The sequence below is a fragment of the Mycolicibacter virginiensis genome (genome assembly GCF_022374935.2).
Lineage (GTDB): Bacteria > Actinomycetota > Actinomycetes > Mycobacteriales > Mycobacteriaceae > Mycobacterium > Mycobacterium virginiense.
In genome coordinates, this window is record NZ_CP092430.2 from 799289 (window position 1) to 1709545 (window position 910257).

A 910257-nucleotide genomic window follows, 5' to 3' on the forward strand; every position below is an offset into this window, starting at 1 on the left:
ACTGGGAGATGACGACCATCGGCGATCCGCTGCTGGACCTGGCCTGGGCGCTGCTGGGATATGACGGCGAAAACCCGCGTACTCAAGGGTATTACGCCGATCTCGCGGGGATGCCGACCCGATCGGAGTTGCTGGAGCGCTACGAGCAGGTCAGCGGCCTGTCCACCGAGAACATCGACTACTACCTGGTGCTGGCCAACTGGAAGTTGGGAATCGTGCTGGAGAAGACCTACGCCGCCTCGATCACCGGTAACCGGGTCGATCCGAAGATCGCCGCCGCGATGGGTCCGATGATCCCCCAGTTGATCAGCGCCGCAGCCGAACTCGCCCGTTCCCTACCGGCCAAGCGGGGCTGACATGGGGTATGCGGATTCGCTGTTCGACCTGACCGACCAGGTCGTGCTGGTCACCGGCGGCAGCCGCGGCCTGGGGCGCGAGATGGCGCTGGCGGCCGCCCACTGCGGCGCCGACGTGGTGATCGCCAGCCGCAAACTCGAGGCATGCCAGGCCACCGCCGCCGACATCGAGGCCGAGACGGGGCGCTCTGCTTTGCCCTATGCGGTGCACGTAGGGCGCTGGGATCAGCTCGACGGCTTGGTCGATGCGGCTTACGAGCGGTTCGGCCGGGTCGACGTACTGGTCAACAACGCCGGCATGTCTCCGGTGTATGGCAAGCAGACCGACGTCACCGAGAAGATGTTCGACGCCGTGGTGAACCTGAACCTCAAAGGCCCATTTCGGTTGTCGGCGTTGATCGGTGAACGGATGATGGCTGCCGGCCGCGGATCGATCATCAATGTCAGCACCCACGGCTCGCTGCGCCCGCACCCGTCGTTCATTCCCTACGCCGCGTCCAAGGCCGGCCTCAACGTCATGACCGAAGCGCTGGCCCAGGCGTTCGGCCCCACGGTGCGGGTCAACACCTTGATGCCTGGGCCGTTCTTGACCGACATCTCCAAGGCGTGGAACTTCGGCGAAGCCGACAACCCGTTTGGCGCCGCCGCATTGCAGCGCGCCGGGAATCCGCCGGAGATCGTCGGGGCAGCACTGTTTTTGATGTCGGACGCCTCCAGCTTCACCACCGGTTCGATCGTGCGGGCCGACGGCGGCAGTGTCTGACCTACCGTAGAAGGAGCGGAAAATGGCGTGGGACTTCTCTACTGAACCCGAGTTCGAGGCGAAGCTCGACTGGATCCGGGCGTTCGTGCGTGACGAGGTGGAGCCGCTGGAGGTGCTGTTTCCCGGCTGCGAATACCTGCCGCTGACCGACGAACGCCGCCGGATTGTTGACCCGCTCAAGGACCGGGTGCGCGAACAAGGCCTGTGGGCCCCGCATCTGGGGCCGGAGTTGGGCGGCCAGGGATTCGGGGCGGTCAAGCTGACCCTGATCAACGAGATCCTGGGCCGGTCGAGCTGGGCGCCGATCGTGTTCGGCACCCAGGCGCCCGACACCGGCAACGCCGAGATCCTGGCCCGGTTCGGCACGCCAGAGCAAAAGGACAGCTATCTGGCCGGGTTGCTGTCGGGGGAGATCTTCTCCTGCTTCTCCATGACCGAGCCGCAGGGCGGCGCCGACCCGCGGGTGTTCACCACCCGGGCCGTCCGCGACGGCTCCGGAAAAGACGCGCCGTGGGTGATCACCGGCCGAAAGTACTTCTCCTCCAACGCCTCGGTGGCCTCGTTCTTCATCGTGGTGGCCATCACCGACCCGGACGTGCCGGTGCACCGCGGAGCCTCGACGTTCTTGATCCCGGCCGGAACCCCGGGCCTGGTCATCGAAGCCACCCATCACCTGGTGGGATCGCATCCGCATGAAGCCGGCCATTCGCTGGTGCGCTACGACGGCGTGCGGGTCCCGGCCGATGCGATCCTGGGCGAGCCCGGCCAAGGCTTCCTGATCCTGCAGAGCCGGCTGGCCGGCGGGCGCCTGCATCACGCGATGCGCTCGATCGGGGTGGCCCAGCGGGCCATCGACATGATGGCCCGTCGCGCCAAAAGCCGCTTCACCCAGGGCAGTTCGTTGGCCGACAAGCAGCTGGTGCAGGCGTTCATCGCCGACTCCTACGCCGAGCTGGTTCCGTTCCGGCTGACCGTGCTACACGCGGCGTGGCTGATCGACTCCGGCGACGAGAAGGCGGCACGCGCCGAAATCGGGGTCTGCAAGATCCTGGCGTCACAGGTGCTCAAATCGATCGGGCTGCGCGCGATCCAAGTGCACGGCGCGATGGGCCTGACCGAACAGTTGCCGCTGACCAATGTGCTGTTGGGCGGGGTGGCGCTGGGGCTGGCCGATGGCCCCACCGAAGCGCACAAGGTAAACCTGGCCCGGCTGCTGCTCAAGGACTACGACGCCGAGGACCCGGAGTGGCCCAGCGAATTCCTGGACAACCGCATCGAGGCCGCGCGCGCGAAGTACGGCGACCGCCTTGACCGGATTCCAGCGGTGCCATGACCACACGTGTCGACGCCGCGGTGCACCGCGCGCTCGACGACCGTCAGCGCGAGGCCACCGCCGAGGTGGAGCGGATTCTGGCCGCGGCGGTGACGGTGCTGCAGCGCAGTGCGCCCGATCCGCCCCGGGTGTGCGACATCGTCGCCGAGGCGGGCTCGTCGAACAAGGCGTTCTACCGCTACTTCGCCGGTAAGGACGACGTGATCCTGGCCGTGATGGAGCGCGGTGTAGCGCTCGTGGTGTCCTACCTGGAGCATCAACTGGCCAAGGAGCCAACGCCGCAAGCTAAGGTCGCGTGCTGGATCCGGGGCGCCCTGGCGCAGCTTTCCGACCCGCACCTGCTGAGCCTGAGCCGCGCCGCCAGCACCCAGCTGGCGGTCAGTGCCGACCGGCCGCGCTCGGATGAGGACATCCTGGCGCCGTTGCGTGACCTGCTCACCGCACCGATCAGCGCGCTCGACGGCCAGGACCCCCGGCGGGATGCCGATCTGGTCTTTGGCGCTACCTTGTCGACCATGCGTGGCTACCTCAATGCCGGCCGGCGACCGAAGCGGGCCGATGTGGATCACCTGGTGTCGTTTTGCCTTCGCGGACTGGGGGTGGCCTGATGCGCGCGATCGTCTGCGAGCAGTACGGGCCGCCGGAAGATCTGGTGCTGCGGGAGTTGCCCGACCCTACGCCCGGACCCGGCACGCTGGTGGTCCGGGTACGGGCTGCGGCGGTCAACTTCCCCGACGTGCTGCTGATCGACGGCAAGTACCAGCTCAAGATCCCGGCACCGTTCACGCCCGGCAGCGAGCTGGCCGGTGACGTGATCGCCGCCGGCGACGGGGTGCCCTTCGCGCCCGGCGACCGGGTGGTCGGCACGTCGTTTGTGGGAGGTTTCGCCGAGCAGGCGCTGGTGCCCGCCGCGGCGGTGAGTGCCATCCCCGACGGCATCGACTACGCGGCAGCGGCCGGATTCGGAGTCACCTACCGCACGGCGTATCACGCGCTGCGCTCGGTTGCCCAAGTCGCAGAAGGCGATTGGGTGGTGGTGCTGGGCGCTGCCGGCGGTGTCGGGCTGGCCGCCGTCGACCTTGCGGTAGCGATGGGTGCGAAAGTGCTTGCCGCGGCCTCCAGCCCGGAGAAACTGGAAGTGTGCCGCCAGCGCGGTGCGGCCGCGACGGTCGACTACGACCGCGAAGACCTCAAGTCGCGGATCCGCGAGATCACCGGCGACGGCGCACAGGCCGTGCTCGACCCGGTCGGCGGTTCCTACGCCGAGCCGGCGCTGCGCAGCCTGGCCCGCGGCGGGCGCTTCATCACCTTGGGCTATGCCGCCGGATCGATCCCGGCCATCCCGCTGAACCTGGTGATGCTCAAGGGCATCACGGTGCAGGGCATGGAGATCCGGACTTTCGCCACCGATTTCCCGACGGAGAATGAGCGCGATCTGGCCGAACTGCAGCAGCTGTTCGCAGGGGGCAAGGTCAGCCCCTACATCGGTGCCCGCTTCCCGCTCGCGCAGACCGCGACCGCTTTGCGCTACGTCGCCGACCGCAAAGCGGTCGGCAAGGTCATCATCGACGTCTGACCCAGATCAGGGTGTTGTGCGTCGTCACACCGTCGTTGGTGGTCGTCACCGACAGCGTCAGCCGATCGCCGTCCACGCGTGCCTGCCGCAGCTGCGGACTCGCCAGCAGCTCCGGCAGCATCGAGACGCTGACTTCGTGATGCACAGTGGCGGTGTCCTCGTCGACCCGGAATCGGCCACCATAGGCGATGTAGGCGGGTAGCGCGGCGTCCGCACTGCCGGTCAGCTGCGCGGACATATAGCCGTCAGCGGTGTAGAGGATCAGACCGCGCGGCGCCGTGCCCAGGGGGTGTGACACCGCGCCGGTGCCGGCGTCGAGGGACTCGAACGACGACAGCTCCCAGCCGCCCAGCAGCGCCTCTCGCAGAGTGCTCATCAGGGCATGATGACGGTTCGGGTCACCGGCTCGGCGGCGGCCTGGCGGCTGCGCAGCCCGCGCTGCAGGGCGGACAGCAACGCGTCGCGGGTCTCGCGGGGATCGATGAGCTCGTCGAAGCCGAGCTGCTGGGCGGAGTGATACGACGCCTGCAGCTCGGTGTCGCGCAGCTTGGCGGCTAGATCTTGCCCGGCGTGCGTGGCCGAGCTGAGTGCGGCCGCGCTCATCGCGCCCATCGTCGCCCCGGGATAGGCGAACGTCGCCACCTGGGAGTCGAATCCCAGCAGCGACATCACCATGGAACCGAAGCCGTAGGCCTTGCGCAGCGTCAGATGCAGTTTCACGGTGGTGGCCGCGGTTTGGGCGGCGAACATCCGCGCGCCGGCTCGCAACACCCCGGCGCGCTCGGAGCGGCTACCGGGCAGCATGCCGGGGTTGTCGGCCAAGAACACGATCGGCAGGTGGAACGAATCGGCCACCATGATGAAGTGCGCCGCCTTGTCCGCGGCGTCGGTGTCGATCGAGCCGGCCAGCACCTGCGGCTGGTTGGCCACCACCGCGACCGGATGGCCGCCGAGATGGGCCAGCGCGCAGATGATCGCCCGACCGAATCGCGGCTGCACCTCGAACCAGTCGGGCCGGTCGAAGACGACGTCGAGCACCGACCGCATGTCGTAGACCCGGCGGTTGTCACGCGAGACGATGTCGAGCAGCTCGGGAGTGGGCCGCGATTGCGCGGCCGCGTCCGGCGACAGCGCCGTGGGGTAGGACCATGCGCTGGACGGGAAGTAGGACAGATACCGGCGGATGTCGTCGAGCACCGTCTCGTCGTCGGCGCCGAAGTTGTGCACCACGCCGCTGTTCAGTGCGACCTCGGGACCGCCCAGGTCCTCCTTGGTGATGTCTTCGCCGGTGGACTCTTTGACCACCGGCGGGCCGGCGGTGAAGATCGCACCGTGCGGGCTCATGATCCGGAAGTCGCAGACCGGACCGACCAGGGCGCCGTGTCCGGCCGAAGGGCCCATTACCGCGGCGACGGTCGGCACCTTGCCCGAGCATTGCGCCTGGGCCAGCAGGTCGGTCGGGGTGCGCCCATAGTGCTCACCGGTGGGCCGGAATCCGGCGCCCTCCAACAGCATTACCAGCGGGATCTTGTCGCGCAGCGCCAGTTCGGCGATCCGGTAGCGTTTGGCGTTGCCGCCGGGACCGATGCTGCCCGCCAGCGTGGTGAAATCCTCGGCGCCCACCATCACCGGCGAGCCGTTGATCAGCCCCGAGCCGACCACGATGCCGTCGGCGGCGATCTGCCCGCCGACCATGGTGCCCAGCTCGCGGAAGCTACCCGGGTCCAGCAGGTGCCCGATTCTGGCGCGGGCGTCGAGCTTGCCTTTGCCGTGGTGTTTGGCCACCCGCTCGGGACCGCCCATGGCCCAGGTGTGCTGGCGCCGCCGGTCGAGGTCCTCCAGGGTCTCCTGCCAGCCGTTCGTCATCTGCGGCGCCTCATTTCGTTGACCATACTGAAATTCTTACTGTAGCGTCTCCCGGCGTGGGCGGAATTGGCCGCCCGGACGGGCATTGACTATGAGTTCCCTTGCGCCGGAGTGCGACCGATGACTTCCCCACGGCAGATACCGCGCCATCCGCACGACGTGACCAGCCAGTGGCTGTCGGCCGTGTTGAGCGCCCGAGGCGGACCGGTCGAGGTGGCTTCGGTCGACGTCACCCCGGTCGGCACCGGCCAGACCGGAGCCACCTATCGGGTGGCGGCCCGCTACACCGACAACCCGGGCGACCTGCCGGCCAGCTTCGTGATCAAGCTGCCGGCCGGCGACGACGCCGTGCGTGATCGCGTGGTCCTGGGCTATCGCAGTGAGTGCGCTTTCTACAGTGAGGTGGCCGACGGCGTCAAGATTCCGATACCGCAGTGCTTCCACTGTGAAATCACCGATGACGCAACCGAGTACGCCCTGCTGCTCTCCGATCGAGCGCCGGCGGTACAGGGCGATCAGCTCGCCGGTTGTGGTGAACGCCAGGCTCGGCTGGCGGTGACCGCCCTGGCCGGGTTGCATGCACCCACCTGGTGCGACCAGCGCTGGCTGACCTTCCCGGGGCTGGCCATGACCCAGCTGGACGAGGCCGGCGCCAAGGGCATGGGTGACATCGCCCGGATGTGCGCCGAGACATGCGTGCAGCGGCTCGGCGCCCAGCTCGGCGACGCCGATTGCGCGACATTGACCGCGGCGCTGGACCTGATCACCCCGTGGGTGTCGGCGCCGCTGGGCCGGTTCGCGTTGATCCATGGCGACTATCGGCTGGACAACATGCTGTTCAGTCCCGACGGGGAGCAGGTCTGGGTGGTCGATTGGCAGACGCTGGGTGTGGGGCTGCCGACGCGCGATCTGGCGTTCTTCACCGGTACCAGCTTGGCGCCCGAGCTGCGCAAAGAGATCGAAGCCGACCTGGTCACCGACTATCACAGCGCGCTACTGAGCCACGGCGTCAGCGACTACGACCGGGAAACCTGTTGGCAGGACTACCGGTTCGGCGCGCTGCAGGTGCCGCTGATCTGCGCGCTCGGGCTGGTGTTCGCGACCGATACCGATCGTGGCGACGACATGTTCGTCACGATGCTGCAGCGCGGATGTCAGGCGATCCGCGATCTGGGCACTCTGGAGCTGGTGGGCGAGCTGGCCGGCTGAGCCCGATGGTCCACGCCCAAGAAGGAGAGGTCGGGGTCTGATGGATTCTCACGTACAGGGGCGGGCCTCGTCGGGCCCGCCCGACGGTGATTGGCTGGGAACGCCGTACCTGACGTTTCGGCGGGAGGGCCCGATCGCGGTCTGCACCCTGGATCGCCCCGAGGCCCGCAACGCGATGACGCCGGCCATGTACTTCGGCCTGCGCTACGCGGTGGGCCGAGTCAATCAGGATCCGGAGCTGGCCGGGCTGTTGATCACCGGGACCGCAGACGTATTCGCCCCCGGCGGAGACATGGGCGGCGGGGGAGCGGACGACTGGCTCACATTCGGGGCCGCGCTGGGTATGGACATCACCCCGTTCGACACCCTGCGTAGCTCGGTCAAACCGGTGGTCTCCGCGGTCAACGGACTGTGCCAGGGCGGCGGGCTGCAGATCGCGCTCTGCAGTGATGTGGCCGTGGTCAGCGACCGGGCCACCTTCCGGGTGCCCGAGCTGTTCCGCGGCATCGCCGACACCTATTACAGCCAGATGCTGGCGCGGGTGATCGGGCCGGTCCGAACCCGCGATCTGATGTTCACCGGCCGCACCTTCGGCGCGCAGGAAGCTCTCGACTGGGGCATGGTGGCACGTGTGGTTCCGCACGAGGAACTGGCGGACACCGCCCGTGACGTGCTGGCACAGTGCTGCCGCACCGCGCCGGCCGCGCGCGCCGTGGTCAAGTCCAGCCTGGACTCCTACCTCGGCCTGTTCGACCGGATCGGGATGAACACCAGCCTGGGTGCGCCGGAGGCCGTCGAAGGGTTCCGCGCTTTCAAAGAGCGCAGGTCACCGGCGTGGGTGCACCCCGATCTACGGGTCGACGGCCGGCTATAGATGATTCATTTGCTCCAAACGAGAATGAGTGTGCATAAAAACTAGAATCGAGTATCGCAGAATCCACGAATCGGATAGGATTCACGCGCACTGTCTCGGGAGGAGCCTGTCGATATGGGGATGAAGGACCTGATCCGCTGGTCCCCGGAATCGGCGATGGTTCGCCTGGCGGGGCCGATGGAGGCGGTCGGCGGGCTCTTCACCATGTCGGTGGACGCCGTCAGGTTCTTGTTCAAGCGCCCGTTCCAGGCCCGGGAATTCATCGAACAGTCCTGGTTCGTCGCGCGCGTCTCGCTCGCGCCCACGTTGCTGGTGGCCATCCCCTTCACCGTCTTGGTCAGCTTCATCCTCAACATCTTGTTGCGCGAGCTCGGTGCGGCCGACCTGTCCGGTGCCGGTGCGGCGTTCGGCGCGGTCACCCAGGTCGGGCCGATGGTGACGGTGTTGATCGTGGCGGGGGCCGGGGCCACCGCGATGTGTGCCGACCTGGGGTCGCGCACCATTCGCGAAGAGATCGACGCCATGGAGGTCTTGGGCATCAACCCGGTGCAGCGGCTGGTGACACCGCGGATGCTCGCCGCCGGCTTGGTGGCGTTGCTGCTCAACAGCCTCGTGGTGATCATCGGCATTCTCGGCGGCTACGTGTTCTCGGTGTTCGTACAAGACGTCAACCCGGGCGCGTTCGCGGCCGGCATCACCCTGCTGACCGGGGTGCCCGAGCTGGTCATCTCCTGCGTCAAGGCAGCGCTGTTCGGGCTGATCGCCGGAATGGTCGCCTGCTACCGCGGCCTGACGATCTCCGGCGGCGGCGCCAAGGCCGTCGGCAACGCGGTGAACGAAACGGTGGTGTACGCCTTCATGTCGCTGTTCGTGGTCAACGTGGTGGTCACCGCGATCGGCATCAAGATGACGGCGCGCTGAGCCGTGGCACTTCGTGCTCTGTCCGCCGTCTACCCCGGTGTCACCCGGCAGCTCCGGCGACCGATCGCCGCGATGGGGCGCATCGGCGACCACACCCTGTTCTACGGCAAGGCGATCGCCACCACACCGTTCGCGTTCGCGCACTACCGCCGCGAGGTCATCCGGCTGATCGCCGAGATCAGCATGGGCACCGGCACGCTGGCGATGATCGGCGGCACCGTGGTGATCGTCGGCTTCCTGACCCTGGCGGCAGGCGGCACGCTGGCGGTGCAGGGCTACAGCTCGCTGGGCAACATCGGCATCGAGGCCCTGACCGGCTTCCTGGCGGCATTCATCAACGTGCGCATCTCGGCCCCGGTGGTCGCCGGGATCGGCCTGGCCGCCACCTTCGGCGCCGGTGTCACCGCGCAGTTGGGCGCCATGCGGATCAACGAGGAGATCGACGCGCTGGAATCGATGGCCATCCGCCCGATCGCCTACCTGGTCAGCACCCGCATCGTCGCCGGGCTGGTGGCGATCGTTCCGCTGTATGCCATCGCGGTGATCCTGTCGTTCGTGGCCAGTCGCTTCACCACGGTGTTCTTGTTCGGGCAGTCGGCCGGCCTCTACGACCACTATTTCCGCACGTTCCTCAACCCCATCGACCTGTTGTGGTCGTTCCTGCAGGCCTTCTTGATGGCGATCACCATCTTGTTGATCCATACCTATTTCGGCTACTTCGCCGCCGGCGGTCCGGCCGGGGTCGGCGTCGCGGTGGGCAACGCGGTGCGCACCTCGCTGATCGTCGTCGTCTCGGTGACGCTGTTGGTCTCGCTGTCGGTCTACGGGGCCAGCGGCAACTTCAATCTGGCCGGGTAGCTGTCGGCATTTCCGCACGTCGCAGTAGTGGTATTGGCATTCTCCTTTTTTGCAAGTACCGTATCCATCGATGAGCGACCCAGTGCAGACCTCCTCAGGGATCCCGCTGAAACCGGTGTACGGGCCGGGCGACCGGCGCGGAGAGCCGCCGGCGCCGGGGACGTATCCCTTCACCCGCGGAAATTTCGAGTCCGGCTACCGCGGACGGTTGTGGACCTTCCGGCAGTACTCCGGCTTCGGCACCGCCGAGGAATCCAATCGGCGCTACCAATACCTGCTGAGTCAGGGCGGCACTGGACTGTCGGTGGCGCTGGACCTGCCGACGCAGTGCGGCTACGACTCTGACGACCCCGAGGTCGGCGAAGAGGTGGGCCGGGTCGGCGTGGCGGTGGACACCCTGGCCGACGCCGAGATCCTGTTCGACTCCATCCCGCTGGACAAGATCAGCACCAGCTTCACCATCAACGGCACCGCCGCCATCCTGCTGGCGTTCTACGTGGCGGCCGCCGAGCGTTCCGGGGTGCCGCGGGCCAAGCTCACCGGCACCATCCAGAACGACATCCTCAAGGAGTACGCCTCCCGCGGCACCTGGATCTGGCCGCCCGAACCGTCGCTGCGGCTGATCGCCGACACCATCGAGTTCTGCGCCGCCGAAGTGCCGCGGTTCAACGCGATCTCGGTGGCCGGAGCGCACTTTCGCGACGCGGGCGCCAACGCGGTGCAGGAGATGGCCTTCACCCTCGCTGACGGTGTCACCTACTGCGACACCGTGGTGGAGCGCGGCCGGATGAGCATCGAGCAGTTCGCCCCGCAGGTTTCGTTCTTCTTCTACACCCACGGCGACTTCTTCGAAGAGGTCGCCAAGTACCGGGCCGGCCGGCGGCGGTGGGCCACGATCGTGCGGGAACGCTACGGCGCCTCCAGCGACAAGGCGTCGATGTTCCGGTTCGGCTGCGTGGCCGGCGGTGCGTCACTGTTCGCCCCGCAGGCCCAGAACAACCTGGTTCGGGTGGCCTACGAGTCGATGGCCGCCGTGCTCGGCGGAGTCCAATCGATGTTCACCGCCGCCTGGGATGAGCCGTTCGCGCTGCCGAGCGAGGAGTCCGCGACGCTGGCGCTGCGCACCCAACAGATCCTGGCCTATGAGACCGGCGTGACCCGGGTGGCCGATCCGCTCGGCGGCTCCTACTTCGTCGAGGCGCTCACTGACGCCACCGAAGAACGCATCATCGAGATCATGGCCGACCTGGAGAACCACGGCGGCATGGTCCGGGCCATCGAAGACGGCTACCTGCAGGGCCTGATCGCGGACGAGGCGTTCAAGATCCACCACGAGATCGAGTCGGGCAGTAGGCCGGTCGTGGGCGTCAACAAGTTCACCAGCGACGAGCCGGCACCGGAGATCGCCACCTACGAACTGGACGCCGAAGGCCGTGACGTCCAGCTCAAGCGGCTGGCGCGGGTCAAGGCCGACCGCAACGCCGACGACGTCGCCGCCACCCTCGCGGCGCTGTCGCGCGCCGCCGAGGGCGACGTCAACCTCATGCATCCCCTGATCGACTGCGCCAACGCCTACTGCACGGTGGGTGAGATGGTTTCGGCGCTGAAGAACGTCTGGGGCGAGTTCCAGCAACCGGTGGTGTATTGATGACTTCTCCGCACTCTCCCTCCGCAGCCGTCCCGGCCCGGGTCTTGGTCGCCAAACCCGGTCTCGACGGCCATGATCGCGGGGCCAAGATCGTCGCCCGGACCCTGCGCGATGCCGGCTTCGAGGTCATCTACACCGGCATTCGGCAACGCGTCGAGGACATCGTCGCCACCGCCCTGCAGGAGGACGTGGCGGTGGTGGGGCTGAGCATCCTGTCCGGCGCGCACGTCGCCTTGACCGGTCGCATCGTCGAAGCGCTGCGCGCCGCGGACGGCGGGGACATCGCTGTCGTGGTCGGCGGCACCATCCCGCAGGGCGACGTACCCAAACTGTTGGAAGCCGGTGCCGCGGCGGTGTTTCCCACCGGAACGTCTCTGGATGATCTGGTGACCGGGGTGCGCGACGTGGTTTCGAAGGCGGAGGCGCGCTAGCTATGCGACTTGGGGTGATGATCGGCGCCGAACGCGGCGATATGGCGCGCAAGGTCGCCAAGCTGATCTCCGACATCGAGTGGGCCGATTCGGCGGGGCTGTCCACCGCGTGGATGCCGCAGGTGCCCGACGATTTCGATCTGCTGACCATGGTGGCGCTGATGGCATCGCACAGCACCCGCATCGAACTCGGCACCGCCGTGGTGCCTCTGCAGGCTCAGCACCCCATCGCCCTTGCCCGCCAAGCGCTTTCGGTGCATGCCATGTCCGGCGGCCGGCTGGCTCTGGGTGTTGGGCCGTCGCACCACTGGATCATCCGGGACATGCTCGGCCTGCCCTATGACAAGCCGGCCGCCTACACCAGGGACTACCTGCAGGTGCTGAATGCGGCCATCGCCGGCCCGGGACCGGTGGACGTCGAGAACGACCACTTCACCGTGCACAGCCCGACCGCGCTCGGTGCCGACACCAAGATGCCGGTGCTGGTGGCCGCGCTGGGCCCGGTGATGTTGCAGATCGCCGGCGAGCACGCCGACGGCACGTCGCTGTGGATGGCCGACGAGAAGGCGATCGCCGAGCACATCGCCCCCAAGATCAACAAGGCCGCGGCCGATGCGGGCAAACCGCAACCACGCATTGTCGCCGGCATCCCGGTCACCCTGTGTGCCAACTCCGAGATCGAGGCCGCCAAGGATCGTGCCAACCGCATCCTGGCCGAAGCCGAGACCTCGCCCAACTATCAGCGGCTGCTGGACCGCGGTTCGGCCCGCAATGTCGGCGACCTGTGCGCGGCCGGCGATGAGGAATCGATCCTCAAGCGGTTCAAGCAGTTCGCCGACGCCGGGGTGACCGATCTGTCGGTGCGGCTGCTGCCGATCGGCGACACCCGTGATGAGCTGATCGCCTCCAAGTACCGCACCCGCGAGGTGATCGCCGAACTCGCCAAGGCGGTCTAGGTGAGCGGACCGCTCGCGGGGATCCGCATCCTCGAAGTGGGGGTGATGCTGGCCGGCCCGTACGCCACCATGCTGCTGGCCGACCTCGGCGCCGAGGTCATCAAGATCGAACCGCCGGGCGGGGAGATCTCCCGCCAGGTCGGCCCGAGCTACTTCGCCAGCCTCAACCGCAACAAGACCAGCGTCCAGCTGGATCTGGCATCCGAGGCCGGACAGGCGCGGCTGGGGGAGCTCGTTGCCGAATCCCATGCGCTGCTGGTGAATATGAAACCGTCGGTGATCAAGCGACTAGGACTGACCTACGAGGCGCTGTCGCACTTCAATCCGAAGATCGTCTGCGTTGCGCTGACCGGGTTCGGCCTGGATGGCGGTGACGAGCCGGCCTTCGACTACGTGATCCAGGCCGCCACCGGGATCGCGGCGATGACCGGCGACCCGGATGCGCCGCCGACCCTGCCGGGCTACTCCTCGGCCGACAACTCCACCGGGCTCACGGCGGCACTGGGACTGCTGGCGCAGATCGTCAGCGGCCGCGGCGGGCAGGTGGAGGTGTCGCTGCTGGATGTGATGCTGTCGCAACTGAACTACCGCGCGTCGGCCTATCTCAACGACGGCGTCGAACCCCAGCGTCACCCGCACGGAGCGCACTCGTATTACGTACCCGCACAACTTTTCCCGACCGCTCAGGGGTATCTGGCGTTGTTCGTCACCCATGACGGGTTCTGGAAGTCGTTCGCCACGGAAGCTGGTTTAGGGGCCGGCATCGACGGTTTCACCACGATGGCCGAACGTGCGGCCCGCCGTGACGAGGTGCTGGCGGTGGTTACCGCCGCGCTTGCCGGCGACACCGCGGCGGGCTGGGAGGCGCGGTTGCGCCCGCTGGGCATCCCGGCGGCGGCGGTGCGCACGCTGCCCGAGGCGTTGAAGGAACATCCCGAAATGGTCGTCACCGCAGGCGATTTCCGGCTGATTGGCAGCCCGATCCGGGTCGCCGGGTACGAACCGTCCTACCGGCCGCCGCCGGCTTTGGGCGATTAGCGCTCCGGCGCCGGCTCAGATCGTGACGATCGATGCCGACGCCGTGCCCGGTGCGCCGTAGACCTGCGCGAATCCCACCTTCGGGCCCCCGGGCACCTGCCGGTCACCGGCCTGGCCGCGCAGCTGTAGCACCAACTCGTGCAGCTGTCGCAGTCCCGAGGCGCCGATCGGTTCGCCGTTGGCGATCAGCCCGCCGTCGGTGTTGACCGGCAGTGACCCGCTGATCTCGGTCGCGCCGTCGGCGAGCAGCTTCTCCTGGTCGCCGTCGGCGCAGAAGCCGCACTCGGCCATGTGGATGATCTCGGCGCCGGCGTCGGTGTCCTGCAACTGGACCACGTCGACGTCTTCTGGTGTCACGCCGGCCTTTTCGAAGGCAGCCCGGGCGGCGTAGACCGTCGGTGACACGTCCTCGGTGATCGGAGCCGACGTCGCGTGTACCTCGTAGGCGCCGTAGGTGCGGGTGCGGATCTCGGTGGCCTGCAGGTAGACCGGCTTACCGCTGAAACGGTGTGCGATGTCGGCGCGACACATGACCACTGCGGCCGCACCCTCATCCGGTGCGCAGAACATGAACTGAGTGAGCGGGTAATTCAGCACCGTCGAGTCGAGGATGGCGTCCTCGGACATCGGCTTGCGCCGAAATGCGTTGGGGTTCAATGCGCCGTTGCGGAAGTTCTTGGCGGCGACCTTGGCGAGCGTGCGCTGGGAGATGCCGTGGTCGTGCAGGTAGCGGTTGGCTTTCATGCCGAAGAACTTGGTGGTGACGAACTGACCGTTCTCGGCGTACCAGGCCGGCAGGGCCAGCTTGGCCGGGTCGTCGGTGAACGCGCCGCGGGGGTGCTTGTCCATGCCGATCGCGATGCCGATGTCGTATTTGCCGGACCGGATGTTGTCGGCGCAGACCTGGGTGGCGGTGGCCGCGGTGGCGCAAGCGTTGAACACGTTGGTGAACGGGATGCCGGTCAGGCCGACCAGCCGTGTGACCGCATCGGGATTGGAGATCTCGTAGCTGCCGCCCACACCGAACTGGATGTCCTTCCACTGCGCCCCGGCATCGGCCAGGGCCAGGTGGATCGCCTCGGCGCCCATCTGCATCGCTGACTTGTCGAAGCGGCCGAAGGGGTGCAGGCCGACCCCGATGATCGCCACATCGTTGTTCGCTACCGTCATTGTCCAGGTCTCCTTAGACGGGCTGGAATGCCCAGGTGAGAATCTCGGTTCCGTCGTCGTCGACATAGAACGGCACCATGGTCAGTTCGACGTTCATGCCGAATTTCAGCTTGGCGGGGTCGGATTCGGTCAGGCGAGCCTCGACCTGGACCACGTCGCCGAGTCGGACCAGCCCCACTCCGTAGGGAGCGAAGCCCTCAGCGGTCTCGCCGCCGGCATAGGGCAGCTTCGGGACGAAGCCCTGAGTGGTCCAGGCCTCCAAGGTGCCTTGGCGGGGCAGCAACAGGTCCTGCATCTGCGGGCCGCTGCATCGCGGGCAGTGATCCTGGCGGGGCCACACGGTGGCTTGGCAATCCGCGCAGTGGCTGCCGATCAGGGCCAGGTTCTCGTCGGGCCAATTCGTGACGTCGGGAGCGAGGGCCTTACGCATCGGCGGCGGTCTTCCAGGCGGACACGCACAAAGTGGAAATCACATTCTCGATTAGAGCATACGTGCGTACTGCTAGGGAAGTCTGAACGGGCCCTCCGGGGCGTGCGGCGGCGGTACCGGTTGCGCGAGGGTGCGCGGAATGTCAGTTTCTTGCGGCGTGTCGCGTGCAAACACGCACGCTCGCGTTAGAGAAGCAGGGGCTACTTGGCGAGGCCGTGGGCGCAGAAGTCCCAGACCTCATCGGCGGTGATCGGGTGGGCCGCCGGATCGTCCGATTCGGCACTGGACTGTGCCACGAACATGACGGTCTGCATGATCATGGCCGCCATCCGCCGGGCGTTGACGCCCTTGCGCAGCTCACCGGCCGCGTCGGCGGCTTCCATCAGTTCGGTGAGCAGCGTCAACAGCGGGGTGAAGGCCACCCGCACTTCGGTGGGATGGGAGACCAGCAGGCGCGGCGCGAAATCGGTGAACAGCGGCCGCTTGGCCGAGGGGTCCGGTCGGGACAGCTCGAAGAGCAGCTCGACCGCCACCTTCAGCTGCTCCAGCGGCTTGCTCTGGCCCTCGGTGGCGGCACGGATCTGGTCGGAGGTGCGCACCAGGGCGTCTTCGAAGAGTGCCAACAGCAGCTCGTGCTTGCCGTTGAACTGCAGGTAGAAGCTGCGCAGCGACTGCCGGGAGCGTTCGACGACCTCTTGGACGGTGAAGTCGGTGCTGCCCTTTTCGATGATGATGGCTTGGGCTGCGTCCAGGAAGCGCTGAACGCGCTGGGCGGCCCGCAACCGGGCGGTCTTGATCGACCGCTCGACCGCCCGCTGCTTCCAGACGGGCTCTTCTTCCGGGTTACTCACCAGCGGCTCCGATGGTTGCCTTTTTGGGAGAACACGAATGCACCCTACCGGAGAACAGGCCCGGATTGACGTGGGCTGTCGTGGCGCTGCCATCCCGGTGGGGAAGATGGTAACTTTCCTAGCATGAGAAGGGCATTCTCATCAGTTGTCGGCGCAACCTGAAGGACGCTCATGTACATCGACTACGAGGTCGCCGATCGGATCGCGACGATCACGCTGAACCGGCCCGACGCCGCCAACGCCCAGAACACCGAGTTGCTCGACGAACTCGACGCGGCCTGGACGCGTGCCGCCGACGACGATGACGTCGCCGTCATCGTGTTGCGCGCCAACGGCAAACACTTCTCCGCCGGTCACGACCTCAAGGGCGGCGGCCCGGTGCCGGACAAGATCACCCTGGAGTTCATCTACAAGCACGAGTGCAAGCGCTACCTGGAGTACACGCTGCGCTGGCGCAATGTGCCCAAGCCGTCGATCGCCGCGGTGCAGGGCCGCTGCATCTCCGGTGGGCTGATGCTGTGCTGGCCCTGCGATCTGATCATCGCCGCCGACGACGCGCAGTTCTCCGACCCGGTGGTGCTGATGGGCATCGGCGGCGTCGAATACCACGGGCACACCTGGGAACTGGGGCCACGCAAAGCCAAGGAGATGCTGTTCACCGGTCGGGCCATGACCGCGCAGGAAGCCGAGCAGACCGGCATGGTCAACCGGGTGGTGCCGCGTGAGCAGCTGGACGCCGAGACCCGCCAGCTCGCCGAGCACATCGCCACCATGCCCTCGTTCGCACTGCGCCAGGCCAAACGTGCGGTCAACCAGACCCTCGACGTGCAGGGTTTCCATTCGGCGATCCAGTCCGCGTTCGACATCCACGAAACCGGGCACGGCAACGCGCTGTCGGTGTGCGGATGGCCGATTCTGGTGAACCTGGACGAGATGAAGTCTCAGGTCAAATAGTCACTCCGCCGGATCCGGCCTCACGGTTTGGTTCGCGGGGAATCTAACGATTGAGGCGAGCGGCGCCGCATGGCACCGTGGTACCCACATGTACCGACGGTGTGGAAGGTGTTGGAGTGGCCGAGAAGACGACCGAACCGGTGCGGCTGCCGCCGGTAGCGCCGATCCCGAAGCCGCTGGCGGCACTGCTGTTTCTGACCGCTCGCAAGACCGCGATGCGGGCATTGGGGAAACGCTACGGTGGCGCGTTCTCGCTGCGCCTGCCGATCGTCGGACATGCGGTGGTGCTCAGCGATCCGGTATTGGTCAAAAGCTTGTTCACCACCCATAGCGACCTAGTGGGTCGACCCGGCAATCTAGGGGCGGTCTTAGGGCCGGGTTCGACCTTCAGTCTGAACGGTGCCCCGCACCTTCGGCGCCGCAAACTGTTGGTGCCGCCGTTTCACGGCAAACGGATGAGTGGCTACGAATCCATCGTCGAAGAGGAGGTGCTGCGCGAGATCACAACGTGGCCGCAAGGCCGCGAATTCGCCACCCAACCATCGATGATGCGCATCACGCTCAATGTGATCCTGCGTGCCGTATTCGGTGCTCAAGGAGCCGAGTTCGACGAATTGCGCCAGGTGCTGCCGACTTTGGTGGCGTTGGGGTCGCGGTTGGCGGTGCTGCCACCGCGGGCCCGACGCGACTTTGGCCGGCTGAGCCCGGGCGGGCGCTACCGCGACTATCGGCGACGCTACGACGCGTTGATCGCGAAATTGATCGACACCGCGCGTAACTCGCCCGACTTCGCGGACCGAACCGACGTATTGGCCTTGCTGCTGACGGCCCGTTACGACGACGGGCAGCCGATCAGTGACGTGCATATCGCCGACGAGCTGCTGACCTTGCTGGCTGCCGGTCACGAGACGACGGCGACCACGCTGGCCTGGGCGGTGGAACGGCTCCGCCGTCACCCGGACGTGTTGAATCGTGTGGTCGCCGAAGTCGATTCCGGCGGATCGGCCCTGCTACAGGCGGTGGTCTGGGAAGTGCAGCGGACCCGATCTGTCGTCGAGGGGACCGGGCGCATCACTCGTACGCGGATCAAATTGGGCCCGTGGGTCATTCCGGAGAACCACGCGGTGGTGGTGGCCTTCCGGTTGGTGCACTTCGCCGAGGACAACTTCGCCGATCCCGAGGTCTTCGACCCGGATCGGTTCGTCGGTAATCCGCCCGACACGGCACTGTGGATCCCCTATGGCGGTGGGGTGAATCGTTGCGTGGGCGCCGCGTTCGCGAACATGGAGATGCTGGTCACGCTACGTACCCTGTTGCGTCACTACGATCTCGTTCCGACCACGGCCAAGGGGGAGCGTCACCATTCCCGAGGTGTCACTACCGCCGCGGGGCGCGGCGGTCTGGCGGTGGTGCACCGGCGCGAAACCGGCGCGCCGGTGGTCGCTGACCTCAGCGCAGCTGGGAACGCAGCTGGCGTTTGAGTACCTTGCCGTAGCTGTTCTTGGGTAGCGCGTCGACGAACTCGTAGCGCTTGGGCCGTTTGAATCGCGCGATACGTTCCAGCAGGTGACTGTCCAACTCGGCGGCCGAGGCGTCGCCCACGATGAAGGCGACCACGATCTCGCCCCACTCGGGGTCGGGGGCGCCCACCACGCCGGCCTCGCTGACGCCGGGATGGCTCAACAGTGCCTCTTCGACTTCGCGCGGGTAGATGTTGCTGCCACCGCTGATTACCACATCCTTGGAGCGGTCGCGCAGGGTGAGGCATCCGCGGGCATCGAATGAGCCTTTGTCGCCGGTGAACAGCCAGCCGTCCCGGATGGCCTCGGCGGTGGCGTCCGGGTTGTTCCAGTAGCCCGTCATGACGACATCGCCGCGGCAGACGATCTCGCCGACCTCGCCGACGGGTGCGGGGGTGCCGTCGTCGCGCAGTACCGCGACCTCGACGCCGGTGCGCGGCCAGCCGACCGAGCCCAGGATCGTGTCGTCGCCCAGGTGGTCGGTGCGGCTGAGACCGGTGATCGTCATGGGGGCTTCGCCCTGGCCGTAGAGCTGGGCGAACACCGGCCCGAACGCCGTCATCGCCCGCTTCAGGTCCCCGAGATACATCGGCCCGCCGCCGTAGATGATGGTGCGTAGGGCGGCCGGGCGCCCCCGGCCGGTGGCTACCAGCCTGCCCACCATCGTCGGCGCCAAAAAGGCGGTGGCGCCACGATGATGCCCACACAGGTCGAGGAATTCGGTCGCGTCGAACGAGCCCGATGCCGGTATCACCTGGCGGGCTCCGCGCAGTACGTAGGGCGCGATGTAGAGCCCCGATCCGTGCGACATCGGCGCGCCGTGAATCAGGCTGCAGTCGGCGTCCGGGTCATCCAGGTCGGCCAGATGCGCCAGCGTCATCGCCATCAGATTGCGGTGGGTGAGCATGGCGCCCTTGGAGCGCCCGGTGGTGCCGCTGGTGTAGAACAGCCACGCCAGCCGGGACGGATCCGGGTTGACCTCGTCAATGGGAGGGCAGGCCAGCCGGTCCAGGTATGTTGCGCCGCCGATGGTCTCGACGGGCGCTGCAACGAGGCCGACCAGCCCTGGCGCCAGCTTCGGCGACGCGAAGACCAGCGCTGCATCGGCGTCGCCGATGATCTGGGCCATCTCCCGCGGGTGCAGCTTGTAGTTGAGCGGAACCACAACGCAACCGGCCGCCCAGGTCGCGAACATCAACTCGATGAGCTCCGGCCGATTCTCGCTGGCGATCGCGATCCGGGCGCCGGCACCCGCCACCCGGCCCAGCGATGTCGCCAGCCGTCGTGCGCGATCGGCCAGCTCGCTCCAGGTGTGCAGCCGGTCCTCGCCGTGGTACACCGCGCCCCGCTCGCCGAACCGGGTTGCGGCCTGGGCCAGCACCGTGAACAGGTTCACCGCTGCACCCAGTCGGAGTCGAGGCCGAAGTCCGACAGATATTTGGTCGAGCTCCACCCGCCGTCGACCACGATGGTCTGACCGTTGATGAAGGAGCCGGCCTCCGAGCACAGGAACGCCACGGTGCCCGCGATGTCGTCCACCCGGCCCAATCGGGGAGACGGCGTCATCTCGGTGTTGAGCCTGCGAAACCGGTTGTCGGACAGGCGTTGTTCGACCATCGGGGTCACGGTGACTCCGGGGGCTACCGCGTTACAGCGGATGCCCTGGGCGCCGTACTGGCAGGCGATGTGGGTGGTCAGCGCGGTCAGCCCGCCTTTGGCGGCCGAGTACGCCCCGCCGCGCAGCCCGCCCACCACGGCGAAGGTGGAGGTGATGTTGATGATCGCCGATCCGGGCTGCAGGTGCGGCAGCACGTCGCGTGCCAGCCGGAACGGCGCCCGCAGCATCAGATTCAGGAACTGGTCCAGGGTCTCGTCGTCGGTCTCGTGCAGCGGTTTGGGGCTGCCGATACCGGCATTGTTGATCAGATAGTCCACCCGGCCCCACCGGGACAGGGCGGCGTCGAGTATCTGCTGTGGCGCCTGCGTGGTGGTCAGGTCCACCGCAACGGTGGCGATTCGGTCGGGATCGATTCCGGATTCCTGTAGCTCGGCCGTCAAACCGGCCAGGCGTTCGGTGTCGCGGCCGGTTGCCAGCACCGCCATCCCCGCCTCGGCAAGCTTTGCCGCACAACCGAACCCGATTCCGCTGCTGGCCCCGGTCACGATCGCCACCTGCATGATCTACTCACCTACCTCTGCGTGGGACAGCTCTGCCCGGATCTGCTGCTTGACCACTTTGCCGGCATCGTTTTTGGGCAACGCATCCCAGATCAACACCTGCTCAGGGGTTTTGAACAGTGCGACGCCGTGTTCGGCCAGCATGGCGCGCAGCTCGGCGACACCCGGAGGGGTCTGGCCGGCCGGCACGATCACCGCGCAGGCACGTTCGCCGGTACGGGCATCGGGTATCCCGACCACCGCGACCTCAGCGATCTGCGGATGACCGATCAGGATGTCCTCCACCTCGCGCGCGGAGATGTTCTCGCCGTTGCGGATGATCACGTCCTTGAGCCGCCCGGTGACGAGCAGGTAGTCCTCATCGACCCACCGGCCCAGATCGCCGGTCGCGAAGTAGCCCTGTTCATCGAAGCAGCCGAGCTCGTCGTCGCGGTGCTGGTAGCCCAGCAGCATCTGCGGGCCGCGGACGTAGATCTGTCCTTCGCCAGGTGGAGCGCCGGGGTGAGGGACCAGCTTGATGTCGGCGATCCCGGGTCGACCGTCGGTCTCCGCGGCGTGGGCACGGTCGCGGGGGCCCAACGATCCCACCGTGCTGACCGGAACCTCGCTGGACCCGTACACCCGGGTGACGACGGCGGTGTGAAAGTAGCCGGCCGCGTCACGGATCAACGATGCCGGGACCGAGGCACCGCCGCAGACGAAGAGCTTGAGATCGGGCAGGCGGGTGCCGGCGTCGCGTGCGGCGGTGAGCAACTGGGCCAGAAACGGCGTCGCTCCCGCCACGTGGGTGCAGTGCTTGGCGAGCATGAGCGCTACCGCGGCATCGGGATTCCAGGTGTCCATCAGCACGGCGGTAGTGCCCAGCAGTAAGGGGACTTCGAACGTGTAGATCGATCCGCCGATGTGGGCGATGGGGGACGGAACCAGGAAACGATCACCGGGCTCGATCATCCAATGCCGGCCCAGCTGGCAGATCAAGGCGTTAATCGAATTATGACTGTGCAGAACACCTTTGGGATGCCCGGTGGTGCCAGAGGTGTACAGCAGCATGCGGGCCGCATCGGCATCCACGGTCGGCAGCGCGACGGGTTGCCCAATGCCGTGCAGCAGGGTGCGGTAGTCGGTGTGCCCCGTCGAGGCCCCACGCACCACCACCACCTCGGGCGGATCGGCAAGGTCCGCGGTCACCCGGGTCAGCATCGCCGCGTAGTCGTGACCGCGGAACCGCTCGGGCACGAACAGCATTCGGGTGCTCGAGTCGGCCAGGATGAAGGCCAGTTCCGCATCGCGCAGCGACGGCAGGATCGGGTTGATCACCATCCCGGCCAGCGTTGCGGCCAGATACACCGCGGCGGCCTCATGCCAGTTCGGCAGCATGAATGACACCACACTGCCGGGGGTCATCCGCTCCAGCATCGCGCCGGCCAGTGCCGTCGCCTGCGCGTGCAGCTCCCGGCAGGTCAACCGGGTGTCGCCGTCGATCACCAGCACCCGGTCCGGGGTCTGCTCGGCAGCCTCTCGCAGGGTGTCGGCCAAGGTGGTCGAGACCCACAGGCCCGCAGCGCAAGCGTCGGCGGCCTGCCCGGCGGTGCGGCGGGAGGTCACGGGCCGCTCGGTCCGGGCACCCGGTGCAGCGTCATCGAGTAGCGATAGTCGTCGCCGGCATGGGTGTTCACCGTCACCTGGGCGATCTCGCCCTCGGAGGTGGTGTAGCTGCGCTGCATCTGTAGCCCGGCGGTGCCAGGTTCGACGGCCAGGGCAGTGCTGAGTTCGGGGGTGATGATCACCGCCCGGATGTGCTGGCGGACCTCGACGACGCTGACCCCGAACACGTCCTCGATCAGTGGGAAGATCGGGCCGGAGTGGCGCTGCAGCAACCGGCCGACTCCGGCGAACGCCCGGTTGATGTAGTACTCGGTCCGACAGATCGGCGCGGCCTGCCCCTGAGCGCGCCGGTTGCCGCGCACAGCCAGCCATTCGGTGCCCACCGGCAGCCCGGTGCGTGCGGCGACATCCGCGTCGAGGGTGACCATGGCGTTGGAGTCGATCTCGAACCGTGCGCCGGCCGCGAAGGCCACCAGGTCATCGATCGAGACCACGTCTTGGGCGTAGCAGTTGGTCGCGGCGCGGGGGATCACCACGGTCCCCGCGCGGGGACGGGAGACGACGAGGTTGTCATCGCGCAGTCGTCGCAGCGCCTCGCGGACCGTGTAGCGGCTGACGTTGAACCGTTCGCACAGTTCATGTTCGGTGGGCAGCTGCGAACCGATCGGATAGATCCCGTCGGCGATCTCCTTGCGCAGCGTCCGCGCGACCTTCAGATAGCGGTGGTCGGTCACGAGCCGACCGGGTGTAGTGCCAGCACGCTGCCGTCGCCGTCGGCCGAGACGAACAGGGTGCCGTCGCGACCGCGTGCGATACCGGCGAACGGGCCTTGGGGGCCGGAGAACGGCGGCATTCCGTTGAGCGGTTTAGGTGTCACGCCCGGTGGCGGCCCGATCGGTAGCCCCTCGGCGATCACCTGCTGTGTCCCGGTGTCGAGGTCGACGGCGAGCACTTGGCGGGTTCCTGCGTCGACGACGTAGAGCGTCCGGTCTGCCAGCGCAATCCCTTGCGGCCGAACAAGTCCGTCGACTACCGGCGCTGCCCCCGAGCCGCTGACGCGCAGCACCCGGCCCGCGCCGGATTCGGCCACCAGGTAGGACCCGTCATGGTCGATCTCGATCCCGACCGGACCGGCCAGGTCGCGGGCCAACACTTCCACCGCGCCGGCGCGCACGCCCAATACCCGGCCGGTGCCGAACTCGGTGACCGCGATACCGGCGGGTCCCACCGCCACCCCGTAGAGCTGGTCGAAGCCGTCGGCGAGCACCTCGCTGGACGAATGCGCCGGCACATAGCGGGCGACCTGCCCGCCGGAGGTGGTGACGACGAATTCGCCGGGGCCGACGGCGGCCACGCCCCGCACGAATCCGGGGTAGCCGGGGCTGAACAGCATGCCGAGGGTTTCCAGCCGCCCGCCTGCACTGACGGCGTAGAAGTAGGTGCCGTCGGCGACAAACAGGGCGCCGGCCTCATCGATGGTGAGATCCAGCGGCCAGTTCAGCCCGCCCGGCAGCACCGTGGATGTCTGCCCGGCGCCAGCGATCTCGGTGATCTCGCCGGTGAAGTTGGAAACAATCAGTCGCCCGTCGACGAAGGTGCAGTTGTCCAGTCCGGGATGCAGCTGCGCCAGCACGGTGGATGTACCGGTGCGCGGATCGATGCGCAGTACCTGTCCGCTGGCGGCTTGGGTGGACACGATGAAGCCGTCGGCGTCGAACTTCACCGAGTCCGGTACGCCCAGATCGCCCGCGACCCGTTGCGGGGCGGCGTCGGTGGCGAATGGATCGATGCGCCAGATTTCGTTGGCGGTCATCACCGGGAAGTACAGCAGGCCGTCCGGCCCCACCTCCATGGCGTTGGGCGACGGCAGGTCCTCGGCCAGGATGCGCTGCGCGCCGGTGGCCCGGTCGAGTTCCATCAGGCGCCCGCCTTCGCGGCATTCGCCGACGAACAGTCGGTCTTGGTGCACGGTGATGCCGTTGGCGCAGGGCAGGTCGTCGCGCAGGACACGGCTGCGGCCGGAGGCGTCGAGCGCGCTGACCCGGGCGTCCATCACCTCGGTGGCGTACAACGTGCCGCTCGCATCGAAGGCGACATCGTCGGGGGCGACGACGTCGCCGCCGCGCGCGCTCACGACCGCCAACTCGCCGGTGGTCACGTCTAATGCGCTGATCTGACTGCCGGTCACCTGCGCGATATAGACCCGCCCGTCCGGTCCGGTTCGCAGCCCGTTGGCGCCGAACAGCCGACTCGGTTCGGTAACCCGTTCCAGCCGCCAGCCCGGCGCCGCGGCGGGGGTGCCGGCCAGCTCGCGTGGGCGTGGCAGGGAGGCAGTCATGACTCCGGACGTTATCAAGCCCAGTTAGTCCAGACAATAGTCCGCAGGAGGGCGGCAATCCGACCTTGACGCATGAATAACCCCTGCGGAATAGTGTTCTGCATTACGCAGAACGGAGTATTTTGTCCGAACAAATGATGGCGGGCGACAACGGGGCGGCTGGGGAGGCTCCGGCGCACGGGCCGCTGAGCGGGGTTCGAGTGGTCGATCTGACGACCATGGTGATGGGCCCGTACTGCACGCAGATCATGGCCGACATGGGTGCCGACGTCATCAAGGTCGAGCCCCCGGAGGGGGACGCCACCCGCTACATCTCGGCCGGTCCCGCACCCGATATGAGCGGGGTGTTCGTCAACGTCAACCGGGGCAAACGCAGCGTCGTGCTGGATCTGCGCACCGTGGCCGGACGGACCGCGATCACCGCACTGATCGGCCGGGCCGACGTGTTCATCCACTCGATGCGGGCCAAGGCGATGGCCAAACTGGGCCTGGGCTATGCCGAGGTGGCCGCGCTCAACCCGGGGATCGTCTACACCAACTGCTATGGGTACGGGCGCCGCGGCCCGGCCGCCGACCGCCCCGCCTACGACGACACCATTCAGGCCGAATGCGGGCTGCCCGCGGTGCAAGAGCAGCTCACCGGCCGGGCCGACTACGTCGGCACCATCATGGCCGACAAGATCGCCGGATTGACCGCCCTCTACGCCACGATGATGGCGCTGTTCCACCGGGAACGAACCGGTCAGGGCCAGGAAGTCGAAGTCGCCATGTTCGAGACCATGGCCTCATTCATGCTCGTCGAACACGCCAACGGCGCGATGTTCGACCCGCCGCTGGGCCCGGCGATCTACCCGCGCACCGTGGCACCCAACCGGCGGCCCTACGAGACCAGCGACGGCCAGATCGCCGCGCTGATCTACAACGACAAACACTGGAACGCCTTCATCGGTGCGGTGCAGCCGCCGTGGGCTTGCGACCAGTACGCCACCCTGGCGCAGCGGGCCCGGCAGATCGACACCATCTATGGGCTGGTGGCGCAGACCATGAAAGAGCGCACCACCGCCCAGTGGCTGGCGCTGTTCGAGGAGCTGGAAATCCCAGCGGCCCCGCTGAATTCGCCCGGCGCACTGTTCGACGATCCGCACCTCAACGCCGTGGGTCTGTTCGAGACCGTGGACACCCCCAACGGCCCGGTCCGCTTCCCCGGGGTGCCCACCTGGCTGTCGCGGACCCCCGGCCGGGTCGCCGGCGCGGCCCCGGAACTCGGCGCGCACACCGCGGCGGTCTTCGCCGAACTCGGACTCGAGCAGGAAACGGCATGATGCTCGACTTCGACATGGGGACGCGCGCCGGCGAACTACGGGTCCAGCTGCGCGAACTGATCGAACGCGAGCTGCCCGAACGCTTCCCGGGTGCGTTCACCGACGACCCCGCAGACCTTGCTGCAGCGCAACGGTTCTGCCGGGTGCTCGCGGAGCAGGATCTGCTGTGTCTGTCCTGGCCGGAGGAATTCGGCGGGGCGGGCGCCTCGGTGTGGGAGCAGACCGTGGTGCGCGAGGAGATGTGGGCACACCATGAGCCGCGCGGGGCGCAGTACATGGGGGTGAACTGGGTCGGGCCGATCATCATGCGGCACGGCACCACCGAGCAGCAGCGCCGCCACCTGCCGCCGATCGCCGCCGGCGAGGTGATCTGGTGCCAGGGCTTCTCCGAACCCGAAGCCGGGTCCGATCTGGCCTCGTTGCGCACCTACGCCCGCCGCGATGGTGATGGCTGGCTGATCAACGGCCAGAAGATCTGGACCTCCTACGCGACTATGGCGCAGTGGTGCTTCCTGTTGGTGCGCACCACCCGGGTCGGTGAAGGGTCGGTCACCAAGAAGCAGCAGGGCCTGACGGTGTTCCTGGTCCCGATGGACAACCCCGCCATCACCGTCCGGCCGCTGGGCACCATGATGGGCCCGCATCACCTCAACGAGGTGTTCTTCGACGACCTGCGCGTCACCGATGCCGACGTACTCGGCGACCTCGACTCCGGTTGGTCGATCGTGGCCGACGTGATGGCCTTCGAGCGAGTCGGAATCGCTCGCTACGCGCGCTGCGAACGGCTGCTCGCCGCGGCACCGCATGCCCTCGGGCCGCGCTGGGAGACCCTGCCCGGCGAGGTGATCGCGCGATGGGTGCGCATGCTCACGCACTGCCGGCGGGCCCGGCTGATGGCCTACCGGGTGGTGTCACTACAGGCCAGTGGCCGCATAGCTCCCGGTGACGCCGCCGCCTACCGGATCGCGGTCACCCGGCTGGACCAGGAGAGCGCCGAGGTCCTGATGGAGATCGCCGCCGAAGTCCCCGACAGCCCGCAGGCACAGTGGTATCGCCAGGAGGTCGAAGACCACTGGCGCTACTCGCAAGCGGCCACGGTGTCCTCGGGCAGCATCGAGATGCAGCGCATCCTGCTGTCGCGCGCCCTGCTGGCGGAGGCGCGATGAATCTCGAACTCGGGGCGGACGCACAAGAATTCGGGCACGCGGCGCGCCGCGCCTTCGAAGCGGCCGGCGGCGACGATCTGGTGCTGCGCGCTGACGCCGACCCCAGCCTGCGCGAGCAATTGGTCGGCCCGATCCTGCGCGGGTTGGGAGCCGACGAGCTGAAGCCCCGCGCCGACGGCGAAGAACTCGAAGCCGCCGCCGCGCTGTGTCGCAGCGCCGGCTACTGGGCGCTGCCGTACCCGGTGGCCGAATGCCTTTCCGCACCGGCCGATCTCGATGTTGACGGGCTGATCGTGGTCGCCGACCATGCCCCCGCCGGCGTGGTGGCCGGACTGTCGAAGCGCTGGGCCACCGTCACGCTGGCCGGGATACGCAGCACCGTGGTGGGGCAGTCGGAGGCTCGACCGGCCCTGGTGGCGGAGCTGACCCTGGCGCGGCTTGACGACGCCGGCGCCGGGGATGTCGCACTGGCGCTGACGCTGCCCTGCTGGACGCTGCTGGGAATGCTGGACCGGGCAATGGATCTGACGATCTCCCACGTGCGGCTGCGCGAACAGTTCGGCCAGGCGCTGTCGGCGTTTCAAGGCGTGCAGTTCCAGCTCACCGACGCCGAGGTGGAGCGCGCCGGGGTGGACATGCTGGCCAAATACGCGCTGTGGAGTATCGCGACCGGGCAACCCGAAGCCACCGATGACGCGCTGGCGCTGCGATCGGCGGCGCTGGAAGCCGCCGAAGTGGTGTTCCGCATCTGCCACCAACTGCACGGCGCCGTCGGGTTCTGCGATGAGACCGCACTGTCGTGGCTGTCGCGCTACAGCCAGCCGCTGCGCCGCCTGCCGTGGGGGCTGTCGGCCACCCGCGACCGGCTGGCGCGCCGCGCTCAACAGACCGGACTGACGGGACTCTACGCATGAAATACGAGCTGCCCCAGGAAATCACAGTGACCGGCGACGGCCCGGTCCGCACCGTCACGATCAACCGGCCCGACGAGCTGAACAGTGTCAACGCCAACCTGCACTGGGGCCTGGCCAACGTGTGGCGCCAACTGGCCGCCGACAAGGCGGTCCGGGTCGTGGTGCTGACCGGCGCCGGGCGGGCGTTCTCCGCCGGCGGCGATCTGAACTGGATCACCACCTTCCTCGACGACGAAGCCGCCCGAGACGAGAGCATCCGCGAAGGGGCGCAGATCGTCGAAGAGATGCTGCGCTTCCCGCTGCCGATCATCGCGGCCGTCAACGGCCCCGCCGTCGGATTGGGCTGCAGCGTGGCGGTGCTCTGCGACATCGTGTTGATTTCGCAGAGCGCCTACCTTGCTGATCCGCACGTGGCGGTCGGGTTGGTCGCAGGCGACGGGGGAGCCGCCCTCTGGCCGCTGCTCACCCCGATCCTGCGATCTCGCGAATACCTCTACACCGGCGATCGCATCGATGCCGCCACCGCTGTCGAGCTCGGACTGGCCAGCCGCACAGTGGCACCCGAAGAACTGCTGCCGCAAGCACATCAGCTGGCCACCCGGCTGGCGGCGCAGCCACCCGAGGCGCTGCAGGGCACCAAGCGGGTGGTCAACATGTATCTGTCGCAGGTGCTGGCCGGGCCGCTGCAAGCCGGGTTCGCCGCCGAGGTGACGACCATGAAGTCCGACGAACACCGGCAGCGCTTGCTCGCCTTCGCAGAGCGGGCGAGGAAAACATGACCGCCGACAACGACTTTCGCCTTCACGTGCGCCAGTGGTGCCGCGACCACATTCCCGCGGACTGGCGCCGCGCCCAGACCGGCGTGAGCGAGCGCGAGTTCGTCGACTTCCAGCGCAGCTGGTTCGCCACCCTGCACAGCGCCGGGTTCGCGGTGCCGCACTGGCCACGCGAGTGGGGCGGCGGCATGTCGGTGGCCGATCAGGCGGTGCTGTATCAGGAGTTGGCAGCCCACGACGCGCCCCGGCTGGTGCTGGCGTTCGTCGGCATCCATCACGCCGCGGCCACCCTGCTGGCGGCGGGCACCGAGGAGCAGCGCCGCCGGCATCTGCCGGCGATCTGCGACGGCGAGATCTGGGTGCAGGGCTTCTCCGAACCGGAGGCCGGCTCCGATCTCGCGTCGCTGCGCACCACTGCCCGGCGGGTGGGGGAGCGCTACGTCGTCAACGGCCAGAAGCTGTGGGCCAGCGGCGCGAGCCACGCCCAGTGGTGTCTGCTGCTGGCCCGTACCGACCCGGACGCTCCCAAACGCAAAGGCATCTCGTATTTCCTGCTCGACATGGCCAGCCCCGGCGTGCAGGTGCGGCCGATTCGCAATGCCGTCGGTGACCAGCATTTCTGCGAGATCTTCCTCGATGACGTGGTGATCCCGGCGGCCAACCTGATCGGGGCGGAGAACGCCGGCTGGCAGGTGGCGCAGGCGACCCTGGGCGCCGAACGCGGGATGACCATGCTCGAGCTCGCCGAACGATTGGGCTGCGCCGGTTTTCGGTGGCTGGTGCAGTCCGCGCCGAGCGATGACCCGGTGGTGGCCGACCGGCTCGCGCAGCTGGAGACCGAGATCACCGGCCTGCGCGGCATGTGCCGTCAACTGGTGCACGACGTCGAAGCCGGCTCCGCCGGGCCCGCCGACGCCTCGATCGTGAAGCTTTTCTACAGCGAGCTACTGCAGCGGCTCACCGATTTCGGTGCCGAGATCGGTGGGCCGGCGGCCCACACCGCGCTGAGCAAGCCGCTGTCCAGCGGCTGGGAGTCGGGATCGTGGGTGCTGGACTTCATCGGCTCGTGGGAGTGGACCATTCCCGGCGGCTCCAGCGAGATCCAGCGCACGATCATCGGCGAACGCGGTCTCGGCCTGCCGAGAGAGCCGAGCATGCCGTGACCACAACCGATTTCGCCGAGCTGCACGACGACCTGCGTGCGGTCGCCGCCGATGTGCTTGCCCGAGACGCTGGCTGGGAGACGCTGGTCGCGGCGGGCTGGGTCGGGCTGGAAGTACCCGAGAAGCTGGGCGGGTCGGGAGCGAGCTTCGCCGAGGTCGCGGTGATCTGCCAGGAGCTGGGCCGGGCTGCGGCGAGCACCTCCTACCTCGGTGGCGCGGTGCTGGCCGTCGGCGTGCTGAACACCGTGGCCGACAGCGCCGTTCGTGACCCGCTGCTGGCCGGGATCGCCGACGGCACCATCCGCGCCGCCGCGGTGCTGGGCGAGTTCACCGTGTCCGCCGACGGCCGACTGACCGGACATGCCGACTTCGTGCCGGACGCCGCCGAGGCAGACCGGCTGCTGGTGCCGGCCATCGACGCCACCGGCGCCGACGTCGTGGTGGTGGCCGGGGGCCTGTCCGTCACCGCGCAACCGCTGCTCGACGAGACCCGCAGCGTCGCCACCGTGACCGCCGACGGCATCGAGGCCGACGGGGTGCTGCGCTCCAACGGAACAGCGGCGCTGCACAATCGGGCCGCGGTCGCAGTGGCCTGCGACAGCCTCGGCCTGGCCGAGGCGATGTTGGCGGCCACCGTGGACTATGCGAAGACCCGCACCCAGTTTGGCCGGCCCATCGGCTCGTTCCAGGCGGTCAAACACGCCTGTGCGGACATGTTGGTGAAAGTCACGGTGGCCCGCACCCTGGTGCGTCAAGCCACAGCAGCGGTGGTGGACAACGCACCCGACGTCGACGCGGCCGTCGCCATGGCCAAGTCCTACAGCTGTGCGGCCGCCGTCGACGTGGTCGGCAAAGCGCTGCAACTGCACGGCGGCATCGGCTACACGGGGGAGAGCGGTATCCACGTCTACCTGAAGCGCGCCACGTTCAACCGGTCGCTGTTCGGATCCCCGGCAGCGCACCGTCGTCGTCTCGCTCAACGGTATTGACAAGTCAAGCAAGGAGTTTCGACTGTGGGTGTGCCCGTCTATCGCCGGATCCTAGAACTATTCGAGGCCGAAGGTGTCAACACGCTGTTCGGCATCCCCGACCCCAACTTCGTGCACATGTTCGTCGAGGCCGAACAACGGGGTTGGTCGGTGGTGGCACCGCACCACGAGGAGAGTGCCGGCTTCATGGCCGAGGCCGCCTCGCGGATGACCGGCCGGCCGGGCCTGTGCATCGGCACCCTGGGACCGGGGGTGGCCAACATCGCCGGGGCGATGATGTGCGCGCGAGTGGAGAACTCCCCGGTGGTGTTCCTAGGCGGGCAGCGCGCCCGCATCACCGAGCGCCGGGTGCGGCGCGGGCGCATCCAATTCGTCCGTCAGGAAGAGCTTTTCACGCCGTCGGTGAAGTACAGCGCGTCGATCGAATACGCCGATCAGACCGACGAGATCGTGCACGAGGCTATCCGCCGCGCCATGTCGGGCACTCCCGGTCCGGCCTACATCGAATATCCGTCGCACGTCATTCTCGAAGAGCTCGACGTCGCCGATCCGCCCGAGCCGCACCGCTACCGGCTGGTGAATCAGCGAGCCGGCGCGCCCGAGGTTGAGCAAGCCGCCGAGATCATCCGCAAGGCGTCCAGCCCCATCCTGCTGGTGGGCCACGGGGTACACACCTCGCGCAGTGCGGCTGCGGTCGCCGAGCTGGCCGAGTTGATGGCCTGCCCGGTGATCCAGACCTCCGGTGGCACCGCGTTCATCCCGGGACTGGAAGAACGGACCTTCCCGTACGGCTTCTCCACCGCGGCCGTCGAGGCCGTCGCCGGCTCGGACGTCTGCGTGGCGCTGGGCACCGAGCTGGGCGAGCCGGTGCACTACGGCACCACGCGGCACTGGGCCGACAAGAACGCCGAGCGCAAGTGGATCTACGTCGAACAGGACCCGCTGGCGATCGGGGTGAACCGGCCGGTGGACGTAGCCCTGGTGGGTGACCTGCGCGGTATCGTTCCGCAGTTGGTCGAGGAGCTCAAGGGCAATCCCCGCGTCCCTTCCGGCGACCTGGACCGGTGGATCAAACAGGACGCCGACCAGCTGGCCGAACTGGCCGAAACCGCACCGGCTGGTCGTTCCCCGGTGCACCCGGCGCGCTTCGTGGTCGAGGCCACTCGGGCATTTCCCGCCGACGGCATCATGGTCCGCGATGGCGGCGCGACGGTGATCTTCCAATGGACCTATTCGCAGGCCAAGCCGCACGACGTCATGTGGAACCAGAACTTCGGGCATTTGGGCACCGGGTTGCCCTACGCCGTGGGCGCCTCGGTCGCCGAGGGCGGCAAGCGGCCGGTGATGCTGCTGACCAGCGACTCGGCGTTCCTGTTTCACATCGCCGAGCTGGAGACCGCGGCCCGGCTGGGACTGCCGTTGGTCTGCGTCGTGGGCGTGGACCACCAATGGGGCCTGGAAGTCGGCGTCTACAAGCGCACCTTCGAGCAACCCTCGCCGCAGCCCGGTGTGCACTGGGGCAAGGATGTCCGGTTCGACAAGATCGCCGAGGGCATGGGCGCACGCGGGGAGTTCGTCGACGACGAAACGCAGATCGGGCCGGCCATCGAGCGTGCCTTCGCCGCCGGCGGTACCGCGGTCATCCACGTCTGCATCGACCCCAAGGCCAACTCCGAGGAGATGCCCAACTACGCCGAGTTCCGTACTTGGTACGCCGAAGGAACCCAGTAAACGAGAATGCTATTCTCGTTTCCGGCTAACAACGTGCACGCGCTGATGGGCTGGAGGAAACCATGTCCGGCGGAATGAGCTTCGAACTGACCGAGGATCAGCAGCTGATCCGGCAGTCGGTCGCTGAACTCGCGGCGAAGTTCGACGACCACTACTGGATGGCCAAGGACCAGGCGCACGAATTCCCGCAGGAGTTCTACGACGCTGTCGCCGGCGGCGGCTGGCTGGGCATGACCATCCCCGAGGAATACGGCGGCCACGGTCTGGGCATCACCGAGGCCACCATCCTGGCCGAGGAAGTGGCGCGATCGGGAGGCGGGATGAACGCCGCCAGCTCGATCCACATGTCGATCTTCGGCATGCAGCCGGTCGTGGTCTTCGGCTCGGACGAGATGAAGGCCGAAACCCTGCCCCGCATCGCCCACGGCGACCTGCACGTGTGCTTCGGCGTCACCGAACCGACCGCGGGCCTCGACACCTCCCGCATCACCACCTTCGCCAAGCGCGACGGTAGTGATTATGTGGTGAACGGCCGCAAGGTCTGGATCTCCAAAGCCCTGGAGTCCGAGAAGATCCTGCTGCTGACTCGCACCACCCCGCGTGACGAGGCGGCCAAGCCGACCGACGGTCTGACGTTGTTCCTCACCGACATCGACCGTGACCACATCGACATCCGGCCGATCACCAAAATGGGCCGCAACGCGGTGTCGTCCAACGAGGTGTTCATCGACGACCTGCGCATCCCGGCCGAACACCGGATCGGTGAAGAGGGCAAGGGCTTTTCCTACATCCTGCACGGGCTCAACCCGGAGCGCATGCTGATCGCCGCCGAGGCGCTGGGCATCGGCCGGGTCGCGCTCGATCGTGCGGTCAAGTACGCCAACGAGCGGGTGGTGTTCGACCGGCCGATCGGCATGAACCAGGGCATCCAGTTCCCACTCGCGGACTCGCTGGCCCGCCTGGACGCGGCCGAACTGATCCTGCGCAAGGCCACCTGGCTCTACGACAACGGCAAGTCCTGCGGCCGCGAAGCCAATATGGCCAAATACCTCTGCGCCGATGCCGGTTTCGCGGCCGCCGACCGGGCGCTGCAGACCCACGGCGGGATGGGCTACTCGGAGGAATACAACATTTCCCGGTTCTTCCGGGAGTCCCGCCTGATGAAGATCGCCCCGGTCAGCCAGGAGATGATCCTGAACTTCCTCGGCTCCCACGTGCTCGGCCTGCCGAGGAGCTACTGATGGCCGGCTACTTCGACCTGACCGGGCGCGCCGCGGTGGTGACCGGGGCGGCCGGAGGCATCGGCTCGGCGGTCGCGGCCGCGCTCGCCGAAGCTGGGGCGGCGGTTCTGGTCACCGACGTCGACGGGGATGCGGCAGCCTCGGTGGCCGAACGGATTTCGGCCTCTGGTGGCCGGGCCGCATCGGCGGCGCTCGATGTCACAGACCGGGACTCGGCCGAGGCGGCCGCCGCCAAGGCCGCGGAACTGGCCGACGGAAAGATCCACATCCTGATCAACAATGCCGGAGTGACTCGCCCGGCGATGTTCGAGAAGTTGACCGCCGAGTCGATGCGGCTGCTGCTCGATGTGCACACCATCGGCGCCTTCAACTGCACCCACGCGGTGCTGCCCTACATCCCCACCGACGGCACCGGCCGCATCGTCAACGTGACCTCGGCGGCGGGCCTGACCGGCACCCTCGGGCAGGTCAACTACTCGGCGGCCAAGGCGGCGCTGATCGGCTTCACCAAGTCGCTGGCCCGGGAACTGGCGACCAAACAGATCTGCGTCAACGCGCTGGCACCGCTGGCGGCGACCCCGATGACCGAGACCATCCGCACCAATGAGAAGTTTGCGGCCAACATGATGAACCGCATCCCGATGAAGCGCTGGGCCGAGCCCAGCGAGGTCGCCGGCGCGTTCGTCTTCATGGCCTCCGATGCCGCCTCCTACGTCACCGGCCAGGTCTTGCCGGTCGACGGCGGCATGGTGATGTGATGCCGCAGGCCTCAACCGCGCCGCTGGCCGGCATCACGGTGGTGGCGCTGGAACAGGCGGTGTCGGCGCCCATGTGCACCCGCGCCCTGGCCGACTTCGGCGCCCGGGTCATCAAGGTGGAAAACCCCCAGGGCGGCGATTTCGCCCGCTACTACGACAACGTGGTGCACGGCCAGGCCGCACACTTCGTCTGGGTCAACCGAGGCAAAGAGTCGCTGACCCTGGACTTGAAAAGCGAAGCGGGACGCGAGGTCCTGCACCGGCTGTTGGACCGCGCCGACGTGCTGGTGTCCAACCTCGCACCGGGTGCCACCGCGCGTCTGGGCCTTTCCACTGAACAGATGGCGCAACGGCACCCGAGCGTGATCGCCGTCGAGATCGACGGCTACGGTACCGGCGGACCGCTGTCGCACAAGCGGGCCTACGACCTACTGGTGCAGGCCGAATCGGGGGTGTGCTCGGTGACCGGCAACCCGGGCGCCCCGGCCAAACCGGGCCCGCCGGTCGCCGATGTCACCACCGGCCTCTACGCGGCGCTGTCGATCATGGCGCTGCTGGTCGGCTGCAAAGGAGCAGGTGCCCAACCGGATTCACCGGCACCATCGGTCAGCGTCAGCCTATTCGACACGATGGCCGAGATGATGGGCTACCACCTGACCTACGCGCGGCACTCCGGCATCGACCAGCAGCCGCTGGGCATGAGCTCACCCGCGGTGGCGCCCTACGGCGCCTATCCGACCGCGGACGGGCACACCGTGGTGCTGGGCACCACCAACGACCGCGAATGGCAGCGGCTGGCCCGGGAACTGCTGGGCCGCAACGATCTCGCCGATGATCCACGCTTTGCCGGCAACGCCGACCGGGTCGCGAACCGGGCGATCCTGGACGAGGCGATCGCCGCGTGGTGCGCCCGCCACGACCTGGCCCACATCCAGGACGCCGCCGACGCCGCCGGGATCGGCAACGCCCGGTACAACACGCCCAGCGACGTGCTGGCGCATCCCCAACTGGCTGACCGCGATCGCTGGCACACCATCGATACCCCGGCCGGCGCAATCCCGTCGCTGTTGCCGCCGCCGGTGATCTCCGGCTACCAGCCGCCGATGGGGGCAGTGCCGGGCCTGGGTGAGCACACCGAAACGGTGCTGGACGAACTGGGTCTGACCGGCGAGGAGATCGTCGCCCTGCGCGCCGACGGTGTCATACGGCAGGCTGGGCGCTGATGGCTTCCGACGAAGTACTGCTGCGCGCCGACCGTGATGGCGTGCGGACGCTGACCCTGAACCGGCCCGCCCGTAAGAACGCGATCAACCCGGAGTTGTGGCGCGTGCTGCGCGACGCACTGCGCGACGCCGCCGACGACCCCGACCTGCGTGCCCTGGTGATCACCGGCGCCGGCGGGGCGTTCTGCTCGGGCGCTGACATCGGCACACCAGATGAGGTGCACCCGGTGGAGAAACTGCGCCGGTTGTCCGACGTCGCACTGGCCCTGCACGAGTTGACCATCCCCACCATCGCGAAGGTGACCGGCGTCGCCGTGGGGGCCGGCTGGAACCTGGCGCTGGGCTGCGACCTGGTGGTCGCGACACCGGAATCGACGTTCTGCCAGATCTTCTCGAAGCGCGGGCTCTCGATCGACCTGGCCGGATCCTGGTTGCTGCCCAAACTCGTCGGGCTGCAACAGGCCAAGCGGCTCGCACTACTTGCCGAGACCATCGACGCCGGCGAGGCGCAGGCGCTGAACCTGGTGACCTGGGTGGTGGGCGCCGGCGAGATCGACGAATTCGTGGACGAGCTCGCCGACCGGCTGGCCGCCGGCCCGCCGCGAGCGTTGGCGCAGACCAAGGCGCTGCTCAACCAGGGCGCCGATGCCACCCTGCCCGAGGCCCTGGCCAATGAGGCGCGGGCGCAGATCGTGAACTTCGCGGGCACCGATGCCGCGGAAGCCTATGCGGCGTTCGCCGAGAAGCGTCCGCCGCGCTTCACCGGCGGGTGGCCGCCGAAGTCAACGAGATCGGAGTAGTCAGATGCGACCCACGGTGATCGTCGGAGCGGTGCGCACCCCTGTCGGAAAGCGCAACGGTGGGCTGGCCGGCACGCATGCCGCAGACCTGTCCGCGATCGTGCTCAACGAACTGATGGAGCGCACCGGAACCGACCCCGGCATCGTCGACGACGTGGTGTGGGGCTGCGTGTCGCAGGTGGGCGATCAGTCCTCCAACATCGGCCGGTACGCGGTGCTGGCCGCCGGCTGGCCAGAACACGTCCCGGCAACCACCGTCAACCGGGCCTGCGGCTCCAGCCAGCAGGCGCTGGACTTTGCGGTGCAGGCCGTGATGTCGGGCCAGCAGGACATCGTGGTCGCCGGCGGCGTGGAGGTGATGAGTCGGGTTCCGCTCGGCGCGGCCCGGGCCACCGGCGAACCCTTCGGCCCGAAAGCACTGGCCCGCTATGACGGTTTCGTGTTCAACCAGGGCGTCGGCGCCGAGATGATCTGCGAGAAATGGGGTTTCGACCGAGCCCAGGTCGATGAGTATTCGGCGCGCTCGCACGAGTTGGCCGCCGCCGCCCAGGACATCGGTGCGTTCCGCGATCAGATCGTCCCGGTCGCGACCGACGGCGGCGTGGTGGACGCCGACGAAGGCATCCGCCGCGGCACCACCGCCGAGAAGCTGGCCGGGCTCAAGCCGGCCTTCCGTGCGGACGGATTGATCCACGCCGGCAACTCGTCGCAGATCTCCGACGGCGCCGCAGCGCTTTTGGTGATGAGCGAGGACGAGGCCACCCGGCGCGGGCTGACCCCGCTGGTGCGCTACACCGCCGGCGCGGTAACCGGCGCCGACCCGGTGCTGATGCTCACCGGGCCCATCCCGGCGACTGCGAAGGTGCTCAAGCGGGCCGGACTGGGCATCGACGAGATCGGCGTCTTCGAAGTCAACGAGGCCTTCGCCCCCGTGCCGATGGCGTGGCTGGCCGAGACCGGCGCCGACGCCAAGCGGCTCAACCCACTCGGCGGGGCGATCGCATTGGGTCACCCGCTCGGTGCATCGGGGGCGGTGCTGATGATCCGGATGATTCACCACATGCGCGACAACGGGATTCGCTACGGCCTGCAGACCATGTGCGAAGGCGGCGGCACCGCCAACGCCACGATCGTCGAGCTGTGTGGTTAGGGGACTGTTCATGCGGCGCGACCTGTTCACGCAAGACCACGAGTCATTCCGGGCCTTGGCCCGAGACTTCGTCGAGAAGCACGTGGTGCCCGAATACGCCAACTGGGAGAAGGCCGGCCGGATGCCCCGCGAGGTGTTCGAGCACCTGGGATCGCTGGGGATGCTGGGGATGGCCATTCCCGAGGAGTACGGCGGCGCGGGCGTCGAGGACTATCGCTACAACGTTGTGCTGCAAGAAGAGGCGGCGCGCGCCCTGGTCACGCTGTCCACGGTGCGCACCCAGCTCGAGGTGATCCTGCCGTATTTCCTGCACTACACGAACGACGAGCAGCGGGCGCGCTGGTTCCCCGGGATGGCGGCCGGCAAGCTGCTCACCGCGATCGCGATGACCGAGCCCGGCACCGGATCGGATCTGGCCGGGATGCGCACCACGGCCGTGCGAGACGGCGACGACTACATCCTCAACGGCGCCAAGACGTTCATCACCGGCGGCATCCAGGCCGACCTGGTGATCGTGGTGGCCCGCACCTCGACCGACCCCGACAACCGTCGCAGCGGGCTGACCCTGTTGGTGGTCGAGGAGGGCATGGCCGGCTTCGAGCGCGGCCGCGAGCTGGACAAGATGGGCTGCAAGGTCCAAGACACCGCCGAGTTGTCCTTCACCGATGTGCGGGTGCCGGTGGCCAACCGGCTGGGGGCCGACGGCGAGGCCTTCAGCTACCTGGGCCACAACCTCGCCCAGGAGCGGCTCACGGTGGCGGTCGGGTCGGTCGCGCAGGCCCGCTCAGCCCTGGCCGCGACCATCGACTACGTCCAGAACCGCAACGTGTTCGGTTCGCCGGTCGCGTCGTTCCAGAACACCAAGTTCGAGTTGGCGGCGGTCTCCACCGAGATCGAGGCGGCCCAGTGCATGCTCGACCGGGCGGTCGCCGACCACGTCGAGGGAGTGTTGTCGGGCGCCGACGCCGCCCGCACCAAACTGTTCTGCACCGAGATGCAGGCCCGGGTCATCGACCGCTGCCTGCAGCTGTTCGGCGGCTACGGCTACATGATGGAATACCCGATCGCCCGGCTGTACACCGATGCGCGGGTGGCCCGGATCTATGCCGGGACCAGCGAGGTGATGAAGATGATCGTCGCCAAGTCGCTGGGTTTGTAGGCCGGGACCCCACGTTTGTGAGCGCGTAACCAAAATTTGTTTGATGAGACCCTTGTCACAGCAGGCCTAACCAACCTACTGTGTGTTCACTTGGTTGGTTAAGCGAAGGAGACCGGTGACGTCACCCCGGCCGTACGCCACACTCCTCGCCAAAGGCGAGGACCGCAGGCAGCGGATTCTGTTGGCGGCTGAGCACCTGCTGGCGCGTAATGGCTGGCGCAACACCTCGCTGGCGCAGATCGCCCGCAACGCCGGCGTCAGCGCCGCCGGCCTGTTGCACCATTTCGCCTCCAAGGAGCAGCTGCTGCACGCGGTGCTCGATGCCCGCGACGCCGACGACGACATTCACGCCGACCGCAGCGGCGACCTCATCGAGGAGATCCAGCGGGTTGCCGAGCGGTTCACCCGGGCGCCCGAGCTGGTCGGCACGTTCACCGTGCTGCTCGCCGAGAACGTCCTGCCCGAGGCGCCGCTGCACGACCGGATGCTGCACCGGTACCGCAGCGCGCTGGAGATCGTGGCCGACCTGATCCGGCGCGGCATGGACGACGGCCGCTACCGCACAGACCTCAACGCGACCGCCAAGGCCGCGGAGATTATCGCCTTTATCAATGGAATGGAGATGTCATGGCTGCTGGATCCCTCAATACCTCTGACCGAAGTGTTCGCGGGGTACGCGGAAACGTTGGCCCGCGACTTCGCTCCGCAGGAAAAGGACGCCCGGCGGTGAGCGGGGCCGGGGAGCAGGACATGCGCTACCGGTTCGACATCGTGGGCCGCAGCGTCGTCGACGTCGTGATGGCCGCCGGCGGCTGGCTCTATGACCGCGCGACGGCCGGCTGGGACGTCACGGTCTTGATCGATGACGCCTCCAAGGAGCAAGACACCCGGCCCCTGGAGATCCTCGGCGCCAAGGTGCTGGACCTGGCATCGGTGCTCACCCAGTGGGAGCACTGGCCGCACCCGCAGACCATCGCGGTGTGCGCCGAGATGTTCGACGGCCACGCTCAGGTACGCCAGGGCGTGATCGACGCCCTGGAGCACAGCAGCACCGAGGTGACGTTGTGGGGCGACGTGCCGGCCGAATTGGACAGCGACGTCGACGCCCGCCACCATCGGCTCAGCGCGGCCGCTCGCGCCTTCAAGGCGCAGGCGCTGCGTGCAGCCGGCATCGACCCGGCGAGTTCGCACGCCTGGGACGCCCACATCGAGACGTTCCGCTGCGGGCCGGCGGCATGTACCTCGGTCGCGGCGGACCTGAGCCCAGCCAGCTGAGGGGCGCGGGCAGCGCGCGACCGAAATGACGCCTGACCCACTGGCCCGCTCCCTGGTGCTGGTGACCGACTATCGGGTGCCGGATCCGGCCAAGGTCTGGCCGCTGATGCAGCGACACCGCGACAGCCTTGCCCACCTGGGCGCCCATCACGTGCTGGTCTACACCTCGACCGTGGATCCGGGCCGGGTGCTGGCGGTGATGGCGATCCACGCCGCGCAGCCGGTGGTCGACCTGCTGCGCGATGAGGCCTTCATGGCCTGGTTCGACGCCGTCGGCGTCAGCGACATCCCGGCGGTATTCGCCGGATCATTGGTGGAGCGCATCGATCTCACCGACCCGCAGCTTGAACCGCCGGGTGTCGTCGTCGCAGCAGTGGCCGAAGTCGGCGACACCCAGGCGTTGATCTCCCACGTTCATGCCACCGAGAAACACTTCACCGCGGCCGGTATCCGAAAGATCCTGATATTCCAGGCCTTCGACAACCCGCGCGAGATCTTCATGCTGCAGGAAGCGGACGACGAGCTCGGCGCCGGGCAGTGGATCAACGAACCCGAATTCGCCTCCGAGTGGATCACCCGAGCCGGCGTCGGGATCTACCCGCCGGTGTTCGTCGGGCGCCTGGCGCATCTGATGCGCGTCGGCGACGAATCCGAAGCGGCCGACGAGCCGGCCAGCTAGTCGCTGGCCGGCAGCGGCTTGGCTTCCTTGATGCTCAGCGGCACGGTACCGATGCTCAAGGTTCCGGCGCCGGCCTTGGTCACCAGCACCTCGGCGCCGGCGTCGTCGACGTAGCGCTTGCCCATCACCGCGCCGCCCGAGAAGTCCGGGTCCAGTGTTGCCCCACCGGAAGTCGTGTCGTCCAGCGGCACCATCGGGGCGCCGCCGGCGCGCAGATCATCGAGGCTGTCGGCGGTCTTGACGACGATGACCTGGGTGTCGCAGACCTGACTCTTCAGGCGGGTGCCGGACTTGATCATTGCGCCCCTTCGGCATTGGCGGTTTGCAGTGCGTCGATTTCAGAGACGAGTTCCCGGCGTAACACCTTGCCGGTCGGGGTGGTCGGCAACTCCGACCGAAAGACGATCCGGTCCGGGGTGCGGGATCCGCGCAGCTGCTGTCGAACATACTCGCGCAAGGCCTCGGAATCCGGCGACGCACCCGGTACCGGTACCACGCACGCGACGATGATCTGTCCCCACTCCGGGTCGGGCGCGCCGACCACCGCGACTTCGCGCACCTCGGGATGTTCGACCAGCACGTCCTCGATCTCGGCGGGGGCGATGTTCTCCCCGCCCCGGATGATGGTGTCGTCGGAGCGCCCAACGATGAACAGATAGCCGTCCTCGTCGAGCACAGCAAGGTCGCGGGTGGGGAACCAGCCCTCGGCGTCGAGCACCGATCCGATGCCGGTGTATTTGCCCGAAACCTGTTCGCCGCGCACGTACAGCTCGCCGGGTTGTCCGGCTTCGAGCACCCGGCCTTCGTCGTCGCGGATGACGGCTTCGATCCCGGGCACCGCGCGCCCGACCGACCCCAACCGCTTGCGGACGGCTTCCTGGGTGGACGCGTAGGCGGTTCGGTGGTCTTCGGGGGTCAGCACCGCGACCGTCGAACTGGTCTCGGTCAGACCATAGGCATTGACGAAGCCGACTTCGGGCAGCAGGTCCAGTGCCCGGCGCACCAGCGGCAGTGCCACTTTGGAGCCGCCGTAGGCGAGGTTGCGCAGAGTGGCCAGCGGGGTCGGGCGGGATTCCAGCTCGGAGACGATGCGCTCCAACATGGTTGGGACCACGGTCGCGGTGGTCACCGCCTCGGTGTTGACCAGCCGGATCCATTCCGAGGCGCTGAACCGGCGCAGATAGACCGCTTTGCGACCGGCGTAGAGATTGCTCAGCGCCGCGCCGACGCCGGCGATGTGATACGGCGGAACGCAAATCAGTGCGGCATCCGACGGATCCGCGGAGCCGAACTCGACCGTCTGTGTCACGTAGCTGGTCAGGTTATTGTGCGTCAGCTCAACGGCTTTGGGCGCCGAAGTGGTCCCCGAGGTGAACAGCACCACCGCCACGTCGTCGGGGTCGGGCCACTGTACCGTGGGCGTGGCGGTCTGAGCGCGGGCGCAGAAGGTGTCGGAATCGATTACCGCGACGCCGATATCGCCGGCCTCGCCGATCATGTCGCGGTATTCCTTATCGACCACGACGAGCGGCTGCGGCAGTCGCTCGATCAGCTCGCGCAGCGCTTGGCCGCTGAGCCGGTAGTTCAGCGGTGCGAACGGCCGCCCGGAGCGCGCCGCGGAGAACAGCAGCAGCGGCAGCATGTCGCCACCCATCCCGACGTAGGCCACGCTGCCGGCGCCGGTCTCCTCGATCACTCCCGCGCCGGCGTCGGCGAGGGCGTTGAGCTCCGCGGTGGTGTAGCGGGTGGTCTCGGAGACGACCGCAACCCGATCCGGGTCGGCGGATACCGCCATCTCCAGCAGCAGCGAAATGCTCACCGTTGCGCCCTCCGAACAGCCATGAGAACGACATTATCATTTTTCGGTAGTTTCGATATCGTACGGGCCGTGGCAACACCGCCGCTGGGTACGCTCACGTGCAACATGATCGAAACGGTCGACCTGGAAGCCGCTGTGCCCGACGCCGCGCCCGGCGCCGGGATCGCCATCGCGACAGGTGCTCGCTTCGACACCGCGCACGCCGAACACTGGCTGCAACACGCCACCTTCACCCTCACCGAGTCCGCGACGACGGACCGCCGGGTGATCACCGTCGCCTCGGTGCCCGAGGCGCTGGCCGAGGTCGCCGAGCGCTGCGCGCGCTGGCCGCAAGCCGCGGCGATCTGCGACGACGTGCTTCGCGCGGTGGACCCGGGGGCGCCGGCCTGGTCCGGGGTGGTCACCGAATCGCTGGCCTACTCGGTACTGCAAGCCGGCCCGGAGTTCGCCGACTGGCTGGCGGCACGCGGCCCGACCACCGTGCCGAAGATCGCCGACCCGCTGCTGCTCGACCGAGACGGCGACACCCTGCGACTGCGCTTCAACCGGCCGCAGCGCCACAACGCCTTCGACAACGCGACGCGGGCCGTTCTGCTCGACGGACTGGCCGTGGCCGCGGCCGACCCCGCGATCGACGAAGTGGTGCTCAGCGGAGTCGGACCGTCGTTCTGCAGCGGCGGCGACCTCGCCGAGTTCGGCGGGTTCACCGATGTGCCCAGCGCCCACGTGGCCCGCACCCGGCACAGCCCGGCGCTGGCGCTGGACGCGCTGACCGCTCGGCTGGGCGCGCGTTGTCGCGCCGAGATCCACGGCCAGGTGCTGGGCAGCGGCCTGGAGATGGCCGCCTTCTGCGGCTGGGTGCGAGCACACCCGGCCACGGTGCTGGGTCTGCCCGAGCTGAGCCTCGGGCTGATCCCGGGCGCGGGCGGCACGGTCAGCGTCACCCGCCGCATCGGCCGATGGCGCACCGCTTATCTCATCCTGTCCGGCCGCACCGTCGACGCGGCGACCGCGCTGCGATGGGGCCTGGTCGACGAGATCGTGTCGTGACTGCCGAGCAAGCCTGGGGTGCGTCCGGGCTGGCCTGGCTGACCGGTCAGCCCGACGGCCGCCCGGATTTCTCCCGGGCCGCGGTGCTGCAGCGCGCCACACACGTACTGCGCCGCTTCAGCGCTGCGACCGGTGTGGGGGCCGATGCCGCGGAGCTATTGGCCGGGCGAGCCGGGCTGCTGGGCTGGACGCGTTCCGGGCGAGTCTCGGCCGGGGGAGCCTCGCGGTTGCTGGCCGCAGCAGACGGGAGGTGGGCGCTCACGCTCTCGCGCGCCGACGACCTCGACGCGGTGCCCGCCCTGATCGAATCCGAGTGCTCCGATCCATGGGCGGGGATCACCGGCTGGTCTTCGGCGCGGCCGGTGGCCGAGGTCGTGGCGCGGGCGCGGCTGCTGGATCTGCCCGCCGCCGCGCTGGGCGAGACCGCCCCCGGAGCGCCGGTGGTGCGCCGAGTCGGCCCGCCGGGCCCGGCCCGCGGTCTGGCCGGTGCGCTTGTCGTCGACCTGACTTCGCTGTGGGCCGGGCCGTTGTGCGGGCGTCTGCTCGCCCAGGCTGGGGCGACGGTGATCAAGGTGGAAAGTCCGTCGCGCCCGGACGGCACCCGCGTCGGAACCAGCGCCTTCTTCGACTGGATGAACAGCGGAAAGCTTTCCTGCGCCCTGGATTTCGACCGTGATGCCCGGGATCTGGCCCAGTTGTTGGCGGCCGCCGATGTGGTGTTGGAGGGCTCGCGACCGGCCGCCCTGGCCCGCCGCGGCCTGGGCCCGCTCGACGTGGCCGGCCGGCCCGGACGGGTATGGCTGCAGATCACCGCGCATGGTGCCGAGCGCGGCTACGTCGGGTTCGGCGACGACGCCGCGGTCGCCGGCGGCCTGGTGGGTTGCGACGCCGATGGCGGCCCGGTGTTCTGCGGAGACGCCATCGCCGACCCGTTGACCGGGATCGAAGCTGCTGCGGCGGTAGCTGATTCGTTGGCGCGCGGCGGCGGCGAGGTGATCACGGTGGCGCTGGCCGCCGTCGCCGCCAACTACGCCGCCTCGCCGAAACACGCTCCGGCTGGTGAGGTTTCGGCCCTACCGCCGCCCTGTCCCCGCATCGAGGGCGCCGGGCCGGCGCTGGGTGCCGACAACGCCCGCATCCGCGATCTCATGGCGGCGCGGTGCTGATCCAGCGAGCGGTACTGCTCGACGGGTCGCGGGTCGACATCCGGCTCGGCGACACCATCGAGGAAATCGCACCGGCATTGACGGCACGCCGCGGCGAAGACGTCCTCGACGTAGGCGATGCGACCGTGATTCCCGGACTGCACGACCATCACGTGCACCTGCGGTCGGCGGCCGCGGCGCTCGATTCGGTGTGCCTGGGTCCGCCGCAGGTGCGCACCCTCGACGAACTGGCCGTCGCACTGCGGGCCGCTACCCCCGGCTCCGATGGCTGGGTGCGTGGCTACGGCTACCACGAATCCGTCGCCGGCGAACTCACCGCCGCACTGCTGGACCGCTTCGCACCGCAGTTACCGGTGCGGGTGGCGCACCGCAGCGGCGCGCTGTGGGTGCTCAACTCGGCCGGCCTGGCCCGCACCGGGATGGCCGACCGGCCTGACGGGCGACTGCTGCGCGCCCACGGCGATCCCGCGCCCCGGCTCCCACGCCGCGAACCCTCGCTGGCCCGGTTGAGCCGGCAGCTGGCGGCCCGCGGCGTCACCGGAATCACCGACGCCACCCCAGGCCATGGCGACGCCGACATCGCCGCGTTCGCCGGCGCGCGCGGCGGCGGCGAACTGCTGCAGCGGCTGCACTGCATGGCGCCGGCCGGGGCCGCCGCTGCCTCCGGGATCACCCTCGGGCCGGCCAAGATCATCCTCGACGACGCAACCCTGGATCTGGATGCGCTGTTAAACACGGTGTCCGACAACCACGCTCGCGACCACGGCGTGGCACTGCACTGCGTCACCGACGCCCAGCTTACCGTCGCCATCGCCGCATGGCAGGCCGCCGGAGCGCACCCCGACGACCGCATCGAACACGCGGCGGTCGTACCCGAGGACCGGCTGGTCGACCTCGCCGCACTCGGGATCACCGTCGTCACCCAGCCCAACTTCGTCGCCGAGCGCGGCGACGACTACCTCGCCACCATCGAACCCGAGTGCCAGCACGAACTGTGGCGGGTTGCCTCATTGCAGCGCAACGCGATTCCGGTGGCGCTGTCCACCGACACGCCCTTCGGCGACGGTGACCCGTGGGCGGCCATGCGCGCCGCTGTCCACCGGACCACGCCCAGCGGCGCCGTGCTGGGGCCGGGGGAGCGGATCTCGGCTGGTGCCGCCTTGCAGGGGTTCACCGGCCATGGCGATCGGCCCGCCACACCGCGCCGCATCGCCGTCGGTGAGCCTGGTGACCTATGCGTGCTCAGCGGTGATCCGCTTGCCCTCGACGCCGACCTGGTGGCGTTCACGATCGTCGCCGGTGCCGTGGTCCACGGCGGTCGGTAGCCTGGCTAGATAGTTTGCGAGTTTCGAGAGAGGCATCGATGACGCGCACGGACAGTGACAGCTGGGACTTGGCCACCAGTGTGGGGGCGACCGCGACCATGGTGGCCGCGCAGCGCGCCCTGGCCACCTCGGGACCGGACAAGCTGATCAACGACCCCTGGGCGGCGCCGCTGGTGCGCGCGGTGGGCATCGACTTCTTCACCCGGATGGTCGACGGCGACATCCCGGTCGTCGAAGGCGGCGAGTTCGACCCGATCCGGATGGGCCACGGCATGGGCGTGCGGACCCGATTCTTCGACGAGCACTTCCTGTCGGCGACCCGCAGCGGCATCCGGCAGGCGGTCATCCTCGCCTCCGGGTTGGATTCCCGCGCCTACCGGTTGGACTGGCCGGCGGGCACGGTGGTCTACGAGGTAGACCTGCCGGAGGTGATCGAGTTCAAGACCACCACGTTGCGTGATCTGGGTGCCGAGCCGACCGCCGAGCGGCGCACCGTGGCCATCGATCTGCGCGACGACTGGCCGACCGCCCTGCGGGCCGCCGGATTCGATCCGCAGGCACCGACGGTGTGGAGCGCCGAGGGGCTGCTGATCTACCTGCAGCCCGACGCCCAGGACGCCCTGTTCGACACCATCAAGTCGTTGAGCGCACCGGGCAGCCGGGTGGCCTGTGAGTTCATCAGCGACACGTCGGTCTTCGCCAGCCCGGCCTGGCGCGAACACCGCGAGAAGATGTCGGCGCTGGGGTTCGAAGTGGAGATCGGCGACCTGATCTACCACGGCGAGCGCAACCACATCATCGAGTACCTGACCGGCGCGGGCTGGACGGTGACGGGCCGCCAAGTCCGCGACCTCTACGCCGAGTGCAGCCTGGAATACGGCGATGACGAACTGGCGATCGCGTTCGACGACATGACCTACTTGAGCGCCGTTTTGCCTGGGCCCGCGGTATGAAAAGGGTCACAGCGGGTGGGCGGAAGACGTTGACCGTCGGATGTGGTGTGTGGTGCCCCCAGCAGGGCTCGAACCTGCGACCTGCGGATTAAAAGTCCGTAGCTCTACCAACTGAGCTATAGGGGCCGTGCTGGAACAGAATACTGCCTGCCCGATCGTGCTCGATGAGGGCCGGGTTTGAGGATTCGGGCTCCTGTGCCCTAAGCTAGCCAAGCTCCCAACGTGAAGCGTTGTGAGTGCCTCGGAGAGATTCGGTTCTGGCCCCCATCGTCTAGTGGCCTAGGACGCCGCCCTTTCACGGCGGTAGCACGGGTTCGAATCCCGTTGGGGGTACTCGCAAGCGGCGGAAATGCCGGGAGTGAAGCAGTACAAGCAAGGCCCTGTGGCGCAGTTGGTTAGCGCGCCGCCCTGTCACGGCGGAGGTCGCGGGTTCAAGTCCCGTCAGGGTCGCTTTTATTACGGCGAGGCACCTGGTGCCTTCCGGCCAGGTAGCTCAGTTGGTACGAGCGTCCGCCTGAAAAGCGGAAGGTCGCCGGTTCGATCCCGGCCCTGGCCACAGAGTGAACCACCTGGTGACGGGTGGTTTTCTGGTTTCTGGGGGCGTTTGCTGCGGCGTTCCCGATGACCCACAGTGACCCATTCCGAATTTAATCCCCGGTCCGGCGACCCCGATGACCCACGACGCTGGTGACTTCGCGTCCTTCTCCTTCGGCTGCTCCGTCGTGATGGCCGAGAGCACCGTCGCGGCCTCGGCCAGGGAGTCGTTGTGGTGGAAGCGGCTGTGGCGGTGGTTGAACGGTCACCGCTACTGACCGTCCGCAGATAGGAGCCCCGTCTCCGGGAATGGGAGGCCAAGATTGTGCGTGCGTGGGTTACCTTCACACGACCGATAGGGGAAACAGATGGCCGACATCGAAGTGCACCGCCCCGAGATCCTCGACTTGCTCCGGGACGCCGACTGCCACTACGGCAACACTCTGCGCGACGAAGAGGCCGGACTGTCCGTCCCGGAGGCCGCCGCCAAACGTGACGGGGTGAAGCCCAGCCGGATCATCGAGTTGCGTCGCGCGGTGCACCAGGTAGCCGGCGGCGAACATTCCCGCGTCACGAAGTGGGCCGAGCACGAAGACGCGGTGTTGCGGGCACTGCTGCACTTCGACGCCACGATGACACCGGAGCTGCGCCGGTACTTGTACGCGAGACTGGCAGCGGTGCAGTCGGAGTTCGGTTTGCCGACGACCACTGAGAAGCTCGCTTGCCGGACCCGCGGCGCGCAGGCGCGGCGCACGCGGGTAGCTGCGCCGAGCGTTGAACAGCTCACGGCTCCCGAGGCGAGCCCGGAACCGGACCCCGCAACGGACCACTCCGGGGCGATCGACACCGATCCGGCATCGGAGGTCTCGACAGCGGTCGACGAGGCGGGCGAACTGGGGTACGCCAACGCCGAGGACAACCAGCTCGTCGACGCCCTGGCCATGGAACGGGCTCTCGAGGAGGCCAAGCGTCGGTGGCCGACTGCGACGGTCGAGCGGATGCCGCACAACAACCCCGGCTACGACATCGAGGTGCGCCACCCGGCCGGCGACATCCACTTTGTCGAGGTGGAGGGAAGCCGCTCGCCGGACCCCTGCTTCTTCATCACGGCCGGTGAGGTGACGTACTCGCGGGCGCACCCGGATCGGTACTCGCTCTGGATCTTCCACGCGATGGACCTTGAAACGGGAACCGCGACGTTGACGGCACATGACGGGCCGGTCACTGAGACGCACTTCGACCTGCGGCCGGTGCAGTACCGGGGGCGGTTCACGGGGGCTGGCTGAACCGGTCGCCTCGACGACCACAACCCGCTGCGCAGTAGTCCGGAGAGGACAGCACTGCCCGGCCGCTTCGGCCACGGCTGGGACATCATGTAGGCCATCGCGGATCGGGAAGCGCGGACCAACTTCGATCTCGGTCCGTGCTACCGCGACGGACTGCACCCGCCCACCAAGGCCGGTCGTCAGCAGTGCCGCACCAGCGGTCCGGCAAGCCGCGCGGACACTGGCACCAGTCGGCCGACCTCGGGCGCGTCACCGCCGACAGTTGCGCGAGACGAGACCGCCGCCGCGGAGGTTCGCCAACGTCGTGCGGTCTCAGCCCAGCGGTACCGACCCGACAAGGTCCAACTCCTGCTGGTGGCGCAGGCACCGCCTGCCGCCGACGACTGCTACTTCGACTTCCCCCATGTGGCGACACTTCCGGTCGGTGGCCCGGGCCATCCTGCCGCACACCGAACCCACCCGGACAACAAGGCGTCCCTCCTGGCCCAGCTGCGGGATCGTGGTGTGTTCCTGATCGATCCACCCAGTTATAACGCGAGTTCGTCGTCCTCGTCGAGGTCCTCGCCTGGCGGTGTCTTCCCCGCCCACAGCGCCGCGTCCTGCCGGCGTAGGAACTCTGCGTAGTCGGCCTCCGCCCGCTCCGACTCGTACCGCCTGTTCTCCTTCTCACGGCGGCGTTCCTCCCGCTCCCGAACGCGCTCATCGAACGCGGGACGGTCGCTGACCCACAGCTGCGCCATCGTCCGGCAGTCGGGGCACACCTCGTCTTCGGCGGTGTCGAACGGCACCGGGAACACCAGCCGAACCCGCCGGCCACACGCGGCCTCCTCGGAGCGGTAGGACTCCAGGAAGATCGGCTCGTGCGGCTTCGGCTTGTCCAGCCACTCGGGTCGATGCGTCCATCGCGGCTGCACGCCGGGCGGGTCGAACAGCAGCGCGTGCACGGGGCCGATGTCGTCGGGCACCTCGGGGTACCTGCCCAATCTGTCCTCGCCGATGGCGTACCTGCGCGCCGCTGCCCATGACCCGGGAACCTTCACCTCTCCAGGGTGACACCTGATGCCGACAACTTCGCGGAGGTCAGCCGCCGCCGCTCGAACCGGCTATGCCAGAGCGACGTTAGCGGCGTACTCGGAATGCCCGCCGACGATGTTGGACACGTCGTGGTCGATCAGGTTCGCGTGGGATGCACCGAACCCGCGGCGGCCGACCGCGACGCTCCCGCCCTGAGCCACCGTGTACAGGATCTGGAGCACCTTGTCCCTGGTCGAGTGGTAGTTGTTTACCTCACCCGAGACTCCCTCGCTGAGGGTCCGCCAATCTTGATTGCGCCCGACCGCGGCGCCCAGGGTGTGCATGGCCGTGATCCTGGGTCCGCCGGACTTACCGGCGAGGGTCTGCGCGGCGACGATCATGGCGCGTGCGCCCAGGCTGTGGCCGACCAGTATGAACCCGTCACTCTTCGTACGAGCGATGATGCCTGCTAGCGCGACACCGGTTCGGTCCGCCCGCACCTTCGCCACGTGCCATGGGTTCTTCGCCAGGTCCAGCGCGATGAGCGCCGGAGCGACCGGCCCCAACTTCTTCGCAGCGGCTTTGCCCGCCTTCGCTGCGGCTACGGCGGCCGCTCCGATTCCCTGCTTCACCCCGAGATTCTTCGCCACCAGAATCCCTAGTGCGGCAAGCTCCTTGCTTCCCCAGCGGAGCTTGTAGATCGGTGCGTCCGGGTACCGCTTCTCGGCCAGTTCCACCATGGCCCGCCAATCGGTCGACTTCTCCGTGGTGAACCCTCGGGCCAAAATGACGGGTGTCCCGGTGCCGGGGCGGAAGAGTTCGATCGCGAACGACTTGTCCTCGCCGACATATGCATTGGTGAAACGCATACCGACCGCCGAGCCCAGCGCTCCGCCGACGGCGGCCACCACGTACGTTCCGCCGACCATTCCGAGACCACCTGCGGCGACCGCGCCGCCTCCGAGAAGCGCGAGCCCCGCACTCCCGGCGGCGGCACCGTTGAGGCCCAGGAACATCGACCCGATGGCACCGCCGATCGCCGGCGCCGCCACGATTCCAGCGGGGATCGCGAACCCGGCGCCCAGGACACCCGCCGCCGCCATGGTGGTGCCCTTCGCGAGATTGGGCTTGTCGTACTGGAACAGCTGCTCGTAGTCCTCGAGAGCCTCGATCGTCTCGGTCGCCCTCTCGAAGCTGGGAATCTCGTGCTTGTGCTCGGCGCAGAACCGCGGCGTGCGTACGGCACCGAACCGCCGGACCGCCATGTTGGTACACGTCGGCGCGACGCAGCGGGCCGTCGGCGAACCGCAGGATGAGCAGAGATAGGCGGTCGTCAGCCCTGTGGCCTCGACCTTGCGGTGGTCCGTCAACTCGAAGCACGCCGAGCACCAACCCTTGCGCACCTCGGTACCCAATCGATCGATCAGCCCCGCGATCTGCTCGATCACCTTCTCGTGCCCATCGGCACGCTTGCGCAACTCGTCGCTTCCATCGGCCCCGTCGGAGCGTCGATACGCGTACTCGAGTTTCGCGTACGACCAGGCATTGTGCACCAGAGCAACGTTCTCGATCATCACTGCATCGCCGGTTCGGGTGGGCTCGACATCTTCCAGACCACCTGACACGCGAAGAAGCCGACCCTCCAGTGATCGCACCTCTGACTGGATCAACGCACCCGACGGCTCCGAGTAACGAACAAACCTCACCGGCTTCCACCCTTCCAGAACGACAGAGCAGCACCACTACCGCCAGCGCCGGTATCGACGCGTCGACCGCGGAGTTGTGACTGCCATGGGTCAGCGTATTTCAGCGTTCTGACAGGTTTAGCGACTGCGTATCAGCGTGCGGACTAGAAGCGCCGCGGACTTGATCGTTCTTCGGGCGCCGCTCTGGACGAACAAGTCGCGCTCCGAGGTTTTGCTGCCGCTCACGGCCCCGTGGCGGTGGCATGGTTGCTGGGGTTGTTGGCTGCCCTCGTGAGTCAGTCCGCCGAGCGCGTATGGACGCGAGGTACGGAAATCGTCGCGGTTGCCTCCTCGCTCCGAGAGGTGGAGAGTCCATCCCGCTGCGATTGCCTCTGAAGGGAACCATGCCACGATGGCGAAGGGCGTGACACTCAAAACTGAAGTGCTGCAACACTGTTTGAAACTCTTACTGCATGAACTTCAAGTCCGCCTTGATCGCCGCATTGGTCGCCGGTGCTGCCGCGCTGTCCGCGTGCGGTGCGCCGGAGAAGCCCGTGCGCGTCACCCCGGCCGCAGCGGCCGTCACCACGGCGCCGGTGCGGGTGCCGACGCCGGAGTGGGTGAACGTGGACGGCAAGGGCAACTACGAGCCGTTCGGTTACACAGCTGCCGCCGGTATGCGCATCCTGCACAATGGCACGGACGGCCGCGAGAAGATGTGCTCACCGGTCGCGACGTGGTTGAACGGCACTGGAAAGCGGAACGCGACCGCATCTTCAACCTTCCGCTTGGGCAAGGACCACCGCCGTACTGCGTGTGGCTACCGCCCGGCCGGAGAGCTGTGGGAGCGGATCTACGGCGGCTGTTGAATGGCGCCACCCAGTCGCCAGCCGTTCCGCCGCGAGTGGTTCGCCTCCGAACGCGCTGCGCAGCGTCGGATCGCACGGTCACTCACCCGTGACGCGAACAGCGGCGGGGAGGTTGCCGAGGACGTGATCGACGACCGTCAGACCCACCGGCACGCGAGTTACGGCGGCGGGTGGTGGGACTGAAACCGACTGCGCACTCAGTACGCCCCGCTCACCCAGACGTAGGCGCCTCCCCCTGCCGACGTGCAGGTGAGGACCCCGTCAGAGGCTTCGAGCCGCGCCTTGGCGCCCGGGTTCGTACAGGGCTGCCCGATCGCGTCCCATCCGATGGTGGGGAGAGGCGGGGCGTTCTCGTCCACCCAAATCAGGTTCTCTCCGCTGCATCCGAACCTCCCGTCAGGTGACGGTGCACCTGGACTGGTGCACGGCATGCCGGCGGAGATGGACGGGGACGCCGCCGTCGTCGTCACCAGGGTCGGGGTCGAAGTGACCGCGGGCGTCGCCGGCTTACCCTCCCCGACGTAACCGCTTCCGTCCCAATGCAAGTCCGTGTCGGTCCATGTCCCCGCGGCACACGAGGGTGTGCAGTCGTTCTGGTGTTCGCGAAGCACGTATCGTCCGTCGACGCCGGGACCGATCAGCTCGGTGTCGAGCATGTCCTCACCGATGGTCCTGAACCCCTGTGCGGTCGGGACCAAGACCAGAACCATTGCAGGGTTGTGAGCTCCGCCGCCGTGGTAGCGAATGAAGAGATTGCCGGTCAGATCGGTCGCTGGCTCGGGAAACTCGAACCCGTAGCCGAACTTGACGGGAATCGGCATGAGAACCGAGCCGGCAGCGGTCACAGCGGAGACGCAGCCGCCGTCGCCGGCCGCGGCGCCGTACGACGGTGTCTGAGGGATGACGAAAACCCGCATCCGGCCCAGATAGGGATGCTCGAGGTCGTGGCGAGCGGTGGCGGTGGTGCCTGGGCAGCCTGCGTTTGGTGATGGGCTGTCGGGCAGCGGCGCGGCCTGCGCCGATGACGGCGGCGTGTTCACCGGAGGGGTTACGGCGGCCGTTGTCGAAGTCTCCGCCGGCGCCGCGGCTTCGTCGCTCCCGCCTCGCATCGCGTACACCCCGACCGCCGTCGCAGCGACCGCCAACGTCGCCGCCACCGCCGCGGCGATGGGGACCGTCCTGGACTTCGGCTGCGGTGGCGGCGCGGCCTTCGCCGCGGCCTTCCGCACCTGCGTCGGCGCGTTCGACGGCTGCGTGGCCGCGGCAATGGTCGGCGCGAACGCCGCGACGTCGCCGCCGGCGGCCTCCTGCAACGCCGACACGAACTCCGCGCACGACTGGTACCGGTCGCCCGGCTCCTTCGCCAGCACCCGCTCGAAGACTCCGTCCATCGACTCCGGCAGATGCGGGTTGACCGCGGCGATGGACGGCACCGGCTTCGTCAGGTGTGCGGACATCGTCGACGCGATCGAGGTCCCCGTGAAGGGCGGCCGTCCGGCGAGGAGATGGAACGCGGTGCAGCCCAGGGAGTAGATGTCCGAGCGGTTGTCGACCTCCTCGCCCTCGATCGCCTCCGGCGACATGTACTGCATCGTGCCGATGGTCATACCCGTCGAGGTGAGGCTCGTGGACTCACCGGCCGCCTTCGCGATGCCGAAGTCCGCCAGCTTCACCGACTCGACCTCGTCGCCGTCCATCGCGAGCAGGATGTTCGCCGGCTTCACATCGCGGTGGGTGATCCTCTGCTTGCGCCAGGCGTAGTCCAGTGCGGCGCCCGCGCCGCCGACCAGCTGGACCGCGAGGCCGGGGTCGAGGGCATCCTCCTTGATCAGCTCGGAGGCGTCGGTACCGTCGACGTACTCCATCGTGATCCACAGCCGGCCCTCGAACTCACCGCGGTCGTGCAGCGTCACGATGTTCGGGTGGCTCAGCTGCGCCAGCAGATCGGCCTCGCGCTGGAACCGGACCTTGAAGTCGTTGCTGCGGGAGACCCCGGCATCGAGCAGCTTCAGCGCGTCCTGCCTGGGCAGGCGCGGGTGCTGGACCAGGAACACCTGGCCCATGCCGCCGGCGCCGAGCTGACGGATGACGCGGTACTCCACGATCTCGGTGACGTCCACGAGGAGAGTGTGGCAGGCCCGGCGCCGGGCTACCCGCGTCCTCGCGCACCGCACCCGAGTACGGCTTCAGTCGATTCGGTCCAGCGTCCTGTACACCGCGTCATCGTTCCGTCGGCCGACGAGGCGCACGTGTACGACGTCGTCGAGAACCCGGTAGCAGATGCGGAACTCGCCGAAGTCGATACGTCGGTAGCCCGGGTGATTGGACAGGTGCCTGGCGTCGGCGGGGTAACAGTCCCGGCCGAGGTCGTGGATGCGGCGCCCCAGCTGACGAAACCGCTTGGCATCCAAGCCGTCGAGGAACTTCGTCACAGCCGGGTCCAACCGGAGGTCGCTCATTCGATTCCCCGCTCGGCGAACCAGCGTCGAGTCTCCTCGATGGTCATGTAGTCGTCCCGGTCAGATCGGTCGATGAGGTCGTCGAACACGACTCCTACCGGCGCGACCGCGAGCGCTGTGAACGACCCCTCGTCTATCTCGTCAGCGAGTGCGTATGCCTCGTGGACGACGGCGCCCAGCAGGTCTCGCACCTGTTCGTCTCCGGCCGCTCGGCGCTGGTAGTGCAGCGCCGCGTTCGCGAGCCGGCCGAAGAACTCGAACTTCGTCATGTGGTCGATGGCGTCGTGCTTCTTGAACACCTGCCACAACTCGGCGAACAGCCAGCTCAACTCCGCGGCGTGAGGCGTAACGACGTACTTGTACTCGGAGTCGGCATCCGGCTGGTGGAGGGCCACGACAACACTCGCACCACCCCAGAGTTTCGCCCTGTGCCAGGCGCCCTGGGCAACGGCTTCATCCAGTCGCTTGATCCCGCTGTAGAGCTCATCGACATCGGCCACAGCAACTCAGGCTAGTCCCGCTCCCTGCACGATACCTGCTGTTCGAGGGGCTGAGAGGTGGTGCGGGTGCGAGCCGGGCACGGCGGTGCGGAAGCGGCGGACTCAGGGCGCGGCGCCGCTGGTCCGCGTCTCCACTGGCAGCGGAAGGAGAGCCTTGGGACGCGGTTCAGTCCGCGAAGGGAAAGTCTGGTTCCGGGACTGAACCGCTCGGATCCGCGTAGATCGACTGCAGGCACATGTCGATGACCGGAAGCAGCAGGGTTCGCCACGTCTGCGTCTTCTGCGTGATGAATTCGATTCGGTCATGCCACCCAGAGGGGTCCGGCCCACCGAAGAGCGCGATGCTGTAGAACATCAGGCCGCGGCTGCCGCCGCTTGTCATCGTGCTGTGGGTGTACGGGTCGCTGGCCTCCTGAAACGCGAGGCGGTTGTCGAAGAAGAACATCCCGATCTCGTAGCGGAGCCGCAGGCTGGTCGGGGGTGCCACGATCAACCCCGCGGTGTGTTCAACCGCCGGCTGGAAGTTGCAGTGCAGCCACAGAATCGGCTTCCCGGGGCGTAGTGCCGGGTGGCGAGGACGGTCGTCGGCCGGGCCAGGCTCAGGGACAACGGCAAGCGGCAACGAGCGTGTGTACTTCGCCTCCGGATCCACCTTGCCCCTGGAGTCTGGTAGGTCCGCGGTCCACCCGTGGGCATCGAGTGTTTTGAGGCTCTCGGCGGCGGCAGCCCAGGCGTTGTCCCGCTCGACCTGCTCCGGGGTTCGGTCGGCCTTCATGCGCTGCTCGTGGGCGACAACGGGGGCGGGTCTGCTTGCGATGGCCTGTGGAGCGGCCAGGACCGGAGTTTCCCGCAGCAGCGTCGTCCTCAGCGTGTCGTTGGTCGCCAAGTCCCACAGGCCGATGCGGAGGTCGAAGCGGGCTTGAAGCAGCGCGCGGGCGGCCTCCAGCGGTGCGGGGTCGACCCAGCTGCCGTCTTGAAGGACACCGGTCACGTGGAAGTCAGCTTCCACCGGCACAACTGGAATCTGACTCAGATCCCAGTTGTAGGGCGGCAGGGGCGTGTCCAACGTGTGCTGATACCGGCCTTCGGCTACCCACTGGATGTAGCCGTCGAGGAAGACCGTTGCGGCGTGGGTGTGCGGCGCGACGATGACGAGATTGTCGTGCGATAGCCACGTCTTCTCGAAATTTGCGTAGTCGCTCGCGGACATGGCGTTGAACCAGTACCAGCCCCAGGTGTCCACCACCACTGCGGCGTCCTGGTCGTCTTCCCACATCTGCGACATCTCCACTAGCCGCCATCTACCGGCGTGCTTCTTCGGAGTTCGAACCCCGCCCGGGAGCACGCTCGACATTCTGCGGCGCAGCACAGCTCCGTTGGGGTTCGGAGACATCAGGGTTCGTGGGCCACCGATGTTGGCGACGGCATCGGCGCCTCGGGCTTCGAGAAGGGGAAGCACCACCGACGACGCCGTGTCCCACCACAACTCGGAGGTCGAGAGCGTCTTGAGCGGGATAGACGAGTGTGTGTCGTCGGCGAACGGCTGACGGGAATCGAGTTCGTCGCCGCCGTCGGTGGTGTAGCGGCCACCGATCAGGATGATCGTCGCGACGTGCGCCGTGAGCTTGACCGTCATGCGTCCTTCACGGCCAGAAGTTGGTCAGCGAGCGCAGGAGTCTCCGCGGCGGCGATCGCCAGAGACTCTGCGTCTGTCCCGGTCAGGCCGTGCAACTCGATGAATCTCCGGGCGCACGTCACCAACTCCGATTCCGCCTCGCGGCCTGCGGTGTCGAAGACGCCGCCCTGTTCACCGATCGAACTCACGACCTCGGACTCGCCGGAGTTCGTGTGTTGCCGCACGTGTGTCGGCTCCGGTGTGGGGTCGGTGACGATCATCATCGGCGGCGGCAACAGGTCCGGTTGATCGGTCACCTTGCGCGCCATGTCGATCAGTCGGCCGTCGGCCGGGAAGTAGACGCGGCCGTGGTCGTCCACGTTGGCTGGATCGGTGCGCACGACACGACCGACGATCTGCCGGAACGACAGCAGCGTGAGCCGATTCGTCAGGTACACCACGACGCGGAGACGTCGGATGTCGATGCCCTCCGACACCATGTTGACGGCCACCAACCACGGATCGTGGGAGATGCCGAACCGATGGATGGCGTGGGCCGGCGCCGGGTCGTTCTCGTCCTGTATGGTCGAGCAGGCCATCACCGGGCGTCGGCCGATGATGTTGTCCTCAAGGTGCTGGGTCACGCGCGCCGCATGCGTGCAGTCGACGCACACCACCAGCCCGGCGGCGTCTGAATCACCTTGGCTGCGCAGCGAAATCAGATACTCGTTCGCGTCGCGCAGCATCTTGTCCGCGATCGAACCGTCGGCGATCCACTCCAGCGCTCCGCGGAGCCGCATACGTTCACCGGCCTCGGTGAGGGCGCTGTCATCGAAACTCACCGTCTCCAGTTCACCCTGCGGGGTGCGGAACGTCGTCCTGCCGCGGGCCTCCACGAACTGCACCGGCCGACACGCACCGTCGCGGATGGCCTCGTCGTACGAATACCGGAAGTGCGGCTTGGCGTTCCCCTCGTGCGTGGGGACGAACACGATCGGGTCGCGGCCCGTTCGGAAAGGTGTGCCCGACAACGACAGGATCGCAGCGGCGCCCTGCGCGAAGGCGAACTGAGCAGCTGCGCCCCACGACGCGTCAGCGCCGGCGTGATGGACCTCGTCGAAGATCACCAGCGTGCGATGACCCGGGTCGGTCACATGGGCCAGGAACATGTCCGGAGCGGCACACAACGACTGGTAGGTGGTGATCGCTCCGAGCCAGCGGTCACCGATCGGGTCCACCGCGCGCCAACGCCCCAGCCCGTGAAGCGGCAGCGTGGGTGTGTGTGGCACAGACGGACTCGCCGCAGACCGCCACCCGTCGGCGATGCCGACCGTCGGAACAACGATCAGAAGCCGGGAGATGTCACCGGCCGCCACCATCTGGTAGGCGACCTCCAGACCGAACCGCGTCTTACCCGCGCCGGGACACGCCTCGACCAGGACCGGTTCCGCTCGTAGGGCCTGCAGAACGGCCGGCAGCGCCTCACGCTGCCATCGCCGTAACACCCCTGAACCCGGACGCAGCTTCGCTGGATCGAAGCGCTGAGCGATGACATCCTGCGGCTTGGAGCCCTTGCGGAGGTTGCACGACCCGCACAGCGCCTGGAGATTGTCGAACGAGGTGCGGCCACCCAAGCTCCACGGGTGTATGTGATCGCCGTGCATCAGATCCGCCGGGATGGCGCGCCTGCACAGCTTGCACACCTGTCCTTGTAGCTCCCAGGCGCGCCGCACCTCGGCCCGGGTGAACGTCCTGCGCGGATCGAGGGACACCCCGACTCCGGCCGGCTGCTCTGAATCGGAGGGCTCGGTCATCCGGCAGACGCTACGACATCACGACGACACTCGATCGCGACATCCTCAACACGGAGCGAGACCCAACGAGTAGCCGCCGGCAGGGGCCCGCGGACGCACACAGGTTTTCCAAACTGAAGGGACCACGACATGCAGCGGCGACCCGGCCCACCCTAGACGCTTGATCGGGTCGCGGCGACGGTGGGAGTGACGACGCCCGAAACGCCCAAAATGTGTCACAGAGATGTCACAAGACCTGTACCCGATCCCGGAGGCTGACGGACAAAACGCCTGGTCAACGGCACCCACTGATATTGCCCGGCCTGGGCAAACGTGCCCGCCTGCGAACTGAAAAGCGGAAGGTCGCCGGTTCGATCCCGGCCCTGGCCACTTCAGGGGCTATTTTCCCTTGGCGCTCAAGATCACCCGACGTTTATTCGTCTTCCATGCCCGCCGCCCGATCCAGACTTCGGCCACCCGGGTGTGCCCAGTGGTGGCACCTTCGCGGGGTATCGGATCTCCTGCGCATGTGGAACGGGCGAGGTAGAACCCGTAGCCGGCCTTGGCGATCTAGACAGCAGGTCGGCCCCGCCAGGGTTCCGCAGCACGTACCAGACCATCGCTAGTCGTGACGTTGTGGGACGCGGCCAGTCTCCCGACGCAGGCTCTCCAACTATAGTTGTGTTACTCTAACTTTAGTTGGAGAAGGGGTGCGGGTGATGCAGCTGAACAAGCCGTTCGCCACGGTGACACCGACCCTGGATGGCGACGTGCTCGCCGTCCTGGCGAGTGCAGACGTCACGTTCACGATCAACCAGGTCCAGCGTGTCCTCACCACCGCGTCAGGGGAAGGTATCCGCAAGGTCCTCAACCGCCTCACCACACAGGGCGTGGTCCTGCACGACCAAATAGGTAGAACCCACACTTACCGACTCAACGCCGAGCACCTCGCGACCGAGCCCATCAAGGCGTTGTCCCGGCTGAATTCCACGTTCCTCAGTCGCCTCGAACAGCACCTTGCCGGGTGGGGGACGACGCTGCGGTACGCCGCGGTGTTCGGATCGGCCGCGACCGGGCGCATGAAGCTCGACAGTGACATCGACCTGATCCTGGTGCGCGGGACTGGCTCCACCGATGACGGGGACGAAGTGTGGGAGCAGCGGTTGACCGAACTCGCCCGACTGGTCACCGCATGGACCGGCAATGACGGCCGCATCGTCGAGTACGTCGAGGATGAGTTCCACGCTGCGGCCACCGCCGGTGAGCCCCTGCTAGATGACGTGTCGAAGCAGGGCCTGACCGTCGCTGGGACACGGGCCTGGTTCAACGCGCAGCTGCGCCACGCGAAGGGGTCCTGATGGCGGGGCGGCGGAACTGCGACTCCGTGGTCACCGCGGGGCGTCTGTCCAAGGCGAACGAGTTCTTCGACGCCGCGGAGCATCTCGGGAAGGAGATGCCCAACGCGGCCGGGGACCTCTACGTGGACGCGGGTATCGCCGCCTCGGACGTGATCTGCTGCGTGCGCCTCGGCGAGCACTCCAACACCGGTAACCACAGCGAGGCCGTTGCCTTGCTCAAGCAGGCAGACAGCGGATCCGAGCGGCATCTCAACACCCTGCTCAACTTGAAGAACAAGGCTGCCTACATGCATCAGGACCTGACCGTCGCGGAGCTGAAGAAGATGAACCGTGCAGCGGAGTACCTGGTCGAGGCTGCCAAGCAAGCAGTGGCCGCTCGGGGATAGTTCGGGGTGGGGCTCCGGCTTTGTGGAGCGAACCCGGCTGGCCACAATCGATTCACAGGCGGAGGGCGCTGTGTGATCAGCGAGCCGGCCAGCCGGCCATCACATTCGCGTCAACCCACGCCGAGTCGAACCGGCCTCGCCGGATCAGGCCCCTAGACTGGCCCGCTGTGCACCCTGCCTCGACTCGACGAGCGACGGCGATCCTCATCTCCGCCGTGATCGCCTCCGCCGGGCTGCCGTCCGCCGCAGCGGTAAGTGACAAGATCCAGCTCGGCGGCGGTGCCGCGATCGTGCTCCACGACGACACGCTGTGCACGCTGACCGCGATGGGGCACGACAGCGCCGGCCGGCTGATCGGTTTCACCGCCGCGAACTGCGGTGGGCCGGGCTCGTCCGTGGTCGTCGAGGGGGCCGAAGACCACGGCGGCGTGGGCACGGTGGTGGCCGCCGACCAGGGACTGGGCTACGCGGTGATCGAGTTCGATCCGGTCAAGGTGAAGCCGATCGGCGATTACGAAGGCTTTGGGATCTTCGGCCTGGGCCCGAAAGAGCCCAATCCCGCCGCCCCAGAACCTGCAGGCGCAGAACCTGCCGCCCCGGAACCCGGCGCGGAACCCGCGGCCCCAGAGCCTGCCGCCCCAGAACCTGCCACCGAAGAACCCGCCACCCAAGAACCCGTCGCTGCGGAACCTCCGGCCCCGAAACAGGCCTGCAAGCTGGGCCGCGGCACCGGCCTCAACTGCTACGACATCGGGCCTGCCGGCGTAGACACCGCCGGTGAAGAGTGGTGGAAGCCCGGTGATGACGGGTCGCCGATCACCATCGACAACTTGCTGATCGCCATGGTCCGCGATGGAAGCTTCCCGACCGCGCCGCCGGACCAGTCGGGCCCCGGGATCGTGATGTTCAAGGCGATCCTCGAGGACCTCAACGCCAAGGGCGGCCCGGGCGCCGGGTTCGGCCTCGGCTAAGCCTTAGGGCCGCAACGTCTCCGGGCAGATCTCGGCCTGCGCCGCCTGAATCTGAACGTCGGCGGCTTCGGGGCTGTAATAGAAGGTGTTGGTCAGCTGGCGCACCAGGTCACCCGGCGAGATGCCGGCACGGTAAGTCCCGGTATGGCCATACATCCGCAACTCGGCGCAGATGTAGTGCCCTGAGGTCACTTTGACGTGGTCGGCGACCGGGATCGCCACCGGGGCGGCGTTGACCCGGGCCAGGTAGCTCGCGTCATCGGCGTGGGCGGCCGGCGCGGCGGTCAGTGCCGCGGCGGCCAGCAGGGGTGCGGCAATCCGGACGGTCACATGCATGACCTCCATCGTGCCACCGCGAACCGGCGAGGGGGCGACTCTCGGGCGGCCCAAATCCCCACGCATCACCGCCCGCCTGGTTAGGGTGCCTGCCATGGCAGTCAAGGATTCCCGCGAGGTGGTTATCGAAGCGAGCGCGGAGGAGATCTTCGAAGTCCTCGCCGACGTCGAGTCTGTTCCGTCCTGGTCACCGCAGTACCAGAGTGCTGAGGTGCTCGACACGTACGACGACGGTCGTCCGCGTCGGGTGCGGATGAAGATCAAGGCGGCCGGCCTCACCGACGAGCAGGTCGTCGAATACAGCTGGACTGACAACAGCGTCGGCTGGACCCTGGTGTCGGCCGGTCAGCTCAAGGCGCAGGACGCCAAGTACACGTTGACCCCGCAGGGTGACAAAACCAAGGTGCGGTTCGACATGGACGTCGACCCGTCGATCCCGATCCCGGGGTTCCTGCTCAAGAGCACGCTCAAGGGCGGCATGAAGACCGCCACCGACGGCCTGCGCGACCAGGTGCTCAAGATCAAGAAGAGTCGCTGACACCACCTGCGATGAAATCCCGCAGCCAGGAGGGCTCGGCGTTAGGCTCGATCTAGTGGCTGTTCGAGCATCGCGGGAAATTGTGATTGACGCGCCGCCGGAGAAAATCCTCGACGCGCTCGCTGATGTGTCCGAGTTGGCTTCGTGGTCGCCGGTGCACAAGCGGATCGAAGTCCTCGACAAGTACGAGGACGGCCGTCCCCATCACGTGCTGGCCACCATCAAGATTCTGGGTTTGGTGGACAAGGAGATCCTGGAATACCACTGGGGTCCGGACTGGATGGTCTGGGATGCCAAGGCAACAGCCCAGCAGCGCGCCCAGCACGTCGAGTACACCCTGACTCGTGAAGGCCCCGACAGCACGAGGGTGCGCTTCGATATCACGGTCGAGCCGTCCGGGCCGATCCCGGAGTTCATCGTGCGGCGCGCCAGCAAGCTGGTGCTGAGCATCGCCACCGAACGGCTGCGTCAGCAAATCATGGGAGACGACGCCACTACCGAGCAGTAGCGGGCCCGTCGCGCAGCGTCTCCAGCCGCCGGATCGCCTCGTCGATGGTGTCCTCACGTTTGACGAAGGTGAACCGCACCAAGTGATTCCAGACATCGGGGGCCGTGGCTTCCGAACCGGACACACAGAACGCCGACAGCGGGATAGCGGCCACCCCGGCCCGATGTGGCAGCTCGGCGCAGAACGCCGTGCTGTCGTCGTAGCCCAGGGGGCGGGGATCGGCGCACAGGAAATAGGTGCCGAAGCTGTCGTGCACTTCGAATCCGATGCCCCGCAAGCCGGCGGTCAACCGGTCGCGGCGGGCCTGCATGGTCGCGCGCAACGCCGCCACCCAGGCGTCCTCGGTGTTGAGCGCCAGCGCCACCGCCGGCTGAAACGGCGCACCGCCGACATAGCTCAGGTACTGCTTGGCGGCCCGCACTCCGGCCAAAAGCTCCGCCGGTCCGCACGCCCACCCGATCTTCCAGCCGGTGCAGTTGAACATCTTCGCCGCGCTGGAGATGGTGATGGTGCGCTCCGCCATCCCCTCGAAGGCGGCCAACGGGCGGTGGGTCCGTTCGGCGAAGACCAGGTGCTCATAGACCTCGTCGGAGATCACCAGCAGATCGGCCTGCACCGCGATGCGCGCGATCTCGGCCAATTCGGACTCGGTGAACACGGTGCCGGTCGGATTGTGCGGTGAGTTGACGATCAGCGCCCGGGTCGCGGGGGTGATGGCGCGCCGCAATGCGTCGGCATCCAAGGCGAATCCGCGCCCGTCGGGCACCAGCGACACACTGACCCGTCGTGCCCCGGCCATGGCGACCACCGGTGAATAGGAGTCGTAGAACGGTTCGAGCAGCACCACATCGGAACCGGGCTCCACCAGCCCGAGCACCGCGGCGGCGATGGCCTCGGTAGCCCCTACTGTCACCAGGACTTCGGTGTCGGGGTCGTAGTCGATCCCGTACTTGCGGGCGCGCTGCCCGGCGATGGCTTCACGCAGGGCGGGGATGCCGGGCCCGGGCGGGTATTGGTTGACGCCGTCGGTGATCGCGGACCGCGCGGCCTCGAGCATCGCGGGCGGTCCGTCCTCGTCGGGGAAGCCCTGGCCGAGGTTGACCGCGCCGATCCGTGCGGCCAGCGCCGACATCTCAGCGAAGATCGTGGTGGCATAGGGCTCCAGTCGTGAGACCATCCGCGCCGTCATGAGACCCGAGCCTAAAGCGCAGGCGAGGAGCCCGAAGGAGCGGCCGGAAGCAGGCCTCCAGATGGACCAACCATCCGGTTGATAGGCCACCCTGTTAGGCTGGGAATTCGGGGACTACGCTCCGACCAAGACGCAGTCGATCCGCATCGAATACCAAATACTGAAGAGGAATCGCCCATGTCCGAAGAAGCCTTCATCTACGAGGCCATTCGCACCCCGCGCGGCAAGCAGCGCGGCGGCGCGCTGAACGAGGTCAAGCCGATCAGCCTGGTCGTCGGCCTCATCGAGGAACTGCGCACCCGCCACCCCGACCTGGACGAGAGCCTGATCAGCGACGTCGTTCTGGGCTGCGTCTCGCCCGTGGGTGACCAGGGCGGCGACATCGCCCGCACCGCGGTGCTGGCGGCCGGTCTGCCCGACACCGTCGGCGGCGTGCAGCTCAACCGGTTCTGCGCCTCCGGGCTCGAGGCCGTCAACGTCGCCGCGCAGAAGGTGCGCTCCGGCTGGGACGACCTGGTGCTGGCCGGCGGTGTGGAGTCGATGAGCCGGGTGCCGATGGGCTCCGACGGCGGCGCGATGTTCTCCGACGTGCCCTTCACCTACGACAACTACATCGCCCCGCAGGGCATCGGTGCCGACCTGATCGCCACCATCGAGGGCTTCTCGCGCGAGGACGTGGACAACTACGCGTTGCAGAGCCAGCAGCGTGCGGCCGCGGCCTGGTCGGGCGGCTACTTCGCCAAGTCCGTCATCCCGGTGCGTGACCAGAACGGTCTGCTCATCCTGGACCACGACGAGCACATGCGCCCCGACACCACCCTGGAAGGCCTGGGCAAGCTGCGCACTGCCTTCGACGGCATCGGCGCGATGGGCGGCTTCGACGATGTGGCGCTGCAGAAGTACCACTGGGTCGAGGGCATCAACCACGTCCACACCGGCGGCAACAGCTCCGGCATCGTCGACGGTGCCGCCCTGCTGATGATCGGTAGCGAGAAGGCCGGCGCTTCGCAGGGCCTGACCCCGCGCGCCCGCATCGTGGCCACCGCCACCACCGGTGCCGACGCGACCATCATGCTCACCGGCCCCACCCCGGCCACCGTCAAGGCACTGGACCGGGCCGGGCTGACCGTCGATGACATCGACCTGTTCGAGCTCAACGAGGCGTTCGCCTCGGTGGTGCTGAAGTTCCAGAAGGACCTCAACATCCCCAACGAGAAGCTCAACGTCAACGGTGGCGCCATCGCGATGGGTCACCCGCTGGGCGCCACCGGCGCCATGATCACCGGAACCATGGTCGACGAGCTTGAGCGTCGCGGTGCCAAGCGTGCCCTGATCACGCTGTGCATCGGCGGCGGCATGGGCGTGGCCACCATCATCGAGCGCGTCTGAGAGGGTTTGTAAAAAATGGCAGAGAACACCATCAAGTGGGACAAGGACGCCGACGGCATCGTCACGCTGACCCTGGATGACCCGACCGGGTCGGCCAACGTCATGAATGACCATTACCGCGAGTCCATGCACAACGCGGTGCAGCGCCTGATCGAGGAGAAGGATTCGGTCACCGGTGTAGTCGTCACCAGCGCGAAGAAGACCTTCTTCGCCGGCGGTGACCTCAAGGCGATGATCCACGTCGGTCCGGCCGACGCCCAGGCCGTCTTCGACCAGTGCGAGGGTATCAAGGCCGACCTGCGCGCCCTGGAGACCCTCGGCAAGCCGGTCGTGGCCGCCATCAACGGCGCCGCCCTCGGCGGTGGCCTGGAGATCGCGCTTGCGTGTCACCACCGGATCGCGGCCGACGCCAAGGGCAGCCAGCTCGGCCTGCCCGAGGTCACCCTGGGCCTGCTGCCCGGCGGCGGCGGTGTCGCCCGCACGGTGCGCATGCTGGGCATCCAGAACGCCTTCATGAACGTGCTGGCCCAAGGCACCCGCTTCAAGCCGGCCAAGGCCAAGGAGATCGGCCTGGTCGACGAGGTGCTGCCCACCGTTGAGGAGCTGGTGCCCGCCGCCAAGGCGTGGATTAAGGCCAACCCCGACGCCGGAGTGCAGCCGTGGGATGCCAAGGGCTACAAGATGCCTGGCGGCACCCCGGCCACCCCGGCCCTGGCGGCCATCCTGCCGTCGTTCCCGGCCCTGCTGCGCAAGCAGGTCAAGGGAGCCAACATGCCCGCGCCGCGCGCCATCCTGGCGGCCGCGATCGAGGGCGCGCAGGTGGACTTCGACACCGCCAGCCGCATCGAGACCCGCTACTTCATCTCGCTGGTCACCGGCAACGTCGCCAAGAACATGATCCAGGCGTTCTTCTTCGACCTGCAGCACATCAACGGCGGCGGCAGCCGGCCCGAGGGCATCGCGCAGACCCCGATCCGCAAGATCGGTGTGCTCGGTGCCGGGATGATGGGCGCCGGCATCGCCTACGTGTCGGCCAAGGCGGGCTACGACGTGGTGCTCAAGGACGTCTCCCTCGAGGCGGCCCAGCGCGGCAAGGGCTACTCGGAGAAGCTGGAAGCCAAGGCTCTCGAGCGAGGTCGCACCACCGCTGAGAAGTCGCAGGCGCTGCTGGACAAGATCACCCCGACCGCCGACCCGCAGGACCTGGCCGGCGTCGACTTCGTGATCGAGGCCGTGTTCGAGAGCCAGGACCTCAAGCACAAGGTCTTCCAGGAGATCGAGGACATCGTCGAGCCCAACGCACTGCTGGGATCGAACACCTCCACGCTGCCGATCACCGGTCTGGCCACCGGCGTGAAGCGCCAGGAGGACTTCATCGGAATCCACTTCTTCTCGCCGGTTGACAAGATGCCGCTGGTGGAGATCATCAAGGGCGAGAAGACCTCCGACGAGGCGCTGGCCCGGGTGTTCGACTACGTGCTGGCCATCAAGAAGACCCCGATCGTGGTCAACGACAGCCGCGGCTTCTACACCTCGCGGGTGATCGGCACCTTCGTCAACGAGGCACTGATGATGCTCGGCGAGGGCGTGGAGCCGGCCAGCATCGAGCAGGCCGGTCTGCAGGCCGGCTACCCGGCGGCTCCGCTGCAGCTCTGCGACGAGCTCAACCTGGAGCTGATGCAGAAGATCGCCATCGCCACCCGCGAGGGTGTCGAGGCGGCCGGTGGCACGCTGGCCAAGCAGCGGAACGAAGAGGTCGTCGACAAGATGATCGAAATCGGTCGTCCGTCGCGCCTGAAGGGTGCCGGCTTCTACGAGTATGTCGACGGCAAGCGCACCGGTCTGTGGTCGGGCCTGCGGGAGACGTTCAACTCGGGCAGCTCCACTCCGCCGCTGCAGGACATGATCGACCGGATGCTCTTCGCCGAGGTGCTGGAAACCCAGAAGTGCTTTGACGAGGGCGTGCTGACCTCGACCGCCGACGCCAACATCGGCGCGATCATGGGCATCGGGTTCCCGGCGTGGACCGGTGGCACCGCGCAGTTCATCACCGGCTACCCCGGCGGCAAGGCCGCCTTCGTGGCCCGAGCCAAGGAACTGGCCGCCACCTACGGCGACCGGTTCAACCCGCCGGCATCGCTGCTGTAATCAGGTGACAACGTGGAATCCCCCGGAACCCCGCGGTTTCGGGGGATTCTGCGTTTTCTCGACCGCCAGGTGAGCGTCGGGGCGCTGATCGAGGCGGCGCTGTGGCTTGGCCTGGTCTATGTGATCGCCGGCGTGGTGTGGCTGTTCTTGCACCCCGACGGCGTCGAACGGCTCCAAGCGCAGGCCGAGCGGCAATACGGCATACCACCGTCGAGCGTCTACGAGGTGGCGACGGTGACCTCGGTGGCCCTGTGGCCGGTGATGCTGCTGCTGCCGGCCGACGTCTGCGTGCGCTGAGCCGAACGCTGGGGGCTTAGATCGCCCCCAGGTCTGCTGAAATCCAGTGCTGGGGACGCAGATAGATGACCACCTGCTCGCCCAGTTCGGCCAGCGCGTATTCGAGGAACTTCTCGGCCCGTTCCGGTGGCAGGTAGCGGTGGGCCAGTTCGGCGTGCAGCTCGTCGCTGCCGGGCTCGATGCGGCTGACGATGCCGTCGACGGCGACGTAGCGCAGCGTCGGCTCGGTGCGTTCCACCATCAGCGAGAAGCTTCCAGCGGCCTCGATGAGCTTCGTCTTGCGCGACCCGGCGCCGGTCAACACCCAGGGTTCGCCGCCGGGAGCGTACTGGTACCAGATCGGCACCGTCAGGGGGCCGCGCCCGGCACCGGCGTTCACCGACAGCGCGGCGATGTGCGGCTCGGCCAGAAATTGCTCGCGTTCGTCCTTGGACAGGCCCATGTTGCGAGGCTAGCCGCGATCGGCGTGGGTTGCCTCAGATCGCCGGACCGAGCAGGTCATCGGCGTCGCGGATGATGTAGCCGTAGCCCTGCTCGGCCAGGAACCGCTGCCGGTGCGCTGCGTATTCGGCGTCCAAGCTGTCGCGGGCAACCACCGAATAGAACACGGCGCCGCCGCCGTCGGCCTTGGGGCGCAACAGCCGGCCCAGCCGCTGGGCCTCCTCCTGGCGCGAGCCGAAGGTGCCCGAGACCTGCACGGCCACCGATGCTTCCGGCAGGTCGATGGAGAAGTTGGCCACCTTGGACACCACCAGGGTGGAGATCTCACCCCGGCGGAAGGCATCGAACAGCTTCTCGCGCTCGGCGGTACGCGTCGAGCCCTGGATCACCGGGGCGTCCAACTGCTCGCCCAGTTCTTCGAGCTGGTCCAGATAGGCGCCGATCACCAGGGTCTGCTCGCCGGGATGCTGCTTGAGGATCGAGCGCACCACCGCGATCTTGGAGTGCACCGTCGAGCACAGTTTGTAGCGTTCCTCGGGTTCGGCGATGGCGTAGGTCATCCGCTCGCTCTCGGTCATGGTGACCCGCACCTCGATGCATTCGGCCGGGGCGATCCAGCCTTGCGCCTCGATGTCCTTCCACGGCGCGTCGTAGCGTTTCGGGCCGATCAGCGAGAACACGTCACCTTCGCGGCCGTCCTCCCGGATCAGCGTCGCGGTCAATCCGAGGCGGCGGCGGGACTGCAGATCGGCGGTCATCCGGAACACCGGCGCGGGCAGCAGATGCACCTCGTCGTAGATGATCAGCCCCCAGTCGCGGCTGTCGAACAACTCCAGGTGACGATACTCACCCTTGGTGCGCCGGGTGATCACCTGATAGGTGGCGATGGTGACCGGCCGGATCTCCTTGCGCTCCCCGGAATACTCGCCGATTTCCTCCTCGGTCAGCGACGTGCGCGCCACCAGTTCGCGCTTCCACTGTCGGCCCGCCACGGTGTTGGTGACCAGGATCAGCGTGGTGGCCTTCGCCTTGGCCATCGCCGCGGCACCGACCAATGTCTTGCCGGCACCGCAGGGCAACACCACCACCCCCGAACCACCCGACCAGAACGAGTCCGCGGCCATCTCCTGATAGTCGCGCAGCTGCCAGCCGTCCTGGGCCAGGTCGATCGGATGGGCCTCGCCGTCGACGTAGCCCGCAAGATCTTCCGCGGGCCAACCGATCTTGAGCAGCATCTGCTTGACCCGGCCGCGCTCACTGGGGTGAACCACGACGGTGTCGTCGTCGAGGCGGGCACCGAGCATCGGCGCGATCTTCTTGTTGCGCAGCACCTCCTCGAGCACCGCGCGATCCAGGCTGACCAGGGTCAGGCCGTGCACCGGGCTCTTCACCAGCTGCAGGCGCCCGTAACGCGCCATGGTGTCGACGATGTCGACCAGCAGCGGCTGCGGCACCGCGTAACGCGAATGGCTGACCAAGGCGTCGACCACCTGCTCGGCGTCGTGGCCCGCGGCGCGGGCGTTCCACAACGCCAGCGGCGTGATGCGGTAGGTGTGGATGTGCTCCGGGGCGCGCTCGAGCTCGGCGAACGGCGCGATGGCGGCGCGCGCCGAACCGGCCTGTTCGTGATCGACCTCGAGCAGCACGGTCTTATCGGATTGGACGATCAACGGCCCGTCGACTCCGCTCACGGCGCTGCTCCTCCTCATCGCTGGCGCTCTGCATCGTCGGCAGCGCGCATGGGCCCATTATCCGGAGTCGACCGACACGGTGCTTACGGCGCCGAATCTTCGCCTGCCGACGACACCGACGTGATGCGGTGGATCGCGAAATCCTTCATCTGCCCCGACGTCGAATCGAACGCCACCAGCCGCCCACCCAGCACCTGGGTGGGCGCCACTTCACGCTGGGTGGCCACCCCGGCGGCGTCGACGTAACCGATCATCACCGTGGCCCGCTCCAGCGCCGCGCGCTTGAGCATGATCATCGCGGTCACCGGGTCCAGCCGGATGTTGTCGAACGGCGCCGACGTCACCGTGCGCAGCACCCGGACCAGCGCAGTCAGGCTGTCGTCACCAGGACCGGCGTGCTGCCGGTGCCCGCGACGCTCCGCCGGGGTGTGCACCCGCATCCCGCGCGGCCGGATATCGACGATCGTTCCGGTGGCATCCTCGGCGGCCGGGGCGAAACCGGCATCGCGCAGCGCCGCCAGCACATCGGCAAGCGGAGCCTGCGCCACCGCCACCGTCGGGGCCAGCAGCCGCAGGCACAGCGCCTCGGCGGCCGGAACGGCGACCGCCTGGGCCAGCAGCGCGGGGTCCTCGCAGCGCACGAAGGAGGCAGCCAACCCGATCCGCAGCTGGCCGTGCCGGCGCGCGACGTCGTCGATCAAATAGCTGAGCCCTTGCGGCACCGGGGTCTTGGAGTGCTTCTCGAAGAACGCCCGCAGCCCGGCACCGGTACGGCCCACGTCCAAGGCGGACCGGATGGTCTGTTCGGAGACCCGGTAGACCATTGCGGCACCGGCCGATTCCACGGTGGCGACGACGGCCAACTCCTCGGCGAGTTCACGTTTCAGCGGCCCCGGCACCACCACGGTCAGGTCGGCCTGCACCAAGAAGTGGTCGATCGGCTCGGGCAACGCCTTGGCCATCGCGGCAACCGCGGCGGCATCATCGGCGTCGGAGGCAGCGCCGTCGGCGCCGGCCGCCAGCAGGATCCGGCCGGGGGAGCTGAGCGCGCCGCGGCCCAGCACACCCAGGGCGTGCGCCTCGTCGAGCAGCTCGCCCACCGGACCGGGCTGGAGCCGGTTGGCCCAGCGCGGCCGACGCCAGATCAGCGCCTGCGACGCGGTCACCGTGTCGACCCCGGCGCCCACGGGCAGCTCGGCGAGCATGCCCAGCAGCAGCCGGCGATCCAGCGGGGCGGCGGTGGAGAACAACGGGGTCGACAGCGCCGCCCGGGGTTTGCCGTCGGCGCCGCGGCTACCGATCAGACCCGGCCGGGCCGCCAGATCCAGCCAGGTGGCGGCCAGCAGATGCCAGCGCTCCGCGGTGGACTGCTCGGCGAACCGGTCGGCGAGCACCGTCGGCGCCCAGTACGGGCCGTCGGCGTCGGGCCAGTCTCGTTGATCAACGCTCACCGGGTCGGGGAAATCGGCTGCGATCAGCCGCGCGGTCGCCGCGACCTCCAGCAGCAGACCCAGCCGGATCTCGTCGACCCCGGTGGCCTTGGCCAGTCGCTTGACCTCGCGCACACCCAGCCCGCCGCTACGCAGCTCGGGCACCGGTGTTTCGCCCAGATTGGCCAGGATCACGTCGAGTTCGCGCAACACGTCGATCACCGCGCCGGCCGCGGCCGCATCGACATCGGCCGCCGTGGTCTGCGACACCACCGGGTCGGGCTCATGCAAGGTGATCGGGCCGGGCTGCTCGCCCCGCAGCACCTGACCGACGAGGCGCGGCAGGATCACCGTCTCGTCGTCGACGCGACGCAGCAGTCCGGCCGCCAGCAGCCGGGGCACCGGACGCTCCACGGGTGCGTCGGGCGCGGCGTCGCGGGTGCGCCCGATCGGGGAGCCGGTCAGCAGCTTGTCCAGCAGGTCACGCTGCGAAGCGTCCAGATCGGCGATGGCATCGTGGAGTGCGGCGATGTCGGCATCACCGTCTACCGGTTCTTCTCGCGTCACCTGACCCGGATGCCAGGGCAAACCAGCGCCGGCCTCGGCGACGACGCGCACCACCCCGTTCGGTTCGGACGCACCCCAACACAACGCCCGCTCGATCAGGCCGGTCAGCGCTTCGGTCACCGCGTCGGCGGGGGCGCGCTCGCCGAGCAGGGCCAGCAGATCGGCGACCGGCACGCCGGTGCCGTCGGCATGCAGTTCCAGCAGCGCATCAAGGACGGCGAGCCGCAGGAAGTCCAGCTCGTCGGTGGCGGCGCGGACCGACTGGCGGGCCTGGGCTCGCGCGGCCAACGCAGCGATACTGCCTGGCGGGGGTTGGGCGAGGTCGGGCCGTAGCTTCAGAAGCCGGATCAGATCCTCGTCGGGCAGGTCGGCCAGCCACGACCCCAGTGGGACACCCCGGGCGCGTTCGGTCATCGACGACCAGCGTAAGGCCCAACCGGTGAACGTCGTCGATCGCGACCTGTCAGAATGGTGCCGTGGCTGGAAACCAGGACAACAAGAACCGGTACGTCGACAACGGTTGGCCGAAGACCGACGGCGAACCCGCCGTCAGCGAGCTGCGCACCGATCGGACTGGCGCACTGTCGCCGTTCGGGGACCTCGTGTTCCCGCTGCCGTCCGACGAGCTGCCCTACCTGCATCCGGTCACCGTCGTCAACCGGTAGCGGTGACGCCATGACCGGGCCGCTTTCACACCTCGATGACCGGGGCGCGGCCCACATGGTCGACGTCAGCGCCAAGGCGACCACCAAGCGTGTTGCGGTCGCCGGCGGCGTGCTGCGCACCACCGCTGAAGTGATCCAGCTGATCTCGGCCGGCGGACTGCCCAAGGGCGACGCGTTGGCCACCGCCCGGGTGGCCGGCATCATGGCCGCCAAACGCACCAGCGATCTGGTCCCGCTCTGCCACCAACTGGCCCTGACCGGAGTCGACGTGGACTTCACCATCGGCGAATCCCAGATCGACATCACCGCCTCCGTACGCACCACCGACCGCACCGGGGTCGAGATGGAAGCGCTGACCGCGGTCAGCGTGGCGGCTCTGACCCTCTACGACATGATCAAGGCCGTCGACCGCGCCGCCGTCATCGACAGCATTCGGGTGCTGAGCAAGGACGGCGGCCGTACCGGGGCCTGGGAGCGTTCGTGAGCGCCCGGACCGCCCGAGTCATCATCGCGTCCACCCGCGCGTCGGCCGGGGAGTACACCGACCGCACCGGGCCGATCATCGCTGACTGGCTGACCCAGCGTGGCTTCGCCGAGGTGCAGCCGGAGGTCGTGCCGGACGGCGAGCCGGTCGGCGCCGCCTTACGCGCCGCGGTGGCCGACGGGGTGGACGTGATCATCACGTCCGGGGGAACCGGTATTTCGCCGACCGACGACACCCCGGCGCAGACGCTGACGGTGCTCGACTACCAGATCCCCGGCCTCGCCGATGCCATCCGCCGGTCCGGGCTGCCGAAGGTGCCGACCTCGGTGCTGTCTCGTGGTGTGTGCGGGGTGGCCGGCCGCAGCCTGGTGGTCAACCTGCCCGGGTCCTCAGGTGGGGTCCGCGACGGGCTTGGCGTGCTCGCCGACGTCCTGGATCACGCCTTGGACCAGCTCGCCGGCGGAGACCACCGGTGACCGCCTCCGGCGCGCTGATCCTGCGGGCCGCGATCACCGAGCAGCCCATCGTGCTGTCCGAGCACGAGGAACTGGTGGGCCACCGGGCCGCGGGAGCGATCGTGGGATTCGTCGGCATGATCCGCGACCACGACCACGGCCGCCAGGTGACCCGACTGGAGTACTCCGCGCACCCGTCGGCAGAGCAGGTGATGGCCGAAGTGCTGGCCGAGGTTGCCGAGCAGGCCGTCGGGGTCCGCGCGCTGGCCGCCAGCCACCGGATCGGGGCGCTGCACATCGGTGACGCCGCCCTGGTGGCCGCCGTGGCGGCCGATCACCGCCGAGAGGCGTTCGAGGCCTGCGCGCTGCTTGTCGACACCATCAAGGCGCGGCTGCCGGTATGGAAGCACCAGTTCTTCGCCGACGACACCGAGGAGTGGGTCGGCTCGGCCTGATGGTCGCGTGAACACAAAAACGGGGGCCGGTTATCCGGCCCCCGCTTTTGTAGGAGTTTGTTACTACATAACCCGGCTGGGCTGCAGCGCGAACGCGTCCAGCGCGTCGTTGCCGCTGATGTTCTCCGACCGAACGGCCTGCCACAGCTGCTGGTGGAAGCCGACCGAGACCGCTTCCTGACGGTTGCCGTCCTGAGCCGGAGCCGGAGCCACCTCGTCGCCGGGCGCCGGGGCCTCGGGTGCCGGAGCCTCCGGGTTCCACCAAGGAGCGGGAGCCTCGGGGGCCGGCGGCGGGACATCCTCGGCGATCGGGGCCGGAGCCTCGGGGGCCGGAGCCTCCGGAGCGGGAGCCTCAGGAGCCGGCGGCAGGTCTTCGGCGATCGGGGCCGGGGCCTCGGGGGCCGGAGCTTCGGGGGCCGGGGCCTCGGGGGCCGGAGCCTCCGGGAACCAGCCGGCGGGAGCCGCCGGTGCGGCGCCTTCGGCGGGAGCCGGAGCCTCGGGGGCCGGAGCCCACCACGGTGCGGGCTCGGGAGCGGGCGGGGGAGCGATCGGGTTGTCCATGGCGACGGTCTCGCCGTTGACATCCGGGTTGTCGATCGGGGCGTCGGCCGGCGGCGTTGCCGGAACCTCGCGCTGCGATGCGCCGGACAGCCCGCGGCCGCAAACCGGCCAGGCGCCACGGCCTTGAGTTGCCAGCACGTGCTCGGCGATAGCGATCTGCTGCTCGCGGCTGGCCAGGTGTGCCGACGGGGCGTACTTGCCACCACCGTGCGCGCTCCAGGTGCTCGGCGAGAACTGCAGCCCGCCCTGGTAGCCGTTGCCGGTGTTGATACCCCAGTTGTTGCCGGATTCGCACCGGGCTACGTGGTCCCATTCGTCATCGGTAGCCGCGGCTGCGGTCCCGGCGAGGGCCAGGCTACCGCCACCGATCACAGCTCCGGTGAAAGCGATTTTCGCGATGTTGACGTTCGATTGGGTGGGCTTGCGATGCCGTCCACTCATACGGTGGTGAATTCCTCTCTGTCTACGCCTGCGAGGTCAGCGTCGGGTTCGGACAGGGGGGACTGCCCGGCCTTGATGCACTCGGTGCGTCGTCGGCTTCACCCCGAGAGGCCGGTTAAGGCCTCAGGGCCGCTCACGGCGGACCCGGTGGGTCCCCCGCCTCCATCCATCAGGTATTTGTGGTTTTCTTCGCCCGTTGGATGGAGCTCGGCGCTACGGGTGAAGAAAGGTGGATCGATCGGAAGATTTTCGATACACCCGGAGATGTACCGTAACCGCTCTTACCCGCTGAGTCACCCAGGACGCTCCCGGGTGTTTTCCTCGTCGGTTCTTCTCAAACCACCAGGAACGGCCCGCGTTTGTGCAGGTCAAAGCCAACTCCATCAAGCTGTTGTCGGCTCGTAATCAATTCGTTATGTGACGTAGATCATGCTTAGCCACCGGGTCTGATTCGGCGGTCCAGCTTCGGCTCTCCTTCGTCGAGCCGGCTAACCACCGGCAAACGGCGGCAGTACGTCGACTGTTTCGCCGGGCTGCAAAGCGGCCTCGTGGTCGCGCACGGCGACCCCGTCGCGTAGATAAGAGCACCGACTCAGCACTGCCGCCAGCCGTTCATTACGGGCGGCGAGGGTCTGTGCCAAGGCGGCCACTCCGCCCCCGGCGGGCACGCTGACGGTCTCCGATTCGGCTCCGGCCGCGGCACGGGCCGCGGCGAAATAGCGGACCGTCACCGCGACGCCGGTGTCGGTGACGTCGGTCTGATGGGTCATCGATCAACCGCCGATCGCGCTCATCGGGCGATCCGGCTGGATGAAATCCGGATCGTTGATGCCATGGCCGGCCTTCTTGGTCCACATCGCGGCCCGCCACGCCTGCTCGATGGCGGCGTCATCGGAACCGTCTCGCAGTAGGGCGCGCAGGTCGTACTCCTCGGCGGCGAATAGGCAGTTGCGAATCTGGCCGTCGGCGGTCAGTCGCGTACGGTCGCAGTCTCCACAGAACGGCCGCGATACCGAAGCGATGATTCCGAACGTGCCCGCCGGTGTCTCGGGGCCCTCGTCGACCAGCCAGACTTCGGCCGGCGCCGAGCCGCGCGGTTTCGGATCGGGCCGCAGGGTGAACCGGGCCTGCACCGCCTCCAGCAGTTCCTCAACGCTGAGCCCGGCGTCACGGTTCCAGTTGTGGTCGGCGTCCAGCGGCATCATTTCGATCACCCGCAGGTGGTAGCCGTGCAGTAGGCAGTAGCGCAGCAGGTTGATGATGTCGTCGCCGGTGATCTTGGGATCGAGCACGGCATTGACCTTGATCGGCCGCATGCCGGCCTGCGCGGCCGCGTCCAGGCCGGCGAGGACGTCGGGCAGGCGGTCGCGCCGGGTGAGCTCGGCGAAGTGGACGCGGTCGACGGTGTCCAGCGACACGTTGATGCGGTCCAGCCCGGCCGCTACCAGGGCGCCGGCTCGGCGTGCCAGGCCCAGGCCGTTGGTGGTCAACGCGATCTCGGGCCGCGGGCGCAGTGCCGCGGCGCCAGCCACCACACCTTCGAGATGGCGGGCCAGCAGCGGCTCGCCACCGGTGAACCGAATGTCGGTGATGCCAAGTCGGTCGACTCCGATGCGCATCAGCCGAATCAGCTCGTCGGCGCTCAGCAGGTGCCGGCTGGGAATCCAGTCCAGTCCCTCGGCCGGCATGCAATAGGTGCAGCGTAGGTTGCAGCGGTCGGTCAGAGAGATCCGCAGATCGGTGTGTACCCGCCCGAAGGTGTCCACGAGCGGCCCGGTGGTCGGCATCTGCGCGGCGACGGCACGCTCCACGGCTTGGTGGAAGGCGGCCTTCCGCGCCGCCTCCTGTTGGTCCGCGTCGGCGGCATCCGCATGCGGTGGCGGAGTGCGCAGACCCGCTTGCCTCAACGTCATATCCGTATCCGATTCGGTCGGCCGGGGAGCGACCGCATCGACTTCGGTGTCCGGTCCTGGTCTCCTCCAGCGGCTGCACCAGCCTACCGAGGAAACCTGGGTGTTTTGCGGGTCTCTGTCCTAGTAAGATCGGCTGCTGACGCGTCCTGCGCAGGCGGGACGCTTCCTTTATGTCCCCACGTACGTGATCAAGCAAGACAAGCAGGTGAGACCAGTGCCGACCGGCAAGGTGAAGTGGTACGACGCCGCGAAGGGCTTCGGCTTCCTGTCCCAGGAAGAAGGTGAGGACGTCTACGTCCGCTCCTCGGCCCTGCCGGACGGCGTAGAAGGTCTCAAGGCAGGCCAGCGGGTCGAGTTCGGCGTCGCCGCCGGCCGTCGCGGGCCGCAGGCGCTGACGGTGAAGCTGATCGACCCCCCGCCGAGCCTGTCGCGGACCCGACGCGAGGCGGCGCCGGCTGTCGAACACCGGCACACCCCCGACGAGCTGCACGGCATGGTCGAGGACATGATCACCCTGCTGGAAGGCACCGTGCAGCCGGAGCTGCGCAAGGGCAAGTACCCCGACCGCAAGACCGCTCGGCAGATCTCCGAGGTGGTCAAGGCCGTGGCGCGCGAGCTCGACGCCTGAGCCCAGGCCCGTACTGGCGGTGCCGATCGTCGCTGACTGACTACTGAAAACGCAGCAGCGACATCGCGCTGTCGAATCAACTGGTCTGACCACCAGACCTCTGTCCAATTTGGTGCTAGTCTGCGCGGTATGACCCTCAAGCCGATCACCCGGCAGTCGATCCCCGACGAGATCTTCGGCCAGCTCGCCGGCCAGGTGCTCTCCGGTGACCGGACTCCCGGCGACACCCTGCCGAGTGAGCGAACCCTGTCCGAGGCGCTCGGCGTATCGCGTGCCGCGGTCCGGGAGGCGCTGGGCCGTCTCGACCGGGCGCGCCTCATCCAGGTCCGCCAGGGCGGGTCCACGGTGGTGCGCGACTTCCGCGCCGAAGCCGGGTTCGATGTGTTGCCGTTGTTGCTCGTGCACGGCGGCGACGTCGACCGTGCCACCCTGGCCAGCCTGGTCGAGGCCCGCGCCATCATCGGTCCGCAGGTGGCCGCCCTGGCGGCAGCCCGCGCCACCGACGACGCTCGCACCCGGCTGCGTGCCATGGTGGACGAGCTGGAAGCCGAATCAGAACCCGTGCAACGGATGTGGCGTGCTCTGGGGTTCTGGGAAGTCATCGTCGACAGTGCCGAGTCCATCGCTTTTCGGCTGCTGTTCAACACGCTGAATCAGGCGTACGTGCCCGCACTCGACGCGCTGGTCAACGTGATGGCAGCCGAGGTCAACGACATCGAGCACTACCGCGCGCTTGCCGATGCCATCGCCGCCGGGGACGCCGACGCTGCGCGGCTGGCCGCTGCGGCGATGCTGGAGCTGGGCAGCGCCGCATTCGGCGCGCTCGCCAACCAGTTGGAGGGTCGGCCATGACCCGCAAGCAGTTGACGCTGGGTGAGGCCTTCGCCGAGTTCGTCCGGCACCCCAGCCCGTGGATGCTCCTCACGTGGGCGGGCGCACTGTGGGTAGTGCGCCTGACAGTGGGCGGCTGGTCGGTGGGCGATGCGGTCATTGCCGTTGCGCTGGTGGCTTTTTCGCCCGTCGGGGAGTGGTTGATCCACATCGGAATCCTGCATTGGCGTCCGCGCACTCTGGCGGGGATCACGATCGACTCGCGGCTGGCCCGTGACCATCGGCTGCATCATCGCGACCCGCGTGACATCCCGCTGATCTTCATTCCGTGGCCCAGCTTGATGGTGATCATCGCCCTGACGCCCCTGGTTGTGCTCGCTTTCAGCAACACCGGGAAAGGGCTGACGTTCGTTCTCACCGTCGCGACGTTCCTGGTGTTCTACGAATGGATTCACTACCTCGTCCACACCGACTACAAGCCCCGCCATGCGATCTACCGCGCAGTGTGGCGCAACCACCGGTACCACCACTTCAAGAACGAGAACTACTGGTTCACCGTGACCAGCTCCGGCACCGCCGATCGGCTGTTGGGCACCTATCCGGATCCGCGCGCGGTGGAATCGTCGCCGACGGTGCGAGACCTGCACGCAGCGTCGATAACCGGATGACCAGCCGCGCCGCCGGTGGCTGCGGCCCGCTACCGGCGTTTGGTTTGACACCAACTGGTTAATCCTGCGAAAAGCAGCGGTTCTCCGGCGGTTGCTGGTTCAGGAGGTGTCCGACATGGCGCAACAGATGCAAGTCAGCGAGGAGCAAGCGCGAGCCGTTGCCGAAGAATCTCGTGAAAGTGGCTGGGACAAACCATCTTTCGCCAAAGGTCTGTTCCTCGGGAAGTTTCCGTTGCCGCTCATCCACCCGTTTCCGCGGCCGTCCGATCAGGATGGCGCGCGCACCGAGGAGTTTCTGGGCAGGCTGCGGGAACTTCTCGACACCATGGACGGCGCGGTTATCGAGCGTGACGCACAGATCCCCGACGAATACGTCAAAGGACTGGCCGGGCTGGGCTGCTTCGGGCTGAAGATCCCCGCCGAGTACGGCGGTCTGGGCATGTCGCAGGTCGCCTACAACCGGGCCCTGATGATGGTGTCGAGCGTGCACCCCAGCCTCGGTGCGCTGCTGAGCGCTCATCAGTCGATCGGAGTACCCGAACCACTCAAACTGGCCGGTACCGATCAACAGAAGAAGATGTTCCTGCCGCGTTGCGCGGCCGGGGCGATCTCGGCATTCCTATTGACCGAACCGGATGTGGGCTCCGATCCTGCTCGGCTGGCCTCGACTGCGAGACCGATCGAGGACGGTGCGGCCTACGAGCTGGACGGGGTCAAACTGTGGACCACCAACGGCGTGGTGGCCGAGCTGCTGGTGGTGATGGCGCGGGTGCCCGACGGCAACGGTCACCGAGGAGGAATCAGTGCCTTCGTGGTGGAAGCCGATACTCCCGGGATCACCGTCGAGCGCCGAAACAAGTTCATGGGGCTGCGCGGCATCGAGAACGGCGTGACCCGGCTGCACAAGGTTCGGGTGCCCGCCCAGAACCTGGTGGGACGCGAGGGCGACGGTCTGAAGATCGCGCTGACCACGCTCAACGCCGGCCGCCTGGCCATTCCAGCGATGGCCACCGGATCGGCGAAATGGGCTCTGAAGATCGCTCGGCAGTGGTCCCGCGAGCGGGTCCAATGGGGTCGGCCGGTCGGCGAGCACGAGGCCGTGGCCAAGAAGATCGCGTTCATCGCCGCGACCAGCTACGCGCTGGAAGCGGTCCTGGAGCTGTCCGGTCAGATGGCCGACGAGGGCCGCAACGACATCCGGATCGAGGCGGCGTTGGCCAAACTGTGGTCCAGCGAGATGGCCTGCATCATCGCCGATGAGCTGCTGCAGATTCGTGGCGGCCGCGGTTATGAGACCGCCGAGTCGCTGGCGGCGCGCGGCGAGCGTGCGGTACCGGTAGAGCAACTGATTCGCGATCTACGGATCAACCGGATCTTCGAAGGGTCCAGTGAGATCATGCGGCTGCTGATAGCCCGCGAAGCCGTCGACGCCCACCTGAGCGCCGCCGGCGAGCTCGCCAACCCCAAGGCCAGGTTGGGGCAGAAAGCCAGATCCGCCGCCGGGGCCAGCCGCTTCTACGCAAAGTGGTTGCCGCAACTGGTATTCGGGGAAGGCCAACGTCCCATGGCATACCGCGAGTTCGGCGAGCTGGCCACGCACCTGCGTTTTGTCGAACGCCATTCACGCAAGCTGGCGCGCAACACCTTCTACGGCATGGCCCGGTGGCAGGCCGGCATGGAGAAACGGCAGGGGTTCTTAGGGCGGGTCGTCGACATCGGGGCGGAGCTGTTCGCGATGGCCGCGGTGTGCGTGCGCGCTGAGGCCCAGCGGGTGGCCGACCGGGCCGAGGGTCAGCAGGCCTATCAGCTGGCCGACGGATTCTGCGCGCAGTCCCGGCTGCGGGTCGAGGCGTTGTTTGCCGCGTTGTGGACGAACACTGACCGCGCCGACGCCCGGTTGGCCGACGCAGTACTGCAGGACCGTTACCTCTGGCTGGAGGATGGCATCCTTGATCCGTCCGAGGTCACGGGACCGTGGATTGCCCACTGGGAACCGGGTGCTTCCACCGAGTCGAACTTGGCACGCCGGTTCCTTCCCACCCCGTAGATCCGCTCCTTCGTCGAGCCGCGGGAGCTAAGCTGCGGCACCACGACCTGATCCGTCCGGAACGGAGGGAGCATATGTCCACGCCCTACCTGCCAGAGCCTCATCCACCAGGCCCCATTCCGGCCGGCCCACCGAATCTCGGCCCCGCCCCGCAACCGACCGCGCCTCCCGTCGTGCCGAAACGCGCCCAGACCCACCAGTTTGCGTTCGACGGCGGCGCGGGCACCTACCTGGGCACTGCGGTCTTGGCCTTCTTGATCACGGTGCTCACTCTGGGGATCTGTTACCCGTTCGGCCTCGTGCTGCGGGAACGGTGGCGTGCGAAGCACTCCTACATCGAGGGCCGGCAGCTCGCTTTCACCGGAAGTGCCTGGGGACTGTTCGGCATGTGGTGGAAGTGGCTGATCTTGATCATCATCACGGTGGGGATCTACGGGTTCTGGGTCGGACCACGCCTGGCTCGGTGGAAGTGGGAGAACACCTCCTGGGCGCAGCACACCCCGGTGTGAACCCGCACGCGGCCCTCGAATCGTGGCACCCTGGTAGGCATGGCCAGCTACCTCGCCGGCGGCGATTTCAAGCGCGATACCAACTACATCTCCACCCGGATCACCGCCGACGGTCGTGATGGGTATCCCGTCGAACCGGGCCGGTACCGACTGGTGGTCGCACGGGCCTGCCCGTGGGCCAATCGCACAATCATCGTGCGGCGGCTGCTTGGCCTGGAAAAGGTTATCTCCATTGGGTTTTGTGGCCCGACTCACGATCAGCGCAGCTGGACGTTCGATCTGGACCCCGGTGGCGTCGACCCGGTGCTGCAGATTCCTCGGCTGCAAGACGCGTACTTCAAACGCATTCCTGACTACCCCAAGGGGATCACGGTTCCGGCGATGGTCGACGTGCCCACCGGTGCGGTGGTGACCAACGACTTCGCCCAGATGACCTTGGACTTCTCCACCGAGTGGACGGCCTATCACCGCGACGGGGCGCCGCAGCTGTATCCCGCACCGCTGCGCGACGAGATCGACGAGGTGGCAAGGCGGATCTACACCGAGATCAACAACGGGGTCTACCGGTGCGGTTTCGCCGGCACCCAGGAGGCCTACGACGCCGCCTACGACCGGCTCTTCACCGCGCTGGACTGGGTCAGCGTCCGTCTGGCCGATCAGCGATACCTGGTGGGGGACACCATCACCGAGGCCGACGTGCGATTGTTCACCACGCTGGCCCGGTTCGACCCGGTCTATCACGGACATTTCAAATGCAACCGGCAGAAGCTGTCCGAGATGCCGGTGTTGTGGGCCTATGCCCGGGATCTATTCCAGACGCCCGGGTTCGGCGACACCATTGACTTCGTGCAGATCAAACAGCACTACTACATCGTGCACGCCGACATCAATCCGTCGCAGATCGTCCCCGACGGGCCGGACCTGGCGAATTGGCTGTCACCGCATGGACGAGAAGCGCTGGGCGGCAGGCCGTTCGGGGAAGGAACGCCGCCGGGTCCGGTGCCGGAAGGCGAGCAGGTGCCGGCCGGCCACGGCGCGTCGAACGTGTAATGAGGGCGAGATTCAGCGCGATTTTCGTACTCATTACACGTTCGGCGAATCAGTGACGGTCGCTCCGGCCCCAGCGCGTGCCCACCGCCCACTCGGCGTGTGACGCCGTGAATAGCTCGCCGGTTCTGGCGTCGACGATCAGGGTGGGCAGCTGCACCACCAGCCCGCGCAGCAGACCGCGCTGCGGATCCACGGTGGGGACGGTGACCGCCAGGGTGCTGCCCGCCGGATATGTCTCTTTGGTGGTGTCGTCCGGGTTGTCGTAGAGCCGCCATAGCTGCCACGGAGCTCGCCCGATGGTCTCGTCCACCGACAGCTGCACCGGATGACGCGAATCGACCGCCAACGTGCCTTGCGCTTCGGTGAGCAGGCACTCATCGAGGTTGAGCACGTTGCAGTACATGTACGGTCCGGTGCGGGTGAGATGCCCGTTGGAGTACGCGCTGATCTGCGGCGGCAGCGGCTCCTCGGCCCGGGTGAACCACCAGGTGCCGAAGCCGGCGAGCGCCGCGGTCACCACCGTCAGCACCGCCACCAGCACGGCCGTCGAGCGTTTCACTCCTACATCACCCCTGTCTTGCCGGATCGAGGCGGGCACCGTCCTGCTCGATCAGCACCGGCCGGTTGCCCCCCAGGCCGGGAATCAACGAGTCGCCGTGGAACGACAAGATGGTCTGGGCCAGACCGGGGATCAGCAGAGCGGTGATCGCGGTGAAACCCACCCACAAGTCGGTATATACCAACACGCCCAGTGCACCGCCCAACACCCAGGCCAGTTGCAGGGTGGACTCGGTGCGGCCGAATGCCGAGGCCCGTGACTCTTCGGGCAGGTCGTCCTGCAGTGCTGCGTCCAGCGACGCCTTCGAGATCGCACTGGCTCCCGACGTCACCAATGCGGCGATCGCCGCCATCACCAGGGTCCCGGCCACCGCTGCCGCCAGCGCGACAGCGGTCACCGCCATGGTGCAGCGCACCACCAGCACGGCGGGGCGTCCCAGTTGCAGTCGGGCGCTGGTGAAGTTCCCGGCGAAATTGCCCAGACCCGCGGCCGCCCCGATCAGCCCGAGAATGCCCAGTTGCACCCAACCGCCGGCGTTGTGCTGTTTGGCCACGAACGCCGGGTACAAGAACAAGAACCCGACCATCGCCTTGATGGTGCAGTTGCCCCACAGCGCGGCGATGATGTTGCGGCCCAGCGGTTGCCGCAGTGGCTGGCTCAGCGCCCCGCCGGCCCGCCGGACCTGTTCGGGCCAGCTTCGCGGCCGTTCGTCGAAGCGGTAGCTCAAGGTGGTCGGGATCTCACCGGCGGTCACTTCCACCCATCGCGGGATCCGCATCGACAGGACCGCCCCGGCCACCGAGACCGCCACGAGCACCAACAATGCCCCCGGTAGCTGTAGCAGCCGGGTGAAGATGTACTCGGCTGCCGCGGCGACGCCGCCCCCGACGATCGTGCCGCCGAGCAGACCGAACATCGTCAGCCGGGAATTGACCCGCACCAGATCGATCGACGGCGGCATGACCCGTGGCGTCACCGCGCTGCGCAACACCGTGAACGACTTCGACAGCGCCATCATCGCCAACGCGCACGGGTAGAGCACCCAGGAGCCGAAGGTGCCCGCCACACCGTCGTAGTTGGCGATCAGCACCAGGGCCAGCAGGGTTCGCAGCGAGAACGACATGGCCAACGCCGCGCGCCGGCCATGCTGGACGCGATCCAGGGCGGGGCCGATCAGCGGCGCGACCACCGCGAAGGGCGCGATTGTCACCAGCAGATACAGCGCCACCCGGCCCTTGCTCTCGCCGGCGGCCGCCGCGAAGAACAAGGTGTTGGCCAGCGCGACGGCCATCGCCGCGTCCACCGCGAAGTTCGCGACCACCGGCCAGGTCAGGGCGGTCAGTCCGGATTTGTCGGCGCCGTCGGCGGTGGCGGCCCGTTGCACCAGCCCATACATCCGCGAGCCCATTTCGCGACTACGCGCCGCGGCGGCGCGGGTGACCGTGACGCGATCGCTGGCGCCCGCCTCACCCGGAGCCTCGGGACGACGAGGTGTGCCGGTGTGTTCGCGCAGCGGTGGCAGGTACCGGTTGTCGCTGGGCATGGGCTTGCGCTGCCGCTGGTCACCGGTGTTGTTGCTGGGGTAGTTGGCCATGCCAGGATGCTGTCCGGCCGAGCCGTTGCGCGTACCTCGGCCGGAGACCGGTGACGGACGGCTGCGCCGGCCCGGTTCGGGGATATCGCGACGCCGTGCAGACACATCCGCGATTCTTCCCTATGTCCGCCGCACGACCGCGTAGGCCGTGATCGTGCCTGCATGTGGCTGATGGAGCCGCGCTGCGGCAGTATAGGGACGTCATTGAACGGAAGGGACCCGCGTGACCGGACCCAGCGCAGAATCAGCCACTGCGACCATCGCCGTGCCCACGGTGCTGGCCGAGGCCGTCGAGCAGGCCCGCTCGGCCGTCGCCGAGTTCAGCGGCGCCGACACTGTCGGCGAGCACCTGGGGGTCGACTACGAAGACCCGACCGCCGCCACCCACCGGTTCGGTGCGGTGCTGCCCGGTTATCAGGGCTGGCAGTGGGCGGTCGTCGTCGCGGCGATCCCGGGCGCCACGGAGCCCACGGTCAGTGAGGTCGTGCTGGTGCCCGGCCCCACGGCCTTGCTCGCGCCGGAGTGGGTGCCGTGGGACCAGCGGGTGCGTCCCGGCGACCTGGGGCCGGGGGATCTGCTGGCGCCGCCCGCCGACGACCCGCGGCTGGTGCCCGGTTACACCTCGAGCGGCGATCCGCAGCTCGACGAGGTGGCCGGCGAGATCGGTCTGGGCCGACGGTGGCTGATGAGTCCGGTGGGCCGCGCCGAGGCGGCGCAGCGCTGGCACGACGGCGAGTACGGCCCGGATTCGGCGATGGCACGGTCCACCAAACGGGTCTGCCGCGACTGTGGCTTCTATTTGCCGCTCGCCGGTGAGCTGGGCACGGTGTTCGGCGTTTGCGGTAACGAAATGTCCGCCGACGGCCACGTGGTCGACAACCGGTACGGCTGCGGCGCACACAGTGACACTCCGGCGCCCGCGGGCACCGGTTCCCCGGCCTACGAGCCCTACGACGATGGTGTGCTGGAGATCGTCGACGTCGCAACGGTTCCGGCCGCCGAGGTCACCGAGCCGGCTGAAGCCGAGACTGAGACGGGTGCCGAGGTGACCGAAGACGTGGCCGAGCCGGTTCGGCCGGTGGCCGAAGGCGAAGCCGAGACTGAAGCGGTTGAGGCCGTCGTCGAAGCCGAGTCCGAGGTTCCCGCCGTAACAGCAGCGGCGCCGGAACCGGCCGAAACCGGAACCGACGCCGAGGCTGATGCAGCAGAGACTGTCATCGAAGCGTCCGCCGACATCCCCGACGCCCCAGGGGAAGCCGAGGAGCCGGGCGAGCCGGAGACGTCCTAACCGAAGTTGAACAGGTACTCGCCCGGGAGCACGAAGAGCATGTTGAAGGCGGTGTTGACCACCGCTCCCGGTAGGCCGACGACGTAGTTGACGATGTCCAGCGGGATGGTGGCCGCCTGACTGAAGGCCATGCCGAAGTCGAGGTTGATCAGGCTGGTGAACAAGTTCTCGAAGTCGTTGAACAACGTGAACGGCAGGCTGATAAAGCGGTTGAACAGTCCCACGGCCGCTGCCACTTCGGCGTTGAACAGACCGACGATGTCGAACGCGTCGGCAGCGCCGGGAACGTCCAACGCATTGGCCGCGCCCGGCAGGACTTCGGACAGGTCGAAAGTGTCCGGCACATTGAGTTCGTCGGCAATGCTGGACATATCGAAAGGCGCGAGCCCGGCGAGGGTGTCGAAGCTGTCGACGACCGCGTTGGCGGCCAGCGTCACTTCAGCCGAGACCGCGGCCACAGCGCGCGTGCTGATTTCGGGTGCCGCGGCCACCGGGGTCAGGCCGGTGGCCACCAGGGCCGTCGCTGCGATGGCGATGCTCGGCAGTCGCACTGCGGATTTCACGGTTTCCATGGATTCCTCCCAGTATCCCGCCCATTTCAGGGGACGTTACTCCGCCGCCACAGGGGCGTCAGGTGTTCTCTGCGGCGGCCTTGATCTTGCTCAGTGAAGCGTTCATACCCTCGACCAGCTCACGTTCGAAGGTGGGCGTCCCACCCATAAACTTGCCCACCAAAAACGCGGAGACCGCGGTGGTGTTGCCGTTCTCGACGTGCCGACTCTCGACGACCCGAGTCCCGGTGGCGGTCGGCTCGAGTTCGTAGGTCCACACACTGTGGTTCTCGGTGACGCGGAAGGCCAGTTTGCGCTCCGGGATGTACTCGGTGATGACGGAGCTGGTGGGCCAGTACATCCGTCCGCGTCGGTTGAAGTTGATCGTGCGGGTTCCCTGGCGCACCGCACCGAGCGGCTTCATCCACCGGCACTGCGGGCTCCACTCGGGCATCCGGCGGAAGTCGGAGATCAGTGCCCAGACCTTGGCCACCGGTGCATCGATGTCGACCTGTGCCGTCAACAGTGGGGCTGCCATGGCGTTCCTCCTCGAATCGTCGGTTCGTAACTCTATTCGTGTTCCAGCCCGGTTTGGGCTCCGCGTGCGCCGCGTCGTGCCGCGCCGCGTTGCACCAGAAAAATTGTGGTGCCCACCATCCCGACGCCGAGCCCCGCCAGGCTCACCGGCCGCCACCCCTCCAGTGCGGGCACCGTGAACGCGGCGATGGTCGCGCCGCAGAAACCGGCGACGCCGGTGCCTATCACCGGCCAGATCCGCAGCAACGCGATCGGCAGCGGTGGCGGCTGAGGGGTGGGCTCCGGGGAGTGCTGAGGGGTCATCGCCGTCGACGTTAGCGCCTCGCCGGTAAAGTTCCCGCAGTGGCCAGGGTCGTCGATGTTGTCGATATCGATGACCCCAGCGATTCCCGGCTGGATGACTTCCGCGATCTGAACAGCATCGATCGTCGCCCGGACTTGCCCACCGGCAAGGGGTTGGTGATCGCCGAAGGGGTGCTGGTGGTGCAGCGGATGCTGGCATCGCGGTTTACCCCGCGGGCGCTGCTGGGCACCGAACGGCGGCTGACGGAGTTGACCCCCGACCTGACCGCACCCGACGCCCCGGACGTTCCGTATTACCGGGTGTCCGCCGAGGTGATGGCCGAGGTGGTGGGCTTCCACCTCAACCGCGGTGTGCTGGCCGCCGCCTCGCGGGTGCCCGAGCCGTCGGTGGCTGGTCTGGTCGCCGGGGCTCGGACGATCGCGGTGCTCGAAGGCGTCAACGACCACGAGAATCTGGGCTCGATCTTTCGCAACGGTGCCGGGTTGGGTGTGGACGCGGTGGTGTTCGGCAGTGGCTGTGCCGATCCGCTCTACCGGCGCTCGGTGCGGGTCTCGATGGGGCACGCCCTGTTGGTGCCGTTCGCCCGTTCGGCGGACTGGCCCGGTGATCTGACGATGCTGCGCGAGCAGGGTTTCCGGCTACTGGCGATGACTCCGGACCCGCGAGCCGAGCTCTTGTCGAACGCGATGACGAAGGTGCGCGACGAACCGGTGGCCGTGCTGGTCGGCGCGGAGGGGCCGGGCCTGTCGGAGCGGGCGATGCGCGCCAGCGACATGCGGGTCCGCATCCCGATGTCGCGGGGAACCGACTCGCTCAACGTCGCCACCGCTGCCGCGCTGGCCTTCTACGAGCGCATTAGGCTGCCGGAATGACGTCCACTCCCAGCACGCCGTGGGGGACGGGGCTGACTGTGGCGGGGTTCGTCGCGGCGGTGACCGGCACCGCGATCACCGTGTTGAGCCTGGGCCTGTTGCGCGTCCATCCGGCACTGGCGGTGGCGCTCAATCTGATTGCGGTGGGCGGGCTGGCGCCCACGGTGTGGGGCTGGCGACGCACTCCGGTGCTGCGCTGGTTGGCGTTGGGCGCCGGAATCGGTGTGGCGGGTGCGTGGCTGGTGCTACTGGCGCTGGCTGCTCAGCGCTGACCGGTCGAGCGCACCCCGAGCAGGACGTCTTCCCAGCCCGGGACTTCGGGCTTGCTGCGGCGGGCGCGGCTCCCCGCGCGCTGCTGCACCGGCTCCTCTTCGACCACGGCGGGGGCGGCCGGAGCCTCGAAGTCCAGTTCGGCCACCGCGGCGACCGGCCGCAGGGGACGCCCGAATCCGGGGTCGATCAATTCCATGGCCGCGTCGTCGACAGCGGTCACCGTCCCGCCGTGCGCGCCCGGAGTGAACCGGAAGTGCGCGACATTGTCCGAGCGGCCGGCCTTCCAGGCCAGCTGCACCGTCCAGCGTCCGTCGTCGTTGCGCCACGCGTCCCAGCTGCTGCTGTCGGAGCTCAAGCCCCGCGTCACCAGCGCGGAGGTGACGACTTCCAGCAGGGTCGGTACCGCTGGGCCGTCGGACAGCACCGGGTGGGCAGCGGTTGCGAGTTCCGCGGCCCGGGACCGCTCCAGCAGCACCGGGTGGGCGAAGCGCTCCACGCGGGCGACGTCCACACCGGCGGCGGCAGCCACCTGTTCGACCGAGGCTCCGGCGCGGATGCGTGCCTGGATGTCTTTGGGGCGCAGCATGCTGCCCGCGTCGGCCGGATTCTGTCCGACGCGATGACCCTCGCCGCGCACAGCGCCGCGCAACCGGTCGTCGATACGCACCCGGAACATCTCGGTGTGGTCTTCGCCGTCCCCGGCGCTTTCGCAGATGATGTGCTTGCCGTCGACGTCGAGGCCGATGGCCCTCAGTTCCCGCATGACTTCTCCTTGCGAACGCCCGGTTACGTGCGGACTCTAGTCCAGTGAACGGCCCCGCCCGTCGTGACACGCGGGCGTTATAACGATCCGATTACGGCGGTTCAGCGAACCTCGACGAAGGAGAGGTGAAGCTGGGACCGCCGCTTGGACCCGGCGGTTCAGCGAACCTCGACGAAGGAGAGGTGAAGCTGGGGCCGCCGGGCTCAGGGCACTGTGCTGGGCGGGCCGCCGGGCTCAGGGCACTGTGCTGGGCGAAGCTCAGAGGCGCTCGACGACCCAGTCCACGCACTGCGTCAGCGCGCTGACGTCGTCGGGGTCCACCGCCGGGAACATCGCCACCCGCAGCTGGTTGCGGCCCAGCTTGCGGTAGGGCTCGGTGTCGACGATGCCGTTGGCCCGAAGCACCTTGGCCACGGCGGCCGCATCCACCTCGTCGACGAAATCGATGGTGCCCACGACCTGCGAGCGCAACGCCGGGTCGGCGACGAACGGCGTGGTGAACGACCGCTCCTCGGCCCACGAGTACAGCCGCTGGGACGAGTCCGCGGTGCGCTTGACCGCCCAGTCCAGCCCACCGTTGCCCAGCATCCAGTCCAGCTGCTCGGCCAACAGCGCCAGGGTGGCGATCGCCGGGGTGTTGTAGGTCTGGTTCTTGGTGCTGTTGTCCACCGCGATCGGCAGGGACAGGAACTCCGGCACCCACCGGCCGGACGCGGCGATGGCCTCGATGCGGGCCAGCGCGGCCGGGCTCATGATGGACAGCCACAGCCCGCCGTCGGAGGCGAAGTTCTTCTGCGGGGCGAAGTAGTAGGCATCGACCTCGGTGATGTCGACCGGCAGGCCGCCGGCACCCGACGTCGCGTCGATTACCACCAGGGCGCCATCGGCACCCTCGGGCCGGCGCACCGGCACTGCCACTCCCGTCGAGGTCTCGTTGTGCGCCCAGGCGATCACGTCGACCGACGGGTCGGACTGCGGCTCGGGGGCGCTGCCCGCGTCGGCCTTGATGACGATCGGGTCGCCGACGAAGGGGTTCTTGGCCACCGCCGAGGCGAACTTCGCGCTGAACTCGCCGTAGGTCAGGTGCAGTGACCGCTTGTCGACCAGCCCGAACGCCGCGGCATCCCAGAAGGCCGTGGACCCGCCGTTGCCCAGGACCACTTCGTAGCCCTCGGGCACCGAGAACAGTTCGCGCAACCCGGAGCGGACGCGGCCGACCAAGTCCTTGACCGGCGCCTGACGGTGGGAGGTGCCGAACAGCGGCGCTGCCGTGGTGACCAGCGCGTTCAACTGCTCAGGGCGGACCTTCGACGGCCCGCAGCCGAACCGTCCGTCAGCGGGCTTGATGTTGTCCGGGATCGTGAGCTGCTCAGCCATGGTCTCTAGCGTAGACAGCGGTCGGCGCGACCTCGCAGGGCAGGTTTATTGTGACGTGGATCACCCAAGGTGCTCGACACCTGTCACGCCCACAGTGTTGATCCGGAGTCTGGACGGGTACCCAGTACCTGCGGTACCGTTGTACATAAGCCTACTAAATGTAAACGACTGCTGGAGGTGTCTCCAATGGCTCAGAAAGCCGCTCGAACCCGAATCGTGCGCCGGTGGCGAGCCAACATGGAAGTGACCGACGACGCGAACTACGTCGAGATCCTCAACACCTTGTCGGAAGGGTCGGTGCGCCGGAACTTCAATCCGTACACCGACATCGACTGGGACACTCCGGAGTTCAAGGTCACCGAGAACGACCCGCGCTGGATCCTGCCGGGCACCGACCCGATCGGTCGGCACTGGTGGTACCAGGCCCAGCCTGAGGACGTCCAGATCAAGATCGGTATGTGGCGCCAGGCCAACGTCGCCAAGGTCGGGCTGCACTTCGAGTCGATCCTGATCCGCGGCCTGATGGAATACGCGTTCTGGACGCCCAACGGCTCACCCGAGTACCGCTACTGCCTGCACGAGGCGGTGGAAGAGTGCAACCACACCATGATGTTCCAGGAGATGGTGAACCACATCGGCGCTGACGTGCCCGGGATGCCGCGGTTGCTCAAGTGGGTACAGCCGTTCATTCCGCTGGTCGCCGGACCGCTGCCGATCCCGTTCTGGTTCGGCATCCTGGCCGGCGAAGAGCCCATCGACCACATCCAGAAGGCCATCCTGCGCGAAGGCAAGACCCTGCACCCGATCATGGAACGGGTGATGGCCATTCACGTGGCCGAGGAGGCGCGGCACATCTCGTTCGCGCACGAATATCTGCACAAGCGCATTCCGAACCTGCCTCGTCGTAAGCGGTTCTGGCTGTCGCTGTACGTGCCGATCGTGATGCGGATCCTGTGTTCCGCGATCGTGGTGCCGCCCAAGGCGTTCTGGACCGAGTTCGACATTCCGCGCGAGGTCCGCAAGGACATCTTCTTCCGGTCGGCCGAGGCTCGACAGATGTTGCAGGACATGTTCGGCGACGTCCGGATGCTCTGCCACGACACCGGTCTGATGAACCCGATCGCCAAGTTGGTCTGGCGGATCTGCCGCATTCACGGCGCACCGTCCCGGTTCCGCAGCCAGCCGCAGCGTGCGCATCTGACGCCCGTTGCCGCCTCGGTCGCATAGCGCCGCCCTCAGGTCATGCCGCACGTAATTACCCAGGCGTGTTGTAACGACGCGTCGTGTGTGTTCGCCTGCCCGGTCAACTGCATTCACCCCACGCCGGACGAGCCCGAGTTCGCCACGTCGGAGATGCTCTATATCGACCCCGATGCGTGTGTGGACTGCGGAGCCTGCGTGCGGGCCTGCCCGGTCGACGCGATCGTCCCGCACACCAAGGTGATGGGCGAACAGTTGCCGTTCGTGGAGATCAACAAGTCGTTCTACCCGGAACGCCCTGCCGGGGTGAAGCTTCCACCGACCTCCAAGCTGGCGCCCATCCTGCCGGCCGCCGAGCTACACCAGCGCGGCAAATATCCGCTGACCGTAGCTATCGTCGGCTCCGGCCCGGCGGCCATGTACGCGGCCGACGAACTGCTGACCCAGCAGGGCGTGCTGGTGAATATGTTCGAGAAGCTGCCCACCCCTTACGGGTTGGTTCGGGCCGGCGTCGCCCCGGATCACCAGCGCACCAAGCTGGCCACCCGGTTGTTCGACGAGATCTCCGCGCGCCGTGGTTTCCAGTTCTTCCTCAACGTCGAGGTGGGCAAGCACCTGAGTCATGCGGACCTGCTGCAGCACCACCACGCCGTGCTGTACGCCTCGGGTGCGCTGCACGACCGGCGCCTTGAGATCGATGGAATGGGGCTGCCCGGAACGGGCACCGCGACCGAAATCGTCGGCTGGTACAACGGGCATCCCGAGTTCGCCGACCTGCCAGTCGATCTGAGCTGCGAGCGGGTGGTGATCGTGGGCAACGGCAACGTCGCCCTCGATGTGGCACGCGTGCTCACCGCCGACCCGGACCGACTGGCGCGCACCGACATCGCCGACTACGCGCTGGCGGCGCTGCGGGGCTCGGCTGTTTCCGAGGTGGTGATCGTCGCGCGACGCGGCCCAGCGTCTTCTGCGTTCACCCTGCCCGAGCTGGTCGGGCTGACGCAGACCGCTGAGGTGGTCCTCGACGCCGAGGACCATGCCCGGGTGCGTGATGACCTGGCGACGGTGCAAGACACCTTGACCCGGCAGAAGCTGGAGATCTTGAGCAAGCTGGGTGACGCGTCGGCACCGATCACCCGTCCCCGGATTCGATTCGCCTACGAGTTGACCCCGGCCCGAGTTGTCGGTGATGACCGTTGCAGCGCAGTGGAGTTCACTGTCACCGGAACCGATCAGATGCGACGTATTGACGCCGGCCTGGTGCTGACTTCGATCGGTTACCACGGAACGCCCATCGCCGACCTGCCGTTCGACGACGCCGCCGGCGTCGTCCCCAACGAGGGCGGTCGGGTGATCGACCCGGCGACCGGTGAGCGAGTTCCGGGTGCGTACGTGTCGGGCTGGATCAAGCGCGGTACCAACGGGTTTATCGGCTCCAACAAGTCTGACTCGCTGAAGACCATTCAGACGCTGGCCGCCGACTACAACGCAGATCTGCTGACGGAGCCGATCGCCGGCCCGCGGGCAGTCGCCCGGATGGTGCACGCCCAGCAGCCCGATGTCATCGACGCCGCCGGTTGGAAGGCCATCGACAGAGCCGAAGTCGCCCGCGGCGAAGCGCAAGACCGCCCGCGGGTGAAGTTCACCCGGGTGCCGGACATGCTCGACGAGGTCAAAGACCACTCGGAACTGCCGCTGCTGCAGAACCTGCTCCGCGCGCTGCGGCGCAGCTGAACCATCTAACCCTCGGCCACCGCCGAGCGTGTACTCAGCGCGAAGAATCCGCCGCGCAGAATCTCGCGCTGGTTACACGTTCGGCGTAAGGGCGGGCGGGTTCACGCTGTGGTGACGTGCTCCCAGCCCGCAACGGATTCCGCGCTGCGCGGACCTGGCCCGACGTAGATCGCCGACGGGCGCACCAGCTTGCCCAATCGCTTCTGCTCCATGATGTGGGCGCACCAGCCCGCGGTGCGGCCACAGGTGAACATCGCCGGCATCATGGCCGGCGGCACCTCGGCGAAGTCGAGGATCACCGCCGCCCAGAACTCCACGTTGGTCTCGATGGCGCGATCGGGGCGACGCTCCCGAAGCTCGGCCAGCGCCGCCTGCTCCAGTGCGGCAGCCACCTCAAAACGCGGGGCCGACAGCCGCTTGGCGGTGGCCCGCAGCACTCGGGCGCGCGGGTCTTCGGCACGGTACACCCGGTGTCCGAAGCCCATCAGCTTCTCGCGCCGGTCCAGGATGCCCTTGACCACCGCGCGCGCGTCACCGGTGCGCTCCGCCTCGGCGATCATCGGGATCACCCGCGCCGGGGCGCCGCCGTGTAGCGGGCCACTCATCGCGCCGATCGCGCCGGACAGCGCCGCGCCGACGTCGGCCCCGGTGGAGGCGATCACCCGGGCGGTGAACGTCGAGGCGTTCATGCCGTGTTCGGCCGCCGACACCCAGTAGGCGTCGATCGCCTCGGTGTGCCGCGGGTCGGGCTCGCCGCGCCAGCGGGTCATGAACCGCTCAGTGATGGTGGAGCACCCGTCGATCGCCTGCTGCGACACCGCGGGCTCCTGACCCCGAGCCGACTGTGCGACATAGGACAGCACCATCACCGAGGCGCGGGCCAGCTGGTCGCGGGCGGTGGTGTCGTCGGTGTCCAACAACGGCTCAAAGCCCCACTGCGGCGCCAGCATCGCCACGCCGGCCTGGGCGTCGACCCGGACGTCGCCGGTGCGTATCGGCAGCTCCAGCGGCTCGGCGGGTGCCAGCGGACGGCTGAAGTCGCCGTCGACCAGCAGGGCCCACACATCGCCGAAGCCGACCTTGCCGGCCAAGTCCTCGATGTCCACGCCGCGGTAGCGCAGCGCGCCGCCGTCCTTGTCCGGTTCGGCGATTTCAGTAGTGAAGGCAACCGTGCCTTCCAAGCCGGCGACAAAGTTCTCCGGGACCGCAGCAGTCATACCGTGGATTCTTCCACCCCGGCGCCCAGTCGTTGCTACCGGCCGGTAACGACGGCTGGTCTGCGGCTGGGCGTAGCGTTGTGCGGTGCACAGGACCGGCCCCGACAACGAGCACTTGGCGGCGATGAGAGTGGAATACCAGGAGAAGGACAACAGCGGCGACCTCGACGCGGACTGGCTCGAGGACGGCTGGGAGGTTTTGCTGCGCAACTGGATCGGCGACGCCGAGCGCGCCGGGATCTCCGAACCCAACGCCATGGTGCTGGCGACGGTCGAAGCCGGCCGCCCGGTCAGCCGCTCGGTGCTGTGCAAGAACCTCGACGAGAACGGTGTGACGTTTTTCACCGACACCGACTCCGCCAAGGCTGCCGAGCTGGCCGCGACACCGTACGCATCGGCCACATTTCCCTGGTATCAGCTGGGCCGCCAGGTCCACATTCGCGGACCGGTCACCCAGCTCGACGAGTCGGTCAGCGCCGAGTACTGGTCACACCGACCGCGGGCGTCCCAGTTGGGTTTCTGCGCCTCGCAGCAGTCGCAGCCCATCGAGTCACGGGCCGCACTGCTGGCGCAGTTGGACGCTGTTACAGCCCAATTCTCCGGCGCCGAGTCGATCCCCGCGCCGCAGAACTGGCGTGGCTACCGGATCGCCCCGGAGGTGGTGGAGTTCTGGCAGGGCCGGGAAGGCCGGTTGCACAACCGGATTCGGGTGACCGGCGGGCGGGTGGAGCGACTCCAACCGTGAGTCCGGTGTCGCCGCGGTGAGGATTTTCGCCGACACCACCCCGTTGCGCAGCCCCGACTTCCGACGGTTGTGGGTGGCCGGTATCCCGACCGTCATCGGGGCGAACCTGACCATCTTCGCGGTCCCGGTGCAGATCTATGCGCTGACCCGCAGCTCGGCCTACGTCGGGCTGTCGGGTCTGTTCGCGCTGGTCCCGCTGGTCGTCTTCGGTCTGCTCGGCGGCGCCTGGGCCGACGCCATGGACCGCCGCAAGCTACTGATCATCGCCTCCTGCGGGCTGGCGGCCGCCTCGCTGCTGCTGTGGATCCAGGCCGCGGCCGGACTCGAGAACGTGTGGGTGGTACTCGTCCTGCTGGGTGTGCAGCAGGGGTTCTATGCCGTCAATGCCCCGACCCGGTCCGCGGCGATTCCGCGGCTGGTGGCCGGCAGTGATCTGCCGGCCGCCAACTCACTGAACATGACCGTCATGCAGTTCGGCGCGATCGTCGGGCCCCTGCTGGCCGGGCTGCTGCTCGGCTGGGTGGATCTGTCCACCCTGTATCTGATCGACGCCGCGACGTGCATCTTCCCGATCTGGGCGACGTTCCGGCTGGCTCCGATGCCGCCGGCTGAATCGGTCGGCCCGTCCAGCTTCGGGATCGCGGCCGTGCTGGACGGGTTCCGCTACCTGGCCGGCAACACCGTGGTGCTGATGTCGTTCGTGGTGGACCTGATCGCGATGATCCTCGGCATGCCGAGGGCGCTGTTCCCGCAGATCGCGAGCGCGGACTTCGGCGGGCCGGTCGAGGGCGGCACCACCATGGCGCTGCTGGCCGCGGCGATGTCGGCCGGCGCGGTGCTCGGCGGGGTGTTCTCGGGGTGGTTGCCGCGGATCACTCGTCAGGGCCTGGCCGTCGTGGCTGCGATCGTGGTCTGGGGCGGGGCGATGATCGGTTTCGGGCTCGCGGTCGGGCACGGCGGCGGGCACGCCGGTCGGGCGCTGTGGGTGGCGCTGGCGTTCCTGGCGGTCGGCGGTGCCGCGGACATGGTCTCGGCGGCGTTCCGGTCGACGATGCTGCAGCAGGCCGCGTCCGACGAGATCCGCGGCCGGCTGCAGGGAGTGTTCACCGTGATCGTCGCCGGCGGGCCCCGGCTCGCCGATGCGGTGCACGGTGCCGCCGGGGCGGTGGTGGGGACGGCCGCGGCGTCCGCCGGCGGCGGGGCCCTGGTGGTGGTGGGCGTGGTGCTTGCGGCCCTGGCAGCGCCCGCTTTCCTGCGCTATCGGCGGCCGGGCGATGTACACCGGGAGCCGCCACCGTCACGCCGATAGGGGATACCTCGGCCCCGGGCGGGCGCGCTGGCCTGGAACCGACTACCTTTTCCTATACACGCCCAATCTGGTCAGCCGAATAGCGCAAAGGGGTTCCTTGTGGCCGCAACCGATGACACCGCCACTCTCCGGTATCCGGGCGGCGAGCTAGAACTGCCGATCGTTAAGGCGACCGAGGGGTCCGACGCTCTCGCCATCGGTTCGCTGCTCGCCAAGACCGGCTACACCACGTTCGACAATGGCTACGCCAACACCTCGCCGGTCAAGAGCGCCATCACCTACATCGACGGTGACGCCGGCATCCTGCGCTACCGCGGCTACCCGATCGAGCAGCTGGCCGAGAAGTCGACCTTCATCGAGGTCAGCTACCTGCTGATCTACGGCGAGCTGCCCACCTCTGACCAGCTGGCCGCGTTCACCGGCCGGATTCAGCGGCACACCATGCTGCACGAGGACCTGAAGCGGTTCTTCGACGGCTTCCCGCGCAACGCCCACCCGATGCCGGTGCTCTCCAGCGTGGTCAACGCGTTGAGCGCCTACTACCAGGACTCGCTGGACCCGTCGGACAACGACCAGGTGGAACTGTCGACCATCCGGCTGCTGGGCAAGCTGCCCACCATCGCCGCCTACGCCTACAAGAAGTCGGCCGGCCAGCCGTTCCTGTACCCGGACAACTCGCTGAGCCTGGTGGAGAACTTCCTGCGGATGACGTTCGGCCTGCCGGCCGAGCCCTACGAGGCCGACCCCGAGGTGGTCCGCGCCCTGGACATGCTGTTCATCCTGCACGCCGACCACGAGCAGAACTGCTCGACGTCGACGGTGCGGTTGGTGGGCTCCTCGCGGGCCAACCTGTTCACCTCGATCTCCGGCGGCATCAACGCGCTGTGGGGCCCGCTGCACGGCGGCGCCAACCAGGCGGTGCTGGAGATGCTCGAGCAGATCCGCGACCAGCAGAACGGCAACGTCACCGACTTCGTACGCAAGGTCAAGAACCGCGAAGACGGCGTCAAGCTGATGGGCTTCGGCCACCGGGTCTACAAGAACTACGACCCGCGGGCGCGCATCGTCAAGGAACAGGCCGACAAGATCCTCGGCAAGCTCGGCGGTGACGACGAACTGCTCAACATCGCCAAGGACCTCGAAGAGGCCGCGCTGACCGATGACTACTTCGTCGAGCGCAAGCTCTACCCGAACGTCGACTTCTACACCGGCCTGATCTACCGGGCGATCGGCTTCCCGGCTCAGATGTTCACGGTGCTGTTCGCGCTGGGCCGGCTGCCCGGCTGGATCGCGCACTGGCGCGAGATGCACGACGAGGGCGACAGCAAGATCGGCCGGCCCCGTCAGATCTACACCGGCTACACCGAGCGTGACTACGTCGGCATCGGCGGACGGTAACCACCATGACTAATCCGGCCAAGCCGCAGATCACCGTTCCGACCGGCCCGGCACCCGCCGACCTGGTCATCGAGGACATCGTCGTCGGGGAAGGTCCCGCGGCCGTCCCCGGTGGGGTCGTCAACGTGCACTACCTCGGCGTCGACTACGACAGCGGCGCGGAATTCGACAGCTCCTGGAACCGCGGCGAATCCCTGGAGTTTCCGCTGGACGGGCTCATCGCCGGTTGGCAGGACGGCATCCCGGGCATGAAGGTGGGCGGCCGGCGTCAGCTGGTGATCCCGCCGGAGCTGGCCTATGGGCCCGCCGGAACCGGGCACCCACTGGCCGGCAAGACCCTGGTCTTTGTGATCGACCTGCTCGGCACCCGCTGAGTGCGTGCCCGGCTGATCGGGGCGGCGCTGCTGACGGCGCTGCTCGCTGCGGTCGGTTATGGCCTAGCCGAACGCGCACACCAACCCGTCGCCGCCCCGCAGCCCGCCGCCGCGCCGGCAGCGTCGGTGCCGGTGTCGGTGATCCGTCACGGCACTGAATTCACGCTGGCCGGAGACGTCGCCGATCCGGCAGCCAAACGGGAGCTGCTGGATGCGGTGATCACCTCGAGCGACGACATCACCGTTGTCGACCATCTCGTGGTGGCTCCCGGTGCGGTGACCATCGACTTCTCCGGCGCGGGCCCGGTGTTCGAGGCCGCCGCGGGCATCGACGATTTCACTTTTGCGATCACTGGCGACACCGTGACGCTGGGCGGGACCACCGCGAAGACGGACGAGGCGGCCGCCGTGCAGGCCGCGGCCGAAGACGCCTGGGTGCGGGCCCGCATCGTCAACGAGCTAGCCAGCTCCCAGGGCGGGGAAAAGTCCACCAAAAACGACTAACTGCCTCCATTAACAAATCGAAGCTCCTACACTCGCGGTGTCCTGGACTCGCGGGTGTTTTTCGGTTGTCAAGGAGGATCCATGCCAGGCTCAGAAAACCCCACTGTGACTGGCTGGCGAAAGGTCTCGCGGTTCTACCGCCGGCCTCCCGGTGTCGGCTGGGTCTTGGCCCTGGCGGCAATTCCGTTGTTGCTGGCCCTGATTGGCTACGGAATTACGGATCGCTCCAAACTCGACATCAACGGGCCGAACATCAGTACGCCGGACGTCGCCGCGCCGACACTGTCGCTGTCGGTGCCGAGTGTGAGCCCGCCGGGGCGGTCCTTCGCCCCGCTGGCGATTCTGCGCAACGGCAATGTCATCACCCTCAATGGGGATCTTCCTGACATCGGCATGCGAACCGGACTGCTCGACATGCTCAAGGGAGTGTTCGGCGGTGGTGTGCAGCTGGTCGACAATCTCAACATCAAGGCCGGCGTCACCGCACCCGACCTGTCCAGTCTGGGATCGGTGTTCAAGGCCGCAGTGTCCATGCCGGACTTCAAATTCAAGATCGTCGACGACACCGTCACTCTGCTCGGAACCGCGGCGTCCGACGCGGTCAAGTTTGCCGTCGAGGCGGCATCTAAGGCGGCGTGGCCGAACCTGAAGCTGGTCAACGACATTCGCGTCTCCAAAGGTGAGACGCAGGCGGCCCCGAGTGCAACCGAGGTGCCGGCCCCGGCTCCGACACCGAAGCCCACTCCGGCTCCGGCTCCGGCGCCGTCGGGCAGTGCCCCGGCCCATACTCCGGCACCGAGCCCGGCCGGCGACTGCAGCAATCTGCAGGCCGACATCACCGCGCTGATGAGCACGCCGGTCAGGTTCGTCACCAATGGCTACACCCTGTCGACGGGCACCAAGGAGCAACTGGCCCGGGTGGCGGAGAAAGTGAAGGGTTGTCACAACGCCCGCGTCGCGGTCAACGGCTACACCGACAACACCGGCAACGACCGAATCAATGTGCCGCTCAGCGCAGCCCGCGCCAAGTCCGTCGCCGACTTCCTGGTGTCCCACGGCGTCCCCGCCAACGGCGTCACATCCAAGGGATTCGGCTCGGCCGACCCGATCGCCAGCAACGCGACACCCGACGGTCGTGCTCAAAACCGTCGCGTCGCGATCACCGTGAGCTAAGGAGAAACTGCAATGGATTTCGTCATTCACTGGCTCTGGTATCTGCTGGCATTCGCGGTCGGGTCGGCGGTCGCCTGGTTGCTCACCGTCGTCTCGCTCCGCCGCACCAGCAAGGAAGACGCCGTTGCGGCGCTTCCCGGCTCGCGTGAGATAGGAGCCCACTGATGCACGGCGTCAATTGCTGGCTGATGGGACTGTCATTTCTGTTGGGTCTGCTGTTGACATTCGCCTTCACCATCCGGCGGGTCAAACGCGAGGTGCCGGTATCGGTGGCACCCGGTGCCGCCGGTCCCGCGGCGAGCGCGCCCACCGCCCCCATCCCGGCCGCCGGGGCGAGCACCGGTTCGGGCGCGACGGCGAAACTCGCCGGCGGCACACTTCCCTCAGAGGCCGAGACCAGCGCGATGGCGATCGGCGAAACGCCCTACGGCGCGGGCTCGGCACGCGCCGGTGCCGGCGGCGACGGCCCGACGGGCTGGACGATCAAGGGCAACGAGGACTCGATGCTGTACCACACCACGGACAGCCCCTGGTATGACCAGACGATCGCCGAGGTGTGGTTCGCCGAGGAGAGTGCCGCCGCCGCAGCAGGATTCACCCGGTGGGACAAGGGCCGATCTAACAGCGGGACCGCCAAGCTGGTCGAAGTCGAGGAGGTGCCGCCGGGCCCGTTCGGTCCGGGTTCGGCCAAGGCCGGCCCTGGCGGCAGCGGCCCGGTGGGCTGGACGGTCAAGGGCAACGAGGACTCGATGCTCTACCATGCTCCGGCAAGCCCGGCCTACGACGCGACGATCGCCGAGGTGTGGTTCAAAGACGAGCAGACCGCCGCGGCGGCCGGCTTCCAGCGCTGGGACACCTGGCGCAAGGACAAGAAGAAGAAAAAGTAGTGACGATCCGGGCGTAGTGCGCTCAGCTCGGCGGCGGAAGCCGCAGCAGCAGACGTACTCCGCCCAGCGGACTGTCTTCCAAAGACGCCGTGCCGCCGTGCAGTTCGGCTTGTTGCGCGACCAGGGCCAGCCCGAGGCCCGACCCCGAATGCGATGCCGTCGACCCGCGGGAGAACCGCTCGAAGACGATGCGGCGCTCTTCCTCGGGAAGCCCCCCGCCGTTGTCGTCGATGGCGATCTCCACGCCCTCGCGTGAGGTGACCGCCGACAATTGCACTTGGGTCGCGCCGCCGTGCTTGACCGCGTTGGCGATCGCGTTGTCCACGGCCAGCCGCAGTCCGGCGGGCAGCCCGACGATGATGCAGGTCGGCGACGGCACCAACGAGACGTTCAGGTCCGGGAAGACCCGCATCGCGTCGTGGGCCGCCCGGTCGAGCAGATCGGTGATGTCGACCGGCACGTGATCGTCGGAGGTGGACAGTTCGCCCTGCGCCAGCCGCTCCAGAGCCGACAGCGTCGCCTCGATCCGAGTCTGGGTCCGCACGACGTCGTGCAGCACCTCTTTGCGCTGGTCGTCGGGCAGGTCCAGGGTGGTCAGCACCTCGAGGTTGGTGCGCATCGCGGTCAGCGGGGTGCGCAGCTCGTGGGAGGAGACCGCGGCGAAGTCACGCGCGGAGGCCAGGGCCTCCTTGGTCCGATCCTGCTCGGTCCAGATCCGCTGCAGCATGCCGCGCATCGCCTCGGCGATTTCCACCGCCTCGGTGGCGCCGCGCACTTCGATGTCGGGCCGTTCATCACCGGCGTCGATCGATCGCGCCTGCTGCGCCAGCCGTCGCAGGGGCCGCACCGCAAATGCCGTCAGCAGCCAGCCCAGCAGCGCGGCCGCTCCGATCGCGACGGTACAGAGCAGGATCACCCGGCGGTGCAGGTTGTTGGTGTCGGCGAGGGTGGCGTCGTAGGTGGCGCCGACGGCCAGCGACCGTGGCCCCGGTCCGGGGATGTCGACGGTGCGCACCCGGTAGCGCACGCCGTCGATCTCGGTGTCGGCGTAGCCCGGTTCCAGCTCCGGCAGTACCACGGAAGAGTTCGACGTCACTTGGTTGGCCCGTCGCAGTGTGATGACGGCATCGGTGGCGCCGGCCGACCGGGGCAGTTCACCCAGGCCGATCAGCGGGACGGTCAGTCCGGCCGCCTCGTCGAGCCGGCGGTCCAGCCAGTACTTGCGGTCGTTGGTGATACCGACCCACACGATGGCGCCGATGATGACCGTCACGATCGCGGTGCCGATCGCCGTCACCAGCATCACCCGGGTCCGCAGTGACGGTGTTCTGGCGAAGATGCGCCGCAGCAGCTTCATGACGTTCACGCCTGCACTCACTGCGTTCGCAGGACGAAGCCGACGCCGCGCACGGTGTGCAGCAGTCGCGGAGCGCCGCCGGCCTCGAGCTTGCGGCGCAGGTAGCCGATGAACACGTCGACGACGTTGGTGTCGGCGGCGAAGTCGTAGCCCCAGACGAGCTCGAGCAGCTGCGCGCGCGACAACACCGCAGTCTTGTGTTCGGCGAGCACGGCCAACAGGTCGAACTCCCGCTTGGTCAGGTCCACGTCGACGCCCTTGACCCGGGCGCGGCGGCCCGGGATGTCGACCTCCAGCGGGCCCACGGTGATGGTCTCCGAGGAGGAACTGGCCGCCGACCCGCGCCGCCGCAGCATTGCCCGAACCCGGGCCACCAGCTCGGCAAGCACGAAAGGCTTGACCAGGTAGTCGTCGGCGCCGGCCTCGAGGCCGGCCACCCGGTCGTCGACCGAACTGCGCGCGGACAGCACACAGACCGGCACGTCGTCACCCATGGCCCGTAGTGCCGTCACCACACTCACCCCGTCGAGCACCGGCATGTTGATGTCGAGCACGATCGCGTCGGGGCGGGCTTCCTTGGCGCTGCGCAACGCCTCGGCGCCGTCCGCCGCCGTCGCCACCTCGAAGCCGGACAGTCGCAGTCCGCGTTCCAGTGAGGCGAGCACGTCGGAGTCGTCATCGACGACCAAGACCCGGGGGGAGGCAGCGGGGTTGTCCATGGTCGCCATTTTGCCTGAACATGGCTAGCAAGCGCGGGATGCGCCGCGGGTCGCTCCGGTCAATCTAGGGTCGACTGCGTGAAACCGGCGTCCGCGCTGCGCAGCCTGCTGCCTTATCTGCGCCCCTACCGGGTGCGTTGGGTCGCCATGGTCACCGTGGCCGTGCTCAGTCTGGTCGCCACCGTAGTTATCCCGCTGATGACCAAGGCCGTTATCGACGGACCGGTGCAGCACCGGGACCAGCCCGGACTGTGGGTGCTGGGTACAGCGGCGACCGCGCTGGGGGTCATCGAGGCGCTGCTGTTGTTCATGCGGCGCTGGTTGGTCGCGCCCACCACCATGGGCGTGGAGGCCGACATCCGCAAGGATCTGTACGCGCGGCTGCAGATCCTGCCGATGACCTTTCACGGCCGCTGGCAGTCCGGTCAGCTGCTGTCGCGGATCATGAACGACCTGTCCGCCGTGCGGCGCTTCCTGTCGTTCGTGGTGGTGTTCCTGGTGCTCAACACGGTGCAGATTCTGGCGGTCACGACGATTCTGCTGGTCCTCTACTGGCCGCTGGGCGTGGTGGTATGCGCGTCGCTGATACCGGTCATGCTGGCGGTGCAGCACTTCCGGCGCCAGTACACCCGGCTCACGCGGCAGGCGCAGGACCAGGCCGGCCAGGTGGCCACCGTCGTCGAGGAGTCCGCGCTGGGCCTGCGCACCGTCAAGGCGTTCGGTCGTGAGGACTACGTGTTCGCGCGGTTCGACGCCCAAGCCGCAAAGCTGCGCGACCTGGGCGTGGAGAAGGTGGTGGTGTCGTCAAGGTTCTGGACCCTGTTGGAGGTTATCCCGAACTTCACGCTCATCGGGGTGCTCGCGGTCGGCGCGTACGCCGCCGGGCACCACCTGGTCACGATGGGCACTCTGGTCGCGTTCGTCACGTTGATGCTGTCGCTGATCTGGCCGCTGTCATCGCTGGGCTTCCTGCTGTCGGCCACCCAGGAGGCGATGACCGCCGCCGACCGGATCACCGAGATCTTCGATGCGCCGCTCGAGATCACCGACGGGGACGACCCGGTGCCTCCAGCGGGCCGACTGGAGTTACGCGATGTCGGATTCCGGTTTGCCACCGAGGCGGGCACTGCTGGCCCATGGGTGCTGCGCGGACTCAATCTCACCGTCGAACCCGGTGAGACGGTCGCTCTGGTGGGCGCCACCGGCTCCGGGAAGTCGGTGCTGGCGATGCTGCTGTCCCGGCTCTACGACGCACAGGAGGGACAGATCCTCATCGGCGGCCGGGACATCCGGACGCTGACGTTGGCGGCGCTGCGCTCGGCGGTGGTGACCGCCTTCGACGACCCCACCCTGTTCTCGATGTCGGTGGCGGACAACCTGCGGCTGGGCCGGCCCGAAGCGAGCGATGCGGAACTGGCCCGCGCCATATCGACAGTTTCGGCTGATTTCGTTTATGACCTGCCGTCCGGGCTGGACACCCGGATCGGGGAGCAGGGCATGAGCCTGTCGGGCGGGCAGCGTCAACGGCTGTCGCTGGCCCGGGCCCTGGTGGCGGCGCCGACGATCCTGGTGCTCGACGACACGCTCTCGGCCCTGGATGTGCACACCGAGGCCGCGGTGACCGATGCACTGCGCCGGGTACTGGGTTCTGGCGGCGCCGCGGGCCGCACGCCGATCACCGGGCTGGTGGTGGCCAACCGGGCATCCACGGTGGCGCTGGCCGATCGGGTGGCGCTGGTCGAGGACGGGACCATTACCGCGGTCGGTACCCACGCCCAGCTGCTGGCCGAGGTACCGCGGTACCGCTATCTGCTGGCGGCAGACGACGAGCTCGACGACGGTGCCGAACACCTCGTCGACTGGGCGCGACGGTGACGGCTGAGCCGGACCGGGCCGCGGCGCGGGCCCTGCTCTGGTCGTTGTTGCGCCCGTATCGGTTCGCGGCGCTGCTGATGGTCGTGGCCATTGTGGTGGAAAACGCTGCCCGGCTTGCGGTTCCGGTGCTCGCGCAGCGCGGAATCGACCGGGGAATCCCGCCGATTGCCGCCGACGGCTCGATCCGGCAGCTCAGCCTGATCGTGACTGTGCTCGCGGTGGTGGTGTTCACGCAGGCAATCAGCCGGATGATTTTCCTGCAGTGGTCGGGCACGATCGGGCAGCGGATGCTGCTGGAGCTGCGGCGGCGAGTCTTCTGCCAGTTTCAGCGCCTGGATGTGGGATTTCACGAGCGCTACACCTCGGGCCGGGTGGTCAGCAGGTTGACCAACGACGTCGACGCCATCCAGGAGATGCTGCTCACGGGGTTCGACGGGCTGGTCGGCGCCGCGCTCACCATGGTGGGCACAGCCGTGCTGCTGGTCGTGTTGGACTGGCGGCTGGGCCTGATGTGCCTGGCCGCTTTTCCGGTGCTGGTGGTGTTGCTGCGATGGTTCCGGGCGGAATCGTCGAAGAACTACACCGCGGTGCGCGAGCACGCCGCACGGGTGATCGTGCAGTTTGTCGAAACCATGACCGGGATCAAGGCGGTACAGGCCTATCGCCGTGAGGCTCGCAATCAGGAGATCTTTACCGGAGTCGCCGAGCGCTACCGTGCGGTGAACGAGAAGGCGTTCAGGCTCGTCGCGATCTTCGCGCCCGGGGTCAAGCTGGTCGGTAACCTCACCACCGGTGTGGTGCTGCTCTACGGAGGCTGGCGAGTACTGCACGGGCACATGACGATCGGAACTTTCACCGCGTTCCTGCTCTATCTACGGATGTTCTTTGAACCGATGCAGGGCATCTCCGAGTTCCTCAACATCTTCTCCTCGGCGACCGCGGCGCTGCAGAAACTGGCCGGCGTGCTGGCCGAAACGCCCGCCGTCACCGACCCGCCCGAGCCGCAGTGCGTTCCCGGTGAGGTGCGCGGTGAGATCGATTTGTGTGACGTGCATTTCGGCTACCGGGACGACCAGTCGGTGCTGGCCGGCCTGTCGCTGAGCATCCCGGCGGGGCAGACCGTTGCGCTGGTCGGCAGCACCGGAGCCGGTAAGTCCACCATCGCCAAACTGATCGCCCGGTTCTACGACCCGGTCTCGGGAGCGGTGACGCTCGATGGCGTCGACCTGCGCGCGGTCAGCCAGGCGGCGCTGCGGCGCCACGTCGTGATGGTCACCCAGGAGAATTTTCTGTTCACCGGCACCGTCGCCGACAACATCCGGTTCGGCCGCCCCGGCGCGACCGACGCTGAGGTGGCCGCCGCGGCGACGAGCGTGGGCGCCGATGCGTTCATCACCGCCCTGCCCGAGGGCTACGACACCGACGTCGCCAAGCGGGGCGGGCGACTCTCGGCGGGCCAGCGGCAACTGGTCGCGTTCGCGCGCGCCTTCCTCGCCGACCCGGCAGTACTGATCCTCGACGAGGCGACGTCCGCACTGGACATCCCCGGCGAGCGGATGGTGCAGAAGGCGCTGCGCAGCGTGCTGGCGGGTCGGACCGCGCTGGTGATCGCCCACCGACTCTCCACGGTCGAGATCGCCGACCGGGTTCTGGTCATCGAGGGCGGGCGCATCGTCGAGGACGGGCCGCCGGCCGAGCTGATCCGCGCCGAGGGTCACTACGCCGCGCTGCACGACGCGTGGCTGCGCTCGTTGGCCTGAACCGCGAGTGCGAGCGCTCGACAGCGGGGGTTAAATCCAGGCGAATTTAAATCAAACGACATGCGGACACCGGCGTTTCGACTGCAAAGATTCCGCAAACGCCGTCGGTTTCGGGCTCACCACGTGCTTAGGCTTTCCGCCGTGATCGTCACATCGAACGTTAAGGCCGTCAAGAAGGCCGAAGCTGCCAGGGCAGCTGCGTGATCGGTTCACCGACCGCGCAGGGATTGGCGTTGGCGTCGGCCACCAGCTTCGGGATCAGCGACTTCGTGGGCGGTGTCGCGTCGCGTCGAGTCGCCGCGCTTCGCGTGGTCTTGGTGTCCACCCCGGTCTCCATGGTGATGCTCGGCATGCTCGCCCTGATCGGCGGCGGGCACATCACGACGAGCACGGTCGTCTTGGGCATGCTCGGTGGACTCAGCCAGGCCCTGGGCATCTGGTGGTTCTACGCGGCCATGGCCACCGGCCCGATCTCGGTGGTATCACCCCTGGCCGCGGTGGTGGATGCCAGCGTGCCGGTATGTGTCGGGCGGATGCTGGGGGAGCGGCCCGGGATGCTCGCCAGCGCAGGTATCGCGGTGGCATTGGGTGCGGTGGTGTTGATCAGCTGGCACGCCGGCGACGACGGCGTCCATCGGCCGGGGCTCAGCCACCGCGTGCTCTGGTTGACGGTCGCCTCGGGGGTGGCCCTGGGGCTGAACTTCGTCTTCCTGGACCGCACTCCAGCGGATTCCGGCCTGTGGCCCCTGTTGTTCGCACGTGCCGCGGCCACCGTCCTGGTGATCGCCGTCGCGGCGATGAGCCGCAATCTCAGCGTGCCGACGGGCATACCGCTGCGGCTGGCGTTCCTGATCGCACTGCTCGACACCGCCGCCAATGTCACCATGCTGTTCGCGTTGAAACTCGCGCTGCTGTCACTGGCCAGCGTGCTGATCTCGCTGTACCCGGCCGCCACGGTGATCTTGGCGGTGGTCCTGCTGGGGGAGCGAGTGCGTTTCCGGCAGGTGATGGGGATGGTGCTGGCCGGAGTGGCCGTAGCGATGATCACCGGCTAGGGAGATTCGGCAACCCGATCCGACGGTAGCGCTCCAACCGGGCCGCCATCCGCTGCTCGGCGGGCACCCCGCGCAGGGCTGACAGTTCGGCGGCGATGGCCCGTGACATGCGCTTGGCGAAGTCGATCGGCTCCTCGGCGGCATCGGGGTGCTCGCCCACGACCACATCGACGATCCCGTGCGCCTGCAGATCCGCCGACCGGATGCCCTGCGCGGCGGAGAGTTCCGGGGCGTGCTCGGTATCGCGGAACACGATGGCACTGGCGCCCTCCGGGGGCAACGGCGCCAACCAGCCGTGCAACGCCGCCAGCACCCGATCCGCGGGCACCATCGCCAGCGCCGGTCCGCCGCTACCCTGGCCCAGCAGCACCGACACCGTCGGTACCTCGAGGGTGACCAACTCGGCCAGGCAGGCCGCGATCTGGGCGGCCAATCCGCCCTGCTCGGCCTCCACCGACAGCGCCGGGCCCGGGGTGTCGATCACCAACACCAGCGGCAGTCGCAGGCCCGCGGCCAGCGCCATGCCGCGGCGGGCATCGCGCAGCGCCACCGGATCGGTCAGCCGATCTGCGCCCCGCAGCTGCCCCAACACCACGGTGGGTTGGCCACCGAAGCGCGCCAACGCCAGCAAAATCGTGGCACCGCGTTCGGTGCTGCCGGTGCCCGAGAGGAATACCCGTTCGGTGGCGCCGTGCCGCAGCAGAAACCCGACGCCCGGCCGATCCGGACGCCGCGACGCACAGACGGAGTCCCACGCCGCGATGTCGGGAATCGGCGCCGGGGCCGGTTTCGCGGGGGCCGGTCCTGGATCGTCGAGCATCACCTTCAACGCCCGCGAGCAGGTGCGCCGCAGCCACTTGAGCGGGATGACGCCGTCGATGACGCCGTAGGCCTGCAGGTTCTCGGCGGTTTGGACGCCCGGCGGGAACGCGGCACCGTAGAGCTGCTCGTAGACCCGCGGCCCCAGGAAGCCCACCAGTGCCCCGGGCTCGGCCAACGTGACATGCCCCAGGGAGCCCCACGACGCGAACACCCCGCCGGTGGTGGGGTGGCGCAGGTAGACCAGGTAGGGCAGGTGAGCGCGCTTGTGCAGCTCGACCGCGGCGGCGATCTTCACCATCTGCAGAAATGCGACGGTGCCCTCCTGCATCCTGGTGCCGCCCGAACTCGGCGACGCCAGCAATGGCAGGCGTTCGGCGGTGGCCCGCTGGACTGCTGCGGTGATCCGCTCGGCGGCCGCGACCCCGATGGAGCCGGCCAGGAAGTCGAAGTCGCTGGCAATCACCGCGACCCGGCGGCCGTTGATGCGGCCCTCGCCGGTCAGGACGGCCTCGTCGCGGCCGCTGGCAGCCCGGGCCGCCGCCAGCTCGGCGGCGTAAGCCGCACTGGTCGGCACGGCCACCGGCGCGGCGTCCCAACTGAGGAACGAGCCGCGATCCAACACCGCATCGCGCAGTTCATCCGCCCCGGTCCGGCTCACAGCTCGAGCGTAATTAGGCTGGTTCGTCATGATCGGTGTTACCCGCGATGAAGCCGTCACGACTATCGAGTTGCAGCGCCCGGAGCGTCGCAACGCCTTGAACTCCCAGCTCGTCACCGAGCTGCGGGAGGCGGTCTTGGACGCCGCCACCCACGACGTCCGGGCCATCGTGCTGACCGGGCAGGGCACGGTGTTCTGCGCCGGAGCGGACCTGTCGGGGGACGCGTTCGCCGCCGACTACCCCGACAAGCTGGTCGCGCTGCACCAGAGCATCGCCGACGTCCCGGTGCCGGTGATCGGCGCCATCAACGGCGCGGCGATCGGCGCCGGCCTGCAGTTGGCCATGGTCTGTGACCTGCGAGTGGCGGCCCCCGAATCGTTCTTCCAGTTCCCGGTCGCCAAGTACGGCCTGGCGCTGGACAACTGGAGCATTCGGCGGCTGACCTCGCTGGTCGGCTACGGGCGGGCCCGGGCGATGATGCTGACCGCGGAGAAGCTGCCCGCCGACGCGGCACTGCTGACCGGGATGGCCAACCGGATCGGCACCCTTGCCGACGCGCAGGCCTGGGCGCACGAGATCGCCGGGCTGGCGCCGCTGGCGCTGCAGCACGCCAAGCGGGTGCTCAACGACGACGGCGCCTACGAAGAGCAGCAGCCAGTGCACAAGGAGCTGTTCGACAAGGCCTGGGGAAGCCAGGACGTCATCGAGGCTCAGGTGGCGCGGGTGGAGAAGCGGCCGCCGAAGTTCCAGGGCGCCTAACGGGGGACCGGCGCGGTGACCGCAAACGCGGCGGAGCCCGCGGGTCGCCACCATAGACTCGTCGTCATGCTGCGTGGGGCACTTCGACTGGCGGGAGCCACAGCGTCGCTGGCCGCTGGTGGCTGGACGCTTCGTGCGCTGCGCGGTACGCCCGCCGCGTTGGGCGCGGCACCCACCGCGATCAATGCGGTGGCCACCCGCTCCAGCAACTACCGCGACGGCATCTTCCACAACATCGAACGCGCCGCAATGGTCAACATGGACCGTGAGCAGCAGCGGCTGATGGTGCGGGAGCTGTTCGCCGATCGCATCGGGCGACGGCCCTCGGCGCCGATCCCGCTGGAGGTGCCCGACTTCAGTGTCGACGTCGAGCCGCTGGCGATCACCTGGCTGGGACACGCGACGGCACTGGTGGACATCGACGGTTACCGCGTACTGACCGACCCGGTCTGGAGCGAACGCTGCTCACCGTCGGATGCGGTCGGGCCGCGACGGCTGCACCCCCCGCCGGTGGGGCTCGGGGCGCTGCCCGCGGTCGACGCGATCGTCGTCAGCCACGACCACTACGACCACCTCGACATCGACACCGTCACCGCGCTCGCCCGCAGCCAGCGCGCGCCGTTCATCGTCCCGTTGGGTGTCGGGGCGCACCTGCGTGCGTGGGGCATTCCCTCGGACCGGGTGATCGAACTCGATTGGGACGAGAACACCACGCTGGGCGAGCTGACCGTGACCTGCACCCCGGCGCGGCATTTCTCGGGGAGATTCCTGACCCGCAACCAGACCCTGTGGGGGTCGTGGGTGATCGCCGGTCCCGACCACCGGGTCTACTTCGGCGGCGACAGCGGCTACACCGGCAGCTTCGGCACGATCGGCGCCGAGCATGGCCCGTTCGACGTCACGCTGTTGCCGATCGGGGCCTACAACACCGCCTGGCCCGACGTCCACATGAACCCGGAGGAAGCGGTCCAGGCGCACCTTGACTTGAATGCCTCGCCGTCGGGCCTGCTGGTGCCGATTCACTGGGGCACCTTCCGGTTGGCGCCGCACCGCTGGGCCGAGCCGGTCGAACGGCTGCTGGTCGCCGCCGACGCCGCGGGGATAGCGACGGCAGTGCCCAGGCCCGGCGGTTCAGTGCGGCCCGGCGCCGCCGCGCCTATGGCGTGGTGGAGGCTCTAGCGCCATGACCAGGTGGGCGGCTACGGCCGGGGCCACTGTGCTGGCCGTTGCTTTGAGCGCGTGCACCCCGGCGGCGACTCCGGCCGCGCAGCACGACACCCCGCCCAACGAGGTGTCCGGCGTGGACATCCCCGCGGGTCGCGTCGATGCCGCAGTTGCCCAACTCGACGGCCTGGCGCAGGACCTGATGACCAGCACCGGAATACCCGGTCTGGCGGTCGCGGTCGTCCACGGTGGGAAGGCCGTGTACGCCAAAGGCTTTGGTGTGCGCGACACCCGCAACGGTGACGGACCGGACAATGAGGTCAACGCCGACACGGTGTTCCAGCTGGCCTCGATGTCCAAACCCGTCGGTGCCACCGTCGTGGCACAGCAGATCAGTGCGGGGACCATCGCCTGGGATACCCCGGTGGTGACGCAGCTGCCCTGGTTCGCGCTGTCGGACCCCTACGTCACCGACCACATCACCATCGCCGACCTCTACGCCCATCGGTCCGGGCTGCCCGATCACGCCGGCGACCGGCTCGAAGACCTCGGCTACGACCGCCGGGAAGTGCTGCAGCGGCTCCGATATCTGCCGCTGGCCCCGTTTCGCAACAACTACGACTACACCAACTTCGGACTGACCGCCGCCGCCGAGGCGGTGGCCGGTGCCGCCGGCGTGCCCTGGGAGCAGCTGTCGGCCGACGTGCTGTACCGACCGCTGGGGATGGCCTCGACCAGCTCCCGCTACGCGGACTTTCTCGCCCGACCCAATCGCGCGCTCACCCACGTCAAGATCGACGACAGTTATCAGCCGCGATACCAACGCAATCCGGACGCCCAGTCACCGGCCGGCGGAGTCAGTTCCTCGGTGAACGACATGGCCCGCTGGCTGGCGATGGTGCTGGACAGCGGCAGCCACGACGGCACCCAGATCATCGCGCCCGAAGCGTTGCTCCCCGCGATCACGCCGCAGGTGATCAGCGCCCCCGCCGGAGTCGGCACCGCCCGGCCAGGGTTCTACGGCGAGGGATTCAACGTGTCGATCACCTCGTCGGGGCGCACCCAGTACGGCCATTCGGGCGCTTTTCTGCTGGGCGCCGCGACCGCGTTCTCGGTACTGCCGTCGCAGGACGTCGGAATCGTCGTGCTGACCAACGCCACCCCGATCGGGGTCCCCGAGACCTTGATCGCCCAATTCCTCGACCTGGTCCAGTACGGCGAGATCCGCGAGAACTGGCCGACGCTGTACCGACAGGCGCTGGCGCCGATGTCGCAACCCGAGGGCGCGCTGGTGGGTGTCCAGCCACCGGCCCATCCGGCTCCCGCCCGGCCACTGTCGCAATACGTCGGGGAGTACGCCAACAGCTATTGGGGACCGGCCACCGTCACCGAGGACCACGGTGCGCTCGATGTGACGCTCGGGCCGCAACATCAACGATTCCGGTTGAGCCACTACGACGGTGACACCTTCACCTTCACCCTGCAGGGCGAGAACGCTCCGCACGGAACGATATCGAAGGCCACCTTCACCAAGGACGCGGTGGAGCTGGAGTACTTCGATCACGACAAGCTGGGAAGGTTCACCCGTTGACGACAGCGCGAACCGCAGGTCTCACCGACGCGCAAGTCGCCCAGCGGCGCGCGCAGGGCCAGACCAACGACATCCCTGCCCGCGCCGCGCGCAGCGTTCTCGAGATCATCCGAGCCAACGTCTTCACCCGGATCAACGCGATCCTGGGTGTGTTGTTGGCCATCGTGCTCACCACCGGCTCACTGATCAACGGGCTGTTCGGGTTGCTCATCGTCTTCAACAGCGTCATCGGAATGGTGCAGGAGATCCGGGCCAAACAGACGCTGGACAAGCTGGCCATTGTCGGCCAGGCGAAACCATTGGTGCGCAGGCAGTCCGGGACGCAGCAGCTCCCGCCGGGACAGGTGGTGCTCGACGACGTCATCGAGCTGGGCCCCGGCGACCAGATCGTGGTCGACGGCGAGGTCCTGGAGTCATCCGACCTGGAGGTCGACGAGTCCCTGCTCACCGGTGAAGCCGACCCGATCGGCAAAGACCTGGGCGACCACGTGATGTCGGGCAGTTTCGTGGTCTCCGGCAGTGGCGCCTACCGGGCCACCCGGGTGGGTCGCGAGGCGTACGCCGCCAAACTGGCCGAGGAGGCCAGCAAGTTCACCCTGGTGAAATCCGAACTGCGCACTGGTATCAACCAGATCCTGAAATTCATCACCTACCTGTTGATCCCGGCCGGGCTGCTGATCATCTACACGCAGTTGTTCACCACCGACGTGGGCTGGCGGGCATCGGTGCTGGCGATGGTGGGCGCCCTGGTGCCGATGGTGCCCGAGGGCCTGGTGCTGATGACGTCGCTGGCGTTCGCGGTCGGGGTCGTGCGGCTGGGGCAACGGCAGTGCCTGGTGCAGGAACTGCCCGCGATCGAAGGCCTGGCCCGCGTCGACGTGGTCTGCGCCGACAAGACCGGCACCCTCACCGAGAACGGGATGCGGGTGTCGGAGGTCGCCGAACTCGATGGCGGGCAAGGCCTTCCGGTACATCAAGCGCTGGCTGCGCTGGCTGCCGAAGACGCCCGCCCCAACGCCAGCATCCAGGCTATCGCCGAGGCGTTCCCGACATCGCCGGACTGGACGTCGAGCGCCTGCGCGCCGTTCAAGTCGGCCACCAAATGGAGCGGTGTCTCCTTTTCCGAGCACGGCAACTGGGTGATCGGGGCGCCCGATGTCCTGCTCGAACCGTCCTCGGCGGCCGCCGAGCAGGCCGAACGGATCGGCGCGCGCGGCCTGCGTGTCTTGTTGCTGGGGGTCTGCGACCAACCCGTCGACCATCCTGAAGCGCCGGGACAGGTGACTCCGGCGGCGCTGGTGGTGCTCGAGCAGAAGGTGCGCCCGGACGCCCGCGCGACGTTGGATTATTTTGCCGCGCAGGACGTGTCGGTGAAGGTCATCTCCGGCGACAACGCGGTCTCGGTGGGCGCGGTAGCCGCCGATCTGGGGTTGTCCGGAGAGGCGATGGACGCCCGCAAACTGCCCACCGAACCGGATCGACTGGCCGGTGCGCTGGAGGAACACACCGTGTTCGGCCGGGTGCGCCCCGACCAGAAGCGGGCCATGGTGCACGCCTTGCAGGCGCGCCATCACACGGTGGCGATGACCGGCGACGGCGTCAACGATGTGCTGGCGCTCAAGGACGCCGATATCGGTGTCGCGATGGGGGCGGGCAGCTCAGCGGCTCGATCCGTGGCCCAGATCGTGTTGCTGGACAACAAGTTCGCCACCCTGCCCTACGTGGTGGGGGAGGGGCGCCGGGTGATCGGCAACATCGAGCGGGTGGCGAACCTGTTCTTGACCAAGACGGTGTATTCCGTGCTGCTCGCGTTGCTGGTCGGGCTGGTCGGGCTCGCGTCGGCACTGTTCGGCACCAAGCCGTTGCTGTATCCGTTCCAGCCGATCCATGTCACGGTCGCGGCGTGGTTCACCATCGGCATCCCCGCGTTCGTCCTGTCGCTCGCGCCGAACAATGAGCGGGCGCACCCCGGCTTCGTACGGCGGGTGATGAGCGGGGCGCTGCCGGCCGGCGTGGTGGTGGGCATCGCCACGTTCGCGTCCTACCTGGTGGCATACCGCGGCAGCGAGGCCACCGAGGTCCAGCAGATCCAGGCCTCCACCAGTGCGTTGATCACGTTGCTGACCACAGCCGGATGGGTGCTGGCGGTGGTGGCGCGGCCCTATCAGTGGTGGCGGCTGCTGTTGGTTATCAGCTGCGGGTTGGCCTACGTCGCGATCTTCGCCATGCCGCTGACCCGGGAGAAGTTCCTGCTCGACCCCTCCAACCTGGCACTGACGTTGCTGGCGCTCGGCATCGGCGCGCTCGGCGCGGCCGCCATCGAGGCGATGTGGTGGGCCCGGGGCGGCATGCTCGGTGAGCGGCCGAAGTTGTGGCGGGAGTCGGCAGCGACCACAATGACCCAGCGATAAACCGCGACACAAGGGGAAAGCACGACATGGCCAAGCTGTCCGGATCCATCGACGTCCCGCTGCCTCCCGAAGAGGCCTGGGCGCACGCCTCGGATCTGTCCCGCTACAAAGAGTGGCTGACCATTCACCGGGTATGGCGCAGTGTGCTGCCCGAGACCCTGGAAAAGGGCACGACGTTGGAGTCGATCGTCGAGGTCAAGGGCATGCTCAACAAGGTCAGGTGGACGATCGTGAACTACAAGCCGCCCACCGGCATGACCCTCAACGGTGACGGCAAGGGCGGGGTCAAGATCAAGCTGCTCGCCAAGGTTGCGCCGGAAGGCGACGGCTCCAAGGTCAGTTTCGACGTGCACCTGGGTGGTCCGGCCCTGTTCGGTCCGATCGGCATGCTGGTGGCCGCCGCGCTCAAGGGCGACATCAACGAGTCGCTGCGCAAGTTCGTCACGGTTTTCGCGCCGAACTAATCGGTTGCACGCCGCGCCGTCCCGCCGCTAGGGTGGCGGACGTCCCTGCACAGGAGGTCATGGAATGACAGGCATCGTCGGTCTCACGCCGCCGTCCGCGCGCTGATCACCGCCGAGTTGCCGTAGTCCGGTCCCGGTTGTCAGCGCTCCCGCTGACCTTCCCGGAGACCACATGTCCTTCCCTTCTTCTGACGCTCAGGCTGTCGTCACGCTGAGCGATGTCGGCTTCACCTGGCCCGACGGCAGTGCCGCACTGGCCGGCGTCACCGGCTCGTTCGGTATCGGCCGCACCGGCCTGGTGGGAGCCAACGGCGCCGGCAAATCCACCCTGCTTCGGCTCATCGCCGGACAACTGCGGCCGACAACCGGGCACATCACCACGGCCGGGCAGGTGGCCTACCTGCCGCAGCTGCTCACCCTCGATACCAACGCCTCGATCGCCGAGTTGCTCGGCGTCGCCGATCGACTCGCCGCCCTGCGGGCCATCGAAGGCGGCGACGCCGCCGAGGCCCATTTCGAGGTGGTCGGCGACGACTGGGACATCGAAGCCCGCGCCGATGCGGCACTGCGCGACATCGGGTTTGGGGCCGGCGACCTCGATCGCCGAGTCGCCGAACTTTCCGGCGGGGAGGTCATGCTGGTGGCGTTGACCGGGCTGCGGCTGGCGGCCGCCCCGATCACCCTGCTCGATGAGCCGACCAACAACCTGGACCGCGCCGCGCGCACCGGGCTGGCGCGGCTGGTCGAGACGTGGCCGGGCGCGCTCATCGTGGCCAGCCATGACACCGCGCTGCTGGAGCAGATGGACTGCACCGCCGAGCTTTACGACGGGCGACTCACCACATTCGGTGGCCCCTACAGCGCCTGGCGGGCCCACCTGGAGGCCGAACAGGCCGCCGCCCGGACGGCTGCCCGAACCGCCGAACAGGTGGTCAAGGTGGAGAAGCGCCAACGCGTGGAAGCCGAGACCAAACTCGCCCGACGCAACCGGGCGGCCCAGATCGCCCAACAGAACAAGCGCGCCGCGAAGATCGTGATGAACCAGAACGCTGCCAATGCCCAGGTCTCGGCGGGCAAGTTGCGCGGGCATCTTGACGGTCGGGTCCGTGACGCCCAAGCCGATCTGGACGCCGCATCCGCCCGGGTTCGTCGCGAGGAACACATTCGCGTCGATCTGCCCGATCCGGAGGTGCCCAACAGTCGCCGGCTGGCCGAGCTGCCGGGAGCCGATGGACCGATCATCGTGCAAGGACCAGAACGCATCGCCCTGGACGGGCCGAACGGGGTGGGCAAGACGACGCTGCTGCAAGCACTGCTGACGGGCGATGCCGGGCGACTGCTGACCGACCGGGTCGGCTACCTCCCGCAACGCCTGGATCACCTGGACGACACCATGTCCGCGTTCGACGCGGTGTCGGCGGTCTCGGGCAGGCAGCCGCAGGCGGTACGGGCCCAACTGGCCCGGTTTCTGCTGACCGCCGACTGTGTGGCCCGGCCGGTCGGCACCCTGTCCGGTGGTGAGCGCTTCCGCGTTGCGCTGGCCCAACTACTGCTCGCCGATCCGCCGCCGCAGCTGTTGCTGCTCGATGAGCCGACCAACAACCTCGATCTGGACAGCGTCGGTCAGCTTGTGGACGCCCTGGGAGGCTATCGCGGAGCGTTCATCGTGGTGAGTCACGACGACGAGTTCTTGGCACGGCTCGGCCTGACGCGAACGTTGACGATGCCGCGCAGCCGCGTGCTGGTTGATGCGAGCTAGTGTCACAACATGACTCGCTCGCGTCCCGGTTGGCTGATTGCGCTGTGCGCGGCCCTGCTGTCGGCCAGTGCATGGCTGCCGTGGCTGACCACGTCGGCCAACGGCGGCGGGCATGCCAGTGCGATCGGCGGCAGCGCCGGTGCCATCGCGCTGCCGCCTCGCTTTGGTGTCGGTCAGCTGATCGTGCTGCTCGCCTCCGTTCTGCTGGTGGCCGGCGCGATGGTGGCCCGGGAACTCTTCACCCGGTTGGCCGCGGTCGTCGCAGTGCTCGACTCTGCGCTGATCGCCGCACTGGGCATCTGGTACTACCGGCTGAACGTCGCGGCGCCGATCACCGCCGGCTATGGCCTCTACATCGGCGCCGTCGCCGTGGTGGGTGCGCTGGGCTTTTCGGTGTGGGCGCTGGTCACCGCAGTGCGGCGATGACCTCGGCGAAGGACTCGGCGCGTTCGTGAGCCGGACACGTGCCGGGCCTGCCGGGGACTGTCGTAGTGCTGTGTCATGGTGACGTCATGACGCAGTCGAGGTCGGTAACGACGGCCGAGGTCCTTGAGCGGGCCCAAAGGTTTCCTCGACTGCGCTATATGGGCTCGAAATACCAACTGCTGCCGCACCTGGAGCGGTTGTTTGCCAATCTTGGCGGTGAAACGGCCGTCGATGCGTTCTCGGGCTCTGGGGTGGTCTCGTACCTGTTGAAGGCACAAGGATTCTCGGTCACGAGCAACGATTTTCTGGCGTTCCCCGGCATGATCACCCGCGCGACTGTTGCCAACTCGTCTGTGCGACTCAGCACTGCGGACATTGACCTGATCTGCGGACCGGCTGCCGATGACCGTGACTTCATCCAGACCAAGTTCGACGGGCTCTACTACACGCCGCACGATCGTGCGTTCCTCGATTCGGCGTGGTCGCACATCGATCAGCTGACCGGATTCAAGCGAGACATCGCGATCTCCGCGCTGGTGCTCTCCGCTGCTCGACGCCAACCTCGCGGGGTGTTCACCTTCACCGACTCCACTAAGTACGCGGACGGCCGACGCGATCTCCGCATGACACTGCGCGAGCATTTTCGGCGCGCTGCCGCGGAGTACAACGCCGTCGTGTTCAGTAACGGAAGCAAGAGCCGCACGGTCACCGGCGATATCTTCGACCTGGACGTCGAGACCCCGGACCTGGTGTATCTGGACCCGCCCTACGCGCCGCCGCGTGACGACGCCGACTACATGAAGCGATATCACTTCCTCGAAGGATTGAGCGTCTACTGGCGCGACGTCACGATCATGGAAGAGACAAAGACCAAGAAGATAGCCAAGAGATTCACCCCGTTTGCCTACAAGCGCACGATCGAAGACGCGCTGCTGCGGACCTTTGAGCGTTTCGAGGATGCGGGCGCGATCGTGCTGTCCTACTCTTCGAACGCGCTTCCCGATGCCAGCAGGATCGTCGACCTGCTCGGCAAGGTGAAGACTGACGTCCGCAAAATCGCCGTCGACCACAAATACAGCTTCGGAACGCACTCGGCGGCCACGCGCCGCGATGTGTCCGAGTACCTGTTTGTCGGAACCAATGCATGAGCGACGCCGTTCCGTTCCCTGATTACCTCGGTGCACTCGGGCGTTTGAGTGCGCACATCGATCCGCTCGCCGCTACGCCCGAGACCGACGCTATCCGTCGCGCGGTCGTGTCGCTGGCTGCCCTGCCTACGATCGATCGCGCGTCACTCACGGCCTGGGTGACCGCCCACCCCCATGACGTACCCGTGCTGGCACTCTTTACTGGTCTTGGCCAGGAGAAGCTCAAGAATGCGCTCAAACATGAGTTTGATACCTCCGGCTGGGTGCGGCTGGCCCGCACCCGAGCCTTGGAGCTGATCGACTGGCTCGACGACGCGTACTTTCTGGTGCCGCAGACGATCGCGCAACTACACGCGCAGTACGGAGCCGCGGATGTCCTCATCGCGCGTGCAGGCACCCGGGCCGCGGCTGCCGCTGCCGGGCAGCAGGGGCGTCACGTAGAAGACGAGATCGAAGCCGTCGTCAAGGGACTCGGCCTGCCTTATGAGACGCGCACGCGTTTCGTAGGGCGCAGCGGGCGTACCGCTCCGTGTGACCTGGTCATCCCTAACGGCAGTGCCGCGGAGATCGTGGTCGCAGCGAAGGGCTACGACTCGACGGGGAGCAAGCTCACCGACGCGGTGCGAGAGATCGAGGAAATGGCAGAGGTTCGCTCGCCACGGCAGTTTGTGATCGCAGTGATTGACGGGATCGGCTGGAAGAATCGCGTCTCGGACCTGCGGAAGATCCACCAGCTCTGGGACGATCGGGCGATCGACGGCATGTACACGTTGAGCACCCTCGACAAGTTCCGCAGCGATATCGAGGATGCTGCCCGGCTGCGAAAGTTCTTGTAAACAAATCACTCTCGTGCACAGGAAATAGGCGCTGGTCACCGCAGCGCGGCGATGACCTCCGCGAAGGCCGCGGCGTGTTGCTGCTGGACGGTGAAGTAACTGATCCCGTAGCGGCGGCGGCGTTCGCGCAGCGTGTCGGCCATCTCGTTAACCGATCCGGACAGCACCGCGGGTGAGGCCAGCAGTTCCTCGTCCGACAGTGTCGGCGCGAACCGGCGGGTCAGCGACAAGTTGGGCGTCCCGGAACCGTCGGTCGGCACCGCCGTGATCGCCAGGTTCAGTTCGAGGGCATCGAACCGGTTGCCGGCGGCCGCGCGGACGAAGTCGATCCGCTCGGCCAGCGAATCGTCGGCGCCCTCCACCCGCGACCCGGTCAACCCGATGATGTCGGCGTGGCGCGCTGCCGCCGTCAGCAGCCGGTCCCCACTGCCGGCGATCAAGATGGGCACGCGCGGCTGGTGCGTCGCCACGTATTTCGTCACGTGCTCGAGGTACTCGACGCGGCGACCGGCACTGGGAAAGGGCAACTCGGCGGCCTCAAACTCCGCGCGCACGTAGCCCGCACCCAAACCCACCTCCAGCCGCCCGCCCGAGAGCACGTCGGTGTCGGCGATGTCGCGGGCCAACAGCGCCGGCTTGTAGAAGCCGGCGTTGAGCACGTAGGTGCCCACCCGGATCGTCGAGGTGGCCGCGGCAGCGGCGACCAGGACCGGGAAGGGTGCCGGGGCGCCAAGATGGTCGGGCACGTGCAGGACGTCGAAGCCGGAACCCTCCAGCCGCCGCGCGGTCTCGGCGAGCTCGGTCGCCGACCGGATCGGGTTCAGGCCCACGCCGAAGCGAAACTGCTTTTCCACCAACTACCTCCTCAACCGGCTTTGCCGAGTGCAGGCCCCGCGGTCAGCGTGCCGGCCGCGACGGCGCGGGCGCGGGGCTGGGTGCCGGAGACCGGGTCTCGCCGCTCGCCGACTCTTCTGGTTGCGCTGCAGGGAAGACCCACTTGCCCGACAAGATGTCCTTTTCCGGTTGATAGAGCCGGACCATGTAGTTCCATCCCGGTGTGGTGGGCAGGCAATTGGCTGTGTTGTCGTCCGAACAACCCCCGAACTGCACGGTCACCGATCCGTCCGCCGCCTTGTCCGCGGTGATGTTGTTGACCGAGTACGCCTGCTGGGAGTTCTCCGTGAAGTAGCCGTTCTTGTTGTAGACGGTGACCGACCAGAACGCTTTCACCGGAACGTCTTTGACGGTCAGGCGGTACACCGTGTTGCCGTCGTTGCGGGCCGGGGTGACATTGAGGTACAGCGCCTCCTTCTCGGAGTTACCGCCCCACGCCGCGGCCGCCCCGATCAGGTGCCGCACCGGGTCCGTGTCGGCCTCGGTGCCGAACATGCCCCGGGTGTCGGGGATGGTCTGGGCCAGCTCCAACAATGCGTCGGTGACCTTCTTCTGGCTGACCGGATCCCACCGGGGCACGTCGAAGCTGCCGGTGTCGTCTTGTTGCGCGGTGATCGCGTCCTGCAGGCGGTGTGCTGCGGCCAGATCGGCGGGATCGTTGGGATCGGCCAGGATACGAATGGCGACGGCCACGTAGCGGGTACCGACATGTTGTTGATCCAGGGTGTGTTCACCGCCGCCGTAGAACATGTCCGTGACGTACTCGTCCTGGTTGATCACCTGCGCCGACATGTACCGCTGACCGGGATCGGGCAGGGTCAGGATGACCGGACTGGCCTGCAGGTCGAACACCGCAGCCGAATACAAGGTGTCCCGGTTGGAGCGCACCACCAGCTGCCTGTCGACCGGGGTGACGTCGCGCATGTGGAAGAAACGGCCGAAACCGTTCTCGTTGACGATGTTGGTGAATTCCTGGTCGGTGACGGCCCGCACGAAGTTGTCCGGCGACACCAACACCATGCCGTTGGGAGTGCTGCGCGGGGCCAGGTGCGCCACCGGATCGGTGCCGGTCTTTGTCACCGTCAGCCCGCATCCGCTCAGGACCAGTGCCGTCGTCACGGCGCCGAACGCAGAAAGCCATCGCATGGACATGCAGCGCAACCTACCGGTCGATACCCGTTGATGTCGGCATCCGGTTTGGCGACACGATTCGCCGCAAACTGTGCGACGACTATTGCACCTCTTCCGGTCCGCACGTATGGTCCCAATAAAAATCAGCCGTGATTAAAAAGAGAAAATGGTTAACGAGATCGGGGGAGTAGTGGCCGTGGACATGACCGGCAACACCGAAGCGCACCGCCCTTCGCGGGTTTCGGCCCGGCTCCGCTCCTCGGGTCGCGCACGGCGGCTGGCGACCGCCGCAGTGGCGGTCGGCGGCGCGCTGTCAATGGTGATGGGCACCCCGTTGGGCACCGCCGGTGGCTCCGCACCTGCGGTGATGCTGACCGCGGGATACCAGCAGGCCCTCGATGCCCTGCTCGATGCCATGAAGCAGGCACAGGCCTACGACCTGTCACTTCCCTATGCCTCGCCCGGCGACGCGGACACGCTGATGACGATGCTGCGCAACACCAACTACCAGCTGATCACCACCGGATTGTCGCGGGTCACCGAGCTGTTCAACGGAGTGTTCTTCCAATCGCCCGAAGTGGTCGCGGGGAACGTCGCCGATTCGCGCCAATATTTCGACTACTTCACCCCCGACATCAACTACCACGTCACCGCGGGGCTGGCTCCCGGTGCGACCTACGTGCTCACCGGAACCCTCGGCGGGGCAACCGAGCACATGTCGATCAGCACCATGGCCGTCACCGGCGCCACGGCCCACACCATCGAGGACCTGGAACTCAACCACGGCCTGGTGGTCGACGACAAGGGCAACTTCACCATCTACATCGGGCCGGAAGCGCCAGCGGGTGCGGTCAACTTCTTGGACTCCACTGACGCCACCGTCGGCGGCGCCGCGTCCCTGCTGATTCGCGATATGACGGGCGACTGGGCCAAGGGTCCGGCCAGCATCAGCCTGCAGTGCGTGGCCGACTGCCCGCCGTTCTTCTCCATCCCGGCCGGCGGATTCTTCCCCACCGAAGGTGGTGGAACCGACGTGCCGACCGAGCCGGCCAAGATCGGCTCCGTCGACGACGTGTTGAACATGCTGTTCAACGCCTTCGCCCAGATCGTCGTGCCGTTCAACCAGCGCAGCATCGAAGGTGGGGCATCGGTGGGTATGGAGGTGCCCCCCAACACGATGATGACGCTGGCACCGGAGACCAGCTACGGAGTCGGTCTGGAGTCCGCGGTCGTCACCGGCGGCAACTGGGATCTGGATTCCGGTGAGGCGCTGATCCTGAAGGTGCCGAACGTGGAGGCGGCCTACAGCGGCATCGAGCTGATGAACGTCTACGGCGGTGCGCTGCCCTACGTCATGGCCCAGACCACCCTCAACCACACCACCACCTTCCATTCCGACGACGGCTACACCTACTACGTCATCAGCGCGACGAATCCGGGCGTAGCCAACTGGCTCGACACCGGCGGACTCGCCACGGGTGAGATCTTCGCGCGCTTCGAGAACGTCGACGATCGTGACGCCGCGATCGGCCTGGGGGTGACGGCGCAGGTGGTGCCGGTCGGCGACATCGCCCAGTACCTGCCCAGCGACACCCCGACCGTCAGCCCGGAGGAGTTCGCCGCCGACATGCTCCGGCGGGTGATGTCGTATGACTACGGCATGGACGTGTCCCGGATCCACGCCCAGCCCGCCTGGGTGCTGCAGCACCTGGAGCTCAACGCGCTGTCGGCGCTGATGGGCCGCGATAACTTTGAGCTGGTGTTCGGCAGCCAGCCCTCCACTCCGATCGAGCTGCGGTTCACCGACGCGCTGACCCCGGACTGGGATGCCGTCATGCGCAGCATCATGGACCACCCGATGGAGAGCCTGACCTCCGTGTGGAACGCCCTGCCGGTGCTGACCAGCGACATCACTCTGCCGATCACGTTGGCGCTGGCCCAGACCGCCATGTCGGTGCTGATGCCGCAGATGTTCATCACGGCCATCGACGACGCGCTGTTCAACCCGAACACCAGTATCTTGGCCGGGCTGCTCAACGCTCGCGACGACTTCGCGACGGTGATCCTGAGCGGCAACGACGACTGGCCGACCGAACTCAGTGCCCAGGCGGCCCAGCAGTGGGCCAACATGTCCGACCTGATCGCCAATACTCCGAGCTTCAGCCTGGCGGATCTGTTCGGCTGATCCCACGGTGGTGCGAGTCTGTCGACTTGCTGTGGCTCTGAAACGTATTAGCTGGAGCTTCTTGACGACCTAGCGATGCCTGAGGACTGTCAGAGCCATGGCTCTTCGGCGTCTGAGGATGGGGATGACGGGCGCGGCCAGCGCGTTTGTGGCGCTGGGACTGGGACAGCTGGCGTCTGCGCCCGACGCCCATGCCGACGACTTCGACATGCTCATCGACCAGGTCCTCAATGTGATGACAAGTTTTCTGGAGCAGGACTCGGTCAGCACGGTGTTGGGTCCGCAAGCGGATACCGAGCTCGTCAGCTGGCTGGGCAGCCTTGATCCGGTCGGCACCGCCAGCGCCGAAGCACAGGCGATGAGCCAGAACCTGTTGGTGAACCCCAGTTTTGAGACGGCCGATCCGTCTGGGTCGGGCTACAGCGGGGTGACCATCCCGGGCTGGACCGAGACCGGCACCCCGACCGTGATCGCCTACGGGACCCCGGTCGGTTATCCGTCGCCGGTGTCGACTCCGTTGCCGACGGTGTCGGGATTGTTCGGTTTTCCGCAGACCGCGCCACCGGGCGCCGGTGACAACTTCGCCGGCGGCGGACCGGTGGGCACGTCCACCGTCAGCCAAACGGTCGACCTCACCGGTGCGGCCGGAACGCCGTATGCGCTCAGTGCGGATCTCGGTGGCCAAACGTGGAACCCGTCGTATGCCTCCGTGCAGGTCAGCTTCCTCGACGCCAACGGCAACGTGGTGGGCACTGGCTCGCTCAACCCCGTCACGGTATGGGATCGCTGGGGTTTCACCGGGTTTGAGCAACGTGAGATCACCGGGACTGTCCCCGACGGCGCCGTCTCCGCCAAGGTGACCACGACTTTCACCGACGAAAACCAGTACCTCGGCGACTACAACGGTGCCTACGCCGACAACGAGTCGTTCACCGTCGGCGATCCCAGCCTTACCGCCGCGCCGCTGGTGGCACCGGAGTCCGACGTCGGACAACTGGACCACGTGTTCGTCATCTACATGGAGAACAAGGGTGCCGCCGACATCGTCGGCAGTCCCAACGCGCCCTACATGAACAGCCTGATCAACACCTACGGCTATGACGACAACTACTACGCGCTGGGCCACCCCAGCGATCCCAACTACTTCCGGATTCTGGGCGGATCGGACTTCGGCATCGACTACAACTCCGCCTTGAACTCCATTGACGCACCGAACCTCATGCAGGAAATGGATCAGGCGGGCATCTCGTGGGCCGGCTATGCGCAGAGCATGCCGACCGCCGGTGACCTCGTGTCATCCGGTGACTACTCCGCCGACGAACTGCCGTTCGCCCAATTCGGTTACGTCTACGGCAACGCCCCGGATTACCTGCAGGACCACCTGCTTCCGCTGACACAGTTGTCCACCGACCTCGCTGATCCGAGCACGTTCCCCGGATTCACCTGGATCGCGGCCAACGAGGACAACAACGGGGAAGGCCCGGTCGACTCGCTTAGTGGCGTTCTCCAGTTCATCGCCACCCAGCTTGGAGACCATCAGTACAACGTCGCGGCCGCCGACCAGTTCGTCCAGCAGGAGGTCTCCACCATCGAGAGCTCGAAGACGTGGACCGACCCGAACGAGAAGGACGCGATCATCATCGTCACGGACGAGGACAACAACAACCTCTCACTGGGCTTCGGTAACCAAGGCAATAACGTTCCGATGATCGTCATTCCGAGCGCGGGTGCGGTGACGTACGGGGGGATGCAATCCGGCAACTTCACCACCGATGCCTATTACAACGAGTACAGCCTGATGGCCACCATTGAAGACGCCTTGGGTCTGGCCCCGCTCACGGCCAACGACATGTACGCCCAGGCCATGAACGCCTTCTGGAAGTAATGGTTGCGCCCCCGGCGCCTACACAACACACGCACTTGGTGCCCCCGGCAGTGTGTGATTCCAGGACATCGGAATAGCGTGTCTCGAGACATCGGAATAGGTGCTGGGCACACCGTCGAGCGGTGTCGAAAGCCCGTCTGGTCATCACCGCCGTCGTCATCGAGGGACGCAGCCAATCCGAGGTCGCCCTCGCATACGGAGTCTCCCAGAGCTGGATTTCCCGTCTCGTTCGCCGTTACGCCCTCGAAGGCGAGTCCGCGTTCGAACCCCGCTCACGCCGACCACACACCAGCCCAGCACGGCTACCCGAGAACACCATCGAACTGATCTGCACCCTGCGAGCGGAACTGGCAGGCAAAGGCCTCGACCACGGACCGGCGACCATCGCCTGGCACCTGCGACACCACCACGGCATCACCGTGGCCCACAGCACCGTGCACCGTCACCTACACGCCGCCGGACTCATCGACCCCCAACCCCACAAACGGCCCAAATCCTCCTACACCCGATTCGCCGCCGAACAGCCCAATGAACGCTGGCAGGCCGACTTCACCCACTGGTGGCTCGCCGACGGCACACACATCGAAATCCTCGACTTCATCGACGACCACGCCCGCTACGCCCTCTCGGTCACCGCCCACCACCGCGTCACCGGCTCCATCGTCCTCACCGAATTCCGCAAAACCGTTGAACACCATGGAATCCCATACTCAACACTGACCGACAACGGCATGGTCTTCACCACCCGCCTGGCCGGCGGCAAGGGCGGGCGCAACGCATTTGAAACCGAACTGCACCGCCTGGGCGTCCAACAGATCAACTCGACCCCCAACCACCCCACCACCTGCGGAAAAGTGGAACGCTTCCACCAAACCCTGAAGAAATGGCTCAAAGCCCAACCGCGGGCCACCACCGTCACCGAGTTGCAAGCCCAACTCGACGCCTTCGTCGAGGAATACAACCACCGGCGACCCCACCGCAGCCTGGCCCACCACGCCACCCCAACCGCGGCCTACACCGCCCGTCCCAAAGCCGACCCAGCTAACCGCACCGACACCCACAACCGCGTCCGACACGACCGCGTCGACACCACCGGAGCCCTCTCCCTACGCCTCAACGGCCGGCTACACCACATCGGCGTCGGCCGAACCCACGCCGGCACCCGAGTCCTCATGCTCATCCAGGACCTCGACATCAGAGTCATCAACGCCGCCACCGGCGAACTCATCCGCCAGCTGACCCTCGACCCCACCAGGGACTACCAACCACGCGGAGTCCCACCCGGACCTAAACGGAAAAAGCCCCGAACCTAATGGGCGGTTTCTAGGGGTCGTCGCAACACTGCTGGTTAGTTGGCCAGTAGTAGATCACGCAGGCGCTCGGCTGGGGTATCCCAGCCGAGCGTTTTGCGTGGGCGGCTGTTGAGCTCTTGGGCGACGTGTTCGAGGTCTTCGGGTCCGTAGATGCTCAGGTCGGTTCCTTTGGGGAAGTACTGCCGCAGCAGTCCGTTGGTGTTCTCGTTGCTGCCACGCTGCCAGGGGCTGGCCGGATCGCAGAAATAGACGGCCATGTCGGTGGCCATGCTGAACTGCTTGTGCCCGGCCATCTCGGCGCCTTGGTCCCAGGTCAGTGACCCCCGCAGATGTGCCGGCAGGGTGCTCATAGTTGCGATCAGTGCATCGCGCACGGTCTCGGCGTCATGCCCGCCCGGTAGGTGCAGCAGCATCGTGTAGCGCGTCGTTCGCTCGACGAGGGTGCCGATCGCGGTCTGGTTCTTCTCCCCGGTGATCAGATCGCCTTCCCAATGCCCGGGGATCGCACGGTCTTCGACTTCGGCGGGGCGGTCGCTGATCATCACCATCGGGTCGGTGAACCGCTGATAGCGTTCGCCGTCTTTGCGGTGCGGTTTACGTCTCGTTCGTCCGGTCCGAAGTGCTTGCTGCACTTCTCGTTTCAAGCCACCTCGGGCCTGGAAGTAGAGGGCCTGGTAGATCGTTTCGTGGCTCACCCACATGCTCTCGTCGTCGGGATGATCCCGGCGCAGGCGGCGCGAGATCTGCTCCGGTGAGAGCTTGCGCGATAAGCCTTCCTCGACCGCCTCCCGCAGGACCGTGTTCACCACCAGTTTGGACCCCTTGGGCCGCGCCCGGGCCGCCACTGCCACACGATCGGCCTGATACGGCAGGTATCGGCCATCAATGCTGTGTCTGCGGACCTCCCGCGAGACGGTGGAGACGTTCTTGCCGATCCGGTCGGCGATCGCCCGCAGCGAATCCCTCCCGAGCAGGCCCTCGGCGATCGCTACCCGATCCTCGATCGACAGATACCGGCCGTCAATCGCCGGCGGCCCGGTGTCATCGCAGGTCACACTGGTCACAGGCTGTTTGTAGACGGTGCCGTGGTTGTAGTCCACGACCCGGCCATCGGGATAGATCCGCGTGTTGTTGACGTGGCGAATCCCCTGGCGCCAGTCCCGCGCGGTCCGTACGTTCACACCGACCTCACGAGCTGCCTGCGCGGTTGACCAGCCGGCCGCGAGCAGCTCCATGCAACGACGTTTGGCCTCGTCCTTGCCCTTCGGCGGGATCTTCTCGGTGGTGACCAGACCCTCGACGACCAATATTCGACGCGCCACCGAATGCGATACCCGACAGGCTTTTGCCGCCTGATTGATCGAGCCCGTCTTGTCGAATACGGCCACGATGATGTCCCGATCGGCAACCCCACGCTGATCACCACGCTTGCCAGGACCCCGGGCCTGCCCGGCCGGCCGGCCGATGGCCCGCAGAATCGCATAGCACCGGTCACGGGACAGGCCGACCGCGACCGCAGCCTCCTTAACCGGAACCCCAGCATCGACCAACTTCGCTAGCTGGTCACCGAACCGCGCACAGTCCTCCAAAAACGACATGGTCGCCGCAACCTCTCAATCGAGAGTGTTGCGACGACCATGTGAACCCGCCATGCAGGTTCAGAGCTATTCCGATGTCGTGCGACATCACAATGGTGCCCCCGGCAGGATTCGAACCTGCGACACCGGCTTTAGGAGAGCCGTGCTCTATCCCCTGAGCTACGGGGGCGGGGGACGTCTTTGAATACCTGACTAAAATCCCGCCGATCGGCGTGACACCAGCGGATTCTAGCGGTGTCCGGGGCGTCCCGGTGCCATTCCGGACGGGCCAATACAAAGTGGCGGCCGGTCACGGTGTGGCGGGTGTGAGTTTAGCTGGCATGACAAATGCCACGCGACGTCTGGGCGGCCGTGGTCGACGTGCGATGACCATCGTCGTGGTAACAGCGTTAGGCGGCTCGCTCTTCGGGTTGTCGTCGTCGGTGCAGATAGGCTGCGATGGCGTTGCGGCCGATGGCGAATCCGAGCATGACGGTCAGTTGTCGCACGGCGCTGTAGGCGATCATGCGTCCGCCGTAGAGGGTACGGTCGAGGGTGTTGTTCAGCGATTCGCTATCTTCACGCCAGCCGTAGCAGCGGTCGTAGACACTCTCGCCGTCATCGGTCTTGACGTGCTGGCGCAGGTGTTCGGCGCGGTTGTGGCCGCGGGCGCAGTCCTCGGCGGTGGTGTCGATGCGTTCGCGGTGCACGGTGCCGCACGACGGGGTCGCGAATTCCAGATACCAGCGGTGGCTACCGTCGGCGTTGCGGCGGGAGAAGATCTTGCTGGTCGGGCAGGTCTGGAGGTGTTTGTGTCCGGTGTCGAGGACCTGCCGCTCGCAGATGCGGCCATCGGCGGTCCACAGCTCGTGGGACTCGCCGCATTTGCAGTCAATGCGGTCGAGTGCGGTGGGCTTTCGGGTGCCATCGTGCACCGGTGAGAGCACGGTGAGACCGCGTTTCATGCAGTGGTCGATGTGCTTACCGCGGAATGCCCCGTCGTAGCAGACGCCGTCGCAGCGGCTGTCTGGGTCGGCGATGACGCGGTCGATCATGTCCACGGCGATGCGGGCTTCACCGCCGTAGCCCTTGCCCGCCGGCACGGCGTCGACGTCGAGGACCACACGGTTGTTGCGGACGTTGTCCGGTCGGGTGCCGAGTAGCACGAATTTGGTGCCCCAACGAAATTCGCTGTCATATTCGCCGTTTTGGACCTCGATACCGGCGTGCACGGTGCGTCCGCCCTGTTCGGCCCACCGCTCGGCGGTGATCTTGCGGACCGGCGCGGCCACCACGGTGCCATCGCCGACGACGTATTGTCCGCGGGCGGGATCGGTGTGCGACACCGTAGCGGCGGGGTCCAGGCAGCCGAGCTCGATGGCCAACCGGCGGGCCAAAGGCCGGAACGCGTCGAGCAGCTCGTTGGCGTGCTCGTCGAGCAGGTGTTGGGCGTAGTTGTGGTGCCAGCGCTGCGGGGGGCACCGCCGTGCTTTCGGTGCGTGATGGGCAGCGGCGTGATGGCGGATCGAACGCCAGTAGGCGGGGTGAGCCATCGCGCGGGCGGCTTTGCTGTGTGAGCCCAACACCCCGGCCAGCGCCTTGTGCAGCACATACACCCAGGACGGATAGTGCGGGAGCCGACCCGGAGTGCCAGGCTCATGCACGGGCAGCGTTTCAGCAAGTCGATAGATGAGTTCGCTGGACGCGACGGCTTCGATGGTGTCGATCTCGAGCAGGGTGAGATCCATCGGTGTGGCGATCCGGTGCAGCTGACGCTGCTGAATCCGCCCGGCGCCATAGGCGTCGGCCTGGTCGGGCGTCGCGGGTTTCCTGCTCACGGCGGATCACCCCCCGTCGTGCCAGTCGTAGCCGATCAGCGCCGCGGTGGCGTCCAGCGACGACGCGCCGACGCGGTGGGCGGCATCTTCGATCCGGCCGGTTCGGTCGAACTCACGTCGGGCGGCATAAGCGGTCAGCGATGCGGGACGGATGCCCGAGTCCTCGGAGAGCCCGGCGCGGGACAGGATGTCGCGCACCGTGACGCAGACGCGGGCTTGTTTATGGGCGTCGCTGCCGCCGGCGGCGGTGCACAACACCGGCGACGCGGCCGATGTAGGTAGTGGGCCGGTGAGGTAGTCGGCGCGTTCAGCGAGCACCCGCACCGACCAGGTGTCCAGCGGCAACACGCGCGGGCGGTGTTTGCGCGATCCGTGCGCCCCTACGGTCGCGGTCTGTGGGTCGATGTCGGCGGCGCTGATGTGCCCCAGCTCGGAGGTGTGCGCGCCGGCGAGCAGCAACGCGGCGGTGGCGGCGTGGCGGGTCGGGGTGGCGTGTTCGGCGAATAGCCGCACCAGGGCGGCCTCGTCATTGGAGAGTGGCCGCTGTGGGGACGATTGCCGGGCGGGAACGTCGATGTCGGTAGTGGGGTCATCGAGGGTCAACCGCAGACGACGGGCGCTGCGGTAGAACGCCCGAAGTGCTGCGCGCCGGTTATGCATCGTTGCAACCGCCGCGTCTGACACGCAGCCATGCCGGGCCCGTCCTTTGGCGGCAACGAATTTCGCGACCAGCGCCGCATCGACGGCGGCCAGCGTGGTGGTGTCGTGGGCGGCGGCGAAGCGGGCGAACCGGCGCAGCAGCAACCCGAACTTGTCCAGGGTCTGCGCGGCCAGCACGCCGTCGTCGATCCAGGCGCCGATCACCGTCTGCACGGCCGTGTCTAGGCTGCCGTCAGCCATGGCGGGCCCCCAGCGCAACGGCAGGGTCAGCTGCTCGCCGGCGCTCACCATGGCGCGGCACCTTCGATGACTGGTTGTGCACGTCGCCTCCGTCCATATCGGTGCATGTATGCACCATTTGAGCAGAGGGGTCTGACAAGTCGTGCCGGTGCGACGGCATCGGCGGTTATCGTGGGCGCATGCCGCGCAGCAACGCCGACCGGCCACCGGTGGCCTACGTGGCCTCGGGGGCGTGGCCGGATGCCGAATTGGTCGCCGATGCCCCGGCGTCGGCGTTCGCCGCGCAGGGCCTCGCGCGTGCGCTGCGCGCGGCGATGGCCGAGGCCGCGACGGGTCAGCGCGCGCTGGCCACCACCAGCGGGGTCGCCCATACCACGATTGGGCGCATCCTGGCCGGCACGGTGCTGTGCGATATCGGTTCGCTGGCCCGGCTGGAAGACGCCCTGGGCCGGACGATCTGGCCCGAGCATGGCCGCACTCCGAACCGCCGCAGCGTGACCCGGCGTGCTACCGCCTAACCCACCGATGCCGTCCGTCACATGAGGCAGGTTACATTCCTGTGATTTGATTGCGCCCGTAGCGCAACGGCGTGTTGCGCTTGACTCGTGTTCCATGTTCCAGAACACTGGGGCTCGCGCGCGCACGCGCGCGCGTCAGCGTAGCCGGGAAGTGGGTGCCAAGCCATGGTGAAGACTCCGAGGTCGTTGATCGACCTGATTGATGTTGCAGTGAAGCGGCACGGTGGCGCGTCGGGACGCCGGCTGGCGGAGCTGGCGCAGAGCGCCGGTCACGATATCTCGCACGCGACCCTCAACCGGCTACGGCAGGGTACCTACGCGACCCGGCCCTCGGATGCGTCGATCCGGGCGATCGCTTATCTGGCCGATGTCTCGGAGAACACCGCATTCGCGGCGGCGGGAGTGAGCGCCCCCTCGGATGTTGCGTATCAGCCGCCGCGGGAAGCCCAGCGGATGAGCACCCGGCAGCGCAAGGCGCTCGATGAGTTGATCCGCGCCTTCACCGCCGGCGAGGCCCCGGCCGCCGCCGGGGCGGATTTCGGCCGGTTGCTGGCCGCGCGGGAAAACCTGCAGGCCGCGCTGGCCGACACCGGCCAGCCAGCGGCGGCCGAGCGGCTCGCCGAGGCGGCGCGCGACGCGGTGGCACGCATCGACGAGGTCATCGATGCGCTGTTCGCCGCGTCGACCGACCAGGACGCACCCGATGGCGCACCATGGTCACAGTTGACCGTAGGACAGGGGGACGGCGGACCAGCGCACGCAGTCAGGTAGAGCCACTCGCGCACGGCGGTCGGCAGAAGGGGCGGTGTTGTGATTCCGGAGTTGGACCCAACGCACGGGTTGTTGCCCCCCGGCCGATATCGTGCAACCCGGATCGAGGTGCGTCAGCGCTTCGTCGACGGGCGTGGCGCTCATCGACAGAGGCTGTGGCAGGATTGGGAGTCTGCGACGAACCTGCTGCGCCGACACGTGCACGTCAACGCCGCGTGGCTTTACGGGCAATTCCTTTCCGACGATCCCGAACCACAGGTGGTGTCCTGTGCGTACTGGGCCGAGGACCTTGAGCTGGCCAAGGCGCACCTGAACCCCACCAGCGTCCACACGCTGGCAGCCTTTGCCCAACGGGGTAAGGTCCGCCGCATTGTCGGAGTGCAGGTGGACACTCAACTCCTCGCCTGGCACTGCCAGCCCGACCCGAACACCGAGGACCGCTATCTGACCCCGTACCTTGAACGCCGCGGGCAGGTGGATGATTACCTGCAGCGAATACGATGCGGCACACGCGGTTCGATCCCGGCGCGGGACGACGCCTTGCCGCGCCGCGGCTATGTGGAGGTGATCGTCGATGACTACCAGTGACAGCGACGAACAGCTGGACCGGATGCAGGCCGCGATCCTGGCCGCGATGGCCGGCGACGACTCACCGACTTGGACCACGCCTGACGACCTGTCCCGGATCAGCATCGAGGCCCTGATCGACGACGACGACGGCCTGGGCCGCACCCGCGCTTCGCGGGGCAACATCCGCATCACCGGCGAAGGGGTGACCGGTGCGTCGGCACGGGTGTCGGAGGTGGCGCGGGTCATGACCGGATTTCAGCGGCTGGCCACCGCGGTCGGCGCCGCCCAGCAAGGGGACAAATCATTGGGGCGCCAACCCAACGCCGACGTGCGCCACCGCACCGATCTGCTGCTGAAGGCCTCACCCGGCCCGGGTTCGATCGTGCTGACGATCATGCCGGCAACCTCGCCGATCACCGAAACCGGACACGGGGACGGCAAGGTCGGCATGTTCGCCGAACTCGAAACCACCGACCAGCTGCTCGACACCGCGATCGGGGCGGCCATCGACGTATTCACCGCCGGCAATGACATTGGCCCTAGCCCGGCGAACTCGGTGTTCGTGCGAGAACTCGGCGAGATGGGGCCCCGTACCGCCTCCGCGGTGCGCGATTTGTCCAAGACGCTGGACCGCGCCGGATTCGACATCGAAATCGACTGGCAACAACCCGAACGCACCACCCGCAGGGTCACCGTATCCGCCGCCGCGGCCGCCTACATCGCGACCACCGTCGAAAACGCCAACCTCGATGAGCAGTACGTCGAGGTCATCGGCGAATACCTCACCGTCAGCGCCGTATCATCCTGGCTGATCCAACAAGACGACGGCGACACCGTCACCGTCAAACTCGGCCGGATCGGCGGACACGAAACCCGCGGACTCGCCGTCGGCGACAGGGTACGCATCGACGCGATTATGAAGATCGAAACCACGCCAGGCGGCGCGGTCAAAACCACGTACACCGCCCAAGCCGTCCACCGCCTCGGGGACGAGCAGTCCTAGCGCCCTCGTTGAGATGTACTGCGCGGCCTACTGATCAGGGCGTCCGTCGTGGCGGTGGCCGCCGCGCGTTGTCGGCGTGGTACGCCGGTCTCCACCGGGCCAAACCGGCCGCGCTTCTCGCGACACGCTGTTTCATTAAGCGCGATAATATCGCATCATCGCGATATTATCGCGCCGTGAGAAACATTCAGCATCTCGTACATCGGATATCGCCGCTGGTCGAACCGCTCCATGACGCCTTCGGCCATGCACGGCATCGGCTTGAGGTGCTGGGCATCACCACCGGTGACGACAAGCGATGGTTACGGACCGCGCACTACCGCAGCGAGGTCTTCGACTACTTGAGCGCGCACGCGGTCGACAGCTGGTCCATCGATTGGAAGCGGCATAGTCAAAACGGCGCTATCCACCTCATTCACTCAGGCAGTGACTTAGCGATACGGCTCCTACGTGAGGCACCCACTCCCGGCGGTGTGCCGTGCGCCGGATCCAACACCCGCCGCCGTGCCTACTATCGCAACCGGCCGTGCGCGCAGCTGGCGTTGTGGGGGGCGTCCAAAAACCTCTCCCACAACCTGCTGACATTATGGGATGAATGCGACGCCGAGGTCTCACTGCGAGTCGTGCGCCCCATAGGGCCAGGTAGCTCGCACCGCGGTGTGCCGATCGATTTGTCGGCCGACCTCCCGCGAACGCAAACTGACTTCGAGGCAATGCGTTTCGAGGTCCTAGACGAAGACCTTGACGAGACCACGGTCAGCTACGACGAGGAGGACGGCAGTGGCGGGAGCGCCTAGCCCCGGTGCCCGGCTAAACGACCTTCGCGAACTGCTCCAGCTGACACAAACCGAACTGGCTCAGAAGGCCGGTGTACCTCAATCGACGATCTCCGCGGTCGAAAGGGGCGATCGAGAGCTGTCGCCAGCATTGGTTGCTACAGTCTGCGCGGCCGTGCGAATGCCGCTGTCGTTCTTCGATTCGGTGTCATCGCCCGTGGACCCGGCAGCAGTGCATTTTCGTAAGACCGCCGGTGCGGGCGCCAAAGCTACCAGGGCTGCGCTGCGCTGCTTCGAGGAGCTACAACGCATTGCCAGTCGACTTATGGAGGCATCGGAAAGAACGCCGTTAGCTCTTGAACCGGTCACCGCTGATATCACCGCCGCGGATATCGAAGGTATCGCAACGGCTACCCGGGATGAACTCGGGATTCCGCGGAACCAACCCATTACGCATGTCATGCGTGCCGTTGAGCGTGCAGGGGCGGCCGTTGCCCCGCTGGTTCGACTCGGGGCGGAACATCCAGCGTTTGATGGCCATTCCGGGATGTCCAGAGCAACACCGAAATCAGCACTGGTGATGTACACGCCGACGAGTGCCGGCGACCGGCAGCGGTTCACAGTCGCGCATGAGCTGGGCCATTTGAAGCTGCATCACCACCGGGACGTGGGTGACGAGCGGTTACGCGAGAAAGAAGCGCACCGCTTTGCCGGCGCGTTCTTATACCCGAGCGAAGTAGCCGCAGCCGATATCTCAGAGTCACTGAGCCTTAACGGATACGCGCGCATCAAGGCCCGCTGGGGGATCGCGATACAGGCATTGATCCAGCGAGGCCGGGATCTGCGTCTTATCTCTCCCGATCGGCATAGGTCGCTGATGATTCAGGTGTCATCAAGGGGATGGCGCAAACATGAGCCGGTCGAGGTCGGGGTTGAAGAACCAATTCTGCTGTGGCACATGCTATCGTCGACCTACGGGGATGCGCCGTACATGGCAGCGTCGCATACCTTCGGCATCGACCCCGAGCGACTAGAACTCTGGATACCAAACCGTGCGGCTTCCCACACCCTGGGCGGCGACGTTCTGCCACTGATTCGAAGACAGCGAGCGTGACTCGACCAAGGCGCGCCCGACCGGCAACGGTGAATCCGCAGGCCCCTGGTACGGGGTAGGCGGCGTAGGCGATCATCGGCCCGGGCGCGGTGCTCGGTCGCGTGCGTGTGGTGTACTGCTGCCCACGGGACACCAGTCAGCAGGGCGCGAGCACCAGCACAATTGCCAGGACCACCAAGCGCGGATGGGTGTGGCCCCACATCAGGGGGCAACGGTCGAGGCCGATCATTGCCTCGACGAGCCTGAAGCGCCATGAATCATCCCAGGGCCACACGGGTGGTCGGGGTTCCCGCCTTCGTCGTGGTCGTGGTCACGAGGCTGTTTTGCTAGCCGGTTCCGGCGAATAGGCCGGTAAGGTGCGCCTTTGAGCCCAGAGCATAGTTCGGGCGCTGAGGGAAGTCGCAGCCGAACAGCGCGGCCTGGGGCGAAGGCGTGAGCTGCCCTCGGCAATGTGACGATGCCCAAGGCCTTCGCGCGGCACGGCTCGTGCGACGGCGGGCCGCGAGTTCATCGCCGGCGGTGCTGCAGATCAGCGGACCAGAGCTGGCAGACCGGTAGGTCCGCCGCTGTCTGGCGGTCTTACCTAATGGTCGCCCATCGGGCGGCGCTCACCGGTGCAGCTGGTCGGTTCCACGAGCAGCAGTGTCGAGCGTTCACCAGCGCGGCGAGCACGGCGGCGGCGGATGATGAAGACTGTCGCGGCGGCGATGAGGACGGCGAGGGTCCCGGCGATGATGAGGGCGGCGGGCGAGTGCAAAGAGTGGGCAACGGTCCGCCAGTTCGCGCCGATGGCGTAGCCGGCTCCGGCCAGTGCCGTGGTCCAGGGCAGGCATCCCAGCAGGGTGTAGATGCCGAAGCGGGCCGGTCGCATACCGGCGAGCCCGGCCGGAAGCGAAATGAAGCTGCGGATGACCGGCAGCAGGCGCCCGTAGAACACCGAGGCGGCACCGTGGCGGGCAAACCATCGCTGCGCTCGGTCGAGGTGGGCCTTGTTTAGCCACCGGTGGTGGCCCCAGCGGCGCAGGGCGGCCCGGCCGCCGTAGCGGCCCGCCGCCCAGCCCAGATAGCTGCCGGCCAGGTTGCCGGCGGTGCCGGCCGCGATCACCAGCGGGAGGTCCATGTGTATGCCGGCCACCGCGCCGCCGGCCAGCGCTCCACCGAGCAGCATGGTGGCCTCGGAGGAAATCGGGATGCCGGCCGACTCGGCCACCATCAGCGCAAAGACCGCGACCAGCCCGAAACTGATAACGAATTGCTGCATGAATCCCCTTTCAGGGCAGCCCCCATGGTCGCAGGAGCTCGGCTGTGGCCGGGTCGCGGCAAGCAGCGTCCGACACCCGCGGATCCATAATACATGTTGATATTGCAATGTTTAGATGTTAACGTCAGCGGCGAAGGATTGAGCGGTATGCCAACTGGGGCAGAAGCGGAACGAAAGGTTACTGATCGCAATGTATGGATTGTTGGCGAAAGCGGGGGCCACGGTGGTCACCGGGCTGGTCGGGGTCAGCGCCTACGAGGTGTTGAAGAAGGCGCTCGGGAAGGCGCCCGTTCGCCGGGCCGCCGTCGCAACGACGGAGTTGGGTTTGCGCGGGACGCGGCGCGCCGAGGTCGTCGCGGAGTCGGCCCGGCTGAAGGCCTCCGATGTGATGGCCGAGGCCCGCGAGCGTATCGGCGAAGAGGTCCAGCCTCCTGCCGCCGCTGACGTGCACGACCACGACCACGACCACTGATGGCGTCGGTGACTGCTGCCAACCATGCCGCGCTGACGATCGTGTCGGATGCGGCTGTCGATGATCCTGCTTTCGAGGTGGCTTCCGATGCGGCCGGGCGGATGCGGGTCACGGTTGCGTGGGTCTGTTCGAATTCGCGTCGTGCCGTGGCGGTGGAAGAGTCGGTGGGCCGCCAGCCCGGGGTGCGGGCAGTGCACGCCTACCCACACACCGGATCGGTGGTGGTGTGGTACTCGCCACGGCGCGCCGATCGGCCGTCGCTGCTAGCGGCGATCGCCGCGGCTGAGCATGTGGCCGACGAGATGATCCCCGCGCGCACGCCGCGATCAGCTGACGTCCGCAACACCGATGTGCTGCGCATGGTCATCGGCGGGGCGGCCCTGTTCCTACTGGGTGTGCGCCGTTACGGCTTCCGGCGGCCGCCGATGCTGGGCCCAACCGGGCAGTTGGTCGCCACCGGGGCAACCGTCTTCATGGGCTATCCGTTCCTGCGCGGCGCGCTGCGGTCGCTGCGCTCGGGTCGCGCGGGCACCGACACGTTGGTCACTGCGGCGATCATCGCCAGCCTTGTCCTGCGCGAGAACGTGGTCGCGCTCACCGTGCTGTGGCTGCTCAATATCGGTGAGTATCTGCAAGATCTGACCGTGCGGCGCACCCGGCGGGCGATCTCCGAGCTGCTGCGCGGCACCGCCGACACCGCGTGGATCCGTACCGCCGACGGCACCGAGGTCCAGGTGCCGATCGACACGGTGGAGATCGGTGACGAGGTGATCGTGCACGATCACGTGGCGATCCCGGTCGATGGCGAGGTCATCGACGGGGAGGCGGTTGTCGATCAGGCCGCGATCACCGGGGAAAACCTGCCGGTCAGCATCATCGCGGGGGCAGCGGTGCACGCCGGGTCGGTGGTGGTGCGCGGACGGTTGGTGGTACGCGCCCGCGCGGTGGGTAAGGAAACGGTGATCGGCCGCATCGTTACCCGCGTCGAGGAGGCCCAGCTCGATCGGGCGCCGATCCAGACCGTCGGGGAGAACTTCTCGCGGCGCTTCGTGCCCGCGTCGTTCCTGCTGTCGGCACTCACCTTGGTGCTCACCGGCGATGTCCGCCGGGCGATGACGATGCTGCTGATCGCCTGCCCGTGCGCGGTGGGGCTGTCCACGCCGACGGCGATCAGTGCGGCGATCGGCAACGGGGCGCGCCGCGGCATCCTGATCAAGGGCGGCTCGCATCTGGAGCGGGCGGGCCAGGTGGACGCGATGGTGTTCGACAAAACCGGCACGCTCACGGTGGGACGCCCGGTGGTGACGAATATTGTTGCACTGCATAAGGGCTGGCAGCCCGAGGAGGTCTTGGCCTATGCCGCCAGCTCGGAGATCCACTCGCGTCACCCACTGGCCGAGGCGGTGATCCGCTCGACCGAGGAACGCCATATCAGTATTCCGCCGCACGAGCAATGCGAGGTGCTGGTAGGGCTGGGGATGCGCACCTGGGCCGATGGGCAGATCCTGCTGCTGGGCAGCCCGTCGCTGCTGCGCGCCGAGAAGGTCCGGGTGTCGAAGAAAGCCACAGAGTGGGTCGACAAGCTGCGCAAGCAGGCCGAAACCCCGCTGCTGCTTGCGGTGGACGGCACGCTGGTGGGGTTGATCAGCCTGCGCGACGAGGTCCGTCCCGAGGCCGCTGAGGTCTTGACGAAGCTGCGAGCCAACGGAATACGCCGGATCGTCATGCTCACCGGCGACCATTCCGATACCGCCGCCGCGGTTGCGGGCGAACTCGGCATCGACGAGTGGCGCGCCGAAGTACTCCCCGACGACAAACTCGAGGCGGTACGCGCGCTGCAGGCAGAGGGGTACGTCGTGGGGATGGTCGGCGACGGGGTCAATGACGCCCCGGCGCTGGCGAGCGCCGATATCGGGATCGCGATGGGGTTGGCCGGAACCGATGTGGCCGTCGAGACCGCCGATGTCGCATTGGCTAACGACAACCTGCAACGCCTGCTCGACGTGCCCGACCTGGGCGCACGTGCCGTCCAGGTCATCCGGCAGAACTACGGCATGTCGATCGCGGTCAACGCCGCCGGGCTGCTGATCGGGGCCGTCGGCGCGCTGTCGCCGGTGCTCGCGGCGATCCTGCACAACGCGTCCTCGGTGGCTGTGGCCACTAACAGCTCCCGGCTGATCCGCTACCGCCTCGCCGGTAACGGATCGCGTGATGGCGGGGTCCAGTCCACCGAGACGGAGGGCGGTCGCCAGCGGCGGGGCGGCGCGATGGTCTCGGTCTCGTCGGCGGATCTAGAACCGCCTCGCTGACGGTCGCCTAACGTCGGCGTGTGTGTGGTGAGCGTCGCGCACCGATGAACGGGGTGCCTACCGCCAGTTCCTGGCGGTAGGCACCCTGGCCTGGGGGTGTCGACCGCCTACAATCGAGGTCACCCGGGGTCCTACCGGGTGATGAGTGGGGTTTTGGCGGCGGCGCGCTGCTGCCGAGCGGGTAGGTGTGGCGGTCGTGGGTCCCGCCGCCGTGGCCTGATCATAAGAGCAATCAAATGCAGATAGTGGGGTTGTGGTGGCTGACTTCGATCCGGCGGGCGGTCCCGCCGAGTTGGTCGACGACACATGCTGTGCGGAATCGGGGCACGCTGCGCCGGCACCGGTTGTACGCGACGCAGGATGGCTGCGGGACGCCCGATGGGCGCGGGGGCTGGCGTGGATCAGCCTGGTGTTTCTGGCCGTGGAGGCCGTCGTGGGCTTGTGGCAGGGGTTGGCGGCTGGGTCGGTCGCCCTGACCGGCTGGGCATTGGGCAGTGTGGCCGAGGCATTGGCCGGCGTGGTGGTGATCTGGCGGTTCACCGGTTCGCGGACCCTGTCGGCGACGGCCGAGCGCCGCGCGCAAATCGGTGTGGCGGTGTCGTTTTGGCTGACCGCCCCCTACATCGCCGCCGAATCGGTCCATCACCTCTTCGGTGAACGCCACCCCGAGGTCAGCGTGATCGGCATCGTGTTGACCGCGTTCGCGGTGCTGGTGATGCCGGTCTTGGGGCGTGGCCAACGCATCCTGGGTGCCCGGTTGGCCTCGGCGGCCACCGCCGGGGAGGGCGCGCAGAACTATCTGTGCGCAGTGCAGGCCGCCGCGGTGCTGACTGGCCTGGCGGTTACCGCCAACTGGTCCGGCGGCTGGTGGCTCGATCCGGTGATCGGGCTGGGCGTTGCCGCCGCCGCGGTCTGGCAAGGTTTTCGGTCCTGGCGGGGTGAGGACTGCGGCTGCTGACCCACGGGCTGGTTGCGTCGTCGCGGCCGAGATGCTGGTGGATCAACCGGCGTGAAGCGGGCCGGCGCAGCCAGGACCACCTGCCGCTCGATCCTGTTGCCGCGAGACTCGATCCTGTTGCCCCGAGAGGGGTTTGTCGGCGGCCCCGAGCAGATAATCGCCACGGATGCGGGTGATCGACCCGAGGACCACGAGGCCGCACCGGGTGAGTTCGTCGAGGAACTGTTCGACGGTGAACCGGTCGTCGCAGGCCAAGGCATGAGCGGTGACTTCTTCGAAGTAGAACCGCCCACCCGGTCTCAGCACCCGGGCGACCTCGGCCAGCGCGTTGCGCCAGTCCGGGATGTGGTGGACGACCCCGAAGTCGAACACCGCATGATAGCTCGCGTCGTCGGCATCCAGCGCCGCACGCAGGTCGGTCGCGCTGCCCTGGGCGAGCCGAACCCGGTCGCCGTAGCGGGCCAGCCGCCGGCTCGCTCGTCGGATCATCGCCGGGTCCAGATCCACCGCGTCGACACGGGTGGCGCCGAACCGCTCCAGCATCAGCTGCGTGCCGTATCCGGAACCGCATCCGATCTCCAGGGCCCGCGATCCCGGGATGAGCCGACCGCCGCATCGCGCCAGCAGCGGCGCTTCATAACAGCTTTGCAGCCAGCGCCGCGGCAAGCTGTTCACCAGCGCGGTTTCCGCCCGATCCATCAACATCTGCTGGCCCTGCGCACACCCAGTCGCGGCGTCAGGACAGCCCGACTCGGGGAACGAAACGCCCGACCGCGGCGGTGTAGGCGTGGTACTGCTGATCGTGCACGGTGCGAAGGTAGGGCTCTTCAACACCGCGGACCTGCAGCTCGATCGCGGCGACCAGCAGCGCGAAACCGGCGAGCGCAAGCGGATTGGGCGCCACGAGCACGGACCCGGCGGCGAAAACCAGCATCGCGGAAAAGATCGTGTTGCGGACCACCGCGAACACACCGTGGCGCACCAACGTCGTTGCCTCGTTGGGGTCGACCCCGATCCGCCAGGACTCGCCCATGTCGTGCTGCGCGTAGACGGTTGCGCCGATGCCGGCCACAGCGACCACAACGCCGGTCGTCTGTATCCACGTCGCGAGCAACACCTCGAGCGGGAAAAGCATGCCGGCCAGTTGAAGCAGCGGCGCGGCGACACCGATGACGACCGCCGCGACGAACCCGACGCCGGCGATCCACTCCAGCGATCCGAACCGGCCGCTGACACCGCGAAAGCCCGTCGATCCGGTCATGCGCCACTGCCGCCAGCTGCGCCACCCGAACCCGAGCACACCGAACACGAGATAGAGCACCACTGCGATGAGAGCCATCAGGAAACTCCTCCGACCCAGCACATATCTACACATAGTAATGTATGCATGTTATGGTGGCTAGTCGAAGCCTCACATCCGTCCTTCGGCGCTTCGAGCGGTCGTCGGAGGGCACCACGCGCCAGCGGCGACACCGGCGGGCAGCCGCGACTCAGACAATTAGACAAGTGGTCACGTGGTCGTAAGCTTGCGTTGTTAGCGTTGCGCCCGCCGCGGACCACCGGACAGGGAGCGATGATGCCGCATACGCCGACGCCCGCGCCGTGGGCCCCGCGGGTACTGGTGCTCGGGTACAGCGGGCTGCTGGCCGGGGTCGCCGGGTTTGTCAACGCGGTGGCCCTGCTGGTGTTGGCGTTCCCGGTGGGCAACCTCACCGCGGTAACCACTGAGTTGGGCATGAACACGGGCAACCCGAACCCCTGGTTGTATGAAGGCCATGTGCTCGCGGCGATCCTGTTCGGGTTCCTGGGCGGCACCGCGGCAGCGGGCGCGGTTCTGGCGCCCACCCACACCGACACCGGCCCGCGCCATGCCGCGGTGCTGGTAGCTGAAGCCGCGCTGTTGTTGCTTGCCGCGATCGGGGTCGAGGAAACCGTGGTCCAGGCGACACTTTCCACGTTCGGCGTGGAGCGAACCGTGGTCCAGGCTGGACTTGCCGCCGCGGCGCTGGGACTGCAAAACGGCGTGACCTCAAGCTTGGGCGGGATGGCGATCCGCACCACGCACTTCACCGGCACCATCACCGACCTCGGGCTGATGCTGGGCCGCAGCCGCCGGCACGGAATCGAGAAGTGGAAAACAGCCGTCCTTACCGCGACCTTGCTGCTGTTCCTGGCCGGCGGCGCAGCCGGGGTACTGACCGGTATTTGGTTCGGCGGCTACGCGCTGATCATCCCCGCAGCGGTCTGCGCGGCCGTCGCGGCGGCAAGCCTGCTGCATGACCGCAGACGTCGCACATCCCGTGCTTGTGCGACCGCCGAGCCGGCGCGGACCGATGCCCGCTGACCGCGTCCCCGCTCAGTTGCCCTTCCCGCGTTCAGGCGTTGGGATCCTGCGGGAGACATAGCCGCGGTGCCAGGCGCATGACGAATCGTATGCACACATGCATATGTACGCATTTTTAGATAGACTCCCGGCAGTCGATCGGGAACCGGCCGGAGAGGAGCCGAGAAGTGGAAGACCAGCGCGGATCACGGGAAGCGAGGGAGTCGGCGCTGCTGTGCCCGCGGTGTGCATCGCAGATGCTGCCGGTACAGCGGTTCGGGGTGACGATCGATCAGTGCACCGGCTGCGGCGGCATCTTCCTCGACCTGGGGGAGATTGAGCAGCTCACCGAGGCCGAGCGCCGGTTCTACGCCGCCCAACAGCAGCCGCAGCAACCGCCGCCAGGCGGGTATGTGCCGCAGCCCTACCCGGCGCCGCCGATGTATGCCGAACGCCCCCGACAGGGCGGCTTTCTTGGCGGCTTGTTCAGCGGCGGAGGCTACTACGGGGGGCGCCATGGCGGGCACCACTGACGGCGGCGCCGACGCTACCGCGTCGGCGCCGCGACCTGCCCACGACTCCGGTGCTGGCCGCACCGACGACACCGGGCACGATCACGGCCACGGGGCGTCGGCGGACGCGGACCGCAGGTGGCTGGGGATCGCGCTGGGCTTGATCGTCGCGTTCATGGCCGTCGAGGTGGTCATCGGCCTGGTGGCGAACTCGCTGGCATTGATCTCCGATGCCGGGCACATGCTCACCGACGCGGCGTCGATCGTGTTGGCGCTGATCGCGATCCGGCTGGCGCGGCGTCCGGCGCGGGGCCGCTATACCTACGGGTTCAAGCGGGTGGAGATCTTGTCCGCGCAGGCCAACGGGATCACTCTGCTGCTGCTGACGGTGTGGTTCGTCTACGAAGGGGTGCGCCGGCTGATCACCCCGCCGGAGGTTGCCGGCCCGCTGGTGCTGTTCACCGCCCTGGCCGGGATCGTCGTGAACATTGCCGCCACCTGGTCGATCAGCCGGGCGAACCGCACCAGTTTGAACGTCGAGGGTGCTTTTCAGCACATCCTCAACGACCTGTACGCGTTCATCGGCACCGCGATCGCCGGGGCGGTGGTGTGGGCCACCGGCTTCGCCCGCGCCGACGCTATTGCGGCCCTGGTGGTGGCGGCGTTGATGGCCAAAGCGGGGTGGGGCCTGGTCCGCGAGGCCGGGCGGATCTTTCTAGAGGCCGCCCCCGCAGACCTGGACCCGGCCGAGATCAACGACAGGATCGCCGCGATACCCCAGGTGGTCGAGGTGCATGATCTGCACGTGTGGCAGATCAGCTCCGGTCAGCCGGCGATGTCGGCGCATGTGCTCGTCACCGGCGAAGCCGACTGCCACGCGGTCCGCTCCCGCATGGAAACGGTGCTGCACAACGAGTTTCACGTCGAGCACACCACCGTGCAGATCGACCACGCCACCCCTGATGGCCACACCCGCGTCCGAGGGCTGCGCCCAACCGCGCGGGCCAGTGCCCGCCCATAATCCGGGGTAGCGCGACGTCGTGGCCGCGCGTGCGGCCCCGGCCGGCATACATGTCACCTCGCGGCGCCGCATACCGGCGTTCTGGCTGTCCACCACCATGACTGCTGCGGTTGCGGTGGGCAGATCTTGGTCGGTGACCGTGGGGAACCGCGGATTATGTCGGTTGTCGCGCTGGCCGGCCTGTCGCGGCAATAGTCGTCCCACCGTCACCGTGAGGCGGTCGGGTGTCTTGGGTTGGCCCGGTAAGTGATTTGATGCGTCCGGCGCGCACGCCGTTGGCGATGACGACGACCTCGGTGAGCTCGTGCACAAGCACGACCGCGGCCAGCCCGAGCGTTCCGAACAGCGCCAGCGGCATCAGCACGGCGATGATACCCAGGGATAGTCCGACATTTTGCAGCATGATCTGCCGGGAGCCGTGGGCGTGGTGGAGTGCTTGGGGCAGGTGGCGCAGGTCTTGGCCCATCGGGGCGACGTCGGCGGTTTCGATGGCGACGTCGGTTCCCATGGCGCCCATCGCGATGCCCAGGTCGGCGGCGGCCAGGGCCGGTGCGTCGTTGACGCCGTCGCCGACCATCGCGGTGGGCCGGCGGGCACGCAGCTGCGCGACCCGGTGGGCCTTGTCCTCCGGGCGCAGTTCGGCATAGACGTGCTCGATCCCGGCCTGGGTGGCCAGGGCGGCCGCGGTGGCGTGGTTGTCGCCGGTGAGCATCGTCACCTGATAACCGCCGGCGCGTAACGCGGCGATGACCTCGGCGGCTTCTGGGCGTAGTTCGTCGCGTACGGCGATGGCGCCGAGCAGCACATTGTCGCGTTCGACGAGAACCGCGGTGGCCCCGGCTTGTTGCATGCGCGCCACCTGATCGGCGAGGTCGACGGGGTCGAGCCAGCCGGGCCGACCCAGACGGACGGCATGCCCGTCGAGGCGGCCGGTCAGCCCGGCCCCGGGGATGGCTTGCACGTCACTGGCGGCGGCGGTCGGCGCTGGGGTGGCGGCGAGGATGGCCGCGGCCAGGGGGTGTTCACTGCGGGCCTCCAGCGCGGCCGCCACCGCCAGGACCTCCTCGCGGGTGGCGCCGTTGCTGGTGGCGACGTCGATGACGGTGGGCCGGTTGGCCGTCAACGTTCCGGTCTTGTCTAGGGCGATCGCGCCGATGGTGCCCAGCGCCTCCAGCGCGGCGCCGCCCTTGATCAGTACACCGAGTTTGGAGGCGGCGCCGATGGCCGCCACCACGGACACCGGCACTGCGATGGCCAGCGCGCACGGGGACGCTGCGACCAAAACCACCAGAGCGCGTTCGATCCAGACCAGCGGGCTACCGAAGACGCTGCCAACCCCGGCGATCAGCGCCCCGGCGATCATGATGGTTGGCACCAGCGGTCGTGCGATGCGATCGGCCAGCCGCTGGCTGGTGTCCGTTGTCATTTGATCTGAGGCACTCGTGGCCGTTTGACCTGCGGTGCCTCAGGTCAAATGACAATCCCGATGGACTGAGTTTGCCATGCTATCGGTGGTGAAACGTGCTCGTTTTGGTGGCGGTTTGGAAGTCGACACGTCCAACAGTTCAGCTATCCGGTTCACGTCCCGACAGACGCACTCCGCTGGCATGAGTTCGTGGAAGCGGCTCACCTTCGATGCTGCGGCAGCGAAGTGCGCCGAGGCCTCTTCCAGAAAGGCGATTTCTTTGGCCTGTTGGGCGACGGTCGCTCGTAGCCGCACCAATTCTGCGCGCTCCTGCACCGAAAGCGGTTGTCCTGCAGTGGGGTCCGTCCACTGGGTGTCGGTGCTGCGGACCTTGGCCATCCGCCACCGCTCGTCACGCACCCACGTGTACAGCAGATCCTTGTGCAGGTCTAACTCACGGGCGACCTCGGCAACCCGTCGGTGCCCATCGATCACCATGTGCGCGGCCTTAGCCCGATACTCGGGGGTAAACGAGCGCCGCCGTGGTGGCATTTCCGCATCCTCCGTAACGCCCTCAAGCTGTGATGTCAACTACCTGAGCGGCCGTTGCCGGGGTAACTGTCGACCGAAGCGGCGTAGCCGCAGCGAGTTGGTCACCACGCTGACCGAGGAGAACCCCATCGCGGCACCCGCGATGATCGGGTTCAGCAGGCCGAGCGCGGCAAGGGGGATGGCGGCGGTGTTGTAGCCGAAGGCCCAGCCAAGGTTCTGGTGGATCGTGCGCAGCGTGCGCCGCGAGAGCTGGAGCGCGAGCACCGCACCGTCGAGCCGGTCGGCCATCAGGGTGATGTCGGAGGCTTCGATGGCCACGTCGGTGCCGGTGCCGATCGCAATGCCCAGGTCGGCCTGTACCAGGGCGGGGGCGTCGTTGACGCCGTCGCCGATCATGGCGACTACCCGGCCCTCGTCCTGGAGTCGCCGGACCTCGGTCACCTTGTCCTGCGGTAATACCTCGGCCAGAACCTGGTCGATGCCGACCTGTTGGGCGATCGCGGCCGCGGTGCGGGCGTTGTCGCCGGTGATCATGGCGACCTGCAGCCCCATGGCGTGCAGTCGACGGATCGCGTCGGCGGCGTCGTCCTTGATCGTGTCGGCGACGGCGAGCACACCCACAACTTCCCCGTCTTGGCCGACGAATACCGCGGTGCGGCCCTGCTCTTCGAGCTCCGCAGCTGCCGCGGCAAGGTGCTCAGGCAGCAGCAGATCGTGCTCGTCGACGAGCGTGCGCCGCCCGATCAGCACGGGTCGGCCGTCGATTTCGGCGCGCACCCCGAGCCCGGCGAGGCTGGCGAACGCGGTGGCGGCCGGAACCTCCAGTCCCCGTTCGCGCGCGCCGGCGGCGATCGCCGCGCCGATGGGGTGTTCGGAGCCGGATTCGACCGCTGCGGCGATCCGCAGCACCTGATCACGCTGGTGTCGCTGGCCGGCGACAACATCGGTGAGCCGCATCTGGGCGCGGGTGAGGGTGCCGGTCTTGTCGAACACCACGGTGTCGATCTTCTTGGAGGCTTCCAGCACCTCGCCGCCCTTGACCAGGATCCCCAGGTCCGCGCCGCGGCCGGTGCCGACCATGATCGCGGTGGGGGTGGCCAGGCCCAGCGCGCAGGGGCAGGCGATGATCAGCACCGCCACCGCGGCGGTCATGCCGGCGACCGGGTTGGCGGCGATCAGCGTCCACCCGGCAAACGTCGCGACGGCAACACCGATGACGGCCGGCACGAACACCGCCGAGACCCGGTCGGCCAGCCGCTGGACCGGGGCCTTACCGCCCTGGGCCTGCTCAACGAGGCGGACGATCTGCGCCAGCGCGGTGTCGGCGCCGACGGCGGTGGCCCGTACGGTCAGCAGCCCGTCGGTGTTGACCGTCGCCCCGGCAACACGGTCACCCACCGATTTCTCGACCGGGACGGACTCGCCGGTCAGCATCGACTCATCGACGGCGGCGCGCCCGTCGGTGACCTCGCCGTCGACCGGGATCTTCTCGCCGGGCCGCACCCGCAGCAGGTCTCCGACTTGCACCTGATCCACAGGGACGAGAATTTCTTGTCCGTCGACGAGCAGCCGGGCTTCCTTAGCGCCCATCTCCAGCAGCTTGCTGATCGCCTCCCGCGTCTTGCCGTGGGCCCTGGCCTCGAAATAGCGGCCCAGCACGACGAACGCGATGATCAGCGCCGCGGTGTCGAAGAACAGCGGGCCACCGGCGAGCAGCTCGTAGGTGGAGTAGCCAAACGCGGTCAGTGTGCCCAGCGCGATCAGCGTGTCCATGTTCGCGGTCCACGCCCGCGCCCGCTGCACCGCCCCCTTAAGGAACGGCCACCCCGCAATGAATTGCACCGGCACCGTCGCGGCGAACGCCAGCCAGCCCGCCCACGGGTAAGCGCCGAACAGCATCGGTGCCGACATCGACACCAGCCCCAACGGCCAGGCCAGCCACACCCGCCGCCACCAGGCCCGAATCCCGCGTCTGGCCTCCTCGCGCGGCGACGGCGGGGTCGCGGCGGCCGGCTCGAGGTGATAGCCGATACGATCGAGCGCCTGCCGCAGCCGCTCGATCTCCGGCGGCCGGTCGAGCTCGTCACCGCGCGGCCCCAGCAGCGTTCGCGCGATCCCCCCGACGACCTTGCCCACAATGCCGCCGCTGCCGACATCGGCCGAGTGCGGGACACGCGCGGGCACTGACGCCGCGGGAATGTGCTCGGCATCGGCGATCGCCGACACGATGGCCGCGGTGTCGCACCGGCTGGGCGAATACCAGACCACCACCGATCCCGTGCGCGGATAGGCCTGCACGGCGCGCACACCGCTCACCGTGGCGACCGTGTCCTCGATCGCAGCGGCACGGGCCTCATCGAACTCAACCCCGGTGGCGCGCACATGCATGCGGCCCGCCGCGGCGGATACCACGACCGGCGTGGCACCGGCATCCGGAGTAGCTTCAGCGGTCAGCATCATCAGGCTCACTGGTTGTCATCCGGGTCGCGTCGGCCGCCGCTGGCGGTGGGACTTCCTCCCCGAGGCTTTCGACCGCCTCGGCCAGCACGTCGGCCACCGTCAAGCGAGCCCGCTCGGCGGTCTCCCTGGTCTTGCGCTCGGTCGTTCGCGCAACGCGCAGACCCCAGGCGGTAGCCTTGACCGTTGCCTTGCGCCACGGAGCCTTCGCCAATGCCGTGTGCAGCGCCGCATAGGCCGCAAACGCCACCGCGTGGCTCACCGGCGGCGCCGCCTTTCCCAATACTCCCTGCCGCACCATCGCGAACACTCCCTTCCTCATCGTTGCCCCGTCAAGCGGTGACGAACCCATCCTTGACCTTCCAGTGCACTGGAAGGTCAAGGATGGGTGACATGCAGATCGGCGAGCTTGCGAAACTCAGTAACACCAGCGCGAAAACCATTCGCTTCTACGAAGACTCGGGGTTGCTGCCGCCTCCGGCGCGCACGGCGTCGGGGTATCGCGACTATGGGCCCGAGTTCGTGGACCGGCTGCGGTTCATCCATCGAGGCCAAGCGGCGGGGCTGACCTTGCAGAAGGTGCGCCAGATCCTGGCGATCCACGACCGGGGCGAGGTGCCGTGCGGGCACGTGCGACAAGTCCTTAGTACCCGTCTCGACCAAGTCCGCGCGCAGATCGCCGAACTTGTCGCCCTCGAAGGCCACTTGCAGACCCTTCTCGACTACGCGGCGCACGCCGCGCCCACCGAACACGACCAGTCCACGGTGTGCTGGATTTTGGAAAGCGACCTGGATGCCGAGGTCCCCGTCGACCTCAGCCGTCCCCGCGACGAGACAGCGGGCGCCGGTGGCGGATAGAAGGCCTGACCAAGACGGCAGCGACGTGCCCGGGCGGTCATGGACCGATGTGTGGTTGCCGGCAGTCCTGCTGAGTGTGGCAGGGGTGGGCTGGTGGTGGTCGGTGGTCAGCGCCCGCGGCATGGGCGGCGACACAATGACCATGGACGGCGACTCAGGAATGTCCATGGGGGGCCAGTCACCGATGTCGTTCTCCGCGTTCCTCATCGCGTGGGTGGCCATGATGGCGGCGATGATGCTTCCCGCGGTCGTGCCCGTGGTTCGCTCCTACGCCCGCGCCGCCGCGGCTCCGGCGCTCATCTTCGTCGCCGGATATTTGGCGCTGTGGAGCGCCACCGGCATCCCTGCCTTTGTCGCGTGGAGCCACTTCACTGGACCGGTGGCGCACGGATCTGGGTGGGCCGGCCGCCTGGCCGGCGCGGTGGCCGTCGCCGCCGGGCTGTATCAGCTCACACCGCTGAAGGCGACCTGCCTGCGGCACTGCCGCTGGCCGATGCCGTTGTCTCTGCCGCCCGGCCAGCGCCCCGACTACGGTCTGGCACGGGCGCTTGTTGCCGGCGGCCGCTACGGCATGTTTTGCCTAGGCAGTTGCTGGATGCTGTTCGTACTCCTGATCGCCCTCGGCACCATGCAATTGGCGTGGATGCTGTCGCTTTCGGTGGTGATCTGGCTGGAGAGAACGGCCCCCTTCGGCGACCGGGTCAGGCGCTGGACAGCGGCGACGCTCGTAGTTGTTGGCGTTGCGCTGCTGGTGCATCCCGCATTTGTCAGCCACCTCGTCTAATGAAACTCGTCATCACCACGACGCAGCAACCGTGGCTCAAGGCCCTGGCCACGGGCCCAGTAATGGGTTGGCTGGCCAGGTTTGTCGCGTCGTCACCTGGTCGATCAGTCGTTTCCGGCGGCGGGCAGAAGTTCGGCGATCAGGGCGTGGACGCGGTTGGCGATGTCGTCGCGGATGGAGCGGACGACCTCGAGGGGTTGGCCGGCGGGGTCTGGCAGTTTCCAGTCGCGGTAGGTGATGCCCGGGTAGTAGGGGCAGGTGTCGCCGCAGCCCATGGTGATCACGACGTCGCTGGTCTGCACGGTGTCGGCGGTGAGCACCGTGGGCGTGTTGGCGGTGATGTCGATGCCCCGTTCGGCCATTGCGGCCACGGCGGCCGGGTTGATCTGGTCGGTGGGTTCGGTGCCCGCGGAGCGGACTTCGATGCGGTCGTCGGCCAGGTGGGTGAGCAGTGCGGCCGCCATTTGGGAGCGTCCGGCGTTATGCACGCAGACGAACAGGACGCTGGGTTTATCAACCATCAGCGGGCACCGCTTGGCTCGGGTTGTGGTCGAAACAAGCGGGTGCGCAGCGCCAAGGACACGTAGACCAATCCGACCAGCACGGGTACTTCGATGAGTGGGCCGACGACCCCGGCCAAGGCTTGCCCGGAGGTAGCGCCGTAGGTGGCGATCGCCACGGCGATCGCGAGTTCGAAGTTGTTGCCGGCGGCGGTGAACGCCAACGTGGTGGTGCGCGGGTAGCCGACCTTCAGGACGGCGCCGAGCAGGTAGCCGCTGGCCCACATGATGGCGAAGTAGGCCAGCAGTGGCACCGCGATGCGGGCGACATCGAAAGGCCGGGAGGTGATTTGGTGGCCCTGCAGGGCGAACAGGATGACGATGGTGAACAACAGCCCATACAGTGCCCACGGGCCGATACGGGGTAAAAACTGTGACTCGTACCAGGGCCGGCCCTTGGCCCGTTCACCGAGGCGGCGTGACAGGTACCCGGCCAGCAGCGGGATGCCCAGGAAGATCAGCACGGATTTGGCGATCTGCCACGGCGAGACCTCGATCCCGGTCTGGGGCAGGTGAAGCCAGCCGGGCAGCACCGAGAGGTAGAACCAGCCCAGCGCGGCGAACATGAGGACTTGGAAGATCGAGTTCAACGCGACCAGCACCGCGGCGGCTTCGCGGTCCCCGCAGGCCAGGTCGTTCCAGATGATGACCATGGCGATGCAGCGGGCCAGCCCGACGATGATCAACCCGGTTCGGTATTCGGGCAGATCGGGCAGCAGCAGCCAGGCCAGGGTGAACATCACCGCCGGACCGATCAGCCAGTTCAACACCAGCGAGGACACCAGCAGTTTGCGGTCGGAGGTGACCTCGCCGAGCTGGTCGTAGCGGAGCTTGGCCAGCACCGGATACATCATCACCAACAACCCAAGGGCGATGGGCAACGAAACCCCGTCAACCTCGATAGCGCTGAGTTCCGCTCCCAGGCCTGGCACCAGCCGCCCCAACAACAGGCCGGCGGCCATCGCTACCCCGATCCACAGCGGCAAGAACCGGTCCAGTGTGGAGAGCTTGGCGGCCACTGCGGGTGCAGCAGTCGATACGGCGGTGTCACTCATAGGTTTCTCTCCCGATGCGCGAACGGTCAGCCGCTTCGCTGGCAACTATCAACGTGAAGTGGGTTGGGGTGTGAGGGCGCGGTCGCGTTGTCTGCGGCTGCCTCAGTCAGACGATGCGGCGGGTTTGGTGGCGCGGATGATCGCGCCGTGCATTCCTTCGGCCACCTGGTGGGTGAACGTCACTGAGGCATCGACGAATCCGGCCGCGGCCAGTCCGTCCAGATACTCCTGGCGGGACAGTGCCCCGGCGATGCAGCCGACGTAGGAGCCGCGTTCGGCGCGCTCGGCCGCGCTGAGGTGGTCTTCGGCGACGACGTCGGAGATCCCGATCCGCCCTCCTGGGACCAGGACGCGGAACATCTCGGCGAGCACGGCGGGTTTGTCGGCGGACAGGTTGATCACGCAGTTGGAGATCACCACGTCGACGGCGGCGTCGGGCAGCGGGATGTCCTCGATGGTGCCCTTGCGGAACTCGACGTTGGCGGCGCCGGCCTTGGCTTTGTTCTCCTCTGCGAGGGCCAGCATTTCATCGGTCATGTCGACTCCGTAGGCAAACCCGTTCGGACCCACCCGGCGGGCCGACAACAACACGTCGATGCCGCCGCCAGACCCGAGGTCGAGCACGCGTTCACCGGGGTGTAGGTCGGCGACCGCGGTCGGGTTGCCGCAGCCCAGGCTGGCTGCGAGTGCGTCGGCGGGAATAGCGGAGTGCTCGTCGGCGTCGTAGAGGCCGGCGCCGAAGATGGTGCCGATTTCGGCCGAATCGCTGGACCCGCAGCAGCTCGCCGCGGTCAGCACCTCGCTGTTGGTGGCGCCGCCGCCGATCGCGGTGGCGGCCGCACCGTAGCTGGCCCGGACCTGATCGCGCAGTTCGTTGTGGTCGGTGGTCATCCGACCCCACTCCTTTCATCGACAGCTATCTATGGGTGCAGTGTGCACGAAGCATCGATACCTGTCAATGCGTGTGTCATACTAGGGCCATGCCCGCCACGGTCACGTCCCCAACCGATCGCGATGACTCGGGCAGTCTTGCGGCGTGCTGCAGCCCGATCATTGACGGCGTGCTGGACGCGGTGGCCGCCGAGCGACTGGCTGGCGTGCTTAAGGCGCTGGCCGAGCCGACCCGGCTGCGGCTGGTGTCGCTGATTGCGGGCCATGAGGGCGCCCAGGCGTGTGTGTGCGACCTGACCACCCCGGTGGGGCTATCCCAGCCGACCGTATCGCACCACCTCAAAATCCTGGTCGAGGCCGGCCTGCTGGAACGCACTCAGCGCGGCAAATGGGCCTACTACCGGTTAGTGCCCGCCACCCTGGATGTGCTCGGCGGGGTGTTCGCCCGCGCCAGCCACCGGTGACACGCATCCACTTCGCGGCTGAATGTGCGCGGTTAGTCGACGGTTAGTCGGGGCTAAACAGGGCTAAACACGCTTTGTCTTGGCGACTTGCATGCTGGCGCTAACTTCAGTCGCCCTGCGGCCGTCGGGTGTCTTGTGTTGCCCCGAGAGGGGTTTGAGGCGCCCGGCGCGCATACCGTTGGCGATGACGACCACTTCGGCAAGTTCGTGGACCAACACGACGGTAGCCAGGCCGAGGGTTCCGAACACCGCCAGCGGCATCAGCACTGTGATGATTGTCAGCGATAGCCCGACGTTTTGCAGCATGATCTGCCGGGAGCGTCGGGCGTGGTCTAGTGCTTGGGGCAGGTGACGCAGGTCTTGGCCCATCAGGGCGACGTCGGCGGTTTCGATCGCGACGTCGGTTCCCATGGCACCCATTGCGATTCCGAGGTCGGCGGCGGCTAGGGCAGGTGCATCGTTGACGCCGTCGCCGACCATCGCGGTGGGCCGCTGGGCGCGCAGTTGTGCAATCAGGGCAGCCTTGTCTTCGGGGCGCAGTTCGGCATAAATGTGCTGGATTCCAGCTTGGGTGGCCAGCGCCGCAGCGGTGGCAGGGTTGTCGCCGGTGAGCATCGCGACCTGGTAGCCGCGGTCGCGCAGTCCGGTGATGACCCCGGTGGCTTCTGGACGTAATTCGTCGCGGACGGCGATGGCACCGAGCAGCTGTCCACCGCGTTCGACGAGAACCGCTGTGGCCCCGGCTTGTTGCATGTGCGTCACGTGATCGGCAAGGTTGGCGGGGTCGATCCAGCCAGGCCGTCCCAGTCGGATGGCTTGCCCCTCGAGGTGGCCGGTCAGCCCAGCCCCAGGAACGGCATGCACGTCACTCGCGGCGGCCACCGGCGCTTGGGCAGCGGCGAGCACGGCCGCGGCCAGGGGGTGTTCACTGCGGGCCTCGAGCGCGGCCGCCACCGCCAGCACCTCCTCGCGGGTGGCGGCACTGGTGGTGGCGACGTCGATGACGACCGGCCGGTTGGCGGTCAACGTTCCGGTTTTGTCCAGGGCGACGGTGCCGATGGCGCCCAGGGCCTCCAGCGCGGCGCCGCCCTTGATGAGTACGCCGAGTTTGGAAGCGGCGCCGATGCTCGCTACGACGGTGACGGGTACCGCGATGGCGAGCGCGCATGGGGAGGCTGCGACCAGCACCACCAGTGCGCGTTCGATCCAGACCACCGGGCTACCGAAGACGCTGCCGGCCCCGGCGATCAGCGCCCCGGTCATGATGATGCCGGGCACCAGCGGCCGCGCGATGCGGTCGGCCAGGCGTTGGCTGGCGCCTTTGCGGGCTTGTTCGGCTTCCACGATGTGCACGATTCGCGCCAGCGAGTTGTCCTCAACGGTGGCGGTGACCTGAACCTGCAGCACTCCGGACCCGTTGATCGACCCGGCGAACACCTCATCACCGATTCCGGCCTCTACCGGCACCGATTCGCCGGTGATCGCCGAGATGTCTAGGGCGGTGTGCCCGGCACGAATAATGCCGTCGGTGGCCAGGCGTTCCCCGGCTTTGACAATCATCTGATCGCCGACGCGCAGTTCGGTTGTGGCGATCTCGGTTTCGACACCGTCGCGCAGTACGGTGGCCTGGTCCGGCACCAGCGCCAGCAGGGCGCGCAGGCCGCGACGGGTGCGGGCCACCGCGTATTCCTCCAGGCCCTCGCTAACCGAGAACAAAAACGCCAGCATGGCGGCCTCACCGACCTGACCGAGTCCGACCGCGCCGAGCGCGGCGGTGGTCATCAACGTGCCGACACCGAGGCGGCCCTCGGCCAGTCGCTTAGCGGTTGAAGGCACAAACGTCGAAGCACCCACCGCGAGCGCCACGACTTTCAATCCCAGTGCCACCGGCCCGAATGGAGTCAGCCACGCCGTCACCAGTGAGGCGCCCAGCATCACCCCGGAGAACGCGGCTCGCCGCAGCTTGGCGACGCCCCACAGCCGCTGCGACCCGGGCTGGCCGGTGTCGTGGTCACAGCAGCCGCCGCTTCCTTCCCCTGACCGTTGGGAAACCATGTCAGCGTGCCCACCTGATCGCGTCCGCGAGCTCCAGTCGAGAATTCGCTGCACCAGACCGGGGTTGCGCCCATCGACCGAGTGCGGTGCCCGCGGGGGCACCGACTTCGCAGGGATGTGCTCGGCGTCGGCGATCGCCGACAAGATGGCCGCGGTGTCGCAGCGCTCGGGCGAATACCAGACCACCACGGACGCCGTGCGGGGGTAGGCGTGGACGGTATCCACACCGGCCACCTTGGCGACCGTGTCCTCGATCGCGACAGCTCGCATCGCGTCGAAGTGAAACCAGGGCGCATGCACACGTATCCGTCCGGCGCCCGCGGACACTACGCTCAGTGCGGGCCCGGTATCGGTGGACGCTCCAGTAGTCTGCACGATCAACCTTCCTCGTGGATACGGGCGAACCGATTTTCGCCACAATCGGCCGTGGACTTACCCCGCCGCCGAGAAACCGGCGACGGCTCGTCACTCAGCAGCAGTCGTCATCGTCGGTCTTGGCGCCAACCGGCGCAGCGGCATCCTCGCCGATGCGTTCGCGGGCCTCGGCGACCACGTCGGCGACTTTCAGCCGGGCCGACTCTGCTGCCACTTCTGCGCGTCGGGTTCCGCGCAGACCCCACTCGGTTGCGGTGACCGCGGCTCGGTGCACCGGAGCGGTTCCCACGGCCTTGCGCAGTATTTCGTAGGCGCTCACCCCGACCAGCCCGGTGAATACCGTCCCGGCCGCTCTAGCCATGAGTCCATGTGAAGCCACTGCTAACCCCTTCTGTTCGTTCATCTCACTGCGATTGAGCTACTGCGATCGTCGAGTTACCCGAGCAATCTCGGTCATCGACCAACGGGTAGCTCGGCTGCTGCCGACATGACGTGCTCGTCGGCACAGGGTTGGTCGGTATCCACCGCGAGAACAACCTGGACCAATTCGCCCAAGGCCCGGGCGAGGTGGCTGTCGGCCAGCGCATAGCGAACCTGCCGACCCTCATAGGTGGCGATGACCAGCCCACAGCCCCGCAAACACGACAGGTGATTGGACACATTCGACCGCGTCAACTCCAGGTGTGCAGCCAGCTGGCCCGGATAGCACACCCCGTCTAGTAGGGCCACCAGAATCCGGCACCGTGTCGGGTCCGCCAGCGCCCGGCCCAGCCGGGCCAGCGCCGATTCCCGCCTCTCACACGTCAGCATGTACCAAACAGTACAGTAGATGCTGATATAACAGCAAGGGCTGAATTGTGTGGTACCGGTTCGCAAGCCCGCCGTCAGCCATGACATCACTCAGCTGGCCCGTCCCTGGAACGCTTATCGGCTGGTCGTGGGGTCCGCGCGATTTGCGTTGTGTGCGCGGCGTACGGCGCTGAGCTGTTGATCGTGGATCCACTGCTCGATGGGTCGGGTGTGGTCACGGCGCTGGGGAAACCGGCGTCCGATGCTGACGTAGACCGCGTCGACTACGCGAGTTCGCGCGGGTGTTGCTGCCACGCTGTTCCAGATCCGGACGCGAGCATCGGCCAGGATGGCGGCCAAGGCGATCAGGTCGGGGTAGGCGGCGATATGCGTGTCAACGTCGTCGGGCGGCAACTCCGAGGGGCTTGTGCTGCGTGCCCACCAGCGGCGGATCCGCGCGGCATCCTTGACTGCGAACCGTGCGGTGCCGTTGTGACGGCGATGCAATCGGGCATGGTGCTGCGCGGCGGCCAGGACGAGGGGTGTGCAGTGCAGGTCGCGTTGATCTTCGAGGGTGTAGGTGCCCGGGCCGATCCATCGGCGGTGGCGGCGGCAGACGGTGGCGTAGTCGGGTAACCAGCAGTAGACAGGCTCGTAGACACCGCGGCGTGCCATGCAGAGCCGGCAGGCGGGCCGCGCGTGGCGGCGTTGGCGGGGTGGGGTCGCGGTCGCGGTTGGCCAGCCCGATGAGCCGGGCTTGAAGGGAGGCCACAGGCTGGCTGCTGACGGTTGCCAACCAGTCCGGCCGGGGACGGCAGATCGCAGGGCCGTCGGCCAGGTAGCGCCGCAGCTGCCGGGGTTCCAGGTGGTTAGCGTGCGCGAGGCGATCAAGATAGGACTGCACGGTTTCTGCGCGAAACGGTGTGACGGTTCGCGGTAACGGCGCCGTAGGCCCGATAGGCCACACCGGCCGGATCGACGCCTCAGCTCGCATGGCGTTGCGCCGATGTTTGGGCCGCGTAGTCGATGAGCACGGTGTCCATCAGATCTCGGGTGCCGCTCTCGGTTTCGTCGAGCATGCTGCGGATCGCCGCCGAGCGGATCAGGTGCGCCAGGCTTCCGATCATGCCGCCGGTGCGTTGATGCAGGTACTTGGCCTCGGCGACCAGCGTTCCGGCGTTGTGGCAGTGCAACCGCAGCGTGCCTTCCATCGCGGCCACCAACGACTTCCATTCCCCGGCATACGGGAACGGGCTGGTGTTGATCACCCCGCAACGCCCGGCCAACTGGCGCCCGCGGGTGCCAGTGAACACCCCGGAGAGCTCCACGTCGATGCCCGCGTAAACGAAGGTGGCAGGTAGGTGTTCGGTGAAGTACTTCAGGTGATCGGACAGTTCCTCGCCGGCGCGGGTATCGAGGTTGAGGTTGTGGATCTCGTCGACGATCACGATGTCGGTGCGGGCGTCGATGAGGACCTGGCAGACGGCGTCGGCGATGTCGGTGACATTCATCCGCGGTTGCATCGGCGGAAGGCCCAGAAATCGGGCGAACTCCATCGCGAGTTTGCGCGGCGAGCCTTTCGGCGGCGCGGTCACGTAGACGACCGGGATCCGGGACTTGTCGGCGAATCGTGTCCGGATCCGCAGTTCGTGAAACCGGCCGAGCTGTTTGACCGCGGTGGTCTTCCCGGTCGCGGCCGCCCCGGAAATGATCAGCCCGCGCCGGGCGCCGATCTCGCGTTGGTTGAGCAGGGTCAACAGCCGGCCTTCGTTGGTGATGCGCTGGATCGCCGACGTGGTGACCACAACCAGTTCACTGTGGTGCGCTACACGGGCTTCGTTGTAGCTGGTCCGCTCGGTCTCCGACAGGGCGCTCCACTGCGCATCGGGCAGCAGGGTGAACTCGGGCGGGTCTGCATCAACGAAACGGCGCCAACCCTCCAGCGTGGTGGTGGGTTGGCGCCGGTCCTCGAGTTGGCTCACCGGCGCAAACGTGTTCACAGCCGCCACGATTCAGCCTCCTTGCGTGCATCGAACACCGGAAGTGGAATGACCTGCGCGATCTCGATGTCCTCGCCGTCCTCCCCGCTGCCTGGTGGCTGGACCAAATAGTACAGTCAACGCTGATATAATGGCAGGAGTTGAATCACCCTCCGATGCTCACGAGCCCGGATTCTGGCCGCCTACGGCGGCGTCTTCGTTGCCGGTTCGCCGGCCTGGGGCCGTGCTCCTCGATGGGTTGCGGCCCGGCCACTGGGATGTGATTGGCGCCCTGTCTGCCTGGTCGGCGTTGCCGTGATCGTGTATGCGATGCGGCCACTAACTTTCGGCCGCAACCGCCCGTCGTAGCGCGGCAAATATCAACTCGCGGGTGGGCAGGTCCAACCGACAGAAATCCCCTGTCGGCGGCTGATCGGGACACATCACATCGGTCCCGTCGATCAGCACCGACGGTGACGGAAACGGGCCGACGCGCTCAACGATCGCCGTATCGATCCCGAGTACGGCCAGACAGTCGACCAGCAATTCATGGGCCGCTGCCGCATTTGGGCAGTCTGAGCTGCTCAGAATCTCAACACGCATTCCACGGCCCTCCAACATCCTCGGCAGCGGCACCTCACGTGAGTCACTTTCCGCGACCCGCTGACAGTTGTAGCCCGGGCTCGACACGCCGGGTAGCTCGGCCGTCGCGGGTACGTCGTGGCAGGCGCAGTCCGCGGCGGCGAGCTCGAGGCGGCTCGCCTTCGATCCCGCGGCCGCAAAGTGCGCCGAGACCTCTTCCAAAAAAGGCGATTTCCCTTTCCTGCCGGGCAACGGTCGCCTGCGGCCGCACCAATTCCGCGCGCTCCTGCACCGAACGCTGCTGTCCACGACCGGAATCAGTCCGTTGAGCGTCGACAGCCCCGCCGACACCGCCTGAACCGGACTCCGGGCCGAATGGTCGCAAACTGCCCAGAACACAACGGACCACGCGTTCCCAAATCGACGCGATCACGTTTCCACGGCTTCGCGCCTACCACTGTCTACCAGGAGCTCGAACTTTTTAGACACGTCCCCGGGGGCGGGGCCTAGCCATGTAGGCGCTGGAACCCATAGGGACAGCTCATGGTAGTCGGCGAGCTGGCGTTTGTAGGTATTGGGCTCGCGACTTTCGTGCCTCCGGAGGTCACTCGGTGGCCGTGGTTTTGCTCCGCTGGTAGTGCCGGCGCGCTTTCATGCGGTTGCCGCAGATGGCCATCGAGCACCACCGGGCAGTGTTGGGCTTGCTGCGATCGATCAGGAACAGCTGGCATTCGGAGTTGGCGCAGGGGCGCAGCCGGCCGGGACTGGAGATCCGTAGGCCGTCCCACGCGAGTATTACGCGCGCGACGGCTTCGGAGTTCTCGCGCGCGGACAAGGTCCAGGCGATGCCGTCGTCAGACATGACAGGGAATAGCGCAACGCCGTGGAGGAATGGCTGCAAGGTCTGCGGTGCCAGCTCGCCACGCACCACCGCCTGCAACGCGTCCCGGACCTCACGGAGTTCCTGAAGCTGCCCCCCGGTGAGCGCGATGCCGTGCGCGGTCAGCCAGGCCTGCGCGCTGGCCTGATCGTCGAACTCATCGTGTGGCACGCCATCGATGACCGGAGTGCTGTTGAGCAGGTCCAGGAGCAGGGCCTCATCGACGGGCCCAGCCGCAACAATTTCCACATAACCTCCAAAAAGCTATTGACAGGTTACACCATGAGTGCTTGACTCCTAACTATCAAAATCTATTTAAGGGGTTAGCAATGGTTTCTTCTACCGAGCACCGGTACGCCACGGTCGGCGGGCGACGCTTGTTCTACCGAGAGGCGGGAAGCGCCGGCGCGCCCGCGATCGTTCTGCTGCACGGCTTTCCGACAAGTTCGTACATGTTCCGGGATCTGATCGGCCGCCTGGCGGACGACTACCACGTGATCGCCCCGGACTACCTGGGCTTCGGCTATTCGGACATGCCGTTGATCACCGAATTCGACTACACCTTCGACAACCTCGCGGAACTCACCCAGGGGCTGTTGGATCACCTCGGGCTGGTGCGCTACGCGATCTACGTCCAGGACTACGGAGCGCCGATCGGCTGGCGGCTGGCGCTGAGCCGGCCAGAATCCATCAGCGCGATCATCACGCAGAACGGCAACGGCTACGACGAGGGCTTCGTCGAGGACTTCTGGAGGACCGTCTGGGCCTACCAGCATGAGCAGACCGCGGCGACCGAGGCGGCCATCCGCACAGCGCTGGATGTCGAGTCGATCAAATGGCAGTACCTGACCGGCGCACCGGATGAGTCCTTGGTCAGCCCGGACACCTGGACCTTGGATGCGGCGCTACTGGCCCGCCCGGGCAATGACGAGATCCAGCTCAAACTGTTCCGCGACTACGCCACCAACCCGCCGATGTATCCGGCATTGCACGACTACCTGCGCACCAGCGGAGTTCCAGTGCTGGCCGTTTGGGGACGAGACGACCCGATCTTCGGCCTGGAGGGGGCTCGGGCGTTCGCCAGGGACGCGCGCAACCCCGAAATTCATCTACTCGACGGCGGCCACTTCTTACTGGAGACCGCCGCCGACGAAGTCGCCGAGTTGATCAAAGGCTTCCTGCGCCGGAGGGGCAGCGACACCCCTAGTCGAAACAACTAACAATCCAACAACATTCACCAGGAGATGGCACAAATGACTACCACCAAGACGCCGGCTCTCCCCACTGCGCCCGCGGCGGTGCGAGAAGCCGCAGGCGGCCCGACCATGCGGGCCATCATTCTCGACGGGTTCGGCGACCTCGACGTCTTGACCTACACCGACATCCCCAAGCCGCTGCCGAAACAGGGTGAGGTCGTGATCAGGGTCAAGGGATTCGGCATCAATCACGCCGAAATGCACATGCGTCGCGGCGAGTGGGCCGAGGCCGCCGAAGTCAGTGGTATCGAATGCGTCGGCATCGTCGAGGCCTGCCCGGGAGGTGAATTCCCGGTTGGCGCCAAAGTCGCGGCGTTGATGGGCGGACTCGGCCGCACCATCAACGGCAGCTATGCCCAGTTCACTCGGGTGCGCGCGGAGAACGTCGCGCTGATAGAGGCGGAACTGCCGTGGGATCAGTTGGCCGCGCTGCCGGAAACCTACGCCACCGCATGGACCTGTCTGTTTCGCAACCTCGACCTGACGGCCGGGCAGACCGTCGTGATCCGCGGGGCGACATCGTCTTTCGGTCAGGCGGCGGTGAAGCTGGCCGTGGAGGCCGGTGCACGGGTGATCGCCACCACCCGCAACCGGAACCGGTTTGGCCTGCTGGCTTCCCTCGGGGTCGACCGCGCCGAGCTCGAGATCCCCGATCTGAGTGCACACATCGCCGAGGCCAAGCACATCGACGCCGTCCTCGACCTCGTGGGCAACAGCACCATCCTTGACTCCCTGAACATGCTGCGCCGGGGCGGCACGGCGTGTTTGGCCGGCTGGCTCGGAGGACTGGATCCGATCGCTGACTTCAACCCATTGCTGCAGATGGCCAGCGGAGTCAACCTGAGCTTCTTCGGAAGCTTCGTGTTTGGCACTCCCGGTTTTGCGCTAGCGGATGTCCCGCTGCAAGACATCGCCGACAAGGTGCGCGATGGACGCCTGCAAGCCGCGCCCTCCCGTGTCTTCTCCTTCGACCAGATCCGCGAAGCACACCGCGTCATGGAAGCCGGCGAAGCCGGAGGCAAAATGGTGGTATTGGTCGACTGACATCCAGGCAAGTAGAAGGATGCACCCATGAAGATCGCGGTTGCCGGCGGTACCGGCAAGACCGGACGCAAGGTGGTCGAGCATCTCCACAGCCAGGGCCACCACCCGGTGATCCTCGCCCGCGCGCACGGGGTCGACCTCCTGGAAAACACCGGAATCGACGCCGCGCTCGACGGTGTCGAAGCCATCATCGATGTCGTCGACTTCGCGACCATGAACGCCAAGAAGGCACAGGCCTCCTTCGGCGCAGCCACCGCCAATCTGCTGGCCGCCGCGCAGCGCCATGGAGTTCGCCACCACGTCGCACTCTCGATCATCGGTATCGACCGGGCGACCAGCGGCTACTACCAAGGCAAGCTGCGGCAAGAGGAGCTGGTGAAAGCCGGTGCCGTCCCATGGACGATTCTGCGGGCCGCCCAATTTCACGAATTCGCCGACCAAGTCCTGGCACAGGTACCCGGCCCGATCGCCCTGGTGCCGAAAATGAAATCGCAACCCATCGCGGTCAGCGAAGTCGCCGCTCACCTGTGCGGCCTGGCGACCGGCGAACCGCAGCAGATGGCACCCGAACTCGCCGGCCCCCGCGTGGAATCGGTCGTCGACATGGTTCGCCAGTTGGTCCGGCACCGTGGGCAGCACCGGCCGGTCATCGGACTGCGTATTCCCGGTGCGGCTGGGAAGGGCATGGCCAACGGCGCGCTGCTGCCGACCCAGCCGGGACCCCGCGGCCACCAAACCTATGCCGAGTGGCTGGCCGCGCTCACACCGGACAACAGGTAAGGAAAGCGGATGTCACAAACGCGCCCGCCGCGCCGTCTACCGAGCATGAACCTCATCGTGCATCGCATATGCCTGCTCCTGCTGACGATCGTGGGCCTCAGTCTCGGGGTGTGGGCATACTTCGCTCCGCTGAACTGGTACAGCACATTCCCCGGCATGGGCATGCGCTGGTTGCCGGTGCTCGGCCCGTACAACGAGCATTTCGTGAAAGACGTCGGCTCCTTGTTCTCCGGGCTCGCGGTGCTCAGCGCCCTGGCGCTGTACTACCTGCGCAACCGGCCCGTCGTCGTGATCACGGGGGTCAGCTGGTCGGTCTTCAATGTGCTGCACCTGATCTACCACGTCGGCATGCTGCACATGTACGGCCCGCGTGATGCGGTACTCAACGTCGTCAGCCTCAGCCTGCTGCTGGCGTTGTCGCTGATCCTGCTCATTCCCGCACGCAGCCCCGCCACCGAGGACCACGCATGACATATGACTACGACGTTGTGGTGATCGGTTCGGGATTCGGCGGCAGCGTAGCGGCGCTGCGGCTGACCGAGAAGGGTTATCGCGTCGGGGTATTGGACATGGGGCGCCGCTGGGCGCCCACCGATTTCCCGCCCAACAACTGGCACGTGCGCAAGGCGATGTGGGCACCGAAACTGGGCTGCTTCGGCCCGCAACGGCTGACCGTGCTGGGCAAGACGTTCATCGCCAGTGCCGTCGGGGTCGGCGGCGGATCGTTGATCTACGGCAACACCCTCTACGAGCCGTTGGAACGGTTCTTTCATGACCCGCAGTGGGCGCACATCACCGACTGGAAATCCGAGCTGGCGCCGTACTACGAACAGGCTCGCCGGATGCTCGGGGTGACGCCCACCCCGCACACCACTCCGGCCGATGAGGTGTTGCTGGCGGTGGCGCGCGATCTGGGGGTCGAGGACACCTACCACCCCACCAACGTCGGAGTCTTCTTCGGCGACGAGCCCGGCAAGACCGTTCCGGATCCGTTCTTCGGCGGGGCAGGCCCTGACCGCGCCGGCTGTATCGGCTGCGCGCAGTGCTTCACCGGTTGCCCGCACAACGCGAAGAACACCACCGAGACCAACTACCTGTATCTGGCCGAACATGCCGGCGCCCAGATCCATCCGATGACGATGGTCACCGACGTGCGCCCCGACGGCGATGGCGGCTATGTGGTCAGCACGGTGCGCACCGGCCGGTGGGTGCGCAAGCTCAAGCGGGACTTCACCGCCGGCCAGGTGGTGTTCGCGGCTGCCTCGCTGGGCACCCAGCGGCTGCTGCACCAGCTGCGCGACACCGGATCATTGCCGCATCTCTCGCCGCGGCTGGGTGAGCTGACCCGCACCAATTCCGAAGAGGTGCCGGTGGTGTTCACACCCGATCGTGACGACTTCGCCCAAGGCGTGGCGATCACCTCGTCGATCCACCCGGAGGCCAACACCCATGTCGAGGTCTGCCGCTACGGCAAGGGCTCCAACCTGCTGTCGATGATGGGCACCCATCTGATCGACGGCGGACCGTGGCGATTTGCCCGGCTGATGCTGACCATCGCACGCCACCCAGCGATGATGCTGCACAGCATGTTCCCCCGCAACGCCTCGTCGCACTCGATCATCGTGCTGGTGATGCAGTCCCTGGACAACTCGCTGACCACCTACCGCAAGCGTGGCCTGTTCGGCACCCGCATGACCGCGAAACAAGGTGTGGGCGAACCCAATCCGGACTGGATCCCGACCGCTCACGACGTGGCGCGCCGGATGGCCGAAAAGGTCGGCGGAATGGCGGGTGGCACCTACCTCGATGCGCTCAATATCCCGTTGACGGCGCACTTCATCGGCGGCTGTCCGATCGGCGAATCCGCGGATACCGGGGTCATCGACCCCTATCAGCGCGCCTTCGGGCATCCCGGCGTCCACGTAGTCGATGGGTCGGCGATCACCGCTAACTTGGGCGTGAACCCGTCGTTCACCATCACCGCGCAAGCCGAACGGGCGATGGCGTTGTGGCCCAACAACGGTGAGCCGGATCCCCGCCCGCCGCTGGGACAGCCGTATCGGCGCATCGCGGCGGTGGCGCCGCACCACCCGACCGTTCCAGACGGTTCCCCCGGTGCGCTGCGGCTGCCGCTGTCACCGGCCTGAGGGCCAAGGCCCAGCCGAATGCCGGCCCTGCTGTGGTATCGCCGTGATCTGCGGGTAGACGATCTGCCGGCCCTGTCAGCGGCGGTTGCCGACGGCCCCGAGGTGCTGTGTTGTTTTGTTCTGGACCCGCGGCTGGAGGCCTCGTCGGGGCAGCGCCGGCTGCAGTTCCTCGGTGACTGTCTGCGCCATCTCCGCGACGACCTCGGCGGCCGGCTGCTGATCACTCGCGGGCTCCCACAGCAGCGGATCCCGCAGCTGGCGGCGGCGATCTCGGCGACGGCCGTGCATGTATCGGAAGATTTCGCACCGTTCGGGCGCCGCCGTGACGAGCAGGTCCAAGCCGCCCTCGGCGAGATCCCTTTGGTGGCCACCGGTTCTCCCTACCTAGTCTCACCGGGCCGCGTTGTGAAAGACGACGGCAGCCCCTATCGGGTCTTCACACCATTCTTTCGGCGGTGGCGCGAACACGGCTGGCGCCGTCCCGCACTGTCGCGGCCCGAACCGCCGCACTGGATCGACTCCACAGAACTGTCCAGCAAGACCGCGCAACCGGTGGAGATCCCCGACCTCGGGCACGCCGATCTGCCGGCCGGGGAGGTGGCCGCGCGTGACCATTGGAAAGCGTTTGTGGCCAACGGGTTAGACCGCTACCACCAGGACCGCGACTTACTCGGCCGCGACGGGGCAAGCCGGATGTCGGCCTACCTGAAATTCGGCAACATCCACCCGCGCTCCATGGCCGCCGATCTCGACCCGCACAGTCCGGGAGCGACAGCGTATCTGCGGCAGTTGGCTTTCCGGGACTTCTACGCCGCGGTACTGCGCCACTGGCCACGCAGTGCCTGGCAAAACTGGAACAACGAGTTCGACTCGATCCAGACCGATTCCGATGCGCAGGCCCAACGGCTCTTCGAGCGCTGGAAGGCCGGGACAACCGGCTTTCCCCTTGTCGACGCGGGCATGCGCGAACTGCTCGCCACCGGATTCATGCACAACCGCGCGCGCATGATCGTGGCCTCGTTCTTGGTCAAAGACCTGCACCTGCCCTGGCAATGGGGTGCCCGTTGGTTCTTGGATCAGTTGATCGACGGCGATCTGGCCAACAACCAACACGGCTGGCAGTGGTGCGCGGGGACCGGCACCGATGCATCGCCGTACTTCCGGGTATTCAACCCGACGCTGCAGGGCCGAAAATTCGATCCCGACGGGGCCTACGTGCGTCGCTGGGTTCCGGAGTTGGCCGATGTCACCGATGCCCATCTGGTCCGGCAAGCGCGCCCACCGGATTACCCCGAGCCGATCGTCGACCACGGCCGCGAGCGAGCCGAGGCGCTGCGCCGGTATCAGCGGATCAGCACGTAGCGCTACCGGCACGCCCCAACAGATGCCGAAGCAGCGGCTCGAGTTCGGGGGCACGGAACCGGTGCCCGGCCTCGCCTAGGCGCGCCGGCAGCACGCGCTGGCTCGCGCAGGCAAGCTCACGCGCGCCCTGGGCGCCGAGCAGCAGGCGCGGCCCCAGGCCCGGCACGGGAAGAATGGTGGGCCGGCGCAACACGCGTCCCAGGGCCTTGGTGTAGTCGCTGTTTCGTACCGGCTGCGGAGCAACGGCGTTCACCGGTCCGGAAAGTCCGGTGTCCCACAGGGCCCGGTGATAGACGTCGATCAAGTCGTCGATCCCGATCCAGGACAGCCACTGCCGGCCGCTGCCCAACCGGCCGCCCAGACCCGCGGCGAACAGCGGCCGCATCAGCCGCAGCGTCCCGCCGCGCGGCGACTGCACAATGCCGGTGCGAACACGAACAACGCGCGCCCCGGACTGCTCGGCCGGCGCCAGGGCGTCCTCCCAGTCGGCGACGACCTCGGCCAGATAGCCGTCGCCTCGTTGGCTGTCTTCGGTGAGAACATCGTCGCCACGGTCGTAGCCGTAATAGCCGACTGCCGAGGCGCAGATCAACGCGGTAGGCCCAGTCTCGGCGACCAGCTCGGCGAGCTTGCGCGTCGGGCCGATTCGGCTGTCGCGGATCACCCGGCGATGTTCGGCGGTGAAGCGTCCCGCGATCGACGCGCCGGCCAGATGAACCACCGCATCGACGCCGGCCAACAGATCACGAGCCGGATCGTCGGGATTCCACTGCCGGTCGTCGGGATTGCCCGCGGTGCGCCGCACCAGCCGGATCACCCGATGGCCCCCGGTGCTCAAAAACGCCGTCAGCGCCGAACCCACCAGCCCGGACGCGCCGCTGACCGCCACGGTAAGGGGCTGTAGGCCATGGGCTTTGGCGCGCTGGTGTGCTGCGAGGTCATCGGCGAGCTGGCGATGCCGATAGACGAACATCGGCCGTAGCAGCGCTCCGGGAACCGTGGTGTCCACCCGGTCGGTCATCAGCGTCCGGCCGTCGCCGAGCTCGTCGAACTCGTGGATGTGCTGCCACTTCATCACCAACCTCGCCGGTAGCGATGCCAGGCCGCGGCTGCCGAGTTCGTCGGCAAACTGCCGGGGCGGGTCATAGCCGCTCGCCTGGTGTTCGGCCACCCAGCGCAGCCCGCCGGGCAGGGCAAGCTCGGCGGTTCCGTCGCGCAGGGACTCGGCTTCGCGTCGCAAGCGCATCGCCTGCCACGGCGGACTCAAGCGGGTGAAGGCTCCTGGTCTGGCGTGCCAGGCGAACACCTCGTCACGCGGTGCCTCGATCTCGCTGGAATAGACCAGACCCATGTCCCGACGCTACCTGGATCGAGCAGTCCGCCGCTGCTGCTAGCCGTACTGCTTACGCAGCTGCGGCTTGACCACCTTGCCGCTGGCGTTTCGCGGTAGGGCCTCCACCAGCACCAGCTCCTTCGGGTGCTTGTAGCGGGCCAGGCGTTCGTTGAGGAACGGTTCGAGGTCCTCCAACGTCAGCGGTACCTCACCGGCTGCTACGGCGACGATGGCCACCGGGACCTCGCCCCACTTGTCGTGGGCACGCCCGATCACGGCGGCCTCCTGGATGAGTGGGTGCTCGAACAGGACGTTCTCCACCTCGGCGCAGTAGATGTTCTCGCCGCCGGAGATGATCATGTCCTTCTTGCGGTCGACGACGTAGACGAAACCCTCGTCGTCGACGCGGACCAGATCACCGGAGTGGAACCAGTCGCCGGCGAACGCCTCAGCGGTCGCTTCGGGTTTGTTCCAGTAGCCCTGCATCATGGTCGGCCCGCGGTAGACGATCTCGCCGATCTCACCGGGCGCCACGTCGTTCATGTTCTCGTCGACGACCCGTGCCGAGATGGTCGGGATCACCTTGCCCACCGAGCCGAGTTTGCGGATCGCGTCGGTGCCCTGGAGCACGCAGGTGATCGGTGACATCTCGGTCTGGCCGAACACCGCGACGTTGAGCGCGTCCGGGAATGTCTCCGCCATGGCCCGCAGCACGGTGTCGGACGCCGGCGCCGCCCCCCAGCTGATCACCTCGAGGGCCAGGTCTCGTTGCCGCACAGTCGGATCGGCACAGATGACCTGCCACTGCGCCGGCACCAGGAACACCGAGGTGGCGCGCTCGCTCTCCCAGGCGTCGAGGGTGTCGGTGGCGTTGAACGCACCGAGCGGGTGAATCACCGTCTTGGTGCCCAGCATCAGGTTGGGTGCAATGCTGCCCAGGCCGGCGATGTGGAACATCGGTGCGGCGCAGAAGTACACGCTGTCTGGGCTGATCTGCAGGGCCTGGATGCAGGTCAGCGACTGGGCCAACAGGTTCGAGTGGGACAGGATGGCGCCCTTGGGACTTCCGGTTGTTCCCGAGGTGTACATGATCAGCGCCGGGGTGTCTTCGGGGACATCGGCGCCGGGGTGCGGGTCGCCGGGCTCGGCGATCAGCGATTCGTAGTCATCGCCGAGAACCACGGCCACATCGAGGCCGGGGGTGTTCTTGCGGACGGCCTCGATCAGCGGTGCGAGCAGTTGATCGGTGATGACCGCCTTGGCGCCACTGTCGGAGACGATGTAGCTGATCTCAGGGTCGGTGAGCCGGAAGTTGACCGGTACGGCGATGGCGCCCAGGGCGTTGATCGCCAAGGTCGCCTCGATGTATTCGGTGTGGTTGAGCATCACGATCAGCACGCGATCACCGAAGGAGATGCCGCGCCGGAACAGTGCCCCGGCCAGGCGCTCGGAGCGATCGTGTAGCTGTTGCCAGGTGGTGTCGTTACCCCGACAGCGGAAGGCAACGGCGTCGGGACGCATCTCGGCGTGGTTCGCCACCTGATTCATCCAGTGGTTGCGGCGAGACCGCAGCGGCTGAGCAATCATTCGCCGAACACCGCCTTCCGCTTCTGCAGCATCGCGGCGGCGCCTTCGAAGAAGTCGGGGGAGCCCAGCAGCTCCACCTGGCCGGCCTTCTCGCGAGCCAGCGCAGCGTCCAGCGATGCGAGGTTGGTGGCGTTGAGCGCGCGTTTGGTCAATTCGATGGCGCGACGCGGTCCGTGGGCCAGCTTCTCGGCGGCCTCGTTGACCCGGGCGTCCAACTCCGCCTCGCCGAGCACCGCGTTGATCAGGCCGGCGTCGCGGGCGGCAGTCGCCGACAGGCGCTCACCAAGCAGTGCCATCTCGTTGGCAACGGCCCGCCCGGCGGCGGCCGCGACCAGGGCGGTGGTGCCGCCGTCGGGCATCAGGCCGATGTTGGTGAATGACAGCAGGAAGTAGGCGCTCTCGGCGGCGTAGATCAGATCCGCGGCCAGCGCCAGACCTACCCCGACACCGGCGGCCGGCCCGTTGATCCGCGCGATCACCGGCACCGGAGTCTCGGCGACCGAGGTGACCAACCGGGACGCGCAGTCCATCACTTCCTCGGGACTGACGCCGCCGGCCGTGGCCGACAGGTCGGCGCCGGTGCAGAAAGCTTTGCCTTCGCCGGTGATGACGATGGCCCGCACACCGGGGTCGTCGGCGGCGCCGGCGATGACGTCACCGAGGCCCGCCATGGTGGCGTAGTCGATCGCGTTGAGCCGGGCGGGGTTGGTGATCGTCACCCGCAGCACCCGACCGTCGCGGGTCGCGGTGAGTTTGGCGGTGTTCTCGGACACGGTCAGACCTGCCCTTCGATGAACCGGGATTGCAACACGTCACTTCCTCCGTGGATGAAAACGTAAATTGTGGTTAACGTATGGGCGGCGGGTCCAACAGTCAACACGGGGGGTGAGAATGGCTGCGTCCATGGCTGCGGGATCGCCGACTGCGGTGCAGCGCCGCCCCAAGGACCGCAAGGCGCAGATCGTCCGCGCCGCAGCCCGCGCGTTCAGCGAACACGGCTACCACGCGGTCGGCGTCGACGAGATCGCCGCCGAGGTCGGTATCTCCGGCCCTGCGCTGTATCGGCACTTCGCCAACAAATACGCGCTACTGGTCGCGACTGCCCAGTACACGGCGGGGGTCCTGGTGACCGCAGCCCGATCCGCCGACGATCTGAGCCGGCCGGCGGCGGAGCGGTTGCGCGCGATCACCGCCGCGCTGATCGAGACCACGATCGGGACCCGACGCGAGGGCGCGTTCTACCGGTGGGAACGGCGCTACCTGCAGCCCCCGGACCGCAAGGACATTCGCGCCGGCTACGACGCGCTGAACGCCACGATCGCCGAACCACTGGCGGTGCTGCGCCCGGAACTCCCCGAGGCCGACACCGCGATCCTGGCCGCTGCGGCCCTGAGCGTCATCGGCAGCATCTCCGCGCACCGAACACGTTTGCCTGCCGCTGCGCTTGCGGACCTGCTCGGCGAGCTTTGCTGGGCGGTGCTCACCCTCGAGCTGCCGCCGGCGCCGTCGGGCCCCGCGCCGCGCCGGCCGGACCGGGGCCTGCCCAGCACGTCCAAGCGGGAACGGTTGCTCGCCGAGGCCATCCGCATGTTCGGCCAGCGCGGCTTCTACGAAGTCAGCATCGAAGAGATCGCCACCGCCGCCGGACTGAACGGCTCCAGCGCCTACCGCTACTACCCGAGTAAGGCCGCCTTGCTGGCCGTCGCCTTCCATCGGGCCAACGGCCGGGTGCTGATGGCCATCACCGATTCCCTGGCCGAATCGACCAGTCCGCAGCAGGCGGCTCTGCGCATCGCCGAGCGCTATACCGCACTGGCATTCGCCGCGCCCGAGCTGATCAACATCTATTTCGCCGAGTTCGCCAACCTGCCCGAGCCCGATCAGGTCGAACTGCGCGGTCTGCAGCGGCAGAACGTCGACGAATGGGCGCATCTGGTGAGGCAGGTCGGCGCAGGTGACACCGAAGCGGTGTTCCGTGTCCATGCCGCGCTTGCTCTAGTCGTCGATATAGGACGCATGGTTAACTTCGATGATCGAGACGAACAGCGGTCCCGGATCCATGCCTTGATGGCGGCGGTGCTTTTCGGCAGCGGCATCCGGTGATCCCGCGCGACTGCGCTGGCTACGATCGAACGATGACTGCCACACCATCGGGACAGCGAAGTGCCGCTACCGCTGCGCGAGGGCTGGCCGGGCTGCTGCTGGGTGCCGGGGCAGGGCATTTCGTGTTCCCCCAACCGTTCGACGCGATCGTTCCGCCGGAGCTGCCGGGCAGCGCCCGGATGTACACGTACGCCTCAGGAGTCGCCGAGCTGGTCATCGGTGCCCTGCTGTTGTCGCCGCGCACCCGCCGCAAAGCCGGGCTGGCCGCGGCCGCGCTGTTGGTTGCGGTGTACCCGGCGAATATCCATTCGGTCCGGTTGTTCTGGGGCAAGCCCTGGTTGAGAGCGGGGGCGATCGCCCGCCTGCCGCTGCAGATTCCGATGATCATCGCGGCACTGCGGGTGTGGCGCGCCGGTTAGTCCGATCTGCGCCGGTGGATTCAGGAGGCATGGGTGGCCTACATCAAGGCGACCGAGCGCGAGGGGCAGATCGTCGCGGCCGCGATGCGCGTGCTCAGTGAAGTCGGCGTAGCCGGCACCACGTTGCGCGGGGTGGCCGCTGAAGCCGGGATCCCGTTGGGCACGTTGCACTATGTCTTTCCCTCCAAGGACCAGCTGCTGCGGGCGGTGATCGCCGCGGTCATGGACGACGTCGTGGACGCGGTGCGCACCGATCTGCAGCTCGACCGGGGAGTGGCCCACGCGCTTCGCCAAGGCGTGACGAACTTCTGGAGCACGCTGGTCGAAAGCGACACCGGGCTGCAGATCATGCAGTACGAGCTGGCCATGTACTCGGTGCGCAGTGAAGGCTCGGGTGGTCTGGCCCAGCTGCAATATGAGCGCTACACCGCGCTCGTCACCGACTTCTGTGACCAGGCCGCGCAAACGGCGGGGGAGCGCTGCGCCGTTGATTTCGACAGCCTCGGGCGGCTCGCCCTCGCCCTGGTGGACGGCCTGATCGTGCAGTACGTGACCAACCCGGACCCCGAGCGGGCGAGGCGCGATCTGGACCACGCCGTCGACATGGTCGTGCAGTTCGCTGATCCGCAGCCCATTGGCACACGCCCGCACCACGCCGGCTGATTCCTTCGACCGCTGTCTGACTGGCAGCCCGAATCCTTGACTCGGTCGGTTGACCGACTTAGATTGTGAGGCGTGACGACAGGCGGCGCGGCGGTGTCCACGACGGTGGTCGTGGTGGGTGCGGGGATGTCCGGCTTAACGGCTGCCCGCGATCTGCACCGTGCCGGTGTCGACGTGCTCGTTGTCGAGGCCGCGGACCGGCTTGGCGGACGGGCCATGACCGAGACAAGCGCCTTGGGCTCGCGAGTGGACCTCGGCGGTCAGTGGATCGGCCATGACCACCACCGAATCAAGGCGCTGGCTTCCGAGTTGGGCGCCACGGAGTTCGCGATGCACACCCGGCCATTGCCCGTCATGGTCGACGGATCGCGCCGGCTGCGCGCCGCGGGTCCGTCGATGCTGGCGGCCGGGCTCGTTCTCGTCGCCGTCGAAGTGTGGTCCCGTATCGCTAAGACGCAACGGTGGAACGCCACGACGGTCGAGGCCTGGCTGCGCGGAGTGCCGGGACGTGCTCGTCGGCTGCTCGAAGTGCTGGCATACATCTCATGGACCGCTGACCTTGACCGCTTCTCCGTTCATGCGATGGCGCAGTGCATTCGCCACCAGGGCGGACTGCGGACCATGTTGGCGACGGCCGGCGGCGCGCAGGAGTCCTTGATCGCCGAGGGGATCGGCACGCTGATCGAGGGCCTTGCCGCCGAACTCGGTTCGCGAGTGCTCCCCGGCCACCGGGTCACGGCGATCGTGCGTAATGGCGAGGGTGTCACCATCCGCACAACCGCGGGTGAGATCCGTGCCGCGAAAGTCATTGTGACGGTTCCGCCGCCGCTTGCCGGACGGATCACCTACGACCCGCCACTCCCGCCTAACCCTGCCGCATTGGCGTCCGAAACCTATATGGGTTCGGTGTACAAGGGTGTGGCGGTCTATCCGCGCCCGTTCTGGAGAGACCGGGCAGGCGGTGAGTTCCTGGTCTTGGACAGGCCAGGCAGGGCGGTGTTCGACACCGGCGCGCCTGGTGGTCCGGGACACCTGTGCGTCCTTGTGGGGGGACCAGAGGCGCGCGAGCTCGATCGACTTGATGCCGTCGAGCGGCGCAATGCCGTGCTCGGTGCGCTGGCCCGCTACGTCGGACCCGACGTGCTCGAACCGGCCAGCTGGCATGAAAAGTCCTGGCACCTCGATGAATACGTCGGCGGCGGTTACCTCGCTCTGGCCCTGCCCGGGACCAGCGCCGGAATCCCGCCGATCGGATGCACCCCGACCGGCGACATTCATTGGGCGGGTTCCGAGACGGCGCGCGACCACGCGGGTTACCTCGAGGGCGCCATCGAATCGGGCACCCGGGTGGCGCGTGAAGTGATCGAGTCGCTATCGGGTTCCCAGTGACGTTCTGCCAGTTCAGATCTGGCGTTGTCCGTAGCGGCGGCGGAATTTCTCGACCTGACCGGCGGAGTCGACGATCCGGCTGTTGCCGGTCCAAAACGGGTGCGACGCCGCGCTGATCTCCACGATCACCAGCGGGTAGCGGCGGGTGCCTGTCGGGGTGGTCCACTCGATGGTGCGGTCGCTGGTCGCCGTGGAGCGGGTCAGGAACGCCTGGCCGGTGGTGGCGTCCTGGAAGACGACGGGGTGGTAGTCGGGGTGGATGCCGGGTCTCATCGTTGGTCTCCGTCGCGGGTGCGGTACAGGGAAAGGTCGGCGGTGGCCGTTGAGGATTCGTCGCACGGATCCTGGTGGTGGTCGCCGAACGGGTCGGGGAAGTCGGCCCACTGATTCGGTCTGCGTAGCTCGTCGTCGGTGAGCAGCGCCTCCGACAGCGCCTCGCGGATCTGCTCGGGGCGGGCGCCGCAGACCAGGATCACCAGCGAGGTGTGCCGGTCGCCGTAGCGGTGGTCCCAGATCAGATCGGCGAACGCATGGCGTTCGGGCGACACGCGGGCGGCCTCCTCGGCCGTCATCGCGGCCAGCCACTTGCCGACCGCGGAGGTATGCAACCCACCGCCCGCCGACTCCAGCCAGATCGCCCGCTCGCCCCGGTTGGCCAGCCACAGCCGCCCGCGCGCCCGGATTACGCCGTCGAGCAGGGCATCGAGGGCGGTGTGTAGGCGCTGGGGGTGAAACGGCCGGCGGGCGTGAAATTCGATCAGCTCAACCGGGCCCTCGGCCCGTAGCGGCGGTTGACCGGCCAGCAACGGGGCGTGCGGATCATCGCCGCGACCGCGGCGGGCGCCGTCGTCGAGATGGGTCAGTGCCTGTTCGAGGCGGTCGGTGCCGGCGGTGATGCGTGCCAGCGGAGCCAACCGGCGCAGTACCGCCAGCGCGGTCGGGTCCGGGTGGTAAACCACCAGGGCATCGGCGGATTCGGCCTGGCCGACCACCACCTGCGCCACGGTGCGGCCGTCGTCGAGTTCGTCGTCGCCGAGTGCTTGCGGCAGCCACGCCGCGGCATCGAGACAGGTGACAACCGCGGCGACGCTCACGTCACGACCGGCCGGGCCGTCGATGTAGCCCGGTCCGACGTGGACCCGCACGTGGCGGATCGCCCAGCAGATGGGCTGCGGCTCCAGCCAATCGGGCAACTGCACGACGATGCGCTCAACGCCGGCGCGCCGGTGCAGTCGCCGCAACAGCACCAGCAGGTCATTACGCAGCGTGCACGACACACAGCCGTGCGCCAATTCCAGGGCTAACGTCGTGGCGGCCGCTGTCGTGCTGGTGGTTTCGCGAACCACCACATGACCGTCCAGGCCATAGGCGACGGTCACGGTGCCCGTCTTGTCCTGCAGGGCTTTGGTCGCTGCGTCGGTGCCGTACTGCCCGGCCACCAGGATCGCCGGAGTCCGCATCACCCTCCTATTGAAAATCATTGTCATTAAGGCCGTCTCTACGGTAGCGTTCGGCGCATCGCTTGTCGACAATCATTTTCAATAAGGTTGAGGAGGTTCCGTTGTCTGCACGCTGCCAAGTCACTGGCCGGGTGCCCGGATTCGGGAATGCGGTGTCGCACTCGCACCGCCGCACCCGGCGCCGCTGGTCGCCGAATATCCAGGTCAGGACTTACTATCTGCCGTCGCAGGACCGCCGGATCCGGCTACGGGTCAGCGCGAAGGGCATCAAGGTCATCGACCGGGACGGCATCGAGGCCGTGGTGGCCCGGCTGCGACGCGAGGGGCAGCGGATCTGATGGCGCGCACCGACATTCGTCCCATCGTCAAGCTGCGCTCTACCGCGGGTACCGGCTACACCTACGTCACCCGCAAGAACCGGCGCAACGACCCCGACCGCCTCGTGTTGCGCAAGTACGACCCCGTCGTCCGTCGCCATGTCGACTTCCGGGAGGAGCGCTGAGTCATGGCCAAGAAATCCAAGGTCGTGAAGAACGAGCAGCGCCGAGCGCTGGTGGCCCGCTACGCCGAGCGGCGCACTGAGCTCAAAGAAGTCATTCGTTCGACGTCGAGCAGCCCGGAACAGCGATTGGCCGCCCAGCGCGCACTGGCTCGCCAACCGCGCGATGCCAGCCCGGTGCGGCTGCGCAACCGCGACAACGCCGACGGGCGTCCCCGCGGCTACCTGCGCAAGTTTGGACTCTCGCGAGTGCGCGTGCGCCAGCTGGCGCACCAGGGCCACCTTCCCGGCGTCCGGAAGGCGAGCTGGTAGATGGCGATCAAACCCAAAGAGTCGCGGCGTGTTCCGCGGAGCACGGCCAGGTCCGCCAAGCCGAATCTGCTGGCCAAGCTGGGCGTGACGGCGGTCGACTACAAAGACACCGCCACGCTGCGCATCTTCCTCTCTCCGCGCGGCAAGATCCGCTCGCGTAGCGTCACCGGACTCACCGTTCGTCAGCAACGCCAGGTCGCGTGCGCTATCAAGAACGCGCGGGAAATGGCGCTGCTGCCGTATCCGGGTGTCGTTGCCGAGTGATCGGTTGAGGGCTCCGCGGCTCAGCCGATGTGGAATACCACCTCTAGGGCTAGGAATCCGAAGACGAGCAGCCCGAGGATTCCGGCGAGCACCGGAAGGATAAGTACTGGGTCTTTCATGGGTCGAGACGCTATACAGCCGCCGGTTGTAAAAAAGGGAAAAGTGTTGCCGATCACGCCATCTCGGGACTTTGGTCTGTGATCGTCGTCACTGCGATCGGCGGCAGTCGGTCAGGTGTAGGCGACGTGGACCCGGTGGATATGGCCCTCGAATGGGAATGGTGCGCGTGCCCGGTAGTCCAGGGATACCGGTGAGCCCAGGCAGGTGCCGATGTCGAGGCAGTCGTTGGCGGTGAACAACAGCGGTGCGCTGACGGGCACCTGCCCTTCGGCAACGGTGTCGCCGTTGACCGCCACGGTGATGTGCAGCGGTCCCGCCGGGCGCGGTTCTGCGTACTGCGTGGTCACGGTGATCGTGGCGCGGCCGGGCGGCACTTTGCCCGCCGTGCGGATCTTGGTGCGCGACAGGATGAACAGGTTGTACTCGTAACAGAGATAGCCGTCGTCGAAGTAGCACGTCAGGCCGCCGGCGCCGGCCCCGAGGGCATAGAGCACACCGTTGGCGTCGGCCGGGATCTCGGCGTCGATGGTGACCACGTTGTTCTTGTTGCCGAGCGCGGGCGCGCAGAATTCGGGCATCCGCACGGTGTCGCCGGTGAAGTCCCACTCGGTGTAGGGCGGGGCGATGCGCAGCTCCGGGTGATAGACCGGCACCCACAAGCCACCGCCGACGGGTAGCACCGCGTTGCGGGCCGCCTCGACCATGAACATCTCGCGCAACTGGGCAAGCTTCTCGGGGAGCTGCTCGGCCAAGTCGTGCGCTTGTGACCAGTCCTCGTCGAGGTTGTAGAGCTCCCAAGCATCGTCATCGGGGGTCCAGGTGGCGATACCCGGCGGTTGGCCGGGCACCCACGGCAGCCGGGGGCCGCGAGCCGACGCCATCCACCCGTCGTGGTAGACGGCCCGGCTGCCCATGATCTCGAAGTACTGGGTCTTCTTGCCGCCGGGCGCATTCCGGTCGGTCAGGGTGCGGGCGAAGCTCGCTCCGGCCAGCGGCATCTGCGGTTGCCCGTGCACTGTCATCGGTGCCTCGATACCCACGACTTCGTAGATGGTCGGCACGACGTCGTTGCAGTGCAGGAACACCGGCCGCGGCGCCGGGTCGGCGGTGACCTTCGCCGGCCAGCGCACCACCATCGGGTTGCGGGTGCCGCCCAGATGTGACGCCAGCAGTTTCATGCCCTTGTACGGAGTGGAGCCGGCCCAGGCCCACGCCGCGTGGTACTGGTTGTCGACCAGCGGAGAACCCAACACGTCCAGGCCGCCGAGTTCATCGAGGGCGTCGATGTGCTGGCGGACCGTGGTGGGAATCCCGTTCTGGGCCAACAATTCCGAGATGGTGCCGTTCTGGCCCTCGCCGGAGGAGCCGTTGTCGCCCCAGATGTAGAAGAACAGGGTGTTGTCGGCGTAGCCCAGCGCGTCGAGCTCGTCGGCGATGCGTCCGACCTGGACATCGACGTGTTCGGCGTAGCCGGCGGCGACCTCCATCAGGCGTCGCTGGAACGGCTTCTCATCCTCGGGGATGTCGTCCCAGGCGGTCAGGGTCTCGTCGCGTTCGGTGAGCGAACAGTCCTGCGGAATCCAGCCTTTGGCCTTGGCGCGTTCGAACACCCGCTGCCGGTAGGCGTCCCAGCCGTCGTCGAACCTGCCGGCGTACTTATCCGCCCACTCCTTCATGATGTGGTGCGGGCCGTGCAGGCACCCGCTGGCCCAGTACATGAAGAATGGCTTGCCGGCGTTGAAGGCCTTGTGCCGGCGCAGCCAGGAGATGGCGTCGTCGGCCAGGTCCTCGGACAGGTGATAGCCCTCTTCGGGTGTCCTCGGTGGGGCCACCACGGTGGTGTTGCGAACCAGGTTCGGCTCGTACTGCGATGCCTCGCCGGCCAAGAATCCATAGAAGTATTCGAAACCCAAACCGGTGGGCCAGTTTTCGAAGGGGCCGGCTGCGGTGGTCTCCTCCGCGGGAGTGTTGTGCCACTTCCCGAAAGCCGAAGTGGCGTAACCGTACTGCTTGAGCACTTCGGCCACCGTGGCGCTCGACGCAGGGATCTTGCCGACGTAGCCGTCCCAGTCGTTGGCCAATTCTGCGATCTGGCCGTTGCCGATCTCGTGGTGATTGCGTCCGGTGAGTAATGACGCCCGGGTCGGTGAGCACATGGCCGTGGTGTGAAACCGGTTGTAGGACACGCCTTGGCTGCAGATCCGGTCGAGGGTCGTGGTGTTCACCTCACCACCGAACGTGGACGGCAGCCCGGGGCCGGCATCGTCGATAAGCACGATCACCACATTGGGTGCATCGGAATGCAGCCGTTGCGGGGTCGACCGCGGACTGTAGGTCGACTCCTGCAGGGTCCGGCCTGCGACACTGCCCGAGCCGACCGGCGGGAAAGGCAACACCGCGCCGTTGGGCAACACCGGAGCCACTACCTGATCGCCCAACGCCAGTCTCCTTACCTCGGCTGCACCGTCTAAGGCCTCGAAGACATCCTCGTATGCGGCCGACCGTTCAGCTACTCGAACCGCCTCGCGGCGGGTCGGGCGCCAGGCTGCCGTCCGGGGCGATGTGGGCGAAGATCTGCTGAAGCAGGGTCAAGATGTGCGGGTCATCCACGGTGTAGATGTGGTGGCGCCCGTCACGCCGTGCATTGATCAACCCGGCCAGCCGCAGCTTGGTCAGGTGCTGGCTCATGGTGGCGACATTGACGCCGGCGCGGCGCGCCAGCGTTGTCACGTCGTAGGCATCCTGGGCGGCCAGCCACATCACGTGCAGGCGTGCCGGACTGCTGAGCAGCGCGAATGTGCTCGCGGCAGAGGCCAGTTGGGGTGGGGTCGGTTCGTCGGGCCGGTTGACTGAACTGATTTCTTCGGGCGGCCGTTCTTCATCTTTAGCCATGTCGGCATTCATTTTGTCTCAACCCCCATGGCGGGATTCGCCGAACAACACATTCGCATAGTTGCGCAATTGCCAAAGTGTCGCCAGAATTGGGCAATCCCGCGGCACCTAGGCCGCCCGGCGGGTGTGACTTAAACCCGCTGTCAGAACCACAGGATGGGTTGCTGCCGAATTGATTCCGACCTCGTTGCTGCTGCGCCCGGCCACCCTGGGACTCCGTGCAGCCTCAGCCGTAGTCGGCGCCGCCGTCCGCAGTGCATCGGCCACCACCGAGGCGGTCGGGGCCATCACCTCGGCCGGACTGCAGGTCGCGGCGCTGCCAGTTCGTGAAGCGAGTCGGGTGCTCTCCGGCGAATCCACCACGGCGACGCTGACCTGCAGATGCTGGCGCGGGGAGAACCGCGCCTGGATCGAGGTCCGCGGCTTGAGCGAATCCCCCGAACTCGGGCAGCGGGTGCTCGACACGCTTGTCGCCGAACCCGGTGTGGTGTCGGCGCGGCTGAACCGCCCGTTGTCGCGGGTCGTGGTGGAACTCGCGGTCGACGGCGAGCAGGTATCACTCAACGACCTGTGCCGCCTGATCGCCGGGGTCGAACGCGGCCACCGCCGCTCCGACGACACGCCGGCTCCGACCGGCGCAACACCGGCTACCGTCCTGCCCGGCGACGGGTTGCTGCTGATGGCCCGGGGCGTGATGGTCGGCGTGAATGCCGCCGGGCTGGCCATCGCAGTCGCCGGGCGCGCGCTGCGGCTGCCCCAGGCGCCGATCACCGTCGACGCCGTCGCGGCGCTGGCCAACTACCAGCCGTGGCTGCGTCAGCAACTCGCCGAACGAATCGGCCGTGGCCCGGCCGACACGGTGCTGTCGCTGATCTCCACCGGAGCGCGGATCGCCACCCTGTCGCCGGCCACGCTGGCCGTGGACTTGGCGTTGCAAGGCGTCAAAGCCGCTGAATCTCAGGCCGCGGCGCAGGCCTGGGTCCGCCACGAGCCGCACCTGGCCCGGCACGCCGACCAGGCGCAGCTACACGTGCCCTCGCGGCCGGTGCCCCTCCCGGAGGGAGCGGTCGACCGGCACGGACGGCGAGCGGGCTACGTCCAGTTGTTCGGTGCCGGCCTGGTGGGAGTGCTCACCCGCAACGTCACCACGGCGGCCACCGCAGCCGTGGTCGCCGGCCCGAAAGCCATGCGCACCACGACCGAATCGTTCGCGGCCACCCTGAGCCGGGCGTTGGTCGAACAGCACTCGGCGTTGCCGTTGCGCCCCGAGGGCGTGCGCCGACTCGATCGCGTCGACTCCGTCCTCATCGATCCGCGGCTGCTCTGCACCGCCAACGCGCGTCACCCACTGGCTGCGGCGCTGCTGGCCGAGGCGCGCGCCTCCGGCGCGGAACTGGTCACCCTCGACGTGGAGGCCCTCGGGGAACTGCGTCCCGCCTTCGACGAGCTCGCGCCGGTCGCTATCGGGGCCGACGACGGACAATTCGACCAGGCGCTGGCCGCGGCGCTGACGGCACGACAGCGAGACGGCCGCACCGTTGCGGTGCTGACGTCGACCGGCGCACAGGCGCTCGCGTGCGCCGACGTGGCCCTGGGGATCCTGCCCGATGACGCGGCGACGGCGCCGCCGTGGGAAGCGGATCTGCTGCTGGCCGACATGGCCGGCGCCTGGCGGGTGCTGCACGCGATACCGGCGGCGCGCGCGGCCGCGCAGCGCGGCATCTCGCTGTCCACCGGCGCATCGACGATCGGTGCACTGCTGATGGTTCCTGGCGTGCGGGGTGGGCGGGGCCCTGGTCCGGTCACCGCCGGGGCAGCCTCCGGACTGTTGTCCGGGTACCTGCTGGCTCGCCAGGTCGCTCGCACCCCGGCGCCGCGACCCGCACCGGCTTTTCAGTGGCATGCGATGTCGCTCGACGAGGTGCGCACGATCCTGCCGGTTCCCGACGCCGCCTGCGCCGCCGGCGAGCTCGACGCCGCGCCGCCGCACATGGCGTGGCAGTTCATCAAGGCGGTGCGCGCCGAACTGTCGGATCCGCTGATGCCGGTGCTGGCGCTCAGTTCGGTGGCCACCGCAATGCTGGGCTCGCCGGTGGACGCGTTGATGGTCAGCACCGTGTTGATCGGCAACTGCATGCTCGCAGCAGCACAGCAACTGCAGGCCGAGAACCGGCTGAACCGGCTGCTGGCCCAACAAACTCCGCCCGCCCGCACCGTCGAGCCGGGCACCGACCGCTACACCGAGATCGTTGCGGACCGCCTGATCCCCGGCACGGTGATCGAGGTGCGCAGCAACGAGGTCGTGCCCGCCGACGCGCGGCTGATCGAGGCCACCGACCTCGAGGTCGACGAATCCTCGCTCACCGGCGAATCACTGTCGGTGGACAAGCAGACCGCGGCTGTGCTGCCCGGCGCCGAACTCGCCGAACGGCGCTGCATGCTCTACGCCGGCACGACCGTAATCGCCGGCACCGCACGCGCCGTAGTGACCGCCGTCGGTGCCGACACCCAGGCCCGGCGTGCCTCCGAGCTGGCCGCCGGGGATCTGCCGGTGGTCGGCCTGCAGCATCAGCTGAGCCAGCTGATGAGCCGCGCGTTCCCGGCCAGCGCCGGTGGCGGTCTGATGGTGGGTCTGCTGGGAATGCTGCGCGGCGGGGGACTGCGCCTGGCCCTGGGCAACGCGATCGCGGTCGCCGTGGCGGCAGTGCCCGAGGGCATGCCGCTGATGGCGACGCTGGCCCAACATGCCTCGGCTCAACGCCTGACCGATTCCGGTGCGCTGGTCCGCATTCCCCGCTCGGTGGAAGCCCTGGGCCGGGTCGAGGTGGTCTGCTTCGACAAGACCGGCACGCTGAGTGAGAACCGGCTGCGGGTCACCCGGGTGTATCCGGTCGCGGGTTACAGCGACGACGACGTGCTGCGGTCCGCGGCCAACGCGGCGCCGGCACCCGAGGGGGACCCGCACGCGCATGCCACCGATCAGGCGGTCACCGAGGCGGCGGCCGGGATATCCGATGGCGGGGCACCGCTGTGGACCATCACGGACGCGCACCTGCCGTTCCGCTCCGGCCGGGCGTTTTCGGCGTCGGTGTTGGGCAAGGAGCTGATGATCAAGGGAGCCCCGGAAGTGGTGCTGGCCGCCTGCACCGGCCTCGGGCCGGACAGCGACGCGCCGGTCGCCGAACTGGCGGCCGGTGGTCTGCGGGTGATCGCGGTGGCGCAGCGCCGGCTCACGGCCGCACAGGTGAAGTCGCTCGCCGACGACCCGGACGCCCTCGCCGGGTTGTGCCGGGCTGGGTTGACCCTCACCGGTTTCCTCGGCATCTCCGACACCCCGCGCGCCGAAGCGCCGCAACTGCTCGCCGACCTCGCGGACCGGGGCGTCGGGATCCGGCTGATCACCGGTGATCACCCCGTCACCGCCACCGCGATCGCCGCGGAACTGGGGGTACCGGTCGCTGCCGATCAGGTCATCACCGGAGCGGAGTGGAATGCGCTGTCGCGCAAGGATCAGGAACGCGCGGTCGGCGAGCGGGTGATCTTCGCCCGGATGTCCCCGGAGAACAAGGTGCAGGTGGTGCAGACCCTCGAGCGCAGCGGACGGGTCTGCGCCATGGTCGGTGACGGCGCCAACGACGCGGCGGCGATTCGGGCCGCCAGCGTGGGCCTCGGTGTGGTTGCGCGCGGCAGCGACTCGGCGCACCTCACCGCCGACATCGTGTTGACCGACGGGCGCATCGGTGCCCTGGTGGATGCCATCGACGAGGGCCAGCGACTGTGGCGCGGCGTGCAGTTGGCGGTGACCGGCTTGCTCGGCGGCAACGTCGGCGAGGTGATCTTCGGCGTCATCGGCACCGCGCTGTCGGGGACATCGCCGCTGAACAATCGCCAACTGCTGCTGATGAACATGCTGACCGACGCGCTGCCGGCCACCGCGGTCGCGGTCAGCACCCCCGCCGGCTCCTCGCATCGGGTCGTGCACGGCATCGACGAACGCAGCCTGATGCGCGCCGTCGCGGTCCGCGGGGCGATCACCGGGGCCGCGGCCAGCGCCGCCTGGGGGATGGCTCGCCTTTCTGTTTTACCGGGCGCTCCCCAACGCGCCGCCACCGTCGCATTGATCACCCTGGTCACCACGGAGCTTGCCCAGACCCTCGTCGACTCCCACGCACCGTTGGTCTTGCTCACCGCCGCCGGTTCGTTCGCGGCGTTCGCGGCGATGATCAGCCTGCCCGGAATCAGCCAGCTGCTGGGTTGTGTCCCGGTCGGACCGCTGGGTTGGTCGCAGGCTCTGGGAGCCACCGGCGCCGCCGTCCTGGCGATCGCCGCAGCGCCGCACGTGCTGCCGGCCCGGCTGCGCGAGGCCTCGGAGACCAGCACCGAGAGCACGTCGGGCCCGCTGGCCACGGTGCAGGTGCTGCGGCCGGCAAGCGCCGAGGTCGCCGAGGTGATGGCCGTGGGTGGGTCTACCGTGAGGGTCAGCCGTACCAACTGACCAGCGGAGGCGTGGCATGCACCCATTCCGGCAAGCCGTCGAGGCCCGTGACACCGCGGCAATCGAGGCGCTGCTGTCCGACGATGTCGTGTTCACCAGCCCGGTGGCGTTCAAGCCCTACCCGGGTAAGCCGGTCACCGCGGCCATCCTGCGCGCGGTGATGCGCGTCTTTGAGGACTTCCACTACGTGCGGGAGATCGGCGACGCCGGAGGGCGCGACCATGCCCTGATCTTCGAAGCGTTGGTGGACGGCAAACGGATCACCGGATGCGACTTCCTGCATTTCGACGACGACGGCAAGATCGACGACTTCGTCGTGATGGTCCGGCCGCTGTCGGCGGCTACCGCGCTGGCCGCAGCCATGGCGGAGCAGTTCGAGCAGATCACCCGGGAGGCCGCCGCGTCGCAGGGACACGACAGCTCCGGTGCGTGAGCAGGCACCAGTAGTCGCAGCCGTCGCCGTGGGCGGAGCGATCGGCGCCGGTGCGCGCTACGGGGTCGCGCTGGCAATGCCCACCCCGGCCGGCGGATTTCCTTGGGCCACATGGGTAACCAACGTGAGTGGATGTGCGCTGATGGGGGTGCTGATGGTGGCGATCACCGAACTGTGGGTTGGACATCGCCTGCTGCGGCCGCTGCTGGGCACCGGCGTGCTCGGTGGATACACCACGTTCTCCACCTTCGCCGGCGACGTCGACACCCTTGTCGCTGCCGGCCATCCGGTCCGGGCCTTGGTCTACCTGATCACCACGCCGGTGGCAGTGTTGATCGCGACCTGGACCGCTGCCAGCCTGACCCGTCGTCTGATCATCAGGAGGACAGCATGAGCGAGCTCACCGGACGCGCCTTGCGTCTGACGGTGTTTCTCGGAGAGAGCGACACCTGGCATCACAAGCCCGTGTACAGCGAGATCGTGCACCGGGCCCGTCGAGTCGGTCTGGCCGGTGCCTCGGTGTTTCGCGGCATCGAGGGCTACGGCGCGTCCTCGGCCATTCACACCACCCGGCTGCTGTCGATGTCGGAGGACCTACCGGTCTCGGTCATCATCGTCGACGCCGCCGAGCGGATCCGTGCTTTCCTGCCCGAGCTGGACGAACTGGTCACCGAGGGGCTGATCCTGCTGGACGAGGTCGAGGTCATCCGCCACGTGGGGCGCACCCCCGCCGGCCAGTGAGCTGGCTGCTGGTCATCGCCGGCGCCGCGCTGGGGGCGCCGCTGCGGTACCTGACCGACCGATACGTTCAAGCCCGCCACGATTCCACTTTCCCGTGGGGAACGTTCACCGCCAACGTGCTGGGCAGTCTGGTCCTGGGCGTGCTCATGGGCGCCGCGAGCACCGGCGACCAACGGCTGCACCTGTTGGTCGGCACCGGTCTGTGCGGCGCGCTGACCACCTACTCGACCTTCTCCTACGAGACCCTGCAGTTGGCCGGCGTGGGTGCGCGACTGTACGCACTGGCCAATCTGGTGCTCACCTTGACCTGCGGACTGGGCGCCTACTACGTCGGCAATGTCGCGGCACAAGCGATTTGAGCGTGACGGTGACGGTTAGGCGACGCTGCCGAACCGCTTCCAGCATGAAGTGCCACAATCGTGCCGACAGTGTCCGGTGGTGCCCGCCCCATCCTTTCCAGGAGTAGCCATGTCGTTCTCGATAGAGCTCAGCGATGACGTGATCGAGGTGCGGGACTGGGTCCACCAGTTCGCCGCCGAGGTCGTCCGCCCGGCCGCCGCCGAATGGGATGAGCGGGAAGAGACGCCGTGGCCGGTTATCCAGGAGGCGGCCAAGATCGGCCTGTACTCACCGGAGCTGTTCGCCACTCAGGCCGCCGAACCCAGCGGGATCGGCATGCTTACGGTGTTCGAGGAGCTGTTCTGGGGTGACGCCGGCATCGCACTGTCGATTCTGGGCACCGGCCTGGCGGCAGCGGCCCTGGCAGGCAACGGAACTCCCGAGCAGTTGGGCCAATGGCTGCCCGAGATGTTCGGCACCGCCGATGACCCCAAGCTCGGGGCCTTCTGTTCCTCGGAACCGGATGCCGGATCAGACGTCGGCGCGATCCGGACCCGTGCCCGCTTCGACGAAGCCACCCGCGAATGGGTGCTCAACGGCACCAAGACCTGGGCCACCAACGGCGGCATCGCCAACGTGCACATCGTGGTCGCCTCGGTCTATCCCGAGCTCGGCTCGCGCGGCCAGACCAGCTTCGTCATCCCGCCCGGCACTCCGGGCCTGGCGCAGGGGCAGAAGTTCAAGAAGCACGGCATCCGGGCCTCGCACACCGCCGAGATCGTCCTGGACAACGTCCGCCTGCCCGAGGACATGATCCTCGGCGGTCGGGAGAAGTTCGAAGAGCGCGTCGCCCGCGTCAAGTCCGGCGCCTCGGCCGGCGGGCAGGCGGCGATGAAGACCTTCGAGCGCACCCGACCGACCGTCGGCGCGATGGCGGTCGGGGTGGCCCGCGCGGCCTACGAGTACGCCCTCGAATACGCCTGCCAGCGTGAGCAGTTCGGGCGCAAGATCGGCGAGTTCCAGGCCGTGGCGTTCAAGCTGGCCGACATGAAGAGTCGCATCGACGCCGCCCGGCTCATGGTGTGGCGGGCCGGGTGGATGGGGCGCAACAACAAGGCCTTCGACAACGCCGAGGGCTCGATGGCCAAGCTGTTCGCCAGTGAGACCGCCGTCTACGTCACCGACGAGGCGATCCAGATCCTCGGCGGCAACGGCTACACCCGCGACTACCCGGTCGAGCGGATGCACCGCGACGCCAAGATCTTCACCATCTTCGAAGGCACCAGCGAGATCCAGCGGTTGGTCATCGCGCGAGCGCTGACCGGCCTGCCGCTGCGCTGACGGCCCGGCTCCGACGTCAGGGCGTGTGACCGGAGAAAACGAAGCGGGTGCAGTCGGTCGGGAACGCGAACCAGGCCAGCGCCCGCCGCGGGATGATCATCCGCAGCCCGCCGCCGTCCGGCCCCGCCCAGGCATCGGCAGCGGGAGCGTACTGCGGATGGTATTTCTCAAACGCGCTCGCCAACCGGGCACCGAGGTCGCCGGGGTCTGCCGAGGTCGCGGTGGAGACTCCCTCGACGATCACCACCTGCGTACCGCTTTCCAGCGTCAGGGTGCAGGCCGGGTTGTCCTGCAGGTTGCGCGCGTGGCGGGTGGTTGGTGCGCCGTCGTAATAGAACCGGCCGTCGAGCCACACACCCCAACGCGGCACGGAGTGTGGGGTGCCGTCCGGGCGCACCGTGGTCAGCCAATAGTGCTGTGACACAGTCAAGTGCTGTTCGACTTCTGGCCAGCTCAACAAACCCTCTGTCGAACTCGGCAACCCGTAGCCCTCCGGCAGGACGGGACGTGTCGCGGCGGGGCCGGGATTCAGTTCCATGCCCCGCAGGCTAGCTGTGACGTCCGACAGGGCCGCCCCAGCTGCGCAGTGCGAGCTAGCCGGCCGTCTTCCCGTTGTCGGTCATGTAGACCGCGCCGTGCACCGCGGCAGCGGCATCGCTGGCCAAAAAGGCGATCACTTCGGCCACGTCACTCGGGGCGCTCATCCCGCGCGGCGAGGCAACCCGCATGATCAGGTTGACGTCGGCGCCCTCAGGGAGCTGGAAGTTGGTCACCTGCGGGGTCAGCATCCCGCCCGGGCAGACCGCGTTGACCCGCAGCTTCTCTGCGGTGAACTCCACGGCCAACGCGCGAGTGAGCCCGACGAGTCCGTGCTTCGCCGCGCAGTAGCCCGCCGAGTACGCCTGCCCTTCCACGCCGGCGATCGAGGCGACGTTGACGATGTTGCCGGCGGTCTCCAACAGGTGTGGCAGCGCCGCGCGGCACAAGAAGAACGGTCCGTTGAGGTTGACCGCCAGATCGTGGGCCCACTCGTCGTCGGTAACAGCCAGCGTGTGGCGCATCTGATGGGCGCCGGCGACGTTGACCAGCACATCGAGTCGACCGAACTGCGCGACGCATTGCTCGACGGCCGCCGCACAGGCCGCCGCGGTGCTGATGTCGGTGGGGGCGTACTGCCCGCCGGGTACGTCGGCGAATACCGTGGCCAGCCGCTCGGCGTCGCGCGCCAACCCGAACACCGTCGCGCCGCGTCGGGCCAACAGTTGGGCGGTCGCCGCGCCCAGGCCCGACGACGCGCCGGTCACCAGCGCCACTTTGCCTGACAGATCGGTCATTTCGACTCTCCGCATCACCCAGTCGACCGGCACCGCGGCGCAGCCGTCTACCGTCCAGTTATGGCTTCAGTATCAGTGATCACCGGAGGCGCGGGCGGCATGGGTCTGGCGACGGCCAAGATCCTGGGCCGGGACCACACGGTGGTGCTGTGCGATGTCCGGCAGGAGCGGCTGGACTCGGCGCAGGCCGCCCTTGCGGAGCTCGGCATTGCCGCGACCGCCGTCAACTGCGATGTCACCGACCGTGGCGCGGTGGCTCGCTTGTTCGACACCGCTGCCGGTCTCGGGACGCTGAAGTCGGTGATCCACACCGCAGGGGTGAGCCCGAGCATGGGCGATGCCGAATTCGTCATGCGGACCAACGCGTTCGGCACGCTTGTCGTCAACGAGGCGTTCTATGACTTGGCAGGGGACGCCCACGGCGACGGCGCGGTGATCGTCAACGTGGCGTCGATGGCCGCGCAGCTGCTGCCGGACAAGGCATACCCCACCAAGCAGTTTCCGCTGGCGTACCGCGACGGCGACGCCTTCGTGGCCGCGATGACGGCGTACTGCAACAACGCACCCGAACAGATGCGCTCGGGATTCTCCTACACGGTCAGCAAGGCCTTCGTGAAGTGGTACTGCGCTTCGCAGGCCGAGCGCTTCGGCGGCCGCGGGCTGCGCATCGTCTCGGTGTCGCCGGGCAACATCGACACCGAGATGGGGCGGCGCGAAGAGAAGGCCGGGGTGGGCATGATGATGCCCGATGCGCTGATCCCGCGGTGGGGTACGGCCGAGGAGATGGCCGAGCTGTTCGCCTTCTGTGCCGGAGACAGGTGCGCCTATCTCACCGGCGCCGACATCCTTGCCGACGGGGGAGTGGTTGCCTCGATGCGGGAACGCGCCCGGGTGGCCGCTGAACTTGGGTAGCGTGCCGTTGAGGGCAAGGGGGCGCCGATGCACTACACCCGCACTGATCCCATCGCGGCCCGTCCCAGCGAGGTCTGGGCCGTCCTGACCGACGTTGAGCGTTGGCCGGACTGGACGGCATCGATGCGTGAGATCGTCCGCCTCGACACCGGTCCGCTGCGAGTCGGCAGCACCGCCCGCGTCCGGCAACCCACCGGTCGGCCGATGGTCTGGACCGTCACTGAGCTGGTCCACGAGCGGTCTTTCACCTGGACGGCGTCGACGGCCGGCATCCGATTCACCGGCTTTCATGAGCTGACGCCGACCGGGTCGGGGGTGCGGGCCGCGCTGACCTTTACGGTGACCGGTCCGATGGCCTGGCTGGCCGGCCTCCTCGCCGGTGGCCGGATTCGTCGTTACGTCGACATGGAGGCTGACGGGCTCAAGCGGCGCTCGGAAGGCCACGCGGCGCCCTAAGCGGCTCGCCGTCATTTACCCAGGGTCGGCAGCCGCAGCAGACGACGGAAAGCGGGTTTTCACCGCGGGATGTACCGAAACAGCTAAGTTAACGGTTGACACGCGTCGGCGCGACTGCCTAACGTGGGACGAAACCTACGGGACCGTAGGTTTGGCTGGGGGGCCAATCGACAGCCCACCTGTCGATCAGGGAGGGGACCAAAAAACTATGGTGAATGTCCAGACGGCACTGCTTCACGAGCTCGAACCGATTGTCGAGCAGAACCTCAACCGTCATCTCAAGGCCGCCAAGCCGTGGCTGCCGCACGACTACGTGCCGTGGAGCAAGGGACGCGACTTCGCATTCCTCGGGGGCGAGGACTGGGTTCCTGAAGACTCGCCACTGGACCCGGTCGCCAAGGCTGCGCTGCTGGTCAACTTGCTGACCGAGGACAATTTGCCGTCCTACCACCGCGAGATCGCCACCACCTTCGGCCGGGATGGCGCCTGGGGCACCTGGGTGGGCCAGTGGACCGCCGAGGAGGGCCGCCACAGCATCGCGCTGCGTGACTACCTCATCGTCACCCGCGGCATCGACCCGGTGAACCTCGAGAACATGCGGATGCAGCACACCGTCGCCGGCTATGACTCTGGCGGTAAGTCAGCGCTGGGTGTGCTGGCGTACGTGTCCTTCCAGGAACTCGCCACCCGGGTATCGCACCGCAACACCGGCAAGGCCTCTGGCTGCCCCCTCGCAGATCAGTTGCTGGCCCGGGTTGCACTCGACGAGAACCTGCACATGGTGTTCTACCGCAACCTGATGCAGGCGGCCCTGGACATCGCCCCGGACGAGGCGATGTGCGCCATTCGTGACGAGGTGCTCGGTTTCTCGATGCCCGGGATGAACATGCCTGGCTTCCAGGAGAACGCCATCATGATCGCCAAGGCCGGCATCTACGACCTGCGCATCCACCACGATGACGTCATCCAGCCGGTGCTGCGCTTCTGGAAGATCCACGAGCGCAACGACTTCGGTGCTGTGGGCGAGGAGGCTCGTGAGCAGGTCGTCGGCTTCATGAAGATGGTCGACGAGCGGGCTAACTACTACGAAGAGAAGGCCAAGGCGCGCGAGAGCGTCTCCGCCTGATCGATGCCGGAGCTAGCCCGCTAGGTCGATGGCCTAGCTCCGCTTGATCGAGGTGTAGTAGGTCGTGTCGGCCATCGACACCGAGTCGGCGCCCCGTGCCGGCGTCGGACGCCCGTACTGCGTCAGCAGCTCGGTCATGGTCTGGCCGGTCGAGGTCCAGCCCAGGGGCTTCAGGTACTCGGCGACGTCGTTGCGATCGCCCTCGTAACCGAGTTCGGAGAACTCCAGGTCGAAACCGTGGGCCCGCCATTTCTCGGTGGCGCTGCGCATCATTTCCCGGGCCTGTTCATGCTGGGCGGCTGAGATGTTGGGAATGGCCTCGGTGGCCAGCCGGCTGCCCTCGGCGCTCAGTGCGGTGATGTTGTCCAGTAGCCGGTCTTGTGCTTCCGGCGGGAGGTAGCCGAGCAGCCCCTCGGCGATCCAGGCGGTGGGCCGGGTGCGGTCGAAGCCTGCCTCGATCAACGCGGCCGGCCAGTCATCACGCAGATCGACTGCGACGCCACGGCGATCGGCAGTCGGCTCGGCGCCCAATTCGGCCAGCGCTGCGGTCTTGAAGGCCAGCACGGCAGGTTGGTCGATCTCGAAGACCGTCATGCCCGACGGCCAGGTCAGGCGGTAGGCCCGCGCGTCCAGACCCGATGCCAGGATCACCGCCTGGTGAATCCCGGCCTGGGTGGCATCGGCGAAGAATGCGTCGAAAAAGCGGGTGCGAGCCGCCATCGCGTCGGGCATCTGCCCGAGCTTCCAGCCGGATTCGTGGTCGTCGAGATCGGTGCCCGCCAGGTCGCCGGCGGCCCATTTGGTCAGGAAATCAACGCCGACGGCCCGAACCAGCGGCTCGGCGAAGCGGTCGTCGATCAGGGGATTATCGGCCTTGGTGGCGATTGCCCGGGCGGCGGCGACCATCGTCGCGGTGGCTCCCACGCTGGTGGCGAGGTCCCAGGTGTCGTTGTCGGTGCGTGCCATGAGCGCTCCTTGGAATGATGGGCAAGGCAATTTGCTTAGCCTAGCAATTAATTAGGTCATATAACAAACGTTAGGAACCGGATGGTTGTTCCCGGTCCGCGGCCCAACTCGCGGGCAGCATCGGAATCGTCGGGCCGCTGCCGAAGGCGTCCTCGTCCAACGTCGTCAGGCCGGTTGCGCGTTCCCCGGCGCCGTTGAAGTGGGTTCCGGCCAGGCCCAAGGCGCCCGCGTTGCGGTCGGACGCCGTCGTCGACGGTGGGGGCGGCGGCGCATCGGGTGCGACCGGGTCGGAGCCCAGGGCCATGGTGCTGCCGGGCTCCTTGGCCGCGGTGCGGCGGCGACGACGAGCCGGGCTCGATGCCGCCCGCCGGGTCCGAGCGCCCGCGGCAGGAGCCGTCTCCCGGTCATTGAGGGTGGGCCCGAATCCGTTGTCGGGACCGTTTCCCGCCCGAGTCGCCGCGCGGACCGCCGGAGCGATGGCTACGGGTGTGGGGACGAAGGCAGGAGTGGTGGGAGTCGGGGTGGTGGCAGTGACCGAGGTGGCGGGCGTCGGTGAGCCCGGGGCGAATCCTGCCGCCGGCACATCATCGGGTGGTGGCGCCACGAACATCGCCGGCACCTTCGCCGCGACCACCATGACGGGTCGTGCCACCCCCGCGACCACCGGCGCCATGGGCGAAACGCTCGCGACCTGGGGCGCCGCGACGTTGAGAGCCGCGATAATGCGGTTCACGATCTCCACGATGATCGCGATGATCGGGCCGTCCAGGATGTCGGCGATCTCGAGGAAGATCGCCAGGGTTTCGTACAGGGCCGCGACGGCATCGGCCGGGTTGCCGCCGGCGCCGCCGTCATCATCGCCCCCGCCGCCGTCCTCGAACGCCAGGATCGGCGGCGGCGACGGTGTGTGAGGCACCGATGCCAATGCCGTTCCCGAAATCGCTTGATAGGTAGCCATTGTGGGGCGGCCTGGATCCACATCCGGATGTAGTCGGCTTCGGTGAGGGCGATCGGGATGGTGTTGATGCCGAAGAAGTTCGTCGCCACCAGGATCGCGTGCCTGGTGTGATTGGCCGCCAGCTCGGCCAGGGTCGGCATGGTGGCCAATGCGCTGGCGTAGGCCGCGGCGGCAATCTCATGCTGGGTGGCGGCGCGCGCGCTGTCAGCGCTGGCCTGGGTGAGCCAGGCTGAATACGGTTGATGGGCAAGCGCATAGCGTTCTGCGCTTGGGCCTAGCCAGATCCCGGCCGCCACGGCGCCCAACGTGGTGTTCAATTCCGCTGCTGCCGAGGCGTATTCAGAGCTCAATGCCGTCCACGCCGATGCGGCGGCCAGCAGTATCCCCGGGCCCGGTCCGCTGCTCAACAGCGCGGAATGGACCTCCGGCGGCGAGGCCAGCCATGTTGGCGCAATCGCATGCAATTCGCCCATCAACTCCTTCGACGACGAACTCCTTCGACGACGAACGCGCAATCGCCACGCTAAGGGCGGCTGTCGACGAGGGCGGGAAGTGCGGGCGGCGTAGGAGTTAACGTCGCAAGAACGCTCGGCAGGACGGGTGGGCCTGTCGCCTAGCGGAGGGTCAGATAGATCAGCGCCACATTGAGCGACCCGATCACCAGGGTGACGGCCCAGCCGAGTGCCGAGGTCAGTGGCCGGTTGGCGTCGGCACCCATCAGCGCCCGGTCGCCGGTCACCCGGATCAGCGGTACCAGCGCGAACGGGATGCCGAAAGACAACACCACCTGCGAGATCACCAGCGCCCGAGTGGGCTCGATTCCGAGAGCCAGGATCGCCAGTGCCGGGCCCAGCGTGATCAGCCGGCGCCAGAGCAGCGGAACCGACACTCGCAACAGGCCCTGCATGATCATCGCGCCGGCGTAGGCGCCCACCGAGGTCGATGCCAATCCCGAGGCCAGCAGTCCGATCGCGAAGAACAGGGCGACGGTCGGGCCCAGGGTGTTGCCGACCGCGGCGTGCGCGCCCTCGATGGACCCGGCGTCGTCCAGGCCGCGCAGATTGGTGGCGGCCACCACCAGCATGGCTAGGTTCAGCGTCCCGGCCGCCAGCATCGCCAGGCCGACGTCCCAGCGGGTCACCCGCAGCAGTCGCCGTCGCGCCGGTCCGGGTTCGGGCTGGCCGTGCCGGTCGCGCGCCAGGCCCGAGTGCAGGTACACCGCGTGGGGCATCACCGTCGCGCCGAGGATCGCGGTGGCCAGCAGCACGCTCTCCGTGCCGTCGAAACGCGGCATCAGGCCCGCTGCGACATCCGCGGGAGCCGGTGGCGAGACCGCCAGGCTGGTCAGGAACCCGATGGCGATGATGATCAGCAGCCCGCTGGTCACCTGCTCGAAAACCCGCGGCCCGCGCCGGTCACCGACCGCCAGCAGCGCCATCGACACCACGCCGGTGATGAGGCCGCCAAGCATCAGAGGTAATTCGAAGATCAGGTTCAACGCGATCGCACCGCCCACCACTTCGGCGAGATCTGTTGCCATGGCCACCAATTCGGCTTGCAGCCAATAGGCGATCCGGGCCGGTTTACGGCTATGGGCGCCGATCACCTCCGGCAACGAGCGTCCGGTCACCAATCCGAGCTTGGCGGACAGGTACTGCACCAGTGCGGCCATGATGTTGGCCGCGACGATGACCCAGACCAGCAGGAAGCCGAATTTCGCTCCCGCGCTGACGTTGGCGGCCACGTTGCCCGGGTCGACGTAGGCGATGGCAGCGACGAAAGCCGGGCCGAGCAATGCCCAGCCCGGCTTCAGTCGAACCGCGGTGTCTGCGGCCACCGCCACCCTTTCCATCCGGATCAGCGAACAGAAAAATCAGGGTAGCCGCAAAATCGCCGCCGGTCCGCGGTCCCGGCGGCGCTGGGGTCAGCCGGCGCTGTAGAGGCCGCGGCCGGTGACCAGCGGCAGGTCCAGCGTGGTCCGGATACCCGGCTCGGCCGCAACCACGGCGGGAATAGCGTTGACCACCCGCATCGCGGTCGCCACCAGGCCGGCGTGATTGTGGTCGCCGTTGGGGCTGGACAGGCACAGGTCCAGTGCATACGACGGCTCCCCGGTCACTTCGACGCGGTAAGACCCGCCGGGCTGGGCCGGCTGCGGCCAGTCTGGGCACAGATCCTCGCGCAGCCGGGTGACGTGCTCGAGGACCACGGCTGCCTTGCCGTCCACCATCCCGCGCACCTCGAACCGCAACGCCGCGGCAGTGCCTTTCGCGATGTCACCCGAAGAGATGGAGAAATCCTCCGGTGCGGGCACCCGAATGTGGGACTGTTCGACCGAGTCGAGTTCCAGGCCCAGGCCGGCGGCGAGCTGGCGCACCACCGAACCCCACGCCAGGCTGAGCACACCCGGCTGCAACAGCATCGGGGTTTCGTCCATCGGCTTGCCAAAGCCCATCACGTCGAACATGACGGCGGCGCTGTCGTAGGTGGCGTAGTCGACGATCTCCATGCAGCGGATCTGCTGGACGCTCTGGCAGGTGCCGGCCAACGCCAGTGGCAGCAGATCGTTGGCGAAGCCCGGGTCGATGCCGTTGACGAACAAGCTCGAACCGCCTTGCCGCGCAGCCTCTTCGATCGGGGTCAGCATCTCCGCCGGAATCACCAGCCACGGGTATTGCAGGAACACCGCGCTACTGCCGACCACGTTGATACCTGCGGCCAGGATGCGCTTGAAGTCCTCCAGTGCCTCGACGAGCCGATTGTCGGCCAGCGCGGTGTAGACCACGCAGTCGGGCTTAGCGTCGAGCACCTGCTGCAGATCGGTGGTCGCGAACACCCCGGTCGGCGTGTTCACCCCGGCCAGTTCCGCAGCGTCTTTGCCGGCCTTGGCGTCCGAGGACACCCACACCCCGGTCAGTTCGTAGTCAGGGTTGGTGATCAGCGCTTTGAGCGCGTGGACACCGACGTTGCCGGTGCCGATCTGAGCAACACGCAGTGTCATCGTTCGCCACTCCTCCTCATCGCTTCGCTCTGCATCGTCGTCGCGTTAGTCATAGGTCAGCAGTTCCTCACAGGTCCGGGACGGGCAGGTCAAGGTTCGGGAAGGTGATGCCGCCGTCGACTTCGAGCACCTTGCCGGTCAGGTAGGCCCCCGCCGGTGACGCCAGATACAGGGCGGCGGCCGCGATCTCCTCGGGGTCACCGAGGCGACGCAGCGGCGTGGCCTTCTCCATCGGAGTGCGCAGCTCCTCGTTGGAAGCCACGACGTTCAGCGCCGAGGTCATGATCGATCCCGGGGCGATGCCGTTGACGCGGATCTTCGGGCACAGGTCCAGCGCGGCCAGCCGGGTGTAATGGGCCAGCGCGGCCTTGGCCGTGCCGTAGGCGGCGAACCCGCGTCCGGGCACCCGCCCCATGGTGGAGGTGATGTTGATGAACGAGCCGCCGCCGGAGTGCTCCAGCATCAGCGGCACCGCTGCGATGGTCAAGGCGTGCGCCGTGGCGACGTTGAACGTGAACGCGTCCTTGAGATCTTTGGTCGACGTGGTGAGCAGCGTGTTGGGCATCGTTCCGCCGACGTTGTTGACGACGATGTCGAGCCTGCCGAACGCCTCGACCGCTTCGGTGGCCAGCTTTGCCGTCTCCTCGGGATGAGCGAGATCGGCGACGACGATGTGGGCACGACGACCCGCCGCGCGGACCTGTTCAGCGACGGCCTCTAGTTCAGATTGGGTACGAGACGCGATCACCACGTCGGCGCCCGCCTCGGCGAACGCGACGGCGATGGCGGCGCCCAGGCCCCGGCCAGCGCCGGTAACAACAGCTGTTTGATTATCGATTCGGAATTTGTCGAGTATCACGGCGTCACGCTAACAAGGAATCGGCGTGAGCTGAACCCCTTTATTGAAACACGTTCTAATTCGATGTTTGATGACTGTCCGCGGGTTTTGACGGCGGCATTCTATGGTTGATGCCGTGACTTCGAACCTCGACCTTCCCGGCGCCTCGACGTGGTCGCCGCGCGAGGTCGAGCTGTTGGAAATCACCTTGGCGCTGCTGCAGGAGAACGGCTACGACCGGCTGACGGTCGACGCGGTCGCGGCCACCGCGCGTGCGAGCAAGGCCACGGTCTACCGGCGTTGGCCGTCGAAGGCGGAATTGGTGTTGGCCGCGTTCACCGAGGGCATCCGCCAGGTCGCGGTCCCGCCCGAGACCGGCACGCTGCGCGGTGATCTGTTGCGGCTGGGGGAGCTGGTCTGCCAACAAGTCGCGCAGCACGCCGGCACACTGCGTGCGGTGCTGGTGGAAGTGTCGCGAAACCCAGCGCTGAACGAGGTGATGCAGAGTCATTTCGTCGATCAGCGCAAGGCGTTGGTCCTGTACATCCTGGGGCAGGCCGTCGACCGCGGAGAGATCGAAGCCGACGCCATCGACGACGACCTGTGGGACGTGTTGCCCGGATATCTGATTTTCCGGTCCCTGGTCTCGGGTCGGATGCCCACGGCGCAGACTGTGGCGAACCTTGTCGATCAGGTGGTCTTGCCGGGGCTTACGCGCCCCGCCCACTGACTTCGCCTTTCACGAAATCGCGCCGCCGCGCACTATTGAACCGTACGGTTCCGTACCGTACGGTTTATTTCATTCGAGCAGCCCACCGATACCGGGAGGCTTCCGGTGAAGAGACCGTCGCTTTTCCCACTGGTCCGGCGCGGGTGGATGGTTCTGGTGGCGGTCGCGGTAGTCGCCGTCGCGGCGTTCTGCGTGTATCGACTACACGGCATCTTCGGCTCGGGTGACACCACATCGACCAGCAGTGACGCTGCCGAGGACATCGTCCCGTTCAACCCCAAGGACGTCGTCTACGAGGTCTTTGGCGCCCCGGGGGCTACAGCCACCATCAACTATCTCGATGTCAACGCCGCTCCGCAGCAGGTCGTCGACGCCCCGCTGCCCTGGAGATATCAGGCGACGACGACCGAACCGGCCGTCATCGCCGATCTGCGGGCCCAGGGCGACGGCGACACGCTGGGCTGCCGCATCGTGATCGACGGCGAGCTCAAGGACGAAAGGACCTCCGACGCCGTGAGCGCCTACATCTTCTGCTTGGACAAGTCCGGATGAGCGAGCCGGGCCGGCGGCCCTTCTGGCCACGCACCATCCGCGGCCTGGCGCTGCCCATCGTGCTGTTCTGGGTGGCCCTGGCCGCCGTGACGAACAGTCTCGTGCCCCAACTGGAGGTGGTGGCCGAAGCCCACAACGTGGGGATGAGCTCGCACGACGCGCCGTCGTACCAGGCGGCGAAGCGCATCGGAAAAGTGTTCCAGCAGTACGACACCGACAGCGCGGCGATGATCGTCATCGAAGGCGATCAGCCGCTGGGTGCCGAAGCGCACCGGTTCTACGACACCCTGGTCGCCAAGCTGCAGGACGACACTCACCACGTCCAACACATTCAGGACTTCTGGGGGGATCCGCTGACCGCCGCCGGCTCGCAGAGCAACGACGGCAAAGCCGCACTGGCGCAAGTGTTTTTGGCCGGAAGTCAGGGCGAGACGTTGGCCAACGAGTCGGTGGCCGCCGTCCGCGACATCGTCGAGCGCACACCGGCGCCGCCCGGCGTCCACGCGTACGTGACGGGCGCGGCCCCGCTGGTCGCCGACCAGTTCTCGGTCGGCAGCGAAGGCACCAACAAGGTCACCGCGATCACCTTCCTGGTGATCGCGCTCATGCTGTTCGCGGTCTACCGCTCGATCGGCACCACTGTGCTCGCACTGCTCACCGTCGCCATCGAAATGGCCGCCGCGCGTGGCTTCGTCGCGTTTCTCGGCTACCACGAGATCATCGGACTATCAACGTACTCAACGAATCTGCTGACCCTACTCGCGATCGCCGCGGGTACCGACTACGCGATCTTCATCATCAGCCGCTACCAGGAGGCGCGCGCGGCCGGTGAGGACCCGGAGACGGCGTTCTACACGATGTACCGCGGCACCGCCCACGTCGTGATCGGCTCGGGCCTGACCATTTCCGGCGCCGTGTACTGCCTGACCTTCACCCGGCTGCCCTACTTCCACACCCTGGGGCTGCCCGCCGCCATCGGCATATTCGTCGCGCTGATCGCCGCGTTGACCCTGACGTCGGCGGTGCTGACGCTGGGCAGCCGGTTCGGATTCTTCGAGCCCACCCGTGCGATGCGGACCCGCGGCTGGCGCCGGATCGGCGCCGCGATCGTCCGGTGGCCCGGACCGATCCTGGTGGTGGCCTGCGGCGTGGCCCTGATCGGTCTGCTTGCCCTGCCGGGCTACAAGACCAGCTACGACGCCCGGATCTACATGCCGGATCGTGCCCCGGCCAACATCGGCTATGCGGCAGCAGAACGCCATTTCTCGCAAGCCCGGCTGAACCCCGAACTGCTGATGATCGAAGCCGACCACGACCTGCGCAACCCGGCATCCTTCCTGGTTTTGGAACGCGTCGCCAAAGCGGTGTTCCACACGCCGGGTATCGCCAAAGTGCAGTCGATGACCCGCCCGTTGGGCACCCCGCTCAAGCACACGTCGATACCGTTCTCGGTCGGACAGGGAAATGTCGCCCAGACCCAGAATCTGAAGTACCAGATGGACCGGGCGGCCGATCTGCTCAAACAGGCGGCCGAAGCCGAGAAGTCGATCCACACGCTGGAACAGCAATATGCGCTCCAGCAGCAGCTCGCCGACGCCACCCATTCGGAAACCCAGAGCTTTCACGACACCGTCGACCTCACCAACGAACTGCGTGACCAGATCGCGAACTTCGATGACTTCTTCCGGCCCATCCGCAGCTACTTCTACTGGGAACCGCACTGTTTCGACATCCCGGCATGCGCGGCGCTGCGCAACGTGTTCGACCTGCAGGACGGCATCGACAAGCTCAGCGAGAAGCTCGGACAGCTCACTACCACCTTGGACAAACTGGACGCCCTGCAACCGCAGCTGGTGGAGCTGATTCCGTCCCAGATCGAAAGCCAGCGAGTCAACCGCGACCTGGCGCTGAACAATTACGCCACCAACTCCGGGATCAGCGACCAGTCCGCCGCCGCCAACGACAACCCGGCCGCCATGGGTCAGGCCTTCGACGAAGCCAAGAACGACGACTCCTTCTACCTGCCACCGGAAGCGTTCGACAACGCCGAATTCAAACGCGGGATGAAACTGTTCATGTCGCCGGACGGCAAAGCGGCGCAGATGATCATCACCCACGAGGGTGACCCGGCGACCCCGGAGGGCATCGCGCACATCGACTCGATTCGCGACGCCGCCAAGGAAGCGGTCAAAGGGACCCCGCTGCAGGGTTCGCACATCTATCTCGCCGGCACTGCCTCGACCTACAAGGACATCGCCGACGCTGCCAAATACGACCTGCTGATCGCCGGGATCGCTGCGCTGAGCCTGATTCTGCTGATCATGATGATCATCACCCGCAGCCTGGTCGCCGCGATCATCATCGTGGGCACCGTTGCGCTTTCGCTGGGCGCCTCGTTCGGACTGTCGGTGTTGGTGTGGCAGTACCTGTTCGGCATCCATCTGTACTGGATCGTGTTGGCCCTGGCCGTCATTCTGTTGCTGGCGGTGGGCTCGGACTACAACCTGCTGTTGATCTCGCGGTTCTCCGAGGAGATCGGCGCGGGCATCAATACCGGGATCATCCGGGCAATGGGTGGAACCGGTTCGGTGGTGACCGCTGCCGGGCTGGTGTTTTCCGCGACCATGGCGTCGTTCATCTTCAGTGACCTGCGGATCCTCGGCCAGATCGGCACCACCATCGCGCTCGGCCTGCTGTTCGACACGCTGATCGTCCGGTCGTTCATGACGCCGTCCATCGCGGCGCTGCTCGGGCGCTGGTTCTGGTGGCCGCAACGGGTGCGTCAACGGCCCGCGGTGACCGCGAGCTCCTAAGCTCAGGCCTTCTTGGCCGCCGTTTTCTTGGCGGGCGCTTTCTTAGCGGCTGCCTTTTTGGACGGGGCCTTCGCGGCGGGTTCCTTCACACCGGCTGATCGTTTCTTCACGCTGGCCTCGAGTTTGGCCAGGAGGTCGGAAACGTCTTCGGTCGCATCCAGTTCGGCGGGGCGCTCCTCGGGGGTGAACGCCTCGTCGCCTTCGAGTTTGGCCGCGATCAACTCGTGCAACTGCTCCTGATACGTGTCGTGGTAGCGATCCGGGTCGAAATCGTCGGCCATCGACTCGACCACCTGCCCGGCCATCTTCAGCTCGGCCGGCTTGATCTCCACCTTAGTGTCCAGCGCGGGGAAGTCGGGGTCGCGAATCTCGTCTGGCCACAGCAGGGTGTGCACCACCATCACCTCGCGCTTGGAGAAATCCTTGACCCGCAGCGCCGCCAGCCGGGTTTTGTTGCGCAGCGTGAAGTGCACGATCGCCACCCGGTCGGTTTCGGCTAGTGTCTTGGCCAGCAGCACATAGGATTTGATCGATTTTGTGGCGGGCTCCAGAAAGTAGGAGCGGTCATACAGCATCGGGTCCAGGTCAGCGGTCGGGACGAACTCCAGTACGGCGATCTCATGATCGCGCTCCTCGGGCAGGTTCGCGATGTCGTCGTCGGTGATCACCACCATCCGTCCGTCATCGGACTCATACGCCCGCGCGATGTCGCCGTAGTCGACGACTTCGCCGCACTCCTCGCACACCCGCCGGTAGCGGATTCGCCCGTGGTCCTTGGCATGCACCTGACGGAACTTGATGTCATGGTCTTCGGTGGCGCTGTATACCTTCACCGGCACGTTGACCAGACCGAATGCGATCGAACCCTTCCAGATGGAACGCATGAGGCCAGTATGCCCACGCGAGAGTGCCGATAACCTGCTTTGGCGCGACGTAGGTTGGTTGCATGGTCGCTGAGTCCGTCCAGACCCGGGTCAAGCTGACCAACGCCGACAAGGTGCTTTACCCCGCTACGGGCACCACCAAGGCCGAGGTCTACGACTACTACACCCGCATCGCCGAAGTGATGCTGCCGCACATCGCGGGACGCCCGGCGACGCGCAAACGCTGGCCCAACGGTGTCGAGCAGGCGTCATTCTTCGAGAAGCAGTTGGCCGCCTCGGCACCGGGCTGGTTGGCCCGCGCCGACATTGCGCATCGGTCCGGGATCACCACCTATCCGATCATCGAGGACCTCGACGGCCTGGCCTGGATCGCCCAGCAGGCTGCACTGGAAGTTCACGTACCGCAGTGGCGTTTCGAGGCCGAGTGGACCCACGGTGGGAAGGTAGTCAAGCCTGGACTGGCGACGCGCCTGGTCTTCGACCTCGACCCCGGCGAGGGCGTGACGATGAGCCAACTCGCAGAAGTGGCGCGAGCCATCCGGGACCTGATGTCCGAGCTGGGGCTGGACACCTTTCCGGTCACCAGCGGCAGCAAGGGAGTGCACCTGTACGCCGCCCTCGAGCGCCCGGTGAGCAGCGCTGGCGCGGCCACGGTAGCCAAACGCATTGCACAACAACTCGAAACCGCGATGCCCGAACTGGTGACGGCGGCCATGGCCAAGAAGCTGCGGGCCGGCAAGGTGTTTCTCGACTGGAGTCAGAACAACGCGGCCAAGACCACCATCGCGCCGTACTCGCTGCGCGGCCGAGACCATCCGACGGTCGCCGCCCCACGCACTTGGGCCGAGCTGGACGACCCGGGCCTGCGCCAGCTGCGCTTTGACGAAGTGCTGGACCGCGTTGAGCGCGACGGCGACCTGTTGGCCGGTCTGGACGGCCCCCTGGAAGGCCAAGATCGTCTGGCCGTGTATCGGGCCAAACGTGACGCGGGCCGGACCCCCGAACCGGTACCGGCCGCGGCCCCGGAGCCAGGTGCGGGCAATAGCTTCGTCATCCAGGAGCATCACGCCCGCCGGCTGCACTACGACTTCCGGCTGGAGCGCGACGGGGTGTTGGTGAGCTGGGCGGTGCCCAAGAACCTCCCGGAATCCACGTCGGTCAACCATCTCGCGGTGCGCACCGAGGACCACCCGCTGGAATACGGCAGCTTCGAAGGCATCATCCCCAAGGGCGAGTACGGCGCGGGCACCGTGCGCATCTGGGATTCGGGCACCTATGTGACCGAGAAGTTCGAGGACGGTGCCGAAAAAGGGGAGGTGATCGTCGTGCTCGCCGGCAGCCGGATCTCCGGGCGATACGCACTGATCCGCACTGGCGGTGATCAGTGGCTGGCGCACCGGATGAAAGACCAGCAGGCATTCACCTTCAACGAGCTGGCCCCAATGCTGGCCACGCACGGCTCGGTGGCGCGGCTGGACCCAAGCCAATGGGCTTTCGAAGGCAAGTGGGACGGCTACCGGCTGCTAGTGGAAGCCGAACACGGTCGGCTGCGGCTGCGCGCCCGCAGCGGACGCGACGTGACCGGCGAATACCCGCAGCTGCCGTTTCCGGCCGCCGACTTAGCCGAGCACCACCTGGTGCTCGACGGCGAACTCGTCGCGCTCGACGACGACGGTGTCCCCAGCTTCGCTGCCATGCAGAACAGCGCCCGTTCGACGCGCCTGGCGTTCTGGGCTTTCGATCTGCTCTACCTCGACGGGCGCCCGCTGTTGCGGGTGGCCTATCGGGACCGTCGCCGTCTCCTGGAAACCCTGGCGCGCGGAACCGATCTGGTGGTCAAAGATCTGTTGACACCCGACGGTGCGAAGGCGCTCGAGCAGTCCCGCAAGCTGGGCTGGGAAGGGGTGATCGCCAAGAAGTGGGATTCGCCCTATCAGGCGGGGCGCCGTTCGACGGCGTGGGTCAAGGAGAAGTACTGGCGGACCCAGGAGGTCGTAATCGGCGGTTGGCGGGCTGGCGAGGGAGCGCGCGGCGGGGGGATCGGGTCGCTGCTGATGGGCATTCCCGAGGGTGACGACGGCCTGCGGTTCGTCGGCCGGGTCGGTACGGGTTTCACCGAGCGCCAGCTGGCCGCCCTGAAGAAGATATTGGTGCCGCTCCGCGCCGGCGAATCACCTTTTGGGGCACCGCTTCCCGCACCGGACGCCAAGGGCGTCACGTTTGTGGAACCGACCGTGGTCGGCGAAGTGCGCTTCAGTGAACGCACGGCCGATGGCCGGCTGCGCCAGCCCAGCTGGCGCGGACTGCGGCCCGACAAGACCCCGGATGAGGTGGTGGGTGAGGATTGACCGGTGCGGTGGGTGACCTATCGAAGTCAAGACGGTGAGCGCACGGGGGTCCTGGACGGGGACGTGATCCATGCGCTGCCGCCAGGTGTGACGTTGCTGGAGCTGATCAGGCTCGGGTCGGATGGTCTGCGCGACGCCGGTGAACGGGCGTTGGCCGCGCCGTCGGCGAGGGTGCGGGCTGATCAGGTGACGCTGATGGCGCCGATCCCGCGTCCGCCATCGATCCGCGACAGCCTGTGCTTCCTGGACCACATGCGCAACTGCCTGGCCGCGACCGGCCGCAGCCGCGACCTCGACGACACGTGGTACCGAATCCCGGCGTTCTATTTCGCCTGCCCGACAACGGTTCTGGGGCCCTACGACGATGCGCCCATGGCGCCCGGCAGTGTCTGCCAAGACTTCGAATTGGAGGTCGCCGCGATCATCGGCACGCCCGGCGCGAACCTGTCGGTGGAGCAGGCCGAGCAGGCCATCATCGGTTACACGATATTCAACGACTGGTCGGCGCGGGACCTGCAGGCTCAGGAGGGCGTGCTGGCGATCGGGCAGGCCAAGGGCAAGGACAGCGGGGTCACCTTGGGTCCCTACCTGGTCACCCCCGACGAGCTGGAGCCCTACCGTCGCAACGACAGACTCAGCCTGCACGCCACTGCGATCGTCAACGACGTGATCGTGGGCATCGGGTCGACCGAGGCCATGGACTGGAGCTTCGGCGAGATCATCAGCTACGCGTCGCGCGGAGTGCCGCTGGAACCGGGTGACGTCTTCGGGTCTGGCACTGTGCCGACCTGCACCCTGCTCGAGCATCTCGATCCCGCGCTGCCGCAACCGTTTCCGGGCTGGCTGAGCGACGGTGACGTGGTGACCCTGCAGGTGCAGGGCCTCGGCGAGGTACGCCAGACGGTGCGCGCCAGCGCTGCGCCGATACCGCTGGCGGAGCGCCCGCGCCCCTAGGACGCCTAGGACGCCTAGCTCGCTCTGACGGTCACCTGGATGGTGGAGGCCCCGTCTGAGGTGATGATCAGCTGCGACGCGTTGGGGCCAGAGGTGACATGTCCGCCGGTCACGTCGACGGTGTAGCCGTTGGGGTATTGGTTGGGGGGAACCGAGATGGTGGTCTGGGAGCCGGCGCCGAAGGTGCCGGATCCGTCGGCCTGGTCGGTGGAGTAGCTGAAGGAGAAGACACCGCCCGAGAACGACCACGAGGTCGGGATGCCCGAGATCACCTGCGGGTAGGGCTGGGACAGGGCGTCGAGTTTGTCCCAGTTGACGTTGTCGCCGACCGGTGGCTTGCTGGGGTCGTACACCAGCGCCTGGTCCTCCGGTGAGATGCTGGTGATGTCCTTGCCGGAGTAGGCCCATTCGGCCCAACCGAACAGCGCCCGGTTGGTGGCCTGCAGGCTCGCTTCGATGGCTCCAATGTTGTTGGTAGCGCCGAATTCGCTGAACCAACCCGGGATATTGTGGGCCTGGGTGTAGTCCATCGCGTAGTCGAGGACGACGTCGGCGTTCCAGTCGCAACCGAAGCTGGTCCCGGGGAACAGCGAAGCCGTGAGGCAGTAGTGGTGGAACGAGAAGGCCGAGTTCGGGTCGTCCACCGTGCCCAAATTCGTCGGCACCGGCAGGCTGCCGAAGAGGGCGGGCGGTTCGAAGAACACCGTCTTGTTCGGGTCGACGGATCGGATGGCCGCGTCGATCTGGTTGTAGAACGGGGTCAGTTGCTGGGCTTCGAAGTACGAGTTGCCCAAGATGCTGCCCAGCCAGTGCGTGCCGGCCCACGGCTCGTTCATGATGTCGTAGCCGGCGACATTGGGATCGCCCTTGAAGTAGTTCGCGACGGCCTGCCACGACAACGCGTAGTGGTTCTGCAGCCCGATCCCATCGGAGGCTTTCGTGTTGGCCCAGAACGTATCCCAGGCGTGGTTCTGCGCCGGGCTCACGGGGTAGGTGAACGGGAAACCCAAGCCGATGTGAGGTAGTCCGCCGTTGAAGGTGGCCCAGTCCGGAGCGCCCTCGCCGCCGAACTCCTCGTTGTAGAGGTCCTGATGCATGTCGAGAACCGCCACGATGTTGTGCCGCGCCAGCATGTCCACGGTTTCCTTGACCGACGCCAGGTAGTCGTAGTCGATGACACCGGGTTGGGGCTCCACCCCGGCCCAGATGATGCCCAGGCGCACCGAATTGAAGCCGTTGGCGGCCAGGAATGCGGCATCGTCGTCACTGAACCCGTCGCCAGAGGGCGCATATGGGGCGACCTTGTAGACCTGGTTGAGGCCGTGCCAGATGACGACCTGGCCGTCGGCGTTGGTGAGCCAGCCGTTGGACGCCTCCACCACAGGGGCAACGGTGCCGGTGATACCGCCGGGCAGGGCACCGAATTGGCCTACGGCGCCGTGGGTTCCATCGAGCAGGCCGGCCACACCGCCGACGCCGCCTAGCGCGGGCAGTCCAGCCAGGGTGGCGCCGTCACCGGCGTCGCCGCCGTGGCCGCCGTTGCCGAACAGCCAGCCGGCGGCTCCACCGTCACCTCCGACGGCACCAGCCCCGCCGTCGCCGCCCGCGCCGCCGTTGCCGAGGATTCCGACGGCGGCGCCGCCGTGGCCGCCGGCGACACCGTCGGTGGTGCTGTTCCAGCCGGCGCCACCGTTGCCGAAGAGCCAGCCGCCGTTCTCGCCGTCGGGGTGGTCTTCGGTGCCGTCGGCACCGTTGCCGATGACCGTGGAGCCGAACAGCTGGTTGATGGCGCCGTTGACCTGGATGCCTAGGTCGCTGTCGATCCACTTCTCGGCGAGGCTGTACAGCCCGGCATAGGGGTCGAAGGCGAAGGCGAAGGCTGCGCCCGGTTCGGCCAGCGCGGCAAAGGCGGCGTCCCAGTGGTCGGAGGACAAGAAGGTGTCCCACGCGGTCGCGTCGAACAGGGCGTCACCGTCCAGGGTGCCTTCGGTGGTGACGAACGGGGTGACCAACACGTCCATCATGTCGTCGAAATCAGCCTGAGCGGTCGGGACGACGGGGGCGAGGGCCAAAAACGCGGCGATTCCGACAATCTTGCTGCCCACAACCTTGCTGCGGTGACGAGACATCCCGGCAAACCCTTCTCATGGACAACAACCGATGCTGAAGTCTGTCTGAGAAGGTAAACGAGTTACTTACCCTGCGCAAGGTAACGGCGGGGAGGCGTGGGCACCGGTGGGTGGCCCAGTCCGAAGTGATCCGCCGTTACGCCCTGGGGCGCCGCCTAAGTAGCCCTCACGGTCACTTTGATGGTGGCGGCGTCGGAGTCGGACGCGATGGTCAGCACCGGCGCGTTGGGGCCGGAGGTGACGTGTCCACCGGTCACATTCACCGTGTAGCCGTTGGGGTATTGGCTGGTCGGAACGGAGATCGTGGTCTGCGATCCTGCTGCGAAGGCCCCGGTGCCGTCGGCTTGGTCGGTGGAGTAAGTGAAGGAGAAGACTCCGCCCGAGTAGGACCACGATGTCGGGATGCCCGAGATCACCTGCGGGTAGGGCTGGGACAGGGCGTCGAGTTTGTCCCAGTTGACGTTGTCGCCGACTGGCGCCTTGGTCAGGTCGTAGACCAGAGCCTGATCGTTTGGTGAGGTACTGGTGATGTCGCCTCCGGTGTAGGCCCATTCGGTCCAACCGATCAGATGCTGATTGGCGGCGTTCATTCCGGCGGTGATGGCCGGGATGTTGTTGGTGGCGCCGAACTCGCTGAGCAATGCCGGAATGTTGTGCTCCTGCGCGTAGTCCATCGCGAACCCGAACGAGAGGTCGGCATTCCAGTCGCAACCGAAGCTCAGGGTCGGGAACAATGCGTTCACCATGCAGTAATGGTGGAACGAGAAGACGGTGTTGTCGTCGTCGACCGTTCCCAGGTGGTTCGGCACTGGCAGGCTGGCCTCGAGGGTGGTGGGTCCGAAGAACACCGTCTTGTTCGGGTCGACGGAGCGGATGGCTTCGGTGATCTGGTTGTAGAACGGGGTCAGTTGCTGGGAGTCGAAGTAGGGGTTGCCCAACAGGCTGCCCAGGGTATGAGTGCCTGACCACGGCTCGTTCATGATCTCGTAGCCGGCCACGTTGGGGTCGCCTTTGAAGTAGTTGGCGACGGCCTGCCACATCAGACCGTAATGATTCTGCAGCCCGATCCCATCGGGTGCTTTGTCGTTGGCCCAGAACGCGTCCCAGGCGTAGTTCTGGGCCGGGCTGACGAAGTAGCTGCCCGGGAAGCCTGCCTCGATGTTGGGCAGCCCGCCGGTCAGGACGGCCCAGTCTGGCGCACCGTCGCCGCCCAGGCTGCCACTGTAGAGGTCTTGGTGCATGTCGAGGATGGCGACGATGTTGTGGTTGGCCAGCATCTGGACGGTCTGTTGGAGCGACGCGAGGTAGTTGTAATCGATGACGCCCGGTTCTGGTTCCACCCCGGCCCAGATCACGCCCAGGCGTACCGCGTTGAAGCCATTGGCGGCGAGGAAGGCGGCGTCGTCGTCGCTGAACCCGCCGGCGGACGGTTCGTAGGGGGCGATCTTGTAGACCTGGTTGAGCCCATGCCACATGACGACCTGGCCGTCGGCGTTGGTGAGCCAGCCGTTGGACACCTCCACCACGGGGGCGACGGTTCCGGTGATGCCGCCGGGCAGTGCGCCGTAGTGGCCGACGTCGCCGTGGGTGCCGTAGAGCAGGCCGGCCACTCCGCCGACGCCGCCCAGCGCGGGCAGTCCAGCCTGGGTGGCGCCGTCACCGGCGTCGCCGCCGTGGCCGCCGTTGCCGAACAGCCAGCCGGCGGCTCCACCGTCACCTCCGACGGCACCGGCTCCGCCGTCGCCGCCCGCGCCGCCGTTGCCGAAGAGCCCGACCGCCGAGCCGCCGTGGCCGCCGGCGACACCGTCGGTGGTGCTGTTCCAGCCGGCGCCACCGTCGCCGAAGAGCCAGCCGCCGTTCTCGCCGTCGGGGTGGTCTTCGGTGCCGTCGGCACCGTTGCCGATGACCGTGGAGCCGAACAGCTGGTTGATGGCGCCGTTGACCTGAATGCCTAGGTCGCTGTCGATCCATTTCTCGGCGAGGTCGTGCAGGCCGGTGTAGAAGTCCAAGGCCAACGCGGGGCTGGGCTCGGCCAGCGCGGCTAAGGCGGCGTCCCAGTGGCCGGAGGACAAGAAGGTGTCCCACGCGGTCGCGTCGAACAGGGCGTCACCGTCCAGGGTGCCTTCGGTCGTGACGAACGGCGTGAACAACACGTCCATCATGTCGTCGAGGTCGGCGTGAGCGGTCGGGGCGACGGGGGCGAGGGCCAAAAACGCGGCGATTCCGACAACCTTGCTGCCCACAACCTTGCTGCGGTGACGAGACATCTCGACAAACCCTTCCCTGACGCGCCTGTTTCTGAGGCCTGTCTGAGAAGCTAAATGAGTTACTTAACAACGCGCAAGGGTGTGGCGGAAAAGGGGTGCGATTCGATGCCCCGCTGACGCGGCCGTACCGCTGCTGGTCTTGCGGTTATAGCTGGTGGGCGCGTTGCGACGCCGTAATGGCTGAAATCGCGCGATAGTTCGCGACGACAACTATTTCGGAAGTCCGATCAACATTGGGTCGCGGCACGGATCCATTGGCGACGAGCTTCGCTCTGCCCGGCCTCGGCTGCTGCGGCGCGAAGCAGGCGGATAACCCGCTGGTGGTCGCCGTGGCCGACTTGTGGTTCAACCGGTAGATACTTCTGTGTCTTCATGTGTGAATACCCCCTGCAGGTCACGCAACGAGAACTGCAGTACCCGACCGCTGTGGGTGGGCGGTCAGTGCACGTATTGGTCAACGCCGGCGGCGACGAAAACTATCCCGATTCAGCCGAATAAAACGGTGCGGGTGCACACATGCGAGCGAAGACGTGACGGGCGTCACCCCGCCTTGGCGATGACGTGCTCGGCGAATCGCTCCAGGTTGCGGATCTTGGTGTCCAGCGGCTCGGTGTCGGGACCGACGATGTAAGGCACCCGGAAGCCGACGATGACGTCGGTAACGCCCTTGTCCTCCAGGCGCTTGATGCCGTCGAGGGTGAATCCGTCGACCGAGATCACGTGGATCTCGAACGGGTCATCGGCGCGGCCCTCTTCCTCGCGGAGCTGCTTGAGTCGGGTGATGAGTCCGTCGAGCTCGGCCGGGTCGCCGCCGCCGTGCATCCAGCCGTCATGGCGTGCCGCGCGGCGCAGTGCGGCTTCGGCGTGGCCACCGATCAGGATCGGGATCGGCTGCGTGGGGGCCGGGGTCATTTTGGTCTTGGGGATGTCGTAGAACTCGCCGTGGAACTCGAAGTAGTCGCCGGTGGTGAGGCCCTGGATGATCTCGATGCACTCGTCCATCCGCTTGCCGCGCCGGGCGAACGGCACGCCCATCAGTTCGTAATCCTCCGGCCAGGGGCTGGTGCCCACGCCCAGTGCCAGCCGGTTGTTGATCATCGCGGCCAGCGAGCCGGCCTGCTTGGCGACCAAGGCCGGCGGGCGGATCGGCAGCTTGACCACGAACGGGGTGAACCGCAGCGTGCTGGTGACCGCGCCCAATGCTGCGATCAAGACGAAGGTCTCGATGAAGGCCTTGCCGTCGAGGAATTCCCGGTTGCCGTCGGGGGTGTAGGGATATTTTGAGTCCGATTCGAACGGGTAGGCGACGCTGTCGGGGATCGTCATGCTGTGGTACCCGGCGGCCTCGGCAGCTTTGGCGAGCGGAACGTAGTAGCTCGGGTCGGTCATCGCTTCGGCGTAGGTGAACCGCACGTCGTCTCCTCGGTCTTTCGGTGGTGGGGCGCTGTTCTCTGCATAGCAGACTGGCCCGCCGCGACCGGAGTGGGGGGAGTGCGTTCACATACGCGGCGGCATCGCGACCTCGACGTCCTCCAAGGGATACGGCGGATATCCAGCGGCGCCGATCACGGTCAGTGTTCCCCACGGTGTCCGCTCGGCGACGCGCCCTTGCGCGGTGTGGTCGCCAATCCGGATGCTGACCTTCGAGCCGGTGACGCTCGCACCAGGTAGGTCGTTGAAAAACATCCCCTGCCAATGGTATTGGCCATCAATGGGATCGAAGTGGCCGGTCAGGCGGACTTGCGTCGGGTAATCCTCGCCGTTGAGGGTGAGAACCGCTGGGCCATCGTAGGTTTCTGCGTTCTCCAAATCAACGCCACCGCGCCCGGTGAGGTAGAACCGGGAGATCCCCCGGGTCGGCAGCACCGGGTGCACCCGCAGCCGTGGCGAGCGAGACTCGATGCGGCTGGCCCCGCTACGTCGTAGAGCATCGACGAGCCGGGCCACATACCGGGCCTGCCGATGGGTATGGGGGCCGGGGATGTGGAATCGGTTTGGGACTCCATGCCTGGCGACAGCGTCGTCCGTTGAGGCGGCGGTTCCGATCAGCGTTCGGGCAGTCAGCTCTTCACCGTCGGCGGTGGTCACTGTCCAGGTGTCGGTACCGCTGTCGAATCGGGTGGTCACGCCCGTCGCATCGACGGCGCGGACGCCGTCTATCAACCCGTGCAGGGGTGCCGGGTCGCCCAGCACCACCACGTCGAGGACGTCGTTGCGGCTCACAGGAATCCGGCCCGCCGCCACATCCGCCGGGCCAGCCCGCCCATCAGTCCGACTTCGGTGAAGAACGCGGCCAGCGGCGCGAACGACGAGCGGGACGCCGCGTGGAAGTGCGGGTTGGCCCGCGCTACCCGGCTAGCTTCGCGACCGTCCAGCCCGACTCGGTTGTAGACGACCGGCAGGGTGAACAGGTGGCGGTAGAACGGTCCGCCGACGCCCTGCAGGTTGGCCAACAGCATCCGGCGGTAGCGGGGCATCGCCGGGACGCTGCGCCGCAGACCGTCGCGGGCGTACTGAATGTGGCGGGCTTCCTCGGTGACATGGATGCGCATCACCCGCCGCACGATCGGCTGCAGGTCCGGGTCGTCGAGGATCTGGCGCTGCAGCGCGTCAAAGATCTCCTCGCCGACCAGTGCCGCTCCCCACAAGATGCTCCCGCGGAACAGGAACGGAAGCGCGTTGATGACGATGCGTTGATACAGCCGCGGGCGTACCGGCACGCCGCCGATCCGGTCGATGGTCTTGCCGAACATCAGCATGTGGCGGGTCTCGTCGCCCAGTTCGGTCAGCGAGTAGTGGGTGGTGCGTGCGGTGGGGTTCTTGTGCATCATGTCGCGCAGCAGTGCCTGGTTGAGGATGTTCTCGAACCAGATGCCGGCCGACAAGACATTGACCAGCTCCTGGCGTGACATCTCGATCTGCTGTTCGCGGGTCATGGACTCCCACAGGCCGGTGCCGTAGAGGGTGCACATCCGTGGCGGCAGGAAGAACTTGTCCTCCTCCAGTGGTGCGTTCCAGTCGATGTCGACGACCGGTGCGTAGGACTTTTTCACCGAGCCCTTCAGCAGGCGCTCGGCAAATTCCTCCCGGGTCGGTTCGCTCGGCCGCACCACAGTGGTCATGACGCAATCCCTTCTCGTTCGGACTTCAAAAGCTAGGAGCCGCACCAAGACATGTCAATACCGACGGTACCGGATACCGCCGGTTCTTTGTGTGATGCCCGTCACGCGGCTTGGCCTGGCCGTATCTGTGGGGTGCGGGCCCGCGCCGAGGCTGCCGGGAGCTGGCTTTAGTTGGGTCTGGGGGCCCGGGCTTCCGGCCCGACGCAATCGAGAAAGTCAGGTTCTCGTCGATTGCCCCGTGGCAAGATCTGCCCATGGGACCCTTCCTGCTCCGCGCCGCGCTGACCGGACTCGCCTTGTGGATCGTCACGCAGATTGTTCCGGGGATCGAGATCGTCGGCGGCGACACCACGCTGCAACGGGCGGGCATCATCTTCGTCATCGCCTTGATCTTCGGGCTGGTGAACGCCTTCATCAAACCGGTGGTGCAGCTGCTGTCGATTCCGCTGTACATCGTCACCCTGGGGCTGTTCCACATTGTGGTCAATGCGCTGATGCTCTGGATCACCGCGTGGATCACCGACAAGACGGCCAAACACTGGGGCCTCTACATCGCCGATTTCTGGTGGGACGCGATTTGGGCGGCGATCGTCTTGTCGGTGGTGGGCTGGGTGTTGTCGCTCGTCGCCGGACGCATCGCCCGATAAACGGGCAGACTCGGGGACATGCCGGAGCTGCCCGAGGTCGAAGCACTCGCCGATCATCTGCGTCGGCACGCGACTGGTTGCACCATCGGCCGGATCGACGTGGCGGCGCTGTCGGTGCTCAAGACGTTCGACCCGCCGCCGACGGCCTTGCACCGTCAGCAGGTGACCGGCGCGCACCGCTGGGGCAAGTATCTGGGATTGCAGGCCGGTGAGCTGTTCTTGATCGCACACCTGTCCAGGGCGGGTTGGCTGCGCTGGTCGGATCAGCTGGCGGCGGCGCCGCTGCGCCCGGGTAAGGGACCGATTGCGCTGCGGGTGCACCTGGGCGTCCCGGGGCAGGCCCCCGGCTTCGATCTGACCGAAGCCGGCACGAGCAAGAGGCTGGCGGTCTGGTTGGTCGACGACCCGGCAAAAGTGCCAGGCATCGCCACCCTGGGGCCGGATGCGCTGGCGATCGACGCCGAGGAGCTGGCTGGATTGCTGGCCGGCAATACCGGTCGCATCAAAACCGTCCTGACCGATCAGAAGGTGATCGCCGGAATCGGCAACGCCTACAGCGACGAGATCCTGCACACCGCTCGGCTGTCGCCGTTCGCCACCGCCGGCAAACTGTCGACGGCTCAACTGGCCGCCCTGCACGAGGCCATGCACACCGTGCTGACCGACGCCGTCACCCGCTCGGTCGGTCAGCAGGCCGCCACCTTGAAGGGCGAGAAGCGCTCCGGCCTGCGGGTTCACGCCCGAACCGGGCTGCCGTGCCCGGTGTGCGCCGACACGGTTCGGGAAATATCTTTCGCCGATAAGTCATTTCAGTACTGCCCCACGTGTCAGACCGGCGGCAAGGTGCTGGCCGACCGACGGATGTCGCGCCTGCTCAAGTAATTCTTCGACGTGCCTTCGACAGCCTGCGGCCGCCGATAAGCTGCCCTCGTGACCCGTCAGAAGATCCTCATTACTGGTGCCAGTTCAGGGCTGGGCGCCGGCATGGCCCGCGTTTTCGCTGCGCAGGGACGTGACCTGGCCCTGTGCGCCCGCCGGACCGACCGACTTGATGAACTGAAAGCCGAACTGACAGACAAGTTTCCGGGAATCAATGTTGCGGTGGCCGCGCTCGACGTAAATGACCACGACGCAATACCCAAGGTGTTCAATCACTTCGCTGCCGAGCTGGGTGGATTAGACCGGGTCATCGTCAACGCCGGGATCGGCAAGGGCGCCCCGCTCGGCTCCGGCAAGCTGTGGGCCAACAAGGCCACCGTTGAAACGAACTTGGTGGCTGCGCTGGTGCAGATCGAGACCGCGCTAGAGATATTCAAGTCTTCCGGCAGCGGCCACCTGGTGCTGATCTCATCGGTGTTGGGCAACAAGGGTGTTCCGGGCGTCAAGGCCGCCTACGCCGCCAGCAAGGCTGGGGTGTCGTCGCTGGGGGAGTCGCTGCGTGCGGAGTACTCGCGCGGCCCGATCAAGGTCACCGTGCTGGAACCGGGCTACATCGAGTCGGAGATGACCGCGAAATCCGCGTCCACCCTGTTGATGGTGGACAACGAATCCGGCGTCAAGGCCATGGTGCGTGCCATCGAAAGCGAAACCGGCCGGGCCGTCGTTCCGTCCTGGCCGTGGGCCCCGCTGGTATGGCTGCTGCGCCGGTTGCCGCCGCAGTACACCAAACGGTTCGCCTGACCGGTTCCCGCTCGGGTCAGCGGGTCATCCACTCCAGGGCTTTGGCTCGCCGGCGGTAGATCAGCAGCACCGCCTTGGCGATCAAGAACGCCACGGCCACCCCCATCAGCAGCGTGGATACGGCGTAGGCGCCGTACTCGGCCCCGCGGTGGTAGCGATCGTTGACCAACAGGGTCAGGGTCTGCGAGTGTCCCGGCAAGTTCGATGACACCATGATGACCGCGCCGAACTCGCCGAGTGTGCGCGCCGTGGTCAGCACCACGCCGTAGGTCAGTCCCCACCGGATCGACGGCAGCGTGACCCGCCACAGCGTCTGCCACGCATTGGAACCCAGTGTCGCTGCGGCCTGCTCCTGCTCGACTCCGATCTCCACCAGCACCGGCTGGACCTCGCGCACCACGAACGGCAGGGTGACGAAGATGCTGGCCAGCACCATGCCGGGCAGCCCGAAGATGATCTTGAATCCCAAGTTGTTCTCGACGAACCCCAGTGCCCCCGAAGACCCCCACAGTGCGATCAGGGCGACCCCGACGATGATCGGCGAGACGGCGAATGGCAGGTCCAGGATTGCTTGAAGGATTGATCGACCCCGGAATCTGTTGCGCACCAGAAGAATCGACGTCGAAACCCCGAACAAGGCGTTCAGCGGAACCACGATGATCACCAGTAGCAGCGACAGTTTCAGCGCCGAGATCGCCGCTGGGGTGCTGATCCAGGCCCAAAATTGAGTCAACCCATGCTCGAACGTTCGGTACAGAATCACCGACACCGGCGCGATCAGCATGACACCGATATAGGTCAAGACGGTGAAGCGCAGCAGGTGACGCTTCTCCAGCCGCGCCGTCACTCGGCCTCCTCCTCGCGCTTTGCCGCCCGCCCACCCACGGTCCGCAGCAACACCAGTACCGCGAATGAGATCGCCAACAACACGATGGAAATCGCCGCCGCACTGGTGTGGTCGTCGTTCTCAATCAGCGAGCGAATCCACTGCGACGACACCTCGGTCCTGCCCGGCACGGCACCACCGATTGTCACGACGGAGCCGAATTCGGCCACGCACCGCGAAAACGCAAGTCCGGCACCGGTCAACAACGCCGGCTGCAACGACGGCAGCACCACTGTCTTGAAGGTGACCAGGCGCGTCGCGCCGAGGGCCGCAGCCGCCTCCTCGACATCGCGGTCGATCTCCATCAGCACCGGTTGGACGGCACGGACCACCAGCGGCAGCGTGACGAAGGCCAGTGCCATCGCGACGCCGGGCGGGGTGTGCTGCAGATGGATGCCGATCGGACTGGAGTTGCCGTAGAGGGCGAGCATCACCAAACTGGTGACGATTGTCGGCAGCGCAAACGGCAGATCGATCAGCGCGTCGATCACTCCCTTTCCGACGAAGTCGTCGCGCACCAAAACCCAGGCGGTCGCCAAGCCGAACACCACGTCGAGCACGGTGACCAGGACCGAAATCGTCAATGTCACGCGGAACGATTCGAGTGCCGCATGCGAGGTGACGGCCAGCCGGAAGCCGTTCCAGCCCCTGCCGCCGGCCTGCCACGCGATGGCGACCAACGGCAGCAGCACGATCAGCGACAGCCACAGCGTGGTCACTCCGATGCGCAGCGGCGTGATGACGGACCGGCTCGGGGCGGCGGGCAGGGCAGCGGTGGCGTCCACCACCTCCGTGCCGGGGTCGACCCGCTGCGCCGGGTCGAGGGGAGTCGCGACTGTCATCGGCCGGATCCGAAAGAAGAGTGCATGCTGGCCTTCCAATGCCCGAGATGTTCGGCACCGGTCACCGAAAGTGACTACCGAGAATTAGCGAGTGGCGGGGGAGTCAGCGACAACAGTGCACAAAGCCCGCGAAGCCACCCCCGAGGGCGCCGCGGCGGCCGAACGCCCCAGTGGCGCACTGCCCAACACGGGATGGCATCTGCATGGCGCGTAGCTTAAGGAAACCTGGACGCCGAAATCTTCGTCGTGCCGCGATAGGTTTTCCGGCCGGAATGCAGTCTGTCGCACTTCAGCAGGCCGAGATCGCCGCCCGGCGGCAAAAAGTCAGCGTGAGGGAAACTCCGAAGGCTGTGGCTACTTCCAGTCCCAGACCGACATGTCGCCTGCCGGGTAGTTCATGCAGATGTCGGTGGTGCGGGCGGCCACGCCTTTGTTGTTGAAGAACAGCTTGGCCCAGTTGGGCCAGCGCCACGACATGGGCTCGAAAAAGGCGTTGGTGGCGGTGTCCTCGGAATATTGGCGGCGGCCCGCGTAGTCCATGGCGAAGAACCAGTGGATGCGGTCCCGGGCGCCTTGCTGGTCAGCGGCGGGCTTGTTGTTGTAGTCGATCATGTAGCGCTCGTAGTAGACCGGCGTGACGTCGCGGGCTGCGGCCATGATCTGTTCGGCGGAACAGGGTGTGTGCAGGATCCGGCTGGGGATCGGGTAGTTGTCGGTAGCGTCGGCGGCAACGACACCGGCGGTGGTGACCGCGCCGAGCAGGGCTGCGGCGGCGATGCCGAGGTGGACTGCATACTTCACGCCAGGGCCTCCTCGGGCTGTCGTTGGACGGGATCGGGCCATTTGGCGGGAACCGGACGCTGGCGCACCAGCTGCGGCCACCAGAACCACTTGCCCAGCAACGCCGCGATCGACGGCGTCATGAACGACCGCACGATCAAGGTGTCGAACAACAGGCCCAGACCGATGGTCGTACCGATCTGCCCGAGGATCACCAGGGGGCTGAAGATGAAGGCCGCCATCGTTGCCGAGAACACCAGACCGGCGGCGGTGACGACAGAACCGGTGCCGCCCATCGATCGGATGATGCCGGTGTTGAGGCCCGCGTGCATCTCCTCCTTGAAGCGGGACACCAACAGCAGGTTGTAGTCCGCTCCCACCGCCAGCAGCAAGATGATGGCCAACGGCACCACCACCCAAAAGAGGTGAATCCCGAAGATGTACTGCCACACCAGGACTGACAAACCCACCGACGCCCCCAAGGAGAGTACGACGGTGCCGACGATGACGAAGGCGGCGACAAGGCTGCGCGTCACGATCACCATGATCAGCAGAATGAGAGCGACTGCAGCCAACGCCGAGATCAGCAGGTCGTACTTCATTCCCTCTTGGATGTCTTTATTGGTCGCGCCGATACCCGCGACGTAGATCTTGGCGTCTGACATCGGTGTTGCCTTGAGGGCATCGAACACCGACTCCTTGATGGCGTTGATGTGCGGAATCGCCCCGGGATTGGCGGGATTGCCCTGATGGGTCACGATCATCCGCGCCGCCTTGCCGTCGGGCGACAAGAACAGCTTGAGGCCGCGCTTGAAGTCAGGGTTGTCGAAGGCCTCCGGCGGTAAGTAGAAGGTGTCATCGTTCTTGGCATCGTCGAACGCCTTGCCCATCGCAGTGGCGTTGTTCAAAGCTTCTTCGCTCTGGGTGTTGATGCCGCCGGTGGTCGCAAAATTCGACAGTGTCAGGTCGCGGTTGCGCTCCTGAATCGCGATCTGCGGCGGCAACAGTGCCACCAGCTGTGGTTGTAGCGCGTCGAGGTTGTCGAGGCTGGCGGTGATGTTGCCGAACTTCTCGGACAGCTCCGAGATCCCATCCAGCGAGTCGAACACCGACCGCAGCGCCCAACACATTGGAATGTCGAAGCAGTGCGGCTCCCAGTAGAAGTAGTTGCGCAGGGGGCGGAACTGGTCATCGAAATCGGCGAGTTTGTCGCGCAGCGCGTTCATCGTCGTGACGGTGTCGTGGAACGCCTCAGTCTGTTCGTGGGTGACCGCAGCGCTCTGCTGCTGCAGGGCCAGCTGTTGCCTGAGCACGGCGATCGTGTTGTCGATCTCGCCGGCCTGCTTCAGCAGATCATTGGCTCTGTCCTTCTGGTAGTCGAGGTTCATGATCTGGCTCGCGCTCGATGCGCTGATCTGGAATGGAATGGAGCTGTGCGTGATCGGCGTTCCGAGCGGTCGCGTGATGGACTGCACCAGTGCGATTCCCGGCGTGTGGAGCACTGCCTTGGCCGCACGTTCGAGTATCAGCATGTCTGCCGGGTTGCGCATGTCGTGATCGGTCTCGATCATCACCAGCTCGGGATTGATTCGCGCTTCGGTGAAGTGGCGTTCGGCGGCTTCCATTCCGACGACACCGGGTGCGCTGGCGGGGATGTAGGGCCGGTTGTCGTAGCTGGTCTGGTAGCCGGGCAACGCGAACACGCCGATGAGCGCAATCATGCCGGTGACCACCAGGATCGGCCCGGGCCAGCGCACGATGGCGGTGCCGATCTTCCGCCAGCCCCGCGTCCGTTGCGCGACCTTGGGCTCCATCAGCCCGAACCGGGTGGCGATCAACAACACGGCGGGCCCCAGCGTCAGGGCGGCCGCCAGGGTCACGAGAACACCGATGGCAGCCGGTATCCCGAGTGTCTGGAAATAGGGGAGCCGGGTGAAGCCCATGCACGCGACCGCGCCGGCGATGGTCAATCCCGATCCGACCATGACGTGGACGGTGCCGCGCCACATGTCGTGGTAGGCCGCGATCCGGTCCATCCCCTTGCCACGCGCCTCTTGGTAGCGGCCGACGACGAAGATCGCGTAGTCGGTGCCGGCGGCAATAGCCAGGAGCGTCAAGAGATTCGTCGCGTAGGTGGACAGGCCGATGACGCCGGCGTGGGCGAGGACCGCGACGACGCCGCGGGCCGCCGCGAGCTCGACGGCAACCGTCAGCAAGACGATCCCCATCGTCACCACGGAGCGGTAGACGAACAGCAACATGAGGCCGATGACCAGGAAGGTGATGGCGGTGACCTCGTTGGTGCCGGCGCTGCCGACCTCGAAGTTATCGGTCACCAGTGGCGACGCGCCGGTGACATAGGCCTTGATTCCCGGCGGGGGCGGCGTGGCGTCGACGATCTTGCGGACTGCGTCGACGGATTCGTTCGACATCGCTTCGCCCTGGTTGCCGCGGAGATAGATCTGGGTAAGGGCCGCTTTGCCGTCCTTGCTCTGTGAGCCGCCGGCGGTCAGCGGGTCGCCCCAGAAGTCCTGGACGTGCTCGACGTGCTCGGTGTCGGCCTGCAGCTTCTTCACCAGGCCGTCGTAGTACTCGTGCGCTTCGGGCCCCAGTGGCTGATCACCCTCAAGCACGATCATTGCCGCACTGTCGGAATCGAATTCGCCGAAGACCTGCCCGATGTGTCGCATCGCGAGAATGCCCGGCGCGTCGGGCGCGTTCTGCCCGACTGAGCGCTCCCAGCCGACAACCTCGAGTTGGGGTGCGATGGTGTTCGAAACGGCGGCGATGGCGATCCAGATCAACAGGATCGGTACGGACAGTCTCCGGATGAGCCGGGCAGGCGCCGAGTCGTTGTGGGCGTCGCGGGCGGTGTCGGCGTGCTGGCCGCTCATGCGGTCTTGTCCAGGCACGCGATGTATCCGTTCACGTGGTTCGTAGACCTTTCATCCGTGACGACGCCGTTGACGGTGATCCGGCAGCCGATGGTGTTGCCGTCGCCCTGTGCGCGAAGGTCGGCGTACATCGTCGGGTCGTCGGTGGTCAGCGCCTGTGACCACGGCAGCGGGACGTTTTCGACGCGTTGCGGCTGGGCGTTGATGTCCAGAAAGTTGATGGTGGCCACGGAGCCGGGCGAACCGAACACCTCGAACAGCACCTGTTTAGGGTTGTAGCCGGTGTTCTCCAAGGCCTCCGAGCCGGGCCTCGAGATCTCGTTGTTCGAGCCGAAGATGCCGCGCAGTCGGTCGACACTGAACCCGACCAGAGCGACCACCACGACCGCCACGATCGCCACCCACTGCCGGCGGACCAGTTTGGTTACCGAAAACTTGTTCACAACAAAGCCTTTCGATGCCGCGCTGACGATCTCGCCGAATGCGGTGCGGTGAAATTGTCACGTACGATGAAACGGTACGGTACCGTGCCGATGGATCGCAACTTGCTTGACATCTGCGCGAATGGCTGCTCTCGCGGAACCCCCGCGGTGCACGGGGTAAGGGGACGACGATTTCCAAGGACTGTGGCGACGACTCGGTGTGCCCGTGGAGCGAGCGGGAGGCCGAGCTGCTGGCGACCACGCTGGAGTTGCTGCAGGAGCATGGCTACGACCGACTCAGCGTCGAAGCCGTGGCGATCAGGGCCAAGGCCAGTAAGGCCACGATGTACCGGCGTTGGCCGACGAAGGCGGACCTGGTGCTCGCAGCGTTCATCGAAGGCACCCGCGCGTCGGCCAGCCCGCCGAATACCGGCTCACTGCGTGGCGACCTGCTGGAGATCGGCCGTTGGACCCGTGGCCAAGCGCTGGAACACATGCGCACAATGCGCGCGGTGCTGAACGAGATGTCACACAGCCCCGCCTTGCAAGAGGTGATGCAGCAGAAATTCGTCCAGCATCGCAACCTTGTGATGGACACCGTGCTGCCCGATGCCGTCGCGCGCGGCGAGATCGAGGCCTCGGCGATCAACCAGGAGATCTACGATCTACTGCCGGGCTACCTGGTGTTCCGGGCACTGGTTTCCGATCGGCCGCCGACGGAGGAAACGGTTCGTGTTGTGGTCGACGAGGTGCTGCTGCCCAGCCTGCGGGCCAAGACCGGCGGGCAACGGCCGACTTAGCCACCGCCGGGCAGTCGCAAATTACGACGAAGCCCGGCCCCGTTCCGCTCGGTAGCGGCGCACCAGCGCGTCGGTGGAACTGTCGGTCTGGGGCTGTGGGGATGCGTCGTCGGTGAGCACCGGCAGCAGTGCCTTGGCCTGCGTCTTGCCCAACTCCACGCCCCACTGGTCGAAGGAGTCGATGCCCCACACCACACCCTCGGTGAAGACCTGGTGTTCGTAGAGGGCGATCAGCTGGCCCAGCACCGACGGGGTGAGCTGGGTCGCCAGAATCGAGGTTGTCGGGCGATTGCCGGGCATGACCTTATGCGGCACGACGTCCGCGGGGGTGCCTTCGGCGGCGATCTCCTCGGCGTTCTTGCCGAACGCCAGCACCTGGGTCTGGGCGAAGAAGTTGCTCATCAGAAGGTCGTGCATGCTGCCGGTACCGTCCGCGGTGGCCAGGTCGTCGACGGGTTGGGAGAAGCCGATGAAGTCGGCCGGTATCAGCCGCGTGCCCTGATGCAGCAGTTGGTAGAACGCGTGCTGGCCGTTGGTTCCTGGCTCGCCCCAATAGATTTCACCGGTATCGGTACTGACCGGCGTGCCGTCGGCTCGGGTCGACTTGCCGTTGGATTCCATGGTGAGCTGCTGCAGGTAAGCCGCGAAGCGGTCCAGATCGCCTGCGTAGGGCAGCACCGCGCGGGATTGGGCGCCGAAGAAGTTGGAGTACCACACCCCGATCAGGCCCAGCAGCGCCGGCGCATTGGATTCCAAAGGCGCGGTACGGAAGTGCTCGTCGACGATATGGAAACCGGACAAGAACTCCGCGAAGCGCTCCCGGCCGATGACGGCCATCACCGACAGTCCGATCGCCGAGTCCACCGAGTACCGGCCGCCGACCCAGTCCCAGAACCCGAACATGTTCGCGGTGTCGATGCCGAACTCCTCGACCAACGCAGCGTTGGTGGAGACCGCCACGAAATGCTTGGACACCGCGGCGTCGCCCAGCGCGGCGGTAAGCCAGCGGCGCGCCGCAGTGGCGTTGGTCAGTGTTTCCAGGGTCGAGAACGTCTTGGAGGCGACGACGAAAAGTGTGGTGGCCGGATCCAAGCCGGCCAGTTTCGCGGTCAGGTCTGCCGGGTCGACATTGGAGACAAACCGTGCCGAGATGCCGGCGTCGGCGTAGTGGCGCAACGCCCGGTCCACCATCACCGGACCCAGATCCGAGCCGCCGATACCGATATTGACCACGGTCTCGATGCGTTTGCCGGTGGCGCCGGTCCACTCGCCGCTGCGCAACCGGTCGGTGAAATCGCCCATCGCGTCGAGCACCGTGTGGACGTCGGCCACGACATCCTGGCCGTCGACGTGCAGATCGGCGTTACGCGGCAGCCGCAACGCGGTGTGCAGCACCGCTCGGTCCTCGGAGGTGTTGATGTGCACCCCGGCGAACATCGCATCGCGCCGGTCCTCCAGACCGGCCGTCCGGGCCAGATCGACCAGCAGGCGCACGGTCTCGGAGGTGATGCGGTGCTTGCTGTAGTCGATGTAGAGATCACCGACGGTGGCGGTGAACCGTGTCCCGCGTTCGGGATCATCGGCGAACAACTCACGCAGGTGGGTGTCGGCGATCTGTTGGTGATGTTTGCGCAACGCGTTCCAGGCCGGGGTGGTGGAGATGTCCGGGATCTGGGAAACGGGGCTCATACCCCGACATTAGCGGCGGGTCGCCGGCGCCGGTGCGGCGCCGGACGTACAGCGGCGATCGCAAGCGCGGCGGAGCCGGGCGCAGCGGGTCGTCGCCGTCAGGCCCGCGGCGATCGCAAGCGCGGCGGAGCCGGGCGCAGCGGGTCGTCGCCATCAGGCCCGCGGCGATCGCAAGCGCGGCGGAGCCGGGCGCAGCGGGTCGTCGCCATCAGGCCCGCGGCGATCGCAAGCGCTAAGGCCTAGTGGCCAAGCCGGCCGCGGCCGAGCCGCAACAACAACATCGCCAGGTCCTTGCCGTCCTGGCCGAGCTCGCTGTAGCGCTCGAGGACCTTCATCTCGCGGCTGTGCACCAGGCGGGTGCCGCCGGACGCCATCCGGGCCTTACCGATCTCCTGCGAGACCTCGGTGCGGCGCTTCACCGCGGCCAGGATCTCGGCGTCGAGCCGGTCGATCTCGTGGCGCAGCTCGTCAATGTCGGGCAGCTCTTGGGGTTGGGCAGACATGATCAAAACTCCAGGTTCTCGCTGTTGGTGGTTTCTGGTCCCATCGGCGATCCGGCCTCACACAACAGACGAGCCCCGGGTCGGCGAAGCGGACCGCGGGGCTTGGCGTTGCAGCTAAACCACGGGCACCGCTGACCGGTACCCGTAAAAAAATCGACGCTGCATGTCGAGCACGAACCGAGTCTGCCACTAAGGGTCGTGCCAGCGCAAAGAGTGTCGCCGGGCGGCGGTACGTTGGGTTGCGATATGACAGTGCACGCGACTCCGCAGACCGATCACCTCCTCGATGGGCTCAATCCGCAGCAGCGGCGGGCCGTGCTGCACGAGGGCTCCCCGCTATTGATCGTGGCTGGAGCCGGCTCGGGCAAGACCGCGGTGCTCACCCGGCGCATCGCCTATCTGCTGGCCGCCCGCGACGTCTCGGTGGGCCAGATCCTGGCGATCACCTTCACCAACAAGGCCGCCGCTGAGATGCGTGAGCGGGTGTCGAGTCTCGTCGGACCCCGGGCCCGGGTGATGTGGGTATCGACGTTTCACTCCACCTGCGTGCGGATCCTGCGTAATCAGGCCTCGGTCGTCCCCGGCCTGAACTCGAACTTCTCGATCTATGACGCCGACGATTCGCGGCGGCTGCTACTGATGATCGGCCGCGACATGGGCCTCGACGTCAAGCGGCACTCGCCGCGGTTGCTGGCCAATGCGATCTCCAACCTGAAGAACGAACTGATCGACCCGGACCGGGCGCTGGCCGACCTCACCGAGAGCTCCGATGACCTGAGCCGGGTGGTGGCTTCGGTTTACACCGAGTATCAGCGCCGGCTGCGCTCGGCCAACGCGCTCGACTTCGACGACCTGATCGGTGAGACGGTCGCGATTCTGCAGGCGTTCCCGGAGATCGCTCAGCACTACCGGCACCGATTCCGGCACATCCTGGTCGACGAATATCAGGACACCAACCATGCCCAGTACATGTTGGTGCGCGAGCTCGCCGGCCACGGCGGGCAGTCCGACGACATCCCCCCGGCGGAACTGTGCGTGGTCGGTGACGCCGATCAGTCGATCTATGCCTTCCGCGGCGCCACCATCCGCAACATCGAGGATTTCGAGCGCGACTACCCCAACGCGACCACCATCCTGCTGGAGCAGAACTACCGCTCCACGCAGAACATCCTCTCGGCAGCCAACGCGGTGATCGCCTACAACTCCGGGCGCCGGGAGAAGCGACTGTGGACCGACGCCGGTGACGGCGAGCTGATCGTGGGCTACGTTGCCGACAACGAACACGACGAGGCGCGGTTCGTCGCGCAGGAGATCGATGAGCTGACCGACTCGGGCGCGGTCAACTACAGCGACGTCGCGGTGTTCTACCGCACCAACAACGCGTCGCGGTCGCTGGAAGAGGTGTTCATCCGCAGCGGTATCCCGTACAAAGTCGTTGGCGGCGTGCGCTTCTACGAACGCAAAGAGATCCGCGACATCATCGCCTACCTGCGAGTGCTCGACAATCCCGGCGACGCCGTTAGCCTGCGGCGCATCCTTAACACCCCACGCCGCGGTATTGGCGACCGTGCGGAGGCGTGTGTATCGGTGCACGCGGAGAACACCGGTACCGGATTCGCCGCCGCGCTGGCTGCCGCCGCCGAGGGCGGCGTCCCGATGCTCAACAGCCGTTCGCAGAACGCGATCGCCGCCTTCGTGGCGATGCTCGAGGAGTTGCGGGCGCACCTGAACACCTGCGACGACGACCTCGGCTCTCTGGTGGAGCTGGTGCTGGACCGCACCGGCTACCGCACCGAGCTGGAGGCCTCGACCGATCCGCAGGATCTGGCCCGCCTGGACAACATCAACGAACTCGTCAGCGTCGCACACGAATTCAGCATCGACCGGGCCAACGCGCTCGCCGACCAGGACAGCACCCTCGAGGAGGATGTGCCTGATGTCGGGGTGCTGGCGGCGTTTTTGGAGCGGGTGTCGCTGATCGCCGACACCGACGAGATCCCCGAGCACGGGTCAGGCATGGTCACCCTGATGACGTTGCACACCGCCAAAGGGCTGGAGTTTCCGGTGGTGTTCGTCGTCGGCTGGGAGGACGGCATGTTCCCGCACATGCGCTCACTGGGGGATGCCCGCGAGCTGTCCGAGGAACGCCGGCTGGCCTACGTCGGCCTGACCCGGGCGCGGCAACGGCTGTATCTGAGCCGGGCCAAGGTGCGTTCGTCGTGGGGCCAGCCCATGTTGAACCCGGAGTCGCGATTCCTGCGGGAGATCCCGCAGCAGCTCATCGACTGGCGCCGTACCGACGTCACCGCCTCACCGAGCGCTCCGGTCAGTGGCGCCGGCCGGTTCGGGACCCCGAGACCGGCGCCGAGCCGATCGGGCAACCGGCCGTTGCTGGTGCTGGCGCCGGGGGATCGGGTCACGCATGACAAGTACGGCCTGGGCCGGGTGGAGGAAGTCTCCGGGGTGGGGGAGTCGGCGATGTCGCTGATCGACTTCGGCAGCTCCGGGCGGGTCAAGCTGATGCACAACCATGCGCCGGTGACCAAGCTTTAGCTCGCCGCAGTCGGCTCGCCGTCGGCTTAGGAGCCGGGCCTGAATCGGCAGTCCAGCTTCGCCTCTCCTCCGTCGAGGCTCGCTAACTGCCGGGCTTGAATCGGCGGTCCAGCTTCGCCTCTCCTCCGTCGAGGCTCGCTAACTGCCGGGCTTGAATCGGCGGTCCAGCTTCGCCTCTCCTCCGTCGAGGCTCGCTAACTGCCGGGCTTGAATCGGCAGTCCAGCTTCGCCTCTCCTCCGTCGAGGCTCGCTAACTGCCGGGCTTGAATCGGCGGTCCAGCTTCGCCTCTCCTCCGTCGAGGCTCGCTAACTGCCGGGCTTGAATCGGCGGTCCAGCTTCGCCTCTCCTCCGTCGAGGCTCGCTAACTGCCGAAGAGCCAGCGTCTGGTGGCCGGGTGCAGTGCTGTCGCAACGGTGGCGACCTGGATGACCGGGATGACGTGCACGATCCCCGGCACGCGGGCCCCCGCCAGGAACAGGCTGGCGTACGTCAGCAGGGCGACCACCGCTCCGACCGCGATCAGATAGCGGCCGACTGGGCGCCGCAGCAGCAGCATGATCACGCCGGACACCGTCGTCCCGGCGAACACCAGACTCAAGAAGCCGACCGCGACGCAGAACAGCCGGTCGGTGTGCCACCAGCTGGCGATCAGATCGGTGGAGACCACCGAGGTGGCCCAGCAGCCGATCAGGGCGAGCACGCAGGCACTGATCGCGACGCCGGCTGACGGGAATCGCACCGGCAACACCGCCGGGCTCGGCTGGATGGCCGGCGGTATTCGCCCTGAGCTGGTGACGATTGGGATGGCGCCGGTGGGTGCCCGGCGAATGATGCGGCTAGGAGAACTCGCCGGATCGGTCCCGGCGGGTCTGGCGCCGGTCGGTGGCTGGTGGCGGTCGCTCACCATATCCAGATTAGGCGAAATTGATTCCGCGCTTGGCGAGCCAGGAAGCCGGGTCGATCCGGTTGGTGCCGTTCTGCAGCACCTCGAAGTGCAGGTGCGGGCCGGTCGAGTAGCCGCGGTTGCCCATCTCGGCGATCTGGTCGCCCGCCATCACCCGCTCGCCGACGCTGACCAGCGACCGGTTGATGTGGCCGTAGAGGGTCACGGTGCCGTCGGAGTGGCGCAGCTTGACCAGCATGCCGTAGCCGGCGCTGGGGCCCGATTCGATCACCACGCCGTCGGAGGCCGCCAGGATCGGGGTGCCGATGGCGTTGGCGATGTCGATGCCGGCGTGTAGCACGCCCCAGCGGTAGCCGAAGTTCGAGGTGAACGCGCCCTGAGTGGGTGCGACGAACAGCGGGCGTTGCAGCCGGGCTTCACGCTCGGCGCGCTCCTGAGCGAACGCCACGCCCTTGGCCAGCTCCTCGTTGTGCACGACGACGTTGGCCGCAGCTTTGACCGTGATCATCTGCAAGCCGTGGCTGGACGTGGTGGTGGTGCCGTCGTTCAACGTGGTCTTGCTGGCCGCCAGTACGGCGGGCCGGGCGACGGTCTCGCCGGACTGGTGGGTGGCGGCGTGCGCGGCGGCAGCGGCCGCACCGGCGGCCATCGCCGCGATCATCACGCGACTCTTGACAGCGCTGGCGGGCTGGCTGCGGTGCTTTCCGCGGCGCGGAGCCAGCTGGGCCGCCTCGTGCGGGCGGTAGTAGCTGTCCGAGTAGCCGCCGCGGGGGAACGCCAGCCGCAGGACCGGCATGTTGTCGGTGTCGGTCATGTCGTCCAGCTCAGGGGCCAGCAGCACGTCCGACGCCTCGTCGAACACGTCTTCGCTGAAAGCGTCTTCGGGCCAGCCGAACTCGTTGAACGGAATGATGTCGGTGACCTCGGTGGGGCTGGGTACCGACGGGCGGATCACAGCTGCCGTAGCGCCGTTTCGACGTCGAGGGAGAGTCCCACCGGAAACCGGACGCATCGGTGCACCGTGCTGCATCAGCCTGGAAGTTCCTCTGGTCGTGATCAGAACGTTATAAAGACCTGGACCTGGTGACGGTAACCACTCCCGCTGGGGCGTGGCAAGCTATCGGCCAAATCCCGCCGTTAATGTGAAGCGAATCACGTTTTTCTGGCGGTGAGATGTGCCACAGCAGTGGTACGCGAGGAGGGAACCCCGCCGCACTCTCGATACAGTGCCTCGGGAGCTAAATCTCTCACAATCCGACAGTGCCGGCCTTCCGGCTACCCGTAATAAGACAGTGAGCCCATGGATCTTTTCGAGTATCAGGCGAAGGAGCTGTTCGCCAAGCACAACGTGCCCACCACTCCCGGTCGAGTAACCACCTCGGCTGAGGACGCCAAGGCCATCGCCACCGAGATCGGTCGGCCGGTCATGGTCAAGGCCCAGGTCAAGGCCGGTGGCCGCGGTAAGGCCGGTGGCGTCAAGTACGCCGCCACCCCGGACGACGCCCTGACCCACGCGCAGAACATTCTCGGTCTGGACATCAAGGGCCACATCGTCAAGAAGCTGCTGGTGGCCGAGGCGAGCGACATCGCCGAGGAGTACTACATCTCCTTCCTGCTCGACCGCTCCAACCGCACCTACCTGGCCATGTGCTCGGTCGAGGGCGGAATGGAGATCGAAGAGGTCGCCGCGACCAAGCCGGAACGGCTGGCCAAGGTGCCGGTGGACGCCGTCAAGGGCGTCGACCTGGCGTTCGCTCGCTCGATCGCCGAGCAGGGCCACCTGCCCGCCGAGGTGCTCGACGCCGCCGCCGTGACCATCCAGAAGCTGTGGGAGGTCTTCGTCGCCGAAGATGCCACCCTGGTCGAGGTCAACCCGCTGGTTCGCACCCCCGACGACCAGATCCTGGCGCTGGACGGCAAGGTCACCCTGGACGGCAACGCTGAGTTCCGGCAGCCCGGCCACGCCGAGTTCGCCGACTTGGACGCGACCGACCCGCTGGAGATCAAGGCCAAAGAGCACGATCTGAACTACGTCAAGCTCGACGGTGAGGTCGGCATCATCGGTAACGGCGCCGGCCTGGTCATGTCGACGCTGGACGTCACCGCCTACGCCGGTGAGAAGCACGGCGGCGTGAAGCCGGCCAACTTCCTCGACATCGGGGGCGGCGCCTCCGCCGAGGTGATGGCCGCCGGCCTGGACGTCATCCTGGGTGACAAGCAGGTCAAGAGCGTGTTCGTCAACGTGTTCGGCGGGATCACCGCCTGCGACGCGGTGGCCAACGGCATCGTGTCGGCGCTGGGCATCCTCGGTGACGCCGCGACCAAGCCGCTGGTGGTTCGCCTGGACGGCAACAACGTCGAGGAGGGCCGGGCGATCCTGGCCGAGGCCAACCACCCGCTGGTGACCGTCGTCGCCACCATGGACGAGGCCGCCGACAAGGCCGCCGAGCTGGCTTTCGCAGCCGGAAAGGACGCATAAGTCATGTCGATCTTCGTCAACAAGGACAGCAAGGTCATCGTCCAGGGCATCACCGGTGCCGAGGCGACCAAGCACACCGCGCGGATGTTGGCCGCCGGCACCCAGATCGTCGGCGGTGTCAACGCCCGTAAGGCCGGCACCACCGTCTCGCACAAGGACAAGGACGGTAACGCCGTCGAGCTGCCGGTGTACGGCAGTGTCGCCGAGGCCATGAAGGAGACCGGCGCCGACGTGTCGATCGCCTTCGTGCCGCCGGCCTTCTCCAAGGACGCCATGATCGAGGCCATCGACGCCGAGATCCCGCTGCTGGTGGTCATCACCGAGGGCATCCCGGTGCAGGACAGCGCCTACGCCTGGGCCTACAACGTGGACAAGGGTGAGAAGACCCGGATCATCGGGCCGAACTGCCCCGGCATCATCACCCCGGGTGAGTGCCTGGTCGGCATCACGCCGGCCAACATCTCGGGCACCGGCCCGATCGGTCTGGTGTCGAAGTCGGGCACGCTGACCTACCAGATGATGTACGAGCTGCGGGACTTCGGTTTCTCCACGGCCATCGGCATCGGCGGCGACCCGGTGATCGGCACAACCCACATCGACGCCATCGAGGCGTTCGAGAAGGACCCGAACACCAAGGTCATCGTGATGATCGGCGAGATCGGCGGCGACGCCGAGGAGCGGGCCGCGGCCTACATCAAGGCCAACGTCACCAAGCCGGTCGTCGGCTACGTGGCCGGGTTCACCGCGCCGGAGGGCAAGACCATGGGCCATGCCGGCGCCATCGTGTCGGGCTCGTCGGGCACTGCGGCCGCCAAGCAGGAGGCCCTGGAGGCCGCCGGTGTGAAGGTGGGCAAGACCCCGTCGGCCACCGCGGCCCTGGCTCGACAGATCCTCGAGAGCCTCTAGCAGTTTCTGCCGAGCAGACGTGAAAGCCCCCATTTCAGCCTGAAATTGGGGGCTTTCGCGTCTGCTCGCCTTCGGAAGGTGAACCATGAGCATTGATCCCCGCACTCCCGTCGTCGTCGGCGTCGGGCAGGCCGCCGAGCGCATCGACGACGCCGACTATCGAGCGATGTCGCCGGTGGAGCTGGCCGCAGCCGCGGCGCAGGCAGCGTTGGCCGACTGCGGGGCGAGCTCAGAGCAGGTCGCATCGGCCATCGACGCGGTAGTGGCCACCCGCCAGTTCGAGATCTCGATTCCGAAAGCCCCTGCGCCGCTGGGCAAATCCAACAACTTCCCGCGGTCCGTCGCGCGTCTGATCGGCGCGGAGCCGGCCCGTGCGGTGCTGGACAAGGTGGGCGGTCAGGGGCCGCAGAAGCTGCTCACCGAGTTCGCCGGCGAGATCGTGGCCGGCACCGCCGACGTGGTGCTGCTGTGCGGGTCCGACGCGACCTCAACGCTGCGCCACTTCGCCAAGGCCGACAACAAGCCGGACTTCACCGAGACCATCGACGGCCAGCTCGAAGACCGCGGCTTCGGCCTGGAGGAGTTCGTCGAGCACTACACCGTCATCCACGGGCTGACCGGTGCCCCGGTGCAGTACGGCCTGCTGGAGAACGCCCGGCGTGCCCGGCTGGGCATGGGCACCGCCGACTACTTGCAGGCGATGGCGGAGCTGTTCGCGCCGATGACCAAGATCGCCGCCAAGAACCCGTTCTCGGCCTCGCCGGTGGAGCGCTCGGTCGACGAGCTGGCCACCATCAGCGCCGGCAACCGGATGATCTGCGACCCCTATCCGCGACTGCTGGTGGCGCGCGACCAGGTCAACCAGGGCGCCGCGGTACTGGTGATGTCGGTCGAGGCCGCCCGCCGCCTGGGCGTGCCCGAAGACCGCTGGGTGTACCTGCACGGCCACGCCGACCAGCGCGCCCAGCGCCTGCTGGAACGGCCCGACCTGAGCGCCTACCCGGCCGCCATCACGGCCACCACCGAGGCGCTCGAGATGGCCGGGATCGGCTTCGACGACATCGCGGCCATGGACCTCTACAGCTGCTTCCCGGTCCCGGTGTTTGCCATCTGTGATGCGTTCGGCCTGTCCGCCGATGACCCTCGCGGCCTGACCCTGACCGGCGGGCTGCCGTTCTTCGGCGGCGCCGGCAACAACTACTCGATGCACGCGATCGCCGAGGCCGTCGCCTCAGCGCGAAGTGTCCCAGGGCAATTCACGTTCGTCGGGGCCAACGGCGGCATGATGAGCAAGTACGCGGCCGGGGTGTACTCGACCACCCCGGTGCCGTGGAAGGCCGATCGCAGCGCCGAGCTGCAGGCGCAGGCCGACAACGCAACCGCTGTGCCGGTCACCGAGAGTGCCCAAGGCCCGGCCACCATCGAGACCTACAGCGTCCGTTACGACTGGGACACCCGGACCGGAATCGTCATCGGCCGATTGGATGCCGACGGCACCCGGTTCCTGGCGACCACCGAAGACGAAGACCTGGTGGCCTTGTTGTCCGACGGCGACCCGCTGGGCGCCCCGGTGACGGTGCACGCATTCGACTACGGCAACCGCTGCTCGCCGCGCTGATTCCCCACCACCGTCCCGCCGCGAGGGTGCACAGAATGCCAGCACAACGGGCGTGTCGCCGGACAAACACGCACCTTCGCGCGGAGTGGGGCTCCCGCGCTAGGTGCTGAACGTTAGGCGCTGAGGCCCAGCTTGGCGGCCAGGCGCTCCACGTAAGCCGCCACCTCGGACTCGGACTTGTCGGGCAGACCGAACAGCGTCTCGGTGACACCGATCTCGGCCCAGTGCGCCAGCTTCTCGGGCACCGGCTTGAAGTCCAGCGCCACGATCTGCGGTGCGCCGTCGCGGCCGGCGGCCGCCCAGGTGTCCTGCAGCAACTTGACCGGCGCGTCGATGTCGAAGTCGCGCGGCGTGGTGATCCAGCCGTCGGCACTGCGAGCGATCCACTTGAAGTTCTTCTCGGTCCCGGCCGCACCGACCAGCACCGGAACGTGCGACTGCACCGGCTTGGGCCACGCCCAACTCGGGCCGAAGTTCACGAACTCGCCCTCGTAGGACGCCTCCTCCTCCGTCCACAGCGCCCGCATCGCCTCCAGGTACTCCCGAAGCATGGTGCGCCGACGGCCGGCCGGCACGCCGTGATCGGCCAGTTCATCAGTGTTCCAACCGAATCCGACACCCAGGCTCACCCGCCCACCGGACAGGTGATCCAGGGTGGCAATCGACTTCGCCAGCGTGATCGGATCATGCTCGACGGGCAGTGCCACCGCGGTCGACAGCCGCACTCGCGAGGTCACCGCACATGCGGCCCCCAGGCTTACCCACGGGTCCAGGGTGCGCATATAACGGTCATCGGGCAGGGACTCGTCGCCGGTGGTCGGGTGAGCGGCCTGTCGCTTCACCGGAATATGCGTGTGTTCCGGCACATAGAAGGTGGTGAAGCCGTGATCATCGGCGAGTTTGGCGGCCGCCGCCGGGTTGATTCCACGGTCACTGGTGAATAGCACGAGCCCGTAATCCATAGCCCCGATTAGAACGTGTTCCTGTTCGGCGGGCAACGGGGGGTCCTTGTCGCGCAGTGTTGACCCACCGACTCGGCCCGCAAGTGCGCTAGCGTGGATGGTCGAAGCGCGCCGCACCGCCCACCAGCGCCCTGCCCACAAGCACAGGAGAGGTCATGACCTACTCGCCCGGGAATCCCGGCTTCCAACCTTCTCAACCATCAGGCTCGTACGGACAACCGACCCCGTCGTTCGCGAAATCGGGTGGCGAAGTCGAGAGCAAAGTGCCGCAATACCTCCGAATCGCAGTAGTTGCGTTGGGCCTGGGTGTCTATTTGGCGAACTTCGGCCCGATCGTGACGATCACCGACGTCGACTACCCTCTGATCCTCAGCGACGCCGGCCACACCGTTCCGCTGGCGGTGCTGGCCGCACTACTGGCCGGTGCAGCCCTGCTGCCCAAGGCGAGGAGCTACACCGCGGTGGTCGCCGTGGTCTCGGCACTGGGTGCGCTGCTGGCCATTTCGACCGTCGCCGATGCCAGCGGCAGCTACACCATCGGCTGGGGCCTGTGGCTGATCCTGATCTTCAGCGTCCTGCAGGCCGCCGCCGCGGTCGGATCGCTGCTACTGGAGGCCGGCGTGGTCACCGCGCCGGCGCCGCGTCCCAAGTACGACCCGTACGCCCAGTACGGCCTGCCGCCGGGCGGCAACTACTACGGTCAGCCCGGCCAGCAGGGTTATGGCCACCAGGGACACCAGGGACACCAGGGCCAGCAGGCTCCGCAGCAGCCAGGCTACCCGTCGTCGTACGGCAGCTACCCGTCCGCACCGTCCAGTGGCGGCTTCGGCGCGCAGCAGGCACCCTCGTCCCCGTCGACGGGCGGCTTCAACTCCGGCGGACAGCAGGCGGCACCCCAGGGGCCGCCGACCCCGCCGACCGGCTTCCCCTCCTACAACTCGCCGTCGTCCGGTGGGTCGGGGAGTGCGTCGACCGGTGGACACAGCGCAGCCGGTTCGGATCAGAGCTCGACGGGTGGCCAGCAGTCGCAGGGCGGCTCCACCTCGTCGGGGCCGGCGCAGCCCTAACCCGCGCCCGCGCGCCGAGTTGAACGTGCTCGCAGCGTGACATCGGTGACCGGCGGCAAACCAGGTTCGAATCCGACCCGCGACCTGCTACGGGTCGCATTCGGCCCGTCCGTCGTAGCTTTGACGGTCATCGCAGCGGTGACGCTGCTGCAGTTGCTGATCGCCAACAGTGACATGACCGGCGCCTCGGGTGCCATCGCCAGCATGTGGCTGGGCGTGCACCAGGTGCCGATCTCGATCGGCGGCCGTGACCTAGGTGCGCTGCCGCTGCTGCCGGTGCTGCTGATGGTGGCCGGGACAGCCCGGACCACGGCGCAGGCCACCGCCCGTGGGGCCTCCTGGTTCGTCATCCGCTGGATCGTGGCCTCCGCGGTCGGTGGACCACTGTTGATCGCAGCGGTCTCCTTGGCGGTCATCCACGACGCGGCGTCGGTCATCACCGAACTGCAGACCCCGCATGCCCTGAGCGCCTTCGCGCACGTCTTCTTTATGCATGCGATCGGCGCGGCGCTGGGAGTGGGGACGCGGGTGGGCCGGCGGGCGCTGGCCGAGACCCGGCTGCCGGATTGGCTGGCGGACTCGGTGCGAGCCGCGATCACCGGCATGCTGGCGCTGTTCGGCCTGGCCGGGGCGGTGACGGTGCTCTCCCTGCTCTGGCACTGGGGGACCATGCACGAGCTCTACGCGATCACCGATTCAGTTTTCGGCCAGCTCAGCCTGACCCTGCTGGCGCTGCTGTATGTGCCCAATGTCCTCGTCGGCGCTACGGCGATGGCGGTCGGCTCGAGTGCGCACATCGGCCCCGCGCTGTTCAGCGCCTTCACCGTTCTCGGCGGCGACATCCCCGCGCTGCCGATCCTGGCTGCGGCGCCCACCCCGCCGTTAGGCCCCGCGTGGGTGGCGCTGCTGATCATCGGCGCGGCGTCCGGAGTGGCCGTCGGGCAGCAGTGCGCCCGCCGGCCGCTTCCGCTGCTTCCGGCACTGGCCAAGGTGGTCGCGGCGGCCTTCATCGCGGCGGTGTCGATGGCCATACTGGGCTTGGCCGGTGGGGGACGGCTGGGCAACTTCGGCGACGTCGGGGTCGATCAGCTGACGTTCGGGCCCGCGGTGTTCGGCTGGTTCGCCGCGATCGGAGCGCTGACGGTGGTGATGATCGGCGGGGTGCGGGCTGATGCGGTGGTCGGCGAACAACGTGTGCTGCCACCGGCCCCGGAGCGGCCCGTGGAGCGCGAAGGCGTCCCCGAACCGGGTCCGGCGCCCATCGCCGACGTCGATTCCGAGGACCTCGTAGTAGTCGGGGAGCCCTTCGAGGCCGACGAGGTGTTCGACGCCGACTTCGAACCGGGCTTCCAACCAGACGAGGTCAACGATGGCGGCGAGTTGAATTGGACGCCAGAACCCGAGCCGCCGCGACCGTTCCGGGCGCACGCGCCGACGCAGCCGCCGGGCCCGCTGGAAGACCCTGAAGACCTGATGTTCACCGACGACGACGGATACGACCGCTAAATCGAGGACTTCAGTCCCTTATATATGTCGACTCTGGCTGATCGGATGGTAGTGCCGACCGTCCGAACTCCAGGGGGACGACATGACCGACGTCGTGGGCACCGAGCCCGCCGGCAAGAACGGCCCGTCTGGCACGTCCAGGCGGCGGAACCTGCACATGCTGGCCGGAGTCCGGGCCGAGATGCTGACCGGCCTGATATTGCCGCCGGGCCATGAGCGGGTGCTCGACGTGGTGGTCTTGATCTGGGTGGACGGCGTCGAGGCCGGGATGCAGATGATCGAGCCGTCGCCGCAGTCGCGCACCCCCGGATTGACCGATGACCTGGCGGAGTCCCTCTACGACGAGCTGGAGGGTGCGGGGTTCTGCAGTGAATACGACGAGTTCCCCGAGTTGGACGACCCCGACTTTCAGGACCTGGCGTATGGGCGGGTCAGCAAGCTCGGCAAGATGACACAGCCGATCGGCCATCCCGAGGTCACCTGGGACATGGTCGAGATCTGGACCGACGGAGTGGCGGCCGCGCTTCGGGTCGCCCGGGACCGAGCGCAGCCTCGCTGAACCGCGGGGGTTTGGCGGCCAGCTTCGCTAGGTTCACAATCACCACTGTCGATGGCGGTGACCCGCGGCGACCGGCTTCGCCGCGCTTGCGATCACCGCGCCGCCGATGGCGGTGACCCGCGGCGACCGGCTTCGCCGCGCTTGCGATCACCGCGTTAGGCTCAGTCACCGTGCAACCGATCCATGTGGCTCCCAGCGTCCCCGCCCGAATGGTGGTGCTGGCTTCGGGCACCGGGTCGCTACTCGAGTCCCTGCTGGCCGCCGCGGTAGACGACTACCCCGCGCGGGTGGTCGCTGTCGGTACTGACCGGGACTGTCGCGCGGTGGAGATCGCCACGGCGGCGGGGTTGCCGGTGTTCACCGTCCGAACGGGTGACTATCCGAACCGAGCAGCATGGGATCTCGCGCTGACCGAGGCCACCGCGGCTCACAGCCCGGATCTGGTGGTTTCGGCGGGCTTCATGAAAATCCTGGGCTCGCACTTCCTGTCCCGTTTCCTGGGGCGCACCGTCAACACCCATCCGGCGCTGCTGCCTTCCTTCCCGGGAGCGCACGCGGTGCCCGAGGCGTTGGCCTACGGGGTCAAGGTCACCGGATGCACCGTGCACCTGGTGGACGCCGGGACCGACACCGGCCCGGTGCTGGCCCAAGAGCCGGTTGCCGTGCTCGACGGCGACGACGAAGACTCTTTGCATGAACGCATCAAGAAAGTGGAGCGCAAGCTCCTGGTTGACGTACTGGCCGCATTGGCGACCGGCGGCGTGACTTGGAACGGACGAAAGGCAACCCTAGGATGACCGACGGCAAGCGACCGATTCGTCGGGCGTTGATCAGCGTCTACGACAAGACCGGACTGGTTGACCTGGCCGCCGGCCTGCACGCCGCCGGCGTGGATATCGTCTCCACCGGATCCACCGCCAAGTCGATTGCGGCCAAGGGCATTCCGGTAACGCCGGTGGAGCAGGTGACTGGCTTCCCCGAGGTGCTCGACGGCCGAGTCAAGACTCTGCACCCCCGGGTGCACGCCGGGCTGCTGGCCGACCTGCGCAAGCCCGAGCACGCCGCGGCGCTCGATGAGCTGGACATCGCAGCGTTCGAGCTGGTGGTGGTCAACCTGTACCCGTTCAGCGAGACCGTGGAGTCCGGCGCTGGCGAGGACGAGTGTGTCGAGCAGATCGACATCGGCGGGCCCTCGATGATCCGGGCGGCCGCCAAGAACCACCCCAGTGTCGCCGTGGTGGTCGACCCGCTCGGCTACGACGGTGTGCTGGCTGCGGTCAACGCCGGCGGCTTCACCCTCGAAGAGCGGAAGCGCTTGGCGTCCCTGGCATTTCGGCACACCGCCGAATACGACGTCGCGGTCGCCAGCTGGATGTCGTCGACGCTGGCTCCCGAAGAGCCGCGCCAAGCACTGCCGGAATGGTACGCACGCACCTACCGCCGCGCCGCGCAGCTTCGCTACGGCGAGAACCCCCACCAGCAGGCCGCTCTCTACTGTGACGCCGGTGCGTGGCCGGGCTTGGCTCAGGCCGAGCAGCTGCACGGAAAAGAGATGTCCTACAACAACTTCACCGACGCGGACGCAGCGTGGCGGGCGGCGTTCGATCACGAAGAGACCTGCGTGGCCATCATCAAGCACGCCAACCCGTGCGGCATCGCGGTCTCGGCGACCTCGGTGGCCGATGCCCACCGCAAGGCGCACGAGTGCGACCCCCTGAGCGCGTTCGGCGGCGTCATCGCGGCCAACACCGAGGTCAGCGTCGAGATGGCCGAGTACGTCAGCACGATCTTCACCGAGGTGATCATCGCCCCGGCCTACGAGGCCGGGGCCGTGGAGATCTTGTCGCGCAAGAAGAACATCCGGGTGCTGTTGGCGTCCGAGCCGCTGCGCGGCGGCACTGAATGGCGCCAAATCAGCGGTGGGCTGTTGATGCAGAGCCGCGACGGTCTCGACGCACCGGGCGACAACCCGGCGAACTGGACACTGGCCACCGGGGAACCGGCGGATGCGGCCACCCTGGCCGACCTGGTCTTCGCCTGGCGGGCCTGCCGCGCGGTCAAATCCAACGCGATTGTGGTCGCGGGCGACGGCGCCACCATCGGCGTGGGCATGGGCCAGGTAAACCGGGTCGACGCCGCCCGGCTGGCGGTGGAGCGCGGGGGCGAGCGGGTGGCCGGTGCGGTCGCTGCCTCGGATGCGTTCTTCCCGTTCCCCGACGGTCTGCAGACGCTGACCGCGGCCGGGGTGAAGGCGATTGTGCACCCGGGCGGCTCGGTGCGCGACGACGAGGTGACGGCGGCGGCGGCCGAGGCCGGGATCACGCTGTATCTGACCGGGGCACGGCACTTCGCGCACTGAGCTAAGGCCCGTCGTCGTCGGCACCGGAACCGTTGTCGCCCAGCAGTTTTTCGGGGTGATGGTAATGGTTGACCCGAGGTTGACCGTGGTCTAGGTGTGGCGGCGGCAGGGTTTGGGTGGTGCCGTCGTGGCGTTTGCGGGTTTTCCAGCCGCCTGAGGTCATGAGTTCATGGTGGGGACCGCAGCGCAGGGTCAGGTCGGTGACGTCGGTGCGCTTGGTTTTCGCGTAGTCGTCGTCATGGTGGACCTCGCAGTAATAGCCGGCGACCGGGCAGTTGGGGTGGCTGCACCCGCGTTCCTTGGCGTAGAGCACGATTCGCTGCCCCGGCGAGGCGAGCCGTTTGGTGTGGAACAGCGCCAGTTCTTTGGCGCCGTCGTAGATCCGCAGGTAGTGGTGGGCGTGGCTGGCCATGGCGATGACGTCGCGCATGGGTAGCCAGGTGCCGCCGCCGGTGTGGGCTTTGCCGGTGCTGGCTTCCAGGTCGGTCAGGGTGGTCGAGACGATGATGCTGGCCGGTAATCCGTTGTGCTGCCCTAGATCTCCGGAGGCGAGCAGGGCGCGGCCCATGGCGGTGAGGGCGTCGTGGTTGCGTTGTGCGGCACTGCGCGAATCGGCGTCGATTCCCGCCTGTGAGGGCGTGCCCTTCACACAGGGGGTGGGGTCATCCGGGTTGCACATGCCGGGGGCGGCCCAGCGGGCCAGCACCGCATCCCACGTGGCGCGGGCTTGGGGATCGAGGAATCCTTTGATGGGGGTCATACCGTCACGGTTCTGGGGTCCCAGCACCACACCACGGTGTTTGGCGCGCTGGTCGTCGCTGTAGTTGCCGTCGGGGTGCAGGTAGTCGGCGAGGCGTTGGGCCAGTTTGGCCAGTTCGTCGGGGCGACACTGCCCGGCCAACCCGGCCAGCTGGTGCTCGGCCTGGGTCAGGGTGCCCGCATCAGTGTCGTCGGGCAGGTAGTGGAAGAACGAGCGAATCACGCCGATGTGGGCGGCCCCGACCCGCCCCTCCCGCTGCGCTGCCGCCACTTCCGGCAATACCGGTTCCAACGGTTCACCGGTCAGCGTGCGGCGCGGCCCCAGCTCCGCGGCATCACTGATGCGACGGGCGGCTTCGCCGCGGGCGATGTGCAGCTCGTCCGCCAGAACCCAGCGCGCTTTCCCGCCCAACTCCACCGGATCGGCGGCGGCTACGTGGTTGACCATCGGATGCTCCACTGCCGGCAACCGGCGCCGTAGCACTTCGCAGCGCCTCAACAGCGCCACGCATTCCCGCGGGGTCAACGCATCGAAATCTAGTTCCAGCGCTCGATCGAGATCCGCGGCCAGCGCGTCGAACACCTCGACAATCGCTTCCCGGGAATTCGAACGCATGTGCTAATACTAGTGCGCCCTTGCGGGCATTGGCGCCGGTAGAACGCGAATCTGTGGAGTAAGTCCGAACTGGGGATAACGGCCCGGAGGGGCCTAACCCTTGACAGAAAGATTGTATGCGCTCACTATCTATCTCAACTTCGAAGTGGGGAGACCTGGTGGCCTACGACCTGATCATCCGCAACGGACTGTGGTTCGACGGCCTGGGCAACGCCCCCCAGGTCCGCACCCTGGGCATCCGCGACGGCGTCGTCGCCGACATCGTTGCGGGGGAGCTGGATGAGACCGGCTGCCCGGACGTGATCGAGGCGGCCGGCAAATGGGTGGTCCCGGGCTTCATCGATGTGCACACCCACTACGACGCCGAGGTGCTGCTGGATCCGGGTCTGCGGGAATCGGTGCGCCACGGCGTCACCACGGTGCTGCTGGGCAACTGCTCGCTGTCGACGGTGTACGCCGAGTCCGAGGATGCCGCCGACCTGTTCAGCCGGGTCGAGGCGGTCCCGCGGAAATTCGTGCTGGACGCGCTGCAGTCCAAGAAGACCTGGTCCACGCCCGCCGAGTATGTGCATGCTCTCGAGGAGTTGCCACTCGGTCCCAACATCAGCTCCATGCTCGGCCACTCGGACCTGCGGACCGCGGTGCTCGGCTTGGACCGCGCGACCACCGACGGCGTCGTCCCGACCGATGCCGAGCTGGAGAAGATGGCTGCCCTGCTCGACCAAGGCCTCGAGGCTGGACTGTTGGGCATGTCAGGGATGGACGCCCCGATCGACAAGCTCGACGGCGACCGGTTCCGGTCCCGGGCACTGCCGTCGACGTTCGCCACCTGGCGTGAGCGCCGGCGGTTGATCAAGGTGCTGCGCAAGCGGGGCCGGATGTTGCAGAGTGCTCCCGACGTCCGAAACCCGTTGACGGCGTTGAACTTCTTCCTGACTAGCAGTGGAATGTTCGGTCGGCGACGCGGGGTTCGAATGAGCCTGCTGGTCTCCGCGGACGCCAAGTCGGCGCCGGGCGCGGTCCGGGTCTTCGGTCCCGGTGCTCGGCTGCTCAACGCCCTGCTGGGCTCCAGCGTGCGATTCCAGCACCTGCCCGTGCCGTTCGAGTTGTATTCCGACGGAATCGATCTGCCGGTGTTCGAGGAATTCGGCGCGGGAACCGCCGCGCTGCATCTGCGCGACCAGTTGGAGCGCAACGCGCTACTGGCCGACACCGAGTACCGGCGCCGGTTCCGCAAGGCCTTCGACCGCAAAAAGCTGGGTCCGTCCTTGTGGCACCGCGACTTCCACGACGCGGTGATCGTCGAATGCCCTGATGCCGGCCTGGTCGGCAAGAGCTTCGGGCAGATCGCCGAGGAACGCGGGCTGCACCCCTTGGATGCGTTCCTCGATGTGCTGGTGGACAACGGCGAACGCAACGTCCGCTGGACCACGATCGTCGCCAATCATCGGCCCAAGCAGCTCGACAAGTTGGCTAACGAACCGGTTATCCATATGGGGTTCTCCGACGCCGGAGCGCACCTACGCAACATGGCCTTCTACAACTTCTCGCTGCGCCTGCTCAAGCGCGTCCGCGACGCCGAGGCGGCCGGGCGGCCGTTCATGAGCGTCCAGCGGGCGGTATACCGGCTGACCTCCGAAGTCGCCGACTGGTTCGGGTTCGACGCCGGCACGCTGCGCCCAGGCGACCGCGCGGACTTCGTGGTGATCGACCCGGCCGGTCTGACCGATGCCGTCGACGGCTACCACGAGGAGAAGGTGCCGTTCTACGGCGACCTGAGTCGGATGGTCAACCGCAATGACGACGCGGTGGTGGCTACCGGCGTTGGCGGCACCGTGGTGTTCCGCAACGGGCAGTTCTGCGACGGCTACGGCACCACCGTGAAGTCCGGCCGTTTCCTGCGCGCCGGATCCCGTGAGCTGCAATCGGTCTAGCGCATGGCCAGAACCCAGCAGGAGCGCCGCGAGACCACCGTCGCGCGCCTGCTCGACGCCAGCATCTCCACCATCTCCGAGATCGGCTACGCGCGGGCGTCGGCCAAGGTGATCGCCGCTCGCGCCGGGGTGTCCGATGGAGCGTTGTTCCGCCACTTCGGCACCATGGGTGCCTTCATGGCGGCCACTGCCCAGGAGGTGCTGCGCCGTCAGCTGGACTTGATCGGCAAGCAGGTGGCGGAGATCCCGGCCGACGGCTCGGCGTTGGAAGCGGTGTTGACCGTACTGCGTGATCTGACGGCGAACTCCAACAACGCGGTGGTCTACGAGTTGCTGATCGCCGCACGCACCGACGAGAAGCTGCGGTCCACGCTGTCGGAGGTTCTGGACGAATACCGCGCGAAGATCTACGACACCGCCCGTGGGTTTCCCGGCGCCGACGCATTTCCCGAGGACCTGTTCCCCAACGTGGTGACGCTGCTCACCAACACCTTCGATGGCGCCGCGATCGTACGGACTGTGCTGCCGCAGCCCGAGATCGAGGCTAACCGCATTCCGTTGCTGCTGAAGCTTTTTGAGGACTGGAGTGAACGCCGGACGTCTTAGGCACTCTCGCCGCTGACGGACGCCGAGCCGGCATCTCTCGGTGCGGCCGCCGTCACGTGGTCCACGAAGTCGGCGATCTCGGCAACGGCTCGGCGGGCGTCGGGATTGAAGTCGAAGGTGAGCTGGAACATGTGCAACGCACGGTCCCAGACCTGAACCCAGTTCGGCACGCCGGCGGCGGTCAGCTTGTCGGCCAGCACGAACGTGTCGTTGCGCAGCATCTCGTTGTTGCCGACCTGCAACAGGAACGGTCCGAGCCCGCGCAGCTCCGCCTCCGGCGGCATGACCGGCAGCTCGCGGGTGCCGTTCACGGTGGCGAACACCCGGTAGATGAACATGAACGCCATGAACGGGAAGAACGGGTCGCGGTGGGTGCGGGCGGCCTCGCGTTTGATCTCCATGTCCGACGACGTCAGCGCTGACATCAACACCTGACCGGCGGGCGCCGGCAGCCCGGCATCTCGTGCAGCGATGGCGGTGTTCACCGCCATCAGGCCGCCTGCCGAATCTCCCGCCACCACAATGTGTTCTGCGGTGAATCCAGCGTCCAGGACCCGGCGGTAGGCGCACAGACCGTCGGCGACTGCCTCGTCGATTCCGGCCAGCGGGGCCAATCGGTAGCCGACGTTGAACACCTTCGCGCCGGTGACCGCGGAGAGCTTGCTGGCAAAGCGGCGATGCGAATTGAGGCCCAGTGTGACCAGTGCCGAACCGTGGAAGTAGACGATCACCCGGTTTGAGTCGCGCGCACTCGGTGCCACGACCCATTCCGCCGGACAGTCGGTCAATCGCTCCGGTGTCACCTCGGTGCCCGGCAGCGCCCGGATGTAGCGCATCGGCTGGTCGATGAGGTCAAGGCGTGCCCGCTGCAGGCCGGCGGGCCAGAACCGGTTGACGACCATGCCGACCAGGGTCAGCACGGCGATCGAGGTGCGCAAAAAGATCGCCGCGGCCGCAGCCAGTAGTCGGGCCTGCCAGGATGCCGGACCGAAGTAGGTCTGAGCCGGTCGTTCGCGCCATTCCGGAAAGTTCACAGTACCCAGGGTATCGGGTATTGGGCGCCTGGATAAACGCAGGACATCGTGACGGACTTTCATGCCCGTCGTAGCGTGGAGTGGTGACCGCGCCGAATGCCCCGCACGACCTGCCCAAGACTCTCGGTGAGCTGCGTGCTGCCGGCCACCGTGAGAGGGGGGTCAAACAGGAGATCGCCGAGAACCTGTTGGCCCGACTCGGCAACGGTGACGACGCCGCAGCCATCTGGCCAGGCATTTTCGGCTTCGAGGACACCGTGCTGCCGCAACTTGAGCGCGCGTTGATCGCCGGTCACGACATCGTGCTGCTCGGCGAGCGCGGCCAGGGCAAGACCCGGCTGCTGCGCGCATTGAGCGGATTGCTCGACGAGTGGACCCCGGTGATCGCCGGCGCCGAGCTTGGCGAGCACCCGTATTCGCCGATCACGCCCGAGTCGATTCGTCGGGCGGCCGAGCTCGGTGACGAGCTGCCGGTGGCGTGGCGCCACCGCAGCGAGCGCTACACGGAGAAGCTGGCCACCCCAGACACCAGCGTCGCCGACCTGGTCGGCGACATCGACCCGATCAAGGTGGCCGAAGGCCGCAGTCTGGGTGACCCCGAAACCATCGCCTATGGCCTGATCCCGCGGGCGCACCGCGGCGTGGTCGCCGTGAACGAACTGCCCGACCTCGCCGAGCGCATCCAGGTCGCGATGCTCAACGTGATGGAGGAACGCGACATCCAGGTGCGCGGCTACACGCTACGGCTGCCGCTGGACGTGCTGGTGGTCGCCAGCGCCAACCCGGAGGACTACACCAACCGCGGCCGCATCATCACCCCGCTCAAGGACCGCTTCGGCGCCGAGATCCGCACCCACTACCCGCTGGAACTCGACGCCGAGGTCGGCGTGATCGCCCAAGAGGCGCATCTGAGTGCGCAGGTACCCGACTACCTACTGGCGGTGTTGGCCCGATTCGCCCGCTACCTGCGGGAGTCTCGCTCGGTGGACCAGCGCTCCGGCGTCTCGGCGCGCTTCGCGATTGCCGCCGCGGAGACGGTGGCGGCCTCGGCGCGCCACCGCGGCGCGGTGCTGGGCGAAACCGACCCGGTGGCCCGAGTGGTGGACCTGAGCACGATCGTCGACGTGCTGCGCGGCAAGCTGGAATTCGAATCCGGCGAGGAGGGGCGCGAGCAGGCCGTGCTGGAGCACCTGTTGCGGCGGGCTACCGCCGATACCGCATCGCGGGCACTGGGCGGGATCGACGTGGGACCGCTGGTGGCGGCGGTCGAGGACGCGACGGTGACGACGGGAGAGCGGATCTCGGCCAAAGCGGTGCTGGCGGCGCTGCCGGATCTGCCGGTGATCGACGCCGTCGCGCAGCGCCTGGGCGCGGAATCCGACGGCGAACGTGCCGCGGCACTTGAGTTGGCCCTGGAAGCACTGTATTTGGCCAAGCGCATCGACAAGACCTCCGACGAGGGCGAAACCGTCTATGGCTAGAAGTCACGCTTCGCGGTATTCGGCCTACTCCGGTGGGCCGGATCCGTTGGCGCCGCCGGTCGATCTGGCCGAGGCGCTGGAGGAGATTGGCCGTGACGTCATGGAGGGGACCTCTCCGCACCGGGCCCTGCAAGAGCTGTTGCGGCGCGGCACCAAGAGCATGACCGGCGCCGATCAGCTGGCGGCCGAGGCGCAACGCAGGCGTCGGGAACTGTTGCGCCGCAACAACTTGGATGGCACGCTAGCCGAGGTCAAAAAGCTACTCGACGAAGCGGTGCTCGCTGAACGCAAAGAGCTGGCCCGCGCACTCGACGACGACGCCCGCTTCGCCGAGATGCAGATCGAGGGGCTGTCGCCGTCGCCGGCCAAAGCGGTGCAGGAGCTCGCCGACTACAACTGGCGCAGCGGCGAGGCCCGCGAGTCTTACGAGAAGATCAAGGACCTGCTCGGCCGCGAGATGCTCGACCAGCGTTTCGCCGGCATGAAGCAGGCGCTGGAAGGGGCCACCGACGCCGACCGGCAACGGGTCAGCGACATGCTCGACGATCTCAATGACCTGTTGGACAAGCATTCTCGTGGCGAAGACACCGCGCAGGACTTCGAGCAGTTCATGGACTCCCATGGCGAGTTCTTCCCGGAGAACCCGCGCAATGTCGAGGAGCTGCTGGATTCGCTGGCGCAGCGGGCGGCCGCCGCGCAGCGCTTCCGTAACAGCCTGAGCGCCGAGCAGCGTGCCGAGCTGGATGCCTTGGCCGAGCAGGCATTCGGCTCCCCGGCCTTGCAGCAGGCGCTCGGACGCCTGGACGCGCATCTGCAGGCGGCTCGGCCGGGCGAGGACTGGACCGGCTCGTCGGAGTTCTCCGGCAACAACCCGCTCGGCATGGGGGAGGGCGCCCAGGCCCTGTCCGATATCGCCGAGCTCGAGCAGCTTGCTGAGCAGCTGTCGCAGGCGTATCCGGGCGCGAGCATGGACGACGTCGACCTTGACGCGCTGGCCCGTCAACTCGGCGACCAGGCCGCCGTCGACGCACGCACGCTGGCCGAGCTGGAACGTGCGCTGCTCAACCAAGGGTTTCTGGACCGCAGCTCTGACGGGCAGTGGCGGCTGTCGCCGAAGGCGATGCGCCGGCTCGGCGAAACGGCGTTACGTGATGTGGCGCGGCAACTTTCGGGACGTCGCGGCGAACGCGACCACCGTCGGGCCGGGGCGGCCGGCGAGCTGACCGGGGCGACCCGGCCCTGGCAGTTCGGCGACACGGAGCCGTGGAACGTCACCCGGACCCTCACCAACGCGGTACTGCGCGAAGTAGCCGAACCGGGCACGGCCGCCACTCGCGGCCGGCTGTCGATCAGCGTGGAGGACGTCGAGGTCTCCGAGACCGAGACGCGCACTCAGTCCGCCGTTGCGCTGCTGGTGGATACGTCGTTCTCGATGGTGATGGACAACCGTTGGCTGCCGATGAAGCGCACCGCGCTGGCGTTGAACCACCTGGTCAGCACGCGGTTCCGTTCAGATGCGTTGCAGATCATCGCCTTCGGGCGCTATGCGCGCACGGTGACCGCCGCGGAGCTGACCGGGCTGGAAGGTGTCTACGAGCAGGGCACCAATCTGCACCATGCGCTGGCGCTGGCCAGTCGGCACCTGCGCCGTCACCCCAACGCCCAGCCGGTGGTCCTGGTGGTCACCGACGGGGAGCCGACGGCGCACTTGGAGGACTATGACGGCGCAGGGGCGGGTTCCGCGGTGTTTTTTGACTACCCGCCACACCCGCGGACCATCGCCCACACCGTGCGGGGCTTCGATGACGTCGCCCGACTCGGTGCGCAGGTGACGATCTTCCGGCTCGGTGACGATCCCGGGCTGGCCCGCTTCATCGACCAGGTGGCGCGGCGGGTCCAGGGCCGGGTGGTGGTTCCGGAACTCGACGGTCTGGGCGCTGCGGTGGTCGGGGATTACCTGAGGTCGCGCCGCCGCTAAGTGGCACGCGGCCCAGGGAGTTACCGGGACAGCAGGCGGCGCTTTTGTGCGGCGAACTCCTCGCCGGTCAGATAGCCGGCGTCGTGCAGTTCGCCGAGTTCGCGGATCCCAGCCGCCAGCTCCACCACCGAGGTCAGCGGGGAATGCGCCGCTGCCACCGCTGTTTGCTCCGCCGAATCCGAGGACGGCTTGCCGGACCCTGCGGACGCGACGGCAGCAGTCGCCTTGCCGCCCTCCGAGCGGCGCTGGTTCATGGCGCCGGCCAACGCGCTGCCGCCCATACCGGCCAGGGCCATCTGGCCGAATGCCGTGCCCAGCCCGGCCGGTGACGTGGCGGCGGCGGCGCCGAGCGGCGTCGAGAAGCTGGCGTGGCGGATCTCGGGGGCGACCTCGGCCCAACTGATGGGCGTTGACAGCGCCCCGAGCGGGAACGCCTCGCCCATGGACACCACGACCGCTTCGTGGGGAATTCGGAGGTTCTCCATCGACGGCAGTTCCTCGTGCACTCCCAACTGGTCCAGAGCGTTCAAGATGCGTTTCTGGCCGGCCCGGAGGATGTCCTGGGTGTCGAAGATCTCTTGGGAGTCCTGCTCGGCGAAATGCATTGCCGCGCCCGCCAGGAAGACACCGAGGATCGACATCGGCAGGGCGATCCCAAGGGCGGTCTCGTCGGCGATGACGGCCATCCAGTCGAAGAATCCAGACGGGAGGTCGCTCGGCAACGCTACGCCGGGCAACCCTTGGGCGGCCTCCGCCGAGCCGGGCCCGGTCAGCGTGGAGGCCAGTCGAGACGACACCGTCTGCGCGAGGTTGGCAGCGGGATTGCCCTGAGCGGCGGTCTGGCTGATTGGTCCCGCAGGGTTACTGGTCTGCGGCGGCGGCGCGAAGGGCTCCAGCTCTCTGGCGGTCGTCGACAGGGCCGAATAGCTGTACATCGCGGTCGCGTCCTGCGCCCACATCTCGCCGTATTCGGCTTCGGTGGCCGCGATTGCGGCGGCATTCTGGCCCAGCACGTTGGTGGCCAACAGGGTCAGCAATCGTGCACGGTTGGCCGCGATGATCGGCGGGGGAACCGTCAAGGCGAACGCAGCCTCGTAGGCGGCCACAGCCGCTTTCGCTTGCAGGGCAGTCTTTTCAGCCTGAGTTGCGGTGGTGTTCAGCCACGTCGTGAACGGGGTAGCCGCAGCCGCCATCGCCGCCGAGGACGGACCCGACCAAGCCGAGCTGGTCAACTCGGCGACCACCGATTCGTAACCTGCTGCCGCCGTGTGCAGTTCGGCCGCCAGTCCGCTCCAGGCAGTCGCCGCGGCGAGCATCGGCCCCGAGCCGGCGCCGAGGTACATGAGACCGGAGTTGACTTCCGGCGGCAACGCAGCGAAATTCATTCGCGGTGGATGCCGGTAGCGGCGGAGCCGGGCGCTGCGGGACGCCGCGCTCGGGTTGCGGCGTTCGCAAGCGCGGCGGAGCCGGGCGCTGCGGGACGCCGCGCTCGGGTTGCGGCGTTCGCAAGCGCGGCGGAGCCGGGCGCTGCGGGACGCCGCGCTCGGGTACAGCGGTCCATTGCAGTTGCATCCCTCCGGTCACGGTTCGGTGGTGTGGTCCGTTCGATCTAACTCGCCCGGCGCTTCACCAGGGGGCTCGACACTCCGGGCGGCAAACACCTCGACCAAGGGGTCAAAGCCGACGATGCGCTGGGCGTACCACCATTCTCCGAGCCCGAAGCGGTGCCTCGCCATGGTGTTTGACACCCATTCGCATGTCAGGGCGACCCGTATGGACATTGCGTGCCGGGCAGACCAGGGTGGTGGTATGAGCCGTTGGACTGGGCTCGTCGACCGATTTCGGCGGCGGGCGAGCGCGCCCGCGCGGGGGTTTATTCGGCGTGTCGTTCTGATCAACGGTTTGGTCTTCACCTTCGGCACCTTGGTGCTGGCCATGTCGCCCGCCACCGTTTCGGGGCCTGTCCGATTGGCCGAGATCCCGGTGCTGGTCATTGGGCTGGCAGTCGTGGTGGGGGCCAACGCCCTGCTGTTGCGGTCAAGCCTGGCCCCGCTGGACCGGCTCGCTGCGTCCATGCGACGGGTTGATCTACTCCGGCACACCGACCGGGTGGACGATACCGGCGACAGTGATCTGCACCACCTGATGGCGTCGTTCAACGCCATGCTGGACCGGCTGGAGACCGAACGCGCCTCCTCGAGTGCCTTGGTGCTTGTCGCGCAGGAGAACGAGCGGCAGCGGATCGCCAGGGAGTTGCACGATGAGATCGGCCAAACCCTCACCGTTGCCCTGCTCACCCTCAAACGAGCCGTCGACGCCGCGCCGGATGGAATACGCGGTGACCTCGCGGACGCGCAGGAGATCGTGCGGGCAAGTCTCGACGAAGTGCGCGGCATTGCGCGTCGGCTGCGCCCGGATGCGTTGGAAGACCTCGGCTTACAGAGTGCACTGCAGGCGCTGTGCAACCAGTTCACCCAGGCGAGCGGCATCGATGTGGTCAAAGACATTGGTCCGCAAGCGGAACGATTGAATCCCAACGTGGAGTTGGTGTGCTATCGCATAGTGCAGGAGAGCTTGACCAATATCGCCCGGCACTCCGGCGCGCAGAAGGTGTGGCTGGATTTGCACGTCGATGCAGCGGGGGAGCTGACCCTGCGGATCTCCGATGACGGTACGGGCGGGATGAGCGCCGAAGGCGCGGGTATCACCGGAATGCGCGAGCGCGCCCTGCTGGTGCACGGCACCCTGACCATCACCTCGTCGGCCGAGCAAGGCACCGAAATCCGGCTGGTGGTGCCGGGCCGACCGGGGGTGGGACGGTCATGATGCCGACCCAGCCGGCACGCATCCTGCTGGCCGACGATCACGCCCTGATGCGCAGTGGGCTGCGGATGATTCTGGACGCCGAGCCCGACCTGTCCGTCGTCGCCGAGGCCGCCGACGGCGCAGAGGCGCTCGCGGCGTTACAGGACACTCCCGTCGACCTGGCCATTCTGGACATCGCGATGCCGCGGATGACGGGACTGCAGGCCGCCCGCGAGATCAACCGCAACCATCCCCACGTGCGGGTGCTGATGCTGTCGATGCACGACAACGAGCAGTATTTCTTCGAAGCCCTCAAGGCCGGCGCGTCGGGCTACGTCTTGAAGTCGGTAGCCGACCGCGACCTGCTCGAGGCGTGCCGGGCCACGATTCGCGGTGAGCCGTTTCTCTACGCCGGTGCGGTGACCGCCCTGATCCGCGACTACCTGCACCGGGCGCGGCACGGCAATACGTTGCCCGAGACCATCCTCACGCCCCGGGAAGAGGAAGTCCTCAAGCTGATCGCCGAGGGCTTCTCGGCGCGGGAGATCGCTAAGACGCTCGGCATCAGCGCCAAGACGGTCGACCGCCACCGGACCAACACCCTGCAGAAACTGGGCTTGCGTGACCGCCTCGCGCTCACCCGGTATGCAATCAGGACCGGGTTGATCGAGCCGTAGGCGGGCGCGTCCGTAGCGGCGTTCGCAAGGGCGGCGCAGCCGGGGGACGGGACGCCGCCACCAACTATGGGTGTTTCACCCCCCGCCGAATGGGGGTTGTATTCCATGGCGCGCGGCCGCCGCACCACACAAACTGGAATCAGTGGTGGTGGGAGATGGGTGCGGCCGTGTTCTGAGCGCGTCCGCGGTCTCCTCACGATTGGCCACGACTGAACGCATCGACTTAAACGAAACGGCCCGTGGAGCGTGATGCTGGCGATACTGCTTGCCCATGTTGTTGGCACCGCTGCCGCACCAGCGTTGGTGCGCAGGTGGGGCAGGGCGGCGTTCTATCCGCTGGGATCGATCCCGCTGGTATCGCTGGGTTGGGTGGTGGCGAACTGGCCGGCCGGCCCGGCCGCCGACCATCGCGTCACGGTGCCCTGGGTGCCCGGACTGTCGATGGACATCGCGCTGCGGTTCGATTCATTGAGCGCGATCATGTGCGTGCTGGCGCTGGGGATCGGCGCCCTGGTCTTGTTCTACTGCGCCGCATACTTCCGGCCGGTCGGGGCGCATGGGACCGATCCGCGGCTGCCCAGCTTCGCCGCGAAGATGGTCGGTTTCGCCGGAGCGATGTTCGGGCTGATGGTCGCCGACAACGCACTGGTGCTCTACGTCTTCTGGGAAATGACGACGGTGTTGTCGTTCCTGCTGATCGGTCACTACGCCGAACGTGCGGTCAATCGCCGCGCCGCCATCCAGGCGTTGCTGGTGACCACCGCCGGCGGGCTGGCCATGCTGGTCGGCATCATCATGCTCGGCAACGCCGCGGGCACATACCTGTTGTCGGAGCTGGTGGCCCATCCCCCGTCGGGCACCGTCGTCACCGTTGGGGTGCTGCTGATCCTGGTCGGCGCGCTCAGCAAGTCGGCGATCGTGCCGCTGCACTTCTGGCTGCCGGGCGCCATGGCGGCACCGACACCAGTCAGCGCTTACCTGCACGCCGCGGCCATGGTCAAGGCCGGGATCTATCTGGTGGCGAGGCTCGCCCCGGGGTTCGCCGATTCGCCCGGATGGCGGCCCACGCTGCTGATTCTGGGCTTGGCCACCGCGCTGTTGGCCGGATGGCGGGCTGTGCGCGAGTACGACCTCAAGCTGCTGCTGGCATACAGCACCGTCAGCCAGCTGGGCCTGATGATCGTGCTGGTCGGAGCCGGCACCGGTGACCTCATGCTGGCCGGGCTGACCGCCATGTGCGCGCACGCGGCGGCCAAGGCCACCCTGTTCATGGTGGTCGGGATCATCGACCATGCCACCGGCACCCGCGATCTGCGTGAACTGGCCGGACTCGGACGCCGTTGTCCGGCGCTGTTCGTGATCGCCGCCGCGGCCGCCGCCAGCATGGCCGGAGTACCGCCGTTCGTGGGCTTCATCGCCAAGGAGACCATCTTCGGCGCCGAGGCACAGTCCACGGTCCTGGGCTCTGCCGGTCCGTACGTGCTGGCCGCGGGCGTGCTCGCCTCGATGTTCACCGTGATCTACAGCGTGCGGTTCGTGTGGGGCGGCTTCGCCAGCAAGGGCCGGACCGTGCCGAGTGCTCCCGTGGCCGAACTGCACCGACCGGAAGTGTCCTTCCTGGCACCTCCGGCCGTGCTGGCCGGCGCCAGCCTGGTCTTGGGGTTGTGTGCGCTCACCCTCGACACCGTGTTGCGCAGCTACGCCGACACCATGCCCGGCGGAACCGGCTATCACCTGGCGCTGTGGCACGGCGTGGGTCTGCCGGTGTTGCTGTCGGCACTGGTCCTGGTGGTCGGCACCGGTGTGTTCGCCGCCCGTGGCCCGCTGCGTCTGTCCCGGTTGCGCCGGCTGCCGATGGGCAAGGCGGATCGCATCTATGACGAAGTCCTTCGGCTGCTCGATGTGGCAGCGGTGCGGCTGACCGGTATCACCCAGCGGGGCTCCCTGCCGGTTAACCAGGGGATGATCTTCGCGACGCTGGTGGTGCTCCCGCTGACGGCGCTGGCATTGGGCGCGCGAAACCAGGTCGAACTGCACCTGTGGGACACCCCGCTGCAGTTGACCGTCGCGGTGCTGGTGGTCGCCGGCGGGATCGGCGCGACCATGGCTCGCAACCGGCTGTCCGCGGTGTTGATGGTCGGGGTGACTGGTTACGGGTGCGCGGCGGCATTCGCTTTCCACGGTGCGCCCGACCTGGCCCTGACCCAGCTGCTGGTCGAGACCGTGACCCTGGTGATCTTCGTGCTTGTGTTGCGCACGCTTCCGGCGGAGGCCGAGCGACCCACCATGGCGCTGAACCGGCTGCCGCGCATAGTGCTGGCCGCCGCGGCAGGCGTCAGCGTCGCGGTGCTGGCGGCCTTCGCGATGGCGGCGCGCACCCGCGACGGCGTGGCCGAAGCGTTGCCCGAAGCGGCGTACGTCCGCGGCCACGGAGCCAACACCGTCAACGTGCTGCTGGTCGATATCCGAGCCTGGGACACCCTCGGTGAGATCTCGGTGCTGCTGGTCGCCGCGACCGGTGTGGCCTCGATGGTGTTCCGCAACCGCCGATTCGGCCGGGCACCACGGATTGCCGATGCCGGCACGCCGCGCAAGACCGCGGGCATCACCACGCCCTACAGCCCGGCGATCGGGTCCACCACCTGGCTGCGGGGCAGCGCTTACCACGATCCCAACGAGCGGTCGCTGGTGCTGGAGGTCGCGACGCGGGTCATCTTCCCGCTGATCATGGTGGTCTCGATCTACTTCCTGTTCGCCGGGCACAACTATCCCGGCGGTGGCTTCGCGGGCGGGCTAGCCGCCGGACTGGGGCTGGCATTGCGCTACCTGGCCGGCGGTCGATACGAGCTCGGCGAGACACTGCCCCTGGACTCCAGCAAGATCCTGGGTGTGGGGCTGGCCTTGGTCGGTGGGACCGCGCTGGCGTCATTGTTCCTGGGGGCGCCGGTGCTGTCCTCGGCGGTGCTGAGCTTCACGTTGCCGGTGGTGGGGCACGTCGATGTGGTGACGTCATTGTTCTTCGATCTGGGCGTGTATCTGGTTGTGGTCGGCATGGTGCTCGATGTGCTGCGCAGCCTGGGCGTGCGATTGGACCAGGAGCTTGAATCGCATCCCCCGACCCGACCGTTGGCAGGAGTGTCATGACCGCCCATCTGATTCCGTTGCTGATGGCCGCCGGGCTCACGTCGTGCGGGGTCTACATGTTGCTGGAACGCAGCCTGACCCGAATGTTATTGGGCCTGATGATGATCGGGAATGCCATCAACCTGCTGATCATCGATGTCGGCGGACCTGACGGGAATCCGCCGATCCTCTGGGCCAGCTCCGGTAAGGAAACCGACGCCGACCCGCTGGCTCAGGCCATGGTGCTGACCTCCATCGTCATCACCATGGGCGTGGGCGCGTTCGTGCTAGCCCTGACCTACCGCTCTTACAACCTGACGACCACGGACGACATCGGCGACGACCAGGAAGCCACCCGCGTCTCGCAGCTGTCCGACGAAGAGGTCATCGCCGCCGAACCGGAACAGGGCGTGCCAGTGGCCGCCGGTGACCTCGACGCCGTTCCCGAAAGCGAGGTGTCACGGTGAGTCTCGCCGCTGTCTTGATGCCGCTGCCGGTGTTGCTGCCCACGCTGGGCGCGGCACTGACGCTGATCGTCGGCCGTCGTCCCCGGCTCCAGCGCCCGATCACCATCGGTGTGCTGTGTGCGGTGGCCGCGGTCAGCGCGGCGCTGCTGTATCTGACCGACCGCAACGGCACCCTGGTGCTGCATGTCGGAGGCTGGGGTCCGACCGAGCAGAAGGTGGGGCCGCTGGGCATCAGCCTGGTCGTCGACCGATTGTCGGCACTGATGCTGGTGGTGTCGGCGGTCGTGTTGCTGGCGGTCATGGTCTATGCCATCGGGCAGGGCGTGCGCGACGGCGACGACCGCCAGCCGGTGTCGATCTTCCTGCCCACCTATCTGACCCTGGCTACCGGCGTCTCCCTGGCGTTTCTTGCCGGTGACCTGTTCAACCTGTTTGTCGGGTTCGAGATGCTGCTCTCGGCGAGCTTCGTCTTGCTGACCATCGGCGCCAGTGCCGAACGCATCCGCGCCGGCATCGGCTACGTGATGGTCTCGATGGCCTCGTCGTTGGTCTTTCTGTTGGGCATCGCCCTGGTCTACGCCTCGACCGGAACCTTGAACCTCGCCGAACTGGCGACGCGGACCGGCGCGCTGCCCAGCGGCACCCGAAGCGCGGTGTTCGCGGTGCTGCTGGTGGCGTTCGGCATCAAGGCCGCGGTGTTCCCACTGTCGGCGTGGTTGCCGGACGCGTATCCCACCGCGCCCGCCCCGATCACCGCGGTCTTCGCCGGGATTCTGACCAAAGTCGGTGTGTACGCGATCATCCGGGCGCACTCCCTGCTGTTCCCCGACGGCGGCCTCGACTCGGTGTTGCTGGTCGCGGCGCTGTTGACCATGCTGATCGGGATCTTCGGTGCCATCGCGCAAAGCGATATCAAGCGGATCTTGTCCTTCACGTTGGTCAGCCACATCGGTTTCATGATGTTCGGGGTCGCGTTGTCGAGCCAGCTGGGTATGTCGGGCGCGATCTTCTACGTAATGCACCACATCATCGTGATGACCACCCTGTTCCTGGCGGCCGGACTGATCGAACGCCAGGGCGGCGCCTCGTCGCTGCACCGGCTGGGCGGTCTGATCGCCAATCCGTTGTTGGCTTTTGTGTTCCTGATTCCCGCGTTCAATCTCGGTGGTATTCCGCCTTTTTCGGGCTTCATCGGCAAGACCGCCGTGCTGCAGGCCGGGGTAGGTGACGGATCGGTGCTGGCCTGGTGCCTGGTGGGCGGCGCGGTCGTGACCAGTCTGCTGACGTTGTACGTGCTGGCGCGGGTGTGGACCATGGCGTTTTGGCGCCGCCGCGTCGACGCCCCCGAGGGAGAGCTCGTGCTCGCCGCTCCGCCGGTGCTGCTTGACGACGTCGGCGACGTTGCCTACAACGACCGTGATGACGTCGGAAAGATGCCGACGTGGATGGTGGTCCCGACCCTCGCGCTGATCGTGCTGGGTCTGTCGCTGAGCGTCCTGGCAGGTCCGATTTTCGCCTACACCGAGCGGGCGGCCGCCGAGGTTCTGGACCGGGGCGAATACATCTCGACCGTGTTGTCGGTGGGTACACCATGAGGGCTCTCGCGCTGAGGATCTTCGCGGTGTCGGCGCTGGCGACCGTGTGGGTGCTGTTGTGGGGCCGCTTCACGATCCCCAACATCGTCACGGGGATCGTGGTCGCGATCGTGATCATGGTCTTGCTGCCGATGCCCCCCGTACCGGTGCAGGGCCGGGTGCATCTGGTGCCACTGGTGAGGCTGTTGGGGCTGTTCACCTGGTACCTCATCGAGTCCAGCATCCAGTTGATGTGGCTGGCGATCCGACCCGGACCGCCGCCGCGCACCGGGGTGCTACGGGTGCCGCTGACCATCAAATCCGACCTGGTTTTGGTGCTGGCCGCCAACATCACCACGTTGATTCCCGGATCGATGGTGCTGGAGATCGATCAGGTACGCCGGATTCTGTATTGCCACGTGATCGATGTCGGGTCTGCGCCAGCGGTCGAACGTTTCTTTCAGCAGGTCGCGCAGGTTGAGCGATTGTTGATCGCCGCCTTCGAGCGTGACGACGAGTGGCTGCCGGCGGGGGTGGACGCATGAACGTGATCTGGGGAACGGCGGGTGTGCTGTTGGGCTTCGCCGCCGTCATCACGATGTATCGGCTGCTGGCCGGCCCCAGTACCTTGGACCGGCTGGTGGCGCTGGACACGCTGGCGGCAATGACCATGTGCGGTATCGGTATCTGGGCTGCGGTCAGTCGCGACACCACCGTGACCTACAGCCTCGCGGCACTGGCGCTGGTCGGCTTCATCGGGTCGGTGAGCGTGGCACGCTTCCGGGTGCCTGACGACGCACCTGACCTGGGGAGGCAATCGTGATCCTGCTCGACGTGCTCGCCGGCGTGCTGGTGCTCGCCGGTTCGGTGCTCGCGCTGACGGCGGCCATCGGGGTGGTGCGGTTCCCCGACACCTTGGCCCGGATGCACTCGGCGACCAAACCGCAGGTGTTGGGCCTGTTGCTGGTGCTGTTCGGTGCGTTGATCCGACTACGCGGCAGCCACGATGCGGGCATGGTGACGGTGAGCATCCTGTTCACCCTGATCACCGCGCCGGTGGTCGCACACCGGGTGGGTCGGCTGGCCTACCAGGAGCAGGACATGACCGAGGTGCTGAGCGTTGACCAGCTCGGCGAGCTGACCGAGGACGATCAGCTGCCGCTGTGAGCGGGGCGCAGCACCGCGACCAGGAAATCGGAGTCCGCGGTGAAGGGCCGCAGGTCCCAGGTGGCCAGCAGGAGATCGGTCGCGAAACCGGCGGCCGACGCGTCGCGCAGGAACTGATCGAAGTCGTAGTCCCGGTTGGCGCCGAAGCCGATCACGGTCCGGCCGTCGTCGGCGCAGTGGACGCGCAACCGGCGCAGGATCTCCGCGCGCGTGCTCGGGGCGACAAATGCCATGACGTTGCCCGCGGACACGATGAGATCGAACGGTTCGGAGATGCCGCGGGCGGGCAGGTCGAGCTCGGCGAGGTCGCCCACGAGATAGCGCGGTCCGGGATAGTCCTTTTCGGCGGCCTCGATGAGCTCCGGGTCGACGTCGACACCGACCACGTCGTGGCCGCACTTGGCCAGGACGCCGGCGACTCGGCCGGGGCCGCAGCCGGCGTCGAGGATGCGGGCGCCACGGGAAGCCATCGCGTCGATCAAGCGTGCTTCGCCCGCCAGATCGTTACCGGCGCGGGCCATCTCGCGGAAGCGTTCGATATACCACTGCGAATGCCCGGGATCGGCGGCGACTTTCTGCATCCAGAGGCTCTGCTCGACCATGAGTGCATTCTCCCAGGGGCGTCACGGGGTGGGCAGGCGGACTTCCAACGAATCCAGTACTGCCTGCTTGGCGGCGATGTAGTGGGGGTTGTCGGCGTCGGTGGTCTGCAGGGTGACCGTGATGACCCAGATCCGGGCCTTGGTGTTCTGCACGGCGATGAGCAGGCCGGTCGCGGGTCGGCCCTGCAGGTTGTAGGTGATCGTTCTGCTCGGAAAGCCCGACACCGTGCCTGGGATGTCGGTGTCGAGCTCGCCGATGACGGCGCTCACCGCGGCGCGTTCCTTGGCCAAGGCCTGCGCCGGCAGTGCGACCTGGCCGGTGAGGTCCTCCATCGTCACCACCGCATTCGGGGTGAAACCGTGCCGGCGCAGTTCCTGGCTGTAGAGCACGCCGCGCACCGGCGGTGAGTCATTGCTGGGCAGGAACTCCCAGCCGGGAGGCCGCGGGAGGGTGATCGTCGGTTCGTCGACGTCGCGGGGATCCAACGTGATCGATCCCTCGCCGGGTGGGCGACCAGAATTTTCCACTGCCAACTCCTTATCGCCCGGGCCGCCAGAGCTTGCGGAGGTAGGCGCCGCCGAAGCCGAGGTAGGAGAAGACCGCCCCGGCGGCGACCGCACCGATCAGGTCGGACGTTTGGGGATTCTTCATCGAGCTGTAAAACGCGATCGCGAACAATGTGGCCGACACCATCGGTCCGATCAGCCAATAAAGCCACTTCGACATCGCGTCCTTGCGGGGGTCCACCGGGATGGCGATGAGAAGCATCACCAGCAGGGCGACCCCGATGATGCCGTTTGCGTTAGTGATGATCAATCTCCCTTACCGGTGTGCCGAAGTCAGCCGAACAAGCCATGCCAGACATTCGAAATTCCTTCGCCCACTTCCTTGCCGAACTCGCTGCCGACGAAGCCGCCGACTACCGCTCCGGTGCCGGCACCGAGGACCGCTCCGATGGCGGTTCCCGGCCCAGGACCGAAGAAGGTGCCGACGACCGCCCCGATTTCTGCACCTGTCTGGGCTCCCAGCCCGGCGCCCACCAAGCCTCCGGTGACATCACCAACGGTCTTGGGGACCACATCGACCGCGGCGGTGGTCCAGGGGACGCCGTTGTTCAAATCGTTGTTGAACTCCATGGCCCCGTTCGCCACGGTGACGACGTTCCCGAAGAAGCCCAGGCGTTTGCCGAACTTCTCGACGCCCTCCATGGCTTGGGAAACCGGGACACCGCCGGGAATGGCGGGGCTCGGCGACCCGCCCGGAGCGAATGCCGGCAGGTCTGGCCGGACCCAGGGAGCATTTGCCTGCCCACCGGCCGCGGCGAGGCCATCCCCGACGTTCCCCCACTTGCCGTTGATCTCCGTCGGCTTGGTCGGGGTAGGTGGCGGGCCCTGCGGCCGGGTCATCACCGGCGTGCCCGGTGGCACCCACGGCGGTGGGGTTGCCCCGGCGCCGCCGTCCCCGGCTTTACCGTCCGGCGTTCCGGGGGCTTGGCCATTGGCGCCGCCATTGCCGCCGGCGCCGCCGTCGGCTCCCGCTGGGGTACCGCCTGCGGGCGGTGTCTGCCCGGCGCCGCCGTCGGCGTGGCCGTTGGGCGTGCCGTTGGTTGGGCTGGCGGTCCCCGGAGCGCCGTTGCCGGCTGCGGGCTCGCTGTCGGCGTCGAACTTGCGGACCACGACGTCTGGGTCGTAGCCGTCCTTGACGCGCAGGTTGGTCAGAGCCTGTTTCAGTGTCTTGGAGTAATCGTTGCGGATAAACGTCTCGTTGTGCAGGGCCGTCTCGGTGTCGGCCTTGGCTGCCCGACGAACCTCCTCGATATCGGCGTTGCGATCCAGGCCCTGGCTCTCCAGGTCGAGGTAGTGGCCGATCAGATAGTCGGCGGTCCCCAGGTTCTCATTCAGTGACTTGATGTTGCCGCGGGAGGTTCCGCGGGCTTGAGCCAGTGCGGCGGCGATGGTCTCGAGGTCGGCGGCGATCTGTCCGAGTTGCTCGTTGGTGGCGTGCAGGCTGTCTTTGACACGCTGGACTTCGGCGCCGTTGTTGATGGGTTGCTCGCCGTTTTCGCGGTTGTACTGCGTGAAGTGTTCTTCGGCGGTGCGGAAGGACTCTTCGGCGGCGGTGGCCGAACCGGCGGCGGAGTGGAAGGCCTGGGCCAAGAAGTTGATCTGGGTGGGGCTGCCGGCCTGCAGACTGTCGTCGATCGCCCACGGATCACCACCAGCCTGCGCGACGAGTTCGTCGACGTTCAGGTGCTGCAGGGTGGGACGACTCACTGTTGGGGGCCGGCGACGTCCCGCAACAGTTTGGCGTTGTGGTTGTCCATCTCGGTGAAGCCGGCGGCGGCGGTGCGCACGTTCTCGGCTATGCCGGTGAGGTTCTGGTGGTGGCCCTGCAGGGCGTCGCGATGACTGTCCTTGGCGCTGCCCAACGCGGCGTGGAAACCGTGCGCGTCATCGAAATCGCCGAACATTTTGGCGGTCACGCCGGCCACGTCGAGGCGCTGAGCACCGTCGTTGGCGTGCCCGCCGGCGTCGTCGGACACGTTTGCTCCGGTGCGCAACACATGGGGGTTGACGTGCATCGCCTGCCACCTTCCGTCCGCTTGTGTCGAGGTCAAAGCCTACCGGCGGGGGCTGAACCGTCAATTCACCCGCAGCAGATCGGCCAGCAGCAAGGGAAAACCCTGTTTCGCCACCGGGGGGCGAATCCTAGATTCGGCCTAACGGGATTGCGGGCGGAAGGCCGGGAGAAAAGGAGCGCCAGCCGTGAGCCTGAAAGGTGTTGTCGTTGCGGCAGCCCTGGTCGGCACCGCCGTCGAGGTGTTCAACCCGAGCGGGCCGGGACCACTGTCGGGTTCCTACACCATGACCATCACCGACGGCGCCGGAATCGTCCGGGCCGGGTCGGCCTACCCCTGGTTCTTGTCCCCGTGCGGCCCAGGCTGTCTGAACGTCCGCGACACCGCCATCGGCTGGGACAAGGATGCCCACCTCGAGGGCAATAGGTGGGTATGGACCATCGATGACGGGAAGCTGACCCATTCCTTCGATCAGAAGACCCTGGCCGGGAAACTGGCCGGCTCGTCAACCACCATCTGGTGGGTGTTGACCAAGAACGCCTGACAGCGGCCCGGTCACACCAGCGGGCGACCGGCGCGGATACGGCGGTCGAGGTCCCACAGGATCAGGTTGAAGGGGAAGCCGCGCAAGAACTGCGGTAGCAGGTTGTTGATTCCCCGAAGAACGCCCATCAACCGGTCGAACCGGCGTTGCTTGTCGGCGTCCCACGGCAGCTGCATCTCGTCGCGGAAGCGCTGCGGCAGGAAACCGGTTGTGATCAGCAGCGCGAGCCGCTCGTTCGCCCGCTGCAATGGGCCGGGCAGGGTCAGGCCCCGCAGCCGGCTCGCCGCGATCGGCTTCAGGTACTCGCGAACGGCGTCGTCGATGTGGACCTTGTCCAGCTGCTCCTGCCAGTACCGGTCAAAGGCGGCCCGGTCGGCGGGCCACATGTCCTCAGGCACCTGCAACATGGTGGCCATCGCCTTGCCCTCGTTGCGGTAATGCCGGTCGGCATGCTCGTCGTCCATCTCACCGAGGAAGATGCGGTGGATGTCGACGTTGCCCTTGTAGAGGCAGGCTCCCACCCACAGCTGCAGGTCACGGTCGAATGCGTTGTACTTCACCGGGCTGTCGGCGGTCGAGCGAACCTGGCGGTGCGCACTGTTGACCGCTTCGCGGAAGGCGGCCTTCTGCGCGTCGCTGCCTTGGGTGGAAACCACCAGATAGGTGAACGTGGTGCGAGCTCGCTTGATCGGATGCAGGTCCACCCGGCCGCTTTCGACCTTGCTCTCCATCACGCCGTAGCCCACCCCGGGCCGCGCCAGTTGCATGATCACGTTGGCGGGGCCGGCCAACAATGCCACGCCCATCATCATGTTGTCGTCACAGGTGACCTGTGGCAACCACGAACGTCGGCGTGGGGCGGGGTGCGCACCCAGCGAGTCGTTCACCGAACGCTCCACCAAGGGAACCGGCTCGCTGATTGTCATTACTGCACCTCGCTAATTGTGAGAACGTCGGTTTCCTGATATTGCCTAGCTGAGAGCCCGGTGTCAAGATGGTGGACGTGGTTTCCGCCGTTCCCGAGCGCCCCTACCGAGGTGTGCAAGCAGCCGACCGGCTGGCCGAGCGCCGGGAACGCCTGCTAGCTGCCGGTCTCGACGTGCTGGGAGCCCGCGAGTTGGTCGAGTTGACCGTGCGAGGGATCTGCCACCGAGCCGGTGTGGCGTCGCGGTATTTCTATGAGAGTTTCGCCGACAAGGACGAGTTCGTGGCCGCGGTGTTCGACCGGGTGGTCGGTGACTTGGCGACCAGCACCCAGGCCGCCGTTGCCGCGGTGCCTTATGCCGAGCAGACCCGGGCCGGCATGGCCCATCTGGTGTCTGCCATTGCCGGGGACGCCCGCGTCGGCCGAATGCTGTTCAGCACGCAGCTGACCAATGCACTGCTAGTGCGCAAACGCGCTGAATCCAGTGCACTGTTCGCGATGTTGTCCGGCCGCCACGTGCAGAACGTCTTGCGGGTGCCGGGCAACGACCACATCAAGGCGGTCGCGCATTTCGTGGTCGGCGGGGTGGCCCAGACAATCAGTGCCTGGCTGGCCGGGGATATCAACCTGGCGCCGGACCAACTGGTGAACCAGCTGACCGCGCTGCTGGGCCAACTCGACGATCCGGCCCTGTTCCGGGGCTAGTTTTATGGCGGCGGCCCGCTGCGCCCGGCTTCGCCGCGCTTGCGACCACCGCTAGGCCGATGGCGGTGGCCCGCTGCGCCCGGCTTCGCCGCGCTTGCGACCACCGCTAGGCCGATGGCGGTGGCCCGCTGCGCCCGGCTTCGCCGCGCTTGCGACCACCGCTAGGCCAGCGCTTGCGCTATCGCATCGAAGGCGCGCAGGGTGTCCGACAGCATCCGGGAGTCGGCTGCGTAGGACTGGGTGGAAACCTTGGCGGCGACCACCTCCGCGGCCCGATCGACGTAGATCAGCTGGCCGCACATGCCTTGGCACAACACCACGGTGTTGCCCGGATAGGGGAACCACACCTGATTGCGGTACATCCCGCCGGGCATTCCGGTGTCGTCCGGGCTGGCGGCGAACGCCTGACGTGAGTCCGGACCGCCGTCGAGCGTGTCGGCGATCCACGCCGCCGGCACCACCTGCCGGCCGGTCAACGAGACACCGTCGCGGGAGAACAGCGACCCGAATCGGATCAGGTCGGTAAGGCAGGTGCTGATGCCGCCGTCGAAGAATCCAGTGCCGACCGGGTCCACGCCGATGGTGGCGTCACATTGCGCACCGATGCGGCTCCACAGCAGTTCCGACATCAGATCGGGCATCCGCTGGCCGCCCGCGACCTCGCAGATCCAGCCCAGCACGTCGGTTTCGCATGACCGGTATTCGAACGCGCCGCCGTGTTCCGACTTCTGCCGCAACGTCAGCAGGAAGTCGCGCAGGGTGGCCGGACCGTCCTCGCTGCCTCTGGGGGCCCAACCGACGGCCTCGTCGAGGGCGTGTATCTCCGCGGTCGGGTGCAGGTAATTGTCCGAGAAGGCGATACCCGATCTCATATCCAGCAGGTGGCGCACCGTCGCCCCGGCGTAGCCGCAGTCGGCCAGGGCAGGCACGTATGAGGTGACCGGTGCATCAAGGGCGATCGCCCCAGTACCGTGCAGCGCGCCGACGACCGCGGCCACCATCGACTTGCTCACCGAGAACAGCAGGTGCCGGGTGTGTGCGCTCATTGCGCCCCGGTACTCCTCGGCCACCAGCGCGCCGCGGTGGGCGACGGCCCACCCGTCGGTCGCGGTGGCGTCCATGACGGCACCGACGGTCGTGACGGCCCCCTCGCTGGTGGTCACCGGGACCTCGGCCAGCTCGGCGCCCGTCGCGGGCCATGCCGCGACGGGCCCGGTCCCACGCGCAATCACCGCAGTCGCCACGAAGTCTTCGACGTGCTGAAACGACCACTGCGAATACGGGTCGGACAGCCAGTTTTCTAGGGAGATCCCGGCCGGGCGGTGACCGGGCGCGACGGCGCTCACGCGCGTGCGACGAGCCGGGAGACGATCGGCGTGGCCGGGGCCAGCGGGGTGGAGGCGAACTGCGCCTTGAGGCCGTTGACCCATCGTCGGCAGCGCTCGGTGAGCTGATAGTCCGGGGTCTGCAGGTGCCCGCGGGTGACGAGCACACCGAGTTGAGCGCCCTGGCAGCGCAAATCACCCGGTGCCGCCACCCGCATGTAGAAGGCCTCGGACTCGTCGAGCAGGGTGGCCCAGTCATTGCCCTGCCGGGCGAAGGAGGCGCGCCCCTCGTCGTCGAGGCGCCACACTCCGGTGCGCGGCGTCGCGGTGAACAGTTCGACGTCCGAGGCGGTCTCCGAGAGGATCAGTTGACCCCAGACCTCGTTGTCGCCGTAGCCGCGTTCCCAGCGTGCGTTGATCTCGTCGATGTCGAGTTCGTAGTCGACATCCATGTACTCGAGCAGGTGGAACAGGAACAGCGGGATGTCGGCGTAGGCCTCGGTGGTCAGATTGGTCATCGGGCTCGCCCCGGACAGCCGCGGGTTGACCTCGCCGAGGTAGAGCTCGTCGGCATCGAGATCGTGCAACAGGTCCACTTCGAAGTAGCCGCGGTAGCCTTCGCGCTTCAGGACATCGCCCAGCTTGCGCACCATCTGGCGCGCGATGTGCTTCTGGGCGGGCGGCAGGGCCTCGCGCCAGACATCGTTGCCGCACCAGCTGCCCTTGTTCGGCGTCAGCTCCGGGTAGCCGACCAGACTCGTCATCGCGGGGCCGATCACCGTGCCGTGGCGGGTCACCGCACCTTCGAGACATATCTCGACGTTGCGAATGCGCTTCATGACTTTGATCTCCTGGTCGACCAGGTTGCCGGCGCAGTGGTCCCAGTCGCCCCGGCCGCACACGAAAAACGTCGCGCTGCCGGCGTTGCCGTACGCGGCCTCGACCACCAGGTCATCGCCGAGGTCGGCGCTCTGCGCCAGCGCCACCAACTCGTCGTAGGAGCCCACCCGGCCGATCGCGTGCGGCACGCTCGGCACACCCGCTTCGTCGGCCAGGCGCGTCATGACGATCTTGGAACCGAGGCGATGGCGAAGTTCAGCAGGGGGGTGCATGACGTTGAGCCCGGCCTGGCGCGTCAGGGCCTGGGTCTCCTCGTCGAGCATCACAAAACAGGCCCGGCCGCCGGGGCCGCGTCGGGCGATGAAGTCGAGCGTTTCGGAATCACGCAGCAGGTGGTTGCAGACGTCTCCCATGGAGTCGAAGTCGATGCGGTCACGGCGCCGGGGTACGAACACTCGCGAATGGGCGCCCTCGAAAGAGTCGAAGTAGGTCAGGTAGAAGAAGTTTCGAACCCAGCGGTCGATGCCCAGCAGGTTGAACGGGGTCGGCGAGATGAAATACAGCGGTGCGGTGTTGGTGTGGAAGAACGCGCGCACGTCGGAGATGCCGTTCAGACAGCGGCGCGGCGCTTCCATGCCCAAAAGTGTGCGCCTGCTCTAGCGCACGTGTCGAGGTCGATGCGGCCCGGCGTCAGCTGCGACGTTTGCGGCTCTTGCGCCGAATGCCGACCCCGCCCCACAGCGAGAAGCCGCGCACCTTCACCGTCGGTGCACCGGGGGTGCCGGTGCCTTCGACATGCTGGTCAAAGCCGCCCATCACGCCATAACCGTGGATGTCGACGTTGACCTCGGGCGGCAGCAGAATGGTCTGCCCGCCCATGATGGAGTAGGCGTTGATCTCGACGTCCGGCGAGGTGAAGTCGGCGTAACGCAGGTCGATCACGCCGCCGCCCCACAGCGAGAAGGTGGTCAGCCGCTTGGGCACGTTCCACCGACCGCGCCGCTCGAAGGAGCTCATGATCGCCAGCAGCAACGTCGACGGCGCGGGTTTGCAATCACCACCGCGATGCGGGCACACCGAGGAGCCCGGCAGGTCGGCACGCAGGCCGTCGAGCTCGTCGTAGGTCTGCGCCGCGTAGGCCTTGGCGAGCCGCGCCTCGTACTCGCTCATCGGCAACTGACCCTGCGCGACGGCGTCGCCGAGCACCTGCGCCAACTGGATCCGGTCGGTGTCAGCGGCGCGCGACTGGGCGCCAGTGGTGTCGACGCCGCGCCGGGTTGAGTTCCTCATCGGATACGTAGCCTACGACTAACCGCGTTTGCCGCAAGCTGGGTTCCCCAAAGTGGGGTTACTGAGCCCAGCTGGGTGGGCGCTTCTGCAAAAACGCCAGCATCCCTTCCCGCGCCTCATCGGAGACGAACATCCGCGCCGAGGCGACGCTGAGCGGCTCGGCGTCCCGGTCGAACCCGGCCAGTACCGCCGCGGTGGTCAGGGCCTTGGAGGCGGCCAGCCCCTGCGGGGACCCCAGCCGCAGGTTGGCGACCAGGTCCGCGACCGCCGCTCCGACATCGTCAGTCGCCAAGGTGATCAGCCCGATCGCCGCGGCTTCGACCGCGCCGAACTTCTCGCCGGTCAGGTAGTAGCGGGCCGCGGCCCGCGGCGCCAGCTTGGGCAGCAGCGTCAGCGAGATGATCGACGGCGCCACGCCGATGCGGGCCTCAGTCAGCGCGAAGGTGCTGGCCGGCCCGGCGACCGCGAGGTCGCAGGCGCCGACGAGCCCCATGCCGCCGGCCCGTACGTGCCCGTCCACCGCCGCGATCACCGGCCGTGGGCACTCGACGATCGCCCGCAGCAGTGCCGCCATTTCGCGGGCCCGGTCCGCGGCCAGGTCTCCGGGACTGGCATCTGGGTCGCCGGTGGCCTCACTCAGGTCCGCGCCGGCGCAGAACGTGCTGCCGGTGTGGCCCAGCACCACCACCCGCACGTTCGGGTCGGCCGCCGCGTCGCGCAGCCCGGCATGCAGCTGGGCGACCAGCTTCGACGACAGCGCGTTGCGGTTGTGCGGGGAGTCCAGGGTGAGCCGGGCCGAACCGTCGCCGGTGTCTTCCGGCCCGGCGTAGGAGACGAGCGTGTCCATCAGGACGACCTCAGTAGCTTCGAGGCAGGCCCAGCGAGGTCTGCGCGACGAAGTTGAGGATCATCTCCCGGCTCACCGGCGCGATCCGCGCCAGCCGGGACGAGGTGACCGCCGCGGCGATGCCGTACTCCTTGGTCAGGCCGTTGCCGCCGAGCGACTGCACCGCCTGGTCGACCGCCCGAGTGGATGCCTCCCCGGCGGCGTACTTGGCCATGTTGGCCGCCTCGGCCGCGCCGAAGTCGTCGCCGGCGTCATAGAGCGTCGCGGCCTTCTGCATCATCAGCTTGGCCAGCTGGATCTCGATGTGGTTCTGGGCCAGCGGATGCGACAGGCCCTGGTGCGCGCCGATGGGGGTCTTCCACACCTGGCGGGTGGTGACGTAGTCGACCGCCTTGCCAATCGCGAAGCGGCCCATGCCGACCGCGCTGGCCGCGCCCATGATGCGCTCGGGGTTCAGGCCCGCGAACAGCTGCGCGATGGCGGCGTCCTCGGAGCCCACCAGCGCGTCGGCCGGCAGCCGCACGTCGTCGAGGAACACCTGGAACTGGCGCTCGGGGCTGACCAGTTCCATCTCGATCGGCGTCCAGCTCAAACCGGGGGTGTCGGTGGGCACCACGAACAGTGCGGGCCGCAGGTTGCCGGTCTTGGCGTCCTCGCTGCGGCCGACCACCAGCACGGCCTGCGCCTGGTCGACGCCGGAGATGAAGGTCTTCTGGCCCTTGAGGATCCAGTCCGACCCGTCGCGGCGCGCGGTGGTGGTGATCTTGTGCGAGTTCGATCCGGCGTCGGGCTCGGTGATGGCGAACGCCATGGTCAGCGAGCCGTCGGCGATACCGGGGATCCACCGCTTCTTCTGCTCGTCGGTGCCGAACTTGGAGATGATGGTGCCGTTGATGGCCGGCGAGACGACCATCATCAGCAGAGCGCAGCCGTTGGCCGACATCTCCTCCATGACCAGCGACAGCTCGTACATGCCGGCGCCGCCGCCGCCGTACTCCTCGGGCAGGTTGACACCGATGAAGCCGAGTTTGCCTGCCTCGTTCCACAGTTCGTCGGTGTGCTCGCCGGCGCGGGCCTTCTCCAGGTAGTAGTCCTGGCCGTAGTTGCGGGCCATCGCCGCGACCGACTCGCGCAGTGCACGCCGTTCGTCGCTTTCGATGAAGCTGGTGTCGCTCATGGGAGTTCTCCTTCTGCTGATGTTTCGAGACTTTCGACACGGGCCAGCACGGCGCCGACCTCTACTTGGTCGCCCGGCTTGACGTCGAGTTGGGTGAGCACGCCGTCGGACGGCGCGCTGATGGTGTGCTCCATCTTCATGGCTTCCAGCCAGATCAGTGGCTGGCCCGCGCTCACCTGATCGCCGACGGCTGCACCCAGCCGAATCACGTTGCCGGGCATGGGCGCCAGCAGCGATCCCTGCGCGACCGCCGACTCTGGATCGGGGAATCGGGGCAACGCGACCAGGTGGACACCCCCGGCGGGGGAGTCGACGTAAACGTCGGAACCGTACCGGGCGACGGTGAACGTGCGGGCGACGCCGACCGGATCGGCCAGCACCACTTCATCCGGAGTCGACGAAATCAGGGTGACTTCGGCGCCGTTGACGATCAACCCCGTTCGGGTGAAACGGTATTCGATCCGATGTTCGGTGCCGGCGTCGTCGAGGTAGCCCTTGGACTGAAAACCCGAGGCCAGGTTGCGCCAACCGCCGGGAATGGAGCCGAACACCTGCGCGGTGGCCCGATTGTGTGCGGCGTCGGCCAGGGCGGCCGCGATCGCACTGGTCTGCACTGTGGCGGCGTCGGCCAGTGGCGCCGACAGTTCCGTTAGACCGTGGGTGTCGAAGAACGCCGTGTCGGTCGCCCCGTCCAGGAAGGCCGGATGGCGCAGCACGTTGACCAGCAGGTCACGGTTGGTGCGAAGGCCGTGCAGCCGGGTTCGCGCCAGCGCGCCGGCGAGCACGGTTGCGGCCTGCCGACGGGTTGGCGCGTAGCTGATCACCTTGGCCAGCATCGGGTCGTAGTGAATGGACACCGTCGACCCGCCGACGATGCCGGAGTCCAGCCGGACGCCGGTGCGCCGGGACAGCGTCTCGAACTGTGCCGCCACTCCCGGAACGTCGAGGGCGTGCACGAGCCCGGCCTGCGGCTGCCACCCGTGGGCGGGGTCCTCGGCGTAGAGGCGAACCTCGATCGAATGCCCCTGCGCGGCCGGCGGTTCGGCGTCCAGACGGGCCCCGTCGGCCACCGCGATCTGCAGTTCGACCAGGTCGACACCGGTGGTCTCCTCGGTGACCGGATGCTCGACCTGCAGTCGGGTGTTCATCTCCAGGAAGTAGAACTCGCCGCGGGAGTCGGCCAGGAACTCCACGGTGCCCGCGCCGGTGTAGCCGATCGCGCTGGCGGCCAACCGGGCAGCCTCGAACAATTTGGCGCGCATCCCGGGGGTGCGTTCCACCAACGGCGAGGGCGCCTCCTCGATGACTTTCTGGTGGCGGCGCTGAATCGAGCATTCCCGTTCACCGACCGCCCACACCGTGCCGTGCTGATCGGCCATCACCTGCACCTCGATGTGGTGCCCGGTCGGCAGATAGCGCTCGCAGAACACCGTCGGGTCACCGAACGCCGAAGCGGCCTCACGTTGGGCTGCTTCCACTTCGCTTGCCAGGGCAGACAATTCGCTGACCACCCGCATGCCGCGGCCGCCGCCGCCCGCGGAGGCCTTCACCAGCACCGGCAGTTGAGCGGCGGTTACGGTTGCCGGGTCGAGTTCTTCGAGAACCGGCACCCCCGCGGCGGCCATCATCTTCTTCGACTCGATCTTGGAACCCATCGAGGTCACCGCGGCTACCGGCGGTCCGACCCAGGTCAGACCGGCGGCCTGCACGGCGGCGGCGAAGTCGGCGTTCTCGGAAAGGAATCCGTAGCCGGGGTGGATGGCGTCGGCGCCGGCGGCCTGAGCCGCGGCGATGATCGCCTCGGCGGACAGGTAGCTGGAGGTCTGCGGCAGGCGCACCTTCGCGTCGGCTTCGGCCACGTGCGGCATGCCCGCATCGGGGTCGGTGTAGACCGCGACGGTGCCCAGGCCCAGGCGACGGCAGGTGGCGAAGACCCGTCGGGCGATCTCGCCGCGATTGGCCACCAGAACGGTGCTGATCATCGGAGTCCTCACATCCGGAAGACGCCGAAGTTCGACGTCCCCTCGATCGGGCCACTGGCGATGGCGGACAAACACATTCCCAATACAGTGCGGGTATCGCGCGGGTCGATCACGCCGTCGTCGTAGAGCATCCCCGACAGCACGAGCGGCAGTGACTCGGCTTCGATCTGGCCCTCGACCATGGCACGCATGGCGGCGTCGGCCTGCTCGTCGACCTGTTGCCCGCGGGCCTCGGTGGCCGCCCGGTTCACGATGGACAGCACGCCCGCGAGCTGCGCCCCGCCCATCACCGAGGACTTGGCCGATGGCCACGCGAACAGAAAACGGGGATCGTAGGCGCGCCCACACATGCCGTAGTGCCCGGCGCCGTAGGAGGCGCCCAGCAGCAGCGAGATGTGCGGCACCGTCGAATTGGATACGGCGTTGATCATCATCGAGCCGTGCTTGATCATGCCACCCTCTTCGTAGTCCTTGCCCACCATGTAGCCGGTGGTGTTGTGCAGGAACAACAATGGGGTATTGGAGCGGTTGGCCAACTGGATGAACTGGGTGGCCTTCTGGGATTCTTCGCTGAACAGCACGCCCCGCGCATTGGCCAGGATGCCGATCGGATATCCGTGTAGCCGTGCCCAACCGGTCACCAACGAAGACCCGTAGAGCGGCTTGAACTCATCGAAGTCCGAACCGTCGACGATCCGGGCGATCACTTCGCGGGGGTCGAACGGGATGCGCAGGTCGGCAGGCACGATGCCGATCAGCTCTTCGGAGTCGAACAGCGGCTCGGTCACCGGCTTGGGCTTCGGGCCCTGCTTGGCCCAGTTCAGCCGGGCCACGATCCGTCGACCGATCCGCACCGCGTCAAGCTCGTCGTTGGCGAGGTAATCACCCAGCCCCGAAGTGCGCGAGTGCATCTCGGCGCCGCCGAGTGATTCGTCGTCGGACTCTTCGCCGGTGGCCATCTTCACCAGCGGTGGTCCGGCCAGGAATACCTTGGACCGTTCCTTGATCATCACCACGTGATCGGACATGCCGGGCACATAGGCTCCACCGGCGGTGGAGTTGCCGAACACCAGCGCGATAGTGGGGATGCCGGCGGCCGACAGGCGCGTCAGGTCGCGGAACATCTGACCGCCCGGGATGAAGACTTCCTTCTGGGTGGGCAGGTCCGCTCCGCCGGATTCCACCAGGGAGATCACCGGAAGCCGGTTCTCCAGGGCGATCTTGTTGGCCCGCAGGATCTTGCGCAGCGTCCAGGGGTTGGACGTGCCGCCCTTAACCGTCGGGTCGTTGGCTACGATCATGCACTCCACGCCTTCGACCGCGCCGATCCCGGTGACCAGGCTGGCCCCGACCTGGAAGGCGCTGCCCCAGGCGGCCAAGGGGCACAGTTCCAGGAACGGTGAGTCGGCGTCGATCAGCGCCTCGATGCGTTCCCGGGCGGTGAGCTTGCCGCGGGAATGGTGGCGCTCGACGTACTTGGGTCCGCCGCCGGCGAGTGCTTTGGCGTGCTCGGCGTCGATCTCGGCGAGTTTGTCGGTCAGCGCCTGTGCCGCCTCGTTATAGGCGGGGGAGTTGGGGTCGAGGGTGGACTTCAGGGTGGTCATAGCCACCCCCGACGATGCAGAGCGGAGCTTGCGGAGTGATGAGGAGGAGGGGGAGTAATCATGATTGGTATCCCAGCGTCTTGGCGGCCAATGAGGTCAGGATCTCGGTGGTTCCACCGCCGATACCGATGATGCGCATGTCCCGATACTGACGCTCCACCTCGGACTCGGCCATATAACCCATGCCCCCGAACAGCTGCACCGCCTGGTTGGCCACCCACTCTCCGGCCTCCACCGCGGTGTTCTTGGCGAAACACACCTCCGGGATGAGGAAGGCTTCACCGGCCAGCTGCCGCTCGACGACGTGGCGGGTGTAGACCCGCGCCACATCGATGCGGCGGGCCATCTCGGCCAGCGTGTTCTGCACCGCCTGCCGCGAGATCAGTGGCCGGCCGAACGTCTCGCGGTCCCGACACCACGCCAGAGTCAGGTCCAGGCAGCGCTGCGCGCTGGCATAGGCCTGCGCGGCCAGCCCGACCCGCTCGGAGACGAACGCCGCGGCGATCTGGGCGAAGCCGGTGTTCTCGACACCGACCAGATTGGCGATCGGAACCCGGGCGTCGACATAGGACAGCTCGGCGGTGTCCGAGGATCGCCAGCCCATCTTCTCCAGCTTGCGACTCACCTCAAACCCCGGCGTGCCCTTCTCGACCACCAGCAGCGACACCCCGGCCGCTCCCGGCCCACCAGTGCGCACCGCGGTGACGACGTAGTCGGCGCGCACGGCGGAGGTGATGAAGGTCTTGGAGCCGTTGACCACGTAGTGGTCGCCGTCCAGGCGTGCCGTGGTGCGCAGGTGCCCGACATCCGAGCCGCCGCCGGGCTCGGTGATGGCCAGCGAACCGATCTTCTCGCCGGCCAGCGTGGGGCGGACGAACTCCTCGATCAGCCGCGCATCGCCCGAGGCGATCATGTGTGGCACCGCGATACCGCAGGTGAACAGGGAGGCGAACACCCCGCCCGGTGCCCCGGCCTGGTGCATCTCCTCGCAGACGATCACCGCGTCGGCGCCGTCGCCGCCACTGCCGCCGACCTCCTCGGGGAAACCCGCACCCAACAAGCCGACCTCGGCAGCCTTGCGGTGCAGGTCGCGCGGCAGTTCGCCGGAGCGTTCCCACTCGTCGACGTGCGGCAGAATCTCGCGCTCGACGAATCCACGCACGGTCTTACGCAGAGCCTGGCGCTCGGCGGTATTCCAGATACTCACAGTTCCCCTTCTGACAGCAGCTGCTCGGGTATCTCGAGGTGACGGCTGCGCAGCCATTCGCCCAGCCCCTTGGCCTGCGGATCGAACCGAGCCTGGTAGGCCACGCCCTGCCCGAGAATGCCCTCGACGACGAAGTTCAGCGCGCGCAACTTCGGCAACAGGTGCCGGGTGACCGGCAACTCGGCGGTCTCCGGCAGCAGGTCGCGCAGCTTTTCCACGGTCAACGTGTGCGCCAGCCAGCGCCACTGCGCGTCGGTGCGTACCCAGAGCCCGACGTTGGCCGAACCGCCCTTGTCGCCGCTGCGGGCGCCGGCGATCAGCCCCAAGGGCGCGCGCCGGGTCGGGCCCGCCGGCAACGGATCGGGAAGATCGGGCTCGGCGGCGGCCGCCAGCTCGAGCGTCTCGGTGGCGGCGGAGATGTCCACCCGGGTGCCGTCGGCGTGCACGGCGACGTGCGGCACCTGCGTGGCATCGACATAGCCGGGGGTGAAGACCCCGTAGACCTGGCCGTCACCGGGCGGGGCGGTGACGCAGAACCCGGGATAGCTGGCCAGCGCGAGCTCGATGCCGGCCGCGGAGAACTTGCGGCCCACGTTGGCCGGGTCCGGGTCGCGCACCACACAGTGCAGCAGCGCGCTGGCGGTTTCCTCGGTGTCGGCGTCGGGGTGGTCGGTGCGCGACAACGTCCACTCCAGTTCGGCCGGCCGGACGGTCATGGCCGCCTCGAGCTGGGTGCGCAGCAGCGCGGCCTTGGCCTCGATGTCCAGGCCGGTCAGCACGAAAGTGGTGGAGTTGCGGAAGCCGCCGATGCTGTTCAGCGACACCTTGTAGGTAGGTGGGGGCGCCTCGCCGGTCACGCCGGAGATCCGCACCCGGTCCGGGCCGTCGGCCGACAGTTCGATGCTGTCCATCCGGGCGGTGACGTCGGGGTTGGCGTAGCGGGCGCCGGTGACCTCGTAGAGCAGTTGCGCGGTCACGGTGTCGACACTGACCAGTCCGCCGGTGCCGGCGTGCTTGGTGATCACCGATGAGCCGTCGTCGTGGATCTCGGCGAGCGGGAATCCGGGGTGCAGCATCTGCTCGGTGGGGATCTCGGTAAAGAAGGAGTAATTGCCGCCGCTGGCCTGGATGCCGCACTCGATGACGTGGCCGGCGACCACGGCACCGGCGAGTCGGTCGTAGTCCGTGCGGCTCCAGCCGAAGTGCGCGGCGGCGGGTCCCACGATCACCGACGCGTCGGTGACGCGGCCGGTGATCACCACGTCGGCGCCACCGGTCAGACACTCGGCGATGCCCCAGGCTCCCAGGTACGCGTTCGCTGTCAGCGGACTGCCCAAACCGAGCTCGGCGGCGCGGGGGAGCAGGTCATCACCCTCGACGTGGGCGACGCGGGCCGGAACGCCCAGGCGCTGCGCCAGCTCGCGCACCGCGTCGGCCAGGCCGGCCGGATTGAGGCCGCCGGCGTTGGCCACGATGCGAACGCCCTGGTCGAGGGCCAGTCCGAGGCACTGCTCGAGCTGGGTCAAGAAGGTCTTGGCGTAACCGCGCTCCGGGTTCTTCATCCGGTCGCGGCCCAGGATCAGCATGGTCAGCTCGGCCAGGTAGTCGCCGGTGAGATAGTCCAGCTCGCCACCGGTGAGCATCTCGTGCATGGCGGCGTGGCGATCGCCGTAGAACCCCGAGCAGTTACCGATTCGAACGGCTGCTGTCATCCCCAAATCCCATCCCTCAACCAACCGGTAGGTTAGCCGGTACCGCCGGTGCCGCGTCAAGGCGCATCGTCACCGATCGGAGCTATTTTGGAGCCGACGCTGGTCACCGGCTATCCTTTCGGATAGTCCCGCCGCTGGTATCGAAGCGGCACTATGCCAACAACAGGAGAGGCTCGACCATGGCCGTGCCGAAACGCAGGATGTCGCGTGCGAACACTCGTAGTCGCCGCGCGCAGTGGAAGGCTGAGGCAACCGGCCTGGTCAACGTGACGGTCGCTGGCCGCGCGCACAAGGTGCCGCGTCGCCTCCTCAAAGCCGCGCGCTTGGGCCTCATTGACCTCGATCGCCGTTAAATAGGCACCGACACGACCGGCTCCTGACCCTCCAGATCGCCTTTCGGATGATTGGATAGCACCCATGGCTACCCGGGTACTGGTTGTTGATGACGATCGCGCTGTGCGCGAGTCGTTGCGCAGGTCTCTGTCGTTCAATGGTTACTCGGTCTCGCTGGCCACTGACGGCGTCGAGGCGCTCGAGGCGATCACCAGCGACCGTCCGGACGCGATGATCCTGGACGTCATGATGCCGCGGCTCGACGGACTGGAAGTCTGTCGCCAGCTGCGTAGCACCGGTGACGACCTGCCGATCTTGGTCCTGACGGCCCGAGACTCGGTGTCCGAGCGGGTCGCCGGCCTCGATGCCGGTGCCGACGACTACCTGCCGAAGCCGTTTGCGCTGGAGGAACTGTTGGCGCGGATGCGGGCGCTGCTGCGCCGCACCACCGCCGAGGACCTGTCTGAATCGGTCGCGATGTCGTTCGAGGACCTGACGCTGGACCCGGTGACCCGCGAGGTCACCCGCGGCGACCGGCAGATCAGCCTGACTCGCACCGAGTTCGCCCTGTTGGAGATGTTGATCGCCAACCCGCGTCGGGTGCTGACCCGCAGCCGGATCCTCGAGGAGGTGTGGGGCTTCGACTTCCCCACCTCGGGCAACGCGCTGGAGGTCTACATCGGGTACCTGCGACGCAAGACTGAGGCCGAAGGTGAGCCGCGGCTGATCTACACCGTGCGCGGGGTGGGTTACGTGCTGCGCGAGACTCCTCCCTGATGCAATCCTTCCGCCGTCGACAGGGTGAAGAGGCGAAGAAGACCTCCCTGTCGCTGCGCTGGCGGGTGATGCTGCTGGCGATGTCGATGGTGGCATTGGTGGTGGTGTTGATGGCGGTGGCCGTCTACGCCGTGATCTCGGCTGCGCTCTACAACGACATCGACAATCAGTTGCAGAGTCGCGCGGAGATGCTGATCGCCAGTGGTTCACTGGCTGCCGATCCCCGCAAGGCGATCGAGGGCACCGCCTACTCCGACGTCAACGCCATGCTGGTCAACCCGGGCCGGTCGATCTACACGGCCAATCAGCCCGGTCAGCGGCTGCCGGTCGGACAACAGGAGAAGGCCGTCATCCGCGGCGAGCTGTTCCTGTCGCGCCGCACCGCATCGGGCCAGCGGGTGCTGGCCGTGCACCTGCCCAATGGCAGCACGCTGCTGATCTCCAAAAGCTTGGCACCCACCCGGGCGGTGACGATGAAGCTGCGGTGGGTGCTGCTGGTCGTCGGCGGGGTGGGTGTCGTGGTGGCCGCGGTGGCCGGCGGCATGGTCACCAGAACCGGGCTCAGACCGGTGGGCCGCCTGACCGAAGCGGCCGAACGCGTGGCGCGCACCGATGACTTGAGACCGATCCCGGTCTACGGCAGCGACGAATTGGCTCGCCTCACCGAGGCGTTCAACGCCATGTTGCGGGCCCTGGCCGAGTCGCGGGAGCGGCAGGCGCGACTCGTCGCCGACGCCGGACATGAGCTCAAGACCCCGTTGACATCGCTGCGCACCAACGTCGAGCTGCTGATGGCGTCCGCGGCTCCGGGCGCCCCGCAGTTGCCGGAGGAGGAGATGGCCGAGCTGCGTGCCGACGCAATCGGTCAGATCGAGGAATTGTCCACTCTGGTAGGCGATTTGGTAGACCTCACCCGCGACGACCAACGTGAGGTCGCCTACGAGCAGGTCGACATCACCGAGGTCGTCGACCGCAGCATGGAGCGGGTCCGGCGGCGCCGCAACGACATCGAATTCGATATCCAGGTCGTTCCCTGGCACGTCTACGGCGACGCCGCGGGTCTGTCCCGTGCGGTGCTCAACCTGCTCGACAACGCGGCCAAGTGGAGCCCGTCGGGTGGGGTCGTGGGCTTGCGGATGCGGCAGCTCGACCCGACGCACATGGAGATGGTCGTGTCGGACGAGGGGCCGGGAATCCCGGAGAACCAACGGGAATTGGTCTTCGAGCGCTTCTACCGGTCGGACTCCGCGCGTGCCATGCCCGGGTCCGGGCTGGGCCTGGCGATCGTCAAACAGGTGGTGCTCAAACACGGCGGGGCGATCACCATCGGGGAGACCATCCCCGGCGGGCACCCGCCCGGAACATCGTTCCGGATGGTGCTGCCCGGCGGTCCGACATCGGCGGAAATGCCTGTCGGAGCAGTCACAGGCGGTTCTCAGTCCACGTAGGCATGGTGGTGAGGCAACGTCGCCGCAGTCGTGTCCCTAGGAGTAGGCAACAAACATGACGAATTACCCCGGGTACCTCCCGCCGCCTCAACAACCGGAACGGTCCAACCCGGCCGGTGCAGCGGCGGGGGACCAACGCGGACAGTCCGGTTATCCGGGCCGGCCCGCCCAGGGTTCGTACCCGCCGCCCTACGACTGGCGTTACGCCCCGCACCAGGGGCAGCAGCAGTCCGCCTATCGCTCCGCCTACGACGCCTCCTACGGCCGTCCCGGCGTGCCGAGCGGTCCGGGTGGTCCGAGTGGTCCGGGTGGTCCGGGTGGGGCACAGCCGAAACGTTCCCGGACGGGTTTGGTGCTGGGGGCGGTGGCGATCGCGGCGATGTCCGGCGTGATGGGCGGTGTGGTCGGTTCGGCACTGCACTCCGATCACAAGCCGGCCGCCACCGGAAGCCACCTGCCGAGCATTCAGGCACCGGGTGTGCCGGCCGCGGTGAATCTGCCGGACGGCTCGGTGGAGAAGGTCGCGGCGAAGGTGGTCCCCAGCGTCGTCATGCTGGAGACGGACCTGGGCCGTCAGTCCGAGGAGGGCTCGGGCATCATCCTGTCGGCCGACGGGCTGATCTTGACCAACAACCACGTGGTGGCCGCCGCTGCCGCCAAACCCGACCCGAGCACCAAGCTTGACCCGGGCGGCAAGCCTGACGGAGCTCCCAAGGGCGCGCCGAGGACCACGGTGACCTTCGCCGATGGCCGCACCGCGCCGTTCACCGTGGTGGGCACGGACCCGGCCAGCGACATCGCCGTGGTGCGCGTGCAGGGCGTCTCGGACCTGACCCCGATCACGATCGGCTCCTCAGCGGACCTGCGGGTGGGTCAGAACGTGGTTGCGGTCGGGTCGCCGCTTGGCCTGGAAGGCACCGTGACGACCGGGATCGTCAGTGCCCTCAACCGGCCCGTCTCCACCAGCGGCGAAGCCGGCAACCAGAACACGGTGCTCGACGCGATCCAGACCGATGCCGCCATCAACCCCGGCAACTCGGGCGGTGCGCTGGTCAACATGAACGGCGACCTGGTCGGGATCAACTCCGCGATCGCCACCATGGGCGGCGATTCCGCCGAAGCGCAGAGCGGTTCGATCGGCCTCGGCTTCGCGATCCCGGTGGATCAGGCCAAGCGGATCGCCGACGAACTCATCAACTCCCCGGACCACACCGCGTCGCACGCCTCGCTGGGGGTGCGCGTCACCAGCGAGCGCAGCCTGCACGGCGCCAAGGTGGTCGAGGTGGTGCCCGGGGAGGCGGCCGCCAAGGCCGGTCTGCCCGAGGGCGCGACCGTGACGGCTTTCGACAAGCGCCCCATCGGCAGCGCTGACGCGCTAGTGGCCGCGGTGCGCTCCAAAGCGCCCGGCGACCAAGTGACGCTGACCTACCTGGACGCGGGCGGGGCATCCAAGACCGCGCAGGTCACGCTCGGTAAAGCGCAGCAGTGACGGGTTGGTGACTCCGACGGAGTACATGCGGCGGTCCCAACTTCGCCTCTCCTTCGTCGAGCCTCGCTGAACCGCCGGGAACCCGCGATATACGGTTGCACCCATGGAGCAGTCCCGAGAACTCGCCGGCCGCGCCCTCGTCGTCGTTGTTGACGACCGCACCGCCCACGGCGATGAGGACCACAGTGGCCCGTTGGTCACCGAATTGTTGGCCGAAGGCGGATTCATGGTCGACGGTGTCGTCGCCGTCGCCGCCGACGAGGTGGAGATCCGCAACGCGCTGAACACGGCGGTGATCGGCGGGGTCGACCTGGTTGTATCGGTGGGCGGGACTGGGGTCACCCCGCGCGACGTCACCCCCGAAGCCACCCGCGAGCTGCTGGACCGCGAGATCCTCGGCATCGCCGAGGCGCTGCGGGCCTCGGGGCTGTCGGCCGGCATCGCCGACGCGGGGCTGTCGCGTGGCCTGGCCGGCGTCTCGGGCAGCACCCTGGTGGTCAACCTGGCCGGGTCCCGGGCGGCGGTCCGCGACGGGATGGCGACACTGAACCCGCTGGCCGCGGCGATCATCGGCCAACTGTCCAGTCTGGAGATCTAGGCGACCATGCCCGGACTCGAAGAGCACCAGTCGTCGTCGGACGAACGCGATCCCGACGACGCTCGCGAGGCCGAAGAACGCGAGCGCTGGTTGCGGGACAACATCCCGCCGCATCACGGTTGAGGTTCGACTTCGCGAAATCCCCCGTACGGACTCCACAGCGGCTATTACGGTTCGCCGTAGGCGGCGTGGCGCCGCTTCGCAGTGCATCCGTACGGAAGGGGATTTGCGGTGCTCAAGGGGTTCAAGAATTTCCTGATGCGCGATGACGTCATCACGGTGGCCATCGGTCTGGTGGTGGCGCTGGCGTTTTCCAACCTGGTCAAGGCCTTCACCGACAGCGTGATCAACCCGCTGGTCTCGGCCGCGCAGCCCGACACGTCCGGGCTGGGGCTGGGTTACCAATTGGGAGCCGAAGGCAACGAGGCGACGTTCATCGACCTCGGCGCATTCATCTCCGCGATCATCTACTTCATCGTGTTCATGGCCACGATCTACTTCCTGATCGTGTTGCCCTACAAGCACATCCAGAAGCGCCGCGGGAACACCGTGTTCGGCGACCCGGCACCGACCAAGACCTGCCCGGAGTGCAAGTCCGAAATCGCCGCCGACGCCAACAAGTGCAAGTTCTGCGCCAGCGTGCAGCCCGCCACCGCCGCATAGCGGTTTCAGCGCAGGGTCAGGGTGACGGCCTGACCGAGCGTGGCGCCGGCCACCGCCACCGCAGCGGTGGCCGGCAACGCCACCAGGACCACCCGGTCGTCGTGATTGTGCTTGTCGGACACCAGCACCACGATCCCGCCGCTGGCCAGCACCCGGGCGGCACCCGGCGGGCCGGCGACGTCCTCGGTGGCTGCCGTCACGACGTCGACCACGTCGCCGGGGCGCACCAGATCGATCAGTGCGGCATCGGCCGGATGCACGCCCACGATGCGGGCGTCGGGTCCGGCGGCGGCCTCGGTGAGCCGGCGGCCCAGCACACGGACATCGGTGAGTATCTCGCCGCGGCGGGCCGGAGCCGCCAGCGTGGACTGCAGCACCGCGGCCATATCAGTGGTAGCGCCGTCGGGAACTGTTTGAGCCGAACGGCTTTCGAGGGAAACATCGTCGAGAGTCAGCGTTGAGCCGGGCGCGATGTCGCGACTTGCCACCACGACGTCGAGCCGGTCGCCTTGCGGGTTGGAGCGCAGCGCCGTGACGCCGGCCAACACGACGAGGGCTCCCGCGGTCACGCGCCGCGCCCGTACGGTGCGAGTCCAGTCCGGGCGCAGTGCCAGTGAGATCCGGCTGATCAGTGTGGGGTTGAGCGAGTCGCCCATGGCGTCACGCTAAGCGGCCGGCGCGCCGCGGTTCGTCGGCCCGGGGCCGGGCTGTGGATAACGAACTACGCCGAGGTGGTCGCCGGTGCCGACGACGTGGTGCTGGACTTGGCGCTGTCGCTGGACTTAGTGCCGCTGTCGGCCGATTTGGTGCCGCTGTCGCCCGAGCTGCTGCCCGAGTCACCCGACGTCGAAGAGCTGGCAGAGCTGCTGCCATTGCTGGAACCGTTGGACGTTGACTTCCCAGACTTGCCCGCTTCGCGGCTGTCGTTGCGGTAAAAACCACTGCCCTTGAAGACCACGCCGACCTTGCCGAAGATCTTGCGCAGTCGGCCGTTGCAGTCCTCGCAAGTGGTCAGCGCATCGTCGGTGAAGGCCTGGACCACGTCGAAGCGGTTGCTGCACTCGGTGCAGGCGTAGCTGTAGGTGGGCACGTGAACCTCCGTGGATCGAACAATCGGCTTAGCACTCTACCGTGCTAAGTGCTAGAACCACTATGTGGCCTTCCTCATTCCAGGGCCACTCAGCCCAGTGCCACCAGACCGAGCCCGGGCGTCACAGCATGCGTCATCGGCACGTCGTGGGCCTCCGCGGGCAGCTCGTCGAGAAGCTCGGCATCGCGAACCACCGCTACCAGCGGAATCTGCGGCCTGCGCCACTGCAGCGAGCGGTCGTAGAAACCGGCGCCGCGCCCCAGCCGCGCGCCCCTGCGGTCGACGGCCACGGCCGGCACCACGATCAGGTCCGCCTCGGCCAGCGCGTCGGCGGTCAGCCACGGTTGCGGTGGTTCGAGCAGGCCGAACCGGGCGGTGGTGAGGCTTTCGGGCCGGTACTCGCCCCACAGCAGCGCCATCGGGGTGCCGTCGTGCTCGGTGCGCACCACCGGCAACAGGACGCGCGCGCCGCGACGGGCCAGGCCAGTGAGCATCGCGGTCGAGCCCGGCTCGCTGCCCACCGGCACATAAGCGCAGACCGTGGTGGCGTCGCCCGCGGCTCGCGCCAGGTGCTCGGCCAGCGCTGCGGCCTCGGCATCGTGCACATCGGGGGGTACCGCGCGTCGGTCGGCGAGCAGCCGCGCCCGCAACGCGGACTTGGCGGCCACCACCGCGTCGTCGGTCACGGCAACCAGACTGTCAGCAACGGCTCGCCCACCGCCAGCCGAAGAGGTGAAGCGGATTGCGGTTATCGTGTGAGCAATGCCCACGCCGAAGGTCCCGATTCCGCGCACCGCCATTGTGCCCGCGGCAGGTTTGGGCACCCGTTTTCTGCCCGCGACCAAGACCGTGCCCAAAGAGCTGCTGCCGGTCGTTGACACCCCGGGCATCGAGCTCGTCGCCGCCGAGGCGGCCGAAGCCGGTGCCGAGCGGTTGGTGATCATCACCTCCGAGGGCAAGGACGGCGTGGTCGCGCACTTCGTCGAAGACTTGGTGCTCGAAGGCACGCTCGAGGCTCGCGGCAAGAAGGCGATGCTGGCCAAGGTGCGCCGCGCCCCGCAGTTGATCAAGGTCGAGTCGGTGGTGCAGGCCGAGCCGCTGGGCTTGGGGCACGCCATCAGCTGCGTCGAGCCCACCTTGTCCGACGACGAAGATGCCGTCGCGGTCCTGCTGCCCGACGACCTGGTGCTGCCCACCGGAGTGCTGGAGACCATGTCAAAGGTGCGTGCTCGCCGGGGCGGCACCGTGCTGTGCGCGATCGAGGTCAGCCCGGAGGAGGTCAGCGCCTACGGCGTCTTCGACGTCGAGCCGCTGCCCGATGGTGACAACCCGGACGTGATGCGGGTCAAGGGGATGGTCGAGAAGCCCAAGACCCAAGACGCACCGTCGACGTATGCCGCGGCGGGCCGCTACGTGCTGGACCGGGCCGTGTTCGACGCGTTGCGGCGAATCGACCGCGGAGCAGGCGGCGAGGTGCAGCTCACCGACGCGATCGCGCTGATGATCGCCGAAGGCCATCCCGTACACGTCGTTGTGCACCGGGGGTCGCGACACGACCTGGGAAATCCGGGCGGCTACCTCAAAGCTGCGGTTGACTTTGCCTTGGACCGCGATGACTACGGTCCGGATCTGCGCCGGTGGTTGGTGGCGCGGCTGGGCTTGGCGGAGAACTGAGCTGACGTCTGCCCGAATTGGACCTCGGCTGCAACGGAGAAAGGCACACCGTGCGTTCGGTTGAGGAGCAGCAGGCCCGGGTTTCGGCTGCCGCCGTGGCGCCCCGCCCGGTCCGGGTGGCGATCGCCGAGGCGCAGGGCTTGATGTGCGCTGAAGAAGTGGTCGCCGAGCGGCCGATGCCGGCATTCGATCAGGCTGCCATCGACGGTTACGCGGTGCGCAGTGTCGACGTCCTGGGCGCCGACGCGATCGGCGACAGCTCCGATGGCGCCGGGCGCGATGATGCCTCCAACACCGTGGTCACTTTGCCGGTACTGGGCGTCATCGAAGCGGGCGCGCGCACTCCCACCCGGCTGCAACCCAAGCTGGCCACCCGGATCCAGACCGGGGCGCCCATGCCCACCCTGGCCGACGCGGTGCTTCCGCTGCGCTGGACCGACGGTGGGACCTCCCGTGTGCGGGTGCTGCGGGGCGTGCGCCCGGGCGACTATGTGCGCCGGGTCGGCGACGACGTGCAGCCCGGCGATGTCGCGGTGCGCGCCGGCACGGTGGTCGGGGCGGCCCAGGTGGGGCTGCTGGCCGCCGTCGGCCGCGATCGCGTGCTGGTCCACCCGCGCCCCCGCCTGTCGGTCATGGCGGTGGGCGGCGAACTGGTCGACGTCAATCGCACACCCGGCAATGGGCAGGTCTACGACGTGGACTCCTACGCGCTGGCCGCGGCCGGTCGCGACGCGGGCGCGGAGGTCAACCGGGTCGGCATCGTCAGCAATGACCCCAAGAAGCTGCGCGAGACGGTCGAGGGACAACTCAATCGTGCCGAGGTGGTGGTGATCGCCGGCGGCGTCGGGGGTGCCGCGGCCGATGAGGTGCGCGCGGTGCTGGCCGATCTCGGCGACATGGAGGTCGCCCGGATCGCGATGCACCCCGGTTCGGTGCAGGGATTCGGCCAGCTTGGCCCCGAAGGGGTGCCGACGTTCCTGTTGCCCACCAACCCGGTGAGCGCGCTGGTGGTGTTCGAGGTGATGATCCGCCCGCTGATCCGGCTGTCGCTGGGCAAGCGTGAGCCGATGCGCCGGATGGTGCAGGCCCGCACCCTCGGGCCGATCGCTTCGATGCCCGGCCGCAAGGGGTTCTTGCGCGGCCAGCTGATGCGTGACGAGGACACCGGCGAGTATCTGGTGCAGGTGCTCGGGGCCTCTGGCGGCACCGCGTCACATCTGTTGGCCACGTTGGCCGAGGCCAACTGTCTGGTGGTGGTTCCCGAGGAGGTCGAGCAGATCGCGGCCGGCGAGTTGGTGGACGTCGCGTTCCTGGCTCAGCGGGGCTGAGCCCGAGTCCATGTTGGTCAATCTGTGGCCGTTCAAAGCCGTCGAGCATCCCGGCTGGCCGAGTGTGCTTGGGCCCCTGCGGGTGCCGGCGGGCGTGATCCGGCTGCGGCCGGTGCGGATGCGTGATGGCGTGGCGTGGAGCCGGATTCGGCTGGCCGACCGCGCCTACCTAGAGCAGTGGGAACCCAGCGTGGAGGTGGACTGGGTGACCCGGCACGGTAGCGCCTCCTGGCCGCCGCTGTGTTCGAGTCTGCGCACCGAGGCCCGCTATGGGCGGATGCTGCCGTACGTGATCGAGCTCGACGGCCGATTCTGCGGCCAGCTGACGGTGGGCAACATCGCCCACGGAGCGCTGCGCTCGGCCTGGATCGGGTATTGGGTGTCCAGCGCGGTGGCCGGCGGGGGAGTGGCCACTGGGGCGGTGGCACTCGGGCTCGACCATTGCTTCGGGCCGGTACGGCTGCACCGGGTGGAGGCCACCGTCCGGCCGGAGAACGCGGCCAGCCGGGCGGTGTTGGCCAAGGTCGGTTTCCGTCAGGAGGGGCTGCTGCAGCGCTACCTCGATGTCGACGGAGCGTGGCGCGACCACCTGCTGGTGGCGATGACGATGGAGGAGGTCGCCGGGTCGGTGACCTCGGCGCTGATTCAGTCCGGCCGGGCTGCGCGGGTCTGACGATATTCGGCCGAGCTGTTACCCGTGTGGTAGTTGTGACTGACGAGGTCAGCGAGTAAATTACAACTGTGTAATTGGTTCGGCGCGTCGTCCGAGGTCGTGTGGCTCTCACACCTAGCCTTGGCTCGGAAAGGAGCAGGCCAACCATGCCCAGCATCCCGCAATCATTGCTCTGGATCTCACTGGTCGTTCTCTGGCTGTTCGTACTGGTGCCGATGCTGGTCAGCAAGCGTGACGCGGTCCGTCGTACCAGCGACGTGGCCTTGGCGACCCGGGTATTGACCAGTGGGTCCAGCGCCCGGCTGCTCAAGCGCGGCGGCCCGGCCACCGGACACCGCAGCGACCCCGACTGGCAGCACAGCGTCGACGACATCGACGAGGTCGACGACATCGATGACGTCGACGAGGTCGAGGGTGAACCCGCCGAGGGTGGCTCGCGGGTGTTCGTCGCCGCGGCCGCGGTGTTCGTCGCCGCGTCGGAGCCGCAGGTCGGTGAGCAGGCCGAACTCGACTACTTGGACGTCGACGTTGTCGCCGACGACTCCGACGAACTGCCGCTGTCGGACGCGGGTCTGGCGGCCGAGGTTGAGGCGCAGGCGCGCGCCGACGCCGAAGCTCAGGCCGCCGCTGAGGCGGAGGCTCGCGCTGCGGAGGAGGCCGCCATGGCGGCCGAGGCCCTGGCGGCCAAGGCGGAAGCCGAAGCCGACGAGGAAGCCGACGAGGAGCCCGCTGCCGAGGGCGAGACCGAAGCCGATGGCTACGAGTACGAATACGTCGAGGACAGCTCCGGGCTGGAGCCTGCGGCGGAGTCCACCCGGGCGGGCGCAGCCGGTCTGTCGGCCCGCGGTCGTCGGCCCCGTATCGACACGGCTGCGGCGGTCAGTGCGCGCAAGTACGAGTTCCGCAAGCGGGTGTTGATGTCGCTCGCGGTCGTCCTGGTGCTCTCGGCGCTCACCGCCTTCACCGTGGCGCCCACCGCGTGGTGGATCTGTGGCGGCGCCGCGGGCGCGACGGTGCTCTATCTGGCCTACCTGCGCCGTCAGACCCGTATCGAGCAGCAGGTGCGGGCTCGCCGGGCGCGCCGCGCCGAGCGGCCGCGTATGCAACGCGAGAGCGTCCACACCGACGCGTTCGAGGTGGTGCCGTCACGGTTGCGCCGCCCGGGGGTTGCGGTGCTGGAGATCGACGACGAGGACCCCGTGTTCGAGCACCTGGAGTACACATCCAGTGCCGACCGGTACGGATGGCGCGGCGACCTGGCGCGCGCGTCCGGTCAATAGGTCTCGGTTTCAGGGCACGGGCTAGGGGCTGGTAATCTCCTAGCGGTCAGGGGCTATAGCGCAGTTGGTAGCGCGTCTCGTTCGCATCGAGAAGGTCAGGGGTTCGATTCCCCTTAGCTCCACAGAGTTTGTGAAGATCAGGTCGTCGCGCCCGGTCAGTTCAGCCGATCGGCCTTGCGCACATGTTGATCCGCCAACATCGCCGCGATTTCGAACAGTCGTAGCCGGCTCTGGGGGCGAAGCCCATTCTGCGTGTCGATAATGCCGCCTTGGGCAAGGTGCGAGTCGTACGGCATGTACTCGGCATGGATCTCGGCCTCGGTGAACAGATCGGTGAGGTAGCGTCGCGCGTTCGGACTGGCGTGGTTACGGCTGTTGTTGAGGATGACCATCGAACGCGCCAACAGATCGTCGTAGTCCATTGCGCGCAGCAGATCGATGGAACGGGCGACCGGCAGGGCGGTATCGCCGGTAAGTCCGGACACAAAGATCAGCGCGTCGCAGGTATTGAATACCGCCTTCATCACCGGATGCTCCAGATTGTCCGACGTGTCGATCAGGACGACCTGGTGAGTGCGGCGAAGGCGGGCCACCGCTTCGTTCAGCATCGACGGAAAGAGCGGACGCGGCTGGTCCGACGTTCGATTGCCCGACAGCACATCCAAACCGATGTTGTTGTGGCCCAGGTGTTCTCGGATATCGGTGTAACCCCGAACGTCGATCTTGGTGATGATCTCGGTGTAGCCGTCAGGTGAGCGTGTGTCGATCCGGTCGGCCAACGTCCCGAAGCCTGGTGTGGCGTCGATCGCCACGACGTTGTCGGATCGACATTCCCGGAATATGCCGCCGATACAGGTGGTCATCGTGGTCTTCCCGACGCCGCCTTTACCGGATACCACGCCGATCACCAAGTTTTTGTGCATCCGCTGACCGATCTGGTCGCGGAGTGCACGGAAATGCTGTTCAAGCGGTGATTCCCCGGCGTTGATGCCGTGGAACGAGGCGGCATAAACCAGCCGGCGCCAGCCGGAGGCCGGTACGGCTTTCCGCGGCCCGGGCAGATCCGGCATATGCAGGATTTCGGAGATCGGGTAATAGCGACGGGGACGGCGGCCCGCCTCGTTTCCGATCCGGTGCGCACCTGCTCGATTCGGACGCCGATGCGAACCCCGTTCCGTGCCGGCAGCGCCCCAATCGGGCAACTGCGGTGACGGTCGGTGCAGGTCGGTCACGCAGCATTAGTAGCACGGGTGGTCAAGCGCTTATCACCAATCTTGGTCAGCACAACAGAACTGTTTGCCGGCCGTTACAGTTCTGCAGCTAATCCGGTACGGCGGCAGTCGCAGTGGCTATCCCAGGTTCGGGTTTCTTCTGTCGGGTGCGGCGGCAACGACGGTCAGTGGCCGTCCGTACGCCCAAGCGCAACAGCGTCTTCAATGAGCCGGCTTAACTCTTCGGCGACTTGGTCTAGTGGTTCGATGCTTCGATGAGCCCGACACATGGCGACGGTGCCCTCCACGGCTGCAACGATGAGGATCGCGAGGCGTTCGGCGTCTGCTGACTTCACGCCGTGCTCGCGCAGCGAGTCACCCAGGATGCGGGTCCAATTGAGAAAGGCCGCACTGGCAGCTTCGCGAGGGCGACCGTGCTTGTCGGGGAGGTCTTCTACCGACACCGACAAGACCGGACATCCTGCGTGGAAGTCACTGTCGAGGACCACTTTTCGCCACATGGCCAGGAAGGCTTTCAGGCCGGCCAGGGGGCCTGCCTTCAATTCTTGGGTGAGCATCCGGGCGGTGATGTCGTCGGCCCACCGCACCGCTTCGGACGCCAAGTCGTACTTGCCGCCCGGAAAGTAGTGATAGGTCGAGCCCAGGGGGGCGTCGGCGTGCTTGGCCAGCTCGCGCACGCTGGTGGCGTTGAGTCCACGCCTGCGGATCATGTCGGCTGCGCCGATCACCATCCGCTGGCGGGACGCCGCTGAGTCCTCCGGCATCGCCGACCTCCCTTGCTATAACGACCGTCATAGTCTAACGTCCTCGATCTATAACGAGTGTTATAAGGAGTGGGTATGCGCAGTTTGATGTTCGTTGGTCCCCGTCAGCTTCGATTTGATGAAGTCGATGAACCCAAGATCGTTGATGCGGCGGACGCATTGGTGCGCCCTATCGCCGCTACAACATGCGACCTTGACCATGTCGTCATTGCCGGTCGCACTCCCTTCTCCGGCCTTGGGCCATTTCCGCTGGGACACGAGTGCGTTGGCACCGTTGTCGAAGTGGGCCCCGAATGTAGAAGCGTCGCCGTGGGAGACGTTGTCGGGGTCGCCTGGCACATCGCTTGCGGGACTTGCGCTCAATGCCGACTCGGCCACACGGCACGTTGCACGCTTCATGGTGAGGCTCAATACGGGCTCCCCGTAAACGGATTCTGGGGCGGCACATTCTCCGAACTGATCCGCGTTCCCTACGCCGATTTCAACCTCGCCCCACTGCCCGCCGGCGTTGACCCGGTGCACCTTGCGTCCATCGGCGACAACCTCGCGCTTGGCTGGGAGACCATCATGCCGACCGTCGCGGGGATCGAAGATCCGGAGATCGCCATCTTCGGCGGTACGCGATCGATTGGCCTTTACTGCGTCGATGTCGCTGTGCACTGCGCGCGAGCGCGCACTGTCTACTACGACGACGATCCTGGCCGGATGGCAGTTGCAGCGCAGCTGGGGGCCGAAGTCCACGACATCAGCGGCAAGCGCGAGAAAGACTTTCACCTTGCGGTGGATGCCTCTGCCGACCCCGAGCGCTTGCGCAAAGCGCTGCTGTCAGTGATGCCCGAGGGCTACGTCAACAGCGTTGGCATCTACTTCGAAGATGTCGCACTGCCGTTGCTCAATCTCTACCTGCGAGGCGTCCACTTCCACAACGGCAAAGGGCACGCGCGACCGAACATGACGCCTACCCTGGACGCGATCGCCGCGGGGACGTTGCATCCCGAACTCGTCACCAGCGGGACCTACGCCTGGGCTGAGATGCCCGACATACTCACATCCCCCAAGGCCGGCAGCAAGCCAATCTTCGTGCTGGACGACTGATCTCCATGGCCCGGGGATGCTTACTCAATCGCGCCCGGAGTCGGCGGGGGCGCGGAATTCTCGGGCGGAGGGGGCAGTGGTGCCGGGTCCGGCATGTGCCCCGGCTCGTCGGGGAGAACGTTGTCGGCGCGGACCTGGTAGGTCTCCTGGCTTGAGATGTGGGTGCTGACCCAGCCGCCGGGGTAGTAGGTGCAGTTGCTGTAGTACCTGCTGTTAGAGCAGCGACTGGTCGCGTTTTCATAGTGGGCCGGAATCCCGATGATCCGGTCGCGTGTCCAATAGCCGTCCGGCCGGATCGGCGAATCGCAGATCAGGCGCGTCTCTCTGCCCAGAAAGCCCCAGGGGCGGGAATCGCAGTTGGCGGGGATGTCGGCGCGGGCCACCGGGGGACTGTAGGCGTCCATGAAGGCAACTGCGCCGAAGGCGACGATGCCGATGATTGTTCTGAATATCGGATGGGTGGACATGGGGAAGTAATCCTTCGAACTCGGCTTACAACAACACACGCTCGGACAGATCAGGCAAACGGTAGTTCACCTGTTGTTCACCGTAGCGTTACTTTACGTTCACCGCGATTCGAAGGTGGAGGGCAGGCATTACCGCTGGTAGAGACCCGGTGCGCGGTCGTCAATCTCCGCTGGGACCCTGCTCGCGCGCGGCGCGGCCGGCTATTGCGGAAGTGCGCAGATCGAAGAGCGAGCCGACCGGCTCGTCGCTTCGGCATGCTCGATTTTGTCGGACTGCTCCGTCGGCACTAAGGGTGTGTCACCACGTACGTCGGGTTGGTCAGCTCGGCACTGATTTCCGCGAGATCGAAAGGGCGATCCAGCCGCGCGCGCAGCACCTTGGGGTCGATGAGCAGGTCGATCTCGGCGGTCTGTCGGGCGATCAGCCGCCCGATCAGCGGGTAGATGCGGCGCATGATCGCCCGTTCCCCCGACGTGCAGCGGGACGCGCAGTATCCGACATGGCCGATCTCGTCGGTCAGAATCTCGCTGTAGAGCAAGTTGATTCGTTCGGCTACTTCAGGTTCGTCGGCGAACAGTGCAGTGCCGGAGCGACGTAGCTCGTCGAACATGATGCAGCCCGCCATCTCGGCGGCGCCGACGAACAGGAAGCCGAGTCGCTCGGGGGTGAACACGCCGGTCTTGACGAACTGCCGCATGACGAATGGTGGTGGGACAACCTGAAATGGCAGGCCGAATACGTCGAGCGCGTATGCCAGCAGTCTGGTGTGGTAGTGCTCTTCCAGCTCGAGGTAGACGTTCTCGGGCGGCCGATTGTCGTCGCTGTTGCGTCCGTAGGTCTCGCCCAGCCCGACGCCGAATCGTTCGGCTTGGTTGAGCTTCGCCGTCGCCAACAGAAACAGCATGGTGCGGTCCAGGCCGGGCTCGGGTCGCCGGCGCCGTAGATTGCGAAGAAAAGTCGGTCGGTCAACGGTTTTCGCTGACCGCACGGGAGTGGCTTCAACGCTACCGAAGAACTCTTCGCGATTGGCAAGCCGTCGATTCAACAAGTCGGCTTCCCCGTCGCGCTGACACAAGTAGTCGCGATAGCCGTCAATCCCGGTGCCGTTCATCGGACCTCCATTCCCTTGACGATCGTTGACACGTACCGATCCAGCAGTGCCGGATCGTGGACCCCGGTGGATAGCAACGCGAAAAGCCCAGTAAGGAAGAACGTCCCGAGTTCGGCGGCGTCGCTTTCCTGGGGAACCTGGTTGGCGGCCCGTGCCCGCTCGATGAGCTCCACCAGGAACTCCGCGAGGGGGTGCTGTGTCAACTCATCCTCGACGGGACGGGTCGAGGAGAAATGCAGGCCGAGCATGTCTTGGAAGACCTCGGCCCCCAACCGCTGCTTGGCGCGCAGAACATGATGGACGAGCTGGGAAAGTACCGACGCCAGGTCGCCGTTGGCCTCGGCTAGTTCGCCGATGATCCGAGTCTCCTCGTTGCGCTCGACCTCGATAAGGACGTGCTCCTTGGTTGGAAAATGAAAGTAGAACGTGCCCCGGGCTACGCCCGCTGCGTTGGCGATGGCGCTGACGTCTGCACCGGCGAGTCCGTACTGGCGGATCTCCGATACTGCGGCCTCAAACAGCCGCGACCTCGTCTCGAGTCGACGGGCTTCGCGGGCACCGCTGGCTTGCGATCGGGTCTTCTTGATTGCCCGGGCGGTCGTCATGGTCGAACGCTAGCAACATTCATTGACGACCGTCAATGACAATCGTCAGCAAATATTCGGAGAATCGACAGCCGACTGAGAACGCGGGAGCGGTGTGCTTTCCTTCGGGGATGGGCATGACGACATCCAGAGCGGGAGGCCACCGTGTCTAGCGCTCGTGACGCCTGGCGGCTGCTGGAGCCCTTGCACGCGGTTGTCTACTTCTCGCCGGAACCCTTGGCTGCACTCGACGCGGCCGGCTATCGCGGATTCTGGATGGGCTACTTCGCGGGCCGCGCCGCGCCACTGGGTGCGGTCGGCGCCGAAGTCGTGCATGCGGCGTTCTACAACTTCTCCTTCGAACGCGTTGCCAAGGCATTGCCCGCCGCATGGGGTTTCGCGCCGCCCGAAGCCGCGCTGCAAGCGCGGGTAGAAGGTGCGGTCGCCGCATTGCGGCGCCAACTCGCGGCCTTGGCGGACGGGCCGGAGGTGGCTCGTGCGGCCGAACTCGCCGCACGCGCGGCGGACGCGGTGCCACTCGCCGGCCGGGTGCTTGGCGCTGCGAATCATGCACTGCCGTGGCCCGATCCGCCGTTGGCGCGGCTGTGGCACGCGGCCACCGTGCTGCGAGAGCATCGCGGTGACGGCCATATCGCAGCACTTCTGGCCGCCGGCATCGAGGGCCGCGAATCCCACGTGTTCCACGCCCTGGCCTCGGGCGCACCGCGCCAGACCTACACCGTCGCCCGCGACTTCACCGATGACGAGTGGAACCGGCTGACGAACGCACTGCGCGACAAGGGGCTTGCCGCCGCCGAGGGGCTCACCCCGGACGGCGTCCGGCTCAAGGCGCAGATCGAAGAACAAACCGACCGGCTCGCCGCCCCGGCATATGAGGCGCTGACCGAGACCGAACGACACGACCTCATCCGCGCGCTGCGGCCGCTGACCCACGCCGTCGTGGCGGCCGGCGAGATCCCGCTTGATTCGCCGATGGGCCTTGATCTTCGCCCACTCTCGAGCGGTCGTGAGCGGTAGGATTTCTCACGTGGCTCAGTCTGGTCGGCCGGTCATGTCCTCCTACGAGCGCAAGCAATGGGGCGCGCTGCTGGAGGCGGCCACCGGCACCGAATCCCCCGGATGGTTCGAGGGCCTAAGCCAGGGCATCGCCGATCGCGCCAAAGACGTGGTCTCCCAAGTCCGCTCCGGGGTGGAGCAGGTCCCGGGCGCCACCGCGGCAATCGGCAAGGTGGACCAGCTCACCACCAAGGCATTGGAAGCCCTGCACACGGTGCTGGTCGAGCGCGGGCTCAATTCGGTCAAGCCGGCCAACGTCTTTGCGATGTTCGCCGATGAGGGCCTCACGGTGCGGTCCTACGGCGAGGTCAAGAGCCTCGACCTGAAACACTGCGACCGCTCGGTCCCGCGCCGCAAGGAGCGCTATGTCGCCCTGGCCATTGCCGAAGGTGCGGCGTCCTCGCTGGCGGTGACGGGTTCGGCGGTGACCAGCGCCGTCACAGGCGGCACGACCATGACCGTCGCCGCCTCGGCCGTAGTGGCGGACGTGACCGCGGTGCTGGTGGGGATGGGGCGGATCGTGGCATTGGTTGCGGCCCATTACGGTTACGACGTCCGCGAGCCCGACGAGCAGGCATTCGCCTCAGGGGTGATCGCCTATTCCACCGCCGGCAATTCCGCCGAGAAAGCCGCAGCGCTGGCGTCGCTGTCACGCTTGACTCAGCAGATGATGCGTCAGGAGTCGTGGCACCAACTGCAGCCCCAGCAGGCGGACAACGTGATCAGCCAGGTCTCCATGGCACTGGGGTTCCGGCTGGCCAAACGCAAGCTGGCGCAAGCGGTTCCGATCCTGGGTGCGGTGGTCAACGGCGGGCTCAACGCCCGCATCGCGCAGCAGACATTCGAACGCGCCCAGCAGGCCTACCGGCTGCGGTTTCTCACCGAGAAGTACGACCTCGACGCCGGACTGTGGGCGCCGACGGTGGCCTCCGGCGGCGACGTCGACATCCCGCTGGTCGACGAGATCCTTGACCGGTCAGCTCGTCGACTCCAGCCCGGCGATGAAGATCTCCAGCAGCCGTAGGACGGTCGACTCGAAGTCGGTGACGATCGGTTGGGGCGAATCGGGGTTCGTCCAGGCCCACGCGGTGCCGGTGAAGGCGTGCACTGCCGCGGTCAGGGCGCTGAGCTGGTTGTCGGAGAGCGGTAATGAGGGGTGCAGCGCCGCACCGAGGCGTCGTTGTGCGTCGTTGGCCTGGGACGCCAGGACACGCATCTCGTCGGGGCTGAGCTTGGCGATCAGCGCGGGCGAGGCGGCGATGAGGTCGCACAGCACGGGGTGAGCGGCGAGCGTGTGAGCCAGGGCTGTCGCCGGGGCGGTGTGCGGCAGTTCGCCGTTCAGTGCGTCGATCCAGGCCAGGTGCTCGTCATGCATTACCCGCAGCAGCAGCGCCTCCCGTGATCCGGCGTAGCGCAGGATGCCCGACTTCGCCAGTCCGGCCGCCGCGGCGACGTCGCCGAGCGTCAGTGCGGTGGCCCGGGAGTGGGTCAGCAGCTCGCGGGTGGCGGCGGTGAGCTGCGCCAACCGGTCTTGGCGCTGCGCCTCGTTGCGGGCGCGGGCGAACGGCAGGCGAGGGGATGCTGACACCGTCACATAATAGAACAACGTTCTGTTATCGTGTCGGCCATGGTTCACCGCTACGAATGCGTCATCTCGAGCCGGACAACGGCCGCGCCGCAGACCCTGTTCGATCTCGTCGCTGATGGCGCCCGCTGGTCGAAGTGGGCCGCGCCGTTGATCCCGTATTCGACCTGGGAGTCGTTGAGCCCGTCCGGCGATAGCGGCGTGGGCGCAATCCGGGCCGTCGGACGGCGCAAGCGGCCGACCCGCGAGATGGTGACCATCTACGAGCCGCCCGGCCGGCACGGCTACACCATGCTCGTCGATGGTCCGATCCGTGATTATCAGGCGCAGGTGACGTTCGTCGAGGACGCCGGCGGCACCCAGGTGACGTGGCGTGGTCGGTACGAGACGCGTTGGCGCGCCGTGGGTATGGCCTACTGGCTGGTCTTGCGAGTGGTGCTCGGAACGCTGACGCGCAAGCTGGTGGCCGCCGCCGAACGTAAGGCTGTCTAGGCCGACGAATCAGTGCAGGGTGTCAGGGCACAGTTCATGCTGCGCGATGTCGATCACCGGGCGCAGGTTGACGGTCAGATCGTCGACCATGGACGGTCCACCGAATGACGGGCGACGCACGTAATCGTTGACGACCTGGTCGACAGTGGAGCCGGCCCGCAGTTGGTTGCAGAACCGGTGGCCGGCCGACAGTCGAGCGTTGGGCGGACCGGACTTGAAGACGCCGTTGGCGTCGAGTGCCGCGAGATAGCTGGCGTCGTCGGCGTAGGCCGGTGCGCTGCCGAGCAAGGCGATGGCGGCGCTCCCGACGAACACGGCCGCACCCAGAATCCGATTCATACCGGCGATGCTAAGCGATAAGGGGGCGAAAGCACGTTGACTCTGCGTCCATGGCGGAGAAGTGCGAGAGCACCCCGCCATGGACGCAGAGTCAACAGGGGCTAAATGAGGCCCAGTGCCGTCATCGCGTCGGCGACCTGGATGAAGCCGGCGATGTTGGCACCCAGCACGTAGTTGCCGGGGGCGCCGTACTCGTCGGCGGTCACCAGGCAGCGGTGGTGGATGCTCTGCATGATCGCGGCCAGGCGCTGCTCGGTGTACTCGAAGCTCCACGAGTCCCGCGATGCGTTCTGCTGCATCTCCAGCGCGCTGGTGGCCACACCACCGGCGTTGGCCGCCTTGCCCGGGGCAACGGTCACACCGGCTTCGCCGAACAGCTTGACGGCCTCCGGGGTGCACGGCATGTTGGCACCCTCGGCGACGATCTTGCAGCCGTTGCGGGCCAGCGTGGCGGCGTGGTTGCCGTCGAGCTCGTTCTGGGTGGCCGAAGGCACCGCGATCTGGCAGGCCACGTCCCAGATGGAGCCGTCGCTGACGAACTGCGTCGCCCCACCGCGGGCCTTGGCGTAGGCCTCGATCCGCTCGCGCTTGACCTCTTTGATCTCCTTGAGCAGCTCCAAGTCGATGCCCTTCTCATCGACGATGTAGCCGCTGGAGTCCGAAGCGGCCACCACAGTGCCGCCGAGCTGGTGGATCTTCTCGATGGCGTAGATGGCCACGTTGCCCGAACCGGACACCACGGCCCGCTTGCCCTCGAAGGAGTCCTTGGAGGTCTTGAGGATCTCGTCGGCGAAGAACACCGCGCCGTAACCGGTCGCCTCGGTGCGGACCTGCGACCCGCCCCAGCTCAGGCCCTTGCCGGTCAGCACGCCCGACTCGTAGCGGTTGGTGATGCGCTTGTACTGGCCGAACAGGTAGCCGATCTCACGGCCGCCGACGCCGATGTCACCGGCCGGGACGTCGGTGTACTCGCCCAGGTGGCGGTAGAGCTCAGTCATGAAGGACTGGCAGAACCGCATGATCTCGTTGTCGGAGCGGCCCTTGGGGTCGAAGTCCGACCCGCCCTTGCCGCCGCCGATGGGCAGGCCGGTCAGGGAGTTCTTGAAGATCTGCTCGAAGCCGAGGAACTTGATGATTCCCAGGTAGACCGAGGGGTGGAACCGCAGGCCACCCTTGTAGGGGCCCAGGGCCGAGTTGAACTCCACCCGGAAACCCCGGTTGATCTGCACGTCACCGTTGTCGTCCAGCCACGGCACCCGGAAGATGATCTGGCGCTCGGGCTCGCACATCCGCCGGATGACGGCGCGGTCCACGTACTCGGGGTGCTTGGTCACCACCGGGCCGAGGCTGCTGAGCACCTCGAAAACGGCCTGATGGAATTCGGCCTCACCGGGGTTGCGCCGCAGCACCTCGTCGTAGATGTCGTGCAGCTTCGGATTCAGTTCGGTCATATTGGATGATCTCTTCCTCGCGTGTCGCAGTCAGCGGCCACAGGCTAGCGGCCGGAATCGCTAACGCCGAATCCTGGCCGTTACGTCATTGTTAAATCATTAACATTCGCGGGGTACCGGTTAACCTAGGTTGGCGGACTAGGGGCGGAGCACTTCAATGGTGATGTCGCGGTGGGACCCGATTACCGCAGCACCCGATGGAGCCTTACCCGCCGCTGACCTCGCGGAGATGGAGATCTTCGCCGGGTGTTCCGCGGCTGATCTGGCGCCGCTGGCCGCCGGATTGCGCCCCTTGCAGGCTCCCGCCGGTGCCGAACTGATGCGGCAAGGCGAGCAAGCGCTGTCATTCCTCCTGATCTCATCGGGATCAGCCCAGGTCAAGCATATCGGCGACGACGGCGCCGTGGTAGTCAACGAGGTGACGGCCGGGATGGTGGTCGGTGAGATCGCCCTGCTGCGCAAGGGCCTGCGCACGGCAACCGTCACCACCTCGACGCCACTGACGGGCTGGATCGGTGACGAGCAGGCCTTCAACCAGATGGTGCACGTCCCCGAGGTCATGGGTCGGCTGGTGCGCATCGCCCGCCAGCGCCTGGCCGCCTACCTCACCGCCGTGCCGATCCGGGCCCGCGACGGCACCGAACTGCTGCTGCGGCCGGTGCTGCCCGGCGACAGCGCCCGAACCGTGACGGGCCATGTCGAATTCTCCGGTGAGACGCTCTACCGGCGGTTTCAGACCACCCGGACCCCGAACCCGGCGCTGATGCATTACCTGTTCGAGGTCGACTACGTCGATCACTTCGTGTGGGTGATCACTGAGCTCGACGGCTCGTTCGTCGCCGATGGGCGATTCGTCCGTGACCCCGAAAACCCGACCTCCGCCGAGATCGCGTTCATCGTGGGTGACAGCTACCAGGGCCGCGGCATCGGTACCTATCTGATGGGCGCGGTGGCCGTGATCGCCAGGCTCGAGGGCATCGAGAAGTTCACCGCGCGGGTGCTCTCGGAGAACGCGCCCATGCGCGCCATCCTCGATCATCTGGGCGCCTACTGGGAGCGTGACGACCCGGGTGTTGTCACCACAGTGCTCGACGTGCCCGGCGAAGACCAGCTGCCGTTCGACCGTGCGATCGCCGATCAGATCAAAGAGGTTGGCCGCCAAGCGATCCAAGCCGTGGGGTAACCGCTGCCAACGGCCCAGGTCGCGTTGGGTAAATTGGCTGCGATGTTGACCCTTCGCGCGGTACTGGCCATCGGCTGCGTCTGCCTGCTTGCCGCTTGCAACTCCAGCCCTGCCGAGGTGTCCGCCGACATCGGCAAGGTGGTCGACCTCAAGTCGTCCTTCGGCCCCGAATTCGAGGCTAAGGCCATCCCACGCACCGGGATCGACCCCAAGCTCCTGGCCGGCACCGCACTTCCCCCGGGCCTGACCTTCGATCCGGCCGACTGCTCGAAGTTCGCCATCAGTCAGCAGCTGCCGCAGGGCGTGCAGGGAAACATGGCCGCTGTCGCCGCCGAAGGCCAGGGCAACCGATTCATCACCATCGCCCTGGAGACCTCCGAGCCGGTTTCGGTCAGCGAACCGGGCCGCACCTGCCGGCGGATCGGCTTCTCCGGGGGCGCGATGCGTGGCCTGATCGAAACGGTCGAGGCGCCGCACATCGACGGGGTGAAGACGCTGGGCGTGCACCGGGTGATCGAGGCCGTCGCCGCCGGCAAGTCGCGCATCGGTGAGCTCTACAACTACTCGGCCTACTTCGGCCCCTACCAGGTGCTCGTCACCGCCAACCCCCTGGTGCAGCCGGGCAAGCCCATCGCCCCGGTCGACACCGCCCGGGCCCGCGAGCTGTTGGTGGCCGCGGTCGACGCGATCCGCAACTAGCGCGTTCGGCTAGCGCACGCCGCGCGGACGGAACTGAATGCTGATCCGCGGGCCGGTGGGCGTCGCCGTCTTGGGAATCGAGTGCTCCCATGTCCGCTGACACGAGCCGCCCATCACCACCAGGTCGCCGTGGTGTTGTGCCAACCGCAGGGCCGCGCCGCCTCCGCGCGGGCGGAGGGCCAGCGTGCGGGTGGCGCCGACGCTGACAATCGCGACCATGGTGTCTTGGCGGGCGCCGCGGCCGATGGTGTCGCCGTGCCAGGCCACGCTGTCGCCTCCGTGGCGGTACAGGCACAACCCGACCGTGGTGAACGGCTCGCCGAGTTCCCCGGCGTAGATGTCGTTGAGCCGGCGGCGCAGCTTGGCGATGACCGGGTGCGGCACCTCGCCGGTGGCCAGGTCGTGGAAGCTCACCAGCCTGGGAACGTCGAGCACCCGGTCATACATCCGGCGGCGTTCGGCCCGCCAGGGAATGACCGACTGCAGTTCGCTGACCAGTTCGCTGCTTTCCTCGGAGAGCCAGCCGGGACGAACGTCGAGCCAGGCGCCCCCATCGAGCTGTCGGCGTTCGCTGAGGTCGAACAGCGACTCCTGTACCGGTATCGCCACGCCCGCAGCCTATCGCACATCCGTTCGATTCGTCGAGATTGCGTCTACGGCTGTTGGCGGCCGGTTTTCACGACCCAGTACGCAATCTCAACGGGTGGCCGCGGCGGACGAATGCCTCCGACAGCCGATGCAGGATGAACCTCCGGCTATGTTCGGCCACCACCTGCAGGTCTATCCACCCCTGGCTGTCGAGCAGCTCAGCACGCCCGATGCCGTGGACGTACTGCGCCCGATCCGTGCTGTGGTGTTTACCCTCGTAATCCAGGCCGATCTTCGGCTCGTCGTATCCCATGTCGATGAAGGCGTTGTTGAAGCCGTCGCTCACGCGGATCTGGGTCTTGGGCCGCGGAAGCCCGGCATCGATGAGCAGAAGCCGCAGCCAAGTCTCTCTGGGCGACTCGCCGCCGGGGTCCATCAGGTCGAGTGCAAGCACCGCTCGACGCAATCCGCGCGCCTTGCGATGACGCTCGATCAGCACCAGGACGTCTCGAGCCTGAACTCCGGTGGCACGGCTCAACGAATCGAGGTGCTGCACGGCCAGGTCACGGGGTAGATGCCGGCCGAGGTCCAGAGCGGTACGCGCCGGGCCGGTCACCAGCATCCCGTCGATGTCGACTAGCTCGTCGGCGTCGATGCGCTCGTTGCGCACGATGATTCCCGTCGGTGGCCGTCCGTTGCGCCAGATCATCTCGATCGGCGTAGTCGTGTCGATCCACCGGGCGCCGTGCAGTGCCGCCGCGGCACGGCCCGCGATCACGCCCTTGCGCCCCGACCACAGCCAGGCGCCAACGGTATTGGCGCGCAATGTCGGTGGCACGTCCTTTGGCAGGTAGACGTCGGGAAAGAGCGCGGAGTAGTTCCACCGCAGGGTGCCACGAGTGAGGCCGTCGGCCAGCGCCTCGGTTCCCTTGAACACCTCGAACATGGGTCGATGGTGATGACCGCCACCGACATCCGGGGGCCCGCGCGTTGAGATTGCGCACACGGCTGTGGATAAGCCTCAGTGGCAGCCCTGGGCGCAATCTCGAGGACCGGGCACTGGCCAATGGCGCTAAGACCAACTGGGCAGCCAGATCTCCATGTTCCAGGTCGCCGGGGAGATCGGCACCCCGGTCAGAATCGGATACAGCCAGGCGAAGTTGGTCAGCACCAGCGCCACGTAGCCCGACACCGCAAGCAGCCCGAGCGCCCAGCGCTCCTCGGTACGGTTTCTGCCGTCGTTGATGATGTCGACACAGATCAGGGCCAGCAGCATCGCCAAAAACGGCGCCATCGGCACCGCGTAGAAGAAGTACATCTGCCGGCCGATGTCGGCGAACCACGGCAGCCAGCCCGCGCAGTAGCCCACCAGCGCCGCGGCGTAGCGCCAGTCGTGGCGGACCAGGCTGCGCCACAACGCGTAGCCCAGCACCGGCACGGCCAGCCACCACATCGCCGGCGTGCCCACCAGCATCACCGCCTTGACGCAGGACTGCGCTCCGCAGCCGGGAACGTCGTGCTGGTCGATCGCATAGAGCACCGGGCGCAGCGACATCGGCCACGTCCACGGCTTGGACTCCCACGGATGGTGGTTTCCGGCGGCATTCGTCAGCCCGGCATGGAAGTGATACGCCTGATAGGTGTAGTGCCACAGTGAGCGCAGCGCATCGGGTACCGGGAATCGACTCTCGAATCCGATCGACTGGCCGGCCTCGTGGCGGTCCACGCCGGTCTCGGAGGCGAACCATGGCGCATACGACGCCAGATACACCCCGAACGGGATGAGCGCCATCGCGTACGCGGTGGGGATGACGTCGCGGCGCAGCGTCCCCAACCACGGCCGGCGCACCCGGTACTGCCGGCGGGCGGCCACGTCGAACGCCAGCGACATCGCGCCGAAGAACACCACGAAGTACAGGCCGGACCACTTGGTGGCGCAGGCCAAACCGAGCAGCACCCCCGCGCCGAAGCGCCACCAACGCACCCCCAGCCGGGGGCCCCAGGGGGTCGCGCCGCAGCGCCCGTCGGTCAAGACGGTGTGCATCCGCATTCGCACTTGGTCGCGATCGACGATCAGTGCCCCGAACGCGGCCACCACGAAGAACGTCAGGAAGCCGTCCAACAGCGCCGTGCGCGCGGCGACGAAGCTGACCCCGTCGCCCACCAGCAGCAGCCCGGCGATCCCGCCGGCCAGCGTCGAACGGGTCATCCGCCGCACGATCCGCACCAGCAGCGCGATCGCCAACACCCCGAGCAGCGCGCTGGTGAACCGCCAGCCCAGCCCGTTGTAGCCGAACAGCGCCTCACCGAAAGCGATCAGCTGCTTGCCCACCGGCGGGTGCACCACCAGGCCGTAGCCGGGATTGTCCTCGACACCGTGGTTGTGCAGCATCTGCCAGGCCTGCGGCGCATAGTGCTTCTCGTCGAAGATCGGGGTGCCGGCGTCGGTCGGGGTGTACAGGTTCGAAAATCGGGTCACCGCGGCCAACAGCGTCACCCCCGCGGTGACCGCCCAGCCCCGGACCCGGTCGGTCGGCCCGAAATCGGCGACCGGTACCAGCAGCCCCGGGCTGATCACCGGAGCGGTGCGCTCCGGCACGGCCGCGGGCCTGGTAGCGGTCGGAGCGCTCATTCCGACGATCGTAGGCTGTGCGCCATGTCCGATGGTCGATTGCTGCTGGGTGCCACCCCGTTGGGCCAGCCCGGTGACGCGTCGTCGCGGCTGGTCGAAGCGCTGAGCACCGCTGATGTCGTGGCCGCCGAAGACACCCGACGGGTGCGGGCGCTGGCCAAGTCTCTCGATGTGCAGATCGCCGGCCGGGTGGTCAGTCTGTTCGACGCCAACGAGGCGACGCGGGTGCCGACCCTGCTTGCCGAGATCGAGGCCGGGGCCACCGTGCTGGTGGTCAGCGACGCCGGGATGCCGCTGATCAGCGACCCGGGCTACCGCCTGGTGTCCGCGTGCGCCGAGGCCGGGCTGGCGGTGACCTGCCTGCCCGGGCCGTCGGCGGTGACGACCGCCTTGGCGCTGTCCGGGCTGGCCTCGGAGCGGTTCTGCTTTGAGGGTTTCGCGCCCCGCAAGCAGGCGGCGCGACGGGCGTGGCTGGCCTCGCTGGCCGACGAACGGCGTACGTGCGTGTTCTTCGAGTCGCCGCGGCGGCTGGCCGACTGCCTGCGTGACGCGGTCGAGGAACTCGGCGGGGACCGTCGCGCGGTGGTCTGCCGCGAGCTGACCAAGACCCACGAAGAGGTGCTGCGCGCGACGCTGGCCGAGCTGGCCGATTGGGCTGTCGACGGCGTGCTGGGGGAGATCACCGTGGTGTTGGCGGGGGCGACCCCGCGCGCCGACCTGGCGACGTTGGTGGCCGAGGTGAACAAACTGGCCGGTGAGGGGATGCGGGTCAAGGACGCCTGCGCGCAGGTGATCGCCGACGTGCCCGCCGCGGTGTCGCGACGCGAGCTGTATGACGCGGTGCTGCGGTCTCGCCAGTAGCCGATAGCCGCCTACGACGCGGTGCTGCGTTCTCGGGAATGACCGTCGGCGACGATCGGGGCGGCCTTGTGCAGGCACTCCTGCCACTCGGCGTCAACGTCGGAGTCCGCGGTGATCCCCCCGCCGACCCCCAGCACAGCGCCGCCGGCGGCGTCGAACTCCACGGTGCGGATCGCGACGTTGAGTTCACAGCCGGCCACCGGTGACGCCAACCCCACCGTGCCGCAGTAGGCGCCGCGCCGCGACAGCTCCCACTGCGAAAGCAATTGGCGGGCACGGTGTTTGGGGGTGCCAGTCACCGATGCGGGCGGGAACGTGGCATCCAGCAAGTCCGCCATGGCCAGCTGTTCGGGCACCCGGGCCGAGACCGTAGAAACCAGGTGCCACACACCCGGAGCGGGACGCACCGCCAACAGTTCGGGCACGGTGACCGTGCCGGTGATCGCCACGCGGCCGAGGTCATTGCGGACCAGGTCCACGATCATGATGTTCTCCGCGACGTCCTTGGTCGAAGCGCGCAGCGCCGACGGGCGGGCATACAGCGGCAGGGTGCCTTTGATCGGACTGGAGTCCACGACCTGACCGCGGCGGCGCAGGAACAGCTCCGGTGACAGCGAGGCCACCGCGCCCCAACCGCCCGCCACGTAGGCCGCACGCGCCGGGCCGGTGCGCGCCACCGCGTCGGCGAAGAAGTCCAGCGGGGCGCCGGTGACGGTTCCGGTAAAGCGGGTGCACACGCAGGCCTGATAGACCTCACCGGACCGGATTGCCTCCAGACAGGCCAGCACTCCGGCACGGTGCGCTTGGCGGTCCGGGGTCTCCCAGTAGATGCGGCAACCCCGGTCCGGGGCGGGAGTCGTCAGCGCCTCGGCCAGCCAGCTCGGCATGGCCGCTCCGGACAGGCTTTCGAACCACCACTGCCCGTCGGTGATGTCCTGACGCAGCACGCAGTCGGTCCAGCCGCCGGCAGCCTCCGGGATGCGGGGCCCCAGTCCGTCGGCACCGGCATCGGGGTAGGACAGATAGCCGATCCAGCCCCCACCCACCACGCCGGCCGCTGCCCCGGCGGGGTCATGCGGCGGTCCGCCGGGACCACAGAACACCTCGCCGGGTCCGACCGGCTCGACGGCCACACTGGGCGCGATCACCGCGCGTGATCCGAACCACTCCCCGGTCAGTGCGGCCGGCGACGGCAGCCCATGCCGCTCGGTGGCATCGCCGACCCGACGCAGCACCTGTGGGGCTGCGCCCAAGTCGCCGAGCCGCTCGATCCGCACGGCACTAGCTTGTCAGACGTCTGCGCCTCGGGTGATCTCGCGGGCGGCCGCCACCGCCGCCAGCTTGTCCGGGTTGCGCATCGCGTAGAAGTTCGTGATTAGCCCGTCGACGATCTCGACGGTGAACACGCCCTCCAGGCGATCGGCGCTGTAGAGCAGCACCGCGGGCGCGGAGTTGCAGACGCCCATGTCCACCCGGACGTCGGGCATCTGTGCCCCCTGCCGCAGCAGCCCGATGACCGTACGGGCGACCTTGTCGGCGCCCACGACCGGCCGTCTGGCCGCGCTGGCCTTGCCGCCGCTGTCGGCGGTCCACACCACGTCGGGCGCCAGCATCGACAGCACGGTGGTGAGGTCCCCGCCCGCCGCCGCGGTCATGAACTCCGCGGTGACCCGCGCGCTCTCCTCCGGGTCTATTGGGGCGTAGCGGGGTCGCCGGGCCTGAACGTGGTTGCGGGCCCGGTGCGCGACCTGACGGGCCGCGGCCGCGGATTTGCCGACCGCGGCCGCGATCTCGTCGTAGTCGAACCCGAACACTTCACGCAGCACGAACACCGCGCGCTCCTCGGGGCGCAGCGTCTCCAGCACCACCAGCATGGCCATCGAGACCGATTCGGCCAGTACGACGTCCGCCGAGGGATCGTGCTCGGTGAGCAGCAGCGGCTCGGGCAGCCACGGCCCGACGTACTCCTCGCGGCGTCGAGCGCCGGCCCGCAGGGCGTTGAGTGCCTGACGGGTGACCAGGCTGGCCAGGTAAGCCTTGACGTCGCGAACCTCGGCCAGATCGACTTCGGCCCAGCGCAGGTAGCTGTCCTGCAAGACGTCGTCGGATTCGGTTGCCGAGCCCAGGATCTCGTAGGCGATGGTGAACAGCAGCGGCCGGAGCTCGGTGAACCGTTGGGCTTGTTCGTTTTTCACACCGCCGCCTCCTGCTCGCTCCGGGCCGCACGGGTGCCGGCCTTCATCCAACGGTAGGAGCCCGGCTTAGCCGCCTCGTCCCGAATCCACTTGACCGTGTATTTGCAGATCGACTCCTTGACCACGGCGCCAAGCCGGCCGCCGACGAACGCCTTGATCGGGGTGTCATCGCGGCGGGACAACTGCACGGTCGCCGCGTCGCGCCCCACGCTGATGCACTGGGCGGCGAACGCCTGGTCCAGCGCGACCGGTGAGGTGCCGGCGATGCGGGCCAACACGGTGTTGGCGGCTTGGGCGCCCAGCGGCAGGGCGGCCTGGCAGCTCATCCGCAGCGGCCGGCCCGAGGGGGCGACGGCATCCCCGGCCGCCACGATCCACGGGTTGTCGACACTGGTCAGGGTTTCGTCGGTGAGCAGCCGGCCCAACGCGTCGGTGGCCAGTCCGCTGGCCGCGGCCAGGTCCGGCACGCCGAAGCCCGCCGTCCAGACCGTCACTGCGCTGGGTAGCACGGTGCCGTCCCGCAACACCAGAGCGTCGGCGCGCACCTCGGCGACGACCGCGGCCTCGCGAACATCGACACCCAGCTTGCGCAGCGCCTTGGCCACCGAGCGCCGGCCCGCCGCGTGCAGTGACGGTCCCAGCATCTCGCCGCAGACCAGGGTCACCGGCCGACCCTGCCCGGCCAGTTCGGAGGCGGCCTCGATTCCGGTCAGTCCACCGCCCACCACCGTCACCGGGGCGTCGGGCGTCAACTCGTCGAGCCGGGTCAGCAGCCGGGTGGCATGCTCCAATTCGCTGATGGAGTAGGCGAATTCGGCGGCTCCGGGAACCGCCGGGGTGATCGCCCCGGTGCTGCCCACCGCGTAGATGAGGAAGTCGTAGCGCAGGATGGTGCCCGACGCCAGCTGGATGCGCCGATCGGCGGCGTCGATCCGGGTGGCGGAGTCGACCAGCAGCCGGACTCCGTCACCGAGCAGTTCGGGGTAGTCGATGGTGGCCGTGCCGGTGCCGGCAACGTACTGGTGCAGCCGGATCCGCTCGACGAATGCCGGGCGCGGGTTGACCAGGGTGATGTCGACGTCCGGGTGCTGGCGCAGCCGGTTGGCGGCCAGGGTGCCGGCGTAGCCGCCGCCGATGATGACGACCTGGATGCGGGTCATGAGGTGCTCCTGTCTCTTAGGGGTTATGCCCTCAAGACACCGCACGCCGACGAGATGTGACAGCTTGTGGCCCAGATCACTGGCCCGTTGTCACGCTCAGGGTTGGTAGCGCGGGAACACCCCGGACGGCGCCGGTAGCGTCAGGCCCGGTGTCAAGCGCTCGGGCACGGCGGTGAACATCCGCTGCTCGCTGGTCTGGCCCAGCAGGTCCAGCAGCTTGCCCGCCGATTCGGGCATTACCGGCTGCACCAGCAGCGCGGCGATTCGCACCGCTTCGAGCGTGGTGTACAGAACCGTGCCGAAGCGGGCCTGGTCGGCCGCCGACTCGCTCTTGGCCAGCTTCCACGGCTCGTTGGCCGAGAAATACCGGTTGGCCGCACCCAGCATCTGCCAGATCGCCTCTAGACCCAGGTGCATGGACTGCGTGCCGAACGCCGACCGCATTCTCTCCAGCAGCGAGTCGGCCAGTGCCAGCAGTTCCTCGCCGTCAGCGGCCTGAGCGGTCGGCGCGGGCACCACCCCGTCGAGGTTCTTGGCCACCATCGACAGCGAGCGCTGCGCCAGGTTGCCCAGCTCGTTTGCCAGGTCGGCGTTGACGCGGCCGATCATCGCCTCGTCGGAGATGCTGCCGTCCTGGCCGAATGGGATCTCGCGCAGCAGGAAATAGCGCACCTGGTCGACGCCGTACTTGTCGACGAACTCGACCGGGTCGATGACGTTGCCCACCGACTTGCTCATTTTCTCGCCGCTGTTGAGCAGGAAGCCGTGCGCGAACACCCTGCGCGGCAACTCGATTCCGGCTGACATCAAAAAGGCCGGCCAGTACACAGTGTGGAACCGGATGATGTCCTTGCCGATCATGTGCAGATCGGCGGGCCAGTACCGGCGGAACGATTCCGAGTCGGTGTCGGGGTAGCCGACGCCGGTCAGGTAGTTGGTCAGCGCGTCCACCCAGACGTACATGACGTGGTCGGGGTGTCCGGGCACCGGCACGCCCCAGTTGAACGAGGTGCGCGAGATCGACAGATCCCGCAGCCCGCCGGAGACGAAGCTGACCACCTCGTTGCGGCGCACGTCGGGGGCGATGAAGTCCGGGTTCGCCTCGTAGTGCGCCAGCAGCCGGTCGGCATAGGCCGAGAGCCGGAAGAAGAAGGTCTGCTCCTCGGTCCAGGTCACCGGCGCACCCGTCTCGGCGGCGACCCGCGAACCGTCCTCGGCCAGCCGCGTCTCGCCTTCGGTGAAGAAGCGCTCGTCGCGCACCGAGTACCAGCCGGAGTAGGCGTCCAGGTAGATGTCGCCGGCGTCGACCATGCGCTGCCAGATCGCTTTGGACGCCTCCAGGTGATCGGCGTCGGTGGTGCGGATGAACCGGTCGAAGGAGATGTTGAGCTTCTCCTGGAGCCGCTGGAACACATCGGAGTTGCGCCGCGCCAGATCCGCGGTCGGGATCCCCTCGGCGGCGGCGGTCTCGGCCATCTTCAGCCCGTGCTCGTCGGTGCCGGTCAGGTATCGCACGTCGAACCCGTCGAGCCGGTGGAACCGGGCGATCGCGTCGGTGGCGATGTACTCGTAGGCGTGGCCGATGTGCGGGTCACCGTTGGGGTAGGTGATCGCGGTGGTGACGTAGAAAGGCTTCGTTCTTCTCATCACTCGCCACCTTATTGTGTGCGGGTGAGCTCGAAACGATCAGCCAAAACTCCGCCGCCCGCACCGCAGGAGCTGAGTCCGCTGGTCGACGCCCACACCCACCTCGACGCCTGCGGCGGCGCCGACGCTGCGTCGGTACGCGCCATCATGGACCGCGCGGCCGCGGTCGGGGTGCAGGCGGCGGTGACCGTCGCCGACGACCTGGCGTCGGCTCGCTGGGTGATCCAGGCCGCCGACGCCGACGATCGGGTCTACGCAGCGGTCGCGCTGCATCCCACTCGCGCCAATACGCTCACCGACGCGGCGCGCTCCGAGATCGAGGCGCTGGCCGCCCACCCTCGGGTGGTGGCGGTCGGGGAGACCGGCATGGACCTGTACTGGCCCGGGCGTCTGGAGGGCTGTGCGGACCCGCAGATCCAGCGCGAGGCGTTCGCCTGGCACATCGACCTGGCTAAACGCACCGGCAAACCGCTGATGATCCACAACCGCGACGCCGACGCCGCCGTGCTCGATGTGCTGCGCGCCGAAGGCGCCCCGGAGACGGTGATCTTCCACTGTTTCTCGTCGGGTCCGGAGATGGCTCACACCTGTATCGACGCCGGCTGGATATTGAGCCTGTCCGGCACCGTCAGCTTCAAAAATGCCCGCGACCTGCGGGAAGCGGCAGCATTGATTCCGGATGCGCAGCTTCTGGTGGAGACCGACGCGCCGTTTTTGACTCCGCATCCGTACCGCGGTTCACCGAACGAGCCCTACTGTCTGCCATACACTGTCAGGGCGCTGGCCGAGCTGTTGGGAAGATCGGCAGCCGAGCTGGCGCAGGTCACGAACCGCAACGCCCGGCGGGTGTATGGGCTGGGCTGAGGGTCGAGCAGATCACATTTGGTTGCCGACCGCGTGTCGGTTCGTTACCGTTCCGTTATCGAACCTGGGGCACCGCAAGGGCCCCATTGCTGTGCCTTCAACGTCGTGAGGTTTTTGCCTTGAATGCTTGGACCAGGCTGCATCAGGCGCCATCGCCGATGCTGCGGTTTCTGGTCGGCGCTTTGCTGCTGGTGCTGACCTTTGCCGGCGGCTTCGCGGTCGCCAGTGCCAAGACCGTGACGCTGGACGTTGACGGAACCCCGATCACCGTCACCACTATGCGGTCGCGGGTCATCGACGTCGTCTCCGAGAACGGCTTCAACCTCGGCGAGCGCGACGACGTGACCCCCGCCCGCAACGCGCAGGTGCGCGACTCCGACACGATCATGGTCCGCCGCGGCCGGCCGCTGCAGGTGTCGCTGGATGGGCGCGAGCCCCAGCAGGTGTGGACGACGGCGCTCTCGGTTGACGAGGCGCTGGCCCAGCTCTCGATGACCGACACTGCCCCCGCTGCGGCGTCGCGCGGCAGCCGCGTCCCGCTGGCCGGAATGGCGCTGCCGGTCGTCAGCGCGAAGACAGTCACGATCGACGACGGTGGTGTGGTGCGCACCGTGCACCTGGCCGCGCCCAATGTCGCCGAACTGCTGGCCGCCGACGGTGCCCCGCTGGAGCAGGCCGACAAGGTCATCCCGGCGGCATCGTCGCCGGTCACCGAGGGTATGCAGATCCAGGTGACGCGGATCCGGGTCAAGCAGGTCACCGAGCGGGTGCCGCTGCCCCCGCCGGCCCGTCGTATTGAAGACCCGACCATGAACATCAGTCGGCAGGTGGTCGACGACCCGGGCACCCCGGGCACCCAGGACGTGACCTACTCGGTGGCCACCGTCAACGGCGCCGAGACCGGCCGCCTGCCGGTCGCCAACGCGGTGGTGGATCCGGCCCGCGACTCGGTACTGCGAGTCGGCGCCAAGCCTGGCACCGAGGTCCCGCCCTCGGTGTACGGAGCGGCCTGGGACCGCATCGCCAACTGTGAGTCGCACGGAAACTGGGCGATCAACACCGGCAACGGCTTCTACGGCGGCGTGCAGTTCGACTACGGCACGTGGGTGGCCAACGGCGGCCTGAAGTACGCGCCGCGCGCGGACATGGCTACCCGCGAAGAGCAGATCGCGATCGCGGAGGTCACCCAGGCCCGCCAAGGCTGGGGCGCCTGGCCGGTGTGCAGCGGGAGGCGCTGACCATCGGGCTACTCGGGGCCGGTGACATCAGGGCCCTGGCAAACGAACTCGACCTGCGGCCCCGGAAATCGCTGGGGCAGAACTTCGTTCACGACGCAAACACGGTGCGCCGGATTGTGGACGGCGCCGGTATCACCGCCGACGACCATGTCCTCGAAGTCGGGCCCGGGCTGGGCTCGTTGACCCTGGCGTTGCTCGAGCACGGCCCGACGGTGATCGCCGTCGAGAAGGATCCGGTGCTGGCCGCCCGATTGCCGCAGACCATCGCCGAACACGCGCCCGCTGACGCGGCCCGGCTCGAGGTGCTCGGCGCCGATGTCTTGACCCTGCGCCGCGACGAGGTGGCGACCGCGCCGACGGCGGTGGTGGCGAATCTGCCTTACAACGTGGCGGTTCCGGCGTTGCTGCACCTGCTGTCGGAGTTCGGCTCCATCCGCACCGTGACGGTCATGGTGCAGTTGGAGGTGGCCGAGCGACTGGCCGCCGAGCCGGGGGGCAAGGACTACGGGGTGCCCAGCGCCAAGGCGCGGTTCTTCGGTGCGGTGCGTCGTTGCGGCACGGTACCGCCCAGCGTGTTCTGGCCGGTGCCGCGGGTGAATTCCGGGCTGGTGCGCATCGACCGGTACGACGCCGCTCCGTGGCCGGTCGATGATGCATTTCGTCGACAGGTCTTCACTTTGATCGACGTCGCGTTTGCGCAGCGTCGCAAGACTATCCGCAACGCGTTCGCCGACTGGGCGGGATCGGGAGCGCGGTCTGCCGAGTTGTTGGAGGCCGCGGGCATCGATCCGATGAGCCGCGGCGAGACACTGGCGATCGACGATTTCGTGCGCCTGCTTCAGATCTCGACAGGCTTGGGCGGCCCGGCGTGCGACAGCAGCGCGCGGGACAACTCCGCGACGAAGTCGGCGCAGGACTCGTAGCGGCGCGCCGGAAACTTCGCCAGCGCACGTTGCACCACCACGTCGGCGGCTCGCGCCGCCGGACCGAGCGTGTCGGACAGCGGCGGCGGTAGCAGCCGCAGGTGCGCATCGGCCAGATCGGCGGCGCACTGAGCGGGGAAAGGTGGCGCTCCGGTAAGCAGCTCGACAGCCGTGCAGGCCAAGGCGTATTCGTCGGTGGCTGCCGACGGGGCCTTGCCCTGCAGGATCTCCGGCGCGGTGTAGGGCAATGAGACTTCGGGGCGTTCGGAATGTCGGGCCCGGTGCCACACGTCTTCGACGACGGCGTGGGCCGCTCCGAAATCGGTCAGCACCGCACCGCCCCGGCCGAAGTCGGCGTGGATCAGGATGTTGGCGGGCTTGACGTCACAGTGCACGATGCCGCGACGGTGTGCGTAGTCGAGCGCGGCTGCGATCTGGGCCAGCGCGGCCAGGCGGTCATCGAGGGTGCGGAGACCGGTCGCCTTACCGCCGTCGACGTACTGCATCGCCAACCAGAACGGCCCGTGTCGGTACACCGCGACAATGTGGCGGTGCTTGAGGGCGTTCGCGAACGCGAACTCGCGGTCCAGCCGGCCCTGCTCCGCGGGGGAGCGGTGCGACTCGTCGAGGACCTTCAGCGCCACTGGCACGTCGGGGCTGCTGCGGTGGTGGGCCAGATACACCCCGGCGTGCCCGCCGTGGCCGACCTCCCGCTCGATCAGGTAGCCGCCGTAGTCGCCGGCTGCGTTCATGACCTCAGATTAGGGCGCGCACAGCTACCTCGCAGAAAACTGAGAGTAGCATGATCGAATAGCTAAAAAGCGATGACATTTCGCTGGCGCGAGGTGAATAATCGACCCGATTGCATCAGCATCCAGGAGGCCGCCATGACAACTCTGTCCCATCGCAAACTGAGTTCCATCGGTGCCGTGCCTCTGACGCTGACCGCCATTGCCGCCCTCGGTGTCGCGCCGGTGGTGGCGCCCACCCTGGCCGCGACTGCCAAAACAGTGGTCGCGCAAACGACTTTGCTGGACACCGAATCGTGGATCATGGGCGGCAGCGGGCTGCCGATCCCGCCGCCGCAGTACCTGACCGCCCTCACCGATCGGTTCATCTCGCCGGAGACCCCGAAGTTCGAGGGCCAGCCCACTTTTCAGGTGGACGCCACCAACCCGTTGTTCACCCCGGAGGGTCTCTACCCGCTGACCGGCGTGAAGACGCTGCCGCTCGACACCTCGCTGGCCCAGGGCTCCACCATCCTGTACCAGAAGATCATGGAAGAGGTCGGCAAAGGCAATGACCTTGTCGTACTAGGCTATTCGCAGAGTGGTGTCATCAACGGGCTGGTCATGGACCAGCTGCTGGCCCTGCCCGAGGACGAGCGTCCGACCTCCGATCAGCTGTCGTTCGTGACGCTGGGCAGCCCGGCCAACCCCAACGGTGGCCTGCTGTCCCGCTTCGACGTTCCCGGGGTTCCGCTGAGCCTGCCCGCCCTCGGCGTCACGTTCAGCGGAGGTGCACCGTCTGAGACGCCTTGGGAGACAGCCAATTACATCCAGGAGTACGACGGCTTCGCGGACTTCCCGAAGTACCCGCTGAACTTCCTGGCTGACATCAACGCCTTCCTGGGCATCATGTTCATTCACGGCACCTACCCCTCGCTGACCGACGCCCAGCTGGCGACGGCGATCGAGTTGGACACCTCCGGCGACTACACCGGCAACAACCAGTACTTCATGATTCCCACCGAGGACCTGCCGCTGCTGCAGCTGTTGCGCGGCAACGCATTCGGCAACGCGTTCGCCGACCTGTTGCAGCCGGCCCTGCGGGTGCTGATCAACCTCGGCTACGGCAACATCGAGCACGGTTGGGACCAGGGCCCGGCGGACATCTCCACGCCGTTCGGACTGTTCCCCGACGTGAACCCGATGGACGTGCTCACCGCACTGGTCAACGGTGCCGAACAGGGTTGGAATGACTTCATCGCCGACCTGCAGAACATGGGGTCCGGCAGCGCGACCGACCTGTTCGGCCTGGACGGTGGCGGCCCCGCGGACTTCTCTCTGCCGAGCCTGATGGATGTGGTCAACACCCTCAGCGGTGCCGCGGCGACCTTGTACGCGACGTTGCTGCCGACCGCCGACATCATCAATTCGCTGATCACCACGCTGCCGGCCTACAGCGCGAGCCTGTTCTTCAACGAGCTGATGTCCGGTGATCTGCTGGGGGCGATCGGGATGCCGCTGGCGGCCACCACCGGGTTGGTCACCATGGCCGGCGGGTTCGAGGTGGAGGTTCTGATGAACGCCTTCAGCTCGATCAGCGCCGACTTCGCCGACCTGTTCTCCTGATCGATCGGGATTCTCGGCCCGGAGCCCGGGTGCTGGGCCCCCGGGGACCGATAGTCTCATCGGCGTGACCGCATCCGACGGCAATGCCGCCACCGAATGGTCCCCGACCGGTTCGGTGACGGTGCGGGTACCGGGCAAGCTCAACCTCTACCTGGCCGTCGGTGACTGTCGCGATGACGGTTACCACGAGCTGACCACCGTCTTCCATGCGGTTTCGTTGGTCGACGAGGTGACCGTCCGCGACGCCGACGTGCTGTCGTTGCGGGTCAGCGGCGAGGGTGCCGATGTGCTGCCCACCGATGAGCGCAACCTGGCGTGGCAGGCCGCCGAGCTGATGGCCGAGTATGTAGGCCGGGCTCCGGACGTGGCCATCAGCATCGACAAGTCCATTCCGGTGGCCGGTGGCATGGCTGGCGGCAGTGCCGACGCCGCGGCGGTGCTGGTCGGCATGAACGTGCTGTGGGAACTGGGCGTACCGCGCCGCGACCTGCACTCACTGGCCGCCAGGTTGGGCAGCGACGTGCCGTTCGCGCTGCACGGCGGCACGGCGTTGGGCACCGGGCGCGGTGAGGAACTGGCGACGGTGCTCACCCGCGAGACGTTCCACTGGGTGCTGGCGTTCGCCGACCGGGGGCTGTCGACGCCGGCGGTCTTCAAAGAACTGGACCGGCTGCGCGACACCGGGCGCAAGCTGCCCGAGTCGGGCGATCCCGAGCCGGTGCTGGCCGCGTTGGCCGCCGGCGACCCACAGCGGCTGGCCGGATTGCTCGGCAATGACCTGCAGGCGGCGGCGATCAGCCTCAACCCTGACCTGCGCCGCACCTTGCGCGCCGGCGTGGAGGCGGGTGCCCTGGCCGGTGTGGTGTCCGGATCCGGTCCGACGTGCGCGTTCCTGTGCAGTTCGGCGCAGTCGGCGGCGGACGTCGCCGTCGAGCTGTCGGCGCTCGGGGCGGGACGGGCGGTGCGCGTGGCCAGCGGTCCGGTCTACGGCGCCCGAGTGGTGCCGTCGTCGGTCAGTGGGGCCTGACCGCCACCCCGCTCCGCTAGCAGATTTGCCCGCGGATTAAGAGGAGTTTAAGATGGCCCGCGGTGATTATTTGCGGCCAGGACAACCTTGCCACCCAGACGCTCGCCGCTCTGGTGGGCCGCGCATTACGGTATCGAGATCTAACCGCCACCGAATTGTGTGCGTGTGCCTCTCGCGGAGTGGTCAACAGCAGGTGGAACATGAAATCTGAGCCCGTATGGAAAGTACTGGTGCCGGCTAGGAGGCCGTCGTGAGCAGGTTTACCGACAACATGTTCCGTAGTGCCCGGGAGTCGTCCAAGGGCATGGTTACCGGTGAGCCGCACACGCCCGTCCGGCACACCTGGGCCGAGGTCCATGAACGCGCCCGGCGTATCGCTGGCGGGCTGGCTGCGGCCGGCGTCGGCCCGGGCGACGCCGTCGGCGTGCTCGCCGGTGCCCCTGTCGAAATCGCCCCCACCGCCCAGGGTGTATGGATGCGCGCGGCGAGCCTGACCATGCTGCACCAGCCCACCCCCCGTACCGACCTCGCGGTGTGGGCCGAGGACACCATGACCGTCGTCGACATGATCGACGCCAAAGCCGTCATCATCTCCGACCCCTTCATGCCGGCTGCCCCCGTGCTGGAAGAGAAGGGCCTGAAGGTCGTCACGGTCGCTGACCTGCTGGCCGCCGAACCGATCGACCCGGAAGAAGCCGGTGAGGACGATCTGGCGCTGATGCAGTTGACCTCCGGCTCGACCGGGTCGCCGAAGGCCGTGCAGATCACCCACCGCAACATCTATTCCAACGCCGAGGCGATGTTCATCAGCGCTGAGTACGACGTCGAGAAGGACGTCATGATCAGCTGGCTGCCGTGCTTCCACGACATGGGCATGATCGGCTTCCTGACCGTGCCGATGTACTTCGGCGCCGAACTGGTCAAGATCACCCCGATGGACTTCCTGCGGGACACCCTGCTGTGGGCCAAGCTGATCGACAAGTACAAGGGCACCATGACCGCGGCCCCGAACTTTGCCTACGCGCTGTTCGCCAAGCGGCTGCGCAAGCAGGCCACGCCGGGCCAGTTCGACCTGTCCACCCTGCGGTTCGCGCTCTCGGGTGCCGAGCCGGTGGAGCCGGCCGACGTCGAGGACCTGATCGACGCCGGTAAGCCGTTCGGGCTGAACCCGGCCGCTATCCTGCCGGCCTACGGCATGGCCGAAACCGTCTTGGCGGTGTCGTTCTCCAAGTGCGGTGCGGGCCTGGTGGTCGACGAGGTCGACGCCGACCTGCTGGCTGCGCTGCGCCAGGCGGTGCCCGCCACCAAGGGCAACACCCGCCGACTGGCCTCGCTGGGGCCGCTGCTGGAAGGCATCGAGATCCGGATCGTCGACGAGCACGGCAGTTCGTTGCCGCCGCGCGGGGTCGGAGTGATCCAGCTGCGCGGTGAGCCGGTGACCCCGGGCTACCTGACCATGGCAGGCTTCCTGCCGGCGCAGGACGAGCACGGTTGGTATGACACCGGCGACCTGGGCTATCAGATGGAGGACGGCCACGTCGTGGTGTGTGGCCGCGTCAAGGACGTCATCATCATGGCGGGCCGCAACATCTACCCGACCGACATCGAGCGGGCCGCGGGACGCGTCGAGGGCGTCCGCCCGGGCTGCGCGGTCGCGGTGCGCCTGGACGCCGGGCACTCACGTGAGACGTTCGCGGTCGCGGTGGAATCCAATGCCTGGCAGGACCCGGTCGAGGTACGCCGTATCGAGCACCAGGTCGCCCATGAGGTGGTCACCGAGGTCGACATGCGGCCCCGCAACGTCGTGGTGCTCGGGCCGGGCAGTATCCCCAAGACGCCGTCGGGCAAGCTGCGCCGGGCCAACTCCGTCGCGCTGGTCACTTAACCCACGCCGAGCAGTCGCGAAAGCCCCCAAATCCGTTCCGGATTGGGGGCTTTCGCGACTGCTCGTGCTACTAGCCCCAGGCGTGGACGACGTTCTGGGCCGGTTCCAGCCCCAGTTCGATCAGCAGCTCGGTGGCGTCGGCGGACTGCTCGCAGATCGTCGGTAGCTCGTCGCGCTCCCGGGCAGTGAACGCCTGCAGCACGAACGCCGCCGGATCTTGGCGGCCGGGTGGCCGGCCGATCCCGAGACGGACCCGTTGAAAATCCTTGCTGCCCAACACGGTCGCGATCGAGCGCAGGCCGTTGTGGCCGCCCTCGCCGCCGCCCTGCTTGAGCCGGATCCGGCCGAAATCCAGGTCGAGATCGTCGTGAATCACCACGACCCCGCCGGTGGGCACTGAATAGAACTTGGCCAGTGGGCCCACCTGGCGGCCCGACTCATTCATGTAGCAGCGTGGCCGGGCCAGCACCACCGAGCGCCCGCTCAGGCGCCCGGTGGCCACGTCGGCACCCGACTTCTTGTGCAGCTTGAACGGCGATCCGATCCGCTCGGCGAGCAGGTCGACGACCATGAAGCCGACATTGTGCCGGGTGCGGGCGTAGGTCGGGCCCGGGTTGCCCAGGCCGACCACCAGCATCGGTGGTGACTCGGCCACGCGGTGCTCGGCTTACTCGGACTCGGCGGCCGCGCCCTCGGCGGCCTCCGCGCCGGCTTCCTCGCCCGCAGCCTCGGCCTCGGCCGGCTCCTCGGCGCTCGGGGCCTCGATCACGTTGACCAGCAGCAGTTCGGGGTCGGAGACCAGGCTCACGCCGTTGGGCAGCTCTAGGGCGCCGGCGGTGAACTGGGTGCCGGCCTCGGCGCCCTCGATGGAGACGGTCAGCTGCTCGGGAATCGACAGCGCCTCGGCCTCGATCTCCACGGCGGTGGCGTCCTGGGTGACCAGGGTGCCGGCCGCGGCGTCGCCCTCGATGACGACGTTGACCTCGACAGTCACCTTCTCACCGCGACGCACGACCAGCAGGTCGGCGTGCTGGATGGTGCGACGGATCGGGTGGATCTCGAGTGCCTTGGTCAGCGCCAGCTGCTCCTTGCCCTCGATGTCGAGGGTGAGTACGGCGTTGGTACCGGAGTGGCGCAGCACGGCCGCGAAGTCGTGGGCCGGAAGCTCCAGGTGCTGCGGCTCGGTGCCGTGGCCGTAAAGGACCGCGGGGACCCGGCCTGCGCGGCGGGCCCGGCGCGAGGCGCCCTTGCCGGTCTCGGTCCGCACCGAAACGGTCAGCTGGTTGGTGGTCGGGCTCTTAGCCATGGGGAACTCCTTGGTTGCTACGGCGTGCATGAGGCACGGCCAGATCGCGACAACCATCTAGGAGGTCCTCGTCGATAACGGCGGCCAAATGGTGGCCGCCCTCGCCGTGACGCCTGGTCAGGCTAGCGCATCGGCAGCTCAGAGCGGAAATTGAACCCCGGTGAGCTGCGCAGACAGCTCCCACAGCTCGGCGGCCGTGGAGCCGCGCTTGGCCAACAGACTGCGGCCCACCGGCCCGCTGCGACCGACAATGCCGAAGCGCGGACCGATGAAGGTATTACCGGACAGATCCTGCGACGCCGCGTAGAGAGTCTGGCGCGCCCCGAAATCGGGGCTGGTGGCGAACAGGCCGTTGCCGAAGGTGCGCATCACCAGGTCGCCGATCCGATTGCCGGTCTGGCCCTGCAGGTTGGTGCTCGAATAGCCGGGATGGGCGGCCAGCGCGCGCAGCGGTGAACCCGCGGCCACGAGCCGGCGTTGCAGTTCGCTGGTGAACAGCAGATTGGCCAGCTTGGCCTGGCCGTAGGCCAACCACGCCGAATACCGCCGGGACTCCCAGTTCAGGTCCTTGAGGCTGAGGTAGCCCATCCGGTGCAGCGCTGAGGACACCGTCACCACCCGGTCGGTGAGCTTGGGCAACAGCAGGTTGGTCAGCGCGAAATGACCCAGGTGGTTGGTGCCGATCTGGCTCTCAAAACCGTCGACGGTCTTGCTGTAGGGCACCGCCATGATGCCGGCGTTGTTGATCAGCACATCGACGGCCGCGGTCTCCTCGGCGAACTGCCGCACCGAGGACAGGTCCGCCAGATCCAAGGCGCGAACCGTCACGTCACCCGGCATCCCCGCCGCGGCGGCCTGGCCCTTGGCGGTGTTGCGGACGGCCAGGGTCACGGCGGCGCCGACCCGGGCCAATTCGCGTGCGGTCACCGCCCCCAAACCGCTGTTGGCTCCGGTGACGATGACGGATCGCCCGGCGAACGACGGCAGATCGGTGGCGGACCAGGAGGCCATGGCTGACACTCTAACGAGGCGCGCCCCCGTGTGCCGGGATGTCGATCGGACTCAGGAGCGACGTGAAGCAGTGGACCACCCTCGGATTGATTGTCATGATGCTGGCCGCAGTGAGCGGCTGCGGTAACCGGGAGTCGGCCGAACCCGCCAGCCCGGTGCCGGCCCAGTCGGCCGATCAGGTCCGTGAGATCGCGAAACAGGCCTACGTCTACGGCTTTCCGATGGTGGACTCCTACCGCATTCAGCACGCCTACTTCGTCGACAAGTCGGGTCCGCAGTACAAGGGCGACTGGAACCAGACGCACAGCACTGCAAGGGTTTACACCCCCGATGACACCACCGTGCAGACGCCGAACTCCGACACGCCCTACACGATGCTGGGCACCGATCTGCGGGCCGAGCCGTTGATACTGACAGTGCCGCCGATCGAGGAAGGCCGCTACTACTCGCTGCAGTTCATTGACGCCTACACCTCTAACTTCGCCTACGTCGGCAGCCGCACCACCGGCAATGGCGGCGGCCAGTACCTGCTGGCCGGCCCCGGCTGGAAGGGCGACAAGCCCGAGGGCGTCGACGAGGTGATTCGCTCCGACACCGACTTCGCACTGGTCATCTATCGCACCCAGTTGTTCGACCCGGCCGACATCGACAACGTCAAGAAGATCCAGGCCGGCTACACCGTGGAACCGCTGTCGGCCTACCTCAAGCAGTCCGCGGTGAGCGCCCCGCCGGTGGACTTCATTGCGCCACTGACGCCCGACGAGCAGAAGACCTCACCGAGGTTCTTCGAGATCTTGAGCTTCCTGCTGAAGTACGCGCCTGTCGTGCCCGGGGAGCAGGATCTGCGGGCCCGATTCGCCAGCATCGGCATCGGCCCCGACGGCACCTTCAACGCCGATGAACTCAGCGCCGAAACCCGCGACGCCGTCCAGGCCGGGATGGCGCAGGCCTGGGCGGAACTCAACGCGTTCAAGAAGGACAAGCTGGACACCGGCCAGGTGACGTCGGCGCAACTGTTCGGCACCCGGGAGTTCCTCGCCGGTAACTACCTGTACCGGATGGCCGGTGCGGTGCTCGGGATCTACGGCAACACCGCGCAGGAGGCCATCTATCCGGTGGTGGCCGTGGACTCCGACGGAGCGCCGCTGAGCGGGGCAGGAGGCTACACCCTGCGGTTCGCGCCCGAAGCGCTGCCACCGGTGAACTCGTTCTGGTCGCTGACCATGTACAAGATGCCCGAAAGTCTGTTGGTGGCCAACCCGATCAACCGGTATCTGATCAACTCGCCGATGCTGCCGGGTCTGACCCGCGATCCCGACGGCGGAATCACCGTCTACGTGCAGAACCAATCTCCCGGCGCGGCCAAGGAATCCAACTGGCTGCCCGCACCCGAGGGGCCGTTCCAGATGATCCTGCGGCTGTACTGGCCCAAGGAAGAAGCGCTCAACGGCGCCTGGGCACCGCCGAAGGCGGTGAAGAACTAGGCGGACCCGCTTAGTTGCAGTTGTTGGCGTGCACCCAGCGGCCGTTGTAGCCCACGCAGGTGTTGATCGGCGGAGGCGGTGGCGGCGGTGGCGGAGGCACGTCTTCGGGCAGCGGTGCGTAGTAGGCCGGCGGTGGCATCGGGTCGGCGCATCCGCTGACGTACACCCGACGGCCCACGCCGACGCAGCCCGCACTGGCGGTGCCGGCCGGGGTGAACACGACCACGGCGCCCGGCAGGCTGGTCAGGGTCAGTGCCGCGACGACCCAGATCCGGCGTGCCATCACTGGTCCAGCAGCGGGCGCTCGGGCTGGGGCAATCCGCAGCGGGCGCGGAAGTCGGCCAGCGGCTGGCGCAGCCCCAGCAGGTCGGAGTGGGCCTGCGGGTTGTCGGCGAAGAAGCTGCGAACCGCCTCGGGCACCTCGTCATCGGGCCGGTTGTGCAACCCGGTGTAGAAGTCGTTGACGTCGGGATGCGCGTAGAGGTAACCCGACGTCGAGGCGGCGACGCCGGTGGCCACGTTGGCCATGTCGGCGGCGGTGCAGCCGGGCTGCGGGTCGGCCAACGCCACGGCCGGCGTCAGCAGGCCGGTCGTGACGGCGATTACGCCGAAACCGGTCAGGCTCAGCGATGACAGGCGAACGAGCGACATGGCGGAACTCCCTTCAACGGGTGCGTCACTTTAACAAGACCTGACTCCGGTCGGGGCTACTTCGCGGCGACGGTGAAGCCCTTCATGATCGCCTCGACGTCGGTGGCGTTCTTGGGCGCCTCGTCGGCCGGGGCGGTGACCGCCAACTGCACCAGGTAACGCTGTTCGGCCGGCGCCGAACCGGTGGCGATCACCATCCGGAACCAGCTGTGCAGGCGTTGACCATCCATGTCGTAGGTGCCCTGCACCATCGATGACGGGAAACCTTGGTAGTCCTCGTTGGAGGCGTCCAGCAGCCGGAAATTCGGCGAGAGCTGGGCGTCGACCACACCGTGCCGGATGGCCTCTTTCGAGTCGAAGTTCCCGTTGAGTTTGACCACACTCAAAATCGCCCGGGGGAACTTCTCGCCCTTGCCCAGGACCAGCGTGGTGGCCGGCAGCATCGGGTTTTCTTTCTTCGTCCAGCCCGGCGGCGTGGGGATCGACACGGTCAGGTCGGTCGGTGCGTTGGGGGCCACCGCCTCCGCGGCCACGCCCTGGTCCTCTAGGTAGCGTCCCACGGTGACCGGAGCCTCCGGTTCCGACGAGGTGGTGGTCGTGCTGCCGTTGCCCCAAATCGACTGATAGTCAGGGGTTTTGGCACCGCACCCGGATGTGGTGCTGGCCAGGACCGCGCACGCCAATGCCGCGACCGTCAAGCGCAGCGGGGTCACAGGATCTCGCGGACCGCGTCAATCGGACGAGCCAACCGGGTGCCGTTACCGGTGACGACGAACGGCCGCTGGATCAGGATCGGGTTGGCGGCCATCGCGTCAAGCAGTTCGTCATCGGATGCATCGGCCAGGTTCAGCTCGGCGTACACCGCCTCGCCGGTACGCACCGCGTCGCGCACACCGATCCCGGCGGCGCTGATCATCTCCGCCAGCTCCGCACGTGACGGCGGGGTCTTCAGATACTCCACGACCGTCGGCTCGATACCGTTCTCGCGCAGCAGCTCCACCGTCTTGCGTGAGGTCGAACAGCGCGGGTTGTGATAGACCACCGCGTCGGTCATGTCAGGCGTCCCCATCGAATAGCCCGGTGACTGAGCCGTTTTCGAACACAGCCCGGATGGTGCTGGCCAGCAGCGGAGCGATCGACAGCACGGTCAGCGCCGGGAACTGCTTGTCCTCGGTGATCGGCAGCGTGTTGGTGACGATCACCTCGCTGGCGCCGCAGGCCGCCAACCGCTCGGATGCCGGGTTGGACAGCACGCCGTGGGTGGCGGCGATCACCACATCCACTGCCCCCGCTTCGCGCAGCAGGCCGACCGCCCCGGCGATGGTGCCGCCGGTGTCGATCATGTCGTCGGTGATCACACAGGTCTTGCCGGCGACCTCGCCGACCACCCGGTTGGCTTTGACCTGGTTGGGCACCCGCGGATCACGGGTCTTGTGAATGAAGGCCAGCGGCACGCCGCCCAGCGAGTCGGCCCATTTCTCGGCGACCCGCACCCGGCCGGAGTCGGGGGAGACCACCACGACGTCCTTGCCGTTGTTGAGGTAGTTGTCCCGGATGTAGCCACACAGCAGCGGCTGGGCCCGCATGTGGTCGACCGGGCCGTCGAAGAAGCCCTGGATCTGGTCGGTGTGCAGGTCCACCGTGACGATCCGGTCGGCGCCGGCCGTCTTGAGCAGGTCGGCGACCAGCCGGGCCGAGATCGGTTCGCGGCCGCGGTGCTTCTTGTCCTGGCGGGCATACGGGTAGAACGGCAGGATGGCGGTGATCCGCTTGGCGCTGCCCCGCTTGAGCGCGTCGATCATGATCAGCTGTTCCATCAGGTGCTGGTTCAGTGGCGCCGGGTGAGACTGCAGCACGAAGGCGTCGCAGCCACGCACCGATTCGTCGAAGCGCACGAAGATCTCGCCGTTGGCAAAGTCTCGGGCGGTCTGCGCGGTAACCGGGACGTCCAGTTCCTTGGCGACCTGATCAGCCAGCTCCGGGTGCGCACGACCAGCGAAGAGCATCAGGTTTTTGCGATTGTCTGTCCAGTCGTGGCTCACGTGCTGCCCCCGCCGTAGGAGATTGTGGATTTCGGTCGAGTTAACTCGGGCCTTATGGTACGTAGCCCGGCGTGCGATTTCGCCTCGGGCTGCCTCAACGCGATCAAGCTCACGATGTCAGATCGGGTGGAGTCTGGTCGGCTTCTTCGGCGTTATTCGCCGACTCGGCCGCCGAAGCGGCCTGGCTGCCGGGCCGCTTGCGCTGCACCCAGTTCTCGATGTTGCGTTGCGGGCCGGCCGAGACCGCCAGTGCGCCCGGCGGCACATCATGGCGCACCACGGTCCCGGCGCCGGTGTAGGCGCCGTCGCCGATGGTGACCGGTGCGACGAACATGGTGTCCGAGCCGGTGCGCACGTGCGAGCCGACCGTGGTCCGCCGTTTGGTCTGGCCGTCGTAGTTGACGAACACGCTGGAGGCGCCGATGTTGCTGTGGTCGCCGATGTCGGCGTCGCCGACGTAGGTCAGGTGCGGAACCTTGGTCCCGGTGCCGATGGTGGAGTTCTTGGTCTCGACGAACGCGCCCAGCTTGCCGTCGGCGCCCAGCGCGGTTCCGGGACGCAGATAGGTGAACGGCCCGACCGTCGCCCCAGCGCCGATCGACGAAGATTCGGCGTGGCTGCGGATGACCGACGCCCCGTCGCCCACCGTGACGTCGCTCAAGGTGGTGTCGGGCCCGATCGTGCAGTGCGTGCCGATGACGGTGCGGCCGAGCAGCTGAGTTCCGGGTGCGACGGTGGTGTCGCGCCCGATGGTCACGTCCACGTCGATCCAGGTGGTGGTGGGGTCGACGATGGTGACTCCAGCCCGCTGGTGAGTGGCCACCAGGCGGCGGTTGAGTTCGGCGGCCAGGTCGGACAGTTGCACGCGATCGTTGACGCCGGCCACCAGGGCGGCGTCGTCCACGTGGCGTGCATGCACCACCTGGCCGTCGCCGCGGACGATGCCGATCACGTCGGTGAGGTACAGCTCGTGCTGGGCGTTGTCCGAGCCCAGCCGGCCCAGGGCGGAACGCAGCTCGGCGATGTCGAAGGCGTACACCCCGGCGTTGACCTCGCGGATCTCCCGCTGCGATTCGGTGGCGTCGGCCTGTTCGACGATCGCGGTGACCTCACCGTCTTGGGTGTGCAGGATGCGGCCGTAGCCGGTGGGGTCGGCCAGGGTGGTGGTCAGCACGGTGACCGCGGCCGGGGCGGTGCGGTGGGTGTCGATCAGTGCCTGCAGTGTCGCGGTGTCCAGCAGCGGAATGTCGCCGGAGGTGACGACGACGGTGCCGGTGAAGTCGTCCGGCAGGGCCGAGAGGCCGCACAGCACCGCATGCCCGGTGCCCAGCTGCTGGTCCTGCAGCGCGACGTCGATGCGGCAGTCCAGGGTTTCCGCCAGCTCGGTGACCGCTCCAGTGATGCGCTCGTGGGCGTGGCCCAACACCACCACCAGCTGGCGGGGCCCGACCCCGGCGGCCGCCTGCAGGCAGTGCGCTAACATGCTGCGCCCGCCGAGCTGATGCAGCACTTTAGGGGTGTCGGAGACCATCCGGGTGCCGGCTCCGGCCGCCAAGACGATGACGGCGTCCTGGCCGGCCGCGGGGCCGTCTCCTGACCGCGGGGGAGCGTGTTTGTGCGTCGACACGCCGCCTAGCCTGTCATTCTGTGCACGCTCGCGCCAAAGGGGTGGACAAATCTGAGCTCCGTCGCCAGGACTCGAACCTGAACTATCTGAACCAAAATCAGAGGTGCTGCCGATTACACCACGACGGATCGGTGTTCCGCAGTGACTTTAGTCCGACGACGGCGAGGGCCGCCCGCGGCCCGAGTAAGAAGTCGGACAATCCGGTCTAGTCCAACGGACTACCCTGGTCGCGTGGCTGGTCTGGATAAGGACGGCCGGGCGCCGCGAGCCCGGATGACAGGTAGCGAACGCCGTCACCAACTCATCGATGTCGCCCGCTCGCTGTTCGCCGAACGCGGGTATGAGGGCACGTCCATCGAGGAGATCGCGCAGCGGGCCAATGTGTCCAAGCCGGTGGTCTATGAGCACTTCGGGGGCAAAGAGGGGCTCTACGCCGTGGTCGTCGACCGCGAGATGTCGGCATTGCTGGACGGCATCACCACGTCATTGACCAAGGCGACCAACAATCAGTCCCGGTTGCGGGTGGAGCGCGTCGCGCTGGCATTGCTGACCTATGTCGACGAGCACACCGACGGATTCCGCATCCTGATCCGCGACTCGCCGGCGTCGATCAGCTCCGGCACCTACTCGACCTTGCTCAACGACGCGATCGGCCAGGTGTCGTCGATTCTGGCCGGCGACTTCGCCAAGCGCGGTCTGGACCCGGAGACGGCGCCGCTGTATGCCCAGGCGTTGGTCGGTTCGGTGTCGATGACGGCGCAGTGGTGGCTAGACGTACGCGAACCCAAGAAGGAAGTGGTGGCCGCGCACCTGGTCAACCTGTGTTGGAACGGACTGACTCACCTGGAGTCCGACCCGACCCTGCACGACGAATAAGGCCTGTACCGCAACGCAAATCGTCGGCCGGCGCCCCACCGCCTAGAATTGCCCACATCATGACCGCACCGGGGTACCAGACTGTCCAAAACCCGATTGCGGGGCTCGTAGACCTGGCGTTGACCGCGCCGGCTTTCGCCGAACTCATCGAGCGTGCGGGCGATCCGCCCGCCGAACTGGCGCTGGTGGGTCCGGTCGGTGCCCGGCCCTTCACCGCCGCCGCGCTGGCCCGCACCGGCGCGCTGTTGGTGGTCACCGCCACCGGCCACGAGGCAGACGACCTGACCGCGGAGCTGCGCGGCGTCTACGGCGACACGGTGGCCCTGTTCCCCTCCTGGGAGACGTTGCCGCACGAGCGGCTCTCGCCCGGGGTGGACACCGTCGGCGCCCGCCTGCTGCTGCTGCGCCGGCTGGCCCAGCCCGACGACGCCCGCCTGGGGCCGCCCCTGCGAGTGGTGGTGACCACGGCCCGGTCGCTGCTGCAGCCGATGACCGGCCAGCTGGACGCGATCGAACCGGTCATGCTGGCCGTCGGTGACGAGATCCCGTTCGAGGCGGTGATCGCCCGGCTGGTCGAGCTGGCCTACACCCGGGTGGACCTGGTCGGCAAGCGCGGCGAGTTCGCGGTCCGCGGCGGCATCCTCGATCTGTTCCCGCCGACCGCCGAACATCCGGTGCGCATCGAGTTCTGGGGCGACGAGGTCACCGAGATCCGGCCGTTCTCGGTGGCCGACCAGCGCTCCATCCCCGAAGTCGAGGTCGGCACCGTGGTCGCGGTGGCCTGTCGGGAGCTGCTGCTCACCGACGATGTGCGAGCGCGCGCGGCCGAGCTGGCCCGCGATCAGCCGCACACCGAGAACGCCGTCTTGGGCACCGTCGGCGAGATGCTGTCCAAGCTGGCCGAGGGCATCCCGGTCGACGGCATGGAGGCGCTGGGCCCGGTGCTGCGGCCCGGCCCGCAGGCGCTGCTGACCGACCAGCTGCGCCCGGGCACGCCGGTGTTGGTCTGCGATCCGGAGAAGATCCGCGCTCGTGCCGCCGACCTGATCAAGACCGGACGCGAATTCCTGGAGGCGTCCTGGTCGGTCGCCGCGATCGGCGGCGACGCCCCGATCGACATCGAAGCGCTCGGCGGGTCGGGATTTCGTGAGTTCGCGCAGGTGCGCCAGGCGGCGCTCGACACCGGGCATCCGTGGTGGACGCTGAGCCAGCTGCCCGACCCGGACGCTACCGAACTCGACGTGCGTCCGTCGCCGTCGGCGCGCGGCCGGCAGCGCGACATCGACGAGGTCTTCGCCATGCTGCGGGCGCACATCGCGACCGGCGGACGGGCGGCGGTAGTCGCCCCCGGCGTCGGCACGGCCCGCCGGATCGTCGAGCAGTTGGCCGAATCCGAGACTGCGGCAACGCTGTTGGATGCGGGCGCCACCCCGCAGCCCGGGGTGGTCGGGGTACTCAAGGGCCCGCTGCACGAGGGCCTGGTCATCCCCGGCGCCAACCTGGTGGTGGTGACCGAGGCCGACCTGACCGGCAACCGGGTCAGCGGGCCGGAAGGCAAGCGGTTGGCGGCCAAGCGCCGCAACGCCGTCGACCCGCTGGCACTGACCGCCGGCGACCTGGTGGTGCACGACCAGCACGGTATCGGCAAGTTCGTGGAGATGACCGAGCGCACCGTCGGCGGGGCGCGACGCGAATACCTGGTGCTGGAGTACGCATCTGGCAAGCGCGGCGCCAACGGTACCGACAAGCTGTACGTGCCGATGGACTCGCTGGATCAGCTGTCCCGCTACGTGGGCGGGCAGGCACCGGCGCTAAGCCGCCTGGGCGGCAGCGACTGGAGCCAGACCAAGACCAAGGCCCGTAAAGCGGTCCGTGAGATCGCCGACGAACTCGTCGCGCTCTACGCCAAACGTCAGGCCGCGCCCGGCCACGCGTTCGCCCCGGACACCCCGTGGCAGGCCGAGATGGAAGACGCGTTCGGGTTCACCGAGACCATGGACCAGCTCACCGCGATCAGCGAGGTCAAGGCCGACATGGAAAAGCCGGTTCCGATGGACCGGGTGATCTGCGGCGACGTCGGCTACGGCAAGACCGAGATCGCGGTGCGCGCGGCATTCAAAGCGGTTCAGGACGGTAAACAGGTCGCGGTGCTGGTGCCCACCACACTGCTGGCCGACCAGCACCTGCAGACCTTCAGCACCCGGATGGCCGGCTTCCCGGTCACCGTCAAGGGACTGTCACGGTTCACCGACGCACAAGAGTCCAAGGCGACGGTCAACGGCCTGGCCGACGGCTCCGTCGACGTGGTGATCGGCACCCACCGGCTGCTGCAGACCGGGGTGCGCTGGAAGGACCTCGGCCTGGTGATCGTCGACGAAGAACAGCGGTTCGGCGTCGAGCACAAGGAACACATCAAGGCCCTGCGCACCCACGTTGACGTGCTCACCATGAGCGCCACCCCGATTCCGCGCACCCTCGAGATGAGCCTGGCCGGCATCCGGGAGATGTCGACGATCCTCACCCCGCCCGAAGACCGCTATCCCGTGCTGACCTACGTCGGCGGCCACGATGACAAGCAGGTCGCGGCCGCACTGCGCCGCGAGCTGCTGCGTGACGGCCAAGTGTTCTACGTGCACAACCGGGTCAGCTCCATCGACGCGGCCGCCGCCCGGGTGCGCGGCCTGGTGCCCGAGGCCCGGGTGGTCGTCGCGCACGGCCAGATGCCCGAAGAAATGCTGGAAACCACGGTCCAGGGCTTCTGGAACCGGGAATACGACATCCTCGTGTGCACCACCATCATCGAGACCGGCCTGGACATCTCCAACGCCAACACCTTGATCGTCGAACGCGCTGACACCTTCGGGCTCTCCCAGCTGCACCAGCTGCGGGGCCGGGTGGGACGCAGCCGGGAACGCGGCTACGCCTACTTCCTCTACCCGAAGGAGAGCCCGCTGACCGAGACCGCCCACGACCGGCTGGCCACCATCGCCCAGAACAACGAGTTGGGCGCCGGTATGGCGGTGGCGATGAAAGACCTGGAGATTCGCGGCGCCGGCAACGTGCTGGGAGTGGAGCAGTCCGGGCACGTCGCGGGGGTGGGCTTCGACCTGTATGTGCGGCTGGTCGGCGAGGCCGTAGAAGCATATAGAGCGGCCTTCAACGGCGAGACCATCACCACCGAAGAGGTCAAGGACGTCCGGATCGACCTGCCGGTCGACGCCCACCTGCCGCCGGAGTACATCAACTCCGACCGGTTGCGGCTGGAGGCCTACCGCCGGTTGGCCGCTGCCCCCGATGATCGGGCGGTCAGCGCCGTCGTTGAAGAACTATCCGACCGCTACGGACCGCTTCCCGAGCCGGCCGGCCGGCTGGTGGCGGTGGCCCGGCTGCGGCTGCTGTGCCGCGCCGCCGGGATCACCGAGGTGTCCGCGGCGTCGGCGACGACGCTGCGGCTGGCCCCGATGACGCTGCCGGACTCCGCCCAGTTGCGGCTCAAGCGGATGCATCCGTCGGCCAGTTACCGCGCCACCACTGCCACGGTGCAGGTGCCGATCCCGCGTGCCGGCGGTGCCGGCGCGCCCGTCGGTGCGCCCCGTATCCGCGACGTCGAACTCGTCCAAATGGTGGCCGATCTGATCTCGGCACTGGACGGCAAGCCGCAGGGCCTTATCGACGTCACCGGCGCGGTGCCCGCAGTACGGTAACCACGATGACCGTCGTCCTGGTCGACCCCCGCCGGCCCTCGCTTGTCCCGGTCGAAGCCCTCGCGCTGCTCGCCGGTGAGATCGTCTACACCGAGGAACTACCGATCGTGGTGCCGTGGTCGTTGCCGGCGGCACGATCGGTGCTCTCCGGCGTTGAAGCCCCGGTGCTGCTGTCTTCGGACCGCAACCATCCCGACGTGGTCGCTCGCCTGGAGGCCGGGGAGGCGCTGATCGCGGTGCCGGACGCGCCACCGGGGGAGCGGCTGATCGACGCGGTCGCGATCATGGACCGGCTGCGCACTACCGGCCCGTGGGAGAGCGAGCAGACCCACGACTCGCTGCGCCGGTTTCTGCTTGAGGAGACCTACGAACTGTTCGACGCGGTCCGCAGCGGCGATGCCGACGAACTGTGCGCGGAGCTCGGCGACGTGCTCCTGCAGGTGCTGTTCCACGCCCGCATCGCGGAGGATGCGCTGGAGAACGCGTTCGGTATCGACGACGTCGCGGATTCACTGCTGCGCAAGCTGAGCAATCGGGCGCCCGCGGTGCTCGCCGGCGAGGAGATCTCACTGGCCGAGCAGGTGGCGCAGTGGGAAGAGCGCAAAGCTCTAGAGAAAGCAGCGATCAAGCTCAGGGAATCGATTCTCGACGATGTGCCGACCGCGCAGCCGGCCTTGGCATTGGCTCAAAAGGTGCTGCAACGGCTCGCCCGCGCCGGCGTGCCGGCAGATCTGATCCCCGAGACGGTCACCACCGTCACGGTGGCCGCCGACATCGATGCCGAAAACGACTTGCGGGCAGCGGTTTTGGAACTCATGGACACCGTCCGGGCGGTGGAAAGGGCGGTCATCGGCGAGCCCACCGAAGAGCAGTGGCGCGCCCACTGGCCGCAGCCCTAGCCTCCCGCTCGGGCCGGCCGGTCTCCTCAGCCGTCACTTTGGTCGCGGCTACCGAGGGTATGGAGATGTGCCCGCCTGTGAGCGACAACCCGGTATTTCCGCAGGTGGCTGTGCGTTCCGGTATTCACGAACGTCACTGTCATCTCAAAATCCCCCAATGTCACGCTTTTGCCGCGGGCTCAGGGGTGCCCGCGTCGTAGCGACAATGGCGATGACGGTGTGCGTGGGAGCCCTGATTGTCGCTGTTAGGTGGGGCGCCCCGCCCCTCAGCGACAATCCGCGGGCGGATGGGATACGCGGGGAACCTGGTGCAGATGGGGCGCGAGCTAAGGCGCCTTTCCGACGCCCACCTGGGCCTTTGTATGTCCTGTCGCTCACAGGCGGGCACATCTCCATACCCTCGGGAGCCGAGACAGGTGAGGCGGGTGGGGCTCCAACCGTCAAGGCTCGACCGACTGTGTTAGCGCTGCGAGTCAGAGACCTCGCCCCAACTGCCCGGCAGCATCGGGACCCGCGGCTCGGTGTCGAGACCCTCGCCGCTGAGCACAGCGATCCCGGAAGCCTGACGGCTGGTCCCGGCCGCGGTGCCGGCGAAGCCCAGCGGGCCGGCACCGGAATCCGAGGCGCTGGCCGCGCCCGCCGGTCCATCCCACTCCGGCGTCACACCGATATTCATATCCATGTATTCGTCGCCGAACCCGCGCTGCTTGGCGCGCTGCCGCTGCCGGCGCTTGGCGGCCAGTGCCTGCGCCGTGGCTTCGCCGGGGGCGCCCTGGCTCTCCGACGCCTCTTCGTCGGCACTGCGGGAACGCCGCGCACCGCTGGAGCTTCGCGCCGACGAGGAGACACCGCTCACCAGGTACAGGCAAGAGGTCGGCCCGAATCCGACGCCCGGTCCGCCCCCAGCCCCGCCGCCGGCCGGCATGCCGGCACCCGCAGTGGCCGGAGCAGTGGGGCCGGCGGAGGAGATCGGATCCGCGCAGGCGCACGCCTCGGCTCCCGCGGGCACCGGGGCAGCCGCGGCGACCGGAGCGCCGACACTGCCGCCCACCGGCATCGGCGGGGTCGGCTCGACCGGCTGGTCGAGCCCGACCGCACCGATCGCGCCCAGCGCGCCGAGCCCGGCGGCCGCGGCGAGGGCGGGCGCCGCGGCCATCACGATCGGGATCGCCATCATTACTGCCATCTGGCCCAGCGGCCACAACAGCATCAGGGTGTGAAAGGTGAACCAGCCCAGGGCCCCGGCCAGAATCGGGGACATCCCCGGGATCCCCAGCAGCATCTGGGTGACCGAGCTGGCAAACGGAAACGCCTCGATCGGATATCCGTCGACACCCAACTGCGCCCACAACCACTTGGCGATCGGGTCCGCAAAACCCATGTTGAACTGCGTGATCAGGTCCTTGAGCTGCTGTTCCCAACTGGGGGCGGCAGCGGCCTCGGCAGCCCCCGGGGCCACGATCGGCGGCGCGGGCGTCGGAGCCGGAACCGAGGCCAGCGCCGCTCCCGCGACGCTCTGGTAGACGGTCATCATCTCCGCGGCCTGCACCCACATGCGGGCGTAATCGGCTTCGTTCAGCGCGATCGGGACGGTGTTGATGCCGAAGAAGTTCGTCGCCACCAGCGTGGCGTGCACCGCGTGATTGGTGGCCAGCTCTGCCAGGGTGGGCATACCGGCCAGCGCGGCGGTGTAGGCCGCGGCCGCGGTCTGGTGCAGGCCGGCAGCGGCGGTGCTCTTGGCGGCGCTCTCGGCCAGCCAGCTCAGATAGGGGGCGTGCGCGGCCGCGTACTGCTGGGCGCTGGGGCCCTGCCAGGCGCCCTGCACTCCGGCCAGTACCGCGTCGAGTTCGGCGGCCACCTCGGCGTATTCCGCGCTCATCGCCGAGTACGCCGACGCCGACTCCAGCAGCGGACCGGGTCCGGGACCGGCGCTCAGCAGCGCCGAATGCACCTCCGGCGGCGACGCCAGCCAGACCGGTGCGGTCATCGAACACCTCTTCCTCACGCTTGGTGATCTTCAAGTCGTCAATCAGTAGTCGCGTGGTGGGGCGATTCGGTTCCTTGGGAATGCCCCTTTGTTTCCAAGCGCCGAATGAGCGACTATGGCGGCATGCGGTGCGAGGTAGTGCGCGAGACCCTGTCGTCGCTGCTCGACGGCGAGCAGCAGGAGCTGCCGGCGCAGCAGGTCGATGCGCACTTGGCGTCATGCCGCAGCTGCCGGCGCTGGCTGGTCGGCGCTGCCGCCCAGGCCCGCCGGCTCACTGACCTCAACACCGACACCGAGATCGACGCAGGTCCCGACCTGGCCGCCCAGATTCTGGCGGCCGCAGGGGTGACATCGGTCACCGCCGAGAATCCCGACGACAGCCTCTGGTCGCGGTGGGGATTTCGACGCCCGGCGCTGGTTGCCGTCGGGGTGCTCCAGGTGGGGATGGCGGCCATCCAGATCGCCGGCGTGGACTTCGGCATGGTGTCGGCGCACGGACACGGGCACCCTGCTGCCACCGGCGCACATTTGCTGCATGAGTCCACGGCGTGGTTGTTGGCGCTCGGCGGGGCGATGATCGCCGCCGGGGTCTGGCCGTCCGTGGCGGCCGGCGTTGCCGCGATCGCCGGGGTATATGCCCTGGCATTGGGCGGCTATGTAGCTGTCGACGCCTACCACGGTCAGGTGACGGCGGCTCGTATCGCCAGCCACCTGCCGGTGCTGATCGGCTTGGCGTTCGCTTTGCTGGTGGCGCGGCAACGCATCGGTGACGCAGGCCCGCGCCCGGCCCGGTGGGACACCGAGGGCGCCACTGGCGGGGCCGCCCCGGCGGCGGCCGCCGGTCGCGGTCGCCGGCGTCATCTGCGGTCGGTCAACCACGCTGACAGCTCTACGACCATGCGTCGTAATAGCGCCGCGACCCCCGGTCTAAGGTTGACGTTCATGGCGGGAGCTGACCGGGTCCAAGGCGACTCTGACGATGCTGTCACCGCCCTCGCCGTTGCCGCCGCGGCCGGCGATGCCCGTGCCCTGGAGGCCTTCATCAAGGCCACTCAGCACGACGTCTGGCGATTCGTGGCCTACCTGTTCGACGGTGTCAGTGCTGACGACCTGACCCAGGAGACCTTCCTACGGGCGATCGGCGCGATCCCGCGGTTCGCCGGCCGTTCCAGTGCCCGGACCTGGCTGCTGGCCATCGCGCGGCGGGTGGTGGCCGACCACATTCGCTACCTCAAGGCGCGTCCGCGCACCGCACCGGGCGTCGACCCCGAACTGCTGCTGGACCGCGACCGGCCCGCCCGCGGTTTCGAGGACGTGGTCGAGGTGACCCAGTTGATCGCCGGTCTGTCGCCCGATCAGCGCGAAGCGCTGCTGCTGACCCAGCTGTTCGGGCTGTCCTACTCCGACGCCGCGGCGGTCTGCGACTGCCCGGTCGGCACCATCCGGTCTCGGGTCGCGCGCGCACGTGACGCGCTGCTGGCTGATCCGGAACGCGGTGAGCTGACCGGTTAGTCGGCGGTTTAGCGAGGCTCGACGCAGGAGAGCCGACGCTGGAACCGCCGTATAGACTCGGCTGAATTCGCGCTGGCAGAGCCGGTTTTTGCGGCACACGCGGGCGGAACGGGCGGTCGGTGGTGCCTCGCTCATGGCCTAGTCATGGAACGATGGACGCAAAACCATAGCTTCGAGGTTGGGGAGAGCGGTGTCGGCGCTACGTTGGCTGCGGACGGCCGCCGTCGTCGGCGCGACGGCCGTACTGCTGGCATCCAGTTGCAGCTGGCAGCTCGGTAATCCCATCCCGCAGGGCGTGCCACCGCCCCCCGGAGACCCGGTCCCGCCGGTCAGTACCGACGTCGCCTCGGGCCGGCCCGCCGACCAGCTCTATCAATGGGCCGCGGAGCGTGCCCCGATGCTCGGCATCCCCATCACCGCACTGGAGGCCTACGCCTACGCCGCGCGGGTCGCGGAGGTGGAGAACCCCAACTGTCATCTGGGCTGGACCACACTGGCTGGCATCGGCCAGATCGAGAGTCATCACGGCCACTACAACAACGCCACGGTGGCACGTAACGGAGACGTGCGGCCCAAGATCCGCGGGGTCCGGCTCGACGGCTCCGGAGGCAATCTGCACATCGTCGAGGACCTGCAACCGGACCTGGCCGACGACGACGGCGTGGTCCGCGCGATGGGCCCCATGCAGTTCATCCCGGAGACCTGGCGGCTCTACGGGGTCGACGCCAACAACGACGGCGTAGTCAGCCCCGACAACATCGACGACGCCGCCCTGTCGGCAGCCGGCTATCTGTGCTGGCGCGGCAAGGACCTGGCCACTCCCAAGGGCTGGATGACGGCGTTGATGGCCTACAACGAGTCGGAGATCTACGCCCGCGCAGTCCGGGATTGGGCCGCCGCGTACGCGGCCGGTCGCCCGCTGTAGTGGTGTCCGGTACGGAGTAAGGCGACGTACAGCTAGGCTCCCAACAGGCCTCCGATAGAACACGACGGCCAGCCCCACCCACGCTCAAGGAGAAGTCAGTGCCCATCATCCAGCAGGTCGGCGCCCGCGAGATTCTCGATTCCCGCGGCAACCCTACGGTCGAGGTCGAGGTCGCGCTGGAAGATGGCACGTTCGCCCGGGCCGCAGTGCCCTCCGGCGCATCCACCGGCGAGCACGAGGCCGTGGAACTCCGCGACGGTGGCACCCGCTACGGCGGCAAGGGCGTGCAGAAGGCGGTCACCGCGGTACTGGACCAGATCGCGCCGGCAGTCATCGGAATCAGCGCTGACGACCAGCGGCTGGTGGATCAGGCGCTGGTGGACCTCGACGGCACCCCGGACAAGTCTCGGTTGGGCGCAAACGCCATGCTCGGCGTCTCGCTGGCCGTGGCCAAGGCGGCCGCGGACTCCGCAGCGCTGCCGCTCTACCGCTACCTGGGCGGCCCCAACGCCCACATCCTGCCGGTGCCGATGATGAACATCCTCAACGGCGGCGCCCACGCCGACACCGGCGTCGACGTTCAGGAGTTCATGGTCGCCCCGATCGGCGCCCCCAACTTCGCCGAGGCGCTGCGCTGGGGCACCGAGGTCTACCACTCGTTGAAGGCAGTGCTGAAGAAGCAGGGGCTGTCCACCGGGCTCGGTGACGAGGGCGGCTTCGCGCCCGACGTCGCCGGCACCACCGCGGCGCTCGACCTGATCAGCACCGCGATCGAGGCCACCGGGCTCAAGCTGGGCACCGATGTCGCGCTGGCCCTCGACGTCGCGGCCACCGAGTTCTACACCGAGGGCAGCGGTTACGCGTTCGAGAAGCAGAACCGCACCGCGGCCCAGCTGGCCGAGTTCTACGCCAAGCTGCTCGACAGCTACCCGCTGGTGTCCATCGAAGACCCGCTGTCCGAGGACGACTGGGACGGCTGGGTGTCGTTGACCTCCGCGATCGGGGACCGGGTGCAGCTCGTCGGCGACGACTTGTTCGTCACCAACCCCGAGCGGCTCGAGGAAGGCATCGAGCGGGGTGCGGCGAACGCACTGCTGGTCAAGGTCAACCAGATCGGCACGCTGACCGAGACCCTGGACGCGGTGACCCTCGCCCACCACAGCGGCTACCGCACCATGATGAGCCACCGCAGCGGCGAGACCGAGGACACCACCATCGCCGATTTGGCGGTGGCGGTCAGCAGCGGCCAGATCAAGACCGGTGCCCCGGCCCGCAGCGAGCGGGTGGCCAAGTACAACCAGTTGCTGCGGATCGAGGAGGAGCTCGGCGACGCCGCCCGTTACGCCGGCGAGCTGGCCTTCCCCCGCTACGCGCCGGAGAGCAAGTAGCCGCCAGGGGCCGCTGCCATGTCCGATCCGAAACGGCCTGACGCCAAGCGGCGTGCCGCGACGTCGCGGCCGGGACGGGGCGGGGAGAACGGACGTGCGCACCCGCGCCGGACTCCGCCGGTACGGCGGGGGGCCGGCGCGGCGCGGACCCCACCGCCGTCACCGGCCGGTGCGGTCAAACGAGCCATCGCAGCGGCGGCCGAGCAGAGCTCGGAGCTGCGGGTCGGCTTCACCGCCCGGCGGGCGGTGATCCTGGCCGCGGTGATGTGCGTCCTCACGCTGACCGTCGCCGGGCCGGTCCGTACGTTCTTCGCCCAACACGCGGAGATGAAACAGCAGTCCCAATTGGAGACCACCCTGCACCGCCAGATCACCGATCTACAGCAACAGAAGGCCAACTTGGACGACCCCGCGCACATCCGGGCGCAGGCCCGTCAGCGGCTCGGTTTTGTCATGCCCGGCGAGATCCCGTATCAGGTCCAGCTGCCCGCGCCGGCCGAGGTGCCGGGCGAGCCGGGTGCCGAACCCCTGGCCGCGCCCAGCGGGGATCCCTGGTACACCGCGCTGTGGCACACCATCGCCGACGCGCCGCACCCTCCTCCGCCGCCGCCGGTACCGCCGTGGGTTCCGGTTCCGCCCGCACCGGTGGTGCCCGTTGGTTGATACCGCCGACCTGGACGCGGTGGGCCGGCAGCTGGGCCGAGAGCCGCGCGGTGTCCTGGAGATCTCCTATCGGTGCCCCAATGGCGAACCCGCCGTGGTCAAGACGGCCCCGAAGCTGCCGGACGGAACACCGTTTCCCACCCTGTACTACCTGACGCACCCGGCGCTGACCGCCGCGGCCAGCCGGTTGGAGTCGTCGGGCTTGATGGCCGACATGACCGAGCGACTGCGGCACGATCCCCAACTCGCCGCCGGCTACCGGGCCGCTCACGAGTCCTATCTCGCCGAGCGGGATGCGATCGAAACGCTGGGAACCACATTCACCGGCGGGGGCATGCCGGATCGGGTGAAATGCCTGCACGTGCTGATGGCGCATTCCCTGGCCAAGGGCCGCGGCGTCAACCCGTTCGGTGACGAGGCGCTGGCCATCCTGGCCGCCGAGCCGGCGATGGCGGGGATTCTCCGGCCCCAGGACTGGCTGTGACTCGCCTCGCGGGAATCGACTGCGGCACCAACTCGATTCGGCTGTTGATCGCTGAGCCGGTCGACGGCCGACTGCGCGACATCCACCGGGAGATGCGCGTCGTCCGGTTGGGGGAGGGCGTCGACGCGATCGGGAAATTTGCCCCCGAGGCGCTCGAGCGTACCCGTGCGGCGTTGGCCGACTACGCCGAGTTGCTGGTGGCACACGGTGTTTCACGCGTGCGGATGGTGGCGACCTCGGCCACCCGCGACGCGGCCAACCGTGACGTGTTCTTCGACATGACCGCGCAGGTACTGGGAAGCGCCGTTGCGGGGGCGGTCGCCGAGGTGATCACGGGCCAGGAGGAAGCCGAGCTGTCCTTCCGCGGCGCGGTAGGCGAATTGGACAGTGCCGACGGGCCATTCGTGGTCGTCGACCTCGGGGGTGGTTCCACCGAGGTGGTGCTGGGTGATCCGGACAACGGGGTGTCGGCGAGTTACTCGGCCAACATCGGCTGTGTCCGGCTGACCGAACGCTGCCTGCACTCCGACCCGCCTACCGCCGAAGAAGTCGCCGCTGCGCGCGCGGTGGCCAGCGAGCTGCTCGGAGCGGCGGTACAGGCGGTGCCGGTGCAGCACGCCCGAACCTGGGTGGGTGTGGCGGGCACCATGACCACGCTGTCAGCCCTGGCTCACGGAATGACCGAATACGATTCGGCCGCAATACATCTGTCGCGGGTCGGCTTCGATGATCTGAGGGCGGTCTGCGATCGCCTGATCGGCATGAGCCACGCCGAACGGGCCGCGCTGGGGCCGATGCACCCCGGCCGTGTCGACGTCATCGGCGGTGGCGCGATCGTGGTTGAGGAGCTGGCCCGCATCCTGGCTGAGAGCGCCGGAATCGCGGAGTTGGTGGTCAGCGAACACGACATCCTGGACGGCATTGTGCTGTCGATCGCCTAACGATCCGCCTGCGGGCCGTAAAGGCGTAAAGGTCGCCTCCTCGAGCGTTAAGAAAGCGTCAACGATCTCCGTCGTGCCTGGTCGCCGGGTCTAGCTTCAGGTCAGACCCGGTCGGGTTCTCGAGAACGGAGAGCACGTGGCTGCCGTGGCCTACCTACTGTTGACGGCGCTGATCTTCGCCCTGCTCGGCGCGACGCTGAAGTTGGTTGAGCGACTGTGAACCTCGCCAATGCCGTTGGTCTGACGCTGGCTGTCACGGTGGTGGCGCTACTGGTGGCTGCACTGCTGTTCCCGGAACGGTTCTAGTTGAGTACGACAGCCGCGGGGGTGTGGTTCCTGGCGTCGTTGGCGGTGGCGCTGGTAGCGGTGCACCTACCGTTGGGCGACTACATGTATCGGGTCTATAGCCGTGAAACGCACTCCCGCAGCGAGCGATTCATCTACCGGTCGATCGGGGTCAACCCGGAGTCCGAGCAGACCTGGGCCGGTTACGCGCGCAGTGTGCTGGCGTTCTCCGCCGTGTGTGTGGTGTTCCTGTTCGTTCTGCAGCTCATCCAGGGCAGACTTCCGCTGCACCTGAATGATCCGGCGACATCGATGACTCCGGGTTTGGCGTGGAACACCGCGGTCAGCTTTGTCACCAACACCAACTGGCAGGCCTATGCCGGCGAGTCGACGCAGGGGCATCTGGTGCAGATGGCCGGTCTGGCGGTGCAGAACTTCGTCTCCGCCGCGGTCGGCATGGCGGTCGCCGTCGCGTTTGTTCGCGGGTTCGTTGGCCGGCGCGCCGCTGCGCTGGGCTCATTCTGGGTTGACCTGGTTCGCGGCACGCTGCGGATTCTGTTGCCGATCGCCATCGTCGGCGCGACGGTGTTGATCGCCGGCGGGGTCGTCCAGAACTTTCACCTCAATGATCAGACAATCGGGACTCTGGCCGGTGCACCGCAGACCATTCCGGGCGGCCCGGTGGCCAGCCAAGAGGTGATCAAGCTACTCGGCACCAATGGGGGCGGCTTCTACAACGCCAACTCCGCGCATCCGTTTGAGAATCCGACCGCGTGGACCAACTGGGTCGAGATCTTCCTGCTGGTGGTCATAGCGTTCTCGCTGCCCCGCACATTCGGTCGAATGGTGGGCAACGCCAAGCAAGGCCACGCGATCGCCGGGGTCATGGCCGTGATCGCCCTCCTCAGCGTCAGCCTGCTCGGCTGGTCGCAGCTGGCGCATCACGGCACCGTCCCGACGGCCGTGGGGGCCGCGACGGAAGGGATCGAGCAGCGGCTCGGCGTGGCAGACTCGGCGGTCTTCGCCGCGGCGACCACGCTGACCTCCACTGGCGCTGTGGATTCCACCCACGACTCCTATACCAGTCTGGGTGGCCTGCTGACGATGGTCGACATGCAGCTTGGGGAGGTCGCCCCCGGCGGTGTCGGATCGGGCCTGTACGGCATCTTGGTTCTCGCGGTGATCACCGTGTTCGTCGCCGGGTTGATGGTCGGAAGGACCCCGGAATACCTGGGCAAGAAGATCAGTCCACGCGAGATCAAGCTGGCGGCAAGTTATTTCCTGGTGACCCCAGTGGTGGTGCTGTGCGGAACGGCCATCTCGATGGCGTTGCCGGGCCCGCGCTCGGCTATGACCAATGCTGGACCGCACGGACTCTCCGAAGTGCTCTACGCGTTCACCTCCGCGGCCAACAACAACGGTTCCGCGTTCGCGGGCTTGGCAGCCGACGGGACGTGGTACGAGACCGCGCTGGGGGTGGCGATGCTCATCGGCAGGTATCTGCCGATGATCTTGGTGCTTGCACTTGCCGGGGCGTTCGCTGCACAGGGGCAGACACCGCAATCCGTTGGCACACTGCCCACCCATAAACCCCAATTCGTCGGCATGGTCGTCGGGGTGACACTCATTCTGGTCGCCCTGACCTTCCTGCCGGCACTGGCCTTGGGGCCACTCGCTGAAGGGCTGCATTGAAATGCGCTCGGCCACAACTGTCTCGCAACCGTCGGCGCTCACCGGTCAGCGGCGGGTGTCCGGCGGGCTGCTCGACCCCGCCCTGCTGCTGGCGTCACTACCCGCGGCGTTGCGCAAGCTCGACCCCCGCAGCCTGTGGCGTAACCCGGTGATGCTGATCGTCGAGGTCGGCGCGGTGTGGTCCACGATGCTGGCCATCGGTGAGCCGACGTGGTTCGGCGGGCTGATCGTGTGCTGGTTGTGGCTGACCGTGGTCATTGCCAATCTGGCCGAGGCGGTCGCCGAAGGCCGCGGGAAGGCGCAGGCCGACGCGTTGCGAAAGTCCAAGTCCGACACCGTCGCACGCCGGATACGCGGCTGGACGCCCAACACGCCCGGCATCGAAGAACCGGTTGCGGCTCCGCTGCTGCAACGCGGCGACTTCGTCGTCGTCGAAGCGGGACAGATCATCCCCGGCGACGGCGACGTGGTGGAGGGCATCGCGTCGGTGGACGAATCGGCGATCACCGGGGAATCGGCGCCGGTCCGGCGGCGACCGTTCCGCGGTCACCGGTGGGACCCTGGTGTTGTCGGACCGGATCGTCGTCCGAATCACTCAGAAGCCAGGGCAGAGCTTTGTCGATCGGATGATCGCCCTGGTTGAGGGCGCCAACCGGCAGAAGACTCCGAACGAGATCGCGCTGAACATCTTGCTGGCCGCGCTGACCCTGATCTTCGTGGTGGCGGTCGCAACGCTGCAGCCGTTGGCGATATATTCCAAGGCCAGCAACCCGGGCGTCGCAGACACGTCGGCGCTCGACGGCAACGGTGTCACCGGCATCGTCTTGGTGGCACTGCTGGTCTGTCTGATCCCCACCACGATCGGTGCGCTGTTGTCGGCCATCGGCATTGCCGGCATGGACCGGCTGGTGCAGCGCAATGTGCTCGCCATGTCCGGCCGGGCAGTCGAGGCCGCCGGTGACGTCAACACGCTGCTGCTGGACAAGACCGGCACGATCACGCTGGGCAACCGGCAGGCATCGGAATTCCTCCCGATCTCCGGGGTGACCGCCGCCGAACTGGCCGATGCCGCTCAACTGTCCAGCCTTGCCGACGAAACCCCCGAAGGCCGCTCCATCGTGGTCTACGCCAAGGAGGCCTATGGGCTGCGAACCCGGACGCCGGGCGAGCTCACGGCAGCGTCTTGGATCGAGTTCTCCGCGGTGACCCGGATGTCCGGGGTCGACATCAGCGGGCGCCAATTGCGCAAGGGCGCCGCCAATTCCGTCAGTGACTGGGTGCGCGGACACGGCGGTGACATCCCGGCAGAGCTCGGCCGGATCGTCGACGGCATCAGCGCCGCCGGCGGAACGCCGTTGGTGGTTGGTGAAGTGCTCGTCGGCGGACCCGCCGCGGTGCTCGGTGTGATCCACCTGCGGGACGTGGTGAAGCAGGGTATGCGTGAGCGGTTCGACGCGATGCGCCGGATGGGTATCCGGACCGTGATGATCACCGGCGACAATCCGTTGACCGCCAAGGCGATTGCCGACGAGGCCGGGGTCGACGACTTCCTCGCCGAAGCCACCCCCGAAGACAAGCTGATGCTGATCAAACGTGAGCAGCAGGGTGGACGACTGGTAGCGATGACCGGCGACGGAACCAACGACGCACCGGCGCTGGCGCAGGCCGACGTCGGGGTGGCGATGAACACCGGCACCAGCGCCGCCAAGGAAGCCGGCAACATGGTGGACCTGGACTCCGACCCCACCAAGCTCATCGAGATCGTGGAAATCGGCAAACAGCTGCTGATCACCCGAGGCGCCCTGACCACCTTCTCGATCGCCAACGACGTCGCCAAGTATTTCGCGATCATCCCAGCGCTTTTCGTAACGATCTTCCCCGGTCTGGGTCTGCTCAACGTGATGAGGTTGCACAGCCCGCAGTCGGCGATCCTGTCGGCGGTGGTCTTCAATGCGCTGGTGATCGCGGCGCTGATTCCGCTCGCGTTGCGCGGGGTTCGCTACGTTCCGGGCAGCGCGTCGAAGTTGCTCAGCCGAAACCTCGCTGTCTACGGCCTGGGCGGGATCGTGGCCCCCTTCATCGGGATCAAGCTCATCGACCTGCTGGTTCAATTGCTGCCGGGGATGGCGTGACATGAGATCTGCGGGCTTGATTCGGGGTCACTGGGCCGCGCTGCGTGCCCTGCTCGTTTTCACCGTTGTGCTCGGCGTCGGCTACCCGGTTTTGGTCTGGCTGGTGGCGCAGATCCCGGGCCTGCACGGACGTGCAGAGGGTTCATTGATCACCGACGCCGCTGGTCGACCGGTCGCAAGCGCACTGATCGGGCAATCGTTCACCGACGCTGCGGGCCGGCCACTCCCGCAGTATTTTCAGGGCAGGCCGTCGGGGGCGGGAATCGGCTACGACGCCTTGGCCAGCGGAGCGAGCAATCTGGGCCCGGAGAGCATCGTCGACATGCCCGATCGGCCGAGCCTGCTCACCCAGGTCTGCGCCCGCAGTGTGGAAGTTGCCCAGACCGAGGGCCTGGCAGTCGGGGCAGGAGGGCGGCCGTTCTGCACTGCCGGTGGGCGGGGCGCGGTGCTGGCCGTGTTCGGCCCGCGCGGCCCCAACGGCACCGTCGCCCGCCCGACCCGTGTGGTCAGCGTCAACGAGCCGTGTGCCCCCGGGAGTGCGCAGTTTGTGTCCGGCTATCGCGGCGTTCGGGTGGAATGTGCCCGGCCAGGCGAGGATTACTCGGCCGGCCAGATCGTCCCGATCCGGGGCGCCGCGGCCGAGCACCCGCGGGTTCCCGCCGACGCCGTCACCGCCAGCGGCAGCGGCCTGGACCCCGATATCTCACCGGCCTACGCCGAGCTCCAAGTCGACCGGGTCGCGAAGGCCCGGGGGATTCCCGCCGAACAGGTCCGCGCCGTGCTCCGTGCGCACCGGAGCGGGCGACTGCTCGGGTTCCTCGGTGAGACCCGCGTCAACGTGGTCGCGGTGAACTTGGAACTCGACCACGAGCATCCTGTTCCCGGCTGCTGTTTCGATGGATGATTCTCCGGTGAGTGCTTATAGCTCGCGCGGACGACGCGGGGAGTTGCGCATCTATCTGGGTGCGGCCCCCGGCGTCGGCAAGACATACGCGATGCTCGGCGAGGCCCACCGGCGCTTGGGCCGCGGCACCGACCTGGTGGCCGCTGTGATCGAGACGCACGGTCGGGTAAAGACAGCGGAACTGCTGCAGGGCATCGAGGTGGTCCCGCCGCGCCTGATCGACTATCGGGGAAGGCGTTTCCCCGAGCTCGACGTGCCAGCGGTGCTGGCACGTCGACCGCAGGTGGTGCTCGTCGACGAGTTGGCCCATACCAACACGCCGGGCAGCGTGAACCACAAGAGGTGGCAGGACGTCGAGGAATTGCTCGCTGCGGGGATCACGGTGATCTCTACGGTCAACGTGCAACATCTGGAGAGCCTCAACGACGTCGTCGCGCAGATCACGGGGGTCGAACAGCAGGAGACGGTGCCGGATTCGTTCGTCCGTCAGGCGTCGCAGATCGAGCTCGTCGACATCGCTCCGGAGGCGCTTCGCCGAAGGCTCGCCCACGGCAACGTCTATGCGCCGGAGAAGGTCGACGCAGCGTTGTCCAACTACTTTCGAAGTGGAAATCTCACCGCGCTACGGGAATTGGCGCTGTTATGGGTGGCCGACCAAGTGGACGCCACGCTGGCGAAGTACCGCGCAGACAAGAGGATCACCGCCACTTGGGAAGCCCGCGAGCGGGTGGTGGTGGCCGTCACCGGCGGCCCGGAGTCGGAGACGCTGGTACGGCGCGCCTCGCGGATCGCATCGAAGTCCAGCGCCGAATTGCTGGCGCTTCATGTGCTGGCCGGCGACGGTCACTCGGCTGTACCCACTGCGCGGATGGGAAAGATTCGTGAGCTGGCGGTCAGTCTCGGTGCGTCCCTGCACATCGTCGTCGGCGACGACGTGCCGACCGCGCTGCTGGATTTCGCCCGGGAAGTCAACGCGACCCAGCTTGTGCTCGGCACGTCGCGGCGGTCCCGCTGGGCGCAGTTGTTCGACGAGGGCATCGGCCCGGCGGTGGTGCGGCGGTCCGGCAAGATCGATGTACACATCGTGACTCATGAAGAGTCCAAGCAAGTTTCCCGATTCGCACCGATTTCACCGCGGCAGCGGCGTGTGCTGCCGTGGCTGGCGGCGGTGCTCGTGCCGTCCGCGGTCTGCGCGATCACCGCGACATGGCTGGATCCGGTGCTGCGCCTCGGTGGCGAGAGTGCACTGTTCTTCGTCAGCGTGCTGGCGGTGGCCCTGCTCGGCGGCGTGGCCCCAGCAATACTTTCAGCGCTGATATCCGGTCTGCTGCTCAATTACTTCCTGATCGACCCCCGGCACAGTTTCACCATCGCTGAGACCGATTCGGCGGTTACTGAGATCGTGCTGCTGTTGGTGGCGGTTGCGGTGTCGGTGCTCGTGGATCGCGCCGCCGAACGCGCCCGGGAAGCCGGGCGTGCATCCCAGGAGGCCGAGTTACTGGCTCTGTTCGCCGGCTCCGTACTGCGGGGCGCCGACCTCGAGACGCTGCTGGAACGCGTCCGGGAGACGTATTCCCTGCGGGCGGTGAGCATCCTGCGGAGATCCACGATCGACGGCCAGCAGGCCGGCCAAACGGTGATCGCGGCAGCGGGCAACGACCCGTGTACGAGTGTCGACGCTGCGGACACCGCCATCGACGTCGGCGACGACGAGTTCTGGATGCTGATTGCCGGCCGACAGTTGGCGGCGCGTGATCGACGCGTGCTGTCCGCAGTGGCCAAACAGGCGGCCGGATTGGTCAGGCAACGTGAGCTGACCGACGAGGCAAGTCGATCCGAAGCTGTCATGCGAGCCGATGAGCTGCGCCGCTCGCTGCTGTCAGCGGTCAGCCACGATCTGCGTACACCGCTCGCCGCGGCGAAGGCTGCGGCGTCGAGTCTGCGCGCCGACGACGTCGGGTTCTCGCCGCAGGACACCAGCGAATTGCTGGCCACGGTGGAGGAGTCGATCGACCAACTCACCGCTCTGGTCGGCAACCTCCTCGATTCATCCCGGTTGGCCGCCGGAGTGGTACACCCCGAGCTGGGCCGGGTGTACCTGGACGAAGCCGTGCAACGGGCTCTGGTCAGCATTGGCAGGGGTAACACCGGCTTCTTCCGCTCCGGCATCGACCGCGTCAAAGTCGACGTCGGCGACGAGGTGGCGCTGGCCGACGCCGGACTGCTGGAACGGGTGCTGGCAAATCTCCTGGACAACGCTTTGCGCTATGCCCCCGATGGCCCGATCCGGGTCAGTGCGTGTCAGGTCGGTGATCGGGTTCTGATCAACGTCGCCGATCAGGGGCGTGGCCTACCGCCGGGCGGGGAGCGCCTGTTCGAGCCGTTTCAGCGGATCGGCGATCAGAACAACACCACCGGGATCGGGCTGGGCTTATCGGTAGCACGCGGGTTCGTCGAGTCGATGGGCGGAACGGTCTCCGCCACGGAGACGCCGGGAGGCGGCCTCACCATGGTGGTGGATCTGGCCGCGCCCCCAGCGACGTGACTATGACGCGTTATGCGTGCTTCCAGACAACCTTGTCGATTCCGGCGGCGTCGCGGTAGACGACGCTGTCGGGCGCGGTGCCGTTCTTGACATCGAAGTAGAGCCGCCCGCTGGTCTGGCTGCCTGCGGCGATCGGCCCGTTGGGCAGGCCGTCGACCTCATTGCCCTTCATCACCGCGAACGTTGAGCTGTTGACGGCGCGTGCGTTGAAGTCAGCGATGTTCGGAGTGGGCGAACCGCTTACCGCCCGGGCCGTCACATCCGAGTACCAAATGCCGTCGTTGTGCCCGCTGGGTTGCAGGTCGTTGACGGTGTAGGCGATGGCCCCACCCGGGCTCTGAATCTCTTGGGTTTGACCGAATCCGACCACCGTCGGGTCCGCAGAAGCCGGTGCCACCGCAAGCATTCCGGCCGTCGTGAGGCCGGCCGCTGCTACTGCCGCCTTCTTGGCGATCTGGGAGAACATCACGGTAAAACTCCTTCCGCTAGGTTCTCCCAGGCATATCCGCGCCGGCGGATTTCAAAACCTCAAAAAATCACACTTCGAATCGATAGCCCATCCCTGCCTCGGTGAGCAGGTGTTTGGGGTTCGACGGATCGTTCTCGAGTTTGCGACGCAACTGCGCCAGATAGACCCGAAGATATTGAGTTTCCTTTGCGTATGCCGGGCCCCAAACCTGGGTGAGTAACTCGTCACGGCCGACCAGCTTTCCCCGGTTTCGCACCAGCATCTCCAGCATGCCCCATTCGGTGGGAGTCAGATGAACCTCGCCGCCGTTCTTGGTGACTTTCTTGGCTGCCAGATCCACTGTGAACGAAGCGGTCTCCACGATTGGCTGGTCGGTTTCGGCGGTCGCGGCGTTGCGTCGTGCGGCGGCGCGCAACCGAGCCAGGAATTCGTCCATTCCGAATGGTTTGGTCACGTAGTCGTCGGCACCGGCGTCGAGCGCCTCCACCTTGTCGGCCGAGTCGGTGCGAGCGGACAGCACGATCACCGGCACGGTCAGCCAGCCCCGCAGTCCGGCGAGCACCTCGATGCCGGAGATGTCGGGCAGCCCCAGATCGAGGATCACCACGTCGGGGCGTTGCTCGGCGGCGGCACGCAGGGCACCGGCGCCGGTCGCCGCGGTGACGACTTCGTAGCCGCGCACTGACAGGTTGATCTTCAGTGCGCGCAGAATCTGCGGCTCGTCGTCGACTACCAGGACTCGTGTGCTCATCAGCTCTCTCCCGCCGGTGCGGCCAGGTCTACCACCATGGTCAACCCGCCGCCTGGTGTTTCTGTCGCCGAAATGGTGCCGCCCATCGCCTCAGTGAAACCCCGTGCCACCGACAGCCCGAGACCGACGCCGCTGGTGTTGTCGCGGTCGCCGAGGCGCTGGAACGGATCGAACACGTGCGCTTCGCCGCCGCGGGGCAGCCCGCGCCCTTCGTCGGCGACATTGATCAGGATCCGGTCGCCGACTTGGCCGGCTGTCACCCGCACCACGCTGTCGGAGGCGTAGCGCAGTGCGTTGTCGATCACGTTGGCGAGCACACGTTCCAACAAGCCGACGTCGGCCATCGCGACAGTCGGGCCCACTTCGACCTTCACCTGGTCGAGCCCGCGTCCGAAGATGTTGCTGCGCTTACCGATTCCGATCAGCGCGCGCTGCACGACCTCTTCCAGGTACACCTTGGTCAACTCCGGCCGGATCACACCCGCGGCCAGGCGTGAGGAGTCGAGCAGATTGCCCACCAGGCCGGTGAGCTGATCGACTGATTCCTCCACCGTGGCCAGCAGTTCGGCGGTGTCGTCGGGGGAGAAGTCCACGTCGTCGGCGCGCAGACTCGACACCGCCGCCTTGGCCGCCGCCAGTGGGGTGCGTAGGTCGTGGCTGACCGCCGACAACAGGGAACGGCGCAGCTCGTCGGTCCGCATCACCGCGTCAGCCCGACCGGCCTCGGCGGCCAATTCCTCCTGACGGACCAGTCCGGCCGCCTGCCGAGCCACCACCGACAGCACCCGGCGGTCACGGGAGGCCAACTGCCGGCCCACCATCAGCATCCAGAACTCGTCGTCGCCGACGTCGATCGCGGTGTCCGCGAGATCTACCGAGGTGCACGGATTTTCGCCGACGGAGGCGACGACTTCCGGAGTTGCACTGCTGGTTGGGACGCGGACCAGGCTTACCGCTCGTTGCGCGTAGGTCTCGCGTACCCGCTCCAGCAGGGTGTCCAGGTCCGCGCCGCGCAGCACTGACCCGGCGAACAGCGTCATCAACTCCGCTTCGCGGGACGCGCGGCCGGCTTCCCGGGTTCGTTTGGCTGCGCCGTCGACCAGGGCCGCCACGGCGATGGCCACCAGGAGCAGCACGACTTCGGTCACCGCGACGTCGTGCTCGGCAATGGTGAAATCACGCCGGGGCGCGAGCACGAAGTAGTTCAGCAAGGCTCCGGACAGCAACGCCGACAACACGGCCGGGGCAATGCCGCCGAGCAGGGCCACCACCAGCACGCCGACGAAGAACAGCGCGCTCTGGCCGGCGTCGAAGTAGCGTTCCAGCCAGCCCACCATGATCGCGCACATCAGGCACGGCACGATGACGGCGGCCAACCAGGAGGCTGCGCGCCGCTCCCGCGGCGAGATCGACACTCCGCGGAAACTCGGCTTGGCGTCCTCGTAGGTGACGATGTGGACGTCGATGTCGCCGGACTGCTGCACCACCGCCGCACCGACACCCTCGTCGAGGATGCGGGCCCAGCGGGAGCGGCGCGAAGTGCCGATCACCAGCTGGGTGGCGTTGACGTCGCGGGCGAAGTCCAGTAGCGCGGCCGGCACGTCGTCGCCGATCACGGTGTGCAGCGAGGCGCCCAGGCTGATCGCCAATTGGCGGATCTTGCCCACCCGGGGTGCCGGCGCACCCGAGAGGCCGTCGTCGCCCAGGACATGCAGCACCAACAGGTCACCGCCGGCCTTCGACGCGATTCGTGAGGCCCGCCGGACCAGGGCCTCAGACTCCGGGCCACCGGTCACCGCCGCGACGATGCGTTCCCGTGCCTCCCAGGTCTCGGTGATCTTCTTGTCGGCGCGGTAGCGGGTGAGCGTCGCGTCCACCTGCCCGGCCAGCCACAGCAGAGCCAATTCCCGTAGGGCGGTTAGCGTCTCGCCGCGGAAGTAGTTGGCCAACGCCGCGTCGACCTTCTCCGGAGGATAGACGTTGCCATGGGATAGCCTGCGGCGCAAGGCCTCCGGGGCGACATCGATGAGCTCGATCTGTGCGGCTTGGCGCACGACCGCGTCAGGGACGGTGTCGTGCTGGGTGGTTCCGGTGATCTTGGCGACGACGTCGCTCAGGCTCTCCAACTGCTGCACGTTGACGGTGGAGACCACGGTGATTCCGGCGGCGAGCAGTTCTTCGATGTCTTGCCAGCGTTTGGGATTGCGGCTGCCTGCGGGATTGGTGTGCGCGAGATCGTCGATCAGGACCACTTCCGGGTGGCGGGTCAGCACCGCGTCGACATCGAGTTCCCCGCCGGGCTCGCCGATGATCTCGATGCCCTGCAGCAGCTCCGCGGTCTTGCTGCGACCGTGGGTCTCGACCGCGGCAGCGACGACATCGGTGCCACGGTCGGTGCGGCGGTGTGCTTCACCGAGCATCGCGTAGGTCTTACCGACCCCGGGCGAAGCTCCGAGGTAGATGCGGAGTTCTCCCCGTGGTTCTGCAGGCTGCCCGGCTTGTCTCACGAGACTCACCAGACCATCATCGCGGCAACCGACGGCATCAGCCAGCGACGACAGGCCGCACCATCACAGTCGGTTTGAACCCATACCTGGGGTTGCTCAGGCCGGCCCCGCTGCGGCCGGCCGATGCCACTCCAGGCACGCCGGCCCCCACGGTGTTGACCGTGCTGCCGGCTTCCTCGGCCTCGGTCCAGCCGTGGCTGACCAGGGTGGCAGTGCTCTCGGGGATCGAAGTGGCCGTTGTCGGGACCGCCGCCGGCCAACTCTGAGGCACCGAGAGTCCGCCCACCGGGGCGGCCATGCCGCTGCCGGCGAGCACCGGGGCGCGGCCCAGGGGCGTCGCTGGCGGCGTGGCTACCGAGTCCACCAGTAACGGTGAAGTCACCGCCTCTGCCGCACCGCCGTGGGCGATGGCGATGGCGCTGGCGATTCCGGCGAACGCGTGCCACGCGCCGGCGTTGGTCAGTGCCGAACTGTAGGTCTGAAGCCCGTTCCAGATGCCGATGTTCTGGGTCGAGTTGATGAAGTTGGACAGGAAGTCGGTCAGCCCGCCCTGGGCCGGCCCGGCGGCCAACGGCGCGGCCAGGGTCTGCATGGCGGTCGGCAACCCCGACACCAGCTGCGACAACCCGTTCTGTGCGCTGCCGGCCGAGGCCTGGGCGACAGCTGCACCCTGACCGGCGATCCCGACCGGGTTGGTGCTGGGAGCGGGTGAGCTCAGCGGCTGCAGCGTCCCGGCAAGCGCTGAGGAGGCCGCGTAGCCGTACATGGCCAAGGCGTCCTGGGCCCACATCTCGGCGTACTGCGCCTCCACCGCCGCGATTGCTGCGGTGTTGAACCCCAGGAAATTCGTCGCGACCAGCGCCGCGAACTGTGCCCGGTTGGCGGCGACCACCGCCGGGGGCACCGTCATCGCAAACGCCGCTTCGTAGGCGGCGGCCGATGCCGACGCCTGGGCGGCGGCGTGCTCGGCGGCGGCGGCCGTGGTGTTCAACCACGCCACGTAGGGCCGGACTGCGGCGGCCATCGCCGCTGCGGCCGGGCCCCGCCACTCTTCGTCGGTCAGCGTCGAGATCACTGACTCATAGGAGGCCGCTGTCGTGGCCAGCTCGGCGCCCAGCGCGTTCCATGTCGTGGCGGCAGCCGTCATCGGTGCGGCCCCGGCGCCCGAGTACATCCGAGTGGAGTTGATCTCCGGGGGCAATGCTGCGTAGTCCATGTCGTGGAAGTCCGTTTTCTCTAGTCGGTTTCGGCCAGGCTCGGTTGCCGCTAGACGATCGGCTTGCGCGGCATCACGACCGGCTTGACGCCGTAGCGAGGCCGGCCGAACCCGGGGCCACCACGATCGGAAGAGGCGACTGCCGGTGCCCCGGCGGGCATCGTGGCGGCGCCGTGCGGCTCGGTCGGAGTCGGGCCTGCCGCGACCAGCGGGCGCGGCTCGGCGGCCGGTGCGGCCTCGGCGGCCCACCCCGGCGGCGTTGACAGCTTGTTGAGGCCGTTGCCCTGGCCGGCGGCCCCGGCGACCGGTGCGGCGGTGGCGGCACCGGGCGTGCTCTGGGAGACCAGGTTGCCCTGGCTGACGCCCTCGACGTGGTGAATGACGCCGGACGGGTTGGTGATGAAGCCGGTGCCCAGGCCGGTGAATGCCGAGGCGGCGGAGCCGATGTTCGTGCCGTTCATCGTGGCCAGGATCGCGGAGTTGCTGGCGACTCCGCCCAGCCCGAATGTCGGGTCGGCGACCCCCGAGCCGGTGCTGCCCAGAGCGGAGCTGGCGGTGCCCAATCCGGCCGCTGCCGAGTTGGCGGTCTCGGTCTCCCCGTAGGAATCAGCGCTGACGCGCAGGGTGTGAATGAACATCTCCTGCATTGCCGCGGCCTGCGCGCTGATCTGCTGGTACAGGGTGCCGTAGGCGGAGAACTGGGCGGCCTGCAGTGCGGAGACCTCGTCGGCGGCGGCTGGGGCCAGCCCGGTGATCGGGCCGGCCGCGGCCGCGTTCTGGGCGTTCAGCGCCCCGGCGATCGTCGCTAGATTGCCGGACGCCGCGGCCAGCGCCTCGGGCTGGGTGGTCAGGAACGACATGACATCTCCTCGGCGGATACGAGCCGGACCCCAGCTGGGCTCGGTCACCGTCCACTGTTTCGTCGGACTCCCGACGGCCAGAGGTCGTTAACGAGTTCTTTACGGTCTCGCTCGGATTATTGACGGTTTGCTTTCAGGTCCAGCTGGAGCCCACCGCGGCGTCGGTGTGGGCCATGTTGTTGCCCGCCGACTGCACCTTCTGACCATGGGCGTTGGCCTGCTCGTAGATGACCTGGAAGTTTCGCCCGAGCGCGGTGATGAATTCCTGGCAGGCCACCGAGCCGGCGCCGCCCCAGAAGTCCCCGGCGGCGAGCACGTCGTGCACGATCGCCTGGTGCTCGGCCTCAAGGGCTGCGGCCTGGGCGCGAATCAACGCGCCGTGTGCGTCGACGTCGCCGAACTGGTAGTTGATAGACATCTGAATCATCGCTCCTTGTGTTAGCTACTCAAGATCTGCTGCGAGGCAGCTTCCTGCTGTTCGTACTGGTTAGCGTCCCGGATCAGTCCGTCGCGCACACCATGCAGCATGTTGACGATGTTGCTGAACGCGGTCTGCATCTGGCCCATGGTGTCGTAGGACGTGCGTTCGGCCAGCCCGCCCCAGCCGGCGCCGGAGATGCTGGTCGCCTGGAAATTTTCAAGCCCACATCCGCCGGGCTTCGTCCTCCACGGTCTGGGCGTGCGCATCGAATCGGGCCGCCGTCGAACGCATGGCGTCCGGGTCGGTCATGAAACGTGTGGTCATTGCGGTAACTCCTTGACTTGTTGGTTGTGGTCTTGCGGCGTCAGCCGGCTAGGACCGGATGTGCGACGACACTGGGTTTGAACCCGTACTGAGGCAGATTCCCGCTGGGGCCACCGCGGCCGGCCCCCGCCCCGATCGGCAAGCCGGCCGGTACGGCCGAGGTCCCGTTTGCTGCGGGCATGGTCATGCCGGCGCTTGGGAGTGCCGAGACGGTGCTGGTGGGGGCTCCGGCAGCCCAGTTCTGCGGCACCGACAACATGCCGACCGAACCGGCTTGACCGAGGGCCGCCGATACCGGCGCGCCGCCGAATGCACTCAGCCCGGCCAATCCGGCTGGGCCCAGCGAAGCCACCGGGGCCACCGCGCCGACTGCCGAAGTCAGTCCGCCGGCAGCCGCGGAGCCGGCCGTCCCCAGCGATGATCCCGCGCTGCTGCCGAGACTGCTCAGGAAGCCGACCGCGGTCGACAGTGTGCTGGCGACGTTCCAGGCGCCGGTGTTCACCATCCCGTTGATGCTGTCGGTGATCTGGCTGTTGTCGAACAGGCTGCCCAGGATCCCGGACAAACTCGACGAGGCGGACGAACCCGCGCTGCCCTGGGCCGGTGAGGCCAGACCCTGCAGCACGCTGGGCAGCACCGAGACCAGTTGGCTGGCCTGGCTGTTGCCCGCTGCCGAGCTGCCCGCGGCCTGGGAGACCGCGGCAGCCTGGCCGGCCAACCCGGCCGGGTTGGTGGCCTGGGCCGGTTCGGCGAACGGCGTCACCTGCGACGCGGCGGCCGAACCGGTCGCGTAGCCGTACATGGCTGCGGCGTCCTGGGCCCACATCTCGGCGTAGTGCGCCTCGGTGGCCGTGATCGCCGGGGTGTTCTGTCCCAGGATGTTGGTCGCGATCAGGGCCATCAGCAGGCTGCGGTTGGCCGCGATCACCGGCGGGGGGACCGTCATGGCGAACGCGGTCTCGAATGCGGCCGCGGCCGCGGTGGCCTGGGTGGCGGACTGCTCGGCCTGCGCGGCGGTGGTGTTCATCCACGCCACGAAGGGAGCCGCCGCGGCGGCCATCGACGCCGACGCCGGACCGGCCCACAGCTCACCGGCCATCCGGGCGATCACCGCCTGGTAGGCCGCGGCAGTCGACCCCAACTCCACAGCCAGAGTCCGCCAAGCCGCTGCGGCGGCGATCAGCGGTGCCGCGCCCGGCCCGGTGTACATCCACGCGGAGTTGACTTCCGGTGGCAACGCACCGAACTCCATCATGTTCTTGAGTTCCTTTGTCTTGCTTGGTTTTGCTTGACTCAGCGCGCTGCGATCGCGTTGGCGGCCTCGGTCGCCTCGTATGCTGCCGCGCTGGTCGTCAGAGTGGTGACGAACATCTGGTGAATCGCATTCGCCTGGGCACTGACCGCTTGGTACAGGCCGGCGTGCGCGACGAACTGTGCGGCGGTCAACGCCGACACCGGGTCCGCCGCTGCGGGGATCACGCCGGTGGTCGCTGGGGCGGCTGCCGCGTTCTGGGCGGCCATCGCCGAGCCGATACCGGTCAATTCGCCGGCCGCGGCCGTCAGCTCTACCGGCTGCGCGCTCACGAACGACATCAACATCACCATCTCCTAACCGATCGAGCCGGCACGGTGCCGGCCACGAGATCCACCGTGCCGCAACGGTGCTCGGTTAGCTGTTGCCCTTACGCGCTCTTAACGCAGCGGAATCGAACCTTGATGAGTCCTTGATGTCTAGAAACGGAAAAACCCGACGCAGCCCCCTCTGCTGCGTCGGGTTTCCCGGTCTTGGGCTGACGTTACGCCCAGCTGGAGCCGACCGAGGCGTCGGTGTTGGCCATGTTGTTGCCGGCCGACTGCACCTTCTGACCGTGGCTGTTGGCCTGCTCGTAGATCACCGCGAAGTTGCGACCCAACTGCGCCACAAACTCCTGGCACGCCACCGAACCCGCACCACCCCAGAAATCACCGGCAGCCAGCACATCGTGCACGATCGCCTGGTGCTCAGCCTCCAACGACGCCGCCTGAGCACGAATCAACGCACCGTGCGCATCCACATCACCGAACTGGTAGTTGATCGACATGTTCGTGGTTCTCCTTCTAGCTCGACAGGATCTGCTGCGAAGCAGCTTCCTGCTGCTCGTAGTGGTTAGCGTCGCGAATCAGACCATCACGCACACCGTGCAGCATGTTCACGATGTTGCGAAACGCGGTCTGCATCTGACCCATGGTGTCCATCGAGGTCCGCTCCGCCAGACCACCCCAGCCAGCACCAGAGATGTTGGTCGACGACGCCCACATCCGGCGAGCCTCGTCCTCCACCGTCTGCGCGTGCACATCAAAACGGCCCGCCATCGAACGCATCGCGTCCGGATCAGTCATAAAACGTGTTGCCACTGTTGTGTCTCCTTTTCTGCGGGTTCCGCTGTGTGGTGAGGGGGTTTATCCGGCAACTACCGGGCGGGCCATGACGGTCGGCTTGAAACCGTAGCGCGGGGTGCTCAGACCGAAGCCGCCGCGTTCTGCGCCCATCGGCATCCCGCCGGGCATGGCCGCCATCGACTCGATCTCTTCGGGGGCGGCTGCCCAGCTGCTGCCCTGCAAGGCATTGGCCGTATCGACGGCACTGGCGGCGGGCGCCGCTGCGGCCCACGTCGGTGGCGTGGACAGCTCGCCGACCAAGGTGGCCTGACCCACGCCGGCCGACACAGACGGTGCGCTCGCGGTGAATGCGGACGCGCCGCCCAGCGCGCCCAGGCTGCTCAACGGGCCACCCGGGGCCAGCAGGGCGCCGATGCCGGCACCGGCGGTACCACCGCCGAGGGCGTTGAAACCGCCACCGGAGAAGAACGTGGTCATGGTCGGAATCAAACTTGCGGGGATGAATGCCGCGGAGGTTCCCGTAAGGCTCATCGTGCCGTTGAGCGGGTAAGTCATCAGCGACACCACACCGTTGATCGAGGCGTTTCGGCCGATGGCTTCGAGCAGTCCGGCGAGCGTGGGCGGGGGCAGACCGGCGTCAGCGGTACCAGGCGAGGTCAGCGTCTGAAGCGTGTTGGGCAGCGACGAAATCGCCTGCGCGGCCTGCGCGCTGTTGTTGGCGGCGGTGTTGCCGGTGGCCTGCCCGACCGCGGCGGCCTGGTTGGCCGTCCCGTCCGGGTTGGTGGTCTGGTTGGGCTCGCTGAACGGTGTCACCTTGGTCGCCGTCGCCGAGGACGCGGCGTAGCTGTACATGACATCGGTGGCCTGCGCCCACATCTCGAAATACTGTGCGTCGCTTGCCATGATGGCGGCCGAGTTCTGGCCGACGACGTTGGTTGCCACCAGTTGCTTCTGCTGGGCGCGATTGGCGGCGATCACCGCCGGGGGAGGGGTTGCCGCGTGCGCCGCCTCGAACGCGGCCGCTGCGGCGGTGGCCTGGGTGGCCGCCTCCTCGGCCTTGGCCGCGGTGTCGGCCATCCACGCCAGATACGGCTTGGTGGCCGCCGACATCGAGGCCGATGCCGGGCCCATCCACTCCTCGTCGACGAGTTGGGTGATCGTCGTTTCGTACGACGTCAACGCCGAGGAGATTTCGGCGGCCAGTCCGCGCCAGGCGGAGGCGACCGTCATCATCGGCGTGGAGCCGGGACCGGCGTACAGACGCCCGGAGTTGATCTCCGGCGACAGCAGTGCGTAGTCGATCATGGTTGCTCCTAGACCACCATCGGCTTGGGCATGAATTTGGGCCGGAACCCGTAACGCGGCGTGCCGTAGTTCATGCCGCGCTGCCCGACGCCGGTCGGCACCGGAGGAGGCATGGAGGCCATGTTGTTGTGGGTCTCGGTGGGGACCGCCCAACCGCCGGGGCCGCTGGTCAGCGCCGCAGCGCCCGGGGTGGCTGCCGCCCAGCTCGCCGGCGCCGAGAACGATGTCCCCACCAGGGAGGCCTTCCCCATCCCGGCGGTGACGGCCGGGGTGACCGCGCTGACCCCGAACGCGCTGCTGACGCCGCTGGACAGGCCGCCGCCGAGCGCACCAAGGGCACCGAGTGCACCACCGGGGCTCAACGCCGCCCCCAGGCCACCTCCGAGCGCGCTGCCGGTGGCGGAGGTAAACCCGCCGCCGGTCAAGTTACCGATAAGGCTTGGCAGCAGCGCGGACGGGATGTAGGCCGCTCCGGTGCCCGCGGTGTTGAACAGGTTGTAAACCGGGGTGCCGAACATGTACGCCCAGCCGTTCACCGGGTCGTTGTAGAGGAACTCGATGATCTGCTCGAGCCAGTCGGTCGATGCCGCCGGGGAGGCCATGCTCTGCAGGGCGTTCGGCAGCGACGAAATCATCTGCGCCGTCTGCGCGGTGCTGTTGGCGGTGCTGGAGCCGCCGGCCTGACTGACCGCAGCACCCTGGTTGGCCAACCCGGCCGGGTTGGTGTTCTGGGCCGGCTCGTTGAACGGGGTGACTTGGGTCGCGGCGGCCGAGCCGCTGGCGTAGCCGTACATGGCCGCGGCGTCTTGGGCCCACATCTGCGCGTAGTGGGCGTCGAGAGCTGCGATCGCCGGGGTGTTGATGCCGAGGATGTTGGTGGCGACCAGCGCCGCCTGCTGCACCCGGTTGGTGGTGACCGCCGCCGGGGGCACCGTGGCCGCCCGAGCGGTCTCAAATGCGGCGGCGGCGGAGGTGGCCTGGACTGCGGCCTGCTCGGCCAGCGCGGCGGTGTTGTTCATCCAGGCGATGTAGGGCGCCGCGGCCGCGGCCATCGATGATGAAGCCGGGCCGAGCCATTCCTCGCCGGACAGCTCGGTGATCACCGTCTCGTAGGAGTGGGCGGCCGCGGTCAGTTCGGCGGCCAGTGCGCGCCAGGCCGCCGCGGCGGTCATCATCGGGGTCGAGCCCGGTCCGCTGTAGATCCGCCCGGAGTTGATCTCGGGGGGCAATGCTCCGTAATCCCACATGATCTCCGCCTAACCCGCCGCCGCCGCGTTCGCGGCCTCGGTGGCCGCGTACGACGCGGAACTGGTCTTGAGCGTGGCCACGAACATGTCGTGAATGGCCGAGGCCTGCGCGGCGACCGTCTGGTAGAGGCCGGCGTGCGCGGCGAACTGCGCGGCGGTCAGTGCCGAGACCTCGTCGGCGGCCGCGGGCATGACGCCGGTGGTCGGGGCGGATGCCGCGGCGCTTTGCGCGTTGAGCGCCGCGCCGATCGCCTGCAGGGTGCTGGCCGCTGACGCCAGTGCCTCCGGCTGGGTGGTCACGAAAGACATGGGTTTCTCCTTACGGCGCCCGGTGACTAACCGGCTCCTGGCACCACCGTGGCGTATGACTGGCCGATTGTGAAAGCTGGTTAACCGCTTCTTAACCGCGGTGTCGGAACTCTTTACATGCACCTCAGTGGAGGTGCATTCGCGGTGTGCGGGGCGTCACGATTTCATGGGTCGGCGGCCGAACGACGGCTTGGATGCAAAAGCCGTGCGTGGCGGGATTGGGCGTTCGCCGAAGGGCTTTCGCGTCGCAGTGGCGTGGTCCAGCTCACAGTGACGTCCTGGGCGTGGGCGCGGCCATTTCGGCCCCGCCTGGCTGGCTGTCAATTGGCTTGATGGACAACATTTTTAGTCCGCCTCGCTTCACCGCGCCGGCCGCTCGTTTCGGGGCGGTGAGGGGGCGGTAACGCGGATTTAACATCCAGATCCGGGGGAGTAAACGGTGCGTAACACGCTATTAACGAATGCTCAGCACACTACGAGCTATGAATCGGTTTCTGCTGCTAGCGGGCCTCACCGCCCTGGTCGGTCTGGCGGCCCCGGCGCACGCAGAGCCGGTCGGCAGCGACGCCGCCTTCCTCACCCAGCTGACCGGGGCCGGTCTGAGCCACAAGGGCTCCGACCAGGTCGCCATCTCGGCCGGCCACTCGGTGTGCCAGCTGATGGACGCCGGGCTCACCCCGATGGACACCGTGGTCGCAGTACAGACCACCAACCCCGGCTTCACGCTGCAGCGTGCCGCGGAGTTCGCGCGGATCGCCGCGCAGAACTACTGCCCCGAGCACGCCTGATTTCTTCACCTTTTCGGAGTGCCGGTAGGGCGCTGGCGAGGCCGTCGCGTTAGATTCGCCGCGAGCCCCCATAGCCCAATTGGCAGAGGCAGCGGACTTAAAATCCGCACAGTGTCGGTTCGAGTCCGACTGGGGGCACGGCGTTTGTGCTGGTAGATGGCTTTTCTCGAAGCTAGATGAGCTAGTTGCCCACAGGAAATCCGGCGAGAGTCCGGCCAGTGGGCTACAAGGCCGCGCCGTAGCTAATTCGAGTACTGAGGTACGGGTACGCCCCGAGTTCGGCCCGAATATGCCCCTGGACGCCGGGGTGAGGCCGGGGTGCAGGCGGGCGGTTAGACCGCGCCGCCGCAGCCGCCAGGCGGCGCGAGCGTTCCGCTGGGGAACGCGTCGTCAATGACGCAGTTCATCTCGAAACGCGGGGTGGCGAAGGTGCCACCGGTCATCGCCACGTTGTGCCAATAGCTGCCGTCCGGGAACTTCTCACCGTTGCACCAGGCGACGGCGAGGATGCCGCCTTTGCCGCCGGGGCAGTCGCCCGTCGTGAGGTTGGGCTTCTGAGACGGGTCCGCGTGTGCGGTTCCGACAAAGAGAAACACCGTCGTTGCGGCGACCGCCGCTGCTGCGAAGAGTCTGGCGATCTTCACCCTGACCTCCATTGCTCCGAGTTGATTCGCCCCGCGCCCCGGCGGGTCTAGCGCGATCTAAGCAAATCGGTCGTCCCGGCAGGAGCAAAACCTCCAACCCCGGTCTGTGGGTACAACCGGGGCGGGGGCGGGCGCAGGCGCTAACCCGCCCCGGTTGCGTCTAGGAGGCCGCTGATTCGCGGCCTCATCTGGCCGTAGCCGGGTGAACCCGGCGACCGTGGGCTACCCGGTGCGCATGGCCACCGCGCGGCTACCGCGCCACGGGGTCGCCGGGATAGCCGCGTGCCTCGTTGGGTGGCCGGCGTTTCTGCCGGGGAGTGAGGGATAGCCCGTGCAGTTCCACCGGTGGACACTTCGGCATGTACTGGCCGCCGCGCGACGGCGGTAGCCCGTTCGCATGTGGCGCTACCAGACCCTCGCCCCACGACATCTCCGTGTCGCCGGTTTCGGCTTGGCCGGTGAGCGGGTCGCGTGAGCTGGCGTAGAACTGCTTTTTCCTGGGCGGCGGTTCCCGCCAAGGCTCGGGGGCATGAACACCGGCCACGGTTACGTCGCAATCGTCGTCGGCGCGGTGTAACTGGCATTGGCCGTGATCTGACAGACCACGGCGGCTCCGCGATGACGAGTGCCAACACCGAATCCACGGGCGAAGAATGAATCTTGCAGCGGATAGCCGACCCAATGGCCAGGGATGTGTCGAAGTCCTTGGTACGCCGGGTTGATGTGTTCGCGGAAGCCTACCGGGTTGGCTTCGCTACCCGGCCCGCCGGTCGCCACCAGGGCCACATAGCCCTTCGGCACGTAGTTGCTCTGGATCAGCAAAGCGGACCCGTATGAACCCCACACCTGGAGACCGTTGAACTCGGCGTTGGGGATTGGGCCGTGGACCGTCTCGTTGGAGATCCACGCAGGCATCAGAGCGCTGGGGATGAAGTCGTGCTTCGGCAAAGGCGCGCCTGTGCGGTACTCGACTCCGGCCCGCCACGAGGTCACCGCGGCATCCTCAACGTCCAACGGGTTCATCATCAGCAAAAGCGTTGCGCTATTTGAGGTACCAGGCACGCCGTAGCCGTGCTCCTGCACGTGGCGAATCAGATTCTCGGCATCGGCCGCGTCCAAGACTGTTGAACCGCTGGTGAGGTAGTGGGAGTGGGTGCCATCGAACGTCTGGCCCAGATACGGCGGGGGCGCCATGCCGTCAGCGTTCCACAGGCCGTAGCAGGTGTGGCCCCACTCATTGGGCGCGGTCGCCGGGTCGAATAGACGGTTAAGCACAGTCCCGTTTGTGAGCTTGTTGTCTGCCTCAAACACCCTGGTGACCTGCGCCTGAACTTGCTCCGCCGTAGCCTCTCGAAGGAATTTCCATGTTGCGCGCAAGCTGATGTCGTAGTCCTTGAATGAGTATCCAAGTTTCAGAACATCGCTCGGCGGGCGGATCGCGCGGGGCACGCCAAACTCGGTGGCTTCTTCAAACGAATCACTGCTGATGCTCTGCGGGATCGCATCAGCTACGTTGATCGTGCGGTAGCACAACAGGTTGGCGATGCTCGACCGTTCGGCGTTCCACAGCTCAAGAACCTGCTGCACTTCGGCCCAGATGTCATTGAGGTCAACACCGTCGGCCGTCTGATTAACGAGAACATCGCCCGCTGTTGAAATGCCCTTAGCCATCGCGGCCTCCTGAAGCTGTCGGTGGTCGGGCCGAACGCTACGCCAGTACCACGTTGCGCGAGAGCCGATTACCGGGCCACTGAGCGACGGTCGGCGGACGGTGGCCGACGCCGTCATAACTTCGGCGAGCCGGGGCGGGTCGCGGCTAGGCTCGACGGTAACGCTGAATAGCGTTGCGGCGGCGTGATATACCGCCGCACTACCGACGCTGATTGCAACGGAGGATCACATGGCGCGAGCGCCCATCAAACACCAACCACCGCCCGGGGTCGTGTTATCGACCGTCCCGACGATCCGGGGCCGAGCTGGGGCGTACACCTGGCTCAATGATGTCTTGGGGGTACCGGTGCGGCTGAACTATGTGCGCTCCGCAACCGCCAGGGGCGAGATACCGGCGACCAAAATTGGTGGCGCTTTAGTCTTCTCAACCCAAGCCCTATTCGACTGGATCATGTCACTCACCACGGAGGCAACCGCATGAGCACAATTGACCGCGCCCGCCGCGACTACCTGACGGCGAAGTTTCCCGGCCTCACCGCCCTGCGGCCCATGAGCCCCAACGCCAACACACAAGTACGGGCGACTGACCGGGCCGAACAGATCATCGAAAGGGTATGGGGCGACCGGGGCAGCGATGGCGGCGTGCTGTTCGATCCGGCGCGGGCACCCGCCTTGGCCGAGTGCGCTGATGCCGCAGCAGCCGATTACCACCGACGAGCCGCCAGCGGTGAGCTGCACTGGGATACCGGCGACGGCCTACGCGGCGACTACAACCCCGACGCCCCCGCTGAGCAAGGCGTAGTGCGTATTTGGCGCGTCGACAGCAACCACGTGGACATCGTGCGCGAGCGGTGGCGTGACGCGCCTGGCCGGCGGTGGGGAACCGTTGGCTACACGGCGGGCATGTTAGGGCACGACGTCGAGATGCTGGACTACCACGACTGCGCGGAGCACGGGTGCGATGGCGATTGCGACTTGCGGTGCAATCTGCACATCGCCAAGGCGTGCGGTGGGCCGACGCGGTTACTGCCGGTGGACCGGGGGGCGTTGGTGTTGCTGTTCCGGTGTTGCCGGAACTGTGAGGACTCGGCCGGCACGACGGCAAGCACCAACTTGCAGATCGCCCTCATGGAGGTCCATGACCGCCTGGCGATTAAGCCGACGACCCCAGCACCACCCGCGCGTACTGAACCCCGGCGGATGCGGATGAGGTGGCGGGCCGCGATCCGGCGATGGCTGCGGCGGCGACTGTAGGGGTCGGTCCCGTGGCCTGTGCGCAACCGGACTGACGACCGGATGAGCCGGGGTGGTGCGGGTCGTCTCCTGTACACCGAACAGGCACCCTAAGGCAAGGGGAAAAACGGTAGCGAGTCGCGGCGTTCTTCTCCATGGGGGGGCTGGACCCGGCGACAGGTGCGAGTCCGTGCGTGGCAGCCAGGGACGCGGAATGGCGTTCTCGTCTCGCCGGTGAGCCATTGCCGTTTGGCCCGGTTCGGCCCACGTTTGCTCGCTCTGGCGAAAACCCTCTCTGCGGCCACTCGGACTGGTGGCCCGGTTCGGCCCAGTCCGGACTGTACCGACCAATAGGAATTCTGTTGCAGCAGTACATATTAGGCCAGAGTGGACCGAAACTAGATTGCCTTGCAAACTGTTTCGAGATGGCGTAGGTGTTATGGGACGCCCGTGGAATGGGTCCGTGGGCATGAGGAAAGGAAGATCAAGATGACAACAATGATCAGGAACGGACGTGCACCAACCGTTGAGGATCGGTTAGGCCCCGGCGAGCGATTCGAGTGGGCCTACAGGGACGAACCTCCCCGGAGCCTCAGCGCGAACAGGGTGAATGGCATCTGGCTTGTTACCAAGATGGGTGCCTACGCTGACACCGCGGCGCTCACAGACAAGCTGATTGAGATGGTGCAGCACCACGATCGGAATGGCCTGACGCAAGTCAGATTGAGCCTGTGGGCACCGTGGTGACGTCCTAAACCGGTTTCGCCGCTGTCGAGTTCGCCGGTCTAAAGGTCAGCGGCGCGGCGACGGTTCAAGTAGTATCGGAGTTCGGACCGGCTCTATGCGGGCCGGTGAGCGTTAAGTCTTGGCGGGCGGGCTCTTTCAACTTCAATTGAAAGAGCGAAACGTTCAAATGAAACACGATGACCCGGTGCTCACCGAGCAGCAGCTATTCGAGTACCTGCGCTACGAGCGCGGATTAGTCAGCGTCAGCCGTAATAGCGTGAAGTACGCCGTACTGCGGCGAGAAATCACACCTACGCAAATCGGTTGCAAGAACTGGTTTTCCAAGCGCGACGGTGACGCGTGGATTGAGTCGTGCAAGAGTCCTGAACCGAGCATATTCACGGGCGTCCACGCGGGCCGCGCAGCGAAATCCCATGCAGCCGAGTAAATCGAAATCCCCGGCACACTTTGGCGGGCGCACCGGGGACACCGAACAAACGAACCTGAAGGATCAAGACAGGCGTACCCGATGATACCTGAGCCCGCCACCCGCCAAGACCCCGCCAGCGATGGCGAATACACAGCGTATGACGTGCTTACTGCACTCGGATTCACTGCCCGCGAACGGGTTCCGATATGCACCCGTCTCCCAGGCGAGCCGTTCAGGTCACGACTATCTGCGGTAGGCGACTTGGCCGGCTGGCGTCCAGCGCAGGACCGCGACGTGTGGTTTGGTGTGAACCCTGTTGGGCGGCATGTGCGACAGGGACGCAAGGGCGGTGAAGGTGACATCACCCGCGTGCGGGCGCTGTTCGCCGACTTTGATGTCAAACCGGGCAAAAGCCTCGACACACTCGACCAATGCGGCACCGCGGCACGGACTCTCGCCGACTACCTGGGCGCATCTCCGGTGGCCCTGATCGAAAGCGGCCACGGGCTACAGCCGATCTGGCGTGTCGGATCACCACGCGGCGACAGCAACGTCATCGACCGCGACCGAAGCCGCGATGAGCTCCGCGAGATCTGGTGGCGCTTCGGTGCGGTCGCCCAGGAGGCCGCGCGCAGTGCGATGTGGTCGCCGGATGGCGCGCAGAATGCCCGAACCATCGACGGCGTGTTCAACCTGGACCGGGTTCTGCGGTGCCCCGGCTCGGTGAACTGGAAGAACCCCGACGAACCGGTGCCGGTACGTACCCGGCTGTACGCAGGCGGGCCGGTGGCCCTGCGCGGCTTGGTGGACCGGCTAGATCGCGACGGGGTGCGGCCACTGGCGGCGGTACGCCCGACTGATGCGACGGTGGAGACGAGCTGGGGCGAGGCAACCGAATGGGTAACGCGACAACCCGGCGCGGAACTTCCGGTAGCCGACCTACAGCAACTCTCGCCGAACCGAGCGCTGGGCATGTACCTGGACACGGCACAGCTGGTGCGGGTGATCGCGGACGGCGATGGCGGAGCACATAGGACCATGGTCGCCAAGGTGCTTCATGCGGTCTACTGCGCCCAAGAAGGCCGGGCGGGCCTGGTTTTGGCGCTCAACAATATCGGCAGCGCCTACCTGGAAGTGATGGAAGCCCGCGCGTGTGGGGAAATGGCCGGCGATGCCCGACCGCTGGCGACAGCGGTGCGCGAGATTGAGTCGGCGGTCGTCGGAGCGGTGGCGAAAGCGCGAGGCCGAACGGCACCCCGTGTAAGGGGACGACATCCCCGCCGACCTGCCAGACCGCGCCGTCCGATCCGAGGACGGTGCGTGTGAGCGCCGAATGGGACCCGAGACAAGATGACGAGTTTGCCGCCTTTCTACGCGCCGAGCGACTAGCCCAAGCCGCGCACGCCGAGGCAAGGCGACTGGAAGCTGCTCAAGCATGGTCTGCGCCGCCCTACCCGGCGTCGGCGTATGAGCAGCTTGCCCATGAACCGCCCGACGTTGACTGGATTTTCGGCGATCTGTGGTCCGGGATCGCCCAGGTCAACGCACAGAAGAAGTCCGGTAAGACCACGCTGTTGATGAATGCCGCGGCATCGCTGGTGACCGGCGAACCGTTCCTTGGGCGGTTTGAGGTGGCGGTCGAATCTGATTGCCGCGTGGGCTACTTGAACATGGAGCTGACGAAGGGCCAGTTCAACCGGTGGCTGGCGGATATGGCTCTGCCCGACGATGGGCTGAAGCGGTTAGTGCCGTACCACGGTCGGGAGGATGGTCGGCTGGACCTGACGAACGATGCTGCCGCCGAGTGGGTCGTGCGCTGGCTGCGGGACACCGGGATCAGCGTTCTGATCATGGACCCCTTGGGATCTTTCTACGACCAGCCCAGCGGCGGTGACCCGAACGCGGCCTACTTGCGGTGGTGGGCGCGGCTAGAGCACGTGGTGTTACAGGCCGGTCTGCGGGGCGTCTTGATCGCGCACCACACCGGCTACTCGGAGGACGGCGGCAACCGCGCACGCGGGGCGAGCGCGATGATGGACAAGCCCGACGTGAACTTGACCTATCGGTACAACGTGGGCGACGGCAGCCACACCGACGCGCCTGTTGACTCCAAGCGATACCTCAGTGCTTTTGGTCGCGACGTGGACGTACACGAGTTTGAGGTTGGCTACCACCCGACGACACGACGGTTGTGTGTTACCGGCGGCGGAGGGCGGATCGACGCCGAGGCAGAACGCCAAGCCGAGCGGATGCGCGATGAGGTGCTGCGCGCGGACGCGGCTGACGAAAAGCCGAACAAGGGTGCGCTGTACGCCGCTTTGGGGTGGGAGTTGGGCGGTCGCGGCAAGGCGAGGTACGACCGATTCTACAAGTACGCGATCGACCAGAAACAGTATGTGAAAACGGTGGCGGGTAAGGGGCGCGAAGTCCTCCATGTGCCCGGCGACGGCAGGCCTGAATGGCGGTTCAGCGTGAACCTGAGCCGGAAAACAGGCGAGGGCGAGGCGTCATGAGGAAACTTCAAATGCGCTGGTCACTGACATGTTTCCGAAATTTCCGCCCAAGGAGGGGTCGGGGGCGGGGCTTACTAGATCCCGAGAGGCCATGTAACACAGTATGTTTCCGAATTTTCCGAGTTTCGGGAAACTTCGGAAAGACGTTGTTTCCGCCCTTTAGGGGGGAAACATCTTTCAAGGGGGCTACAGGTCGACATGAAATTTCCGTCGCCACGCGGAGAACCCCATGAACATCTACACGCCCGTCGAAACGCCGTATTGGCTGCAGCCCAACCGGATTAACCGGCGCGGGCACTTGACCCGGCCGCGCCGGAACCCGAACGCGCCGCCCCGGCCTGTGGACTACACCCGACCCGGTACCCGATGAGAAGAGAGAGCGAACGATGAAAGAAACCAATAGCAGCCGTAACCCATCCATGGCGCCCAAGGACAGCCGCGAAGCGACCACGGACTTCAAAACCGGCGCGATGCGGTGTACTGCTAGAAGCTCGCGCACCGGCGAGCCATGCAAACGCCCACCCATGCTCGGCGGGAACGTCTGCTACCACCATGGCGGCGCAGCGCCCCAAGTTAAAGCCAAGGCGCAGAGGCGCTTAGAGCAATCCTGCGACTCCCTCGTGCAGAAGCTCTTGGGGATGGCGCTCGACGGCGACGTGCCGGATCATGTCGCCCTTGCGGCGATCCGCGACGCCTTGGACCGCGCAATGGGCAAGGCGACCGCAACCGTTGAGGTTTCGGCGAAGCCCGCTTGGGAAGAGGTCATGAACGACATCGTGGGGGTCGCGCATATCACGCAAGCGGAGTCCCAAGCCCGTCAAGGCCTGCTGCCCGACGAGCCTCGCGCCCTGCCCGCGCCCGATGATGACCTCGCGGTGATCGACGCGGAAGTGGTCGATACCGCCACGGATCGTGGCCCTCGTGGGCGAACGCCCGCCGACCGGCCCGACGACCCCACCGGCCCCGACGCAACGGCTACGGGCCATGTACGCCCGCCGGGGCGGGAGCTGGCGACGTTGGAGGACGCGACCGCCGACGCCGCCGCCGCGAACAGGGCAGCAGCTCGCTTGGGGCGGGTCCGGCGAATGCGCTAAGCAGCGCAGAACCGCAGGCCAGAGGCTATTTGTCGGTTCGCTGGCGTAGCGTAAACGCCGTAATGACCGTTTCGGCGGTTTAGGCGAAACAAGGAGGACCGATGAGACCACTACTCGTCGCCCTAACCATCGCGGGCGCTGCCTTGGTAGCACCGGGCGTAGCCAACGCGGACCCGGTGCCGTTCCCGTACTGCGCGTATGACCCGACCGGTAACGCGGGCTCATGGAGCGACCCATGCCAGCCGGTCGGGTTGCAACCCGATGGCCGGTACAACCCGCCGGCCATGCAGTGGGCACCGGCCACCGACCCCGATACCGGCCTGACCCAAAACCCCTACGTCGCGGGCGGTGGGCAGTGGTGACCGGGGCGAAGCCGCTGCGCGTGGTCGGCTACGTGCGGGTGTCTACCGCCAAGCAGAGCGACACGGGCCACGGCCTCGGCGCGCAACACCAAGCGCTGGAACATTTCTGCGCCACGCATGGCTACGAGCTGCTGACCGTGACGAGCGATGTGGTCAGCGGTTCGGCATCAGATCGCATGTACGGCAGGGAAGTTGCGATAGCGGCTATCGAGTCGGGCGTGGCCGACGCGCTGCTGGTGCGGGCGCTAGACCGCGCGACCCGCGACCAGGAGGACGCCGCGAAGCTGTTCAAGCGCGCCGAGCGGAACGCCTGGCGGCTGATGGACTGCGATAAGGCCGACAGCGGCGACCCCAGCCAGCGCCTACTCGCGGACATCCGCATAGCGGTAGCCGCTGAGGAACGTCGCAAGATCAGCGAGCGAACCCGCGAAGGTCTCGCCAAGGCACGCAAGTTCGGCACGAAGTCGGGTAGGCCGCTGGGCCGGCCAGTTGAGGTAGCCCCCGCCCTGGCCGAGCAGATCACGCACATGCACACCCGCGACGGTTTGAGCGCCAACATGATTGCCCGACAGCTCACCGAGCGCGGGATACCCACGCCACGCGGCGGGGTGCGGTGGTACCCGACGACGGTCAGCGACATCCTCAAGCGCGCCAACAGAGACGGGGCAGCAGCATGATTGTCTACCCGGTCGGCACACGAGTTCGCCTGCTAACTCCGCACGAGCCGTACACCGGTCAGGTGGGCACGGTTATGAAGCACTTCGATGACGGTGAGGGCGGGCTGGTGCATGTCCTGCGGTACAACCCCGACGAGCCACCCCAGCCGCAAAACCTGAGCTTTCATCTCGCCGACGAGTTGGAGCCCGAGTGACAGCCCCGCGTCGTAGCTCGCGGGCGGTGGTTCGGCGGACGGCACTCGGCGTCCCGTACGCCGCGCCTACGCCGGTGCCGAACCCGGCTCGGCCCGCCGGGGTCGAACCCGCCCCGCAACCACGCAGCGGCCAGGACGGCCCGCCGGAACCGACACGGGTGCGAGCGCCCGACCGGCGCGCGAAGCTCACCGAGGACGACGTGCGGGAGATTCGCGCGGACTACGCGGCGGAGCGCTGGTGCATCAAAGACTTGGCGGACATCTACGGCGTGACCCAGCCGACCATGAGCGCGGTAGTCCACCGGCGCACCTGGCGGCACGTCACCGACCAATCAACCGAAGGGAATTGACCAATGGCCTACATACGGGTCCGAGAGACCAAGCAGAAGCGCAAGGGTAAGCCGGTGCGCGCATACGACGTAGTGGACCGGGTGCAGGTGATCGACCAGTTCGGGTTGCCTATCCCGGCGAACCCGAACTGGCCCAACGGCCCGAAGCAGATGCGCTCCTGGCAGGAGACTTACCCGACGCGTGAGGAGGCGGAAGCACGGCGTGATGAACTTAACGCCGCCAAACACACCACCGGCACGGCGGCGCTGGCTGAACAACGTAAGGCTGGTGACCTACCGCTGGGCCACTACGCACGGGCCTGGCTCGATACCCTCGCTCCAAGAGTTTCGCGGGGCAAGTTGAAGCAGGCGACCGCCGACGAGTATGCGCGTTTGCTTCGATGCTATGTGTTGCCGGAGTTGGGGAGTACCGCCGTAGCACGGATCAACCCGGCGCGCTGTGAGGCGTTCCTCGCGGCCCTGGTCCGGCGGAGCAGCACCCAAGGAAACGGTGAGCCGCTGAGCCCTGGCACGGTGAAGCACGCGTGGGACATGCTGCGGCGTGTACTCAAGTACGCTGAGAAGCACGGTGCAGTTCCCAAGAATCCCACCGCCGCAATCGATTTCGGCGGCAACGGTGCGGTTGGCGATCGTGAGGGTTTCGAGCACCACCCGTTGACCCTCACGCAGGTCGGCGTGCTCGCGGCGGCGATCAGTGGGCACTCACCCGCCGACTACATCGGCCCTGCGCTGCCTTCATACCCGGTCTACGGGCTGATGGTGGAGTTCATGGCGCTCACGGGTTTACGTGCGGCCGAGCTGAGCGGGCTGGAGGTCGGTGACATCGTGTTCGCGCCGAGTGGCGACCCGACGCAGGTCAACGGTAACGTGCGCGTTCGGCGGGCTAAGTTCCGGCGCGGTGGCCAGTGGGTTATCGGCACCCTGAAAACCAAGAACAGCCGACGCACGGTGCGGTTGGAGCCGGGTCTCGCGGGGAAGATAGCGGCCTACCTCGCGGAGCACCCCCGCGCCAACGAGCCGACCGCGCCGCTGTGGCCGAGCCGGAAGAACGGCGGCGGGTACCGGGCGACCGGACAGCGGTACGCGGTGCCGCTGGATTGGTCACAGCCGTTGGCGATGGGGACGTTTTACGACACGATCATGAAGCCCGCGCTGGAAGCAGTCGGTTTGCCCGCGAGTCGGCCTGCTAGGGCTGCGACCGCCACAGCCCCGGCCCGCCCAGCGGTACGCGGGGTACGAGTCCATGACCTCCGGCACACGGCGGCGGTCCTGTGGCTGACGGGAGCAGGCGGGTTGGTCACCCCGGTCCACTACATGCGGGTGGCTCAGTTGCTCGGGCACGCAACCCACACGGTCACCCTCGACACGTACGGCGACTGGATCGAGGACGACAAGACGACCCCGGCCCCGTTGCCCGCGTTGCCTACGACGGGACTGGCCCCGGTGGTGAATCTTGCTGCGAAGCAAGCGAATTAGAACGGCGGTTCGGAAATATCGAGTTCGTTTAGGGCTTCTTGGAGTGCGGCCTCTCTAGCCTTTTGCTTTTCACCCTGCGAGACCAGGGTATACAGATTTTCCAGGTTGACAGGTTGACCCCAACCGCTGTCTTCAATCGTGTCTACGAGGCTGCCATGGGCGTCGTAAAGCTCGAAGTAGTAGGGCTTTTGGCCGTCGCGATCCCGGGAGAAAATTCGCATCGACGTTTTCGTGAGATTCAGTTCGTACACATCGGGTTCAGGCTGTTCCCATAAGTCGTGATCAGCCTCTATCGCGGCACGCGTGCGTGCGGCGAGCCCATCGATCAGGTTCTGAAGGCGCTGATGGTAGTAGTCGTCCTCGATGCTCACTTCGGCTCCTTCACGGTCTGCTGCGCGGATAGAGCACCCAGATTCGATGTCACTTCAGCCATCGTCTTCCGCATCCGGCTTGTCTCCTTGGCCCAATCGGTTTGGGCATCGAATCCAGGGAACTTGTGCTTTAGGTTCGTTGCGGCAATCACTGATGCTTGAATATCTTTCATCGCAGCCGCCTCCGCTTCGACGGCGTCGTCAAGATATTCGCGGCAAGTGCTGGCGTGCCATCGCCAGTCTTGGAGCAGGTGCGCCAAGAGGGTCAGCGATTGATCTAGGATTGCCCGGTCCACCGCCTCCTCGACCGTGCGAAGCTGCGGGAGCAGTACGGCGACAGACGTAGTCTTGAACTGGCCGCGTGCACTTTCAGCCGCGGTCTTGGCGGCCTCCGCCGCCGTCTCGGCGTTCTCTGCCGCAGTCTTGGCTTGACCGATCTGGTAGAAGGCGAAGCCGAAGCCGGTAACGCCGATGGGAACCGTCAGGTAGAAATTCGCCCACTCGAAGACATGCTTCGTGGCTTCCTGCCAGGACACACGCCTCCCCTGCTGTAGTGCGTAACGACTGGCCAGTTTACAAAGCAACGCCGACCGATGGTCCGCAATGCGGCAGTGCGCCGTGCGGCAACCTAGCTAACACCGAAAATCCGGCGAGAGTCCGGCGGCCACGGGCGTATCGGGGCCGTACCCGAGCCGTACTCGTGTCGTACTCTAGCCGTGTGCTGAATGGGTCAAAGCAGCAGGTGCAGTTGCTATTTGAGTTAGCTGACAGGCCATCTACCAGGGGTTACCCGACCCGCTCAATAAGCCGGTCGTCCGTTCTTAAAATCCGCACAGTGTCGGTTCGAGTCCGACTGGGGGCACGGTGTTTGTGCTGGTCAGCGGGTTGATGGCCCGGGCTCACCCGGGGGGAGCCCTTGGTGCCACCAGAGCTAGACGCGCGCAGGTTGCGCGATTGCCGAGGAGTGGTCGTCGACCATGGTGAGCTCGTCGAACGGATCGTGCCCACGCAGCACCGCATCGACCTTTGCCTTGTCCACGGTGTGTGTCCACGAGCCGACCAGCAGGGTTGCTACGGCGTTGCCGGAGAAATTGGTCACCGCCCGGGCCTCGGACATGAACCGGTCGATCCCGACGATCAGGCCGACCCCGTCGAGCAGATCGGAGCGGTGGGCCTGCAGGCCGCCGGCCAACGTGGCCAACCCGGCGCCCGTCACACCGGCGGCGCCCTTGGAGGCGACGATCATGAACACCAGCAGGCCGATCTGCTGCCCGACGGACATCGGGGCGCTCAGCGCCTCGGCGATGAACAGCGCCGCCATGGTCAGGTAGATCGCGGTGCCGTCGAGGTTGAACGAATACCCGGTCGGCACAACGACACCGACGGTGCTTCGGTCGACGCCCAGGTGCTCCATCTTGGCGATGAGACGCGGCAGCGCCGATTCCGACGAGGAGGTCGAGAAGATCAGCAGGTACTCGCGGGCCAGGTACCGCACCAGCTTGAAGATGGACACCCCCGACACCGCGCGCAGCAGAACGCCGAGCACGCCGAACACGAAGAGCGCGCAGGTCACATAGAAGCCCAGCATCAGCGTCAGCAGTTGGGTGACGGCGGTCCAGCCGGTTTGTCCGACGACGTTGGCGATCGCACCGAAGGCGCCGATCGGTGCCAACCACAGGATCATGATGAGCACTTTGAAGACGAGCTTCTGCAGGTGCTCGATGCCACGCAGGATCGGTTCACCGGAGCTGCCCATGCCCTGCAGCGCGAATCCGACCAGTAGTGCCACGAACAGTGCCTGAAGCACGCTTCCGGCGGTCAGCGATGAGAAGAGCGTCTCGGGGATGATGCCCTGCACGAAGTCCATGAGTCCGCCTGACTTGCGTGCCTTCTCCGCGAGTTCGGCGCCTTTACCTGTCGAGTTCTCGGCCAGGTGCATGCCGCTGCCGGGGTGAATCAGGTTGCCGACCACCAGACCGATGGCCAATGCGACCGTGGACATGCCCAGGAAGTAAACGAAGGCCAGGCCGCCGACCTTCCCTACGGTGGTGGCCTTGCGTACCGAGCCGATCCCCAACACGATCGTGCAGAAGATGATGGGGCCGATCATCATCTTGATGAGGTTGACGAACATGGTGCCGAGCACCCCGACGCTCTTGCCGACCTCGGGTGCCACGAGCCCGACCGCTATGCCGACGACGACGGCCGCGATGACTGCGATGTAGAGCCAGTGCGTTCGGTCGCGACGCTGTGGGGGCGACGGCTCGGATCGCGAGTCTGCAGACACGGTCATCGGTGCCACCTCCAGTTGACGTCGATTGCGCTGCAACGAGCATCTTGAATCCCCGGCGTTTCCGGACGCTCAGGGGATTGAGAACTCAGCAGTTTGCTGGGTTCGGACCTGACTGTAGTAAAGGGCTTCTTACTCGGCCGGTGGTGTGTCGGCGCAGTAGCTGTTGATGCGGCGGTGATTGAACCAGTCCGCCCATTCTGGGGTGGCTACTTCGACTTGGTCGATGGTGCGCCACGGGCCGCGGGTTTTGATCAGTTCGGTCTTGTAGAGGCCGTTGATGGTTGCGGCGACGGCGTCGTAGCTGTCCCCAGCACGTTCCACTGAGGGGGACATACCGGCGATGGCAAGGGCGGTAACGGCCCGGCGTACGTCCAAGGCCCCGTCGCGGTCGTCGGCAGCGACATCTACGAACTTGATCGCGACGGCGATGGTGTGGCGTGCGAATCCTAGGTCTGTGGGTCTTCTGCCGGCCCCGCTTCACCGCCTGACCGGCACCTTTGTCCGGCTCATACCCGCCAGTCCGAGAATTTGCAAGAGTCTTTGGCAGGACGTGCGGAATTTCCTGGTGGGAGTCCTTAATTTCTTATTCAACATTTATCGCGGGGCGCATCGCCCGTTGTCTAGAGAGGCAATAAGGCCTGGTCAGAAGCTGTAGCAGCGGTTGCTGAACAGCTCTGAACTGCGGTTTTGCCCGGTGTGACGTGGGACGGTTGGGATTAGTCTGCGACGTCGATCACAATAATTCGGTCATTTTCCTGTTACCTCGAATTCACCGCTAGGATCGACCGGACGCCCCGCCCCGGCCATCCCGGTCTCGATCCGGCCGCACTGCGGCAGCCGCGGGGGCGCGAGGGCAGTGACGATACGAACGACGATACGAACGAAGCGATGCGAACAGTGGTTGATAGGAGCGATGTGGACGACGTGCCGGCTTATAGATTGGCCAACGCTGCCTCCCGCGTCGCGAACACCGTGACACTGGACCGCGGCCCGATCGGCGGCATCGCGGTCACCGCGGACGGCCAGCGCCTGCTGGCCACCAACTACGGCGACGACACCGTCTCCATCATCGACACCGTCAGCTGCAAGATCGTCAACACCGTCTTCCAGGCCGACGAGCCGTTCTCGATCGCCGCCGGCCCCGCCGGCACCGGCTGGGCCTACGTCACCGCCGGTTCGACCGCGCTGGATGCCGTGCTCGCAATCGACGTCGACACCGCGCAGGTCGCCGGGTGCTACCCGGTGGCGATGGACATCGGCGACCTGGTCGCCGACCCGACCAGCAGCCGCGTCTACCTCACCCGTACCGGCTCGTCCGGCGTCGACGTGCTCGCGCTCGACGCGGCCATGCGTCCCGCCGCATCCGCCGCGGTGTCCGGGCACCCCGGGGCGGCAGCGGCCGGCCTGCGGATCAGCGCGGACGGCCGACGGCTGTACGCGGCGGTCCGCCAGCCCACCGGTGACATCGTCACCGTGCTGGACCGCGACCTGAACATCCTCGACACCATCCGGATCGGCGCGAGCATCATCGACGTCGCGGTCAGCCCCGACGGTGCCCGCCTGTACGTGGCGACGTCGGGCCCCGACGGTCGCAGCCGCGTACACCTCGTCGACGCCCGCACCCACGCGGTCAGCGCCACCCGCGTCCTGGAGGCCCAGCTGATCCAGCTGATCGCCGGGCGCGACGGCCAGCGGGTCTACCTGGTGACCGACGGAGCCGTCCTAGTGCTGTGTGCGCGCACCAACGAGCCTCTCGGCACGCTGCCGGGCATCACCGAGCCGTCCTGCGCCGCGGAGAGCCCGGACGGCAGCCGGCTCTACATCGCCGGGTTCGACGGCAAGGTGACCATCGCGTCGCTGGCCGACCTGCCGGCCCCGTCGGCGTTGCTGCACGAGCAGCTGGAGCTCGACGACGCCGTCACCCGCATGCTGCAACTCGAACCCGCGGTGTAACCCACGCCACGTTCGGAATGGTGGCGTGATCGAATAGGCCGATGCACAGCACCATGCAGCACTGGCCGCTGACGGTCGGCGCCATCTTGAACCACGTCACCGCCGTCCACGGTGATCGCACCGTCACCACCGTGGCCGACGACGGATATCGGGTCACCACCTATCGCGAACTCGGTCGGCAAGTGGCCCAGCTGGCCAATGCCCTGCGGCGTCTGGGTATCACCGGCGACGAGCGGGTGGCCACCTTCATGTGGAACAACACCGAACACCTGGCCGCCTACCTGGCGGTGCCGTCGATGGGCGCGGTGCTGCACACGCTGAACATCCGGCTGTTCGCCGAGCAGATCGTCTTCGTCGCCAACGAGGCCGAGGACCGGGTGATCCTGGTCGATGGGTCGCTGGTGCAGCTACTGGCGCCGGTGCTGGCGGAACTGGAAACCGTGCACACCGTGATCCTCGTCGGGGACGGTGACGTCGCGGCGTTGGAAGCCTCCGGCAAGACCGTGCTGCGCTACGCCGAACTGCTGGCGGCCGAGGCGCAAGAGTTCGACTGGCCGGTCATCGACGAGAACTCGGCGGCCGCCATGTGCTACACCAGCGGCACCACCGGCAACCCCAAGGGCGTGGTGTACAGCCACCGGTCCAGCTACCTGCACGCCATGGCGGGATGCACAACCAACGGCACCGGGATCGGCGCGATCGACTGCGTGCTGCCGATCGTGCCGATGTTCCACGCCAACGCCTGGGGCCTGCCGTATTCGGCGCTGATGGCCGGCGCGGATCTGGCGATGCCAGACCGGCATCTGGACGCCAAGTCGCTGGTCGCCCTCATCGAATCGCAGCGGGCCACCGTGGCCGGTGCGGTGCCGACCATCTGGAACGACGTCATGCACTACCTGGAACGTGAACCCGGCCATGACATCTCGTCGTTGCGGCTGGCGGCCTGTGGTGGCTCGGCGGTTCCGGTTTCGCTGATGCAGGCGTTCGAGCAGCGGCACAACGTTCAGGTGCGGCAGCTGTGGGGCATGACGGAGACCTCGCCGATGGCCACCATGGCTTGGCCGCCGCCGGGCACCCCGCCCGAGCAGCACTGGGCGCTGCGCGGCACCCAGGGCCGGCCGGTGTGCGGGGTCGAGACCCGCATCGTCGACGACGAGGACGCGGTGCTGCCCAACGACGGCGAGGCGGTCGGCGAGCTGGAGGTGCGCGGCGCATGGATCACCGGCGCCTACTACCGCGGCCAGGACGAGTCCAAGTTCTCCTCGGGCTGGCTGCGCACCGGTGACGTCGGCCGCATCGACGCGCAGGGCTTCATCACGCTGACCGACCGGGCCAAAGACGTTATCAAGTCCGGCGGGGAGTGGATCTCCTCGGTGGAACTGGAGAACGAGCTGATCGCCCACCCCGACGTCGTCGAGGCCGCGGTGGTCGGGGTGCCCGACGAGCGCTGGCAGGAACGGCCGCTGGCCGTGGTGGTGACCCGCACCGGTGCCTCCGTCAGCGGCGCCGAACTGCGAACCTTCCTGTCCGACAAGGTCGCTCGATGGTGGCTGCCGGAGCGCTGGACGTTCGTCGAGGCGATCCCGCGCACCAGCGTCGGCAAGTACGACAAGAAGACCATCCGTGCCCGGTACGCCGAGGAGCAATACCAAGTGAGCGAGGTGCATAACTGATGAGCCTGCGTGTCATCCAATGGGCAACCGGAGGGGTGGGAGTCGCCGCGATCAAGGGCGTGCTCGAGCATCCCGACCTGGAGTTGGTCGGCTGCTGGGTCCACTCGAAGTCCAAGAGCGGCAAGGATATCGGGGAGATCATCGGCACCGAACCGGTGGGTGTGACGGCCACTGACAGCGTCGACGAGATCCTGGCATTGGATGCCGACGCGGTGATCTATGCGCCGCTGCTGCCCAACCCCGACGAGGTTGCGGCGCTGCTGCGTTCGGGCAAGAACGTGGTCACCCCGGTCGGCTGGTTCTACCCGACCGAGAAGGAGGCCGGCCCGCTGGAGGGCGCGGCGCGCGAGGGTGACGTGACTCTGCACGGTGCCGGAATCGGCCCGGGAGCGGCGACCGAGTTGTTCCCGCTGCTGCTGTCGGTGATGTCCACCGGTGTGACATTCATTCGCGGCGAAGAGTATTCGGACCTGCGCACCTATGACGCACCGGATGTGGTGCGCCACGTGATGGGCTTCGGCGGGACCCCGGATAAGGCGTTGAGCGGTCCGATGCAGAAACTGCTCGACGGCGGGTTCCGTCAATCGGTGCGGTTGTGCGTGGACCAGCTGGGATTCGCTGCCGACGAGGAAATTCGTTCCTCGCAGGAGGTGGCGGTGGCCACCGCGCCGATCGCTTCGCCGATCGGGTCGATCGAACCCGGCCAGGTGGCGGGACGGCGGTTCCACTGGGAAGCCACCGTCGGCGACGAGGTGGTGGTCCGGGTCACCGTCAACTGGCTGATGGGCGAGGAAAACCTCGACCCGCCATGGACTTTCGGGCCGGCCGGCGAGCGCTACGAGATGGAGGTGCGGGGCAATCCCGACACCTTCGTCACCGTCAAGGGCTGGCAGCCCGAAACCGTCGAAGAGGGGTTGATCAGCAACCCCGGCGTGGTGGCAACCGCGGCGCACTGCGTCAACGCCATCCCGGCGACCTGCGCGGCCCCGCCGGGCATCGCCGGGTTCTTCGACCTGCCGCTCACCACGGGCCGGGCCGCTCCGCACTTGGCGCGCTGAGCGCTACCCTCGGCTGATGGCCCTGGTTGTCGAACAGTCTCGGACGGTCCGTGTGACCGTCGCTGACGCGTTCGCCGGAACGTTGCCATTGCCGCTGCCCGAGCTCTTCCGCCGCTGGTACGGGCCGATTCCGCCGATCAAAGAAGTCCGGGACCAGGCCGATGAGTGGGGCAGCGTCGGGCAGACCCGCACCGTCCTGCTGACCGGTGGCGGCAGCATGCGCGAGGAGCTGACCGAAATCGATCCGCCCCGGGCGTTCGGATACCGGCTCACCGACATCACCGGGCCCATGGCGCCATTGGTGGCCTACGTCGAGGGCCGTTGGCAGTTCGCCCCCGCTGGTTCGGGCACCACGGTCACCTGGAGTTGGGTCATCCACCCGCGGTCGCGGCTGGGCGCGCCGTTGCTGCCGGTGCTGGGCTGGCTGTGGAAGGGCTACGCGCGCCAGGCGTTGGCGCGACTGTCCACCCTGCTGGAGGGCTGAGTCCGCCGATGTGCCGACTTTTCGGGCTGCACGCCGGCACCGACGCCGTCACCGCCACGTTCTGGCTGCTCGACGCCCCGGACAACCTCGCCGAGCAGAGCAGACGCAACCCGGACGGCACCGGGATCGGCGTCTTCGACGCCAACGGCGTGCCGCACCTGTACAAGGAGCCGACAGCGGCCTGGCAGGATGCTGAATTCTCCACCGAGGCAAACGAACTGACTGGAACGACGTTCGTCGCGCATGTGCGCTACGCCACCACCGGTGCACGGGACGTCGCCAACACCCATCCCTTCCTGCAGGACGGCCGGATCTTCGCGCACAACGGCGTGCTGCGTGGCCTCGACACCATCGAGGAACGACTTCGCGAGATCGGCACCGCGGATCTGGTTGGGGGACAGACCGATTCCGAGCGGATCTTTGCGCTGATCACCGGTTGCGTCCGGGCGCGTGACGGAGACGTCGGTGCCGGCCTGCGCGACGCGGTCGGTTGGCTGGCCGCCAATGTGCCGATCTATGCGCTCAACATCCTGCTCGCCACGGCCACCGACATGTGGGCGCTGCGCTATCCGGAGACTCACGAGCTGTACCTGCTGGACCGTCGCGATGGATCCGCGCCGGTCGGGCTGGATCTGCAGACCTCGCGGATCCGGGCGCACTCCGCGCAGCTGCGAGGCCGCCCGGCGGTGGTGTTCGCCAGCGAGCCGATGGACGCCGACCCGCGCTGGCGGTTGATCGCCCCCGGGGAATTGGTGCACGTCGACGCCGCGCTGAGGATCACCACCGAGCTGGCCTTCCCCGGTGCTCCTGCTCGGCAACTGTGCCGAGAAGACTTGACCGCCGCAGCCCAGGAGGCTCAACACCCCTGGAAAGGAACGAAATGACAGTCAAACGCGCCCTGGTGCTCGGTGGCGGTGGGGTAGCGGGCATCGCCTGGGAGACCGGCGTCTTGTGCGGCATCGCCGACGAATCACCCGACACCGCAACCGAACTTCTCGAATCCGCGGTGCTGGTGGGCACGTCGGCGGGCTCAGCGGTGGCCGCCCAGATCGGCAGCGGGCTGAGCCTGGAGCAGTTGTTCGCCCGTCAGGTTTCGAAGACCTGCTCTGAGATCGATCCCGGTGTGGGTGCCGATGAGCTGACCGAGCTGTTCGTGGCGGCGATCACTGAGCCCAACACCACCACCGCGCAGAAACTGCAAGGCATCGGCGCGGTTGCCCTGGCGGCGCAGACGGTTGCCGCGCCGGTGCGGCGGGGCATCATCGCCGACCGTCTGCCGTCACACGAGTGGCCGGAACGCGCGCTGCGGATCACCGCGATCGACATCGACACCGGGGAGCTGACGGTCTTCGACCGCGACTCGGGGGTGGAACTCATCGACGCGGTGGCGGCCAGTTGTGCGGTGCCGGGTGCCTGGCCTCCGGTGGTGCTCGGCACCCGGCGCTACATGGACGGCGGGGTGCGCAGCACGGTCAACCTCGATGTGGCCGCCGATTGCGACGAGGCGGTGCTGCTGGTGCCCACCGGTGGCGGCGTCGACGGGGAGATCGCGGCGTTCGCCGGTCGCGTATGCGCGGTGCTGGCCGACGATGACGCGATACGCGCCTTCGGCGGCAATCCGCTCGACCCGGCCTGCCGGTTGCCGTCGGCGCACGCCGGCCGCGAACAGGGCCGACGGCAGGCCGGCGCCATCGCCGAGTTCTTGGCTAACGGCTAGCGACGATCGCAAGCGCGACGGAGTCGGGCGCTGCGGGTCGTCGCCATGGGCTAGCGCCTACAGCGATTTCGCGGCGTCGAGAGCGCGGGCGGCAAGCTCGCGACCCACGTCGATCAGCTCCGCGGCGCGGTGGAAGTCCAGGCTGCGGCAGGCCACGCGAGGCACCTCGATCAGCAGATCGGGCGGGTGCGACGCGAGCTGATGGCGGGCCAGTGCTGCCTGGGCGATATCGATGGTTCGGTTCATTACCTCGAAGCTGCCGAGCTTGGGCACCACCTCGGGAGTGGCGTCCTCGTCCTCGCCCGGCCCATGCGGCGGTCCCAGCTTCGCATCTCCTGCGTCGAGACTCGCTGAACCGCCCGGTTCGGACTCGCCACTGCTGAACCGGTCCAGGATCGCCCGTGCCGTCGGCCGGTCCAGCAGAGACCGTGCTCCGCTGGTGTCCAGCAGCGCAGAGGTACTGCGCCACATGCGATTCAACCGGCCAGCCGGCACGTCCCGCTCGGAATCTTGGGCAGCAGGGCCGGCGGCAGTCGGGTCGCCGCCGTTGAGGCTGACGGCCAAGGTCAGGTCGGCGTTGACGGCGCTCAGCGGGGCCATCGGCAGCGGGTCGAGGATGCCGCCGTCAGCGAGCAGGCGTCCATCGACCACGTGCGGTGCGATCACGCCGGGGATGGCGATCGAGGCTCGGATGGCGGTATCGACCGGGCCGCGCTGCAGCCACACCGATCGGCCCGCGATCAGATCGGTCGCCACAGCGGTATAGGGAATCGGCAGCTCTTCGATGTCGATGTCGCCCAAGATGTCGCGGACGACATCGAGAATCTTCTCCGCTCGCAGCACCCCTGCCGCGGTGAACGACGGATCCAGCAGCCGCAGGACCGCGCCCTGGGTCAGCGACTTGGCCCATTCGGCGAAATCATCGAGTCGATCGGCAGCCTGCAGCCCGCCCACCAGCGCACCCATCGACGATCCGGAGATCCCCACGATGTCGTAGCCGCGGTCGCGCAGCTCGGCGATCACCCCGATGTGGGCATAGCCGCGCGCACCGCCGCTGCCCAGCACCAGCGCCACCCGGGGCGCCCGGTGCGCGCGGGATTCCGCAGCAGAGGTCATATCCACCATTTTGCGGGCTGTACCCCGCCGGTTCTTTCCGTCATTGCGATTACAACCGTAATACCGACAGGAAACAGCAGGTCGCAGTGGGTATTTCTGTGCTGGGTGGGCCGGAACCTCCGCCCCGCAACTGACGCGCCGGTGCGTGCGGCGCGGCGCCCGGATAGCATGGCCGCTGTGATGGAGCACGTCGGATTCCAGGGTTGTTGTTGCCGCAGCTGAATGCTGCCGCCGATCCCTTTCTCGAATCCAGCCCATCCTCTTTGGAGTTCTCACCATGGTTATCGCCGATCCCATCGCGCTGCGGCGCCCGGCCGCCCGGCCGCGCGCGTTGCGCCTTCCCGACCTCTTGCAGACCACCGACCTGGCCGCCGACGCGGTATTGCAGGGCCGCTACAACCACCTGCTGCCCGCCTCCGGCCTGCCCGACGACCAGCGTTGGTTCGCCCGAATCCACGGTGACGAGCGGCTCGACATCTGGCTGATCAGCTGGGTCCCGGGGCACGCCACCGAACTGCACGATCACGGTGACTCGCTGGGCGCGCTGACCGTGCTGTCCGGCTCATTGGACGAGCTCCATTGGAATGGTCGCGAGCTGGCGCAACGACGCCTGGACGCCGGGGACCAGGCCGCGTTCACCCAGGGCTGGGTGCACGACGTCGTCTGGGCGCCACCGACCGCCCCGCTCGAACCGGCCGCCCCGACGCTGAGCGTGCACGCATACTCGCCACCACTGGTGGAAATGTCCTACTACGACGTCGCGCAGGACCATACTTTGCGTAGGCAGCGCACCGAACTCACCCAGCACCCGGAGGCGTCATGACCGCAACGCACGTCACCAGCCGCATCGATCTGCTCCTCGAATCGGCTCGAGCCAAGCTGCACCGGCTGACCGCAGATGAGGTGCCCGAGGCGCTGCGCAACGGCGCACACCTGGTCGACATCCGGCCGGCGGCCCAGCGCGCGGAGGAAGGCCAAGTGCCCGACGCGCTGGTGATCGAACGCAACGTGCTGGAGTGGCGCTGCGACCCGACCAGCGACGCCCGGCTGCCACAGGCGGTCGACGACGACGTGCAGTGGATCATCTTGTGCTCGCAGGGCTACACCTCGAGCCTGGCCGCGGCGGCGTTGCAGGACTTGGGGCTGCACCGCGCCACCGACGTCATCGGCGGCTATCAGGCCCTGGCTGCGGTCGGGGAGCTGGTGGAGCCGGCCCCGCTGGCCGCGCTAAGCGTTGGAGTGCAGCAGGGGGCGGAGCCGTTCAGTCTTCTCCGGGGTCCACGACGCTGGATGTAGGATCGCCGCCCACGCATCGGCGGCGTCGGCGACGTAGCTGTGGCCATGACCGTCGGGCACGTCGATCGCCACCGCCATGTCGGCAGAGACCTGCAGGAACGTCACGATCGGGGTCCAGTGCACCTGCGGCAGCACGTCGTAGCCGCGTGGCTCTCGCAGCCAGTCGGGCTTGTGGTACAGCAGATCCGGATGCCACCAGGCGATCGGGTCGGAGGCGTGCTGTAGGTAAACCACTCGCGGCGTATCCGGTGCGCCCCAAGGGGTGTCGGGACGGGCCAGGTCTTGCGGGCGAGCGACGAACCGCACGGCGCGGCCGTCGTGGTAGATCGGCAGCCATTGCGGGGACCCAGGATCGCGGTTGATGGTCAGGTCGGTCCAGATGGTGTTCTGAAAGGTCGGACCGGAAAACAGCGCACCGTCGGTACGCGCCAGCACATTGTTGAGGCTCATGAAGGAGGCCTCGCCGCCGAAGGAACCGAGGCTTTCGCCGAACACCACCAGTTTGGGGCGCTGGGCCTCCGGCAGGGCCCGGATCTGTTTGTCGACGGCTTCGAACAGGGCCTGGCCGGCCTGGCGCGCGTTCTCCTTGTCGACCAGGAAGGACAGCCAACTGGGCAGGAACGAATACTGCATGCTCACGATCGCGGTGTCGCCGTTGAACATGTATTCCAGGGCCGAGGCCTCCGCCTCGTTGATCCAGCCGGTGCCCGTCGTGGTGGCCACCGCCACCACCGCGCGGCTCAGCCCGCCGGTGCGGGCCAGCTCGGCTGCGGCCAGCTCAGCGGTCTCCTTGATTCCGTGGGCCGAATTCAGGCCGGCGTAGGCACGAATCGGTTCGGTGGCCGGTGCGCCGTTGAACGCGCTGAGCTGGGCGACGGTGGGCCCGTTCGCGACGAAGATGCGGCCCTGATGGCCCAGCGACTCCCAGGACGCCAGCGACTCCGGTCCGCCCGAGCGCAGCCGGGTCGACGGGGCGGCCCGGTCGGGGCTGGTCTCCTCGTTGACCGAGGCGAAGGTGCTGTTCATGACGTGCATAGCGGTCTTGAGCACCAGACCGTTGAGCACCGCCACAACCAGAGCCACCAGTAACGACACTGCGACCACGGCCGAAACCCGCGGCGGGGCAACGCGTTCGAGCTGGCGCACCAGAAAGCGGATCAGCATCCGGATCAGTTGGCCGATCTCGACCAGGATGAACAGCGTGACCACCGCGATCGCGCCGGCTTGCGGGTAGTTGTACCAAGTCAGGTGCGGCACACCCATCAGGTCGCGCATCTGGTCCTGCCAGCCGTGGATCGTCCACACCACCCAGAGATGGATGACCGCCGCGACGGGAATCAGCACCCGCCACGCCCACCGCGGGGCCGGCGGGCTGGTGTCCTTCGAGCGCATGTAGCGGACCAGCCAGACGCTGAACACCCCCAGGGCATAGCCGATGGCCCCCGAGCCGCCGCTGACCAAACCCTGGAACAGCGGCCCACGGGGCAGCAGCGACGGCGTCAGCGACAGCCACAGAAACACCAGGCCCATCGCGGTGCCGGTGAACGTGTAGTGGCGGACCCACCAGGGTGCGCGCGCGATCGCCTCCGGGGGTGTTTCCGCGGTTGCGGTGTCGGTGGCTGTCGCGCTCATCGGGAGCTACTCAGCGGTGGGTGAAATTCGGTGCGCGCTTCTCGGTGAACGCCGCCATGCCCTCGGTCTGGTCGTCGGTCGCGAACGCCGAGTGGAACAGACGGCGCTCATAGAGCAGCCCTTCGGCCAGGGTGGACTCGAAGGCCCGGTTGACGGCTTCCTTGGCCATCCGGGCCGCCGACAGGCTCATCCCGGCGATGGTGGCGGCGACCTGGCCGGCCTCGGCCAGTAGGTCGTCGGCCGGCACCACGCGGGACACCAAGCCGGATCGCTCGGCCTCGGCGGCGTCGATGGTGCGGCCGGTCAGGATCAGGTCCATCGCCTTGGCCTTGCCGATGGCCCGGGTCAGGCGCTGCGAGCCGCCCATGCCGGGCAGCACACCCAGCTTGATCTCCGGCTGGCCGAACTTGGCCGTGTCGGCGGCGATCAGCAGGTCGCACATCATCGCCAGTTCGCAGCCGCCGCCCAGGGCGTGCCCGGCCACCGCGGCGATGGTCGGGGTGCGTACCGCGGCCAGCTTGGACCAGGCGGCGAAGAAGTCGGCGGCGAACACCTCGGCGAAGCTCAGATCGGCCATCTCTTTGATGTCCGCTCCGGCGGCGAACGCCTTGGCGCTACCGGTGATGATGATGGCTCCGATGCCGGGGTCTGCGTCGAATTCAGCTGCGGCGGTGGTGACTTCGTTCATCACCTGGCTGTTGAGGGCGTTGAGTGCCTGCGGCCGGTTCAAGGTGATGGTGCCGACGCGTCCATCGCGGTCGACAAGAATGGTTTCGTAAGTCATGGGTTCTCCTTAGAAGGTCAGGTCGGGTTCGGCGGGAACGAAGTAGCTCTCGATATCGGCGGCGCTCACCTCGGCCAGCGTCGCCGGGGACCACTGCGGATTCCGGTCCTTGTCGACCAGCTGGGCGCGGATGCCCTCCACCAGATCATGCGAGCGCAGCGACGCGCACGACACCCGGTATTCCTGGATCAGAACGTCTTCCAGGGTGGTGAGCCGGCCCGCCCGGCGCACCGCCTCCAACGTCACCGCGCACGCGACCGGGGAGCGGGTGCCGATCAGTTCGGCAGCGGCGTTGGCGTCGGGGCTGGCGTGGCCGGCCAGCGCATCCACGATCTGCGCGACGGTGTCGTGCGCGTAGCACTCATCGATCCAGTCGCGGTGTGCGGCAAGCTGACTCGCTGGCGCGTCGGTTGCGTGTGCGGCCAGGGCGCTGTCCACTCCATCGGCGATGATCGCCGCGGTGAAGGCCTCCAGTGCCGCGTGCGGCACGTAGTGGTCGGCGAAACCCAGGGCGATGGCGTCCGGGCCGGAGAACGGTGCGCCGGTCAGGGCTACGTGCAGACCGAGCCGGCCGGGGGAGCGCGAGAGCAGATAGGTGCCGCCGACATCGGGGATGAAACCGATACCGACCTCGGGCATGGCCATCTTGGTGGTGTCGGTGACCACCCGGGTGTTGGCGTGCGCCCCGACTCCGACACCGCCGCCCATCACGATGCCGTCCATCAACGACACGTACGGCTTTCCGAATCCGCCGATCCGCGCATTGAGCAGGTACTCGTCGTACCAGAATCGTCGCGCATCCGCGCCGTCGGATTTGGCGCTGTGATAGATCGCGACCACGTCGCCGCCGGCGCACAGTCCGCGCTCACCGGCCCCGGTGAGTACCACCGCCGTGACCGCCGGATCCTCGGCCCAGATGGACAGTGCCGCGGTCATGGCGGTCACCATCGGAAGGTTCAGCGAGTTGATCGCCTTCGGACGGTTGAGTGTCAGCAGGCCGACCCCGTTGTCAACGTGGGCCAGGACCTCGTCAGATTCACCTGTCACGCCTTCGCAATGTAGATCCCTACGCGCGGTCACTGATCCGCGGGTAAGGTTTGGCAGCAGAGCGGCCTGAACGCCGTCGGGAACTCCGGCGGGTCGGGAAACGTTGATTTGAGTATTCGTAACCCTTCGCTTCACAGCCCCAAGAGAGGATCGGGACGGTGCGGGAGACCAGCAACCCGGTATTTCGTTCGTTGCCCAAACAGGGCGGCGGCTACGCGCAGTTCGGAACCGGTATGGCCGGTGCGACTCAGCAGGTGGGCCAGACCTACCAGGTCGACCCGTCATTGGCGCAGTACCAGCAGCGGGAGGTCACTCGCCCGCTGACCATCGATGACGTCGTCACCAAGACCGGCATCACGCTGGGTGTGCTGAGCGTGGCGGCGATCATCTCCTTCTTCATGGTGTCGGCCAATCAGGCGCTGGCCGGGCCGCTGACCTTCGTCGGCGCGTTCGGCGGCCTTGCCGTGGTGATGGTGGCCATGTTCGCCCGCAAGCAGGACAACAAGGCGGTGGTGCTCAGCTACGCGGTGCTCGAGGGCCTGTTCCTCGGCGCCATCTCCTGGGTGCTGACCGCCTTCACGGTGGGGACCGGCAACGCCGGCTCGATGATCGGACAGGCCGTGATGGGCACCCTCGGGGTGTTCGGCGGCATGCTGGTGGTCTACAAGACCGGCGCCATTCGGGTCACGCCGAAGTTCACCCGGATGCTCGTCGCCGGCATGTTCGGTGTGCTGGCCCTGATGATCGGCAACCTGGTGCTGTCGCTGTTCGGCGTCGGCGGCGGTGAGGGCCTGGGCCTGCGCAGCGGCGGGACGCTGTCCATCATCTTCTCGCTGGTGTGCATCGGGATCGCCGCGTTCAGCTTCCTGATCGACTTCGACGCCGCCGACCAGCTGATCCGCGCCGGCGCGCCGGAGAAGGCGGCCTGGGGCATCGCACTGGGCCTGACCGTGACCCTGGTCTGGCTGTACCTGGAGATCCTGCGGCTGCTCAGCTACTTCCAGAGCGAGTGACCCGCTAGCTTTTCCCGTTGACTCTGCGCTGACCAGGCAACCTACTCGCACTTTTGCCTGGTACGCGCAGAGTCATTTTTTGTGTCGGTGGCCCCGGGCAGCATGCCGACATGGGACAGCCATTCATCGGTAGTGAGGCATTGGCGGCCGGGGCGGTCACCTGGCACGAGCTGGAGAAGTACTACCGCTCGATCGCGCCCAACGTGTATCTGGACAAGCGCGTCACACTCGCGCTGCGACACCGCACTGAGGGAGCCTGGCTGTGGTCGCATCGTCAGGGGGTCGTCTCCGGCTTGGCGGCATCCGCCTTGCACGGGGCGAACTGGGTGGACGACGACGCCACCGTCGAACTGATCTGGCGTAACGCGCGAGCCCCGCACGGGATCAAGACGCGTGCTGATTTGATCCTCGATGGCGAATCTCAGCACCTCGCCGGCGTCGTCGCCACCACTCCCGAACGCACCGCTTTTGACCTGGGCCGCCGCGGCCCGTTGCGTCAGGCGGTCGCCAGGCTCGACGCGCTGGCCAACGCCACGCATTTCAAGATCGACGATGTGGCGCGGCTGGCGTCGCGGCATCGTCATACCCGCGGCCTGCGCCAACTGGAAGCCGCGCTGTACCTCGTCGATGCCGGTGCGCAGTCACCGAAGGAGACCTGGCTGCGGCTGTTGCTCAGCGACGCCGGGTTCCCTAGACCCCAGACCCAGATCCCGGTGCTGGGCCCCGACGGTTATCCGAAGTACTTCCTCGACATGGGGTGGGAAGACGTCACGCTCGCGGTCGAATACGACGGCGATCAGCACCGCACCAGCCGCTCACAATTTGTGAAGGACGTCGAGCGTCTGGAGTACATCCGACAGGCGGGCTGGACGCACGTCACGGTGCTCGCCGAACACCGGGGCTACGACGTGGTCCGCCGCGTCAGGGAAGCCTGGGATGCCCTAAAACGACGTTGACTCTGCGCTGACCAGGCGAGTTACTCGCACATTTGCCTGGTAGGCGCAGAGTCAACGGGAATACGGGAACTAGGAGAGCCGCTCGACCACCATGGCCATGCCCTGGCCGCCGCCCACGCACATGGTCTCCACGCCGAACTGCTTGTCGTGGGTCGCCAGGTTGTTCAGCAGGGTGGCGGTGATGCGGGCGCCGGTCATACCGAACGGGTGGCCCAGGGCGATCGCCCCGCCGGACACGTTCAGCTTGTCCTCGTCGATGCCCAGCTCGCGAGCCGAGCCCAGCACCTGTACCGCAAAGGCCTCGTTGATCTCGAACAGGTCGATGTCCGAGACCGACATCTTGGCGTTCGCCAGCGCCTTCTTGACGGCTTCGATCGGGCCCAGACCCATGATCTCCGGCGACAGGCCCGACACCCCGGTGGACACGATCCGGGCCAGCGGCTTGAGACCCAGCTCCTTGGCCTTGGTGTCGCTGGTGATGATGACCGCGGCGGCGCCGTCGTTCAGCGGGCAGGCGTTGCCGGCGGTGATCGTGCCGTTGGGCCGGAACACCGGCTTGAGCTGGCTGATCTTCTCGTAGGTGGTGCCGGCGCGCGGGCCGTCGTCGGTGCTCACCACGGTGCCGTCGGGCAGCGTGACCGGGGAGATCTCACGGGCGAAGAAGCCGCTGTTGATGGCCTCCTCGGCGCGGTTCTGGCTGCGCACGCCCCAGTGGTCCTGGTCCTCGCGGCTGATCCCGGTGTGCAGTACCACGTTCTCGGCGGTCTGGCCCATCGCGATGTAGACGTCCGGCAGCAGTCCGTCGGCGCGGGGGTCGTGCCACTCGGTGGCACCGGCCGCGGCGGCCTCCGAGCGGGCCATCCCGTCGTTGAACAGCGGGTTCTTGCTGTTCGGGGCGCCGTCGGCAGCACCGATGGCGAACTGCGAGACGGTCTCCACACCGGCGGAGATGAACGCGTCACCCTCGCCGGCCTTGATCGCGTGGAACGCCATCCGGGTGGTCTGCAGCGACGACGAGCAGTACCGGTTCACCGTGGTGCCGGGCAGGAAGTCGTAGCCGAGCAGCACCGAGACCACGCGGCCGATGTTGTAGCCAGAGGCGCCGCCCGGCTGGCCACAGCCCATCATCAGGTCGTCGATCTCGCGCGGGTCCAGCGCAGGCACCTTGTCCAGGGCGGCCCGCACCATCTGGGCGGCCAGGTCGTCGGGCCGCATGGTGACCAGGGATCCCTTACCGGCCCGGCCGATCGGCGAACGCGCAGTTGAGACGATTACAGCTTCAGGCACTTCTGGCTCCTTGAGATCGGGTAATAGAGCCGAATCTAGCCCGACGAGGCCACCACGCGGGAATCGGGCCGGTCCAGCACAGCGCAGAGCGCCGGGATCATTTGGCCCGCCGCCAGGGCGTAGCCCGCCGCCGACGGGTGGTACTGGTCGGCGGCGAACAGCAGTTGCGGGCTGTCATGAAATTCTCGTGCCCGGAAGTCGGCGAAGGGCACGGCGATACCGCCGGCTGCTTTCACCGCCAGGGTCTGCGCCCGGGCCAGCTGGCACGCCCGGGCGTGTGCGACCCAGCGCAGCGGTCGCGGTATCGCGCTGATCGCCCCGAACTTGGGGCAGGTGCCCACGATCACCACCGCGCCGCTGGCGCGCAGTCGCTTTACCGCGGCGCGCAGGCGCTGCACCGAGCCGGCGATGCTGTGCAGTGCGGTCACGTCATTGGCGCCGATCATGATCACGGCAACGTCCGGTGGCGGACCCGCGACAAACATCGCGTCCACCTGGCCGGCCAGGCCTTTAGAGGTGGCGCCCACAATTGCCTTAGTGCTCAACCGAATCCGCATACCGGTGCGCTCCGCCAGTGCTTTGGCGATCAACGCGCCGGGAACCTCTGCCCCCGAATGGCAGCCATACCCGGTCGCGGTGGAGTCGCCGAAAATCATCAGGTGCAGGTCGACATTCGCCCCGCGGCGAAAAGGCTGAACTTGCGCGTCGTCGGGACCGTATAAACCGTCAGCACGCGGTGGAAGATCCCAAGCCTTGGGGATCGTCTGACGGGCCCGGTCGGCCTGGCCCGCCAGAAGATTGCGCACACCCAGATAGAGGGTGCCGCCAAAAGCGACCACGCCCGCAGTGGCCAGCGTGACCGTCGACTGTCGCGTTGCCCCGATCGCCATGTCGGTGATTTTAGGGAAAGGACGCCCGTGTCACCTGAGCGCAGCAAACAAATATGGTCACGAAGCGGACCCGATGCAGTATCGGAACGAATCATAAGATTTCTTCTCAATTTTTCGCGTGTGACGATAAGTGGTACCGCGTTGGCTGTGCCGGCCCGGGCCGGCTGGAGGGAGTGTCCATCATGACCGCACCCGACACAATTCCCAGCTCCTTACGTGTTCGCACCCGCCTGTATCCCAGTCCGCGACCCTACCGTTACGGCCGTCACGACGGGCTGCCCGTCGAGGTTTCCGAGGAGTCGACCAGCGTCGAGGGCCGGATGGCATGGCTGGCGGCCCGGGCCACGATTCGGCCGGTTCTCTCGGTCGGCAGCTACCTTCCGCGGATGCCATGGCCGTTCGGATTGCTCGACTTCGCCGCTAAGGCGATGTTGCCGGCGCCGGGCACCATCCGCGCCACCATCCGGCTGCCGCGTTGCAAGGCGCAGATGGTGCGCGCTGCCGGTGTCCTACCTGCCGACGGCACTCGTCGCGTCGTGCTCTACATGCACGGCGGGGCCTTTCTGGCCTGTGGGGCCAACACCCACGGCCGGCTCGTCACCAAGCTGTCGAAGTACGCCGACAGTCCGGTCTTGGTGGTCGAGTACCGGATGATCCCCAAGTACTCCATCGCCGACGCGGTCGACGACTGTTACGACGCCTACCGCTGGTTGCGCCGTCAGGGCTACGAGCCGGACCAGATCGTGCTGGCCGGTGACTCGGCCGGCGGTTACCTGTCGCTGGCGCTGGCCGAGCGACTGTTGGACGAAGGCGACGAGGAAGTGCCGGCCGCGATCGTCGCGATGTCGCCGCTGCTGGAGATCGCCAAGGAAGCCAAGAAGGCACACCCCAACATCCACACCGGTGCGATGTTCCCGCCCAAGGCATTTGACGCGTTGGTGGAACTGGTGGAAGCCGCGGCCCGCCGCGACCGCACCCACGGCAGTGAAGTTCTCGAACCACTGCAGCACGTCCGGCCGGGACTTCCACGCACCCTGATCCACGTCTCCGGCTCCGAGGTGTTGCTGCACGACGCCCGTCTCGGCGCCAACGTCCTCGCGGCCGCCGGTGTACCGGTGGAGCTGCGGGTGTGGCCCGGCCAGATTCACGTCTTCCAGCTCGCCGCCCCGTTCGTGCCCGAGGCGACCCGCTCATTGCGTCAGATCGGCGAATACATCCGGGAAGCCACCGGTTGATCCGCCCGGTTGATAAGGCCCGTCTCGCTGAACCGCTGGATCGTAGGGCGGTTCCAGCTTCGGCTCTCCTCCGTCGAGCCTCGCTGAACCGCCGGGTCGTGGGGCGGTTCCAGCTTCGGCTCTCCTCCGTCGAGCCTCGCTGAACCGCCGGGCAAATAACCTGAGACGATGGCAGGCATGCGGATAGCGAGCCACATCAGTGAACTCATCGGCAACACTCCACTCGTCGAGTTGACTTCGATCGTTCCCCCCGGCGCCGGCCGGGTGGTGGCCAAAGTCGAGTACCTCAACCCGGGTGCCAGCTCCAAGGACCGCATCGCGGTGAAGATGATCGACGCGGCCGAGGCCAGCGGTGCACTTAAGCCCGGCGGCACCATCGTCGAACCCACCTCCGGCAACACCGGCGTCGGCCTGGCTCTGGTGGCCCAGCGCCGCGGCTACAAGTGCGTGTTCGTCTGCCCGGACAAGGTCAGCGAGGACAAGCAGAACGTGTTGCGGGCCTACGGCGCCGAAGTGGTGGTGTGCCCCACGGCAGTACCCCCGGACGACCCGGCCAGCTACTACAGCGTCTCCAACCGGCTTGTCGAGGAGATCGACGGCGCCTGGAAGCCGGATCAGTACTCCAACCCCGCAGGCCCTGAGAGTCATTACGAGACCACGGGTCCGGAGATCTGGGCCGACACCGACGGCCAGATCACCCATTTCGTCGCCGGGATCGGAACCGGCGGCACCATCACCGGCACCGGCCGCTACCTCAAAGAGGTGTCGGAAGGCCGGGTGCAGATCATCGGTGCGGACCCCGAAGGCTCGGTGTACTCCGGTGGCACCGGCCGACCGTATCTGGTGGAAGGAGTCGGCGAGGACTTCTGGCCGGCCGCCTACGACCCGAGCATTCCCGACGGCATCATCGCGGTCTCCGACGCCGATTCGTTCGACATGACCCGGCGCCTGGCCCGGGAGGAGGCGCTGCTGGTCGGCGGCTCCTGCGGGATGGCCGTGGTGGCGGCCGTCGAGACCGCCGTCAAGGCCGGCCCCGACGCACTGGTCGTCGTCCTGCTGCCCGACGGCGGGCGCGGCTACATGTCGAAGCTGTTCAACGACTCCTGGATGTCGTCCTACGGGTTCCTGCGCTCGCGGCTGGACGGTTCGACCGTGCAACCCACGGTCGCCGACGTGCTGCGGGCCAAGTCGGGCGTGCTACCGGACCTGGTGCACACCCACCCGGCCGAGACTCTGCGCGACGCCATCGGGATCCTGCGGGAGTACGGGGTGTCGCAGATGCCCGTCGTCGGGGCCGAACCGCCGGTGATGGCCGGAGAGGTGGCCGGCAGCGTGTCCGAACGCGACCTGCTCTCCGCGGTGTTCGAGGGCCGCGCGAAGCTTGCCGACGCGGTGTCGCAGCACATGGGACCGCCGCTGCCACTCATCGGATCCGGCGAGGTCGTCGGCGTCGCCGCCACCACGTTGGCCGAGGTCGACGCGGTGATGGTGGTCGAGGACGGCAAACCGGTGGGCGTCATCACTCGCCACGACCTCCTGGGCTTTTTGTCCGACGGGCCACGCCGCCGATAAGGCGTTCACGTTCACTGTCCTGCGGTAGCGTTTGGACCGTTCACCGACACGACCCGAAAGGGTGGAGATGACCGATTTTCCGCCGCCCCCGCAGGGCAACTACCCACCCCCGTCCGGTGACTTCCCGTCGCAGGGCAACTACCCGCCGCCACCTCCCGGCAATTACCCGCCGCCTCCGGGTAACTACCCCCCGCCGCCCCCTGGCAACTACCCGCCCCCGCCGCCCGGGAACTACCCCCCGCCGCCGCCGGGCAATTACCCGCCCCCGCCTCCGGGCTACGGCGCGTACCAGGGCGCAGCCGGAAACCCGGTGGGCCAGCTGCCGCAAGAGGCCTACACCTCGTGGCTGACTCGCGTCGGCGCCTACTTCATCGACTTCCTCCCGATCCTGGTGCTCTACGGCATTCCGTCGATGATCGCCGGAACCACCGCCGACAAGGAGTGCATCACCAGCTCCGACGGATTCGCCTGCACGGTCACGCCGTCGAGCACCGGCGCGGCACTGATGTTCGTCGGCTGGTTGGCCGCACTCGCCTACGGGATCTGGAACTACGGCTATCGGCAGGGCACCACCGGATCGAGCATCGGTAAGTCGGTGCTGAAGTTCAAGGTGGTCTCCGAACAGACCGGTCAGCCCATCGGGTTCGGGATGTCGATCGTGCGCCAGTTGGCACACATCATCGACGGCGCGATCTTGTGCATCGGCTACCTGTTCCCGCTGTGGGACGCCAAACGCCAGACGATCGCTGACAAGATCATGACCACCGTCTGCTTGCCGATCCGTTGAGTCAGAAACAACCCCACAGCAATACGGGCCTGTCCACCACGGCGATCCATGCCGGGTTCCGTCCGGATCCGGCAACCGGGGCCGTCAACGTACCGATCTACGCCAGCAGCACCTTCGCCCAAGACGGCGTCGGCGGCCTGCGTGGCGGATTCGAGTACGCGCGCACCGGCAATCCGACCCGGGCCGCACTGGAGACCGCGCTGGCCGCGGTGGAGCGCGGCCGATTCGGTCGGGCATTCGGTTCGGGGATGGCTGCCACGGACTGCGCGTTGCGGTCGATCCTGCGCCCCGGCGATCACCTGATCATTCCCGACGACGCCTACGGGGGCACCTTCCGGCTGATCGACAAGGTCTTCACCCAGTGGGGTGTGGCGCACACCCCGGTGGCGCTGTCCGACCTGGACGCGGTCCGCGAGGCGCTCACCGACAAAACCAGGCTGATCTGGGTCGAGACTCCTACCAACCCGCTGCTGTCGATCGCTGATATTGAAGCCATCGCAGCGATAGGCCACGGCGCGGGCGCAAAGGTACTGGTGGACAACACCTTCGCCTCGCCCGCGCTGCAGCAGCCGCTGACGCTGGGCGCCGACGTGGTGTTGCATTCGACCACCAAATACATCGGCGGCCACTCCGACGTGGTGGGTGGTGCGCTGGTCACCGACGATGAAGAACTCGACGCGGCTTTCGCGTTCCTGCAGAACGGGGCGGGCGCCGTACCGGGTCCCTTCGATGCCTACCTGACCCTGCGCGGCCTGAAGACCTTGGTGCTGCGGATGCAGCGGCACAGCGAGAACGCCGCCGCCGTCGCCGAATTCCTCAACGGGCATCCCGCGGTGAGTCGAGTGCTCTACCCGGGCCTGGCGGAGCACCCCGGCCACGATGTCGCCGCGGCACAGATGCGCGGGTTCGGCGGCATGGTGTCGGTCCGGATGCATGGTGGCCGGGCTGCCGCCGAGAAGCTGTGCGCCGGAACCGAGATCTTCATCCTGGCCGAGTCGCTGGGCGGGGTGGAGTCGCTGATCGAACTACCCGGCGCGATGACGCATGCGTCGACGGCGGGTTCGCAGCTCGAGGTTCCCGACGACCTGGTGCGCCTGTCGGTGGGCATCGAGGACATCGACGACCTGATCGACGACCTGAAGCAGGCGCTGGACTAAAGCGACGAGCCCCGAATCGGGGCTCAGGGGCTCAGGAGTGGTAGGGCTCCGCGCTGACCAGGGTCACCTTGACGGTCTTGCCGCTGGGCACCGTGTAGCTGCGCTCCTCGTCGACCTTGGCGCCCAGCAGGGCGTGGCCAAGCGGCGAGTTCGGTGAATACACCTCGAGCTTGTCGTCGTTGACGCCCTCCTGGCGGGTGGCGATCAGGAACGTCTCGGTGTCGGACTTGTCGCCGTCGTAGAAGACCTTGACGACCGAGCCCGGCAATGCCACGCCGGACTGCGTCGGAGCCTCACCGACCTTGGCGTTGTTGAGCAACTCCTGCAGCTGCCGGATGCGGGCCTCCTGCTGGCCCTGCTCCTCACGTGCGGCGTGATAGCCGCCGTTCTCGCGCAGGTCGCCCTCTTCGCGGCGGTCGTTGATCTCCGCGGCGATCACCGGACGGTTCGCGATCAGCTGGTCGAGCTCCGCCTTGAGCCGGTCGTGTGACTCCTGCGTCAACCAGGTCACCTGGGTGTCCGTCATCTCACTGTGCTCCTTGTGTCGTCGGATCCGGCGCCATTGGGCAGCGGGGCGACATCGTTCTCGTGCATCGTTCTAATGCAGCAATACACGGTCCCAGCTGGAACCGTGTATCCGTACAGGGTACCACCGCGGCATCATGGCGATCGTAAGTAATCGGGGACGTCGCTGCCGCAACCGTAGACGTCGCCCATGACAGGTTGCTGGGAGGATTTCACGGTCGTGGTCACCTGCACGGTGGCCGACTCCGACGGCGGAATCAGCACTTCACGGCGGCCAGTCTCGCTGCCGTCGCTGGATCGGACCCGCACGATGCAGGCCGCCGGAGTCGACGGGTCTGATCGAGTCACGCTGAACTTAACCGAGACCGTCTGGTCGTCGAGCACCTCATAGCCGTACAACTCGCCCTTGACCTCGGCGGTTGCGAAGCGCTGGTAGCCCACTACCGCGATGGCGGCGACAGTGGCGATCGCCAGCGCACCCAGGGCGATCGCCAGCAACCGACGGGGCAGGGCACTGCCCTGGGTATCCCCGTATCGGGCCGGCTTGGAGTCGGTCATCGTGAGGTGTGTCCCATGGTCAACGGTGGATTCGGGAGCGATTACCGCGCCCGCCGCAGGTGGTGTAACGATGGGGGCCGGAAACCATCTGGAACTATAGGCGTCCGGTCCGGGGTTCCGGCAGGAGGAACCTGGAGGGAACGGGGAATGTGCGCATGAGTGGACTGCGGCTGATGGCGGTGCATGCCCACCCCGACGACGAGTCCAGCAAGGGCGCGGCCACGGTGGCCCGCTACACCGCCGCTGGGCACCGGGTGATGGTCGTGACCCTGACCGGTGGCGAGCGCGGCGACATTCTCAACCCCGCGATGGACCTGCCCGATGTGCACGGCAACATCGCCGCGGTCCGGCGCGACGAGATGGCGAAGGCCGCCGAGATCCTCGGGGTGGAGCACCACTGGCTGGGCTTCGTCGACTCCGGCCTGCCCAAGGGCGACCCGCTGCCGCCGCTGCCCGAGGACTGCTTTGCGCTGGTGCCGCTGGAGGTGTCCACCGAAGCACTGGTGCGGGCCGTGCGCCAGTTCCGTCCACATGTGATGACCACCTACGACGAGAACGGCGGCTACCCGCACCCCGATCACATCCGTTGCCATCAGGTATCGGTAGCCGCGTTCGAGGCCGCCGGCGACCACCGCCGCTACCCGCAGGCCGGTGAGCCCTGGAATGTCTCCAAGCTCTACTACAACCACGGGTTCTTGCGGCAACGAATGCAGCTGTTGCAAGACGAGTTCGCCCGCAACGGTGAGGTCGGCCCGTTCGCGAAATGGCTCGAGCACTGGCAGCCCGACCACGACGTGTTCGCCGACCGGGTGACCACCCGCGTCGAATGCGCGGACTACTTCAGCCAGCGTGACGACGCACTGCGTGCGCACGCCACACAGATCGATCCCAACGGCGACTTCTTCGCCGCGCCGATCGAGTGGCAGCAGCGGCTCTGGCCGACCGAGGAGTTCGAGCTGGCTCGGTCCCGGGTGCCGGTTACTCTGCCGGAGACTGACCTGTTCGCCGGGATCGAGGACAACGGATGAACCATGCTGTGCTGACCGTGTTGTGGATGGCGGCGGACGACATCTTGGCCGATGGCGTGCCGCGCGACACCGGGCCGGACTTCGGTAAGGCCAGCCCGTTCGGGCTGTTGGTCATCGTGCTGCTGATGCTCGGCACATTCGCACTGGTGTGGTCGATGAACCGGCAGCTCAAGAAGTTGCCGGAATCGTTCGACCGCGACCACCCGGCCGCCGACCAAGCCGCCGACGAGGGGACCGTCGGGTCCGCTTCGCCCGAGGATCTCCCGGGCGACGACGAGCCGGGATCGCCGCCGCGGCAGTCGTAGCGCTAACAGCTCCCCAACACCGGGTATCGCGTATGCGACTGCCGGATTAACCTTTGCCCCTTCAGGTTTCGTCACTATCGCGGCTGTCGCCGACCCTAGCGCCGCGTGAGATGATTGCCCTGCCCGCGGATTGGGAGGAAGGTTCGGGGTTGGCCATGCTCGCAGATCGCTCACCAGGGTTGGCGGTATCGCCGGTCATCTTGATGGTGTTACTGGTCGGCCTGCTCAAGGTTCCGGCCGTGCACGCCGACGCGGTCGACACCACGTTCCTAGGCGCACTCAACTCCAAGGGCATCGACTTCGCCAACGGCCAGTCTGCGGTCATCGCCGGGCATGAGGTCTGCGACGAGCTCGACAGTGGCCGGCAGAAGAACGACGTGGTGTCCGAGGTGATGCAGAGTAGCCAGCTCGACGGCTATCACGCCGGCTTCTTCGTGGGGGTCAGCGTCAGCGCGTTCTGCCCGCGGCATCACGGCTAGTTCTGCTCAGCCCGCCGAGGGCGGCTTGGGCATCACCGGGCCTCGCAGCTCCAAACCCACTTCCAGGTCCTCGTACTTCTGCTGTTTGCGCTTGCGCCAGCCACTGCCCGCGGAATTCGATGGCGGCACCATCGGCGGCATGATCGGCGGGACGCCGGCGAACGTCGTGGACTGGCTTGCCGGCAGCGGTGTCGCCGAGGACGCCAACTGCACCGGTGCCTGTGTCGCGGCCAGAAACCCCGCCGCGGCGGGTGGCACGGTCAGTGGGCCCAGCTTCACCCCGACACCGATTGCCGCCGCGGGCATTTCGGTGAGGCCGGCGGCGCCCAGCGCGCCCAGCCCCCCGAGCGGCATCGCCGGGATCAAGGCGGACTCGCCCTCGGCCAGGCCCTGCGCCATGGCGGTGTTGACGTTCTGCAACGCCTGCGCTGAGGTGTTCTGGGCGAGGTAGCTGAGCAGGTTGATCGGGAAGCCGGACGACACGAACTGGTTGGCATAGGTGTTCGCCAGGCCCGTCCAACTTGCGTTGGGGTCGAATGCGGGCAGTGGCGACTCCAATGACGCCAAAGTCGAAGCAGCAGAAGTAGTCCCACTACTGGCTGTCGCGGGCTTCGGGGAGCTGAACGCGGGAAGTGTGGTGGCTTGCGCCGAAGCCGCCTGATAGCGGGTCATCGCGGCAGCGTTGTTCGTCCACATGCCCAGATACTGGCCCTCATTCTCCGCGATAGCCGCGGAGTTGGTCCCGAATCGATTGGACGCCAGCAGTTGCACCCGGCGAGTGCGGTTGGCCTTGATTGCTGTGGTCGGGGCCACCGCCGTGCGGACCGTTTCGAAAGCGGCGGCGGCTTGCTGCATCGAGGCGGCGGTGCGCCGGCACTGCTGTGCCGTGGCACGCAGCCACACCAGGTAGGGCTCGACGGATTGCACCATTGCAGCCGCGGAACGGCCGCGCCATGAGTCCACCAACGACGACAGGGCGGCGACATAGTCGTCGGCGTATTCGTCCAGATAGGTGCCGAGCTGCCGCCACACCCCCGACGCCTCGATGAGGGATCTCGCGCCGGGTCCGTTGTGGACCAGCGCGGAGGTGACCTCGGGGGGAGCGGTTACCGACTGCATACCCGTGGTGGCGGCTCGTTTAGGCGATCGCGCTGATGGCGGCCGAGAGGCGTGACTTCAACGCATCGGGGATGGGGACGTAGCCGTGATCCGCCAGGTCGTTCTGGCCGTCGCCGATCGCGCTCTGCAGGAAGGCGCGCACCGCGCTTCCGACCTCTGGATCGGGATACTTCGAGCAGACGATCTCGTAGGTGGCCAGCACGATCGGGTAGGCGCCGGGCTGGTTCGGCCGATAGAAGGAGATGGTGTCCAGCGCCAAGTCGTTGCCTTCGCGGATGAACCAGGCCGACAGGATGGTCTTGCCGACGGATTCCGCACTGATCGACACCGGATTCGGGCCGGCTGAGGTGATGACGTTGGCCATGCCCAGGTGGTGGCCCTGGGCGAAGGACCACTCGGTGTAGGTGATCGACCCCTCGAGGTCGGCCGCAGTCGCGGCGACTCCTTCGTTGCCATGGGCGCTCTGGCCGGCAGCGCCGTTGAACGTCCGTCCGGCCCCCTTGCCCCAGGTGCCCGCGGATGCGGTGTCCAGGTAGCGCTGGAAGTTGTCCGTGGTCCCGGACGCGTCGCTGCGCGACACCACCCGAATCGGCAGGGCAGGCAGGTCGGTGCCGGTGTTCAGGGCGGCGATCGCGGGATCGTTCCAGGTGGTGATGGTGCCGTTGAAGATGTTGGCGGCGGTGGGGCCGTCCAGGTTCAGCGATGTCACGCCGCCCAGGCGGAATGCGATGGCAATGGGCCCGAACACCAACGGCAGGTTCCATACCGGCGCACCGCAGCGCTGCTGGGCGCGGTCGTATTCACCCTTGCTCAGCGGCGAATCAGATCCTCCGAAATCCGTTTGGGCGGCCATGAACTCGTCGATACCCGCACCGGATCCGTTCGCATGGTAGGTCAGGCTCTGGCCGGGGCAGGCTTGGCTGAACGACGCGACGAACCGCGTCATCGCGTTGGACTGAGCGGTGGATCCGCTGGCCGTCAGGTTCGCGCGCCCGCCACAGTCCACGCCGGACGACGGGGCTGGTGCCGCGTGGCTCGGTGCGGTCGCGTCATGGCCCCCGCCGCACCCGGACAGCAGCGCAGCGCCCACGGCCAGCAAGCTCGGTACGGCACGTCGATTGATGTCAATCACATCCCTCGGGTCGTCTCATCGGCGAATGCTAGCAATGGTGTCGCCCCTCAACATTGGTGCTCTACAGGAGAATTCAAGAGTTCAGCAACCGTTTTCGAACTTGTCATGAGTTGTACGGACATCGTCCGCGTGTGGGGCTCAGCGCCAACTGGCGTCGAACAGGATTAGCGTGGATGGATGGCCAACCGTCTCGCAGCGTCCGCCAGCCCCTACCTGCGTCAACACGCCGACAACCCGGTGCACTGGCGGGAATGGACGCCCGAGGCGCTGGCCGAGGCCGCCCGACGCGACGTGCCGATCCTGCTGTCAGTCGGCTACGCGGCCTGCCACTGGTGTCACGTGATGGCGCACGGCTCCTTCGAGGACACCGAAGTCGCCGCGGCCATGAACGCGGGTTTCGTGTGCATCAAGGTCGATCGGGAGGAGCGCCCGGATATCGACGCGATCTACATGACCGCCACCCAGGCGCTGACCGGGCGCGGTGGCTGGCCGATGACGTGTTTCCTGACCCCCGACGGCCGGCCGTTCTATTGCGGCACGTACTACCCCAAAGATGCGTTCCTGAACCTGCTTTCGGCCATTACCGCCACTTGGAACGAGCGCCGTGACGAAGTCGAGGAGGCCTCGGACAACATCGCCACCGAGTTGCGCGCGATGGCCGCCGGACTGCCGGGGGAGGGGCCGCCGGTCGACGCGATGCTCTGCGACGCGGCGGTGGCCGCGGTGCTGCGTGACGAGGACATCACCCACGGTGGATTCGGTGGTGCGCCGAAGTTCCCACCGTCGGCGCTGCTGGAAACCTTGCTGCGTCACTACGAACGGACCGCGACCCGCCCGGCGCTTCAGGCCGTGGAGCGCACGGGTGCGGCGATGGCCCGCGGCGGTATCTACGACCAGCTCGCCGGCGGCTTCGCCCGCTACAGCGTCGACAATGCCTGGGTGGTACCGCATTTCGAGAAGATGCTCTACGACAACGCGTTGCTGCTGCGGGCCTACGCACACTGGGCCCGGCGCACCGGCGATCCGCTGGCCACGCGGGTGGCCGCTCAGACTGCCCGTTTCCTGCTGGAGGATCTATCCGACAGCGGGATGTTCATCTCGTCGCTGGACGCCGACACCGACGGCCAGGAGGGCTTGACCTATGTGTGGACACCCGAGCAGCTGACCGAGGTTCTCGGCGCCGACGACGGGGGCTGGGCAGCAGAGGTTTTCGGAGTGACTTCAGGTGGCACCTTCGAAGCCGGCAGTTCGGTACTGCAGCTACTGACCGATCCCGATGATCCCGAGCGGCTCGATCGGGTGCGCCAGCGACTACTGGCCGCTCGGCGGTCCCGACCCCAGCCCGGGCGCGACGACAAGGTGGTGACCGCCTGGAACGGCATGGCGATCACCGCGTTGGCCGAAGCGGCCGTGGCACTGGGTGATCCGAGCCTGGCTGCCGCGGCGCAGGAGTGCGCCGGCAAGCTGCTCGACCTGCATCTGGTGGACGGTCGGCTGCGGCGGGCCAGCCTGGGCGGCCGGGTGGGGGACAGCGCCGCGATCCTGGAGGACTACGGCGCGCTGGCCACCGGACTGCTCAGCCTGCACCAGCTCAGCGGTGAGCAGAGTCTGCTCGATGCCGCCGCCGGCCTGCTGGACACCGCGCTGGCCCACTTCGCCGATCCGGACTCGCCCGGGCGCTGGTTCGACAGTGCCGACGACGCCGAAACCCTGATGCTGCGCCCCAGCGACCCGATGGACGGCGCCACCCCGTCGGGGGCGGCATTGATCACCGAGGCGCTGCTGACCGCGGCTCACTTGGTGTCCACCGACCGCAGCGAGCGCTACCGCCAGGCCGCCGTCGACGCGCTGGCTGCGCACGCCGCGTTGCTGGAGCGGGCGCCGCGCGCGGTCGGGCACTGGCTCGGTATCGCCGAGGCCTCCGTGCGGGGTCCGCTGCAGATCGCGGTGGCCTGCGACAGCCCGGACTCGGCACTGTTGGAGCAGGCGCGCAGGCTGGCCCCCGGCGGGACGATCGTGGTCGGCGGAGCGGCTGACTCATCGGAACTGCTGGCCGGGCGAGGCCGGGTCAACGGTGCCGACGCCGCCTACGTCTGCCGGGGCCCGGTATGCGACCTGCCGGTGCGCAGTGCGGCGGAGTTGGCGGCCGCCCTTGGGGTGCCCGCGAATCCGGCATCCGTGTAACGTGCGGCACATGACGAGCGCACCCGAGCGGGCACAGGCCATCACCGAGACCGTCCACCGCTACATCGAGCTGGTCGGCGGCGGCGACGCCGATGCGCTGGTCGAGCTCTATGCCTCCGACGCCACCCTGGAGGACCCGGTCGGCGGCGAGGTGCACATCGGCCACCAGGCCATCCGCAACTTCTACTCGGCCATCACCGGGCTGGACCGCAAGTCCGAGCTGGTGACGCTGCGGGTCGCCGGCAACGAGGCGGCGTTCCACTTCGCGCTGACCATCACCAACGGTGACCACCGGATGCGCATCGAGCCGATCGACGTGATGGTGTTCGACGGCGACGGCAAGATCGCCGGGATGAAGGCCTACTGGTCGGCGGAGAACATCACCCAGTTGTAGGCCCGCGCGGCGACTACAGCACCGCGAACCAGATCGCGATGTACTGGCAGATCGCGGCCACAGCGGTGCAAGCGTGGAAGAACTCGTGGTAGCCGAACGTCTCGGGCCACGGATCCGGCCACTTCAGCGCGTACATGATCGCGCCGATGCTGTAGAGCGTTCCACCGACGGCCAGCAGCACCATCGCCGCGACACCGGCGTTGTGCATGATCGTCGCGATGAAAAAGGCTGACACCCAGCCCAGCAGCAGGTAAAGCGGCACTCCGACCCATTTCGGGGCGGTCGGCCAGCACAACTTGAGCACCACGCCGGCCAAAGCGCCACCCCACACGATCGCCATCACCAGCCGTTCCTGGGCGCCGTGGTCCATCGCCAGCAGGGCGAACGGGGTGTAGGTGCCGGCGATGAAGATGAAGATCATCGCGTGGTCGAGCCGCTTCATGCGGATTCGGGCGGCGACAGACTTCCAGGTGATCCGGTGATAGGTCGCGCTGACCGCGAACATGCCCACCACCGAGATGGAGTAGGCCAATGTCGCCAGGCCGGCTTCGAGCCCGGCCAGCGACCAGGCAACCGCGGTCAGGGTGATCCCGGCGATGACGGCAACGATGGCCGACACCAAGTGGATCCACCCGCGTGCCCGCGGTTTGGTGTGCGGCGCGGTGAGGTCCGCCGGCAGCTCGTTCGGATTCGGCTCGGCGATGGTGTCGGTGTGGGTGCTCATGGGCCTTCCTGAACTCCACGCGGATCCCGGACTGATTCCCGTCATTGCTTTCAGATCACAGTAGTCTGGGTTTTTGTGGCAATCATCCCGGCGCGCTTGAAAGAGCCGCTGTACCGGATCTACGAACTGCGTCTCCGGCAGGGCCTGGCGGCGTCGCGGTCGAACCTGCCCCGCCACATCGCCGTTCTCTGCGACGGTAACCGCCGGTGGGCGCGCGATGCCGGCTACGACGATGTCAGCTACGGCTACCGGATGGGTGCGGCCAAGATCGCCGAGATGCTGCGCTGGTGCGCCGATGCGGGCATCGAGATGGCCACCGTCTACCTGCTGTCCACCGAGAACCTGCAGCGTGACCCCGCCGAACTGGCTGCGCTCATCGAGATCATCACCGATGTGGTGGAGGAGATCTGCGCGCCCGCAAACCGGTGGAGCGTGCGCACGGTGGGGGATCTGGCGCTGCTGGGTGAAGAACCAGCTCGTCGCCTGCGTGAGGCTGTCGAGAGCACGGCGACCAACGATGGCGTGGCCTCGCGCCTGCACGTCAACGTCGCAGTCGGCTACGGCGGCCGGCAGGAGATCGTCGACGCCGTGCGTGGCCTGCTCGGCAAGCAGCTAGCCAACGGCGCCACGGCCGAGGAGCTCGTCGACGCGGTGACCGTCGAAGGCATCTCGGAGAACCTCTACACCTCGGGCCAGCCGGACCCGGACCTGGTGATTCGCACCTCCGGGGAGCAGCGGCTGTCCGGTTTCCTGCTGTGGCAGAGCGCCTACTCGGAGATGTGGTTCACCGAGGCGCACTGGCCGGCGTTTCGCCGGGTCGACTTCCTGCGCGCGCTGCGCGACTACAGCGTGCGGCACCGGAGATTCGGGCGGTAGCGAGCCGTGGTGGTGTTGTCGGCGCTGGTCTTCACCCTGAGTTGGTGGCTCGGGATGTATCTGTTGGCGCGAGACCCGCGCAAACCGGTGCTGGTGCTGGCCGCGGTCGGGTTGTGCGGCTTTGCCGCCGTGGTGGCCGCCGACGCGGTCCGGGCGGTGTGGCATCCGGTGCTGCTCGGGCGGGTGGAGATCTACCTGGCGGTGGTTCCCGGGGTGGCCTGGTTCGCGGTGCTGCTGGAGCTGGCCCGGCCATGTGATCGCTGGACCGGCCGGGCGCGCGACGCGACGTTCATCGGCGCGGTTGCGGCTGCGGCACTGGTCGGAGCGACCTGGGCCGGCAGCGTCGAAGGTCCGCCGGGGGCCGGACATTGGCTGCTGTTCGTAGTGATCTCGGTCTCGACGCTGGCGGCGATGGTCAAGGCGCTGATCCGGCCTGCGCAGCCTGGTTCGGTGCTTGGGGTGGCCGCCGTCGCGACGCTGTTCTTTGCCCTCGCCAACGCGATCCTGATCATCCCGCTGGGCATGGTGCCCAGCGGCATCGCGCTGGCCAGCACCGGCGTCGACGTGCTTCTGCTGGGCCTGGCGGTGGCGCTCTGGGATGCCTTCGACGAAGGCCAGGCGCTGCGGCTGGACATGCTGCGGTCGTTTCTTGCCTGCGTCGCGATGGCGGCGTTGCTGGGTGGGCAGGCGTTGATCGGCTTGTGGTTGACCCGGCCCGAACCCGTGGCGCAGACCGCGCTGACGGTGCTGCTGTTCACCACGATCGCGGTCGGGATCGAGGTCCAGGTGTTCGTCGACCGGCTGGCCGGGCTCTGGGACCGGCTGGCGTTCTGGCGCTCCCCGGCGTTGCGCGCCGACCGTGCCGTGTTGCGCGGCACCGAGGCGGCGCTGGCGCTGCGCTCGACCGGCCCGCTCGACGACCTCGACGAGGAGACCTTCGTCCGGCTGACCCGCCGGGCGTTGGGGCACTACGGGGACCTGTCGAAGCTCGTCGCCAGCCCGCTGACCGCGCTACCGGTCATCGACGAGCGATTGGCTGCCCGCGGCGCGCCCGATGCGCCGCTGGAACGAGCCAACGAACTCAAGGCGCTGCTCGCCGACCGGATCGCCGCGCTCAAGCCCCGTGACTGCGGCGAATTCGGCACCACCGAACAGTGGCGGCATTACAACGCCCTGTATTTCCCCTACGTGGTGGGCGTGCGCGCCTACGCGCAGAACGCCACCGCGGCCGGCCTGGACCCCACGGCGCGCCAGGCCTGGCAGTGGCTGGTCACCGAGGTGCCGCAGCGTTCGCTGCACAACTGGCAGAACGCCGGGGCCCGCGTGATCGCCGCCGACCTGCGGGGCCGGATGACGGTGTCGCCGGCTCTCTGACCTGCGCTTGGCAGTGCTTGGCAGTGCCACGGGTCGATGTGGCAGCGGTTGCGCCGCAGGGTCGAGGGTGTCCGCACCACACTCGAAGGGAGTTTCCTCATGACCGCCATCACCACCCCGGTCCTGTCCGACTCGACCGACTCGCTGTTGCGCTTCGCACTCCGCGCCGACGCCGCCATCATCGGTGCCGTCGGTCTCCTCGGAGTGATCGCCGCCCGGCCGATGGCGGCGCTGGAGGGCCTGACCCCGGCCCACGAATACGCGCTGGCCGCGTTCTGCGTTCTCTACGGCGCCGTGGTCTATTTCCTGTCCGCGCTGCCGGACCTGCGTCGCGCGGGTATCGCTGTGATCGCCGCCAATGTGGTGTGCACTGTTGCGGCTATCGCGGTGGTGGAGGCCGGCGTGCTGCCGCTGACCGGAATCGGTGTGGTGGCGACGTTGGTCAGCGCGGCCTACACGGCGTTCATCGGGTGGGTGCAGTACCGCGGGCTGCGCCGCCTGGGCTGAGTTGCCGCCCACTCAACGTGTCGCTGCGGCCGTCACCGTCTACAGTTCACTCCCATGAAGTGGCGGCTGGCGGCGACGACGCTGATCCCCGGAATCCTGATCTACGCCGCGGCGCCGGCGCAGGCCGACGAGAAGACCTACCTCAGTTACCTTGAGTCGCACGGCTTCAAGTATCAGAACAGCCCTGGCCTGACCACCCCGTCGGGGGCGGTGCAATTCGGCAAGATCATCTGCGAGAACCTGCGGAAGGGGCGCCCGGCCAAGGACCGGTTCGGCACGAAGGTCGCCGACGGTGTCACCAAGGTCATGATCGACGGGGCGCAACGTGAGATGTGCCCGGACACCTTGGCGGCCGCCGCCAACCCGACACCGACGCCGGCGGTGCCGCCGCCGGGTGCCGGCGAACCGCCGTCGCCGGGGCCTGAGGTTCCGCCGCTGGCCGACCAGGCGCCGCCGCCCGGCTTCCCGCCGCCCCCGGGCTTCCCGCCCCCGCCGGGTTTCCCACCGCCGCCGGACTTCCCGCCGCCGCCGGGTTTCCCGCCGCCGCCGGAGCCTGCACCCGCACCCGCCGGGGAGCTGCCGCCACCGCCGCCGGAGCCGGCGCCCCCGCCGGGACAGCCGCAGCCGGGCACCGCGACGCAGCCCTAACGCCGCGCAGACGGCGGCGACCCGCAGCGCCCGGCTCCGCCGCGCTTGCGATCGCCGCTAGAGCTTGCGCAGCCGAAGCCTGTTGATGGAGTGATCGGCGTCCTTGCGCAGCACCAGGGTCGCTCGCGGCCGGGTGGGCAGGATGTTCTCGATCAGGTTGGGCCGGTTGATCGAGCGCCAGATGTCGCGCGCCGCGGCCACCGCCTGCTGGTCATTCAGGGCCGCGTAGTGGTGGAAGTGCGAGTCAGGGTTGGCGAACGAGGTGGAGCGCATCGCCAGGAAGCGCGAGACATACCAGTGCTCGATGTCTTCCACCCGGGCATCGACGTACAGCGAGAAGTCGAACAGGTCGGAGATCATCAGCGTCGGCCCGGTCTGCAGCACGTTGAGACCTTCGAGGATCAAGATGTCGGGGTGGCGGACCACCTGCTTGGCACTGGGCACGATGTCGTAACTCATGTGTGAGTAGACCGGCGCGCACACGTAGTCCGCACCGGACTTCACCGAGGTGACAAACCGCATCAGCGCGCGACGGTTGTAGCTTTCCGGGAACCCCTTGCGGTGCATCAGGTTCCGGCGCTGCAACTCGTGATTGGGGTAGAGGAACCCGTCGGTGGTGACCAGGTCCACCCGCGGGTGGTGGTCCCAGCGGGCCAGCAGCGCCTGCAGCACGCGGGCCGTCGTCGACTTACCGACCGCCACGCTGCCGGCTACTCCGATGACGAAGGGCACCGGCCGATCGGGATTCTGGTCGTTCTCGGCACCCAGGAACTCCGCGGTGGCGGCGAAGAGCTGTTGGCGGGCGGCGACCTGCAGGTGCAACAGACGCGCGAGCGGCAGATAGACCTCTTCGACCTCCAACAGGTCGACCTGCTCGCCCAGGCCGCGCAGCGCGACGACTTCTTCTTCGGTAAGCGGCATCGGCGTAGACATACGCAGTGTCCGCCATTGACGTCGGTCGAACTCCACGTAGGGAGTCGGCTCGCTAAGCCGCCGCATGACCATACAGTCTTGCAGTAGCCGCGACGGTTAGCCTGATCGGGTATGGAGCCCGCCGAATTGATCCGTGAATACCTGTTGCTCGGTCTGCGCTTTGACCGCATCGAGCAGGGTTATGTCGACGCCTTCACCGGCGATCCCGAGCTGCAGCGGCTTGTCGCCAACGAGCTGATGCCCAATCCGTCCGACCTGGCCCGCCAGGCCGAGAAGCTGGTTGCGGCACTGCCCGGCGGTCTCGATCCGGCACGTGCTGAGTACTTGCGGGTGCACCTGCGGGCGCTGGCGTGCGCCGGGCGCAAGTTCGCCGGGGAGCAGGTCGGCTTCATCGAGGAGGTGCGCGACTACTTCGACCTGCCGGTCATCGTCAAAGGCGACACCGACCGCTACCGCCAAGCCCACGCCCGGCTGGACGAAGCACTGGGCGGCACCGGACCGCTGGCGGAGCGGATGGCGGCGCACCGGCGGGCCGAGGAGATTCCGCCGGAGCGGTTGGAAGCGGCCATCCACGCGTTCTCCTCGGCACTGCGTGACCGGGTGCGGGTGGACTTCCCGCTGCCGGAGTCCGAAACCATCACCTACGAGGTGGTCACCGACAAGCCGTGGTCAGGATTCAACTACTACCGCGGCGACTACCGCTCCACGGTGGCGGTCAACGCCGACCTCAAACAGCTGATGTCGAACCTGCCGCGGTTGGTGGCCCACGAGTCCTACCCGGGTCATCACACCGAGCACTGCCGCAAGGAGGCCGGGCTGGTCGAAAAGCTCGGTCAGGCCGAGCAGACCATCTTCCTGGTCAACACGCCGCAGTGCCTGATGGCCGAGGGCTTGGCCGACTTGGCGCTGTATGCCGCGGTCGGGCCGGGCTGGGGTGCCTGGGCCGCGGAGATCTACGCCGATCTGGGTCTGCAGTTCGACGGTGTGCGGGCCGAAGCAATCTCTGAGGCGGCCGCGGCGCTGGCCGACGTCCGGCAGGATGCGGCGCTGATGCTGCACGACGAACATCGCGACGCCGACGAGGTGGCCGACTACCTGCGCCGCTGGCTGCTGGTCACCGATGACCGGGCTCGCCAGAGCATGCGGTTCCTGTCCTCACCGCTGTGGCGGGCCTACACCTCCACCTACGTGGAGGGCTACCGGCTGCTGCGCGGCTGGCTGGACGCGGCGCCGCCCGGGGTGAGCCTCACCGAGCGGTTCCGGCGGCTGCTCGACGAACCGTTGACGCCGTCGACCCTGCGGGCCGACTGACGCCCCCCGGACCGGACCAGACCGGGCCGGTCGGGTGAGTGTGTGGATTTACACACCGGACCTCGTGATTTGCGGATAAATCCGCACCGTCGACGCCAGGGGAGCGTTCGCTGGCCTGCGGCAATCGAGCGAAGGTCCGCGTGCCAAACTGGAGTGCGTGACTGCCGCACCGAACACCCGCCCCGCATCCACCATGTCGACCCCGCTGGCCGACCTCGACCCCGACATCGCCGAGCTGCTCGGCAAGGAGCTGGGGCGTCAGCGCGACACGCTGGAGATGATCGCCTCGGAGAACTTCGTGCCGCGGGCGGTGCTGCAGGCACAGGGCAGCGTGCTGACCAACAAGTACGCCGAGGGCCTGCCGGGCCGGCGCTACTACGGCGGGTGCGAGCACGTCGACGTGGTGGAGAACATCGCCCGCGACCGTGCCAAGGAACTGTTCGGCGCCGACTTCGCCAACGTCCAGCCGCACTCGGGTGCGCAGGCCAACGCCGCGGTGCTGCAGGCGCTGATGGAGCCCGGCGACCGCCTGCTGGGCCTGGACCTGGCCAACGGGGGACACCTGACCCACGGGATGCGGCTGAACTTCTCCGGCAAGCTGTACGAGAACGCCTTCTACGGGGTGGACGCGGTCACCCACCGCGTTGACATGGACGTGGTGCGCGCCCAGGCGCTGGAGTTCAAGCCGAAGGTGATCATCGCCGGCTGGTCGGCCTACCCGCGCGTCCTCGACTTCGCGGCGTTCCGGTCCATCGCCGACGAGGTCGGCGCGACGCTGTGGGTGGACATGGCGCACTTCGCCGGGTTGGTGGCCGCGGGGCTGCACCCGTCGCCGGTGCCGCACGCCCAGGTGGTGTCCACCACGGTGCACAAGACCCTCGGCGGCCCGCGGTCCGGTCTGATCGTCGGCAAGAAGGAGTTCGCCAAGCAGATCAACTCGGCGGTCTTCCCGGGCCAGCAGGGCGGCCCGCTGATGCACGTCATCGCCGCCAAGGCCGTCGCGCTGAAGATCGCCGGCACCCCGGAGTTCGCCGAGCGCCAGCAGCGGGTGCTCTCCGGCGCGAAGATCATCGCCGAGCGGCTGCTGGCCGCCGACGTGGCCAAGGCGGGTGTCTCGGTGGTCAGTGGCGGTACCGACGTGCACCTGGTGCTCGTCGACCTGCGCGACTCGCCGCTGGATGGCCAGATGGCCGAGGACCTGCTGCACGAGGTCGGCATCACCGTCAACCGCAACGCCGTCCCGAACGACCCGCGGCCGCCGATGGTCACCTCCGGGCTTCGGGTGGGCACCCCGGCGCTGGTCGCTCGTGGTTTCGGCGACGCCGAGTTCACCGAGGTCGCCGATGTCATCGCTACCGCGCTGGCGGCAGGTTCGGCCGCTGACGTGCCGGCGCTGCGGGCCCGGGTCGCCAAGCTGGCGCAGGACTTCCCGCTGTACGACGGCCTGGAGGACTGGAAGCTCGCCTGACAGCACGGGGTCGCCCGCGTTTGGCGGGAACACGCCGTACCCCGAGTTGACAGGATAGTGTGAATTCGGGTTACAGTTACTTTCATGGCTGAACGTCCCGTTGCTAATGCACTGATCCGCGAGCTGGAGCCGGTGGTCGACGCGAACTTGGTCCGACACATCGACACGGTCGACCCGTGGTACGCGCACGACTTCGTGCCGTTCGAGCAGGGCCAGAACTTCGCGTTTCTCGGCGGCAAAGACTGGGACCCGTCGCAGGTCACGCTGCCCAAGCTGATCACCGACGCCTGCGAGATCCTGCTCGTCGAGAAGGACAGCCTGGCCGGCTACCACCGTGAGTTGGTCGAGCACTTCATCCTCGAGGACAAGTGGGGGCGCTGGATCGGCCGGTGGACCGCCGAAGAGCACCTGCACGCCATCGCACTGCGCGAGTACCTCATCGTGACCCGGGAGATCGACCCCGACGAGAACGAGCGGGTGCGCATGGAGCACGTGCAGAAGGGCTACCGCGCCGACCGTTACAGCCAGGTCGAGACGCTGGTGTTCATGGCCTTCTACGAGCGTGCCTGCGCCGAGTTCTGCCGCAACCTGGCCGACAAGACCGATGAGCCGGTGCTCAAGGGGCTGATCGGGCGGATCGCCGGCGACGAGGAGCGTCACGAGGAGTTCTTCGCGAACCTGGTCGCGCACTGCCTGGACTTCGTGCACGACGAGACGGTGGCCGCGATCGCGGCCCGGGCCGCCGAGCTCAAGGTCGTCGGCGCCGACATCGACGCCTACGCCGACCGGCAGGCCGAACTTGCCGAGGCCGGCATCTTCGGGCCCGACCAATTGCGTCGGGTGATCTCCGACCGAATCAGCGCTTGGGGCTTGGCCGCCAACCCCGACCTCAAGCCGTTCGTCATCGGCTGAAAACTCCGGCGCGCCTGCGCAGCGCGCACGCGCCGACGGGGGTACCGTCGCAATCGATGGCTAGCCACACGCTTCGCTGTCTCATCGGCACCACCGGTCGTGATTACGACAGGACCGGCCCCGGTTCTGTGCCGTGCCCCCCGTCGAAATGTTCGCGCGGGGTCGCGCGTGCCCTCACCGCTGGAGCGCTTAGTGCCTGAAATCCGGACGTACGTGCTCGACACCTCCGTACTGCTATCGGACCCGTGGGCTTGCACCCGGTTCGCCGAACACGAGGTTGTCGTCCCACTGGTGGTCATCAGCGAGTTGGAGGCCAAACGCCACCATCACGAGCTCGGCTGGTTCGCCCGCCAGGCGCTGCGCATCTTCGACGACATGCGGCTAGAGCATGGACGGCTTGACCAGCCCATTCCCGTTGGGACACAGGGCGGTACGTTGCACGTCGAGCTCAATCACAGCGACCCGGCGGTGCTGCCGACCGGGTTCCGCACGGACAGCAATGACTCCCGGATCTTGACCTGTGCGGCCAACCTGGCGGCAGAGGGACGCCGAGTCACATTGGTGAGCAAGGACATTCCGCTGCGGGTCAAGGCCTCCGCTCTCGGTCTGGCCGCCGACGAATACCACGCCCAGGATGTCATCGTCTCCGGCTGGACCGGGATGGACGAGGTCGAGGCGTCTGTCGAGGACGTCGACGCGCTGTTCGACGAGGGCGAAATCGACCTGGCCGTTGCTCGGGACCTGCCGTGCCACACCGGAATCCGGCTTCTGGCCGGCAGCTCACATGCCTTGGGCCGGGTCAACGCGGCCAAGCGGGTGCAGCTGGTGCGCGGCGACCGGGAGGCGTTCGGACTGCGTGGACGTTCCGCCGAGCAGCGGGTGGCGCTGGATCTGCTGCTCGACGAATCGGTGGGCATCGTCTCACTCGGCGGCAAGGCCGGCACCGGCAAGTCCGCGCTGGCGCTGTGTGCCGGCCTGGAAGCAGTCTTGGAGCGGCGCACCCAGCGCAAGGTGGTGGTGTTCCGCCCGCTCTACGCCGTCGGCGGCCAGGAACTGGGCTATCTGCCGGGCAGTGAGAACGAGAAGATGGGGCCCTGGGCTCAGGCGGTGTTCGACACCCTCGAGGGGCTGGCCAGCCCGGCGGTGCTCGAAGAGGTGCTGTCGCGCGGCATGCTCGAAGTCCTGCCGCTGACGCACATCCGGGGCCGCTCGCTGCACGACTCCTTCGTGATCGTCGACGAAGCGCAATCGCTGGAGCGCAACGTGCTGCTGACCGTGCTGTCGCGCCTGGGCACCGGCTCGCGGGTGGTGCTCACCCATGATGTGGCGCAGCGCGACAACCTGCGGGTCGGGCGGCACGACGGGATCGCGGCGGTGATCGAGAAGCTCAAAGGCCACCCGCTGTTCGCGCACATCACCCTGCTGCGCAGCGAACGCTCGCCGATCGCCGCCCTGGTCACCGAGATGCTCGAGGAGATCAGCGGACCCGACATGGGCTGAGCCCCCGGTAGGCTGCCGGGGTGGCAAAACCCTGGCATGTCGGTGTTGTTGCGATGGCCGTTGCGGTGCTCGGCGCCTGCACCAGCCATGTCCATGAGGCGTCGGCCGAGCCGGTGGACTGCGCCGTGGACAAGTGTGTGGCGCTGACGTTTGACGACGGTCCCTCGCCCTACACCGATCGGCTGTTGGGGATCTTGAACGACGCCGGTGCGCGCTCCACGTTCTTCCTGATCGGCAACAAGGTGGCGGCTGATCCGGCAGGCGCCAAGAGGATCGCCGATGCCGGCATGGAGATCGGCAGTCATACCTGGGAACACCCGAACATGACCACGATCCCGGCTGCGGATGTGCCCGCGCAGTTCTCCAAGGCCACCGACGCGATCCGCTCCGCCACCGGCATCACGCCGACGCTGTGGCGCCCACCGGGAGGGCTGACCGATGCGGCGGTCAACGCGCGGGCCGCCGAGGCCGGGCAGGCCGCGATCCTGTGGGATGTCATCCCGTTCGACTGGATCAACGACGCCGACACCAATGCCACCCGCTACATGCTGATGACCCAGATCAAGCCCGGGTCGGTGGTGTTGTTCCACGACACCTACTCGTCCACCGTGGATCTGGTCTACCAGTTCCTGCCGGTGCTCAAAGCCAATGGCTACCACGTGGTTACGGTCAGCCAGCTGCTCGGCTCGCGCACGCCGGGCAGCGTGTACGGGGGCCGGGAGAACGGCCCGCCGGTCAACGCACTGCATGACATCCCGCCGGCCGACATCCCCGGACTGCCCGCGACGCCGTCGCCGCCACCGATGCCGAACTTCCCGATCACCGACATTGCCGGGGCCAATTCCGGGGGACCCAACAACGGGGCGTGACCGTGGCCCCGATCCGAGTCTTGTCGGTGTGCGTCTCGCGGACCGACATTGGGCGAAGAGCCGTTGTGCTTGCGGCACATCGGCTGTACTGGCGGATGAGGTAACTCAGAACGACAGGACGGAGCCGAAGTGAAGGTATCCCGGTCGCAAGGCAAGGTGCGCCAGGCCCTGGTCCTATTCGGCGCGGTGTTCGGTATCGCGGTGCTGAGCAATGGTGAGGCAAGTGCCGACGGCCCAATTCAGCTGAGAAGCCGGCTAGGAGATGTGTGTCTGGACGCCCCGGGTATGGGCATTTTCAGCCCGGTGGTGATCAACCCTTGCAATGGGATGGACTCCCAGCGCTGGAATCTCACCGATGATGGACGACTCGAGAGTGCGGCTTTCCCCGGGCAGTGCCTGACTGTGGAAGGTTCGGCGGCGGCGCATGTCCTGGCCTGTTGGAACAGTCGGCGTTGGACCATCGAGCCCAACGGTCAGATCACGGCCGTTCTTGGTGGTTGCCTCGCGGTCCTCGGCGGCCCGGGTCCTGGGACTTGGGTGTCCACCCGCATCTGCAATGGCGCACCCGAGCAGGGGTGGGATGCCGCTACGTGAGTTGGGGCGCGACGACCCGCTCTCGTCTAGCGACGTGGACCTATTGACACTTTGACACAAAAAACTATTCTTTGTGTCAAGCGAGCCGAGGAGGCCACAGATGACGGCAGTGATCAGTCATGTCACCAGCATCGACCCTGCCGCTCGGGTTCGGCCCGAGGTGATGGCCCAGTTCCGCAGGCACTCCGGCAGCGTGCTGTCGGGCCTGTTCGGCGCCGCGGCGTTCGACGAGGTGGCGTTGGTGCCGGTGGCCGCCGCGGTGGACAAGACCGGGCGCTTCGAACGCAACTTCACCGACCGCGCCATCCGCAGCGGATTCTCTGCCCTGCTTGCCATCTGGGGTGATGCCGAGGACCGCGCGGCCGAAGGCGAGCGACTCAAGCGGATGCACCGCGACGTGCACGGCCACGGCAAGGGCGACTTCTCCGACGTCCGCTACAGCGCGCTGAACCCGCGGCTGTGGAACTGGATTGCCGTCAGCGGCATGTTCGTGACCCTCAATTCGTTCACCCCCGTCACCGGCATCAAATGGAACGACGCCGAGCGGGAGGCGGCCTACCAGCAACTGGTCGAGGCGTTCAGCGCTCTCGAGCTGCCCGGCAAGGCCGGCAAGTTCCCCGTGACCTATGTCGAGGCCGCCGAGTACTACGACCAGATGGTGCAGACCGACCTGGCGGCCAACCCGTTCTTGGATCGGGTCACCGCCGGGCTGGGCAAGTTGCCGTTGCCGTCGGCCCTGCCGGCCCCGGTTCGGGCCGCGGCTGCTCCGCTGTGGTCGGTCCTCAGCGCGGGAGCCGGCCGCGTGGTCAAGATCTGTTCGTTCGGGATCATGCACCCCGGGGTTCTGGAGCTGACGGGTTTCCGGTGGCAGCCGCACCACGACGTCGAGTTCAACTTCTACACCCAGCTGCTGCAGATGGCGTGGCGGGTGTTGCCCGATCGCGTCGTGCTGGTGCCGCTGGCCTACAACCGGTTGCAGTACGAGAAGCTGGTGAAGATGCACCGCTCGGTCGCGCTGGATTCCTTTGCGCCGCCCGGCGGCTGCCCGATGGGATGACACACTGGTGCCGATGACATCGCGACGCAGTACCGCGAGCCCAGCCGAGCAGGAGGCGGCCATCCTCAAAGCGGCCGCCGAAGAAGTCGGGCTGGTCGGGGTGGGCCGCGCCAGCCTTGATGTCATCGCCCGCCAGGCGGGGGTCAGTCGCAGCACCTTGTACCGGCGCTTCCCGACGCGCGACGCACTGATCACCGAGCTCGGTCGCCGGGCCTTTGACAATGCGATGGTTCAGCTGCGCACCGTCGCGGTGGACTCCGGGCCGAAGAACGCGGCGGTTGCGGCGTTTCGCGCCGGATTGCGGCTGCTCACCACCGATCCGGTGGTGCGGAAGCTGCTGCGGCTGGACGCCGGTGTGCCGACGATGGCCGGGATGTACCAGGAGGCCGAGGCATTCCTGGACAGCGCGTCGAGCGCGATGGCCAAGGCGCTACGCGCCGCCGGAGCCACCATGCCGGACACCGACTTGGTGGCTGCCGCCGAACTGCATGTGCGCCTGGCCGCTTCGATCGCCCAGGTGTCGACGTCGGTGCTCGACCCGGCTGACGAGCAGGCGGTCAGCGCTTACGCGAAAAAGTATCTGGCGCCGCTGGTCTGGTAGTGCTAGCGCGCACTTAATGACCTGAATGCGACGGCAGGGACAGCGCTACGGCCGTGCTCGTGGTCCAGGTTCGGGTGCCGAGCAAGGCATCGAGGCAGCGCAACACGGATGCGTTCTGAAGTGCTGGAGCTATTTGCCGTTTTCGCGAGGTGTTATGGCGATGAAGATTGCTGCAATCCTGATAACATGTCTGACATTTAATATAAATGGGTTCGGAGCCAGATGGAGGCCACATTGGCGAAAAAGCGGACTGGTATTCGCGAGGCAAGTCGGGTGCAATGCATCTTTTGTAGAGCCAAACCGCCCCTTACGCGTGAGCATATCTTCGGGGACTGGCTCCGAGGCCTCGGCTACTCCGGTGAAGGTATCCACGAGATCCAGCGGGACGATGGCAGCCAGCCGATTATTCAATACGCAGGAGTGTTCAATAAGAAACTCAAGATAGTATGTGCCAAGTGCAACAACGGATGGATGAGTCTGGTTGAAGAGCGCGCGAAGCCGCTGTTCATAGAGATGTTCAACCGGGCTTCTCTGCCTGATGAGTCGCAGTCGCGAATTGTATTCAATAATGCCGACCAACTCACTCTTGCCCGATGGGCATTTAAGACGGCAGTTGTGTCCCATTATGTCAATGGGCGATTGCGATTTCCGGTCGAACATCGTGACGAATTCTATTTGACAGGAAATCCGCCCCAGCATGCTCAAATCTGGATCGGCGCTGCTTCCATCCCAGATGACCCGGTTCGCGGTGAGCATCTTGCCGAGGTGAAATACAAGCCGGTGGAGTTAACGGTACGGCAAGGCGCGTCAGCGAGCGTCCAGGCCGCCTACGAATGGCAGCTACGATTGCTTAATGTCGTCTTTGTTGTGATGGGCAGTGTCAAAGACGCGCGTACGGGTATCGCCGCAAAGATCAGCCCGTCTGAACTGCTTGGACTTGTGATCACCCCGATCTGGCCAGCGAATCAGGGTGACATCATGTGGCCGCCGCCAGTCAGTGTAGACGGTATTGGCGGTATGGCCGTGCTTACTCAGGCTCCCGTGATCAGCTGAGGCACCCTCTGACCAGGGAGGACCTTCACTGCCGTGTGGCCAGCGCGCCGATATCCGCTTTCGCCGCAAGTGCCTATCGGCCCCAGCTCTGATTCCGTCGAGTCGACTAGCGCTAGCGCGGGATCTGCCTGTGCTGAGCCGGTTTCGGGGCGGAACCGAGCCGGAGAACGACGGCGGCCGAGGCCAGCGAGAAGGCCCCGACCACCCAGAGCGCGGCCTTGCCGTCGCCGGTCAGATCGGTCAGCCAACCCGTGACGTAGGGCCCGCCGAAACCGCTGATGTTGCCCAGCGAGTTGATCAGGGCGATGCCACCGGCCGCCGCGGTCCCGGTGAGAAACGTCGAGGGCAGTGCCCAGAAAACCGGCATGGCGCACATGATCGAGCACGTCGTCACGGTGATCGCGACCATGGCCAGATATGGGTTGGACATATACAGCGCCGCCGGAATGCTGATCCCGCCGGCGATCGCGGGGATCGCCACGTGCCAGACACGCTCGCCCGTCCGGTCGGCGTGGCGTGCCCAGGGCACCATCACGACCGCGGCGATGGCGTAGGGGATGGCGGTCACCAGACCGCGCCCGATGATGCTCAGGTGGCTGCCGTACTGCTGCTGAAATCCCGAGATGATGGTCGGCAGGAAGAATCCAACGGCGTACAGCCCGTAGACGATTCCGAAGTAGACGAACGCCAGGGCCAGGATCCTGGGGTGGCTGAGCGCCTTGCGCAGCGGCCAGTGCTGACCGGCCTCGGCCGCCGCTCGCTCGTCGGCCAAGGTGGATTCCAGCCACCGCCGCTCGTCGGCGTCGAGCCAGTCGGCTTGAGCGGGGCGATCAGTCAGGTAGAGCCAGCACACGAACGCCAGCGCAATGGCCGGCACTCCCTCGACAAGGAACATGAACCGCCACCCGGCCAGGCCGAAAACACCGTGGCCCCAGTCGATGACGAGCGCAGACAGGGTGGCGCCGATGGCCGTCGACACCGGCACCGACACCATGAACAGCGAGACCGCCCGGGACCGGTGCTTCGCCGGGAACCAGAAGGTGAGGTAAAGGATGATGCCCGGGAAGAAGCCGGCTTCGGCCACGCCCAGCAGGAACCGCAGCGCGACGAGCGTCGCGACGTTGGGCACGAAAGCGATTGCAGTGCTGACGATTCCCCAGGTCAACATGATGCGGGCCAGCCAGCGTCGACCACCGAACCTGTGCAGCGCGATGTTGCTGGGTATCTCCAGCAACAGGTAGCCGAAGAAGAAGATCCCCGACGCGAAGCCGAAAGTGGTGGCGGTCAGGCCCAGTTCGGCGTTCATGCCGTTGGGCCCGGCGAAGCCGATATTGACCCGGTCCAGGTAGTTGACGAAGAACAGCAGCGCCAGGAACGGGATGAGCCGACGAGAGACTTTCGCCAGCGTCGCCCGGCCCAGCGCGGCCGCGGCGGGGTCAGGGTTCATCCGCGGCCTGGCGGATTAGTCCTTTACCTTGGCCATGGCCAACACGTCGAGGCGCTTGTCCAGCTCGGCCTCCGACAGGTTCTCGCCGATCAGGCCGCGGTCGATCACGGTCTGGCGAATGGTCTTGCGCTCCTTGAGGGCCTGCTTGGCCACCGCGGCGGCCTCCTCGTAGCCGATCGCGGAGTTCAGCGGTGTCACGATCGACGGGCTGGACTCGGCCAGTTCGCGCAGGTGCTCCTCATTGGCGACCAGTCCGACGATGCAGCGCTCGGCGAACAGGCGCGAGACGTTGGACAGCAGCGTGAAGGACTCCAGCATGTTGCGGGCCATCATCGGGATGTAGACGTTGAGCTCGAAGGCACCGTTGCCGCCGCCCCAGGCGATCGCCGCGTCGTTACCGATCACCTGCGCGGCCACCTGGGTGACCGCCTCGGGCAGAACGGGATTCACCTTGCCCGGCATGATCGAGCTGCCCGGCTGCAGATCGGGCAGCTGAATCTCGGCCAGGCCGGTCAGCGGACCCGATCCCATCCAGCGGATGTCGTTGGCGATCTTGGTCAGCGACACCGCGATGGTGCGCAGCGCGCCCGATGCCTCGACCAGGCCGTCGCGCGCCGCCTGGGCCTCGAACGAGTTTGCGGCGGTACGCAACTCGGTGATCCCGGTCTCGGCGACCAGCACCTCGACCACCTTGGCGCCGAAGCCGTCCGGGGCGTTCAGGCCGGTGCCGACGGCGGTGCCGCCGATGGCCAGCTCACCCAGGCGGGGCAGGGTGGCCTGCACACGCTCGATGCCGGCGGCGATCTGGCGGGCATAGCCGGAGAATTCCTGACCCAGGGTGACCGGGACGGCGTCCATCAGGTGGGTGCGGCCCGACTTCACCACGGTGCGCCACTCGACGGCCTTGGCGGCCAGCGCGTCGTGCAGCACCTGCAGCGACGGAATCAGGTGGCGCACTGCGGCTTCGGTGGCCGCGATGTGGGTGGCGGTCGGGAAGGTGTCGTTGGACGACTGCGACATGTTCACGTCGTCGTTGGGGTGCACCGTTACGCCGTTGGCGGCGGCGATCGAGGCGATCACCTCATTGGTGTTCATGTTCGAGCTGGTGCCCGAGCCGGTCTGGAACACGTCGATGGGGAACTGGTCGTCGTGCTTACCGTCGGCGATCTCGGCGGCGGCGGCCTTGATGGCGGCGGCCTTCTCCGGGGCCAGCAGACCCAGGTCGGCGTTCACCTGCGCACACGCGCTCTTGAGCAGGCCGAGCGCCCGGATCTGGGTGCGCTCCAGGCCACGCCCGGAGATCGGGAAGTTCTCCACCGCGCGCTGGGTCTGTGCGCGCCACAGCGCGGTCACCGGTACCCGGACCTCGCCCATGGTGTCGTGTTCGATGCGGTATTCGATCTCGCTCATAGCTTTTCCGGTCCTCGCTTGACGGTTAGGGCAGGGGGTAGGCGGCGTGGGAGTCGCCGGTGAAGTCGACGGCCGAGTACTCGTTGAGCTTCGACAGCCGGTGGTAGGCCTCGATCATCCGGACGGTGCCGGACTTGGAGCGCATCACGATCGATTGGGTGGTGCAGCCGCCGGGGTAGTAGCGCACGCCCTTGAGCAGGTCGCCGTCGGTGACGCCGGTGGCACAGAAGAAGACGTTCTCGCCGGAGACCAGGTCCTCGGTAGTCAGCACCGCGTCCAGGTCGTAGCCGGCGTCGATGGCCTTCTGCCGCTCGGCGTCATCGGTGGGCGCCAGCTGGGCCTGGATCGCTCCGCCCATGCAGCGGATCGCGGCGGCGGCGATGATGCCCTCGGGGGTGCCGCCGATGCCGGCGAGCATGTCGGTGCCCGAGTTGGGCCGGCACGCGGAGATCGCGCCGGCCACGTCGCCGTCGGTGATCAGCCGGATGCGGGCGCCGGTGGCCCGTGCGTCGGCGATGAGCTGGGCGTGCCGGGGCCGGTCCAGGATGCAGACCGTCATGTCGCGGGCGGACAGGCCCTTGACCTTGGCGACCGCAGCGATGTTGTCCGCGATCGGCTTGGTGATGTCGAGCACGTCCGCGGCCTCCGGGCCGACGGCGATCTTGTTCATGTAGAACACCGCCGACGGGTCGAACATCGCGCCGCGCTCTGCCACCGCCAGCACCGAGATGGCGTTGGGCATGCCCTTGCTCATCAGTGTGGTGCCGTCGACCGGGTCGACGGCGAAGTCGCAGTCGGGGCCGTCGCCGTTGCCCACTTCTTCGCCGTTGTAGAGCATCGGCGCGTGGTCTTTCTCGCCCTCGCCGATCACCACGACGCCGCGCATGGACACCGAGTTCACCAGTTCACGCATCGCGTCGACGGCCGCGCCGTCGCCGCCTTCCTTGTCGCCGCGGCCCACCCAGCGGCCGGATGCCATGGCACCGGCCTCGGTCACCCGCACCAGCTCCAAGGCCAGGTTGCGGTCTGGGGCTTCGCGTCGCGTGGGTCCCGTCATGCCAGTCACGGCTGTTGATTCTCCCAGAACCAGATCAGCACTAGCGAGCTGGGATACTGGCGTCCGTGACCACAGAGCCCCAACCGGCGCCCAAGCCTGCCAAACCACGCATATTGCAGGACTGGCGCGACATGTTCTGGTCGCTGGTGCCGCTGGTCTTGGCCTGCGTCGCGCTGGCCGGTCTGGCCGGGACGTGCGCGTTTCGGCCGGGTGGCATCACCGCCGGGCCGGTGCCCTCCTACGACGCCGTCGCCGCACTCAAGGCCGATGCGCAGACCCTGGGATTCCCGGTCCGACTGCCGCAGCTGCCGGAGGGCTGGCAGCCCAACTCCGGCACCCGCGGCAGCATCACCGACGGGCGCAGTGACGCTAAAGGCCAGCGTTTGCGGGCGGTCACCTCGCGGGTGGGCTACGTCAGCCCGACCGGGATGTATGTCAGCCTGACGCAGAGCAACGCCGACGAGGTCCCGCTGGTCGCCTCCATCAGCCCCGGACTACACCCGACCGGGTCCGAGGACGTCGACGGCACCCGCTGGGTGGTGTACCAGGGCGACGGCGATCCGGTGTGGACCACCCGGTTGGCCGGAAAGGCCGGGGCGGCCCAGCTGGCGATCTCCGGTGCTGGCGGCCCGGAGCTGTTCCGGACCATGGCGGCGGGCGTGCAGTCCCAGCCGCCGCTGCCGGCGACGCGGTAGCTAACTGTCTGAGATCGCGACGCCGGTCCAGCTTCGCCTCTCCTCCGTCGAGGCTCGCTAACTGTCTGAGATCGCCACGCCGGTTCAGCTTCGCCTCTCCTCCGTCGAGGCTCGCTAACCGTCTGAGATCGCCACGCCGGTCCAGCTTCGCCTCTCCTCCGTCGAGGCTCGCTAACCGTCGGTCAACAGTTCCTCGCCGGTCTCCTCACTGGAGAACGCCGCCAGGTACACGTCGATGGTGGTGACGATGATGATCATCAGCACCGGACCGATCACGATGCCCCAGAAGCCGAACATGGCGATCCCGGCGAAAACGGCGAGCAGCATCAGCGCGGAATTGAGCCGGGCGTCGCGCGGCACCAGCACCGGGCGCAGGAAGTTGTCGATGTTGGTCACCACGATCAGGTGGAAGAAGAACACGAACAGTCCGCCGATGACGTTGCCGAACAACGCCATGCCGATGCCGAACGGCATGGTCACGATGCCCCCGCCGAGCGGGATGACCGACAGCGCGGTCAACAGGATCGCGAAGATGAAGAACGCCTGGTGGAATCCGCCGATGTAGATGGAGGCGGCCCCGGCGACGCCCTGGCAGAAGGCGATGACGAACTGGCCGCCGACGGTGCCGCGCACCATCGAGCCCATCTTGGCCAGGTAGAGGTCGGTCACCTCGCCGCCGAGCGGGTTGAGCCGCCGGATCAGGGTGTGCAGTTCCTCGCGGTGGGTCAACAGCGCCAGGAACACATATAAGAAGATGATCGCCGAGGTGACCGCGCCGACCACCCCGCCGACGGCGCCCTGCAGCACATGCAGCAGCAGCTCGCCGCCCTTCTGCGCCACGTTCACCATGGCGCCGCGCAGCGATTCCATGGTGAGCTCGACGTGCACGAACGGCACCTTGGCCAGCGCGCCGTTGATGAACTTCAGCACCTTGTCGCCCAGGGCGTTGGGGTCGGTGGCCTGCACCCATTCGGCGACCTCGCCGACGGTGCGTGATATCTGCACGACGGCCAGAAAGACCGACAACCCGACCGGGACGATGACGGCGACCAGGGCCGCCAGCAGGGTCCCGGTGGCGGCCAGTCCGGTAGACACCTTGCGGTTGAGCAGCCGGAACAGCGGGTTGAACAGGTAGGCGCCGACCGCGGCCACCACGATCAGCACGAAGTAGGTGCGCAGGAAATAGGCGCCGAACATCAGCGCGATCACGGTGAAGACAGCCAGCGCGCGTCGTTGGGTGGGAGTGAATTCGTGGTTCATGGGCGTGGGTCACTCCACTTGTCGGCGATGGCCCGCCACGGGTCGGCGAACCGCTTGCCGCTGCGGTAGTAGGGGGAGCGGGTTCGCAGTATTGCGCGGGCCAGGGGAGCGACGGGTCGCAGCAGGTGACGCTGTGCGCCGGCTCGGGCCGCGGTCTCGGCCAGCATGTCCGGCCAGGAGTGGTGCTGAAAGCCCAGTGCCTCTTGGGCTCGGCTGGAGTCCATCCAGTCGGTGTTGAACCAGTCGTCGTCGCGATCGGGGTTGCCCGGCAGGCCAGCGGGTAGGCCGTTGACCAGCCCCATCGCACCGGCCATGGCCGGCGCGACGTCGCCCTGGACCTGGCGGTGCGAGTCATCGCCGCCGATCAGCAGGGTTTCCCCGACGACGGGCGCGGTAGTGGCCGCGACGAACGCGGATGCGACATCGCGGACATCGACGGTCTGCAGCCTGCCGTCGGTGGGGAGCAGCTGCTCGAAATAGAGGTTGTCGAGCTTCATGTAGGAGCCCGGGTCCACGGTGATCACCCCGCCCAACCGCAGGATCACCCAGTCCAGCTGCGAGGCACGCACCAGCTTCTCGGCCTGGACTTTGTGGTCGCCGTAGACGTCGGCGGGGTTGGTCGGGGTGTCGGCGGTCAGCACGCCCGAGACAGTGTGCGGGTTGCGCGACCCGTACACCGCGATGCTGGAGGCCTGTACGAATCGCGGCGGTTTAGCGAGGCTCGACGGAGGTTCGGGCTGCGCAGCGGCGGCCGCCAACAGGTGCCCGGTGGCCTCGACGTTGACGCGGCGCGCCAGGTCGCGGCGCATGTAGATGAACGGTGGGATCACCGCGGCCAGGTGGATGATCGCGGCCGGCCGGACAGCGCCGACGAGAGCGTCGACCGCCACCGGATCGGTCAGATCGGCGTAGCGCACTTGTACCGATGCCGGCAGTGCGGCGACCGCTTTGCGGTTGGCCGGGATGTCGAGGTCGGTCGCGACCACGGCACGGCCCTGGGCGGCCAACTGCCGCACCACCGCGGAACCGACCAGCCCAAATGCGCCAGTGACGAGCACCGTGTCCATGAGCCCCCTCTATTGGAAAGTGTTCTCGCGATTTTGCAATACGTAGCTGGTCAGGGTGGATAAGTCTATTCTTTTCCGGTCGGATGAAATTCCGGATCGGCGGCGTAGCGATGAGCGGGACAATCACGTGCCGGACCTGCGGCAGGCAACCGCTGGGGGATGCGCGGTTTGCGTTGGCTGAGACGGTCAGGTCAGGGCGGAAGTCGTGCGTTTGTCGTGGCCTTTGACCGCCCGTCCTGCGGCGATGCGGACCCTCGAGACCGCCATCGTGGCCTCGGATGTATCCGGAATCGTTGTCCATGGTGCCTCGGGTGTGGGGAAAAGCCGGATCGCACGTGAGGCACTGTCTGCCGCCGAGTCGCGGGGCAGTGAAACTCGTTGGGCGGTAGGCACATCTTCGGCCCGCGCCATTCCACTCGGTGCGTTCGCGGCGTGGACACCGCCGGGCGTCACCGACACGGTTCAGTTGTTGCGGGAGGTGATCGAATCGCTGGTCTCCGCCCCTACCGGCGCGACGGTTGTGGTGGCAGTCGATGACGCGCATCTGCTCGACGACCTGTCGGCCTTCGTCGTGCACCAGATCGTGCAACGGGGCATGGCGAAGGTGGTTCTCACCGTGCGCGACGGTGAATCCATTCCCGCTGCGGTGCACGAGATTTGGGCGGCTAGCCGGTTCGAACGGCTCGACCTGCAGCCGTTGTCGATCGAGGAAACGACCACGCTGCTATCGGTGGCTATGGCGGGACCGGTGGACCTTGACGCGGTTCAGCGACTCTGGAAGCTGACTCGCGGCAACGTGTTGTATCTACGTCATATCGTCGAGCAGGAGGTGGCCGACGGCCGGATCGTGCAACAGCGCGGCTACTGGCGGTGGATCGGGGATCCCATCATGCCGCTCAGCTTGGTCGAACTCATCGAATCTCGCTTGGGAACCTTGCCCGGCCCGATCAGCGATGTGATCGACACACTGGCAGTTGGGGAGCCAATCGATCTGGCCACCCTGACCCGGGTCACCAGTCCTGTCGCGGTTGAGGAGGCCGATACTCGAGGCCTGATCACGTTGGAGTCCATCGTCGGCGGTGTTCAGGTACGGGTCGCGCATCCGCTCTACGGTGAAGTGCGCCGCACCCGCGCGCCGGCCACCCGGCTGCGGCGGTTGCGTGGAGTGGTGGCCGCTGAACTCGCCGCGGCCGATGATCGAGACGACATTCAGGTGGTGGTGCGCCGCGCCACCCTGAGCCTTGACTCCGACCTCGTCCCTGACGCCGAATTGCTGGTCAGGGCGGCTAGTGGCGCCGTCTGGTTGGCGGACCTGGCCCTCGCCGAACGGCTCGCCGGAGCGGCGATCCGTGCCGGCGCCGGACCGGAGCCGAGTTTCGTTCGTGCACACGCGCTGTCGTGGCTGGGCCGTGGACAAGAGGCTGACACTGTGCTTGCCGAGATCGCCGTCAGCGACTTGGCCGACGGCGAGCGCGGCAGGTTGGCGTTTCTGCGGGCCAGCAACATGCTCTGGGCACTCGGTGAGCCAGAGCGCGCGAAGCAAATCATCGATGAGGCGTCGCGCGACGTACCGCAGCAGGCTCGCAGCTACGTCGATGCCTTCCTCACGGTGTACTGGTTTGCCGTGGACCGCCCGGATATGGCCGGGCAGGCCGCCGAAGTGTTTGACATAGAGAAGTTGCCCGCGGTTGTCGGCGCTGAGATTGCTTGGGTGCTTGCCGCCATCGCCGCGGACGCGGGGCGCACGGCCGAGGCCGTAGCCACTGCCGAGGCCGGTTATAGCGTCGCTGCCCGTTCTCTTGACGCTCCGCAGATGAGTTTCAACATCGCCGATGCACAAATCGGCGCCTTGCTGATGGCGGGACGGATCGGCGATGCCGTTGAGGCGGCCGAACGGGTCGGCCGGCAGGCCGCCCAGCTACCGGGGGCCGCGCAATCGCTTGGTGTCGCCGTGGGGGGTCTGGCGGCCCTGGGTGCCGGCCGTCTCGACGCCGCGTGCCGACTGCTGGAGCAGGCGGAGGCAGGATTGTCCGCCAGCCATGCCATCGGTTGGGGATACCGCTATCTCGTGCCGGGAATCACCGCGTTGGCCATGCGTGGTGCCACCGACGAGGCTGCCGCTGCCCTGGCCACGCTCGACAAGCTGCCACGTCCGTTCCGCTTGCTCGATTGTGACCGGAGCCTGGCCCGGGCGTGGGTGGTCGCCGCCCAGGGCACAGTCAAGGAGGCCATCGCCGTCGTAAGGTCGGCGGCCGAAAAGGCCGCGTCCAAGGGCAATTCGCGGCGGAAGTGATCTGTCTGCAGACCGCCGCTCAGTTCGGGGATCGCACTGGTGCCGACCGATTGCGTGAACTCGAAGCTGTCGTCGAGGGGCCGCGGGTAGGTCTGGCCGCACGGTTTGCCGCTGCGCTCCGCGACGGAGATGCCGCGGAAATGGCCCTGGTGTCGCAGGACTTCGAGCGGATGGGGGATCTGGTTGCCGCGGTCGATGCTGCCGCCCAGGCAGCGATCGGGTATCGCCGCCAAGACCTGCGGGGAACAGCATTGGTCTGCGCGACCCGCGCCGCTGCCCTGGCCGAACAATGCGGAGGCGCGAGCACCCCGGCGCTGCGCCAGGCCGCAGAACCCCTACCTCTGACCGATCGTGAACAAGAGATCGTCATGTTGATCGGCGCGGGATTGTCCAATCGGGAGATTGCCGAGCGACTGACCGTCTCCGTTCGTACTGTCGAAAGCCACATCTATCGAGCCATGTTGAAGACGGACACCAATGGCCGTGACGAACTCGCCGCGCTGCGACCCCGCCGTAGGTAGATCGGAAGTCTGCAGTAGTGCACCACTGAACTACACCCGCCCTGTGCCCGTGATGATTGGTATGGAGGGGTCGATACCAGGTACAAAGCGGGGAGGATTGACATGATTGCCCCACGATCGTCCGGTCACGATTGGGCCAAAGACGGCACCTTGCTGCGCGTTGACTGCGAGCCCGGTATCGGCTGGGTCGCAACGCACTATGACCTGAATCTGCAAGTCATCGAGCTGTACAGGGGCTCCGTTGAAGACGTGCACCGGACCGCGTTGCGGTGGGCGCAGGCATAGCTGGTTAGCCGTGGACCCGGGTATTGGGGCATGACGCCACCTCGAATTCGTTCGGCGCCAATGACGTCTGCAAGATCAGTTCGCTGCGCTTCGCGTGTGCGCCCCAGCGGAATCGTCGCGCGGAAGCCTGGGCGGAGTTCCGTACTGCGCTAGTGCAACCGGGGGAGATTGCAGTGGTCCACTACTGCGTTCTCTGTGTCGGATACGAGTCACGATTCTCCGATCACAGCGCAGCAGAAAGAAGACCCATCATGTCCACGTTGTCTGCGGTACACGCCCATCCGTTGCACATGCCGCACATCAAGCACTTTCATGCGATCGAAGCCGTCGGCGCGATGTTCCACATTGGAACTCGGCCGGAACGGATCCACTACCCGCCGGACCTGAACTCGTTTCTCGAGAATGCCGCGTTGGCACGAGAGATGCGCCGACTGTGACGGCGCGAAGGACGATGAGGGGGACACCGACCTCGCCGGTCGCGATGCTCACCGTAAGTGCGATGGCGGCCGGCGCCAGTGTGATCGCCGCCCCCGCAGTGGCGGCACCGCCAGACTTCCAGGACCGCGACATCCAACTCGCCAGCGGTGGAACGGCGTTGGTGTACGACGGCAGCGGTGGCCCGATGCTGCCGCCGCCGCAGTTTCTCGATGCGATCAACACGCTGTATCTGCAGCCTGGCGGATTCACCGGCACGATGCAGGCCGCGTTGCTGCCCAACGAGCTCTATCCGATCACCGGTGTCAAGAGCATGGGATTCGGGGCGTCGGTGAGCCACGGACAACCGATCATGCTCTCCGACATCCAAAACCAGATCGCCGCAGGCGGGGTGACGTCGGAGAATCCCCTCGTGGTTTTCGGCTACTCGCAGAGCGCCGCGGTGGCCTCGCAGGTCATGCCGCAGCTTCGCGACGCGGGCGTCCCCAGCGACCTGGTGCACTTCGTGCTGGTGGGCGATGTCAACAACCCAAACGGCGGCCTGTTGAACACCTTCGATTCTCCGGCCGGAAATAGCTGGGCCTTCACCGCCGCGAACTTCCCGTTCAGCCCACCGACCCCGTCGGATCTGTATCCGACCGACATCTACAGCCTCGAATACGACGCCAGCGCCGACTTTCCGCATTACCCGCTGAATCTGTTGTCGGTCCTCAATGCCCTGATCGGAAACTTCACCCAGCACTTCATCTATGCCAACCTCACCCCGGAGCAGATCGATAGTGCGATTCTGCTGCCGGGTTCCGCGGCGCTGTCCGGGGAAGGCCTCACCGACTACTACATGATCCCGAGCGAGAACCTGCCGTTGCTGATGCCGCTGTTGTTTCTCCCAGGGATCGGCAAGCCCCTGTATGACCTGCTGGAACCCGTCACCCGGATCCTGGTGAACCTGGGCTACGGCAGCATCGACGAAGGATGGAATCAGGGGCCGGCGAATGTCCCCACGACGTTCGGGTTGTTCCCGCAGATCGACCTGGGGCAGCTTTCTACGGCACTGGGCAACGGCTTGCAGCAGGGAATCAACGACGCCCTCAACGCCATTGCGAATCCGGTCAGCTATGAAGAGCAGGTCGCGCCCTGGCTGCCGTTCGCGGAGTCGATCTACACCCACGGATTCGCGCCGGAGAACCCGACATTTGAGGATGTGATGGAGGGCATTCTCACGCTCGCCGGCTTCCCGGTTTCCGATGTGACGCTCAATTCACCGGTGGCCGACATCATCACCATGATCAACAGCACGCTGGCCTACGACTACTCAGCGCTGCTGCCCGCCGCCGACGCGGTCGGTGCGCTGTTCACCAGCCTCCCGGCGTACGCCGCGAACATCTTTGTCGACCAGCTTCTGGCCGGTGACCTTCTTGACGCGATCGGGCTTCCGCTGGCGGCTTATTCAGGTCTGGTCCCGTTCGATCTGTTGCTCGGTGCTCCACCGGCGCTGTTCGCGGCGATCGGCACCCTGGACAACTTCATGGAGCTGTTCTCGTAAACGCCCTCGCGTGGTCGATGTGTCCTTCGTAGCCCAGCGATTCCGCCATGGCGCGGTAGCGGGTCGCCAGTTCGGAGTAGGCGACTTCGTCACCGCGCGTACGGGACAGCAGTGCATTCAGTCGCAGCAGCGTGATCTCGCACATCGCCGAGCCTTGACCTGCCGGCAGGTTCGCCAGCCAGCCGACTATCTCTTCGGCTTCGGCCAGGTCGCCCTCGGCGCCGCGCTCCAGCAGGGTCTCCACCAGGACGCCGGCGCCCCAAACTCCGTAGAAAACGTTGCCGGCATTGCGCAATTCGTCGACCGCTGAGCGCATCGCCGCGATGGCAGCATCGCGGTCGCCGCTATGCGCGGTCTCTCGGGCGGCCCACACGTCGGTCACCGGGATGAGGAAGAGTGCGCGCTTGCGCAGCCAGATGGCGCGGCTCTGAAGGATCAGTTCCAGCCCCCGATGACGGTCAGCTGCGGTGTCCCGCGTGATGAGCACGACACCTAACGCGTAGCCGGCCAAACCCATTGCCCGATCGCTGCTGGCCCGTTGGGCGGATTGCACCGCCTCCTCGCACGCGCGTTCCGCCGAGGCGCTGGGCCGAAGCGTCCCGTGTTGCATCGCGAAACCGTAGGTCCAGGCGACGGTGCTGCCGAGGGTTTCCGCATTGCTGCGTCGGGCCATGTCGACCGCTTCGTCAAGGTCTTGCGACCAACCGGGAAGGCCCAGCCACCATCGGGCGGTACCGCGCCATGCCGACGCGATCGCCAGGGGTGATCCCACACCGAAGTTGGCGCCCCTGGCGGGATCTCCCTCGGCCAAGTCGACGATGGTCTGCGACCAGCGCAGGATCTCACCGAACTCACCGACACAGAGCCAGTTGACGAAAGCCATGAACGCCAAGCCCATAGTCGGGGAGCGATCGCCCATCGACTCGAACAGGGCCATCTGTTGCGATGCGAGCAGCGCGCCCTCGCGTGAGCGGCCCGCGTAGAGCAGTTCGGTGGCCAGCGCGGTCATCCCGATGGCCAGCGACGCCTGGTCCCCGGCCGCGCCGCATAACTCTTGCAGTTCCTCGAAGCGACTGCGGCTCTCTTGGACTTCTCGGGCTTGCCAGTCGGTGGCGCACAACATGGTTCGCGGGGCGATGCGCATCGACAAGTGTTCGGGGTCCTCGGGAGGCAGTGCATCGGCGATGCGGCGCGCCCGCTCCCAGCTACCTCGGGCCGCGACCAGATCGCGGTTAGTGGACCACGCCCCGGCCCGCATGTGCCAGGTGTACGCCTCGCGCAGCTCGCCCGCAGCCTGCAGGTGTTCGGCTATTAATGCCGCGTTGTCGTCCATCGATCCAGGCGCGCGCTCTTGGATCGCTGCGGCCAGCTTCCGGTGCCATCGGGCGCGATCGGACTTGAGCTGCGATTCGTAGACCACCGTGCGGATCAACGGATGCCGAAAGGCGTACTCGGCACCCGCGGTGAGATCAACCTCGTCGATCAGCTCCGTCGCGAGCAACTCGTCGAACACCGCGTCGACGCCCAGTGCGGGCAACAGCTCCGCGCCGAAGCGCGCCCCGATCACCGAGGCCGCGTTCAATGTTCGTTTGGCCCCGGTGCTGAGCTGGTCGGTGCGCGCCTCAATGGCCGCCTGCACCGTGGGTGGCACCGTGACGTCCGCGGCCCTCGTGCGGCAGACGTAGCCACCGTGTTCGCCGGACAGCGCTCCGCGCTGGGCTAGCTCGCGCACCATCTCCTCGGCGAAGAACGGATTCCCGGCGGCTCGCCCGGCGATGATCGCGGCCAGCTCGCCGACCGACGGATCCGATCCCAACAGCTCGCCGGTCAACGCCGTGATGTCCGAATCATCCAGCGGGGCAAGGACTATCTTCTGTGCATCGGGTAGCTGTGTCAGCGCGCCGCGGTAGTCGGGGCGGTAGGTGATCAGCACCATCGAGGGGGTGCGGGGGAGAACCGCCAAGAAGTCCGCGATCAGAGAATCGCTGACGGCATCGATCCAGTGCGCATCCTCGATGATGAACAACGTCGTTTCGGTGCGGGCCAACGACGCGGCGTTGATCAGCGCGGTCAGTCGGCTGCGTCGCGTATCCGGGTCCATCTGGGGCAGTGCCACATCGGGATCGGCAATGCCCAGCAGATCGTCGAGCAGCAGCAGGTCCTGCGTATCGGCGTGCCCAAAGCGGTCTCGGACCCGCGTGCGGGCGTCCTCGCCGCGTCGCCCATCCACGCCGACGCTCGCCCTCAGCAGCCTCGATACGGCGTGGAACGGGATGCCGCCGGCATGCGACTCGCAGAACGCCCACACCACCTTCACTCCTCGATCGGCTGCGGCCGCCGCGACCTCCCGGGCCATCCGGCTCTTCCCGAGGCCTGGAGCTCCCACCACATTGGCCACTCCGCCGTGACCGTGGATAGCGCGGTCCACCATCGCCGCGACGGCGGCCAACTCTCCGTGCCGGCCGATCAGGCTGGACTCCGCACGCCGGATCACGCGATGCCGCTCGGCCATGCCCAACAGCCGTCGGGCGGGTACGGGTTCTTGGGTGCCTTTGATTCGAACCCATTCGACATCACCCAGTTCGGCCGTGCTTTCGACGAGCGCGGCTGTCGACGTGCTCAGCATGATGCCGCTTGGTGGCGCGACCGACTCCATCCGTTGGGCTATCCCGACCTGTTCACCCACCGCGGCGTAGCCAAACTGTCCCGACCCGATCCCGCCCCCGATCACCTCGCCGGAGTTCAACCCGACCCGCAGTCGTAGCTCGATACCGTCGCGTTCGGCGACCTCGACAGCAAGCCGCTTGGACTCCTCTTGAACATCCAAAGCCGCCAGACAGGCCCGCACGGCGTGGTCTTCCACGGCGACGGGGGCCCCGAACACCGCCATGATCCCGTCGCCCGTCCACTGTGCGAGCGTGCTCCCGTAGCGCTGTACCACCGCCGCGCAGCGGTCGGCGAGGTCGGCCATGATCTCGCGCAAGCGCTCAGAACCCACCGCCGCGGCGATGTCCATCCAGTGCACCACGTCGGCGAACAGCACCGTTACCTGCTTGTATTCGGCAGGTGCCGGTGCAGTTGCAACTGCCGTTCCGCACTCGTGGCAGAACTTGAAGGCCGCGGGCAACCCAGTGCCACACGAACTGCACACCAAGGCTGGCAGTTCCGATAGCGGCCCAACGCCGTTCACGTCGCTATCGTGTCACCGCAGACCCTTGGCTGGGTACCGCGTTCAGCAAGAAACTTCCCACCAGAAACTTCCCCGTGGTGACCTGGGACTACTCCGGGTGCGGCTCGGCGACCACCGTCGCCAGGTGCGGATGCGCCTCGGCCTTGACCTGCTGGAAGAGCTTCTTGTAGTACGGCATGCAGTCGGCCATCGCCTGCTCGGTGGTGAACAGCGGCTGGTAGCCGAGGTCGCGGCCGGCCTTAGCGATCGAGAAGTAGTTGTTCAGGTAAAGCCGTTCCACCGCACCGGGTTCCAACATGGGCTCGGGCAGGCCGAACCGGAAGTGCAGCCACTGCCAGGCGAACATCGTGTCGCGCACCATCCGGCCGGAGACCCGGATCTTGGGCCAGCGCTCGCCGCACGCCTCCATGACCGGTCGAGCGAACTCGAACATGTTGATCGGTTCACCGTCGTTGATGAAGTAGGCCTGGCCGGGCGCCGATCCGCCGGGCACCAAGTGCTGAGCGGCCAGGATGAAGCCGTGAATCAGGTTGTGCACGTAGGAGTTGTCGAGCTTGGCGTGCTTGCTGCCGACCAATACTTTGACGTGACCGGCGACCACGCTTTCGAACAGCTTGCGGAACATGGTCTGGTCACCGTCGCCCCAGATGCCCGACGGCCGGATTGCACAGGTCAGCATGCCGTCGATGCCGTTCTCGCCGAGCACGAACTTCTCCGCGACCACTTTGGTCTCGGTGTAGAGGTCGTTGAACTTGGTGGTGTAGGCCATGGTTTCGTCGCCGCCCGAGATGGCCTTGCCGCCCATCACAACACTGTTGGAGGCGGTGTAGACGAATCGCTTCACCCCGGCCCGCTGTCCGGCCTGGACCAGGTTCTTGGTGCCGTCGACGTTGACCGCGAAACTGCGCCGGCGGATCTCGTCGGTGACCTTGGCGCCGCCCTGCAGATCGATGATGGCAGCGGTGTGGAACACGGTGTCGATGTTGGCGACCGCCGCGGCCACCGTCTGCGGGTCGCAGATGTCGCCTTCGAGCTTCTCCAGGTTGGGGTGGTCGGGGAGGCTCGACGGCGCGCGGTCGAAGGAGCGCACTTGGTAGCCGCGTTCCAGCAGCGTCTTGACGAAGTTGGTTCCGACGAAGCCGGAGCCCCCGGTGACCAGTACCCGGCCGAGTTCAGTAGTCAGTGCAGGATCACCCATCGGGCGAGCATAACTGAACGTGTTTCAGTTCCCGTGGTCTTGTAAAGAGGGAAGTCACGCGCGGTCGTCGTCGGCGGGCTCGGCGTCCAGCGCTTCCTGCACCCGGCGCCGGGCTCCGGCCAGGTGCTCTTCACACCGCTTGGCCAGCTGCTCGCCCCGTTCCCACAGGCTCAGCGACGCGTCGAGATCCATCCCGCCCTGCTCCAGGCGCTGCACCACGTCGATCAGCTCGTCGCGGCATTGCTCATAGCCAAGCTCACTAACGGGTGTCACCGGATCGGCTTGCTCAGCTGCCATCGCTGGGTCCTTCAAGAAGTCGCCCCTCACTCGTCGCCGCCACGGCCCCGTCGGCCACCCGGATTCGCAGTCGGGTCCCGGCCGCCGCATCGTCGACCGAGCGCAGTACGCGCGGCCCCGCTGCGCCGACAGTTTGGACGACCGCGTAGCCGCGCGCCAACGTCGCGGCCGGGCCCAGGGTAGCCAGCCGCGCCGCCAGATGGCCCACCCGTTCGCTCTGCACGGCGATCAGCCGGCTGACATCACGCCGCACCGCGGCCAGGGCGCGCTGGACCTCTTCGCCGCGCTCGGTCAGGGCGCGCAGCGGGTCGGCCAGCACCGGTCGGCTACGCAGCTGCATCAGCACGCGGTCCTCACGCACCACCCAGTTACGTACCGCCTGCGCGCTGCGTCGCCGCAGGTCATCGACCAGCGCCTGCTCGGCCGCGGCGTCCGGAACGATCCGCTTCGCCGCATCGGTGGGGGTGGCCGCGCGCAGGTCAGCGACCAAATCGCACAACGGGCTGTCGGGTTCGTGCCCAATAGCGCTGACCACCGGGGTCCGGCACGCCGCGATGGCCCGGCACAGGGTTTCGTCGGAGAACGGCAGCAGGTCCTCGACGCTGCCGCCGCCGCGGGCCAGCACGATCACCTCCACGGCTTCGTCGGCGTCCAGGTCGCGCAGTGCCTCGACGATCTGGGCGACGGCGGTCGGTCCCTGCACGGCGGTATTGCGCACCGCGAAGCGCACCGCCGGCCACCGGGTGCCGGCCACCGTCATGACATCGCGCTCGGCGGCGCTGGCGCGCCCGGTGATCAGCCCGATCGTGCCCGGCAGGAACGGCAGCGGCCGTTTGAGGCGCGGATCGAACAACCCCTCGGCGTCCAGCAGCCGCCGCAGCCGCTCGATGCGGGCCAGCAGCTCACCGATGCCGACGGCGCGGATCTCACTCAGGCGTAGCGAGAAGGTGCCGCGGGCGGTGTAGAAGTTGGGTTTGCCGCAGACCACCACCTGGGTGCCTTCGGTCAGCTTGACCGGCGCTGAAGCCACCATTTCGGGGCTGCACGTCACCGTCAGGGACATGTCGGCGGCCGGATCGCGCAACACCATGAACACGGTCCGCACGCCCGGGCGCAGATTGATCTGGGTGAGCTGCCCTTCCACCCACACCGAACCCAGCCGGTCGATCCAGCCCTTGACCCGGATGGCAACCGCGCGGACCGGGAACGGGTTTTCGGCGGATTCGCCCGGCGCGGGGTCGGTCACTTCGCGGTGGTGCGGGTGATCCTGTTGGCCAGCAGCGTCTGGAACGGTGCCCGGGCCTTGGTGGCCTCTTCGTAGGCGAGCAAGGTCTCCAGCTCGTCGAGGCTGAGCGACGCCAGCCGGGCCCGCAGCTGGGCCAGGGTCAGCGAGCCGTAGTCGAGCTCGTCGACCAGGTCGGGGGTAGGCACCGTCGGGTCCGCGGCACCGTTGCGGCCGGCCGGGGCCTCATTGTCGGCGGATGCGTTCGGCGGGGTGGCCCCGTCTTCGCTGAACGAATAGAGGGCGAAGCGGCCCTCGGTGCGCGGGTCGGTGTCGTCGTCGAAGGTCGCGGCACCGCCGTCGAAACTGTCCTCGATGTCGTCATCGAAGGTTGCCCACTCCGGCTGCTCATCCTTCGGCGGGAACAGCGACTCGAGAGTGGTGTCGCCCTTGTTGACCAGATCAGCGACGCCTTGCTGCCAGCGCATCACCGCGTGCGCGGCCTGGCTGGCCAGCGTCATCGGGTAGGTCAGGATGGTTTGCGGCAGCTTCAGGGTCTCCTCGACCGCGACGGTGGCCGCGCCGACCAGAAGCCGGACTCCAAAAGGTGCAGTTGCCATGGCCCCCAGCCTGCCTTACCTGCCGGTCATCTCCAAGTATTGACCGGCATGACGCGAGCTGGCGGTCTCGTGTCGGCAGACCGTACGCTGGTTGCCATGCCCCAGACCGTCGACGTGGAGATCGCCTACAGTTCAGCCGCGGTGGGCGGCGCCCCGGTCGGCAAGCGGGTGCTGCTGGCGGAGCCACGCGGGTACTGCGCGGGCGTGGACCGGGCGGTCGAGACCGTCGAGCGGGCCCTGGAGAAGCACGGCGCCCCGGTGTACGTGCGTCACGAGATCGTGCACAACAAGCACGTGGTGGACACCCTGACCAACAAGGGTGCGGTCTTCGTGGACGAGACCGATCAGGTGCCCGAAGGCGCGATCGTGGTGTTCTCCGCCCACGGCGTGGCCCCGACGGTGCATGAGACGGCCGCCGAACGCAGCCTGCGGGTGATCGACGCGACCTGCCCGTTGGTGACCAAGGTGCACAACGAAGCCAAGCGATTCGCCCGCGACGGCTACGACATCCTGCTGATCGGTCATGCCGGCCACGAAGAGGTCGTCGGGATCATCGGCGAGGCCCCCAACGACGTGCAGCTGGTCGACGGCTTAGATGCTGTAGCCGCCGTGACCGTCCGCGACGAGAACAAGATCGTGTGGCTGTCGCAGACCACGCTCAGCGTCGACGAGACCATGCAGACGGTGCTCAAGCTGCGCGAGCGATTCCCGAACCTGCAGAATCCGCCCAGCGACGACATCTGCTACGCCACCCAGAACCGCCAGACCGCGGTCAAGGCGATGGCCCCGGAGTGCGAGCTGGTGATCGTGGTGGGTTCGCGGAACTCCTCGAACTCCTGCCGCCTGGTCGAGGTGGCGCTGGGCGCCGGTGCCCGCGCTGCCCACCTCGTCGACTACGCCGAGGATATCGACCCAGCCTGGCTGGCTCCCGAAGCAGGCGAGGTGCAGACCATCGGCGTCACGTCGGGTGCGTCGGTGCCGGAGATCCTGGTCCGCGGGGTGCTGGAGCGGCTTGCCGAGTATGGCTACGGCACGGTGTACCCGGTGGCCACCGCCAACGAGACCCTGGTGTTCGCCTTGCCTCGCGAGATCCGGCCGGATCGCCGGTAGATCGGATCGCCGTCGGGCGGCGTCGATCGCAAGCGCGGCGTCAGCCGGGCGCTGGGGGTCGGCGCCATCGGGCACAGCTAGACGTCGTACTCCCAGGAGTCGACTTCATCGCGCGGTGGACGGGAGCGGCCGCGGGTCGCCGCATCGGACTCGTTGCCTCCTGACCCGCGGTAGCGCACCTGGGAAACGGGGTGGCGAGTGCCGGTTCCGTTGCCGCGCCCCTCGGCGCCAGACGGCGCCGGTCGGCGCCGGGGCATCGACTCGGGCGCATCGGAGGGGCGGTAGCTGCGCGGATGCGGATCCCGATTAGTCCTCGACAGTGAGTCAGCTGAGCGCGACCCGTCTTGGGGCGGACGCGGCCTGCGTCGCGGCTCGTCTTGCCAGTCGGGCGCCGGACGCCGGCGGGGCTGGCGCTCGTCGTGCGCCTCGGGAGCGGGGCGTCGCCGCCGCTGCATGGGCTCGTCGCGTCCCTCGGCTGCCGGACGGCGACGCGGGCGCGGGTGCTCCGCGGCGCGGGCGGCGTCGATGTCCGGCCGAACGTGCCGGGAACGCGTCGGCGCCGAGCCGTTGGCCGCGGCGCGCCGCTCGGTGGAGCGGGTCCGGGATCGGGACCCAGAACCCTGGCGCGCGGCTCGGCGGGCTTCCGCGGTGGCGCGGCGGGGACGCTGACCCGGGCGCTCCTCGCGGGAAGCCGGCTTCTCGATGGCGTGCGCGGGGTTGCGGGTGAGGGCGGAGGTGAGCATGGCGCCGATGCGGTCGCTGAGTGTGGCCGCCTTCGGGGTGGCGTCGTCTTCGGTATCGCGGGCCTCGCGCTTCGCGGTTCCGCTCAGCATCCCGAGGTACCAGCGGACCATCCCGATCAGCAGCACGGCCGCCGCCGTGAAAAGCATCAGTGGGAATCGTTCGATCAGGGGATAGCCGCAGTTGATGACGATGGCCTTGAGGCCGGGGAACCCGCCGCCGCGCAGCATCCAGTACGCGCTGGGCACGCTCACGAACAGGATCAACGGGGGTTGGACCACCGTCGTGAACACCGCCGATTGCTGCACCATGAGCACCGCGGCGATACAGCCCATCGCGTAGAGGGCGGAGAAGACGATGGTCAGTTCTTTGTCGCCGGAGCCGGCGTCGAACGCCACTCCGATCGCGGTCGCGACCACCGCCACCGCCACGGCACTCCACCACGGCAAACCGGCGATGCTCGGCAAGATCGAACGGTGGTCAGCGGCCACTGCCGACTTCTCCCGCGCTACTGCCACACACTGACGGTACCGGCTGGCGGCGGCGGGGGCGCACGGCGGCACGCCCCGGGCCTTAGACTTGGCTACCCGTGAGCCTGAGTCTCGGAATCGTGGGGTTGCCCAACGTTGGTAAGTCGACCCTGTTCAACGCGCTGACACACAACGATGTGTTGGCCGCCAACTACCCGTTCGCGACGATCGAGCCGAACGAGGGTGTGGTGCCGCTGCCCGACCCCCGGCTGACCAAGCTGGCCGAGATATTCGGCTCCGAGCGGATCCTGCCCGCGCCGGTGACGTTCGTCGACATCGCCGGCATCGTCAAGGGCGCCTCGGAGGGGGCCGGGCTGGGCAACAAGTTCCTGGCCAACATCCGCGAGTGTGACGCCATCTGTCAGGTGGTGCGGGTCTTCGCCGACGACGACGTGGTGCACGTCGACGGCAAAGTGGACCCCGAGGCCGACATCGAGGTGATCGCCACCGAGCTGATCCTGGCCGACATGCAGACCCTGGAGAAGGCGGTCCCGCGGCTGGAGAAAGAAGCCCGCAACAACAAGGACCGCAAGCCCATGCACGAGGCCGCGGTGGCCGCCGCGGCGATCCTCGACACCGGCAAGACCCTGTTCGCCGCCGGGGTGGACACCGCGCCGCTGCGCGAGCTGAACCTGCTGACCACCAAGCCTTTCCTCTACGTGTTCAACGCCGACGAGTCGGTGCTCACCGATGCCGCGCGGGTCGCCGCGCTGCGCGAGCTGGTGGCCCCGGCCGACGCGGTGTTCCTCGACGCCAAGATCGAAGCCGAACTCGCCGAGCTCGACGACGAGTCGGCCATGGAGCTGCTGGAGTCGATCGGGCAGAGTGAGCGCGGTCTGGATGCGTTGGCGCGGGCCGGTTTTCACACGCTGAAGTTGCAGACCTACCTGACCGCCGGGCCCAAGGAGGCGCGGGCCTGGACCATCCACCAGGGCGACACCGCGCCCAAGGCGGCCGGGGTGATTCACACCGACTTCGAGAAGGGCTTCATCAAAGCCGAGGTGGTCTCCTACGACGACCTGGTCGAGGCCGGATCGATGGCCGCCGCCAAGTCCGCCGGCAAGGTGCGCATGGAGGGCAAGGACTACGTCATGGCCGATGGGGACGTGGTGGAGTTCCGGTTTGGAACAACGTCTACGTCCAAGGGCTGAGTCGTCACCCGCCGTCCCAGCGTCTCGGTCTCATTGACGGAGTGTCACGACCACGACAAGACGCCGCCGCGACGGACGGCGCATGCAATGATCCACACCTGTAGTCGAAACGGGACGGCAGAGGGAGGGACGCAGCGTTGCCGATTCCAGCTACGAGCGGTCAGTACGCGGTACTGCCTGCCGGTCGGCACGCCGCCACCCTCGATGAGGTCTACGAGGCGTTCGTGGTGAACGCGCCGTTTCGTCCACGCCGCGAGCTGATCTTCCGTGCGTTGACGCTGTACATCGACCTTGTGTCACCTCAATTCAGCACCTGCCGGTTCTGGATCAACGGCGGGTTCGTCACCCACAAGACGTGGGCTGAACCGGAGGACGCCGACGTGGTTGTTGTCGTACCTTCAGGAGAACATTCCAAGGTGACACAGCCCACCTTCATGCCGCTGCTGACGTTGGGCAGTAACGCGGGCGACAAGGTGCATCCGATGGGCGGGTTGATCGATGGCTTCGTCGCCGCAGCGGACAACCCGGCGGCACTGATGACGTGGGATCTCATGTGGTCATCGGTGCGGGATGAGCAGCACAATGTCGTTACGGGCGTCAGCAAGGGGTACTTGGAGGTGAGCGTGTAGTGGCAACCAATGACGAACTGGTGGCGTCGCTGGTGGATGCACTGCGCTACACCTCGGGTGACCCCAGGTCAGACCGCGTGCTGCATGAGTCCATACGCGCGGGAATCGTCCGCGACGACGCCAAGCTCCTCGACATCTTCGAGCGTGAGGTGGGGCCGGAGCAGGCCGAGGTTGACTTGCACCTCGCTGGCCCCGGCATAGAGCACAACGCGGCCAACGCCCGGCAGTTCTCTCGGTTCGTGAGCGGCATCAGCGATGCGGTCAAGGAGACCGCCAAGGCCCGAGTGGGCCGAAACCGCTACCGCGACAACCTGATGATCGAGGGTGCGACTCCAGGCAGCGTGAGGGTGGTGCTTCGTGTGGCGACACCGGAGTTGCCCGAGGGCCAGGTGGCGGATGCGGAGACCGTGGCTTTGGCGTCCAGCGTCGACTCGGACGCGCTGCGCACCGTGGCGTCGATCCTTGCGCACGCCAGCGACCCCGACCTAGACACACCGCTGGCCGCCGAGATTGCGGAGTTGCCGATCAAGGCCAGGACCGCCCTCAAGCGGGTGGCGAACGCTTCCCAGCACGGCGGCTGGACGGTGCAGGGCATGATTCGCCAGCGTCACGTGGGTGCCGCCGACCTGGCGCTGACCAACGACGGTGCGATTCGGCTGCGAATCGAACTGGAGGTGGCCCAGGAGACCCGCCGCCGCGAGACGCTCACCGGCACCATCGACGGGTTCCGGTGGTCGCTCGGCACCTTCTACTTCGAGCCGCTGGATGCACCTCGGATTACCGCTGGCGTGACGGAAAGCCGTGTGGCGCAGGAGGTCACCCGCCTGATGGAGGATCCGAACCTGCGCATCTCGGCGGACTTCGACGTGGTGGAGTCCTACCTGCCAGGCGACCAGACGCGCTCACGCATCAGCCGAGTGCTCACCGGAATCCGACCTCTTGGTGAGCAGGGACTCATGGGGTTCGAGGTATCGCCTGATGCGGAAATCAGCCACCGCGCCGACGAACCGCCAGCGCTCGGTCCCGGTTCCGCGACCTAGCCGCGACCCCACCGCTGTGCGCTCCCGCTCGCGCGCGAACGCCACCACGGCGGTTCGTTGCATGGCCTGGCGGCGTTCGCTCGGCACAGCGGCACACAGCTGCCAGATTGGTGTACGCCCTGCTCAGCTGTGGCAGCAGCCATCGCAGCCGTGAATCCCGATGCCGTCGTACGGGTTCTGCGGCGGGTGCGGGTCGTCCATGACATCAGCGCTCAGGGCCGGACGCCACCGCTTGCGCGCCTGCGCCCAGAACTCGAATTGATCAGGATCGGGGTGCCCGATGCCGTGCGGGCACCGTCGCTCGAAGATGCCCCGGTCATTGCGCCACACCAGCGGCCAATCCCGCATGTGGTGGTCGCTGGGGTTGTGCACCACGCACCGACGACCGGCGCAGTTGTCCATCGGGTGCACGTTCTCCAACAGCACGCCGCCAACGTCGGTGATGAATGGCTCCACGGTCACCGCCCGCCGATCCGGCGCGTCATCCAGCTCGGCGGCGGTGGCATCCGGCCCTCGCGGGCGCGGCGCATGGCGTCGATGGGAGTCACGAATCCGCACTGTTGCCCGGCGGAGCGGGCAAGGACATCGAAGGCCACCACCGCCGCGGCCACCCTGTCGGGCTGGTGCTTGCCTGCCTCCCACGTCACGGCCTGGTCCTCCAGCGCGGGCAAGAAGCCAGCGACCCGGCACCGGCCGGTCTCCAGCGCGGCCAGCAGCTCCGCCGAGCGGGCCACCGCATCGCCTTTGCCACGGCCAGAGCCTTTCGGCGGCCAGCCGGTGACCTTGATGGGCCGGTCCAGCCTGGCCCGCCGCAGTGCCTCGGTGACAAGCCGGACGTAGGTAGTCCCGGCGGCGAACGCCTCGACCGCGATCTCGCTGGCTCCGGTGTCCATGGCCAGGTCCACGGCGCGGCGCGCCCACTGGTCGCTGGTGAAGTGCCCCGAAGTGTCGGCGATCAGTGCAACGGAGCCGTCGGCGCTCAGGCTGGCGGCGATGATGCCGGTCTCGTCGCCCTCGCCGGAGTCGGCTGGGTCGACGCCTACGACGACCTTGACGGGTCCACGCGGTGCAGCCGGTAGCCGCCAGTCGTCAAGCCATTGTCGCCTGATCAGCCCGCCTTCCGGCTCGGAGGGCACGCCGAGATACAGTGCGGCCCAGGCCCGGCCGCCGACGGCGCGCTTGATCTCGGCGAACTGCTCGGCGGTGCGTCCGATGGCCGAGGTCATCGCCACGCCCGGCGGGCGGCCCAGGGCATCGGGCACGCCCGCTGCGCTGATGGCAGGGACGTTGACGTGCCGCCAGCGGCTACCCGGTTCGGCCAGCAGTTCGCCGGCCAGGTCGAACTCGCTCCACCTGGTCATCACGATCACCGCCGACCCACCGGGCATTAACCGGGTCATCAGGCTGGAGCGGAACTCGGCCAGCAGCCGCCGCCGGTAGGCGGGCGAGTCGGCCTCAGCCGCGCCCTTGACGGGATCGTCCACGCACAGCACACCGGCCCCGAAACCGGTTGTTGCGCTCAGGATTCCGCCTGCCAACATGCCACCACGGTGACCGGACACCCGCCAGCGGCCCACCGCCTGCTTGTCCTCGGCCAGCTCGATGCCCAGCTGGTCGCGGTGCTCGGCGATCAGCCGCCGCGCCTCCCGTGAATGCTCCTCGGCCAGGGCGTCGGCGTAGCTCTTGACGATGATCTCGGTGTCGGGGTTGCGCGACAGCAGCCAGACCGGGAACACCTGACTGACCAGCAGGCTCTTGCCGGTACGCGGTGGACAGCACAGGATGAGCCGCGAGTCCGGCGTCTGTACGGCGCGCACCAGCTCGTCGCTGATCAGCCGGATGGTCGGGGTCACGTGATAGCCGGGGATCAACCGGCGGGCCAGCTCGGCCGGTGAATCGGGGCGCTGTCGCCCCCGTGCGGCCTGGAGGGCGCGGGCGGCGGCCAACGCGGCTACCGGGTTGGCAGCGGTGGTCACGCGACGCTTCGCCGTGCGCTGGAGTCGAAACCGGCGCTCGCGGCGTCCCAGAGGTCCGACCGCCGCCACTGATGGCCGCATCGGTCACAGCAGTATTCGCAGATCAGCCGCTTACCGCCGTTCCAAATCACGGCGTCCGGCTCGGTCATTGCGGCCAGGCGGGTGCAACGGTCGGCCTGGTCTCCTGGCGGGCAGCACGCCGGGCAGTAGTCGCCCATCCACGTGTCGTAGAACGGATCGACGTTCGGTGTGGTGCTGGTCGTGCCGCTCATGGTGTTCTCCCTCGGTGGTTTTCGTTGGGGCTGGTGTCGTTGGCCGGTACACCGCGCCCCCGAGGCCAAGGGGCGCAGTGAAACCGGCTGCATCAGGCGGGCGCGGCCTGCTTGGCGGTGTCGTGGGCCAGCGGCGGCACCGAGCGCAGACCGGCGCGCAGGTTGGCCAGCTGTGTGCTGGTGCTCCCACCGCCGTCATCGACCCCCAGCGCCGCCAGAACGTCGGCCTCGAACACCTCGCCGTCCCGGTGGAGTTGCTGGGCGGTGCGGATGACTGCGTGCCAGCACCGCTCAAGCAAGGGCGTAATCCCGGTGCCCAGATGCGTTCCACCGGAGGCGATCAGCACCTGGTCGTCCTTGTAGCCGCCACGCGACAGGACGGCATACGTCTCGGCCTGCGTCGGGCGGCGACCGGCACGCCAACGGGCCACTGCCCACGGCCCGGCGTAAGCGATCTCGGGGTCGCGGCCGTGGGGGCGGTCAGCGAACGTGGTCGTCCCTTGCTGGCCCCACACACGGCTGTCTGAGGCCACCGCGCTGCGCAGCTGCGCACCGAGCACCACTCCGGCGACGGCATGGGCTGATTCGTGAACACACAGCTCCAAGTGCCCACGCTCGCGGGCGGTCAGGTCGGCCAGGGTAAGCCGCCGCCGGGGTTGTCCGGTTCCGGTCATCGGGTGTTCCTCTCGGGGGTTAGTTGGTCGATGGGCTGCGGAGTTGGGTCAGCGCCGGGAGGGTGCGGCACATAGCTGCGGACCACCCTCCCGGCGTCGGCCTTCGCAATGACAGAAGACTGAATATCGTTGCTGGACAATAGATTCCGTCTAATACGTTCCCTGGCCTTGTCCGATCTGGCCTCCCAGCGCGCCTGGCCGGCATCGACGTAGCGGGCAAGGCAGCCGCGGCACCGCCACCCATGGACGCTGCCCGCGTACTGGAGCACCGGCCCACCGCACTCCCAGCAGCTCGGACCTGCGTAAGTGGCCTCGCAACCGGTCTCGGTCATCATCGTCATCACGGTTGTCACGGCGCAGGCTCCGGCGTGGTGATGGTGACGGCGGCGATTGCCGCCTCGTAGCCGATGACGACGGTGCGTTCGGCAATGGCCACGAACAGGTTGTCCCCGGTGGCCATCGTGGTTCTGACCTGCGGCTCATCGCGCCAGCCGTAGGGCTGGCTGGTGGCCACGATCATGTTCTCCAGGCCCTCGACGTAGCCGCCGCCGAATATCCACACGTGGCCCAGCGGTGAGGTCCAGCGGGTGCCGGACTTGAGCACCAGGCCGAACTCCTGGCTGGCCCACTGCGCCCCGGCGTGGAAGAACGTCAGCGTGTTGGTCAGCGCCGCCGCGGCCTCCAGATACCCCACCGCCTGCTTGAAGCTCGCCGCGGTCTGGGGCGTACCCAGGTCGGCGGCATCGAGCTTCAGGCGTTCGGCGAACTCCCGCTCGGCCATGACCTGCTCCTCCAGGCGGAGGATTTGGGCCGCGTTGGCGATGACCTCGGCCCGCGACGGTGCGGTCAGATCACACTCGTCAGCAGCCCACAACACCATCGGCTCAAAGGCGTCCAGGATGTCGGGCCGGTGGCCTTGCTTGAGCTGGCCGGGTGCGGGGTCACCGCACCATGGCGCATTCCAGACCCCGGCGCTCTGGCCGTTGGGGTAGCTGTTGCCGCGGACTTCCACGCCGTGCAAGTGCCGCGACGGCTGGTCCGCGCCGATCTCGGTCCAGGCGGTGGAGGTGTACAGCCCGAAGGCGGTTGGATTGACCGGCGGCGCTTCAAAGTGCAGCGGCAACGGGTGGTCGTAGGTCTGGACAGGGAAGTCAGGCAGGCCGGTGGTCATGGGGTTACTCCCATCTCCGCGAGCACTGCTCGCGGGTCGGTCGGGGTGGTGCTGGTGGTGGGCTCGGGGTGGTCCTGGGCGGTGTCCAGGCGGCGCTCCAGCTCCAGCGCGGCACGGTCAAGTGTCTGGGCCAGCAGTCGTGCCAGCCGTTCTGATCGGCTGGTCTGGCCGCGCAGTTCGTTGGCGTTGGGCGGGTACGCCCGGCCCAGCAACGCCGACAGCGGCCCATCGATGTCGTCGGCCAGTGCGGTCAGCACCGCCGCCCAGCTGCCCGCGTCCAGGGATTCGCGGCTGATCTCGGGCAGGGCCGGTCGCGGCGCGAGGTCGATCAGCGTTGTCATCGCGTACTTGCGCTTGCCGGGCTCGTTGGCCAGGTGCGCGGTCTTGGCGTGGGCGTCGGCCTCAGCGATCCACCCCACGATGACGCCGACCAGCTCGTGGGTCGCTTCAGCCAGCCAAGCCACCGGCAACCGGAACCGGGCTGAACTCGGCGCGGCGGCAACCCGTTCGGCCAGTGGCCGAACCACGTCGGCGATCTCGCGGGCAAGGCTCCAGTCCCCGGCGTAGTGGCCGACGGTCAGTCCGGTGCGCCGCCGCTCGCGCAGCTCGGTCTGGGAGTACCGCCGCGGTGGACGCTTGGGCGCACCGGGCAGGCTGGCCAGGTGGGCGGGCGTCCCGAACCGGCGCACGGCGCGCTGCGCGATCATCGGGCCACCGCCTGGTCGTCGGTGGCGGCATCGGCGGCGTACCGGTCGATGAGGTCCAGCAGTTCGTCGGCCTGCTCGGGGCTGCTGCCCTCGCGGATCAGAAACGCCCTCGTGCGCCACCAGCTCAGCGCCGTCCGCGCCTCCTCCACGCGAGGGCCGTCGGTCTCGCCGCGGCTGGCCAGCACGCCCAGCCGGGCGCGCCAGGACTCCATGCTGCGGGTGCGGGGGTGGGCGTCGGTGGTGCTGCTGGCAGAGGTGGTCACGACGGCCAGTGTGCCACTAAGCCATGCAAGTTACATACGAAATATGTTGCGGCACAATACCTCCCATGTCGGGTAAGTGATTGCGCCGGGCCTACAACGTGGGAATTTGGCGCGGCAGACGACAAACCCCGGCCCGTAATTGGGCCGGGGTCAGTCGGTGTGTCGGGCGTGTCAGTCAGCGTTGTTGGCGAACGGGCGGACACCGTGCTGGGCGCGGAACGCCGCAATCATCGCCCTCTCGGCGTTGCGCGCGTCGGCATCTGCGGTGACCCGCCACCCAACGATGAGGTTGCCGTGGTCTGCTAGGTGCCAGATGCGCCGCCCGCCAGAATGTCTCGCGCTGCCACCGGCTCCATAGCGGCGGAACTGACGCACGCGGCGGTGCAGACCGTCCTGTTTGGACCCGAGGCTGGCCATGCCGATATAGACCAGGCGCTCGTGCGGTACCCAAGCGTCCTCCAGCACCGCGACCGGGACGGGCGCATCACCGCGATAGGGAGCGTCTTTGTGGAACTCGGGAGGGGCATCGGTGGGCCTCACGACGACATAGACGCCCGCCTCCTTCGGCACATCGGCGCTGGCGAGGCCCTGGAACGTGAACCATCCGGTGAAGGCTGTCAGGTCGAGGGGATCGGTCATCATGGCAGCTCTCTCGGCTGGCCGCCGAGCAGTCTAGTGATGACGGGTTCCAGCCGGTAGTAATCCATCTCGACTTCGCGAAGGGCTTTTACGGGCGCCTCATCTACGTACCAATACAGCTGAGGCGGAGTCTGTTTCGCGTACTTGATTGCTTCTTCGATTGTGAACAGCCACACCGCATCACGCGACATATCGACGCAGGCAAGCCACTGCGCTTTGCAGTCAATCGGAAAGCGCCAGCCCAACGACGGCTTGCCGGTTCCGCCTGCCGGTACCGGCTTGAGTTTCGTCTTGACCTGAATCGTGGCGGCCGACTGCTGGCCCGGCACGTACATCACCAGGTCGATGCCTGAGTCGGTGGTGAGTCGGGCGCTGTCGATGCCCAGCTTGAGCAGTTGGTACTGGACGAGCAGCTCACCGGCTGCGCCGATTGCCTGCGTGCCCAGCTTGATCTCGGTCATGCCACGGCGTCCTTTGCAGCTGCGCGGTCGTGGTCAAGTTGTTCGGTCACGGCCACTCCGGCTTTACTGTCGAGCACGCGGCGAACCTGGGCGGGATGCCAAGTCCGGGAGCCGCTGCCGGTGTGGATGCCGTCGGTCATGAGGTCGGCGGCGATAGCACGGAGCGAGGCACCGTCGTATGCCTCGCGGCAGATGCGCTCGACTACCTCGGCGGGCAGCTGTGAGGGCTTGCCCAGCTGCACGCCCTGTGCTTTGCGCTCGGCCAGGGCGTCCCTGGTGCGCTGGGCGATCATGTCGCGCTCGAATTGCGCGAACACCAACAGCATGTTCATCGCCGCGCGGCCTGCCGGGGTGGCGGTGTCCATCATCATGTCGGCGGTGGTGACCACCCAGCCCTCACGGGTGGCGAGGTGGTCCAGGTCCAGGGCGTCCTTGATGGACCGGCTGATGCGGTCCAACTTGGCGGCCAACAGGATTGACGCCCGGCGGCCGGCCAGCGCGGCCAGGGCCTCGCTCATGGCTGGGCGTTTGGACGGCAACGTGGTGCCGCTGACCCCGGCGTCGGTGAACCACTCCACGACGGTGATGCCGCGGGAGGCGGCGTGCTCCTCGATGGTGCGCCGCTGGGCATCCAGGCCCAGGCCACTGTCGGCCTGCTCGTTGGTGGACACGCGCAGGTAAGCAACGGCGGTGCCGGTCGGGGCTACAGGGCGGGTGCGGGTGACACGCTTGGTGGCCATGCCTACACCTTAACTTCGTAATAGTGACGGGCGTCAGTGTTACGAAATATGTGGGCTAGATCTGCCGCAGTGCGCCGATGAGTGCGGCAAGGCGCGCGTGTTCGGCTGGCGTGGCCTCGATTTCGTCGCGCTCCACGCCGTCGAGCAGCCGGGCCAGGATGTCGGCGGCGTCATCGAGCTTGGCCAGCCGGTCCCGGTCGGATTGCTTCACCCCGGCCATTCTCCAGGTTGCAGGTCAGAGCCGCTGAAGACCGCCGCTCGGCGACCAGCCGCGCAATGGGTCGTACTCGTCACGCCGTCCTGGAGGGATGGGAGTCGGCTCCGGCACGGGCTGAGGCTCCGGCTCGGCATCGGCCATGCCGGCGGCCATGGGCTCGGTGGCGTCAGCCACCACGGTATCGCTGGCGGCGCTGTGTGCCTCGCTGGCGGCCGAAACGGCGTCCGGTGAGGCATTGGCCGGGCTGACCGGTTCCCCGGCACGCTGGCGCGCGACGGCCAGCCATTCGGCCAGGGCGTCGGCGGGCACGCCATCGAGAGCGAGCACCTGGCGCGCGATGTCTACCTGGAGCGGCCACAGCGGATCGTCCGGCCCGGCCACGGTGCCGAACAGCGCCCGGCACTCAGCCGCGGCGGCGGCCTCCAGGTCGGCCGGGGCCAGCTTGCCGTCGGCCACGTCGCGGGCGACCGAGGCGGCAGCCTTGATCGCGTCCTCGGGGGTCATGGTGGTCATCGGGTGATCTCCTCAATCTCGGCGTCGATGATGTTCCCGCCGTCCAGGGCGGGCGGTGGTTCGCGGTGGGCGACCAGCGCCAGCAGCTCGGTCTCCAGCCGGTCGATGATGGCCGCCGGGTCGGCGGACACCTTCACGTCCACCTGCTGGGCCGTCTGGACGTGCAGCCCGTTGAGCCGGGCGTCCTTCTCGATCATGTCGGCTATGGCCTTGGCGGTAGCGACCAGCGCCTGGGAGTCACCGCGCTGCTTGGCGGCGGCCAGCTCGGCGAACAGAACCGACTTGGTGATCCGCAGCCCCTCGCTGGCTGAGCGGCGCGCGGCCTCCGGCGACTCCGGCGCGGTGCGCTCCAGGTGTCGGCGCACGGCCACCTGCGCCGAGCCGCGGTTTCGGTATCCGAGGGTCTCGCTGATCTCGGCCCACGTGCGTCCTACCGCACGTAGCCGGAACGCCTCCTCGGCGCGGGCGCGGGAGTCCTGGCGGTTCATCGTCGGTGCCATGTCGCCATTGTGTCGCCACTGCGTGCAGCCGCCGCTACGCCAGCGCGGGGTCTGTCGCGCAGCCCGTCCCGCAGCCTCGCTCGGCGCGCTCGTTGTCGTTGTCACTGCCCCTTCGGCTCGTATTGGCCCCCCTCCTATAGGGAGGGGCCGATACTCAATAAGGGAAGGCCCCTAATCAGCCCCTCGGACGGGGCCGATAGAAAGCGCTGGTCAGAGGCGGTTTTCTGCACCTATTGGCCCCTATCGGCCCCAGTGCGGGGGCCGATACAGAATTGGCTATCAGCCCCTCGAAAAGGGGCCGATAGAAACCGCTGGTCAGAGGCGGTTTTGGGGGTTATCGGCGTATCGGCCCGCATCGGCCCTCAAACGCGGGGCGCACACGGGCCGATGTCCGCCGCGATGGTGCCGCCGGGGTCGGAGTCATCGCCCGTGTAGTGCGGATCGCGCGCCTTGGGGTCCAGCCGGTAGAGCTTGGCCCTGCCCTGGTGCCGCCGCGTGACCAGCCCGCGCTTTTCAGCCAGCGCCAGCGCCTCGTCGGTGGTCTCCTTCTTGCCGCCGACCGCTGCCTTGATCGCGGTGACGTTCATCTCGTCGCGGCCCTCGGTGGCGTTGTCGGCCAGCACGTCGAGCACGGCGGTCAGACGCTTCTCGACATTCTCGCTCTGGTGCGTCGTGGCGCGGTTGCCGCCCACGTAGGTCAACCGCCCGGTGGCCTTGTCGAACGACAGCAGCCCTTCGCGCACCGGCTCGTCCGCATCGCGCACCTTGTCGGTGGAGAAGTAGCGCGGCTGGAGGGGGTGGTCGTCGTCGCGCACGATCTTCCAGTTGGCGTCGGACCACCCCAGCAGCGTGGAATCGCCCCTGGCGCGCTCGTTGGCGTGGCCCATGTGGTGATGCACCAGCACGTCGTCCACACCCGCCGTCGTGAGCATCTCGGTCAGCGGGTACAGCAGCTTGCCCATCTCCCGGTTCTCGTCCAGGCCCATCGCCTCCAGGACCGGCTTGAGGCAGTCAAACACCACGAAGTCGCAGCCGAGGTCGGCCAGCCGCCGCGCCCACATTTCGCGCAGCCGGTCGTTGCCCAGGTCGAACAGCCCGGCCTGCCCGCGCAGGTTCACCACGTCCACGACCGCCGAGGTGTTGGTTACGCCCTGGCGGCGCAGCCACCGCTTGAGCATCCCTTGGGTCATCTCGTTGTCGATGATCACGATGCGCGACGCGCGCTGCGTGACCTCGAACGCGCCCAGGAACGCCTCGCCGTCGGCCAGCGAGCGCACCAGATTGCCGCTCAGGGTGGTCTTGCCGCCGCCCGCCGGAGCCGCGCACAGCACCTTCGCGCCGCCCGACGGCCACACGCCCTCGATGCGGAACCGCACCGGGTCGTCGTCGGTGTCCAGCAGGTCGGCCAGGCTGGTGACCGGCGGCAGCTCGATCTCGGCGATGTCGTTGGCTGCGAGGCGTTTCCGCGCCTCGCGGTCGATCCACAGCTGGGACGCGCGGTCGAGGATCTTGCGCTCCGTTGCCTCGTCAGCGGCGGCGGTGCCCTCCGTGTCGTCTGTCCCGCCGCCCGGCGCGGCATCGGCCTTGCCGAAATCGGCCGGCAATTCGTCGGTCACGGCCAGGGCGTCGCTGTCGGTCAGCTCGATGCCGAGCGCGTCCATGGCGGCCTCCAGGTTGTTGTCGTAGTGCAGTAGCGCCACCGCCTGGAGCTTGCTGAATGCGTGCTTGCCGGTCGCGGCGATGCGGCCCGCCCATGGCTCGCCGGGGTTGTCGGTCCAGACGTAGAACGGCGGGTCCGGTGAGTCGGTCCACTTCGCGCAGCCCGGCTCATGCGCGGTGGCCGATTTCGGGTTGCCGTGGACGCCGGGCGCGGTCCACGTCGGGCACCCACAGCCGTCGGCCTTGCCGACTGGCATCCACTCGGCAGGCTCCAGGATCGCCGCCCAGCCCACGCCAGCGCCCCACCGCGCCACCGGGTCGTCGGCGGTGTCGGCGCGGGCCTGGCCGAGTTGCGCCGCATTGGCGTAGGACCGACCGCGCGCGGTGATCGCCTCGGCCAGCCACCCCGGCAGCGCGTAGACCGGCGCGCCGGTCGCGGTGTAGGTGCCCTCCGGTCGCACGCTGGGCGGCGTCAGCACGTAGTTGCCCGCGCCCCAGATCACCGAGTAGCCGTCATCGCCGCCGACCTTCATCGACCCCGGTGGTCCCGGCGGCAGCTCGACGCCCTCGGGCACCGCGAAGTAGAAGTGCCCGCCGTCGCGGTGGACCAGCGTCACGCCGTCCGGCCCCAGCTGGCCCGGCGTGCGCACCGTCGGCACGGTCGCGGGGTCGGCCTGGGCGTCGGCCAGGAACGCAACGAGCTGCGCGTCGGTGTCGCAATCGACCACGACCAGGCGGCTGCGGCCCAGCGACACCGCGACGTTGACCTCCACCTCGCCGCCGAACACCCCGACGTAGCGGTCCAGGTAGGTGTCCAGTACGGCGGTCTCGGTGGTGGCCAGGTGAACTCCGGCGGGCGACTTGAGCGTCTGCGGCCTGGGATGGCCCGCAGCCCGCGCCGCCTCGCGGAAAGCACGGTCGTCGGCGGTGCGCTTCTGCGGAGTGCGCACGTCGGCGGGCCTCTTGCTGGCCGGGTAGACCAGCAGCGGCGCGCAGTCCAGGCCCGCAAGCGCGTGCAGAAAGGCCCGCACGTCGTCATGGTCGTCGGCCTTGGGCGCATCGGCCAGCAGTGCGGTCAGGAGGCGGGCACGGTCGGCCTCAGCGGCGTTGCCGCCCTTGGGGCTACTCTGGGTCACGTTGATCCTTTCATCGGGGTCGGCACGCCGGATCCTTCGTTGGGGTCTACACGGTTGGTTGGCAGAGGTGCCGTCCGGCACACGCGAGTCGAGGCCAAAACGCTCGCGCCGGGCGGCATCGCTGTTTTCGGGTGTCAGTCACGGTGCGGCACAACGGGCACCAGCAGCGCGTCGACATCGCTGACCTTGACCCGCAGCGCGGAGTTCGGCCCGGTGCGGTAGGCGGGCAGTACGCCGTCGCGGACCCGGCCACGAATGGCCCAGTACGACAAGCCCACCCGCTCACCTGCTGCGCGCAGGCTGATGAACCGGTTCCCCTCGGTGGGGGCGGTGGCGGCATCGGTCACGGTTGACCTCCTCTCGATATGTGCAAGCGTGGCAAACGGGGGTGCAGACGCCCGGCCAGCGCGGATGAGTTACCCGACATTGATAGGCGTTGTGCGCCATCCGATTACGCGGTCAGGAACGCTCACGCGGCGCCGCCGGTCAGGATGGTGCGGATGCGGGCGGCCTGCTCGTCGGTCAGCTCGGGGGCGGCGTCGACCAGGGCGCGGATGACGGCGCGGTGATCGTCACGCGGGGCCTGCTCGTTGCGGTTGCGAATCCAGGCGTCGACCTCGGTGGGGTCGAAGTACAGACGCCGGTTGACGCGGTGGGCCGGTAGACCTTCGGCATGGACGAACTTGCGGATCGTCTGATCGGACAGGCCGCCCAGGCGCGTACCGACTTCGGCGGTTGTGAGGTAGCCGCCAGCGGCGGCGATGGTGGGTGCAGTCATCGTGCGGAACTCCGAATACTCGGCTGGTTCCGCACGTATCCCTGAGCCGGGACGCCCTGCGCATCCCTCTGGTTAACGTGCGTGGACACCGCTTCCGGTGCCCGCGTTGCTGTTGCTACCTCCCCGCTAGGCGCATCGGGCACCGGCGGTTTCGGTGCCCCCGACTCATCAGGGCCAATCAATGCCGGGGGTCATCGCCAAATATAGCTTGTTAGCGCCCGCGATGGCTAGCGAGGTACACCGGAACCTGTTGTACGACAGACAAACCCGTCAAAGTCGGGTAACTCATGCGCCCCCGCCGGGGACGGGCTCAGCGACGCCAGTCGATGCGGATCGTGTTGGGGTCAAACGTCTTCGATCCGCGCGTGCCGCGCCGGAGTCGTACCTCGCACAGTGCGTCAATCACGCTGCGGCGGGCCATCAACGATGCCGCCATGAATGCCTCGGAGGGGTGGGGCGCGGCGAGCACGTCATCGAGCGCACCGCCGCCGGGCTGCACCGCCTTGATCTTGCGGTCGACCTCGGCCAGCTGCGCGCCGATCTTCTCCTTCTTGGTGCGCCACCGCCTGGCGTCGATCAGGTCGTCGTCGTAGTCGGCATCAACCTTGGCCAGGCGCGCCCGTAGAGCGTCCTGCTCAGCCCGCAGGGGCGCGGTGTTGGCCTTCGGTGGTGCCAGCCGCTTGCGGGCGTCAGGGCGGCGCAGGCGCTCGGCTACTACCGCCGTAACGAACTCGTCCACACCGCGCGCCCGCGGGGCGTCCTGGTCGTCGTCGGCGGTGATGATCTGCCGGATGCGGTCGTAGTCGACCGGCCCGTGCGCACGGTTGACGCACGCCGCCTTGCACCGGTACCGGCCACCGCTGAAACTGACCACCGGCTGGTCGCAGGTGGCGCACAAGAACAGGCCGCTGCCCAGGTGTTTGCGTTCGGTGCCTTGCCGGTTGGTGATCCGCCGGGGGTCAGTGAGGATGGCCTGCACAGCGTCGAACACGTCCTCGGACACCAGGGCCTCCCAGGTGCCACGGGTGACCGTCAGCGCCTCGGTCACCTCACCGTTCCGGCGGGCCTTGCGGGCGTCGGTCTCGGTGGCAAGGCGGTTGTAGATCGACCGGCCGCAATAGCGCGGGTTCGCCAGGATGCCGTAGACGCTCGTCGGGTTCCAGGGCTTGCCGCTGCGGGCGCTGGTGCCTTCGTTGGTCAGGGTGCGGGCGATGCCGCGCAGCGACTCCCCGGCATGGAACAGCTTGAAGATGCGCCGCACCAACTCGGCCTCGTCGGGCACGACCTCGCCCCTGGACGTGTAGCCGGTGAGCCGTGTGCCCAGCGGTGGGCGGCCGAGGTTGGCACGCTGCACCGCCGCCGCCTTCTGTCGTGCGCTCTTGCGTTCGACCTCGCCGCGCGCGAACGCCATGCGCACCCGCACGAAGGTTCGGCCCGCGTCGGTGGTCAGGTCGGCCTCGCCGTTGGCGGTCACCAGCGCCAGGCCGTTCTTCTCGGCGGCGTCCAGCCAGTCCTCCATCTGCCGGGGCTGGCGGGTGAGGCGGTCCATGTCGTAACAGACCAGGGCGTCGAATGACCCGGCGTCATACGCCGCCACCAGCGCGTCGTAGCCGGGCCGGTTCTTGCGGGCGTCACTCGCGCTGATGCTGTTGTCCACGAACTCATCGACAACCGTCCAGCCGCGCAGGCTCACGATCTGCTGGCACAGCTCGCGTTGACGCTCGACGGCCAGTCCTTCGCCGGTCAGATCACGGGAAATGCGCAGGTAGAGGGCGGCGCGGCGGGTGGGAGCGGTGGTGGCGTCCATGTGTCCACCATAACGTTTATTGACACTGTGATGTGGTCGAGTTTCGGTTCAACGTGTGACGTCTGGTTCACGCTGACGGTTTAACGAAGATGCCGGCCGGTAGGGCGCCACGGCAAAGAAATCCTCATCCAGCGGCCCGGAGTTCCGTCATCACGCCAGAACTCTGTACATGACAACGCTGCCCTTGGCTGAGGTGCGGGCAAATCTGTCCAAGCTGGTCGACGAGGCCGTCCGCACGCATCAGCGCGTCGAAGTCACCCGGCAGGGACGTCGAGCGGCAGTCCTGCTCAGCGCTGACGATTACGACTCGATCATGGAGACGCTGGACATCCTCAGCGACGCAGCCGCCATGGCCGCGGTGCGGGAGGCGGAGGCCGACATCGCCGCTGGGCGCCTCTACTCCGCCGACGAGGTTGAGGCAGAACTCCGCGCGAAGGGCATCGTGAAATAGCGGCATATCGGATCGAGCTGACCCGACGCGCTCGCAGAGGCCTGTCTGAGGAACTGCCTGAAGAGGTCGCGGCTGCGTGTTGGGAGTTCATCGTGAATGTGCTTGCGCACAACCCGTTACGGGATGGCGCTGCACGGTGAACTCGCAGGCAGGCTCTCCGCCAGGCGCGGGGATTTCAGGGTGATCTACGAAGTTTTCGACGATAAAGTGCTCGTTCGGGTTATCGACGTGCGTCACAGGCGAGACGTCTATCGATGACACCCAGGCGCGGCTCTGTGTGTCAGGTGGACCGACGCAGGAGATTGGGCGTCGGTGCCGGTCGTCAGCCCTGCGTCAGCGCCCACGCGTCAATGTGAGCGGGCAGCTTGGACTGATGCTTCGCCAGTACCCGCTGCAGGACTCGCGATAGAACGGTGTCAAGCATTCGGCCGAGCGATCCGCCTAGTGCGGGCTTGCCAGTGATTCGGCAGGTGTAGCGGGTTCCGCCGGGCACTTCCTCCAGCGTGTCGGTCGTGGTTGAGGGAAATCTCGATTCGGTGATCCGAAATTCCATCACCCGTGGGGCCTCTACTCGGACAAAGACACCTGTCCACTTGTCGGTAATGCCCAGCGATCGGCTCACGCCATGCCACAGATCGCCGGGGGCATACGGCGGCTCCTTGCCTGCATCGACGGAGACGATTCCTGGCAAGACGTTGCCGATGTTGTCCGGGTGGATGATGTAGTCCCAGACCACTTGTGGCGGGTGGGTGAGGACAACCGATGCCGTTATGTTGGGCATAGCTCAAAATACGCTCATCGCAGCCACTACGGCGTGGGTTGGACTGGCGACTTCCGCCGGCTGGCGCCACAGGGCTACGGTTGCTTAATGGTCGGTGTCGAGGGTGCCGGCGCTCGGCGAAACGTCGACCGGCGCACCGATGATCTGGACGAACGTGAGCACGCTGTAGCCCGCCGTGAATCCGAGCAGTCCCGGCGCGAGTTGATCGCCGACGAACGAGACCGGGTCGCCGACGAACGGGACCGTATCGCCGACGAGCGTGAGCAGGCGGCCGATGAGCGCGAGCAGCGAGCGGACGAGCGTGAAGGCGCCACGGAGCAGCGCGAGCGTGAGCGACTGGAGCGCCTCGACGAACGCAACAGTCGCCAGGAGGCGGCCGCGAAGCGGGACAACGCCGAGATCAGGCGTGCCGTGGCAGAAACCCGCCGGGCGATCCAGGAACCTCCGCTGTAGCGACACTGTCGTCGCAGAGCGGTGCGCTCAGTTGATGATCTCGTCGAGCCCTTCTGCGCGCAGTGCAGCCAATCGGTCGTGCCACTCCTGAAGTGCTTCGGGCGTCAGCCGCGGCCAGTCGTGGATCTCTTCAACGACCCGCAGCGGTTCGCTGCTGCGGTAGGACCGGGTTGGATTGCCGGGGAACTTCTTGTCGGTGACGTTCGGATCGTTCTCGTATGCACCGGTCGGTTCGATCCGATACACCCGCGGCGTCCCGTCGCCGGCCGCGAGTTCGGCGGCCAGCCCGGCTCCGTCGCGCAGGGCGGTGAAATAGATGTGGTTCATGACGATTTCGGGCCGGTAGTTGGAACGGAAGCCCGCGAGCAGTAGGTCCCCAACCGCTAGTGCTGCTTTGGTGCCGTGGAAGAACGGGCCTTCGTCATCGATCGCGTCCATCGGTTAAAGGGTAGCGAAGCCCGGGGGACTGCCGTTTTCCCCGTGACGGCGCGGCGCGCGGAATACGCTCGCACGATGATCTATCGCTGGTTGGTACGCAGGCAGGCTGCGGCTGGGTGGCAACGACTGTCCGAGCAGCGGTTCGACGAAACTCCACTCGCCGATGACATGCACTTTGTCTTCCTCGGCGACCATGAATTGGCCGCCGACCTTCGCGGGGCCGAGACGGTACGCAATTGGCTGCGCGATCAGCTGCTGGCCCGGCTGCCGAACCTGCGGTTCGTAGTCGACGAGACCGTGGTTGAAGGCGGGCCCTGGTCGACCCGGGTGGCGACCCGCTACCACACCGAGCAAGACGGCCGGCTCATCTATCGCGGCGTCTACTTCGGGCGGGTGGTGTGGGGCAAAGTCGTTGAAGAGATCATTCTTCCTGACACCAAAGCGCTTTCGGCCGCCCTTGCCCGGTAGCCTTGCGTCGGTGCGAATTCGAGACTGCGTCGGCCCGGCCGAATATCCCCGGCTGGTGGCGATCTGGCGCAGCGCCGTCGATGCGACGCACGACTTTCTGACAGAACCCGACCGCGTGGCCATCGAGAGTCAACTGGCCGATGCCTACTTCCCGAGTGTTCGCCTGACTGTCGCTGAGATCGACGGTGACCCTGTGGGTTTCGCCGGCACGGCGGGGGAGCGCCTGGAGATGCTGTTTGTCCATGCTGATGCCCGCGGCCGCGGGGTCGGTAGCGCACTTCTGGAACACGCGACCGCCGAGCACGGAATCCGCTTGGTCGACGTTAACAAACAGAACGAGCAGGCTGTCGACTTCTACGTTCGACGTGGTTTCGTCGTCACGGGCCGCAGCGAGCTTGACGACGCGGGCCGGCCATATCCGTTGCTGCACATGGAGGCACTGCTCACACCGGTCCTGAGCTACCTGGACGATCACCGGCCGGGAGACCTCGCCGGGGCCTATCTCTACGGTTCGGCAGCAACCGCCGGACTGCGGCCGGACAGCGACATCGATCTATTGGTCCTCACGCGTACGTCGCTGACGGAGCCCGAGCGATCGTCGCTGGCTTCGATGCTGCTGAGTGTGTCCGGGTGGCGCGGGCACGCAGCCCAATTCCCCGAGGTCGCCGACCGTCGGCCGTTGGAGCTGACCAGCCTCGTCGTGGCCGACGTTGATCCGTTGCCGCAGACACCCCGCCGCGACTTCCAATTCGGCGAATGGCTGCGGGCCGAGCTGCTGGACGGCCACGTCCCACCTGCCGTTTCCGATCCCGACGTGGTGGTGCTGCTGGCCACCGCCCAGACAGCTCACCGAGTGTTGCGCGGCGAGTCGCTCGAAGCGCTCGTCGCTCCGGTGCAGCCCGAGCTTCTGCGGCAGGCCCTGCTCGCGTTGCTGCCCGAGCTCCTGAACGACCCGGCAGGCGAGGAACGGTTCTTCTTGCTGACCTTGGCCCGCATGCTGATCACGATCGAGACCGGGCAGATCGTCGCCAAGGACGTTGCCGCTCAACGGGTCGCACCGAGATTGACCGGACCCGATCGTGCGCTGCTGGAGCTCGCCGGGCAGGACTATCTCGGGCTTGTCCATGTCGATTGGCGCGACCACTACGACCACGTTGTGGCGCTGGTACCGATGCTGGTGGGCCTGATCCGACAGGCCGCCGGCGTCGCGTCTGGCGGCTGAAACCGGACAGCCCGATCACGCTGATCGAAACCAGCGCGACGACGTGACGGCTACCAGATGACGGCGAGCCCGGCGGCCGTCAGGGCCAGGGCGCCTGCGGCGTAGAACAGCGGGCGAGGGGCTTCCCCGCCAGATTTGCGCTGCCGGGCCCGGCCGATGCCCAGCACGGCACCGAGGGCGATCAGGATCACCAGCTTGATCTCGATCTTGGGGTAGTTGAGCACCACACCGGCGGGCCAGGGCGCGGCCAGCGCCAGTCCGGTCAGCAGCGACAGCACTACGCCGTAGTCCATCACCGGGGTGAGCTGGAAGCGTCGTGCCGCGGCTTCGGCGATCAAAGCCCCGAACGTCACCGCGAATCCGACGATGTGCAGCAGAACTATTACGTGCCGTAGTACCTCCACGTCGCTCAGGCTAGCCCCTGGCGGCGGCAAATGGTATTCCTTCCGACGACCGAGTGTCGCGTCGTTCGCGGCCCGGTCGCCGGGGTCTCTACCCTTACCGGCATGACTTCTTCGACAACTCGCCTGGCAGCCGTCGTCGCCGCCACCAGTGATCCGGCTGCCGCCGACCCCGCCGGCTCCCAGGTCGTCTTCCGTGCTTCGGCCGTCGCGCACGACGCGGTTGCCAGCACCATCACCATGGGCCGCTACAGCGTCGAAGTCGATGAACCGCCGGCGCTCGGCGGTGAGAACACCGCCCCCAACCCTGTCGAGTACTACTTGGGATCACTGCTGTCCTGTCAGGTGGTCACCTGGCGGTACTGGGCCGAGAAGCTGGGTATCGCGGTCGACGAGATCACCGGCCGCGCCGAAGGAGACCTCGACGTGCGCGGGTTCTTCGGCCTGGACGACTCGGTGCGCCCCGGTTTCAAAGAGGTGCGGGTGGTCGTCACCGTGACCGGCCCGGAAACCGAGGAGCGGTACCGGGAACTGCACGAAGTGGTCGAAAAACACTGCCCGGTACTGGATTTGACCACTAACGTCACTCCGGTGCGCAGCACGCTGGAAATCGGGTAGCGGCCATGATCTTCATCGTCGTCAAGTTCGGGGTCAAGCCGGAGTGGGCCGAGCGCTGGCCGCAGCTGGTAGCCGGCTTCACCGAGGCCACCCGTGCCGAGCCGGGCAACCTGTGGTTCGACTGGTCGCGCAGCCTGGAGGACCCGAACGAGTACGTGCTCGTCGAGGCCTTCCGTGACGGCGACGCGGGCGGCGCGCACGTCAACAGCGACCACTTCAAGCAGGCCATGGCCGACATGCCGCAGGCGTTGGTGTCGACACCGAAGATCATCAGCCAGCAGATCGACGCCACGGACTGGTCGGCGATGGGCGAGCTGACGGTCTAGCGATTTCGGCGCGCTAACTCCCGCTGAGCGGGAGAAACCGCGCCGAAATCGCAGTTAGCGCACCACGACGATCTCCCGGCCCAACTGATAACCGGGGCTCAACGGCAAGATGTCACCGCTCCAGAACGACCCGGGGTCGAACCAGTTCGAATTCTTGTCGGTCGACAGCAGCCCCATCTCCTCGTAGGTGATGGCCACCGTCTCGGCGCAGTAGGCGGTCTGCAACGCGACCTTGCTGTTGCGGGCCTTACGCCGCTGGCTGATCTCGTGGACCTTGCGGTCCAGGAACGGGATGCCGCGGGTCCAGTCGCTGGCCGTGGGCAGCCGCCCCCGCAGCCACCGGCCCGTCAGCCGCGCGGTGGTGGGAAACGCGGTGCCGTCCATCCGCGCGATCGCCTGCAGCAGGTGGTTCTCCTGCTTGCGGGTGATGGTCCCGCTGAGCTGGCGAAACCAGCAGCGTTGCTCGTAGCGGCCCATCCACTGCTCGACGGCGGCCCGAGCGTCGTTGAGCTGCACGCCGCGATGATTGGTGCCGGTCCAGAAGTCGTGCAGCTTGTCACCGAGCTCGGCATGCCAGATCAGCGGCGGCAGGTCATCGAGGGCCACCGTCATCCCGACGTGGTTCACCGGAGAGTTGGACAGCGTTTGGATGGCGCGGTCCGGGCCGGAACGGCCCCGGAACAGCCAGATGTCGCCGGTGCGCGTCTCCGCCAGCGCCCGCTCCAAAGTCACGGTGTGTTCGTCCACGCTCAGCACCATAAAGTGTGAGCGTGCGCAGCATCTGGAAATGGATCGGCCTGGCGGGCGTGGTCGGGGTTGCCGCCGGAGGAGTGCTGGTGGTGCGGGACCAGCGGCGGCGACGGGCCTACACCCCCGAGGAGATCCGCGCGCGGCTGCATGAGCGGCTGGCCGAGGCCGGCGGTGAGGAATAACGCGGACTACTCCGTGGTGACGTCGACGGCATAGAGGCGGTGCGTGCCGGCGAAGCCCTTCAGCTCGGCGTCGCGGCCGGCGCCGACAGCGATGTCGTCGCATTCCTTGACGGCGTCGCGCACCGGTCCGCTGATCAGGATCTGGCCGCCCTCGGCGGCCGCGGCCACCCGAGCGGCCATCGCCACGTTGCGCCCGAACAGGTCATCGCCGCGGCGCACCGAGCGGCCCATGTGCACCCCGATCCGAACCCGGATCGGGTGCTGCGGTTTGCGCCCACGCCGCGACGCCAACGCGTGCTGGATGGCGATGGCGCAGCGCACCGCCTGCTCGGGTTGCGCGAACGCGATCATGAAGCCGTCGCCTTGGCTCTTGACCACATGCCCGGCGTGCTGCGTCACCAGCCGCTGCACCATCTCGTCGTGCCGGGCGATCAGCTTCACCCACGCGCGATCGCCGATCCGCTCGTTGAGCGCGGTGGATTCCTCGATGTCGGTGAACAGCACCACCACATGCCCGTTCGGCGTCAGGCGGGCCAGATCGGGTCGTTCCACCTCCGCCCAGTCCGCGAGGTCTTCGATCGAACTGCGCACGGCCGCACCAAACCCGTGTTTGCGCACCAGGTTCGCGGTCTGCCACACGGTCTTGACGGCCTCACGTCCGCCGGCCAGCAACAGGTTGCGGGTGTCGACCTGACCGCGCAGCGCGTCGACCTCGGCTTGGGCCGACCGCAGCTGTCGGGTCAACACCGCCAGGGCGACGGCCTCGACGACCGCCACCGCTGCCAGCACGCCGGCCGCCAGCAGCGTCGGTGTCAGCCATCCGATCCCGAACATTCAGCCGGACACGAACTCGACGACGGCCGCGCTGAAGGCGTCGTTGTCGTCACCGGCCGCGGTGTGCCCGGCGTCGGACAACTCAACCAGTCGCGCGCCGGGGACCTTGGATAAGAAGTCCGCGACACCTTCGGCGCTGACCACGTCGGACAGCTTGCCGCGGATCAGCAGGATCGGGATCTGCAGCCCCATGGCGGCGGCCTCGATCTTCTCGGTGCGCAGCGCCGGATCGTCGCCGGGTTTGGTCATCAGCGCCGGATCCCAGTGCCAGTACCAGCGGCCGTCGCGGAACCGCAGATTCTTCTTCAGCCCCTCGGGGCTACGGGGCTTGGCCCGGTGCGGCAGGTAGGCGGCCACCGCGTCGGCGGCTTGCTCCAGAGAATCGAAGCCATCGATGTGGCTGAACATGAAGTCGCGGATCCGCGCGCTGCCGTCCTTCTCGTAGCGCGGCACCACGTCGACCAACACCAGCTTGGTCACCCGCTGCGGCCCGGCCTCATCGGCCACCAGAATGCCGGTGAGTCCGCCCATGCTGGCCCCGATCAGGGCCACCGGCCGGCCGATCGCGCCGATCACCGCGACGGCATCGGCCGTGAGCGTCTCGATGGCGTAGTCGGCGTTCGGTGCGCGGTCACTGTCGCCGTGACCGCGGGTGTCGAGCGCGACGACGTGATAGCCGCGGTCGGCCAGGATCTGGCCGGTCTTGTGCCAGGAGTGTCGATTCTGTCCGCCGCCGTGCAGCATCACGATCGTCGGATGTTCGGCGGCTTCGGTGGCGCCCCGGTTCCACTCGTCGGCGACCAGCGTTACTCCGCCGACGCCGTCGTACTCGACGGTCTGGGCTGTGCGCATCTCAAGATGGTAGATAGTTTGGACGACAGGGCGGACTAAAACGCCTGCTTGGCCCGGTCTGGGGGTATGTGATGAGTGAACCGCGGTGGATCGACGTGTCTACGCCCGGGGTCGCGCTCAAGGCACTGAGTTGGGGGACACCGGGTGACCCGGTGGCGTTGTGCCTGCACGGGTTTCCCGACACCGCCTACGGATGGCGCCGGTTGGCACCGCGCCTGGTCGCGGCCGGTTGGCATGTGGTGGCGCCGTTCATGCGGGGCTACGCGCCGTCGTCGATTCCCTCTGACGGCAGCTACCACATCGGCGCTCTGATGGACGACGCACTGCGCGTGCACGCCGCCGTTGGCGCGACCGGTCGCGACGTGGTGATCGGTCATGACTGGGGCGCGATGGCCGCCACGGGCCTGGCTGCGTTGCCGGACAGCCCGTTCACCAAGGCAGTGATCATGTCGGTGCCGCCGCCGGCGTCGCTGCGTGCGGTCCGCGGGAAAGACCGGCTCACCCTGGCCAGCTACCTGCCGGCACAACTGCTGCGCAGCTGGTACATCAGCTACTTCCAACTGCCGTGGCTGCCCGACCGATCCGCCTCGTGGGTGCTGCCGCTGTTGTGGCGGCGCTGGTCGCCCGGGTATGCCGCCGAGGAAGATCTGCGGCACGTCGACGCGGCCATCGGAACCCCGGAGGGCTGGCGTGCCGCGCTCGGGCCCTACCGGGCGCTGCGCAGCCTGCGGGCCCCCGATCCCTACGCCGAGCTGCACCAGCACTGGCTGCAGCTCCCACGCCTGCAGACCCTGTACCTGCATGGGCGCACCGATGGCTGCATGTCGCCGGGGTTCACGCAGTGGGTGCAGCCGGCGTTGCCTGCGGGCAGTGCGGTGGCCGTCGTCGAGAACGCCGGCCACTTCCTGCAACTCGAGCAGCCCGACGAGGTCGCCGATCGGGTGCTGTCCTTTCTGTCCCGATGAGCAGGGTCTGACCTATGCGTGGACGCCCGATGACGGCGATCGACGCGCAGTTCTACTGGATGTCCGCGAAGATCCCCAGCGACCAGTTCCTGCTGTACGCGTTTGCCGGGGTGCCGGCCGATCTCGATGACGCCATTGCAACCGTGCTCGACCGAGCCCGAATGATCCCGGACCTGACCATCCGGGTCGCCGATGCCGGTGCGCTGCGTTACCCGCGGTGGGTGCCGCTCACCGTGCCCAGCGAGGACGTAGCCGTGATCCAGGAAGCCGGTGACAGCTGGTCCGGTTGCCTGGATGCCGTCTCGCGCCTGACCGACGACCAACTCGACGTCCGGGTGGCGCCTTGGCGGTTGCACGTGTTCGCGCCGGTTCACGACATTCCCGGGCACCGCGGCTCGGGCACGGTGGTGGTGCTGCAAGTGGCGCATGCTCTCGCCGACGGTGGGCGGGCTTCCGCGTTGGCTGCTTGGCTGTTCGGTCGGTCCGCACCGGTGCCCGGGGTGCCGACGCCGGGCCGGGGTTTCCTGCCGTGGCGCGCGGTTGTCGCGGCGCGGGCCCACCGCAGCCGCGTCGAGGACACTGCGGCGGGTCTCTTGCCGCCCCCAGTCAGCGACCGTCCGGTGTTGGCCACCAATAACCGGCCGGCCGGCGGCCGGACAGTACGCACCCTGGTGCGGCAGCGCGCGGAACTGAGCGCACCGACCGTCACCGTGGCCGTGCTGTCGGCGGTGTCGACGGCATTGTCGGAGTATCTCGATGAACCCTGCGAGGATCTGGGTGCCGAAGTGCCGATGGCCAAAGCCGGTGAGCGCCAGGCCCACAACCACTTCGGCAATATTCCGGTCGGGCTGTACCCGCACCTGGGCCGTGATGCCCGCTGCGAGCGGATCGCCGCCGACGTCGCCGGGGGCCGGCGACGCGGCCAACACCCGGCTTCGGCGGCGGCCGATCGGGCCTTCGCTGCGACGCCCGCGGCGCTGCTGCGCTGGGGCATAGCCAATTTCGATCCCGACGTCCGGCCGGAGCGGGTCACCGGCAACACGGTGGTCTCCAGCGTGCACCGCGGCGCCGCGGACCTGCGTTTCGGCGCGGTGCCGGTAATGCTGACCGCAGGGTTCCCGGCGCTGTCCCCGGCGATGGGACTGACCCATGGTGTGCACGGCATCGGCGACACGGTGGTCGTGAGCGTGCATTCCGCCGAGTCGGCGGTCAGGGATATCGAGGTATATCTGCGACTGCTGGACGCCGCGTTGTAGTTTGGGCAGATGGTCACTGCTGCTGATGTCGCATTGCTGCTCTTGCGCCTGGTTCTCGGTCTGACCATGGCGGCGCATGGGTTCAACAAGTTCTTCGGTGGAGGACGAATCCCCGGTACGGCGGGTTGGTTCGAAAGCATCGGCATGAAGTACGGCAAGTTCCAGGCGGTGACGGCGGCAACCGCCGAGATCGCTGCCGGACTGGGGCTGGCGGTGGGGCTGCTGACCCCGATCGCCGCCGCCGGATTCGTCGCCCTGATGGCGGTGGCGGTGTGGACCGTGCACCGCACGAACGGCTTCTTCGTGCTGACCAACGGCTGGGAGTACAACTTGGTGCTGGCCACCGGCGCCGTCGTGGTGGCGATGCTCGGACCGGGTTATCTCAGCGCCGACCACCAGATCTTCTGCCACTGCTGGAAGAACGGCTGGCCGGGCCTGTGGATCTCGGTCGGCCTCGGCCTGGCGGGCGCCATCGGCCAGCTGGCACTGTTCTACCGCCCGGGCGGAGCCGACACGACCGGCGAGTAAGGCAGCCCGCTGCCGGCGTTCTCGTCGACGACCACCCGCCGGCCCAGAAACGGGAACGCCCGCTGCGGGCACGCTTCGCGTTCGCAGATCTTGCAACCCGCACCGATCGGTACCACGGTGGCCGCGTCGCCCAGGGCGACGCCGGTGGAGTACACCAGCTTGTCGGCATGCGCCAGATCGCAACCCAACCCGACGGCGAAAGTCTTGTGCTGGCCCAGATAGCCGCGCCCCTCGGGCGGCGTGGTGGTGGCGATCCAGAAGTACTTGCGGCCGTCGGGCATCTGCGCCACCTGAGTGACGATCCGGCCAGGTTGGCTGAACGCGTCGTGCACCACCCACAGCGGACAGCTTCCACCCACCCGGCTGAAGTGAAACGCGGTGGCTGACTGGCGCTTCGAGATGTTGCCCGCCTTATCGGTGCGCACGAAGATGAACGGCACTCCGCGACGTCCGGGCTGCTGCAGGGTCGACAGGCGATGGCACACCGTCTCGAAGCCGACCTCGAAGCGGCGTCCCAGCAGATCGATGTCGTAGCGTAGATCGGTGGCGGAACGCTGGAATTGCCGATACGGCAACAGGAACGCTCCGGCGAAGTAGTTGGCCAACCCGATCTTGGCCACCCCGCGGGACTCCGGGCTCAACGACTGGTCTTGCGCCACGATCTCCGACATCAACTCCTGTTGAGTCAGCAGTGCCAGCTGAGTGGCGATCTGGAAGGCCCGCTGACCGGCCAGCAACCAATGCGCGATGCGCAGCACCCGAGTCGCCGGGTCGAAGACCCGCTTGGTCCCCGCGGGCAGGTCATCGACGATCGCCACGGTGATGTCGAATCGTTCGGCCATCAGCACCGACAGCTGAATATCCAAGCCGCCGAATCGCATACCTGTCTCGATGAACAGCCTCTCGGCGGCGTTGTCGAGTTCACCGATGTAGTTGTTGCGATCGTAGAAGAAGTCGCGGACCTCCTCGAACGGCATCGGCCGCGACACAGTCTGCGCCGAATCGCCCGAGATCTGTGACCGGTAGGACTCCAATTCCTCGGTGGCCCCGCGTAGTTGGCGATGCATGGTCAGCAGACTGTTGCCGATGTCGGGCATCCGCGCGACGAGTTCCTCGATCTGACTGTCACTGGCGGCGTGTTCGCCGGCCGTTGCGGTGAACATGTCGCGCAGATCGGCCACCAGCCGGGCATCGGCGTCCCCGGAGAAGTACTGCGCGGGCAGGCTGAACCGGTCGGTGAGCGCCAGCAGCACCGGTACGGTGATCGGCCGCTGGTCGTTCTCGAGCTGGTTGACGTAGCTGGTCGACAGGTTCAGGGCGCGTGCCAGGGCCACTTGGGTCAGGCCGCGCTCCTCACGCAGGCGTCGCAGCCGGGCCCCGGCGAAGGTCCGGGTGGTGGGTGCCATGTCACGCAGCGTAACCCGCCAAGACATTCGCAAGGTTCGCAATTCTGGCCAACTTAGGACGCATTAATACGCATTTCCCATGCATACCGGGGTTTACCTGCCGTGCGTAGGGTGTGGAATATGCAGCTACACGACGTGAAAACCCGCCGCAGTGCCGATGACTTCCCCCGCTCCGAGCACCTCGCCTGGAAGATCGCGCAAGTGGCCGCAGACCCGGTGGCCGTTCCCGACGACACCGCGGCGATGGTGATCAACCGGATCATCGACAACGCCGCCGTCAGCGCTGCCTCGGTGCTGCGCCGGCCGGTGACGGTGGCTCGCCGGCAGGCTCAGGCGCACCCGTCGAAGCCAGGCGCTGCGGTCTTCGGTATCGAGGGCACCTACTCCGCGGAGTGGGCCGCCTGGGCCAACGGCACCGCGGTGCGTGAACTGGACTTCCACGACACCTTCCTGGCCGCGGAGTACTCGCACCCCGGCGACAACATTCCCCCGCTGGTGGCAGTAGCCCAGCAGCTCGGCCTGTCCGGCGCCGACCTGATCCGCGGCCTGGCCACCGCCTACGAAATTCAGGTGGACTTGGTCAAGGGAATCTGCCTGCACGAGCACAAGATCGATCACGTCGCGCACCTCGGCCCGTCGGTGGCCGCCGGAATCGGCGCCATGCTGCGGCTGGACCCCGAGGTGATCTACCAGGCGGTCGGCCAGGCGCTGCACCTGACCACCGCCACCCGCCAGTCCCGCAAGGGCCTGATCTCGAGCTGGAAGGCCTACGCGCCGGCCTGGGCCGGCAAGGTCGGCATTGAGGCCGTGGACCGGGCGATGCGCGGTGAAGGCGCACCGGCCCCGATCTGGGAAGGCGAAGACGGCGTCATCGCGTGGATGCTGTCGGGCAAAGACCACACCTACCAGGTGCCGCTGCCCGGCCCCGGCGAGGCCAAGCGCGCAATCCTGGACACCTACACCAAGGAGTACTCCGCGGAGTACCAGAGCCAGGCGCTGATCGACCTGGCCAAGCGGCTGCGGGAGCGGATCGGCGACTTGAGTCAGGTGGCCACCATCAGGCTGCACACCAGCCACCACACCCACTACGTGATCGGCACCGGCTCGGGCGACCCGCAGAAGTTCGACCCGGACGCCTCGCGGGAGACCCTGGACCACTCGGTGATGTACATCTTCGCCGTCGCGTTGGAGGACGGCAGCTGGCACCACGTGCGGTCGTACTCCCCGGAGCGTGCCCACCGTCCCGACACCATTGCGTTGTGGCGCAAGATCTCCACCGTCGAGGACCCGGAGTGGACCCGGCGCTACCACTCGAGCGACCCGAATGAGAAGGCCTTCGGTGCCCGTGCCGAGGTGACGCTGGCGAGTGGGGAAGTGATCTCCGACGAGCTCGCGATCGCCGACGCGCATCCGCTGGGGGCCCGGCCGTTCGAGCGTAAGCAGTACATCGGCAAGTTCACCGAACTCGCCGAGGGCATCGTGACCACCGCCGAGCAGGAGCGGTTCCTCGCCGCCGCAGAGGGTCTAGCGGGGCTTTCCGGTGCTCAGCTCGGCGAACTCAACATCGTCGTCGAGCCCGCGGTGCTGGAGCAGGCGCCGGCGACGCCCGACGGGATCTTCCGGTGAGTGGGCTGCTCGGCGCCGCCGCGGCCCCGTCGGACAAGCGGGCGGCATTTCGGTCCGGCCTGTATTCTGGTCAGCTGCAACGGTTCCCGGGCGCGTTCTCGCCGCTGGTCGCCAAGCTGGTGGCCGAGATCGGATTCGAGGGCGTCTACGTCTCCGGCGCGGCGCTCTCGGCCGATTTGGGGCTGCCGGACATCGGGCTGACCACGCTGACCGAGGTGACCGGGCGCGGCGCCCAGATCGCGGCCGCCACCGACCTACCGACCTTCATCGATGCCGACACCGGCTTCGGCGAGCCGATGAATGCCGCCCGCACCATCACGGTGCTCGAAGACGCCGGGCTGGCCGGGTGCCACCTCGAAGACCAGGTCAACCCCAAGCGGTGCGGCCACCTCGACGGCAAGGCCGTGGTGCCCGCAAGCGAGATGGTCAAACGGCTGCGGGCCGCGGTCACCGCGCGCCGGGACCCGAACTTCGTCATCTGTGCCCGCACCGATGCCGCCGGCATCGAAGGGCTTCCCGCCGCGATCGATCGCGCGAAGGCCTACGCAGACGCCGGAGCCGACCTGATCTTCACCGAAGCACTACAGGGGCCGGCTGACTTCGAAAAGTTCCGCGCCGCAGTCGATGTGCCGCTGCTGGCCAATATGACCGAGTTCGGCAAGTCGGAGCTGCTCACCGCCGCGCAACTGTCCGACCTCGGCTACAACGCAGTGATCTACCCGGTCACCACGCTGCGGCTGGCGATGTTCGCCGTCGAAGTAGGACTGCGCGAGATCGACGCGGCTGGAACGCAATCCGGGCTGCTGGACCAGATGCAGCACCGCAGTCGGCTCTACGAGCTGCTGCGCTACGCCGAGTACAACCAGTTCGACTCGGAGATCTTCAATTTCACGATTCAAGGAGGCAGACGGTGACCACCGCGGACATCCACAAGGGACTCGCCGGCGTCGTCGTCGACACCACCGCCATCTCCAAAGTGGTGCCGGAGACCAACTCGCTGACCTACCGCGGCTACCCGGTACAGGACCTGGCCGCCAACTGCAGCTTTGAGCAGGTCGCCTACCTGCTCTGGCACGGTGAGCTGCCGACCGACGCCGAACTGGCACTGTTCTGCCAGCGTGAGCGGGCGGCCCGGCGGGCGGACCGGTCGCTGCTGTCGCTGGTGGAAAAGCTCCCGGAGAACTGCCACCCGATGGACGTGGTGCGCACCGCGATCAGCTACCTGGGTGCCGAGGACGCGGAAGAGGACGACCCCTCCGAGTCCGCGAACTTCGCCAAGGCGCTGCGGATGTTCGCGGTGCTGCCGACGATCGTCGCCGCGGACATGCGCCGCCGGCGCGGCCTGGACCCGATCGCGCCGCACAGCCATCTCGGCTACTCGGAGAACTTCCTGCGGATGTGCTTCGGTGAGGTGCCCGAACCGGTGATCGTGCAGGCCTTCGAGCAGTCCATGATCCTCTACGCCGAGCACAGCTTCAACGCGTCCACCTTCGCCGCGCGGGTGGTCACCTCCACCCAGTCCGACATCTACAGTGCTGTCACCGCGGCCATCGGCGCGCTGAAGGGTTCGCTGCACGGCGGGGCCAACGAGGCGGTCATGCACGACATGATCGAGATCGGTGAACCGGAGAGGGCCGCAGAGTGGCTGCACGGCAAGCTGTCTCGCAAGGACAAGGTGATGGGCTTCGGTCACCGGGTGTACAAGCACGGGGACTCCCGGGTGCCGACCATGAAGGCGGCACTGGAGCAAGTCGCCGCCAAGCGTGACGGCCAGCGCTGGTTGGACATCTACCAGATCCTGGAGGCCGAGATGTTCGCCGCCACCGCGATCTTGCCCAACCTGGACTTCCCGACCGGGCCGGCCTACTACCTGATGGGCTTCGACATCCCGATGTTCACCCCGCTGTTCGTGATGAGCCGCATCACCGGATGGACCGCGCACATCATCGAGCAGACCGCGTCCAACGCGCTGATCCGCCCGCTGAGCGCCTATTCGGGAAGTCCGCAGCGCGTCGTCGGCGCGGTCTGAGGTTCGCCCCCGGGGGGCTACGATCCGGGAATGTCGCAACTGTTCCCCGATTACCGCCCGCTCTGGGAGACCGACCAGCACCGCGAACTGCGCAAGCACGCCGCGGAGTTCCTGCGCAAGGAAGCCACCCCGCATCAGGAGCGCTGGGTCGCCCAACACGGGGTGGACCGCGAATTCTGGAACAAGGCCGGTGACGCCGGGCTGCTGGGACTGGATCTGCCCGAGGAGTTCGGCGGAGCCGGCGGCGACTACGCCATGCACTCGGTGGTCCAGGAAGAACTGGTCTACGCCCACGACCAGTGCTTCGGCTTCTCAGTGCATTCACCGATCGTGGCGCACTACCTCTACGCCTACGGCAACGACGAGCAACGCAAACGCTGGCTGCCCAAGGTCATCAGCGGCGAGGCGGTGCTGGCGATCGCGATGACCGAGCCGGGCACCGGGTCGGATCTGCAGTCAGTGCGCACCACCGCGGTGCGCGACGGCGACCACTACGTCATCAACGGCTCGAAGACGTTCATCTCCAACGGGACCCACTGCGATCTGCTGGTGATCGTCGCCAAGACCGACCCGTCCCAGGGGGCGGCCGGGGTGTCGCTGATCGTCGCCGAGACCAACGGATTGGCCGGGTTCGAACGTGGCCGGGTGCTTCAGAAGATCGGCCAGCACGGCCAGGACACCCGGGAGCTGTTCTTCACCGACATGCGGGTGCCGGTCGCCAACCTGCTCGGGGAGAAGGAGGGCCTGGGCTTCTACCAGCTGATGGACCAGCTGGCCCGGGAGCGGCTGATCATCGGGACGCTGTGCGCGGCGCTGGCCGAGGCGGCCGTACTGGAGGCCATCCGCTACTCCAAGGAACGCGAGGCGTTCGGCCGACCCATCGGCAACTTTCAGCACACCAAATTCGTGCTGGCCGAATGCAAGACGGAGACGCTGGCGATCAAGACCCTGGTCGACTACGCGATCAGCCAGTACGTCGGCGGCAAGAACGACCCGATGACCGCGTCGATGGCCAAGCTGTTCGCCGCCGAGAAATCCGACCAGGTGGTCGACAAGTGTCTGCAGATCTTCGGCGGTTACGGCTACATGGCCGAGTACCCGATCGCCAACATGTACACCGGTTCGCGGGTGAACCGGATCTACGGCGGCACCAGTGAGATCATGAAGGAGATCATCAGCCGATCGCTGTGAGCTCCAGGTGCTCGAGGCGTCGCACCAGCAGGCTGTGCAGCCATCTGCCGGCCCCGGCGAGGCTGATATGCGAGGTGCGTGCCAGCAGTTCGCCGATCACGATCTTGGCCTCCAGCCGTGCCAGGGCGGCGCCGACGCAGAAGTGCGCGCCTTTTCCGAAGGCCAGGTGACTTTGCGGCGGGCGGTCTACGCGAAATTCGTTCGGCTCGGCGTAGCGCGACGGGTCCCGGTTGGCCGCGCCCCACAGCAACAGCAGGCGGGAACCGGCCGGCAGGTCCACCTCGCCGAGGCTGGTGTCGCGGCGGACGTGCCGGTAGTGACCGCGGAACGGTGACTCGCACCGCAACACCTCTTCGAGGAACGGGCCCAACAGCTCCGGTGACTCGCGAACCCGACGCTGAACCTCCGGGCGCGTCGCCAACGTCCACGCGGCCGACCCGATCAGCGATGCCGTCGATTCACCGCCGGCGCTGAACAAGGTGATCATCATGACCTGGGCGGTGAGGGTGTCGAGTGCCCCGGTGGCGCAGGCGGTGGCCAGATCGCCGAGCAGGTTGTCTTGCGGGTCCGCGGCCGCCCGTCCGAAGTGATCGGTGATGTAGCCCGCGAGCTCCATGACGGCGATACCCGCGCTGGCGAGTTGCTCGGCGTCGACCAGCCCCTCCACCACTTGGGTTCCGGCGTAGCCCCATGCCGCCAGCCGATCCACGTCCTCGTCGGGCACACCGATCAGCCGCGCCACGATCATCATCGGCAGCCGGTTGGCGACGGCGCTCATCCACTCGATGCGTCCATCGCGGACGCCGTCGTGCCATAGCTGGTCCATCGTCTCGGAGATGAACGGCTCCACGGCGCGAATCCGCTTGGCCGCCAGCTGTGGCACCAGCATCTTGCGGTGCGCGGCGTGCGCCGGGTCATCGGCGGTGGCCAGCACATGGGTGGGGTCGCCGAGTCCGGGCATCGGGAACGTGGCCACTGTGCCGTCGGGTTGATAGAGCATCGTCCCGGTCAGGTTTGAGGAGAAGTCCTCCGGCCGCCCGACGGCTGCGGTGACCGCATCCCATCCGCACACCGCATAGAACCCCGAGTCGCCGACCGGATGGACCGGCGCTTGCGCGAGCATCCGCCCATACAACGGGTACGGGTCTTGAATACACGCGTCGTCGAACAGGCGCAGGCCCATCTGATCTGTCTCTACTGACATGGCTCTAGGCTGCTCAGGGCGTGCTACCTGCGTCAATGCGCTGCGCGAAGTTGAAAGCCGCCGTTGGAGCCGACTGCCGGGGAACGTCTCAGAGCGCCCCGCGGACCTGCAGACACGGTGAGAATTCAGTCCGTTTTTGTCTCACGCTGAGATAAAGTTTGCAGGCGAAGGGAGCACGCGATGACCGGGCATGACTGGCTGGTGGGAGAGGACCGCCGTGCCGCCGGAGCCGAACGCATCTACGCCGCCGCGATGGATCTGGTGATTCGCGACGGGATCGATGCCCTCGACATCGACGTCTTGGCCGCCCGGGTGCATTGCTCGCGCGCCACCATCTATCGGCACGCCGGCGGCAAGGCCGAGATTCGCGATGCCGTCCTGGCCCGGGCGGCCGCACGCATTGTGGACACCGTGCGGCAGGCGGTCGCCGGGCGCAGCGGGGCCGATCGGGTGGTGGCCGCGATGGCGGCGGCACTGCAGCGGATCCGCTCGGACCCGCTAGTCCAACCGATGGTCGGCTCGGTGCGCGGCGCGCAGGAGATGACCCGACTGGCCGCATCGCCCATGGTCGCCGGTTTCGCCCGCGATCTCAGTGGTCTGAGCGAGGACGATCGACAGGCTGCGCAGTGGGTCGTGCGGGTGGTGCTGTCGCTGTTGTGTTGGCCCATCGAGGACGCCGCGGCCGAGCAGCAGATTCTGGAGCGCTTCGTGGCCCCGGCCTTCGACACGAAAAGTTGATCGAGACCCGAACTTCTAGAACGCGTTCTAATCTGACCGTCATGGGATTTCTCAAGCAGGACACCCCGCAGATCGACTTTGCGGAATGGAGCAAGGGCACCCGCGCCGAGAAGATCATGCCGATGGCACGGCACTGGGCCGAGGTGGGTTTCGGTACTCCGGTTCTGCTGCACCTGTTCTACGTCGTCAAGATCGCGGTCTACGTCCTGGCGGCCTGGTTGTTGGTGCTGACCACCACGGGAATCGATGGCTTCACCAATGTCGCGCACTGGTATGCCGAGCCCATCGTGTTCGAGAAGGTCGTGTTGTACACGATGTTATTCGAGGTCGTCGGCCTGGGCTGCGGCTTCGGACCGTTGAACAACCGGTTCTTCCCGCCGATGGGCTCGATCCTGTACTGGCTGCGACCCGGCACTATTCGGCTGCCACCGTGGCCGAACCGCATTCCATTGACGAAGGGTGATAGCCGAACGCCGTTCGATGCGCTGCTCTACGGCGCCCTACTGGTGCTGCTCGTCATCGCGATCTTTTCCGATGGAACCGGCCCGGTGCCCGCGCTGGGAACGACGGTAGGGGTGCTGCCGGCGTGGCAGATCTGGGCCGTGTTGATTGTGCTGGCGGTGCTGGGTCTGCGGGATAAGGTTGTGTTCTTGGCTGCCCGCGGCGAGGTGTACGCCTCGTTCACCGTCGCGTTCCTGTTCGCCGGCTATGGCGTCGATCTGATCCTGGGCGCCAAGCTCGTCTGTCTGGTCATTTGGTTGGGCGCGGCGACGTCCAAGCTCAACAAACACTTCCCGTTCGTCATCTCGACGATGATGAGCAACAACCCGCTGTTTCGACCGCGGTTCATCAAACGCAAGTTCTTCGAACACTTTCCGGACGATCTCCGTCCGGGTTGGCGCTCGCGCTGGCTCGCGCATTTCAGCACGGCCGTCGAGGGACTGGTCCCGCTGGTGTTGTTCTTCAGTCACGGCGGCTGGACCACGGCGATCGCCGCGTTCGTCATGCTGTGCTTCCACTTCGGCATTCTGTCCGCGATTCCGATGGGCGTGCCGCTGGAATGGAACGTCTTCATGATGTTCTCGGTGCTGGCGCTGTTCGTCGGCCATCCGGGTGTGGGGCTGACGGACATGACGACACCCCTGCCAATACTGCTGTTCGTCGTCGTCGCGGGAACTGTCGTGCTGGGGAATCTGTTCCCGCGCAAGGTGTCCTTCCTGCCCGGCATGCGCTACTACGCGGGCAACTGGGATACCACGCTGTGGTGTATCAAGCCGTCAGCCGACGCGAAGATAGCCGAGGGAATCGTGTCGATCGCCAGCATGCCCGCCGCCCAGTTGGAGAGGTTCTACGGCAGCAAGGAAGCAGCACAGATCCCGATGTACATGGGGTACGCCTTCCGCGCCTTCAACACCCACGGTCGCGCACTGTTTGCCTTGGCCCACCGCGCCATGGCCGATCAGAACGAAGACGACTATGTCCTCACCGACGGCGAGCGAATCTGCAGCACCGCTCTCGGATGGAATTTCGGTGATGGGCATTTCAGCAACGAGCAGCTGGTCGCCGCGCTCCAGAAGCGCTGCGGGTTCGAGCCCGGTGAGGTGCGCATCGTGATGCTGGACGCGCAGCCGATTCAGCGACAAACCCAGCAGTATCGGTTGGTCGACGCCGCCACCGGTGAGTTCGAACGTGGCCACGTGAAAGTGGCGGACATGGTGGTGCGTCAGCCCTGGCAGGACGACCTGCCGATCTACGTCGACGAGGACGAAAAGGTGTGACCCAGATAACTGGTACAACCAGTTGACCAGTGTGGCGGGGTGCCTGACCATGTAGACCATGGACCTGGCGCCCATCTCCCGCACCGCACTCTCCGACACGATCTTCGTGCGGCTCGTCGAAGAGATCCTGACCGGTCGTCTGCCCGCCGGCGAGCCGCTTCCGTCGGAACGTGAATTGGCGCTGACCCTGCAGGTCAACCGGCATGCCGTCCGCGAAGCGCTCAAGCGGTTGCAGCAGGCGGGGCTGGTCCGGATCAGCCACGGGGGAAAGACGCGGGTGCTGGACTGGCGGGAAAGTGCCGGCCTGGACGCGTTGACCGGATTGGCTGTCGCCGGGGCGATTCCGGCACGCCAGATCATCGGCGACGTGGCGGTGATGCGCCGCTCGATCGCCGCGGACGCCGCACGACTCTGCGCCCGGAACGCCTCGGAGGACCAGCGCGCCGCGATCATCGCGGCCGCCGCGGAATACCCGACCGCCGGGGATCTCACGGAGGTCAGCGACGCCGACCTGGCGTTCTGGATCGCCGTAATTGACGCCTCCGGCAATATCGCTTATCGGCTGGCGCTCAACACGCTGGTCGCCGCCTACGACGAGATCGGCCGCGACGCCATCTACGCGCTGGGGGCCGCCGAGTTCGCCGACCGCAGCGCGCACATCGACCTGGCCGCTGCGATCGCCGCCGCCGACGAGGACGCCGCGTACCGCCTCGCCGACGAGCTGCTGACCCGATTCGTCGCGGCCTGCCAGGCCGGCGCCGAGGGAGAGGAATAGCGGCATGTTCGACCTCATCGCGCACGCCATTCCGGTCTTCGTGCTCTGCCTACTGCTGGAAGCCGTGTCGTTCGCCGTGCGGCCCGACGACGACGAGCGCGGCTACGAACTACGCGATACCGGCACCAGCCTTTCGATGGGCATCGGCAACGTGATCATCAACATCGGCTGGAAGCTGGTGGTGCTGGCGATCTTCAGCGGGGTCTACCTGCTGGCCCCGGTTCACCTGCCGGCCAGCAATCCGCTGACCTGGATCGCGCTGTTCGTCGCCGACGACGTCGCCTACTACTGGTATCACCGCACCCACCACACCATCCGGGTGTTCTGGGCCAGCCATGTGGTGCACCACTCCAGCCAGCACTACAACCTGTCCACCGCACTGCGTCAGACCTGGACGCCGTTCACCGCGGTGCCGTTCTGGATCCTGTTGGCGTTCGCCGGATTCGCCCCGTGGATGATCCTGCTGCAACAGTCGGTCAGCCTGCTCTACCAGTTCTTCATCCACACCGAGCGGGTCGGCAAGCTCTGGCGGCCAATCGAATTCATCTTCAACACCCCGTCGCATCATCGCGTGCACCACGGGGCGAACGTCCAATACCTCGACAAGAATTACGGGGGAATCCTCATTGTCTGGGACCGGCTGTTCGGCACCTTCCAGCCTGAGGACGAGCGCGTCGTCTACGGCTTGACCAAGAACATCGACACGTTCAACCCGGTGCGGGTGGCCACCCACGAGTACGTCGCGATCTGGCGCGACATCCGCGCGGCCCGCAGTTGGCGTGCGGTGTGGGGCCACCTGTTTCGCGGCCCGGGCTGGCAGCCCTCGGGCTAGGGGCGGGGCTTGACCCACTCGTCGTAGAACGGCGGCATCGCCGACGCCCGGGAGGTGAACTGCGCGTCGCGTTTCTCCAGGAAGGCGCGCACGCCGTCGGCGCCGTCGCCGATGCTGGTGTAGAACATCGCCAGCGAGTCCACCCGGTGCGCCTCGACCGGGTCGGGCTGCGCGGAGTTGCGGTAGAGCATCTGCCGGATCAACGCGAACGAGACCGGCGAACGTCCCTTGGTCCAGGCGTCGGCCACCGCCCGCGCCTCGGCCAACAGAGTCTCCGGTTCGTGAATGGACTGGGCGATTCCGCAGGCGTGCGCGTGCTCGGCGTCGAGGATGTCAGCGCGGTAGAGCAGATCCAACGCCGTTGGCACGCCCACGATACGGGGCAGGAACCATGTCGAACACGCTTCCGGGGTGATGCCCAACTTCCCGAACACCAGACCGAAACGCGCCTTGGTCGAGAACAGCCGGGCGTCCATCGCCAGCATCATGGTGGCGCCGATCCCGACCGCGGCACCGTTGACCGCGGCGATCACCGGTTTGCGACAGCCATAGATCGCCAGCGTGACCCGCCCGCCGGTGTCGCGCACCCGGGCCAGCTCCGGATCGTCGAGGTCGGCCATCGCGGCCAGTGACGGCGACTTGGACTCGTCGAGCCCGAACACGTTGCCCGAGCTGGACAGGTCCATCCCCGCGCAGAACGCGCGTCCGGAGCCGGTGACGATCACCGCGCGGACGGCGTCGTCGTCGTTGACCTCGACGAAGGTGCGCTCCAGCTCCTCGGCCATTTCGACGGTGAACGCGTTGAGATTGTCCGGTCGGTCCAGGTACACGGTGAGAATGCCGTCTTCGACCTCGTGGCGCAGCGTGTTGAACTCCATCAACCGAGGCTAGTTGCACCGATCTGTTGACTCTGCCCCCGGGGGAGATTCGACACTGGAGCGCATGCCGACACTGTTGCCCATCGGGGACTTCTCCCGGATGACTTACCTGACCGTCAAGGCGTTGCGGCTCTACCACGAGCGCGGCCTGTTGGCTCCCGTGCAGGTCGACCCCTCATCGGGATACCGCTACTACAGCCCGGACCAGCTGCCGATCGCCCAAGTCATCCGCCGACTGCGCGATCTGGGCATGCCGCTCGACGAGCTGACCGAAGTGGTCCGCGCCGAGCAGGTCACCGACCGCAACCGGGCCATCGTGGCTCACCTGCAACGGCTCCAGGACCGACTGGCGCAAACGCAGGCCAGCGTGGAATCGCTGCGGGCGCTGCTGGAAGACGCCGGCGACACCTGTGACGTCACCTACCGGTCGGTGCCGGCGACGCTGGCGGCCGCGGTCGTCGACCAGGTCGCGATGGCAGACATCGACGACTGGTGGACGCAGGCGTTCACCGAGCTCGACGCCGCGGTGGCCGATGACGTTCCCGGGGTTCGCGGTGCGTTGTACTCGGCGGAGTTCTTCGAAGCCGGCAGGGGAGAGGTGATCGCGTTCCGGCCGGTGAGCACCGCCATGGCCCGGGGCAGGGTGCGAACGCTGGAGATTCCCGCGGCGGAACTGGCGGTCGCGGTGCACCGCGGGGCGTTCGGCGAGCTGGACCGCACCTACGCCGCGCTGGGCACCCATGTTGCCGAACGCGAACTGGGTGTCGACGGACCGATCCGCGAGCACTACCTGGTGTCCGGCTACGACACCGACGACGAAACAGCGCATCGCACCGAGGTGTGCTGGCCCATCTTTCGCACCAAATCCTGACCCACGACAAGGAGTTCACCCATGGAGATCACGCTGCACACTGTCACCTTCGACTGCGCCGACGCCGGCAAGCTGGCGCGGTTCTGGTCGCAGCTGCTGGCCCGACCGGTCGACGAGGGAGCCAGTGCCGAGATCGCCTCGATCGGCATCTCAGCGCAGACGCCGCCACGCCTGGCGTTCGTGCAGGTGCCAGAAGCCAAGCAGGTCAAGAACCGGGTGCACCTCGACCTCGTCGCGGCGGATCTGGCTGCCGCGGTCGAGCGGGCCCTGGAACTGGGCGCCGCCCGGTTGGCCGACCATGCCGAGGGCGGCTACCGGTGGACCACACTGGCCGACCCCGAGGGCAACGAGTTCGACCTCGTGACGGCCTGACATGTCTTTGCTGACAAACGCATTGGTCGCCACCGGACCGACCGCCGAGCATCGCGACGCGATGGCCCTCTACGGGTGGTTGGTCGGTGGCCGCTGGGATCTTGACATCACCTGGTTCGGCGACGAGGGCACCCGCCACGTCTCGGGCTGGATGATCGCGGACTGGGTGCTCGACGGGCGAGCCGTCCAGGACGTCTGGCACGCCGAAACTCTCTTTCACGGGACCACACTGCGCGTCTATGACCCCGCCGTCGACGCCTGGCACATCCAGTGGACCGAACCGCAACTGGGACTTCGGCTGCACCAACTGGGCCGGGCCGACGCGGACGGAATCGTGCAGGACGGCGCGCTGCCGGACGGTTCCGCCATCCGATGGAGCTTCCGCGACATCGGCCCGGACTCGTTTCGCTGGCGCGACGAACGCAGCGACGACGGGCGCACCTGGGTGCTCCAGCAGGAGTATCTCGCCCGCCGCCGCTGAATCCGGTGTCAGGCGGTGACAGCGTCTTTCGTCTCGGCACGCGCGAGGAAGCGGGGCGCGATGCCCGCCGCGGTGGTCGCGATCGCCGCCGATCCCAGTGCCTGAGCCCAGCCGATCGGACCCAGCGGGGTGCAGCCCATGAACTGGCTGATCCCCGGGATACTGATCAATAGCGCCATGGCCGCGAACGAGCCGGCCGCGGTGGCCACCAGCACCGGCGAGCGCGACTCCAGCAGGGTCTGTCCCAGCTGGGTGGTCACCAGCGCGACCAGCGCCACCGTGGAGGCGCGTCGCGGAAAGCCGGTGGCTCGCGCCATGAACCAGGCGGCCAGGGTGGCACTGGCCGTGGTCGTGCCACGCAGCGCCACCGCCCGCAGTAACGCCTTCTCGTCGGGCCCGCGCCCCCCGAAGGGCATCGGGCGCCGGGGCTGGCTGATCGCCAGCGCGGTGGCCGGGAAAGCATCGGTCACGATGTTGACCAGCAGCAGCTGGCGGGTGTTCAACGGTGCCTGACCGGTCAGGGCGCTGCCGATGATCGCGAACACCGCGCCGCTGGCGTTGCCGCCCAACAGCACCGCCACCGCAGCCTGCACCCGCTGCCACAGTTGGCTGCCCTCGTTGAGCGCGTCCAGCAGGGTCTCGATCTTGCCGTCGAGCAGCACCACGTCGGCCGCGGTGTGGGCGGCGTCGCTGCCCTGGGCGACGATGCCGATCCCGACGGTGGCGGCTCGGATGGCGGCGGCGTCGTTGGCGCCGTCGCCGACCATCGCCGACACCTTGCCGCTGCGTTCCAGTGCCTGCACCACCTGCACCTTGTTCGCCGGTGACATCCGGGCGAACACCACTCGCTCGGCCACCGCGCGCTCCTGCTCCTTGCCCGACAGCGTCTCCCATTCCGAGCCGGTGATGACCTGCTCGGCGGTGAGCTGCAAGCCCATCTTGCGGGCGATCGCGCGACCGGTGGTCGGGTGATCACCGGTGATCATCCGAATGGGCACCTGCCGGCGGTGTAGCTCGGCCAGCAGGCCGGCCGACCCGGCGCGCGGGGTGTCGGAGATGCCGACGAATCCGACCAAGGTCAAACCGCCGGCGCACTGCTGAGCCATGGCCGCAAGCTGGGCTTCGGGGTCGTCGGGATCAGCCGAAAGCGATTGCAGTTGAGCGGGGCTGAGCTCGCGTCGTGCCACCGCAAGGACCCGCAGACCCTCGTCGGCCAGCTGCTCCACCACGTCGTCGATGTCGGCCGCGACGTTCTCGCAGGCCGCGAGCACCACCTCGGGCGCACCCTTGATCGTCAGTTCGGTCCCGAACACCGATGCCGCGAACGGGCGCCCGGAGCGGAACGGCAGATGGGCGGCGGGTGCCCCAGATGCGATGGCGCCGGGCACCGACGCAGCCGCCGCCACGATCGCGGCGTCGGTGGCGTCGACGTGGCTTTGCCCCTTCGCCGACGGCGTAGCACGTACCGCGCACCGCAGCACCTCGCCACGGGAGTGATCGGCTGCCGTGCGCACCTCGGTGACCCGCAACCGGTTCTCGCTCAGTGTGCCGGTCTTGTCGAAGCACACCACGTCTACGCGGCCCAGGGCCTCCACGGAGCGTGGCACCCGCACCAGCACACCGGACTTGGTGAGTCGCTGCGCCGAGGCGTGCTGAGCCAGCGTCGCCACCACCGGCATGCCCTCAGGGACGGCGGCGACGGCCACCGAAACACCTTGGGCCACCGCCTGCTGCAGCCGGGTACCGCGCAGCACCCCCAGCGCGCTGACCAATCCGCCGGTCATCAGGCTCAGCGGCCAGGTCCGGTTGGTGATCTGGCCGAGCTGGTGGCCCAGCCCGATGTCGCCGTGTCGACTGGTGACGAGGTCGGCGGCGCGCCGCACCTCGGTGTCGGATCCCACCGCGGTCACCAACGCCAGACCCGTCCCGGCCGCCACGGTGGTGCCGGCGAAGAGCATGCAGCGACGTTCGGCCAGTTCCGCACCCGGGGTGGCGTCGAGCTGTTTGGTCACCGGCAGCGATTCACCGGTCAGCGACGCCTCGTCGACCTCCAGCTTCTCCAGCTCGATGACGCGGGCGTCGGCCGGCACCACGTCGTCGGGTCCCACCTCGATCAGATCCCCACGCTGCAACTGCTCGGGGAGCACCTGGACGCGTTCGCGTGTGCCGTCGGGCCGGATCGTCACCTTCCAGGCGGGTGGAATCTGGTCGGCGAGCAGCCGATTCAGCCGCAGCTCGGCGCTGAGCCGTTGACCGGCGGCCAGCACGGCGTTACTGGCCAGCACCGTGCCGACCAACAATGCGTCGATGGGGGAGCCCAGTATCGCGGTGGCCGTGGCGCCCAATCCCAGCACCGGGGTCAGCGGGTCGGACAGTTCGTCGCGCACCGCGTCCAGGAATTGCCAGAACACCGGGCGTTCGATGTCCGCGGCAGCGCTCGGGGCAGAGGTGGGCTCCGCCGATCCGGCCAACGCGGCACGCACCTGCTCCACCGACATGGCATGCCACTCGTCGACCGGAACCGGCCGGGGCAGCGGGGCGTTGACCACCTTGCGTGCCGACCAGTAGCCGGACGCCACACCCGCCGCCGCTCCCAACACCACCGCTTCGGGCCCGCGGCCCCGGACGGTCGGAATCAGCAGCAGCGAACCCATCGCCGAAGCGCCGACGGACAGTTCGACACCGCGGCGACTGGCCGCCTTGGCCGCGGGCAGGGCATGCAGAATTCGCCACACCCCGGCCAGGTCATCGACGATCAGGTCCGCTTCCAACGGTTGCGGCTGGCTGTCGTCGGGAAGGATGCCCACGCCGAGATCGGCCGCCGACAGTGCCTGGGTGGCCGCCGAGGAGATCACTGCGACGGTGTGGCCTTCCTGTTGGTAGTCGTGCACCGCATCGAAGAGGGCGTCGTCGATCGAATCGCCTGTCATCGGCGCGAATTCGTCGAACGCGGGCCGTAGCGCACCGAGGCCGACGGAGTCATCGACGGTGATGGTCTGTACGTCGGCTCGCTGTGTCTCGGCGAGCGTAGCGGCCGCCAGTGGATGCGGCGCCGGGGCGAAGAGCGCCTCGGTGACGGGACGCCCCTTGCTACGGCGCGTGCCGGGCACCGGGTGCCAGCCAGGCTGCAGGTCGCCGGCCGCCGGCATCGCCTGGGCGCGCTCCCAGACTGTCAGGTCCTTCTCGTCGCCACCGCGTAGTCGCACCAAGCGCAACGACTCGCTGCGCAGCACTCGCGGATCGAGAATCACCACATCGATCCGATCCAATCGGCGCAGGCTGTCCGGGTCGATCTGCAGCGCCTCGTCGTTGTTGGCCAGTCCGCGACCCAGTGTCGCCGCGAACGATTCCTGCGTGGAGCGGGCGGCTTTCGGCACGGCGACCAACGCGGCATTGCCGGCCAGGTTCGGGTCGCGGCTGGCCGCACCGACCGCCGCCGCGCCGATGGCCTGGACCCAGGTGCCGCGCTGCAGGTGTTGTTCGATTGGGCCGACCGGGGCAGGTACCGGACGTGCGGCTGACTGCGTCTCGGATCCGGTGGTGGGGCGGGCCAGTTCGCGCCGGGACCATGCCCGGGCGTCGGCGCGCGTTTCGGCTGCCTTGAAGGTGTTGATCGCCAGGTCGATCGCCAGAATCGACGGGGCGACGGCGAGCGCGTTGGCCGCGGTGGAGGCCAGCCCCATGGCAGTGTCCGTTGCGCGTTTACCGATGCGTTCCTCGAGGAGTCGGCGCAGCCGCGGCTGGTGGTCCAGGGCGACCACGGCGCCTTGGACACTGGCCGGCAGGCGCGGAAAGCGCAGGACACGTCCGGCCAGTGCGATGCCCAAGCCGACGGCGCTGATACCTGCCATCGCCGCGGTGGAGACCGCCAACAATCCGTCGCCCGGTGCGGGGGCGCCGCGGGGCGCGCGACCGTCGGCGACATTGTCGAGTTCGTTGTCGAGTTCGTCGTCGATCAGCGGGACGGCGGTGATGGTATCGAGAGGCTCGTCGGTTGCCGGTTCGACATCGTCGATTAGGGCAGGTATCGAGGGGGGCATCGGTCTCCTTCGCTCGGCGACCGAATCTGCAAGGAAAGCCCGCGGAGCCTTCGGTCGACATGGTCAATCGTCCGAAGGTCTCGCTCGCGAAAGTCCTGGGTCCGCTGAATGACCGGGCGGGTGGAACCCGCCGTATTGACGACCATTCACATCCGCCACAGGTGTGGCGGGTAGGAACTACTCCCCTTCACGCTCGAAGGTAGGTCCGGTAGGCGGCGACCAGCTGAACGCCGACGAGACCCCACTTGAAATGCCGGTGAATTACTGCCATTTCCAACAGATCTGGCGGCGCCGGCACGGCTGTTGCCGGTTTACGCGTGCGGCGACCAGTAGGCGAGCATCTCGGCGAAGGTGTCGAATGCCGGTCTCGAAATGCCGTAGGGAGCCTCGAAGTGCAGGCTCAACGGGTAGCCCAACTCGGCCACGCCGTCGATGACCCGCTTGTACAGATCGAGCAGCTGCCGGCGTTTGGCGTCGGGTTCGCCTGCGGCCAGAGTCCGGACGAAGGCCTGTTCGGCGGCGACGGCCTCGTTGCCCGGATCCTGAATCAACCAATCGACCAGCCCGACCTTGCTCTCCATCTTTGGCACGAAGCCGAACGACAACAGGACCTCGGGCCGGTGATCACTGACGTTCTTGAAGTCGCGAAGGAATCCGACAATCGCGTCCGAGTAGAGCAGCTGCGTCATCCCGAAGGTGGCACCCCGGTCACATTTGAAGTCGAAGCGTTCGCGCTCGCCGTCCCGGGTCGGGATGAGGATGACGCCCCGGTTGTCGACGAGATCGTCGAACTTCGACAGCGCGTCGGTGGGTGCGACGCCGCCGCCCTCACCGTCGTTCAGCGTGCGGGGGACACCGACGAAGATGATTCCGTCGAACCCGGCCTGGCGCAGGCCTACCAGTCGCGTCCGCAGCGCCGCCTCGTCGAGGAATGCGGTCACCTGCGTGCACAGTCCACGTACGCCGGGCAGTTCGGGACGGATTGTCGACCAGAATTCCGGGACATCGAGTTTGGGTTTCATCTCGATCGGCCGATCGTCGTCCTCGGGGATCAGCCCGGGGATCATGACGTGACCGATCCGGCCCGCGATACCCGCTTGGTCCGAGAGCTGCAGGACCTTGTAGGCCTCTTCGCGGGCGTGCTCACACCCACGATCGGTGTTGGGCGGCACCAATTCCAGTGCGATGGTGTTCAACGGCACCAGGGGACTCCGTTCTCATGGAAAGGACATGTTGCGCCCCAGAAATGGCTCTGGGGCGCAACATGTCAGACGGTCACAGGCCGGTGCGGGCTTCCTTGGCCGCGGCAACCATATGGGCCAGCGATGCCGTCACCTCGTCGGGCTTGCGCGTCTTGAGACCGCAGTCGGGGTTCACCCAGAGGCGTTGCGCCGGAACAGCATCCAGCGCCTCGCGCAGCGAAGCAGCCATCTCGTCGGCGCTCGGCACGCGTGGCGAGTGGATGTCGTAGACACCCGGTCCCACCCCGTTGGAGAAGCCGATCGCGTTCAGGTCGTCGAGCACCTCCATGTGCGAGCGCGCCGCCTCGATCGAGGTGACGTCGGCATCCAGGTCGGCGATCGCACCGATCACCTCGCCGAACTCCGAGTAGCACAGGTGGGTGTGGATCTGCGTCGCGTCGGAGATGCCCGAGGTGGACATCCGGAACGAACCGACCGCCCAATCCAGGTAGGCCGCCTTGTCGGCGTCGCGCACCGGCAACAGCTCGCGCAGGGCGGGCTCGTCGACCTGGATCACCGCGATGCCGGCGGACTCCAGATCCACCGTCTCCTCACGGATCGCCAGCGCCACTTGGTAGGCGGTGTGGGCCAGCGGCTGGTCGTCACGGACGAACGACCAGGCCAGGATGGTCACCGGACCGGTGAGCATGCCCTTGACCGGCTTGTCGGTCAGCGACTGGGCGTAGGTGGCCCAATCAACTGTCATCGGCTTGGGCCGCGTCACGTCGCCGAACAGCACCGGCGGGCGCACGCAGCGACTGCCGTAGGACTGCACCCAGCCGTTGCTGGTGGCGAAGAAGCCCTCGAGCTGCTCGGCGAAGTACTGCACCATGTCGTTGCGTTCCGGTTCGCCGTGCACCAGCACGTCGAGCCCGAGGTCCTCCTGCAACTTGATGACGGCGGCGACCTCCGCCTTCATCCGGTCGGTGTACTCCGCTTCGTTGATCTCCCCGGCCACCAGGGCCGCGCGGGCCTTGCGGATCTCCACGGTCTGCGGGAACGAACCGATGGTGGTGGTCGGCAGCGGCGGCAGGTGCAGCCGCTCGTCCTGGGCGGCGCGGCGTGCCTCGGCCGAACCGCGCTGGATACCGGCCGCCCGGATCTCGGCGATCTGGGCGCGCAGCGCCGCGTTGTTCAGTCGCGGGTCGGACTTGCGGGAGGCGACCGCGGCGTTGGACGCGGCGATCTCCGCGGCGACCGCGTCCCGGCCCTCACGCAGGGCGCGGGCCAGGGTGGCCACCTCGGTCACCTTCTCGGCGCCGAACGCCAGCCAGCTGCGCAGTGCGTCGTCCAGGCCGGTCTCGGGCTCCAGCGAGTAGGGCACGTGCAGCGTCGAGCACGACGTAGAGACAGCCACCGCCCCGGCGGGGCCCAGCAGTGACGCCAACTTGGCCAGCGCGGCCTGCAGGTCGGTGCGCCAGATGTTGCGGCCGTCGACGATCCCGGCGACCAGAATCTTGGAGGCCAGTTGGGGGACCGATGCGATAGCGGTGTTGGGCCCGTAGACCAGGTCCACACCGATCGCCTCGACCGGGGTGTTGGCCAGCGCGGGCAGCCCGGCGCCGGGGTCACCGAAGTAGGTGGCCACGAAGATCGCCGGCCGGTTGCTCAGCCCGCCGAGGCGGCTGTACACCTGCTCGGCCAGGGCCGGGGCGTCCGCGGAGATATCGGTCACCAGCACCGGCTCGTCGATCTGCACCCATTCCGCGCCGGCGTCGGCCAGTTTGGCCAGCAGCTCGGCGTACACGTCGGTCAGCTCTTCGAGACGCGAGATCGGCGCCGGCGCACCGCCGACGGCCTTACTGAGCAACAGGAACGTGACCGGGCCGATGATCACCGGTCGGGCCACGTTTCCGCCGAAGCCCTGCTCCTTGGCCTCGGCGAGCTCGGAGAGCACCTTGGCGGGGTTGAGGGAGAACGTCGTGTCCGGGCCGATCTCCGGAACGATGTAGTGGTAGTTGGTGTCGAACCACTTCGTCATCTCCAGCGGAGCGATCTCGGCGTTGCCGCGGGCGGCGGCGAAGTAGCGGTCGAGCTCGTCGGCGACGCCGGCCACCCGGGCCGGGAGTGCCCCCAGCAGTACCGCGGTGTCGAGCATCTGGTCGTAGTAGGAGAACGTGTTCACCGGTACCGAGTCGAGCCCCGCGGCGGCCAGTTGAGCCCAGGTGTCCCGGCGCAGGCCAGCGGCCACCTTCTTCAGCTCGTCCTGGCCGATCCTTCCGGCCCAGTAGCTTTCGGTGGCGCGCTTGAGTTCGCGGCGCGGTCCGATTCGCGGTGAGCCGAGAACGGTGGCGGTAAAAGGTTGAACGGTCACGATTTGATCCTTCAATCGACGAGGGTGGGTCAACGCCAGCAGCCGCCCAGCTGATCCGGTCCCGTGCCTATATATAAAGCACTATAACCCTCAAAACCAGACGCCTATTCCGCGAGGCGTTGATCCGCCGGGCGCGGCGCGCCCAGCACAACGGGCAGGTATTCGGACTCGCAGGCGCGCACCGAGGTGCACCTAATGGCCGTCGCTTCCCAGTCGGTGGGCTAACCCGTGACCAGTGCTTATGACGGCGGTCGTTCCTGCATACCGCTGCGGGACAGTCCCGGATTCTCACCGGGTTCCCTCTTGCGCTCCACGGAAAACTGCGTAAACTGCGGTGCGCTCGATGCCGAGGCCGCCTGGCGGCGACAACGGCAAACCAGTTGCGTGATCGAGATTACTCGGCTCGACCGGCCGCGAGTGCCTCCGGGATCGGGGTCTGGCCGTCGTTGAACTCGACGGTGCGGCCGATAGTCGACTTGTCGGCCAGGCAGGCCGCGATCGTCAACGCGACGTTGCCGCGAGAGACCTGGCCTTTAGCCGTGTCGGGACCGACGGCGATTTTGCCGGTAGCCGGGTCGAGAGACAGCCGGCTGGGGCCCAGCACCGTCCAGTCCAGGTCGCTGGCGCGTAGGTGGGCGTCGGCGGCGGCCTTGGCCTGCGCGTACGGATAAAACGGATCGGCTTCGGGAACGCCGTGATCGGGGCCCGCGCCGAAGTAGGACACCATCACGAAGCGCCGCACACCGGCTTTCGCGGCGGCGTCGATGCTGCGAATGGCGGCGTCACGGTCGACGGCGTAGGTGCGTGCCGGGTTTCCGCCGCCGGCGCCGGCGGAGAACACCACCGCGTCGTGGTCTGCCATGAGTCGGGCGAGACCGTCGGTGTCGAGCTGCTCGATGTCGGCCACCACCGGGACCGCACCGGTGACCGCGACCTCTTCGGCGTGGTCGGGGTTGCGGAACACCGAACTGACTTGATCGCCGCGGGCGGCGAGGATGGGGGCCAGCAGCAGGGCAATCTTGCCGTGGCCGCCGATGATCACGATGCGTGCCATGGATCCGACGGTACGCGGGAGCCCCCGGAGTGACCCCCGCTGACGCCGGCCGAGCGCGCCCGTCGACAATCGAGGCAACAAGACCCCGAATTGATAAAGGAGCACCCATGGCTGAAGCCGTCATCGTCGAAGCGGTGCGCGCGCCGATCGGCAAGCGCAACGGCGGACTGTCCGGGGTACACCCGGCCGAGCTGTCCGCCCAGGTGCTCAACGGGCTGGTCAACCGGGCAGGCGTGGACCCGGCGCTGGTCGACGACGTGATCTGGGGCTGTGTCATGCAGGCCGGTGAGCAGGCCCTGGACATCGGCCGCACGGCGGTGCTGAGCGCGGGCTGGCCGGAGACGGTGCCGGCGGTGACCGTGGACCGCCAGTGTGGCTCCAGCCAGCAGTCGGTGCACTTTGCCGCCGCCGGTGTGGTCGCCGGACACTACGACGTCGTGGTCGCCGGCGGCGTCGAGTCGATGTCGCGTACCCCGATGGGCTCCTCGCTGGCCAACGGTGGCCGTCCGTACGGGGACTCCTTCAAGGCGCGCTACAGCCAGACCCCCAACCAGGGCATCGGTGCGGAGATGATGGCCACCAAGTGGGGCCTGAGCCGTACCGCGCTCGACGAGTTCGCGCTGGCATCGCACGAAAAGGCCGGTGCCGCACAGGACGCCGGCGCGTTCAAGGACGAGATCGTCTCGATCACGGACCCCGAGGGCAACGTCATCAGCGAGGATGAGGGCATCCGCCGCGGTACTACCCTGGAGAAGATGGCCCAGCTCAAGCCCGCTTTCAAGGAGGACGGCGTGATCCACGCCGGTAACTCCAGCCAGATCTCCGACGGCTCGGCGGCGCTGCTGTTCATGTCGGCGGCCAAGGCGCGCGAACTGGGCCTGACCCCGCTGGCCCGGGTGCACACCGCGACGCTGGCCGGTGCCGACCCGGTGATGATGCTGTCCGCGCCGATCCCGGCGACCCAGAAGGCGCTGCAGCGCTCCGGCCTGAGCATCGACGACATCGGGGTGTTCGAGGTCAACGAGGCCTTCGCCCCGGTGCCCATGGCTTGGCTCGCCGAACTCGGTGCCGACCCGAAGAAGCTCAACCCCAACGGCGGTGCGATCGCGCTGGGTCACCCGCTCGGCGGCTCCGGTGCCCGGATCATGACCACCATGCTTTACCACATGCGCGCCAACGGAATTCGCTACGGACTGCAGACCATGTGCGAAGGCGGCGGCCAGGCCAACGCGACCATCCTGGAGCTGCTGTGAGTACTGGTGCTGCTGTGAGTGACGCGGCCGTTCTGGTAGAGCGGCGCGGGAACGTCCTGCTGATCACGATCAACCGGCCCGACGCCCGTAATGCGATCAACGGCGCCGTCAGTGCCGGCATCGGCGACGCCTTGGCGCAGGCTCAAGACGACGATGAGGTGCGCGCGGTAGTGCTCACCGGAGCCGGCGACAAGTCGTTCAGTGCCGGAGCCGACCTCAAGGCGATCGCCAACCGGGAGAACATCTACCACCCCGAACACCCGGAGTGGGGTTTCGCCGGCTTCGTGCAGCACTTCATCGACAAGCCCGTCATCGCGGCGGTCAACGGCACCGCGCTGGGCGGCGGCACCGAGATCGCGCTGGCCAGCGACCTGGTGATCGCCGAGCAGCGCGCCCAATTCGGGCTGCCCGAGGTCAAGCGCGGTCTGATCGCCGGTGCCGGCGGGGTGTTCCGCATCATCGATCAGCTGCCCCGCAAAGTTGCCCTGGAGCTGCTCTACACCGGGGAGCCCATCTCGGCGGCCGACGCGGCCCGCTGGGGACTGGTCAACCGGGTGGTCGAGGACGGCGGAGCGCTGGAGGCAGCACTTGAGTTGGCCGAACGGATCACCGTCAACGCGCCGTTGTCGGTGCGGGCCAGCAAGCGGATCGCCTACGGCGTCGACGACGGCGCCATCCCCGGCGAAGTGGACGGTTGGGCTCGCACCGGCCGGGAGTTCTCCGCTGTGCTGCGGTCCGAGGACGCCAAGGAGGGCCCCCGGGCGTTCGCCGAGAAGCGCGCACCAGTGTGGAAGGCGCGTTGAGCGGCGTGCCCGAGCCGCTTCTCATCTCCATCCGCGGGCGCGCCCCGCAGCTACACCCGGAGTCCTGGGTGGCGCCCAACGCCAGCCTGATCGGCCAGGTCAGCCTGGCCGCTCGGGCCAGCGTCTGGTACTCGGCGACACTGCGCGCCGAGGTCGAGCCGATCGAGATCGGGATCGACACCAACATCCAGGACGGCGTGACCGTCCACGTCGACAAGGAGTTCCCCTGCCGAGTGGGGGCGCACGTCAGCGTCGGGCACAACGCGGTGCTGCACGGTTGCACCATTGAGGACGACTGCCTGATCGGCATGGGAGCGATCGTCCTCAATGGCGCCGTGGTGGGGGCGGGCTCGCTGGTCGCGGCCGGTGCCGTCATCCCGCAGGGGATGGTGGTGCCGCCGCGGTCACTGGTGTCGGGGGTGCCGGGACGGGTGCGGCGCGACCTGAGCGAGGCCGAGGTCCGTAACAATCGGCACAATGCCGCGGCATACCGGCGCTTGATCGAAGTCCATCGAGCGAACTAACGCATTCGGGCCACCGGCCGCCGTTTCGCCGCTACGTTTTAGGGACGTTGCACAACCCGCCGCTGAGGGGACGTCCTGCATGACCCAGATCAGTCCAACCCGCCCCGGCCTGCTGCGTGAGATCACCGACATCATGACCAAGGTCGCCCTGCCCTATCACGAGCCACGGGCAGTGGTGCAGCGGCGGCGTGCCGTCGTCGGAGTGGTCGTGGTGATCGGCGCCGCGGTACTGGCCGCCATGCACAGCAAACTTCCAGGCGATGCGGCGTTCTACTGGCTGTCGCTGGTGTTGGCGGTGGTCTGGACGGTGGGGGCGGTGGTGGCCGGCCCGCTGCACCTGGGCGTGTTGCGGTTCCGCGGACGCAACGAGCGGCCGGTGTTCACCGGTACCGGTGTGGGCCTGGTGCTCGGCGGGGTGTTCCTGCTGGGCGGGCTTGCGGTACAAGACATTCCGCCGATGGCCGATCAGGTGGTCGCGATCTTGGCCTACACCACCGAAGTCTCCTGGCGGCTGGTGGTGCTGATCGCCCTGGTCAACGCGATCGCCGAGGAGTTGTTCTTCCGCGGCGCACTGTTCAGTGCGTTCGGTCGCCGGTCCCCGCTGGTGTTTTCCACCCTGCTCTACGTCGCGGCGATGATGGCCGCGGGCAACCTCATGGTGGGGGTGGCCGCGCTGGTGCTCGGTACCGTCTGCGCCCTCGAGCGCCGCGCTACCGGTGGAGTGCTGGCTCCGGTGCTGACCCACCTGGTGTGGGGGCTGGTGATGGTGCTGGCGCTACCCCCGATCTTCGGGATGTAGGCACCGATCTCAGGAGTCGGTGAAATTGGGGGAGCGCCGCTCCTGAAAGGCGCGGGCGCCCTCACGGAAGTCGTGGGCGTTCAACAGGATTGACTGCCCGACGTATTCGCGGTCCAGGGTGGCATCCAGCTCGGTCAGGGTCGCAGTGTTGATGGCGTGCTTGGTCTTGGCGAACGCCGCGGCGGGGCCGGCCAGCAAGTCGGCCAGCAGCTTGTCCACCTCGGCGTCGAACTGCTCGGCCTGGTACACCGCGCTGATCAGGCCCCATTCCAGGGCGTCGGCGGCCGACAGTCGTTCGGCCAGCAGCGCCAACCGCATGGCGCGGGTCCGGCCCACGGCCGCGGCAACCAGTGCGGAGGCGCCACCGTCGGGCATCAGCCCAATCTTGGTGAATGCCAACAGGAAAAAGGCCTTGTCCGAGGCCACGATCAGGTCGCAGGCCAGCGCCAGCGACACACCGATACCGGCCGCCGGGCCCTGCACGACGGCCACCACCGGCCGCGGCAACGCGACGATCGCCCGGATCGCACGATTGGCCTCGACGATGATCTCGGTTGCCAGTTCATCGGTTGCATCTTCGGCACTGATCCCGGCGCCGGAGCAGAAGCCGCGCCCCGCCCCGCCGAACCGCACCGCGCGCACCCGCGGGTCGCGCCCGGCGGCTTCCATGGCGTCGGCGATACCGGCCAGCACTGACGTGGTTACCGAGTTGAGGCTCTCGGGGCGGTCGATGGTCACCGAGAGCACCCCGTCGGTCAAGGTGACGGACACGCCCGCCACCGGGGCCAGGGTGTCGATGCCGGAGTCGATTGCAGTCATGGCCCTCACCCTAGGATGCACATCACACAGGCACACGACGAGGAGGCAGATATGGCGGGACCACTGGCGGGGCTGCGGGTCATCGAACTGGCCGGGATCGGACCGGGACCGCACGCAGCGATGATCCTCGGCGACCTGGGCGCTGACGTGGTCCGCGTGGAGCGACCGCCGAAATTCGGTGGCGGGGCCAGCAAGGACACCATGCTGCGCAACCGGCGCTCGGTGACCGCCGACCTGAAGTCGCCGGAGGGCCGCGACCTGGTGCTGCAGCTGGTCGCCAAGGCCGATGTGCTGATCGAGGGTTTCCGGCCGGGCGTCACCGAGCGACTCGGTCTGGGCCCGGAGGACTGCGCCAAGGTCAACGAGCGGCTGATCTACGGCCGGATGACCGGCTGGGGACAGACCGGCCCGCGCGCCCAACAGGCCGGCCACGACATCAACTACATCTCGCTGAACGGCACCTTGCACTCCGTCGGCCGCAAGGGGGAGCGCCCCGTGCCGCCGCTGAACCTGACCGGTGACTTCGGCGGTGGGTCGATGTTCCTGCTGGTCGGCATCCTGTCCGCGCTGTGGGAGCTGCAGCGTTCCGGCAAGGGCCAGGTGATCGATGCGGCGATGGTCGACGGGGCCAGCGTGCTCTCGGCGATGATGTGGAGCTTCCGCTCGCAGGGGCTGTGGAGCGACGAGCGTGGTGTCAACATGCTCGACACCGGTGCGCCCTACTACGACACCTACGAATGTGCCGACGGCAAGTACGTGTCCGTCGGCTCGATCGAGCCGCAGTTCTACGCCGAACTGCTGGCCAAGCTGGAGCTGGACCCCGCCGAGTTGCCGGCGCAGAACGACGTCAGTGGTTGGCCGGTGCTGCGGGAGAAGCTGACCGCGGCGTTCGCCGCCCACGACCGGGACCACTGGGCCAAGGTGTTCGCCACCTCCGATGCCTGCGTGGCGCCGGTGTTGGCCTTCAACGAGGTGCAGGCAGATTCGCACATCACCGAGCGCGACACGTTCTACGACGTCGACGGTTACTTGCAGCCGATGCCGGCGCCGCGGTTCTCCCGCAGCGTTCCCGACGTCCCGACGCCGCCTGCCGTTCTGGGAGCCGACAACGAGTCCATCCTGAGCGACTGGGTATAGTCCCGACCAACCAGACGGTTGGGATTGAGAGGGGCCAAGAGAGTGCAGATCAAGGACGCGGTAGCCGTTGTCACCGGCGGTGCCTCCGGGTTGGGACTGGCGACGGCCAAACGCCTGCTGGATGCGGGTGGCCAGGTCGTGGTGATCGACCTCAAGGGCGAGGACGTGGTCTCCGAGCTCGGTGACCGGGCTCGCTTCGTGGAAGCCAACGTGGCCGACCCCGAGGCGGTCGGCGCGGCCCTGGACGTCGCGGAATCTCTTGGCCCCGTGCGGATCAACGTCAACTGTGCCGGAATCGGCAACGCGATCAAGACGCTGAGCAAGGACGGCGCCTTCCCGCTGGATGCCTTCAGCAAGATCATCCAGGTCAACCTGATCGGCACGTTCAACGTGCTGCGGCTCTCGGCCGAGCGGATCGCCAAGACCGAGCCGATCAACGGCGAGCGTGGCGTCATCATCAACACCGCGTCCGTCGCGGCGTTCGAGGGCCAGATCGGGCAGGCCGCCTACTCGGCGTCCAAGGGCGGCGTGGTCGGTATGACGCTGCCGATCGCCCGTGACCTGTCGCGTGAACTGATCCGGGTCTGCACCATCGCTCCGGGCCTGTTCAAGACGCCGCTGCTGGGCTCGCTGCCCGAGGAGGCGCAGAAGTCGCTGGGTGCGCAGGTGCCTCACCCGTCGCGGCTCGGTGACCCCGACGAGTACGGCGCCCTGGCCGAGCACATCATCAACAACCCGATGCTCAACGGCGAGGTCATCCGCCTCGACGGTGCCATCCGGATGGCACCCCGATGAGCGGTTGCGCGAAGAGCATCAAGCAGAGCTAGGAGTCCTTATGGCCATTACAACGAAGTTCACCGAGACGTTCGGGGTCGAGCACCCCATCGCCCAGGGCGGCATGCAATGGGTGGGTCGCGCGGAGCTGGTGGCGGCGGTCGCCAACGCCGGAGCGCTGGGTTTCCTCACCGCGCTCACCCAGCCGACGCCGGCCGACCTGGCCAACGAGATCGCCAAGACCCGGGATCTCACCGACAAGCCGTTCGGGGTCAACCTGACCATCCTGCCGGCGATCAACCCGCCGCCCTACGACGAGTACCGCCAGGTCATCGTCGACGCCGGCATCAAGATCGTCGAGACCGCCGGCTCCAACCCGGCGCCGCACCTGCCGATGTTTCACGACAACGGAATCAAGGTGCTGCACAAGTGCACCTCGGTGCGGCACGCGGTCAAGGCGCAGAGCCTGGGCGTGGACGGCATCAGCATCGACGGCTTCGAATGCGCCGGTCACCCGGGTGAGGACGACATCCCGGGCCTGGTGCTGATCCCGGCTGCCGCGGCGCAGATCGAGATCCCGATGATCGCCTCCGGCGGTTTCGCCGACGCCCGCGGCTTGGTCGCGGCGCTGGCTCTGGGCGCCGACGGCGTCAACATGGGCTCGAGGTTCATGTGCACCGTGGAGTCCTGCATCCACCAAAACGTCAAGGAAGCCATCGTCGCCGGCGACGAGCGCGGCACCGAGCTGATCTTCCGGTCGCTGCACAACACCGCTCGGGTGGCCAGCAACGCGGTGTCCCGCGAGGTCGTGGAGATCCTCAAGAACGGCGGTCAGTTCCCCGACGTCCAAGAGCTGGTGGCCGGTGTGCGCGGTCGCCGCGTCTTCGACGAAGGCGATGTCGACGCCGGGATCTGGACGGTGGGCACCGCGATGGGACTCATCAACGACATCCCGACCGTCGACGAACTGGTGTCGCGGATGGTGTCCGAAGCCGAGGAGATCATCCTTGGACGCCTGGGCAGCATGGTCGAGGACGAGGACGAGGAGAACGTCGCCTAGTCGTGTTTAGGCCGTCGGCCTGACGCTTTACCTGCGCCGAACGTGCATCTGGTGCGAAGATCCCGCAGATTTTCCGCACTGGTTGCACGTTCGGCGTTGTCGTTCAACGACACTGGGGGTCGCAGCCCTTTGCGTTATCGGCCGGCTGCCGCGGCGGCGTAGCGCACGGTGTTGCGTTGGGTGCCCAAGTCGATCGCACCGTCATCGGTTGCCACGCCGGCCTCGACGATGTCGCCGTCGCGCAGGTAGCGGGGATTGCCGGCCTGCCGCTTGAAGAAGGCCTTCCACTTCAGTGCCGGCGGCAGCAAGGAGCCCAGGATCTCGATCGGCTTGGGTGGGGCGCTGAGCGCGGTGCCGGCCGGGGTGCCGGTCAGGATCAGATCTCCGGGCGTGAGATTCTGAAACCGAGTCAGGCTCTGCAGGGCTTGCAGGGGCCGATACAGCATGTCGCCGTCCACAGTGCTGTCCTGCCGAATCTCGCCGTTGACCGCCAGGCGAAGGCGCAACTGCCCGAAACGTGCCCAGTCTGCGGCGCCGAGCAGCACCAGCGCCGGGCCGACCGGGGTGAATCCGGGGTAGGACTTGGCCTCGTAGAACTGGGTCTGCGGCAGTTGGACGTCGCGGGCCGACACGTCGTTGGTGACCACCAGGCCGGCGATCAGCTGCGGCAGGTCGGCCTCGGAAATCGTTGCACCGACCGGGATGTCACGAGCTATGACCAGGCCGATCTCGACCTCGTAGTCGAGCAGGCGGACATGGCTGGGCTTGACCACGTCGTCGAACGGGCCGGTGATCGACGCGGAGGACTTGCGGAAGAAGGTCAGCGGCACCGACGCCGGGTTCATGCCGGCGTCTTTGATATGCGAGACGAAGTTGGTCATCTGGGCGATCACCCGGCACGGCGCTGTCACCGGGGAAAGCAGGGCAAGGCCCTCGACCGGGACGACGTCGTGACTGCTCGCAGCGGCTTCGATGGCGGCCCGATCGGCCAACAGCGCCCCGGTGGTGGTGGCGCGTGTGTCGATCCGGGCGGCTCCGGCCGGGGTGCGCACCCACCAGCCCTCGGCGGTGCGAAGTACGGAAACGGTCATGAGGAGGCAACTTTCAGTAGGCCGGCCAGACGGCGGACGTCGAACTCGTTGTCGCCGCGCAATGCGGCCAGGATCGCGCTCGCCTCATGGGGCGCCGTGCGCACCTCGGTGCCGAGGAAGTTCTTGCTGGCTGGCGGTCCCCACTGAGCCAGCCCGGACGCGGTGAAGGGCGCCCAGCCTGGTTCCACGGTGTTGTCGAACATGTCACCGTCGGTGAAGTGTTCCACCAGAAAACCTTCGGGGTCACGCCAGTAGTCAAAGATCTGGCTGCCCTGGATATGTCGGCCGACTCCCCAAGACCGTTGATATCCCATGTCTTTGAGGTACTCGCCGCCGGCGGCCAGCGCGTCGAGGTCGCAGACCTGGTACGCCGAATGCATATAGCGGTCGGCTGGGCCCAGTGCGATCGCCAGGGTGTGGTGGTCGGCCGGGGTGCTGCCCCGGTCGCAACGGATGAAGCTCATGGTCGGTCCACGATCGCGCTGCCCGGGGAAGTACTGAAAGTCGCTGACGATCATCCCGAGGGTGTCCAGGTACCAGTTGAGCGTCTGAAGGTATCGGGTGCTTTGCAGTACCAGGTGTCCGAGGCGTTGCACGATCGCCGGTGAGCGCGGGGGGCGCTGGGGGGCGTTGACTCTCTGCAGATCGCGGCCGAAGTTCAAGCTCTGCGGGGTTTGCGCCGGTAGGGCGTCGAGCTGGTGGGTGGACGATACGACCCGAACGCTCAGGCCGTTGGGATCGAGCAGGTCGACGCTCGCCCCACCGAGTGATTCCGGCAGCGGGGTGATGCGGCCGTCGGTCGCGGATGCCAACCGAGTCAGATCCGCCGTGTCTTGTGCGCGAAACGCCATGCCGTGAAAACGGTTTCGGCTCCCGCGTCGGATGATCACGCACGGTTCGGCGGCGTCCGTGCCGCGTAGGTGCAGTTCCCGCTCGGTCTGCAGTGCGGTGGCGAACCCGAATGCGTGGGCAAACTCCTCGGCTCGCGCCAGGTCGGGCTTTTCGAACTCCAGCCACGCCAGGTCCGCGACTTTGATGATCGGCTGGGTTGACCTACCGACGTGTTCACCTCGGTGCGCCCCCTGGGTGCTGTGCAGAGTCATTGTCCGGCGTTCTCGGCGAGCAGGCGCAGCGCGGTGCTGTAGAGGGCATTGGCGTGCATATCGAACATCTCGATGAGGTCCACGGCGGCGTCGTCGACTTCGTTGGCGATGAACAGGCCGTCAGCGCCCGCGATCGCATAGGTGACCAGCTGACGCATCTGGGTCTCGGTGAGCCCCGGGGTGAGTTCGCTCAGCGTCTGGGTCAGCGCAACGGCCGTCTGGGTGCGGGCCTGGATGAACATCGCCCGCGCTCGCGCCTCGATGGGCCGGCGTTCCAGTGCCAGCATCAGTCCGAGTCGGATGAAGTCCGGTGATTCCAGTAGGGCCTTGGCGATCTGCATCGCCAACCCCTGAACTCGCTCGTGTGCCGTGCCGTCGTCGGGGACCCGCCAGGCGTTGAGCCAGCTGGCGAAGCTGCGTTCGATGACGGCGGCGATCAGGTCGTCCTTGTTCTTGAAGTGCCAATAGATCGAGCTGGCGGGCAGCTCGCACTTAGCGCTGACCAGGGCGATGCTGGTGCCTTCGTAGCCGCGCTCGGCGGCGATCTCGGAGGCGGCGTCGAGGATGCGCTCACGGGACAGCTCGCCGTCAACCCGTTTGCGCCGCTGCGGCTGGGATGTTGTCGCCATCGGGCCTCTCTTCGGGTCTTGACTCTGTAGTGATCGCTACATTACCGTAGCGATCACTACAGGACAAGTTTTTCGGAGTCGAGAGCGGGCATCGTGACGACAGACACCTATGACGTGGCGGTTATCGGCTACGGGCCAACCGGCGCCACCGCCGCGAACCTCTTGGGTCGACTCGGTCTCAAAGTGCTTGTCGTCGAACGTGATCCCGATATTTACGGGCGTGCGCGGGCGATCTCCACCGACGACGAGGTCATGCGGATCTGGCAGTCCGTCGGCCTGGCGGAGCGGCTGCAGCAAGACATGCTGCCGGATCGGCCGCTGAACTTCGTCGACGCCAAGGGGGTGCCTTTCATCGATCTGAAAATCGAACCCCGCGGGGCCGGGCATCCGCCTCAACAGTTCCTCTACCAGCCCGCGGTCGATCGCGTGCTACGCGAGGGCGTGCAGCGGTTCGCCGACGTCGACATCCTCCTGGAACACGAATGCTTGCGGGTGCTGCCGAGAGACAACGAGGTCGAGCTCATGCTGGCCGACCTGCGCAGCGACACGATCAAGCGAGTGCGGGCGTCGTACGTGATTGCGGCCGACGGCGGGTCGTCGCCCACTCGTGGACAGTTGGGCGTCGGTTACGCCGGGCGGACATACAGCGAACGGTGGGTTGTCATCGACACCAAGGTGCTTAACACCTGGGACGGCTATGACCGGCTGCGGTTCCACTGCAACCCGGCCCGCCCCACCGTCGACTGCCCCACACCACTGGGTCACCATCGCTGGGAGTACCCGGCGCGTGATTGCGAAGACGAGCGGACACTGCTCGACGAGACCGCGATCTGGAAGGTGCTGGAAGACCAGGGCATCACCCCCGAGCACGTCAAGATTCTGCGGGCGGTGATCTACAGCCACCACGTCCGGACCGCTGACCGCTGGCGGGTGGGACGGATATTCCTGGCCGGCGACGCCGCCCACGCCATGCCGCCCTGGATCGGCCAGGGCATGTCCGCCGGAGTGCGTGACGCGGCCAATCTGTGCTGGAAACTCGCGGCCGTCATCAACGGCCAGGCCCAGGAGTCGCTGCTCGACTCCTATCAAACCGAGCGCAAGCCGCACGTCACCGAAACCACCCGCCGGGCATGCATGGTGGGACGAATCATCACCGAACGCAGCCCGGCCCTCGCCGCCGTTCGCAACCATGTCTTGCGCGCCCTGTCGCGGATACCCGGGCTGAATACCAGGTCCCAGAAACTGATGTGGATTCCCGACGCCCGATACGCCGACGGGTTCTTCGCCGCCGGCGGGCGCCGCGCGATCGGATGGCAGATCCCCCAACCGTGGGTGACCGACGACCAGGGCGCGACCGTTCGACTCGATGACATCCTCGGCGGACGATGGGCGATCGTGCACACCGGTGCGCTGCCTGCGGGCACCACCGCGTGGACTGAGCTGGGCGTGCCGGCGATCCGTGTCGACGAACCGTCCTTGCTGCACTGGCTGCGAGCCAAGAAGGCGAGCGTCGTCGTCCTGCGCCCCGACGGATTCGTCTATGCCGCAGCCAAATCCGGAGAGTCCCTCCCGGCGCCGCCCGCAGGGCTCGCCCCAATCACGACTGGAGTCACCGCATGACCACCGCATTGACCGAACACACTGTCACCGTCGCCGGAAAACCGATCTTCTTTGCCGAAGCGGGAGCCGGACCTGCGGTGGTGCTGCTGCACGGCGGGGGACCGGGCGCCTCCGGAGTGTCCAACTACGCCCGCAACATCGACGCACTGGCGCAGCACTTCCGGGTCATCGTCCCGGACATGCCCGGCTACGGCCGCTCGGTCAAGGAGGTGGATCAGCGCGACCCCTTCGGCTGCCTCGCCGACATGATCCGCGGCCTGCTCGACGAACTCGGGCTCGACACCGCACATCTGGTCGGTAACTCCTACGGCGGGGCGTGCGCGCTGCGGCTGGCCCTGGACACTCCGGCACGCGTCGGGAAGCTGGTGCTGATGGGCCCCGGCGGGATCGGGACCACCCGCGGTGCACCGACCGCCGGGCTGAAAACCCTGTTGGCCTACTACGGCGGCGACGGCCCCAGCCGCGACAAACTCGCCAGCTTCATCCGCACCTACTTGGTCTACGACGGCGCCGCGGTCCCCGACGACCTGATCGACCTGCGCTACGCCGCCTCCATCGACCCGGAGGTGGTTGCTAACCCGCCGCTGCGCCGGCCGTCGGGACCGACGGCGCTGCGCACGCTGTGGCGGATGGACCTCACCCGCGACAGCCGGCTTGCAGACCTGCAAACACCGGCCCTGGTGCTCTGGGGCCGCGACGACAAGGTCAACAAGCCTGCCGGGGGGCCGATGCTGCTCAACCTGATGCCCAACGCCGAGCTGGTGATGACGTCGCGTACTGGCCACTGGATGCAGTGGGAACGTGCCGAGCTGTTCAACCGCCTGGTCACCGAATTCCTCGGCAAGCCCTCGGTGTTCGAGCAATGATCTTCGGCAAAGTTCACCTCGGCTATGTGGTCGTCGAGACCGCCAAGTTCGCCGACTGGCGGCGCTTCGGCTGCGACGCCGTCGGCATGCACGTGGACGAAACCCTGCCCGACGTCATGCGCTTCCGCCTCGACAACCACGACTGCCGGTTCCTGCTGCAGCGCGGCCCCGCCGAGGACGTCACCGCCCTGGGGTGGGAACTCGACGACCATGGCAGCTTCGAGGAGATCCTCTCTCGGGTCACCGGGCATGGCGTCCCGATCACCGAGGGGACCGCGGAGCAGGCCGCGCTGCGCGGCGTCGAACGACTGGTGCGGTTTCCCGGCCCCAACGGGTTGACCCAGGAGATCTTCGTCCGGGCCTCGACCAGCCCCTCGCCGCTGAACATGCGGGTAGGCGGCGGATTCGTCACCGGAGGCGCCGGGATTGGGCACGTCGCGATCACGACGACAAAGCCGCATCGGGTACGCGGCTACTTCAACACCGTCTTCGACGCCCGCCTCAGCGATCTCATCGACGAAACGATCAGCGGCCTGAAGTTCAAGATCCGATTCCTGCGGGTCAACCAGCGGCATCACTCGGTGGCGATCGCCGCGGTGAATCGGCTGCCGATCAACCCGATCCGCACACGTATCCAGCACCTCAACATTCAGGTCGCCGACCTCGACGACATGACCGCCTCCTACCAACGCGTCAAGGAACTTGGCTTCGACATGGCGCTGGGGGTCGGACAGCACACGAATGACCGCGAACTGTCCTACTACGCGAGGACCCCGTCGGGTTTCGAGTGGGAAGTGGGCTGGAACCCCATCGTCGTCGACGAGAACACCTGGGAGCCGACGACCCATCAGGGCATCAGCATCTGGGGGCACACTCCAGAGGGGCAGACCATCATCGGCAAGCTCGCACAGTTCAAGGCCGCGGCAGCGTCGCTACGGCACCGCGAAGACACGGTCGTGGCCCTGTCCGGGGCCGGCATCCCCGACAGTCAATGAGGAGGCGGACATGCTGCGCATCGACACCCACCACCACCTGATCCCACCCGACTACCGCACAGCCCTGCGGAAAGCCGGGATCGACGAAGCCGGGGGACGGGCGCTGCCGGACTGGAGCCCCGAAGCGTCGTTGCAGACCATGGCCGACCTCGACATCGGCACCGCGATCCTGTCGGTGTCCACCCCCGGCACCACTTTTCTGCCCGCTGTCGCTGACGCCGCCGCGCTGGCGCGCGAGCTCAACGACTACACCGCGCAACTGGTCTTGGAACATCCCGGCCGGTTCGGCTTCTTCGCCACCATCCCGATGCCGCACCTGGATGCGTCCGTCGCGGAAACCGTCCGCGCGCTCGACGAGCTCAAGGCCGATGGCGTGGTGCTGTTGGCCAACAATGCCGGCGTATACCTGGGCCAAGAAGGGCAGGACGAGCTATTCAAGGCGCTGGATGAGCGCGCGGCCGTGGTGTTCATTCACCCGGCCGACCTGCCCGGACCGGTGATACCCGGTGTCGCCCCGTTCGCGGCCGACTTCCTGTTGGACACCACGCGGGCCGCTTACCTGTTGGTGCGCAACGGTATTCGTCGCCGATTCCCGAGAATTCGTTTCCTGTTGAGCCATGCCGGGGGTTTCGTTCCGTATGCGAGTCATCGGATGGCGGTCGCCATCACGGCCGACACCGGCCGAAGTCCGGCCGACGTCCTCGACGATTTCGCTGGCTTCTACTTTGATACTGCGCTGTCATCCAGCGCCGCTGCGCTGCCGAGTCTGCTGGCCTTCGCTCGGCCCGGGCATGTCACCTTCGGATCGGACTGGCCGTTCGCGCCGAGCGCCGCCGGGCGATTGTTCGCTGCTGGTCTGGAGACGTATGCCGGTCTGGATCGAGCCGGCCGCGATGCGATCGACCGGACAAATGCTGTGGGGCTGTTTCCTCGGTTTGGCGTGGGTGCCACGCAGATCCGCCAACCGGTAATTCAGAGGGTGCGGCACTCGGCCAGTCGTCACGTTGTGCGGTCCCTGTCGCGCATGATCAGCCGAACCTGAGACGTCGTCCGCAAGGCGGCGACCTGTGCGCAACCGCACCATATTGAAAGGCGCCGCTGTCGCGGCGCCGATCAATCAGCTGGCCAGCGAATGCAAGCCGTCGAACTGCTCCGAGGTGTCGCCCTCGACGAGGAAATCGCCGTGGTACAGGGCCTCGAAGTCAACCTTGATGACGTCGGCACTTGAGTCGTCGATCCACATGACCCTGAGCTTATTGGTCACTATTAAGGAATCATTGAGTCACGTTTCGGGAAATGGTGGCAATACTACTGACCGGTAGCCTTTGTAGGGCCTGTGCTCGGGACGTGCCTGCGACCCGCTGCGCCCCGCTAGGGTGGCTGCCATGAGCGCACCGGACACCTTGGACAACCCGCTGTTCGCCCGGATCTGGACCTTCATGTCCAGCCGCGAGACCGACTGGTTGCGGGACCGCCGCCGAGAGAACCTCGAGGGTTTGTCCGGGCGGGTGCTCGAGATCGGAGCCGGCACCGGCAGCAACTTCGGCTTCTACCCGGACACCGTGACTGAGGTGGTGGCCGCCGAACCCGAGTCACGGCTGCGGGATGCCGCCGTATCTGCTGCTGCGGCGGCGTCGGTGCCGATCACCGTGGTGGCGAGCACAGTGGAGGCCTTGGACGCCGGGGAGCCCTTCGATGCGATCGTGTGCTCGCTGGTCTTGTGTTCGGTCGATCGTCCCGAGGACGTGCTGCGCCAGCTGTTCGCACTGCTGAAGCCCGGCGGCGAGCTGCGCTACTTCGAGCATGTCGCCAGCGCCGGGATGCGCGGCGGACTGCAACGGCTGGCCGACGCCACCTTCTGGCCCCGCCTGTTCGGCAACTGCCACACCCACCGCGACACCGAGCAGATGATCACCGCCGCCGGCTTCGTCGTCGACAGGGCGCGGCGTGGGCATCAATTCCCGGCGTGGGCGCCGGTGCCGGTGTCGGAGTTCGCGCTGGGCTCGGCCAGCCGCCCGGCCTGAATCGGAGTCAGCCCAGCAGGAAAGGCAACCGCTGTGCCATTCCCGGCAGTGCCGCCGAGGCGGTGGTTTGCAGAAAGACCGTGGCCCGCTCCGACAGCGGCGTCGGCTCCGGGTTCACCTGGATGACGGTCTTGCCCAGCTCCAGCGCTCGTTCGGGCAGGCTGGCCGCCGGATAGACCACCCCGGACGTGCCGACCACGATCAGCGCATCGGCGGCGTCGACAGCCTCGACCGCTGCGTTCCACGGCTCGTCGGGAAGCTGTTCGCCGAACCACACCACGTCCGGGCGGATCAAGCCGCCGCACTCGCACTGCGGGGGCATGATTTCGAGTACGGGCTCTGCCAGCTCCGGCAGCTGCGTGTCGTGCGGTTGCTCGCAGTCCGAGCAGCGGAAGGTGAACATCCGGCCGTGCAGATGGTGAACCGAGGAACTGCCGCCACGCTCGTGCAGATTGTCAACGTTCTGGGTGATGACCTGGACATCAGCGTGCTGCTCCCAGTCCGCGATCGCAGTGTGGCCCAGGTTCGGCTCATAGCGGCGGGCCAGCTGGCAGCGCCACACATACCAGCCCCACACCAGTTCCGGCTGCCGATTCCAGCCATCGATGCTGGAGACCTCGTAGGGGTCGTACTGCGACCAGAGCCCCTTCTCGTCATCGCGGAAGGTAGGTATCCCGCTCTCGGCTGAGATTCCTGCGCCACTGAACACCACCACCCGCACGCCACCAAGATAGCGGGATACTGGCCAAATGGACTTCGCCGACCTGCTGAAAGCCGACGTGCATGCCGACGTGCCGCTGTTCGAGCAGATCAGGGTTGCGCTGATCGAGGCGGTCCGGGCCGGATCCCTGCCCGCGGGAACCCGGCTACCGACGGTGCGCGAACTGGCGAAGCAACTGGGCCTGGCGGTCAACACCGTCGCACGCGCCTACCGCGAGCTGGAGGCCGGCGGCGTCGTCGAGACGCGGGGCCGATTCGGCACCTTCGTGGCCAGCAGCGACCCGGCCGAGGCGGCCATGACCCAGGCGGCAAGCGCTTTCGCGGCTACGGCCCGCGCGGTCGGTTTGAGCAAGACCGATGCGCTGCGCTACCTCGACGCGGCCTTCGACAGCGGCGGAAGCGGTGCTTCTTAGCCGAATTCGAGCAGGGTCAGGGACGGACGGACCGGATCCAGGACGCGCAGCCGATAGGCGCTCGAGAGCAGGGTGTTGAACAGCCACCCGCGCCCGGCCGGCAACGGCAGATCGCGAACGGCCCGGATGCCGGGCATGGTGTTCACCAGATCAGCAGCCTCGCTCACCGACAGGTTGAACGGCATCGGCGGCGCCTTGTACCGCAGCGAGGTCCACACCCCGCGGCGAATCAGCATCGCCATCAACGGCGGCGGCACATCGAAGAGCAGCCGCCCGCCCGGGAAGCGGCGGGCACACTCGGCGATCAGGGCGAGCGACTGCTCAGGCTGCAGGTACATCAGCAGGCCCTCGGCGCTGATGAACACGCCCTTGTCCGGATCGACCTGGTCCATCCAGCTGTAGTCCAGCGCGGATTGGGCGCACACCGAAACCTGCGGCGACGCCGGCAGCAGCCGGGTGCGGATGTCGACGATCGGTGGGAGATCGACGGTGAGCCAGCGGAACGCGGCGTCGGGAATGCTTGCGCTCACCCGCCAGAAGCTGGTCTGCAAACCCTCGGCCAGGGCCACCACCGTGCCCGACGGGTGCTGGTGCAGGAACTGCCGGGTCTGGTCGTCGAAGGCCAAGGCGCGCAGCGCGATGTCTTGACGTGTCGGCCCGAATTTCGCGAAATCGAAGTCGATCGACTCGGCCAGGCGGATCGCCATCGGGTCATCGATGATCCCGTCAGAGCGGCGGGCTTCTGTCGCCCGAGCGTTCAAGGTCAGCAACGCGGTTTCGGAGACCCCGGTCAGGGTGACTTTCTGTGCCTGGCTCACGTCTGCGACCTTACCGGTGCGCGCATTAGCGCAGCATTTTGTTCAGAGTGCGCAGGTTGCGGGTGGTGGTGGTCGACTTGTACCGCTTGTTACCCATCGTCTTGCCCACCGTGCTGGTCAGGGTGTCGCCCTTGGGGATCTGCCAGTAGATCACCCGGTCCCCGAGGGTGATCTTCTCCTCGGCATCGGCTGCGAGCCCGGACAGTTCGGTCAGCGCCGCGTCGTCGGCGACGAACGTGACATAGGAGTGCACGTCGGGGACCTCGGGTTCGAAGGGATAGGCAGCCACGATGTCGCGCACCGTCTCCACGTCGTAGACCAGCACCCAGGCCTCGTAGCCGAAGCGCTCCCGCAACGCCGCCTCGGCGGCGGTACGCACCTTCGCGGCAGTGGCGGGCGAGTCCAGCAGCACGTTGCCGCTGGCAAGGAGGGTGCGGACCTCGGAGAATCCGGCGGCGGTCAGCGTGGCGGCGACCTCGGCCATCTTGAGGTTGACGCCGCCGACATTCACGCCGCGCAGAAACAGGGCATACCGAGTCATGAGGCGACCTCCAATCGGTGCAAGAACGATGGCAATAACCCGACGCGTCGGTAGGCTTCGATCATGGGACGTCAGGTATTCGACGACAAGTTGCTTGCCTTGATCAGCGGGAACTCGCTCGGCGTCTTGGCCACGCTCAAGAAAGACGGGCGCCCGCAGCTTTCGAACGTGCAGTACTACTTCGACCCGCGGTCTCTGGTGGTGCAGGTGTCGGTCACCGAACCGCGAGCCAAGACCCGCAACCTGCGCCGGGATCCCAGGGCGTCGCTGCTGGTCGATTCCGACGACGGCTGGTCCTATGCCGTCGCCGAGGGCGATGCCCAACTCACGCCGCCGGCCGCCGCCCCCGATGACGACACCGTCGAGGCGTTGATTGCGTTGTACCGCAACATTGCTGGGGAGCATCCGGACTGGGACGAGTACCGCCAGGCCATGGTGACCGACCGTCGCGTGGTGTTGACGCTGCCGATCCACCACCTTTACGGCATGCCGCCGGGCGTGCGCTGAGCATCTCCCACCGGTAGGCCATGCGCTGGGCTAGGCTCCTGGGTATGCCCGAATCAGATTCCGCCGCAGACGAGAACAAGCGCAAGTTCCGGGAGGCGCTGGAGCGTAAGAAGGCGAAGTCGGCGGGCGGCTCCGACCACAAGGACGGCGGCGCCAAGCAGTCGCGGTCGCACGGGCCGGTCGAGAGCCGTCGGGAATTCCGCCGCAAGAGCGGCTAGTTCGGGCCGTTACTGCACCGGGCAGGCATACTTGCGGGCTACGTCCATCACCCGCTGGTTCGCGCCAGGCCCAACGACCCCTTGCGCAGCGAGTTCCAACCCGATGTAGCCCGGAAGTCCGCCTTCGCATGCCTGGTGGGCGAGACGCCAAGCGGTGTCGGGGTTCAGGTTGAACCCGTTGCGCTCCAGACCCTGCATGTAGGTGTCGAATTCCGGGGTGCCCTGCTCCGGTATCGCAGCGGCCGTGGCCGCCAGGCATACAGCCGTAGCCATCGCTGCGATCAGCGCTGCCGCTACACGTCTCATGGTCCTTCTCCTGAAGATGCATCCGCTCGGGGTGTCTACACGGTTGCACACTCCACCGACACAGACCAACGGAACGCTTTAGTTGGCTGGGGTGGACCGCTGTCGGCTTAGGCGGTCTGGACGCAGCACGAGCGAATTGCCGTCAAGCACGAGGTAAAGACGAGGGGAAACCCTGTATCCGCTGGGCGTCCGTTCGGCAAAAATTCGTCTGCACGGTGATGGATGGAGCACCGACGAGCGGGCGGGGAGACTTACATGACGACGAAGCGGGTTGCTGGTCTGATGGCAGCGTTGGTCGGCGCAGCGGCGGTGGGGTTAGCGGCTCCGGCGTCCGCCGAACTGTCTGACGGCACTTACGACATGGCCAGCGTGGACGGGAAGCCTTCGGACGGTCTGCAGATGGTGGTCACCTCGTGCGGTGCCGGTTGCAAACGGACAACGATCCACGGCGGTGCTCCCCTTGATTACCACTTGGAAGGAACTACATGGAGTTCCGTCTTGGACGGAAACGGACTCTTTTCGACGATCGACAACGATTCTCTTGTTTATCATCCGGCAAGGGCCGGTTTGTCTTCGTGACGCGGCAGCTTGTCAAGGTTGACTGATCGCGTGAACTGAACTCGCGGCCTTGTTTCCTGCTGCATTCGACGACGGTTACGCTCTCCTATGGTGGTGTAACGCGGACGTTGGACCGTCCGCGCTCTGTCGAGAGGTGGCTGGTGACTCCGAAACTCTGCCTCGTTCAAGACCCCGAGGCCGACGCGCTGCTTTCGGGAGACCCGTTCGCGCTGCTGGTCGGAATGCTGCTCGATCAGCAGATCCCGATGGAGGTCGCGTTCGCCGGCCCGAAGAAGATCGCCGACCGGATGGGTGGGCTGGACCCGCACGACATCGCCGCGCGCGACCCTGACGAGTTCGCCGCGTTGTTCGCCGAAACGCCTGCGGTACACCGGTTTCCGGGTTCGATGGCGGGTCGGGTCCAGGCCCTGGCCAAAGCGATCGTCGATCAGTACGGCGGCGACACGACCGCACTGTGGATGGTCGGTGATCCCGATGGCGCCGAGGTGTTGAAGCGACTCAAGGCACTGCCCGGCTACGGCGAGCAGAAGGCCCGGATCTTTCTGGCCTTGCTCGGCAAGCAGTACGGCGTGACCCCGTCGGGATGGCGGGAGGCTGCCGGGGCATACGGTGAGCCCGGAACACATCTGTCGATCGCTGACGTCGTGGATGCGTCGTCGCTGCAGCAGGTGCGGTCCACCAAGAAGGCCCAGAAATTGGCTGCGAAGCAGGCCCGAGAGAGTAAGGGAAAGGCGACGACGTGAAAACTCACCTGAATTGTCCGTGTGGCGAGGCGATGACTGGCACGGACGAGGACAACCTCGTCGAGGTGGTGCAAAAGCACCTCGCCGATGTGCACCCCGGTATGGAGTACGACCGGGACGCCATCTTGTTCATGGCCTACTGACGCCGTCGTCGGGTCCTGCGGCGCAGGACCACTACGACGCCCGCGATCACCACGATCACCGGCAGCCAGGGCAGTAGGAAGCCCGCGACCGAGATCAGGCCGTGGGTGAACGACAGCAGGGCATGCCAGCCGTGGCGAACCGACGCGACGAATCCGGGCGAGGTCGACTCGAACTCGGAGGCCAGCGAAACGGTGAGCGTCGCGTAGCTGATCTGGTCACCGAGCTGGGTACGCTGCGCCCTCAGGCTGTCGAGGTCGGCCTGCCGTGAGGTCAGCTCCTTCTCGGCCTGCAGCAGATCGGCCGTGGTGGAGGCGGACTTCATCAGCGTCGTCAATCGGTCCACCGACGCCTGCAACGCAGCAACCCGCGCATCGAGGTCGACACGCTGTCCGGTGACGTCGTCGTGCCGCAACGCGATCGACGAGACATCCCCCAGTTGCTTTGCGTCGTCGAGGAATTCATCGACCTTCGCGGACGGAATGCGCAGGGTCAGCTCGGCGGTGTGGGACTGACCCGGTGCTGTGCTTTCGGTGCGGTCATCGACGCGGCCGCCGAGCTCGGTGGCCAGATCGATGAGTCGGTCCACCGATCCGCCGACGTCGCCCACCGCGATATTGAGGCTGCCGGTGGTCACGACATCCCGTTGCAGCTGGTGAGGCGGCGGGCTCATCGGCGCCGGTGCGGAAACAGCGTCCGCGGACGGCGACCGTTCCGGCGACGGTCGTTCCCCGGCGCAACCGCTGATCGCCAGGAGCAACATCGCAGCCAAGCCGACCAACAACGTCCAAGGTGTCGACGTGCGGGGGACGGTCATGGGCGTCAGGGCACCACCGTCGAGCCGATGGTCGGCAGGAAGTTGCACTGGTGGTCCTTGGTGCTGACCTGACCGAAGATCGTCGACATGATGCTGCCCGAACCGGTGTCGACGATCGCCGTCAGCGTCGTCGGCCCCTCGGGGTTGATGTCGGTGCGCGGCTGCAGGGTGGCGCTACCGGACTTACCAGTGGTCAGGTTCACCCACGTGACGTTCAGCGGCAGCTTCTGCGTCTCGGCCGGGCCGGGGGTTCCCATGGCGGTGAACACGTAGGCGGTCTGGCCGGGCTTGGGGCCGGGGGTCGGAATCGTGGCCGGGCCGGCCACCGACAGCGCAGTGGCGATGACGTTGCCGCCGTCGGCCTGGCAGTTCTGGCCGATGGAGGGGTACATGAAGTCCTGGGTCGGCGGGGCGTCGGGGCCGAATCCGGGAGTGGCCGCCGTCGCCGCGTCGGGTGCCGGGGCGATGAAGGCGGCTTCGGGGGCTGCCGGGGCCGCATCGGGGAGGGCCTCGGCGGGTGCGGGCAGGGCTTCGGGCGCGTTGGGTGCGGCCTGCGGCATCGGTCCCACCGACTTGGCCGGGTCGACGCCGCTGGGCAGGTGGGCCACCAGCCCAGGTGCCGAGCCGGCCGTTGGCACGTGATTGCTCGGCAGTGCCTCGGGCGGCGACTGCACGAACTGCGCCACCGAGTCGGCCACCTGCCGCGAGCCGGCGGGCGTGTTGGAGTTGCCGGTGAATGCGGCGGCCGCGGCCATCAGCAGCGAGGTCGCCCCGGCGGGGTCAGCGGCGGCCTGCTGGATTACCGGGCTCAACTGCTCGATGGCGGGAAGCCCAGGAAATCCGGCGGTGGGCAGCGGCAGTGCCGGCATGGCCGGGTCGGCTGTAGCCACACTGGCCAGCCCCAGGCTGCCGAAGACCAGCACGGCTGACGAGCCGGCGGCGATGGCCGCCTTGGCGGCGGTGGCGCGCTGCGTCGTGAAATGCGTCGTGGCGAACAGCGTCCGGAGGCGCGACATGACTTCCCCAATCGTCGGCAATGGCTTGCTGAAAACCGAAGTTAGCTTGTTGCTGGTGATGCTCAAGTGACACGTGTGTCATTTATGGAACCGTTACGGACCCGAACCGCGACGGTGATCTGGCGGCCGTTCGCTAGAGTCGTGCCGGTAGACACCACCTTGAACACCTGGGCCACCCCGCCTGCGCGTTCGCTGACGACTCGCCTGACTGCGTGGGCCCCACTGCTGCTGGCGGTCAGCGTCGCGGCGCGGCTCGCCTGGACCTACCTCACTCCGCACGGCGCCAACTTCGTCGACCTGCACGTCTATATCAGTGGCGCGGCCGCGCTGGCTCAGCCCGGCGCGCTGTATGACTACGTCTACGCCGACCAGACCCCGGATTTCCCGCTGCCGTTCACCTACCCGCCGTTCGCCGCGGTGGTGTTCTACCCGCTGCATTTCCTGCCTTTCGGGCTGGTCGCGCTCCTGTGGCAGATCGGCACGATGGCCGCTCTGTACGGCGTGGTGCGGCTGTGTCAGCGACTCCTCGGCGAAGCGGCCTCGCTGAACCGCTCAGCTGATGCGGCGGTCCCAGCTTCGCCTCTCCTTCGTCGAGCCTCGCTGAACCGCCGGGTCGCGATGTTGTGGACCGCCGCGGGGATCTGGACCGAACCGTTGCGCAGCACCTTCGACTACGGCCAGATCAACGTGATCCTGGTGCTGGCGGTGCTTTATGCCGTCTACAGCCGCCGCTGGTGGGTGTCGGGGCTGTTGGTCGGGCTGGCCGCCGGGGTAAAGCTGACTCCGGCGATCGCCGGGGTCTATCTGGCCGGGGCCCGGCGCTGGGCCGCCGCGGTGTTCTCGGCCGTCGTCTTCGCCGGCACCATCGCGGTGTCAGTGTGGGCCACCGGCGATCAGGCCCGCCGCTACTTCACCGAGTTACTCGGTGATGCTCATCGAGTAGGACCGATCGGAACGTCGTTCAACCAGTCCTGGCGGGGCGGGATCTCGCGCATCCTCGGACACGACGCCGGTTACAGCCCGCCGGTGCTGATCGCGATCGTCGTCACCGCGGTGCTGGCCGTGCTCGCCTGGCGGGCGCTGAACAGTACTCCCGCCGGACCCGATGTCCTGGGGTCGTTGCTGGTGGTCGAGCTGTTCGGGCTGCTGGCGTCACCGATCTCCTGGACCCATCACTGGGTGTGGCTGCTGCCGCTGATGATCTGGCTGTTCTACGGGCCGTACTCGGATCGCCCAGGCGCCCGCATCCTGGGCTGGGTCTGGCTCGCGCTCACCCTCGTCGGGGTGCCGTGGCTGCTGAGCTTCTTCCAGCCGACGATCTGGCAGGACGGCCGGCCCTGGTACCTGGCCTGGGCGGGCTTGGTCTACATCGTCGGAGCGCTGGTCACCTTGGGCTGGATGGCAACCAGGCGGGTCACGCCGCGAGAAGCCGGTTGATCTCGCCCGCCATCGCCACATCCTTGTCGGTGATCCCGCCTTCGGAGTGCGTCACCAGAACGAACGTCACAGTTCGCCAGCGGATATCGATGTCGGGGTGGTGATCGGCCGCTTCGGCACGTTCGGCGACCCGACGCACCGCGTCGATCCCGGCCAGAAACGAGCCGAACTTGACCGAGCGCCGCAGCGTTCCGTCGGCGAGCTCCCAGCCGTCGAGCTCGGGCAGCGCCGTATTCACCTGATCGTCAGTCAACAAAGCCATACCCGACGGTAGGACGGTATAGCCTCACACGCCATGTCACCCCAGATCGTCGTCGCCGGAGCCGTGCTCGCCGAATCGGCGGCCGGGCGCACGGTGCTGATCGCGCAGCGGCGTCGCCCGCCAGAGCTGGCCGGTCGCTGGGAACTGCCCGGCGGCAAAGTCATGCCCGGTGAGAGTGAATCCGCCGCGTTGGCCCGCGAGCTCGGCGAAGAGCTGGGGCTGGATGCCGGCGCCATCATGGTGGGGGAGCGCCTCGGTGCTGATGTGCCGCTGAACCCCCAGATGCTCTTGCGTGCCTACCTGGTCAGGCTGACAAGCGGCGAGCCCCAGCCCCATGACCATCAGGCCCTTCGCTGGGTGACGGCTGTGCAACTAACCGACGTTGACTGGGTACCTGCTGATCGCGCTTGGCTGCCGGAGCTGGCTCAGGCACTCTGGTGAAAAGGCTCTGTTAAATCTTCCCGACGGATTAGGTCGTCGAGCGATATATCCCGCTACGCTGGTGTTTCGGGCCCGATATGGCGCGCGGCGGTGGCTCCGGCCTACGTGAAATCCGTCGCGAGGCGCGGCGACCCGCGAAGGAGAATCCGGAGATGACACGCGCAGCGCGACCGCCCACCACGGGAATCGGTGGCCCACTCGAAGAACTGCTGGAACGCAGCGGCCGGTTCTTCACCCGGGGACAGATCTCGTCGGATCTGCGCACCGTCACCCACCGGGGCGGGCGGGAGGCCGACACCTTCTACCGGGACCGCTGGAGCCACGACAAGGTGGTCCGGTCTACTCACGGGGTCAACTGCACCGGGTCGTGTTCCTGGAAGATCTTCGTCAAGGACGGCATCATCACCTGGGAGAACCAGGCCACCGATTATCCCTCGGTGGGCCCGGACCGTCCCGAGTACGAGCCTCGCGGCTGCCCGCGCGGCGCCTCGTTCTCCTGGTACTCCTACTCGCCGACCCGGGTGCGTTACCCCTACGCGCGTGGCGCGCTGGTCGAGATGTTTCGGGAGGCCAAGGCGCGCCTGGGGGACCCGGTGCTGGCCTGGGCGGACATCCAGGCCGACCCCGAGCGTCGTCGGCGCTACCAGCAGGCCCGCGGTATGGGCGGCCTGATCCGGGTGACCTGGGCCGAAGCCACCGAGATGATCGCCGCCGCCCACGTGCACACCATCAAGACCTACGGTCCGGACCGGGTAGCGGGATTCTCCCCGATCCCGGCGATGTCGATGGTGTCGTTCGCCGCCGGGTCACGCTTCATCCAAATGCTCGGCGGGGTGATGACGTCCTTCTACGACTGGTACGCCGACCTGCCGGTCGCCTCGCCGCAGGTGTTCGGCGACCAGACCGATGTCCCGGAATCCGGGGACTGGTGGGACGCGGCCTACCTGATGATGTGGGGCTCCAACGTCCCGATCACCCGCACGCCCGACGCGCACTGGATGGCCGAGGTCCGCTACCGCGGCACCAAGGTGGTCACCGTCAGCCCGGACTACGCCGACAACACTAAGTTCGCCGACGAGTGGATGCCGTGTGCGGCCGGAACCGACGGCGCGCTGGCGATGGCGATGGGCCACGTGATCCTCACCGAGTGCTACGTCAAGCAAGAGGTGCCCTTCTTCACCGACTACGTGCGCCGCTACACCGACCTGCCGTTCCTGATCAAGCTGGAGGAACGCGACGGCCGACTGGTTCCGGGAAAGAACCTGACCGCCGCCGACCTGGGCGGGGATCTGGCGGACGTCGAGAACGCGGCGTTCAAACCGGCCCTGCTGGATGAGGCCACCGACACCGTTGCGGTGCCCCACGGCTCGCTGGGCTTCCGCTGGGGCGACGACGGCATCGGCAAATGGAACCTGGACCTGGGCGAGCTGCGGCCGGCATTGACCGTCAAGAACCCGAAATTCCTTAACGGCGATCAGCCCGCCGCGCTGGTCTCGCTGCCCGGTTTCGACACCGTTACCGGCCACGGCACCATCGTCGAGCGCGGGGTGCCGGTGCGTCAGGTCGGTGAGCACCTGGTCTGCACGGTGTTCGACCTGATGCTGGCCAACTACTCGGTGCGCCGGCCCTGGCTGCCCGGCGAATGGCCGACCGGCTACGACGACGACACACAGGTCAACACCCCCGCGTGGCAGGAGTCGATCACCGGGGTCTCGGCCTCGCAGGCGATCCGGATCGCGCGCGAATTCGCCCGCAACGCAGAAGAATCCGGTGGCCGGTCGATGATCATCATGGGCAGCGGCATCTGCCAGTGGTTCCACGGCGACGCCACCTACCGGGCGGTGCTCGCGCTGCTGATGCTCACCGGATCGATGGGACGCAACGGCGGCGGCTGGGCGCACTACGTCGGCCAGGAGAAGGTGCGCCCGCTGACCGGGTGGCAGACGATGGCCGCAGGCAGCGACTGGACGCGCCCGCCGCGCCAGGTGCCGGGCACCTCCTACTGGTATGCCCACACCGATCAGTGGCGCTACGACGCCTACGGCGCGGAGAAGCTGACCACCCCGCTCGGACGCGGCCGATTCGACGGCCGACACACGATGGACATCCTGGCGTCGGCCACCGCGATGGGCTGGAGCCCGTTCTATCCGCAGTTCGACCGGTCCAGCCTGGATGTCGCCGACGAGGCCGACACCGCCGGCCGTGACGCGGGGGAGTACGTCGCCGAGCGACTCGCCGCCGGTGACTTGAAGCTGTCGGTCACCGATCCGGACAACCCGGTGAACTGGCCGCGCGTGCTCACGGTGTGGCGGGCCAACCTCATCGGCGCGTCCGGCAAGGGCGGCGAGTACTTCCTCAAGCATCTGCTGGGCACCGACGCCAGCGTGATCGGCGAGCCGCCCGCCGGCGGGGTGAAACCGGCCGATGTGCGCTGGGACAGCGACATTCCCGAGGGCAAGCTCGATCTGCTCATGTCGATCGACTTCCGAATGACCTCCACCACCCTGATGTCCGACGTCGTGCTGCCGGCGGCCACCTGGTACGAGAAGGCCGACCTGTCGTCGACCGACATGCACCCCTACGTGCACTCGTTCAGCGCGGCGATCGACCCGCCGTGGGAGACCCGCAGTGACTTCGACGCATTCGGCGCGATCGCGCGGACGTTCAGCGCATTGGCGGTTAAGCACCTGGGCGTGCGCAATGACGTCGTGCTGACCGCGATGCAGCACGACACCGCGGATGCGATGGCCTATCCCGACGGAACCGAGCGTGACTGGTTGCGCAACGGCGAGACGCCGGTGCCCGGCAAGACCATGCCCAAAGTGACTGTGGTGGAGCGTGATTACACCGCCATTGCTGACATGTGGCAGTCCCTTGGACCGCTGGTGGACACCTTGGGGCTGACCACCAAGGGCTACACCGTGTTTCCGCACGAAGAGGTCGAGGAATTGGCCGCCAAGTTCGGGGTGATGAAATCCGGTGCCGGCACCGGGCGCCCCGCGCTCACCACCGCGACCCGGATGGCCGACACCGTGCTGGCGCTGTCGGGCACCACCAACGGCCGGATCGCGACGGAGGGTTTCCGGGAACTGGAGAAACGCACCGGCCAGCGGCTAGCGCACCTGTCCGAGGGCAGCGAGGAGAAGCGGATCACCTACGCCGACACCCAGGCGCGGCCGGTGCCGGTGGTCACCAGCCCGGAGTGGTCCGGCAGCGAGACCGGGGGACGGCGCTACGCCCCGTTCACGATCAACATCGAATGCCTCAAGCCGTTCCACACCCTGACCGGCCGGATGCACTTCTACACCGCGCACGACTGGATCGAGGAACTCGGCGAACATCTACCGGTATACCGCCCGCCGCTGGACATGGCGCGGCTGTTCGATGCCCCCGAACTCGGCGAGACCGGTGACGGCATCGGGATCACCGTGCGGTACCTGACCCCGCACTCGAAGTGGTCGTTCCACTCCACCTACCAGGACAACCTGTACATGCTGTCGCTGTCGCGCGGCGGCCCCACCATGTGGATGAGCCCGGGCGATGCCGCGAAAATCGGTGTCAAGGACAACGATTGGATCGAAGCCGTCAACGTCAACGGCGTCTTCGTCGGCCGTGCGATCGTCAGTCAGCGGATGCCCGACGGCGTGGTGTTCGTCTACCACGTGCAGGAGCGCACCGTGGACACTCCGCGGGCCGAGACCAACAACAAGCGTGGCGGCACCCACAACTCGTTGACCCGGATCCGGGTCAAGCCCAGTCACCTGGCCGGTGGCTACGGCCAGCACGCGTTCGCATTCAACTACCTGGGACCGACCGGCAATCAGCGCGACGAGGTGACGGTGGTGCGGCGCCGCAGCCAGGACGTGAGGTATTAGTGCGATGAAAGTAATGGCGCAGATGGCCATGGTGATGAACCTGGACAAATGTATTGGGTGCCATACCTGTTCGGTGACCTGCAAACAGGCCTGGACCAACCGTGGGGGCACCGAGTATGTCTGGTTCAACAATGTCGAAACCCGCCCCGGCGGTGGCTATCCGCGGACCTATGAAGACCAGGGCCGCTGGAAGGGCGGTTGGACGCTGGACAAGAAGGGTCGGTTGCGTCTGCTGGCCGGCGGCCGGCTGCACAAGCTGCTGAATATCTTCGCCAACCCCAACCTGCCTGGCTTGAAGGACTACTACGAGCCGTGGACCTACGACTACGAGAACCTGACCGCTGCGCCGCTGGGCGACACCATTCCGGTTGCGGCGCCGAAGAGTTCGATCACCGGCGAGCCGATGAAGATCCAGTGGGGACCGAACTGGGACGACAACCTCGCCGGCGCACCGGAGACCCTGGTCAACGACCCGATTCTGGCGAAGGTCAGTGACCAGGTCAAAAGCGAGTTCGAAGAGACCTTCATGTTCTACCTGCCGCGGATCTGTGAACACTGCCTGAATCCGTCGTGCGTGGCATCGTGCCCGACCGGGGCCATCTACAAACGTGAAGAAGACGGCATCGTGCTGGTCGACCAGGACCGCTGTCGTGGTTGGCGGTTGTGCGTGTCGGGGTGCCCGTACAAGAAGGTGTACTTCAACCACAAGACCGGCAAAGCCGAGAAGTGCCATTTCTGTTACCCGCGTATCGAAGTCGGCCTGCCCACGGTGTGCTCGGAGACCTGCGTGGGGCGGCTGCGCTACATCGGCCTGGTGCTCTACGACGCCGACAAGGTGCTCGAGGCGGCTTCGGTCGACGACGACACCCACCTGTATGAGGCGCAGCGCGGCGTGTTCCTGGACCCGACCGATCCGCAGGTGATCGCGGGCGCACGTGCCGAGGGGATCTCGGACGCTTGGATCGAGGCCGCGCAGCGGTCGCCGATCTACGCGTTGATCAACACTTACAAGGTGGCGTTGCCGCTGCACCCGGAGTACCGGACCATGCCGATGGTCTGGTACATCCCGCCGCTGTCGCCGGTGGTCGACGCCGTCAGTCGCGACGGGCACGACGGGGAAGATCTGGGCAACCTGTTCGGGGCGCTGTCCGCGTTGCGTATTCCGATGGCCTACCTCGCCGAACTGTTCACCGCCGGCGACACCGGTGTGATCGAGGATGTGTTGCGCCGGCTGGCGGCGATGCGCTCCTACATGCGCGACATCAGCCTGGGCCGCGAGACCCAGCCGCACATACCCGCCTCGGTCGGTATGACCGAGGAAGAGATGTACAACATGTACCGCCTGCTCGCGATCGCGAAATATGAAGAGCGTTACGTGATTCCCACCGCCTACAGCCAACAGGCGCACGACCTCGAACACCTGGGCTGCTCGATCACCGGCGGACCGGAGGCGTACGAGGAGGATCCCTTCGTCGGCACCGATGACGTCGCGAAGACGTCGTTCCATCTGGTCGAGAACGGGCACGCGCAGCGGCCGCGAGGCCGGACCAACCTGCTCAACTGGGGCGGCGGCGAACAGGCCGTGCCGGAGATGTTCCCGGAGCACCAGTGAAGCGATTCATTCACTCCCTGCGACGCCCGCCCGATGGACCCGCCGACCGGGCGGTGTGGCAGGCGGCGTCGTTGCTGCTGTCCTACCCCGACGAGCAACTGCCGCAGCGGCTCGACGCCGTCGAGGCATTGCTCGCTCACGCCGGCGCGCCGGCGGCGAATCTGTTGCGGCGCACGGTCGCCGCGCTGCGCGCAGCGGACCCGATGACCGCCGCCGTCGACTACGTCGAAACCTTCGACATGCGGCGGCGCTCGACGATGTTTCTGACCTACTGGACCGGTGGTGACACCCGCAACCGGGGGATGCAGATGCTGGCCTTCGCCACCGCCTACCGCGAGGCCGGCGCTGAGCCACCGGTGGGCGAGGCGCCCGACCACCTGCCGGTGGTGCTGGAGTTCGCCGCGACAGTGGATCCGCAGGCCGGCCGTCGGCTGCTGCTGGCGCACCGCACGCCGATCGATGTCCTGCACCGTGCGTTGAGCGAAGTTGGGTCGCCGTATGCCTTCGCGGTGGGCGCAGTCTGCGAGACGCTCCCGGCGGCGACCGATCAGGAGGTGCAGAACGTGAGTCAGCTGATGGCGTCCGGTCCGCCCGCGGAAGCTGTTGGGCTTCAACCCTTCACGGCAGCTGTTTCGCTCGGGATGCCGAAGGTGCCGATCCGATGACCGACGTCACCCTCACCAGCCCCGCGGAGCTGTGGTGGGACATCGTGCCGTACTTCGTGCTGGCCATCGCGGGCGTCGCCACCTGGTGGCGGTACAAGTACGACAAGTTCGGCTGGACCACCCGCTCGTCGCAGCTGTATGAGTCCAAGCTGCTGCGGATCGGCAGCCCGATGTTCCACTTCGGCAGCTTCGTGGTGATCGCAGGGCACATCATGGGCCTCTTCGTCCCGGAGTCGTGGACCGAAGCGCTGGGCATGAGCGACCGGCTCTATCACCTGCAGGCGCTGATCCTGGGACTGCCCGCCGGCATCGCCACGCTGATCGGGGTGGGGCTGCTGATCTACCGGCGTCGTACCGAGCGCTCGGTGTTCAACGCCACCAGTGTCAGCGACAAGCTGATGTATGCGGTGCTGGTGTGCGCGCTGGTGGTCGGGATGAGCTGCACCCTGATGGGCACCACGACCTACGGCGAGGAACATGACTACCGGCAGACGGTCTCGGTCTGGTTCCGGTCGATCTTTACGCTCGATCCACGGGGCGATCTGATGCTGCAGGCGCCGCTGTATTTTCAGGTTCACGTCATGATTGCGTTGACTTTGTTCGCGCTGTGGCCGTTCACTCGTCTGGTGCACGCTTTCAGCGCGCCGATCGGGTATCTGTTTCGGCCGTACATCGTCTACCGCAGCCGCGACGTCGCTAGGAGGAATCAGCCGATGGGTTCACGACCGCAACGGAGGGGCTGGTGAGAATCCGCGCGGCGCTTATCGGCGCGCTCGGCTGTGTCTGCTTCGCAGCGCCGGCTCAGGCCGATCCCTCCGAGACCGACACCGCTTTCCTGGTGTCCTTGCGGGCGGCCGGTATCACCTACAACAACGCTGACCAGGCCATCATCACCGCGAAGATGGTGTGCGGGTTCATCGCCGAAGGCCAGCCCAGCCCGCAGGTGCTCGAGGGCCTCAAGGCGCGAAACCCCGGCCTGACGACCGAGCACGGAACCCAGTTCGTGGGGATCGCCGCCCAGGTCTACTGCCCCGATCAGCTGGTGCGCAACGGCACCTAGTGCGCGCCCTGGCGGGTCTGTCGGTCGCGGGGCCGGAGCTTCTCCAACTCATCGGTGATCAGTGCCTCGATCCGGCCGGGTGGGAACCTGGCGGGTTCGCTGACCGCATGCAATGCCAGGCCGTCGACGAGGGCGCAGAGCACGTCGCACTGCGCCGCGGGGTCGAAATCCGTCCGCAGCGAGCCGTTGCGTTGGCCGTTGGCCAGCAGTGACCGGATGCCGTTGCGGATCGCCCCGTAGCGAGTCTGGAAGGCGGCCGCGAACGCGGGCTCTGTCTCCGCGCTGGCGAGTACCTGGGCGTAGAAGCGTGGCATCACCTGCTTGGCTTCGGTGGTAGGTAGCGGGATCACGCACATCCGGCGGAGCCCTTCGAAGGTGTCCGGCATCGCCAGCGCCTGGGCAAGCAGATCCTCGAACGGGCCGAGAACGGCGTCGGCGGCGGCCACCAGCAGCTCTTCCTTGCCGCTGAAGTGGTGCATCACTACACCGGTCGTGTAGCCGATCTCGCGGGCGATCGAGCGCAGCGAGGCGCCGGACAGTCCGTCGCGGGCGATCACACGCACCGCGGCGTCGGCGACTTCGGCCCGCCGGGCACCGGTGGACGGCGCCGCTGGCCGCGACGCCGGGGCGGATTCGCTGAGGGACATCGACTTGCTCCGGGGGCTTGACAACGGGAAAAACCTGACCGAGCATAACACTCGTTACGATCATCACAACTGTTATGAGGTAAAGGTCATGCAGGTAACCGAGCAACTGAAGCAGGACTTGGCCGTCGAGGGGGCCGTCGTCGCCCGGGGCCTATTCGACGCCGAACAGCTGCGCCGGGTCCGGCAGAGCTACGACTACGGGATCGCCCACCCGAGTCCGCAAGCCAAACGCGTCTATCCGGGCACCCCCGACGAACACTTCAACGAGTACGGCAACCCGGACAACATCGAGCAGTACCTCATGCTGATCAAGGACCTCGGCCTCGCCGACTTAGCGGCGTCGCTGTGGGACTCCGAACACGTCTGGTTCCTGGGCGAGGAGCTCTTCATGAAGAAGGGCGGCAAGGCCGGCCGCTCACCCTGGCATCAGGACACCTCCTACATGCCGGCCAACGGTCCGCACCTGCTCAACATCTGGATCAGCTTCGAAAAGCTGCCAAGGCGCAATGCGCTCGAGTTCGTCCGGGGTTCGCACCTCGGAACCCAATACGACGGCACCTCTTACACCGACCCGTCCGATCCCACCAAGCCACTGTGGGGCAACGGTGAATGGCCTCAGCTGCCCGACATCCAAGCCGACCGCGCCCAGGACGCCGCGTCGTGGGACGTCGTCTCCTGGGACCTGGAGCCCGGCGACGCGCTGGTGTTCCACTCCGGGATCCTGCACGGCGGTGCCCCGGTGACACCGGACTGCCCGGACCGCCACACCTTGGTCTTGCGCTTCTTCGGCGACAAACTGTCCTACCGGCCGTTACCGTCGACCAAGCCCGACTTCGGACATGACATCAGCGGCCTCAACGACCCGACGCTCAGGCCGGGCGACCCATATCACCCCGAATACTTCGCCCAGCTGCGCTGAACCGGCCCCTGAATCGGACAACCTGAATCGGACAAGGAGCAACCATGAAGGTCGTGATTCCCGAGTGGATGAAGCCGATCTACACCAATTTTCACTACGCGCCGGCCGTAGTCGTCGGAGATCAGCTGCGCTGCTCGGGCATGATCGGCATCCGGCCTGACCTTTCGGTGCCGGAAGACCCCACCGAGCAGATCACCCTGGCCTTCGAGAATCTGCGCGGTCTGCTCGGCGAGGTGGGCCTGACCTTCGCCGACGTCGTCGAGATGACCACCTACCACGTCGGGCTCTCGGAGCAGATCGACAAATTCATCGCCGTCAAGGACGCCTACGTATCTGCCCCGTACCCCGCCTGGACAGCCGTCGGGATCTCCGAACTGGCCATCCCGGGGGCGGTGGTTGAAATTCGGATCACCGCACAGCTGAGCTGAGCTGCGCGCGCCGGCGGGGCTCGGCATAAAGTTACAGACGTGCCACTGCCTGACGAGGTCTATTCCCGACTGCTTGCGTTCCGCACGCGGTTGCGGCGCTTTGAGCGGTGGAGCGCCGACCAGGCGCAAGCGGCCGGACTCACCCCCGCGCAGCACCAGTTGCTGCTGGCGGTGCGCGGCCACAGCGACTCGCGGGGGCCCACGGTCGGCGACATCGCGGAATACCTGCTGTTGCGTCACCACAGTGCCGGAGAGCTCATCCAGCGCGCCGAAGCAGCCGGGCTGGTCACGCGGGTCCGCGACAGCGGCGACCAGCGGGTGATCCGGCTTCAGCTCACCGAAACGGCGGCGCAGTGCCTGCAATCGCTGACCGAACTGCACCTCAAGGAGCTCGAGAGGTTCTCCGCGGAGTCCCCGCTGGGGTTGTGACCTTCATTGCTCTAGGCTTCACGTTTTCGCGATTGACAGGGTGCGCTGGCAGAATCGCCCGGTGAACTTTCGTAACGTCGCCATCGTCGCGCACGTAGACCACGGCAAGACGACTCTGGTCGACGCCATGCTCCGCCAGTCGGGCGCCCTGCAGGAACGCGGTGAGGCGCAAGAGCGCGTCATGGACTCCGGGGATCTGGAGCGGGAAAAGGGCATCACGATCCTGGCCAAGAACACGGCCGTGCATCGCCACCACCCCGATGGAACCGTCACCGTCATCAACGTGATCGACACGCCGGGCCACGCTGACTTCGGCGGCGAGGTGGAGCGCGGGCTGTCCATGGTCGACGGCGTGGTCCTGCTGGTCGACGCGTCCGAGGGGCCGCTGCCGCAGACCCGATTCGTGCTGCGCAAGGCGCTGGCCGCGCACCTGCCGGTGATCCTGGTCGTCAACAAGACCGACCGACCCGACGCCCGCATCGCCGAGGTGGTCGACGCCAGCCACGACCTGCTGCTCGACGTGGCCAGCGACCTCGACGACGAGGCACAGGCCGCCGCGGAACATGCCCTGGGATTGCCCACGCTGTACGCGTCGGGCCGGGCCGGGGTGGCCAGCACCACCGCGCCCGCCGACGGTCAGATTCCGGATGGCGACAACCTCGACCCACTGTTCGACGTGCTGCTCGAGCACGTCCCGCCGCCGTCGGGCGACCCGGAGGCGCCGCTGCAGGCGTTGGTCACCAACCTCGATGCCTCGCCATTCCTGGGCCGGCTCGCCCTGATCCGGGTCTACAACGGCCGCATCCGCAAGGGCCAGCAGGTCGCCTGGATGCGTGAGGTCGACGGCGAACCGGTGACCACCACCGTGAAGATCACCGAGCTGCTGGTCACCGAGGGAGTCGAACGCAACCCGACCGAAGAGGCCGGAGCCGGGGACATCGTCGCCGTCGCCGGTATCAGCGACATCATGATCGGTGACACCCTGGCTGATCTGGCCTCTCCGGTCGCGCTACCGCGCATCACCGTCGACGAACCGGCGATCTCGGTGACGATCGGCACCAACTCCTCGCCGCTGGCGGGCAAGGTCTCCGGCCACAAGTTGACCGCGCGGATGGTCAAGTCGCGTCTGGACACCGAGCTGATCGGCAACGTGTCGGTCCGGGTGGTCGATATCGGTCGCCCCGACGCCTGGGAGGTGCAGGGCCGAGGCGAGCTGGCGCTGGCCATCCTCGTCGAGCAGATGCGCCGAGAGGGCTTCGAGCTGACCGTCGGCAAGCCGCAGGTGGTGACCAAGAAGATCGACGGCAAGGTGCACGAGCCGTTCGAGCACCTGACCGTCGACTGCCCCGAGGAGTACGTCGGCGCCATCACCCAGCTGGCCGCAGGCCGCAAAGGCCGGATGACCGAGATGGCTAACCACACCACCGGATGGGTGCGGATGGAGTTCATCATCCCCAGCCGCGGCCTGATCGGTTGGCGCACCGACTTTCTCACTGAGACTCGCGGCACCGGTATCGCCAATGCGGTGTTCGAGGGCTACCAGCCGTGGGCCGGCGAGATCCGCGCCCGGCACACCGGGTCATTGGTGTCTGACCGGGCCGGGTCCATCACCCCGTTCGCGCTGATCCAGTTGGCCGACCGGGGGCAGTTCTTCGTCGAGCCGGGCCAGGACACCTACCAAGGCATGGTGGTGGGGATCAATCCTCGGGCCGAGGACCTCGACATCAATGTCACCAAGGAGAAGAAGCTCACCAACATGCGGTCGTCGACGGCCGACGTGATGGAGACACTGGCCCGACCGATCGAGCTTGATCTGGAGCAGGCGATGGAATTCTGCGCGGCCGACGAGTGCGTCGAGGTCACCCCCGAAGTGGTCCGGGTCCGCAAGGTCGAACTGGACTCCACGCTGCGGGCGCGCAGCCGCTCCCGGGCCAAGAACCTCTAGGTTTGGGCGCGGTTTTGCGCGCTGCTCGACGGTCTTCGCGTCGAAATCGCCGCCCAGATACCCTGGTGGCCGTGCCGAGACCAGCCCGCCGCGCCCATGTCACGGCGGGGGCACTGGTTTCGGCAACGCTGCTGGTACTGACGCAGGCCATCTCGGGGTGCACGGTGAACCCGCCGCCGGCACCGCAGAGCACCGAGACGCCGAAGAGCACAGCGCCGCCGCCTCCGCGAATCAGCCAGATCATCATGGGCATCGATTCCATCGGGGCCGGCTTCAATCCCCACCTGCGTTCGGACCTGTCGGCAGTAACCGCGGCGATCAGCGCGCTGGTCCTGCCCAGCGCATTTCGGCCTGTCCCGGACTCCAGTACGCCTACCGGCTCGCGGTGGGAGATGGATCCGACGCTGTTGGTATCGGCCACCGTGACGTCCGAGGCGCCGTTCACGGTGACCTACCGGATTCGGCCCGAGGCGTCCTGGACCGACAACGCGCCGATCGCCGCCGACGACTTTTGGTACCTGTGGCAGCAGATGGTCACCCAGCCCGGTGTCGTCGATCCGGCGGGCTATGACCTGATCACCGGTGTGCATTCCGTCGAAGGCGGCAAGCAGGTCGTGGTCACCTTCGCCAAGCCGTACCCGGCGTGGCGGGAACTGTTCAACAACATCGTTCCGGCGCACATCGTCAAGGACGTGCCGGGCGGTTTCCCAGCCGGCCTGGCTCGGGCCCTGCCGGTCACGGGTGGTCAGTTCCGGGTGGAGAACATCGACCCGCAGCGCGACGCGATCCTGCTTGCCCGCAACGACCGCTACTGGGGCCCGCCGGCCAAGCCGGACCTGGTCTTGTTCCGCCGCGCCGGGTCAGCGGCAGCGCTGGCCGACTCGATCCGCAACGGGGACACCCAGGTGGCTCAGGTGCACGGCGGCTCGGCGGCGTTCGCGCAGCTGTCGGTGATCCCCGGGGTACAGACCACCCGGGTGGTCACGCCCCGAATCATGCAGCTCGCGCTGCGGGCAGCGGAACCCAAGTTGGCCGATGTGCGGGTTCGCCGGGCCATTCTCGGTCTGCTCGATGTGGGCCTGCTGGCCACGGTGGGCGCCGGCAGCGACAACACCGTCACCTTGGACCAGGCCCAGATCCGTACTCCCAGTGACCCCGGTTATGTGCCCACCGCACCGCCGGCGATGTCCGAATCGGCTGCGCTGGCACTGTTGCAGGCGGCCGGCTACCGAGTCGAGAAGGATGCGCCGCCGTCCGCGCTGGTTCCCCCCGTCGGCTCCGCCACCGGTGTGCCGCACCCGCCGGAGATCACCCGCGGGCGGATCAGCAAGGGCGGGGAACAGCTGTCTCTGGTCATCGGGGTGGCGGCCAACGATCCGACCTCGCAGGCCGTGGCCAATACCGCTGCCGACCAATTGCGCAACGTCGGTATTGCGGCCACAGTCCTCGCGCTGGACCCGGTGAAGCTCTACCGGGAAGCGCTGGTCACCCACCAGGTCGATGCGATCGTCGGTTGGCAGCAGGCCGGCGGTGACCTGGCGACGCTGCTGGCCTCGCGCTACGGCTGCGGTGCCTTGGCTCCCACGACCGTGCCCACCTCGGTCAGCCCGGTGCCGGGGACGTCGGCGACTCCGGCCTCGCAGTCCCCAGCGCCCGCGCCGGCGCCGGCCACGACCACCTCGAAGGTTCCGCCTCGCTCCGCCGCGCCCGGGGCGTTGATTCAGGCTCCATCGAACATCACCGGAGTCTGCGACCATGCCATCCAGGCCGAGATCGATGCGGCTATCGATGGCAGCAAGTCCATCGGCGAAGTGATCGCCGCTGTCGAACCCCGGCTGTGGAACATGGCGACGGTGCTGCCGATCCTGCAGGACACCACGATCGTGGCGGTCGGACCCAGCGTGACCAACGTCAGCCTGACCGGGGCGGTCCCGGTGGGCATCGTCGGCGAGGCCGGAAACTGGGTCAAGCTGCCCTAGCGATATGCCCAGGCGTTAGGCTTGCTCTGGCTGGTGATCCACGGGGGAGCAACAGGTGGAAGTCAGCCGGAATCGGCATTAACGACGTCTTGCGCACAGGCAATTCTTGGGTAAGATTAAGCAAACCTGCGCTGGACTCGTCGGAGGGGGATTTGTCAATGGAACACCTCGCTCACCGCTGCGCCACAGTCGCGGCCACAGCACTTGGTGTCGGAAGTCTGGTCGCAGTGCTGACGTCGATGACCCCGGCGCTGCCCGAGGTGCAGATTCGCGACGTCGACCTGGCCGCGGCCAACGTCGACGTGAGCCCGGGCCTGGACGTCATCGAAAATCACGTTCGCCCGGACATCGTCGGCGGCGGCGCCGACGCCCAGGAGATCAACCTGGGCTCTCTGCTCTTCGGGAGCGGCGACGGTGCCTACGGATTCGGCTCGACGTTCCACGGCGGCGAGCTGGACGAGAGCGTGTTGAACGAGTTGACCGGAGGCAGCTTCGACCCGCAGAACCTGCCGATCGGGTTGCCTTCTTTCACGCCTGACCTGGGTGGGGTGGAGATCCCGGGTGTCGGGGCGTTCAGCGGCGGAACCGCGCAGGTTGCCAACATTGCTGCGGCCGACGTGGCAACCGGCTTCAGCCTCCTCCTGCAGGCGATCCCGGACGCGCAGCAGGCGATGAACTCCGCCATCATCGCGATGGAGGCGGAGTTCAACAGTGCGCTTGTCGCCGCCCAGCAGGCCGCCGCCGATCGGCTGTTCGGCGACAACCCCGAATTCAACGACGTCGTGAACTGGATCTTCAGCATCAACAACACGGTGCTGGCGCAGAACGAAGCCGCGTTCAACGAGCTGTTTGGGATCAGCTTCGATACCCACGGCAGCCTGCTCGGCCACTTCGACCCGGCGATCCTCGACACCGACTGGACCACCCTGCTCGGGTTCGGTCCAGACGAGTTCAACGACATCGTCAACGCGATTCAGGGTGACAACCTTGCGCTGCTGTTGGGCAGCATCGACTGGGATGGGTTGTTCGGCGGCCTGTTCTGATCGTTGTGCGGGTCGCCGACCCATTCGGCGTGCGGCGGTAGGGTTTTGGCGTGTCGGATCCGATTCCACGGTTGCTGTTCGTGCATGCGCACCCCGATGACGAAACCCTGACTACCGGGGCGACGATCGCCCATTACGCCGCCCGCGGCGCCGACGTGCGGGTGGTCACCTGCACGCTGGGGGAGGAGGGCGAGGTCATCGGGGACCGTTGGGCGCGTCTGGCGGTGGACGGGGCCGACCAGTTGGGTGGCTATCGGATCGGTGAGCTGACCGCGGCGCTGCAGGCGTTGGGAGTCGGCCCGCCGCAGTTTCTCGGCGGCGCAGGCCGCTGGCGTGACTCGGGGATGACCGGCACGCCGGCGCGGGCGCAGCAGCGGTTCATCGACTCCGACGACGCCGAGACCGTCGGGGCGCTGGCAGCCATCGTCCGTAAGCTACGACCGCACGTGGTCGTCAGCTACGACCCGAACGGCGGGTACGGCCATCCCGACCACATACACGCCCATCACGTCACTACCGCGGCGCTGGCCGCGGCGGCTGAGGACGGCTCCGAACCGGGCTGGGCCACGCCGAAGTTCTACTGGACGGTGACCGCCGGCAGCGCCCGACGAACCGCCCTGGAAGGGCTTCGAGACACCGATCGGCTGCCGCATTGGACGGTGGCCGATGCCCCGGACGCGCAGGGGGTCGGGGACTTCTCCGACGACCGGATCGATGCGGTGATCGAGGCCGCGGAGGCACGCGCGGCCAAGGTGGCAGCCATGAACGCTCACGCCACCCAGATCACCGTCGGGCCCAGCGGCCGGGCGTTCGCGTTGTCGAACAACGTGGTCCAGCCGGTTTTGGACGCCGAGCATTACGTCCTGGTTGCCGGTGATCCCGGTCCGCGAGACGACCGGGGATGGGAAACCGATCTCCTGGCCGGACTTCAGCTCGATGACGACGGTCACAAGGTAGGCTCCTGCTGAGCAGTTTTTGTAGAGGCACGGACTTAGGTGGTTTAGGCATGGATCCCGATCTGGACCCGAACTTGGAGCACTGGCAGTGGTGGCTCGACAGCTATCAGTGGATGGTTGGTTCGTTGGTCAGTCAGCTGGAGAGCATCCCCACTTGAGTCCCGTCGCGTCGCTCACCGAGCCCGCGATGCCCACTGATCCGCCCGCATTCAACTTCGTCGTGCTGGCGTTGCTCGCCCTCGACGGCGCGCTCTGTGCCGTAGCCACCGCACTGCTGTTGCCCGCGCACATCGGTGCCGTCCCCTTTCCGCTCAGTGCCCTGATCGGGGGCCTGGTCAATGCCGGCCTGGTGTGGGTGGCGCAGCGCTGCACCGCGTCGCTGCGGTTGGCGGTGCTGCCGCTGTGGACCTGGTTGTTGACTATCGCGCTGATGACCCTCGGTGGTCCGGGCGACGACCTGATCTTCGCCGACCGCGGCGTGATGGCCTATGGCGTGTTGCTGATGATCGTGCTGGGCAGCGCGCCGCCCGGGTGGGTGCTGTGGCGGCGTCGCCAGGCGCTGACCGCGCTCGCGACGGCCAGGCAGGCCTGACGGGCCGCCGGGCGGGAGTGCGCCCTGGGCTACCTGGAAGGCCCGGTTGGCGCGGCGGCTACTGTGGCGCTTATGGCATGCGCGAGATTCCGGATGCGGGTGACGCGCGGATGACGAACTCGTCGGCACTGCGCCGCGTACTGCGGCGCGCCCGCGACGGCGTGCTCCTCAATGTCGAGGAAACCGCGATCGCCATGACCGCGCGTGGCAGTGACCTGGCCGACCTGTGTGCGAGCGCCGCCCGGGTCCGAGACGCCGGTTTGGTGTCGGGAGGCCGACGCGGACCGGGCGGACGGCTGCCGGTCAGTTACTCGCGCAAAGTGTTCATCCCGGTCACCCACCTGTGCCGCGACACCTGCCATTACTGCACCTTCGTCACCGTTCCCGGCGTTCTGCGGGCCCAGGGCAAGCAGATGTACCTGGGCCCCGACGAGATCCTCGACATCGCCCGCCGGGGTGCCGAGTTGGGTTGCAAGGAGGCGCTGTTCACGCTGGGCGACCGACCCGAGGATCGCTGGCCCGAGGCGCGGCAGTGGCTCGACGAGCGCGGCTATGACAGCACGCTGGCCTACGTACGGGCGATGGCCATCCTGGTGCTGGAGGAGACCGGCCTGCTGCCGCACCTGAACCCAGGGGTGATGAGCTGGTCGGAGATGTCGCGGCTCAAGCCGGTGGCGCCGTCGATGGGCATGATGCTCGAGACCACGTCTCGGCGGCTGTTCGAGACCAAAGGACTGGCGCACTACGGCAGCCCGGACAAGGACCCGGTGGTGCGCCTGCGCACGCTGGCCGACGCGGGCCGACTCTCGATCCCGTTCACCACCGGCCTATTGGTCGGCATCGGTGAGACGCTCGCCGAGCGTGCCGACACCCTGCACGCGATCCGCAAGGTGCACAAAGAGTTCGGGCACATCCAGGAAGTCATCGTGCAGAATTTCCGGGCCAAGGAGCACACCGCGATGGCGGCGGTGCCCGATACAGGTTTCGAGGACTTCCTGGCTACGGTGGCGGCGACCCGGCTGGTGCTGGGCCCCAAGATGCGGGTGCAGGCACCGCCCAACCTGGTGTCGGCCGAGGAATGCCTGGCGCTGATCGGCGCCGGGGTCGACGACTGGGGCGGGGTGTCGCCGCTGACCCCCGACCACGTCAATCCCGAGCGGCCCTGGCCGGCACTGGACGACCTGGCCGCGATCACCGAACAAGCCGGCTACGACCTGGTGCAGCGGCTTACCGCTCAGCCCGACTACGTGCTGGCCGGTGCGGCGTGGATCGATCCGCGGGTGCGCCCGCACGTGGCGGCGCTGGCCGATCCGGACACCGGCTTGGCCCGCGACATCAATCCGGTCGGGCTGGCCTGGCAGGAGCCCGACGAGGTGCAGTCCGCCGGCCGGGTGGATCTGCACACCGCGATCGACGTCGACGGCCGGGCCACCGAGACGCGCAGTGATCTGGGCAGCGCTTTCGGGGACTGGGAGTCGATCCGCGAGCAGATTCATCAACTGGCGGCTCGTGCGCCCGAACGTGTCGACACCGATGTGCTGGCCGCGCTGCGTTCAGCTGAGCGCGACCCGGCCGGCTGCACCGACGCCGAGTATCTGGCATTGGCCACCGCGGACGGACCGGCTATGGATGCCGTTGCCGCACTGGCCGACTCGCTGCGTCGCGATGCCGTCGGCGACGACGTGACCTACGTGGTCAACCGCAACATCAACTTCACCAACATCTGCTACGTCGGCTGCCGGTTCTGTGCGTTCGCCCAGCGCAAGGGGGACGCCGACGCGTTTTCGCTGTCGAATGCCGAGGTCGGTGAGCGGGCCTACGAGGCGCATCTGGCCGGCGCCACCGAGGTCTGCATGCAGGGCGGCATCGACCCGGAGCTGCCGGTCACCGGTTACGCCGATCTGGTCCGCGCGGTGAAGGCGCGGGTGCCGTCGATGCACGTGCACGCGTTCTCTCCGATGGAGATCACCAATGGGGTGTCCAAGAGCGGCTTGAGCATTCGGGAGTGGCTGATCAGTTTGCGTGAGGCGGGGCTGGGCAGCATTCCGGGCACCGCCGCCGAAATCCTCGACGACGAGATCCGCTGGGTGCTCACCAAAGGCAAGCTGCCGACCTCGATGTGGGTGGAGGTGGTCAGCACCGCGCACGAGGTGGGGCTGCGGTCCAGCTCGACGATGATGTACGGCCACATCGATTCCCCGCGGCACTGGATCGGGCATATGCGGGTGTTGCGCGGCATCCAGGACCGCACCGGCGGTTTCACCGAGTTTGTGCCGTTGCCGTTCGTGCATCAGAGCTCGCCGCTGTACCTGGCCGGCGGGGCGCGGCCTGGCCCGAGTCATCGCGACAACCGTGCGGTACACGCGTTGGCGCGGATCATGTTGCACGGCCGTATCCCCAACATCCAGACCAGCTGGGTCAAGTTGGGTGTGGAGCGCACCCAGGTGATGCTCAACGGTGGAGCTAATGACTTGGGCGGCACGCTGATGGAGGAGACCATCTCGCGGATGGCCGGCTCCGAGCACGGATCGGCCAAGACGATCGCGGAGCTGACGTCGATCGCCGCAGGCATCGGCCGTCCGGCCCGCCAGCGCAGCACCGACTACGCGCCGCTAGCGATCTGACCCTATTGCGATTTCGGCGCGGTTTCTCCCGCTGAGCGGGAGAAACCGCGCCGAAATCGCCTTAGAGCCGGGCGGCCAGCTCGGTGCCCTGCTTGATGGCCCGCTTGGCATCCAGCTCCGACGCCAGTGCCGCCCCGCCGATGATGTGCGGGCTCACGCCGTGCTGACGCAATCCGTCCTCGAGGTCGCGCACCGACTCCTGTCCGGCGCAGATCACCACGTTGTCCACGGCCAACACTTGCGGGCGTGACTTGTTCGGGCCGTAGCTGATGTGCAGCCCGTCGTCATCAATGCGGTCGTAGTTGACCCCGGAGAGCTGCTGCACGTTCTTGGCCTTCAACGATGCCCGATGGACCCAGCCGCTGGTCTTGCCCAACTTGCGGCCCTGGGCGCCCGCGGTGCGGGCCAACAGGTAGACCTGGCGGGCCGGCGGCGCCGGGTCCGGCGGCAGCAACGCGCCCCTGGCCTCCCAAGGGTCGGCGGCGCCCCATTCGGCCTTCCACTCCTTGAGGTGCAGCGTCGGTGAGCAGTCGGGGGAGTCCAGGACCAGGAACTCACTGACGTCGAAACCGATTCCGCCGGCGCCCACCACCGCCACCGACGGGCCCACCGGTCGGCCGGCGATCGCCTCGGCGTACGTCATCACCATCGGATGCTCGATGCCCGGGATCTGCGGGATCCGCGGTTTGACCCCGGTGGCCAGCACCACCTCGTCGAAACCGGTCAGCTCGTCGACATGAGCGCGGCTGCCCAGGCGTACCGTCACCGCGTACTTGTCCAGCATGGTGGTGTAGTAGCGGATCGTCCCGGCGAACTCTTCTTTGCCGGGAATTCTTCTGGCCAAGTCGAATTGGCCGCCGATGAACTCGTTCGCCTCGAACAGCGTCACCTCGTGGCCGCGTTCGGCGGCCGACACCGCCGTGGACAAGCCGGCCGGCCCGGCGCCCACCACCGCGATGCGCCGGCGCCGCCGCGTCGGACCAAGCACCAGCGTGGTCTCGTGACCGGCTCGGGGGTTGACCAGGCAGGAGACCTTCTTGTGTACGAAGGCGTGGTCCAGGCAGGCCTGATTGCACGCGATGCAGGTGTTGATCTCATCGGCACGGCCGTCGGCGGCCTTGCGCACCCAGTCGGGGTCGGCCAGCATCGGTCGGGCCATCGAGATCAAGCGCACCGAGGTCTCGGCGAGGACCTGCTCGGCGGCCTGCGGCATGTTGATCCGGTTGGATGCCACCACCGGGATCGTGAGGTGATCGGCGACGGCGCTACTGATGTCGACGAACGCATTGCTCGGGACCGAAGTCACGATGGTCGGCACCCGCGCTTCATGCCAGCCGAAGCCGGAGTTGATCATGGTGGCGCCGGCGTCCTCGACTTCGGTTGCCAGCGTGAGGATCTCCTCCCAGCTCTGGCCATCCTCGACGTAGTCGGCCATCGACATCCGGTAGCAGATGATGAAGTCGTCGCCAACAGCCGCGCGTGTGCGAGCCACGATCTGCACCGGGAAGCGGCGCCGATTGGCCGCACTACCGCCGTAGCCGTCGGTGCGCCGGTTGGTGCGCGCTGCCAGGAACTGGTTCAGCAGGTAGCCCTCGCTACCCATGATCTCCACACCGTCATAACCGGCCTCGCGGGCCAATTCGGCGGCTCGGGCGAAGTCGGCGATCGTCGACTCGACCCCGCGGGTGGTCAACGCCCGCGGCCGGAACGGATTGATCGGTGCCTTGATGCTTGAGGCGCTGACCGAAAACGGGTGGTAGGCATAGCGTCCCGCATGCAGAATTTGCAGCGCGATCTTGCCGCCGGCATCGTGCACGGCGTCGGTGATGCGCCGATGGCGTCGCGCGTCGGCGCGGGTGGTCATTGCCGAGGCGAACGGCAGTAGCCAACCTGACCGGTTCGGGGCGTATCCGCCGGTGATGATCAGCCCTACGCCGCCGCGGGCGCGTGCCGCGAAGTACTCGGCCAGTTTGGCGGTGTCGCCGGCGCGGTCTTCCAGGCCGGTGTGCATCGAACCCATGACCACCCGGTTGGGCAGGGTGGTGAAACCCAGGTCCAGCGGGGTCATCAAGAGCGGGTAGGGATTGGTGGTTTCTGTTGTCACAGTGGCCCCTTCACCTCAGTGCCTGCTCAACCTCGTCAAGCCAGTCAATTGCGCTCTCCTCCGCCCGAATGCCGCCGCGCAGCACCAGGTACTGATGTAGCGCGGCGCCGGTCAGCGATCGGGGATCCGGGAACTGCTTCTTCTCCAGTGCGCGGTAGACGTCCAATCGCTCGCCACGTTCGGCGCGCAGGGCAAGCGCCTGCTCGCGCACCGTGGCGCGGTCGCTGTGGCCGGCGCCCCGGATCTTGACGGCCAGTTCGCGCAGCCGGTTGTCCACCACCGAGCTTCCGCGCCCGGCCAGTGGGGCCGCGATCCAGCGGGCCAGCTCCGCGCGGCCGGCCTCGGCGACGGTGTAGACCTTCTTGTCCGGGCGGCCTTGCTGGGCCACCTCGGTGACCTGCACCCAGCCGTCGGCCTCCATTGCCCGCAGCGTCCGGTAGATCTGCTGGTGAGTGGCGCTCCAGAAATAGCCGATCGAGCGGTCGAAGCGGTGCGCGAGCTCGTAGCCCGAACCCGACTGCTCGCTCAACGACACCAGGATCGCGTGCGGAAGTGCCACGTGGGGCAGCATAGGCAGCCGTGCACCACCTATGCAACTTGTTGCACAGCAACTGAGTGCATAGCCGCCCTGGCCCCGATGGGCCGTGGTGGTCGCCACGCCGCAGCGGCCTCTACTATCAGGACCGATGAATCCGCCCTGCGTCGCCGCAGCCTCGTGAGTCCCGTGCGCGGCGGCAGATCGGCCGCACTGCCGACATTTCCCTGGGACACCCTGGCCGAGGCGACGGCGCTGGCCAAGGCGCATCCCGACGGCATCGTCGACCTGTCCGTCGGCACCCCGGTCGATCCGGTGGCCCCGGTCATCCGCGAGGCACTGGCTGCGGCTTCCTCCGCGCCGGGGTATCCCACCACCGCCGGCACTGCGGCGCTGCGCGCCTCGGCGGTCGCCGCACTGCAACGGCGTTACGGGATCACCGGCCTGGCCGAGTCGGCGGTGCTGCCCGTCATCGGCACCAAAGAACTCATCGCCTGGCTGCCGAGCCTGCTCGGCCTCGGCGACCAGGATGTGGTCGTGGTCCCCGAACTGGCCTACCCGACCTACGAAGTGGGTGCCCGGCTGGCCGGGGCGCGGTGGGTGCGCAGCGATGCCCCGCAGTCACTCGACGGCCCGCCGCCGGCCCTGGTGTACCTGAATTCGCCGAGCAACCCGACCGGGGCGATCGCGACCGCCGACGAGCTGCGCGCCGTCGTGGGCTGGGCCCGCGAGCACGACGTCCTGGTGGTCTCCGACGAGTGCTACCTGGGCCTGGGCTGGGACTCCGAGCCGCGGTCGGTGCTGCACCCGGCGGTGTGCGACGGCGACCACCGCGGCCTGCTGGCGGTGCATTCGCTGTCGAAGACCTCCTCGCTGGCGGGGTACCGAGCCGGTTTCGTCGCCGGGGACGCCGTGGTGGTGGCCGAACTGCTCGCGGTCCGCAAACACGCCGGGATGATGGTTCCCACCCCGATTCAGGCCGCCATGGTCGCGGCCCTCGACGACGACGCCCACGAGCAGCAGCAGCGTGAGCGCTACGCCCGCCGCCGCGCGACGCTGCTGCCGGCGATGCAGGCGGCCGGCTTCACCATCGAGCTGTCGCAGGGCGGGCTCTACCTGTGGGCCACCCGCGGCGAGGCGTGCCGCAACACCGTCGACTGGCTGGCCCAGCGCGGCATCTTGGTAGCGCCCGGAGAGTTCTACGGCCCGGCCGGCGCCCAGTACGTGCGGGTGGCGCTCACGGCCACCGACGAGCGGATCGCCGCGGCGGCGGCCCGGCTGGGTTAGCCGCCCGGCGCGCCGCATTCAACGGTGAGAATCCGCTCGATCGCGTCGTGCTCCGCCTGGGTCACCCACAGGCCGTAGCCGGACTTCACCGCTACGATCCGCGAGACGTAGGCGCAGCGATAGGACTTGTTGGGCGGTAGCCAGGTGGCTGCGTCGCCGTCGCCCTTCTGCTCGTTGATCGGGCCGCTGGTGGCCTGCAGGTTCAGCGGATCGTTGGCGAAGTTGCGGCGGGTGAGCTCATCCCACTGCTGGGCGCCCTTCTGCCAGGCATCCGACAACGCCACGACATGATCGATCTGCACCGCCTGGGAGGTATCCCGACCGCGCCGGAAAGCGATCGCGGTGCCGGTGTAGGGATCGTTCAAGACGCCAGATGTCACCACGCAATCGGCGGTGCCCGGTTTGAACTCGATGTCGACCAGGTCGCGGCGCAGGATGTCGTTGCGGGTGTCGCAGCCGTTGTGCCCGCCGGGCACCGTGACGTCGTCGCTCCACGCCTGGCCGAACAGGACGCGCGAGTAGCCGGTCTTGGGGGCTCGGCCCTTGATCGGCAGCGCGTCGAGCACGGCCAACTCGGCGGATCCGTCGGCGGCCCCGACCGGAACCGGATCCGCGGTAGCGGCCGGCGCCACGACCAGCAAGGCCGCGGTCAGCGCGGCAAAACAGCCCGACCACCTGCGTCGCTGGTCGACCACGGCACCTCCACTCCCGGCGGCTTAGCGAGGCTCGACGAAGGAGAGGCGAAGCTGGAACCGCCGCATGAGCCCGGCGGTTCAGCGAGGCTCGACGAAGGAGAGGCGAAGCTGGAACCGCCGCATGAACCCGGTGAACAGTCGCGGACGCTACCAGCTGGGCCCGACACGAGCGATGCGCGCTGATCGCCGCGCGCCATAGGCTGAGCGGATGCGCATCCATCCCGAGGTCGCCGAGGCGCTGGCCGCCGGGCGGGCCGTGGTGGCGTTGGAGAGCACGATCATCAGCCACGGTCTGCCGCGTCCGGACAATCTGCGCATTGCCCGCGCCATCGAGCATGCCGTCCGATCCGCGGGCGCGGTACCGGCCACCATCGCGATCATCGACGGCCAGCCACACATCGGCCTCGACGATGATGCGCTGCATCGCATCGCCATTGGGAGCACGGCGATCAAGATCAGTGTCCGCGAGATCGCGATGCTGGCAGCGGTGGCCGGCGACGGTGCGACCACGGTCGCCGCGACCGCGCACCTGGCGGCGGCAGCCGGCATCACGGTGTTCGCCACCGGCGGGTTGGGCGGTGTGCATCGCGGCGCACAGCACAGCTACGACGAGTCCGCGGATCTGACCACGTTGTCGCGCACCCCGGTGCTGGTGGTGTGTTCGGGCGTGAAGTCGATCCTGGACATCGGTGCGACGTTGGAGCGGTTGGAGACGCTGTCGGTGGGGGTTATCGGCTACCGCACCGACCGCTTTCCGGCCTTCTACCTCGCCGACTCCGGCCACCCACTCGACTGGTGGGTCCAGACGCCCAAACAGGCTGCCGCGGTGCTGCGGGCTCGCGACCGGCTGGGCACCGACGGCTACGGCCTGGTGCTGGCCAACCCGATTCCCGCCGACGCCGAGCTGGACCGCGAACTACATGACCGGGTGCTGGCTGAAGGATTGGCAGCCGCGCGGGCCGCGGACATCCACGGCAAGGACGTCACCCCGTTCCTGCTGGACTATTTCCACCGCGAGACGCACGGCGCATCGGTGGCCGCCAACGTCGCACTGGTGCTGGCCAATGCGCGGGTGGCCGCCGAGATCGCCGTGGCCTACGCCGCCGGGTGACCGAGCGCGGCAGCGTATCTGGGCGCATCCTGGGTTATGGACGCCATCACCGAAGTACCGGTTCCGGTCAACGAGCCCGTCCACGACTACGCCCCGGGCTCGGCGGAACGCACCCGACTGCGCACCGCACTGGCCGCGCTCGCCGACCAACCCCGCGACTTGCCGCACATCATCGCCGGCCGGCATCGGATGGGCGACGGTGCGCGCATCGACATCGCCCAGCCGCACCGACACGCCGCCGTGCTGGGCACGCTGACCAACGCTACCCACGCCGACGCCACCGCCGCGGTCGAAGCCGCCGCCGCGGCCAAGAGCGACTGGGCGGCAACCCCGTTCGACGAACGCGCGGCCATCTTCCTGCGTGCCGCCGACCTACTGGCCGGTCCGTGGCGAGAGACCATCGCCGCCTCGGGCATGCTCGGCCAGTCCAAGACCGTCTATCAGGCCGAGATCGACGCGCCGTGCGAACTCATCGACTTCTGGCGGTTCAATGTCGCTTTCGCCCGCCAGATCCTGACGCAGCAACCCATCAGCAGCCCGGGAGTGTGGAACCGCAGCGACTACCGGCCGCTGGACGGCTTCGTCTACGCCATCACCCCGTTCAACTTCTCCTCGATCGCCGGCAACCTGCCCACCGCCCCGGCGCTGATGGGCAACACGGTGATCTGGAAGCCGTCCGTCACCCAGACCCTCGCCGCCTACCTGACCATGCAGCTGCTGCAGGAGGCCGGATTGCCACCGGGGGTGATCAACCTGCTCACCGGTGACGGCTACGCGGTTTCCGAGGTGGCGCTGGCGGATTCGCGGTTGGCCGGAATCCACTTCACCGGCTCGACGGAGACTTTCCGCGCGCTGTGGCGACAGGTGGGCGCCAACATCGACCGATACGGCAGCTACCCACGACTGGTGGGGGAGACCGGTGGCAAGGACTTCGTGGTGGCGCATGCTTCGGCGCGGCCGGACGTGCTGCGTACTGCGCTGATTCGGGGTGCCTTCGACTACCAGGGGCAGAAGTGCTCGGCCGCCTCGCGGGCATACATTCCGCGCTCGTTGTGGCGGCGATTCGGCGACGACCTGCTGGCCGCCACAGCGGAGCTACGCTACGGCGACGTCACCGACCTGACCAATTTCGGTGGCGCGCTGATCGACGGGCGGGCGTTCGCCAAGAACGTGCGTGCTATCGAGCGTGCCAAGGCCGCCACCGGAGTCGAGATCGCGGTCGGCGGTGAATACGACGACAGCGTGGGTTACTTCGTGCGGCCCACAGTGCTGCTCTCCGACGATCCGGCCGACGAGATGTTCAGCACGGAGTACTTCGGCCCGCTGCTGTCGGTGCACGTCTATGCCGACGAGCAGTACGCGCAGATTCTCGACCTCATCGACACCGGATCGCGCTACGCGCTGACCGGGGCGGTTATCGCAGAGGACCGGCACGCGGTGCGTACCGCGTTGCAGCGGTTGCGGTTTGCCGCCGGGAACTTCTACGTCAACGACAAACCGACCGGTGCGGTGGTGGGGCAGCAGCCGTTTGGCGGGTCGCGCAACTCGGGAACCAACGACAAGGCGGGTTCACCGCTGAACCTGCTGCGCTGGACGTCGGCGCGAACGATCAAAGAGACCTTCCTTCCGCCCACCGAGCACGGTTACCCGCACATGGCGATGCCGCCGACCTGATACCCTGGGGGGTATGAGTCATTACCAGGAAGTCCTCAACGAGCTGAACCCGCAGCACCGCGACCTTCGGCAACAGATTCCCGGCGTCTACCAAGCGTTCGGCGAAATGAGCAAGGCCACCTTCGAATCCGGCGCCTTGGAGCGCAAGGTCAAAGAGCTGATGGCGATGGCGATGGGCGTGGTGCAGGGCTGCGACGGCTGCATCGCCTCACACGCACGGGCGGCGGCACGCGCCGGTGCCACCAAGCAAGAGGCCGCCGAGGCCATCGGCGTCAGCATTCTCATGCACGGCGGGCCGGCCACCATTTACGGGGCTCGTGCCTACACGGCGTTCTGCGAATTCGCCGACGACACGGATTAACGATTCTGCGTCGAGCCGGCCGGGTCAGCTGCCGATCACCTTGGCGATGCACAGTTCCGGTTCGACGAACGGTTCCAACTCTGCGCTGCCGCCGGGAGCGTTCTCGGCGTTGAGCAGCCCACGCAGCAGGCCCCGGTGCATGGCACAACTGACCTCGGGGTGTACTCGGGCCAAGTCGCGAACCGGGCACGCGTGCAGCAGAATCGTGCGCCGGCGGTCGTTGTCGTCGCCTTCGGTCGCCGCGGTCAGTTCCGCGCCGAACCCCATCCGCGCGAAAATCCCGGCGATCCGGTCGGCGCACTCGTCGATACCGGCGGCCGATCCGTTCGGGGCGGCGGGGCTCTCGGCGGCGGTGTCGTCGGAGGCCAGGATCCGGTCGGCCCAGCGCTGGCCCGCTCGTTCGGCACGCTCCTGGCGCTCAGCGGCGGTCTCGCCGAGCTCCATGGCCAATATCTCGGCGAGGCTGCGGTAATCCAGCCGGTCGCGGACCGCCACGTAGCCGGTGCGAGGCCGCCCGACGCCGTCGCGTTTGATCCGGGTCCGGGCGACCGCCCCGTCCTCACACAGCGCATCGAGGTGGAAGCGCACCGTGGTGACGTGCAGGTTCATCCGCTCGGCGAGCTCGGCGGCGTCGACTGCACCACTGGCAGCGCCCACCAACCGCAGCACTCGGTCTCGTTGCTGGTTGCGTGGCAACCGCTGACTGCGAGCGGTGCCCTGCCGCTGGGCGGACTGGTCGTGCATGGGGGTACCTCTCCTTGAGGGATTGCCCATAAATTAAGGGAACTGATTCGTTGATACCACTTGTGGGGGTCGGCCGCTGTCCGGTCGCTCGGCCGGGCCGGGGGTGCGGACGGGGTAACGTCCCCCAGATGCTGCTGACCTCGCTGGCTGCCGACGGCGCGAACGCCCCGGACATCGCCGATGCGGTGCGTATCGACAACACCCAACTGAGCCGTGCCGAGTTGAGTGCCGCTTCCGCGGCGGTACTCGAAGACCTTGCTGGTGCGCCGACGGTCGCGGTACTGGCCACCCCTACGGCGCAGACCGTGCTGGCGGTCACCGGCTGTCTGCTTGCCGGGGTACCGGTGGTACCGGTCCCCGCTGACGTCGGCGTCGCGGAACGCCAGCACATCCTGCGTGACTCGGGAGCGCAGGCCTGGCTGGGGGACCGGCCCGACGACCTCGCCGGCCTACCGCACTTCCCGGTGCGCGCCGGATCGTCGCACCAATTGCCCGAACCGGATTCACGCGGCGAAGACGACACCGCGCTGATCATCTACACCTCCGGCACCACCGGCCCGCCCAAAGGCGTGCAACTGAGCCGGCGGGCGCTGGCCGCGGACCTGGACGCACTGGCGCAGGCCTGGCAGTGGAGCCCCGATGACGTGCTGGTGCACGGCTTGCCGATGTACCACGTGCACGGCTTGGTCTTGGGCCTGTTGGGTTCGTTGCGGGTGGGCAACCGTTTCATACACACCGGAAAGCCGACGCCGGAGGCATACGCGGCTGCACGCGGCACGGTGTATTTCGGGGTGCCCACCGTGTGGTCGCGGGTGGTGGCCGACGCGAGCGCTGCCGCGGCGCTGCGGCCCGCGCGGTTGCTGGTCTCGGGCAGCGCGGCGCTCCCCGTCCCGGTGTTCGACGCCCTCGTTGCCCAGACCGGTCATGCCCCCATCGAGCGGTATGGCAGCACCGAGTCGCTGATCACGGTGAGTACCCGGGTTGACGGCGAGCGGCGCCCGGGATGGGTGGGTCTGCCGTTGCACGGGGTGCAGACCAAGCTCGTCGCGGATGACGGCGCCCCGGTGCCGCACGACGGCGCGACGATCGGCCGGCTCGCGGTGCGGGGGCCGACGCTGTTCAACGGTTATCTCAACCGGCCCGACGCCACCGCCGAGGCGTTCGACGCCGATGGGTGGTACCGCACCGGGGATGTGGCGGTGATCGACGGCGACGGCATGCATCGGATTGTCGGCCGCGAATCGGTCGATCTGATCAAGACCGGCGGCTTCCGGGTCGGGGCCGGAGAGATCGAGACGGCGTTGCTGGGTCATCCCGCGGTTTCCGAAGTGGCCGTCGTCGGATTGCCCGACGAAGACCTGGGGCAGCGGATCGTTGCGTTCGTCGTACCCTCGGCCGGCGGCGCTGCGCAGCCCAGCGACTTGATCGACTATGTCGGTCAACAGCTGTCGGCGCACAAGCGGCCTCGCGAGGTACGGCTCGTGGATGCCTTGCCGCGCAACGCGATGGGAAAGGTGCTCAAGAAAGCGCTGCTGACGTAGGCTCCGCTTGCGCGAATCGAAACCAGAAGGGTGGGCCCGTGAAGCCTAGGAACCGATTCAGTCTCGCCGCTGTCACCGCCCTCGCCTGCGCGGCGGTCCTACTCGGCGGCTGTTCGGCGGTGGACAAGGTCATCAACAAGGGTGGCGACACCACCTGCGGAGAGTTCAACGGCCACACCGACGAGAAGCAGCGCTCAGAGATCTCCAAGATGCTCAAGGACCGAAAGGGCGGCGAGCCCTCGAACCTGGAGCTGTCGGGAACACAGGTGGCGGTCAGCGCTTACTGCAAGACGATCGGGAAAGACAGCGACAAGATCAGCAGGGCGATGCTGTAGCGCTCATTCGCGGCTGCGGTCACCGCAGGGGCCTGCCGGTTCCCAGCTTCGCATCGCGCACTGGACTCCGTCGTCATCGAGCGGGGCCACCGGCAATGGCAATTGGTCACTGCGACAGCGCATCCCGTCGATAAGGATGGCCACGAAACGACGCCACAGGTGTGCGTCGACATGGCCCGCGAACTCGCTCACGGTGCCGGCCAGCAGACCGAAGATCGGCATATCGGTATCGGACAGTTCCGGGCGCAGGCGACCGTCGATGCGCGCCCGTTCGACGAGGCGCTTCTGAACGGGAATGAGTCGCTCCTGGGCGGCTGTCACGCGATCGCCGCCGTATGACTTGCTGAAGGCGATCTCCCGCAATCCCCGGTCGGTCGCGGTGATCTCACACATCTGCTCGACGTACCAGACGAACCCCTGCCAGGGATCTGGTTGTTGCAGAGCTGCTTCCGCCAAATCCGCCAGCTGGTTCAGGCCGTCTTCGAAGATCGCCTCGAGCAACTCCTCTTTGCTGGCGAACCGTCGGTAGACCGTGCCCACCCCTACGCCCGCATGGTGAGCGACATCGTTGAGGTTGGGCTCCAGTCCCTTGCTGGCAAACAGGTCGCGGGCCGCTTCCAGGATGCGCTTCCTGTTGCGCTCGGCGTCCTTGCGCAACGGGCGGTCCGTCGTCTCACTCACGTTCACCTGCCAAGTGTAATCGGCACAACATTAAACCGGATTGACTTAATCCGCTTACTTAATTAGCTTAGCTACCTGGAGCGGAGACGGCGGCCGGCCTGGTCAACGTCGGGGAAGGCAGACGATGAAAAGGCTGATCAGCCGGGTTTGGCTGCCCGCTTTGATCGTGACGGCTGTTGCGGCAGGAGCTGTCACGGTCGCCCAGCTGCGGACCGTGTTCGGTGCGCATCCGGTCGTGGTGACCGACTTGTCTTCGGACAACGCCGAGGACTTCAACCCGAAGTTCGTGACATACGAGATCTTCGGCTCGGGCACCACTGCCGTCATCAACTACATGGACCTCGAAGGTAAGCCGCAGCGCGTCACCGATGTGGCGCTGCCGTGGACCCTGACTCTGCAGACCACCTTGCCCTCGGTGATGCCCAACATCCTGGCCCAGGGCGACGGCGACAGCATCAGCTGCCGGGTGACCGTCGACGACGAGGTCAAACAGGAAAGGACGGCTACCGGAGTGAACGCCGAAACCTTCTGCTTTGTGAAGGCCGCATGAGCGCGCCGACGGCCGGAGCGCCGACCGAACCCATTCCGGCAGCGCGTCACGCTGCGCGCCCGCGGCTTCCCCGATTCATCCGGAAGTTCGCGGTGCCGATCATCCTGGCCTGGATCGCCTTCGTCGCCGTACTGAACATCGTCGTGCCGCAGCTCGAGGAAGTCGGCAAGATGCGTGCGGTGTCGATGAGTCCCAACGACGCACCGTCGATGATCGCTACCAAGCGCGTCGGAAAGGTGTTCGAAGAGTACGACACTTCCAGCTCGGTGATGATCGTGCTCGAAGGCGAAGAGCCGCTGGGGGCGGCGGCACACGAGTTCTATGACCAGATGGTGCGCGATCTGCGTGCCGACACCGCCCACGTGCAGCACGTCCAAGACTTCTGGGGCGACACACTGACTGCCAAGGGGGCACAGAGCGCCGACGGCAAGGCTGCCTACGTTCAGGTCTACATCGCCGGTGACCAAGGGGAGACGCTGGCCAACGAGTCGGTGGACGCGGTGCGCCACATCGCGTCCGAAGGGCCCGCCCCGGCCGGCGTGAAGGCCTACGTGACGGGGCCGGCGGCAACAAGTTCCGACCAGAACCACGTCGGCGACAAGAGCATGGAAACCATCGAGATGCTCACCTTCGCCGTCATCACGGTGATGTTGTTGGGCGTCTACCGATCCATCATCACCACGCTGATCGTGCTGCTGATGGTCGTCTTCGAACTGTCGGCCGCCCGAGGACTGGTGGCATTCCTGGGATTCCACAACCTGTTCGGCCTCACGACCTTCGCGACCAACATGCTGGTGACGTTGGCCATCGCCGCCTCCACCGATTACGCGATCTTCCTGATCGGTCGATATCAGGAGGCGCGCAAAGCCGGCGAAGATCGAGAAACCGCTTATTACAGCATGTTCCACGGAACCGCGCATGTGGTGCTGGCCTCCGGGCTGACCATTGCCGGGGCCACCTTCTGCCTGCACTTCACTCGGCTGCCGTACTTCCAGACGATGGGTTTCCCGCTGTCGATCGGCATGGTGATCGTGGTCGCCGCGGCGTTGACCCTGGGGCCCGCGGTCATCTCGGTGTGCAGTCGCTTCGGGCGTGTGCTGGAACCCAAGCGCGTCAGCCGGTCGACCGGGTGGCACCGGGTCGGTACGGCCACCGTCCGCTGGCCCGGCGCGATCCTCGTGGCCGCCGTCGCCGCCGCGCTGATCGGCCTGCTCACGCTGCCCGGATATCACACCAGCTACAACGACCGCATCTACCTGCCCGATGACGTCGCGGCGAACGTGGGCTACTCAGCGGCGTTCCGGCACTTCTCCCAGGCGAAGATGAACCCGGACCTGATGATGATCGAAACCGATCGGGATCTGCGTAACCCGGCCGACTTCCTGGTGATCGACAAGATCGCGAAGGCCCTCAAGAACGTGCACGGCATCGCCCAGGTGCAGACCATCACCCGCCCCGACGGGGACCCGATCAAACATTCCACGATCCCCTACACCGTCGGCCAAAGTGGCACGGCCCAGTTGATGAACAACGACTATATGCAGACCAACCTGGAGAACCTGCTCAAGCAGGCCGATGATCTGCAGGCCAGCATCGACTCGATGACCGAGATGATGAGCATCCAGCAGGATCTGGCCGAGGTGTCGCAGCGGATGGCCGACAAGATGTCCAACACGGCCGTCGACATCGGCGAAATGCGGGACCACATGGCTGATTTCGACGACTTCTTCCGGGTGTTCCGCAACTACTTCTACTGGGAACCGCACTGCTTCGACATCCCCATCTGCCATGCTCTGCGGTCGATCTTCGACGCCCTGGACGGCGTCGACACGATGTCCGGTGACTTCGACGAGCTGGTTCCCGACATGCAACGGATGGCCGAGCTGATGCCGCGGATGGTTGCGGTGATGCCGGCGCAGATCCAGTCGATGAAGAATCAGAAGCAGACGTTGCTCAACCAGTACCAGGTGCAGAAAGCCCAGCAGGACCAGAACATCGCGATGCAGGAGAATTCCACCGCGATGGGCGAGGCGTTCGACGCCGCCAAGAACGACGATTCGTTCTACCTGCCGCCGGAGGCCTTCGACACCGCCGACTTCAAGCGCGGCATCAAGCTGTTCATGTCGCCGGACGGTCATGCGGTGCGGTTCACCATCATTCACCAGGGTGACCCGTTGACTCCCGAGGGAATATCACGTGTCGAATCGCTGAAGGTCGCGGCGGCCGACGCGATCAAGGGAACGCCGTTCGAGGGGGCCAAGATCTACCTCGGCGGCAGCGCGGCGATGTTCTACGACATGCAGCAGGGCGCCAACTACGACTTGCTGATCGTGGCGACGGCCGCACTGATCCTGATCTTCATCATCATGATGGTGTTGACCCGCGCGGTGGTCGCCGCGACGGTGATCGTCGGCACGGTGGTGCTCAGTCTCGGTTCGGCGTTCGGGCTGTCGGTGCTGATCTGGCAACACATCGTGGGCATTCCGCTGCACTGGATGGTGCTGCCGATGTCGGTCATCGTGCTGCTCGCCGTCGGTGCGGATTACAACCTGCTACTGGTCTCGCGGATCAAGGAGGAGATCCACGCGGGCCTGCACACCGGGCTGATTCGCGCCATGGTCGGCACCGGTGCCGTGGTCACGGCCGCGGGTCTGGTGTTCGCCTTCACCATGGCCTCCATGGCGGTCAGCGCCTTGATCGTGATCGGGCAGGTCGGCACGACCATCGGGCTGGGTCTGCTCTTCGACACCCTGATCGTTCGGTCGCTGATGACACCGTCGGTTGCGACCCTGCTCGGGCGCTGGTTCTGGTGGCCGCAGGTCGTGCGTCCTCGGCCGGTTCCGCAGCCCTGGCCGCAGCCGATCCAGCGGGACCCCGCGAAGGAGGAGCAGGCGCTGGTCTAGTTGGCGTGCAGGTCCTCGTTGAGGGCGATGCCCTGGCCGTCCCGGGCCACCACCTCGACCGCGCCCGTCTGCGAGTTGCGGCGGAACAGCAGGTTGTTGCCGCCGGCCAGATCGCGGGCCTTGGCCGTGCTGCCGTCGGGCAGGGTGACCTTGGTTCCGGCGGTGACGTACAGCCCGGCCTCGACTACGCAGTCGTCGCCCAGCGGGATGCCCAGCCCGGCGTTCGCGCCCAGCAAGCAGCGCTTGCCGATCGAAATCACCTGGGTCCCACCGCCAGACAGCGTGCCCATGATCGACGCGCCGCCGCCGACATCGGAGCCGTCGCCGACCACCACGCCCGCCGAGATGCGGCCTTCAACCATCGAGGCGCCCAGCGTGCCCGCGTTGAAGTTGACGAAGCCTTCGTGCATCACCGTGGTGCCGGATGCGAGGTGCGCACCCAGGCGCACCCGGTCCGCGTCGGCGATGCGCACGCCCGAGGGCAGCACGTAGTCGACCATGCGGGGGAACTTGTCCACCCCGTAGACCGTCACTGGGCCGCGCCGGCGCAGCCGGGCACGCGTCGACTCGAAGCCCTCGACAGCACACGGCCCGTAGTTGGTCCACACCACGTTGGTCAGCACGCCGAACAGTCCGCCGGCGTTGAGTCCGTGCGGCACCACCAGCCGGTGCGAGAGCAGGTGCAGGCGCAGGTAGGCGTCGTAGGCGTCGACGGCGGTGTCGTCCAGCGCGCCGATCACGGTGCGCACCGCGACCGTCTCGGTGCCGCGGTCCTCGTCGGCACCGAGCAGTCCGGCCAGTTCGGCGGGCACGTCGCCCGCGGCAAGGCGGGTGGTCCCGGCTTGACCCGAACCGCCCAACTCCGGTGCGGGAAACCAGGTGTCGAGCACGGATCCGTCTGCGGCCAGCGTCGCTACCCCGACGCCCGAAGCTCCAGTCACGCTGGTCAGGCTACGTTCTCCGCGCGAGAAGACGCAAAAGCCCCCTGCGGACCCGAAAATTGGGGGCTTTCACGTCTGCTCGGCGGGGAAACGCACCCACTAAGCTGAGTCTGTGCTGGACCTGCGCTCCGACCCGATTGCCCTGACCGCAGCGCTGGTGGACATTCCCAGCGAGTCGCGGCACGAAGCGCGTATCGCCGACGAGGTCGAAGCCGCGCTGCGGGCGCAGGCGCCCGGGTTCGAGATCATTCGCGACGGCGACGCGGTGCTGGCCCGCACCCACCTGGGGCGCCCGAACCGGGTGCTGCTGGCCGGGCATCTGGACACGGTGCCGGTGGCCGGCAACCTGCCCAGCCGGCGCACCACCACCGCCGACGACGGCGACGTCCTGCACGGTTGCGGCACCGTCGACATGAAATCCGGTGTCGCCGTGTTCCTGCACCTGGCCGCCACCCTCACCGAGCCCGTGCACGATCTGACTTGCGTGTTCTACGACTGCGAGGAGATCGAGGCGGCCGCCAACGGGCTGGGCCGCATCGAACGCAACTTGCCGGACTGGCTCGCGGCTGATCTCGCCATCCTCGGTGAACCCACCGGCGGCTACATCGAGGCCGGCTGCCAGGGCACGTTGCGGGTCGTCGTCACCGCGACCGGGACCCGGGCACATTCGGCGCGGTCCTGGCTGGGCGACAACGCTATCCACAACCTGGGGGCGGTGCTGAATCGGCTGGCCGCCTACCAGCCGCGCAGTATCGACATCGATGGCTGCGTCTACCGCGAGGGCCTGTCGGCGGTGCGCATCGAAGGCGGGGTGGCCGGCAACGTCATCCCCGATGCCGCGAGCGTGACCGTGAACTTCCGCTTCGCCCCCGACCGCACGCCCCACGAGGCGCTGATCCACGTGCAGGAGGTTTTCGACGGCCTGCACGTCAAGATCGAGCAGACCGACGCCGCCGCCGGCGCGCTGCCGGGGCTCACCGCACCCGCCGCCGCCGCGCTGGTGGCCGCCGCGGACGGACAGGTTCGGGCCAAGTACGGCTGGACCGACGTGTCCCGGTTCGCCGCTCGCGGCATCCCCGCGGTCAACTACGGCCCCGGTGATCCCAACCTTGCCCACACCGTCGACGAGCGGGTGCCGGTCGGGCAGATCAGCGCGGTGGCCGACCTGTTGCGCGGCTTCCTCAGCTCTTAAGCCGTTCCAGCGCGCTTCGGCCGAACGCGCAGTCGACCTCGTCGCACAGCCGGGCCAGCGGATCCACGGCCCGGGCATCGCCGAGCTGGGCGGCGGTGTCCCAGGCCTGCAACGCCACCGCCCACTGCCCGGTGCGCTCGGCCATCCGGGCGGCCTCGCGGGCCGCGGTGATGGCGCCGTGCTGATCGCGCATGCCGGCCCGCTGCCACGCCCGCGCCACCCCCAACTCCGGCGCGAACAGCGCCGATTTGGTGCCGTGCCGGGATTCGGCCCGGCTCAACGCCTTTGCCGCGCCCGCGATGTCGGCCTGGCGGGCCAACGCGGTGGCCAGCAGCGTCAGCGACAGCGGTCCCCACGAGTAGCCGGTACGTTCCAGCGTGGCCGCGGCTGGTGCCAACAATTTGGTCGCAGCGCCGTACTCTTCGGCGGCGATCAGCACCTGCGCCACCAGCACCTCGCCGATCGCCCGGCCAGGCTGGGACAGCTCGGCGAAATCGGTGAACTGCCAGGCCAGTTCGCGCGCCTCGGCGAGGCGGTCGGCCATCAGCAGTGCGGTGATCTCGGCCAGCCCAACGGTGAACCGCAGCACCCCGGGATGTTCGGCGTCCAGCGCACGGCGCGCCAAGGGGCCGACATCGTCGAAGCGGCCGGATCGCGCCGCGCACAGGGCCGCGGCGCTGCCCGCCCAGGCCACCGCCATGTCGTCGGCGGCCGGGTCGGCCAGGACCGCGGTGGCAGCCTCGACGGCGCGACCGATGTTGCCGGCGTTCATCGCGAAGGTGGCGCCGAGCGCATCCAGGGTGATGCGCGGGGCCGCGCCGGTCACCCGACCACGTGTGGCCGCCAGGAAGGCGGTGGCGCGTTCGGGCTCGCCCAACATGAAGAATTGATTGGCGGCCCGCGGCAGCGCCCACGCCATCAACTCCGGCTCGCTCAGACCGGCCGGGTCGACGGCCGCCAGCACCGCGTCGGCGTCGCGCCCGCGGCCCTGCCAGCCCAGCGCGTGCGCCAACGCCAGGCGGGCCGCCAGCTCATCCGACCGGTCCAGGGCGTGACGGGCCAGCCGCTCACCCAGTTGCAGGTCGCCCAGTCGCAACGCCTGCTGGGCGGCGTCCACCACCGCGGCGGCGGGCTGGGGCGCGTCGCTGTCGGCGGCCAGCGCCGCCAGCCGCAACTGCTCGCCGACATGGGCGCACGGCCGGGCTGCCAGCGCTCCGACCACATCGCTGCGCCGGGCACGCGCCTGGTCGACTCCCAGCGCGCCGCGGGCCCGCTCGGCGAACAGCGGGTGCGCGGTGTAGACCACCGGGTCCGGTTCGCGGCCGCCGCGAGCGCGGGTCTCCACCGCGCCCAGCTCCTCGGCCTGGCGGACCGCGTCGGCGCTGGTGAGGCTGATCAGGTCGACCAGCGCCAGCGGTTCGAAGACGGCCAGGTAGTCCAGCACCGCACGCGCGTCGGCCGGCAACCCCGCCACGAAGGCATCCACGTCGCGACCGGCCTCACCCGCCTCAGCTGAGGCGGTGATGTCGATGCGAGTCAGCAGATCGTCGCCCCACAGCGCGGTGATCGGCGGCGGAGGCGCAGGCGAGCAGTCGGCGCGCCCGGTGACGATCACCCGGGCCGTCCCGGTCAGCGCCAGTTGATAGACCAACGTCGCCGACAAGATGTCGAGCAGATGGGCGTCGTCGACCACCAGCAGCAGTTCGCCCCCCGCATCGACCAACGACGCGCGTGCCGCCCGCAGCAGCGCGGCGGGCTTGCCGATGTCGGCCACCTGAACCAGATGGCTGAAGGCGCCGAATGGCACATCGCGCTCGGCGGGGGTGCCGATCACCCAGCACGCCCGGGTCCCGGGATGGCGGTCGGCGTAGTCCTCAGCCGCCAACCGGGCCAGGGTGGACTTGCCGCACCCGTCGGGTCCGAGCACCACCGCGCCGGCCCGGGGCCCGCCGGCATCGAGTGCTGCGGTGAGCTGATGCAACGCCGCCGAATGCTCGGGGACGTTCCACCGGATCGGCATCGCCGAGAGTTTACGGTCTGAGCCAACGGCCCGATAGCCTTTCGGTGTGCGGTCGAGCGAATGGGCGGTCTGTGTCTACTGCGCGTCGGGCCCCAGCGATCCGGCACTGCTGGCACTGGCCGCCAAGGTCGGTGCGGCAATCGCCGAACGGGGTTGGACGCTGGTGTGGGGAGGCGGCAACGTCTCGGCGATGGGTGCCCTGGCGGTGGCCGCCCGCGAGCGCGGCGGGCGCACCGTCGGGGTGATCCCCAAGGCGCTGCTGCACCGCGAGGTGGCCGATGTCGACGCCGACGAGCTGATCGTCACCGACACCATGCGCGAGCGGAAGAAGGTCATGGATGACCGCGCCGACGCGTTCCTGACCCTGCCCGGCGGCATCGGCACGCTGGAAGAGCTGTTCGAGACCTGGACCGCCGGGTATCTCGGCATGCACGACAAAGAGGTGGTGCTACTCGATCCCGATGGCCACTACGAGGGGCTGTGGACGTGGCTGTCAGGGCTGATCGACACCGGTTTCGTAGCCCGGCGTGCGATGGATCGTCTGCTGGTGTTCGGCGAGATGGAGGCGGCGCTGGACGCCTGTTCACCCGGTACCGCCGGTACCGGTTAAGCTCTCGATTTTCGGCGAAATGAGGCGATAACGTGTCCGACCACGACTCCGGCACCGTCACCCAGGTGGGACTGGTCGACGTTCTGGCCCGCACCCCCCGCCTGCTGGCCGACGGGCCGACCATCCTGCGCGGGCTGTGGACCGGGCTGCGAGCTCGCCCCACCTCCAAGGCCTCGATCGGCAAGGTCTTCCAGGACCGCGCGGCCCAAGTCGGTGATCGGGTCTTCATCCGGTTCGGCGAGCAGCAACTGACCTATCGCGAAGCCAACGAGACCGTCAACCGCTACGCCGCCGTGCTGGCCGCGCGCGGCGTCGGCCACGGCGATGTCGTCGGGATCATGCTGCGCAACTCCCCGGACGCGGTGTTGATGATGCTGGCCGTCGCCAAATGCGGTGGGGTCGCCGGCATGCTCAACTACCACCAGCGCGGTGACGTGCTGGCCCACAGCCTGGGCGTGCTGGGCGCCACCCTGCTGATTGCGGAGTCCGACCTGGTCGATGCCGTCAAGGAGTGCGGCTGCACCGACGCGCCGGTGACCATCGAGGAGTTCCGCCGGCTTGCCGCCACCGCACCGGACGGCAATCCCGCCTCCGTCAACGCGGTGCTGGCCAAGGACACCGCGTTCTACATCTTCACCTCCGGCACCACCGGCTACCCCAAAGCCAGCGTGATGACGCACTACCGGTGGTTGCGTGCGCTGGCGACCTTCGGCGGCGTGGGGCTGCGGCTGCGCGGCAACGACACGCTGTACTGCTGCCTGCCGCTGTACCACAACAATGCGCTGACGGTCGCGGTGTCGTCGGTGCTCAACGCCGGTGCCACCCTGGCCCTGGGCAAGTCGTTCTCGGCCTCGCGGTTCTGGGACGAGGTGATCGCCGCGGACGCCACGGCCTTCGTCTACATCGGCGAGCTCTGCCGGTACCTGCTCAACCAGCCCGCCAAGCCCACCGATCGCGCGCACAAGGTGCGGGTGATCGCCGGCAACGGGCTGCGGCCGGAGATCTGGGACGAGTTCACCCACCGGTTCGGCATCAAGCGGGTCTGCGAGTTCTACGCCGCCAGCGAGAGCAACAGCGCCTTCCTCAACGTGTTCAACGTGCCGCGCAGCACCGGCGTCTACCCGCTGCCGCTGGCCTATGTGCAGTACGACCCCGACACCGGCCTGCCGCTGCGCGGCGCGGACGGCTGGGTGCAACGGGTGCCTGCCGGCCAGCCCGGACTGTTGCTGAGCCCGGTGAACCGGTTCTCGCCGTTTGACGGCTACACCGACCCGGAGGCTAACGAGAAGAAGCTGGTGCGCAACGCTTTCCGCGACGGCGACTGCTGGTTCAACACCGGTGACCTGATGCGCCCACAGGGCATGGGGCACGCCGCGTTCGTCGACCGGCTCGGCGACACCTTCCGATGGAAGGGCGAGAACGTTGCCACCACCCAGGTCGAGGCCGCGCTGAGCGCCGACGACGCGATCGAGGAGTGCGCCGTCTACGGCGTCGAGGTGCCCGGGACCGGCGGCCGTGCCGGGATGGCCGCGGTCAAACTGCGCGACGGTGCGACCTTCGACGGGGCGGGGCTGGCCGCCGTGGTCTTTGACCAGCTGCCCTCCTATGCGGTGCCGCTGTTCGTGCGGGTGGTGCCGTCGATGGCCCACACCACCACGTTCAAGAGTCGCAAGGTGGAGCTGCGCGAGGAGGGCTACGGCGGCGGTGGTGCCGTGATCGAGGACCCGCTGTACGTGCTGGCCGGCCGCGGCGAAGGCTACGTGCCGTTCTACGCCGACTATCCCGGCGAAGTGGCCGCGGGAAAGCGTCCGCAGGGCTGACCTTTCTGCTTCTGCGCCGAAACCGACGTTTTGCAGGCCGCTACTCGGACTTTCTCTGCAAAACGTCGGTTTCGGCGGGTCAGGGCTGACGATTGCGGTCCCACATCCACCAGGCACCATGGAGCAGTGCAGTCCCACTTCTGCGGTCGCCCGGCGGCGGCTGATCGAGCGCTGATCATGGCGATCATCAACCGCACCCCCGACTCGTTCTACGACGCGGGCGCCACGTTCACCGACGAGGCGGCCAAGTCCGCCGTGCACCGCGCCGTGGCCGACGGCGCCGACGTCATCGACGTCGGCGGGGTCAAGGCCGGCCCGGGGGAGACTGTCGACGCCGACACCGAGACCGCCCGGGTGGTGCCGTTCATCGAATGGCTGCGCAGCGCCTACCCCGATCAGCTGATCAGCGTGGACACCTGGCGTGCGGAGGTGGCCAAACGCGCCTGCGCGGCCGGTGCCGACCTGATCAACGACACTTGGGCCGGGATCGACCCGGACCTGCCGGCAGTGGCCGCCGAGTTCGGGGCGGGGCTGGTCTGCTCGCACACCGGAGGCGCGAAACCGCGCACCCGTCCCTTCCGGGTGAGCTACGGCACCAGCGTCGACGGGGTGGTGAAAGCGGTGATCAGCGAGGTCACCGCGGCCGCGGAACGGGCGGTGGCGGCCGGGGTGGCCCGGGATCGGGTGCTGATCGATCCCACCCATGATTTCGGCAAGAACACCTTCCACGGGCTAGCGTTGTTGCGACATACGGAGGATTTGGTCGGTACCGGATGGCCGGTGCTGATGGCGCTCTCCAACAAAGACTTCATCGGGGAGACTCTTGGAGTGGGTCTCACCGAACGACTGGACGGAACATTGGCGGCCACCGCGATGGCGGCGGCCGCTGGAGCCCGGATGTTTCGGGTTCACGAGGTCGGGCCGACCCGGCGCGTACTGGAGATGGTGGCATCGATCCAGGGCGTGCGGGCCCCGACCCGCACAGTAAGGGGACTGGCTTGACCGACATGGTCTGGGCCCCGGGTGACACCCGGCTGGCCGAGCGTACCTGGACCCGGCCGCAGTGGACGGTGGCCGAGCTGTTGGCTGCCAAGGCCAAGACCGGTCGCAGCGTCTCGGTGGTGCTGCCCGCGTTGAACGAGCAGGCGACCATCGAATCGGTCATCGACAGCATCACGCCGCTGGTCGACAACCTGGTCGACGAACTGATCGTGCTGGACTCCGGCTCCACCGATGACACCGAGATCCGCTCCATCGCTGCCGGTGCTCGCGTCGTCAGCCGCGAACAGGCCGTCCCGGAGGTCGCGCCGCAGCCCGGTAAGGGCGAAGCCCTGTGGCGGTCGCTGGCGGCCACCAGCGGCGACATTGTGGTGTTCATCGACTCCGACCTGATCGATCCCGATCCGATGTTCGTGCCCAACCTGGTCGGGCCGCTGCTCAGCGGAGACGGCGTCCACCTCGTCAAAGGCTTCTATCGGCGGCCGCTGAAAGTCAACGGCACTGAGGAGCCCACCGGCGGTGGCCGGGTGACCGAGTTGGTGGCCCGACCGCTGTTGACCGCGCTGCGCCCCGATCTGGGCGCGGTGTTGCAGCCGCTGGGCGGTGAGTACGCGGGCAGCCGCGAGCTGTTGGCGTCGGTTCCGTTCGCACCCGGCTACGGGGTGGAGATCGGGCTGTTGATCGACACCTACGACCGGCTGGGCCTAGAGGCCATCGCCCAGGTCAACCTCGGAGTGCGCGCACATCGCAACCGCCCGCTGTCGGAGCTGGCGGTGATGAGCCGCCAAGTCGTCGCCACGTTGCTGTCGCGGTGCGGCGTCCCGGATTCCGGGGTAGGCCTCACCCAGTTCGTGGCCGACGGCCCGGACGGGATGGACTATCTGCCGCGCACCACGCCCTTGTCGCTGGTCGACCGGCCACCGATGAACACCTTGCGCCAGCGCTGACCGGGTTGCCACTATCGATGCCGTGACACTGGTGTTGTTGTATCTCGTTGTGCTCGTCCTCACCGCGTTGTTGCTGTTCGGGGTGGCCAGCACGCTGTTCGGCCGGGGTGAGCAGCTGCCGCCGCTGCCGCGGGCGACGACGGCGACCATGCTGCCGGCCTCCGGGGTCACCGGTGCCGATGTCGACGCGGTCAAGTTCTCCCAGGTGCTGCGCGGCTACAACACCGGTGAGGTCGACTGGGTGCTGGAGCGCCTCGGTGCCGAGCTCGACCAGCTCCGCGGCGAGCTCGCCGCGGCGCAGGCGGCCGCCGAGACGGCAGCGGAGTCGAGTTGAGCGGCGTGCCCGACGATGGCCAGATCCGGTGCGGCTGGGTCGACGCCGCCTCGGAGCTGTACCGCGACTATCACGACCAGGAGTGGGGACGTCCGGTGCGGGACTCGACCGCACTGTTCGAGCGGGTCAGTCTGGAAGCGTTCCAGAGCGGATTGTCGTGGCTGGTGATTCTGCGTAAGCGGGAGAACTTCCGGCGCGCGTTCGCCGATTTCGACGTGGAGACCGTCGCGCGTTTCACCGACGCCGATGTGGCCCGACTGATGGACGACGCCGGCATCGTGCGCAACCGAGCCAAGATCGAGGCGACGATCGCCAACGCCCGCGCGACTATTGATCTGGGCTCCACTGATTTGGCGGACCTGTTGTGGTCATTCGCCCCGCCGCCGCGTCCGCGCCCGGCGGACCTGTCGGCAATTCCGGCGGTCACGCCGGAATCGACGGCGATGGCGCGCGAATTGAAGCGTCGTGGGTTCCGATTCGTGGGGCCTACGACCGCGTATGCGTTGATGCAGGCCACGGGCATGGTCGACGACCACGTCCGGGCATGTTGGGTGCCACCGGTAACCGTCTAGATCCACTAAAATGCACTACGGAATCGGGTCTTGTGCACGCGCCGTCGTCGATAGGGGAGAATGGCGGAGTGAATTTGCAGTTCGATGCCGGACGCTGCGACTGCCGTGCACACCCGGCGCAGATCATGGGCACGGCTTGCGGGCTGGTACCTGGAGGGAGCACTCGATGGCGGCGATGAAGCCCCGGACCGGCGACGGTCCGTTGGAAGCGACCAAAGAGGGGCGAGGCATCGTGATGCGAGTACCGCTTGAGGGCGGTGGACGACTGGTCGTCGAGTTGACTCCCGATGAGGCGGCCGCGCTCGGCGACGAACTCAAAGCCGTCACCAGCTAACTTGTGACGGTCGGGGGCTAGCGGCCCGCCTGCCGGTAGACCGCCAAGGTCTGCTCGGCCACTCGCGCCCAGGAGAACACCTCCTCGCAGCGACGCCTGCCGGCGTCGCCGTAGCGCTGCGCGCGGCCCGGGTCGGTGATCAACGCGTTGACCGCTGCGGCGAGTCCGGCGTGATACCCGTCCGGATCGGCGGCGTCGTAGTGGACCAGGGTGCCGGTCTCGCCGTCGGTGACCACCTCAGGGATGCCGCCGACATCGGAGGCGACCACGGCGGTGCCGCAGGCCATCGCCTCCAGATTGACGATGCCCAACGGCTCGTAGACCGATGGGCACACAAAAACCGTTGCCGCCGCCAGTAATTCGCGGATCTGCCGAGCGGGCAGGGTCTCCTGTATCCAGAACACCCCGCTGCGGGTGGCGGCCAGATCGGCCACGGCGGCGCTGACCTCGTCGGCGATCTCCGGTGTGTCAGGGGCGCCGGCGCACAACACCAATTGCGTGTCGGGGTGGAACCGGTGGGCGGCGGCCACCAGATGCGCCACCCCCTTCTGGCGGGTGATCCGCCCGACGAAGGCCACCATCGGCCGGTCGGGGTCGACACCGAGTTCGGCCGGCATCGAATTGGCGCCGGTGGGCTGCGGACGCCAGACCTCGGTGTCGATGCCGCTGTAGATCACGTGTACGCGGTCCGGGCGCAGCTCCGGGTAGACCCGCAGCAGATCGTCGCGCATGGCCGAGCTGACCGCGATGACCGCGTCGGCGGCGATCGTGGCCTCCTTCTCGGCCCACGACGACACCCGGTAGCCGCCGCCCAGCTGTTCGGCTTTCCAGGGGCGCAGCGGCTCCAGCGAATGCGCGGTCAGCACATGCGGGATGTCGTAGAGCAGCGCTGCCAGCCGGCCGGCCAGCGCGGTGTACCAGGTGTGGGAGTGGGCGACATCGGCCGTGCTGACGGCGTCGACCATCGTCAGATCGGCCGACAGCGTCCCCAGCGCCGGATTGGCGTCGCGCAGCGCCGGATCGGGCTGATGCGCGTGCGCGCCCGGCCGGGGCGCACCCATGCAGTGCACGTCGACGTGACACAACCGGCGCAAGGCCTCCACCAGGTTGGTGACGTGCACACCCGCGCCGCCATAGATCTCCGGAGGGTATTCCCGAGTCAGCATCGCCACCCGCATAACCGGCACGGTAGCGGTCGCCGATCACCGGCCGCGCAGCGGATCGATCGGTGATTTTTTTGTAAAGAACGTTCGCCAATCGTGCGGTCAACCTGGCAGGGGTTCGCAGTGGCCGATAGGTTTGTGGCCATGAGGGAAGCGCCGCATGTGCTGGGCATCGTCCTGGCCGGTGGGGAGGGCAAGCGGCTGCACCCGCTGACCGCGGACCGCGCCAAGCCGGCGGTCCCCTTCGGGGGTGCCTACCGGTTGATCGACTTCGTGCTGTCGAATCTGGTCAATGCGCGCTACCTGCGGATTTGTGTTCTGACGCAGTACAAGTCGCATTCGCTGGACCGGCACATCTCGCAGAACTGGCGGTTGAGCGGCCTGGCGGGGGAGTACATCACCCCGGTGCCCGCCCAGCAGCGCCTCGGCCCGCGCTGGTACACCGGGTCCGCCGATGCCATCTATCAGTCGCTGAACCTGATCTTCGACGAGGACCCGGACTACATCGTGGTCTTCGGAGCCGACCATGTGTACCGGATGGACCCCGAGCAGATGGTCCGCTTCCACATCGCCAGCGGGGCCGGGGCGACTGTCGCCGGGGTGCGGGTGCCGCGCGGGGAAGCGTCCTCGTTCGGGTGCATCGACGCCGACGAATCCGGCCGGATTCGCGGTTTCCTGGAGAAGCCGGCGAACCCTCCTGGCACACCCGATGATCCAGACAGCACGTATGTGTCGATGGGCAACTACGTGTTCACCACCAAGGTGCTGATCGATGCGATCCGCGCCGACGCCGACGATGACCACTCCGACCACGACATGGGCGGCGACATCATGCCGCGTCTGGTGGCCGACGGAATGGCTGCGGTCTACGACTTCTCCGACAACGAGGTGCCCGGCGCCACCGAGCGGGACCGCGGCTACTGGCGTGACGTCGGAACCCTGGACGCGTTCTACGACGCGCACATGGACTTGGTGTCAGCGCACCCGGTGTTCAACCTGTACAACAACCGCTGGCCGATTCACGGCGCGACTGAGAATCTGGCGCCGGCGAAGTTCGTCAATGGGGGCTCGGCGCAGGAGTCGGTGGTGGGCGCCGGCAGCGTCATCTCGGCGGGATCGGTGCGCAACTCGGTGCTGTCGTCGAATGTGGTGATCGACGACGGCGCGATCGTGGAGGACAGCGTGATCATGCCCGGGGCCCGGGTGGGCCGCGGCGCGGTGGTGCGCCACGCCATCCTCGACAAGAACGTCGTGGTCGGCCCCGGCGAGATGATCGGGGTCGACTTGGAGAAGGACCGGGAGCGGTTCTCCATCAGCGCCGGCGGTGTGGTCGCCGTCGGCAAGGGCGTGTGGATCTAGCTAGCGGCGATCGCAAGCGCGGCGGAGCCGGGCGCTGCGGGTCGCCGCCATCGGGCCGGGCTAGAACGGTTCTTCGGCGCCGCCGGGGTTGCAGCCGTTAGCGAGCAGGTTCAGTGAGCTCACGTCCGGACGCCACGGCTCCAGGTTCCAACTGGTCTTACCGGGCTGGATGAACTCGGCGAACTGCCAGTGGCACAGGAACTGCGCGCGCATCCCGGCGTTGTTGGCCTCCGGGTTGCGCTTGACGACCTCCGCCCAGGCCTGCTCGCCCTGGCGCAGGGTGCCGGGCTCGCCCGCCTCGGTTCGGCCGGTCTCGGTCGGATAGACCCGCAGGCTCTCCTTTTGGTCATCGCCGTAAGTCACCCACTGGGTGTTCGCGACGTACGGCGCCGCGCTGATGCCCGCGGCCCCCAGGAAGCCGCCCGAGCCGCCCAGGCCACCGGCGCCGCCTTCACCGCCGAGGCCGCCGTCGCCGCCGCGCCCGAACGCCCACCCACCCGCGCCGCCGTCACCGCCGGCGCCGCCGTTGTCGTCCTCGTCGCCCTCGCCACCGACGCCGCCGTCGCCTCCGCGACCCAGCCACCAGGCACCTGCGCCGCCTACTCCGCCGTCGCCGCCGATGTTGCCCTCAACACCGGTGCCCCCGGCGCCGCCGGTGCCGCCGGTGCCTAACAGCATCCCGAGCCCCACGCCGCCGGTGCCGCCGACCGCGCCCGCGCCGCCGGCACCCCCCGCTCCGCCCAGGCCCATGAACCAGCCGCCGGCCCCGCCGTCGCCGCCGGCGGCACCGACACCGCCCAGCCCGCCTGCGCCACCGTTGCCGAAGAATCCTGCGTCGCCGCCGGCACCGCCGATGCCGTCGATACCCACGACGCCGGCTCCGCCGTCGCCGAACAGGAAGCCGCCATCACCGGCGTCGCCGAACCAGCCCCACTGACCGAACAGGCTGGTGTTCACGCCGTCGAAGCCGTCGATGCCGTCGCCGATCAGGTCGCGGCCGAACAGTGTGGCAAACGGTGCGTTGATCAGGCCGAGGCTCAGCTCGCCGAACGGGCTGGCGATCCACTGCTGCAATCCGGCGTGCAGGGGCGCGTAGATGTATTGGTTCACCAACTCGGCGGTGTCGAGTGACTGACTCGGGCCCGGCAGGGCCAGCACGGCGTCGATGACGTCGGAGAACAGCTTGTTGGTAGCCGGATCGAGTTGGTCGGTGAAGGACTGGACCAGCGCCATCAGGCTGCCGAGGTCGAGCCCGCCTGCCGCACTACCGGCGACGTCCACCGGCGCGGCGGCATCGAGCAGCCAGTCCCAATCCGCCTGCGCGGGGGCGGCGGCCAGTAGCGGGGTGAGGCCGACGATCAGGGCACCGGTCGCTGCAGCGGCCGTCCGGGTGGGGGAGAGAGTGCGACCACCGCTGCCGCCTCGCACGCGTGAGCGCATGGCCACCGACCTCCCTGAGTCCCGTTAACAGCTAGAGCTCAGGGAACTATAAGTCAATTGCGTGGCTCGCGGTATCGGAGCCGGGAGTAGCGACTACCAGAGGTAGGGCAGCAATCGGTACCGGACCCGGTGGGTGTATTCGCGGTATCCGCTGAGCTCCTGGGTCAGCAACTGCTCCTCGTCGAGGATTCGCACCACCAGCATGGGCACGCTGATCACCGTGCCGGCCAACCCCCAGTACGAGCCGAGCGCCGGCGCGAGACCGGCCATGGTGACCAGCAGCGAGAAGTACATCGGGTGTCGGACCAGGCCGTACATGCCGGTCGATATCACCGGCTGGTTGTCCTCGATGGTGATGTTGGCCGCGGCGTAGCCGTTCTCTACGACGGCCAGGATGCCGAGACACAATCCGATGACCACCACGACCTGGCCCAGCACCGATACCGCCGTCGGCGCTGTGGACCAACCGAAGCGGTGATCCAGCGCGCTGACCACGAACACCGAACCGAATGCCGCGATCAGGGCGGTGCTGGCCAGCTTCTGCGCGAACCGGGTTTCGGCTTTCGGCCCGCCCCGTAGCCGCCGCTGCAGCACCGCCGGGTTCGTCAGACCCCAATAGATGCAGCAGGCGATGCTGATGACGGCGTAGATCGCCAGGAACACCCAGGCCTGCCAGTAGTCGAAGGTGCCTGCCGGCCAGAACAACAGCAGGCCGTAGACGACCGCCGCGATCAGCCCGTAGCCCACACCTTGACCGATTGCCTTGACGTTCATGCGCGTCTCCTTCTGCGTCTCACCACACATAGGGCAGCAGCCGATAGCGCACCCGCTCGGTGTACTCGCGATAGCAGCTGAGCTCGTGAATCAGCAACTGCTCCTCGTCGAAGATGCGCACGATCAGCAGGGCCATGCCCGGTAGCAGCAAGGCCAGCCCCCAGTAGGAGCCGAGCGCGAGTGGGACACCGGTCATCAATGCGACGTTTCCGGTGTACATCGGATGGCGCACCACCCCGTAGAGGCCGGTGGAGACCAGGGTCTGGCCGGCTTCGACCGTGACATTGGCTGCCGCGTAACCGTTCTGGATGACCACGACCATGGCGAGCACCAGCCCGACCGCCACCAGAGCATCGCCGAGCAGGCAGACCGCCGTCGGGACCGCCGACCAACCGAGGCGGTGATCGACCGCGCTGAGTACGAAGAGGGCGGGAAAACAGATGAAGATGGCCGTGATGACGATCCGTTGCAGTGGCCGCGTCTCTGCCCGCGGGCCGACCTGCATCCGCCGATCCAAGGCGGCCGGATTGGTGCGCATCAGGTAGACGCTGGGAATCCAGGTGGACGCGGCGAACACCGCGAGGAATACCCAGGCCTGCCAGTAGTGCAGTGTCCCGGCCGGCACGAACAGCAGCAGCCCGAAGGCGATCAGACCCAAGGTTGCTGAGAACAAGCCTTTACCAATGGTTTTCACGTCCTCCTCCTCACGTCGTGAGATCTCTGCGTCGGAAAGCCTGCACGCCCAGGCCGATCAGTGCGGTGTCGATCGCCAACAGCACGATCAGCGGCGCGACGGTGAACGTGCCGTCACCGACCAGCGGGATGTGCGCGAACGGTTCGAAGTCGAGTACCCACTGCGGCAGACCGGAGATGGAGCCGAGCAGGTACAGCGCGACGAACCCGGTCAGCACCGCCCACGCGGCGGGCGTGACCCTCGGGACGAGCCCGAACAAGGCGACCGCCACAGCCGCCGGTAGCCAGACCGCCGGCATCTGCACAGCAGCGCTGCCCAGCACCACCGGCAACTGCTCGCCGATGTCACCGGCAGCAGTCCCGTAAACGATTCCGGCCACCAGCCCGGCGGCGAGCATCGCGAACATCGATCCAGCCAGTGCGGTCACCAGATGGCTTGCCAGCCAACGGTTTCGCGACAGCGCTCCGGCTAGCAGCGTCTCGGCGCGCGTCGCGGTCTCCTCCTGGTGCAGCCGAAGTACCAGCGACACCGCGAACGCGGCGGCGACCATACCCAGCATGCTGAAGGCCACCGCGACGAATGCGTGCTCTAATGCCGCGGTGCCGCCGAGTCGGATGACGACGTCGCGGGCGCGGTCACTGCCCACCTCGTCGCCGATACCGTGCACCACGCTGCCGACCAGCAATCCGTAGAGCAGCAGGCCGGTCGTCCACAACAGCAGCACCCCGCGGTCGAGCCGCCACGCCAGGCCGAACGCACCGCCCAGTGTCGGCGCCGCCCGGAGCGGGCCCGGACGATCGGCCAGCAGCCCGGCGCCGACATCACGACGGGCGGCCAGTCGATAAGCCAGCCAGATGAGTGCACCCGTGATCGCCAGATGTAGCAGCAGCACCCACCAGCGGTCACCGGCGTAGGGCCGGACCTGCAGCGACCAGCCCAGCGGCGACAACCAGGACAGCCCGCCCGATCCCGCATCACCCACGGCGCGCAGGGTGAAGGTGCCGGCCAGCACGCCGAACGCGGCGCCGCGGGCGAACCGGGCGCTGGGCGACAGCTGGGCGGCGACCGCGGCCACGGCGGTGAACACCAGCCCGGAGCAGGCCAGTGCCGCGCCGAACGCGCACGACCCGGCCGCCGGCACTTCGGTGGTCAGCAGTCCCGCCGTCCCGATCACGCCGGTGGCCACCGATGCGCCGGCCGCCAACAGCAGTGCACCGGTCAGCCCGGCGTAGCGGCCCACCGCGGTCGAGTCGATCAACTCGGTGCGGCCGGTCTCCTCGTCGGCGCGGGTGTGCCGGATGACGGTCAGAATCACCGCCACTGCGATCAGAAGGTGGAAGATCCCGGCCTTCCAGATGCCCACCGCGCCGAGGGAGTCGTTGTAGACCTGGCCGTACATCGCGCGTTGCGCCGGGCTGGCCATGATGGTGGCCGCCAGGCCGGCGCGGTCGGCGGCGGTGGGATAGATCGCCTCGATGCTGGCGATGTAGACGCTGGCCAGCGGCAGCGACAACAGCAGCACCCAAAGTGGCAGCACGATGCGGTCGCGGCGCAGGTATAGCCGCAGCAACCCCAGCGTGCCAACGAGATTCGATCGGCCACGGCGGTATTGCGGTGACGCGGACTGCGCGACGAGGGTGGTCATGCCCGGACCGTGTCGTAGTGACGCAGGAACAGCTCTTCGAGCGTCGGCGGCTGGCTGGTGAGGCTGCGCACGCCGGCTGCGCCGAGCACCGCGATGAGCTCCGCGAGGCTGGCGCTGTCGACCTGGGCGTGCAGCACGGTGCCGGTGTATCGCACGTCTGCGACGCCCGGGATGCGGGTCAGATCACCGGGGTCGCGCATGAGATCGGCCTGAATTGACGTGCGCCGTAGGTGCCGCAGGGATTCCAGTGCACCGCTTTCGACCACGCGCCCGGCCCGGATGATCGTCACCCGCTGGCACAGCTTCTCGGTCTCGGCCAGGATGTGGCTCGAGAGCAGAACGGTGGCGCCGCGACGGCTCGCCTCGGCGACGCACTGCTGGAAGACGTTCTCCATCAAGGGGTCCAGGCCGCTGCTGGGCTCGTCGAGCACGAGCAGCCGGGCGTGCGAGGAGAAGGCGGAGATCAGCGAGACCTTCTGGCGGTTGCCCTTGGAATAGGTCCGGGCTTTCTTGCTGGGGTCTAGGTCGAAGCGTTCGATCAGCTCGTCGCGGCGGCGCTCATCGATGCCGCCGCGCATTCGCGCCAACAGGTCGATGATCTCGCCGCCGGTCAACGATGGCCAGAGCGTGACATCGCCGGGCACGTAGGCGATCTCGCGGTGCAGCTCGACCGCGTCGGTCCACGGGTCACCACCCAGAAGCCGCACGGTTCCGCTGTCGGCCTTCACCAGGCCCAGCAGGATGCGGATCGTGGTGGATTTGCCGGCGCCGTTGGGGCCGAGAAAGCCGTGCACCTCACCGCCGTAGACGGTCAGATCCAGTCCGTCGAGCGCCTTGACCTGGCCGAAACTCTTCTCCAGGCCCCGGATTTCGATTGCCGGCCAACGGTTGTCAGGTCGCATCGGTTCCCCCTTGTTCGGTCGCCAGGAAAGCGTCGTACATGGTGCGGTCGGTCATCAGGCCCTCGGTGTACAGCTCGAGTGCGGGTAGGACCATGTCGCGGGCGTAGTCACGCAACACGGCGCGCAGATCAGTCGGGTTCTCGTGCATCTGCAGATACAGCAGGAATCCGCCGCCGTTGTTGATGGCCAGGAAACGGGCTCGGGCTTTCGGGTCGCGGCTGGGTTTGAGGGTCCCGGCGCGTACACCCTCGTCCAGGTAGCCCTCGGCGTTGTCGATCATCCGGCGCCACAACGTGTTCGCCAGCTCGCTGCCGGACTGCATGCTGCGGACCAGGTAGGCCATCATCGGCGCATAGGACTCGATTTCAGCCATCGCGGCGAACCAGGTTCCCGGGTCGGCCGAGCGCATCGCCTCGGATTTGCCGCTGCGGATCTCTTCGGCGACGAACTCGTCGCAGGCCTTGCGCAACCCGTCTTTGGAGCCGAAGTGGTGGATGACCAGCGCGGCGCTGACTCCGGCGGCCTCGGCGATGGCCCGGATGCTCACGCTGAAACCGTGCCGCCCGAACTGGTCGATGGCCGCATCGCGGATTTTCGCCGTAGCCGTCAGGTCCGCTGAACGCATGTTCAATACGCTAAACACGCGTTCAGTCGGGTGTCAAGGCCTTTGGCCCCGGCCGCACCGGGGGAATTACTCGCGGGGGAACTAGTCGCGGACGGCGGCCAGCAGGCCGTCTCCCAGCGGAATCAGCGCCGGGGTCAACCGCTCGTCCACGGCGATCAGTCGGGCGGCTTCGCGCACCGCGATCACCTCGGCGTCGTTGGCGCTCGGATCTCCGGCCCGGCCGCCCAAGGCGGCCCGGTGCACTACGACCACGCCGCCGGGTCGCAGCAGTCGCACGGCCTCCAGCACGTATTCAGGCTGGTCGATCGGGTCGGCGTCGACGAACACCAGGTCGTAGGACTCGTCGGCCAGTCGGGTCAGCACCTCTTGGGCGCGGCCGCTGATGAAGCGGGTCCGGCCGGGACCGATGCCGGCGTCACCGAACGCCTGCTTGGCGGTGCGCTGATGCTCGGGCTCGATGTCGATCGTGGTCAGCACACCGTCTTCGCCCATGCCCGACAGCAGCCACAGTCCGCTGACGCCGGCCCCGGTGCCCACCTCGACCACCGCCTTACCGCCGCTGAGCTTGGTCAGCAAGCTCAGCAGCGCCCCGACCGCGGCGCTGATCGACGCGACGCCGATCTCGCCGGCCCGATCGCGGGCGGCCGCCAAAACCGCGTCCTCGGTCATCGAGTCCTCGGCGTGCGCCAAAAGTGCGTCGGCTCGACTGCGCGGCTCCCCGGGAGTGTCGTCGGTGCTGGCCATGTCCGCAGCGTAGGACAAAGGCGTTTCGGCCCGCGCACCGGCGCGCCCGCCCGACACGCCCGGGCCGGGGGCCGTGTCCGAACTGTTACCTGGACGTATAACCGCAGTGCTCGGCGTATTCGAACACAGGTTCACAGTCGGCGTTCAGTGACAGCACAGAGCTGACATACAGCGATAGGCAACGGTATCGGCATGGAACGAGGTATGAACCGGCCTCGAGACGCTCGGAATACGAGGGGCCCGTTGCGCGTTGACCGCGATAGTGCGCTGCCGTCGCCTGACGGCGGACCTGAGCTAGAGGACGCAGCCATAACAGCCATAACCACTTTGCTGCCCCCGGTCGCCATGTCGCACCCGACCACTCACTCGGACCGTTACCCCGACACCGACTGGGTCGAATCGTCCGAGGAGCCGCAGGGCACTGCGGTGTTCGATGCCACCGGAGATGTGGCGGCGATGCCGTCTTGGGACGAATTGGTGCGCCAGCACGCCGACCGGGTCTACCGGCTGGCTTACCGGCTCTCCGGAAACCAGCAGGACGCAGAGGATCTCACCCAGGAGACCTTCATCCGGGTATTCCGGTCGGTGCACAACTACCAGCCCGGAACCTTCGAAGGTTGGTTGCACCGCATCACCACGAACCTGTTCCTGGACATGGTGCGCAGGCGCGGCCGGGTCCGCATGGAGGCGCTGCCGGAGGACTACGACCGGGTGCCCGCCGACGAGCCGGACCCCGAGCAGATCTACCACGACGCACGGCTGGATCCCGACCTGCAGGCGGCGTTGGACTCGCTGGCGCCGGAGTTCCGGGCCGCGGTCGTGCTGTGCGACATCGAAGGTCTGTCCTACGAAGAGGTCGGTGCCACCCTTGGTGTGAAGCTGGGCACCGTGCGCAGCCGCATTCACCGGGGCCGGCAGGCCCTGCGGGACTATCTGGCCGCCCGAACCGCCCAGCGTGATGGTTCAGCCTTCGGCGGTGCCGCGGCCGGCTGAGCCTCGGCCGACGGTTCAGCGAGGCTCGACGCAGGAGAGGCGAAGCTGGGACCGGTGCGTCAACGCCGCCTCGGTTTCCACGTCTGTACGCGGTATCGCGCTACATTCTTATTGGGTCTTTATTCGGCCCGATCGAGTGCTGATGTGGGGATGCGATAGGAGAGGAGTCCGGTGTGACGGACCGCGGAGGTGTCTTCCGTCGCGCGTTCTCCTGGCTGCCCGCTCAGTTCGCCTCGCAAAGCGACGCGCCGGTCGGTGCTCCGCGGCAGTTCGGGTCCACCGAACACCTCTGCAGCGAGGCGATCACCGCCTATGTCGACGGCGAACTGCGGATGAACGCTCACCTGCGTGCGGCCCACCACCTGTCGCTGTGTCCCGATTGCGCGGCCGAGGTGGAGTACCAGGGCCGGGCACGCTCGGCCCTGCGCGATTCGCATCCGATCCGGATCCCCTCCGCGCTGCTCGGCCTGCTGGCCCAGATACCCGACTCCCCGGCCGATTGCACGCCTGACGAGGCCACCAGGCCGATGCCTGCCCCGTTCGACGATGGCAAACCTCAAGAACGCCGCAAACGTCGGTAAGGTGGATCTCCAGCGGCGTCAGCGCCCGGTGATGCTGTGCTCGCGGAGCCTGGAAGCGCCCCAGGGCTGGACCCGGAAGAGGAATAGGTGAGCTCCAACAACGAGAACGCCGGCGGTAACCGCTTGGCTCCGCGACCCGTCTACCGGCCCCCCGTGGACAATGCGTCCAAGAAGGCCTTCGGCCGGCCCGACGGGGTGCCTGGTTCGTTCACTCCCGCCGACGTACGGCCAAAGAAGTACCGCGAGCAGGGCGAGTTCACGCCGCGGGACCTGCCGCCGGACCCGGTGCTCAAGGAGGCCTTCGGCCGGCCGTACGGCACCGGCCCCTCGTTGCAGCGCCATCCCGCCGACGCGGGCGCGCTGGGCCGTAACGGCAAACCGGACGGGTTGGAAGACACCGGTGACCCGTGGCGTGACCCCGCCGCCGGTGCCGCGCTCGGCTCGCCGGCCGTGGTTCCGCCCGTACCGCGGGCAGCCGGCGAGTTGGGTGGCCGTCTCGGCGTGCGCGACGTGCTGTTCGGCGACCGGATCTCCTACCGTGCACTGGCTACGCTGGCCGCGATCGCGCTGGCGATCGGCATGGTCGGCGGCTGGGTCGGACGTACCACCGCCCAGGTCGTCGAGGCTTTCACGACGTCGAAGGTGACGCTGTCGACCAAGGGCAACGCCGAGGAGCCGGCCGGGCGGTTCGCCAAGGTCGCCGAGGCCATCGCCAACTCGGTGGTGACCATCGAGTCCGTCAGCGACGATCAGGGCATGCAGGGCTCGGGTGTGGTCATCGACGGCAAGGGCTACATCGTCACTAACAACCACGTCATCTCCGAAGCCGCCAACAACCCCAGCAAGTTCAAGACGACGGTGGTGTTCAACGACGGCAAAGAGGTGCTGGCCAACCTGGTCGGCCGCGACCCGAAGACCGACCTGGCCGTGCTCAAGGTCGACAACGTCGACAACTTGTCGGTGGCCCGTCTCGGGGACTCGGACAAGATCCGGGTCGGCGACGAGGTGATCGCCGCGGGCGCTCCGCTGGGTCTGCGCAGCACCGTGACCCACGGCATCATCAGCGCCGTACACCGACCGGTCCCGCTGTCCGGCGACGATTCCGACACCGACACCGTCATCGACGCGGTGCAGACCGACGCCTCGATCAACCACGGCAACTCCGGCGGTGCGCTGATCGACATGGACGCGCAGCTGGTTGGGATCAACACCGCCGGAAAGTCGTTGTCCGACAGCGCCAGCGGCCTGGGATTCGCGATCCCGGTCAACGAGATGAAGACCGTGGCCGAGGCGCTGATCAAGGACGGCAAGATCGTGCACCCCACGCTGGGGGTGAGCGCTCGCTCGGTCAGCAACGCCATCGCGTCGGGCGCGCAGATCGCCAACGTCAAGGTGGGCAGCCCGGCAGAGAAGGGCGGCATCCTGGAGAACGACGTGGTGGTCAAGATCGGCGACCGCAGCGTCGCCAACGCCGACGAATTCGTCGTGGCGGTCCGCAATCTGACCATCGGCAAGGAAGCGCCCGTCGAGGTGGTCCGGGATGGGCGGCACGTGACGCTGACGGTGACCCCCACCCCCGACGGTTAGAGTTCGCCTCGATGTTCGCGAATGTCGGCTGGGGCGAGATGTTGGTCCTGGTGGTGCTCGGGTTGGTGATCTTGGGTCCGGAGCGGTTGCCGGGAGCGATCCGGTGGACCGCTGGTGCGCTGCGCCAGGCCCGGGACTACGTCACCAACGCCACCGACCAGCTGCGCGACGAGATCGGCCCGGAGTTCGATGACCTGCGGGCTCCGCTGAGCGAATTGCAGAAGTTGCGTGGCATGACCCCGCGCGCCGCGCTGACCCGCCATCTGCTGGACGGCGACGATTCGCTGTTCACCGCGGTCGGTTCGCTGGCCGCAGAGGCCCGTCCGATGCCGCCGATCCCGGCCGTGGTGCCCGAGCCGGGTGGGCCGGCTCCCTTCGACACCGACGCCACCTAGAGCAGGCTCAGCGCCGGGAGCCCCCGGTGTCCAGACCCAGCGACATCCCCACCAGTCCGCGCCGGCGGGTGGCCAGCTGATCGGCGATCTGACGCAGCTCCTTGCCCGCCGCCGAGTCCGGCGACAGCACCACCGGGGACCCGGAGTCGCCGCCGGTCACCATTTCGCTGTCGATCGGCACCTGGCCGAGCAGCGGCACATCCCGGCCCATCGCCCGGGTCAGCCGCTCGGCCACCCGCTCGCCGCCTCCCTCGCCGAACAGGTGCATGGTGGACCCGTCGGGCATGGCCAGTCCGGCCATGTTCTCCACCACCCCGACGACCTGCTGGCGGGTCTGCAGGGCGATCGCCCCGGCCCGCTCGGCCACCTCCGCGGCCGCCTGCTGCGGCGTGGTCACCACCAGGATCTCGGCCGACGGCACCAGCTGGGCCACCGAGATCGCGATGTCGCCGGTGCCCGGGGGCAGATCCAGCAACAGCACGTCCAGGTCGCCCCAGTAGACGTCGGCGAGGAACTGCTGCAACGCCCGGTGCAGCATCGGGCCCCGCCACACCACCGGCGTGTTGCCCTGGGTGAACATCGCGATCGAGATCACCTTCACGCCGTATCCGATCGGCGGCATGATCATCGAGTCGACTTGGGTGGGCAGGGCGGTGACGCCCATCATCCGCGGCACCGAGTGGCCGTAGATGTCGGCATCGAGCACCCCGACGGACATGCCGCGTTCGGCCAGCGCGACCGCGAGATTGACGGTCACACTCGATTTGCCGACCCCGCCCTTGCCGGAGGCGATCGCGTACACCTTGGTCAGCGAGCCCGGCTGGGCGAACGGGATGACCGGTTCCTTGGCGTCGCCGCGCAGCTGTTTGCGCAGCTCGGCGCGTTGCTCGTCGCTGAAGACATCGAGGCTGACCTTGACGGGTCCGGTGCCAGGCACGTCGTTGATCGCCGTCGTCACGTTGCTGGTGATCTCGGCTTTCATCGGACAGCCGGCGATCGTCAGGTAGATCGTGACGTGGACGCTGCGGTCGTCCGCGATCTCGATGCTTTTGACCATGCCCAGATCGGTGATCGGACGCCGAATGTCGGGGTCCAGCACGGTGCCCAACGCTGCATAGATGGCGTCGTGCAGGGCTGCAGTGTCATCGTGATTCTCGGACATCGCAACCGAGTCTAAGGCAGTACGGCAGGGCCTTTGCCTGTGAGATGCGTCAGGCCGGCGGGACGGCCTGCGGCCCATCCTGCGGTGCGCCGGCCGGCGCCGGTGGCGGCGGCGCGCCCGGTACGTCCAGCGGGGCCGGCGCGACGGCGTAGGCCGGCATCGGCGCGGGCGGGACCGGAGCCTCCGGGGGGCCGAAGGGAGCCGGCGGCACGCCGTTGGGCGGTACTGGTGCGGCCGGGACGGCTTGAGGCTCCAGACAGATCATCCGGCAGGCCGCCGAGGGGCGCGGCAGCTGCTGCTGTTGCTGCTGCTCGGGCGAGGACATCCACGGGGGCAGCCACGGCAGGTTCGCCAGCTGGGATTCCAAACTCGGCTGACCCAGGTCGATCAGCGACGATTCGGCTGGGTGATCGAGCCGCGACATCCCGTGCAGGCTGAGTGATTCCGGCCCGAGCCCTTCCGGGTGTTCCAGGTGCTCCAGATGCAGGTCCGCGATCGGCGGCGCCGGGCCCACGATCGGCGGCAGGTCGACGGGAGCCACCCCGGTGGCATAGGCCGCCGCCCAACCCATCACGTTCTCCGCGTAGGCCATCGAGTTGTTGTAGCGCAGGATCGCGGTCAGAACCTGCGACTGTTCGCGCAGGTTCATCCCACCGCTGCACAGGTACCGCGCTGCCGCCAACGTCGCGTCGTAGACGTTCTGCGGGTCCGCGCGACCGTCGCCGTCGCCGTCGGCGGCATACCGCGACCAGGTCCCGGGCAGGAATTGCATGGGGCCCAGTGCGCGGGCGTAGACCACCCGGCCGGGGGCGCTGCTGGCCACGATGACTTCGTTTCCTGGCAGCGTGCCGTCCAGCGCCGGCCCGTAGATCGGTTGCAGCACATTGCCGCGCGCGTCGGTGGCCCCGCCGTTGGCGTGCCCGGACTCGATACGGCCGATCCCGGCCAGCAGGTTCCAGCTGATCCCGCATTCGGGTTCGGCGACCGCCATCTGCCGCTCGGCATTTTGGTACGCCGCCAGCGCCGTCTTGGGGATCCCCAAGGTGCCCGGTGCATAGACGACGGCCGCCGGTGGCGCCGACGGGGCACCGGCGGCCACGTGCAGATTCGGTTGCGAGCGGGGGATCGCGACGACGGAGGGGCCCGAGTAGCGGCCGGACGTGTGCACCGATGCCGCCAGCGGGGTGATCGCAGCGTTGCGCAGCGGCAGCGAGCTCGACGGCGAGCGGGGCGTGGCACCCACGGCGCCGGCGAATACCAGCGGGGTGATGAACGCCAGGCCGAAGGCAGGTCGCAGGGCCGAACGGGCCGCCCGCCGCACCTTGGCGGCGCGGGACACGCGTTCCGGTGCGCCGCCCCCTATTGGCACTCGACCGCCCCTTGTCCGCTTCGAAATAGTCTCGTGAAACCGCTCGGGCTTCGTGAACTAGGTCACCATACCCAACACGCGTCCCGCTGATGACCGTTATCTGGTCTGCGTCGCCTGTCAGGACGGTCGGTGCGGAGACTCCGAGCTAGCGGAGTCGGGCTCAGGCCGCAGGGATTCCAGCAGTTCCCGGACCCGCTCGAGCTCATGGTGCAAGTAGTCGCGAGTGGCAACCTCGCCGACTGCCAGCCGCAGGGACGCCAGTTCCCGAGCCAGGTACTCGGTGTCGGCTTTGGTCTGTGCGGCGCGGCGGCGGTCCTCGTCCAAGCTGACCCGGTCACGGTTCTCCTGCCGGTTCTGGGCCAGCAGGATCAGCGGAGCGGCGTAGGCGGCCTGGGTGGAAAAGGCCAGGTTGAGCAGGATGAACGGATAGGGGTCCCACTTCAGGCTGACCGCGTAGACGTTCAGCAAAATCCATCCCACCACCAGCACGGTCTGAATGGCCAGGTAGCGCCCGGTGCCGAAGAACCGCGCCACCGATTCGGTGAACCGGCCCAGCGCGTCGGGATCCATGTTCAGGCTGGGCAGCCGCGAGGTGCGGGGCGTGGAGAGCCGCTGTGATGTTGAGCGGTCGGTCACGACGGCCTCCCGGCGAGTTTCGGTCCCAGGTCCGGCTCGGGTGTTTCGCGCCAATCATCGGGCAGCAGGTGGTCCAGCACGTCGTCGACCGTCACCGCGCCCAGCAGGTGATTCTGTTCGTCGAGCACCGGCCCACAGACCAGGTTGTAGGCGGCGAAGTAGCGGGTCAACTCCGCCAGCGACACCTCGGGGTTCAAAGCCGGCAGGTCGGAGTCGACGAACCCGCCGATGAGCTCGGCCGGCGGCACCCGCAGCAGCCGCTGCAGTGCGACGCAGCCCAGGTACCGGCCGGTGGGCGTGGCGGTAGGGGCTCGGGTCACGAAAACCAGCGACGACAGCGCCGGGGTGAGGTCGGGGTCGCGGACCCGGGCCAGTGCCTCGGCGACCGAGGTGTCCGCGGTCAGCACCACTGGGTTGGTGGTCATCAACCCGCCCGCGGTGTCGGGGGAGTGTTCCAGCAGTCGGCGAACCGGATCGGAGTCGTCGGGGTCCATCCGCGCCAGCAGAGCTTCGGCCTCGGTCGGGTTCATCACGCCCAGCAGGTCCGCGGCGTCGTCGGGGTCCATCTCCTCCAGCACGTCGGCGGCCCGGTCGGCGCCCAGCTGGCCCAGTACGACGGCCTGACGTTCCTCGGGCAGCTCCTGCAGGATGTCGGCCAGCCGCGCGTTGTCCAGGGCGTTGATCACCTCGTAGCGCCGCTTGGGCGTCAGCTCGCGGATCGCGTCGGCGACCTCGATCGGTCGCCAGCCCTCGAACTGTTGCAGCAGTTGCGCGACGCCCTGCCCGGGCATCGCCAGCGCGGACGGGGTCAGGCCCTGCACGTTGTGCCAGTCGACGATGTGTACGGCGGCGCGCCGGCCCAGCCGCCGGGAATGCCGCACCGCGATCCGGGTCACCAGCCAGTCGCGGGTGCGGCTCTGTTCGATGGCCAAGTCGGTGATCGCCACATCGACGCCGGCCAGCTCGGGCAGCTCCGGGTCGGTGACCCGGACCTTGGTGTCCAGGACCTGGCCGAGCACGAGTGCTTCACCGGGCCGCTGATTGAACTTGCGCAGGGACACCGTTCCGGTGTTGAGGGTGACGGCATTGGGCTCGATCGACGCCACCCGCAGAATCGGCACGAAGATGCGTCTGCGGGTGGGCAGTTCGACCACGAGTCCCAGGACACGCGGCTGCTGACGCACGATGCTGAGGCTGACGACCACATCGCGGACCCGACCGACGGATTCGCCGAACGGGCCTAGCACCAGCATCCTCGCAAGTCGCGCTGCGTAAACCCTGTTGCTCGACGCCATGGTTGAAAGGGTAGGAGTATTTAGGTGACCAACGTGTATCGCCCCCGCCGTACTTGCCTGTCGGTACCTGGCAGCAGCCAGAAGATGATCGACAAGGCCAAGGGCCTATCCGCAGATGAGGTCTTCCTCGACCTGGAGGACGCCGTCGCTCCAGCGGCAAAAGAGCAGGCCCGGACCCTGGTCGCCCAAGCGTTGACCGCGCCGGACTGGACGGCGCCGCTGCTCGGGGTGCGGGTCAACGACTGGACCACCCCGTGGACGCACGCCGACCTGATCGAGGTGGTCTCGGCGGTCGGTGCCGCTGGCAGCCGACTCGATGTGATCGTGCTGCCGAAGGTGTCGGACGCCTCGCATGTCCAGGCTCTCGATCTGCTGCTCACCCAACTGGAGACCATCCACGGGCTACCGGTCGGGCAGATCGGCATCGACGCCCAGATCGAGGACGCGCGCGGCCTGATGAACATCAACGCGATCGCCGCAGCGCCGCGGGTGCAGGCCTTGGTGCTCGGACCGGCCGATCTGATGGCCAGCCTCAACACCCGCACCCTTGAGGTCGGCGAGCAGCCCGAGGGATACACCGAGGGCGACGCCTACCACCACGTCTTGATGACGATCCTGGTGGCGGCGCGCGCCCACGGGGTGGCCGCGGTCGACGGGCCGTATCTGAAAGTGCGTGACGTTGAGGCCTTCCGGCGGGTGGCCGGCCGTTCGGCCGCACTCGGTTACGACGGCAAATGGGTGCTGCACCCCGACCAGATCGCAGCGGGCAACGAGATCTTCAGCCCGCGTCAGTCCGAGTACGACCACGCCGAGCTGATCCTGGAGGCCTACGCGTGGCACACCTCGCACGCCGGCGGTGCTCGCGGTGCGGTGATGCTCGGTGACGAGATGCTCGACGAGGCCAGCCGCAAGATGGCGTTGGTGGTCGCTGGCAAGGGCCGGGCGGCCGGAATGCGCCGTGAGGCACCGCCGTTCACGCCGCCTTCGGCCTAACGGGGCTGGGGTTTGCGCTGCACCCTCGCGCCAGCCCACAGCGGTAAGCGCCCGCCTTTGAGCGACACGTCGTGATGGGTTCGTTGAGGTACTCGACGTTGTCGCTCAGAGGTGGGCAACTGTCCTCGTCCCACCCGGCGGTCGGGGAGCCTCGGTAGGGCGCCTAGTTCAGGGCGATCATCGCGAGAATGAGCGAGAGTGTCACGGCGACACCGCCTATCGCGGTACCGGCCACTGCCATGCCGTGGCCGGCCTCACCGGTCGACTTGATCTGGCTCAATGCCACGCCGCCGAGGATGACACCGGCGACCCCCAGCGGCCAGAACACCAGGCCGAGTAGCGAGACCACCAGTGAACTGACCGCCAAGACGTTGGTCTTCTGCGCCTGGCCCGGATTGAAGTAGCTGCCCGGATACGGCGTGCCGTAGCCCGACGGCGGGTAACCGGGGGGATTGCCGTAGCCCGCGGGAGGGTATCCGGGCGGGGCGCCCACGCCTGGGTACTCGCCCGGAGCGGGCGGGGTGGGCGGCAGATAACCTCCGGGCGGCAGATAATTGCCGGGCGGCGGGGGCGGCGGGTAACCGCCCGCACCCGGGGGCGGCGGGGGGAAACCCGGCGGGGGATAGCCGGGCCCCGGCGGGTAGCCCTCGAAGCTCGGCGGGTACGGCCAGCCGCCCTGGTCGGGCGCGGGCGCACCCGGGTCCGCCCAGGGCTGGTCGGCATTGCCTCGTGGATTCTCGCCAGAATCCCCGCCGTGAGCTGTCATGCTGTTCAACCTAGCCGATGCGCCGCGACCGGCCTGTCGTCCGACAGCCGCTTCCCGGAGCGAGGAGAGAGAAATCCCATGACCAGCCCCTTCCAGCCCGGACAGACTCCCGATCCACTTGGCGCTGCAGGTGCGCCGGGGCGCCGTGACGTGGGCCGGCTGCCCACCCCGCCGAAAGGCTGGCCGATCGGTTCCTACCCGACCTACGCCGAGGCGCAGCGCGCGGTGGACTATCTGTCCGATCAGCAGTTCCCGGTGCACCAGGTGACGATCGTCGGCGTGGACCTGATGCAGGTCGAGCGGGTCACCGGCCGGCTCACCTGGCCCAAAGTGCTGGGTGGTGGCGTGCTGACCGGAGCCTGGCTGGGCCTGTTCATCGGCCTGGTGCTGGGCATCTTCAGCGACAACCCGACACAGGCACTGGTGACCGGCCTGATCGCCGGGGTGTTCTTCGGCTTGATCACCTCATCGGTCCCCTACGCGATGGCCCGCGGTACAAGGGATTTCAGTTCGACCATGCAACTGGTCGCGGGCCGCTACGACGTGCTGTGCGACCCGCAGAGTGCCGAGCAGGGTCGGGATCTGTTGGCGAAGCTGACGCTCTGACTCGGCGTTGTTGCGTAGCGCGGTCAAGCGGCCTTACCGTCGTGGCACGAAACGGCAACGGGAGGCGGGTGGCGTGGCGAGTCGGCGCGGTCGCGTACGGCGGCTGGGCGCGGCTGCGCTGACCGCACTGACCGTTGCGTCGGCGGCATCGGCCTGCGGTTCGTCCGGGCCGTCCGCCGATGTCCCTGTGATCAGCGTCTATACCCCGGCCAACGACACCGCGACGTTCCGGGTGATCGCGGCGCGCTGCACCCACCAAGCCGATGGGCGATACCGGGTGCAGCAGTTCAGCCTGCCGCGCGCCGCGGACGACCAGCGCCTGCAACTGGCCCGTCGACTGACCGGCAACGACCGCACCTTGGATGTGATGGGCCTGGATGTGGTGTGGACCGCCGAGTTCGCCGAGGCAGGCTGGGCGTTGCCACTGGCTGAGGATCCGGCCGGCAAGGCCGAGGCCGACGCCGCAGCTGACACGCTGCCGGGCCCGCTGGCGACTGGACGCTGGCGCGATCGGCTCTACGCCGCACCGCTCGTCACCAACACCCAATTGCTCTGGTACCGGCCGGATCTGATGAAGGCCGCGCCGTCCACCTGGGACCAGATGATCGCCGAGGCGGCCCGTTTGCGCAGCGCGGGCCAGCCCAGCTGGATCGCGGTGCAGGCCAAGCAATACGAGGGCTTGGTGGTGTGGTTCAACACGCTGCTGGAAAGCGCCGGGGGAAGAGTTCTCGGCGACGACGGGAAGACGGTCACCCTCACCGACACCGCTGAGCACCGGGCCGCCACCGTCGCCGCGTTGCGGGTCATGAAGGCGGTGGCGACCGCTCCGGGCGCCGACCCGTCGATCACCCAGACCGATGAGGGCACCGCACGGCTGGCATTCGAGCAGGGCAAGGCGGCGCTGGAGGTCAACTGGCCCTTCGTGCTGCCGTCCATGCTGGAGAACGCCGTCAAGGGTGGGGTGGGATTCCTTCCGCTGCAAGGGCGTTCGGATCTGGCCGGCAGTATCGACGGCATCGGCGCTTTTGCGCCCAGCGACGAGCAATACCGCATTGCCTACGAGGCCAGCCGCAACGTGCTCGGGTATGCGCCGTATCCGGCGGTGTTGCCGGGGCATCCGGCCAAGGTGACCCTCGGTGGATTGAACCTGGCGGTGGCCAAGACCACCCGGCATCGTGCTGAAGCGTTCGAAGCGGTGCGTTGTCTGCGAAACGCCGCGAACCAGAAGTATCTCGCAATTGAGGGCGGACTGCCCGCGGTGCGGGCCTCGGTATACGCCGACCCGCAGTTCCAGGAGAAGTACCCGCAGCACAACGTGATCCGTCAGCAGCTCACCGATGCTGCGGTGCGGCCGGTGACGCCGGTCTATCAGGCGGTGTCGACCCGGATATCGGCCACGCTGGCGCCGATCAGCGCCATCGACCCGGAGCGCACCGCCGAGGAGCTCACCGTGCAGGTGCAAAAGGCCATCGACGGCAAGGGACTGATCCCGTGACCCGCGCCAAATCTCGCGCCGAAGACGTCCGTTCACAGCGCCGGCTCGCGGTGGCGCTCGTCGCGCCGGCGGTGATCCTGATGCTGGCCGTGACGGCTTATCCGATCGGTTACGCGATCTGGCTGAGCCTGTTGCGCTACAACCTGGCCACTCCGGACGACACCGCGTTCGTCGGGCTGGCCAACTATCAGACCACCCTGACCGACTCCTACTGGTGGACCGCCTTCGCGGTGACGCTGGGCATCACCGTGGTCTCGGTGGTCTTCGAATTCGTCTTCGGCCTGGCGCTGGCTCTGGTGATGCACCGCAGCCTGTTCGCCAAGGGTATGGTGCGCACGGCGGTGCTGGTGCCCTACGGGATCGTCACCGTCGCGGCCGCCTACAGCTGGTATTACGCCTGGACGCCCGGGACCGGCTACCTGGCCAATCTGTTGCCGACCGGCAGCGCGCCACTGACCCACCAACTGCCGTCGCTGGGGATCGTGGTGCTGGCAGAGGTGTGGAAGACCACGCCGTTCATGGCGCTGCTGTTGCTGGCGGGGCTGGCACTGGTGCCCGACGAACTGCTCAAGGCCGCCCAGATGGACGGTGCCGGCGCCTGGCGGCGACTGGTCACCATCATTCTGCCGATGATGAAACCGGCGATCCTGGTGGCGCTGCTGTTCCGCACGCTCGACGCTTTTCGGATCTTCGACAACATCTACGTGCTCACCAACGGCTCCAACAGCACCGGCTCGGTATCGATCCTTGGCTACGACAACCTGTTCAAGGGATTCAACGTGGGTCTCGGGTCGGCGATCTCGGTGTTGATCTTCATCTGCGTGGCGCTGATCGCGTGGGTGTTCGTCAAAGTGTTCGGTGCCGCGGCACCGGGATCGAGCCAGAAATGACCGAGCTTCGCCGGCGCACCGCGTGGCTGATCATCGACCTGGCCGTGGTGCTCTACGCGCTGGTGCCGGTGCTGTGGATCTTCTCGTTGTCGCTCAAGCCCACATCAACGGTCAAGGACGGCAGATTGATTCCGTCCACCGTGACCCTGGACAACTACCGCGGCATCTTCGCCGGTGACGTGTTCGGCTCGGCACTGATCAACTCGGTGGGCATCGGTCTGATCACCACGGTGATCGCGGTGGTGATCGGGGCGATGGCCGCCTACGCGGTGGCTCGCCTGGAGTTCCCCGGTAAGCGGCTGCTGGTCGGGGCGGCCCTGCTGATCGCGATGTTCCCCCAGATATCGCTGGTGACACCCATTTTCAACATCGAGCGCGCCACCGGGCTGTTCGACACCTGGTTGGGATTGATCATTCCCTACATCACCTTCGCGCTGCCGCTGGCGATCTACACCCTCTCGGCGTTCTTCCAAGAGATCCCGTGGGACCTGGAGAAGGCAGCGAAAATGGACGGCGCCACACCCGGGCAGGCGTTCCGCAAGGTGATCGCGCCGCTGGCGGCGCCGGGCATCGTCACCGCAGCGATTCTGGTGTTCATCTTCGCCTGGAACGACCTGCTGCTGGCGTTGTCGCTGACGGCGACCAAAGCCTCGGTCACCGCGCCGGTCGCGATCGCCAACTTCACCGGCAGTTCGCAATTCGAGGAGCCGACCGGATCGATCGCGGCGGGGGCAATGGTGATCACCGTGCCGATCATCGTCTTTGTTCTAATCTTCCAACGACGGATCGTGGCGGGACTCACCTCCGGCGCGGTGAAGGGATAGGCCGATGGCAGAGATCGAACTCCTCCACATCACCAAGAGCTACCCCGATGGCGCAGTGGCGGTGAAAGATCTGTCGCTGAGCATCGCCGACGGTGAGTTCATCATTCTGGTGGGGCCCTCGGGCTGCGGAAAATCCACCACGCTGAACATGATCGCCGGCCTGGAGGAGATCTCGTCGGGGGAGTTGCGCATCGGGGGTGAACGCGTCAACGAACGCGCACCTAAGGACCGCGACATCGCGATGGTGTTCCAGTCCTACGCGCTCTACCCACACATGACGGTGCGGCAAAACATCGCTTTCCCGCTGACCCTGGCCAAGATGCGCAAGCCGCAGATCGCCGAAAAGGTGGCGGAGGTGGCCAAGATCCTGGATCTGGCTGAGCTGTTGGATCGCAAGCCCTCACAGCTCTCCGGCGGCCAGCGTCAACGGGTCGCGATGGGGCGGGCGATCGTGCGGCACCCCAAGGCATTTCTGATGGACGAGCCGCTGTCGAACCTCGACGCCAAGCTGCGGGTGCAGATGCGCAGTGAGATCGCCCGGCTGCAGCGCAGGCTGGGCACCACCACCGTCTACGTCACGCACGACCAGACCGAGGCGATGACGCTCGGGGACCGGGTGGTGGTGATGCACGGTGGGATCGCCCAGCAGGTCGGCACACCCGACGAGCTGTACGAGCGGCCCGCCAACCTGTTCGTCGCCGGTTTCGTCGGTTCTCCGGCGATGAACTTCTTCCCGGGCACGCTGACCGCGACCGGCGCACGCCTGCCCATCGGTGAGGTGCCGCTGGATGCGGCGACTCGCGAATCGATCGGCAAGCATCCCGCACCGGGCGGCGGGGAGGTGGTCATCGGGGTACGCCCGGAGCATCTGGGCGATGCCGCGCTGCTCGACGAGGCACAGCGTGGTCGCGCGGTGAAGTTCGCGGCCCGTGTGGATCTCGTCGAATCGCTGGGCGCCGACAAATACCTGTATTTCACCCCGAACGAATCCGGCGACGCGCCAGCCGAAAACAACCTGGTGGCCCGGGTTCCCGCTGCATCGAAGGCGGGCGGCGGGCAGCCGATCGAGTTGGCGCTGGACCCCGACAAGGTGGTCGTGTTCGACGCCAAGACCGGAGTGAATCTCAGCGTCGCACCGGCTGGGCGGTGACCCGCTGGTGAGCGACGACCTGGACCGGGTGCGTGAGCATGTCCGGCGGCACTTCGCGGGCGTCGCTGCCGAGCCCGACACCGCGAGGGTGACGTTTCTGGGTGTTGAGCCCATCGAGGTGTTGCGATTCGGGCCCGGACCCGACCGGATGGTGCATTACGTCTCGGCCGGTTGCTCGCGCCACCCGATGGGTGACCCCGGCCAGCTCCTCTCCGACCCGGTGCATGGTCCCCGGGCCGAAATCGTGGTGAGCCTGCGTTCCTCGGGTTCTGACACCGGGCTGGCCCGCAGCCTCGCCGCGGTGGCGGCCGCGCCGGTGGTCGAAGGCGTGGTGCTGGCGCCCGATGCCCTGATCGACCTCGGGGGTCCGTTGTGGACGGGGCCTTCGGGTCCGGTGCCGTTCACCGCGGTCTTGTTGGGCGACAGCGACATCGCCGAACTGGCGCTGGAGCCGCCGCGGGAGCCGGTGCGGTTCTTGTCGGCCATCCCGATCACCGCGACCGAGGCAGCGTGGGTGCGGCTCAAGGGCGCCGAGTCGATGCGCGAGGCCTGGCGCGCTGACGGTGTGGACGTCTTCGACCCGGGCCGTCCGGCGTCCCAGCCTCAGTAACCGGGACGCTCAGAGCCAGCCGTTGCGGCGGAACGCGCGGTAGAGCACCGCGGAGATCACACACATGCCCGCCACGACCATCGGATAGCCGAATGCCCAGTGCAGCACCGGCATGCGGTCGAAGTTCATGCCGTAGATGCCGGCGATCATGGTCGGGACGGCGATGATGCCGGCCCAGGCCGACATCTTGCGCATGTCGGTGTTCTGCTGCATCCCGACCCGCGCCAGCGCGGCCTGCACCAGCGAGCTGAGCAACTCGTCGTAGCCGGCGATCTGCTCGGCGGCGCGGGTCTGATGATCGGCGACGTCGCGCAGATAGCGCCGCACTTCTTTGGAGATCAGATCCCGGTAGTCGGTCTGCATCCGCTCAAACGGCACCGACAGTGGCGCGACCGCACGCCGCAACTCGACGACCTCGCGCTTGATCTGGTAAATCGGTTCGACGTCGGTGCGGGTGCCGGGCGCGAACGCTGTCTCCTCGATGACGTCGATGTCGCTTTCCATGAGGTTGGTCACTTCGACGTAGCGGTCCACCACGTAGTCGGCGATGGCATGCATCACGGCAAACGGACCCAGCCGCATCTGCTCGGGATCGGTGTCCATCCGCTTGCGGACTTGCGCCAAGCCGCTGTGCTCGCCATGCCGGACGGTGACCACGAAGTTCTTGCCGACGAAGATCATGATCTCGCCCGTTTCGACGATCTCGCGCGGCAGCACCGCCGATTCGTGCGGTACGTAGTTGACGGTCTTCAGCGCCAGGAACAAGGTGTCGTCGTAGCGCTCCAGCTTGGGCCGTTGATGCGCCTGAACAGCGTCTTCGACGGACAGCGGGTGCAGTTGGAAGGTGGCGGCGACGCCTTGCATCTGGGCCTCGCCCGGTTCATGCAGGCCAACCCAAACGAATGCTTCTTGGCCACCGGCCTCGATCTCGCGCACTTTGGCCCGTGCGCCGGCGGGGGTGAATTCGCCGGGAATCCGCTCGCCGTCTGCATAGACACCGCAGTCGACCAGCACTCGGGGTGTCGGGTCTTGCAACGCCGTCATGGCCGCTCTCCCTCCGGCGCAGGTGCCGGTCAAATGCTACGCGTCTGGCGCCAACGTGCACGGTGAGTGCGATCCAGGGCGGGAGGTCCCGAACTTTCGGCGACGACGCCGGTGCGCTAGTTTCGACCCGGACCAAAGCCAGACCAGCCGAACTCGTTCGAGGAGCACTTGACGTGAGCAAAACCCCACTCAAGGTGGCCGTCACCGGCGCCGCCGGCCAGATCGGCTACAGCCTGTTGTTCCGCCTGGCCAGCGGCTCGTTGCTCGGCCCCGACCGGCCGATCGAACTGCGCCTGCTGGAGATCGAGCCTGCCCTCAAGGCGCTCGAGGGTGTCGTCATGGAGCTCGACGACTGTGCCTTCCCGTTGCTGTCGGGTGTGCAGATCGGCTCGGACGCGAACACGATCTTCGACGGCGTCAACCTGGCGCTGCTGGTCGGCGCCCGCCCGCGTGGTCCGGGCATGGAGCGCAGCGACCTGCTCGAGGCCAACGGTGCGATCTTCACCGCGCAGGGCAAGGCCCTCAACGCGGTCGCGGCCTCCGACATCCGGGTGGGTGTGACCGGCAACCCGGCCAACACCAACGCGCTGATCGCGATGACCAACGCCCCCGACATCCCCAACGAGCGCTTCTCCGCGCTGACCCGCCTGGACCACAACCGGGCCATCTCGCAGCTGGCCGCCAAGACCGGTGCCAAGGTCACCGACATCAAGAAGATGACGATCTGGGGCAACCACTCCGCGAGCCAGTACCCGGACCTGTTCCACGCCGAGGTCGGCGGGCGTAACGCCGCCGAGGTCGTCAACGACCAGGCCTGGATCGAGAACGACTTCATCCCCACCGTCGCCAAGCGTGGCGCGGCGATCATCGACGCCCGTGGTGCCTCGTCGGCGGCCTCCGCCGCGTCGGCCACCGTCGACGCAGCGCGGAGCTGGCTGCTCGGCACCCCCGACAACGACTGGGTGTCGATGGCCGTGGTCTCCGACGGCTCGTACGGTGTGCCGGAGGGCCTGATCTCCTCGTTCCCGGTCACCACCTCCGGCGGTGACTGGAGCATCGTGCAGGGCCTGGAGATCGACGACTTCTCCCGCAGCCGGATCGATGCTTCGACCGCTGAGCTGGCCGAGGAGCGCGAGGCCGTCACCGGCCTGGGCCTGATCTGAGGCGCTAAGCCCGGCGGGCGACTTCCTGTGCGAGCTGCACTCGGGAGGTGAGCCCGAGCTTGGTATAGACGTGCGTCAGATGCGTCTGCACGGTGCGCGGTGAAACGAAGAGCCGAGCGGCAATGTCTTTGTTGGACAGTCCGTCGCTGACCAGCCGGGCGACGTCGAGCTCGGTCGGGGTGAGCGATCCCCAGCCGTTGGCGGGGCGTTTGCGTTCCCCGCGCCCGCGCAGCGCGTAGCCGATGGCGTCCGCGGTGGACAGTGCGGCGCCCTCGGCCCAAGCGGAGTCAAAGGTGTTGTCGTCCATCGACTCTCGAAGTGCGGTCAGCCAGGTATGCCAGTCGGCGTCGTGGATCTTCAGCCGGACGTTGCCGGTGCGTGCCCGGATGCCGTGGGCGGCGCCGAACAACCGGGCGGCTTCTTGGGTGCTGGCAGCGCGAGTCGCCGTGGCGCCCAGGCACTCGAAGATCTCGGGCACCCCGGTCTGTGCCTTGATGCCGGCGGCGATCGTGAGTGCTTCGTAGAGGTCGCGCTCGGCCCGCTCGGGTTCGCCCTGGGCGATGGCAACGCGCGCACCCGGGACGAGGCTCATCATCCGGTACCACCCTGTGGTTGCGGCGACGCCGTCTTCGGCCCACCGCGCAGCGGCAGCTAGATCGCCCAGTGCCACAGCGGTCTCGGCCCGGCACCAGCGGAATATGGCGGCGATCTGGTCGTAGACACCGATGTGGTGCCACATCCGCTCGTGGGCATGTGCCGCTGCCGCCGCGTCGCCACCGGCCAATGCCACCAGCCCCACTGCCATATAGGCGACGCCCTCGTGCACGCCGCTGAGTTCGGAGCCGGTTTCGATCAGTGCCGCCAACACCTCGTCGGCCTGGCCGACCTCGCGCCGAAAAGCCAACGCCAGAGCCATGTTCTGTAAGCCCAGGAATCGGTTGAGCAGGTCTGCCGCGCCGTCTGCCTCCACGATCATCTCGCGACAGCGCGCGATCTCCCCGGCCAGATCGCCTTGCATGTAGCTCGCCATGCCTTGCCAGTTGCGGCAGTAGCGTGAGTTGAACTGGTCGCCAATGGAATCGGCTAGGTCGCGCCCCTGTTGGCCGATCGCGAAGGCGCCATTGAGGTCACCGGTGACCGCGGCTGCGTAGGTCTGCCAACCGAGAATCTGGCTCAGCCGCCAGCGGTCATCCAGTGCGCGGGCCAGCTCGATCGCTTCGGCGAAGTACGGCGCCGCCACTTCCGCTTTGTAGGCGGCAATGCTGACGCAGGCGGTCAACGCCCGGGCCAGCAGCGCCGGATCGTCGAGGTCCCGCGCGATCGCGACCGCCTCCTGCGCTTCGTCCAAACTGTTCAACGCGAGGCCCCAGGCGTTGAGCAGCGCGTGATCGGCCAAGGCCCGGGCCCGTACCGCACGTGCCAGCTCGATACCTCGTGACGCACTGTCGCGCAGCGCGGCGTCAAACCAGGCCACGCCTTCGGCGATGCGGCCGTGTCCCAGCCAGAGTGGAAGCAGGGATGAGGCCAGGGTCAAGGCATGCTCTGGCTCGTCGTTCTCTTGGCTCCACGCGAAAGCAGCACGGAGATTGTCGATCTCGGCGTCCGCTCGCGCCAGCATCAGTTCGTGCCCGTCATGCGGCGGGTTGTCCAGTGCGGCCGCCATCGCGGTGTAGTGGTCGCGGTGACGGGCGCGAATGGCGTCGGCTTCGCCGGACTCGCCCAGCTTTTCCATGGCGTACTGGCGCACCATCTCCAGCATCCGGTATCGCGTTCGGCCGCCTGCGTTTTCAGCGATCACGAGCGACTTGTCCACCAACAGGGTGAGTTGGTCGAGCACCTGATGGCTCGCGATGGCGCCGCATCCGGCCACGGCCTGGGCGGCGTCGAGACGAAAGCCATCCATGAAGGCGGCGAGTCGCCGGAACAACACCCGCTCGGGATCGGTGAGCAGGGCATGCGACCAGTCGACGGAGGCGTGCAGCGTCTGCTGGCGACGAACCGCGCGGCGCGAACCGCCGGTGAGCAGCCGGAACCGGTCGTGCAGCCCCTCGAGGATCTCCTCGAGCGACAACGCGCGCACCCGCGCGGCTGCGAGCTCGATCGCCAGTGGCATGCCATCCAGGCGCCGGCAGATCTCCGCGATCGCGGCGGCATTGTCGTCGGTGATCTGAAAGTCCGGACGGGCGTGGCGGGCTCGGTCGGTGAACAAGGCGATGGACTCGTCGGCCAGTGACAGCGAGGGCACTCGCCAGACCACTTCGCCGTCCACCGCGATCGGTTCTCGGCTGGTGGCCAGGAACGTCACTTGGGAGCAGGCGCCGAGCAGGCCGAGCAGCAGCGCTGCGGACGCATCGAGGAGATGTTCGCAGTTGTCCAGCACCATCAGCAGATGCCGCTCGCCGACGCACCGGATCAGCGTGTCCATCGCGGAGCGATCCGGCTGATCCGGCAGTCCTAGCGCCCGAGCCGCGATCATCGGCACCAGCTCCGGATCGGTGATCGGCGCCAGATCCACGTAGCAGATGCCATCGGCGAATTGGTCCGCCAGCAGGCCGGCGATCTGTACCGCGAGCCGGGTCTTGCCTGCACCCCCCGAACCGGTCAACGTGACCAACCGACCCTCGCCCAACAGCGCCCGGACGTCATCGATCTGGGCGCCACGTCCGATGAAGCTGGTCAGCTGCGGGGGCAGATGGGTGGACGCGACGGCCGTGGATGCCCGCAGTGGTGGAAAGTCGTTGCTCAGATCCGGGTGGCACAGCTGCAGCACGCGTTCGGGACGGGGCAGCCCGCGCAGCGGGTAGCTGCCCAACTCGATGAGCCACGCACCGTCGGGAAGCCGGTCGATGACCAGGGCTTCGGTGATTGCCGACAGGACGGTTTGGCCGCCATGCCCCAAGTCGCGGATGCGGGCGGTGCGGTTGATGGTCGGCCCGATGTAGTTGCCCGCCTCACTGGTTTGGCCGCGCAACTGCACCTCGCCGCTGTGCAGACCGATGCGGAGCCGAATCGGTGCCAGCGGTGCGCGTTGGAGCGCCAAGGCGCAAGCGACCGCGTCGCTGGCCCGGGCGAACGCCGCCACGAAGCTGTCGCCCTCGCCCTGCTCGACGGGTCGCACCCCGTCATGGGCGGCGAGGACCTCGGCGAGGGTGTGGTCCAGGCGCGCGATCGCGGCCGTCATCTGTTCGGCCTGGGTCTCCCAGAGTCGCGTGGAGCCTTCGACGTCGGCCAGCAGCAACGTCACCGTTCCGGTCGGGAGTTCGCTCACGCCCAACTCACTCCAGTTCGCCGCCGGCGTGTCCGTGCGTTCGCTCATGTTAGCCAGCATGCGACCCGCCAGGCCGGCAAAACATCAGCGAAAGCGCGTAGATGCCCATGCGGGATGCGCTGGCTGCCCCCAGCCGATCGAAAGAATGCAAAGCCAGCGAAGTACCCTGGACTATCGATGCCCGAGAACCTTGCGATGAACAGCTCGCCGATCGTCATCGGAGACGAAGAGATCTTCGAAGCCCACACGGGCGGGAAGATTTCCGTCGACCTCAAAACCCCGCTGGACACCCAGCGCGCGTTGTCGATCGCCTACACCCCGGGGGTGGCGCAGGTCAGTCGCGCCATTGCCGCGGACCACACGCTGGCGGCCCGCTACACCTGGGCGCACCGGCTGGTAGCCGTGGTCAGCGACGGAACGTCGGTACTGGGGCTGGGTGACCTTGGCCCGACGGCGTCCCTGCCGGTGATGGAGGGCAAGGCCGCGCTGTTCAAGACGTTCGCCGGCCTGGACTCCATTCCGATCGTGCTGGACACCAAGGACCCGGACGAGATCGTCGAGACGCTGGTGCGGTTGCGCCCGTCGTTCGGTGCGGTCAATCTGGAGGACATCTCCGCCCCGCGATGCTTTGAGATCGAGCGGCGCGTGATTGAGGCGCTGGACTGCCCGGTGATGCACGATGACCAGCACGGCACCGCGATCGTGGCCTTGGCGGCTCTGCTGGGTGCGGCCAAGGTGCTCGACCGCGACATCGCGTCGCTGCGAGTGGTGGTTTCCGGTGCCGGCGCCGCCGGTGTGGCCTGCGCGAACATCCTGCTGTCGCGGGGCGTCTCGGAGATGATCGTGCTGGATTCGCAGGGCGTGCTGCATCCGGAGCGCTCCGGTATGAACGACGTCAAGCTTGAGCTGGCGCAGCGGACCAACCCGCGTGGTCTGACCGGCGGCCTGGCCGAGGCTCTGGCCGGCGCCGACGTCTTCCTGGGCGCGTCCGGTGGCGTGGTGCCCGAGGAGCTGATCGCGTCGATGGCGCCGGGTGGCGTGGTGTTCGCACTGTCGAACCCCGATCCCGAGATCCACCCTGACCTGGCGGCCAAATACGCGGCAGTGGTGGCGACCGGCCGCAGCGATTTCCCGAATCAGATCAACAACGTGCTGGCCTTCCCCGGGGTGTTCCGTGGTGCGCTGGACGCCGGTGCGCGCCGCATCACCGAGGCGATGAAGTTGGCTGCGGCCGAGGCGATCTTCTCCGTCGTCGCCGACGAGCTGGCGCCAGACCGTATCGTGCCGAGCCCGCTGGACCCCCGGGTCGAGCCGGCCGTTGCGGCCGCTGTTGCGGCGGCCGCCGACGCCGCGTCGTAGAGCGCACGGTGCCCAGGCCGCTAGGACATCACCTGCGCCGCCTGGCGCTCGGATGCGCAGCTGTGCTGCTCGCCGGTTGTGGTGCCCATCCGGGGCCGCCGCCGCTGAGTGTGGGAATGTCGCCGGATCCGCAGTCGCAGGTCCTGGGCCATCTGTATGCGAGCGCGCTGCGCGGTACCGGTGCCGTGGTGCGGCTGGAGTCCGTCGCCGATCCGGTAGCCGGGTTGGATGCGGGGGAGTTGACTGTCGTTCCCGGTTTCACCGGCCGCTTGTTGGCGACGTTCGCACGCGATTCGGCGGCCCGCTCCGATCGGGGCGTCTACTGGGCGTTGGCCGGCGCACTGCCGGAGGGTCTCGCGGTCGGTGACTACGCCATGACCGCCGAGGACAAGCCCGCATTGGCCGTGACGAAGGCGACCGCGACCGCGTGGGGCGGCACCGACCTGCCCCTGCTCGTCAAACATTGCACTGGGCTGACGGTCGGCGCTGTCGCGGGCGGGTGGGCGCCGAATGTGGTGGGCCGTTGCAGGCTGCCGAAGGTACGCGAATTCCCTGATGACGCAGCGCTGTTCGCTGCGCTTCACGCCCGCCAGATCACCGCGGCGTGGTCCAGTACTGCCGATCCCGACGTGCCGGAAGGGGCCGTGCTGCTCACCGACGCGCGCCCCGCACTGGTGCGCGCCGAGAATGTGGTGCCGCTGTATCGCCGAAACGAGTTGACCGAGGCCCAACTGCTGGCGGTCAATCAGGTGGCCGGCGTGCTCGACACCGACTCACTGACCGATATGCGCCGACAGGTGGCCGACGGCGCCGACCCACAGGGTGTCGTGGACGCTTTCTTGGACGAGCATCCGCTGGGGCGCTAAGGGCGGATGTGTCCAGGGCGCGTGACCCCTAGTTGGGCCTGAATCTGGGGATGACGAACGAGAACAGGCGTTGGTATCGGGAGCCCAGGAGCCGCACCAGCAGGTCCAAACCCCGCGCGTCGTTTCCGATGAGCACGCGGGCGCGGTTCTTGCGGACGCCTTCGAGGATCACTCGGGCGGCCTCTTCGGCGGTGGTGGAGGCAAGCCGGCGGTCGAAGAAGTCGGCCATTGCCGCGGCGTCCAACCCTTCAGCGACGGTGGCGTTGCGGGCGATGGCGGTCTTGATGCCGCCCGGGTGCACCGTGGTCACCTTGACCGGGTGCTTGGCGATGGCCATCTCCTGGTTCAACGCCTCGGTGAAGCCGCGGACCGCGAACTTCGCCGCGTTGTAGGCGGCCTGGCCGGGCATGGACAGCAGCCCGAACAAGCTGGAGATGTTGATGACGTGCCCGTCGCCGGATTCGATCAGGTGCGGCAGGAAGGCCTTGGTGCCGTTGACCACGCCCCAGAAGTCGACGTCCATCACCCGTTCGATGTCCTTGAACGGGCTGATCTCAACGTCTCCGCTGAACGCGATGCCGGCGTTGTTGTAGATCTGGTTGACCTTGCCGAAGTGCTCTTTGACCTCTTCGGCGTAGGCGAGGAACGCTTCGCGCTCGGTGACGTCGAGGCGGTCGGCCTTGACCCGCACGCCCAGCGCGGTCAGCCGCCGCTCGGTCTGGGCAAGCCCCTCGGTGTCGACGTCGCTGATCGCCAGCTGCGCTCCGGAGCGGGCCAGCTCGATGGCCAGCGCTTGACCGATGCCCGATCCGGCACCGGTGACGACGGCGACTTTCCCGGCGAATCCCTGCATGTGCTCTCCCCAACGGTTGGTGGAACACCGAGTTTATCCGGTACCGCCGGTACTGGATTAGCTGCCCTCGGCGAGCGTGCGCGGTTGCTGGCCTCAGCCGAATGCCGAGCGCTGCCCATTTCTCCTCGGCGTTCGGCTTCGTGCCTCAGCCGAATGCCGAGCGCTGCCCATTTCTCCTCGGCGTTCGGCTTCGTGCCTCAGCCGAATGCCGAGTCGATGATCTCCTGCTGCTCGACCGCATGCACCTTCGATGACCCCGACGACGGTGCCGACATCGCGCGCCGCGAGATCCGCTTGACCCCGGTCAGCTTCTCCGGCAACAGTTCCGGCAGCTCCAGACCGAACCGCGGCCACGCGCCCTGGTTAGCCGGTTCCTCCTGCACCCAGAAGAACTCCGTCGCGTTCGGGTAGCGGTCCAGCGTCTCGGCGAGACGGCGCTTGGGCAGCGGCGCCAGCTGCTCGATCCGCACGATCGCGATGTCGTCACGGCCGTCCTTGGCCTTCCGCGTGGCCAGCTCGTAGTAGAGCTTGCCGCTGGTCAGCAGCACCCGGGTGACCTTGCTGCGGTCGCCCACACCGTCCTCGTAGGTGGGTTCCTCGAGCACCGAGCGGAACTTGACGTCGGTGAAGTCCTTGACGTCGCTGATCGCGGCCTTGTTGCGCAGCATCGACTTCGGCGTGAACACGATCAGCGGCCGCTGGATCCCGTCGAGGGCATGCCGGCGCAGCAGGTGGAAGTAGTTCGACGGCGTCGACGGCATCGCGATCGTCATCGAACCCTCCGCCCACAGCTGCAGGAAGCGCTCGATCCGCCCGGAGGTGTGGTCGGGGCCCTGACCCTCATGGCCGTGCGGCAGCAGCAGCACCACGTTGGACAGCTGGCCCCACTTGGCCTCACCAGAGCTGATGAACTCGTCGATGATCGACTGGGCACCGTTGACGAAGTCGCCGAACTGCGCCTCCCACAACACCAGGGCATCGGGGTTGCCGACGGTGTAGCCGTACTCGAAACCGACGGCGGCGAACTCGGACAGCGGCGAGTCATAGACCAGGAACTTGCCGCCGGTCGGGGTGCCGTCGGCGTTAGTGGCCAGCAGCTGCAACGGGCTGAACTCCGCACCGTTGGCCTGGTCGATGATCACCGAATGCCGCTGCGAGAAGGTGCCTCGGCGGGTGTCCTGTCCGGACAGTCGGATCAGCTTGCCTTCGGCGACCAGCGAACCCAGGGCCAGCAGCTCGCCGAACGCCCAGTCCACCTTGCCCTCGTACGCCATCTCGCGGCGTCGCTCCAGCACCGGCAGTACGCGCGGATGCACGGTGAAGCCCTCGGGGATCGCCATGAATGCGTCGCCGATGCGGGCCAGCATCGCCTTGTCGACCGCGGTGTTCAACCCGCGCGGCACCTGCTGCTCGGACTCCACCGACTCACTGGGCAGCGCGGCATGCTTTTCCAGTTCGCGGATCTCGTTGAACACCCGCTCCAGCTGGCCGTGATAGTCGCGCAGCGCGTCCTCGGCCTCCTTCATCGAGATGTCGCCACGGCCGATCAGGTCTTCGGTGTAACTCTTGCGAACGCTGTTCTTGGTGCCGATCACGTCGTACATGTACGGGTTGGTCATCGACGGGTCGTCACCCTCGTTGTGCCCGCGGCGGCGGTAGCACAGCATGTCGATGATGACGTCCTTGTGGAACTTCTGCCGGAAGTCCACCGCCAGCCGGGCCACCCAGTCGCACGCTTCCGGGTCGTCGCCGTTGACGTGGAAGATCGGCGCACCGATCATCTTGGCCACGTCGGTGCAGTACTCGCTGGAACGCGAGTAGTCCGGCGCTGTGGTGAAACCGATCTGGTTGTTGACCACGATGTGGATGGTGCCGCCGACCCGGTAGCCGGGCAGCAGCGCCATGTTCAGCGTCTCGGCGACCACGCCCTGGCCGGCGAATGCGGCGTCGCCGTGCAGCATCATCGGCACCACCGAGAATGGCGGGTCTTCGTCGGTGCCCAGCGCGCCCCGGCCCAGCAGGTCCTGACGGGACCGAACCAGTCCCTCCAGCACCGGGTCGACGGCCTCCAGGTGTGATGGGTTGGCGGTCAGCGACACCTGAATGTCGTTGTCGCCGAACATCTGCAGGTACACCCCGGTGGCACCCAGGTGGTACTTGACGTCGCCGGAGCCGTGCGCCTCGGCCGGGTTGAGGTTGCCCTCGAACTCGGTGAAGATCTGCGAGTAGGGCTTGCCGACGATGTTGGCCAACACGTTGAGCCGGCCGCGGTGCGGCATCCCGATGACAACCTCGTCGAGGCCGTGCTCGGCGCACTGGTCGATGGCGGCGTCCATCATCGGGATGACGGTCTCGGCGCCCTCCAGGGAGAACCGCTTCTGGCCGACGTACTTGGTCTGCAGGAAGCTTTCGAACGCCTCAGCGGCGTTGAGCTTGCTCAGAATGTATTTCTGCTGCGCCACAGTCGGTTTGACGTGCTTGACCTCGATACGCTCCTGTAGCCACTGCTGCTGCTCGGGCTCGAGGATGTGGGTGTACTCCACGCCGACGTGGCGGCAGTAGGCGTCGCGCAGCACCGACAGGATCTCGCGCAGCTTGCGGATGTCACCGCCGGGCAGACCCTCGACTTTGAATTCCCGGTCCAGATCCCACAACGTCAAGCCGTGGCTCTGCACATCCAGGTCTGGGTGGCTGCGGAACCGGGTGTTGTCCAGGCGCAGCGGGTCGATGTCGGCCATCAGGTGGCCGCGGTTGCGGTAGGCGGCGATCAACTCGACGACGCGGGCGTTCTTGTCGACGACCGAGTCCGGGTTGTCCGTACGCCACCGCACCGGCTCGTAGGGGATGGACAGTTCGAAGAAGATCTCATCCCAGAACGCGTCCGAAAGCAGCATCTCGTGCACGGTGCGCAGGAAGTCTCCCGATTCCGCGCCCTGGATGATGCGGTGGTCATAGGTCGAGGTCAGGGTGATGACCTTGCCCACCCCCAGTTCGGCGATGCGCTGCTCACTGGCGCCCTGGAACTCGGCGGGGTACTCCATCGCGCCGACACCGATGATCGCGCCCTGGCCGGCCATCAGTCGCGGCACCGAGTGCACGGTGCCGATGGTGCCGGGGTTGGTCAGCGAGATCGTCACCCCGGCGAAGTCCTCAGCGGTGAGCTTGCCGTCGCGGGCCCGACGCACGATGTCTTCGTAGGCGTCGACGAACTGCGCGAAGCGCAGCGATTCCGAGCCCTTGATGGCAGCCACCACCAGGGAGCGCTTGCCTCCGGCGCCCTGCAGGTCGATGGCAAGCCCCAGGTTGGTGTGGGCCGGTGTGACGGCGTTCGGCTTGCCGTCGACCTCGGCGAAATGCCGATTCATGTTGGGGAACTGCTTGACCGCCTGCACGATCGCGTAACCCAGCAGGTGGGTGAACGAGATCTTGCCGCCGCGGGTGCGCTTGAGCTGGTTGTTGATGACGACGCGGTTGTCGATCATCAGCTTGGCCGGCACGGCGCGCACGCTGGTGGCCGTCGGCACCTCAAGGGAGGTGGACATGTTCTTGACCACGGCCGCTGCGGCCCCACGCAACACCTGCAGCTCGTCGTCGGCGAGCGGCGCGGGAGCTTGCGAGGGGGCCGGCTTGGCGGCCGGGGCCGGTTTGGCAGCGGGGGCCGGCTTAGCGGCCGGGGCCGGGGCGGCAGCGGCCGGTGCCGCGGGGGCGGGTGCTGCGGGCGCCGGGGAAGTCGGCGGAGCCGGCTGCGCAGCCGGCTCCGGGCGGGTCACCGCTGGTGCGGCCGCACCGTCACCGCGTTGCGCGTCGGGCTTGTAGTCGGCCAGGAACTCGTGCCAGCTCGGATCCACAGAGGAGGGATCCTCGCGGAATTTGCGGTACATCTCCTCGACTAGCCACTCGTTCTGACCGAAGGGTGAACTGATACCGCTCACGACAGCTTCTCGCCTCGATTCCTGGTCGTTCGGCGTGGCACTTGCGCCCGCGCCCGCCTGCCTCATAAAGGCTAGCCCCTCGGAGATATTCCGCCAGGCTCGCGGCCGCTTGTCCGGCGGCCCCCGGTCCCGCCGACGGTTTACGCGGAGTGGGCTGGAGAGTCTGGGCCGTCGTGCAGGGCCGGCACCAGGTGCAAGTTAACCGGCCAGCGGTGGGCCGGGGTGCCGAACGCCTTGCGGGCATTGCCGATGATCTTCTTGCCCATTAGCCGGTTCCCGATGGCGCCGATCACAGCTCCCAGGCCGACGGGCAACAGCTTGCCGAACGCCAGCGCCCCGCGGCGCAGGGTGAAGCGCTTGACGAAGTACCGCAGCAATCGAGAGTTCAACTCCTTGACCGCCGGGAGCGGCAGCGCCGCGACACCCGCAGAACCTTCGGCGAGCCACGCGCCGCTGGTGCGGCCCGGGCCGAGCAGGTCGGCGAGCGCGCCCTTGCCCTGGTCGCCAACCAACACCGCCAGCACCAGCGCGCGACGCCGATCCCGGTTGTCCACGGGAATGCCGTGGACCTCCGCGACGGACAGTACGAAGAACGCGGTGGCCTCCAGGAATACCGCGGTCTCCCCGGCTACCGCCGACAGCGCCATCAGGGTGCCGATCGCCGGTACCGCCGCGGTGGCGCCCACCGCAGCGCCGCTGGCTGTCGCGGCCGCCAGGTAACGCTTCTCCAGCTTTGCTATCACCTGGGCCGGGTCGGCATCGGGATCAGTTCGCCGCAGGCGCTCCACGTAGGCCCGCACCGCCGGACCCTGCACCCGCTCACTGCGCTCGATGACCCGCGCCAACACCCGGGCCGCCATGCTCGGCTTCTCCTCGTCGGGTTCACGCGGCGGGGCCTGCGCCGGGCGTCGCCGTCGAAAGATGCCCATGGCTGCCTCCCGTTTGGACTCGGTGGTGTTCAGGCTAACGCGCTGGTGATTGTTTACCCGTTCAACGGACGCGGTCGTCATCCCGCAGCGAACAGCACCACGGCGCTCCGAGTTGTTCCCGGCATCATCTGTCCGTAGCGTCGCAGGGAGGTGGGTTGATGCCCCGAACAGCACAGCGCAGCGACGGGAGGGCGGCGCTTGAGCAGCACGTATGACGATCCGGAACGCGCGGATATCGCGCGTTCCGGTCCGGCGCGCTCGGCTGATCCGGTCAACCCGTGGAACGCCCTGTGGGCGATGATGCTCGGCTTCTTCGTGATCCTGGTGGATTCCACGATCGTGGCCGTCGCCAACCCGAGCATCATGTCGGCGCTCGACATCGGCTACGACACGGTGATCTGGGTTACCAGTGCCTACCTGTTGGGCTACGCGGTACCGCTGCTGGTCGCCGGTCGTCTCGGCGACCAATTCGGGCCCAAGAACCTGTACCTGATCGGGCTGGCGGTGTTCACCGCGGCATCGCTGTGGTGCGGTCTGGCCGGGGGCATCGAAATGCTGATCGCCGCCCGAGCCGTCCAGGGCATCGGTGCCGCCCTGTTGACCCCGCAAACCCTGTCGGTGATCACCCGCACGTTCCCTCCGGAGCGACGCGGCGTGGCCATGAGCGTGTGGGGCGCGACCGCCGGGGTTGCCACGCTGATCGGGCCGCTGGCCGGCGGCGTGCTGGTCGACCGGCTGGGCTGGGAGTGGATCTTCTTCGTCAACGTCCCCATCGGTGCCATCGGCCTGGTGCTGGCGATCGTGCTGATACCCGAACTGCCGGTGCACCGTCATCGCTTCGACATCCTCGGCGTGGCGTTGTCGGGGGCCGGAATGTTCCTGTTGGTCTTCGCCCTGCAGGAAGGTGAGTCGCAGGGGTGGGCGCCGTGGATCTGGGCGCAGATCTTCGGCGGCATCTGCTGCATGGCGGTTTTCGTCTACTGGCAGGCCGTCACAGACGGCGAGCCGTTGGTACCGCTGCACATCTTCCGCGACCTTGACTTCGGGCTGGCCAACGTCGGTGTGGCCGTCATCGGTTTCGCGGTCACCGGGATGGTGCTGCCGGTGATGTTCTACGCGCAGGCGGTGTGTGAGATGTCACCCACTCGTTCCGCGCTGCTGACCGCCCCGATGGCGATCGCCAGCGGAGTGCTGGCACCGATTGTGGGAAAGATCGTCGACCGCGCTCACCCCCGGGCGGTGGTCGGATTCGGTTTCTCGGTACTGGCGATCGGGCTCACCTGGCTGTCCATCGAGATGACACCGGTGACCCCCATCTGGCGGCTGGTGCTGCCGTTTGCGGTCATCGGGGTCGGAATGGCATTCATCTGGTCGCCGCTGGCGGCCACCGCCACCCGCAACCTTCCGCCGCATCTGGCCGGTGCCGGTTCCGGGGTCTACAACGCGACGCGCCAGGTCGGGGCGGTGTTGGGCAGCGCGGGTATGGCCGCCTTCATGACGTCGCGGATCGCCGCCGACCTGCCGCCGATGCCGGGTGGCCCGCACCCCGAGCATGCGTCCGCGGTCCTGGAACTGCCCGAGTTCCTGCACGAGCCGTTCGCGGCGGCGATGTCGGAGGCGACGCTGTTGCCGGCATTCGTGGCGCTGTTCGGTGTGGTGGCCGCGCTGTTCATGGTCGGTTATGTCATCGACCCGGCCCGCCGGATGACCAGCCGGAGCGACCGCGGCACCCATGCCGACGATTTCGGTGACTTCGACGACTTCGATGAGCCGGACGACTTCGACGACTTCGACAACCTCGACGAGGACCCCGATCGGGCCAGAGCCCCTGAACGCGTCAGCGTGTCCCGACGCTTCCACGTACCGAAGGCCGAACCTGAGGTCGACGTACGCACTGACCGGATCCCGGTTGTCGCGCCGAGGGCTCCTCAGGCCCGTCGTGCGCCGGACCCCGCCACCGAACCGCTGACTGTCGAGATTCCGCCGGTGCCGGCGGTGATTGCGGAACCCGAGCCGGTAGCACTGCACCACAACGGTTTTGACGTGGATGCGGAACACCAGCCACATCCGCTCACCAACGGGGCGGCCGTGCCCGACGTGCTGGCCAAATTCGGGATCACCGGCAACAGCCCCACCCGCCGAAACCGGCACTACCGCGAGGACCCCGACGACACCGATGCCTTCGGGCGGCACTCGCGGCGCGATAGTTGGTTCTAAGGGCCCGACCGGTTACCGGGTGGTGTTGCCGACGATGTCCACGCCGTTGCCGTTCCAGTGGAATTTCACGATCCCGGCCAACCCCGGTATGCCGCTGGCGTTTCGCAGCACCACCGTGTCGCCGGTGGACTGCGCCACGTCGATCCCGCTGAACCCATAGGTATCCGGCACGGCTTGGGGAAGGAATTCGCCGCGGTGAAACAGCACCGCGCGCGTACTCGGGTGTTCGGCATTGGTGTTGGCCTTGACGATCACCGCCGAGATATCGGCACAGGCGTTGTAGTTGCCGGCCAGTGGCTCCGGACTCCATGGCTGCTTGCTGCGCGGATCGGCGGGCAGCTCGGAGACCGCCTTGGCGATCGCCGGCGCGGCTAGGTTGACGGCGCACGGATCGGCGGGGGCCGGACTGTTCGACGTGGCAGGCCCGGTAGTGGCGGGGGGTGATTCCGGCGGTGCAGCGGCCGGGCTGGTGTTCTCCGGGGTCTTGGCGACGGTGGAGTCGCCCGAACCGCAACCGGCCAGCAGAGCTGCGGCCAGTGCGGCGATCAGTACTGAGGATTTGGCGGCACTCGGCACACCGGGCACCGTACCGTCGCCCGGCCGGCTTCCCGGGGAGGCGCGGCCGAGCACCGATGTCGGTCGCCCTGCGCCGGGCAATCAACAGTGGCGGTAGGAGGGCCGCTTTGCCCGTAGACTGCTAAGCGCTATGACCTCGCCTGATGCCCCCGCTGAGCCGTTCCCGGACACCACTGGTTCCCTCGTTGACCCGCCCACCCCAACTTTCGCTGACCTGCAGATCCACCCCTCGGTGCTGAAGGCCGTCGCCGACGTCGGTTATGAGACGCCCTCGGCGATTCAGGCCGCCACCATTCCGGCCTTGCTGGAGGGTTCCGACGTGGTCGGGCTGGCCCAGACCGGCACCGGCAAGACCGCCGCGTTCGCGATTCCGATCCTGTCCCGCATCGACACCACGAGCAAAGCCACCCAGGCGCTGGTGCTCGCGCCAACCCGCGAGTTGGCGCTGCAGGTCGCCGAGGCGTTCGGGCGCTACGGTGCGCATCTGCCTCGGATCAATGTGCTGCCGATCTACGGCGGCGCTTCCTACACCGTGCAGCTGTCGGGTCTGAAGCGCGGCGCGCAGGTCGTGGTCGGTACTCCGGGCCGGGTCATCGATCACCTGGAACGCGGCAGCTTGGACTTGTCGCACCTGGATTACCTGGTGCTCGACGAGGCCGATGAGATGCTGCAGATGGGATTCGCCGAAGACGTCGAACGCATCCTGGCGGACACCCCCGAGTACAAGCAGGTGGCGCTGTTCTCGGCGACCATGCCCTCGGCGATTCGCCGCATCACCAGCCGTTACCTGCACGACCCCGTCGAAGTCACCGTCAAGGCCAAAACCACCACGGCGGAGAACATCTCGCAGCGCTACATCGAGGTCGCCGGGCCGCGAAAGATGGACGCCCTGACTCGGGTGCTCGAAGTCGAACCCTTCGAAGCGATGATCGTCTTCGTCCGCACCAAGCAGGCCACCGAAGAGGTTGCCGAAAAGTTGCGTGCCCGAGGATTTTCCGCGGCGGCGATCAATGGTGACATCGCGCAGGCGCAGCGGGAACGGACCATCACCGCCCTGAAGAACGGCAACATCGACATCTTGGTCGCCACCGATGTCGCCGCCCGCGGACTGGATGTGGACCGGATCTCCCATGTCGTCAACTACGACATTCCCAACGACCCCGAGGCTTATGTGCACCGGATCGGGCGCACCGGACGAGCCGGACGCTCGGGAACCGCGCTGCTGTTCGTCAACCCGCGGGAACGCCACCTGCTGCGGCTGATCGAGAAGGTGACTCGGCAGAAGCTGATCGAGTCCGAGCTGCCCAGCGTCGAGGACGTCAATGCACAGCGGGTGGCCAAGTTCGCCGACGCGATCACCAACCACCTCGGTGCGTCGGGCATCGAATTGTTCCGGCGCTTGGTCGAGGACTACAGCCGCGAGCACAACGTGCCGATGGCCGACATTGCCGCCGCACTGGCCCTGCAGTCCCGCGACGGCGAGGCGTTCCTGATGGTGGAACCGCCGCCGGACAAGCGACGCGAACGCGCCAAGCCGGACCGCGACGGCGGACGAGACGACCGCAAAGGCGACCGCAAAGGCCCGCCGAAAGACGGATTCGCCACCTACCGGATCTCGGTCGGCAAGCGCCACAAGGTCAACCCCGGTGCGATCGTCGGGGCACTGGCCAACGAGGGTGGACTGCACCGCAGTGATTTCGGCAGCATCAGCATCAAGGTGGACCACTCGCTGGTCGAGTTGCCCGCCAAACTATCCGGCAAGACCTTCAAGGCGTTGGAGCAGACCAGGATTCAGGGTCAGCTGATCAACCTGCGTCGCGAACGGCCGTCTGGTAAACCCGATCGGCGCGGCGAGGGCGGGTACCGGAAACGGACCGAATGACCCTGCCGCGCGAGGACGTGGCCCAGGGCGGGCTTGAGCAGGTCGCCCAGGTCGATCGGGTCGCGTCGCTGACCGGTGTGCGTGCGGTGGCGGCGCTCCTGGTGGTAGGTACGCATGCGGCCTACACCACCGGCAAATACACCCACGGCTATGCAGGGTTGCTGGGTTCCCGGATGGAGATCGGCGTGCCGATCTTCTTCGTGTTGTCCGGCTTTCTGCTGTTCCAGCCGTGGGTGCGGGCTGCCGCATTGGGACGACCGGACCCGTCGGTGCGCCGCTACGCCTGGCACCGGGTGCGACGGATCATGCCCGCCTATGTCGTCACGGTGCTGCTGGCCTATGTGATCTACCACTACCGCACCGCCGGTCCGAACCCCGGCCACAACTGGATCGGGTTGCTGCGGAACCTGACGCTGACCCAGATCTACACCGACAATTACATGTTCGGTTATCTGCACCAGGGGCTCACCCAGATGTGGAGCCTCGCAGTCGAAGTCGCCTTCTACGTGGTGCTGCCCCTGCTGGCTTACGTGACATTGGTCTGGCTGTGCCGCCGGCAGTGGCGGCCGGGTCTGCTGCTGGCCGGGCTGGTCGCGGCCGCGGCGCTCACACCGGCCTGGTTGACGCTCGTGCACACGACCGGCTTCCTGCCCGACGGCGCCCGACTGTGGCTTCCGGGTTATCTGGCGTGGTTCGTCGCCGGGATGATGCTCACGGTGCTGCAGGCCATGGGCGTGCGCTGCTACGGCTTCGTGGCAATTCCGTTGGCGCTCGTCTGCTATCTCATCGCTTCCACACCGATCGCCGGGGAGCCCACCACCTCGCCGGCGAAACTGTCCGAGGCGCTGGTCAAGGCCGGGTTCTACGCGGTGATCGCCGCGTTGATGGTGGCTCCGCTGGCGTTGGGCAATCGCGGTTGGTACGCACGGCTGCTGGCGAGCCGGCCGATGGTGTGGCTGGGGGAGATCTCCTACGAGATCTTCCTGGTTCACCTAGTGCTGATGGAGGTGGTGATGGTCGAGGTGCTGCACACCCCGGTCTACACCGGCTCGATGCTGGCGCTGTTTGTGGTCACCATGCTGGTCACCGTGCCGGTGTCCTGGCTGCTGCACCGGCTCACCCGGGTGCGGAGTTGAGCCGTCCCGGCCGGATCCATGGACACATTCCCGGCCGGAACCATGGACACATTCCCGGCCGGACCCATAGGCACAGTTGCCCGCCTTTGAGCGACTGTGAAGATTTGAGTGGCTGTCGGGCGGGTTGACCCACTTGAGCGACTGACCCCGTCTTTGCGGGTGTCCTTGATTTGATCTGTCGCCTGCTCGGCAGTCGCGCCCCTGGTGCTGACCGGGCGGGCAGTGACCTCATAGGAGCCTGACCGGAATTCAGGTCCCATCACAGTCTTGTCCGGCCCGACCGGCCAGCGTCACAACCCTGCTGAAAGGTCGCGATACCAATCATGCCAACACAAGTCCCCGGTGGTCGAGTCATCGTCGGTGTCGACACCCATAAACACCTGCACGCCGCGGCGGTCCTCGATGAACGTGGCGCCCTATTGGCCACGGCCACCTTCGATGCGAACACCAGCGGATATCGCGCGTTGATCGACTGGGCCGGCACGTTCGGAACCGCATCGAGCTTCGGGATTGAAGGCACCGGCTCCTATGGCCGCGGCCTGGCCGCAGCGGTACGTCGCAGCGGCAGCGATGTGCTGGAGGTGATGCGACCCAACCGCCAAGACCGCCATCGCCGCGGCAAATCCGATCTGCTCGACGCCGAAAATGCCGCTCGCGCGGTGCTAGCCGGCCACACCGAGGCGATCCCCAAGACCGACGACGGCACGGTGGAGATGATCCGGCACATCAAAGTCGCCAAGAACGCCGCAGTCAAAGCCCGCACCACGGCCATGCAGTCACTCAAGGCCGTGCTGATCACTGCACCGGCCGAGTTACGCGAAACCCTCCAACCCCTGCCCAACATGGCCCTGCTGCGCCGCTGCGCCAGCCTCCGGCCGGGCCCGACCACCTCGGTGACCGCAGCAGCCAAATACAGTCTGCGGGCCATCGCCCAACGCTGGCTGGCCCTCAACGACGAAGTCACCGAGCACGAAAAGCTACTGGGCACCCTCATTGAACAGATCGCCCCGCAGCTGACCGCCGCGGTCGGGATCGGCCCCGACAACGCCTCAGAGCTGCTGATGGCACTCGGTGACAACGCCGAACGTATCCGCAACGAAGCCGCCTTGGCCAAACTCTGCGGCACCTGCCCGATCCCGGCCTCCAGCGGCAAAACCCGCCGCTACCGGCTCAACCGAGGCGGGCATCGCCGCGCCAACGCCGCACTGCACCGCATCGTCGTCGTCCGCATGAAATACCACGAACCCACCCGCGCCTACGTCGCCCGACGTATCACCGAAGGCAAAACCAAACCCGAAATCATGCGCTGCCTCAAGCGCCACCTCATCCGAGAAATCTGGACCCTCACCAAACACCTACGCCAACAACCCACCACCCACCAAACCGCGGCTTGACGTCTATAGGAGCATCAGATCGCAGCGGGCTCATCTACGCACCCGCAGTTGTCGCTCAAAGGCGGGCAACTCTCCTATTCCTCTGAGCCGACCGGCGCCGGCCTGAGTCGCTCCGGCGCAACGACCACCGGTACCACGAACTGCGTCAGCATTTCCCGCTCGTCGTCGGCGTCGCGGCCCGGGAAGCTCAGCATCGACGTCACCACCCGCACCACCCATCGCGCGCGTTGGGCAACCGCGTCGTTGTCTTCGGTGTCCAATGCGGACAGGAACGACGCGACCATCACGGTGATGACATCGGACTGGGCGGCCATCGCCGCACCGATCGGTGGCCCGGTCTCGGCGAACCATGACACCAGCGCCGGATTGCCGCGCACCAGTGCCAGCGATTCGGTGATCCCGGCGACCAGCCGATCCGCCGGGTCGTCGATGCCGGCCAGCCGTCGGGTCAACTCTTCATAAAGTGCATTGGCCCACCGGTGCACGTAGGCGGTGTGCAACGCGTCGCGGCTCTCGAAATACCGATACAGCGTGGCGCGGGAACAGCCTGCAGCGCGGGCAATCTCAGTCATGCCCACCGATGAGGGGTCCTGTTCGGCGAACAGCTTCTCGGCCGCATCGAGAATCTTCTCGGCGGCCAGCTCACCGCGCTGATCGGACAGCCAGGCCCGCCCGGCCATCATGATCCGACGGTGAAGGGAACCGACATCGGACGTCGCACGTAGCTGCCGCCGGCCCAAACGATCCCGGACTCGTCGATCGTGTAGTTCGGGCAGCGGGCCAGCAGTTCCTCTAACGCCACCCGCGCCTGCATCCGGGCCGCCTGGTTGCCGATGCAGTGGTGGGCGCCGTAGCTGAAGGCGAGGATCTGGTGCGGCTTGCGTTGCACGTTGAGTTCGGCGGCGTCCGGCCCGAACTGGCGTTCGTCGCGGTTGCCCGAGCCGTAGAGCAGCAACACCTTGCGGTCCGCCGGAATCGTGGTGTCGCCGATGGTGACGTCGCGGGTGGTGGTGCGGGCCAGCCCCTGAACGGGGGAGGTCAACCGCAGCATCTCCTCGACGGCGTCGCGGATCAGCTCGGGTGAGTTCACCAGCAGCTGGCGCTGATCGGGGTGTCGCTGCAGCAATTGCACTGAGCCGCCGAGCATTCCAGTTGTCGTGTCGTTGCCGCCGGTCACCATGGTGAAGGTGAACGCGAGCACCGATAGCAGTCCCTTGATGTCGCCGTCGGCGCCCATTCCGGCTGCCACCAGGTGCGAGACCGTGTCGTCTTGCGGGTCGGTGCGGCGGCGTTCGATGAGGCCGCTGAAGTAGGCCATCATCTCGCCGATGGCGTCACCGGCCGAGGCCACGCCGTCTTCGCTGACGGTGGCCGCGACGACCGCCTCGGTCCAGCGATCGAATTGGCTGCGGTCCTCCTCGGGCACACCCAGGTAGTGCGCGACCACCATCGACGGCAGCGGCTTGAACAGCTCGGCGACGATGTCGCCGCCGCCGTTGGCCTGCAGCCGCTCGAGGCGCTCGACGACGAACTCGCGCACCTTGGGCTCGAGCAACTCGACCTGCCGCGGCATGAAGCCACGTGCCACCAGCTTGCGAAACTCGGTGTGTACCGGCGGATCCTGCATCACCATCGGCGGGTTGTCGGCCAAGCCGATCATCTCCAGCTCGCCGTAGTTGACGGTCAGCCCTTGCGCGGAGGAGAACGTCTCGTGGTCGGCCGCGGCGGCCCAGATGTCGGCGTGCCGGGACAGCACGTAGTAGTCCTGATTCGGCGCGTTCTCCGGGACCACGTGGTGGACGGGGTCGTGGTCGCGCAGGGCGGCGTACATCGGCCAGGGATTGGGCCAGGTGTCGGCGTTGCAGAGTTCAAATTTCGGATGAGACAGCGTGGTCGTCATGTCTCATTGATACGACAGTAGGACGGTGGTGTCAATGGTCGAGTGGGAATTCCACGACGCGACGCGCCGGGGGAGCGTCGGCGGATTCACACTCGAAGCGGGCTAGTCGGAGCGGGTGTGCGGACAGGAGCGGCTAGATCCCCGAACCCGGGTTGAGGATGTTCAGCGGGTCGAGCGCGGCTTTGACCCGCTGGTTCAGTGCCATCACGTCGGGGCCGAGCTGCTCGGCCAGCCATGGCCGCTTCAACCGCCCCACGCCGTGCTCACCGGTGATGGTGCCGCCCAGCGCCAGTGCCAGATCCATGATTTCGCCGTAGGCGAGCTCGGCGCGTCGCACGTGGTCGGGATCGTTCGGGTCGTGCACGATCAACGGGTGCGTATTGCCGTCACCGGCGTGCGCGATCACCGAGATCAGCAGTCGGCGTTCGGCGGCGATCTTCTCGATACCGGTGATCAGCTCCGCCAGCCGCGGCACCGGCACGCCGACGTCCTCCAGCAGCAGCGGGCCCTGCGCCTCGACCGCTGGGATGCAGAATCGCCGGGCCGCGACGAAGCCCTCGGCTTCGACCGGGTCGTCGGTGGAGAACACCTCCTTGGCGTGGTGCTCGGTGAACACCTGGGCCATCAGCTCGACATCCTCGGCGCCCGCGTGGCCGCGCTCATCGGAGGCCGCCACCAGCATGGCCGCCGCCTCGCGGTCCAGGCCCATGCGCAGTTGGTCCTCGACGGCGTTGATCGCCGCCGCGTCCATGAACTCCAGCATCGACGGGCGCAGCCGTCCCGACACGTCGAGCACCGCTTCGGCCGCGGCGGTTACCGAGTCGAAAGTGGCTACCACCACAGCCGATTTCGGCTGAGCCGGCAAGAGTCGCAGGGTCACCTCGGTGACCACCCCGAGGGTGCCCTCGCTGCCGACGAACAGCTTGGTCAGCGAGAGCCCGGCGACGTCCTTGAGGCGGGGCCCACCCAGGCGCACCGCGGTGCCGTCGGCCAGCACCACCTGCAGGCCCAGCACATAGTCGGTGGTCACGCCGTACTTGACGCAGCACAGGCCGCCGGCGTTGGTGGCGATGTTGCCGCCGATGCTGCAGATCTCGAACGACGACGGGTCCGGCGGATACCACAGTCCGTAGGCGGCGACGGCCTTCTTCACCTCGGCGTTGAACAGGCCGGGCTGGCACACCGCGGTGCGGGTGACGGGGTCGACGGTGATGTCGCGCATCTTCTCGGTGCACAGCACAATGCCGCCGTCGATCGCGGTGGCGCCGCCCGACAGGCCAGTGCCCGCGCCGCGAGTCACCACCGGTACCCGATGGGCGGTGGCCCACCGCATCACCGTCTGCACCTCTTCGGTGCGCAGCGGGCGCACCACCGCCAGGGGCTGGCCCGCTAACGGGTCCAGTGCGTTGTCCTGCCGGTAGCCCGCGGTGATCGTCGGATCGGTGACCACCATGCCCTCGGGGAGATCGGTTATGAGCTGGGTCAGTGCGTCGGCGTTCACGCAGGTCATCCTAGGAGGTGAAGTGAGTGTTTAGCGGCGTTGAGGCGCGCTGACCCGTTGGCGATGCGCGCTGCTTCAGGCGCAGGTTCCGGCGACGACGCGCCCGTCGTGCAACACCCACCGGCGCTCGGGATGGGCGGCGACCGCCTCGGCCACCCCGGCGGCCTCCACGACGACCAGGTCGGCGCGACACCCTGGCTGCAGGCCGTAGCCATCGAGTCCGAGTACGGCTGCTGCCGAGTCGGTGATCAGTGAGGCGGCATAGCCGAGCTCATCGTCGGTCATCAGGGAGCCCTCCAAGCCGATGATGGTGGCGCGCTCCAGCATGTCGCCGGTGCCGTAGGGCCACCAGGCGTCTCGGATGTTGTCCGAACCGGCGAATACCCGCACCCCGTGGTCGCGTAACCGCAACACCGGCGGCATGGTGCCGGCCGGACCGTTGGTCAGGATTGCCACACCGGCGGCGGCCAGTGCTGTTGCGGTGCGGTCGACTTCGTCGCCGTCGACCTGACCGAGCGCGTAGGCGTGGCTGACCGTGACCTTGCCACCGAGCCCGAGTGCGCGGGTGCGTTCGGCGATGGCGCGCAGCTGCCCGGTGCCGAGCGTGCCCGGATCGTGCAGGTGGATGTCGATGCCGGCGCCGTGCCGGTCGGCCAGACCGAAGACGACGTCCAGCTGGCCGTCGACATCGCCGTCGAAGCCGGCCGGGTCCAGCCCGCCGATCACCTCAGCGCCCTCGGCCAGCGCGGCGTCCAGCAAAGCGGCCACTCCCGGTGCGGTGACCACGCCGCTCTGCGGAAAGGCGACCAGCTGGATCGAGATTCGATCACGCAGGGTCGCACGGACTTCCAGCAGGGCGTGCAGTCCGGTCAACCCTGCCTCGAGATCGATGTCGACATGGGAGCGGACATGGCCGGTGCCGAGCGAGACCATCCGGTTGGCCAACGCCGTCGCCCGTTCGGTGGCCGGTACCACGATCTGGGAACGCAGCGCTTTCTCGCGTCCGATCCGCTCCCGCAGCGACCCCGCGGGCCGGTGCGGTTGCCATGGCGCGCCCAAGAATGTCTTGTCGAGGTGACAGTGGCCGTCGACGAATGCGGGCAGCAGCAGCGCACCGCCGCAGTCGAGGGCATTCTCTCCTGGCACCGGCGACTCGCTCTGGTGCGGATCGATCGCCGCGATCCGTCCGCCACGCAGCGTTACATCCACTCGGCGGCCGTCGGGCAGCAACGCATCGACCAGCCGTTCCGGGCCGGATCCGGATGGCGCAGTCATGCGGTCCACCCTGCCTGACCACGCGCAATAGTGTCCAAGACGTAATTCCCATGACCTCGATTGGCAACGCCTATAGTCAGTCGATGGAGCTGCGTCACATCCGGTATCTCCTCGCGGTGGCCGAGCATGGGAATTTCACCCGCGCGGCCGAGTCGCTGCACATCTCCCAGCCGACGCTGTCGCAGCAGATCAAGCAGCTCGAGCGCGCATTGACAGTGGAGCTGCTGGATCGCTCGGGGCGCACGGTACGGCTGACCGACGCCGGCGAGGCGTATGCGGAGCACGCTCGGCTGGCGCTGCGGGATCTCGATGCTGGCGAACGTGCGGTTCATGACGTTCAGGACCTGTCGCGCGGGCATCTGCGGGTGGCGATGACGCCGACATTCACGGCCTACCTGATCGGGCCGCTGGTGCACCGGTTTCACACCGCGCATCCGGGCATCACCCTCTCGGTCCGGGAGGACACCCAAGATCGCATCGAGGCCGACCTGCTCGCCGACCGTCTGGACCTGGGGATCGCCTTCGCGGGCCCGCATGCCGACGGGATCGATCACACCGCGCTGTTCACCGAGACTCTGACGCTGGTGGTCGGCTCGGGCCACCCCTTTGCAGCGAGAGCGACACCGCTGCCGGTCGCCCTGCTGGCCCGCGAACCGCTTTGCCTGCTCAACACCGGTTTTGCCACCCGGTTACAGATCGACGCCTACTTCTCCGAACAGGGCGTCGCACCCCGGATCGTGGTCGAAGCGGATTCAATCAGCGCGCTGTTGGCCTCGGTACGGGGCGGTGCACTGGCCACGGTGCTGCCCGACGCGATCACCCGTGAGCGTCGCTACGTGCAATCGGTTCCGCTCGTCCCGCCGTTGCCTACCCGAACCGTTGTGGCGCTGGTGCGCGCCGCGGCCTACCGCTCGGCGGCCGCGCAGGCATTCACCCGCATGCTCGAGGAAATCGCCCACCAGGTCGATTGGTGACACCTATCGCGTTCATCGAATACAAGTATTGGACTCTATAGCGGGAGCCGCGGCAGCCTGGGAGCTGACATGGACTTCGCGCAACACACCATTGAGCTTGCCCGCCGTAACGTCGAGGAGGGCGGGCGCCCATTCGCCACCGTCATCGTCAAGGACGGCGCGATTCTGGCCGAAAGCGCGAATCGGGTCGCCCAGACCAACGACCCCACCGCGCACGCGGAGATTCTCGCCATTCGGCAGGCCTGCACGGCGCTGGGTACCGAGCACCTGACCGGCGCCACCATCTACGTCCTAGCGTCGCCGTGTCCGATGTGTCTGGGTGCGCTGTACTACTGCTCACCGGACGAGGTCGTCTTCTTGACCACCCGCGAGACCTATGAGCCGTACTACGTCGACGACCGAAAGTACTTCGAACTCAACACCTTCTACGACGAGTTCGCCAAGCCCTGGGATCAGCGGCGGCTGCCCATGCGGTACGACGCACGCGACGACGCGGTCGACGTCTACCGCCTTTGGCAGCGGCGGAACGGGCGAACGCTGTCACGCGCCGGGGTGTCCAACACTCGAAAATAGCTCCGTAAACTAGTTGCTGTAACAATGATAATCGTCGAGATGGACGTGGAATGATCGCCGTCACCATCGGGCGTTCTCTGGCGAAAATACCCATATAAGCTGCGTAATTATTTCAGATTCCGACACCGGGAGCTCGTGCCATCGCCTGGTGCACTAGTTATTAGATCAATCATAGAGGGACGGGTTGTTGTGACGGACGAGATCCGATGGCTGAACGAGACCGAGCAGCGGATGTGGCGCGGGCTTCTGGACAGCACTCGGCTGCTGCTGCGGGAACTCGATTTTCAGCTGTTCGCCGACGGAGGGATCACCTTCGCCGATTTTGAGGTATTGGTGCTGTTGTCCGAAGCGCGGCGACGCCGATTGCGGATGGGTGAGATCACCGAGGCGGCGGTAACGACCCGTGGCGGGACCGCCGGGGCGGTGAGCCGATTGGCCAGGGCGGGCTGGCTGCGCCGCGTCGGATGCGAGGAGGACAAGCGCGGATTGTTCGCAGAGCTGACCGACTCAGGGCTGGCGAAATTGGAGTCGGTATCGGGCGGGCACGCTGACACGTTGCGACGCAACCTTTTCGACCTGCTGAGTGCGCGTGACGTGGACCTGTTCACGCACGCGTACGCACAAATCCGCGCCAACTTGTTGGAGAGCTCCGATCCGCGTTCCGGCTGACCCGACTCCGCACGCCCGCGCCGTGCCGGACTGGGCATCGATTCGCCGGAGCGTGCACAGTAGACCAATGCTCAACCATCCCCGCACCGGTCAGCCGTTCGACTCCCCGGTGCCTGCCGGGGCAGGATGGCCCGGCGACCCGGCAACTCCGGCAACGCCGCAGGCTGCCGACGCCGCACAAGTGGTGCAGCTGGCTGCCCAAGCCGAGTCGATCGATGAACTCGACGCGCTGATCAGCGTCTGCCGCGCCTGTCCGCGACTGGTGACGTGGCGCGAACAGGTCGCGGCCACCAAGCGAAAGTCCTTCGCCGACCAGCCTTACTGGGGCCGGCCGGTCCCGGGCTGGGGCTCGCCGAAGCCCAAGATCGTGATCGTCGGATTGGCCCCGGCGGCCAACGGAGCCAACCGCACCGGCCGGATGTTCACCGGAGACCGGTCTGGCGACCAGCTCTACGCCGCGCTGTACCGGGCCGGCCTGGTCAACCAACCCACCAGCGTTGACGCTGCGGACGGGTTGCACGCCAATGACATTCGGATCATCGCTCCGGTACGCTGCGCCCCGCCGGACAACGCGCCGACGACCCTCGAGCGCAACACCTGCGCGCCCTGGATCGACACCGAATGGCAGCTGATCGCGCCACACGTGCGGGTGATGATCGCGCTGGGCGGCTTCGCCTGGCAGGTCGCACTGCGGATCGCCGCCGAGCAGGTGCCCAAACCCAAGCCGAAGTTCGGCCACGGCGCGGTCGCCGAACTGGGCCCGGCGCTGCGGCTGCTGGGCTGCTATCACCCCAGTCAACAGAACATGTTCACCGGGCGGCTGACCCCGGCCATGCTGGACGACATCTTTGCGCAGGCCTCTCGGTTGGCGGGACTATCCGGCTGAGGTCCGGTGTTGAGTAGCAGCGTGCGTCTTTCCGTTCTTGATCTCGTCCCGGTCCGTACCGACCAGTCCACCGCCGATGCGCTTGCTGCGACGGTGCGGCTGGCCCAGACTGCTGACCGCCTCGGGTTCACCCGATACTGGGTGGCCGAGCACCACAACATGCCCTCGGTAGGTGCCACCAGCCCGCCGGTACTTCTCGCTTACCTCGCCGCACAGACGTCGCGGGTGCGGCTCGGTTCGGGCGGGGTGATGCTGCCTAACCACGCCCCGCTCGCGGTCGCCGAACAGTTCGCGTTGTTGGAGGCCGCCGCACCCGGCCGCATCGACTTGGGTATCGGACGGGCGCCCGGGTCCGACCCGGTCACCTCCGTCATGCTGCGCTCCGGGCGCGGCGACGAAGACATCGCGAACTTCCCCGACTATCTCGACCACGTGCGGGCGATGATGAGCAGCCGCGGGGTGCAGGTCCAGCTGCGTGACGGGGACTATCTGCTCAAGGCCACTCCGACCGCCGCCGGCGAGCCGCGGTTGTGGCTGTTGGGGTCGAGCATGTATTCGGCGCGGCTGGCCGCGGCCAAGGGGCTGCCCTACGTGTTCGCCCACCATTTCTCCGGTCAGGGCACCGAGGATGCGCTGGCCTACTACCGGGAGAATTTCACGCCGAGCGAAGTGTGCGCGGTGCCGACGACGTTTCTGACCGTCAACGCATCGGTTGCCGAAACCCGTGATGAGGCAATGGCGTTGATGCTGCCCAATCTGCAGATGATGGCTCGGTTGCGGACCGGGCGGCCGCTGGGCGCGGTCGACCTGGTCGAGGACGCGCAGGCGGCAGCGGTCTCCGATTCCGAACAACGCATCATCGACAGCGGGCTGCGGCGCGCGGTTGTCGGCACACCGGCCGAGGCGACCGAGCAGCTCACCGCGCTGGCGGAGCACTTCGCCGTCGACGAGGTGATGATCAACCCGGTCGCCTCGGCGCACCGCGGCACCGACCCGGCCACCGCACCTGGCCGGGAACGCACCTGCGAGCTGTTGGCCAAGGAGCTGTTGTAAGGCCTCAGCGGCGATCGCGAGGGCGGCGGAGCCGGGCGAAGCGGGTCGCCGCCATGAACCTAGCGGCTGATGATGGTCGCCCCGTAACCGCTGGGCCGGTAGTCGATGTAGACCGGGTTCACCGAGAACGGGTAGTAGCCGCTGTTGGCCGCCCCGCCCGACGTCACATACGGACCGTTGTTCGTGGTGGTGTAGGAGTACAGCAGGGTGCTGCCATCGGCGTTGTACACCGAGATCACCGTCCCGGCCGGCACCTGAGTGCCGACCCCGAGCTGCGGGAACAGTGACTGCGGAATGCTGCCGTACATGCCGCCGGAGTCGATCGAGGTCGTGACGGCCACCGGGGGAGCGCCGTTGATGGAGATCATCGTGTCCACGTAGGGCGATCCGGAGACGGAGGTCTCGGGGTCGAGTGGGTTCGGTCCGAAAATTACTTGGCCGGTCTGCTCGTCGATGAGCACGCCCTGGTTGAGCGCACCGGGCAGCGCCGAGATGATCGTCGACGTGCCGGCATAGCCGTTGTTGGGGCCGATGCCCAGGACTCCGACGATGCCGTACTGGTTGAAGTACTGCGTCATCAGTGCGTTCGACCCGGAAGTGACCACGTTGACGCCGGTGGGGTCGGTGACAAGGTCTCCCGAGCAGGCGACCTTGTCGCAGAATCCCACCGTGGTGCTGTAGGTCTGGTAGCCGTAGCTGTTGTTGCCCAATCCGGCGTAGCTGGCGTTGCCCGACAGCAGCACGTTGCCGATGCTGCCGGGGTTGCCGACCGCACTGCTCAGAATCGTCAGGCCGGTGGAGCCGGTGTCGATCTGCACCGGCACCGGGGGGCCACCGTTGATCGAGATGTAGACGATCGGGCTGATGCCGCCGCTTTTCAGGTACAGCGGAATGGTGGCGTTGACCGGGCCCTCGGGGCCGCCGGTCTCGCCGGCGTGCCCGGTGCCGGAACCGGCCCCGCCCGCGCCTCCGGCGCCGTTGGCGCCGTTGCTGCCGACCGCGCCACCAAGACCACCTTCGCCGCCGTCGCCGCCGCTGCCACCGTTGGCGCCGAGCCCGCCGGCGGCCACCGCGCCCGCCGCTCCGCCGTCGCCGCCGTCACCGGCCGCCCCACCGTGCACGTTCGTCCCGGTCAGGGTGGCGTCGCCGCCGTCGCCGCCATTGCCGCCGTGGCCGCCCGCTCCGGCGTTGCCGCCGGTGCCCGCGTGGGCGCCCAGACCGCCGGCGCCGCCCGCTCCGGCGTTACCGCCGGCGCCGCCGTTTCCGCCGTCACCCGCGCTGGAGCCCTGTGCGTAGTAGGTGCCAGTGGCGCTGCCGCCGTCGGCGCCGGCGCCGCCGACACCGCCGTTGCCGCCGGTGCCGCCGTTGAACCCGGTGTCACCCTTGCCGCCGGACCCACCGGCCCCAGCGGCTCCGCCGTTGCCGCCGTCCCCGCCGATGCCGACCGGTGCCTTGTTGATTCCGGGCTGGGCGTAGAGCCCGGAGCCGGGCGCCCCGCCGTCACCGGCCGCCCCGCCATTACCGCCGTTGCCGCCGGTACCGCCGGCGCTGTTGTCGCCGGCCCCGCCGGTGCCGCCGCCGCCACCGGTACCGCCCCCGCCGCCGGCACCGCCGTCACCGTTGGTGCCGAACCTGCCGTGCTCACCCGCGGCGGCGTTGCCGGCGTAGGCAGAACCACCCGCGCCGCCACTGCCGCCGGCGCCGCCGTTGCCGCCGTCGAAGCCGGTGCCGCCGCCGAGCGCTCCGCCGTAACCCAGCCCGCCGTTGCCGCCGACGCCGCCGGCCCCGCCGTCACCGCCGCTGCCGTATTGCACGTTGTTGGCCACGTCCAGCGTGGCGATGCCGTTGCCGCCGCCGTTGCCGCCGGCCCCACCGGCGCCACCGGCACCACCGTTACCGGTGCCAGTTCCCTGTGCGTAGGCGCTGCTGCCGCCGGCGCCGCCTATGCCACCCGCTCCGCCGTTGCCGCCGCTGCCGGGCAGGGTGGCGCTGGGAGGCAGCTGGCTCTGGTCCACGCCGCGGCCGCCGTCTCCGGCCTTCCCGCCGGCGCCGCCGTTGCCGCCGTTGCCGTCGCCGAGCGAGTTTCCGCCGGCCCCACCCTTCCCGCCGTTACCGCCGTCTCCGGCGTTGCCGTTGCTGACGACCGGGTTGCCATTGGCTCCGTTCGCGCCGTTGCCGCCGGCGCCGCCGTTGCCTCCGTTGCCGTGCAGGCTGCCGGTCCCGCCGGCGCCGCCGTTGCCGCCGTTGGCGCCCGGGGTGACGGCGTTGAAGCCGTTGCCGCCGTTGCCGCCGTTGCCGGCAGGGGCGCCCGTGGACCCGTCACCGCCCATCCCGCCGATGCCGCCGATGCCGCCGGTGCCCGCAGCGCCGCCGGCCCCGCTGCCGCCGTTCAGGCCGCCGTTGCCGCCGCGACCGCCATCCGGATGGGCCGCACTGCCGTTGCCGCCGTTGCCCCCGTTGCCGGGATCACCACCGGTCCCGCCTTTGCCGCCGTTTCCGTTCGCGCCCTGAAGTCCCGCGGCGCCGTGTGCGGCGGTGCCGCCCGCGCCGCCATTGCCGCCGGTCCCGCCGGTCCCGCCGTCGCCGCCGTTACCGCCATTACTTCCGGCGCCGCCGGCAACGCTGCTGTTGGCGCCGTCGGATCCGGTGCCGCCGGTCCCGCCCATGCCGCCGTTGCCGCCGGCGCCGCCGTTGCCGGCGTTGCCACCGAGGGTGCCGCCCGCACCACCTACGCCGCCGTTGCCGCCGTTGCCGCCGATACCGCCGGAACCACCAGCGACACCATTCCCGGACGCATTGCTGCCGTGGGCACCGAGGCCGCCCGCGCCGCCCGCGCCGCCGTGACCGCCGTCGCCGTACACGCCGCCGTTGCCGCCGTTACCTCCGGTGCCGCCGGTGCCGGCAGCTCCCGTGGTGGCGGCAAAGCCCGCCCCGCCGTCGCCGCCATTGCCCCCGCTGCGTCCGGCCACTCCGACCGCGCCGGCAGCGCCTTGGGAACCGGTGCCTGCCAGGCCACCGGTCCCGGCCAGCCCGCCGGCCCCGCCATTTCCTGCTGCGCCGGCGTTGCCGCCGTTGCCGCCTGTGCCGCCGTCCAGGTGGGCGGCTGTGCCCGCCGCTCCGGTTCCGCCGGTGCCGCCCACACCGGCCGCGCCGCCTTGACCACCGGCGCCGCCATCGCCGTTTGCTCCGGCAGTACCGCGACCCGATGCGCCACCGGCCCCGCCGTTGCCGCCCTGACCGCCGCTTCCGCCGTATCCCCCGTCGCTGCCATTGCCTCCGGTGCCGCCATTGATGGCGAAATCTCCGGTGTGGCCATCAGTGCCAGCCCCACCGTTGCCGCCCGCGCCGCCGGCCCCGCCGTTGCCGCCCCGGCCGCCATCGCCGAACAGTGTTGACAGACTCGTCCCGCCTGCGCCCCCGCTGCCGCCGGTGCCACCGGTTGCGCCCAGGGCACCAGTCGCTCCGACGAATCCCGCTCCGCCGACACCGCCGGCGCCGCCGTTGCCGAACAGCCAGGCGACGGCGTCGCCTCCGGCACCGCCAACACCGCCGGTTTCGCCGTTGATACCGATTCCGCCTGCGCCGCCGGCGCCGCCGTTGCCCATGAATGACCCACCGGCGCCGCCAGTTCCGCCTGCCGCGCCGGCGCCACCGTCGCCGCCCGCACCGCCGTCACCGAACATGCCGGCCGCGCCGCCGTTGCCGCCGGCCACCCCGGCGGCGCTCTGGTCGAACCCGTCTCCGCCGTCGCCGAACCACAGGCCGCCGGCACCGCCGTTCGGGTTTTCTGCGGTGCCGTCGGCACCGTTGCCGATCAGGATCTGGCCGGCGGCGGTGTTGATCCAGCCGTTGACCATCGACCCGAAGTCGCTGTTGATCCAGTTGTCGATGGACGTGTGGAACGGGTCGTAGAAGAGTTGGTCAAACCATGCCGCGGAGTCGAGGGCGCTGCTATCCGCGGCCACCCCGGCGACCGGCGTGAACATGTCGATCAGCCAGTCGAAGTCCATCCCGTCGGCCTGTGCCGATCCGGCCGCGGGTGTGAGCCCGACGGCGAGGAAGGTGCCGACCGCCGCTCCGGCTCCCGCCAGGCGCCGGCGTGCTGACTTCGACTTACCCGACCCACCCTGACGACTCATCGCCCCAAAGTACTAGCTGAGTGCTACCTGAGCAAAAGTTAGAGAAGACTAACTGAATGGGGCCTCAGGTAGACGACAACGGGGTCAATGCCACAACGGGGATCGGCCGGGATGTCCGGCGCTGATAGGCCTCGTATCGGTCCGCGTTGTTGGCGTTGACCAGGCGCCACAACCGGGCATAGTCCGGGTCGTCGGGCAGCACCGGCCGCGCCGTGGCCCGCAGTCGCTTCGGCCCGACGTTGATTTCCACATCCGGGTTGGCCTTGAGGTTGTGGTACCAGCCGGGGGAGCGGGGTGCGCCGCCCATCGACGCGACAATCAGGTACGCGTCGCCGTCGCGGGCGTAGGTCAGCGTCGAGGTGCGTGCTTGGCCGGTTTTCGCCCCGACGGTGTGCAGCAACAGGTTGGGCGGCAGGCCCGGTACCTTGTGGCCGATCCAGCCGTTGGTCTGTTGGTAGATCAGGTTGTGCAGGCTGAGCGCTCGGACGCCCAGCTTTTCGATCGGGGATAGATGGTCCATACCGTCGAGTCTGCCCGCTAGTTGTCGCTGCTCGCCAGCGCTGCCCGCAGTATTGTCCCGGTGCCCTCGCGGTCCGGATCGCGGCGCACCAGCAGCCCCTTCGCGAAGGACAGTCGGTCGCCGTCCCGTCGCGGGACCACGTGCAGGTGGATGTGGAACACGCTCTGAAAGGCCGCCCGGCCGTCGTTGATCACCAGGTTGTTGCCGTCGGCGTGCAGCCCGGAGGCGCGTGCGGCCTGGGCGACCCGCTGCCCGACGGTCAGCATGCCGGCCAGGGTGGCCGCCGGGGTGTCGGTCAGGTCCACGAAGTGCTGTTTGGGGATCACCAGGGTGTGGCCGCGGGTGAACGGTCGGATGTCGAGAAACGCCAGGTACTCGTCGTCTTCGAAAACCCGCACCGCCGGCGCGTCACCGGCGACCACGGCACAGAACACGCAGGACATGCCCGCTACGTTAGCGATCAAGGCGATCGCAAGCGCGGCGGAGCCGGGCGCCGCGGGTCGCCTTTAGCGATCAAGGCGATCGCAAGCGCGGCGGAGCCGGGCGCCGCGGGTCGCCTTTAGCGATCAAGTCAGCGCACCGGCCATCGCCTCGATCGCCCGGCCCAAGATGGTCCGGGTGGTCGCGAAGTTCAGCCGCGCGAAGCCCCGTCCGCCGCCGAACGGGATACCCGGGCTCAGCGCCACCCGCGCGTCGGCCAGCAGGATCTCGGCCGGTTCGGCGGGCAATCCCAGCGCCCGGAAATCGAGCCACGCCAGGTAGGTGGCCTCAGGATGGCTGACCCGCAGGCCCGGCAGCGCTGCGGGCAGCGCTTGGCTGAGGTGGTCACGGTTGGCCCGCAGGTAGGTCAACAGGGAATCCAGCCAAGGCCCGCCGCGGGTGTAGGCGGCAAGGTTGGCGCTGATACCGACGGTGGCGGCGCCCATGGTGTGCAGCATGTTGATCCGATCCCAGGCGGCCGCGTCGCGCGGATTGGTCAGGATCACCTGGGCGCACATGAGCCCGGGCAGGTTCCAGCCTTTGGAGGCCGACATCAGCGTGATGACGGTGTCGGCGGCGGCGGGCGATACCGAGGCCGCCGCGACGTGGGGCCGGTCGTAGACCAGCGGGGCGTGGATCTCGTCGGCGATCACCCGCGCGCCGTGGCGAGCGGCGATATCCACGATCGCACTGAGCTCCTCGGCGGTGAAGGCGGTGCCCAGCGGGTTATTGGGGTTGCACAAGATCAGCGAACCGGCGCCGGCGGCGAACGCGGCGTCCAGGGCATCCAGGTCCATCAGGTAGCGACCTGAGTCCTGCTGTGTCATCGGGATTTCCAGGCGCTGACGGCCGGTCACGGTCAACAGGTCGAAGAACGGCATGTAGGCCGGTACCGGCAGCACCACCGGGCTCTCCGGGCGGGTGAGGAACTCGATCACCACCTCCATGCCCTTGAGAACGTCGGGCACCACCCGCACCCACTCCGGCTGAACGGGCCAGGCGTAGCGGTCCAGGCACCATTGGGCCAGTGCGGTGGGCAACGCATCGGAGCCCAGCGCCGGATAGCCGAACTCCTCATTGGCCACGCAGGCGCGCACCCCGTCGAGCACCGCGGGCGCGGTGGGGAAGTCCATCTCGGCGATCCACAGCGCCAGCACGTCGGGAGCGAAGTGATTCCACTTGATGGTGTTGCGGGCACGGAGTTGTTCGGGGGTCAGCGCATCGAAGACTTCAGCCACTCCGTCAGTCTGCCGCGAGATACGTTTGCGGTGTGGGGGACCCTGAGATCGAGGACTTGCTGGCCGGGTTGGAGGGCACTGCGCGTGCCGAGCGTGCCGAACTGATCGAATGGCTGCTGGGACAGGGCATCACCGCTGAGGAGATCCGCGGAAACGTCTCACCGATGCTGCTGGCGTCGCGACGCCTGGTCGGCGATGACGGCACCTACGTCTCGGCTCGCGAGATCAGTGAATCCACCGGAGTCGACCTCGAACAGTTGCAGCGTCTGCAGCGTGCGGTCGGGCTGCCGTGGATGGACGACCCGGACGCCCCGGCGCAGATGCGCGCTGACGCCAGCATCGCCATGCATGCGCGCCGCTTCATCGACGCCGGGATCGATCCCGAGCAGGCCCTGCAGACGGCTCGGTTGTTGGCCGATGGGCTGGCGCACACCGCGGAATTCATGCGCTTCACGGTGTTGTCTGCGATCGGCGAGCCGGGCGTCACCGAGCTGCAGATCGCCCAGCGGTCGCGGGATCTGGTGGCGGGGTTGGCGCCGATGTTGGGTCCGTTCGTCCAGGACATGCTGATGATGCAGCTGCGCCATCAGCTCGACATCGACGCCGTCACCGCCAGCGAACGCTTGGCCGGCGCACCGCTGCCGGGAGCGCGCCAGATCACCGTCGCGTTCGCCGATCTGGTCGGCTTCACCCGGCTCGGCGAGATGGTGCCGCCCGAGGAGCTGGTTCAGCTCGCCGAACGCTTGACCGTGCTGGGGCGCGAGATCGCTGTTCCTCCGGTGCGATTCATCAAGACCATCGGCGACGCGGTGATGTTCGTCTGCCCGGAGCCGGCACCGCTGGTCGACGCGGTGCTTCAGCTGGTTGAGGCGGCCCAGGCCGACGACACTTTGCCTCGGCTTCGTGCCGGTGTCGCCTCCGGCGAAGCGGTGAGTCGGGTCGGGGACTGGTTCGGCAGCCCGGTGAACACCGCGAGCCGGATAACCGGGGTCGCCCGACCGGGCACGGTGCTGGTCGCTGAGCCGGTGCGGGTGGCGTTGACCGAATCTGCCGACTTCCAGTGGTCGTTCGCCGGTGGACGTCACCTCAAGGGCATCAAGAGCGAGGTGAATCTGTTCCGCGTCCGTCATCGCGCCGACGACTGACGCAACGGTCCAACGCCGGCCAGCCAGTGACTAACGGCCCCTGTTGCGCCTGGGTACTTGCTGGGAGCCTGAAAGCGACAGACCCGTTGGAGGTGGCTGATGTTGGACACGACCGTGGATTACGAGGTCCTCACCGAAGCGGTGCGGTTGGCCTGTCGGGCGCCGTCGCTGCACAACAGTCAGCCATGGCGATGGGTGGCCGACGGAGGCCGGCTGGACCTGTATCTGGATCCGACTCGCGCCGTGCACGGCGACCAGTCGGCACGGGAGGCGTTGATCAGCTGCGGTGCCGTGCTGGATCACCTGCGCGTCGCAATGGCTGCGGCCGGCTGGACCGCGGAGATCGAGCGGTTCCCGGATGCCGGACAGCCGGAGCACCTGGCCTCGGTCGGATTCACGGCCGCGGACCGGGTGACCGATCTGGACCGCTATCGCGCCGGCGCGATCCTGACCCGCCACACCGATCGGCTGCCGTTCATGGCGCCGAGCAACTGGGGCCCCTTCGAGACGGTGCTCCACGACACGGTGACCGGCCCGGTGCGGCTGAGCGTGCTCGCCGATGAGCTGCGCTCAAAGCTTGCCGAGGCCTCCGAGCTTGCCGAGGCGCTACGCCTGTACGACTCGTCGTATCACGCTGAACTCGGTTGGTGGACAGCGCCGTTCGAGGTCTCTGACGGGATTCCGGAGAGCGCGCTGGTCTCGGCTGCTGAAAGCGACCGGGTGGACATCGGGCGAACCTTCCCGGTCACCCACAACCGGGAACGACGCATCGAGGTCGGCGACGATCATTCGAAGATCGTGCTGCTCTCGACCGCCAGCGACGAGCCGCGCGATGCACTGGCCTGCGGCGAGGCGCTCTCGACGGTGCTGCTGGAATGCACGATGGCTGGCTTGGCGACCTGTCCGGTAACGCATCTGACCGAGGTGCCCGCAGGCCGGGCGCTGCTCGCCGGACTGGTCGGCGGCAATGACCTTCCCCAGGTGCTGGTTCGCGTCGGTGGTGCGCCGGCGCTGGAGAAGCCCCCGGTGTCGACACCGAGGCGGCCGCTGGCCGATGTACTGCACCTGAAGCTCTGATTGGCGACCCCCGGGCCTTGGCGGCGTCCGGGGGATAGGAAAGTTGCCCGGCTTCGAGCGACTCACGCGGGTGCGTTAGTCGCGCCGCGTTGAGGCCTATCGCTCGAAGCCGGGCAACTATTCATGTGGTTCCGGATTGGGCCGTTACCGGAAAATTAGGGCAGGCCCGGACTGACAGGGGAGCGTCTACACTTCCAGCGCGGCTGGCTTTCACCCTCTTGTCCAGCTCTTCGGATTACGGTCATGTCCGAGCCTGCTTCGCAGTCGAATCTACGCCGACGACCATCGGTGGGCAATGGTTGATCTCGGCTTAATTTCCAGCCGATTTCAGCTGCCCTCGGCCATCGCCCAGTAGGCCCCGCGACGGGCCAGCAATTCGGCGTGGGTGCCCTGCTCGACGATTCGGCCGGACTGCATAACCAGGATCAGGTCCGCGTCGCGGATTGTCGAAAGCCGGTGGGCGATAATGAAACTGGTGCGTCCGGTGCGCAGCTCCCGCATCGCTCGCTGGATCAGCAGTTCGGTGCGGGTGTCCACCGAACTGGTGGCCTCGTCGAGGACGAGCAGTTGCGGCTGGGCCAGAAATGCCCGGGCGATGGTGATCAGCTGCTTCTCGCCGGCGCTGATGGCCCCGCCGTCGTCGTTGACCCGGGTGCCGTAGCCGTCCGGCAAGGTCCGCACGAAGGGATCGACATGCGCGGCGCGGGCCGCCTCGATGATCTCGGCCTCGGTGGCGCCGGGCCGGCCGTAGCCGATGTTCTCGGAGATTGTTCCGGTGAACAGCCAGGTGTCCTGCAGCACCATGCCGATTGACGAACGCAGTGCGCCGCGGTCTACGGCTGTGATGTCCACGCCGTCGATCAGGATCTGTCCGCGGTCCACGTCGTAGAACCGCATCAGCAGGTTGACCAGGGTGGTCTTGCCGGCCCCGGTCGGGCCGACGATGGCCACCGTGCTGCCCGCTGCCACGCGCAGTGACAGATCCTCGATCACCGGCACGCCGGGCCGGTAGCCGAAGCTGACGTCGCGAAACTCGACCCGACCGCGCGGGTCGGATTGGTCGAGCCACAGCGGCGTCGAAGGTGCCGGGGGTTCTTCGGCCTCGTCGAGGAAGGCAAACACCCGCTCGGCGCTGGCGGCGCCGGACTGCAGGGCGTTGAACATCGACGCCAGATTGCCCAGCGGTTGGTTGAACTGGCGCACATAGGCGATGAACGCCTGGATGCTGCCCAGGGTGATCTGTCCGGTGGCCACCTGGATTCCGCCGATGACCGCGACCGCGACGTAGCCGAGGTTGGCGATCAGCCCGGTCGCCGGTGCGATCAGCCCGGAGAAGAATTGGGCGCCGAACCCGGCCCGGTACAACTCGTCATTGCAGTCGTCGAAGCGTTGCTGTGCCCAGTCGCGGTGGCCGAAGGTCCGCACCAGGGTGAAGCCGCTGTAGGTCTCCTCCAGGTGGGCGCCCAGCTGCCCGGTGGCCGCCCACTGCGCGGCGAACAGCCGTTGCGAGCGCTGAGTGATCGACCGTACCGCCAGCAGTGTCACCGGGACTCCGGCCACGGTGATCAGGGCCAGCAGCGGCGAGATGGACAGCATCGTCGCCAGCACCACCAGCACGGTCAGCACCGAGGAGAACAGTTGACTGACCGTCATCGACACCGATGTCGCGGTGTTGTCGACGTCATTGGTGACCCGGCTCAACAGCTCGCCGCGCCGCTGGGTGTCGAAGTAGCGCAGGGGCAGCCGGTGCAGCTTGTCTTCGACGTCGCGGCGCAGCGCCCTCATGGTGCGCTGCAAGATCACGTTGAGCAACCGTGCCTGCGTCCAGACCATCAGCGCCGCAACCAGATACAGAACCATCGCCAGTGTCAGGGTGCGCGCCACCGCGGCGAAGTCGATACCGGCGCCCGGAATGACGTCCATGCGCGACAGCATCTCGGCGTAGGTGCCCCGGCCGGCGGCGCTGGCTTCGTCGATGGCTTGCTGCTTGGTGATTCCCGCCGGCAGTCCGCGGCCGATGATGCCGTTGAACACCAGGTCGGTGGCATGGCCGAGAATTCGCGGCCCGGCCACACCCAGCGCGATACCGCCCAGCGACAGACTGATGACTGCCGCGACCAGCCGACGCTGCGGGCCCATCCGGCGGGCCAGGCGCAGCGCGGTCGGCCAGAAGTTCGCGGCACGTACCGTCGGCGCCGCCACCGGTGCGGTCACTGGCCACCGATCCCGGCGGTCACCGACTGGGATTCGGCGAACTCGGCATAGGTGGGGCAGTCGGCCAGCAGCTCGAGGTGGGTTCCGGTGCCGACCATCCGGCCGTCGTCGAGGACGATCACCTGATCGGCCTGGGTAATCGTCGAGATCCGCTGCGCCACGATGATCACCGTCGCGTCGGCGGCCACCTCGCGCAGGGCTGCGCGCACCCGGGCGTCGGTGCGGGTGTCCAGGGCCGAGAAGGCGTCGTCGAACAGGTAGATCGAGGGGCGCCGGATCACCGCCCGGGCGATCGCGAGCCGTTGCCGCTGTCCGCCGGACAGGTTGATCCCGCCTTGGGCGACCGGCATCGCCAGCCCGTCAGGGTGGGCGGCCACGAAGTCGTCGCCGGCAGCGACCCGCAGTGCCGCCCACATCTGCTCGTCGCTGACGACTGCCCCCGCCGGTGCGCCGTAGCGCAGGTTGTCGGCGACGGTGCCGGAGAACAGATAGCCGCGCTGCGGCACCAGGCCGATGCCCGACCACAGTTCCTCGGGGTCGCGGTCGCGCACGTCCACGCCGTCGATGAGTACCGCGCCGTCGGTCACATCGCGCAACCGGCAGATCAGCGACACCAGGGTGGACTTGCCCGATCCGGTGGAGCCGACCACCGCGGTGGTGGTGCCGGGCCGCGCGGTCAAAGACACGCCAGAAAGGACCGAGCGGTCGGCGCCGGGGTAACGAAAGCCGACACCCTGCAGCCGGATCTCCCCGTTCCGCGACGACGGTGACACCGGTTGCGCCGGGGGGCCGACGGTCGGTTCGGTGGACAGCACCCCGGTGATCCGCTCGGCGCAGACCGCGGCGCGCGGCAGGATCGCCAGCACCATGGTGGCCATCAGCACGGCCATCAGGATCTGCATGAAGTAGGAGAGGAACGCGATCAGCGACCCGACCTGCATCTGCCCGGCATCGATGCGCAACGCGCCGAACCAGATCAGCGCGACGCTGGAGGCGTTGATGATCAGCGTGGTGGTCGGCAGCATCAGCACCTGCAGGTTCCCGACGGTCAGCGAGGCATGCGACAGGGCTGTGTTGGCCTGGGCGAACCGGCCTCGCTCGACAGGCTCGCGGGCGAAGGCGCGGATCACCCGGATGCCGGTGAGCTGATCGCGCAGCACCCGGTTGATGTTGTCGATCAGCATCTGCATGCGCCGAAACAGCGGCAGCATTCGCGACACGATCAGGTAATTCGCCAGCGCCAGCACCGGCACGCTGACCGCCAGCAGCCAGGCCAGTCCCGCGTCTTGGTGGACGGCCATCAGCACCCCGCCGATGCACATGATCGGCGCGGTGACCAGCGTGCTGGCGCCCAGCTGCACCACCAGCTGGATCTGGCGGACGTCGTTGGTGGTGCGGGTCAACAGGGTTGGCGCCCCGAACCTCGTGGTTTCGCGTTCGGAGAAGCGGATCACCTGAGCGAACACCGCCCGGCGCAGATCGCGTCCGAAGCCGGTCCCGGTGCGCGCGCCGAAGTAGACCGCGGCGATGGCGCACAGCATCTGCACGCCGGTGACCCCCAGCATCACCGCGCCGAGCCGGACGATGATCGCGGTGTCTCCGCGGACCACGCCGTCGTCGATGATCGTGGCATTGACGGTCGGCAGGTACAGCGAAGCCAGCGTGCTGATCAGTTGCAATGCCATCACCGCCGCGACCGGCCGGCGGTAGGGCCGCAGGTAGCAGCGCAGCAGCGCCAGAAGCATGGGGCTACTGTCGCACATCCGTGCGGTCGCGGCGTTGCTGTGGCGCTACGCGGCGACACAAACCGACTGGTCACCGCTGTGTCGTGGTTGACGGGCGGCGGTGCCGCTACAGTGCATCGTGTGCGGCTCAAACTGACGGTCCCGGCCCTGGCGGCCGCTGCCCTGATTCCGATGGTCGGCGGATGTTCTGACTCCGACTCGCCTGAAGCTCAGGGCGGCAGCCAGTCTGCGTCGCCGACGGCCGAGCAGAGCAATCATGGTCCGTCGTTCCCGCAATGCGGTGGCATCAGTGACGAGACGATGGCCAACCTGACCCGGGTGTCCGGGTTGATCAGCACCGCACAGAACTCGGTGGGCTGCCAGTGGCTGCTGCGCGGCGGGATCATGGGCCCGCACTTCTCCTTCTCCTGGTATCGCGGCAGCCCCATCGGTCGCGAGCGCAAGACCGAGGAGGTCTCGCGGACTTCGGTGGAGGACATCAACATCGACGGCCACAGCGGCTTCATCGCGATCGGCACCGCCCCGACGATGGGCGACAACCTGTGTGAGGTCGGCATCCAATTCAAAGATGACTTCATCGAGTGGTCGGTGAGCTTCGCGCAGAAGCCGTTCCCGGATCCGTGCGACGTCGCCAAAGAGCTGACCCGCCAGTCGATTGCGAACTCCAAATGAGCCGCCGGATCCTGGCCAGCGCGGTCGCGGTGTTGGCAGTGTTGACCAGCTTGACGGGCTGCTCCCGTGAGGTGGGCGGCACCGCGGTCAAGGCCGGCGCGGGCGACACCAAGCGCAACAACAACTCCGAGCGGCAGTACCCGAACCTGCTCAAGGAGTGTGAGGTGCTGACCACCGACATCTTGGCCAAGACGGTGGGAGCGGACCCGCTCGACATCCAGAGCACCTTCGTGGGCGCCATCTGCCGCTGGCAGGCGGCCAACCCGGCCGGGCTGATCGACATCACCCGGTTCTGGTTCGAGCAGGGCAGCCTGGACAACGAACGCAAGGTCGCCGAGTTCCTGAAGTACCAGATCGAGCCCAAGACCATCGTGGGCGTGCCCTCGATCGTGATGCGTCCGGCCGACCCGAACGGCTCCTGTGGAGTCGCCAGCGACGCCGCCGGTGTGGTCGGCTGGTGGGTCAACCCGCAGGCGCCCGGGATCGACGCGTGCGAGCAGGCTTTGAAGCTGATGGAATTGACGCTCGCCACGAACTCCTGATTCGTTCTGCCGCGTCGGCGAGTCCGACGGTTTCACTTTGAATCAAGTGGTTCGAAGTGATGGTTTTCTGTTGCAAGCGAGGTTATCTCGCTGACCTGCGGGGTCTGGTCAGGCGGCGCGTTGCTGCCTGGATCGCACGGGGTCGAGCGACATTTACACACGTCTTCAAGCAGTGCTGGAGAGCCATGCCTGTATCGACAGGGCCGCAGGCGCGGATCAGCTGGCGGTCCTCCTCAGACAGGCGATGCGTGCCGCGCGGTCCATCCGGCGTCCGATGACGACAAATTCCCGGTTTTTCATTGTTTCGCTATGGAATCGACTAGTTTCCGGTCGAACGAAACCGAGTAGTTTCCGTTTGAACGAATTAGTTCGTCGTGACGGTTCTCTCAGGGTGCTCGGAATGCCTAGCTGACCTGGTCTGTCGTGCCGGGCAGGCCTTTGCCGACCGCCATTCTCGCCCGGACGAATTCGTGGCGAGATGCCTGAATTGACACGCGTTCTCCGTTTCTGGGGCGCATCCTTCGATAACATCGCGCGCCGTGGACGAGATGCATGAACTCCAGGCAATTGCCTGGCTCCCTGGGCTCGATGGAATCGAGCAACACTGCTGGCAACAGTTTCTGGCGTGCTCGCTGAATGTCGTTGACGCAGTGAATGTATGCCTCAAGGGCGCGCATGATCTCTCGATACGTGATGTCCTGCTGCTGGAGCTGCTGAGCAGGCCCAAGCGTCGGGAGCACCGGCTGTGCGTGTTGGCGGAGGAGCTGGGTGTGACGCAGGGCCAGCTGTCTACCCAGATCCGCCGCTTGGAAGGCCACGGTTGGATCACCCGCAGCCCGAGCCCAGGCGACCCACGCGGAATTCTGCCCCGGATCACCAGTGCGGGGCATACGCGTCTGCACGCGGTGATGGAGACCTATGCGCAGGGGATCCGCGTGCACTACCTCAACCAGCTCAAGCATGAGCAAATGGTCAATCTGGTCGACAGCTGTCGGCGGATCAACGACTCGCTGAGCACCAATGGGCGCCGCAAGGGGCTGAAAGCCGCTCGTTGAGGCGAGGCCCTTGCCTCGGTACGACGACGGGCCGCGTGGGATTTGGACGTGTGGCCCGGTGTTTGTCGAATGAATTACGCGTCTACTGGTAGCTAATTAGCACGTGTTGCATTGCTTGGACATCCGGCAAATATGAAGACTGGCGTTATAAATCTACTTGGGAGTAGCTTTCGCCTTGAACTAAATGGTTCAATTCGGCTGTTATCTGGCCGGGATCGAAGTGGCTCATGACCAGTGTGTTATCCCAAATCAGACGTTGCCCGCAGGCGCCGTCGGTCGATGGATCCGCTTCGGCTGCGGACTTTGCCGGGGTTTCTTCGCCGATCTGGCGAGGCGGTTCGATACCGTCGCCCGCCGTGGAGTACGACGGTGCCGAGACACCAGCGCATCACCTGCCGGGTCTCGATGAGATCGAGCAGCGGTGTTGGCAGGACTTTTTGCAATCGTCGACTGCGCTCCTTGCCTTCATCAACCGGCGCCTGCTCGCCCGGCACGACCTGAGTCAGTTCGACTTCCTGGTGCTGGAAGCCCTTGACCGGTCAGCCGATGGTTCGGCCCGGATGGGGGATTTGGCGCAGACGATTGTGCTCGCCCCGAGCCGGTTGACCGAACTCATGCGGCGGCTGGAATCGAAGGGCTTGGTTCGCCGTAGTCGCAGCCGGACCGACGGTCGCGGCGTTGTCGCCAGCATCACCCGGGAAGGCCGAGCTCGGATGCGGCCGGCGGCCCGGACCTATGCCCAGTCGGTGCGCGCCCTGTACCTCGCCCAGATGTCGCGGCAGCAGATGATCGCATTGGGCGATAGTTGCCGTCGGGTCAACGTCCCGCTGAAGGCGGCGCAGAAAGTCCGGCGTCGCAGTGTCGGGTAGGTACCTGGAGGCTGCGTGTGCGGTGGGCGCTCGTATTCCCGCCTAGCCCCAGCATTATCTCAGCTCTTAGCCTCGTTGGGCGTTCAATGTGTTGGGCGTTGAGTTTGTGTATTCAAATTTCGGCGGCTGGCTGCCTGCCGGTCCTGCCGACTGGGATGCAAGCCGGACCAGCCGATCTCCGGGATGAATAATGAATTTCAGGTCTAGCACTGCTAGGGCCAACGGCTTCGATCGGCGACCCGTGTGACACGCTGATTGCCGCTGGGTCGCAGTTTTCAATACAAAACCGTCGCGCCTCGGTTAGCCTCGGAACGGCATAGTCCTGGGGTTGCGCTGCCCAGCACGGTGGCACGGTCGTGATCGAAATCGAAGGGGGCAAGGGCATGGGCGGAATCGTGCCTAGCCGTGTTGGGGGTAGAGCGCCTGAACTGGATTTCGCCGAGCGGAAGTCGTGGGACAACTATCTGAATGCCGTCCTGCGGGTGACGATGATGCTCAACCGTCAATTGGATGATGCGCACCAGTTGTCACTCATCGATGTGCAGCTGCTGGCCCACCTGGACAGCGCCCCGGCAGGCGGTGTCCAGATGGGTGTGCTCGCCGGCGCGTTAGCGTCCACGCCGAGTCGGCTCACCAGACAGATCCGCCGCCTCGAAGATCAGGGCTTGGTGGAGCGGTCGGTGAGTCCAGCTGACCGTCGGCGCGTGCTGGCGACCATCACCAGCTTCGGGCGAACCAGTGTGGAGCGAGCGATGATCACGTATTCCGGTTCGGTCCGCAGTCACTTCTTTGGCGCGCTGACCCGCCCCCAAATCGCATCAATGGCGGAGAGCTGTGGTCAGATCAGCCGCGCACTACAGATCTGCCAGGAAGAAGTGCCGGCCGGCGAGTTCGCCCGGCGGTCGGTGCGATGGGCTTGAAGCCAGTCGCAAGGCGAGTGGTCTGCGCGGTGCGCTAGCACGTTCCAGATCGTTGCGGCGGAGGTGAGATTGGCTAAAGCGTGGTGGCCGTTGGCGATTGGCGCCGTTACGGGTGTAGCTGGCCGTTCGACGGCTCCGCTTGAAGTCACTGTGGGGTGTGCCCTCCGCCCGCCAGCTCCCGCAGCTCGGAAACCGCCTGCGTCGCCGTCGGCGCACTCTCCGGATCGATCAGTGACTGAATCATCATGCCCAGCACCACGGCCAGCGCCACCGATCCGCCCAGCTCGGCACGCGCACGTTGCTGGCCCTCGGCAAGGCGCGCGCGCAGTTCGTCGTTGCGTTGGGCTTGCACGATCGCTTCCAGATGCGAGGTCCACAGCGCCTTGTCGGTGGTGAAGGACTCCAGCACCGCCTGCCATCGCTCCACGGCCGTGGCTGCCGGTTGCCCGTCGGGGGACATCCGGGCGTCGAGTTCGTCGAGTTCTTCGAAGAGGGCCTGCACCAGCAGGCGTTCGCGGCTGCCGAAGTGATAACCGATGGCGGCGTGGCTGACGCCGGCCGCCGCGGCGATGTCACGCACCGTCGTATTCGCCCAGCCCCGTTCGACGAGGCAGCTCTTGGCGCCTTCCAGCAGATCCTCACGATTGCCCATAAGGCCAGGTTAGCCAGGCGAGAACTCATTGCACAAATGGATTGACCATATGGATTGACCATTTGGACAAATCGGGAGTACGGTACTGGCACCAACGGATCCCGCCGGGGGTTCCGCAAGATCAGGAGGTACCGGTATGGCGCATGAAGTTGTCGAGCGCGTCGAGCAGATCGCCGCCAAGCTGGCCGGTACTGCCGAGGACAGCGAACGGCTCGGCAAGCTGTCCGAGGAGTCGGTGGCCCTGATTCGCCAGGCCGGCGTGATGAGGATGCTGCAGCCGACAGATTTCGGTGGTTATGCCGCGCACCCGCGCGACTTCGCCGAGGCGGTCATGGCGGTGGCGAAGCACTGCGGCTCTACCGGCTGGGTGTGCGGCGTCGGGGGAGTGCACCCGTGGGAGATGGCGCTGATGGACCGCCGACTGCAAGCCGAAATCTGGGCCGAGGATCCCGATACGTGGATCGCGTCCCCCTATGCCGCACAAGGCGTCGCGACCCCGGTCGAGGGCGGCTACCGATTGACTGGGCGGTGGAACTTCTCCTCGGGCACCGACCACTGCAGCTGGATCTTCCTCGGGGCACGCGTCGGTGGCGTCGACGGACCCCCGAAGGTGCTGCATGTCGTGCTGCCGCGGGCTGACTACACCATTGTCGAGGACTCCTGGGATGTCATCGGCCTGTCGGGCACTGGCAGCAAAGACATCATCGTCGACGGCGCCTTCATTCCGGGCTACCGCACCATCGACTTCGAGCACGTCGCCTCCGGTGCCAGCGCCGCCGAAGCGGCCGGCCGGACCGAGACGGTCTACAAACTGCCGTTCTGGACGATGTTCCCGCTGGGCATCACCGCCGCGCTCATCGGGATCACCGAGGGCGCGCTGGCAGCGCATTTGGACTATCAGCGCGACCGGGTGGCCGCCACCGGCACCAAGATCAAGGACGACCCGTACGTGCTCTACGCGATCTCCGAAGCCGCTGCGGAGATCGCCGCCTCACGGGTGCAACTCCTGGACGGGATCAGTAGGATGTACGACCTCGCCGACGCCGGTAAGGAGATCAGCTTCGAAGATCGGTCGCTGGTGCGGCGCAACCAGATTCGCTGTGCCTGGCGGGCAGTTGCCGCCGCCGACGCGATCTTCGCCCGATCCGGGGGCAACGCCGCGCGCCGGAACAACCCGCTACAACGGTTCTGGCGCGACGCCCATGTCGGACTGGGGCACGCCATCCAGAACCCGGGGACGATCTATCACTCCAGTGCGCTGACGGTCATGGGGGTGGAGCCGTCGCCCGCGTTGCGGGCGATGATCTGAGGCCCGCCCCGCGATCGCTGCCCCGATGCCACGGCGCCAGCTAACTTGCCCAAGGCCGGTGGCTGGTGCGCGGCGGAAGCGGGGCACCGTGATTCACCTGAGTGTTTCCTGTGGGCGGCGCCCCGGCGGACATGGAAAACGGGACCTTTCCGTTCTCAGCACTTACTTGGATCGTGTGACGTTTTAAGTGTATAAGGCCAGCTAGATTGGCCTTGATGCGAGCTCTCGGATCGCGGACGGTTTGAGGGCTGCTCGGGCCGCGACCACAGGGTTTGGTTTACTTGCGGGTAGCTTTCAACGAATTGACGTGCGTCAAAATTATTAGCCGCACAGGAACTAGAAAGCCGTCTACCTGTGTATATAGGCGTGACACGCGATTGCCGGCACTCGGTTTCTCTGATCTAAATCAGGAAATTTTTACTTTTTGCTGGACATCGCAAGTTTATGCGGAGTAGCTTTCGCCTTGTTCATGTCGGCAGTTGCCAGGCAGGGCGACCGTCGAGATGTGTCGGGCTTACGCGATATGCGGAGCACAACATAAGGAGACGGTCGTGCAGCAAACTCTTCGCCCCTACGTCACCGCCGGCATCGTGATGGTCGGGAGCGGCTTGGTCGCGGTCACCCCGGTGGCCACCCCGGTGGCCGAAGTCTCCGTCGTCCGGGATGTGGCGCTGACCGCCGACGGCGGCATCGTAGGCAGCCTGATCGGGACCTGGCAGGACGTCTGGAACGAAACCTCGGACAACGTGTCCCGGCTACTGCAGAACTACTACCTGGCGCCGAATGTCGGCTTCCAGCAGTTCCTGGCCAACCAGGGCGACTTCTGGCAGCAGGTGTTCGACGACCCGACAAACCTCAACAGCGTCATGGCGCAGATGCAAGACAACCTGGAGAAGGTACTGACCGGCTACTCGCTGGGGGGCGCGTCCGCCGAAACCATTGCGACCGTGCATAACCACATGCTCAGCACTGGAGACGGCGTAACCGACTTACTTGGCCATATCGGGTTGGTGCAGCTGCTGCCGCAGTTCCTGCCGGCCGGTATCGACCCCGCGATGGTGACACCGATCGTCAACTTCCTGTCGTCGCCGCTGAGCGGGATGATCATGGGCATGATCGGCCCGGGCATCAGCCCGTGGGTGGCGCTGCTCAACAGCATCGAAGCGAACGACAGCTTCACCGACACCCTGGCCAACATGTCCGGAGCGTTCTTCAACGGCGCGACACTGAGTCTGGATTCATTGCTGCCGCTGATCAACCACGCTGGATTCTTCCCGCCGGGGCTGAGCATGGAACACCTCGACATCGCGTTCGGCGGGTTGTTCACCCCGGGCTCGGTGGCCGTCGGACCCTACGAAGTGCTGGGTACCGGCGGGCAGGTCGTCGATTCGGTTCCCGCAGTGGGCGGCTCGATCTTCAACAGCATCGGCCTCGACCTGGGCGGCGTGCCCCTGCTCGGCAGCCTGAGCATCGCCAGCCAGGCGATCGGTCCGATCGGGGCCTGGCTGGCCTGGGACCAGACCATCGGTGCGTTGCTCGGCTCAGGTTGGGACGGCAAGGGACCCGTCGTGGTCACTCCGCCCGGTGCCGGGATCGACCTGCCCGATATTCCGGACGTCCCAGCCCCCGACATCAGCGACACCGACCCGGGGTCGAGCCTGTCCACCGACTGGCTGGGCGACTTCTTCGGACTCTTCAGCTGATTCGACGCCGTGACTCGATCCCAGACCCCAACTACTCGATAGCACTGCTTTCACACAGGAGAGGTGTTCGCACATGACTCAGCACAGCAGCAGCCGAAGTGGCCGTCACGGTAAGCGGGTGATCGGTGCCGGCAGCGCGGTGGGTGCGTTCCTGGCATTCGGGATGGCGCCGATGGTGAGTGCGCCGGCCGCTCAGGCCGACGACTTCGGGCTGGACAGTCTGATCGACTGGATCTTCGATCCGTCGCCGGCCGATGGCGGCGCCGATTGGTGGGCCAACGGTCTGGACTGGCTCACCGGCGCCGACGGGGTGTCGGCGTCGCTGGACTCCGGCGTTGCGGCCGGCGGCGCCTTCGACATGGCCAGCATCCTCGACCAGTGGTTCTACACGCCGCTGCACACCGGCCTGGAGTTGTGGATCAACAGTGACTTGGGGTCGATGGTCAACGGTTGGATCAACGACATAGCCGGGGTCTATCTGATCGGGGATGGTGCGGCAGGGACCGCGGAGAATCCCGATGGTGGCGCGGGCGGCCTGTGGTTCGGCGACGGTGGCGCGGGCTGGGACAGTGACACCCCCGGTGTCGACGGCGGCAACGGCGGGAATGCCATTGGCTGGATCGGCAACGGCGGCGCCGGCGGTGACGGGTTCGGTTCTGGCGACGGTGGCGACGGTGGGGCCGGCGGCATCTTCATGGGCAACGGCGGTGCTGGTGGCGCTGGTGGAGCCGGTATCGGCGCAGGCGGCTCCGGTGGCGATGGTGGCGACGGTGGTTTCTCCGCGGCGTGGTTCTTCGGCAATGGCGGTGTCGGCGGAGTCGGTGGCAACGGGGTCGACGGTGCGGCCGGATCCTGGACTGCGGCAACCAATCCCGGTGTAGGCGGTGTCGGCGGCAGCGCCGGTAACGGTGGCGCCGGCGGCCGCAGCGGGTACATGTTCGGCAGCGGTGGCAATGGTGGCAATGCCGGTGCCGCGGGCAACGGTGGCGCTGGCGCTGCCGGGAACGCCGAGAATCTCACTGGCGGCAACGGCGGCAGTGGTGGTGCCGGTGGCTTCAGCGGCGAGGCCGGTGCGCGGGCCTCCACTGGCGTCTACGGCTCCGCGCTGTACGGCCACGCGGGCAATACCGGAGCGGTCGGCGTCGGCGGGAACGGCGCTGCCGGCGGCGACGGCTACAAGGACCCGGTCACCGGCGATTACCTCGGCGACGGCGGGCGGGGAGGAGCCGGCGGCTATGGGGCGGGGACGGTTGGCGGCAACCCCTACGACGGGGTCAGCGGCGGTCACGGCGGAAACGGCGGTGCCGGCGGCGACGGCATCAACGGTGGTCGCGGCGGTGACGGCGGTACTGGTGGCTCCGCCGGCGGCGGCGCTGCGGCAGGCACCGCCAGTAGCGGCAACGGTGGCAACGGCGGTAACGGGGGCAACGGCCTGGCCGGCGACGGCGGGCGGGGCGGTGACGGCGGCGGTACGGGTCTGGCCAACACCAGCGGCGTCAACGGCAACGGCGGCAACGGCGGCAACGGCGGTAACGGCGCAGCCGACCAAACCATCAAGGCCACCGGCGGTGCCGGCGGTAATGGCGGCGGGGCCAACTTCGGCGGCGTCAGCGGTAATGGCGGTAATGGCGGCACCGGCTCCTACGCCGGCGGCAACGGCGGCAACGGCGGTGGCTCCAGCGGCGCCGGCGACGGGGGTAACGGTGGCGCGGGCGGCGCCGCGTCAGGTTGGAAGGACGTCAACGGCGACCAGTTCGCGGCCGGGACCGTCTTCGGTATGGGCGGCAACGGCGGTGCCGGCGGCGCCGGCGGCAGCAACGGCGGCTATGGCCAAAGCGGCGGGCTCGGAGGCAATGGTGGCGCCGGCGGCAACGGCCCCACCGCCAACGGGACCGTCGGCGTCGGGGGCAACGGCGGCAACGGCGGTGCCGGTGGCGGCGCGGTTACGGGCAAAGATGGCCTGGCCGGCGGTAACGGTGGTGCTGGCGGTAACGGCAGCGCGAGCGGCGGCAACGGCGGCAACGGTGGTGCTGGTGGCACGGCCACTACCGGGCTCGGTGCCAACGTCACCGGCGTCGGCGGCGACGGCGGCGCCGGCGGCGCGGGCGGCAACAGCGGCGGTGTGGCGATGCCCACTAACACCCTCGGCCTGACCAGCCACGCCGGTAATGGCGGCAACGGTGGCGCCGGCGGGATGGCTCAGTACAACACCCCCGGCAACGGCGGTGCCGGCGGTGCCGGCGGCAATGCGTCCGGCAGCGTGGATGCCGGCAACGGCGGCAACGGTGGTGCCGGCGGAATGGGCGGCAGCGGCAACATCGGCAGCAGCTTCCCGAAGGAGGCCGGTGGCGACGGGACGGTCGGATACACCGGCGGCACCGGTGGCGCCGGCGGGGCCGGTGGCACCGCCCAGGCCGGCGCCGGCGGGGCCGGCGGCAAGGGCGGGACCGGCGGAATGGGCGGGACCGGAGGCGCCGGCGGTAACGGCCGCGTCGATGACAACGGCAACGGCCTCGACGGCGGCAACGGTGCCGCGGGTGGCACTGGCGGTGTCGGCGGCGCCGGTGGTGCTGGCGGAACCAGCGTCAGCGGCGCCGATGGGACCGGCGGTAACGGCGGCGACGGTGGCGTCGGTGGAACCGGCGGCAACGCCGGCAACAGTGGAGTCCCCACTGGTACCGGCAAGGCAGGCTCGCCCGGAACTCCGGGAACCGGCGGGACGGGTGGCGCCGGCGGCGGCGCCGGCAGCCCGGGTGGCACGCCAGGTGGAACCGGGGCTACCGGGGCCGCCGGGCAACCGGGCACCTAACGCTGACGGAGGGGGAGCCGCGGTCGCCGGGTCTGTCACGGACTCGGCGACTGCGGTCGGTATTGCGGCGCAATGCAATCCGGATAGAGAACTGGGCTAGCGTCTGCTAGGAGCGCTTCAGGGGAGCGTTGATCTGCTCACAGGTCTGGGCGATCTCCGATACCTGCGGTCGGCTCAGCGGGCCGATGAAGTGGGTCCGGACCGACTCTGCGTAGGTATGCATGGCTTGCTCCACAACCTTTCGCCCTTTGGTGGTCATGGTCAGCACTACCCGCCGACGATCCCAGGGGTCTACGCTCCGCTGCAGCAGGCCACGCTCTTCGAGCCGACGGACATGTCTGGTGAACCGGCGTGGAAGCGACGGCAGTGACTTGGGAAGATCGCCCATCTGAATTCGGCCGGTGGGAGATTCGCCTAAGACGGCGAGCATGTCCACCTCGATCAGTGAGAGTTCGTGGACATCGCTCAACCGTTGGTCAAGCACCGCGGTCATTTGCAGTGTGGTTGCCAAATAGTTTTGCCACGAATGGTATTCGTCAGGATCAAGTTCACAGTCGTTACATCGGGGATGGCTCATAAAATGCCCGCCATCAGCCGATGCTAACGCGACATCGGGCCCCAGTCAGCCGGTTTCGTGAATCGGTGGCTTACCGCGGGACGTGAAAACTCACCAGCGCGGCCGATCCCAGCTGCACGTCCGCCCAGCTGCCACCGACGTGAAGGACGGCGATACCCGACGTCGGATATTTCTCTGAGATCCGTTGGGCTACGGCCGCATCGGTGCCCGGGCCGGCCAGTCCCAGTGCGACGTGCGACATCGCCGGCTCGTGACCGATCACCAGCAGCGTCTTGACATTGTCAGCGACGGTGTTGATCGTCGCGATCACCGTTCCGGGCGTCGCGTCGTAGAGATCGTCGACGTAGCGCACCGGTGCGGCCAGCGCGGTCCGCGCGTAGGTCTGCCGGGTACGGGTGGCGGTCGAACACAGCACCGCATCGAGGCCCGGCGCGTGAGCGCGCAGCCAGTCCCCGGCCAGGCCGGCCTCCCGGATCCCGCGCGCAGCCAACGGACGCTCGTGGTCGACCGCGCCGGGCGGATAGTCCGACTTGGCGTGCCGCAGCAGAATCAGGGTGCGGTGGGTGCTCACCCGCTCCAGGGTAGGGGGTGGTCGATATCGCCCGTGCTATCCGATTCGCAACGATCTCACCGTGGGCCCGATGGTGCGGAAGTGCCGGATGTGACGCAGGAGAATGACACACGGTCCGGGCTGGCGGACCTGCCGACCGAGGTCCACGGGCTTGTCGGTGACCCGCCATACACTCGCGATGCCCGGCCGCCGGCCCGGCGGAAAGGGACAGGACCGACATGCGATTCGTGCACACCGCCGATTGGCAGCTCGGCATGACCCGGCACTTCCTGGCCGGCGACGCCCAGCCGCGTTACTCGGCGGCCCGGCGCGACGCGGTGGCCGGGCTGGGGGCGTTGGCGAAGGAAACGGGCGCGGAGTTCGTCGTCGTCGCCGGGGATGTGTTCGAAGACAACCAGCTCGCCCCCGAGGTCATCAGTCAGTCCCTGGAAGCCATGCGCACCATCGGGATCCCGGTCTACCTGCTACCGGGCAACCACGATCCGCTCGATGCGGCATCGGTCTACACCAGCGCATTGTTCACCGCCGAGTGCCCCGACAACGTGGTCGTGCTCGACACCGCGGGCGTGCATCAGGTGCGTCCCGGCTTCGAGATCGTCGCCGCGCCGTGGCGCTCCAAGCGTCCCACCACCGACCTGGCCGCGGCAGCACTGGACGGGCTGTCTGCCGACGGCACCATCCGGGTCCTGGTTGCCCACGGCGGCGTCGACGCGCTCGACCCCGACCCCGGCAACCCGGCGCTGGTTCGGCTGGCCGGCCTGCAAGACGCCCTGTCTCGCGGCGCAATCCACTACGTCGCCTTGGGGGACAAGCACTCTCGCACCCAGGTCGGGGACACGGGCCGCATCTGGTACTCCGGCTCCCCGGAAGTCACCAACTTCGACGACATCGAATCCGACCCCGGCCACGTGCTGGTGGTCGACATCGACGAGGCCGACGGCACCGTTCGCGTGGACTCCCGCCACGTCGGCCGATGGCGGTTCATGACGCTGCACCGCCAGCTTGACACCGGCCGCGACGTCACCGACCTGGACATCAACCTCGATCAGCTACCCGATAAGGAACGCACGGTGGTTCAGCTGGCCCTGACAGGTTCGCTCAGCGTCACCGACCGGGCCGCCCTCGACGTCTGCCTGGACCGGTATTCGCGCCTGTTCGCCTGGGTGGGCACCTGGAAACGTCACACCCACCTGGTGGTGGTTCCCGCTGACGGGGAATTCACCGACCTCGGAATCGGTGGTTTCGCCGCCGACGCGGTCGAGGAACTGGTCGCCGCCGCTCGCGGCGCCGACACCGGTGCCGCCGACGACGCCCACGCAGCGCTGGCGCTGCTGCTGCGCCTGGTCGATCGGGGAGTGGCATGAGGCTGCACCGGTTGGTGCTGACCAACTACCGCGGTGTGGCGCACCGCGAGATCGACTTCCCCGACCACGGCGTGGTGGTGGTCTCCGGCGCCAACGAGATCGGCAAGTCCTCGATGATCGAGGCGCTGGACCTGTTGCTGGAGTCCAAGGACCGCTCCGCCAAGAAGGACGTCAAACAGGTCAAACCCACCTACGCCGACGTGGGCGCCGAGGTCACCGCGGAGATCAGCACCGGCCCTTACCGTTTCGTCTATCACAAACGCTTCCACAAAGCCCCCCGGACGCAACTGACGATCGTCGAGCCGCGCCGCGAGCAGCTCACCGGCGACGAGGCACACGATCGAGTCCGTGCCATGCTGGACCAGACCATGGACACCGGCCTCTGGCAGGCCCAGCGGGTGTTGCAGGCGTCGTCGACGGCGGCGGTGGATTTGTCCGGTTGCGATGCGCTGTCTCGGGCGCTGGACGTCGCCGCCGGCGACACCGCCACCCGCAGCGGAACCGAGCCCGTTCTCATCGAGCGGATCGATGCCGAGTACGCGCGCTACTTCACCGGGACCGGGCGTCCCACCGGCGAGTGGTCCAGTGCCATCGCCGCGCTGGCCGACGCCGACGCCGAGGTAGCGCGGTGCGCCGAGCTGCTCGCCGAAGTCGACGATCGCGTGCACCGGCACGCCGAGCTGTCCGAACAGTTGGCGTACTTGACCGACGAGCAGGCCGCCGCGGACGCCCGGCACAGCACGGCGCAGGCCGCCGGCGCCGCAATCACCGAGTTACGCGGCCAGCTTCGCGATGCACAGTTGATGGCCACCGCGGCCAAAGCCACCGGTGCCGCGACCGACAGCGCTCTCGCCGAGCGGCATCGGCAGCGTGACGAACTCGAATCCCGGGCGGCTGCGATCAGCCTGCTGGACCACGAGATCGACATCGCGGCCCAGGCGCAGGCCGCCGCTGATGCCGAGGCCACCGCCGCAGACGCCGTCGCGGCCGATGCCGCCCAGGCCGTGGTCGCCGCTACCGAGCGCGCCGCATCGGCCCGCCGCGTGGTCGATCAACTCGCCGCTCAAGAGGAGGCGGACCGGCTCGCTGACCGGATCGCCCGGCTGGAAGCCACCGAAGGCCAGCTCGCCGTGGTGGCGGCCGAGCTGGCGCAGATCACCGTAACCGAGCCGATCCTGCGCCGAATCGAAGCGGCGTCGGCGGCCTGCGACCGGAGCGAGGCGTCGCTGGCCGCGATCTCGGCGACACTGGAACTCACCGCGGTCGCCGACATCGATCTGACGATCGCCGGGGAACCCACCCCACTGCCCGGCGGCCAGAGTTGGTCGGCCACCGTCACTGACGGCATCGAGGTCGATCTGCCCGGCCTGCTACGTGTGCTCGTCCGCCCGGGCGACAGCGCGCGTGAAGCCGGCGTCAAACATGCTGCGGCACAGGCCGAACTCGCGGATGCCCTGGCGGCGGCCGGCGTGACTGATCTGGCGGAGGCGCGGTGCGCCGACCAGCGGCGCCGGGAACTGCTGGGCAGCCGCGACCAGTTGGCCGCCGCGCTGGCCGCGCTGCGCGGTGACGAGGAGATCGAGGCGTTGCGGGCACGGCTGACACGACTGCGCGGCGAGCATGGCGAGATCCCGACCGGGATCACACCGGAGCAGGCCCGCGCCGATCGTGACCAGGCTGAGGCACTGCGGGCGCAGGCCGCCACCGACTGCGAAGCCTTGCGCCGCGCCGCTCAGGAGACTGCGGCCCGTCGCACCGAAGCTGCCACGCGGCTGACGCTGCTGCGCGAGAAGGTTGCGGCGCAGCGTGGTGAGTTGGAGGCGGTCCACCAGCGTCTCGCCGCACAGCGGGCAACGGTCAGCGATGACGAGCTCGCGGCTACCGCCGACTCCAACGTTCAGGCGTTGCGCACCGCCGAGCAGCGGGTGACCGAGCTGTCCGAACAGCTGGGCGCCGCCGCCCCCGATGCGATCGACGCTGAACTCGCCGCAGCGCAGGCCGCGGCGCAGGAAGTGCGGGCCCGGCACGCCGAGACCACCCGCGCGCTGCACGAGGTGGAGGTCGAGCTCGCCGTGTTCGGCACCCAGGGCCGGCGGGGTCAGCTCGACGCCGCACAGACGGCGCGGGAACACACTGCGGCCGAACACGATCGGATCGGGCGTCGGGCACGCGCCGCGGCGCTGCTGCGGTCGACGATGATTCGTCACCGCGACGACACCCGCCGGCGCTACGTCGAGCCGTTCCGTGCCGAGATCCAGCGGCTGGGCGCTCACGTATTCGGCGCCGACTTCGAGGTCGACGTCGACACCGACCTGAAGATCTGCGCCCGCACCCTCGGTGGTCGCACCGTGCCCTACGAGTCGCTGTCTGGCGGCGCCAAGGAACAGCTGGGCATCCTGACCCGGCTGGCCGGGGCGGCGCTGGTGGCCAAGGAGGACAGTGTTCCGGTGGTGATCGACGACGCGCTCGGCTTCACCGACCCGGACCGGCTGGAGAAGATGGGCGCGGTGTTCGACGCGGTGGGCTCGAACGGCCAGGTGATCGTGTTGACCTGCGACCCGGATCGCTATCGCAGCGTCATCGATGCCCACCGCATCGACCTGACCGCCTGATCCCTGGAGTTATCGGGCGCCGAACCAGGTGGTCAAGGCGTCGCCCAATCCGGCGGCTGACCCGTCGCCGACCCACGCGACGTGGCCGTCCGGTCGGATCAGCACGGCATCGGGTGCCGCTACAGCGCCCAGCACCGGCAGCTCCCATGGGCCGTCGTAGTCGGCATCGAGCGCCGCTACCCGGTCAGCCCACGGGCTGATATCGAAATCCCAAGGGGCGCCGAAGTTCAGCAGAGCGCCGCGACCTTCGTGGAGCAGCGTGAAAACTCCCACGGTGCCGGCCGGCGTCGACACCTCCAGATCAGGCATCCGTCGACCCACCAGCGGATGACCGCCGCCGAGATCGTAGTGAATGTCCAAGCCGCACATCATTGCCGCGATCCGCCGGCGCGGCTCGTCGAGACTGAGCAGTTCGGCGATGGTGTCTCGCAAGGCGTCCACCCGCGGGCCGGGCTCCAGCAGTGTGCTCTGGGCCATGGTGTTGTGCAGGACGCGGGCGCCGACCGGATGACGCTCGGCGTGGTAGCTGTCCAGCAAGTCCTCGGGTGAGGTCCCGGCGAGCACCTGAGCCAGCTTCCAGCCGAGGTTCACCGCATCTTGAACGCCGGTGTTGAGGCCCTGCCCGCCTGCCGGGGAATGCACGTGGGCGGCATCGCCGGCCAGTAACACCCGCCGGTCCCGGTAGCGTTCGGCTTGCCGGGTCACGTCGGTGAACCGACGGACCCAGCGGACATTGTGCAACCCGTAATCGGTGCCGCGCCGCGAGATCAGGGCCCGGCTGACATCATCGGGCGTCGGCTCCTCGCTGGACTCCAGCTCGGGCGCGGTGACCATTACCCGCACCGGCCCGCCGGTCTCGAGGCGGAAGAACGAGTGGATGCCGACCTCGTCGCGGTGCAGGCCCCAAGGCGGCTCGTCGGCCAGGTCGCCCTCGGTGATCAGGCAGATGGCCGTCGGGTCCCAACCGGGGAACGCGATTCCGGCCATCTTGCGGATCTGGCTGCGCCCACCGTCGCACCCGACCAGGTAGGCGGCGCGCAGCGTAGTGCCGTCGGAGAGTTCGACGTCGACGCCGGAGTCGTCCTGGGCGAAGCCGATCACGTCGCGGCCGTGGTAGATCCGCACACCCAGTTCGTTGACCCAGTCGGCGAGGGTGCGCTCGACGCGGTACTGCGGCAGGCCGACGGTGTAGTTGTGCCGAGTCGGCAAGTCGCTGATGTCCAACATGATCCACGCGAAGTGACAGATCTGGCCGATGCGCCCCTGTGCCAGGAACCGGTCGACGATTCCGCGCTGGTCGAGGATCTCGATGGTGCGCGGCGTGATACCGCCCGCCCGCGACCCGGTCAGGTCATGGCCGTCGCGTCGCTCGACGATCACGACGTCGACCCCGGCCAAGGCCAGTTCGCCCGCCAGCATCAGCCCGGTCGGGCCGGCCCCGACGATCACCACCTGATGCCCGGTCATCAGTCCTTGAGGAATCCGATCACGGTGTAGTCCAGATCCGCCAGGCCCGGCGCCCCGAAGTTGGCCAGCGAACTGCGCACCGCGACATTACCGGTGGTCTGAATCAGGGGCAGGCTGAATCCCTCGGCCCACAGCAGGCTGTCGACCTCGTTGGCCCGGGCGCGAGCCAGCGCCGGATCGAGTGCCTCCAGTGTCTCCTCGATCTTGGCGTCGATGGCTGGGCTGCCGATCTTGCCGAAGTTGGCCTCCCCGTAGGAGGCGGAGATCTGGTTGAGCCCGGCCAGCGGGAAGGCGTCACCGACCCAACTGAATTGGGCGATGTCGAAGTCGCCGACGTTGACGTAGTCGGTGAAGAAGCCGCCCCCGGCCTTGGCGTCCAACTGCAGCTTGACCCCGATTTGGGCCAGGTTGTGCTGGGCCACTTGGGCGAACTGCCGCGTGCTCGATGCGTCGTAGAACAGGTGGCGGATCACCAGCGGGCGACCGTTCTTCTCCCGGAACTTGCCGTGCAGTGTCCAGCCGAGCTCGTCGAGTTCGCGTGCGGCGCGCTCGGGGTCGTAGGCCACCACCGCGCTGTTGTCCTGGTAGCCCTCCTGGCCGGCGACGTAGATGTGGTTGTTCAGCGGCACCGGGTCGGCGGTCAGGCCGCGCTGGGTGACCTTGGCGATGGTGGACCGGTCGATGCCGCGCATGACCGCCAGCCGCAGCGCCTTGTCGGACAAGATGGCGCCGGGTGCCCCGTTGAAGGTGAAGTGGTTCCAGGCCGGGGTCGGCGCCCGCCGGATCGCGATGCCCTCGGTGCGGCGCGCGATCGTCAACTGATCCAGGGTGGCTACCCCGGTGGCGTCGATGGTGTGGTTCTGCAGCGCCGGCATCCGGGCGGCCTCGTCGAGCACCAGGTAGGTGATGGTGTCGAGCTTCGGAGTCCGGCCCCACCAGGCGGGGTTGCGGGTCAAGGTGATCCGCTGACTGGTGCGGTCCAGCGTCGACAGTACGAACGGCCCGGCCGAGGGGCCCGGCTTGCTCAGCTGAGCCTTGTTGAAGGTCTGCGGGTCGCCGGTCATGCTGGCCGGCAACAGCATCGAGTTGCCCGCGAACATGCCCCGCCACTCGGCGTAGGGCTTGGCGAAGCGCATCACGGCCTGCCGGTCGTCGACGCCGCGGGTCACCGAGGCGACCCGCTCGGCGCCGTTGGTGGTCGCGATCGCGTACCCGCTGTCGGCGCCACTGGTGGCATGGATCTGGCTGGCGATGTCTTTCCAGGTGAGCGGTGTCCCGTCGCTCCACACCGCTTTCGGATTGATGGTGTAGGTGACCACCTGGGGGTTGGTGCCGGTCAGCTCCACACTGGTGAAGTAGTCGGTGTCCACCGTCGCCGAGCCGTCCGGGCCGATGGTGAATGCCCGCGGCATGGTGGCCTTGAGCATGGCGGCGTTCTCGGCCAGGTTGCCGTCGATGTGCAGCGGGTTGAAGTTCGGCGGGAACTGGGTCATCGACAGCCGCAGGTTGCCGCCGTCCCGCAGTTTCGCCGGGTCCTGCGGGTTGATGTCGCTGGCGGTGCCGACCGTGGCGGTGCCCTCGGGTGCGGTGATATCGACTGCCGCGCACCCGTTCAGCGCCAGGCCGGCAGCCAACACGGTGGCCACCACCCCGTTGACTCTGCGTCCACCAGGCACTCTTCTCGCACAACTCTTTGGTGAGCGCAGAGTCAACGTCATAGTCATAAGTGTGGCACCGCGGCCAAGAGACGCCGGGTGTAGTCGTGTTGGGGATCGCGGAACACCTGATCGGCCTCGCCCTGTTCGACGATCGCTCCGGCGTACATCACCGCGACCCGGTGCGCCAGGTGTTTGACCACCGAAAGGTCATGCGACACAAACAGGTAGGACAATCCGAGTTGCTGCTGCAGGTCCAGCAGCAGGTTGATGATGCCGGCCTGAATCGACACATCGAGTGCGGACACCGGTTCATCCAGTGCGAGGATCTTCGGCTGCAACGCCAGGGCCCGGGCGATGCCGATCCGCTGCTTCTGCCCGCCGGAGAACTCCGAGGGATAGCGCAGCGCGTCGCCGCGGCGCAGCCCCACCAGCTCTAGCAGTTCGGCGACCCGGGCATGGATGGCGGCCTTGTCGGAGCCGTTGGCGCGCAGGGGTTCCGCCAGCAGTTCGAACACCGGCAGTCGGGGATCCAGTGAGGCGACCGGATCCTGGAACACCACCTGCAGGTCACGCCGCAGGGCACGACGGCCGTCGCGCTTCAACGCGGCGACATCGGCGCCGAGCACTTCGATCGACCCGGACTGCGGCGCGGCCAGCTCCAGGATCTGGTGCAATGTGGTGGATTTGCCCGAGCCGGATTCGCCGACGATGCCCAGCGTGCGGCCCTGCTGCAACTCGAAGCTCACACGAGAGACGGCGCGCACCTCGCCGGCGCGGCGGCGCAGCACCCCCTTGGTCAGCGGGTAGGTCTTGACCAGATCGCGGACCCGCAGCACGGTGGGGGTTTCCGCCGCGACCGCAGCCGGCACTTCGGTGCGCACGCCATAGATGTCGGCAGCGCTGCGCCCGATGACCTGGTCGGTGTGAATGCAGGCCGCGGAATGGTTCTCCCCGACGCTGAGCAGTTCCGGCTCTGCCGCCAGGCAGTCGTCGGCGGCCAATGGGCAGCGCGGGGCAAAGGGACACCCCGCATCTATCCCGGCCGTCAATGACGGTGGGGCGCCCGGGATCGGCACCAGCCGGGTGCCCTGTGGGGCGTCCAGGCGGGGCACCGAACCCAACAGGCCGACCGTGTAGGGCATCCGCCGGTCGGAGTACAAGGCCTCGACCGGTGCGGCTTCGACCACCCGTCCGGCGTACATCACCAGGGCCCGGTCGGCGAATTCGGCGACCACTCCGAGGTCGTGGGTGATGATCAGTACCCCGGCACCGGTCACATCACGCGCTGTCTTGAGGACCTCGAGGATCTGGGCCTGCACGGTGACGTCGAGCGCAGTGGTGGGCTCGTCGCAGATCAGCAGGTCCGGGTCGCAGGCGATCGCGATCGCGATCACCACCCGCTGCCGTTCCCCGCCGGAGAGCTCGTGCGGAAACGCCCGCGCCCGTTGCTCGGGCCGGTTGATCCCGACCAGCTCCAGCAGCTCGACTGCCCGTCGGCGCGCCGCAGCGCGGCCCACCCGGGGCTGGTGCACTTCGATGGCCTCGGCGATCTGATCGCCCACGGTGTACACCGGTGTCAGCGCCGACATCGGATCCTGGAACACCATCCCGATCGAGGCGCCGCGGAACTTCGACATGGCGGTGTCGCCCAGCCCGATCAACTGCGTGCCCTGCAGGCGCACCGAACCGGACACCTGCGCATATTCGGGCAGCAGCCCCATCACGGCCATCGCCGCCGCGGATTTGCCTGAGCCCGACTCGCCGACCATCGCCACCACTTCGCCGGCGTCAACGTGGTAGCTGACGCCGCGCACCGCACGCACGGCGTCGCGGCCGGCGCCGAACGTCACGGCCAGGTCGGAGACTTCCAGCAGGGTGCTCATCAGCGGCCTCGCAGCGTCGCGGCGTCGGGGTCCAGGGCGTCCCGCAGGCCGTCCCCGGCGAGGTTGGCGCAGACCAGGATCGTGATCAACACCCCGGCCGGGAACAGGAAGACCCACGGGAAGGTGATGGCCGAGGCGGTGCCGTCGGCGATCAGGGTGCCCAGCGAGACGTCGGGCGGCTGGATGCCGAAACCCAGGTAGCTCAAACCGGTTTCGGCCAGGATCGCCACCGCGACGTTCAGCGCGGTGTCGATGATCAAGATGGACGCTACGTTGGGCACCACGTGGTCGATGATGATGCGCCGGCTGGAGACGCCCATATACCGTGCGGCCCGGATGAATTCACGTTCCCGCAGGCTCATGGTCAGCCCGCGCACCATGCGGGCGCTAATCATCCAGCTGAACCCGGCCAGCAACAGCACCAACAGGGCGATGTTGCCGCTGTTCTTGGTACGTGGGGTGATGATCGCGATCAGGATGAAGGCCGGCACCACCAGCAGCAGGTCGACCAGCCACATCAGCACCCGGTCGCGCCATCCACCGAAATACCCCGAGATCGCTCCGACGGTCGCGGCGATCACCGTGGAGATCAGCGCGACGCACACCCCGATCAGCATCGACTTCTGCATGCCGCGCAAAATCTGTGCCAGCAGGTCTTGGCCCAACGCGTTGGTGCCCAGCCAGTGTCGAGCTCCGGGCGGAACCAGCAGCGCGTCGTAGTCCAGGTCGGTGTAGGAGTAGGGCAGCAGGCCCGGCAGGGTGTAGCAGCCGACGAACATCACCGCGAGCAGTCCCAGCGCGCCGACCGCGCTGCGGCTGCGCAGGAACCGGCGCAGCACCAGGGTGCGCCGCGAGGCGAACTCGATCTCGGTACTCATGACACCCGCACCCGCGGGTCGAGCATCGCGTAGATGACGTCGGAGAGCAGCCCGGCCAGCAGCACCACGCCACCGGAGAACACCGTGATGGCCGCGACGATGTTGGTGTCCTGAGTCGCCACGCCCTGCACCACCCATTCGCCCATGCCGTGCCAGCCGAAGATCTTTTCGACGAACACCGCTCCGGTGACCAGCCCGGCCACCCCGTAGGCGAACAGTGTCGCCATCGGGATCAGCGCGGTGCGCAGCCCGTGTTTGAACAGCGCGCGACGGCGGGTGAGTCCCTTGGCCCGTGCGGTGCGGATGAAGTCCTGGCCGAGTACGTCGAGCATCGCGTTGCGCTGGTAGCGGCTGAAGCTGGCGGCCGCGCCCAACGCCAAGGTCAGCGACGGCAGCACCAGATGCTGCAGCCGATCGGCCAGCCCGGGCCAGAAGCCGGTGATCAGCCCGGGGGAGGTCTCGCCGGTGTAGTCGAACAGCTGGGCGCCCAGCGCCCAGTTCACCCGTAGTGCGCTGAGGATCACCAGGTTGGCCAGCACGAAGGTCGGTACTGAGAGCACTAGCAGCGCGGCCATGGTGATGACCCGGTCCGACAGTCGGTATTGGCGTACCGCCCCCCACGCGCCGGCCACCACGCCGATCGCGGTGCCGGCCAGGGAACCGACTACCAGCAGGCGCAGGCTGACTCCGACACGCCGGCCCAGTTCCCCGGAGACCGGCTGGCCGGTGACGGTGACACCGAAGTCGCCGCGCACCGCGTGCGAGGCCCAGTGCGCGTAACGCAGTGGAATCGGCTTGTCCAGGCCGAGCTCGGCGGCCTTGGCGTCGATCACGGCCTGCGGCGGACGTGGGTTGCGCTGCATGAGGCTGTCCAGCGGCGCGAAGGCCAAGGAGGTCAGGCAGAAGGTCAGAAACGAGGCGAGGCCCAGCAGCACCAGGTAGTTCAGCGCCCGGCCGGCCAGAAACCGCGTCATGGCCAAAAGGGTAGAGGTCGGCGCCGGAGCAGGCGTTGCCGGCAGAGCATTATCGAGTGATTTTTACCCGTGAAATCCGGGGGCTCCTTCACTAGGCTCCGCTGCACCGCGACAGAGGAGAAGACCTGTGACCGTCACCGATGACTACCTGGCGAACAACGCTGAATACGCGAAGACCTTCACCGGTCCGCTGCCCATGCCACCGAGCAAGCACGTCGCGATCGTCGCCTGCATGGACGCCCGCCTCGACGTCTATCGGGTGCTTGGCCTCAACGAGGGCGAGGCGCATGCCATCCGCAACGCCGGGGGTGTGGTCTCCGACGACGCGATCCGCTCCCTGGCGATCAGCCAACGGTTGTTGGGCACCCGGGAGATCATCCTGATCCACCACACCGACTGCGGGATGCTCACCTTCACCGACGACGACTTCAAGCGCTCCATCCTGGAAGAGACCGGCATCCGCCCAACCTGGTCGGCCGAGGCGTTCCCGGACCCGGTCGAGGATGTCCGCCAGTCGCTGCGGCGGATCAAGGCCAGCCCGTTCATCACCCAGACCACGTCGCTGCGCGGGTTCGTCTTCGACGTCGCCACCGGCAAGCTCGACGAGGTCACGCTGTAGCCCTCAGTGCCGAGCAGTCGCGAAAGCCCCCTCCAGGACGGGCCGGAGGGGGCTTTCGCGACTGCTCGCGGGCGAGGCCGCATAGATCACATTGACAGCAACACAGTGCGGCTGGTTGCATAGCCAGCCATAACCAACAAATATGGTAAGTCTCACCAAGATTATCGGGTATCTCTGGCAAGGAAGTCATGACCAGTAACGTCACTGCGCCCCCCGAGGCCGCCACGGCTGGGCACTATCAGCTCACGCATCTGCGCACCCTGGAGGCCGAGGCCATCCACATCATCCGGGAGGTGGCGGCGGAGTTCGAGCGTCCGGTGCTGCTGTTCTCCGGCGGCAAGGACTCCATCGTCATGCTGCATCTGGCCGTCAAGGCGTTCGCGCCGGGCCGGCTGCCGTTCCCGGTGATGCACGTCGACACCGGCCACAACTTCGACGAGGTCATCGCCGCGCGTGACGAGCTCGTCGCCCAGACCGGGGTCCGGCTGGTGGTCGCGTCGGTACAAGACGACATCGACGCCGGACGGGTGGTCGACGACGGGCCGTCGCGCAACCCGCTGCAGACCGTCACGTTGCTGCGGGCCATCCGCGAGAACAAGTTCGACGCCGCGTTCGGCGGTGCCCGCCGCGACGAGGAGAAGGCTCGCGCCAAGGAACGGGTGTTCAGCTTCCGTGACGAGTTCGGCCAGTGGGACCCCAAGGCCCAACGGCCCGAGCTGTGGAACCTCTACAACGGCCGGCATCGGGCCGGCGAGCATATTCGGGCGTTCCCGCTGTCGAACTGGACCGAGTTCGACATCTGGTCCTACATCGGGGCCGAGGAAATCGCGCTGCCGTCAATCTATTTCGCGCACCAGCGCAAGGTGTTCCGGCGTGACGGCATGCTGCTGGCCGACCACGAATTCCTGCGCCCCGTGGACGGGGAAGAGGTGTTCGAGACTTCGGTCCGGTTCCGCACCGTCGGCGACGTCACCTGCACGGGCTGCGTGGAATCCACGGCGGCCACCGTCGAAGAGGTGATCGACGAGACCGCGGTATCGCGGTTGACCGAGCGCGGGGCGACTCGCGCCGATGACCGGATCTCCGAAGCAGGCATGGAAGACCGCAAGAGGCAGGGGTATTTCTGATGGGTGCGGCAACCACGCTGCTTCGAATCGCCACGGCCGGATCGGTCGACGACGGCAAGTCCACGCTGATCGGACGGCTGCTGTTCGACTCCAAGGCCGTCATGGAGGACCAGCTGGCCTCGGTCGAGCGCACCTCCCGTGAGCGCGGCAACGACTACACCGACCTGGCCCTGGTGACCGACGGCCTGCGCGCCGAGCGCGAGCAGGGCATCACCATCGATGTCGCCTACCGCTATTTCGCAACGCCGAAGCGGAAATTCATCATCGCCGACACCCCGGGGCACATCCAATACACCCGTAACATGGTGACCGGCGCCTCGACCGCTCAGCTGGCGATCGTGCTGGTCGACGCACGGCACGGGCTGCAGGAGCAGTCTCGCCGGCACACCTTCCTGGCGTCGCTGCTGGGGATTCGCCACATCGTGCTGGCGGTCAACAAGATGGACCTGATCGACTGGGACGCCGAGAAGTTCGAGGCGATCCGCGACGACTTCCACTCGTTCGCCACCCGCCTGGACGTGCACGATGTGACGACTATCCCGATCTCGGCGCTGCTCGGCGACAACGTGGTGACCAAGTCGGACAAGACGCCCTTCTACGACGGTCCGGCGCTGCTGTCGCACCTCGAAGAGGTCTACATCGCCGGTGACCGCAACCTGGTCGACGTGCGGTTCCCGGTGCAGTACGTGATCCGCCCGCAGACCCACGAGCACGCCGATCACCGCAGCTACGCCGGCACGGTGGCCAGCGGCGTGCTGCGCCCCGGCGACGACGTCGTGGTGCTGCCGTCGGGCAAGCCGAGCCGGATCGCCGAGATCGAGGGGCCGAACGGCACAGTGGCCGAAGCATTTCCGCCGATGGCGGTCTCGGTGAGCCTCACCGACGACATCGACATCTCCCGCGGCGACATGATCGCCCGCACCAACAACCAGCCGCGGGTGGTCCAGGACTTCGACGCCACGGTGTGTTGGATGGCCGACGGCGCGACGCTGCAGCCGGGCAACGACTACATCATCAAGCACACCACCCGGACCACCCGGGTGAAGGTGATGGCGCTGGACTACCGCCTCGACGTCAACACCTTGCACCGCGACAAAGACGCGAACACGTTGAAGCTCAACGAGCTCGGCCGCGTCTCGCTGCGTTCGCAGGTGCCGCTGATGCTCGACGAGTTCACCCGCAATGACTCCACCGGCTCGTTCATCCTGATCGACCAGGCCACCAACGGGACCGTGGCCGCGGGCATGGTGCTGCGCGACGTGTCGCCGCGGACCGCGAGCCCCAACACCGTGCGGCACGAGTCGCTGGTCACCGCGACGGACCGGTTGTCCAAGGGCCGCACCGTGTGGCTGACCGGGCTGTCCGGCGCGGGCAAGTCGTCGGTGGCGATGCGCGTCGAACAGCTGCTGCTCGAAAGGGGAACGCCGGCTTACGTTCTCGACGGCGACAACCTGCGCCACGGCCTCAATGCCGACCTGGGCTTCTCGATGGCCGACCGTGCCGAGAACCTGCGCCGGCTGGCACACGTGGCCACCTTGCTGGCCGACTCCGGCCAGATCGTGTTGGTGCCGGCGATCAGCCCGCTGATCGAGCATCGCCAGCTGGCCCGTCAGGTGCACACCGACGCCGGGTTCGACTTCGTCGAGGTGTTCTGCGACACCTCGCTGGAGGAGTGCGAGCAGCGTGACCCCAAGGGGCTCTACGCCAAAGCGCGGGCCGGTCTGATCACGCACTTCACCGGTATCGACAGCCCCTATCAGCGGCCGCGGAATCCCGACGTGCGGTTGAGCTCGCAGAACAGTGTCGACGAGCAGGCCCGCCAGGTCATCGCGGCGATCGACGACCGCAAGTGAACGATCACCAGCTGGCCGCGCACCTGGCCACCGAGGCGGGCCGGCTGCTGCTGCGGGTCCGCGAGGAGCTGGCCGATGCGACTGAGGCGGAACGGAAGGCGGCCGGCGACCAGCGTTCGCACGACTTCCTGATGGCCGCACTGGCGAGCGAGCGGCCCGACGACGCGGTGCTGTCCGAGGAGGGCGCCGACAACCCGGTCCGGCTGGCCGCCGAGCGGGTGTGGATCGTCGACCCGCTGGACGGCACCCGGGAGTTCAGCGAACTCGGCCGCGACGACTGGGCCGTGCACGTGGCGCTGTGGCAATCCGGCGAGCTGTCCGCCGGGGCGGTGGCGCTGCCCGCGCGGGGCAGCACGCTGGCCACCCCGACGGTTGCCGCCCCGCCCGCGTACGCCGGCGCGCCCCGCATCGCGGTGTCGCGCAGCCGTCCGCCCGCGATCGCCGAAGCGGTTCGCGAGCGACTGGACGGCGTGCTGGTGCCGATGGGCTCGGCGGGGGTGAAGGTTGCCGCTGTGGTGCAGGGCATCGCCGATGTGTACGTGCACGCCGGCGGGCAATACGAGTGGGACTCGGCTGCCCCGGTGGCGGTGGCCCGGGCCGCGGGCCTACATACCTCGCGCATCGACGGGTCACCACTGGTCTACAACCGGGCGGACCCGCTGCTTCCCGACCTGGTGGTGTGTCGCCCCGAATACGCGCAAGCGGTGCTCGCGGCAATCAGTTGAGCCGCCAGATGGAAGAATGCTCGCAATGCGCATGTCGGCCAAGGCGGAGTACGCGGTGCGAGCGATGGTCCAACTGGCCACCGCCGAGCCCGGCGCCCTGGTCAAGACCGACGAAATAGCGGCGGCGCAGGGCATTCCCGCGCAGTTCCTCGTCGACATCTTGTCCGATCTGCGCACCGACCGGCTGGTGCGCAGCCAGCGCGGTCGCGACGGCGGCTACGAACTGGCCCGCGCGGCCACGGCGATCAGCGTCGCCGACGTCTTGCGCTGCATCGACGGTCCGCTGGCCAGTGTCCGTGACATCGGCATGGGCGATCTGCCCTACGCCGGGCCGACGGCCGCGTTGACCGACGTGTGGCGGGCGTTGCGGGCCAGCATGCGTTCGGTGCTCGAGCAGACCAGCCTGGCCGACGTGGCATCGGGCGATCTACCGGCGCACGTCGCCGACCTGGCCGCCGACTACCGCACCCAGGAGCGCCAGCGCGGCCACACGCCTGGTTAGCCGCCCGGCCGGGCTGATGCGGCGGTCCAGCTTCGGCTCTCCTGCGTCGAGCCTCGCTAACCGCCGGGTTGATGCGGCGGTCCAGCTTCGGCTCTCCTGCGTCGAGCCTCGCTAACCGCCGGTCCCGTACGGCCGGGTGAGGATCTCCATGTAGTGACCGCCGGGATCGCGGAAATACACGCCGCGCCCACCGTCGTTGCGGTTGATCTCGCCCGGGCGCTCACCTCGCGGATCGGCCCAGTGCTCCAGCCCGCGTTCGGAGATCTTGGCGTAGATCGCATCGAAGTCGGACTCGGAGACTAAAAACGCGTAGTGCTGTGGCCGGATCGGCTCACCGGCGGCCACATCGGCGTAATCGAGGCTGGCCTGGTGATCGAGTGCGACGACCGCGAAGTGCCCGAACGGCTGCGGCTCGGGCAGGCCGAACAGCTCGGCTAGAAAAGCTGCCGACGCCTGCTTGTCGTGTGCGGCCACGATCGTGTGGTTGAACGAAATGCCCATTCCTCAAGTGTCGGCCGCGCAGGCCGCCCGTGCCACAATCGCGGTCATGCAGGTGGGAATGACCATGCCAGTGATGGAACCGGACCTCGACGCCACGCTGCTGCGGGACTGGGCCCGAGCGATCGACGACGGGCCGTTCTCGTCGTTGTGTTGGGGCGAGCGAATTGCCTTCACCAACCCCGACAGCCTGACCCTGCTGGGTGCGCTGGCGGCGTGGACCGAGCGGGTGCGTCTGGTGACCACGGTGATCGTCCCGCAACTGCACGACCCCGTCATGCTCGCCAAAGCGCTGGCCACCGCCGACCTGCTCAGCCAGGGCCGGCTTACCGTCGGGCTCGGCATCGGCGGCCGCGACGAGGACTACCGGGCGGTCGGCGCCGATCCGGCGAAGCAGAAGATGGGCGAGTTGGCCGCCGCGGTGGCGATCATGCGGCGCGTCTGGGCGGGGGAGAAGCTCACCGAGTCGGTGTTGCCGGTCGGCCCGGCGCCCACCCAACCCGGCGGGCCGCCGCTGCTGGTCGGCACGATCGGCCCCAAGACCTTGCGCAGCGCAGCGGCCTGGGCCGAAGGACTGGCTGGCATCACCATGGATCTTGATGTCGCCAAACAGAACGAACTGTTCGACGTCGCCCGCGACGCCTGGCGGCAGGCGGGCCGGGCCAAGCCGCATCTGGCGACGTCGTTCTGGTTCGCGTTGGGCGATCGTGACGAAGCCCGCGATCAGGTGCGCCGGCACCTGCTGCGCTACATGAACTGGATTCCCGCCGAATATGTCGAGGCGATGGCGCCGACGACCGGCTGGGCTGGCAGCGAGGACGAGCTGGCGCAGGTGCTGCGCCGGTTTGCGGCGGTGGGCGCCGACGAGGTTCACCTCATCCCGACCAGCTCTGATCTGGGGCAACTGCGCTGCGTAGCTGAGGTGGTCGCCGAGGTCAACCGGGCCGGCTGAGCGGGCAATCCGCTGATTGCGACACCGTCACGGATGCGTCTCTATCGTTCTCTGGCAGCCACAGAAGTCCCAGAAATCACTATCGTCACAGTGGTGCGAGGCCCGGGGGCGGGTCCTGGGAAAGGTGTGACATGTCGGCGACACGTCGAATCGTCTCGGCGGCAATGGTGCCGGTCGTCGTCCTGGGGATGGTCGCCGCCAGCGAGTTCGCGTCGGCGAACGCGCTCACCTGCAACGCTCCTGAAGCCAACATCGACCCGCCGCCGGGTTCACCGACCACCGGAGCCGGTCAGCTGCCCACCGGGCGGCGGCCTCGCGGCACCAACGACTCTGCGCCGCTGCCCAAGCTGGGCCCGCTGATCGCCGCGCTGATCAACCCGAACGGCACGATCCGGCAACAGGCCGGAGTGGTCCCGCCGCAGCCGAATCCCGGTGGTCAAGCCGTGCCGAACGTCGCCCAGCCGGTGCAGCCCGTCCAGCCCGTACCGGCCGCAGATCCGGGGCTGGCGACGGCCGATGCCGCCGGCGCCATCGCCGGCGCGCAGACGTCGCTGGTGGAGTGGGTGACCGGACCCAACGGCCCCAACCAAACCCTGCAGCGCTTCGGCATCTCCGGCACCGACCTCGGAATCCCCTGGGACAATGGCGATCCCGCTAACCGTCAGGTCCTCTACGCGTTCGGCGACACGTTCGGCTACTGCCGCATCCAGGGCAAGCAGTGGCGACAGAATGTGCTGTTCCGAAGCAATGACAACAACCTGGCGGACGGGATCACGGTGGGCCCCGGCGCGGTCGGCAACAAGTACTCGGGTTCGCCACTGCGGCAGGCGAACTTCTCCAAGCAGATCCTGCCCGCTGTGCAGCTGGCTCCGCACCAGGAGGGCATGATCCCCACCGCCGCCATCGGGATCGCCGGCAACCAGTACATGAACTTCATGTCCATCAAGCAGTGGGGGCGTGACGGCGAGTGGTCCACCAACTACTCGGCGATCGCGGTCTCCAACGACAACGGCGAAACATGGGGCGTCTATCCGGGCACGGTGCGCTCGACCTCGCCGGAGAACGTCCCGCGGGCGCGTTTCGTCCCCGGTAACGAGAAATTCCAGATGGGCGCGTACCTACGCGGCAACGACGGCTTCTTGTACTCCTACGGAACCCCTTCCGGCCGTGGCGGTTCGGCGTACCTGTCGCGGGTGCCCGAGCGCGCCATTCCCGACCTGAACCAGTACCAGTACTGGAATGGGGACAGCGGATCCTGGGTGCCGGCCAATCCGGCTGCGGCCACGCCGGTGATCCCCGGCCCGGTGGGTGAGATGTCGGTGCAGTACAACACCTATCTACGTCAGTACCTGGCGTTGTACGGCAACGGCGGCAACGACGTCGTGGCCCGTACCGCGCCCACCCCGCAGGGGCCGTGGAGCGCCGAGCAGACGCTGATTCCCACCGGTCAGATCCCCGGCGGCATTTACGCGCCCTACGTGCATCCCTGGTCGACGGGTAAGGACGTGTATTTCACGCTGTCGCTGTGGAACGCCTACGACGTGATGTTGATGCACACGGTGCTGGGGTAGCGGTTCAAAGGATCGTCAGGTGTCGATCTTCGGCGCCGGGAACCGTTGTCAGAGCGATCGATTGGTCGAACGTGACGAACCTGCCGTCGTTGGCGACGGCGAGTGCCAGCAAGTAGGCGTCGGTGACCTGTTTGGAGCTGTGTACCCGGGCGGGATCGACAACGTCGGCATCGAGAACGCTCACCGCGCAGGTCCAGAACTGGTGGTAGCGGGTCCCAGTGGCCTGGGCCAGCATGCCGATGGCGTAGTTGGGCGTGACGGGATTCGGATATCGGGGTTGGCTGATGATGCGCACGAAGCCGTTCTGGGTGATCGCGCAAGATGCCCAGCCGTGGTCGATCTCGGTGTCCAGCCACGTCCGTGCCCGTTCGTGGTCGACGTGATCGCGGTCGAGCAACGCCAACAGCACATTGACGTCTAGCAATGACCGCATCTGATTCAGACGCCCTCTTCGTCGCGAAGTCGGTCGATGAGGGCATTGGAGACTGCGGTGCCGCGGTGAGGTAGCGGAGCGAAGCCGTGAAACGACTCGGACCCTTTCGTCGGGTTGTCGTGCCTGGTCAGCGCTTGCCGAGCCAACTCGGAGAGCACTTCGCCCACTGGGCGCCGCTCTCGGTGTGCCCGCTCCTTGACCGCCAAGAGCACGTCATCATCGATCGACAATGTGGTGCGCATACATCTGATGCTAGTGCATCACGGAGTGGCCCCGCGGCCTTCGCGGTGGATGATCTAAGTTCCAAGTGACCGGGTCGGTTGACTTCATTGGATTCAGGCGTCGAGCACCGCGCGCAACGCCGCACCCACCTTGGTGATGACCCCGGGGGTGTAGCCGGGGATGTTCATGGTCACCCCACCCACGCCGGCATCGAGCACTTTGGTCTTGATCTGCTCGGCGATCGACTCAGGGCTGCCGGCCACCGCCCGTTGAGCGATCGGGGCGGGAACCTGGCCAGCGGTCAGGTTGTCGCCGGCCAGCGCGGTGAGCAGCATGGTGGTCTCCAGGGTGGCCGGGTCGCGGCCGACCTCGTCGCAGCTGCGCCGGATCGCGTCCACCTTCGCAGGCAGTTGGTCGAAACCGGTGATGAGGTTGAGGTGGTCGAAGTGGCGCGCCGCCAAAGGGATCGTCTTCTTCTCGCCGCTGCCGCCGATCAGCAGCGGAATGTGGTCGCGGAAGCGCGGTTCGGCCATTGCTTCGCGGGTGCGATACCACTTGCCCTCGAACGTGGGCCGCTCACCGCGGATCATCGGCAGGGTGATCTGTAGCGCCTCGTCGAGCCGGTTGAACCGGTCGGTGAAGGTGCCGAACTCGAAACCCAGTTGGTCATGTTCGAGCTCGTACCAGCCGGTCCCGATACCCAGGATGGCGCGGCCGGCGCTGACCACGTCCAGCGTGGTGATGATCTTGGCCAGCAGGGCCGGGTTGCGGTAGGTGTTGCCGGTGACCAGGGTGCCCAGCTGCACCCGCTGCGTCGCAGTGGCCAGCGCACCCAGGGCGGTGTAGGCCTCGAGCATCGGCTGATCGGGGGACCCCAGCATCGGCAGTTGATAGAAGTGGTCCATCACCAAGACCGCGTCGAACCCGGCGGCCTCGGCCTCGCGGGCCTGCGCGATGACGGTGGGGAACAGCTCCGAAACGTCGGTGCCGTACGAGAAGTCAGGGATCTGGAAGCCAAGGCGAATCGTCACTTGATCAAGCCTAGGGGTATGGGGCAACTGGCAGGGGAGATTCTGCTGTGCGCGAATTGGGCTTAGCTATCCAGTTTTCTGTGGCGGGGATGTACCCGATATTCCATCGACTGTTTGCGTCGAAGTGGTCGGCGTTGGGCAATGTAATAGGCGGCCAGGTACAGCAGGGGGAAAACTCCGGCGGTGATGACGGAGGCGACCCCAAACTGGATGTATTGGCCGCGAGCTATCGGATAGCGCCAGCTGGCGTCGCCGTACGCGGTGACAACGGTAAGCAGTGCGGAGAACGTACCACTCATGAGGCCTACCCAGATCTCGCCTTTTCCTGTGGCGGCGAAGTACACATTTCCGGCGCCGATCGCAGTGAGTACGACGAGAGCCCACCACATGGTTGTGGCGGTGAGTAGTCCGCTGTATGAATCGGGATGTAGGTCGATCTCCTGCTGGGTGGAATCAGTTGTCGCGGGTGCATCTTCGGGATCGGGTTCTGTGATCGTCAATGCATAGATTTTTCCGCGGATCTTGATGTAGGGCGTGGCCACATAGGCTGCAACTGCCATTACCGCCGGAACTAAAATGCCCAGTACGGCTGCGTTCGTCCACGTCGGATACGTTGCCAGGGTGCCGAAAAAGCCTGCTATGCAGGCGCAACTCCAGTAGATGCGTCGCTGTGCGCTGGTGCTGATTTTGGAAAAAGACAGGAGAAATCCCACGAGGTAGCACAGGACAATTACTCCGAAGGACAAATCGCGTACCATCAGCCGCCCATCATCTTTTGCACCAATTTATCCCCGCCAAACCCGCCCGCAATTGAACCGAGAAGTCCGACAAGCACGGTGCCCTCGGGCCCTACCCACGAACCCCAAGCCGCCCCTGCGGCGAATCCTCCGAGCCATGCGCCGGCGGTGCGTCCACCTAGCTTGGGAACCTCTTCGCTAGCGGGAGCTCCGTTCAAGATATCGTTAACGGTCAGCAAACCGTCCAGACTTATACCGGCCAATGAGAGCCGCTTACCCAGCGTTTTAAGGGCGTCGGCGTCGGTCTTGGACCACGCGGGAGCGTCGCCCCAATGCCTTCCCTGGGGAAGAGCGTCCGCTTGCGAACTCAGGCCGCTGCCCAAACCACCGACCCCGCTGGATATTCCAGAGCCCGCTTCATGGATCAACTGCTGGGGAGGCTTGCCGCCTTGTACCTCGTCGAGTGCTCGCTGGATTCCCGCCGGAGAGACTCCCGCTTGGTTCAACTGATCGGCGAAGCCACGGAGGACCAGAACCCGTGCCTGGAACTCACACCGGTCTAGCAAATGGGTTGCTTGGTCAGGTGTCAGCGGTGGCCGGTTTGGATAGGCCTGACCAGATTCGAGGAAATCCTGGAGCTGTCGTCTCGCTTGGGCGCGGGTACGCGCGTCGCCGCCGAGCACCGGATTGGTTGGCAGTGGGCCGATGAATTGGGAATTCCGCAGGTCATCGAGGCGTTCCTGAGCCAGTCGCCGCGCGGTGGGGTCGGCAGCGGGATCGTCGGCGATTGCCTGATCGCGTTGCCTCGCCATGTCGGCGGGGTCAACGTTGCCGCCTGCCTGGGCCTGCGGCAGCCCGTTGCCGCCCGCTCCACCGTCGGCGCCTCCTTCGCCGAAGGTGAACTCGTGTAGTCCGGCGGTTGCGGTGGTGAGTTGGCGGGCGATCTCTTGCTCGTTGTTGACCAGGTTGGCGGCACGGGACTTGATGAAACTGGCATGATCGTCCGCGGCCTGCTCACGCTGAGCCTGCTCCGCGGCCGAGCTGTAGTAGGTCCAGGTGTCGGTGACGGAGTAGTCGTCGCCTACCCGGAAATCTTGGCGCTCAGCGGTATTGACGGCAGACAGCACCAGCGACTTGTTGCCCTGTTGGTCCTGTGCGCCGCGGTTGGCGATCCCGGCCGCGTTGCGCAGCATGTCGGCGGGGCCGTGGACTCTCACCACGTCGGCGGCGGCGCGGTGCTGGAAGGCTTGGGCACCGGTACCGGTCCACGGGATGCCGCCAGGGCTCGTGGAGGCGTCGCGGATTTCGGTGAATGCGGCTTCCCAGGTGTTGGCCAGATTGGTCCAGGCGTTGGCGTTGGTGGTCAGGTAATCCCAGTTCGCGTCTTCGATCTCGGTCAGCGTCGGAAAAGACATCGGCGGCTACCTCGGCGTCTCGAGGCCACCGGCGCCGCCGTCGACGCCGGAGCGCGGGACCAGCGGGGTGAGGCCGGCGCCGTGCTGGGGGACTGCGGCCAGGGTGGCAGCCCCGGCGTTGTCCATCGCCTCGTAGTCGTGGGCCGCGTTGGTGAGCTTTGCCGAGCTGGTTGTCATCCGTTCGCGCATCGAGGTCGCGGCGGTGCTGGCGCCGGTGTTGACGTTGCCGGCTGCTGTGCCGGTGGCCTGCCACGCGGGAGCGGCGGCCGTCGGCAGCGCTGGTCCGACCTGATCCGACAGCGACGTACACCGCTCCGCCAGCTCCCGCAGGCTGACCGGAGTGACCCGCAGGACGGGGGAGGTCATGGGAGAACTCTATTAGTGAACGACGGTTTGCGAAATTCACCGCTGAATGACTCAAAGCCCTTGACGGGGCATTTCGGCCTGGTGCCCCCGGCAGGATTCGAACCTGCGGCCTTCTGCTCCGGAGGCAGACGCTCTATCCCCTGAGCTACGGGGGCGCTCGCGTGACGCGGCGCCATGTGGGCTTTGACAGACTAGCGCATCATTGGCCGGACCCGAGAACCGGACGGATTCGGGGCCTGACCACGTAAGACCATAGGATGGGGCCTCGTGACCCCCGCCGATCTGGCCGAATTGCTCAAGAACACCGCCGCCGCGGTGCTGGCCGACCACGACCTGGACACCGCCGCGCTGCCCGCGACGGTGACGGTCGAGCGGCCGCGCAACCCCGAACACGGTGATTACGCCACCAACCTGGCCCTGCAGCTGGGCAAGAAGGTGGGCGTCAACCCGCGTGAGCTGGCCGAGTGGCTGGCTGCGGCGCTGGCGCAGGCCGACGGGGTCGCCGCGGCCGAGATCGCCGGGCCGGGCTTTGTGAATTTGCGTATCGAGGCCTCCGCGCAGGGCGCCGTGGTCGCCAACATCATCAGCGCCGGCACAAGCTACGGCCACACCGACACCCTCGGCGCACTCAACGTCAACCTCGAGTTCGTCTCGGCCAACCCCACCGGCCCCATCCACATCGGTGGCACCCGGTGGGCCGCGGTCGGTGACGCGCTGGGCCGGCTGCTGAGCACCCAGGGTGCCGCGGTCACCCGCGAGTACTACTTCAACGACCACGGCGCCCAGATCGACCGGTTCGCCAACTCGCTGATCGCCGCCGCCAAGGGCGAGCCCGCCCCCGAGGATGGCTACGCCGGCGCCTACATCACCGACATCGCGGCCCAAATCCAGGCCAAGGCCCCCGAGGCCCTGAACAGCCCGGACGCCCAGGAGACGTTCCGTGAGATCGGCGTCGACCTGATGTTCACCCACATCAAGAATTCGCTGCACGAGTTCGGTACCGACTTCGACGTCTTTACCCACGAAGACTCGATGCACACCTCGGGCCGCGTCGAGCAGGCCATCGACCGGCTGCGCGCCAACGACAACATCTACGAGAAAGACGGCGCCACCTGGCTGCGCACCAGCGCCTACGGCGACGACAAGGACCGCGTCGTCATCAAGAGCGACGGCAAGCCCGCCTACATCGCCGGCGACTTGGCCTACTACCTGGACAAGCGCGAGCGCGGCTTCAACCTGTGCATCTACATGCTCGGCGCCGACCACCACGGCTACATCGCCCGGCTCAAGGCCGCCGCGGCCGCCTTCGGCGACGACCCGGCGACCGTCGAGGTGCTGATCGGCCAGATGGTCAACCTGGTGCGCGACGGCCAGCCGGTCAAGATGAGCAAGCGCGCCGGCACCGTCATCACCCTCGACGACCTGGTCGAGGCCATCGGCGTGGACGCCGCCCGTTACAGCCTGACCCGCTCCTCGGTGGACACCCCCATCGACATCGACCTGGCCCTGTGGTCCTCGGCGAGCAACGAAAACCCGGTCTACTACGTGCAATACGCGCACGCCCGGCTCTGCGCGCTGGCCCGCAACGCCGCCGAACTGGGCCTGGCCCCCGACACCGCCAACCTCGGGCTGCTGCGCCACGACAAGGAAGGCGCGCTGATCCGCAACCTGGGAGAGTTCCCCCGGGTGCTGGAAACCGCTGCCGCACTGCGGGAACCGCACCGGGTCTGCCGCTACCTGGAAGACCTTGCCGGTGACTACCACCGGTTCTACGACAGCTGCCGGGTGCTCCCGCAAGGCGATGAGGAACCCGGCGAACTGCATGCCGCGCGGCTGGCGCTGTGTCAGGCCACCCGCCAGGTGATCGCCAACGGGCTGGGTATCCTCGGCGTGAGCGCACCGGAGCGGATGTGAACGTCCACCCCGCGGGCCCTCGCCACGCCGAAGAGATCCAGCACGACGGACTGCCGCCGCGGCCCCAGACTCCGCAGCAGCTGCTGCAGCTGGCGCCGAACGTCTGGCCGCGCAACACCGTTCGCGGCGACGACGGCGTCACCCAGATCGCCGGGGTCAAGGTCACCGACCTGGCCGCCGAATTCGGCACCCCGTTGTTCGTCATCGACGAGGACGATTTCCGGGGCCGCTGCCGCGAGATCGCCGAGGCGTTCGGCGGGGGCGACAACGTGCATTACGCCGCTAAAGCCTTCCTGTGCAGTGAGATCGCTCGATGGATCGACCAAGAGGGCCTGTGTCTCGACGTCGCCACCGGGGGAGAGCTGGCCGTTGCCCTGCACGCCGGCTTCCCGGCGGAGCGGATCACCTTGCACGGCAACAACAAATCGGTTGGCGAGCTGCAGACCGCGGTCAACGCCGGAGTCGGTCACATCGTGGTCGACTCGCTGATCGAGATCGATCGTCTGGACGCCATCGCCGCGGAGGCCGGCGTTGTGCAAGACGTGCTGGTGCGCGTCACCGTCGGCGTTGAGGCCCACACCCACGAGTTCATCTCGACCGCTCACGAAGACCAGAAGTTCGGGCTGTCACTGGCTAGCGGTGCGGCGATGGAGGCCATCCGGCGGGTGTTCGCCACCGAGCATCTGCGGCTGATCGGCCTGCACAGTCACATCGGCTCGCAGATCTTCGACGTCGCCGGCTTCGAGGTGGCCGCCCACCGCGTCATCGGGCTGCTGCGCGACGTGGTCGCCGAGTTCGGCGTCGAGAAGACCGCCCAGCTCTCGGTCATCGACCTGGGCGGGGGACTGGGCATCTCCTATCAGCCGCAGGACGACCCGCCGCCGATGGCCGAGCTGGCCGCCAAATTGACCGCGATCGTGCGCGACGAGTCGGCGGCGGTGGGCCTGCCCACCCCGCAACTGGTCGTCGAACCCGGTCGGGCCATCGCCGGGCCGGGCACCATCACGCTCTATGAGGTCGGCACCGTCAAGGATGTCGCGGTCAGCGCCACCGCGCATCGCCGCTACGTCAGCGTCGACGGCGGCATGAGCGACAACATCCGTCCGGCGCTGTACGACGCGCACTACGATGTGCGGCTGGTGTCGCGCACCCTGGACGGTTCAGACGCCCTGCCGGAGCTGGCCCGCATCGTCGGCAAGCACTGCGAGAGCGGCGACATCATCGTCCGTGACACCTGGGTGCCCGAAGGCATGGTTCCCGGCGACCTGATCGCGGTGGCCGCCACCGGCGCCTACTGTTACTCGATGTCGAGCAGGTACAACCTGCTCACCCGCCCGGCGGTGGTGGCGGTACGTGACGGGAAAGCCCGCCTTATGCTGCGCCGGGAGACCGTCGAAGACCTGATCAGCCTGGAGGTGGGGTAAAAAGTGTCCGGTTCGCAGGTGTCCGGGGCCCCGGTAGGGGTGGCAGTCCTCGGCTTGGGCAACGTCGGCAGCGAAGTCGTCCGCATTCTCGAGTCCAGCGCTGATGATCTGGCCGCCCGCATCGGCGCACCGCTGGTGCTGCGCGGGGTCGGGGTGCGCCGGGTAGCGGCCGACCGCGGCGTGCCGGCGGAGTTGCTCACCGACGACATCGACAGCCTGGTGTCGCGCAGCGACGTCGACATCGTCGTGGAGCTGATGGGCCCGGTCGAACCGGCCCGCAAGGCGATCCTGTCGGCGATCGCGCACGGCAAATCCGTCGTCACCGCCAACAAGGCCCTGCTGTCGCGGTCCACCGGGGAGCTGGCCGAGGCCGCCGAGAACGCGCGCGTGGACTTGTACTTCGAGGCCAGTGTCGCCGGCGCCATCCCGGTGATCCGGCCGCTGACTCAGTCGCTGGCCGGCGACACCGTGTTGCGGGTGGCCGGCATCGTCAACGGCACCACCAACTACATCCTGTCCGAAATGGACTCCACCGGCGCCGATTACACCGCCGCACTGGCCGATGCGAGTGCGCTGGGCTACGCCGAGGCCGACCCGACCGCTGACGTGGAGGGCTACGACGCCGCCGCGAAGGCCGCGATCCTGGCGTCGATCGCCTTCCACACCCGGGTGACCGCCGACGACGTCTATCGCGAGGGCATCACCAGCATCAGCCCGGCGGACTTCACCACGGCCAGGGAGTTGGGTTGCACGATCAAGCTGCTGGCGATCTGCGAGCGCATCACCACCAGCGATGGGCAGCAGCGGGTTTCGGCTCGGGTGTACCCGGCGCTGGTGCCGCTGACTCACCCGCTGGCCACGGTCAACGGTGCCTTCAACGCGGTGGTGGTTGAAGCCGAGGCCGCCGGCCGGCTGATGTTCTACGGCCAGGGCGCCGGCGGCGCGCCGACCGCATCGGCGGTCACCGGCGATCTGGTGATGGCCGCCCGTAACCGGGTGCAGGGCGGGCGCGGGCCGCGCGAGTCCAAGTACGCCCAGCTGGCCATCGCCCCGATCGGTGACGTGCAGACCCGCTACTACGTGAGCATGGACGTCGCCGACAAGCCGGGTGTGCTGTCGACGGTGGCAGCCGAATTCGCCGCCCACGGCGTCAGCATCGCCGAGGTGCGCCAGGAGGGCGTGGCCGATAACGACGGCCAACTGATCGGCGCTCGGATCGTGGTGGTCACCCACCGAGCTGCCGACGCAGCATTATCGAAAACCGTTGCGGCGCTAGCTGATCTGGACGCAGTCCAGCGGATCGCCAGCGTGCTACGACTGGAAGGAACAGACCAGTGAGCTCCACCCGGACACCGATCCACCGCCCCTGGCCCGGCCTGATCGGCGCCTACCGCGATCGGCTTCCCATCGGCGACGACTGGACGGCCATCACCCTGCACGAGGGCGGCACCCCGCTGATCCACGCCAAGCGGATCTCCGAGCAGACCGGCTGCACGGTGCACCTCAAGGTCGAGGGGCTCAACCCCACCGGTTCATTCAAGGACCGCGGCATGACGATGGCCGTCACCGACGCGGTCGCCCGCGGCCAGAAGGCGGTGCTGTGCGCCTCGACCGGCAACACCTCGGCGTCGGCGGCCGCCTACGCCGCCCGCGCCGGCATCACCTGCGCGGTGCTGATCCCGCAGGGCAAGATTGCGATGGGCAAGCTCGCGCAGGCAGTTATGCACGGCGCCAAGATCATTCAGATCGACGGCAACTTCGACGACTGCCTGGAGCTGGCCCGCAAGATGGCCACCGACTTCCCGACCATCTCGCTGGTGAACTCGGTCAACCCGGTGCGCATCGAAGGCCAGAAGACGGCGGCCTTCGAGATCGTCGACGCACTGGGCACCGCGCCCGACATCCACTCGCTGCCGGTCGGCAACGCCGGCAACATCACCGCGTACTGGAAGGGCTACCGCGAGTACTTCGCCGATGGTCTGACCGAGAAGCTGCCGAAGATGTTGGGCACCCAGGCTGCCGGGGCTGCACCGCTGGTGCTCGGTGAGCCGGTCAAGAACCCGGAGACCATCGCGACCGCGATTCGCATCGGCTCGCCGGCCTCCTGGACACAGGCCGTTGAAGCGCAGGTGGATTCGGGTGGGCGGTTCCTGGCCGCCACCGACGACGAGATCTTGGCCGCCTACCACCTGGTGGCGCAGACCGAGGGCGTATTCGTCGAGCCGGCCTCTGCGGCCAGCATCGCCGGACTGCTCAAGTCGGTGGAGGACGGCTGGGTGCCGCGCGGTTCGACCGTGGTGTGCACCGTGACCGGCAACGGGCTCAAAGACCCCGACACCGCGCTCAAGGACATGCCCGAAGTGACCGCGGTTACCGTTGACGCGGCCACTGTGGTCGCCGAATTGGGGCTGGCCTAGTGGTTCAGTTGTTGCCGACCGGGTTGACGGCCAGCGTCGCGGTTGCGGCGTCGAGCGCCAACCTGGGCCCCGGCTTCGACAGCCTGGGTCTGGCGCTGGGCCTCTACGACGAGGTGATCGTCGAGACGGTCGAGTCCGGTCTGGTGGTGCAGGTCGAGGGGGAGGGCGCCGGCCAGGTTCCGCTCACCTCGGATCACCTTGTGGTGCAAGGCATCCTGCGCGGCATGCACGAGGCGGGTGTCGAGGCACCCGGCATGGTGGTGCGCTGCCGCAATGCGATCCCGCATCAGCGTGGCCTGGGCTCGTCGGCGGCCGCCGTGGTCGGTGGGCTGGCTGTGGTCAATGGCCTTGTCGCGCAACTCGATCGGCCCGGCCTGTCCGAAACCCAGCTGATCCAGCTGGCCTCGGAGTTCGAAGGCCACCCCGACAACGCCGCGGCCGCCGTACTGGGCGGCGCGGTGGTTTCGTGGACAGCAAAGGCAGCCGACGGCAAGGCCGACTATGCGGCGGCGCCGCTGCGGCTGCACCCCGACATCCATCTGTTCCCGGCGATTCCGCAACTGCGTTCGTCGACGGCCGAGACGCGGGCTTTGTTGCCCGAGCAGGTCAGCCACCGTGATGCCCGGTTCAATGTCAGCCGGGCGGCGCTGCTGGTGGTGGCGCTGACCGAGCGGCCCGATCTGCTGCTGGCGGCCACCGAGGATGTGCTGCACCAGCCGCAGCGCGGTGCCGCGCAGCCGGAGTCGGCGGCATTCCTGGAGCTGCTGCGTCGGCACGGCATCGCGGCGGTGCTTTCCGGCGCTGGACCTGCGGTGATCGCGCTGACGACAGCGACCCAACTGCCCGCTGCGGTGCTGGAGTCTCCGGAGGCTCGTGTGTTCAACGTCACCGAGATGCCGGTCGGCGACGCGGTCAGGTGGAACTCCGGGGTGGCGGTACCGGGTTGAGCCGCGCAGCAAACCATCTGTTGCGTCGAGCACAGAAGCGGGCTATCCTCGGTCCCGTCCCGCATTCGCGGCATCAGCACCTGTTTTCAGAATGTGATGTCAACCGGGATGCCACCAAATTCTTCCCGTAGCTGACGGTTTGCGTTACGACGCCGTCGATACGGGCTACACCGTTAAACAGTCGACGGTGACGCGCACTCGGCGAGTCCGCTGAATGCAACCAAGCCCCTCGCGTGAGAAAACCGACGAGGGAAGAAAGGAAATCCGTGACCGAAACGGACCTCTTCACGGCTGAAGGCAGCACCGATCAGGAATCGCTGCCGACCCCCCCGAGCACTTCCGAGACCAGCCAGGATGTAGCAGCCGGCGGTAGTGACGCCGCGCCGTCCGCCCCGGAAGCTGCCGCTGCGCCGGCCACCACCGAGTCCGCTCCCGCTTCGGCGCCTGACAACGGTGCGGCCACCGCCCCCTCCGACAGCTCGCTGTCGGCGATGGTGCTGCCCGAACTGCGGGCGCTGGCCAACCGCGTCGGTGTCAAGGGCTCCTCCGGGATGCGCAAGAGCGAACTGATTGCCGCAATCCGCGAGGTCTCCGGCAACGGGGGTAACGGCGGCAGTGGCGCCGAAGCGCCGAAGACGAAGACACAGACCAGCGAGCAACCCGCCAACGGTGCCGAGCCCGCCGCGTCCAACGAGGCGGAGCCTCCCGCGGCGCCGCCGCGCCGCGAACGCCGTGGCGCCAGCCGTGCGACCGGTTCGCCCGCCGCCAACGGCGGCGAGTCCGAGAAGCCCGCCGAGCAGGACAAGCCCGCCGAGGCCGAGGCCCAGGGCGAGTCGCGCAAGCAGGGCCGCAACGACGACAAGGCCGAGCAGTCCGGTGGACGCCGTGAGCGCGAGGGCGCCAAGAGCGAGCCCAAGGCCGACGCGAAAGCCGACACCAAGGCCGACGAAGCCGCGCAGTCCAAGAACGACGACCAGGGCGGCGACCAGTCCAACCGTGGCGGTGGCGGTGGCGACGACGACGAAGGACGCGGTGGCCGGCGCGGCCGTCGCTTCCGTGACCGGCGTCGCCGTGGCGAGCGTGGCGGCGAAGGTGGCGGTGCCGGCGGTGACGCCGAGCTGCGCGAGGACGACGTCGTCCAGCCGGTCGCCGGCATCCTCGACGTGCTGGACAACTACGCATTCGTGCGCACCTCGGGCTACCTGGCCGGGCCCAACGACGTCTACGTCTCGATGAACATGGTCCGCAAGAACGGGCTGCGCCGCGGCGACGCGGTGACCGGTGCCGTGCGGGTGCCCCGCGACGGTGACCAGCCCAATCAGCGGCAGAAGTTCAACCCGCTGGTGCGGCTGGACTCGGTCAACGGCGGCCCCGTCGAGGACGCCCGTAAGCGTCCGGAGTTCTCCAAGCTGACCCCGCTGTACCCGAACCAGCGGCTGCGGTTGGAGACCTCGGGGGAGAAGCTGACCACCCGCGTCATCGACCTGATCATGCCGATCGGTAAGGGGCAGCGTGCCCTGATCGTGTCACCGCCCAAGGCCGGTAAGACCACGATCATGCAGGACATCGCCAACGCGATCACCCGCAACAACCCCGAGTGCCACCTGATGGTGGTGCTGGTTGACGAGCGTCCCGAAGAAGTCACCGACATGCAGCGCTCGGTCAAGGGTGAGGTGATCGCCTCGACCTTCGACCGGCCGCCGTCAGACCACACCCAGGCCGCCGAGCTGGCCATCGAGCGGGCCAAGCGCCTGGTCGAGCAGGGCAAGGACGTCGTCGTGCTGCTGGACTCGATCACCCGGCTGGGTCGTGCCTACAACAACGCCTCCCCGGCGTCGGGCCGCATCCTGTCCGGTGGTGTGGACTCCACCGCGCTTTACCCGCCCAAGCGGTTCCTGGGCGCGGCGCGCAACATCGAGGACGGCGGTTCGCTGACCATCATCGCCACCGCGATGGTGGAGACCGGCTCCACCGGTGACACCGTGATCTTCGAAGAGTTCAAGGGCACCGGTAACGCCGAGCTCAAGCTGGACCGCAAGATCGCCGAGCGCCGGGTGTTCCCGGCCGTCGACGTCAACCCGTCGGGCACCCGTAAGGACGAGCTGCTGCTCTCGCCGGACGAGTTCGCGATCGTGCACAAGCTGCGTCGGCTGCTGTCCGGCCTGGACTCGCATCAGGCCATCGACCTGCTGATGAGTCAGCTGCGCAAGACCAAGAACAACTACGAGTTCCTGGTGCAGGTGTCCAAGACCACGCCGGGAATGGACAACGACTGACCCGCCCGCGGAATGCGTGAGCCGCTCCCGCTGTTTTGGGGGAGTGGCAGCGTAGCTGGCATAATCGAAAACCTCAGGTTCCGGTTCACGTCCGCCCCACAGCGCGGGCGACCCGGCGGCCCACGATTGAAGAGGACACCATGAAAACTGGCATTCACCCCGCCTACGGCGAGACCACCGTGGTCTGCGGTTGTGGCAACAGCTTCACCACCCGCAGCACCAAGGAGAGCGGCCACATCGTGGTCGAGGTCTGCTCGCAGTGCCACCCGTTCTACACCGGCAAGCAGAAGATCCTGGACAGCGGCGGCCGTGTTGCGCGCTTCGAGAAGCGCTACGGCAAGCGCAACGCCGGTGCCGCTGCAACTGCAGCAGCCGACGACAAGTAGCTCCCTCACCGACGCCCGGAACGTGCCAGCACGTCATCCGGGCGTCGGCTTGCGTTCGGGGATGGAGGTGAGATGACTCAAAGCATTCAGGGGATCGACGCCCTGCTGGCCGAGCACGCCGCCCTGGAAACGCAGCTGTCGGATCCTGATCTGCACAACGATCCGACCGAGGCGCGTCGAGCCGGTCGGCGCTTCGCCCAACTGGCCCCCATCATCGCCACCCACCGCAAGCTCGAGTCGGCCCGCGGCGACCTCGAGGCCGCCCGGGAACTGGCCGCCGACGACGCGTCGTTCGCCGCCGAGGTACCGGAGCTGGAGGCACGTGTCGCCGAACTGGACACCGCCCTCACCGACATGCTGGCGCCCCGCGACCCGCACGACGCCGACGACATCGTGCTCGAAGTCAAATCCGGCGAAGGCGGCGAGGAATCGGCATTGTTCGCCGCCGATCTGGCCCGGATGTACATCCGCTACGCAGAACGTCAGGGCTGGAAGGTGACCGTCCTCGACGAGACCACCTCCGACCTCGGCGGATACAAGGACGCCACCCTGACCATCGCGAGCAAGGGCGACAGCGCCGACGGCGTGTGGTCGCGGATGAAGTTCGAGGGCGGGGTGCACCGCGTGCAGCGAGTGCCGGTGACCGAGTCGCAGGGCCGCGTCCACACCTCGGCGGCCGGCGTGCTGGTTTACCCCGAGCCCGAAGAGGTCGCCGAGGTGGCCATCGACGAGTCGGATCTGCGTATCGACGTCTACCGGTCCTCCGGCAAGGGCGGCCAGGGTGTCAACACCACCGACTCCGCGGTACGTATCACCCACCTGCCGACCGGGATCGTGGTGACCTGCCAGAACGAGCGGTCGCAGCTGCAGAACAAGGCCCGGGCATTGCAGGTTTTGGCGGCCCGGCTGCAGGCGGTTGCCGAGGAGCAGGCCCAGGCGGATGCCTCGGCCGATCGGGCCAGCCAGATCCGCACCGTGGACCGCAGCGAGCGCATCCGCACCTACAACTTCCCGGAAAACCGGATCACCGACCACCGCATCGGCTACAAGGCGCACAACCTCGACCAGGTCCTCGACGGGGATCTCGATCCGATGTTCGACGCGTTGGCAGCCGCCGATAAGGAAACCCGGTTACAGGGGACGGCATAGCCACCAGCGACGATGCAGAGCGAAGCGATGAGGAGGAGGCGGACCATCGAGCGCAGCCGAATGAGGGACGCGATCGACTCCGCCGCAGCGCTTTTCGCTGATGCCGGAATCGATTCCGCCCGCTACGACGCTGAAGAGCTCGCCGCCCACGCGGCCGGCACCGACCGTGGCCGGCTGGCACTGCTGGACCCACCGGACGACGAGTTCTACGGGCGTTACCGGGAATTGGTCGCCGCACGCAGCTCTCGCGTACCGCTGCAGCACCTGATCGGCACCGCGGCCTTCGGTCCGGTGCTGCTGCACGTCGGTCCTGGAGTGTTCATCCCGCGGCCGGAAACCGAAGCTCTGCTCGACTGGGTGCTGAAACGGATTGTGGCCCAACCGCTGAGCTCGCCCGCGGTGATCGTCGACGCCTGCACCGGTTCCGGTGCGCTGGCGATCGCGTTGTCCCACAGTTTTCCCGGCGCCCGCGTCCTCGCGGTCGAGGACTCCGAACCGGCGTTGGACTACGCGCAACGCAACTGTGCCGGAACGTCGGTAGAGTTGATCCACGCCGATGTGACCACGCTGGGGCTGCTGTCGGAGCTCGACGGCCAAGTGGACCTGATGGTCAGCAACCCGCCCTATATTCCCGACGGTGCGGAGCTAGATCCCGAAGTGGCCCAGCATGATCCGGGGCACGCGCTGTTCGGCGGCCCGGACGGCATGTCGGTGATCACCCCGCTGGCCCAGCTGGCAGCGCGATTGCTTCGCCCGGGTGGAGCGTTCGCCGTTGAGCATGACGACACCACGCCGACGGCCACCGTCCAAACTGTGCGTGACACCGGATTTTTCGACGAGGTAGTGTCCCGGCCCGACCTTACTGGGCGGCTCCGGTTCGTGACGGCGATCAGGAACGATCAACCATGACAGAGGTTTTCGACTGCGCCGACGCCGACCAGCGTGCGGCCGGAATCGCGGCGGCGATCGATGCTGTGCGCGGCGGTCGGCTGGTGGTGCTGCCGACCGACACGGTCTATGGCATCGGTGCCGACGCCTTCAACGCCGCCGGGGTGACCGCGCTGCTGGCGGCCAAACGACGCGGACGTGACATGCCGGTGGGCGTGCTGGTGGGGTCGTGGAACTCCATCGACGGGTTGGCCCTGATCGTGCCTCAGACCGCCCGGGAACTGATCCGTGCCTTCTGGCCGGGCGCGCTCAGCCTGATCGTCACCCAGGCCCCGTCGCTGCAGTGGGACCTCGGCGAAGCCCGTGGCACCGTCATGGTGCGCATGCCGCTGCATCCGGTGGCCCTGGAGGTCCTCAAGGCGGTGGGCCCGATGGCGGTGTCCAGCGCCAACGTCTCCGGTAGCTCGCCCGCCGTCGAGGCCGGCGAAGCGCAAAGTCAACTGGGGGAGTCCGTCGACGTCTACCTCGACGCCGGGCCGGCCGAACAGGGCGCCGCCTCGACGATCGTGGATCTCACCGGTCCCGAACCGCGGATCGTCCGGGCCGGACCGGTCTCCGCCGAACAGATCGGCGCGGTACTGGGGCTGGATCCGGACACGCTGACGGGAACACCGTGACCAGTCTGCTGGCCCTGGCCGACCGCGGCGCCGGCGTGCCACTGCGAGAGCTCGCACTGGTGGGCCTGACCGCCGCGATCATCACCTACTTCACCACCGGGCCCGTTCGCTGGATGGCCACCCGGATCGGCGCGGTCGCCTACCCGCGCGAACGCGACGTCCACGTGCAGCCCACCCCGCGGATGGGCGGACTGGCGATGTACGTCGGCATCGTCGCCGGGATCTTCCTGGCCTCGCAGCTGCCGGCACTGACGCGCGGTTTCGTCTATTCCACCGGAATGCCGGCGGTGGTGCTGGCCGGCGGCGTCATCATGGGAATCGGCCTGCTCGACGACAAGTGGGGCCTGGATGCCCTGACCAAGTTCGCCGGCCAGATCACCGCGGCCAGCGTCCTGGTCACCATGGGTGTGGCCTGGAGCGTGCTCTACATCCCGATCGGCGGCGTCGGCACCGTGGTGCTCGATCAGGTGTCGTCGATCCTGCTGACGCTGGCGTTGACGGTCTCGATCGTCAACGCGATGAACTTCGTCGACGGCCTCGACGGGCTGGCTGCCGGCCTGGGACTGATCACCGCGCTGGCGATCTGCATGTTCTCGGTCGGCGTGCTGCAGGACCACGGCGGCGACGTGCTGTTCTATCCACCCGCGTTGATCTCAGTGGTCTTGGCCGGGGCTTGTTTGGGTTTCCTGCCACACAATTTCAGCCCCGCGAAGATCTTCATGGGCGACTCCGGTTCGATGCTGATCGGGCTGATGCTGGCCGCGGCGTCCACCACCGCCGCCGGGCCGATCTCGCAAACCGCCTACGGCGCGCGCGACGTCTTCGCGCTGCTGTCGCCATTCCTGTTGGTGGCGGCCGTGATGTGTGTGCCGGCGCTGGACGTGCTGCTGGCGATCATCCGTCGTACTCGCGCCGGGCTCAGCCCCTTCAGCCCGGACAAGATGCACCTGCACCATAGGTTGCTGCAGATCGGCCACTCCGATCGCCGAGTGGTGCTGCTGATCTACCTGTGGACGGCGATCGTCGCCTTCGGGGCGGCCGGCACCATCTTCTTCGACCCGCGCTACACCGGGGCGGTGATGTTGGGTGCGATGCTCATCGCGATTGTCGTTACGCTCATCCCGTTGCTACGCCGGGGCAGCGCCTCGGAAGACGACCCCTACGACACGCGGTAGTAGCACCGTCTAAGATGGTGTTGTAGGTGGTTCCACAGTGCGTTCGGGCATCCGATACGCTCGGCGGGCGACTGCACGACAGTGACGCAGGGCAGATTCAGATTGGGGTGAGGCGGTGACGACACCAGCGCAGGATGCGCCGTTGGTGTTGCCGTCGGTGGTATTCCAGCCGATTCGGCTGTCACTGATCTGTGTTGCTCTGACCGCTGCCGCCATTGCTGCCGCCGCTCAATTCGGCCGACCGCTCTTCGGTGTGTTCTTCGGGCTGGGCCTGGCGCTCGGCCTGGGCAATGCGCTGCTGATTCGCCGGTCCGCGCTGAAGATCACCGCCTCCGACCATCCGCTGAAGAAGAAGATGGCGCTGAACTCGGCGTCTCGTCTGCTGGTCATCAGCGCGATCGGCCTGGCAATCGCTTACCAGTTCCGTCCAGAGGGCCTCGGTGCGCTGTTCGGACTGGCCTTGTTCGAGGTAGTGCTGGTGCTGACCACCATGCTGCCAGTGGTAAAAAAGCTCCGCGCGCAAGCGTCAGAGTCGGGCGCTGAAGGGACGGAAAATGACTGAGTCGATCCTGGCTGAGGGAGCCATCGAGGTCGGCCACCACGAGACCGCGGTATGGCCGCTGGTCGGTGAGGTCAACATCGACACCATCACCTCCACCGCGATCGCAGCGGTGATCGTGATCGCCCTGGCGCTCTTCCTGCGCGCCAAGGTCACCTCGACCGGGGTTCCCGGCGGGGTCCAGCTGTTCTTCGAGGCGATCACCATTCAGATGCGCAACCAGATCGAGGGTGCCATCGGGATGAAGATCGCCCCGTTCGTGCTGCCGCTGGCGGTGACGATCTTCGTCTTCATCCTGGTCTGTAACTGGCTGTCGGTGCTGCCCGTGCAGTACGCCGACGAGCACGGCGTCCATGAGTTGATTTCCTCCGCCGCCGCCGACATCAACTTCGTGTTGGCGCTGGCCCTGCTGGTGTTCTGCGGCTACCACCTGGCCGGCTTCTGGCGCCGCGGTTTCATCGGCCACCCGCTGCGGGTTCTCAAGGGCCACGTCGCGATCCTGGCGCCGATCAACGTGGTCGAAGAAGTCGCCAAGCCGGTCTCGCTGTCTCTGCGTCTGTTCGGCAACATCTTCGCCGGCGGCATCCTGGTCAGCTTGATCGCGTTGCTCGGTCCGGTCTTCATGGTCGCGCCGAACGCGATCTGGAAGACCTTCGACCTGTTCGTCGGCCTGATCCAGGCGTTCATCTTCGCGCTGCTGACCATCCTGTACTTCAGCCAGGCCATGGAGCTCGAAGAAGACCACCACTAGTACCACCTGCACGACCACATCAGACCTGGTAGAGCACTACCAGCTAGCAAGGAGGAATGAAATGGCAGATCCCAATCTGATCGGACTTGGTGCCCTCATCGGCGGCGGTCTCATCATGGGCGGCGGTGCCATCGGCGCCGGTATCGGTGACGGTATCGCCGGTAACGCGCTGATCGCCGGTATCGCCCGTCAGCCCGAAGCTCAGGGTCGGCTGTTCACCCCGTTCTTCATCACGGTTGGTCTGGTCGAGGCGGCCTACTTCATCAACCTGGCCTTCATGGCGTTGTTCGTCTTCGCCACCCCGATCGCCGCACAGCAGTAACGCACAAGATGGGTGACATGAGCGTTGCTGTCCTCGCCCTGAGCGAGGCGGCTGAGGAAGGCCCGAAGAAGAGCTTCCTCATTCCCGACGGCACCTTCTTTGTCGTGCTCGCGATCTTCCTGATCGTGCTCGGCGTGATCAGTACCTTCGTGGTGCCGCCGATCATGAAGGTGCTGCGGGAGCGCGAGAACATGGTCACCAAGACGCTCGCCGACAATCGGGAGTCCGCCGAGCAGTTCGCGGCCGCCGATGCCGACTACGAGAAGCAGATGGCGGCGGCGCGCCTTGAGGCCAGCACGGCACGGGACGAAGCTCGTGCCGAGGGCCGCAAGGTGATCGACGAGCAGCGGTCGGCGGCCGAGGCGGAGGTGGCCTCGACATTGCAGGCCGCCACCGACAAGCTCAAGCAAGAAGGCGATGCGGTGAGTGAGCAGCTGCAGGCCCGGGTGGAGACGTTGTCTGCCACCTTGGCCAGCCGGATCCTCGGCGTTGACGCCGAGGCACTTTCCGCGGCGAGTACGGGGCGGTAGCAACAGAGATGTCGATTTTCATCGGGCAGCTGGTCGGCTTTGCCGTCATCGTGTGGCTGCTGGTCAAGTTCGTCGTGCCACCGGTGCGCAAGCTGATGGCCGACCAGCAGGAGTCGGTCCGCAAGCAGCTGGAGGAGGCGGCAGCAGCCGCCGCTCGCCTGACCGAAGCCGGTCAGGCGCACTCCACGGCACTGGCCAACGCCGCGGCCGAGGCGCAGCAGGTCACGGCGGAGGCCCGCTCGGACGCCGAGCGGATCGCCGAACAACTGCGCAGCCAGGCCGGTGTCGAAGCCGAGCGCGTGAAGACCACTGGCGGACAGCAGGTCGGTCTCATGCGGGCGCAACTCATCCGTGAGCTGCGGTCAGGCTTGGGTGCCGAAGCTGTGCAGCGGGCGGGCGAACTGGTTCGCGCGCACGTCGCCGACCCGCAGCGGCAGTCCGCCACTGTGGATCGGTTCCTCGACGAGCTCGACGCCATGGCGCCGAAGTCCGTCGAGGTCGAATCGCCGATCTTGGTCCGGATGCGTTCGGCCAGCCGCCAGGCGCTGGCCGGCCTGCTGGACAAGTTCAGCGAGGCGGCCGGTGGCCTGGACCAGCAGGGCCTGGCCGCGCTGGCCGGTGACTTGACTGCGGTCGCCGAACTGCTCGAGCGCGAGAACGTGATCACGCGGCACCTGACCGTGCCGACCGACGACGCCGCACCGAAGGTGCGGCTGGTTCAGCGCCTGTTCGCCGACAAGATCGGTCCCGCCGCCCTGACGCTGGTGACCGACGCTGCGTCGGCCCGCTGGTCCAACGGCGCGGACCTGGTCACCGCCGTCGAGCACGTCGCCCGGCAGGCACTGCTGCTGTCGGCCGAGAGTGCGGGCACCGTCGACGAGGTGGAGGACCAGCTGTTCCGGTTCTCCCGCGTGTTGGACGCCCAGCCCCGTCTGGACATCCTGCTCGGTGACACCGCGACCCCGGCCGCTGGCCGGGTCGGGTTGCTGCGCAACGTCATCGGCAGTGGCAGCGGTGCTAACCCGATCGCGGTGGCGCTGCTCGAGCAGACCGTACGGCTGCTGCGTGGCCAGTCCGCGCATCAGGCGATCACCGAGCTTGCTCAGATCGCGGTGGCACGTCGCGGCGAGCTGGTGGCACACGTCGGTGCGGCCGCCGAGCTCAGCGACACCCAGCGCACTCGGCTGAACACCGTGTTGAGCCGGATCTACAGCCACCCGGTCCGCGTGCAGGTCGGTGTCGACCCGGCACTGCTGGGCGGGCTGACGATCTCGGTCGGTGACGAGGTGATCGACGGCACGCTGTCGTCGCGTCTCGCCGCAGCCAAGACGCAATTGCCCGACTGATCAAGACCTACCCGGACCCACCCGGTCTCAGAGCCCAATACCCATTCGAAGGCAGGAAGACGAAAAGCCATGGCAGAGTTGACAATCTCCTCTGACGACATTCAGGGGGCGATCGAGGAGTACGTGACCTCCTTCAGCGCCGACACCGCGCGCGAGGAGGTCGGCACCGTCATCGACGCCGGCGACGGCATCGCACACGTCGAGGGCCTTCCTTCGGTGATGACCCAGGAGCTCCTCGAGTTCCCCGGCGGGGTGCTGGGCGTGGCCCTGAACCTCGACGAGCACAACGTCGGTGCGGTCATCCTGGGCAACTTCGAGAACATCGAAGAGGGCCAGCAGGTCAAGCGCACCGGCGAGGTGCTCTCGGTGCCGGTCGGCGACGGCTTCCTCGGTCGCGTCGTCAACCCGCTGGGACAGCCGATCGACGCTCGCGGCGAGATCGAAGCCGAGACCCGTCGTCCGTTGGAGATGCAGGCCCCCTCGGTGGTTCAGCGTCAGAGCGTCAGCGAACCGCTGCAGACCGGTATCAAGGCCGTCGACGCCATGACCCCGATCGGCCGGGGCCAGCGTCAGCTCATCATCGGCGACCGCAAGACCGGCAAGACCGCGCTCTGTGTGGACACCATCCTCAACCAGCGCAAGAACTGGGAGACCGGCGACCCGAACCAGCAGGTTCGCTGCGTCTATGTCGCCATCGGTCAGAAGGGCACCACCATCGCCAGCGTGCGGCGCGCGCTGGAAGAGGGCGGCGCCATGGACTACACCACGATCGTCGCCGCGCCCGCTTCGGACTCCGCCGGCTTCAAGTGGCTGGCCCCCTACACCGGCTCGGCGATCGCCCAGCACTGGATGTACTCGGGCAAGCACGTGCTGATCGTGTTCGACGACCTGACCAAGCAGGCCGAGGCCTACCGCGCCATCTCGCTGCTGCTGCGCCGCCCGCCGGGCCGCGAGGCCTACCCGGGTGACGTGTTCTACCTGCACTCCCGTCTGCTGGAGCGTTGCGCGAAGCTCTCCGACGAGCTGGGCGGCGGTTCGCTGACCGGTCTGCCGATCATCGAGACGAAGGCCAACGACATCTCGGCCTACATCCCGACCAACGTCATCTCGATCACCGACGGCCAGTGCTTCCTGGAGAGCGACCTGTTCAACCAGGGTGTTCGCCCGGCCATCAACGTCGGTGTGTCGGTGTCCCGTGTCGGTGGCGCCGCGCAGATCAAGGCGATGAAGGAGGTGGCCGGCTCGCTGCGTCTGGACCTGTCGCAGTACCGCGAGCTGGAGGCCTTCGCCGCTTTCGCCTCCGACCTGGACGCCACCTCGAAGGCTCAGCTGGAGCGTGGTGCACGCCTGGTGGAGTTGCTCAAGCAGCCCCAGTACGCACCGCTGCCCGTCGAGGAGCAGGTGGTCTCGATCTTCCTGGGTACCGAAGGCCACCTGGACTCGGTGCCGGTCGAGGACGTGGGCCGCTTCGAATCGGAGCTGCTGGACCACATCCGGGCCTCGGAGAACGACCTCCTGACCGGGATCCGTGAGTCCAAGAAGCTCTCCGACGAGGCCAGCGAGAAGCTGGTTGCCGTGATCAACCAGTTCAAGAAGGGCTTCGCCGCATCGGACGGCAGCTCGGTGGTCCCCGACGAGCACGTTGAAGCGCTCGACGCGGACAAGCTCGGCAAGGAAGCGGTGCAGGTCCACAAGGCCGCGCCGGCGAAGAAGAAGTAACGCCGCTATGGCAGCCACACTTCGCGAACTACGCGGGCGAATCCGCTCAGCCGGGTCGATCAAGAAGATCACCAAGGCCCAGGAGCTGATCGCCACCTCGCGTATCGGCCGGGCGCAGACTCGGCTGGAAACGGCACGGCCGTACGCCGACGAGATCACCCGGTTGCTCACCACCCTGGCCGCCGAGGCGGCCCTGGACCACCCGTTGCTGGTCGAGCGCAGCGAGCCCAAACGGGCGGGTGTCTTGGTGGTGTCGTCCGACCGTGGTCTGTGTGGCGGCTACAACGCCAACGTCTTCCGCCGGGCAGAGGAGCTGTTCTCTCTGCTGCGCTCGGAGGGCAAGGACCCGGTGCTCTACGTCGTTGGCCGCAAGGCGCTGGCGTACTACTCGTTCCGGAACTGGGCGGTCACCGACTCCTGGACCGGATTCTCCGAGCAGCCGACGTACGAGAACGCCGCCACGATCGCTTCGACTCTGGTTGATGCCTTCCTGGCCGGCGTCGACGACGACGGCGACCACCCGGGGACCGACGGGGTCCTGGGCGTCGACGAACTGCACATCGTGTCGACCGACTTCCGCTCGATGCTGTCGCAGTCGGCTGAGGCGCGTCGGATCGCCCCGATGCTGGTGGAGTACGTGGGCGAGGAGACCGGTCCGAAGACCCTGTACTCCTTCGAGCCGGATGCCACGACGCTGTTCGACTCGTTGCTGCCGCGGTATCTGACCACCCGCGTGTATGCCGCGCTGCTCGACTCGGCGGCCTCGGAGCTGGCTTCGCGCCAGCGCGCGATGAAGTCGGCGACCGACAACGCCGACGACTTGATCAAAGCGTTGACCCTTGAGGCCAACCGCGAGCGCCAGGCTCAGATCACCCAGGAAATCAGCGAAATCGTTGGCGGTGCGAATGCCCTCGCCGACGCCGCCCGGTAAGTCCCCAAGGAAGCGAAGAAGATAATGACTGTTACCGCTGACAAGACAACCGCCGGCCGCGTGGTGCGCGTAACCGGCCCCGTCGTCGACGTCGAGTTCCCCCGGGGCGCGGTGCCCGAGCTGTTCAACGCTCTGCACGCGGAGATCTCCTTCTCGGAGCTGGCCAAGACGCTCACCCTCGAGGTCGCCCAGCACCTGGGTGACAACCTGGTCCGCACCATTTCGATGCAGCCCACCGACGGCCTGGTGCGTGGCACCGAGGTCACCGACACCGGTGCCGCGATCTCGGTGCCGGTGGGGCACGAGGTCAAGGGCCACGTGTTCAACGCCCTCGGCCACTGCCTCGACAAGCCGGGCTACGGCGAGGACTTCGAGCACTGGGGCATCCACCGGAAGCCCCCGGCCTTCAACGAGCTGGAACCGCGCACCGAGATGCTCGAGACCGGCCTGAAGGTCGTCGACCTGCTCACCCCGTACGTGCGTGGCGGCAAGATCGCCCTGTTCGGTGGTGCCGGCGTGGGCAAGACCGTGCTCATCCAGGAGATGATCAACCGTATCGCCCGCAACTTCGGTGGCACCTCGGTGTTCGCCGGCGTGGGCGAGCGCACCCGTGAGGGCAACGACCTGTGGGTCGAGCTCGAGGACGCCAACGTGCTCAAGGACACCGCCTTGGTGTTCGGCCAGATGGACGAGCCGCCGGGCACTCGTATGCGCGTGGCGCTGTCGGCCCTGACGATGGCCGAGTGGTTCCGCGACGAGGCGGGCCAGGACGTGCTGCTCTTCATCGACAACATCTTCCGGTTCACCCAGGCCGGCTCCGAGGTCTCGACCCTGCTGGGCCGCATGCCTTCGGCCGTGGGTTACCAGCCCACGCTGGCCGACGAGATGGGTGAGCTGCAGGAGCGGATCACCTCGACCCGCGGTCGGTCCATCACCTCGATGCAGGCCGTGTACGTGCCCGCCGACGACTACACCGACCCGGCGCCGGCGACCACGTTCGCGCACTTGGACGCGACCACCGAGCTGAGCCGTGCGGTGTTCTCCAAGGGCATCTTCCCGGCGGTGGACCCGCTGGCCTCCAGCTCGACCATCCTGGACCCGGCCATCGTCGGCGAAGACCACTACCGGGTCGCCCAGGAGGTCATCCGGGTGCTGCAGCGTTACAAGGACCTGCAGGACATCATCGCCATCCTCGGTATCGACGAGCTGTCCGAAGAGGACAAGCAGCTGGTCGGCCGGGCACGGCGTATCGAGCGGTTCCTGAGCCAGAACATGATGGCGGCGGAGCAGTTCACCGGCCAGCCGGGTTCGACGGTGCCGCTGAAGGAGACCATCGAGGCCTTCGACCGCTTGACCAAGGGTGACTTCGACCACCTGCCCGAGCAGGCGTTCTTCCTGATCGGTGGTCTCGACGACCTGGCCAAGAAGGCCGAGAGCCTGGGCGCCAAGCTGTGACCCGGAATCTTCTGGCGGCGAAAGGTGGTGGGTAATGGCAGAGCTTGACGTCGACATCGTCGCGGTCGATCGCAAGGTGTGGTCGGGCAAGGCCACGTTCATCTTCACCCGGACCACCGTTGGTGAGATCGGCATCCTGCCGGGACACATCCCGGTAGTTGCCGAGCTCGTCGACGACGCCATGGTGCGGGTGGACCGGGTCGAAGAGGACGAGCTGCGGCTTGCCGTGCACGGCGGCTTCCTGTCGGTGACCGAAGAGGGTGTCAGCATCCTGGCTGAGGCTGTCGACTTCACCTCAGAGATCGACGAGGCATCCGCACGGCACGAGGCCCAGTCCAGCGACCCCAAGATGGCTGCACGGGGACGGGCCAGGCTGCGCGCCCTGGGTCTAATCGACTAAGAGGCTTCAGAACCGATGAGCACGCCCATGATCTGCATGGTCGTGCTCGTCGGCGTTTTGCTGGGCGCTGTTGTTGCGCTCAGCTATCGGCTGTGGAAGCTGCGCCAAGGCGGTACGGCCGCGATCATGCGCGACCTTCCTGCCGTTGGCGGCCACGGCTGGCGTCATGGCGTGGTCCGCTATCGCGGCGGCGAAGCTGCTTTCTACCGACTTTCCAGCGTGCGGTTGTGGCCGGATCGTCGGCTCAGCCGGCGTGGCGTGGACGTGGTGGCCCGCCGCGCGCCCCGGGGTGACGAATTCGACATCATGACCGACGAGATCGTGGTGCTCGAACTCTGCGATGTCAGCCAGGATCGGCGGGCCGGCTTCGAGATTGCGCTGGACCGGGGCGCGCGGACCGCCTTCCTGTCCTGGCTAGAGGCGCGTCCGTCGCCGCGGGCCCGGCGTCAGAGCTACTGAACAATCCGAGGTCGTTGGAGCCGTTGGCGCGGACTACTTTTCGGGGCGATCGGTGCGATCGCCGCCGGGCTTCCAGAGCACGTCACCGTCGGTATTGGCCACTCGGCACAACACAAACATCAAGTCCGACAACCGATTCAGATACTTCGCCGGCAGCACCGACACCCCGTCCGGGTAGGCATCGAGTGCGGCCCAGGCCGAGCGCTCGGCCCGGCGCACTGCGGTTCGGGCCACGTGCAGCAGCGCCGCGAGCGGTGAGCCACCCGGCAGGATGAACGAGTTCAGCGGAGGCAACTGCTCGTTGTATTCGTCACACCACGCCTCCACCCGGTCGACGTAGTCGGCGGTGATCCGCAGCGGCGGGTACTTCGGATTCTCCGCGACCGGCGTGGCCAGATCCGCACCCGCGTCGAACAGGTCGTTCTGGATGTGCAGCAGCGTGGCGTTCACGGCTTCGGCGGGTTGGCCGAGTGCAATCGCGACACCGATCGCGGCGTTGGCCTCCTCGACATCGGCGTAGGCCACCAGCCGCGGGTCGGTCTTGGGCACGCGAGAGAAATCGCTCAGGCCGGTCGTCCCGTCGTCGCCGGTACGGGTGTAAACGCGGGTGATGTGCACTGCCATAGCCCAAACCGTACCGGGGGAGGGAATCGGTGCAATCCCCGCTTCGGCCGGAGCCCGGATTGGTCGGGCTGGGGCTCGCGTCGTCACTACACTGACGCAAGTGGGTGAGCGTTTCGTGGTTACCGGAGGTAACCGATTGTCCGGTGAAGTCGCCGTCGGTGGCGCTAAGAACAGCGTCCTGAAGCTGATGGCGGCGGCCTTGTTGGCGGAAGGCACCAGCACCATCACCAACTGCCCGGACATTCTGGACGTGCCGCTGATGGCCGAGGTGCTGCGGGGCCTGGGTGCCAATGTCGAACTCGACGGCACGACGGTGCGCATCACCTCGCCCGACGAACCCAAGTACGACGCGGACTTCGCCGCGGTGCGGCAGTTCCGGGCTTCGGTCTGTGTGCTGGGCCCCCTGGTGGGGCGGTGTCTGAAGGCGAAGGTGGCACTACCGGGCGGTGACGCGATCGGCTCGCGCCCGCTCGACATGCATCAGGCCGGCCTGCGGCAGTTGGGCGCCACGTGCAATATCGAGCACGGTTGTGTGGTTGCGCACGCCGAGAAGCTGCGCGGCGCCGAGATCCAGTTGGAGTTCCCGTCGGTCGGCGCCACCGAGAACATTTTGATGGCCGCGGTCCTGGCCGAAGGGGTCACGACCATCCACAATGCGGCGCGTGAGCCCGATGTCGCTGATCTCTGCACGATGCTCAACCAGATGGGCGCGCAGATCGAGGGTGCGGGTTCTCCAACGCTGAAGATCACTGGGGTACCGCGTCTGCATCCCACCGAGCACGAGGTGATCGGCGACCGGATCGTGGCAGCCACCTGGGCGATTGCCGCGGTGATGACCCGCGGCGACATCTCGGTCACCGGGGTGGATCCGGCTCACCTGCAGCTTGTGCTGCACAAGTTGCACGATGCGGGGGCGACCGTCACCCAGTCCGACAACGGCTTCCGGGTGGTGCAATACGAGCGGCCCAAGGCTGTCAACGTCGCGACCTTGCCGTTTCCGGGATTCCCCACTGACCTGCAGCCGATGGCGATAGGCCTCGCGGCGATTGCCGATGGCACGTCGATGATCACCGAGAACGTCTTCGAGGCCAGGTTCCGGTTCGTTGAGGAGATGATCCGCCTCGGGGCCGATGCGCGTACCGACGGCCACCATGCGGTGGTGCGTGGGCTGCCGCAGCTCTCGAGTGCACCCGTGTGGGCCTCCGACATCCGTGCCGGAGCCGGTCTGGTCCTTGCGGGCCTGGTCGCAGACGGTGAGACCGAGGTCCACGACGTCTACCACATCGATCGCGGCTACCCGCTGTTCGTGGAATATCTAGGCGATTTGGGCGCTGAGATAGAACGTGTAATATAGGTCGAGCCGGAGGGACGCGGACCGCGGAACTACCGGCAGTCTGGAAGTCCTTCCGGAAGCCCCGAAAAACTGGGAGTTGACTCAACTCCGAAAAGCGAGTACAGTAGCGGGGTTGCCTGAAGCCGGGCGGCGTGTTGTTTGAGAACTCAATAGTGTGTTTGGTGGTTTTTGTTTGTTGTTGTTTTTGCCATGCCTTCGGCGCCCCGTGTTGGGGGTGTGGTGTTTTTTTGATGTCAGTTTTTGACTGATGTTTTGGGATTGTTTCCAAATGGTTTTTGTTTGGAGAGTTTGATCCTGGCTCAGGACGAACGCTGGCGGCGTGCTTAACACATGCAAGTCGAACGGAAAGGCCCCTTCGGGGGTACTCGAGTGGCGAACGGGTGAGTAACACGTGGGTGATCTGCCCTGCACTTTGGGATAAGCCTGGGAAACTGGGTCTAATACCGAATAGGACCACGCGCTTCATGGTGTGTGGTGGAAAGCTTTTGCGGTGTGGGATGGGCCCGCGGCCTATCAGCTTGTTGGTGGGGTAATGGCCTACCAAGGCGACGACGGGTAGCCGGCCTGAGAGGGTGTCCGGCCACACTGGGACTGAGATACGGCCCAGACTCCTACGGGAGGCAGCAGTGGGGAATATTGCACAATGGGCGCAAGCCTGATGCAGCGACGCCGCGTGGGGGATGACGGCCTTCGGGTTGTAAACCTCTTTCAGTATCGGCGAAGCTCCAGGATTCTTCTTGGGGTGACGGTAGGTACAGAAGAAGCACCGGCCAACTACGTGCCAGCAGCCGCGGTAATACGTAGGGTGCGAGCGTTGTCCGGAATTACTGGGCGTAAAGAGCTCGTAGGTGGTTTGTCACGTTGTCCGTGAAAACTCACAGCTTAACTGTGGGCGTGCGGGCGATACGGGCAGACTGGAGTACTGTAGGGGAGACTGGAATTCCTGGTGTAGCGGTGGAATGCGCAGATATCAGGAGGAACACCGGTGGCGAAGGCGGGTCTCTGGGCAGTAACTGACGCTGAGGAGCGAAAGCGTGGGGAGCGAACAGGATTAGATACCCTGGTAGTCCACGCCGTAAACGGTGGGTACTAGGTGTGGGTTTCCTTCCTTTAGGGATCCGTGCCGTAGCTAACGCATTAAGTACCCCGCCTGGGGAGTACGGCCGCAAGGCTAAAACTCAAAGGAATTGACGGGGGCCCGCACAAGCGGCGGAGCATGTGGATTAATTCGATGCAACGCGAAGAACCTTACCTGGGTTTGACATGCACAGGACGCCGGTAGAGATATCGGTTCCCTTGTGGCCTGTGTGCAGGTGGTGCATGGCTGTCGTCAGCTCGTGTCGTGAGATGTTGGGTTAAGTCCCGCAACGAGCGCAACCCTTGTCTCATGTTGCCAGCACGTTATGGTGGGGACTCGTGAGAGACTGCCGGGGTCAACTCGGAGGAAGGTGGGGATGACGTCAAGTCATCATGCCCCTTATGTCCAGGGCTTCACACATGCTACAATGGCCGGTACAAAGGGCTGCGATCCCGTGAGGGTTAGCGAATCCTTTAAAGCCGGTCTCAGTTCGGATTGGGGTCTGCAACTCGACCCCATGAAGTCGGAGTCGCTAGTAATCGCAGATCAGCAACGCTGCGGTGAATACGTTCCCGGGCCTTGTACACACCGCCCGTCACGTCATGAAAGTCGGTAACACCCGAAGCCGGTGGCCTAACCCTTGTGGAGGGAGCCGTCGAAGGTGGGATCGGCGATTGGGACGAAGTCGTAACAAGGTAGCCGTACCGGAAGGTGCGGCTGGATCACCTCCTTTCTAAGGAGCACCATTTTTCCCCCGTCCCCGCAAAGAGTGTGGGATCAGATGGTTGGGATATTTTTCGCCGGCGCCTGTAGTGGGTTGTCGGTGGTGCAGATAGTTTCACGACAACAACAGGCTTTGAAAGATCACCAACCGGTACTGCCTCTTTTAGGGGTGGTGTCGGCCGGCGTTTGTTGGGCACACTGTTGGGTCCTGAGGCAACAGGCCTGTTTTCGCTCCTTGCGGGGGGTGGGTGTGTTGTCGCTCCATCTTGGTGGTGGGGTGTGGTGTTTGTTTTGTGGATAGTGGTTGCGAGCATCTAGCAAGCAAGGCTTGTGTCTTGTTTGTTTTTGCAATTTTTGTTTCTTGGTTTTTGTGATTTGTAAGTGTTTAAGGGCGCATGGTGGATGCCTTGGCATCGAGAGCCGATGAAGGACGTAGGAGGCTGCGATATGCCTCGGGGAGCTGCCAACCGAGCGTGGATCCGAGGATGTCCGAATGGGGAAACCCGGCACGAGTGATGTCGTGTCACCAACTGGTGAATGTATAGCCAGTGGGGAGGTAACGCGGGGAAGTGAAACATCTCAGTACCCGTAGGAAGAGAAAACAAAATGTGATTCCGTGAGTAGTGGCGAGCGAAAGCGGAGGATGGCTAAACCGTATGCATGTGATACCGGGTAGGGGTTGTGTGTGCGGGGTTGTGGGAGTGTCATGTCTGGTTCTACCTGGCCGGAGGACAGTGAGAAAGTGTTGTGGTTAGCGGAAGTGGCTTGGGATGGCCTGCCGTAGACGGTGAGAGCCCGGTACGTGAAAACCCGATACCTGTCTTGTGATGATTTCCCGAGTAGCAGCGGGCCCGTGGAATCTGCTGTGAATCTGCCGGGACCACCCGGTAAGCCTGAATACTACTCGATGACCGATAGCGGATTAGTACCGTGAGGGAATGGTGAAAAGTACCCCGGGAGGGGAGTGAAATAGTACCTGAAACCATGTGCCTACAATCCGTCAGAGCCCTCCCTTGTGGTGGGGTGATGGCGTGCCTTTTGAAGAATGAGCCTGCGAGTCACCGGCACGTCGCGAGGTTAACCCGTGTGGGGTAGCCGCAGCGAAAGCGAGTCTGAATAGGGCGTATCACATCCGTTGGGGTGTGTGTAGTGGCGTGTTGTGGACCCGAAGCGGAGTGATCTACCCATGGCCAGGGTGAAGCGCGGGTAAGACCGCGTGGAGGCCCGAACCCACTTAGGTTGAAGACTGAGGGGATGAGTTGTGGGTAGGGGTGAAAGGCCAATCAAACTCCGTGATAGCTGGTTCTCCCCGAAATGCATTTAGGTGCAGCGTTGCGTGTTTCTCACTGGAGGTAGAGCTACTGGATGGCCGATGGGCCCTACTAGGTTACTGACGTCAGCCAAACTCCGAATGCCGGTGAGTGTAAGCGTGGCAGTGAGACGGCGGGGGATAAGCTCCGTGCGTCGAGAGGGAAACAGCCCAGATCGCCGGCTAAGGCCCCAAAGCGTGTGCTAAGTGGAAAAGGATGTGCAGTCGCTTAGACAACCAGGAGGTTGGCTTAGAAGCAGCCACCCTTGAAAGAGTGCGTAATAGCTCACTGGTCAAGTGATTGTGCGCCGATAATGTAGCGGGGCTCAAGCACACCGCCGAAGCCGCGGCAATACGTAAGTATTGGGTAGGGGAGCGTCCTGCATCCGGTGAAGCCACAGAGTGATCTAGTGGTGGAGGGTGTGGGAGTGAGAATGCAGGCATGAGTAGCGATGAGGCAAGTGAGAACCTTGCCCGCCGAAAGACCAAGGGTTCCTGGGCCAGGCCAGTCCTCCCAGGGTGAGTCGGGACCTAAGGCGAGGCCGACAGGCGTAGTCGATGGACAACGGGTTGATATTCCCGTACCCGTGTGTGCGCGCCCATGATGAATCAGTGGTACTAACCACCCAAAAGGTGGTCGATCAATCCCTTCGGGGAGCGACGACTGCTGGCTGCGTGGGACCTTCGCTGGTAGTAGTCAAGCGATGGGGTGACGCAGGAAGGTAGCCGTACCAGTCAGTGGTAATACTGGGGCAAGCCCGTAGGACGTCAGATAGGCAAATCCGTCTGGCATATAGTCCGAGAGGTGATGCATAGCCGATTGCGGCGAATTCGGTGATCCTATGCTGCCGAGAAAAGCCTCTAGCGAGCTCACACACGGCCCGTACCCCAAACCAACACAGGTGGTCAGGTAGAGAATACCAAGGCGTACGAGTTAACTATGGTTAAGGAACTCGGCAAAATACCCCCGTAACTTCGGGAGAAGGGGGACCCTCATACCGTCATGGCCTTCGCGGCCGGCAGCGGGAGGGGGTCGCAGAAACCAGTGAGAAGCGACTGTTTACTAAAAACACAGGTCCGTGCGAAGTCGCAAGACGATGTATACGGACTGACGCCTGCCCGGTGCTGGAAGGTTAAGAGGACCGGTTAACCCTTCGGGGTGAAGCTGAGAATTTAAGCCCCAGTAAACGGCGGTGGTAACTATAACCATCCTAAGGTAGCGAAATTCCTTGTCGGGTAAGTTCCGACCTGCACGAATGGCGTAACGACTTCTCAACTGTCTCAACCATAGACTCGGCGAAATTGCATTACGAGTAAAGATGCTCGTTACGCGCGGCAGGACGAAAAGACCCCGGGACCTTCACTATAGCTTGGTATTGATGTTCGATGCGGTTTGTGTAGGATAGGTGGGAGACTGTGAAACTCGCACGCCAGTGTGGGTGGAGTCGTTGTTGAAATACCACTCTGATCGTATTGGACCTCTAACTTCGAACCATGAAGCTGGTTCAGGGACAGTGCCTGGTGGGTAGTTTAACTGGGGCGGTTGCCTCCTAAAATGTAACGGAGGCGCCCAAAGGTTCCCTCAACCTGGACGGCAATCAGGTGTTGAGTGTAAGTGCACAAGGGAGCTTGACTGTAAGACTGACACGTCAAACAGGGACGAAAGTCGGGACTAGTGATCCGGCACCCCCGAGTGGAAGGGGTGTCGCTCAACGGATAAAAGGTACCCCGGGGATAACAGGCTGATCTTCCCCAAGAGTCCATATCGACGGGATGGTTTGGCACCTCGATGTCGGCTCGTCGCATCCTGGGGCTGGAGCAGGTCCCAAGGGTTGGGCTGTTCGCCCATTAAAGCGGCACGCGAGCTGGGTTTAGAACGTCGTGAGACAGTTCGGTCTCTATCCGCCGCGCGCGTCAGAATCTTGAGGAAACCTGTCCCTAGTACGAGAGGACCGGGACGGACGAACCTCTGGTATACCAGTTGTTCCACCAGGAGCACGGCTGGATGGCTACGTTCGGACAGGATAACCGCTGAAAGCATCTAAGCGGGAAACCTATTCCAAGACCAGGATTCTCACCCTTTTAGAGGGATAAGGCCCCCCGCAGACTACGGGATTGATAGACCAGACCTGGAAGCACCGCAAGGTGTGCAGGGAACTGGCACTAACCGGCCGAAAACTTACCAACACAAAGAAACAAACGTGTTGCCCGCAACCACACCACAAAACACTTAAAGACCCACACCCCACCACCAAACACAAACTTGGTGACCCGAGTGAACCACCCCCACACCAGGGGGCCGTTCACCACACAGGAAAAGAAAATAGAGTTACGGCGGAAATAGCGACAGGGAAACGCCCGGTCCCATCCCGAACCCGGAAGCTAAGCCTGTCAGCGCCGATGATACTGCCCACACGGGTGGAAAAGTAGGACACCGCCGAACACAACATAGTGAAACGCCCCCCGACTCGGTCGGGGGGCGTTTCCATTTCCCCGACTAATAGTCACAGTGCTGCCCGTAAGACCTTGCACGCGGCCGGCGAGGGTACCGGCACGTTTCCGGGTGCAAGCGGCCCGATCGATCGGGCGCTACACCTGCGCGTACGGGCAACGCGGCCGGCTCCTCGTCCGGACTAGCTCGTCCGGCGGTAGGCGGCCCGCAGGTATTGCGCGTTGCGCCTGAAAGCCCTACCGTTAAGTATTAACTCAGCTAACTAACAGGGGTATGTCGGTGCGCACTCATATTTGCTTTCCCGTTGTTGCAAGTCTTGCCGCCGCCAGCTTCCTTGCCGGCGCCCCCGTCGTATCGCCGGTAGCCAAGGCATCGGCGCCCGCGTTCTCGCTGACGGGCAATGGCACGTCGCTGGGGGGCGGAGATGCGCTGATCATGGGTGGTACGGGCATTCCCCAACCGCCACAGGCCTATCTCGACGCGGTCAACACACTCTTCTTGGCTCCCCATGGCTTCACCGGCAACCTGGTATCGCAGTGGGGGCCGGAGAACGTCAGTCCGACGTCGAGCGCGGTCGGCCTCCAGGAACTGCAGAACTCGATCGCTGAGCGGCTCAACGCCGGCACAGTGACTGCCGACAACCCGATCGTGGTGTTCGGTTACTCCCAGAGTGGGGGGATCGCGGCCAACCTGGTGAATTGGTTGGTCGAGAACGATGTGTCCAACGACCTTGTCCGGTTTGTGACGATCGGTTCCATGGCCGCCGCTCGAGTCGATCTCGATGCCTACCACACCGACGTCTACAACTACGAATACGACCCTGTCGGGGTCAAGCCGATTTACGACAACCCGCTGTCGCAGCTTAATTCCGCGCTCGGGTTCATCTACGGGCACTCGGTCTATCTGAGTGCGACCCCGGAGCAGATCGCGAACGCCATCGAACTGCCGGTCGCCGACCCGGACTCGCTGACCACGTTCCACATGATCCCGTCCGAGCTCCTGCCGCTGCTGGCGCCGCTGCAGTTGCTTCCGATCATCGGAATGCCGCTCTACGAGTTGTTGGAGCCCGTCACCCGGATCCTGGTGAACCTCGGCTACGGCAGCATCGACCACGGCTGGCCGCCCGGGGACATCGACGAGTTGCCTGCCGGCGGTGGCCTGTTCCCGCCCAACATTGACTTCGGCGACCTCGTGACCGCGCTGGGCAAGGCAGCGTTCGACGGGATCAGCAACTCCATTTCCAGCTGGTTCGATCCGGCCACCTACACGCTCTACTCGCTGCAAGATCACCCGTCGTTGGCCGGAATCGTCAACGAGGGATACCTGGCGGGCTACCTCGACTCGCCGCACCCTTCGCTGGAGGAGGCGCTGACCGGGTTGTCCAACTTCTTGGCGGCGTTCACCGACACTACGCCGTATCCCATGCCCGATCCGGTCGATCTGGTTGGCTAACAAATAGTCGCTCGCAGGGCGGAAGTGCGGGCGCGCCAGTCTGTTTCGAATTGACGATCAGTCGAACAGGGTGGCGTGGCTGTGCTGCTGTTCGAGGCCCAACAGTGCCCGCTTGCGGTCGATACCGCCCCCGTAACCGGTCAGGCTGCCGTTGCTGCCAATGACGCGGTGGCACGGGACGATGATCGAGATCGGGTTGCGCCCGTTGGCCAACCCGACGGCGCGGGAGGCGGTGGGCGACCCGATCTGAGTGGCCAGCTGACCGTAGGAGCGGGTCTGTCCGTACGGGATGGTCAGCAGGGCGGCCCACACCCGGCGTTGGAAGTCGGTGCCGGCCATCTCATAGGTCAGGTCGAACTCGGTGAGGTCGCCGGCGAAGTATGCCGCGAGTTGCTCCACCACATCCGGAAATGCGGCGTCGTCGCGTATCCAGCCCGTTCGGCTGGGGGCGTGCGAATGATCCAGCATCAACAGATGGCTGAGCTTGCCGTCATTGCCTGCCAGAGTGAGCGGCCCGATGGGGCTATCGATCATGCGTTGGGTGGTCATGCAATCTCCTTCGATGCGGGGGGCCAGTCGTTCACGGCGTGGTCGAGGCTGGCCCAAAGATGCTGAGTGGCATAGGAGCGCCAGGGGCGCCAGCGAGCACTGTGCTGGATCAGGGTCTGCGGAGTATCGGGCAAGCCGTGCCGGCGGGCGGCGACCTGAACCCCGAGATCGGTGACGGGAAACGCATCGGGGTCGCCCAACCCGCGCATCGCGATCACCTCGGCGGTCCAGGCTCCGATACCCGGCAGCGCGATGAGATCGTGGCGGGCCTGTTCCCAGTCGCAGCCCGCACTCAGCCCCAGAGTGTCATCAGCCAGGCGGGAGATCAGCGTGAGCAGTGTTCGCCGGCGGGCTTGGGGAAGGGCGAGTTGCTCGGGATCGATGTCGGCGAGACGTTCCACCGACGGAAACACATGGGTGAGGTCGCCGTCGGGATCGTCGAGTTGTTGACCGTGGGCAACCACCAGTCGATGTGTATGGGTGCGCGCCGCTTTGGTCGACACCTGCTGGCTAAGCACGGCCCGCACCGCGAGCTCGGCTTCGTCGACGGTCCGCGGAATGCGTTGCCCCGGGGCCTTGGCCACCAGGGGAGCCAGATCGGGGTCGGCCGCCAGCGCCTCGACGACGGCTTCTGGGTCAGCGTCGAGGTCAAGCAGTCGTCGGCAACGGGTGATCGCGGCGGTGAGATCACGGAAATCGTCGAGCACGAGTCGGCATCGGACGTGGTCCGGGGCCGGGCGCAGGCTGACGATGCCGTTGCCGTGCGGCAGACGCAGAGTGCGCCGGTAGGCGCCGTCACGTACTTCCTCGCAACCGGGTACGGCGCACGCCGCCAGGTGCCCGAACACGCCCTCGAACGCGAACGGGGTGCGCACCGGCAGGCGCAGCGACAGGGCTCCAGGACCGAGGGCATCGTGGTCGGAGGGGGCTCGTGAGCGTGCGGCGGCGTTGCTGCGCAGCACCGTCGGCGTCGTGGCGCACACGGCGCGGACAGTGTCATTGAACTGCCGAATACTGGCGAAGCCGGCGGCGAAGGCGACATCACCCAACGGCAGGTCGGTGGTCTCGATCAGGACGCGGGCGGTCTGCGTGCGCTGGGCGCGGGCCAGCGCCAGCGGGCCGGCGCCGACCTCGGCCTGCAGCAACCGCTGCAACTGGCGGGCCGAGTAGCCGAGGTGGCCGGCAAGCCCGCTCACGCCCTCCCTATCGACCGTGCCGTCGGCGATCAAGCGCATGGCCCGTCCCACGATGTCGCCGCGGATGTTCCATTCCGGAGAACCCGGCGCAGCGTCTGGGCGGCAACGCTTGCAGGCCCGGAAGCCGGCTCGCTGCGCAGCGGCGGCGGTGGGGTAGAACTCCACATTCGGTGGTAGCGGCGTGCGCGCCGGGCAACTGGGCCGGCAGTAGATCCCTGTCGTGAGCACCGCGGTGATGAACCAGCCGTCGAAGCGGGCGTCCTTGGACTTCACGGCGCGATAGCAGCGGTCGAAGTCGTCATGCACGTTTCAACGATGACACGCGCCGGCCGACGACACTAGCGGAAAAGCGACACGACAGTGCCGGGCCGTCGGCGCCGGTGCGGGCTAGCATCGGTGCGTGGCGGCACTGGTACAGCGGTACTTGGACGGGATTCTTGCCGAGCACGCCGGGGTAGGCCATGGTGCCCTGGCGAGCTACATTCCGGAATTGGCCGAGGTGGATCCGACGGGGTTCGGCCTGGCGTTGTCGTCCTCGGACGGCTACGTCTACGAGTCTGGCGATGCCGATGTGCAATTCACTATGCAGTCCATCTCCAAGCCGTTCACCTACGCGCTCGCCCTCGACCAGCTGGGTCAGACGGATGTCGACGCGCGGATCGGTGTGGAACCCTCCGGTGAGGGCTTCAACAAGATCAGCGTTGATCAGGTAACCAATGTGCCGAAGAATCCGATGATCAACGCCGGTGCGATCGTGGCGTGCTCGCTGATACCCGGGAAGACCAGTGAAGACCGGTTCGATCTTGTCCGGGACTTCTTCAGCGCCTGCGCCGGACGCAGCCTGGACTTCGACGAGGCGGTGTATCAGTCCGAGCGAGCGAGTGGCAGCCGCAATCGCGGGATCGCTTATCTGCTGGAGAGTTTCGGCGCCTTGGGTGCCGACCCCGACGATGCCCTGGACCTCTACATCCGCCAATGTTCGCTGAAGGTCACCAGCACCGACCTGGCCCGGATGGCCGCGACCCTGGCCCGCGGCGGCCTCAACCCCTTGACCGGGCGGCAGGTGACCGATGCCGCGGTGGTGCGGCGAACGCTGTCGGTCATGGTGACCTGCGGCATGTATGACGCCGCCGGTGCATGGGTCAGTGCGGTCGGGATGCCGGCCAAGAGCGGTGTGGCCGGTGGCATCGTGGCGGTGCTGCCCGGACAGCTCGGTATCGGCGTCTATTCACCGCGGATCGACGCCAAGGGCAACAGCGTGCGCGGGATGCTGGTGTGCCGCAGCCTTTCCCAGCAGCTCGGGCTGCACTTCCTGACGGTGAGCAGCGAAGCCCATGCGGCGATTCGTGGGGTGTACACCCCACGCCCAGGCATTCGGGTCTACGAGGTGCACGGTGACCTGTTGTTCGCCGGCGCCGAACAGGTGGCCCGCACCGCGACCCGGGAATGTGGTGAGTTCGATACCGCGATCCTCGACGTCTCGCGGCTGCACACGATCAGCGAGCCGGCGCGCGGCCTGCTTGCGGGCCTCTCCGAGGAGTTGCGGGCGCTGGACAAACAGGGGCTGCTCGTCGATCCCAACGGGTCGGTAACGCCTGACCCAGATGCCTATGCCGGGCTGGTGTTCGCCACGGTCGAGGATGCGCTGGCAGCGACCGAGACGTGGGTGGGGGAGTAGGGCCGCGTTACAACGGGCTGGCCAGCACCGTGGGCGCTTCGTAGCCGCGCAACACGATCGAGTCACCCACCACCCAATGGGCCTGTTCGCTGATGCTGGCGGCGTACATGGTCTTGGCCGTGGTCAACAGTGGTACTGGATGGGTCTTTGCCAATTCGCACAGCCGGGCGGCCTCGTTGACCGGTTCTCCGATCACGGTGTACTCGAAACGCTCTTTGGCGCCGACGTTTCCGGCCACCACCTGCCCAGCCGCCACACCGATGCCCGCCCGGATCTCCGGCACCTCGTCGGCCAGCCGGTACAGGATGCCCCGGGCTGCGGCCAGCGCTTCGTCCTCGGGCTGGTCGAGATGGTTCGGCGCGCCGAAGATCGCCAGGGTGGCATCGCCCTCGAACTTGTTGATCAGCCCCTGATGGCGGTCGACCTCGTCGACGACGACGGCGAAGAACCGGTTCAGCAGGGTGACGACCTCGGTCGCGGGCTTGGCGGTCACGATCTGCGTCGAGCCGACGATATCGACGAAAATGATTGCGACATGGCGCTCTTCGCCGCCGAGTTGTATCTGCTCGCGTTCCGCGGCGGCTGCCACTTCACGCCCGACGTGTCGGCCGAACAGGTCGCGTACACGTTCACGCTCGCGCAGCCCGTGCACCATCGCGTTGAAACCGCTCTGCAGTTCCCCGAGTTCGGTTCCGTCGAACACCACCAGGTCACCTTGTAGGTTGCCCTGCTCGACGCGTCTTAGAGCCGCACGCACGACGCGCACCGGCGTTGCGGTGAGCCAGGACAGGATCAGCATGAGAAGGAACCCGAAAACCAGCGTCGTCACCGAGGCGATCAGCACGGCGACGCCGAACTGTGTCAACGTCAGGTTCTTCAGCACCACCGCGAACAACGCGGTCAGGCCGATACCCAGAATGGGGACGCCGGAGGTGAGCAGCCAGACCATCATGGTCCGGCCCATGATGCCCGACAGGATTCGCCGCGGCGGCGGACCGGCGGCCAGCGCCTGTGCGGCCACCGGCCGCAAGGCGAATTCGGTGAACAGATAGCAGGCAGTGGCAACCAGGATGCCGCAGACGCTCATCGTGAAGCCGATGATCGGGATGAAGATCTTGTCGTAGAAGCCGTACAGCACGGTGAACAACACCGTCGCGACGCCCCACAGGGCCAGCACGACCTGCGCCACTCGCCACGGGGTCAGGAAGGCATTGCGTTCGTCGTCGCGCGTCGGTGTCTGTTCCTTGATGGCCCAACGTAATTTCTGGATGGTGCGTCGGGTAATTCCATAGGTGCCGGCGACCACCGCGATCACCACGTAGGCCGGCACCAGCCCGAAGGTCAGCCACTTTGGAGCGTCGGTGAACACATTGGGCACCGGAAACGCCACCGCCACCAGCAAGACGTCCACGGCGACGCCGAGCAGGTTCGTCCCCACCATGACGATGGTCAAGATGAACTGAATACGGATCCGGCGCAGGTACTGACTTTCCGACACCTGGCCCAGTAGCCAGGAGCCGTATTCGGGTGTTTCGGGCAGCCGACCACTCTGGCGCGTGAGCATCTCGAGCGCGCGGCCCAGGCGTTGCGCGGTCGTCTTTGACGGCTTCATCGTGGCGTAAGAATAATTGCTCGGCGCGGGCCTTTAAGGTGGATCGGATGCGACTCGTGATCGCCCAGTGCACCGTCGACTATGTCGGCCGGCTCACCGCGCACCTGCCCTCTGCCCGACGACTGCTGCTGTTGAAGGCCGACGGCTCGGTCAGTGTGCACGCCGACGACCGTGCCTATAAGCCGCTGAACTGGATGAGCCCGCCGTGCCGCTTCACCGAGGAGACCGGTGGCGAGTTGCCGGTATGGGTGGTGGCGAACAAGACTGGTGACCAGCTGCGGATCACCATCGAGGAGATCGAGCATGACTCCAGCCACGAGCTGGGTGTCGACCCCGGACTGGTCAAAGACGGCGTCGAAGCACAGCTGCAGGCGCTGCTCGCCGAGCACGTCGAACTGCTTGGCGAGGGCTACTCGTTGGTGCGCCGCGAGTACATGACCGCGATCGGTCCGGTTGACCTGTTGTGTCGCGATGAACAAGGGCGAGCGGTCGCGGTGGAGATCAAGCGGCGCGGCGAGATCGACGGTGTGGAACAGCTCACGCGATACCTCGAACTGCTCAACCGTGACAGTCTGCTGGCACCGGTCAGCGGGGTCTTCGCCGCTCAGCAGATCAAGCCGCAGGCCCGTACGCTGGCCACCGACCGTGGCATCCGTTGCCTGACTTTGGATTATGACGCGATGCGCGGCATGGCCAGCGACGAATACCGGCTGTTCTGATCGCGTGGCGGAATAGGAGCGCGCAGGCGCGCGTTGGAGGACCGCATGGCACTCGATGATCTTTTCCAGCCGCTGACGGTCCGTTCGATGACCGTTCCCAACCGGTTCGCTATGGCGCCGATGACCCGCCAGGCTTCGCCGGGCGGCATTCCGGGCGGTGATGTGGCCGAGTACTACCAACGGCGCGCTGCGGGCGGGGTGGGGCTGATCATCACCGAGGGCATCCGGCTGCCCGACCCGGCGGCGGGATTCCCGGCCAGCGTGCCGACGCTGGCAGGCGACGAGGTGCTCGCCGGGTGGACGCGTGTCGTCGACAGCGTCCACTCCGAGGGAGCGACGATAGCCGCGCAGCTGTGGCACCAGGGCGTCGAGCGCCGCGACGACGACGGTGTGCAACCCGTCGGCCCGTCGGGCATCGACGGGCACGGTGAACCGCGGGGCCGCGCGCTGCGAACCGACGAACTCGCCGACATCGCACAGCTCTACGCCACCAGCGCCGCCACCGCACGAGACCTGGGCTTCGACGCGGTCGAGATCCATGGTGCCCACGGCTACCTGCTCGACGAATTCTTCTGGGAGCGCACGAATCGCCGTACCGACGGCTACGGCGGATCGCTGGCCGCGCGCACCCGATTCCCTGCAGAGGTGGTCGCGGCGGTGCGCGCCGCGGTCGGCCCGGACTATCCGATCATCTTCCGCTACTCGCAATGGAAGGGCACCGACTACGCGGCCTCCATCGCCGAGGACCCGACCCAGTTGCAGGAACTGCTCACGCCCCTGGTCGACGCCGGCGTGGATGCCCTGCATCCCTCGACGCGCAGGCACTACGTCCCCGGATTCCCCGGCCATGACAGCGATTTGAGCCTCGCCGGATGGACCAAGAAGGTCACCGGCCTGCCGGTCATCGCGGTTGGGTCGGTCGGATTGGAGACGCAGTTCCGCAGCGAGAAGCGCGGCGAGGTGATTGCGCCCGCGCCGGTCGACCGGCTGGTCCAACAGTTCGACGCCGGGGAGTTCGACGTGGTGGCCATCGGCCGCGCGCTGCTGGCCGACCCGACCTGGGTGAATCGCCTGCGACGCGATGAGCTGGACGGGTTCGGCGGCTACGACGCGGCGGCCGCACTGTCCAAATTGGCCTGATGCGGTGTCACTAGGCTGATCGGCATGGCTCGTCGCCGCAGTCCGTCGCGTCGGCAACAGCCGCTACGGCCGCTGCCGCGGCAACAACGCGTGGAGACCGGCCCCGACGGATACGAATACATCGTCGTGCCGGTCGCGGGATCGCGCGCGGCGAAGGTATATCGCTGTCCGGGTTGCGATCACGAGATCCGTTGCGGCATAGCTCATGTGGTGGTGTGGCTTGCCGAGTACGGCGACACCGCGGGCGATGACCGGCGACATTGGCATACGCCGTGTTGGGCTAACCGCAACAATCGGGGTCCGACCAGGAAGTGGTCCTAGAAGGTCAGTGCGCTTCCGGGTTCGCGGCCGGTTCGACCAGCTCGACCAGCACGCCGCCGGCGTCCTTGGGGTGGATGAAGTTGATCCGCGAGTTCGACGTGCCGCGCCGCGGTGCCTCATAGAGCAACCGGACACCCTGCTCGCGCAGCCGCTCGGAGAGCGTGTCGATATCGCTGGTCCGGTAGGCCAGCTGCTGCAGGCCGGGGCCGCGCTTGTCCAGGAACTTCGCGATGGTCGAAGACTCGTCGATCGGGGCCATCAGCTGAATCTGGGCGCTACCGACCGGGGCACCGCGCACCGCGAGCATCGCCTCGACGATGCCCTGCTCCTCGTTGACCTCTTCGTGCAGCACGATCATCCCGAGCTTGTCGTGGTACCACTTCTTGGCCACTTCCAGGTCCGGGACCGCGATACCGACGTGGTCGACCGCCGTCACCAAGGCCGAGGCCAGGGCGGGACGTACCTCACAAGGGTCAGCGACGGATTCGGTGGTCATAACGTAACGGTAACCTGAGCAGAAACATCGTGCTGCGCCGACCGGAAAGATCGGCCTTTCAGACCCGCCCGGGAGGTAGTCATGACGACATCGGTGATCGTTGCTGGGGCTCGGACCCCGATCGGCCGGTTGATGGGTTCGCTGAAGGATTTCTCCGGTAGCGACTTGGGCGCCGTGGCCATTGCCGGGGCTCTGGAGAAGGCGCAGGTACCGGCGTCGCTGGTGCAGTACGTGATCATGGGCCAGGTGCTCACCGCGGGTGCCGGCCAGATGCCGGCTCGGCAGGCGGCGGTGGGCGCCGGCATCGGCTGGGACGTGCCGACGTTGACCATCAACAAGATGTGTCTGTCGGGAATCAACGCCATCGCCATGGCTGACCAGCTGATTCGCGCCGGCGAATTCGACGTGGTGGTGGCCGGCGGCCAGGAGTCCATGAGCAAGGCTCCCCACCTGCTGCTGGACAGCCGGTCGGGCTACAAGTACGGCGACGTGACGGTGCGCGACCACCTCGCCTACGACGGTCTGCACGACGTCTTCACCGACCAGCCGATGGGCGCGCTCACCGAGCAGCGCAACGACGAGGACAAGTTCACCCGCGCTGAGCAGGACGAGTTTGCCGCCGAGTCGCACCGTAGGGCCGCAGCGGCCTGGAAGGACGGCGTTTTCGCCGACGAGGTGGTGCCGGTGAAGATCCCGCAGCGCAAGGGGGATCCGCTGGAGTTCACCGAGGACGAGGGCATCCGGGCCAACACCACTGCCGAGTCGCTGTCGGGGCTCAAGCCGGCGTTCCGCAAGGACGGCACCATCACCGCCGGCTCGTCGTCGCAGATCTCCGACGGCGCCGCCGCAGTGGTCGTGATGAGCAAGGCCAAGGCGCAGGAGCTGGGTCTGGACTGGCTGTGCGAGATCGGCGCCCACGGCGTCGTGGCCGGGCCGGATTCGACCCTGCAGTCCCAGCCGGCCAATGCCATCAAGAAGGCGATCGAGCGCGAGGGGATCTCGGTCGACCGACTCGACGTGGTGGAGATCAATGAGGCCTTTGCCGCGGTGTCGCTGGCCTCGACCCGGGAGCTGGGGCTGAACGGCGACGTGGTCAACGTGCACGGCGGCGCGATCGCCGTGGGGCACCCGATCGGGATGTCCGGTGCGCGGATCACGCTGCACGCCGCCCTGGAGCTCAAGCGGCGCGGTTCGGGCTATGCGGTGGCTGCGCTATGCGGTGCCGGCGGCCAGGGCGACGCGTTGATTCTGCGTGCGGGGTAGCGACTTCCCTACGGTTGCGTAGGTTGCTGGCGTGGCCCGTTTCCGCGTCGCGACGCCCAAGTGTGATCTTGGTCATAGCGCGGTGGCCGGGCGCGAAAACGGCCGTCGGCGGCGCCGCGAGGATGACGTGACAGACTTGACGTCGTGACGCGTCCTCGACCCCCGATCGGCCCGGCGTTGGCCGGAGCAGTGGATTTGTCCGGCCTCAAGAAGCCGGCTCAATCCGGCGGCGCCGCCGGCAACACCCCGGCTCCGCCGGGTGCCACCGAGATCACCGAGGCCAACTTCGAAGACGAGGTGCTGGTCCGCTCCAATCAGGTGCCGGTGGTGGTGTTGCTGTGGTCACCGCGCAGTGAAGCCTGCATTCAGCTCGCCGATACCCTGGCTGCGCTGGCTCAGGCGGACAACGCCGACGGGGCGCCCAAGTGGGCGCTGGCCACCGTCAACGTCGACGTCGCCCCGCGGGTGGCGCAGGTGTTCGGCGTGGACGCGGTACCGACCGTGGTGGCACTGGCCGCCGGCCAACCGATCACCAGCTTCCAAGGACCCCAGCCGCCCGACCAGCTACGCCGCTGGGTGGACTCGCTGGTGTCGGCCACCGCAGGCAAGCTTGCCGGCGGAGGCGGTGACGCTGAGCAGCCGGAGCAGGTGGACCCGGTGCTGGCGCAGGCCCGGGACCAACTCGACGCGGGCGACTTCCCGGCGGCGCGAGCCTCCTATCAGGCGTTGCTGGACGCCGACCCCAATCACGTTGAAGCCAAGGGCGCGCTGCGCCAGCTCACCTTCCTGGAACGCGCCACAGGCCGGCAACCCGATGCGCCCGCACTGGCCGACGCCGACCCGGGCAACGTCGAGGCTGCCTTCGCTGCCGCTGACGTACAGATCCTCAACCAAGACGTCACCGCTGCGTTCGACCGGCTGATCGCCCTGGTGCGGCGGACCGCCGGTGACGAGCGCACCGCGGTGCGGACCCGGCTGGTGGAGCTGTTCGAGCTGTTCGACCCTGCCGACCCGGAGGTCGTCGCCGGCCGGCGCAATCTGGCCAACGCGCTGTACTGATCCAGTGGGCTGGCGCTATTCGGGTGCCAGCCACACGGCCGACAGGGCGGGTAACACCAGCACCGCCGAGGCTGGCCGGCCGTGCCACGGTTCGTCGGTGGCCTCGACCCCACCGAAGTTGCCTTCGCCCGACCCGCGGTAGCCGACCGCGTCGGTGTTGAGCACCTCACGCCAGCGGCCCGCGCGCGGCAGCCCCAGGTGGTAGTCGGCGTGGGTGACGCCGGCGAAGTTGAACACGCAGGCCAGCACCGAACCGTCGGTGCCGTAGCGCAGGAAGCTCAACACGTTGTTGGTCGAGTCGTTGGCGTCGATCCAGGAGTAGCCCCGCGGGTCGGAGTCCTGGGTCCACAGGGCGGGCAGCGCGCGGTAGTGGGCGTTGAGGTCGCTGACCAGCCGCAGGATGCCGGGGGAGTAGCCGTCGGGCTCGATCTGGGGGTCGAGCTGGAACCAGTCGACTCCGCGCTCGTTGCACCACTCGGCGCGCTGGCCGAACTCCTGGCCCATGAACAACAATTGCTTGCCGGGATGCGCCCACTGGTAGGCCAGCAGGGCGCGCAGGCCCGCGGCCTTGTGATGGGAATCTCCGGGCATCCTCGACCACAGCGTGCCCTTGCCGTGCACCACCTCGTCGTGGCTGACCGGCAGCACGTAGTTCTCGCTGAAGGCGTAGAGCATCGAGAACGTCATGTTGTGGTGGTGGTAGCTGCGGTGCACCGGATCGTGGCCGAGGTAGGCCAGGGTGTCGTGCATCCAGCCCATGTTCCACTTCATCGAAAAGCCCAGTCCGCCCAGGCTGGTGTCGCGGGTGACTCCCGGCCAGGAGGTGGACTCCTCGGCGATGGTCACGATGCCCGGCGCGACCCGGTGGGTGGTCGCGTTCAGCTCCTGCAGGAACTGCACCGCCTCCAGGTTCTCGCGGCCGCCGTGGATATTGGGGGTCCACCCGCCGTGCGGGCGCGAATAGTCCAGGTAGAGCATCGATGCCACGGCATCCACCCGCAGCCCGTCCACGTGGAACTCGGTCAGCCAATACAGCGCATTAGCGACCAGAAAGTTGCGCACCTCCGGGCGGCCGAAGTCGAATACGTAGGTGCCCCAGTCGAGTTGCTCACCGCGGCGCGGATCGGAGTGCTCGTAGAGCGGGGTCCCGTCGAATCGGCCCAGTGCCCAGTCGTCTTTGGGAAAGTGTGCCGGCACCCAGTCCACGATGACGCCGACGCCGGCCCCGTGCAGGGCATCGACCAGCGCCCGGAAGTCGTCGGGGGTGCCGAAGCGTGCCGTCGGGGCGTAGTACGACGTCACCTGATATCCCCAAGACCCGCCGAACGGGTGCTCCGCCACCGGCAGCAGTTCAACATGGGTGAAGCCTTGTTGAACAACGTATTCGGTCAGTTCCACCGCCAGCTGGCGGTAGGTGAGCCCCGGGCGCCAAGAGCCCAGATGGACCTCGTAGGTGCTCATCGGTTCGGTCGCCGGGTCGCGCTTGCAGCGCTGCGCCATCCAGTCGGCGTCGTTCCAGGTGTAGTCGCTGGCCGTCACCATCGACGCGGTGCGCGGTGGCACTTCGGTGGCGTAGGCGAACGGATCGGCGCGCTCGGTGACCGCGCCGTCGGCCGCGTGGATGCGGAACTTGTAGAGACCGGCGGTGGGGAAGTCGGGCCAGAACAGCTCCCAGATACCCGAGGAGCCCAATGATCGCAGCGGGACGTCGTCACCTGCCCAACCGTTGAAATCGCCGATCAGGCTCACCCCGGTGGCGTTGGGTGCCCACACCGCGAAGGACACACCGGTCACCTCGCCGTCGGGCGTGGTGAAGCTGCGGTGTTGAGCCCCCATCACTTCCCAGAGACGTTCGTGGCGACCCTCGGCGAACAGGTACAGGTCGAATTCGCCTAGCGTCGGCGCGAATCGATACCCATCGGCGACTGTCTGTACCCCGGTGGGCTCGGCGAATTCGGCCGTCTCCGGGTAATGCACCTCCAATCGGTAGTCGATGAGATCGGTGAACGGCAGCGCCGCCGCGAACAGCCCGGAGCCCAGGTCGCGCATGACGAAGCGTTCGGTACCGACGAGCACTGCCATGCGCCGAGCGTGCGGGCGCAGTGCCCGGATGACGGTGGTCTTGCCGTATTCGTGAGCGCCCAGGATGGAATGCGGATCGTGGTGCTCACCGGCCAGCAGCCGGGCCAGGTCGGCAGGAGGGGGTGCCAGGTGTCGGGTCATGGTGCTCATCAGCGGCGCAGTAGCTCGATGCGGGTACCGAGGTTGATCGGCGGCATGGTGACGATGTGGGCGACCGCGTGTGCCGGGTCCAAGCGCACGTAGTTGTCCTGGCCCCAGTTGTAGTCTTCTCCGCTTATCTGGTCGCGTACCCAGAAGCGTTGGTAGTCAGGCATTCCCAGTGCCCACATGTCCAGGTGCAGGGTCGCCTGCTCAGCGCTGAAGGGGTTCAGCGTGACCACTACCAGCACGGTGTCGCCGGTAGCCGGGTCGAACTTACTGTAGGCCAGCAGCGCGTCGTTGTCGATATGGTGGAAGTGCACGGTGCGCAGTTGATTGAACGCCGGGTGCAGCCGGCGAATCTCGTTGAGCCGGGCTATGAACGGCTCTAGGGAGCGGCCTTCGGCGACGGCGCCGGCGAAATCACGGGGACGAAGCTCGTACTTCTCCGAATCGAGGTACTCCTCGCTACCTTCATGCACTGCACGGTCTTCGAACAACTCGAATCCGGAGTACACGCCCCACGCCGGGCCCAGTGTCGCTGCCAGTACCGCGCGGATGGCGAACATTCCGGGGCCGCCGTGCTGCAGGCTGGCGTGCAGGATGTCGGGCGTGTTGACGAACAGATTCGGCCGGCGGAAGTCGGCGAGCTCGGCGATCTGCTGACCGAACTCCGTGAGCTCGGATTTGGTTGTCCGCCAGGTGAAATACGAGTAAGACTGGGTGAAGCCCAGTTTGGCCAAGCCGTACTGGCGTGCCGGTGGGGTAAACGCCTCGGACAAAAACAGCACGTCAGGGTCGATGTTCTTGACGGCGGCGATCAACCAGAGCCAAAAGTCCGGGGGCTTGGTGTGCGGGTTGTCCACCCGAAAGATCTTCACCCCGTGGTCCATCCAGAACCGGACCACCCGCAGTACCTCTGCGTACAGGCCGGCCGGATCGTTGTCGAAATTCAGCGGGTAGATGTCCTGATATTTCTTCGGCGGGTTTTCCGCGTAGGCGATGGTGCCATCGGGCAGTTCGGTGAACCATTCCCGATGCTGAGTGGCCCAGGGATGGTCCGGTGCGCACTGCAGCGCCAGGTCCAGCGCGACCTCCAGGTCGAGCCGGTGAGCCGCGGCGACGAAGTCGTCGAAGCCACCGATATCGCCCAGCTCCGGATGCACCGCGTCGTGGCCGCCCTCGGCGCTGCCGATGGCCCACGGCGAACCCACGTCGCCGGATTCGGCGGTCGCGGAGTTGTTGCGGCCCTTGCGATGTACACGTCCGATGGGGTGGACCGGTGGCAGATACACCACGTCGAAACCCATCTGTGCGATCCGGGGCAGTGCCGCCGTGGCCGTGGCGAACGTGCCGTGTAGCGGGCGGCCCTCGGCGTCCCAGCCGCCGGTCGAGCGTGGAAACATCTCGTACCACGCGCCGCCGCGTGCCAGCGGCCGATCCACCCACACCTGGTGCTCGACGCCGGCGGTGACCAGCTCACGCAGCGGGTAACGGGCCAGCAGTTCGTCGAGTTCGGACGACAGTGCCGGCGCGGCCCGTGACACCGGATCGCCTGGGGCGCGCAACGCAGCAGCCGCCGCCAGCACCGGCTCACGCCGTGCGGTCGGTACTGCGGCTGCGGCGCGGGTGAACAACTCGGCGCCGATCAACAGGTCGTTGGACAGTTCGGCCGCGGCCTGACCGGCGTCCAGCTTGGCGGTCACCGCGTGCCGCCAGCTCTGCAACGGATCGCCCCAGCCCTCGACGCGGAACGTCCATAAGCCGACGGCGTCGGGGGTGAAGGCACCGTGAAACACGTAGGCGTCGAACCCGGTGTGCATGGGCAGATGCAGTGCTGAGCCTGCCGCGGTCGGCGGCGGATCACCGGGCAGCGGATAGCGGCGCCCCACGTGACGTACCACCAAAGTCGCCGCGACGGCCTCATGGCCTTCACGCCAGACGGTGGCCTTGACCGGCACGGTCTCACCGACCACGGCTTTGGCCGGGTAGCGGCCGCATGAGACGACCGGTTCGACATCGTCGACCTCGACTCGTCCAGCCACCACACTCCGTTCGTCGTCGGGCTGTATGCGCCCACGGTAGCTGTCCAGCGACATCCACCGGAACCGAGCGAGGTGTTCGCCACCGAATCGTCAGGTCTGTTCGGCAGGCTCCGCTTCGGTAAGGTAGTGAGGCGTGAAGGCCCTCCGCCGGTTCACCGTTCGCGCCCACCTTCCCGAGCGGCTGCTGGCACTTGAGCAGCTGTCGATGAACCTGCGCTGGTCGTGGGAGCAGCCGACGCAGGAGCTCTTCGCCGCCATCGACCCCGAATTGTGGGACGGGAGTGGGCGCGACCCGGTAGCGCTGCTCGGGGCGGTCAGTCCCGCGCGGCTCGAAGAGCTGGCCACCGACCAGGAGTTCACCGCCCGGCTCGATGCGCTGGCCGCCGATCTCTCGGCGTATCTGACCAGCCCGCGGTGGTATCAGCATCAGCAGGACGGCGGCGCGGCGCTGCCGACGGCGGTCGCTTACTTCTCGATGGAATTCGGCGTCGCCGAAGCTCTGCCCAACTACTCAGGCGGCCTGGGGATCCTGGCGGGGGATCACCTGAAGTCGGCGTCGGATCTGGGTGTGCCGCTGATCGCGGTGGGGCTGTACTACCGGTCCGGGTATTTCCGTCAGGCGTTGACCGCCGACGGCTGGCAGCGCGAAACCTATCCGGCACTGGATCCTCAGGGGCTGCCGCTGCGGCTGCTGGTCGATACCGACGCCCACCCGGTGCTGATCGATGTGGCGTTGCCCGGCGCCGGGCGGTTGCGGGCCCGGATCTGGGTCGCGCAGGTGGGCCGAGTGCCGCTGTTGCTGCTGGATTCCGACATCGGTGAGAATCCCCACCAACTGCGCGGAATCACTGACCGGTTGTACGGCGGCGACCAGGAGCATCGGATCCGTCAGGAGATCCTGGCTGGGATCGGCGGTGTGCGGGCCATCCGCGAATTCACCCGGTTGCAGGGCATGCCCGCTCCGGAGGTCTTTCACATGAACGAGGGGCACGCGGGCTTCCTCGGCGTCGAACGCATCCGTGAGCTGATCGCCGAGCAGGGCCTGGATTTCGACACCGCGCTGGCCGTGGTCCGTTCGGCGACGGTGTTCACCACGCACACCCCGGTGCCGGCCGGAATCGACCGGTTTCCCGCGGACATGGTGCGCCGCTATTTCGACGACAGCGGTGATGCTCTGGTCGCCGGGGTGCCCACCGAGCGGATCATGGAACTTGGCATGGAGCAGGGAGACGAACACGATCCCGGCATGTTCAATATGGCCCACATGGGGCTGCGGCTGGCGCAGCGCGCCAATGGTGTTTCGCGGCTGCACGGGCGGGTCAGCCGGGTCATGTTCAACGACCTGTGGCCCGGGTTCGACGGCGGCGAGGTGCCGATCGGCTCGATCACCAACGGCGTGCACGCGCCGAGCTGGGCGGCGCCGCCATGGCTGCAGCTCAGCCGCGACGTGGCCGCGCCCGACTCGTTCAGCGAGCCCGCGGCCTGGCAACGTCTGCAGCAGGTCGACCCGGTGACGTTGTGGTCCATCCGCTCGCAGCTGCGGGCACTGCTCGTCGACGAGGTCCGGTTGCGGTTGCTTAAGTCCGGGCTGGAACGCGGTTCTTCGGAGGCCGAGTTGGGCTGGATCGCTACGGCATTCGACCCTGACGTGCTGACCATCGGCTTCGCCCGGCGGGTGCCGACGTACAAGCGGTTGACGTTGATGCTGCGTGATCCCGATCGATTGGAGCAGCTGCTCCTTGACGAGCAGTGCCCCGTCCAGCTGATCGTCGCCGGCAAGTCCCATCCGGCCGACGAAGACGGCAAGGCACTGATTCAGCAGGTGGTGCGGTTTGCCGACCGCCCGGAAGTGCGGCATCGCATTGCGTTCCTGCCCGACTACGACATGTCGATGGCACGGCGTCTGTACTCGGGATGCGATGTCTGGCTGAACAATCCGTTGCGCCCGTTGGAGGCCTGCGGCACCTCGGGAATGAAGAGCGCGCTCAACGGCGGGCTGAACCTGTCGATTCGCGACGGCTGGTGGGACGAGTGGTTCGACGGGCAGAACGGCTGGGCGATTCCCACTGCGGACGGGGTCGCCGACGAGAATCGGCGCGACGATCTGGAGGCCGCGGCGCTCTACGACCTGCTGGCGTCATCGGTGGTGCCGAAGTTCTACGAGCGCGACGACCGGGGCGTGCCGCCGCGTTGGATGGAGATGGTGCATCACACCCTGCAGACGCTGGGGCCGAAAGTGCTGGCGTCGCGGATGGTGCATGACTACGTGGAGCAGTGTTATGCCCCGGCCGCGCAGTCGTTGCGGCGCACCTGTGAGCCGATCGACGGGGTGCCCTTCGGTGCGGCACGTCAATTGGCCGACTACCGGCGTCGGGCCGAAGCGGCCTGGCCGCACATCCAGATCACCGACGTCGACAGCACCGGCCTGCCGGATGCACCCTGGCTGGGCTCGGAGTTGACGCTGACCGCCTCGGTGCGCCTGGCCGGGTTGCGGCCGGACGAGGTGGCCGTGCAGGCGGTGCTGGGCCGAGTGGATTCCGGTGACACCCTGCTGGATCCGGTTACCGTGGCGATGTCGCACGCCCACACCGATGCGGACGGAACGGAAGTCTTCTCCACGACCAGTCGGCTACCGGTGGCCGGGTCGGTGGGCTACACCGTGCGGGTGCTGCCGTGCCATCCGTTGCTGTCCGGCGATGCCGAACTGGGACTGGTGACGTTGGCTTGAGGCCGGGGGCCCGCCGGGCTCACGGGCGGTTCTGGCCGGCGGTTCCAGGGGTGCCGGGAGTCCCATCTGCGCCGCCGTTGCCGCCCGCGCCACCGTTGCCGCCGGTGTACTGCTCAGCGGTGCCGTTCCCACCGTTGCCGCCAGTACCGCCGGCGCCGTTGCCGTTCGGGCCCACGGTTCCGCCGTTGCCGCCCTGCCCGCCGTCGCCGCCGTAGCCCCAATTGATGCCGTGGCCGCCATTGCCGCCGGTTCCGCCGGCGGTGCCGTTGCCGCCGTTGCCGCCATTGCCTCCGTCGCCGCCACCGCCGTTGTTGACATCGGCGGTGGCATCGCCGTTGCCGCCGTTGCCTCCGCGACCGCCGTCGCCGCCCGCTCCGGTGCCACCGTTTCCGCCGTTTCCGCCGTTTCCGCCATAGACGTGACCGCCATCGCCGCCATTGCCCCCGGCGCCGCCGTCGGCGCCGGCATAGCCGCCGGCCCCGCCCCGGCCGCCGCTGGTGGCGGTGGTGCCCCAACCGCCCTGGCCGCCGTTGCCACCATCGCCGCCGTTGCCGGCGGTGCTGCCGGGGGCGCCTGCTCCGCCGCCGCCTCCGCCGCCGTAGTAGCCGGTGCCATCGGCATACTCGTGGAAGATGCTGCCGCCGGCACCCCCCGTGCCGCCCTTACCGCCGGTGAAGCCGTCAACCGATCCGCCGTTGCCGCCGTTGCCGCCGGCGCCCCCAACGCCATTGGCCGGCTGCTGGGCGCCGCCGGCACCGCCGTAGCCGCCCCACCCGGCATCCCCGTGGGCTCCGGCGTTGCCGCCCTTGCCGCCGTCACCGCCGGCGCCACTCATGCTGTCGCCGCCGTTGCCCCCGTTGCCGGCGTGGCCGCCCACTCCAGCACTGCCACCGTCACCACCGTGGCCGGCGTGCAGGCCGCCCAGGAGGCTGGCGCCACCCTCGCCGCCGTTGCCGGCAGTGCCGGAGTCACCGGCACTGCCACCGTTGCCGGCGTTGCCGCCGTCGCCGCCACGGCCGTCCGGAATGCCCGGGGCGCCGGCCCCGGCAGCAAGCCCGCGGCCGCCGTCGCCGCCGTTTCCGGCGTTGCCGGCGCCGTCCGCATTGCCCCCGTTGCCACCGGCCCCACCGCTGCCACCGTTGCCGACGCTGCCGACCGGGACGCTGACGCCGTCGGTGTTCCCGTGGTAGTCGCCGCCCAGGAAGCCGAAGCCGCCGCTGCCTCCATCTCCGGCGTTGCCACCATCGCCGGCGTTGCCGCCGCTTCCGCCGTTGCCGCCGTTTCCGGCATCCCCACCGTTATGGCCCGCGCCGCCTTCGCCGCCCCAGCCACCAGTGCCGCCGGTGCCGCCCCAGCCGCCGGCACCGGCGTTGCCGCCGCTTCCGCCGTTGCCGCCGTCACCGCCGGCGCCGGCAACGCCGAACCGGATCGGATCAGACGGGCTGGCCCAGCCGAACGAGGTGCCTCCGCCTTGGCCGCCGTCGCCGGCATTGCCACCCGATCCGGCGTGGCCACCCGCACCGGTGTCGCCGCCCTTGCCGCCGTTGCCCCCGTCGCCGGCATTGCCGCCCGCACCGGCGTTGCCGACCGCTCCGCCGGTTCCGAAGAGCCCGCTCGCGCCGGAAAGCCCACCGCGCGCGCCCCAACCCCCGTATCCGCCGGCCCCGCCCTGTCCGCCGTTCCCGGCGACACTGGGACCGAAGCCACCCGCACCGCCGTTACCCCCGTTGCCGCCATCGCCGCCGCTGCCGCCGGCCCCGCCGTTACCCCCGTTGCCGAAGAAGAGTCCGCCGGCGCCGCCGTTGCCGCCGACGCCGCCGAATCCACCGGACTGACCGTCGTGGCCCGCTTCGCCGGCCTGGGCCGCGGGCCCCGCGCCACCATCGCCGCCGTTGGCCCCGCTGCCCCCGTTTCCGCCGTTGCCACCATTGCCGCCGTTGCTGAACCAGAGCCCACCCGCGCCGCCCACACCACCGGCGCCGCCCCACCCCGCTGCCGTGGCATCGCCGCCGTTCCCGCCGTTTCCGCCGTTGCCCCAGAAGATTCCGCCGGCCCCGCCGGCTCCACCGGCGCCGCCATCGCCCCCGTCGATTCCGTCCGTGCCGTCGCCGCCGTTGCCCCCGTTGCCGAACAGGAACGCGGCATTGCCCGCTTGTCCCGCTGTTCCGTTGATCGGAGCCAGGTATTCGACCGCGCTGATCTCCGCTGACGGACCGGGGCCTCCGCCGGCATTTCCGCCGTTGCCGATCAGCCAGCCGGCATTGCCGCCGTTGCCGCCGTAGTAGCCGTCGCCGCCGTCGCCGAACAGCCAGCCGCCGTCGCCGCCGTCGGGGTGCTCAGCGGTTCCGGCGGCGCCGTCACCGATGAGGAACTGGCCGGACCAGGTGTTGACCCAGTCGGCGACCTGTGTGCCCTCGGGGCTGTTGATCCAGTTGTCGATCGCGCCGTGGATCGGGGTGTAGAAGTACTGCTCGAACCATCCACCACTGTCGAGGGCGTTGGCGAGTGCTGCCTCGGGTCCGGTGCTGATGGCCCAGGACGTGGGGTCGGCCCAGGCGATCGAATCCAGCCAGGCGCCCAGGTCCCCCCAGTTCTGCGTCGGGTCGACGACGGTCGTGGATGGGTCCAGCGAGCCGAACAGGTCAAACAACCAGTCGAAGTCCGCTCCCGCCTGGGGCGCGGTCAGCATCGGGCCGAGCCCGGCTGCGGCGAACACTCCAGCGACGGTGCGAGTCCGATGTCGGCGATGTTGCGAGCGCTTGCTGTCGGCCCTTCGGCTTCGACGTGTCGTCATCGCGCACCTCCGCCCAGGGCCGCAGGTGATTCTGAGGCGTGCCTGGTGTGAGGGTGATTTTATCCACCAAGCGGGCTGGCAGTAAACAGTCAGAAAGCAACTATTACGAAGCAGCCTTCTTTTTGCTCCGCGGCCCCCTAGCAAACCTCAGGCGGTGGCAATCCTCACGGGAAGCGGGCCAGGCAGCGATCGAAGTCGCCGAGCACCCCGGTGCGGTAGGCGTCGATGCGCGAGAAGCCGGCCGGCACCGATTCGCCGTTGATGTCGCCGGCGGCCAGACCGTTGGTCAGCAGCCCGGCGACCGCCTCGTCCAGATCACCCGCGGTCAGTGCGATCCTGCCGCCGTTGGAGGTGGTGACGCCCTGAGACAGCCGGGTGGTGGCCACCCCGGTCAGGCATGCGGTGCGCAGCGCGGCCGCGGCGTTGTCGAGCACCAGGCCGCCGTGTTCGATCTGCACGCGCTGCAGGTACCGCGAGATCAGCGCCGAATAGGCGGTGTTGTCACCGGACAGCGTCGCCAACTTCTGGTCCTTGCTGGGGGTGCCCATGGTCTGCAGGGCCGGCAGGTCCACCGCGATGGTGTTGGTCGCCGGGCAATAGGAGGCCGGCGGGCTGGGGCGAGCGTCCGAGCACGACGAAGCGGTCGCGGCGTCGAAGGTGAGTTTCGGTGGCTGGGCGGGCGTGAACGCGATGTTCATCGCGTCGATGACCAACCGCACCGACTCCTCGCTGACCGGCACCTCGCCGGTCTCGTTCTGTTGCAGCTGAACCGGCAGTTCGCCGCGCCGCTGCTCGATCTCCTTGGCGTCGATGGCATTACACGAGCCGGCGCCGTCGGTGAACCCGAACTGGAATGCCGAGATCCGCTCGAAGGCCGAACCGTGTTCGTTGCCGCCGATCGACTCGTCGGGACCGAGCAACGGATCACGCAGCGCCAGCATCGCGGCCAACACGCCGTTGAGCCCGTCGCCGGTGCTCAGTGTGAAGCGCGGGGAATCCCCTTGGGCCACCCAGCGCAGGTAGACACCCGCCAGGCAGTCGGCTTGCTGCTCGGCCACCAGTGTCGGGGTCTGGCGCCGCTTGGTGATGCCGGCGGTGCGGGCAATCGCGTGGCCGTACTCGTGGGCGAGCACCATGGTGATGGCCATGTCGCCATAGGCGCTGCGCAAGGCGGGCAGCAGCAGCCGACGATCCCAGCCGATGGTGTTGTCCAGATAGCAGTAGGCCGCGTTGACCAGCAGGAAAGTCCTGCTGTCACAGAACTTTCCGCGCAGTTGCGCCGGATCCCAGGACAGCAGTGACTTCGCCGGCTTGAACTCGCCGTCGAAGGTGTTGGGATAGGTCGTGGTCCAGAACGCCTCGAGGTCGCTGACCGACTGAGCGGCGAGTTGGTCGATCCGCCCGCCGTCGGTGCCGTCGACCTCCCGGGTCGGTGGCGGGGCGTCAGGGCGCAGCCCGGTGGGGCCGTCGACGGCCTGCAGACCGCCTACCCGGAACGGGTCGGCGAACACCGACACGGGTTGCCCGTCGAGCATGCGGGCACATCCGCTCAGCAATAACACCAGTGTGCAGGCGGTGACCAGAACCGCATTAACACGGTGCCGTCGGCGGGCAGGGCGCATGGGGTACCACGATAGTGGGCTCAGGCGCCGCGCAGCCGCTTCAGCGCCAGCTGCACCTTCGCTGTGTCGGTGGTGCCCCAGAACGGCGGTAGCGAGGCCCGCAGGTATCCGGCGTAACGGGCGGTGGCCATCCGGGAGTCGAGCACCGCCACCACGCCCCGGTCGTCGTTTCCGCGCAGCAGCCTGCCGGCGCCTTGGGCCAGCAGCAGGGCGGCGTGGTTGGCGGCCACTGCCATGAAGCCGTTGCCGCCGCGCGCGGTGATGGCGCGCTGCCGGGCGGTCAGCAGCGGATCATCGGGTCGCGGGAACGGGATGCGGTCGATGAGCACCAGCGACAGCGACGGTCCCGGGACGTCGACGCCCTGCCACAGCGACAGCGTGCCGAACAGCGAGGTCGCGGCGTCGTCGGCGAACTGCTCGACCAGCGCGCCGGTGGTGTCGTCGCCCTGGCACAGCACCGGTGTGTCGAGGCGCTCGCGCATCGCGTCGGCCGCGGCTCGTGCCGCTCGCATCGACGAGAACAAGCCCAGGGTTCGACCGCCGGCCGCGGTGATCAGTGCGGTGATCTCGTCGAGTTGTTCGGCCGTGCCGGTGCCTTCGCGCCCGGGTGGCGGCAGGTGCGCCGCGATGTAGAGGATGCCCGACTTGGCGTGCGCAAAAGGTGAGCCGACGTCAAGGCCACGCCAGCGCGCGGCCTGGGGATCTTCGCCGCGCCGCAGACCCCAGTCGCCGGCCATGGCGTCGAAGGACCCGCCGACCGTCAGCGTTGCCGAGGTCAGCACCGTGGTCGCACGGGCGAACAGCCGCTCGCGCAGCAGGCCGGCGACCGACAGTGGTGCCACCCGCAGCACGGCCCGCACCGAGCCCCGATTGTCTTCGTGGCTGAGCCAGACCACGTCGTAGCGGTCGGGGATGGCCGGCTCGAACGAGGTCAGGATCCGGGACGCGGTGTCGGCGATCTCGGTCAGCGCGGCGACCGACTCCTTGCGCGCGGCAGCGGCTTTGGGATCGGCGGGTGTGGTGTCGATGGCTGCGCGGGCCGCCCCGGCGGCATCACGCAGGGCGGCCAGATAGGTGGCCAGCTCCTCGTCGAGGTGATCCATCCGGCCGGGGGTGCCGTCGTGGATCGCCGAGCCGAACGTCAGCGATGCGGCATCGAGGCGCTGGACCAGCTCGGGGGAGACCAGCCGGCCAACACGGCGCACCGCGACGCTGAGCATGGTCGCGCTCAGCTCGGCGGTGGCCACTGAGGTCACCCGGTCGGCGAGTTCGTGCGCCTCGTCGATCACCAGCAGGCGATGCTCGGGCAACACGGTGGTGTCGGAGATGGCGTCGATGGCCAACAGGGCATGGTTGGTGACGACGACGTCGGCCTCGGAAGCGACGGCTCGGGCCCGCTCGGCGAAGCAGTCGGTGCCGTATTGGCAGCGCACGGCGCCCACACATTCCCGCGCTGAGACGCTGACTTGAGACCAGGACCGTTCCGGTACACCGGGTTTGAGGTCGTCGCGATCACCGGTGTCGGTGTCTTCAGCCCACGCGGTCAGCCGCTGTACGTCGCGGCCCAAGGCGCTTGCCGCGAACGGATCGAACAGCTCGGCCTGCGGCTCGTCGTCGGATTCCTCGGCTATTCCGGTGTGGATCTTGTTCAGGCACAGGTAATTCCGCCGACCCTTGAGCAGTGCGAAAGTGGGTCGCCGGGGGAGCACTTTTTCCAGGGCGCCGGCCAGGCGCGGCAGGTCACGGTCGACGAGTTGGCGCTGCAACGCGATGGTCGCGGTCGACACCACGACGGGGTTCTCGTCGGTCAACGCCCGCGCGATCGCCGGAACCAGGTAGGCCAGCGACTTGCCGGTACCGGTGCCGGCCTGGACCGCCAGGTGCTCGCCGGTGTCGAAGCAGCGCGCTACCGCCTCGGCCATACGGACCTGACCCTCGCGTTCACTGCCGCCCAGTGCGGCTACCGCGGCGGCGAGCAGCTCGGATACGGACGGGTCAGCCATGGTGTGCACACGGTAGCCCGCTTTGGGATCTACATGCTCATCCGTCAGGTCGTGGCGGCCGAGCGGGCCACCAGATAGGTTCCGTGTCCCTCGATGACCAAGCCGTCACCGCCGAATCGCAGGACCTCATTGACGAGCCCGCCGTTCTGGTTGCGGTAGTTGATCACGATGGTGTCGATGCCCCGGTAAACGTCTTCGACCACGAAATGCAGATCCGGCATGCGCTGCAGCGCGCCGGACCAGTAGTGGCGCAGCGCGGCCTTGCCGCGGATCACGCCTGCGGTCTCGGGATACAGCTGGGCGGCCACCGGGGAGGTGAACACCACGTCGTCGTGGAAGTGCGCCAGCACCGCGTCCACGTCGTGGTTATTCCACGCCTGCACCCAGTGCTGGCTGAACGCGGTCGCGTCGATATCCATGCTTTCGCACGGTAGCGACACCGGCGTCCGCGCCCCACCCATTTTCCCGCCGGCGGCCGCTACCCTGAGGCGATGAGCAGCCAGCGATTGCCAGGCGGCGCAGTGCACGAACTACCGGATGACCTGCGGGACGGACTGTTGGTCAGCCCCACGGCACTTGAGGCGTGGCTGGACATTACGCCCTTGGCGCGCAACGAGTTCATCTGCTGGGTCGAAGACGCCAAGCAGCAGGCGACCCGCGAGCGACGGATCCGCCGCACGCGCGAGGAGCTCGAAGAAGGCATGCGCCGCCCGTGCTGTTGGCCCGGGTGCAAGCACCGGGAACGCAACGGCAAATAGGACCGCGCTCAGGCGCCGCCGGGGACCAGCCGCGTGGGGATCGCCGGCTCGCCGTGCGCGAGTTTCAGCCCCTCCCACGGCAGGCTGTGCAGCCCGGCCACCACGCGCTCGCGCGCCGCGGCCAGCGCCGTCGCCCCGGTCTCGGTCACCACGTCACCGCCGCGTACCAACGGAACCGTCAATGTCCGGGCACGCGCGTCCACCGCCGGCGGGCGACCGGCCGGGTAGATGACCTCCTCGACGGCGATGCCGCTTTCGCGGGCGACCCGCAGCGCCTGTTTGAGTCCGCCCTGCGACTCTTTGCCGGTGCTGCGCTTGTGCACCGGCTTGCCGTCCACCTCGACCAGTTTGTAGACGAACCCGGCCGCGGGCACTCCTGAGCCGGTCACCAACGCGGTGCCGACGCCATAGCTGTCCACCGGCGCGGCCCGCAGCGCCGCGATGCCGTACTCGTCGAGGTCGCCGGAGACCACGATCTTGGTGCCGGTGGCACCCAGCCGGTCCAGCTGGTCGCGGACCTGATGAGCCAACACTGCCAGCTCACCGGAGTCGATGCGCACCGCGCCGAGCCCCGGCCCGGCCGCCGCGACGGCATTGGCCACCCCGGTGGTGACGTCATAGGTGTCCACCAACAGCGTGGTGTCGACGCCCTGTGCGGCGACCTGGGCGCGGAACGCCGCCAGCTCGCCGTCGGGCCCGGTGTGCAACAGGGTGAAGGCATGCGCGCTGGTGCCCAGCACCGGCACTCCGAAACGGCGGTGCGCCTCCAGATTGGAGGTTCCGGCGAAACCCGCCAGGTAGGCGGCCCGGGCCGCAGCCACGGCGGCCTGCTCGTGCGTGCGGCGTGAGCCCATCTCGATCAGGGGCCGTCCGCCGGCGGCGTTGACCATGCGGGCGGCCGCCGAGGCGATCGCGGTGTCGTGATTGAAGATCGACAGCAGCAGCGTCTCGAGCACGACACACTCGGCGAAGCTGCCCTGCACGCTGAGCACCGGCGACCCGGCGAAACACAGCTCGCCTTCGGGGTAGCCGTCGATGTCGCCGCGGAAGCGGAAATCCGCCAGGAAATTGACGGTCTGGCGATCCAGGAACCCCGAGAGCAGACTCAGCGCGGCGTCGTCGAAGGTGAACTCGGCCAGGGCCTGAAGAAACCGGCCGGTGCCGGCGACCACCCCATAACGGCGCGCCTCGGGGAGGCGGCGGGTGAACATCTCAAAGCCGGCCCGTCGAGCCGCCGTGCCGTCGCGCAGCGCCGCGGCGAGCATGGTCAGCTCGTACTTGTCGGTGAGCAGTCCGCCGCACCGGGCCGAGTGGGTCACCCGCCAACCGTATCGACTGGACTGCACCCCACCTCGGCTCGGTATCCTGACCGGTATGGCCACGTCAGCACCGACGTCCGCCCCGGTGAAACCGCAGGGCACCGGACAGCGGCACGCCGACCCGGTCGAGGACACGGCTTCCCCCTGGGTGACCATCGTCTGGGACGACCCGGTCAACCTGATGACCTATGTGACCTACATCTTTCAGAAGCTGTTCGGCTACAGCGAGCAGCACGCGACCAAGCTGATGCTGCAGGTGCACCACGAGGGCAAGGCCGTGGTGTCGGCGGGAAGCCGTGAGTCGATGGAGGTCGACGTGTCCAAGCTGCATGCCGCCGGTTTGTGGGCGACCATGCAGCAGGACCGCTAAGACTCAACCGAAGGGAACCGGACTTCACCGTGCAGAAATGGAAGCGGGTCGAGACCGACGACGGACCCCGCTTCCGGTCTGCGCTGGCCCTTCACGAGGCGGCGCTGCTCCGGAATCTGGTCGGCTCGATCGTCGGGATGCTCGACGCACGGGAGTCCGCTTCTCCGCCAGACGAACTTGAACAGATCACCGGGATACGAACCGGCAACACCCGAACGCCCGAAGACGCCACGACACGCCGGCTGCTGCCGGATTTCTATCGCCCGGAAGGTGATGAGGACGGCTCCGCGGTCGACGCAGACGGCCTGAACGCGGCGCTGCGCAGTCTGCACGAACCCGGGATCATCGACGCCAAACGTGGCGCGGCGCAACAAATGCTGGCCACCGTCCCCGAACAGGGCGGCCGTTTCGAGTTGACCGAGGAGCAGGCCAACGCCTGGATCGCCGCGGTCAACGACATCCGCCTCGCGCTGGGCGCCGTGCTCAAGATCGGCCCCGAGGGCCCCGATCAGTTGGCGGCGGGTGATCCAATGGCTGGGCAGCTCAACGTGTATCAGTGGCTCACCGTGCTGCAGGAGTTCCTGGTGGTCGCGCTGATGGGAAGGCCCAGACGATGACAGGCATGGGTTCGATCACCGATGTCGCCGGCATCCGGGTGGGCCACCACCAGCGGATCGATCCGGACGCGACACTTGGGTCCGGCTGGGCCACCGGCGTCACCGTCGTGCTGGCGCCACCCGGGACGGTCGGTGCGGTCGACGGCCGCGGTGGAGCACCGGGCACCCGCGAGACCGACCTGCTGGATCCGGCCAACAGTGTGCGCTGGGTGGACGCGGTGGTGCTTTCCGGTGGCAGCGCGTACGGACTGGCGACCGCCGACGGCGTAATGACCTGGTTGGAGGAGCAGGGCCGCGGTGTGGCACTGGACGGCGGTGTGGTGCCGATCGTGCCGGCCGCGGTGATCTTCGACCTGCCGGTGGGCGGCTGGGATCGCCGCCCCACCGCGGAATTCGGCTACGCCGCCGCGGCCACGGCCGCCGGACCCGACGGCCAACAACCGGCTTCGGGCAGCGTCGGCGCCGGCGCCGGGGCCCGCGCCGGGGTCTTCAAGGGTGGCGTGGGCACCGCGTCGATGACGCTGGATCTCGGGGACGACGTGGTCACCGTGGGTGCGATCGTGGTGGTGAACCCCACCGGCGAACTCATCGACCCCACCACCGGGTTGCCCTGGTCGACCCTGCTCATCGAAGAATTCGGGCTGACGGCACCGCCGTCGGAACAGTTGGCGATCCTCGCCGGCCTGGAACCCAAATCCGTGTCGCTCAACACCACCATCGCCGTGGTGGCCACTGATGCCGCGCTGAGCCCGGCCGGCTGCCGCCGGGTGGCGATCGCCGCGCAGGACGGGCTGGCCCGCACCATCCGGCCCTCGCACACGCCGGTGGACGGCGACACGGTGTTCGCGTTGTCGACCGGGACCGTCGAGGTTCCGCCGCTGCCGGGAACTCCGGCCGCGATGTCCCCGGAGACGGGCCTGATCGCCGAGGTCGGTGCCGCCGCGGCGGACTGCCTGGCCCGGGCGGTGCTGTCGGGGTTGTTGTGTGCTGATCCGGTGGCCGGAATCCCGACCTACCGAGGCACCGTGCCGGGCGCATTCGCCGACCGACCCGGTGACCTTTCGGGAAGGCCGTGAGGTGGGCGTGACTCCCCGTGGGGGAACCGCACCTACACCGCGGCCCGAGGAGAAGTCCCTCTGGCGTACCGGCGGGGCCACCATCATCGCGTTCGTCGGACTGCTTTACCTGATCGAAGCCGTGGATCAGGTCGGCGGCCACCAACTGGACCGCAACGGCATTCGGCCGTTGGAGACCGACGGCCTGTGGGGGGTGCTGTTCGCCCCGCTGCTGCACGCGAACTGGGCGCATCTGCTGGCCAACACGGGCCCGGCGCTGGTGCTGGGCTTTTTGTTGACGTTGACCGGGCTGTCCCGGTTTGTGCTGGCCACCGCGATCGTGTGGATCGTCGGGGGACTGGGGACGTGGTTGATCGGCAACGTCGGGTCGTCGTGCGGGCCGACGGACCACATCGGTGCCTCCGGCCTGATCTTCGGTTGGCTGGCCTTTTTGGTGGTGTTCGGGTGGTTCACCCGCCGGATCTGGCAGATCCTGGTCGGGGTCGTGGTGCTGTTCCTCTACGGCGGAATTCTGTGGGGAGCGGTGCCGGTGTTGAACGTGTGCGGTGGGGTGTCTTGGCAGGGCCACCTGTGCGGGGCGCTGGCCGGGGTGTTGGCCGCCTATTGGCTGGCGGCTCCCGAACGTAAGACCCGGAAACTTCGTCGGGGGGCGGCTGCGTGAGCCCGATCGGAATCTTCGACTCCGGTGTCGGCGGGCTGACCGTGGCCCGGTCGATCATCGACCAGTTGCCTGACGAGGACATCATCTACGTCGGCGACACCGGCAACGGCCCCTACGGCCCCCTGACCATCCCCGAGGTTCGTGCGCATGCCCTGGCCATCGGCGACGACCTGGTGGCGCGCGGTATCAAGGCGTTGGTGATCGCCTGCAACACCGCGTCGGCGGCGTGCCTGCGCGACGCGCGGGAACGCTACGACGTGCCGGTTGTGGAGGTGATCCTGCCGGCGGTGCGCCGGGCGGTAGCAACCACCCGCAACGGCCGCATCGGGGTGATCGGGACGCAGGCGACCATCGCCAGTCACGCCTACCAGGATGCGTTCGCTGCGGCCCGTGACACCGAGATCACCGCGGTGGCGTGCCCACGCTTCGTCGACTTCGTCGAGCGCGGTATCACCAGTGGCCGACAGGTGTTGGGACTGGCCGAGGGTTATCTGGAACCGCTGCAACGCGCCGGAGTCGACACCCTGGTGTTGGGCTGCACGCATTACCCGCTGTTGTCGGGATTGATCCAGCTCGCGATGGGTGAGCAGGTGACGCTGGTGTCCAGCGCCGAAGAGACCGCCAAGGAACTGCTGCGGGTGCTCACCGAGCGTGACTTGCTACGCCCGCATGAGGCCGCCCCGGCAACGCGGGTCTTCGAGGCCACCGGGGATCCAGAGGCGTTTGCTGACCTGGCTACCCGATTTCTCGGACCGGCCATCACCGGTGTCGGAGCCGTCCACCGCCACGCTCCATTGCACTAGCCGGTGATTTCGATGACGAATAGTGAGCAAAGCGCCGGTGTCTTCGTCATGCTCGCGGCGAACATGGCACAGTAGGGAACGTGCGACTGACCGTGCTGGGCTGCTCCGGCAGTGTGGTGGGTCCGGACTCGCCGGCATCGGGATACCTGTTGCAGGCGCCGGACTCGCCGCCTCTGGTAATCGACTTCGGAGGTGGGGTCCTCGGAGCCCTGCAACGCCATGTCGACCCGGGGTCGGTGCATGTGCTGTTGTCGCACTTGCATGCCGACCACTGCCTGGATCTGCCGGGACTGTTTGTCTGGCGGCGCTATCACCCGTCAGTGGCGATCAAGCCGTTCGACAAGGGCCTGCTCTATGGGCCCAGTGATACCTGGTCGCGGATGGGCGCGGCGTCGTCGCCCTACGGCGGCGAGATCGACGACATCACCGACATCTTCGACGTCCGCGCCTGGGTAGACGGTGAGCCGGTCACCTTCGGAGAACTCAGTGTGCAGCCCGGACTGGTGTCGCATCCGACCGAGTCGTACGGGATGCGGATCACCGACCCGTCCGGCGCGACACTGGTCTACAGCGCCGACACCGGCTTCTGCGATGCGGTGATCGAGTTGGCGCGCGGCGCCGACGTGTTCTTGTGCGAGGCGTCGTGGACCCACGAGGCCAACCGCCCACCCAACCTGCACCTGTCGGGAACCGAGGCCGGGCGCATCGCCGCGGCCGCGGGCGTCGGACAACTGCTGCTGACCCACATCCCGCCCTGGACCTCGCGTGAGGACGTGATCGGGGAGGCCAAGGCGGAGTTCGACGGTCCGGTGCACGCCGTGGTGTGCGACGAGTCGTTCGACATCAAGCGGTCCTGACGCTGGCCGGATCAGTCAGTCTGGCTCCTCGCAGAGGTAGCGCTGGACGGTCGGTCCTATCCAGGTCACCAAATCCTCTACTCCGGCCGAGGCCAGCGGTTCGATCTTGAGCTGGTAGCGCGCGAATGCCAGGCCCACCATGTGCGCCGCGACGAATTCGACACGTAGCACCGCATCTTTCACTCCGAACGCGGCCGCTACGCGGTGTGCGACGGGTCCGGCCAGTGTGTCGTGGAGCAGCCTGCGTGCCAACGGTTGGACGGCCGCAGAACGCCATACCGTCAGCAGCGGATCGAAAAGCGTGCCCTCGTCGGACCGTTGGAAGAAATGCCGCACCAGTCGCGTACCGATATCGTCGGTGCTCTCCTCGAGCAGTCCGGCCAATTGGTGCAGCGGATGCTCCGGAACATCGAGAACCGAAGCGCTGAACAGGCCTTCCTTGTTGCCGAAGAAGTAGTAGACCATCGCGACATCCACCCCGGCGTCGGCAGCGATACGTCGCACAGTGGCCCGCTCGTAGCCATGGCGCGTGAAGTGGTCGCGCGCGGATTCAATGATGCGCTGCTTGTTCTGCTGGCCGCTGCGCCAGCGACCGGCGCGCCCAGGCTCCGTCACGACAGGCAGCTTACTTCAACGCCTGTTGACCTATCAGCGCGCAGCGGTCTACGGTCAATCTTGAACGCGTGTTGAAGAAAGGAGTTGGAAATGTCGAAGCGACCACTGTGGGCGAATCATCTGATCTCGGTATTGATCGCGCCCGCCACCATGACGCTGTTCATCCCCGCGGCGATCCTTGCGTTCACCGGGGCTGCGTTACCGGACCCCGCCACCGCGACTGGCCTGCTGCGGATCCTCGGCGGCGTCGCACTCATCGGTATCGGGTTGTGGTTTCTGATCTGGACGGTGTGGCTGTTCGACCGTGTCGGCGAGGGCGCGCTGGCGGTGGGGACGCCGGTCAACCTGGTGGTGCGCGGTCCCTACCGGCATGTTCGTAACCCGATGATGACGGCGGTGTTCTGCCTTCAACTCGGTGCCGCAGCGCTCGCGGCGTCGCCGTGGCTGCTCGGCTGGTTTGCGGTCTTCTGCGCCGCCGTCCTCATCGCGATACCCCTCGTCGAAGAACCCCATCTGGTCAAGCGATTCGGCGCCGAGTACCAGGCGTACCGCCGCCACGTCCCCCGGTGGATTCCGCGCGTGAGCGCGTGGGTGCCGGACCGGCAACATGGGATCGCGTCATCTGGGGTAGTGAAGGGAGTGAAGTGATGACCTTCCCGAAAGCGCTTGCCCGATGGAACCGGGTCGGGCTGAACCGGGTTACCCGCCACATAGCTCCCTGGGCGCCAGGGTTCGGTGTGATAACGCACCGTGGCCGCCGTTCTGGGCGTATGTATGAGACCCCGGTCAACGTTTTTCCGACGGCTACCGGAGTCCGGGTGGCCCTGACGTACGGCGCCGATGCCGACTGGGTTAAGAATGTTGTCACGGCGGGCGGTTGCCGGTTGCGCACCAGACGCCGGGACCTGACGCTGACCGATCCACGGCTCGTGCACGATCCAGCTCGTACGAGTGTCAGGCGTTTCGAAGCCCGGATCTTGCGCGCCTTCGACGTCGCCGACTTTCTCGACCTGACGACGCAAGCCGCGTCCGCCTGAGGCGGGCGACCGTCCCCCGCAAGCGGGAGGTGCCCCCAGCGCCCGGCTCCGCCGCTCTTGCGATCCCCGCTGTGCTTTTAGGCGGTGACCCGCTGCGCCCGGCTCCGCCGCTCTTGCGATCCCCGCTAGGGTTATCCTCAGTGTCAGGGTGAGGTGCCGCGTTGCGGTAGTTGGATCCTGATCATCTGGTGTCTGGCTCGTAGGGTGCCTGCCGCCTTTGGGTTGGCGTGCACGCGTTTTGTCGGCACCGGGTGTGAAGGACCGGCCGGCGTGACTTGATAGGAGCGTGGCATCGCCCCCGACTGAGGTTTGTCCGCCGACCGGCCCAACCGTCACCTCACAGTGAATGGAGGCAACCACCATGGTTGTTGTTGGAGTCGATGTACACAAGCGGACCCACACCTGCGTCGCGGTCGACGAAGTGGGACGCAAGGTGGGTGAGAAGGTGGTCACAGCCACCACCTCCGGCCATGCCGAGGCAGTGATGTGGACCCGGGAACGTTTCGGGGCTGAGGTGGTGTGGGCGATCGAGGACTGTCGGCATCTATCGGCGCGGCTGGAGCGCGACCTGCTGGGCTTTGACCAGAAAGTGGTGCGGGTGCCACCGAAATTGATGGCCCAAACTCGTGCCTCGGCACGTACTCGAGGCAAATCCGACCCGATTGACGCACTGGCGGTCGCCCGGGCATTTCTGCGCGAGCCGGATCTGCCGGTCGCCTCCCATGACGAAGTCTCGCGGGAGCTGAAGCTGCTGGTGGATCGCCGCGAAGTCCTTGTCGCGCAACGGACTGCAATGATCAACCGATTGGTGTGGCGGGTACACGAACTCGACCCCGAACGCGCACCTAAGGCTCGTTCGCTGAATCTGCCCAAGCACCGCACCATCCTCGGCTCTTGGCTGGCCACCATGGACGGCCTGGTCGCCGAGCTGGCCCGTGACGAGCTCACCGACATCACCCGGCTCACCGAGGCGATCAACGAGTTGGCCAAGCGGATCAGCGCACGCGTGCGTGCCGTCTGCCCGGCGTTGTTGGCGCTGCCGGGCTGCGGGGAGCTGACTGCGGCCAAGCTCGTCGGTGAAACCGCCGGGGTCGCCCGGTTCAAAAGTGAGGCAGCCTTCGCCCGCCACGCCGGAACCGCGCCCATCCCGGTGTGGTCGGGAAACACCGCCGGCCGCGTCCGCATGACCCGATCGGGCAACCGCCAACTCAACGCCGCCCTGCACCGCATCGCCATCACTCAAATCCGCCTCGACGGACTCGGGCAGGCCTACTATCGCAAACGCCTCGACGCCGGGGACTCCAACCGCGAAGCCCTGCGCTGCCTCAAACGCCGCCTGTGCCGCGTCGTCTTCGGGCGCCTCCACACCGACCACTACAACCGAACTCAGCCCTGCCAACAAGCAGCGGCTTGACATAGGAGAAACGCGTGTCCAAACGAGAAGACGGTCGCCTCGACGACGAGCTGCGCCCGGTCGTCATCACCCGCGGCTTTACCGCCAACCCGGCCGGATCGGTTCTGGTCGAATTCGGCAACACCCGGGTCATGTGCACGGCCAGCGTCACCGAAGGTGTACCGCGCTGGCGGAAGGGCTCCGGCCGCGGTTGGCTGACCGCCGAGTACGCCATGCTGCCTGCCGCCACCCACACCCGCTCCGACCGCGAATCGGTCAAGGGCCGCGTCGGCGGGCGCACCCAGGAGATCAGCCGGCTGGTGGGGCGCTCGCTGCGTGCCTGCATCGACCTGGCCGCGCTGGGGGAGAACACCATCGCGATCGACTGCGACGTACTGCAGGCCGACGGCGGCACCCGCACCGCGGCGATCACCGGCGCCTATGTGGCGCTCGCCGATGCGGTCACCTACCTGTCGGCCGCCGGCAAGTTGTCGGACCCCCGCCCGTTGTCGTGCGCGATCTCGGCCGTCAGCGTCGGCGTGGTCGACGGCCGGGTCCGCGTCGACCTCCCCTATGAGGAGGACTCGCGCGCCGAGGTCGACATGAACGTGGTCGCCACCGACACCGGAACACTGGTGGAGATCCAAGGCACCGGTGAGGGTGCGACGTTCCCGCGCTCGACCCTGGACAAGATGCTCGACGCGGCGCTGGCCGCCTGCGAGAAGTTGTTCGTGGTGCAGCGCGAAGCGCTGGCGTTGCCGTATCCGGGCGTGCTGCCGGAGGGGCCGGCGCCGAAGAAGGCGTTCGGCAGCTGACCGCGCCGGTGACGCAACTGTTGGTCGCCAGCCGCAACCGCAAGAAGCTGGCCGAACTGAGCCGGGTGTTGGAGCACGCCGGGGTCTCGGGCGTGCAACTGGTGTCGCTCGATGAGGTGCCGCCGTATCCCGAAGCGCCGGAAACCGCGGCGACGTTCGAGGGCAACGCCCTGGCCAAAGCGCGTGACGGCTACGCGGCCACCGGATTACCTTGTGTCGCAGACGATTCGGGCCTGACCGTCGCGGCGCTCAACGGCATGCCGGGGGTGCTCTCGGCGCGCTGGTCGGGCAGTCACGGTAATGACGCGGCCAACACCGCCCTGTTGCTGGCGCAGTTGAGCGACGTGCCCGACGAGCGGCGTGGCGCGGCGTTCGTCTCCGCGTGCGCGCTGGTATGGGGCACCGGTCCCGAGCGCGAGGTGGTGGTGCGCGGCGAGTGGGCCGGCAGCATCGCTCGAGAACCGCACGGCGACGGCGGATTCGGCTACGACCCTGTGTTTGTGCCGGCGGGCACCGACCGCACCGCCGCGCAGTTGAGCCCGGCCGAAAAGGACGCCGCGTCGCACCGCGGCCGGGCGCTGGAGTTGCTGCTGCCGGCGCTGCGCTCGCTGGCGTAGCGCCGCCGCGGGCTCAGAGGTTGAACTGGGCCTTGATGTTTCGGGACTGGAAGTGCTCGACGATGATGCCGAGCAGGGGAATGGTGCCCGACAGCAGCACCCCCACGGTCTTGCCGAGCGGCCAGCGGACCTTGATCGCCAGGTTGAAAGCGGCCAGCAAGTAGGCGAAGTACACCCAGCCGTGGACCACGGCGATCCAGGTCGGCGGGTTGTCCACCTTGACCACGTAGCGCATCACGATCTCGTAGCACAGGGCGATCAGCCAGATACCCGTTGCCCACGCCATCACCCGGTAGGGCAGCAGCGCGCTGCGGATCTTGTCGGCGGGAGCGGCCTGGGCGGGGGAGGAGGTCATGCGGTGTTCCTGTTCTGTCGGTCGTTCTCGGAGAGCTCGGCCAAATAGGCGTTGTACTCCCGCATCGCGGGGTCATCGGTGGGGGCAGCGGCTGCGGGCCGCTCCGGCAGCAGCCCAGCGGGTATCTCGGTCACCGTGTCTTCGGGGTGCAGCTCGGGCGGCTCTTCTTCGTAGCGGACGAACTTGCGGTAGGCGTACACGCAGAACCAGGCGAACAGCGGCCACTGCAGCGCGTAGCCGAGATTCTGGAACGTGCCGTTGACCTCTTGGAACCGGCTCCACTGCCACCAGCCCAGCAACAGGCACGCGCTGGCAGCGACGATCACCAGCACAACCAGTGCGGGTCTCCGACGCCGTGTAGTGGACACCCCATGACGGTACCGCGCGTCGGCGGGAATGCCGTCAGGACTTCGGGCCGACGAACTCGTCAAGCCGCGCGGTAGCAGCCTTCCGGTAGACGGCGATCTCATACCTGCTGTTCTGCGTCCATGGAATTCCGAGGCGATCCAGGGCAGCGCAGTACAGGCCGCGGATGTCATCGGACCGGTTGGAGAAGTGGTAGCGCACACTGCGCACGCCGCGGTCGTTGGCCACCACTCGGCAGCCGTCGCTGTCGATCAGGCCGCGGATGAATTCCTCGGTTGCCTGGTTGACCAGGGCTCGCTGCCATGGTTCCAGCCGGATCGGCCGGTGGTGCTTCTTGCCGGGACGTGCTGCGGGAAGAGACACGGCCAGTGCTTGGAATACAGGTAGACCTCGGCGCAATTGTCGGAACGCGAGTACGCTGCCGCACGCTGCCCTGATGTAACTGCGTCGATCGTCCTCTTGCACCGCTCGATGATGTCCGGGTACTTGGCATCGAGAGTGATTCTGAGACGCCATACTCGGCCGTACCGGGAGATGCAGCCGTCACCTAGGTAGAGGCCGAGCAGATAGCTGTAACCGTTCGGGGGCAGGCTGGCAAAGTCGTGGACGCAATGCGAGGAAGTGGAAGATTGGCGGCGCAAAACTTGCGGCCGGCATCTCCAGTCCCGAACGGTGCGTCGAGGAATAGAGGTCTGTCGTGCGATAGCACAGTCGTTGAGGCCCGCCGCGATAAGTCGCTGTACAGCGCCGAACTCCTCGGTGGGTCGCATGGTCCCGCCTTTCCGCCCGTTGTATCCCAACGTAGTTCGGAACACCGACAGATTTTTCGGTCGGCTGGCCCGGTAGGATTCGTACGTCCGCGGGCGTGATGGAATTGGCAGACATGATGGCTTTAGGTGCCATTGCTCGAAAGAGCGTGAGGGTTCGAGTCCCTCCGCCCGCACAATTTCGACCTGATTTCCCCGTGTCATCAGCGCACGTCGGTGCCAGAATGGACATCGAAGTCCCCACTGGATTGGTGCAGCATCATGAACCGACGGCTGGTCGCAACGGTGTTCAGTGCGGTGCTGGCGGGCGTCGCCCTGGCGTCCGCTCCCGCGGCGTCGGCCGACCCCAGCGACCAAGACCAGGTGTTCTTCGACGAACTGCAGCAACAGGGGCTGCACCCCGACTACGCCAAGCAGGTCTGCGGCAGTATCAAGTGTGAGCCGCTGCGCAGTCTGATGGTGCAGGAGGGCCACTCGGTCTGCGTGGCGCTGAGCGATTCGCCCCGGCTGGTGCCCGTCTCGGTCATCGCGAATCTGCAAGTGTCACCCGCCGAAGCGCACGCCATCATCAACGCGGCTCGGGATGCCTATTGCCCGCAGTTGCCGGATCCTTATCTACGTGTACCGGGGCGCTGATTAGTTCAACGCTCGGACACGGCCACGGGTATGGGCGTTTCCCCGAACGTCTCGGAGTCTCGGGCCTTGCGTGCGTAGATCACCACGCCGACAGCGGCCACCGCCCAAACGACGTACTGCAACGTCCACGCCAGCCGGAACGCCGCGAATGAATAGCCGCCAGCCATGGCGATAACCATCCCCATCGCCTGCATGATGAGCAGGGTGGCGATGAAGCCGCCGGTGTTGACCATGCCTTGCGCGGTGCCCAACGCGGCTGGCGGGTTGTAGGTGCGGGCGAAGTCGAAGGCCAGCATCGATACCGGCTGACCCGCCGAGATCACCAGGATCAGCACCACCAGCAACCAATGCGGCGCGGGGTGCGGCATCGCCAACAGCACCGTCCAGGTCACCGCGATCAGCGCCATCATGGTCAGCGCCACACGCGACCGGTGCCCCGGCCAGCGCCCCGAGATCGTTCCGACCAGGAGCCCCACCACGATGAAGGGCAGCACCGACAGCGTCAGCGCCGCACCCGCCACACCGCGCGAAAGACCCTGCGCGGTGGTCAGATAGGGCACCCCCCACATCAGTGCGAACACGCCGGGGGAGAAAGCGTTGCCCATGTGGGTGAAAAAGCCCGCCTTGGTCCCCGGCCGCGACCACACCGTTTTGATCTCACCGAACGCGTCGCCAAAGCTCCGCGCGTGCACGGCAGCCGGCGCCCCCGGCGGGGCGTCGCGGGTCACCGCGAGTGTCAGCATGCCGGCGAACAGACCGAGCCCCGCGGCCGAGAGGTAGGCGGCCGTCCAGCCGCCGTGCAGCAGGATTGCCAGGAACGGCACCGCCGAGAGGAACTGACCGAACTGGCCGCAGATGCCGGTCAGCTGGGTGAGCAGCGGAACACGCTTGGGCGCAAACCAATTGGGCAGCAGTCGGATGACCGAGATGAAGATGAACGAGTCGCCCAGGCCGATGACGCCGTACGCGCCGACCGCGGTGGCAAGCGAATGGGTCAGCGACAGCGTCAATTGGGCAGCGGAGAGAACAAGGACGCCGGTAGCGATCATCACTCGGGGCCCGAAGCGGTCCAGCAGCACTCCGGCCGGAATCTGCATGGCGGCGTAGACGATCAACTGCACGATCACGAACGACGACAGCGTGCTCGGACCGGCGTGGAAGCGATCGGCGGCGTCGAGGCCCGAGACTCCGAAGGTGGTTCGGTCCAGCACGGCCACCAAATAGGACAGCAGGCCGGTGCCCCACACGATCCAGGGACGCAATTCGGGCCTACCTTGTCTGTCTATTGGTCTGTCTATTGCAGGACACGGGCTATGGTCGCACACGATTTCGGCGTGGTTTTCGCCGGTGACCGGCCAAAACCGCGCCGAAGTCTGTCCTAGTCTGTGTCGCGTGATGATTTCACGGCGCGACGTGTTCAAACTCGCCGCGGCGGTCCCTGCGGCGGCCGGCTTCGGTGCCGGCGTTTCGGCGCTGCTCGCCGCCGCCGCCGAGGCGGCGCCGCTGGGCATTCTGCTGGACTATTCGGCCGGGGTCTTGTCGGCCGACGCGATCAAGGCGTCCGGCGCTGCCGGTGCTATCCGCTATGTGTCGGACCGTCGGCCCGGCGCTGACTGGATGCTCGGCAAGCCGATACAGCTGGCCGAGGCGCGTGACCTGCAGGAGAACGGACTCACGGTCGTCTCCTGCTACCAGTTCGGAAAGCAGGCGACCGCGGACTGGCTGGGCGGCCAGGACGCCGGTGTGGACCACGCCAAGCGTGGCGCACAGTTGCACACGGCGGCCGGCGGCCCGGACAGTGCGCCGATCTACGCCTCCATCGACGACAACCCGTCCTTTGAGCAGTACAAAGAGCAGGTCGCTCCTTACCTGCGGGGCTGGCAGTCCGTGGTCGGGCCGGAGCGCACCGGCGTCTACGCCAACTCCAAGACCATTGAGTGGGCCCTGCAAGACGGTCTGGGCTCCTGCTTCTGGCAACACAACTTCGGTTCACCCGGCGGTGTCGCCCATCCGGCGGCCAACTTGCATCAGGTGGAGATCGACAGGCGCACGGTCGGCGGCGTTGGTGTGGACATTAACGAGATCCTGGTGCCCCAGTTCGGTCAGTGGGTCTGACCAAGCCCCGGGCCGCCGCCCGTCCAGCAAACTAGCTCCGGGTCGGGCTGCGCAGGGCTGGGATCGCCGGGCTCGTTCGAGCTCGCAGCCTCCGGCGCCGCCAAAGCCAGTTGGCCCGCCTGATTCATACATAACGATTAGATAACAATGCAGCCTTGATCTGCGTCGTTATGGCTACTCGACCGTAACCCCACGCATGCAGGACGTTTGTCCTGGATCGTTCCAGCCGTCGTCGAGCCCCGTGATATCCGGGGCTGGGTTACCCGAGCGTAGAACTCACCAGTAACCAATTTGCTGCCGAAACGGCACAGGTTCTTATGACACTCTTACGGCTGTAGCGCGGCCGCGAACACGCGAGAACCCGCAGATGGGCCGGTCATTCCGGCAGCCGTCGATGAAGACGCGACATTAACCACGGCAGGGGAGATACATAACGTGACGATCCACGAACACGACCGGGTTTCCGCTGACGGTGCAGGCTCGGGGCGGTTCGCCAGTGCCTCGTCCGCTCTGGTGGACCGGTTGACGGGCGGCGAACCGTACGCGGTCGCCTTCGGTGGACAGGGCAGTGCCTGGTTGGAGTCGCTTGAGGAGCTGGTGTCTTCGGCCGGCATCGAGACCGAGCTGGCCACGCTGGCCGGTGAGGCTGACCTGCTGCTCGAGCCGATTGCCAAGGAACTTGTGGTGGTCCGGCCGATCGGCTTCGAGCCGCTGCAATGGGTGCGGGCGCTGGCGGCAGAGGACCCCATCCCATCGGCCAAGCAGCTGACTTCGGCGGCCGTGTCGGTGCCGGGCGTACTGCTGACTCAGATCGCCGCAATGCGGGCCCTGGAGCGGCAAGGGCTGGATCTTTCGGCCACGCCGCCCGTCGCCGCGGCCGGGCACTCGCAGGGCATCCTGGCCGTCGAGTCGCTGAAGGCCGGCGGTTCCACCGACGTGCAGCTGCTCGCGATCGCCCAGCTGCTTGGTGCCGCCGGAACGCTGGTGGCCCGTCGCCGCGGTATTTCGATTCTGGGCGACCGCCCGCCGATGGTGTCGGTAACCAACGTCGACCCCGAGCGCATCCGGCAACTGCTGGACGAGTTCTCCCAGGATGTGCGCACGGTGCTCCCACCGGTGCTGTCCATCCGCAACGGTCGTCGTGCCGTGGTGATCACCGGGACTCCCGAACAGCTGTCCCGTTTCGAGTTGTACTGCGAGCAGATCGCCGAGAAGGAGGCCGCCGAGCGCAAGAACAAGCTGCGCGGCGGCGCGGTCTTCGCTCCGGTCTTCGAACCGGTACAGGTCGAGGTCGGTTTCCACTCGCCGCGGCTGTCCGACGGCATCGAGATCGTGGCGCAGTGGGCCGCGAAGGTGGGCCTCGACGTCGAGTTGACCCGCCAGCTGGCCGACTCGATCCTGGTGGGCGAGGTCGACTGGGTCGAAGAGGTCACCACGCTGCATGACGCGGGCGCCCGCTGGATTCTGGATCTGGGACCCGGCGACATCCTGACCCGACTGACCGCGCCGGTGATCCGCGGCCTGGGCATTGGGATCGTGCCGGTGGCCACCCGCGGTGGTCAGCGCAACCTGTTCACCATCGGCGCCGTCCCGGAGGTCGCGCGGCCTTGGACGAGCTACGCCCCGTCGGTGGTCACGCTGCCCGACGGTCGGGTCAAGCTCGACACCAAGTTCACCCGGCTGACCGGTCGCTCACCGATCCTGCTGGCCGGCATGACCCCGACCACCGTCGACGCCAAGATCGTCGCCGCGGCCGCCAACGCCGGGCACTGGTCTGAGCTGGCCGGCGGTGGCCAGGTCACCGAGGAGATCTTCAACGACCGGGTCGCGGAGCTGACGACGCTGCTCGAGCCGGGTCGTACCGTCCAGTTCAACTCGCTGTTCCTGGACCCCTACCTGTGGAAGTTGCAGGTCGGCGGAAAGCGGTTGGTGCAGAAGGCGCGTCAGTCCGGCGCCCCGTTCGACGGGCTGGTGATCAGTGCCGGCATTCCCGAGCTGGAAGAGGCCGTTGAGCTGATCGCCGAGCTCAATGAATCCGGCATCAGCCATGTGGTGTTCAAGCCCGGCACCGTCGAGCAGATCCGGTCGGTGATCCGCATCGCCGCCGAGGTCCCCACCACGCCGGTGATCGCCCACGTCGAGGGTGGCCGCGCCGGTGGGCACCACTCCTGGGAAGACCTCGACGACCTGCTGTTGGCGACTTACTCCGAGCTGCGCTCGCAGCCCAACATCACGCTGTGCGTGGGCGGTGGAATCGGCACCCCTGAGCAGGCCGCCGAATACCTGTCCGGCCGTTGGTCGCAGCAGCACGGCTTCCCACTGATGCCCGTTGACGGCATCTTGGTCGGTACCGCGGCGATGGCCACCCTGGAGGCCACCACGTCGCCGGCAGTCAAGCAGATGCTGGTCGACACCAAGGGCACCGACCACTGGATCGGCGCCGGAAAAGCGCAGGGCGGCATGGCCTCCTCGCGCAGCCAGCTCGGTGCCGACATCCACGAGATCGACAACGTCGCCTCGCGGTGCGGCCGGCTGCTCGACGAGGTCGCCGGTGACGGCGACGCGGTCGCGGCGCGTCGCGACGAGATCATCGCCGCGCTGGCCGACACCGCCAAGCCCTACTTCGGTGATGTCACCGAGATGACGTACGCGCAGTGGCTACGCCGCTATGTGGAATTGGCCATCGGCGCGGGCGACTCGACCGCCGACACCGCCTCACCGGACAGCCCGTGGCTGGCCGACACGTGGCGGGAGCGGTTCGGTTCGATGCTGCAGCGTGCCGAAGCGCGGCTCAACGAACTCGAGTCCGGTCCGATCGAGACCCTGTTCACCGATTCCGAAGGCGCACAATCGATCCTGGAGCGCCCCGAGGAGGCCATCGCGGCGCTGCTGGCTCGCTACCCCGAGGCAGAGACCGTTCGGCTGCACCCGGCCGACGCGCCGTTCTTCACCCAGCTCTGCAAGACGCCCGGCAAGCCGGTCAACTTCGTGCCGGTGATCGACAAGGACGTGCGCCGTTGGTGGCGCAGTGACTCACTGTGGCAGGCGCACGACGCCCGCTACACCGCCGAGCAGGTCTGCATCATCCCCGGCATCACCGCCGTCGCCGGCATCACCCGGGTCGACGAGCCGGTCGGCGAGCTGCTGGATCGCTTCGAGCAGGCGGCAGTTGACCAGGTGCTCGCCACCGGCGTCGAGCCCAGCCCGGTGACAGCGCGACGTCGGGGCCGCACCGACGTGACCGGCCCGCTGGCCGTGCTGCTCGACGCCCCCGACGTGCTGTGGGCCGGCCGTACCGCCACCAACCCGGTGCACCGGATCGCCGACCCCGACGAGTGGCAGGTGCACGAGAACCGCACCGCCACCCACCCGTCGACCGGAGCGCGACTGGAAGTCGCCTCGGATTCGAACGTCGTGCTGAGCGTGCCGCTGTCGGGTGTCTGGATCAACATTCGCTTCACCGTGCCGGCAGCCGTCGTCGACGGGGCCACCCCGCTGGTCTCCACCGAGGACGCCGCCGCCGCGATGCGCGCGGTGCTGGCCATCGCCGCCGGTGTCGACGGCCCCGAGGCCCTGCCGCCGGTACACGACGGCTCGGCCACCGTCACCGTGGAGTGGAACCCCGAGCAGGTCGCCGATCACACCGGGGTGACCGCGACGTTCGGCGCGCCGCTTGCACCGGGACTGTCCACCGTGCCCGACGCACTGGTCGGCCGGTGCTGGCCGGCGGTGTTCGCCGCCATCGGCTCGGCCACCACCGACGCCGGGTTCCCGGTTGTCGAGGGTCTGCTGTCCCTGGTGCACCTGGACCACGCGGCGCAGCTGCTCGCCGCGCTGCCGGCGGAGCCGGCCGAATTGACCGTCACCGCAACGGCTTCGGCGGCCACCGACACTGAGGTCGGCCGCGTCGTCCCGGTGTCGGTCACGGTCGCAGCGGCCGACGGCACCGTGCTGGCCACCCTGGAGGAGCGCTTCGCGATCCGCGGACGCACCGGTGCCGCGGAACTGACCGACCCGGTTCGGGCCGGCGGTGCCGTCTCCGACAACGCCACCGACACGCCGCGCCGCCGTCGGCGCGACGTCACCGTGACCGCGCCGGTGGACATGCGGCCGTTCGCGGCGGTTTCCGGCGACTACAACCCGATCCACACCGACCGGGCCGCAGCACTGCTGGCCGGCCTGGAATCGCCCATCGTGCACGGCATGTGGCTCTCGGCCGCGGCCCAGCATGTGGTGACCGCCACCGACGGCCAAGCCCGCCCGCCGGCGCGGCTGGTCGGCTGGACCGCGCGCTTCCTGGGCATGGTCAAGCCCGGCGATGACGTCGACTTCCGCGTCGACCGGGTCGGAATCGACCTGGGCGCAGAGGTTCTGGAGATCAGCGCACGGATCGGTTCGGACCTGGTCATGTCGGCTACCGCTCGGCTGACTGCGCCCAAGACCGTCTATGCGTTCCCGGGTCAGGGCATCCAGCACAAGGGCATGGGCATGGAGGTCCGTGCCCGGTCCAAGGCCGCCCGTAAGGTCTGGGACTCCGCGGACAAGTTCACCCGCGAAACCCTGGGCTTCTCGGTGCTGCACGTGGTGCGCGATAACCCGACCAGCCTGATCGCCTCCGGCGTGCATTACCAGCACCCCGAAGGCGTGCTGTACCTGACGCAGTTCACCCAGGTCGCGATGGCCACCGTGGCTGCCGCGCAGGTTGCCGAGATGCGCGAGCAGGGCGCCTTCGTCGAAGGTGCGATCGCCTGCGGTCACTCCGTCGGTGAGTACACCGCGCTGGCCTGCGTCAGCGGCGTCTACGAGCTGGAAGCGCTGCTGGAGGTGGTGTTCCACCGCGGCTCGAAGATGCACGACATCGTGCCACGTGACGCCATGGGTCGCTCCAACTACCGACTGGCCGCCATCCGGCCGTCGCAGATCGACCTCGACGACGCCGACGTCACCGCGTTCGTCGCCGAGATCGCCGAGCGCACCGGTGAATTCCTGCAGATCGTCAACTTCAACCTGCGCGGCTCGCAGTACGCGATCGCCGGCACGGTCGCCGGCCTGGAGGCTCTGGAGGCCGAGGTCGAGCGGCGCCGCGAGATCAGCGGCGGCAAGCGCTCGTTCATCCTGGTTCCCGGGATCGATGTGCCGTTCCACTCGGAGGTGCTGCGCATCGGCGTGGACGACTTCCGCCGTTCGCTGGAGCGGGTCATGCCGCGCGACCAGGACCCGGCGCTGATCGTCGGCCGCTACATCCCCAACCTGGTGCCCAAGCCGTTCACGTTGGACCGGGAGTTCATCCAGGAGATTCGCGACCTGGTGCCGGCCGAGCCGCTCGACGAGGTGCTGGCCAACTACGACACCTGGCGCAACGAGAAGCCGGCCGAGCTGTGCCGCAAGGTCGTCATCGAGTTGCTGGCTTGGCAATTCGCCAGCCCGGTGCGTTGGATCGAGACCCAGGACCTGCTGTTCATCGAGCAGGCGGCCGGTGGGTTGGGCGTGGAACGGTTTGTCGAGATCGGGGTGAAGACCGCCCCGACGGTCGCCGGACTGGCCACCAACACGCTCAAGCTGCCCGAGTACGCCCACAGCACCGTGGAGGTGCTCAACGCTGAGCGCGATGCCGCCGTGCTGTTCGCCACCGACACCGACCCGGAGCCGGAAGATGAGCCGGTTGCCGACGATTCCGACGCTGCCGCGCCGGACGGGAGCGCTGTGCCTGATGTCGCCCCCGCCGTCGCTTCGGCTGGCGCCTCAGCTCCGGCGGGAGCTCCGCGCCCCGACGACATCGCGTTCGACGCCGCCGACGCCACCTGCGCGCTGATCGCGCTGAGCGCCAAGATGCGCATCGACCAGATCGAGGCGCTGGACTCCATCGAGTCCATCACCGACGGCGCATCGTCGCGGCGCAACCAGCTGCTGGTGGACCTGGGTTCGGAGCTGAACCTGGGCGCCATCGACGGCGCCGCCGAAGCCGACCTGTCCGGGCTGAAATCGCAGGTGACCAAGCTGGCCCGCACCTACAAGCCGTACGGCCCGGTGCTGACCGACGCGATCAACGACCAGCTCCGCACCATTCTCGGACCGTCCGGCAAGCGGCCCGGTGCCATCGCCGAACGGGTCAAGAAGACCTGGGAGCTCGGTGACGGCTGGGCCAAGCACGTCACCGTCGAGGTGGCGTTGGGGACCCGCGAGGGCAGCAGTGTCCGGGGCGGCGCCCTGGGCGGGTTGCACGAGGGCGCCCTGGCCGACGCCGCGGCCGTCGACAAGGTCATCGATGCGGCCGTGCAGGCCGTCGCCGCACGCCGCGGTGTCGCGGTCAGCCTGCCATCGGCAGGCGGTGGCGGTGGCGCGACCGTGGATGCCGCCGCGCTGGGCGAGTTCACCGCCCAGATCACCGGCCGCGACGGTGTGCTCGCTTCAGCGGCCCGGCTGGTGTTGGGCCAGCTCGGATTCGACAACGCGGTAAGCGCCCCGGCGGGTGCCACCGACAGCGAGCTGATCGACCTGGTGACCGCCGAATTGGGTTCGGACTGGCCGCGCCTGGTGGCGCCGGCCTTCGACGGCCGCAAAGCGGTGCTGTTCGACGACCGTTGGGCCAGTGCCCGCGAGGACCTGGTCAAGCTGTGGCTGGTCGACGAAGGCGACATCGACGCCGACTGGCCGCGTCTGGCCGAGCGTTTCGAGGGTGCCGGCCACGTGGTCGCCACCCAGGCGTCCTGGTGGCAGGCCCGGGCGCTGGCCTCGGGCCGGCAGATTCACGGCTCGCTGTACGCCCGGATCGCTGCTGGCGCGGAGAACCCCGGCCGGGGCCGCTACAGCGACGAGGTGGCGGTGGTGACCGGTGCCTCCAAGGGCTCGATCGCGGCATCGGTGGTCGGGCAGCTGCTCGACGGCGGTGCGACCGTCATCGCCACCACGTCTCGTCTCGACGACGAGCGACTGGGCTTCTACCGCGACCTTTACCGTGACCACGCTCGGTTCGGTGCCGCGCTGTGGGTGGTGCCGGCCAACATGGCGTCGTACTCCGACATCGACGCACTGGTCGAATGGGTCGGAACCGAGCAGACTGAAAGCCTTGGGCCGCAGTCGATCCACCTCAAAGATGCGCAGACCCCGACGCTGCTGTTCCCGTTCGCGGCTCCGCGGGTCACCGGCGATCTGTCGGAGGCCGGTGCGCGTGCCGAGATGGAGATGAAGGTTCTGCTGTGGGCTGTGCAGCGCCTCATCGGCGGCCTGTCGAAGATCGGCGCCGAGCGCGACATCGCCTCCCGGTTGCACGTGGTGCTGCCCGGATCGCCTAACCGCGGCATGTTCGGCGGTGACGGCGCCTACGGCGAGGCCAAGGCGTCGCTGGACGCGCTGGTGTCGCGCTGGAAGGCGGAGTCCTCGTGGGCTTCTCGGGTCAGCCTGGCCCACGCCCTGATCGGCTGGACTCGCGGCACGGGGCTGATGGGCCACAACGACGTCATCGTCGATGCGGTCGAGGAAGCTGGCGTCACCACCTACTCGACCGAGCAGATGGCGGCCATGCTGCTGGGCTTGTGCAACGTCGAGTCCAAGGTGGCCGCGGCCAACGCCCCGATCGAGGCCGACCTGACCGGTGGCCTGGCCGAGGCGAATCTGGACATGGCCGAGCTGGCTGCCCGGGCTCGTGAGGAGATGACGAGCGAAGCAGCGGCCGACGACGAGGCTGACGCCGGCAACACCATTGCGGCACTGCCGAGTCCGCCGCGCGGCCACACTCCGGCACCCCCGCCGGCCTGGGCCGACCTCGACGTCGACCCGGCCGACCTGGTGGTCATCGTCGGTGGCGCCGAACTGGGGCCGCTGGGCTCGTCGCGCACCCGCTTCGAGATGGAGGTCTCCGGAGAGCTGTCGGCAGCTGGGGTGCTCGAGCTGGCCTGGACCACCGGTTTGGTCAAGTGGGAGGACGACCCGACCCCGGGTTGGTATGACACCGCGACCGGTGAGTTGGTCGACGAGGCCGAGTTGGTGGAGCGCTACCACGACGCCGTGGTGGAACGCGTCGGTGTTCGCGAGTTCGTCGATGACGGCGCGATCGACCCCGACCACGCCTCACCGCTGTTGGTCAGTGTCTTCCTGGACAAGGACTTCTCGTTCGTGGTCTCCAGCGAGGCCGACGCCCGGGCGTTCGTCGAGTTCGACCCCGAGCACACTGTGGTGCGCCCGGTGCCGGACTCCTCGGATTGGCAGGTGATCCGCAAGGCCGGCACCGAGATTCGGGTGCCGCGCAAGAGCAAGCTGTCGCGCACCGTGGGTGCTCAGATCCCGACCGGGTTCGACCCGACGGTGTGGGGGATCAGTCAGGACATGGCCACCTCCATCGACCGGGTGGCGCTGTGGAACATCGTCGCGACCGTCGATGCGTTCCTGTCGGCGGGCTTCACCCCGACCGAGCTGATGCGCTGGGTGCACCCGTCGCTGGTGGCCAGCACTCAGGGCACCGGCATGGGCGGCATGACCTCGATGCAGACCATGTACCACGGCAACCTGCTCGGGCGGGCCAAGCCGAACGACATCCTGCAGGAAGTTCTGCCCAATGTCGTTGCCGCGCACGTGGTCCAGAGCTACGTCGGGTCCTACGGCGCGATGATCCACCCGGTGGCCGCCTGTGCCACCGCGGCGGTCTCGGTCGAGGAGGGCGTCGACAAGATCCGGCTGGGCAAGGCCGAGCTGGTGGTCACCGGCGGCTACGACGACCTGACCCTGGAGGCCATCATCGGCTTCGGTGACATGGCGGCCACCGCCGACACCGAGATGATGCGCGCGAAGGGAATCAGCGACTCGAAGTTCTCCCGTGCCAACGACCGGCGCCGCCTGGGCTTCGTCGAGGCTCAGGGTGGCGGCACCATTCTGCTGGCCCGCGGCGACCTGGCCGCCAAGATGGGCCTGCCGGTCCTGGCGGTGGTGGCCTACGCGCAGAGCTTCGCTGACGGCGTGCACACCTCGATCCCCGCTCCGGGCCTGGGTGCCCTGGGCGCGGGCCGGGGCGGCAAGGACTCGATGTTGGCCCGTTCGCTGGCCAAGCTGGGTGTGGGTGCCGACGACATCGCGGTGGTCTCCAAGCACGACACCTCGACGTTGGCCAACGACCCCAACGAGACCGAGCTGCACGAGCGGCTGGCCGACTCGCTGGGCCGCTCCGACGGTGCGCCGCTGTTCGTGATCAGCCAGAAGAGCCTCACCGGGCACGCCAAGGGCGGCGCGGCGGTCTTCCAGATGATGGGCCTGTGCCAGGTGCTGCGCGACGGGGTCATCCCGCCCAACCGCAGCCTGGACTGTGTCGACGACGAGCTGGCCACCGCCGGGCACCTGGTGTGGGTGCGCGAGACGCTGGAGCTGGGGGAGAAGTTCCCGCTCAAGGCCGGTTTGGTCACCAGCCTTGGCTTCGGTCACGTCTCCGGTCTGGTCGCCCTGGTGCACCCGGCGGCGTTCCTGGCGGCGCTGGACCCGAGCCAGCGCGCGGCCTACGAGCAGCAAGCCGGCGAGCGGGTGCTGGCCGGTCAGCGGCGACTCGCCTCGGCGATCGCCGGCGGCAAGCCGATGTACGAGCGGCCCGCCGACCGGCGTTTCGACCACGACTCACCGGAGAAGCGCCAGGAGTCGGCGATGCTGCTCAACCCCGCGGCACGGCTCGGCGACGGCGACGTCTACATCGGATAGCGTCACTGGTTATGGGCATCGTTGGTGTCGGGATCGACCTGGTGTCGATTCCCGACTTCGCCGAGCAGGTCGACCAACCCGGGACGGTGTTCGCCGAGACGTTCACCCCCGGGGAGCGTCGCGACGCCTCGGACAAGAGTTCGTCGGCGGCGCGGCACCTGGCGGCCCGCTGGGCGGCCAAGGAGGCGGTGATCAAGGCATGGTCGGGGTCGCGGTTTGCGCAGAAACCGGTGCTGCCGGAGGCGATTCACCGCGACATCGAGGTGGTCACCGACACGTGGGGACGCCCGAAGGTGCGACTCTCCGGTGAGATAGCGCAGCATCTGGCCGACGTGACGATCCACGTGTCGCTGACCCACGAGGCCGACACCGCCGCCGCCGTCGCGATCCTGGAGATCAATTGACGCCGAGCAGTCGTGAAAGCCCCCAAAATACTGCGTCGTAGGGTGCTTTCATGTCTGCTCGTCGTAGTGAACTGATCCAGCGAGTCCACGACGTCCTGCCGTCGGTGCGAGCCGATCTGGAGGATCTGGTGCGCATCGAGTCGGTATGGGCTGACCCTGCGCGACGACCCGAGGTGCATCGCAGCGCCCAGCGTGTCGCAGACCTGCTGAGCCAGGCGGGCTTTCCGCAGGTGCAGATCGTCGCCGAGGGCGGTGCGCCGGCAGTCATCGCGCACTATCCGCCGCCTTCGGGTGCCCCGACTGTGTTGCTCTACGCGCACCACGACGTGCAGCCCGAAGGCGACGTGGGGCAGTGGGATTCACCGCCGTTCGAACCGACCGAACGCGACGGGCGCCTCTACGGCCGCGGCACCGCCGACGACAAGGCCGGTATCGCAACACATCTGGCGGCATTCCGGGCGCACGGCGGCCACCCGCCGGTCGGTGTGACGGTCTTCGTCGAGGGCGAGGAGGAATCCGGATCGCCGTCGCTGGGGGCGCTGCTTGCCGCGCATCGCGAGGCGCTGAGCGCCGACGTGATCGTGATCGCTGACTCCGACAACTGGAGCACCGAGATCCCCTCACTGACGGTGTCGCTGCGGGGGCTGGCCGACTGCGTGGTGGAAGTCGCGACGCTGGATCACGGTCTGCACTCGGGGCTGTGGGGTGGGGTGGTGCCCGACGCGCTGACCGTCCTGGTGCGGCTGCTGGCAAGCCTGCACGACGACGAGGGCAACGTCGCGGTCGCCGGGCTTCACGAAGGCACCGCGGCACCGGTCGATTACCCGCCCGAGCGCGTACGTGCCGACACCGGACTGTTGGACGGAGTGACCGAGATCGGCTCCGGCTCGGTGCCCCAGCGAATGTGGGCCAAGCCGGCGATCACCGTTATCGGTATCGACACCACGAGCATTGCGGCATCATCGAACACGCTGATTCCACGGGCCCGCGCCAAGATCAGCCTGCGAGTGGCCCCCGGCGGCGACGCCGCCGCACACCTGGACGCGCTCACCGCTCACCTACAGCACCACGCCCCGTGGGGAGCCCAGGTGACCGTCACCCCGGGTGATGTCGGGCAGCCCTACGCCATCGACGCCACCGGCCCGGTGTACGACGCCGCGCGGGCCGCGTTCGTCGAGGCGTGGGGCGTCGAGCCCATCGACATGGGCATGGGCGGCTCCATCCCGTTCATCGCCGAGTTCGCCGCCGCCTACCCCCAGGCGACCATCCTGGTCACCGGGGTGGAAGATCCCGGCACCCAGGCGCACAGCATCAACGAGAGCCTGCACCTGGGCGTGCTGGAACGCGCCGCCACCGCCGAAGCGCTGTTGCTGGAAAAGCTGGGCGGTCAGCCCGCCTGATGATCGCTGGCCCACCGCAATTGCCGCAGACGGTGCCGGACGCTGTACGACAGCTGGCCGGTGACGATGATCCACGCCCGGTGTGGCTCAACGAGGTCGGCGGCACCACGTTCGAGGTCACCGGCGCCGCCGGGCACCGCTTCATCAAGTGGTCGCCGGCCGACAGCGGCATCGACCTGTCCGCCGAGGCGGCGCGACTGCGATGGGCGCTCGGCTACACGCAGGTGCCGCGCGTACTCGATCACGGCAGCAACGACGAGGGGCAGTGGCTGGTCACCGCGGCCCTGCCTGGCACCAATGCAGTCGCGGCGCGATGGATCGCCGACCCCGGCCCAGCAGTGACGGGAATCGGACGGGGACTGCGGGCGCTGCACGACGCCTTGCCCGTGGCGGAATGTCCGTTCGACTGGAGCGCCGAGCGACGGGTTGCGGACGCCAATCGCCGTTCTGGTCAACTGAATCCGGCCGAGTGGCCTGCTGAGTTCGCCGGACTCACCGTCGCGCAGGCGTTGCAGCGGGTAGCCGATCCGCCCCCGGTTGATCGGCTGGTGGTGTGCCACGGCGACGCCTGTGCACCGAACACTTTGCTGAACGACGAGGGGCGCCCCACGGGGCACGTCGACCTCGGCGAACTGGGGATTGCCGATCGCTGGGCCGATTTGGCGGTGGCTACCTGGAGCACTGAGTGGAACTACGGTGCCGATTGGACTGATGTGCTCCTTGATGCCTACGGGGTCCGACGAGACCAGGAGCGCATCGACTACTACCGGCTGTTGTGGACCCTCGATCCTTGATCGGCGGGCCCACAAGGGCCACTTGTGATTGCATGGGGAGATGGCGCTGAGCCCCCGCATGCCCGATCTGTCGGCGTTCGAGATGTTGGTGGCTATCGCCAGAACCGGCAGCCTTGGCGCTGCGGGGCGGGAGCTGGGGCTGACGCAGCAGGCGGTTTCGGCACGCCTGACCGCGATGGAGGCCCAGACCGGCGTGCGACTCGTAATGCGTGGTGCGCGTGGTTCGCAGTTGACTTCGGCGGGGGCGGTCGTGACGGAGTGGGCAGATCAGCTACTGGATGTCGCCGGTCACGTCGATGCCGGGCTGGCTTCGTTGCGGACCGCAAGCCGCAAGAAGATGAACGTGGTTGCGAGTCTGACGATCGCCGAACAGCTGATGCCCCGCTGGATCGTGTCCCTGCAGACCTCCGCCACACGAACCGGCCGCGAGGCACCGGAGGTCATTCTGACCGCCACCAACAGCGAGCAAGCCATTGCGAACGTGCGAGGCGGATCGGCGGACTTGGGCTTCATCGAGAGTCCGGGGGCGCTGACCGGTATTCGCAGCCGTGTCGTGGCGCACGACGACCTCGTGGTGATCGTGCCGCCCGACCACAAATGGGTGCGTCGCTCCAAAGGCGTGACCGCCGCAGAGCTCAGCCAGACCCCGCTGGTCGTGCGGGAACAGGGTTCGGGCACCCGGGACTCGCTGACGTCGGCGTTGCGTGCCGTCTTGGGTCACGAGGTGGAACAGGCACGTCCGGCATTGGAACTTTCTTCGTCGGTCGCCGTGCGTGGTGCCGTACTGGCCGGGGCCGGGCCGGCTGTGATGAGCAGGTTGGCGGTCGCCGATGACCTTGCGGTCGGCCGGCTTCGCAGCGTCGAGGTGCCAGAATTAGACCTGCATCGGGATCTCAGGGCGATCTGGACGGGTGGGCGGACGCCGCCGGCCGGCGCGGCCCGGGACCTGTTGAGCCATATCGGCGGCGCCAACCGCCTGCGCTGATCCCCGCCGAAGCTACGTGCCGTACTGCAACCACAGGGGCAGTGCGCTGTTGAGCCGCTGCATGAATTTGATCAGTCCGATCCGATACTGCCCAGATCCGAACGAGTCGATTCCATACTCGGGGAAAGCAATTCCGACCCCGAACAGTCCCGGAGCCAGGATCCCGTTCACCGGGTCGTATTCCAGCTCCCCCCACTGCGGGGTCGCGGGGAGCCGCCGGCGGGTGAAGCCGACGGTGTAGACAACGTGGCTACAGGCTTGGAGCTGCTCGGAGAACTCCTTGTCGTCTACCCGATACCGTTCCAGGCGCTCCGGATAGGTTCCGTCGATGTTCTCGCGGGCCCACGTTGCGGCATTTCCCTTCAGGCCAGTGTCGTCGAACAGGATCTGATCGCCAAGGTAGACAGCGTATTTGGTAGGGCTTCGATAGAAGTTGACGACCTTCTGCGCCTGGGTGTTCAACAAGTTGGGCAGGGCCACCATCGATGAGTGTGACGAGCCGAAGACCGCCACCGTGGCGTCGTCCAACGCCAGCTGACTGAGCTTGTCGGGGTTCAGTGCCACCTCGATCGGAATCTCTTCCAGGTGCGGATGCTGAAGCGTCTTGGGAATCGAGCCGACGGCCAGAATCACGTTCTTCGCTTCGATCTCGGCGTCCGGGGTGCTCACCAGCCACCGGCGGTTGCGCAGGGTGAGCTCGGTGGCCACCGCGCGAATGGCGGTGACGCGCTGGGTCAGGTGCTGCGAGATCCATACCAACGGATCGGCGATGAGGCCGAGCGGGCAGGTGTGACCGGGATCAATGTCGGTCAGCTCAAAGTGGGGTGCTTCGGAGAACCGGAACGCCTGCGAGCCGTTCAAGTAGTCGAGGAAGAGTGACACATGAGTGTTGCCGGGGACGGCGCGCCATTTGGTGCCGATATCACCGGCGGCAAAGTCGGGATCGATCCAGACGATCTGGTTCTCGGGGACGCCATGGTCGAGCAGCCGGCCCACCGCGGCGATACCTGCGGGACCTGCTCCGATCACTGCCCAGCTGTGCCCAGTCATCTTCCTGCCTTCCAACGGGGTAGGAGTAACGCGCCTTGTTGGTCGCTCGATCGGAGGCGCCACCCAATCCCGACCGTTGGGATTAATGCTGCGCCCGACAGTAGTCCGCGGCTAGGGGGTTTGTCCTTGTTAGCCCACAACGGTTCGTTGTGACTGAGAGATAGTCGGCCGTCTGCTCCCGATCGGGTGCGTGGCGGGCTGACGAGGCTTATCTTCACGGGACAGAAACACGGACGCGATGTCGCGACCGGCAAGGAGGCCCGCGACATCTACAAGATCGGCACCGTCTATGCCGATGCGGACGAAACGCTGGCGAAGCTGGGGTATGCCCCGAAACGCCAGCCCGGCCAGATCGGATTCACCCACCACCGATAGGCGTCAAGGCCCTTCGGCTGCCGCCTCCAACGCGGCGATGTCGAGCTTGACCATCGTGTACATGGCCTGCTTCGCCCGAAGTACGCGCTCGGGGTCTGGATCGGTCATCAACTCCGACAGCCGTTGCGGGATGATCTGCCAGGACAAGCCGTAGCGGTCGGTGAGCCAGCCGCACTGGACTTCCTTGCCGCCGGCGCTTAACGCGTTCCAGTAGTGGTCGACCTCGGCCTGATCGGCGCAGTAGACCTGGATCGAGATGGCCTCATCCAACGTGAAGTTCGGTCCGCCGTTGATGGCGGAGAACAGCCGCCCGTCGAGCTCGAACAACACTTCCAGCGGGCTGCCGTCGCGCTCGGGATTCTCCGCGCCCCAGTAGGAGACGTCGGTGACCTTTGAATTGGGAAAGATCGACACGTAGTACTCGGCGGCTTCCAGCGCCTGGGTGTCGAACCACAAACTCGTTCGGATGACCGGCATGCGCGGCTCCTTCTCGGTCGGCGGAAAAGCGACCTCAGGGGTCAGACCGACAGATCGCGCCGCAGTTTCGCGACGTGCCCGGTGGCCCGCACGTTGTACTGTGAAACACATGGGACAACAGCTATCAAGCGGCCAGCTTGTGAAGTACGTCGGCATTCACGGTCGGGCTGACGGACCGACTGGCAGGGTGTCCAGAGTGTGCCGAGCGTTTGTCAGAGTGCGTTGGGATGATGGCCGAGTGGACGACGTACACCCCGAGGACATCCGGGTATTACCACGGTGAGCAGACGACTAAGGGCGGTCGTTGGGTCTCGTGTATCCCATTTAGACGACGACAAAGCCAGCACCCGCAAGGTCTCCCATCTCGCCCAAACCGAGGAGGGCGAACGGTGGGCGCAGTCCCACGGATACACCGTGGTCGGGACGTTCGAGGATCTAGGAATCTCAGCGGGAAAAACAACTCCGTTTGAGCGGCCAGACCTGGGCAAGTGGCTGGCCCCGGAACGTCTGCACGAGTGGGACGTGCTGGTGTTCGCCAAGATCGACCGAGCGTTCCGATCTACCGCTGACTGCGTGGACTTCGCCAAGTGGACCAAAGAGAACAAGAAGATTCTGGCGTTCGCCGGCGATGGGGTAGTGCTCGATTACCTCCACCCGGCGGGTGACTCGCTCGATCAGATGATGAGCGAGTTCTTCATCTACGTCGGCAGCTTCTTCGCGGCCATCGAGTTGTCACGGTTCAAGACCCGCGCAACAGATCGGCTCGACTACCTGCGGATGACCGACCGGGTAAGCCACGGTGTACCCCCACTGGGGTACCGCACCGTCAAACACTCGAGCGGGCAGGGCAAGGCGCTCGCCCGTGATCCCGAGGGCTACAAGCTGCTGCACGAGATCAGAAACAAACTGGTGGACGAACGGCAATCGTTGACCAGCATCGCCCGGTGGCTCAATGAGCAGGGCAAGACGACGAACGTCGCCCGGTCACGGGGTGGCGGTAAGTGGTCGGTCGCCACGTTGAAACGTGTCCTGACTTCGCAGCGCACGCAAGGCTTGCGGGTGATGGCGGTATACGAACCTGCCCCTACCGAGAAGAACCCCGACAACAAGAAACGGGTAGGGGAGAAGCTGGTACTCGATCCCCAAGGTCAGCCGATCAGGATGGCCGAGCCTACTTTCACCGACGACGACTGGGCGCTGATACAGGCGGCGGTAGGTCGTCGTACGGCCAGCGGTAAGGCGCGTCAGATGACGCCGAACCCGTTGGCCGGGATCGGCTTCTGCCAGTGCGGGTACGCGTTGGCGCTGCACCGCAGGCGGTCGTCTAGCGGGAAGCTGCACACCTACGTCCGTTGTGGCCGGGCGCTGAACGGGTGCCGTGGTGCGATAACGCTTCAGATGGCCGAAGCCATCTTGGAAGAAGATTTTCTGGATGCTCACGGCGATCGTGAGATGCAGCAGCAGGTATTTGTTCCCGGTGCTGACCACAGTCAAGAGCTGGCCCAAACCGAGCAGTCGCTAGAGCGGCTGCGGTGGGAGTCCGACAACGGGCTAGTAGACGATGAGGTGCTGTATCGGTCGCGTCTGTCCTCGTTGGTTGCTCGAAAGGCCGAGTTGACCGCGAACACCGTGACGCCTGCCCGTTGGGAGTCGGTGGGCACCGGTAAGACGTTCCGTGAGCTGTGGGCCGACGAGGCCACCGACCGCCGTCAGGTTCTTCGGGACAGCGGTGTGCGGCTGGTACTGCACTTCCCGCCGCGTGGGACCACGACGCAGACCAAGGTCATCCCGTGGGAGTTGTGCCACCCCGAGGATTGGCCGGAGCCGGAGCTGACGGCAGAACAGCAGGCGATTCGGGATGGATTGGAGAAGCTGGATGTTGGCGAGGGTCTTGACGTTCGGGATGGTGTTGTTCGGGTTGTTCCCGCCCGTGGCAAGCGCTGACCCAATCCCGGCATATTGCCACGACCAGAGGTGGTGCGATGGCGATTTTGGACGCCGGGACTACTGCCCAGATTCCGGCTCATGGGTCGGCCCGTTCGGAGCCTGCCCTTCGCTCAACACCGGACCCTATTCACCAGGGGGCTTGCGTCCGAACGAAAGCAATTGGGACGACGAATAAGCGGTGTACAACGAAAGGCGGCACCGCCCGAAGCATGACGGTGCCGCCCTCTCGATCAACCGGTCACGCGAGTTGGATCAGCTTCCAGTCGACAGCCCGGTTGTTGTGGGGTGGCATGACGTTGCCCACCGCGATGGGTGCGGTCGTGCTCGGAGAGTCCTGTGACTTCCACACACCACTTTCGGGACACTTCTGCCCTGTATGTGCCAAACGGCCTACAGCCATAACTATTTTCCTTACTACTAGGGTGGCAGGACGCAACCCACCACCGTGCAGCAAGCAGATATAACTTCGGTAACAAACGTCACAAACGGCTCACCGCCGAGACGTTTCCTGATACTTTGGCTGCCTACCTACCAAGTAGAACCACAAGCCCCAGGTACCCGAAGCCCCAGGTTTTCGGACCTGGGGCTTGCTGCGTGGATTACTTTACGCCCTGGCACTCGGCATGGGGGACTGCCAAACCACATTCATAGTATTTCCTCAAAGTCCAGGTCAGGGCGACCGCGTGTCCTTACATTTGTAAGTGACATTCGCCAGGACAGGGTCGTCCAGTGTCAAGTATTGGCGATGACTTCACGGGTCTTAGGGGTAGCTTCGCCGCCCTCTTTGCCGTCAACAGCTTCGGTAAGGAAGCCCTCACGCCGCGCCCGCATGATGTGACCCTTCACAGTCGGCACAGGCTTATCTAGAGCGTCCGCCAAGGCTGTGGAGACATCCCGGCGTCGTGGTGCCAGTTGGGCGTAGGCCAGCGCCAGGCGTGCCAGATAGTCGTCGGTGATCCTGCCGTTGGCTTTGGTGTAGGCGTCGACCATCTGCTGCACGGCTTCAACGCCAATACGTGAGCGTTGCGCCAGCGGCACCCGGTATTCACGCCGTGCGAGGTCTTGAATCTGTCGAGCGGCATACAGCAGCTCGTCATACCCGAGTTGCCCGTCCTCGTCGTCCGAAGTGGTGGTGATCGTGATCTGCACCAACCGTTCGCCGTCGTAGCCGAGCGCGATGTCGGCAACGGGCATCCGCCGTATCTCCAAGGCCATGCAGGTCACTTTAACACTGGGCGGCGTCTCATCCCGCTTTGCCGTATCCGTTGACAACCGTATGAACCATATGAGACGGTGCAACGGTCGACGGTGACACAGAGGCGGAACCGCCGCCACAACGAGAGGGAGATGGGATTAGTGAGTGAAGGGAAGTTTGATCAATTGCGGCTGCTTGCTGACTATGCCGAGCTGGCGCGGCGATGCTGTTGGGACCCGCAGTTCATCGACACGGAGGACAACCCCGGTCTTCTGATCGGTCGAAGGGATGCGCGGGTCCTGGTGATGATCAACGGTTCCCCCGAGAGGGCCAGGCGGTTCGTAGGTCCGTCCCAATTCGGTTCCGATGGATACCCGTTGTTGTCTCTCACCGCGACTGCCGAAATATCCGACACCAGCGTGGTCAACGGGTGGTTGCGCGAGGGGTGCGCTGAAGCTGCCGTGTTCGACGGGGGCCGTAGCCGATGACCGGGGCGGTGTTGGTAGCCGACCCGTGTTTTCTCTACGTCTGGCGTACGCCCGATTCGCACCTAGCGGTGTACCGGTCGGTGTTGGTCAACGACACCAGCAAGTTGTTCGATCAGGTCCGCTCACTCGTCGGAGACACGGAGCCCGTTCGGTCTGAGGTAATCGAGGACGCCGACATGGTTTTCGGGCAGGCAGAGTTGCTGGTGTACCTGCTGCCGGAGTCAACGGCGGCGTGAGCACCGAGCGCCCGCGCTACGTCATCCCCAAGTCAGGGGGTAGCAGCGTTGCCAAGGGCGTACCGACCAAAGTCGATAGGTGGCGGCGGGAGAACCCGAACGCGTTCCGCACCTGGACGACTAAGCGCGGATGCGTCGTTCAGTTCTGGGGAATGAGGATCTATTACGGGCGGTGTAGAGATTGCGCGGGCCTGGTTACGGCACGGCGAAGTATCGCTCACCACAAGGACGGTCGAACGTGGACCGGCAAGTGGCCCGAGCTGTGTCACGGGTGCAGGGATGCAAAGTCAGCCTCACACAGCGACCGTGCCCGGTACAGGATGTCGGGGCTGCGCCGCAAGCGTTATGCGTTTCGCGATGAGCAGTTCCGCAAGGCTGGCCTACCTCCTGTGAGGCAGGGGGTAGCAGTCGACCCTACTGAGCCGGATGACTGGCTAGATAGTGCCTTTGACGAGGACTGATGTTCCACCTTTTTACGTAACCATGGGAGAGGGATGCCCCTGCGAGGCCATCGCAGGCCGTGGCCCTCATCGCTTTTTATTTGTCGACGTTCGATGGCCCATCGCGATAACTGATCGGAGTAGAGACGATGAACCACGTATGCAAGTCGGGTCGCCACGCGATCCGTGGTCCGCAGGACCGACGACCGAACGGTGGGTGCAAAGGCTGCGCGCTGGAAAGCGAAGCGCGCTACAGGCACTCATGCCAATCGGCGCGTAGCCGAATCCGCGCCATCGAGGATGCCCTGGCGTCCTAACACCTACAGACTTCCCGCCAAACCGGCGGGTAAGGCACAGCTGAAAACGGCTGTGCAACAACACAAGAGAAATGAAATGAAAAATGATTGCTCTATCTGACAGCAACGTTACCGAGGTGCTCATCGGAAACTGGTGGTACAAGGTGGACAGCGATTTCAAGCTGCTGCATCCATCAACCGGTGGCGTTGAATACTCGTTCAAGTTCTACCCGCGCGACGTTGACCCGTTCAACAATGCCCCGCACGTCATGCACGTCTTGCAGAGCCAGGTCGACGGGTTCAAGTACGCGGGTGACGAGTGAATGATTGAAAGCGCACTCGCCTACGCCGCTCGAGGCTACGAGGTGCTGCCCCTGCGAGGTAAAGCCCCGCTGACCACGCAAGGCTTCTACGACGCGACTACCGATACCAGGGTGATCGAACACTGGTGGACTAAATGGCCCGACGCAAACATCGGTTGCCGTCCACCGGAACCGGCGATCATCTTCGATATCGACCCACGCAACGGTGGCAGCCTTGCCGCACTTGGTGACTACCCGGAGACCCGTACCGCCCGTACGGGCTCCGGCGGGTGGCACGTGTGGTTTGCAGCGCGAGGCAAGTTTCGATCCACGCTGCTCGGCGCTGACGGTATCGACATCAAGACACAGCAGGGTTTGGTGGTCATGCCGCCGTCGATCCATCCCAGCACCGGGAAGCCCTATATCTGGTTGGTCGGCAACCCGGTGGCAGCACTACCCAAGCACCTGGTACCCCGTGTGGTGAAGCCTCCACGTCGGGCGCCCCGGTCTGGCAACGGCAAGATGACCGAGGCCCAACTGGCCGGGATCATCCGCACGATGGAAGACGCAACGGTCGACCGGAACAACACTCTGTTGTGGTGTGCGTGCCGACTCTACGAGCACGACGCCGGTCCCGACGCGTTTGTCGAGTTGGAGATGGCAGCATTGGCGACTGGTCTCGGTGACGAAGAGATCGCCCGAACCATCGAGTCTGCTGCTAGGCAGGTGGTCGTGTGACGGGCCGCGCAGAGGTTATCGACTTCGCCCAGGAGATCACCGATACGGCACAGCCCTTACCGGAGATCATCACCGAAGGCGACCGAGGCGACTACGAGGCCGAGCTACGCCGACAGCGGGTCATGTGGGCGGCGCGTGAGCAGATTAAGCAGGAGCGTGCCGAGCTGGCAGCTACGGGCCTGGTGTTCCCGGAACCGACCGGACTGGCCGACCTGTTCGCCACGGAGCCGGAACACGAAGAATGGCTAGTCGAGGGACTGTTGCCCGCTGATGGGTCGGCGCTGTTGTCGGCCCAATTCAAGAGCGGCAAGACAACTCTGGCGATGAACTTGGTTCGATCACTCACCAGGGCTGAACCGTTCCTAGGTCAGTTCGGAGTGCCTGAGCCGCAACGGGTGGCCTACTTTGACCTTGAGCTAGGGCAGTGGCGGGCACGCAAGTGGTTCCAGGTGGTAGGGCCGGACCCGGAGATGGTCAGCTACTACGACCTGCGGGGCAACGGGGCATCGCTCGACATCCGTGTTGCCAGCCTGTTTGACGCGATGGTTGGTCAGCTTGAACGGGATCGGATAGACGTTGTAATCATCGACCCGGTATCGGTGGTGTGCTCATCGGCGGGGATTGACGAGGATCGCAACTCCGAGGTACGCCCCCTGATGGATCAGCTCGACGCCGCTGTTGTTGCTGCGGGCTGCAAAAGCCTGGTGGTCGTTCACCATGCGGGGCACTCCGCACCAGGACGTGCGCGTGGTGCGTCGGCGTTCTCCGACTGGGGATCTGCGCTGTGGTCTTTGGAGCGCGACGGCGACAAGCCGGCGAAGTTCGGTGCCCGTGGCCGAGACGTGGACGTACCGAAATCGGAGCTGGCCTACGACCCGCAGACCAGGTTGCTCGCCCGACAGTGGGGAGTGCTGGGAGACCCGGCCACCGAGTTCTTCCACCGAAACCGGGGTCAGCAGTTGACCACAACCGACGTGATGGACGGGTTGGCAGTCGGCAAGGTTACTGCGATCAGGAGATTGGAAGAGGCTGACGGTTGGGAGATCACAACGCCAGCCGCAGGCAGCTCGCCTGCGATCTGGGAATACGTTGCGTTCAACCAGGACTCACAGTGTCTTGATCCGTTCTCTTGAGCACACCCCTTTACGTTCATCTACTTGCGTTTACTCACGGGGGCCTAAAGGCCCCCAGAGAAGTAAACGGTCTGGACCTGCATAAATACCGTTAGCGTTCACCGCCCAGTGAACGCAAACCACGGCATCGGCCTCGCCATCAGGCGGGGCCTTTGTCATTTCCCACAGTTAGGAGCCCCACTATGTCCGACACCCAACCCGACCCGCTGACCGAATCGCTCATAGCCCACTGGCAGGCCGGCTACGAGGCGGCTACCACCAAGCCCGATCTAGAACAGCTCGGCCAGCAGTTCGCCGAGTTCTACGCCACCAACGTCACTCACTGAGTCCCAGGAGATACATGTTCACCCTTAATCACGCCCAGGAAAACACCGCCGTCCAGCTCGTCCGCAAGGTCCGTGCCCTCGGTATCGATGTGCCCGAGCAGGTCGCCGCAGAGGCAAAGCTCTATCAACAGATTCGACGTGAAGACGAACACGTCAACCGCGCCATGCAGGCCGCAGCTCTCCGGCTAACCAATGTGCCGCTGGCCGAGTTCGACTCGGCTAAGACGGAGTTCATCACTTCAGCGGCTACCGCGTACGTCACCACCAACGGTGCCAGCGCGGCGCTGGCCGATGCGGTTGGCCGTCGTCTGACGAGTGCCGTGGATCGGGTAATCCATCAGTGGGAGAAGTCCGTGGTCGAGCTGTTCAACGCCACGGTGGCCGAGTTCGATCTGAACGGCGTCGCCGACAATCTCCCGAACCTGGGCGACAAGTTCAACAACAGTGTCCTGAGCTTTGGTCAGGCCGAAGGTGCTGCGGTGCAGGCTTGGAAAGACGCAACCGACCGGCTGCGCCCGATCTGGGATGTCTACTGCTCTATCGCGGTCTGGGATGGATACGACGCCCCGGACAACGTGACCGTCGACACCCAATCCCTAGGACTGCTTACCGCATGCCGCCTGGGCCGTCCAACGTCGTTCAACGCCGCTGGTGGGGTTGCGGTCTGGTTGGTCAGCGTCAACAGCAACACCGATAACGCGAAGCGTTGGGGTCAGCTAGCCACCTTCATCGCCCCGGTGAAGTACGGCGGCTACCCGCTGCACCTGCACACCAACGCCGAGGCAGTCGCGATCAGCGCATCGCTACGACGGCCAAGCGCTGCCGCGTAGCTCGCCCCGCCCACGCCCTGCCCGAGACCCCGGCCTAACCCGCCGGGGTCTTTTGTATCCCCGCAACCCTTGGAGATCGCCCTTGCTCATTCTCGATGAATTAATTGACGGTCACGACAATTCCACCGACACCCCGCACTGGTGCCCACACCGGACAACCGAAGCCGAGCGCCGCGAAGCTGCTTTCCAGCGGCATCTATCCAACGAGGCAGAACACGACGCCGCCGTAGAAGCGGCTGGCTACGCCACCCCGTGGTGGAGGGACGACACCAAACTGCTCGCGCTCAAGCGGGCTGGCCTGAATGGTCTCACCGATGCCGACGACATCGACCGCCGCCGTGATCTGTTCTACCGCCGATGGACCCGGCCCGATCCGCCGGCCAGTATCCCGGCCCGTTCATGGGCTGAAATCTGTCGCCGTGGGTGATCGCCCTCGGTGCGCCCGTGAGGGCTGCCAAAAGCGGGTCAACCCGAACCGGCGCAACTCAACAAGGTACTGCCAGTTCATCTGTCGTCTGGTCGATGACCAGATCGCTGAGGCCCAGCGGGTCTGCGAATACCTCGGGGGCAACGGCGATCTCTATGCAGCTGCTGTTGCGGTGGCAGATGCGCTTACCGAGCTGGACAACCTGGACTACGCCGCGCTCTGCGCCGCACGGGACGCAGGGCTGTCTGCCCACCAGTACCGGCAGGTGAAGTCAGGACAGCTCACCTAGCCCTGCTAGTGGCCTGGGTACTACACGGGGCTACAGGCACAGGCAGGGGCACACCGACCTGGCACTCACGTGTCCCTCCCTCCGCTCCCCCCGGGCCTCGCCAGGTATCAGTGCAGGTCGGGAGGGGTAGGGGCACCCTGGGGGTGTACCCCCTACCCCGCACGGGCGACCGGGCACGTATGCGTAATCAAGGCTCTGTACGGGTTTTGAAGTCGATCAGCCCTCAGAAATAGCTCATATTGCCCCCTAAGCGGCACGCAGAGCGACGTATCCCCATCCTTCGGTGTCGTCTATCCACCGATTAATTATCGAGTCTTACGCGGCCATTTGAAGGCCGTTCCCCTTTATTCATCGAAAGAACGTATGTCTGGAATATCAACTGCCGAGCGTGAAAGCCGTGAGCGGCTTTACGCGCTCGGATTGAAGAAGTGTAACGAATGCGGTGAACCGCAAACGCTGGACCAGTTCTATCCCCGGTCAGATGGCTACCGAGGCCTGAACGGAACTTGCAAGGGTTGCCGGAACCTCGCTAATAGTGAGTATCGAAAGCGCACCCCCGAACAGCAAGCGGCTAGGCAGTTGCGTTGGCGAGCCACCAACCCCGATAAATGGCGGGCAATCTCCCGACGCAGAGATGTTCGGGATAGGTGGCGTCGGCGGATTGGAGCCGCCGCATGACCCCCGGTTTTATTCGGGTCTACAGCCCCGGTGATCCTCCGTTCGCACGGGATGAGCCGGCAAAGCCTGAACTTGAAACATCTCCTACCCCCGCTTATACGCCCGAAGAACAACTAGCCAATCTGCGTGTGCTCCGTGGTCGACGCTTCAGACGCTAATAGCCCTTACGCCCCTCTGGTTGCCTCGCTGCCGGACGAATTGCGTTCGTCCGACAGTTGGTTATACCCCGGAGGTTTGTCGGCGTATATGAGTGCGCTATCTCAGTTTATCGGTGGAGACCGCCGGGTTGGCCCAGTAATGAACGCCGCAGGAATTTCGGTTGCCGATTGGCACCGTAAAGCATCGAAAGACATTAATGGCATTAAAAACTCGTGAGGACCACGCACGCCTACAGCGGGTCGTGGATGAACGAAAAGAAAAACGGGAGCGCAATAGGATCGCCCCTCCCGAGGCGTGGCTGTTCGATGGAGACTACAACCTCCGAGACCAGCTAGCTGGCTGGCGAGCACTCAAATACGAGTTCATCGAGAACGAGACCGGTATCGCTACGGTTAAACTCTCGTTGTCGCATCACCTCGCTAAATGGGTGATGAAGTTCCAGGGCCGCAAAAAGCGCAACGTCCACCTAGTCATCAATAAGCAGGGCACCCGGTGGTCTGGGTTTATGGACAACTACGCGGTGGTCCGTACTCCGGGACAAGATGCGTATATCGAAATCACGTTCAAACATGATTTCGAGCAGGTCAAACATATTTACTGTTGGGCGAATCCGTTCCTGCGTCCCGAGGTACAGTTCCCGAAAGTCTGGGTGATTTTCGGTCCTGCTAAATGGTGTTTGTTGTTGACGTTGTTCGTCAACATCATGCGACTAGAAACCTCGCTGTGGACACTCCCAGATAATCCGCTCGATATCAACGAGTGGATGGGTGGTTCGTTCAACCCGGCTAACTGGCGGAACATCGTTAAACCGTTCCCGCTTCTCGGGGATAATTCGAACACCGAGATCGTGTTTTCTCGGTTCAAGTCGTGGTTCGACGTTGCGAAGAAAATTCTTCAAGATGCCCAGCTGACGGTTGTATGTCGGCGGTATCTGCCGATGTTCGATGACCCACACCCGTTCGCTGATCTCCAAGGTGAGTTGGACAATGATCTGATCGAAGACATCGCAACGGCTATCCCGTTGCGTCCTGGCTGCCTTGTCTGGGATATCCAGGACAAATCCGGCTGGGGTTCGGAGACTGCGTTCGGTGGTTCGTTGTTGACCGGATTTATCCGGGCGATGGTGCAGATTTCGGATGACGGTTACACCGAAGGTGTCAACGTCTTTACCGGAGACCCGACGTTCCCCGATGAGTATTACCGACCGGGATTTATGGGGACCAACCCGAAAGCGCCGTGGGTGGTGTTGGAGGATGGCCCGTACACCGGCATTAAATCTTCGGAGTTCAAATACTACGAGGCTACGGCCACCTCATTTCTCGGTGGTGGTTTGTCGATGCCCGGTGTTAACGAGGGCATCTCTGCCGGCGTCAACATGCTCGGTGACTTTGTTACCTCGTTGATCAACTCGGCAATCCCAGTGGCCGCTTTAGGCGGTGGGTTCCAGATCGGCATTCCATCGCTCGGTGGGGCGATGGATGCGGTAGCTAAAATCCTCTATGAGAATACGTTTCTTGCGTTCGAGGAGACACCTACTTTACGGGCTATGCCCGGTGGTGAGAAACTCCCGCTTGCAGGTTTGGAAAGTAACCCATCATCGTTGGGGGACTTTCACTTGTACGAGGACTGGGCTGAAGGTGCGGAGCGTGCTTTCACCATCTCGATGGCGGCAGCTAAGCGGGCACGGATCTTCGCTACCCGTGCCAGGACCACCCACAAACTCAAGATGTCGGATGCTGCACCGTACTACCTCGGTGAAAGAGGTTACGGGCATTTCTGGCTGGGTGATCGTGTCGGCGTGAAGCCGTTGGACTTCCCCATCGAAGACCTGGTGTTTGTCGAGCGGGTTACCCGGATCGTCTGGGAAGAAGACGAGAACGGGCCTAAAGGCTGGGACATCGAGATCGGTTATGTCGAACCGCAAGATCCGAGTTTGAAAGCGCTCGACTTTGTTCGCGAGTTCAACTCGGGCCTTGGAACGATGGGAATTTTGTGATAGACGAAGACACGAACGAAGACGATGTGCTGGATATCCCCGGCGTTGTCCACGCGGTGGGCAACCCGGATGAAGTGGTGGTGTGGAAAACACCGTTCAAACGGGTCTCTGAGATTCTCCCGCTGTTCCTGTTCCTCCACTGTCACAATCTTGTGCTGGTCGACTCGACCACTTGTGAAGACGCAACGATGGATGGCGGGATCGCGTGGGTAGGCAGATATCTACCCGCAGCGGTCCGCCGTGACGAGGGACTAGAACCGGGGTTGCTGGCGTCGATGATCAACTCGGTAGACGCCCAGACCCCTGAGGATCGGTCGCTAAGTTGGGAAGATTCGTCGGTGCGGTGATGTAAAAAGTTGTCTATGAAACCGCTACTCGCCGCCCTGGCCCTTCCTGCCGCTGTCCTACTTGCCTCGCCGGCATCTGCGACCCCTGCCGATTTCGAGAACGCAGTACGCGAACAAGGCATCGACATCGGGATGATGGTGTTCAACCCCGGCGGGGTTGCGGCATCGGGGATGGAGACCTGTAACCGGCTTCGCAACGGGCAGACGTTGCCCGAAGTCCTGGCTGCCTACCCGAACGGGATGTTCGGGGATGGTGCCAGGTTGGTACCGCTGGCCCAGAAGACTATCTGTCCAGAAACCATCAAGTAGCCCCGACTCCGGTGGTCAGCTTGCAGGTGGTGTGCCGAACTCGGCAAGGATCTTCTTGATCTTTGTTGTTGTATGTGCAGCCTTGACGTTGTACTGGGCCTCGGCGATCTTGCCCTGCTCGTCGACAACGAACGTCGAGCGAATGACGCCCTGCACGGTCTTGCCGTACATCTTCTTCTCGCCGTAGGCGCCCCAGGCCGCCAGCACCGACCGGTCCGGGTCGGACAGCAGCGGGAAGGTCAATCCCTCGGTGTCGCGGAACTTGGCCAGTTTGGCCGGCTTGTCGGGGGAGATGCCGACGACGTCGAGGCCGGCGTCGTTGAAGTCGCGCAGGTTGTCCCGGAAGTCGCAGGCCTGCTTGGTGCAACCGGGGGTCGACGCGGCCGGGTAGAAGTAGACGACGACGCGTCGCCCCCGGTAGTCGGCCAGCGACACGGTGTTGCCGTCGGCGTCGGGAAGACTGAACGCGGGCGCTTCATCGCCGGGCGCCAGGCGTGCGGTGTCGGTCAACAACTGCCCCTTTCTGCTCGCCGGAGCATGAGACGAACCCCGGCTGCTCTAGGGTAGTTCGATAGGGGCAGCATCGGACAGGGAGGACGACAGTGGCGGAACGCGATCCCGACACGATCAAGAAGGACATCGATCAGGCCCGCGAGCAGCTGGCGTCGACGGTCGATATTCTCGCGGACCGGGCCAACCCCCGTCGGCTGGCCGACCGCGCCAAGGCCCGGGCGGTCGAGATCGTCACCCAACCTGCGGTGATGGCATCGCTGGCCGGTGTCGGCGGACTCATCCTCATCCTGACGATTCGCCGGATCCGCAACCGCTGAGATCCCCGCGCTCCGGCGCGGAAATTGGGTCTGGTGGCGTGATGCTGCCGGGACGAAGATATGGCGGTGCGCGCCCAACAGCCCCCGGCGCCGCGGCCTGACCCGATCGGCTACACGCTCAAGCGGCTGGTGCTGGGACGGCCGCTGGTCACCGGTGCGCTGCGCTCCGAGCGGTTGTCGAATCCGGTTGCGTTAGGCGTACTTTCACCCGATGCGATCTCCTCGAATGCCTATGGCGTCGAGGAGATCCTGATCGAGCTGCTGCCGTACGCCGGCCTGGCAGCCTTCGCGCTACTGCTGCCCATCACCGGTGTGGTCCTGCTGATCCTGGTCCTGGTCACCGCCTCGTATCGCCAGGTGGTGATGACCTACACCCGGGCCGGTGGTTCCTACATCGTCTCGCGGGAGAACTTCGGCCCAAAGGTGGCGCAGGTCGCCGCCGCGGCGCTGCTGATCGACTATGTGGTGACCGTCGCGGTGCAATCGGCGGCCGGCACCGTGGCCGTCGTCTCGGCGATCCGCCCACTGGGCCCCTACAGCCTGGAGATCACCGTCGCAGTGGTGATCGTGATGTGTTACGCGAACCTGCGCGGGGTGCGAGAAGCCGGCCGCACGTTCGCGGTACCGACCTACTTCTTCGCGGGCGTGCTCGGGCTGATGATCATCGTCGGCGTGGTGCGCGAGATCTTCTGGGGCTTACCGGTTTACGACGCCAAGCATCTCCCCGGGGCGGTGCCGGTGCATCAGGGCAATGGGCTGATCATGGGGGCGACGGTCCTGGTGGTGCTGCGCGCGTTCGCCAACGGCGGGTCATCGCTGACCGGTGTGGAGGCCATCTCCAACACCGTCAGCGTCTTCCAGAAGCCGCAGGGCCTCAACGCGCGGCGGGTGCTCACCACGATGGCGTGCATTCTGGGCTTCCTGCTGGCAGGCGTCACCTACCTGGCCTACCGCACTCACACCCCGCCGTACGCGGTCGGATATCCCTCGGTGCTGTCCGAGGTGGCCCGGGCGGTGTTCGGCGGCGGCTGGCTCGGGCAGGTTCTCTACGTACTGGTGCAGACGGCGACGGCGCTGATCCTGTTCACCGGCGCGAACACCAGCTTCAACGGGTTTCCGATGCTGGCCAGCTTCGTCGCCGAAGACCGCTTCCTGCCGCGCCAGTTGACCAAGCGCGGGCATCGGCTGGTCTTTTCCAACGGGATCATCGTGCTCACCGTCTTGGCGGTGACTCTGCTGGTGGTCACCGGCGGTTCGGTCAACGCGCTGGTGCCGTTCTACGCGATCGGGGTGTTCACCGGATTTGCGATGGCCGGCTACGGCATGGCCAAACATCATGTGACGCATCGGGAATCGGGATGGCGGTACAAGCTCGTCATCAATTTCTCGGCGGGGCTGTTATCCACCGTGGTGGTGGGGATCTTCGCGGTGGCGAAGTTCACCGAGGGGGCCTGGCTGGTCGTGGTCGTGTTCCCGTTGCTGGTGGTGGTGCTGATCCGGCTCAACCGGGAATACCGGGCCGAGGCCGCGATCCTGGAGCGATTCCGCACCGACCGGCCTGACTCCGTCAAATACGCCCGTCACCGGGTGATGGTCTTTGTGCATTCGCTGGATCTGGCAGTGCTCGAGGCCCTGCGGTACGGCAAAGGGCTCTACGCCGACGACCTGGTCGCGGTGCACCTGGTGGTCGACGCCGCCCATGCCGCGCAGCTGCAGCAGCGGTGGGAGTACTACGGACTGGACACCCCGCTGCGGGTGGTGGACTGCCCGGACCGCCGGCTGACGCGCACCGCCCAGCAACTGGTCGACACCGCGCGTGCCCAATACCCGGACTGCCACGTGACGGTGTTGCTGCCCCGGCGCACCTATGCGCCGCTGCTGGGTCGGCTGCTGCACGATCGCACCGCCGACAAGATCGCCAAGGCCGTGAGCGTGGTTCCCGACGCGGCGGCGACGATCGTGCCCTACGACGTGCAGTCGCGTGTGCGCCAGGCATTTCCGGATCTGTTCGAGCAGCGCGTTGTGCGCGAGGTGGGGAAACTGCAGCAATGGGTGGCGCGCCACGACCAGCAGGACGTGGACCGCTACGAGCATCCGGCGACGCCACCGGACGCCATCGCGGAGGACGCCCTCATCGTCGGCCACCTGTCCACCATCGAGGGACGGGTCAACGAGGTCGACGACACCATCAGCCGCGGCAAGCCGGTGCGTGTCGCGGTGGTCGGCGACGGCAGCGGCGAGCTGCGCGCAACATTTCATGCCGGGCGGGGCACCGACATCGCCCCCGGCGATGTGGTGGCGCTCACCGGCAAGGCGCGACAGAACGGCAATGGGCCGGTGTACATGTCGGACCCGAGCTACCGGATCGTCAAAGCCACGGAGGAGTCGACGCCGTCGCAATAAGACCGTCGCAATAAGACGAAACGGCCGGGAGGGACCCAGGGTCCCTCCCGGCCGTCGTTGCGTTCTACGTGTTCAGGAGCCGATAGGCCTAGAAGCCCAAGGCGTCCCACAACCCGCCGTCCAGCAGGTCAGCTCCGGCCGCCCCGAGGTCCGGCACCTCCACGGCGTTGACCGGCAGGTCCGCGGTGCCCACGGTGAGGGCCTCGGCTGCGCGGGCAGGCCACTGGTTCAGCAGCAGGTCGAAGATGCCATCTTCGGTGAGTATGCCGGTGAAGACGTCCTCGGTCTCGGGCACGATGTACCCGTTGAGCACGGTGTTCAGCAGGTCGGCGGGCAGGTTGAACAGCGCCTCAAGGTCGCCGCCGGCTGCAGCGGTGATGTTCTGGGTCAGTTGGTACACGGCACCGATCATCGGCGACATCATTGCGTCGCTGACCTGCTTGATGAAGGCCCAACCATCGAGCGGGCCGATGAATTCGTTCAGCAGGCTCGACTGGTTCATCATCTCGCGGGCGGGAATGGACAGCACCGGGCCCAGGGACTTGCCCATCTCTTCGATGCCGTAGAGGTACCAGATGTTGAACTCGTTGAATGCGTTGAAGGGGTCTCCCTGCGACATGTAGTCGGAGATCCGTTCCATCAGCACCTCGAGCCCCGGGTACCGGACGGGGTTGGACTCGTCGCCGTCGATCATCTTGTCGAGCGCCTCGTTGATGCCGGCGAAGCCCGAGGTGATGAAGCGAGGTGACATGCCCTCCCGCGCGTCCAGCGGGACGTCTTCCATGCCGATGATCAGCTGGGCGTAGTCGCTCCAGTTGCTGCTGTACTGGCCCAGCAGAGTGTTGACGTTGGAGCTCTCCATCAGCGCGGTCAGGTTCTCACTGGTCCGCTCGAACAGCGATTCCCAGCCGGTCAACTGCACAGCTTGCTGCCGAATGGTGTCCTGCAGGATGGGCGCCACCGGGTTGACGGCGATCAGGCTTGCTCCCGCCAACGCGATCCCGGCGGCCGCTAGCCGGGTTGGCCGGCCGCTGCCGAACCTGGTCGTTTGGGGATGTACGGCGAACTCCACAGGTGACTCCTTCAGCTTTGTCTGTGTGATTCCCTAGGGTTAGGGAGCAGAACCCTGCGAGTTCGATAATAAGCATTATCATAGGGAAACCTAACCTAACTGGGCGAATTTTTGGTGAACAGTTGGTGACATCAGCGGACTTGCCGCAGGGTGGAGCTACCATCCGCGTCCTGAGTCCAGGGAGCGCGCTCGCCCGCAGGAGTCCCGTCCAGGGGTTGTGCGTCGAGCAGTGGGCGGTGGGGCGCGGGTGCGATTCACCGGCCGCTGCAGCTACATCGGGCATCGCTTGTTCGGAGCCGGGTGCGGCCATCACGGGCCGGCGGTGCGGTAACAGCAGACCTGATCTTGGTTTGTTGAGGGAAACGGATTTCGAACCGATCGCATACACCCGCGGGTGCAGCGGAATATCGAAAAATCCTCCGAACTAAGTGCGCCGTCAGGGTTTCGAACCCCGGACCCGCTGATTAAGAGTCAGCTGCTCTACCAACTGAGCTAACGGCGCTGGGCGGTCAAGAACCGCGAAAGAGACAATAACAGGCGTCGCGCCGGGAGACGAAATCGCGACGTCAGAGCGCTCTTCTGGACGGCACAGCGGCAGTTCCGATTACCCACTAGACTGCCTGCGAGCAGTATCAGCACGGTCAGGTGGGAAAAGCTATGGGGCAGGTTGGTTTGGCGGAACGCTGCCGGGGGTTCGGGTCCCGGGCAGCGGCATTGCTGATGGTTCCGGCCGCAGTAATGAGCTTGAGCGCGTGCGGCAGTAACGCCGACGCCGAAGCGGCCAAGATCATCACCGACAAGGGCACTCCCTTCGCTGACCTGCTGATCCCCAAGGTCACTGCGTCGGTCACCGACAAGGCAGTCGGGGTCGCGGTGGACGCGCCGGTGACCGTGACCGCCGAAGACGGCGTGCTCGATTCGGTCACCATGGTCAACGAGTACGGCGCGATCGTCGACGGCAAGCTCAGTGCCGACGGGTTGACCTGGGCGACATCCGAGCAGCTCGGCTACAACAAGCGCTACACGGTCAACGCGAAGGCGCTGGGCCTCGGTGGCGTGACCAGCCGGCAGATGACGTTCCAGACGCACTCGCCGCAGAACCTGACCATGCCCTACGTCATGCCGCGCGACGGCGAGGTCGTCGGCGTCGGTCAACCGGTAGCAATTCGGTTCGACGAGAACATCGTTGACCGTGAGGCGGCCGAAAAGGCGATCACCATCACCACCGAGCCTCCGGTGACGGGCGCGTTCTACTGGCTGAACAATCGCGAGGTTCGCTGGCGCCCGCAGGCCTTCTGGAAGCCCGGAACCAACGTCGACGTACAGGTCAACACCTACGGGGTGGACCTGGGCAACGGGGTCTACGGGCAGGACAACGCGACCAGCCACTTCGTCATCGGCGACGAGGTGATCGCCACCGTCGACGACGACACCAAGTCGATGGTGGTGCGCATCAACGGTGAAGTGGCCAAGACCATGCCGGTCTCGATGGGCAAGGAAAGCACCCCGACCAACAACGGCACCTACATCGTCGGCGAGCGTTTCGCGCACATCGTCATGGACTCATCGACCTACGGCGTGCCGGTCAACTCGCCCAACGGGTATCGCACTGACGTGGACTGGGCCACCCAGATCTCCTACAGCGGCATCTTCGTGCACTCGGCCCCGTGGTCGGTGGGAGCCCAAGGCTACGCCAACACCAGCCACGGCTGCATCAACGTCAGCCCCAGCAATGCGCTGTGGTTCTACGACCACGTCAAGCGCGGCGACGTGGTGCAGATCAACAACACCATCGGTTCGCTGCTGCCCGGCAATGAGGGCCTCGGCGACTGGAACGTGCCGTGGTCGCAGTGGCAGGCCGGCAACGCCAAAGACCCAGTGCGCTAGGCGCGTTAGGCGCCGTCAGGATGGAGGCGGTCCGGCTTCCTCGCGCAGGTACTCCTCGTTGCCGTTGGGATAACCCCCGCCGAACGTGGTGATGTGCACGTGGTCGTAGTGGCCGTTGCCGCCACCGCTGGGCCCGGCCGGTGTGTAATAGGTGCCGCGCCAGATCGCGTCCTGCATGGCGAACCGACCGGCGTTCTGCCGGACGTACGCGACGATCTCGTCTCCCAACGCGATGCCCTCCGGGCTGCCGGCGTTGGGAATCATCACGTCGATGGCTAGTCCGGACGGGTGCCAGCGCTGACCATCGGGACGCACCCCGATCATGTCGTGAATCTGCGGGAACGCTTCGCTGATGCTGCGCGCGACGAGGATCGTCTTGACCTGCATGCCGCGCTCGTTGACGATCCCGGGCGGCAGCGCGTGCGGCGCCGGCATGGACCAATTGGTCACCAGATCAGGTACGGGCGGTCCCCAGTCCTGCGGAGGGGGCGGAATGTCTTCGGGCGGCGGTGGTGGCCCGTCTTCGGGTGGCGGGGGAGGTGCGTCCTCGGGTGGTGGGGGAGGTGCGTCTTCCGGGGGCGGAAGTGGTCCGTCCTCAGGTGGCGGGGGAGGTGCGTCTTCCGGAGGTGGAGGTGGCGCGTCCTCGGGCGGCGGCGGCACATCGGCGGCGGCCGGAGGGGGTGGTTCGTCGTTGTTTCCCGGCTCGGCACCGACGCCGCCAGCCAAGAACACGGCGGCCGGCAACAGAGTCGTCGCGGCCAGAACCGAGGATTTCATGCGCAGATCTACTAGTCCTTGCGTGAGCACGCAGGGCACCGTAACCAAAACGTTACCTCGACATCAACCCGGCGCGCGCAATGGCGCGCCCCAAGTCGCTGCCTAGCGGTTGGGCCGTCGCGGGTCGCGCAGCCGTCGGGCGAGGTCAGCTCGCTAGTTGACACCGGTCGCCGCAAACGTAATGTGCGAGTGTTCGCTAGGTCACAAAATCCCGAACACGGCAACGATTGCCGACACCGCATCGATGAAATCAGCCTGGGCGGCCTCGGCCAGCGGTGTGAGGGCCGACCAGGGCTGGAATGGGCCGCTGATCGCGTTCTGGCGACCTTGCTGGGCGCGATCGTGGAGTGCTTGCTGGACGGCGGACCACGTCCAGGTCGGCCAAATCGGGTTCCAACAGGTCACAGAGCGGCTGTCCGATCACCGGGAAGAGCAGTAGCGGCGACAGCACGGGGCGCAAGGGTGAATTCCTCTAAAACCCTGAGCATTGTCTGTGCGATTGCTAGGGTCGCCGGGCAGTCTCGCGCAAAACTTCGACGAGGGAATCCGATCGTGACAAAGGTGAAGCGGTTTCTGTGCGGTGCGACCGTCGCCGGCTTGGTTGCCGGAACGGGGGCGGTGGTCGGGGCGCAGACGGGGCTGTCGGCGGTGACTGCCGACTGGATGTTGGCCGCCGAGCACGTGCTGCTGATCGGTACCGACGGCACCAACCTGGACAAGATCCTGGAGTACGCCTACAACGACGGCAGCGGCTTCAAAACCGCGATGGACCAAGGCATTACCGGAACTGCGAGCCTGGTTAACCACACCACCTTCTCCGGCCCATCATGGTCGACGATTTTGACCGGGGTGTGGGACGACAAGCACGGTGTGACCAACAACCTGTTCAGCCCCGAGCCGTATAACCAGTGGCCGACGGTGTTCAACCTTCTCGAGTACTACAAGCCCGAGATCAACACCACGGTGATCGCCGACTGGGACTACATCAACGACATCGCTGCCGCCGGCGGCTACCCGGTCGACAACAACGTCTTCGTGCCCTTCGAGACCAACTGGGCCGATGCCGACGCGCTGGTCACCTCGCAGACCATCGCCCAGATCCTGGCGACCGCGGACAACCCCGACGACATCTCCAACTTCCTGTTCTCCTACCAAGTGCAGGTCGACGAGGCCGGGCATGCATTCGGTGGCGGGTCGGCCGAATACGCCCAAGCGGTCGTGAACGTGGGCGCCAACATCCAGCAGATCCTGGCCGCGGTCGCGCAGGTCAAGGCGATCACCGGTGACGACTGGTCGATCATCATCACCACCGACCACGGCCACCAGCAGTCGCACGACATCTTGGGTCACGGCTTCCAATCGCCCAACGAGACATCATCTTTCGTCATCTTCGACCAGGCTGGTGATCACGCCACCGACGGCAGCCAGAACCTGAACTACTCCACCGTCGACATCACGCCCACGATCCTGTCGCTGTTCGGAGTCCCGATGCGGTCGGACTTCGACGGCGTCTCGATGGCGAACGACCCCTCCATCCTGAACAGCATCGTCACGCCCGCGGACCTCAAGCAGGCGCTCCTCGCCGCGCTCGCGAATTACGGCTACCCCAATATCGGTAACGACATCGAACTGGCCATCCGCACGGTTGTCACCTCCATCCCGTACGGGCTCAATCTGGTCGTCACCGAGATCGACAAGCTCCTGCAATCGATCGTCGATCAGGACATCTTCCTGATCAGTGGACTGGCCCAATTCGCCCAGCAGATCAACGATTTCGTTGGCGGTCTGGTGGTCGACACGAGCGTTGCACTGGCCCGGGGCGTTGCGTTCCTGACCGGATCGGGCGTGATCGAGCCGACTGACCCGCCGCTGCCGCTGCCTGGTGCCTCGGAGTTCTCTGACCCGTGGGGGCTGCTCGCCGCAGGCGTCAACCTGTTCGCGCCCGACCAGTCGGTCGGGGATCTCGAACTGCCCTGGCTGCTCGACGCCTGATAGGTCCAGGGGACTGGCAGCGAATTGCCGTCTGTGCGGACGGAGAATCCCCTATCGAAGCGTGTCGGGGCAGATCTCATGCTGGGCGGCATCCAGCACGCCCGCAACATCCATGGCGCCGAACGGCATACGTCGAACATCATCCGGCGAAGCCCCGCCGCGAAGCATCTGACACATCTGCGTGGCGTTCGCGAACAGTCCACCGGGGAACTCGAACCGCATCGTGCCGTGGTCCTCGAGGTACTTGTAGAAGCTGTCGTAGTCCGCATGGACTGGGGGCGCCACGGCCATCAAGGTGGCGACAAACGCTGTACCCACTCCGGTCAACATCCGCACAGCAAACACTCTGACATCCTCCAGGGTTCGTAGTTGGGACATACGGTGGCACATCACGAACGACACCGCTCGGCATGCGATCTGTGCACAAGGCTCGATGAGATCTGGCCCGGCGGCCGAGGAGGGTGGGAACTCACGCGGGATTCTGCGGCATACTGCAGAAACGAGTCAGGCCCCCTCGAAAGGGGGCCCGACCTGTTGGGGTGGCTGACGGGACTCGAACCCGCGACACCCAGGATCACAACCTGGTGCTCTACCAACTGAACTACAGCCACCATTGCTGCCCGACTAGCAAGCAGCGTCGTCGATACTAACCGCTAGGGCGCTCAGCCACCGAATCGATATCGTCGGGCGCGTCCACCGGCGGACCCAGCTCCCCGGCCACCGCGGCAATGTCGCTGGTAGAAGGCCCGGGCGGGGCGACGAACGCGGTGCGGCGGTAGTACTTCAATTCCCGGATGGACTCGTGGATATCGGCCAGTGCGCGGTGCGCCAGGCCCTTCTCCGGCTGGCCGAAGTAGATCCGGGGGTACCACCGACGACACAACTCCTTGATCGAGCTGACGTCGATCATCCGGTAGTGCAGGTAGTCGTTGAGGGCGACCATGTCGCGGGCCAGGAAACCCCGATCGGTGCCGATCGAGTTGCCCGCCAGCGGCGCCGTCCTGGCCTGCTTGACGTGGGTGCGGATGTAGTCCAGCACCATCGCCTCGGCGGTGGCCAGGTCGACGGTCGACGCTCTGACCTCGTCAATCAGGCCCGACCGGGTGTGCATGTCGGTCACCACAGGGCTCATCGCGTCCAGGTCCGCGTCGTCGGCGTGGATCACCACGTCGATACCGTCGCCCAGGATGTTCAGCTCGCCGTCGGTGACCAGGGCAGCGATCTCGATGAGCTTGTCCGAGCCCAGATCCAGGCCGGTCATCTCACAGTCGATCCAGACGAGTTCGTCTCGTGCAGCACTCACAGTGAGCCAACGTTAGCCGTTCACCGCAGCCATAGGCGCACAGCGGTACAGACCGGCCAAGTAATGTCGTGACCTGTGAGTCCCGAGTCGGCGGCGAACGCCGCGCAGCAGATCGCGGCGGGCTATGTCGCAGACGGCCAGGCCCTGGAGCTGGGCACGGTCGTCATCGACGACACCGCAGACGCCTCCGCCCAGGTCCGCATCCCGCTGGCCACGATCAACCGCCACGGATTGGTGGCCGGCGCCACCGGCACCGGCAAGACCAAGACCTTGCAGGTGATCGCCGAGCAGCTGTCCGCCGCCGGTGTCCCGGTGCTGATGGCCGACGTCAAGGGCGACCTGTCCGGGCTGTCGCGGGCAGGGGAGGCCGGGGACAAGATCACCCAGCGCGCCACCGAGACCGGCGACGACTGGACGCCGACGGCGTTCCCGGCGGAGTTCCTGTCGCTGGGCACCGGCGGTCTCGGAATCCCGGTGCGCGCCACCATTTCCAGCTTCGGACCCATCCTGTTGTCGAAGGTCTTGGGGCTCAACAGCACCCAGGAGTCGACCCTCGGGCTGATCTTCCACTGGGCAGACCAGAACGGTTATCTGCTGCTGGACCTGAAGGATTTGCGTTCGGTCATCACGTTTTTGACCAGCGACGCCGGAAAACCCCAGCTCAAGAACATCGGCGGAGTATCGGCTCAGACCGCGGGGGTGATCCTGCGTGCCCTGGTCAATCTGGAGGCCGAAGGCGGCGACACCTTCTTCGGTGAGCCGGAGCTCAAACCGGAGGACTTGCTGCGCACCGACAGCCAGGGCCGCGGCATCATCTCGCTGCTGGAACTGGGTGATCAAGCCGCCCGCCCGGTGTTGTTCTCCACCTTCTTGATGTGGGTGCTCGCCGACCTGTTCACGCTGCTTCCTGAGGTCGGCGACGTCGACAAGCCCAAGCTGGTGTTCTTCTTCGACGAGGCGCACCTGCTGTTCACCGACGCCTCGAAGGCGTTCTTGCAGCAGGTCGAACAGACCGTGAAGCTGATCCGCTCCAAGGGCGTCGGAGTGTTCTTCTGCACTCAGTTGCCCACCGATGTGCCCAACAGCGTGCTGTCGCAGCTGGGCGCCCGGATCCAGCACGCGTTGCGGGCGTTCACCCCCGATGATCAGGCGGCGCTGAGCAAAACGGTGCGCACCTACCCGAAAACGAAGGTGTATGACCTGGAGTCGGCGCTGACGTCGCTGGGGATCGGCGAGGCGATCGTCACCGTCCTGTCGGAGAAGGGTGCCCCGACCCCGGTCGCCTGGACGCGACTGCGGGCGCCGCGATCACTGATGGCCTCCGTCGGCGATGCGGCGATCACCGCCGCGGCCACCGCGAGCCCGCTGCACGCCGTCTACAGCGAGACGGTGGATCGGGAGTCGGCCTATGAGATCTTGTCCGGCAAGCTCGCGGCGGGGGAGGGCAGTGCGCCGCCCTCCGACGCCCAGGGGTACGACGGTGTGCCGCCGCCACCGAAAGTGCACTGGTGGACGCGGTTCGGTCGCTGGCTCGCCCACTTCCTCTCCACCCGGGAGGGAAAGCAGGTGACACGCGCTGTCACCACCGTGGTGGTCGGTCAGATCACCCGCGGCGCAATGGGTACCGGCCGCCGTCGGCGGTGAGGGCTGCCCGGCGCATCATCGGCGTTGGATAGCAGCAGTTGCCCGGCTTTGAGCGACAACGACGGGTACGCCGACGAAGTCCGTTGCCCGGTGTCGCTCAGAGGTGGGCAAATATCTGTATGGGTCCGGCTGAGCACCGTGCTAGCCCGAATGTTCAGTCCGGGCTGACAACCACCAGGCGTTAACCCCCGCCGAGCTTTTTGTAGACCGCCCCCACAATGGGCGTGACGATGGCGCGCGGCGCGTAACCGCTCGCCATCGACATGGCCTTGGAGGTGATCCCGGGTACGACGCGCATCTTGTTGCGCGCCAACGCATCCAGCGACAGTTTCGCGGTGTGTTGGGTGGAGATCCACAAGAAATCCGGGATCAGCCGGTCAACCAACGAGGCCTCGGTGGCATCAGGCATCTCGGCGCGTACCGGTCCGGGCGCCAGCAACGTGACGTGCACCCCGGACTTCAGCAGCTCGCCGCGCAGCGACTCGCTGAACGTGTTGGCGAAAGCCTTGGTCGCGGCGTAGGTGGCGTTGTTGGGGATCGGTGAGTTGCCGGCCGCCGAACCGGAGATCAAGATGCCGCCGGCGCGGCGTGCGAGCATGCCGGGCAGCACCGCCAACACCAGGTCGTGCACCGCCACCGCGTTCAGCTGCACCTGGGCCTTCTCCGCTGCCGGGTCCAGGCCGGAGATCGGTCCGAATGTCGCGGTGCCGGCGTTGGCGCACAGCACCGAGATCTCCCGCTCGGCCAACTCGGCGCAGAACGCGTCCCGTGCCGGCGGGTCGGCGAGGTCGACCGCGCGTACCTCGACCGCGACCTGGTACTTGTCACGCAGCCGCGCCGCCACGTCGTTGAGCACGTCTTCGCGGCGTGCGGTGATGATCAGGGCGTGGCCGCGGGCGGCCAGCTCGGTGGCCAGCGCCTCACCGATTCCCTGGGACGCTCCGGTGACGACAGCGCGGGCATCTGGGCTGGGAGCAGGAATTGGCATGGGGCAATCGTAGAGTGCGAGTCATGGGAGAGCCGGGGGCGGACAAGCCGGGGCGATCCCGGATCGTGGCGTGGGCCCTGTGGGACACCGGTGCGGCCGGCATTTCCGCCATCGTCGTGACGTTCGTCTACTCGGTGTATCTGACCAGCAGTGTCGGTCGAGAGCTGCCTGGAGAGGTGTCCCCGGCCAGCTGGCTGGGCCGCACCCTGGCCATCTCCGGGCTGACCGTGGCCGCGGTCGCGCCGGTGATCGGGGTCTGGGTGGCCGCCCCGCACCGCCGTCGCGTGACGCTGGCGGTGCTGACCGGTACCGCGGCTGTGTTGACCGCCTCGATGAGCCTGATCCGTGACGAGCCCGCCTACCTGGCTCCGGGACTGTTGCTGTTGGCGCTGACCGCCGCGTGCGGCGACCTGGCCAGCGTGCCCTACAACGCCATGCTGCGGCAGCTGTCGACCCCGCAGAACTCCGGCCGGATCTCCGGATTCGGCTGGGCGGCGGGCTATGCCGGCAGCGTGGTGTTGCTGCTGCTGGTCTACGTGGGCTGCATCGCCGGCAGCGGCCCCACCCGCGGTCTGCTGCGCTTGTCCACCGAAGGCGGACACAACATTCGGGTGGCGATGCTGCTGGCCGCGGCCTGGCTGACGGTGTTCGCGTTGCCGTTACTGCTCACCGCGCACCGCTTGGCCGGCGAGAGCGAGGCGCCTGCCCCGCGGCTGGGCTTCTTCGGCGGCTACCGCCAGTTGTGGCGCGACATCACCGCGGAATGGCACCGCGACCGCAACCTGGTCTTCTATCTGGTGGCTAGCGCGATCTTCCGTGACGGGCTGGCCGGGGTGTTCGCGTTCGGTGCGGTGCTCGGCGTCAACGTCTACGGCATCTCGGCCGGCGACGTGCTCATCTTCGGGGTGGCCGCCAGCGTGGTGGCCGCACTCGGGGCCATCGCCGGGGGCCTGCTCGACGACCGGATCGGGTCCAAGACCGTCATCGTCGGCTCACTAGTGGCGATGATCGCCGCCGGCACCACGTTGATGACGCTGTCGGGCCCAGGGGCGTTCTGGGCCTGCGGGCTGGTGCTGTGTCTGTTCATCGGGCCGACCCAGTCCTCGGCGCGCACCCTGCTGCTGCGGATGGCCCAAGAAGGACGGGAGGGGTTCGAAGGGGTGGCGTTCGGCCTCTACACGATGACCGGTCGGGCGGTGTCGTTCCTGGCGCCGTGGCTGTTCTCGGTCTTCGTCGACGTCTTCGGCGCCGACCGGGCGGGCATGGGCGGACTGTGCACCGTCCTGCTGCTCGGTCTGCTGGCGCTGCTGCCGGTGCGGGTCAGCAGGGTTTGACGGCGATCCGCTTCGCCCGGCTTCGCCGCGCTTGCGATCGCCTTAGCCAGCTGCCGCGCACACCGTGAGAATCGAACCGGTGCGCTGACGGACCTGGGCGCCGTCCACCGATACCGAGCAGGTGATCTGCTCGCCGAAATTGACCACCGTGACCGCCGCAGCCGTCGTCGCCGGTGGCGTCAATGTCACCTGCTTGGTCCACGGCAGGGACACATTGAACTCGGTCTGCAAAATCCCGCCGGAATCGATGTAGGCGATGCTCAGCGCCCGACCGGTCCCGCTCACGCTGTAGACGATCGTCTCGGGCACCCCGGCGGTGGTCGACGTCGTCGGCGGCGCCGTGGTTGTGGTGCTGGGCGCGGGGGTCTTCGACGGCGACGGAGTGGTGGTGGGGATGCGCTTGGGCACCGGCGTGCTCGGGGCGGTCGGCAACGGGGTCACCGGCGTGACGGTGGCCGAATTGCGCTGCGAGCCATTGGCGATCACTAGGGCGATCACCATGCCGACCACCAGCAACACGGCGGCACCGGCCACCAGGAACAGCCAGTTCGGAAACCGCGGAGGCTCCGGCGGTCCACCCTCGCCGCCGCCTACGGGTTCACCCGGAGGGGGCTGGGGCGCCTCCCAGTGCTGCCGCGGCAATTGCTCGGTCGGGTGGGGAGCCTGCGGCGGATAACCGGACGGGTACGACGGGAGCTGTCCGGCGTAGGCCGGGTCGACGTAGGGCGGATAGCCGGAAGTCGGCGGCTCAGACGCTCCACCTCGCTGCCAGGGCTGATTTGTGCCCTCCGGTCGATACGGATCGGTCATGCCCACCTCATGGCTTGCAGGGTACCTGCGCCGGGCGTCTGCGGCCGGGACGTCGGCGCGCCGTCCTAAATTCCGGCCGCGCCCAGCGCGCTGATAGTCATCGCCCGCAACACCGCTCGCGAGCGCTCCGGGCCGGCCGACTTGGCGCCACTGGGCTTCATGCTGTGCGGGGTCGAATTCAGCAAACCGAACGCGGCGTGGGCCATCAACCGTGCATCGGCTTCGGCCAGCTCTGGGTGCAGCGCGCGCAACACGCTCACCCACACTTCGACGTACTGCCGCTGGGCGCTGCGCACCTGACGCTGCGCGGCGGCCGGCAGATGCGCCAAGTCACGGTCCTGGATCCGGATCAGGTCCGGCTCGCCGAGGGCGAAATCGAGATGAAAATCGACCAGGCCGTCCAGCACTTCCTGCGGACTATCGCCACCCGCTTCGACGGCGCGCGCCCCGGCGAGCAACCGGGTGCTGATACCGACGAGCAACTCGACCAGCAGGGCCTCCTTGCCTGCGAAGTGCCGGTAGATGGCCGGGCCGCTGACTCCTGCGGCCGCACCGATGTCCTCCAACCGCACCGCCGGGTAGCCGCCCTGGGCGAAGAGGCGTTCGGCGGCCGCGAGCAACTGGCTACGCCGGTCGGACTTCAGTCGGCTGCGCCGGTTGGCCGGCTCGTCGTTGCCCGCCGAGTTGGCCGAGATGGACTCCGGAATGGAAGAAGCCATCACGTCTCCGCTCCGTCGTGGACATCTCAGTTAATGGCCACTAACGTAACACCCGCCGCCGCGGAACACATCCGGCTTCGGGCGGCACCGGTGGAGGGGCCGATGGCAACTGCGGTACCCGCGGCGCAGAACGACTTGTCCTACGCCCGCGGCGAGGACCAGCCCGCCCTGTTGGAGACGACGATCGGCGCCACTCTCGCGGCGATCGCCGGCGTATTTCCCGAACGCGATGCGTTGGTTGACGTTCCGTCGGGTCGGCGCTGGAGCTACGCCGAGCTGCTAGCTGGTGTGCGTGGCCTGGCGACCGGCCTGCTGCAGGCCGGCATCAGCACCGGGGATCGGGTGGGCATCTGGGCGCCCAACTGCGCTGAATGGGTGCTGACCCAGTACGCCACCGCCGAGATCGGTGCGGTTCTGGTCAACATCAATCCCGCCTACCGCTCCCACGAACTGGCCTTTGCGCTCAAGCAGTCCGGGGTCGCGATGGTCATCTCGGCGGAGCGTTTCAAGACTTCCGACTACGCCGGAATGCTGCGGGAGGTGGGCCCCGAATGTCCGGATCTGCGCGAGGCGGTGTTCATCGGCGGCTCCCGGTGGCAGGAGCTGGCCGGCACGCCGATTGATTCGAAGGCGCTGACGCAGGTGGCCGCGACACTGCATGCTCAGGATCCGATCAATATCCAATACACCTCGGGCACAACGGGTTACCCCAAGGGTGCGACGCTCAGTCACCGCAACATCCTCAACAACGGCTACCTGGTCGGCGAGCTGCTCGGCTACACCGAAACGGACCGGATCTGCCTTCCGGTGCCGCTGTATCACTGCTTCGGACTGGTGATGGGGAGCCTGGCGGCGACCAGTCACGGCGCGGCCATCGTCTTGCCGGGGCCCGGTTTCGATCCGGCGGCGACGCTGCGGGCCGTGCAGGACGAGGGCTGCACCAGCCTCTACGGGGTGCCGACGATGTTCATCGCTGAGCTCGGCCTGGCGGACTTCGGCGAATACGACCTCACCAGCCTGCGCACCGGGATCATGGCGGGATCGCCGTGTCCGGCCGAGGTGATGCGACGGGTCATCGACGACATGCACATGGCCGGGGTCGCGATCTGTTACGGCATGACCGAGACCTCCCCGGTGTCAACCCAAACCCGCAGTGCAGACTCGCTGGTGCAGCGAGTCGAGACCGTCGGGCAGGTCGGCCCGCACCTGGAGATCAAGCTCACCGACGCGGTCACCGGTGCGACGGTGCCGCGCGGGCAGGTCGGCGAGCTGTGCACCCGCGGCTACTCGGTGATGACCGGCTACTGGAACGACCCGGACAAGACCGCGGCGGCCATCGACGCCGAAGGTTGGATGCACACCGGGGATCTGGCCGTGATGGACGGCGACGGCTACGTGCGCATCACCGGGCGGATCAAGGACATGGTGATCCGCGGCGGGGAGAACATCTACCCGCGCGAGATCGAGGAATTCCTCTACACCCACCCCGACATCCGCGACGCCCAGGTCATCGGCGTGCCCGACGAAACCTACGGCGAGGAGCTGATGGCGGTGGTGATGATGCGCGACGGAGCGCCGCCGCTGACCGTCGAGCGGCTGCGGGAGTTCTGCACCGGCCGGCTCGCACACTTCAAGGTGCCGCGGTACGTGCGGGTCGTGACCGAGTTTCCGATGACGGTCACCGGCAAGGTCCGCAAGGACGAGATGCGCCAGCAGGCGATCGAGCATTTGGCCGGCGGCTGACAGGGCCGCTCGAGAATGGTATTCTCTGGCATCAGTTAATGGAAATTAACTGAAATGAGGAGGCGCGAGTGGCGATAGACAAGGTCGTGGCGACGGCGGCAGAGGCCGTGGCCGACGTGACCGACGGCGCGTCACTAGCTGTGGGCGGGTTCGGGCTCTGCGGCATCCCAGAGGCATTGATCGAGGCCCTGCTACAGCTCGGGGTCACCGATCTGGAGACGGTGTCGAACAACTGCGGTGTCGACGGCGTCGGGCTCGGTGTGCTGTTGGAGCACAAGCGCATCCGCCGCACCGTCAGCTCCTACGTGGGCGAGAACAAGGAATTCGCCCGCCAATTCCTCTCCGGTGAGCTCGAGGTGGAGCTGACCCCGCAGGGCACCCTCGCCGAGCGGCTGCGTGCCGGCGGCGCCGGCATCCCGGCGTTCTACACGCCCACCGGCGTGGGCACCCAGGTTGCCGACGGAGGTTTGCCGTGGCGCTACGACGGCGCCGGCGGAGTGGCCGTGGCATCGCCGCCGAAAGAGACCCGAGAGTTCGACGGCCGAACCTATGTCCTGGAGCGGGCGATCCGCACCGACTTCGCGCTGGTGCACGCCTGGAAAGGCGACCGGCACGGCAACCTCGTCTACCGCGAGGCCGCCGCCAACTTCAACCCGGACTGCGCTGCGGCCGGCCGGATCACCATCGCCGAGGTCGAGCACCTGGTCGAGCCCGGTGAGATCTGCCCCGCCGAGGTGCACACCCAGGGAGTCTTCGTGCACCGGGTGGTGCACGTGCCCAATCCGATCAAGCGAATCGAGCGGGAGACGGTGCGCGCGTCATGACCCTGACAAGAGACGAGTTGGCCGCACGGGTGGCCGCCGAGCTGCGCGACGGCCAGTACGTCAACCTCGGCATCGGACTGCCCACTTTGATTCCCAACCACATCCCCGACGGTGTCAGCGTGGTCTTGCACTCGGAGAACGGAATCCTCGGGGTCGGTCCCTACCCGCTGCGCGAAGACCTCGACGCCGACCTGATCAACGCCGGCAAGGAAACCGTCACCACCTTGCCCGGCGCATCCTTCTTCTCGTCGTCGGCATCGTTCGGAGTCATCCGCGGTGGCCACCTCGACGTGGCGGTCCTTGGCGCCATGCAGGTTTCGGCCGCCGGCGACCTGGCCAACTGGATGATCCCCGGCAAGATGATCAAGGGCATGGGCGGGGCGATGGACCTGGTGCACGGAGCGCGCCGGGTGATCGTGATGATGGAACACGCCGCCAAAGACGGCAGCGCCAAGATCGTCGAGCAGTGCACACTGCCGCTCACCGGTGCCCGCTGCGTCAACCGGATCATCACCGACCTGGCCGTCATCGACGTCATCGAGGACGGCCTGCAGCTGATCGAGACCGCCCCGGGCGTCACCGTCGAGGAAGTCGTCGCGAAAACCGATGCCTCGCTGGATCTTTCGATGCTGTCATGACCGCACCGGCATTCGCTGACGAACACCGGCGGTTGGTCGCTGAACTCAAGACCAAGCTGGCGGCGGCCGCGCTCGGCGGCAACGAGCAGTCCCGCCAGCGCCATGTGGCGCGCGGAAAACTGTTGCCCCGCGACCGCGTTGACCGACTGCTGGACCCCGGCAGCCCGTTCCTGGAACTGGCGCCGCTGGCCGCCGACGGGATGTACGACGACGAGTGCCCCGGCGCGGGGATCATCACCGGCATCGGGCGGGTGTCCGGCCGCGAATGCGTGATCGTCGCCAATGACGCCACCGTCAAGGGCGGCACCTACTACCCGGTGACGGTCAAAAAACACCTGCGCGCCCAAGAGGTGGCACTGGGCAACCGACTGCCCTGCCTGTACCTGGTGGACTCCGGGGGAGCGTTCCTGCCCCGCCAGGACGAAGTCTTCCCCGACCGTGAGCACTTCGGCCGCATCTTCTTCAACCAGGCCACCATGAGCGCTGCTGGCATTCCGCAGATCGCGGCGGTGCTCGGTTCGTGCACCGCGGGCGGCGCCTACGTTCCGGCGATGAGCGATGAGGCCGTCATCGTTCGGGAGCAGGGGACCATCTTCCTCGGTGGACCGCCGCTGGTGAAGGCCGCCACCGGCGAAGTGGTAACCGCCGAAGAACTCGGCGGCGGAGAGCTGCACTCCAAGGTCTCCGGGGTCACCGACTATCTGGCCGATGACGACGAGCACGCGTTGCGCATCGTGCGCCAGATCGCGGCGACCTTCGGGCCGCGCCCCGAAAGCCCCTGGGATATCAGCGACTCCGTCCCGCCCCAGCATGACCCGGCCGAGCTCTACGACGTGGTTCCCCCCGACCCGCGGGTGCCCTACGACGTGCGCCAGGTGATCGTGCGGCTCGTCGACGGCAGTGAGTTCAGCGAGTTCAAGGCCGAGTACGGCAAAACCCTGGTGACCGCGTTCGCGCGCATCCACGGCCACCCGGTCGGCATCATCGCCAACAACGGAGTGCTGTTCGGTGAATCCGCCGTCAAAGGGTCGCACTTCATCGAACTGTGCGACAAGCGCTCGATCCCCCTGGTGTTCCTGCAGAACATCGCCGGGTTCATGGTCGGCCGCGACTACGAGGCCGGTGGCATCGCCAAGCACGGCGCCAAGATGGTCACCGCGGTGGCCTGTGCACGCGTGCCCAAGCTGACCGTCGTGATCGGCGGGTCCTACGGGGCAGGAAACTACTCCATGTGCGGGAGGGCGTATTCGCCGCGGTTCCTGTGGATGTGGCCCAACGCCCGGATCTCGGTGATGGGCGGCGAGCAGGCCGCCTCGGTGCTGGCCACCGTGCGCAGCGATCAACTCGACGCCGCCGGCAGGCCTTGGTCGGCGGCCGATGAGGAAGCCTTCAAGGCCCCGATCCGCGAGCAGTACGAGGTGCAGGGTAACCCGTACTACTCGACCGCGCGGTTGTGGGACGACGGGATCATCGACCCGGCCGACACCAGAACAGTGCTGGGACTGGCGCTTTCGGTCTGCTCGAACGCGCCTTTGGACCCGGTCTCCTACGGCGTATTCCGGATGTGACCCAGATGAATTCAGCCATGTTCAAAACCGTCTTGATAGCCAACCGCGGTGAGATCGCGGTGCGGGTGATCCGCACCCTGCGCCGGATGGGCATCCGATCAGTGGCCGTCTACAGCGACGCCGACGCCGGGGCGCGCCATGTGCGCGAAGCTGACACCGCGGTGCGCCTGGGGCCCGCACCGGTACTGGAGAGCTACCTGTCGATACCTAAAGTGCTCGAAGCCGCCGCCGCGACCGGCGCCCAGGCCATTCACCCCGGCTACGGATTCCTTTCCGAGAACGCCGGATTCGCGGCCGCCTGCGAGCGGGCCGGAGTGGTCTTCATCGGGCCGCCGGCCCGGGCCATCGAGGTGATGGGCGACAAGATCTCCGCCAAGAACACCGTCACCGCGTTTGAAGTGCCGGTGGTTCCGGGTATCGCCAAACCCGGTCTGTCCGATGACGAGCTGGTGGCCGCGGCAGGCGAGATCGGCTACCCGGTGCTGATCAAGCCCTCGGCCGGCGGCGGAGGCAAGGGCATGCACTTGGTGGAAGAGCCGGCCGGGCTGCGCGCGGCGCTGGCCACCGCACGGCGCGAGGCCGCCTCGGCATTCGGCGACGACACCCTGTTCTTGGAGCGGTTCGTGCTGCGGCCGCGTCACATCGAGGTGCAGGTGCTTGCCGATACCCAAGGCAACGTGGTGCACCTCGGCGAACGCGAATGCAGCCTGCAGCGCCGCCACCAAAAGGTGATCGAGGAGGCGCCGTCGCCGCTGCTGGACGCCGCCACCCGCGACCGCATCGGTACGGCGGCCTGCAACACCGCGCGCAGCGTCGACTACGTCGGCGCCGGCACCGTGGAATTCATCGTCTCCGCCGATCGCCCGGATGAGTTCTTCTTCATGGAGATGAACACCCGACTGCAGGTCGAACACCCCGTCACCGAAGCGATCACCGGCCTGGACCTCGTCGAGTGGCAGGTGCGGGTGGCCGCCGGCGAGAAACTGTCCTTCACCCAGGACGACATCACCTTCACCGGGCACGCCGTGGAAGCTCGGGTGTATGCCGAAGACCCGGCCCGCGGCTTCCTGCCCACCGGCGGGCGAGTGCTGGCGCTACACGAACCCACCGGCGCGGGGGTACGGGTGGACTCGTCGTTGCAGGACGGCACCGTCGTCGGCAGCGACTACGACCCGATGCTGTCCAAGGTGATCGCGCACGGTTGCGACCGGGCGCAGGCACTAGCGCGCCTGGATGCGGCGCTGGCCGGCACCGCGGTGTTCGGGGTGCAGACCAACGTCGAGTTCCTGCGGTTCCTGCTGGCCGATGAGCGGGTGGTCGCCGGTGACCTGGACACCGAACTTTTGGACGCCCGGTCAGGCGATTTCACACCGGTGCCCGCCCCCGATGATGTGTTGGCCGCCGGTGGCCTCTACCGCCAGTGGGAGCTCGCCGGGCGATCTCGGCGCGGTAATCACCGCTCAGCGGGAGAAACCGCGCCGAAATCGCTGTGGGGGATGCCGAGCGGATGGCGCATCGGTGCGGCGGCGCCGGTGCGCACCGAGATGCACACCCCGCTGCGCACCGAGACGGTGTCGGTGTGGGGCCTGCCCGACGCTGCGCAGGTGCAGATCGGCGACGGCGAGATCCAGAGCGCCAGTGCCCATGTGCAAGGCGACCAACTGATCGCGACCGTGGCCGGGCGGCAACGCCGCTACCTGTTCGCCGAGAACGACGGTCAACTGTGGATCAGCGACGAACGCGGAACTTGGCAGCTGCGGGAGGCCGAAGTGGTACGCGTGCACCGCGGCGGCGGGACCCGCAGCGCCGAGATCGCCAGCCCGATGCCGGGCACCGTGATCGCCGTCAGTGCCGACTCGGAATCGACTGTCAGCGAAGGTGATCCCGTGGTCGTAGTCGAGGCGATGAAGATGGAGCACACCCTGACCGCCCCGATCTCCGGCCGGGTCCAGGTGTTGGTAGCGGTGGGCGAGCAAGTGAAGGTGGATCAGGTGCTGGCGCGGCTGATCCCGGAGGAAGAGACCGAGGAAGCGAAATCATGACCACCATCGAGGCAGGAACCCTGCCGAGCCACTACCAGGACCTGCGCGACACCGTCGCCGAGTTCGCCCGCACCGTCGTCGCCCCGGTGGCGGCCAAGCACGACGAAGAGCACAGCTTCCCCTACGAAGTCATCGCCAAGATGGGGGAGATGGGGCTGTTCGGGCTGCCGTTTCCCGAGGAGTACGGCGGCATGGGCGGCGACTACTTCGCCCTGGCGCTCGCCCTGGAGGAACTCGGCAAGGTCGACCAGTCGGTGGCGATGACCCTGGAGGCCGGCGTCGGCCTGGGGGCGATGCCGATCTACCGGTTCGGCTCCGAAGAACAGAAGCAGACCTGGCTGCCGGATCTGGTGACCGGTCGCAGCCTGGCCGGATTCGGCCTGACCGAGCCGGGTGCCGGCTCCGATGCCGGCGGCACCCGGACCACCGCCCGCCGCGACGGCGACGAGTGGGTCATCAACGGCACCAAGCAGTTCATCACCAACTCCGGTACCGACATCACCTCACTGGTGACCGTCACCGCGGTAACCGGAACCCGGCCCGACGGCAAGAAGGACATCTCCACCATCATCGTGCCGTCCGGCACACCGGGATTCACCGTGGAACCGGCCTACAACAAGGTCGGCTGGAACGCCTCGGACACCCACCCGCTCACCTTCACCGACGCCCGCGTCCCCCAAGCCAACCTGCTCGGTGACGAAGGCCGGGGCTACGCCAACTTCCTGTCCATCCTGGACGAGGGCCGCATCGCGATCGCCGCGGTCGCCACCGGGGTAGCGCAGGGCTGCGTCGACGAAAGCGTCAAGTACGCCGGCGAGCGCGAGGCGTTCGGCCAGACCATCGGCTCCTACCAGGCAATCAGCTTCAAGATCGCTCGGATGGAGGCACGTGCCCACGTCGCCCGTACCGCCTACTACGACGCCGCCGCGAAGATGTTGGCGGGCAAGCCGTTCAAGAAGGAAGCGGCGATCGCCAAGATGATCTCCTCGGAAGCGGCGATGGACAACGCCCGTGACGCCACACAGATCCACGGCGGCTACGGCTTCATCAACGAATACCCGGTGGCCCGGCACTACCGCGACAGCAAGATCCTCGAGATCGGCGAGGGCACCACCGAGGTACAGCTGATGCTGATCGCACGATCGCTGGGGTTGTGACGGTGGCCGACAACGAGGGGAAGACCGTCGAGCAGCGCGGACTGTGGTTCGAGGAATACGAGATCGGCACCACCTACCTGCACCGGCCCGGACGAACCATCACCGAAGCCGACAACGTGCTGTTCACCACGCTGACCATGAACACCCAGTCGCTGCACCTGGATGCGGCGTGGGCGGCCCAGCAACCGGGTTTCCGCGGTGAGCGCCTGGTGAATTCGATGTTCACCCTCTCCACGCTGGTCGGCCTGTCGGTGGCACAGCTGACGCTGGGCACCATCGTGGCCAACCTGGGCTTCTCGGAGGTGTCGTTCCCCAAGCCGGTATTTCACGGCGACACGCTCTACGCCGAGACGGTCTGCACCGACAAGCGGGAGTCCAAGAGCCGTCCCGGCGAGGGCATCGTGACGTTGGAGCACGTCGGACGTAACCAGAACGGCGACACCGTTGCCCGCGCGGTACGGACCACGCTGGTGCGCAAGCGGCCGGTCGAGGACGGACGATGAGTAGCGTCGGACCGGCCTGGCTGTTCTGCCCGGCGGATCGCCCCGAGCGATACGGCAAAGCGGCCGCGGTCGCCGACGTGGTGATCCTGGACTTGGAAGACGGTGTGGCCGCAGCGGATCGGCCGGCCGCCCGCGAAGCGCTGCGCAGCACCCCCCTCGATCCGGAGCGGACCGTGGTGCGAGTGAACCCCGCCGGCACCGAGGACCAGGCCCGTGACCTGGAGGCCCTGGCCGACACCGCCTACACGACGGTGATGCTGGCCAAGACCGAATCGGCCGCCCAGGTCGCCGCGCTGGCACCTCGGCAGGTGGTGGCCTTGATCGAGACCCCACGCGGCGCGGTGTTCTGCGCGGATATCGCCGCCGCGGAGCAATGCGTGGCGATGATGTGGGGCGCCGAAGATCTGGTCGCGGCCATGGGCGGAGGCTCCAGTCGGCACGCCGATGGCCGGTATCGCGATGTGGCCCGCCACGTGCGCTCAAGTGTGTTGTTGGCGGCATCGACGTTCGGTCGGGCCGCGCTAGACGCCGTCTACCTCAACATCGGCGACCTCGAAGGGCTCAAAGCCGAAGCACTCGATGGCGCCGCGGTCGGATTCGCTGCTACGGTGTGCATCCACCCGAGCCAGATCGCGGTGGTCCGCGACGCCTATCGGCCCGCCCCGGAGCGGGTTGACTGGGCGCGCAGGGTGCTCGCCGCGGCGCAGACCGAGCGTGGGGTGTTCGCGTTCGAAGGACAGATGGTCGACTCCCCGGTGCTGCGGCACGCCGAAGCCATCCTGCGACGAGCGGATTGACGCACCAGGAGGACTGACAGCGCATGCGCATCACCCAGATCATCGAGACACCGGTGCGCTTGCGCGGCGAGGTCGCCAACGCCTTGGTGGATTTCTCCCGGCACACGGTGTCACTGGTCGCGGTGATCAGCGATCAGATGCGCGACGGGAAACCGGTGACCGGGGTCGCGTTCAACTCGATCGGCCGTTTCGCCCAGAGCGGCATCCTGGCCGACCGGATGATCCCGCGAGTGCTGAGCGCGAAGCCGGAGTCGCTGCTTGACGACGCCGGCCGGATCGACCCCGCGCGGGTACTGGGCGCTGCGCTGGCCGACGAGAAGCCCGGCGGGCACGGCGACCGGGCCGGTGCGGCAGCAGCATTGGAGCTGGCGTGCTGGGACCTCAATGCCAAACTCGCCGACGAGCCCGCCTACCGCACCATCGCTGAGTACTTCGGCCGCGACACCGTTCCCGCGGCTGTCCCGGTGTATGCCGCCGGCGGCTATTACTACCCGGGCGATGATTCGGACGCCGGCCTGGACCGGCTGCGCAGCGAGATCCGCGGCTATCTCGATCTGGGCTACGACGCGGTCAAGATGAAGATCGGTGGCGCGTCGACGAGCGAGGACCTGGCGCGCATCGAAGCTGTGATCGACATCGTCGGCAGCGGTGGCCGGGTCGCCGTCGACGCCAATGGCCGGTTCGACGAGGCCGCCGCAGTGCAGTGGGCACAGACGCTGATCCCGTATGGCCTGCGCTGGTACGAAGAGCCCGGTGACCCGCTCGATTTCGCATTGAATGCCGCGGTCATTGAGGCCTACGACGGCGCCATCGCCACCGGAGAGAACCTGTTCTCGGTGCGCGATGCGACCAACCTGGTTCGCTATGCCGGCATGCGGCCGGAGATCGACATCTTCCAGATGGACGCCGGACTCAGCTACGGGCTGACCGAATACGCCCGGATGATCGAGACGCTCGAACGGCACGGGTTTGATCGTCGCTTCGCCTTCCCGCACGGCGGGCACCTGATCAATCTGCACATTGTGGTGGCGCTGGGTCTAGGCGGCTGCGAGTCCTATCCCGGGGTGTTCGCACCGTTCGGCGGCTATGCGCCGGGTTGTGTACTGGCCGAGGGGACCATCGCGCCGACCGACGCCCCGGGTTTCGGGCTGGAGGAGAAGCCCGACCTGGCCGCCGTGATCGCCGACCTGGTGGGATGAGCAGATGAAGATCGCGGTCATCGGTTGCGGCGCCATGGGTTCCATCTACGCCGCCAAGTTGGCGGCGGCCGGCAATGATGTGCTGGCCGTGGATCGGTCGCGCGCGCACGTCGACGCCATCGCCGCGGGCGGCCTGCGGATCAGCGGGCCGCAGCCCGAACAGGTGGTTCGCATGCGCGCGGCCACCACCGCGCCGGCCGAGCCGATGGATCTGGTGGTGCTGGCGGTCAAGGCCGCCGACGTCGCCACCGGAGCCAATCAGGCGCTGTCCCTGCTCGGCGAGAACACGCCGGTGTTGACCATCCAGAACGGACTCGGTTCGGCCGACACCGTCGCCGACATCGTCGGCGGGGCCCGTGTTGCGGTCGGCATCGCCAGTGGATTCGGCGCCTCGCGTCCCGCCCCGGGGCATGTGCACCACAACGCGATGCGCGCCGTCCGGTTCGGCGCCTATGCGGCGCTGCCGTTTTCGACCGTCGACCAGATCGCGCGGGTGTGGTCGGAGGCGGGATTCGACGCGGCCGCGGTCGCCGACATCGCCGCCATGCAGTGGGAGAAGCTGATCTGCAACGCCGCCTACAGTGCGCCGTGCGCGCTGACCGGCATGACGGTGGGGCAGGTCATGGACGACGCAGACATGGGACCGGTCAGCCGCGCCACCGCAACCGAGGCCTGGACGGTGGCCCGGGCCGCCGGGATCGGCATCGACGTGGCAGATCCGGTCGAACATGTCCGGGCCTTCGGTGCGCAGATGCCGAACGCCAAACCATCTGCGCTGCTGGATCATCTGGCCCGCCGCGTCAGCGAGATCGACGTCATCAACGGTGCCGTGGTGCGCACGGCCGCGCAGGTGGGGGAGCAGGTCCCGGTGAACGCCACGCTGACCGCGCTGGTCAAAGCGGTTGAACATCAGTGGATAACGCCCTAGGGCTGAACACCACGCCGAGACGCGTTCAGCTCCACCCGGTAGCCGCCGGCGGCGCTAGCGTGGATTGGCATGACCGATGACAAGGCGCGGGTGGACCTGAGCGGGTCACCGCAGACCATGCTCGCGACGCTGTACGCCAAGGCGCTGGATGCCGATCTGCCCGAACCGATCCTGGGGGATCGCTACGCCAAGGACGTGGTCGCACGCATCGACTACGACTGGCGCAAGACAACCATCACCGCGGCTCGATCTCCGTCGGTGACCACCCGTGCGGCGCACTTCGACTCCTGGGCCCGCCGATTCCTGGCGGCCAACCCCGGCGCGGTGGTGTTGCACCTTGGCTGCGGGCTCGACGCCCGATACTTCCGGCTGCAACCGGGCGATGGAATCGACTGGTATGACATCGACTATCCCGATGTCGCCGCCCTGCGTCGGCAGCTGCTGCCCGATCAACCCCACAACCACGTGGTGGCGGCGTCGGTCACCGACCCGGCATGGTTCGCCGAAATACCCACCGGCCGTCCGACATTGATGCTCGGCGAAGGCCTGACCATGTACCTCACCGAATCCGACGGGGTGGCGTTACTGCGCCGTGTCGTCGAGCACGCACCGAGCGGGGAGCTGCAGTTCGATGCCTTCAACTGGCTGGGCATCAAGTCGCAATGGTCCAACGCGGTGGTGCGCAAATCCGGGGCGACGCTGCACTGGGCGATCAACGGCCCCGACGACATTCTTGCCGCGGTACCGGGCACCCGGCTCCTGCAATGGGAGCGCTGGTTCGAGTCGGCCACCTTTGCCCAACTGCCGCGCGCCTACCGGGCGCTGGGCAAGGCGATGTCGTTGATTCCGGCGGTGGCGAACATGTCGCAGTACCACCGCTACGCCTTCTGAACTGCGCAGACAAGGCGGGTCGCGAAACCATTGACGAATTACGTTACGTAATGTAATTGTTTAGGGCGTGAGTCGCCGACAGCGGATGCCACAGTGACGGCGGGCCCGGACCCGGCCCCGGCCGGTCGCGGACGCCCGCGCGATCCGCGCACCGAGCAGGCCATCACCGAAGCGGCCCGCCGACTGCTGGCCCGCGACGGCTACGACCAGGTGTCCATCGAGGCGATCGCCCGCGAGGCAGACGTCAGCCGCCCCACCGTCTACCGACGCTGGCCCTCGAAGACCCATCTGGTGTTCGACGCGGTCTTCGGTGCCTCCGAGGTCGGTGACGTGCTGACCAGCTCCGGCGACTTCGAAGCAGACCTGCGCCAATTCGTTGCCGGGGTGTTCGAGTTCTGGCGCGCACCGGACGTGGCCGCGGCGGCACTGGGCATCCTGGCCGATCGCCACCGCGACCCGGAACTGTTCATCCGCACCCAACAGCTGCTCGACGAGACGACCCGCACCGCATTCGGTGTGCTGGTCCGCGCAGGCATCGACCAAGGCGTGCTCGATGCCGACATCGATATCGAGATCGCCTATGACGCTTTGGTAGGCACCAGCTTCTACATCGCCCAAGTCTTGGCCACCGAGACCGTTGACGCCGCTGCCGACAGGCTGTGCTCCCTACTGCTGCAGGGAATGAGAAAGAAGGAGAACCGGGATGAGTGACGAGCCATCCGAGCTGTCTGAGGCCTTTGCAGGCCTGCTCGACGAGGTCCGTGCCGTCGAGCAACGCCTGCTGACCGCCGATCCGCCGCTGGAGGAGGCCGATGTCCTCGACGGCTACCGATGGGCGTTGAGCCTGCTGCGCGTCGCCTCCGAGGCCTACATCTGGGGCGATGCGGACAAGCCGATCCTGGTCGACGTGATCGGCCCCTATCTCAAGTGGGGCGGCGACAATTCGGATGCCTTCTACCAGCTGGCGCCCGTCGACCCGAGCCGCAGCTACCGGGTCACCGGCAACCGCGGCGACGCGGTCTACCTGTCCATGACCGTCTACGGCGGCCCCGACGACGGCCGCTACAGCGACCGCATCATCGACACCATCAACGACCGCGACCTCGGCTGCGACGCCGACGGCAACTTCGAATTCATCATCAGCGCGCAAGAGCAGCAAGGCAACTGGCTCAAACTGGAACCCGACGCCGTATTCATCCTGACCCGCGACTACCTCACCGACCCCGGCACCGATCGGCGTGTGCAGTGGAAGATCGAGGCGCTTGACGACACCCCGCGACGTCCCGACAGCCGGGTCGACCTGAGCCGGCGGATGCGCGCGGCGCGCACCTGGATTCGTGAACAGGCCGCCATGGCGCCCGTGCGGCTACCGGCCAACGTGCTGCAGGAGCCCTACCCGGTTCCCAGCCGCACCGTGGGCTGGGCTGCTGGTGATGCCGCCTATTCGATGGGCGCTTACGAACTGCAACCCGGCCAGGCGCTGGTCATCGACGGAACCTCACCGGAGTGTGTGTTCTGGAATCTGTGCCTGTGGAATCCGTTCCTGCACACCTACGACTACACCCGCGAGCGGGTCACCATCAACGGCGCGCACGTCACCTACGCCGCCGACGGGTCCTGGCAGATCGTGATCAGCGAAACCGATCCCGGACATCCGAATTGGGTGTCCACCGCGGGCCGGTCGAAAGGACTGATCTGGCTGCGCTGGTTCCTTCCCGAGTCCACCCCCGCCCCGCTGAACTGTCGGGTCGTCGACGTCGAAGAGCTGGCCTCGTGAGCGCCGCTACCCGCCCGGGCGCCATCCGGCTTGAAGACCTTGCCAACCCGGTGTTTCCCGAGGCCGCCGGCCCGATGCGCGACGGCCTGGCCGGTTACGGCGCGATCCTGCAACTCACACCGGAAGCCCTGCGGCAGGCCGCGATCGAACGAACAGGCCTCGACAACTGGGGCGACAATGGGTTCGCCGAACGCCTCGACGTGCTGTGCGGTTCGCTGAACGCCGAAGCAGACCTGTCCGGTGTCGGCCGGGCGATGGCCTTCGAGCAACTGGTCGGCCACCTGGTCAACCGGCTTCGGCTGGAAGATCTGATCACGGCGAACCCCGAGATCGAGAGCGTCGAGATAGAACGCCCGATCATCATCTGCGGGCTGCCACGCACCGGCACCACCCACCTGCACAACCTGATCGCGGCCGACCCGGCACTGCGCTACCTGCCCTACTGGGAGAGCATGGAGCCGGTTCCCACGCCGGGCGAACCCGATCCACAGGCCAGGCGAGACCGCTGCGCCGTCGGCCTGGATCTGATCAATACCTCGATGCCCGAGTTCAAGCGCATGCATGACATGACCGTCGATCACGCGCATGAAGAGATTCAGCTGCTGGGCAACGACATCTCCGGAATGCTGTTCGAATGTAGTTACTACCTCCCGACATTCGCGCAGCACTACAAGACACACGATCAGAGCGCGTCGTACGCCTATATGAAGCGCACGTTGCAGGCACTGCAATGGCTGCGCGGAGGGACCCGCTGGGTGCTCAAATCGCCCCAGCATCTTGAGCAGTTCCCCGCGCTGTATGCGACCTTCCCCGACGCCACCTTCGTTGTCACCCATCGGGATCCGGTCGAGGTGACGCGATCGATGGCCACCATGATCAGCTATGCGGCGCGCATGGCCTGCGACCGTCCCGATCCGGTCAAGATCTCGAAGTACTGGTTGGACCGGGCCGACGACCTGCTCACCGGCTGCCTGCGCGACCGCGACGTGCTGCCGGCGGCACAGTCCGTCGACGTGCGGTTCGAGGACTTCATGGCCGATGAGGACGGGACCGTCGCTGCCATCTACGAGCTTGCGGGCCAGCCGCTGGACACCCGGGCCAAAGACGCGATGACGCAGTTCTGCATTGAGCACCCCCGCGGGCGCTACGGCGCGGTCGACTACCAGCCGGCCGACCTGGGGCTGGATGCCGACGAGGTGGCAAACCGCCTGCGCGCCTACCGAAATCAATTCGTCGCCGACTAATGGGAGAAACCATGAATCAACCGATCTCCGCCGACGCCTGGGTCGCCACCGAACTCGGTGACCCGGCCAAAGTGCTGGCCCGCCAAAGCGTCGAGGTACGCGCGCCCGGACCCGGCGAAATCCGGGTCGCGGTCAACGCGTTCTGCCTCAACTTCAACGACATCGACATCATCCAGGGCCGCTACACGACCCTGCCGCTGCAGCCGCCGTTCGTGCCCGGTATGGAGACCGTCGGAGTCGTGGAAAGCGCCGGCCAGGGCGCCGAGCATCTCATCGGTCGGCGCATCGTCGGCATCCCGGTGATGGCCTTCGGCGGGTACGCCTCCTACGCGATCGTCGACGCGGCGACCGCTCTGGACCTGCCGGACTGGGTCAGCGACGTCGACGGCGCCGCCCTGCACTACCCGTTCCACCTGGGCTGGTTCGCGTTGCGCGAGCGTGGCCGCCTCAAGCCGGGGGAGACCCTGCTGGTGCACGCCGCCGCGGGTGGCACCGGATCCGGTGCTTTGGTGCTCGGCAAAGCGCTGGGCGCTCGGGTGATCGCCACCGCCGGGAGCGATGAGAAGGTCGAATTCTGCAAAGAACTCGGCGCCGACCATGCGATCAACTACCGCAACGGTGACTGGGTTGAGCAGGTCGTGGAACTGACCTACGGCCGTGGTGTCGACGTCGCGTTCGACGCGGTCGGCGGGGACGTGGCGGTACAGACATTCCGCTGTATGGGCCTCAACGGCCGGTACCTGATGGCGGGATTCGCCCAGGACATCGCGCTGGAGGACGGCGACTATCTCTCGCCACGACCCATCGCCTACAGCAACTTCGATGTGTGCGGGGTATGCCTGGTCTACGTCAACGACCCGGTGGCGATCCGGCGCACCCTGGGCTTCAACTGGCCGGCCCGTTCGGAGGGGCTGGAAGCGCACGCGAAGATCCTGGAGTTGCTGCGTACCGGAAAGATCCGCACCGTCGTCGGTGCAGAGGTCCCCTGGGGTGATCTGCCGAATGCCTTGGAGCGCATGGCCGCCCGCCAGACCACCGGACGCCTGGTGGTCACCACCGACCGTCCCCGGTAGGCCGCCGCGATCCAACCGATGGCTTTCGATGTCAAAGGTCACTTCCGGCTGAGCGCGTCGCCACCGTAGCCTGGCGAACATGATTCAGTTGGGGCCGCCGCCCCCGGCGCCGGTCGTCAAACCCCGCCGCCGGGGTGGACCGCGCGGGCCGGTGTTCCTGGGCGCCAACATCGTGGTGCTGGGCTGGCTGGCCCTCGCGGTCGCGTTGCTAGTTGCGCACAACGTCGTTGCGCATCCGATCTGGCTGCCGGTGCACGCACTGCTGCTCGGCGCGGCCACCAACGCGATCGTGATCTGGTCGGGACACTTCACCACCACGCTGTGCCGGGTTCCCGACCCGCCGCAGTGGCACCTGGTGGCCAAACTGGCACTGCTCAACCTCGCCGTGATCGCGACCCTGGCCGGGGTGGCCTTCAACACCGAGGCCCTGACCGGGATGGGTGGCACGGCCGTGGCCGTGGTGGCCGTCGCCCACGGTGCCGAGTTGATCGCGATGAAGAAGCGCGCCCTCTCGGCGCGCTTCGACTACCTGGTCGGTTTCTACCTGGCGGCCATCGCAGCGCTGCTGGCCGGATCGGCGACCGGTGCTGCCATGGCCTTCGGGGTGGCCCGCTGGTATGCGCGGCTGTGGACCACCCACGTGCACGTGATGCTCTACGGGTGGATCGGGCTGACGGTGGTGGGCACCTTGTTCACCTTGTGGCCCACCACAATCCGAGAGAAGATCACCCCGCGCAGCTTTGCGATGGCCAGGCGTGCGCTGCCGACGCTGACGGTCGGGCTGACCGTCGCCGCCGCCGGTCTGCTCACCGACAGTTGGTGGCTGACCGCGGCAGGACTGCTGGGTTATGCGGTCGGAGTCGGTCTGTCGATCGTCGGGCTGTGGCCAGGACGTAGCTTCACCGGACCGGCGGCCTGGATGCTGGTCGGCGCGACGGCCTGGCTCGGGGTCGCCGTCATGACCGAGACGATCCGTCTGATCGCCGCCCGCTCCGTCGACGTACTGCCCGCGTTCGTGGAGAACACCCTGTTGCCGCTGCTGGCGGTCGGATTCGTCGCCCAGATCTTGCTGGGCGCCCTGAGCCAGCTGCTGCCGATCCTGGTGGCCAACGGCCCACCCGTTCGCAAAGCCGTCATCAGCTACTTGGACCAGGGCTGGCAGGCCCGGGTGTGCGCGATCAACATCGCCGTGCCGTTGGTCGCCGGGCCGTGGCGGGCGCCGCTGCCGTTGATCGGCTGGGTGCTGGCCGCGGTCGCGGTCGCCAGCTTCGTCCTCCTGGCGCTGCGGCTCGCGCTGCCCGTGGCGCTGCGCGGCCCGCTCGATGTCGATGCGATCGCGCCGCATTCCCGAGCGGTCACCGGGGCGGTCGCCGCCGCCGCGGTGGCCGCGGTCGCCGCCGCGCTGGGGTTAGGTGTCGGCGGCTCGGCCCCCTCGGGCGCCGCCGGTGTCTCCGGTGAAGCCCGCACTGTCGACGTCACGCTGAAGAACATGCGGTTCTCCCCGGATGTGATCAATGTGCCGGCCGGAACCCGGCTGGTGCTGCGAGTCACCAACATCGACGGACTGCCGCACGACTTGCACGTCGACACCGGCGAGCACACCCCGCGGTTGAGTCGCGGCCAGACCGCGATGCTGGATCTCGGTGCAGTGCACCAGGACCGGGAGGCGTGGTGCGACGTACCCGGCCACCGGGCCGCGGGCATGACGATGACGATCCACGCCGTCGGTGGTGCCCCGCGCCACGAGCACACCGGCGGGGGACATGGTGGCCTGCCCGCGCCGACGGTCTTGGACCTGGCCGCCGACCCGTCGCCAGGCTGGACGCCGCGCGACGCGGTGCTGGCACCGGCAAAGCCGGGAGTGCACCGGGTGGAACTGCGCGCCGTCGACCGAGAACTGGAGATCGCGCCCGGTCGCCGGGAGACCCGCTGGACCTTCGGCGGCGTCGAGCCGGCCCCGACCCTGCACGGCCGGGTCGGAGACACCTTCGAGATCACGCTGATCAACGACGCGACCATGGGCCACGGAATCGACTTTCACGCCGGAGCGCTCGCCCCGGACCAACCGATGCGCACCTTGGCGCCGGGGGAGCGGCTGGTCTACCGGTTCACGGCGCACCGGGCCGGCGCCTGGCTGTACCACTGCAGCACCCCGCCGATGGCGCTGCACATCGCCAACGGCATGTACGGCGCCGTGATCATCGACCCGCCCGGGCTACCGGCAGTGGATCGGGAATACGCGTTGGTCGGCGCCCAGCTCTATGCGAGCGCACCGGATTCCGACGCCCAAACCACGGCCATCCGCGCCGGCCAGCCCGACGGGTGGATGTTCAACGGGACCGCGGCCCAGTACATGCACGCCCCGCTGCCGGCCCGCACCGGTGAACGGGTGCGCGTCTGGGTGGTCAACGCGGGTCCGGGCGACTCGATCGCATTCCACGTCGTCGGGACGCAGTTCGACACCGTCTACAAAGAGGGCGCCTGGCTGCTGCGGCCCGGCGGTTCAGCGCGGCTCGACGGAGGAGGGGCGAGGCTGGGACCGCCGCATGAGCCGAGTGACCCGTTGGCACCGGCGGGGGGAGCGCAGGCCCTCGACCTGGCGCCGGCCCAGGGCGGCTTCGTCGAGCTCACCTTCCCTGAACCGGGCCACTATCCGTTCATGGATCACGACATGCGGCACGCCGAGAACGGGGCGCACGGCATCTTCGCAGTGACGGGTTAGCCCCGGTCCGTAGAACACGCCGAGTGTGCGGTTTCGTACGTGACAAGCCGTTTTCGACCACCAAACCGCACACTCGGCGAGTAGCCACGCCGCATCGGATCACCAGGGCTTTCTGCGTTCGCTGGCATAATGAGATCAGCGTCACAAGGAGGCTCACATGGGCCAGCTGCCAGGCATTACCGGTCCGCAGGTCGCCCTGGAGCCTGTGCAGCTGATCGCGCCGGATGGGGCGCCTACCGCCGAGAATCGCTATAGCCGGGACCTGCCCGAAGAGACCCTCTGTTGGCTCTACGAGCTGATGGTGCTCACCCGTGAACTCGACACCGAGCTGGTCAACCTGCAACGCCAGGGCGAGCTGGGGCTCTACGCGTCGTGCCGCGGCCAGGAGGCCGCCCAGGTCGGCGCCGCCGCGTGCCTGCGCAAATCCGACTGGCTGTTCCCGCAGTACCGCGAGCTGGGAGTCTTCGTCACCCGGGGCATCCCGCCGTGGCACCTCGCGGCCGCCTGGCGTGGAACCTGGAACGGCGGCCTGGAGTTCACCGAGAAGAACTGCGCGCCGATCTCGATTCCGATCGGCACCCAGACGCTGCATGCGGTGGGCGCGGCGATGGCCGCCCAACGCCTGGCCGAGGATTCCGTCACCGTCGCCTTCACCGGCGACGGCGCCACCAGCGAGGGCGACGTACACGAGGCACTCAATTTCGCCGCTGTGTTCACCGCCCCGTGTGTGTTCTACGTGCAGAACAACCAGTGGGCAATCTCGGTGCCGCTGCGCAAGCAGACCGCCGCCGTCTCGCTGGCGCACAAGGCAATCGGCTACGGCATGCCGGGCATCCGGGTGGACGGCAACGATCCGCTGGCCTGCTATGCGGTGACGGCCGAGGCCGCCGACCGGGCGCGACACGGTGGTGGGCCGAGCCTGATCGAGGCCGTCACTTACCGGCTCGGCCCGCACACCACCTCCGATGATCCGACCCGCTACCGCAGTGACGCCGAAGTTGACCAGTGGGCATCACTGGACCCGATCCCGCGCTACCGCACCTATTTACGCAATATCGGCGTGTGGTCGCAGCGCCTAGAGGACCGGGTCGATGCTCGGGCCAAGCGCGTACGCAGCGAGCTGCGAGATGCCACGGTCGGGGCCGCCGATGCCGACATCGACGAAGTATTCACCTCCGTCTACGCCGACATCACCTCGGATCTGCAGCAGCAGCGTGCCGCGCTGCGCGCCGAATTGGGCAGGGGGCGCTGATGACCCAGATCCTCGAACCACCTACCCGCGCGGCGACCCCTACCGCGGCGGCCGGCTCCAGCACCCGCACCGAAGAGCTGACCATGGTGGCGGCGCTCAACCGGGCATTGCGCGATGCGATGGACACCGATCTCAAGGTCCTGGTGTTCGGCACCGACGTCGGCGTGCAGGGCGGGGTTTTCCGGGTGACCGATGGTCTGGCCGAAACCTTCGGTGAGCAACGCTGTTTCGACACACCGCTGGCGGAATCGGCGGTGATCGGCATCGCCATCGGTTTGGCGATTCGCGGCTTCGTCCCGGTTCCGGAGATCCAGTTCGACGGATTCAGCTACCCGGCATTGGACCAGGTGGTCAGCCACCTGGCCAAGTACCGGACCCGGACTCGCGGCGCGGTGTCGATGCCGGTGACCGTGCGCATCCCGTCGTTCGGTGGAATCGGTGCGGCCGAGCATCATTCGGAATCCACCGAAACCTATTGGGCGCACACCGCCGGACTGAAGGTGGTGGTGCCCGCCGATCCGTCGGACGCCTACTGGCTACTGCGCCACGCGATCGCCACTCCCGACCCGGTGATGTTCCTTGAGCCCAAGCGGCGGTACTGGGCCCGCGGGCCCGTCGACACCGAACACCCGGCGCCGGGCATCGGGTGTGCTGCCGTTCGCCGGTCCGGTACCGACGTCACGGTGCTCACCTATGGCGGCGGGGTGGCCACCGCGCTGTCCGCGGCCGACATCGGCGCGCAACAGCACGGGTGGAGCCTGGAGGTGGTCGACCTGCGCTCGCTGGTACCACTCGACTTCGACACCGTCGCGGCGTCGGTGCGGCGCACCGGGCGATGCGTGGTGCTGCACGAGGGTCCGCGCAACCTCGGCTACGGCGCCGAACTGGCTGCGCGCATCTCCGAGGAACTGTTCTACGAGTTGGAGGCACCGGTATTGCGCGCCAGCGGATTCGACACCCCGTATCCACCGGCCCGGTTGGAACGCCTGTGGCTGCCCGGCCCCGATCGGTTGCTGGACTACGTGCAGCGCGTCCTAGAGGCGCCGTGAGTACCGAGACAGTCCAGACCTTCACCGTCCCCGATCTCGGGGAGGGCCTTGAAGAGGTGACGGTGACCAGCTGGAACGTCGCCGTCGGTGATCAGATCGAACTCAACCAGGTGTTGTGCTCGGTGGAGACCGCCAAAGCCGAGGTGGAGATCCCCAGCCCGTATGCCGGCCGGGTGGTCGAGCTGGGCGGCGCGGTGGGAGACGTACTCGCGGTCGGGGCGCCCCTGGTACGTATCGACACCGGTACAACGGCCGAGCGCCCAGCCGCGCCCGCCGGGCGCGCCCCGGTGCTGGTCGGCTACGGCGCCGACGACACCTTCGACACCAGCCGCCGCGCCTGCACGTCCACCAGCGGGCGGCCCAAGGCCAAGCCGGGTGCCCGCAAGCTCGCCGCCGAGTTGGGCGTCGACTTGAGCCGGGTGCCGCCCGGACCGAGCGGCGTGATCACCCCCGATGGTGTGCGAGCAGCCGCCGGCCAGGCGGCTCCCGACGGTGAACTTCGTCCGCCCAGCCCGGTGCAGGCGGCCATGGCCGAGCGGATGACACTGTCCCGCAGCAAGATCCCCGACGCGCACGCCAGCGTGCAGGTAGACGGCACCAACCTGCTGCAGCTGCGGGATCGGCTCGTCGAGACAGGCGGCGCGACGATCACCCCATTCGTGCTGATCCTGCGGCTGTTGGTCATCGCCCTGACTCGCCACCCGGTGCTCAACGCCACCTGGGTCGAAGCGCCGCAGGGCCCGATGATCCGCACCCACCACGGCGTGCATCTGGGTTTCGGGGTGGCCGCGCCCCGGGGCCTGCTGGTGCCGGTGGTGTTCGACGCGCACCGCAAAACCACTCGCGAACTCGCCGACACCGTGGCGCGGCTGATCGCCGAGGCCCGGGCCGGCACCCTCAAGCCGGCCGAGCTGCAGGGATCGACGTTCACGGTCTCCAACTTCGGGGCACTCGGCCTCGACGACGGGGTGCCGGTGATCAATTACCCGGAGGCGGCCATCCTGGGGATCGGTTCGCTCAAACCACGGCCGGTGGCGGTGGACGACACCGTCGTCGTGCGTCCACAGCTGACCCTGACGTGCGCATTCGACCACCGCGTCGCCGACGGCGCGCAGATCGCCGAATTCCTGTGTGCGCTTCGCGATCTGATTGAAGAACCCGAGATCGCGCTACTGGATCTGTAGTCGGGCGCGGTTATTTGCGTTGTGCTGCGGCCAGTCGTGCGGCGAAATCCGGAGACTCGACGGTGGCGGCCTGCGGACCCAGTTCGGTCTGCTTGGCGAACTCGTGTTGGTCGCCCTCAAGCGCACCGGGACTGGCGGTGACGCGCATCGTCGCCTTGGTCGCCAAAACCACCTGCCGAGGCGCCGACGCGGGTCCGGCGGCCAGGTTCATTGCCGCGGTGACCGGGTCGTCGTCGACCTGCAGCGCCAAGCCGTGCCGCACCGCGGCCTCGGCGTCGAAACGCATGCCGAACAACAGGGCGGCCCGGGCCACCTGAGGACCGACCGCCCGGTGCAGCATCCAGGTGGCACCGCCGCCGGGGTGCAGACCCAACTGCTGGAAGCGGGCGTCGAACAGCGCCGCCGGACCGGCGATACGCACGTCGGCGGCCAGCGCCAGGTTCAGGCCCGCTCCCACCGCGGCACCGTTGACCGCGGCGATCGTGGGCAACGTGCACTGCGCGATCGCCATGAAACCGTCGTAGAGCGCCAACAGTCCGTCCTCTGTCGCCGCACCGAGGGCCGACAGGTCGGCGCCGGCGCAGAACGCCCGGCCCGCGCCGGTGACTACCACCGCGTGCACCCCGGGGTCGGCTTCGGCCCGCTCCACGGCGGCCCGCAGCTGCACCGACATCGTGCCGGTGACGGCGTTACGTCGGTCCGGATCGTTGACGGTGATCAGCGCTACGCGGTCGGTGACGCTGTATAAGACGAGATCGGGACGTGTCATAGCGCGATGACGCTACCGCGGTGGGGAGCGATCAGCCGATCCAGGTGACGACCCCTGCGGTCACCCCCACCATCGCGATCATGAACATGGTGAAGAAGATGAGCGCCCGTTCGTGGCTCATGGATCTGCCTTTCGCGATTTGCCCGGTCTCCTTGTCGTTCCGCGCGACGCGATGTCATGCGAACCGGGCTTGTGGCGTTCCGCCGCGGCCGACGCGCCGCTGTTCGGCGGCGTTCGATGCGTTGACGGATCGTCCTTGGTTGATCGTTGACGCTCCAGAGTAGTGGCTGGCCCGGCTGCTTGCCGAATCGCCGGTGCTAATCGCTGTGCTGCAGGGCCCGCAAGATGGTCGCGTGGCGTAGCAGGAACGTGCGTTCGTCAAGTTTCTTGCGGCGAAGCCACTCGGTGACCTCGCGGTTGTGTTTGCTTGCGTTGCAGGCGGCGCAGGCGGGGACCACGTTTTCGAGGGTGTAGCGGCCGCCACGAGAGATCGGAACAATGCAGTCGCGCTGTAATGCCGTGCTCGTCATCTGGCAGTATGCGCAGCTGCCCCACGCGTCGAGGATGCTGTCCCATTCGGTGGCGGTGAGGTCATTGTCGACACGAGCGAGCCGCCGTCGTCGTCGCGTCGCGTAACGCGCGCGAGCCGCCCCCGAGGTTTTAGCTGACGGAAACCTGCGTCGAGGCGGCATCCGGTAACGGTAGCCGGGTCGATCGCCTCTATTTGAGCTCGTCGAGCCGGCCGGCGCGTCAAGGATCAACCGAAGCCGCTGTCAAGCATCACCCGAAACACCGTCAAGCAACACCCGACACCGAAACGTCAAGCATCACCCGAAGCCATACACCGGCTGTTGCGCCCCCGGCAGGACTCGAACCTGCGACCACAAGATTAGAAGTCATGTGCTCTATCCACCTGAGCTACGGAGGCAATGCGGGTCCAGTTTATCCGCTGGTAGAGGTAGATCCGCTCCGACCGAGTAAAGCAGCTACCCGGATTCATGTGGCGGTTCCAGCTTCGGCTCTCCTGCGTTGAGCCTCGCTAAACCGCGGGGCTGATGCGGCGGTTCCAGCTTCGGCTCTCCTTCGTCGAACCTCGCTAAACCGCGGGGCTGATGTGGCGGTTCCAGCTTCGGCTCTCCTTCGTCGAACCTCGCTAAACCGCCGGGCTGATGTGGCGGTTCCAGCTTCGGCTCTCCTTCGTCGAACCTCGCTAAACCGCCGGGCTGATGCGGCGGTTCCAGCTTCGGCTCTCCTTCGTCGAACCTCGCTAAACCGCCGGTTTCCAATTCAACCGGCCAACACGGTATTTCGATTTGTGGGCAGGCATTCGATCTGGGCCAATCGACACCTGTCGCCGGGGGCAAGCGATTAGCGTTGAATGGTGCTCGTGACGTCTGTGAATCAGGAGTGGTCTGTGGTGACAGCCTCGGTGCGCCGAGCAGGTCGCGGCATTGCTGCAGCGTGGGGAGCTCGGCGTGGGTGACCTCGTGGACGCCGACGGCTTGCCCACCGAGCTCGGTGCTCTCGACTACCTGTTGCACCGCGGGGAGGCCAATCCGCGTACCCGCTCGGGGATCATGGGCCTGGAGCTGCTCGACACCACCCCGGACTGGGACCGGTTCCGGAGTCTGTTCGAGAACGTCTCGCGGAAAGTGCTGCGGTTGCGCCAGAAGGTAGTGGTGCCCACGCTGCCGACGGCTGCGCCGCGGTGGGTGGTAGACCCCGACTTCAACCTCGATTTCCATGTCCGGCGGGTCCGGGTGCCCGAGCCCGGCGGCCTGCGTGAGGTGCTCGATCTGGCCGAGGTGGCCCTGCAATCACCGATGGACATCCAGCGCCCGCTGTGGTCGGCGACCCTGGTGGAAGGGCTGGCCGAGGGCCGCGCCGCCACCTTGATGCATCTGAGCCACGCGGTCACCGACGGCGTCGGCGGTGCTGCGATGTTCGGCCGGATCTATGACCTGGAGCGCGATCCACCGGCGCGGTCGATGCCGCCGCAACCGGTACCGCAGGACTTGTCGGCAGGCGACCTGATGCGCGACGGCATCAACCACCTGCCGATCGCGATGCTCGGCGGCACCCGCGATGTGGTGTTGGGGGCGCTGTCGATGGCGGCCCGCACCGTGCGCGACCCGCTGTCGGCGGTGACCGGCGCCATCACCTACGCCCGGTCGGGTGCGCGGGTGATGAGTCAGGCCGCCGAACCCTCGCCACTGCTGCGCCGGCGCAGCCTGGCCAGCCGGACCCAGGCGATCGACGTGCGGCTGTCGGATCTGCATCGGGCCGCCAAGGCCGGCGGTGGATCCATCAACGACGCCTACCTGGCTGCCGTGTCCGGCGCGCTGGGGCGCTACCACCGGGCGCTGGGGGTACCGATCGCGACACTGCCGATGGCGATCCCGGTGAACCTGCGCGCCGACGCCGATCCCGCCGGCGGCAACCGGTTCACCGGGGTGAACCTAGCGGCCCCGGTCGGAGTCGCCGACCCGGTAGAGCGGATCAAGCGGATTCGGTCTCAGATGACCCAGCGCCGGGACGAGCCGGCGATGGATGTGCTCGGCTCCATCGCGCCGCTGCTGAGCGTCTTTCCGTCGCCGGTTCTGGAGAAGATGACCGAGTCGGTGGTCAGTGCTGACGTGCAGGCCAGCAATGTGGCGTTCTATCCCGGAGAAACCTACATCGCGGGCGCGAAGGTGCTGCGGCACTACGGAATCGGCCCGTTGCCGGGCGTCGCAATGATGGTGGTGCTGATCTCGCGGGGCGGTGAGTGCACTATCACGGTCCGCTACGACCGCGCAGCCGTCCGCGACGAGAGGCTGTTCACCACATGCCTGGTGGAGGGCTTCGACGAAGTGTTGGCGCTCGCCGGGGATCCCGCGCCGCGTTGCGTGCCGGCCTCCTTCACCGCCGGTGGCGAGTCATGACCGACGACGAAAAGTCTCGGCCGCCGCGCGACATGCGGCTGCCCGGATCGGTGGCCGAGATCGCGGCGAGCCCGCCCGGTCCCAAGATCGGCGCGTTCTTCGATCTCGACGGCACCCTGGTGGCCGGCTTCACCGCCGTGATTCTCACCCGGGAGCGGTTCCGCAGCCGCGACATGGGGCTGGGGGAGCTGTTCGGGATGATCCAGGCCGGGCTCAACCATCAGCTCGGCCGCATCGAGTTCGAGGAGCTCATCAACACCGCGTCCTCGGCACTGCGTGGCCGTTCCATCAGTGATCTCGACGAGATCGGTGAGCGGCTGTTCGTCCAGAAGATCGCCAAACGCATCTACCCCGAAATGCGCGAAGTGGTGCGGGCCCACCAGGCGCGCGGGCACACCGTGGTGCTGAGCTCTTCGGCGCTGACCATCCAAGTCGAGCCGGTGGCCCGTTTCCTGGGCATCACCAACACCCTCACCAATGCCTTCGTCACCGACGAGGACGGTGTGCTCACCGGCGAGGTAGTCGAACCGATCCTGTGGGGGCCGGGCAAGGCCGCCGCGGTGCAGAAATTCGCCGCCGAACACGACATCGACCTGCAGGACAGCTACTTCTACGCCGACGGGGACGAGGACGTCGCGCTGATGCATCTGGTGGGCAATCCGCGACCGACGAACCCCGAGGGCAAGATGGCCTCGGTCGCCCGCAAGCGCGGCTGGCCGATCCTGCAGTTCAGCAGCCGCGGCAGCGGGGTCGTCGGCCAACTGCGGAACCTGGCCGGCCTCAGCTCGATCGTCCCGGTGGGCGCCGGCGCGATCGGACTGGGCCTGCTGAGCGGCAGCCGGCGCCGAGGCGTCAACTTCTTCACCGCACTGTTCCCGCAGGTGCTGTTGGGCCTCAATGGCGTGCGGCTCAACGTGATCGGCAAAGAGAACCTCACCGCAACCCGGCCGGCGGTGTTCATCTTCAACCACCGCAATCAGGTCGACCCGGTGATCACCGCCTCGCTCGTGCGTGACAACTGGATCAGCGTCGGCAAACGCGAACTGGAGAGAGACCCGATCGCCGGTCCGCTGGGAAAGCTGACCGAGATGGTGTTCATCGACCGGGACGACGCGGCAGCGGCCGTGGAGTCTCTACAACAGGTCGAAGAACGCGCCAAGCGCGGTTTGTCGGTGGTGATCGCGCCCGAAGGGACCCGGGTGGACACCACCGGGGTGGGCCCGTTCAAGAAGGGTCCGTTCCGGCTCGCAATGGCGGCCGGCATACCGATCGTGCCGGTGATCATCCGCAACGCCGAGGTGGTCGCCGCCCGGGACTCGATGAGCGCTCACCCGGGCACCGTCGACGTCGCGGTGTTCCCGGCGATTTCGGTCGAGGACTGGACGGTCGACACGCTGCCCGAGCGGATCGCGGAGGTCCGCCAGCTGTACCTGGACACCCTGGCCGACTGGCCGGTCGACGAGTTGCCGGCCTTCTCGCCCAAGCCCGCGGCCAAGAAGGCGCCGGCCAAGAAGGCCCCCGCCAAGAAGGCCCCGGCCAAAAAGATTGCCGCCAAAAAGGCGCCGGCCAAGAAGGCCGTCGCCAAGAATGCCCCGGCCAAGAAGCCGCCGGCCCCGAAGGGGGAGCAGTGACGACATCACCGGCCACTGACCCCTCCGGCTCCACGGCATCCGCCGACACCCTGGTCTTGGCCTACGTGTCGTCGCCGATGGAGGCCGACCTCGTTCACGAGTGGCTGGAACGGTACCGGGACGGCCGCCGCGGCGACCGCATCGAACTGCTGGAGCTCGACCCGTCGCAGCGCTCGCCCGGCGCGATGGCTCGGCTGGTCGGGCACCTCGAACGCGACGAGCGGCGGTCGATCCTGCCGGTGCGGGTCTTCTGGATGCCTCGCGCCGAAGCCTCCGCTCTGAAGCGGGTGGCCGCCTTGCTGCCCGGCCGCAATCCGTATCGGCCCAGCGAACGCCAACAGCGCCAGATCCTGCGTACCGAGTCGTCGCTGGCCCGCGTCGTGGTGGGTGAGCCGGCCAGCGTCGCCGACCTGCGCAGCCAGTGGAGTGAGAACACTGTCGGTGAGAACCCGCGGGACTTCGCGCATTTCGTCACGCGCCGAGCAGTGCTGGCGCTGGAGCGCGCCGAGAACCGGATCCTGGGCCCGCAGTACAAGTCCCCGCGGCTGGTGAAACCGGAGATCTTGGCGTCCACCCGATTCCGCGAAGGACTGGAAGCTATTCCGGGCGCCACCGTCGACGAAGCCGGCAAGATGCTCGACGAGCTGTCCACCGGCTGGAGTCGGGTCTCGGTGGACATGGTCGCCGTCTTGACCCGGATGCTCAGCCGCGGCTTCGACCCCGAGATCGACTACGACGAGTATCAGGTCGCCGCATTGCGCACTGCCTTGGAGAACCACCCGGCGGTGCTGCTGTTCTCCCACCGGTCCTACATCGACGGCGCGGTCATGCCGGTGGCGATGCAGGAGAACCGGCTGCCGCCGGTCCACGTCTTCGCCGGTATCAATCTGTCGTTCGGATTGATGGGGCCGTTGCTGCGCCGCTCCGGCGTCATCTTCATCCGCCGCGGCATCGGCAACAACCCGCTCTACAAATACGTGCTCAAGGAGTACGTCGGCTATGTGATGGAGAAACGGTTCAACCTGAGCTGGTCCATCGAGGGCACCCGGTCGCGTACCGGCAAGATGCTGCCCCCCAAGCTTGGGCTGATGACCTACGTCGCCGACGCCTACCTGGACGACCGTACTGAAGATGTTCTCCTGCAGGGTGTTTCGATCAGTTTCGACCAGCTGCACGAGACCGATGAGTACGCCGCCTACGCCCGGGGCGGGGAGAAGACCCCCGAGGGGATTCGCTGGCTCTACCGCTTCATCAAGGCGCAGGGCGAACGCAACTACGGCAAGATTTACGTGCGTTTCCCCGAGGCCGTATCGATGCGCCAGTACCTCGGCGCCCCCGACAGTCAGACGGCGACCGATCCGGACGCCAAGCGGCTGGCCATGCAGAAGATGGCCATCGAGGTGGCCTGGCGGATCCAGCGCGTCACCCCGATCAGCGCGACCGGCCTGGTGTCGGCGTTGCTGCTGACCACGCACGGGCTGGCATTGACGCTGGATCAGATCCACCATTCGCTGCAGGCCGGCCTGGATTACCTGGAACGCAAGCAGACTCCGATCTCCACCAGCGGGTTGCGGCTGCGCAGCCGCGACGGGGTCCGCGCTGCGGTGGATGCGTTGTCCAACGGGCACCCGGTCACCCGGGTCGACGGCGGGCGCGAGTCGGTGTGGCGGATCGCCCCCGAAGACGAGCACGCCGCGTCGTTCTACCGCAACTCGGTGATCCACGCCTTCCTAGAGACCTCGATCGTCGAGCTGGCCCTGGCGCACGCCGGCCGCGGCGAGGGCGATCGGCTGGACGCGTTCTGGACGCAGGCGATGCGGCTGCGCGACCTGCTCAAGTTCGACTTCTACTTCGCCGACTCCGCGTCGTTCCGCGACAACATCGCCGAGGAGATGTCCTGGTTCGGTGACTGGCAGGCCCGGGTCGGCGCCGGTGGCGCCGAGATCGACGGCATTCTCTCGGAGAAGACTCCAGTGACCTCCGACGTCATGCTGCGGGTGTTCTTCGAGTCCTACGCGATCGTTGCCGATGTGCTCTGCGACGCACCGGTCGACATCGGCGAGAACGAACTGACGCAGTTGGCCTTGGGGGTCGGCCGCCAGTACGTGGCGCAGGGACGCGTTCGCAGCAGCGAATCGGTGTCCACCCTGCTGTTTGCGACGGCCTGTCAGGTGGTCGCCGATCAGGGCCTGCTGGAGCCCGCGCCGGATCTGGCGGGGCGGCGCAAAGCGTTCCGATCTGAACTGCGGGGGATCCTGCAGGACTCCGACCACATCGCCCGCATCGCCCGGGAGGCGTTTGCCGCCCGGGACATGGAGGTGCGACGGCATTGGCGGGGTATGAGCCGCTAGCGGGGCAGGCCACAACGTCGCCCGCCTGGTATGCGGCGCGGTGGGCGCGCACCATACGCTGGGAGCCATGACGGCTACTTCGGCGACCCGCGGCCGCGCGGCGATCTTGGTGCCGATGCTGGCCGGGTTGGCGATCCTCGCCGGGTGCATCGCCGCCGGGATCGGGGCGCTGTCGTTGGCCGATGCCCTGACCGCGACCGGCCTGCCCGACCCGGGCCCGGTGACCACGCTGGGACTGCCGTTCGTGCGGGCGGCCGGCGAGATGGCCGCGGCATTGGCGGTGGGATCGTTTCTGCTCGCGGCGTTCCTGGTGCCGCCGCAGGAAAGCGGGGTCCTTGACGTCGCCGGTTACCGTGCGCTGCGGTTGGGCACCGTGGCGGCGGGAGCCTGGGCGGTGTGTGCCGCGCTGCTGGTTCCGTTGACGATCTCCGATGTCTCGGGGCACCCGTTGTCGGAGTTCCTCGACCCGGCGACGGCCTGGTCGTTCGCCGGGCTGGTCGACACCGCGTCGGCCTGGCGGTGGACCGCGTTGGTGGCCGCGTTGGTGTCACTGGCGAGCCTGCCCGTGCTGCGCTGGTCCTGGACACCGGTGCTGCTGGCGGGATCGCTGCTGACCTTGATCCCGTTGGGGTTGACCGGGCATTCGGCCGCCGGCGGGTCACACGACCTGGCCACCAACAGCCTGCTCATCCACCTGATCGCCGCGGGCCTGTGGGCCGGCGGCCTGCTGGCGCTGCTGGTCCACGCGATCCGCGGCGGGGAACACGCCGCCCTGGCGGCACGGCGCTTCTCCACCGTGGCGCTGTGGTGCTTCGTGGCGATGGGCCTGTCCGGAGTGCTCAACGCGCTGGTTCGCCTGACCCTCGCCGATCTGTTGACCACGCCGTACGGCCAATTGGTGGTGGCCAAGTTCGTCGCCCTGTGTGTGCTCGGCGCCCTCGGTGCCTGGCAGCGGCGCCGCGGGGTGGCCGCACTGCAGGAAGACCCGAACAAACGCGGCCCGCTGATCCGCCTGGCGCTGACCGAGGCCGTCGTCTTCGCGCTGACCTTCGGCGTCGCAGTGGGGCTGGGCCGCACCCCGCCACCCCCGCCGACGGTGCTCAACCCGTCGGTCCCGATGGTCAAGATCGGCTACGACTTCGCCGGCCCGCCGACCGTGGCCCGGATCCTGTTCGACTGGCGATATGACGTCGTCTTCGGCACCGCCGCGATAGTCCTGGCCGGCGTGTATCTGGCCGGGGTGCTGCGGCTGCGCCGCCGCGGTGACGCCTGGCCCGCGGGCCGCACCACCGCCTGGATGCTGGGCTGTCTGACCCTGCTGTTCGCCACCTCGTCGGGCACCGGTCGCTACATGCCGGCGATGTTCAGCATGCACATGGCCGTGCACATGCTGCTGTCGATGCTGGTGCCGATCCTGCTGGTGCTGGGCGGGCCGACCACACTGGCGCTACGGGCGCTGCCGGTGGCCGGTCGCGGCGAGCCGCCCGGAATGCGGGAATGGCTGCTGGCCGCGCTGCACAGCCGGGTCTCGCGGGTCCTCACCAATCCGATCATCGCGGCGGTGATCTTCGTCGTCGGCTTTTACGGGCTCTATTTCAGCAGCCTGTTCGACTCGATAGCCGGCAGTCACGCGGGGCACCTCGCGATGAATATCCACTTCATCCTCAGCGGCTACCTCTTCTATTGGGTCGTGATCGGCGTGGACCCCACCCCACGGCCCATCTCGCCGCTGGCCAAGCTGGCGGTGGTGTTCGCCTCGCTGCCACTGCACGGCTTCTTCGGGGTCTTCCTGATGGGGATGCACAAGGTGCTCGGCGAGTGGTTCTACGGTGCGCTGGGCCTGTCCTGGCACACCGACTTGGCCGGCGACCAGCACCTGGGCGGCGGCATCACCTGGTCGGCAGGCGAATTGCCCCTGCTCATGGTGATGATCGCGCTGCTAGTGCAGTGGCATCGCAGTGACCGGCGCACCGCCAAGCGGCTTGACCGCGCCGCTGACCGTGATGACGACGCCGAGCTGGCCGCCTACAACGCGATGCTGGCCGAGATGGCCCGTCGCGACGGGTGAGCCTGGTGCCGCGACCCGCCTAGGTGATCTGACCGGCCGCGGCGCGTACCGCCGCACGCACCCGGTCGGCAACGACCTGTGCCGAGGAGGTGTCGAGCTTGCCGTCGAGATGCAGGAAGGCCAGGCCGTGCACCAAGCCCCACACGGCGGTGGCCATCGCCTCCGGATCTGTCGATGGAAACACTTGCTGCACAATGGAATTCAGATACTGCTGGATCGCGGTGACCGCATCCACCCGCTCGGCGTTGCTCGGGTCGCACTGCTCGGTGAACATCACCCGGAACAGTCCGGGTCGGTCGAGCGCGAACTGGACGTAGGCGATGGCGATTGCGGCGAGGTCGTCCGCCGTCTTCGGCGCCGGATGTGCCGCGGCCAGGTCGGCGGCCAGTTCGCGGTACCCCACCGCGGCGATCGCCGACAGTAGAGCGTTGCGGTCGGCGAAATGTCGGTAGGGCGCCGCGGTCGATACGCCGGCGCGTCGGGCAGTGGCGCGCAGCGACAGTTCGGTGGCGCCGTTTTCCTCAAGGAGATCCATAGCCGCGCGTAGCAGGGTCCCGGGCAGGTCGCCGTGGTGATAGGTCTTGGTGGACGCTGACATCTGTGGTTACCCCGTGTTGACGCCGCTTACATGAGCTCCTAACGTTAGCAGCAAGCGCGGGTAAGCGCCGCTAACATTGGGCCTTTGCGGTGACAAATCGAAGGAGACCTTGCAGTGACCTCACCCCGAACGATCGTGATCACCGGCGCCAGTGACGGCATCGGTGCCGTCGCAGCGCGTGCCTTGGCTGGACCGGAGGTCAACCTCGTTGTCGTCGGCCGCTCGGCGCAGAAGTTGGCGCCGGTCGCCTCCGATGCCGGTGCCACCGCGCTGACCGCTGATTTCGCCGATTTGGACCAGGTCCGCTCGTTGGCGGAACAGATCCGCGAACAGGTCGGCGCCATCGATGTCTTGCTGAACAACGCGGGCGGAACGTTCGCCCCGGGTCTGCGTACCGCCCAGGGGCATGAACCCAACTTCGGGATCAACCACCTCGCACCCTTCCTGCTGACCAACCTGCTGCGCGATCGGCTGGCCGCCGCCGGTGGCGCGCTGGTGCTGAACACCTCCAGCGTCGGAAACCGGTTCGGGCACGTCGACCTCGACGACCTGGACTACCGGCGCCGGCGTGCCTTCGAAACGCGGGCCTACGGGACCAGCAAGCTGATGAACATCTTGTTCACCCGCGGCATCGCCCAGCGCTGGGTTGGCGACGGAATCATCTCCGCGGCAGTGCATCCCGGTCCGGTCGCGACCAGCTTCGGGCGGGACTCCTGGTTTGTCGGCCTGCTCTACCGCACTCCGCTGCGCCACCTCGCGACGATTACCCCGGCCGAGGGGGCCACGCCGTTGATCGAACTGGCCAACCGTGGCGCCGACCCCGAGATCAACGGCGTCTATTTCGACCGCCACCGCGCCAACGGCCGCGAGAATCGGCAAGCCCACGACCCCAAGCTCATCGACGGGCTATGGGCCCGCTCCGTCGATCTCGTGGGCCTGGGCTGATCGCCACGGCTGGTGGCCGAATCGATCGACGTGCACGACTTCCTCGATCGGCGGACGCTGGGTCGGGCCGTATCGCCCGCGAGCCCAACCGATCGGGATGATGCACACCGGCACCATCTCGGGCGGCAGCTCCAGCACGCGGCGCGTGCTACGGACCAACCACAACGGCAGCGTCTGCAGTGAGGCGCCTAGGCCCACGGCTCGGCACGCCAGGAGCAGATTCTGCACCGCCGGATAGACCGAACCGTAGAACGACGAAACCCTTATCTGCGGCCACCCGACAGGCTGGTGTTTGAGGGTGCGCCGGTAGCAGGCCACCACCAGGGTGGGCAGTTCGTGGTAATGCTCACGCTGCCACTCGGACACCCGCAACTGGCGCCTCGTCGGCTCATCGGTGGCAGCGCGCCTGGCAAACCAGCCGAACAGCCTGAACGCCCGTTGGTAGCTGCGCACCAGGCGGCGCTTCTGCTCGGGATCGTTGACCACGACAAATGCCCAGTCCTGGCTGTTCGAACTGGTGGGAGCCTTGAGCGCGAGCGCAAGCACTTCGCGCAGTAGTTCCTCGTCGACGGGGTCGAAGTGCAGCCGCCGGATCGCCCGCTGTGAGCGCATCGCCTCGGCGAGCGGCATATTCAATCCCGCGAGTGCCTCGGCGGCAGCAGGGGGTACGAAGGGGCTGGGGGACGAGTCGACGGGGGTCATGGCTGCACCACCAGCGATTCGCCGTGCTCCAGGCGGGGGCCGGCGGTGCGTGCCTGCAGCCAGCTGCGGTAATGGCGAAGCGCGCGGCGCCCCAATACGGCTTCGAGGGCGTATGCGGTGAGCGGATGGACGCCGGGCCGGGCCCGCCTGCCCTTTCCCAGGCGGCGCAGCTGGTAGCGGACGCGGGCCAGAGCTACCGCTGAGGCGATCGCCTTGTCCTTGAAGCGGACCGGTTTGAGTTCGACCGCGGCGTCAGTGCCCGCGCGCCATTTGTTGGGCAGATCGGGGTCCACGGCCAGCGCGGTTCCCATACCGACCAGGTCGATACCGCCGGCGAGGACTTCGTCGGCCACCGATCTGCGGACGATACCGCCGGTCAGCATCAGCGGCAGCGGACTGGACTGGGCCAGTTCCTCGGCGAGGGTGAGGAAATACGCCTCGCGGGCCCGCGTCCGCTCATCGGCGGCCTGACCGGTCATGGCGGGGCTTTCGTAGCTGCCGCCGGAGAGTTCGACCACCTCCACCCCCAGCGGCGCCAGCAGCCCGATCACCGTCGCGGCGTCGTCGGCGTCGAAGCCGCCACGCTGAAAGTCGGCCGAGTTGAGCTTGACCGCCACCGTGAACGCGGGGGACACCGACGAGCGGACCGCGCCGACGATGTCGAGCAGCAGGCGCGCCCGGTTCGCCAATGTTCCGCCCCATTGATCGGTGCGCTGGTTCGACAGAGGCGAGAGGAACTGCGAAATCAGATAGCCGTGGGCGGCGTGGATCTCGACTCCGTCGAACCCGGCCTGCTCTGCGCGTCGAGCGGTCTCGGCGAAGCGAGCGACGGTGGCGTCGATCTGCTGGGTGGTCATCGCGACGGGCTGGGCCAGCCGCGTGCTGTTGCGGCCGATATCCACGCGGATGGCCGAGGGCCCCCATGCGACACCGGGCATATTGGCCATCACCTGTCGGCCGGGGTGGTTGATCTGCATCCACACCCGTGAGCCGCCACTTTTCGCTGCGGCCGCCCACTGCCGGAACGGCTCCAGCGGCGTTTCCGAGTCGAGCACAACGCCGGCCGGTCCGGTCAGCGCCTCGGCGTGCACCATCACATTGCCGGTGATGATCAGCCCGACACCGCCCTGGCTCCACCGCCGGTAGAGCCGGAAGATCGCCTCGTCGGGCAGTTGACCGGCGACCGCCATGTTCTCTTCCATGGCGGCCTTGACCAGGCGGTTTTCGACGACGGAGCCGTTGGCCAGGCGTAAGGGCGTAAAGATGGTGGCGGGCATCGCACACTCCGGACGTGAGTAATGTTAACAGTGCTTACGTCAGGATAGGGGTCGAAGTAAGCGCCGTCAACATCGATCCTCGGGCTAGTGCTGGCCTATTCGTGCAGCCCCGCTTCGGCGATGGCCTCGGCCTCTTGCTCGGTGGCCACCGACGGCCCCGATCCGGGCAGGCGTTTACCGGCCGTCTCCGGGGTGAACCACACCGTGATTGCGCCGATGACGCCCGCGCCCATCAAGAGGTAGGCCGGCAACATCACGTTGCCGGTTCCCGACACCAGGGTCTCGGCGACCAGGGGAGTGGTGCCGCCGAACACCGAGACCGAGATGTTGAATCCGATCGCCACCGCGAAATAGCGCACCCTGGTGGGGAACAGCGCGGGCAGCGTCGACGGCGTGGTGCTGTAGAAGCACAGCAGCATGACACCGATGAGCAGCACACCGAGCAGTCGCAGCGGGTAGCTGCCGCCCTGGCGGATCAGCAGGAAGGCGGGAACAGACCCCACGATCAGTAGAGCGCTGCCGGTCCACAGAATCGGTTTGCGGCCGATGCGGTCGGACAATTTCGCCAGCGGCAACACGGCGACCAGCATGAACACCAGTGCCACCACGATCATCGTCAGTCCGCGGCTGCCGCTGATGCGACCGACCTGTTTGAAGTACGTGGGCAGATACCCGGTGAGCATGTAGTTGGTGACGTTCTCGGCCAACACCAGGCCCATGCAGATCAGCAGACCCTTGCGCTGCCCGGTGACGGTCTGCTTGAACTGCAGCCACCCGTTGCTGTGGCCGGTGGCGGGTTGTTCGCTGAGCTGCTCGAGCTCTTCAAAGGCCGGTGACTCGTCGATGCGCAGCCGCATGTACAGCGTCACCATGGCCAGCGGCACGCCGAGTAGGAACGGGACTCGCCAACCCCAGTGCAGCATGTCCGAGACCGGCAGTTGGGTTTTGAGCACGGTCACCACCGCGGCGCCCGTGATGTAGCCGCCGAGTGTGCCCAGCGGTAGATACCCCGTCAGCGCGCCGCGGCTGCGGTCTGGGGCGTGTTCGCTGACGTAGGTCATGGCCCCGACGTATTCGCCACCGGTGGAGAACCCCTGCAAGATCTTGGTGACGATCAGCAGGATCGGGGCCCACACGCCGATCGTCTCGTACGAGGGCAGCAACCCCGTGATCGTGGTGCCCACCGCCATCAGGGTGACGGTCATGACCAAGACCCGCTTACGGCCGATGCGGTCTCCGAGCGCGCCGAAGACGATGCCGCCGAACGGCCGCACCGCGAAAGCTGCCGCCAGCGTGCCGAAGGTGGCGATCAGGCCCACCGCGCTGGAACTGTCACTGGGGTAGAAAACCTGCGCGATGGTGGTGGCCAGGAAGCCGTAGATCCCGAAGTCGTACCACTCCATGAAGTTGCCGACGGCCGTGCCCGCGATCGAGCGCTGCATGGCCGCCGGATCCGAGACCCGGATGTCGTCGCGTGCCCATGTGCTGCGGCTCGTGTGTTCACCGCTGCCGGACCGGCCTTTGGTATCCACCGCAAGCAACGTATACCAACCGCGCGCCCACTTCTCGTTGGCACCGCAAGAGCTGCCAGGCGGGGCGGTGGCCTCTACGATGGCGGGCATGCGCAGGCTCCCGGGCGTCCTGACCGTGGTCAGCGTCGCCGCTGCCCTGGTCGCCGGTTGCTCATCCGACTCCCCAACGGTCCCGGCGGATGCGTCGTCAACCGTCGTTGCGACCACGCCGCCAACCTCGTCGGCACAAGCATCCACGGTGGCGCCGTCGCCCACTTCGCCGAAGAAGTCCAGCGAGCCCCTGCCGGACGCCGCGGCGATCCTCAAGGAGTCCAGCGCCACCACTGCGGAGCTCGACAGCGTGCGCCTGTCGCTGGCGGTGACCGGCAGCATCGAGAACATGCCGGTCACAGCGCTCGACGGGGACGTGACCCAGCAGCCCGACCCGGCGGCGAAGGGCTACGCCAAGATCGCCTACCGGGGCGCGCCGGCCTATGTCGCGTTCGTCGTGTTCGGCGGCGACTTCTACGTGTCGCAGGGGAACGGCCGCTGGGTCGACTACGGTCCGGCCGCCAAGTTCTATGACGCGGCCAGCATCCTGAGCCCCGACACCGGGCTGGCCGGCCTGCTGACCGATTTCGTCGATCCCGAGGTCGAGGGGCGCGAGACGATCGATGACGTACACACCGTGCGGATCAGCGGCGAGGTATCGGCCGACGCGGCGAAGAAGATCGTGCCGCAACTGCAGGCCACCAAACGGACCGCGTGCACGGTGTGGATCGAGGAGACCGGCGACCACCACCTGGTTGCGCTGAAGCTCGCCTCCGGCGACGACGACGCCGTGGCGATCACCTTCTCGAATTGGAATGCGCCGGTGACCATCGGCAGGCCGCGGGTGTAACCGCCCGGGTTATCCCCAGTGCGCTGTTCTTCCACAGCTGCCCTCGCGTGGCCCGGTCGGCCCGGCTTTTTTGTCGGGCCCGCCCGGCCCAATGGGTGCAGCACCGGCGAGCTTGTCAGGCCCGCCGCAACCAGGAAGGAAACATCTAATGTTCGAGACAACGCTGACCGTGATCGGCAACATCGTCAACGACCCGATCCGGCGCCGGGTGGGCGAGTACGAACTGATCAAGTTCCGGGTCGCCAGCAACTCACGCAAGCGTGCTGCCGACGGCAGTTGGGAGACCGGCAACTCGCTGTTCGTGACGGTCAACTGCTGGGACCGGTTGGTCACCGGGGTGGGCGCGTCGCTGAGCAAGGGATTGCCGGTGATCGTGGTCGGCCACGTCTTCACCAGCGAGTATGAGGACAAGGACGGGGTCCGCCGTTCGTCGGTGGAGCTGCGCGCCACCGCGGTGGGCCCCGATCTGGCCCGGTGCGCGGCCCGGGTGGAGAAGATCATCGCCGCCGGCCCGGACATCCCGCCGGCTGCTGCCCACGCCGAGGAGGCCGACGACCCGGATTCCGCCGAGGACGACACCGACGCCGATGAGGGGATGGCGCTTACCGCCTGAGCGCAGCCGACAGTGGTGCCGGGGCACCCCCTAGGATGGTTGGCGAGCAAATTCGCGAGACCAGGAGGCGACACCCCGGCATGGCTGAGTTCATCTACACGATGAAGAAGGTGCGCAAAGCACACGGCGACAAAGTCATCCTCGACGACGTCACGCTGAACTTCCTGCCCGGCGCCAAGATCGGTGTCGTCGGCCCCAACGGTGCGGGTAAGTCCAGCGTCCTGCGGATCATGGCTGGGCTGGACAAGGCGAACAACGGCGACGCTTTCCTGGCGCCCGGCGCCACGGTCGGCATCCTGTTGCAGGAGCCGCCGCTGGACGAGACCAAGACCGTCCGGGAGAACGTCGAAGAGGGTGTGCCGATCAAGGCCAAGCTCAATCGGTACAACGAGGTCGCCGAGCTGATGGCCACCGACTACACCGACGAGCTGATGGAGGAGATGGGCAAGCTGCAGGAGGAGCTTGACGCCGCCGACGCCTGGGACATCGACTCGCAGCTCGAACAGGCGATGGACGCGCTGCGCTGCCCGCCGGCCGACGAGCCCGTCACCCACCTCTCCGGTGGCGAGCGCCGGCGGGTGGCGCTGTGCAAGCTGCTGCTGAGCAAGCCTGACCTGCTGCTCCTGGACGAGCCGACCAACCACCTCGACGCCGAGAGCGTGCTGTGGCTCGAGCAGCACCTGGCCTCCTACCCGGGCGCCATCCTCGCGGTCACCCACGACCGTTACTTCCTCGACAACGTCGCCGAGTGGATCCTGGAGCTCGACCGCGGCCGCGCCTACCCCTACGAGGGCAACTACTCCACCTACCTGGAGAAGAAGGCCGACCGCCTCGAGGTGCAGGGCAAGAAGGACCAGAAGCTGCAGAAGCGGCTCAAGGACGAACTCGCCTGGGTGCGCTCGGGTGCCAAGGCCCGCCAAGCCAAGAACAAGGCCCGCCTGCAGCGCTACGAGGAAATGGTTGTCGAGGCGGAGAAGACCCGCAAGCTTGACTTCGAGGAAATCCAGATCCCGGTCGGCCCGCGGTTGGGCAACACCGTCGTCGAGGTGGAACACCTGGACAAGGGTTTTGAGTCGCGCCAGCTGATCAAGGACCTGTCGTTCACGCTGCCGCGCAACGGCATCGTCGGCGTGATCGGCCCCAACGGCGTCGGCAAGACGACGCTGTTCAAGACGATCGTCGGTCTGGAAGAGCCGGACAGCGGCACGGTCAAGGTAGGCGAGACGGTCAAGTTGAGCTACGTCGACCAGAACCGCGCCGGCATCGACCCGAAGAAGACGGTCTGGGAAGTGGTCTCTGACGGCTTGGACTACATCGAGGTCGGGCAGACCGAGATCCCGTCCCGGGCCTACGTTTCGGCGTTCGGTTTCAAGGGCCCCGATCAGCAGAAGCCCGCGGGCGTGCTCTCCGGTGGTGAGCGCAACCGGCTGAATCTGGCGTTGACCCTCAAGCAGGGCGGCAACCTGATCCTGCTCGACGAACCGACCAACGACCTGGATGTCGAAACACTCGGCTCACTGGAGAACGCCCTCGAGCAGTTCCCCGGCTGCGCCGTGGTCATCAGCCACGACCGCTGGTTCCTCGACCGCACCTGCACCCACATCCTGGCGTGGGAGGGTGACGACGACAACGAGGCCAAGTGGTTCTGGTTCGAGGGCAACTTCGGTGCCTACGAGGAGAACAAGGTGCAGCGACTCGGTGCCGAAGCGGCGCGTCCGCATCGAGTGACCCACCGCAGGCTCACCCGCGACTAATGTGAGTCCGGTAGCCGTGCTGCCGGAGCTGACACACAGTCGGGAGGGGTGGGATGACGAAGTCCACCAAGGAAGCGACCGCGTGGACAACATTTCCCGATCCCTCTGAGCCGCAAGGCATTCCTGCCTGGGTCTCGACCGCCTACGTCGAGACTTATCGTGGGTCGCACAGCGACTCTTTGGTCGACGACGAACCGTCGGGTGGCACCGATCCGGCGAGCCGGGCCGCCGCCACCGCTGTCGTGACGCCGGCGCTACTGGCCGCGCACGCCCGGCTGGCGCAGGACCGGCGTGCCGGTGAGACCCGGGTTGCGGTGTATCCCGCCGACGATCCGGCCGGGTTCGGGCCGGCGCTGCAGGTGGTCACCGAGCACGGCGGCATGCTGATGGACTCGGTGGCGGTGCTGCTGCACCGGCTTGGGGTGGCCTACGTCGGGATCATGACGCCGGTGTTCACCGTGCAGCGCGATGCGGCCGGGGAACTGCGCTCGGTGGAACCGAGATCCGCCGACGGCTCCGCGGGGGCCGAGGCCTGGATTCACGTCCAGCTCTCACCCACGGTCAACCGCAACACCCTCGCCGAGACCGAACGCCTGCTGCCCGATGTCATGGCCGACGTCCGTCAGGTCGCCATCGATTCCGCGGCGATGCGCGAAGCGCTCAACGAGCTTGCCGCCGACGTCGAAGCCAATGCGCAGGGCCACTACACCGCACCGGACCGCCACGATGTCGCCGCTCTGCTGCAGTGGCTGGCCGACGGGCGCTTTGTGCTGCTGGGTTACCAGAGCGGCGTGGTGCGCGACGGGCAGGTTCACATCGAAGACGCCGCCCGGCTGGGCGTTTTGCGCCTGCGTAAGTCCTTGCGGCCCAGGCTCACCGGCAATAATCTGCTGACCTTGGCGCAAGCCACCGTGCCCAGCTACATGCGGTTCAGTTCGCACACCTATGTGGTGGTGATACGCGAGGACACCGGCGACAGCATCGTCGCGCACCGTTTCGTCGGGCTGTTCACCGCCGGAGCGATGAACGCCGACGTCTTCGAGATCCCGGTCATCTCGCACACCGTCCGCCACGCCCTGGCGTTGGCGGAGCAGGAGCCCGGCCACCCCGGGCAGCTGCTGCTCGACATCATCCAAACCGTCCCGCGGTCAGAGCTTTTCGCGATCGATGCCCAGCAGTTGCTGAACATGGCGATGGCGGTGTCCGACCTGGGTGCGCGGCGCGGAACCCTGCTGTTCCTGCGCGGCGACCGGACCGGTCGCTTCGTGTCCTGCCTGGTGTACCTGCCGCGCGATCGCTACACGACCCCGGTGCGGTTGCACATGGAGGACATCCTGATCCAGGAGTTCGGTGGGGTAGGGCTGGAGTACAGCGCCCGTGTCAGCGAAGCGCCCTGGGCGCTGCTGCATTTCATGGTCCGGATGTCCGACGATCCCGATGCCCGGCCGGTCGACACCGGCGAGGCCAACCGGGTCCGGATCCAGGCGCTGCTGGCCGAGGCCACCCGCACCTGGGGGGACCGACTGCTCGAGACGGCGGCGCAAGACTCCATTGACGCCGAGGTGGCCGAACACTATGCGGTCGCCTTCGACGAGATCTACAAGCAGGCCGTCACTCCGGCGGAGGCGGTCGGCGACATCGCGATCATCGAGCGATTGACCGCCGACTCAGTGAAATTGGTGTTCTCCGACTACGGCGAGGTCACCGGAAGTCAGTTGGCCTGGTTTCTCGGCGGGCACGGTGCGTCGCTGAGCCACCTGCTGCCGATGCTGCAGTGCATGGGAGTGGCGGTCCTCGAAGAGCGGCCGTTCACCGTCACCCGCGCCGACGGCCTGCAGGTGTGGATCTACAAGTTCAAGGTGTCCGCACACCCCACCATCGAGATCCCGGCGAGCGGCGCCGAGCGCGTCGACGCCGAACAACGATTCGCCGACGGCGTCACCGCGATCTGGGAGGGCCGCGTCGAGCCCGACCGATTCAACGAGCTGGTGCTGCGCGCCGGACTGAACTGGCAACAGGTGGTGGTGCTGCGCGGCTACGCCAAATACCTGCGCCAGGCCCGATTCCCCTACAGCGAGAACCACATCGCCTCGGTGCTCAACGACTATCCGAGCATCGCGCGGGCCCTGGTGGCACTGTTCGAGGCGCTCTTCGATCCGTCGCGCACGCAGCGCAACCGGGACGCGCAGGCGGCCGCCGCTGAGGTCGCGGCGGGCATCGACGCGGTGGTGAGCCTGGACACCGACCGGGTGCTGCGTGCGTTCGCCTCCCTGATTCAAGCCACCCTGCGCACCAATTACTTTGTCACCCGCGACGATTCGGCTCGCGCACGTAACGTGCTGGCGCTCAAGCTGGATGCCGGCCTGATCGACGAGTTGCCGCTGCCCCGGCCGAAGTTCGAGATCTTCGTCTACTCACCCCGGGTCGAGGGCGTGCACCTGCGGTTCGGTTTCGTCTCGCGCGGCGGGCTGCGCTGGTCGGACCGCCGCGAGGACTACCGCACCGAGATCCTCGGGCTGGTCAAGGCCCAAGAGGTCAAGAACGCCGTCATCGTCCCGACAGGGGCCAAAGGCGGGTTCGTGGTCAAACACCCGCCGACCCCCACCGGTAACCCGGTAGCCGACCGGGAGGCGGCCCGCGACGAAGGGATCGCCTGCTACACGCTGTTCATCTCTGGGCTGCTCGACGTCACTGACAACGTCGACCACGCCACCGGCGCGGTCAGCGCGCCGCCGCAGGTCGTGCGCCGCGACGGCGACGACGCGTACCTGGTGGTGGCCGCCGACAAGGGAACCGCCAGCTTCTCCGACATCGCCAACGGCGTGGCGCAGTCCTACGGCTACTGGCTGGGTGACGCGTTCGCGTCCGGCGGGTCGGTCGGCTACGACCACAAGGAGATGGGCATCACCGCCAAGGGTGCCTGGGAGTCGGTCAAGCGGCACTTCCGGGAGATGGGCATCGATACCCAGACCCAGGATTTCAGCGTCGTCGGGGTCGGAGACATGAGCGGCGACGTGTTCGGCAACGGCATGCTGCGCAGCGAACACATCCGGCTGCTGGCAGCTTTCGACCATCGGCACATCTTCCTCGATCCCGACCCCGATCCCGCCCGGTCCTTCGCGGAGCGTCAGCGGATGTTCGACCTGCCCCGATCAAGTTGGGACGACTACGACAAGTCGCTGATCAGCGCTGGAGGCGGCGTCTACGCACGGGACCTGAAGTCGGTGCCGGTCAGTCCGCAGGTCGCCGCCGTGCTGGGCCTCGATGAGGACGTCACCGAGCTCACCCCGCCGGTGCTGATCCGGGCGATCCTGCGGGCGCCCGTGGACCTGCTGTTCAACGGCGGCATCGGCACCTACGTCAAAGCCGAATCCGAATCCGACGCCGAAGTGGGCGACCGTGCCAACGATCAGGTCCGGGTCAATGGAAACCAGGTGCGCGCCAAGGTGATCGGCGAAGGCGGAAACCTCGGCGTCACGCCGCTGGGCCGTGTCGAGTTCGACCTTGCCGGGGGCCGTATCAACACCGATGCCCTGGACAACTCCGCCGGCGTCGACTGCTCCGACCACGAGGTCAACATCAAGATCCTGATTGACGCCCTGGTGACCGTCGGCAAGGTCGACGCCGCCGACCGGCCGGAGTTGCTGGCGTCGATGACCGACGAAGTCAGCGCACTGGTCTTGGCGGACAACACCGCCCAGAACGATCTGATGGGCACCAGCCGGGCCAACGCCGCGAGCCTGCTGCCGGTGCACGCCGACCAGATCCGCCACCTGGTGGCCGACCGCGGGCTCAACCGTGCCCTGGAGGCGCTGCCCTCGGAGAAGGAGATCGCCCGGCGCGCCGAGGCCGGACTGGGTCTGGCCTCACCGGAATTGGCCACCCTGATGGCACACGTCAAGCTGACGCTGAAAGCGGCGGTGCTGGCCACCGACCTACCCGAACAGGATGTGTTCGCCGCCCGGCTGCCGCAGTACTTCCCGCAGGTACTGCAACAGCGCTTCGGCCCCGAGATCCGCCAGCATCAACTGCGCCGCGAAATCGTCACCACCATGCTGATCAACGACGTGGTGGACACCGCGGGCATCACCTACGCCTTCCGGATCACCGAGGACGCGGGCGTCGAGCTGATCGACGCGGTGCGCGCCTATGTCGCGACCGATGCCATCTTCGGGGTCGGCGACCTGTGGCACCGGATCCGCGCTGCCGGTGAGCAGGACGGTCTGCCGGTCGCGGTGACCGACCGGATGACGCTGGACCTGCGGCGGCTCATCGACCGGGCCGGCCGGTGGCTGCTCAACTACCGCCCCCAGCCGCTGGCGGTGGGCGCCGAGATCAATCGGTTCGCCGAGCAGGTCGCCGCGCTGTCACCGCGGATGTCGGAATGGCTGCGCGGCGACGACGCCGACATCGTCGCCAAACACATCGGCGAGTTCGAGGCGCAGGGCGTGCCGCACGGCCTGGCTTCCGACGTCGCCCTGGGCCTCTACCGTTACAGCCTGCTCGACATCATCGACGTCGCCGACATCACCGAACGCGACGCCGACGAGGTCGCCGACACCTACTTCGCGCTGATGGATCGGTTGGGCACCGACGGGCTGCTGACCGCGGTCGCCCAGCTCCCGCGCGACGACCGCTGGCATGCCTTGGCGCGGTTGGCGATCCGTGACGACATCTACAATTCGGTGCGGTCGCTGTGCCTGGACGTGCTGGCGGTCGGAGAACCGGACGAGGACGGGATGCAGAAAATCACCGAATGGGAGTCGACCAACGCCTCACGCGTGGAGCGGGCGCGGCGCACGCTGACCCAGATCTACGAATCCGACCAACGGGATCTGGCGACCCTGTCGGTGGCGGCGCGGCAGATCCGCAGCATGACGCGCGGCGCGGCGTCATGAGTCCGGCAGCAGAATCCACCGGAGAGCCGGTGGGCTTTGTGGCAGCGGTTCCGGTGCGCTGGTCGGACATCGACATGTACCAGCACGTGAACCACGCGACCATGGTCACGATGCTCGAAGAGGCGCGAGTGCCCTTCCTGTCGCCGGCGTTCGCAGTCGACATCACTAGCGTCGGCCTGCTGATCGCCGAGGTCAAAGTCGCCTACAAGGGACAACTGCGGCTGACCGACTCACCGTTGCAGGTGACGATGTGGGTGTCTCGGCTGCGCACGGTGGACTTCACCATCGGCTACGAGGTGCGCTCGGTGCACGCGGCCCCGGATTCACGGCCTGCCGTGATCGCTGAGACGCAGTTGGCCACGTTCAGCATCGACGAGCAGAAGCTGGTGCGGCTGTCCGCGGACCATCGCGCCTACCTGGAGAAATTCATTCGCTGAGCGCCTGACGCTCCTGATCAGCCCTCGGTGAGCATGGCGTCGAGTAGTCGCTGAATGACGAGGCTCACGTCGGCGCGCGTCTGCTCGGGGTCGTCGGCTGTCGCGATCACCATCGCTGCTTCGTCGAGCGCGCCGATCAACACGTGGGCGAGCGCGCGGACCGGCTGGTGCGAGAGTTGTCCGGCCCTCATCGCTTCGCTGAGCAGCTGCTCGGTCATGCCCAGGCTGTAGCGCTGGGCCACGTCGCGAAAGCCGTCCCAACCCAGGACGTTGGGGGCATCGAGCAGGACGAGCTGGCGCACCTCGGGATCCTCGGCGACCACCAGCCAGTTTTCCGCGGCCGCCCGTAGCGCGGCGGCGGGGGTGGTTGCCGCGGAGGCGGCCACCGCTTCGCCGAGTCGCGCCATCACGTCGGCTTCCACGGACTCCACGACAGCCAAAAAAAGCGCTGCCTTGTCCGGGAATTGGTGGTACATCGCGCCCCGGGTCACGCCGGCGGCCTCCGCGATCTCGGGGGTCCCCACGGCCGCGTAGCCACGCGCACCCCACAGTCTGCGGGCCGCGCTCATCAGGGCAGCACGGGTGGCGGCGGAACGCTCGGCTTGCGTCCGACGCTTGATTTCCGTACAGGCTGTCGGTAAGTTATCGGCAGGTTGCACGTAACTATGTTAGGAGCTTCCAATGCCCACCGTTGACATTGACGCCGGAACAATCCACTACGACACCGCGGGCCCGCAGGATGGCCGCCCGGTGCTGTTCGTCCACGGCTACGCCATGGGTGCCTCGCTATGGGGGCCACTGAGCGCCCGCCTGGCAGCGCGAGGTCTCCGCTGCATCGCCCCGAATTGGCCGCTCGGCGCGCATCCGACGGCGTTGCGGTCCGGCGCTGACAGAACCCTGCCCGGGATCGCCGCCATGGTCGACGCATTCATGGGCGCACTCGGCCTCGAGGACGTGGTGTTGGTCGGCAATGACACCGGAGGCCTGATCAGCCAGCTGGTCGCGGTCAACCACCCGGACCGGCTGGGGGCGCTGGTGCTGACCAGTTGCGATGCCTTCGAGCATTTCCCGCCGCCCATCATCAATCCGTTCATTGTGGCTGCGAAGACCGCCATCACCTTCCGTGTTGCGCTACAACCGATGCGGCTGCGCGCGGTTCGTCATTACGCCTACGGAAAGCTGGCGCACCGCGATATCCATGACCTGGTGCGTGAGTGGGTCAGGCCCGCGCTGCGGGATGCCGGCGTCGCCGAGGACCTCCGCCTGCTCACCAAGTCGCTCAACCAGCAGACCTCCCTGGATGCGGGGTCGCGACTTCACGCGTTCACCAAGCCGGCTCTGGTCACCTGGTCCGCCGACGATCTGTTCTTTCCCGTCGAGGACGGTAGGGGTCTCGCAAGTACGCTGACCAACTCCCGCTTCGAACTCATCGACGGCGCGCGCACCTACTCGATGATCGATCAGCCGGACCGGCTGGCAGATCTGGTCGCCGAATTCGCCGGTGCCGCAACCGCTCGGCGGTGACCTGACTTCCCGATCAGACCAACCACGCGGCGGCGTTGGGCGGCAAGAGTCCCTCGGCAACTGGGGTGCTGGACAGAATCAACCGGCCCTCCGGCAGGTCCGCCGGGCTGTTCCCGGCGTTGAGCACACACACCAGTCCAGCGCGCCGAAAGACCAGCAGCCCCGCCGGTGCGTCCAGCCAATCGATCGGCGATCCCGCGAGCTCGTTTCGGCTCCTGCGAATTTCGAGGGCCTGCCGGTACAGCGACAGCGTCGAGCTGCGGTCGCTGCGTTGTCCCTCGACAGTCAGGTGTGCCCAGTCCGGCGGCATCGGCAGCCAGGTGTCGGGGTTGTCGGAGAATCCGAACGCCGGTGCGTCGCCGGACCAGGGCAGCGGCACCCGGCAGCCGTCGCGACCGCGTTCGGTGTGGCCCGAGCGCTCCCACACCGGGTCCTGCAGGGCTGAGTCGGGCAGCTCGACGTTGGGCAGGCCCAGCTCTTGGCCGTTGTAGACGAACACCGCGCCGGGCAGGGCCAACAACACCAGGGCCATAGCCCTGGCCCGGTCCAGCCCGACGGTCCCGCCGCCGTAGCGGGTGACTGCCCGCTCGACGTCGTGGTTCTCCAGGGCCCAGGTGGCGCTGGCGCCCACCAACCCCACCGCGGCCAGCGAATTGTCGATTGCACCGCGGATCTCTTGGGCATCGAAATCGGCTTGCAGCAGCCGGAAGTTGAAGGCCAGGTGCAGTTCGTCGGGCCGTAGGTACTCGGCGAACTGATCGTTGTCGTGCACCCAGACTTCGCCGACGCTCACCGCGTCCGGATAGTCATCCATGACCCGGCGAATCGCCCGGTGAATCGGGTGGACGCCGGGCCGGTTGAAACGCGGGTCGTCGTCCTGGTGGGCCAGCAGCTTCACATCGGTGACCGGCATGTCCGGCAGACCGGCCGGCTTGGCCATGCCGTGCGAGACATCGATACGGAAGCCGTCCACGCCGCGGTCCAGCCAGAACCGCAGAGTTCGCTCGAAATCGGCGAACACCTCGGGGTTGTCCCAGTTCAGATCCGGCTGTGACACATCGAACAGATGCAGGTACCACTGGCCCGGGCCGTCGGGTTCGGTGACCCGCGTCCAGGCCGGGCCGCCGAACACTGACACCCAGTTGTTGGGCGGCAGCTGGCCGCCGGGTCCGCGCCCGTCGCGGAAGAAGTAGCGGTCGCGCGCGAGACTGCCCGGCTTGGCGGCCAGTGCCTCGACGAACCACGGGTGCGCCGAACTGGTGTGGTTGGGCACCAGGTCCATCGTCAGCTTGAGTCCCCGCTGGTGCGCAGCGGCCACCAGCCGATCCAGTGCCGCGAGGTCGCCGAAGAGCGGATCGATATCACGCGGATTCGCCACGTCGTAGCCATGGTCGGCCATCGGCGACACCGTCACCGGGTTGAGCCAGATCGCGTCGACGCCGATTTCGCGCAGGTAGTCCAGGTGTGCGGTCACTCCGTCCAGGTCCCCGACCCCGTCACCGTTGCTGTCCGCGAACGAGCGGGGATACACCTGGTAGAAGACACTGTCAGCCCACCACGGGGTCTGGCCGGGGCGGTCAGGGTTTTCGCTGGCGCCCATCAGATCGGCGCGTTGACCAGGAAGTCGGCCGCCGAATGCAGGTACTGCAGCAGTTCGCCGCGGTGTGCGTCGTCGAGGGTGTCCCTGTCGATCTCGTCGATGGCCGCCACCATGCAGCGCAGCCACGCATCGCGCTGCATCGGGCCGATCCGGTAGGGGATATGGCGCATCCGCAGGCGCGGGTGTCCACGAAGCTCGGTGTAGGTGCGCGGCCCGCCCCAGTACTGCTCGAGGAACATCCGCAATCGTTCCTCGGCGCCGGCCATGTCGTCGGCGGGGTACATCGGGCGCAGGATCGGGTCCTGAGCGACCAGTTGATAAAACCGCGACACGATGGCGTGGAAGGTCTCCGCACCGCCGACGGCGTCATAAAACGAGGGTTCTTCTATCGGCTGCATCGCCCCCCATTGTGGGGCATCGCCGGTGACTGCCGGTGAACACACAGCAAATAGGCGTGCGACCAGCGCCGAATCATGGTGAACTGTTCGGCGGAGGTCAATGGTGCGACATCTAAACCGGCTGCAAGACCGGATATGAAACGTCGGGGCCACCGCACCCCCGGTGCCCCACCGGCGAGCCTGAGCGGGCTTGCCACCGCCCCATGCCTGCATTCGGTCGCCACTTCCGGCGCTGGGACCAGCAATGAAGCCGCATCGATCTGGACTCGTCGGCGGGTATTGCTGCTGAACTCCACCTTCGAGCCGTTGACGGCGCTGTCGCTGCGGCGTGCCGTGGTCATGCTGATCTGCGGTAAAGCCGACATCGTGCACGACGATCCGGCCGGCCCGGTCATCCACTCGGCGACCCGGTCGGTGCCGGTGCCCTCGGTGATCCGGCTGCGGAACTACGTTCGGGTGCCGTACCGGGCCCGGATTCCGTTGACCCGGGCTGCACTGATGCACCGCGACCAGCACAGCTGTGCTTACTGCGGCGGCAAGGCCGACACCGTCGACCACGTGGTGCCGCGCAGCCGCGGCGGCGACCACTCCTGGGAGAACTGTGTGGCCGCCTGCTCGACCTGCAATCACCGCAAGGCGGACCGATTGCTGGCCGAGATCGGCTGGACGCTGCGGTTGGTGCCCACCTCGCCCAAGGGCCAGCATTGGCGGCTGCTGGCGGTGATCCACGATCTCGATCCGGTGTGGATGCGTTACCTCGGCGAAGGGGCTGCCTGAACGTTAGCCTCGGCCGAGCCAACCGGCGACGAATCCGGCGAGCAGCACGCCAAACCCGCCCATCTCGCCGACGATCAGCAGCACCATCGACACGTGCAGCCCCGTAGAGGGGTGCTCGAACTGGTTGGTGGTATCTTGCAGGGCGCCGTGCGCGATGTAGCTGGCTATGGCGGCCAGGAAGTAGAACACGACCACCATGGCGGCGGTCAGATTCACCCAGGTCGGCCAGGCGCTGAGCTCGACGAAAACCGCCAGCAGCAGGGTGGCGAAGGAATACAGCAGCGCGGCGCGGTGTGCGATGTCGACGTAGGGATGGGCGTGGCGCTCCGGCCGGGTGACCATCTGCCGGTATTTCCAGATGCCCAGTCCCAGGGCAAGCAGGAAGGTCAGGCCTGCCGTCAGCAGGGTGATCAGCGTGTCGGTGCCCAGTGCTGCGCCGGTCCAACTCACGGTGGTGCCTCCTCAGACGTTCTGTGCGACGTTGTGCCGATAGACGTGGCGCCGATACCAGCGCCGCCCATGCCAGCGTTGGTAATGCCACACCGCGGTGGGCAGCGTTCCGCGGCGATGTAGCCAGAAGCCGGCCGGCGGCGCGAGTCGAGCCGGCTGGCTGCCCGGCGTGATCTCTGCGAGCACGACCCCTTCGCCTTGATCGGCGTGGCGTTCCGCGAGGACGGTGCCGTCCGCGCTGGCGATCAGCGTGGTGCCTTCGAAACGGCCGCGGTACCGAAGCGGCAGCCAGGGCATCGCGCAGGTCAATGTGCCGGCATGGGCGGCGTGCACCACCGGGGCGCCGACATACTGGGCGAACGCCGCCGCCGCCTGGCGCGCGGTGCCGGCGTTATTGCGTTCGAGACGGTCGAACAGGACGTGGGGCGACCAGCGGGGGATTGACCACCAGCCCGACCCGGTCATCACCAGATCCACCCGGCCGCGCAGCCGGTGCACCGTCTGTGTGCGCATCAGCTCCCAGCACACCGCGGCCCCGACCGTGTGTTCGCCTGCCGTGAGCACCCCGTCGTCGTCGCCGTTGGTGTAGAACGCGTTCTCCCACATTGTGGGCAGATCCTTGTCGTGGCGGCCCACCACGCCGGGCTCATGCGGCGGTCCCAGCTTCGGCTCTCCTTCGTCGAGCCTCGCTGAACCGCCGTCAGAATCTGCGAGCAGATAGGCGTTGCGGACGTGGCCGTCGGGATCGCGGCACAGGAAGGATCCACCGACCAGCGCGCGGTGCCGGCGGGCCAGTGTGGTGAGTAGTTCGGTGGCCGCACCGCCGGGTGGTAGCGCCGCCGTGGCCAGCGCCGGCTCGAATCCGATACCGGTGGTGAAGAACTCCGGCAGGGCGATGATCCTGGCGCCGGCGCGGCCCGCCTCATCGGCCAGCCGTTCACACGCGGCAAGGTTGGCCGGAACGTCGCCGAGTATCGCCTCCAGTTGGACGGCTGCAGCAAGAACCATGGTCATCGCCTTTCCGGAACGACGGCGCAGCCCTGGACCTCGAGCAACGTCTGCGGCAGGGACAGCCGTGCGACTCCGATCGAGGTGAGTGCCGGTCGGTGTTCTCCCACCCATGGTGCATAAACGCGGGCCAGCGCGGCCGACAAGTCGTCGATCGCGGTGCTGTAGACGGTCAGGCTCACGATCTGTGTCCGGTCGGAGCCGACCGCGGCCAGCATGGCGTCCAGTTTGTCCAGAATGAAGGTCAGCTGGCCGGCGACATCAGCCGCCGGGACGCTGATCCCATTGGTGTCAGCCTGTGCTGCAACGATTCCCGACCAGTGCACCAGTCCTGCAGTGATCACCAGTTGCGAGATTCCCAACGCGTCGAACATGGCCGGCGGCAGGTAGCCGACGTCGGGCGTGAGCCGCTGAATCATGGTTGTCCTCCTTGCCTAGTTGCTGCTTGACTCGAATCGCACCGGGTCGCCCACACGAACCGGTCCCGTGGCCGTCACGGTGGCGTACACCCCGGCGCATGCCAGCCGCCCGAAATCTCCGATGGACTTGCTGTTGTGTTTGGCGATGGTTCGCAGGGTCGCCCGGTCCAGGGGCACGTCCTTGCCGTGCGCGAGCGTGGACATCACACATCGCGGCGTGCATAAGTCGACGCTGGCTGAGACCGCCGCTCCGATGGTGAGCCGTCCGCCGACCCAGGCGTCTTCGACGAGGCCGGGTGCTGGGGTGTCGATGACCATCGTGGGCCGGTAACGGCGAGGGTTGAATCTCGCGGTGGGTTCCAGTCGCTGAAAGTGGTTGAGCGTTGAGGTCGTTATGAAATGCAGTGGTGTCAGGTCGAAGAACCTGTTGGCTTGCAGCGGGCCGTAGGTCAAGACCTCGTCGCCGTCGGAGTTCGTGGTGGTGTGGCTGTACACGCCCTCCTTGGGCAAACCGGTCGCGGCGTCCCAGACCAACTCGGTCTTGGCGTCGCTGGGAACGGCCTCCGCTAGGCGTACCGTGCGGCCGAGGTAGCGCGACATAGCGTCATCGAGGTCGGTGCCGACGTTGCGGTGAGCTTGTCCGTCGGGGAAGACGACTTCCAGGGTGGGCAACGGTTGTCCGGGCCGTGGCTCGTCGACGTAATAGGCCCGACAGGCCAGCAGGCTGCCGTACTTGCGCGGATTTTTCGCGTTGCACAGATTGCCGGTCTCGACATCGATGAAGGCGTACCGGTGATCCCCGAGACTGCCATGCATGTCGACGTAGGTGTCGGTGATGCTTCGGCCGCCGACCGATTTGATGGGGAAGCGGAAGATGGTCTTGATGCGGCCGACCACGCTGTCGGCGCGCAATTCGTCGTTCATGGGACTCCCACTGGCAGGACCCCTGCGGCCCGACGGCGCGCCTACCTCGCGAAGGAAGAAGGCGTTGCCGCACGACAGCAACGGGTGATTGTGCGATCTCCGAGGCCCGTGGGCCTCCCATGACTGCCGGGGCAGCCCTTCCTCACGCTGACTGCCAGTGCGAAGGTATGGCGCCACCATAATCGATGCCCGTTCAGCACCGGCGAGGTGGCCCTGTCGCACCGATGCTCGGTCGCTCGCCCCGCGGCGGCGCCCCATCGGGCCGGGTTCCCGCACCGTTCGATCAGCGGTGGGATACCGTCTACGGCGTGAGCGTGTTGGAAACCCTCGGCATCTTCATTGGCATCCCGGCGGCAATGTTCGCGCTGCTGGCCGCCCGGACCCTGTCGCAGAAGGGGCCGCGCGCGGCCACCTATCAGATGTCGGAGCGGTGGACACACCCGCCGATCCTCTGGTCGGCGACCGACGAGGCCATTGGCGGACACGGCCACGGCAATTCCGAGTTCAGCGTGGGGGGTGGAACCAGTGGCAACTGGTGAAGTCGTAACGATCGATCCGGCAGACCTGCCGTACGGCTTTGTGGTCACCAACAGCGGACGAGTTTCGGGGGTTACCGAACCCGGCGAGGCGTCGTTGCACTACCCGTTCCCGGTCAAGGAACTGGTGGCTCTCGATGACGCGCTGACCTACGCCTCGCGCGCCACCCAGGCCCGTTTCGCCACCTACATCGGCGACCTGGGTGCTGACACCGCCGCGCGGGCCCGCGAAATTCTGGCGAAGGTGCCCACCCCCAACGACGCCGTGCTGATCGCGGTCTCGCCGGACCAGAAGGCCATTGAGGTGGTCTACGGCGCCGGCGTGGCCGGCCGCATTGCCCCGGCTGCCGCACCGCAGGGTGTGGCAGCGGCGGCTGCGGCCTTCCGCGACGGCCACCTGATCGACGGTCTGGTCAGCGCGGTGCAGGTGATCAGCGCCGGCGTCACCCCGGCCTAGCTGCTGGCTGCACGGCCGGACGATCCGTTGGTCGCGAGCGTGAACCTGCCCGGTCCACCCGCGGGACCGGAGATCGCTTCGGCGCATGCTCTTGCTGCGCCCTCTCCGGCGCACCGGGTCTGGCTGGCGAATCTCGACCGGCACGCGGTCGGACCACGAGTGGTGACCGAAATCGTGCGTGGCCAGGGCATCACGCGGGACAGCTTCCGGGCGCTGGACGTGATGGAGCAGATCACCGACCCGGATGGCAAGAGCTTTTTCGTCATCCCCCGAACAGCCGGCGGCGACGCTGTGCGGCGCGCGGTGCTGCTGACCTACTTGCTCAATGCCGGCACCGGTTACGGCCGCTGCGGTGTTCGCAGCGATTTTCCCGAGACGCCGTACGGTGCCGCCGAGATGCGACGGATCATCGACCGCCAGCGCGCGAATCGCTGGAGCTACACGGTGGTCCGGAGCATCTGCAACACCGGCGGGTGCGTGGCCGCCACCCCGAACGGGGTACTGATGGTATTGGGCGGCAATCGGATTCACGGGTCGTTCAGCCACCGCGGCGGCACCATGTGGGGCGATCTGTTCCTGGTCAACGCCACCACGCGCGCCACCGACCCCGCCGGGCGGCTGCGCCAGATCATCGAGTCAGGCCGGCTCGGCCCGGGTGGACCGGACCTGGACACGCTGCTGCATCACGAAGAGATCCATGCCCAGCAGTGGGCTGCCCTGGGGCCGGTGCGGATGCCCGCGCGCTACCTCGCCGAGGAGGCGAGGGCGCGAATCTTCGGCGGTGTCAACAGTTTCGAGAAGGACGCCGGGCTGGCAGACGGGGGATACCGCTGATCAAGCGGTATCAACGGTGCGAGCCCGCAGCGACCGCTCCACCCCGGCCCGGCCCTCGGTGACCAGCCTCCGCAGCGCCGGCGGCACCGAAGGATCGGCCAGGAAAGCGTCGGCGGCGTCCAATCCCGCCTGGCTGACATCCCACCCGGGGTACAGACCCACCACCACGGTCTGCGCCACCTCGCTGGATCGCCGCTCCCACACACCGGAAATCGCCTCGAAGTAGCGCGCGGTGAACGGCGCCAGCAGCTCGCCCTGACCGGGCTGCACGATCCCGCCGATAATCGCGCGACCAGTGATGTTGGCCAACGTGTCGTCCTCGATCACCTGCTGCCAGGCCGCTTCCTTGACCGCGGCCTGTGGTCGGGCCGCCGAAGCCTGGGCACCCTGGCGTTGGCCGGCCGCGGTGGGGTCACGCTGGATCTCGGCGTCGATCGCCGCAGAGTCCAGCGCACCGCCGCGGGCCAGCGCCACCACGATCCGCCAACGCAGGTCGGTGTCGACGGCTAGCCCGGCCAGCCCCTGGGCGGCCGGGTCGGCGTCCAACAGCGCGGCCAGCACCGTGGTGTGCCGCTCTGCGAGCACCGAGGTGCACAGCGCGTTGACATAGGCCAGCTGGTGATCCGAACCGGGGTCGGCCTCGCGGGCCAACTCCAGCAGCCGGTCGGCGAACGCCGGCCACCCCTGCTCGGCGGCCCAGGCCGGATCGGCGTAGAACCCCAGCGCGGTCTGCGCCTGCAGCAGCAACCGCGAGGCGACGCCAACCTCGGTTTCGGCGCCGATGCCGCGTTGCACCAGCGCCAGGAAGTCCCGGGCGCGCAGCTCGGCTTCGCGGGTCATCTCCCAGGCCGCCGACCACACCAGCGTGCGCGGTAACGGCTCGGCGATGTCGGCGATGCGTTCCGTCGCGGCGGCCAGTGACTGCGGGTCCAGTCGCATGGCGCAGTAGGTCAGGTCGTCGTCATTGACCAGGATCAGCTTTCCGCGCGAAACCCCTACCAGGCCAGGCACTTCCGTACTGGGCCCGTCGATGTCGAGCTCCTCGCGGTGTACCCGCACCAACCCGCCGGAACCGGAGGGGTCGTCGTCGTAGATGCCGATGGCCAACCGGTGCACCCGCGTCTCACCGGCACCCGGGGCAGCGCCGCCCTGCGTCACCGCGAACCGGGTGAACCGGCCGTCGCCGTCGACGTCGAAATCCGCCCGCAGCGTGTTCAGGCCGGTGGTCTTGAGCCACTGCCGGCCCCAGTCGGACAGATCCCGGCCGGACGCCTTCTCCAGGGCCGCCAGCAGGTCGTCAAAGGTGGCGTTGTCAAAGGCGTGCGCGGCGAAGTAGTCGCGCAGGCCGGCCAGGAAGTGCTCCAGCCCGACGTAGGCCACCAACTGTTTGAGCACCGAAGCGCCCTTGGCGTAAGTGATTCCGTCGAAGTTCACCTCCACGGCGGCCAGGTCGGGGATGTCGGCGGCGATCGGGTGCGTCGACGGCAGCTGGTCCTGGCGGTAGGCCCAGGACTTCTCCGCGTTCGCGAACGTGGTCCAGGCGCTGGTGTATTCGGTTGCCTCGCTTTGGCACAGCACCGAGGCGAATGTCGCGAACGACTCGTTGAGCCACAGGTCGTCCCACCAGCGCATGGTGACCAGGTCGCCGAACCACATGTGCGCCATCTCGTGGAGCACGGTCTCGGCCCGGCGCTCATAGGACGCCCGGGTCACTTTGCTGCGAAAGACGTAGTCCTCCAGGAACGTCACCGCTCCGGCGTTCTCCATAGCGCCGGCATTGAACTCCGGCACGAACAGCTGGTCATACTTGCCGAAGGCATACGGCACGCCGAAGTTGCTGTGGTAGAAGCCGAATCCCTGCTTGGTCTCGGTGAACAGCCGCTCGGCGTCCATGTGCTCGGCCAGCGAAGCCCGGCAGAACAGGCCCAGCGGGATCTCACTGTGTTCGTCGCGGTAGACGTCATCCCAACGGGCATACGGTCCGGCGATCAGCGCCACCAGATACGTGCTCATCTTCGGGGTGGTCTCGAAGGTGTGCACGCCGTCGTGCACGGAGCTCGTGGCGCCGTTGGAGATCACCTGCCAGTGCGACGGCGCGGTGACGGTGACGTCGAAGGTGGCCTTGAGGTCTGGCTGGTCGAAGCAGGCGAACATCCGCTTGGCGTCGGCGGTTTCGAACTGCGAGTACAGGTACACCTCATCGTCGACCGGGTCGACGAAGCGGTGCAGACCTTCGCCGGTGTTGGAGTAATAGCACTGCGCGTCGATCTCGACGGTGTTGTGCTCGGCCAGGCCGCTCAGTGTGACGCCGACCGACTCGTCGTAGGCCGAGACGTCGAGGGCGCGGCCGTTGAGGGTGGCGCTGTGGATCGTCTCGGCGGCGATGTCGATGACGGTGTCGCTGCCGGCCAGCGCGTCGAAGGTGACGGTGGTGGTGGAGCGGAAGGTGCGCTCGCCCGGTTTGCCGCTGCCATCGGTCAGGTCCAGGGCGATCCGGTAGTTGACGACGGTGACCGAAGCGGCCCGTTCGGCGGCCTGGTCGCGGGTGAGGTTAGGAAGTGCCACGCCCGCCTACAGTAGCCGCCGGACCGTGCGGGCGGGCGCCGGACCGAGTTTAATGAGGCCATGCTCATCGCCGGTCTGACCTTCGCCGCGCTGGCCGCGGTGTTGCACGTCTACATCTTCGCGCTCGAGTCGCTGAGTTGGACCTCACCGCGCACCCGTGCCGTCTTCGGCACCACCGCAGAGGAGGCCGAGACCACCAAGGCGCTGGCCTTCAACCAAGGTTTCTACAACCTGTTCCTGGCCATCGTCACCGTGGTGGGTATCGCCGCGGTTTCGTTGGACCACAACACCGTTGGGCTTGCGCTGATCTTCGCGGGTGTCGGGTCCATGCTGGCCGCGGCGCTGGTTCTGGTGACGTCGTCGCCCGACAAGGCCCGCGCCGCCGTCGTCCAGGGCGCTTTCCCGGCGATCGCGGTCGCGCTGCTGGCCTTGAGCCTGTAACCGCGCGGTGGGCATAGATGTGTTCGGTGCCGCGTTAGACCTTCCAAACGTGTCAGTTGTTGGCTGAGAGGATCGCCCATGCCCGTGAAATCGCACGCCGAGCTCTGGTTCGACCCGCTGTGCCCGTGGTGCTGGATCACCTCCCGGTGGATCCTGGAGGTGGAGAAGGTCCGTGACGTCGATGTCACCTTCCACGTGATGAGTTTGGCCGTGCTCAACGAGGGGCGCGACGACCTTCCCGAGCAGTACCGCGAGGGCCTCAAGCACGCGTGGGGCCCGGTGCGGGTGGCGATCGCCGCGGAGCAGTTGCGCGGCAACGAGATCCTGCGGCCGCTGTATACCGCGATGGGGACCCGGATCCACAACCAGAACAACAAGGACTTTCCCGACGTCATCGCCGGTGCGCTGGCCGAGGTGGGCCTGCCGGCTGAATTGGCCGACGCCGCCACCAGCGACGCCTACGACGAGGCGCTGCGCGCCAGCCACCACGCCGGGATGGACGCCGTCGGCCCGGACGTCGGGACGCCGACCATCCACGTCAACGGGGTGGCGTTCTTCGGTCCGGTGCTGTCTCGGATTCCCCGCGGCGAGCAGGCGGGAGAGCTGTGGGACGCATCGGTGACCTTCGCCTCCTACCCGCACTTCTGGGAGCTCAAGCGCACCCGGGGCGAGGCGCCCGAGTTCGACTGACGGCTGGCGGGGGAGCAGACCGGGTCTGAGACAATGACGCCATGCGCGTCTACCTCGGCTGCGACCACGCCGGCTACGAACTCAAAGAAACGATCGTCGAGCACCTGAAGAAGGCCGGCCATGAGCCGGTCGACTGCGGGGCCTTCAGCTACGACGCCGAGGACGACTACCCGGCGTTCTGCATCGCTGCGGCGGCCCGCACAGTGGCCGACCCCGACAGCCTCGGAATCGTGATCGGCGGGTCCGGCAACGGTGAGCAGATCGCGGCCAACAAGGTGCCCGGGGCGCGTTGTGCGCTGGCCTGGAGCACCGAAACCGCGCAGCTGGCCCGCGAACACAACAATGCCCAGCTGATCGGCATCGGCGGCCGGATGCACAGCACCGCCGAAGCGCTCGCGATCGTCGACGCGTTTCTGAGCACTCCGTGGTCGGAGGCCGAGCGTCATCAGCGGCGCATCGACATCCTGGCGGCCTACGAGCGCAACCACGAGGCACCTCCGGTGCCCGGCGCGCCGGCCTGACCCGAGCACAGACTGGCCTGACATGCCGGAGGGGCACATCCTGCACCGGCTGGCCCGGCTCCATCAGCGCCGCTTCAAAGGGGAACCGGTCGCGGTGTCCAGTCCGCAAGGCCGCTTCGAATCCGGCGCCGCCCTAGTCGACGGACAGCCACTGCTGCGCGCCGAGGCGTGGGGCAAGCACCTGTTCCACCACTACGGGCGTGGGCCGATCGTGCACGTGCACCTGGGGATCTACGGCCACTTCACCGAGTTCGAGATCGCTGACGGCGGCCTGCCCGAACCGGTCGGTCAGGTACGGATGCGGATGGTGGGCGCCGAGTTCGGCACCGACCTGCGCGGTCCGGCCGCGTGTGAGGTGGTCGACGAGGCCCAAGTCGCCGACGTGATCGCGCGGCTGGGACCCGATCCGTTGCGCGGTGACGCCGACCCTTCGCTGGCCTTCAAGCGAATTGCCAAGTCCCGCAAGTCTATTGCTGCGCTGCTGATGGACCAGTCGGTGCTGGCCGGGGTCGGCAACGTCTACCGCAGCGAGGTGCTGTTCCGGCGCCGGATCGACCCCTACCGGCCCGGCGTGCAGATCGGCGAAGCGGACTTCGCCGAGATCTGGGCCGACTTGGTGGCGCTGATGAAGGTCGGGCTGCGGCGCGGCAGCATCGTCGTCGTCCGACCCGAGGATGACCACGGCGCTCCGGCGTACGCGGCAGGGAAGCCGCGTACCTACGTCTACCGGCGCGCCGGCGACCCGTGCCGGGTGTGCGGGACTGCCGTGCGGACCGCTGAACTAGAGGGCCGCAATGTGTTCTGGTGTCCGTCCTGCCAGTCCTGATGTCCAGATCGGCCAGTCAACTCCCGGCGAAAGCCCATGATTTCCAATCGGTTTAGGCGTTTCGGTGGTGGGTGACGCGGCTATAACCGACCGCATGGAATCGCTCAGCAGAATTTCCGCTGCCACCTTTGCCATTGCCGCAGGTACGGGGTTGACCGGCCTCGGTGTCGCCGCCCAAGTCCAGGCCCTGCCGGCACCGATGCCGGCCTACCACTGGTGTCCCGGTCAGATCTGGGACTCGGCGTGGGGCATGAACTGGGAGAAGAACGAATGCCACGACGATCACCATCGTGATCGGGATGGCAATGACCACAGTCGCGACTTCCGAGGCGATCAGCGCGGACCCGGCGGAATCAACCAACACGGCCCGCAGGGACCGCACCCACAACCACCCCATGGCCCACAGGGACCCGGTGGGCCCCAGCACCCCGGTGGCTACGACCACCCGGGTAGCCCAGGTCAGCCCGGGACCGGCCCCCGCTGACCTGCGGCAGCGGGCCGCACCTCAGTCGTCGTAGACCGTTTCGCGCCGGGGGCGAATCGCCACCCCGAGCGCCCGGTAGATCTCGTTGGACAACACGACGCTGCGCGGGTCGGCATTGGCCTGGGTGTGGTCGAACCGGTTCATCACATAGCCGTAGCCGATCCGGTGCTCCAGATCGGCGAACGCGAACGACCCGCCGAGGCCACCGTGGCCGAAGATCCGCCGGTTGGGCCCGTTGACGCCCTGGGCGTTGAGCATGTAGCCCATGCCCCAGCCGTGCTCGGCGACGCGGGGCCCGAGCACCAGGTCGGTTTCGGTACCGCCCTGCAGTACCCGCAGGCGGTCCATGGCGGCCCGGCTGAGCAGCTTCTCCTGTACGAGGCCGTTGTAGAACGTGGCCATGCCCAGGGCGGAGACCTGGGCGTTGGTGCCGGGGAATTCCAGTTGGCGCCAGAGCGTCAGGTCGTTGGTGGCGATCTCGTCGTCGGGGGCGAATCCCATCGCGACCGCCAGTCCCGCCTTGGGGTGGTCGTCCAGCGAGGTCGGCCGTTTCGGCGCCCCGGCCGAGGACAGCATCTCGCGGATCGTCGGCTTGCCCACCGGGTCGGCGCAGCGGTAGGGCTGCTGCTCGGCCGGCACCCCGATGTGCACCTCGGCGCCCAGCGGGCCGGCGACCTCGGTGCGCAGGTACTGGCTCACCGTCAATCCGGTCACCCGCCGCACGACCTCGCCGATGATGAAGCCGTAGGTGGTCATGTGATAGCCCTGCGCGGTGCCGGGCCGCCACCACGGTTCGGCGGCGGCCAACCGCTCGCAGACCAGATCCCAGTCGGTGACGTCACGCCAGTGCATCGGCTCGCGCGGCCCGATCGCCCCGGAACGGTGCGCCAGCACCATCGCCAGGGAGATGTCACCCTTGCCGGCCTGGCCGAACTGCGGCCAGTAGTGGGCCACCGGTACCCGCAGGTCCAATTCCCCGGCATCGGCGAGGCGGTGCACGCAGGTGCTGGTCAGGCCCTTGCTGCCCGACAGCACCGTGCTCAGGGTGTCTTCCTGCCAGGGCCGCGTGCCGTCGACGTCGGCGGAGCCGGCCCACAGATTGACGACGAGCTCGCCGTCGACATAGGCCGCTACGGCCGCGCCGAGTTCGTCGCGCTCGGTGAAGTTGCGCTCGAACTCGGACCGCACCTTCTCAAAGCGCGGGGAGCACGTCCCATGGATTTGGACGTGCCGTGTGCCGCCCATGGCGTGCCTTCCTGCTAGGGAGAATCCCCTTTCGCGGGGGCGACGGGGCGATCGGACCCGCGTAGCTTGCTTCGAAGGATAAGTCCGCGGTGACGCGTGAGTACAGCAGCCCCCGGCCCGGTTCGCATACGCCTCTGACCGGTTGCTGGTCACGAGGGGGACCCACCGTTGGAGTCCGCCGAATCGCAGGTCGGCGGACTCCAGGTGGATCCTGGTGGAGCGGGCGACGGGAATCGAACCCGCGTAGCTAGTTTGGAAGACTAGGGCTCTACCATTGAGCTACGCCCGCATGAACAGCTAGAGCGAGACTGTACCGGCGTGGCGGACCCGAAATCCAATTGCCCCGCCGTGGTGACTTCGTGGGGCGTTGGCAGCAGGTCATTGTGATCACTGATATGCCGGGCCGTAGGATCGCCTGGTCAGTGCGGGGTGTAGCGCAGCTTGGTAGCGCATCCGCTTTGGGAGCGGAAGGCCGCAGGTTCAAATCCTGTCACCCCGACCAGCAGCGCGCGCCGCACCGGCACGACCGACCACGTCAACGATATCGAGGAGTACACCCGTGAAGAGCACCGTCGAGCAGCTGACCCCGACCCGGGTTCGCATCAACGTTGAGGTGCCGTTCACCGAGCTTCAGCCGGACTTCGAGCGGACCTACAAGCAGCTGGCGCAGCAGGTGCGGATGCCGGGCTTCCGGCCGGGCAAGGCTCCGGCCAAGCTCATCGAGGCTCGTTTCGGTCGTGCCGCGGTGTTGCAGCAGGTGGTCAACGAGGCGCTGCCGAGTCGTTACAGCGAAGCCGTGACGAGCTCGGACCTCAAGCCGCTGGGTCAGCCCGACATCGAGGTCACCAAGCTCGACGACGGTGAGAACATCACCTTCACCGCCGAGGTCGACGTGCGACCGGACATCACCCTGCCCGACCTCGAGCAGCTCAAGATCACCGTGGACCCCATCGAGGTCAACGACGACGAGGTCGACGCCGAGCTCGACTCGCTGCGCGCCCGGTTCGGCACCCTGACCGGTGTCGAGCGCCCGGCCGCCAAGGGCGACTTCGTCTCCATCGACCTGGACGCCACCATCGACGGCGAGCCGGTTGAAGGCGCTGCCACCGAGGGGCTGTCGCACGAGGTCGGATCGGGTCAGCTCATCGAGGGCCTCGACGACGCCATCGTGGGACTGTCGGCCGGTGAGAGCAAGTCCTTCACCACCAAGCTGGCGGCCGGCCCGCAGGCCGGCAAGGACGCTGAGGTCACCGTCACGGTTCAGTCGGTCAAGGAGCGCGAGCTGCCGGAGGCCGACGACGAGTTCGCGCAGCTAGCCAGCGAGTACGACACCATCGGCGAACTGCGGGAGAACCTCACCGAGCAGGTGAGCCGGACCAAGCGCATCCAGCAGGCCGAGAAGGTCCGCGAGGCGACGCTGGAGACCTTGGTCGAGCAGGTCGAGATGCCACTGCCCGAGGCCGTGGTGCAGGCGCACATCGACAACGCCCTGCACAACGCGCTGCACGGTCTGGACCACGACGAGAACAAGTTCGCCGAGTCGCTGGCCGAGAAGGGCTCCTCGCGCGCCGAGTTCGACGCCGAGACCCGCAGCGAGGCCGAGAAGTCGGTGAAGACCCAGCTGCTGCTCGACGCGCTCGGCGACAAGCTGGAGATCCAGGTGGGCCAGAACGACCTCACCCAGCATCTGGTGCTGATGGCACGCCAGTACGGCATCCCGCCACAGCAGCTGGTGCAGTTCCTGCAGCAGAACAACCAGCTGCCGGCGGTCTTCGCCGACGTGCGTCGCGGCATGGCGCTGGCAGCGGCGGTGCGTGCGGCTGCGGTCAGCGACACCGCGGGCAACGAGATCGACACTGCTGAGTTCTTCGGCAGCGACGATTCAGCTGAGGCGGACGAAGCCGCCGCGGCGTTGGCCGCCGCCGAGGAAGCCGACGAGGCAGTTGAGGCCGAGGCCGCATCCGACGAGTGACGCTGTAAGCGAACGAAGCCGGTTCGGACCGCCCTGAGCCGTCCCGGTTGGTTAGGGTCGGTGCATATGAATCTCGAGAAAGCAGGTATCCCACTGTGAGCCAGCCCGGACTGAATCTCGTCGACTCGGTATACGAGCGCCTACTGCGAGAACGCATCATCTTCCTGGGGTCGCAGGTGGACGACGACATCGCCAACCGGCTGTGCGCTCAGATCCTGCTGTTGGCGGCCGAGGACCCGACCAGGGACATCTCGCTCTACATCAACTCCCCGGGCGGTTCGATCAGCGCGGGGATGGCGATCTACGACACCATGGTCCTGGCGCCGTGTGACGTCGCCACCTACGCGATGGGCATGGCCGCCTCGATGGGCGAGTTCCTGCTCGCGGCGGGCACCAAGGGCAAGCGCTACGCCCTGCCGCACGCTCGGATCCTGATGCACCAGCCGTTGGGCGGGGTGACCGGTAGCGCCGCCGACATCGCCATCCAGGCCGAGCAGTTCGCGGTCATCAAGAAGGAGATGTTCCGGCTCAACGCCGAGTTCACCGGGCAGTCCATCGAGCGCATCGAGGCCGACTCCGACCGCGACCGCTGGTTCACTGCCCAGGAAGCCCTGGAATACGGCTTCGTCGATCACATCATCACCAGCGCCCACGTCAACGGAGCCGCATCATGAACCCCGAAACCTTGCGAGCCATCGCACCGCAGGCGCGCTACATCCTGCCGTCGTTCGTGGAGCACTCCAGCTGGGGCGTCAAGGAATCGAACCCGTACAACAAGCTGTTCGAGGAGCGCATCATCTTCCTCGGCGTGCAGGTCGACGACGCCTCGGCTAACGACATCATGGCCCAGTTGCTGGTGCTGGAGTCGTTGGACCCCGACCGCGACATCACCATGTACATCAACTCCCCGGGTGGTTCGTTCACCTCGCTGATGGCGATCTACGACACCATGCAGTACGTGCGGGCCGACATCCAGACCGTATGCCTGGGTCAGGCCGCGTCGGCTGCGGCGGTGCTGCTGGCGGCGGGCACGCCCGGCAAGCGGATGGCGCTGCCCAACGCCCGGGTGCTGATCCACCAGCCGTCGCTGTCCGGAGTGATCCAGGGCCAGTTCTCGGACCTGGAGATCCAGGCCGCCGAGATCGAGCGGATGCGGACCCTGATGGAGTCCACCCTGGCCCGCCACACCGGTAAGGACGCCGAGCAGGTCCGCAAGGACACCGACCGCGACAAGATCCTCACCGCGGCCGAGGCCAAGGAGTACGGGATCATCGACACCGTGCTGGAATACCGCAAGCTGTCGGCGCAAACCGCCTGATCTTGCTTTGACTCTGCGTCCACCAGGCGGGTTACTCGAACTTCTGTCTGGTGGACGCAGAGTCAACGGCGGTAATCGCGCGGATGTCGGCGGGGCGAATCCGGCAGCAGCCGCCCACAATGCGTGCTCCGGCGGCCACCCACTGCTTTGCCAACGCCGCCGCAAACGTCTTGGGCCCCACCCAACGCCCGGCTCGCCATTGCTCCCCGCTGTTGGGGTAGACGATCACCGGCTTACCGGTGACTTCGCGGGCGATCTCGATCGCCGCCAGTACGTCGCCCGGGGCGCAGCAGTTGACTCCCACCGCGACGATCTGTGGCACCCCGGCGGCCACCGCGAACGCCTCCGCGAGCGGCTGTCCGGCGCGGGTTTCCCCGCCGTCGATCGTGTAACTGAGCCACGCCGGCACATGGGCAGCTTGGACCAGACCCACCAGGGCCGCCGCCTCATCGAGGTCCGGCACCGTCTCCAATGCGAGCAGATCGGCGCCGGCGTCGGCCAGGACCTCCAACCGAGGCCGGTGCCACGCCGCCAGCTGTGCGACCGAAAGTCCGTACCGGCCGCGGTATTCCGAGCCGTCGGCGCGGGCGGCGCCGTAGGGGCCGACCGAGGCGGCAACCCAACGCTCAGGCGCGCCGCCGGCGGCTTGGCGGGCCAGGTCCACACTGCGGCGCAACAACCCGGCGGCCGCCTGGCGGTCGATCCCGCGGGCGGCGAACCCCTCGAAGCTTGCCTGGTAGCTGGCGGTGGTCGCGATCTGCGCGCCGGCGGCGAAGAAGGCCGCGTGCACGGCCGCAATGTCTTGGGGCGCCTCAATGAGCAACCGGGCAGACCACAGCGGGTCGGAGAGGTCGGCCCCGCGGGCTTCCAGTTCCGTCGCCAGCCCCCCATCGGCGACGAGCACGGTATCGTCGGGCACGGCGAACCCCACGTTTGCCACTCTAGAGCTGGAAAGGCTCCGCCCGTCGCACAGTCGGGTAACGCCCCCGAAACGCTCACGCCACGCCAGCGCGTCACACGCCGGCTGCGGCGCCTTGGGCTATATCTTCGTGGAGCAGGCAGACGGAGCCCGTGATGAATACCAACGACGCGATTCGGCCTTATCGGTCGCCTCGCACCGGAATGAACGGGTAGCGTCGGAGCAGACACCGGCCCCCGACGACAGACGGCGAACAGGAAGTAGGTCCTAACGCACTATGGCGCGCATTGGAGACGGCGGGGACCTGCTGAAGTGTTCGTTCTGTGGCAAGAGCCAGAAGCAGGTCAAGAAGCTCATCGCAGGTCCGGGCGTCTACATCTGCGATGAGTGCATCGACCTGTGCAACGAGATCATCGAAGAGGAGTTGGCCGACGCCGACGACGTGAAGCTCGATGAACTGCCCAAGCCTGCGGAGATCCGGGAGTTCCTGGAGGGCTACGTCATCGGCCAGGACACGGCCAAGCGCACGCTCGCGGTGGCCGTCTACAACCACTACAAGCGCATCCAGGCCGGCGAGAAGAGCCGGGACTCGCGTTCCGGTGAGCCGGTTGAGCTGACCAAGTCCAACATCTTGATGCTCGGGCCCACTGGCTGCGGCAAGACCTACCTGGCCCAGACCCTGGCCAAGATGCTCAACGTGCCGTTCGCGATCGCCGACGCCACCGCGCTCACCGAAGCGGGCTACGTGGGTGAGGACGTCGAGAACATTCTGCTCAAGCTGATTCAAGCGGCCGACTATGACGTCAAGCGCGCCGAGACCGGCATCGTCTACATCGACGAGGTCGACAAGATCGCCCGCAAGAGCGAGAACCCGTCGATCACCCGCGACGTCTCCGGCGAGGGCGTGCAACAGGCACTGCTGAAGATCCTGGAGGGCACTCAGGCCTCGGTTCCGCCGCAGGGCGGCCGCAAGCACCCGCACCAGGAATTCATCCAGATCGACACCACCAACGTGTTGTTCATCGTCGCCGGTGCGTTCGCCGGGTTGGAGAAGATCGTCTCGGATCGGGTTGGCAAGCGGGGCTTGGGTTTTGGCGCCGAAGTCCGGTCCAAGGCCGAGATCGACACCACCGACCACTTCGCCGAGGTCATGCCCGAGGACCTGATCAAGTTCGGTCTGATCCCCGAGTTCATCGGCCGGTTGCCGGTGGTGGCCTCGGTGACCAACCTCGACATGGAGTCGTTGGTCAAGATCCTGTCGGAGCCTAAGAACGCGCTCGTCAAGCAGTACACCCGGCTGTTCGAGATGGACGGGGTGGAGCTGGAGTTCAGCCAGGACGCGCTGGAGGCCATCGCGGATCAGGCGATCCACCGTGGCACCGGTGCGCGCGGTCTGCGGGCGATCATGGAAGAAGTCCTGCTGCCGGTCATGTACGACATCCCGAGCCGCAACGACGTCGCCAAGGTCGTCGTGACCAAGGAAACGGTGCAGGACAACGTGTTGCCGACCATCGTGCCGCGCAAGGCGTCCCGCGGCGAGCGTCGCGACAAGAGCGCCTGATCCGGGGCGGCGCTCGTCGCCGCGCAAAGTTACTCGCCAGTACCGAACTTCTCTTAGAGTTGGCGCGCGGGTGAACGTGATGAAAACCACATTTCCGGCTCAAGTTGACCTCGAACCCCGGTGTGACATCGACATTTAACACTGAGTAACCCGAATTTCGACACGGTGTGGCGTCGTATGGTCTATAAGAGCGGTGCAATAATCGGTACTGCCAGTGACAGAAAAACTTGTGGGTGCGCCAGCCGTGCTGCGCGGGCCCGGGTGGACAGTGATGGAAGGCGGGGCCGTGGGGCCGAGTGGTAACGGAGTCGGGTCGGCACCCGGTCGCCAAAAACTCGAGAAAGTCGTCATCCGTTTCGCCGGTGACTCCGGCGACGGCATGCAGCTCACCGGCGATCGTTTCACCTCTGAAGCGGCCCTGTTCGGCAACGACCTGGCTACTCAGCCGAACTACCCGGCCGAGATCCGCGCACCTCAGGGCACCCTGCCCGGTGTGTCGTCGTTCCAGATCCAGATCGCCGACTTCGACATCCTCACCGCCGGTGACCGCCCCGACGTGTTGGTGGCGATGAACCCGGCGGCGCTGAAGGCCAACATCGGCGACCTGCCGCGCGGCGGCATGGTGATCGTCAACTCCGACGAGTTCACCAAGCGCAACCTGGCCAAGATCGGCTACGAGACCAACCCGCTGGAGACCGAGGAACTCTCGGACTACGTCGTGGTCCCGGTCGCGATGACCTCCCTGACCCTGGGGGCGGTCGAGGCGATCGGCGCTACCAAGAAGGACGGCGCCCGGGCCAAGAACATGTTCGCCCTCGGCCTGCTGTCCTGGATGTACGGCCGGGAGCTGGAGAGCAGCGAGCGCTTCATCAAGGAGAAGTTCGCCAAGAAGCCTGACGTGGCCGACGCCAACGTCCTGGCACTGAAGGCGGGCTGGAACTACGGCGAGACCACCGAGGCGTTCGGTACCACCTACGAGATCGCCCCGGCCAAGCTGCCGGCGGGCGAGTACCGCCAGATCTCGGGCAACACCGCAATGGCCTACGGCGTGATCGTCGCCGGCCAGCTGGCCGACACCCAGGTGGTGCTGGGGACCTACCCGATCACCCCGGCTTCGGACATCCTGCACGAGCTGTCGAAGTACAAGAACTTCAACGTGCTGACCTTCCAGGCCGAGGACGAGATCGCCGGCATCGGTGCCGCGATCGGCGCCTCCTACGGCGGTGCGCTGGGTGTCACGAGCACCTCCGGTCCCGGCTTGGCGCTCAAGGCCGAGGCGCTGGGCCTGGCCGTGATGACCGAGCTGCCGCTGCTGCTGATCAACGTCCAGCGCGGCGGTCCGTCCACCGGCCTGCCCACCAAGACCGAGCAGGCCGACCTGATGCAGGCGCTCTACGGACGCAACGGTGAGTCGCCGGTGGCGGTTGTGGCGCCGTGCACGCCGTCGGACTGCTTCGACGCGGCCATCGAGGCCGTCCGGATCGCGGTGACCTACCGCACCCCGGTGGTGCTGCTCTCCGACGGCGCGATCGCCAATGGTTCGGAGCCGTGGCGTATCCCGGATGTTGCCGCGATGGCGCCCATCGACCAAAACCTGGCTAAGGCCGGCGAGGACTTCGCGCCGTACGCACGCGACCCGGAGACCCTGGCCCGCCAGTTCGCCATCCCCGGCACCCCGGGCCTGGAGCACCGGATCGGTGGCCTGGAGAAGGCCAACGGCTCCGGGGCGATCTCCTACGAGCCGGCCAACCACGACCTGATGGTTCGGCTGCGGCAGGCCAAGATCGACGGCATCAAGGTTCCGGACCTGGTCGTCGACGACCCGTCCGGGGACGCCGAGCTGCTGATGCTGGGCTGGGGCAGTTCCTACGGTCCGATCGCCGAGGCCTGCCGGCGGGTCCGGCGTGGCGGTGTCAAGGTCGCGCAGGCGCACCTGCGCAACCTCAACCCGCTGCCGGCCAACCTGGGTGAGGTGCTGCGGCGCTACCCCAAGGTGGTGCTGCCGGAGATGAACCTGGGCCAGTTGGCGCTGCTGCTGCGGGGCCGCTACCTGGTCGACATCCAGTCGGTGACCAAGGTGACCGGCCAGGCATTCCTGGCCGACGAGGTCGAGGGGATCATCGACGACGCGCTGGCCGGCACGCTGGCCGACCGGGAGAACGAGAAGGCGTCGCTGGCCAGGGCCGCGGCGGTCACCATTGTGGGTACAGCAGGAGCGAATTCATGACCACCACCGAAGCTGTCGGCTCGCTCGTCGGAACCGATCTGGGACTGACCGCGCTGAGCGGGGTCCCCACCACCGACGAGCCGCAGAAGTCCAAGGACTTCACCTCCGACCAGGAGGTGCGCTGGTGCCCGGGTTGTGGCGACTACGCCATCCTCAACTCCGTCCGCAACTTCCTGCCCGAGCTGGGGGTGCGGCGGGAGAACGTGGTGTTCATCAGCGGGATCGGCTGCTCGAGCCGCTTCCCGTACTACATGAACACCTACGGCGTGCACTCGATCCACGGCCGTGGCCCGACGTTCGCCACCGGGCTGGCGACCGCCCGCGAAGACCTGAAGGTCTTCCTGATCACCGGTGACGGCGACGCGCTGTCGATCGGCGGCAACCACCTGATCCACACGCTGCGACGCAACGTCAACATCACCATCCTGCTGTTCAACAACCGGATCTACGGCCTGACCAAGGGCCAGTACTCGCCGACGTCGGAGACCGGCAAGGTCACCAAGTCGACGCCCTACGGTTCGCTGGACAACCCGTTCAACCCGATCTCGCTGGCCCTCGGAGCCGAGGCCACCTTCGTTGGGCGTGCCCTGGACTCCGACCGCAAGGGCCTCACCGAGGTCCTGCAAGGTGCGATGGAGCACCGTGGCTCGGCGCTGGTGGAGATCCTGCAGGACTGCCCGGTGTTCAATGACGGCTCCTTCGACCTGCTGCGCAAGGAAGGTGCGGAAAGCCGCATCATCAATGTCCGGCACGGCGAGCGCATCGTGTTCGGTGCCGAGGGGGAGTACTGCGTCATCAAGTCCGGTTTCGGGCTCGAAGTCGCCAAGACCGCCGACGTCTCGGCCGACCAGATCGTGGTGCACGACGCCACCCAGGCCGACTCCTCGTACGCCTTCGCGCTGTCGCGGCTCTCGGAGCAGGACCTGTCGCACTTCCCGATGGGCATTTTCCGCAAGGTCAGCAAGCCCACCTACGACGACCTGGCTCGCGCGCAGGTCGCCGAGGCTCGGCAGTCGACCGCCAACGACACCGCCGCACTCCAGGCGCTGCTGCGTGGTCGCGACACCTGGACTGTCGACTGACGTCATGACTGCCGGTCGGTTGGCCGGTGTCGTGCTGGCCGGCGGCGCTTCGCGCCGGATGGGCCGCGATAAGGCCACTCTGACCCTGCCGGGCAGGTTCGCCGGTCTCACCCTGGTGGAACATCAGGTCTCGCTGCTGGCGCTGCGCTGCGATCCCGTCTTCGTGGTTGCCGCCCAGGGCCAGGTGCTGCCGGAGCTCGCTGCGCAGGTATTGCACGACGAAGTGCCCGGGCTGGGTCCGTTGCCCGCAATCGGGCTGGGGCTGCATGCGGCGGCACAGGCCGGCGCCCCACGCGCCTTCGTCTGCGCGGTCGACATGCCTTTTCTGACAACGGATTTGATCGACGCGCTGACTTCTCCGCTGGCCGACGTCGTGCTGCCGCACGCGGATCGCGACCACTATCTGGCCGGGACGTATCGCACCGCCCTCGCCGACACCGTCGATGCCTTGGTCGCCTCCGGGGAACGCCGGGTGGGCGCGTTGATCGACGTGGCCGACGTCCGGCGGATCGTGCTGGCCGACGCGTCCCCGCTGGCCAATCTCAACTCCCCGGACGACGTCGCAGGCCTGCGGTGAGTCCTACAGCAGCAAATTAGATTTTGGGCTCAGCAAAAACGCTATTCCGTCGGTTCATGAATAACGAGATAAACCATCTTCTTATCTGCGCGAGATGCAAATAATATTGGCGTGATGGCAAATCGGTGTTCCGGCTGACCTGTCTTGGGGTTCCGGAAACGCTTGTGGCGCAAGGCAATTGATTTGGGCCTCGATACGTGTCGGACGTTGGGTCGAGCCGGATCGCGGCGTCGATTTCTCCTGGTCGAGTAACTCGCCGGTTCGATGGCCGCGGTTCTTTCGCCTGCTTGACACGCTTCGGTCGGCTCCAGTTCCATGACCTGCGACAAGTGAGGCAGATGATGCTGTTGATGCCCCTGCAGCGAGCGACTTTTGGGGCCGCGGAGGATCGGTCGACCTCAAATCCGCTCATTTCCAGTGGTCCAGCCCACAAAAAACCCGTGATCTGACTCACGCTCGCCGCGGCGCTCCGCCGCGTTGACGGAACACCTAAAGCCGGTGCTGACCTGCTGTAACCATTCTCGGCGGCGGTGTGATGGTTTCGTTATCTGTCCGAAATATTCGCGACATGCGGTTGGACTTGTCGCATGAACGTTTCGTAAGTTTCCCTCGCCCTAATGCGAGGCAAACAAATTGAATCGACGGAACCGCGTGTGAGCGGGGCCGCGGGCGGCCCCTCGAACGCCGCCGCGGTGCCGGGTGTCATCCCGGCGGGCGCACTGCCCCCGCTGTCGTGCCTGACCTAGACGGCACGTCTCGAAAACCACTTCCGCCTGGGGCTCAGGCATGCCAGCCCACTTGCACTTCGGCGCGCGCACTGCGAAAGGAACGATGTTGAAGAACGTCCGCAAGCCCCTCACCCTGGCCGCGATCGCCGGTGCCATGATCACCGGCGCGGTCGCCCTGTCCGACGCCACCGCCAAGGCGGACAGCGTCAACTGGGACGCCATCGCGGCCTGCGAGTCGGGCGGCAACTGGTCGATTAACACCGGCAACGGCTACTACGGCGGACTGCAGTTCAACGCCGGCACCTGGCGCGCCAACGGTGGCAGCGGCATGCCGCACAACGCCAGCCGGGCCGAGCAGATCCGGGTTGCCGAGAACGTTCTGCGCAGCCAGGGCATCGGTGCCTGGCCGGTGTGCGGCCGTCGCGGCTGACCATCCCGCTAGCGCTAGCGACGACGGCGCCGGGCGAGCAGCCCGGCGCCGTCGGCGTCGGAACGGACCCCGGCCGGCGAGTAGCGTCGGGCGTGTGCCTGACACGCCTCGTGAGCTCGACATCATCCTCTATGGAGCTACCGGTTTCGCCGGGAAGCTGACCGCCCAATACCTGGCCCGCGCCGGCGGCGCCGCCCGGATCGGGTTGGCGGGCCGCTCGGCGGAACGGTTGCGCGAGGTTCGCGACCACCTCGGATCGCCCGCCCAAGACTGGCCGATCGTGGTGGCCGATGCCGACAAACCGGCGACCCTGGAGGCGATGGCGGCCCGCACCCGGGTGGTGATCACCACCGTCGGCCCCTACACCCGCTATGGAATGCCCTTGGTTGCGGCCTGTGCTGCGGCGGGCACCGATTACGCCGACCTCACCGGCGAGGCGCTGTTCGTGCGGGAGAGCATCGATCGCCACCACAAGCAGGCCGCCGGCAACGGCGCGCGCATCGTGCACGCCTGCGGCTTCGACTCACTTCCGTCGGATATGAGCGTCTATGCCCTGTACCGGGCGGCCCGCGACGACGGCACCGGCGACCTGCTCGACACCGACTACGTGGTGCGAGGTTTCTCCGCCGGGATCTCCGGAGGCACGCTGGCCTCGATGGTCGAGGTCCTCAGCGCCGCGGCCAACGACCCGGCGGCCCGACGCCTGCTGAATGATCCCCACACGCTCAGCTCCGATCGGTCCGCCGAGCCCCGATTGGGCCCCGAGCCGGACCTGTTGTGGCGGCGGGGTCGGGACATCGCGCCAGAACTGGACGGAATCTGGACCGCCGGCTTCGCCATGGCGCCCGTCAACACCCGCATCGTGCGGCGCAGCAACGGACTGCTGGACTGGGCCTACGGGCGTCGCTTCCGCTACGCCGAGCACATGAGCGCCGGCTCGTCGGCCGCGGCACCGGTGCTGTCTGGATTGGCGACCGGGATCGGCAAGCTGACCTTCGGGATCGGCGGTCACCTCTTGGGGCTCGTGCCGGCCGGATTGCTCGAGCGGGTGTTGCCCAAGCCGGGCACCGGCCCCAGCCGCAGCCGCCGGGAGAACGGCTACTACCGCATCGAGACCTACACGACCACCAGCACCGGCGCCCGCTACCGGGCGGACATGGCGCAGCGAGGTGACCCCGGCTACCAGGCCACTTCGGTGCTGTTGGGCGAGTGCGCGCTGGCGTTGGCGCTGGACCGCGACGCATTGCCCGACCAGTTCGGCGTGCTCACCCCGGCGGCCGCGATGGGCGATGTGCTGCTGGCCAGACTGCCTGCGGCGGGAGTGACGCTAGAGGTTTCGCGGCTGCGCTGATCGGGGCCGATTGTTCGGGTGCCGGTCGCTGAATCTTTCCGCTAGTGTCGATTTCGACCGCTGCCCCTGGCAGCACCCCAGCGAAGAAGGTGGAATCTCATGGCCGGCCTCGACGATCTTTTCGCTCAGATCCCCATCCAGGACATCGCCAACCAGCTCGGCGCTGACTCGGGTGAAGTGGACAGCACCATTCGTACCCTGGTGCCGGTGCTGGTCGGCGGCTTGAGCGAGAACGCCCAAGACCCGGGCCAGGCCAACAGCATCGTCAACACCGCTGCCACCTTCGCAGCCCAGGGACTGCTGGACAACGCGCTGGGCGCCAGCCAGTCCGAAGGCCAGCAGGTGATCTCCACCATCTTCGGCGGCAACGACACCAGCCAGGTCGCCTCGGCGCTGTCGGGTGCCGGCGCGGGCAACAACGACCTGCTGCAGAAGCTGCTGCCGATCATTGCGCCGATCGTGCTCGCCTACATCGGCAAGCAACTGAGCGGCCAGAAGGCCGAGCCGGCCCAGGAGCAGGCCGCCGGTGGTGGCGGTCTCGGTGACGTCCTGGGCAGCATCCTGGGCGGCATGGCCGGCGGCGGCGCCGCCAAGAACCAGTCGATGGGCAGCATCCTGGGCAATGCCCTCGGCGGCAAGACCGGCGAGGCGATCGGCGGCATCCTCGGCGGGTTGCTCGGCAAGAAGTAGCGCGTCAGCGCAGAGCCCCCGAACCGACCAGGCGGGTTCACATGGTCGTCGCAACACTCTCGATTGAGAGGTTGCGGCGACCATGTCGTTTTTGGAGGACTGTGCGCGGTTCGGTGACCAGCTAGCGAAGTTGGTCGATGCTGGGGTTCCGGTTAAGGAGGCTGCGGTCGCGGTCGGCCTGTCCCGTGACCGGTGCTATGCGATTCTGCGGGCCATCGGCCGGCCGGCCGGGCAGGCCCGGGGTCCTGGCAAGCGTGGTGATCAGCGTGGGGTTGCCGATCGGGACATCATCGTGGCCGTATTCGACAAGACGGGCTCGATCAATCAGGCGGCAAAAGCCTGTCGGGTATCGCATTCGGTGGCGCGTCGAATATTGGTCGTCGAGGGTCTGGTCACCACCGAGAAGATCCCGCCGAAGGGCAAGGACGAGGCCAAACGTCGTTGCATGGAGCTGCTCGCGGCCGGCTGGTCAACCGCGCAGGCAGCTCGTGAGGTCGGTGTGAACGTACGGACCGCGCGGGACTGGCGCCAGGGGATTCGCCACGTCAACAACACGCGGATCTATCCCGATGGCCGGGTCGTGGACTACAACCACGGCACCGTCTACAAACAGCCTGTGACCAGTGTGACCTGCGATGACACCGGGCCGCCGGCGATTGACGGCCGGTATCTGTCGATCGAGGATCGGGTAGCGATCGCCGAGGGCCTGCTCGGGAGGGATTCGCTGCGGGCGATCGCCGACCGGATCGGCAAGAACGTCTCCACCGTCTCGCGGGAGGTCCGCAGACACAGCATTGATGGCCGATACCTGCCGTATCAGGCCGATCGTGTGGCAGTGGCGGCCCGGGCGCGGCCCAAGGGGTTCAAACTGGTGGTGAACACGGTCCTGCGGGAGGCGGTCGAGGAAGGCTTATCGCGCAAGCTCTCACCGGAGCAGATCTCGCGCCGCCTGCGCCGGGATCATCCCGACGACGAGAGCATGTGGGTGAGCCACGAAACGATCTACCAGGCCCTCTACTTCCAGGCCCGAGGTGGCTTGAAACGAGAAGTGCAGCAAGCACTTCGGACCGGACGAACGAGACGTAAACCGCACCGCAAAGACGGCGAACGCTATCAGCGGTTCACCGACCCGATGGTGATGATCAGCGACCGCCCCGCCGAAGTCGAAGACCGTGCGATCCCCGGGCATTGGGAAGGCGATCTGATCACCGGGGAGAAGAACCAGACCGCGATCGGCACCCTCGTCGAGCGAACGACGCGCTACACGATGCTGCTGCACCTACCGGGCGGGCATGACGCCGAGACCGTGCGCGATGCACTGATCGCAACTATGAGCACCCTGCCGGCACATCTGCGGGGGTCACTGACCTGGGACCAAGGCGCCGAGATGGCCGGGCACAAGCAGTTCAGCATGGCCACCGACATGGCCGTCTATTTCTGCGATCCGGCCAGCCCCTGGCAGCGTGGCAGCAACGAGAACACCAACGGACTGCTGCGGCAGTACTTCCCCAAAGGAACCGACCTGAGCATCTACGGACCCGAAGACCTCGAACACGTCGCCCAAGAGCTCAACAGCCGCCCACGCAAAACGCTCGGCTGGGATACCCCAGCCGAGCGCCTGCGTGATCTACTACTGGCCAACTAGCCAGCAGTGTTGCGACGACCCCTAGAAACCGGCTCAGGTTCGGGGGCTTTGTCGTCTTTCGGGAGCGCATTCCTAGAATTGAGCGGTGACTGACACTCCCAACGCCGCCAACGCCGATCACCTGCCCAAGTCGTGGGAGCCGGGTGCGGTCGAGGACGCGATCTACCAGCGTTGGGTGGATGCCGGCTACTTCACCGCGGACCCCACCAGCGACAAGCCCGGCTACTCGATCGTGCTGCCCCCGCCGAACGTCACCGGGAGCCTGCACATGGGGCACGCGCTCGACCACACCCTGATGGACGTGTTGACCCGGCGTAAGCGGATGCAGGGCTACGAGGTGTTGTGGCTGCCGGGCATGGACCACGCCGGCATCGCCACCCAGAGTGTGGTTGAACGCCAGCTCGCCGCCGACGGCAAGAGCAAGGAAGACTTCGGCCGCGAACAGTTCATCGAGAAGGTGTGGGACTGGAAGCGAGAGTCCGGCGGCACCATCGGCGGCCAGATGCGCCGGCTCGGCGACGGCGTGGACTGGAGTCGCGAACGGTTCACCATGGACGAGGGCCTGTCGCGGGCGGTCCGCACCATCTTCAAGCGGCTCTACGACGCCGGGCTGATCTACCAGGCCGAACGACTGGTCAACTGGTCGCCGGTGCTGGAGACCGCGATCAGCGATCTCGAGGTCAAATACGACGACATCGAGGGCGAGCTGGTGTCGTTCCGCTACGGCTCAATGGACGACACCCAGCCCCATATCGTGGTGGCCACCACCCGGCTCGAGACCATGCTCGGTGACACCGCGATCGCGGTGCATCCCGACGACGACCGGTACCGCGACCTGGTGGGCAGCTCACTGCCGCACCCGTTCTTGGACCGTCAGATCGCCGTGGTCGCCGACGCCCACGTCGATCCCGAATTCGGCACCGGCGCGGTCAAAGTCACCCCCGCCCACGACCCCAACGACTTCGAGATCGGTCTGCGCCACCAGCTGGACATGCCGACGATCCTGGATAAACGCGCCCGGATCACCGGCACCGGAACACAATTCGACGGCATGGACCGGTTCGAGGCGCGTGTCGCGGTGCGTGAAGCGCTGGCCGCGCAAGGCCGCATCGTGGCCGAGAAGCGGCCCTACCTGCACAGCGTCGGGCATTCCGAGCGCAGCGGCGAGGTCATCGAACCGCGACTGTCCATGCAGTGGTGGGTCGACGTCTCCTCGCTGGCCAAGGCCGCCGGTGACGCGGTCCGAGACGGCGACACCGTCATCCACCCGAAGAGCCTGGAGCCGCGCTGGTTCGGCTGGGTCGACGACATGCACGACTGGTGCATCTCCCGGCAGCTGTGGTGGGGACACCGCATCCCGATCTGGCATGGGCCCAACGGCGAAAAGGTCTGCGTCGGCCCGGACGAGACCCCGCCGGAGGGCTGGGAGCAGGACCCCGACGTGCTGGACACCTGGTTCTCCTCGGCGTTGTGGCCGTTCTCCACGATGGGCTGGCCGGATGCCACGCCGGAGCTGGAGAAGTTTTATCCGACAAGCGTTTTGGTGACCGGCTACGACATCCTGTTCTTCTGGGTCGCCCGGATGATGATGTTCGGGACCTTCGTCGGCGGCGACGCCGCGCTGCCCGAAGGCAAGGTGCCGTTCCGCAATGTGTTCCTGCACGGCCTGATTCGCGACGAACACGGCCGCAAGATGAGCAAGTCCCGCGGTAACGGGATCGACCCGCTGGACTGGGTGGAGATGTTCGGCGCCGACGCCCTGCGGTTCACCCTGGCCCGCGGAGCGAGCCCCGGCAGTGACCTGTCGATCGGTGAGGACCACGCCCGCGCGTCGCGCAACTTCGTCACCAAGCTGTTCAACGCGACCCGGTTCGCCCTGATGAACGGCGCATCGCCGGCGTCGCTGCCGCCGGTCGGGGAGCTGACCGACGCCGACCGCTGGATCCTGGGGCGCCTGGAAGAGGTTCGCGCCGAAGTGGATTCGGCGTTCGAGGGCTACGAGTTCGGGCGGGCCTGCGAGGCGCTGTACCACTTCGCCTGGGACGAGTTCTGCGACTGGTACGTCGAATTGGCCAAGACCCAGTTGGGGCAGGGGCTGACGCACACCACGGCCGTGCTCGCGGCGGTGCTGGACACCCTGTTGCGGCTGTTGCACCCGGTGATCCCGTTCGTCACCGAAACCCTGTGGCAGGAGCTCACCGGTGCAGAGTCGCTGGTGATCGCGGACTGGCCGGCCCCGTCGGGCATCGCCTTGGACCAGGTGGCTGCGCAACGGATCACCGACATGCAGAAGCTGGTGACCGAAGTGCGCCGGTTCCGCAGCGACCAGGGCCTGCGTGACCGGCAGAAAGTCTCGGCCCGGCTGACCGGCATCGACGACGCCGACCTGGCCACCCAGGTTGCCGCGGTGGCGTCCCAGGCCTGGCTGACCGAGCCGGGGGAGGACTTCGCGCCGTCGGCCACCGTCGAGGTGCGGCTTACTCGCGGAACGGTCGTCGTCGAACTGGACACCTCCGGCACCGTCGACGTCGTCGCGGAGCGTCGCCGCTTGGAAAAGGACCTGGCCACTGCGCGTAAGGACCTCGAGGCCACCTCGGCAAAGCTGGGCAACGACGAATTCCTGGGCAAGGCGCCTGAGGCGGTGGTCGAGAAGATCCGGGCCCGCCAACAGCTGGCCCGCGACGAAGTGGAGCGCATCACCGCGCGCCTGGCAGGCCTGACGTGACCGATCATCCGATCGGCGCAGGCGAGCCCAGCCCGGACGAGATCGCGGCCCTGCTCCAAGTCGAGCACCTACTTGATCAGCGTTGGGGCGAGACCAAGATCGAACCCAGCCTGACCCGCATCAACGCCCTGCTTGAGTTGCTCGGCTCGCCGCAGCGCGGTTACCCGTCCATTCACGTGGCCGGCACCAACGGCAAGACGTCGGTGGTGCGGATGATCGACGCGCTGCTGACGGCGTTCAGCCGTCGTACCGGGCGCACCACCAGCCCGCACCTGCAGTCGGCGGTCGAGCGCATTGCGATCGACGGCCAGCCGATCAGCCCGGCGCGCTATGTGGAGACTTACACCGAGATCGAGCCCTTCGTGCAGATGGTCGATGCGTCCTCGCAGGCAGACGGGGGACCGGCCATGAGCAAGTTCGAGGTGCTCACCGGGATGGCGTTCGCGGCATTCGCCGACGCCCCCGTCGACGTCGCCATCGTGGAAGTCGGCATGGGTGGTCGCTGGGACGCCACCAACGTCGTGGAAGCTCCGGTCGCCGTCATCACCCCCATCGGCATCGACCACGTCGACTACCTCGGTGAGGACATCGCCGGGATCGCCGAGGAGAAGGCCGGCATCATTCACCGCTCGTCGGACGAACTGACCGACACCGTGGCGGTGATCGCCCGTCAGGTGCCCGAGGTGATGGAGGTGCTGCTGGCGCAGTCGGTGCGTGCCGACGCCGCGGTGGCACGAGAGACCTCGGAGTTCGCGGTGCTTAGCCGCCAACTCGCGGTCGGCGGGCAGGTCCTGGAACTGCAGGGTTTGGGCGGGGTGTACTCCGACATTTTTCTGCCGCTGCACGGCGAACACCAGGCCCACAACGCGGTGCTGGCGCTGGCGGCGGTGGAGGCGTTCTTCGGCGCCGGGGCCGAGCGTCAGCTCGACGTCGAGACCGTTCGGGCGGGATTCGCCGCGGTGCGCAGCCCCGGCCGGCTGGAGCGGATGCGCAGCTCGCCCACGGTGTTCATCGACGCCGCGCACAACCCGGCCGGCGCCGCCGTATTGGCCCAGGCTCTGGCCGAGGACTTCGACTTTCGGTATCTGGTCGGTGTGGTCAGCGTGCTTGGCGACAAGGACGTCGACGGCATCTTGGCCGCGCTGGAACCGGCGTTCGACCGAATTGTGGTGACCCATAACGGATCTCCGCGTGCACTGGATGTGGAGACGCTCACCCTGGCGGCGGCGCGATGGTTCGGCGACGACCGGGTGGTCACCACCGAGACGCTTGAAGATGCGATCGACACCGCTACCGCACTGGTCGACGAATTCGATTCCGAGGGCGAAGCGTCAGGGGCCGGCATCGTGATCACCGGCTCGGTGGTCACCGCCGGTGCGGCTCGCTCTCTGTTCGGGAAGGACCCCGCATGACCGGCCAGCCAGATGCTCCCGACCCGTGGCGGGGCTTTCGCGGCGTGATGGCCGCCACGCTGATCCTCGAAGCCATCACGGTGCTGCTGGCGCTGCCGGTGGTCAGCGTCGTCGGGGGCGGTCTGACACCGTTCTCGCTGGCGTATCTGCTCGGCCTGGCACTGGTGCTGCTGCTGTTCGCCGGCATCCAGGGCCGCAGCTGGGCGATCTGGGCCAACCTGGCGCTGCAGCTGGTGCTGGTGGCCGGCTTCGTGATTTACCCCGGGGTGGGCATCATGGGCCTGGTGTTCACCGCGGTGTGGGCACTGATCGCGTATTTCCGTGCCGTGGTCTTGCGACGCTCGTGACGGAACCGGTGACCGGGGCCGGTACGCTGTCGCCGTGCCGCTGGCGACGAAGCAAGGCGGAGCGATGGATGAGGAGCGGCGCTGCATGACTGAGCGGACTTTGGTACTGATCAAGCCGGACGGCGTGAACCGTCGGCTGGTGGGCGAGATCATCAACCGGATCGAGAAGAAGGGCCTGACGTTGGCGGCCCTGGAACTGCGGCCGGTGCAGCAGGCTGTGGCCCGGCAGCACTACGCCGAGCACGACGGCAAGGCGTTCTTCGCTTCGCTGCTGGACTTCATCACCTCGGGTCCCGTGGTTGCCGCTGTGGTGGAAGGGCCGCGCGCCATCGAGGCGTTCCGGCAGCTCGCCGGTGGAACCGACCCGGTAGCCAAGGCCACCCCGGGAACCATCCGTGGCGATTTCGGCCTGGAGACCCAGTTCAACCTGGTGCACGGCTCGGACTCGCCGGAGTCGGCCGAGCGTGAGATCGCGCTGTGGTTCCCCGACCTGAAGCCGTCGGCGTCGACGGATCCCATGACGCTGGCCTGACCCCGGAGTTAGTGCCTTTCGTCCGGCTCCTGTGGATTGTGTGGGATACTGACTAACGGGTGAACGTCACCGGACCGGTTTCCGACACCCGAATGAAGACTTCGGCGAGTGCGACGGTCGCGATATGTGATGCGGCGCCGATCGCCGGTTTTCATTCAGCCAGGCACCGAGTCGGTTCAACCCGAGCCCCTCGGAGCGAGACCACCACAAGCCCGGGGAAGTGAGCCGGGCCCATAACGAGAAGTCCTCGCGTGGCCGCGTCGCAACGACGCGCCCGGGGGCTTGAGGAGACGTACGTGGCAGACCCCTCTCTTTTTAAAGGCCCTGATTCAGAGGTATCAGCAGCACCGAGCGAGCACGAGGAGTTGCCCGATCGACTGCGGGTGCACTCGCTGGCACGGGTTCTGGGCACCACCAGCCGGCGGGTCCTGGATGCGCTGACGGAGTTGGACGGCCGGGCGCGCAGCGCCCACTCCAGCGTGGATCGCGTCGAGGCGGTGCGGGTCCGCGACCTGCTGGACTCGGCCGCCGAACCCGCTGTCACCGGACTGTTCCAGGAGGCCGGCGAGGCCGAGGCAACCGGCGAGGTCCCCGACGAGCCGGAGTCCCGGCTGCTGCTGGAGACGGCACCGGAGCCGGCCGCCGTGCGGGCTGACTACATGCCGTTGTTCGTCGCACCGCAGCCGGTCGCCTTCGAGCGCCCGGTGCCGCGCGACGTCGAAGTCGATTCCGACGACGACTCCGACGACTATGGCGACGACGACCTCGGCGGTTCCGACGCCGACACCGATGACGAGAACGGCGATCGGCCCGCCAACCGGCGCCGTCGCCGTGGACGCCGTGGACGTGGCCGTGGCCGCGGGTCTGAGGGGGCGGCGGCCGAGGACGCCGACGACGAGTCCGAGGACGACGACTCCACCGCGGAATCGGAGGAGGCCGGAGACGCCGAGGACGCCGCCGACGAGGAAGGCGGTTCGGCCGAGGACGCGGGCAACCGTCGCCGTCGTCGCCGCCGTCGGCGCAAGGCCGGGTCCGGCGAGGAAGAGGACACCGGGTCGTCGGACGACCCGCCCAACACCGTCGTGCATGAGCGGGCCCCGCGCGCCAAGAGCAGCCGAGCCGCCAAGAGCGACCGCGGCACCGGCGACGACGAGATCCAGGGCATTACCGGTTCGACACGGCTGGAGGCCAAACGGCAGCGCCGGCGCGACGGGCGCGACGCCGGGCGCCGCCGCCCGCCGATCCTCAGCGAGGCCGAGTTCCTGGCCCGCCGCGAGGCCGTCGAACGCCGGATGGTGGTCCGTGACCGGGTCCGAACCGAGCCGCCCCACCAGGGCGCCCGCTACACCCAGATCGCCGTGCTGGAAGACGGCGTGATGGTCGAACACTTCGTGACGTCTGCCGCATCGACCTCGCTGGTGGGCAACGTCTACCTGGGCATTGTCCAGAACGTCCTGCCGTCGATGGAGGCCGCCTTCGTCGACATCGGCCGGGGCCGCAACGGCGTGCTCTACGCCGGTGAGGTGAACTGGGAAGCCGCCGGGCTCGGTGGCGCCAACCGCAAGATCGAACAGGCGCTCAAACCCGGCGACTATGTCGTCGTGCAGGTCAGCAAGGACCCCATCGGACACAAGGGCGCCCGGCTGACCACGCAGGTGTCGCTGGCCGGTCGCTACTTGGTCTACGTCCCGGGCGCGTCGTCGACCGGGATCAGCCGCAAGCTGCCCGACACCGAACGTCAGCGGCTCAAGGAGATCCTGCGCGAGGTGGTTCCCGCCGACGCCGGCGTGATCATCCGTACCGCGTCGGAGGGCGTCAAGGAATCCGACATCCGCGCCGACGTCGAACGCCTCCAGGAACGCTGGACCCAGATCGAGGCCACCGCGGCCGAGACCAAGGGGAAAGCCGCCGGAGCCGCAGTGGCGCTCTACGAAGAGCCTGACGTGCTGGTCAAGGTGATCCGCGACCTGTTCAACGAGGACTTCTCCGAGTTGGTGGTCTCCGGTGATGACGCCTGGGCCACGATCAACGACTACGTGGGCTCGGTGGCCCCCGAGCTGGTGTCGAAGTTGACCCGCTACACCGCGCCGACGGGCCCGGACGGCCAGGCCGGTCCGGACGTATTCGCCGTGCACCGCATCGACGAGCAGCTGGCCAAGGCGCTGGACCGCAAAGTCTGGCTGCCCTCGGGCGGCACGCTGGTGATCGACCGCACTGAGGCAATGACGGTGGTCGACGTCAACACCGGCAAGTTCACCGGCTCCGGGGGCAACCTCGAGGAGACGGTGACCAAGAACAACTTGGAAGCCGCCGAAGAGATCGTGCGGCAGCTTCGCCTGCGGGACATCGGCGGCATCATCGTCATCGACTTCATCGATATGGTGCTGGAGTCCAACCGGGACCTGGTGCTGCGTCGGCTCACGGAGGCGCTGGGCCGCGACCGAACCCGCCATCAGGTTTCGGAGGTGACGTCGCTGGGGCTGGTGCAGCTGACCCGCAAACGCCTGGGCACCGGGCTGATCGAGGCGTTCTCGACGTCGTGTCAGCACTGTGCGGGGCGTGGCATTGTGCTGCATGCCGATCCGGTGGATTCGGCCGCGCCGGGACGTAAGACGGAGTCGGGCGGCAGCGGCGGCACCACCACCAGCAGCCGCCGCAGCAAGCGCTCGAAGAAGCCGAAGGTCGACGAACCGGCGGTCGTCAAGGTTCCGGTGCACACGCCCGGTGACCACCCGATGTTCAAGGCGATGGCTGCGGCCAGCGACCGACACGATGAGTCCGACGACGAGCACGAGACCGCGCCCGACGGCGACGAGCTGGTGGTGAACCTCGCCGAGCAGGGCGCCGAAGGCGCCGAGGAGGCCGACGGTCCCGACGAGGTGGCCACGGAGTCCCTGGAGTCTGAGGTGGCCGATGAGGACCTCGCCGACACCGAGGACGACGCCGACGACGAAGACGTCGATGAGGATGCCGACGACGCGGATGTCGACGACGACGAAGACGAAGACGCCGACGACGAAGTCGATCTTGACGATGACGACGACGAAGACTTCGACGACGACCTGGATGTCATCGATGAATCTGATGAATCCGACGAATCTGATGAAGACGACTCCGACGATGCAGAAGACGCCGAGGACTTTGACGAGCCCGAGGTGGCAGTTGCGGTGGTCGAGCGTCCACGTCGTCGGCGTGCGGCGGCCCGGCCGGCCGGGCCACCGATCTAACGTACTGCCGGTTTGACCCCTTAGCCGCTGGTCACGTACCCTTGACCAGTTGTCGCCAGGCGGGAATAACCACAGCTCGGCGGACAGAACCCCAGACACCTGCGCAAGTCCCGATGGCGTGCGCGCCCGAGAAGCAGAGGTAGAAACCAACGATGGCGACGTACGCAATCGTCAAAACCGGCGGCAAGCAGTACAAGGTTGCCGTTGGTGACGTGCTCAAGGTTGAGAAGATCGAGTCCGAGCCGGGATCGTCGGTCTCGCTGCCGGTCGCGCTGGTCGTGGACGGTGCCACCGTCACCACCGACGCCGCCAAGCTGGCGAAGGTCGCGGTCACCGGAGAGGTCCTGGAGCACACCAAGGGCCCCAAGATCCGCATCCACAAGTTCAAGAACAAGACCGGCTACCACAAGCGGCAGGGTCACCGTCAGCAGCTGACCGTGCTCAAGGTCACCGGAATCAAGTAGCAGCAGGAGGCAGCGAGATGGCACACAAAAAGGGCGCTTCCAGCTCACGTAACGGGCGCGACTCAAACGCCCAGCGACTCGGCGTCAAGCGGTTCGGCGGCCAGGTCGTCAAGGCCGGCGAGATCCTGGTCCGCCAGCGCGGCACTCACTTCCACCCCGGCGTGAACGTCGGGCGCGGCGGCGACGACACCCTGTTCGCCACGGCACCCGGTGCGGTCGAATTCGGTGTGAAGCGCGGCCGCAAGTTGATCAACATCGTGCCTGTCGCCCGCGCGGAGAGCTAACCAACCGGCCCTGCGCAGCGAACGTGCACTGACTGCGAAAAAGAGCGACAAAACTCGCAGTGGTTACACGCTCGATGCGTGGGATTGGTGAGAGGAAAGCCCGATGTCCCGGTTCGTCGACCGCGTTGTCATCCATGTGCGCGCCGGCGACGGGGGCAACGGCTGCGCCTCGATTCACCGAGAGAAGTTCAAACCGCTCGGTGGTCCTGACGGTGGCAACGGCGGCCGCGGCGGCAGCGTCGTGCTGGTCGTCGATCCCCAAGTGCACACCCTGCTGGACTTCCACTTCCGGCCACACATCGTCGCGGCGTCCGGCAAGCAGGGCCAAGGCAGCAACAAGGACGGCGCCACAGGCGCGGACCTGGAGATCAAGGTGCCCGACGGCACCGTCGTCCTCGACGAACACGGGCGGCTGCTGGCCGACCTGGTGGGCGCGGGTGCCCGCTTCGAGGCGGCAGCCGGCGGACGCGGCGGTCTGGGCAATGCGGCGCTGGTGTCGCGTGCCCGCAAGGCGCCCGGCTTCGCACTGTTGGGGGAGAAGGGTGAAACCCGCGACCTCACCCTGGAACTCAAGACCGTCGCCGACGTCGGGCTGATCGGATTTCCGTCCGCGGGCAAATCCGCACTGGTATCAGTGATCTCGGCGGCCAAACCGAAGATCGCCGACTATCCGTTCACCACGTTGGCGCCCAACCTGGGCGTGGTCTCGGCCGGAGAGAACACCTTCACCGCAGCCGATGTGCCCGGCCTCATTCCCGGTGCCTCGACCGGTCGCGGGCTGGGCTTGGACTTTCTGCGGCACATCGAACGCTGCGCCGTGCTGGTGCACGTCGTCGACTGCGCGACCGCTGAGCCGGGCCGTGACCCGCTCTCTGACATCGAAGCGATCGAAGCCGAACTGGCTGCCTATACCCCGACCATGCAAGGGGATTCGACGCTCGGCGACCTGGTCGACCGGCCTCGGGCGGTGGTCCTCAACAAGATCGACGTGCCCGAGGCGCTGGAGATGGCGGAATTCGTCCGCGACGACATCGCGGCCGAGCGTGGTTGGCCGGTGTTCATGGTCTCGACGGTGAGCCGTGCCGGCTTGCGGCCGTTGACGTTTGCGTTGGCCGAGATGGTGTCGGCGTATCGGGCCGCACAACCGGAGCCGGTGGCGCGCCGCCCGGTGATCCGTCCTGTTCGCGCGGGGGAGACCGGGTTCACCGTGGAATCCGACGGCTACGGCGGTTTTCTTGTGCGGGGTACCCAACCCGAGCGCTGGGTGCACCAGACCAACTTCGACAACGATGAGGCGGTCGGCTACCTGGGTGACCGACTGGCCCGGCTCGGCGTCGAAGACGAACTGCTCAAGCGAGGCGCCACACCGGGCTGTGCGGTGACTATCGGGGAGATGACCTTCGACTGGGAGCCGACTACTCCGGCCGGGGTGGACATGACGCTGTCGGGCCGCGGCACGGACAGCAGGCTGGAGCGCACCGACCGAGTGGGTGCCGCCGAGCGCAAGGTGGCACGCAAGCAGCGCCGAGAGCATTCGGAGGACGAGTGACAGGCAGTGGCGCGCGCGAAGCGATTCGCACCGCGCGCACCGTCGTGGTCAAGATCGGCACCACCGCACTGACCACTGAGTCCGGCATGTTCGATGCGGCCCGGCTGGCCGGGCTGGCCGAGGCGATCGAGGCCCGAATGAAGGCCGGCTCGGACGTGACGATCGTGTCTTCGGGGGCTATCGCCGCCGGGCTGGAGCCGCTCGGATTGTCCAAGCGGCCCACCGACCTGGCCACCAAACAGGCCGCCGCCAGTGTGGGCCAGGTGGCGCTGGTCAACGCCTGGAGTGCCGCCTTCGGTCAGTTCGGCCGCACCGTCGGCCAAGTGCTGCTCACCGCGCAGGACGTCTCGATGCGGGTGTCGCACACCAACGCCGCCCGCACCCTGGACCGACTGCGCGCCCTGCACGCGGTGGCGATCGTCAACGAGAACGACACGGTGGCCACCAGCGAGATCCGGTTCGGCGACAACGACCGCCTTTCGGCGCTGGTGGCGCATCTGGTGGGCGCCGACGCGCTGGTGCTGCTCTCCGACATCGACGGCCTCTACGACTCCGATCCGCGCAAGGGCCCGGCCCGCCTGGTCCCCGAGGTGTCCGGACCGGATGACCTCGCCGACGTAGTTGCCAGCGAGGGCAGTCATCTGGGCACCGGCGGCATGGTGTCGAAGCTGTCGTCGGCACTGCTGGCCGCCGACGCGGGAGTGCCGGTGTTGTTGGCCGCCGCCAGTGCGGCAGCATCCGCCCTCTCCGACGCATCGGTGGGCACCGTCTTCGCGCCCCGGACGCAACGGTTGTCGGCGCGCAAATTCTGGGTCCGCCACGCCGCCGACGCCGCCGGGACGCTGACGCTGGACGCCGGTGCCGTCGAGGCGGTGCTGGCCCGCCGACGCTCCCTGCTGCCGGCCGGGATCACCGCGGTCTCGGGCAGGTTCTACGGCGGCGACGTCGTCGAACTGTGTGGCCCGGACGGGGCCGTGGTGGCCCGCGGAGTGGTCGGCTACGACGCCGCGGAGTTGGACGCCATGATCGGCCATTCCACCGCGGAGTTGGCACCGGATGCGCGTCGGCCGGTGGTGCACGCCGACGACCTGGTCGCGGTCTAGCGACTCGTTCCGCATGAGCACCGTATTCACCATCGACGGGGCGGGCTGGAGCGGATTTCTGCGGTTCATGTGCCGTGGCGCGGTCACCAAGGGCAAGACCGTCAAAAACGTCAAGTACCCCAACACCTACTTCGACGGACTGCGCTATGTCCCGGCGGTCAAAGCGGTGCAGCGGGGTGCGCAAGCACTCGACGACATGCTGACCGCCCACTTCAACGCCTCACCCGATGCCGACGACGTACTCGTCTACGCCGTGAGCATGGGGGCGCAGGTCGCTTGCAAATGGCTGCGCGAGCGGGGGCCGACCTCATCGGTCCCCACCGGCAAGGTGTCGTTTCTGCTATTGGCCAACCCCGAGCAGCCGTTCCACGGCATCTATCGGGCCGACCCGAAGCTGGTCACGTTCATGAAGCTGCCCTACTACGGCGGCGTCGGCATACCGGCGGACACCCGGTTCGCGGTGACGGACCTGTGTCGCCAATACGACGGCATGGCCGACTTTCCCAATCTGCCTGCGGCACACGTCGACTCGTTGGCCGTCAGAAACGCTCTGCTGGGACTGGTGACCGTGCACAACAACTATTTCCGGGTCAACCTTAAGAGCCCCGACAACATCTGGGTCAAGCGCGACAACCTCACCTACGTGTTCTGTCCCACCTGGCGTAAGAGGCGTCGGCGGATCGAGCGCAGCTATGACCGCTCGGCCTGGAGCTACTGATCGGTCGGCTTGAGATACAGAGCGCCCCACACGATTTCAGTCAGTGCAGTGGCGAGCTCGGAATCGTAGTCCGCGTCGCGGACCGGCAGGTTCTGCTGGCAGACCCGCTCCACCATCCAGGTGAGCGCGCTTGCGGTCGCGGCGACAGGTAAATCGCGACGAATGGAGCCGTCGGCCTGGCCGTCTTCGATGACCTGGGCCACTCGGCCGGAGATGCCGGTCAGCAAGTCCCTGTAGGTGGCGCCCACGAGTGGGTCGTAGCCGGCCATCTCGCTGAGTGCGATCAGCAGCGGTTGATGCCGCCGATAGTTGGCGATGATCGAGGCCATCGCGGCGCGGACATCGTCGGGATCGCGGCGCTGCGCCACGCCCCACCAACGCTCGGCCCCTGAGGCGAGATCGCCGAACACCTGGCCGGCCAGCCGGCGCAACAAATGACCCTTGTCCTCGAAGTAGATATAGAAGCTGGCGCGCGAGATGCCGGCCTCGGTGGCGAGTCGGTCCACGCTGAGCTCGGTGAAGCTCGCGCCGCCGCTCATCAGCCGCTCGGTGGCGTCGAGGAGGTGCCGTTCGATCTCCTCGCGCCGCTCCTGGCGGCTGTTGGGGGGCTTGCGGGTCACAGAAGCCACAGCGGTCAGCGTAACGGCATCCCCGACGTCTTGACTAGACACTTTGTCTAGACCTACTGTCAGCACGGGGCCCGGTGTGACCGGGGCCATACACCGAGGAGGTCTCGTGACTGCACCATCCGCCGCGCTGCGCAGCTACGACGCGGTCGACTTGTCCTCCCGTGCGTTCTGGTCTGCCACCGCTGCCGAGCGCGAGCGCTCGTTCGCGGTGCTGCGTGACGAGCGTCCGGTGAGCTGGCATCCGCCCGTGGAAGACGCCATGCTCAACGACGCGAACGATCCCGGCTATTGGGCAGTCACCCGCCACGCCGACATCGTCGAGGTGAGTCGCACCAACGAGGTGTTCCTGTCCGGCAAGGGCGTGCAGTTCGAGAACTTCCCCGAGGAGTTACTGGAGACCACGCAGTCGTTCTTGGCCATGGACCCGCCCCGGCACACCAAACTGCGCAAACTGGCCACCGCGGCGTTCACTCCCCGCCAGATCAGGCGCATCGAGGACTCGATCAAGGCCAGTGCCACGGCCATCGTCGACGAACTCAAGACCGCCGGCAGCGGGGCGGACTTCGTCGAGCATTGCGCCAAGGAACTGCCGCTGCGCACGCTGGCGGACATGGTCGGCGTGCCGGAATCCGAGCGCGCACAGGTGGCCCATGCCGCCGACGCGCTGGTATCGACCAACGACCCGGTATTCCTCGCCGGGCGCGACCCGCTGGCGGTGATGGGCGAAAACATCATGTACCTGCATCAGGTCGCCGGCGCGCTGGCCGCGCAACGTCGCGAGACTCCCGGCGACGACCTGTTCAGCAGCCTGGTGAATGCCGAGGTCGACGGTGACCGGCTCACCGACGCCGAGGTGTCCGCCTATTTCGTGCTGCTGTCGGTGGCCGGCAACGACACCACCCGCCAGACCACCAGCCATGCACTTAAGGCGCTCACCGAATTCCCCGAACAACGGGCCTGGCTGCTGGAGGATTTCGACCGGCGCATCGGGACAGCGGTGGAGGAGTTCATCCGCTACGCGACACCCGTGATGACCTTCCGTCGCACCGCCGCAGTCGATTACGAACTGGGCGGGCAGACCATTCGGGCCGGCGACAAGGTCGCCATGTTCTATGCCTCGGGCAACTGGGATGCGCAGGTGTTCGACCATCCCGATCGGCTGGACCTGAGCCGCGACCCCAATCCGCATCTGGGCTTCGGCGGCGGCGGGCAGCACTACTGCCTGGGGACCCATGTGGCGCGAGCCCAGCTACGCGCCCTCTTCGGTGAGTTGCTCCATCGACTTCCACGTATCGAGGCCGGTGATCCCGAGTACCTTGCGGGCAGCTTCATTCACGGGATCCGTGCCATGCCCTGCACGTTCTGACGGTGGCGCCCGGGCTGTTCCGGCCGCTACAGGCTCGGAGTGATGCTCGCGAGTTCTGCCAGCAGTTGTGCGAACCCGTCGCCGGATTCCGAGGCGGTCCCCCCGGCTTCGACGGCGGGGAATTCGAACAGGGTCAAAGACCCCAGGCCGTACACGCTGAGCACATCTTTCACGCCCGCCGAGTCAGAAAGGTAGGTGTTTGTGAACCCGTTGAGCACGGTGAATGCGTCAGCGAACCCGAGAACCGGATCGTCCAGAGAAACATTCGTGAACATCGGAGCCCCTACCATTCCCCCGACTGCGGGGACGATCGGCAGCAACAGCAGCGAATCGAGGACGGTTCCCACGTGGGGATAGGCCAGGCCGTCGACGGTGGAGGTGACCACGTACTGAGCACTGTCGTACAGGTACGGGACGTCGGAATATGAATATGTTTGGTCGAATGTGTACTCCGAGTCGGTCCCCGGGAGGAGGGCTGGGGACGGAAGTACCGTCGCGGTGTAGTACGGGAAATACTGGGACGTCGCGTCAAGGTACGGCCAGGCGTCGTCGATCGCGTCCGCGGAGGCGGCCGGGCTGGCGGCAAACGCGACCCCCAGCGCGACTCCCAAGCCGCCTCCGAGAAATCCTCTGATGCTTATCTGACGACGATGCATAATTTCCCCCTAGCCATTTAAAACAAGGCTAATTTTTAGGAAAATTACCTCTTATCAAAAATCCTGTCAAGCAGGCTCTTTCGCTTCGCGAAGGGGCGCCTGCAGGTCGGCCCCGAAGTGCCGGCCAGTGGCGTCCTTGCCGATCGCGGTCAGCACGATGACGGCGAGCAGTGTCGGCACCAGCGTGACGACCAGGGCGTATGGGTAGCCGTGCGCTGCCGCTAAGTGCTCCTGGATCGGCAGGTTGAACGCGGCGAAGAGATTGCCCAGCTGATAGGTCACGCCAGGATAGAAGCCGCGGATCGCATCCGGCGACATCTCGGTCAGGTGCGCCGGGATCACGCCCCAGGCCCCCTGCACGCAGACCTGGATCAGAAACGAGCCCAGGCACAGCATGCCCGCGGTGTGTGACAACGCGAACAGCGGCACGATCGGCAAACCCATCACCGCGGCCCAGATGATCGCGTAGCGCCGGCCCAACCGCTGTGACAGCGAACCGAAGATCAGCCCGCCGATGATCCCGCCGATGTTGTAGATCACCGCGATCCACTTGGCCGTGACGTGGGACAGACCTGCCCCGTCGGGCGAGGTCAGAAACGTCGGGTAGATGTCGTGGGTGCCGTGGCTCATCCAGTTGAACGCCGTCATCAGCAACACCAGGTAGCAGAACCGGCGGATCACCTTGGCATCGGTGAATACGTCGCGAATCCTCGTGCGGGTCAGTCGCATCCGATCGTGGGTGGCCTGCCATATCTCGGACTCCGTCACCCGATAGCGGATCAGCAGGCTGACCATGGCCGGCAGGATGGAAAGCCCGAACAGCCAGCGCCAGGACAACCCCAGTACGTCGTTCACCAGCAGCGAGGCCACCGTGGCGGCCAGGTAGCCGAACAGATAACCCTCCTGCAGCAACCCGGAGAAGAACCCGCGACGCTCGGGTGGGATCTTCTCCATGGCCAGCGCGGCGCCCAGCCCCCATTCGCCGCCCATCCCGATCCCGTAGAGCAGGCGCAGAATCACCAGCACGGTGAAGGTGGGCGCGAACGCGCACAAGAACCCCACCGTCGAGTAGAAAATCACGTTGACCATCAGCGGTATTCGCCTGCCGACCCGATCTGCCCACAGGCCGAACAGCAGCGCCCCGAGCGGACGCATCACCAGGGTGGCGGTGGTCAGAAACGCGACCTCGGTCTTGGTGTGGCCGAAGGTCTTGGCGATGTCGGCGTAGACGAACACCACGATGAAGTAGTCGAACGCATCCATCGACCAGCCCAATACGGCAGCGAGAAATGAATTGCGCTGGTCCGGGGTGAGCCGCTGCTTTGTCACCCGAGCATCGTGCCGGATTTCGCAGTGATTTACTGACGATTACCGCGACGAAATTTCGTAGGGCAGCTCCGAAGCCAGCAACGCCAGCGTCGGCGAACACCCGCCGTCGATCTTGACGTCGGCCAACTCATCGCCGCGGGTGGGGCCGCGGTTGACGATCGCGACCGGAATACCGCGCGCGGCGGCGTGGCGGACAAACCGGTAGCCGGAGAACACCGTCAGCGACGAACCTGCCACCAGCAACGCCTCCGCTTCGTCGACCACCGAATAAGCCTGAGCGACGCGTTCTTTGGGGACACTTTCGCCGAAGTAGACGATGTCGGGCTTGAGTATCCCGCCGCAGGCCCGGCAGTCGACGAAGCGGAATGACGCGGTATCGGTGACGACGGCGTCCGCGTCGGGCGCCACGGCGATACCGCCGAGCCTGCCCACCCGGTCGATGAAGCCGGGGTTGAGCTGCTCGAGCTGCTCGTCCAGCGACGCTCGGCTCAGCGAGTGCCCGCAGCTCAGGCAGACCACCGTCGCGTAGCTGCCGTGTAGATCTACGACGTGACGGCTGCCGGCTTTGGTGTGCAGCAGATCGACATTCTGGGTGATCACCCCGGTCACCACGCCCGCCGCTTCCAGCGCGGCCACTCCCAAGTGGCCGATGTTGGGCGCGGTGTCGGCCATGTGACGCCAGCCGATGTGGTTGCGGGCCCAATAGCGCTGTCGAAACACCGGGTCGCCGGTGAACTGGGCGATGGTCATCGGATTGCTCGGCGGGGAGTCCGGGCCGCGGTAGTCCGGAATGCCCGAATCGGTGGAGATGCCGGCGCCGCTCAGCACCGCGACTCGCCGGCCCGCCAGTAGCGTCAGCAGGTCGCAGACCGTCGGCTCGGTTCCGCCCACGCCGCTAGCGTAGGCACTTCGCGGCGGTCGACCTCTCAGCAGCCATGTTGCGGCACATCATCTCCAGTGCGGCGGCGCCCAGTTCGGCGTCGATGTGGGCGACGGCGTCGACCGGTATCACCACCGGAAGGTGCCGTACATAGGCGTCCAGGGCGGTGTAGAGGATGCATTGCTCGGTGACCTGGCCGGCCAGAATCAACCGTCGGGTGCCGAGCCGGCCCAGCAGGTACTCCAGCGGGGTGGAGTAGAAGGCGCTGTGGCGCACCTTGGTCATCAACCGGTCACCGGCTACCGGGGCGACGGGCCGAACCAACTCGGGTCTGCTGCCGTTCAGCGCCGACGCGGCGATCTGGGCGAATCCCGCGGTGAAGTCGCCGTAGTTGTCGTTGACGTAGATCAGGTCGACATCCTCGGCGGCCCGGCTGCGTTCCACCAGGTCGGCCAGTGGTTCGACGATCTGCGCGACGTTGTCGGCCAGCTGTTCGGCGTCGGCGTGACGGTAGGCGTTGAGCATGTCGACGACGACCACTGCGGTATCGGTCATGCCCTGGAGATACCCGAAAGCTGCACGTTGACACAGTCCAGGCGACAATGGGGGCAATGGAGCATTCTGGGGACTTCTACAACGCCTACCGGCATGGGTTCGCGCGGGTTGCCGCCTGCACGCATCACACCACGCTCGCCGACCCCGCTGCCAACGCAGAGTCGGTGCTACAGCTGGCGCGCGAATGCCACAACGACGGCGTCGCGCTGGCCGTATTTCCCGAACTCACCCTGTCGGGATACTCCATCGACGACATCGTGCAGCAGGACAGCCTGCTCAGCGCCGTCGAGGCGGCCCTGCTCGACGTGGTCGCGGCGTCGACGGAGCTGCTGCCGGTCTTGGTGGTGGGGGCGCCGCTGCGCTATGCGCACCGCGTCTACAACACCGCGGTCGTCATCCACCGCGGGCGCATCCTCGGCGTCGCGCCGAAGTCCTATCTGCCCACCTACCGGGAGTTCTACGAAGGCCGCCAGCTGGCCGCCGGCGCCGACGAACGTGGACTCATTCGGCTGGGTGGGGTAGAGATCCCGTTCGGGCCGGACCTGCTGTTCGCCGCGACCGACCTACCCGGATTCGTGCTGCACGCCGAGGTGTGCGAGGACATGTTCGTGCCGGTGCCGCCCAGCGCCCAGGCCGCCCTGGCCGGCGCGACGGTATTGGCCAATTTGTCCGGCAGCCCGATCACCGTCGGGCGCGCCGAAGACCGCTGCCTGCTGGCCCGGTCGGCCTCGGCGCGATGCCTGGCCGCATACGTCTACGCCGCCGCGGGCGAGGGGGAGTCGACCACCGACCTCGCCTGGGACGGCCAGACCATGATCTGGGAGAACGGCACGCTGCTCGGCGAAAGCGAACGGTTCCCCAGCGGCCCGCGCCGATCGGTTGCCGACGTCGACCTTGGGCTGCTGCGCTCGGAGCGGCTGCGCATGGGCACATTCGACGACAACCGCCGCCACCACCGGGATGCGGTGCAGGCGTTTCGGCGGGTGGAGTTCGTTCTGGACCCGCCGGCCGGGGACATCGGCCTGCGGCGGGTGGTCGAACGATTCCCGTTCGTGCCGTCGAATCCGCAACGACTGCAACAGGACTGCTACGAGGCCTACAACATTCAGGTGTCTGGCCTGGAGCAGCGGCTGCGCGCCTTGAACTGTCCCAAGGTGGTCATCGGGGTGTCGGGCGGGCTGGATTCGACCCACGCCCTGATCGTCGCGGCTCGGGCAATGGACCGGGAAAACCGGCCGCGCAGTGACATTCTCGCGTTCACCATGCCCGGCTTCGCTACCGGTGAGCGCACCAAGGCCAACGCCGCCGCGCTGAGCAAGGCGCTGGGAGTGACGTTCGCGGAGATCGACATCCGAGAGACCGCGAAGCTGATGCTGTCCGAGCTCGGGCACCCGTTCGCCCGCGGTGAAGCCGTCTACGACGTCACGTTCGAGAACGTCCAGGCCGGGCTGCGCACCGACTATCTGTTCCGAATCGCCAACCAGAACGGCGGCATCGTGCTGGGCACCGGCGATCTGTCCGAGCTGGCGCTGGGCTGGTCCACCTACGGGGTGGGCGATCAGATGTCGCACTACAACGTCAACGGTGGTGTGCCCAAAACCCTGATCCAGCATCTGATCCGGTGGGTGATCAACTCCGGGGAGTTCGACACCGACGTGTGCGCGGTACTGGCCTCGGTGCTCAACACCGAGATCAGCCCGGAATTGGTGCCGGCGGCTGACGGCGAGGAGATTCAGCGCAGCGAGGACAAGGTGGGCCCGTACCCGCTGCAGGACTTCGCGCTGTTTCAGGCGCTGCGGTGCGGATTCGCGCCCGCCAAGACTGCGTTCTTGGCCTGGCATGCCTGGCATGACGTGGAAGCGGGTTCCTGGCCGCCCGGATATCCGGCGGACAAGCGGCAGGCCTATTCATTGGCGGATATTCGGCATTGGCTGAAAGTCTTTGTGCAGCGGTTCTATTCGTTCAGTCAATTCAAGCGCTCAGCGCTGCCGAACGGGCCGAAGGTGTCCCACGGCGGTTCGCTGTCGCCCCGCGGAGAATGGCGGGCCCCCTCGGACATGTCGGCGCGGATCTGGCTCGACGAGATCGAACGGGAGATTCCGCAGGGGTAGGGAGGGCGTCGAGGGCAGTCTCAGTAGCGTGCGGGTCAAGAACCTCGGCACCATCCGGCGGGTGCGGGCCACACGGGACCGATCGTCTGGCAGGGTGTGAATCATGCCCACCGTCCTGATCGAGGTCCGTCGCCACTACGAGCCGGCCGAGGAAGTCGCGATCATCGATGCCGTCCATGGCGCGCTCGTGACCGCTTTCCAGATCCCGGCCAAGGACAAGAACGTGCGGCTGGTGGTGCACGAGCCGCACCGTTTTGCGGTTCCGGCGCAGCTCGAGAAGCCCGAATGCCGCACCCTGATCTCGATCGACTGCTTCTCCGGCCGGTCGCTGGAGGCCAAGCGCCTGCTTTATGCCGGGATCGTCGAAAATCTTGCCGCGCTGGGTATTCCCGCCGACCACGTGATGATCACCCTGCATGAGGTGGATCGGGAGAACTGGGGCATCCGGGGCGGGCAGGCCGCATCCGACGTCGACCTCGGATTCAACGTCGGAGTCTGAACGCATCCAGCGCTGCGGTGATCGCCTCGGCGCTCGGGGCGCAGTCCCCGGCACCGGCCGTCAGCGTGGCCAACGCCCCCGCCACGCAGGCGCGTTGCACTGCGCGTTCGACGCCGCCGGCCCATTCGGTCGCCAGCACACCGGCGAAGACGTCACCCGCGCCCGTGCTGTCCAGGGCCTGCACCACCGGAGCAGGCACGGTGCGGATGCCGCCGGGGCCGCAGTAGCGGGCGCCACGCGCGCCGAGGGTGACCACCCGGTGCGCCACTTGGTGGTGGAACCGCTCGGATTCGGATTCGTTGACCACCGCGACCTCAACGCGCTCGATGAGTCGCGCCACGTCGGTGGCCGGCGGGGACACGTTGAGTATCACGGTCGCCGCGCCCGCGTGGGCCACCTCGGCGGCCTCGGTGGCCACCGGGATCGGAATCTCCAGCTGCATCAGCAGCACGTCGCAGCCCGCGATCAGGTCCCGCTGGCCGGAATCCAGCGTGAGGGTGCCATTGGCGCCGGGGGCCACCACGATGGTGTTCTGCCCGGACGGGTCCACGGTGATGGCCGCCGAACCGCTGGGGCCGGGCGTCGTCGTCAGGCCGTCGGTTCCGACGCCGTTGCTCTGCAGGTGCCGGCGCAGCAGCAGCCCGGCGTCGTCGTCGCCGACCGCGCCCACGAACTGCACCTGCGCCCCCGCCCGTGCCGCGGCCACCGCCTGGTTGGCGCCCTTCCCGCCGGGGTGGGTGCTTCGCGCCGTGGCCAGCACTGTCTCGCCCGGAGCCGGAAGTGCGGCGACGGTAAAAACGGTATCGAGGTTCACGCTGCCCACCACGCACACCCGCGTCGCCATGCAGTCCAGCTTTGCATTCACGACCGCGGAATGTCGTGCATCCCCTAGGGTGATGAACCATCCGGTAATCGGGGAAGGGGGCGGCCGGGTGGACTCGGCAGCGTCGACAGTGGCCACGGCGCGCGGTGAGCGCCGGCACTGGCGGTTGCTGTCTCGGCTCAGCATTCAGACCAAGCTGATGTTCATCCTGCTGATCACCAGCGTCGCCTCGGTTGCAGTGGTCGGGTTCGTCGAGTTCCAGTATGGCGCACAGGAATTGCAGCGTGCGGCCACCAGCAAGTTGGTGCAGGCCCGGGAGGCGCAGCGCCGTGCGGTCACCGGCTTGTTCGCCGAGATGACCAACTCCCTGGTCGTTTTCAGCGGGGGAGTGACCGCAGCTAGCGCACTCAAGTCATTTACTGCTGGATTCGACGAGCTCGCGAATGCTGCAATCACGCCCGACCAGCAGGGGGCGATAGAGGCTTATTACCAGGACCACTTCACCAAGGCGCTGGGTAACCGGACCGGCGAGCAGCCGGACATCGCCGCGTTGCTGCCCACGGCGAACGCGCAGCGTTACCTGCAGGCCCGGTACACCGCAGGCTTTGTCGCGGAGCCGAAAAAGTCCGACGACTCCGGTGAAGGCAGTACTTGGTCGGCGGCAAATGCCCAGTTCAACAACGTCTTCGCGGAGATCGTTCAGCTCAACGAGTACCTGGATGCGTTGCTGTTGGACACCCGAGGCAACGTGGTCTATTCGGTCAACAAGGGCGTGGACCTGGGGACCAACGTGCTCACCGGTCCCTACCGCGAATCCGGTCTGCGTGACGCCTACCGCAAGGCGTTGGCGGCCAACGCGGTCAATTTTGTGTGGATCACCGATTACCAGCCCTACCAACCCAACTTGGACACACCCACCGCCTGGCTGGTATCTCCGGTCGGCACCAAGGGCACGGTCGAGGGCGTGTTGGCCTTGCCGCTGCCCAGTGCGAAAGTCAATCGGATCATGACCGCCGACCGTGAGTGGGAGGCCTCAGGGCTGGGCCACACTACCGAGACCTATCTGGCCGGTCCGGACCACCTGATGCGCTCCGATTCGCGACTGTTCCTGGAAGATCCGGAGCGGTATCGCCGAGAGGCGGTGGCGGCGGGGACCTCGGAGGCGACGGTGGAACGCGCGCTGCGGCTGGGAACCACCACCTTGGTGCAGCCGGTCGGCGGGCCGGGACTGGAGGCCGCGCAGCGTGGCCAGACCGGCACGCTGACCAACGGGTATGCCTATCTGGGCAACCGTGAGCTGACTGCGTACGCGCCGCTGACCGTGCCCAACTCGGACCTGCAGTGGTCGATCCTGGCGACCCGGGATTATTCCGATGCCTACGCCGCGGTCACGTCCTTCAGCAAGCGGGTGGTGCTGGCCACCACCGGTGTCATCTTCGCCATCTGCGTGCTGGCCATGCTGCTTGCGCGACTGTTCCTGCAGCCGATCCGCCGGCTGCAGGTCGCGGCCCAGCGGATCAGCGCCGGCGACTACAGCGCCGCGGTTCCGGCCCGGACGGATGACGAGATCGGCGATCTGACCAAGGCGTTCAACGACATGAGCTACAGCCTCCGCACGAAGGAGGAGCTGCTCGATCAGCAGCGCAAACAGAACGATGAGCTCCTGCTGTCGCTGATGCCGGAGTCGGTGGTACGGCGTTATCGCGGCGGCGAGCAGGCCATCGCAGAAGAGCATCACAACGTCAGCGTTGTCTACGCCGAACTGCATGGGATCGACCAGCTATCCACCGAGCTCTCCGCGAGCGAATTGGTGACGACCGTCGACGATCTGGTCAGGCAGTTCGACGCGGCGGCCGAAGCCGTTGGGGTCGAACGAATTCGCACCATGTACAACGGCTATCTCGCAGGTTGCGGCTTGACCACCCCGAGGCTGGATGGGGTGCACCGCATCGTCGAGTTCGCGTGCGAGATGCAGCGCATCGTTGATCGGTTCGACGTCAAAACCGGCTATCGGCTGAGCTTGTGGGCCGGCGTCAACACCGGCGAAGTCGTCAGTGGCCTGGTCGGCCGGTCCGGGGTCACGTACGACCTGTGGGGCTCTGCTGTCAACCTGGCCTATCAGTTGCGCAGGGTCACGCCGGAATCCGGCATCTACGTCACCGCCAGAGTGCGCGACATGCTGGACGGCACCGCGGAGTTCGCACTGGCCGGCACCCTCACGACCGGCGACGCCGAGGAGCAGGCCTGGCGATTGACCGATGCGCCGTGAACATTTTCGGTGCGTGGCTGTACTGGGCGCTCGGTGTCGCGATCGGCCTCCCGGTGGGCCTGGTACTGCTCACCGAAGGGCATGTGGCGCTGGCGCGCAGAGGCAGCCACCTCGCCCGACCGGTAGCTCTGGCGCGCAATTACCTGTTGCCGCTGGGCGCATTGATGGTGTTACTGGCGCAGGTCGCCGGCGTACCGGGACACGATCCGACGCTGCGGATCATCTACACCGCGTTCGGCTTCGTGGTGCTGGTGGTGCTGCTGTCCGGGCTGAATGTCACCTTTTTCCAGAGCGCTCCAAAAGGCTCCTGGCGCAGCCGGATACCGACCATCTTCGTCGACGTCGCACGATTCCTGCTGATCGGTGTGGGCCTGGCGCTGATCCTGTCCCACGTCTGGGGGGCCAGGATCGGCGGCCTGTTCACCGCGCTGGGTGTCACGTCGGTGGTCATCGGCTTGATGTTGCAGAATTCGGTGGGCCAGATCGTTTCCGGTCTGTTCATGCTGTTCGAGCAGCCATTCCGGATCGGTGACTGGCTTTCCACCCCCACCGCGCGCGGCCGGGTCGTCGAAGTGAACTGGCGAGCGGTGCACATCAGCACCGCCGACGGGCTGCAGGTCACGCCGAACTCGGTCCTAGCCGGAACCTCGTTCACCAACGTCAGTCGATCCGGCGGTGCCCACCGGGTATCGATCACGACCACCTTCGCCGTCGCGGATCCCCCAGACCAGGTGTGCGCGTTGTTGTCGCGGGTTGCGACCGCCCTGCCGATGCGCACCACCGGCGAGGCGCCGGATTCGGCGGCGCTCGGTGGTGGCCAGTACCGCACCACGGTTGCGTTGGGCTCGCCGGCCGACGATGGTGCGGCGCAGACCACCTTCCTGCGGTGGCTTTGGTACGCCGCCCGACGGGCAGGACTACACCTTGACGAAGCCGAGGACGTGTTCTCGACACCGGAGCGAGTGGCCGAGGCGCTGCGGTCAGTAGTGGCGCCCGCGCTTCGGTTGACCGAGGACGACCAGCGCGCTCTGGAGCCGTACGCCACGGTGGTCCGTTTCGGCAGGGACGAGGCCCTGCAACGGGCCGGCCAGGTGCCGACCGCGATGACATTTCTGACCGAGGGCAGCGTCCGGCTCACCAGTGCGGATCCGGCCTGGCCGGACGCCACGCTGCGGCACGGTGCGTTCCTCGGCGTCACCACGTTGACCCGGCAGCCCAGCCTGTTCGACGCGCACGCCGCGGAGGAAGTGACCGCGGTAGTGATCGACCGGGAGAACATCGAAGAACTGGTGATGACCAAGCCGTTGTTGCTGCAGGAACTGGGCCGCATCATCGATCAGCGGCGTCCGGCGGCATCTGCATAGCGGGGCCGTTTTACCTGATCGGGCGTTCGCCGATACTCTGGCACGATGAGCGTCCCCGTGCTTCCCGACCTGCGCCAAGAGGTCCACGACGCCGCCCGCCGCGCGAGGGTCGCCTCGCGTTCCCTGACGGCGCTGTCCACCGCGGCCAAGAACAGTGCGCTGAATGCCGCAGCCGATGCGCTGCTGGCCCACGCCGACGACATCTTGGCCGCTAATGACCGTGATGTTGCCGCTGCCCGTGACGCCGGCACGCCCGAGGCCATCTTGGACCGGCTGGCGCTGACCAAGTCTCGGGTTGACGGCATCGCCGCCGGACTGCGTCAGGTCGCCGGGCTGCCCGACCCGGTCGGTGAGGTACTGCGCGGCTACACCCTGCCCAACGGACTGCTGCTGCGTCAGCAGCGCGTCCCGCTGGGCGTGGTGGGCATGGTCTACGAGGGCCGGCCCAACGTCACCGTCGACGCATTCGGGCTGACGCTGAAGTCCGGCAACGCCGCGCTGCTGCGCGGCAGTTCGTCGGCGGCGCACTCCAACCAGGCCCTGGTCGACGTGCTGCGCGGCGCTCTGGAGGCTGAAGACCTGCCCGCCGACGCGGTGCAGCTGCTGTCGTCGGCCGATCGCGCCACCGTCACCCACTTGATCCAGGCCCGCGGACTCGTCGACGTGGTGATCCCGCGCGGCGGGGCCGGGCTGATCGAAGCCGTGGTGCGCGACGCGTTGGTGCCCACCATCGAGACCGGTGTCGGCAACTGCCACGTCTACGTCCATGAGGCCGCCGACCTCGACATCGCCGAGCAGGTGCTGTTGAACTCCAAGACCCGTCGGCCCAGTGTCTGCAATGCCGCTGAGACCCTGCTGATCGACAAGGCGATCGCCGCATCCGCAGTGCCTCGGCTGGTGGACGCGTTGACCGCGGCCGGAGTAGCGGTGCACGGTGACGCCGAGGACGCCGCTGCCGAGGACCACCTGCGTCGCGAATACCTGGCGATGGACATCGCGCTGTCGGTGGTCGACGGGCTCGAAGACGCGATCGACCACATCAACGAATACGGCACCGGCCACACCGAGGCCATCGTCACCACCAACATGGCGGCCGCCCAGCGATTCAGCGAGCAGGTCGACGCCGCGGCGGTGATGGTCAACGCTTCCACGGCGTTCACCGACGGCGAGCAGTTCGGCTTTGGTGCCGAGATCGGCATCTCCACCCAGAAACTGCACGCCCGGGGGCCGATGGGGCTGCCGGAGCTGACGTCGACCAAATGGATCGTGTGGGGTGACGGCCACACCCGTCCCGTCTAAGGAGCCCTAGCCCGTATGGAAAAGCCCGCCGTTCCCGCCACCCCGGCCCGCCAAGCGCCGCTGTTTTCCGATATCGACGACGTCGCCCGGCGGCTGGCCGAGACGGGGTACCTGGCCGACACCGCCACCACCACGGCGGTGTTCCTGGCCGACCGGCTGGGCAAACCGCTGCTGGTGGAGGGTCCGGCCGGGGTCGGCAAGACCGAACTGGCCCGCGCGGTGGCCGCGGCCACCGGTTCCGGGCTGGTGCGGTTGCAGTGCTACGAGGGTGTTGACGAGGCCCGGGCGTTGTATGAGTGGAACCACGCCAAGCAGATTCTGCGCATTCAGTCGGGAACCAACGGCGGCGACTGGGACGCCACCAAGATGGACGTGTTCTCCGAGGAGTTCCTGCTGTCGCGTCCGCTGCTGACCGCGATCCGGCGCACCGATCCGACGGTGCTGCTGATCGACGAGACCGACAAGGCCGACATCGAGATCGAGGGTCTGCTGTTGGAGGTGCTCTCCGACTTCGCGGTCACCGTCCCGGAACTGGGCACGATCACCGCAACGCGCACCCCGTTCACGGTGTTGACCTCCAACGCCACCCGGGAACTGTCCGAGGCACTCAAGCGCCGCTGCCTGTTCCTGCACATCGACTTCCCCGACCCGGACTTGGAGCGCCGCATTCTGCTGTCGCGGGTACCCGAGTTGCCGGAGCATCTGGCCGCCGAGCTGGTGCGCATCATCGCGGTGCTGCGCGGCATGCAGCTCAAGAAACTTCCGTCGGTGGCCGAGACCATCGACTGGGGCCGCACCATCTTGGCCCTGGGCATGGACACCATCGACGATGCCACCGTCGCTGCCACCCTGGGGGTCGTGCTCAAGCACCAATCCGATCAGGTGCGGGCATCCGGAGAGCTGCGACTGAATTAATGGACATCTGATGGTTCGCCGCACCCGCCCGTCGCAACCCCTTGCCCCGCACGGAATTCCGGGGCACCTGGTGGGTTTCGTGGAAGCGCTGCGCGGACAGGGCATTTCGGTGGGCCCCTCAGAGACCGTCGACGCCGGACGGGTGCTGACCGCGATCGGACTCGACGACCGGGAAGTGCTGCGGGAAGGGCTGGCCTGCGCGGTGCTGCGCCGGCCCGATCACCGCGACACCTACGACGCCATGTTCGATCTGTGGTTCCCGGCCGCGCTGGGCGGGCGCACCGTGGTGGTCGAGGGCGAGGAGGCTGATCCGTCGGACGCTGTGCCGCTGCCGGAGGACGCCGAGGACATGCGGGCAATGCTGCTCGATCTGCTGACCGAGAATCCCGACCTCGCCGACACTGACCCCCGCTTGTCGGCGATGATCGCCGCGATCGTCGGTGCCTACGGGCAATACCGCTCCAGCCGGGGCCCGTCTTACTCGGCCTACCAGGCGCTCAAAGCGCTGGCGCTCGATGAGTTGGAAGGCAAACTGCTGGCCGGGCTGCTCGCGCCTTACGGCGACGAGCCCAGTCCCACCCAGGAACAGATCGCCAAGGCGATGGCGGCGCAGCGGATCGCCGCACTGCGCAAGCTCGTCGACGCTGAGACCAAGCGGCGCACCGCCGAGCAGTTGGGGCGCGAACACGTTCAGATGTACGGCATTCCGCAGCTGAGCGAGAACGTCGAGTTCCTGCGTGCGTCCGGCGAACAGCTGCGCCAGATGCGCCGGGTAGTGGCGCCGCTGGCCCGCACCCTGGCGACCCGGCTGGCCGCGCGCCGGCGCCGCTCCCGTGCCGGCACCATCGACCTGCGCAAAACACTACGCAAGTCGATGTCCACCGGCGGGGTGCCGATCGACGTGGTGCTGCGCAAGCCTCGGCCCGCGCGGCCCGAGCTGGTGGTGCTGTGCGATGTCTCGGGCTCGGTCGCCGGGTTCAGTCATTTCACTTTGCTTCTGGTTCATGCTCTGCGGCAGCAGTTTTCAAGAGTTCGCGTCTTCGCGTTCATCGACACCACCGACGAGGTGACGCACCTGTTCGGTCCGGAGGCCGACCTGGCTGTGGCGATCCAGCGGATCACCCGGGAGTCGGGGGTCTATACCCGCGACGGCCATTCCGACTACGGCAACGCGTTCGTCTCGTTCGCCGAGAACTATCCGAACGTGGTGTCGCCCCGCAGTGCGCTGCTGGTGCTCGGCGACGGTCGCACCAATTACCGAAACCCAGGGGTGGAGGTGCTCTCGCACCTGGTGACCGCCAGCCGGCATGCGCACTGGCTCAACCCCGAGCCCCAGCATCTGTGGGGCAGTGGCGATTCCGCGGTGCCGCGGTACAGCGACGTGATCCCCATGCACGAATGCCGCTCGGCCAAGCAACTGGCCGGCGTCATCGACGCCCTGCTGCCGGTCTAGCCCCGCGTCGAGGTCGCGCCCTGCCGGCGTACCCGGACAACGATCAGAAAGGGTGACTCATGACGACCATCGATCCCAGCGCACCGGTGTTGGTTACCGGCGGGAGCGGCTACATCGCCAGCTGGATCGTGCGCTACCTGCTCGAGGACGGTCACCTGGTGCGGGCTACGGTCCGCGATCCCGAGAAACCCCACGGCCTGGAACACCTGCACGCGCTTGCCGCACGGCACCCGGGGCAGCTGAGCCTGCACCGGGCCGATCTGCTCGAACCGGGCAGTTTCACCGAGGCGATGCAGGGCTGCCAGCTGGTCATCCACACCGCTTCGCCGTTCCTGCTCGGCACCATCGAAGACGCCGACCGGCAACTGGTACGGCCTGCGCTCGAAGGCACGCGCAACGTGTTGTCCGCCGTCGACGAAACTCCTTCGGTGGCCCGGGTAGTGCTGACCAGCAGTGTGGCGGCCATCTACGGCGACAATGCGGACATGAAGGGCAAGACGTGCTTCACCGAAGCGGACTGGAACACCACCAGCACACCCGAGCACCAGCCCTACCCCTACTCCAAGACGGTCGCCGAGCGGGCGGCCTGGGAGATCCAGCAGGCCCAAAAGCGCTGGGACCTGGTCACCATTCATCCCTCCCTGGTGCTGGGACCGTCGCTGACCACGGCCAGCGCGTCGGGAAGCATGGACACCATGCAGCACTTCATCGACATGTCGATGGCGTTGGGTGCACCCGCGCTGCAGATGGGCTGCGTCGATGTGCGTGACGTGGCCCGCGCACACATCACCGCCGGTTACACGCCCGGGGCGCAAGGCCGCTACGTGGTGAACTCCGAAGTCGTCAGCATGCTCCAACTCAGCCGAATGTTGCGGCGGCACTTCGGTGCCCGGCTGTCTTTCCCGACCCGCGAGCTGCCCAAGTTCCTGGTGAAGCTGGTTGCGCCGGTGGCGGGGCTGACTCGCCCGTTCGTCGAGCGCAATATCGGTTGGCCGCTATGCCTGGACGGTTCGCGCGCACGTACCGAACTTGCCATCGATTTCCGGCCGGTTGCCGACTCCGTCGTGGAGCACTTCCAGCAGATGATCGACGACGGCGTGACCCGGCGTTAGCCGCCTGCGAACTGTCAGCGCGTCCGCTGGTAGACCAGCCAGCGCAACTCCATCGGGCTTTCCTCGCGCGTGGTTCGGAACGCGTCCTGCCCGCTGACCCATTCGATGTACCAGCTGGTGGGCGGCCAGGCACCCTCGGGCAGGTGCGCCTTCTCGTAGTCATGGACCGACTCGTCGGAGAGCAGCTGCAGGGGTAGGCCCGCCGACGCCTCCGCCATTTCGCTGCGGGTGTACAGACCCGAGTACACCTGCTGGCAGAACTCCCGGGCGGCGCTGTCGGGCTCGTAGCCGTCGTGCGCCAGGAAGCTGTTGAACACCAGCCGCCCGCCGGGAGCCAGGCATCGAGCGGCGAGCTCGAACAGGCTGCGTAGCTCCTCTGTGGACCGGAAATCGGTCAAGACCTCAGAAAGCACCATCATCTGGTAGTCGTCGCGCAGGTCGTCGGCGTCTTCGAACACGTCCCGCACAATGACGCGCACGTCCAAGGACTCCGCCGCCGCGTCGGTCGTGAGCATCTCGGCGAACTTCGGGGTCATCTCCACGACGTCGACCGGGTGTCCACGACGCGCCAGCGCCAGCGCGTTACGCCCGGTGCCCCCACCGATCTCGAGCACCCGATGGGCAGCCGGATTGGCGGCCTCGCAGGCAAGGTGCCACACCCGGGCGTCGGGTTCTGTACCGAACAACGGTGGTTTCCGCGTTGCCAGCCAGGCCTCGTACGCCTGTGCGACGCTGCTCCACTGGGCGCGGACCGTGTAGTCCAGGGTGGGGCCGATCGGGGCGTTGTAGGAGATGATGATGTGTGACCGCAGCGAGTGCGAATATGCCTCAGCCAGTTGGCCCCGCAGCACTTCTCTGAGACGGTCGAGTTCGGCGTCGCTGAAGGGTTTGCCCAAACCTGCGAAGACGGTCGCGCACATCTTCACGTATTCGTTGAGCATGCTCGGCACGGCCGGAAGCCTGATTTCGCCAGTGATCTGCGCCCGAGTGTGAAAACGCCTGAGCATGGCATCTTTGGTCGCCGCGGCGCGATCAATTGAGCTCAACGGAAAATCTTCCACAGACATCTTCTACACGATCGGCATCGGCTTCGCGGCAACAACCGGGGCTTGCGCCTCCGATAAGAGTACGTCGAAGCGGAAAGCAGCTCGGCGCGTCGGCCGACTACGCCGCAAGCAAGCGGTGCCACCAGCACGATCACGCCGACGAGGACCCCAAGTAAGCTGGCCTATCGTGCGAAAACGGCGGCTTGGAGTCATGGGTGGGACGTTCGATCCCATCCATCATGGCCACCTGGTCGCGGCCAGCGAGGTGGCTGATCTGTTCGAGCTCGATGAAGTGGTTTTCGTGCCGACGGGCCAGCCGTGGCTCAAGGACCGTCGCGTCACGGCCGCCGAGGACCGGTACCTGATGACGGTCATCGCCACTGCGTCAAACCCACGGTTCTCGGTGAGCCGCGCCGACATCGATCGCGGCGGCCCCACCTACACCAAAGACACCCTGCGCGACCTGCAAGAACAGAACCCCGACGCCGAGCTCTACTTCATTACCGGTGCAGACGCGCTGGCCACCATTCTGTCCTGGCAGGATTGGCCGGAGATGTTCGAGATGGCGCGGTTTGTCGGGGTGAGCCGGCCCGGCTACGAGCTCAATGGCGACCATCTCGCTGATGCGCTCGGCTCCCTGCCACCGCACGCCTTGACGCTGGTCGAAGTGCCGGCACTGGCGATCTCTTCCACCGATTGCCGCCGGCGCGCGGCAGAATCCCGCCCGATCTGGTACCTGGTACCAGACGGGGTGGTCCAGTACGTGTCCAAGCGCCGCCTCTATCAACCGACCCCCGGAGACCAACAATGACCGCGACACCCGAGGCCGTGCGGATGGCCACCGTGGCGGCCGGCGCCGCCTCGAACAAGCTGGCCGACGACGTCGTCGTCATCGACGTCTCAGCGCAGCTGGTCATCACCGACTGCTTTGTCATCGCCTCGGCGTCCAACGAGCGCCAGGTCAACGCCATCGTCGACGAGGTCGAGGACAAGATGCGCCTGGCCGGCTACAAGCCGGCACGCCGCGAGGGCACGCGGGAGGGGCGCTGGACTCTGCTGGACTACGTCGACATCGTCGTGCACATCCAGCACCAGGACGAGCGGGACTTTTACGCGCTGGACCGGTTGTGGAAGGACTGCCCGCTGGTGCCGGTGGACCTAGAGGACGCAGCCGCTGAGTCGGCGCCCGAGGACGCCTCGTGAGGATCCGCAGGTTGATCCTGCTGCGACACGGCCAGACCGAGTTCAACGCCGGCAGCCGGATGCAGGGCCAGTTGGACACCGTTCTCAGTGACCTGGGACGGGCGCAGGCGGAGGCGGCGGCGGAGGTGCTGCGCAAACGGCACCCGCTGCTGATCGTGTCCTCGGACCTGTGGCGGGCCTACGACACCGCCACCGTGCTGGCCGAGCACAACGGATTGCAGGTCCGGGTCGACACCCGGCTGCGGGAAACCCATCTGGGGGACTGGCAGGGGCTGACCCACGAAGAGGTCGACGCCGCCGCGCCGGGCGCCCGGTTGGCTTGGCGTGACGACGCCCGGTGGGCACCACACGGCGGGGAGAGCCGCATCGACGTGGCCGAGCGCAGCGTTCCGTTGGTGCGCGAGCTGGTGGCCGCGGAGCCGGACTGGGGCAGAGCCGATCACACCGATCAGCCGGTGGTGCTGGTCGCCCACGGCGGGCTGATCGCGGCTTTGACCGCGGCCTTGCTACGGCTGCCGGTGGAGAACTGGCCGGTGCTGGGTGGGATGGCCAACGCCAGCTGGACCCAGCTCAGCGGATACTCTGACGGCCCGGATTCCAACGCCGATTCAGACCAGGACGACTTCGCCGGTGTGCGGTGGCGTCTCGACGTCTGGAACGCCTCAGCACAGGTGGCCAGCGATGTCCTCTGACGCACGGACGCCCGCGCAAGCCCGTCCCACCCTGCTGGTCTTCGCCGACTCGCTGTCCTACTACGGGCCCACCGGCGGGCTGCCCGCCGATGACCCGCGGATATGGCCGAACATCGTTGCCGGTCAGCTGGACTGGGATGTCGAACTGATCGGTCGGATCGGCTGGACCAGCCGAGACGTCTGGTGGGCGTCCACCCAGGACCCCCGGGCGTGGGCGGCACTGCCGCGGGCCGGCGCGGTTATTTTCGCCACCAGCGGGATGGACTCACTGCCCTCGGTGTGGCCGACGGCCATGCGGGAATTGATCCGCTACGTGCGGCCGGCCTGGCTGCGGCGCTGGGTCCGAGATGGCTACGGCTGGCTGCAGCCCCGGTTCTCACCGGTAGCGCGGGCGGCCCTACCGCCGCATCTCACCGTGGAGTATCTTGAGATGACCAGGGGCGCAATCGATTTCAATCGCCCGGGTATTCCCATTGTGGCTTCGCTGCCGTCGGTGCACATCGCTGACACCTACGGCCGCGCCCACCAGGGCCGGGAACCCACGGTGCGCGCCATCACGGCCTGGTCGAAGGAACACGATGTACCCCTGGTGGATCTGAAGGCCGCGGTGGGCGATGAGGTCATGAGCGGGCGCGCGAATCCCGACGGCATCCATTGGAACTTCGAAGCGCACCGGTCGGTCGCCGACCTGATGCTCAAAGCCCTCAGTGAGGCCGGCGTCCCCGGCCCGTTGGGGTGACCGCCCGATGAGCGTTGTCGTCGTCACCGATTCGTCGGCCTGCCTGCCTCTCGAGGCGCGTGACCGCTGGGGGATTCGCACGGTACCGCTGCACATCCTGCTCGACGGAGCCGATCTGCGCGACGGCGTCGACGACGTGCCCGCGGACATTTATGCGCGTGAGCGCGTCACCACCTCCGGGGCGGGCCCGGAGGAACTAGCGGAGGTCTACCGGAATGCGCTTGACTACAGCGCGGGCTCTGGAGTGGTGGCGGTGCATATCTCCTCGGCGCTGTCCGGGACGTTCGGCACCGCCGAACAGGTAGCCGGTCAGATCGGGCCCAGCGTGCGGGTGATCGACTCGAAATCGGCGGCGATGGGCACTGGATTCGCGGTCTTGGCCGCGGCGCGAGCGGCCGCCGGCGGCGTCGACCTGCACGGCGTTGCGGCCGCGGCGGACGCCGCAGTGCAACGTGCTCACGCCTACATGGTGGTGCAGCGGCTCGACAATCTGCGGCGCAGCGGCCGGATCGGCAGCGCGGCGGCCTGGCTGGGCACCGCCTTGTCACTCAAACCGCTGCTGGCGGTGGAGGAAGGAAAGCTCGTTCTGGCCCAACGCATCCGCACCGTCAGCAAGGCCGTCGCGTCGATGATCGACCGGGTCTGTGATGTGGTCGGCGATCGCTCAGCGGCGCTGGCGGTGCATCACGTGGCCAATCCACAGGGCGCCCAAGAGGTGGCCGGCGCGCTGGCGGAGCGGTTGCCGGTCTGTGAGCCCGCGGTGATCACCAGCCTATGCCCGACATTGGCCCTGCATGTTGGGGCCGGCGCCGTCGCGGTGTGCGTTGACGTCGACCCGGGTGGGGGCTGAGCGCGTCAACGCCCGTTGCCTACTGCGTGGGAGCAGCGAATCTGTCGGTGTCGGTGGATTCTTCACGCGGGGTGTGTGCTGCGATCCCGCGGATGTTCTTGTTGGGACCCCATGGCCGGACCACCTGCGGCCACCAGAACCACTTGCCCAACAACGTCGCGATCGACGGCATGAAGAACGCCCGGACCACGAAGGTGTCCAGCAGCAGCCCGATTGCCACGGTGGTGCCATACATACCGATGGCTTTGAGATCGCTGAAGAACATGATGCCCATGGTGGCGGCGAACACCATCCCGGCCGAGGTCACCACGCCGCCGCTGCCCGCCATCGCCCGGATATACCCGGTCTTGAGCCCGGCGTGTATCTCCTCCTCGAAACGGGAGACCAGCAACAGGTTGTAGTCCGAGCCGACAGCCAGCAACACGATCACCGCCAGCACCAGCGTCACCCAATAGATGTGTTGGCCGAAGATGTGCTGCCAGATCAACACCGAGATGCCGAACGACGCAGCGATAGAACTGGATGCGGTGCCGAGGATGACCGCTGCGGCCACCAGGCTGCGGGTGATCATCATCATGATCAAGAAGATCAACGTCAGCGACGCCACGATCGCGATCATCAGGTCGTATTTGGCGCCGTTCTGCATGTCTTCGTAGAGGGCAGCCATGCCGCCGATGTAGACCTTCGCGTCTGCCAATGACGACTGCTTCAGGGCCTCCTGTGCAGCGATCCGTTCCGGCTCAACCCGTTTGATGCCCTCCGCGGTCGCCGGATAGGTCTGGTGCGTGACGAAGAACCGCGCCGATTTTCCGTCCGGCGACATGAACAGCCGAAGACCGGTTTGGAAGTCCTTGTTGTCGAACGCTTCTGCGGGCAGATAGAAGAAGTCATCGTTCTTGGAGTCGTCGAAGCTTTGACCCATCATGATCTGGGTGTTGCTCAGATCCTCCATCTGATCGATGAAAGCCGAGAACGTCGAGTGCACCGTCAGCACCAGGCCACGCATGATTCGCATGGTGTCGACCACGGCAGGCAGCAGTTCGACCGCCTGCGGCAGCAGGCGCGCTGTCTTGGTGATGTCGTCGGATAGGTAGTGCAGCTGCTCGGCGAGTTGGTCAATGCCGTCGGTGGCGTCGAAAGTGTTGCGCAGCGCGTTGCACATCGGGATGTCGAAGCAGTGCGGTTCCCAGTAGAAGTAGCTGCGCAGCGGGCGGAACTGATCGTCGAATTCGGCGATATGGTCGCGGATCCGGTCGGAGACGTCCACGGTGTTTCGGGTGACCTCGGCCGTGTCGTCGAACGTCCGGTCGACCTCCTGGAGATATCCGTACATCTGGATCAGCAACTCGATGTCCTTGTCGAGTTGCTGCGAGATGGTGTCGATGTCCTTGATCCGGTCCTTGAGTGTCTTCATGTTCTGGATCATCAGCTGGTTGGAGACGCTGAGTTGGAACGGAATCGAGCTGTGCTGCAGTGGAATTCCCAAGGGACGAGTGATGTCCTGGATCATCCCGATCCCGACCACCCGCATGATGTTCTTGGCGACTCGGTCCAGCACCAGCATGTCGGCGGGATTACGCATGTCGTGGTCGGATTCGACCATGGTGATGTCCGGCGCCATCCGGGCTGCCGAGAAATGTCTCTCCGCCGCGGCATAAGCCACGTTGACCGGGGTCTCCTGTGGCAGATACTTGCGGTCGTCGTAACCCGGTTTGAAACCCGGCAGGGCGACCAGACCGATCATGATGATGGCCAAGCTGGCCACAGCGATCGGCCCGGGCCAGCGCACCACCGACACGCCGGCACGGCGCCAGAACCCGCCCGGCTTGGCCTTCTTGGGTTCGAGCAGGCCGAAGCTGGTGACCACCACCAGCATGGCCGGTCCCAGGGTGAGCGCGGCGCCGACCACCACGAGCATGCCCACGGAGACCGGAATGCCCATGGTGTGGAAGTAGGGCAGCCGGGTGAAGTACAGCATCGCCGACGCTCCGGCGATGGTCAGACCCGACCCCAGCACCACCGGGGTGACACTGCGAACGGTGGTGTAGTACGCATCGACCCGGTCCTCGCCGACCAACCGGGCTTCCCGGTACCGGCCGATGAGAAAGATGCCGTAGTCCGTGCCCGCGGCGATCGCGAGCATCACCATGATGTTGACCGCGAACGTGGTCAGGCCCATGACGTTGTTGAAGCCGAGGACGGCGACGACGCCGCGGGCGCAGATCAGCTCGAGGAGGGTCAGAAACAACTGGGTCAACATCGCCGACACCGACCTGAAGACGATCAGGAGCATGATCGCGATCGCGGCGATGGTGAACAGGGTGATCTTGACCAGGCTGGAATCGCCGATCTCACGCAGGTCAGCGGTCAGTGCAGCGGGCCCGGCGACGTAGGCCTGGACCCCGGGCGGAGCGGGCGTGTCATCGATGGCCTGGCGGACCGCGACGACTGAATCGTTGGCCTCGGTCATGCCCTGGTTGCCCACCAGGTTGAGCATGATGTAGGCGGCCTTGGCGTCGGAGCTCTGCACGCCTGCCGCGGTCAGCCGGTCACGCCAGAAGTCCTGGGCATGCTCGACATGGTCTTTGTCGGCGACCAGCTTCGCGACAATCTCGTCATAGTAGTGGTGGGCGGCATCGCCGAGTTCGTCCTCGCCGACCACCACCATCATCACGGTGCTGTTGGACTTGTATTCCTGAAAGTTCTCGCCGACCAGCTTGCTGGCAACCATCGATGGCGCATCGACGGGCGCCAGCGGCGCGGAGTGCTCCTCGGAGATGACTTCCAACTGGGGGACAAGGACATTCACCAGCACGGTGAGCACGATCCAGGCGATGATGATGGGAACCGCGAAAATACGCAGCATGTGCGCGAAGAACGGCCGCTTGACGTGCGGATCCTGGTGGCGGTCCAGCTGCTCTTTGATCCGTTTGATCATCCGGATTTCACCAGGCAGAAGGTCTGGGCGTTCAGGCCGGTGGCGCGGCGTTCGTCGAGCAGCCGGTCGTCGATCTTGATTCGGCAGCCGATCTCACCGGTGTTGCCCTGCACGATCATGTTCGCCATGACGGCGGGCAGCACCGTGACCACGGTGTAGGTCCACGGCAGCGGCACGCCTACCAGCTGATGGACGTTGGCCTCGGCGTCCCAGTAGTTGATGTCGGCGGTGGTACCGGGCGGCCCGAAGGCCTCGTAAGCGACGGATTTCGGGTTGAACTGGACGATTTCGATACCGGCACCGGCGTGGGGATTGAGGTCTTCGGAGGCGAACACCTTGTGCAACCGGCTGACGATCACACTCGAGATCGCGATGACCACGATGAAGACCAGCGGAATCCAGTGCCGTTTGAGCATGCCGGCGACCGAGATTCTTCGCATCTCACCGCCTTCCGCCTGCTGATACTGCGGTTGAACGTCGGCGCTGGACGGTCTGCTCTCCGGCTTCGTCGGAAGCATCGATGGTTCCGCGAATCGCGCCCTTCGGCAGCATAACCTTCGCTTGGCTAAGGAACACAAGATCTGCGGTCTCGGTGCGGGCTGGTGCGGGGCGACTGGCGGCCTCGACTCGAGTTCAGCGCCGACGCCGCGACTTCAGTAGCATGGCCGCTGATGCACGCTCTGGGAAAAGTCGTCCGATTCGGTGCGGTGGTCATCGTGGCAGCGTTGGCGCTGGCCGGGTGCAGCGGCAAGGGCACGTCGGGCGCCTCCTCGGAGGAGCCGTCGGCCCCCGGGGCGTCTTGGACTCGCCCCGATGCGCCGCCGGATCCGCTCACTCTGCTTCGCGCCGGTGACCTCGCGATCGCGCAGGTGCCCGACAGTGTGTTGATCTTCATCGAGAGTCAGACCAGCGACGCCGGTACCTGGAAAGCCAGGGTGGTCACGCGCGACGGCACCGAGCACCAGGTCAAGATCGACTCTGACGGGGTGTCCGTGCTGGTCGGCCCCACCGCGACCGACGACAGCGACGCCGACAAGGCCAAGCGGCGCGCCAATGTGGACGGCGCCCATTTGGACTACCGCAGCGCCGTGGAACGCGTACTGCGGGCAGTGCCCAACAGTTCGATCACCGAGCTGAGCCTGCTCGACATGAACGGCACGGTCGTCTGGGAAGCCGACGTGTGGGACGACAAGCTGGCCGAGCGTGACGTCACCGTCGACGCGGCGACGGGGGCGGTCACCGCGAACCGGCCGGTGTAATTCGGCGGTCCAGCTTCGGCTCTCCTGCGTCGAGCCTTGCTAACCGCCGGGTCTGATTCGGCGGTCCAGCTTCGGCTCTCCTGCGTCGAGCCTTGCTAACCGCCGGGTCTGATTCGGCGGTCCAGCTTCGGCTCTCCCGCGTCGAGCCTTGCTAACCGCCGGGTCTGATTCGGCGGTCCAGCTTCGGCTCTCCTGCGTCGAGCCTTGCTAACCGCCGGTGCGGCCCGTGATCGGCGGCAGTTCGGCCAGCGTGACGATGCCCGGCTCTGCCGCGACCACCGCCGGCACCGCGTTGGTCACCGGCATCGCCGTGTAGATCGAGCCCAGACCGTTGAAGTTCGGCTCGTTCCAGTCCTTCGGCGGCAGGCAGTTGATGACGGTGCGCATGTTCGGCAGCCCGAACACCTGGATGACGTGGCCGTGCGCCACCGGCTTGGGCGGGGTGACCTGGTCGCCCATGATCCAGTTGAAGCCGACGCTGACCACGTTGCGAGTCCCGACCCAGCCGCGGTGATAGCCGAAAACGCTACCCACCGTGCCGGCCGGGATCTTCATGAAGCCCAGGTCGCTGTCGCCGGTCGCGGCGGTGAACTGCACGTCGAAGGTGATGCGGTCCAACGGTGCGCCGATCGCATCGGCCATCATCGCCGCGGACTCGGCAAAGACCTCGCTTTCCCGGCGGACGCTTTCGGCCAGCCCGGGGGTGTCGGGGTCTTGGGCGAATCCCATCGCTGCCATGGTGGCCGCCGACTCATACGTCGAGCAGTCCACCGACTCGGTGATCCTGATCTCGTCGACCCGCTCGCACGCCCCGGACAGCACCATGCCGACCATGTTGGTCAGCCCGGGGTGCGCGCCGCTGCCGAACATGGTGGAGTTCCCGGCCCGGCAGGCGTCCTCGATGCGCTTGCGGTCTTCGGCGCTCTGCTTGCCGCCGGTGATCCAGGCCGCCGTCGAGCACACGTTCACCCCGGCCTCCAGCAGCCGCACCAACTCATCGATGCTGGGCCACAGCGGGTTGTAACAGCACGCGTCCGGCTTCAGCGCGATCAGGGCGTCAATGTCATTGGTGGCGGTGACTCCGGTCGGCTCCGGCCAGCCGGCCAGCTCGGCGGCGTCCACCCCGACCTTGTCCTTGCCGTGCGCGTAAACCCCGACGAGCTCCATGTCGGGCCGGCCGATGATGGCGTGCAGCGAGCGCTGCCCAATGTTTCCGGTGGTCCATTGGATGACGCGAAGTGGGCGGGTGGAAACGGGCATCATGCTCCTCGGTGACGGGTGTATCCCACATTATTGGGGTGCGGTCCGAGAGTGTTTGTGGCAGCCTCGATCGGCGTGACCGGCACCCTAACCCAAAACCTGACACTGCGGACCGCTACCGAAGACGATTGGGCCGCGATGGCGGTGCTGGGCGCCACCGGATTCGGCGAGGATTGGGACGCCGAGTCGATGGCCGCCTGGCGGACCCTGACGACCCCCGACAGCTCCATCGTGGTCTGCGACGGCGATGAGGTGGTCGGAATGTCGGGCTACCTGGATCTGGAGCTGACGGTGCCCGGTGGGGCGGTGTTGCCGACGGCCGGGATCAGCTTCGTCGTGGTGGCCCCGACCCATCGACGCCGTGGTGTGCTTCGGATGATGTACACCGAATTGCACCGGCGCATTGCCGATTCGGGCTATCCGATCGCGGCACTGACCGCCAGCGAGGGCGGCATCTACGGCCGGTTCGGCTACGGCCCGGCGACGGTGGACCACGAGCTGACCATCGACCGGCGGTTCGCCCAGCTGCACGCCGACGCACCCGACCCCGGTGGGGTGCGGCTGGTCAAAGCGGGCGGCTGCCGCGACGAGTTCGCCGCGGTCTACGAGCGGTGGCGCCAGCGTGTCCCGGGCGGTTTGGCGCGCCCGATCGCGCTCTGGGATGACCTGCTCGCCGACCGGGAGAACACCCGCGAGGGCGGCACCGAATGGCTCGCGATGCTGCATCCCGACGGCTATGTGCTCTACCGCGTGCACGCCGGTGAGCCAAAGACGGTGCGAGTCGAGGAGATTCGGGCCGTGACCCCGGAGGCGCACGCCGCGTTATGGCGGGCGCTGCTCGGGTTGGACCTGATGGGCAAGATCATCGTCGAGACCCACCCAGACGATCCGATGCCGTATCTGCTGACCGATACCCGGCTGGCCACCACCACCGGGCGCTCGGACGCGCTGTGGCTGCGGATGATGGACATCCCCGCGGTGCTGATGGCCCGCCGCTACGCCGTGGACGTGGCCGAGCTGTCCGTCGTCGTGGCGGTTCGTGACGGGTTCCGCAGCGACGGTGGGAGATTCGCGCTCACAATCCGCGATGGAGTCGCCGAGTGCGCCCCGACCGAGGCAGACGCCGACGTGGATCTGGACCTGGATGTCCTGGGCAGCCTGTACTTCGGCGCGCACCGGGCGTCGGTGCTGGCCGCAGCTGGCAGGCTGCGCTGTCGCGACGAGGCCCTGGTTCGCCGACTGGACGCGGCGTTCGTCAGCGACGCCGGCGCCCAGATCGGCTACCACTTCTAGCTGCTACAGCTTGGCCAGATCGTAGCTGCTCAGGTTGTCGATGAGCACGTGCAGCTGATCCTGCGACGATCCCAGGGTGTGGTCGATCGCGGTGAGGCGGGCCGCAAGGTGGCCGACCGGGTACTCCCAGGTCACCCCGATCCCGCCGTGCAACTGGATGGCCTCCTGAGCGATGTGGCGCCCGGACCGGCCGATCTGCAGCTTGGCGCGCGCCGCGATCACCGGGTCGTAGTTGCCGTCGGCGAGCGACATCGCCGCGTACATGCTCATGCTGCGGGCCAACTCCAGCGACACGTACATGTCGGCCGCGCGCTGCGTCAGGGTCTGGAAGGTGTTCAGCGTGACCCCGAACTGCTTGCGTGTTTTGAGGTAGTCGGTGGTCAGCCGCAGAGCCTCTTCCATCGCGCCGACAGCCTCGGCGCACAGCGCCGAGGAGATGCGGATGACGGCGCGCTCGATGGCGGCCGAGGCGTCGGTCGCCTCACCCAGCGCGGTGGCCGGGGCATCGGCGAAGTCGACCTGGGACCCGCGCTGGCCGTCGAAGGTCCGGTAGGGGGCACGGGTCACGCCGTCGGCGCTTGCCTCGACCAGGAACAGCCCGGTCCCGCCGTCGGGCAACGCAGCGCTGACTACGAATGTGTCGGCGCGATCCCCGGTCAGCACCGGGTTCTTACGTCCGTTCAGCTGCCACGAATCGCCTTGCGGCGCAGCCGTGGTCGCCAACTTGCCTGCGGTTCCCCGCATGCCCGGCTCGGTGTGGGCGAACGCCAGAATCCGCTCGCCTTCGGCGACGGCGTCAAGCAGCGCGCGCTGCTCGGCGGTGCCGCGCTCGGCGATCAGCGCGCCCGGCCCGAGTGCCCCGTGTACGACGGGTTCCGGCGCCACCCGCCGGCCGATCTCGGTCAGCACCACCATGATCTCCAGCGGGCCGGATTCCTGCGGGTCGAAACCCAGACCGAGAATTCCGATGTCCGCCAGTTGCTTCCACACCTCGGGGTTGAATCCGGGGTCGGCCTCGATGACTTTGTTGCGGGTCTCGGTGTCATAACCCGACAACATCGAACGGGTGGTGTCGCGCAGCAGAACCTGCTCGTCGCTGAGTTGGAAGTCCATAGCTGTCATGCCTCCTAAAGGCCGAGAATGGTCGACGCGATGATGGTGCGCTGCACCTCGTTGCTGCCGCCGTAGATCGAGGTCTTGCGGTAGTTCAGATACGTCGGTGCTGCGTCCTGCGCCCAGGACGGCGTTGCGATGCCGTCGCCTGCCTCGAAGGGCAGAACATCGGGACCGGCCAGCTCCACGAACAGCTCGGTGGCGGCCTGCTGCAGCTGGCTGCCCTGCAGCTTGAGCACCGACGACGCCGGATTCGGCTTGCCGTCGGCGGAGTCGCTCGACACCCGCATCTGGGTGAGCTCGAGCGCCAGCAGGTCGTTCTCGAGTTCGGCGACCCGGGCGGCGAACAACGGATCGTCGAGCGCCCCCAACGCCTTGGCGCGCTGCTTGAGTTCGGCGACACGCACCTTGGTACGGGTCACCCCGGCGATGCCGGTGCGCTCGTTGCCCAGCAGGAACTTCGCGTAGGTCCAGCCGTGGTTCTCCTCACCGACCAGCTGATCGGCGGGCACCCGCACGTCGGAGAAGAACACCTCGTTGACCTCGTAGCCGCCGTCGATCAGCTTGATCGGCCGCATGGTGACACCCGGTGTGTCGACCCGGAACAGCAGGAAGGAGATGCCGGCCTGCTTCTTGGGGGCCTGCGGGTCGGTGCGCACCAGGCAGAAGATCCAGTCCGCGTACTGGCCGAGCGTGGTCCAGGTCTTCTGCCCGTTAACGATGTAGCTGTCACCGTCGCGCACCGCCGTGGTGCGCAGGCTTGCCAGGTCGGAGCCGGCCTCAGGCTCGGAGAAGCCCTGGCACCACCAGATGTCCAGGTTGGCGGTGGCGGGCAGGAAGCGTTCCTTGATCGCCTGGGAACCGAACTCCGCGATCACCGGGCCGACCATCTTGGCGTTGAAGGTCAGCGGTTCGGGCACCGAGGCCAGCTGCATCTCGTCGTGCCAGATCTGGTGCTGGGTCAGCGTCCAGTCCTTGCCGCCCCACTCGACCGGCCAGTTCGGTACCGCCAGGCCGTTGGCGTTGAGGATGCGCTGGGTGGTGACGATGTCGTCGGGAAAGTTCGAATGGCCCAACCGGCTGCGTTCGCGAATGTCAGCCGGGATCTCGGTGGTGAAGAAGGTCCGCATTTCGTCGCGGAACGCTGCCTCCTCCGCGCTCAGTGCCAGTCTCACGTCGACCTCCCGGTTGGTTGGGTGAACTCACGGTTGGTATGCACCCTAATCGTCACTTCTGCGGCCGTTCGGGGGAGGGCTTACCGTGCGCTTTTGTAGGCTGGACCTCATGAGACGGTGGGTCGTCGCGCTCTGTGTCCTGGTCTTGTCTCTCGTTTCGTGCTCGGCAGAGACCGCAGAGCAGGCCAAGTCGGACTCATCGCCGGGGGCTCGGCAGACACCGGCCCCGCGACCGGCCGCGCACATCGGCCAGACGCTGGACCTGATGCGCATCGGCGGGCAGAAGATCGCCGTGACGTTGACGGAGGTCATCGCACCGGCGACCGTCCCCAACGGCTGGGGCACGGCCGGCAAGACCTACCTCGCGACCAAGCTGCGGATCGAGAACGCCGGCACCACGACCATCGTCGGCAACACCAACAGCGACGTCACGGTGGTGGGTTCCGACGACCAGAACTACCCGGCCGATTTCGCCACCGTGACCGAGTGCAAGGACTTCGCCTACGGCTGGTTCCTGATCCCCGCCGGGTCGTCGAACACCGGCTGCGTCGTCTTCGCGCTGCCTACCGGGGTCACAGCGACGAAGGTCCGCTATGCGCCGTCGTCGGGGATCTCGCAAGACGTGGGGGAGTGGCTGAACCCGTAACCGCGGTGACGGCTAGCGTCGCAGCAGGTTGCGCACAGTCCGGGGTTGATCCACAGACCGGCTGGGATCGTGCCGTGAACGGACCGGGTTGACGGTGTCGGCGCCTACCGTCGGCGCATGGCACCAGAACTACCCGGCGAGCGGTTGCAGCGTCGACTAGGCCTGCTCCCGGAACCCGACCGTAGCGAGCACACCTCCGACGCAGACGGCGAGGATGACCCGAATTCGTTGCTGCCGCATTGGCTTCCGGACGGCGCAGCCGACGCGGGCTGGCTCGCCAAAGTGCGCGCCGACCCGGGCAAAGCCGGTGCGATCGCCTTGGCGGTGATCGCTGCGGTGGCGGTGCTCATCACGGTTTTCACCGTGCTGCGTGATCAGCCTGCTCCGGTGCTGAGTGCGAAACTGCCACCGGTGGAGATGGTTTCGACGGCCAGTCCGCGCACCGACGAAACGGCCGCCGGCTCTCCGAAGCCGCCGGCCGATCAGGTTGTGGTCAGCGTGGTCGGCCTGGTGCACAAGCCGGGTCTGGCGACGTTGTCGCCCGGATCGCGCATCGCCGATGCGCTGACCGCGGCCGGCGGAGCCCTCGACGGTGCGGATACGGTCGGGCTGAATCTGGCCCGGCCCTTAGTCGATGGCGAACAGATCGTGGTCGGTCTGGCGCCACCGGCGGGGCCGCCGGTGCTGGGCAGTTCGGTGGGTGCCGTCTCACCGGTGCCGGAAACACCCCGCACCAGCACCGCCCCAACCGGTCCAGAGCCCAAACATGAACCGGGCGAGCCGGTGAACCTCAACACCGCGACAGTCGAGCAGCTCGACGCACTGCCCGGGGTGGGGCCGGTGACCGCGGCGGCGATCGTGGCTTGGCGCGACAGCCACGGGAAGTTCACCCGCGTCGATCAGCTCGGCGACGTCGACGGAATCGGCCCGGCACGCCTGGAGAAGTTGCGTGCCCTGGTTCGTGTCTGAGCGTGACGTCGCCAGCGGCCGAACCGGTGCCGGCGGCCCGCCTCGACGTTCGGCTGGTGCCGGCGGCGGTGATGGGCTGGCTGGTCACCGCGGCCGGCATTCAGTGGCAGATCGGCGGCGTGCTGGCGGTGCTGTGTGCCCTGCTGGCTGTGGCCGCCGGCGTGCTGTGTTGGTACGCCGGACTGCGGCGGCGCCCCGGCTGGCGGCTGGTGGGTGCGGCGGTTGCCGCGGCATCGATGGCGGGGGCGGGCTTCGGATGGGCCGTTGCGCTGCGTACCGCCTCCGTCGAGCGCCACCCGATCGCCGCGCTGTACGGCACGACCGCGGTGGTGACGGTCACCCCGAGTGAGAGCCCACTGCCCGCCGGCGCCCGGCGGGTGATGTTCCGGGCCACCTTGCAGCGCCTCGACGACGTCGTCGCTTCCGGCCGGGTGCTGGTGTTCGCCTCCGGCGTCGAATTCGGCGAGGTGATGGTCGGCCAGTCGATGGCGTTCCGCGCCAAGGTCGCCCGCCCGGCCCGGCGGGATCTGTCGGTAGCTGTGCTCACCGCCAGCGATGCTCCGGTGCGCGGGCAACCCGGACCCGTCGCGCGGGCAGCACATCGGGTTCGGGCCCGGTTCGCGGCGGCCGCCATGCAAGTGCTGCCCGACGAGCAGGCCCGGATGCTGCCCGCATTGGTGCTCGGTGATACCTCATCTAGTAGGTTACAGCTACACTCCGGCTATGTCCAGTAGGGAGCCAAGATTGCGAGTCCTCGGCAGGGTCCGGTTATCGAGATCGACCGAAGAATCTACCAGCGTTGAGCGGCAGCGTGAGGCCATCGAACAGTGGGCCTCGCTGCAAGGACACGAAATCATCGGATGGGCTGAAGACCTCGACATATCCGGCGGGATGGACCCGTTCACCACACCCGGACTAGGACCGTGGCTCACCGATGAACACCTACATCAGTGGGACGTACTCGCAGCTTGGAAGCTCGACCGCATCAGCCGCCAAGCTATCCCGATGGGGAAGTTGTTCGGCTGGCTACAAGAGCACCAGAAGACCCTCATCTGCACCGCCGACTCTATCGACCTGTCCACGCCGATGGGCCGGCTTATCGCCTACGTCATCGCCACCATCGCTGAGGGCGAGCTAGAAGCTATCCGAGAGCGCACCTCGGGAAGTCAACTAAAAATCAGACAACTCGGACGCTGGCACGGTGGCAAACCCGCGTACGGCCTTCACGCGGTAGAGCGTGCTGGCGGCGGGTACGAGCTACAGGTGGACCGAGCCGCGGCCGAGGTAATCAACCGGATAGCAGACATGCTGCTGGAAGGTTCCCCCATCGGCCAGATAGCGGACAGGTTGAATCAAGACGGAACACCCACACCGACAGACCACTACCGGAGTTTGAAGGGTAAACCTGGTAAACGGACCCGGTGGGCCACACCAGCAATCCGATCAATGTTACGGAACCCGGCGCTAATCGGGCAGCGCGTCCATGTAAACCATGCCCGTGAATGCACATCGGACGGCGGAGCATGGTGCAAACGGAATTGCCCACCGCCGGAAACAGTCCGAGGGGACGACGGGTTACCGATCAAATTCTCCGAATCGGTAATGCCCGACAGTAAATGGCATCAGGTGCAACAGCGGTTAGACCAGATTGCAGGACTACAACGCAGCCCTAGGCAAGCGGGAGCGTCGGCGCTATCGGGGATCGTATTCTGCGGAGCACCTACACCGGGCGGTGGAATATGCGGTGCCACACTCCACAAATCCCGCGTCACCAGCAGGGGAGTGACCCACGATTACTACAAATGCCCGCGAACAACAGCGCGGGAAGCGATCAGGCTTGATATACCACGGTGCATTAGCTCATCCATACCAGCGGATTACCTCGAAGAATTAACCGAACAACGCTTCCTAGAGGAGGTGGGACACCTCAAAATTATCGAAAAAGTTTGGATCGAGGGGGACGGTCGAGACGAGCAACTACAAGCAGCGCGTGACGGCATAGAAGAGCTAGCAAAAGCTGCGGGTAGAGCTAAATCCGACACAGCACGGGAACTACTACAGCGACAAATAGCTAACTTAGATGAACAATTAGCAGAGCTGGAATCCGCACCGACTCGTAAGGCAGGTTGGGAGCACCGGGAAACACCAACAACGTACACCGAGGCATGGAACTCAGGAGACACCGACGAGCGCCGAGAACTACTACGCAAATCAGGGATTCGCGTAGAGGCATACCGGAGGATCGGAACTAACTCTTACCAATTCAGTCTAGAAGCCCCGCAAGATATGGTTGAAAGATTCAACCACGGAATAAGCCAAACCGATCCAGGCGATATAGCTGTGCGCTGATACTAAACAATGGACGAACCACAACTACGAACTTGGCGTCAGTTACCGAACGACCCCCGACATTGAATAACTCAGCAGCTTGGTCCCGCGCTTGTGCGGCTTCGGACGGGTAAGGCAATTTTGCCTTACCCATTTGTTGCCGTCGTTTCGCTTGCTCCGCGTAGATCCGCTCGTACTCCACAGCTGCTAGGCAATCGAAGATTGCCGGCGCTCAAGCGCGGACTCCGGTGGAGCCCAGCGCCACAGCAGCACGTTGGCTGCCGATGCTCCAGCAGATCGGGATTAGTGAGGCTGAAGCCAGTAGGCTGCGCCCCATTGCCGCCAAGGTCTCAAACCTTCCAAGTTTGGAAGGTTTGCCGACATCGGTATCCGCCCTTCAGGCTACACCTAATCGGCTAACCTCAAGACATGGACGATGTTAATGATTGGCCGACGACAGTTAAAGATATACCAGACGCTACAGATGCCGACGTGGCGGCAGCACGGATAGTCCAGACATACCCAAAGGATGAGCTACCCACCGCCGTAGCTGAATCGCCCGAAGTTCAGCGGCTAGCCGCGATAGGCGGCATACAGCTTCGCAAAAACAAAGACGGGGAATCGTACGGATACCGCTGCCAACAAACATCACAACCAGGTGTCTCAGACTTTGAGTAACGAACACCAGAAATCACTTCAACACGGACAGCGCCTTACGGAACCAATCAGCAGCACTCAAACCAGCTTGATTCATGATCGGCGTCAAACGCTGGTTGCCGCCGACAACCTGGCTCAGGGCTTGCATGTAATCGTGGAGACCGTTCGGATAAATCCACTCGTCAAACGATTTCAAGTTATCCGGCAACTCGGTCGCTTTAACCGGCGACCGGCTGCGTCTACGTGTTTTAGGTAAACTACCTGCCACCGCTAGAACACCTCCCAGGTGTCCGACGCTGCGGCGATTAACAGTTGGTTAATTCGCACTACAATTCCTGTTCTTCAAAGTTGAGGCGAGCCAAAAGCTGGCTCAACAATCCGCGAGAGAACCTAATCTCACTGCGGAGCGGGTGGATAACGAGTTGGTTGGCGCTGCCTTTGACGCACAACGGCTCGGCAGCAGCGGCTTTTTCAAACCGCGCGATGTCATCAGCGGTTCTGCAAGCAGACTCTAGGATTGCGATCTTGTGAGGCTCAGCGGTCAAATCAAACTCATCGGTAATGCGAGTCCACAGATTCGAGCCGGCGGTTTCTAGGCCGCGAGGTTTACGCACAATCAAACCTTTTGGGGAGGTCTAACACCGCGAATTTCAAGCAATTAAGCACGGTTTCTCCCATCTTTTAGTTGTGAAAAATGGGTAGCGAAAAACTCGCTACCAGCGGGCGCACGGTCGGTTGACCTGCGCCTTTTGCGTCGGCAGCTCCGAAGCTGCCTAGCGGAAATCAGAAAATATCTAGTCGAAAAAATGAAATAGTGCGAAGTGGTAGCGGAGCTACTACAGTCCTACGGGATCGAGGTGCTTCACTTGAAGCACCTGAGCACAAAACCATCACCATCCACGAGGGCGGTGGTAGAAGTCCTTCGCGGGCACGGGATGTCTACTCGGAACATCGCCGCCGTGACTGGAACACATCACTCGACTATTGCCGAAGACGTGGCAACTGTCGGAAATCCGACAGTTGAAAAGGTAATCAGCGAGGACGGCAGGGTCAGACCTGCTAAGCGTAAGAAATCACCGCCACCCAAGCCGCCCGTTGACGACGATGACGACGAGCTGACCGGAATCGGGCACATCAACGAGCATCAGGTGCTTAGCTGCTCACGTGAATATCGAGACGTTGAGAGAACTTGCAGAGCAACACGGTTGGACAGTTGAGCAACGCCCGGACGGATTCGTGGCACATAGAGACCTCGAAACCTTACTGGTACGGAACAAGGTGGAACCACTTGTTGCCGTCACAGCGCATATGGCCGTAGACGGTGAGACCCACCCAGCGGGTCTGACGTGCTACGAATCCTACGACGATGCTGCGGCACTGCTGACTAGGTAAGCCAGCAAACACTCAGAACCATCGGCAACGACGTTTTAAACCACACAGGATGTCGTCGCCGCATAACGGCCCGGTCGGGATGCGGGGGGAGGGGTGATACCCCCACCCCTCTGAACTGCTAATACTCTGACGTGCTGCCCGCACGCAGTGCGGTGACGCAGCAAGAGCGCAGCGGCCACACTGCACAGGCGAGGGGCACTAGCAAACACACGAGACACCCTCTGCCCCGACGACCACACAAGGCACTGGCTGACCTGCCAGTGCGAGGGCTAGGCCGCAGGGCTAAGCAGTACGCGGGTACGTGGAGGACGAACCCCAAACTGCACTAAACCCTGGACTGCCCACGCATCCTGGAAAGGGGAGCTGACCTGCGTACTGCCCGACCTCTCAAAGATCGAATGCAGGTAACCGGCAGGCGTCACGGTCTGACGCCGCACCACGTCGTAGAGAACTTCCAGCACATCCTCGTAGAGTTCTTCAGCCTCGGGTAGCCCGTCCTTGGAGTGGACGGTCAGCTCAACAATCGGCGTACCCAACAGCGTCGGCTCAGTCCGGTGACGGACACCGCCGGATCTGCGCAACTGGATGAGTGGAAACTTCCGGTGGCTGACATTGGGCACCCACGAAACCACTTGGCAGTCGGGGAACTCGGCTCTGAGGATCGGTGCCACCACACTGAAAACCCTTGGTAAATGGGGCACTATGACCGCTTGATCGTGTAGACAAACCGGGCGGTACGAGGGGAACAGTTGTGTCGGTTGCCGTACCCGAACACAGCCCAACGATCACCGTTCCAATCCACTTGAGATTGAAGACCGAGCAACCCGTGAGACCGGTTGAATGCCCTGGTAAACCTCATCGAGTAGACCTCCTCAGATTCAAAGCCGGTGTCGGACTGCTCAGCCCTACGAGCTGACGTGCCCGTCTGGTTCATCACCTGGAATCGTGCGGTGGTTGGGATTCCAACCGTGGCCGGCATCGTCTTCGGGTTGCCGTCGATGTCTTCGGTGAACACTTCGGGATAAACAATCACCGGTTCGTACTGGGCACCGCGATCTAGCAGAGACACGTCTAAACCTCCTGTGTCACAGCGGAAACGCGAATCGGGGATCGACCCGGCGACGTTCAAACGGTGTCCGCACTCTCGGATGAATCACGAACATCGCGGACCCAACGCCCAACAAGCCCCACTCGCGCGTAGTGATCTGTAGTTCGCCGGATGCCAGTTGATAATTCAACTGGTAGGTGTAGTCACCATCGGTTTCCGATGTGTAACCCTCGGGGTTTTGGATCACCCGTTTCACAGCGGTGGACTCCACCCGGACCACCAGCGACTCATCAAGATCGCCGTTGGTGACCTTCTCGTCTAGGTCGGGGATGCGCTGCCTGATCTCCAGCTCAACATCTTCAAGCAAGATTTCCGCTTGGGATTGCTCATCGGTTGTAAGTGTTCTGCCAAGTCGCGCAGCGACATCGGCCACTTCTGCATAAGCCAATTAGGGAACCTCCCCTAGCCAGGCAGGTGGGTTAGCGGACCCACCTGCCCGTGCCAGATTGGGAATCTAGGCCAGGGTCACCGACGCGCCGGTACCACCGGTCAGCGCGGAACCATCCATGGTCAACACACCCGGAACTGAGACGGTGAACTCACCAGCAGAGCCGGTAACGGTCACGTCATCGGCCACGATGCCGTCGTCAATACCGACGATTGCAGACTTAACCGCAGTCGCGTTGGCGTTGTGGGCGATAGTCACAGATGGGCCGAGACCGTTGAGGCTCACCGTTGCGTTACCGCCGGTTGCACCACCAAAACTCAGCGAGTAAGTGATCGGGCCGTTGACGATACGAACCACGCCAGGCTCGTTGACGAACGCAAAACCGATCCGGGAGGTAGCCCGAATCCACCGGCCATCCTGAGCGACGTTGTGGAACATCTCAACAGCCGTACCGCTGCGCTGAACGAACAGCACGTGATCCCGAGGGATACCCCACGCGACCGTGCCAGAGTCCACCTGATCAGAGACCAACACCGGCAGACCACAGACCTGAATACCGTCGTCAACAAAAGTCAAGAGCGGTTGGTTGCTGCCGGTGGCAATCTTCAACTTGCTCAACGTCTCAGCGGTTTCCGGCGAGACCACCCACGCGGTAAGCGTTGAGCCGTGCGCCAGCGCCTTGTAGCGGGCGCTGACAAAAGCATCCAGGTTGGTCACAGAACCACCGGTACCAACCACGGAGTAGCCCAGCGACAGCAGGCCGTTCGGACCCTTAGCGGTGGTATTGGCAAAGAATGCCTGGTCGACAGACCTGGCGATCTGATTGGCAAGAGCCTGCCCGATACGGTCAGCGATGGCCGGATCGGTGTCACCGACCGACTCGTTGCCAACCAAGGTGAGGCCGGCAGTTTTGGTCGGGATAACCGTGACCTCATCCGCGTTGCCATCAGCTTCGGCGATGACATCTAATTCATCGTACCAGCCGACACCGGGATCGGACTTCCACACCGGGACACTCAGTTTCGCCCGGTTGGTCGCCAAGAACGTCGCAGCGTTAGCGGCGATCGACTTAGCCTGAACAGCGAGATTAACGAGGTCGCCGTAATCCTCGGGCAACCAAGCGGCTGCCAGATCAGCACGTGTAGTGCTCAATTTGTCCTCCTAAGGACACGGCTAGGAGCGAAGCCCCGACGCCTAGAGCGTCGGCAACCCCGTTGCCTAGCGATGAAAAAAGCCACCCGGTCTAGCCGGATGGCTTCGATGAATTGGATTGACACCGCCACAGACGAGTGCCACAGGTGCGCCGCTGGCGCAGGCCAGACCCAGCCACAGACCGGGGTCCAGCGGAAAACTAGGGGTGGCTATGAAGCCACCGGGCGATCCCTCAACAAGTTGCCCCACGTCGGACTGGCCTTAACGGCGGATGCGCCAAAACCTTGGGAGCGGTCAACAGCAACGTCAGCCAACCTCAGACCTGGACGAGAACCGAGAATGTCGGAGACCACCGCAGACACTTTGTCGGGGTCAACAAACCCCGAATCGTCCAACAGCTCATCGAGTTCGATACCGCCCAACGTGAACAAGTCAGCTGGCTCGCTCAGTCCCTTCGCGGCGAGCCGTTCAGCGTCCCGGCGCTGAAGTTCCCGGACCATCGCCTGAGCCTCGTTGCGCTCCACCCGATACCGGGCCTCACGATTCGGCCTAGGCTCACCGGGGGAAACGTCCGTATTGGTGTCTAGATTCAATTCTGACGGGTTTTCACCATCTTCGGGTGTAATGACATCAGATGGAATAGTTTCGTTACTCAATTCGACCCCTGGATACTCGGAATAGACAAGCCTTTAGTAGGTTCGGGACGGCGGAAACGCCGGTCCCACAATTCACGGCGAGCCTGCAAGTCACCTTTATGCCACGGCTCATCGCCGTCCGCCTCGATAGCGGCGTTTAAGTTCTCGGTGCGCTTTACAAACTCTGCGAAACGCTCATCGCGGGATTTAGCCCACGGTGCCGTGCTGTCGTTGTGCGCCATCACAACACCTCGACATACGAGTTGTTGAAACCGGCGAGAACGTCCAACACGGTCATCGGTTTGGGTAGTTCGATGTCGTCGTGGGAGACCTCCCACTCGACGCGGCGACCGAAGCCGGATTCAAGACTGCCAATCAGATCAGATATGTAGTTCATCTATAGACTCCATTCAAAAGGTTGGTTAGATCCCTCGCGGTGCTCGGGGGAGGGTGGTTAGTGCCCTCGCTCGTCAAGCTCGACTCGGGGGATAGGTGCGCTTCGCGCAGGCTGAAAAAGTTTGCTAGAGGGCATAGGCGCTGACGCGGGCTACAAGCCCTACATATAAGAGACTTTTTCTAGAAAGTTGCCGTAATTGCCGTCATTTTAGAGTCCTACCACTAGTGACCTGCGGTTATAGATTTTTAGGTGACGGCAGTTTGACGGCAACTTTGCCCTAAATGACGGCAACTTCTAGCCAGATGACGGCAACTTTCACGGCCTAGAGGGAAAATCCCATCCGTAAGTGCCCTCGCGGTTTTTCTTTGCTGGACCGAGCACAGCGGCTACCCGTTCGTAGAACTTGTTCCGGGTCAAAGCCTGCTTGCCGTTGCCGTCTTCGATCCACAATTTGTAACAGTCGTACGTACGCGTACGTGGTGTGAAACCCACCGGCAGCGTCTCCCCATCGGCCAGCCATGCCCGGACAGGATCGGAGCGAGTGGCGAATGCCTCCCTTGCAGCATCACCCGGTGTTGAGCGTCGGATGGTGAAACCGGTGGCGGCGGCGCGGCGCAGAAGCTTGCCTGCGATAGCGGCCCGCTCTGAGAACAGCCGAGCCTCGATGGTGGTATCAGAGCCGTCAAACGTGTTGGGGAACTCGATAATTTCCCACCGCCGTAGGTAACCCTCGGACGTGTCCGACGACGTTGGAATCTGGTTGGCCGAGAAAACCGGCACGGCCCAGACGTGCGCGGCATAAGCCTGTGCGTGCTTTACGTCCATCTCCACTAGGTCACCGCCGGTCATTTGCTTAAAAGCACCGGTACTATCTAAATGCCCGCCGTCAATTTCACCGACCAGATTTATAGCCTTGGCATAGAGGCGTGCGGCGGCAAACCGGGTACTGAGTCGCTGAAGCGGAACCGCTGCCATACTCTGCCGACCAGCGATTGCCTCGATGAGATTGAGCAGCACACTCTTACCGTTCCTACCTGTACCGGTAAGCATCACCGCACGTTGTAGCGGGTTACCGGGCCTCAGGAGGTAGGCCAGGATGTCGAGCACCCGGTCGATGTCGCCGGGGTGGAGCACATCGGCCAAGAACCTGTCGAACTCTGGTGTATCCGCCGAGAACGTCGGATCAACATCGAGCTGATAGGTAACCAGCAGGTCGGGATCGTGCGGAACAACCTCGCCGTTGGTGAAGTCGAACAGGCCCACGGGCAGCGACACAAAGCGGTCATCTGGCCGATCCGGGTAAATGAACTGCTCCCCGTGCTTTAACTCAGCACGGAGACGGTCGGTGACTGTGCCCAAGTGCTTATTGCGGCGGTAAGTCTTACCCATCCTCAGCGGCAGGGTGTCGGCTACAACATTGCGATCCTCTGACCAAACACCGCCGGAGTATGACCACAAAGCTCCCGACCGGGGATCGAGACGAATGGGCCGTTCGGCTCGGATCGCCTGCGACCACCGAACAGGGTTAAAGCCCCGCGTATCCTCAGGATCAACGCCGCGCTGTATCAGCTCGGCGCAGTCGCATTCCAACTCGCCGCATTCCGGGCAGATGGGTACAGTGTTTTCCACCACCTGCAAAGGCCGGCTCATTTTGCCTGCAATGCTTCGATCTGCTCCACCAGGCTAAGCCCGATAACCCTCGCCTCATCGCGCTCGGCGATTACCGCCGCGAGTTCTTCGCGGGCCGCGTTCCGCTCAACTCGGAATCTTGCGGACTCCCTGCGCAACTGAGCGATATAGATAATCGTCTCAGGGTCTAGCTCATTTAGATCAACTGCCATTTTTCTACCTCCCATGGCACCACCGGAGCGCCATAAACAGCCCTAGAATCAATCTAGGGGGATTTTCCTAACCTTTTGGATAGGACATACCGCAGAGCCGATTACGTTGCTCTACGTTTGAATTAGCGGGCTAAGCCGCGCTAAGAGTTTTCTGCATTGCCTGAACCAGTGCGTAGGCTTCGTTCCGTCTCTGACGAAACCGACGCTGCCGCTCGCGGGCGCAGGCCAAACACTGACCGTTGCGACGGGCGGTTACATCGTGCCGCGCGCATCGAGGGTGAGCCATTATTTTCCTTGCGTGATCCGCCGCTGACGGATCGGTTGAACTGTGGACGCCACTGACGCCCGTTACTAACGGCTTGGTGAGTTTAAAAAATTGAACCTACGGCGGGAGTCTAGGGACCGCCGCAGGCCAACAAGGCAGAGTCAACCCTACTAACCTCTACCCACAACACCGCCGGAGTTCGCCAAAACTGCGGTGTTGAAATCTATGAAGGTATGAGCGCGTAGCTCTTTACCCCTCCCATGGTATATACGTCGCACTTTTAACCAAAAGTTGGAAACCACCTCATACTGTGACCGAAGTCACTGGTCGGGGATGGGCCTAGCGGCTTACCCCTCCCATGGTATATGGGTGAGTATTTTTACGTTTACCCCCGAAAGCACCCTATATTGTGATCAAGCTCACTACGGGATAGTGAAGTACGGAAGCCATATATCCGCATCAGGCGCGCCGCTAACTGCAAGCCATTCCTCACGGAGGAATCCGTCACGCACCAGGTGGCGCAATAGGGGATCGTCACCGTCGATAGGCGTACCGGCTTCCAGGGCTCGGACAACCTGCCGACCTACAAGGGTGTGAGGATCACTGTCGCCGTAGTATTCGGAAACAGCGCGAATCCACTTGGATAGGTCCATAATCTTGTTTACCCCTCCCATGGTATATACGTGTAACTTTTCGCAAAAAGGTGGGAATCAACCCTGAGTGTGACAAACGTCATAGACTGCCGTTAACCATCGTCCACGTCCCAGCTACTCTGGTTAGGTCTCTGGCCACCGGGTCTGTAACCGCCAGTTACCAAAGCGTCGCACGCGGCGAACGGCCCGACCCACCTGCCCGTGTCCGGGCAATAGGTAGCGGAACCGAAGTCATCGCTACACAACCGGTCATCGAAACACAGCGCGGGAATCGGGTCGGCGGCTGCGGTAGGCGCGGACGCCGCGCCGCCGGTCAATACCGCTGCGATAACTAGAACTCGCATCATCGGGACACCACCCGGACATCGTGAGGGTGGTAATTCTCGACCAACCCGTTATCGAGCTTGACTTTGATATACCCCTTACAAACACGGGATACCCGACCAGTCAAACCGTCAACCTGCCCCGATAACCCGACGTAACGCACGCGCTGTCCAGTAGTGAGAACCACGCCAGCAGCGTCACACCAGCCACCGACACCGCGACTCACTTGCACTCCGTGATGTCGGGGTGCGGGCTGGGGATAAACCGGCAATCACATGACGGAACGTGATAGGCAACCCCTCGAACCACCTTGCGGCCACACCGCCCATCCTCGCTGCCGGGGATGACCAGGATGGTCCCAGCGGCACACATCCACGATAAGAACGTCGCCAAATCCACACCTGCCTCTACGGCGGCAACCTCGATAGAGATCACGTCGTCTAAATCATCGAGCATCCCAAAACCCCTTCCTAGATGATTGGTGAAACCTACTAGGTGACACCTCGGCGATCACTGCCGCCACCGGCCGAGACTTTCGGGCCGCGGGGCTGACGCATCTGATGGCGGTCTCCGGGGCCAACGTGACGATCGTCTGCGGTGCGGTGCTGTTTTCGGCGCGGTTGGTTGGGCCGCGGGCGGCCGTGGTGCTGGCCGGGGGTGCCCTGGTCGCGTTCGTGATCGTCGTGCAGCCCACGGCCAGTGTGCTGCGGGCGGCGGTGATGGGGGCCATCGCATTGTTGGGGGTGCTGTCGGCGCGCAGCCGGCAGGCGGTGCCGAGTCTGGCGGCCAGTGTGCTGGTGCTGCTGGCGTTGGCCCCGCACCTGGCGGTCGACGTCGGGTTCGCGCTGTCGGTGGTGGCCACCGCGGCGCTGGTGCTCATCGCGCCGGTCTGGACGGCCCGGCTGGAGGCGCATGGGTGGCCTCGACCGCTGGCCGCCGCGGTCTGCGTGGCGTGGGCGGCCAACCTGGTCACCGCGCCGTTGATCGCCGGGATCTCCGGGCGGCTCAGCCTGGTCAGTACGGTGGCAAACCTGGCGGTGGCGGCGCTGGTCGCGCCGATCACCGTGCTGGGCAGCGCGGCGGCAGTGTTGTGCGGGTGGTGGCCGGCAGGCGCCTACCTATTGATCCGGTTCACCGGACCGGAGTTGTGGTGGGTGTGCCGCGTCGCGCGCTGGGCCGGCGGACTGCCGGCCGCGACCGTGCCGGTGCCGGACGGCCCCGCGGGGGTCGTCGGGGTGGGCGCCGCCGCAGTCCTGGTGGTGATTTGTTGGCGATGGCAGTGGTGCCGCCGGGTGCTGGCCGCGTCGGGGCTATGCCTGCTGGCGTGGTCGGCCGCGCAGGTGTTGACCGGCTGGGCGGGTGTCGGCGCAGCGTGACACGATTGGCGGGTGAGCCAATCGGTTTCGCCACTGCATCTGATCCTCGGGGACGAGGAGCTGCTGGTCGAACGGGCCGTTGGTCAGGTGCTTGCCGGGGTGCGGGCGCAGGCCGGCAGCACCGACATCCCGGTGGATCGGTTGCGCGCCGGTGAGGTGGCGGCGGGTGAACTCGCGGAGCTGCTGAGCCCGTCGCTGTTCGCCGACGAACGGGTGGTGGTGCTCGAGGCCGCAGCCGAAGCCGGCAAGGACGCCGTGACGCTGATCGAAGCAACGGCCGCTGATATTCCGCTGGGCACCGTACTGGTCGTGGTGCACTCCGGTGCGGGGCGGGCCAAGGCACTGGCGGGGAAGCTGCGGGAACTCGGCGCCGAGGTGCACGCCTGCGCCCGCATCACCAAGGCCTCAGAACGCTCCGACTTTGTGCGCGCCGAGTTCCGCGGGCTCAAGGCCCGCGTCGACGACGACACGGTGACGGCATTGCTCGACGCGGTGGGCTCCGATATCCGGGAACTGGCCTCGGCGTGTTCGCAGCTGGTCGCCGATACCGGCGGGCATGTTGACGCCATCGCGGTGCGCCGCTATCACAGCGGCAAAGCCGAGGTGAAAGGGTTCGACGTCGCCGATCGGGCGGTCGTCGGCGACGTCGCCGGTGCCACCGAGGCGCTGCGCTGGGCGATGATTCGTGGCGAACCGCACGTGGTGCTGGCCGACGCCCTGGCCGAGGCGATTCACACCATCGCCCGGGTGCGGTCCAAGTCTGGTGATCCCTACCGGCTGGCCGGCGAATTGGGCATGCCGCCCTGGCGGGTGCAAAAGGCACAGAAGCAGGCCCGGTTTTGGTCGCCGGGGACGATGGCGGCCGCGGTGCGGCTGGTGGCCGGCCTCAACGCCGACGTCAAGGGCGCCGCTGCCGACGCCGACTACGCATTGGAGGCCGCGGTCCGCGGGGTCGCCGAGTTGGCCGACCGCTGACCCAGGCAACACGAAGGCCCCTGTTCGCCAGTGGAATCAGGGGCCTACGCTTGCGGGCAATCCGCTAGGTCAGAGCTGGTTGAGCGCCTTCGCCAGCGCCGACTTCTTGTTAGCGGCCTGGTTCTTGTGGATGACGCCCTTGGTGGCGGCCTTGTCCAGCTTGCGGCTGGTCGAGACCAGCAGCTCGCCGGCCTTGTCCTTGTCGCCGGCTGCGGCGGCCTCGCGGAAGGCACGGATCGCGGTGCGCACCGCCGACTTCACCGACTGGTTGCGCAGCCGGGCTTGCTCGTTGGTCCGGTTGCGCTTCACCTGCGACTTGATGTTGGCCACGGAGTAATTCCTTCGCAAAAGCTTGAGTTGGGTTTGCCTCCCGAAGCGGGAGCAACAGCTGTTCAGGGTACCAGCTGGTTCGGTAACTCCCCAACTCGCCTCAGCCGCGGGCGGTCACCTCGACTCGATGCAGGTCGTTGCCGAGTTCGATCGGCCCGTCGAACTCCGCGGCGGCCAGCGCCCGCCATTGCTCTTCCTGCCCGGGCGCGATGGCGGGCACATAGTGGGTCAGCACCAGAATGCCCGCCCCGGCCCGTTTGGCGGTCGCGGCAGCCTGAGCCACCGAGGAGTGGTAGTCACAGATATCGCGGATGCGCTGCTGGGGCAGCAACTCGATGAGGTCGCTGCGGATGACGGTGTGCACCAACGCACCGGCTCCGGCCGCCAACTCGTCGAGGCTGTCGCAGGGCACGGTGTCGCCGGCCATCACCACCGAGGCGGTCCCGTCGTCGTCGGAGTGCTCGATCCGGAATCCGATGGTCGGTGTCACCGGCCGGTGGTCGGTGGGCGCCACGGTGATCCGCACCCGGTCGTGGTCCCAGACCTGGCCGGTGGTGTATTCCTGCACGTCGACTGGGGGAGGGGCGGTCAGATCGTCGTGGTGGGCGATGCGGTAGCCGATGTCGTGACCGAAGGCGCGCAAGGTCGCCTCCACTACCTCTGCGGTGCCCGGTGGTCCGATGATCGGCAGGGGCGGGGCGTCGGGGGTGAAGGTGGTGACCCATCGGGTGATCAGCAGATCCCCCAGGTCGGCGATGTGATCGCTGTGCAGGTGGGTGAGTAACAGTGCCGAGAGGGTGTTGGCAGAGCCACCCACCGCTGCCAAACGCTGGAGCACCCCCCGTCCGCAGTCGACCAGCAGTTGCTGGCCCCCGGCTCGGATCAGGGTCGACGGGCCGGCACGATTCGGGTCCGGGATCGGGCTTCCGGTGCCCAGCAGGGTGATCTCAATCGTCATGACGTCACATATGCCACAGATGTCGGCCGTGCGCTATGCGATCGGCTGAGTTTCGTTATCGCCACCCCGGACCGGCGTGAAATGGCCTAGCCTGGTGTGAAGCAGATCACTGCGGCGGGAGGCTTCAATGCGGATCGCGGATGTATTGCGGAACAAGGGTGCGGCGGTGGTGACCATCCATCCGGATGCCACGGTCATGGAGTTGCTGGCGGGCTTAGCTGAGCACAACATCGGCGCCATGGTGGTGATCGGGCGTGAGGGTCTGGAGGGGGTGGCCTCCGAGCGTGACGTGGTACGCCAGCTGCACGTCCACGGCGCCAGTCTGCTGGCTCGGCCGGTCTCGGCCATCATGACCCGCCTGGTGGCGACCTGCGCCAAGTCCGACTCCGCCGACGATGTCAGCATGTTGATGACCGAGCACCGCGCGCGTCACATACCGGTGCTGGAAAACGGCCGACTGGCCGGGATCGTCAGCATCGGCGACATCGTCAAGTCCCGGATGGAAGAGCTGCAGGCCGAGCACGAGCAACTGCGCGACTACATCGCCCAGGGCTAGCCGGTCGCGGCGTCAGCTCCAGGCATAGTCGCTGCGCAGCCGGGCGGCCACCACCTCGAACACCGAACGCTCCAGGATCGCGCCTTCGCGCCGGATGGATTCCTCGGGCACGTCGAGCACCCGGTCGAGCCGCACCCAGCTGACCCGGTGAGCGTCATCCCAGGTACCCGCGCCGATGCCGACCCAGTTCGTGTCCTCGGCATGCCGTTGCCTGCTGGACAGCATCAGGCCAAGCAGCATGTTGCGGTCGCGGCCGACGACCAATACCGGGCGGTCCTTCCCGCGGTCTGGCTCATCCTCGTAGGCCACCCAGGTCCAGACGATCTCGCCCGGGTCGGCGCGACCGTTGAGATCGGGGGCGTAGACGAGCCGGCGTGCCCGGTGCGCGGTGGGAACACTGCTGTCGGTCACAGGACGCCCGGCGGCGATTTCCGTAGTGGGCGCCGATGATGCGCCGCTGAGCATCTCCAGGCCGATCTTGATGCCCTGCTCGATGCCGCGCTGGATGCGCTGCTGTACCTGCGGCGCCTGCTCGAGTTGGCGGATGAACCGTGGGGCTTCGTTGAACACCAGGTTCTCCGCGAATCGCTGCACCGACTCCCATGGGGTCTTCCGCGGGGAAGCCATGCTCGAAGCATAGGCGAAAGCCGTTCCGGGCACCGGTTTCTTGGCCGCCGCGACGCCGCGGCAACGGCAGTGCTTGCTTGACGCGACCGTAAACCAAAGACACAGGAACCTGTACGAAAACTGAAGTGCCACTTGTGTTGTCCGCAGAGATGCAGCCTGGGGCGGACTACCGCCGAAAGAGAGACATCGCGAAAGGCATTGAACATGAACATGCGCAAAATCGTCGTCGTTGGTGGCTTCGCCGCCGGCGCGGCGTTTGTATTGGCGCCGTTGGCCTCGGCCGACACCGACCCGTTGGCGCCCCTCGTGAGCAGCGAGGTCGCGTCGATGAACTTTCTGTTCGGGACCGACGCATTCCTGGCGGGCGTTCCCTCCACGGACGTGACCATGGGCCCGCAGGGTTTCGAGATCATCAAGCCGGCGGACATCCCGACGGTGCAGGACGATGGCAAGACCCTGTTCGACTTCCTCGTCTACGGACTGAACCCGACAATGGCGGGGCTGGCCACCGATCCGGGTGCCTACAGCGTCTTCAACGGCGCCATGGTCCCGTTCGACGACAGCATCAACTCGCTGCTGTACGCGATGATGAACAACGGCGCTGTGCTCGACTGGGACAGCGGCGACCTGTTCGGCGGCAACAGCGCGATGGACATCGCCAACTCCGCCGGAAGTGGCTGGGAAGAGGCCGCTAACTACCCCAGCTTCGCCTGGGGTGACCTGATGGGCTACTTCGGCATCTTCGACTCCTAGCCGCAGCCCGAAGCGAAACCCCCCGAGGATGGTCTCCGGGGGTTTCGTCTTGCTGCGGCACCGTCAGGCCAGTCGTTCACTTGAAGACCTCCGTCTCATCCAATGCTGTATATCGGAGGCGCAGCCTGTGACATTAGGAACGCTCTGACGTGCACAAACCTGATCCAAGTTGGGGGAAGATAGGTGAAGAACCCAAGAAAGCCGAAGCGCAAGTGAACATTCACTTGTATTGATCACAGGTCTTTGTTAGATTTAATCCGGCTTACAGCAAAGGTGCTGGGGGGAGCCGCCGGCGGGGGTGGGGAAACCGACCGCCGGGCAGTGAGTATGAAGGGCATTTGGGGGGAATGGACATGCGGAAAATCGGCGTGCTTGGCAGCTTCGCCGCTGGTATCGGACTTGCGTTGGCGCCGTTGGCGGCGGCCGACGACTCGACCGGCTTCGACTTCAGTGCGGTGCTGGCCAGTGAGATTCAGTCGATGAACTTCCTCTTCGAGTCGCAGGCCACTTTGGCCGGCGTCGCGGACAAGGTCATCGACGCCTCAGCTGCCCAGCCCTTCCTGACTATCGACAAAGACGACGTGAACGCCACCTTGGGGACGCTGCTCTACGGCGTCAACTGGGAGAATGAGATCTCCTCCGATCCGGGTGCCTACAGCCTGCTCAACGGCGCGCTGACCGAGTTCATCGACGGCAACAACGTGCTGTTGTTTGCGATCCTCAACGGCGGCGACCAGATCGACGTCGAGAACGCGGCCGACTACCTGTTCGGATCCGACGCCGCGATCACCGCAGGTCTGGCCGGCGAAAGTGCCTGGGAGGACGCCGCCCTCTTCTTCCAGGCCGGCATGGCTGACATCGGCGGTTACTTGGCGATTGACCTGTAATTGTCGCTCGGAAACGCAAACCCCCGGAGATGGGCGGTTTCTAGGGGTCGTCGCAACACTGCTGGTTAGTTGGCCAGTAGTAGATCACGCAGGCGCTCGGCTGGGGTATCCCAGCCGAGCGTTTTGCGTGGGCGGCTGTTGAGCTCTTGGGCGACGTGTTCGAGGTCTTCGGGTCCGTAGATGCTCAGGTCGGTTCCTTTGGGGAAGTACTGCCGCAGCAGTCCGTTGGTGTTCTCGTTGCTGCCACGCTGCCAGGGGCTGGCCGGATCGCAGAAATAGACGGCCATGTCGGTGGCCATGCTGAACTGCTTGTGCCCGGCCATCTCGGCGCCTTGGTCCCAGGTCAGTGACCCCCGCAGATGTGCCGGCAGGGTGCTCATAGTTGCGATCAGTGCATCGCGCACGGTCTCGGCGTCATGCCCGCCCGGTAGGTGCAGCAGCATCGTGTAGCGCGTCGTTCGCTCGACGAGGGTGCCGATCGCGGTCTGGTTCTTCTCCCCGGTGATCAGATCGCCTTCCCAATGCCCGGGGATCGCACGGTCTTCGACTTCGGCGGGGCGGTCGCTGATCATCACCATCGGGTCGGTGAACCGCTGATAGCGTTCGCCGTCTTTGCGGTGCGGTTTACGTCTCGTTCGTCCGGTCCGAAGTGCTTGCTGCACTTCTCGTTTCAAGCCACCTCGGGCCTGGAAGTAGAGGGCCTGGTAGATCGTTTCGTGGCTCACCCACATGCTCTCGTCGTCGGGATGATCCCGGCGCAGGCGGCGCGAGATCTGCTCCGGTGAGAGCTTGCGCGATAAGCCTTCCTCGACCGCCTCCCGCAGGACCGTGTTCACCACCAGTTTGAACCCCTTGGGCCGCGCCCGGGCCGCCACTGCCACACGATCGGCCTGATACGGCAGGTATCGGCCATCAATGCTGTGTCTGCGGACCTCCCGCGAGACGGTGGAGACGTTCTTGCCGATCCGGTCGGCGATCGCCCGCAGCGAATCCCTCCCGAGCAGGCCCTCGGCGATCGCTACCCGATCCTCGATCGACAGATACCGGCCGTCAATCGCCGGCGGCCCGGTGTCATCGCAGGTCACACTGGTCACAGGCTGTTTGTAGACGGTGCCGTGGTTGTAGTCCACGACCCGGCCATCGGGATAGATCCGCGTGTTGTTGACGTGGCGAATCCCCTGGCGCCAGTCCCGCGCGGTCCGTACGTTCACACCGACCTCACGAGCTGCCTGCGCGGTTGACCAGCCGGCCGCGAGCAGCTCCATGCAACGACGTTTGGCCTCGTCCTTGCCCTTCGGCGGGATCTTCTCGGTGGTGACCAGACCCTCGACGACCAATATTCGACGCGCCACCGAATGCGATACCCGACAGGCTTTTGCCGCCTGATTGATCGAGCCCGTCTTGTCGAATACGGCCACGATGATGTCCCGATCGGCAACCCCACGCTGATCACCACGCTTGCCAGGACCCCGGGCCTGCCCGGCCGGCCGGCCGATGGCCCGCAGAATCGCATAGCACCGGTCACGGGACAGGCCGACCGCGACCGCAGCCTCCTTAACCGGAACCCCAGCATCGACCAACTTCGCTAGCTGGTCACCGAACCGCGCACAGTCCTCCAAAAACGACATGGTCGCCGCAACCTCTCAATCGAGAGTGTTGCGACGACCATGTGAACCCGCCATGGGTCTCCGGGGGTTTCGTTTTGAAGCCTCCGCCTCGCTACCCTGACTAGGCACAAGGCACTACCGCCCCCCGTTCACCAGGAGATTCCCATCAGCAGTTTCGCCGACCAGACCTTCACCGCGCCGGCGCAGATACGGAACTTCTGCATCATCGCCCACATCGACCATGGCAAGTCCACCTTGGCCGACCGGATGTTGCAGCTCACCGGCGTCGTCGACGACCGATCGATGCGGGCCCAGTACTTGGACCGGATGGACATCGAGCGGGAACGCGGCATCACCATCAAGGCGCAGAACGTCCGGCTGCCCTGGACGGTCAAGGAAGCGCGCAACGGTGCTCCCGCCGGCGACTACGTGCTGCATCTGATCGACACGCCCGGACACGTCGACTTCACCTACGAGGTTTCGCGTGCGCTGGAGGCCTGCGAGGGCGCCATCCTGCTGGTCGACGCCGCCCAGGGCATCGAGGCGCAGACCCTGGCCAACCTGTACCTGGCGCTCGACCGTGATCTGACCATCATTCCGGTGCTCAACAAGATCGACCTGCCCGCTGCCGACCCCGAGCGCTACGCCGGCGAACTGGCCCACATCATCGGCTGTGAGCCCGAAGACGTGCTGAAGGTGTCGGGCAAGACCGGCGAAGGCGTGGCCGAACTGCTCGACGAAGTGGTCAAGCAGGTGCCGGCTCCCACCGGCGATGCCGACGCGCCCGCGCGGGCGATGATCTTCGACTCGGTCTACGACATCTATCGCGGAGTGGTCACCTATGTCCGCGTCGTCGACGGCAAGATCACCCCGCGCGAGAAGATCGCCATGATGTCCACCGGTGCCACTCACGAGCTGCTGGAAGTCGGCATCGTCTCCCCGGAACCCAAGGCCACCAAGGGGCTTGGCGTCGGCGAGGTGGGTTACCTGATCACCGGTGTGAAGGACGTGCGCCAATCCAAGGTGGGTGACACCGTCACCTCCGCACGCAACGGCGCCACCGAGGCGCTGACCGGATACCGCGAGCCCAAGCCGATGGTCTATTCCGGGCTGTACCCGGTGGACGGGTCGGACTACCCGAACCTGCGCGAGGCGCTGGACAAACTCCAGCTCAACGATGCTGCCCTGACCTACGAGCCGGAAACCTCGGTGGCGCTGGGCTTCGGTTTCCGGTGCGGCTTCCTGGGCTTGCTGCACATGGAGATCACCCGGGAGCGCCTGGAACGCGAGTTCAACCTCGACCTGATCTCCACTGCCCCCAACGTCGTCTACCGGGTGATCAAAGAAGGCAAAGGCGGCGAGTCCGACGAGATCGTGGTGACCAACCCGTCTGACTGGCCGGAGGGCAAGATCCGCACCGTCTACGAGCCGGTCGTCAAGACCACCGTGATCGCGCCGAGTGAGTTCGTCGGCACCATCATGGAGCTCTGCCAGTCCCGGCGTGGGGAGCTCGGCGGCATGGACTACCTCTCTGAAGAGCGGGTCGAACTGCGCTACACGTTGCCGTTGGGTGAGATCATCTTCGACTTCTTCGACTCGCTGAAGTCGCGCACTCGCGGCTACGCGAGCTTGGACTACGAGGAAGCCGGCGAGCAGGAGGCCGACTTGGTCAAGGTCGACATTCTGCTGCAGGGCGAGGCGGTGGACGCGTTCAGTGCGATCGTCCACAAGGATTCGGCCTCGGCCTACGGCAACAAGATGACCACCAAGCTCAAGGAGCTGATCCCGCGCCAGCAGTTCGAAGTGCCGGTGCAGGCAGCGATCGGCTCGAGAATCATTGCCCGCGAAAACATTCGGGCCATCCGCAAGGACGTGTTGTCCAAGTGCTACGGCGGTGACATCACCCGCAAGCGCAAGCTGCTGGAAAAGCAGAAAGAGGGCAAGAAGCGGATGAAGACCATCGGCCGTGTCGATGTGCCGCAGGAGGCATTCGTCGCGGCGCTGTCGACCGATAGTGCGGGTCCTGCCGGAGACAAGGCTAAGAAGTAGTGACCTCGCGGGCAGGCACGATCGCGGCGGGCGCGGTGGCGGTCGTGCTGCTGGCCAGCGGGTGTACCACGGTGGTCTCCGGAACCGTCCGGCCCGCACCCGGATTGGCGCCCACGCCCGTGACCGGGATGGCGGTCCGGCAGGTATTGCTCGATGACTCTGAGCTGTCGAAGCTGACCGGCCAGCCCTTCCGCAGCGACCCCTCCATCCCGCCGCGGTTCGGCGGTCTCGACGAG

General features: G+C 67.1%; 854 protein-coding genes, 15 tRNA genes, 3 rRNA genes, 14 pseudogenes and 2 riboswitches (2 of these 888 only partly in view). Of the genes and pseudogenes, 531 read left to right on the top strand and 355 right to left on the bottom strand.

The annotated features are described in order from the left end of the window. The 5 genes in view from MJO54_RS03925 to MJO54_RS03945 are tightly spaced (at most 22 nt apart) and all read left to right on the top strand, a layout consistent with a single transcriptional unit that may run on beyond the window. A protein-coding gene (locus MJO54_RS03925; protein ID WP_046282667.1) for a phosphotransferase family protein crosses the window boundary here: on the top strand, positions 1–356 show its final stretch. The gene continues 700 nt to the left of window position 1, outside the view; only the last 356 of its 1056 coding nucleotides appear in the window; its start codon lies off the left edge, out of view; the stop codon is at positions 354–356. 1 nt (position 357) lies between these two features. After that, positions 358–1119, top strand: a complete 762-nt coding sequence (locus MJO54_RS03930) for an SDR family NAD(P)-dependent oxidoreductase (protein ID WP_046282634.1) — start codon at positions 358–360, stop codon at positions 1117–1119. Positions 1120–1141: 22 nt separating this feature from the next. Continuing rightward, positions 1142–2452 (top strand): acyl-CoA dehydrogenase family protein, encoded by a 1311-nt coding sequence (locus MJO54_RS03935; RefSeq protein ID WP_046282633.1) that lies wholly within the window; start codon positions 1142–1144, stop codon positions 2450–2452. Beyond that, on the top strand, positions 2449–3060 hold the full coding sequence (locus MJO54_RS03940) for a TetR/AcrR family transcriptional regulator (RefSeq protein ID WP_105294830.1): 612 nt from the start codon (positions 2449–2451) through the stop codon (positions 3058–3060). Before MJO54_RS03935 ends, MJO54_RS03940 begins: the two co-directional genes overlap by 4 nt. After that, the gene (locus MJO54_RS03945) at positions 3060–4028 is read left to right on the top strand and encodes an NADPH:quinone oxidoreductase family protein (RefSeq protein ID WP_105294829.1); all 969 of its coding nucleotides are present in this window, start codon (positions 3060–3062) and stop codon (positions 4026–4028) included. The genes MJO54_RS03940 and MJO54_RS03945 overlap by 1 nt, the downstream gene beginning before the upstream one ends. On the opposite strand, the gene MJO54_RS03950 is transcribed toward MJO54_RS03945, so the two are convergent. Together MJO54_RS03950 and MJO54_RS03955 are read right to left on the bottom strand one after the other, a co-directional pair. After that, on the bottom strand, positions 4015–4404 hold the full coding sequence (locus MJO54_RS03950) for a lipocalin-like domain-containing protein (RefSeq protein WP_105294828.1): 390 nt from the start codon (positions 4402–4404) through the stop codon (positions 4015–4017). The genes MJO54_RS03945 and MJO54_RS03950 overlap by 14 nt on opposite strands. Next, a complete protein-coding gene (locus tag MJO54_RS03955) occupies positions 4404–5894 on the bottom strand; it encodes an acyl-CoA carboxylase subunit beta (RefSeq protein ID WP_105294827.1) in 1491 nt (496 codons plus the stop codon). Before MJO54_RS03955 ends, MJO54_RS03950 begins: the two co-directional genes overlap by 1 nt. A gap of 120 nt (positions 5895–6014) precedes the next feature. On the opposite strand from MJO54_RS03955, the gene MJO54_RS03960 reads away from it, so the two are divergent. The 8 genes from MJO54_RS03960 to MJO54_RS03995 all read left to right on the top strand — a co-directional run bounded on the left by MJO54_RS03960 (position 6015) and on the right by MJO54_RS03995 (position 13829). Then, a complete protein-coding gene (locus tag MJO54_RS03960) occupies positions 6015–7103 on the top strand; it encodes a phosphotransferase family protein (RefSeq protein WP_105294826.1) in 1089 nt (362 codons plus the stop codon). A gap of 40 nt (positions 7104–7143) precedes the next feature. Beyond that, positions 7144–7977 (top strand): enoyl-CoA hydratase/isomerase family protein, encoded by an 834-nt coding sequence (locus MJO54_RS03965; protein WP_105294825.1) that lies wholly within the window; start codon positions 7144–7146, stop codon positions 7975–7977. A 120-nt stretch (positions 7978–8097) separates the two neighbouring features. Continuing rightward, the gene (locus tag MJO54_RS03970; protein ID WP_105294824.1) at positions 8098–8898 is read left to right on the top strand and encodes an MlaE family ABC transporter permease; all 801 of its coding nucleotides are present in this window, start codon (positions 8098–8100) and stop codon (positions 8896–8898) included. A gap of 72 nt (positions 8899–8970) precedes the next feature. After that, a complete protein-coding gene (locus MJO54_RS03975) occupies positions 8971–9756 on the top strand; it encodes an ABC transporter permease (RefSeq protein ID WP_174549759.1) in 786 nt (261 codons plus the stop codon). 70 nt (positions 9757–9826) lie between these two features. After that, positions 9827–11404 (top strand): methylmalonyl-CoA mutase family protein, encoded by a 1578-nt coding sequence (locus tag MJO54_RS03980; RefSeq protein WP_046282624.1) that lies wholly within the window; start codon positions 9827–9829, stop codon positions 11402–11404. Further along, entirely contained in the window at positions 11404–11835 is a 432-nt protein-coding gene (locus MJO54_RS03985) for a cobalamin B12-binding domain-containing protein (RefSeq protein ID WP_046282623.1), read from the top strand. Before MJO54_RS03980 ends, MJO54_RS03985 begins: the two co-directional genes overlap by 1 nt. A 2-nt stretch (positions 11836–11837) precedes the next feature. After that, complete coding sequence (locus tag MJO54_RS03990) at positions 11838–12791, top strand: LLM class F420-dependent oxidoreductase (RefSeq protein ID WP_240175682.1); 954 nt, start codon at positions 11838–11840, stop codon at positions 12789–12791. Next, positions 12792–13829, top strand: a complete 1038-nt coding sequence (locus MJO54_RS03995; protein WP_259602792.1) for a CaiB/BaiF CoA transferase family protein — start codon at positions 12792–12794, stop codon at positions 13827–13829. It begins immediately after the preceding gene. A 15-nt stretch (positions 13830–13844) separates the two neighbouring features. Here the strand turns inward: MJO54_RS03995 and MJO54_RS04000 are convergent, their stop codons facing one another. The 3 genes from MJO54_RS04000 to MJO54_RS04010 form a co-directional block, all read right to left on the bottom strand. Next, the gene (locus tag MJO54_RS04000) at positions 13845–14999 is read right to left on the bottom strand and encodes a thiolase family protein (RefSeq protein WP_105294819.1); all 1155 of its coding nucleotides are present in this window, start codon (positions 14997–14999) and stop codon (positions 13845–13847) included. A gap of 13 nt (positions 15000–15012) precedes the next feature. Then, a complete protein-coding gene (locus tag MJO54_RS04005) occupies positions 15013–15429 on the bottom strand; it encodes a Zn-ribbon domain-containing OB-fold protein (protein ID WP_065152822.1) in 417 nt (138 codons plus the stop codon). A 200-nt stretch (positions 15430–15629) separates the two neighbouring features. Then, a complete protein-coding gene (locus MJO54_RS04010) occupies positions 15630–16280 on the bottom strand; it encodes a TetR/AcrR family transcriptional regulator (protein ID WP_233428688.1) in 651 nt (216 codons plus the stop codon). 171 nt (positions 16281–16451) lie between these two features. On the opposite strand from MJO54_RS04010, the gene MJO54_RS04015 reads away from it, so the two are divergent. Both MJO54_RS04015 and MJO54_RS04020 read left to right on the top strand, forming a co-directional pair. After that, entirely contained in the window at positions 16452–17234 is a 783-nt protein-coding gene (locus tag MJO54_RS04015; RefSeq protein ID WP_046282619.1) for an enoyl-CoA hydratase, read from the top strand. Between the two features lie 116 nt (positions 17235–17350). Next, positions 17351–18715, top strand: a complete 1365-nt coding sequence (locus MJO54_RS04020; protein WP_105294818.1) for a cytochrome P450 — start codon at positions 17351–17353, stop codon at positions 18713–18715. Here MJO54_RS04020 and MJO54_RS04025 read toward each other — a convergent pair. Genes MJO54_RS04025 through MJO54_RS04045 form a run of 5 tightly spaced genes read right to left on the bottom strand, consistent with a single transcriptional unit; the run spans position 18684 to position 24875 of the window. After that, complete coding sequence (locus tag MJO54_RS04025; RefSeq protein ID WP_105294817.1) at positions 18684–20150, bottom strand: AMP-binding protein; 1467 nt, start codon at positions 20148–20150, stop codon at positions 18684–18686. The two genes, MJO54_RS04020 and MJO54_RS04025, sit on opposite strands and share 32 nt — an antisense overlap. Next, positions 20147–20932, bottom strand: a complete 786-nt coding sequence (locus MJO54_RS04030; protein WP_046282616.1) for an SDR family NAD(P)-dependent oxidoreductase — start codon at positions 20930–20932, stop codon at positions 20147–20149. Before MJO54_RS04030 ends, MJO54_RS04025 begins: the two co-directional genes overlap by 4 nt. 3 nt (positions 20933–20935) lie before the next feature. Further along, on the bottom strand, positions 20936–22537 hold the full coding sequence (locus MJO54_RS04035) for an AMP-binding protein (protein WP_240175683.1): 1602 nt from the start codon (positions 22535–22537) through the stop codon (positions 20936–20938). After that, the gene (locus MJO54_RS04040; protein WP_240175684.1) at positions 22534–23271 is read right to left on the bottom strand and encodes a GntR family transcriptional regulator; all 738 of its coding nucleotides are present in this window, start codon (positions 23269–23271) and stop codon (positions 22534–22536) included. Before MJO54_RS04040 ends, MJO54_RS04035 begins: the two co-directional genes overlap by 4 nt. After that, positions 23268–24875 carry a BamB-related PQQ repeat family beta-propellar protein gene (locus MJO54_RS04045; protein WP_240175685.1) on the bottom strand — a complete coding sequence of 536 codons (1608 nt, stop codon included), beginning with the start codon at positions 24873–24875 and terminating at the stop codon, positions 23268–23270. Before MJO54_RS04045 ends, MJO54_RS04040 begins: the two co-directional genes overlap by 4 nt. 185 nt (positions 24876–25060) lie before the next feature. Between MJO54_RS04045 and MJO54_RS04050 the strand changes: the two genes are divergently transcribed. The 16 genes from MJO54_RS04050 to MJO54_RS04125 all read left to right on the top strand — a co-directional run bounded on the left by MJO54_RS04050 (position 25061) and on the right by MJO54_RS04125 (position 41221). Next, positions 25061–26197, top strand: coding sequence for a CaiB/BaiF CoA transferase family protein (locus tag MJO54_RS04050; protein ID WP_240175947.1), 1137 nt, complete (start codon positions 25061–25063; stop codon positions 26195–26197). Further along, entirely contained in the window at positions 26194–27363 is a 1170-nt protein-coding gene (locus MJO54_RS04055) for an acyl-CoA dehydrogenase family protein (protein WP_240175686.1), read from the top strand. The genes MJO54_RS04050 and MJO54_RS04055 overlap by 4 nt, the downstream gene beginning before the upstream one ends. Next, a complete protein-coding gene (locus tag MJO54_RS04060; protein WP_240175687.1) occupies positions 27360–28277 on the top strand; it encodes an acyl-CoA dehydrogenase family protein in 918 nt (305 codons plus the stop codon). Before MJO54_RS04055 ends, MJO54_RS04060 begins: the two co-directional genes overlap by 4 nt. Further along, entirely contained in the window at positions 28274–29056 is a 783-nt protein-coding gene (locus MJO54_RS04065; protein ID WP_065152830.1) for an enoyl-CoA hydratase/isomerase family protein, read from the top strand. The genes MJO54_RS04060 and MJO54_RS04065 overlap by 4 nt, the downstream gene beginning before the upstream one ends. Continuing rightward, positions 29053–30216, top strand: a complete 1164-nt coding sequence (locus MJO54_RS04070; RefSeq protein ID WP_240175688.1) for an acyl-CoA dehydrogenase family protein — start codon at positions 29053–29055, stop codon at positions 30214–30216. The genes MJO54_RS04065 and MJO54_RS04070 overlap by 4 nt, the downstream gene beginning before the upstream one ends. Next, positions 30213–31205 carry an acyl-CoA dehydrogenase family protein gene (locus MJO54_RS04075; protein WP_240175689.1) on the top strand — a complete coding sequence of 331 codons (993 nt, stop codon included), beginning with the start codon at positions 30213–30215 and terminating at the stop codon, positions 31203–31205. Before MJO54_RS04070 ends, MJO54_RS04075 begins: the two co-directional genes overlap by 4 nt. A 24-nt stretch (positions 31206–31229) precedes the next feature. Continuing rightward, positions 31230–32936, top strand: coding sequence for a thiamine pyrophosphate-binding protein (locus MJO54_RS04080; RefSeq protein ID WP_240175690.1), 1707 nt, complete (start codon positions 31230–31232; stop codon positions 32934–32936). A 62-nt stretch (positions 32937–32998) separates the two neighbouring features. After that, the gene (locus MJO54_RS04085) at positions 32999–34177 is read left to right on the top strand and encodes an acyl-CoA dehydrogenase family protein (RefSeq protein ID WP_082977598.1); all 1179 of its coding nucleotides are present in this window, start codon (positions 32999–33001) and stop codon (positions 34175–34177) included. Next, positions 34177–34935, top strand: a complete 759-nt coding sequence (locus tag MJO54_RS04090; protein ID WP_065152834.1) for an SDR family NAD(P)-dependent oxidoreductase — start codon at positions 34177–34179, stop codon at positions 34933–34935. Before MJO54_RS04085 ends, MJO54_RS04090 begins: the two co-directional genes overlap by 1 nt. Next, positions 34935–36158: a CaiB/BaiF CoA transferase family protein gene (locus MJO54_RS04095; RefSeq protein WP_240175691.1), complete on the top strand. Its 1224-nt coding sequence runs from the start codon at positions 34935–34937 to the stop codon at positions 36156–36158. The genes MJO54_RS04090 and MJO54_RS04095 overlap by 1 nt, the downstream gene beginning before the upstream one ends. Then, on the top strand, positions 36158–36958 hold the full coding sequence (locus tag MJO54_RS04100) for an enoyl-CoA hydratase/isomerase family protein (RefSeq protein WP_046282603.1): 801 nt from the start codon (positions 36158–36160) through the stop codon (positions 36956–36958). Before MJO54_RS04095 ends, MJO54_RS04100 begins: the two co-directional genes overlap by 1 nt. Positions 36959–36962: 4 nt before the next feature. Continuing rightward, positions 36963–38108 (top strand): thiolase family protein, encoded by a 1146-nt coding sequence (locus MJO54_RS04105; RefSeq protein WP_064887895.1) that lies wholly within the window; start codon positions 36963–36965, stop codon positions 38106–38108. 10 nt (positions 38109–38118) lie between these two features. Next, positions 38119–39267 (top strand): acyl-CoA dehydrogenase family protein, encoded by a 1149-nt coding sequence (locus MJO54_RS04110; RefSeq protein ID WP_064887893.1) that lies wholly within the window; start codon positions 38119–38121, stop codon positions 39265–39267. A gap of 115 nt (positions 39268–39382) precedes the next feature. Further along, entirely contained in the window at positions 39383–39997 is a 615-nt protein-coding gene (locus MJO54_RS04115; RefSeq protein ID WP_046282600.1) for a TetR/AcrR family transcriptional regulator, read from the top strand. Positions 39998–40017: 20 nt separating this feature from the next. After that, entirely contained in the window at positions 40018–40542 is a 525-nt protein-coding gene (locus tag MJO54_RS04120; RefSeq protein ID WP_064887920.1) for a hypothetical protein, read from the top strand. Positions 40543–40567: 25 nt separating this feature from the next. Further along, positions 40568–41221: a hypothetical protein gene (locus MJO54_RS04125; RefSeq protein WP_064887891.1), complete on the top strand. Its 654-nt coding sequence runs from the start codon at positions 40568–40570 to the stop codon at positions 41219–41221. Here MJO54_RS04125 and MJO54_RS04130 read toward each other — a convergent pair. Further along, positions 41218–41520: a hypothetical protein gene (locus MJO54_RS04130; RefSeq protein ID WP_065152840.1), complete on the bottom strand. Its 303-nt coding sequence runs from the start codon at positions 41518–41520 to the stop codon at positions 41218–41220. The two genes, MJO54_RS04125 and MJO54_RS04130, sit on opposite strands and share 4 nt — an antisense overlap. Then, the gene (locus MJO54_RS04135) at positions 41517–43040 is read right to left on the bottom strand and encodes a class I adenylate-forming enzyme family protein (RefSeq protein WP_240175692.1); all 1524 of its coding nucleotides are present in this window, start codon (positions 43038–43040) and stop codon (positions 41517–41519) included. The genes MJO54_RS04130 and MJO54_RS04135 overlap by 4 nt, the downstream gene beginning before the upstream one ends. Before the next feature lie 105 nt (positions 43041–43145). Between MJO54_RS04135 and MJO54_RS04140 the strand changes: the two genes are divergently transcribed. From MJO54_RS04140 to MJO54_RS04155, 4 genes are read left to right on the top strand one after another with little or no spacing between them, the layout of a single operon-like run. Then, the gene (locus MJO54_RS04140) at positions 43146–44090 is read left to right on the top strand and encodes an enoyl-CoA hydratase/isomerase family protein (RefSeq protein WP_240175693.1); all 945 of its coding nucleotides are present in this window, start codon (positions 43146–43148) and stop codon (positions 44088–44090) included. Next, complete coding sequence (locus MJO54_RS04145) at positions 44060–45256, top strand: CoA transferase (protein ID WP_051190181.1); 1197 nt, start codon at positions 44060–44062, stop codon at positions 45254–45256. The genes MJO54_RS04140 and MJO54_RS04145 overlap by 31 nt, the downstream gene beginning before the upstream one ends. Continuing rightward, positions 45250–46581: an amidohydrolase family protein gene (locus MJO54_RS04150; RefSeq protein WP_240175694.1), complete on the top strand. Its 1332-nt coding sequence runs from the start codon at positions 45250–45252 to the stop codon at positions 46579–46581. The genes MJO54_RS04145 and MJO54_RS04150 overlap by 7 nt, the downstream gene beginning before the upstream one ends. Positions 46582–46619: 38 nt before the next feature. Beyond that, entirely contained in the window at positions 46620–47534 is a 915-nt protein-coding gene (locus MJO54_RS04155; protein WP_240175695.1) for a class I SAM-dependent methyltransferase, read from the top strand. Positions 47535–47584: 50 nt separating this feature from the next. Here the strand turns inward: MJO54_RS04155 and MJO54_RS04160 are convergent. Then, positions 47585–47660 (bottom strand) — tRNA-Lys (locus MJO54_RS04160). A 134-nt stretch (positions 47661–47794) separates the two neighbouring features. Between MJO54_RS04160 and MJO54_RS04165 the strand changes: the two genes are divergently transcribed. The 5 genes from MJO54_RS04165 (at position 47795) to MJO54_RS04185 (ending at position 49354) form a co-directional block, all read left to right on the top strand. After that, positions 47795–47867, top strand: a tRNA-Glu gene (locus MJO54_RS04165). Positions 47868–47910: 43 nt separating this feature from the next. Continuing rightward, positions 47911–47984: transfer RNA gene (locus MJO54_RS04170), tRNA-Asp, on the top strand. A gap of 32 nt (positions 47985–48016) precedes the next feature. Beyond that, positions 48017–48090, top strand: a tRNA-Phe gene (locus MJO54_RS04175). A 115-nt stretch (positions 48091–48205) separates the two neighbouring features. Further along, complete coding sequence (locus MJO54_RS04180) at positions 48206–48346, top strand: hypothetical protein (protein WP_240175696.1); 141 nt, start codon at positions 48206–48208, stop codon at positions 48344–48346. Between the two features lie 90 nt (positions 48347–48436). Continuing rightward, complete coding sequence (locus MJO54_RS04185; RefSeq protein ID WP_240175697.1) at positions 48437–49354, top strand: protein NO VEIN domain-containing protein; 918 nt, start codon at positions 48437–48439, stop codon at positions 49352–49354. A 527-nt stretch (positions 49355–49881) separates the two neighbouring features. Here MJO54_RS04185 and MJO54_RS04190 read toward each other — a convergent pair. Then, complete coding sequence (locus MJO54_RS04190) at positions 49882–50394, bottom strand: hypothetical protein (RefSeq protein WP_240175698.1); 513 nt, start codon at positions 50392–50394, stop codon at positions 49882–49884. Positions 50395–50457: 63 nt separating this feature from the next. Beyond that, positions 50458–51993, bottom strand: a complete 1536-nt coding sequence (locus MJO54_RS04195; RefSeq protein ID WP_240175699.1) for a DUF726 domain-containing protein — start codon at positions 51991–51993, stop codon at positions 50458–50460. 533 nt (positions 51994–52526) lie between these two features. On the opposite strand from MJO54_RS04195, the gene MJO54_RS04200 reads away from it, so the two are divergent. Continuing rightward, positions 52527–52922 carry a hypothetical protein gene (locus tag MJO54_RS04200; protein ID WP_240175700.1) on the top strand — a complete coding sequence of 132 codons (396 nt, stop codon included), beginning with the start codon at positions 52527–52529 and terminating at the stop codon, positions 52920–52922. Then, a complete protein-coding gene (locus MJO54_RS04205; RefSeq protein WP_240175701.1) occupies positions 52923–53105 on the top strand; it encodes a hypothetical protein in 183 nt (60 codons plus the stop codon). 14 nt (positions 53106–53119) lie between these two features. On the opposite strand, the gene MJO54_RS04210 is transcribed toward MJO54_RS04205, so the two are convergent. The 5 genes from MJO54_RS04210 to MJO54_RS04230 all read right to left on the bottom strand — a co-directional run bounded on the left by MJO54_RS04210 (position 53120) and on the right by MJO54_RS04230 (position 59310). Further along, positions 53120–55042, bottom strand: coding sequence for a serine/threonine-protein kinase (locus tag MJO54_RS04210; RefSeq protein WP_240175702.1), 1923 nt, complete (start codon positions 55040–55042; stop codon positions 53120–53122). A gap of 66 nt (positions 55043–55108) precedes the next feature. After that, on the bottom strand, positions 55109–55381 hold the full coding sequence (locus MJO54_RS04215; RefSeq protein WP_240175703.1) for a type II toxin-antitoxin system RelE family toxin: 273 nt from the start codon (positions 55379–55381) through the stop codon (positions 55109–55111). Continuing rightward, complete coding sequence (locus tag MJO54_RS04220; RefSeq protein WP_240175704.1) at positions 55378–55881, bottom strand: hypothetical protein; 504 nt, start codon at positions 55879–55881, stop codon at positions 55378–55380. Before MJO54_RS04220 ends, MJO54_RS04215 begins: the two co-directional genes overlap by 4 nt. 166 nt (positions 55882–56047) lie before the next feature. Then, positions 56048–57517: a hypothetical protein gene (locus MJO54_RS04225; RefSeq protein WP_240175705.1), complete on the bottom strand. Its 1470-nt coding sequence runs from the start codon at positions 57515–57517 to the stop codon at positions 56048–56050. After that, complete coding sequence (locus tag MJO54_RS04230) at positions 57514–59310, bottom strand: DEAD/DEAH box helicase family protein (protein ID WP_240175706.1); 1797 nt, start codon at positions 59308–59310, stop codon at positions 57514–57516. The genes MJO54_RS04225 and MJO54_RS04230 overlap by 4 nt, the downstream gene beginning before the upstream one ends. Before the next feature lie 698 nt (positions 59311–60008). Here MJO54_RS04230 and MJO54_RS04235 point away from each other — a divergent pair. From MJO54_RS04235 to MJO54_RS04245, 3 genes are all read left to right on the top strand, one after another. Further along, entirely contained in the window at positions 60009–60647 is a 639-nt protein-coding gene (locus tag MJO54_RS04235; RefSeq protein WP_240175707.1) for a nucleotidyltransferase domain-containing protein, read from the top strand. Next, positions 60647–61033 carry a hypothetical protein gene (locus MJO54_RS04240; RefSeq protein ID WP_240175708.1) on the top strand — a complete coding sequence of 129 codons (387 nt, stop codon included), beginning with the start codon at positions 60647–60649 and terminating at the stop codon, positions 61031–61033. Before MJO54_RS04235 ends, MJO54_RS04240 begins: the two co-directional genes overlap by 1 nt. Before the next feature lie 167 nt (positions 61034–61200). Further along, a complete protein-coding gene (locus MJO54_RS04245; RefSeq protein WP_240175709.1) occupies positions 61201–62004 on the top strand; it encodes a hypothetical protein in 804 nt (267 codons plus the stop codon). Between the two features lie 3 nt (positions 62005–62007). Here MJO54_RS04245 and MJO54_RS04250 read toward each other — a convergent pair whose 3' ends face one another. Next, complete coding sequence (locus MJO54_RS04250) at positions 62008–62340, bottom strand: DUF732 domain-containing protein (protein ID WP_233428689.1); 333 nt, start codon at positions 62338–62340, stop codon at positions 62008–62010. A gap of 94 nt (positions 62341–62434) precedes the next feature. On the opposite strand from MJO54_RS04250, the gene MJO54_RS04255 reads away from it, so the two are divergent. Together MJO54_RS04255 and MJO54_RS04260 are read left to right on the top strand one after the other, a co-directional pair. Beyond that, entirely contained in the window at positions 62435–62878 is a 444-nt protein-coding gene (locus MJO54_RS04255) for an SRPBCC family protein (protein ID WP_046282590.1), read from the top strand. Positions 62879–62933: 55 nt separating this feature from the next. Continuing rightward, the gene (locus MJO54_RS04260; protein WP_046282589.1) at positions 62934–63386 is read left to right on the top strand and encodes an SRPBCC family protein; all 453 of its coding nucleotides are present in this window, start codon (positions 62934–62936) and stop codon (positions 63384–63386) included. On the opposite strand, the gene MJO54_RS04265 is transcribed toward MJO54_RS04260, so the two are convergent. Further along, complete coding sequence (locus MJO54_RS04265; RefSeq protein ID WP_105295752.1) at positions 63373–64563, bottom strand: pyridoxal phosphate-dependent aminotransferase; 1191 nt, start codon at positions 64561–64563, stop codon at positions 63373–63375. The genes MJO54_RS04260 and MJO54_RS04265 overlap by 14 nt on opposite strands. Positions 64564–64752: 189 nt before the next feature. On the opposite strand from MJO54_RS04265, the gene MJO54_RS04270 reads away from it, so the two are divergent. The 3 genes from MJO54_RS04270 to MJO54_RS04280 are packed head-to-tail and all read left to right on the top strand — an operon-like array spanning position 64753 to position 68409. Next, a complete protein-coding gene (locus MJO54_RS04270; protein ID WP_024443957.1) occupies positions 64753–65964 on the top strand; it encodes an acetyl-CoA C-acetyltransferase in 1212 nt (403 codons plus the stop codon). A 15-nt stretch (positions 65965–65979) separates the two neighbouring features. Continuing rightward, positions 65980–68112, top strand: coding sequence for a 3-hydroxyacyl-CoA dehydrogenase NAD-binding domain-containing protein (locus tag MJO54_RS04275; RefSeq protein ID WP_240175710.1), 2133 nt, complete (start codon positions 65980–65982; stop codon positions 68110–68112). A gap of 12 nt (positions 68113–68124) precedes the next feature. Further along, positions 68125–68409 (top strand): hypothetical protein, encoded by a 285-nt coding sequence (locus MJO54_RS04280; protein WP_240175711.1) that lies wholly within the window; start codon positions 68125–68127, stop codon positions 68407–68409. Between the two features lie 16 nt (positions 68410–68425). On the opposite strand, the gene MJO54_RS04285 is transcribed toward MJO54_RS04280, so the two are convergent. From MJO54_RS04285 to MJO54_RS04295, 3 genes are all read right to left on the bottom strand, one after another. Beyond that, positions 68426–68851: a pyridoxamine 5'-phosphate oxidase family protein gene (locus tag MJO54_RS04285; protein WP_240175712.1), complete on the bottom strand. Its 426-nt coding sequence runs from the start codon at positions 68849–68851 to the stop codon at positions 68426–68428. A 34-nt stretch (positions 68852–68885) separates the two neighbouring features. Next, the gene (locus tag MJO54_RS04290; RefSeq protein WP_240175713.1) at positions 68886–70541 is read right to left on the bottom strand and encodes a DNA repair helicase XPB; all 1656 of its coding nucleotides are present in this window, start codon (positions 70539–70541) and stop codon (positions 68886–68888) included. 83 nt (positions 70542–70624) lie between these two features. Beyond that, complete coding sequence (locus tag MJO54_RS04295) at positions 70625–72952, bottom strand: helicase-associated domain-containing protein (RefSeq protein ID WP_240175714.1); 2328 nt, start codon at positions 72950–72952, stop codon at positions 70625–70627. A gap of 62 nt (positions 72953–73014) precedes the next feature. Between MJO54_RS04295 and MJO54_RS04300 the strand changes: the two genes are divergently transcribed. From MJO54_RS04300 to MJO54_RS04315, 4 genes are read left to right on the top strand one after another with little or no spacing between them, the layout of a single operon-like run. After that, entirely contained in the window at positions 73015–73203 is a 189-nt protein-coding gene (locus MJO54_RS04300) for a hypothetical protein (protein ID WP_046282658.1), read from the top strand. Positions 73204–73213: 10 nt separating this feature from the next. Beyond that, entirely contained in the window at positions 73214–73687 is a 474-nt protein-coding gene (moaC, locus tag MJO54_RS04305; RefSeq protein WP_064887856.1) for a cyclic pyranopterin monophosphate synthase MoaC, read from the top strand. Further along, positions 73684–74163, top strand: coding sequence for a MogA/MoaB family molybdenum cofactor biosynthesis protein (locus MJO54_RS04310; RefSeq protein WP_105295744.1), 480 nt, complete (start codon positions 73684–73686; stop codon positions 74161–74163). The genes moaC and MJO54_RS04310 overlap by 4 nt, the downstream gene beginning before the upstream one ends. A gap of 14 nt (positions 74164–74177) precedes the next feature. Then, the gene (locus MJO54_RS04315) at positions 74178–74597 is read left to right on the top strand and encodes a molybdenum cofactor biosynthesis protein MoaE (RefSeq protein ID WP_046282656.1); all 420 of its coding nucleotides are present in this window, start codon (positions 74178–74180) and stop codon (positions 74595–74597) included. A 63-nt stretch (positions 74598–74660) separates the two neighbouring features. Here MJO54_RS04315 and MJO54_RS04320 read toward each other — a convergent pair whose 3' ends face one another. From MJO54_RS04320 to moaA, 3 genes are all read right to left on the bottom strand, one after another. Then, positions 74661–75599 (bottom strand): transglycosylase family protein, encoded by a 939-nt coding sequence (locus MJO54_RS04320; protein WP_105295745.1) that lies wholly within the window; start codon positions 75597–75599, stop codon positions 74661–74663. Between the two features lie 9 nt (positions 75600–75608). Further along, positions 75609–75785, bottom strand: a riboswitch (cyclic di-AMP (ydaO/yuaA leader). A gap of 302 nt (positions 75786–76087) precedes the next feature. After that, positions 76088–76369, bottom strand: coding sequence for a MoaD/ThiS family protein (locus MJO54_RS04325; RefSeq protein ID WP_105295746.1), 282 nt, complete (start codon positions 76367–76369; stop codon positions 76088–76090). Positions 76370–76372: 3 nt separating this feature from the next. Beyond that, a complete protein-coding gene (gene moaA, locus MJO54_RS04330) occupies positions 76373–77386 on the bottom strand; it encodes a GTP 3',8-cyclase MoaA (RefSeq protein WP_234821622.1) in 1014 nt (337 codons plus the stop codon). 340 nt (positions 77387–77726) lie between these two features. On the opposite strand from moaA, the gene MJO54_RS04335 reads away from it, so the two are divergent. The 6 genes from MJO54_RS04335 to MJO54_RS04360 all read left to right on the top strand — a co-directional run bounded on the left by MJO54_RS04335 (position 77727) and on the right by MJO54_RS04360 (position 83245). Continuing rightward, entirely contained in the window at positions 77727–78140 is a 414-nt protein-coding gene (locus MJO54_RS04335; RefSeq protein ID WP_024443970.1) for a cold-shock protein, read from the top strand. 129 nt (positions 78141–78269) lie between these two features. Beyond that, positions 78270–78992 (top strand): FadR/GntR family transcriptional regulator, encoded by a 723-nt coding sequence (locus MJO54_RS04340; RefSeq protein WP_046286808.1) that lies wholly within the window; start codon positions 78270–78272, stop codon positions 78990–78992. After that, positions 78989–79639 (top strand): sterol desaturase family protein, encoded by a 651-nt coding sequence (locus MJO54_RS04345; RefSeq protein WP_046286809.1) that lies wholly within the window; start codon positions 78989–78991, stop codon positions 79637–79639. Before MJO54_RS04340 ends, MJO54_RS04345 begins: the two co-directional genes overlap by 4 nt. Before the next feature lie 115 nt (positions 79640–79754). Continuing rightward, positions 79755–81686 carry an acyl-CoA dehydrogenase family protein gene (locus MJO54_RS04350; RefSeq protein ID WP_046286813.1) on the top strand — a complete coding sequence of 644 codons (1932 nt, stop codon included), beginning with the start codon at positions 79755–79757 and terminating at the stop codon, positions 81684–81686. A 173-nt stretch (positions 81687–81859) separates the two neighbouring features. Next, entirely contained in the window at positions 81860–82195 is a 336-nt protein-coding gene (locus MJO54_RS04355) for a DUF898 family protein (RefSeq protein WP_046286810.1), read from the top strand. Positions 82196–82234: 39 nt separating this feature from the next. Further along, the gene (locus MJO54_RS04360) at positions 82235–83245 is read left to right on the top strand and encodes a glutathione S-transferase family protein (protein WP_065152846.1); all 1011 of its coding nucleotides are present in this window, start codon (positions 82235–82237) and stop codon (positions 83243–83245) included. A gap of 49 nt (positions 83246–83294) precedes the next feature. Here MJO54_RS04360 and MJO54_RS04365 read toward each other — a convergent pair whose 3' ends face one another. Continuing rightward, positions 83295–83804, bottom strand: a complete 510-nt coding sequence (locus tag MJO54_RS04365) for a DUF2771 domain-containing protein (RefSeq protein ID WP_046283590.1) — start codon at positions 83802–83804, stop codon at positions 83295–83297. Positions 83805–83811: 7 nt separating this feature from the next. After that, the gene (locus tag MJO54_RS04370; RefSeq protein ID WP_046283591.1) at positions 83812–85398 is read right to left on the bottom strand and encodes an MFS transporter; all 1587 of its coding nucleotides are present in this window, start codon (positions 85396–85398) and stop codon (positions 83812–83814) included. A gap of 223 nt (positions 85399–85621) precedes the next feature. Between MJO54_RS04370 and MJO54_RS04375 the strand changes: the two genes are divergently transcribed. Then, the gene (locus MJO54_RS04375; RefSeq protein ID WP_046283592.1) at positions 85622–86686 is read left to right on the top strand and encodes a DUF3027 domain-containing protein; all 1065 of its coding nucleotides are present in this window, start codon (positions 85622–85624) and stop codon (positions 86684–86686) included. On the opposite strand, the gene MJO54_RS04380 is transcribed toward MJO54_RS04375, so the two are convergent. The 3 genes from MJO54_RS04380 to MJO54_RS04390 are packed head-to-tail and all read right to left on the bottom strand — an operon-like array spanning position 86683 to position 88077. After that, positions 86683–87258, bottom strand: coding sequence for a hypothetical protein (locus MJO54_RS04380; RefSeq protein WP_046283593.1), 576 nt, complete (start codon positions 87256–87258; stop codon positions 86683–86685). The genes MJO54_RS04375 and MJO54_RS04380 overlap by 4 nt on opposite strands. Positions 87259–87316: 58 nt before the next feature. Next, positions 87317–87775 (bottom strand): SRPBCC family protein, encoded by a 459-nt coding sequence (locus tag MJO54_RS04385; RefSeq protein WP_046283594.1) that lies wholly within the window; start codon positions 87773–87775, stop codon positions 87317–87319. Between the two features lie 32 nt (positions 87776–87807). Then, positions 87808–88077 carry a DUF2530 domain-containing protein gene (locus tag MJO54_RS04390; protein ID WP_046283595.1) on the bottom strand — a complete coding sequence of 90 codons (270 nt, stop codon included), beginning with the start codon at positions 88075–88077 and terminating at the stop codon, positions 87808–87810. Between the two features lie 39 nt (positions 88078–88116). Between MJO54_RS04390 and MJO54_RS04395 the strand changes: the two genes are divergently transcribed. After that, on the top strand, positions 88117–88950 hold the full coding sequence (locus MJO54_RS04395) for a TrmH family RNA methyltransferase (RefSeq protein WP_065152847.1): 834 nt from the start codon (positions 88117–88119) through the stop codon (positions 88948–88950). Next, a complete protein-coding gene (locus tag MJO54_RS04400) occupies positions 88947–89222 on the top strand; it encodes a DUF2537 domain-containing protein (protein WP_046283597.1) in 276 nt (91 codons plus the stop codon). Before MJO54_RS04395 ends, MJO54_RS04400 begins: the two co-directional genes overlap by 4 nt. Here MJO54_RS04400 and sepH read toward each other — a convergent pair. Beyond that, positions 89213–89986, bottom strand: a complete 774-nt coding sequence (gene sepH / locus MJO54_RS04405) for a septation protein SepH (RefSeq protein WP_046283598.1) — start codon at positions 89984–89986, stop codon at positions 89213–89215. The two genes, MJO54_RS04400 and sepH, sit on opposite strands and share 10 nt — an antisense overlap. Before the next feature lie 258 nt (positions 89987–90244). After that, positions 90245–91363: a phosphoserine transaminase gene (serC, locus tag MJO54_RS04410; protein ID WP_046283599.1), complete on the bottom strand. Its 1119-nt coding sequence runs from the start codon at positions 91361–91363 to the stop codon at positions 90245–90247. 186 nt (positions 91364–91549) lie between these two features. Here serC and MJO54_RS04415 point away from each other — a divergent pair, with 186 nt between their 5' ends. Together MJO54_RS04415 and MJO54_RS04420 are read left to right on the top strand one after the other, a co-directional pair. Further along, positions 91550–92590 (top strand): AurF N-oxygenase family protein, encoded by a 1041-nt coding sequence (locus MJO54_RS04415; RefSeq protein WP_046283600.1) that lies wholly within the window; start codon positions 91550–91552, stop codon positions 92588–92590. A gap of 15 nt (positions 92591–92605) precedes the next feature. Next, on the top strand, positions 92606–94297 hold the full coding sequence (locus tag MJO54_RS04420; protein WP_064887835.1) for an FAD-dependent oxidoreductase: 1692 nt from the start codon (positions 92606–92608) through the stop codon (positions 94295–94297). Between the two features lie 101 nt (positions 94298–94398). Here the strand turns inward: MJO54_RS04420 and MJO54_RS04425 are convergent, their stop codons facing one another. After that, on the bottom strand, positions 94399–95514 hold the full coding sequence (locus MJO54_RS04425) for a citrate synthase 2 (RefSeq protein ID WP_046283602.1): 1116 nt from the start codon (positions 95512–95514) through the stop codon (positions 94399–94401). An 85-nt stretch (positions 95515–95599) separates the two neighbouring features. Between MJO54_RS04425 and pdxH the strand changes: the two genes are divergently transcribed. From pdxH to arfC, 8 genes are all read left to right on the top strand, one after another. Then, positions 95600–96259, top strand: coding sequence for a pyridoxamine 5'-phosphate oxidase (pdxH, locus tag MJO54_RS04430; RefSeq protein WP_259602795.1), 660 nt, complete (start codon positions 95600–95602; stop codon positions 96257–96259). Between the two features lie 16 nt (positions 96260–96275). Further along, on the top strand, positions 96276–97568 hold the full coding sequence (locus MJO54_RS04435) for an MFS transporter (protein ID WP_240175715.1): 1293 nt from the start codon (positions 96276–96278) through the stop codon (positions 97566–97568). A 99-nt stretch (positions 97569–97667) separates the two neighbouring features. Continuing rightward, positions 97668–98966, top strand: coding sequence for a citrate synthase (locus MJO54_RS04440; RefSeq protein WP_046283604.1), 1299 nt, complete (start codon positions 97668–97670; stop codon positions 98964–98966). 5 nt (positions 98967–98971) lie between these two features. After that, positions 98972–99340 (top strand): FKBP-type peptidyl-prolyl cis-trans isomerase, encoded by a 369-nt coding sequence (locus MJO54_RS04445; protein ID WP_046283605.1) that lies wholly within the window; start codon positions 98972–98974, stop codon positions 99338–99340. After that, on the top strand, positions 99341–99844 hold the full coding sequence (gene arfA, locus MJO54_RS04450; RefSeq protein ID WP_240175716.1) for a channel-forming protein ArfA/OmpATb: 504 nt from the start codon (positions 99341–99343) through the stop codon (positions 99842–99844). It begins immediately after the preceding gene. Positions 99845–99925: 81 nt separating this feature from the next. Next, positions 99926–101017 carry a channel-forming protein ArfA/OmpATb gene (gene arfA / locus MJO54_RS04455; protein WP_240175717.1) on the top strand — a complete coding sequence of 364 codons (1092 nt, stop codon included), beginning with the start codon at positions 99926–99928 and terminating at the stop codon, positions 101015–101017. A 12-nt stretch (positions 101018–101029) separates the two neighbouring features. Further along, a complete protein-coding gene (arfB, locus tag MJO54_RS04460) occupies positions 101030–101182 on the top strand; it encodes a channel accessory protein ArfB (RefSeq protein ID WP_165604570.1) in 153 nt (50 codons plus the stop codon). Continuing rightward, on the top strand, positions 101182–101904 hold the full coding sequence (gene arfC / locus MJO54_RS04465; RefSeq protein WP_240175718.1) for a channel accessory protein ArfC, sunset domain variant: 723 nt from the start codon (positions 101182–101184) through the stop codon (positions 101902–101904). The genes arfB and arfC overlap by 1 nt, the downstream gene beginning before the upstream one ends. A 22-nt stretch (positions 101905–101926) precedes the next feature. On the opposite strand, the gene MJO54_RS04470 is transcribed toward arfC, so the two are convergent. Both MJO54_RS04470 and MJO54_RS04475 read right to left on the bottom strand, forming a co-directional pair. Further along, entirely contained in the window at positions 101927–103261 is a 1335-nt protein-coding gene (locus MJO54_RS04470; protein ID WP_046283609.1) for a sensor histidine kinase, read from the bottom strand. Between the two features lie 17 nt (positions 103262–103278). Beyond that, a complete protein-coding gene (locus MJO54_RS04475; RefSeq protein WP_046283624.1) occupies positions 103279–103980 on the bottom strand; it encodes a response regulator transcription factor in 702 nt (233 codons plus the stop codon). Between the two features lie 78 nt (positions 103981–104058). Between MJO54_RS04475 and MJO54_RS04480 the strand changes: the two genes are divergently transcribed. The 3 genes from MJO54_RS04480 (at position 104059) to MJO54_RS04490 (ending at position 108670) form a co-directional block, all read left to right on the top strand. Beyond that, positions 104059–105855 carry an ABC transporter ATP-binding protein gene (locus MJO54_RS04480; RefSeq protein WP_064887823.1) on the top strand — a complete coding sequence of 599 codons (1797 nt, stop codon included), beginning with the start codon at positions 104059–104061 and terminating at the stop codon, positions 105853–105855. Then, positions 105852–107615 carry an ABC transporter ATP-binding protein gene (locus tag MJO54_RS04485; RefSeq protein ID WP_234821638.1) on the top strand — a complete coding sequence of 588 codons (1764 nt, stop codon included), beginning with the start codon at positions 105852–105854 and terminating at the stop codon, positions 107613–107615. Before MJO54_RS04480 ends, MJO54_RS04485 begins: the two co-directional genes overlap by 4 nt. Before the next feature lie 200 nt (positions 107616–107815). Next, positions 107816–108670 carry a DMT family transporter gene (locus MJO54_RS04490; protein WP_174549758.1) on the top strand — a complete coding sequence of 285 codons (855 nt, stop codon included), beginning with the start codon at positions 107816–107818 and terminating at the stop codon, positions 108668–108670. On the opposite strand, the gene MJO54_RS04495 is transcribed toward MJO54_RS04490, so the two are convergent. Further along, positions 108660–110150, bottom strand: coding sequence for an acetyl-coenzyme A carboxylase carboxyl transferase subunits beta/alpha (locus tag MJO54_RS04495; protein ID WP_046283612.1), 1491 nt, complete (start codon positions 110148–110150; stop codon positions 108660–108662). The genes MJO54_RS04490 and MJO54_RS04495 overlap by 11 nt on opposite strands. Positions 110151–110178: 28 nt before the next feature. Between MJO54_RS04495 and MJO54_RS04500 the strand changes: the two genes are divergently transcribed. From MJO54_RS04500 to MJO54_RS04540, 9 genes are all read left to right on the top strand, one after another. Continuing rightward, positions 110179–110910, top strand: coding sequence for an enoyl-CoA hydratase (locus tag MJO54_RS04500; RefSeq protein WP_046283613.1), 732 nt, complete (start codon positions 110179–110181; stop codon positions 110908–110910). A 66-nt stretch (positions 110911–110976) separates the two neighbouring features. Continuing rightward, positions 110977–112089 carry an MBL fold metallo-hydrolase gene (locus MJO54_RS04505; RefSeq protein ID WP_240175719.1) on the top strand — a complete coding sequence of 371 codons (1113 nt, stop codon included), beginning with the start codon at positions 110977–110979 and terminating at the stop codon, positions 112087–112089. A gap of 4 nt (positions 112090–112093) precedes the next feature. Further along, positions 112094–113665 carry a serine hydrolase gene (locus tag MJO54_RS04510; RefSeq protein ID WP_065152853.1) on the top strand — a complete coding sequence of 524 codons (1572 nt, stop codon included), beginning with the start codon at positions 112094–112096 and terminating at the stop codon, positions 113663–113665. Further along, complete coding sequence (locus MJO54_RS04515) at positions 113662–116076, top strand: cation-translocating P-type ATPase (protein ID WP_240175720.1); 2415 nt, start codon at positions 113662–113664, stop codon at positions 116074–116076. The genes MJO54_RS04510 and MJO54_RS04515 overlap by 4 nt, the downstream gene beginning before the upstream one ends. 26 nt (positions 116077–116102) lie before the next feature. After that, positions 116103–116540: a type II toxin-antitoxin system Rv0910 family toxin gene (locus tag MJO54_RS04520; protein ID WP_046283616.1), complete on the top strand. Its 438-nt coding sequence runs from the start codon at positions 116103–116105 to the stop codon at positions 116538–116540. 172 nt (positions 116541–116712) lie between these two features. Then, positions 116713–118299, top strand: a complete 1587-nt coding sequence (locus tag MJO54_RS04525) for an ABC-F family ATP-binding cassette domain-containing protein (protein ID WP_240175721.1) — start codon at positions 116713–116715, stop codon at positions 118297–118299. A 9-nt stretch (positions 118300–118308) separates the two neighbouring features. Continuing rightward, the gene (locus MJO54_RS04530) at positions 118309–118725 is read left to right on the top strand and encodes a hypothetical protein (protein ID WP_064887812.1); all 417 of its coding nucleotides are present in this window, start codon (positions 118309–118311) and stop codon (positions 118723–118725) included. An 86-nt stretch (positions 118726–118811) separates the two neighbouring features. After that, the gene (locus MJO54_RS04535) at positions 118812–119873 is read left to right on the top strand and encodes a DNA adenine methylase (protein WP_240175949.1); all 1062 of its coding nucleotides are present in this window, start codon (positions 118812–118814) and stop codon (positions 119871–119873) included. Further along, positions 119870–120709, top strand: a complete 840-nt coding sequence (locus MJO54_RS04540) for a hypothetical protein (RefSeq protein ID WP_065152856.1) — start codon at positions 119870–119872, stop codon at positions 120707–120709. Before MJO54_RS04535 ends, MJO54_RS04540 begins: the two co-directional genes overlap by 4 nt. Positions 120710–120744: 35 nt before the next feature. Here the strand turns inward: MJO54_RS04540 and MJO54_RS04545 are convergent, their stop codons facing one another. Next, positions 120745–121563, bottom strand: coding sequence for a TIGR03621 family F420-dependent LLM class oxidoreductase (locus tag MJO54_RS04545; protein WP_046283621.1), 819 nt, complete (start codon positions 121561–121563; stop codon positions 120745–120747). Between the two features lie 43 nt (positions 121564–121606). Next, positions 121607–122614 carry a DUF1214 domain-containing protein gene (locus MJO54_RS04550; protein WP_082957205.1) on the bottom strand — a complete coding sequence of 336 codons (1008 nt, stop codon included), beginning with the start codon at positions 122612–122614 and terminating at the stop codon, positions 121607–121609. A 286-nt stretch (positions 122615–122900) separates the two neighbouring features. Here MJO54_RS04550 and MJO54_RS04555 point away from each other — a divergent pair, with 286 nt between their 5' ends. The 3 genes from MJO54_RS04555 (at position 122901) to MJO54_RS04565 (ending at position 128117) form a co-directional block, all read left to right on the top strand. Further along, entirely contained in the window at positions 122901–124919 is a 2019-nt protein-coding gene (locus MJO54_RS04555) for a hypothetical protein (RefSeq protein WP_240175722.1), read from the top strand. 124 nt (positions 124920–125043) lie between these two features. Then, a complete protein-coding gene (locus MJO54_RS04560) occupies positions 125044–126804 on the top strand; it encodes an alkaline phosphatase family protein (RefSeq protein ID WP_239652099.1) in 1761 nt (586 codons plus the stop codon). Between the two features lie 122 nt (positions 126805–126926). Then, on the top strand, positions 126927–128117 hold the full coding sequence (locus tag MJO54_RS04565; protein WP_046287112.1) for an IS481 family transposase: 1191 nt from the start codon (positions 126927–126929) through the stop codon (positions 128115–128117). 35 nt (positions 128118–128152) lie between these two features. Here the strand turns inward: MJO54_RS04565 and MJO54_RS04570 are convergent, their stop codons facing one another. The 4 genes from MJO54_RS04570 to MJO54_RS04585 form a co-directional block, all read right to left on the bottom strand. Further along, on the bottom strand, positions 128153–129352 hold the full coding sequence (locus tag MJO54_RS04570; protein WP_165604537.1) for an IS30 family transposase: 1200 nt from the start codon (positions 129350–129352) through the stop codon (positions 128153–128155). Between the two features lie 456 nt (positions 129353–129808). Then, positions 129809–129884 (bottom strand) — tRNA-Arg (locus tag MJO54_RS04575). A 220-nt stretch (positions 129885–130104) separates the two neighbouring features. Further along, positions 130105–131532 carry a hypothetical protein gene (locus MJO54_RS04580; RefSeq protein WP_224864595.1) on the bottom strand — a complete coding sequence of 476 codons (1428 nt, stop codon included), beginning with the start codon at positions 131530–131532 and terminating at the stop codon, positions 130105–130107. Between the two features lie 6 nt (positions 131533–131538). After that, positions 131539–132483: a site-specific integrase gene (locus tag MJO54_RS04585; RefSeq protein ID WP_224864596.1), complete on the bottom strand. Its 945-nt coding sequence runs from the start codon at positions 132481–132483 to the stop codon at positions 131539–131541. A gap of 128 nt (positions 132484–132611) precedes the next feature. Here MJO54_RS04585 and MJO54_RS04590 point away from each other — a divergent pair, with 128 nt between their 5' ends. The 6 genes from MJO54_RS04590 to MJO54_RS04615 all read left to right on the top strand — a co-directional run bounded on the left by MJO54_RS04590 (position 132612) and on the right by MJO54_RS04615 (position 137184). Continuing rightward, on the top strand, positions 132612–132950 hold the full coding sequence (locus MJO54_RS04590; protein ID WP_224864597.1) for a helix-turn-helix domain-containing protein: 339 nt from the start codon (positions 132612–132614) through the stop codon (positions 132948–132950). Positions 132951–133115: 165 nt separating this feature from the next. Continuing rightward, positions 133116–133721 carry a hypothetical protein gene (locus MJO54_RS04595; protein ID WP_046285976.1) on the top strand — a complete coding sequence of 202 codons (606 nt, stop codon included), beginning with the start codon at positions 133116–133118 and terminating at the stop codon, positions 133719–133721. A gap of 39 nt (positions 133722–133760) precedes the next feature. Further along, entirely contained in the window at positions 133761–134309 is a 549-nt protein-coding gene (locus MJO54_RS04600; RefSeq protein ID WP_046285975.1) for a DUF6932 family protein, read from the top strand. Beyond that, complete coding sequence (locus MJO54_RS04605; RefSeq protein ID WP_046285974.1) at positions 134296–135294, top strand: hypothetical protein; 999 nt, start codon at positions 134296–134298, stop codon at positions 135292–135294. The genes MJO54_RS04600 and MJO54_RS04605 overlap by 14 nt, the downstream gene beginning before the upstream one ends. A 176-nt stretch (positions 135295–135470) precedes the next feature. After that, complete coding sequence (locus MJO54_RS04610) at positions 135471–136091, top strand: hypothetical protein (RefSeq protein ID WP_224864599.1); 621 nt, start codon at positions 135471–135473, stop codon at positions 136089–136091. After that, positions 136075–137184, top strand: coding sequence for a type II toxin-antitoxin system RelB family anti-toxin (locus tag MJO54_RS04615; RefSeq protein WP_046285973.1), 1110 nt, complete (start codon positions 136075–136077; stop codon positions 137182–137184). The genes MJO54_RS04610 and MJO54_RS04615 overlap by 17 nt, the downstream gene beginning before the upstream one ends. 583 nt (positions 137185–137767) lie before the next feature. Here the strand turns inward: MJO54_RS04615 and MJO54_RS04620 are convergent. Then, on the bottom strand, positions 137768–138445 hold the full coding sequence (locus MJO54_RS04620; RefSeq protein ID WP_082108382.1) for a DedA family protein: 678 nt from the start codon (positions 138443–138445) through the stop codon (positions 137768–137770). A 184-nt stretch (positions 138446–138629) separates the two neighbouring features. On the opposite strand from MJO54_RS04620, the gene MJO54_RS04625 reads away from it, so the two are divergent. From MJO54_RS04625 to MJO54_RS04635, 3 genes are all read left to right on the top strand, one after another. Next, positions 138630–138917 carry a DUF1490 family protein gene (locus tag MJO54_RS04625; RefSeq protein WP_105295685.1) on the top strand — a complete coding sequence of 96 codons (288 nt, stop codon included), beginning with the start codon at positions 138630–138632 and terminating at the stop codon, positions 138915–138917. Between the two features lie 101 nt (positions 138918–139018). Beyond that, the gene (ctpC, locus tag MJO54_RS04630; RefSeq protein ID WP_224865678.1) at positions 139019–141226 is read left to right on the top strand and encodes a manganese-exporting P-type ATPase CtpC; all 2208 of its coding nucleotides are present in this window, start codon (positions 139019–139021) and stop codon (positions 141224–141226) included. Positions 141227–141518: 292 nt separating this feature from the next. Then, complete coding sequence (locus tag MJO54_RS04635) at positions 141519–142184, top strand: cation efflux transmembrane domain-containing protein (protein WP_046285981.1); 666 nt, start codon at positions 141519–141521, stop codon at positions 142182–142184. 42 nt (positions 142185–142226) lie between these two features. Here the strand turns inward: MJO54_RS04635 and MJO54_RS04640 are convergent, their stop codons facing one another. Beyond that, positions 142227–142883 (bottom strand): class I SAM-dependent methyltransferase, encoded by a 657-nt coding sequence (locus MJO54_RS04640; protein WP_082108384.1) that lies wholly within the window; start codon positions 142881–142883, stop codon positions 142227–142229. A gap of 37 nt (positions 142884–142920) precedes the next feature. Beyond that, positions 142921–143523 carry a methyltransferase family protein gene (locus MJO54_RS04645; protein ID WP_046285971.1) on the bottom strand — a complete coding sequence of 201 codons (603 nt, stop codon included), beginning with the start codon at positions 143521–143523 and terminating at the stop codon, positions 142921–142923. A 237-nt stretch (positions 143524–143760) separates the two neighbouring features. On the opposite strand from MJO54_RS04645, the gene MJO54_RS04650 reads away from it, so the two are divergent. The 3 genes from MJO54_RS04650 to MJO54_RS04660 all read left to right on the top strand — a co-directional run bounded on the left by MJO54_RS04650 (position 143761) and on the right by MJO54_RS04660 (position 146040). Further along, a complete protein-coding gene (locus MJO54_RS04650) occupies positions 143761–144528 on the top strand; it encodes a DUF1275 family protein (RefSeq protein ID WP_085263410.1) in 768 nt (255 codons plus the stop codon). Between the two features lie 167 nt (positions 144529–144695). Then, complete coding sequence (locus MJO54_RS04655) at positions 144696–145040, top strand: TFIIB-type zinc ribbon-containing protein (RefSeq protein WP_082108488.1); 345 nt, start codon at positions 144696–144698, stop codon at positions 145038–145040. Then, complete coding sequence (locus tag MJO54_RS04660; RefSeq protein WP_082108489.1) at positions 145024–146040, top strand: cation diffusion facilitator family transporter; 1017 nt, start codon at positions 145024–145026, stop codon at positions 146038–146040. The genes MJO54_RS04655 and MJO54_RS04660 overlap by 17 nt, the downstream gene beginning before the upstream one ends. A 216-nt stretch (positions 146041–146256) precedes the next feature. Here the strand turns inward: MJO54_RS04660 and MJO54_RS04665 are convergent. The 4 genes and pseudogenes from MJO54_RS04665 to MJO54_RS04680 form a co-directional block, all read right to left on the bottom strand. Beyond that, a pseudogene (locus tag MJO54_RS04665) lies at positions 146257–147454 on the bottom strand (heavy metal translocating P-type ATPase); the annotation flags it as partial. A 51-nt stretch (positions 147455–147505) separates the two neighbouring features. Next, positions 147506–147997, bottom strand: a complete 492-nt coding sequence (locus MJO54_RS04670) for a transposase (protein ID WP_133055903.1) — start codon at positions 147995–147997, stop codon at positions 147506–147508. Between the two features lie 39 nt (positions 147998–148036). After that, a complete protein-coding gene (locus MJO54_RS04675) occupies positions 148037–150385 on the bottom strand; it encodes a heavy metal translocating P-type ATPase (RefSeq protein ID WP_125078595.1) in 2349 nt (782 codons plus the stop codon). A gap of 55 nt (positions 150386–150440) precedes the next feature. Beyond that, positions 150441–150776, bottom strand: coding sequence for a DUF1490 family protein (locus tag MJO54_RS04680; protein ID WP_414826532.1), 336 nt, complete (start codon positions 150774–150776; stop codon positions 150441–150443). 71 nt (positions 150777–150847) lie between these two features. On the opposite strand from MJO54_RS04680, the gene MJO54_RS04685 reads away from it, so the two are divergent. Together MJO54_RS04685 and MJO54_RS04690 are read left to right on the top strand one after the other, a co-directional pair. Continuing rightward, complete coding sequence (locus MJO54_RS04685; RefSeq protein WP_046285514.1) at positions 150848–151312, top strand: heavy metal-responsive transcriptional regulator; 465 nt, start codon at positions 150848–150850, stop codon at positions 151310–151312. A 25-nt stretch (positions 151313–151337) separates the two neighbouring features. Continuing rightward, positions 151338–152096 carry a DUF2182 domain-containing protein gene (locus MJO54_RS04690; protein WP_234821612.1) on the top strand — a complete coding sequence of 253 codons (759 nt, stop codon included), beginning with the start codon at positions 151338–151340 and terminating at the stop codon, positions 152094–152096. A gap of 104 nt (positions 152097–152200) precedes the next feature. Here MJO54_RS04690 and arsB read toward each other — a convergent pair. Next, a pseudogene (arsB, locus tag MJO54_RS04695) lies at positions 152201–153711 on the bottom strand (ACR3 family arsenite efflux transporter). A 102-nt stretch (positions 153712–153813) separates the two neighbouring features. Next, on the bottom strand, positions 153814–154602 hold the full coding sequence (gene arsM, locus MJO54_RS04700) for an arsenite methyltransferase (protein WP_046285503.1): 789 nt from the start codon (positions 154600–154602) through the stop codon (positions 153814–153816). Positions 154603–154691: 89 nt separating this feature from the next. Between arsM and MJO54_RS04705 the strand changes: the two genes are divergently transcribed. Then, entirely contained in the window at positions 154692–155066 is a 375-nt protein-coding gene (locus MJO54_RS04705; RefSeq protein WP_046285502.1) for an ArsR/SmtB family transcription factor, read from the top strand. A 63-nt stretch (positions 155067–155129) separates the two neighbouring features. Here MJO54_RS04705 and MJO54_RS04710 read toward each other — a convergent pair whose 3' ends face one another. From MJO54_RS04710 to MJO54_RS04730, 5 genes are all read right to left on the bottom strand, one after another. Continuing rightward, a complete protein-coding gene (locus MJO54_RS04710; RefSeq protein ID WP_046285513.1) occupies positions 155130–157499 on the bottom strand; it encodes a heavy metal translocating P-type ATPase in 2370 nt (789 codons plus the stop codon). Positions 157500–157590: 91 nt separating this feature from the next. Continuing rightward, positions 157591–157899, bottom strand: a complete 309-nt coding sequence (locus tag MJO54_RS04715) for a DUF1490 family protein (RefSeq protein ID WP_276062076.1) — start codon at positions 157897–157899, stop codon at positions 157591–157593. A 50-nt stretch (positions 157900–157949) separates the two neighbouring features. After that, positions 157950–158306: a Cd(II)/Pb(II)-sensing metalloregulatory transcriptional regulator CmtR gene (gene cmtR / locus MJO54_RS04720; RefSeq protein ID WP_046285501.1), complete on the bottom strand. Its 357-nt coding sequence runs from the start codon at positions 158304–158306 to the stop codon at positions 157950–157952. Between the two features lie 114 nt (positions 158307–158420). Continuing rightward, positions 158421–158960, bottom strand: a complete 540-nt coding sequence (locus MJO54_RS04725) for a hypothetical protein (RefSeq protein ID WP_240175723.1) — start codon at positions 158958–158960, stop codon at positions 158421–158423. 308 nt (positions 158961–159268) lie between these two features. Beyond that, a complete protein-coding gene (locus MJO54_RS04730) occupies positions 159269–160294 on the bottom strand; it encodes a TniB family NTP-binding protein (RefSeq protein WP_046285499.1) in 1026 nt (341 codons plus the stop codon). 162 nt (positions 160295–160456) lie between these two features. Between MJO54_RS04730 and MJO54_RS04735 the strand changes: the two genes are divergently transcribed. Further along, positions 160457–160633: a YnfA family protein gene (locus MJO54_RS04735; protein WP_350223014.1), complete on the top strand. Its 177-nt coding sequence runs from the start codon at positions 160457–160459 to the stop codon at positions 160631–160633. Here MJO54_RS04735 and MJO54_RS23740 read toward each other — a convergent pair. Then, positions 160604–161197: a hypothetical protein gene (locus MJO54_RS23740; RefSeq protein WP_306341111.1), complete on the bottom strand. Its 594-nt coding sequence runs from the start codon at positions 161195–161197 to the stop codon at positions 160604–160606. The two genes, MJO54_RS04735 and MJO54_RS23740, sit on opposite strands and share 30 nt — an antisense overlap. Positions 161198–161450: 253 nt before the next feature. After that, on the bottom strand, positions 161451–161975 hold the full coding sequence (locus MJO54_RS04745; RefSeq protein ID WP_046285498.1) for a CGNR zinc finger domain-containing protein: 525 nt from the start codon (positions 161973–161975) through the stop codon (positions 161451–161453). An 80-nt stretch (positions 161976–162055) separates the two neighbouring features. Here MJO54_RS04745 and MJO54_RS04750 point away from each other — a divergent pair, with 80 nt between their 5' ends. The 6 genes from MJO54_RS04750 to MJO54_RS04775 are packed head-to-tail and all read left to right on the top strand — an operon-like array spanning position 162056 to position 168315. After that, complete coding sequence (locus tag MJO54_RS04750; RefSeq protein WP_046285497.1) at positions 162056–162946, top strand: alpha/beta fold hydrolase; 891 nt, start codon at positions 162056–162058, stop codon at positions 162944–162946. A gap of 33 nt (positions 162947–162979) precedes the next feature. After that, entirely contained in the window at positions 162980–164026 is a 1047-nt protein-coding gene (locus MJO54_RS04755; protein ID WP_046285510.1) for a zinc-binding alcohol dehydrogenase family protein, read from the top strand. A gap of 27 nt (positions 164027–164053) precedes the next feature. After that, a complete protein-coding gene (locus MJO54_RS04760; RefSeq protein WP_046285496.1) occupies positions 164054–164806 on the top strand; it encodes an SDR family oxidoreductase in 753 nt (250 codons plus the stop codon). Positions 164807–164815: 9 nt separating this feature from the next. Next, entirely contained in the window at positions 164816–165277 is a 462-nt protein-coding gene (locus MJO54_RS04765) for a hypothetical protein (RefSeq protein WP_233428641.1), read from the top strand. Then, complete coding sequence (locus tag MJO54_RS04770; RefSeq protein ID WP_046285494.1) at positions 165274–166953, top strand: GMC oxidoreductase; 1680 nt, start codon at positions 165274–165276, stop codon at positions 166951–166953. Before MJO54_RS04765 ends, MJO54_RS04770 begins: the two co-directional genes overlap by 4 nt. Positions 166954–166971: 18 nt before the next feature. Continuing rightward, positions 166972–168315: a cryptochrome/photolyase family protein gene (locus MJO54_RS04775; protein ID WP_240175724.1), complete on the top strand. Its 1344-nt coding sequence runs from the start codon at positions 166972–166974 to the stop codon at positions 168313–168315. On the opposite strand, the gene MJO54_RS04780 is transcribed toward MJO54_RS04775, so the two are convergent. The 3 genes from MJO54_RS04780 to MJO54_RS04790 are packed head-to-tail and all read right to left on the bottom strand — an operon-like array spanning position 168305 to position 172008. Beyond that, positions 168305–169666 (bottom strand): TIGR01777 family oxidoreductase, encoded by a 1362-nt coding sequence (locus MJO54_RS04780; protein ID WP_046285803.1) that lies wholly within the window; start codon positions 169664–169666, stop codon positions 168305–168307. The two genes, MJO54_RS04775 and MJO54_RS04780, sit on opposite strands and share 11 nt — an antisense overlap. Before the next feature lie 39 nt (positions 169667–169705). Continuing rightward, complete coding sequence (fadD5, locus tag MJO54_RS04785) at positions 169706–171235, bottom strand: fatty-acid--CoA ligase FadD5 (RefSeq protein WP_064887798.1); 1530 nt, start codon at positions 171233–171235, stop codon at positions 169706–169708. Continuing rightward, positions 171232–172008, bottom strand: coding sequence for an enoyl-CoA hydratase (locus MJO54_RS04790; protein ID WP_046285801.1), 777 nt, complete (start codon positions 172006–172008; stop codon positions 171232–171234). The genes fadD5 and MJO54_RS04790 overlap by 4 nt, the downstream gene beginning before the upstream one ends. Before the next feature lie 118 nt (positions 172009–172126). Here MJO54_RS04790 and MJO54_RS04795 point away from each other — a divergent pair, with 118 nt between their 5' ends. The 4 genes from MJO54_RS04795 to MJO54_RS04810 all read left to right on the top strand — a co-directional run bounded on the left by MJO54_RS04795 (position 172127) and on the right by MJO54_RS04810 (position 175809). Then, the gene (locus MJO54_RS04795; protein ID WP_046285800.1) at positions 172127–173338 is read left to right on the top strand and encodes a TetR/AcrR family transcriptional regulator; all 1212 of its coding nucleotides are present in this window, start codon (positions 172127–172129) and stop codon (positions 173336–173338) included. Positions 173339–173370: 32 nt separating this feature from the next. Further along, complete coding sequence (locus MJO54_RS04800; protein WP_046285809.1) at positions 173371–173757, top strand: DoxX family protein; 387 nt, start codon at positions 173371–173373, stop codon at positions 173755–173757. Between the two features lie 33 nt (positions 173758–173790). Then, complete coding sequence (locus MJO54_RS04805) at positions 173791–174420, top strand: TetR/AcrR family transcriptional regulator (RefSeq protein ID WP_046285799.1); 630 nt, start codon at positions 173791–173793, stop codon at positions 174418–174420. 72 nt (positions 174421–174492) lie between these two features. Next, complete coding sequence (locus MJO54_RS04810) at positions 174493–175809, top strand: flavin monoamine oxidase family protein (protein ID WP_259602796.1); 1317 nt, start codon at positions 174493–174495, stop codon at positions 175807–175809. A 12-nt stretch (positions 175810–175821) separates the two neighbouring features. On the opposite strand, the gene MJO54_RS04815 is transcribed toward MJO54_RS04810, so the two are convergent. After that, positions 175822–176082: a type B 50S ribosomal protein L31 gene (locus MJO54_RS04815; protein WP_046285798.1), complete on the bottom strand. Its 261-nt coding sequence runs from the start codon at positions 176080–176082 to the stop codon at positions 175822–175824. Continuing rightward, on the bottom strand, positions 176079–177269 hold the full coding sequence (mrf, locus tag MJO54_RS04820; protein ID WP_240175725.1) for a ribosome hibernation factor-recruiting GTPase MRF: 1191 nt from the start codon (positions 177267–177269) through the stop codon (positions 176079–176081). The genes MJO54_RS04815 and mrf overlap by 4 nt, the downstream gene beginning before the upstream one ends. A 101-nt stretch (positions 177270–177370) precedes the next feature. Between mrf and rpmB the strand changes: the two genes are divergently transcribed. Genes rpmB through rpsR form a run of 4 tightly spaced genes read left to right on the top strand, consistent with a single transcriptional unit; the run spans position 177371 to position 178344 of the window. Beyond that, positions 177371–177607: a 50S ribosomal protein L28 gene (gene rpmB / locus MJO54_RS04825; protein WP_046285807.1), complete on the top strand. Its 237-nt coding sequence runs from the start codon at positions 177371–177373 to the stop codon at positions 177605–177607. Then, positions 177607–177771: a 50S ribosomal protein L33 gene (rpmG, locus tag MJO54_RS04830; RefSeq protein ID WP_024441797.1), complete on the top strand. Its 165-nt coding sequence runs from the start codon at positions 177607–177609 to the stop codon at positions 177769–177771. The genes rpmB and rpmG overlap by 1 nt, the downstream gene beginning before the upstream one ends. 3 nt (positions 177772–177774) lie before the next feature. Then, the gene (gene rpsN / locus MJO54_RS04835) at positions 177775–178080 is read left to right on the top strand and encodes a 30S ribosomal protein S14 (RefSeq protein WP_046285796.1); all 306 of its coding nucleotides are present in this window, start codon (positions 177775–177777) and stop codon (positions 178078–178080) included. Continuing rightward, on the top strand, positions 178081–178344 hold the full coding sequence (gene rpsR / locus MJO54_RS04840; RefSeq protein WP_046285795.1) for a 30S ribosomal protein S18: 264 nt from the start codon (positions 178081–178083) through the stop codon (positions 178342–178344). A 230-nt stretch (positions 178345–178574) separates the two neighbouring features. On the opposite strand, the gene MJO54_RS04845 is transcribed toward rpsR, so the two are convergent. Beyond that, positions 178575–180902: an arylsulfatase gene (locus tag MJO54_RS04845; RefSeq protein WP_046285794.1), complete on the bottom strand. Its 2328-nt coding sequence runs from the start codon at positions 180900–180902 to the stop codon at positions 178575–178577. A gap of 67 nt (positions 180903–180969) precedes the next feature. After that, positions 180970–181356: an ArsR/SmtB family transcription factor gene (locus MJO54_RS04850; protein WP_046285806.1), complete on the bottom strand. Its 387-nt coding sequence runs from the start codon at positions 181354–181356 to the stop codon at positions 180970–180972. 208 nt (positions 181357–181564) lie between these two features. On the opposite strand from MJO54_RS04850, the gene MJO54_RS04855 reads away from it, so the two are divergent. From MJO54_RS04855 to MJO54_RS04880, 6 genes are all read left to right on the top strand, one after another. Further along, positions 181565–185851, top strand: a complete 4287-nt coding sequence (locus MJO54_RS04855; protein ID WP_434085442.1) for an HAD-IC family P-type ATPase — start codon at positions 181565–181567, stop codon at positions 185849–185851. A 16-nt stretch (positions 185852–185867) separates the two neighbouring features. Continuing rightward, positions 185868–186284 (top strand): nuclear transport factor 2 family protein, encoded by a 417-nt coding sequence (locus MJO54_RS04860; protein ID WP_065040663.1) that lies wholly within the window; start codon positions 185868–185870, stop codon positions 186282–186284. Continuing rightward, entirely contained in the window at positions 186277–186678 is a 402-nt protein-coding gene (locus MJO54_RS04865) for a fluoride efflux transporter FluC (protein ID WP_064887780.1), read from the top strand. The genes MJO54_RS04860 and MJO54_RS04865 overlap by 8 nt, the downstream gene beginning before the upstream one ends. Beyond that, a complete protein-coding gene (locus MJO54_RS04870) occupies positions 186675–187025 on the top strand; it encodes a putative PII-like signaling protein (RefSeq protein ID WP_046285942.1) in 351 nt (116 codons plus the stop codon). The genes MJO54_RS04865 and MJO54_RS04870 overlap by 4 nt, the downstream gene beginning before the upstream one ends. Beyond that, the gene (gene crcB, locus MJO54_RS04875) at positions 187022–187384 is read left to right on the top strand and encodes a fluoride efflux transporter CrcB (protein ID WP_064887778.1); all 363 of its coding nucleotides are present in this window, start codon (positions 187022–187024) and stop codon (positions 187382–187384) included. The genes MJO54_RS04870 and crcB overlap by 4 nt, the downstream gene beginning before the upstream one ends. 109 nt (positions 187385–187493) lie before the next feature. Beyond that, complete coding sequence (locus MJO54_RS04880; RefSeq protein ID WP_046285944.1) at positions 187494–188705, top strand: acyl-CoA dehydrogenase family protein; 1212 nt, start codon at positions 187494–187496, stop codon at positions 188703–188705. A 16-nt stretch (positions 188706–188721) separates the two neighbouring features. On the opposite strand, the gene MJO54_RS04885 is transcribed toward MJO54_RS04880, so the two are convergent. Next, positions 188722–189243, bottom strand: coding sequence for a pyridoxamine 5'-phosphate oxidase family protein (locus MJO54_RS04885; protein ID WP_240175727.1), 522 nt, complete (start codon positions 189241–189243; stop codon positions 188722–188724). A 55-nt stretch (positions 189244–189298) separates the two neighbouring features. Continuing rightward, positions 189299–190039, bottom strand: a complete 741-nt coding sequence (locus MJO54_RS04890) for an SDR family NAD(P)-dependent oxidoreductase (protein ID WP_046285945.1) — start codon at positions 190037–190039, stop codon at positions 189299–189301. A gap of 60 nt (positions 190040–190099) precedes the next feature. Between MJO54_RS04890 and MJO54_RS04895 the strand changes: the two genes are divergently transcribed. From MJO54_RS04895 to MJO54_RS04905, 3 genes are all read left to right on the top strand, one after another. Continuing rightward, positions 190100–190951 (top strand): SDR family oxidoreductase, encoded by an 852-nt coding sequence (locus MJO54_RS04895; RefSeq protein ID WP_046285946.1) that lies wholly within the window; start codon positions 190100–190102, stop codon positions 190949–190951. A gap of 27 nt (positions 190952–190978) precedes the next feature. Next, positions 190979–191407, top strand: coding sequence for an SRPBCC family protein (locus MJO54_RS04900; RefSeq protein WP_046285947.1), 429 nt, complete (start codon positions 190979–190981; stop codon positions 191405–191407). A 208-nt stretch (positions 191408–191615) separates the two neighbouring features. Then, positions 191616–192533, top strand: a complete 918-nt coding sequence (locus MJO54_RS04905) for an acyl-ACP desaturase (RefSeq protein WP_046285948.1) — start codon at positions 191616–191618, stop codon at positions 192531–192533. 33 nt (positions 192534–192566) lie between these two features. Here MJO54_RS04905 and MJO54_RS04910 read toward each other — a convergent pair whose 3' ends face one another. The 3 genes and pseudogenes from MJO54_RS04910 to MJO54_RS23810 all read right to left on the bottom strand — a co-directional run. Further along, entirely contained in the window at positions 192567–193499 is a 933-nt protein-coding gene (locus MJO54_RS04910) for a class I SAM-dependent methyltransferase (RefSeq protein ID WP_046285949.1), read from the bottom strand. A gap of 70 nt (positions 193500–193569) precedes the next feature. Further along, entirely contained in the window at positions 193570–194172 is a 603-nt protein-coding gene (locus MJO54_RS23805) for a PPW family C-terminal domain-containing PPE protein (protein ID WP_434085443.1), read from the bottom strand. Positions 194173–194310: 138 nt separating this feature from the next. Beyond that, positions 194311–194864: pseudogene (locus tag MJO54_RS23810) on the bottom strand (PPE family protein); the annotation flags it as partial. Here MJO54_RS23810 and MJO54_RS04920 point away from each other — a divergent pair. After that, complete coding sequence (locus MJO54_RS04920; protein WP_240176029.1) at positions 194764–195024, top strand: hypothetical protein; 261 nt, start codon at positions 194764–194766, stop codon at positions 195022–195024. The pseudogene MJO54_RS23810 and the gene MJO54_RS04920 overlap by 101 nt on opposite strands. 46 nt (positions 195025–195070) lie before the next feature. Here MJO54_RS04920 and MJO54_RS04925 read toward each other — a convergent pair whose 3' ends face one another. From MJO54_RS04925 to MJO54_RS04935, 3 genes are all read right to left on the bottom strand, one after another. Next, entirely contained in the window at positions 195071–196309 is a 1239-nt protein-coding gene (locus MJO54_RS04925) for an Nramp family divalent metal transporter (protein WP_240175728.1), read from the bottom strand. Between the two features lie 72 nt (positions 196310–196381). Further along, positions 196382–197458, bottom strand: a complete 1077-nt coding sequence (locus MJO54_RS04930; protein ID WP_046285952.1) for an NAD(P)H-dependent amine dehydrogenase family protein — start codon at positions 197456–197458, stop codon at positions 196382–196384. Between the two features lie 67 nt (positions 197459–197525). Further along, positions 197526–198317: an SDR family oxidoreductase gene (locus MJO54_RS04935; protein WP_046285953.1), complete on the bottom strand. Its 792-nt coding sequence runs from the start codon at positions 198315–198317 to the stop codon at positions 197526–197528. A 103-nt stretch (positions 198318–198420) separates the two neighbouring features. Here MJO54_RS04935 and MJO54_RS04940 point away from each other — a divergent pair, with 103 nt between their 5' ends. From MJO54_RS04940 to MJO54_RS04950, 3 genes are all read left to right on the top strand, one after another. Continuing rightward, a complete protein-coding gene (locus tag MJO54_RS04940) occupies positions 198421–199026 on the top strand; it encodes a TetR/AcrR family transcriptional regulator (RefSeq protein ID WP_240175729.1) in 606 nt (201 codons plus the stop codon). Positions 199027–199131: 105 nt separating this feature from the next. Further along, entirely contained in the window at positions 199132–199578 is a 447-nt protein-coding gene (locus MJO54_RS04945) for an MmpS family transport accessory protein (RefSeq protein ID WP_207543214.1), read from the top strand. Beyond that, a complete protein-coding gene (locus MJO54_RS04950; protein ID WP_065152550.1) occupies positions 199575–202391 on the top strand; it encodes an MMPL/RND family transporter in 2817 nt (938 codons plus the stop codon). The genes MJO54_RS04945 and MJO54_RS04950 overlap by 4 nt, the downstream gene beginning before the upstream one ends. 2 nt (positions 202392–202393) lie before the next feature. Here the strand turns inward: MJO54_RS04950 and ku are convergent, their stop codons facing one another. Next, positions 202394–203275: a non-homologous end joining protein Ku gene (ku, locus tag MJO54_RS04955; RefSeq protein WP_240175730.1), complete on the bottom strand. Its 882-nt coding sequence runs from the start codon at positions 203273–203275 to the stop codon at positions 202394–202396. A 62-nt stretch (positions 203276–203337) separates the two neighbouring features. On the opposite strand from ku, the gene MJO54_RS04960 reads away from it, so the two are divergent. Both MJO54_RS04960 and MJO54_RS04965 read left to right on the top strand, forming a co-directional pair. Further along, the gene (locus MJO54_RS04960) at positions 203338–205623 is read left to right on the top strand and encodes an ATP-dependent DNA ligase (RefSeq protein ID WP_240175731.1); all 2286 of its coding nucleotides are present in this window, start codon (positions 203338–203340) and stop codon (positions 205621–205623) included. A gap of 3 nt (positions 205624–205626) precedes the next feature. Beyond that, positions 205627–206574: pseudogene (locus MJO54_RS04965) on the top strand (fumarylacetoacetate hydrolase family protein); the annotation flags it as partial. A gap of 17 nt (positions 206575–206591) precedes the next feature. Here MJO54_RS04965 and MJO54_RS04970 read toward each other — a convergent pair. The 5 genes from MJO54_RS04970 to MJO54_RS04990 form a co-directional block, all read right to left on the bottom strand. Further along, a complete protein-coding gene (locus tag MJO54_RS04970) occupies positions 206592–208706 on the bottom strand; it encodes a cellulase family glycosylhydrolase (RefSeq protein WP_240175732.1) in 2115 nt (704 codons plus the stop codon). Positions 208707–208861: 155 nt separating this feature from the next. After that, positions 208862–210973, bottom strand: a complete 2112-nt coding sequence (locus MJO54_RS04975) for a cellulase family glycosylhydrolase (protein ID WP_240175733.1) — start codon at positions 210971–210973, stop codon at positions 208862–208864. Positions 210974–211513: 540 nt separating this feature from the next. Continuing rightward, complete coding sequence (locus MJO54_RS04980) at positions 211514–212386, bottom strand: TIGR03619 family F420-dependent LLM class oxidoreductase (RefSeq protein WP_046286103.1); 873 nt, start codon at positions 212384–212386, stop codon at positions 211514–211516. 84 nt (positions 212387–212470) lie between these two features. After that, positions 212471–213196 (bottom strand): DUF4873 domain-containing protein, encoded by a 726-nt coding sequence (locus MJO54_RS04985; RefSeq protein ID WP_065152789.1) that lies wholly within the window; start codon positions 213194–213196, stop codon positions 212471–212473. Continuing rightward, on the bottom strand, positions 213193–214095 hold the full coding sequence (locus MJO54_RS04990) for an AurF N-oxygenase family protein (RefSeq protein ID WP_046286102.1): 903 nt from the start codon (positions 214093–214095) through the stop codon (positions 213193–213195). Before MJO54_RS04990 ends, MJO54_RS04985 begins: the two co-directional genes overlap by 4 nt. A gap of 254 nt (positions 214096–214349) precedes the next feature. On the opposite strand from MJO54_RS04990, the gene MJO54_RS04995 reads away from it, so the two are divergent. From MJO54_RS04995 to MJO54_RS05010, 3 genes are read left to right on the top strand one after another with little or no spacing between them, the layout of a single operon-like run. Further along, complete coding sequence (locus MJO54_RS04995; protein WP_046286101.1) at positions 214350–214742, top strand: phage holin family protein; 393 nt, start codon at positions 214350–214352, stop codon at positions 214740–214742. An 18-nt stretch (positions 214743–214760) separates the two neighbouring features. Then, positions 214761–215624 (top strand): Fpg/Nei family DNA glycosylase, encoded by an 864-nt coding sequence (locus MJO54_RS23590; protein ID WP_065152786.1) that lies wholly within the window; start codon positions 214761–214763, stop codon positions 215622–215624. Between the two features lie 48 nt (positions 215625–215672). Beyond that, positions 215673–216422, top strand: coding sequence for an SDR family oxidoreductase (locus MJO54_RS05010; protein WP_065152785.1), 750 nt, complete (start codon positions 215673–215675; stop codon positions 216420–216422). A gap of 16 nt (positions 216423–216438) precedes the next feature. Here the strand turns inward: MJO54_RS05010 and cysW are convergent, their stop codons facing one another. Then, positions 216439–217269 carry a sulfate ABC transporter permease subunit CysW gene (gene cysW, locus MJO54_RS05015; RefSeq protein ID WP_046286098.1) on the bottom strand — a complete coding sequence of 277 codons (831 nt, stop codon included), beginning with the start codon at positions 217267–217269 and terminating at the stop codon, positions 216439–216441. Next, positions 217266–218075, bottom strand: a complete 810-nt coding sequence (gene cysT / locus MJO54_RS05020; protein ID WP_396876094.1) for a sulfate ABC transporter permease subunit CysT — start codon at positions 218073–218075, stop codon at positions 217266–217268. The genes cysW and cysT overlap by 4 nt, the downstream gene beginning before the upstream one ends. Positions 218076–218241: 166 nt before the next feature. Between cysT and MJO54_RS05025 the strand changes: the two genes are divergently transcribed. Beyond that, entirely contained in the window at positions 218242–218364 is a 123-nt protein-coding gene (locus MJO54_RS05025; protein ID WP_259602797.1) for a hypothetical protein, read from the top strand. A gap of 140 nt (positions 218365–218504) precedes the next feature. On the opposite strand, the gene MJO54_RS05030 is transcribed toward MJO54_RS05025, so the two are convergent. From MJO54_RS05030 to MJO54_RS05040, 3 genes are read right to left on the bottom strand one after another with little or no spacing between them, the layout of a single operon-like run. Then, on the bottom strand, positions 218505–218993 hold the full coding sequence (locus MJO54_RS05030; RefSeq protein ID WP_046286097.1) for a DUF5078 domain-containing protein: 489 nt from the start codon (positions 218991–218993) through the stop codon (positions 218505–218507). Further along, complete coding sequence (locus MJO54_RS05035; RefSeq protein ID WP_105295383.1) at positions 218948–221824, bottom strand: MMPL/RND family transporter; 2877 nt, start codon at positions 221822–221824, stop codon at positions 218948–218950. Before MJO54_RS05035 ends, MJO54_RS05030 begins: the two co-directional genes overlap by 46 nt. Further along, positions 221821–222267, bottom strand: coding sequence for an MmpS family transport accessory protein (locus tag MJO54_RS05040; protein ID WP_064887405.1), 447 nt, complete (start codon positions 222265–222267; stop codon positions 221821–221823). Before MJO54_RS05040 ends, MJO54_RS05035 begins: the two co-directional genes overlap by 4 nt. Before the next feature lie 197 nt (positions 222268–222464). On the opposite strand from MJO54_RS05040, the gene MJO54_RS05045 reads away from it, so the two are divergent. Then, positions 222465–223046, top strand: a complete 582-nt coding sequence (locus MJO54_RS05045) for a TetR/AcrR family transcriptional regulator (RefSeq protein ID WP_233428681.1) — start codon at positions 222465–222467, stop codon at positions 223044–223046. 21 nt (positions 223047–223067) lie between these two features. Here MJO54_RS05045 and pgi read toward each other — a convergent pair whose 3' ends face one another. The 3 genes and pseudogenes from pgi to MJO54_RS05055 form a co-directional block, all read right to left on the bottom strand. Further along, positions 223068–224735: a glucose-6-phosphate isomerase gene (pgi, locus tag MJO54_RS05050; protein WP_065152782.1), complete on the bottom strand. Its 1668-nt coding sequence runs from the start codon at positions 224733–224735 to the stop codon at positions 223068–223070. Beyond that, positions 224728–224930 (bottom strand): annotated as a pseudogene (locus MJO54_RS23815) (gamma-glutamyl-gamma-aminobutyrate hydrolase family protein); the annotation flags it as partial. The pseudogene MJO54_RS23815 and the gene pgi, both read right to left, overlap by 8 nt. Positions 224931–224974: 44 nt before the next feature. Then, a complete protein-coding gene (locus tag MJO54_RS05055; RefSeq protein WP_046287038.1) occupies positions 224975–225238 on the bottom strand; it encodes a chorismate mutase in 264 nt (87 codons plus the stop codon). A 246-nt stretch (positions 225239–225484) separates the two neighbouring features. On the opposite strand from MJO54_RS05055, the gene pcrA reads away from it, so the two are divergent. After that, entirely contained in the window at positions 225485–227791 is a 2307-nt protein-coding gene (gene pcrA, locus MJO54_RS05060) for a DNA helicase PcrA (protein ID WP_065152781.1), read from the top strand. A 362-nt stretch (positions 227792–228153) separates the two neighbouring features. Here pcrA and MJO54_RS05065 read toward each other — a convergent pair whose 3' ends face one another. After that, positions 228154–228699: a hypothetical protein gene (locus tag MJO54_RS05065; RefSeq protein ID WP_046286307.1), complete on the bottom strand. Its 546-nt coding sequence runs from the start codon at positions 228697–228699 to the stop codon at positions 228154–228156. Positions 228700–228706: 7 nt separating this feature from the next. After that, positions 228707–229708 (bottom strand): M23 family metallopeptidase, encoded by a 1002-nt coding sequence (locus tag MJO54_RS05070; RefSeq protein WP_434085431.1) that lies wholly within the window; start codon positions 229706–229708, stop codon positions 228707–228709. 288 nt (positions 229709–229996) lie between these two features. On the opposite strand from MJO54_RS05070, the gene sucC reads away from it, so the two are divergent. From sucC to MJO54_RS05085, 3 genes are all read left to right on the top strand, one after another. Continuing rightward, positions 229997–231175, top strand: coding sequence for an ADP-forming succinate--CoA ligase subunit beta (gene sucC / locus MJO54_RS05075; RefSeq protein ID WP_024443705.1), 1179 nt, complete (start codon positions 229997–229999; stop codon positions 231173–231175). A gap of 3 nt (positions 231176–231178) precedes the next feature. Next, positions 231179–232081 carry a succinate--CoA ligase subunit alpha gene (sucD, locus tag MJO54_RS05080; protein WP_046286308.1) on the top strand — a complete coding sequence of 301 codons (903 nt, stop codon included), beginning with the start codon at positions 231179–231181 and terminating at the stop codon, positions 232079–232081. 85 nt (positions 232082–232166) lie between these two features. After that, positions 232167–233699 carry an acetyl-CoA acetyltransferase gene (locus tag MJO54_RS05085; protein ID WP_240175735.1) on the top strand — a complete coding sequence of 511 codons (1533 nt, stop codon included), beginning with the start codon at positions 232167–232169 and terminating at the stop codon, positions 233697–233699. 113 nt (positions 233700–233812) lie between these two features. Here the strand turns inward: MJO54_RS05085 and MJO54_RS05090 are convergent, their stop codons facing one another. Next, the gene (locus MJO54_RS05090) at positions 233813–234661 is read right to left on the bottom strand and encodes an LLM class F420-dependent oxidoreductase (RefSeq protein ID WP_240175736.1); all 849 of its coding nucleotides are present in this window, start codon (positions 234659–234661) and stop codon (positions 233813–233815) included. A 155-nt stretch (positions 234662–234816) separates the two neighbouring features. Here MJO54_RS05090 and MJO54_RS05095 point away from each other — a divergent pair, with 155 nt between their 5' ends. The 5 genes from MJO54_RS05095 to purH all read left to right on the top strand — a co-directional run bounded on the left by MJO54_RS05095 (position 234817) and on the right by purH (position 240152). Then, entirely contained in the window at positions 234817–235728 is a 912-nt protein-coding gene (locus MJO54_RS05095) for a DUF5336 domain-containing protein (RefSeq protein WP_065152780.1), read from the top strand. Between the two features lie 45 nt (positions 235729–235773). Next, a complete protein-coding gene (locus MJO54_RS05100) occupies positions 235774–237234 on the top strand; it encodes a cell division protein PerM (RefSeq protein ID WP_065152787.1) in 1461 nt (486 codons plus the stop codon). Positions 237235–237316: 82 nt separating this feature from the next. After that, positions 237317–237793 (top strand): hypothetical protein, encoded by a 477-nt coding sequence (locus MJO54_RS05105; protein ID WP_082108414.1) that lies wholly within the window; start codon positions 237317–237319, stop codon positions 237791–237793. Positions 237794–238002: 209 nt separating this feature from the next. Beyond that, positions 238003–238590, top strand: a complete 588-nt coding sequence (gene purN / locus MJO54_RS05115) for a phosphoribosylglycinamide formyltransferase (RefSeq protein WP_046286313.1) — start codon at positions 238003–238005, stop codon at positions 238588–238590. Beyond that, positions 238587–240152 carry a bifunctional phosphoribosylaminoimidazolecarboxamide formyltransferase/IMP cyclohydrolase gene (gene purH, locus MJO54_RS05120; RefSeq protein ID WP_065152779.1) on the top strand — a complete coding sequence of 522 codons (1566 nt, stop codon included), beginning with the start codon at positions 238587–238589 and terminating at the stop codon, positions 240150–240152. The genes purN and purH overlap by 4 nt, the downstream gene beginning before the upstream one ends. Position 240153: 1 nt before the next feature. Here purH and MJO54_RS05125 read toward each other — a convergent pair whose 3' ends face one another. Beyond that, positions 240154–241527 carry an HNH endonuclease signature motif containing protein gene (locus tag MJO54_RS05125; RefSeq protein ID WP_240175737.1) on the bottom strand — a complete coding sequence of 458 codons (1374 nt, stop codon included), beginning with the start codon at positions 241525–241527 and terminating at the stop codon, positions 240154–240156. Between the two features lie 158 nt (positions 241528–241685). On the opposite strand from MJO54_RS05125, the gene MJO54_RS05130 reads away from it, so the two are divergent. Together MJO54_RS05130 and MJO54_RS05135 are read left to right on the top strand one after the other, a co-directional pair. Beyond that, positions 241686–243461: an N-acyl-D-amino-acid deacylase family protein gene (locus tag MJO54_RS05130; protein WP_046284195.1), complete on the top strand. Its 1776-nt coding sequence runs from the start codon at positions 241686–241688 to the stop codon at positions 243459–243461. A 3-nt stretch (positions 243462–243464) separates the two neighbouring features. Further along, positions 243465–244067 carry a TetR/AcrR family transcriptional regulator gene (locus MJO54_RS05135; protein ID WP_046284194.1) on the top strand — a complete coding sequence of 201 codons (603 nt, stop codon included), beginning with the start codon at positions 243465–243467 and terminating at the stop codon, positions 244065–244067. On the opposite strand, the gene MJO54_RS05140 is transcribed toward MJO54_RS05135, so the two are convergent. Further along, a complete protein-coding gene (locus tag MJO54_RS05140; protein ID WP_065152082.1) occupies positions 244064–245101 on the bottom strand; it encodes an alpha/beta hydrolase in 1038 nt (345 codons plus the stop codon). The genes MJO54_RS05135 and MJO54_RS05140 overlap by 4 nt on opposite strands. 83 nt (positions 245102–245184) lie before the next feature. Here MJO54_RS05140 and MJO54_RS05145 point away from each other — a divergent pair, with 83 nt between their 5' ends. Both MJO54_RS05145 and MJO54_RS05150 read left to right on the top strand, forming a co-directional pair. Further along, positions 245185–246582, top strand: coding sequence for a sigma 54-interacting transcriptional regulator (locus tag MJO54_RS05145; RefSeq protein WP_434006611.1), 1398 nt, complete (start codon positions 245185–245187; stop codon positions 246580–246582). Then, positions 246575–248560 carry a vWA domain-containing protein gene (locus MJO54_RS05150; RefSeq protein WP_046284191.1) on the top strand — a complete coding sequence of 662 codons (1986 nt, stop codon included), beginning with the start codon at positions 246575–246577 and terminating at the stop codon, positions 248558–248560. The genes MJO54_RS05145 and MJO54_RS05150 overlap by 8 nt, the downstream gene beginning before the upstream one ends. Before the next feature lie 20 nt (positions 248561–248580). On the opposite strand, the gene MJO54_RS23595 is transcribed toward MJO54_RS05150, so the two are convergent. Next, positions 248581–249945, bottom strand: coding sequence for a PPE family protein, SVP subgroup (locus MJO54_RS23595; RefSeq protein WP_064890634.1), 1365 nt, complete (start codon positions 249943–249945; stop codon positions 248581–248583). Positions 249946–250369: 424 nt separating this feature from the next. Here MJO54_RS23595 and MJO54_RS05165 point away from each other — a divergent pair, with 424 nt between their 5' ends. The 8 genes from MJO54_RS05165 to mnhG all read left to right on the top strand — a co-directional run bounded on the left by MJO54_RS05165 (position 250370) and on the right by mnhG (position 258373). Next, positions 250370–251386, top strand: coding sequence for a sensor histidine kinase (locus MJO54_RS05165; protein ID WP_064890662.1), 1017 nt, complete (start codon positions 250370–250372; stop codon positions 251384–251386). Further along, positions 251386–252042 carry a response regulator gene (locus MJO54_RS05170; RefSeq protein ID WP_064890660.1) on the top strand — a complete coding sequence of 219 codons (657 nt, stop codon included), beginning with the start codon at positions 251386–251388 and terminating at the stop codon, positions 252040–252042. The genes MJO54_RS05165 and MJO54_RS05170 overlap by 1 nt, the downstream gene beginning before the upstream one ends. A 249-nt stretch (positions 252043–252291) precedes the next feature. Further along, positions 252292–255186, top strand: coding sequence for a Na+/H+ antiporter subunit A (locus MJO54_RS05175; protein ID WP_064890658.1), 2895 nt, complete (start codon positions 252292–252294; stop codon positions 255184–255186). After that, positions 255183–255632 carry a Na(+)/H(+) antiporter subunit C gene (locus MJO54_RS05180; protein WP_064890632.1) on the top strand — a complete coding sequence of 150 codons (450 nt, stop codon included), beginning with the start codon at positions 255183–255185 and terminating at the stop codon, positions 255630–255632. The genes MJO54_RS05175 and MJO54_RS05180 overlap by 4 nt, the downstream gene beginning before the upstream one ends. Further along, the gene (locus tag MJO54_RS05185) at positions 255629–257227 is read left to right on the top strand and encodes a Na+/H+ antiporter subunit D (protein WP_396877396.1); all 1599 of its coding nucleotides are present in this window, start codon (positions 255629–255631) and stop codon (positions 257225–257227) included. Before MJO54_RS05180 ends, MJO54_RS05185 begins: the two co-directional genes overlap by 4 nt. Further along, entirely contained in the window at positions 257224–257751 is a 528-nt protein-coding gene (locus MJO54_RS05190; protein ID WP_064890630.1) for a Na+/H+ antiporter subunit E, read from the top strand. The genes MJO54_RS05185 and MJO54_RS05190 overlap by 4 nt, the downstream gene beginning before the upstream one ends. Then, entirely contained in the window at positions 257748–258029 is a 282-nt protein-coding gene (locus MJO54_RS05195) for a monovalent cation/H+ antiporter complex subunit F (RefSeq protein ID WP_064890656.1), read from the top strand. The genes MJO54_RS05190 and MJO54_RS05195 overlap by 4 nt, the downstream gene beginning before the upstream one ends. Continuing rightward, the gene (gene mnhG, locus MJO54_RS05200; RefSeq protein ID WP_064890628.1) at positions 258026–258373 is read left to right on the top strand and encodes a monovalent cation/H(+) antiporter subunit G; all 348 of its coding nucleotides are present in this window, start codon (positions 258026–258028) and stop codon (positions 258371–258373) included. Before MJO54_RS05195 ends, mnhG begins: the two co-directional genes overlap by 4 nt. On the opposite strand, the gene MJO54_RS05205 is transcribed toward mnhG, so the two are convergent. Genes MJO54_RS05205 through MJO54_RS05225 form a run of 5 tightly spaced genes read right to left on the bottom strand, consistent with a single transcriptional unit; the run spans position 258358 to position 261557 of the window. Then, entirely contained in the window at positions 258358–258975 is a 618-nt protein-coding gene (locus MJO54_RS05205; protein ID WP_064890626.1) for a class I SAM-dependent methyltransferase, read from the bottom strand. The genes mnhG and MJO54_RS05205 overlap by 16 nt on opposite strands. Positions 258976–258996: 21 nt before the next feature. Further along, positions 258997–259503: an LpqN/LpqT family lipoprotein gene (locus MJO54_RS05210; protein ID WP_165604516.1), complete on the bottom strand. Its 507-nt coding sequence runs from the start codon at positions 259501–259503 to the stop codon at positions 258997–258999. A gap of 10 nt (positions 259504–259513) precedes the next feature. Further along, positions 259514–259792: a hypothetical protein gene (locus tag MJO54_RS05215; RefSeq protein ID WP_046284182.1), complete on the bottom strand. Its 279-nt coding sequence runs from the start codon at positions 259790–259792 to the stop codon at positions 259514–259516. Between the two features lie 23 nt (positions 259793–259815). Beyond that, positions 259816–261249, bottom strand: a complete 1434-nt coding sequence (locus MJO54_RS05220) for a putative alpha/beta hydrolase (RefSeq protein WP_065152086.1) — start codon at positions 261247–261249, stop codon at positions 259816–259818. Then, positions 261246–261557 carry a DUF2563 family protein gene (locus tag MJO54_RS05225; RefSeq protein WP_064890620.1) on the bottom strand — a complete coding sequence of 104 codons (312 nt, stop codon included), beginning with the start codon at positions 261555–261557 and terminating at the stop codon, positions 261246–261248. Before MJO54_RS05225 ends, MJO54_RS05220 begins: the two co-directional genes overlap by 4 nt. 184 nt (positions 261558–261741) lie before the next feature. Between MJO54_RS05225 and MJO54_RS05230 the strand changes: the two genes are divergently transcribed. Further along, positions 261742–262098 (top strand): hypothetical protein, encoded by a 357-nt coding sequence (locus tag MJO54_RS05230; protein WP_065152087.1) that lies wholly within the window; start codon positions 261742–261744, stop codon positions 262096–262098. A gap of 11 nt (positions 262099–262109) precedes the next feature. Here MJO54_RS05230 and MJO54_RS05235 read toward each other — a convergent pair whose 3' ends face one another. Then, on the bottom strand, positions 262110–263024 hold the full coding sequence (locus tag MJO54_RS05235) for an oxygenase MpaB family protein (protein ID WP_046284179.1): 915 nt from the start codon (positions 263022–263024) through the stop codon (positions 262110–262112). A 68-nt stretch (positions 263025–263092) separates the two neighbouring features. Between MJO54_RS05235 and MJO54_RS05240 the strand changes: the two genes are divergently transcribed. Continuing rightward, complete coding sequence (locus MJO54_RS05240; RefSeq protein ID WP_064890614.1) at positions 263093–263728, top strand: TetR/AcrR family transcriptional regulator; 636 nt, start codon at positions 263093–263095, stop codon at positions 263726–263728. A gap of 161 nt (positions 263729–263889) precedes the next feature. Here MJO54_RS05240 and MJO54_RS05245 read toward each other — a convergent pair whose 3' ends face one another. From MJO54_RS05245 to MJO54_RS05285, 9 genes are read right to left on the bottom strand one after another with little or no spacing between them, the layout of a single operon-like run. After that, the gene (locus tag MJO54_RS05245; protein WP_046284177.1) at positions 263890–265074 is read right to left on the bottom strand and encodes a serine hydrolase domain-containing protein; all 1185 of its coding nucleotides are present in this window, start codon (positions 265072–265074) and stop codon (positions 263890–263892) included. Next, the gene (locus MJO54_RS05250) at positions 265071–266528 is read right to left on the bottom strand and encodes a biotin carboxylase (RefSeq protein WP_240175738.1); all 1458 of its coding nucleotides are present in this window, start codon (positions 266526–266528) and stop codon (positions 265071–265073) included. Before MJO54_RS05250 ends, MJO54_RS05245 begins: the two co-directional genes overlap by 4 nt. Positions 266529–266583: 55 nt before the next feature. After that, positions 266584–267183, bottom strand: a complete 600-nt coding sequence (locus MJO54_RS05255) for a DUF1707 SHOCT-like domain-containing protein (RefSeq protein WP_046284176.1) — start codon at positions 267181–267183, stop codon at positions 266584–266586. Between the two features lie 58 nt (positions 267184–267241). Beyond that, positions 267242–268030, bottom strand: coding sequence for an enoyl-CoA hydratase family protein (locus tag MJO54_RS05260; RefSeq protein WP_046284175.1), 789 nt, complete (start codon positions 268028–268030; stop codon positions 267242–267244). 10 nt (positions 268031–268040) lie between these two features. Next, a complete protein-coding gene (locus MJO54_RS05265; RefSeq protein WP_046284174.1) occupies positions 268041–269207 on the bottom strand; it encodes an acyl-CoA dehydrogenase family protein in 1167 nt (388 codons plus the stop codon). After that, positions 269204–271189, bottom strand: a complete 1986-nt coding sequence (locus MJO54_RS05270) for an acetyl/propionyl/methylcrotonyl-CoA carboxylase subunit alpha (RefSeq protein WP_065152088.1) — start codon at positions 271187–271189, stop codon at positions 269204–269206. Before MJO54_RS05270 ends, MJO54_RS05265 begins: the two co-directional genes overlap by 4 nt. An 8-nt stretch (positions 271190–271197) precedes the next feature. Beyond that, positions 271198–272793 carry an acyl-CoA carboxylase subunit beta gene (locus tag MJO54_RS05275; protein WP_046284172.1) on the bottom strand — a complete coding sequence of 532 codons (1596 nt, stop codon included), beginning with the start codon at positions 272791–272793 and terminating at the stop codon, positions 271198–271200. Between the two features lie 58 nt (positions 272794–272851). Then, positions 272852–274000 (bottom strand): acyl-CoA dehydrogenase family protein, encoded by a 1149-nt coding sequence (locus MJO54_RS05280; RefSeq protein WP_046284171.1) that lies wholly within the window; start codon positions 273998–274000, stop codon positions 272852–272854. Next, positions 273997–275712, bottom strand: a complete 1716-nt coding sequence (locus tag MJO54_RS05285) for an acyclic terpene utilization AtuA family protein (RefSeq protein WP_046284170.1) — start codon at positions 275710–275712, stop codon at positions 273997–273999. The genes MJO54_RS05280 and MJO54_RS05285 overlap by 4 nt, the downstream gene beginning before the upstream one ends. A gap of 179 nt (positions 275713–275891) precedes the next feature. Between MJO54_RS05285 and rpmF the strand changes: the two genes are divergently transcribed. The 6 genes from rpmF to MJO54_RS05315 all read left to right on the top strand — a co-directional run bounded on the left by rpmF (position 275892) and on the right by MJO54_RS05315 (position 281020). Then, positions 275892–276065, top strand: a complete 174-nt coding sequence (gene rpmF / locus MJO54_RS05290) for a 50S ribosomal protein L32 (protein WP_024442852.1) — start codon at positions 275892–275894, stop codon at positions 276063–276065. Between the two features lie 64 nt (positions 276066–276129). Further along, a complete protein-coding gene (locus MJO54_RS05295; RefSeq protein ID WP_024442851.1) occupies positions 276130–276822 on the top strand; it encodes a response regulator transcription factor in 693 nt (230 codons plus the stop codon). Beyond that, complete coding sequence (locus tag MJO54_RS05300) at positions 276822–278270, top strand: HAMP domain-containing sensor histidine kinase (RefSeq protein ID WP_046284169.1); 1449 nt, start codon at positions 276822–276824, stop codon at positions 278268–278270. Before MJO54_RS05295 ends, MJO54_RS05300 begins: the two co-directional genes overlap by 1 nt. A 55-nt stretch (positions 278271–278325) precedes the next feature. Beyond that, entirely contained in the window at positions 278326–279759 is a 1434-nt protein-coding gene (locus MJO54_RS05305; protein ID WP_240175739.1) for a S1C family serine protease, read from the top strand. 103 nt (positions 279760–279862) lie between these two features. Continuing rightward, complete coding sequence (locus MJO54_RS05310) at positions 279863–280357, top strand: MogA/MoaB family molybdenum cofactor biosynthesis protein (RefSeq protein WP_046285144.1); 495 nt, start codon at positions 279863–279865, stop codon at positions 280355–280357. Between the two features lie 231 nt (positions 280358–280588). Further along, positions 280589–281020, top strand: a complete 432-nt coding sequence (locus tag MJO54_RS05315) for a large conductance mechanosensitive channel protein MscL (protein ID WP_046285143.1) — start codon at positions 280589–280591, stop codon at positions 281018–281020. Between the two features lie 5 nt (positions 281021–281025). Here MJO54_RS05315 and MJO54_RS05320 read toward each other — a convergent pair whose 3' ends face one another. The 3 genes from MJO54_RS05320 to MJO54_RS05330 form a co-directional block, all read right to left on the bottom strand. Beyond that, positions 281026–281676, bottom strand: a complete 651-nt coding sequence (locus MJO54_RS05320; protein ID WP_046285142.1) for an SAF domain-containing protein — start codon at positions 281674–281676, stop codon at positions 281026–281028. 65 nt (positions 281677–281741) lie between these two features. Next, positions 281742–282110 (bottom strand): FmdB family zinc ribbon protein, encoded by a 369-nt coding sequence (locus MJO54_RS05325; RefSeq protein WP_240175740.1) that lies wholly within the window; start codon positions 282108–282110, stop codon positions 281742–281744. 89 nt (positions 282111–282199) lie between these two features. Beyond that, positions 282200–282796 carry a 5-formyltetrahydrofolate cyclo-ligase gene (locus MJO54_RS05330; RefSeq protein ID WP_234821491.1) on the bottom strand — a complete coding sequence of 199 codons (597 nt, stop codon included), beginning with the start codon at positions 282794–282796 and terminating at the stop codon, positions 282200–282202. 76 nt (positions 282797–282872) lie between these two features. Here MJO54_RS05330 and MJO54_RS05335 point away from each other — a divergent pair, with 76 nt between their 5' ends. The 5 genes from MJO54_RS05335 (at position 282873) to MJO54_RS05355 (ending at position 287187) form a co-directional block, all read left to right on the top strand. Next, positions 282873–283784: a UTP--glucose-1-phosphate uridylyltransferase gene (locus tag MJO54_RS05335; RefSeq protein WP_105294769.1), complete on the top strand. Its 912-nt coding sequence runs from the start codon at positions 282873–282875 to the stop codon at positions 283782–283784. Positions 283785–283834: 50 nt separating this feature from the next. After that, positions 283835–285112, top strand: coding sequence for a molybdotransferase-like divisome protein Glp (glp, locus tag MJO54_RS05340; RefSeq protein WP_046285139.1), 1278 nt, complete (start codon positions 283835–283837; stop codon positions 285110–285112). A gap of 10 nt (positions 285113–285122) precedes the next feature. After that, entirely contained in the window at positions 285123–285785 is a 663-nt protein-coding gene (locus tag MJO54_RS05345) for a GNAT family N-acetyltransferase (RefSeq protein WP_046285138.1), read from the top strand. A 146-nt stretch (positions 285786–285931) separates the two neighbouring features. Next, positions 285932–287065, top strand: coding sequence for a divisome protein SepX/GlpR (gene sepX / locus MJO54_RS05350; protein ID WP_105294770.1), 1134 nt, complete (start codon positions 285932–285934; stop codon positions 287063–287065). A 49-nt stretch (positions 287066–287114) separates the two neighbouring features. Next, positions 287115–287187 (top strand) — tRNA-Ala (locus MJO54_RS05355). A gap of 33 nt (positions 287188–287220) precedes the next feature. Here MJO54_RS05355 and MJO54_RS05360 read toward each other — a convergent pair. Continuing rightward, positions 287221–288297 (bottom strand): MinD/ParA family ATP-binding protein, encoded by a 1077-nt coding sequence (locus MJO54_RS05360; RefSeq protein WP_233428489.1) that lies wholly within the window; start codon positions 288295–288297, stop codon positions 287221–287223. Positions 288298–288461: 164 nt separating this feature from the next. Further along, a complete protein-coding gene (locus MJO54_RS05365) occupies positions 288462–289061 on the bottom strand; it encodes a TetR/AcrR family transcriptional regulator (RefSeq protein WP_240175741.1) in 600 nt (199 codons plus the stop codon). 75 nt (positions 289062–289136) lie between these two features. Between MJO54_RS05365 and MJO54_RS05370 the strand changes: the two genes are divergently transcribed. Next, positions 289137–290156: an alcohol dehydrogenase catalytic domain-containing protein gene (locus MJO54_RS05370; RefSeq protein ID WP_046285177.1), complete on the top strand. Its 1020-nt coding sequence runs from the start codon at positions 289137–289139 to the stop codon at positions 290154–290156. A 20-nt stretch (positions 290157–290176) separates the two neighbouring features. On the opposite strand, the gene MJO54_RS05375 is transcribed toward MJO54_RS05370, so the two are convergent. From MJO54_RS05375 to MJO54_RS05385, 3 genes are all read right to left on the bottom strand, one after another. Beyond that, complete coding sequence (locus tag MJO54_RS05375) at positions 290177–290623, bottom strand: CDGP domain-containing protein (protein ID WP_240175742.1); 447 nt, start codon at positions 290621–290623, stop codon at positions 290177–290179. Between the two features lie 287 nt (positions 290624–290910). Then, the gene (locus MJO54_RS05380) at positions 290911–291735 is read right to left on the bottom strand and encodes a hypothetical protein (RefSeq protein WP_240175743.1); all 825 of its coding nucleotides are present in this window, start codon (positions 291733–291735) and stop codon (positions 290911–290913) included. Beyond that, positions 291732–292340, bottom strand: a complete 609-nt coding sequence (locus tag MJO54_RS05385) for a TetR/AcrR family transcriptional regulator (protein WP_064890598.1) — start codon at positions 292338–292340, stop codon at positions 291732–291734. Before MJO54_RS05385 ends, MJO54_RS05380 begins: the two co-directional genes overlap by 4 nt. A 144-nt stretch (positions 292341–292484) precedes the next feature. Between MJO54_RS05385 and MJO54_RS05390 the strand changes: the two genes are divergently transcribed. Together MJO54_RS05390 and MJO54_RS05395 are read left to right on the top strand one after the other, a co-directional pair. Further along, on the top strand, positions 292485–293357 hold the full coding sequence (locus MJO54_RS05390; protein ID WP_240175744.1) for an SCO6745 family protein: 873 nt from the start codon (positions 292485–292487) through the stop codon (positions 293355–293357). Positions 293358–293367: 10 nt separating this feature from the next. Further along, on the top strand, positions 293368–294420 hold the full coding sequence (locus MJO54_RS05395) for an EcsC family protein (RefSeq protein ID WP_133164966.1): 1053 nt from the start codon (positions 293368–293370) through the stop codon (positions 294418–294420). Here the strand turns inward: MJO54_RS05395 and MJO54_RS05400 are convergent. After that, positions 294373–294984 carry a TetR/AcrR family transcriptional regulator gene (locus MJO54_RS05400; RefSeq protein WP_105294781.1) on the bottom strand — a complete coding sequence of 204 codons (612 nt, stop codon included), beginning with the start codon at positions 294982–294984 and terminating at the stop codon, positions 294373–294375. The genes MJO54_RS05395 and MJO54_RS05400 overlap by 48 nt on opposite strands. A 39-nt stretch (positions 294985–295023) precedes the next feature. Between MJO54_RS05400 and MJO54_RS05405 the strand changes: the two genes are divergently transcribed. Then, complete coding sequence (locus MJO54_RS05405; protein ID WP_046285171.1) at positions 295024–295473, top strand: SRPBCC family protein; 450 nt, start codon at positions 295024–295026, stop codon at positions 295471–295473. 9 nt (positions 295474–295482) lie between these two features. On the opposite strand, the gene MJO54_RS05410 is transcribed toward MJO54_RS05405, so the two are convergent. Both MJO54_RS05410 and gdhA read right to left on the bottom strand, forming a co-directional pair. Further along, a complete protein-coding gene (locus MJO54_RS05410) occupies positions 295483–295812 on the bottom strand; it encodes a DUF732 domain-containing protein (RefSeq protein ID WP_046285170.1) in 330 nt (109 codons plus the stop codon). Between the two features lie 101 nt (positions 295813–295913). Then, positions 295914–297263: an NADP-specific glutamate dehydrogenase gene (gene gdhA / locus MJO54_RS05415; protein WP_046285169.1), complete on the bottom strand. Its 1350-nt coding sequence runs from the start codon at positions 297261–297263 to the stop codon at positions 295914–295916. Between the two features lie 157 nt (positions 297264–297420). Here gdhA and pat point away from each other — a divergent pair, with 157 nt between their 5' ends. Continuing rightward, complete coding sequence (gene pat, locus MJO54_RS05420; protein WP_240175745.1) at positions 297421–298446, top strand: acetyltransferase Pat; 1026 nt, start codon at positions 297421–297423, stop codon at positions 298444–298446. Positions 298447–298488: 42 nt separating this feature from the next. Next, on the top strand, positions 298489–299145 hold the full coding sequence (locus MJO54_RS05425; protein ID WP_046285167.1) for a DUF5642 family protein: 657 nt from the start codon (positions 298489–298491) through the stop codon (positions 299143–299145). 9 nt (positions 299146–299154) lie between these two features. Here the strand turns inward: MJO54_RS05425 and MJO54_RS05430 are convergent, their stop codons facing one another. The 3 genes from MJO54_RS05430 to MJO54_RS05440 all read right to left on the bottom strand — a co-directional run bounded on the left by MJO54_RS05430 (position 299155) and on the right by MJO54_RS05440 (position 302365). Further along, positions 299155–299754 carry an alpha-ketoglutarate-dependent dioxygenase AlkB gene (locus MJO54_RS05430; RefSeq protein WP_046285166.1) on the bottom strand — a complete coding sequence of 200 codons (600 nt, stop codon included), beginning with the start codon at positions 299752–299754 and terminating at the stop codon, positions 299155–299157. Positions 299755–299821: 67 nt separating this feature from the next. After that, a complete protein-coding gene (locus MJO54_RS05435; RefSeq protein WP_046285165.1) occupies positions 299822–300679 on the bottom strand; it encodes a type IV toxin-antitoxin system AbiEi family antitoxin in 858 nt (285 codons plus the stop codon). Positions 300680–300805: 126 nt separating this feature from the next. Next, positions 300806–302365: a dolichyl-phosphate-mannose--protein mannosyltransferase gene (locus tag MJO54_RS05440; protein ID WP_046285164.1), complete on the bottom strand. Its 1560-nt coding sequence runs from the start codon at positions 302363–302365 to the stop codon at positions 300806–300808. A 24-nt stretch (positions 302366–302389) separates the two neighbouring features. On the opposite strand from MJO54_RS05440, the gene rsmI reads away from it, so the two are divergent. After that, entirely contained in the window at positions 302390–303226 is an 837-nt protein-coding gene (rsmI, locus tag MJO54_RS05445; RefSeq protein WP_046285163.1) for a 16S rRNA (cytidine(1402)-2'-O)-methyltransferase, read from the top strand. Positions 303227–303237: 11 nt separating this feature from the next. On the opposite strand, the gene MJO54_RS05450 is transcribed toward rsmI, so the two are convergent. The 4 genes from MJO54_RS05450 to metG all read right to left on the bottom strand — a co-directional run bounded on the left by MJO54_RS05450 (position 303238) and on the right by metG (position 308228). Then, complete coding sequence (locus MJO54_RS05450; RefSeq protein WP_065152098.1) at positions 303238–304503, bottom strand: aminodeoxychorismate synthase component I; 1266 nt, start codon at positions 304501–304503, stop codon at positions 303238–303240. Positions 304504–304515: 12 nt separating this feature from the next. Further along, entirely contained in the window at positions 304516–305421 is a 906-nt protein-coding gene (locus MJO54_RS05455) for an RNA polymerase sigma-70 factor (protein ID WP_046285161.1), read from the bottom strand. Further along, positions 305418–306581: an NAD(P)/FAD-dependent oxidoreductase gene (locus tag MJO54_RS05460; RefSeq protein WP_046285160.1), complete on the bottom strand. Its 1164-nt coding sequence runs from the start codon at positions 306579–306581 to the stop codon at positions 305418–305420. The genes MJO54_RS05455 and MJO54_RS05460 overlap by 4 nt, the downstream gene beginning before the upstream one ends. 96 nt (positions 306582–306677) lie before the next feature. After that, a complete protein-coding gene (metG, locus tag MJO54_RS05465; protein ID WP_046285159.1) occupies positions 306678–308228 on the bottom strand; it encodes a methionine--tRNA ligase in 1551 nt (516 codons plus the stop codon). A gap of 18 nt (positions 308229–308246) precedes the next feature. On the opposite strand from metG, the gene MJO54_RS05470 reads away from it, so the two are divergent. The 3 genes from MJO54_RS05470 to rsmA all read left to right on the top strand — a co-directional run bounded on the left by MJO54_RS05470 (position 308247) and on the right by rsmA (position 311253). Then, complete coding sequence (locus MJO54_RS05470; RefSeq protein WP_174549730.1) at positions 308247–309092, top strand: TatD family hydrolase; 846 nt, start codon at positions 308247–308249, stop codon at positions 309090–309092. Positions 309093–309250: 158 nt separating this feature from the next. Then, positions 309251–310330 (top strand): resuscitation-promoting factor, encoded by a 1080-nt coding sequence (locus MJO54_RS05475; protein WP_046285157.1) that lies wholly within the window; start codon positions 309251–309253, stop codon positions 310328–310330. Further along, a complete protein-coding gene (gene rsmA, locus MJO54_RS05480) occupies positions 310303–311253 on the top strand; it encodes a 16S rRNA (adenine(1518)-N(6)/adenine(1519)-N(6))-dimethyltransferase RsmA (RefSeq protein ID WP_046285180.1) in 951 nt (316 codons plus the stop codon). The genes MJO54_RS05475 and rsmA overlap by 28 nt, the downstream gene beginning before the upstream one ends. Here rsmA and MJO54_RS05485 read toward each other — a convergent pair. Next, a complete protein-coding gene (locus MJO54_RS05485) occupies positions 311169–312005 on the bottom strand; it encodes a serine/threonine-protein kinase (protein ID WP_046285156.1) in 837 nt (278 codons plus the stop codon). The two genes, rsmA and MJO54_RS05485, sit on opposite strands and share 85 nt — an antisense overlap. Positions 312006–312140: 135 nt before the next feature. Here MJO54_RS05485 and MJO54_RS05490 point away from each other — a divergent pair, with 135 nt between their 5' ends. The 3 genes from MJO54_RS05490 (at position 312141) to MJO54_RS05500 (ending at position 316519) form a co-directional block, all read left to right on the top strand. After that, positions 312141–313607 carry a PE-PPE domain-containing protein gene (locus MJO54_RS05490; protein WP_105294782.1) on the top strand — a complete coding sequence of 489 codons (1467 nt, stop codon included), beginning with the start codon at positions 312141–312143 and terminating at the stop codon, positions 313605–313607. Between the two features lie 64 nt (positions 313608–313671). Further along, complete coding sequence (locus MJO54_RS05495) at positions 313672–314634, top strand: 4-(cytidine 5'-diphospho)-2-C-methyl-D-erythritol kinase (RefSeq protein WP_046283948.1); 963 nt, start codon at positions 313672–313674, stop codon at positions 314632–314634. A 250-nt stretch (positions 314635–314884) separates the two neighbouring features. Continuing rightward, entirely contained in the window at positions 314885–316519 is a 1635-nt protein-coding gene (locus tag MJO54_RS05500; protein ID WP_046283949.1) for a fatty acyl-AMP ligase, read from the top strand. Positions 316520–316589: 70 nt separating this feature from the next. On the opposite strand, the gene pth is transcribed toward MJO54_RS05500, so the two are convergent. The 3 genes from pth to MJO54_RS05515 form a co-directional block, all read right to left on the bottom strand. Continuing rightward, positions 316590–317156, bottom strand: a complete 567-nt coding sequence (pth, locus tag MJO54_RS05505) for an aminoacyl-tRNA hydrolase (protein WP_046283975.1) — start codon at positions 317154–317156, stop codon at positions 316590–316592. A 30-nt stretch (positions 317157–317186) separates the two neighbouring features. Further along, positions 317187–317825, bottom strand: a complete 639-nt coding sequence (locus MJO54_RS05510; RefSeq protein WP_046283976.1) for a 50S ribosomal protein L25/general stress protein Ctc — start codon at positions 317823–317825, stop codon at positions 317187–317189. Positions 317826–317963: 138 nt separating this feature from the next. Then, on the bottom strand, positions 317964–318836 hold the full coding sequence (locus tag MJO54_RS05515) for an oxidoreductase (RefSeq protein WP_046283977.1): 873 nt from the start codon (positions 318834–318836) through the stop codon (positions 317964–317966). A 95-nt stretch (positions 318837–318931) separates the two neighbouring features. Between MJO54_RS05515 and MJO54_RS05520 the strand changes: the two genes are divergently transcribed. Then, entirely contained in the window at positions 318932–320320 is a 1389-nt protein-coding gene (locus MJO54_RS05520; RefSeq protein WP_082108194.1) for a DUF1254 domain-containing protein, read from the top strand. A gap of 10 nt (positions 320321–320330) precedes the next feature. Here the strand turns inward: MJO54_RS05520 and MJO54_RS05525 are convergent, their stop codons facing one another. The 7 genes from MJO54_RS05525 to MJO54_RS05555 all read right to left on the bottom strand — a co-directional run bounded on the left by MJO54_RS05525 (position 320331) and on the right by MJO54_RS05555 (position 324768). Then, the gene (locus MJO54_RS05525) at positions 320331–320603 is read right to left on the bottom strand and encodes a hypothetical protein (RefSeq protein ID WP_046283951.1); all 273 of its coding nucleotides are present in this window, start codon (positions 320601–320603) and stop codon (positions 320331–320333) included. Continuing rightward, positions 320603–320971, bottom strand: coding sequence for a heme-binding protein (locus tag MJO54_RS05530; protein WP_046283952.1), 369 nt, complete (start codon positions 320969–320971; stop codon positions 320603–320605). The genes MJO54_RS05525 and MJO54_RS05530 overlap by 1 nt, the downstream gene beginning before the upstream one ends. A gap of 56 nt (positions 320972–321027) precedes the next feature. Beyond that, complete coding sequence (locus tag MJO54_RS05535; RefSeq protein ID WP_046283953.1) at positions 321028–321684, bottom strand: LpqN/LpqT family lipoprotein; 657 nt, start codon at positions 321682–321684, stop codon at positions 321028–321030. Next, complete coding sequence (gene arsC / locus MJO54_RS05540; protein ID WP_046283954.1) at positions 321681–322025, bottom strand: arsenate reductase (glutaredoxin); 345 nt, start codon at positions 322023–322025, stop codon at positions 321681–321683. Before arsC ends, MJO54_RS05535 begins: the two co-directional genes overlap by 4 nt. Before the next feature lies 1 nt (position 322026). Then, positions 322027–323013, bottom strand: a complete 987-nt coding sequence (locus tag MJO54_RS05545) for a ribose-phosphate diphosphokinase (protein ID WP_046283955.1) — start codon at positions 323011–323013, stop codon at positions 322027–322029. 109 nt (positions 323014–323122) lie between these two features. After that, on the bottom strand, positions 323123–324640 hold the full coding sequence (gene glmU, locus MJO54_RS05550; RefSeq protein ID WP_082108191.1) for a bifunctional UDP-N-acetylglucosamine diphosphorylase/glucosamine-1-phosphate N-acetyltransferase GlmU: 1518 nt from the start codon (positions 324638–324640) through the stop codon (positions 323123–323125). Positions 324641–324696: 56 nt separating this feature from the next. Then, a tRNA-Gln gene (locus MJO54_RS05555) sits at positions 324697–324768 on the bottom strand. Between the two features lie 145 nt (positions 324769–324913). Between MJO54_RS05555 and MJO54_RS05560 the strand changes: the two genes are divergently transcribed. From MJO54_RS05560 to MJO54_RS05570, 3 genes are read left to right on the top strand one after another with little or no spacing between them, the layout of a single operon-like run. Further along, positions 324914–325516 (top strand): TetR/AcrR family transcriptional regulator, encoded by a 603-nt coding sequence (locus tag MJO54_RS05560; RefSeq protein ID WP_024442510.1) that lies wholly within the window; start codon positions 324914–324916, stop codon positions 325514–325516. 59 nt (positions 325517–325575) lie between these two features. Next, positions 325576–329220: a transcription-repair coupling factor gene (mfd, locus tag MJO54_RS05565; protein WP_046283956.1), complete on the top strand. Its 3645-nt coding sequence runs from the start codon at positions 325576–325578 to the stop codon at positions 329218–329220. A 5-nt stretch (positions 329221–329225) separates the two neighbouring features. Further along, on the top strand, positions 329226–330119 hold the full coding sequence (locus MJO54_RS05570; RefSeq protein ID WP_046283957.1) for a nucleoside triphosphate pyrophosphohydrolase: 894 nt from the start codon (positions 329226–329228) through the stop codon (positions 330117–330119). Positions 330120–330579: 460 nt separating this feature from the next. Here the strand turns inward: MJO54_RS05570 and MJO54_RS05575 are convergent, their stop codons facing one another. Then, positions 330580–332106: a PPE family protein gene (locus MJO54_RS05575; protein WP_046283958.1), complete on the bottom strand. Its 1527-nt coding sequence runs from the start codon at positions 332104–332106 to the stop codon at positions 330580–330582. Positions 332107–332229: 123 nt separating this feature from the next. Between MJO54_RS05575 and MJO54_RS05580 the strand changes: the two are divergent. From MJO54_RS05580 to MJO54_RS05635, 12 genes and pseudogenes are all read left to right on the top strand, one after another. Then, a pseudogene (locus tag MJO54_RS05580) lies at positions 332230–332868 on the top strand (DUF2275 domain-containing protein); the annotation flags it as partial. 180 nt (positions 332869–333048) lie between these two features. Continuing rightward, complete coding sequence (gene sigC / locus MJO54_RS05585; RefSeq protein WP_234821509.1) at positions 333049–333618, top strand: RNA polymerase sigma factor SigC; 570 nt, start codon at positions 333049–333051, stop codon at positions 333616–333618. Between the two features lie 190 nt (positions 333619–333808). Further along, positions 333809–334543, top strand: coding sequence for a lytic transglycosylase domain-containing protein (locus MJO54_RS05590; RefSeq protein ID WP_046283959.1), 735 nt, complete (start codon positions 333809–333811; stop codon positions 334541–334543). A gap of 98 nt (positions 334544–334641) precedes the next feature. Then, entirely contained in the window at positions 334642–335931 is a 1290-nt protein-coding gene (gene eno / locus MJO54_RS05595; protein WP_046283960.1) for a phosphopyruvate hydratase, read from the top strand. 18 nt (positions 335932–335949) lie between these two features. Further along, positions 335950–336594 (top strand): FtsB family cell division protein, encoded by a 645-nt coding sequence (locus MJO54_RS05600; RefSeq protein WP_046283961.1) that lies wholly within the window; start codon positions 335950–335952, stop codon positions 336592–336594. Continuing rightward, positions 336587–337078, top strand: coding sequence for a DUF501 domain-containing protein (locus tag MJO54_RS05605; RefSeq protein ID WP_046283962.1), 492 nt, complete (start codon positions 336587–336589; stop codon positions 337076–337078). The genes MJO54_RS05600 and MJO54_RS05605 overlap by 8 nt, the downstream gene beginning before the upstream one ends. Then, positions 337069–338019, top strand: coding sequence for a Ppx/GppA phosphatase family protein (locus tag MJO54_RS05610; RefSeq protein WP_105295782.1), 951 nt, complete (start codon positions 337069–337071; stop codon positions 338017–338019). The genes MJO54_RS05605 and MJO54_RS05610 overlap by 10 nt, the downstream gene beginning before the upstream one ends. Positions 338020–338235: 216 nt before the next feature. Continuing rightward, positions 338236–338325, top strand: coding sequence for an ATPase (locus MJO54_RS05615; RefSeq protein ID WP_046283964.1), 90 nt, complete (start codon positions 338236–338238; stop codon positions 338323–338325). Further along, positions 338326–339996 carry a potassium-transporting ATPase subunit KdpA gene (gene kdpA, locus MJO54_RS05620; RefSeq protein ID WP_105295781.1) on the top strand — a complete coding sequence of 557 codons (1671 nt, stop codon included), beginning with the start codon at positions 338326–338328 and terminating at the stop codon, positions 339994–339996. It abuts the gene before it with no gap. 1 nt (position 339997) lies between these two features. Beyond that, a pseudogene (gene kdpB, locus MJO54_RS05625) lies at positions 339998–342128 on the top strand (potassium-transporting ATPase subunit KdpB). 1 nt (position 342129) lies between these two features. Further along, positions 342130–343032, top strand: coding sequence for a potassium-transporting ATPase subunit C (locus MJO54_RS05630; RefSeq protein ID WP_065152109.1), 903 nt, complete (start codon positions 342130–342132; stop codon positions 343030–343032). Then, positions 343025–345577, top strand: coding sequence for a DUF4118 domain-containing protein (locus MJO54_RS05635; protein WP_065152110.1), 2553 nt, complete (start codon positions 343025–343027; stop codon positions 345575–345577). The genes MJO54_RS05630 and MJO54_RS05635 overlap by 8 nt, the downstream gene beginning before the upstream one ends. A gap of 10 nt (positions 345578–345587) precedes the next feature. Here the strand turns inward: MJO54_RS05635 and MJO54_RS05640 are convergent, their stop codons facing one another. The 14 genes and pseudogenes from MJO54_RS05640 to MJO54_RS05710 form a co-directional block, all read right to left on the bottom strand. Further along, positions 345588–346046 carry a DUF1942 domain-containing protein gene (locus MJO54_RS05640; RefSeq protein WP_046283969.1) on the bottom strand — a complete coding sequence of 153 codons (459 nt, stop codon included), beginning with the start codon at positions 346044–346046 and terminating at the stop codon, positions 345588–345590. Positions 346047–346113: 67 nt separating this feature from the next. Beyond that, positions 346114–346797: a response regulator gene (locus MJO54_RS05645; RefSeq protein WP_046283970.1), complete on the bottom strand. Its 684-nt coding sequence runs from the start codon at positions 346795–346797 to the stop codon at positions 346114–346116. Then, positions 346797–349304 (bottom strand): ATP-binding protein, encoded by a 2508-nt coding sequence (locus MJO54_RS05650; protein WP_082977482.1) that lies wholly within the window; start codon positions 349302–349304, stop codon positions 346797–346799. Before MJO54_RS05650 ends, MJO54_RS05645 begins: the two co-directional genes overlap by 1 nt. A 37-nt stretch (positions 349305–349341) precedes the next feature. Then, positions 349342–350520 (bottom strand): PPE family protein, encoded by a 1179-nt coding sequence (locus MJO54_RS05655; protein WP_064889859.1) that lies wholly within the window; start codon positions 350518–350520, stop codon positions 349342–349344. Positions 350521–350570: 50 nt separating this feature from the next. Then, on the bottom strand, positions 350571–351380 hold the full coding sequence (locus MJO54_RS23600) for a PE family protein (protein ID WP_046283973.1): 810 nt from the start codon (positions 351378–351380) through the stop codon (positions 350571–350573). A 133-nt stretch (positions 351381–351513) separates the two neighbouring features. Then, entirely contained in the window at positions 351514–351798 is a 285-nt protein-coding gene (locus tag MJO54_RS05670; protein ID WP_046283980.1) for a WXG100 family type VII secretion target, read from the bottom strand. A gap of 20 nt (positions 351799–351818) precedes the next feature. Further along, a pseudogene (locus tag MJO54_RS05675) lies at positions 351819–352125 on the bottom strand (WXG100 family type VII secretion target). Between the two features lie 40 nt (positions 352126–352165). Next, on the bottom strand, positions 352166–353377 hold the full coding sequence (locus MJO54_RS05680; protein WP_105295788.1) for a PPE family protein: 1212 nt from the start codon (positions 353375–353377) through the stop codon (positions 352166–352168). Positions 353378–353418: 41 nt separating this feature from the next. Beyond that, positions 353419–353718: a PE family protein gene (locus tag MJO54_RS05685; RefSeq protein WP_046283981.1), complete on the bottom strand. Its 300-nt coding sequence runs from the start codon at positions 353716–353718 to the stop codon at positions 353419–353421. 203 nt (positions 353719–353921) lie between these two features. Further along, positions 353922–354206, bottom strand: coding sequence for a WXG100 family type VII secretion target (locus tag MJO54_RS05690; RefSeq protein WP_047317298.1), 285 nt, complete (start codon positions 354204–354206; stop codon positions 353922–353924). A gap of 16 nt (positions 354207–354222) precedes the next feature. Continuing rightward, positions 354223–354519, bottom strand: coding sequence for a WXG100 family type VII secretion target (locus MJO54_RS05695; RefSeq protein ID WP_047317297.1), 297 nt, complete (start codon positions 354517–354519; stop codon positions 354223–354225). A gap of 45 nt (positions 354520–354564) precedes the next feature. Then, on the bottom strand, positions 354565–355809 hold the full coding sequence (locus tag MJO54_RS05700) for a PPE family protein (protein ID WP_105295778.1): 1245 nt from the start codon (positions 355807–355809) through the stop codon (positions 354565–354567). An 8-nt stretch (positions 355810–355817) separates the two neighbouring features. After that, a complete protein-coding gene (locus tag MJO54_RS05705) occupies positions 355818–357056 on the bottom strand; it encodes a PPE family protein (protein ID WP_046285094.1) in 1239 nt (412 codons plus the stop codon). Positions 357057–357065: 9 nt separating this feature from the next. Beyond that, positions 357066–357365 carry a PE family protein gene (locus MJO54_RS05710; RefSeq protein WP_105295777.1) on the bottom strand — a complete coding sequence of 100 codons (300 nt, stop codon included), beginning with the start codon at positions 357363–357365 and terminating at the stop codon, positions 357066–357068. A gap of 482 nt (positions 357366–357847) precedes the next feature. On the opposite strand from MJO54_RS05710, the gene MJO54_RS05715 reads away from it, so the two are divergent. Together MJO54_RS05715 and MJO54_RS05720 are read left to right on the top strand one after the other, a co-directional pair. Then, a complete protein-coding gene (locus tag MJO54_RS05715; RefSeq protein WP_105295776.1) occupies positions 357848–358153 on the top strand; it encodes a DUF732 domain-containing protein in 306 nt (101 codons plus the stop codon). 64 nt (positions 358154–358217) lie between these two features. Next, a tRNA-Leu gene (locus tag MJO54_RS05720) sits at positions 358218–358291 on the top strand. 194 nt (positions 358292–358485) lie between these two features. Here MJO54_RS05720 and MJO54_RS05725 read toward each other — a convergent pair. Continuing rightward, the gene (locus MJO54_RS05725) at positions 358486–358797 is read right to left on the bottom strand and encodes a hypothetical protein (RefSeq protein ID WP_240175746.1); all 312 of its coding nucleotides are present in this window, start codon (positions 358795–358797) and stop codon (positions 358486–358488) included. 546 nt (positions 358798–359343) lie between these two features. Continuing rightward, the gene (locus MJO54_RS05730; RefSeq protein WP_240175747.1) at positions 359344–360468 is read right to left on the bottom strand and encodes a hypothetical protein; all 1125 of its coding nucleotides are present in this window, start codon (positions 360466–360468) and stop codon (positions 359344–359346) included. Positions 360469–360945: 477 nt separating this feature from the next. Between MJO54_RS05730 and MJO54_RS05735 the strand changes: the two genes are divergently transcribed. From MJO54_RS05735 to MJO54_RS05780, 10 genes are all read left to right on the top strand, one after another. Next, positions 360946–361722 (top strand): hypothetical protein, encoded by a 777-nt coding sequence (locus MJO54_RS05735; protein ID WP_240175748.1) that lies wholly within the window; start codon positions 360946–360948, stop codon positions 361720–361722. An 844-nt stretch (positions 361723–362566) separates the two neighbouring features. Further along, positions 362567–362875, top strand: a complete 309-nt coding sequence (locus MJO54_RS05740; RefSeq protein ID WP_240175749.1) for a hypothetical protein — start codon at positions 362567–362569, stop codon at positions 362873–362875. A gap of 276 nt (positions 362876–363151) precedes the next feature. Beyond that, a complete protein-coding gene (locus MJO54_RS05745) occupies positions 363152–364183 on the top strand; it encodes a hypothetical protein (RefSeq protein ID WP_240175750.1) in 1032 nt (343 codons plus the stop codon). Beyond that, on the top strand, positions 364180–365370 hold the full coding sequence (locus MJO54_RS05750) for an AAA family ATPase (RefSeq protein WP_240175751.1): 1191 nt from the start codon (positions 364180–364182) through the stop codon (positions 365368–365370). The genes MJO54_RS05745 and MJO54_RS05750 overlap by 4 nt, the downstream gene beginning before the upstream one ends. A gap of 386 nt (positions 365371–365756) precedes the next feature. Then, positions 365757–366464 carry a putative phage terminase small subunit gene (locus MJO54_RS05755; protein ID WP_240175752.1) on the top strand — a complete coding sequence of 236 codons (708 nt, stop codon included), beginning with the start codon at positions 365757–365759 and terminating at the stop codon, positions 366462–366464. Positions 366465–366565: 101 nt separating this feature from the next. Further along, positions 366566–366826, top strand: coding sequence for a hypothetical protein (locus tag MJO54_RS05760; RefSeq protein ID WP_240175753.1), 261 nt, complete (start codon positions 366566–366568; stop codon positions 366824–366826). Next, positions 366823–367503, top strand: coding sequence for a recombinase family protein (locus MJO54_RS05765; protein ID WP_240175754.1), 681 nt, complete (start codon positions 366823–366825; stop codon positions 367501–367503). Before MJO54_RS05760 ends, MJO54_RS05765 begins: the two co-directional genes overlap by 4 nt. 62 nt (positions 367504–367565) lie before the next feature. Continuing rightward, positions 367566–367697, top strand: coding sequence for a hypothetical protein (locus MJO54_RS05770; protein WP_259602821.1), 132 nt, complete (start codon positions 367566–367568; stop codon positions 367695–367697). Further along, the gene (locus tag MJO54_RS05775; RefSeq protein WP_240175756.1) at positions 367694–368047 is read left to right on the top strand and encodes a helix-turn-helix domain-containing protein; all 354 of its coding nucleotides are present in this window, start codon (positions 367694–367696) and stop codon (positions 368045–368047) included. Before MJO54_RS05770 ends, MJO54_RS05775 begins: the two co-directional genes overlap by 4 nt. A gap of 3 nt (positions 368048–368050) precedes the next feature. After that, the gene (locus MJO54_RS05780; RefSeq protein ID WP_240175757.1) at positions 368051–369523 is read left to right on the top strand and encodes a tyrosine-type recombinase/integrase; all 1473 of its coding nucleotides are present in this window, start codon (positions 368051–368053) and stop codon (positions 369521–369523) included. Here the strand turns inward: MJO54_RS05780 and MJO54_RS05785 are convergent. The 4 genes and pseudogenes from MJO54_RS05785 to MJO54_RS05800 all read right to left on the bottom strand — a co-directional run. Then, positions 369520–369894 carry a hypothetical protein gene (locus MJO54_RS05785; RefSeq protein ID WP_240175758.1) on the bottom strand — a complete coding sequence of 125 codons (375 nt, stop codon included), beginning with the start codon at positions 369892–369894 and terminating at the stop codon, positions 369520–369522. The two genes, MJO54_RS05780 and MJO54_RS05785, sit on opposite strands and share 4 nt — an antisense overlap. Then, positions 369891–370430, bottom strand: a complete 540-nt coding sequence (locus tag MJO54_RS05790; RefSeq protein WP_240175759.1) for a hypothetical protein — start codon at positions 370428–370430, stop codon at positions 369891–369893. Before MJO54_RS05790 ends, MJO54_RS05785 begins: the two co-directional genes overlap by 4 nt. 395 nt (positions 370431–370825) lie before the next feature. Further along, complete coding sequence (locus MJO54_RS05795) at positions 370826–372187, bottom strand: cation:dicarboxylate symporter family transporter (RefSeq protein WP_105295775.1); 1362 nt, start codon at positions 372185–372187, stop codon at positions 370826–370828. A 129-nt stretch (positions 372188–372316) separates the two neighbouring features. Then, positions 372317–372535: pseudogene (locus MJO54_RS05800) on the bottom strand (integrase core domain-containing protein); the annotation flags it as partial. Positions 372536–372589: 54 nt separating this feature from the next. Between MJO54_RS05800 and MJO54_RS23820 the strand changes: the two are divergent. From MJO54_RS23820 to MJO54_RS05835, 7 genes are all read left to right on the top strand, one after another. Next, on the top strand, positions 372590–372637 hold the full coding sequence (locus tag MJO54_RS23820) for an excalibur calcium-binding domain-containing protein (RefSeq protein ID WP_434006658.1): 48 nt from the start codon (positions 372590–372592) through the stop codon (positions 372635–372637). A 465-nt stretch (positions 372638–373102) separates the two neighbouring features. Next, positions 373103–374140, top strand: a complete 1038-nt coding sequence (locus MJO54_RS05810) for a YncE family protein (protein ID WP_105295774.1) — start codon at positions 373103–373105, stop codon at positions 374138–374140. A 41-nt stretch (positions 374141–374181) separates the two neighbouring features. After that, on the top strand, positions 374182–375813 hold the full coding sequence (locus tag MJO54_RS05815; RefSeq protein ID WP_046285089.1) for a long-chain fatty acid--CoA ligase: 1632 nt from the start codon (positions 374182–374184) through the stop codon (positions 375811–375813). Then, positions 375813–376871, top strand: a complete 1059-nt coding sequence (locus MJO54_RS05820) for an NAD(P)H-dependent amine dehydrogenase family protein (protein ID WP_105295773.1) — start codon at positions 375813–375815, stop codon at positions 376869–376871. Before MJO54_RS05815 ends, MJO54_RS05820 begins: the two co-directional genes overlap by 1 nt. Positions 376872–376887: 16 nt before the next feature. Continuing rightward, positions 376888–377355 carry an SRPBCC family protein gene (locus MJO54_RS05825; RefSeq protein ID WP_046285087.1) on the top strand — a complete coding sequence of 156 codons (468 nt, stop codon included), beginning with the start codon at positions 376888–376890 and terminating at the stop codon, positions 377353–377355. An 8-nt stretch (positions 377356–377363) separates the two neighbouring features. Then, positions 377364–378239 (top strand): class II glutamine amidotransferase, encoded by an 876-nt coding sequence (locus MJO54_RS05830; protein WP_105295772.1) that lies wholly within the window; start codon positions 377364–377366, stop codon positions 378237–378239. Continuing rightward, positions 378236–379072 carry a patatin-like phospholipase family protein gene (locus MJO54_RS05835; RefSeq protein ID WP_064888825.1) on the top strand — a complete coding sequence of 279 codons (837 nt, stop codon included), beginning with the start codon at positions 378236–378238 and terminating at the stop codon, positions 379070–379072. Before MJO54_RS05830 ends, MJO54_RS05835 begins: the two co-directional genes overlap by 4 nt. Positions 379073–379129: 57 nt before the next feature. On the opposite strand, the gene MJO54_RS05840 is transcribed toward MJO54_RS05835, so the two are convergent. Beyond that, complete coding sequence (locus MJO54_RS05840; protein ID WP_105295771.1) at positions 379130–380188, bottom strand: patatin-like phospholipase family protein; 1059 nt, start codon at positions 380186–380188, stop codon at positions 379130–379132. Between the two features lie 277 nt (positions 380189–380465). Here MJO54_RS05840 and MJO54_RS05845 point away from each other — a divergent pair, with 277 nt between their 5' ends. Continuing rightward, a complete protein-coding gene (locus MJO54_RS05845; protein WP_105295770.1) occupies positions 380466–381011 on the top strand; it encodes a cysteine dioxygenase in 546 nt (181 codons plus the stop codon). Continuing rightward, positions 381008–381484 carry a rhodanese-like domain-containing protein gene (locus MJO54_RS05850; RefSeq protein ID WP_065152998.1) on the top strand — a complete coding sequence of 159 codons (477 nt, stop codon included), beginning with the start codon at positions 381008–381010 and terminating at the stop codon, positions 381482–381484. Before MJO54_RS05845 ends, MJO54_RS05850 begins: the two co-directional genes overlap by 4 nt. Here the strand turns inward: MJO54_RS05850 and MJO54_RS05855 are convergent. From MJO54_RS05855 to MJO54_RS05865, 3 genes are read right to left on the bottom strand one after another with little or no spacing between them, the layout of a single operon-like run. After that, positions 381416–383116, bottom strand: coding sequence for an alpha/beta hydrolase (locus MJO54_RS05855; RefSeq protein ID WP_065152997.1), 1701 nt, complete (start codon positions 383114–383116; stop codon positions 381416–381418). The two genes, MJO54_RS05850 and MJO54_RS05855, sit on opposite strands and share 69 nt — an antisense overlap. A gap of 10 nt (positions 383117–383126) precedes the next feature. Beyond that, positions 383127–383900, bottom strand: a complete 774-nt coding sequence (locus tag MJO54_RS05860) for an enoyl-CoA hydratase (protein WP_065152996.1) — start codon at positions 383898–383900, stop codon at positions 383127–383129. A 9-nt stretch (positions 383901–383909) separates the two neighbouring features. Further along, the gene (locus tag MJO54_RS05865) at positions 383910–384947 is read right to left on the bottom strand and encodes an enoyl-CoA hydratase/isomerase family protein (protein WP_105295769.1); all 1038 of its coding nucleotides are present in this window, start codon (positions 384945–384947) and stop codon (positions 383910–383912) included. A 158-nt stretch (positions 384948–385105) separates the two neighbouring features. Here MJO54_RS05865 and MJO54_RS05870 point away from each other — a divergent pair, with 158 nt between their 5' ends. Further along, positions 385106–385960 carry a Bax inhibitor-1/YccA family protein gene (locus MJO54_RS05870; protein WP_046285079.1) on the top strand — a complete coding sequence of 285 codons (855 nt, stop codon included), beginning with the start codon at positions 385106–385108 and terminating at the stop codon, positions 385958–385960. A gap of 110 nt (positions 385961–386070) precedes the next feature. After that, the gene (locus MJO54_RS05875) at positions 386071–386916 is read left to right on the top strand and encodes a putative endonuclease domain-containing protein (RefSeq protein WP_105295768.1); all 846 of its coding nucleotides are present in this window, start codon (positions 386071–386073) and stop codon (positions 386914–386916) included. 69 nt (positions 386917–386985) lie between these two features. Here MJO54_RS05875 and MJO54_RS05880 read toward each other — a convergent pair whose 3' ends face one another. Further along, entirely contained in the window at positions 386986–388203 is a 1218-nt protein-coding gene (locus MJO54_RS05880; protein ID WP_046285077.1) for an acetyl-CoA C-acetyltransferase, read from the bottom strand. Positions 388204–388238: 35 nt separating this feature from the next. Continuing rightward, positions 388239–389093: an SGNH/GDSL hydrolase family protein gene (locus MJO54_RS05885; protein ID WP_105295767.1), complete on the bottom strand. Its 855-nt coding sequence runs from the start codon at positions 389091–389093 to the stop codon at positions 388239–388241. 182 nt (positions 389094–389275) lie between these two features. On the opposite strand from MJO54_RS05885, the gene MJO54_RS05890 reads away from it, so the two are divergent. The 4 genes from MJO54_RS05890 (at position 389276) to MJO54_RS05905 (ending at position 393844) form a co-directional block, all read left to right on the top strand. Then, positions 389276–390328: an alpha/beta hydrolase gene (locus MJO54_RS05890; RefSeq protein WP_105295787.1), complete on the top strand. Its 1053-nt coding sequence runs from the start codon at positions 389276–389278 to the stop codon at positions 390326–390328. A 177-nt stretch (positions 390329–390505) separates the two neighbouring features. Next, the gene (locus MJO54_RS05895; protein ID WP_064888836.1) at positions 390506–391900 is read left to right on the top strand and encodes a cystathionine beta-synthase; all 1395 of its coding nucleotides are present in this window, start codon (positions 390506–390508) and stop codon (positions 391898–391900) included. Positions 391901–391967: 67 nt separating this feature from the next. Continuing rightward, positions 391968–392687, top strand: coding sequence for an Rv1078 family RDD domain-containing protein (locus MJO54_RS05900; protein ID WP_105295786.1), 720 nt, complete (start codon positions 391968–391970; stop codon positions 392685–392687). Then, entirely contained in the window at positions 392684–393844 is a 1161-nt protein-coding gene (locus MJO54_RS05905) for a cystathionine gamma-synthase (protein WP_065153623.1), read from the top strand. Before MJO54_RS05900 ends, MJO54_RS05905 begins: the two co-directional genes overlap by 4 nt. Positions 393845–393875: 31 nt before the next feature. Here the strand turns inward: MJO54_RS05905 and greA are convergent, their stop codons facing one another. Beyond that, entirely contained in the window at positions 393876–394370 is a 495-nt protein-coding gene (gene greA / locus MJO54_RS05910; protein WP_024441085.1) for a transcription elongation factor GreA, read from the bottom strand. Between the two features lie 134 nt (positions 394371–394504). Then, a complete protein-coding gene (locus MJO54_RS05915) occupies positions 394505–394927 on the bottom strand; it encodes a DUF4307 domain-containing protein (protein ID WP_046285475.1) in 423 nt (140 codons plus the stop codon). Between the two features lie 155 nt (positions 394928–395082). Between MJO54_RS05915 and mca the strand changes: the two genes are divergently transcribed. The 3 genes from mca to MJO54_RS05930 all read left to right on the top strand — a co-directional run bounded on the left by mca (position 395083) and on the right by MJO54_RS05930 (position 396739). Continuing rightward, positions 395083–395955 carry a mycothiol conjugate amidase Mca gene (gene mca, locus MJO54_RS05920; protein ID WP_064888898.1) on the top strand — a complete coding sequence of 291 codons (873 nt, stop codon included), beginning with the start codon at positions 395083–395085 and terminating at the stop codon, positions 395953–395955. Beyond that, positions 395952–396260 (top strand): hypothetical protein, encoded by a 309-nt coding sequence (locus MJO54_RS05925; RefSeq protein ID WP_046285477.1) that lies wholly within the window; start codon positions 395952–395954, stop codon positions 396258–396260. The genes mca and MJO54_RS05925 overlap by 4 nt, the downstream gene beginning before the upstream one ends. Before the next feature lie 110 nt (positions 396261–396370). Continuing rightward, positions 396371–396739 (top strand): DUF732 domain-containing protein, encoded by a 369-nt coding sequence (locus MJO54_RS05930; protein ID WP_233428798.1) that lies wholly within the window; start codon positions 396371–396373, stop codon positions 396737–396739. Positions 396740–396745: 6 nt separating this feature from the next. Here MJO54_RS05930 and MJO54_RS05935 read toward each other — a convergent pair whose 3' ends face one another. Then, positions 396746–397858 (bottom strand): PPE family protein, encoded by a 1113-nt coding sequence (locus tag MJO54_RS05935; RefSeq protein ID WP_105295766.1) that lies wholly within the window; start codon positions 397856–397858, stop codon positions 396746–396748. Between the two features lie 19 nt (positions 397859–397877). Continuing rightward, on the bottom strand, positions 397878–398987 hold the full coding sequence (pstS, locus tag MJO54_RS05940; RefSeq protein ID WP_105295785.1) for a phosphate ABC transporter substrate-binding protein PstS: 1110 nt from the start codon (positions 398985–398987) through the stop codon (positions 397878–397880). Between the two features lie 180 nt (positions 398988–399167). Between pstS and MJO54_RS05945 the strand changes: the two genes are divergently transcribed. Beyond that, positions 399168–401174 (top strand): thioredoxin domain-containing protein, encoded by a 2007-nt coding sequence (locus MJO54_RS05945; protein WP_046285479.1) that lies wholly within the window; start codon positions 399168–399170, stop codon positions 401172–401174. Positions 401175–401184: 10 nt separating this feature from the next. Further along, a complete protein-coding gene (locus tag MJO54_RS05950) occupies positions 401185–401568 on the top strand; it encodes a nuclear transport factor 2 family protein (protein ID WP_046285480.1) in 384 nt (127 codons plus the stop codon). Between the two features lie 13 nt (positions 401569–401581). Here MJO54_RS05950 and trhA read toward each other — a convergent pair whose 3' ends face one another. Beyond that, complete coding sequence (trhA, locus tag MJO54_RS05955; protein WP_046285481.1) at positions 401582–402292, bottom strand: PAQR family membrane homeostasis protein TrhA; 711 nt, start codon at positions 402290–402292, stop codon at positions 401582–401584. 75 nt (positions 402293–402367) lie between these two features. Between trhA and MJO54_RS05960 the strand changes: the two genes are divergently transcribed. The 4 genes from MJO54_RS05960 (at position 402368) to MJO54_RS23605 (ending at position 405697) form a co-directional block, all read left to right on the top strand. Continuing rightward, positions 402368–403168 carry a (2Z,6E)-farnesyl diphosphate synthase gene (locus MJO54_RS05960; protein ID WP_046285482.1) on the top strand — a complete coding sequence of 267 codons (801 nt, stop codon included), beginning with the start codon at positions 402368–402370 and terminating at the stop codon, positions 403166–403168. A gap of 6 nt (positions 403169–403174) precedes the next feature. Continuing rightward, positions 403175–404542: a hypothetical protein gene (locus MJO54_RS05965; RefSeq protein ID WP_105295765.1), complete on the top strand. Its 1368-nt coding sequence runs from the start codon at positions 403175–403177 to the stop codon at positions 404540–404542. A gap of 99 nt (positions 404543–404641) precedes the next feature. Beyond that, complete coding sequence (locus tag MJO54_RS05970; RefSeq protein ID WP_046285483.1) at positions 404642–405049, top strand: hypothetical protein; 408 nt, start codon at positions 404642–404644, stop codon at positions 405047–405049. 54 nt (positions 405050–405103) lie between these two features. Further along, positions 405104–405697: a DUF732 domain-containing protein gene (locus tag MJO54_RS23605; protein WP_275564491.1), complete on the top strand. Its 594-nt coding sequence runs from the start codon at positions 405104–405106 to the stop codon at positions 405695–405697. 57 nt (positions 405698–405754) lie between these two features. Here the strand turns inward: MJO54_RS23605 and coaA are convergent, their stop codons facing one another. After that, complete coding sequence (gene coaA, locus MJO54_RS05985; protein ID WP_046285492.1) at positions 405755–406696, bottom strand: type I pantothenate kinase; 942 nt, start codon at positions 406694–406696, stop codon at positions 405755–405757. Positions 406697–406741: 45 nt separating this feature from the next. On the opposite strand from coaA, the gene MJO54_RS05990 reads away from it, so the two are divergent. The 9 genes from MJO54_RS05990 (at position 406742) to MJO54_RS06030 (ending at position 415995) form a co-directional block, all read left to right on the top strand. After that, the gene (locus tag MJO54_RS05990; protein WP_105295832.1) at positions 406742–407941 is read left to right on the top strand and encodes a DUF885 domain-containing protein; all 1200 of its coding nucleotides are present in this window, start codon (positions 406742–406744) and stop codon (positions 407939–407941) included. A gap of 193 nt (positions 407942–408134) precedes the next feature. Beyond that, positions 408135–409409, top strand: coding sequence for a serine hydroxymethyltransferase (glyA, locus tag MJO54_RS05995; RefSeq protein WP_046285485.1), 1275 nt, complete (start codon positions 408135–408137; stop codon positions 409407–409409). Between the two features lie 84 nt (positions 409410–409493). Next, positions 409494–410321, top strand: a complete 828-nt coding sequence (locus tag MJO54_RS06000; RefSeq protein ID WP_065153626.1) for an acyl-ACP desaturase — start codon at positions 409494–409496, stop codon at positions 410319–410321. Positions 410322–410513: 192 nt separating this feature from the next. Continuing rightward, the gene (gene phoH2, locus MJO54_RS06005) at positions 410514–411821 is read left to right on the top strand and encodes an RNA 5'-3' helicase PhoH2 (protein WP_065153676.1); all 1308 of its coding nucleotides are present in this window, start codon (positions 410514–410516) and stop codon (positions 411819–411821) included. Positions 411822–411874: 53 nt separating this feature from the next. Next, the gene (locus MJO54_RS06010) at positions 411875–412690 is read left to right on the top strand and encodes a polysaccharide deacetylase family protein (RefSeq protein ID WP_082957475.1); all 816 of its coding nucleotides are present in this window, start codon (positions 411875–411877) and stop codon (positions 412688–412690) included. Between the two features lie 129 nt (positions 412691–412819). Next, entirely contained in the window at positions 412820–413284 is a 465-nt protein-coding gene (locus MJO54_RS06015) for an Rv1419 family lectin (RefSeq protein ID WP_082977698.1), read from the top strand. A gap of 100 nt (positions 413285–413384) precedes the next feature. After that, on the top strand, positions 413385–414341 hold the full coding sequence (locus MJO54_RS06020) for an oxygenase MpaB family protein (protein WP_064890938.1): 957 nt from the start codon (positions 413385–413387) through the stop codon (positions 414339–414341). A 13-nt stretch (positions 414342–414354) separates the two neighbouring features. Then, complete coding sequence (locus MJO54_RS06025; protein ID WP_064891009.1) at positions 414355–414942, top strand: TetR/AcrR family transcriptional regulator; 588 nt, start codon at positions 414355–414357, stop codon at positions 414940–414942. 222 nt (positions 414943–415164) lie between these two features. Next, positions 415165–415995 carry a hypothetical protein gene (locus MJO54_RS06030; protein ID WP_133165027.1) on the top strand — a complete coding sequence of 277 codons (831 nt, stop codon included), beginning with the start codon at positions 415165–415167 and terminating at the stop codon, positions 415993–415995. A gap of 112 nt (positions 415996–416107) precedes the next feature. Here MJO54_RS06030 and MJO54_RS06035 read toward each other — a convergent pair whose 3' ends face one another. The 3 genes from MJO54_RS06035 to glpX are packed head-to-tail and all read right to left on the bottom strand — an operon-like array spanning position 416108 to position 419909. Further along, positions 416108–417442, bottom strand: coding sequence for an MFS transporter (locus MJO54_RS06035; protein WP_064890941.1), 1335 nt, complete (start codon positions 417440–417442; stop codon positions 416108–416110). Between the two features lie 15 nt (positions 417443–417457). Beyond that, complete coding sequence (locus tag MJO54_RS06040; RefSeq protein WP_046283836.1) at positions 417458–418852, bottom strand: class II fumarate hydratase; 1395 nt, start codon at positions 418850–418852, stop codon at positions 417458–417460. Between the two features lie 25 nt (positions 418853–418877). Beyond that, positions 418878–419909 (bottom strand): class II fructose-bisphosphatase, encoded by a 1032-nt coding sequence (gene glpX, locus MJO54_RS06045; RefSeq protein WP_174549810.1) that lies wholly within the window; start codon positions 419907–419909, stop codon positions 418878–418880. Between the two features lie 65 nt (positions 419910–419974). On the opposite strand from glpX, the gene MJO54_RS06050 reads away from it, so the two are divergent. After that, positions 419975–420604, top strand: coding sequence for a DUF4245 domain-containing protein (locus tag MJO54_RS06050; RefSeq protein WP_046283837.1), 630 nt, complete (start codon positions 419975–419977; stop codon positions 420602–420604). Positions 420605–420775: 171 nt separating this feature from the next. Here the strand turns inward: MJO54_RS06050 and MJO54_RS06055 are convergent, their stop codons facing one another. Both MJO54_RS06055 and MJO54_RS06060 read right to left on the bottom strand, forming a co-directional pair. After that, positions 420776–421864 (bottom strand): AI-2E family transporter, encoded by a 1089-nt coding sequence (locus tag MJO54_RS06055; RefSeq protein WP_046283838.1) that lies wholly within the window; start codon positions 421862–421864, stop codon positions 420776–420778. After that, on the bottom strand, positions 421861–422931 hold the full coding sequence (locus tag MJO54_RS06060) for an NAD-dependent epimerase/dehydratase family protein (protein ID WP_064890943.1): 1071 nt from the start codon (positions 422929–422931) through the stop codon (positions 421861–421863). The genes MJO54_RS06055 and MJO54_RS06060 overlap by 4 nt, the downstream gene beginning before the upstream one ends. Before the next feature lie 244 nt (positions 422932–423175). On the opposite strand from MJO54_RS06060, the gene MJO54_RS06065 reads away from it, so the two are divergent. The 5 genes from MJO54_RS06065 to MJO54_RS06080 all read left to right on the top strand — a co-directional run bounded on the left by MJO54_RS06065 (position 423176) and on the right by MJO54_RS06080 (position 428008). Next, on the top strand, positions 423176–425224 hold the full coding sequence (locus tag MJO54_RS06065) for an AAA family ATPase (RefSeq protein WP_350355695.1): 2049 nt from the start codon (positions 423176–423178) through the stop codon (positions 425222–425224). Next, positions 425221–425745, top strand: coding sequence for a helix-turn-helix transcriptional regulator (locus tag MJO54_RS23745; protein ID WP_350355696.1), 525 nt, complete (start codon positions 425221–425223; stop codon positions 425743–425745). The genes MJO54_RS06065 and MJO54_RS23745 overlap by 4 nt, the downstream gene beginning before the upstream one ends. A 102-nt stretch (positions 425746–425847) precedes the next feature. Beyond that, positions 425848–426030, top strand: coding sequence for a hypothetical protein (locus MJO54_RS06070; protein ID WP_046283841.1), 183 nt, complete (start codon positions 425848–425850; stop codon positions 426028–426030). 251 nt (positions 426031–426281) lie between these two features. Beyond that, positions 426282–426467 (top strand): hypothetical protein, encoded by a 186-nt coding sequence (locus MJO54_RS06075; protein ID WP_064890947.1) that lies wholly within the window; start codon positions 426282–426284, stop codon positions 426465–426467. 14 nt (positions 426468–426481) lie between these two features. Beyond that, a complete protein-coding gene (locus MJO54_RS06080; protein WP_082957476.1) occupies positions 426482–428008 on the top strand; it encodes a PE-PPE domain-containing protein in 1527 nt (508 codons plus the stop codon). Here MJO54_RS06080 and MJO54_RS06085 read toward each other — a convergent pair. From MJO54_RS06085 to MJO54_RS06105, 5 genes are all read right to left on the bottom strand, one after another. Beyond that, on the bottom strand, positions 427989–431198 hold the full coding sequence (locus tag MJO54_RS06085; protein ID WP_316252238.1) for an adenylate/guanylate cyclase domain-containing protein: 3210 nt from the start codon (positions 431196–431198) through the stop codon (positions 427989–427991). The two genes, MJO54_RS06080 and MJO54_RS06085, sit on opposite strands and share 20 nt — an antisense overlap. Positions 431199–431286: 88 nt before the next feature. Continuing rightward, positions 431287–432396, bottom strand: a complete 1110-nt coding sequence (locus MJO54_RS06090; RefSeq protein WP_046283843.1) for a 3-beta-hydroxysteroid dehydrogenase — start codon at positions 432394–432396, stop codon at positions 431287–431289. A gap of 54 nt (positions 432397–432450) precedes the next feature. After that, complete coding sequence (locus MJO54_RS06095; protein WP_046283844.1) at positions 432451–432693, bottom strand: exodeoxyribonuclease VII small subunit; 243 nt, start codon at positions 432691–432693, stop codon at positions 432451–432453. After that, positions 432683–433939, bottom strand: a complete 1257-nt coding sequence (xseA, locus tag MJO54_RS06100) for an exodeoxyribonuclease VII large subunit (protein WP_065153627.1) — start codon at positions 433937–433939, stop codon at positions 432683–432685. The genes MJO54_RS06095 and xseA overlap by 11 nt, the downstream gene beginning before the upstream one ends. After that, positions 433936–434535: a lipid droplet-associated protein gene (locus MJO54_RS06105; protein WP_064890951.1), complete on the bottom strand. Its 600-nt coding sequence runs from the start codon at positions 434533–434535 to the stop codon at positions 433936–433938. Before MJO54_RS06105 ends, xseA begins: the two co-directional genes overlap by 4 nt. Positions 434536–434631: 96 nt before the next feature. Here MJO54_RS06105 and MJO54_RS06110 point away from each other — a divergent pair, with 96 nt between their 5' ends. After that, complete coding sequence (locus tag MJO54_RS06110; protein WP_064891014.1) at positions 434632–435645, top strand: 4-hydroxy-3-methylbut-2-enyl diphosphate reductase; 1014 nt, start codon at positions 434632–434634, stop codon at positions 435643–435645. Positions 435646–435722: 77 nt separating this feature from the next. Here MJO54_RS06110 and MJO54_RS06115 read toward each other — a convergent pair whose 3' ends face one another. Continuing rightward, positions 435723–436904: a DUF6542 domain-containing protein gene (locus tag MJO54_RS06115; RefSeq protein ID WP_064890953.1), complete on the bottom strand. Its 1182-nt coding sequence runs from the start codon at positions 436902–436904 to the stop codon at positions 435723–435725. Between the two features lie 71 nt (positions 436905–436975). Here MJO54_RS06115 and ychF point away from each other — a divergent pair, with 71 nt between their 5' ends. From ychF to MJO54_RS06130, 3 genes are all read left to right on the top strand, one after another. Then, complete coding sequence (gene ychF, locus MJO54_RS06120) at positions 436976–438067, top strand: redox-regulated ATPase YchF (RefSeq protein ID WP_240175760.1); 1092 nt, start codon at positions 436976–436978, stop codon at positions 438065–438067. A gap of 137 nt (positions 438068–438204) precedes the next feature. Continuing rightward, a complete protein-coding gene (locus MJO54_RS06125; protein WP_149772880.1) occupies positions 438205–438696 on the top strand; it encodes a DUF6932 family protein in 492 nt (163 codons plus the stop codon). Further along, positions 438696–439736 (top strand): hypothetical protein, encoded by a 1041-nt coding sequence (locus MJO54_RS06130; RefSeq protein ID WP_149772881.1) that lies wholly within the window; start codon positions 438696–438698, stop codon positions 439734–439736. Before MJO54_RS06125 ends, MJO54_RS06130 begins: the two co-directional genes overlap by 1 nt. A gap of 123 nt (positions 439737–439859) precedes the next feature. Here the strand turns inward: MJO54_RS06130 and MJO54_RS06135 are convergent, their stop codons facing one another. The 17 genes from MJO54_RS06135 to MJO54_RS06215 form a co-directional block, all read right to left on the bottom strand. Beyond that, positions 439860–440198 carry a hypothetical protein gene (locus MJO54_RS06135; RefSeq protein WP_149772882.1) on the bottom strand — a complete coding sequence of 113 codons (339 nt, stop codon included), beginning with the start codon at positions 440196–440198 and terminating at the stop codon, positions 439860–439862. After that, positions 440195–441712: a terminase large subunit domain-containing protein gene (locus tag MJO54_RS06140; protein ID WP_235676010.1), complete on the bottom strand. Its 1518-nt coding sequence runs from the start codon at positions 441710–441712 to the stop codon at positions 440195–440197. Before MJO54_RS06140 ends, MJO54_RS06135 begins: the two co-directional genes overlap by 4 nt. Continuing rightward, positions 441709–441984, bottom strand: a complete 276-nt coding sequence (locus MJO54_RS06145) for a hypothetical protein (protein WP_149772884.1) — start codon at positions 441982–441984, stop codon at positions 441709–441711. Before MJO54_RS06145 ends, MJO54_RS06140 begins: the two co-directional genes overlap by 4 nt. Positions 441985–442076: 92 nt before the next feature. Beyond that, complete coding sequence (locus MJO54_RS06150) at positions 442077–442658, bottom strand: hypothetical protein (protein ID WP_149772885.1); 582 nt, start codon at positions 442656–442658, stop codon at positions 442077–442079. 349 nt (positions 442659–443007) lie between these two features. After that, positions 443008–443829, bottom strand: a complete 822-nt coding sequence (locus MJO54_RS06155) for a hypothetical protein (RefSeq protein WP_149772886.1) — start codon at positions 443827–443829, stop codon at positions 443008–443010. Then, positions 443826–444536, bottom strand: coding sequence for a hypothetical protein (locus tag MJO54_RS06160; protein ID WP_149772887.1), 711 nt, complete (start codon positions 444534–444536; stop codon positions 443826–443828). The genes MJO54_RS06155 and MJO54_RS06160 overlap by 4 nt, the downstream gene beginning before the upstream one ends. After that, on the bottom strand, positions 444533–444799 hold the full coding sequence (locus MJO54_RS06165) for a hypothetical protein (RefSeq protein WP_235676011.1): 267 nt from the start codon (positions 444797–444799) through the stop codon (positions 444533–444535). Before MJO54_RS06165 ends, MJO54_RS06160 begins: the two co-directional genes overlap by 4 nt. 171 nt (positions 444800–444970) lie before the next feature. After that, a complete protein-coding gene (locus MJO54_RS06170; protein WP_235676012.1) occupies positions 444971–445438 on the bottom strand; it encodes a hypothetical protein in 468 nt (155 codons plus the stop codon). Continuing rightward, positions 445438–445899, bottom strand: coding sequence for a hypothetical protein (locus tag MJO54_RS06175; protein ID WP_065288774.1), 462 nt, complete (start codon positions 445897–445899; stop codon positions 445438–445440). The genes MJO54_RS06170 and MJO54_RS06175 overlap by 1 nt, the downstream gene beginning before the upstream one ends. Further along, positions 445896–446639, bottom strand: coding sequence for a recombinase family protein (locus tag MJO54_RS06180; protein ID WP_065288775.1), 744 nt, complete (start codon positions 446637–446639; stop codon positions 445896–445898). Before MJO54_RS06180 ends, MJO54_RS06175 begins: the two co-directional genes overlap by 4 nt. A gap of 55 nt (positions 446640–446694) precedes the next feature. After that, positions 446695–446850, bottom strand: a complete 156-nt coding sequence (locus MJO54_RS06185; RefSeq protein WP_165607060.1) for a hypothetical protein — start codon at positions 446848–446850, stop codon at positions 446695–446697. Between the two features lie 24 nt (positions 446851–446874). Further along, entirely contained in the window at positions 446875–447369 is a 495-nt protein-coding gene (locus MJO54_RS06190; RefSeq protein ID WP_240175761.1) for a flagellar hook-length control protein, read from the bottom strand. Then, positions 447366–447869 (bottom strand): hypothetical protein, encoded by a 504-nt coding sequence (locus MJO54_RS06195; RefSeq protein ID WP_149772889.1) that lies wholly within the window; start codon positions 447867–447869, stop codon positions 447366–447368. The genes MJO54_RS06190 and MJO54_RS06195 overlap by 4 nt, the downstream gene beginning before the upstream one ends. A 362-nt stretch (positions 447870–448231) precedes the next feature. Next, positions 448232–450664 (bottom strand): AAA family ATPase, encoded by a 2433-nt coding sequence (locus MJO54_RS06200; protein ID WP_149772890.1) that lies wholly within the window; start codon positions 450662–450664, stop codon positions 448232–448234. Positions 450665–450798: 134 nt separating this feature from the next. Continuing rightward, positions 450799–451011, bottom strand: coding sequence for a MerR family transcriptional regulator (locus tag MJO54_RS06205; RefSeq protein WP_149772891.1), 213 nt, complete (start codon positions 451009–451011; stop codon positions 450799–450801). A gap of 122 nt (positions 451012–451133) precedes the next feature. Further along, complete coding sequence (locus MJO54_RS06210; RefSeq protein WP_149772892.1) at positions 451134–451442, bottom strand: helix-turn-helix domain-containing protein; 309 nt, start codon at positions 451440–451442, stop codon at positions 451134–451136. Between the two features lie 310 nt (positions 451443–451752). Beyond that, positions 451753–453249, bottom strand: coding sequence for a recombinase family protein (locus tag MJO54_RS06215; RefSeq protein WP_149772893.1), 1497 nt, complete (start codon positions 453247–453249; stop codon positions 451753–451755). Positions 453250–453418: 169 nt separating this feature from the next. Between MJO54_RS06215 and MJO54_RS06220 the strand changes: the two genes are divergently transcribed. Together MJO54_RS06220 and MJO54_RS06225 are read left to right on the top strand one after the other, a co-directional pair. Beyond that, positions 453419–453700 (top strand): type II toxin-antitoxin system Phd/YefM family antitoxin, encoded by a 282-nt coding sequence (locus tag MJO54_RS06220; RefSeq protein ID WP_105294494.1) that lies wholly within the window; start codon positions 453419–453421, stop codon positions 453698–453700. Positions 453701–453823: 123 nt separating this feature from the next. Then, entirely contained in the window at positions 453824–453958 is a 135-nt protein-coding gene (locus tag MJO54_RS06225; protein WP_234821461.1) for a type II toxin-antitoxin system RelE family toxin, read from the top strand. A gap of 64 nt (positions 453959–454022) precedes the next feature. Here MJO54_RS06225 and MJO54_RS06230 read toward each other — a convergent pair whose 3' ends face one another. After that, the gene (locus tag MJO54_RS06230) at positions 454023–454481 is read right to left on the bottom strand and encodes an SRPBCC family protein (protein ID WP_105294495.1); all 459 of its coding nucleotides are present in this window, start codon (positions 454479–454481) and stop codon (positions 454023–454025) included. 87 nt (positions 454482–454568) lie between these two features. Here MJO54_RS06230 and MJO54_RS06235 point away from each other — a divergent pair, with 87 nt between their 5' ends. Further along, entirely contained in the window at positions 454569–454934 is a 366-nt protein-coding gene (locus MJO54_RS06235) for a hypothetical protein (protein ID WP_046283852.1), read from the top strand. 27 nt (positions 454935–454961) lie between these two features. Here the strand turns inward: MJO54_RS06235 and arr are convergent, their stop codons facing one another. After that, on the bottom strand, positions 454962–455372 hold the full coding sequence (gene arr / locus MJO54_RS06240) for an NAD(+)--rifampin ADP-ribosyltransferase (RefSeq protein ID WP_046283853.1): 411 nt from the start codon (positions 455370–455372) through the stop codon (positions 454962–454964). Between the two features lie 75 nt (positions 455373–455447). On the opposite strand from arr, the gene MJO54_RS06245 reads away from it, so the two are divergent. Together MJO54_RS06245 and MJO54_RS06255 are read left to right on the top strand one after the other, a co-directional pair. Then, complete coding sequence (locus tag MJO54_RS06245) at positions 455448–455840, top strand: nuclear transport factor 2 family protein (protein WP_133164934.1); 393 nt, start codon at positions 455448–455450, stop codon at positions 455838–455840. A 10-nt stretch (positions 455841–455850) separates the two neighbouring features. Next, on the top strand, positions 455851–457062 hold the full coding sequence (locus MJO54_RS06255) for an acetyltransferase (RefSeq protein ID WP_350222999.1): 1212 nt from the start codon (positions 455851–455853) through the stop codon (positions 457060–457062). Between the two features lie 50 nt (positions 457063–457112). On the opposite strand, the gene MJO54_RS06260 is transcribed toward MJO54_RS06255, so the two are convergent. Further along, entirely contained in the window at positions 457113–457466 is a 354-nt protein-coding gene (locus MJO54_RS06260; RefSeq protein WP_046283854.1) for a hypothetical protein, read from the bottom strand. 102 nt (positions 457467–457568) lie between these two features. Here MJO54_RS06260 and MJO54_RS06265 point away from each other — a divergent pair, with 102 nt between their 5' ends. Next, complete coding sequence (locus MJO54_RS06265; protein WP_046283855.1) at positions 457569–458081, top strand: OsmC family protein; 513 nt, start codon at positions 457569–457571, stop codon at positions 458079–458081. A gap of 5 nt (positions 458082–458086) precedes the next feature. Further along, complete coding sequence (locus tag MJO54_RS06270; protein WP_105294496.1) at positions 458087–458407, top strand: putative quinol monooxygenase; 321 nt, start codon at positions 458087–458089, stop codon at positions 458405–458407. A 54-nt stretch (positions 458408–458461) separates the two neighbouring features. Here the strand turns inward: MJO54_RS06270 and MJO54_RS06275 are convergent, their stop codons facing one another. Then, a complete protein-coding gene (locus MJO54_RS06275) occupies positions 458462–459166 on the bottom strand; it encodes a guanylate cyclase (protein WP_174549808.1) in 705 nt (234 codons plus the stop codon). An 11-nt stretch (positions 459167–459177) separates the two neighbouring features. On the opposite strand from MJO54_RS06275, the gene MJO54_RS06280 reads away from it, so the two are divergent. Then, positions 459178–459339, top strand: coding sequence for a hypothetical protein (locus tag MJO54_RS06280; RefSeq protein WP_105294524.1), 162 nt, complete (start codon positions 459178–459180; stop codon positions 459337–459339). 6 nt (positions 459340–459345) lie between these two features. Here the strand turns inward: MJO54_RS06280 and MJO54_RS06285 are convergent, their stop codons facing one another. Together MJO54_RS06285 and MJO54_RS06290 are read right to left on the bottom strand one after the other, a co-directional pair. Further along, positions 459346–460173, bottom strand: coding sequence for an adenylate/guanylate cyclase domain-containing protein (locus MJO54_RS06285; RefSeq protein ID WP_105294497.1), 828 nt, complete (start codon positions 460171–460173; stop codon positions 459346–459348). Further along, a complete protein-coding gene (locus MJO54_RS06290) occupies positions 460174–461025 on the bottom strand; it encodes an alpha/beta fold hydrolase (protein WP_105294498.1) in 852 nt (283 codons plus the stop codon). Between the two features lie 71 nt (positions 461026–461096). Here MJO54_RS06290 and MJO54_RS06295 point away from each other — a divergent pair, with 71 nt between their 5' ends. From MJO54_RS06295 to MJO54_RS06305, 3 genes are read left to right on the top strand one after another with little or no spacing between them, the layout of a single operon-like run. Continuing rightward, positions 461097–461990 carry an alpha/beta fold hydrolase gene (locus MJO54_RS06295; protein ID WP_046283859.1) on the top strand — a complete coding sequence of 298 codons (894 nt, stop codon included), beginning with the start codon at positions 461097–461099 and terminating at the stop codon, positions 461988–461990. 14 nt (positions 461991–462004) lie between these two features. Beyond that, positions 462005–463246 carry a WS/DGAT/MGAT family O-acyltransferase gene (locus tag MJO54_RS06300; RefSeq protein ID WP_105294499.1) on the top strand — a complete coding sequence of 414 codons (1242 nt, stop codon included), beginning with the start codon at positions 462005–462007 and terminating at the stop codon, positions 463244–463246. Between the two features lie 9 nt (positions 463247–463255). Then, positions 463256–463774, top strand: a complete 519-nt coding sequence (locus tag MJO54_RS06305; protein ID WP_046283861.1) for a DoxX family protein — start codon at positions 463256–463258, stop codon at positions 463772–463774. Here the strand turns inward: MJO54_RS06305 and MJO54_RS06310 are convergent. Then, the gene (locus MJO54_RS06310; RefSeq protein ID WP_046283862.1) at positions 463738–465180 is read right to left on the bottom strand and encodes a short-chain fatty acyl-CoA regulator family protein; all 1443 of its coding nucleotides are present in this window, start codon (positions 465178–465180) and stop codon (positions 463738–463740) included. The two genes, MJO54_RS06305 and MJO54_RS06310, sit on opposite strands and share 37 nt — an antisense overlap. Positions 465181–465300: 120 nt before the next feature. Between MJO54_RS06310 and prpD the strand changes: the two genes are divergently transcribed. From prpD to MJO54_RS06330, 4 genes are read left to right on the top strand one after another with little or no spacing between them, the layout of a single operon-like run. After that, positions 465301–466806 carry a 2-methylcitrate dehydratase PrpD gene (prpD, locus tag MJO54_RS06315; protein ID WP_105294501.1) on the top strand — a complete coding sequence of 502 codons (1506 nt, stop codon included), beginning with the start codon at positions 465301–465303 and terminating at the stop codon, positions 466804–466806. Then, positions 466803–467720, top strand: a complete 918-nt coding sequence (gene prpB, locus MJO54_RS06320; protein WP_064890977.1) for a methylisocitrate lyase — start codon at positions 466803–466805, stop codon at positions 467718–467720. The genes prpD and prpB overlap by 4 nt, the downstream gene beginning before the upstream one ends. Then, positions 467717–468835 carry a bifunctional 2-methylcitrate synthase/citrate synthase gene (locus tag MJO54_RS06325; protein WP_105294502.1) on the top strand — a complete coding sequence of 373 codons (1119 nt, stop codon included), beginning with the start codon at positions 467717–467719 and terminating at the stop codon, positions 468833–468835. Before prpB ends, MJO54_RS06325 begins: the two co-directional genes overlap by 4 nt. A 30-nt stretch (positions 468836–468865) precedes the next feature. Further along, on the top strand, positions 468866–470026 hold the full coding sequence (locus MJO54_RS06330) for an acyl-CoA dehydrogenase family protein (protein ID WP_065153639.1): 1161 nt from the start codon (positions 468866–468868) through the stop codon (positions 470024–470026). Here MJO54_RS06330 and MJO54_RS06335 read toward each other — a convergent pair. Next, entirely contained in the window at positions 470010–471230 is a 1221-nt protein-coding gene (locus MJO54_RS06335) for a cytochrome P450 (protein WP_105294503.1), read from the bottom strand. The two genes, MJO54_RS06330 and MJO54_RS06335, sit on opposite strands and share 17 nt — an antisense overlap. 180 nt (positions 471231–471410) lie before the next feature. Between MJO54_RS06335 and MJO54_RS06340 the strand changes: the two genes are divergently transcribed. From MJO54_RS06340 to MJO54_RS06355, 4 genes are read left to right on the top strand one after another with little or no spacing between them, the layout of a single operon-like run. Beyond that, a complete protein-coding gene (locus MJO54_RS06340) occupies positions 471411–471968 on the top strand; it encodes a TetR/AcrR family transcriptional regulator (RefSeq protein WP_064890985.1) in 558 nt (185 codons plus the stop codon). Positions 471969–472009: 41 nt separating this feature from the next. After that, on the top strand, positions 472010–473746 hold the full coding sequence (locus MJO54_RS06345) for a DUF3556 domain-containing protein (protein ID WP_064890987.1): 1737 nt from the start codon (positions 472010–472012) through the stop codon (positions 473744–473746). Positions 473747–473804: 58 nt separating this feature from the next. Further along, positions 473805–474521: a FadR/GntR family transcriptional regulator gene (locus MJO54_RS06350; protein WP_064890989.1), complete on the top strand. Its 717-nt coding sequence runs from the start codon at positions 473805–473807 to the stop codon at positions 474519–474521. Between the two features lie 4 nt (positions 474522–474525). Further along, complete coding sequence (locus MJO54_RS06355) at positions 474526–475353, top strand: sterol desaturase family protein (RefSeq protein WP_046286358.1); 828 nt, start codon at positions 474526–474528, stop codon at positions 475351–475353. Here MJO54_RS06355 and MJO54_RS06360 read toward each other — a convergent pair. After that, positions 475350–476231, bottom strand: a complete 882-nt coding sequence (locus MJO54_RS06360; protein ID WP_046286353.1) for a crotonase/enoyl-CoA hydratase family protein — start codon at positions 476229–476231, stop codon at positions 475350–475352. The two genes, MJO54_RS06355 and MJO54_RS06360, sit on opposite strands and share 4 nt — an antisense overlap. Before the next feature lie 64 nt (positions 476232–476295). Between MJO54_RS06360 and MJO54_RS06365 the strand changes: the two genes are divergently transcribed. The 3 genes from MJO54_RS06365 to MJO54_RS06375 are packed head-to-tail and all read left to right on the top strand — an operon-like array spanning position 476296 to position 477955. After that, positions 476296–477102: a MerR family transcriptional regulator gene (locus MJO54_RS06365; protein WP_105294504.1), complete on the top strand. Its 807-nt coding sequence runs from the start codon at positions 476296–476298 to the stop codon at positions 477100–477102. 21 nt (positions 477103–477123) lie between these two features. Then, a complete protein-coding gene (locus MJO54_RS06370; protein WP_046286355.1) occupies positions 477124–477474 on the top strand; it encodes a VOC family protein in 351 nt (116 codons plus the stop codon). 1 nt (position 477475) lies between these two features. Continuing rightward, positions 477476–477955: a hypothetical protein gene (locus MJO54_RS06375; protein WP_046286356.1), complete on the top strand. Its 480-nt coding sequence runs from the start codon at positions 477476–477478 to the stop codon at positions 477953–477955. An 8-nt stretch (positions 477956–477963) separates the two neighbouring features. Here the strand turns inward: MJO54_RS06375 and MJO54_RS06380 are convergent, their stop codons facing one another. The 4 genes from MJO54_RS06380 to MJO54_RS06395 form a co-directional block, all read right to left on the bottom strand. Then, positions 477964–481995, bottom strand: a complete 4032-nt coding sequence (locus MJO54_RS06380) for a cation-translocating P-type ATPase (RefSeq protein ID WP_105294505.1) — start codon at positions 481993–481995, stop codon at positions 477964–477966. 311 nt (positions 481996–482306) lie between these two features. Then, positions 482307–483197 carry a mycobacterial-type methylenetetrahydrofolate reductase gene (locus MJO54_RS06385; protein ID WP_240175762.1) on the bottom strand — a complete coding sequence of 297 codons (891 nt, stop codon included), beginning with the start codon at positions 483195–483197 and terminating at the stop codon, positions 482307–482309. A 73-nt stretch (positions 483198–483270) separates the two neighbouring features. Next, positions 483271–485565, bottom strand: coding sequence for a 5-methyltetrahydropteroyltriglutamate--homocysteine S-methyltransferase (gene metE / locus MJO54_RS06390; protein ID WP_396877507.1), 2295 nt, complete (start codon positions 485563–485565; stop codon positions 483271–483273). A gap of 121 nt (positions 485566–485686) precedes the next feature. Beyond that, positions 485687–485900, bottom strand: a riboswitch (cobalamin riboswitch). A 44-nt stretch (positions 485901–485944) separates the two neighbouring features. Further along, the gene (locus tag MJO54_RS06395; protein WP_105294506.1) at positions 485945–486604 is read right to left on the bottom strand and encodes an SDR family oxidoreductase; all 660 of its coding nucleotides are present in this window, start codon (positions 486602–486604) and stop codon (positions 485945–485947) included. Positions 486605–486711: 107 nt separating this feature from the next. On the opposite strand from MJO54_RS06395, the gene MJO54_RS06400 reads away from it, so the two are divergent. From MJO54_RS06400 to MJO54_RS06415, 4 genes are all read left to right on the top strand, one after another. Then, positions 486712–487857, top strand: coding sequence for a thiolase family protein (locus MJO54_RS06400; RefSeq protein ID WP_046284413.1), 1146 nt, complete (start codon positions 486712–486714; stop codon positions 487855–487857). A 14-nt stretch (positions 487858–487871) separates the two neighbouring features. Further along, a complete protein-coding gene (locus MJO54_RS06405) occupies positions 487872–488660 on the top strand; it encodes a crotonase/enoyl-CoA hydratase family protein (RefSeq protein WP_240175763.1) in 789 nt (262 codons plus the stop codon). A 5-nt stretch (positions 488661–488665) separates the two neighbouring features. Then, positions 488666–489184 carry a gamma carbonic anhydrase family protein gene (locus MJO54_RS06410; RefSeq protein ID WP_065153677.1) on the top strand — a complete coding sequence of 173 codons (519 nt, stop codon included), beginning with the start codon at positions 488666–488668 and terminating at the stop codon, positions 489182–489184. A 79-nt stretch (positions 489185–489263) separates the two neighbouring features. Continuing rightward, on the top strand, positions 489264–489983 hold the full coding sequence (locus MJO54_RS06415; RefSeq protein WP_105294507.1) for a CPBP family intramembrane glutamic endopeptidase: 720 nt from the start codon (positions 489264–489266) through the stop codon (positions 489981–489983). A 9-nt stretch (positions 489984–489992) separates the two neighbouring features. Here MJO54_RS06415 and MJO54_RS06420 read toward each other — a convergent pair whose 3' ends face one another. Next, entirely contained in the window at positions 489993–490802 is an 810-nt protein-coding gene (locus MJO54_RS06420) for an enoyl-CoA hydratase (protein WP_105294508.1), read from the bottom strand. A gap of 51 nt (positions 490803–490853) precedes the next feature. Between MJO54_RS06420 and MJO54_RS06425 the strand changes: the two genes are divergently transcribed. The 3 genes from MJO54_RS06425 to MJO54_RS06435 are packed head-to-tail and all read left to right on the top strand — an operon-like array spanning position 490854 to position 493773. Next, positions 490854–491939 carry a CaiB/BaiF CoA transferase family protein gene (locus MJO54_RS06425; RefSeq protein WP_046284419.1) on the top strand — a complete coding sequence of 362 codons (1086 nt, stop codon included), beginning with the start codon at positions 490854–490856 and terminating at the stop codon, positions 491937–491939. Positions 491940–491981: 42 nt separating this feature from the next. Continuing rightward, entirely contained in the window at positions 491982–492734 is a 753-nt protein-coding gene (locus MJO54_RS06430) for a 3-hydroxyacyl-CoA dehydrogenase (RefSeq protein WP_065153648.1), read from the top strand. Positions 492735–492774: 40 nt separating this feature from the next. Continuing rightward, positions 492775–493773: an NAD(P)H-dependent flavin oxidoreductase gene (locus MJO54_RS06435; RefSeq protein WP_046284408.1), complete on the top strand. Its 999-nt coding sequence runs from the start codon at positions 492775–492777 to the stop codon at positions 493771–493773. A gap of 134 nt (positions 493774–493907) precedes the next feature. Here MJO54_RS06435 and MJO54_RS06440 read toward each other — a convergent pair whose 3' ends face one another. From MJO54_RS06440 to MJO54_RS06450, 3 genes are read right to left on the bottom strand one after another with little or no spacing between them, the layout of a single operon-like run. Beyond that, positions 493908–494864: a fumarylacetoacetate hydrolase family protein gene (locus MJO54_RS06440; RefSeq protein ID WP_240175764.1), complete on the bottom strand. Its 957-nt coding sequence runs from the start codon at positions 494862–494864 to the stop codon at positions 493908–493910. Beyond that, complete coding sequence (locus MJO54_RS06445; RefSeq protein WP_105294510.1) at positions 494861–495967, bottom strand: VOC family protein; 1107 nt, start codon at positions 495965–495967, stop codon at positions 494861–494863. Before MJO54_RS06445 ends, MJO54_RS06440 begins: the two co-directional genes overlap by 4 nt. Beyond that, entirely contained in the window at positions 495964–496596 is a 633-nt protein-coding gene (locus tag MJO54_RS06450) for a TetR/AcrR family transcriptional regulator (RefSeq protein ID WP_046284405.1), read from the bottom strand. Before MJO54_RS06450 ends, MJO54_RS06445 begins: the two co-directional genes overlap by 4 nt. A 93-nt stretch (positions 496597–496689) precedes the next feature. On the opposite strand from MJO54_RS06450, the gene MJO54_RS06455 reads away from it, so the two are divergent. From MJO54_RS06455 to MJO54_RS06470, 4 genes are read left to right on the top strand one after another with little or no spacing between them, the layout of a single operon-like run. Next, entirely contained in the window at positions 496690–498216 is a 1527-nt protein-coding gene (locus tag MJO54_RS06455) for a bifunctional 3-(3-hydroxy-phenyl)propionate/3-hydroxycinnamic acid hydroxylase (protein WP_105294511.1), read from the top strand. Continuing rightward, the gene (locus MJO54_RS06460; RefSeq protein ID WP_046284403.1) at positions 498213–499082 is read left to right on the top strand and encodes an alpha/beta fold hydrolase; all 870 of its coding nucleotides are present in this window, start codon (positions 498213–498215) and stop codon (positions 499080–499082) included. Before MJO54_RS06455 ends, MJO54_RS06460 begins: the two co-directional genes overlap by 4 nt. Then, positions 499079–500077, top strand: a complete 999-nt coding sequence (locus MJO54_RS06465; RefSeq protein WP_105294512.1) for a VOC family protein — start codon at positions 499079–499081, stop codon at positions 500075–500077. The genes MJO54_RS06460 and MJO54_RS06465 overlap by 4 nt, the downstream gene beginning before the upstream one ends. A gap of 10 nt (positions 500078–500087) precedes the next feature. Continuing rightward, a complete protein-coding gene (locus MJO54_RS06470; protein WP_105294513.1) occupies positions 500088–501119 on the top strand; it encodes an amidohydrolase family protein in 1032 nt (343 codons plus the stop codon). Between the two features lie 75 nt (positions 501120–501194). On the opposite strand, the gene MJO54_RS06475 is transcribed toward MJO54_RS06470, so the two are convergent. Further along, the gene (locus MJO54_RS06475) at positions 501195–501320 is read right to left on the bottom strand and encodes a hypothetical protein (protein WP_096867583.1); all 126 of its coding nucleotides are present in this window, start codon (positions 501318–501320) and stop codon (positions 501195–501197) included. Between the two features lie 142 nt (positions 501321–501462). Between MJO54_RS06475 and MJO54_RS06480 the strand changes: the two genes are divergently transcribed. Then, positions 501463–502101 carry a class I SAM-dependent methyltransferase gene (locus MJO54_RS06480; RefSeq protein ID WP_105294514.1) on the top strand — a complete coding sequence of 213 codons (639 nt, stop codon included), beginning with the start codon at positions 501463–501465 and terminating at the stop codon, positions 502099–502101. Between the two features lie 7 nt (positions 502102–502108). Here MJO54_RS06480 and MJO54_RS06485 read toward each other — a convergent pair whose 3' ends face one another. Then, positions 502109–502822, bottom strand: coding sequence for an SIR2 family NAD-dependent protein deacylase (locus MJO54_RS06485; RefSeq protein ID WP_024441159.1), 714 nt, complete (start codon positions 502820–502822; stop codon positions 502109–502111). A gap of 28 nt (positions 502823–502850) precedes the next feature. Between MJO54_RS06485 and MJO54_RS06490 the strand changes: the two genes are divergently transcribed. Beyond that, positions 502851–503234 carry an Rv1152 family transcriptional regulator gene (locus tag MJO54_RS06490; RefSeq protein ID WP_105294515.1) on the top strand — a complete coding sequence of 128 codons (384 nt, stop codon included), beginning with the start codon at positions 502851–502853 and terminating at the stop codon, positions 503232–503234. On the opposite strand, the gene MJO54_RS06495 is transcribed toward MJO54_RS06490, so the two are convergent. Together MJO54_RS06495 and MJO54_RS06500 are read right to left on the bottom strand one after the other, a co-directional pair. Next, positions 503231–504052 (bottom strand): class I SAM-dependent methyltransferase, encoded by an 822-nt coding sequence (locus MJO54_RS06495; protein WP_105294516.1) that lies wholly within the window; start codon positions 504050–504052, stop codon positions 503231–503233. The two genes, MJO54_RS06490 and MJO54_RS06495, sit on opposite strands and share 4 nt — an antisense overlap. A gap of 25 nt (positions 504053–504077) precedes the next feature. After that, positions 504078–504593, bottom strand: coding sequence for a DUF1697 domain-containing protein (locus tag MJO54_RS06500; protein WP_105294517.1), 516 nt, complete (start codon positions 504591–504593; stop codon positions 504078–504080). Positions 504594–504656: 63 nt separating this feature from the next. Here MJO54_RS06500 and MJO54_RS06505 point away from each other — a divergent pair, with 63 nt between their 5' ends. Both MJO54_RS06505 and MJO54_RS06510 read left to right on the top strand, forming a co-directional pair. Beyond that, on the top strand, positions 504657–505100 hold the full coding sequence (locus MJO54_RS06505) for a PPOX class F420-dependent oxidoreductase (RefSeq protein ID WP_046284395.1): 444 nt from the start codon (positions 504657–504659) through the stop codon (positions 505098–505100). A 44-nt stretch (positions 505101–505144) separates the two neighbouring features. Next, positions 505145–505318: a DUF5302 domain-containing protein gene (locus MJO54_RS06510; protein WP_105294518.1), complete on the top strand. Its 174-nt coding sequence runs from the start codon at positions 505145–505147 to the stop codon at positions 505316–505318. Positions 505319–505327: 9 nt separating this feature from the next. Here MJO54_RS06510 and MJO54_RS06515 read toward each other — a convergent pair whose 3' ends face one another. Then, complete coding sequence (locus MJO54_RS06515) at positions 505328–505624, bottom strand: DUF732 domain-containing protein (protein WP_046284418.1); 297 nt, start codon at positions 505622–505624, stop codon at positions 505328–505330. 255 nt (positions 505625–505879) lie between these two features. On the opposite strand from MJO54_RS06515, the gene MJO54_RS06520 reads away from it, so the two are divergent. From MJO54_RS06520 to MJO54_RS06530, 3 genes are all read left to right on the top strand, one after another. Further along, the gene (locus MJO54_RS06520) at positions 505880–506203 is read left to right on the top strand and encodes a hypothetical protein (protein ID WP_131812831.1); all 324 of its coding nucleotides are present in this window, start codon (positions 505880–505882) and stop codon (positions 506201–506203) included. A gap of 140 nt (positions 506204–506343) precedes the next feature. Next, entirely contained in the window at positions 506344–506946 is a 603-nt protein-coding gene (locus tag MJO54_RS06525; protein WP_065153659.1) for an HhH-GPD-type base excision DNA repair protein, read from the top strand. Beyond that, positions 506943–507089, top strand: coding sequence for a DUF1059 domain-containing protein (locus MJO54_RS06530; protein ID WP_064888412.1), 147 nt, complete (start codon positions 506943–506945; stop codon positions 507087–507089). Before MJO54_RS06525 ends, MJO54_RS06530 begins: the two co-directional genes overlap by 4 nt. Here the strand turns inward: MJO54_RS06530 and MJO54_RS06535 are convergent. Together MJO54_RS06535 and MJO54_RS06540 are read right to left on the bottom strand one after the other, a co-directional pair. Next, the gene (locus MJO54_RS06535; protein ID WP_131812832.1) at positions 507083–507952 is read right to left on the bottom strand and encodes a DUF4349 domain-containing protein; all 870 of its coding nucleotides are present in this window, start codon (positions 507950–507952) and stop codon (positions 507083–507085) included. The genes MJO54_RS06530 and MJO54_RS06535 overlap by 7 nt on opposite strands. Further along, positions 507910–508920 carry an Rv1157c family protein gene (locus MJO54_RS06540; protein ID WP_105294519.1) on the bottom strand — a complete coding sequence of 337 codons (1011 nt, stop codon included), beginning with the start codon at positions 508918–508920 and terminating at the stop codon, positions 507910–507912. Before MJO54_RS06540 ends, MJO54_RS06535 begins: the two co-directional genes overlap by 43 nt. Before the next feature lie 84 nt (positions 508921–509004). Between MJO54_RS06540 and MJO54_RS06545 the strand changes: the two genes are divergently transcribed. Then, entirely contained in the window at positions 509005–510357 is a 1353-nt protein-coding gene (locus MJO54_RS06545) for a mannosyltransferase (protein WP_065153660.1), read from the top strand. On the opposite strand, the gene MJO54_RS06550 is transcribed toward MJO54_RS06545, so the two are convergent. Continuing rightward, positions 510335–510619, bottom strand: coding sequence for a 4a-hydroxytetrahydrobiopterin dehydratase (locus MJO54_RS06550; protein ID WP_046284205.1), 285 nt, complete (start codon positions 510617–510619; stop codon positions 510335–510337). The genes MJO54_RS06545 and MJO54_RS06550 overlap by 23 nt on opposite strands. A 33-nt stretch (positions 510620–510652) precedes the next feature. On the opposite strand from MJO54_RS06550, the gene MJO54_RS06555 reads away from it, so the two are divergent. The 6 genes from MJO54_RS06555 to MJO54_RS06580 all read left to right on the top strand — a co-directional run bounded on the left by MJO54_RS06555 (position 510653) and on the right by MJO54_RS06580 (position 518272). Continuing rightward, positions 510653–511060, top strand: a complete 408-nt coding sequence (locus tag MJO54_RS06555; RefSeq protein ID WP_046284206.1) for a (deoxy)nucleoside triphosphate pyrophosphohydrolase — start codon at positions 510653–510655, stop codon at positions 511058–511060. Between the two features lie 152 nt (positions 511061–511212). Further along, positions 511213–514935 (top strand): nitrate reductase subunit alpha, encoded by a 3723-nt coding sequence (locus MJO54_RS06560; RefSeq protein ID WP_065153680.1) that lies wholly within the window; start codon positions 511213–511215, stop codon positions 514933–514935. 4 nt (positions 514936–514939) lie between these two features. Continuing rightward, on the top strand, positions 514940–516547 hold the full coding sequence (gene narH / locus MJO54_RS06565; protein WP_065153662.1) for a nitrate reductase subunit beta: 1608 nt from the start codon (positions 514940–514942) through the stop codon (positions 516545–516547). Beyond that, complete coding sequence (gene narJ, locus MJO54_RS06570; protein WP_065153663.1) at positions 516544–517212, top strand: nitrate reductase molybdenum cofactor assembly chaperone; 669 nt, start codon at positions 516544–516546, stop codon at positions 517210–517212. Before narH ends, narJ begins: the two co-directional genes overlap by 4 nt. Continuing rightward, the gene (gene narI / locus MJO54_RS06575; protein WP_046284209.1) at positions 517209–517958 is read left to right on the top strand and encodes a respiratory nitrate reductase subunit gamma; all 750 of its coding nucleotides are present in this window, start codon (positions 517209–517211) and stop codon (positions 517956–517958) included. Before narJ ends, narI begins: the two co-directional genes overlap by 4 nt. Beyond that, a complete protein-coding gene (locus MJO54_RS06580; RefSeq protein ID WP_046284210.1) occupies positions 517955–518272 on the top strand; it encodes a DUF732 domain-containing protein in 318 nt (105 codons plus the stop codon). The genes narI and MJO54_RS06580 overlap by 4 nt, the downstream gene beginning before the upstream one ends. Here MJO54_RS06580 and MJO54_RS06585 read toward each other — a convergent pair. Then, on the bottom strand, positions 518269–518919 hold the full coding sequence (locus MJO54_RS06585; protein WP_065153664.1) for a TetR/AcrR family transcriptional regulator: 651 nt from the start codon (positions 518917–518919) through the stop codon (positions 518269–518271). The genes MJO54_RS06580 and MJO54_RS06585 overlap by 4 nt on opposite strands. An 88-nt stretch (positions 518920–519007) precedes the next feature. On the opposite strand from MJO54_RS06585, the gene MJO54_RS06590 reads away from it, so the two are divergent. The 9 genes from MJO54_RS06590 to MJO54_RS06630 all read left to right on the top strand — a co-directional run bounded on the left by MJO54_RS06590 (position 519008) and on the right by MJO54_RS06630 (position 529834). Continuing rightward, positions 519008–519838: a phytanoyl-CoA dioxygenase family protein gene (locus MJO54_RS06590; RefSeq protein ID WP_046284212.1), complete on the top strand. Its 831-nt coding sequence runs from the start codon at positions 519008–519010 to the stop codon at positions 519836–519838. 44 nt (positions 519839–519882) lie between these two features. Continuing rightward, entirely contained in the window at positions 519883–520266 is a 384-nt protein-coding gene (locus MJO54_RS06595) for a RidA family protein (RefSeq protein ID WP_046284213.1), read from the top strand. A 39-nt stretch (positions 520267–520305) separates the two neighbouring features. After that, positions 520306–520695 (top strand): MarR family winged helix-turn-helix transcriptional regulator, encoded by a 390-nt coding sequence (locus MJO54_RS06600; protein ID WP_046284214.1) that lies wholly within the window; start codon positions 520306–520308, stop codon positions 520693–520695. A 61-nt stretch (positions 520696–520756) separates the two neighbouring features. Then, positions 520757–522640, top strand: a complete 1884-nt coding sequence (gene typA, locus MJO54_RS06605; protein ID WP_046284215.1) for a translational GTPase TypA — start codon at positions 520757–520759, stop codon at positions 522638–522640. A 65-nt stretch (positions 522641–522705) separates the two neighbouring features. Then, on the top strand, positions 522706–524619 hold the full coding sequence (locus tag MJO54_RS06610; RefSeq protein WP_165604604.1) for an ABC transporter family substrate-binding protein: 1914 nt from the start codon (positions 522706–522708) through the stop codon (positions 524617–524619). Positions 524620–524777: 158 nt separating this feature from the next. Further along, positions 524778–525662: a hypothetical protein gene (locus MJO54_RS06615; protein ID WP_233428800.1), complete on the top strand. Its 885-nt coding sequence runs from the start codon at positions 524778–524780 to the stop codon at positions 525660–525662. 80 nt (positions 525663–525742) lie between these two features. Continuing rightward, positions 525743–526630 carry an N-acetyl-1-D-myo-inositol-2-amino-2-deoxy-alpha-D-glucopyranoside deacetylase gene (gene mshB / locus MJO54_RS06620; RefSeq protein WP_396879423.1) on the top strand — a complete coding sequence of 296 codons (888 nt, stop codon included), beginning with the start codon at positions 525743–525745 and terminating at the stop codon, positions 526628–526630. Positions 526631–526805: 175 nt separating this feature from the next. After that, positions 526806–527210, top strand: coding sequence for a hypothetical protein (locus MJO54_RS06625; protein WP_052741173.1), 405 nt, complete (start codon positions 526806–526808; stop codon positions 527208–527210). Between the two features lie 77 nt (positions 527211–527287). Further along, positions 527288–529834, top strand: coding sequence for a bifunctional FO biosynthesis protein CofGH (locus tag MJO54_RS06630; protein WP_064888407.1), 2547 nt, complete (start codon positions 527288–527290; stop codon positions 529832–529834). A gap of 61 nt (positions 529835–529895) precedes the next feature. Here the strand turns inward: MJO54_RS06630 and MJO54_RS06635 are convergent, their stop codons facing one another. Together MJO54_RS06635 and MJO54_RS06640 are read right to left on the bottom strand one after the other, a co-directional pair. Continuing rightward, positions 529896–531902, bottom strand: a complete 2007-nt coding sequence (locus MJO54_RS06635; RefSeq protein ID WP_105294520.1) for an NADPH-dependent 2,4-dienoyl-CoA reductase — start codon at positions 531900–531902, stop codon at positions 529896–529898. A 46-nt stretch (positions 531903–531948) separates the two neighbouring features. Next, complete coding sequence (locus tag MJO54_RS06640; protein ID WP_046284236.1) at positions 531949–532497, bottom strand: PadR family transcriptional regulator; 549 nt, start codon at positions 532495–532497, stop codon at positions 531949–531951. Between the two features lie 165 nt (positions 532498–532662). Here MJO54_RS06640 and dapC point away from each other — a divergent pair, with 165 nt between their 5' ends. Then, entirely contained in the window at positions 532663–533760 is a 1098-nt protein-coding gene (gene dapC, locus MJO54_RS06645) for a succinyldiaminopimelate transaminase (RefSeq protein WP_234821460.1), read from the top strand. Positions 533761–533768: 8 nt separating this feature from the next. Here dapC and MJO54_RS06650 read toward each other — a convergent pair. Beyond that, a pseudogene (locus MJO54_RS06650) lies at positions 533769–534413 on the bottom strand (HNH endonuclease family protein); the annotation flags it as partial. A gap of 250 nt (positions 534414–534663) precedes the next feature. Between MJO54_RS06650 and MJO54_RS06655 the strand changes: the two are divergent. The 3 genes from MJO54_RS06655 to MJO54_RS06665 are packed head-to-tail and all read left to right on the top strand — an operon-like array spanning position 534664 to position 537601. Continuing rightward, positions 534664–535566, top strand: a complete 903-nt coding sequence (locus MJO54_RS06655) for a pseudouridine-5'-phosphate glycosidase (RefSeq protein WP_046284220.1) — start codon at positions 534664–534666, stop codon at positions 535564–535566. A 36-nt stretch (positions 535567–535602) separates the two neighbouring features. After that, positions 535603–537240, top strand: coding sequence for an L-glutamate gamma-semialdehyde dehydrogenase (gene pruA / locus MJO54_RS06660; RefSeq protein ID WP_065153666.1), 1638 nt, complete (start codon positions 535603–535605; stop codon positions 537238–537240). A gap of 13 nt (positions 537241–537253) precedes the next feature. After that, positions 537254–537601, top strand: a complete 348-nt coding sequence (locus MJO54_RS06665) for a carboxymuconolactone decarboxylase family protein (protein ID WP_046284222.1) — start codon at positions 537254–537256, stop codon at positions 537599–537601. Between the two features lie 24 nt (positions 537602–537625). On the opposite strand, the gene MJO54_RS06670 is transcribed toward MJO54_RS06665, so the two are convergent. Beyond that, complete coding sequence (locus MJO54_RS06670; RefSeq protein ID WP_065153667.1) at positions 537626–538345, bottom strand: helix-turn-helix transcriptional regulator; 720 nt, start codon at positions 538343–538345, stop codon at positions 537626–537628. A gap of 128 nt (positions 538346–538473) precedes the next feature. Between MJO54_RS06670 and MJO54_RS06675 the strand changes: the two genes are divergently transcribed. Both MJO54_RS06675 and MJO54_RS06680 read left to right on the top strand, forming a co-directional pair. Next, on the top strand, positions 538474–539886 hold the full coding sequence (locus MJO54_RS06675; RefSeq protein ID WP_065153668.1) for an acyl-CoA synthetase: 1413 nt from the start codon (positions 538474–538476) through the stop codon (positions 539884–539886). Between the two features lie 38 nt (positions 539887–539924). Next, positions 539925–540221: a hypothetical protein gene (locus tag MJO54_RS06680; RefSeq protein ID WP_046284225.1), complete on the top strand. Its 297-nt coding sequence runs from the start codon at positions 539925–539927 to the stop codon at positions 540219–540221. A 3-nt stretch (positions 540222–540224) separates the two neighbouring features. Here the strand turns inward: MJO54_RS06680 and MJO54_RS06685 are convergent, their stop codons facing one another. Continuing rightward, complete coding sequence (locus MJO54_RS06685) at positions 540225–540908, bottom strand: TetR/AcrR family transcriptional regulator (RefSeq protein WP_046284226.1); 684 nt, start codon at positions 540906–540908, stop codon at positions 540225–540227. Positions 540909–541026: 118 nt separating this feature from the next. Between MJO54_RS06685 and MJO54_RS06690 the strand changes: the two genes are divergently transcribed. Continuing rightward, complete coding sequence (locus MJO54_RS06690; protein WP_046284227.1) at positions 541027–541452, top strand: MmpS family transport accessory protein; 426 nt, start codon at positions 541027–541029, stop codon at positions 541450–541452. Next, positions 541449–544355, top strand: a complete 2907-nt coding sequence (locus tag MJO54_RS06695) for an MMPL/RND family transporter (protein WP_064888404.1) — start codon at positions 541449–541451, stop codon at positions 544353–544355. The genes MJO54_RS06690 and MJO54_RS06695 overlap by 4 nt, the downstream gene beginning before the upstream one ends. Here the strand turns inward: MJO54_RS06695 and dapD are convergent. Then, positions 544352–545305: a 2,3,4,5-tetrahydropyridine-2,6-dicarboxylate N-succinyltransferase gene (dapD, locus tag MJO54_RS06700; RefSeq protein WP_109469985.1), complete on the bottom strand. Its 954-nt coding sequence runs from the start codon at positions 545303–545305 to the stop codon at positions 544352–544354. The two genes, MJO54_RS06695 and dapD, sit on opposite strands and share 4 nt — an antisense overlap. 103 nt (positions 545306–545408) lie before the next feature. On the opposite strand from dapD, the gene dapE reads away from it, so the two are divergent. Next, positions 545409–546488: a succinyl-diaminopimelate desuccinylase gene (dapE, locus tag MJO54_RS06705; protein WP_065153669.1), complete on the top strand. Its 1080-nt coding sequence runs from the start codon at positions 545409–545411 to the stop codon at positions 546486–546488. Here dapE and MJO54_RS06710 read toward each other — a convergent pair. Continuing rightward, a complete protein-coding gene (locus MJO54_RS06710; protein WP_065153670.1) occupies positions 546478–548508 on the bottom strand; it encodes an AAA family ATPase in 2031 nt (676 codons plus the stop codon). The genes dapE and MJO54_RS06710 overlap by 11 nt on opposite strands. Before the next feature lie 46 nt (positions 548509–548554). Between MJO54_RS06710 and log the strand changes: the two genes are divergently transcribed. The 7 genes from log to MJO54_RS06745 all read left to right on the top strand — a co-directional run bounded on the left by log (position 548555) and on the right by MJO54_RS06745 (position 554124). Continuing rightward, the gene (gene log, locus MJO54_RS06715) at positions 548555–549118 is read left to right on the top strand and encodes a cytokinin riboside 5'-monophosphate phosphoribohydrolase (protein ID WP_046286151.1); all 564 of its coding nucleotides are present in this window, start codon (positions 548555–548557) and stop codon (positions 549116–549118) included. Between the two features lie 32 nt (positions 549119–549150). Beyond that, positions 549151–550938, top strand: a complete 1788-nt coding sequence (gene fadD6 / locus MJO54_RS06720) for a long-chain-acyl-CoA synthetase FadD6 (protein ID WP_046286152.1) — start codon at positions 549151–549153, stop codon at positions 550936–550938. Between the two features lie 177 nt (positions 550939–551115). Next, positions 551116–551940, top strand: a complete 825-nt coding sequence (folP, locus tag MJO54_RS06725) for a dihydropteroate synthase (protein WP_233428803.1) — start codon at positions 551116–551118, stop codon at positions 551938–551940. 5 nt (positions 551941–551945) lie between these two features. Next, complete coding sequence (locus MJO54_RS06730; protein WP_046286154.1) at positions 551946–552884, top strand: glucosyl-3-phosphoglycerate synthase; 939 nt, start codon at positions 551946–551948, stop codon at positions 552882–552884. A 22-nt stretch (positions 552885–552906) separates the two neighbouring features. After that, positions 552907–553218 (top strand): DivIVA domain-containing protein, encoded by a 312-nt coding sequence (locus MJO54_RS06735; protein WP_046286155.1) that lies wholly within the window; start codon positions 552907–552909, stop codon positions 553216–553218. Further along, positions 553215–553790, top strand: coding sequence for a DNA-3-methyladenine glycosylase I (locus tag MJO54_RS06740; RefSeq protein ID WP_082108399.1), 576 nt, complete (start codon positions 553215–553217; stop codon positions 553788–553790). The genes MJO54_RS06735 and MJO54_RS06740 overlap by 4 nt, the downstream gene beginning before the upstream one ends. Before the next feature lie 166 nt (positions 553791–553956). Next, positions 553957–554124, top strand: coding sequence for a DUF3117 domain-containing protein (locus tag MJO54_RS06745; RefSeq protein WP_003885506.1), 168 nt, complete (start codon positions 553957–553959; stop codon positions 554122–554124). Between the two features lie 17 nt (positions 554125–554141). Here the strand turns inward: MJO54_RS06745 and glgA are convergent, their stop codons facing one another. Next, positions 554142–555302 (bottom strand): glycogen synthase, encoded by a 1161-nt coding sequence (gene glgA, locus MJO54_RS06750; protein WP_046286157.1) that lies wholly within the window; start codon positions 555300–555302, stop codon positions 554142–554144. 129 nt (positions 555303–555431) lie between these two features. Between glgA and glgC the strand changes: the two genes are divergently transcribed. Next, a complete protein-coding gene (gene glgC / locus MJO54_RS06755) occupies positions 555432–556646 on the top strand; it encodes a glucose-1-phosphate adenylyltransferase (protein ID WP_065153671.1) in 1215 nt (404 codons plus the stop codon). A gap of 60 nt (positions 556647–556706) precedes the next feature. On the opposite strand, the gene MJO54_RS23610 is transcribed toward glgC, so the two are convergent. The 7 genes from MJO54_RS23610 to MJO54_RS06795 all read right to left on the bottom strand — a co-directional run bounded on the left by MJO54_RS23610 (position 556707) and on the right by MJO54_RS06795 (position 563470). After that, complete coding sequence (locus tag MJO54_RS23610; protein WP_131812833.1) at positions 556707–558086, bottom strand: DUF2599 domain-containing protein; 1380 nt, start codon at positions 558084–558086, stop codon at positions 556707–556709. A gap of 93 nt (positions 558087–558179) precedes the next feature. Further along, positions 558180–558860 carry a methyltransferase family protein gene (locus MJO54_RS06770; protein ID WP_046284664.1) on the bottom strand — a complete coding sequence of 227 codons (681 nt, stop codon included), beginning with the start codon at positions 558858–558860 and terminating at the stop codon, positions 558180–558182. A 19-nt stretch (positions 558861–558879) separates the two neighbouring features. Continuing rightward, complete coding sequence (locus MJO54_RS06775) at positions 558880–559554, bottom strand: methyltransferase family protein (RefSeq protein ID WP_046284641.1); 675 nt, start codon at positions 559552–559554, stop codon at positions 558880–558882. A 10-nt stretch (positions 559555–559564) separates the two neighbouring features. After that, entirely contained in the window at positions 559565–561199 is a 1635-nt protein-coding gene (locus tag MJO54_RS06780; RefSeq protein ID WP_240175765.1) for an ABC transporter permease, read from the bottom strand. Beyond that, positions 561196–562101 carry an ABC transporter ATP-binding protein gene (locus MJO54_RS06785; protein WP_046284642.1) on the bottom strand — a complete coding sequence of 302 codons (906 nt, stop codon included), beginning with the start codon at positions 562099–562101 and terminating at the stop codon, positions 561196–561198. Before MJO54_RS06785 ends, MJO54_RS06780 begins: the two co-directional genes overlap by 4 nt. Then, entirely contained in the window at positions 562091–562726 is a 636-nt protein-coding gene (locus MJO54_RS06790) for a TetR/AcrR family transcriptional regulator (RefSeq protein WP_046284643.1), read from the bottom strand. The genes MJO54_RS06785 and MJO54_RS06790 overlap by 11 nt, the downstream gene beginning before the upstream one ends. 81 nt (positions 562727–562807) lie before the next feature. Beyond that, positions 562808–563470, bottom strand: a complete 663-nt coding sequence (locus tag MJO54_RS06795; protein ID WP_065153672.1) for an O-methyltransferase — start codon at positions 563468–563470, stop codon at positions 562808–562810. Positions 563471–563662: 192 nt separating this feature from the next. Between MJO54_RS06795 and sigE the strand changes: the two genes are divergently transcribed. From sigE to tatB, 4 genes are all read left to right on the top strand, one after another. Further along, positions 563663–564463 carry an RNA polymerase sigma factor SigE gene (gene sigE, locus MJO54_RS06800; RefSeq protein WP_434085432.1) on the top strand — a complete coding sequence of 267 codons (801 nt, stop codon included), beginning with the start codon at positions 563663–563665 and terminating at the stop codon, positions 564461–564463. Positions 564464–564636: 173 nt separating this feature from the next. Then, complete coding sequence (gene rseA, locus MJO54_RS06805) at positions 564637–565044, top strand: anti-sigma E factor RseA (RefSeq protein WP_046284645.1); 408 nt, start codon at positions 564637–564639, stop codon at positions 565042–565044. A gap of 87 nt (positions 565045–565131) precedes the next feature. Next, positions 565132–566631: a serine protease HtrA gene (htrA, locus tag MJO54_RS06810; RefSeq protein WP_046284646.1), complete on the top strand. Its 1500-nt coding sequence runs from the start codon at positions 565132–565134 to the stop codon at positions 566629–566631. An 11-nt stretch (positions 566632–566642) separates the two neighbouring features. After that, complete coding sequence (tatB, locus tag MJO54_RS06815; protein ID WP_046284647.1) at positions 566643–567026, top strand: Sec-independent protein translocase protein TatB; 384 nt, start codon at positions 566643–566645, stop codon at positions 567024–567026. Positions 567027–567033: 7 nt separating this feature from the next. On the opposite strand, the gene MJO54_RS06820 is transcribed toward tatB, so the two are convergent. From MJO54_RS06820 to MJO54_RS06835, 4 genes are all read right to left on the bottom strand, one after another. Next, positions 567034–568188: an Mrp/NBP35 family ATP-binding protein gene (locus MJO54_RS06820; protein ID WP_046284648.1), complete on the bottom strand. Its 1155-nt coding sequence runs from the start codon at positions 568186–568188 to the stop codon at positions 567034–567036. A gap of 49 nt (positions 568189–568237) precedes the next feature. After that, on the bottom strand, positions 568238–569557 hold the full coding sequence (locus tag MJO54_RS06825; RefSeq protein ID WP_082108271.1) for a lytic transglycosylase domain-containing protein: 1320 nt from the start codon (positions 569555–569557) through the stop codon (positions 568238–568240). A 117-nt stretch (positions 569558–569674) separates the two neighbouring features. Continuing rightward, positions 569675–570193: a DUF1003 domain-containing protein gene (locus tag MJO54_RS06830; RefSeq protein ID WP_046284649.1), complete on the bottom strand. Its 519-nt coding sequence runs from the start codon at positions 570191–570193 to the stop codon at positions 569675–569677. Beyond that, complete coding sequence (locus tag MJO54_RS06835) at positions 570190–571488, bottom strand: magnesium transporter MgtE N-terminal domain-containing protein (protein ID WP_046284650.1); 1299 nt, start codon at positions 571486–571488, stop codon at positions 570190–570192. Before MJO54_RS06835 ends, MJO54_RS06830 begins: the two co-directional genes overlap by 4 nt. Positions 571489–571512: 24 nt before the next feature. Between MJO54_RS06835 and MJO54_RS06840 the strand changes: the two genes are divergently transcribed. After that, positions 571513–572481, top strand: a complete 969-nt coding sequence (locus MJO54_RS06840; protein ID WP_082108272.1) for an HpcH/HpaI aldolase/citrate lyase family protein — start codon at positions 571513–571515, stop codon at positions 572479–572481. A 163-nt stretch (positions 572482–572644) separates the two neighbouring features. Here the strand turns inward: MJO54_RS06840 and MJO54_RS06845 are convergent, their stop codons facing one another. Then, on the bottom strand, positions 572645–573247 hold the full coding sequence (locus tag MJO54_RS06845; protein ID WP_046284652.1) for a DUF4190 domain-containing protein: 603 nt from the start codon (positions 573245–573247) through the stop codon (positions 572645–572647). A gap of 78 nt (positions 573248–573325) precedes the next feature. Here MJO54_RS06845 and MJO54_RS06850 point away from each other — a divergent pair, with 78 nt between their 5' ends. From MJO54_RS06850 to MJO54_RS06875, 6 genes are all read left to right on the top strand, one after another. Next, a complete protein-coding gene (locus tag MJO54_RS06850; RefSeq protein WP_046284653.1) occupies positions 573326–573853 on the top strand; it encodes a YflT domain-containing protein in 528 nt (175 codons plus the stop codon). Between the two features lie 73 nt (positions 573854–573926). Continuing rightward, positions 573927–575348: an ABC transporter substrate-binding protein gene (locus MJO54_RS06855; RefSeq protein WP_046284654.1), complete on the top strand. Its 1422-nt coding sequence runs from the start codon at positions 573927–573929 to the stop codon at positions 575346–575348. Then, complete coding sequence (locus MJO54_RS06860; protein WP_046284655.1) at positions 575345–576238, top strand: carbohydrate ABC transporter permease; 894 nt, start codon at positions 575345–575347, stop codon at positions 576236–576238. The genes MJO54_RS06855 and MJO54_RS06860 overlap by 4 nt, the downstream gene beginning before the upstream one ends. Further along, positions 576235–577062, top strand: a complete 828-nt coding sequence (locus tag MJO54_RS06865; RefSeq protein ID WP_046284656.1) for a carbohydrate ABC transporter permease — start codon at positions 576235–576237, stop codon at positions 577060–577062. Before MJO54_RS06860 ends, MJO54_RS06865 begins: the two co-directional genes overlap by 4 nt. Positions 577063–577066: 4 nt before the next feature. Beyond that, positions 577067–578212 (top strand): ABC transporter ATP-binding protein, encoded by a 1146-nt coding sequence (locus MJO54_RS06870; protein ID WP_046284657.1) that lies wholly within the window; start codon positions 577067–577069, stop codon positions 578210–578212. A 7-nt stretch (positions 578213–578219) separates the two neighbouring features. Then, positions 578220–578822 (top strand): suppressor of fused domain protein, encoded by a 603-nt coding sequence (locus MJO54_RS06875; RefSeq protein ID WP_046284658.1) that lies wholly within the window; start codon positions 578220–578222, stop codon positions 578820–578822. A 9-nt stretch (positions 578823–578831) separates the two neighbouring features. Here the strand turns inward: MJO54_RS06875 and corA are convergent, their stop codons facing one another. Then, positions 578832–579866, bottom strand: coding sequence for a magnesium/cobalt transporter CorA (gene corA, locus MJO54_RS06880; RefSeq protein WP_046284659.1), 1035 nt, complete (start codon positions 579864–579866; stop codon positions 578832–578834). 173 nt (positions 579867–580039) lie between these two features. Between corA and MJO54_RS06885 the strand changes: the two genes are divergently transcribed. Next, positions 580040–581029 (top strand): malate dehydrogenase, encoded by a 990-nt coding sequence (locus tag MJO54_RS06885; RefSeq protein ID WP_046284660.1) that lies wholly within the window; start codon positions 580040–580042, stop codon positions 581027–581029. A 4-nt stretch (positions 581030–581033) separates the two neighbouring features. Here the strand turns inward: MJO54_RS06885 and MJO54_RS06890 are convergent, their stop codons facing one another. Further along, entirely contained in the window at positions 581034–584345 is a 3312-nt protein-coding gene (locus MJO54_RS06890) for a helix-turn-helix transcriptional regulator (RefSeq protein ID WP_434085433.1), read from the bottom strand. A gap of 129 nt (positions 584346–584474) precedes the next feature. On the opposite strand from MJO54_RS06890, the gene MJO54_RS06895 reads away from it, so the two are divergent. Together MJO54_RS06895 and MJO54_RS06900 are read left to right on the top strand one after the other, a co-directional pair. Next, positions 584475–585656 (top strand): NAD(P)-dependent malic enzyme, encoded by a 1182-nt coding sequence (locus MJO54_RS06895; RefSeq protein WP_046284661.1) that lies wholly within the window; start codon positions 584475–584477, stop codon positions 585654–585656. 8 nt (positions 585657–585664) lie between these two features. Then, the gene (locus MJO54_RS06900) at positions 585665–586522 is read left to right on the top strand and encodes a glycine betaine ABC transporter substrate-binding protein (RefSeq protein ID WP_233428784.1); all 858 of its coding nucleotides are present in this window, start codon (positions 585665–585667) and stop codon (positions 586520–586522) included. A 28-nt stretch (positions 586523–586550) separates the two neighbouring features. On the opposite strand, the gene MJO54_RS06905 is transcribed toward MJO54_RS06900, so the two are convergent. From MJO54_RS06905 to MJO54_RS06915, 3 genes are all read right to left on the bottom strand, one after another. Further along, positions 586551–587375 (bottom strand): SDR family NAD(P)-dependent oxidoreductase, encoded by an 825-nt coding sequence (locus MJO54_RS06905; RefSeq protein WP_046284662.1) that lies wholly within the window; start codon positions 587373–587375, stop codon positions 586551–586553. A 197-nt stretch (positions 587376–587572) separates the two neighbouring features. Next, positions 587573–591307: a multifunctional oxoglutarate decarboxylase/oxoglutarate dehydrogenase thiamine pyrophosphate-binding subunit/dihydrolipoyllysine-residue succinyltransferase subunit gene (locus MJO54_RS06910; RefSeq protein ID WP_065153514.1), complete on the bottom strand. Its 3735-nt coding sequence runs from the start codon at positions 591305–591307 to the stop codon at positions 587573–587575. Between the two features lie 140 nt (positions 591308–591447). Further along, entirely contained in the window at positions 591448–592236 is a 789-nt protein-coding gene (locus MJO54_RS06915) for a hypothetical protein (protein ID WP_046286418.1), read from the bottom strand. A gap of 297 nt (positions 592237–592533) precedes the next feature. On the opposite strand from MJO54_RS06915, the gene MJO54_RS06920 reads away from it, so the two are divergent. Continuing rightward, positions 592534–594453: an MFS transporter gene (locus tag MJO54_RS06920; RefSeq protein ID WP_046286417.1), complete on the top strand. Its 1920-nt coding sequence runs from the start codon at positions 592534–592536 to the stop codon at positions 594451–594453. A 12-nt stretch (positions 594454–594465) separates the two neighbouring features. Here MJO54_RS06920 and MJO54_RS06925 read toward each other — a convergent pair whose 3' ends face one another. Then, complete coding sequence (locus tag MJO54_RS06925; RefSeq protein WP_046286416.1) at positions 594466–595038, bottom strand: LppP/LprE family lipoprotein; 573 nt, start codon at positions 595036–595038, stop codon at positions 594466–594468. Positions 595039–595159: 121 nt separating this feature from the next. On the opposite strand from MJO54_RS06925, the gene MJO54_RS06930 reads away from it, so the two are divergent. The 3 genes from MJO54_RS06930 to MJO54_RS06940 all read left to right on the top strand — a co-directional run bounded on the left by MJO54_RS06930 (position 595160) and on the right by MJO54_RS06940 (position 599441). Further along, positions 595160–596911, top strand: a complete 1752-nt coding sequence (locus tag MJO54_RS06930) for a DEAD/DEAH box helicase (RefSeq protein WP_046286414.1) — start codon at positions 595160–595162, stop codon at positions 596909–596911. Continuing rightward, positions 596908–598047: an acyltransferase family protein gene (locus MJO54_RS06935; protein WP_046286413.1), complete on the top strand. Its 1140-nt coding sequence runs from the start codon at positions 596908–596910 to the stop codon at positions 598045–598047. Before MJO54_RS06930 ends, MJO54_RS06935 begins: the two co-directional genes overlap by 4 nt. Positions 598048–598370: 323 nt before the next feature. Beyond that, positions 598371–599441 (top strand): IS110 family RNA-guided transposase, encoded by a 1071-nt coding sequence (locus MJO54_RS06940; RefSeq protein ID WP_240175541.1) that lies wholly within the window; start codon positions 598371–598373, stop codon positions 599439–599441. Positions 599442–599515: 74 nt separating this feature from the next. Here MJO54_RS06940 and MJO54_RS06945 read toward each other — a convergent pair whose 3' ends face one another. From MJO54_RS06945 to MJO54_RS06960, 4 genes are all read right to left on the bottom strand, one after another. Further along, positions 599516–600121, bottom strand: coding sequence for a TetR/AcrR family transcriptional regulator (locus MJO54_RS06945; RefSeq protein ID WP_046286396.1), 606 nt, complete (start codon positions 600119–600121; stop codon positions 599516–599518). Further along, a complete protein-coding gene (locus MJO54_RS06950; RefSeq protein ID WP_046286391.1) occupies positions 600121–601341 on the bottom strand; it encodes a cytochrome P450 in 1221 nt (406 codons plus the stop codon). The genes MJO54_RS06945 and MJO54_RS06950 overlap by 1 nt, the downstream gene beginning before the upstream one ends. 133 nt (positions 601342–601474) lie before the next feature. Continuing rightward, positions 601475–602842 carry an FAD-binding oxidoreductase gene (locus MJO54_RS06955; RefSeq protein WP_046286397.1) on the bottom strand — a complete coding sequence of 456 codons (1368 nt, stop codon included), beginning with the start codon at positions 602840–602842 and terminating at the stop codon, positions 601475–601477. Positions 602843–602917: 75 nt separating this feature from the next. Beyond that, the gene (locus MJO54_RS06960; RefSeq protein WP_046286398.1) at positions 602918–604117 is read right to left on the bottom strand and encodes an amidohydrolase family protein; all 1200 of its coding nucleotides are present in this window, start codon (positions 604115–604117) and stop codon (positions 602918–602920) included. An 83-nt stretch (positions 604118–604200) separates the two neighbouring features. On the opposite strand from MJO54_RS06960, the gene cynR reads away from it, so the two are divergent. From cynR to MJO54_RS06985, 5 genes are all read left to right on the top strand, one after another. Then, positions 604201–605091, top strand: a complete 891-nt coding sequence (gene cynR / locus MJO54_RS06965; protein WP_046286392.1) for a transcriptional regulator CynR — start codon at positions 604201–604203, stop codon at positions 605089–605091. Positions 605092–605160: 69 nt separating this feature from the next. Beyond that, entirely contained in the window at positions 605161–605664 is a 504-nt protein-coding gene (locus MJO54_RS06970) for a nucleoside deaminase (RefSeq protein ID WP_046286393.1), read from the top strand. Between the two features lie 231 nt (positions 605665–605895). Further along, complete coding sequence (locus MJO54_RS06975; RefSeq protein WP_046286399.1) at positions 605896–606333, top strand: MarR family winged helix-turn-helix transcriptional regulator; 438 nt, start codon at positions 605896–605898, stop codon at positions 606331–606333. Between the two features lie 67 nt (positions 606334–606400). Continuing rightward, entirely contained in the window at positions 606401–607219 is an 819-nt protein-coding gene (locus MJO54_RS06980) for a uracil-DNA glycosylase (RefSeq protein ID WP_046286394.1), read from the top strand. Between the two features lie 21 nt (positions 607220–607240). Further along, positions 607241–608272, top strand: coding sequence for an LLM class flavin-dependent oxidoreductase (locus tag MJO54_RS06985; protein WP_046286395.1), 1032 nt, complete (start codon positions 607241–607243; stop codon positions 608270–608272). Positions 608273–608331: 59 nt separating this feature from the next. On the opposite strand, the gene MJO54_RS23615 is transcribed toward MJO54_RS06985, so the two are convergent. The 4 genes from MJO54_RS23615 to MJO54_RS07010 form a co-directional block, all read right to left on the bottom strand. Continuing rightward, on the bottom strand, positions 608332–612411 hold the full coding sequence (locus tag MJO54_RS23615; protein WP_275564492.1) for a PecA family PE domain-processing aspartic protease: 4080 nt from the start codon (positions 612409–612411) through the stop codon (positions 608332–608334). Between the two features lie 64 nt (positions 612412–612475). Further along, on the bottom strand, positions 612476–612931 hold the full coding sequence (locus MJO54_RS07000; protein WP_046285703.1) for a nitroreductase family deazaflavin-dependent oxidoreductase: 456 nt from the start codon (positions 612929–612931) through the stop codon (positions 612476–612478). A gap of 17 nt (positions 612932–612948) precedes the next feature. Continuing rightward, positions 612949–613374, bottom strand: coding sequence for an HIT family protein (locus MJO54_RS07005; protein WP_046285702.1), 426 nt, complete (start codon positions 613372–613374; stop codon positions 612949–612951). Between the two features lie 123 nt (positions 613375–613497). Continuing rightward, positions 613498–614649 carry a MalY/PatB family protein gene (locus MJO54_RS07010; RefSeq protein ID WP_046285701.1) on the bottom strand — a complete coding sequence of 384 codons (1152 nt, stop codon included), beginning with the start codon at positions 614647–614649 and terminating at the stop codon, positions 613498–613500. 32 nt (positions 614650–614681) lie between these two features. Between MJO54_RS07010 and MJO54_RS07015 the strand changes: the two genes are divergently transcribed. Both MJO54_RS07015 and MJO54_RS07020 read left to right on the top strand, forming a co-directional pair. Further along, positions 614682–615794 (top strand): adenylate/guanylate cyclase domain-containing protein, encoded by a 1113-nt coding sequence (locus MJO54_RS07015; RefSeq protein ID WP_046285700.1) that lies wholly within the window; start codon positions 614682–614684, stop codon positions 615792–615794. Positions 615795–615893: 99 nt separating this feature from the next. Further along, positions 615894–616871: an Acg family FMN-binding oxidoreductase gene (locus tag MJO54_RS07020; protein WP_046285699.1), complete on the top strand. Its 978-nt coding sequence runs from the start codon at positions 615894–615896 to the stop codon at positions 616869–616871. 327 nt (positions 616872–617198) lie between these two features. Here MJO54_RS07020 and MJO54_RS07025 read toward each other — a convergent pair whose 3' ends face one another. Next, positions 617199–619085: an ABC transporter ATP-binding protein gene (locus tag MJO54_RS07025; protein ID WP_240175766.1), complete on the bottom strand. Its 1887-nt coding sequence runs from the start codon at positions 619083–619085 to the stop codon at positions 617199–617201. Further along, positions 619082–620830 (bottom strand): ABC transporter ATP-binding protein, encoded by a 1749-nt coding sequence (locus MJO54_RS07030; RefSeq protein WP_046285697.1) that lies wholly within the window; start codon positions 620828–620830, stop codon positions 619082–619084. The genes MJO54_RS07025 and MJO54_RS07030 overlap by 4 nt, the downstream gene beginning before the upstream one ends. Before the next feature lie 171 nt (positions 620831–621001). Between MJO54_RS07030 and MJO54_RS07035 the strand changes: the two genes are divergently transcribed. The 5 genes from MJO54_RS07035 (at position 621002) to MJO54_RS07055 (ending at position 624888) form a co-directional block, all read left to right on the top strand. After that, the gene (locus tag MJO54_RS07035) at positions 621002–621502 is read left to right on the top strand and encodes a DUF3558 domain-containing protein (protein ID WP_046285706.1); all 501 of its coding nucleotides are present in this window, start codon (positions 621002–621004) and stop codon (positions 621500–621502) included. Further along, the gene (locus MJO54_RS07040; RefSeq protein ID WP_046285696.1) at positions 621499–622044 is read left to right on the top strand and encodes a DUF3558 domain-containing protein; all 546 of its coding nucleotides are present in this window, start codon (positions 621499–621501) and stop codon (positions 622042–622044) included. The genes MJO54_RS07035 and MJO54_RS07040 overlap by 4 nt, the downstream gene beginning before the upstream one ends. A gap of 548 nt (positions 622045–622592) precedes the next feature. Beyond that, positions 622593–623099, top strand: a complete 507-nt coding sequence (locus tag MJO54_RS07045; RefSeq protein ID WP_046285705.1) for a MarR family winged helix-turn-helix transcriptional regulator — start codon at positions 622593–622595, stop codon at positions 623097–623099. 356 nt (positions 623100–623455) lie between these two features. Continuing rightward, on the top strand, positions 623456–623968 hold the full coding sequence (locus MJO54_RS07050) for a MarR family winged helix-turn-helix transcriptional regulator (RefSeq protein ID WP_046285695.1): 513 nt from the start codon (positions 623456–623458) through the stop codon (positions 623966–623968). Positions 623969–624324: 356 nt separating this feature from the next. Next, on the top strand, positions 624325–624888 hold the full coding sequence (locus MJO54_RS07055) for a MarR family winged helix-turn-helix transcriptional regulator (protein WP_396879061.1): 564 nt from the start codon (positions 624325–624327) through the stop codon (positions 624886–624888). A gap of 145 nt (positions 624889–625033) precedes the next feature. Here MJO54_RS07055 and MJO54_RS07060 read toward each other — a convergent pair whose 3' ends face one another. Further along, positions 625034–625540 carry a TetR family transcriptional regulator gene (locus tag MJO54_RS07060; protein ID WP_046285693.1) on the bottom strand — a complete coding sequence of 169 codons (507 nt, stop codon included), beginning with the start codon at positions 625538–625540 and terminating at the stop codon, positions 625034–625036. A gap of 136 nt (positions 625541–625676) precedes the next feature. Between MJO54_RS07060 and MJO54_RS07065 the strand changes: the two genes are divergently transcribed. The 3 genes from MJO54_RS07065 (at position 625677) to MJO54_RS23620 (ending at position 631361) form a co-directional block, all read left to right on the top strand. After that, positions 625677–626849: an acyl-CoA dehydrogenase family protein gene (locus MJO54_RS07065; protein WP_064889222.1), complete on the top strand. Its 1173-nt coding sequence runs from the start codon at positions 625677–625679 to the stop codon at positions 626847–626849. Between the two features lie 551 nt (positions 626850–627400). Then, positions 627401–628552: an outer membrane porin GjpA gene (gene gjpA, locus MJO54_RS07070; protein WP_064889223.1), complete on the top strand. Its 1152-nt coding sequence runs from the start codon at positions 627401–627403 to the stop codon at positions 628550–628552. Between the two features lie 73 nt (positions 628553–628625). Then, positions 628626–631361: a PGRS repeat-containing protein gene (locus MJO54_RS23620; RefSeq protein WP_082977613.1), complete on the top strand. Its 2736-nt coding sequence runs from the start codon at positions 628626–628628 to the stop codon at positions 631359–631361. A 106-nt stretch (positions 631362–631467) separates the two neighbouring features. Here the strand turns inward: MJO54_RS23620 and MJO54_RS07080 are convergent, their stop codons facing one another. Then, complete coding sequence (locus MJO54_RS07080) at positions 631468–631854, bottom strand: MarR family winged helix-turn-helix transcriptional regulator (protein ID WP_052741327.1); 387 nt, start codon at positions 631852–631854, stop codon at positions 631468–631470. 154 nt (positions 631855–632008) lie between these two features. Beyond that, a complete protein-coding gene (locus tag MJO54_RS07085) occupies positions 632009–632509 on the bottom strand; it encodes a SixA phosphatase family protein (RefSeq protein WP_046286291.1) in 501 nt (166 codons plus the stop codon). A gap of 218 nt (positions 632510–632727) precedes the next feature. Here MJO54_RS07085 and MJO54_RS07090 point away from each other — a divergent pair, with 218 nt between their 5' ends. Both MJO54_RS07090 and MJO54_RS07095 read left to right on the top strand, forming a co-directional pair. After that, on the top strand, positions 632728–633873 hold the full coding sequence (locus MJO54_RS07090) for a metallophosphoesterase family protein (protein ID WP_065152964.1): 1146 nt from the start codon (positions 632728–632730) through the stop codon (positions 633871–633873). Continuing rightward, positions 633870–636485 (top strand): AAA family ATPase, encoded by a 2616-nt coding sequence (locus MJO54_RS07095; protein WP_046286293.1) that lies wholly within the window; start codon positions 633870–633872, stop codon positions 636483–636485. Before MJO54_RS07090 ends, MJO54_RS07095 begins: the two co-directional genes overlap by 4 nt. Positions 636486–636494: 9 nt before the next feature. Here the strand turns inward: MJO54_RS07095 and MJO54_RS07100 are convergent, their stop codons facing one another. Genes MJO54_RS07100 through MJO54_RS07120 form a run of 5 tightly spaced genes read right to left on the bottom strand, consistent with a single transcriptional unit; the run spans position 636495 to position 643345 of the window. Continuing rightward, the gene (locus MJO54_RS07100; RefSeq protein WP_046286294.1) at positions 636495–637952 is read right to left on the bottom strand and encodes an FAD-dependent monooxygenase; all 1458 of its coding nucleotides are present in this window, start codon (positions 637950–637952) and stop codon (positions 636495–636497) included. Beyond that, positions 637952–639670 (bottom strand): oligopeptide ABC transporter substrate-binding protein OppA, encoded by a 1719-nt coding sequence (locus MJO54_RS07105; protein WP_239652167.1) that lies wholly within the window; start codon positions 639668–639670, stop codon positions 637952–637954. Before MJO54_RS07105 ends, MJO54_RS07100 begins: the two co-directional genes overlap by 1 nt. A gap of 2 nt (positions 639671–639672) precedes the next feature. Next, positions 639673–641493, bottom strand: coding sequence for an oligopeptide ABC transporter ATP-binding protein OppD (locus MJO54_RS07110; RefSeq protein ID WP_046286296.1), 1821 nt, complete (start codon positions 641491–641493; stop codon positions 639673–639675). Beyond that, on the bottom strand, positions 641493–642371 hold the full coding sequence (locus MJO54_RS07115; protein ID WP_065152959.1) for an oligopeptide ABC transporter permease OppC: 879 nt from the start codon (positions 642369–642371) through the stop codon (positions 641493–641495). The genes MJO54_RS07110 and MJO54_RS07115 overlap by 1 nt, the downstream gene beginning before the upstream one ends. Next, complete coding sequence (locus MJO54_RS07120) at positions 642368–643345, bottom strand: oligopeptide ABC transporter permease OppB (RefSeq protein WP_046286765.1); 978 nt, start codon at positions 643343–643345, stop codon at positions 642368–642370. Before MJO54_RS07120 ends, MJO54_RS07115 begins: the two co-directional genes overlap by 4 nt. 127 nt (positions 643346–643472) lie before the next feature. Between MJO54_RS07120 and MJO54_RS07125 the strand changes: the two genes are divergently transcribed. The 5 genes from MJO54_RS07125 to MJO54_RS07145 all read left to right on the top strand — a co-directional run bounded on the left by MJO54_RS07125 (position 643473) and on the right by MJO54_RS07145 (position 648171). Beyond that, positions 643473–643964 carry a beta-class carbonic anhydrase gene (locus MJO54_RS07125; protein WP_046286764.1) on the top strand — a complete coding sequence of 164 codons (492 nt, stop codon included), beginning with the start codon at positions 643473–643475 and terminating at the stop codon, positions 643962–643964. A gap of 188 nt (positions 643965–644152) precedes the next feature. Further along, positions 644153–645091: a sulfate adenylyltransferase subunit CysD gene (cysD, locus tag MJO54_RS07130; protein ID WP_046286763.1), complete on the top strand. Its 939-nt coding sequence runs from the start codon at positions 644153–644155 to the stop codon at positions 645089–645091. Beyond that, on the top strand, positions 645091–646944 hold the full coding sequence (gene cysC / locus MJO54_RS07135) for a sulfate adenylyltransferase subunit CysN (protein ID WP_046286762.1): 1854 nt from the start codon (positions 645091–645093) through the stop codon (positions 646942–646944). The genes cysD and cysC overlap by 1 nt, the downstream gene beginning before the upstream one ends. After that, entirely contained in the window at positions 646941–647669 is a 729-nt protein-coding gene (locus tag MJO54_RS07140; RefSeq protein WP_046286761.1) for a 3'(2'),5'-bisphosphate nucleotidase CysQ, read from the top strand. Before cysC ends, MJO54_RS07140 begins: the two co-directional genes overlap by 4 nt. 25 nt (positions 647670–647694) lie before the next feature. Continuing rightward, positions 647695–648171 carry an Rrf2 family transcriptional regulator gene (locus MJO54_RS07145; RefSeq protein WP_046286760.1) on the top strand — a complete coding sequence of 159 codons (477 nt, stop codon included), beginning with the start codon at positions 647695–647697 and terminating at the stop codon, positions 648169–648171. 111 nt (positions 648172–648282) lie between these two features. Here MJO54_RS07145 and MJO54_RS07150 read toward each other — a convergent pair whose 3' ends face one another. Next, positions 648283–648672: a VOC family protein gene (locus tag MJO54_RS07150; protein ID WP_046286759.1), complete on the bottom strand. Its 390-nt coding sequence runs from the start codon at positions 648670–648672 to the stop codon at positions 648283–648285. Between the two features lie 58 nt (positions 648673–648730). Between MJO54_RS07150 and MJO54_RS07155 the strand changes: the two genes are divergently transcribed. Continuing rightward, the gene (locus MJO54_RS07155; RefSeq protein ID WP_064889241.1) at positions 648731–649621 is read left to right on the top strand and encodes an LLM class flavin-dependent oxidoreductase; all 891 of its coding nucleotides are present in this window, start codon (positions 648731–648733) and stop codon (positions 649619–649621) included. A gap of 131 nt (positions 649622–649752) precedes the next feature. Next, on the top strand, positions 649753–651192 hold the full coding sequence (locus tag MJO54_RS07160; protein WP_046285330.1) for a glycoside hydrolase family 183 protein: 1440 nt from the start codon (positions 649753–649755) through the stop codon (positions 651190–651192). Between the two features lie 4 nt (positions 651193–651196). Here the strand turns inward: MJO54_RS07160 and MJO54_RS07165 are convergent, their stop codons facing one another. The 7 genes from MJO54_RS07165 to MJO54_RS07195 all read right to left on the bottom strand — a co-directional run bounded on the left by MJO54_RS07165 (position 651197) and on the right by MJO54_RS07195 (position 655551). Next, positions 651197–651625: a TA system VapC family ribonuclease toxin gene (locus MJO54_RS07165; RefSeq protein WP_046285331.1), complete on the bottom strand. Its 429-nt coding sequence runs from the start codon at positions 651623–651625 to the stop codon at positions 651197–651199. A 5-nt stretch (positions 651626–651630) separates the two neighbouring features. Next, positions 651631–651867, bottom strand: coding sequence for a ribbon-helix-helix domain-containing protein (locus tag MJO54_RS07170; protein WP_046285332.1), 237 nt, complete (start codon positions 651865–651867; stop codon positions 651631–651633). 93 nt (positions 651868–651960) lie between these two features. After that, complete coding sequence (locus MJO54_RS07175; RefSeq protein WP_046285333.1) at positions 651961–652878, bottom strand: LLM class F420-dependent oxidoreductase; 918 nt, start codon at positions 652876–652878, stop codon at positions 651961–651963. A 62-nt stretch (positions 652879–652940) separates the two neighbouring features. Further along, positions 652941–653636 carry a hypothetical protein gene (locus MJO54_RS07180; RefSeq protein ID WP_240175767.1) on the bottom strand — a complete coding sequence of 232 codons (696 nt, stop codon included), beginning with the start codon at positions 653634–653636 and terminating at the stop codon, positions 652941–652943. Next, on the bottom strand, positions 653636–655030 hold the full coding sequence (locus MJO54_RS07185; RefSeq protein ID WP_052741259.1) for a hypothetical protein: 1395 nt from the start codon (positions 655028–655030) through the stop codon (positions 653636–653638). The genes MJO54_RS07180 and MJO54_RS07185 overlap by 1 nt, the downstream gene beginning before the upstream one ends. A 6-nt stretch (positions 655031–655036) precedes the next feature. After that, positions 655037–655396 (bottom strand): type VII secretion target, encoded by a 360-nt coding sequence (locus tag MJO54_RS07190; protein ID WP_046285334.1) that lies wholly within the window; start codon positions 655394–655396, stop codon positions 655037–655039. 79 nt (positions 655397–655475) lie between these two features. Continuing rightward, positions 655476–655551: transfer RNA gene (locus tag MJO54_RS07195), tRNA-Arg, on the bottom strand. Positions 655552–655663: 112 nt separating this feature from the next. Between MJO54_RS07195 and argS the strand changes: the two genes are divergently transcribed. From argS to MJO54_RS07300, 21 genes are all read left to right on the top strand, one after another. Continuing rightward, positions 655664–657310 (top strand): arginine--tRNA ligase, encoded by a 1647-nt coding sequence (gene argS / locus MJO54_RS07200; RefSeq protein WP_046285335.1) that lies wholly within the window; start codon positions 655664–655666, stop codon positions 657308–657310. Further along, entirely contained in the window at positions 657307–658734 is a 1428-nt protein-coding gene (gene lysA, locus MJO54_RS07205; RefSeq protein ID WP_046285336.1) for a diaminopimelate decarboxylase, read from the top strand. The genes argS and lysA overlap by 4 nt, the downstream gene beginning before the upstream one ends. Before the next feature lie 3 nt (positions 658735–658737). Continuing rightward, complete coding sequence (locus tag MJO54_RS07210) at positions 658738–660072, top strand: homoserine dehydrogenase (protein WP_434085434.1); 1335 nt, start codon at positions 658738–658740, stop codon at positions 660070–660072. After that, positions 660069–661151 carry a threonine synthase gene (gene thrC, locus MJO54_RS07215; RefSeq protein WP_046285337.1) on the top strand — a complete coding sequence of 361 codons (1083 nt, stop codon included), beginning with the start codon at positions 660069–660071 and terminating at the stop codon, positions 661149–661151. The genes MJO54_RS07210 and thrC overlap by 4 nt, the downstream gene beginning before the upstream one ends. After that, positions 661151–662098 carry a homoserine kinase gene (gene thrB / locus MJO54_RS07220; protein WP_046285338.1) on the top strand — a complete coding sequence of 316 codons (948 nt, stop codon included), beginning with the start codon at positions 661151–661153 and terminating at the stop codon, positions 662096–662098. Before thrC ends, thrB begins: the two co-directional genes overlap by 1 nt. A 266-nt stretch (positions 662099–662364) precedes the next feature. After that, positions 662365–664374, top strand: coding sequence for a transcription termination factor Rho (rho, locus tag MJO54_RS07225; RefSeq protein ID WP_046285339.1), 2010 nt, complete (start codon positions 662365–662367; stop codon positions 664372–664374). Positions 664375–664514: 140 nt separating this feature from the next. Then, positions 664515–664760, top strand: coding sequence for a 50S ribosomal protein L31 (gene rpmE / locus MJO54_RS07230; protein ID WP_046285340.1), 246 nt, complete (start codon positions 664515–664517; stop codon positions 664758–664760). A gap of 72 nt (positions 664761–664832) precedes the next feature. Continuing rightward, positions 664833–665909, top strand: coding sequence for a peptide chain release factor 1 (prfA, locus tag MJO54_RS07235; protein ID WP_046285341.1), 1077 nt, complete (start codon positions 664833–664835; stop codon positions 665907–665909). Between the two features lie 60 nt (positions 665910–665969). Continuing rightward, positions 665970–666818 carry a peptide chain release factor N(5)-glutamine methyltransferase gene (prmC, locus tag MJO54_RS07240; RefSeq protein WP_240175768.1) on the top strand — a complete coding sequence of 283 codons (849 nt, stop codon included), beginning with the start codon at positions 665970–665972 and terminating at the stop codon, positions 666816–666818. Then, complete coding sequence (locus tag MJO54_RS07245) at positions 666815–667474, top strand: L-threonylcarbamoyladenylate synthase (protein ID WP_046285342.1); 660 nt, start codon at positions 666815–666817, stop codon at positions 667472–667474. The genes prmC and MJO54_RS07245 overlap by 4 nt, the downstream gene beginning before the upstream one ends. Then, a complete protein-coding gene (locus MJO54_RS07250; protein ID WP_082108333.1) occupies positions 667471–668649 on the top strand; it encodes a glycosyltransferase family 4 protein in 1179 nt (392 codons plus the stop codon). The genes MJO54_RS07245 and MJO54_RS07250 overlap by 4 nt, the downstream gene beginning before the upstream one ends. A 115-nt stretch (positions 668650–668764) precedes the next feature. Continuing rightward, positions 668765–669211 (top strand): ATP synthase subunit I, encoded by a 447-nt coding sequence (locus MJO54_RS07255; protein WP_046285343.1) that lies wholly within the window; start codon positions 668765–668767, stop codon positions 669209–669211. Next, positions 669204–669959: a F0F1 ATP synthase subunit A gene (gene atpB, locus MJO54_RS07260; RefSeq protein ID WP_046285344.1), complete on the top strand. Its 756-nt coding sequence runs from the start codon at positions 669204–669206 to the stop codon at positions 669957–669959. Before MJO54_RS07255 ends, atpB begins: the two co-directional genes overlap by 8 nt. A gap of 61 nt (positions 669960–670020) precedes the next feature. Then, positions 670021–670281, top strand: coding sequence for a F0F1 ATP synthase subunit C (locus MJO54_RS07265; protein ID WP_019735417.1), 261 nt, complete (start codon positions 670021–670023; stop codon positions 670279–670281). 8 nt (positions 670282–670289) lie between these two features. Further along, a complete protein-coding gene (locus tag MJO54_RS07270; RefSeq protein ID WP_046285345.1) occupies positions 670290–670811 on the top strand; it encodes a F0F1 ATP synthase subunit B in 522 nt (173 codons plus the stop codon). An 8-nt stretch (positions 670812–670819) separates the two neighbouring features. Beyond that, complete coding sequence (locus MJO54_RS07275; protein WP_240175769.1) at positions 670820–672157, top strand: F0F1 ATP synthase subunit B/delta; 1338 nt, start codon at positions 670820–670822, stop codon at positions 672155–672157. A gap of 69 nt (positions 672158–672226) precedes the next feature. Further along, positions 672227–673876, top strand: a complete 1650-nt coding sequence (gene atpA, locus MJO54_RS07280) for a F0F1 ATP synthase subunit alpha (protein ID WP_046286955.1) — start codon at positions 672227–672229, stop codon at positions 673874–673876. A gap of 7 nt (positions 673877–673883) precedes the next feature. After that, on the top strand, positions 673884–674807 hold the full coding sequence (locus MJO54_RS07285; protein WP_046286956.1) for a F0F1 ATP synthase subunit gamma: 924 nt from the start codon (positions 673884–673886) through the stop codon (positions 674805–674807). A gap of 24 nt (positions 674808–674831) precedes the next feature. Continuing rightward, on the top strand, positions 674832–676262 hold the full coding sequence (gene atpD, locus MJO54_RS07290) for a F0F1 ATP synthase subunit beta (protein WP_046286957.1): 1431 nt from the start codon (positions 674832–674834) through the stop codon (positions 676260–676262). 34 nt (positions 676263–676296) lie between these two features. Then, positions 676297–676662 (top strand): F0F1 ATP synthase subunit epsilon, encoded by a 366-nt coding sequence (locus MJO54_RS07295; protein ID WP_064889093.1) that lies wholly within the window; start codon positions 676297–676299, stop codon positions 676660–676662. Between the two features lie 15 nt (positions 676663–676677). Further along, a complete protein-coding gene (locus tag MJO54_RS07300) occupies positions 676678–677121 on the top strand; it encodes a DUF2550 domain-containing protein (protein ID WP_046287050.1) in 444 nt (147 codons plus the stop codon). Positions 677122–677154: 33 nt separating this feature from the next. On the opposite strand, the gene MJO54_RS07305 is transcribed toward MJO54_RS07300, so the two are convergent. Continuing rightward, a complete protein-coding gene (locus MJO54_RS07305; protein ID WP_046287049.1) occupies positions 677155–677745 on the bottom strand; it encodes a cob(I)yrinic acid a,c-diamide adenosyltransferase in 591 nt (196 codons plus the stop codon). A gap of 100 nt (positions 677746–677845) precedes the next feature. Between MJO54_RS07305 and murA the strand changes: the two genes are divergently transcribed. The 5 genes from murA to MJO54_RS07330 all read left to right on the top strand — a co-directional run bounded on the left by murA (position 677846) and on the right by MJO54_RS07330 (position 686113). Next, positions 677846–679099 carry a UDP-N-acetylglucosamine 1-carboxyvinyltransferase gene (murA, locus tag MJO54_RS07310; RefSeq protein ID WP_046287048.1) on the top strand — a complete coding sequence of 418 codons (1254 nt, stop codon included), beginning with the start codon at positions 677846–677848 and terminating at the stop codon, positions 679097–679099. Between the two features lie 276 nt (positions 679100–679375). Next, positions 679376–680910, top strand: a 16S ribosomal RNA gene (locus MJO54_RS07315). A 365-nt stretch (positions 680911–681275) separates the two neighbouring features. Next, a 23S ribosomal RNA gene (locus MJO54_RS07320) occupies positions 681276–684396 on the top strand. Positions 684397–684539: 143 nt separating this feature from the next. After that, positions 684540–684652: ribosomal RNA gene (rrf, locus tag MJO54_RS07325) — 5S ribosomal RNA — on the top strand. Together the 16S, 23S and 5S rRNA genes form the textbook arrangement of a ribosomal RNA operon. Positions 684653–684940: 288 nt before the next feature. Next, entirely contained in the window at positions 684941–686113 is a 1173-nt protein-coding gene (locus MJO54_RS07330) for a PE-PPE domain-containing protein (RefSeq protein WP_239652153.1), read from the top strand. 57 nt (positions 686114–686170) lie between these two features. On the opposite strand, the gene MJO54_RS07335 is transcribed toward MJO54_RS07330, so the two are convergent. Next, positions 686171–686662, bottom strand: a complete 492-nt coding sequence (locus MJO54_RS07335; protein ID WP_046285625.1) for a methylated-DNA--[protein]-cysteine S-methyltransferase — start codon at positions 686660–686662, stop codon at positions 686171–686173. Then, the gene (locus tag MJO54_RS07340; protein ID WP_046285626.1) at positions 686659–688164 is read right to left on the bottom strand and encodes a DNA-3-methyladenine glycosylase 2 family protein; all 1506 of its coding nucleotides are present in this window, start codon (positions 688162–688164) and stop codon (positions 686659–686661) included. Before MJO54_RS07340 ends, MJO54_RS07335 begins: the two co-directional genes overlap by 4 nt. Before the next feature lie 94 nt (positions 688165–688258). On the opposite strand from MJO54_RS07340, the gene glsA reads away from it, so the two are divergent. Continuing rightward, on the top strand, positions 688259–689536 hold the full coding sequence (gene glsA / locus MJO54_RS07345) for a glutaminase A (RefSeq protein ID WP_046285627.1): 1278 nt from the start codon (positions 688259–688261) through the stop codon (positions 689534–689536). A gap of 7 nt (positions 689537–689543) precedes the next feature. Here glsA and MJO54_RS07350 read toward each other — a convergent pair whose 3' ends face one another. Beyond that, positions 689544–691148, bottom strand: coding sequence for an adenylate/guanylate cyclase domain-containing protein (locus tag MJO54_RS07350; RefSeq protein WP_046285628.1), 1605 nt, complete (start codon positions 691146–691148; stop codon positions 689544–689546). 47 nt (positions 691149–691195) lie between these two features. On the opposite strand from MJO54_RS07350, the gene nucS reads away from it, so the two are divergent. Genes nucS through MJO54_RS07365 form a run of 3 tightly spaced genes read left to right on the top strand, consistent with a single transcriptional unit; the run spans position 691196 to position 693328 of the window. Continuing rightward, positions 691196–691867, top strand: a complete 672-nt coding sequence (nucS, locus tag MJO54_RS07355) for an endonuclease NucS (RefSeq protein WP_046285629.1) — start codon at positions 691196–691198, stop codon at positions 691865–691867. Between the two features lie 45 nt (positions 691868–691912). Next, on the top strand, positions 691913–693007 hold the full coding sequence (locus tag MJO54_RS07360) for an NADH:flavin oxidoreductase (protein WP_046285638.1): 1095 nt from the start codon (positions 691913–691915) through the stop codon (positions 693005–693007). Positions 693008–693031: 24 nt separating this feature from the next. Beyond that, a complete protein-coding gene (locus MJO54_RS07365) occupies positions 693032–693328 on the top strand; it encodes an Rv1322 family protein (protein ID WP_082108358.1) in 297 nt (98 codons plus the stop codon). A 4-nt stretch (positions 693329–693332) separates the two neighbouring features. Here MJO54_RS07365 and mce read toward each other — a convergent pair whose 3' ends face one another. Then, positions 693333–693824 (bottom strand): methylmalonyl-CoA epimerase, encoded by a 492-nt coding sequence (gene mce / locus MJO54_RS07370; RefSeq protein WP_046285631.1) that lies wholly within the window; start codon positions 693822–693824, stop codon positions 693333–693335. An 81-nt stretch (positions 693825–693905) separates the two neighbouring features. On the opposite strand from mce, the gene MJO54_RS07375 reads away from it, so the two are divergent. Continuing rightward, the gene (locus MJO54_RS07375; RefSeq protein WP_046285632.1) at positions 693906–695087 is read left to right on the top strand and encodes an acetyl-CoA C-acetyltransferase; all 1182 of its coding nucleotides are present in this window, start codon (positions 693906–693908) and stop codon (positions 695085–695087) included. 144 nt (positions 695088–695231) lie between these two features. Next, complete coding sequence (locus MJO54_RS07380; RefSeq protein WP_046285633.1) at positions 695232–696146, top strand: tetratricopeptide repeat protein; 915 nt, start codon at positions 695232–695234, stop codon at positions 696144–696146. Between the two features lie 15 nt (positions 696147–696161). On the opposite strand, the gene glgB is transcribed toward MJO54_RS07380, so the two are convergent. Beyond that, positions 696162–698378 (bottom strand): 1,4-alpha-glucan branching protein GlgB, encoded by a 2217-nt coding sequence (gene glgB, locus MJO54_RS07385; RefSeq protein ID WP_046285634.1) that lies wholly within the window; start codon positions 698376–698378, stop codon positions 696162–696164. Beyond that, a complete protein-coding gene (locus MJO54_RS07390; RefSeq protein WP_152665962.1) occupies positions 698378–700465 on the bottom strand; it encodes an alpha-1,4-glucan--maltose-1-phosphate maltosyltransferase in 2088 nt (695 codons plus the stop codon). Before MJO54_RS07390 ends, glgB begins: the two co-directional genes overlap by 1 nt. 79 nt (positions 700466–700544) lie before the next feature. Here MJO54_RS07390 and glgP point away from each other — a divergent pair, with 79 nt between their 5' ends. Further along, positions 700545–703139, top strand: coding sequence for an alpha-glucan family phosphorylase (glgP, locus tag MJO54_RS07395; RefSeq protein ID WP_046285635.1), 2595 nt, complete (start codon positions 700545–700547; stop codon positions 703137–703139). A 19-nt stretch (positions 703140–703158) separates the two neighbouring features. On the opposite strand, the gene MJO54_RS07400 is transcribed toward glgP, so the two are convergent. From MJO54_RS07400 to MJO54_RS07420, 4 genes are all read right to left on the bottom strand, one after another. Continuing rightward, positions 703159–705855: a hypothetical protein gene (locus MJO54_RS07400; protein WP_275564493.1), complete on the bottom strand. Its 2697-nt coding sequence runs from the start codon at positions 705853–705855 to the stop codon at positions 703159–703161. Positions 705856–706097: 242 nt separating this feature from the next. Continuing rightward, positions 706098–707555: a neutral zinc metallopeptidase gene (locus MJO54_RS07410; RefSeq protein WP_046286185.1), complete on the bottom strand. Its 1458-nt coding sequence runs from the start codon at positions 707553–707555 to the stop codon at positions 706098–706100. A 20-nt stretch (positions 707556–707575) separates the two neighbouring features. Further along, the gene (locus MJO54_RS07415) at positions 707576–709558 is read right to left on the bottom strand and encodes an ATP-dependent DNA helicase (RefSeq protein WP_046286187.1); all 1983 of its coding nucleotides are present in this window, start codon (positions 709556–709558) and stop codon (positions 707576–707578) included. A gap of 44 nt (positions 709559–709602) precedes the next feature. Next, entirely contained in the window at positions 709603–709977 is a 375-nt protein-coding gene (locus MJO54_RS07420; RefSeq protein ID WP_046286184.1) for a nuclear transport factor 2 family protein, read from the bottom strand. 72 nt (positions 709978–710049) lie between these two features. On the opposite strand from MJO54_RS07420, the gene MJO54_RS07425 reads away from it, so the two are divergent. Further along, positions 710050–710316 carry a YdeI/OmpD-associated family protein gene (locus MJO54_RS07425; RefSeq protein WP_046286183.1) on the top strand — a complete coding sequence of 89 codons (267 nt, stop codon included), beginning with the start codon at positions 710050–710052 and terminating at the stop codon, positions 710314–710316. An 8-nt stretch (positions 710317–710324) separates the two neighbouring features. Here MJO54_RS07425 and MJO54_RS07430 read toward each other — a convergent pair whose 3' ends face one another. After that, positions 710325–711635 carry a nicotinate phosphoribosyltransferase gene (locus tag MJO54_RS07430; RefSeq protein ID WP_082108401.1) on the bottom strand — a complete coding sequence of 437 codons (1311 nt, stop codon included), beginning with the start codon at positions 711633–711635 and terminating at the stop codon, positions 710325–710327. Positions 711636–711690: 55 nt separating this feature from the next. On the opposite strand from MJO54_RS07430, the gene clpS reads away from it, so the two are divergent. The 6 genes from clpS (at position 711691) to MJO54_RS07460 (ending at position 716019) form a co-directional block, all read left to right on the top strand. Beyond that, positions 711691–712005 (top strand): ATP-dependent Clp protease adapter ClpS, encoded by a 315-nt coding sequence (clpS, locus tag MJO54_RS07435; RefSeq protein ID WP_046286182.1) that lies wholly within the window; start codon positions 711691–711693, stop codon positions 712003–712005. A 29-nt stretch (positions 712006–712034) separates the two neighbouring features. After that, the gene (gene aosR, locus MJO54_RS07440; RefSeq protein ID WP_046286181.1) at positions 712035–712622 is read left to right on the top strand and encodes an oxidative stress transcriptional regulator AosR; all 588 of its coding nucleotides are present in this window, start codon (positions 712035–712037) and stop codon (positions 712620–712622) included. Positions 712623–712627: 5 nt separating this feature from the next. Then, positions 712628–713698 (top strand): P1 family peptidase, encoded by a 1071-nt coding sequence (locus MJO54_RS07445; RefSeq protein ID WP_046286180.1) that lies wholly within the window; start codon positions 712628–712630, stop codon positions 713696–713698. 1 nt (position 713699) lies between these two features. Next, positions 713700–714359, top strand: coding sequence for a rhomboid family intramembrane serine protease (locus tag MJO54_RS07450; RefSeq protein ID WP_046286179.1), 660 nt, complete (start codon positions 713700–713702; stop codon positions 714357–714359). After that, positions 714356–715162 carry a glutamate racemase gene (gene murI / locus MJO54_RS07455; protein WP_046286178.1) on the top strand — a complete coding sequence of 269 codons (807 nt, stop codon included), beginning with the start codon at positions 714356–714358 and terminating at the stop codon, positions 715160–715162. The genes MJO54_RS07450 and murI overlap by 4 nt, the downstream gene beginning before the upstream one ends. An 80-nt stretch (positions 715163–715242) precedes the next feature. Continuing rightward, a complete protein-coding gene (locus MJO54_RS07460) occupies positions 715243–716019 on the top strand; it encodes a cyclic nucleotide-degrading phosphodiesterase (protein WP_046286177.1) in 777 nt (258 codons plus the stop codon). A gap of 15 nt (positions 716020–716034) precedes the next feature. On the opposite strand, the gene MJO54_RS07465 is transcribed toward MJO54_RS07460, so the two are convergent. Next, positions 716035–716634 (bottom strand): TetR/AcrR family transcriptional regulator, encoded by a 600-nt coding sequence (locus tag MJO54_RS07465; RefSeq protein WP_046286176.1) that lies wholly within the window; start codon positions 716632–716634, stop codon positions 716035–716037. Positions 716635–716724: 90 nt separating this feature from the next. On the opposite strand from MJO54_RS07465, the gene MJO54_RS07470 reads away from it, so the two are divergent. The 5 genes from MJO54_RS07470 (at position 716725) to MJO54_RS07490 (ending at position 720496) form a co-directional block, all read left to right on the top strand. Continuing rightward, positions 716725–717282, top strand: a complete 558-nt coding sequence (locus tag MJO54_RS07470; protein WP_046286175.1) for a methyltransferase family protein — start codon at positions 716725–716727, stop codon at positions 717280–717282. Beyond that, entirely contained in the window at positions 717282–717671 is a 390-nt protein-coding gene (locus tag MJO54_RS07475) for a nitroreductase family deazaflavin-dependent oxidoreductase (protein WP_046286174.1), read from the top strand. The genes MJO54_RS07470 and MJO54_RS07475 overlap by 1 nt, the downstream gene beginning before the upstream one ends. 346 nt (positions 717672–718017) lie before the next feature. Next, on the top strand, positions 718018–719085 hold the full coding sequence (locus MJO54_RS07480) for an IS110 family RNA-guided transposase (RefSeq protein WP_207543225.1): 1068 nt from the start codon (positions 718018–718020) through the stop codon (positions 719083–719085). A 14-nt stretch (positions 719086–719099) separates the two neighbouring features. After that, the gene (gene rph / locus MJO54_RS07485) at positions 719100–719879 is read left to right on the top strand and encodes a ribonuclease PH (protein ID WP_024443478.1); all 780 of its coding nucleotides are present in this window, start codon (positions 719100–719102) and stop codon (positions 719877–719879) included. Beyond that, positions 719876–720496 carry a non-canonical purine NTP pyrophosphatase gene (locus tag MJO54_RS07490; RefSeq protein ID WP_174549731.1) on the top strand — a complete coding sequence of 207 codons (621 nt, stop codon included), beginning with the start codon at positions 719876–719878 and terminating at the stop codon, positions 720494–720496. The genes rph and MJO54_RS07490 overlap by 4 nt, the downstream gene beginning before the upstream one ends. Positions 720497–720509: 13 nt before the next feature. Here MJO54_RS07490 and MJO54_RS07495 read toward each other — a convergent pair whose 3' ends face one another. The 3 genes from MJO54_RS07495 to MJO54_RS07505 are packed head-to-tail and all read right to left on the bottom strand — an operon-like array spanning position 720510 to position 721580. Continuing rightward, positions 720510–720851 (bottom strand): DUF3817 domain-containing protein, encoded by a 342-nt coding sequence (locus MJO54_RS07495; RefSeq protein ID WP_046286053.1) that lies wholly within the window; start codon positions 720849–720851, stop codon positions 720510–720512. Continuing rightward, positions 720848–721219, bottom strand: a complete 372-nt coding sequence (locus tag MJO54_RS07500) for a hypothetical protein (protein WP_064890254.1) — start codon at positions 721217–721219, stop codon at positions 720848–720850. The genes MJO54_RS07495 and MJO54_RS07500 overlap by 4 nt, the downstream gene beginning before the upstream one ends. 34 nt (positions 721220–721253) lie before the next feature. Beyond that, on the bottom strand, positions 721254–721580 hold the full coding sequence (locus MJO54_RS07505) for an LAGLIDADG family homing endonuclease (RefSeq protein ID WP_239652161.1): 327 nt from the start codon (positions 721578–721580) through the stop codon (positions 721254–721256). A 496-nt stretch (positions 721581–722076) separates the two neighbouring features. On the opposite strand from MJO54_RS07505, the gene MJO54_RS07510 reads away from it, so the two are divergent. Both MJO54_RS07510 and MJO54_RS07515 read left to right on the top strand, forming a co-directional pair. Further along, positions 722077–722160, top strand: a tRNA-Leu gene (locus MJO54_RS07510). Between the two features lie 85 nt (positions 722161–722245). After that, positions 722246–722620 carry a DUF732 domain-containing protein gene (locus MJO54_RS07515; protein ID WP_046286051.1) on the top strand — a complete coding sequence of 125 codons (375 nt, stop codon included), beginning with the start codon at positions 722246–722248 and terminating at the stop codon, positions 722618–722620. 5 nt (positions 722621–722625) lie between these two features. Here MJO54_RS07515 and MJO54_RS07520 read toward each other — a convergent pair whose 3' ends face one another. Further along, positions 722626–723882, bottom strand: a complete 1257-nt coding sequence (locus MJO54_RS07520) for an MFS transporter (protein ID WP_046286050.1) — start codon at positions 723880–723882, stop codon at positions 722626–722628. Between the two features lie 130 nt (positions 723883–724012). Here MJO54_RS07520 and MJO54_RS07525 point away from each other — a divergent pair, with 130 nt between their 5' ends. The 6 genes from MJO54_RS07525 to MJO54_RS07550 all read left to right on the top strand — a co-directional run bounded on the left by MJO54_RS07525 (position 724013) and on the right by MJO54_RS07550 (position 737993). Next, positions 724013–724735, top strand: a complete 723-nt coding sequence (locus tag MJO54_RS07525) for a DUF1906 domain-containing protein (protein ID WP_105294798.1) — start codon at positions 724013–724015, stop codon at positions 724733–724735. Positions 724736–725170: 435 nt separating this feature from the next. Then, positions 725171–734410: a type I polyketide synthase gene (locus tag MJO54_RS07530; RefSeq protein WP_240175770.1), complete on the top strand. Its 9240-nt coding sequence runs from the start codon at positions 725171–725173 to the stop codon at positions 734408–734410. Positions 734411–734421: 11 nt separating this feature from the next. Continuing rightward, positions 734422–734814 (top strand): holo-ACP synthase AcpS, encoded by a 393-nt coding sequence (gene acpS, locus MJO54_RS07535; protein WP_046283823.1) that lies wholly within the window; start codon positions 734422–734424, stop codon positions 734812–734814. 50 nt (positions 734815–734864) lie between these two features. Further along, entirely contained in the window at positions 734865–736214 is a 1350-nt protein-coding gene (locus MJO54_RS07540; RefSeq protein WP_046283822.1) for a dipeptidase, read from the top strand. Further along, positions 736214–737008 carry an aminoglycoside 3'-phosphotransferase gene (locus MJO54_RS07545; RefSeq protein ID WP_046283821.1) on the top strand — a complete coding sequence of 265 codons (795 nt, stop codon included), beginning with the start codon at positions 736214–736216 and terminating at the stop codon, positions 737006–737008. Before MJO54_RS07540 ends, MJO54_RS07545 begins: the two co-directional genes overlap by 1 nt. Before the next feature lie 40 nt (positions 737009–737048). Next, on the top strand, positions 737049–737993 hold the full coding sequence (locus tag MJO54_RS07550) for a LysR family transcriptional regulator (RefSeq protein WP_046283820.1): 945 nt from the start codon (positions 737049–737051) through the stop codon (positions 737991–737993). 12 nt (positions 737994–738005) lie between these two features. On the opposite strand, the gene MJO54_RS07555 is transcribed toward MJO54_RS07550, so the two are convergent. Next, on the bottom strand, positions 738006–739043 hold the full coding sequence (locus MJO54_RS07555) for an FAD/NAD(P)-binding protein (protein ID WP_046283819.1): 1038 nt from the start codon (positions 739041–739043) through the stop codon (positions 738006–738008). 231 nt (positions 739044–739274) lie between these two features. Between MJO54_RS07555 and MJO54_RS07560 the strand changes: the two are divergent. Next, a pseudogene (locus tag MJO54_RS07560) lies at positions 739275–739418 on the top strand (3-keto-5-aminohexanoate cleavage protein); the annotation flags it as partial. A gap of 3 nt (positions 739419–739421) precedes the next feature. Here MJO54_RS07560 and MJO54_RS07565 read toward each other — a convergent pair. After that, positions 739422–739895: a VOC family protein gene (locus MJO54_RS07565; protein ID WP_046283817.1), complete on the bottom strand. Its 474-nt coding sequence runs from the start codon at positions 739893–739895 to the stop codon at positions 739422–739424. A 41-nt stretch (positions 739896–739936) separates the two neighbouring features. Then, a pseudogene (locus MJO54_RS07570) lies at positions 739937–740002 on the bottom strand (peroxiredoxin); the annotation flags it as partial. Between the two features lie 172 nt (positions 740003–740174). On the opposite strand from MJO54_RS07570, the gene MJO54_RS07575 reads away from it, so the two are divergent. Beyond that, positions 740175–741839: a recombinase family protein gene (locus MJO54_RS07575; RefSeq protein ID WP_240175771.1), complete on the top strand. Its 1665-nt coding sequence runs from the start codon at positions 740175–740177 to the stop codon at positions 741837–741839. Between the two features lie 735 nt (positions 741840–742574). On the opposite strand, the gene MJO54_RS07580 is transcribed toward MJO54_RS07575, so the two are convergent. After that, positions 742575–743057 (bottom strand): hypothetical protein, encoded by a 483-nt coding sequence (locus MJO54_RS07580; RefSeq protein ID WP_240175772.1) that lies wholly within the window; start codon positions 743055–743057, stop codon positions 742575–742577. Positions 743058–743521: 464 nt separating this feature from the next. Here MJO54_RS07580 and MJO54_RS07585 point away from each other — a divergent pair, with 464 nt between their 5' ends. From MJO54_RS07585 to MJO54_RS07635, 11 genes are all read left to right on the top strand, one after another. Continuing rightward, the gene (locus tag MJO54_RS07585) at positions 743522–743761 is read left to right on the top strand and encodes a hypothetical protein (RefSeq protein ID WP_240175773.1); all 240 of its coding nucleotides are present in this window, start codon (positions 743522–743524) and stop codon (positions 743759–743761) included. A gap of 840 nt (positions 743762–744601) precedes the next feature. After that, positions 744602–744820: a hypothetical protein gene (locus tag MJO54_RS07590; protein WP_152665891.1), complete on the top strand. Its 219-nt coding sequence runs from the start codon at positions 744602–744604 to the stop codon at positions 744818–744820. Next, positions 744821–745537 (top strand): bifunctional DNA primase/polymerase, encoded by a 717-nt coding sequence (locus MJO54_RS07595; protein ID WP_046283812.1) that lies wholly within the window; start codon positions 744821–744823, stop codon positions 745535–745537. It begins immediately after the preceding gene. Continuing rightward, complete coding sequence (locus MJO54_RS07600; RefSeq protein ID WP_052741148.1) at positions 745534–746670, top strand: ATP-binding protein; 1137 nt, start codon at positions 745534–745536, stop codon at positions 746668–746670. The genes MJO54_RS07595 and MJO54_RS07600 overlap by 4 nt, the downstream gene beginning before the upstream one ends. 182 nt (positions 746671–746852) lie before the next feature. Then, the gene (locus tag MJO54_RS07605; protein ID WP_192830560.1) at positions 746853–746996 is read left to right on the top strand and encodes a hypothetical protein; all 144 of its coding nucleotides are present in this window, start codon (positions 746853–746855) and stop codon (positions 746994–746996) included. Between the two features lie 14 nt (positions 746997–747010). Next, positions 747011–747826 carry a hypothetical protein gene (locus tag MJO54_RS07610; protein ID WP_046283811.1) on the top strand — a complete coding sequence of 272 codons (816 nt, stop codon included), beginning with the start codon at positions 747011–747013 and terminating at the stop codon, positions 747824–747826. Positions 747827–747908: 82 nt separating this feature from the next. Next, on the top strand, positions 747909–748253 hold the full coding sequence (locus tag MJO54_RS07615) for a hypothetical protein (RefSeq protein WP_046283810.1): 345 nt from the start codon (positions 747909–747911) through the stop codon (positions 748251–748253). Then, the gene (locus MJO54_RS07620) at positions 748246–748542 is read left to right on the top strand and encodes a hypothetical protein (protein WP_046283809.1); all 297 of its coding nucleotides are present in this window, start codon (positions 748246–748248) and stop codon (positions 748540–748542) included. The genes MJO54_RS07615 and MJO54_RS07620 overlap by 8 nt, the downstream gene beginning before the upstream one ends. A gap of 997 nt (positions 748543–749539) precedes the next feature. Then, positions 749540–751375, top strand: a complete 1836-nt coding sequence (locus tag MJO54_RS07625; RefSeq protein ID WP_350355697.1) for a Gp37-like protein — start codon at positions 749540–749542, stop codon at positions 751373–751375. Continuing rightward, a complete protein-coding gene (locus tag MJO54_RS07630; RefSeq protein ID WP_046283807.1) occupies positions 751372–751722 on the top strand; it encodes a hypothetical protein in 351 nt (116 codons plus the stop codon). The genes MJO54_RS07625 and MJO54_RS07630 overlap by 4 nt, the downstream gene beginning before the upstream one ends. Positions 751723–751737: 15 nt before the next feature. After that, the gene (locus MJO54_RS07635) at positions 751738–752031 is read left to right on the top strand and encodes a DUF732 domain-containing protein (RefSeq protein WP_046283806.1); all 294 of its coding nucleotides are present in this window, start codon (positions 751738–751740) and stop codon (positions 752029–752031) included. 15 nt (positions 752032–752046) lie between these two features. Here the strand turns inward: MJO54_RS07635 and bcp are convergent, their stop codons facing one another. Beyond that, positions 752047–752541, bottom strand: coding sequence for a thioredoxin-dependent thiol peroxidase (gene bcp, locus MJO54_RS07640; protein WP_046283830.1), 495 nt, complete (start codon positions 752539–752541; stop codon positions 752047–752049). 92 nt (positions 752542–752633) lie between these two features. On the opposite strand from bcp, the gene MJO54_RS07645 reads away from it, so the two are divergent. Together MJO54_RS07645 and MJO54_RS07650 are read left to right on the top strand one after the other, a co-directional pair. Next, positions 752634–752861: a DUF3618 domain-containing protein gene (locus MJO54_RS07645; RefSeq protein ID WP_046283805.1), complete on the top strand. Its 228-nt coding sequence runs from the start codon at positions 752634–752636 to the stop codon at positions 752859–752861. Between the two features lie 66 nt (positions 752862–752927). Further along, entirely contained in the window at positions 752928–755264 is a 2337-nt protein-coding gene (locus tag MJO54_RS07650) for an amino acid permease (RefSeq protein ID WP_434006613.1), read from the top strand. Positions 755265–755352: 88 nt separating this feature from the next. On the opposite strand, the gene MJO54_RS07655 is transcribed toward MJO54_RS07650, so the two are convergent. Continuing rightward, complete coding sequence (locus tag MJO54_RS07655) at positions 755353–756336, bottom strand: hypothetical protein (protein WP_046283803.1); 984 nt, start codon at positions 756334–756336, stop codon at positions 755353–755355. A gap of 429 nt (positions 756337–756765) precedes the next feature. Beyond that, a tRNA-Lys gene (locus tag MJO54_RS07660) sits at positions 756766–756838 on the bottom strand. Positions 756839–756993: 155 nt separating this feature from the next. On the opposite strand from MJO54_RS07660, the gene MJO54_RS07665 reads away from it, so the two are divergent. After that, positions 756994–758223 (top strand): L,D-transpeptidase, encoded by a 1230-nt coding sequence (locus MJO54_RS07665; RefSeq protein WP_046283802.1) that lies wholly within the window; start codon positions 756994–756996, stop codon positions 758221–758223. Between the two features lie 15 nt (positions 758224–758238). On the opposite strand, the gene MJO54_RS07670 is transcribed toward MJO54_RS07665, so the two are convergent. Next, a complete protein-coding gene (locus MJO54_RS07670) occupies positions 758239–759000 on the bottom strand; it encodes a VldE C-terminal domain-containing protein (protein ID WP_205843415.1) in 762 nt (253 codons plus the stop codon). 552 nt (positions 759001–759552) lie between these two features. Here MJO54_RS07670 and MJO54_RS07675 point away from each other — a divergent pair. Next, positions 759553–760992 carry an alkaline phosphatase family protein gene (locus MJO54_RS07675; protein WP_064887604.1) on the top strand — a complete coding sequence of 480 codons (1440 nt, stop codon included), beginning with the start codon at positions 759553–759555 and terminating at the stop codon, positions 760990–760992. 51 nt (positions 760993–761043) lie between these two features. Here the strand turns inward: MJO54_RS07675 and MJO54_RS07680 are convergent, their stop codons facing one another. From MJO54_RS07680 to orn, 3 genes are all read right to left on the bottom strand, one after another. Next, on the bottom strand, positions 761044–761337 hold the full coding sequence (locus tag MJO54_RS07680; RefSeq protein WP_164518063.1) for a DUF732 domain-containing protein: 294 nt from the start codon (positions 761335–761337) through the stop codon (positions 761044–761046). Positions 761338–761527: 190 nt separating this feature from the next. Beyond that, positions 761528–761603: transfer RNA gene (locus tag MJO54_RS07685), tRNA-His, on the bottom strand. 35 nt (positions 761604–761638) lie between these two features. Continuing rightward, on the bottom strand, positions 761639–762295 hold the full coding sequence (orn, locus tag MJO54_RS07690; RefSeq protein ID WP_082108168.1) for an oligoribonuclease: 657 nt from the start codon (positions 762293–762295) through the stop codon (positions 761639–761641). Between the two features lie 75 nt (positions 762296–762370). Between orn and MJO54_RS07695 the strand changes: the two genes are divergently transcribed. Continuing rightward, positions 762371–763939 (top strand): helicase HerA-like domain-containing protein, encoded by a 1569-nt coding sequence (locus tag MJO54_RS07695; protein WP_105294794.1) that lies wholly within the window; start codon positions 762371–762373, stop codon positions 763937–763939. Between the two features lie 181 nt (positions 763940–764120). On the opposite strand, the gene cmrA is transcribed toward MJO54_RS07695, so the two are convergent. Then, on the bottom strand, positions 764121–764927 hold the full coding sequence (cmrA, locus tag MJO54_RS07700) for a mycolate reductase (RefSeq protein ID WP_046283796.1): 807 nt from the start codon (positions 764925–764927) through the stop codon (positions 764121–764123). A gap of 23 nt (positions 764928–764950) precedes the next feature. On the opposite strand from cmrA, the gene MJO54_RS07705 reads away from it, so the two are divergent. Next, positions 764951–766261, top strand: coding sequence for an MFS transporter (locus MJO54_RS07705; protein ID WP_046283795.1), 1311 nt, complete (start codon positions 764951–764953; stop codon positions 766259–766261). Positions 766262–766303: 42 nt separating this feature from the next. On the opposite strand, the gene MJO54_RS07710 is transcribed toward MJO54_RS07705, so the two are convergent. After that, positions 766304–767071 (bottom strand): MmpS family transport accessory protein, encoded by a 768-nt coding sequence (locus MJO54_RS07710; RefSeq protein ID WP_046283827.1) that lies wholly within the window; start codon positions 767069–767071, stop codon positions 766304–766306. Positions 767072–767136: 65 nt separating this feature from the next. Further along, positions 767137–767790 (bottom strand): SACE_7040 family transcriptional regulator, encoded by a 654-nt coding sequence (locus MJO54_RS07715; protein WP_046283794.1) that lies wholly within the window; start codon positions 767788–767790, stop codon positions 767137–767139. A gap of 102 nt (positions 767791–767892) precedes the next feature. Between MJO54_RS07715 and MJO54_RS07720 the strand changes: the two genes are divergently transcribed. From MJO54_RS07720 to MJO54_RS07810, 19 genes are all read left to right on the top strand, one after another. Continuing rightward, on the top strand, positions 767893–769533 hold the full coding sequence (locus MJO54_RS07720) for an AMP-binding protein (protein ID WP_046283793.1): 1641 nt from the start codon (positions 767893–767895) through the stop codon (positions 769531–769533). Positions 769534–769607: 74 nt separating this feature from the next. Next, positions 769608–770357, top strand: a complete 750-nt coding sequence (locus MJO54_RS07725) for a CoA transferase subunit A (protein ID WP_046283826.1) — start codon at positions 769608–769610, stop codon at positions 770355–770357. Then, positions 770354–770995 (top strand): 3-oxoacid CoA-transferase subunit B, encoded by a 642-nt coding sequence (locus MJO54_RS07730; RefSeq protein ID WP_046283792.1) that lies wholly within the window; start codon positions 770354–770356, stop codon positions 770993–770995. Before MJO54_RS07725 ends, MJO54_RS07730 begins: the two co-directional genes overlap by 4 nt. Next, on the top strand, positions 770992–772563 hold the full coding sequence (locus MJO54_RS07735; protein WP_046283791.1) for a carboxyl transferase domain-containing protein: 1572 nt from the start codon (positions 770992–770994) through the stop codon (positions 772561–772563). The genes MJO54_RS07730 and MJO54_RS07735 overlap by 4 nt, the downstream gene beginning before the upstream one ends. Positions 772564–772580: 17 nt before the next feature. Continuing rightward, positions 772581–774605 (top strand): acetyl/propionyl/methylcrotonyl-CoA carboxylase subunit alpha, encoded by a 2025-nt coding sequence (locus MJO54_RS07740; protein ID WP_046283825.1) that lies wholly within the window; start codon positions 772581–772583, stop codon positions 774603–774605. Continuing rightward, the gene (locus tag MJO54_RS07745; RefSeq protein ID WP_105294793.1) at positions 774602–775762 is read left to right on the top strand and encodes an acyl-CoA dehydrogenase family protein; all 1161 of its coding nucleotides are present in this window, start codon (positions 774602–774604) and stop codon (positions 775760–775762) included. Before MJO54_RS07740 ends, MJO54_RS07745 begins: the two co-directional genes overlap by 4 nt. A gap of 2 nt (positions 775763–775764) precedes the next feature. Further along, the gene (locus MJO54_RS07750; protein ID WP_105294805.1) at positions 775765–776265 is read left to right on the top strand and encodes a MaoC family dehydratase; all 501 of its coding nucleotides are present in this window, start codon (positions 775765–775767) and stop codon (positions 776263–776265) included. Continuing rightward, the gene (locus tag MJO54_RS07755) at positions 776262–777062 is read left to right on the top strand and encodes an HpcH/HpaI aldolase/citrate lyase family protein (protein WP_105294792.1); all 801 of its coding nucleotides are present in this window, start codon (positions 776262–776264) and stop codon (positions 777060–777062) included. The genes MJO54_RS07750 and MJO54_RS07755 overlap by 4 nt, the downstream gene beginning before the upstream one ends. A 23-nt stretch (positions 777063–777085) precedes the next feature. Then, on the top strand, positions 777086–778261 hold the full coding sequence (locus MJO54_RS07760; RefSeq protein WP_046287057.1) for an enolase C-terminal domain-like protein: 1176 nt from the start codon (positions 777086–777088) through the stop codon (positions 778259–778261). A 4-nt stretch (positions 778262–778265) separates the two neighbouring features. Beyond that, positions 778266–779189, top strand: a complete 924-nt coding sequence (locus MJO54_RS07765) for a ketopantoate reductase family protein (protein ID WP_105294791.1) — start codon at positions 778266–778268, stop codon at positions 779187–779189. 69 nt (positions 779190–779258) lie between these two features. Then, on the top strand, positions 779259–780080 hold the full coding sequence (locus MJO54_RS07770) for a class I SAM-dependent methyltransferase (protein ID WP_105294790.1): 822 nt from the start codon (positions 779259–779261) through the stop codon (positions 780078–780080). Positions 780081–780173: 93 nt separating this feature from the next. Then, positions 780174–780791, top strand: a complete 618-nt coding sequence (locus MJO54_RS07775; protein WP_065152226.1) for a TetR/AcrR family transcriptional regulator — start codon at positions 780174–780176, stop codon at positions 780789–780791. Further along, on the top strand, positions 780784–781857 hold the full coding sequence (locus tag MJO54_RS07780; RefSeq protein WP_105294789.1) for a DUF1214 domain-containing protein: 1074 nt from the start codon (positions 780784–780786) through the stop codon (positions 781855–781857). Before MJO54_RS07775 ends, MJO54_RS07780 begins: the two co-directional genes overlap by 8 nt. After that, positions 781854–783101, top strand: a complete 1248-nt coding sequence (locus MJO54_RS07785; protein ID WP_205843414.1) for a sulfotransferase family protein — start codon at positions 781854–781856, stop codon at positions 783099–783101. The genes MJO54_RS07780 and MJO54_RS07785 overlap by 4 nt, the downstream gene beginning before the upstream one ends. A gap of 11 nt (positions 783102–783112) precedes the next feature. Continuing rightward, entirely contained in the window at positions 783113–784174 is a 1062-nt protein-coding gene (locus MJO54_RS07790; protein ID WP_165797872.1) for an NADPH:quinone oxidoreductase family protein, read from the top strand. Between the two features lie 79 nt (positions 784175–784253). Beyond that, positions 784254–786896, top strand: coding sequence for a multicopper oxidase domain-containing protein (locus MJO54_RS07795; protein WP_052741220.1), 2643 nt, complete (start codon positions 784254–784256; stop codon positions 786894–786896). A 157-nt stretch (positions 786897–787053) separates the two neighbouring features. Next, positions 787054–788148, top strand: a complete 1095-nt coding sequence (gene pdhA / locus MJO54_RS07800; protein WP_046284865.1) for a pyruvate dehydrogenase (acetyl-transferring) E1 component subunit alpha — start codon at positions 787054–787056, stop codon at positions 788146–788148. After that, positions 788148–789197 carry an alpha-ketoacid dehydrogenase subunit beta gene (locus MJO54_RS07805; protein ID WP_046284866.1) on the top strand — a complete coding sequence of 350 codons (1050 nt, stop codon included), beginning with the start codon at positions 788148–788150 and terminating at the stop codon, positions 789195–789197. The genes pdhA and MJO54_RS07805 overlap by 1 nt, the downstream gene beginning before the upstream one ends. Next, positions 789194–790381: a dihydrolipoamide acetyltransferase family protein gene (locus MJO54_RS07810; protein ID WP_046284867.1), complete on the top strand. Its 1188-nt coding sequence runs from the start codon at positions 789194–789196 to the stop codon at positions 790379–790381. Before MJO54_RS07805 ends, MJO54_RS07810 begins: the two co-directional genes overlap by 4 nt. A 10-nt stretch (positions 790382–790391) precedes the next feature. On the opposite strand, the gene MJO54_RS07815 is transcribed toward MJO54_RS07810, so the two are convergent. The 3 genes from MJO54_RS07815 to MJO54_RS07825 form a co-directional block, all read right to left on the bottom strand. Beyond that, positions 790392–791150: an enoyl-CoA hydratase gene (locus tag MJO54_RS07815; protein WP_046284868.1), complete on the bottom strand. Its 759-nt coding sequence runs from the start codon at positions 791148–791150 to the stop codon at positions 790392–790394. 317 nt (positions 791151–791467) lie between these two features. Continuing rightward, positions 791468–791842: an HNH endonuclease gene (locus tag MJO54_RS07820; protein WP_046284869.1), complete on the bottom strand. Its 375-nt coding sequence runs from the start codon at positions 791840–791842 to the stop codon at positions 791468–791470. Positions 791843–792004: 162 nt separating this feature from the next. Then, positions 792005–792078, bottom strand: a tRNA-Arg gene (locus tag MJO54_RS07825). Positions 792079–792625: 547 nt separating this feature from the next. Between MJO54_RS07825 and MJO54_RS07830 the strand changes: the two genes are divergently transcribed. The 4 genes from MJO54_RS07830 to MJO54_RS07845 all read left to right on the top strand — a co-directional run bounded on the left by MJO54_RS07830 (position 792626) and on the right by MJO54_RS07845 (position 800124). After that, complete coding sequence (locus tag MJO54_RS07830; RefSeq protein ID WP_046284870.1) at positions 792626–794074, top strand: wax ester/triacylglycerol synthase family O-acyltransferase; 1449 nt, start codon at positions 792626–792628, stop codon at positions 794072–794074. Further along, positions 794071–795705 (top strand): HAD-IB family hydrolase/lysophospholipid acyltransferase family protein, encoded by a 1635-nt coding sequence (locus MJO54_RS07835; RefSeq protein ID WP_046284871.1) that lies wholly within the window; start codon positions 794071–794073, stop codon positions 795703–795705. Before MJO54_RS07830 ends, MJO54_RS07835 begins: the two co-directional genes overlap by 4 nt. After that, positions 795702–798056: a glycerol-3-phosphate 1-O-acyltransferase gene (locus MJO54_RS07840; RefSeq protein ID WP_240175774.1), complete on the top strand. Its 2355-nt coding sequence runs from the start codon at positions 795702–795704 to the stop codon at positions 798054–798056. The genes MJO54_RS07835 and MJO54_RS07840 overlap by 4 nt, the downstream gene beginning before the upstream one ends. Before the next feature lie 67 nt (positions 798057–798123). Then, on the top strand, positions 798124–800124 hold the full coding sequence (locus MJO54_RS07845; protein WP_046284880.1) for a bifunctional copper resistance protein CopD/cytochrome c oxidase assembly protein: 2001 nt from the start codon (positions 798124–798126) through the stop codon (positions 800122–800124). A 19-nt stretch (positions 800125–800143) separates the two neighbouring features. On the opposite strand, the gene MJO54_RS07850 is transcribed toward MJO54_RS07845, so the two are convergent. Next, positions 800144–800722: a TetR/AcrR family transcriptional regulator gene (locus MJO54_RS07850; RefSeq protein ID WP_046284873.1), complete on the bottom strand. Its 579-nt coding sequence runs from the start codon at positions 800720–800722 to the stop codon at positions 800144–800146. A gap of 114 nt (positions 800723–800836) precedes the next feature. On the opposite strand from MJO54_RS07850, the gene MJO54_RS07855 reads away from it, so the two are divergent. Then, complete coding sequence (locus tag MJO54_RS07855; protein WP_046284874.1) at positions 800837–801667, top strand: SDR family NAD(P)-dependent oxidoreductase; 831 nt, start codon at positions 800837–800839, stop codon at positions 801665–801667. Here the strand turns inward: MJO54_RS07855 and MJO54_RS07860 are convergent. The 3 genes from MJO54_RS07860 to MJO54_RS07870 form a co-directional block, all read right to left on the bottom strand. After that, positions 801629–802369 carry a nitroreductase family protein gene (locus MJO54_RS07860; protein ID WP_046284875.1) on the bottom strand — a complete coding sequence of 247 codons (741 nt, stop codon included), beginning with the start codon at positions 802367–802369 and terminating at the stop codon, positions 801629–801631. The two genes, MJO54_RS07855 and MJO54_RS07860, sit on opposite strands and share 39 nt — an antisense overlap. After that, positions 802366–803646, bottom strand: coding sequence for an NADH:flavin oxidoreductase/NADH oxidase family protein (locus MJO54_RS07865; protein ID WP_046284876.1), 1281 nt, complete (start codon positions 803644–803646; stop codon positions 802366–802368). Before MJO54_RS07865 ends, MJO54_RS07860 begins: the two co-directional genes overlap by 4 nt. A gap of 95 nt (positions 803647–803741) precedes the next feature. Beyond that, positions 803742–805088, bottom strand: a complete 1347-nt coding sequence (locus MJO54_RS07870; RefSeq protein ID WP_046284877.1) for an MFS transporter — start codon at positions 805086–805088, stop codon at positions 803742–803744. A 178-nt stretch (positions 805089–805266) separates the two neighbouring features. Between MJO54_RS07870 and MJO54_RS07875 the strand changes: the two genes are divergently transcribed. The 5 genes from MJO54_RS07875 to MJO54_RS07895 all read left to right on the top strand — a co-directional run bounded on the left by MJO54_RS07875 (position 805267) and on the right by MJO54_RS07895 (position 813760). Then, the gene (locus MJO54_RS07875) at positions 805267–806058 is read left to right on the top strand and encodes an LppX_LprAFG lipoprotein (protein WP_192830596.1); all 792 of its coding nucleotides are present in this window, start codon (positions 805267–805269) and stop codon (positions 806056–806058) included. 148 nt (positions 806059–806206) lie between these two features. Next, on the top strand, positions 806207–806671 hold the full coding sequence (locus MJO54_RS07880; protein ID WP_240175775.1) for a single-stranded DNA-binding protein: 465 nt from the start codon (positions 806207–806209) through the stop codon (positions 806669–806671). Between the two features lie 80 nt (positions 806672–806751). Then, a complete protein-coding gene (gene ettA, locus MJO54_RS07885; RefSeq protein WP_064888941.1) occupies positions 806752–808425 on the top strand; it encodes an energy-dependent translational throttle protein EttA in 1674 nt (557 codons plus the stop codon). A gap of 53 nt (positions 808426–808478) precedes the next feature. After that, positions 808479–813323 (top strand): NAD-glutamate dehydrogenase, encoded by a 4845-nt coding sequence (locus MJO54_RS07890; RefSeq protein ID WP_046284336.1) that lies wholly within the window; start codon positions 808479–808481, stop codon positions 813321–813323. Next, positions 813320–813760, top strand: a complete 441-nt coding sequence (locus MJO54_RS07895) for an acyl-CoA thioesterase (RefSeq protein ID WP_046284337.1) — start codon at positions 813320–813322, stop codon at positions 813758–813760. The genes MJO54_RS07890 and MJO54_RS07895 overlap by 4 nt, the downstream gene beginning before the upstream one ends. Positions 813761–813777: 17 nt before the next feature. Here MJO54_RS07895 and MJO54_RS07900 read toward each other — a convergent pair whose 3' ends face one another. Then, a complete protein-coding gene (locus MJO54_RS07900) occupies positions 813778–814329 on the bottom strand; it encodes a TetR/AcrR family transcriptional regulator (RefSeq protein ID WP_046284338.1) in 552 nt (183 codons plus the stop codon). A 112-nt stretch (positions 814330–814441) separates the two neighbouring features. Between MJO54_RS07900 and MJO54_RS07905 the strand changes: the two genes are divergently transcribed. Next, positions 814442–815284, top strand: a complete 843-nt coding sequence (locus MJO54_RS07905; protein WP_046284339.1) for an alpha/beta fold hydrolase — start codon at positions 814442–814444, stop codon at positions 815282–815284. A 13-nt stretch (positions 815285–815297) separates the two neighbouring features. Here MJO54_RS07905 and MJO54_RS07910 read toward each other — a convergent pair whose 3' ends face one another. Both MJO54_RS07910 and MJO54_RS07915 read right to left on the bottom strand, forming a co-directional pair. Further along, positions 815298–816884, bottom strand: coding sequence for a glycoside hydrolase family 13 protein (locus MJO54_RS07910; RefSeq protein WP_046284340.1), 1587 nt, complete (start codon positions 816882–816884; stop codon positions 815298–815300). Continuing rightward, positions 816884–817282 (bottom strand): globin, encoded by a 399-nt coding sequence (locus tag MJO54_RS07915; RefSeq protein WP_046284341.1) that lies wholly within the window; start codon positions 817280–817282, stop codon positions 816884–816886. Before MJO54_RS07915 ends, MJO54_RS07910 begins: the two co-directional genes overlap by 1 nt. Positions 817283–817417: 135 nt before the next feature. Here MJO54_RS07915 and MJO54_RS07920 point away from each other — a divergent pair, with 135 nt between their 5' ends. Beyond that, the gene (locus MJO54_RS07920; protein WP_046284342.1) at positions 817418–818059 is read left to right on the top strand and encodes an HNH endonuclease; all 642 of its coding nucleotides are present in this window, start codon (positions 817418–817420) and stop codon (positions 818057–818059) included. Positions 818060–818062: 3 nt separating this feature from the next. Here MJO54_RS07920 and MJO54_RS07925 read toward each other — a convergent pair whose 3' ends face one another. Genes MJO54_RS07925 through MJO54_RS07940 form a run of 4 tightly spaced genes read right to left on the bottom strand, consistent with a single transcriptional unit; the run spans position 818063 to position 820860 of the window. Further along, positions 818063–818488 carry a hypothetical protein gene (locus tag MJO54_RS07925; RefSeq protein ID WP_046284361.1) on the bottom strand — a complete coding sequence of 142 codons (426 nt, stop codon included), beginning with the start codon at positions 818486–818488 and terminating at the stop codon, positions 818063–818065. A gap of 33 nt (positions 818489–818521) precedes the next feature. Beyond that, a complete protein-coding gene (locus MJO54_RS07930) occupies positions 818522–819517 on the bottom strand; it encodes a carbon-nitrogen hydrolase family protein (protein ID WP_046284343.1) in 996 nt (331 codons plus the stop codon). Between the two features lie 2 nt (positions 819518–819519). Beyond that, positions 819520–819936 carry a RidA family protein gene (locus tag MJO54_RS07935; RefSeq protein ID WP_052741185.1) on the bottom strand — a complete coding sequence of 139 codons (417 nt, stop codon included), beginning with the start codon at positions 819934–819936 and terminating at the stop codon, positions 819520–819522. 15 nt (positions 819937–819951) lie between these two features. Further along, a complete protein-coding gene (locus tag MJO54_RS07940; protein WP_052741186.1) occupies positions 819952–820860 on the bottom strand; it encodes an MOSC domain-containing protein in 909 nt (302 codons plus the stop codon). A gap of 356 nt (positions 820861–821216) precedes the next feature. On the opposite strand from MJO54_RS07940, the gene ctaJ reads away from it, so the two are divergent. Genes ctaJ through MJO54_RS07955 form a run of 3 tightly spaced genes read left to right on the top strand, consistent with a single transcriptional unit; the run spans position 821217 to position 822687 of the window. Next, positions 821217–821399: an aa3-type cytochrome oxidase subunit CtaJ gene (ctaJ, locus tag MJO54_RS07945; protein ID WP_165604519.1), complete on the top strand. Its 183-nt coding sequence runs from the start codon at positions 821217–821219 to the stop codon at positions 821397–821399. Next, on the top strand, positions 821386–821853 hold the full coding sequence (locus tag MJO54_RS07950; RefSeq protein WP_046284346.1) for a DUF5130 family protein: 468 nt from the start codon (positions 821386–821388) through the stop codon (positions 821851–821853). The genes ctaJ and MJO54_RS07950 overlap by 14 nt, the downstream gene beginning before the upstream one ends. 39 nt (positions 821854–821892) lie before the next feature. Further along, on the top strand, positions 821893–822687 hold the full coding sequence (locus MJO54_RS07955) for a hypothetical protein (RefSeq protein ID WP_233428529.1): 795 nt from the start codon (positions 821893–821895) through the stop codon (positions 822685–822687). Here MJO54_RS07955 and pepN read toward each other — a convergent pair whose 3' ends face one another. Continuing rightward, entirely contained in the window at positions 822688–825252 is a 2565-nt protein-coding gene (gene pepN, locus MJO54_RS07960) for an aminopeptidase N (protein WP_240175776.1), read from the bottom strand. A gap of 60 nt (positions 825253–825312) precedes the next feature. On the opposite strand from pepN, the gene MJO54_RS07965 reads away from it, so the two are divergent. From MJO54_RS07965 to MJO54_RS23825, 5 genes and pseudogenes are all read left to right on the top strand, one after another. Next, a complete protein-coding gene (locus MJO54_RS07965) occupies positions 825313–825693 on the top strand; it encodes a DUF1304 domain-containing protein (RefSeq protein ID WP_046284348.1) in 381 nt (126 codons plus the stop codon). Between the two features lie 78 nt (positions 825694–825771). Next, the gene (locus MJO54_RS07970) at positions 825772–826383 is read left to right on the top strand and encodes a DsbA family oxidoreductase (RefSeq protein WP_046284349.1); all 612 of its coding nucleotides are present in this window, start codon (positions 825772–825774) and stop codon (positions 826381–826383) included. A gap of 41 nt (positions 826384–826424) precedes the next feature. Further along, entirely contained in the window at positions 826425–826904 is a 480-nt protein-coding gene (locus MJO54_RS07975) for a ribose-5-phosphate isomerase (RefSeq protein ID WP_046284350.1), read from the top strand. 22 nt (positions 826905–826926) lie between these two features. Beyond that, positions 826927–827730: an Fpg/Nei family DNA glycosylase gene (locus tag MJO54_RS07980; protein ID WP_240175777.1), complete on the top strand. Its 804-nt coding sequence runs from the start codon at positions 826927–826929 to the stop codon at positions 827728–827730. Positions 827731–827824: 94 nt separating this feature from the next. Continuing rightward, a pseudogene (locus MJO54_RS23825) lies at positions 827825–828067 on the top strand (Mtp family mycobacterial-type pilin); the annotation flags it as partial. Positions 828068–828235: 168 nt separating this feature from the next. Here the strand turns inward: MJO54_RS23825 and MJO54_RS07990 are convergent. Together MJO54_RS07990 and MJO54_RS07995 are read right to left on the bottom strand one after the other, a co-directional pair. Continuing rightward, positions 828236–829459, bottom strand: a complete 1224-nt coding sequence (locus MJO54_RS07990; RefSeq protein WP_046284353.1) for a serine hydrolase domain-containing protein — start codon at positions 829457–829459, stop codon at positions 828236–828238. A 215-nt stretch (positions 829460–829674) separates the two neighbouring features. Continuing rightward, positions 829675–829748 (bottom strand) — tRNA-Gly (locus MJO54_RS07995). A gap of 136 nt (positions 829749–829884) precedes the next feature. Here MJO54_RS07995 and MJO54_RS08000 point away from each other — a divergent pair. From MJO54_RS08000 to clpP2, 4 genes are all read left to right on the top strand, one after another. Continuing rightward, a tRNA-Pro gene (locus tag MJO54_RS08000) sits at positions 829885–829961 on the top strand. 57 nt (positions 829962–830018) lie between these two features. Then, complete coding sequence (tig, locus tag MJO54_RS08005; protein ID WP_240175778.1) at positions 830019–831431, top strand: trigger factor; 1413 nt, start codon at positions 830019–830021, stop codon at positions 831429–831431. Between the two features lie 95 nt (positions 831432–831526). Further along, a complete protein-coding gene (locus MJO54_RS08010) occupies positions 831527–832105 on the top strand; it encodes an ATP-dependent Clp protease proteolytic subunit (RefSeq protein ID WP_240175779.1) in 579 nt (192 codons plus the stop codon). Further along, positions 832102–832749 (top strand): ATP-dependent CLP protease proteolytic subunit ClpP2, encoded by a 648-nt coding sequence (clpP2, locus tag MJO54_RS08015; RefSeq protein WP_046284355.1) that lies wholly within the window; start codon positions 832102–832104, stop codon positions 832747–832749. The genes MJO54_RS08010 and clpP2 overlap by 4 nt, the downstream gene beginning before the upstream one ends. Positions 832750–832780: 31 nt before the next feature. On the opposite strand, the gene mmuM is transcribed toward clpP2, so the two are convergent. Beyond that, the gene (mmuM, locus tag MJO54_RS08020; protein ID WP_240175780.1) at positions 832781–833680 is read right to left on the bottom strand and encodes a homocysteine S-methyltransferase; all 900 of its coding nucleotides are present in this window, start codon (positions 833678–833680) and stop codon (positions 832781–832783) included. Between the two features lie 265 nt (positions 833681–833945). On the opposite strand from mmuM, the gene clpX reads away from it, so the two are divergent. The 18 genes from clpX to MJO54_RS08110 all read left to right on the top strand — a co-directional run bounded on the left by clpX (position 833946) and on the right by MJO54_RS08110 (position 856320). Then, positions 833946–835229 carry an ATP-dependent Clp protease ATP-binding subunit ClpX gene (gene clpX / locus MJO54_RS08025; RefSeq protein WP_046187626.1) on the top strand — a complete coding sequence of 428 codons (1284 nt, stop codon included), beginning with the start codon at positions 833946–833948 and terminating at the stop codon, positions 835227–835229. Positions 835230–835500: 271 nt separating this feature from the next. Beyond that, the gene (locus tag MJO54_RS08030; RefSeq protein WP_192830583.1) at positions 835501–837456 is read left to right on the top strand and encodes a 2-oxoacid:acceptor oxidoreductase subunit alpha; all 1956 of its coding nucleotides are present in this window, start codon (positions 835501–835503) and stop codon (positions 837454–837456) included. Further along, entirely contained in the window at positions 837453–838538 is a 1086-nt protein-coding gene (locus MJO54_RS08035) for a 2-oxoacid:ferredoxin oxidoreductase subunit beta (RefSeq protein WP_046284357.1), read from the top strand. Before MJO54_RS08030 ends, MJO54_RS08035 begins: the two co-directional genes overlap by 4 nt. Before the next feature lie 4 nt (positions 838539–838542). Further along, positions 838543–839115: a molybdenum cofactor guanylyltransferase gene (gene mobA / locus MJO54_RS08040; RefSeq protein ID WP_065152206.1), complete on the top strand. Its 573-nt coding sequence runs from the start codon at positions 838543–838545 to the stop codon at positions 839113–839115. An 834-nt stretch (positions 839116–839949) separates the two neighbouring features. Next, a complete protein-coding gene (locus MJO54_RS08045; RefSeq protein ID WP_207543238.1) occupies positions 839950–840273 on the top strand; it encodes a transglycosylase family protein in 324 nt (107 codons plus the stop codon). Between the two features lie 94 nt (positions 840274–840367). After that, positions 840368–841624 carry a saccharopine dehydrogenase family protein gene (locus MJO54_RS08050; RefSeq protein ID WP_240175781.1) on the top strand — a complete coding sequence of 419 codons (1257 nt, stop codon included), beginning with the start codon at positions 840368–840370 and terminating at the stop codon, positions 841622–841624. 99 nt (positions 841625–841723) lie between these two features. Beyond that, entirely contained in the window at positions 841724–842314 is a 591-nt protein-coding gene (locus MJO54_RS08055; RefSeq protein ID WP_064888925.1) for a DUF937 domain-containing protein, read from the top strand. 445 nt (positions 842315–842759) lie between these two features. After that, complete coding sequence (locus MJO54_RS08060) at positions 842760–843959, top strand: IS30 family transposase (RefSeq protein ID WP_240175953.1); 1200 nt, start codon at positions 842760–842762, stop codon at positions 843957–843959. 85 nt (positions 843960–844044) lie between these two features. Further along, positions 844045–846684: a valine--tRNA ligase gene (locus MJO54_RS08065; RefSeq protein ID WP_046286664.1), complete on the top strand. Its 2640-nt coding sequence runs from the start codon at positions 844045–844047 to the stop codon at positions 846682–846684. Further along, positions 846681–848096 (top strand): bifunctional tetrahydrofolate synthase/dihydrofolate synthase, encoded by a 1416-nt coding sequence (gene folC / locus MJO54_RS08070; protein ID WP_192830655.1) that lies wholly within the window; start codon positions 846681–846683, stop codon positions 848094–848096. The genes MJO54_RS08065 and folC overlap by 4 nt, the downstream gene beginning before the upstream one ends. Then, the gene (locus MJO54_RS08075) at positions 848093–848443 is read left to right on the top strand and encodes a DUF4233 domain-containing protein (protein ID WP_046286663.1); all 351 of its coding nucleotides are present in this window, start codon (positions 848093–848095) and stop codon (positions 848441–848443) included. Before folC ends, MJO54_RS08075 begins: the two co-directional genes overlap by 4 nt. A gap of 85 nt (positions 848444–848528) precedes the next feature. Next, positions 848529–848975, top strand: coding sequence for a nucleoside-diphosphate kinase (gene ndk / locus MJO54_RS08080; RefSeq protein WP_046286666.1), 447 nt, complete (start codon positions 848529–848531; stop codon positions 848973–848975). Between the two features lie 296 nt (positions 848976–849271). Further along, the gene (gene rne, locus MJO54_RS08085; protein WP_105295504.1) at positions 849272–852202 is read left to right on the top strand and encodes a ribonuclease E; all 2931 of its coding nucleotides are present in this window, start codon (positions 849272–849274) and stop codon (positions 852200–852202) included. Between the two features lie 152 nt (positions 852203–852354). After that, positions 852355–852666, top strand: coding sequence for a 50S ribosomal protein L21 (gene rplU, locus MJO54_RS08090; protein ID WP_046286653.1), 312 nt, complete (start codon positions 852355–852357; stop codon positions 852664–852666). A 17-nt stretch (positions 852667–852683) separates the two neighbouring features. Beyond that, complete coding sequence (gene rpmA, locus MJO54_RS08095) at positions 852684–852950, top strand: 50S ribosomal protein L27 (protein ID WP_046286652.1); 267 nt, start codon at positions 852684–852686, stop codon at positions 852948–852950. 103 nt (positions 852951–853053) lie between these two features. Next, on the top strand, positions 853054–854499 hold the full coding sequence (gene obgE / locus MJO54_RS08100) for a GTPase ObgE (RefSeq protein ID WP_046286651.1): 1446 nt from the start codon (positions 853054–853056) through the stop codon (positions 854497–854499). Further along, positions 854496–855602 carry a glutamate 5-kinase gene (gene proB, locus MJO54_RS08105; protein WP_046286650.1) on the top strand — a complete coding sequence of 369 codons (1107 nt, stop codon included), beginning with the start codon at positions 854496–854498 and terminating at the stop codon, positions 855600–855602. The genes obgE and proB overlap by 4 nt, the downstream gene beginning before the upstream one ends. 13 nt (positions 855603–855615) lie before the next feature. Then, positions 855616–856320 carry a PE-PPE domain-containing protein gene (locus MJO54_RS08110; protein ID WP_046286655.1) on the top strand — a complete coding sequence of 235 codons (705 nt, stop codon included), beginning with the start codon at positions 855616–855618 and terminating at the stop codon, positions 856318–856320. Here the strand turns inward: MJO54_RS08110 and MJO54_RS08115 are convergent. After that, a complete protein-coding gene (locus MJO54_RS08115) occupies positions 856314–856949 on the bottom strand; it encodes a TetR/AcrR family transcriptional regulator (RefSeq protein ID WP_046286649.1) in 636 nt (211 codons plus the stop codon). The genes MJO54_RS08110 and MJO54_RS08115 overlap by 7 nt on opposite strands. A gap of 106 nt (positions 856950–857055) precedes the next feature. On the opposite strand from MJO54_RS08115, the gene MJO54_RS08120 reads away from it, so the two are divergent. Continuing rightward, positions 857056–858315, top strand: a complete 1260-nt coding sequence (locus tag MJO54_RS08120; RefSeq protein WP_046286648.1) for a cytochrome P450 — start codon at positions 857056–857058, stop codon at positions 858313–858315. 26 nt (positions 858316–858341) lie between these two features. Here MJO54_RS08120 and MJO54_RS08125 read toward each other — a convergent pair whose 3' ends face one another. The 4 genes from MJO54_RS08125 to MJO54_RS08140 all read right to left on the bottom strand — a co-directional run bounded on the left by MJO54_RS08125 (position 858342) and on the right by MJO54_RS08140 (position 861735). Then, positions 858342–858926, bottom strand: coding sequence for a hypothetical protein (locus tag MJO54_RS08125; RefSeq protein ID WP_046286647.1), 585 nt, complete (start codon positions 858924–858926; stop codon positions 858342–858344). A gap of 111 nt (positions 858927–859037) precedes the next feature. Next, a complete protein-coding gene (locus tag MJO54_RS08130; RefSeq protein ID WP_105295502.1) occupies positions 859038–860300 on the bottom strand; it encodes an MFS transporter in 1263 nt (420 codons plus the stop codon). A 39-nt stretch (positions 860301–860339) separates the two neighbouring features. Beyond that, complete coding sequence (locus tag MJO54_RS08135; RefSeq protein WP_046285116.1) at positions 860340–861191, bottom strand: SIR2 family NAD-dependent protein deacylase; 852 nt, start codon at positions 861189–861191, stop codon at positions 860340–860342. Between the two features lie 4 nt (positions 861192–861195). Continuing rightward, the gene (locus MJO54_RS08140; protein WP_046285115.1) at positions 861196–861735 is read right to left on the bottom strand and encodes a cysteine hydrolase family protein; all 540 of its coding nucleotides are present in this window, start codon (positions 861733–861735) and stop codon (positions 861196–861198) included. A 56-nt stretch (positions 861736–861791) separates the two neighbouring features. Between MJO54_RS08140 and MJO54_RS08145 the strand changes: the two genes are divergently transcribed. Further along, positions 861792–863846 carry an NAD(+) synthase gene (locus MJO54_RS08145; RefSeq protein WP_046285114.1) on the top strand — a complete coding sequence of 685 codons (2055 nt, stop codon included), beginning with the start codon at positions 861792–861794 and terminating at the stop codon, positions 863844–863846. A 103-nt stretch (positions 863847–863949) separates the two neighbouring features. After that, positions 863950–864345: a tautomerase family protein gene (locus MJO54_RS08150; protein ID WP_046285113.1), complete on the top strand. Its 396-nt coding sequence runs from the start codon at positions 863950–863952 to the stop codon at positions 864343–864345. On the opposite strand, the gene MJO54_RS08155 is transcribed toward MJO54_RS08150, so the two are convergent. Further along, a complete protein-coding gene (locus MJO54_RS08155) occupies positions 864329–865189 on the bottom strand; it encodes a ribokinase (protein ID WP_046285120.1) in 861 nt (286 codons plus the stop codon). The genes MJO54_RS08150 and MJO54_RS08155 overlap by 17 nt on opposite strands. A gap of 52 nt (positions 865190–865241) precedes the next feature. Here MJO54_RS08155 and MJO54_RS08160 point away from each other — a divergent pair, with 52 nt between their 5' ends. From MJO54_RS08160 to MJO54_RS08185, 6 genes are read left to right on the top strand one after another with little or no spacing between them, the layout of a single operon-like run. Next, positions 865242–867437: an adenylate/guanylate cyclase domain-containing protein gene (locus MJO54_RS08160; RefSeq protein WP_052741240.1), complete on the top strand. Its 2196-nt coding sequence runs from the start codon at positions 865242–865244 to the stop codon at positions 867435–867437. Beyond that, positions 867434–868801: a mechanosensitive ion channel family protein gene (locus MJO54_RS08165; protein WP_046285111.1), complete on the top strand. Its 1368-nt coding sequence runs from the start codon at positions 867434–867436 to the stop codon at positions 868799–868801. Before MJO54_RS08160 ends, MJO54_RS08165 begins: the two co-directional genes overlap by 4 nt. A 45-nt stretch (positions 868802–868846) precedes the next feature. Then, positions 868847–870100 carry a glutamate-5-semialdehyde dehydrogenase gene (locus MJO54_RS08170; protein ID WP_046285110.1) on the top strand — a complete coding sequence of 418 codons (1254 nt, stop codon included), beginning with the start codon at positions 868847–868849 and terminating at the stop codon, positions 870098–870100. Positions 870101–870115: 15 nt separating this feature from the next. After that, the gene (locus MJO54_RS08175) at positions 870116–871015 is read left to right on the top strand and encodes an AAA family ATPase (RefSeq protein WP_046285109.1); all 900 of its coding nucleotides are present in this window, start codon (positions 870116–870118) and stop codon (positions 871013–871015) included. Between the two features lie 7 nt (positions 871016–871022). Continuing rightward, positions 871023–872468 carry a vWA domain-containing protein gene (locus MJO54_RS08180; protein WP_105295501.1) on the top strand — a complete coding sequence of 482 codons (1446 nt, stop codon included), beginning with the start codon at positions 871023–871025 and terminating at the stop codon, positions 872466–872468. Positions 872469–872527: 59 nt separating this feature from the next. After that, positions 872528–873580, top strand: a complete 1053-nt coding sequence (locus MJO54_RS08185) for an NAD-dependent epimerase/dehydratase family protein (RefSeq protein WP_046285107.1) — start codon at positions 872528–872530, stop codon at positions 873578–873580. A 14-nt stretch (positions 873581–873594) separates the two neighbouring features. On the opposite strand, the gene MJO54_RS08190 is transcribed toward MJO54_RS08185, so the two are convergent. Further along, entirely contained in the window at positions 873595–874647 is a 1053-nt protein-coding gene (locus MJO54_RS08190) for a class I SAM-dependent methyltransferase (protein ID WP_192830607.1), read from the bottom strand. A 163-nt stretch (positions 874648–874810) separates the two neighbouring features. Between MJO54_RS08190 and nadD the strand changes: the two genes are divergently transcribed. Genes nadD through MJO54_RS08215 form a run of 5 tightly spaced genes read left to right on the top strand, consistent with a single transcriptional unit; the run spans position 874811 to position 878110 of the window. Beyond that, the gene (gene nadD / locus MJO54_RS08195; RefSeq protein WP_105295505.1) at positions 874811–875437 is read left to right on the top strand and encodes a nicotinate-nucleotide adenylyltransferase; all 627 of its coding nucleotides are present in this window, start codon (positions 874811–874813) and stop codon (positions 875435–875437) included. After that, positions 875434–875829 carry a ribosome silencing factor gene (gene rsfS / locus MJO54_RS08200; RefSeq protein ID WP_046285105.1) on the top strand — a complete coding sequence of 132 codons (396 nt, stop codon included), beginning with the start codon at positions 875434–875436 and terminating at the stop codon, positions 875827–875829. Before nadD ends, rsfS begins: the two co-directional genes overlap by 4 nt. Continuing rightward, positions 875826–876521 (top strand): glucosyl-3-phosphoglycerate phosphatase, encoded by a 696-nt coding sequence (gpgP, locus tag MJO54_RS08205; protein ID WP_046285104.1) that lies wholly within the window; start codon positions 875826–875828, stop codon positions 876519–876521. The genes rsfS and gpgP overlap by 4 nt, the downstream gene beginning before the upstream one ends. After that, positions 876511–877260: a diglucosylglycerate octanoyltransferase gene (gene octT / locus MJO54_RS08210; RefSeq protein ID WP_046285103.1), complete on the top strand. Its 750-nt coding sequence runs from the start codon at positions 876511–876513 to the stop codon at positions 877258–877260. The genes gpgP and octT overlap by 11 nt, the downstream gene beginning before the upstream one ends. Before the next feature lie 7 nt (positions 877261–877267). Next, on the top strand, positions 877268–878110 hold the full coding sequence (locus tag MJO54_RS08215) for a DegV family protein (protein ID WP_046285102.1): 843 nt from the start codon (positions 877268–877270) through the stop codon (positions 878108–878110). A 19-nt stretch (positions 878111–878129) separates the two neighbouring features. Here the strand turns inward: MJO54_RS08215 and MJO54_RS08220 are convergent, their stop codons facing one another. Both MJO54_RS08220 and MJO54_RS08225 read right to left on the bottom strand, forming a co-directional pair. Then, on the bottom strand, positions 878130–881048 hold the full coding sequence (locus tag MJO54_RS08220; protein ID WP_046285101.1) for an MMPL/RND family transporter: 2919 nt from the start codon (positions 881046–881048) through the stop codon (positions 878130–878132). Next, positions 881045–881488, bottom strand: coding sequence for an MmpS family transport accessory protein (locus MJO54_RS08225; RefSeq protein WP_046285119.1), 444 nt, complete (start codon positions 881486–881488; stop codon positions 881045–881047). The genes MJO54_RS08220 and MJO54_RS08225 overlap by 4 nt, the downstream gene beginning before the upstream one ends. 231 nt (positions 881489–881719) lie before the next feature. On the opposite strand from MJO54_RS08225, the gene MJO54_RS08230 reads away from it, so the two are divergent. Next, positions 881720–882307, top strand: coding sequence for a PepSY domain-containing protein (locus MJO54_RS08230; RefSeq protein WP_052741239.1), 588 nt, complete (start codon positions 881720–881722; stop codon positions 882305–882307). Between the two features lie 207 nt (positions 882308–882514). On the opposite strand, the gene MJO54_RS08235 is transcribed toward MJO54_RS08230, so the two are convergent. Then, positions 882515–883567 (bottom strand): NAD(P)H-dependent amine dehydrogenase family protein, encoded by a 1053-nt coding sequence (locus MJO54_RS08235; protein ID WP_396878624.1) that lies wholly within the window; start codon positions 883565–883567, stop codon positions 882515–882517. Between the two features lie 75 nt (positions 883568–883642). Between MJO54_RS08235 and MJO54_RS08240 the strand changes: the two genes are divergently transcribed. Next, a complete protein-coding gene (locus MJO54_RS08240; protein ID WP_256364666.1) occupies positions 883643–884860 on the top strand; it encodes an enhanced intracellular survival protein Eis in 1218 nt (405 codons plus the stop codon). 3 nt (positions 884861–884863) lie between these two features. Here MJO54_RS08240 and MJO54_RS08245 read toward each other — a convergent pair whose 3' ends face one another. Together MJO54_RS08245 and MJO54_RS08250 are read right to left on the bottom strand one after the other, a co-directional pair. Next, positions 884864–885973, bottom strand: a complete 1110-nt coding sequence (locus MJO54_RS08245; protein ID WP_065152190.1) for an acyl-CoA dehydrogenase family protein — start codon at positions 885971–885973, stop codon at positions 884864–884866. A gap of 14 nt (positions 885974–885987) precedes the next feature. Beyond that, the gene (locus MJO54_RS08250; protein WP_046286526.1) at positions 885988–887148 is read right to left on the bottom strand and encodes an acyl-CoA dehydrogenase family protein; all 1161 of its coding nucleotides are present in this window, start codon (positions 887146–887148) and stop codon (positions 885988–885990) included. A gap of 109 nt (positions 887149–887257) precedes the next feature. Here MJO54_RS08250 and MJO54_RS08255 point away from each other — a divergent pair, with 109 nt between their 5' ends. From MJO54_RS08255 to MJO54_RS23750, 4 genes are all read left to right on the top strand, one after another. Next, positions 887258–887794 carry a DUF4352 domain-containing protein gene (locus tag MJO54_RS08255; protein WP_046286527.1) on the top strand — a complete coding sequence of 179 codons (537 nt, stop codon included), beginning with the start codon at positions 887258–887260 and terminating at the stop codon, positions 887792–887794. A 117-nt stretch (positions 887795–887911) separates the two neighbouring features. After that, positions 887912–888763: a ComEA family DNA-binding protein gene (locus tag MJO54_RS08260; RefSeq protein ID WP_046286528.1), complete on the top strand. Its 852-nt coding sequence runs from the start codon at positions 887912–887914 to the stop codon at positions 888761–888763. A gap of 2 nt (positions 888764–888765) precedes the next feature. Then, on the top strand, positions 888766–889497 hold the full coding sequence (locus MJO54_RS08265; protein WP_240175782.1) for a hypothetical protein: 732 nt from the start codon (positions 888766–888768) through the stop codon (positions 889495–889497). Further along, positions 889487–891112, top strand: coding sequence for a recombinase family protein (locus MJO54_RS23750; RefSeq protein ID WP_350355698.1), 1626 nt, complete (start codon positions 889487–889489; stop codon positions 891110–891112). The genes MJO54_RS08265 and MJO54_RS23750 overlap by 11 nt, the downstream gene beginning before the upstream one ends. A gap of 670 nt (positions 891113–891782) precedes the next feature. On the opposite strand, the gene MJO54_RS08275 is transcribed toward MJO54_RS23750, so the two are convergent. From MJO54_RS08275 to MJO54_RS08325, 11 genes are all read right to left on the bottom strand, one after another. Further along, on the bottom strand, positions 891783–892016 hold the full coding sequence (locus tag MJO54_RS08275) for a hypothetical protein (RefSeq protein ID WP_240175783.1): 234 nt from the start codon (positions 892014–892016) through the stop codon (positions 891783–891785). Positions 892017–892074: 58 nt separating this feature from the next. Further along, on the bottom strand, positions 892075–892362 hold the full coding sequence (locus MJO54_RS08280) for a hypothetical protein (RefSeq protein ID WP_240175784.1): 288 nt from the start codon (positions 892360–892362) through the stop codon (positions 892075–892077). A 1047-nt stretch (positions 892363–893409) separates the two neighbouring features. Beyond that, on the bottom strand, positions 893410–893841 hold the full coding sequence (locus tag MJO54_RS08285; RefSeq protein ID WP_491562444.1) for a phage tail termination protein: 432 nt from the start codon (positions 893839–893841) through the stop codon (positions 893410–893412). Further along, positions 893841–894209 carry a hypothetical protein gene (locus tag MJO54_RS08290; RefSeq protein WP_240175786.1) on the bottom strand — a complete coding sequence of 123 codons (369 nt, stop codon included), beginning with the start codon at positions 894207–894209 and terminating at the stop codon, positions 893841–893843. The genes MJO54_RS08285 and MJO54_RS08290 overlap by 1 nt, the downstream gene beginning before the upstream one ends. Before the next feature lie 16 nt (positions 894210–894225). After that, complete coding sequence (locus MJO54_RS08295; protein ID WP_240175787.1) at positions 894226–894636, bottom strand: Gp19/Gp15/Gp42 family protein; 411 nt, start codon at positions 894634–894636, stop codon at positions 894226–894228. Positions 894637–894702: 66 nt separating this feature from the next. Then, on the bottom strand, positions 894703–895788 hold the full coding sequence (locus MJO54_RS08300) for a phage major capsid protein (protein WP_240175788.1): 1086 nt from the start codon (positions 895786–895788) through the stop codon (positions 894703–894705). A 209-nt stretch (positions 895789–895997) separates the two neighbouring features. Continuing rightward, a complete protein-coding gene (locus MJO54_RS08305) occupies positions 895998–896444 on the bottom strand; it encodes a hypothetical protein (protein ID WP_240175789.1) in 447 nt (148 codons plus the stop codon). After that, the gene (locus MJO54_RS08310; protein ID WP_131810702.1) at positions 896441–896665 is read right to left on the bottom strand and encodes a hypothetical protein; all 225 of its coding nucleotides are present in this window, start codon (positions 896663–896665) and stop codon (positions 896441–896443) included. Before MJO54_RS08310 ends, MJO54_RS08305 begins: the two co-directional genes overlap by 4 nt. Beyond that, complete coding sequence (locus MJO54_RS08315; protein ID WP_240175790.1) at positions 896665–896820, bottom strand: hypothetical protein; 156 nt, start codon at positions 896818–896820, stop codon at positions 896665–896667. The genes MJO54_RS08310 and MJO54_RS08315 overlap by 1 nt, the downstream gene beginning before the upstream one ends. A gap of 315 nt (positions 896821–897135) precedes the next feature. Then, the gene (locus tag MJO54_RS08320) at positions 897136–898470 is read right to left on the bottom strand and encodes a DNA primase family protein (protein WP_240175791.1); all 1335 of its coding nucleotides are present in this window, start codon (positions 898468–898470) and stop codon (positions 897136–897138) included. Next, positions 898467–898661, bottom strand: a complete 195-nt coding sequence (locus MJO54_RS08325; protein WP_240175792.1) for a hypothetical protein — start codon at positions 898659–898661, stop codon at positions 898467–898469. Before MJO54_RS08325 ends, MJO54_RS08320 begins: the two co-directional genes overlap by 4 nt. A gap of 1730 nt (positions 898662–900391) precedes the next feature. Here MJO54_RS08325 and MJO54_RS08330 point away from each other — a divergent pair. Beyond that, a pseudogene (locus MJO54_RS08330) lies at positions 900392–901279 on the top strand (ComEC/Rec2 family competence protein); the annotation flags it as partial. Between the two features lie 12 nt (positions 901280–901291). Beyond that, complete coding sequence (holA, locus tag MJO54_RS08335) at positions 901292–902254, top strand: DNA polymerase III subunit delta (RefSeq protein ID WP_046286529.1); 963 nt, start codon at positions 901292–901294, stop codon at positions 902252–902254. Between the two features lie 69 nt (positions 902255–902323). Here the strand turns inward: holA and rpsT are convergent, their stop codons facing one another. Together rpsT and MJO54_RS08345 are read right to left on the bottom strand one after the other, a co-directional pair. After that, on the bottom strand, positions 902324–902584 hold the full coding sequence (gene rpsT / locus MJO54_RS08340; protein WP_046286530.1) for a 30S ribosomal protein S20: 261 nt from the start codon (positions 902582–902584) through the stop codon (positions 902324–902326). Positions 902585–902684: 100 nt separating this feature from the next. Beyond that, positions 902685–903542 carry a ribonuclease Z gene (locus MJO54_RS08345; protein WP_046286531.1) on the bottom strand — a complete coding sequence of 286 codons (858 nt, stop codon included), beginning with the start codon at positions 903540–903542 and terminating at the stop codon, positions 902685–902687. Positions 903543–903669: 127 nt separating this feature from the next. Between MJO54_RS08345 and MJO54_RS08350 the strand changes: the two genes are divergently transcribed. Then, positions 903670–904098, top strand: a complete 429-nt coding sequence (locus MJO54_RS08350; RefSeq protein ID WP_046286532.1) for a CBS domain-containing protein — start codon at positions 903670–903672, stop codon at positions 904096–904098. Between the two features lie 12 nt (positions 904099–904110). On the opposite strand, the gene MJO54_RS08355 is transcribed toward MJO54_RS08350, so the two are convergent. After that, positions 904111–904725 carry a type II toxin-antitoxin system PemK/MazF family toxin gene (locus tag MJO54_RS08355; protein ID WP_046286533.1) on the bottom strand — a complete coding sequence of 205 codons (615 nt, stop codon included), beginning with the start codon at positions 904723–904725 and terminating at the stop codon, positions 904111–904113. 204 nt (positions 904726–904929) lie between these two features. Between MJO54_RS08355 and MJO54_RS08360 the strand changes: the two genes are divergently transcribed. Both MJO54_RS08360 and MJO54_RS08365 read left to right on the top strand, forming a co-directional pair. Further along, positions 904930–905478 (top strand): hypothetical protein, encoded by a 549-nt coding sequence (locus MJO54_RS08360; protein WP_046286534.1) that lies wholly within the window; start codon positions 904930–904932, stop codon positions 905476–905478. A gap of 353 nt (positions 905479–905831) precedes the next feature. Further along, entirely contained in the window at positions 905832–906365 is a 534-nt protein-coding gene (locus tag MJO54_RS08365; RefSeq protein WP_233428527.1) for a hypothetical protein, read from the top strand. A gap of 65 nt (positions 906366–906430) precedes the next feature. Here MJO54_RS08365 and MJO54_RS08370 read toward each other — a convergent pair whose 3' ends face one another. Next, complete coding sequence (locus MJO54_RS08370) at positions 906431–907630, bottom strand: IS30 family transposase (protein ID WP_240175953.1); 1200 nt, start codon at positions 907628–907630, stop codon at positions 906431–906433. A 459-nt stretch (positions 907631–908089) separates the two neighbouring features. On the opposite strand from MJO54_RS08370, the gene lepA reads away from it, so the two are divergent. Both lepA and MJO54_RS08380 read left to right on the top strand, forming a co-directional pair. Continuing rightward, a complete protein-coding gene (gene lepA, locus MJO54_RS08375) occupies positions 908090–910021 on the top strand; it encodes a translation elongation factor 4 (protein ID WP_046283742.1) in 1932 nt (643 codons plus the stop codon). Beyond that, positions 910021–910257 carry the 5' end (the start) of a sensor domain-containing protein gene (locus tag MJO54_RS08380; RefSeq protein WP_052741144.1) on the top strand. The gene runs 525 nt beyond the window's last position, so only the first 237 of its 762 coding nucleotides appear in the window; its start codon is at positions 910021–910023; its stop codon lies off the right edge, out of view. Before lepA ends, MJO54_RS08380 begins: the two co-directional genes overlap by 1 nt.

What these genes read in the sequence shown, in the direction of transcription:
- fadD5 (WP_064887798.1), bottom strand. Translation starts at nt 171,235, where the DNA reads ATGATTGCTCAGCCGCTGCGGTCTCGCCGCAACCACTGGATGAATCAG.
- MJO54_RS06960 (WP_046286398.1), bottom strand. Translation starts at nt 604,117, where the DNA reads ATGACTGCGCCATCCGGATCCGGCCCGGAACGGCTGGTCGATGCGTTG.
- MJO54_RS07145 (WP_046286760.1), top strand. Translation starts at nt 647,695, where the DNA reads ATGCGCATGTCGGCCAAGGCGGAGTACGCGGTGCGAGCGATGGTCCAA.
- MJO54_RS06935 (WP_046286413.1), top strand. Translation starts at nt 596,908, where the DNA reads ATGACCCTGCCGCGCGAGGACGTGGCCCAGGGCGGGCTTGAGCAGGTC.
- MJO54_RS05225 (WP_064890620.1), bottom strand. Translation starts at nt 261,557, where the DNA reads ATGCACGTCAACCCCCATGTGTTGCGCACCGGAGCAAACGTGTCCGAC.
- MJO54_RS04005 (WP_065152822.1), bottom strand. Translation starts at nt 15,429, where the DNA reads ATGCGTAAGGCCCTCGCTCCCGACGTCACGAATTGGCCCGACGAGAAC.
- MJO54_RS07915 (WP_046284341.1), bottom strand. Translation starts at nt 817,282, where the DNA reads ATGCAGCCGATAGAAGAACCCTCGTTTTATGACGCCGTCGGCGGTGCG.
- pth (WP_046283975.1), bottom strand. Translation starts at nt 317,156, where the DNA reads ATGCTGGTGGTCGGCCTGGGCAACCCGGGCCCGACCTACGCCCGCACC.
- MJO54_RS07360 (WP_046285638.1), top strand. Translation starts at nt 691,913, where the DNA reads ATGGCACTCGATGATCTTTTCCAGCCGCTGACGGTCCGTTCGATGACC.
- MJO54_RS08075 (WP_046286663.1), top strand. Translation starts at nt 848,093, where the DNA reads ATGACCGGCCAGCCAGATGCTCCCGACCCGTGGCGGGGCTTTCGCGGC.
- MJO54_RS07515 (WP_046286051.1), top strand. Translation starts at nt 722,246, where the DNA reads ATGAACCGACGGCTGGTCGCAACGGTGTTCAGTGCGGTGCTGGCGGGC.
- corA (WP_046284659.1), bottom strand. Translation starts at nt 579,866, where the DNA reads ATGACGGCGTTGCAAGACCCGACACCCCGAGTGCTGGTCGACTGCGGT.
- MJO54_RS23805 (WP_434085443.1), bottom strand. Translation starts at nt 194,172, where the DNA reads ATGGCGCCGGTGGTCGCGGGGGTGGCACGACCCGTCATGGTGGTCGCG.
- MJO54_RS04215 (WP_240175703.1), bottom strand. Translation starts at nt 55,381, where the DNA reads ATGAGCGACCTCCGGTTGGACCCGGCTGTGACGAAGTTCCTCGACGGC.
- MJO54_RS05345 (WP_046285138.1), top strand. Translation starts at nt 285,123, where the DNA reads ATGTTGGTCAATCTGTGGCCGTTCAAAGCCGTCGAGCATCCCGGCTGG.
- ctaJ (WP_165604519.1), top strand. Translation starts at nt 821,217, where the DNA reads ATGTTCGCGCTGCTGGCCGCCCGGACCCTGTCGCAGAAGGGGCCGCGC.
- MJO54_RS05735 (WP_240175748.1), top strand. Translation starts at nt 360,946, where the DNA reads ATGAGCACAATTGACCGCGCCCGCCGCGACTACCTGACGGCGAAGTTT.
- MJO54_RS06285 (WP_105294497.1), bottom strand. Translation starts at nt 460,173, where the DNA reads ATGTTCGGGATCGGATGGCTGACACCGACGCTGCTGGCGGCCGGCGTG.
- MJO54_RS04445 (WP_046283605.1), top strand. Translation starts at nt 98,972, where the DNA reads ATGACTAATCCGGCCAAGCCGCAGATCACCGTTCCGACCGGCCCGGCA.
- MJO54_RS07820 (WP_046284869.1), bottom strand. Translation starts at nt 791,842, where the DNA reads ATGCCGCCTCGACGCAGGTTTCCGTCAGCTAAAACCTCGGGGGCGGCT.
- MJO54_RS07880 (WP_240175775.1), top strand. Translation starts at nt 806,207, where the DNA reads ATGTTCGAGACAACGCTGACCGTGATCGGCAACATCGTCAACGACCCG.
- MJO54_RS05385 (WP_064890598.1), bottom strand. Translation starts at nt 292,340, where the DNA reads ATGACGACCGCCCGGGCAATCAAGAAGACCCGATCGCAAGCCAGCGGT.
- MJO54_RS06675 (WP_065153668.1), top strand. Translation starts at nt 538,474, where the DNA reads ATGCTGCTGACCTCGCTGGCTGCCGACGGCGCGAACGCCCCGGACATC.
- MJO54_RS07770 (WP_105294790.1), top strand. Translation starts at nt 779,259, where the DNA reads ATGACCGATGACAAGGCGCGGGTGGACCTGAGCGGGTCACCGCAGACC.
- MJO54_RS06445 (WP_105294510.1), bottom strand. Translation starts at nt 495,967, where the DNA reads ATGACTCTGCACAGCACCCAGGGGGCGCACCGAGGTGAACACGTCGGT.
- MJO54_RS03945 (WP_105294829.1), top strand. Translation starts at nt 3,060, where the DNA reads ATGCGCGCGATCGTCTGCGAGCAGTACGGGCCGCCGGAAGATCTGGTG.
- MJO54_RS06030 (WP_133165027.1), top strand. Translation starts at nt 415,165, where the DNA reads ATGGAGGCCACATTGGCGAAAAAGCGGACTGGTATTCGCGAGGCAAGT.
- glpX (WP_174549810.1), bottom strand. Translation starts at nt 419,909, where the DNA reads ATGACGGGACCCACGCGACGCGAAGCCCCAGACCGCAACCTGGCCTTG.
- clpS (WP_046286182.1), top strand. Translation starts at nt 711,691, where the DNA reads ATGGCCACGTCAGCACCGACGTCCGCCCCGGTGAAACCGCAGGGCACC.
- MJO54_RS05820 (WP_105295773.1), top strand. Translation starts at nt 375,813, where the DNA reads ATGAGCCTGCGTGTCATCCAATGGGCAACCGGAGGGGTGGGAGTCGCC.
- mobA (WP_065152206.1), top strand. Translation starts at nt 838,543, where the DNA reads ATGACTGCCGGTCGGTTGGCCGGTGTCGTGCTGGCCGGCGGCGCTTCG.
- MJO54_RS06625 (WP_052741173.1), top strand. Translation starts at nt 526,806, where the DNA reads ATGCCCACTGATCCGCCCGCATTCAACTTCGTCGTGCTGGCGTTGCTC.
- rsmI (WP_046285163.1), top strand. Translation starts at nt 302,390, where the DNA reads ATGTCCGATGGTCGATTGCTGCTGGGTGCCACCCCGTTGGGCCAGCCC.
- MJO54_RS04045 (WP_240175685.1), bottom strand. Translation starts at nt 24,875, where the DNA reads ATGACTGCCTCCCTGCCACGCCCACGCGAGCTGGCCGGCACCCCCGCC.
- MJO54_RS06465 (WP_105294512.1), top strand. Translation starts at nt 499,079, where the DNA reads ATGATCTTCGGCAAAGTTCACCTCGGCTATGTGGTCGTCGAGACCGCC.
- MJO54_RS04070 (WP_240175688.1), top strand. Translation starts at nt 29,053, where the DNA reads ATGACCGCCGACAACGACTTTCGCCTTCACGTGCGCCAGTGGTGCCGC.
- MJO54_RS04815 (WP_046285798.1), bottom strand. Translation starts at nt 176,082, where the DNA reads ATGAGACCCGGCATCCACCCCGACTACCACCCCGTCGTCTTCCAGGAC.
- MJO54_RS07375 (WP_046285632.1), top strand. Translation starts at nt 693,906, where the DNA reads ATGACGACATCGGTGATCGTTGCTGGGGCTCGGACCCCGATCGGCCGG.
- MJO54_RS08030 (WP_192830583.1), top strand. Translation starts at nt 835,501, where the DNA reads ATGGAAGGCGGGGCCGTGGGGCCGAGTGGTAACGGAGTCGGGTCGGCA.
- MJO54_RS05300 (WP_046284169.1), top strand. Translation starts at nt 276,822, where the DNA reads ATGCAATCCTTCCGCCGTCGACAGGGTGAAGAGGCGAAGAAGACCTCC.
- MJO54_RS05700 (WP_105295778.1), bottom strand. Translation starts at nt 355,809, where the DNA reads ATGATCGACTACGCACTGCTGTCGCCGGAGATCAACTCCGGGCGTCTG.
- MJO54_RS08260 (WP_046286528.1), top strand. Translation starts at nt 887,912, where the DNA reads ATGGCACCAGAACTACCCGGCGAGCGGTTGCAGCGTCGACTAGGCCTG.
- MJO54_RS07760 (WP_046287057.1), top strand. Translation starts at nt 777,086, where the DNA reads ATGCGCATCACCCAGATCATCGAGACACCGGTGCGCTTGCGCGGCGAG.
- tatB (WP_046284647.1), top strand. Translation starts at nt 566,643, where the DNA reads ATGTTCGCGAATGTCGGCTGGGGCGAGATGTTGGTCCTGGTGGTGCTC.
- MJO54_RS05260 (WP_046284175.1), bottom strand. Translation starts at nt 268,030, where the DNA reads ATGGACACGCTCGTCTCCTACGCCGGGCCGGAAGACACCGGCGACGGT.
- MJO54_RS04155 (WP_240175695.1), top strand. Translation starts at nt 46,620, where the DNA reads ATGACGCGCACGGACAGTGACAGCTGGGACTTGGCCACCAGTGTGGGG.
- MJO54_RS04285 (WP_240175712.1), bottom strand. Translation starts at nt 68,851, where the DNA reads ATGGGCCTGTCCAAGGACGAACGCGAGCAATTTCTGGCCGAGCCGCAC.
- MJO54_RS05180 (WP_064890632.1), top strand. Translation starts at nt 255,183, where the DNA reads ATGACCGCCCATCTGATTCCGTTGCTGATGGCCGCCGGGCTCACGTCG.
- MJO54_RS06520 (WP_131812831.1), top strand. Translation starts at nt 505,880, where the DNA reads ATGACGACGAAGCGGGTTGCTGGTCTGATGGCAGCGTTGGTCGGCGCA.
- MJO54_RS04225 (WP_240175705.1), bottom strand. Translation starts at nt 57,517, where the DNA reads ATGACGGTCAAGCTCACGGCGCACGTCGCGACGATCATCCTGATCGGT.
- MJO54_RS03975 (WP_174549759.1), top strand. Translation starts at nt 8,971, where the DNA reads ATGGGGCGCATCGGCGACCACACCCTGTTCTACGGCAAGGCGATCGCC.
- MJO54_RS06890 (WP_434085433.1), bottom strand. Translation starts at nt 584,345, where the DNA reads ATGAGCGAACGCACGGACACGCCGGCGGCGAACTGGAGTGAGTTGGGC.
- MJO54_RS03955 (WP_105294827.1), bottom strand. Translation starts at nt 5,894, where the DNA reads ATGACGAACGGCTGGCAGGAGACCCTGGAGGACCTCGACCGGCGGCGC.
- MJO54_RS07710 (WP_046283827.1), bottom strand. Translation starts at nt 767,071, where the DNA reads ATGACCGATCCGTATCGACCGGAGGGCACAAATCAGCCCTGGCAGCGA.
- MJO54_RS04370 (WP_046283591.1), bottom strand. Translation starts at nt 85,398, where the DNA reads ATGGCCAACTACCCCAGCAACAACACCGGTGACCAGCGGCAGCGCAAG.
- MJO54_RS06475 (WP_096867583.1), bottom strand. Translation starts at nt 501,320, where the DNA reads ATGTGGATCGACGACTCAAGTGCCGACGTCATCAAGGTTGACTTCGAG.
- MJO54_RS04975 (WP_240175733.1), bottom strand. Translation starts at nt 210,973, where the DNA reads ATGTCTCGTCACCGCAGCAAGGTTGTGGGCAGCAAGGTTGTCGGAATC.
- MJO54_RS05275 (WP_046284172.1), bottom strand. Translation starts at nt 272,793, where the DNA reads ATGACCACCCTGAAGTCCACCCTCGACCCCAACTCCCCCGCCTATAAC.
- MJO54_RS07065 (WP_064889222.1), top strand. Translation starts at nt 625,677, where the DNA reads ATGGCGCATGAAGTTGTCGAGCGCGTCGAGCAGATCGCCGCCAAGCTG.
- MJO54_RS06310 (WP_046283862.1), bottom strand. Translation starts at nt 465,180, where the DNA reads ATGGCACCCACCACCCGGACCTTCGCCGGGGCCCGGCTGCGACGCCTG.
- MJO54_RS05935 (WP_105295766.1), bottom strand. Translation starts at nt 397,858, where the DNA reads ATGCAGTCGGTAACCGCTCCCCCCGAGGTCACCTCCGCGCTGGTCCAC.
- MJO54_RS06150 (WP_149772885.1), bottom strand. Translation starts at nt 442,658, where the DNA reads ATGACCGGAACCGGACAACCCCGGCGGCGGCTTACCCTGGCCGACCTG.
- MJO54_RS04910 (WP_046285949.1), bottom strand. Translation starts at nt 193,499, where the DNA reads ATGGCACGCACCGACAACGACACCTGGGACCTCGCCACCAGCGTGGGA.
- MJO54_RS06630 (WP_064888407.1), top strand. Translation starts at nt 527,288, where the DNA reads ATGCGCGAGATTCCGGATGCGGGTGACGCGCGGATGACGAACTCGTCG.
- MJO54_RS05165 (WP_064890662.1), top strand. Translation starts at nt 250,370, where the DNA reads ATGAGCCGTTGGACTGGGCTCGTCGACCGATTTCGGCGGCGGGCGAGC.
- arfA (WP_240175717.1), top strand. Translation starts at nt 99,926, where the DNA reads ATGCCAGGCTCAGAAAACCCCACTGTGACTGGCTGGCGAAAGGTCTCG.
- MJO54_RS08245 (WP_065152190.1), bottom strand. Translation starts at nt 885,973, where the DNA reads ATGGACTTCCAACTCAGCGACGAGCAGGTTCTGCTGCGCGACACCACC.
- MJO54_RS04650 (WP_085263410.1), top strand. Translation starts at nt 143,761, where the DNA reads ATGCCGCATACGCCGACGCCCGCGCCGTGGGCCCCGCGGGTACTGGTG.
- MJO54_RS06355 (WP_046286358.1), top strand. Translation starts at nt 474,526, where the DNA reads ATGTTCGACCTCATCGCGCACGCCATTCCGGTCTTCGTGCTCTGCCTA.
- MJO54_RS04560 (WP_239652099.1), top strand. Translation starts at nt 125,044, where the DNA reads ATGACGGGCGCGGCCAGCGCGTTTGTGGCGCTGGGACTGGGACAGCTG.
- MJO54_RS08160 (WP_052741240.1), top strand. Translation starts at nt 865,242, where the DNA reads ATGAACCATCCGGTAATCGGGGAAGGGGGCGGCCGGGTGGACTCGGCA.
- MJO54_RS07425 (WP_046286183.1), top strand. Translation starts at nt 710,050, where the DNA reads ATGAGCAGCCAGCGATTGCCAGGCGGCGCAGTGCACGAACTACCGGAT.
- ettA (WP_064888941.1), top strand. Translation starts at nt 806,752, where the DNA reads ATGGCTGAGTTCATCTACACGATGAAGAAGGTGCGCAAAGCACACGGC.
- MJO54_RS06210 (WP_149772892.1), bottom strand. Translation starts at nt 451,442, where the DNA reads ATGACTGCACCCACCATCGCCGCCGCTGGCGGCTACCTCACAACCGCC.
- MJO54_RS06470 (WP_105294513.1), top strand. Translation starts at nt 500,088, where the DNA reads ATGCTGCGCATCGACACCCACCACCACCTGATCCCACCCGACTACCGC.
- MJO54_RS05135 (WP_046284194.1), top strand. Translation starts at nt 243,465, where the DNA reads ATGGCCAGAACCCAGCAGGAGCGCCGCGAGACCACCGTCGCGCGCCTG.
- MJO54_RS04850 (WP_046285806.1), bottom strand. Translation starts at nt 181,356, where the DNA reads ATGGCTAAAGATGAAGAACGGCCGCCCGAAGAAATCAGTTCAGTCAAC.
- MJO54_RS08175 (WP_046285109.1), top strand. Translation starts at nt 870,116, where the DNA reads ATGGAAAAGCCCGCCGTTCCCGCCACCCCGGCCCGCCAAGCGCCGCTG.
- MJO54_RS06790 (WP_046284643.1), bottom strand. Translation starts at nt 562,726, where the DNA reads ATGCGTTCAGCGGACCTGACGGCTACGGCGAAAATCCGCGATGCGGCC.
- MJO54_RS06870 (WP_046284657.1), top strand. Translation starts at nt 577,067, where the DNA reads ATGGCAGAGATCGAACTCCTCCACATCACCAAGAGCTACCCCGATGGC.
- MJO54_RS04685 (WP_046285514.1), top strand. Translation starts at nt 150,848, where the DNA reads ATGCAGATCGGCGAGCTTGCGAAACTCAGTAACACCAGCGCGAAAACC.
- MJO54_RS07835 (WP_046284871.1), top strand. Translation starts at nt 794,071, where the DNA reads ATGACCGACGACGAAAAGTCTCGGCCGCCGCGCGACATGCGGCTGCCC.
- MJO54_RS07920 (WP_046284342.1), top strand. Translation starts at nt 817,418, where the DNA reads ATGAAACGTCGGGGCCACCGCACCCCCGGTGCCCCACCGGCGAGCCTG.
- MJO54_RS08185 (WP_046285107.1), top strand. Translation starts at nt 872,528, where the DNA reads ATGACGACCATCGATCCCAGCGCACCGGTGTTGGTTACCGGCGGGAGC.
- MJO54_RS07470 (WP_046286175.1), top strand. Translation starts at nt 716,725, where the DNA reads ATGTCGAAGCGACCACTGTGGGCGAATCATCTGATCTCGGTATTGATC.
- rpmG (WP_024441797.1), top strand. Translation starts at nt 177,607, where the DNA reads ATGGCGCGCACCGACATTCGTCCCATCGTCAAGCTGCGCTCTACCGCG.
- MJO54_RS06220 (WP_105294494.1), top strand. Translation starts at nt 453,419, where the DNA reads ATGACAACGCTGCCCTTGGCTGAGGTGCGGGCAAATCTGTCCAAGCTG.
- MJO54_RS07095 (WP_046286293.1), top strand. Translation starts at nt 633,870, where the DNA reads ATGAGGCTGCACCGGTTGGTGCTGACCAACTACCGCGGTGTGGCGCAC.
- MJO54_RS04015 (WP_046282619.1), top strand. Translation starts at nt 16,452, where the DNA reads ATGTACATCGACTACGAGGTCGCCGATCGGATCGCGACGATCACGCTG.
- MJO54_RS04200 (WP_240175700.1), top strand. Translation starts at nt 52,527, where the DNA reads ATGAACTTCAAGTCCGCCTTGATCGCCGCATTGGTCGCCGGTGCTGCC.
- narI (WP_046284209.1), top strand. Translation starts at nt 517,209, where the DNA reads ATGACCGACGTCACCCTCACCAGCCCCGCGGAGCTGTGGTGGGACATC.
- clpP2 (WP_046284355.1), top strand. Translation starts at nt 832,102, where the DNA reads ATGAACCCCGAAACCTTGCGAGCCATCGCACCGCAGGCGCGCTACATC.
- MJO54_RS08060 (WP_240175953.1), top strand. Translation starts at nt 842,760, where the DNA reads ATGGAGCTGCTCGCGGCCGGCTGGTCAACCGCGCAGGCAGCTCGTGAG.
- MJO54_RS05835 (WP_064888825.1), top strand. Translation starts at nt 378,236, where the DNA reads ATGACAGTCAAACGCGCCCTGGTGCTCGGTGGCGGTGGGGTAGCGGGC.
- MJO54_RS08230 (WP_052741239.1), top strand. Translation starts at nt 881,720, where the DNA reads ATGCACGCTCTGGGAAAAGTCGTCCGATTCGGTGCGGTGGTCATCGTG.
- MJO54_RS06590 (WP_046284212.1), top strand. Translation starts at nt 519,008, where the DNA reads ATGCAGGTAACCGAGCAACTGAAGCAGGACTTGGCCGTCGAGGGGGCC.
- MJO54_RS07780 (WP_105294789.1), top strand. Translation starts at nt 780,784, where the DNA reads ATGAGTGACGAGCCATCCGAGCTGTCTGAGGCCTTTGCAGGCCTGCTC.
- MJO54_RS08350 (WP_046286532.1), top strand. Translation starts at nt 903,670, where the DNA reads ATGCGGATCGCGGATGTATTGCGGAACAAGGGTGCGGCGGTGGTGACC.
- MJO54_RS07335 (WP_046285625.1), bottom strand. Translation starts at nt 686,662, where the DNA reads ATGACCACCCAACGCATGATCGATAGCCCCATCGGGCCGCTCACTCTG.
- MJO54_RS06730 (WP_046286154.1), top strand. Translation starts at nt 551,946, where the DNA reads ATGGTCTGGGCCCCGGGTGACACCCGGCTGGCCGAGCGTACCTGGACC.
- MJO54_RS04590 (WP_224864597.1), top strand. Translation starts at nt 132,612, where the DNA reads ATGCCGCGCAGCAACGCCGACCGGCCACCGGTGGCCTACGTGGCCTCG.
- greA (WP_024441085.1), bottom strand. Translation starts at nt 394,370, where the DNA reads ATGACGGACACCCAGGTGACCTGGTTGACGCAGGAGTCACACGACCGG.
- MJO54_RS05030 (WP_046286097.1), bottom strand. Translation starts at nt 218,993, where the DNA reads ATGGCCCGATCCCGTCCAACGACAGCCCGAGGAGGCCCTGGCGTGAAG.
- prpD (WP_105294501.1), top strand. Translation starts at nt 465,301, where the DNA reads ATGCAGCTACACGACGTGAAAACCCGCCGCAGTGCCGATGACTTCCCC.
- MJO54_RS04585 (WP_224864596.1), bottom strand. Translation starts at nt 132,483, where the DNA reads ATGGTGAGCGCCGGCGAGCAGCTGACCCTGCCGTTGCGCTGGGGGCCC.
- MJO54_RS04185 (WP_240175697.1), top strand. Translation starts at nt 48,437, where the DNA reads ATGGCCGACATCGAAGTGCACCGCCCCGAGATCCTCGACTTGCTCCGG.
- atpD (WP_046286957.1), top strand. Translation starts at nt 674,832, where the DNA reads ATGACTGTTACCGCTGACAAGACAACCGCCGGCCGCGTGGTGCGCGTA.
- rpmE (WP_046285340.1), top strand. Translation starts at nt 664,515, where the DNA reads ATGAAAACTGGCATTCACCCCGCCTACGGCGAGACCACCGTGGTCTGC.
- MJO54_RS07420 (WP_046286184.1), bottom strand. Translation starts at nt 709,977, where the DNA reads ATGGATATCGACGCGACCGCGTTCAGCCAGCACTGGGTGCAGGCGTGG.
- MJO54_RS04250 (WP_233428689.1), bottom strand. Translation starts at nt 62,340, where the DNA reads ATGCATGTGACCGTCCGGATTGCCGCACCCCTGCTGGCCGCCGCGGCA.
- MJO54_RS07080 (WP_052741327.1), bottom strand. Translation starts at nt 631,854, where the DNA reads ATGACCGCGGTGCTTGACCAACGGTTGAGCGATGTCCACGAACTCTCA.
- MJO54_RS07895 (WP_046284337.1), top strand. Translation starts at nt 813,320, where the DNA reads ATGAGTCCGGCAGCAGAATCCACCGGAGAGCCGGTGGGCTTTGTGGCA.
- MJO54_RS05795 (WP_105295775.1), bottom strand. Translation starts at nt 372,187, where the DNA reads ATGACCGTGTCTGCAGACTCGCGATCCGAGCCGTCGCCCCCACAGCGT.
- MJO54_RS08215 (WP_046285102.1), top strand. Translation starts at nt 877,268, where the DNA reads ATGAGCGTTGTCGTCGTCACCGATTCGTCGGCCTGCCTGCCTCTCGAG.
- MJO54_RS03960 (WP_105294826.1), top strand. Translation starts at nt 6,015, where the DNA reads ATGACTTCCCCACGGCAGATACCGCGCCATCCGCACGACGTGACCAGC.
- MJO54_RS05175 (WP_064890658.1), top strand. Translation starts at nt 252,292, where the DNA reads ATGCTGGCGATACTGCTTGCCCATGTTGTTGGCACCGCTGCCGCACCA.
- MJO54_RS07970 (WP_046284349.1), top strand. Translation starts at nt 825,772, where the DNA reads ATGCCCGTGAAATCGCACGCCGAGCTCTGGTTCGACCCGCTGTGCCCG.
- MJO54_RS07275 (WP_240175769.1), top strand. Translation starts at nt 670,820, where the DNA reads ATGTCGATTTTCATCGGGCAGCTGGTCGGCTTTGCCGTCATCGTGTGG.
- MJO54_RS05320 (WP_046285142.1), bottom strand. Translation starts at nt 281,676, where the DNA reads ATGGGCGACTCGCTCAACCCCACACTGATCAGCCGGATCTCACTGGCA.
- MJO54_RS07105 (WP_239652167.1), bottom strand. Translation starts at nt 639,670, where the DNA reads ATGACGTTGACTCTGCGCTCACCAAAGAGTTGTGCGAGAAGAGTGCCT.
- MJO54_RS07705 (WP_046283795.1), top strand. Translation starts at nt 764,951, where the DNA reads ATGGGAGAGCCGGGGGCGGACAAGCCGGGGCGATCCCGGATCGTGGCG.
- MJO54_RS07415 (WP_046286187.1), bottom strand. Translation starts at nt 709,558, where the DNA reads ATGGCTGACCCGTCCGTATCCGAGCTGCTCGCCGCCGCGGTAGCCGCA.
- MJO54_RS07445 (WP_046286180.1), top strand. Translation starts at nt 712,628, where the DNA reads ATGGGTTCGATCACCGATGTCGCCGGCATCCGGGTGGGCCACCACCAG.
- MJO54_RS06275 (WP_174549808.1), bottom strand. Translation starts at nt 459,166, where the DNA reads ATGGTGCTGAGCGTGGACGAACACACCGTGACTTTGGAGCGGGCGCTG.
- MJO54_RS05235 (WP_046284179.1), bottom strand. Translation starts at nt 263,024, where the DNA reads ATGACAATCAGCGAGCCGGTTCCCTTGGTGGAGCGTTCGGTGAACGAC.
- MJO54_RS04885 (WP_240175727.1), bottom strand. Translation starts at nt 189,243, where the DNA reads ATGGAACTGAATCCCGGCCCCGCCGCGACACGTCCCGTCCTGCCGGAG.
- MJO54_RS04605 (WP_046285974.1), top strand. Translation starts at nt 134,296, where the DNA reads ATGACTACCAGTGACAGCGACGAACAGCTGGACCGGATGCAGGCCGCG.
- MJO54_RS08370 (WP_240175953.1), bottom strand. Translation starts at nt 907,630, where the DNA reads ATGGAGCTGCTCGCGGCCGGCTGGTCAACCGCGCAGGCAGCTCGTGAG.
- MJO54_RS23615 (WP_275564492.1), bottom strand. Translation starts at nt 612,411, where the DNA reads ATGAGTCGTCAGGGTGGGTCGGGTAAGTCGAAGTCAGCACGCCGGCGC.
- MJO54_RS07905 (WP_046284339.1), top strand. Translation starts at nt 814,442, where the DNA reads ATGCCCACCGTTGACATTGACGCCGGAACAATCCACTACGACACCGCG.
- MJO54_RS04990 (WP_046286102.1), bottom strand. Translation starts at nt 214,095, where the DNA reads ATGACCACTGTGGTGCGGCCGAGCGAACCGACCCGGGAGGAATTTGCC.
- MJO54_RS03930 (WP_046282634.1), top strand. Translation starts at nt 358, where the DNA reads ATGGGGTATGCGGATTCGCTGTTCGACCTGACCGACCAGGTCGTGCTG.
- MJO54_RS07720 (WP_046283793.1), top strand. Translation starts at nt 767,893, where the DNA reads ATGGCAACTGCGGTACCCGCGGCGCAGAACGACTTGTCCTACGCCCGC.
- MJO54_RS06225 (WP_234821461.1), top strand. Translation starts at nt 453,824, where the DNA reads ATGGCGCTGCACGGTGAACTCGCAGGCAGGCTCTCCGCCAGGCGCGGG.
- sucC (WP_024443705.1), top strand. Translation starts at nt 229,997, where the DNA reads ATGGATCTTTTCGAGTATCAGGCGAAGGAGCTGTTCGCCAAGCACAAC.
- MJO54_RS07245 (WP_046285342.1), top strand. Translation starts at nt 666,815, where the DNA reads ATGACAGAGGTTTTCGACTGCGCCGACGCCGACCAGCGTGCGGCCGGA.
- MJO54_RS05205 (WP_064890626.1), bottom strand. Translation starts at nt 258,975, where the DNA reads ATGGTCGAGCAGAGCCTCTGGATGCAGAAAGTCGCCGCCGATCCCGGG.
- MJO54_RS03985 (WP_046282623.1), top strand. Translation starts at nt 11,404, where the DNA reads ATGACTTCTCCGCACTCTCCCTCCGCAGCCGTCCCGGCCCGGGTCTTG.
- MJO54_RS06170 (WP_235676012.1), bottom strand. Translation starts at nt 445,438, where the DNA reads ATGACCGATCCCCTCGACCTGACAGCCTTCACCGGATGGTTCACGTTC.
- MJO54_RS04640 (WP_082108384.1), bottom strand. Translation starts at nt 142,883, where the DNA reads ATGGATCGGGCGGAAACCGCGCTGGTGAACAGCTTGCCGCGGCGCTGG.
- mrf (WP_240175725.1), bottom strand. Translation starts at nt 177,269, where the DNA reads ATGCGGACTCCGGCGATCCTGGTGGCCGGGCAGTACGGCACCGACGCA.
- cmrA (WP_046283796.1), bottom strand. Translation starts at nt 764,927, where the DNA reads ATGCCAATTCCTGCTCCCAGCCCAGATGCCCGCGCTGTCGTCACCGGA.
- MJO54_RS04090 (WP_065152834.1), top strand. Translation starts at nt 34,177, where the DNA reads ATGGCCGGCTACTTCGACCTGACCGGGCGCGCCGCGGTGGTGACCGGG.
- MJO54_RS23595 (WP_064890634.1), bottom strand. Translation starts at nt 249,945, where the DNA reads ATGAATTTCGCTGCGTTGCCGCCGGAAGTCAACTCCGGTCTCATGTAC.
- MJO54_RS06415 (WP_105294507.1), top strand. Translation starts at nt 489,264, where the DNA reads ATGACCCAGATCAGTCCAACCCGCCCCGGCCTGCTGCGTGAGATCACC.
- MJO54_RS06055 (WP_046283838.1), bottom strand. Translation starts at nt 421,864, where the DNA reads ATGAACCACGAATTCACTCCCACCCAACGACGCGCGCTGGCTGTCTTC.
- MJO54_RS07475 (WP_046286174.1), top strand. Translation starts at nt 717,282, where the DNA reads ATGACCTTCCCGAAAGCGCTTGCCCGATGGAACCGGGTCGGGCTGAAC.
- MJO54_RS04595 (WP_046285976.1), top strand. Translation starts at nt 133,116, where the DNA reads ATGGTGAAGACTCCGAGGTCGTTGATCGACCTGATTGATGTTGCAGTG.
- glgA (WP_046286157.1), bottom strand. Translation starts at nt 555,302, where the DNA reads ATGCGGGTGGCGATGCTGACTCGGGAATACCCTCCGGAGATCTATGGC.
- MJO54_RS07120 (WP_046286765.1), bottom strand. Translation starts at nt 643,345, where the DNA reads ATGACGCGGTTTCTGGCCGGCCGGGCGCTGAACTACCTGGTGCTGCTG.
- MJO54_RS06155 (WP_149772886.1), bottom strand. Translation starts at nt 443,829, where the DNA reads ATGACCACCGGCCTGCCTGACTTCCCTGTCCAGACCTACGACCACCCG.
- MJO54_RS07605 (WP_192830560.1), top strand. Translation starts at nt 746,853, where the DNA reads ATGTCCGACACCCAACCCGACCCGCTGACCGAATCGCTCATAGCCCAC.
- MJO54_RS04530 (WP_064887812.1), top strand. Translation starts at nt 118,309, where the DNA reads ATGACTCGCTCGCGTCCCGGTTGGCTGATTGCGCTGTGCGCGGCCCTG.
- obgE (WP_046286651.1), top strand. Translation starts at nt 853,054, where the DNA reads ATGTCCCGGTTCGTCGACCGCGTTGTCATCCATGTGCGCGCCGGCGAC.
- MJO54_RS08150 (WP_046285113.1), top strand. Translation starts at nt 863,950, where the DNA reads ATGCCCACCGTCCTGATCGAGGTCCGTCGCCACTACGAGCCGGCCGAG.
- MJO54_RS08365 (WP_233428527.1), top strand. Translation starts at nt 905,832, where the DNA reads ATGCGGAAAATCGGCGTGCTTGGCAGCTTCGCCGCTGGTATCGGACTT.
- MJO54_RS07805 (WP_046284866.1), top strand. Translation starts at nt 788,148, where the DNA reads ATGACCCAGATCCTCGAACCACCTACCCGCGCGGCGACCCCTACCGCG.
- MJO54_RS04520 (WP_046283616.1), top strand. Translation starts at nt 116,103, where the DNA reads ATGGCCAAGCTGTCCGGATCCATCGACGTCCCGCTGCCTCCCGAAGAG.
- MJO54_RS06505 (WP_046284395.1), top strand. Translation starts at nt 504,657, where the DNA reads ATGGGACGTCAGGTATTCGACGACAAGTTGCTTGCCTTGATCAGCGGG.
- sigE (WP_434085432.1), top strand. Translation starts at nt 563,663, where the DNA reads ATGGAACGAGGTATGAACCGGCCTCGAGACGCTCGGAATACGAGGGGC.
- MJO54_RS05990 (WP_105295832.1), top strand. Translation starts at nt 406,742, where the DNA reads ATGGAGCCCGCCGAATTGATCCGTGAATACCTGTTGCTCGGTCTGCGC.
- MJO54_RS06770 (WP_046284664.1), bottom strand. Translation starts at nt 558,860, where the DNA reads ATGAACGTCAAGGCAATCGGTCAAGGTGTGGGCTACGGGCTGATCGCG.
- MJO54_RS07865 (WP_046284876.1), bottom strand. Translation starts at nt 803,646, where the DNA reads ATGCCCGCCACCATCTTTACGCCCTTACGCCTGGCCAACGGCTCCGTC.
- MJO54_RS04180 (WP_240175696.1), top strand. Translation starts at nt 48,206, where the DNA reads ATGACCCACGACGCTGGTGACTTCGCGTCCTTCTCCTTCGGCTGCTCC.
- MJO54_RS04270 (WP_024443957.1), top strand. Translation starts at nt 64,753, where the DNA reads ATGTCCGAAGAAGCCTTCATCTACGAGGCCATTCGCACCCCGCGCGGC.
- MJO54_RS08255 (WP_046286527.1), top strand. Translation starts at nt 887,258, where the DNA reads ATGAGACGGTGGGTCGTCGCGCTCTGTGTCCTGGTCTTGTCTCTCGTT.
- MJO54_RS06180 (WP_065288775.1), bottom strand. Translation starts at nt 446,639, where the DNA reads ATGGCCACCAAGCGTGTCACCCGCACCCGCCCTGTAGCCCCGACCGGC.
- MJO54_RS07495 (WP_046286053.1), bottom strand. Translation starts at nt 720,851, where the DNA reads ATGACCTCCTCCCCCGCCCAGGCCGCTCCCGCCGACAAGATCCGCAGC.
- MJO54_RS05840 (WP_105295771.1), bottom strand. Translation starts at nt 380,188, where the DNA reads ATGACCTCTGCTGCGGAATCCCGCGCGCACCGGGCGCCCCGGGTGGCG.
- MJO54_RS07665 (WP_046283802.1), top strand. Translation starts at nt 756,994, where the DNA reads ATGGGGCAGGTTGGTTTGGCGGAACGCTGCCGGGGGTTCGGGTCCCGG.
- MJO54_RS04360 (WP_065152846.1), top strand. Translation starts at nt 82,235, where the DNA reads ATGGCCAGCTACCTCGCCGGCGGCGATTTCAAGCGCGATACCAACTAC.
- MJO54_RS08145 (WP_046285114.1), top strand. Translation starts at nt 861,792, where the DNA reads ATGGAGCATTCTGGGGACTTCTACAACGCCTACCGGCATGGGTTCGCG.
- MJO54_RS06515 (WP_046284418.1), bottom strand. Translation starts at nt 505,624, where the DNA reads ATGAGACGTGTAGCGGCAGCGCTGATCGCAGCGATGGCTACGGCTGTA.
- MJO54_RS07565 (WP_046283817.1), bottom strand. Translation starts at nt 739,895, where the DNA reads ATGCCGGTCATCCGAACGAGTTTGTGGTTCGACACCCAGGCGCTGGAA.
- MJO54_RS05685 (WP_046283981.1), bottom strand. Translation starts at nt 353,718, where the DNA reads ATGTCGTTCGTGAGCGCGCAGCCGGTAGAGCTGACGGCCGCGGCCGGC.
- MJO54_RS05945 (WP_046285479.1), top strand. Translation starts at nt 399,168, where the DNA reads ATGGCCAACCGTCTCGCAGCGTCCGCCAGCCCCTACCTGCGTCAACAC.
- pruA (WP_065153666.1), top strand. Translation starts at nt 535,603, where the DNA reads ATGGACGCCATCACCGAAGTACCGGTTCCGGTCAACGAGCCCGTCCAC.
- MJO54_RS06095 (WP_046283844.1), bottom strand. Translation starts at nt 432,693, where the DNA reads ATGGCAGCTGAGCAAGCCGATCCGGTGACACCCGTTAGTGAGCTTGGC.
- MJO54_RS04670 (WP_133055903.1), bottom strand. Translation starts at nt 147,997, where the DNA reads ATGCCACCACGGCGGCGCTCGTTTACCCCCGAGTATCGGGCTAAGGCC.
- MJO54_RS06305 (WP_046283861.1), top strand. Translation starts at nt 463,256, where the DNA reads ATGGTCACTGCTGCTGATGTCGCATTGCTGCTCTTGCGCCTGGTTCTC.
- MJO54_RS04755 (WP_046285510.1), top strand. Translation starts at nt 162,980, where the DNA reads ATGACTACCACCAAGACGCCGGCTCTCCCCACTGCGCCCGCGGCGGTG.
- MJO54_RS07930 (WP_046284343.1), bottom strand. Translation starts at nt 819,517, where the DNA reads ATGGTTCTTGCTGCAGCCGTCCAACTGGAGGCGATACTCGGCGACGTT.
- MJO54_RS05715 (WP_105295776.1), top strand. Translation starts at nt 357,848, where the DNA reads ATGAATCGGTTTCTGCTGCTAGCGGGCCTCACCGCCCTGGTCGGTCTG.
- MJO54_RS08110 (WP_046286655.1), top strand. Translation starts at nt 855,616, where the DNA reads ATGAGCACCGTATTCACCATCGACGGGGCGGGCTGGAGCGGATTTCTG.
- MJO54_RS04205 (WP_240175701.1), top strand. Translation starts at nt 52,923, where the DNA reads ATGGCGCCACCCAGTCGCCAGCCGTTCCGCCGCGAGTGGTTCGCCTCC.
- rplU (WP_046286653.1), top strand. Translation starts at nt 852,355, where the DNA reads ATGGCGACGTACGCAATCGTCAAAACCGGCGGCAAGCAGTACAAGGTT.
- MJO54_RS05560 (WP_024442510.1), top strand. Translation starts at nt 324,914, where the DNA reads ATGACAGGTAGCGAACGCCGTCACCAACTCATCGATGTCGCCCGCTCG.
- MJO54_RS06670 (WP_065153667.1), bottom strand. Translation starts at nt 538,345, where the DNA reads ATGCACGACCAGTCCGCCCAGCGGCAGGGCACCGCTCGCAGTCAGCGG.
- MJO54_RS04505 (WP_240175719.1), top strand. Translation starts at nt 110,977, where the DNA reads ATGCTGCGTGGGGCACTTCGACTGGCGGGAGCCACAGCGTCGCTGGCC.
- MJO54_RS07715 (WP_046283794.1), bottom strand. Translation starts at nt 767,790, where the DNA reads ATGGCTTCTTCCATTCCGGAGTCCATCTCGGCCAACTCGGCGGGCAAC.
- MJO54_RS07860 (WP_046284875.1), bottom strand. Translation starts at nt 802,369, where the DNA reads ATGACCCCCGTCGACTCGTCCCCCAGCCCCTTCGTACCCCCTGCTGCC.
- MJO54_RS04660 (WP_082108489.1), top strand. Translation starts at nt 145,024, where the DNA reads ATGGCGGGCACCACTGACGGCGGCGCCGACGCTACCGCGTCGGCGCCG.
- MJO54_RS04970 (WP_240175732.1), bottom strand. Translation starts at nt 208,706, where the DNA reads ATGTCTCGTCACCGCAGCAAGGTTGTGGGCAGCAAGATTGTCGGAATC.
- purH (WP_065152779.1), top strand. Translation starts at nt 238,587, where the DNA reads ATGACCGACGGCAAGCGACCGATTCGTCGGGCGTTGATCAGCGTCTAC.
- MJO54_RS07030 (WP_046285697.1), bottom strand. Translation starts at nt 620,830, where the DNA reads ATGCTTCTGGCGCTGCTGCGCTGCTACCTGCGGCCCTACCGCCGGCCG.
- MJO54_RS06040 (WP_046283836.1), bottom strand. Translation starts at nt 418,852, where the DNA reads ATGAGCGAGATCGAATACCGCATCGAACACGACACCATGGGCGAGGTC.
- MJO54_RS04930 (WP_046285952.1), bottom strand. Translation starts at nt 197,458, where the DNA reads ATGACACTGCGTGTTGCTCAGATCGGCACCGGCAACGTCGGTGTCCAC.
- MJO54_RS04415 (WP_046283600.1), top strand. Translation starts at nt 91,550, where the DNA reads ATGGCTCAGAAAGCCGCTCGAACCCGAATCGTGCGCCGGTGGCGAGCC.
- MJO54_RS05655 (WP_064889859.1), bottom strand. Translation starts at nt 350,520, where the DNA reads ATGGACTACGCAGCATTGCCCCCGGAGATCAACTCCACTCGGATGTAC.
- MJO54_RS07815 (WP_046284868.1), bottom strand. Translation starts at nt 791,150, where the DNA reads ATGACACGTCCCGATCTCGTCTTATACAGCGTCACCGACCGCGTAGCG.
- MJO54_RS04340 (WP_046286808.1), top strand. Translation starts at nt 78,270, where the DNA reads ATGACCCTCAAGCCGATCACCCGGCAGTCGATCCCCGACGAGATCTTC.
- MJO54_RS05190 (WP_064890630.1), top strand. Translation starts at nt 257,224, where the DNA reads ATGAGGGCTCTCGCGCTGAGGATCTTCGCGGTGTCGGCGCTGGCGACC.
- MJO54_RS05035 (WP_105295383.1), bottom strand. Translation starts at nt 221,824, where the DNA reads ATGAGCGGCCAGCACGCCGACACCGCCCGCGACGCCCACAACGACTCG.
- MJO54_RS05510 (WP_046283976.1), bottom strand. Translation starts at nt 317,825, where the DNA reads ATGGCTAAGAGCCCGACCACCAACCAGCTGACCGTTTCGGTGCGGACC.
- MJO54_RS08155 (WP_046285120.1), bottom strand. Translation starts at nt 865,189, where the DNA reads ATGGCGACGCGGGTGTGCGTGGTGGGCAGCGTGAACCTCGATACCGTT.
- MJO54_RS06745 (WP_003885506.1), top strand. Translation starts at nt 553,957, where the DNA reads ATGGCGGCGATGAAGCCCCGGACCGGCGACGGTCCGTTGGAAGCGACC.
- MJO54_RS04895 (WP_046285946.1), top strand. Translation starts at nt 190,100, where the DNA reads ATGGCTTCAGTATCAGTGATCACCGGAGGCGCGGGCGGCATGGGTCTG.
- MJO54_RS06235 (WP_046283852.1), top strand. Translation starts at nt 454,569, where the DNA reads ATGGTCGGTGTCGAGGGTGCCGGCGCTCGGCGAAACGTCGACCGGCGC.
- MJO54_RS04065 (WP_065152830.1), top strand. Translation starts at nt 28,274, where the DNA reads ATGAAATACGAGCTGCCCCAGGAAATCACAGTGACCGGCGACGGCCCG.
- MJO54_RS06950 (WP_046286391.1), bottom strand. Translation starts at nt 601,341, where the DNA reads ATGACGACCACGCTGTCTCATCCGAAATTTGAACTCTGCAACGCCGAC.
- MJO54_RS06265 (WP_046283855.1), top strand. Translation starts at nt 457,569, where the DNA reads ATGACTTCTTCGACAACTCGCCTGGCAGCCGTCGTCGCCGCCACCAGT.
- MJO54_RS06865 (WP_046284656.1), top strand. Translation starts at nt 576,235, where the DNA reads ATGACCGAGCTTCGCCGGCGCACCGCGTGGCTGATCATCGACCTGGCC.
- MJO54_RS05780 (WP_240175757.1), top strand. Translation starts at nt 368,051, where the DNA reads ATGGCCTACATACGGGTCCGAGAGACCAAGCAGAAGCGCAAGGGTAAG.
- MJO54_RS05425 (WP_046285167.1), top strand. Translation starts at nt 298,489, where the DNA reads ATGTTGACCCTTCGCGCGGTACTGGCCATCGGCTGCGTCTGCCTGCTT.
- MJO54_RS05755 (WP_240175752.1), top strand. Translation starts at nt 365,757, where the DNA reads ATGAAAGAAACCAATAGCAGCCGTAACCCATCCATGGCGCCCAAGGAC.
- MJO54_RS05875 (WP_105295768.1), top strand. Translation starts at nt 386,071, where the DNA reads ATGGGACAGCCATTCATCGGTAGTGAGGCATTGGCGGCCGGGGCGGTC.
- moaC (WP_064887856.1), top strand. Translation starts at nt 73,214, where the DNA reads ATGACCGGGCCGCTTTCACACCTCGATGACCGGGGCGCGGCCCACATG.
- atpB (WP_046285344.1), top strand. Translation starts at nt 669,204, where the DNA reads ATGACTGAGTCGATCCTGGCTGAGGGAGCCATCGAGGTCGGCCACCAC.
- MJO54_RS05885 (WP_105295767.1), bottom strand. Translation starts at nt 389,093, where the DNA reads ATGGCGATCGGGGCAACGCGACAGTCGACGGTCACGCTGGCCACTGCG.
- MJO54_RS06945 (WP_046286396.1), bottom strand. Translation starts at nt 600,121, where the DNA reads ATGGCCGGGCGGGCCTGGCTGTCCGATCAGCGCGGTGAGCTGGCCGCC.
- nucS (WP_046285629.1), top strand. Translation starts at nt 691,196, where the DNA reads ATGCGACTCGTGATCGCCCAGTGCACCGTCGACTATGTCGGCCGGCTC.
- MJO54_RS06510 (WP_105294518.1), top strand. Translation starts at nt 505,145, where the DNA reads ATGCCCGAATCAGATTCCGCCGCAGACGAGAACAAGCGCAAGTTCCGG.
- MJO54_RS05090 (WP_240175736.1), bottom strand. Translation starts at nt 234,661, where the DNA reads ATGGATTACGGGCTCGTGCTATTCACCAGTGACCGTGGAATCAACCCG.
- arfB (WP_165604570.1), top strand. Translation starts at nt 101,030, where the DNA reads ATGGATTTCGTCATTCACTGGCTCTGGTATCTGCTGGCATTCGCGGTC.
- MJO54_RS04255 (WP_046282590.1), top strand. Translation starts at nt 62,435, where the DNA reads ATGGCAGTCAAGGATTCCCGCGAGGTGGTTATCGAAGCGAGCGCGGAG.
- MJO54_RS05520 (WP_082108194.1), top strand. Translation starts at nt 318,932, where the DNA reads ATGATGCTGGCCGCAGTGAGCGGCTGCGGTAACCGGGAGTCGGCCGAA.
- MJO54_RS06420 (WP_105294508.1), bottom strand. Translation starts at nt 490,802, where the DNA reads ATGACTGCAATCGACTCCGGCATCGACACCCTGGCCCCGGTGGCGGGC.
- MJO54_RS05240 (WP_064890614.1), top strand. Translation starts at nt 263,093, where the DNA reads ATGGTGGACGTGGTTTCCGCCGTTCCCGAGCGCCCCTACCGAGGTGTG.
- MJO54_RS06435 (WP_046284408.1), top strand. Translation starts at nt 492,775, where the DNA reads ATGGCCATTACAACGAAGTTCACCGAGACGTTCGGGGTCGAGCACCCC.
- MJO54_RS06270 (WP_105294496.1), top strand. Translation starts at nt 458,087, where the DNA reads ATGATCTTCATCGTCGTCAAGTTCGGGGTCAAGCCGGAGTGGGCCGAG.
- MJO54_RS05925 (WP_046285477.1), top strand. Translation starts at nt 395,952, where the DNA reads ATGAACCATGCTGTGCTGACCGTGTTGTGGATGGCGGCGGACGACATC.
- MJO54_RS04675 (WP_125078595.1), bottom strand. Translation starts at nt 150,385, where the DNA reads ATGCATGTGCGCGCCACCGGGGTTGAGTTCGATGAGGCCCGTGCCGCT.
- MJO54_RS04725 (WP_240175723.1), bottom strand. Translation starts at nt 158,960, where the DNA reads ATGGCACGCCGCGGTGTCTACGAGCCTGTCTACTGCTGGTTACCCGAC.
- MJO54_RS08345 (WP_046286531.1), bottom strand. Translation starts at nt 903,542, where the DNA reads ATGACGATTGAGATCACCCTGCTGGGCACCGGAAGCCCGATCCCGGAC.
- MJO54_RS04145 (WP_051190181.1), top strand. Translation starts at nt 44,060, where the DNA reads ATGGGGCCTGGTCGACGAGATCGTGTCGTGACTGCCGAGCAAGCCTGG.
- rpmF (WP_024442852.1), top strand. Translation starts at nt 275,892, where the DNA reads ATGGCCGTGCCGAAACGCAGGATGTCGCGTGCGAACACTCGTAGTCGC.
- MJO54_RS04400 (WP_046283597.1), top strand. Translation starts at nt 88,947, where the DNA reads ATGACGTCCACTCCCAGCACGCCGTGGGGGACGGGGCTGACTGTGGCG.
- MJO54_RS23620 (WP_082977613.1), top strand. Translation starts at nt 628,626, where the DNA reads ATGACTCAGCACAGCAGCAGCCGAAGTGGCCGTCACGGTAAGCGGGTG.
- MJO54_RS04100 (WP_046282603.1), top strand. Translation starts at nt 36,158, where the DNA reads ATGGCTTCCGACGAAGTACTGCTGCGCGCCGACCGTGATGGCGTGCGG.
- MJO54_RS06065 (WP_350355695.1), top strand. Translation starts at nt 423,176, where the DNA reads ATGCGGACCCTCGAGACCGCCATCGTGGCCTCGGATGTATCCGGAATC.
- MJO54_RS05895 (WP_064888836.1), top strand. Translation starts at nt 390,506, where the DNA reads ATGCGGATAGCGAGCCACATCAGTGAACTCATCGGCAACACTCCACTC.
- rpsR (WP_046285795.1), top strand. Translation starts at nt 178,081, where the DNA reads ATGGCGATCAAACCCAAAGAGTCGCGGCGTGTTCCGCGGAGCACGGCC.
- MJO54_RS04645 (WP_046285971.1), bottom strand. Translation starts at nt 143,523, where the DNA reads ATGGCTCTCATCGCAGTGGTGCTCTATCTCGTGTTCGGTGTGCTCGGG.
- sepX (WP_105294770.1), top strand. Translation starts at nt 285,932, where the DNA reads ATGCCCAGCATCCCGCAATCATTGCTCTGGATCTCACTGGTCGTTCTC.
- MJO54_RS05310 (WP_046285144.1), top strand. Translation starts at nt 279,863, where the DNA reads ATGGAGCAGTCCCGAGAACTCGCCGGCCGCGCCCTCGTCGTCGTTGTT.
- ctpC (WP_224865678.1), top strand. Translation starts at nt 139,019, where the DNA reads ATGCGGGTCACGGTTGCGTGGGTCTGTTCGAATTCGCGTCGTGCCGTG.
- MJO54_RS06845 (WP_046284652.1), bottom strand. Translation starts at nt 573,247, where the DNA reads ATGACAGCTCACGGCGGGGATTCTGGCGAGAATCCACGAGGCAATGCC.
- MJO54_RS06035 (WP_064890941.1), bottom strand. Translation starts at nt 417,442, where the DNA reads ATGAACCCTGACCCCGCCGCGGCCGCGCTGGGCCGGGCGACGCTGGCG.
- rpsN (WP_046285796.1), top strand. Translation starts at nt 177,775, where the DNA reads ATGGCCAAGAAATCCAAGGTCGTGAAGAACGAGCAGCGCCGAGCGCTG.
- MJO54_RS04540 (WP_065152856.1), top strand. Translation starts at nt 119,870, where the DNA reads ATGAGCGACGCCGTTCCGTTCCCTGATTACCTCGGTGCACTCGGGCGT.
- MJO54_RS07940 (WP_052741186.1), bottom strand. Translation starts at nt 820,860, where the DNA reads ATGAACGACGAATTGCGCGCCGACAGCGTGGTCGGCCGCATCAAGACC.
- MJO54_RS05930 (WP_233428798.1), top strand. Translation starts at nt 396,371, where the DNA reads ATGATTGCCCTGCCCGCGGATTGGGAGGAAGGTTCGGGGTTGGCCATG.
- MJO54_RS04275 (WP_240175710.1), top strand. Translation starts at nt 65,980, where the DNA reads ATGGCAGAGAACACCATCAAGTGGGACAAGGACGCCGACGGCATCGTC.
- MJO54_RS04295 (WP_240175714.1), bottom strand. Translation starts at nt 72,952, where the DNA reads ATGACCGAACGCGCCCGGGGTGTCCCACTGGGGTCGTGGCTGGCCGAC.
- MJO54_RS05255 (WP_046284176.1), bottom strand. Translation starts at nt 267,183, where the DNA reads ATGAGGAACTCAACCCGGCGCGGCGTCGACACCACTGGCGCCCAGTCG.
- MJO54_RS05065 (WP_046286307.1), bottom strand. Translation starts at nt 228,699, where the DNA reads ATGGTGAGCGACCGCCACCAGCCACCGACCGGCGCCAGACCCGCCGGG.
- MJO54_RS06690 (WP_046284227.1), top strand. Translation starts at nt 541,027, where the DNA reads ATGAAAAGGCTGATCAGCCGGGTTTGGCTGCCCGCTTTGATCGTGACG.
- MJO54_RS07285 (WP_046286956.1), top strand. Translation starts at nt 673,884, where the DNA reads ATGGCAGCCACACTTCGCGAACTACGCGGGCGAATCCGCTCAGCCGGG.
- MJO54_RS04230 (WP_240175706.1), bottom strand. Translation starts at nt 59,310, where the DNA reads ATGACCGAGCCCTCCGATTCAGAGCAGCCGGCCGGAGTCGGGGTGTCC.
- MJO54_RS06665 (WP_046284222.1), top strand. Translation starts at nt 537,254, where the DNA reads ATGAGTCATTACCAGGAAGTCCTCAACGAGCTGAACCCGCAGCACCGC.
- MJO54_RS07115 (WP_065152959.1), bottom strand. Translation starts at nt 642,371, where the DNA reads ATGAGTACCGAGATCGAGTTCGCCTCGCGGCGCACCCTGGTGCTGCGC.
- MJO54_RS05055 (WP_046287038.1), bottom strand. Translation starts at nt 225,238, where the DNA reads ATGTCTGCCCAACCCCAAGAGCTGCCCGACATTGACGAGCTGCGCCAC.
- MJO54_RS08235 (WP_396878624.1), bottom strand. Translation starts at nt 883,567, where the DNA reads ATGCCCGTTTCCACCCGCCCACTTCGCGTCATCCAATGGACCACCGGA.
- MJO54_RS05375 (WP_240175742.1), bottom strand. Translation starts at nt 290,623, where the DNA reads ATGTCCACCCATCCGATATTCAGAACAATCATCGGCATCGTCGCCTTC.
- prfA (WP_046285341.1), top strand. Translation starts at nt 664,833, where the DNA reads ATGACTCAAAGCATTCAGGGGATCGACGCCCTGCTGGCCGAGCACGCC.
- MJO54_RS05635 (WP_065152110.1), top strand. Translation starts at nt 343,025, where the DNA reads ATGGATGATTCTCCGGTGAGTGCTTATAGCTCGCGCGGACGACGCGGG.
- MJO54_RS06335 (WP_105294503.1), bottom strand. Translation starts at nt 471,230, where the DNA reads ATGTCAGTAGAGACAGATCAGATGGGCCTGCGCCTGTTCGACGACGCG.
- MJO54_RS06930 (WP_046286414.1), top strand. Translation starts at nt 595,160, where the DNA reads ATGACCTCGCCTGATGCCCCCGCTGAGCCGTTCCCGGACACCACTGGT.
- arfC (WP_240175718.1), top strand. Translation starts at nt 101,182, where the DNA reads ATGCACGGCGTCAATTGCTGGCTGATGGGACTGTCATTTCTGTTGGGT.
- MJO54_RS07635 (WP_046283806.1), top strand. Translation starts at nt 751,738, where the DNA reads ATGAAACCGCTACTCGCCGCCCTGGCCCTTCCTGCCGCTGTCCTACTT.
- MJO54_RS04235 (WP_240175707.1), top strand. Translation starts at nt 60,009, where the DNA reads ATGCAGCTGAACAAGCCGTTCGCCACGGTGACACCGACCCTGGATGGC.
- MJO54_RS07060 (WP_046285693.1), bottom strand. Translation starts at nt 625,540, where the DNA reads ATGGGCAATCGTGAGGATCTGCTGGAAGGCGCCAAGAGCTGCCTCGTC.
- moaA (WP_234821622.1), bottom strand. Translation starts at nt 77,386, where the DNA reads ATGCCGACCACCGGGCCGCTCGTGGACACCTTCGGGCGGGTACACACC.
- acpS (WP_046283823.1), top strand. Translation starts at nt 734,422, where the DNA reads ATGGGCATCGTTGGTGTCGGGATCGACCTGGTGTCGATTCCCGACTTC.
- atpA (WP_046286955.1), top strand. Translation starts at nt 672,227, where the DNA reads ATGGCAGAGTTGACAATCTCCTCTGACGACATTCAGGGGGCGATCGAG.
- MJO54_RS05265 (WP_046284174.1), bottom strand. Translation starts at nt 269,207, where the DNA reads ATGAGCGACACCAGCTTCATCGAAAGCGACGAACGGCGTGCACTGCGC.
- MJO54_RS06340 (WP_064890985.1), top strand. Translation starts at nt 471,411, where the DNA reads ATGACCGGGCATGACTGGCTGGTGGGAGAGGACCGCCGTGCCGCCGGA.
- MJO54_RS04870 (WP_046285942.1), top strand. Translation starts at nt 186,675, where the DNA reads ATGAGCGAGCTCACCGGACGCGCCTTGCGTCTGACGGTGTTTCTCGGA.
- MJO54_RS03950 (WP_105294828.1), bottom strand. Translation starts at nt 4,404, where the DNA reads ATGAGCACTCTGCGAGAGGCGCTGCTGGGCGGCTGGGAGCTGTCGTCG.
- sucD (WP_046286308.1), top strand. Translation starts at nt 231,179, where the DNA reads ATGTCGATCTTCGTCAACAAGGACAGCAAGGTCATCGTCCAGGGCATC.
- gdhA (WP_046285169.1), bottom strand. Translation starts at nt 297,263, where the DNA reads ATGACCGAACTGAATCCGAAGCTGCACGACATCTACGACGAGGTGCTG.
- MJO54_RS06070 (WP_046283841.1), top strand. Translation starts at nt 425,848, where the DNA reads ATGATTGCCCCACGATCGTCCGGTCACGATTGGGCCAAAGACGGCACC.
- MJO54_RS07545 (WP_046283821.1), top strand. Translation starts at nt 736,214, where the DNA reads ATGATCGCTGGCCCACCGCAATTGCCGCAGACGGTGCCGGACGCTGTA.
- MJO54_RS06175 (WP_065288774.1), bottom strand. Translation starts at nt 445,899, where the DNA reads ATGACCGAGATCAAGCTGGGCACGCAGGCAATCGGCGCAGCCGGTGAG.
- MJO54_RS06635 (WP_105294520.1), bottom strand. Translation starts at nt 531,902, where the DNA reads ATGACCCCGCTGGACCTGGGTTTCACCACCCTGCCCAACCGGGTGGTC.
- MJO54_RS07845 (WP_046284880.1), top strand. Translation starts at nt 798,124, where the DNA reads ATGACGGCTACTTCGGCGACCCGCGGCCGCGCGGCGATCTTGGTGCCG.
- MJO54_RS05125 (WP_240175737.1), bottom strand. Translation starts at nt 241,527, where the DNA reads ATGCGTTCGAATTCCCGGGAAGCGATTGTCGAGGTGTTCGACGCGCTG.
- MJO54_RS04265 (WP_105295752.1), bottom strand. Translation starts at nt 64,563, where the DNA reads ATGGTCTCACGACTGGAGCCCTATGCCACCACGATCTTCGCTGAGATG.
- MJO54_RS23610 (WP_131812833.1), bottom strand. Translation starts at nt 558,086, where the DNA reads ATGCGCTCACGCGTGCGAGGCGGCAGCGGTGGTCGCACTCTCTCCCCC.
- MJO54_RS06000 (WP_065153626.1), top strand. Translation starts at nt 409,494, where the DNA reads ATGGCTGAACGTCCCGTTGCTAATGCACTGATCCGCGAGCTGGAGCCG.
- MJO54_RS07875 (WP_192830596.1), top strand. Translation starts at nt 805,267, where the DNA reads ATGCGCAGGCTCCCGGGCGTCCTGACCGTGGTCAGCGTCGCCGCTGCC.
- MJO54_RS04950 (WP_065152550.1), top strand. Translation starts at nt 199,575, where the DNA reads ATGAGCGAGCCGGGCCGGCGGCCCTTCTGGCCACGCACCATCCGCGGC.
- MJO54_RS06560 (WP_065153680.1), top strand. Translation starts at nt 511,213, where the DNA reads ATGACACGCGCAGCGCGACCGCCCACCACGGGAATCGGTGGCCCACTC.
- MJO54_RS05670 (WP_046283980.1), bottom strand. Translation starts at nt 351,798, where the DNA reads ATGTCTATCAACTACCAGTTCGGCGACGTCGACGCACACGGCGCGTTG.
- MJO54_RS07160 (WP_046285330.1), top strand. Translation starts at nt 649,753, where the DNA reads ATGTCGGCGACACGTCGAATCGTCTCGGCGGCAATGGTGCCGGTCGTC.
- MJO54_RS05085 (WP_240175735.1), top strand. Translation starts at nt 232,167, where the DNA reads ATGAGCATTGATCCCCGCACTCCCGTCGTCGTCGGCGTCGGGCAGGCC.
- MJO54_RS04510 (WP_065152853.1), top strand. Translation starts at nt 112,094, where the DNA reads ATGACCAGGTGGGCGGCTACGGCCGGGGCCACTGTGCTGGCCGTTGCT.
- MJO54_RS07935 (WP_052741185.1), bottom strand. Translation starts at nt 819,936, where the DNA reads ATGATTCAGCGGCTCACGCCCGACGTCGGCTACCTGCCGCCGGCCATG.
- MJO54_RS05490 (WP_105294782.1), top strand. Translation starts at nt 312,141, where the DNA reads ATGACAACTCTGTCCCATCGCAAACTGAGTTCCATCGGTGCCGTGCCT.
- MJO54_RS04960 (WP_240175731.1), top strand. Translation starts at nt 203,338, where the DNA reads ATGGTCGCTGAGTCCGTCCAGACCCGGGTCAAGCTGACCAACGCCGAC.
- MJO54_RS06425 (WP_046284419.1), top strand. Translation starts at nt 490,854, where the DNA reads ATGGCGGGACCACTGGCGGGGCTGCGGGTCATCGAACTGGCCGGGATC.
- MJO54_RS07980 (WP_240175777.1), top strand. Translation starts at nt 826,927, where the DNA reads ATGCCGGAGGGGCACATCCTGCACCGGCTGGCCCGGCTCCATCAGCGC.
- MJO54_RS07580 (WP_240175772.1), bottom strand. Translation starts at nt 743,057, where the DNA reads ATGGCCTTGGAGATACGGCGGATGCCCGTTGCCGACATCGCGCTCGGC.
- MJO54_RS07540 (WP_046283822.1), top strand. Translation starts at nt 734,865, where the DNA reads ATGTCTGCTCGTCGTAGTGAACTGATCCAGCGAGTCCACGACGTCCTG.
- MJO54_RS06490 (WP_105294515.1), top strand. Translation starts at nt 502,851, where the DNA reads ATGGACTTCGCCGACCTGCTGAAAGCCGACGTGCATGCCGACGTGCCG.
- MJO54_RS07035 (WP_046285706.1), top strand. Translation starts at nt 621,002, where the DNA reads ATGGTCGGCGGATGTTCTGACTCCGACTCGCCTGAAGCTCAGGGCGGC.
- MJO54_RS05095 (WP_065152780.1), top strand. Translation starts at nt 234,817, where the DNA reads ATGACCTACTCGCCCGGGAATCCCGGCTTCCAACCTTCTCAACCATCA.
- MJO54_RS06160 (WP_149772887.1), bottom strand. Translation starts at nt 444,536, where the DNA reads ATGATCGCGCAGCGCGCCGTGCGCCGGTTCGGGACGCCCGCCCACCTG.
- MJO54_RS04795 (WP_046285800.1), top strand. Translation starts at nt 172,127, where the DNA reads ATGGCTGCGTCCATGGCTGCGGGATCGCCGACTGCGGTGCAGCGCCGC.
- octT (WP_046285103.1), top strand. Translation starts at nt 876,511, where the DNA reads ATGTCCTCTGACGCACGGACGCCCGCGCAAGCCCGTCCCACCCTGCTG.
- MJO54_RS04525 (WP_240175721.1), top strand. Translation starts at nt 116,713, where the DNA reads ATGTCCTTCCCTTCTTCTGACGCTCAGGCTGTCGTCACGCTGAGCGAT.
- MJO54_RS06190 (WP_240175761.1), bottom strand. Translation starts at nt 447,369, where the DNA reads ATGACCACCATGACCCCCGAGGACGCGATCAAGGCTGCCGCCTCGGTC.
- MJO54_RS05890 (WP_105295787.1), top strand. Translation starts at nt 389,276, where the DNA reads ATGACCGCACCCGACACAATTCCCAGCTCCTTACGTGTTCGCACCCGC.
- MJO54_RS04425 (WP_046283602.1), bottom strand. Translation starts at nt 95,514, where the DNA reads ATGACTGCTGCGGTCCCGGAGAACTTTGTCGCCGGCTTGGAAGGCACG.
- MJO54_RS06920 (WP_046286417.1), top strand. Translation starts at nt 592,534, where the DNA reads ATGATGCTCGGCTTCTTCGTGATCCTGGTGGATTCCACGATCGTGGCC.
- MJO54_RS04715 (WP_276062076.1), bottom strand. Translation starts at nt 157,899, where the DNA reads ATGAACGAACAGAAGGGGTTAGCAGTGGCTTCACATGGACTCATGGCT.
- MJO54_RS05365 (WP_240175741.1), bottom strand. Translation starts at nt 289,061, where the DNA reads ATGCCGGAGGACTCAGCGGCGTCCCGCCAGCGGATGGTGATCGGCGCA.
- MJO54_RS05850 (WP_065152998.1), top strand. Translation starts at nt 381,008, where the DNA reads ATGACCGCAACGCACGTCACCAGCCGCATCGATCTGCTCCTCGAATCG.
- MJO54_RS05370 (WP_046285177.1), top strand. Translation starts at nt 289,137, where the DNA reads ATGCGCAGTTTGATGTTCGTTGGTCCCCGTCAGCTTCGATTTGATGAA.
- MJO54_RS07110 (WP_046286296.1), bottom strand. Translation starts at nt 641,493, where the DNA reads ATGAGCACCCTGCTGGAAGTCTCCGACCTGGCCGTGACGTTCGGCGCC.
- MJO54_RS07190 (WP_046285334.1), bottom strand. Translation starts at nt 655,396, where the DNA reads ATGACCTCCCCCGTCCTGCGGGTCACTCCGGTCAGCCTGCGGGAGCTG.
- MJO54_RS07590 (WP_152665891.1), top strand. Translation starts at nt 744,602, where the DNA reads ATGATTGCTCTATCTGACAGCAACGTTACCGAGGTGCTCATCGGAAAC.
- cmtR (WP_046285501.1), bottom strand. Translation starts at nt 158,306, where the DNA reads ATGCTGACGTGTGAGAGGCGGGAATCGGCGCTGGCCCGGCTGGGCCGG.
- MJO54_RS06330 (WP_065153639.1), top strand. Translation starts at nt 468,866, where the DNA reads ATGTCGCAACTGTTCCCCGATTACCGCCCGCTCTGGGAGACCGACCAG.
- MJO54_RS08055 (WP_064888925.1), top strand. Translation starts at nt 841,724, where the DNA reads ATGGCCGGCCTCGACGATCTTTTCGCTCAGATCCCCATCCAGGACATC.
- MJO54_RS07555 (WP_046283819.1), bottom strand. Translation starts at nt 739,043, where the DNA reads ATGACTGGGCACAGCTGGGCAGTGATCGGAGCAGGTCCCGCAGGTATC.
- MJO54_RS05680 (WP_105295788.1), bottom strand. Translation starts at nt 353,377, where the DNA reads ATGGAGTTCGGTGCGTTGCCACCGGAAGTCAACTCCGCGTGGATGTAC.
- MJO54_RS05915 (WP_046285475.1), bottom strand. Translation starts at nt 394,927, where the DNA reads ATGACCGACTCCAAGCCGGCCCGATACGGGGATACCCAGGGCAGTGCC.
- MJO54_RS06020 (WP_064890938.1), top strand. Translation starts at nt 413,385, where the DNA reads ATGACGGCAGTGATCAGTCATGTCACCAGCATCGACCCTGCCGCTCGG.
- ndk (WP_046286666.1), top strand. Translation starts at nt 848,529, where the DNA reads ATGACTGAGCGGACTTTGGTACTGATCAAGCCGGACGGCGTGAACCGT.
- MJO54_RS07755 (WP_105294792.1), top strand. Translation starts at nt 776,262, where the DNA reads ATGAGTAGCGTCGGACCGGCCTGGCTGTTCTGCCCGGCGGATCGCCCC.
- arsC (WP_046283954.1), bottom strand. Translation starts at nt 322,025, where the DNA reads ATGACCGACGCGGTGGTCTATCACAACCCGCGCTGTTCGACCTCACGC.
- MJO54_RS03935 (WP_046282633.1), top strand. Translation starts at nt 1,142, where the DNA reads ATGGCGTGGGACTTCTCTACTGAACCCGAGTTCGAGGCGAAGCTCGAC.
- MJO54_RS03970 (WP_105294824.1), top strand. Translation starts at nt 8,098, where the DNA reads ATGAAGGACCTGATCCGCTGGTCCCCGGAATCGGCGATGGTTCGCCTG.
- MJO54_RS06110 (WP_064891014.1), top strand. Translation starts at nt 434,632, where the DNA reads ATGCCCCAGACCGTCGACGTGGAGATCGCCTACAGTTCAGCCGCGGTG.
- trhA (WP_046285481.1), bottom strand. Translation starts at nt 402,292, where the DNA reads ATGAGCACCCACACCGACACCATCGCCGAGCCGAATCCGAACGAGCTG.
- MJO54_RS04085 (WP_082977598.1), top strand. Translation starts at nt 32,999, where the DNA reads ATGTCCGGCGGAATGAGCTTCGAACTGACCGAGGATCAGCAGCTGATC.
- MJO54_RS06025 (WP_064891009.1), top strand. Translation starts at nt 414,355, where the DNA reads ATGACATCGCGACGCAGTACCGCGAGCCCAGCCGAGCAGGAGGCGGCC.
- MJO54_RS06080 (WP_082957476.1), top strand. Translation starts at nt 426,482, where the DNA reads ATGAGGGGGACACCGACCTCGCCGGTCGCGATGCTCACCGTAAGTGCG.
- MJO54_RS04420 (WP_064887835.1), top strand. Translation starts at nt 92,606, where the DNA reads ATGCCGCACGTAATTACCCAGGCGTGTTGTAACGACGCGTCGTGTGTG.
- MJO54_RS03980 (WP_046282624.1), top strand. Translation starts at nt 9,827, where the DNA reads ATGAGCGACCCAGTGCAGACCTCCTCAGGGATCCCGCTGAAACCGGTG.
- MJO54_RS05305 (WP_240175739.1), top strand. Translation starts at nt 278,326, where the DNA reads ATGACGAATTACCCCGGGTACCTCCCGCCGCCTCAACAACCGGAACGG.
- sigC (WP_234821509.1), top strand. Translation starts at nt 333,049, where the DNA reads ATGGCGGGAGCTGACCGGGTCCAAGGCGACTCTGACGATGCTGTCACC.
- MJO54_RS08310 (WP_131810702.1), bottom strand. Translation starts at nt 896,665, where the DNA reads ATGGCGCACAACGACAGCACGGCACCGTGGGCTAAATCCCGCGATGAG.
- MJO54_RS07295 (WP_064889093.1), top strand. Translation starts at nt 676,297, where the DNA reads ATGGCAGAGCTTGACGTCGACATCGTCGCGGTCGATCGCAAGGTGTGG.
- MJO54_RS05950 (WP_046285480.1), top strand. Translation starts at nt 401,185, where the DNA reads ATGACGAGCGCACCCGAGCGGGCACAGGCCATCACCGAGACCGTCCAC.
- MJO54_RS05435 (WP_046285165.1), bottom strand. Translation starts at nt 300,679, where the DNA reads ATGTTCGAGGTGTTCAAGGGAACCGAGGCGCTGGCCGACGGCCTCACT.
- MJO54_RS06010 (WP_082957475.1), top strand. Translation starts at nt 411,875, where the DNA reads ATGGCCGTTGCGGTGCTCGGCGCCTGCACCAGCCATGTCCATGAGGCG.
- MJO54_RS06780 (WP_240175765.1), bottom strand. Translation starts at nt 561,199, where the DNA reads ATGACCACCCTCGTCGCGCAGTCCGCGTCACCGCAATACCGCCGTGGC.
- ku (WP_240175730.1), bottom strand. Translation starts at nt 203,275, where the DNA reads ATGCGTTCCATCTGGAAGGGTTCGATCGCATTCGGTCTGGTCAACGTG.
- MJO54_RS07850 (WP_046284873.1), bottom strand. Translation starts at nt 800,722, where the DNA reads ATGTCAGCGTCCACCAAGACCTATCACCACGGCGACCTGCCCGGGACC.
- MJO54_RS04800 (WP_046285809.1), top strand. Translation starts at nt 173,371, where the DNA reads ATGACTGCCACACCATCGGGACAGCGAAGTGCCGCTACCGCTGCGCGA.
- MJO54_RS06365 (WP_105294504.1), top strand. Translation starts at nt 476,296, where the DNA reads ATGCCGACACTGTTGCCCATCGGGGACTTCTCCCGGATGACTTACCTG.
- MJO54_RS07730 (WP_046283792.1), top strand. Translation starts at nt 770,354, where the DNA reads ATGACCCTGACAAGAGACGAGTTGGCCGCACGGGTGGCCGCCGAGCTG.
- arr (WP_046283853.1), bottom strand. Translation starts at nt 455,372, where the DNA reads ATGGACGCGATCGATGACGAAGGCCCGTTCTTCCACGGCACCAAAGCA.
- MJO54_RS06460 (WP_046284403.1), top strand. Translation starts at nt 498,213, where the DNA reads ATGACCACCGCATTGACCGAACACACTGTCACCGTCGCCGGAAAACCG.
- MJO54_RS06850 (WP_046284653.1), top strand. Translation starts at nt 573,326, where the DNA reads ATGACCAGCCCCTTCCAGCCCGGACAGACTCCCGATCCACTTGGCGCT.
- MJO54_RS04705 (WP_046285502.1), top strand. Translation starts at nt 154,692, where the DNA reads ATGCCCGCCACGGTCACGTCCCCAACCGATCGCGATGACTCGGGCAGT.
- serC (WP_046283599.1), bottom strand. Translation starts at nt 91,363, where the DNA reads ATGGCTGAGCAGCTCACGATCCCGGACAACATCAAGCCCGCTGACGGA.
- MJO54_RS05105 (WP_082108414.1), top strand. Translation starts at nt 237,317, where the DNA reads ATGACCGACGTCGTGGGCACCGAGCCCGCCGGCAAGAACGGCCCGTCT.
- MJO54_RS07795 (WP_052741220.1), top strand. Translation starts at nt 784,254, where the DNA reads ATGATTCAGTTGGGGCCGCCGCCCCCGGCGCCGGTCGTCAAACCCCGC.
- glgC (WP_065153671.1), top strand. Translation starts at nt 555,432, where the DNA reads ATGAGGGAAGCGCCGCATGTGCTGGGCATCGTCCTGGCCGGTGGGGAG.
- MJO54_RS06230 (WP_105294495.1), bottom strand. Translation starts at nt 454,481, where the DNA reads ATGCCCAACATAACGGCATCGGTTGTCCTCACCCACCCGCCACAAGTG.
- MJO54_RS07610 (WP_046283811.1), top strand. Translation starts at nt 747,011, where the DNA reads ATGTTCACCCTTAATCACGCCCAGGAAAACACCGCCGTCCAGCTCGTC.
- MJO54_RS05570 (WP_046283957.1), top strand. Translation starts at nt 329,226, where the DNA reads ATGACCGTCGTCCTGGTCGACCCCCGCCGGCCCTCGCTTGTCCCGGTC.
- MJO54_RS06820 (WP_046284648.1), bottom strand. Translation starts at nt 568,188, where the DNA reads ATGTCCGAGAATCACGATGACACTGCAGCCCTGCACGACGCCATCTAT.
- MJO54_RS05645 (WP_046283970.1), bottom strand. Translation starts at nt 346,797, where the DNA reads ATGAGCACACGAGTCCTGGTAGTCGACGACGAGCCGCAGATTCTGCGC.
- MJO54_RS05070 (WP_434085431.1), bottom strand. Translation starts at nt 229,708, where the DNA reads ATGCGTCCGGTTTCCGGTGGGACTCTCCCTCGACGTCGAAACGGCGCT.
- MJO54_RS04680 (WP_414826532.1), bottom strand. Translation starts at nt 150,776, where the DNA reads ATGAGGAAGGGAGTGTTCGCGATGGTGCGGCAGGGAGTATTGGGAAAG.
- MJO54_RS04500 (WP_046283613.1), top strand. Translation starts at nt 110,179, where the DNA reads ATGATCGGTGTTACCCGCGATGAAGCCGTCACGACTATCGAGTTGCAG.
- MJO54_RS03990 (WP_240175682.1), top strand. Translation starts at nt 11,838, where the DNA reads ATGCGACTTGGGGTGATGATCGGCGCCGAACGCGGCGATATGGCGCGC.
- MJO54_RS05860 (WP_065152996.1), bottom strand. Translation starts at nt 383,900, where the DNA reads ATGACTTACGAAACCATTCTTGTCGACCGCGATGGACGCGTCGGCACC.
- MJO54_RS07965 (WP_046284348.1), top strand. Translation starts at nt 825,313, where the DNA reads ATGCTCATCGCCGGTCTGACCTTCGCCGCGCTGGCCGCGGTGTTGCAC.
- MJO54_RS06555 (WP_046284206.1), top strand. Translation starts at nt 510,653, where the DNA reads ATGTCACCCCAGATCGTCGTCGCCGGAGCCGTGCTCGCCGAATCGGCG.
- MJO54_RS06105 (WP_064890951.1), bottom strand. Translation starts at nt 434,535, where the DNA reads ATGGCAACTGCACCTTTTGGAGTCCGGCTTCTGGTCGGCGCGGCCACC.
- MJO54_RS05970 (WP_046285483.1), top strand. Translation starts at nt 404,642, where the DNA reads ATGACCGCCATCACCACCCCGGTCCTGTCCGACTCGACCGACTCGCTG.
- MJO54_RS07900 (WP_046284338.1), bottom strand. Translation starts at nt 814,329, where the DNA reads ATGAGCGCGGCCCGCAGACTGTGGGGTGCGCGTGGCTACGCGGCCGTG.
- MJO54_RS07585 (WP_240175773.1), top strand. Translation starts at nt 743,522, where the DNA reads ATGACCGGGGCGGTGTTGGTAGCCGACCCGTGTTTTCTCTACGTCTGG.
- MJO54_RS06480 (WP_105294514.1), top strand. Translation starts at nt 501,463, where the DNA reads ATGAGCGCACCGGACACCTTGGACAACCCGCTGTTCGCCCGGATCTGG.
- MJO54_RS07670 (WP_205843415.1), bottom strand. Translation starts at nt 759,000, where the DNA reads ATGAAATCCTCGGTTCTGGCCGCGACGACTCTGTTGCCGGCCGCCGTG.
- MJO54_RS05270 (WP_065152088.1), bottom strand. Translation starts at nt 271,189, where the DNA reads ATGATCAGCACCGTTCTGGTGGCCAATCGCGGCGAGATCGCCCGACGG.
- MJO54_RS04240 (WP_240175708.1), top strand. Translation starts at nt 60,647, where the DNA reads ATGGCGGGGCGGCGGAACTGCGACTCCGTGGTCACCGCGGGGCGTCTG.
- MJO54_RS05900 (WP_105295786.1), top strand. Translation starts at nt 391,968, where the DNA reads ATGACCGATTTTCCGCCGCCCCCGCAGGGCAACTACCCACCCCCGTCC.
- MJO54_RS08190 (WP_192830607.1), bottom strand. Translation starts at nt 874,647, where the DNA reads ATGTCTGTGGAAGATTTTCCGTTGAGCTCAATTGATCGCGCCGCGGCG.
- MJO54_RS07265 (WP_019735417.1), top strand. Translation starts at nt 670,021, where the DNA reads ATGGCAGATCCCAATCTGATCGGACTTGGTGCCCTCATCGGCGGCGGT.
- MJO54_RS07040 (WP_046285696.1), top strand. Translation starts at nt 621,499, where the DNA reads ATGAGCCGCCGGATCCTGGCCAGCGCGGTCGCGGTGTTGGCAGTGTTG.
- MJO54_RS08325 (WP_240175792.1), bottom strand. Translation starts at nt 898,661, where the DNA reads ATGGCAGTTGATCTAAATGAGCTAGACCCTGAGACGATTATCTATATC.
- MJO54_RS04860 (WP_065040663.1), top strand. Translation starts at nt 185,868, where the DNA reads ATGCACCCATTCCGGCAAGCCGTCGAGGCCCGTGACACCGCGGCAATC.
- MJO54_RS07020 (WP_046285699.1), top strand. Translation starts at nt 615,894, where the DNA reads ATGTTGGACACGACCGTGGATTACGAGGTCCTCACCGAAGCGGTGCGG.
- MJO54_RS06545 (WP_065153660.1), top strand. Translation starts at nt 509,005, where the DNA reads ATGGAACCGTTACGGACCCGAACCGCGACGGTGATCTGGCGGCCGTTC.
- pdhA (WP_046284865.1), top strand. Translation starts at nt 787,054, where the DNA reads ATGGGCCAGCTGCCAGGCATTACCGGTCCGCAGGTCGCCCTGGAGCCT.
- MJO54_RS05295 (WP_024442851.1), top strand. Translation starts at nt 276,130, where the DNA reads ATGGCTACCCGGGTACTGGTTGTTGATGACGATCGCGCTGTGCGCGAG.
- MJO54_RS07180 (WP_240175767.1), bottom strand. Translation starts at nt 653,636, where the DNA reads ATGGTACGCGATTTGTCCTTCGGAGTAATTGTCCTGTGCTACCTCGTG.
- MJO54_RS06655 (WP_046284220.1), top strand. Translation starts at nt 534,664, where the DNA reads ATGCGCATCCATCCCGAGGTCGCCGAGGCGCTGGCCGCCGGGCGGGCC.
- MJO54_RS08360 (WP_046286534.1), top strand. Translation starts at nt 904,930, where the DNA reads ATGAACATGCGCAAAATCGTCGTCGTTGGTGGCTTCGCCGCCGGCGCG.
- MJO54_RS08220 (WP_046285101.1), bottom strand. Translation starts at nt 881,048, where the DNA reads ATGATCAAACGGATCAAAGAGCAGCTGGACCGCCACCAGGATCCGCAC.
- MJO54_RS04350 (WP_046286813.1), top strand. Translation starts at nt 79,755, where the DNA reads ATGGCGCAACAGATGCAAGTCAGCGAGGAGCAAGCGCGAGCCGTTGCC.
- MJO54_RS05525 (WP_046283951.1), bottom strand. Translation starts at nt 320,603, where the DNA reads ATGGCACGCCGGATCTGGGTCGTCGCGGCACTGACCCTGACCAGCCTG.
- MJO54_RS06915 (WP_046286418.1), bottom strand. Translation starts at nt 592,236, where the DNA reads ATGGGCATCTTTCGACGGCGACGCCCGGCGCAGGCCCCGCCGCGTGAA.
- MJO54_RS06350 (WP_064890989.1), top strand. Translation starts at nt 473,805, where the DNA reads ATGGACCTGGCGCCCATCTCCCGCACCGCACTCTCCGACACGATCTTC.
- MJO54_RS05690 (WP_047317298.1), bottom strand. Translation starts at nt 354,206, where the DNA reads ATGTCGATCAACTACCAGTTCGGTGATGTGGATGCGCACGGTGCGTTG.
- MJO54_RS06795 (WP_065153672.1), bottom strand. Translation starts at nt 563,470, where the DNA reads ATGGCCAGCACCGACGACACTCCCGGGGAGCCGCGCAGTCGAGCCGAC.
- MJO54_RS05705 (WP_046285094.1), bottom strand. Translation starts at nt 357,056, where the DNA reads ATGTGGGATTACGGAGCATTGCCCCCCGAGATCAACTCCGGGCGGATC.
- MJO54_RS08355 (WP_046286533.1), bottom strand. Translation starts at nt 904,725, where the DNA reads ATGGCTTCCCCGCGGAAGACCCCATGGGAGTCGGTGCAGCGATTCGCG.
- MJO54_RS06835 (WP_046284650.1), bottom strand. Translation starts at nt 571,488, where the DNA reads ATGGCGTCGAGCAACAGGGTTTACGCAGCGCGACTTGCGAGGATGCTG.
- narH (WP_065153662.1), top strand. Translation starts at nt 514,940, where the DNA reads ATGAAAGTAATGGCGCAGATGGCCATGGTGATGAACCTGGACAAATGT.
- MJO54_RS06090 (WP_046283843.1), bottom strand. Translation starts at nt 432,396, where the DNA reads ATGGGTGATCCTGCACTGACTACTGAACTCGGCCGGGTACTGGTCACC.
- MJO54_RS06145 (WP_149772884.1), bottom strand. Translation starts at nt 441,984, where the DNA reads ATGAGCGGCACGACCAGCACCACACCGAACGTCGATCCGTTCTACGAC.
- pat (WP_240175745.1), top strand. Translation starts at nt 297,421, where the DNA reads ATGGTGATGTCGCGGTGGGACCCGATTACCGCAGCACCCGATGGAGCC.
- MJO54_RS07150 (WP_046286759.1), bottom strand. Translation starts at nt 648,672, where the DNA reads ATGGGCATTTCGTTCAACCACACGATCGTGGCCGCACACGACAAGCAG.
- MJO54_RS07350 (WP_046285628.1), bottom strand. Translation starts at nt 691,148, where the DNA reads ATGAAGCCGTCAAAGACGACCGCGCAACGCCTGGGCCGCGCGCTCGAG.
- MJO54_RS04140 (WP_240175693.1), top strand. Translation starts at nt 43,146, where the DNA reads ATGATCGAAACGGTCGACCTGGAAGCCGCTGTGCCCGACGCCGCGCCC.
- MJO54_RS07910 (WP_046284340.1), bottom strand. Translation starts at nt 816,884, where the DNA reads ATGGGCGCCAGCGAAAACCCTGACCGCCCCGGCCAGACCCCGTGGTGG.
- MJO54_RS06550 (WP_046284205.1), bottom strand. Translation starts at nt 510,619, where the DNA reads ATGGCTTTGTTGACTGACGATCAGGTGAATACGGCGCTGCCCGAGCTC.
- MJO54_RS06585 (WP_065153664.1), bottom strand. Translation starts at nt 518,919, where the DNA reads ATGTCCCTCAGCGAATCCGCCCCGGCGTCGCGGCCAGCGGCGCCGTCC.
- MJO54_RS05825 (WP_046285087.1), top strand. Translation starts at nt 376,888, where the DNA reads ATGGCCCTGGTTGTCGAACAGTCTCGGACGGTCCGTGTGACCGTCGCT.
- MJO54_RS07305 (WP_046287049.1), bottom strand. Translation starts at nt 677,745, where the DNA reads ATGGCAGTGCACATCACCCGCGTTTACACCCGTACCGGCGACGACGGG.
- MJO54_RS04000 (WP_105294819.1), bottom strand. Translation starts at nt 14,999, where the DNA reads ATGACGGTAGCGAACAACGATGTGGCGATCATCGGGGTCGGCCTGCAC.
- MJO54_RS06345 (WP_064890987.1), top strand. Translation starts at nt 472,010, where the DNA reads ATGGGATTTCTCAAGCAGGACACCCCGCAGATCGACTTTGCGGAATGG.
- MJO54_RS05530 (WP_046283952.1), bottom strand. Translation starts at nt 320,971, where the DNA reads ATGTCGCTCGTTCGCCTGTCATCGCTGAGCCTGACCGGTTTCGGCGTA.
- mca (WP_064888898.1), top strand. Translation starts at nt 395,083, where the DNA reads ATGAGTGGACTGCGGCTGATGGCGGTGCATGCCCACCCCGACGACGAG.
- MJO54_RS04475 (WP_046283624.1), bottom strand. Translation starts at nt 103,980, where the DNA reads ATGGACAACCCCGCTGCCTCCCCCCGGGTCTTGGTCGTCGATGACGAC.
- MJO54_RS04900 (WP_046285947.1), top strand. Translation starts at nt 190,979, where the DNA reads ATGCACTACACCCGCACTGATCCCATCGCGGCCCGTCCCAGCGAGGTC.
- glgB (WP_046285634.1), bottom strand. Translation starts at nt 698,378, where the DNA reads ATGAGCACCATGACCCGACACCTGGCACCCCCTCCTGCCGACCTGGCC.
- MJO54_RS05485 (WP_046285156.1), bottom strand. Translation starts at nt 312,005, where the DNA reads ATGAACGCAGCCGGCGACTACGGCGGCTACCTGATCGAGCGGGAGGTC.
- MJO54_RS04380 (WP_046283593.1), bottom strand. Translation starts at nt 87,258, where the DNA reads ATGGAAACCGTGAAATCCGCAGTGCGACTGCCGAGCATCGCCATCGCA.
- MJO54_RS04095 (WP_240175691.1), top strand. Translation starts at nt 34,935, where the DNA reads ATGCCGCAGGCCTCAACCGCGCCGCTGGCCGGCATCACGGTGGTGGCG.
- MJO54_RS07390 (WP_152665962.1), bottom strand. Translation starts at nt 700,465, where the DNA reads ATGTCGCTGGACAGCTACCGTGGGCGCATACAGCCCGACGACGAACGG.
- cynR (WP_046286392.1), top strand. Translation starts at nt 604,201, where the DNA reads ATGGAGCTGCGTCACATCCGGTATCTCCTCGCGGTGGCCGAGCATGGG.
- MJO54_RS06905 (WP_046284662.1), bottom strand. Translation starts at nt 587,375, where the DNA reads ATGCAGGGATTCGCCGGGAAAGTCGCCGTCGTCACCGGTGCCGGATCG.
- MJO54_RS07090 (WP_065152964.1), top strand. Translation starts at nt 632,728, where the DNA reads ATGCGATTCGTGCACACCGCCGATTGGCAGCTCGGCATGACCCGGCAC.
- MJO54_RS04570 (WP_165604537.1), bottom strand. Translation starts at nt 129,352, where the DNA reads ATGGAGCTGCTCGCGGCCGGCTGGTCAACCGCGCAGGCAGCTCGTGAG.
- MJO54_RS06395 (WP_105294506.1), bottom strand. Translation starts at nt 486,604, where the DNA reads ATGGCACGCATCGTGATCATCGGCGGCCACGGCAAGATTGCCCTGCTG.
- MJO54_RS06980 (WP_046286394.1), top strand. Translation starts at nt 606,401, where the DNA reads ATGCTCAACCATCCCCGCACCGGTCAGCCGTTCGACTCCCCGGTGCCT.
- MJO54_RS06215 (WP_149772893.1), bottom strand. Translation starts at nt 453,249, where the DNA reads ATGGACGCCACCACCGCTCCCACCCGCCGCGCCGCCCTCTACCTGCGC.
- MJO54_RS06300 (WP_105294499.1), top strand. Translation starts at nt 462,005, where the DNA reads ATGCGTGGACGCCCGATGACGGCGATCGACGCGCAGTTCTACTGGATG.
- MJO54_RS07990 (WP_046284353.1), bottom strand. Translation starts at nt 829,459, where the DNA reads ATGGGCGGCACACGGCACGTCCAAATCCATGGGACGTGCTCCCCGCGC.
- MJO54_RS06370 (WP_046286355.1), top strand. Translation starts at nt 477,124, where the DNA reads ATGGAGATCACGCTGCACACTGTCACCTTCGACTGCGCCGACGCCGGC.
- MJO54_RS23600 (WP_046283973.1), bottom strand. Translation starts at nt 351,380, where the DNA reads ATGTCGTTCCTGACCACCCAGCCCGAGGCGCTGGCCGCGGCGTCCGGC.
- MJO54_RS04030 (WP_046282616.1), bottom strand. Translation starts at nt 20,932, where the DNA reads ATGCAGGTGGCGATCGTGACCGGGGCCAGCAGCGGAATCGGGTTCGGT.
- MJO54_RS07745 (WP_105294793.1), top strand. Translation starts at nt 774,602, where the DNA reads ATGACCACCATCGAGGCAGGAACCCTGCCGAGCCACTACCAGGACCTG.
- MJO54_RS05335 (WP_105294769.1), top strand. Translation starts at nt 282,873, where the DNA reads ATGCCCACGCCGAAGGTCCCGATTCCGCGCACCGCCATTGTGCCCGCG.
- MJO54_RS07765 (WP_105294791.1), top strand. Translation starts at nt 778,266, where the DNA reads ATGAAGATCGCGGTCATCGGTTGCGGCGCCATGGGTTCCATCTACGCC.
- MJO54_RS07005 (WP_046285702.1), bottom strand. Translation starts at nt 613,374, where the DNA reads ATGTCCTGCGTGTTCTGTGCCGTGGTCGCCGGTGACGCGCCGGCGGTG.
- MJO54_RS06195 (WP_149772889.1), bottom strand. Translation starts at nt 447,869, where the DNA reads ATGGCACCGACGATGAACCGCCAGGACTCCCGCGCCCGCGCCGAGGAG.
- MJO54_RS06975 (WP_046286399.1), top strand. Translation starts at nt 605,896, where the DNA reads ATGTGGCGCGGGCTTCTGGACAGCACTCGGCTGCTGCTGCGGGAACTC.
- MJO54_RS04620 (WP_082108382.1), bottom strand. Translation starts at nt 138,445, where the DNA reads ATGCAGCAATTCGTTATCAGTTTCGGGCTGGTCGCGGTCTTTGCGCTG.
- MJO54_RS04775 (WP_240175724.1), top strand. Translation starts at nt 166,972, where the DNA reads ATGCCGGCCCTGCTGTGGTATCGCCGTGATCTGCGGGTAGACGATCTG.
- MJO54_RS07550 (WP_046283820.1), top strand. Translation starts at nt 737,049, where the DNA reads ATGGCGCTGAGCCCCCGCATGCCCGATCTGTCGGCGTTCGAGATGTTG.
- MJO54_RS04760 (WP_046285496.1), top strand. Translation starts at nt 164,054, where the DNA reads ATGAAGATCGCGGTTGCCGGCGGTACCGGCAAGACCGGACGCAAGGTG.
- pgi (WP_065152782.1), bottom strand. Translation starts at nt 224,735, where the DNA reads ATGAGCCCCGTTTCCCAGATCCCGGACATCTCCACCACCCCGGCCTGG.
- MJO54_RS04940 (WP_240175729.1), top strand. Translation starts at nt 198,421, where the DNA reads ATGGTTGATGCCGTGACTTCGAACCTCGACCTTCCCGGCGCCTCGACG.
- MJO54_RS08170 (WP_046285110.1), top strand. Translation starts at nt 868,847, where the DNA reads ATGAGCGTCCCCGTGCTTCCCGACCTGCGCCAAGAGGTCCACGACGCC.
- MJO54_RS07000 (WP_046285703.1), bottom strand. Translation starts at nt 612,931, where the DNA reads ATGGACCATCTATCCCCGATCGAAAAGCTGGGCGTCCGAGCGCTCAGC.
- MJO54_RS07740 (WP_046283825.1), top strand. Translation starts at nt 772,581, where the DNA reads ATGTTCAAAACCGTCTTGATAGCCAACCGCGGTGAGATCGCGGTGCGG.
- MJO54_RS04880 (WP_046285944.1), top strand. Translation starts at nt 187,494, where the DNA reads ATGTCGTTCTCGATAGAGCTCAGCGATGACGTGATCGAGGTGCGGGAC.
- MJO54_RS08035 (WP_046284357.1), top strand. Translation starts at nt 837,453, where the DNA reads ATGACCACCACCGAAGCTGTCGGCTCGCTCGTCGGAACCGATCTGGGA.
- MJO54_RS04110 (WP_064887893.1), top strand. Translation starts at nt 38,119, where the DNA reads ATGCGGCGCGACCTGTTCACGCAAGACCACGAGTCATTCCGGGCCTTG.
- MJO54_RS05515 (WP_046283977.1), bottom strand. Translation starts at nt 318,836, where the DNA reads ATGGCCTCCTGGTCCGCCACCGATCTGCCGTCGTTCGCCGGGCGATCC.
- MJO54_RS06970 (WP_046286393.1), top strand. Translation starts at nt 605,161, where the DNA reads ATGGACTTCGCGCAACACACCATTGAGCTTGCCCGCCGTAACGTCGAG.
- MJO54_RS05410 (WP_046285170.1), bottom strand. Translation starts at nt 295,812, where the DNA reads ATGAATCGGATTCTGGGTGCGGCCGTGTTCGTCGGGAGCGCCGCCATC.
- MJO54_RS04470 (WP_046283609.1), bottom strand. Translation starts at nt 103,261, where the DNA reads ATGAAGCTGCTGCGGCGCATCTTCGCCAGAACACCGTCACTGCGGACC.
- MJO54_RS07155 (WP_064889241.1), top strand. Translation starts at nt 648,731, where the DNA reads ATGACCATGCCAGTGATGGAACCGGACCTCGACGCCACGCTGCTGCGG.
- MJO54_RS04555 (WP_240175722.1), top strand. Translation starts at nt 122,901, where the DNA reads ATGGTTAACGAGATCGGGGGAGTAGTGGCCGTGGACATGACCGGCAAC.
- MJO54_RS07270 (WP_046285345.1), top strand. Translation starts at nt 670,290, where the DNA reads ATGGGTGACATGAGCGTTGCTGTCCTCGCCCTGAGCGAGGCGGCTGAG.
- cysD (WP_046286763.1), top strand. Translation starts at nt 644,153, where the DNA reads ATGACCAGTAACGTCACTGCGCCCCCCGAGGCCGCCACGGCTGGGCAC.
- glyA (WP_046285485.1), top strand. Translation starts at nt 408,135, where the DNA reads ATGTCGACCCCGCTGGCCGACCTCGACCCCGACATCGCCGAGCTGCTC.
- MJO54_RS05475 (WP_046285157.1), top strand. Translation starts at nt 309,251, where the DNA reads ATGCTGCGGTTTCTGGTCGGCGCTTTGCTGCTGGTGCTGACCTTTGCC.
- MJO54_RS06895 (WP_046284661.1), top strand. Translation starts at nt 584,475, where the DNA reads ATGCCCGAGAACCTTGCGATGAACAGCTCGCCGATCGTCATCGGAGAC.
- MJO54_RS04055 (WP_240175686.1), top strand. Translation starts at nt 26,194, where the DNA reads ATGATGCTCGACTTCGACATGGGGACGCGCGCCGGCGAACTACGGGTC.
- MJO54_RS05815 (WP_046285089.1), top strand. Translation starts at nt 374,182, where the DNA reads ATGCACAGCACCATGCAGCACTGGCCGCTGACGGTCGGCGCCATCTTG.
- MJO54_RS04535 (WP_240175949.1), top strand. Translation starts at nt 118,812, where the DNA reads ATGACGCAGTCGAGGTCGGTAACGACGGCCGAGGTCCTTGAGCGGGCC.
- MJO54_RS07410 (WP_046286185.1), bottom strand. Translation starts at nt 707,555, where the DNA reads ATGCGCCCTGCCCGCCGACGGCACCGTGTTAATGCGGTTCTGGTCACC.
- MJO54_RS07735 (WP_046283791.1), top strand. Translation starts at nt 770,992, where the DNA reads ATGACCGCACCGGCATTCGCTGACGAACACCGGCGGTTGGTCGCTGAA.
- MJO54_RS05405 (WP_046285171.1), top strand. Translation starts at nt 295,024, where the DNA reads ATGGTTCACCGCTACGAATGCGTCATCTCGAGCCGGACAACGGCCGCG.
- MJO54_RS04925 (WP_240175728.1), bottom strand. Translation starts at nt 196,309, where the DNA reads ATGGAAAGGGTGGCGGTGGCCGCAGACACCGCGGTTCGACTGAAGCCG.
- MJO54_RS04325 (WP_105295746.1), bottom strand. Translation starts at nt 76,369, where the DNA reads ATGACCCATCAGACCGACGTCACCGACACCGGCGTCGCGGTGACGGTC.
- MJO54_RS07480 (WP_207543225.1), top strand. Translation starts at nt 718,018, where the DNA reads ATGGAGGCAACCACCATGGTTGTTGTTGGAGTCGATGTACACAAGCGG.
- purN (WP_046286313.1), top strand. Translation starts at nt 238,003, where the DNA reads ATGGTGGTGCTGGCTTCGGGCACCGGGTCGCTACTCGAGTCCCTGCTG.
- MJO54_RS06500 (WP_105294517.1), bottom strand. Translation starts at nt 504,593, where the DNA reads ATGACTCGGTATGCCCTGTTTCTGCGCGGCGTGAATGTCGGCGGCGTC.
- MJO54_RS03965 (WP_105294825.1), top strand. Translation starts at nt 7,144, where the DNA reads ATGGATTCTCACGTACAGGGGCGGGCCTCGTCGGGCCCGCCCGACGGT.
- MJO54_RS07170 (WP_046285332.1), bottom strand. Translation starts at nt 651,867, where the DNA reads ATGCGCACCACATTGTCGATCGATGATGACGTGCTCTTGGCGGTCAAG.
- MJO54_RS08140 (WP_046285115.1), bottom strand. Translation starts at nt 861,735, where the DNA reads ATGACCGATACCGCAGTGGTCGTCGTCGACATGCTCAACGCCTACCGT.
- MJO54_RS05380 (WP_240175743.1), bottom strand. Translation starts at nt 291,735, where the DNA reads ATGAACGGCACCGGGATTGACGGCTATCGCGACTACTTGTGTCAGCGC.
- MJO54_RS06295 (WP_046283859.1), top strand. Translation starts at nt 461,097, where the DNA reads ATGAGTGAACCGCGGTGGATCGACGTGTCTACGCCCGGGGTCGCGCTC.
- MJO54_RS06615 (WP_233428800.1), top strand. Translation starts at nt 524,778, where the DNA reads ATGGAACACCTCGCTCACCGCTGCGCCACAGTCGCGGCCACAGCACTT.
- MJO54_RS05460 (WP_046285160.1), bottom strand. Translation starts at nt 306,581, where the DNA reads ATGACCCGCATCCAGGTCGTCATCATCGGCGGCGGCTACGCCGGCACC.
- mfd (WP_046283956.1), top strand. Translation starts at nt 325,576, where the DNA reads ATGACCGCACCGGGGTACCAGACTGTCCAAAACCCGATTGCGGGGCTC.
- pcrA (WP_065152781.1), top strand. Translation starts at nt 225,485, where the DNA reads ATGACAGTGCACGCGACTCCGCAGACCGATCACCTCCTCGATGGGCTC.
- MJO54_RS07165 (WP_046285331.1), bottom strand. Translation starts at nt 651,625, where the DNA reads ATGCGGTCATTGCTAGACGTCAATGTGCTGTTGGCGTTGCTCGACCGC.
- MJO54_RS05855 (WP_065152997.1), bottom strand. Translation starts at nt 383,116, where the DNA reads ATGAGCGCGACAGCCACCGACACCGCAACCGCGGAAACACCCCCGGAG.
- MJO54_RS04105 (WP_064887895.1), top strand. Translation starts at nt 36,963, where the DNA reads ATGCGACCCACGGTGATCGTCGGAGCGGTGCGCACCCCTGTCGGAAAG.
- MJO54_RS06075 (WP_064890947.1), top strand. Translation starts at nt 426,282, where the DNA reads ATGTCCACGTTGTCTGCGGTACACGCCCATCCGTTGCACATGCCGCAC.
- MJO54_RS07975 (WP_046284350.1), top strand. Translation starts at nt 826,425, where the DNA reads ATGCGCGTCTACCTCGGCTGCGACCACGCCGGCTACGAACTCAAAGAA.
- MJO54_RS06450 (WP_046284405.1), bottom strand. Translation starts at nt 496,596, where the DNA reads ATGGCGACAACATCCCAGCCGCAGCGGCGCAAACGGGTTGACGGCGAG.
- MJO54_RS04750 (WP_046285497.1), top strand. Translation starts at nt 162,056, where the DNA reads ATGGTTTCTTCTACCGAGCACCGGTACGCCACGGTCGGCGGGCGACGC.
- MJO54_RS05730 (WP_240175747.1), bottom strand. Translation starts at nt 360,468, where the DNA reads ATGGCTAAGGGCATTTCAACAGCGGGCGATGTTCTCGTTAATCAGACG.
- MJO54_RS04120 (WP_064887920.1), top strand. Translation starts at nt 40,018, where the DNA reads ATGCGCTACCGGTTCGACATCGTGGGCCGCAGCGTCGTCGACGTCGTG.
- MJO54_RS04130 (WP_065152840.1), bottom strand. Translation starts at nt 41,520, where the DNA reads ATGATCAAGTCCGGCACCCGCCTGAAGAGTCAGGTCTGCGACACCCAG.
- MJO54_RS05250 (WP_240175738.1), bottom strand. Translation starts at nt 266,528, where the DNA reads ATGGAAGCGCCGCGCCGCTGTCTGAACGGCATCTCCGACGTGCGCGCG.
- MJO54_RS06380 (WP_105294505.1), bottom strand. Translation starts at nt 481,995, where the DNA reads ATGCCCCCCTCGATACCTGCCCTAATCGACGATGTCGAACCGGCAACC.
- MJO54_RS04905 (WP_046285948.1), top strand. Translation starts at nt 191,616, where the DNA reads ATGGTGAATGTCCAGACGGCACTGCTTCACGAGCTCGAACCGATTGTC.
- arsM (WP_046285503.1), bottom strand. Translation starts at nt 154,602, where the DNA reads ATGACCACCGACCACAACGAACTGCGCGATCAGGTCCGGGCCAGCTAC.
- cysC (WP_046286762.1), top strand. Translation starts at nt 645,091, where the DNA reads ATGGGTGCGGCAACCACGCTGCTTCGAATCGCCACGGCCGGATCGGTC.
- MJO54_RS04995 (WP_046286101.1), top strand. Translation starts at nt 214,350, where the DNA reads ATGGGACCCTTCCTGCTCCGCGCCGCGCTGACCGGACTCGCCTTGTGG.
- MJO54_RS04385 (WP_046283594.1), bottom strand. Translation starts at nt 87,775, where the DNA reads ATGGCAGCCCCACTGTTGACGGCACAGGTCGACATCGATGCACCGGTG.
- MJO54_RS23750 (WP_350355698.1), top strand. Translation starts at nt 889,487, where the DNA reads ATGTCCAGTAGGGAGCCAAGATTGCGAGTCCTCGGCAGGGTCCGGTTA.
- MJO54_RS05600 (WP_046283961.1), top strand. Translation starts at nt 335,950, where the DNA reads ATGTCCGATCCGAAACGGCCTGACGCCAAGCGGCGTGCCGCGACGTCG.
- MJO54_RS04060 (WP_240175687.1), top strand. Translation starts at nt 27,360, where the DNA reads ATGAATCTCGAACTCGGGGCGGACGCACAAGAATTCGGGCACGCGGCG.
- MJO54_RS07595 (WP_046283812.1), top strand. Translation starts at nt 744,821, where the DNA reads ATGATTGAAAGCGCACTCGCCTACGCCGCTCGAGGCTACGAGGTGCTG.
- metG (WP_046285159.1), bottom strand. Translation starts at nt 308,228, where the DNA reads ATGAGAAGAACGAAGCCTTTCTACGTCACCACCGCGATCACCTACCCC.
- MJO54_RS05630 (WP_065152109.1), top strand. Translation starts at nt 342,130, where the DNA reads ATGAGATCTGCGGGCTTGATTCGGGGTCACTGGGCCGCGCTGCGTGCC.
- rpmA (WP_046286652.1), top strand. Translation starts at nt 852,684, where the DNA reads ATGGCACACAAAAAGGGCGCTTCCAGCTCACGTAACGGGCGCGACTCA.
- MJO54_RS06540 (WP_105294519.1), bottom strand. Translation starts at nt 508,920, where the DNA reads ATGTCGCGCCTCCGGACGCTGTTCGCCACGACGCATTTCACGACGCAG.
- MJO54_RS06360 (WP_046286353.1), bottom strand. Translation starts at nt 476,231, where the DNA reads ATGGAGTTCAACACGCTGCGCCACGAGGTCGAAGACGGCATTCTCACC.
- MJO54_RS08315 (WP_240175790.1), bottom strand. Translation starts at nt 896,820, where the DNA reads ATGAACTACATATCTGATCTGATTGGCAGTCTTGAATCCGGCTTCGGT.
- folP (WP_233428803.1), top strand. Translation starts at nt 551,116, where the DNA reads ATGGCGATCATCAACCGCACCCCCGACTCGTTCTACGACGCGGGCGCC.
- MJO54_RS08225 (WP_046285119.1), bottom strand. Translation starts at nt 881,488, where the DNA reads ATGCGAAGAATCTCGGTCGCCGGCATGCTCAAACGGCACTGGATTCCG.
- MJO54_RS07185 (WP_052741259.1), bottom strand. Translation starts at nt 655,030, where the DNA reads ATGTCTTTTCCGACGCTGACCGAGATCGAAGACGCGAACTGGGATTAC.
- MJO54_RS07365 (WP_082108358.1), top strand. Translation starts at nt 693,032, where the DNA reads ATGGCTCGTCGCCGCAGTCCGTCGCGTCGGCAACAGCCGCTACGGCCG.
- MJO54_RS04780 (WP_046285803.1), bottom strand. Translation starts at nt 169,666, where the DNA reads ATGGGTCTGGTCTATTCCAGCGAGATCGAGGCACCGCGTGACGAGGTG.
- MJO54_RS05285 (WP_046284170.1), bottom strand. Translation starts at nt 275,712, where the DNA reads ATGACAGCAGCCGTTCGAATCGGTAACTGCTCGGGGTTCTACGGCGAT.
- clpX (WP_046187626.1), top strand. Translation starts at nt 833,946, where the DNA reads ATGGCGCGCATTGGAGACGGCGGGGACCTGCTGAAGTGTTCGTTCTGT.
- mce (WP_046285631.1), bottom strand. Translation starts at nt 693,824, where the DNA reads ATGACCACCGAATCCGTCGCTGACCCTTGTGAGGTACGTCCCGCCCTG.
- MJO54_RS05710 (WP_105295777.1), bottom strand. Translation starts at nt 357,365, where the DNA reads ATGTCTTTCGTGACCACCCAGCCGGAGGCACTGGCGTCAGCGGCCAGC.
- MJO54_RS05760 (WP_240175753.1), top strand. Translation starts at nt 366,566, where the DNA reads ATGAGACCACTACTCGTCGCCCTAACCATCGCGGGCGCTGCCTTGGTA.
- prmC (WP_240175768.1), top strand. Translation starts at nt 665,970, where the DNA reads ATGAGGGACGCGATCGACTCCGCCGCAGCGCTTTTCGCTGATGCCGGA.
- MJO54_RS06695 (WP_064888404.1), top strand. Translation starts at nt 541,449, where the DNA reads ATGAGCGCGCCGACGGCCGGAGCGCCGACCGAACCCATTCCGGCAGCG.
- coaA (WP_046285492.1), bottom strand. Translation starts at nt 406,696, where the DNA reads ATGCGGCGGCTTAGCGAGCCGACTCCCTACGTGGAGTTCGACCGACGT.
- MJO54_RS06245 (WP_133164934.1), top strand. Translation starts at nt 455,448, where the DNA reads ATGATCTATCGCTGGTTGGTACGCAGGCAGGCTGCGGCTGGGTGGCAA.
- MJO54_RS05575 (WP_046283958.1), bottom strand. Translation starts at nt 332,106, where the DNA reads ATGACCGCACCGGTCTGGCTGGCGTCGCCGCCGGAGGTGCATTCGGCG.
- sepH (WP_046283598.1), bottom strand. Translation starts at nt 89,986, where the DNA reads ATGCGGGAACTGAGGGCCATCGGCCTCGACGTCGACGGCAAGCACATC.
- MJO54_RS07870 (WP_046284877.1), bottom strand. Translation starts at nt 805,088, where the DNA reads ATGCAGCGCTCGATCGCGGGCACGGCCGTCGGCAACTTCATGGAGTGG.
- MJO54_RS03940 (WP_105294830.1), top strand. Translation starts at nt 2,449, where the DNA reads ATGACCACACGTGTCGACGCCGCGGTGCACCGCGCGCTCGACGACCGT.
- MJO54_RS07790 (WP_165797872.1), top strand. Translation starts at nt 783,113, where the DNA reads ATGAATCAACCGATCTCCGCCGACGCCTGGGTCGCCACCGAACTCGGT.
- MJO54_RS04770 (WP_046285494.1), top strand. Translation starts at nt 165,274, where the DNA reads ATGACATATGACTACGACGTTGTGGTGATCGGTTCGGGATTCGGCGGC.
- MJO54_RS07100 (WP_046286294.1), bottom strand. Translation starts at nt 637,952, where the DNA reads ATGACCGGGCATCAGGTGGTGATCGTCGGGGCCGGCCCGACCGGGCTG.
- MJO54_RS05440 (WP_046285164.1), bottom strand. Translation starts at nt 302,365, where the DNA reads ATGAGCGCTCCGACCGCTACCAGGCCCGCGGCCGTGCCGGAGCGCACC.
- MJO54_RS06060 (WP_064890943.1), bottom strand. Translation starts at nt 422,931, where the DNA reads ATGGACACGGTGCTCGTCACTGGCGCATTTGGGCTGGTCGGTTCCGCG.
- rsfS (WP_046285105.1), top strand. Translation starts at nt 875,434, where the DNA reads ATGACCGCGACACCCGAGGCCGTGCGGATGGCCACCGTGGCGGCCGGC.
- MJO54_RS04890 (WP_046285945.1), bottom strand. Translation starts at nt 190,039, where the DNA reads ATGACCGATCTGTCAGGCAAAGTGGCGCTGGTGACCGGCGCGTCGTCG.
- MJO54_RS05195 (WP_064890656.1), top strand. Translation starts at nt 257,748, where the DNA reads ATGAACGTGATCTGGGGAACGGCGGGTGTGCTGTTGGGCTTCGCCGCC.
- MJO54_RS07300 (WP_046287050.1), top strand. Translation starts at nt 676,678, where the DNA reads ATGAGCACGCCCATGATCTGCATGGTCGTGCTCGTCGGCGTTTTGCTG.
- MJO54_RS23590 (WP_065152786.1), top strand. Translation starts at nt 214,761, where the DNA reads ATGCCGGAGCTGCCCGAGGTCGAAGCACTCGCCGATCATCTGCGTCGG.
- MJO54_RS06785 (WP_046284642.1), bottom strand. Translation starts at nt 562,101, where the DNA reads ATGCGACCTGACAACCGTTGGCCGGCAATCGAAATCCGGGGCCTGGAG.
- MJO54_RS06290 (WP_105294498.1), bottom strand. Translation starts at nt 461,025, where the DNA reads ATGCGCACAGCCCAGACCGTCGAGTACGACGGCGTCGGCGGAGTAACG.
- MJO54_RS04345 (WP_046286809.1), top strand. Translation starts at nt 78,989, where the DNA reads ATGACCCGCAAGCAGTTGACGCTGGGTGAGGCCTTCGCCGAGTTCGTC.
- MJO54_RS04320 (WP_105295745.1), bottom strand. Translation starts at nt 75,599, where the DNA reads ATGAGTGGACGGCATCGCAAGCCCACCCAATCGAACGTCAACATCGCG.
- MJO54_RS05170 (WP_064890660.1), top strand. Translation starts at nt 251,386, where the DNA reads ATGCCGACCCAGCCGGCACGCATCCTGCTGGCCGACGATCACGCCCTG.
- MJO54_RS23605 (WP_275564491.1), top strand. Translation starts at nt 405,104, where the DNA reads ATGAAGTGGCGGCTGGCGGCGACGACGCTGATCCCCGGAATCCTGATC.
- MJO54_RS05150 (WP_046284191.1), top strand. Translation starts at nt 246,575, where the DNA reads ATGGCTAGAAGTCACGCTTCGCGGTATTCGGCCTACTCCGGTGGGCCG.
- MJO54_RS04390 (WP_046283595.1), bottom strand. Translation starts at nt 88,077, where the DNA reads ATGACCCCTCAGCACTCCCCGGAGCCCACCCCTCAGCCGCCACCGCTG.
- MJO54_RS05845 (WP_105295770.1), top strand. Translation starts at nt 380,466, where the DNA reads ATGGTTATCGCCGATCCCATCGCGCTGCGGCGCCCGGCCGCCCGGCCG.
- MJO54_RS06375 (WP_046286356.1), top strand. Translation starts at nt 477,476, where the DNA reads ATGTCTTTGCTGACAAACGCATTGGTCGCCACCGGACCGACCGCCGAG.
- MJO54_RS06710 (WP_065153670.1), bottom strand. Translation starts at nt 548,508, where the DNA reads ATGCCGATCCGGTGGAACGTCCCCGAGCATTCGGCGGCGTTGCATCAG.
- MJO54_RS06400 (WP_046284413.1), top strand. Translation starts at nt 486,712, where the DNA reads ATGGCTGAAGCCGTCATCGTCGAAGCGGTGCGCGCGCCGATCGGCAAG.
- MJO54_RS08320 (WP_240175791.1), bottom strand. Translation starts at nt 898,470, where the DNA reads ATGAGCCGGCCTTTGCAGGTGGTGGAAAACACTGTACCCATCTGCCCG.
- MJO54_RS07890 (WP_046284336.1), top strand. Translation starts at nt 808,479, where the DNA reads ATGACGAAGTCCACCAAGGAAGCGACCGCGTGGACAACATTTCCCGAT.
- MJO54_RS06440 (WP_240175764.1), bottom strand. Translation starts at nt 494,864, where the DNA reads ATGACCGTTTCCGTACTTCGCACCGCCGAGGGCTGGTGGGTGCGCACC.
- MJO54_RS04765 (WP_233428641.1), top strand. Translation starts at nt 164,816, where the DNA reads ATGTCACAAACGCGCCCGCCGCGCCGTCTACCGAGCATGAACCTCATC.
- MJO54_RS07045 (WP_046285705.1), top strand. Translation starts at nt 622,593, where the DNA reads ATGCATGAACTCCAGGCAATTGCCTGGCTCCCTGGGCTCGATGGAATC.
- MJO54_RS05830 (WP_105295772.1), top strand. Translation starts at nt 377,364, where the DNA reads ATGTGCCGACTTTTCGGGCTGCACGCCGGCACCGACGCCGTCACCGCC.
- MJO54_RS06940 (WP_240175541.1), top strand. Translation starts at nt 598,371, where the DNA reads ATGCCAACACAAGTCCCCGGTGGTCGAGTCATCGTCGGTGTCGACACC.
- MJO54_RS06595 (WP_046284213.1), top strand. Translation starts at nt 519,883, where the DNA reads ATGAAGGTCGTGATTCCCGAGTGGATGAAGCCGATCTACACCAATTTT.
- MJO54_RS04125 (WP_064887891.1), top strand. Translation starts at nt 40,568, where the DNA reads ATGACGCCTGACCCACTGGCCCGCTCCCTGGTGCTGGTGACCGACTAT.